867 protein-coding genes, 6 tRNA genes, 41 pseudogenes, 1 CRISPR repeat array and 2 riboswitches (2 of these 917 running past the window's edge) are annotated in these 922,746 nt (G+C 49.5%); of the genes and pseudogenes, 161 read left to right on the top strand and 753 right to left on the bottom strand.

Annotated elements, in window-relative coordinates; genetic code table 11:
* The 13 genes from tnpC (LA360_RS25990) to LA360_RS25935 form a co-directional block, all read right to left on the bottom strand.
* Positions 1–1,436, bottom strand: the 5' portion of a protein-coding gene (gene tnpC / locus LA360_RS25990) for an IS66 family transposase (RefSeq protein WP_112482348.1). 190 nt of this gene lie to the left of the window's left edge; 1,436 of the gene's 1,626 nt are visible here — the first part of the coding sequence; it begins with the start codon at positions 1,434–1,436; the stop codon falls past the left edge of the window.
* 173 nt (positions 1,437–1,609) lie between these two features.
* Positions 1,610–1,864: an IS66 family insertion sequence element accessory protein TnpB gene (gene tnpB / locus LA360_RS32030; protein ID WP_160116349.1), complete on the bottom strand. Its 255-nt coding sequence runs from the start codon at positions 1,862–1,864 to the stop codon at positions 1,610–1,612.
* An 8-nt stretch (positions 1,865–1,872) separates the two neighbouring features.
* The gene (locus LA360_RS25980; protein WP_112482344.1) at positions 1,873–2,076 is read right to left on the bottom strand and encodes a hypothetical protein; all 204 of its coding nucleotides are present in this window, start codon (positions 2,074–2,076) and stop codon (positions 1,873–1,875) included.
* Between the two features lie 29 nt (positions 2,077–2,105).
* Complete coding sequence (locus LA360_RS29845; protein WP_263870244.1) at positions 2,106–2,237, bottom strand: hypothetical protein; 132 nt, start codon at positions 2,235–2,237, stop codon at positions 2,106–2,108.
* A 259-nt stretch (positions 2,238–2,496) separates the two neighbouring features.
* Positions 2,497–3,402 carry a sugar phosphate nucleotidyltransferase gene (locus LA360_RS25975; protein WP_112482342.1) on the bottom strand — a complete coding sequence of 302 codons (906 nt, stop codon included), beginning with the start codon at positions 3,400–3,402 and terminating at the stop codon, positions 2,497–2,499.
* A gap of 8 nt (positions 3,403–3,410) precedes the next feature.
* Complete coding sequence (locus tag LA360_RS31640) at positions 3,411–3,545, bottom strand: 4Fe-4S binding protein (RefSeq protein ID WP_225537800.1); 135 nt, start codon at positions 3,543–3,545, stop codon at positions 3,411–3,413.
* A 59-nt stretch (positions 3,546–3,604) separates the two neighbouring features.
* Positions 3,605–4,108, bottom strand: a complete 504-nt coding sequence (locus tag LA360_RS25965) for a DUF4062 domain-containing protein (protein WP_174713926.1) — start codon at positions 4,106–4,108, stop codon at positions 3,605–3,607.
* Entirely contained in the window at positions 4,101–4,730 is a 630-nt protein-coding gene (locus LA360_RS25960) for an HIT family protein (RefSeq protein ID WP_225537707.1), read from the bottom strand. The genes LA360_RS25965 and LA360_RS25960 overlap by 8 nt, the downstream gene beginning before the upstream one ends.
* Before the next feature lie 220 nt (positions 4,731–4,950).
* A complete protein-coding gene (locus LA360_RS25955; protein WP_112482334.1) occupies positions 4,951–5,739 on the bottom strand; it encodes a hypothetical protein in 789 nt (262 codons plus the stop codon).
* Positions 5,740–5,743: 4 nt separating this feature from the next.
* Positions 5,744–7,549: a peptidase U32 family protein gene (locus LA360_RS25950; RefSeq protein WP_112482332.1), complete on the bottom strand. Its 1,806-nt coding sequence runs from the start codon at positions 7,547–7,549 to the stop codon at positions 5,744–5,746.
* Positions 7,518–10,136, bottom strand: a complete 2,619-nt coding sequence (locus LA360_RS25945) for a tetratricopeptide repeat protein (protein ID WP_112482330.1) — start codon at positions 10,134–10,136, stop codon at positions 7,518–7,520. The genes LA360_RS25950 and LA360_RS25945 overlap by 32 nt, the downstream gene beginning before the upstream one ends.
* Before the next feature lie 193 nt (positions 10,137–10,329).
* Complete coding sequence (locus tag LA360_RS25940) at positions 10,330–11,505, bottom strand: IS91 family transposase (protein ID WP_112482328.1); 1,176 nt, start codon at positions 11,503–11,505, stop codon at positions 10,330–10,332.
* Positions 11,502–12,074, bottom strand: a complete 573-nt coding sequence (locus tag LA360_RS25935) for a tyrosine-type recombinase/integrase (RefSeq protein ID WP_225537706.1) — start codon at positions 12,072–12,074, stop codon at positions 11,502–11,504. The genes LA360_RS25940 and LA360_RS25935 overlap by 4 nt, the downstream gene beginning before the upstream one ends.
* 186 nt (positions 12,075–12,260) lie before the next feature.
* Between LA360_RS25935 and tnpA (LA360_RS25930) the strand changes: the two genes are divergently transcribed.
* The 3 genes from tnpA (LA360_RS25930) to tnpC (LA360_RS25920) all read left to right on the top strand — a co-directional run bounded on the left by tnpA (LA360_RS25930) (position 12,261) and on the right by tnpC (LA360_RS25920) (position 14,624).
* Entirely contained in the window at positions 12,261–12,656 is a 396-nt protein-coding gene (gene tnpA / locus LA360_RS25930) for an IS66 family insertion sequence element accessory protein TnpA (RefSeq protein ID WP_057571583.1), read from the top strand.
* A gap of 14 nt (positions 12,657–12,670) precedes the next feature.
* Positions 12,671–13,024, top strand: coding sequence for an IS66 family insertion sequence element accessory protein TnpB (gene tnpB / locus LA360_RS25925; protein WP_166433513.1), 354 nt, complete (start codon positions 12,671–12,673; stop codon positions 13,022–13,024).
* Between the two features lie 64 nt (positions 13,025–13,088).
* On the top strand, positions 13,089–14,624 hold the full coding sequence (gene tnpC, locus LA360_RS25920) for an IS66 family transposase (protein ID WP_112482090.1): 1,536 nt from the start codon (positions 13,089–13,091) through the stop codon (positions 14,622–14,624).
* Positions 14,625–14,686: 62 nt separating this feature from the next.
* On the opposite strand, the gene LA360_RS25915 is transcribed toward tnpC (LA360_RS25920), so the two are convergent.
* The 6 genes from LA360_RS25915 to LA360_RS25890 all read right to left on the bottom strand — a co-directional run bounded on the left by LA360_RS25915 (position 14,687) and on the right by LA360_RS25890 (position 19,948).
* Positions 14,687–14,902: a phage integrase N-terminal SAM-like domain-containing protein gene (locus LA360_RS25915; protein WP_225537705.1), complete on the bottom strand. Its 216-nt coding sequence runs from the start codon at positions 14,900–14,902 to the stop codon at positions 14,687–14,689.
* A 315-nt stretch (positions 14,903–15,217) separates the two neighbouring features.
* Positions 15,218–15,361 (bottom strand): hypothetical protein, encoded by a 144-nt coding sequence (locus LA360_RS25910; protein WP_160116380.1) that lies wholly within the window; start codon positions 15,359–15,361, stop codon positions 15,218–15,220.
* 92 nt (positions 15,362–15,453) lie between these two features.
* The gene (locus tag LA360_RS25905) at positions 15,454–16,038 is read right to left on the bottom strand and encodes a hypothetical protein (protein ID WP_112483315.1); all 585 of its coding nucleotides are present in this window, start codon (positions 16,036–16,038) and stop codon (positions 15,454–15,456) included.
* A gap of 126 nt (positions 16,039–16,164) precedes the next feature.
* A complete protein-coding gene (locus LA360_RS25900) occupies positions 16,165–17,622 on the bottom strand; it encodes a flippase (protein WP_112483317.1) in 1,458 nt (485 codons plus the stop codon).
* Between the two features lie 23 nt (positions 17,623–17,645).
* A complete protein-coding gene (locus LA360_RS25895) occupies positions 17,646–18,665 on the bottom strand; it encodes an acyltransferase family protein (RefSeq protein WP_160116381.1) in 1,020 nt (339 codons plus the stop codon).
* A gap of 194 nt (positions 18,666–18,859) precedes the next feature.
* Positions 18,860–19,948, bottom strand: a complete 1,089-nt coding sequence (locus tag LA360_RS25890; RefSeq protein WP_112483321.1) for an O-antigen ligase family protein — start codon at positions 19,946–19,948, stop codon at positions 18,860–18,862.
* A gap of 167 nt (positions 19,949–20,115) precedes the next feature.
* Here LA360_RS25890 and LA360_RS25885 point away from each other — a divergent pair, with 167 nt between their 5' ends.
* Together LA360_RS25885 and LA360_RS25880 are read left to right on the top strand one after the other, a co-directional pair.
* Entirely contained in the window at positions 20,116–21,321 is a 1,206-nt protein-coding gene (locus LA360_RS25885) for an IS256 family transposase (protein WP_173876956.1), read from the top strand.
* Positions 21,322–21,366: 45 nt separating this feature from the next.
* Complete coding sequence (locus LA360_RS25880) at positions 21,367–21,579, top strand: hypothetical protein (protein WP_002583243.1); 213 nt, start codon at positions 21,367–21,369, stop codon at positions 21,577–21,579.
* Here the strand turns inward: LA360_RS25880 and LA360_RS25875 are convergent.
* From LA360_RS25875 to LA360_RS25840, 8 genes and pseudogenes are all read right to left on the bottom strand, one after another.
* The gene (locus LA360_RS25875) at positions 21,576–21,851 is read right to left on the bottom strand and encodes a hypothetical protein (protein WP_002583244.1); all 276 of its coding nucleotides are present in this window, start codon (positions 21,849–21,851) and stop codon (positions 21,576–21,578) included. The genes LA360_RS25880 and LA360_RS25875 overlap by 4 nt on opposite strands.
* 333 nt (positions 21,852–22,184) lie before the next feature.
* Positions 22,185–23,069 carry a glycosyltransferase family 2 protein gene (locus LA360_RS25870; protein ID WP_112483323.1) on the bottom strand — a complete coding sequence of 295 codons (885 nt, stop codon included), beginning with the start codon at positions 23,067–23,069 and terminating at the stop codon, positions 22,185–22,187.
* Positions 23,070–23,094: 25 nt separating this feature from the next.
* On the bottom strand, positions 23,095–23,988 hold the full coding sequence (locus LA360_RS25865; RefSeq protein WP_112483325.1) for an ATP-grasp fold amidoligase family protein: 894 nt from the start codon (positions 23,986–23,988) through the stop codon (positions 23,095–23,097).
* Positions 23,985–25,058 (bottom strand): glycosyltransferase, encoded by a 1,074-nt coding sequence (locus LA360_RS25860; protein ID WP_225537704.1) that lies wholly within the window; start codon positions 25,056–25,058, stop codon positions 23,985–23,987. Before LA360_RS25860 ends, LA360_RS25865 begins: the two co-directional genes overlap by 4 nt.
* Before the next feature lie 62 nt (positions 25,059–25,120).
* Entirely contained in the window at positions 25,121–25,993 is an 873-nt protein-coding gene (locus tag LA360_RS25855; RefSeq protein WP_112483329.1) for an ATP-grasp fold amidoligase family protein, read from the bottom strand.
* A 10-nt stretch (positions 25,994–26,003) separates the two neighbouring features.
* A complete protein-coding gene (locus tag LA360_RS25850) occupies positions 26,004–26,498 on the bottom strand; it encodes a glycosyltransferase (RefSeq protein ID WP_112483331.1) in 495 nt (164 codons plus the stop codon).
* Positions 26,498–26,962: a PssD/Cps14F family polysaccharide biosynthesis glycosyltransferase gene (gene pssD / locus LA360_RS25845; RefSeq protein ID WP_112483333.1), complete on the bottom strand. Its 465-nt coding sequence runs from the start codon at positions 26,960–26,962 to the stop codon at positions 26,498–26,500. Before pssD ends, LA360_RS25850 begins: the two co-directional genes overlap by 1 nt.
* Before the next feature lie 21 nt (positions 26,963–26,983).
* Positions 26,984–27,967, bottom strand: a pseudogene (locus tag LA360_RS25840) (nucleotide sugar dehydrogenase); the annotation flags it as partial.
* Between the two features lie 889 nt (positions 27,968–28,856).
* Between LA360_RS25840 and LA360_RS25835 the strand changes: the two are divergent.
* Positions 28,857–29,132: a hypothetical protein gene (locus LA360_RS25835; RefSeq protein WP_002583244.1), complete on the top strand. Its 276-nt coding sequence runs from the start codon at positions 28,857–28,859 to the stop codon at positions 29,130–29,132.
* Here LA360_RS25835 and LA360_RS25830 read toward each other — a convergent pair.
* The 40 genes and pseudogenes from LA360_RS25830 to LA360_RS25635 form a co-directional block, all read right to left on the bottom strand.
* Entirely contained in the window at positions 29,129–29,341 is a 213-nt protein-coding gene (locus LA360_RS25830) for a hypothetical protein (RefSeq protein ID WP_002583243.1), read from the bottom strand. The two genes, LA360_RS25835 and LA360_RS25830, sit on opposite strands and share 4 nt — an antisense overlap.
* Positions 29,342–29,386: 45 nt before the next feature.
* A complete protein-coding gene (locus LA360_RS25825; RefSeq protein WP_173876956.1) occupies positions 29,387–30,592 on the bottom strand; it encodes an IS256 family transposase in 1,206 nt (401 codons plus the stop codon).
* A gap of 454 nt (positions 30,593–31,046) precedes the next feature.
* Positions 31,047–32,327 carry a group II intron reverse transcriptase/maturase gene (ltrA, locus tag LA360_RS25820; protein ID WP_002578445.1) on the bottom strand — a complete coding sequence of 427 codons (1,281 nt, stop codon included), beginning with the start codon at positions 32,325–32,327 and terminating at the stop codon, positions 31,047–31,049.
* Between the two features lie 595 nt (positions 32,328–32,922).
* Positions 32,923–34,926: a hypothetical protein gene (locus LA360_RS25815; protein ID WP_112483335.1), complete on the bottom strand. Its 2,004-nt coding sequence runs from the start codon at positions 34,924–34,926 to the stop codon at positions 32,923–32,925.
* Positions 34,927–35,069: 143 nt separating this feature from the next.
* Entirely contained in the window at positions 35,070–36,038 is a 969-nt protein-coding gene (locus LA360_RS25810; RefSeq protein WP_112483337.1) for an Rpn family recombination-promoting nuclease/putative transposase, read from the bottom strand.
* 109 nt (positions 36,039–36,147) lie between these two features.
* Positions 36,148–36,537 (bottom strand): hypothetical protein, encoded by a 390-nt coding sequence (locus tag LA360_RS25805; protein ID WP_112483339.1) that lies wholly within the window; start codon positions 36,535–36,537, stop codon positions 36,148–36,150.
* 229 nt (positions 36,538–36,766) lie between these two features.
* Positions 36,767–39,067 (bottom strand): recombinase family protein, encoded by a 2,301-nt coding sequence (locus tag LA360_RS25800; RefSeq protein WP_112483341.1) that lies wholly within the window; start codon positions 39,065–39,067, stop codon positions 36,767–36,769.
* Between the two features lie 36 nt (positions 39,068–39,103).
* Entirely contained in the window at positions 39,104–41,116 is a 2,013-nt protein-coding gene (locus tag LA360_RS25795; protein ID WP_160116382.1) for a recombinase family protein, read from the bottom strand.
* Positions 41,117–41,633: 517 nt separating this feature from the next.
* Positions 41,634–43,097, bottom strand: a complete 1,464-nt coding sequence (locus LA360_RS25790) for a glucosaminidase domain-containing protein (RefSeq protein ID WP_112483345.1) — start codon at positions 43,095–43,097, stop codon at positions 41,634–41,636.
* Positions 43,098–43,167: 70 nt separating this feature from the next.
* A complete protein-coding gene (locus tag LA360_RS25785) occupies positions 43,168–43,866 on the bottom strand; it encodes a LysM peptidoglycan-binding domain-containing protein (protein WP_112483347.1) in 699 nt (232 codons plus the stop codon).
* 53 nt (positions 43,867–43,919) lie between these two features.
* Positions 43,920–44,333 (bottom strand): phage holin family protein, encoded by a 414-nt coding sequence (locus tag LA360_RS25780; RefSeq protein WP_112483349.1) that lies wholly within the window; start codon positions 44,331–44,333, stop codon positions 43,920–43,922.
* 129 nt (positions 44,334–44,462) lie between these two features.
* Positions 44,463–47,768 carry an SGNH/GDSL hydrolase family protein gene (locus LA360_RS25775; protein ID WP_112483352.1) on the bottom strand — a complete coding sequence of 1,102 codons (3,306 nt, stop codon included), beginning with the start codon at positions 47,766–47,768 and terminating at the stop codon, positions 44,463–44,465.
* A gap of 22 nt (positions 47,769–47,790) precedes the next feature.
* Positions 47,791–48,459 carry a hypothetical protein gene (locus tag LA360_RS25770; RefSeq protein WP_112483354.1) on the bottom strand — a complete coding sequence of 223 codons (669 nt, stop codon included), beginning with the start codon at positions 48,457–48,459 and terminating at the stop codon, positions 47,791–47,793.
* Positions 48,459–50,369, bottom strand: a complete 1,911-nt coding sequence (locus LA360_RS25765) for a phage tail spike protein (protein ID WP_146774993.1) — start codon at positions 50,367–50,369, stop codon at positions 48,459–48,461. Before LA360_RS25765 ends, LA360_RS25770 begins: the two co-directional genes overlap by 1 nt.
* A gap of 46 nt (positions 50,370–50,415) precedes the next feature.
* The gene (locus tag LA360_RS25760; RefSeq protein ID WP_112483358.1) at positions 50,416–51,192 is read right to left on the bottom strand and encodes a hypothetical protein; all 777 of its coding nucleotides are present in this window, start codon (positions 51,190–51,192) and stop codon (positions 50,416–50,418) included.
* A 14-nt stretch (positions 51,193–51,206) separates the two neighbouring features.
* Positions 51,207–57,116: a phage tail tape measure protein gene (locus LA360_RS29840; RefSeq protein ID WP_112483360.1), complete on the bottom strand. Its 5,910-nt coding sequence runs from the start codon at positions 57,114–57,116 to the stop codon at positions 51,207–51,209.
* 115 nt (positions 57,117–57,231) lie between these two features.
* Positions 57,232–58,629, bottom strand: coding sequence for an ATP-binding protein (locus LA360_RS25750; protein WP_112483362.1), 1,398 nt, complete (start codon positions 58,627–58,629; stop codon positions 57,232–57,234).
* Positions 58,630–58,737: 108 nt separating this feature from the next.
* Entirely contained in the window at positions 58,738–58,902 is a 165-nt protein-coding gene (locus LA360_RS25745; protein ID WP_166433727.1) for a hypothetical protein, read from the bottom strand.
* A complete protein-coding gene (locus LA360_RS25740; RefSeq protein WP_112483363.1) occupies positions 58,899–59,279 on the bottom strand; it encodes a hypothetical protein in 381 nt (126 codons plus the stop codon). The genes LA360_RS25745 and LA360_RS25740 overlap by 4 nt, the downstream gene beginning before the upstream one ends.
* A gap of 66 nt (positions 59,280–59,345) precedes the next feature.
* A complete protein-coding gene (locus tag LA360_RS25735; RefSeq protein WP_160116383.1) occupies positions 59,346–60,173 on the bottom strand; it encodes an SPFH domain-containing protein in 828 nt (275 codons plus the stop codon).
* 62 nt (positions 60,174–60,235) lie between these two features.
* Entirely contained in the window at positions 60,236–60,850 is a 615-nt protein-coding gene (locus LA360_RS25730; RefSeq protein WP_112483368.1) for a major tail protein, read from the bottom strand.
* Positions 60,851–60,884: 34 nt separating this feature from the next.
* Positions 60,885–61,202, bottom strand: a complete 318-nt coding sequence (locus tag LA360_RS25725) for a hypothetical protein (RefSeq protein WP_112483370.1) — start codon at positions 61,200–61,202, stop codon at positions 60,885–60,887.
* Between the two features lie 12 nt (positions 61,203–61,214).
* Positions 61,215–61,592: an HK97 gp10 family phage protein gene (locus tag LA360_RS25720; RefSeq protein WP_112483372.1), complete on the bottom strand. Its 378-nt coding sequence runs from the start codon at positions 61,590–61,592 to the stop codon at positions 61,215–61,217.
* Positions 61,567–61,923, bottom strand: coding sequence for a phage head closure protein (locus tag LA360_RS25715; protein ID WP_112483374.1), 357 nt, complete (start codon positions 61,921–61,923; stop codon positions 61,567–61,569). Before LA360_RS25715 ends, LA360_RS25720 begins: the two co-directional genes overlap by 26 nt.
* Entirely contained in the window at positions 61,923–62,261 is a 339-nt protein-coding gene (locus LA360_RS25710; RefSeq protein WP_107000219.1) for a head-tail connector protein, read from the bottom strand. Before LA360_RS25710 ends, LA360_RS25715 begins: the two co-directional genes overlap by 1 nt.
* Positions 62,262–62,286: 25 nt before the next feature.
* Positions 62,287–63,492 (bottom strand): phage major capsid protein, encoded by a 1,206-nt coding sequence (locus tag LA360_RS25705; RefSeq protein WP_112483376.1) that lies wholly within the window; start codon positions 63,490–63,492, stop codon positions 62,287–62,289.
* Between the two features lie 388 nt (positions 63,493–63,880).
* A pseudogene (locus LA360_RS25700) lies at positions 63,881–64,453 on the bottom strand (head maturation protease, ClpP-related); the annotation flags it as partial.
* Positions 64,450–65,856 (bottom strand): phage portal protein, encoded by a 1,407-nt coding sequence (locus LA360_RS25695; protein ID WP_112483380.1) that lies wholly within the window; start codon positions 65,854–65,856, stop codon positions 64,450–64,452. The pseudogene LA360_RS25700 and the gene LA360_RS25695, both read right to left, overlap by 4 nt.
* A complete protein-coding gene (locus LA360_RS25690; protein WP_112483550.1) occupies positions 65,856–66,059 on the bottom strand; it encodes a holin in 204 nt (67 codons plus the stop codon). The genes LA360_RS25695 and LA360_RS25690 overlap by 1 nt, the downstream gene beginning before the upstream one ends.
* A gap of 36 nt (positions 66,060–66,095) precedes the next feature.
* Positions 66,096–67,661 (bottom strand): terminase large subunit, encoded by a 1,566-nt coding sequence (locus tag LA360_RS25685; RefSeq protein WP_112483552.1) that lies wholly within the window; start codon positions 67,659–67,661, stop codon positions 66,096–66,098.
* Positions 67,662–67,723: 62 nt separating this feature from the next.
* Positions 67,724–68,173, bottom strand: a complete 450-nt coding sequence (locus LA360_RS25680; protein ID WP_207657900.1) for an AP2 domain-containing protein — start codon at positions 68,171–68,173, stop codon at positions 67,724–67,726.
* A gap of 114 nt (positions 68,174–68,287) precedes the next feature.
* Positions 68,288–68,710, bottom strand: a complete 423-nt coding sequence (gene tnpA, locus LA360_RS25675; RefSeq protein WP_112483384.1) for an IS200/IS605 family transposase — start codon at positions 68,708–68,710, stop codon at positions 68,288–68,290.
* Positions 68,711–68,934: 224 nt separating this feature from the next.
* Positions 68,935–69,411 carry a phage terminase small subunit P27 family gene (locus LA360_RS25670; protein ID WP_112483386.1) on the bottom strand — a complete coding sequence of 159 codons (477 nt, stop codon included), beginning with the start codon at positions 69,409–69,411 and terminating at the stop codon, positions 68,935–68,937.
* A 128-nt stretch (positions 69,412–69,539) separates the two neighbouring features.
* Complete coding sequence (locus tag LA360_RS25665; RefSeq protein ID WP_112483388.1) at positions 69,540–69,917, bottom strand: hypothetical protein; 378 nt, start codon at positions 69,915–69,917, stop codon at positions 69,540–69,542.
* 199 nt (positions 69,918–70,116) lie between these two features.
* Positions 70,117–70,401 (bottom strand): Nmad4 family putative nucleotide modification protein, encoded by a 285-nt coding sequence (locus LA360_RS25660; protein WP_112483390.1) that lies wholly within the window; start codon positions 70,399–70,401, stop codon positions 70,117–70,119.
* A 135-nt stretch (positions 70,402–70,536) separates the two neighbouring features.
* Positions 70,537–70,743 carry a hypothetical protein gene (locus LA360_RS25655; protein WP_112483392.1) on the bottom strand — a complete coding sequence of 69 codons (207 nt, stop codon included), beginning with the start codon at positions 70,741–70,743 and terminating at the stop codon, positions 70,537–70,539.
* Positions 70,744–70,871: 128 nt separating this feature from the next.
* Entirely contained in the window at positions 70,872–71,063 is a 192-nt protein-coding gene (locus LA360_RS25650; protein ID WP_112483394.1) for a DUF6900 domain-containing protein, read from the bottom strand.
* A gap of 171 nt (positions 71,064–71,234) precedes the next feature.
* Positions 71,235–71,696 (bottom strand): hypothetical protein, encoded by a 462-nt coding sequence (locus tag LA360_RS25645; RefSeq protein ID WP_112483396.1) that lies wholly within the window; start codon positions 71,694–71,696, stop codon positions 71,235–71,237.
* 202 nt (positions 71,697–71,898) lie between these two features.
* A complete protein-coding gene (locus tag LA360_RS25640) occupies positions 71,899–72,159 on the bottom strand; it encodes a hypothetical protein (protein WP_112483398.1) in 261 nt (86 codons plus the stop codon).
* A gap of 15 nt (positions 72,160–72,174) precedes the next feature.
* A complete protein-coding gene (locus LA360_RS25635) occupies positions 72,175–72,381 on the bottom strand; it encodes a hypothetical protein (protein WP_112483400.1) in 207 nt (68 codons plus the stop codon).
* Positions 72,382–72,589: 208 nt separating this feature from the next.
* Here LA360_RS25635 and LA360_RS25630 point away from each other — a divergent pair, with 208 nt between their 5' ends.
* Positions 72,590–72,841 (top strand): hypothetical protein, encoded by a 252-nt coding sequence (locus tag LA360_RS25630; protein ID WP_112483402.1) that lies wholly within the window; start codon positions 72,590–72,592, stop codon positions 72,839–72,841.
* 199 nt (positions 72,842–73,040) lie between these two features.
* Here the strand turns inward: LA360_RS25630 and LA360_RS25625 are convergent, their stop codons facing one another.
* The 36 genes from LA360_RS25625 to LA360_RS25455 all read right to left on the bottom strand — a co-directional run bounded on the left by LA360_RS25625 (position 73,041) and on the right by LA360_RS25455 (position 101,745).
* Entirely contained in the window at positions 73,041–73,232 is a 192-nt protein-coding gene (locus LA360_RS25625; protein ID WP_112483404.1) for a hypothetical protein, read from the bottom strand.
* A 72-nt stretch (positions 73,233–73,304) separates the two neighbouring features.
* Positions 73,305–73,679: a DUF3846 domain-containing protein gene (locus LA360_RS25620; protein WP_160116385.1), complete on the bottom strand. Its 375-nt coding sequence runs from the start codon at positions 73,677–73,679 to the stop codon at positions 73,305–73,307.
* Complete coding sequence (locus LA360_RS30120) at positions 73,676–74,143, bottom strand: DUF4314 domain-containing protein (RefSeq protein ID WP_112483408.1); 468 nt, start codon at positions 74,141–74,143, stop codon at positions 73,676–73,678. Before LA360_RS30120 ends, LA360_RS25620 begins: the two co-directional genes overlap by 4 nt.
* Positions 74,140–74,619, bottom strand: coding sequence for a gamma-glutamylcyclotransferase family protein (locus tag LA360_RS25610; protein ID WP_160116386.1), 480 nt, complete (start codon positions 74,617–74,619; stop codon positions 74,140–74,142). The genes LA360_RS30120 and LA360_RS25610 overlap by 4 nt, the downstream gene beginning before the upstream one ends.
* 130 nt (positions 74,620–74,749) lie before the next feature.
* Positions 74,750–75,280 (bottom strand): gamma-glutamylcyclotransferase family protein, encoded by a 531-nt coding sequence (locus tag LA360_RS25605; RefSeq protein WP_112483412.1) that lies wholly within the window; start codon positions 75,278–75,280, stop codon positions 74,750–74,752.
* The gene (locus tag LA360_RS25600; protein ID WP_112483414.1) at positions 75,273–75,512 is read right to left on the bottom strand and encodes a DpnD/PcfM family protein; all 240 of its coding nucleotides are present in this window, start codon (positions 75,510–75,512) and stop codon (positions 75,273–75,275) included. The genes LA360_RS25605 and LA360_RS25600 overlap by 8 nt, the downstream gene beginning before the upstream one ends.
* A gap of 67 nt (positions 75,513–75,579) precedes the next feature.
* The gene (locus LA360_RS25595) at positions 75,580–76,518 is read right to left on the bottom strand and encodes an amidoligase family protein (RefSeq protein ID WP_112483416.1); all 939 of its coding nucleotides are present in this window, start codon (positions 76,516–76,518) and stop codon (positions 75,580–75,582) included.
* A gap of 233 nt (positions 76,519–76,751) precedes the next feature.
* Entirely contained in the window at positions 76,752–77,927 is a 1,176-nt protein-coding gene (locus LA360_RS25590) for a hypothetical protein (protein WP_112483418.1), read from the bottom strand.
* Positions 77,928–78,285: 358 nt separating this feature from the next.
* Positions 78,286–80,640 (bottom strand): DNA cytosine methyltransferase, encoded by a 2,355-nt coding sequence (locus LA360_RS25585; RefSeq protein WP_112483420.1) that lies wholly within the window; start codon positions 80,638–80,640, stop codon positions 78,286–78,288.
* Positions 80,637–81,410 carry a DNA-methyltransferase gene (locus LA360_RS25580; RefSeq protein ID WP_112483422.1) on the bottom strand — a complete coding sequence of 258 codons (774 nt, stop codon included), beginning with the start codon at positions 81,408–81,410 and terminating at the stop codon, positions 80,637–80,639. The genes LA360_RS25585 and LA360_RS25580 overlap by 4 nt, the downstream gene beginning before the upstream one ends.
* Complete coding sequence (locus tag LA360_RS25575) at positions 81,403–82,017, bottom strand: HNH endonuclease (RefSeq protein WP_112483424.1); 615 nt, start codon at positions 82,015–82,017, stop codon at positions 81,403–81,405. Before LA360_RS25575 ends, LA360_RS25580 begins: the two co-directional genes overlap by 8 nt.
* Positions 82,010–83,290, bottom strand: coding sequence for a site-specific DNA-methyltransferase (locus tag LA360_RS25570; protein ID WP_174713936.1), 1,281 nt, complete (start codon positions 83,288–83,290; stop codon positions 82,010–82,012). Before LA360_RS25570 ends, LA360_RS25575 begins: the two co-directional genes overlap by 8 nt.
* Before the next feature lie 16 nt (positions 83,291–83,306).
* Positions 83,307–83,531, bottom strand: a complete 225-nt coding sequence (locus tag LA360_RS25565) for a hypothetical protein (RefSeq protein WP_112483426.1) — start codon at positions 83,529–83,531, stop codon at positions 83,307–83,309.
* Entirely contained in the window at positions 83,524–84,018 is a 495-nt protein-coding gene (locus LA360_RS25560; RefSeq protein WP_112483429.1) for a hypothetical protein, read from the bottom strand. Before LA360_RS25560 ends, LA360_RS25565 begins: the two co-directional genes overlap by 8 nt.
* The gene (locus LA360_RS25555) at positions 83,990–84,310 is read right to left on the bottom strand and encodes a DUF2256 domain-containing protein (RefSeq protein ID WP_112483431.1); all 321 of its coding nucleotides are present in this window, start codon (positions 84,308–84,310) and stop codon (positions 83,990–83,992) included. Before LA360_RS25555 ends, LA360_RS25560 begins: the two co-directional genes overlap by 29 nt.
* A gap of 400 nt (positions 84,311–84,710) precedes the next feature.
* Entirely contained in the window at positions 84,711–85,070 is a 360-nt protein-coding gene (locus LA360_RS25550) for an HNH endonuclease (protein ID WP_112483433.1), read from the bottom strand.
* 3 nt (positions 85,071–85,073) lie between these two features.
* Positions 85,074–86,159 (bottom strand): methionine adenosyltransferase, encoded by a 1,086-nt coding sequence (gene metK, locus LA360_RS25545; RefSeq protein ID WP_225537703.1) that lies wholly within the window; start codon positions 86,157–86,159, stop codon positions 85,074–85,076.
* Positions 86,134–86,574, bottom strand: a complete 441-nt coding sequence (locus tag LA360_RS25540; protein ID WP_112483437.1) for a hypothetical protein — start codon at positions 86,572–86,574, stop codon at positions 86,134–86,136. The genes metK and LA360_RS25540 overlap by 26 nt, the downstream gene beginning before the upstream one ends.
* A 1-nt stretch (position 86,575) precedes the next feature.
* Positions 86,576–87,040, bottom strand: a complete 465-nt coding sequence (locus LA360_RS25535; protein WP_225537702.1) for a type II toxin-antitoxin system PemK/MazF family toxin — start codon at positions 87,038–87,040, stop codon at positions 86,576–86,578.
* A gap of 249 nt (positions 87,041–87,289) precedes the next feature.
* Entirely contained in the window at positions 87,290–87,739 is a 450-nt protein-coding gene (locus tag LA360_RS25530) for a hypothetical protein (protein WP_112483439.1), read from the bottom strand.
* Positions 87,740–87,810: 71 nt separating this feature from the next.
* A complete protein-coding gene (locus LA360_RS25525) occupies positions 87,811–88,044 on the bottom strand; it encodes a hypothetical protein (protein WP_112483441.1) in 234 nt (77 codons plus the stop codon).
* Between the two features lie 4 nt (positions 88,045–88,048).
* On the bottom strand, positions 88,049–89,404 hold the full coding sequence (locus tag LA360_RS25520) for a DEAD/DEAH box helicase (RefSeq protein WP_112483558.1): 1,356 nt from the start codon (positions 89,402–89,404) through the stop codon (positions 88,049–88,051).
* Positions 89,405–89,415: 11 nt separating this feature from the next.
* Entirely contained in the window at positions 89,416–89,700 is a 285-nt protein-coding gene (locus tag LA360_RS25515; protein ID WP_112483443.1) for a VRR-NUC domain-containing protein, read from the bottom strand.
* Complete coding sequence (locus LA360_RS25510; protein WP_207657901.1) at positions 89,681–90,247, bottom strand: hypothetical protein; 567 nt, start codon at positions 90,245–90,247, stop codon at positions 89,681–89,683. Before LA360_RS25510 ends, LA360_RS25515 begins: the two co-directional genes overlap by 20 nt.
* Before the next feature lie 301 nt (positions 90,248–90,548).
* Positions 90,549–92,900: a virulence-associated E family protein gene (locus LA360_RS25505; protein WP_112483447.1), complete on the bottom strand. Its 2,352-nt coding sequence runs from the start codon at positions 92,898–92,900 to the stop codon at positions 90,549–90,551.
* Between the two features lie 30 nt (positions 92,901–92,930).
* The gene (locus LA360_RS25500; RefSeq protein ID WP_112483449.1) at positions 92,931–93,689 is read right to left on the bottom strand and encodes a phage antirepressor; all 759 of its coding nucleotides are present in this window, start codon (positions 93,687–93,689) and stop codon (positions 92,931–92,933) included.
* Between the two features lie 124 nt (positions 93,690–93,813).
* A complete protein-coding gene (locus LA360_RS25495; RefSeq protein WP_112483451.1) occupies positions 93,814–96,681 on the bottom strand; it encodes a DNA polymerase in 2,868 nt (955 codons plus the stop codon).
* Positions 96,682–96,691: 10 nt separating this feature from the next.
* Positions 96,692–96,814 (bottom strand): hypothetical protein, encoded by a 123-nt coding sequence (locus tag LA360_RS29835; RefSeq protein WP_263870242.1) that lies wholly within the window; start codon positions 96,812–96,814, stop codon positions 96,692–96,694.
* Positions 96,807–97,841: a DUF932 domain-containing protein gene (locus LA360_RS25490; RefSeq protein ID WP_112483453.1), complete on the bottom strand. Its 1,035-nt coding sequence runs from the start codon at positions 97,839–97,841 to the stop codon at positions 96,807–96,809. The genes LA360_RS29835 and LA360_RS25490 overlap by 8 nt, the downstream gene beginning before the upstream one ends.
* A gap of 1 nt (position 97,842) precedes the next feature.
* A complete protein-coding gene (locus LA360_RS25485; RefSeq protein ID WP_112483455.1) occupies positions 97,843–98,154 on the bottom strand; it encodes a hypothetical protein in 312 nt (103 codons plus the stop codon).
* Between the two features lie 90 nt (positions 98,155–98,244).
* Positions 98,245–98,811, bottom strand: coding sequence for a DUF2815 family protein (locus tag LA360_RS25480; protein ID WP_112483457.1), 567 nt, complete (start codon positions 98,809–98,811; stop codon positions 98,245–98,247).
* Between the two features lie 2 nt (positions 98,812–98,813).
* The gene (locus LA360_RS25475; protein WP_112483459.1) at positions 98,814–99,938 is read right to left on the bottom strand and encodes a DUF2800 domain-containing protein; all 1,125 of its coding nucleotides are present in this window, start codon (positions 99,936–99,938) and stop codon (positions 98,814–98,816) included.
* The gene (locus LA360_RS25470) at positions 99,935–100,276 is read right to left on the bottom strand and encodes a hypothetical protein (protein WP_146774995.1); all 342 of its coding nucleotides are present in this window, start codon (positions 100,274–100,276) and stop codon (positions 99,935–99,937) included. The genes LA360_RS25475 and LA360_RS25470 overlap by 4 nt, the downstream gene beginning before the upstream one ends.
* Positions 100,266–100,544 carry a hypothetical protein gene (locus tag LA360_RS25465; protein WP_112483464.1) on the bottom strand — a complete coding sequence of 93 codons (279 nt, stop codon included), beginning with the start codon at positions 100,542–100,544 and terminating at the stop codon, positions 100,266–100,268. The genes LA360_RS25470 and LA360_RS25465 overlap by 11 nt, the downstream gene beginning before the upstream one ends.
* Positions 100,545–100,630: 86 nt before the next feature.
* Positions 100,631–100,957, bottom strand: coding sequence for a DUF7768 domain-containing protein (locus LA360_RS25460; protein ID WP_112483466.1), 327 nt, complete (start codon positions 100,955–100,957; stop codon positions 100,631–100,633).
* Between the two features lie 62 nt (positions 100,958–101,019).
* Positions 101,020–101,745, bottom strand: coding sequence for a sigma-70 family RNA polymerase sigma factor (locus tag LA360_RS25455; protein WP_112483468.1), 726 nt, complete (start codon positions 101,743–101,745; stop codon positions 101,020–101,022).
* 627 nt (positions 101,746–102,372) lie between these two features.
* On the opposite strand from LA360_RS25455, the gene LA360_RS25450 reads away from it, so the two are divergent.
* The 6 genes from LA360_RS25450 (at position 102,373) to LA360_RS25425 (ending at position 107,554) form a co-directional block, all read left to right on the top strand.
* Positions 102,373–103,278 (top strand): hypothetical protein, encoded by a 906-nt coding sequence (locus tag LA360_RS25450; protein ID WP_112483470.1) that lies wholly within the window; start codon positions 102,373–102,375, stop codon positions 103,276–103,278.
* Positions 103,271–103,834 (top strand): hypothetical protein, encoded by a 564-nt coding sequence (locus LA360_RS25445; RefSeq protein WP_112483472.1) that lies wholly within the window; start codon positions 103,271–103,273, stop codon positions 103,832–103,834. The genes LA360_RS25450 and LA360_RS25445 overlap by 8 nt, the downstream gene beginning before the upstream one ends.
* A gap of 6 nt (positions 103,835–103,840) precedes the next feature.
* Positions 103,841–104,500 (top strand): hypothetical protein, encoded by a 660-nt coding sequence (locus LA360_RS25440; protein ID WP_112483474.1) that lies wholly within the window; start codon positions 103,841–103,843, stop codon positions 104,498–104,500.
* A gap of 10 nt (positions 104,501–104,510) precedes the next feature.
* Positions 104,511–104,696, top strand: coding sequence for a helix-turn-helix domain-containing protein (locus LA360_RS25435; protein ID WP_112483476.1), 186 nt, complete (start codon positions 104,511–104,513; stop codon positions 104,694–104,696).
* Between the two features lie 7 nt (positions 104,697–104,703).
* Positions 104,704–107,064: an AAA family ATPase gene (locus tag LA360_RS25430; protein ID WP_112483478.1), complete on the top strand. Its 2,361-nt coding sequence runs from the start codon at positions 104,704–104,706 to the stop codon at positions 107,062–107,064.
* 298 nt (positions 107,065–107,362) lie between these two features.
* The gene (locus LA360_RS25425) at positions 107,363–107,554 is read left to right on the top strand and encodes a DUF6219 family protein (RefSeq protein ID WP_112483482.1); all 192 of its coding nucleotides are present in this window, start codon (positions 107,363–107,365) and stop codon (positions 107,552–107,554) included.
* A gap of 66 nt (positions 107,555–107,620) precedes the next feature.
* Here the strand turns inward: LA360_RS25425 and LA360_RS25420 are convergent, their stop codons facing one another.
* The 15 genes from LA360_RS25420 to LA360_RS25350 all read right to left on the bottom strand — a co-directional run bounded on the left by LA360_RS25420 (position 107,621) and on the right by LA360_RS25350 (position 117,460).
* Positions 107,621–107,959: a hypothetical protein gene (locus LA360_RS25420; RefSeq protein ID WP_112483484.1), complete on the bottom strand. Its 339-nt coding sequence runs from the start codon at positions 107,957–107,959 to the stop codon at positions 107,621–107,623.
* Between the two features lie 96 nt (positions 107,960–108,055).
* Positions 108,056–108,829 carry a hypothetical protein gene (locus LA360_RS25415; RefSeq protein ID WP_225537701.1) on the bottom strand — a complete coding sequence of 258 codons (774 nt, stop codon included), beginning with the start codon at positions 108,827–108,829 and terminating at the stop codon, positions 108,056–108,058.
* 1 nt (position 108,830) lies between these two features.
* Complete coding sequence (gene gloA2, locus LA360_RS25410; protein ID WP_112483486.1) at positions 108,831–109,214, bottom strand: SMU1112c/YaeR family gloxylase I-like metalloprotein; 384 nt, start codon at positions 109,212–109,214, stop codon at positions 108,831–108,833.
* Positions 109,215–109,317: 103 nt separating this feature from the next.
* Positions 109,318–109,650, bottom strand: coding sequence for a hypothetical protein (locus LA360_RS25405; protein WP_112483488.1), 333 nt, complete (start codon positions 109,648–109,650; stop codon positions 109,318–109,320).
* Between the two features lie 64 nt (positions 109,651–109,714).
* Positions 109,715–110,038, bottom strand: coding sequence for a hypothetical protein (locus LA360_RS25400; protein WP_112483490.1), 324 nt, complete (start codon positions 110,036–110,038; stop codon positions 109,715–109,717).
* A gap of 146 nt (positions 110,039–110,184) precedes the next feature.
* The gene (locus tag LA360_RS25395) at positions 110,185–110,796 is read right to left on the bottom strand and encodes a VanZ family protein (RefSeq protein ID WP_112483492.1); all 612 of its coding nucleotides are present in this window, start codon (positions 110,794–110,796) and stop codon (positions 110,185–110,187) included.
* Positions 110,797–110,802: 6 nt separating this feature from the next.
* Positions 110,803–111,705 carry a sugar phosphate nucleotidyltransferase gene (locus LA360_RS25390; protein ID WP_112483562.1) on the bottom strand — a complete coding sequence of 301 codons (903 nt, stop codon included), beginning with the start codon at positions 111,703–111,705 and terminating at the stop codon, positions 110,803–110,805.
* A 38-nt stretch (positions 111,706–111,743) separates the two neighbouring features.
* Positions 111,744–112,082: a 4Fe-4S binding protein gene (locus LA360_RS25385; protein WP_112483493.1), complete on the bottom strand. Its 339-nt coding sequence runs from the start codon at positions 112,080–112,082 to the stop codon at positions 111,744–111,746.
* A 2-nt stretch (positions 112,083–112,084) separates the two neighbouring features.
* On the bottom strand, positions 112,085–113,053 hold the full coding sequence (locus tag LA360_RS25380) for a Coenzyme F420 hydrogenase/dehydrogenase, beta subunit C-terminal domain (RefSeq protein ID WP_112483495.1): 969 nt from the start codon (positions 113,051–113,053) through the stop codon (positions 112,085–112,087).
* A gap of 194 nt (positions 113,054–113,247) precedes the next feature.
* Positions 113,248–114,261 carry a Coenzyme F420 hydrogenase/dehydrogenase, beta subunit C-terminal domain gene (locus LA360_RS25375; RefSeq protein WP_160116387.1) on the bottom strand — a complete coding sequence of 338 codons (1,014 nt, stop codon included), beginning with the start codon at positions 114,259–114,261 and terminating at the stop codon, positions 113,248–113,250.
* Positions 114,248–115,423, bottom strand: coding sequence for an N-acylneuraminate cytidylyltransferase (locus LA360_RS25370; RefSeq protein WP_112483498.1), 1,176 nt, complete (start codon positions 115,421–115,423; stop codon positions 114,248–114,250). The genes LA360_RS25375 and LA360_RS25370 overlap by 14 nt, the downstream gene beginning before the upstream one ends.
* 12 nt (positions 115,424–115,435) lie before the next feature.
* Positions 115,436–115,633, bottom strand: coding sequence for a serine O-acetyltransferase (locus LA360_RS25365; protein WP_225537700.1), 198 nt, complete (start codon positions 115,631–115,633; stop codon positions 115,436–115,438).
* An 11-nt stretch (positions 115,634–115,644) separates the two neighbouring features.
* Positions 115,645–115,854, bottom strand: coding sequence for an LbetaH domain-containing protein (locus LA360_RS25360; protein ID WP_225537699.1), 210 nt, complete (start codon positions 115,852–115,854; stop codon positions 115,645–115,647).
* On the bottom strand, positions 115,854–116,606 hold the full coding sequence (locus LA360_RS25355; RefSeq protein WP_112483502.1) for a CBS domain-containing protein: 753 nt from the start codon (positions 116,604–116,606) through the stop codon (positions 115,854–115,856). The genes LA360_RS25360 and LA360_RS25355 overlap by 1 nt, the downstream gene beginning before the upstream one ends.
* Before the next feature lie 92 nt (positions 116,607–116,698).
* Complete coding sequence (locus tag LA360_RS25350; RefSeq protein ID WP_225537698.1) at positions 116,699–117,460, bottom strand: N-acetylneuraminate synthase family protein; 762 nt, start codon at positions 117,458–117,460, stop codon at positions 116,699–116,701.
* 99 nt (positions 117,461–117,559) lie between these two features.
* Here LA360_RS25350 and tnpA (LA360_RS25345) point away from each other — a divergent pair, with 99 nt between their 5' ends.
* Positions 117,560–118,030 (top strand): IS200/IS605 family transposase, encoded by a 471-nt coding sequence (gene tnpA / locus LA360_RS25345; protein ID WP_112481777.1) that lies wholly within the window; start codon positions 117,560–117,562, stop codon positions 118,028–118,030.
* On the opposite strand, the gene LA360_RS25340 is transcribed toward tnpA (LA360_RS25345), so the two are convergent.
* Positions 118,021–118,188 (bottom strand): hypothetical protein, encoded by a 168-nt coding sequence (locus LA360_RS25340; RefSeq protein WP_225537697.1) that lies wholly within the window; start codon positions 118,186–118,188, stop codon positions 118,021–118,023. The two genes, tnpA (LA360_RS25345) and LA360_RS25340, sit on opposite strands and share 10 nt — an antisense overlap.
* 110 nt (positions 118,189–118,298) lie before the next feature.
* A complete protein-coding gene (locus LA360_RS25335) occupies positions 118,299–119,726 on the bottom strand; it encodes a flippase (protein WP_112483506.1) in 1,428 nt (475 codons plus the stop codon).
* Between the two features lie 184 nt (positions 119,727–119,910).
* On the opposite strand from LA360_RS25335, the gene LA360_RS25330 reads away from it, so the two are divergent.
* The 6 genes from LA360_RS25330 to LA360_RS25305 are packed head-to-tail and all read left to right on the top strand — an operon-like array spanning position 119,911 to position 122,854.
* A complete protein-coding gene (locus tag LA360_RS25330) occupies positions 119,911–120,123 on the top strand; it encodes a DUF6431 domain-containing protein (RefSeq protein WP_139017793.1) in 213 nt (70 codons plus the stop codon).
* Positions 120,120–120,938, top strand: coding sequence for a hypothetical protein (locus tag LA360_RS25325; RefSeq protein WP_225537582.1), 819 nt, complete (start codon positions 120,120–120,122; stop codon positions 120,936–120,938). The genes LA360_RS25330 and LA360_RS25325 overlap by 4 nt, the downstream gene beginning before the upstream one ends.
* A 14-nt stretch (positions 120,939–120,952) precedes the next feature.
* A complete protein-coding gene (locus tag LA360_RS25320; protein ID WP_242997662.1) occupies positions 120,953–121,588 on the top strand; it encodes a DDE-type integrase/transposase/recombinase in 636 nt (211 codons plus the stop codon).
* A complete protein-coding gene (locus LA360_RS25315; RefSeq protein WP_170321110.1) occupies positions 121,585–121,758 on the top strand; it encodes a hypothetical protein in 174 nt (57 codons plus the stop codon). The genes LA360_RS25320 and LA360_RS25315 overlap by 4 nt, the downstream gene beginning before the upstream one ends.
* Positions 121,751–122,563: an ExeA family protein gene (locus LA360_RS25310; protein WP_112481890.1), complete on the top strand. Its 813-nt coding sequence runs from the start codon at positions 121,751–121,753 to the stop codon at positions 122,561–122,563. Before LA360_RS25315 ends, LA360_RS25310 begins: the two co-directional genes overlap by 8 nt.
* Before the next feature lie 45 nt (positions 122,564–122,608).
* Positions 122,609–122,854: a hypothetical protein gene (locus LA360_RS25305; RefSeq protein WP_089776393.1), complete on the top strand. Its 246-nt coding sequence runs from the start codon at positions 122,609–122,611 to the stop codon at positions 122,852–122,854.
* A 145-nt stretch (positions 122,855–122,999) separates the two neighbouring features.
* Here LA360_RS25305 and LA360_RS25300 read toward each other — a convergent pair whose 3' ends face one another.
* The 26 genes and pseudogenes from LA360_RS25300 to LA360_RS31635 form a co-directional block, all read right to left on the bottom strand.
* Positions 123,000–123,983, bottom strand: coding sequence for an O-antigen ligase family protein (locus LA360_RS25300; RefSeq protein WP_225537799.1), 984 nt, complete (start codon positions 123,981–123,983; stop codon positions 123,000–123,002).
* 206 nt (positions 123,984–124,189) lie between these two features.
* Positions 124,190–125,284, bottom strand: coding sequence for a glycosyltransferase (locus LA360_RS25295; protein WP_112483510.1), 1,095 nt, complete (start codon positions 125,282–125,284; stop codon positions 124,190–124,192).
* Entirely contained in the window at positions 125,281–126,153 is an 873-nt protein-coding gene (locus LA360_RS25290) for a 6-hydroxymethylpterin diphosphokinase MptE-like protein (protein WP_112483512.1), read from the bottom strand. The genes LA360_RS25295 and LA360_RS25290 overlap by 4 nt, the downstream gene beginning before the upstream one ends.
* 11 nt (positions 126,154–126,164) lie before the next feature.
* A complete protein-coding gene (locus tag LA360_RS25285) occupies positions 126,165–127,289 on the bottom strand; it encodes a polysaccharide pyruvyl transferase family protein (RefSeq protein WP_225537696.1) in 1,125 nt (374 codons plus the stop codon).
* Positions 127,286–127,690, bottom strand: a complete 405-nt coding sequence (locus LA360_RS32025) for a hypothetical protein (RefSeq protein ID WP_416824159.1) — start codon at positions 127,688–127,690, stop codon at positions 127,286–127,288. The genes LA360_RS25285 and LA360_RS32025 overlap by 4 nt, the downstream gene beginning before the upstream one ends.
* Positions 127,691–128,261: 571 nt before the next feature.
* The gene (locus LA360_RS32020; protein WP_112483519.1) at positions 128,262–128,501 is read right to left on the bottom strand and encodes an acyltransferase family protein; all 240 of its coding nucleotides are present in this window, start codon (positions 128,499–128,501) and stop codon (positions 128,262–128,264) included.
* 60 nt (positions 128,502–128,561) lie between these two features.
* Positions 128,562–129,782 carry a glycosyltransferase family 4 protein gene (locus LA360_RS25275; RefSeq protein WP_112483521.1) on the bottom strand — a complete coding sequence of 407 codons (1,221 nt, stop codon included), beginning with the start codon at positions 129,780–129,782 and terminating at the stop codon, positions 128,562–128,564.
* A gap of 17 nt (positions 129,783–129,799) precedes the next feature.
* The gene (locus tag LA360_RS25270) at positions 129,800–130,867 is read right to left on the bottom strand and encodes a glycosyltransferase (protein WP_112483523.1); all 1,068 of its coding nucleotides are present in this window, start codon (positions 130,865–130,867) and stop codon (positions 129,800–129,802) included.
* 2 nt (positions 130,868–130,869) lie between these two features.
* Positions 130,870–131,991: a UDP-galactopyranose mutase gene (glf, locus tag LA360_RS25265; protein WP_112483564.1), complete on the bottom strand. Its 1,122-nt coding sequence runs from the start codon at positions 131,989–131,991 to the stop codon at positions 130,870–130,872.
* Between the two features lie 764 nt (positions 131,992–132,755).
* A pseudogene (locus LA360_RS25260) lies at positions 132,756–133,058 on the bottom strand (3-hydroxyacyl-CoA dehydrogenase NAD-binding domain-containing protein); the annotation flags it as partial.
* A gap of 57 nt (positions 133,059–133,115) precedes the next feature.
* Positions 133,116–134,192, bottom strand: coding sequence for an NAD-dependent epimerase/dehydratase family protein (locus LA360_RS25255; RefSeq protein WP_022203174.1), 1,077 nt, complete (start codon positions 134,190–134,192; stop codon positions 133,116–133,118).
* A 645-nt stretch (positions 134,193–134,837) separates the two neighbouring features.
* Positions 134,838–136,268: a sugar transferase gene (locus tag LA360_RS25250; RefSeq protein WP_022203175.1), complete on the bottom strand. Its 1,431-nt coding sequence runs from the start codon at positions 136,266–136,268 to the stop codon at positions 134,838–134,840.
* Positions 136,269–136,365: 97 nt separating this feature from the next.
* Entirely contained in the window at positions 136,366–137,073 is a 708-nt protein-coding gene (locus tag LA360_RS25245; RefSeq protein WP_022203176.1) for a hypothetical protein, read from the bottom strand.
* Between the two features lie 120 nt (positions 137,074–137,193).
* A complete protein-coding gene (locus tag LA360_RS25240) occupies positions 137,194–138,246 on the bottom strand; it encodes an LCP family protein (protein WP_022203177.1) in 1,053 nt (350 codons plus the stop codon).
* Positions 138,243–138,974, bottom strand: coding sequence for a CpsD/CapB family tyrosine-protein kinase (locus LA360_RS25235; RefSeq protein ID WP_022203178.1), 732 nt, complete (start codon positions 138,972–138,974; stop codon positions 138,243–138,245). Before LA360_RS25235 ends, LA360_RS25240 begins: the two co-directional genes overlap by 4 nt.
* Positions 138,934–139,755, bottom strand: a complete 822-nt coding sequence (locus tag LA360_RS25230) for a YveK family protein (RefSeq protein WP_022203179.1) — start codon at positions 139,753–139,755, stop codon at positions 138,934–138,936. The genes LA360_RS25235 and LA360_RS25230 overlap by 41 nt, the downstream gene beginning before the upstream one ends.
* Entirely contained in the window at positions 139,739–140,500 is a 762-nt protein-coding gene (locus LA360_RS25225; RefSeq protein ID WP_022203180.1) for a CpsB/CapC family capsule biosynthesis tyrosine phosphatase, read from the bottom strand. The genes LA360_RS25230 and LA360_RS25225 overlap by 17 nt, the downstream gene beginning before the upstream one ends.
* On the bottom strand, positions 140,497–140,955 hold the full coding sequence (locus tag LA360_RS25220) for an AfsR/SARP family transcriptional regulator (RefSeq protein WP_022203181.1): 459 nt from the start codon (positions 140,953–140,955) through the stop codon (positions 140,497–140,499). Before LA360_RS25220 ends, LA360_RS25225 begins: the two co-directional genes overlap by 4 nt.
* 651 nt (positions 140,956–141,606) lie before the next feature.
* Entirely contained in the window at positions 141,607–142,062 is a 456-nt protein-coding gene (locus tag LA360_RS25215; protein ID WP_022203182.1) for a hypothetical protein, read from the bottom strand.
* A gap of 441 nt (positions 142,063–142,503) precedes the next feature.
* Positions 142,504–142,989 carry a xanthine dehydrogenase subunit XdhC gene (xdhC, locus tag LA360_RS25210; RefSeq protein WP_022203183.1) on the bottom strand — a complete coding sequence of 162 codons (486 nt, stop codon included), beginning with the start codon at positions 142,987–142,989 and terminating at the stop codon, positions 142,504–142,506.
* The gene (gene xdhB / locus LA360_RS25205) at positions 142,982–143,869 is read right to left on the bottom strand and encodes a xanthine dehydrogenase subunit XdhB (protein ID WP_022203184.1); all 888 of its coding nucleotides are present in this window, start codon (positions 143,867–143,869) and stop codon (positions 142,982–142,984) included. Before xdhB ends, xdhC begins: the two co-directional genes overlap by 8 nt.
* An 18-nt stretch (positions 143,870–143,887) precedes the next feature.
* Positions 143,888–146,176 carry a xanthine dehydrogenase subunit XdhA gene (xdhA, locus tag LA360_RS25200; protein WP_089775418.1) on the bottom strand — a complete coding sequence of 763 codons (2,289 nt, stop codon included), beginning with the start codon at positions 146,174–146,176 and terminating at the stop codon, positions 143,888–143,890.
* Positions 146,177–146,249: 73 nt separating this feature from the next.
* Positions 146,250–147,644, bottom strand: coding sequence for an NCS2 family permease (locus tag LA360_RS25195; RefSeq protein ID WP_022203186.1), 1,395 nt, complete (start codon positions 147,642–147,644; stop codon positions 146,250–146,252).
* Between the two features lie 99 nt (positions 147,645–147,743).
* Positions 147,744–149,015 (bottom strand): amidohydrolase family protein, encoded by a 1,272-nt coding sequence (locus LA360_RS25190; RefSeq protein ID WP_022203187.1) that lies wholly within the window; start codon positions 149,013–149,015, stop codon positions 147,744–147,746.
* Between the two features lie 155 nt (positions 149,016–149,170).
* A riboswitch (purine riboswitch) is annotated at positions 149,171–149,266 on the bottom strand.
* A gap of 210 nt (positions 149,267–149,476) precedes the next feature.
* Positions 149,477–150,151: a potassium channel family protein gene (locus LA360_RS25185; protein ID WP_022203188.1), complete on the bottom strand. Its 675-nt coding sequence runs from the start codon at positions 150,149–150,151 to the stop codon at positions 149,477–149,479.
* A 58-nt stretch (positions 150,152–150,209) separates the two neighbouring features.
* A pseudogene (locus LA360_RS31635) lies at positions 150,210–150,832 on the bottom strand (potassium transporter TrkG).
* A gap of 166 nt (positions 150,833–150,998) precedes the next feature.
* Here LA360_RS31635 and LA360_RS25175 point away from each other — a divergent pair.
* A complete protein-coding gene (locus tag LA360_RS25175) occupies positions 150,999–152,531 on the top strand; it encodes an ATP-binding protein (protein WP_022203191.1) in 1,533 nt (510 codons plus the stop codon).
* On the top strand, positions 152,524–153,222 hold the full coding sequence (locus LA360_RS25170; protein WP_022203192.1) for a response regulator: 699 nt from the start codon (positions 152,524–152,526) through the stop codon (positions 153,220–153,222). The genes LA360_RS25175 and LA360_RS25170 overlap by 8 nt, the downstream gene beginning before the upstream one ends.
* A 23-nt stretch (positions 153,223–153,245) precedes the next feature.
* On the opposite strand, the gene LA360_RS25165 is transcribed toward LA360_RS25170, so the two are convergent.
* The 10 genes from LA360_RS25165 to argC form a co-directional block, all read right to left on the bottom strand.
* Positions 153,246–154,346 (bottom strand): TolC family protein, encoded by a 1,101-nt coding sequence (locus tag LA360_RS25165; RefSeq protein ID WP_002595984.1) that lies wholly within the window; start codon positions 154,344–154,346, stop codon positions 153,246–153,248.
* A gap of 3 nt (positions 154,347–154,349) precedes the next feature.
* Positions 154,350–155,549, bottom strand: a complete 1,200-nt coding sequence (locus LA360_RS25160; protein ID WP_112483526.1) for a TolC family protein — start codon at positions 155,547–155,549, stop codon at positions 154,350–154,352.
* A 53-nt stretch (positions 155,550–155,602) separates the two neighbouring features.
* Positions 155,603–156,814, bottom strand: coding sequence for an ABC transporter permease (locus LA360_RS25155; RefSeq protein ID WP_112483528.1), 1,212 nt, complete (start codon positions 156,812–156,814; stop codon positions 155,603–155,605).
* Complete coding sequence (locus LA360_RS25150) at positions 156,804–157,595, bottom strand: ABC transporter ATP-binding protein (RefSeq protein ID WP_112483530.1); 792 nt, start codon at positions 157,593–157,595, stop codon at positions 156,804–156,806. Before LA360_RS25150 ends, LA360_RS25155 begins: the two co-directional genes overlap by 11 nt.
* A 13-nt stretch (positions 157,596–157,608) precedes the next feature.
* Positions 157,609–159,036 carry an efflux RND transporter periplasmic adaptor subunit gene (locus LA360_RS25145; protein ID WP_112483532.1) on the bottom strand — a complete coding sequence of 476 codons (1,428 nt, stop codon included), beginning with the start codon at positions 159,034–159,036 and terminating at the stop codon, positions 157,609–157,611.
* 322 nt (positions 159,037–159,358) lie between these two features.
* Positions 159,359–160,600: an aspartate aminotransferase family protein gene (locus LA360_RS25140; protein WP_089775426.1), complete on the bottom strand. Its 1,242-nt coding sequence runs from the start codon at positions 160,598–160,600 to the stop codon at positions 159,359–159,361.
* Positions 160,593–161,483 (bottom strand): acetylglutamate kinase, encoded by an 891-nt coding sequence (argB, locus tag LA360_RS25135; protein WP_002588321.1) that lies wholly within the window; start codon positions 161,481–161,483, stop codon positions 160,593–160,595. Before argB ends, LA360_RS25140 begins: the two co-directional genes overlap by 8 nt.
* A 38-nt stretch (positions 161,484–161,521) precedes the next feature.
* Positions 161,522–162,766: a bifunctional glutamate N-acetyltransferase/amino-acid acetyltransferase ArgJ gene (argJ, locus tag LA360_RS25130; RefSeq protein ID WP_022203198.1), complete on the bottom strand. Its 1,245-nt coding sequence runs from the start codon at positions 162,764–162,766 to the stop codon at positions 161,522–161,524.
* 84 nt (positions 162,767–162,850) lie between these two features.
* A complete protein-coding gene (locus LA360_RS25125; protein WP_022203199.1) occupies positions 162,851–163,315 on the bottom strand; it encodes a GNAT family N-acetyltransferase in 465 nt (154 codons plus the stop codon).
* Between the two features lie 71 nt (positions 163,316–163,386).
* Complete coding sequence (gene argC, locus LA360_RS25120) at positions 163,387–164,427, bottom strand: N-acetyl-gamma-glutamyl-phosphate reductase (protein ID WP_089775428.1); 1,041 nt, start codon at positions 164,425–164,427, stop codon at positions 163,387–163,389.
* 246 nt (positions 164,428–164,673) lie between these two features.
* Between argC and LA360_RS25115 the strand changes: the two genes are divergently transcribed.
* The gene (locus LA360_RS25115) at positions 164,674–165,906 is read left to right on the top strand and encodes an argininosuccinate synthase (protein ID WP_022203201.1); all 1,233 of its coding nucleotides are present in this window, start codon (positions 164,674–164,676) and stop codon (positions 165,904–165,906) included.
* A gap of 158 nt (positions 165,907–166,064) precedes the next feature.
* On the opposite strand, the gene LA360_RS25110 is transcribed toward LA360_RS25115, so the two are convergent.
* From LA360_RS25110 to tkt, 3 genes are all read right to left on the bottom strand, one after another.
* Positions 166,065–166,256 (bottom strand): hypothetical protein, encoded by a 192-nt coding sequence (locus tag LA360_RS25110; protein WP_225537695.1) that lies wholly within the window; start codon positions 166,254–166,256, stop codon positions 166,065–166,067.
* A gap of 8 nt (positions 166,257–166,264) precedes the next feature.
* Positions 166,265–166,663, bottom strand: coding sequence for a hypothetical protein (locus LA360_RS25105; protein ID WP_022203202.1), 399 nt, complete (start codon positions 166,661–166,663; stop codon positions 166,265–166,267).
* A gap of 71 nt (positions 166,664–166,734) precedes the next feature.
* Complete coding sequence (gene tkt / locus LA360_RS25100; RefSeq protein ID WP_089775430.1) at positions 166,735–168,717, bottom strand: transketolase; 1,983 nt, start codon at positions 168,715–168,717, stop codon at positions 166,735–166,737.
* Between the two features lie 271 nt (positions 168,718–168,988).
* Here tkt and LA360_RS25095 point away from each other — a divergent pair, with 271 nt between their 5' ends.
* The 4 genes from LA360_RS25095 to LA360_RS25080 all read left to right on the top strand — a co-directional run bounded on the left by LA360_RS25095 (position 168,989) and on the right by LA360_RS25080 (position 173,381).
* Positions 168,989–170,035, top strand: coding sequence for an ABC transporter ATP-binding protein (locus LA360_RS25095; protein ID WP_089775432.1), 1,047 nt, complete (start codon positions 168,989–168,991; stop codon positions 170,033–170,035).
* Positions 170,032–170,898 carry an ABC transporter permease gene (locus LA360_RS25090; protein WP_022203205.1) on the top strand — a complete coding sequence of 289 codons (867 nt, stop codon included), beginning with the start codon at positions 170,032–170,034 and terminating at the stop codon, positions 170,896–170,898. The genes LA360_RS25095 and LA360_RS25090 overlap by 4 nt, the downstream gene beginning before the upstream one ends.
* A 5-nt stretch (positions 170,899–170,903) precedes the next feature.
* A complete protein-coding gene (locus tag LA360_RS25085; protein WP_089775434.1) occupies positions 170,904–172,295 on the top strand; it encodes a GldG family protein in 1,392 nt (463 codons plus the stop codon).
* A 72-nt stretch (positions 172,296–172,367) separates the two neighbouring features.
* A complete protein-coding gene (locus tag LA360_RS25080) occupies positions 172,368–173,381 on the top strand; it encodes a DUF4340 domain-containing protein (RefSeq protein ID WP_089775436.1) in 1,014 nt (337 codons plus the stop codon).
* A 109-nt stretch (positions 173,382–173,490) separates the two neighbouring features.
* Here LA360_RS25080 and LA360_RS25075 read toward each other — a convergent pair whose 3' ends face one another.
* The 7 genes from LA360_RS25075 to LA360_RS25045 form a co-directional block, all read right to left on the bottom strand.
* Entirely contained in the window at positions 173,491–174,183 is a 693-nt protein-coding gene (locus LA360_RS25075; protein WP_089775438.1) for a Crp/Fnr family transcriptional regulator, read from the bottom strand.
* A 109-nt stretch (positions 174,184–174,292) separates the two neighbouring features.
* Entirely contained in the window at positions 174,293–175,684 is a 1,392-nt protein-coding gene (argH, locus tag LA360_RS25070) for an argininosuccinate lyase (RefSeq protein WP_112483534.1), read from the bottom strand.
* 13 nt (positions 175,685–175,697) lie between these two features.
* Positions 175,698–178,676 (bottom strand): YfhO family protein, encoded by a 2,979-nt coding sequence (locus tag LA360_RS25065; RefSeq protein WP_089775440.1) that lies wholly within the window; start codon positions 178,674–178,676, stop codon positions 175,698–175,700.
* Positions 178,677–178,691: 15 nt separating this feature from the next.
* Complete coding sequence (locus LA360_RS25060) at positions 178,692–179,120, bottom strand: GtrA family protein (protein ID WP_022203211.1); 429 nt, start codon at positions 179,118–179,120, stop codon at positions 178,692–178,694.
* Positions 179,121–179,220: 100 nt separating this feature from the next.
* Positions 179,221–180,183, bottom strand: coding sequence for an FAD:protein FMN transferase (locus LA360_RS25055; protein WP_089775442.1), 963 nt, complete (start codon positions 180,181–180,183; stop codon positions 179,221–179,223).
* A 94-nt stretch (positions 180,184–180,277) separates the two neighbouring features.
* Entirely contained in the window at positions 180,278–181,120 is an 843-nt protein-coding gene (locus LA360_RS25050; RefSeq protein ID WP_022203213.1) for an aminotransferase class IV, read from the bottom strand.
* Positions 181,121–181,164: 44 nt separating this feature from the next.
* The gene (locus LA360_RS25045) at positions 181,165–181,629 is read right to left on the bottom strand and encodes an Lrp/AsnC family transcriptional regulator (protein WP_022203214.1); all 465 of its coding nucleotides are present in this window, start codon (positions 181,627–181,629) and stop codon (positions 181,165–181,167) included.
* A 143-nt stretch (positions 181,630–181,772) separates the two neighbouring features.
* Here LA360_RS25045 and LA360_RS25040 point away from each other — a divergent pair, with 143 nt between their 5' ends.
* A complete protein-coding gene (locus LA360_RS25040; RefSeq protein ID WP_022203215.1) occupies positions 181,773–182,699 on the top strand; it encodes a LysR family transcriptional regulator in 927 nt (308 codons plus the stop codon).
* 162 nt (positions 182,700–182,861) lie between these two features.
* Here LA360_RS25040 and hflC read toward each other — a convergent pair whose 3' ends face one another.
* Complete coding sequence (gene hflC, locus LA360_RS25035; protein WP_002588303.1) at positions 182,862–183,743, bottom strand: protease modulator HflC; 882 nt, start codon at positions 183,741–183,743, stop codon at positions 182,862–182,864.
* A complete protein-coding gene (gene hflK, locus LA360_RS25030) occupies positions 183,743–184,885 on the bottom strand; it encodes an FtsH protease activity modulator HflK (protein ID WP_002588302.1) in 1,143 nt (380 codons plus the stop codon). Before hflK ends, hflC begins: the two co-directional genes overlap by 1 nt.
* 233 nt (positions 184,886–185,118) lie before the next feature.
* Here hflK and LA360_RS25025 point away from each other — a divergent pair, with 233 nt between their 5' ends.
* Positions 185,119–186,306 carry an iron-containing alcohol dehydrogenase gene (locus LA360_RS25025; protein ID WP_022203217.1) on the top strand — a complete coding sequence of 396 codons (1,188 nt, stop codon included), beginning with the start codon at positions 185,119–185,121 and terminating at the stop codon, positions 186,304–186,306.
* Positions 186,307–186,391: 85 nt separating this feature from the next.
* Here the strand turns inward: LA360_RS25025 and LA360_RS25020 are convergent, their stop codons facing one another.
* The 6 genes from LA360_RS25020 to aspS form a co-directional block, all read right to left on the bottom strand.
* Positions 186,392–186,964, bottom strand: a complete 573-nt coding sequence (locus LA360_RS25020; protein ID WP_022203218.1) for a hypothetical protein — start codon at positions 186,962–186,964, stop codon at positions 186,392–186,394.
* A 189-nt stretch (positions 186,965–187,153) separates the two neighbouring features.
* A complete protein-coding gene (locus LA360_RS25015) occupies positions 187,154–188,443 on the bottom strand; it encodes an aspartate aminotransferase type Ic (protein ID WP_022203219.1) in 1,290 nt (429 codons plus the stop codon).
* 187 nt (positions 188,444–188,630) lie between these two features.
* Positions 188,631–190,079 carry an Asp-tRNA(Asn)/Glu-tRNA(Gln) amidotransferase subunit GatB gene (gene gatB, locus LA360_RS25010; RefSeq protein WP_057571784.1) on the bottom strand — a complete coding sequence of 483 codons (1,449 nt, stop codon included), beginning with the start codon at positions 190,077–190,079 and terminating at the stop codon, positions 188,631–188,633.
* Entirely contained in the window at positions 190,072–191,595 is a 1,524-nt protein-coding gene (gene gatA, locus LA360_RS25005) for an Asp-tRNA(Asn)/Glu-tRNA(Gln) amidotransferase subunit GatA (protein ID WP_022203221.1), read from the bottom strand. Before gatA ends, gatB begins: the two co-directional genes overlap by 8 nt.
* Before the next feature lie 13 nt (positions 191,596–191,608).
* A complete protein-coding gene (gene gatC / locus LA360_RS25000; protein ID WP_002588296.1) occupies positions 191,609–191,902 on the bottom strand; it encodes an Asp-tRNA(Asn)/Glu-tRNA(Gln) amidotransferase subunit GatC in 294 nt (97 codons plus the stop codon).
* A 33-nt stretch (positions 191,903–191,935) separates the two neighbouring features.
* The gene (gene aspS / locus LA360_RS24995; protein ID WP_022203222.1) at positions 191,936–193,267 is read right to left on the bottom strand and encodes an aspartate--tRNA(Asn) ligase; all 1,332 of its coding nucleotides are present in this window, start codon (positions 193,265–193,267) and stop codon (positions 191,936–191,938) included.
* A 688-nt stretch (positions 193,268–193,955) separates the two neighbouring features.
* Here aspS and LA360_RS24990 point away from each other — a divergent pair.
* On the top strand, positions 193,956–194,471 hold the full coding sequence (locus LA360_RS24990) for a ferritin-like domain-containing protein (RefSeq protein WP_022203223.1): 516 nt from the start codon (positions 193,956–193,958) through the stop codon (positions 194,469–194,471).
* A 6-nt stretch (positions 194,472–194,477) separates the two neighbouring features.
* Here the strand turns inward: LA360_RS24990 and LA360_RS24985 are convergent, their stop codons facing one another.
* Positions 194,478–195,932, bottom strand: a complete 1,455-nt coding sequence (locus LA360_RS24985) for a glutamate synthase-related protein (protein ID WP_022203224.1) — start codon at positions 195,930–195,932, stop codon at positions 194,478–194,480.
* A 173-nt stretch (positions 195,933–196,105) separates the two neighbouring features.
* Here LA360_RS24985 and LA360_RS24980 point away from each other — a divergent pair, with 173 nt between their 5' ends.
* Positions 196,106–197,467, top strand: coding sequence for an MATE family efflux transporter (locus LA360_RS24980; RefSeq protein ID WP_022203225.1), 1,362 nt, complete (start codon positions 196,106–196,108; stop codon positions 197,465–197,467).
* A gap of 132 nt (positions 197,468–197,599) precedes the next feature.
* Here LA360_RS24980 and LA360_RS24975 read toward each other — a convergent pair whose 3' ends face one another.
* Both LA360_RS24975 and LA360_RS24970 read right to left on the bottom strand, forming a co-directional pair.
* Entirely contained in the window at positions 197,600–198,388 is a 789-nt protein-coding gene (locus tag LA360_RS24975; protein ID WP_022203226.1) for an SIMPL domain-containing protein, read from the bottom strand.
* A 155-nt stretch (positions 198,389–198,543) separates the two neighbouring features.
* Positions 198,544–199,134, bottom strand: coding sequence for a zinc-binding metallopeptidase family protein (locus LA360_RS24970; protein ID WP_225537694.1), 591 nt, complete (start codon positions 199,132–199,134; stop codon positions 198,544–198,546).
* A gap of 101 nt (positions 199,135–199,235) precedes the next feature.
* Between LA360_RS24970 and LA360_RS24965 the strand changes: the two genes are divergently transcribed.
* Positions 199,236–199,379, top strand: coding sequence for a hypothetical protein (locus LA360_RS24965; protein ID WP_330411469.1), 144 nt, complete (start codon positions 199,236–199,238; stop codon positions 199,377–199,379).
* A 47-nt stretch (positions 199,380–199,426) separates the two neighbouring features.
* On the opposite strand, the gene LA360_RS24960 is transcribed toward LA360_RS24965, so the two are convergent.
* From LA360_RS24960 to LA360_RS24770, 38 genes and pseudogenes are all read right to left on the bottom strand, one after another.
* Positions 199,427–200,743 carry a replication-associated recombination protein A gene (locus LA360_RS24960; protein ID WP_057571793.1) on the bottom strand — a complete coding sequence of 439 codons (1,317 nt, stop codon included), beginning with the start codon at positions 200,741–200,743 and terminating at the stop codon, positions 199,427–199,429.
* Positions 200,744–201,103: 360 nt separating this feature from the next.
* Positions 201,104–204,430: a CRISPR direct-repeat array (repeat unit 33 nt; unit sequence ATTTCAATCCACAAGGCCCTCGCGGGCCTCGAC).
* Positions 204,431–204,637: 207 nt separating this feature from the next.
* Positions 204,638–208,984 carry a DEAD/DEAH box helicase gene (locus LA360_RS24955; RefSeq protein ID WP_089775444.1) on the bottom strand — a complete coding sequence of 1,449 codons (4,347 nt, stop codon included), beginning with the start codon at positions 208,982–208,984 and terminating at the stop codon, positions 204,638–204,640.
* A gap of 326 nt (positions 208,985–209,310) precedes the next feature.
* Positions 209,311–210,015, bottom strand: a complete 705-nt coding sequence (locus LA360_RS24950) for a DUF5714 domain-containing protein (protein WP_002588287.1) — start codon at positions 210,013–210,015, stop codon at positions 209,311–209,313.
* A 315-nt stretch (positions 210,016–210,330) separates the two neighbouring features.
* Positions 210,331–211,971 (bottom strand): dihydroxy-acid dehydratase, encoded by a 1,641-nt coding sequence (ilvD, locus tag LA360_RS24945; RefSeq protein WP_089775446.1) that lies wholly within the window; start codon positions 211,969–211,971, stop codon positions 210,331–210,333.
* Positions 211,955–213,322 carry a PTS galactitol transporter subunit IIC gene (locus LA360_RS24940; protein ID WP_022203231.1) on the bottom strand — a complete coding sequence of 456 codons (1,368 nt, stop codon included), beginning with the start codon at positions 213,320–213,322 and terminating at the stop codon, positions 211,955–211,957. The genes ilvD (LA360_RS24945) and LA360_RS24940 overlap by 17 nt, the downstream gene beginning before the upstream one ends.
* A gap of 66 nt (positions 213,323–213,388) precedes the next feature.
* Positions 213,389–213,667, bottom strand: coding sequence for a PTS sugar transporter subunit IIB (locus LA360_RS24935; protein WP_002588284.1), 279 nt, complete (start codon positions 213,665–213,667; stop codon positions 213,389–213,391).
* Positions 213,668–213,697: 30 nt separating this feature from the next.
* Complete coding sequence (locus LA360_RS24930) at positions 213,698–214,171, bottom strand: PTS sugar transporter subunit IIA (protein WP_002588283.1); 474 nt, start codon at positions 214,169–214,171, stop codon at positions 213,698–213,700.
* The gene (locus tag LA360_RS24925) at positions 214,168–214,806 is read right to left on the bottom strand and encodes a bifunctional 4-hydroxy-2-oxoglutarate aldolase/2-dehydro-3-deoxy-phosphogluconate aldolase (protein WP_022203232.1); all 639 of its coding nucleotides are present in this window, start codon (positions 214,804–214,806) and stop codon (positions 214,168–214,170) included. The genes LA360_RS24930 and LA360_RS24925 overlap by 4 nt, the downstream gene beginning before the upstream one ends.
* A 46-nt stretch (positions 214,807–214,852) precedes the next feature.
* The gene (locus LA360_RS24920) at positions 214,853–217,813 is read right to left on the bottom strand and encodes a sigma 54-interacting transcriptional regulator (RefSeq protein ID WP_112483566.1); all 2,961 of its coding nucleotides are present in this window, start codon (positions 217,811–217,813) and stop codon (positions 214,853–214,855) included.
* Between the two features lie 47 nt (positions 217,814–217,860).
* The gene (locus LA360_RS24915) at positions 217,861–218,076 is read right to left on the bottom strand and encodes a hypothetical protein (protein WP_225537693.1); all 216 of its coding nucleotides are present in this window, start codon (positions 218,074–218,076) and stop codon (positions 217,861–217,863) included.
* A gap of 183 nt (positions 218,077–218,259) precedes the next feature.
* Complete coding sequence (locus LA360_RS24910) at positions 218,260–218,421, bottom strand: hypothetical protein (RefSeq protein ID WP_160116390.1); 162 nt, start codon at positions 218,419–218,421, stop codon at positions 218,260–218,262.
* Between the two features lie 349 nt (positions 218,422–218,770).
* Positions 218,771–219,688: a magnesium transporter CorA family protein gene (locus LA360_RS24905; RefSeq protein ID WP_022203235.1), complete on the bottom strand. Its 918-nt coding sequence runs from the start codon at positions 219,686–219,688 to the stop codon at positions 218,771–218,773.
* A 275-nt stretch (positions 219,689–219,963) separates the two neighbouring features.
* Positions 219,964–221,613, bottom strand: coding sequence for an IS66 family transposase (gene tnpC, locus LA360_RS24900; protein ID WP_112483537.1), 1,650 nt, complete (start codon positions 221,611–221,613; stop codon positions 219,964–219,966).
* Between the two features lie 147 nt (positions 221,614–221,760).
* Positions 221,761–222,114: an IS66 family insertion sequence element accessory protein TnpB gene (gene tnpB, locus LA360_RS24895; RefSeq protein WP_112483539.1), complete on the bottom strand. Its 354-nt coding sequence runs from the start codon at positions 222,112–222,114 to the stop codon at positions 221,761–221,763.
* Positions 222,107–222,478, bottom strand: coding sequence for an IS66 family insertion sequence element accessory protein TnpA (gene tnpA / locus LA360_RS24890; RefSeq protein ID WP_112483060.1), 372 nt, complete (start codon positions 222,476–222,478; stop codon positions 222,107–222,109). Before tnpA (LA360_RS24890) ends, tnpB (LA360_RS24895) begins: the two co-directional genes overlap by 8 nt.
* Before the next feature lie 407 nt (positions 222,479–222,885).
* Positions 222,886–223,074: a putative holin-like toxin gene (locus LA360_RS24885; RefSeq protein WP_225537692.1), complete on the bottom strand. Its 189-nt coding sequence runs from the start codon at positions 223,072–223,074 to the stop codon at positions 222,886–222,888.
* A gap of 180 nt (positions 223,075–223,254) precedes the next feature.
* A pseudogene (locus tag LA360_RS24880) lies at positions 223,255–223,521 on the bottom strand (transposase domain-containing protein); the annotation flags it as partial.
* A gap of 28 nt (positions 223,522–223,549) precedes the next feature.
* Positions 223,550–224,167: a transposase gene (locus LA360_RS24870; RefSeq protein ID WP_225537719.1), complete on the bottom strand. Its 618-nt coding sequence runs from the start codon at positions 224,165–224,167 to the stop codon at positions 223,550–223,552.
* A 137-nt stretch (positions 224,168–224,304) separates the two neighbouring features.
* Positions 224,305–224,799 (bottom strand): helix-turn-helix domain-containing protein, encoded by a 495-nt coding sequence (locus tag LA360_RS24865; protein WP_089776580.1) that lies wholly within the window; start codon positions 224,797–224,799, stop codon positions 224,305–224,307.
* Between the two features lie 93 nt (positions 224,800–224,892).
* A pseudogene (gene tnpC / locus LA360_RS24860) lies at positions 224,893–226,275 on the bottom strand (IS66 family transposase); the annotation flags it as partial.
* Positions 226,276–226,422: 147 nt separating this feature from the next.
* Positions 226,423–226,776 carry an IS66 family insertion sequence element accessory protein TnpB gene (tnpB, locus tag LA360_RS24855; RefSeq protein WP_089776306.1) on the bottom strand — a complete coding sequence of 118 codons (354 nt, stop codon included), beginning with the start codon at positions 226,774–226,776 and terminating at the stop codon, positions 226,423–226,425.
* Positions 226,769–227,140, bottom strand: a complete 372-nt coding sequence (tnpA, locus tag LA360_RS24850; RefSeq protein WP_112482449.1) for an IS66 family insertion sequence element accessory protein TnpA — start codon at positions 227,138–227,140, stop codon at positions 226,769–226,771. Before tnpA (LA360_RS24850) ends, tnpB (LA360_RS24855) begins: the two co-directional genes overlap by 8 nt.
* Positions 227,141–227,205: 65 nt before the next feature.
* On the bottom strand, positions 227,206–228,855 hold the full coding sequence (gene tnpC, locus LA360_RS24845) for an IS66 family transposase (RefSeq protein ID WP_112483541.1): 1,650 nt from the start codon (positions 228,853–228,855) through the stop codon (positions 227,206–227,208).
* A 147-nt stretch (positions 228,856–229,002) separates the two neighbouring features.
* Positions 229,003–229,356 (bottom strand): IS66 family insertion sequence element accessory protein TnpB, encoded by a 354-nt coding sequence (gene tnpB / locus LA360_RS24840; protein ID WP_089776306.1) that lies wholly within the window; start codon positions 229,354–229,356, stop codon positions 229,003–229,005.
* Positions 229,349–229,720 (bottom strand): IS66 family insertion sequence element accessory protein TnpA, encoded by a 372-nt coding sequence (gene tnpA / locus LA360_RS24835; RefSeq protein ID WP_112483543.1) that lies wholly within the window; start codon positions 229,718–229,720, stop codon positions 229,349–229,351. Before tnpA (LA360_RS24835) ends, tnpB (LA360_RS24840) begins: the two co-directional genes overlap by 8 nt.
* Positions 229,721–230,143: 423 nt before the next feature.
* Positions 230,144–231,013, bottom strand: coding sequence for a KilA-N domain-containing protein (locus tag LA360_RS24830; protein WP_089776492.1), 870 nt, complete (start codon positions 231,011–231,013; stop codon positions 230,144–230,146).
* A gap of 33 nt (positions 231,014–231,046) precedes the next feature.
* On the bottom strand, positions 231,047–231,862 hold the full coding sequence (locus LA360_RS24825) for a hypothetical protein (protein WP_089776493.1): 816 nt from the start codon (positions 231,860–231,862) through the stop codon (positions 231,047–231,049).
* Between the two features lie 62 nt (positions 231,863–231,924).
* Positions 231,925–232,395 (bottom strand): GNAT family N-acetyltransferase, encoded by a 471-nt coding sequence (locus tag LA360_RS24820; RefSeq protein WP_089776494.1) that lies wholly within the window; start codon positions 232,393–232,395, stop codon positions 231,925–231,927.
* 23 nt (positions 232,396–232,418) lie between these two features.
* Positions 232,419–233,006 (bottom strand): MBL fold metallo-hydrolase, encoded by a 588-nt coding sequence (locus LA360_RS24815; RefSeq protein ID WP_112483546.1) that lies wholly within the window; start codon positions 233,004–233,006, stop codon positions 232,419–232,421.
* A gap of 1 nt (position 233,007) precedes the next feature.
* On the bottom strand, positions 233,008–233,517 hold the full coding sequence (locus LA360_RS24810; protein WP_089776496.1) for a GNAT family N-acetyltransferase: 510 nt from the start codon (positions 233,515–233,517) through the stop codon (positions 233,008–233,010).
* A 26-nt stretch (positions 233,518–233,543) separates the two neighbouring features.
* Entirely contained in the window at positions 233,544–233,726 is a 183-nt protein-coding gene (locus LA360_RS24805; protein WP_225537689.1) for a hypothetical protein, read from the bottom strand.
* Positions 233,727–233,738: 12 nt separating this feature from the next.
* On the bottom strand, positions 233,739–234,008 hold the full coding sequence (locus LA360_RS24800) for a GNAT family N-acetyltransferase (protein WP_225537688.1): 270 nt from the start codon (positions 234,006–234,008) through the stop codon (positions 233,739–233,741).
* Positions 234,009–234,146: 138 nt separating this feature from the next.
* Positions 234,147–234,524: a TnpV protein gene (locus LA360_RS24795; protein ID WP_089776497.1), complete on the bottom strand. Its 378-nt coding sequence runs from the start codon at positions 234,522–234,524 to the stop codon at positions 234,147–234,149.
* Between the two features lie 11 nt (positions 234,525–234,535).
* Positions 234,536–235,690, bottom strand: a complete 1,155-nt coding sequence (locus tag LA360_RS24790) for a plasmid recombination protein (protein ID WP_112483548.1) — start codon at positions 235,688–235,690, stop codon at positions 234,536–234,538.
* A gap of 292 nt (positions 235,691–235,982) precedes the next feature.
* Positions 235,983–237,125 carry an AAA family ATPase gene (locus LA360_RS24785; RefSeq protein WP_089774957.1) on the bottom strand — a complete coding sequence of 381 codons (1,143 nt, stop codon included), beginning with the start codon at positions 237,123–237,125 and terminating at the stop codon, positions 235,983–235,985.
* Positions 237,115–237,450 (bottom strand): plasmid mobilization protein, encoded by a 336-nt coding sequence (locus tag LA360_RS24780; protein ID WP_089774959.1) that lies wholly within the window; start codon positions 237,448–237,450, stop codon positions 237,115–237,117. Before LA360_RS24780 ends, LA360_RS24785 begins: the two co-directional genes overlap by 11 nt.
* Positions 237,440–238,531 carry a site-specific integrase gene (locus LA360_RS24775; RefSeq protein WP_089774961.1) on the bottom strand — a complete coding sequence of 364 codons (1,092 nt, stop codon included), beginning with the start codon at positions 238,529–238,531 and terminating at the stop codon, positions 237,440–237,442. Before LA360_RS24775 ends, LA360_RS24780 begins: the two co-directional genes overlap by 11 nt.
* Positions 238,532–238,732: a LysR family transcriptional regulator gene (locus LA360_RS24770; RefSeq protein ID WP_089774963.1), complete on the bottom strand. Its 201-nt coding sequence runs from the start codon at positions 238,730–238,732 to the stop codon at positions 238,532–238,534.
* 339 nt (positions 238,733–239,071) lie between these two features.
* Here LA360_RS24770 and LA360_RS24765 point away from each other — a divergent pair, with 339 nt between their 5' ends.
* Positions 239,072–239,611, top strand: coding sequence for a helix-turn-helix domain-containing protein (locus LA360_RS24765; protein ID WP_089774964.1), 540 nt, complete (start codon positions 239,072–239,074; stop codon positions 239,609–239,611).
* 360 nt (positions 239,612–239,971) lie between these two features.
* Here the strand turns inward: LA360_RS24765 and LA360_RS24760 are convergent, their stop codons facing one another.
* The 4 genes and pseudogenes from LA360_RS24760 to LA360_RS24745 all read right to left on the bottom strand — a co-directional run bounded on the left by LA360_RS24760 (position 239,972) and on the right by LA360_RS24745 (position 241,925).
* On the bottom strand, positions 239,972–241,345 hold the full coding sequence (locus LA360_RS24760) for a hypothetical protein (protein WP_089774966.1): 1,374 nt from the start codon (positions 241,343–241,345) through the stop codon (positions 239,972–239,974).
* Between the two features lie 72 nt (positions 241,346–241,417).
* Positions 241,418–241,486, bottom strand: a pseudogene (locus LA360_RS30115) (DUF2992 family protein); the annotation flags it as partial.
* Positions 241,461–241,625: a hypothetical protein gene (locus LA360_RS24750; protein ID WP_160116391.1), complete on the bottom strand. Its 165-nt coding sequence runs from the start codon at positions 241,623–241,625 to the stop codon at positions 241,461–241,463. The pseudogene LA360_RS30115 and the gene LA360_RS24750, both read right to left, overlap by 26 nt.
* Positions 241,626–241,652: 27 nt before the next feature.
* Positions 241,653–241,925, bottom strand: a complete 273-nt coding sequence (locus LA360_RS24745) for a helix-turn-helix domain-containing protein (RefSeq protein ID WP_330657200.1) — start codon at positions 241,923–241,925, stop codon at positions 241,653–241,655.
* Between the two features lie 98 nt (positions 241,926–242,023).
* Between LA360_RS24745 and LA360_RS24740 the strand changes: the two genes are divergently transcribed.
* Positions 242,024–242,320, top strand: a complete 297-nt coding sequence (locus LA360_RS24740) for a DUF6809 family protein (RefSeq protein WP_089774970.1) — start codon at positions 242,024–242,026, stop codon at positions 242,318–242,320.
* A gap of 124 nt (positions 242,321–242,444) precedes the next feature.
* Here the strand turns inward: LA360_RS24740 and LA360_RS24735 are convergent, their stop codons facing one another.
* The 6 genes and pseudogenes from LA360_RS24735 to LA360_RS24710 form a co-directional block, all read right to left on the bottom strand.
* Positions 242,445–242,750, bottom strand: coding sequence for a hypothetical protein (locus LA360_RS24735; RefSeq protein ID WP_089774972.1), 306 nt, complete (start codon positions 242,748–242,750; stop codon positions 242,445–242,447).
* Positions 242,747–243,967 (bottom strand): plasmid recombination protein, encoded by a 1,221-nt coding sequence (locus LA360_RS24730; RefSeq protein WP_089774974.1) that lies wholly within the window; start codon positions 243,965–243,967, stop codon positions 242,747–242,749. The genes LA360_RS24735 and LA360_RS24730 overlap by 4 nt, the downstream gene beginning before the upstream one ends.
* A gap of 345 nt (positions 243,968–244,312) precedes the next feature.
* Positions 244,313–245,293 (bottom strand): AAA family ATPase, encoded by a 981-nt coding sequence (locus LA360_RS24725; protein ID WP_089774976.1) that lies wholly within the window; start codon positions 245,291–245,293, stop codon positions 244,313–244,315.
* Between the two features lie 100 nt (positions 245,294–245,393).
* Complete coding sequence (locus LA360_RS24720) at positions 245,394–245,783, bottom strand: plasmid mobilization protein (RefSeq protein ID WP_089774978.1); 390 nt, start codon at positions 245,781–245,783, stop codon at positions 245,394–245,396.
* A pseudogene (locus LA360_RS24715) lies at positions 245,780–246,844 on the bottom strand (site-specific integrase). Before LA360_RS24715 ends, LA360_RS24720 begins: the two are co-directional and overlap by 4 nt.
* 16 nt (positions 246,845–246,860) lie before the next feature.
* Entirely contained in the window at positions 246,861–247,055 is a 195-nt protein-coding gene (locus LA360_RS24710; protein ID WP_087225176.1) for an ICEBs1 excisionase, read from the bottom strand.
* A 177-nt stretch (positions 247,056–247,232) separates the two neighbouring features.
* On the opposite strand from LA360_RS24710, the gene LA360_RS24705 reads away from it, so the two are divergent.
* The gene (locus LA360_RS24705; protein WP_089774980.1) at positions 247,233–247,787 is read left to right on the top strand and encodes a helix-turn-helix domain-containing protein; all 555 of its coding nucleotides are present in this window, start codon (positions 247,233–247,235) and stop codon (positions 247,785–247,787) included.
* A gap of 130 nt (positions 247,788–247,917) precedes the next feature.
* Here the strand turns inward: LA360_RS24705 and guaA are convergent, their stop codons facing one another.
* The 9 genes from guaA to LA360_RS24660 all read right to left on the bottom strand — a co-directional run bounded on the left by guaA (position 247,918) and on the right by LA360_RS24660 (position 257,936).
* Positions 247,918–249,459 carry a glutamine-hydrolyzing GMP synthase gene (gene guaA / locus LA360_RS24700; RefSeq protein WP_089774982.1) on the bottom strand — a complete coding sequence of 514 codons (1,542 nt, stop codon included), beginning with the start codon at positions 249,457–249,459 and terminating at the stop codon, positions 247,918–247,920.
* A 331-nt stretch (positions 249,460–249,790) separates the two neighbouring features.
* Complete coding sequence (locus LA360_RS24695; RefSeq protein ID WP_160116324.1) at positions 249,791–249,937, bottom strand: hypothetical protein; 147 nt, start codon at positions 249,935–249,937, stop codon at positions 249,791–249,793.
* Between the two features lie 371 nt (positions 249,938–250,308).
* A complete protein-coding gene (locus LA360_RS24690; protein ID WP_057572402.1) occupies positions 250,309–251,400 on the bottom strand; it encodes a M42 family metallopeptidase in 1,092 nt (363 codons plus the stop codon).
* Between the two features lie 198 nt (positions 251,401–251,598).
* The gene (locus LA360_RS24685) at positions 251,599–252,360 is read right to left on the bottom strand and encodes a creatininase family protein (RefSeq protein WP_022203439.1); all 762 of its coding nucleotides are present in this window, start codon (positions 252,358–252,360) and stop codon (positions 251,599–251,601) included.
* Positions 252,361–252,384: 24 nt separating this feature from the next.
* The gene (locus tag LA360_RS24680) at positions 252,385–253,989 is read right to left on the bottom strand and encodes an ABC transporter substrate-binding protein (RefSeq protein ID WP_022203438.1); all 1,605 of its coding nucleotides are present in this window, start codon (positions 253,987–253,989) and stop codon (positions 252,385–252,387) included.
* Positions 253,990–254,078: 89 nt separating this feature from the next.
* Positions 254,079–255,053 (bottom strand): ABC transporter ATP-binding protein, encoded by a 975-nt coding sequence (locus tag LA360_RS24675; protein WP_057572396.1) that lies wholly within the window; start codon positions 255,051–255,053, stop codon positions 254,079–254,081.
* A 17-nt stretch (positions 255,054–255,070) separates the two neighbouring features.
* A complete protein-coding gene (locus tag LA360_RS24670; RefSeq protein ID WP_022203436.1) occupies positions 255,071–256,039 on the bottom strand; it encodes an ABC transporter ATP-binding protein in 969 nt (322 codons plus the stop codon).
* Positions 256,040–256,070: 31 nt separating this feature from the next.
* Positions 256,071–256,979 carry an ABC transporter permease gene (locus LA360_RS24665; protein ID WP_089775027.1) on the bottom strand — a complete coding sequence of 303 codons (909 nt, stop codon included), beginning with the start codon at positions 256,977–256,979 and terminating at the stop codon, positions 256,071–256,073.
* A 9-nt stretch (positions 256,980–256,988) separates the two neighbouring features.
* Positions 256,989–257,936, bottom strand: a complete 948-nt coding sequence (locus tag LA360_RS24660) for an ABC transporter permease (protein WP_022203435.1) — start codon at positions 257,934–257,936, stop codon at positions 256,989–256,991.
* A gap of 325 nt (positions 257,937–258,261) precedes the next feature.
* Between LA360_RS24660 and LA360_RS24655 the strand changes: the two genes are divergently transcribed.
* The gene (locus LA360_RS24655; RefSeq protein WP_112481834.1) at positions 258,262–259,335 is read left to right on the top strand and encodes an aspartate aminotransferase family protein; all 1,074 of its coding nucleotides are present in this window, start codon (positions 258,262–258,264) and stop codon (positions 259,333–259,335) included.
* Between the two features lie 129 nt (positions 259,336–259,464).
* On the opposite strand, the gene LA360_RS24650 is transcribed toward LA360_RS24655, so the two are convergent.
* The 9 genes from LA360_RS24650 to ftsH all read right to left on the bottom strand — a co-directional run bounded on the left by LA360_RS24650 (position 259,465) and on the right by ftsH (position 271,682).
* Positions 259,465–260,202, bottom strand: coding sequence for a GntR family transcriptional regulator (locus tag LA360_RS24650; protein ID WP_002585352.1), 738 nt, complete (start codon positions 260,200–260,202; stop codon positions 259,465–259,467).
* Positions 260,203–260,351: 149 nt separating this feature from the next.
* Positions 260,352–260,582 (bottom strand): nucleoside phosphorylase-I family protein, encoded by a 231-nt coding sequence (locus LA360_RS24645; protein ID WP_002588264.1) that lies wholly within the window; start codon positions 260,580–260,582, stop codon positions 260,352–260,354.
* 105 nt (positions 260,583–260,687) lie between these two features.
* Complete coding sequence (gene uvrA, locus LA360_RS24640; RefSeq protein ID WP_002596050.1) at positions 260,688–263,513, bottom strand: excinuclease ABC subunit UvrA; 2,826 nt, start codon at positions 263,511–263,513, stop codon at positions 260,688–260,690.
* A gap of 482 nt (positions 263,514–263,995) precedes the next feature.
* Positions 263,996–264,976 (bottom strand): ABC transporter permease, encoded by a 981-nt coding sequence (locus tag LA360_RS24635; RefSeq protein WP_002588262.1) that lies wholly within the window; start codon positions 264,974–264,976, stop codon positions 263,996–263,998.
* A 12-nt stretch (positions 264,977–264,988) separates the two neighbouring features.
* Positions 264,989–266,116: an ABC transporter permease gene (locus LA360_RS24630; protein ID WP_002588261.1), complete on the bottom strand. Its 1,128-nt coding sequence runs from the start codon at positions 266,114–266,116 to the stop codon at positions 264,989–264,991.
* The gene (locus tag LA360_RS24625; RefSeq protein ID WP_112481832.1) at positions 266,109–267,641 is read right to left on the bottom strand and encodes an ABC transporter ATP-binding protein; all 1,533 of its coding nucleotides are present in this window, start codon (positions 267,639–267,641) and stop codon (positions 266,109–266,111) included. The genes LA360_RS24630 and LA360_RS24625 overlap by 8 nt, the downstream gene beginning before the upstream one ends.
* Positions 267,642–267,771: 130 nt before the next feature.
* Entirely contained in the window at positions 267,772–269,055 is a 1,284-nt protein-coding gene (locus LA360_RS24620) for a BMP family ABC transporter substrate-binding protein (RefSeq protein ID WP_002588259.1), read from the bottom strand.
* A gap of 250 nt (positions 269,056–269,305) precedes the next feature.
* Positions 269,306–269,590 (bottom strand): DUF6809 family protein, encoded by a 285-nt coding sequence (locus LA360_RS24615; RefSeq protein WP_002588258.1) that lies wholly within the window; start codon positions 269,588–269,590, stop codon positions 269,306–269,308.
* Between the two features lie 214 nt (positions 269,591–269,804).
* Complete coding sequence (gene ftsH / locus LA360_RS24610) at positions 269,805–271,682, bottom strand: ATP-dependent zinc metalloprotease FtsH (protein WP_112481830.1); 1,878 nt, start codon at positions 271,680–271,682, stop codon at positions 269,805–269,807.
* Between the two features lie 215 nt (positions 271,683–271,897).
* Here ftsH and LA360_RS24605 point away from each other — a divergent pair, with 215 nt between their 5' ends.
* A complete protein-coding gene (locus tag LA360_RS24605) occupies positions 271,898–272,392 on the top strand; it encodes a MarR family winged helix-turn-helix transcriptional regulator (protein WP_112481828.1) in 495 nt (164 codons plus the stop codon).
* Between the two features lie 412 nt (positions 272,393–272,804).
* Here LA360_RS24605 and LA360_RS24600 read toward each other — a convergent pair whose 3' ends face one another.
* The 11 genes from LA360_RS24600 to LA360_RS24550 form a co-directional block, all read right to left on the bottom strand.
* Positions 272,805–273,563 carry an amino acid ABC transporter ATP-binding protein gene (locus LA360_RS24600; RefSeq protein WP_057572391.1) on the bottom strand — a complete coding sequence of 253 codons (759 nt, stop codon included), beginning with the start codon at positions 273,561–273,563 and terminating at the stop codon, positions 272,805–272,807.
* On the bottom strand, positions 273,553–274,245 hold the full coding sequence (locus LA360_RS24595) for an amino acid ABC transporter permease (protein WP_002588254.1): 693 nt from the start codon (positions 274,243–274,245) through the stop codon (positions 273,553–273,555). Before LA360_RS24595 ends, LA360_RS24600 begins: the two co-directional genes overlap by 11 nt.
* A 221-nt stretch (positions 274,246–274,466) precedes the next feature.
* Positions 274,467–275,339: a basic amino acid ABC transporter substrate-binding protein gene (locus LA360_RS24590; RefSeq protein ID WP_057572390.1), complete on the bottom strand. Its 873-nt coding sequence runs from the start codon at positions 275,337–275,339 to the stop codon at positions 274,467–274,469.
* Positions 275,340–275,465: 126 nt separating this feature from the next.
* On the bottom strand, positions 275,466–276,311 hold the full coding sequence (locus LA360_RS24585; protein WP_057572389.1) for a bifunctional 5,10-methylenetetrahydrofolate dehydrogenase/5,10-methenyltetrahydrofolate cyclohydrolase: 846 nt from the start codon (positions 276,309–276,311) through the stop codon (positions 275,466–275,468).
* Between the two features lie 221 nt (positions 276,312–276,532).
* The gene (locus LA360_RS24580; protein WP_225537687.1) at positions 276,533–276,709 is read right to left on the bottom strand and encodes a hypothetical protein; all 177 of its coding nucleotides are present in this window, start codon (positions 276,707–276,709) and stop codon (positions 276,533–276,535) included.
* The gene (locus tag LA360_RS24575; protein ID WP_022203421.1) at positions 276,706–277,014 is read right to left on the bottom strand and encodes a hypothetical protein; all 309 of its coding nucleotides are present in this window, start codon (positions 277,012–277,014) and stop codon (positions 276,706–276,708) included. Before LA360_RS24575 ends, LA360_RS24580 begins: the two co-directional genes overlap by 4 nt.
* Positions 277,015–277,049: 35 nt before the next feature.
* On the bottom strand, positions 277,050–278,018 hold the full coding sequence (locus LA360_RS24570) for an ABC transporter ATP-binding protein (protein WP_022203420.1): 969 nt from the start codon (positions 278,016–278,018) through the stop codon (positions 277,050–277,052).
* 1 nt (position 278,019) lies between these two features.
* Positions 278,020–279,057: an ABC transporter ATP-binding protein gene (locus LA360_RS24565; protein WP_022203419.1), complete on the bottom strand. Its 1,038-nt coding sequence runs from the start codon at positions 279,055–279,057 to the stop codon at positions 278,020–278,022.
* Positions 279,057–279,956 (bottom strand): ABC transporter permease, encoded by a 900-nt coding sequence (locus tag LA360_RS24560; protein ID WP_022203418.1) that lies wholly within the window; start codon positions 279,954–279,956, stop codon positions 279,057–279,059. The genes LA360_RS24565 and LA360_RS24560 overlap by 1 nt, the downstream gene beginning before the upstream one ends.
* Before the next feature lie 11 nt (positions 279,957–279,967).
* Entirely contained in the window at positions 279,968–280,918 is a 951-nt protein-coding gene (locus LA360_RS24555) for an ABC transporter permease (protein WP_022203417.1), read from the bottom strand.
* An 86-nt stretch (positions 280,919–281,004) separates the two neighbouring features.
* Complete coding sequence (locus LA360_RS24550; protein WP_002588246.1) at positions 281,005–282,621, bottom strand: ABC transporter substrate-binding protein; 1,617 nt, start codon at positions 282,619–282,621, stop codon at positions 281,005–281,007.
* Between the two features lie 465 nt (positions 282,622–283,086).
* Here LA360_RS24550 and LA360_RS24545 point away from each other — a divergent pair, with 465 nt between their 5' ends.
* The 3 genes from LA360_RS24545 to LA360_RS24535 all read left to right on the top strand — a co-directional run bounded on the left by LA360_RS24545 (position 283,087) and on the right by LA360_RS24535 (position 284,041).
* Positions 283,087–283,356, top strand: a complete 270-nt coding sequence (locus LA360_RS24545) for an ATP-binding cassette domain-containing protein (protein ID WP_002588245.1) — start codon at positions 283,087–283,089, stop codon at positions 283,354–283,356.
* Between the two features lie 64 nt (positions 283,357–283,420).
* The gene (locus tag LA360_RS24540) at positions 283,421–283,762 is read left to right on the top strand and encodes a hypothetical protein (protein WP_225537686.1); all 342 of its coding nucleotides are present in this window, start codon (positions 283,421–283,423) and stop codon (positions 283,760–283,762) included.
* Between the two features lie 51 nt (positions 283,763–283,813).
* The gene (locus LA360_RS24535; protein ID WP_225537797.1) at positions 283,814–284,041 is read left to right on the top strand and encodes an ABC-2 family transporter protein; all 228 of its coding nucleotides are present in this window, start codon (positions 283,814–283,816) and stop codon (positions 284,039–284,041) included.
* Positions 284,042–284,083: 42 nt separating this feature from the next.
* Here the strand turns inward: LA360_RS24535 and LA360_RS24530 are convergent, their stop codons facing one another.
* Genes LA360_RS24530 through LA360_RS24505 form a run of 6 tightly spaced genes read right to left on the bottom strand, consistent with a single transcriptional unit; the run spans position 284,084 to position 290,189 of the window.
* On the bottom strand, positions 284,084–284,710 hold the full coding sequence (locus tag LA360_RS24530) for a cyclodeaminase/cyclohydrolase family protein (protein WP_002588243.1): 627 nt from the start codon (positions 284,708–284,710) through the stop codon (positions 284,084–284,086).
* A gap of 48 nt (positions 284,711–284,758) precedes the next feature.
* Positions 284,759–285,361, bottom strand: a complete 603-nt coding sequence (locus LA360_RS24525) for a pentapeptide repeat-containing protein (protein WP_002588242.1) — start codon at positions 285,359–285,361, stop codon at positions 284,759–284,761.
* A gap of 18 nt (positions 285,362–285,379) precedes the next feature.
* Positions 285,380–285,634, bottom strand: coding sequence for a DUF3795 domain-containing protein (locus tag LA360_RS24520; protein ID WP_002588241.1), 255 nt, complete (start codon positions 285,632–285,634; stop codon positions 285,380–285,382).
* Between the two features lie 24 nt (positions 285,635–285,658).
* Entirely contained in the window at positions 285,659–286,123 is a 465-nt protein-coding gene (locus LA360_RS24515; RefSeq protein ID WP_002588240.1) for a pyridoxamine 5'-phosphate oxidase family protein, read from the bottom strand.
* A 47-nt stretch (positions 286,124–286,170) separates the two neighbouring features.
* Entirely contained in the window at positions 286,171–289,050 is a 2,880-nt protein-coding gene (locus LA360_RS24510) for an AAA family ATPase (RefSeq protein WP_112481826.1), read from the bottom strand.
* Positions 289,047–290,189 carry an exonuclease SbcCD subunit D gene (locus tag LA360_RS24505; protein ID WP_002588238.1) on the bottom strand — a complete coding sequence of 381 codons (1,143 nt, stop codon included), beginning with the start codon at positions 290,187–290,189 and terminating at the stop codon, positions 289,047–289,049. Before LA360_RS24505 ends, LA360_RS24510 begins: the two co-directional genes overlap by 4 nt.
* Positions 290,190–290,356: 167 nt before the next feature.
* On the opposite strand from LA360_RS24505, the gene LA360_RS24500 reads away from it, so the two are divergent.
* Positions 290,357–290,590: a hypothetical protein gene (locus tag LA360_RS24500; protein WP_002596043.1), complete on the top strand. Its 234-nt coding sequence runs from the start codon at positions 290,357–290,359 to the stop codon at positions 290,588–290,590.
* 188 nt (positions 290,591–290,778) lie between these two features.
* On the opposite strand, the gene LA360_RS32210 is transcribed toward LA360_RS24500, so the two are convergent.
* The 11 genes from LA360_RS32210 to LA360_RS24445 form a co-directional block, all read right to left on the bottom strand.
* On the bottom strand, positions 290,779–291,006 hold the full coding sequence (locus LA360_RS32210; RefSeq protein WP_225537685.1) for a hypothetical protein: 228 nt from the start codon (positions 291,004–291,006) through the stop codon (positions 290,779–290,781).
* Between the two features lie 278 nt (positions 291,007–291,284).
* Entirely contained in the window at positions 291,285–291,752 is a 468-nt protein-coding gene (locus LA360_RS24490; protein ID WP_022202410.1) for an HAD family hydrolase, read from the bottom strand.
* A gap of 32 nt (positions 291,753–291,784) precedes the next feature.
* A complete protein-coding gene (locus LA360_RS24485; protein WP_022202411.1) occupies positions 291,785–292,534 on the bottom strand; it encodes a phosphate ABC transporter ATP-binding protein in 750 nt (249 codons plus the stop codon).
* Complete coding sequence (gene pstA / locus LA360_RS24480) at positions 292,519–293,361, bottom strand: phosphate ABC transporter permease PstA (RefSeq protein ID WP_022202412.1); 843 nt, start codon at positions 293,359–293,361, stop codon at positions 292,519–292,521. Before pstA ends, LA360_RS24485 begins: the two co-directional genes overlap by 16 nt.
* A 42-nt stretch (positions 293,362–293,403) precedes the next feature.
* A complete protein-coding gene (gene pstC / locus LA360_RS24475; protein ID WP_057572385.1) occupies positions 293,404–294,270 on the bottom strand; it encodes a phosphate ABC transporter permease subunit PstC in 867 nt (288 codons plus the stop codon).
* Positions 294,271–294,335: 65 nt separating this feature from the next.
* Positions 294,336–295,355: a phosphate ABC transporter substrate-binding protein gene (locus LA360_RS24470; protein WP_022202413.1), complete on the bottom strand. Its 1,020-nt coding sequence runs from the start codon at positions 295,353–295,355 to the stop codon at positions 294,336–294,338.
* Between the two features lie 204 nt (positions 295,356–295,559).
* Entirely contained in the window at positions 295,560–296,270 is a 711-nt protein-coding gene (locus LA360_RS24465) for a PHP domain-containing protein (protein WP_089774994.1), read from the bottom strand.
* The gene (locus tag LA360_RS24460; protein WP_002588229.1) at positions 296,267–296,599 is read right to left on the bottom strand and encodes a hypothetical protein; all 333 of its coding nucleotides are present in this window, start codon (positions 296,597–296,599) and stop codon (positions 296,267–296,269) included. The genes LA360_RS24465 and LA360_RS24460 overlap by 4 nt, the downstream gene beginning before the upstream one ends.
* A 58-nt stretch (positions 296,600–296,657) precedes the next feature.
* Complete coding sequence (locus LA360_RS24455; RefSeq protein ID WP_057572129.1) at positions 296,658–298,052, bottom strand: [Fe-Fe] hydrogenase large subunit C-terminal domain-containing protein; 1,395 nt, start codon at positions 298,050–298,052, stop codon at positions 296,658–296,660.
* A gap of 30 nt (positions 298,053–298,082) precedes the next feature.
* Positions 298,083–298,505, bottom strand: a complete 423-nt coding sequence (locus tag LA360_RS24450; protein ID WP_022202416.1) for an ATP-binding protein — start codon at positions 298,503–298,505, stop codon at positions 298,083–298,085.
* Positions 298,506–298,601: 96 nt separating this feature from the next.
* Entirely contained in the window at positions 298,602–298,949 is a 348-nt protein-coding gene (locus tag LA360_RS24445) for a DRTGG domain-containing protein (protein WP_002568570.1), read from the bottom strand.
* A gap of 213 nt (positions 298,950–299,162) precedes the next feature.
* Here LA360_RS24445 and LA360_RS24440 point away from each other — a divergent pair, with 213 nt between their 5' ends.
* From LA360_RS24440 to LA360_RS24420, 5 genes are all read left to right on the top strand, one after another.
* On the top strand, positions 299,163–299,657 hold the full coding sequence (locus LA360_RS24440) for an NADH-quinone oxidoreductase subunit NuoE family protein (protein WP_002588227.1): 495 nt from the start codon (positions 299,163–299,165) through the stop codon (positions 299,655–299,657).
* Positions 299,658–299,661: 4 nt separating this feature from the next.
* Positions 299,662–300,219 carry a sensor histidine kinase gene (locus tag LA360_RS24435; protein ID WP_022202417.1) on the top strand — a complete coding sequence of 186 codons (558 nt, stop codon included), beginning with the start codon at positions 299,662–299,664 and terminating at the stop codon, positions 300,217–300,219.
* A 186-nt stretch (positions 300,220–300,405) separates the two neighbouring features.
* On the top strand, positions 300,406–300,783 hold the full coding sequence (locus LA360_RS24430) for a (2Fe-2S) ferredoxin domain-containing protein (RefSeq protein ID WP_022202418.1): 378 nt from the start codon (positions 300,406–300,408) through the stop codon (positions 300,781–300,783).
* 14 nt (positions 300,784–300,797) lie between these two features.
* Positions 300,798–302,588, top strand: coding sequence for an NADH-quinone oxidoreductase subunit NuoF (gene nuoF / locus LA360_RS24425; protein WP_022202419.1), 1,791 nt, complete (start codon positions 300,798–300,800; stop codon positions 302,586–302,588).
* A gap of 18 nt (positions 302,589–302,606) precedes the next feature.
* Positions 302,607–304,352: an NADH-dependent [FeFe] hydrogenase, group A6 gene (locus tag LA360_RS24420; RefSeq protein ID WP_022202420.1), complete on the top strand. Its 1,746-nt coding sequence runs from the start codon at positions 302,607–302,609 to the stop codon at positions 304,350–304,352.
* Between the two features lie 533 nt (positions 304,353–304,885).
* Here LA360_RS24420 and LA360_RS24415 read toward each other — a convergent pair.
* The 6 genes and pseudogenes from LA360_RS24415 to LA360_RS24390 form a co-directional block, all read right to left on the bottom strand.
* Positions 304,886–307,468, bottom strand: a complete 2,583-nt coding sequence (locus LA360_RS24415) for a sensor histidine kinase (RefSeq protein WP_057572127.1) — start codon at positions 307,466–307,468, stop codon at positions 304,886–304,888.
* Positions 307,440–308,150 (bottom strand): response regulator transcription factor, encoded by a 711-nt coding sequence (locus LA360_RS24410; RefSeq protein ID WP_002588219.1) that lies wholly within the window; start codon positions 308,148–308,150, stop codon positions 307,440–307,442. The genes LA360_RS24415 and LA360_RS24410 overlap by 29 nt, the downstream gene beginning before the upstream one ends.
* A gap of 127 nt (positions 308,151–308,277) precedes the next feature.
* A complete protein-coding gene (locus LA360_RS24405; protein WP_022202983.1) occupies positions 308,278–308,529 on the bottom strand; it encodes a hypothetical protein in 252 nt (83 codons plus the stop codon).
* Between the two features lie 106 nt (positions 308,530–308,635).
* Positions 308,636–308,806, bottom strand: a complete 171-nt coding sequence (locus LA360_RS24400; RefSeq protein WP_022202982.1) for a hypothetical protein — start codon at positions 308,804–308,806, stop codon at positions 308,636–308,638.
* A gap of 115 nt (positions 308,807–308,921) precedes the next feature.
* The gene (locus LA360_RS24395; protein WP_057572126.1) at positions 308,922–309,371 is read right to left on the bottom strand and encodes a hypothetical protein; all 450 of its coding nucleotides are present in this window, start codon (positions 309,369–309,371) and stop codon (positions 308,922–308,924) included.
* 102 nt (positions 309,372–309,473) lie between these two features.
* Positions 309,474–309,686, bottom strand: a pseudogene (locus tag LA360_RS24390) (ABC transporter ATP-binding protein); the annotation flags it as partial.
* Here LA360_RS24390 and LA360_RS24385 point away from each other — a divergent pair.
* Positions 309,684–310,285 (top strand): annotated as a pseudogene (locus LA360_RS24385) (substrate-binding domain-containing protein); the annotation flags it as partial. The pseudogenes LA360_RS24390 and LA360_RS24385 sit on opposite strands and share 3 nt — an antisense overlap.
* 11 nt (positions 310,286–310,296) lie before the next feature.
* Here the strand turns inward: LA360_RS24385 and LA360_RS24380 are convergent.
* From LA360_RS24380 to LA360_RS24360, 5 genes are read right to left on the bottom strand one after another with little or no spacing between them, the layout of a single operon-like run.
* Positions 310,297–311,031, bottom strand: a complete 735-nt coding sequence (locus tag LA360_RS24380) for a 2-phosphosulfolactate phosphatase (protein WP_022202979.1) — start codon at positions 311,029–311,031, stop codon at positions 310,297–310,299.
* Positions 311,032–311,073: 42 nt separating this feature from the next.
* A complete protein-coding gene (locus LA360_RS24375) occupies positions 311,074–311,901 on the bottom strand; it encodes a PDC sensor domain-containing protein (protein ID WP_225537683.1) in 828 nt (275 codons plus the stop codon).
* Entirely contained in the window at positions 311,837–312,070 is a 234-nt protein-coding gene (locus tag LA360_RS24370) for a hypothetical protein (RefSeq protein WP_146774929.1), read from the bottom strand. The genes LA360_RS24375 and LA360_RS24370 overlap by 65 nt, the downstream gene beginning before the upstream one ends.
* Positions 312,067–313,410 carry an ABC transporter substrate-binding protein gene (locus tag LA360_RS24365; protein ID WP_022202976.1) on the bottom strand — a complete coding sequence of 448 codons (1,344 nt, stop codon included), beginning with the start codon at positions 313,408–313,410 and terminating at the stop codon, positions 312,067–312,069. The genes LA360_RS24370 and LA360_RS24365 overlap by 4 nt, the downstream gene beginning before the upstream one ends.
* A gap of 23 nt (positions 313,411–313,433) precedes the next feature.
* The gene (locus LA360_RS24360; RefSeq protein WP_057572124.1) at positions 313,434–314,318 is read right to left on the bottom strand and encodes a LysR family transcriptional regulator; all 885 of its coding nucleotides are present in this window, start codon (positions 314,316–314,318) and stop codon (positions 313,434–313,436) included.
* Between the two features lie 199 nt (positions 314,319–314,517).
* On the opposite strand from LA360_RS24360, the gene sdaAB reads away from it, so the two are divergent.
* A complete protein-coding gene (gene sdaAB, locus LA360_RS24355; RefSeq protein WP_022202974.1) occupies positions 314,518–315,210 on the top strand; it encodes an L-serine ammonia-lyase, iron-sulfur-dependent subunit beta in 693 nt (230 codons plus the stop codon).
* Complete coding sequence (sdaAA, locus tag LA360_RS24350; protein WP_057572123.1) at positions 315,200–316,114, top strand: L-serine ammonia-lyase, iron-sulfur-dependent, subunit alpha; 915 nt, start codon at positions 315,200–315,202, stop codon at positions 316,112–316,114. The genes sdaAB and sdaAA overlap by 11 nt, the downstream gene beginning before the upstream one ends.
* A 193-nt stretch (positions 316,115–316,307) precedes the next feature.
* Here the strand turns inward: sdaAA and LA360_RS24345 are convergent, their stop codons facing one another.
* Positions 316,308–317,486 (bottom strand): aminotransferase-like domain-containing protein, encoded by a 1,179-nt coding sequence (locus LA360_RS24345; RefSeq protein WP_057572122.1) that lies wholly within the window; start codon positions 317,484–317,486, stop codon positions 316,308–316,310.
* Between the two features lie 140 nt (positions 317,487–317,626).
* Here LA360_RS24345 and LA360_RS24340 point away from each other — a divergent pair, with 140 nt between their 5' ends.
* A complete protein-coding gene (locus LA360_RS24340) occupies positions 317,627–319,015 on the top strand; it encodes an aminotransferase-like domain-containing protein (protein WP_022202715.1) in 1,389 nt (462 codons plus the stop codon).
* Here the strand turns inward: LA360_RS24340 and LA360_RS24335 are convergent.
* The 6 genes from LA360_RS24335 to LA360_RS31625 all read right to left on the bottom strand — a co-directional run bounded on the left by LA360_RS24335 (position 319,007) and on the right by LA360_RS31625 (position 325,789).
* Entirely contained in the window at positions 319,007–320,032 is a 1,026-nt protein-coding gene (locus LA360_RS24335; protein WP_022202714.1) for a BMP family protein, read from the bottom strand. The genes LA360_RS24340 and LA360_RS24335 overlap by 9 nt on opposite strands.
* Before the next feature lie 72 nt (positions 320,033–320,104).
* Complete coding sequence (gene hydA / locus LA360_RS24330) at positions 320,105–321,487, bottom strand: dihydropyrimidinase (protein WP_112481836.1); 1,383 nt, start codon at positions 321,485–321,487, stop codon at positions 320,105–320,107.
* Positions 321,441–322,958, bottom strand: coding sequence for an NCS1 family nucleobase:cation symporter-1 (locus LA360_RS24325; protein WP_022202712.1), 1,518 nt, complete (start codon positions 322,956–322,958; stop codon positions 321,441–321,443). Before LA360_RS24325 ends, hydA begins: the two co-directional genes overlap by 47 nt.
* A 125-nt stretch (positions 322,959–323,083) precedes the next feature.
* On the bottom strand, positions 323,084–323,809 hold the full coding sequence (locus LA360_RS24320; protein WP_057572121.1) for a response regulator transcription factor: 726 nt from the start codon (positions 323,807–323,809) through the stop codon (positions 323,084–323,086).
* Positions 323,787–325,439 (bottom strand): cache domain-containing sensor histidine kinase, encoded by a 1,653-nt coding sequence (locus LA360_RS24315; RefSeq protein ID WP_022202710.1) that lies wholly within the window; start codon positions 325,437–325,439, stop codon positions 323,787–323,789. The genes LA360_RS24320 and LA360_RS24315 overlap by 23 nt, the downstream gene beginning before the upstream one ends.
* A gap of 173 nt (positions 325,440–325,612) precedes the next feature.
* A complete protein-coding gene (locus LA360_RS31625; RefSeq protein WP_242997656.1) occupies positions 325,613–325,789 on the bottom strand; it encodes a LysR family transcriptional regulator substrate-binding protein in 177 nt (58 codons plus the stop codon).
* A 321-nt stretch (positions 325,790–326,110) separates the two neighbouring features.
* Here LA360_RS31625 and LA360_RS24305 point away from each other — a divergent pair, with 321 nt between their 5' ends.
* Positions 326,111–326,521, top strand: a complete 411-nt coding sequence (locus tag LA360_RS24305) for an ester cyclase (RefSeq protein WP_022202709.1) — start codon at positions 326,111–326,113, stop codon at positions 326,519–326,521.
* 463 nt (positions 326,522–326,984) lie between these two features.
* Here LA360_RS24305 and LA360_RS24300 read toward each other — a convergent pair whose 3' ends face one another.
* A complete protein-coding gene (locus tag LA360_RS24300; RefSeq protein WP_112481819.1) occupies positions 326,985–328,070 on the bottom strand; it encodes a HipA domain-containing protein in 1,086 nt (361 codons plus the stop codon).
* Between LA360_RS24300 and LA360_RS24295 the strand changes: the two genes are divergently transcribed.
* Positions 328,051–328,485, top strand: coding sequence for a hypothetical protein (locus LA360_RS24295; protein WP_112481817.1), 435 nt, complete (start codon positions 328,051–328,053; stop codon positions 328,483–328,485). The genes LA360_RS24300 and LA360_RS24295 overlap by 20 nt on opposite strands.
* Before the next feature lie 547 nt (positions 328,486–329,032).
* Here the strand turns inward: LA360_RS24295 and LA360_RS24290 are convergent.
* Genes LA360_RS24290 through LA360_RS24260 form a run of 7 tightly spaced genes read right to left on the bottom strand, consistent with a single transcriptional unit; the run spans position 329,033 to position 336,934 of the window.
* Positions 329,033–329,992, bottom strand: coding sequence for a calcium/sodium antiporter (locus tag LA360_RS24290; RefSeq protein WP_002596033.1), 960 nt, complete (start codon positions 329,990–329,992; stop codon positions 329,033–329,035).
* A 26-nt stretch (positions 329,993–330,018) separates the two neighbouring features.
* A complete protein-coding gene (locus LA360_RS24285) occupies positions 330,019–331,302 on the bottom strand; it encodes an SLC13 family permease (RefSeq protein ID WP_022202707.1) in 1,284 nt (427 codons plus the stop codon).
* Positions 331,303–331,340: 38 nt separating this feature from the next.
* Complete coding sequence (locus LA360_RS24280; RefSeq protein WP_002596031.1) at positions 331,341–332,501, bottom strand: sialidase family protein; 1,161 nt, start codon at positions 332,499–332,501, stop codon at positions 331,341–331,343.
* 28 nt (positions 332,502–332,529) lie between these two features.
* Entirely contained in the window at positions 332,530–333,573 is a 1,044-nt protein-coding gene (gene pdxA, locus LA360_RS24275) for a 4-hydroxythreonine-4-phosphate dehydrogenase PdxA (protein ID WP_022202705.1), read from the bottom strand.
* Between the two features lie 17 nt (positions 333,574–333,590).
* Positions 333,591–334,490, bottom strand: a complete 900-nt coding sequence (gene dapA / locus LA360_RS24270) for a 4-hydroxy-tetrahydrodipicolinate synthase (protein WP_081031199.1) — start codon at positions 334,488–334,490, stop codon at positions 333,591–333,593.
* Positions 334,491–334,493: 3 nt separating this feature from the next.
* Positions 334,494–335,654, bottom strand: coding sequence for an iron-containing alcohol dehydrogenase (locus LA360_RS24265; protein WP_022202703.1), 1,161 nt, complete (start codon positions 335,652–335,654; stop codon positions 334,494–334,496).
* Between the two features lie 17 nt (positions 335,655–335,671).
* On the bottom strand, positions 335,672–336,934 hold the full coding sequence (locus LA360_RS24260; protein ID WP_022202702.1) for a four-carbon acid sugar kinase family protein: 1,263 nt from the start codon (positions 336,932–336,934) through the stop codon (positions 335,672–335,674).
* Positions 336,935–337,151: 217 nt separating this feature from the next.
* Here LA360_RS24260 and LA360_RS24255 point away from each other — a divergent pair, with 217 nt between their 5' ends.
* A complete protein-coding gene (locus LA360_RS24255) occupies positions 337,152–338,927 on the top strand; it encodes a sigma-54-dependent transcriptional regulator (RefSeq protein WP_022202701.1) in 1,776 nt (591 codons plus the stop codon).
* On the opposite strand, the gene LA360_RS24250 is transcribed toward LA360_RS24255, so the two are convergent.
* The 13 genes from LA360_RS24250 to LA360_RS24190 form a co-directional block, all read right to left on the bottom strand.
* Positions 338,924–340,582 carry a CE1 family esterase gene (locus tag LA360_RS24250; RefSeq protein WP_057572117.1) on the bottom strand — a complete coding sequence of 553 codons (1,659 nt, stop codon included), beginning with the start codon at positions 340,580–340,582 and terminating at the stop codon, positions 338,924–338,926. The two genes, LA360_RS24255 and LA360_RS24250, sit on opposite strands and share 4 nt — an antisense overlap.
* Before the next feature lie 15 nt (positions 340,583–340,597).
* Positions 340,598–341,584, bottom strand: coding sequence for an alpha/beta hydrolase (locus tag LA360_RS24245; protein WP_112481816.1), 987 nt, complete (start codon positions 341,582–341,584; stop codon positions 340,598–340,600).
* 322 nt (positions 341,585–341,906) lie between these two features.
* Positions 341,907–343,895, bottom strand: coding sequence for a dihydrodipicolinate synthase family protein (locus LA360_RS24240; protein ID WP_057572115.1), 1,989 nt, complete (start codon positions 343,893–343,895; stop codon positions 341,907–341,909).
* A gap of 16 nt (positions 343,896–343,911) precedes the next feature.
* Positions 343,912–344,982: a TRAP transporter substrate-binding protein gene (locus tag LA360_RS24235; protein WP_057572114.1), complete on the bottom strand. Its 1,071-nt coding sequence runs from the start codon at positions 344,980–344,982 to the stop codon at positions 343,912–343,914.
* A 35-nt stretch (positions 344,983–345,017) separates the two neighbouring features.
* The gene (locus LA360_RS24230; protein WP_057572113.1) at positions 345,018–345,983 is read right to left on the bottom strand and encodes a sugar phosphate isomerase/epimerase family protein; all 966 of its coding nucleotides are present in this window, start codon (positions 345,981–345,983) and stop codon (positions 345,018–345,020) included.
* Between the two features lie 20 nt (positions 345,984–346,003).
* Complete coding sequence (locus LA360_RS24225; RefSeq protein ID WP_057572112.1) at positions 346,004–347,107, bottom strand: Gfo/Idh/MocA family protein; 1,104 nt, start codon at positions 347,105–347,107, stop codon at positions 346,004–346,006.
* 39 nt (positions 347,108–347,146) lie between these two features.
* Positions 347,147–348,091: an ROK family protein gene (locus LA360_RS24220; protein WP_057572111.1), complete on the bottom strand. Its 945-nt coding sequence runs from the start codon at positions 348,089–348,091 to the stop codon at positions 347,147–347,149.
* Between the two features lie 21 nt (positions 348,092–348,112).
* Positions 348,113–348,673, bottom strand: a complete 561-nt coding sequence (locus tag LA360_RS24215; RefSeq protein WP_057572110.1) for an SIS domain-containing protein — start codon at positions 348,671–348,673, stop codon at positions 348,113–348,115.
* Positions 348,674–348,696: 23 nt separating this feature from the next.
* Positions 348,697–349,134, bottom strand: coding sequence for a cupin domain-containing protein (locus LA360_RS24210; RefSeq protein WP_002566050.1), 438 nt, complete (start codon positions 349,132–349,134; stop codon positions 348,697–348,699).
* Between the two features lie 44 nt (positions 349,135–349,178).
* Positions 349,179–350,237, bottom strand: a complete 1,059-nt coding sequence (locus LA360_RS24205; RefSeq protein ID WP_225537682.1) for a zinc-dependent alcohol dehydrogenase — start codon at positions 350,235–350,237, stop codon at positions 349,179–349,181.
* A gap of 40 nt (positions 350,238–350,277) precedes the next feature.
* The gene (locus LA360_RS24200; protein WP_022201012.1) at positions 350,278–351,108 is read right to left on the bottom strand and encodes a sugar phosphate isomerase/epimerase family protein; all 831 of its coding nucleotides are present in this window, start codon (positions 351,106–351,108) and stop codon (positions 350,278–350,280) included.
* 35 nt (positions 351,109–351,143) lie between these two features.
* Positions 351,144–352,457: a TRAP transporter large permease gene (locus LA360_RS24195; RefSeq protein WP_057572109.1), complete on the bottom strand. Its 1,314-nt coding sequence runs from the start codon at positions 352,455–352,457 to the stop codon at positions 351,144–351,146.
* 12 nt (positions 352,458–352,469) lie between these two features.
* Positions 352,470–352,958 (bottom strand): TRAP transporter small permease, encoded by a 489-nt coding sequence (locus LA360_RS24190; protein ID WP_002588168.1) that lies wholly within the window; start codon positions 352,956–352,958, stop codon positions 352,470–352,472.
* A gap of 336 nt (positions 352,959–353,294) precedes the next feature.
* Between LA360_RS24190 and LA360_RS24185 the strand changes: the two genes are divergently transcribed.
* Complete coding sequence (locus tag LA360_RS24185; RefSeq protein WP_002588167.1) at positions 353,295–354,299, top strand: LacI family DNA-binding transcriptional regulator; 1,005 nt, start codon at positions 353,295–353,297, stop codon at positions 354,297–354,299.
* 385 nt (positions 354,300–354,684) lie between these two features.
* Here the strand turns inward: LA360_RS24185 and LA360_RS24180 are convergent, their stop codons facing one another.
* Complete coding sequence (locus LA360_RS24180; RefSeq protein WP_225537681.1) at positions 354,685–355,617, bottom strand: ATP-binding protein; 933 nt, start codon at positions 355,615–355,617, stop codon at positions 354,685–354,687.
* A gap of 23 nt (positions 355,618–355,640) precedes the next feature.
* Positions 355,641–356,144, bottom strand: a complete 504-nt coding sequence (locus tag LA360_RS24175; RefSeq protein WP_112482827.1) for an AlbA family DNA-binding domain-containing protein — start codon at positions 356,142–356,144, stop codon at positions 355,641–355,643.
* Positions 356,145–356,813: 669 nt separating this feature from the next.
* Between LA360_RS24175 and LA360_RS24165 the strand changes: the two genes are divergently transcribed.
* Positions 356,814–357,089 carry a hypothetical protein gene (locus LA360_RS24165; protein ID WP_002583244.1) on the top strand — a complete coding sequence of 92 codons (276 nt, stop codon included), beginning with the start codon at positions 356,814–356,816 and terminating at the stop codon, positions 357,087–357,089.
* On the opposite strand, the gene LA360_RS24160 is transcribed toward LA360_RS24165, so the two are convergent.
* From LA360_RS24160 to LA360_RS24120, 9 genes are all read right to left on the bottom strand, one after another.
* Positions 357,086–357,298 carry a hypothetical protein gene (locus LA360_RS24160; protein WP_002583243.1) on the bottom strand — a complete coding sequence of 71 codons (213 nt, stop codon included), beginning with the start codon at positions 357,296–357,298 and terminating at the stop codon, positions 357,086–357,088. The genes LA360_RS24165 and LA360_RS24160 overlap by 4 nt on opposite strands.
* 45 nt (positions 357,299–357,343) lie before the next feature.
* Positions 357,344–358,549: an IS256 family transposase gene (locus LA360_RS24155; RefSeq protein ID WP_173876956.1), complete on the bottom strand. Its 1,206-nt coding sequence runs from the start codon at positions 358,547–358,549 to the stop codon at positions 357,344–357,346.
* Between the two features lie 114 nt (positions 358,550–358,663).
* Positions 358,664–358,810 carry a DUF1016 N-terminal domain-containing protein gene (locus tag LA360_RS24150; protein ID WP_112482829.1) on the bottom strand — a complete coding sequence of 49 codons (147 nt, stop codon included), beginning with the start codon at positions 358,808–358,810 and terminating at the stop codon, positions 358,664–358,666.
* Between the two features lie 88 nt (positions 358,811–358,898).
* Positions 358,899–359,543 (bottom strand): CatA-like O-acetyltransferase, encoded by a 645-nt coding sequence (locus tag LA360_RS24145; protein WP_022202990.1) that lies wholly within the window; start codon positions 359,541–359,543, stop codon positions 358,899–358,901.
* A gap of 69 nt (positions 359,544–359,612) precedes the next feature.
* A complete protein-coding gene (locus tag LA360_RS30105) occupies positions 359,613–360,251 on the bottom strand; it encodes a type I restriction-modification system subunit M (RefSeq protein WP_225537795.1) in 639 nt (212 codons plus the stop codon).
* A 719-nt stretch (positions 360,252–360,970) separates the two neighbouring features.
* On the bottom strand, positions 360,971–362,422 hold the full coding sequence (locus LA360_RS24135) for a 4Fe-4S dicluster domain-containing protein (protein WP_038260200.1): 1,452 nt from the start codon (positions 362,420–362,422) through the stop codon (positions 360,971–360,973).
* Between the two features lie 185 nt (positions 362,423–362,607).
* Positions 362,608–363,786, bottom strand: coding sequence for a SpoIIE family protein phosphatase (locus tag LA360_RS24130; RefSeq protein ID WP_002588165.1), 1,179 nt, complete (start codon positions 363,784–363,786; stop codon positions 362,608–362,610).
* A complete protein-coding gene (locus LA360_RS24125) occupies positions 363,786–365,768 on the bottom strand; it encodes a [Fe-Fe] hydrogenase large subunit C-terminal domain-containing protein (RefSeq protein ID WP_057572267.1) in 1,983 nt (660 codons plus the stop codon). Before LA360_RS24125 ends, LA360_RS24130 begins: the two co-directional genes overlap by 1 nt.
* A 2-nt stretch (positions 365,769–365,770) precedes the next feature.
* Positions 365,771–366,010, bottom strand: coding sequence for a (2Fe-2S) ferredoxin domain-containing protein (locus LA360_RS24120; RefSeq protein WP_002568891.1), 240 nt, complete (start codon positions 366,008–366,010; stop codon positions 365,771–365,773).
* A gap of 165 nt (positions 366,011–366,175) precedes the next feature.
* Between LA360_RS24120 and LA360_RS24115 the strand changes: the two genes are divergently transcribed.
* The 3 genes from LA360_RS24115 to LA360_RS24105 are packed head-to-tail and all read left to right on the top strand — an operon-like array spanning position 366,176 to position 368,796.
* Positions 366,176–367,363 carry an ABC transporter substrate-binding protein gene (locus tag LA360_RS24115; RefSeq protein WP_022202993.1) on the top strand — a complete coding sequence of 396 codons (1,188 nt, stop codon included), beginning with the start codon at positions 366,176–366,178 and terminating at the stop codon, positions 367,361–367,363.
* A gap of 24 nt (positions 367,364–367,387) precedes the next feature.
* Complete coding sequence (locus LA360_RS24110) at positions 367,388–368,137, top strand: ABC transporter permease (protein WP_022202994.1); 750 nt, start codon at positions 367,388–367,390, stop codon at positions 368,135–368,137.
* Positions 368,138–368,151: 14 nt separating this feature from the next.
* Positions 368,152–368,796 carry an ABC transporter ATP-binding protein gene (locus LA360_RS24105; protein ID WP_057572268.1) on the top strand — a complete coding sequence of 215 codons (645 nt, stop codon included), beginning with the start codon at positions 368,152–368,154 and terminating at the stop codon, positions 368,794–368,796.
* A gap of 37 nt (positions 368,797–368,833) precedes the next feature.
* Here LA360_RS24105 and LA360_RS24100 read toward each other — a convergent pair whose 3' ends face one another.
* From LA360_RS24100 to LA360_RS24090, 3 genes are read right to left on the bottom strand one after another with little or no spacing between them, the layout of a single operon-like run.
* Positions 368,834–369,466: a manganese catalase family protein gene (locus tag LA360_RS24100; protein WP_057572269.1), complete on the bottom strand. Its 633-nt coding sequence runs from the start codon at positions 369,464–369,466 to the stop codon at positions 368,834–368,836.
* Entirely contained in the window at positions 369,466–369,750 is a 285-nt protein-coding gene (locus LA360_RS24095) for a spore coat protein CotJB (protein WP_022201704.1), read from the bottom strand. Before LA360_RS24095 ends, LA360_RS24100 begins: the two co-directional genes overlap by 1 nt.
* Entirely contained in the window at positions 369,747–370,118 is a 372-nt protein-coding gene (locus LA360_RS24090) for a spore coat associated protein CotJA (protein ID WP_002588158.1), read from the bottom strand. Before LA360_RS24090 ends, LA360_RS24095 begins: the two co-directional genes overlap by 4 nt.
* A gap of 179 nt (positions 370,119–370,297) precedes the next feature.
* On the opposite strand from LA360_RS24090, the gene LA360_RS24085 reads away from it, so the two are divergent.
* On the top strand, positions 370,298–370,753 hold the full coding sequence (locus tag LA360_RS24085) for a hypothetical protein (RefSeq protein WP_174713932.1): 456 nt from the start codon (positions 370,298–370,300) through the stop codon (positions 370,751–370,753).
* A 212-nt stretch (positions 370,754–370,965) separates the two neighbouring features.
* Positions 370,966–371,364 carry a PaaI family thioesterase gene (locus LA360_RS24080; protein ID WP_022202153.1) on the top strand — a complete coding sequence of 133 codons (399 nt, stop codon included), beginning with the start codon at positions 370,966–370,968 and terminating at the stop codon, positions 371,362–371,364.
* Between the two features lie 678 nt (positions 371,365–372,042).
* Here LA360_RS24080 and LA360_RS24075 read toward each other — a convergent pair.
* The 16 genes from LA360_RS24075 to LA360_RS24000 all read right to left on the bottom strand — a co-directional run bounded on the left by LA360_RS24075 (position 372,043) and on the right by LA360_RS24000 (position 389,198).
* Entirely contained in the window at positions 372,043–372,465 is a 423-nt protein-coding gene (locus LA360_RS24075) for a hypothetical protein (protein WP_002565474.1), read from the bottom strand.
* A gap of 19 nt (positions 372,466–372,484) precedes the next feature.
* Positions 372,485–373,783 (bottom strand): phenylacetate--CoA ligase family protein, encoded by a 1,299-nt coding sequence (locus tag LA360_RS24070; RefSeq protein WP_002588155.1) that lies wholly within the window; start codon positions 373,781–373,783, stop codon positions 372,485–372,487.
* 93 nt (positions 373,784–373,876) lie between these two features.
* Positions 373,877–374,452: an indolepyruvate oxidoreductase subunit beta gene (locus LA360_RS24065; protein WP_022202154.1), complete on the bottom strand. Its 576-nt coding sequence runs from the start codon at positions 374,450–374,452 to the stop codon at positions 373,877–373,879.
* Position 374,453: 1 nt separating this feature from the next.
* Entirely contained in the window at positions 374,454–376,202 is a 1,749-nt protein-coding gene (gene iorA, locus LA360_RS24060; RefSeq protein ID WP_022202155.1) for an indolepyruvate ferredoxin oxidoreductase subunit alpha, read from the bottom strand.
* Positions 376,203–376,268: 66 nt separating this feature from the next.
* Positions 376,269–377,576 (bottom strand): phenylacetate--CoA ligase family protein, encoded by a 1,308-nt coding sequence (locus LA360_RS24055; RefSeq protein ID WP_002588152.1) that lies wholly within the window; start codon positions 377,574–377,576, stop codon positions 376,269–376,271.
* Positions 377,577–377,889: 313 nt separating this feature from the next.
* Entirely contained in the window at positions 377,890–378,399 is a 510-nt protein-coding gene (locus LA360_RS24050; protein ID WP_022202156.1) for a CBS domain-containing protein, read from the bottom strand.
* 119 nt (positions 378,400–378,518) lie between these two features.
* A complete protein-coding gene (locus LA360_RS24045) occupies positions 378,519–379,556 on the bottom strand; it encodes a LacI family DNA-binding transcriptional regulator (RefSeq protein WP_002588150.1) in 1,038 nt (345 codons plus the stop codon).
* Positions 379,557–379,614: 58 nt separating this feature from the next.
* Entirely contained in the window at positions 379,615–380,790 is a 1,176-nt protein-coding gene (locus tag LA360_RS24040) for a M20 family metallopeptidase (RefSeq protein WP_022202157.1), read from the bottom strand.
* A gap of 75 nt (positions 380,791–380,865) precedes the next feature.
* Positions 380,866–381,609, bottom strand: coding sequence for a glutamine amidotransferase (locus LA360_RS24035; RefSeq protein WP_022202158.1), 744 nt, complete (start codon positions 381,607–381,609; stop codon positions 380,866–380,868).
* A 23-nt stretch (positions 381,610–381,632) separates the two neighbouring features.
* Complete coding sequence (locus tag LA360_RS24030; protein WP_022202159.1) at positions 381,633–382,913, bottom strand: M20 family metallopeptidase; 1,281 nt, start codon at positions 382,911–382,913, stop codon at positions 381,633–381,635.
* A 10-nt stretch (positions 382,914–382,923) separates the two neighbouring features.
* On the bottom strand, positions 382,924–383,859 hold the full coding sequence (locus LA360_RS24025) for a nucleoside hydrolase (protein WP_022202160.1): 936 nt from the start codon (positions 383,857–383,859) through the stop codon (positions 382,924–382,926).
* Between the two features lie 14 nt (positions 383,860–383,873).
* On the bottom strand, positions 383,874–384,809 hold the full coding sequence (locus LA360_RS24020; RefSeq protein WP_022202161.1) for an ABC transporter permease: 936 nt from the start codon (positions 384,807–384,809) through the stop codon (positions 383,874–383,876).
* A gap of 11 nt (positions 384,810–384,820) precedes the next feature.
* A complete protein-coding gene (locus LA360_RS24015) occupies positions 384,821–385,864 on the bottom strand; it encodes an ABC transporter permease (protein ID WP_057572272.1) in 1,044 nt (347 codons plus the stop codon).
* Positions 385,861–387,486 (bottom strand): ABC transporter ATP-binding protein, encoded by a 1,626-nt coding sequence (locus LA360_RS24010; protein ID WP_022202163.1) that lies wholly within the window; start codon positions 387,484–387,486, stop codon positions 385,861–385,863. The genes LA360_RS24015 and LA360_RS24010 overlap by 4 nt, the downstream gene beginning before the upstream one ends.
* Positions 387,487–387,526: 40 nt before the next feature.
* Positions 387,527–388,645, bottom strand: a complete 1,119-nt coding sequence (locus tag LA360_RS24005; RefSeq protein ID WP_003525905.1) for a BMP family lipoprotein — start codon at positions 388,643–388,645, stop codon at positions 387,527–387,529.
* 376 nt (positions 388,646–389,021) lie between these two features.
* Positions 389,022–389,198, bottom strand: a complete 177-nt coding sequence (locus LA360_RS24000) for a helix-turn-helix domain-containing protein (RefSeq protein ID WP_225537680.1) — start codon at positions 389,196–389,198, stop codon at positions 389,022–389,024.
* Between LA360_RS24000 and LA360_RS30830 the strand changes: the two genes are divergently transcribed.
* Entirely contained in the window at positions 389,176–389,490 is a 315-nt protein-coding gene (locus LA360_RS30830) for a serine dehydratase alpha family protein (protein WP_057572273.1), read from the top strand. The two genes, LA360_RS24000 and LA360_RS30830, sit on opposite strands and share 23 nt — an antisense overlap.
* Positions 389,491–389,496: 6 nt before the next feature.
* Here the strand turns inward: LA360_RS30830 and LA360_RS23990 are convergent, their stop codons facing one another.
* The 10 genes and pseudogenes from LA360_RS23990 to udp form a co-directional block, all read right to left on the bottom strand.
* Positions 389,497–391,020, bottom strand: a complete 1,524-nt coding sequence (locus tag LA360_RS23990; RefSeq protein WP_002588141.1) for a 4Fe-4S dicluster domain-containing protein — start codon at positions 391,018–391,020, stop codon at positions 389,497–389,499.
* 346 nt (positions 391,021–391,366) lie between these two features.
* Entirely contained in the window at positions 391,367–392,647 is a 1,281-nt protein-coding gene (gene ltrA / locus LA360_RS23985; RefSeq protein WP_002578445.1) for a group II intron reverse transcriptase/maturase, read from the bottom strand.
* 655 nt (positions 392,648–393,302) lie between these two features.
* The gene (locus LA360_RS23980; RefSeq protein WP_022200421.1) at positions 393,303–393,566 is read right to left on the bottom strand and encodes a CD3324 family protein; all 264 of its coding nucleotides are present in this window, start codon (positions 393,564–393,566) and stop codon (positions 393,303–393,305) included.
* 210 nt (positions 393,567–393,776) lie between these two features.
* On the bottom strand, positions 393,777–394,355 hold the full coding sequence (locus LA360_RS23975) for a L,D-transpeptidase family protein (protein WP_022200420.1): 579 nt from the start codon (positions 394,353–394,355) through the stop codon (positions 393,777–393,779).
* A gap of 97 nt (positions 394,356–394,452) precedes the next feature.
* Positions 394,453–395,205 carry a Sir2 family NAD-dependent protein deacetylase gene (locus tag LA360_RS23970; protein WP_022200419.1) on the bottom strand — a complete coding sequence of 251 codons (753 nt, stop codon included), beginning with the start codon at positions 395,203–395,205 and terminating at the stop codon, positions 394,453–394,455.
* A 128-nt stretch (positions 395,206–395,333) separates the two neighbouring features.
* Positions 395,334–395,863: pseudogene (locus LA360_RS31615) on the bottom strand (hypothetical protein).
* Positions 395,860–396,495, bottom strand: a complete 636-nt coding sequence (gene deoC, locus LA360_RS23960; protein WP_002593587.1) for a deoxyribose-phosphate aldolase — start codon at positions 396,493–396,495, stop codon at positions 395,860–395,862. The pseudogene LA360_RS31615 and the gene deoC overlap by 4 nt, the downstream one beginning before the upstream one ends.
* Positions 396,496–396,566: 71 nt before the next feature.
* Positions 396,567–397,754, bottom strand: coding sequence for a phosphopentomutase (locus LA360_RS23955; protein WP_022200417.1), 1,188 nt, complete (start codon positions 397,752–397,754; stop codon positions 396,567–396,569).
* A gap of 12 nt (positions 397,755–397,766) precedes the next feature.
* Positions 397,767–398,738: a nucleoside transporter C-terminal domain-containing protein gene (locus LA360_RS23950; RefSeq protein WP_225537794.1), complete on the bottom strand. Its 972-nt coding sequence runs from the start codon at positions 398,736–398,738 to the stop codon at positions 397,767–397,769.
* 8 nt (positions 398,739–398,746) lie between these two features.
* Positions 398,747–399,526 (bottom strand): uridine phosphorylase, encoded by a 780-nt coding sequence (gene udp, locus LA360_RS23945; RefSeq protein WP_002567762.1) that lies wholly within the window; start codon positions 399,524–399,526, stop codon positions 398,747–398,749.
* Positions 399,527–399,937: 411 nt separating this feature from the next.
* Here udp and LA360_RS23940 point away from each other — a divergent pair, with 411 nt between their 5' ends.
* On the top strand, positions 399,938–400,684 hold the full coding sequence (locus LA360_RS23940) for a GntR family transcriptional regulator (protein ID WP_057572730.1): 747 nt from the start codon (positions 399,938–399,940) through the stop codon (positions 400,682–400,684).
* A gap of 625 nt (positions 400,685–401,309) precedes the next feature.
* Here the strand turns inward: LA360_RS23940 and LA360_RS23935 are convergent.
* The 8 genes and pseudogenes from LA360_RS23935 to LA360_RS23900 all read right to left on the bottom strand — a co-directional run bounded on the left by LA360_RS23935 (position 401,310) and on the right by LA360_RS23900 (position 407,143).
* Positions 401,310–401,729 carry a hypothetical protein gene (locus LA360_RS23935; RefSeq protein ID WP_022201330.1) on the bottom strand — a complete coding sequence of 140 codons (420 nt, stop codon included), beginning with the start codon at positions 401,727–401,729 and terminating at the stop codon, positions 401,310–401,312.
* A gap of 18 nt (positions 401,730–401,747) precedes the next feature.
* Entirely contained in the window at positions 401,748–403,382 is a 1,635-nt protein-coding gene (locus tag LA360_RS23930) for an RHS repeat-associated core domain-containing protein (protein ID WP_225537679.1), read from the bottom strand.
* Positions 403,383–403,418: 36 nt separating this feature from the next.
* Entirely contained in the window at positions 403,419–404,789 is a 1,371-nt protein-coding gene (locus LA360_RS23925) for an RHS repeat domain-containing protein (protein ID WP_225537678.1), read from the bottom strand.
* A gap of 111 nt (positions 404,790–404,900) precedes the next feature.
* On the bottom strand, positions 404,901–405,080 hold the full coding sequence (locus tag LA360_RS23920) for a transposon-encoded TnpW family protein (protein WP_057572739.1): 180 nt from the start codon (positions 405,078–405,080) through the stop codon (positions 404,901–404,903).
* Positions 405,081–405,196: 116 nt separating this feature from the next.
* A complete protein-coding gene (locus tag LA360_RS23915; RefSeq protein WP_089776517.1) occupies positions 405,197–406,012 on the bottom strand; it encodes an ATP-binding protein in 816 nt (271 codons plus the stop codon).
* Positions 406,009–406,738: pseudogene (locus LA360_RS23910) on the bottom strand (phage replisome organizer N-terminal domain-containing protein). Before LA360_RS23910 ends, LA360_RS23915 begins: the two are co-directional and overlap by 4 nt.
* Positions 406,739–406,782: 44 nt before the next feature.
* Positions 406,783–407,004 (bottom strand): annotated as a pseudogene (locus LA360_RS23905) (cysteine-rich VLP domain-containing protein); the annotation flags it as partial.
* Positions 406,985–407,143 carry a hypothetical protein gene (locus LA360_RS23900; RefSeq protein WP_166433718.1) on the bottom strand — a complete coding sequence of 53 codons (159 nt, stop codon included), beginning with the start codon at positions 407,141–407,143 and terminating at the stop codon, positions 406,985–406,987. The gene LA360_RS23900 and the pseudogene LA360_RS23905, both read right to left, overlap by 20 nt.
* Before the next feature lie 104 nt (positions 407,144–407,247).
* On the opposite strand from LA360_RS23900, the gene LA360_RS23895 reads away from it, so the two are divergent.
* The gene (locus LA360_RS23895; RefSeq protein ID WP_057572732.1) at positions 407,248–407,523 is read left to right on the top strand and encodes a type II toxin-antitoxin system RelB/DinJ family antitoxin; all 276 of its coding nucleotides are present in this window, start codon (positions 407,248–407,250) and stop codon (positions 407,521–407,523) included.
* Positions 407,520–407,801 (top strand): type II toxin-antitoxin system YafQ family toxin, encoded by a 282-nt coding sequence (locus LA360_RS23890; RefSeq protein ID WP_057572733.1) that lies wholly within the window; start codon positions 407,520–407,522, stop codon positions 407,799–407,801. The genes LA360_RS23895 and LA360_RS23890 overlap by 4 nt, the downstream gene beginning before the upstream one ends.
* A 51-nt stretch (positions 407,802–407,852) precedes the next feature.
* On the opposite strand, the gene LA360_RS30100 is transcribed toward LA360_RS23890, so the two are convergent.
* From LA360_RS30100 to LA360_RS23865, 6 genes and pseudogenes are all read right to left on the bottom strand, one after another.
* A complete protein-coding gene (locus tag LA360_RS30100; protein ID WP_278335990.1) occupies positions 407,853–408,143 on the bottom strand; it encodes a hypothetical protein in 291 nt (96 codons plus the stop codon).
* A pseudogene (gene mobQ / locus LA360_RS23885) lies at positions 408,144–409,297 on the bottom strand (MobQ family relaxase).
* 188 nt (positions 409,298–409,485) lie between these two features.
* Entirely contained in the window at positions 409,486–409,773 is a 288-nt protein-coding gene (locus tag LA360_RS23880; RefSeq protein WP_057572734.1) for a DUF3847 domain-containing protein, read from the bottom strand.
* Between the two features lie 12 nt (positions 409,774–409,785).
* A complete protein-coding gene (locus tag LA360_RS23875) occupies positions 409,786–410,304 on the bottom strand; it encodes a DUF5720 family protein (protein WP_112482835.1) in 519 nt (172 codons plus the stop codon).
* On the bottom strand, positions 410,301–410,768 hold the full coding sequence (locus LA360_RS23870) for a sigma-70 family RNA polymerase sigma factor (RefSeq protein WP_112482837.1): 468 nt from the start codon (positions 410,766–410,768) through the stop codon (positions 410,301–410,303). Before LA360_RS23870 ends, LA360_RS23875 begins: the two co-directional genes overlap by 4 nt.
* 10 nt (positions 410,769–410,778) lie before the next feature.
* Positions 410,779–411,234 (bottom strand): sigma-70 RNA polymerase sigma factor region 4 domain-containing protein, encoded by a 456-nt coding sequence (locus tag LA360_RS23865; protein WP_057572737.1) that lies wholly within the window; start codon positions 411,232–411,234, stop codon positions 410,779–410,781.
* A gap of 99 nt (positions 411,235–411,333) precedes the next feature.
* Here LA360_RS23865 and LA360_RS23860 point away from each other — a divergent pair.
* A pseudogene (locus LA360_RS23860) lies at positions 411,334–412,464 on the top strand (IS1380 family transposase); the annotation flags it as partial.
* 200 nt (positions 412,465–412,664) lie between these two features.
* On the opposite strand, the gene LA360_RS23855 reads toward LA360_RS23860, so the two are convergent.
* The 5 genes and pseudogenes from LA360_RS23855 to tnpA (LA360_RS23835) all read right to left on the bottom strand — a co-directional run bounded on the left by LA360_RS23855 (position 412,665) and on the right by tnpA (LA360_RS23835) (position 417,142).
* Positions 412,665–413,063 (bottom strand): hypothetical protein, encoded by a 399-nt coding sequence (locus tag LA360_RS23855; RefSeq protein WP_225537677.1) that lies wholly within the window; start codon positions 413,061–413,063, stop codon positions 412,665–412,667.
* A 143-nt stretch (positions 413,064–413,206) separates the two neighbouring features.
* On the bottom strand, positions 413,207–413,800 hold the full coding sequence (locus tag LA360_RS23850) for a hypothetical protein (RefSeq protein ID WP_225537676.1): 594 nt from the start codon (positions 413,798–413,800) through the stop codon (positions 413,207–413,209).
* Positions 413,801–414,486: 686 nt separating this feature from the next.
* The gene (locus LA360_RS23845) at positions 414,487–415,410 is read right to left on the bottom strand and encodes a PHP domain-containing protein (RefSeq protein WP_022201016.1); all 924 of its coding nucleotides are present in this window, start codon (positions 415,408–415,410) and stop codon (positions 414,487–414,489) included.
* Complete coding sequence (locus tag LA360_RS23840) at positions 415,367–416,563, bottom strand: MFS transporter (RefSeq protein ID WP_022201015.1); 1,197 nt, start codon at positions 416,561–416,563, stop codon at positions 415,367–415,369. The genes LA360_RS23845 and LA360_RS23840 overlap by 44 nt, the downstream gene beginning before the upstream one ends.
* Positions 416,564–416,672: 109 nt before the next feature.
* Positions 416,673–417,142: pseudogene (gene tnpA, locus LA360_RS23835) on the bottom strand (IS200/IS605 family transposase).
* A gap of 198 nt (positions 417,143–417,340) precedes the next feature.
* On the opposite strand from tnpA (LA360_RS23835), the gene LA360_RS23830 reads away from it, so the two are divergent.
* Complete coding sequence (locus tag LA360_RS23830) at positions 417,341–418,297, top strand: AraC family transcriptional regulator (protein ID WP_022201014.1); 957 nt, start codon at positions 417,341–417,343, stop codon at positions 418,295–418,297.
* Positions 418,210–418,566 carry an IclR family transcriptional regulator domain-containing protein gene (locus tag LA360_RS31610; RefSeq protein WP_225537675.1) on the top strand — a complete coding sequence of 119 codons (357 nt, stop codon included), beginning with the start codon at positions 418,210–418,212 and terminating at the stop codon, positions 418,564–418,566. Before LA360_RS23830 ends, LA360_RS31610 begins: the two co-directional genes overlap by 88 nt.
* 48 nt (positions 418,567–418,614) lie before the next feature.
* Here the strand turns inward: LA360_RS31610 and LA360_RS23820 are convergent, their stop codons facing one another.
* Entirely contained in the window at positions 418,615–419,457 is an 843-nt protein-coding gene (locus tag LA360_RS23820) for a transposase (protein ID WP_225537674.1), read from the bottom strand.
* 259 nt (positions 419,458–419,716) lie between these two features.
* On the opposite strand from LA360_RS23820, the gene LA360_RS23815 reads away from it, so the two are divergent.
* From LA360_RS23815 to LA360_RS23795, 5 genes and pseudogenes are all read left to right on the top strand, one after another.
* Entirely contained in the window at positions 419,717–419,833 is a 117-nt protein-coding gene (locus tag LA360_RS23815; RefSeq protein WP_081031298.1) for a hypothetical protein, read from the top strand.
* Positions 419,782–420,183, top strand: a complete 402-nt coding sequence (locus LA360_RS23810; RefSeq protein ID WP_112482841.1) for a relaxase/mobilization nuclease domain-containing protein — start codon at positions 419,782–419,784, stop codon at positions 420,181–420,183. The genes LA360_RS23815 and LA360_RS23810 overlap by 52 nt, the downstream gene beginning before the upstream one ends.
* Before the next feature lie 164 nt (positions 420,184–420,347).
* Positions 420,348–420,842, top strand: a complete 495-nt coding sequence (locus tag LA360_RS23805) for a helix-turn-helix domain-containing protein (protein ID WP_112482843.1) — start codon at positions 420,348–420,350, stop codon at positions 420,840–420,842.
* Positions 420,843–420,859: 17 nt separating this feature from the next.
* Positions 420,860–421,597 carry a transposase gene (locus tag LA360_RS23800; RefSeq protein ID WP_112482845.1) on the top strand — a complete coding sequence of 246 codons (738 nt, stop codon included), beginning with the start codon at positions 420,860–420,862 and terminating at the stop codon, positions 421,595–421,597.
* 30 nt (positions 421,598–421,627) lie between these two features.
* Positions 421,628–423,057: pseudogene (locus LA360_RS23795) on the top strand (transposase).
* A gap of 279 nt (positions 423,058–423,336) precedes the next feature.
* Here LA360_RS23795 and LA360_RS23790 read toward each other — a convergent pair.
* The 6 genes and pseudogenes from LA360_RS23790 to LA360_RS23765 form a co-directional block, all read right to left on the bottom strand.
* Positions 423,337–424,344, bottom strand: coding sequence for a LacI family DNA-binding transcriptional regulator (locus LA360_RS23790; RefSeq protein WP_057571400.1), 1,008 nt, complete (start codon positions 424,342–424,344; stop codon positions 423,337–423,339).
* 171 nt (positions 424,345–424,515) lie between these two features.
* On the bottom strand, positions 424,516–426,726 hold the full coding sequence (locus tag LA360_RS23785; RefSeq protein WP_057571401.1) for an alpha-galactosidase: 2,211 nt from the start codon (positions 426,724–426,726) through the stop codon (positions 424,516–424,518).
* Between the two features lie 18 nt (positions 426,727–426,744).
* Positions 426,745–427,779, bottom strand: coding sequence for a PTS transporter subunit EIIC (locus LA360_RS23780; protein ID WP_330411375.1), 1,035 nt, complete (start codon positions 427,777–427,779; stop codon positions 426,745–426,747).
* A gap of 128 nt (positions 427,780–427,907) precedes the next feature.
* Complete coding sequence (locus LA360_RS23775; protein ID WP_089776310.1) at positions 427,908–428,297, bottom strand: glucose PTS transporter subunit EIIB; 390 nt, start codon at positions 428,295–428,297, stop codon at positions 427,908–427,910.
* A 365-nt stretch (positions 428,298–428,662) separates the two neighbouring features.
* A pseudogene (locus LA360_RS23770) lies at positions 428,663–429,551 on the bottom strand (transposase); the annotation flags it as partial.
* Between the two features lie 156 nt (positions 429,552–429,707).
* Positions 429,708–430,193 (bottom strand): DUF4143 domain-containing protein, encoded by a 486-nt coding sequence (locus LA360_RS23765; RefSeq protein ID WP_225537671.1) that lies wholly within the window; start codon positions 430,191–430,193, stop codon positions 429,708–429,710.
* Positions 430,194–430,308: 115 nt separating this feature from the next.
* On the opposite strand from LA360_RS23765, the gene LA360_RS23760 reads away from it, so the two are divergent.
* Positions 430,309–430,782 (top strand): helix-turn-helix domain-containing protein, encoded by a 474-nt coding sequence (locus LA360_RS23760; protein WP_225537670.1) that lies wholly within the window; start codon positions 430,309–430,311, stop codon positions 430,780–430,782.
* A 127-nt stretch (positions 430,783–430,909) separates the two neighbouring features.
* Here LA360_RS23760 and LA360_RS29815 read toward each other — a convergent pair whose 3' ends face one another.
* Together LA360_RS29815 and ltrA (LA360_RS23755) are read right to left on the bottom strand one after the other, a co-directional pair.
* Positions 430,910–431,032, bottom strand: coding sequence for a four-carbon acid sugar kinase family protein (locus LA360_RS29815; RefSeq protein WP_138262997.1), 123 nt, complete (start codon positions 431,030–431,032; stop codon positions 430,910–430,912).
* Between the two features lie 76 nt (positions 431,033–431,108).
* Entirely contained in the window at positions 431,109–432,524 is a 1,416-nt protein-coding gene (ltrA, locus tag LA360_RS23755) for a group II intron reverse transcriptase/maturase (protein WP_160116354.1), read from the bottom strand.
* Between the two features lie 221 nt (positions 432,525–432,745).
* Here ltrA (LA360_RS23755) and LA360_RS23750 point away from each other — a divergent pair, with 221 nt between their 5' ends.
* Entirely contained in the window at positions 432,746–432,931 is a 186-nt protein-coding gene (locus tag LA360_RS23750) for a hypothetical protein (RefSeq protein WP_146774919.1), read from the top strand.
* A gap of 50 nt (positions 432,932–432,981) precedes the next feature.
* On the opposite strand, the gene iolC is transcribed toward LA360_RS23750, so the two are convergent.
* The 6 genes from iolC to LA360_RS23720 all read right to left on the bottom strand — a co-directional run bounded on the left by iolC (position 432,982) and on the right by LA360_RS23720 (position 438,823).
* Entirely contained in the window at positions 432,982–433,962 is a 981-nt protein-coding gene (gene iolC, locus LA360_RS23745) for a 5-dehydro-2-deoxygluconokinase (protein WP_330657197.1), read from the bottom strand.
* Positions 433,963–433,981: 19 nt separating this feature from the next.
* Positions 433,982–434,794, bottom strand: a complete 813-nt coding sequence (locus LA360_RS23740) for a class I fructose-bisphosphate aldolase (RefSeq protein ID WP_057571404.1) — start codon at positions 434,792–434,794, stop codon at positions 433,982–433,984.
* A 48-nt stretch (positions 434,795–434,842) separates the two neighbouring features.
* Positions 434,843–436,159 carry a TRAP transporter large permease gene (locus LA360_RS23735; RefSeq protein ID WP_112482847.1) on the bottom strand — a complete coding sequence of 439 codons (1,317 nt, stop codon included), beginning with the start codon at positions 436,157–436,159 and terminating at the stop codon, positions 434,843–434,845.
* A 17-nt stretch (positions 436,160–436,176) separates the two neighbouring features.
* Entirely contained in the window at positions 436,177–436,734 is a 558-nt protein-coding gene (locus LA360_RS23730) for a TRAP transporter small permease (protein WP_057571406.1), read from the bottom strand.
* A 32-nt stretch (positions 436,735–436,766) separates the two neighbouring features.
* Entirely contained in the window at positions 436,767–437,825 is a 1,059-nt protein-coding gene (locus LA360_RS23725; protein WP_057571407.1) for a TRAP transporter substrate-binding protein, read from the bottom strand.
* A 230-nt stretch (positions 437,826–438,055) separates the two neighbouring features.
* A complete protein-coding gene (locus LA360_RS23720; RefSeq protein WP_057571408.1) occupies positions 438,056–438,823 on the bottom strand; it encodes a DeoR/GlpR family DNA-binding transcription regulator in 768 nt (255 codons plus the stop codon).
* Positions 438,824–438,966: 143 nt separating this feature from the next.
* On the opposite strand from LA360_RS23720, the pseudogene LA360_RS31605 reads away from it, so the two are divergent.
* A pseudogene (locus LA360_RS31605) lies at positions 438,967–439,296 on the top strand (CTP synthase); the annotation flags it as partial.
* Here LA360_RS31605 and LA360_RS23710 read toward each other — a convergent pair.
* The 5 genes from LA360_RS23710 to LA360_RS23690 all read right to left on the bottom strand — a co-directional run bounded on the left by LA360_RS23710 (position 439,231) and on the right by LA360_RS23690 (position 446,987).
* Positions 439,231–439,725 (bottom strand): hypothetical protein, encoded by a 495-nt coding sequence (locus LA360_RS23710; RefSeq protein WP_057571410.1) that lies wholly within the window; start codon positions 439,723–439,725, stop codon positions 439,231–439,233. The pseudogene LA360_RS31605 and the gene LA360_RS23710 overlap by 66 nt on opposite strands.
* Before the next feature lie 316 nt (positions 439,726–440,041).
* A complete protein-coding gene (ppdK, locus tag LA360_RS23705; protein WP_022200306.1) occupies positions 440,042–442,672 on the bottom strand; it encodes a pyruvate, phosphate dikinase in 2,631 nt (876 codons plus the stop codon).
* 510 nt (positions 442,673–443,182) lie between these two features.
* The gene (locus LA360_RS23700; protein ID WP_022200305.1) at positions 443,183–443,872 is read right to left on the bottom strand and encodes a response regulator transcription factor; all 690 of its coding nucleotides are present in this window, start codon (positions 443,870–443,872) and stop codon (positions 443,183–443,185) included.
* Complete coding sequence (locus tag LA360_RS23695; RefSeq protein WP_022200304.1) at positions 443,844–445,364, bottom strand: sensor histidine kinase; 1,521 nt, start codon at positions 445,362–445,364, stop codon at positions 443,844–443,846. The genes LA360_RS23700 and LA360_RS23695 overlap by 29 nt, the downstream gene beginning before the upstream one ends.
* A gap of 366 nt (positions 445,365–445,730) precedes the next feature.
* Positions 445,731–446,987, bottom strand: a complete 1,257-nt coding sequence (locus LA360_RS23690) for an IS110 family RNA-guided transposase (protein WP_057572861.1) — start codon at positions 446,985–446,987, stop codon at positions 445,731–445,733.
* A gap of 311 nt (positions 446,988–447,298) precedes the next feature.
* Between LA360_RS23690 and LA360_RS23685 the strand changes: the two genes are divergently transcribed.
* Together LA360_RS23685 and LA360_RS23680 are read left to right on the top strand one after the other, a co-directional pair.
* Entirely contained in the window at positions 447,299–447,913 is a 615-nt protein-coding gene (locus LA360_RS23685) for a CDP-alcohol phosphatidyltransferase family protein (protein ID WP_057571469.1), read from the top strand.
* A gap of 22 nt (positions 447,914–447,935) precedes the next feature.
* Entirely contained in the window at positions 447,936–448,826 is an 891-nt protein-coding gene (locus tag LA360_RS23680) for a phosphatidylserine decarboxylase (RefSeq protein ID WP_022200302.1), read from the top strand.
* Between the two features lie 122 nt (positions 448,827–448,948).
* Here the strand turns inward: LA360_RS23680 and LA360_RS23675 are convergent, their stop codons facing one another.
* The 14 genes from LA360_RS23675 to mtaB all read right to left on the bottom strand — a co-directional run bounded on the left by LA360_RS23675 (position 448,949) and on the right by mtaB (position 464,429).
* Positions 448,949–450,337: a glycine--tRNA ligase gene (locus LA360_RS23675; RefSeq protein WP_002586232.1), complete on the bottom strand. Its 1,389-nt coding sequence runs from the start codon at positions 450,335–450,337 to the stop codon at positions 448,949–448,951.
* A gap of 56 nt (positions 450,338–450,393) precedes the next feature.
* Positions 450,394–451,047, bottom strand: a complete 654-nt coding sequence (locus LA360_RS23670) for a hypothetical protein (protein WP_160116363.1) — start codon at positions 451,045–451,047, stop codon at positions 450,394–450,396.
* Between the two features lie 94 nt (positions 451,048–451,141).
* Positions 451,142–451,792 (bottom strand): DNA repair protein RecO, encoded by a 651-nt coding sequence (recO, locus tag LA360_RS23665; RefSeq protein WP_022200300.1) that lies wholly within the window; start codon positions 451,790–451,792, stop codon positions 451,142–451,144.
* A 118-nt stretch (positions 451,793–451,910) separates the two neighbouring features.
* Complete coding sequence (era, locus tag LA360_RS23660; protein ID WP_022200299.1) at positions 451,911–452,822, bottom strand: GTPase Era; 912 nt, start codon at positions 452,820–452,822, stop codon at positions 451,911–451,913.
* Between the two features lie 21 nt (positions 452,823–452,843).
* On the bottom strand, positions 452,844–455,813 hold the full coding sequence (locus tag LA360_RS23655; protein ID WP_022200298.1) for an insulinase family protein: 2,970 nt from the start codon (positions 455,811–455,813) through the stop codon (positions 452,844–452,846).
* An 89-nt stretch (positions 455,814–455,902) separates the two neighbouring features.
* Positions 455,903–456,730: a YdcF family protein gene (locus LA360_RS23650; RefSeq protein WP_002593285.1), complete on the bottom strand. Its 828-nt coding sequence runs from the start codon at positions 456,728–456,730 to the stop codon at positions 455,903–455,905.
* A 106-nt stretch (positions 456,731–456,836) separates the two neighbouring features.
* On the bottom strand, positions 456,837–458,072 hold the full coding sequence (locus LA360_RS23645) for a peptidase U32 family protein (RefSeq protein ID WP_022200297.1): 1,236 nt from the start codon (positions 458,070–458,072) through the stop codon (positions 456,837–456,839).
* Positions 458,069–458,728, bottom strand: coding sequence for an O-methyltransferase (locus tag LA360_RS23640; protein WP_022200296.1), 660 nt, complete (start codon positions 458,726–458,728; stop codon positions 458,069–458,071). Before LA360_RS23640 ends, LA360_RS23645 begins: the two co-directional genes overlap by 4 nt.
* A complete protein-coding gene (locus LA360_RS23635; RefSeq protein WP_022200295.1) occupies positions 458,725–459,435 on the bottom strand; it encodes an endolytic transglycosylase MltG in 711 nt (236 codons plus the stop codon). Before LA360_RS23635 ends, LA360_RS23640 begins: the two co-directional genes overlap by 4 nt.
* Positions 459,436–459,529: 94 nt before the next feature.
* On the bottom strand, positions 459,530–461,629 hold the full coding sequence (locus LA360_RS23630; RefSeq protein ID WP_022200294.1) for a ribonuclease J: 2,100 nt from the start codon (positions 461,627–461,629) through the stop codon (positions 459,530–459,532).
* Between the two features lie 27 nt (positions 461,630–461,656).
* Entirely contained in the window at positions 461,657–461,941 is a 285-nt protein-coding gene (locus LA360_RS23625; RefSeq protein ID WP_002586222.1) for a DUF1292 domain-containing protein, read from the bottom strand.
* Positions 461,942–462,011: 70 nt separating this feature from the next.
* A complete protein-coding gene (gene ruvX / locus LA360_RS23620) occupies positions 462,012–462,437 on the bottom strand; it encodes a Holliday junction resolvase RuvX (protein ID WP_002586221.1) in 426 nt (141 codons plus the stop codon).
* Positions 462,438–462,657: 220 nt separating this feature from the next.
* Positions 462,658–462,918: an IreB family regulatory phosphoprotein gene (locus tag LA360_RS23615; protein ID WP_002567796.1), complete on the bottom strand. Its 261-nt coding sequence runs from the start codon at positions 462,916–462,918 to the stop codon at positions 462,658–462,660.
* A gap of 149 nt (positions 462,919–463,067) precedes the next feature.
* Positions 463,068–464,429: a tRNA (N(6)-L-threonylcarbamoyladenosine(37)-C(2))-methylthiotransferase MtaB gene (gene mtaB, locus LA360_RS23610; protein ID WP_057571474.1), complete on the bottom strand. Its 1,362-nt coding sequence runs from the start codon at positions 464,427–464,429 to the stop codon at positions 463,068–463,070.
* 205 nt (positions 464,430–464,634) lie between these two features.
* Between mtaB and LA360_RS23605 the strand changes: the two genes are divergently transcribed.
* Entirely contained in the window at positions 464,635–464,868 is a 234-nt protein-coding gene (locus LA360_RS23605) for an HPr family phosphocarrier protein (RefSeq protein WP_022200292.1), read from the top strand.
* Between the two features lie 136 nt (positions 464,869–465,004).
* Here LA360_RS23605 and thiI read toward each other — a convergent pair whose 3' ends face one another.
* The 6 genes from thiI to LA360_RS23575 form a co-directional block, all read right to left on the bottom strand.
* A complete protein-coding gene (gene thiI, locus LA360_RS23600; RefSeq protein WP_022200291.1) occupies positions 465,005–466,189 on the bottom strand; it encodes a tRNA uracil 4-sulfurtransferase ThiI in 1,185 nt (394 codons plus the stop codon).
* 67 nt (positions 466,190–466,256) lie between these two features.
* Entirely contained in the window at positions 466,257–467,411 is a 1,155-nt protein-coding gene (locus LA360_RS23595; protein ID WP_112482851.1) for a cysteine desulfurase family protein, read from the bottom strand.
* Positions 467,412–467,424: 13 nt separating this feature from the next.
* Positions 467,425–468,174, bottom strand: coding sequence for a 16S rRNA (uracil(1498)-N(3))-methyltransferase (locus LA360_RS23590; RefSeq protein ID WP_022200289.1), 750 nt, complete (start codon positions 468,172–468,174; stop codon positions 467,425–467,427).
* 30 nt (positions 468,175–468,204) lie between these two features.
* A complete protein-coding gene (gene prmA, locus LA360_RS23585) occupies positions 468,205–469,161 on the bottom strand; it encodes a 50S ribosomal protein L11 methyltransferase (RefSeq protein WP_022200288.1) in 957 nt (318 codons plus the stop codon).
* Between the two features lie 18 nt (positions 469,162–469,179).
* Positions 469,180–469,935, bottom strand: coding sequence for a sulfite exporter TauE/SafE family protein (locus tag LA360_RS23580; RefSeq protein WP_022200287.1), 756 nt, complete (start codon positions 469,933–469,935; stop codon positions 469,180–469,182).
* A 439-nt stretch (positions 469,936–470,374) separates the two neighbouring features.
* Entirely contained in the window at positions 470,375–471,109 is a 735-nt protein-coding gene (locus tag LA360_RS23575) for a hypothetical protein (RefSeq protein WP_022200286.1), read from the bottom strand.
* 162 nt (positions 471,110–471,271) lie between these two features.
* Between LA360_RS23575 and LA360_RS23570 the strand changes: the two genes are divergently transcribed.
* Genes LA360_RS23570 through LA360_RS23560 form a run of 3 tightly spaced genes read left to right on the top strand, consistent with a single transcriptional unit; the run spans position 471,272 to position 475,365 of the window.
* The gene (locus LA360_RS23570) at positions 471,272–472,996 is read left to right on the top strand and encodes an ABC transporter ATP-binding protein (RefSeq protein WP_022200285.1); all 1,725 of its coding nucleotides are present in this window, start codon (positions 471,272–471,274) and stop codon (positions 472,994–472,996) included.
* On the top strand, positions 472,996–474,891 hold the full coding sequence (locus LA360_RS23565; protein WP_112482853.1) for an ABC transporter ATP-binding protein: 1,896 nt from the start codon (positions 472,996–472,998) through the stop codon (positions 474,889–474,891). The genes LA360_RS23570 and LA360_RS23565 overlap by 1 nt, the downstream gene beginning before the upstream one ends.
* A gap of 18 nt (positions 474,892–474,909) precedes the next feature.
* On the top strand, positions 474,910–475,365 hold the full coding sequence (locus tag LA360_RS23560; protein ID WP_022200283.1) for a MarR family winged helix-turn-helix transcriptional regulator: 456 nt from the start codon (positions 474,910–474,912) through the stop codon (positions 475,363–475,365).
* A gap of 8 nt (positions 475,366–475,373) precedes the next feature.
* Here the strand turns inward: LA360_RS23560 and LA360_RS23555 are convergent, their stop codons facing one another.
* From LA360_RS23555 to LA360_RS23515, 9 genes and pseudogenes are all read right to left on the bottom strand, one after another.
* Positions 475,374–476,270, bottom strand: a complete 897-nt coding sequence (locus tag LA360_RS23555; RefSeq protein WP_002586210.1) for a D-isomer specific 2-hydroxyacid dehydrogenase family protein — start codon at positions 476,268–476,270, stop codon at positions 475,374–475,376.
* A gap of 12 nt (positions 476,271–476,282) precedes the next feature.
* Positions 476,283–477,068 (bottom strand): aspartate dehydrogenase domain-containing protein, encoded by a 786-nt coding sequence (locus LA360_RS23550; RefSeq protein ID WP_057571477.1) that lies wholly within the window; start codon positions 477,066–477,068, stop codon positions 476,283–476,285.
* A 73-nt stretch (positions 477,069–477,141) separates the two neighbouring features.
* Positions 477,142–478,332, bottom strand: coding sequence for a coenzyme F420-0:L-glutamate ligase (locus LA360_RS23545; RefSeq protein WP_022200281.1), 1,191 nt, complete (start codon positions 478,330–478,332; stop codon positions 477,142–477,144).
* A 77-nt stretch (positions 478,333–478,409) separates the two neighbouring features.
* A pseudogene (locus LA360_RS23540) lies at positions 478,410–478,656 on the bottom strand (TfoX/Sxy family protein).
* Between the two features lie 28 nt (positions 478,657–478,684).
* Positions 478,685–479,394 (bottom strand): annotated as a pseudogene (locus tag LA360_RS23535) (helix-turn-helix transcriptional regulator).
* A 46-nt stretch (positions 479,395–479,440) separates the two neighbouring features.
* Positions 479,441–479,857, bottom strand: coding sequence for a YjdF family protein (locus LA360_RS23530; protein WP_057571478.1), 417 nt, complete (start codon positions 479,855–479,857; stop codon positions 479,441–479,443).
* Between the two features lie 213 nt (positions 479,858–480,070).
* Positions 480,071–480,934: a type II restriction endonuclease gene (locus LA360_RS23525; RefSeq protein WP_022200276.1), complete on the bottom strand. Its 864-nt coding sequence runs from the start codon at positions 480,932–480,934 to the stop codon at positions 480,071–480,073.
* The gene (locus LA360_RS23520; RefSeq protein ID WP_112482855.1) at positions 480,928–481,725 is read right to left on the bottom strand and encodes a DNA-methyltransferase; all 798 of its coding nucleotides are present in this window, start codon (positions 481,723–481,725) and stop codon (positions 480,928–480,930) included. The genes LA360_RS23525 and LA360_RS23520 overlap by 7 nt, the downstream gene beginning before the upstream one ends.
* A gap of 10 nt (positions 481,726–481,735) precedes the next feature.
* Positions 481,736–482,563, bottom strand: coding sequence for a DNA adenine methylase (locus tag LA360_RS23515; protein WP_022200274.1), 828 nt, complete (start codon positions 482,561–482,563; stop codon positions 481,736–481,738).
* 205 nt (positions 482,564–482,768) lie between these two features.
* Here LA360_RS23515 and LA360_RS23510 point away from each other — a divergent pair, with 205 nt between their 5' ends.
* Positions 482,769–483,590, top strand: coding sequence for a DUF305 domain-containing protein (locus LA360_RS23510; RefSeq protein ID WP_022200273.1), 822 nt, complete (start codon positions 482,769–482,771; stop codon positions 483,588–483,590).
* A 397-nt stretch (positions 483,591–483,987) separates the two neighbouring features.
* Here the strand turns inward: LA360_RS23510 and LA360_RS32015 are convergent, their stop codons facing one another.
* The 3 genes from LA360_RS32015 to recQ form a co-directional block, all read right to left on the bottom strand.
* Entirely contained in the window at positions 483,988–484,119 is a 132-nt protein-coding gene (locus LA360_RS32015) for a hypothetical protein (protein WP_330378348.1), read from the bottom strand.
* Between the two features lie 26 nt (positions 484,120–484,145).
* On the bottom strand, positions 484,146–485,141 hold the full coding sequence (locus tag LA360_RS23500) for an SPL family radical SAM protein (RefSeq protein WP_057571480.1): 996 nt from the start codon (positions 485,139–485,141) through the stop codon (positions 484,146–484,148).
* A 191-nt stretch (positions 485,142–485,332) separates the two neighbouring features.
* Complete coding sequence (gene recQ, locus LA360_RS23495) at positions 485,333–487,468, bottom strand: DNA helicase RecQ (protein WP_022201069.1); 2,136 nt, start codon at positions 487,466–487,468, stop codon at positions 485,333–485,335.
* Between the two features lie 406 nt (positions 487,469–487,874).
* On the opposite strand from recQ, the gene LA360_RS23490 reads away from it, so the two are divergent.
* Positions 487,875–488,711: a polysaccharide deacetylase family protein gene (locus LA360_RS23490; RefSeq protein ID WP_002586190.1), complete on the top strand. Its 837-nt coding sequence runs from the start codon at positions 487,875–487,877 to the stop codon at positions 488,709–488,711.
* 155 nt (positions 488,712–488,866) lie between these two features.
* On the opposite strand, the gene LA360_RS23485 is transcribed toward LA360_RS23490, so the two are convergent.
* Together LA360_RS23485 and LA360_RS23480 are read right to left on the bottom strand one after the other, a co-directional pair.
* Positions 488,867–489,223, bottom strand: coding sequence for an arsenate reductase family protein (locus LA360_RS23485; protein ID WP_057571481.1), 357 nt, complete (start codon positions 489,221–489,223; stop codon positions 488,867–488,869).
* A gap of 27 nt (positions 489,224–489,250) precedes the next feature.
* Positions 489,251–490,255: a hypothetical protein gene (locus tag LA360_RS23480; protein ID WP_112482857.1), complete on the bottom strand. Its 1,005-nt coding sequence runs from the start codon at positions 490,253–490,255 to the stop codon at positions 489,251–489,253.
* Positions 490,256–490,391: 136 nt separating this feature from the next.
* Here LA360_RS23480 and LA360_RS23475 point away from each other — a divergent pair, with 136 nt between their 5' ends.
* Entirely contained in the window at positions 490,392–491,027 is a 636-nt protein-coding gene (locus LA360_RS23475; protein ID WP_022201066.1) for an SGNH/GDSL hydrolase family protein, read from the top strand.
* Positions 491,028–491,119: 92 nt separating this feature from the next.
* Here the strand turns inward: LA360_RS23475 and ltrA (LA360_RS23470) are convergent, their stop codons facing one another.
* The 5 genes from ltrA (LA360_RS23470) to LA360_RS23450 form a co-directional block, all read right to left on the bottom strand.
* On the bottom strand, positions 491,120–492,400 hold the full coding sequence (gene ltrA / locus LA360_RS23470; protein WP_002578445.1) for a group II intron reverse transcriptase/maturase: 1,281 nt from the start codon (positions 492,398–492,400) through the stop codon (positions 491,120–491,122).
* Positions 492,401–493,008: 608 nt separating this feature from the next.
* Positions 493,009–493,548, bottom strand: coding sequence for a nitroreductase family protein (locus LA360_RS23465; protein WP_112482859.1), 540 nt, complete (start codon positions 493,546–493,548; stop codon positions 493,009–493,011).
* A 43-nt stretch (positions 493,549–493,591) separates the two neighbouring features.
* A complete protein-coding gene (locus LA360_RS23460; RefSeq protein WP_112482904.1) occupies positions 493,592–494,278 on the bottom strand; it encodes a YkgJ family cysteine cluster protein in 687 nt (228 codons plus the stop codon).
* Positions 494,279–494,723: 445 nt separating this feature from the next.
* Entirely contained in the window at positions 494,724–495,032 is a 309-nt protein-coding gene (locus LA360_RS23455) for a transcriptional repressor (protein ID WP_022201064.1), read from the bottom strand.
* A 243-nt stretch (positions 495,033–495,275) separates the two neighbouring features.
* Positions 495,276–497,486: a DNA topoisomerase III gene (locus tag LA360_RS23450; RefSeq protein ID WP_112482861.1), complete on the bottom strand. Its 2,211-nt coding sequence runs from the start codon at positions 497,484–497,486 to the stop codon at positions 495,276–495,278.
* 98 nt (positions 497,487–497,584) lie between these two features.
* Here LA360_RS23450 and LA360_RS32010 point away from each other — a divergent pair.
* Positions 497,585–497,689 (top strand): annotated as a pseudogene (locus LA360_RS32010) (hypothetical protein); the annotation flags it as partial.
* A gap of 47 nt (positions 497,690–497,736) precedes the next feature.
* Complete coding sequence (locus LA360_RS23440; protein ID WP_022201062.1) at positions 497,737–498,252, top strand: LysM peptidoglycan-binding domain-containing protein; 516 nt, start codon at positions 497,737–497,739, stop codon at positions 498,250–498,252.
* A gap of 26 nt (positions 498,253–498,278) precedes the next feature.
* On the opposite strand, the gene LA360_RS23435 is transcribed toward LA360_RS23440, so the two are convergent.
* The 3 genes from LA360_RS23435 to LA360_RS23425 all read right to left on the bottom strand — a co-directional run bounded on the left by LA360_RS23435 (position 498,279) and on the right by LA360_RS23425 (position 502,107).
* Positions 498,279–500,075, bottom strand: coding sequence for a cobaltochelatase CobT-related protein (locus LA360_RS23435; RefSeq protein WP_022201061.1), 1,797 nt, complete (start codon positions 500,073–500,075; stop codon positions 498,279–498,281).
* On the bottom strand, positions 500,065–500,985 hold the full coding sequence (locus tag LA360_RS23430; protein ID WP_057571484.1) for an AAA family ATPase: 921 nt from the start codon (positions 500,983–500,985) through the stop codon (positions 500,065–500,067). The genes LA360_RS23435 and LA360_RS23430 overlap by 11 nt, the downstream gene beginning before the upstream one ends.
* 723 nt (positions 500,986–501,708) lie before the next feature.
* Positions 501,709–502,107 (bottom strand): hypothetical protein, encoded by a 399-nt coding sequence (locus tag LA360_RS23425; protein WP_022201058.1) that lies wholly within the window; start codon positions 502,105–502,107, stop codon positions 501,709–501,711.
* A gap of 104 nt (positions 502,108–502,211) precedes the next feature.
* Between LA360_RS23425 and LA360_RS23420 the strand changes: the two genes are divergently transcribed.
* The 3 genes and pseudogenes from LA360_RS23420 to LA360_RS23410 all read left to right on the top strand — a co-directional run bounded on the left by LA360_RS23420 (position 502,212) and on the right by LA360_RS23410 (position 504,164).
* On the top strand, positions 502,212–502,433 hold the full coding sequence (locus LA360_RS23420) for a helix-turn-helix domain-containing protein (protein ID WP_002586179.1): 222 nt from the start codon (positions 502,212–502,214) through the stop codon (positions 502,431–502,433).
* 163 nt (positions 502,434–502,596) lie between these two features.
* Positions 502,597–503,290, top strand: a pseudogene (locus tag LA360_RS31595) (AraC family ligand binding domain-containing protein).
* A complete protein-coding gene (locus tag LA360_RS23410) occupies positions 503,280–504,164 on the top strand; it encodes a DMT family transporter (RefSeq protein WP_112482863.1) in 885 nt (294 codons plus the stop codon). The pseudogene LA360_RS31595 and the gene LA360_RS23410 overlap by 11 nt, the downstream one beginning before the upstream one ends.
* 44 nt (positions 504,165–504,208) lie before the next feature.
* Here LA360_RS23410 and LA360_RS23405 read toward each other — a convergent pair whose 3' ends face one another.
* From LA360_RS23405 to LA360_RS23390, 4 genes and pseudogenes are all read right to left on the bottom strand, one after another.
* Positions 504,209–505,030 (bottom strand): PRD domain-containing protein, encoded by an 822-nt coding sequence (locus LA360_RS23405; RefSeq protein WP_112482865.1) that lies wholly within the window; start codon positions 505,028–505,030, stop codon positions 504,209–504,211.
* A 150-nt stretch (positions 505,031–505,180) separates the two neighbouring features.
* Entirely contained in the window at positions 505,181–507,334 is a 2,154-nt protein-coding gene (locus LA360_RS23400) for a PTS sugar transporter subunit IIABC (protein WP_022201053.1), read from the bottom strand.
* A gap of 241 nt (positions 507,335–507,575) precedes the next feature.
* A pseudogene (locus LA360_RS31590) lies at positions 507,576–509,433 on the bottom strand (glycoside hydrolase family 3 protein).
* Positions 509,434–509,473: 40 nt separating this feature from the next.
* A pseudogene (locus LA360_RS23390) lies at positions 509,474–509,809 on the bottom strand (hypothetical protein); the annotation flags it as partial.
* 42 nt (positions 509,810–509,851) lie between these two features.
* Between LA360_RS23390 and LA360_RS31585 the strand changes: the two are divergent.
* Positions 509,852–510,783 (top strand): annotated as a pseudogene (locus LA360_RS31585) (helix-turn-helix domain-containing protein).
* A gap of 6 nt (positions 510,784–510,789) precedes the next feature.
* Here the strand turns inward: LA360_RS31585 and LA360_RS23375 are convergent.
* Positions 510,790–512,733 (bottom strand): endonuclease MutS2, encoded by a 1,944-nt coding sequence (locus tag LA360_RS23375; protein ID WP_022201047.1) that lies wholly within the window; start codon positions 512,731–512,733, stop codon positions 510,790–510,792.
* Positions 512,734–513,141: 408 nt separating this feature from the next.
* Here LA360_RS23375 and LA360_RS30090 point away from each other — a divergent pair, with 408 nt between their 5' ends.
* The 3 genes from LA360_RS30090 to LA360_RS23355 all read left to right on the top strand — a co-directional run bounded on the left by LA360_RS30090 (position 513,142) and on the right by LA360_RS23355 (position 515,342).
* Positions 513,142–514,497 (top strand): DNA-deoxyinosine glycosylase, encoded by a 1,356-nt coding sequence (locus LA360_RS30090; RefSeq protein WP_022201046.1) that lies wholly within the window; start codon positions 513,142–513,144, stop codon positions 514,495–514,497.
* 147 nt (positions 514,498–514,644) lie between these two features.
* Positions 514,645–515,157, top strand: coding sequence for a ferritin (locus LA360_RS23360; protein ID WP_022201045.1), 513 nt, complete (start codon positions 514,645–514,647; stop codon positions 515,155–515,157).
* Positions 515,157–515,342, top strand: coding sequence for a (2Fe-2S)-binding protein (locus tag LA360_RS23355; RefSeq protein WP_002586167.1), 186 nt, complete (start codon positions 515,157–515,159; stop codon positions 515,340–515,342). Before LA360_RS23360 ends, LA360_RS23355 begins: the two co-directional genes overlap by 1 nt.
* A 113-nt stretch (positions 515,343–515,455) precedes the next feature.
* Here the strand turns inward: LA360_RS23355 and LA360_RS23350 are convergent, their stop codons facing one another.
* The 21 genes and pseudogenes from LA360_RS23350 to LA360_RS23255 all read right to left on the bottom strand — a co-directional run bounded on the left by LA360_RS23350 (position 515,456) and on the right by LA360_RS23255 (position 537,013).
* Positions 515,456–516,121, bottom strand: a complete 666-nt coding sequence (locus LA360_RS23350; RefSeq protein WP_022201044.1) for a sugar O-acetyltransferase — start codon at positions 516,119–516,121, stop codon at positions 515,456–515,458.
* Between the two features lie 176 nt (positions 516,122–516,297).
* On the bottom strand, positions 516,298–516,489 hold the full coding sequence (locus LA360_RS32205; protein WP_225537668.1) for a hypothetical protein: 192 nt from the start codon (positions 516,487–516,489) through the stop codon (positions 516,298–516,300).
* Positions 516,483–516,740, bottom strand: a complete 258-nt coding sequence (locus LA360_RS32200; protein WP_225537667.1) for a polysaccharide biosynthesis C-terminal domain-containing protein — start codon at positions 516,738–516,740, stop codon at positions 516,483–516,485. The genes LA360_RS32205 and LA360_RS32200 overlap by 7 nt, the downstream gene beginning before the upstream one ends.
* Positions 516,741–516,880: 140 nt before the next feature.
* Positions 516,881–517,636 (bottom strand): peptidoglycan DD-metalloendopeptidase family protein, encoded by a 756-nt coding sequence (locus tag LA360_RS23335; protein ID WP_002567883.1) that lies wholly within the window; start codon positions 517,634–517,636, stop codon positions 516,881–516,883.
* Between the two features lie 40 nt (positions 517,637–517,676).
* Positions 517,677–518,630 (bottom strand): SpoIID/LytB domain-containing protein, encoded by a 954-nt coding sequence (locus LA360_RS23330; RefSeq protein WP_022201042.1) that lies wholly within the window; start codon positions 518,628–518,630, stop codon positions 517,677–517,679.
* Positions 518,631–518,794: 164 nt separating this feature from the next.
* Entirely contained in the window at positions 518,795–519,835 is a 1,041-nt protein-coding gene (locus LA360_RS23325; RefSeq protein ID WP_112482868.1) for a M42 family metallopeptidase, read from the bottom strand.
* 127 nt (positions 519,836–519,962) lie between these two features.
* The gene (locus tag LA360_RS23320; RefSeq protein ID WP_022201040.1) at positions 519,963–522,593 is read right to left on the bottom strand and encodes a KGGVGR-motif variant AAA ATPase; all 2,631 of its coding nucleotides are present in this window, start codon (positions 522,591–522,593) and stop codon (positions 519,963–519,965) included.
* Positions 522,590–523,027, bottom strand: coding sequence for a hypothetical protein (locus LA360_RS23315; RefSeq protein WP_002586161.1), 438 nt, complete (start codon positions 523,025–523,027; stop codon positions 522,590–522,592). The genes LA360_RS23320 and LA360_RS23315 overlap by 4 nt, the downstream gene beginning before the upstream one ends.
* Positions 523,028–523,191: 164 nt before the next feature.
* Complete coding sequence (locus LA360_RS23310; protein WP_022201039.1) at positions 523,192–524,685, bottom strand: carboxypeptidase M32; 1,494 nt, start codon at positions 524,683–524,685, stop codon at positions 523,192–523,194.
* 295 nt (positions 524,686–524,980) lie between these two features.
* Positions 524,981–525,889 (bottom strand): RraA family protein, encoded by a 909-nt coding sequence (locus tag LA360_RS23305; protein ID WP_022201038.1) that lies wholly within the window; start codon positions 525,887–525,889, stop codon positions 524,981–524,983.
* Between the two features lie 15 nt (positions 525,890–525,904).
* On the bottom strand, positions 525,905–527,275 hold the full coding sequence (locus tag LA360_RS23300; protein ID WP_022201037.1) for a mandelate racemase/muconate lactonizing enzyme family protein: 1,371 nt from the start codon (positions 527,273–527,275) through the stop codon (positions 525,905–525,907).
* A gap of 29 nt (positions 527,276–527,304) precedes the next feature.
* A complete protein-coding gene (locus tag LA360_RS23295; protein ID WP_022201036.1) occupies positions 527,305–528,144 on the bottom strand; it encodes a carbohydrate ABC transporter permease in 840 nt (279 codons plus the stop codon).
* A 17-nt stretch (positions 528,145–528,161) separates the two neighbouring features.
* Entirely contained in the window at positions 528,162–529,076 is a 915-nt protein-coding gene (locus LA360_RS23290; protein ID WP_022201035.1) for a carbohydrate ABC transporter permease, read from the bottom strand.
* Between the two features lie 169 nt (positions 529,077–529,245).
* Complete coding sequence (locus LA360_RS23285; protein WP_057572433.1) at positions 529,246–530,607, bottom strand: ABC transporter substrate-binding protein; 1,362 nt, start codon at positions 530,605–530,607, stop codon at positions 529,246–529,248.
* A complete protein-coding gene (locus LA360_RS23280) occupies positions 530,604–531,665 on the bottom strand; it encodes a LacI family DNA-binding transcriptional regulator (protein ID WP_022201033.1) in 1,062 nt (353 codons plus the stop codon). The genes LA360_RS23285 and LA360_RS23280 overlap by 4 nt, the downstream gene beginning before the upstream one ends.
* 504 nt (positions 531,666–532,169) lie before the next feature.
* The gene (locus LA360_RS23275; RefSeq protein ID WP_022201032.1) at positions 532,170–532,877 is read right to left on the bottom strand and encodes a CAP domain-containing protein; all 708 of its coding nucleotides are present in this window, start codon (positions 532,875–532,877) and stop codon (positions 532,170–532,172) included.
* A gap of 135 nt (positions 532,878–533,012) precedes the next feature.
* Positions 533,013–533,786 (bottom strand): annotated as a pseudogene (locus LA360_RS23270) (carbohydrate ABC transporter permease); the annotation flags it as partial.
* Positions 533,780–534,097 (bottom strand): annotated as a pseudogene (locus LA360_RS23265) (ABC transporter substrate-binding protein); the annotation flags it as partial. The pseudogenes LA360_RS23270 and LA360_RS23265, both read right to left, overlap by 7 nt.
* 17 nt (positions 534,098–534,114) lie before the next feature.
* A complete protein-coding gene (locus tag LA360_RS32000) occupies positions 534,115–534,369 on the bottom strand; it encodes a GH32 C-terminal domain-containing protein (protein WP_330411370.1) in 255 nt (84 codons plus the stop codon).
* 236 nt (positions 534,370–534,605) lie between these two features.
* Positions 534,606–535,807: pseudogene (locus LA360_RS23260) on the bottom strand (glycoside hydrolase family 32 protein); the annotation flags it as partial.
* A 231-nt stretch (positions 535,808–536,038) separates the two neighbouring features.
* Positions 536,039–537,013, bottom strand: coding sequence for a LacI family DNA-binding transcriptional regulator (locus LA360_RS23255; RefSeq protein WP_022201027.1), 975 nt, complete (start codon positions 537,011–537,013; stop codon positions 536,039–536,041).
* Between the two features lie 261 nt (positions 537,014–537,274).
* Here LA360_RS23255 and LA360_RS23250 point away from each other — a divergent pair, with 261 nt between their 5' ends.
* The gene (locus tag LA360_RS23250; protein WP_022201026.1) at positions 537,275–538,630 is read left to right on the top strand and encodes a uracil-xanthine permease family protein; all 1,356 of its coding nucleotides are present in this window, start codon (positions 537,275–537,277) and stop codon (positions 538,628–538,630) included.
* 75 nt (positions 538,631–538,705) lie between these two features.
* Here LA360_RS23250 and LA360_RS23245 read toward each other — a convergent pair whose 3' ends face one another.
* The 8 genes from LA360_RS23245 to LA360_RS23210 form a co-directional block, all read right to left on the bottom strand.
* A complete protein-coding gene (locus LA360_RS23245; protein ID WP_138262570.1) occupies positions 538,706–538,930 on the bottom strand; it encodes a hypothetical protein in 225 nt (74 codons plus the stop codon).
* A gap of 44 nt (positions 538,931–538,974) precedes the next feature.
* A complete protein-coding gene (locus LA360_RS23240) occupies positions 538,975–541,512 on the bottom strand; it encodes an FAD-dependent oxidoreductase (RefSeq protein ID WP_057572436.1) in 2,538 nt (845 codons plus the stop codon).
* Positions 541,513–541,844: 332 nt separating this feature from the next.
* On the bottom strand, positions 541,845–542,759 hold the full coding sequence (locus LA360_RS23235) for a sugar phosphate isomerase/epimerase family protein (RefSeq protein ID WP_057572437.1): 915 nt from the start codon (positions 542,757–542,759) through the stop codon (positions 541,845–541,847).
* A 10-nt stretch (positions 542,760–542,769) separates the two neighbouring features.
* Complete coding sequence (locus LA360_RS23230) at positions 542,770–543,804, bottom strand: Gfo/Idh/MocA family protein (RefSeq protein WP_057572438.1); 1,035 nt, start codon at positions 543,802–543,804, stop codon at positions 542,770–542,772.
* Positions 543,805–543,815: 11 nt separating this feature from the next.
* On the bottom strand, positions 543,816–544,778 hold the full coding sequence (locus LA360_RS23225; protein WP_002586143.1) for an ABC transporter permease: 963 nt from the start codon (positions 544,776–544,778) through the stop codon (positions 543,816–543,818).
* 7 nt (positions 544,779–544,785) lie between these two features.
* Entirely contained in the window at positions 544,786–546,267 is a 1,482-nt protein-coding gene (locus tag LA360_RS23220; protein ID WP_057572439.1) for a sugar ABC transporter ATP-binding protein, read from the bottom strand.
* 60 nt (positions 546,268–546,327) lie between these two features.
* Positions 546,328–547,434 (bottom strand): sugar ABC transporter substrate-binding protein, encoded by a 1,107-nt coding sequence (locus LA360_RS23215; protein ID WP_112482870.1) that lies wholly within the window; start codon positions 547,432–547,434, stop codon positions 546,328–546,330.
* A 45-nt stretch (positions 547,435–547,479) separates the two neighbouring features.
* Entirely contained in the window at positions 547,480–548,322 is an 843-nt protein-coding gene (locus tag LA360_RS23210) for a sugar phosphate isomerase/epimerase family protein (protein ID WP_057572440.1), read from the bottom strand.
* A 205-nt stretch (positions 548,323–548,527) separates the two neighbouring features.
* On the opposite strand from LA360_RS23210, the gene LA360_RS23205 reads away from it, so the two are divergent.
* From LA360_RS23205 to LA360_RS23190, 4 genes are all read left to right on the top strand, one after another.
* A complete protein-coding gene (locus LA360_RS23205; protein ID WP_057572441.1) occupies positions 548,528–549,544 on the top strand; it encodes a LacI family DNA-binding transcriptional regulator in 1,017 nt (338 codons plus the stop codon).
* A 184-nt stretch (positions 549,545–549,728) separates the two neighbouring features.
* Positions 549,729–550,223, top strand: a complete 495-nt coding sequence (locus LA360_RS23200) for a helix-turn-helix domain-containing protein (protein ID WP_112481404.1) — start codon at positions 549,729–549,731, stop codon at positions 550,221–550,223.
* Positions 550,193–550,978: a transposase gene (locus LA360_RS23195; protein ID WP_112481403.1), complete on the top strand. Its 786-nt coding sequence runs from the start codon at positions 550,193–550,195 to the stop codon at positions 550,976–550,978. The genes LA360_RS23200 and LA360_RS23195 overlap by 31 nt, the downstream gene beginning before the upstream one ends.
* A 215-nt stretch (positions 550,979–551,193) precedes the next feature.
* A complete protein-coding gene (locus LA360_RS23190) occupies positions 551,194–551,958 on the top strand; it encodes a MurR/RpiR family transcriptional regulator (RefSeq protein ID WP_065550324.1) in 765 nt (254 codons plus the stop codon).
* A gap of 134 nt (positions 551,959–552,092) precedes the next feature.
* Here LA360_RS23190 and LA360_RS23185 read toward each other — a convergent pair whose 3' ends face one another.
* From LA360_RS23185 to LA360_RS23175, 3 genes are all read right to left on the bottom strand, one after another.
* Positions 552,093–553,484, bottom strand: coding sequence for a M24 family metallopeptidase (locus tag LA360_RS23185; RefSeq protein ID WP_057571710.1), 1,392 nt, complete (start codon positions 553,482–553,484; stop codon positions 552,093–552,095).
* A gap of 41 nt (positions 553,485–553,525) precedes the next feature.
* A complete protein-coding gene (locus tag LA360_RS23180; RefSeq protein WP_022201524.1) occupies positions 553,526–554,791 on the bottom strand; it encodes a M20 family metallo-hydrolase in 1,266 nt (421 codons plus the stop codon).
* 126 nt (positions 554,792–554,917) lie between these two features.
* Positions 554,918–556,498: a PTS transporter subunit EIIC gene (locus LA360_RS23175; protein WP_057571709.1), complete on the bottom strand. Its 1,581-nt coding sequence runs from the start codon at positions 556,496–556,498 to the stop codon at positions 554,918–554,920.
* A 368-nt stretch (positions 556,499–556,866) separates the two neighbouring features.
* Between LA360_RS23175 and LA360_RS23170 the strand changes: the two genes are divergently transcribed.
* Entirely contained in the window at positions 556,867–557,142 is a 276-nt protein-coding gene (locus tag LA360_RS23170; protein ID WP_002583244.1) for a hypothetical protein, read from the top strand.
* On the opposite strand, the gene LA360_RS23165 is transcribed toward LA360_RS23170, so the two are convergent.
* The 11 genes from LA360_RS23165 to speB form a co-directional block, all read right to left on the bottom strand.
* Positions 557,139–557,351 (bottom strand): hypothetical protein, encoded by a 213-nt coding sequence (locus LA360_RS23165; protein ID WP_002583243.1) that lies wholly within the window; start codon positions 557,349–557,351, stop codon positions 557,139–557,141. The genes LA360_RS23170 and LA360_RS23165 overlap by 4 nt on opposite strands.
* Before the next feature lie 45 nt (positions 557,352–557,396).
* Positions 557,397–558,602, bottom strand: coding sequence for an IS256 family transposase (locus LA360_RS23160; RefSeq protein ID WP_173876956.1), 1,206 nt, complete (start codon positions 558,600–558,602; stop codon positions 557,397–557,399).
* Positions 558,603–558,892: 290 nt separating this feature from the next.
* A complete protein-coding gene (locus LA360_RS23155) occupies positions 558,893–559,108 on the bottom strand; it encodes a hypothetical protein (RefSeq protein ID WP_225537665.1) in 216 nt (71 codons plus the stop codon).
* Positions 559,109–559,147: 39 nt separating this feature from the next.
* The gene (locus LA360_RS23150) at positions 559,148–560,074 is read right to left on the bottom strand and encodes an AAA family ATPase (protein WP_225537664.1); all 927 of its coding nucleotides are present in this window, start codon (positions 560,072–560,074) and stop codon (positions 559,148–559,150) included.
* 607 nt (positions 560,075–560,681) lie between these two features.
* A complete protein-coding gene (locus tag LA360_RS23145) occupies positions 560,682–560,879 on the bottom strand; it encodes a hypothetical protein (RefSeq protein WP_089774910.1) in 198 nt (65 codons plus the stop codon).
* A 140-nt stretch (positions 560,880–561,019) separates the two neighbouring features.
* Positions 561,020–561,472 (bottom strand): NUDIX hydrolase, encoded by a 453-nt coding sequence (locus tag LA360_RS23140; protein WP_002567924.1) that lies wholly within the window; start codon positions 561,470–561,472, stop codon positions 561,020–561,022.
* A gap of 254 nt (positions 561,473–561,726) precedes the next feature.
* Complete coding sequence (locus LA360_RS23135; protein WP_065550322.1) at positions 561,727–564,093, bottom strand: xanthine dehydrogenase family protein molybdopterin-binding subunit; 2,367 nt, start codon at positions 564,091–564,093, stop codon at positions 561,727–561,729.
* A gap of 4 nt (positions 564,094–564,097) precedes the next feature.
* Positions 564,098–564,556 carry a (2Fe-2S)-binding protein gene (locus tag LA360_RS23130; protein ID WP_022202627.1) on the bottom strand — a complete coding sequence of 153 codons (459 nt, stop codon included), beginning with the start codon at positions 564,554–564,556 and terminating at the stop codon, positions 564,098–564,100.
* On the bottom strand, positions 564,553–565,347 hold the full coding sequence (locus LA360_RS23125; RefSeq protein ID WP_022202628.1) for an FAD binding domain-containing protein: 795 nt from the start codon (positions 565,345–565,347) through the stop codon (positions 564,553–564,555). The genes LA360_RS23130 and LA360_RS23125 overlap by 4 nt, the downstream gene beginning before the upstream one ends.
* A 106-nt stretch (positions 565,348–565,453) precedes the next feature.
* Positions 565,454–566,890, bottom strand: a complete 1,437-nt coding sequence (locus LA360_RS23120) for a YjiH family protein (protein ID WP_057571706.1) — start codon at positions 566,888–566,890, stop codon at positions 565,454–565,456.
* A gap of 25 nt (positions 566,891–566,915) precedes the next feature.
* Positions 566,916–567,857, bottom strand: a complete 942-nt coding sequence (speB, locus tag LA360_RS23115) for an agmatinase (RefSeq protein ID WP_112482872.1) — start codon at positions 567,855–567,857, stop codon at positions 566,916–566,918.
* On the opposite strand from speB, the pseudogene LA360_RS23110 reads away from it, so the two are divergent.
* Positions 567,856–568,353 (top strand): annotated as a pseudogene (locus LA360_RS23110) (LysR substrate-binding domain-containing protein); the annotation flags it as partial. The gene speB and the pseudogene LA360_RS23110 overlap by 2 nt on opposite strands.
* On the opposite strand, the gene LA360_RS23105 reads toward LA360_RS23110, so the two are convergent.
* The 6 genes from LA360_RS23105 to ruvA all read right to left on the bottom strand — a co-directional run bounded on the left by LA360_RS23105 (position 568,338) and on the right by ruvA (position 576,429).
* Positions 568,338–569,783, bottom strand: coding sequence for a peptidoglycan D,D-transpeptidase FtsI family protein (locus LA360_RS23105; RefSeq protein ID WP_022202632.1), 1,446 nt, complete (start codon positions 569,781–569,783; stop codon positions 568,338–568,340). The pseudogene LA360_RS23110 and the gene LA360_RS23105 overlap by 16 nt on opposite strands.
* Positions 569,780–571,135 (bottom strand): FtsW/RodA/SpoVE family cell cycle protein, encoded by a 1,356-nt coding sequence (locus LA360_RS23100; RefSeq protein WP_022202633.1) that lies wholly within the window; start codon positions 571,133–571,135, stop codon positions 569,780–569,782. Before LA360_RS23100 ends, LA360_RS23105 begins: the two co-directional genes overlap by 4 nt.
* Before the next feature lie 5 nt (positions 571,136–571,140).
* Positions 571,141–573,537 (bottom strand): U32 family peptidase, encoded by a 2,397-nt coding sequence (locus LA360_RS23095; protein WP_022202634.1) that lies wholly within the window; start codon positions 573,535–573,537, stop codon positions 571,141–571,143.
* Positions 573,538–573,619: 82 nt separating this feature from the next.
* Positions 573,620–574,486 (bottom strand): cell division protein ZapA, encoded by an 867-nt coding sequence (locus LA360_RS23090; protein ID WP_022202635.1) that lies wholly within the window; start codon positions 574,484–574,486, stop codon positions 573,620–573,622.
* A 279-nt stretch (positions 574,487–574,765) separates the two neighbouring features.
* On the bottom strand, positions 574,766–575,758 hold the full coding sequence (gene ruvB, locus LA360_RS23085; protein ID WP_022202636.1) for a Holliday junction branch migration DNA helicase RuvB: 993 nt from the start codon (positions 575,756–575,758) through the stop codon (positions 574,766–574,768).
* Between the two features lie 41 nt (positions 575,759–575,799).
* On the bottom strand, positions 575,800–576,429 hold the full coding sequence (gene ruvA, locus LA360_RS23080; RefSeq protein ID WP_022202637.1) for a Holliday junction branch migration protein RuvA: 630 nt from the start codon (positions 576,427–576,429) through the stop codon (positions 575,800–575,802).
* Positions 576,430–576,648: 219 nt separating this feature from the next.
* On the opposite strand from ruvA, the gene LA360_RS23075 reads away from it, so the two are divergent.
* Entirely contained in the window at positions 576,649–577,755 is a 1,107-nt protein-coding gene (locus LA360_RS23075) for a ribonuclease H-like domain-containing protein (protein WP_022202638.1), read from the top strand.
* Here the strand turns inward: LA360_RS23075 and LA360_RS23070 are convergent.
* The 11 genes from LA360_RS23070 to LA360_RS23020 form a co-directional block, all read right to left on the bottom strand.
* Positions 577,652–577,972, bottom strand: coding sequence for a BlaI/MecI/CopY family transcriptional regulator (locus tag LA360_RS23070; RefSeq protein ID WP_022202639.1), 321 nt, complete (start codon positions 577,970–577,972; stop codon positions 577,652–577,654). The two genes, LA360_RS23075 and LA360_RS23070, sit on opposite strands and share 104 nt — an antisense overlap.
* 126 nt (positions 577,973–578,098) lie before the next feature.
* Positions 578,099–578,983: a site-specific tyrosine recombinase gene (locus tag LA360_RS23065; protein WP_022202640.1), complete on the bottom strand. Its 885-nt coding sequence runs from the start codon at positions 578,981–578,983 to the stop codon at positions 578,099–578,101.
* A gap of 173 nt (positions 578,984–579,156) precedes the next feature.
* Complete coding sequence (locus LA360_RS23060; protein ID WP_207737759.1) at positions 579,157–579,402, bottom strand: lysozyme family protein; 246 nt, start codon at positions 579,400–579,402, stop codon at positions 579,157–579,159.
* Between the two features lie 16 nt (positions 579,403–579,418).
* Entirely contained in the window at positions 579,419–580,282 is an 864-nt protein-coding gene (locus LA360_RS23055) for an EamA family transporter (RefSeq protein WP_022202642.1), read from the bottom strand.
* A gap of 39 nt (positions 580,283–580,321) precedes the next feature.
* Complete coding sequence (locus LA360_RS23050) at positions 580,322–580,864, bottom strand: hypothetical protein (RefSeq protein ID WP_057571699.1); 543 nt, start codon at positions 580,862–580,864, stop codon at positions 580,322–580,324.
* Between the two features lie 92 nt (positions 580,865–580,956).
* Complete coding sequence (locus tag LA360_RS23045; protein WP_022202644.1) at positions 580,957–581,553, bottom strand: NUDIX hydrolase; 597 nt, start codon at positions 581,551–581,553, stop codon at positions 580,957–580,959.
* A 40-nt stretch (positions 581,554–581,593) separates the two neighbouring features.
* Complete coding sequence (gene proC, locus LA360_RS23040; protein WP_022202645.1) at positions 581,594–582,391, bottom strand: pyrroline-5-carboxylate reductase; 798 nt, start codon at positions 582,389–582,391, stop codon at positions 581,594–581,596.
* Between the two features lie 105 nt (positions 582,392–582,496).
* The gene (locus LA360_RS23035; RefSeq protein WP_002586114.1) at positions 582,497–583,765 is read right to left on the bottom strand and encodes a diaminopimelate decarboxylase; all 1,269 of its coding nucleotides are present in this window, start codon (positions 583,763–583,765) and stop codon (positions 582,497–582,499) included.
* A gap of 98 nt (positions 583,766–583,863) precedes the next feature.
* On the bottom strand, positions 583,864–585,300 hold the full coding sequence (gene pyk / locus LA360_RS23030) for a pyruvate kinase (RefSeq protein WP_002596110.1): 1,437 nt from the start codon (positions 585,298–585,300) through the stop codon (positions 583,864–583,866).
* 65 nt (positions 585,301–585,365) lie between these two features.
* Complete coding sequence (locus LA360_RS23025; protein WP_022202646.1) at positions 585,366–586,196, bottom strand: rhomboid family intramembrane serine protease; 831 nt, start codon at positions 586,194–586,196, stop codon at positions 585,366–585,368.
* 35 nt (positions 586,197–586,231) lie between these two features.
* Entirely contained in the window at positions 586,232–587,173 is a 942-nt protein-coding gene (locus tag LA360_RS23020) for a magnesium transporter CorA family protein (protein WP_002567947.1), read from the bottom strand.
* A gap of 423 nt (positions 587,174–587,596) precedes the next feature.
* On the opposite strand from LA360_RS23020, the gene LA360_RS23015 reads away from it, so the two are divergent.
* Both LA360_RS23015 and LA360_RS23010 read left to right on the top strand, forming a co-directional pair.
* Positions 587,597–591,928 (top strand): 2-hydroxyacyl-CoA dehydratase, encoded by a 4,332-nt coding sequence (locus LA360_RS23015; protein WP_022202647.1) that lies wholly within the window; start codon positions 587,597–587,599, stop codon positions 591,926–591,928.
* A gap of 265 nt (positions 591,929–592,193) precedes the next feature.
* Complete coding sequence (locus tag LA360_RS23010; RefSeq protein WP_022202648.1) at positions 592,194–593,504, top strand: glycoside hydrolase family 3 protein; 1,311 nt, start codon at positions 592,194–592,196, stop codon at positions 593,502–593,504.
* 67 nt (positions 593,505–593,571) lie between these two features.
* On the opposite strand, the gene LA360_RS23005 is transcribed toward LA360_RS23010, so the two are convergent.
* The 14 genes from LA360_RS23005 to LA360_RS22940 all read right to left on the bottom strand — a co-directional run bounded on the left by LA360_RS23005 (position 593,572) and on the right by LA360_RS22940 (position 609,180).
* Positions 593,572–594,213, bottom strand: coding sequence for an RpiB/LacA/LacB family sugar-phosphate isomerase (locus LA360_RS23005; protein WP_022202649.1), 642 nt, complete (start codon positions 594,211–594,213; stop codon positions 593,572–593,574).
* Between the two features lie 105 nt (positions 594,214–594,318).
* A complete protein-coding gene (locus tag LA360_RS23000) occupies positions 594,319–596,220 on the bottom strand; it encodes a sigma 54-interacting transcriptional regulator (protein WP_022202650.1) in 1,902 nt (633 codons plus the stop codon).
* A gap of 140 nt (positions 596,221–596,360) precedes the next feature.
* Complete coding sequence (locus LA360_RS22995) at positions 596,361–597,320, bottom strand: D-2-hydroxyacid dehydrogenase (protein WP_002586104.1); 960 nt, start codon at positions 597,318–597,320, stop codon at positions 596,361–596,363.
* A 94-nt stretch (positions 597,321–597,414) separates the two neighbouring features.
* Positions 597,415–598,317, bottom strand: a complete 903-nt coding sequence (locus tag LA360_RS22990; protein ID WP_112482874.1) for a sugar phosphate isomerase/epimerase family protein — start codon at positions 598,315–598,317, stop codon at positions 597,415–597,417.
* A gap of 107 nt (positions 598,318–598,424) precedes the next feature.
* Positions 598,425–599,336, bottom strand: a complete 912-nt coding sequence (locus LA360_RS22985; protein WP_022202653.1) for a sugar phosphate isomerase/epimerase family protein — start codon at positions 599,334–599,336, stop codon at positions 598,425–598,427.
* A gap of 31 nt (positions 599,337–599,367) precedes the next feature.
* Positions 599,368–600,303, bottom strand: coding sequence for a transketolase family protein (locus LA360_RS22980; RefSeq protein ID WP_112482876.1), 936 nt, complete (start codon positions 600,301–600,303; stop codon positions 599,368–599,370).
* Positions 600,303–601,130: a transketolase gene (locus LA360_RS22975; RefSeq protein WP_022202655.1), complete on the bottom strand. Its 828-nt coding sequence runs from the start codon at positions 601,128–601,130 to the stop codon at positions 600,303–600,305. The genes LA360_RS22980 and LA360_RS22975 overlap by 1 nt, the downstream gene beginning before the upstream one ends.
* 2 nt (positions 601,131–601,132) lie before the next feature.
* Positions 601,133–601,792 carry an aspartate/glutamate racemase family protein gene (locus tag LA360_RS22970; RefSeq protein ID WP_022202656.1) on the bottom strand — a complete coding sequence of 220 codons (660 nt, stop codon included), beginning with the start codon at positions 601,790–601,792 and terminating at the stop codon, positions 601,133–601,135.
* 48 nt (positions 601,793–601,840) lie between these two features.
* Positions 601,841–602,677, bottom strand: coding sequence for a sugar phosphate isomerase/epimerase family protein (locus LA360_RS22965; protein ID WP_003524336.1), 837 nt, complete (start codon positions 602,675–602,677; stop codon positions 601,841–601,843).
* A gap of 140 nt (positions 602,678–602,817) precedes the next feature.
* Positions 602,818–603,810 (bottom strand): Bug family tripartite tricarboxylate transporter substrate binding protein, encoded by a 993-nt coding sequence (locus LA360_RS22960; RefSeq protein WP_022202657.1) that lies wholly within the window; start codon positions 603,808–603,810, stop codon positions 602,818–602,820.
* A 66-nt stretch (positions 603,811–603,876) separates the two neighbouring features.
* Positions 603,877–605,379, bottom strand: coding sequence for a tripartite tricarboxylate transporter permease (locus tag LA360_RS22955; RefSeq protein WP_112482878.1), 1,503 nt, complete (start codon positions 605,377–605,379; stop codon positions 603,877–603,879).
* A gap of 15 nt (positions 605,380–605,394) precedes the next feature.
* A complete protein-coding gene (locus tag LA360_RS22950; RefSeq protein ID WP_022202659.1) occupies positions 605,395–605,844 on the bottom strand; it encodes a tripartite tricarboxylate transporter TctB family protein in 450 nt (149 codons plus the stop codon).
* An 18-nt stretch (positions 605,845–605,862) separates the two neighbouring features.
* Positions 605,863–606,867 carry a PdxA family dehydrogenase gene (locus LA360_RS22945; RefSeq protein ID WP_057571713.1) on the bottom strand — a complete coding sequence of 335 codons (1,005 nt, stop codon included), beginning with the start codon at positions 606,865–606,867 and terminating at the stop codon, positions 605,863–605,865.
* Positions 606,868–607,194: 327 nt separating this feature from the next.
* Positions 607,195–609,180: a sigma 54-interacting transcriptional regulator gene (locus LA360_RS22940; RefSeq protein ID WP_057571694.1), complete on the bottom strand. Its 1,986-nt coding sequence runs from the start codon at positions 609,178–609,180 to the stop codon at positions 607,195–607,197.
* Between the two features lie 326 nt (positions 609,181–609,506).
* On the opposite strand from LA360_RS22940, the gene LA360_RS22935 reads away from it, so the two are divergent.
* Complete coding sequence (locus tag LA360_RS22935) at positions 609,507–610,535, top strand: 2-keto-3-deoxygluconate permease (RefSeq protein WP_057571693.1); 1,029 nt, start codon at positions 609,507–609,509, stop codon at positions 610,533–610,535.
* Positions 610,536–610,584: 49 nt separating this feature from the next.
* Positions 610,585–611,760: an amidohydrolase family protein gene (locus tag LA360_RS22930; RefSeq protein ID WP_112482880.1), complete on the top strand. Its 1,176-nt coding sequence runs from the start codon at positions 610,585–610,587 to the stop codon at positions 611,758–611,760.
* Positions 611,761–611,899: 139 nt separating this feature from the next.
* Here the strand turns inward: LA360_RS22930 and LA360_RS22925 are convergent, their stop codons facing one another.
* From LA360_RS22925 to glyA, 4 genes are all read right to left on the bottom strand, one after another.
* The gene (locus tag LA360_RS22925) at positions 611,900–612,790 is read right to left on the bottom strand and encodes an Rpn family recombination-promoting nuclease/putative transposase (RefSeq protein WP_112482882.1); all 891 of its coding nucleotides are present in this window, start codon (positions 612,788–612,790) and stop codon (positions 611,900–611,902) included.
* Between the two features lie 342 nt (positions 612,791–613,132).
* Complete coding sequence (locus tag LA360_RS22920) at positions 613,133–614,278, bottom strand: glycerate kinase family protein (RefSeq protein WP_112482884.1); 1,146 nt, start codon at positions 614,276–614,278, stop codon at positions 613,133–613,135.
* A gap of 160 nt (positions 614,279–614,438) precedes the next feature.
* Positions 614,439–615,599 carry a CdaR family transcriptional regulator gene (locus LA360_RS22915; RefSeq protein WP_112482886.1) on the bottom strand — a complete coding sequence of 387 codons (1,161 nt, stop codon included), beginning with the start codon at positions 615,597–615,599 and terminating at the stop codon, positions 614,439–614,441.
* A 148-nt stretch (positions 615,600–615,747) separates the two neighbouring features.
* Positions 615,748–616,995 (bottom strand): serine hydroxymethyltransferase, encoded by a 1,248-nt coding sequence (gene glyA, locus LA360_RS22910; RefSeq protein WP_057571691.1) that lies wholly within the window; start codon positions 616,993–616,995, stop codon positions 615,748–615,750.
* A 269-nt stretch (positions 616,996–617,264) separates the two neighbouring features.
* Here glyA and LA360_RS22905 point away from each other — a divergent pair, with 269 nt between their 5' ends.
* A complete protein-coding gene (locus tag LA360_RS22905; protein ID WP_112482888.1) occupies positions 617,265–617,570 on the top strand; it encodes a hypothetical protein in 306 nt (101 codons plus the stop codon).
* Positions 617,571–617,654: 84 nt separating this feature from the next.
* On the opposite strand, the gene recJ is transcribed toward LA360_RS22905, so the two are convergent.
* Positions 617,655–619,385 (bottom strand): single-stranded-DNA-specific exonuclease RecJ, encoded by a 1,731-nt coding sequence (gene recJ, locus LA360_RS22900; protein ID WP_112482890.1) that lies wholly within the window; start codon positions 619,383–619,385, stop codon positions 617,655–617,657.
* A 19-nt stretch (positions 619,386–619,404) separates the two neighbouring features.
* Positions 619,405–620,763 carry a branched-chain amino acid transport system II carrier protein gene (gene brnQ, locus LA360_RS22895; protein ID WP_112482892.1) on the bottom strand — a complete coding sequence of 453 codons (1,359 nt, stop codon included), beginning with the start codon at positions 620,761–620,763 and terminating at the stop codon, positions 619,405–619,407.
* A gap of 237 nt (positions 620,764–621,000) precedes the next feature.
* Here brnQ and LA360_RS22890 point away from each other — a divergent pair.
* Positions 621,001–621,074 (top strand) — tRNA-Arg (locus LA360_RS22890).
* An 89-nt stretch (positions 621,075–621,163) separates the two neighbouring features.
* On the opposite strand, the gene LA360_RS22885 is transcribed toward LA360_RS22890, so the two are convergent.
* From LA360_RS22885 to LA360_RS22835, 11 genes are all read right to left on the bottom strand, one after another.
* Entirely contained in the window at positions 621,164–621,475 is a 312-nt protein-coding gene (locus tag LA360_RS22885; RefSeq protein ID WP_022202670.1) for a hypothetical protein, read from the bottom strand.
* 114 nt (positions 621,476–621,589) lie between these two features.
* Positions 621,590–622,870, bottom strand: a complete 1,281-nt coding sequence (locus tag LA360_RS22880) for a dicarboxylate/amino acid:cation symporter (RefSeq protein WP_170321142.1) — start codon at positions 622,868–622,870, stop codon at positions 621,590–621,592.
* Positions 622,860–623,753 carry a dTDP-4-dehydrorhamnose reductase gene (rfbD, locus tag LA360_RS22875; protein WP_022202672.1) on the bottom strand — a complete coding sequence of 298 codons (894 nt, stop codon included), beginning with the start codon at positions 623,751–623,753 and terminating at the stop codon, positions 622,860–622,862. The genes LA360_RS22880 and rfbD overlap by 11 nt, the downstream gene beginning before the upstream one ends.
* 286 nt (positions 623,754–624,039) lie before the next feature.
* Complete coding sequence (locus LA360_RS22870; RefSeq protein WP_022202673.1) at positions 624,040–624,783, bottom strand: gamma-glutamyl-gamma-aminobutyrate hydrolase family protein; 744 nt, start codon at positions 624,781–624,783, stop codon at positions 624,040–624,042.
* A gap of 13 nt (positions 624,784–624,796) precedes the next feature.
* Positions 624,797–625,885 (bottom strand): M42 family metallopeptidase, encoded by a 1,089-nt coding sequence (locus LA360_RS22865; RefSeq protein ID WP_022202674.1) that lies wholly within the window; start codon positions 625,883–625,885, stop codon positions 624,797–624,799.
* Positions 625,886–625,913: 28 nt separating this feature from the next.
* Complete coding sequence (locus LA360_RS22860) at positions 625,914–626,714, bottom strand: M55 family metallopeptidase (RefSeq protein WP_022202675.1); 801 nt, start codon at positions 626,712–626,714, stop codon at positions 625,914–625,916.
* Positions 626,711–627,703 carry an ABC transporter ATP-binding protein gene (locus tag LA360_RS22855; RefSeq protein WP_022202676.1) on the bottom strand — a complete coding sequence of 331 codons (993 nt, stop codon included), beginning with the start codon at positions 627,701–627,703 and terminating at the stop codon, positions 626,711–626,713. The genes LA360_RS22860 and LA360_RS22855 overlap by 4 nt, the downstream gene beginning before the upstream one ends.
* The gene (locus LA360_RS22850) at positions 627,703–628,698 is read right to left on the bottom strand and encodes an ABC transporter ATP-binding protein (protein ID WP_022202677.1); all 996 of its coding nucleotides are present in this window, start codon (positions 628,696–628,698) and stop codon (positions 627,703–627,705) included. The genes LA360_RS22855 and LA360_RS22850 overlap by 1 nt, the downstream gene beginning before the upstream one ends.
* A 10-nt stretch (positions 628,699–628,708) precedes the next feature.
* A complete protein-coding gene (locus LA360_RS22845; RefSeq protein ID WP_022202678.1) occupies positions 628,709–629,587 on the bottom strand; it encodes an ABC transporter permease subunit in 879 nt (292 codons plus the stop codon).
* Positions 629,588–629,603: 16 nt separating this feature from the next.
* Entirely contained in the window at positions 629,604–630,524 is a 921-nt protein-coding gene (locus LA360_RS22840) for an ABC transporter permease subunit (RefSeq protein WP_002586050.1), read from the bottom strand.
* A gap of 99 nt (positions 630,525–630,623) precedes the next feature.
* Positions 630,624–632,309, bottom strand: a complete 1,686-nt coding sequence (locus tag LA360_RS22835) for a glutathione ABC transporter substrate-binding protein (protein ID WP_112482894.1) — start codon at positions 632,307–632,309, stop codon at positions 630,624–630,626.
* A gap of 235 nt (positions 632,310–632,544) precedes the next feature.
* On the opposite strand from LA360_RS22835, the gene LA360_RS22830 reads away from it, so the two are divergent.
* Positions 632,545–634,656 carry a sigma 54-interacting transcriptional regulator gene (locus LA360_RS22830; protein WP_022202680.1) on the top strand — a complete coding sequence of 704 codons (2,112 nt, stop codon included), beginning with the start codon at positions 632,545–632,547 and terminating at the stop codon, positions 634,654–634,656.
* Here LA360_RS22830 and LA360_RS22825 read toward each other — a convergent pair.
* From LA360_RS22825 to LA360_RS22780, 10 genes are all read right to left on the bottom strand, one after another.
* Entirely contained in the window at positions 634,653–635,720 is a 1,068-nt protein-coding gene (locus LA360_RS22825) for a P1 family peptidase (RefSeq protein WP_022202681.1), read from the bottom strand. The genes LA360_RS22830 and LA360_RS22825 overlap by 4 nt on opposite strands.
* A 130-nt stretch (positions 635,721–635,850) precedes the next feature.
* Positions 635,851–635,922, bottom strand: a tRNA-Gln gene (locus LA360_RS22820).
* Between the two features lie 325 nt (positions 635,923–636,247).
* Positions 636,248–636,321: transfer RNA gene (locus LA360_RS22815), tRNA-His, on the bottom strand.
* 36 nt (positions 636,322–636,357) lie between these two features.
* Positions 636,358–636,431, bottom strand: a tRNA-Arg gene (locus LA360_RS22810).
* A gap of 213 nt (positions 636,432–636,644) precedes the next feature.
* Positions 636,645–637,580 carry a S66 peptidase family protein gene (locus tag LA360_RS22805; protein WP_022202682.1) on the bottom strand — a complete coding sequence of 312 codons (936 nt, stop codon included), beginning with the start codon at positions 637,578–637,580 and terminating at the stop codon, positions 636,645–636,647.
* Positions 637,581–637,731: 151 nt separating this feature from the next.
* Positions 637,732–639,414, bottom strand: a complete 1,683-nt coding sequence (locus tag LA360_RS22800) for a peptide ABC transporter substrate-binding protein (protein ID WP_022202683.1) — start codon at positions 639,412–639,414, stop codon at positions 637,732–637,734.
* Between the two features lie 155 nt (positions 639,415–639,569).
* Positions 639,570–640,556 carry an ABC transporter ATP-binding protein gene (locus tag LA360_RS22795; protein ID WP_057571688.1) on the bottom strand — a complete coding sequence of 329 codons (987 nt, stop codon included), beginning with the start codon at positions 640,554–640,556 and terminating at the stop codon, positions 639,570–639,572.
* On the bottom strand, positions 640,556–641,554 hold the full coding sequence (locus LA360_RS22790) for an ABC transporter ATP-binding protein (RefSeq protein WP_057571687.1): 999 nt from the start codon (positions 641,552–641,554) through the stop codon (positions 640,556–640,558). Before LA360_RS22790 ends, LA360_RS22795 begins: the two co-directional genes overlap by 1 nt.
* A gap of 10 nt (positions 641,555–641,564) precedes the next feature.
* Entirely contained in the window at positions 641,565–642,509 is a 945-nt protein-coding gene (locus LA360_RS22785) for an ABC transporter permease (RefSeq protein WP_057571686.1), read from the bottom strand.
* A 9-nt stretch (positions 642,510–642,518) separates the two neighbouring features.
* Positions 642,519–643,445 (bottom strand): ABC transporter permease, encoded by a 927-nt coding sequence (locus LA360_RS22780; RefSeq protein WP_022202686.1) that lies wholly within the window; start codon positions 643,443–643,445, stop codon positions 642,519–642,521.
* Between the two features lie 284 nt (positions 643,446–643,729).
* On the opposite strand from LA360_RS22780, the gene alr reads away from it, so the two are divergent.
* Genes alr through LA360_RS22765 form a run of 3 tightly spaced genes read left to right on the top strand, consistent with a single transcriptional unit; the run spans position 643,730 to position 646,916 of the window.
* Entirely contained in the window at positions 643,730–644,905 is a 1,176-nt protein-coding gene (gene alr, locus LA360_RS22775; protein ID WP_057571685.1) for an alanine racemase, read from the top strand.
* Positions 644,902–646,092, top strand: coding sequence for a M20 metallopeptidase family protein (locus tag LA360_RS22770; protein WP_112482896.1), 1,191 nt, complete (start codon positions 644,902–644,904; stop codon positions 646,090–646,092). Before alr ends, LA360_RS22770 begins: the two co-directional genes overlap by 4 nt.
* 29 nt (positions 646,093–646,121) lie before the next feature.
* Positions 646,122–646,916, top strand: a complete 795-nt coding sequence (locus LA360_RS22765) for a M55 family metallopeptidase (RefSeq protein ID WP_057571684.1) — start codon at positions 646,122–646,124, stop codon at positions 646,914–646,916.
* Between the two features lie 25 nt (positions 646,917–646,941).
* Here the strand turns inward: LA360_RS22765 and pdxA (LA360_RS22760) are convergent, their stop codons facing one another.
* The 5 genes from pdxA (LA360_RS22760) to LA360_RS22740 are packed head-to-tail and all read right to left on the bottom strand — an operon-like array spanning position 646,942 to position 652,590.
* Complete coding sequence (pdxA, locus tag LA360_RS22760; protein ID WP_022202690.1) at positions 646,942–647,946, bottom strand: 4-hydroxythreonine-4-phosphate dehydrogenase PdxA; 1,005 nt, start codon at positions 647,944–647,946, stop codon at positions 646,942–646,944.
* Between the two features lie 19 nt (positions 647,947–647,965).
* The gene (locus LA360_RS22755) at positions 647,966–648,919 is read right to left on the bottom strand and encodes a 2-keto-3-deoxygluconate permease (protein ID WP_002586036.1); all 954 of its coding nucleotides are present in this window, start codon (positions 648,917–648,919) and stop codon (positions 647,966–647,968) included.
* Between the two features lie 2 nt (positions 648,920–648,921).
* The gene (locus tag LA360_RS22750) at positions 648,922–650,064 is read right to left on the bottom strand and encodes a glycerate kinase family protein (RefSeq protein WP_022202691.1); all 1,143 of its coding nucleotides are present in this window, start codon (positions 650,062–650,064) and stop codon (positions 648,922–648,924) included.
* A gap of 15 nt (positions 650,065–650,079) precedes the next feature.
* The gene (gene larA, locus LA360_RS22745; RefSeq protein WP_022202692.1) at positions 650,080–651,357 is read right to left on the bottom strand and encodes a nickel-dependent lactate racemase; all 1,278 of its coding nucleotides are present in this window, start codon (positions 651,355–651,357) and stop codon (positions 650,080–650,082) included.
* 3 nt (positions 651,358–651,360) lie between these two features.
* Positions 651,361–652,590, bottom strand: coding sequence for a four-carbon acid sugar kinase family protein (locus LA360_RS22740; protein WP_022202693.1), 1,230 nt, complete (start codon positions 652,588–652,590; stop codon positions 651,361–651,363).
* Positions 652,591–652,753: 163 nt separating this feature from the next.
* On the opposite strand from LA360_RS22740, the gene LA360_RS22735 reads away from it, so the two are divergent.
* A complete protein-coding gene (locus tag LA360_RS22735; RefSeq protein ID WP_089775275.1) occupies positions 652,754–654,610 on the top strand; it encodes a sigma-54-dependent Fis family transcriptional regulator in 1,857 nt (618 codons plus the stop codon).
* A 276-nt stretch (positions 654,611–654,886) separates the two neighbouring features.
* Here the strand turns inward: LA360_RS22735 and LA360_RS22730 are convergent, their stop codons facing one another.
* From LA360_RS22730 to LA360_RS22655, 16 genes and pseudogenes are all read right to left on the bottom strand, one after another.
* Positions 654,887–656,107, bottom strand: coding sequence for a M24 family metallopeptidase (locus LA360_RS22730; RefSeq protein WP_022200890.1), 1,221 nt, complete (start codon positions 656,105–656,107; stop codon positions 654,887–654,889).
* 84 nt (positions 656,108–656,191) lie between these two features.
* A pseudogene (locus LA360_RS22725) lies at positions 656,192–656,521 on the bottom strand (PTS sugar transporter subunit IIB); the annotation flags it as partial.
* A gap of 38 nt (positions 656,522–656,559) precedes the next feature.
* Positions 656,560–656,964, bottom strand: coding sequence for a PTS sugar transporter subunit IIA (locus tag LA360_RS22720; protein ID WP_022200888.1), 405 nt, complete (start codon positions 656,962–656,964; stop codon positions 656,560–656,562).
* 1 nt (position 656,965) lies between these two features.
* Positions 656,966–658,855, bottom strand: coding sequence for a BglG family transcription antiterminator (locus LA360_RS22715; RefSeq protein WP_057571680.1), 1,890 nt, complete (start codon positions 658,853–658,855; stop codon positions 656,966–656,968).
* A 425-nt stretch (positions 658,856–659,280) separates the two neighbouring features.
* Positions 659,281–659,351: transfer RNA gene (locus LA360_RS22710), tRNA-Gly, on the bottom strand.
* Positions 659,352–659,377: 26 nt separating this feature from the next.
* Positions 659,378–659,452 (bottom strand) — tRNA-Pro (locus LA360_RS22705).
* Between the two features lie 89 nt (positions 659,453–659,541).
* On the bottom strand, positions 659,542–660,042 hold the full coding sequence (locus LA360_RS22700; protein WP_002586026.1) for a metallophosphoesterase family protein: 501 nt from the start codon (positions 660,040–660,042) through the stop codon (positions 659,542–659,544).
* Between the two features lie 19 nt (positions 660,043–660,061).
* Positions 660,062–660,661, bottom strand: a complete 600-nt coding sequence (gene rdgB, locus LA360_RS22695) for an RdgB/HAM1 family non-canonical purine NTP pyrophosphatase (RefSeq protein WP_022203000.1) — start codon at positions 660,659–660,661, stop codon at positions 660,062–660,064.
* Positions 660,662–660,702: 41 nt separating this feature from the next.
* Positions 660,703–662,268 (bottom strand): lectin like domain-containing protein, encoded by a 1,566-nt coding sequence (locus LA360_RS22690; protein WP_057571712.1) that lies wholly within the window; start codon positions 662,266–662,268, stop codon positions 660,703–660,705.
* A gap of 189 nt (positions 662,269–662,457) precedes the next feature.
* Positions 662,458–663,603, bottom strand: a complete 1,146-nt coding sequence (locus LA360_RS22685) for a THUMP domain-containing class I SAM-dependent RNA methyltransferase (protein ID WP_112482898.1) — start codon at positions 663,601–663,603, stop codon at positions 662,458–662,460.
* A 30-nt stretch (positions 663,604–663,633) separates the two neighbouring features.
* Positions 663,634–664,191, bottom strand: coding sequence for a phosphodiesterase (gene yfcE / locus LA360_RS22680; RefSeq protein WP_057571678.1), 558 nt, complete (start codon positions 664,189–664,191; stop codon positions 663,634–663,636).
* 35 nt (positions 664,192–664,226) lie between these two features.
* Positions 664,227–664,559: a rhodanese-like domain-containing protein gene (locus LA360_RS22675; protein WP_002577645.1), complete on the bottom strand. Its 333-nt coding sequence runs from the start codon at positions 664,557–664,559 to the stop codon at positions 664,227–664,229.
* Positions 664,560–664,740: 181 nt separating this feature from the next.
* Entirely contained in the window at positions 664,741–664,962 is a 222-nt protein-coding gene (locus tag LA360_RS22670) for a hypothetical protein (protein WP_112482900.1), read from the bottom strand.
* A 188-nt stretch (positions 664,963–665,150) separates the two neighbouring features.
* Positions 665,151–666,053: an alpha/beta hydrolase gene (locus LA360_RS22665; RefSeq protein ID WP_022200722.1), complete on the bottom strand. Its 903-nt coding sequence runs from the start codon at positions 666,051–666,053 to the stop codon at positions 665,151–665,153.
* 131 nt (positions 666,054–666,184) lie between these two features.
* Positions 666,185–666,658, bottom strand: coding sequence for a DUF3237 domain-containing protein (locus tag LA360_RS22660; protein WP_002586019.1), 474 nt, complete (start codon positions 666,656–666,658; stop codon positions 666,185–666,187).
* Positions 666,659–666,699: 41 nt separating this feature from the next.
* A complete protein-coding gene (locus LA360_RS22655; RefSeq protein WP_318653994.1) occupies positions 666,700–667,128 on the bottom strand; it encodes a tripartite tricarboxylate transporter permease in 429 nt (142 codons plus the stop codon).
* Here LA360_RS22655 and LA360_RS31575 point away from each other — a divergent pair.
* From LA360_RS31575 to LA360_RS22640, 3 genes are read left to right on the top strand one after another with little or no spacing between them, the layout of a single operon-like run.
* The gene (locus tag LA360_RS31575) at positions 667,024–667,419 is read left to right on the top strand and encodes a LysR family transcriptional regulator (protein WP_318653993.1); all 396 of its coding nucleotides are present in this window, start codon (positions 667,024–667,026) and stop codon (positions 667,417–667,419) included. The genes LA360_RS22655 and LA360_RS31575 overlap by 105 nt on opposite strands.
* Before the next feature lie 29 nt (positions 667,420–667,448).
* On the top strand, positions 667,449–668,198 hold the full coding sequence (locus LA360_RS22645; RefSeq protein WP_002586014.1) for a LysR family transcriptional regulator substrate-binding protein: 750 nt from the start codon (positions 667,449–667,451) through the stop codon (positions 668,196–668,198).
* The gene (locus LA360_RS22640) at positions 668,180–669,031 is read left to right on the top strand and encodes a LysR family transcriptional regulator (RefSeq protein WP_089774721.1); all 852 of its coding nucleotides are present in this window, start codon (positions 668,180–668,182) and stop codon (positions 669,029–669,031) included. The genes LA360_RS22645 and LA360_RS22640 overlap by 19 nt, the downstream gene beginning before the upstream one ends.
* A gap of 160 nt (positions 669,032–669,191) precedes the next feature.
* Here the strand turns inward: LA360_RS22640 and LA360_RS22630 are convergent, their stop codons facing one another.
* Positions 669,192–669,809: a YesL family protein gene (locus LA360_RS22630; protein WP_225537657.1), complete on the bottom strand. Its 618-nt coding sequence runs from the start codon at positions 669,807–669,809 to the stop codon at positions 669,192–669,194.
* A 365-nt stretch (positions 669,810–670,174) separates the two neighbouring features.
* On the opposite strand from LA360_RS22630, the gene LA360_RS22625 reads away from it, so the two are divergent.
* The 6 genes from LA360_RS22625 to LA360_RS22600 all read left to right on the top strand — a co-directional run bounded on the left by LA360_RS22625 (position 670,175) and on the right by LA360_RS22600 (position 676,968).
* Complete coding sequence (locus tag LA360_RS22625; protein ID WP_022200768.1) at positions 670,175–671,470, top strand: ABC transporter substrate-binding protein; 1,296 nt, start codon at positions 670,175–670,177, stop codon at positions 671,468–671,470.
* A gap of 70 nt (positions 671,471–671,540) precedes the next feature.
* Positions 671,541–672,440, top strand: a complete 900-nt coding sequence (locus LA360_RS22620) for a carbohydrate ABC transporter permease (protein ID WP_027640738.1) — start codon at positions 671,541–671,543, stop codon at positions 672,438–672,440.
* A gap of 10 nt (positions 672,441–672,450) precedes the next feature.
* Entirely contained in the window at positions 672,451–673,290 is an 840-nt protein-coding gene (locus LA360_RS22615; protein ID WP_065550147.1) for a carbohydrate ABC transporter permease, read from the top strand.
* A 65-nt stretch (positions 673,291–673,355) separates the two neighbouring features.
* On the top strand, positions 673,356–675,578 hold the full coding sequence (locus tag LA360_RS22610; protein ID WP_112481578.1) for an alpha-galactosidase: 2,223 nt from the start codon (positions 673,356–673,358) through the stop codon (positions 675,576–675,578).
* A 28-nt stretch (positions 675,579–675,606) separates the two neighbouring features.
* A complete protein-coding gene (locus tag LA360_RS22605; RefSeq protein ID WP_027640735.1) occupies positions 675,607–676,512 on the top strand; it encodes an AraC family transcriptional regulator in 906 nt (301 codons plus the stop codon).
* Positions 676,513–676,692: 180 nt separating this feature from the next.
* Positions 676,693–676,968 carry a hypothetical protein gene (locus tag LA360_RS22600; RefSeq protein WP_002583244.1) on the top strand — a complete coding sequence of 92 codons (276 nt, stop codon included), beginning with the start codon at positions 676,693–676,695 and terminating at the stop codon, positions 676,966–676,968.
* Here LA360_RS22600 and LA360_RS22595 read toward each other — a convergent pair.
* The 3 genes from LA360_RS22595 to LA360_RS22585 form a co-directional block, all read right to left on the bottom strand.
* The gene (locus LA360_RS22595; RefSeq protein ID WP_002583243.1) at positions 676,965–677,177 is read right to left on the bottom strand and encodes a hypothetical protein; all 213 of its coding nucleotides are present in this window, start codon (positions 677,175–677,177) and stop codon (positions 676,965–676,967) included. The two genes, LA360_RS22600 and LA360_RS22595, sit on opposite strands and share 4 nt — an antisense overlap.
* A 45-nt stretch (positions 677,178–677,222) precedes the next feature.
* Entirely contained in the window at positions 677,223–678,428 is a 1,206-nt protein-coding gene (locus LA360_RS22590; RefSeq protein ID WP_173876956.1) for an IS256 family transposase, read from the bottom strand.
* 540 nt (positions 678,429–678,968) lie between these two features.
* Positions 678,969–679,691, bottom strand: coding sequence for an NlpC/P60 family protein (locus tag LA360_RS22585; RefSeq protein ID WP_022200254.1), 723 nt, complete (start codon positions 679,689–679,691; stop codon positions 678,969–678,971).
* Positions 679,692–680,063: 372 nt separating this feature from the next.
* On the opposite strand from LA360_RS22585, the gene LA360_RS31565 reads away from it, so the two are divergent.
* Positions 680,064–681,167: an IS91 family transposase gene (locus tag LA360_RS31565; RefSeq protein WP_465245341.1), complete on the top strand. Its 1,104-nt coding sequence runs from the start codon at positions 680,064–680,066 to the stop codon at positions 681,165–681,167.
* Positions 681,168–681,222: 55 nt separating this feature from the next.
* Entirely contained in the window at positions 681,223–681,408 is a 186-nt protein-coding gene (locus LA360_RS22565; RefSeq protein WP_009295925.1) for a hypothetical protein, read from the top strand.
* A gap of 169 nt (positions 681,409–681,577) precedes the next feature.
* Here LA360_RS22565 and ltrA (LA360_RS22560) read toward each other — a convergent pair whose 3' ends face one another.
* The 7 genes and pseudogenes from ltrA (LA360_RS22560) to LA360_RS22535 form a co-directional block, all read right to left on the bottom strand.
* Positions 681,578–682,876, bottom strand: coding sequence for a group II intron reverse transcriptase/maturase (ltrA, locus tag LA360_RS22560; RefSeq protein ID WP_057572962.1), 1,299 nt, complete (start codon positions 682,874–682,876; stop codon positions 681,578–681,580).
* A 537-nt stretch (positions 682,877–683,413) separates the two neighbouring features.
* On the bottom strand, positions 683,414–684,154 hold the full coding sequence (locus LA360_RS22555; RefSeq protein ID WP_057573053.1) for a C40 family peptidase: 741 nt from the start codon (positions 684,152–684,154) through the stop codon (positions 683,414–683,416).
* 164 nt (positions 684,155–684,318) lie between these two features.
* Positions 684,319–684,822, bottom strand: a complete 504-nt coding sequence (locus LA360_RS22550) for an HAAS signaling domain-containing protein (RefSeq protein WP_027640733.1) — start codon at positions 684,820–684,822, stop codon at positions 684,319–684,321.
* Entirely contained in the window at positions 684,822–686,762 is a 1,941-nt protein-coding gene (locus LA360_RS22545) for a fructose-bisphosphatase class III (protein WP_022201965.1), read from the bottom strand. The genes LA360_RS22550 and LA360_RS22545 overlap by 1 nt, the downstream gene beginning before the upstream one ends.
* 245 nt (positions 686,763–687,007) lie before the next feature.
* Positions 687,008–687,130 (bottom strand): hypothetical protein, encoded by a 123-nt coding sequence (locus tag LA360_RS29810; RefSeq protein WP_263870237.1) that lies wholly within the window; start codon positions 687,128–687,130, stop codon positions 687,008–687,010.
* A 208-nt stretch (positions 687,131–687,338) separates the two neighbouring features.
* Complete coding sequence (locus LA360_RS22540) at positions 687,339–688,196, bottom strand: hypothetical protein (RefSeq protein WP_057573054.1); 858 nt, start codon at positions 688,194–688,196, stop codon at positions 687,339–687,341.
* Between the two features lie 167 nt (positions 688,197–688,363).
* Positions 688,364–690,007, bottom strand: a pseudogene (locus LA360_RS22535) (IS1634 family transposase); the annotation flags it as partial.
* A 559-nt stretch (positions 690,008–690,566) separates the two neighbouring features.
* Here LA360_RS22535 and LA360_RS22530 point away from each other — a divergent pair.
* Positions 690,567–691,376, top strand: coding sequence for an MBL fold metallo-hydrolase (locus LA360_RS22530; RefSeq protein ID WP_022200491.1), 810 nt, complete (start codon positions 690,567–690,569; stop codon positions 691,374–691,376).
* Positions 691,377–691,776: 400 nt separating this feature from the next.
* Here the strand turns inward: LA360_RS22530 and LA360_RS22525 are convergent, their stop codons facing one another.
* Positions 691,777–692,403, bottom strand: coding sequence for an ECF transporter S component (locus LA360_RS22525; RefSeq protein WP_022200489.1), 627 nt, complete (start codon positions 692,401–692,403; stop codon positions 691,777–691,779).
* A 119-nt stretch (positions 692,404–692,522) separates the two neighbouring features.
* Positions 692,523–693,938: a group II intron reverse transcriptase/maturase gene (ltrA, locus tag LA360_RS22520; RefSeq protein ID WP_112481449.1), complete on the bottom strand. Its 1,416-nt coding sequence runs from the start codon at positions 693,936–693,938 to the stop codon at positions 692,523–692,525.
* Positions 693,939–694,159: 221 nt separating this feature from the next.
* On the opposite strand from ltrA (LA360_RS22520), the gene LA360_RS22515 reads away from it, so the two are divergent.
* The gene (locus LA360_RS22515) at positions 694,160–694,384 is read left to right on the top strand and encodes a hypothetical protein (protein ID WP_146774920.1); all 225 of its coding nucleotides are present in this window, start codon (positions 694,160–694,162) and stop codon (positions 694,382–694,384) included.
* Positions 694,385–694,407: 23 nt separating this feature from the next.
* Here the strand turns inward: LA360_RS22515 and ltrA (LA360_RS22510) are convergent, their stop codons facing one another.
* Positions 694,408–695,823: a group II intron reverse transcriptase/maturase gene (gene ltrA / locus LA360_RS22510; protein ID WP_166433694.1), complete on the bottom strand. Its 1,416-nt coding sequence runs from the start codon at positions 695,821–695,823 to the stop codon at positions 694,408–694,410.
* Positions 695,824–696,044: 221 nt separating this feature from the next.
* Between ltrA (LA360_RS22510) and LA360_RS22505 the strand changes: the two genes are divergently transcribed.
* On the top strand, positions 696,045–696,269 hold the full coding sequence (locus tag LA360_RS22505; RefSeq protein ID WP_146774920.1) for a hypothetical protein: 225 nt from the start codon (positions 696,045–696,047) through the stop codon (positions 696,267–696,269).
* A gap of 23 nt (positions 696,270–696,292) precedes the next feature.
* On the opposite strand, the gene ltrA (LA360_RS22500) is transcribed toward LA360_RS22505, so the two are convergent.
* The 6 genes and pseudogenes from ltrA (LA360_RS22500) to LA360_RS22475 form a co-directional block, all read right to left on the bottom strand.
* Positions 696,293–697,708: a group II intron reverse transcriptase/maturase gene (gene ltrA / locus LA360_RS22500; protein ID WP_166433694.1), complete on the bottom strand. Its 1,416-nt coding sequence runs from the start codon at positions 697,706–697,708 to the stop codon at positions 696,293–696,295.
* Positions 697,709–698,166: 458 nt separating this feature from the next.
* Positions 698,167–698,285, bottom strand: a riboswitch (FMN riboswitch).
* A gap of 116 nt (positions 698,286–698,401) precedes the next feature.
* Positions 698,402–698,992, bottom strand: a complete 591-nt coding sequence (locus LA360_RS22495; protein WP_022202004.1) for a nitroreductase family protein — start codon at positions 698,990–698,992, stop codon at positions 698,402–698,404.
* A gap of 64 nt (positions 698,993–699,056) precedes the next feature.
* Positions 699,057–700,241 (bottom strand): iron-containing alcohol dehydrogenase, encoded by a 1,185-nt coding sequence (locus LA360_RS22490; protein ID WP_002585998.1) that lies wholly within the window; start codon positions 700,239–700,241, stop codon positions 699,057–699,059.
* 131 nt (positions 700,242–700,372) lie between these two features.
* Positions 700,373–700,576: pseudogene (locus LA360_RS31995) on the bottom strand (HAD family hydrolase); the annotation flags it as partial.
* Positions 700,489–701,577 (bottom strand): ABC transporter ATP-binding protein, encoded by a 1,089-nt coding sequence (locus LA360_RS22480; RefSeq protein WP_022202003.1) that lies wholly within the window; start codon positions 701,575–701,577, stop codon positions 700,489–700,491. The pseudogene LA360_RS31995 and the gene LA360_RS22480, both read right to left, overlap by 88 nt.
* Positions 701,578–701,595: 18 nt before the next feature.
* Positions 701,596–702,480 (bottom strand): LacI family DNA-binding transcriptional regulator, encoded by an 885-nt coding sequence (locus LA360_RS22475; RefSeq protein ID WP_081031141.1) that lies wholly within the window; start codon positions 702,478–702,480, stop codon positions 701,596–701,598.
* 204 nt (positions 702,481–702,684) lie between these two features.
* On the opposite strand from LA360_RS22475, the gene LA360_RS22470 reads away from it, so the two are divergent.
* A complete protein-coding gene (locus LA360_RS22470; protein ID WP_057571230.1) occupies positions 702,685–703,920 on the top strand; it encodes a M23 family metallopeptidase in 1,236 nt (411 codons plus the stop codon).
* 81 nt (positions 703,921–704,001) lie between these two features.
* On the opposite strand, the pseudogene LA360_RS22465 reads toward LA360_RS22470, so the two are convergent.
* The 4 genes and pseudogenes from LA360_RS22465 to LA360_RS22450 form a co-directional block, all read right to left on the bottom strand.
* Positions 704,002–704,994, bottom strand: a pseudogene (locus LA360_RS22465) (ABC transporter permease); the annotation flags it as partial.
* Positions 704,984–706,105: an ABC transporter ATP-binding protein gene (locus LA360_RS22460; RefSeq protein ID WP_022201999.1), complete on the bottom strand. Its 1,122-nt coding sequence runs from the start codon at positions 706,103–706,105 to the stop codon at positions 704,984–704,986. The gene LA360_RS22460 and the pseudogene LA360_RS22465, both read right to left, overlap by 11 nt.
* A 92-nt stretch (positions 706,106–706,197) precedes the next feature.
* Positions 706,198–707,316 carry an ABC transporter substrate-binding protein gene (locus LA360_RS22455; protein ID WP_112481575.1) on the bottom strand — a complete coding sequence of 373 codons (1,119 nt, stop codon included), beginning with the start codon at positions 707,314–707,316 and terminating at the stop codon, positions 706,198–706,200.
* Between the two features lie 25 nt (positions 707,317–707,341).
* Entirely contained in the window at positions 707,342–707,794 is a 453-nt protein-coding gene (locus LA360_RS22450) for a deoxyribose-phosphate aldolase (RefSeq protein ID WP_112481574.1), read from the bottom strand.
* A gap of 229 nt (positions 707,795–708,023) precedes the next feature.
* Between LA360_RS22450 and LA360_RS22445 the strand changes: the two genes are divergently transcribed.
* Positions 708,024–708,293, top strand: coding sequence for a hypothetical protein (locus LA360_RS22445; RefSeq protein WP_022201996.1), 270 nt, complete (start codon positions 708,024–708,026; stop codon positions 708,291–708,293).
* A 147-nt stretch (positions 708,294–708,440) separates the two neighbouring features.
* Here LA360_RS22445 and LA360_RS22440 read toward each other — a convergent pair whose 3' ends face one another.
* The 13 genes and pseudogenes from LA360_RS22440 to LA360_RS22380 form a co-directional block, all read right to left on the bottom strand.
* Positions 708,441–709,232, bottom strand: a complete 792-nt coding sequence (locus LA360_RS22440; protein WP_112481573.1) for a sugar phosphate isomerase/epimerase family protein — start codon at positions 709,230–709,232, stop codon at positions 708,441–708,443.
* Positions 709,201–710,379, bottom strand: coding sequence for an ABC transporter ATP-binding protein (locus LA360_RS22435; protein WP_022201994.1), 1,179 nt, complete (start codon positions 710,377–710,379; stop codon positions 709,201–709,203). The genes LA360_RS22440 and LA360_RS22435 overlap by 32 nt, the downstream gene beginning before the upstream one ends.
* A 48-nt stretch (positions 710,380–710,427) precedes the next feature.
* Positions 710,428–711,252 (bottom strand): carbohydrate ABC transporter permease, encoded by an 825-nt coding sequence (locus LA360_RS22430; protein WP_089774741.1) that lies wholly within the window; start codon positions 711,250–711,252, stop codon positions 710,428–710,430.
* The gene (locus LA360_RS22425) at positions 711,242–712,132 is read right to left on the bottom strand and encodes a carbohydrate ABC transporter permease (protein ID WP_022201992.1); all 891 of its coding nucleotides are present in this window, start codon (positions 712,130–712,132) and stop codon (positions 711,242–711,244) included. Before LA360_RS22425 ends, LA360_RS22430 begins: the two co-directional genes overlap by 11 nt.
* A gap of 85 nt (positions 712,133–712,217) precedes the next feature.
* Positions 712,218–713,654, bottom strand: coding sequence for an ABC transporter substrate-binding protein (locus LA360_RS22420; protein ID WP_022201991.1), 1,437 nt, complete (start codon positions 713,652–713,654; stop codon positions 712,218–712,220).
* Between the two features lie 158 nt (positions 713,655–713,812).
* Positions 713,813–714,490 (bottom strand): annotated as a pseudogene (locus LA360_RS22415) (altronate dehydratase); the annotation flags it as partial.
* A gap of 127 nt (positions 714,491–714,617) precedes the next feature.
* Positions 714,618–715,982, bottom strand: coding sequence for a tagaturonate reductase (locus LA360_RS22410; RefSeq protein WP_278336729.1), 1,365 nt, complete (start codon positions 715,980–715,982; stop codon positions 714,618–714,620).
* Complete coding sequence (locus tag LA360_RS22405) at positions 715,978–717,006, bottom strand: zinc-binding dehydrogenase (RefSeq protein WP_022201988.1); 1,029 nt, start codon at positions 717,004–717,006, stop codon at positions 715,978–715,980. Before LA360_RS22405 ends, LA360_RS22410 begins: the two co-directional genes overlap by 5 nt.
* A gap of 31 nt (positions 717,007–717,037) precedes the next feature.
* Entirely contained in the window at positions 717,038–717,946 is a 909-nt protein-coding gene (locus LA360_RS22400) for an amidohydrolase family protein (RefSeq protein ID WP_022201987.1), read from the bottom strand.
* A gap of 21 nt (positions 717,947–717,967) precedes the next feature.
* Positions 717,968–718,999 carry an ABC transporter permease gene (locus tag LA360_RS22395; RefSeq protein ID WP_022201986.1) on the bottom strand — a complete coding sequence of 344 codons (1,032 nt, stop codon included), beginning with the start codon at positions 718,997–718,999 and terminating at the stop codon, positions 717,968–717,970.
* The gene (locus LA360_RS22390; protein WP_002593168.1) at positions 718,996–720,519 is read right to left on the bottom strand and encodes a sugar ABC transporter ATP-binding protein; all 1,524 of its coding nucleotides are present in this window, start codon (positions 720,517–720,519) and stop codon (positions 718,996–718,998) included. Before LA360_RS22390 ends, LA360_RS22395 begins: the two co-directional genes overlap by 4 nt.
* Positions 720,516–721,517 carry an ABC transporter permease gene (locus LA360_RS22385; RefSeq protein ID WP_022201985.1) on the bottom strand — a complete coding sequence of 334 codons (1,002 nt, stop codon included), beginning with the start codon at positions 721,515–721,517 and terminating at the stop codon, positions 720,516–720,518. The genes LA360_RS22390 and LA360_RS22385 overlap by 4 nt, the downstream gene beginning before the upstream one ends.
* Positions 721,518–721,720: 203 nt before the next feature.
* On the bottom strand, positions 721,721–722,773 hold the full coding sequence (locus tag LA360_RS22380) for a sugar ABC transporter substrate-binding protein (protein ID WP_022201984.1): 1,053 nt from the start codon (positions 722,771–722,773) through the stop codon (positions 721,721–721,723).
* Positions 722,774–723,198: 425 nt separating this feature from the next.
* On the opposite strand from LA360_RS22380, the gene LA360_RS22375 reads away from it, so the two are divergent.
* The gene (locus tag LA360_RS22375; RefSeq protein WP_022201983.1) at positions 723,199–723,873 is read left to right on the top strand and encodes a GntR family transcriptional regulator; all 675 of its coding nucleotides are present in this window, start codon (positions 723,199–723,201) and stop codon (positions 723,871–723,873) included.
* 681 nt (positions 723,874–724,554) lie between these two features.
* Here the strand turns inward: LA360_RS22375 and LA360_RS22370 are convergent.
* The gene (locus tag LA360_RS22370; RefSeq protein ID WP_022201982.1) at positions 724,555–725,802 is read right to left on the bottom strand and encodes a DUF1015 domain-containing protein; all 1,248 of its coding nucleotides are present in this window, start codon (positions 725,800–725,802) and stop codon (positions 724,555–724,557) included.
* On the opposite strand from LA360_RS22370, the gene LA360_RS31560 reads away from it, so the two are divergent.
* Positions 725,784–726,008, top strand: a complete 225-nt coding sequence (locus tag LA360_RS31560; protein WP_349141107.1) for a DUF6783 domain-containing protein — start codon at positions 725,784–725,786, stop codon at positions 726,006–726,008. The two genes, LA360_RS22370 and LA360_RS31560, sit on opposite strands and share 19 nt — an antisense overlap.
* A 7-nt stretch (positions 726,009–726,015) precedes the next feature.
* On the opposite strand, the gene LA360_RS22365 is transcribed toward LA360_RS31560, so the two are convergent.
* From LA360_RS22365 to LA360_RS22315, 11 genes are all read right to left on the bottom strand, one after another.
* A complete protein-coding gene (locus tag LA360_RS22365) occupies positions 726,016–727,179 on the bottom strand; it encodes a phosphoglycerate dehydrogenase (RefSeq protein ID WP_022201981.1) in 1,164 nt (387 codons plus the stop codon).
* Between the two features lie 35 nt (positions 727,180–727,214).
* Positions 727,215–728,300, bottom strand: coding sequence for a 3-phosphoserine/phosphohydroxythreonine transaminase (gene serC / locus LA360_RS22360; RefSeq protein ID WP_022201980.1), 1,086 nt, complete (start codon positions 728,298–728,300; stop codon positions 727,215–727,217).
* Between the two features lie 414 nt (positions 728,301–728,714).
* Complete coding sequence (ilvB, locus tag LA360_RS22355; protein ID WP_002593165.1) at positions 728,715–730,397, bottom strand: biosynthetic-type acetolactate synthase large subunit; 1,683 nt, start codon at positions 730,395–730,397, stop codon at positions 728,715–728,717.
* A 90-nt stretch (positions 730,398–730,487) separates the two neighbouring features.
* Positions 730,488–732,152, bottom strand: a complete 1,665-nt coding sequence (ilvD, locus tag LA360_RS22350) for a dihydroxy-acid dehydratase (RefSeq protein WP_112481571.1) — start codon at positions 732,150–732,152, stop codon at positions 730,488–730,490.
* A 48-nt stretch (positions 732,153–732,200) separates the two neighbouring features.
* Entirely contained in the window at positions 732,201–733,286 is a 1,086-nt protein-coding gene (leuB, locus tag LA360_RS22345; RefSeq protein WP_022201979.1) for a 3-isopropylmalate dehydrogenase, read from the bottom strand.
* A 160-nt stretch (positions 733,287–733,446) separates the two neighbouring features.
* Entirely contained in the window at positions 733,447–734,079 is a 633-nt protein-coding gene (locus LA360_RS22340) for a GNAT family N-acetyltransferase (RefSeq protein ID WP_002585964.1), read from the bottom strand.
* A gap of 7 nt (positions 734,080–734,086) precedes the next feature.
* Positions 734,087–736,186: a M28 family peptidase gene (locus tag LA360_RS22335; RefSeq protein WP_112481570.1), complete on the bottom strand. Its 2,100-nt coding sequence runs from the start codon at positions 736,184–736,186 to the stop codon at positions 734,087–734,089.
* A gap of 77 nt (positions 736,187–736,263) precedes the next feature.
* Positions 736,264–737,235, bottom strand: a complete 972-nt coding sequence (locus LA360_RS22330) for an N-acetylmuramoyl-L-alanine amidase family protein (RefSeq protein WP_089775602.1) — start codon at positions 737,233–737,235, stop codon at positions 736,264–736,266.
* 406 nt (positions 737,236–737,641) lie between these two features.
* On the bottom strand, positions 737,642–737,881 hold the full coding sequence (locus tag LA360_RS22325; protein ID WP_022201976.1) for a hypothetical protein: 240 nt from the start codon (positions 737,879–737,881) through the stop codon (positions 737,642–737,644).
* Positions 737,882–737,990: 109 nt separating this feature from the next.
* Positions 737,991–738,797: a helix-turn-helix transcriptional regulator gene (locus LA360_RS22320; protein ID WP_022201975.1), complete on the bottom strand. Its 807-nt coding sequence runs from the start codon at positions 738,795–738,797 to the stop codon at positions 737,991–737,993.
* Positions 738,798–738,925: 128 nt separating this feature from the next.
* The gene (locus LA360_RS22315) at positions 738,926–739,828 is read right to left on the bottom strand and encodes a LysR family transcriptional regulator (RefSeq protein WP_022201974.1); all 903 of its coding nucleotides are present in this window, start codon (positions 739,826–739,828) and stop codon (positions 738,926–738,928) included.
* Positions 739,829–739,933: 105 nt separating this feature from the next.
* On the opposite strand from LA360_RS22315, the gene LA360_RS22310 reads away from it, so the two are divergent.
* Positions 739,934–741,268 (top strand): MATE family efflux transporter, encoded by a 1,335-nt coding sequence (locus tag LA360_RS22310; protein ID WP_112481569.1) that lies wholly within the window; start codon positions 739,934–739,936, stop codon positions 741,266–741,268.
* Here the strand turns inward: LA360_RS22310 and LA360_RS22305 are convergent.
* The 4 genes from LA360_RS22305 to LA360_RS22290 all read right to left on the bottom strand — a co-directional run bounded on the left by LA360_RS22305 (position 741,246) and on the right by LA360_RS22290 (position 743,903).
* Complete coding sequence (locus LA360_RS22305) at positions 741,246–741,947, bottom strand: hypothetical protein (RefSeq protein WP_022201972.1); 702 nt, start codon at positions 741,945–741,947, stop codon at positions 741,246–741,248. The two genes, LA360_RS22310 and LA360_RS22305, sit on opposite strands and share 23 nt — an antisense overlap.
* Before the next feature lie 249 nt (positions 741,948–742,196).
* Complete coding sequence (locus tag LA360_RS22300; protein WP_225537719.1) at positions 742,197–742,814, bottom strand: transposase; 618 nt, start codon at positions 742,812–742,814, stop codon at positions 742,197–742,199.
* A 137-nt stretch (positions 742,815–742,951) separates the two neighbouring features.
* Positions 742,952–743,446, bottom strand: coding sequence for a helix-turn-helix domain-containing protein (locus tag LA360_RS22295; RefSeq protein WP_089776580.1), 495 nt, complete (start codon positions 743,444–743,446; stop codon positions 742,952–742,954).
* A 73-nt stretch (positions 743,447–743,519) separates the two neighbouring features.
* Positions 743,520–743,903 (bottom strand): hypothetical protein, encoded by a 384-nt coding sequence (locus tag LA360_RS22290; protein ID WP_225537654.1) that lies wholly within the window; start codon positions 743,901–743,903, stop codon positions 743,520–743,522.
* 720 nt (positions 743,904–744,623) lie between these two features.
* Here LA360_RS22290 and LA360_RS22285 point away from each other — a divergent pair.
* Complete coding sequence (locus tag LA360_RS22285; protein ID WP_112481568.1) at positions 744,624–744,830, top strand: hypothetical protein; 207 nt, start codon at positions 744,624–744,626, stop codon at positions 744,828–744,830.
* 76 nt (positions 744,831–744,906) lie between these two features.
* Here the strand turns inward: LA360_RS22285 and rny are convergent, their stop codons facing one another.
* The 12 genes from rny to LA360_RS22225 all read right to left on the bottom strand — a co-directional run bounded on the left by rny (position 744,907) and on the right by LA360_RS22225 (position 758,346).
* Positions 744,907–746,457 (bottom strand): ribonuclease Y, encoded by a 1,551-nt coding sequence (rny, locus tag LA360_RS22280; RefSeq protein ID WP_022200931.1) that lies wholly within the window; start codon positions 746,455–746,457, stop codon positions 744,907–744,909.
* A 134-nt stretch (positions 746,458–746,591) separates the two neighbouring features.
* On the bottom strand, positions 746,592–747,209 hold the full coding sequence (locus LA360_RS22275) for a regulatory protein RecX (RefSeq protein ID WP_022200930.1): 618 nt from the start codon (positions 747,207–747,209) through the stop codon (positions 746,592–746,594).
* Positions 747,206–748,342, bottom strand: coding sequence for a recombinase RecA (gene recA, locus LA360_RS22270; RefSeq protein ID WP_022200929.1), 1,137 nt, complete (start codon positions 748,340–748,342; stop codon positions 747,206–747,208). The genes LA360_RS22275 and recA overlap by 4 nt, the downstream gene beginning before the upstream one ends.
* A 37-nt stretch (positions 748,343–748,379) precedes the next feature.
* Positions 748,380–748,529: a hypothetical protein gene (locus tag LA360_RS22265; RefSeq protein ID WP_225537653.1), complete on the bottom strand. Its 150-nt coding sequence runs from the start codon at positions 748,527–748,529 to the stop codon at positions 748,380–748,382.
* A 239-nt stretch (positions 748,530–748,768) separates the two neighbouring features.
* Positions 748,769–749,818 carry an acyltransferase family protein gene (locus tag LA360_RS22260; protein WP_057571269.1) on the bottom strand — a complete coding sequence of 350 codons (1,050 nt, stop codon included), beginning with the start codon at positions 749,816–749,818 and terminating at the stop codon, positions 748,769–748,771.
* 136 nt (positions 749,819–749,954) lie between these two features.
* Entirely contained in the window at positions 749,955–751,124 is a 1,170-nt protein-coding gene (locus LA360_RS22255; RefSeq protein ID WP_002585951.1) for a ribose-phosphate pyrophosphokinase, read from the bottom strand.
* Positions 751,125–751,244: 120 nt separating this feature from the next.
* Positions 751,245–752,225 carry an ATP-binding protein gene (locus LA360_RS22250; RefSeq protein ID WP_022200927.1) on the bottom strand — a complete coding sequence of 327 codons (981 nt, stop codon included), beginning with the start codon at positions 752,223–752,225 and terminating at the stop codon, positions 751,245–751,247.
* Between the two features lie 21 nt (positions 752,226–752,246).
* Positions 752,247–753,455, bottom strand: a complete 1,209-nt coding sequence (locus tag LA360_RS22245; RefSeq protein ID WP_022200926.1) for a DnaD domain protein — start codon at positions 753,453–753,455, stop codon at positions 752,247–752,249.
* A 264-nt stretch (positions 753,456–753,719) separates the two neighbouring features.
* Entirely contained in the window at positions 753,720–755,105 is a 1,386-nt protein-coding gene (gene murC / locus LA360_RS22240) for a UDP-N-acetylmuramate--L-alanine ligase (RefSeq protein WP_022200925.1), read from the bottom strand.
* Between the two features lie 178 nt (positions 755,106–755,283).
* Positions 755,284–756,564 (bottom strand): group II intron reverse transcriptase/maturase, encoded by a 1,281-nt coding sequence (gene ltrA, locus LA360_RS22235; RefSeq protein WP_002578445.1) that lies wholly within the window; start codon positions 756,562–756,564, stop codon positions 755,284–755,286.
* Positions 756,565–757,228: 664 nt separating this feature from the next.
* A complete protein-coding gene (locus tag LA360_RS22230; protein ID WP_022200924.1) occupies positions 757,229–757,726 on the bottom strand; it encodes a QueT transporter family protein in 498 nt (165 codons plus the stop codon).
* Between the two features lie 344 nt (positions 757,727–758,070).
* Positions 758,071–758,346: a hypothetical protein gene (locus LA360_RS22225; protein WP_002585946.1), complete on the bottom strand. Its 276-nt coding sequence runs from the start codon at positions 758,344–758,346 to the stop codon at positions 758,071–758,073.
* A 299-nt stretch (positions 758,347–758,645) separates the two neighbouring features.
* Here LA360_RS22225 and LA360_RS22220 point away from each other — a divergent pair, with 299 nt between their 5' ends.
* The gene (locus tag LA360_RS22220; protein WP_002585945.1) at positions 758,646–758,861 is read left to right on the top strand and encodes a hypothetical protein; all 216 of its coding nucleotides are present in this window, start codon (positions 758,646–758,648) and stop codon (positions 758,859–758,861) included.
* Positions 758,862–758,865: 4 nt separating this feature from the next.
* Positions 758,866–759,423, top strand: a complete 558-nt coding sequence (locus LA360_RS22215; RefSeq protein WP_022200923.1) for a Uma2 family endonuclease — start codon at positions 758,866–758,868, stop codon at positions 759,421–759,423.
* Positions 759,424–759,779: 356 nt separating this feature from the next.
* Here the strand turns inward: LA360_RS22215 and LA360_RS22210 are convergent, their stop codons facing one another.
* From LA360_RS22210 to LA360_RS22120, 19 genes are all read right to left on the bottom strand, one after another.
* A complete protein-coding gene (locus LA360_RS22210; RefSeq protein ID WP_057571218.1) occupies positions 759,780–760,541 on the bottom strand; it encodes an ABC transporter permease in 762 nt (253 codons plus the stop codon).
* Between the two features lie 25 nt (positions 760,542–760,566).
* Positions 760,567–761,775 carry an ABC transporter substrate-binding protein gene (locus LA360_RS22205; protein WP_112481567.1) on the bottom strand — a complete coding sequence of 403 codons (1,209 nt, stop codon included), beginning with the start codon at positions 761,773–761,775 and terminating at the stop codon, positions 760,567–760,569.
* Positions 761,776–761,848: 73 nt separating this feature from the next.
* On the bottom strand, positions 761,849–762,664 hold the full coding sequence (locus tag LA360_RS22200; RefSeq protein ID WP_002585941.1) for an ABC transporter ATP-binding protein: 816 nt from the start codon (positions 762,662–762,664) through the stop codon (positions 761,849–761,851).
* Complete coding sequence (locus LA360_RS22195) at positions 762,661–763,827, bottom strand: MalY/PatB family protein (RefSeq protein ID WP_022200920.1); 1,167 nt, start codon at positions 763,825–763,827, stop codon at positions 762,661–762,663. Before LA360_RS22195 ends, LA360_RS22200 begins: the two co-directional genes overlap by 4 nt.
* Positions 763,828–764,094: 267 nt before the next feature.
* The gene (locus LA360_RS22190) at positions 764,095–764,487 is read right to left on the bottom strand and encodes a NifB/NifX family molybdenum-iron cluster-binding protein (protein ID WP_022200918.1); all 393 of its coding nucleotides are present in this window, start codon (positions 764,485–764,487) and stop codon (positions 764,095–764,097) included.
* The gene (locus LA360_RS22185) at positions 764,465–764,860 is read right to left on the bottom strand and encodes a DUF134 domain-containing protein (RefSeq protein WP_002585937.1); all 396 of its coding nucleotides are present in this window, start codon (positions 764,858–764,860) and stop codon (positions 764,465–764,467) included. The genes LA360_RS22190 and LA360_RS22185 overlap by 23 nt, the downstream gene beginning before the upstream one ends.
* Positions 764,861–765,168: 308 nt before the next feature.
* Entirely contained in the window at positions 765,169–765,597 is a 429-nt protein-coding gene (locus tag LA360_RS22180; RefSeq protein ID WP_022200917.1) for a type II toxin-antitoxin system PemK/MazF family toxin, read from the bottom strand.
* 157 nt (positions 765,598–765,754) lie between these two features.
* Positions 765,755–767,713 carry a complex I subunit 5 family protein gene (locus LA360_RS22175; RefSeq protein WP_057571268.1) on the bottom strand — a complete coding sequence of 653 codons (1,959 nt, stop codon included), beginning with the start codon at positions 767,711–767,713 and terminating at the stop codon, positions 765,755–765,757.
* 23 nt (positions 767,714–767,736) lie between these two features.
* Positions 767,737–769,209, bottom strand: coding sequence for a complex I subunit 5 family protein (locus LA360_RS22170; protein ID WP_089775622.1), 1,473 nt, complete (start codon positions 769,207–769,209; stop codon positions 767,737–767,739).
* A 14-nt stretch (positions 769,210–769,223) separates the two neighbouring features.
* Positions 769,224–770,726 carry a complex I subunit 5 family protein gene (locus tag LA360_RS22165; RefSeq protein WP_112481566.1) on the bottom strand — a complete coding sequence of 501 codons (1,503 nt, stop codon included), beginning with the start codon at positions 770,724–770,726 and terminating at the stop codon, positions 769,224–769,226.
* 43 nt (positions 770,727–770,769) lie between these two features.
* Positions 770,770–772,302 carry a complex I subunit 5 family protein gene (locus tag LA360_RS22160; RefSeq protein WP_022200913.1) on the bottom strand — a complete coding sequence of 511 codons (1,533 nt, stop codon included), beginning with the start codon at positions 772,300–772,302 and terminating at the stop codon, positions 770,770–770,772.
* Positions 772,289–772,669 (bottom strand): sodium:proton antiporter, encoded by a 381-nt coding sequence (locus LA360_RS22155; protein WP_022200912.1) that lies wholly within the window; start codon positions 772,667–772,669, stop codon positions 772,289–772,291. Before LA360_RS22155 ends, LA360_RS22160 begins: the two co-directional genes overlap by 14 nt.
* A gap of 2 nt (positions 772,670–772,671) precedes the next feature.
* Entirely contained in the window at positions 772,672–773,625 is a 954-nt protein-coding gene (mbhE, locus tag LA360_RS22150) for a hydrogen gas-evolving membrane-bound hydrogenase subunit E (RefSeq protein ID WP_022200911.1), read from the bottom strand.
* Entirely contained in the window at positions 773,618–773,869 is a 252-nt protein-coding gene (locus LA360_RS22145) for a hydrogenase subunit MbhD domain-containing protein (RefSeq protein ID WP_002585929.1), read from the bottom strand. Before LA360_RS22145 ends, mbhE begins: the two co-directional genes overlap by 8 nt.
* Positions 773,856–774,176: a cation:proton antiporter gene (locus LA360_RS22140; protein ID WP_002585928.1), complete on the bottom strand. Its 321-nt coding sequence runs from the start codon at positions 774,174–774,176 to the stop codon at positions 773,856–773,858. Before LA360_RS22140 ends, LA360_RS22145 begins: the two co-directional genes overlap by 14 nt.
* Positions 774,176–774,538, bottom strand: a complete 363-nt coding sequence (locus LA360_RS22135) for an MrpF/PhaF family protein (protein WP_022200910.1) — start codon at positions 774,536–774,538, stop codon at positions 774,176–774,178. Before LA360_RS22135 ends, LA360_RS22140 begins: the two co-directional genes overlap by 1 nt.
* Before the next feature lie 13 nt (positions 774,539–774,551).
* Positions 774,552–775,082 (bottom strand): Na+/H+ antiporter subunit E, encoded by a 531-nt coding sequence (locus tag LA360_RS22130; RefSeq protein WP_002585926.1) that lies wholly within the window; start codon positions 775,080–775,082, stop codon positions 774,552–774,554.
* A gap of 22 nt (positions 775,083–775,104) precedes the next feature.
* Complete coding sequence (locus LA360_RS22125; protein WP_022200909.1) at positions 775,105–776,346, bottom strand: metal-dependent hydrolase family protein; 1,242 nt, start codon at positions 776,344–776,346, stop codon at positions 775,105–775,107.
* A gap of 50 nt (positions 776,347–776,396) precedes the next feature.
* A complete protein-coding gene (locus LA360_RS22120) occupies positions 776,397–777,845 on the bottom strand; it encodes an APC family permease (protein ID WP_057571266.1) in 1,449 nt (482 codons plus the stop codon).
* Between the two features lie 220 nt (positions 777,846–778,065).
* Here LA360_RS22120 and LA360_RS22115 point away from each other — a divergent pair, with 220 nt between their 5' ends.
* Both LA360_RS22115 and LA360_RS22110 read left to right on the top strand, forming a co-directional pair.
* Entirely contained in the window at positions 778,066–778,776 is a 711-nt protein-coding gene (locus tag LA360_RS22115) for a LytR/AlgR family response regulator transcription factor (RefSeq protein WP_002585923.1), read from the top strand.
* Positions 778,773–780,077: an ATP-binding protein gene (locus LA360_RS22110; RefSeq protein WP_022200907.1), complete on the top strand. Its 1,305-nt coding sequence runs from the start codon at positions 778,773–778,775 to the stop codon at positions 780,075–780,077. Before LA360_RS22115 ends, LA360_RS22110 begins: the two co-directional genes overlap by 4 nt.
* Positions 780,078–780,121: 44 nt before the next feature.
* On the opposite strand, the gene LA360_RS22105 is transcribed toward LA360_RS22110, so the two are convergent.
* Entirely contained in the window at positions 780,122–780,997 is an 876-nt protein-coding gene (locus LA360_RS22105; RefSeq protein ID WP_022200906.1) for a LysR family transcriptional regulator, read from the bottom strand.
* A 227-nt stretch (positions 780,998–781,224) separates the two neighbouring features.
* Between LA360_RS22105 and LA360_RS22100 the strand changes: the two genes are divergently transcribed.
* The gene (locus LA360_RS22100) at positions 781,225–782,265 is read left to right on the top strand and encodes a YeiH family protein (RefSeq protein ID WP_057571215.1); all 1,041 of its coding nucleotides are present in this window, start codon (positions 781,225–781,227) and stop codon (positions 782,263–782,265) included.
* A 6-nt stretch (positions 782,266–782,271) separates the two neighbouring features.
* Here the strand turns inward: LA360_RS22100 and LA360_RS22095 are convergent, their stop codons facing one another.
* The 16 genes and pseudogenes from LA360_RS22095 to LA360_RS22020 all read right to left on the bottom strand — a co-directional run bounded on the left by LA360_RS22095 (position 782,272) and on the right by LA360_RS22020 (position 795,156).
* The gene (locus tag LA360_RS22095) at positions 782,272–782,478 is read right to left on the bottom strand and encodes a hypothetical protein (RefSeq protein WP_225537650.1); all 207 of its coding nucleotides are present in this window, start codon (positions 782,476–782,478) and stop codon (positions 782,272–782,274) included.
* 20 nt (positions 782,479–782,498) lie between these two features.
* Positions 782,499–782,645, bottom strand: a pseudogene (locus LA360_RS31550) (citrate transporter); the annotation flags it as partial.
* A 229-nt stretch (positions 782,646–782,874) separates the two neighbouring features.
* A complete protein-coding gene (locus tag LA360_RS22085; protein WP_022200903.1) occupies positions 782,875–783,708 on the bottom strand; it encodes a MurR/RpiR family transcriptional regulator in 834 nt (277 codons plus the stop codon).
* 48 nt (positions 783,709–783,756) lie between these two features.
* Positions 783,757–784,653, bottom strand: coding sequence for an ROK family protein (locus LA360_RS22080; protein WP_022200902.1), 897 nt, complete (start codon positions 784,651–784,653; stop codon positions 783,757–783,759).
* Positions 784,654–784,822: 169 nt separating this feature from the next.
* Positions 784,823–785,278 carry a NanQ anomerase/TabA/YiaL family protein gene (locus LA360_RS22075; RefSeq protein ID WP_002585916.1) on the bottom strand — a complete coding sequence of 152 codons (456 nt, stop codon included), beginning with the start codon at positions 785,276–785,278 and terminating at the stop codon, positions 784,823–784,825.
* 23 nt (positions 785,279–785,301) lie between these two features.
* Complete coding sequence (locus LA360_RS22070; protein ID WP_022200901.1) at positions 785,302–786,804, bottom strand: sodium:solute symporter family protein; 1,503 nt, start codon at positions 786,802–786,804, stop codon at positions 785,302–785,304.
* A 142-nt stretch (positions 786,805–786,946) separates the two neighbouring features.
* Positions 786,947–787,864 (bottom strand): dihydrodipicolinate synthase family protein, encoded by a 918-nt coding sequence (locus LA360_RS22065; protein ID WP_022200900.1) that lies wholly within the window; start codon positions 787,862–787,864, stop codon positions 786,947–786,949.
* 66 nt (positions 787,865–787,930) lie between these two features.
* On the bottom strand, positions 787,931–788,617 hold the full coding sequence (locus LA360_RS22060; protein ID WP_002585913.1) for an N-acetylmannosamine-6-phosphate 2-epimerase: 687 nt from the start codon (positions 788,615–788,617) through the stop codon (positions 787,931–787,933).
* Between the two features lie 288 nt (positions 788,618–788,905).
* Entirely contained in the window at positions 788,906–789,406 is a 501-nt protein-coding gene (locus LA360_RS22055) for an RloB family protein (RefSeq protein WP_225537649.1), read from the bottom strand.
* Positions 789,351–789,842: a hypothetical protein gene (locus LA360_RS22050; protein ID WP_089775611.1), complete on the bottom strand. Its 492-nt coding sequence runs from the start codon at positions 789,840–789,842 to the stop codon at positions 789,351–789,353. Before LA360_RS22050 ends, LA360_RS22055 begins: the two co-directional genes overlap by 56 nt.
* Positions 789,843–790,058: 216 nt before the next feature.
* Positions 790,059–791,567, bottom strand: coding sequence for an AMP-dependent synthetase/ligase (locus LA360_RS22045; protein ID WP_022200897.1), 1,509 nt, complete (start codon positions 791,565–791,567; stop codon positions 790,059–790,061).
* Positions 791,568–791,589: 22 nt separating this feature from the next.
* Entirely contained in the window at positions 791,590–791,820 is a 231-nt protein-coding gene (locus LA360_RS22040; RefSeq protein WP_002585910.1) for an acyl carrier protein, read from the bottom strand.
* A 22-nt stretch (positions 791,821–791,842) separates the two neighbouring features.
* Complete coding sequence (locus tag LA360_RS22035) at positions 791,843–793,249, bottom strand: condensation domain-containing protein (protein WP_022200896.1); 1,407 nt, start codon at positions 793,247–793,249, stop codon at positions 791,843–791,845.
* Positions 793,246–794,205: an alpha/beta hydrolase gene (locus tag LA360_RS22030; RefSeq protein WP_022200895.1), complete on the bottom strand. Its 960-nt coding sequence runs from the start codon at positions 794,203–794,205 to the stop codon at positions 793,246–793,248. The genes LA360_RS22035 and LA360_RS22030 overlap by 4 nt, the downstream gene beginning before the upstream one ends.
* Positions 794,206–794,290: 85 nt before the next feature.
* Entirely contained in the window at positions 794,291–794,608 is a 318-nt protein-coding gene (locus LA360_RS22025; protein ID WP_022200894.1) for an SCP2 sterol-binding domain-containing protein, read from the bottom strand.
* Complete coding sequence (locus LA360_RS22020; protein ID WP_022200893.1) at positions 794,605–795,156, bottom strand: 4'-phosphopantetheinyl transferase family protein; 552 nt, start codon at positions 795,154–795,156, stop codon at positions 794,605–794,607. Before LA360_RS22020 ends, LA360_RS22025 begins: the two co-directional genes overlap by 4 nt.
* A gap of 159 nt (positions 795,157–795,315) precedes the next feature.
* Between LA360_RS22020 and LA360_RS22015 the strand changes: the two genes are divergently transcribed.
* The gene (locus LA360_RS22015; RefSeq protein WP_022200892.1) at positions 795,316–795,933 is read left to right on the top strand and encodes a TetR/AcrR family transcriptional regulator; all 618 of its coding nucleotides are present in this window, start codon (positions 795,316–795,318) and stop codon (positions 795,931–795,933) included.
* A gap of 70 nt (positions 795,934–796,003) precedes the next feature.
* Here LA360_RS22015 and ltrA (LA360_RS22010) read toward each other — a convergent pair whose 3' ends face one another.
* The 5 genes from ltrA (LA360_RS22010) to LA360_RS21990 form a co-directional block, all read right to left on the bottom strand.
* Positions 796,004–797,419: a group II intron reverse transcriptase/maturase gene (ltrA, locus tag LA360_RS22010; protein WP_166433694.1), complete on the bottom strand. Its 1,416-nt coding sequence runs from the start codon at positions 797,417–797,419 to the stop codon at positions 796,004–796,006.
* Positions 797,420–797,876: 457 nt separating this feature from the next.
* On the bottom strand, positions 797,877–799,055 hold the full coding sequence (locus LA360_RS22005; RefSeq protein ID WP_002585905.1) for a mandelate racemase/muconate lactonizing enzyme family protein: 1,179 nt from the start codon (positions 799,053–799,055) through the stop codon (positions 797,877–797,879).
* Positions 799,056–799,104: 49 nt separating this feature from the next.
* Entirely contained in the window at positions 799,105–800,322 is a 1,218-nt protein-coding gene (locus LA360_RS22000; protein WP_112481565.1) for a DUF401 family protein, read from the bottom strand.
* Positions 800,323–800,332: 10 nt separating this feature from the next.
* Positions 800,333–801,673 (bottom strand): APC family permease, encoded by a 1,341-nt coding sequence (locus tag LA360_RS21995; protein ID WP_022202474.1) that lies wholly within the window; start codon positions 801,671–801,673, stop codon positions 800,333–800,335.
* 104 nt (positions 801,674–801,777) lie between these two features.
* Complete coding sequence (locus tag LA360_RS21990) at positions 801,778–801,996, bottom strand: hypothetical protein (RefSeq protein WP_002585902.1); 219 nt, start codon at positions 801,994–801,996, stop codon at positions 801,778–801,780.
* Positions 801,997–802,150: 154 nt separating this feature from the next.
* On the opposite strand from LA360_RS21990, the gene LA360_RS21985 reads away from it, so the two are divergent.
* The 3 genes from LA360_RS21985 (at position 802,151) to LA360_RS21975 (ending at position 805,918) form a co-directional block, all read left to right on the top strand.
* On the top strand, positions 802,151–802,462 hold the full coding sequence (locus LA360_RS21985; RefSeq protein ID WP_022202475.1) for a helix-turn-helix domain-containing protein: 312 nt from the start codon (positions 802,151–802,153) through the stop codon (positions 802,460–802,462).
* Positions 802,463–802,764: 302 nt separating this feature from the next.
* Positions 802,765–805,584: a transglycosylase domain-containing protein gene (locus LA360_RS21980; protein WP_112481564.1), complete on the top strand. Its 2,820-nt coding sequence runs from the start codon at positions 802,765–802,767 to the stop codon at positions 805,582–805,584.
* Positions 805,574–805,918 (top strand): hypothetical protein, encoded by a 345-nt coding sequence (locus LA360_RS21975; protein WP_022202477.1) that lies wholly within the window; start codon positions 805,574–805,576, stop codon positions 805,916–805,918. The genes LA360_RS21980 and LA360_RS21975 overlap by 11 nt, the downstream gene beginning before the upstream one ends.
* 99 nt (positions 805,919–806,017) lie before the next feature.
* Here LA360_RS21975 and LA360_RS21970 read toward each other — a convergent pair whose 3' ends face one another.
* From LA360_RS21970 to ltrA (LA360_RS21955), 4 genes are all read right to left on the bottom strand, one after another.
* The gene (locus LA360_RS21970) at positions 806,018–806,662 is read right to left on the bottom strand and encodes a shikimate kinase (protein ID WP_022202478.1); all 645 of its coding nucleotides are present in this window, start codon (positions 806,660–806,662) and stop codon (positions 806,018–806,020) included.
* On the bottom strand, positions 806,659–807,270 hold the full coding sequence (locus tag LA360_RS21965) for a flavin reductase family protein (protein WP_022202479.1): 612 nt from the start codon (positions 807,268–807,270) through the stop codon (positions 806,659–806,661). Before LA360_RS21965 ends, LA360_RS21970 begins: the two co-directional genes overlap by 4 nt.
* Positions 807,271–807,304: 34 nt before the next feature.
* Positions 807,305–808,975 carry a putative manganese-dependent inorganic diphosphatase gene (locus LA360_RS21960; RefSeq protein WP_057571943.1) on the bottom strand — a complete coding sequence of 557 codons (1,671 nt, stop codon included), beginning with the start codon at positions 808,973–808,975 and terminating at the stop codon, positions 807,305–807,307.
* A gap of 371 nt (positions 808,976–809,346) precedes the next feature.
* The gene (gene ltrA / locus LA360_RS21955) at positions 809,347–810,762 is read right to left on the bottom strand and encodes a group II intron reverse transcriptase/maturase (RefSeq protein WP_166433694.1); all 1,416 of its coding nucleotides are present in this window, start codon (positions 810,760–810,762) and stop codon (positions 809,347–809,349) included.
* A gap of 221 nt (positions 810,763–810,983) precedes the next feature.
* Between ltrA (LA360_RS21955) and LA360_RS21950 the strand changes: the two genes are divergently transcribed.
* The gene (locus LA360_RS21950) at positions 810,984–811,169 is read left to right on the top strand and encodes a hypothetical protein (protein ID WP_146774919.1); all 186 of its coding nucleotides are present in this window, start codon (positions 810,984–810,986) and stop codon (positions 811,167–811,169) included.
* A 59-nt stretch (positions 811,170–811,228) separates the two neighbouring features.
* Here the strand turns inward: LA360_RS21950 and LA360_RS21945 are convergent, their stop codons facing one another.
* Both LA360_RS21945 and LA360_RS21940 read right to left on the bottom strand, forming a co-directional pair.
* Entirely contained in the window at positions 811,229–812,683 is a 1,455-nt protein-coding gene (locus LA360_RS21945; RefSeq protein ID WP_057571942.1) for an N-acetylmuramoyl-L-alanine amidase family protein, read from the bottom strand.
* Between the two features lie 121 nt (positions 812,684–812,804).
* Positions 812,805–813,434, bottom strand: a complete 630-nt coding sequence (locus LA360_RS21940) for a hypothetical protein (protein WP_057571941.1) — start codon at positions 813,432–813,434, stop codon at positions 812,805–812,807.
* Between the two features lie 138 nt (positions 813,435–813,572).
* Between LA360_RS21940 and LA360_RS21935 the strand changes: the two genes are divergently transcribed.
* Complete coding sequence (locus tag LA360_RS21935; RefSeq protein WP_022202484.1) at positions 813,573–814,121, top strand: GNAT family N-acetyltransferase; 549 nt, start codon at positions 813,573–813,575, stop codon at positions 814,119–814,121.
* A 28-nt stretch (positions 814,122–814,149) separates the two neighbouring features.
* Here LA360_RS21935 and malQ read toward each other — a convergent pair whose 3' ends face one another.
* Together malQ and LA360_RS21925 are read right to left on the bottom strand one after the other, a co-directional pair.
* Positions 814,150–815,649, bottom strand: a complete 1,500-nt coding sequence (gene malQ, locus LA360_RS21930) for a 4-alpha-glucanotransferase (RefSeq protein ID WP_112481563.1) — start codon at positions 815,647–815,649, stop codon at positions 814,150–814,152.
* A 141-nt stretch (positions 815,650–815,790) separates the two neighbouring features.
* A complete protein-coding gene (locus LA360_RS21925; protein ID WP_112481562.1) occupies positions 815,791–816,681 on the bottom strand; it encodes an AraC family transcriptional regulator in 891 nt (296 codons plus the stop codon).
* Between the two features lie 146 nt (positions 816,682–816,827).
* Here LA360_RS21925 and LA360_RS21920 point away from each other — a divergent pair, with 146 nt between their 5' ends.
* Both LA360_RS21920 and LA360_RS21915 read left to right on the top strand, forming a co-directional pair.
* A complete protein-coding gene (locus LA360_RS21920) occupies positions 816,828–819,116 on the top strand; it encodes a glycogen/starch/alpha-glucan phosphorylase (RefSeq protein ID WP_022202487.1) in 2,289 nt (762 codons plus the stop codon).
* Positions 819,117–819,223: 107 nt separating this feature from the next.
* The gene (locus LA360_RS21915) at positions 819,224–820,477 is read left to right on the top strand and encodes a S8 family peptidase (RefSeq protein WP_022202488.1); all 1,254 of its coding nucleotides are present in this window, start codon (positions 819,224–819,226) and stop codon (positions 820,475–820,477) included.
* A gap of 123 nt (positions 820,478–820,600) precedes the next feature.
* Here the strand turns inward: LA360_RS21915 and LA360_RS21910 are convergent, their stop codons facing one another.
* The 7 genes from LA360_RS21910 to LA360_RS21880 form a co-directional block, all read right to left on the bottom strand.
* Positions 820,601–822,013: an oxaloacetate decarboxylase subunit alpha gene (locus LA360_RS21910; RefSeq protein WP_022203019.1), complete on the bottom strand. Its 1,413-nt coding sequence runs from the start codon at positions 822,011–822,013 to the stop codon at positions 820,601–820,603.
* A gap of 130 nt (positions 822,014–822,143) precedes the next feature.
* Positions 822,144–823,289, bottom strand: coding sequence for a sodium ion-translocating decarboxylase subunit beta (locus LA360_RS21905; protein ID WP_112481561.1), 1,146 nt, complete (start codon positions 823,287–823,289; stop codon positions 822,144–822,146).
* 50 nt (positions 823,290–823,339) lie between these two features.
* The gene (locus LA360_RS21900) at positions 823,340–823,723 is read right to left on the bottom strand and encodes a biotin/lipoyl-containing protein (protein ID WP_002585886.1); all 384 of its coding nucleotides are present in this window, start codon (positions 823,721–823,723) and stop codon (positions 823,340–823,342) included.
* Positions 823,724–823,773: 50 nt separating this feature from the next.
* The gene (locus LA360_RS21895; RefSeq protein ID WP_057571938.1) at positions 823,774–824,583 is read right to left on the bottom strand and encodes an OadG family transporter subunit; all 810 of its coding nucleotides are present in this window, start codon (positions 824,581–824,583) and stop codon (positions 823,774–823,776) included.
* Between the two features lie 17 nt (positions 824,584–824,600).
* Positions 824,601–826,052, bottom strand: coding sequence for an acyl-CoA carboxylase subunit beta (locus tag LA360_RS21890; RefSeq protein WP_002585884.1), 1,452 nt, complete (start codon positions 826,050–826,052; stop codon positions 824,601–824,603).
* A 255-nt stretch (positions 826,053–826,307) separates the two neighbouring features.
* Positions 826,308–827,522, bottom strand: a complete 1,215-nt coding sequence (locus LA360_RS21885; RefSeq protein WP_022203016.1) for an aspartate kinase — start codon at positions 827,520–827,522, stop codon at positions 826,308–826,310.
* Positions 827,523–827,654: 132 nt separating this feature from the next.
* The gene (locus LA360_RS21880) at positions 827,655–829,373 is read right to left on the bottom strand and encodes a DUF5722 domain-containing protein (protein WP_112481560.1); all 1,719 of its coding nucleotides are present in this window, start codon (positions 829,371–829,373) and stop codon (positions 827,655–827,657) included.
* A 321-nt stretch (positions 829,374–829,694) separates the two neighbouring features.
* Between LA360_RS21880 and LA360_RS21875 the strand changes: the two genes are divergently transcribed.
* Together LA360_RS21875 and LA360_RS21870 are read left to right on the top strand one after the other, a co-directional pair.
* Entirely contained in the window at positions 829,695–830,279 is a 585-nt protein-coding gene (locus LA360_RS21875) for a hypothetical protein (protein ID WP_225537648.1), read from the top strand.
* A gap of 46 nt (positions 830,280–830,325) precedes the next feature.
* A complete protein-coding gene (locus LA360_RS21870; RefSeq protein WP_057571937.1) occupies positions 830,326–831,822 on the top strand; it encodes a sulfurtransferase in 1,497 nt (498 codons plus the stop codon).
* Between the two features lie 50 nt (positions 831,823–831,872).
* On the opposite strand, the gene LA360_RS21865 is transcribed toward LA360_RS21870, so the two are convergent.
* The 7 genes from LA360_RS21865 to LA360_RS21835 form a co-directional block, all read right to left on the bottom strand.
* Entirely contained in the window at positions 831,873–832,616 is a 744-nt protein-coding gene (locus tag LA360_RS21865) for an ATP-binding cassette domain-containing protein (RefSeq protein ID WP_002594557.1), read from the bottom strand.
* Between the two features lie 7 nt (positions 832,617–832,623).
* Entirely contained in the window at positions 832,624–832,872 is a 249-nt protein-coding gene (locus LA360_RS21860; protein WP_022203012.1) for a hypothetical protein, read from the bottom strand.
* An 80-nt stretch (positions 832,873–832,952) separates the two neighbouring features.
* The gene (locus tag LA360_RS21855; RefSeq protein ID WP_022203011.1) at positions 832,953–834,008 is read right to left on the bottom strand and encodes a hypothetical protein; all 1,056 of its coding nucleotides are present in this window, start codon (positions 834,006–834,008) and stop codon (positions 832,953–832,955) included.
* A 275-nt stretch (positions 834,009–834,283) separates the two neighbouring features.
* Positions 834,284–834,982, bottom strand: a complete 699-nt coding sequence (locus LA360_RS21850) for an MBL fold metallo-hydrolase (RefSeq protein WP_057571936.1) — start codon at positions 834,980–834,982, stop codon at positions 834,284–834,286.
* Positions 834,983–835,028: 46 nt separating this feature from the next.
* Entirely contained in the window at positions 835,029–835,844 is an 816-nt protein-coding gene (locus LA360_RS21845) for a carbohydrate ABC transporter permease (RefSeq protein ID WP_022203009.1), read from the bottom strand.
* A 14-nt stretch (positions 835,845–835,858) separates the two neighbouring features.
* Positions 835,859–836,806 (bottom strand): carbohydrate ABC transporter permease, encoded by a 948-nt coding sequence (locus LA360_RS21840; protein WP_081031186.1) that lies wholly within the window; start codon positions 836,804–836,806, stop codon positions 835,859–835,861.
* A gap of 127 nt (positions 836,807–836,933) precedes the next feature.
* Entirely contained in the window at positions 836,934–838,334 is a 1,401-nt protein-coding gene (locus LA360_RS21835; RefSeq protein ID WP_057571935.1) for an ABC transporter substrate-binding protein, read from the bottom strand.
* A gap of 318 nt (positions 838,335–838,652) precedes the next feature.
* On the opposite strand from LA360_RS21835, the gene LA360_RS21830 reads away from it, so the two are divergent.
* Entirely contained in the window at positions 838,653–840,911 is a 2,259-nt protein-coding gene (locus LA360_RS21830) for an extracellular solute-binding protein (protein ID WP_057571934.1), read from the top strand.
* 87 nt (positions 840,912–840,998) lie between these two features.
* Here LA360_RS21830 and LA360_RS21825 read toward each other — a convergent pair whose 3' ends face one another.
* Entirely contained in the window at positions 840,999–841,853 is an 855-nt protein-coding gene (locus LA360_RS21825) for a MurR/RpiR family transcriptional regulator (protein ID WP_057571933.1), read from the bottom strand.
* Positions 841,854–841,987: 134 nt separating this feature from the next.
* Between LA360_RS21825 and LA360_RS21820 the strand changes: the two genes are divergently transcribed.
* Entirely contained in the window at positions 841,988–842,536 is a 549-nt protein-coding gene (locus LA360_RS21820; RefSeq protein ID WP_002585865.1) for a CDP-alcohol phosphatidyltransferase family protein, read from the top strand.
* 66 nt (positions 842,537–842,602) lie between these two features.
* Here the strand turns inward: LA360_RS21820 and LA360_RS21815 are convergent, their stop codons facing one another.
* Both LA360_RS21815 and LA360_RS31545 read right to left on the bottom strand, forming a co-directional pair.
* Positions 842,603–843,484 (bottom strand): YitT family protein, encoded by an 882-nt coding sequence (locus LA360_RS21815; RefSeq protein WP_022203004.1) that lies wholly within the window; start codon positions 843,482–843,484, stop codon positions 842,603–842,605.
* A gap of 4 nt (positions 843,485–843,488) precedes the next feature.
* A complete protein-coding gene (locus LA360_RS31545; RefSeq protein WP_225537647.1) occupies positions 843,489–843,629 on the bottom strand; it encodes a hypothetical protein in 141 nt (46 codons plus the stop codon).
* A gap of 87 nt (positions 843,630–843,716) precedes the next feature.
* Between LA360_RS31545 and LA360_RS31540 the strand changes: the two are divergent.
* Together LA360_RS31540 and LA360_RS21800 are read left to right on the top strand one after the other, a co-directional pair.
* A pseudogene (locus LA360_RS31540) lies at positions 843,717–843,929 on the top strand (anaerobic carbon-monoxide dehydrogenase catalytic subunit); the annotation flags it as partial.
* Positions 843,930–843,969: 40 nt separating this feature from the next.
* Complete coding sequence (locus LA360_RS21800) at positions 843,970–844,287, top strand: hypothetical protein (RefSeq protein ID WP_225537646.1); 318 nt, start codon at positions 843,970–843,972, stop codon at positions 844,285–844,287.
* On the opposite strand, the gene tnpA (LA360_RS21795) is transcribed toward LA360_RS21800, so the two are convergent.
* The 10 genes from tnpA (LA360_RS21795) to LA360_RS21750 form a co-directional block, all read right to left on the bottom strand.
* Positions 844,278–844,748 (bottom strand): IS200/IS605 family transposase, encoded by a 471-nt coding sequence (gene tnpA, locus LA360_RS21795; protein WP_057571327.1) that lies wholly within the window; start codon positions 844,746–844,748, stop codon positions 844,278–844,280. The genes LA360_RS21800 and tnpA (LA360_RS21795) overlap by 10 nt on opposite strands.
* Before the next feature lie 349 nt (positions 844,749–845,097).
* The gene (gene tuf, locus LA360_RS21790; protein WP_002585860.1) at positions 845,098–846,291 is read right to left on the bottom strand and encodes an elongation factor Tu; all 1,194 of its coding nucleotides are present in this window, start codon (positions 846,289–846,291) and stop codon (positions 845,098–845,100) included.
* Between the two features lie 118 nt (positions 846,292–846,409).
* Complete coding sequence (gene fusA, locus LA360_RS21785) at positions 846,410–848,527, bottom strand: elongation factor G (RefSeq protein ID WP_022200624.1); 2,118 nt, start codon at positions 848,525–848,527, stop codon at positions 846,410–846,412.
* A gap of 48 nt (positions 848,528–848,575) precedes the next feature.
* A complete protein-coding gene (gene rpsG, locus LA360_RS21780) occupies positions 848,576–849,046 on the bottom strand; it encodes a 30S ribosomal protein S7 (RefSeq protein ID WP_112481559.1) in 471 nt (156 codons plus the stop codon).
* A gap of 306 nt (positions 849,047–849,352) precedes the next feature.
* The gene (rpsL, locus tag LA360_RS21775) at positions 849,353–849,772 is read right to left on the bottom strand and encodes a 30S ribosomal protein S12 (RefSeq protein ID WP_002568228.1); all 420 of its coding nucleotides are present in this window, start codon (positions 849,770–849,772) and stop codon (positions 849,353–849,355) included.
* Positions 849,773–849,930: 158 nt separating this feature from the next.
* Complete coding sequence (locus LA360_RS21770) at positions 849,931–851,139, bottom strand: DUF401 family protein (RefSeq protein WP_022200622.1); 1,209 nt, start codon at positions 851,137–851,139, stop codon at positions 849,931–849,933.
* A 73-nt stretch (positions 851,140–851,212) separates the two neighbouring features.
* Entirely contained in the window at positions 851,213–852,583 is a 1,371-nt protein-coding gene (locus LA360_RS21765; RefSeq protein ID WP_022200621.1) for an APC family permease, read from the bottom strand.
* Positions 852,584–852,607: 24 nt separating this feature from the next.
* A complete protein-coding gene (locus LA360_RS21760) occupies positions 852,608–853,177 on the bottom strand; it encodes a redoxin domain-containing protein (protein ID WP_022200620.1) in 570 nt (189 codons plus the stop codon).
* Positions 853,178–853,185: 8 nt separating this feature from the next.
* The gene (locus tag LA360_RS21755; protein ID WP_022200619.1) at positions 853,186–854,379 is read right to left on the bottom strand and encodes a MalY/PatB family protein; all 1,194 of its coding nucleotides are present in this window, start codon (positions 854,377–854,379) and stop codon (positions 853,186–853,188) included.
* Between the two features lie 76 nt (positions 854,380–854,455).
* Positions 854,456–854,704, bottom strand: a complete 249-nt coding sequence (locus LA360_RS21750; RefSeq protein WP_002594565.1) for a helix-turn-helix domain-containing protein — start codon at positions 854,702–854,704, stop codon at positions 854,456–854,458.
* A 131-nt stretch (positions 854,705–854,835) separates the two neighbouring features.
* On the opposite strand from LA360_RS21750, the gene LA360_RS21745 reads away from it, so the two are divergent.
* On the top strand, positions 854,836–855,165 hold the full coding sequence (locus tag LA360_RS21745; RefSeq protein ID WP_002585852.1) for a helix-turn-helix domain-containing protein: 330 nt from the start codon (positions 854,836–854,838) through the stop codon (positions 855,163–855,165).
* A gap of 63 nt (positions 855,166–855,228) precedes the next feature.
* Here the strand turns inward: LA360_RS21745 and LA360_RS31535 are convergent, their stop codons facing one another.
* The 7 genes from LA360_RS31535 to LA360_RS21710 all read right to left on the bottom strand — a co-directional run bounded on the left by LA360_RS31535 (position 855,229) and on the right by LA360_RS21710 (position 861,487).
* Complete coding sequence (locus tag LA360_RS31535) at positions 855,229–855,309, bottom strand: hypothetical protein (RefSeq protein ID WP_225537790.1); 81 nt, start codon at positions 855,307–855,309, stop codon at positions 855,229–855,231.
* Positions 855,310–855,314: 5 nt separating this feature from the next.
* Positions 855,315–856,253 carry a carbamate kinase gene (gene arcC, locus LA360_RS21735; RefSeq protein WP_022200618.1) on the bottom strand — a complete coding sequence of 313 codons (939 nt, stop codon included), beginning with the start codon at positions 856,251–856,253 and terminating at the stop codon, positions 855,315–855,317.
* Positions 856,254–856,301: 48 nt separating this feature from the next.
* A complete protein-coding gene (gene aguA / locus LA360_RS21730) occupies positions 856,302–857,393 on the bottom strand; it encodes an agmatine deiminase (RefSeq protein ID WP_089775061.1) in 1,092 nt (363 codons plus the stop codon).
* Positions 857,394–857,453: 60 nt separating this feature from the next.
* Positions 857,454–858,881 carry an APC family permease gene (locus LA360_RS21725; RefSeq protein WP_022200616.1) on the bottom strand — a complete coding sequence of 476 codons (1,428 nt, stop codon included), beginning with the start codon at positions 858,879–858,881 and terminating at the stop codon, positions 857,454–857,456.
* A 26-nt stretch (positions 858,882–858,907) separates the two neighbouring features.
* Complete coding sequence (gene ptcA, locus LA360_RS21720; protein WP_002594569.1) at positions 858,908–859,924, bottom strand: putrescine carbamoyltransferase; 1,017 nt, start codon at positions 859,922–859,924, stop codon at positions 858,908–858,910.
* 313 nt (positions 859,925–860,237) lie between these two features.
* Complete coding sequence (locus LA360_RS21715) at positions 860,238–860,855, bottom strand: transposase (RefSeq protein WP_225537719.1); 618 nt, start codon at positions 860,853–860,855, stop codon at positions 860,238–860,240.
* A 137-nt stretch (positions 860,856–860,992) separates the two neighbouring features.
* Entirely contained in the window at positions 860,993–861,487 is a 495-nt protein-coding gene (locus tag LA360_RS21710; RefSeq protein ID WP_089776580.1) for a helix-turn-helix domain-containing protein, read from the bottom strand.
* Between the two features lie 163 nt (positions 861,488–861,650).
* On the opposite strand from LA360_RS21710, the gene LA360_RS21705 reads away from it, so the two are divergent.
* On the top strand, positions 861,651–862,649 hold the full coding sequence (locus tag LA360_RS21705) for a LuxR family transcriptional regulator (RefSeq protein ID WP_022200615.1): 999 nt from the start codon (positions 861,651–861,653) through the stop codon (positions 862,647–862,649).
* Between the two features lie 111 nt (positions 862,650–862,760).
* Here the strand turns inward: LA360_RS21705 and rpoC are convergent, their stop codons facing one another.
* Positions 862,761–866,477, bottom strand: a complete 3,717-nt coding sequence (gene rpoC, locus LA360_RS21700) for a DNA-directed RNA polymerase subunit beta' (RefSeq protein ID WP_170321130.1) — start codon at positions 866,475–866,477, stop codon at positions 862,761–862,763.
* Positions 866,478–866,487: 10 nt separating this feature from the next.
* Entirely contained in the window at positions 866,488–870,372 is a 3,885-nt protein-coding gene (gene rpoB / locus LA360_RS21695; RefSeq protein ID WP_057571929.1) for a DNA-directed RNA polymerase subunit beta, read from the bottom strand.
* A gap of 325 nt (positions 870,373–870,697) precedes the next feature.
* Here rpoB and LA360_RS21690 point away from each other — a divergent pair, with 325 nt between their 5' ends.
* Entirely contained in the window at positions 870,698–871,159 is a 462-nt protein-coding gene (locus LA360_RS21690) for a hypothetical protein (protein WP_022201400.1), read from the top strand.
* Positions 871,160–871,236: 77 nt separating this feature from the next.
* Here the strand turns inward: LA360_RS21690 and LA360_RS21685 are convergent, their stop codons facing one another.
* Together LA360_RS21685 and LA360_RS21680 are read right to left on the bottom strand one after the other, a co-directional pair.
* Entirely contained in the window at positions 871,237–871,662 is a 426-nt protein-coding gene (locus tag LA360_RS21685) for a YwiB family protein (RefSeq protein WP_002585842.1), read from the bottom strand.
* A 17-nt stretch (positions 871,663–871,679) separates the two neighbouring features.
* Positions 871,680–872,741 carry a D-alanine--D-alanine ligase family protein gene (locus LA360_RS21680; protein ID WP_022201399.1) on the bottom strand — a complete coding sequence of 354 codons (1,062 nt, stop codon included), beginning with the start codon at positions 872,739–872,741 and terminating at the stop codon, positions 871,680–871,682.
* A 120-nt stretch (positions 872,742–872,861) separates the two neighbouring features.
* Between LA360_RS21680 and spoIIR the strand changes: the two genes are divergently transcribed.
* Complete coding sequence (gene spoIIR, locus LA360_RS21675) at positions 872,862–873,515, top strand: stage II sporulation protein R (protein WP_022201398.1); 654 nt, start codon at positions 872,862–872,864, stop codon at positions 873,513–873,515.
* A gap of 4 nt (positions 873,516–873,519) precedes the next feature.
* Here spoIIR and LA360_RS21670 read toward each other — a convergent pair whose 3' ends face one another.
* From LA360_RS21670 to LA360_RS21655, 4 genes are all read right to left on the bottom strand, one after another.
* A complete protein-coding gene (locus tag LA360_RS21670) occupies positions 873,520–873,723 on the bottom strand; it encodes a hypothetical protein (RefSeq protein ID WP_022201397.1) in 204 nt (67 codons plus the stop codon).
* The gene (locus tag LA360_RS21665) at positions 873,723–874,430 is read right to left on the bottom strand and encodes a GntR family transcriptional regulator (protein WP_002585838.1); all 708 of its coding nucleotides are present in this window, start codon (positions 874,428–874,430) and stop codon (positions 873,723–873,725) included. The genes LA360_RS21670 and LA360_RS21665 overlap by 1 nt, the downstream gene beginning before the upstream one ends.
* A 24-nt stretch (positions 874,431–874,454) precedes the next feature.
* The gene (ispE, locus tag LA360_RS21660; protein ID WP_022201396.1) at positions 874,455–875,363 is read right to left on the bottom strand and encodes a 4-(cytidine 5'-diphospho)-2-C-methyl-D-erythritol kinase; all 909 of its coding nucleotides are present in this window, start codon (positions 875,361–875,363) and stop codon (positions 874,455–874,457) included.
* Between the two features lie 158 nt (positions 875,364–875,521).
* The gene (locus LA360_RS21655; protein WP_022201395.1) at positions 875,522–876,253 is read right to left on the bottom strand and encodes a YesL family protein; all 732 of its coding nucleotides are present in this window, start codon (positions 876,251–876,253) and stop codon (positions 875,522–875,524) included.
* 184 nt (positions 876,254–876,437) lie between these two features.
* On the opposite strand from LA360_RS21655, the gene LA360_RS21650 reads away from it, so the two are divergent.
* A complete protein-coding gene (locus LA360_RS21650; RefSeq protein ID WP_022201394.1) occupies positions 876,438–877,109 on the top strand; it encodes a hypothetical protein in 672 nt (223 codons plus the stop codon).
* Here the strand turns inward: LA360_RS21650 and LA360_RS21645 are convergent.
* The 6 genes and pseudogenes from LA360_RS21645 to LA360_RS21625 form a co-directional block, all read right to left on the bottom strand.
* Positions 877,048–877,797, bottom strand: a complete 750-nt coding sequence (locus LA360_RS21645; RefSeq protein WP_022201393.1) for a GNAT family N-acetyltransferase — start codon at positions 877,795–877,797, stop codon at positions 877,048–877,050. The two genes, LA360_RS21650 and LA360_RS21645, sit on opposite strands and share 62 nt — an antisense overlap.
* A gap of 82 nt (positions 877,798–877,879) precedes the next feature.
* Positions 877,880–878,398: a peptidylprolyl isomerase gene (locus tag LA360_RS21640; protein WP_112481558.1), complete on the bottom strand. Its 519-nt coding sequence runs from the start codon at positions 878,396–878,398 to the stop codon at positions 877,880–877,882.
* 899 nt (positions 878,399–879,297) lie between these two features.
* Positions 879,298–880,614: pseudogene (locus LA360_RS21635) on the bottom strand (IS1380 family transposase); the annotation flags it as partial.
* A gap of 340 nt (positions 880,615–880,954) precedes the next feature.
* Positions 880,955–881,071: a putative holin-like toxin gene (locus LA360_RS31990; protein ID WP_368270457.1), complete on the bottom strand. Its 117-nt coding sequence runs from the start codon at positions 881,069–881,071 to the stop codon at positions 880,955–880,957.
* Positions 881,072–882,042: 971 nt separating this feature from the next.
* Positions 882,043–882,303: an SEC-C metal-binding domain-containing protein gene (locus LA360_RS21630; RefSeq protein WP_225537645.1), complete on the bottom strand. Its 261-nt coding sequence runs from the start codon at positions 882,301–882,303 to the stop codon at positions 882,043–882,045.
* Between the two features lie 4 nt (positions 882,304–882,307).
* Entirely contained in the window at positions 882,308–883,858 is a 1,551-nt protein-coding gene (locus tag LA360_RS21625; protein ID WP_112481557.1) for an IS1634 family transposase, read from the bottom strand.
* Between the two features lie 245 nt (positions 883,859–884,103).
* Between LA360_RS21625 and LA360_RS21620 the strand changes: the two are divergent.
* Positions 884,104–884,433 (top strand): annotated as a pseudogene (locus LA360_RS21620) (IS1380 family transposase); the annotation flags it as partial.
* A 241-nt stretch (positions 884,434–884,674) separates the two neighbouring features.
* Positions 884,675–884,902, top strand: a complete 228-nt coding sequence (locus tag LA360_RS21615) for a transcriptional regulator (RefSeq protein WP_057573204.1) — start codon at positions 884,675–884,677, stop codon at positions 884,900–884,902.
* 16 nt (positions 884,903–884,918) lie between these two features.
* Here LA360_RS21615 and LA360_RS21610 read toward each other — a convergent pair whose 3' ends face one another.
* From LA360_RS21610 to LA360_RS21555, 14 genes and pseudogenes are all read right to left on the bottom strand, one after another.
* A complete protein-coding gene (locus LA360_RS21610; RefSeq protein WP_057573205.1) occupies positions 884,919–885,131 on the bottom strand; it encodes a hypothetical protein in 213 nt (70 codons plus the stop codon).
* 14 nt (positions 885,132–885,145) lie between these two features.
* Complete coding sequence (locus LA360_RS21605; RefSeq protein ID WP_057573206.1) at positions 885,146–885,544, bottom strand: hypothetical protein; 399 nt, start codon at positions 885,542–885,544, stop codon at positions 885,146–885,148.
* A gap of 795 nt (positions 885,545–886,339) precedes the next feature.
* A complete protein-coding gene (locus LA360_RS31985) occupies positions 886,340–886,456 on the bottom strand; it encodes a putative holin-like toxin (protein WP_370804823.1) in 117 nt (38 codons plus the stop codon).
* Between the two features lie 128 nt (positions 886,457–886,584).
* Positions 886,585–888,204: a MobA/MobL family protein gene (locus LA360_RS21600; RefSeq protein WP_112481556.1), complete on the bottom strand. Its 1,620-nt coding sequence runs from the start codon at positions 888,202–888,204 to the stop codon at positions 886,585–886,587.
* A 20-nt stretch (positions 888,205–888,224) separates the two neighbouring features.
* Positions 888,225–888,488: a DUF3847 domain-containing protein gene (locus tag LA360_RS21595; protein WP_057573267.1), complete on the bottom strand. Its 264-nt coding sequence runs from the start codon at positions 888,486–888,488 to the stop codon at positions 888,225–888,227.
* A 4-nt stretch (positions 888,489–888,492) separates the two neighbouring features.
* Positions 888,493–888,882: a hypothetical protein gene (locus tag LA360_RS21590; protein WP_146774923.1), complete on the bottom strand. Its 390-nt coding sequence runs from the start codon at positions 888,880–888,882 to the stop codon at positions 888,493–888,495.
* A 149-nt stretch (positions 888,883–889,031) separates the two neighbouring features.
* Positions 889,032–889,595 carry an ArdC family protein gene (locus tag LA360_RS21585; RefSeq protein ID WP_112481554.1) on the bottom strand — a complete coding sequence of 188 codons (564 nt, stop codon included), beginning with the start codon at positions 889,593–889,595 and terminating at the stop codon, positions 889,032–889,034.
* Positions 889,567–889,746, bottom strand: coding sequence for a hypothetical protein (locus tag LA360_RS21580; RefSeq protein WP_057573255.1), 180 nt, complete (start codon positions 889,744–889,746; stop codon positions 889,567–889,569). Before LA360_RS21580 ends, LA360_RS21585 begins: the two co-directional genes overlap by 29 nt.
* Positions 889,715–889,921 (bottom strand): hypothetical protein, encoded by a 207-nt coding sequence (locus LA360_RS21575; protein WP_057573254.1) that lies wholly within the window; start codon positions 889,919–889,921, stop codon positions 889,715–889,717. Before LA360_RS21575 ends, LA360_RS21580 begins: the two co-directional genes overlap by 32 nt.
* A gap of 1,896 nt (positions 889,922–891,817) precedes the next feature.
* A pseudogene (locus tag LA360_RS31530) lies at positions 891,818–892,740 on the bottom strand (IS110 family RNA-guided transposase); the annotation flags it as partial.
* Between the two features lie 106 nt (positions 892,741–892,846).
* Positions 892,847–894,634 (bottom strand): reverse transcriptase/maturase family protein, encoded by a 1,788-nt coding sequence (locus LA360_RS21565; protein WP_112481553.1) that lies wholly within the window; start codon positions 894,632–894,634, stop codon positions 892,847–892,849.
* A 389-nt stretch (positions 894,635–895,023) separates the two neighbouring features.
* On the bottom strand, positions 895,024–895,146 hold the full coding sequence (locus tag LA360_RS29805; RefSeq protein ID WP_263870235.1) for a hypothetical protein: 123 nt from the start codon (positions 895,144–895,146) through the stop codon (positions 895,024–895,026).
* A gap of 11 nt (positions 895,147–895,157) precedes the next feature.
* A pseudogene (locus LA360_RS31525) lies at positions 895,158–895,409 on the bottom strand (IS110 family RNA-guided transposase); the annotation flags it as partial.
* An 84-nt stretch (positions 895,410–895,493) separates the two neighbouring features.
* The gene (locus LA360_RS21555) at positions 895,494–896,978 is read right to left on the bottom strand and encodes an alanine/glycine:cation symporter family protein (protein ID WP_022200845.1); all 1,485 of its coding nucleotides are present in this window, start codon (positions 896,976–896,978) and stop codon (positions 895,494–895,496) included.
* A 171-nt stretch (positions 896,979–897,149) separates the two neighbouring features.
* On the opposite strand from LA360_RS21555, the gene LA360_RS21550 reads away from it, so the two are divergent.
* Positions 897,150–898,133: a zinc dependent phospholipase C family protein gene (locus tag LA360_RS21550; RefSeq protein ID WP_002595939.1), complete on the top strand. Its 984-nt coding sequence runs from the start codon at positions 897,150–897,152 to the stop codon at positions 898,131–898,133.
* Positions 898,134–898,359: 226 nt separating this feature from the next.
* Here LA360_RS21550 and LA360_RS21545 read toward each other — a convergent pair whose 3' ends face one another.
* Complete coding sequence (locus tag LA360_RS21545; RefSeq protein ID WP_022200846.1) at positions 898,360–899,460, bottom strand: ComEC/Rec2 family competence protein; 1,101 nt, start codon at positions 899,458–899,460, stop codon at positions 898,360–898,362.
* Between the two features lie 24 nt (positions 899,461–899,484).
* Positions 899,485–900,033, bottom strand: a complete 549-nt coding sequence (locus LA360_RS21540) for a hypothetical protein (protein WP_022200847.1) — start codon at positions 900,031–900,033, stop codon at positions 899,485–899,487.
* A gap of 186 nt (positions 900,034–900,219) precedes the next feature.
* On the opposite strand from LA360_RS21540, the gene LA360_RS21535 reads away from it, so the two are divergent.
* Complete coding sequence (locus LA360_RS21535; protein WP_022200848.1) at positions 900,220–901,779, top strand: BCCT family transporter; 1,560 nt, start codon at positions 900,220–900,222, stop codon at positions 901,777–901,779.
* A 114-nt stretch (positions 901,780–901,893) separates the two neighbouring features.
* Here LA360_RS21535 and LA360_RS21530 read toward each other — a convergent pair whose 3' ends face one another.
* The 13 genes from LA360_RS21530 to rfbG all read right to left on the bottom strand — a co-directional run bounded on the left by LA360_RS21530 (position 901,894) and on the right by rfbG (position 915,842).
* Positions 901,894–902,148, bottom strand: a complete 255-nt coding sequence (locus LA360_RS21530; protein WP_022200849.1) for an HPr family phosphocarrier protein — start codon at positions 902,146–902,148, stop codon at positions 901,894–901,896.
* A 241-nt stretch (positions 902,149–902,389) separates the two neighbouring features.
* On the bottom strand, positions 902,390–903,589 hold the full coding sequence (locus LA360_RS21525; protein ID WP_112481552.1) for a TolC family protein: 1,200 nt from the start codon (positions 903,587–903,589) through the stop codon (positions 902,390–902,392).
* 32 nt (positions 903,590–903,621) lie between these two features.
* Positions 903,622–904,842 (bottom strand): TolC family protein, encoded by a 1,221-nt coding sequence (locus LA360_RS21520; RefSeq protein WP_022200851.1) that lies wholly within the window; start codon positions 904,840–904,842, stop codon positions 903,622–903,624.
* A gap of 35 nt (positions 904,843–904,877) precedes the next feature.
* Positions 904,878–905,510 carry a TetR/AcrR family transcriptional regulator gene (locus tag LA360_RS21515; protein ID WP_022200852.1) on the bottom strand — a complete coding sequence of 211 codons (633 nt, stop codon included), beginning with the start codon at positions 905,508–905,510 and terminating at the stop codon, positions 904,878–904,880.
* 273 nt (positions 905,511–905,783) lie between these two features.
* The gene (locus LA360_RS21510; RefSeq protein WP_057571531.1) at positions 905,784–906,911 is read right to left on the bottom strand and encodes a substrate-binding domain-containing protein; all 1,128 of its coding nucleotides are present in this window, start codon (positions 906,909–906,911) and stop codon (positions 905,784–905,786) included.
* An 18-nt stretch (positions 906,912–906,929) separates the two neighbouring features.
* Complete coding sequence (locus LA360_RS21505) at positions 906,930–907,952, bottom strand: ABC transporter permease (protein WP_022200854.1); 1,023 nt, start codon at positions 907,950–907,952, stop codon at positions 906,930–906,932.
* 2 nt (positions 907,953–907,954) lie between these two features.
* Positions 907,955–908,962 carry an ABC transporter permease gene (locus tag LA360_RS21500; RefSeq protein ID WP_022200855.1) on the bottom strand — a complete coding sequence of 336 codons (1,008 nt, stop codon included), beginning with the start codon at positions 908,960–908,962 and terminating at the stop codon, positions 907,955–907,957.
* Between the two features lie 5 nt (positions 908,963–908,967).
* Positions 908,968–910,482: a sugar ABC transporter ATP-binding protein gene (locus tag LA360_RS21495; RefSeq protein ID WP_022200856.1), complete on the bottom strand. Its 1,515-nt coding sequence runs from the start codon at positions 910,480–910,482 to the stop codon at positions 908,968–908,970.
* A gap of 293 nt (positions 910,483–910,775) precedes the next feature.
* Positions 910,776–911,777, bottom strand: coding sequence for a glycosyltransferase family 2 protein (locus LA360_RS21490; RefSeq protein ID WP_022200857.1), 1,002 nt, complete (start codon positions 911,775–911,777; stop codon positions 910,776–910,778).
* Positions 911,778–911,855: 78 nt separating this feature from the next.
* Complete coding sequence (gene tnpA, locus LA360_RS21485) at positions 911,856–912,326, bottom strand: IS200/IS605 family transposase (protein ID WP_057571327.1); 471 nt, start codon at positions 912,324–912,326, stop codon at positions 911,856–911,858.
* Positions 912,327–912,498: 172 nt separating this feature from the next.
* Positions 912,499–913,341: a LicD family protein gene (locus tag LA360_RS21480; RefSeq protein WP_022200741.1), complete on the bottom strand. Its 843-nt coding sequence runs from the start codon at positions 913,339–913,341 to the stop codon at positions 912,499–912,501.
* Between the two features lie 68 nt (positions 913,342–913,409).
* The gene (gene rfbH, locus LA360_RS21475) at positions 913,410–914,768 is read right to left on the bottom strand and encodes a lipopolysaccharide biosynthesis protein RfbH (protein WP_022200742.1); all 1,359 of its coding nucleotides are present in this window, start codon (positions 914,766–914,768) and stop codon (positions 913,410–913,412) included.
* Positions 914,769–914,783: 15 nt separating this feature from the next.
* Positions 914,784–915,842 carry a CDP-glucose 4,6-dehydratase gene (gene rfbG, locus LA360_RS21470; RefSeq protein WP_022200743.1) on the bottom strand — a complete coding sequence of 353 codons (1,059 nt, stop codon included), beginning with the start codon at positions 915,840–915,842 and terminating at the stop codon, positions 914,784–914,786.
* 311 nt (positions 915,843–916,153) lie between these two features.
* Here rfbG and LA360_RS21465 point away from each other — a divergent pair, with 311 nt between their 5' ends.
* Complete coding sequence (locus LA360_RS21465) at positions 916,154–917,410, top strand: IS110 family RNA-guided transposase (RefSeq protein WP_057572861.1); 1,257 nt, start codon at positions 916,154–916,156, stop codon at positions 917,408–917,410.
* A gap of 263 nt (positions 917,411–917,673) precedes the next feature.
* Here LA360_RS21465 and rfbF read toward each other — a convergent pair whose 3' ends face one another.
* The 4 genes in view from rfbF to LA360_RS21445 are tightly spaced (at most 50 nt apart) and all read right to left on the bottom strand, a layout consistent with a single transcriptional unit that may run on beyond the window.
* A complete protein-coding gene (gene rfbF / locus LA360_RS21460; protein WP_022201502.1) occupies positions 917,674–918,444 on the bottom strand; it encodes a glucose-1-phosphate cytidylyltransferase in 771 nt (256 codons plus the stop codon).
* Positions 918,441–919,892, bottom strand: a complete 1,452-nt coding sequence (locus LA360_RS21455; protein WP_022201501.1) for a hypothetical protein — start codon at positions 919,890–919,892, stop codon at positions 918,441–918,443. Before LA360_RS21455 ends, rfbF begins: the two co-directional genes overlap by 4 nt.
* 50 nt (positions 919,893–919,942) lie before the next feature.
* A complete protein-coding gene (locus LA360_RS21450) occupies positions 919,943–921,805 on the bottom strand; it encodes a hypothetical protein (RefSeq protein WP_022201500.1) in 1,863 nt (620 codons plus the stop codon).
* A 22-nt stretch (positions 921,806–921,827) separates the two neighbouring features.
* Positions 921,828–922,746: the 3' end of a hypothetical protein gene (locus LA360_RS21445; protein ID WP_022201499.1), read on the bottom strand. Its footprint extends 1,421 nt past the window's final position; 919 of the gene's 2,340 nt are visible here — the last part of the coding sequence; its start codon lies beyond the right edge, outside the window; the stop codon is at positions 921,828–921,830.

The raw sequence follows: 922,746 nt of genomic DNA, 5'->3' as shown, positions 1-922,746 counted from the left end.
TACAGAACTGCGTTTGTCATGGCACCTTTTGGAGTGTCTGCAAATAGCCATGCACGCCTTGCGGTAGCAAATGGCTTGATATTTGCCTCCACCAGATTATTGGAGATCGGGAGGCGCCCATCTTCCATAAAGGTCTCCAGATATTTTCTTTGGTTTGTGGCATACGTTAATGCCGATGTTAGTTTCTCATTTGTAGTATAAAGCACAGAAGTGTCTTTTACCCACGACCAAAAGGCATCAAGAACTGGTCTTGACGCTTCCCGACGTTTTTCTTTTCGTTCTTCATATGACAGGTCCCTGATCTCGGACTCGATCTTAAACAGCAGATCGATATACCCACGCCCTTCGGCACCTTTTGATCCCGGGATCTCCTTTACCCTGCTGTCAAGTGGGATGCTTTCTATAAAGTATCGGCGGCAGTGTGACCAGCACAATGCACGGCGGATACCTTCTGCCTTTTCATAACCGGCATAAGCATCGGTCACAAGATAGCCATCAAAACCCTTTAACAGCTCTCTTGCGATCGATCCGCTCCGGGTACTTGCATAATAAAAGAAGATCCCTTTCAGGCTTTCGGATGCGGCACTCTGCATGACCCACATAAAAGACTCACTGCTGGCTTTCTTGCCTGCCTCTTTATTGCATTGGATACGGGTCTCGTCCATGTGCAGGATCTCACATAACTTCAGCTTTTCATGGATCCTCCAATAAACTGGTTCGAACCATTCCCGGCTGCATCGGATACACCAATGGGCCATGTTGCTCCTTGGAAGTACCAGACCCAGGCGGTACCAGTCGGATTCCTGTCTGTTCAGTGGGATACCCATGCAGAACTTCTGGTACATGATCTGGGCAAGCAGGGATGGCGTTGAGATGGAATGTGGAAGCGGAGCAGCCGGAACCGCAGCTTTTTGAAAGTGGCTGCTCGGGTTAGAACCGGAAGGGGTCCCGCATACCGTGCATTTTGCAACCTGCCTGACGATATGCTTTACTTTCAGCTTCGCCGGTACATATTCCACCTCGGTCCGGACAAACTGTTTTCCGATCACGTTCAGTACGTTCCCGCAGATACTGCAGGTGTCTTCCGCAGGAATCTCATATTCCTCAATCTCCGTTGGAAGCCCTGCCAGCATCTCCGCACGGATCCCCGGCTGTCTGTTCTTACGTTCATATGGTCTTACCGTGACCTTTTTCTGCTCCACACCCAGTTCTTTTGCAATCCCCTGTGCGGTATCAAACAACGAGAGTTGTCCTTCTGTCTGTTTTCTCATCTCAGTGGACGGACCGAATAGCTTTTTACGGGCGTGAAGGAGCGCCTGGATCATATTTTCAATCTGGATATTCTGTTTTTGGATGAGCTGGTCTTTGGCTTCCAGTTCGGCTTTCTGCTTCTCCACCATTGCACACAGCATCAGGAGTTCTTCATGTTCGGTCATATGTTTTTCCTCGTATTTTTTACTGGGTTCATTTTACCACCGAAGGTTCGTTTTTTCTACCATTTTTTAAAAACAGGAATTCCTGTGATCGATCTTTACCTGATGATGTGCGTGTTTCTGCTCGATCTCAAGCCCCTGCAGCAGCCATTCTATCTGCTGAAAAGATATCTCTCTTACCTCAGCAGGAGTGCGGGGCCTTGGAATCTCATACCATCCAGAAGTTGTTTGGAGGCCAGGATAAAACCATTTTTATCATATCTGAGCACTTTGATGGTATCCCTTCTTTTATTACAAAAGATAAAAACATTCGTGCCCTGATATGGATCGAGTTGGAACTGCATACTGACCAGGGCAGTCAGACCCTGTATCTGTTTGCGGAAATCCGTAGCTCCACATGCAAGATAGATATGCTCGGCTTTTTCAGCCATATGCCTCATCATAACTGTTTCAGAATACTAAGGAACGTCCGCAGTGATTCTGGACGGATCCCCTCTGGAAAAAAGAATTTCATATCCTGGCAGACGACCATGACCTGACGGTCCTGGTTCTGGGATGGGGCCTGCCGGTACGGTTTTTTATTAAGGGATTGCGGCAGGACTTCCGCAAACTTGGTTACAGCTTCTTGATTCGTTTCACTCATGAAAACTACCTCCTTCACTATATCTGATTTTAATCAGTATAGCAGAAAGAACGTGTCATTTTCACTACGCCATCTTTTGAGGCACTTACGATCAGTTCCTGCATGAGAGATTCTGGATCATAGCACTTTTTAGGCGGACGGCCTATTTTATTGTTTTCCATGTCAATCTACTTCCTTTGTTTTTCAAACGGTTGTATTTCTGTTTTCCGCACTGTTATGCGTAGAATTTCCATGTTAATCTACTTTGTAGGGTATTGAAAAAGGCGAAACCTACTGTAAGTGCTTCAAAAGAAGTTGTAGTAAGTATAACAGAAAATATCTATTTTACACTACGCCTTCTTTTGAAGCACTTACAAACCTACTTTTCAATTTCGCCCGTTTTCGTTTGCTGCCAACTATATTTACGCCAGCAACTCTGCTTTACAGCAGATCCCCATACAGCTCTTTCTGATACACGCCCTTCTCCAGCATCTTCCCGAAACTGTCCTTTACGGCTGCGACATCTTCCTTATAGGTCATGCCGTACCAGGTGTCATTACTTCTAAGCACCTTCACAGACATCCTGCCCTGCTCCAGCAGCTCGCCGATGAAGATCGGAATCAGGTACTCTGCTTTTAGAGGATTGCCCGGAACTTCTTTCTCGAAGAACTCCTTAAACCCAATCTCCAGCACATCCAGAAACTCAGGAGTCAGACCCCACATATTCATAGAAACGAGAGAGTCTGTGTCAATGGCCACACCGTCCGCCTCAGCGCCGATTCCGCTTTTCACGATGTTCTTGGTTTCCACAACCTCAGTCAGGTTACTCTCCTCGTCCATCTTGCAGATGCCGCGGGTTACGCCGCCATTGTCGGACAATGTGTTCTTCAGCACAAAGCCAGCCATGCAGGACTTGCCGCCGTTCACCAGATACTCATGGATAGCCTTAAAGCCTTCTTTGCCATAGTAATCGTCCGCATTGATCACAATGAAGGGAGTAGTCAGCATATCCTTGTCTGCAAGCACCGCCTGACTGGTTCCCCACGGCTTCGTCCGGCCTTCCGGCAGGGCGCCGGGGATATCGTTGATATCCTGGAAAGCATAGTCCACAGTTACATTATGAGCCTTGCAGATATCAGCGTTCCGATCACCGATGACCTCTTTGAACTCATTCTCAATATCCTTACGGATAATAAACACTACATGGTTGAAGCCAGCCTCAAACGCATCATCGATTGAGTAGTCCATGATGATATGATTACTGCTATCAACGGGCTCCAACTGTTTAATTCCACCACCGAATCGGGAACCGATGCCGGCGGCCATGATAAGTAATGTTGTTTTCATATCTCTCCTTACTGTGCTCTTGCTGCTTTAATCGGGCATACCCTAACACATTGGTAACAGCGAACACACTTGCTTTCATCTATCTGCGGATACTCGAAGCCTTCTTCGTCCTCTACCATAGAAATGGCATCTTTCGGACAGATTATATGCGGAATACCCTAAAAAATCAAGAAAGAGCTCTGATTTTCTTTTTGAAGGATTTTTAAGCAAAAAAATAGCGTATTAATCCATCCTCGATCCGTGATTCCAATTCACGTTCATCTTTGACAATAGAGTAAATTCCTTTGTCACGATATTTCTTTTTGAAATTGGCAATTTTTTTATATTCTCTGCTGTTCATCATAGAAGGTGAAACCGGTTTGTCCAAAAAGTACAAAAACACCTGCTTTCCTTTTAATATCATAGTTTCAATTTCTTCCTCAGTGCCTGAAGCAAAGTGCGCTGTTGGCTCTCCAAATTTCGTCCAAAAAACCGCAATAGCCAGATCTGACGTTTCAACAATCTGTTGATTCAGAAGTTCCTGTGCTTTTCCACCAGATTGTGCAAAAGAATCATCCTTCCAATATTTCGTACGTAATATAATACCTCGATATTCTCCATGAGTGCTATTAAACCGATAAACACCACGCTTTATGCTATCAATATACTCTCCAACATCAGACGGGCAGGAAATCAAAACATCATACACGGTTATTCTTTTAGGCATTATCTTCACGCTCCTTCCTATATATCAACAAAGGTGCCGCCAATTCCATTGTTTCTCTAAACAATTCTTTCGAGTACTCTGATTTACAGGCAATCCTCCAATTATATTCTCCCGGATAATAATTAGAAATCAATAAACGGAAAAACTGAGTTGGCAGCCAGTCTGCATTACGTATCCAAATGTCGTTCTTACTATACCCATACGCTATGTATGACTTTCTTTCTTTCGCAAATCCATGCATAGTTTTATAGGTCATTTTTAATTTCGGCGTGTCTAAGAGCTTGTGTTTGTCTATATATGCATCTACATCAATAGATTTTTCTAAGGGAATTGCATGTAAATGTGCATGGTCAATACAACCTCCTGCTGTATGGCTTATCACCGCACCATGTTCAAAAAACAAAACCTGCTCCTGGCAGTAAACTTTTTCTACTAAAATTTCCATGGCCTTTTGCAGTGACAGAAACACTTCCCTACTGCCATTACCGAAACTATTTATATGTTCCTTGGAAACTATAAGGAAGTGCCCCTTTAAAACCGGTGAGATATCTGGGGTTATAAACACATTTTCGTCTTCATATACAGTCCAATTTGTTCCATTTAAGCCTATTTTTTTGTTCACAGAGAATCGTCCATCGCCACAAAAAAAGCAATTACAGCACATATTTCGCACCTCCTTTTCAAAACTCGTGGTCACGGGGCTCAAAGCCCCGAAACTACGGTATTTTTACATTGACTACATGTAGTCCATGTGAAAAATACCTACTTCGACTACTTAAACTACTATAGATTAAGACCACGAGTTATCTCCACAAAACTCATCTTAAATTATGTTCAGCTGTTTATTTTACAACAAACAGTTCAGCAATCGTACCTGCTCCACGGGAGATTCTATTTATAACTTTCATATCATTATCGCAGTCCCAATCGATGATTGTAAATTTTCTGTCATTTTCACACAAAAATTCAATACATAACGATGAACACCCACATTCATTTACAAATTTTCCAAAATCAATAATTCTTCTCTGATAAATGATCAACAAATCTAATAACATAACAACTGCTTCTTGAATCTCAGCTTTAGACTTGTCTGCTTGAATGACATCAACAATTCGAAAATTCTTTTCCCATCCATCAATCTCCACTGAAGCAAATGCACACTCCAAATTTGGATATTGCTCTATCAGTCGAGCTGAATTTCCCCATACAATTTCCATTTTTCGTTTCACTATTCTCGGAAATAATTCATCCAGAGAAAACAGCACTCTTCCAAATATTGTTTCTTTCAGCGTTATATTTTTACAATACCAGATTTCTATAAACTGCTCCTTTTTTACATCTTTCAGTTTATCTCTACATGTCAGAAGATCCTCTCGACTATGAATCAGGAAATTCGGAAGTTTATAAACAGAGTTTCTGTATACCAATTTAATAATATATACGAAGTTCCCACCAGAAGACCTCAGTTCTTCATCAATTTTTTGAAGACACTTCTCATATTCATTGATACTGTATCGATGTATCGTAGATTTTAAGTCATTCTCATCACGCAAATTCCAAATAGTGAGTATTTTATGTTTAATCCATTTCGGTGGGACAAAATTATCCATCTGGCTTAACGCGCTCATTTTATTATTCTCCTTTTAGAATTTCATTTGTGTATTCTCCGCCTGTATAAAAACAGCCACATTTGATATCGCCTATAATCGCATTCATCTCTGTAACTGATTCATTCAAAAAATCAACTCGCAAGGAATCTCCTATAACACGAGTTGTATCTGCAGAATAAGTTTTTTTACTGTATAGTACAGTTTCAGTTTGAAGTTTATCAAATTTCACAAGAAATTCAGCCTCTCCCTTTAATTCTATATTTCTATATTTCTTATCACTACATCGACCACAATTAATGCATTCATTACTATGAGAAAGCAGACAATACTTCATATGCATCAAATCTGGGTGTCCAAAGACAATCTGTTGCATGGGGAGGTTTGTATTCTCTTTCAAAGCAGCACAACCATTAAATGGCAACTCCAATGAATATGTACCTATACCGACACCCAACTCCATCAACCTATCTGCAGTAAAATGATTATAAATATGCAGGTGATTCCCGGATATATACTCTAAGTTCTTTTCCCCATATCTTTTTATCAGCATAAGATCGCTCACATTTGATAAAACAATGCCCTTTATGGCATAATCTTTCACAATGCAATCCACTCTAGCGTATACCATTTCACAGTTTCTTTCATAAATCATTGGTGGCATATAAATGCAGATACGATACCGTCCGCACAATTCATGAATCATATTTTTCAATTCATCTTGCAAAAAGCTTTCATATTTTATATATATCCAATCGATATCCTCCCGGAGCAGAGAATAGTCCTTACCAAATGTAATATCTCTCAGAAAAACAGCTGTTTTTTTATTTTGTGGTGTGCCAGAAACCTTTCTGCTGTCCATTTTTTTGCCTTTATCAATCAAAATATCAACACCAGCATCCATAATTAGATTTTTGTCAGATTCCGGCAATAAATTCCCTCCTGTCAAGCCTCTTGGACTGACGTCCCATAATCGCTTGTTATAAATTTTTTCCCTGTTTTCATTTTCACGGTTTTCAAAAACATCATCAATGGCGTGTCGATAAACGTTTACTATTTCACCGATATAATCGCTGTTTCGGAGTCTTCCTTGAATCTTAAGGCAGTCAATGCCACCTTCCATGAGATACTTTAGTCCATACAGCCCCTCCAAATCTCGTGGTCTTAGCAAACTTCCTCTTTCTAAGACTTTCTCACCCAATTTAAGTTCGTATCCTTTCCAACAGGTCATCAGACACTTGCCTCTGTTCGCAGATGAGCCAAAACAATAGGATGAGGAAAAGCACTGTCCGGAATAAGCAATGCAAAGTCCTCCGTGTATAAACGCTTCTATTTCCATCTGGTTCATATCATGACCGTCAAGACACACTTGCTTAATTGCAGTAATCTCCTTATAATTTAATTCACGAGCCAAGACTACCCTTCGAAATCCCATTTCATGTAATACTTGGACGCCATAATGGTTGGACACGGACATTTGCGTACTGGCATGCAAATTAGCATTGGAAATGTTTTTCTGAATCTCCGCAGCCAGTCCTATGTCCTGTACTAAAATCCCATCTATACGGTCTTTTACCGCCTGAATCGCCATCTGTAACGCCAGACGCATTTCATCTTCCCAAATCAATGTATTTAATGTAAGATATACTTTGACATTGTTTTTATGTGCATATTTAATATGCTCTCGAAGTTCCGATTCATTAAAATTTTTACCAAACATGCGGGCATTAAACTGTTGATACCCCATGTAAACGCTGTCAGTCCCATTTTCAATAACTGCCCGCAGGCACTCGCTATCCTTAACTGGTGCTAAAAGTTCCACTTTCTTCATTATCCTGATTCAACTCCCATCCAAGCAGCCAGTTTCTACCTTTTTTGATACTGTCTGCTAATTCGCTTTTAGTCATCTGATATGGGATCTTATCCATAAGTTTTTCACTGGATGCAATGGCTTCCTGCAGCTTAACCATTTCTCCTAGCTCAATATATCCGGTGCATATACGCGATAAAGTATCTCCCTGTCCCTGAATATAATGTGCACGTTCATAAAATCCCAGCGCTTCTTCATATTTTACTACAGCGCCATGAACATCTCCTGACCTCCACATAATAACGCCCTGTCTTTTCAAAGTATGGGCCATTCCCCGGTAATCCCCCAACTCTTTGTACAAGGAATAAGCTTCATCCAAACATCTATCAGCTTCATCACATTGGTTGTATTCTTCCGTTAATATAATCGCCTGATCCTTTTTCGCCTCAGCAATTCCTCGGCTATACGACACATCACGAGATAATTTTTCGGATTTTTTTAGCCAGTCTACAGCTGTTGACGCATCATGGAAACTCCAGAACATATTTTTTCCAATCACATTCATGACCTGTGCACGCCATACATCCTCTCCACTTTCCTCAAAACAAGCAAGCGCCTCTTGGTAATATCCATCCGCAATATCTGGCTCCTCTTTTCTACCTAGTCTGCAAATGTCTCCCTTACATTTAATTACCATTCCTTTTGTGACCAACGAAAATTTATCCAGAGGCAAGTTATCAAGAAATTCAAAAGCGCTATCTGACAGTGATTCATAATAATCCTGCATAGCATTGATACATTTCTCCGCAGCTTTAATCTGACCATCTTGGATAAGTAATTCTGTGATCATCATAAAGTTTCGCATACAATCAAGTACAATACCTCTGATGGAATTACTTAATTCGGGATCTTGCGTATGCTCGGATGTATCTGATTGCATTGCTACATGTTCGATTAGTCTTGCCCACAATGCAAAGCATTTCTTTTTTTCCTTTTTCCCGGCCAAATGTTCCCATTGGGCTTTCACAGGCATCAACATATGTAAACTTGATGCATTTTCAGAAAATTGGACAAGACTTCTGTTTGCAAGCGCACTTCGCGCGTTATCCCATGCAGTTTTCGAAAATATCTGCTTCAGAGCATCGATAAAATAAAATGGAAAATCCACACTCAATTCCGCAATCAACCCCCATAGAGTTACCGCACCTGGAGTCATTGAAACCGCATCATATGACATTTTTAATGCAACTTCCATTGATTGATGCCTTTTGGATTCTGATTGATCACACACCTCACTCCATTTATTCTTAATTCGTTCTATTGTATCATTTGGTTCTTCAATTAGAGAAGCTGTCAGCACCATTGTCAGTGGATGGTTTTCCATACACACCAGCAAAGTTTCAAACGCACCCCTTTCTCTCGCAGACATCTGATTTATGTACTTTCCTCTCCCTTTCAACAACTCTGTAAACAACTTTCTCCCATCATCTGGTTCCAAAACGTCCATTCTGATCTCACGCCATCCAGACGGTGTTTTTGCCTGGCTTGAAACCAAAACATTATATCCATTATATGCAAGTGTATTAACGAATTTATAAACACACTGAAATTCTTCACTGCCCAGAGTTTTGCACTGAAAATCCTCCCAGTTATCGAAAAAGAACGCATCGTAGTGCCTCTCCGCACTATGTATTTGCTCCAGGATATTATTTAGATTCATAAATGCCTCTTTGATTTGTAATGCCTCGCAGACAGAATGTATAAAATCAGCTTTTGACACGCAGTTTTCTAAATTTATAAAAGGCATCGAAAATTTATGATCGTCTACATTATGCAAGTGATAATAATAACTGCAAAACGCAGTCTTGCCAACACCGGCCACACCTTTTATAACAACTGGCTGCGCACATTCAGTAAAAAGCCTTTCAAGCTCTTGCATCTTAGCATCCCGCCCAATACACCCATATGGGAGAAAATACAAACCCTTCTGTGAAAACAGTGATTCATTATTCATAATATTTGACTGCGAAATGCTCTCTCGACTCCCATCAAATTTAGTAAAAAATCGCTGTAAATCAGTCAAAAATTCTTCTTCAAGTTCATGTTCATCCTTTACTCTTTTAGAAATCCCCCCTATTTCACGATATTGTTTCTGAAAATCTATTATTTTTTTTAAGTCTTCCGGATTATATTCTGACACAGATACTTCTTTATCAAGAAAATATGTAAATACCTGCTTGCTCGATTTTAATGCCAGCTTAACCACTTCGACGGTACTTAAATATGGCGCAATTGCCAAATAATCATAACATTTCCAAAAAACAGCTGTCACCATATCAAACTTCCCAGTAATCTGATTCCGAGCCAGAGTGTCAGGTTCCCCACCTGATTCAGCAAAGATTAGCTCATCAAGACTTTGTACTATTATTGTAATTCTTTTTTCTTTTCCAACACCCGTATTAAAACGTTCAATCGCATGCTTTATGTACTTAAAATATTTTGTTGTATCAGACGGACCTATAATCAACAAATCGTTAAGGAAAGAATCGAAGGTGGTGCAAACGAAAAAGCAGCTTTGATATTTCGATAACTGCCCTTTCGTTTGCATCAGTTTCGATTTTTCCTGGTTGAACAAAGGCGCGTCCGGGTAGCCGTTATATATGGACTTTCAATTTCCCCAGCCTTTTAGCGAAGTATACTGCATATGGATGCATGGCAGCCAGATTCGGCGTCCGGTGTCATGTTTATGGCATCAGAAATAAGCCTCCAAAGGAAGCTTAAAAAATATTCAGTTGCCTTTTTTAACATAGAAGATGCGGTTCTGGCATTGTACAAGGCTGCCCTGCCGGTAAAGGAATGATCCTTCCGCCGCAGGAAGAACACCTGCAGATATCCTTATTGTAAAGCAGCCGGATCATGGCAGGGGCATCCAGATCTTTCAGCCTTGCGATATACTTTCTACAGCCGAGGAGATTCCGGCACAAGGTGATCTTCTTATTCTTGTTCCGGGATGACAGCAGGCCATAGTGGCGTATCCGGACAAAACGCTTCGGCGGGACATGCATCAGAAATCTGCGGATAAACTCCTCACCGGAAACCGTAATCTCCTCCCACTGGCCCTGGTTTTTATAATCTTTTGCAGTAAATGTGACCATAGAATCCGTCATGCATTTGATACGATAATTGCTGATGGCAATCCGGTGTGTGTACCTTCCAAGGTACCTGATGACGGATTCCGCGCCATGGAACGGCTTCTTACAGTAGGGTATCCATTCTTTTTTGTAACAGGTATCCAATAATTCCTGTAAGGCATAATGGTTCCTGTAAGGCTCTGCCGTACCGTGGAATTCGAGTTTTCCATCTTTCCATAGCTGTTTCAGTTCAGCAAGATATTTTCCGCGGAACAGCCGGGAGACCACCCTGACCGGAAGGAAGAAGTCCTCCCCGCTGCCTTTCCAGTGATTTCCTGCATCCAGCCCGCCTCCCAGAACAATGGCATGGATATGGGGATGGAAGTTCATGGCGCTCCCCCAGGTATGCAGAATGCAGATATAGCCGATGTCAGCGCCAAGGTATTTCGGGTCAGCCGCAAGTTCACGCAGGGTATCGGACGCGGCATGGTAAAGCGCTGTATATAAAAGTTTCTGATTGCTGTAGATAACAGGGTTCAGATTTTCCGGCACAGTGAATACCATATGGAAGTATGGCGCGTCCAGCAGATCCTCCCTGCGCGCGTCAACCCATTTTTCTTTCGGGAATTCCTGACACATAGGGCAGCATCTGTCACGGCAGGAATTATAGTGGATGGAAATACAGCCGCAATCCTCACAGACGCTCACATTTACGCCAAAAGCACCGGTCTTGCAGTTCATGATGTGGTAAGCCGCCTTTCTCTTGGCAGGGGAAACATCATGGGAAGATGCATAGGAAGGATAAAAACGGTTAAAAACATCCTGGATTGTGCAGTCAGTGTTCATTCCTCACCGCCTTGCGGACCATCGAACGGGCTGCGGATGCCGAGGAGGGTCTTGTTGCTTACATGGAGGTAGACATCGGTAGAGCGGGGATCCACATGCCCGAGAAGGGACTGGATATATTTGATATCGGTCCCGCTTTCAAACAGGTGGCTGGCAAAACTGTGTCGGCACGCATGGGAAGAGACACGGCGGGTAATACCGGCAAGCCTGGCGCTTTTTTTAAAGAACTGGTTCACACTGGTTATATCCAGGTATCCACCAGTCCAGGAGCTTGGGAAAAGTATCCCCCTGGGCCGGCCGCATTTGTACCAATACTCGGTAAGAAGGTCAAGATTCTTCCGGGAGAGGATGGTATACCTGTCAATCCTGCCTTTGGTTTCACGGACATGGATGGTCATGTTGGTACGGGAAATGTCATCGTAATGGAGATGGACAGCCTCTGAGACGCGTAATCCGGAAGAGTACATCGTCGCAATGATAGCTTTATGCTTCAGGTTTTGGGTGGCCTCAATGATCGCGTTTATCTCATTACGGCTCAGGACGGCGGGAAGGTTCCGTTCCCTTTTCATGGCAGGAACTATGTCATCATCCCAAAGGATCCAGAGCACTTTTTTGTAGAAGAACTTAATTGCTGACCGATAGTAAGCGTCAAATAAGAACGTGTAGTGAAATATTTGGCGTTCTCTTGTAAACTTGGGGTTAGAGTTTTTAGAGTTCCCTCCCAAAACTCTAAATCCAGATAAAGGAGAATACCAATGGACATTTCCGCTTTAACTCCGGATAAACAGGTAAAACTTCAGTACTGGCTGGACGTGATCCGGCAATGCAGAGCCTCCGGTCTAACAAACCAGGCATGGTGCGAACAACATCATATCTCCCTAAAAAGCTATTACTACTGGATCGCAAAGATCCGGAAACTGGCGCTTGAAGAACTGCCCCGAAAGAGTCATGGATGCAGGCCGGTCATGGAGCAGACTGCGTTGATTCCGGATGCGGCTCCGGAATTTACGGAGGTATCCCTTCACGGCAGGCAGGATCCCTGTGCCGCTCCTGCAGCAGTACTCCGTGCCGGTACGGTGACTGTTGACCTCTTTGAAGATACGCCCCGCGAGTTGCTGGAGACCATTCTGAAAGCGGTGAGATCATGTTAGGTGACCTCTCCCGGGTGGAAAAGATCTATCTGCGCACCGGGTACACAGATATGAGAAAACAGCTGGACGGTCTGGTGGATATCATCCAGTACAGCTTTCAGCTTGACCCTTACAGCAATTCCCTGTTCCTTTTCTGCGGGAAACGGGCGGACCGGATCAAGGCAGTCCATTATGAAGGGGACGGCTTCTGCCTGTTCTATAAGCGCTACGAAAACGGCCGCCTCCAATGGCCGCGGACGGGCGAAGAAGCCAGACAGATCTCCCACCAGCAGCTCCGCTGGCTGCTGGAGGGCCTGAACCCGGAGCAGCCAAAAGCGGTCCGCAGCTGGGTTCCCCCGAAGCCTGAAAACCCCGGGAATTCCTTATAAATGCTGGAAAATCCTGCTGTTTTATGGTATAATGAATTTATCAGAACAGGAAGGTTTTCAGCCCATGCAGGATACAGCGCAGGAGTACCAAAAGCAGATCAAAGAACTGGAACAGCAGGTCCGGCTCCTTAGGGAGCAGGTTGATTTCCTTACCCGTAAACTTTATGGAACAAAATCAGAGAAGACGTCTGCCCTTGAAATAGAGGGACAGATGTCTCTTTTTAATGAAATGGAATCCTGTGCTGAGCCGGATGCCCATGAGCCGGATCTGGTGGAGGTCGAAAAATATCTGCGTAAAAGGAAATGTGCCGGCCAGCGGGAAAAACTGATAAAAGACATTCCCCGCAGCAAAGTGCTCCACACGATCGATGAAAGTGAACAGATCTGTGAGAGATGCGGAGGTACCATGGTTAAAGTTGGTGAGGAGTTTGTGCGTACCGAGGTACAGTTCATCCCTGCCAGCCTCAAAGTGGTTGACCATTACCGGGAAACCTATGAATGCAGGGCATGCCGCAAAAACGGGACGCCTTATATGGAGAAATCCCCGGTGCCCCATCCTCCGGTCATGCACTCCCTTGCATCTGCTTCCACGATCGCATGGCTTGTCCATCAGAAGTTTGAACTGGGCATCCCCTTATACCGTCAGGAAAAGGAATGGGAAGCCATGGGGCTGTCTTTAAGCAGGGCAACGATGTCAAACTGGCTCCTGGCCGTCTGCCGGGACTGGCTTTCCCATGTGGTCTCCCATCTCAGACGGGAACTTCTAAAGCAGGGATATCTGCATATCGACGAGACCCATGTGCAGGTGCTGAAGGAACCAGGGAGGAAGAACACTTCGGATTCCTATATGTGGGTGTACTGCAGCACCAGGGACAGCAAACGGCCGGTCCGGTATTTTGAGTACCAGCCGGGGAGGGGTGGGAAATATCCGGAAACATTTTTAAAAGGCTATACCGGATATATCCATACGGATGCTTATTCCGGGTATAATGGGGTGAAAGGGGTTACGAGATGTCTGTGTTACACACATCTGCGCCGCGCTTTTGTGGACGCGCTGCCAAAAGACATCCATGGCCCGGAAGCCTCAAAACCTGCGGAAGCAGTCATTCGTCTGAATAAACTGTTTGAGATAGAAAAGGAACTGGACGGCCTTCCCCCGGAACAAAAGAAAAAAGAACGACTTGACCGCGAGAAGCCGCTTCTCGAGGCTTTCTGGTCGTGGGCAGAGATAAGCTCTGCCGGGGAATTGCCAAAGTCGAAGCTCCATACCGCTTTCCAGTATGCCCTGAACAACCGGCAGGAGTTCTTCAACTATCTTGGGGATGGAAACTGCTCCATCAGCAATTCCCTTGCGGAGAACTGTATCCGCCCCTTTGTGATCGGCCGGAAGAACTGGCTGTTTGCCGGAAGTCCGAAGGGTGCTGCCGCAAGTGCGGGAATCTACACCCTGGTAGAAACAGCCAAAGCCAACGGCCTGGATGCAATGAAATACATCAAGTATATCCTGGCAGATATGCCGGGGAGTAGATTTCTCGAAAATCCGGAATATCTGGATGACTATCTGCCATGGGATCCCATGGTACAGGAACGTTGCCGATAACCACTGCCCTTTTAGTATAGAGGGTTAGTGGTTATTTTTCTATCCACCATCTTATTTGACGCTTACGACCGATAGTGGTTGTGAGTTTCGGGAGACCTGCCTTCCAAACGTTTGGCAGAGAGGAAACTTTCCGCATCGTCAAGTGTAAGCTCAGAGGCGGTTTTCCCAATACAGCGGAGAAAGTAATTGACATTGGCACAGTACAAGTTTATGGTACTTTCCCGCAGGTTCCGTTTTTCCGCTTCATAGCGGATAGATTCAAAAATATCATCGTACATAATAAAACCTCCTGAAATAAGCAGCGTTGATCGTGGCAGCTGCCTGTCAGGAGGGGCATTGGCATCATAATTCCGCTTGCGGAAGACACCAAAAAATGCTATTGTATTCATAGGCAGTGGAGGTTTCCGTATTTGGTTGTTTTGTGTGGTAACTTAACAATACCGTATTGCGGAAGATTTTTCCACTGCTTTTTATTTAGAGGAACGTAAAAACTGCGCCACAGCCTTGGCAGGCCATCGCGTAGCGATTTTGTTCAATCGTATGTTGTTGCATCTTGCGGCATAATTCTTCTCCATGTATTTCTTCATTGTTCGTTACCTGTTACTCACCGTGAGGGGATATGCAATGATTCGCACAATAGATATATTTAACTCCATGTAGATGCGCAGTATCCGTTGTTTCGCCAGCGACATGGTTTTATTGGCGCTGACAGTCTGCTCCTCATCTTCACAATCCATATGCACAAATTTCTCTTTCTCAAATAGTTCCCTTATCGGAATTTGCAATGCATTCATCCGGGTTGTACATTGTCATTGTTACCACCTTTTCCCTAAAAATACACCGTCTTAACTGCCCCAAACACAAGACCCCCCACAATCAGCAGCAAAACAATATTCGCCACAAGCAAATAATTAAAAAACGCATCCCGCCGTGGTTCCTCGTTATTCCCTTGCTTCACCATGCATCCTTCCTCAAAACGCCAGTAATCTTCCTCTCTCGGTGCAATCGCATATGTATCTACTCTAAAATGGTTTCCAAACTTATCACTCAGCTTTCTGTTGATATGTCTTTCCGCTATCTCTTTTATCAAGTGAACCGCATCATACAAGTCCTTCATGCCGCCCACCAACTCCAGAAAGCTAAGTATCACTGTGAAAATGATTTCTACGCTGCCTTCATATACAGACTGCGTCTGCACTTCTTGAATAGATAAATCTGTGTACTTCTGCAACTCTGGCTTGAGGTCATTATTTATAATCCGTTCCACTTCATTCGCAATATCATTATAGGAGACTCGCTGCTCATTTCCAAGATAAAAGACTTGTCCGGGACGAAGGGAACGGGAAGGTTCCTCATCTTGGCGGAAATCTATTCGTGTTCTAAATACTGCTTTGTATTGCTGTTTCTTTTTCATAGGCAGACTCCTATATTATCATGGAACGAGGTTTTAATTTCAGGAGCATTCGTCATAAGACACAATATCAAATCTCCATACAGTTCTTCCCTATACATGCCATCGCAAATCAGTTTCTTAAAACTCTCAAAATAATCTTTGTTTAAACATCTTTGTCCTTATCTGTTTTAATGAAGCTATAACCACTTCATTTTTTCTCATAATGAAATAAATCAAACACATCGTCAAATAGATAAATGCACCCACTACAATCTCAAAAATCAATGAGTAGAAATGAATTCCTGCTATATTTTCTATTAATTGAAGAAATCCATACATTACGATACCGGAAAATATAAAAAACACACAGTTTTTCACATAAGTAAAAATTGGTAAATCCTTTCTCAGCAATACCGCCTGAGTAATACAGACAATCCCTTCAGCACACACTGTACCAATCGCTGCACCACGTGCCTGCAAATTTGGAATCAAAATGGTATTTACGATAATATTTGTCACTGCTCCAATACAAACAGCCACAATATAAATGTTATCTTTCTTTTGAGGAATAATATATTGAGTCCTTAGTATATTTGCAAATGCCATAAAAATCGTGCACACACACAATATAAAAATCAAAACACCGCATTCTGTAAATTCACTCCCCCACATAATAACCGAAAAAGGACGAGCAACCGCTCCTAATCCCAGACTCATACCAATTGCCAAACACATAACCAACTCCATAGAGAGAAGCATATATCGGTTACCCGACTTCTGATCACCCTTTGCAAAAAGATTTGACATCTTAGGCATCATCACAGTGCCAAATGCAGATATAACACTTGTTGGAATATTAATTGCTTTTTCCGCATTCTCGTAAAACCCCACCTGTGCCTTTTCACACATTGCTCCAAGCATAATTTTATCCATATATTTATACAGGCTTACCGCAATTACAGGAATAAAAAGAACAACCATTGGCTTAAAATGTTTCCTCATCTCTGTAATAGAAGGTTTCACAAACCGAACGTAGTTCTTCAAAAAAAACCAAACAACCGATTGACTAACAAAATTGCCAAAAGCCATGATAAAAATATATTTCCAAAGATCCTCTTTGCTATGAACAAAAATGAAGATTGATGCAACCGTAATTAACTTAATAACCGTGTTTCGAGTAACAGTTAGTTTAAACTTTTCTATACCAAAAAAGAACCAATTTATATCAGATAGTGCACCAACTACCCAAAAAATCTGGATTAGTGCATATATTCTATTTTCTCTCACAAAAGCAAAGCAATATACTATATATGCAGCAATAGCAATAATTGAAAGCACTGCATGTAATGCAAAAATATTAGAGAATTCCTTATTTAAAGAATCCTGATTATCCCGAACAGTTGCAATTACACGATTGCCATAGTTTTTGATGCCTAACATTGCAATTAGCATAAAATAATATGCTACAGAATATGTATATGAGTATATACCTATTTTTTCTGCGCCTAATATCCTCGCAATATACGGTGATGTGAGCAAAGGCAAAATGATAATCAAAACTCCATAAATTGACTGATAGAAAAAATTTTTCTTTACACTGGACATAGCCGATTCCTCACATTTGTTAGTTAATGATTTCCCAGTAACAGCAATTTTGTGATTGGATTTTTTCTCACTATAAAACGATTTAGAATTAGCGGCACAACCGTACCAATTGTTCCAGATATTGAAACCACTAATACGCCATACAGATGCATTCTTCCCAAAATGAATGCTAACCCATTTACAATGAAAGGTTGATGCATCAAATATATGGGATAGGAATTGTTTCCCATGTATTTTAACACATTAGCTATTTTTTTCTTATTCTGAAGTATGCTGGCAAGTACCAGAAGAATATACGCGCCATATATCAAAGCGATTGGATATGTAATGCATTTATACCAAAGAAAAACACTATATCGAAAATAAGTGTTTATAATTACAGACATTACAAATCCAGCTAAAGCGACCAAAAACTTATTTGTCCTAATATTATTTAATATATCTTTATCTTGCCAATAAACCCCTATATAAAAAACCATAGCATATCGGATTGTTTTCCATACTATTTCTGGTGTATCTAAAAAACACATTAGTGAGTTTAGTACAAGCATAACAAAAATCATCAGTCTGCTATCCACATCAATTAGCAGCCTGGAAAGACAGCACACCAGAAACATTACATAAACAAACCACAAATGATCGTCAACAGGATTGATATATGTTATTACCGAAAAAATAAACTGGCTAATCGAATGTGTTGTATATCCTGTTTTTTCCGAAATGAAAGCCAGTGCTGGGACACTCTCTATAAAAGAAAATACCAAAAAAGAGAATAGTGAAAAAGTGCAGTACGGTATCAAATATGTAATCGACTTTTTCTTAATGTATGCGCTTACAGAATTTTCTTTATATCGTTTTTTATTATAGCCGAACAAAATACCGGCAACAGCAAAAAACGCTGGCATATGTATCCAATAGATGTTTGTTCTTATAACAGATACAACTATACTTTTCGAAGCCATATCCTTGCTTATCGCATGACCAAATACCACTAGTATAATGGCAATCCCTTTAGCTACATCCAAACAATCTACTCTTTTCAATTCTATCATCCCCTTGTTATTCCATGTTTTAAATAGTTTGCAATATGCTTCTGAGAATTTAGTGCACCAATACCTTGAGGTATGTCCTAATAAGTTTTTGGAAAAGGAGATGTAACCAATACGCTATCATAATCGTTCCTTCCAAAATAATACAGCTCCAAAGAAATTCATTCTCAATATAAAATATTCCCCTCTCAGCAGCATAATAAAAATTTACTTTGTTTTTTTAGGTATTCCTTTTGATTGACAATTAATGCTAACATTGCCCAATAATTTGTGTCCATCCAGAAAGATGAGGATAAAGCCAAACGTACAATACACAAAGATAGAAACAATACAATCAGTAATTTCCATTCACTATTATCCTTTGTTAAAACAGATTTAATGCAAAACCAAATTAAAGCCACAATAAGCAAACCACCTATTATACAACCAAAATCAATTAAAATTTCAAGAAAAAACTGATGACAATATATTCCAAACGTAGCTCTATCGGCAAAGATACCGCATCCCACAAATGGATGACTTTTTATCATTTCCAGGCAAGAGTTCCATATCGTAAAACGTCCCGTATCCAAAGTAACTTCTTGTTGAACCAATGTATTTAACATTCTTGATTGGAGGCCAAAACCAGCTAATACATCACTTACCATGCTCAAGAATGTCACATTTGTCACAAGGATTGACATTACAAATATTGCTATCAAAGTAATCACTTTTTTAGGATCGTGCCTTTTAGAAGTACAAAAAAGCATTCTCAAAACCCAAAATAAAACCCATGAAACCGCTGCCGTCCTAGAGCCATATATAAGCATACCTACAGCAGAGCCCGCAGCAAGAATTGCATACCATACCTTTTTAATCCCTGACCGCTTGAGAAATTCCAACCCAAAAACCAAGGAAACAAATAATAATCTATATCCAGTGGACATATCATAATTGTTTTGACTTAAGATACCATTTTGCATAACTCTCGAAAAACCACCGCTAGTAATTGAAGAGTTAATTCTAAATAACGCCCATATAAGAAGAATATATGCGCACGGTTTCAATGATTTCAGCAATTGCTCGTCATCGTCAAATGACCTAAAAAACAAGTACGCAAATATTCCACTTGAAAACGTGAACACAGAATCAATAGCATTCCAACTTTCTAGTTCAAGGATTGCTATCCTATAACTAGGATTTAAAATATATGAGAAAATAAACAGCATAGCAATTAATAAAAGCAGTATGATTGCATCAGCTTTGATTCTTTTCCTATTTCTTGAAACACAAATCAAGAAGCAGCCATATATAAGTAATAGGCAAAACACTTGACTTATCGAGAGTATGAAAGTTTTTCTGTAAATAGCTATTAAGCATTAGGTCTTCTATGATAAAATCTATTATCATAAGGAGGCCTATTATTATGGCAAGAAGAGAAAAACAGCCCGTACACAAAGTAGTCATGACGGAGGGGAAAAGGAACATCGTCCATCAGCTCCTGGAAGAGTATGACATCCAGACTGCGGAGGATATCCAGGAAGCCCTCAAAGACCTGCTGGGGAGCACCCTGAAGGAGATGATGGAAGCGGAGATGGATGAGCATCTCGGCTATGGGAGGTCAGAACGGTCGGATTCGGATGATTACCGCAATGGCTACAAGCCCAAGCGGATCAACAGCAGCTTCGGGAGCATGGACATCCAGGTGCCCCAGGACAGGAAGTCCACGTTTGAACCCCAGGTGGTAAGAAAGCGCCAGAAGGACATTTCCGGCATTGACCAGAAGATCATATCCATGTATGCAAAAGGCATGACAACCCGCCAAATCTCGGATACCTTGATGGACATTTATGGTTTTGAGGCTTCGGAAGGGTTCATCTCGGACGTGACGGACAAGATACTGCCGCAGATTGAAGACTGGCAGAACCGCCCGCTGGAGGAAGTCTATCCCGTGGTCTACATCGACGCAATCCATTATTCCGTGCGGGAGGACGGGGTAATCCGCAAGCTTGCCGCCTATGTCATCCTCGGCCTTACGCTGGAAGGTAAAAAGGAAGTCCTGAGCATACAGATCGGGGAGAATGAAAGCTCCAAGTACTGGCTCTGCGTTCTGAACGAGTTGAAGAACCGCGGTGTGAAGGATATCCTCATTCTCTGCTCGGACGGGCTCACGGGCATTAAGGAAGCCATAACGGCGGCATTCCCGAAGACGGAGCAGCAGCGCTGCATCGTACATATGGTACGGAACACGCTGAAATACGTCTCCGACAAGGACCGGAAAGCATTTGCCACGGACCTGAAAACCATCTACCATGCCGCAAACGAGGAAAAGGCGCTGGAGGCGCTGGAGAAGGTGACGGAAAAGTGGACGCCAAAGTACCCCAACTCAATGAAACGCTGGCATGACAACTGGGATGTGGTATCCCCCATCTTCAAGTTTTCCATGGAGGTCAGGAAGGTGATCTATACTACCAACGCGATCGAGAGCCTCAACTCTACCTACCGGAAGCTCAACCGCCAGCGGAGCGTGTTCCCGGGCAGCACGGCGCTCTTAAAGGCTCTGTACCTGGCCACGTTCGAGGCGACGAAGAAGTGGACCATGCCCATCCGCAACTGGGGGCAGGTCTATGGGGAACTGTCCATTATGTACGAAGGCAGACTGCCGGAATAAGAGCGCACAGGCATAGGTGTACACCTATCCGGAAAGGAGCTTTCCATGTATGGATTTTCAAAATACGATGCTCAGGACAGGTACGACAGCTATAATACTGTACAGGTGAAGTTAAAACTGAATATGAAGACAGATGCAGATATCCTGGCCTGGGTCAGACAGCACAAATATGGCAGGGACACTTCCGTCCAAGGGGCCATCAAGGCCCTGATACGGGAAGACATCGCCAGAGGCCAGGCCGATGGGACACAAGGTTAATCCCTCTGCATTTTACATTCGTTGGCTGTCTGCAGCTCTGACAGGGATTCCATGATAGACAGGTAATCGATCCCCTCCACAACAGTCCCTGTGCCAGGGTCAAACAGTTCATCGTCTGCGGTGGCTTTCGGGTCATAGGATTTCAGTTCACTGTCATACCAGCTATAGATATCACTGTATAAGTCGGCTGCATGATCCAGCAGGGACTGCAGTCCATTGATCTTTGCCCTGATATCTTCAGGTACAAAGGGATCGTCTGTTTTTAGCTTCATGGCACACCTCCTGATGTTTTCCTGTAAGAAGTGTACCATAATTTGATGGGATTTTCCAATACATCTTGACAGAATCCAAAAGCATCCGTATAGTAAAGGTAGGTGGTCACGACATCCACCTACCTTTCTCATTAACTTATCATAGAAGATCTCAATTTACAGACTTTTTTTCATACTCTCGACTTATCATTTCATTGTGTACAACTCTTTGAAAAACCAGATAAAAAAAATCTCTGCAATAGAAAAAAATCAATGTTAATGACAGATAATTATATCTGATAATCCCTATCGAATGTTTTGTTGTCTCATTCATTTAAAATCTCCTAATCATCCTTAAATACGCCGTCCTAATTTCATAAGAGCAACTCGAAAGATGGTTAAATAACCACATCGGGGTTCCCATTGGCTCATATATCGCTTCAGCTCCACAATAAACTTCACGGGATGCCCTTCTTTTAAATACCGTGATGTTGCCTGCATAGAATTACTGCATATGATTATTTTTTGTTCGTCTTCTTGGAATCTCCTGATTAACGGAAGCATTTTATTGATGTAGTGCGCCCTATGTTCCTTTAACTGTTCAATATTTTTCGCCTTATTCCTACCAATATCCGCATTGTAAATAAATCCGCATTCATTTAAACCTTTAATTTTGCATATTGCTGCAACCCGCGCCGTAAATTCAAAATCCTGATGTCTTTTGAATGACTCATCAAAACCATCAAGTGTTTCCCATATCTGTCTTCTAACCAAAAAAGAATTTGAGCCAATCACGACAGTATGCAGTAATAAGTCATATAATAGATCGCCACTTTTTTTCTGAATACAAGCGTTTTTATCACTACTACAATATACCATCCCCCAACTATCATCCATTTCAGAAAAGGCATTCACTTCCATCTGTATTTTTTCAGGCAAATACTCATCATCGTCATCTAATAATGCAATGTATTTCCCTTTTGAATTTCTAACCCCGGTGTTTCTAGCTGCTGACCCATTTTTGTTTACATTATGTACGACATAATGAATACGTTCATCCGTAAGAAACGGTTCAAGAACCTTTTGGGTCTTTATCTGCTCCTCAGAGCCCATTCCATTATCATCAACAACAATAATTTCTATATTACTGTAAGTTTGGTTCTGTACACTCTTTATAGCTCTTCCTACATAGCGATGTCCCTTATACGTAGGAATAATGATACTAACCAATTCTGACATCTTAATTTTCTCCCATCTCAGGATTTTATTGTATTTTAATCCAGCTTCCGAATGTATAATCCCACTCTTCAGGTTCAAACGGTTTCAATCCACTCCAATGAAAAAAGGTAATCTCACCAAAATAAATCCTGCCATTTATATTGTATAAGTCGATTCTCGCCTGAGGTATTCCCTTCCCAAGTTTTTCCGCTATTCGAATCATTTCATCATAATTATCCGGTTTCCTCATAATGTGATTGGCGTTTGGATGACCATTAGTAAATGGCAAATGATTAAACTCTCGATCAAAAAAATCAAAGCAAGTATCCGTAACAGCATTGCGATCTGTTGCTATAAACATTGCCTTCATCTCTCCGTCAAAAACAAAAAACTTGTAGTCTTTCAATTCATAGCCAGATTCATCAACCATGTATTCTTCTGCAATGATTCGCGGCTTTACATCTCTATATGGCCATTCCCTTGTATTCAAATAATATTTACGCTTAAGCGCATGATTTATTTTTTTTCTTGCTTCATCAATATCCAACTTTTTCTTATCTGTACATATAACAAGCCCACCAGAATCATGGGTGCACTTCAGTACAAACTGATCTGGAAGTTCATTAAAATCAATATCATCAAATCGATCCCAAACTCCAAGAGTAGGAATTATGTACTCCCACCCCACTCTTGCAGCTACTTTCTGCTTGACTGCTTCTTTATCAACAAGTGTTGTATATTCTGGATTTCGGTTATACAACTTCATCCACTGCAGTTTCTCATTATATGTAGTAGGATTTTTCAAATTCAGTTCCTTTCCCATGCGGTTGTGGAAAAGCATTTTCAAATAAAACGCATCTGCCGCAATGGTATCAGGAAGGATTTTTCCGAGTCCGATAATCCCATAATATATAGGATCTCTTAGCAATTTCTTTATCATTTCTTATCCCTCCCCCTGTAAACTTTCTGCAAGTAATTCTCCCATTCTCTGCACACTTTTTCTGCATCATAATCTGTGATAATCTGCCCTGCGTTCTTGCTGATTTTTGCTGCAAAGTCTTTCTCTGTAAGGCACCTTTTGAGTGCTGCCATTAGAGCCTTTTTGTCATTCATCGGAATCAGAATGCCATTCTCATTATTGTTAATGATAAATGCTGAGCCACCGATTGGGCAATCCGTTGCAATGCTAGGAATGCCAAGTGCCATAGCCTCCAGTAGTGCGTTGGGCATTCCTTCAGAATTAGAAGGAAGTACAAAGCACGCTGCATCCTTAATGAGATCCTGAACACGCTCCTTGCGACCCATAAGTTGGATTTTGCCCTGCATACTCAGTTCTTCAATATGCTGTGCAATCGTTTCTTTTAGGGGACCATCGCCGTAGAATTCCACCGTATAATCGGGGAAGTCCTGAGCAATCTCGGCAAAAGCTTCCACCAGCAGTCGCTGATTCTTTTCCTCAGACAGTCTTCCGACACATACAATTCGGTTTGTTCTTGTACCCCGGAACGGTTCTACCTTAAAATCTGGATTCAATGGATTCCGCAGAACAACACTGGGACATTTGATGATATTTTTATAATACGACTGAGCCTGCTCCGTCTGAAATACAGCGCCGTCAGCATGGCAACACAGAATGTTTCTGACTTTTCCAAGTACACCCTTTGTATGATAAGGATTAGCTCTTTCTGCAATCACAATTGGAGGTTTCCATCTGGATATTTTTTTTGCCAATAATGCAATGACATTCGTCTTTGTCATAAAAGACAGCACAATATCTGGCTTCCATGTGTCGATTTCCTTTTTACTGAACAGCACCGACTGAAGTAGGCTCTGGTTTCGGATGTTTCCAGCTACAACTTGTACTCTCTCCACTAGTTGATAATCCGACTGAGCCGTTTTCACAATAGCCAGACGAATCGTATGACTCTGCGACAGATTGTTACACAAAGTTGCCATCACACGCTCTGCTCCACCCGACTGCATTCCGGTAATAAGCATCAATATTTTCATTGTTTTCTCCGCTTAATTGATTATTTTATAACATTGCACCCATTGATAATCGGACTCAATTCTCAATTGCATCCCGAAAGATTCAGCCAATCACCAAACGTCCTATCCCACTTTGCAGGTTCAAAAGGCATAAACCCACTGAAATGGTAGAAAGTCAGCTCGCCAAAATAAAGGTGTCCGTCCACTTCGTAGAAATCCACCCGTACATGGGGAAAGCCCTCGGAAAGCATCTTCGAGAGTTCAATCATCTGATCAAAAGTCTTCGGCTTCCGAAGTGGAGTTTCCGCATGGGGATACTTCTGCTTGATGTCCAGATGCTGATAATCCAAATCAAAATAGTCAAACTTTACATGGTCGGATGCGCGGTCGGATGCTACAAACATCGCCTTGGGTTCTCCATCAAAACAGAAGAACTTATAATCCCTCAGTTCCCCATCCACATGGTCCTCCATATACTGTTCGGCAATGATTCTGGGGGGTACATCCCTATAAGGCCATTCCCGCCCGATATGGTAAAAGTTCTGCTTCAAGGCTGCTTCGATTTTCACCCTTGCAGCAACCTTGTCCAGCTTAGACTTTTCCCGAATGATTACAAGGCCTTCGGAGTCATGAGTGCACTTCAACACGAATTGCTCTGGCAGCATGTCAAAATCAATCTCATCAAAGGAGTCCCACACGCCCAGAGTCGGAATGATGTACTGCTCGCCAATGAGTTTCGCTACATATTCCTTAACTTCATACTTATCCACCAAAGTAGTGTACAGCGGATTGTGGTCATGCAGTTTCAGCCAGTTCAACTTCTCATTATAGGTTTTCGGATTCTTCAGATCACAGAACTTCTTAAAATGTGCGAAATAGTAAATCTGAATATATATCTTATCTGGAATAAAACGCATTGCATACTTTATCTTCTTAAATAATCTACTACTCGACATTCCTTTTTCCTCACCAATTCTCCTGTATAAATTTGTCAATCAGATTTACAATTGCCATTGGATCTTTATTTACCCACGAAACCAGTTCATCTGTACCATCATAAATTTTCTTAAAGCATTCTTCCAAATTAGTTAACTCTAAATCTGCCATCAACACATACCCGTTGCTGCTAAATGCTTCATTGTTCTGAATCTGGTGATCATTGATATGCTCACCATACTTTTCAAGCCTCGTTACCGTTATTACCTTTTTACCAGCATTTAGTGCTTTCATGATTGATCCAGATGCACCGTGTGACACAACAATATCAGCCTTACTTATATTCTCGTTGAACTCATCCGGCGAAATAAAATCTTTATATTCATAATTCTTTGGTTTATATGTAGATGTGCCAATCTGTGCAAACATCGGATCCGTTAACACACCCTTTTCATATAGCTCATCTAATTTTTTAAATAAACGGTCAAAAGGATAATTTCTCGACCCGACTGTCACAAATATCATTAGTACAGACATCCTCCATAAATTGCTTTTTTATAAAATTTCTTCTGTGTTTCCCACTGCACTATAAATAAATCTGTATGTTTCTCCATTTTCTTCCCTGCTACCGTGGGCATATTCGCTCTTCCAAAAGTTTCAATAAATATAAATTTCTTGTGGAAAAGAACTGCCATCAAATAAAATGGATATGCCACCATCGTTCCAGTTGTAATGATAAAATCCGGGCGTTCCTTAATCCAGATAAACACCGAATAAAGTCCATTCCACAACATTTTTAAAGGCATCAGTTTATCTTTCAAATCCGTTTGAATCATGAAATATTTCCCGAGCGTTTCATCAAACTGTGTTTTTTCTGTCACAAAAAAGCCTTCATATTTTTCAGCAAGCGGCTCCAGCTTTTGAAGCTGCTCCCAATGACCACCCGAAGATGATACAAAACACAGCCTTGGCCTCCTATCATGTTTCATCTTTTTCCTCCCCGTTTTTTCTTAGTCCCTCTGGAAAATATCCCTCGTATAGACCTTCGCCTTCACATCATCCAGACAGCTATCGTACCTATTAGCAATAATGGCCTGACTCATTTCCTTGAATTTCTCCAAATCGTTAATCACAACTGATCCGAAGAATTTCTCTCCATCTTTCAACGTTGGTTCATAGATAATAACCGTAGCGCCTTTCGCTTTAATGCGCTTCATGACGCCCTGGATGGAGCTCTGCCGGAAGTTGTCACTATTGATCTTCATCGTCAAGCGATATACGCCAACCACAACCTCTTTTTCCTTCTCGCTATTCCATTCCTCACTTGCCTCATAAGCACCAGCGATTTCCAGCACACGGTCAGCAATGAAGTCTTTGCGAGTTCTATTGCTTTCCACGATTGCTTCGATCAGGTTCTCTGGTACATCTGCATAATTCGCCAGCAACTGCTTCGTATCTTTCGGCAGACAGTATCCTCCATATCCAAAGGACGGATTATTGTAATGGGTGCCAATACGAGGGTCAAGGCAAACTCCGTCAATGATCTGCTGAGTGTTCAGTCCCTTCATTTCCGCATAAGTATCAAGCTCATTGAAATAACTTACTCTTAATGCCAGATATGTATTGGCGAACAGCTTAACAGCTTCTGCTTCAGTAAATCCCATGAACAGCGTGTCGATATTTTCTTTAATGGCACCTTCCTGGAGAAGTTCTGCAAAGGTATGCGCCGCTTTTACCAAACGAGCATTCTCTACATCCGTGCCGACGATTATCCGTGATGGCCACAAATTGTCGTACAATGCCTTCGATTCACGTAAAAATTCAGGACTGAAGATGATATTGTCACAGTGGAATTTCTCACGGACAGAAGAAGTATATCCAACCGGAATCGTGCTCTTGATAACCATGATGGCTTCTGGGTTGTACTCAATGGCCAGCTTAATCACAGCCTCAACCGCGCTTGTATCAAAGAAATTCTTCTTGCTGTCGTAATTTTTGGACTAAACGCTCATTGAAGCAGTTGGTTGAAAGCGACCTATAAAGCTCACTTATTGCGTTATGTCGCTACATATAGGCTATTTGGTACATAAAACAGGACTCCGAAATCCTTGCTTTTTCATGGACTTTTACGCCGCATTTTACCGCTTCTGGCGTAAAAAGCTCACTTATGCTCCATAAGTGATTAAGCTCACTTATTCTATTTTTTAACGGTATAAAGTGATTAAACTCACTTATTTTGACCACATGACAGGCTCATTCAAAAACGACAGATGGCGTAAAAAGTTCACTTTTTATAAGTGAACAAAATCACTTGCTGCTCGGATGCGCTTTTTCAGAAAAAAGTGAGCTTAATCACCTATTTTTCATAGCCGAACCGCCACTGTAATCCACATTTCTGCCGAAAATGTGCATGGATAAATGATGATTGTGGTGGTCGGACGTGTGGGATATGTTGAACAGACTTGCGTGATTATAATCACCGATGGGCTGAGAACTGGCATAAGTGAGCATAATCACTTATTTTTCTACATTTCACAGTAGATTTTCCTTGAAATAAGTGATTTTATTCAGCCATCCGGCTAGGCGGCTGTTTTGTTGAGTAGACTCGTTTTTGTGATTAAAATCACTTTTTTGTTGAGTAGACTTGTCAGTGATTAAAATCACTTTTGGGGCTGGATGCTGTTGAGTAGACTCCGGCGAACAGAGAGTATGAAAAAAAGTCTGTAAATTGAGATCTTCTATGATAAGTTAATGAGAAAGGTAGGTGGATGTCGTGACCACCTACCTTTACTATACGGATGCTTTTGGATTCTGTCAAGATGTATTGGAAAATCCCATCAAATTATGGTACACTTCTTACAGGAAAACATCAGGAGGTGTGCCATGAAGCTAAAAACAGACGATCCCTTTGTACCTGAAGATATCAGGGCAAAGATCAATGGACTGCAGTCCCTGCTGGATCATGCAGCCGACTTATACAGTGATATCTATAGCTGGTATGACAGTGAACTGAAATCCTATGACCCGAAAGCCACCGCAGACGATGAACTGTTTGACCCTGGCACAGGGACTGTTGTGGAGGGGATCGATTACCTGTCTATCATGGAATCCCTGTCAGAGCTGCAGACAGCCAACGAATGTAAAATGCAGAGGGATTAACCTTGTGTCCCATCGGCCTGGCCTCTGGCGATGTCTTCCCGTATCAGGGCCTTGATGGCCCCTTGGACGGAAGTGTCCCTGCCATATTTGTGCTGTCTGACCCAGGCCAGGATATCTGCATCTGTCTTCATATTCAGTTTTAACTTCACCTGTACAGTATTATAGCTGTCGTACCTGTCCTGAGCATCGTATTTTGAAAATCCATACATGGAAAGCTCCTTTCCGGATAGGTGTACACCTATGCCTGTGCGCTCTTATTCCGGCAGTCTGCCTTCGTACATAATGGACAGTTCCCCATAGACCTGCCCCCAGTTGCGGATGGGCATGGTCCACTTCTTCGTCGCCTCGAACGTGGCCAGGTACAGAGCCTTTAAGAGCGCCGTGCTGCCCGGGAACACGCTCCGCTGGCGGTTGAGCTTCCGGTAGGTAGAGTTGAGGCTCTCGATCGCGTTGGTAGTATAGATCACCTTCCTGACCTCCATGGAAAACTTGAAGATGGGGGATACCACATCCCAGTTGTCATGCCAGCGTTTCATTGAGTTGGGGTACTTTGGCGTCCACTTTTCCGTCACCTTCTCCAGCGCCTCCAGCGCCTTTTCCTCGTTTGCGGCATGGTAGATGGTTTTCAGGTCCGTGGCAAATGCTTTCCGGTCCTTGTCGGAGACGTATTTCAGCGTGTTCCGTACCATATGTACGATGCAGCGCTGCTGCTCCGTCTTCGGGAATGCCGCCGTTATGGCTTCCTTAATGCCCGTGAGCCCGTCCGAGCAGAGAATGAGGATATCCTTCACACCGCGGTTCTTCAACTCGTTCAGAACGCAGAGCCAGTACTTGGAGCTTTCATTCTCCCCGATCTGTATGCTCAGGACTTCCTTTTTACCTTCCAGCGTAAGGCCGAGGATGACATAGGCGGCAAGCTTGCGGATTACCCCGTCCTCCCGCACGGAATAATGGATTGCGTCGATGTAGACCACGGGATAGACTTCCTCCAGCGGGCGGTTCTGCCAGTCTTCAATCTGCGGCAGTATCTTGTCCGTCACGTCCGAGATGAACCCTTCCGAAGCCTCAAAACCATAAATGTCCATCAAGGTATCCGAGATTTGGCGGGTTGTCATGCCTTTTGCATACATGGATATGATCTTCTGGTCAATGCCGGAAATGTCCTTCTGGCGCTTTCTTACCACCTGGGGTTCAAACGTGGACTTCCTGTCCTGGGGCACCTGGATGTCCATGCTCCCGAAGCTGCTGTTGATCCGCTTGGGCTTGTAGCCATTGCGGTAATCATCCGAATCCGACCGTTCTGACCTCCCATAGCCGAGATGCTCATCCATCTCCGCTTCCATCATCTCCTTCAGGGTGCTCCCCAGCAGGTCTTTGAGGGCTTCCTGGATATCCTCCGCAGTCTGGATGTCATACTCTTCCAGGAGCTGATGGACGATGTTCCTTTTCCCCTCCGTCATGACTACTTTGTGTACGGGCTGTTTTTCTCTTCTTGCCATAATAATAGGCCTCCTTATGATAATAGATTTTATCATAGAAGACCTAATGCTTAATAGCTATTTACAGAAAAACTTTCATACTCTCGGCGAACATAAAAAGTAGCCCACCCGGTATCTTTCCCACAGGCTGATCATCAGCACCTTGGAAAGTAACCGAGTGGGCTACCACTCTACTTCAATCTTCAATTTTCTTCTGGCTCCCCCCACAGCTTCCCCTGTCTGCCCCACCGTCGCGTTTTACGATTCCCCTTGCGTTGTTTTCCGCTGCTGAAGGATAAACGCGACACAGGGGCTTTGTGGGGCGAACGTGGGGAAAGGGTCAGAAAGCAAATCGAGTAGGAGGAAGGCGATTATTTCGCCTTCCGACCTCTCACACCACCGTACGTACCGTTCGGTATACGGCGGTTCAATCAACTTAACATGTAACAGCCTTTTCGGCGTAGTAGTCTTCCATGGATACAAGACCAAACTTAGCTAGTCTCTCTTTACTGATACAAATGTGGAGATTCCAGCTTCTGCACACTCTGGCATATCCTTTGGCATATGAAATGCCATGTGCCGCATTTGGCGGCAGACCAAGTTTGATAAGATTCTTTTCCCTGTTCTTTGGCGTTTTCCAGTGTTTCCATATGCACATGCGCAGTCGATACCGAATCTGTCCGTCCATTTTTGCGCACAGCCTTTTCATGCTTCCGATTTTGAAATAATTTATCCACCCTCGGATAAGCCGGTTGAGTTTCCCAATTTTATAACCATTGCCCACTCCCCAGCTCCTGCTTGTATATTTCTTCATCTGCGCCTTGAACTTTGCTGCCGCTTTCGGGTGTGGTCTGGCTTTGTACCCTTTGGCAAATGAGTCATAGTAAAATCCAAACCCCAGATACTTAATGCCCTTTGGTTTATCAACCCTGCTCTTTTCCGCGTTCACTTTCAGTCCAAGCTTTTCCTCTATAAACCGAGCCACGCTCTTCATTACCCGCTCTGCCGCCTGTCTGCTCCCGACCATTATAATAAGGTCATCTGCATACCGGACGAAATCCAGCCTCCTTGCTTCCAGTTCTTTGTCCAGCTCATTTAACATGATATTTGCTAACAGCGGCGAGATATTTCCACCCTGCGGTGTGCCGACTACCGTATCTTCATACTCATCATCAATCATTACGCCGCTGACCAGAATCTTTCTTACCACCGATATGACATCTCCGTCCTTTATTGTCCGTCCGAAAATCGTCATCAGCTTGTCATGGTCTACTGTGTCAAAGAATTTCGCTAGGTCGATATCCACTATCCAGTTGTGTCCGTCATTCATCATTTCCAATGCTTTAAGGACTGCCTGCTGTGCACACCGCTTGGGTCTGAATCCATAGCTGTGGTCGTGAAACTGCTCCTCAAATATCGGGGTAAGCACCTGTGCCACCGCCTGCTGTACAAAGCGGTCTACTGCTGTTGGCACTCCAAGATTTCTTGTACCACCATCGGGTTTGGGTATCTCCACCCTGCGGACTGGCTTCGGCTTATACTTCCTCGTCCGCAACTGTTCCTTAATGTTTTCGCCGTTTTCCGAAAGATATGCGCCAAGTTCTTCAACGGTCATCCCGTCCACGCCTGCCGCTCCTTTATTCCTTACGACTTGCAGATACGCCGCATTTAGATTATCCCTGCTTAATATCTGCTCCATGAGACTGCTTGTGTCCATGCGTTGTTTCCTTTCTGCCCCTTTTGCCTTTGCCGCCTTTGAAGTCATCGACAGGCGTATGCTCCGGCTACGAAGTGGAACGTACTTCAACTGATTGATTGTTCAGCCCTTCGCTCCGTCCCCATTACAGGAACTTCCTCACTACTATGGCTTCTGCTGACTTCTCACAATTCGTTGTTACTACGGCTAATGAGACCGCCTGTGAGACCTCCCCAGTTAAGGTGCGTGTTCTTTTCCTCCATGTACCTGCCGCATTTACTCGTACTTCCGGCAACCTTTTGGACTTCAGTGCCTTTTGCCACCTTATCCGTATTTCCGAGCCTTATATGCGGTTCCTGTCCGTCAGGTCAGAGGTTTGCTTACAGCTTCTTTCAGATTCCGTCTCACGGCGGACACCCTTGCTGTTCGGCTATGTGCTTCGTTGTTGCCTACGCGCACTTGGGACTTTCACCCATTAGAAAACGCCCATGCTGGGCAAACAAAATCCCCGCACCCGGAAGTGCGAGGAAATGTACATATTATAATAAGGTAGGAACTCGTACAAAAGACAGCAAAAAACAGGGGCCGGCCAGCACAACGCCAGAGACCCCTGTTTTCATTTATCTGTGTTTTCTTCTTCAACGACCTGCTCCGCACACTTTGTTGCGCTGGCATACTTGAAGTACCGCACCTTGCGGCCATACTTCCGTGCAAGGTCGATGATGCCGTAATAAGACTTATGGCCGATACAGTTGGTCTGAATCCAAACCACATCTGCTCTCCGTATGATTTCCGGGCTGGAAATATCCTCGCCCATGAAGCGGACATCTGGCACTTTGAACTTGATCTCACGCAGCCACGAATCATGGCCGCCGAAAGCAACCAGCCTTCTCGTTGTGTGGTACGGGAATGTGGTCTTTGTTTCTTCTTTCTTATCTTCTACCACATTCTGCTGGTTAAACACAATCTCCCGGAGGTCGGCGAGTTCCTGTGTCATCTCCCCTGCTGCGGACTCTGCCTTTTCCAGCTTCTCTTTCAGCTCCCGGTTCTCCCGGCTCAGACTGTAGTTGGCTTTCTTGGCCTGTTCTTTCAGCTGGGCGAGTTCCTTTTTCAGCCGCTCATTTTCTTCTGCGATAGAGTTTTCTTCCGGCTCTTCTTCCTGAACAAAGTCATCCCAGTCAAAGTCTTCCTCAATATCAGGAACATACTGCCGTTGTCTGGATGCTTCGCCCAGCACATTCATAAGTGCGCATACCATATTGGCTTCAGAGGGTTTCATGCCTCTCTTCTTCAATGGCCGAAACGCATCATCGAAACGGTGCATATTCCGGGGAAGGATCGCACCTGTATGTTCATAGATGATCTGTGCAATGCTCACTTCGTGGGGATCATCCTCATCGTCCTCATATCTCCGGCCTGTGTACTTTGTCTCATACCATTCCGGATTCAGTGGCATAGACGGTATCCAATCTCCGTCATCGAACCAGAAGCCATCATTCTCCTCATCGTACCGCTCAAACCCCCACGGCAGCATCGTAGCTGCCCGGCAGATAACTCCGGTCATGAAGGAGTAGACCCATGCGTAATCATCATCCTGATCAAATAAGTAAAGGATCGCAAAGCACAGTTCGTATGGGTCTTCAATCGGAAAATTGCACATCGCCTCTGCAAAATCCGCACCCATAAACTGCTCCAGATGGTACTTTCTCATGCTGCCGGCCTGCAGGCTCGAAAAACGAAAGTCGCCGATCTTTTTGCTAATCTCGTTATGCTCGTCCTCCGCCTTATTGATCTGATTCAGCAGCATCTCTGCTTCCCTCTTGGTGCTGTTTACTGGCGGATTTCCAAGAAGCGGCAATGGAGTAGTCAACGGAAGTGTCGGTTTCTTCGATGCAACCTTTCCCTTAAATCCATCGATCTGCTTCGTCAGGCGGTCGAGAGCTTTATCCCGTTTGCGCATCTCATACATCAACGGATTCAGGGCTTTGAAGTAAAGGTCCGCCCATTCCCAGAACTTTGTCTTTAGCTGTGCGGCCGCCATCTCTTTTGCAATGTCCGGGACCAGGTCAAGGACCGCATGGAAAATGGAATCATCCTTTTTTGAGAATATGTCCGGTGGCACGACATGCCGGTTTGTTTCACCATACCGGTTCTGTATCACATACAGCATTCTTTCGATAAAATCATAGGAGAACCGTGTGTCGTAGATATCGGGCATTTCCACATAGTCACAGTCGGCCGGCAGCAGGTCACAGAGTTCCTGCATCTCATGTTCTTCCCATATCTGGTCGAGCATCCATATTGCCGCGCCAAGACATAAGTAGGATTCGGCATCGATAATATCATAGGTGAGGATCGGAAGCGATGCGATATCCGCAAACTCGTTCATGATGTCGATTTCCGGGTAGGTATCAGAATACCGCGCTTTCATCTCTGGCATCAGATGCGCTACGGCTTTGATCCGACGATTGCAGAACTTCTCTGTCAGGTCGAGCTTCGTGATGATGTCCGTCCTGGTCTTGCGCTGCACCTTATTCGCCAGCTGCAGGTTCTCGTGGAAGATGTCCCGGATCGCGCTCAGTGTCGGGTCTGTGTTGACACGTTTCTTTTTATTTCCCAATGGGTTTCACCTGCCTTTTTATTCCATTATACATGTGCGAGAGAGGCATCGCAAGATGATGCGGAAATAAGGCAAAAAAAGAAGCCCGCCTACGAACCATGTAAGATTTTACATAGTGCGTAAGCAGGCTGTTTAGTGTGTTTTTATACTGCCTCTGCCGGAATTTGGTTCATTTTTTCTGTGAACTCTTCCACAGTCATGTGCAAATCCTGAGCCGCTTCCTCAATGGAAATCTTGCCCTTCTTATAATACTTCACTGTCGCTCTAAGTTCACCAATGTCAATGCCCTTGTCCTCTGCTCCCTTAAGCAATTCTCGTTCTGCCTGGCACACATCAACCACCTCCGCTCCTTCTGGAATGTCAAATTTAGAATTTGTGCTTACCTTAATCACCTTTGCTGCGCTAACATCGAGATGCTTCAAACGCTCCTCAGATTGCAGGTATTCATCTAACTTTTCGCCATCCTTAGAGAATTTGATAAATCTGAAGACCTCTCTCAGCGTAGATTGGAACTTTCCCATCTCCTCTGGGGTCATTCGCGCTGGTTCAAGCAGGTTGATTTTATAATCTGGCACATAGGAAAGAATTTTCTCATCGGTTGTAGCCATCATCTCTCTTAAAGACATCGGCCCATCCCACTCGCTATCACCGAAATGAATTACCAACGTGATCACCGGTGTTAATCTGTCTTCTTTATATATACCAGATAAAAACTCCTCTTTTGATTGTTTTCCCGGATGCTCTTTTTTGTGTTTCCTTGCAAGATCCGTTACCTGCCTTCCGTACTGAAGTACATCATACACAATGTTCTTCACCGGCATCGCATAGTTGATATCGGTCTGGTTCTCTACACCCAAAATCATATATGTTGCTTTATCGTTATACATGACCGTTGTAGATTTTAGTGCATCCCTGTATTTCTGTGCTGATTCGGTCTGCATTCCCTTTTTCTCATCGAAATAGTACGGTACTGCAAGTTCCGTTGAATCCATCTCAACAAGACTTTCTGGGTCAATAATAGCTTCGCCACCATACAGGAAGTAGTTAAATGCATCTGCAAATACGGTATTATCTCGTATATAGTCCTTTGTAACGCCATCTATCAAGCCCATCGGTCTCACCGCCTTTCTCGTAGGAGCATACACTGCTCCTATTCTATTTTCATGTTACCATAAAGCCGCCCGTTTATCAAGCGTTCTTCTGTGATCTTTCCGGCAATTTTTACCGCCTTTTCAGACACAGGTACGCATCTTCGATAAAACTCATAAGCTCCACACTGGCAGTCTCGGCCATGTGTTTTCCGTCCACAGTTTTCAGTCCCTCTACAACTCTACCTGCTACATCATCCCCGCGCTCCCTCATCTCCTGCGCAGCAAACGTCACCGCCTCGTCGATGAAAGCCGCGTACTTTGCACCATCAATAATGCTTTGCACTGGCACAGCTTCGCCGCTGTCAAGCCGGATCACCTTCGGCTCGTACACAGCAGCCACCTTTCTCACTGCTTCTCTCGGTTCCATGTTCTGTAGGTACAGCTTCATAGCTCCTGCCACCACGATTTCCGCCGCTGTCGTTCCATATTCTTCTGCCTGCATCTCTGCTATATTTTTCATTCTCGGTTCTCCCTTGCTATGTTTTCTGTTATGTTTTTTCTTCTGCTATGTGTATTTCTCGCCACCCACAACATATAACAGAACTCTGCACATAGCAATCCCCACAGGTAAAAAAGACCAGACAGATAAAAAGACCAGACAAAAAACAATACTACCCCCACAAACAAAAAAAGCCCTGCCAGATGCAGTCACAAAAGCCACATCCGACAGGGTACTCTTTCCTATTACATCATACTGCTTCTTCTCTCTCACGCTTTGCTGCAGTCGTCAGATACCGCCTATACTGAACGCTGAATCCATACACTTTGTAAGGGGCGTCAATAAAAACCACATTGCCGTTCAGGTCGCTCCGCTTATAGCCCATAAAGCTGGTGAGCGTCCTGCGGTTGCCTTTTGAGGTCAGTGTCACACCGAAGTTCGTCTTGTAAGTTGCCACATCCCCCTGCAAAACTCCGCTCTCGATAAAGGCGCAGTAAATGCCCTTTTCAAAGTGGAGCATATCCGGTGCTTCTGCGATTCGCTCCGGCGTCACCTTGAGCTTTCCTCTGGTGATGGCGTACTTCCGCCCTTCGATGGTGTTGCCATCGGCATCTCGCATCAGGCTTCCCTGCACATCCAACCCATTAACTTTCAGCGGCATTCCGCTGGCATTGGCATCCGGCAGTTCTTTCAGGCAGGCGATGAAGTATTCAAAGTTCTTTTTCATAATGGCTAGAACGCCCTGCTCCTGCTCGATAGTCTGCTGTTCCTGCCGGAGTGTCTGCAAGTGTTCCTGCAGGTCATTCACAAGTTCTGTATAAATCTGTGCTTCCGAGCCTTCCTCCGTTTCTGTCCCATAGAAGCTCACTCCAATACTGCCCGGTGTCAGTCCGCTTCGGATGTCCAAATCGATATCATCAATGGTCACCTCGCCGTTGGAAAGAGCTTCATTCAGTTCCGCACTCTGTTCCAGCGCGGCTTCCCGAAGTGCCGCCACCTGATGGCTGATAGCATCCTGCAAGCGTTCTTCCATCTCTTTAATTTGATTCTCCACCGTTGCCATCCTCTGCACCGAGATGCTGCTGTTGTTTGCCAGCCGGACGGCCTGCTCATAGGCATTATCGAACATGGTCACGATCATGGAAGCGTCACCGTGCTGTTCGTAATCCCGCTTCATGCTGTAGAGCAGTTCCATAAAGCTCTGCTCCAATGCACACTCGTGATAAAGTTCTGATGGGCAACGCTTGTCCGCGGCTTCCTTTTCCTCATCCGACATACAGCCTTTCTTGCTTCGGCTGTACATTTTCTGATCGGGAGTGCCATTTTTCGGCGGCTCACCGTCCCGTTCTCCGACTTTCCGCTTGCACCGCCAGACTGGGTAGGAATAAGTATACTTTTCCAGATACTCTCCGGTATCATCCCCGGTTGCTTTAAGGCTCCGCTCATCGGTATAACCGTTTGCCACACCCGTGTAGGTCACTCGGAAGAATCCCTCACTGCAGGGCTTTCCTGCATCCGGTCCATTCTCCAGAATCGCACCGCAGCGCAGATTCCCAAAAGGAGAACCCTTGATCGTCTTTATTTTCTTCCTGCCTGGACCTTTGGTCATGTCCGTCCTAGGCTTCTCGAACAGCATCGTCTGTACCTTATCCCACGTCACGCGGTCAATGATACCGACATGATGGTTCTTTACATAGTAACGGGGTGCTTCACCCTTGTTGATACTGGAACGGTGGGTCAGGAAGTCTTTGGTGATGGTCTTCTGCATCTCAAGGTCGCCCACATATTTCTCATTCCGCAGTACAATCATAATCGTGCTTGCACTCCACTTCTTTCCATTGACCGTAAACTTCTCCATCTGATTCAGTTCCCGTGCGATTTTATTCGCCGTTTGCCCTTTCACAAAGCGGTCGAAAATGTACCGGACGATCTCTGCCTGCTCCGGCACAATAACCCACTGCTGGTTAGGTCCCAGTTCATACCCCAACATCCGTTTCAAATTGATATGCGGGATGCCTGCCTGGAAATTCTTCTGAATACTCCAACGGATGTTGTCCGAAATGGAACGGCTCTCATCCTGTGCCAGGGCAGAAAGAATTGTCAGGATAAGCTCACCTTTGGCATCCAGCGTGTCGATGTTCTCCTTCTCGAAATAGATACCCACAGGCGGCTTCAGCTGTCGAAGCTCACGGGTACAGGTCAGGGAATCAATGGTGTTTCGGGCGAATCGGGAAATGGACTTCGTAACAATGTAGTCCAGCTTGCCATCCATCGCATCCTTCATCATGCGGTTGAATTCCTCACGATGCTCTCGGTTGGTACCAGACTTTGCCTCATCCGCATAAATGCCTGCAAAAATCCAACCAGGCTTCCGAGTAATGAGGTCTTTATAAAATGCCTTCTGGGTCGTGTAAGAAGTCTGCTGGCTTTCATCTCCCGTGGAAACACGGCAGTAGGCCGCCACACGGATGTTGGTCTGGCTTTTCAACTGCCCACCGTTCTGCACCGACCGCACACTGGCCGGAATCACATCCACTTTTTGTCTTGTCATAATCTTACCCCTTTCTGCCAGTCTTATGACTGGCTCTTATTTTTTCACATACCGTTTCCGCTGGCTGCCATCTCGCATGGTATGACCGTCGTAGTAGCTGGCGGTATTGCGGTAATCTTCAATATTGGAATCCATCTGTACCTCGGTCTTGGTGTCGTCGAACCAGTGGACCGTAAACTTCAACGGCGAATGGATGGTGATAGAAAGGATGAACGCCTTGCAGTGTTCTTCGGTCACTTCATTTAAGAAATCCACCGTACCATCCCGACCCGCCGGGAGATTCTTCATCCACTCAATTGCTTTCTCCCTGCGTTCATAGTCACTCTCCAGTTCTTCCCAGTAGTTTTCCATGTAGTCGAGCTGTTCAGTTAGCTTCTGCTCCGTGTCCGTGTCTTTCTGAACATCCTGCTCCAGCTTCCCAATGAGCTTTTTCTTTTCCTCAATAGACGCGGGATCAATCATCTCATCTCCGAGAATTTCCAAACGGGTCTGCATCACATCCACCTGACTCTTCAGAAGCCGAATCTTTTTATTGGCACTTTCCATGCTGGCGTGGACAGCGGCAATCTGTTTCTTATAAAAAGCACGGTCACGTTCCATGAAGTCCAGCTTCTGGATGCTTTCCAATCTCGCAATCATCTGGCTCACAAAGGAATCCGCTTCCGGCGTGAAATTGTCATACTGCTCTTTGAAGCGGCCGCTCATGATATCTGCCACAGCCACATTGTCGTGGATGGGCTTTATGGTCAGCCGGAATCTCTCCAGAATCGCCTTGCGGAATGCGCGGACAACCTGTTCCTCGTACACTTTTTCCGCATGGCAGATGCACTTTCCTGTGGTCTGGCTGCTCGTAGGACATCTCCAAATCGGATTGTTGTTCGCATTCGTCACATGGAAGAACCGACCGCATTCCCCACAGATGAGCCTTTGGGAAAACGCTCTCGGCTTCTTGGGAAATCTTGTCCTGTTATACAGTTCGCTGTTTATCTTTACGACCTCCTGCGCTTTCTGAAACAATTCCTCATCAATGATTGCCGGATGATGGTTCCGGACAAAATACTGTGGGACTTCCCCTTTGTTATCCCGAACTTCATGGGTCAGGTAATCCGGAGTAAACTTCTTTTGGATGAGGACTGCTCCCATGTACCGCTCGGCACGGACGATTCTTGTAATATGCCCTCCCGTCCATCCATCCTGTAAGTCACTGTTGAGCTGTCCTTTCTTGGAATTGCGCTTTCTGGCCCTCACCGCATCTGTTTCCGGAGCAGGAATCTTATCCAGATTCAGTCCTCTTGCGATTTCCGTATAGGCTTTGCCTTCCACGACTTCATTGAAAATGCGCCGGACGACCTTAGCTTCTTCCTCCACAATCTCGATGTCCTTATATTCATATCCACTCTCGGAGGTGACCTTCTTCCCGTTGTAGCGGTATCCATACATGATCTTGTTTGGAACTTCCCCTTTCGGGAATCGCATCTTCTGACCCAGCCGGATATTACCGGAAATGCTGCGGCTTTCTTCCTGCGCAATAGCGGCCAGTGTCGTAAGAATGAAGTCGCTGGTCGGGTCTGCCGTATCCAGATTTTCTTTCTCAAACAGAATCGTCACTCCGCAGTCATGCAGGGTATCCAGTGCACTCATGAAGTCGGCCGTGTTTCGAGCAAATCGAGAAATGGACTTACAAACAATGCGGTCGATTTTCCCGTCTTTACAATGACGCATCAGTCTGCGGAATCCGGTTCTCTTTTCCTTGGAAGTACCAGAGATGCCATAATCGGAATACACACCAACCGCATTCCATTCTGGATTGCTTTCAATCAGCTGGTTAAAATATTTTTCCTGCGTTTCGTAGGAGTTTTCCTGATCACTCATGTCCGTAGAGACGCGGATGTAAGCCGCCACATTCAGGGTTCCCACTTTCTTTTTCGTAGCGCGGAATGCCGCCGTCGAAATAAATTTGTTCTCCTGTGGTTCTTCCGGTATGAAGAGTCTTGAAAACTCGCTCTCCCTGCTGGCCTGCAGTCGCTCTGCAATGTCTGGCTCTTCCATGACCTTTTTAGCATCCAGAGCTTTCTGGATAAGTGCTGTAATACCAGCATCCACGATGTCTTTTGATTTTGAGGTCGATTGTTTTTTATCTGATACGCTTTTCGGCTTTTGTTGAGTAGACTTGCCTTGATGCGTGTCAGTTGGTGGTAAAAAAGAAGCTGTGACGACATCCGCACTTTGACGAACATCTGCCACAGCTTCTGTAGGTTTCTTCTGCCTGAGAGCGGCTTCCAGTAAAGCCGATACATCCACAGCGGATGCATTCACTCTCTTTTGCTGTTTCTGCTGCACTGTATTCTTCACAGTCGCTTTCTGCAAATTTGCAAGGAAATCCGTACCAGCACTCATAGTTTTCGCTCCTTTCCTGCCCTTTTTCTTCTCTTTGGGCAGTCACATATTCCCTCTGTTTCGTGATATTATCAAGTAATTTCGGCGCAGAAAGACGGAGAATAATCTGGTGGATTATTGTCTTATCTGCACCATATGTACGCCCCGCCCAAGGAGGACGGGGACTGCTTTAGATACGGGTGCAATAATCAAGTGCGACCCAGCCTGCGCCGGATTTCAGCTTGCCCCAACCTTTCGTGGAACCAGCACCAGCGGATTCTGCCACGATGGTGAACACGCCCTTGCCGGTGTAATAACCGGTCTTCGCATAGTTCGTACCCGGACCTTTGCGGATATTAAGGTCGTTGATGGACACACGGACTGCATACGGCACAGAAGACTTCTGCTCCGGATAGACTGCCTTGCCATCAGGGTCGAACACAAAGTAGCCCGGATTCTGATCCGCACACTGCTTTGCATAGGCAAGGTCGCGGAATGCACCTTTCTGGGAAGCCGCACTCTGCCAGCTCTTACGCACACGGTACCAGCCGGAAATCGTAGTGCTGGAAGCGGCGGCATTGTACTGTGTCAGATTCCAACGCTCGATGATATTGCAGAGGTTCTGCACATAGGTGTGACTGGTCGCATACCCGCCATCCTTGATGATCTGAGCAGCCTTCTTGTAATCGGTGCAGCCAGCCAGACCTTCGTAGCGTTTCTTGTTGCCGTTCATCGCACCAAGCAGATACGCCGCATGGTCGGCAATGGAGTCCTCCACACAAGCGTACTTGCGGAAGTCAGCGGTAATCGTAACCATCGAGCCATCCGCATTCTGCTCCTGCGTTTTCTTGGTGTAGACGGACTTGCCGTCCCAACTGCTGCCGCTCCAGCTGTTCCCGGACAGCGAGGTCTTCATGCCAAAGCAGTTGTTGGCATTCTGCGCCAATTCGCTCTTACCGTATCCGGACTCCAGAATGAACTGCGCCATCGACACACAGGCAAGGATGCCACTGGTTTTCTGGTTCGCAGTAAACAGCGGACCAATCTTTGCAACTGCTTCTGCTTCGGTGAGATTCTTCAGCGAAGTCGCCTGCATACCGGATGAGGATGAACCGCCCAGTGCGGCAGTTACTTTTGCGGCCAGATCACCCAGACGGGCATACAGCCAGTCTCCTGGACACGACTTAACGGCAAACCAGCGGTGAACGGTCAGTACCATCTCATCCGCTGCCGGGGTGTAATTGAGCGTTTTGTTCTTATCCCCAAGCCAGAGGAGCTTCTTCTTACCATTACGCTGACAGATGTCGGTACAGAGTTTGATAAGCGAGTTATATACCGCACTGTTCATGGCATACGGCTCATTCATGTCGCTGGCACATTCGATGGTGACAGCCCTCTGGTCATTGGCATTGCTGGACGAACACCAGCTGCGGTTCTTTTCCTCGACACAAAGCGACACACGACCGTCCGTACCAATGCCGTAGTTGCAGCTTGCCTGACGGCTTGTGCTGGTGAAGCATCCGCAGATGCTCTCCGCAGAAAGCTGGCCGACCACACAATGCGGTGTGATACGGTCGATGCTGTGTGTCCTCTGCCCGGAATGGTTCGGGGAGAGCTTGGTGTAAACAACGAGTGGACTATTGGTATATCCCATAATGATTTCCTCCTTCTAAAAAAATCGAGACCCAGATCACTCTGAACCTCGTGCTGTGGTTATTCTGTTGTTACGGGATCAGCAGTTTCATGCCGACCCGGATGGCGTTGGAAGTCAGGCCATTCATCACACGGATATCTGCGCAGCGGCTGCCGCTCCCCAGTTCCTTATCCGCGATCTTCCAGAGATTATCACCGGGAACAACGGTATAGATCCTGCCTGCTGTGAACGCATAGGTGTCCGCACTGTTCAGGACATAAGCCACACCGGCCTCTGCTTCGGCACACTTGATCTTCAGCCAGCCATCACAGAACTGCACCACTTCCACAAGGGCGTTCTTCTTATAGACCGCTACGACCTCCGCCTCCAGACTCGGCTTCTTGCGGATGTTCATGAGGGTCTTGAGCTTGCCATAGGCAATGGTCGCCGGAAGCTCCTCCGCAGTCGGGAACTCGTTCTCATCCACTTCAGCTTCTTTCTCCGCCGGGGTATCTTCCACAGGGGCTGTGGTTTCCGGCTTTTCTTCCGGGATATCATCCACGACTGCTTTCTCTTCACTCTCATCTGCGCCAGTATCCGGTACAGCCTCTTCCGGATAGATCACGTTACCGTCATTGTCGAACACACGGCTGCCGGGGTTCTCATCACACTTGGCTTTTGCATTCGCAAGCAGACGGTATGCGCCAAACTGGGATGCCTCATCTTCCCAGACTTCTCGCACACGGTAATAACCGGTCGTCAGTTTTGCGGGATACTCTTTCTTACTCATGGTTCATTCCTCCTAAAATTTGAGGGAGAGGCTGTTACACCTCTCCCCATTGATCAATCGTCCTTATTCTCTTTTTCTGCCTTCAGCTGTGCCAGCATCTCCTTGAGCTTCTCCGGCACCGGAAGACTGATAACGGCTGCGTTTTCGAGGCAGCTCAGGCCTTCATTCGCCAAATAGAAAAACACCACCGCTGTACGGATGGCGGCTCCATTCTGGAGGATCTGTGTGTCAATGATGTTGGCGATCCCAACCAGCACAAAGATGCACACCTTCTTGGCGATGCCCTTAAAACCAACTTCAGAAGAAAGTTCATGCTTGATGGCTGCTGCCAGCACCCCGGTGAAGTAGTCACAGACCACGAACACCACCAGTGCATACAGGAAGCCGTCAAACCCGCCAAAGAACCAGCCCAGGAAACCACCCAGACCTGCGAACATCCATTCAATCTTGTCGATCACATTCTGCATAATCTTGTCCTTTCCTGCCCAATCCGGGCATAAAAATAGACGGTCGATGCCGCCTTGTGTATACTCCTTCTATAATGAACACCGTTTCACAGGCATTTGGGAGGTATGTCTGTCAGGGACGGTGGAAATTTATTTGCTGTCTTCCGTCAGCCACGCACGGATCTGGCAGTAATAGCCGTCTGCCCATGCCTGATAACCTCTTCCGGACGGATGGATGCTGTTGGTCAGCGTCCGGCTGGTTTCCGTGAACCGGTTCGTCACCGGCTTGTCCGAATACGGAAATGCCAGACGGCGGTCAGTGCGAAGTCCGTGGGCAAAACAGGTCACGTTCTTGTGGTACTTGCCAGCATCAAATGCCTTGATCAGTGCAAGATTCAGCGTGTTGATACTCATATGGAAGATACCCATGCTGGAACCGCACTGAAAAGAATAATCCGAGCCGGGACCACAAAGACCGATACCGATCTTGCAGTTCGGGAAGCCCGTCTCCTTATCCAACAGCGCATCAATGAACTGTTTTGCCTGATCCACGAACTTCTGCACCTCTGCTTCCGTGCGGTACAGAGTAGTGCCCTGCGACACATCATTGGTGCCAAGTGCGATCAGGAAGTAGTCGATACCCTCGTAGCCGTTGGTCTCGCAGTATTTCTGGAAATCCAGACGGCCTTTGATCTTGTCCCAGAACGCATTCGTTTTGCCGGCGTAATCCGTGTCTGCCAGATACCGGGCAAAGGTCCAGCTACCGCGTCCTTCGTGCTTGCCGCCAGATGGTCCTCTCGTTCCCAGCTGGTGGATCACGCAGTCATTATCCTCTGCCAGCAGACGATACACTTCCGTTGCCACAGAACCATTGTCCACGAGAGAGTCTCCACAGATGCAGATATTCTTCGTGAGCTTGTCCTTCAGCTTATGGTGGACCCTGACCTGGACAGGTTTGGACGATACCGTATGGCAGTCATCTTCATCCAGACGGCGGACGGTCAGTGCAAAATCCGTACTGTCCTTCGTCGGCGTGTAGTTCATGCAATACTCGTTCCGGGTCAGGCTCGGTGCATTCGTGCCTCTGGCGAGCACATACAGATTTTCCTTGCCATCGTGTCGGGAAAGACAGTCAAAGAAGATGGAAAGCTGGCGGCCCTCCATGCAGTCCCAGTGGGACGGGGTCACGATGTCATCCTCTACAGCCGGAGTAATGGCTTTCTGCACATAATCCGTGATACGCTTCGGGATGAAAGATGCCGCGTTATCTGCGAAGAGATCACCCGCTTTGTATTCCTTACCGCCCACAATGAACTTCACATCCGGGTGGATGTGCGGATTATACAGCTTGTTCAGATACCAGCTTGCAATATAGAACCCATCCGTGCCCAGCTTTCGGAACAGGCTGGTGTCGTACAGATTGATGGTTTTCGTACCAGAGTCATAAGCGAGAATGCGCATCGGCATGCCGAAAGACGGACTCGGCGTATTGAATGCCATCTCTACCGGATCGCCTGCAGTGATCCATTCAAAGTTGAACGTATCCGGAACACCCAGACACTTGGTACTGACCTGGATCGTACCAGCATCCTGGTCAATGGTAATACCGCCGCTTGCCAGATACATATGGCGGGAATCCTTACCGGCAAGATCCGTGCGGAGCTGCTGGAAGCGGCTCTCATACTTCTTCTCGATATAAGAATCACGCCGCTCTTCATCGAACAGCTCACCAGCCTTATAAGTCGTCCCATCCAGCACAATGCTGAAAGAGGAACCCATGTGCGGATACCAGAAATGGTTTTCATACCATGCGGCGATATAGTAGCCATTTACTCCCAATGCCCGGAACTGTGCAGTGTTGTAAAGATTGATCTGATCTATGGACGAGTCATAGGCAAGGATCAGCATGTGATGCTTTTCCGCTTCCGTACTATCCAACATCGGCACCGGCTCCTCGCTGACACTGATCCAGAGGTAAGCACCGTTATCAACCACCGCCAGGATACGCTTCGTGACCTGAATGGTGCGGTTGACCCTATCGATCGCAAACTGGCCTGTAGCAAGGAACATCTTTGCTGAACGGTACTTATGCCATGTCATCGCAGTATTCGCAATCTTGGCTGGATTGCCATAATCGATCCCATTGATGACTGTACCGCTGCTTGAAGGAGCTGCATACACCACATTCCAGTCAAAAAAGACCGCAAACACAAAGCGGCCCTTTGTGAATAGATCGCCCCAGCTATCGCCGCTTGTATTTTCCACCTTAATGACAGGGACTTCTGTCTTTTCTCCCGTCTCGTCTGCGGATGCCTCCGCGCCATCATAATAGATCGCCCACCATTTTCCCACCACTGCAAAGTCAGCCGAAATACTGTTTTCCGCCACCAGTTTCGTCTGCTCATACTGTGCACCGTTTGTACGGCGGCAGACATATACACTCTTTCCCGCCGGGAATGTGACCGTCACCTTGCTGCCCGTGAACCTGATATCCACGCTGCCGTTCATCCACTGCCAGCCTGTTGCGTAATTTGACAGCAATCTCAGCGGGAGCATGTTGTCATAAAGGTAAACAGAGAGCTTCGAGAACAGCTTTTCATTGGTGGTGACAGAGATAAATCGGGTATTCGGAAGCAATGTGATCACATAGTTGTCATAGACCTTGCCGCTCTCTGCCCGGAAACAGCCGCCGAGGAATTTGCGGTCCATGTCATAGCAGACCACGTTGCTGTAGTCATCCCGGCCGCTCATATAGCCGAACTGACCGTCCACCAGAATCGCATCACCGCTGACCGGGACCATGTGCGCCACGCGCCAGCTTTCCGAAGCTACAAGGTTGCCGTTCTGGTTTGCGTAACCATTTTTGATCACCCAGTTCTTCATGATATTCTGCATGGAACGCACCCTGCCGATGGCACGGATATTGTCACCGGCTGTGGGATAAGTCTTTCCCTCATCATCCACACGGGCATCTACCAGCTCCTGTGCATAGTTGGCATTTTTGTCTGTAGATGCCTTGACATTGGCATTGATCTGGGCTTTCAGCGTTTCTGCAGTCTTATCCATCTCGGACTTACTGGCCGCAACCGCACTGTTTGCGGCATCGACCTTCTGGGTGATATCCGCCACATCCTGCGCGGTCATCTTGCGCAGGGCTGCCACATCTGATGCAGTATCTGTACGAAGCTGCTCTACATCTGCCGCAGTATCCTTACGGAACTGCTCCACTTCTTCTGCCGTATTCTGACGGTACAGAGCCATCTGCTCAGAGAACCGGGAACACATCGCCCAGTATTCCTCCTGGGACAAAAGCGTTCCGGCCGGCACAGGTTTCCGGCTCATATAGCTGTCGCCTGTGGATTCCTCATACACAATCGTAAGAGGCTCGTACTCTTTTACTTTGTCCCAGACACCATCATGGCGAGGGACGATTCGGTTTCCGATATATTCCGACATAATTTCCCCTTTCCCGGCTGTATCAGCCGTTTGCAAATTCTACGATCAGCCGCCCGTCACCATCCATTGAAAAGATGAGCTTCAGACCGTCTTCGGTGGTGAAAGCAAGATAGCCGTCATCCGTAACCGTACAGTTCAAAAGATTCTCGATGAATTTCTGGATGGTGCTGGATTCCGACTTGTCACTAAATCCCAATCCATCCTCCGACACAACGGCAAAATAGCCATCGTCCGTGATATACACTTCCAGCAGTCCCTTGCGGATGGCTTCCACAACACCGGCGTAGGTATAAGTGGCGATCTTGCCGTTGTTGATGGCTGCCCGCTCCACCTTCAATGTGAGGGAAAACGAACCAAGGACATCCCCCGCTGTGCTGAGCATAACAACATCCAGCGGAAACCACCCGGCCTGTGCGGTCATGAAGGTCGTGATCGTAAAGACGACCGCCCCATTTTCAACAAACACAAGGTCGGACGCCGTCTCGCTGGTGTAATGAAAGATCGTGCCGTCCGGTCTGGTGCCGGAGCAGGCAACAATGCAGTCCTGCGGCACGGAATACTGCACCGAGTTGTTATACAAGACACATCTGACCTTCCGTGCCCTGTTGTCATACTGCTTGACCGGAACTGTCACTGGAATGAGATTTTCCGTCAGCGACAGTTCCACTTCCTGATAAATGCTTGTGATCATTACGCGCTCCCTCCTTCCGGATCGGTCTTCTTGTCATCTGTTTCTTCTTTGCCCCCATTATCTTTTTCTTCGGTGTCCGGGTTTTCCGGCTCTGTCGGCGTAGTCGGTTCCGTTGGCTGCTCCGGCTCATAGCCGATGGTTTGCCACTGTTCTCCATCCCAGAGCTTGAACCGCCGGTTTTTCTTATCGACCCAGAGCGTATCTGCTGCCGGGGTCTCCGGTGCGTTTTCCGATACCGGGATACTCGGCTGGTACTTTTTATCCAGTTCTTTTTCGACATCTTCCGACAGCTTCTTCGCCACGCTGTATCTCTCATCCAACTCCTTCTGCAGATCTTCTGGGATTTCCGTAAAGGTGCCATACCGCTTATCCAGTTCCTCATACAACTCTTTGGAAAGCTTTTTGGCAGTTTCGTACCGCTGGTCGAGTGTTTTCTGAAGTTCGGCAGAGATAGCAGCCGCTGTTTTGTACCTCTCATCCAGTTCTTTCAGCAACTCCTCGGAAAGCTCCGTGGCTTTCTTATAGCGGTCATCCAGTTCTTTGAGGGTCTGTTCCAGTAGGATCGCTGTCCTGACTGCGGTGTCATCCGCCTCCCAGCCATATCCCCACGTCTTACCGCCATCCGTGGATACAAACAACCCGGCAGCGCTGTTCTTCCATGCGACCGTTGACTGTTTCAAAGTCGCCGCATTGAATGCATACCGGGTCGTATTTCCCTTACTGTCAGTTTCATTTTTATAATGCAGTCCAAACAGCGCAGCAAAAAGCGCACCGTCATAAATAATGGATGCTGTAATCCCACCGACCTGCTCTCCCACTGCTGTCTCCGCACGGACTGCCGTATCATAGGCAATCGTTGCTGTATTCCGGATGCTATTGAGCGAACCGGTCAGAGAAGAATTCCGGCTGCTGACTGTGGAGTTCGACAGCGTAATGCTGTTATAGCGTTCCAGCAGCGCATCATACTCGGTTTCCGTGACTTTGGAACTGACTTCGATTCCCAGCTTTGAGATAAACACATGGACCGTATCGCAAAGGGAGACTCGCTCTGCTTCCACGATGTCTTCATATCCCGGCGTATTCCAAAGCTGCAAAAAGTCGATCTTGATGTCGATTTCCGGCTCCGTTAAGTCCGTGGTGTCGATATAGTTCTGTGCGTATTCCCGGAGTGCCGCTTCGCTCGGCTTTTCCTGAAAATTACTGGTACAGTCCAGCGCGGTAATCTTCTGGTAAGGAACTGACCGTTTGCTTTGCAACACCACCTTCTCCGGCAGTTCCATGACCGCCTGCGTTTCGTTGTCTACCCAGTACGGATGCACACCTGTGATCGTGTTCTCGATGGATTTTTCCATCTTGAAATCCGTCAGGTTCTTACCGTAGATGATGTGGACGTTATGGTCAGCACCTCTTGTCTTATAGAACTTGACCGTATACCGGTTCCACTCGAATTCACCGCCAAAAACGTCCAGAACTGACCCGGCCATACCTCCAAGGCAGTTTCGGAAGGAGGATGGAACTCCCAGCGTAAAGGTTGCACTGGATTCCACATCCGTCCAGACATCGAAAGGGCAGTCAGAAGCAGCGTGGCTTTTCAGCCCCTGCATTGCTCCCACACACCCAGTCACTGAGAACGGGGAAACTGTGATGAAGTTCAGCTGGTAGGAAATGTGCCGAGCCTGCACTTCCAGCTTTCCATCTATCGGGGTCGTGATCTTATAAATGCGGAATGGCTGGCTCTGCATCGTGTCCGATGGCTTGGCAAGGATGATGTTCCCCTCTTCCAGCATCTCTGCATGGATGCCATCTGCCGGGCAGATGAGTTTCAGTTCATAGCTTCCGTTTCTCTTTTCGGTCACCGTACAGGACTGTGCATCTGCCAGCTTTCCGATGCCGTTATGGCCGAATTTCATTTCTCTAGAATCATATAAACATGGGATCACTGGCTGCACCTCCCTCTTAAAGCGTCCACCAACGTGGAGTCACCTCCACCGCTGTGATACCGCCTGTCCAAGTGATCTGTGTCTTGCCCTCTGGCAGTTCCGGGAAATCATCCGAAAGAATGGTCTCATTGCAAAAACCAGAAGCGTTGTAAGCATTGTGCGTCTCACAATTGAGCAGCACATAGTCCTTGATGCTGTGGATGGTGATCTTCTCCTCACCCACATACAGCTCACCGCCAGAATCTCCGTAGACCTTGAAGATAGGCTGCGCCGGAAATGCAAATGGGTTCTTCAAAGTTGATCTGCTGTCCAGCCGAATCGCCCTCTGCCCGTCCACGCTCCACCGCTGGGGCTTACAGTTGAAGGTCAGCTCCATCTCAGCGGCTTTCTGGGCTGTCACATCGAATTCCAGGGCGTCCTTGCAGACTGCCATCCGGAAGAAATCCGGGTCGTAGGTGTCCTGCAATTTCTGATACCCGATCGGAGATAACAGCCATGCCTTGACCGCTGCTGTCTTGGCTGGCAGACCGTTGAAGAAAAATGCCTTATACTTGATATCCACGTTCTGATATCTGCGTCTTCCTGTCCTTGCATTCTCGGTGATGATGTCCCCGTTCCTGCCGGGTACGGAGGTACTCTCCACATCCGCAGCCGGGGAATCATACACACCGGGACCAGACAAATATAAAAGGAAATCTTTGCTGGACTTCCCTGCAAAGGACAGATACTGTCTGGCGTATCTGCCTTTTAACTGAAACTGTGATACTGTCTGCTTTGGGGTGTTGTAGCCCATACGCATCTCCTCCTTTACTTGAAGACTGAATCATCCTCGTGGATCATGCCGTTGATCTTATCGGCAACGGTCTGTGCGAGTTCATCGTCGTTCCGAGCGTTATAGCCATTGACCGTGATATACACACCGCCAAGGTTGGTCGTCCGGGTGGTACCGCCTCCGGCCAGAGCTGCCTGCGGGAAGTTCCAGCTAGAGCCATCGAAGTGCGGCAAGGTCAGTTCTGGCAGGATGAAGGAACTGATACCCTCCATACCCTGCTGCACCTTTGCTGCCATCGACCTGATCTGGCTGATCAGTCCACCCTCGCCTTTCTTGATGCCGCCGGAAAGCAGCTTCATGAAGTCGGGCATATAGGTGTCCGCATCTGCCAACGGCCCCTCATCCGGCACCGAGAAGTGCAGGAACGAACGGATACCACTTGCCACACTCTTGACCGCACTGCCGACCCAGCTCACACCCTTTTTGATGCCTCCTGCAATGCCGCCAACGATGTCCTTGCCCCAGCTGACTGCCGAGGAAGCCACGTTCTTGATACCGCCCCAGATGGACGATGCCACGTTGCCGATGGCAGAAGCCGCATTGGAAATACCATTCTTAATGGCGTTTACTCCATTCGAGAATACCGAAGTGACCTTGTTCCAGATATTCGTGACTCCTTCCCGGAATCCATCGCAGTTTTTCCAGAGAGCGGTCAGTCCAAGACCGATGCCGCCAACGGCTGCCACTGCGATACCTGCAGGACCCGCCAGGCCAGCAAGTGCTGTACCTGCGGATGCGAGGAAACCACCTGCGGAGCTTGCTACCCCTGCAAGGGCTGTACCTGCGCCAGCAGCCAGACCGGATACGGTCGTACCCACAGAACCGAGCAGACCGGAAAGCGTTGTGCCGACTGTCCCGGCAATACCGCCCAGCGAAGAACCAATAGACGATACGATGCCGGAAAGACTGCCGCCTAAGCCACCGATCTTCGACACTACACTGGAAAGCAGCCCGTCCAGATTCGACAGGATTCCCCCACCGCTGGAACCAAGGCTTCCCAGCTTCGAGATGATGCCGGAGATTCCCTCTCCCAGACCACCCATTTTGGAGGTCAGCCCGGAGATCAGGTTGCCAAAGTTCGACACAATCTGACCGCCATCTGCGCTGCCGATCTTCGACAGGAAACTGCCGAGGTTGGACAGCAGACCGCCTCCGTTTTCGGAGCCAAGAACATTGCCGAGGTTCTGCAACGTACTTCCGAGGTTTCCGATGGTATTCTTCATGGAGCCGAGCTTGTCCACAAGACCGGTGACCGTATTGACCGTGTCACCGACTTTACTGATGCCATTGCCCAGACTCTTTAGAAAATCCGAGTTGAAGGTATCGCCAAGGCTGCGGATCGCATTTCCAAGGGAACTGGTCTGAGAACTCAGTTCACCAATGGAATCCTTCATATCCGCAAAGCCCTGCTTCACCTCATCGCTCATGCCGCCGACTGCAGTTTTGGTGATGCCCTGCAGGTCTGTCCAGAGCTGCTGGAACTGTGTCTTCAGCCCGGAAAGTCCGGACATCAGCTGGGACTGGATACCGCTGCCCACATCCTTTGCAGCACTGCCGATACCGCTCTGGCTTCTCTTGATCGTGGTAGCAAAACTGCCGACCACGGAATCCATCCAGTCGCCCAGAGAATCTACCGGGGTCGTGAGGTTGCTGCTCATAGACCCGGCAAGTCCCTGCACGGCTTTCACCACTGACTTGACATTTTTCTTAATGCCGGTTGCCAGCAGCTTCATGAAGTCCGGCATATAGGTGTCTGCATCGGACAGAGGTCCTTCGTCCGGCACAGAGAAATGCAGCAGACTTCTGACCCTGCTTGCGACATTTTCTGCCGCTGCGATCACGGAACCGGCTGCTGCCCGGACACCTGCCGCCATCTGGGAACAGATATCTGCGCCCCAGCGGTATGCTGAAGAAGCAATCGAACCGAGCGAGTTAAAGCTGCTCCTGATACTTGCGACACCGGAAGAAACCGTGCTGCGCAGGCTGGACATTGCCGAAGACACCGTGGACTTGATGCTGTTGAAAGCAGAGGTCGTAGTGGATTTCAGTGTGTTCCAGCCGCTCGTGACCGTACTGCGAACTGCGGATACAGAGGAAGTTGTAAGACTCTTGATGCTGTTCCATGCAGTCGTGATGACTGTTTTGATACCATTCCAGCTGGTGCTTGTCAGAGTTTTCACTGCGTTCCATGCGCTGGTCATGGAAGATTTTACAGATGCGGTCGCCGAAGTGGTAAGGGACTTGATTCCGTTCCACGCTGTGGTAATGACCGTTTTAATTCCGTTCCAGCTGGTCGTTGTCAACGACTTCACCGCATTCCATGCACTGGTCATGGATGTTTTCACTGCTGCTGTCGCAGAGGTCACATTGGATTTCACCGCCGAGAAGCTGTTCTGGATGGTGGTCTTGATACTGTTCCATGTGCTTGTGGTACTGGTCGTAATGGAACTCCATGCGGATCTCATCGCGGCACTTACACCTACCGTTCCGGTTTTCACCGTCTGGCTGATGGCTGCCCAGCTCTTACTGTATGCCTGCTCTACTCCCCTCATGGAGTTGGTAATGGAGGTAGACAGCGTGGTGGACAGGTTCTCTGCCGCCGCAGTCACAAGACCGGTGTTGGTCGTGATGCCGTTTGCCAATCCCTGCATGAAGTCCGGCATCCAGCTTTCCATATCCGCCAACGGTCCTTCGTCCGGCACGGAGAAGTGCAGGAAGGAACGGATACGGTCCGCCACTCCCGATACGGCACTTGCCACATCCTGAATTCTCGACTGGATACCGGACACAATGTTGCCGATCATGTCAGAGCCCCACGAAAATGCCTGTCCAGCCAGCCCCTTGATAAAGGAGACTGCACTGTTAAAGCCGTTCGTGATGGTGTTTTTGATACCGGAAATCGTAGAGGAAATCCCAGATTTCATCGAGTTAAAAGCTGTCGTCGCCGCACTCTTGATGCTGTTACTGAGGGACGATACCGTGGATTTCATGGCATTCCAGCCGGAAGAAACCACCGATTTGATGCCATTTATCACACCGGATATCTTGCTGCCGATGGCGCTCCAGATGGAAGAAACCGTGGACTGGATCGCAGAAAGGACCGTCGAGATGACCGTCTTGACCGCATTCCATGCCATACTCATTCGGGTCTGGATGCCAGTCAGCAGCGGAGACAGGAAGGATACAATGGCATTCCACACCGTCGTCACTGCAGTCTGGATCGCAGTCAGTACAGTAGAGATAGCCGTCTTGATTGCCGACCAAACCGTAGAGAAAGTCGTCTGCAATCCAGTCAGGATCGGAGTCACAAATGCAACGATAGCGTTCCAGATGGAAGTGATCTTCGTCTGGATCGCGGTCAGTGCTGCGCCGATCAGGATCTGTATTGCCTGCCAGATGGTCTCAAACAGATATTTGAACGCATCCAGCAAAGGCTTGATGGTGTTGTAGATTCCGTTCCACACTGTAGTGATCGTGGTGCTGATGGTGTTCATGACCGTAGAGATTGCGGTCGAGATCGCCGTCCACACAGTTGTCACCGTGGTATGGATCGTATTCAGCACAGAAGAAACTGCTGTGGAAATGGCAGTCCAGATGGTGCTGAAGGTCGTCTGAATACTCGTAAGGACGGTAGTAAAAAATCCAGACACTGCTGTAAATACAGTCGTTGCCACACTCTGGATAGCAGAAACTGTATTTGAAAAGAAGCTGCTGATTCCACTCCACACGGTCTCGAAGAAGCTCTTGATACTGCCCCAGACCGTCTGCCAGTCCGTACCAAACAGACCAAGGAACATATCCAGTGCGCTCTTTAGTGCGGTAAGAGTCGTGGAGAATACGGACTTCACACCTTCCCAGATGCTGGAGAAGATGCCTTTCACTGCTTCCCATGCACCGCTCCAGTTGCCGGAGAACACATTGGAAAAGACGTCGAATAGACCGAGCAGTGTATCCAGAACGACACCTAGGATGGTGGCAATATTCTGGAATGCTCCCTCAAACAGCGGTGCAAGCACCTGACAGAAGCCATCCCAGACTGCTTTCAGTACCTCAGTGACATCCTTAAAGTCAAAGCCAAGCCCATTGATCCGCTGTGTCAGCTGGTCGCAGAATCCTTTCACCTTGGAAACAATGTCGTTCCAGATGCCGGTAATGGCAGTACGGAACTCTTCATTTGTGTTCCAAAGGTTCATGAATGCTGCCACCAGCGTGCCGATGACCGCCACTACTGCTACGACCGGTCCGGACAGGCCACCCAGAACCACACCCAGCTTGCTGAACACACCGCTGGCACTGCCCACATGGGTGATAAGAAGCCGGACACCCTTTGCAAGAGAACTGAACCCTCGCATCACTGTGCCGACAGTCGATATGGTCTTGCCAAGCACAATGAGCAGTGGACCGATGGATGCCGCTAGGAGCCCGATCTTGATGATCGTTTCCCTGGTGCTTTCATCCATGCTGTTGAGCTTGTCCACGAACTGTTGCACGGCAGATACGATCTTGCGGATGGTCGGCATCAGGATATCGCCAAAAGAAATAGCCAGCTCCTCCAGCTGAGATTTCAGTATGGTGAGCTGACCATTTAAATTGTCCTGCATGGTCTCTGCCATGCTCTCGGATGCGCCATCGCAGTTTTCAATGGCACTGCTTAATTTATCGATATCCGGCTGGCTGGAATTCATCAGGGCAAGGAAGCCGGACATCGCATTCTTGCCGACCAGTGCCTCCGCATTGGCTGCCTTCTCAGATTCCGACAGTCCGGAGAATGCCACACGGCAGTCCGCAAGGATATCGTTCAGGCTCCTCATACTGCCATCTGCGTTGCTGGTCGCAATCGTGACCTCACCGATGTTTTTACCAACAAAGGTCACTTCGCCGGAAAGGTTGTTCATGATGGTACGAAGGGAAGTACCAGCCTGCGAAGCCTTGATACCACTGTTTGCCATAAGTCCGATGGCTTCTGCGGTATCTTCTGCCGAAAACCCCAGCGCACCAGCAATAGGCGCACAGTACTTGAACGTCTCGCCCATCATGGAGACATTGGTGTTCGCATTGGAAGAAGCAGCTGCAAGGATATCTGCAAAATGCCCGGAATCCGCAGCAGATAAGCCGAAAGCTGTGAGGGCATCAGTGACAATATCCGAAGTCGTGGCGAGGTCTTCACCCGAAGCCGCCGCGAGGTTCATGATACCCTCGATGCCGTTCAGCATGTCGGAGGTCTTCCATCCAGCCATGGCCATGTATTCCATCGCCGAAGCTGCCTCAGATGCAGAGAACTTGGTCTTCGCACCCATCTCACGGGCTTTCGCACGGAGCTGGTCAAAGTCATCCCCGGTCGCACCGGAAATGGCAGAGACCTTGCTCATCTCGGAATCGAAATCTGCTGCCGTCTTCACTGCGGCAGTGCCAAGACCCGTTACGGCGGTAGTCACCGGCAGGAACTTCTTGCCGACATTTTCCACAGAAGATCCTATGTTCTGGAGCTTTTCTCCGGCTTCATCGATCTTGGCAAGCGTCGCATTCGTGGTCGCCGCTTGGTCCTGTAAGGATCGCAGATTCTGTTCGGTCTCCACGATCTCACGCTGAAGGGCATCGTACTGCTGCTGGGTGATTTCACCGTTGGCAAGCTGCTCATTGGCCTGCTGTGCGGCAGTTTTCAGAGTTGCCAGCTTTTCCTTGGTAGCTTCAATGGCATCCTTCAGCATCTTCTGCTTCTGGACGACCAGTTCTGTATTGGAAGGGTCCAGTTTCAGGAGTTTGTTGACATCCTTCAGTCCGGACTGCGTCCCCTTGATTGACTTGTTTACACTTTCCAGTGCTTTGGAGAGCTTTGTGGTATCGCCGCCGATCTCAACGGTGATGCCCTGGATTCTGGATGCCATTTGTGTAACCACCTCCTTGCCGGCATGAAAAAAGCCCATCTGCACGGAGCAGACAGGCTAAAAATGGGTATAAAAATACCCTGCCAGCTTTCACCAGCAGGGTTGATTAGAATTTTTACTTGTAAAGGTCTTCCAGCGTTATCAGCCGAACTTCACCTCGCTCTTGTGCCTGAAGAAGTCCATCTGTGAATCCGCCTTTCGAGAAGATATAGTAGTGATAGTTGTTGCCCTTTCCAAAAACTGAGGCATAATCCCGAATCAAATCGAGTTCATCCACACCGATTTTCTCATTCCGGTATTTGCATGAACCGATGATATAGTCTTTGCCCTCAACAGGAGTTCCGACGATATCAATCTGTATCTGCTTTTTCTTCTTCGGGTCTGTCCCCCACCACTGGCCGATTTCACTCAGCTCAATAGGAAGGCTATCCGAATAATAGAGCAGGTAATCCTGACACATCTTCTCATAAATTAGACCCATGTAATCAGGAAGATACTGCTTTACAGCGTGTGGATAGGTCTTTGCAATTCTGCCAGAGTCAATGGCACTCATATTGATTGGCACAAACCGATACCAGAAACGGAAGAAGTTATCAGCCAGCAGATAGATGGTTTTCTTACCCGGTTTTTCTGTAATCGGTGTTTCTTTCTTCGCAATGCCAAGGTCGATCAGCGTTTTCAGGTACTTCGATACGACCGAGTTTTCCTCGCCAACCTTCATCTTGATATCGTTCATTCGGGAAGCACCTTCTGCAATCGCTTTAATGATTGCATTATAAATGGCCGGCTCCCGGAGTTCCTGCTTCAGTAAGTTCCCCGGTTCCTCATACAGATAGCTGGAGCGGTCAAAGAAATTATCCAACAGAGCTTCATCCACACTATCTCGCACATCCAACTTATTGATATAGTGGGGAACTCCTCCCGTGATTCCATAAATCAGGGAATTGTCTTCTGCAGACAGATTTGGGTGGAACACAGCGGTTTCTTTATAGTCTAGCGGCTCAATCTTAAACTGGCCAGTACGTCTGCCATACAACGGACTTTCCTTTCCAAGCACCTGACTCTCCATGAAGCTCATAGAGGAGCCGCAAAGAATCAGGTACATCTTGGACTCTGTCCATTTGTGGTCGATGATGTGCTGCAGCATCGCTGAAATAGCTGGTTTTGCTTTTGCAAGATAAGGATACTCATCAATGACAAAGACAATCCTCTTTTCCTTTGAAAGTGCTGTCAGCTCATCCAAAGCTGCATCATAGGACCTGAACTCCGGTGCAGACTCCATATCCGGCCGCTCAAAACTCATAATCGACTTTGAGAGAGCTTCCAGATTTTCCTTTCCTGTCGTGTTCAATGCAGAAAAGAAAATGGTAGGCTTATCTTTGCAGAACTCGTTGATCAGTGCCGTTTTACCAACACGCCGTCTGCCGTAGATGACAATGCACTCAAACTTATCACCTGCATACCGTTTATTCAGTTTCCGCAGCTCATCCTCACGGCAATAGAATTGACTCATCTGCTCACCTCCAATAATTATACTCGTGAGTTAGTAACTCGTAAGTTACTTCTTTACGAGTATAATAAATCAGATAGTCTGCAAAGTCAAGTAAAATAAGTCGAACCTTTAGAATCGATCGAAGTCCGACTGACTTGCCAGCTCTTTGTACGAATAGTCGTCATTCTGCCGCTCCGTGAACATATCATTGACCAACCCGATGGTCAGCAGGTCGAGGTCGGCAATGCTGATACCGAGCTGTACACAGCGCAGCAGAAAGAGCGGGGTGGTCATTTCCCGCTCACTTTTTCGAGGTTTTTTCTGGATTCCACCTCCGTCTGCACATTCAGGCCCCACAGTTCGATCAGCTGGGGCAGGATCTGGTAGATGGAGAAGGTGTTGAACTGGTCCAGGAACTCCTCCGGGCTGTCTGGCACATTCGCAGGGTCAGCATGACGGGCCATCAACCATGCCAGGTCCTCGAACATCTCCAGACTGAAAAGGTCGAGGTTGGAATTGTCCTCATCGTTCTTCCCTACGCTCTTTTCCAGCTGGCGCAAGTCTTTGTAAATGTCACGGCCGAACTTGATGCGGTACAGGCGGGGTACAGCGGCACTTGCCTTAAAGGTGACTTCCTTGCCATCGATCTCGATTTTCTTTGTAACTGCCATAATCGTAATCCTCCAAAATTTCATGTAAAATTGGCAGAGCCGAAGCCCTGCCGTATATCGTGTTTCTTACTCTGCCGGGTCAATGCTGACCAGTGCATTACCGCCGCTCACAGTCGGCAGCTTTCCATCCCACTTCTGTATCTTCTGGTACTCGATCAGCGTATCGGACAGGCTTTCTGCCAGTTTGCGGTTTGCATCCGCCTGTGCGTCTGCAGCGATGGAAGTTTTCTGTGCTTCCGCCTCTGCATTGGTGATCGCCACCTGCTTATCCGCTTCTGCCTTGGCAATGGCCGCTTCATTCTCGATCTTCTGCTTATCTGCGTTCTGCTGTGCAATGGACTTCTGCTGGATGGCTTCGTTGTAGGCATCCTCGAAATTCATGTCGTTGACGACGACCTTGTTTACGAACACAACATCCTCACCATATTTCTGCACAAGGGACTCTGCCAGCTTCTGCTGTGCCAGAGGTTCGATCTTGGTGCGGTTGGTTACCTCTTTGGGACCAAGTTCAGCCATTGCAGACTTGATGGCAGATGCCACCAGCTCGTCACCGACCAGATTCTTGATGTCAGACACATTCGCATACAGCCATGCACTCTTCTCAGGAAGCACCTGATAGGTCACGATCACATCAGCGGCATACACAGGCGTCTTGTCGGAGGCTTCGCCCCAGACCTGTGCCTCGATATGCTTATCCTGCTGCTTGTTGTTGACCTTGTGGATGCTCTGCACAAAAGGAATGCAGAAATTGAGCTTGCCACTCTGGATGGTGGTCTCCTGGATCTGGCCAAAGCTGGTCTTCACGCCCGTGTATCCGGTGGGGATGATGTGGAACGAGCAGACAGACAGCACCAGAACGATGATCACTGCAAACACGGGAAAAATCCTCTTCATAATCATATACCTCTTTATAATAATGTAAGCAGAGCCGAAGCCCTGCAGTGTGTGTCGGTCACTTAGCCCTGCGGCTCCTCAGTTTGACTGGTGTCTTCGGTGTCCACAGCTTCCGCCTGCGGCTCATAGACCGCATCGTACCACTTGTTATAGACATCATCGGTGGTGTTGGTACCGGTCTTTGCCTTGACATAACCATTTGCCAGAGGGGTTGCCTGCAGGTTCAGGGTGTCCGTCTTGACTTCCTTGCTGTCCTCATTGGTCTCACCCTCGATGGACGGACGGCTTGCCACACAGTTGTACAGCACATGACGGATGTGGCGCTGGTCGCCATCGAACTCGAACAGGAAAGCAAAATGCTCCAATTCCACATTGGCGTTCTCAGCAAGCACGCCATTGCCATCCAGTTCCTCGTGCATGATGTCCGTGAGGAAACTCTCCGGGATCAGCGCAATCTCCAGATCACCCTCGTAGCCGGAGTTGTTATTCACGACATAGTAGGCGATATTGTCCGCATAGAACGGCTCGATCTCGCCATTGGCATCCATAGAAAGACTGACTGCACCGGGGATGCGGACCGGCTTCGCATAGGTGACACTGCCATCTTCGTCAAAGGTTGCCTTTGCATAGTGGCAGTTTTTCAGGCCAAATTTGACCTTATTGCTTTTCTTCGACATAGTGTTCCTCCCATAAAAATACCCTGCATGAGCATCACACGGTCAGCTCATACAGGACTTCATACATTTTTTCGGTTTCGATCCAGACCTCGCTTTTCTCATAGTAGAGTTCGTGTGCGGTCAGGACTTCTTCAATAGTTGCTTCCATATCCGGGTCTTTATAATCGGTGTACACCTCGATGTCCAGCCGGTTGAAATGGTGGTACACAAGGTTGTCCGCACCGAAGTTCTCAGCCTTGGGATACAGGAAGCAGATAAACGGTGGATCAGGGCTCTCCCCTTCTGCGAAATGGTCATACGCATAGGGAAGCCCCATCTCCTCCACCAGAGCTTTTACTTCTTCGTGGGTCATGGGGTTCTCCTCTTATTTCAATGCCTTTTCGATCAGGGATTGGAGCTGCTCGATACCAGCCTGCTCCGCCGGAGCAATATGCGGTCTTCCTGCCACCCGGCCACCGCCGCGCTTGGCGTGACCTTTTTCCAGCAGATGCGCCAGCTGGTAGCGGTTCTTGGAATGCACCACCATCTGAAGGCTCTGGCTGGACTCCGACTGTTTGGTAGCCACCCAGCTCCCTTTGTACGCACCTGTTCTGGACGGTGCATTAGCTGAAATCTGGTCTTTGACCGTTTTCGCAGATTTACGGACAGCTTTCTTGACCTCGGTGGAGGCAAGGGTCGCATACTCTTTCAAGCCCTCATTGATGACATCTGCCATCTCATCGATACTGACGGTTCTGCTCATCCGGCTGCCTCCTTTCCAAACGGCAATGAATCTTCAGCGTTTTCTTCTGGAAATTCATCGGGTCGATGCTCTCAATGTCGTAGAGCTGCTCCCGGAAACGAATGCGATAGCCCGTGGAAGTAAGGCCTCTCGTCTCACTGCACCAGCGCACCGTAAACACCACGCTCTTCTGTTCGGCTGTGATCTCACCCTCTTCTTCCTGCGCCTGATAGGTCGAAGCGTAGGCAAAGCAGGTGAAATATTCCTCACATGTGTTCCGATGGTTTCCGACCTTATCGGTCACGACCGTACTTTTCTCGATCGTGATCCGCTCATTCAGTTTCTCGATCATCAGAACACACCCTCCCTCACAGCAAACAAAATGGAACGAAGCGTCAACATCAGCTGGTGATGGTCAGCTTCGTCCCGGTGCTCATAGAGATATCCCAATGCATACAGAATCGCCACACGGCAGGTGCTGCGCAGGGCTTCCAGTTCCCTTGTGGGCTGTACTCCGTTCTCGGCATCCCGGTCAGCGGCATTGACTGCCTCCCACTGGTCTTCCGATAGACGGCCCACGTCCTTGCACATCTGCTCCGCAGAAGATAAAAGGATGCCGATCAGGGCATCCTCATCACTGCTGTCCACGCGGAGATAGGTCTTCGCTTCGTAAAGCGGGATCAGTGCCATAACCGGCTCCTCCTTTCCGGGCTTTTTAGCCCTGCGGTGCCATCTGCAGAAGCTGTACAGCTTCCGGCAGGATCAGCTTGCCATCCACACGCTGGGTGGTCAGGAAACCGACCTGATCAGTACGGGCATACAGCTCGTTCAGACGGCGGAAGGTGCGGTTCTGGCGGTCAGCCACCCAGTAGTAGCTGTAATCGCCAAAGGCCATGACCTTGCTGCCACCCTTGATCTCCGGCATGAAGGCGGAAGTCTTCAGCGGACGGTTCAGCAGGGTATCAGGCTTTCCGATCTCCAGACCCGGCTTCCAGATATAGTTGCCGTTGTTGTCCTTGATGGTCATCAGCTGCAGCACCAGGGCTTCGTTGCAGAGGAACTGTGCCTTCTTGCGGTACGGAGCCTTCAGTGCATAGTAGAGCTTGAAGATCTCATCAAAGGACACAGCATCCTTCTGGGCAGCGGTCACACCGACCTTGGCGCCGCCGGTCTCAGCCAGCAGACCCAGAGGCTTGCCCACACCGTCACCGGTGATAAAGGCGCGCTCCTCTGCGTTGCCCATACGCACACCGAAACGGCGGGCAATATAGGTGGCGAGGTCGAAAGCGGAATCGTTCAGAAGCTCATTGGAGATCTTGATCATAGTGCCCAGCTTGTACGCAGACAGCATGGTCTGGCCGAAGGTGGTATCGCTCTCCGGGATCTCCTCGCCCTCATCGTTCCAGCTGGCTTCACCGGTATCCTCTGCGATAGGGATCTTACGGGTGCCGGAGCTAGTGCGGATGACGGTCGCCATGCCACGGAAGATGTTGTTCTCCTCCAGTGCCTCCACCAGCTTCTTCTCGAACTCATCGGGAACGGTAAAGCCGCCCTCGGTGTCCTCGCCCACAGACAGGGCATTGCGAACCTCGCCGTAATGGCCACGGTTGCGGATCATGTTCCAGAAGTTCTCGGCATACTCGGCAGTGGCGGTCGGCTTGACATCCTTCTTGGCACCGTTCTTCGGGTCAGCGTGGACAGGGCTGGAAGTCGGTGCGGACAGCTGTGCCTCGATCTGTGCCTGCTGCTCCAGACGCTCGATCTCTGCACCCAGGTCCTTGACCTCCTGTGCCATCTTGTTGTACTGCTCCACGGCCTCAGCCTTTACCAGACCGTTCTCGCCGCGGTTCTTCTCCAGAAAGTCCTTGGTCTGCTCCCAGAGAGTGTTGCGCTTGGTGCGCAGTTCCAGAATCTTACTCATAGTGTTTTTCCTCCATAAATTTGTGATGGTTGATTGGATATAAAAACAGCCTGAATGCACATCACTTCATGCACTCAAGCTGTTTCATCAGGATATTGTAGGGGATGCTGCCATCCTCGGTCTTACCGTCCATGTCAAGGACAGGTCCCGGATTAGCGGACGGCTCTGCCGGAGGGGTAGGCTCTGCGGACGGTTTCGGGTCAGCAGGTGGCTCCTTCGGCTCAGTGTGTTTCTGGCCCACATCTTCCGGTTTCACACCCAGACGGTTCAGGACGATTAGATCCATCTGACGGCTGGAGAAAAGGTGCCCTGCCGTATCCTTCTGGAACGGCTTCTTTTCTCCGCCCTCGCCCGGTTCACTGTCGGGGTCTTCTTCCGGATCCTCCGGGTCTGCCGGGTCACTGTCCGGCTCGTCCTCTTTCTTTGCAAAGAGGATCTCGTCTGCAAAGCCCAGCTCCACCGCCTTCTTCGCATTCATCCATGTCTCATTGCTCATGAGGTTGGCAATACGGGCATGGCTGAGACCGCTCTTTGCAGCATAGGCATTGATGATGCTCTCCTTGACTTCGTTCAGCACCTCGATGGCTTTCTCCATATCCTTGGTGTTGCCCATCGCAACGGTGCTGGGGTCGTGGATCATCAGCATGGCAACAGGACTCATCTGGACGGTATCACCGGCCATTGCCACAACGGATGCCGCCGAAGCTGCAATCGCATCGATCTTGACCGTAATGCTACCTTTGTAGTCCTTAAGCATGGTATAGATCTCAGCAGCGGCGAACACATTGCCGCCCGGAGAGTTGATCCAGACGGTCACATCCCCCTCACCGGATTCCAGCTCATCCCGGAACATCTGCGGCGTAATTTCATCGCCCCAGAAAGATTCCTCGTCGATGGGCCCTTCCAGCCGGAGGATTCTGGTGTCATCACTGTTTTTGATCCAGTTCCAGAATTTCTTCATCGGGTTCTCCTTCCTGTTTTTCGTGGCTTACTCTCACTCAGCCGGTTATCGCTGTCAGGTTCTTCTTCCGGGTCTTCCTCCTCCGGCTGTGTCTGTTTGGGCTGATTCTGCTGGACTGCGGCCGCTTTGTTCTGCTGCGCCACACCTGCATCTCTCAGCTTCACATAGCCGCCGTTCAGATAGTAGTCGTCACCGCCCTCCTCTGCCGGGATCAGGTCCATGTTTTCGAGCCGATGCACATCATTCGGAGAGAGGAAGCCGTTGCTGATGCCGGTCGCATAACCGTTCATCCGGCTCTGGTAATCCCCTCGGAGCAGACCGTCCACATTGAATTTCGGGAAGTAGGTATCCTGCTCCTCCTCCAGCAGCAGGTCCTTGATGATGCCCTGCTCGATGCGGACAAGCCACGGGGTCAGGGAATGCATCACGAAGTTCAGCGACTGGTATTCGATGTTGGAAAAAGTAGCTCTCGACAGGTCAGCCACCAGATGCGGAGGCACACGGAAAATGCGGCAGATCTCCGTCACGGAAAACTGCTTCGTCTCCAAAAACTGGCTGTCCTCTGGCGGCAGAGAGATTGGTTTGTAGGACATCCCCTCTTCCAGAACTGCCACACGATGCGCATTGGAAGCACCGCCATAAGCCGCTTCCCAGCTATCCCGAATACGGTTCGGGTCTTTCACAACGCCGGGATGTTCCAGCACACCGCTGGGCTGTGCGCCGTTTTTGAAGAAGGACGAGCCGTACTTATCCACCGCAATGGAAGTACCGAGGCTGTTCTTCATCATGGCGATTGGCGAGAAGCCGATCAGACCATTAAAGCCCAGACCCGGTACATGGAAGATCTCATCCCGGCGAAAGTAGAGGTCTTTGTTCTGCTCACCCGGAACTTCATCTGTGTAAGCGTGATAGATATAGTAAAGTTCTCCGCTCTCGTCACGGTCCACTTCGACATTTTCCGGCATCAGCGGATACAGACCCAGCACCGTATTCTTGCCATCCCGGACGATCTGCGCATAAGCGTTTCCCCAGAGAAGCAGGTGGGTCATCATCGTTTCCCAGAAGACAAAGGATGTCATTTCCGGGTTGGGCTGCCGATACAAAATCTTGTACAGCGGATGATCTCGCGCCTTCTCCTTATTGCCGTTTTTGTCTGTCACCCGGTACAGATGCAGCGGAAGTGCCGCAATGGACTCTGCCAGCAGACGGACACAGGCGTACACGGTCGGAATTTGCATGGCGGCTTTTTCATCCACCTGCTCCCCGGCATTGGAACGGCCAAACACAAAGGTCTGCCCGGAATCGCGGACATTATCCGTGATCTGCGGCAGACCCTCTTTCGGCTGTTCTGTTTTGGGAGAATCTCTCGGATTCTCAAATCCCATCCATTCCCAGAATCCCATTAGGCATTATCCCCTTTCTCCAGCTCCGGCAGACCGGCAAGGCTGGTACCGAGCGAAGCAACGCCAGCCACGATAGCGGCACTGCCAACAGCGACCCAGTCCACACTGCCGCCGGGAAGTTGTGTCACGACCAGAGCCGCGCCGGTCTGACACATGGTCTTCACCGCACGGATGCCGGCTGCCTTCCACCATTCTGCACTCATCAGATACTTCATAGCTTTTTCCTCCAAATCTTCCTATCAAAAAACGATCATGTCACGCTCATCGTAGACGCTTCCCTGCTGCTGTCCTTCGTTTCGGATGCAGCGGTCCAGTGCCATGATCGCAGCGACGATACCGTCAATCTTCTCCGGCGACTTTGCCTTGGTCGGCTTGATGTTGCCTGCCGGGTCGGTGTCCACAACTACGTTGCCGGCCATCCATGCCATGACCGGGTTGCCGCCGTGGACGATGTTGCCCTCCATCAGGAGCTTGTAGAACTCCTTGGTGGGAGGGCTCATATCTTTGAAGCCCTGTCCGAAAGGTACGACCGTGAATCCCATCCCCTCAAGGTTCTGGGTCATCTGCACCGCTCCCCATCGGTCAAAGGCAATCTCCAGAATGTGATAGGTCTTGCCCAGCTCCTCGATGACCTTTTCGATAAATCCGTAGTGGATGACATTGCCTTCTGTCGCCATCAGGTAGCCCTGCTGGTACCAGACATCATACGGAACGGATGCCCTGCGCACACGCTGGGGGATCGTATCCTCCGGAATCCAGAAAAACGGGAGCATGATGTATTTCTCCTCCGAGGTTCTTGGAGGGAACATCAGCACAAAAGCCGTGATGTCTCCGGTGCTGGACAAGTCCAGTCCGCCATAGCAGTCACGGCCCTTGAGGGCTTCCAGGTCGATTGGCTGATTGCCGAGGTTGTAGATGTGTTCGGGAATGAACCGGGTCAGCGAGGACACCCACATGTTCAGACGGAGCTGCTTAAATACGTTCTCCTCTGCGGGGTTATCCAGTGCTTCCTGATACGCATCCCGGACACGCTGGATCTGAATGGTCTGCCCCAATGAGGGATTTGCCTTATACCAGTTGGCTTCATCGTGCCAGTCATCTTCATCTGTCAGACCATAGACCACGGGGTAAAAGGTGTGGTCGATCTTACGTCCGGCCAACAGGTCAAGTGCCTTCATGTGGAGCTCGTAACAGATGCTCTCCTTGTCCGTACCGGCCGTGGTGATCAGGAAGAACAACGGCTGTTCACGGGCATCACCGGAACCTTTGGTAAGGACATCATAGAGCTTTCGGTTGGGCTGGGCATGAACCTCATCCAGCACCAGACCCGACACGTTCAAACCGTGCTTCGTGCCGACTTCGGCCGACAGGACTTGATAGAATCCTGCATTGCCGTAATTCACGATACGCTTCGTTGCCGCCATGATCTTGCACCGTTTCAAAAGTGCCGGGGTCATCTGCACCATCTGGTGGGCTACATCAAAAACGATGGACGCCTGCTGGCGGTCAGCCGCAGCACCATAGACTTCGGCAGAGGGTTCGTTATCGGCAAAAAGCAGATACAGAGCCACCGCAGCGGCAAGTTCGGACTTGCCGTTCTTCTTACCGATTTCGACATAAGCCGTGCGAAACTGACGGTTGCCACGCTCATCCACAATGCCAAACACATCCCGGATGATCTGCTCCTGCCAAGGAAGCAGCCAGAACCGCTTGCCCGCCCACTTGCCTTTGGTATGACGCAGGTTTTCAATAAAGGTCACTGCCCGGTCTGCTTTTGCAGCATCATAGTGGCAGGTCGGAAGCATGAACCGACTAGGCCTGTAGTCTTTCAGTTTCGGATAGTTTTTGGGTCTTGTTTCTGCCACTGTTACACCGCCTCTCTTTCCAGATTGCATCCCTGTTCGTCTTTCTCAGGAAAATTTAGTGTTGCAAAATCACCGAAGAACTTTCTCGCTGCTTTGTCATAAGCCACCGCAGCTTCCTCAGCTGTGGCATACGCCCCAAGATAATGTCTTCTACCATGCTCACAGATGCGGGCATGATATTTTTCAGTGCGTTTATCCTTGTAAATCCCTTTGTAGCCAGTTGTGTTTCTGTCTGACAGCCTATAATTCCAGTGATTCTGCACATTGGTAGCCACTCGCAGATTACAACGGCGGTTGTCAAACGGATTGCCGTTGATATGATCCACTACAACTTCGTTTCCCACATTGAGCAGCAAATGAGATACCATATCTTTTTTTCTATTGGTAGTTACATATCCCCGCTCATCAACCGTGCAGATTTTATCTTGGAAGAACGTCAAAGTCAGTACCACCAGCTCTGCTGGTGGTTTGGGTTTGCCCTTCCAGGGCGCATTGCATTTCCGCCTGAAGGCGGTCTAACAAACCATTCCTTTAGTTACTGGTGGCCGCTTAAAAGCGGCTCTTTTTTACTTTTCTGAGTCCCCTTCTAAGCGATCTCTTTCGTATTGTTCTTGTATATATTGTTTTATTGTTTCTTCATTAACGTTACCTACCGTTTCGCAATAGTATCCTCTTGCCCAAAAGTGACGATTATTTCTATCTCTATATTCTGGATGTCTGTCGAATATCATTAATGCACTCTTTCCTTTGATTCGACCTATTGTTTTTGATACATTTAACTTAGGCGGAATTGATACATACATATGTACATGTTCTGGAAGGGTCGCTGCTTTTAATATTGTTACTCCTTCCATTTTACATACTTTTCCTAATATCTCTCCTACATCTTTTCGTAACTTTCCAAACATCACTTTCCTTCTATATTTTGGAATAAATACAATATGGTACGTGCAATTATATCTACTATGTGCTAAACTTTGATTATCCATGGATACCTCCGTTGTTTTTTATGTGGTTTGCTAGACCCACATTCATTGTACAACGGAGGTTTTTAATTTGATACTACATTTATCGCCCCTTGCGTCCACGAGTCTCCCCAGCTCTGCTGGGGGTTTGAGATTGTTTCAATCACATTTATCAAAGAGAAATTCCCGACCGTTTGCACATCGATATCTGCAGAAATGCTCACCCAACTCAATCCTGTTTGTCATCATCATTTACCACCTCCCAGCAGGTTCTCCATTTCATCGGCTGCATCCGCAGAGCCGCTGTCCGAAGCAATGATCCGGCTTCGAGAGGACGGGGTCAGACCGAACTGCTCTGCGAACTTGTTCATGATCTTTAGATAAGTCTGGGCGATGGACACCTGCGGAATTGTCTGCCAGTACCCGGACGGGGTCTTGACGATGGTGCCGTGCTGGGTGCTAAACTCCTCCGCCTCTTTCCATCGGGCATACGCCTGACAGTAACCGGCAAAGGCAGCCATATCCACTTCGGTCAGGATGCCGATGGCTTCCATCTGTTTGGCCAGTCTGCGCCACTCTTTCTTTGCTTCCGGCTCCAGCCACTTCGGACAGGCCGGCGCTTTCTTGTTGGGCTTCGGTTCGCTGGTGTTCAGCGGATGCTTGCCCGGATTGCCTTCCAGTTCCTTCATGGCGGTCGGCTTTGGTTTTCTGCCTCTGGTAGCCATTGGCATCTCCTCCTTTCTGCAAAAATGGGTAAAGAAAAAGGACCTCCGAAGAAGTCCTTGAAATCTATATAAAACACATCGGATACGAGGCACATCCCCTTTTCGGGGCGTGTACCTTTTGGGTGCTGTTATGCGTTGGGGTTGGCTTCCTTCCAAGCCTCGTATTCATCGACCAGCTCCGCTTCCTCGATGACCTGCCAGACGCTGCAGCAGCGGCTTCTTTGCTGCTCGATCTCCGCTGCTGTCCAGTCTTCCGGCTTGCGGCTCATGTCGTGGTAGGCATCCATCTCCGCTTTCGTCCGGAAGAAAAGGATCTGCTTCAGCTTCAGCGTTTCCTCGTTGTTCCGCAGGCTGTACCGCCTGTCCTCTGCCGCCCTGCAAAGGCTTCCGAGGTCGTTGCAGCTGAGGGTCATATCCTGCTTGAAGGCGATCTCGATGCCGATCAGCTTCTTCTCGGTGTCGGCTTCCTGAATGTTCTTAAGGTAGGTTTTTGCTTTGTTCGTCATGGTCTGTATCCTCCGTGTGTTTTGTTTTCCGTAGGGCTTTTCCCTTCGTTGTGACTGTATATTACCGTCACTGCCGGATACTATCAAGCGGCTATGCTGCACGATCATACACACCTCTTTTTGTCGGATTTATGTGTATTTCCACACTGGAAGAATCCGCCACTACGAGCAAAAGCCCCCGAAGGAGCTCTGCCCTTTTTCAATGTGCGTTCTTGATGCACCATTCAATTGCGTGTCCTGCATCGGTGTAGGTCTCATCGGAAATCTTCAGAAGCTCCAGTCGGCACTCAATCGGTGACCAGCCTTCCTCTGGGTCTTCCACAAAGCCGTATACCGCTCCCTCCAGCATACCGTTCCAGTTCATCTGGGCAACCAGAACCCTGTCACCGAACTGCATGATGCTGTCGTAGCAAGGTCTGAGCCTGTCGTAGAAGTTCTCGATGCTGATGTTGTTTTCCGGGAAGTCAATCAAATGCTTTTTCATGGTAAAATCCTCCGTGTTTTCGTTTTTCCCTTGGGGCTTTCCCCTTTCGGTATGTGCATATTACCGTCAGGTGCAAAGGATAGCAAGCGGCTAAAGTACACGATCTTCCGCCCGGAATACCAAGCAGAATGTACATCACTCTGCATCCTGTTCCATGCGTTCCACAATGGTATCGTAGAAGAACTGCGGGTCATATGCCAGCGGTTCCCGTCCGGCTTCCTTATCCATCCTGATCTGGTCTTCCACCATATCCTCGGCATCCTCCAGCGTGAAGGCATCCTTATCGCTGTCGTCCATGTGGTTGTAGATTTCCACGATGACATCCATCATCCGTTCTTCCATGTGCTTCTCCTTCCTGGCGCATCCACGCCGCCACATCTGCCCCTGTCTGGGGCGTTGTCGGTTCACTCGGATTGTTTTGCCACCCGTGGCACAAGCCCCTTCGTGGGGCTGTGTCGGGGGCTGCCGGTTTATCTGCTCATCCGTCCCAGCAGGTAGGCTTCTTCCATTGCTTTCTGGATGCCCCAGACCGGAACCTCGATGAAGTCCTCGCTGTCATTGTCGCGGGCTTCGAGGTCGCCCCGGCTGTCTACCGCTGCCATCAGGCGCTTGGCGATCTCCAGCAGGGCTTTTTCCTCTTCCTTGGTGATGTTCTTCTTCATGGTATTTTCCTCCGTTTTTCTTGGTTTTCCGTTTCGGTATGTGCATATTACCGTCACTTCCACACACTATCAAGCGGCTATACTACACAAAGATTGGAAATCAGAACTGTGAGTATTACGGTAGAAGAAAAGGGCTGCCGTTTTCCGGCAAGCCCCATGTGTTTCTCTGGCTTAGTAGTCTTCTTCCTCGTCATAGTCCTCTTCGTCGTAGTCCTCTTCGTCCCAGTCATCTTCTTCCTCATCCCAGTCATCATCCTGGTCTTCTTCCTCATCCTTGAAGTCCCACATGTCTTCGGTCGGCTGGTTTCTAAGGTCTGGGTTCTGCTCGACATAGTCGGCAACCGCTCCGCAAAGGATGTCCAGAACCTTTTCGTAGGCTTCCTCGCTGTAGACTGCCCAGGCATCTGCAGTCAGCTTTGCGATTTTGTCGTTGCCCTTGACTCCAAGGAACCGCCCTGCAGGGTTGCAGGTTTCCTTGCCGTAGCCGATGCCCAGCTGGTCGCCGTCGTTGTAAAAGCGGTATCCGATGCGGCTCATTGCCCTTACCAGCTCCCCTGCGAGGCTGTCTGCCTTGCCCGTCTCCGGTACCAGTTCCCTGAAAAGTTTATTGATGCGTTCTTCGTTCTTCGTCATTGTCGTATCCTCCATTTTTGTTGTTTTCCCCTTTCGGTGACTGTATATTACCGTCACCTCGGAGCACTATCAAGCGGCTAAACTACACGATCATCAAGCCCTGTAATTGTCATATTTATGTGCTTTTCATGCCGGCTTTCGGAAGACAGACACGAGCAAAAGGCTGGTCATTTCCAGCCCCTTGCGCCTGTCGGTCTTGCCTTTAGCGGATGATTTCGAGGTAGCTTACATTGCCCCAGCAGTCCGTTCCCTTGAAGCGGATTCGCTTGTCGGTCTCCCTGTCGAGGGTGAATTTCCGCAGGAGCTTCATCTTCTGGATGCGGTTCAGAAGGTCTTTGCCGTTCTTCGCATCCTCAACAGCATCCCTGATCTCGACCACCGCGCTGTCGCTTCCGTACCAGAGGTTACTGAGTGCCTCCGGAATTCCGTTTGCAAGGTAAAGGTTGATTTTTGTGTAGGTCATCGTATTTTCCTCCTCTCAGAATGTCATCGTTTCCAGAATCTCATCCATGCCTGTCTCCCAGTCATGGCGGCTAAGTTCAATTTTGCTGTACATCTCTGCGCTGTCCGGCTCATCGAAAAGCCGGAAGCATTCTCTTGCCAGCTCCTCGCTGGTGTGCTGCTGGATTTCATCCGGCTGTCCATCCAGCCGTGTAAAGGTGATCTCGTAAGTGTAGCGTTCCATGTTCTTTGCCCCTTTCGTTTTGGTAGCTGTATATTACCGTCACTGCCCTGTGATAGCAAGGCCATAAAACGTCATATTATCAACGATCTTCGCCCCTCATGTTTGGTACATATATGACCCCTGATTGACTTGCTATATATGTGTTTCTGCGGCATTATACACACAACGAAAGCAAAGAAAGCCAAACCAAAAACGGAGGACAAAAACCATGAAAAAGACCATTACAGAAGTTGAAACCGCAATCGAAAACCGCATCGCAGAGCTTGAAGAAGAATACGAGCTGGACATTTACGACCGCAACGACATCCGGGAAGAAGAATACCAGAAAGCCGGATGGCGGCACGACCCTTTCCCAGAGGAGCTTGAGGAAGAGGACGAAGAAGAGGAAGAGGATTGGCACTACCACAGCATGGAGGAACGACTGAACGAGGTCGGCATGAGCAGGAGGGATTTCTTCTAAGGAATCCCCCAGAGGCTCCCCAGCAGAGGCTGGGGCTCTGCCTCGTATCCCCTGTTTGGGTTTGGTATGATACACAAAACCGCTGCCAGATGTTTGTGTACATTATGGCGGCGGTTCTCCTTGCTATTGTTGCTTTCCAGAGCTAATATACAGTAAACTGGAAGGGGGTTCTCATTCTTTTGAGGCCCCCATTTTCCGTCTAATCGGCTTCGCCCTGTATTGTCAGATGCATCAACCTGCGGTTATGCGCTCTGGCTTTCTTTTTCAGGTCCCTTTTCCATCTGCGGATGGTCACCGCCCTGCAGTGGTTTCTTGACCATTCGTATTCATCCAGAATGTATCTGCCGCCGTGTTCCCTCTCGCCATAAGCAGGCATCTTTCTGTGTCCCATAGGCTCCTCCTGTTAAACCAAGCCCTCCCGGTCTTTTCTGGCCGAGAGGGTATTTTTTCTAATTGTGGTATCTTATTCCGGCTTCGTTCCGTCATCCATCTGGATAACTGCCATCTGCCCGAACATGCTGACGAATGCCTCCGGCACCCAGAAGCGTTCCCTGAATTTCCGGATCAGGTCTTGGGGCAGCTCTGCGAAATCTTCCTCGCCCAACCCGCAGATGAAGAAGTTCCCCTTGATGGGCTGCTCCAGCTCCGGAATGTACCGGCTGAACGGCTTCTCAGTGAACATCCCATTGTCGTCCGTTACCAGTGCCACGGCATCCGCTTCCCAAGGGTACGTGGCTGTGATGCAGTCGCAGTCGAGGATGCGGTAGAACTCTTTCAGGGAGTTTTCAATGTCCACCACCTGCGGATGCTCCATCGGCTTGATCAGAAGAACCTTCATTCGACCCAGCCCCCTTTCACGATTGCCCAGTCTGCAAGATGCATCTTCTGCTGTCTGCCCCATGCGATACTTTCCAACGCTTCCTCAGTTCCGCAGCGGTTGCAAATCTGGATGTCCGCCCTTCGGCTGAGTGCCTGTTGCTGATGGTCGTAGCAGTCAGGCTTTGCTCCGCACCTGGGGCAACGTGGGCCGGTCTGTCGCGTTTTACCAAGGCGGTCGAGCGACACCTTGACCTCGGCATCCGTTGCCACACGGTGGCAACTGTCCGCGCCGTAGGCAACGTTCAGATGGCTTCCGGTATCCCAGCTCACTAAGACGTTTCCAGCATCATCGACCCCGTTGCAGATTCCCTGTGTTCCGATGGGCGGTGCCTGCCTGTCATCCATCTCATCGAGGACGATCCTGCATCCAACCGGAAACTCTTTTCTCAGCTTCTCGACCGTTTTCTTATCTGCGAAATTCATGCCTGCACCTCCTCGATCATCCGCTGGGCGGCATCCTTATCCATGCATTCCTTCAGCGCACCTTCGAGGATGTGCATCGGGAAGTGGAATGCCTTGTAGCCGTCATGCAGAACTTTGTAGTAATACCGGCTCGGTGCGCGGTGTCCGAAGTCGTTCTCCATGATGTAGACCATTGCGGTCACCATCTCCGGCTCTGCCCCTTCCCGGAGCAGTTCAATGTTCAGGTCTTCCTTGCGGTAGTAGTTCGGGTAGCCCTCATAGAGGTCGAGGTTTCCTTCGTCCCTCTCGGAAATCTCCCACACCAGAACCGGTGTGTTCTTCTTCGGGTTCGGTGCGATGGTGGCGCAGCCGCGGAACAAAAGCTCCCAGCCGGCCAGCACCGCCTGCCCTGCAATTTTTGCATCCGGGCATCGGTCTGCCATCTGCTCCACCGACAGGTTGCTGCCGTAGGCGATGTAATATTTCTTGTTCTTCATTTGAATCTCTCCCTTCGGTTTTCTCCGCTCTTGTCTGGCGGTATGGTATATATCACTCTTTTGCCCTGATTTATCAAGGCCGATGAGCATCATATACTGCACAATGTTTTTTGCTTTTGACCGTGTACTTTTACACCATCCGCAGTTTCCTCAGATACCGGATTGCTTCCGTTCTTCCGATGCTGGCGGAAAGCCCTCGCTTCAGTGTGTCCAGCGGGAACTCCCAGTCGCTGTAGCCGCCACAAAGCAAATCGAAATACTCGATATCCGGGCAACCAAGCTGCCGCTCCTCGTGCATCACATAGGCCATGCAGGTCTTCGGCTTCTTCATGCGGTTGCCGCTCATGTTCCAGACTGGAAGCTGGAACTGCTTCTTGTAGTAGTACCGTGGGAAACCCTCATACCGATCCAGCAGAAGCTCATCGTATTCCGAGAGTTTCCAGACCACAGCCGGTACGCTTTCGTTGGCATCCTGCTCGATGGTAGCGTAGCTTCCGGTCTTGCTCTTTTTGAACAGGAGCCGGTAGCCGTAGATCTCAGTCACACCGACCGGTACTGCGTATGGGCATCTCCGTCCCATCCGTTCCATGTCGAGGTTGCTTCCGTAGGCAAGGTAGAACTTCGATGGTGTCCGACTGATGAGTTCAAACCGCTCATTCATCCGAAGCACCGTCCTCCCTGCCCATAAATTCCACACCCTGAAAATCTTCCTTTTCAAGTTCAATCTGGCTGTCCTGCCACCAGTCCTCCGCCATGCGCTCGGCTTCCTGGACGGTCGGCTCTTTCATTTCGGATTCATACACCGTGATGGTTCTCTGGTAGGTTTCGGTGATGGTCACCTTGAATGCCCTTCCCATCTGGGTGATTTCATTTTTTACCGTGCTTTTTTTCATAATCCTGCACCTCCTTCTACCACCTCAAGGGCGGTTGCCCGCCCAAAAGGTGCCCGTGCATTCCGGCTTATTTGTTCCGCCAGGATGCGTTGCCCTCCATGTTCCGCAGAAGGATTTCCCTTGCCGTTGCAAATTCCTCACCGATGAATCCCAGCCTCAGCATCCAGCACCGCATTGCGTATTTGTCGTTGTCGGTCTGCTGGGCTCTTGGGCTTGCCGTTCTGACCATCTTGGCAAGCTGGCTCATCGCAAGGCAAAGCTGGATGTAGGCTTTCATCTCACCGGCATGCAGTCCGTTGCGCTTGCCGTCCGCAGGGTCTGCGAATTGGAAAAGCCGGAATTCAATGGTCCCCTTTGTGAAGGTGGCATGCAGGTTCAGCATATGGTATCGGCTTGAATTGTAGTGGGCATTCCGGTTTTCCCAGCTGGAACCGTTGCCTTCGTACCAGATGTCTGCCAGCCGGTTCATGGTGGTCGGCTTCTCTCGGTTCAGCCGTTCAAGGAAGCGGTGGTTGACCACCTGACAATAGTGTCCGGTGCGTCCGGCATCGATGCGGATGGCTCTGCCAATCTGCCGCTCATGTGCCGCCATGATGTTGACCAGATTCCGCAGGGTCTTTGCGGTGTGGTCGCCCACACCTATGTGAATGTGAACACCGCAGCCGCGGCTCGGTCCGCTTTTCCCGCCTGCCTTGCGGAGCAGCCGGATGATGTCCTGCAGGGTTTCGATGTCTTCGTAGATAAGGATCGGAGTGACCAGTTCGCATTTCTCTGCATCCGGTCCGTAGATGCTCACATCCTTCTGGAATTTCCAAACTCTGCCCTGCGGGTCTTTACAAGCCCAGCTGGAATATCCGTATTCTCTGTCCGCGTACCATGCTCTGGTTCCGAAGTATTCGGCTACCTTCTTGGCAGCTTTTTCTCTGGTGATGTTGTTCATCTCGATCTCGACCCCGATGGTCTGCTTCTTCATGGCTTCAATCTGCTCTCTTGTCTTATCGTTCATGGTATGTTCTCCTTTGGCTTTTTCCTTGTTTTCCCTTTCGGTATGTGCATATTACCGTCAGGTGCGGATAATAGCAAGGATATAAAAGAACATATATTCGACAAATATGAGGTGGAATGATCGTGTACATTTCTGCAGTTTATCCGCTTGATAATGTACATTTTCAGAGTTAATATCGGTACAATGGAAGAGGGTGTCGCATATTTTCCGGCCCCCATTGGGGGCTTGGGAGCTTACGCTCCCGCCTCCAGCATCTGCGCCGTGTCTGCCCCACAGTCGGGCTGTGTCGGCTGGGCTGCATCCGGTGCGACCGTTTCCCCTGTGGCAGGATTGCCGTTCTGTGCGGCTTGTTTCGCGGCTTTCAGGGCATCCCGCTTTGCCTTTTCCCTTGCAAGGAACTTCTGTGCTTCCTCATCCGTGCGGAAAGCCGCATGGCCGGAAAGGTTCTCCATGAGGATCTTGCGTGTTTCCTTGAAATCCGGACCGTTCATGCCCAGCCGTAGGAGCCATGTGCGGAGTGCGTATTTCTCATTCTCATCGTTGACATCCTTTGCCTGGATGCGCTTCTGGCTGATAGCCTGCTGGTTCATCAGCACCGCCAGCTGTGCAAAAGCCGTCAGATGTTCGTGGTCCGGTGCAGTCGGGAAGCCGGTGAAGGTAACCTTCTCGGTGGTGATCTTCAAGCCTTCCAGTGCAGCACCATGTTCAGTCTCATAGTCGCTGACCGCGTTGATGAAGTTCATGATGGCAAAGGTGCAGCTATCGTCCTTCAGCTTCTCGACCAGCCCCTCTTCCACATGGAAGTGTCCGCCAGTCGCCTTGCCGATGAGCTTGCCGCGGCTGTAAAGAAGGTTGACCAGGTTGCGGAGAGTCACACCATTGTGCTGGCTGACCGGGAATGCAAGTTCCAAGTCCAGCGGCACTTCTCCCGGCTGGTCTTCTGCTTCTGATTGCTCCTCGCTTTCCGGCCCCTCTGCATCCGGCTCATCCTCTGCCGCATTATCCGGCTCCGATGCTTCCTCGGATTCGGCTTCCGCAAGCTCGTTTTCCTCTGCGGTATCTGCATCTTCGGATTCCTGCTCGTCCGGAGCTTCCGGCTCTGCTTCGGTATCCTCAGTCACAGGCTCCTCTTCCAAATGGTCGGTCGGCTCTGTGTCCTCCAACTGGTCATCCATGCTCTCAATGCTCTCGCCGCCGCGGATCAGTCCCTCATTCAGCAGGGTCGTCAACAGTTCGGCATCTGCATTCTCAGGCTCGACCAGAAGGTTGCCATTCCGGTCGATTGTGTAGCTCCCAATGTCGTAGGAGTACAGAGGTGCTTTGGTATAGTAAGGGTGAATGCCGGTCAGTTCCTCCATGCGTTTTGCGAGGGTCTTGCGCTCGGCTACGTTCAGTTTAAATTTCAACATGATTCATCGCTCCTTCTCGTTCATTTTTTGCGTCCCGATGTTCTTTTCGGTAGCACATATATCACTCTAAACCGGATGAATAGCAAGGCCATTTCCCGATATTCTTCATGTTCGACCATTTACACAAGGGACTGCGAAACCTGTTGTGTAAATAGGACCAATATGTAAGCCCACCATATCACCAGGTCGCTTTCTACCTAGTATAACTCGATTTTAATAAGTTTACATTATTATCCTGAAAACCAAGGGAAACGTGCGCCCAAAGCACGGACACGTAAGCCAAGAAATCAGATTACTACCAATGCTTAAATTGTAAGCTTATTTAAATCGAGTTATACTAGTAATATAGCGGGCCAGTTTATTCTTCCAGACCTGCGCACCATGCGATGCCGGCCAGAACAAAGAATGCGTTGGCTAAGCATATGCCATTACCCCAGATACGGTACTCTGCCGAATCCGTGTAAGGGTCAGCCAGCCATTTCCGGATCTGCTTCTCCGTTTTCGGCTTCTTGGCATGGGTCACGATCTTGCGGTGCGTTTCAAACACATCCGCCCAGAACGCCAGCTCTTCTTCGGTCGGGTTTTCCGTTCCAAGATCCCTGCACCACCAGTCCGGGAAGCCCTGCAGTCTGGCACACTCGGTCGGTGTCAGACGGCGGACGGTATAGGTCACAGGTGTCGGCTGTGCTTCCGGATTGTCGATGACCAGACGGTCATTGAAAGCATCCTGCCCGTTGAAGCCGCTGGGATGCGCCCCGGCTGCTACCGTTCCCATGACACCCTCGTTCAGATGCGGCACCGGTGCGATGGTGGTCGGGTCTTTGTAATCCCGTGCCATCAAGGTCGGTGCGACTTCTTTTGCCACCTGCATATAAGAGCCGGTGGTCATGGCATACACATCCTCCGGTGCGCAGACTGCATGGCGGTCAGTGGCATCCAGTGTAAAGCAGACATCCTCATTGACGCCATCCCCCTGCGGACCGTTCTCATCCTTGCGGCCGATCATGTTGCCCTGCAGAACGAAGGTCTGCATCTGATCACTCCGGGTCGCCATCAAAGCTCCGGACTTGCCATGCAGGTCGATCAGCTCATTGCGCTGGTTCACATGGAACGCAGTCACATCTTCCGGCTGTGCCACAAAGGTCTGCTGCTTCATCCCCGGCTCTGCTGCCAGTGCCGCTGACTTCTCTCCCAGATCCCGGACTTCATCCCTCTGGTTCTGGGTAAAGGCGACAGCTGGCGCACCGCCGTGTGTACACGACAGTGTCGGTGCCACCTGCTCGTCCACCGTACAGTTCGACTTACCGCCACCCTGATCCACACAAACTACAGGTTCGCAGATACACAGTCCTCCCTGATTGCAGGTCGGGTCACCACCGCTGCGGTCCAGTGTCCGGGAAGTTTCGGCCTCATAAAAACCGCTGTGCGGATTATCGGACATCATGGAGTGGCTGGCTTTGGAGCAGACACCATAGCATTTCGGAACGAACAGTGTCTGGTCGTTGTTGCAGCCGAGGGTGGCTGACTTTTCTTCCTGCCAGATGGCTCCCTTGCCGCCACCCTCGCAACCGGAGCGGATCTTCAGTGTGACTGCCGGGGAGTTTTCAACTTCTTTCACCGGACTTTCCACTGAATTTTCAACAGCGTCCATGACCATCGGGACATTACCGCCGCCCGTACCACACCGGCTTGTCAGTGTCTGCACCTTACCGTCCTCGGAAATCTTCACCCGGCTGTCAGCAGGATGATTTTCCAGTGCGATGGCGGCAGGCACAACACCAGCCCGGAGGGTCGGTGAGCGTTCCTCCTCGTATCCGATGCTTCTGGCATCTGCCGAATGCTCGGTACAGAAACCGGCAGCTTCCAGAACACACGGCTGATGCCCATGCTCCTCTGCCCGGAGGGTTCCGGTCACATCCTGGGAAACATCCATCTGCTTACCGCCCTGGTCGTTCAGACAGATCCGTCCTCCTGCTCCGCTGAAGCCTGCCTCTCCAGTGCCGCTTTCAGCACCGGCGGCAGCTCTTTGCCACGCACGGAAGCCCTCCGCAGAATACCGAGACACGCCTTCGGACTCAAATAGTACCTTTGGGGCACTCTGGTCTGCAAAATCTGCGACAAGGTAGATACGTTTTCTTCTTTGGGGAACGCCCCACCATTGTGCATCAAGAACTCGATACGCGACGCTCCATCCGTCTCCCACGTAGTAGTCAGCGTCGGGCCATCCTTTCTTCTCAGGCGCAGGCACCGAGGCGGCCGGTTCTTTAACACCGATGACAGCTTCGAGGACTGCTTTGAAGTCCTGTCCTTTGTTTGAGGAGAAGGCCCCTGGCACATTCTCCCAGACGATAAATCTTGGTTTTTCTCCATTGGTCTTACACCTCATTTCCTTCACGATTCGGATTGCTTCATAAAACAGGCTGGACCGTGAACCATCCAGACCATCTCTCTTACCGGCGATGGACATATCCTGACAGGGACTGCCAAAGGTGATGATGTCTACAGGAGGCAGGTCTGCACCGCTGATGGCGGATACATCTCCGTAATGCTTCACCTGCGGCAGACGCTTCGTCGTGACCCGGATGGCAAACGGCTCGATCTCGCTGCTCCACACCGGAGTGATCTGCCCGGTCAAAAGCCCACCCAATGGAAAACCCCCGGAGCCATCAAAGAGGCTGCCGAGGGTCAAGGTCTTATTCTGTTCTGTGCTCATGCGGAAGCCTCCTCTCCGAGCATCTGCTCATTTGCTTTCCGGTAAAAATCTCTGGATACTTCAAATCCGTAACTGTTGCGCCCAAGTTCTCTTGCTGCTCTCAGCGTGGAGCCGCTGCCGGCGCAGGGGTCAATGACCACATCGCCCTCATCTGTAAAGGTCTCGATCAGTCGTTTCAGCACAGAGATCGGTTTCTGGGAGGGATGGATCTTCGGATATTCCTTGCCATCCCGCTTCCAGCCAAACCAGTTGAAGATCATGTGGGGCTTTCCATCCTCACCGAGATTACGGAACTTCGGGAGCTTTCCCCGGTACAGTACCAGAGCGTACTCCGTTGCACCCACGATCTTCATGTTGGCTTTTAAGACCTGCGGACTGTAGTCCTTGCAGAACACCAGAGGGATATAATTCTTGAAGCCGTATTTCTCTGCTTCGGTGAGCACCTTCGGGATCTGCTGGAACGCACAGAACACGATCATGCACGGCGCATCCTTCTCGCCCGTGCCGGGTTCTTTCTTCAGCAGTCGGTTGCAGAAATGGAAATACTCTGCAATGTTGAAGGTGAAGTCGGTATTGAATGCCGCTTTCCTTGCCTTGCTGCTCTCCCCGTTTTTGTTGTCGCCATCCACATACCAGTCCGGCCGGCTGGCGTAGAAATCCGTACCGATGTTGTACGGAATGTCTGCGATTACCAGCTGCGCCTTGGGGATGTTGTAGGACTTGAAGTTCTGGAAGTTGTCGTGGATGAGGACGCATTTCACATTACTCATTGGCGACCTCCCCAGAAAAACAAAATGTGCCACAAACCGCAAAGTCTGCAAAGCGCATACATTTTTCCGTAACCTGTTTTCTTATCCACTCTGGAGCATCGGCCACATCGTTATACCGACCATAATCTCCAAACATACACCGCATACCAACATTTCGAGCTTGTACCGCTTCCTCAAAAGTCAGGTAATATCCAAGATGGATATCATGCTGACTTGCTTTGATTCTTGCACGGTATTTATTTCTTGGAGGATAAAAGCTCACGCCCGATACACCTGAAGTATTGTTTCTCTGCAAGGGCTGATTGCACTGGTTCTGCTGGTGAGTACATACACGAAGATTGCACTTCCGATTATCCAGCGTGTCCAGACTGATATGATCGACCTCGTAACCCGCAGGTACATTTGGAAAAATATACCGGTGCAGGTAGGTTCCGTTATGGGTAGTGATATAAAGTCGATGGCTATCATCTTCATTTAGATTACGATACCAGTTCGTGTCTCTAATTTTCTCGAAGTCTTCTGCATCAAACAGAAACCGAGTTCCATCATGAAGCCAGCCATATCCCGTTTTTCCATCATCGGAAAATGTGTATTTCACATTACTCATTGGCAACCTCACTTTCCGGCTCAAAGGTTGCCACCTCATCGAACTTCAACTTCTGACCATCTCGGATGACATACACATCATCGTAGTGACCTTCCTTAAATTGGACGTACCGCTTAACCGCCACATCTACAAACTTCGGTTCCAGCTCCACACCATAGCAGATTCGATCAATCTGTTCACAGGCAATCAGGGTAGATGCACTGCCGAGGAAGCCATCCAGCACAATGCCATTGGTCATGGTGGACTGCTTGATCAGATAGGCAATCAATGGAACCGGCTTACTAGAGGGATGACCGAAACCGTCCTCTTTTGAATTCTTGATGCCATCAAATTCAAACACATTGGTCTGCTTCTGGTCGCCGTACCAGCGGTGACGGCCATCCTTGCGCCATCCAAAGATGATCGGTTCGGAGTTGAACTTCCAGTCAGTACGCATCAGCGGCGCACGTGGCTTCTTCCAAATCAGTCCGGCTCCCACCTTGAAGCCCGCATCCTCGAAAGCATCGTAAAACACACGGGCTTTCATCGTGGCGTAGAATTCATAGATGGAAGCGTCCAGTGCCATCGCATTTTTGAAGTTGGCGTAGACCTTCATCAAAAACTCATAAGCGGACTTGTCATCCAGATCATCATTCTTGATACTGCCAGAAGCATTCTCCAACTTCACGAAGTAAGGTGCATCCGTACAAACCAGATTGACCTTGGTATCGCCCAGCAGATTCTTGTATGCTTCCGGGTCAGTGGAATCTCCGCAGATAACCGTGTGCTTACCAAGATGCCAGATATCCCCGGTCTTGGAAAAGCACGGCTGCTTCAGCTCGGATTCCACATCGAAGTCATCTTCCTTGACCTCTTTGCTGTGTACCTTGTTGAACAGCGTCTCGATCTCAGGCGGATCAAAACCTGTCTTGCCAAGGTCAAAGTTGGAATCTTCGATGTCTTTGAGCAGGTCAGCCAGCAGGGAATCATCCCACGCACCCGTGATCTTATTGAGCGCAATGTTCAGGGCTTTCTCCCTGGTCTTGTCGATGTCCACCACCGCGCAAGGCACTTCGGTGTAGCCCAGCTCCATCGCTACGGTCAATCTCTGGTGGCCGCCGATGATCGTCATGTCGGCATTGACTACCAAAGGATCTGCGAAACCGAACTCCGTAATGGAGTTCTTGATCTTCTCGTACTCTTTATCCCCCGGCTTCAGCTTCTTCCGGGGATTGTATGCGGCCGGCTTGAGTACGGACACCGGCAGCATCTTCAGTTTAGCAGTCGCTTTCATGTAGACTCCTCCTAATTCAGATTCCCATGCGTATGACCCCGGAGAATGGCACGAAAAAGGAGCCGAACAAAAAGCCCGACTCCATCTCATCTCCATCTTCCTGCGGCCGTTCAGCCATCTCACACCATTCCGGGTTTTCCCCGTTCACAGATGCCAGCACCTTTTCTTCCGCATCGTCAATCGCATGTACACAGATACCCCCGGTGTTGAACAACGGATACACACCGATAATCTTACTCATCCTGCTTCTCCCCTTTCATCCCATATCGATAATCCCAGTAACAATTCAGACTGCAAAACTTCCGCTGCCGTTTGCCTTCATCTACGGCACGGAACTCCCGCCCACAGTTTTTACAGACCTCTAACCGGAACGGCTTATGTTTCCTGTAAAATTCCTCCCGGCAATCCTGAGAACAGAACCGTCTCAAGCCGCTGTTTCCTCTCTGCACGAGAATCCGTCCACACACCGGGCATCGGCGTTCGCCTGAACCATCCGGCGGCTGCAGCTGGCAGCTTCCCGTTTCCGGCAGCCCCAGCTCCCGGCAGTAATCCGTGACCTGCTCCAAAGACAGCCCGGTGTTTTCTGTGATCTCTGAACACTCAAACCCGGCAAGCCGCTGGCTTCGGACTTCTTCTCTTTCCGGGCGATACTCATAGCCCTCAAATACACAGTCCAGCCGGACACCGTTCTTTACCACATCACGCTCTATGTTCAGCGGTCCTTCCATCTGTATCGCCCTCCTTCCAGCGTCCTTTGTTTGCACAGGCACGGCTGCAATATTTTCGTTCCAGACCATACTGGTGCCGGTAGGAAAACTCCCTGCCGCACACCGGACAGATCTTTGACCGCACGGTCTTCCAGTTCTCTGGTTTCGGGTGGGTGTTGTTCCACCGTGACCGGCATTCCGGTGAGCAGAACTTCCGTGGTCTGCCTTTATGGTTTGGTACGATTGCCGTACCGCACTGAGGGCAGAAGGAAAAAGCCATGTCCCTGATCATCTCAGCCGTGTAATCTTCCATCTGCCCTCACCTCACTCTCATTTTTCGCCGTTTCTTCGGCGGTTTCTTAGAAAAATCTCATAATTCATGCGAAAAGCGGCGAAGTGGAAATCGGCACTGCCCCGCCAAGTTGGATCGTTGTTGCGGCGGCCGATTCCCGCTCGCCCCTGCTCCTCCCGGAACAAGCTAAAATGTGCGAAAGCTCCCTGTTTACGAGAGGTTTCACACACTTTGGTTCATTTCGGGGAAAAAGAATAGCACCGGAACGAAAGCTTCGATGCCTGTACATTTTCCTGTTTCATTTTGCGCCGTTAATCCTCTGACCCCCGGCCTATCAATTTTGCGCTTTTTCACAGAAAAGGGGCCACCGGTCTCCGTGTGACTTCACCGTAGAGAAGTGACCCCGGCCCCGGTGGGGCTGTCAGTAGGTGTAGGTCGGGTTGATGTCTTCGGTCAGCGTCTTCTTATCGTGACAGCTCTTGCACAGCGACTGCCAGTTGTTCTGATCCCAGAAAAGTTTCTGGTCACCACGGTGCGGAACGATGTGATCCACCACCGTTGCCCGGACGTACTTGCCCTGCTTGGCACACTGCACACAGAGCGGATGCGCTTCCAGGTACGACTTTCTTGCTTTCTGCCACCGTCTGTTGTATCCACGCTTCGCTGCCGGGCGGGTGACTTCTGGATGGAGAGCCAGGTGCTTCTCACAGTAGAGCCGGCCGACTTCCACCAGCTCCGGGCAGCCGGGATGACGGCACGGTGTCTTTGGTCTGTACGGCATGGGTCAGTCCTCCCACGGAAGACCAGCCTTGCCGAAGTGACCGTAAGCACTGACCTTGTTGTAATCTACATCCAGCAGTCCCAGCCGCTTGATGATACCCTGCGGGGTCAGGTCATAGCTGTCATGGACGTAGGCTTCGATGAAGTCAAGGGACTGGTGCGCCGTACCGAAACACTCCACCGACACACCGACTGGCTGTACCACGCCGATGGCGTAAGCCAGCTGGACTTCGCACTTGTCTGCGTAGCCCGCCTGCACGATGTCTTTGGCGATCTTCCGAGCCATGTATGCTGCGGAGCGGTCCACCTTGGTAGGGTCTTTGCCACTCAATGCACCGCCACCCATTCGTCCAATGCCGCCGTAGGTATCACATGCCAGCTTGCGTCCGGTCACACCACAGTCAGCGTAACTGCCGCCCAGCACAAAACGGCCGGTAGGATTGACCAGCTTCGTAAAGTCACCGTCCAGACCGTACTCGCAGGCGGCCAGCACCATCATGGATTCGATGATGTGGCGGAAATCGCTGACCTCCACATCCAGGCTGTGCTGCACTGAACAGAGGAAGGTGGTGATACGACCAGTGTCGTAATCGTAGCTTACCTGCGCCTTGGCATCTGCACGGAACATCTTAGACGGATGTGCCTTGAGAAGCTGTAGGAACTTGGTAGCGACCATGTACGGGATCGGCATCTGCTCTGCCGTTTCGTTGGTGGCGTAGCCATACATGATTCCCTGGTCACCGGCACCGCCTTTGTCCACACCGAGCGCAATATCCGGGGACTGCTTGTCCACCAGAATGCCTATGCGGAGAAGCTCGGTCAGGTTCCACCCCAGCTTTTCGGTGCCGATGCGGTTGAACACATCGTGGACGATCTGATTGTAGTTTGGCCGGTAGTCGGTGGTGACCTCACCGGCAATAAAAAGCTGGCTCTTTTTCAGCAGACACTCGATTGCCACACGGGCGTTCTTGTCATGCTGAAGAATATCGGTCACGATGGCATCTGCGATCTGGTCACAGATTTTATCGGGATGGCCATTGCTGACCTGTTCACAGGTGATAATCTTACTCATGGGTTTCGTCCTCCTCACTTCCATCAGGATTCAGCTTGACCGTCCGGTCACAGCATTCACAGCGGTACTTTGCCTCAAAGCCTTCCTGACCAGGTTTGAGGAGGATCTTCATCTCCCTGCCGCATTTGCCGCACTTATGACGGTTCACCAGCTGGGCTTCGATTTTCAAATCGCCTTCCACAAGGTCGATCGGGTAACAGCCCACGCCATCCTTGAGTTTCACCACAGCCAGCCCAGTAGGCCAGTTCGTGTCGCGGCTGTCGCAGCAGACAGGCTCATCGTCTGCATTCACTTCCACCAGCATAACTGCCATGTTCTCCGGGATCGGCATCACCTGCTGGATCTCCGCACCCTCGAAGTGTTTCTCAACATTTTCAAAGAGGTCCTTGTCATTTGCTCGCTGTCCCAAATCGATTCTAAAATTGCTCATCATTTTAGATATCCTCCAATCCAAGCTGTACCTTTACAGCTCTTTCTATTTCATTTACCTGCACTTCATCCGTGCAGCTGCACAGTTTCCTGTGCAGTCTCCACTTCGGAATTGCTGTGATCTGTTCTGCCAGAACAACAGAATCCTCATCCAGCAGATCACGAATAATGCAGTGCGTCGGCAGTTCGATTCTCTTCATCTGACTGGTCAGCGGGATCACAGTGACCACATCGGAATTCTTATTTGCCATATCATTGCTGATGACCAGTACCGGACGACTGCCCTCCTGCACCGAAGTGCCTGTATTCTCCCTCAAATGTGCGTACCAGATATCCATCCGCTTTGGCGGCTGAATTCTGGTGACATCAGGAAGCGACTTCTTACGTATTTTTACAGGTCGGTTCTTTCTGCCCATCTTATCCTCCCCCTTCCGGGCATAAAAATAGCCCTGGGGGAATTGATCCTCCAAGGCTTCTGCTCTCCCGGATTTCCTCCGGGCCTATTTTCATGGTACTAGCATAGCACACTTTGTCCGCCATGTCGTCCACGATTTTACTCATTCGCTCCGGCCATTCTCGTCTGGCCTTTTTTCATGCTCCCATCATAACACACTCCTGCCATAAAGTCGTCCACGATTTTACTCATCTCCCAAATCCATAAAATACAAAAACAGAACCGCCAAACAAAAAAATCGAGGCTCCTTTCGGAGCCCCGTGAATCAATCCTTGCCATAGAGCCGTGTAACCAGCTTGTCCAGCGCACGGTTCTTTTTGTTATAAGCTGAGGAACGCTCAATACCAAAGTGGTCGCAGATCAGATTCACATCGCTACTTTCCGTCTGATAGAAACATTCCAGAACATACTTGTCATCTTCCGTCAGACCATCCCACGCTGGCTGGAACCAGTCCATGTACTCGACCGCCTGCCGATACCGTTCTTTCAGAATATCAATTTTCTCAATGCCATCCAGAATCCTCTCCTCTCCCGCCTGCGGATTGTGGGCGTGCGGCATACCATCCATGTTCGGACTTCCCACACCCACCATTCGGTCACTCTCAACCGTAATCTCATCTTTTGTATTACGGATAATGAACTGCATATTATCGTAATCACCGATAGCCTTAATTGCTGCCGCTCTCTTATCCAGATACTTCCACATAATGCTCATCTTGCATACCTCCGATTTTTTATTCCACTCGGATTGGCATGTTTTGTCTTTGTTTGTCATCGTTTCCCGTTTTATGCTGCTTCAACTTCTTTTCTGATACGGGCCATCAGATACTCACCGTCAACATCCGTCAACACCCCAAACCATGCTGACCGGAAAAAGCTCTCCAAACGGTCAACTGTGTGTTTTGTCTCTTGTCCGCCGGGATGCCGCATCTGTCTGCGGAGTGCGACCCGGTAGTCCTTCGCTGCCGAAATAATAATCGCATTGGCCAGATTCTCATATGATTCAAATTCACTTGCCATCTTCTTATCCTCCTAAATTTGCTTTTACTGCATCGATCAGCTCCTCCTGTGTCGCATCCTTACCTTTGAGCACTCGGAGAATCCTCTCATCTATAGTGCCAGATGTGATGATATGATTTATAACCACTGTCTGAGAATTTTGTCCCTGCCGCCATAATCTTCCGTTGGTCTGCTGGTAAAGTTCCAGCGACCATGTAATTCCAAACCAGATGATGCAGTTTCCGCCGCTCTGAAGATTCAGACCATGGCCGGCAGAAGCCGGGTGGATCAGACCAACGGGGAGCTGACCGGAGTTCCACCGTTTAATGCTCTCGCCGCTGTCTATCTTGTCATACTCGATCTTCTTCTCATCCAGTCTTTTCCTGATCCGTTCCAGATCATGCTGGTACCAGTACGCTACCAGAACCGGTTTTCCATTGGCTGCCTCGATCAGGTCTTCCAGTGCATCCAGCTTCTTCTCATGAAACTGCATCACCTTTTTGTCATCGGTATAGATTGCACCATTCGCCAGCTGGGAAAGTTTTCCGCAGAGAGCAGCTGCATTTGCTGCGGTGATCTCGTTTTCTTCCCCCATGTTCAGCACCAATTCTTTTCTCAGCTCATCATATTTTTTCTTTTCCTTTTCATCCATCGTGACCATGCACTCAGTCATGATCTTTTCCGGCATCAGTAAGTAATCCGTAGACTTCATGGAAATGGTCATGTCAGAAATCTTTTTATAGATTTCCTCCTCAGCAAACGGGAGTGGCTTGTAGGAATAGACCACTGCTCCGTTCATCTTGTCCGGCTTGAAGTAGTCGCTTCTATACCTCGTAATGAATCTTCCCAGCCGCTTTCCCTTATCCAGCAGCTTATACTCAGCAAAGAGATCCATTAAGCCGTTGGATGCAGGTGTGCCTGTCAGACCTACTGTTCTTTTTATCTTCGGTCTTAATTTCATCAACCCCTTAAACCTCTTACTGTCTGAATTCTTAAAAGAACTCAGCTCATCCACCACGAGCATGTCAAAATCCAGAACGGCTCCGCTTTTTTCTACCAGCCATGCCACATTCTCACGGTTTATCACATACACGTCCGCACTTCTCATAAGCGCGATCTTCCTCTCCTGCTCGGTCCCGACAACCACGCTTACCCTCAAATCCGACAAATGCTCCCACTTTCCGACCTCCGCGATCCACTGATCTCGCGCCACTCTAAGCGGTGCCACCACCAGCACCTTTCTCACCAGAAAGAAGTCATAGACCAAATCGAAAATCGCCGTCAGTGCAATTGCTGTTTTGCCAAGTCCCATATCCAACAATACAGCTGCCTCTTCGTGGGTCTCTATGAAATCCACACAGTACCTCTGGTACTCGTGCATATTCTCCCTCTTTAACTTTTCCAATCTTCTATCTCCCTCATCAATTCCTGAATTCCCTGTTCGCTGTCCACAACCCGGACACGGAACCCCAATTCCCTTATTTTCCGCATCTGTACCTCCTGCAGCTTCCTTGGCTTCTCGCCCTCTTTCTTCAGCTCCACGAAAATCACCAGACCACCAGGGAGTAAAAGGATGCGGTCTGGCACACCAGAAACAGATGACAAGAACTTAAAACACATTCCTCTTTGCTTTTCTGTTTCTTTTTTTAATTTCTGTTCAATCTCCCTTTCCCTCATTTGCTTTTTTCTCCTTTCTCGCCTTCTCAGCCAGAATGAATCCGGCATGATCTGCTGTGACTTCGTCCACTATCTTTTTTCCTTTGTATTCACTCATCTTCCTTCCACCACAGATTACGCAGCCATTATGGAAATAAACTTTTTTTCCTCCGCAACTTTTGTACTTCACTCCCCATTCATCCTGTCTCCACTCCCTCTTCAGAAAACTTCTCTTTCTTCCAGCACGGTTTCGCATCTCCCGATCACGCTCCACTGCTGCCGGAATATTACCCTCCATAATGCCGGCACAGATACAGCCGACATTCACTTCCTCAAAATAGTCCGGATTGCCCATGACGTGCAGGAATCGGACGCGCTCGCAGCCGCAAAGCTCGCAGGTTGCCAAACCAGCCCCATCATCCCAGTCATCCTCATCTCCCTTTACATCCACTACACTCTCACAGTACCAGCCTTCCAATGGAGCACCCCACTCTTTTAACTGCTTGGTACAACGATTCTGATAAGTGTCCTCCCGCATTTTTCTCGTTCCTTTCTCTATTTTTCGCATTTCTCGTACTTTCGTCATTTTTTATTTCATCTGGAACAGAAACACAACTACAACAACTTTTTCTATATACCCTATATGCGCTTATATGCGTATTACACAGGCTTCTATTTTCTCTTTTTACCAAAACACTCTATATAGAAAAAGTTGTTCCTGTTCCATATAGTTGATTACTTTTGACCTAAGCTACCGCCCTCCCACCCTCTGCTTTTCTTCCGTTTTTTCCTTAATTGCCCTGTTCCGTTGTTCCACTGTTTTTCTTTTCCTGTTTATCTGCCTTGTTCTATTGTTCCTATTTATTTTCTTATTTTTCCTGTTCCGTTGTTTTCTTGTAGATTCTCTGTTTGCCGTAAATGCCAAAGCGAATGCTCTCCTTTGTCCTCGTCCAGCCGTAAACCTGTGTCATAAGGGCAGCGATAGCATAGGAATCAGCAGGCTTCATATCAGACAGAGAACGGCCAAAGCATTCACACCAGATTTCGGCATTGCAGACCACACTCCGCATTCTCACACCTTTTTCTACCGTCGGGCTGTCTTTCTCGCTGATATAATTTCTTCTCTCATAGAGATCCATCATATCCCAGCGTTCCGGCAGCAGCATATTCAGATACTGTTCGACCATGCCCTGGCGCTCATCCATTTCCATTGCACTCTTCTGGGCCTCCTGTGCGCTCTCCAATAAATCACCTTCCAAGTACAGCTTCTCGCCGTCCTCGTAGTATTTCTTGGTTTCCGCCCAGATCTGGTCCTTTTCTTCTTTCGTAAAATGCCACTTACGCTTCTGCTCCGTCTGCTTCAGCTTAACAACCCAGAAGCGGCGGTTACCCGTAATATCGCGCAGGTATCCTCTCTCGCCGTTGACACTTGCAATCACCACACACTGCCGTGGGTGAGATTCGACAGTACGGCCATAAGAAGGGCGATACTTATCATCGGTGGTCGTAATGAATGCTTTCACCTTTTCAATGTCCGCTTTCTTCATGCCGGCCAGCTCCGGGATCTCCACGATCCAGAATCCCTGCAGTTTCTCCGCGGCAGCCTTATCGTTCATATCCGTCAGGCTCAGGTTGTCGGCGTAGTATTCCTCTCCGCACAGATCCTTCAAGAACGTACTTTTTCCAATTCCCTGCTCACCATCCAGTACCGGAACAGAGTCAAACTTCGTGCCGGGATGGTAGATACGGGTGACTGCTGCCACCAGCATCTTCCGGGTCACCGCACGGACGTATGGGGTATCGTCCGCATCAAAATAATCAATCAACAGGGTATCCACCCGTTCCTTACCGTCCCAAGACGGCAGGCCGTCCAAATAATCTCTAACCGGGTGAAAGCTGCGGTCGTCCGCCACCTTCAAAAAACTCACATCGTGATTACGGGTAGAGAATGAAGTATAGCGGGTATCAAGAATGGCTTTCAGCTGTGCGGTATCTGCATCGCGCCAGAACTTGTTATCGTCCGGGCGGTTCCACGGCACTTTTCCTGTGATCTGGATGCGGTTTGCCATCTCATTGAACGCAAAATTCTGGAAGTCCGGGTCATTATTAAGGATCAGCACCTCGTTAAAGACACTGTTCTCCAGCACCTTGCTTCTGGGCATATACCTTAACTTCTCTCTCCAGTCCTCACCGTCATCAAAGTCCATGTCGGCTTCCGCTTTCTTCTCCTCTGCCGCCAGCACCCTGACCTTATCCAGACTCATCGCAAAATCGCACATTGCCTGGAAGCTCTTTTTCTCATCTTCGTCCCCAAACTTGTGTACACGCACAAGGTCAAAGGAATTCAAGGAACGACCGCAGGCAGGGTCGGATGCATGGAAGGAATGTGCGAACTTCTCCTCAAAAATCTGCACACCGGCAGAGGAATCCGCCGGGATATAGGAATAGCGGCCGGGAATGTTGGCAGACGGCTCATAGACATTGGAAAGGAAGGTGTCGATGGCTTCACGAATCGGATAAGCACGGCAGAACAGTCCAACCACGCCGCCTTTCGCCTCCGGGTCTTCCATCTTCTTGCCGCTGCTTTCCTTTACCTCGCTCTCTCTACTGCTGGTCGGAAGTAAAGAACAGTCCTGCCAGTTAGGGTGAAAAGAGAGAAAAACATCCGGGTCAAGCCATTCGCCCTCCACCTTTTCGCAGATATACTCTCCATTCGATGGCGTAGTCGGCCAGTACATCAGCTGATGCGGACGGTACGAGCATTCATCAAACTGGTCGATGCCCCATTCGGCTGCGAAGTACCGGGCAATGGCCTGGTATTCATCCGGTGTCACATCACGGGTCAGCGGGATGATGATGCGGAAACGAGGTGCTTCCGGGGTGTGTCCGTGGGTGGTATAGAGGACAGAGGTATACGAGGCCAGCATCTCATAGCTTTCGATGAAGCCTTTTTCACCCTTATCCACATCCATCGTCAGCATAGAACGGCTGACCACGTTTTCTCTCTTTCTTCTGCCGCCCTTCAGCTGACCGCCGACAAAGCCGCCCTTATCCTTGGCAGCTTCACGCTCGGCGCGCTTCATCTTCTGGTATTCCTCGACTGTCTCCGTGGTTCTTATCGTATTTTCCAGCCGGCCGCACAGCTCCCCAAAGGTGATCGTCTTATTCGACCATTTCTTCGCCATGCAGCTGTTGCCGTAGGCAATATTCAAGTCTCTCATCGCTTTCCTCCTGCTTTTCTTTCCATTTCCTTACTCACGCTCCATAACCGGCAAAATCCCGTCTGCCTTCAGAAGTTCATAAATAAACAGCCGGCCTTTCTGCGTCCAGAGCGTATGCATGGCTGTATGGTTATCCTCGTCATAGAGGTAAGTCCTGCTCTGGGTGTAGCCCTGCTCGGCATACTTCTGATACAAAAACCATGTCCTGCCCTGCTTGAACTGGATCTTCTTTTCCTTCAAAATCTTATTGAGCTTTTTCGCTGACAACCCGAAATCCTTTGCGATCTGGGTAATGGTAACGAGATCCGGGCAGGCAAGGACGATATCGTAGTAAGAAACTTTCGGCTGCATCTCGGCGATCTGCTGTGCCTTGACTGCATTCTCCAGTTCCAGACGTTTTTTCTCCTCGCGCTCCTTCTTCAGCTCCATCAACGCGCTGATCAAAAGATCCGGGTTATTCAGCACTTCATCCACAGCATACAGACCATGCTTGCGGATGGACGGCAATACGTCATGCGTGACCCAACGCTTGAATTCCTTTGCCTGCGGTTTACGGCTCGTGAGGATCAGAGAATAAAGCCCGGCTTCATTCACCACTACCATCTGCTGATCTCCGCCAAGGGTCTTAATAGTAGTAAGACCCTTTTCGTCATCGTCCAGGCGTTCTACTGTTCTGGTGGGATTTCCGAGTTCCAGCACACGGCACACATCCGCTGCAACAAACCACACAGCTTCGTCCTTGTAATCCGTTCTGACCTGCTGACCCTGATAATCAAAAACTTCAAACATAATAAAATAACCTCCGAAAATCTATAGAGTAAGGGAGCGTTCCCCTCTACCACGCCAGATTTTCGGAGGTCTTTTATAACCTGTTTCTCTTAAATTTTTTTCTTGTTCCTTTTTCTCTCGTCCCTTAATCCTTCATATAAAAATCCGAGGTAAAGCCATCTGCTCGCAAAACCAGCCCCGGTGTCCAAGGCGGGGTTCGTCCCATCTGCTCACAAATTGCTTCCAGGCTGACCCGTGGGTCTGCTTCGATGATCAGCTCGTCATGCACATGCATCACAATGGAACAACAACGGAGTGTGCGCATGGCATAGCAGAGGATGTCCCGGCTGATTGCCTGGATCACGTTCTCGGTCAGCTTGCCGCCAAAGCTCTCCAGCCTCTCCCACTTCTTTGTACCGCCAACACCTTCATAGGTAATGGAAGTTCCGCCGAACTGGTTTTCTCCCAGTCTCGGTTTCACATATGCCAGCTTTCTGCCAGAGGGAAGATAAATAAAGAGAAAGCCAGACTGGTAAGTGAACCGCAGGCACTTCACCTGCTGTGGCTCTTTGGTCTTGATGACATGGATGGCCGCCCTCTCGATCTCACCCCAGAGTCGGACGATATTCGGATTTGCTGACCGCCAGGAATCCACCAGCGGTTTCAGTTCTTCCTCTTTCATGCCAAGCTCCAGCGCCCCCATCGCTTTCAATGCACCAACGGAGCCGCCATAGCCGCAGTTGTGGACGAGATGTCCCGATACGGTAAAACGGTGATGTCGTCCGGCATTTCGTATATCATAAAGTCGAGCCGTGCGCTTATAATTCGCCAGTTCTTCCTTTTCTCGAATACCGCAGTCTGTGCATCCTGAATGATTTCGTCCCGGTTCATCCCACTGCTCAGTTTCCGGACAACAACATTCTGGCAGTACGGCCAATACTTCTGCTCGAATCTGCCGAGTACCGTTGTCCTTCGATTTGCAGAATTCTCCTGTCTTGTTACCAGACGAATATTCCCAGGGGCATAGTTGCCGTTGTTGTCTATCCGGTCCAGTTCCATCTCCCGTTTTAGATGTCCGTACTGCCTGATCAGATAGAGTCCGGCTTCTATCACACTGGGAAACTCGAACTTTATCCCTCTCGCACCGTAATTGGCATACCCTGCATCGTTTGGATTCTCGCATCTCTGCTTGGCTGCTGCCAGTCTCTTTTCCAGCCAGCTCGGAATGGGACGTTTCTGAGTACAGTTCTGGCACCCTTTCGATTTTCCACTGGTCAGATTTGTCCTGAGCTGCCACTGTATCGCACCGCAACCCATGCACTGTGTCAGAACATAGCAGTGATTCTGCTTTTCGTTCCATCGCTTCTCCGGACTGATAATTTTTACCCAGCCGTAATGCTCTCCCACCATCTCCGGTTTGTACGAGATGCGCGCCGCAGGTGGCGGCGAATCCAAGCTGTACCGGCTCCGATTTCCCTTCAACCCAGACGAAATGGTCTGGAGTTGCTGTGAGTCCTTCGTAGGTGATGACTTCCCTTTCTCCTCTGTATATGACACCATCATGGGACACCCACTCCTCTCCGTCCCAGACTTTATCTTCCTGTTTTACTTTTTCTATAGGCACCAGACCTCTATCCGTCAGCACCAAACTGCCCTCTGCAATACAGCTTAACTCGGCCTGTTTTCCTTTTTGTCGCAGCTCACCATTCTCACCATGCTTTACGACCGGCACTCCGAACATACGGGAAGCCGTTGCACAGTAAATGTCGCCACCGGAAGCAAAGACCTCCATGCGCCATTCTTCCCCTGCGATCCAGGAAAGCACTCTGGCTTCGATGGCGGAAAAGTCTGCCACATAGAACCTCGCGCCCTCTCTGGGGATGAATGCGGTACGGATGAGCTGGGACAATGTGTCCGGCACATCCTCATACAGCATCTTTACTGCTTCCAGATTTCCCTGCCGTACCAGTGCCCTCGCCTCTGCCAGATCCGGCAGATGGTTCTGCGGAAGGTTTTGCATCTGAATGAGGCGGCCTGAAAACCTGCCGGTGCGGTTGGCTCCGTAAAACATGAACATCCCTCTTGCCCGGCCGTCCGAGCAGGCAGCATTCTTCATGGCCTGATACTTTTTCACACTGCTCTTTGCAAGCTGCTGACGCAGGCGCAACACTTCCCGAATCTCCTCCGGCACTTCTTCCATAAGAGCTTTGACCTGCTTCTTTCCAAGACTGTCCGTCTCCACCCCGTTATCAGCAAGCCACCCTGACAGCTGGGATACCGAGTTCGGATTTTCCAGTGCAGTCAGCTCCTGCATCTTTGTCTTCAGTTCTTCCTTGATCTCGGTGTCCATTGCAATGGCATTCTGTACCAGCACACCGTCAATCCTTACGCCCCGGTCGTTGATTTCCTGATCGATAGCGTATTCCTCCCATACGGAATCCGGCACAGGGAAACGCTCCAGCTTCTGCTGGATCTGCATCTCGACCTCAACATCCCGCACATTATACTTTTTGAAGACATCCCACTTATCCGGTGCATCGGACGGAAGATTTCTTGTCCGGCCGCCGTTGGTCTTGGTTGGCGCACAGGGTACGCAGAAATAACGGATCAGGTCTTTGCCTTCTCCCATCTTCTGCTTATCCAGCCCCAGCACAGCACCGACTCCGGCCAGTGACAACGGCAGACCCATATATGCCGACCAGACCATCGTACACTTCCATTCCTCTGGGTTCAGATATTCCCCGGTCGGATAGCCCAGATACCGGGACAGGCAGACACGCTCGAATGAGGCATTGTGTGCCAGCTTCGTTACGCTCTCATCCTCCAGCGCAGCCAGTATCTCCTTTGGCAGCTTCTCTCCGCAGGCCAGATCCACGACCCTGACCTCACCGCCGTCACAGGAATAGCCAAACAGCAGGATCTCAAAATCCGGGGATTCTGTGTATTTATAGACACCGCACTTTGCAAGGTCGGCAGAGGAATACGTTTCTATATCAATGTGTAATTCCTTCATGGCTACCTCCTTACCCAGTCCGTCTGTGCATCATCCTGCCGATGCTCTTTCGCTGGTCTGTATACTGTTTTTTGGGTGTCTGCTTGATCTGCTTCTTTTTCTTCTGTTCCTTCTCCTGCTTCTTTTTATACATACAGTTCTCTCCTTTGCATGATCTGCCAGCCAATTCCTTCCAACGCAGTCGCACGGTCATAGGACTCCACATCCTGAGAGGCACGGGTGACCGCATTGGTCAGTCCATAAAGGGAAAGGTCTCCGCCCTCCACCAGATACTTGAAGATACCGTTCTGCTCGTCCTGCGTGATACCAAACTCCCTGCCAGTCAGTTCCACGACTTCCTGCACATTGCCCTTGATTGGGATACCGGCCGCTTCCTTCAGCTTATCGACTACCTGTGCAAAACGACTCTCCTCGATGGCTGCCATTGTGGTGTCGCGTAATTTCAGCATAAAGGCCTTATCCTCTGCCTCCAAAGTTTCATCCGAGTACAGCGTGAAATCTTCTGCCATCTTTGCCTGCCGGCCGACATGGTTCCTGCGCTCCCCGAAATCGTTAATAATAAGGCCATTGGTACAAACCAAGCGATATACCAGTGGCTGTACGGACACTGCACCAAGGCCGACTTCGGAATTGGAGATTATGACTCCTGCCTGTACGATATCGCCTTTCCGGACTTCCATCTCCAGCCTCTTGTTCAAAATCTTCAGATACAGTCTGTTCTCTGTCACCTCACAGCTCTCCACGCTGTATCCGTCATTGCCTGCAAACAGCGGCAGCACCGCAGAGGCGATCTCCATGTTGTCGATCCTTCTGTATCTTTCCGAGAGAAGTGCTCTCGCTACAGGACCAGTGCCGTAATCCATCGACCGGATCATGTAATTGCTCTGTCTGGTATCCAGCCAGGCATTCGCATTCTCTGCCAGCAGTTCCGGCTTTTCTTTCTGCATCAGATCATAATACTTTGCCGGGATCGCCAGCGTGGATGCCAACTGACGATGGAACAATTCCGTTGTGGAGAATATTTTCTCCTGCCCCATCTGAAAAGTCCGTCCATCCTTTTCCAGCTTCATGCTCTGCGCCGGAGCGATATAGTCTTTCTTTGCCTGGTTCTGCCGCTGAAGTTCCATCAGCACTTCCTGCAAACTTCTTCCTGCCTTCATCTTATTTCTCCCTTCCGATCATCTTTACAATCAGGTTCAGTGTTTCCCGGATCGCTTTCCGGTCCATACGGGGCTTTTCCATCAGCCTGAGCACCTCCTCGGTCTCATCCCGGATGTTCAGGAGCACCTGCTTGTAGTGGTCGGTGATCTCATCATCCGTGATCTCCTCTGCATCGCTCTCCACACCTTCCAGATACTCCTCCAGATACTGCCGGATGTCGGTCCCCATATAATCCTCGACCGCATCCATCACATCAAACACATTAAATGGGGTGAGCAGCTCACCGCCCTTGATTTCCAATACATGTGGCATAATTTTCCCTCCAGAATTTATGTACTTCTGCCGTGTCCCGGCAGAAAAAGGTTAAAAGAAAAGAGGGGCAGCGGACCGCCCCTCCCATCATCAGCTGAGGAAATCGTCGTCCTCTTCCGTTGCAAAGTCATCCTCTGCACTTGCCTTGCCGCCCAGATGCTCACCATCGGCGATCTTCTGCAGGTTGTTCAGCGAACACGCGATGCCCTTGTTGCCAGAGCTGTTGAACGCATAGAACGAGATGGATGCACGGCCATACACACCGGAATACACCTCGGAACGCTGCAGGATCGGCTGGCGGTCGGCATCCACGATGCCCGGAGCAGTCGTGTTGTTGGCGTTCAGGAAGTAATGCCCTGCATAGGACTCATCATCCGGCTTCTCCACATCGCCATCACGCAGCGGCGTCTTCAGCGCAGCCAGCGGAGGTACACTCTTGCCATTGCCCTTCAGCTTTGCCTCGCCTTCCTTATAGGCGGCTTCGATTGCCTTCTTGATCTTCTCGACCGTCACCGTATCCTCTTTCGGGATCAGCAGGCACACGGAGTATTTCGCTGTGCCGCCGTTGATGCTCTTCGGCTCCCACACATTTGCGTAGCTCCAGCGGGTCTTCGGACCAGTGATCACCTTCATCGGATTTGTCATTTTGTTTGCCATGATTAATTTTCCTCCTTGAAATCATCGTTTATCGTATTCATCTCAGGACGCTTATCATCCCTTGACACTAAGACAGGTTTTCCCTGGGGTTTTATAACCATTGCCCCCAGAATTTCTTCAAATTTCTTTTTGCCCATCATCTTCTGCATCTCAGTCACGCCCAGCACCCGTTTCTCATACGGATCATACCCAGCGGCAACCGCTGCTTCTGCGACAGACTTCTCGCTGGTGTACTTGCGGATGGAGCGGCCTTCCACCAGCTTATAGCCGTCCCACTTCTTACCGGCGACTGCTTCCTGTAGGGCATACTCTTTCACATCGTTTGCCCAGCGCAGGAGACCGTCTACCTTTTCCAGGATTTCCACGATCTCCTCATCCGAAAGCAGAGGCGGTGCGGCAAACTCATAGGCAGCCAGCTCCAGATTCTTCTTTGCCCGTTCCCGGCAGATATGACGCGCCTTGCAGAAACGGCACCAGTGGCCGGCATGGAACTCTCCGTTGCCCTCGTCCGCTTCCAACGCAGCCGGCTTCAGCACATGCTCCGCCCAGTCATACAGGTCGTCACGGGAAATGGAATCCACAGAGATGTTTGCCTTCCGGGGCTGGTAGATAGTCATCTGCACCGTGTCGATGTCGTACAGCGGGTCGAAGATTTCCAATGCGCCCAATGCATAAATGCGCATCTGGGTATTCCCGATCGCAGAAACTTCCACTCCAAGCCCGTACTTAAAATCGACTACATTCAGGACACCATCTGCGATGATGATGCAATCTGCTGTGCCGAAGCCGCCTTTGACAAAGCGTTCGTACTGGATCTTCTGCTCCACCAGCACAACCACATCCTTTGTCCGCTGCCTTGCTTCCTCCACCAGTTCCATGACATAATCCCGGTAACCGTCTGCACACTCCTGCATTTCCGGATTATAATAAGTAAGGTTCTCGACCGGGCAGGCCATCTTCTGCCCCAGAGCCTTCTTCAGCTCATACTCGCATACCTCATGGGCATCGGTGCCCTCCTGTGCAAAGCTGGTCGATACATCCGGCATATCGGCACAGAGCTTTGCACTCGGTGTGCAGTTTATCCAGCGTTCCGAGCTGGATGGTCCTTTTTCAGAATGCGCACTCACAGATTCTCTGCCTCCTCCATCAACACGGCGTAGTCCTCCGGCTTGATCTCGGAAAGGCGGTTTGCTCCGTGCTTGACCAGAAGCTCACGCACCTCTGCGGTCTTGCCGCCGGAAGAAAGGCTGGAGAGCTTCTTGCGGACATCTGCCATCGTGTACTTCTTCTCCGGTTTCTTTTCCTGCTTCGGCGGCTTTTTCTTCTCCTCGACCTCGAAAGGCACATCCACCTTTTCTTCCTTCTCGCTCTCCGCCGGGGTTTCCTCACCCGCCAGCTTCTTTAGATCCTCCGCCAGAACGGAATAATCCTCAGCCAGCTTCAAAAGCAGTTCCTTACTCATCATCCTCATCCTCCTCTTCGTCATCTTCCAGCAGGTCAAAAGCAGTACGGATGACACGGTCCACCGTACACTTTGGAATGCCCGGTTCCTGTTCGCACACCGCATCGATCAGAATCTTCAGATCCTTCTCGCGCTCTGCTTCCTGGTCTTCGCAAAGGCCAAACGCCTCAGCAAACTTGTCGATTGCATCCATGGCACACACCACATCATTGACAGCTGCACTCATGAGCTCCATTGCCTGCATCTTCACTTCGTACTCGTTCTTACACATATTTTTTATCTCCTTTATTTGTTTTCCGGGGCTTTACCACCCCTTTCACATAGCCAGATTTTCAGGTGCTTTTATAACCATCGGCATCAGACTTTTTTCATCGTGACCGGGATGTTTTTCTTCCGGGCATATTCCAGCTCCTGCTTCATACCATCCGAAAGTTCCGTACCAATCACCCACATCTCATCTGCCTCGTCCAGCCACAGGCTGCCGTAAGCCATACCGAGAAAACGCTCGAACAGCTCGTCATCATTGAGCATCTGGGTAAAATAGAGGTGTGGTGCAAGCGGCAGATACCCGGCATCGATTGCAAGCCTGCAGGCTGTCTGTGCCTTTTCTACATTCCGCTTTCGCTCTGCCTCCGGGTTCTGTCCAGTCGGCCGATACGGTGAACAGATATATACTTTTTTCATCTGTGTAACTCCTTTCCGGGGGCTTGTTGCCCCCTTACACTTAGTCAGGTTTGAGGGTGAAATTATAACCCCATATCCTTACGAAGATTTTTGAGTGCCGCATCCAGATGCTTATGGATCATCGGCTGGGAACAGTTCATCTTCTTTGCCATCTCTGCCTGTGTCTGATCCGGATCTTCATAGAAAGCATGCTGGATCACTTCTCTCTGCTTATCTGTCAGCTTCTTTTTTGCTTCTTCCAGCTTTCTGCACAGCTCCTCTTCCCGTTCTTCTGCCTCCTGCACATCCGTGAAATCCGGTGTAATTGCTTTGTTTTCCCAGTCTGTACCATCGTTGCTCAGGCTGAAATCGCTGTGGCTCTGTTCGCGGCTGTCACTGTTGTGATCCAGCCGGTGTGTGCCAACAACATCCAGCGGCATTGCCCACGGGCCATTCATGTACTCCGTTTCCGGCACGATCACGATGAGGTGCTTCTGTCCGTCGCGGTCCGTCTTAACTCTGTGCTTGCATCCGGCCGTAACATTCAGACCGCCCTCATCGGCGTAAACACACGGGTATTCGATCTCCGTGCAGCGATCCACTGCATAAACCGTGGCATGTCCACTGCGGCTGTAGATAAACAGGCCGTTCTTATAAATAATGAAGTGTGCGCCGGCCACATCGCCATCGAACACGATCTCCTCATCGGAGTTACGCAACTCCTTGGCAGTCGGGAGCTTTGCCAGTTCCTTTGTGCTGCCGACCAGTTTCTTCAGTTCCTTAAAAGTTGTCTTATTATTGATTGTCATAACGGAATCTCCTTTTTCGCTGAAGCGCGGCGAAGGAGATTCCAAGAAAAAACGGACTAGGTAGAGACTTTACCCAATCCGTCCACGGAGCCTGTCTGATTGATGGCATGGCGAATTAAGGGTGGTCTCCACGGAGATGCTCGGATGGCTTGTCCATCTTTGCGTCTTCCGTATGAAAATCATCCTTCGCCATTTGCGCTTTAAATTTCAGGCTCAGTTTATTTTGTTTTTCATCCAGCTTTCTTTGGGATGACTGGCTTGCCACCCACGGGCTTTCGCTGACTGCCCTCTACTATGTACTTCTCCACTAAGGAGCTCTTGTTCTCTGCATCTGCTGCTCCTCCTTTCTAACCAGCCAGATTTTTGGGGTGGTTTTATAACCATCTGGGAAAAAAGTTTTTTATTTTCCATATCTCCAGTTCTCTATGGCTCTGGTTTTTTATGGTAGGATATGATATGATAATTTCAGAAGTGTTTATATTGGTTTGTATGTGTTACACACCAATTTGCTTAGTGCTTGGGATCACTTCTTTTCTCTTTACAAGAATAATCTTGGTGTTCCTCTTGCTACGCTGCAAGTGTTAGCAGAGTTAGCAGAGTTAGCCATTTTGAAAATTGAGGACAATCATGGAAAAACAATATTCACCTTATCTCTGCGGTGGTGTGTTTTTCTTATTGCTGACAGAGGCAAAAGAAAAACCCGCTTCTCGCAGACAACTGCAAAGCGGGTTAAAAGACCGTGTTTCAAATAAAAATATACTTGAAGCACTTATTCAACTTATCGTACCATCCTTCCATCAGCCTTCAGTCGGAAAGACTTTTGGTGGCGATACATCAGACTATCGTGCATGTAAGGTTTCACACGGATTAAATCTCCCTTTTGATGACACCACAGAAATTGATGGATTTGACAATCGGGTCAAATCACAATATCAAAGCGTGGTACACCAAATGGATACACTCGTTGACAATTTTCTGCATACTGAGTCCGATGAGAGAATGCGTTGGCTTATCCAGGCAATTCTCTCTCTGCTTTCGGAAGATCACTCTGTCACTGATGGCACTCTTTTTTATCTTTCTGAATCTCCGATTTCTAAGAAAGAGCTTCTGGCCCTCGACCAATACTGCCTTTCTTCGCTTCTTCTTGCTGTATGGCACTATATTGTTGTGAATCGTCCAGATAATGAAAAGGGACGTGCAACTTTTGAACAGTTTCACGAACGTGCAGATGAAGTAGGTGCCCGTTGGAAATTTATCAGTCCAATCGGAAAAACCTATCCGCGACAGATTACATTTGATCTGTTCTCTGTTAAATCAGAGGAAATGCATGAAGAAAACAGCGGCAATTCTGCGAAGCATACTGACTATAGCGAACCGACTGTTGAAGTCTATGAGGCTCCTGTTACAAATCCGCTGACTGGTGAGCGTATCCTTGCACAGTTCCATGTTGAAGCAAAAGACGGCGGTATTGCAGCTGGCATCGTGTACGGTGGCATCAATATTGGAGATCGGAGGAAGAAAAACGATGAGTGACAATGAAATTGCAAAGCAATCACATGGTTTGCCATCCATCAATGTTCATGCCGATCATGAAGGTGTTGCCATAGGATATACAGATTCTGTAAACACAACCTTAAATGTGGTGCTGGTCGATGGGAAAAAGAGCCCCCTCAGTAAAGACTACTATGCTTTATTGATGGGATATGACCCCTTTGAGAAAGACTATGTGCTGGTTTCAAAAGACCGCGCACTTACAGAATACATACAAAATGATGTCAAAACGAAGTTTAGTGATTTGACCCCAGAGACGATTGCCGCTATCAAGGAAATTCCAGCTGTCATAAGCTGTGAAGCGGATGGCACCGAATCGCAGCAGGCCGTGTTCGCATTCATTAAAGATATTCGGATTCAGGAAAACGGAATCAAAGTCTACTTTCAGAAGTATTTTCCGTTTCCTTATTCCGTTCTCCGCACTTACCAGCAGGAACTGGCACTCCATCTGTTTGAATACACACGTACACATTGGACCATTAAAAATGTTGATTTGATTGAGGTTCTACAAGATGCCGGAGCCTTTCCGGGGAGGTAGCGAAAGATGGCCGATAATTTAATTACTACCGATCACAACCTGCCAGTTCAGACATCTCAAATGACAGTAACTGCAAGCGGCAACGGTGTGGCCGCAGGCATTGTTCAGGGCGGCATCAATATACAGGAAGCGCATCTCGACCTTACAGCGCAACAAGCTCTAGCCCTGATTGCAAAAATGGCCGGGCCTAAAATGGAATCCCATGCAGCAGAATGGGCGTTGCTCAACACTGACATTTTTAATGTGTTTGTTATTGAAAATGAGCGATACGACTGTGGAGCTTTTTGCATTGACCGGAAAACTGCACTGCAAAAAAACACCAGTGCCCGATACCGTGACCATTTTAAGCCATTGACTCCTGCGCTTATTTCGGAGCTTCTATCCATGCCTTGCCTGTTTGCCAGCCGTAATCAGAACTTCAAGACAGCCTTGCCATACTACCCTGCTTTCGTAGGGAAACTGACAGAAATCGTCTGTCAAGGAAAAATGATCAAATTTAAATTTATTACATGCGGTCAATTTTACCAACAATTTATTAACGAAAACATCCATACATTTAGCCTTCTTTCTACCAGTGTCAGAAATCAGCTCGATGAAGAGCACTGGTGCATTCGACAGGGTAACCTGCTCCAGATTGCTGCAAATGTGGGAATCAAAATCAGATAAGGAGAATCCTATGGAAGAATTAAAAGATAAATGGTTTAACATTGAAGATATTGCCGAGTACCTGAGCATCACGCAGGATACAGCCCGGACATGGGTAAGAGATGGAAAGCTACCTGCTTATAAAGTGGGAAAGCGATATAAATTCAAGCTCAGCGAAGTGGATGAATGGGTACGAGAGGGAAAAATAAAGGAGTAGAACGGATATGAAAAAGGTACGAGTACACATCACAAAAACAACCGTCAATGCCCCGACCTACAGTAACGTGACCTTTGAACCGACATTGATCAATTTCTTTTATGGAAAAAACGGAACCGGAAAATCTACGCTTGCCCGTTCTTTCAAAGATGGGAACGCTGCACTGACATGGGATGGTCAGCCATTCCCGGAAGAACGTGTTCTTGTTTACAATGAGGATTTTATCCGCAAAAATGTTCAGAGTTATGGTAACATTCCAGGCGTCTTTACTATCTCAGAAGTCAATGCACAGAAGAAAAAAGAAGCTGACGAAAAGGCCATCGAGAAAAAGTCCGTAGATGACACTATTGTCGCAAGGGGAAAAGAGGCGGTAGCAAAGCAAGGTGAATTGGATAAACTGCATGGAGATTATGTCGAAGCCATTTGGGAAGCCACCAAGGAATTCCGGGATAAATTTCCTCTCGCATTAGCCTATCTGCGCGACAAAAAGAAATTTGCTGATAAGATTCAAAGCATGACTCCTAAAGCGGCTAAAACAGCTCCAGACATTCCATCTTTTGATGAAGAAGATATGAGCATGTCCGCAGGTGAAGATCATTCCGAAGCGGAGCCGATGATTGAAATTGCAGATATCGAGGCGCTTTATCAAACCATTCATAGTGAAAAGAAGCCAGACTATAGTGCCTATCATTTGCTGTCATCCACTTCTCTTCCTGCATCTGATCTTCTGTCCACACCGATTCTCAGCCGCAGCGATACGGAATTCGCACGATTCATACGTGCACTTGGCAACCTGGACTGGATTACTCAGGGACATACGAAGTATCACTCTTCTGAAGGGAAGTGTCCTTACTGTCAGCAAACTATTCCAGCCACTTTTGAGGATGACCTTGCTGCCTGCTATGATGCCGAATACAAAGCTGATCTGAAAAAACTGTCTTCGTTTGTTCAACAGTATAAAGACGCACTAAACAATGTATACAAAACAGCTCATGCAAACGAAGGGAACAATTTTCCTTCGCCATTGCAGGCTGATTACAAGGCTGCTTTCGAGCTGTTTATGGAGAAGGCACGTACCAATGTGACCCTGCTGGAGCAGAAATCAGACAGCCCGGCAGATGTGATAGTATTGGAAGATTTGTCTGACCTTCTTGTTGAGCTCGACCAAATTTCACGCAAGATCAACGAAGATATTAAAGCCAGAAATGCTGTTCTCGCTGATATTCCGACTCAAAAGAAAAAATGTACTGATATGGCATGGTCTGCAATCGTTCAGCGGACTCAGGTACTTACAAATACCTTCCGACGCAACACAGATTCTGTGATTGAAGCCATGAATTATATCAAGGCTGAAAGCAGCAAATTGAATGCAAAATCCCAGGCTCTTAGCAAAGAGATCGCAAAATTGAACAGTGAAACTGTCAACACCACTAAAACGATGCAAGATATTAACCGTGCCATCGCCAGTGCCGGTTTTAAAGGGTTTGAGCTTCAGGAAAAACCTGGTGCCAAATATGTCTATCAGCTTGTACGAAATCAGAACGGCAAAAAGGTCGTTGTTGATAAGGATCTTAGTGAAGGTGAACGGCATTTTATTGCTTTCCTGTACTTCTATCACATGGTAATGGGCAGTCAGTCCGATGCTGGAAAAGTCGAGGATAAGATTGTTGTAATCGATGATCCTGTTTCCTCTATGGACAGTGGTTCTCTATTTGTGGTTGCTTCCCTAACTCGTGAAATGATTGCTGTCTGCTATAATAATTATGCATTTCATGAAGAAGTTGTGGATGACCATATTCGACAGTTCTTCTGTATGACACACAACCCTTACTTCTTCCGGGAAATTTCTTATAACCGCTTGCCTGATTATGAATGTGTATCCTTCTTTGAGATAAAGAAAGACACAAAAAATCAGACCAGCATTATAGAATGCCAAGATGAAGACACCATAGCCGGCGGCGGTCTTATCAACCGTTCTCCAGTAAGAAATACTTACGATACCCTTTGGCATGAATACGCCACAACGAGTGACCCGGATACTCTCCTGATTGTCATCCGGCAGATTCTTGAATACTACTTCATCCAGATGGTTGGTTATCAAAATGGAAATCTGCGTTCAGACTTACTGGATAAAAATGAAAGGGAATTCGTAAGAATTTTAGATGATGGCAGCGAAGATCGATCTGACTATGTCGCTGCTGCCGCCATGATTGCCATGCTGAATGTTGGGGCTACTGGCTTTAATGATGGACTATACTATGACTCATCTGCCACCAGTGTTGAACAGTTGCGTTCTGTCTTTGAACGGATCTTTAAGGTCATGCATCAGGAACAGCACTTTAATATGATGACACGAAAAGCCCGATAAACAAGAAAACCGACCTAGTGGTCGGTTGCGAGGTAATTATATGCTGTTTCCAGTAGATTTTTTGAACAGAATGCAGTGGCTGGTGGATGAACTTTGAAATCTTGAAAGGAATTCACTGAATTGAACTACTACTTTTGCGATGCCTGCCGCTACTGCTTCTCTACTGAGGAACTACCTGATCGTTGTCCTGATTGCGGAGCACAAACCTATAAAGAGAAGTCAGCGGTACGCTTAGCGAGTAACAATGAAATAGCAGAATTGCTTAGAATACGGAAAGAAGATAAGGAGGACATACAAAATGAAAACACATAAGTATTGGTCACTCGGAGCACTTGCCTGTATGGCAGGATGCTTCTACACCGGCTGCAAGAAACTGATGAAGGCTCACAAGTATTTCGCTTGTGGCTCTCTGGTCTGCATGGGCATGGCAATCTACTCTGGTCATAAAATTGCACCGAAGAAGAAAAAAGCTGAAAAGCCTGAAAAATAAGAACACACGCCCTCGCCGCAACAAGCGAGGGCTTTTTTTGAACTCCAGGAGTTCACTTTATTTCCGTCACAAACTATATACTTCCATTATGAGCCGAATTCCGACTTTCAGGCCTTCCTCAAAAGCGGTCTTCTCCCATGCACAGCACACTGTTCCCTGCCGGTCCATGATCTTCTCCCAAAGTGGAATCTTATCGCCGATGTAGTCATCTACCAGCCTATCCATACCTTCCAAGCCACGCAGCCACTCTTCTAGTTCCTTTTCCTTGGCCTTTGCTGCTTTCCCGGCAACTGTGTTTTTCTCTACTGGGTTGTTCTCCGTGTAATGCTCGTAGATCAGATCCAGCAGATTCTCCACTGGCGGGTAATACTCCGGCTCTGTTTTCTTCAAATACTCCTCCAGCATTTCCTTCAATTTTTCTATAATGCTACCATCCTTCCCAACCGAGATTCACATCCTCAGTTACGGCACATATTACCGCACACTTCTGTACATAGCAACCTATTTTTTGCGGGTTTTCGGATGCCCCATCTTCTCCTTTACTTTGTCCGGCACATCGATCAGCCCGAACCGATAGAACATTCCGTAGATGTAAGTCACTCCCCGGATATCGCCCAGAGCTTTCGGGCGGTCTACCACTTCTCCTTTAATATTCTTCAGCGCCAGCAGCACTGAACTCCACGCTAGACTTTTACTCTTCTCCCGGCGGTCGATCCACAGCTCTTTTGTGTACTCACCGTTCCTGCCTTTTTTAATTTCGTAAGAGAATGGCAATCCAGAGTAGGTTTTAAATCCTACCCCGGCATAGGACACAACCATGCCCCAGAAGTTTTCTTCTGTCGGATCAACCCTCCACCGCTTCATTGCTCTGTATCTCCGCTGCCGCTCTGCTCCGACACTGATCTTCCCTTTTTCTGCTGTGCTTGGGAAGTACACACCTTTCCGATATGGCAGGTACGAGGTGACGGAGGCTTTGGAAAGTTTCAGAGTGTTTGCAGTTGAGAGTATGGAGGTTTTGTAGTCTTGTGTTTCACGGTATTCTTGAAAGGTAGCTTGCACCTTCTCCGCCACTTCAGATTCATACACATCGGCCGTGATGAGCAGCTTTCTTACTTTGATTGGATTTAATCCCAGTTCTTCGCCGATGGCCTGCAAGGACATCTCAGAATCATAAAGTGCCACAGCACTTTCCATCTGCTCTTTCAGATTCTTCCCGGCATCGTACTCCGGCTTCAGCTTCTTCCGACCACCGCCTGGTTTTCTTGTTTTCTTCATTTTACTCATGCAGCTCCAACGGCAGTCCGTCCGGGTCATGGAAGAATGTCATCTTCTTGCCGGTGTAATCATCCACACGAATTGGCTCACATTCAATTCCTACCTCTGTCAACTCATTCACTGTCTGCTCCACGCTCTCCACACAAAATGCAAGGTGACGCAGCCCACAGGCCTCCGGGCGGTTCACACGCTTCGGCGGGTTTTCTTCTGCAAAAATCTCCAGCTCTGTGTGTTCGTTAACACGCAGATCTAGCTTCCAATCTTTACGCTCTGGACGGTAGTTTTCTCTGATAACAAAGAAGCCCAGCTTGTTCACATAGAAATCCTTAGCTGCTTCATAGTCAGATACGATGATTGCAATATGATGTATTTTTGATAAATTCATTTTATGTCACACTCCATTTCTTTTATTTCCGTTATAAACTATATAACGACCTTCAAAAAAATCGTGTGAACTTCTGGGGTTCAGTTTGTCCACACGGCCGATCTCATTTCAGTTTTTCGAGGATTTCATCCGCACTCATGCCGCTGGCCAGCAGCTTCTTCAGCACAGCCTCTGCTTCGGTCTTCTTCGCTTCTTCAGCGGCCTTAGCATCTGCCTTTGCCTTCTTCGATTCCAGGGATGCCACTTCTTTTTCGGCCTTCTTCAGGGCAGTCTTCTTCTCTTTCAGGGTGTTCTTCTGCTCTTCAATCGCTTTCTGGATGGATGCGATCTCGGTATTCAGAGACGCAATAGTCTCCTGCTTCTCCGCAATCTGAGATGCGTAGTCGTTGGTGGTATTGATTTTGGGACGGTTTTTGCTGCCTTTCGTTCTGGGCATAGGTGATAACCTCTTTCCTTTTATAGTTGTTTAAGTATAGCACTGTGTTAGGGTGAGGGCAATATCACTTCTTGCTCTCTTTCAGCATCCGTAACTTCATACGCCCATCAAGTATTTCACCTAAAACCGCAGAATCATTCGTCGCTAGATAATCCTGAATTTTCAAGCCGAAATAGCTTTCCTTTAACTCTGGAAACTTCTCCAACAAAATTCTAAAGCCTCGGCACGTACTTTCTGGTGTATTCAATAAACTGTTCTCTCGAACTTCTTCATCCCAACAATCCAGAAATTCTTGAACACACTGTCGTGTGGTATCCGACACGTGAGGCTCTGGCACGCCCCATCTGAATCTTTCAAGATACCTATCAATCTCAAATTTTATTGGCATTCTTTTTTCCCTCATTGCGGCGTTTCTTTTCTCACATCTCAGCCGACCATAAGATCGTTGCCTGCTGCTCACCACAGAGAGGTGTGTGATTATTACGAGCAGCGTAGGGAGCTACCGCTCCCAGTATATCACAATTTCATCCAGTTTTACAGACACTTTCTTGCCTTCATGGTCCCACAGTACATCAATCCGCCTAGCATTCCACCGACTGTGTTATAGAAGATGTCCGATAGCTGGAACGTTCCTAGCCGCATCAATAACTGCAACATCTCTATGCTTATCGAAAAGATAAATGCTATCTTCCAGCTTTCCCACAGTATCTTCTTCCAGCCATTTCCTATCTTCTCTCCGAATGTCCACATCACTACCGAACTAAACGGCACCATCATGATTACGTTCTCGATGCACTCGGTGGTCAGCTTCTGTTCACCGTTCACTGTCTCCCAGATGCCCCAGCCACCCATGACATCGGATAAAGGATTCATCCACAGCTGACGGTTTAACAGGGTTCGGAACAGAATAAGTGAGGTCACAAAAGCTAAGAAAAACAACCTTTGGAAGAACACGCTCTCTTTGAACTTCTGATACCAGGTCACTATGGCATTCTTCCAGCCTTTGCCTGCATGTATTGGCTCATAAGCATAAAGATAGAAAAACATAGCTAGGAATGAAAGAAGAAGTGAGAATCCAAACGGCTCATAGAGAGCTGTCAGAACGTTTGTGAGAATCTTCCCGAGTAAATCAATCGTTTCTTTCATCGTCGTTTACAGATCACTAAACAGATTAGCCTTGTACACACCGTTCTCCAGCATCTTTTTAAAGCTATCCTTTACTGCTGCTACATCCTCGTGATAGGTCATGCCGTACCAGGTATCGTTTGTTTTCAATACTTTGACAGACATCATTCCCTGCTCTAGCAGTTCACCAATGAAGATAGGAATCAGATACTCTGCTTTCAGAGGATTGCTGGGTACTTCTTTCTCGAAGAACTCTTTGAAGCCTTCCTCCAGTACATCCAGAAAATCAGGCGTCAGTCCCCACATATTCATAGATACCAGAGAATTCACATCAACAGCCACACCGTCTGCCTCTGCTCCAGCTTCAGTCTTGACGATGTTCTTGGTTTCCACAACCTCGGTCAGGTTGTTCTGCTTATCCATCTTGCAGATACCACGAGTCACGCCACCGTTATCGGACAGAGTATTCTTCAGCACAAAGCCTGCCATGCAGGACTTGCCGCCGTTTACCAAATACTCATGAACAGCCTTGAAGCCTTCCTTGCCATAGTAATCGTCTGCATTGATGACGATGAACGGAGTATCAATCACATTTTTCGCTGCAAGCACAGCCTGACCGGTTCCCCACGGCTTTGTACGTCCTTCCGGCAGAGTTCCCGGGATATCATTGATATCTTGGAAAGCATAGTCAACAGTTACATTATGAGAAGAGCAAATGGAGGCAATGCGATCACCGATGACCTCTTTGAACTCTTTCTCGATATCCTTACGGATTATAAAGACCACATGATTGAAACCAGCCTCGATTGCATCGTGGATCGAGTAATCCATGATGATATGACCAGCATCATCGACCGGCTCCAACTGTTTTATTCCTGTTCCAAATCGGCTGCCGATTCCGGCCGCCATGATAAGTAATGTTGTATTCATTTTTTCTTCTCTCTCTTCTTTTCTTGCTACAAATATGATCAAAACAAGTCCTTATTTCTTTGGTCTTGCTTAAATGAACAAACGCTTTCACATTTGTGGCATTTAATACATTTTGAAGCGTCTACCACCGGATATAGAAAACCCTCTTCATCCGGTTCCATAAGTATAGCATCTTTAGGACAAATAGAAAAACATGCCGTGCATCCACAGCAATTTTCTCTTTTATCATATAATTCTGGCAAAGTTCCATTATCGCTCTTATCAACATTAATATAGCGTGTTGATTTATGAGGAGTATATTTCTTAATTTTGAAAAAACTCCAAGATGATTCTGGCAAATACGAACCATCTTTATATTGATATCGCATTTCTTCCATGATTATTTTCCTCTTAATCTTTTTTTCAAATCACCGGGAAGCAGCATTTTTATTCTCGCAAGAATCTCATTTGTAGTATACTTTTTTACAACAAAAGAAAAATCTCTTGAATAATAATCTGACCAAAACTTCGTTCTATTCTCCACGTCGTATGAATACGGTTTTACCAGTGCCCCTTGCAAACAATCTGCTTCATTAGCTGGAATATACTCAACTTCATTTTTGATTAAATTAAAAAGTTCTGCTCCTTTATTCGTGTTGACAAGTACTAAAGATATGCCCTTGTTATCTCCAAATTCTTTTCCTTTTTCCACTCTATCGAGTCCCCAAAAATCGCCAATCGTAAAATCTGACTGATGCGTTACAGTTTTATAAGGACATTGCGAACAGCATGGTCTTGAAATATAGCCAAGAGCATACAAATCACGATAATACTTATTATGGTATACTTTCTTCGTTGTCCATAATGATTCCGTATGATCAGCCCACCCAAATTTTTCTTTATTTCTAAAATCAACAGCAATAATCTTCGCATTCACTTTTTTCTCAAACCATGTAAGATAGTCATCCCACACTTTACCTGAAGGAATATTATGGCATAAGATATCAACCGTATACAAATTATTTTTCAAGTTCTGCGGAATTACGCCGAGGAGTCCCTGTACCTGACAAGAAGTCCCAGAAAACAATACTTTTTTTCCTTGCTTCAAATAGTTTTCAATATTGGCGAAACAATCATTCCATGCAAGATTACTTTCAATATATTTAGACCCTCTAAAAAGATTTCTACTCTCTTTTGTATTTGTGCAATCATGTACTGCAACTCGAACGCCTTCCATCTTGCACCCACATACTATTCCTCCCATGTCATCAAGTATATAATCAGTCAATGCTGTGAATATTCCACCGCTACGTGATTTACTTCTAATCTCTTCATTCTTGTGTTTTATAGCATATATCTCCATTGCCATTTATGCTCCTCATATCATCATACACATAGTAAAAGCCAAAAACGTCCAACTGATACGTTTTAGTTTGAAAATAATTATTCTCGTGTTCTTTCAAATACATAGTTTATTGAAAGATACTCCAGTTTTGTATTTTCATCCGTTGTTGGTTAATTAATGTGTATTTTGATATTCCTCACAAATGGCAAGGAAACAGCTTACATCTTATTTCGGAGAGTAAATTTTTTAATCAATAAATATATCTTTTTCGGTAACAAGTTATGAATTAAATAATCTTTCTTAACATTCTCTACGCTGAAAAGCGCAGCCGAAAAGCCTTTTAAATAATACTGATTCCAAAAATTATTTCTTTCCTTATTAGGGGCAAAAGGCACTCTCAACGCTGTTTGCATGCAGTTCTCAATACCAACTTCTTTCCAGATCAGATTGTCTTTAATCATTTCAAAAACACTCTTACCATTTTCAGAATTAATTAAGACTGCCGAAACACCCTTGTTGTCATTAAATAATCTTATTACCTTATTTACACCCCAAAAGTCTGCAAGCGAAATATCACTGATTCTTTGTGTGCTTTTATATGGACATTGATGACATGCTGGCCGTAAAGTAAAATGCCTATAAAACAAAGCTGTATATGAGCTAGTATTAATACATTTCCCGTTTTTCAGCCTAAAAGATTCTACATGATCTGCCCAACCAAAGTCCCTTTTATTCCTAAAGTCCGCATGTTCTACATTCGATTTATAGGTTTCTTCAATATAACGTATATATTCTTCCCATATACGTGGACTCGGAACTCCATGGCAAACAATATCCACTGTATATAGTTTAGACATATCACAGTTGACTTTGTGCAGAAAGGCTTTCAAACCTGCTATTTGGCAACTAGTTCCCGAAAATAAGACATATTTGTCATTTAGCAGGTCTGATTGAACCTCTCTGCAAACATCTCCTAAATCCGATTGAACATATTTGCTTCCAGAAAATCTGTGTACATTACTTTTTGAATCCACTCTAATATGTACGGCCCGAAAGTCAGAATCAGTCACACAACCATAAACGGCTCCATTTTTTGAAATTATCCAATTTGCAATTGCTGGAAATACTCCTCCAGAGCGGCTTTCTTTTCTTATAAATTCATCTCTATTTTTTATTGCATAAACCGCAAGAGGTGTACCCCCCCCCCCCCGATTCATATTAGTTGGTATCATTAATAATCGCCTCCACAATCTCTCTGATGACACCTTCGCCGCCTTTTGCCTTAGTAACATACCTAGCAGCATCTCTTACTTGAGGCATGGCGTCAGCTGGACAGCATCCATATCCCACCATTTTAATAACATCCAAATCATTAATGTCGTCACCGATATAAGCGACATTTTCCAAAGAAACATTATACTTTTCGCACAGAGTTTTTACTGCTGCTACTTTATCCTTACATCCTGCTTCTAACACATCAAGTTTTAACTTTTGAGCTCTTCTTCTATTCAAGTCCACATTTTCGCTGGTTACAATTCCAGTAACAATACCCTTATTGCGCAGTAAGGCAAATCCCATGCCATCTCTTGTATTAAATTTCTTCTGTTCATCTCCATGTTCAGAGTAATACATTCCTCCGTCTGTCAAACAGCCGTCACAATCGGTAAGAAACATTTTAATTTCCGGGATTTCCTTTGGAGCTGTAATGTCATTCTTTTTCATGAGTGCTTCAATGATAACCCAGTCACTCGGCTCATCAATTTCAAAGAATGTGTCCTCATTCATTTCGACAGCCTTGATATTTCCAGAGACGCGGTTCTTCGATTTCAAAAGATCTTCTTTAGAAGAAATATAAAATGCACCATTTTCCACCAAATAGCCATCAAATTCCTGTCTACGCGGTCTATGAAATACATCATAGTTTGTAGGATGCGCAAATCCGTTTTCATCATTTCCCCAATGGAATCGTTTTTGACGTACAACAGACAAGACGCTATCTACATTCTCTTCCCCAAAAGCTTCAAATCCTCTATCCAAATCTGAGCTTACAAGAAGAGGCGATGTAGCTTGAACCAGTACAATATTGTCAAATTCCATCTTATCTGCAAATTCCAACATTGCAAATTCGGTTGAAGCCGTATCAGATGCAGACTCCGCAGAACGACCAATTACCTCTGCTTTTTTGAAAAGCTCAGCTTCTGAACCTTCTTTAAAGCCTTCAACAGTTTCCTTAATCTTATCACTATCTGTTGCAACAAATACTTTATCAATATACTTGCATCCACAAGCGGCCTTAACTGTCCAATACACAAGAGGCCTGCCTGAAATAGGTTTAATGTTCTTAAGAGGAATTGATTTACTGCCACCTCTTACCGGGATAAATGCTACATTCATTTTAGTATCTCCTTATTTATATATAATCCTTGCTGGATTTCCAACAGCTGTACAACCATCAGGAACATCCTGCAGCACAACTGAACCAGCACCAATTTTGGAATTCTTACCAACTACAACGGGACCAAGTATTATAGCTCTTGCACCAATAAAAGCTCCCTCTTTAATAATAGGTGCCCGATGGGAATCATCTATCTCACCAATGAGCACACCGTTCTGTATTACCCCCCCCCCCCCATAATTCTTGCATTAGGATTAATTACAACACCAAATGCATCATGGCAGAAATAAACGGATTTATCAATATCCGTTTTGAACGGTATATCACAATGAAAAAACATGCGGCAAAAAAGACTATAAATTTTACTGCGGATTTTATGATTTTTTAGAAAATGTTCACGCCCTTTATGGAACACTTTTTCAAATTTCATCAGATCCTCCCGTATATATCTTCATATCTTATAATGTCGTCTTCGCCAAAATAATCTCCAATCTGAACCTCTGTAATGATAAGTGATTCCTTGTCATCTGTGTTGGTAAGCCTATGCTTACAGCCCTTAGGAATAAAAATAGAGCTACCACATGTCACATTCAAAATGGAGTTGTCAAGCTGAACCGTTCCATTTCCATGTGCAACAATCCAATGTTCTTCCCTATGATTATGAGATTGTAGACTCAGCTGTGATTTAGGGTTTACGCTGATCACTTTGGATTGGAAATAGTCATTCATAACCGTCGTCTTATAAAAACCCCAGGGGCGCTGATAAATCTCATAATCAACGATTCCTTCGTCTAAAGCCCCAAAATCGTATGTAAGATCGGCATGTAAATCCTGTAGCAGTACTACATGCATTTGGGTTTTTGTAATAATATTCACTAGACTGCCGTTTTCATCTACAATGGGAAGAAATTTAATTGCCACATTTTTAAACAGATCAATTGCTTTGGAAATTCCCTCATTGCTGTGCAATACCGTACAATTTTGTGCGTAAATCTCTGTAATACTGTCTTCTAATGCATGGCCTGCTATAAATGCACGTCTTATATCTCCGTCTGTAAGCGTTCCGACAACTCTGCCACTTGTTAACACAACCAAAAATCCTTTTTTGTTATCATCTATTTTTTTCAAAGCATGGATAACACTAGCAGTTGACTCAATTGTATATAAATCAATTCCACTCATATATTTTTCTCCATAAAAGACAAGTGCCGATGCCAGATTGACTTTAAATCCACCATCGGCACCACCTGCCCTATAAAATAATATTGCTTAAATTAGTGCTTGCGATACTTCAGTTTATCTCTCTGAACCTTCTCAATCGGAAGAATTTCTGCTTCCTTATAAGTAAGTGCTTCATGTACCGCGTTGAGGTTTCTTACCAGCTTACGGATTCCATCCGGCTCCAAAGATGCGGCATGATCCGTGCCTTTCCAAGTTCTATCAAGAGTATAATGACGCTCGATCACATCAGCCCCCAGCGTATATGCTGCAACATCAACAGCAATACCGAGATGATGGCCAGAAAAACCAATTGCCTTCACACGGTCTTCATAAGTTGCACGCATACGATTGATTTCAAGCAGGCACACATCCTTAAAAGGTACCGGATAGCCAGAAGTGCAGTTAAAGAGAACTAGATCCATTGCACGTCCATTTGCCTCAAACAGCTGTACAATCTTCTCTTCTTCTTCGTGAGTAGTCATACCAAAAGACAACTGAATTTCTCCCTTATAATTGTCACAGAGCCACTGCAGCATTTCATAATGGGTATTGCAGGCAGAAGGGATTTTGATAAAAACAGGGTTCAGAGAAGCGATTTCCTTCGCGCTAGTCATATCCCAAACAGATGTAGAATAAATAATACCTGCCTGCTCGCACCATTCCTTCAGTTGTGCGTGCTGATCTACTGTAAACTCCAGAAATTCACGATGCTCACCGTAGGTCTTACCATAGGAATTTTCCGGATGCGGATGCGGAGCATTGTACTGCTCCGGAGTCAAAAGCTCCTTCGGGCAACGCTTCTGAAATTTAATCAAAAAGAGGGTTTAATTCCCCGCAGCTTGCTGCGTAACAAACTTTTTCAAGACATGGAGGAAGTGATATACTAGAGGAAAAAGGAAAGGAGAAATTGTGTGATGAGTGAAACAATACGCAAGTCACACAATGTATCAGTACTCATGTATCATTTCGTATGTCCAACAAAATATAGAAGAGTAGTAATAGATGAAGATGTAGATAGGGTAATCAAAGAAACGTGTGAGGGAATTCAGGAAAGGTATGAAATAAGATTTTTGGAAGTAGGTACAGATAAAGACCATATACATTTTCTTATCCAGTCAGTGCCTACATATAGTCCAAAAAAAATCATCCAAATAGTGAAGAGCATCATAGCCCGGGAGGTGTTCGCGAAATGTCCACAAGTGAAGAAAAAATTGTGGGGAGGAGAATTCTGGACAGATGGCTATTACGTAGCAACGGTGAGTGAACATGGGAATGAGCAAATCATAAGTAGATATGTGAAAGAACAGGGACAGGAAAAAAATTATAAAACAATCTATAAAAACGTAGAGAAAACAAAGCAGTATAGCATATGGGATTATATGTAGAGGTTGCAACCTTCGATACCCCGCAGCTTGCTGCGGGGTAGTTCATTTGCATCAGCCTTGCAAAAATGGGCTGCGGTTTCAATGAGGTCTTTGGCAATTTCCATCTGCCCCATGTGGTTGCAACCAGCTTCAGCGATAACGAAAGGTTTCTTATACATAATAATTTCCTCCTTGGCTTATAGCCTTTAAAATATATTTCTGATATTTAATACAACTGAAAAGTAATTGAATTCTCATCACTTCCTCAGAAACATTTTACTCTGACACATCATTTACTCCTCTTAAAAACTGCATTCAACTGTTCTATAAGAAAGGCATCCTTTAGTGCCAAAAGTATCAACGCATAAATAACTGCTCCCATGATGCACGAAATCATAATACCAACTACTCCATTCGGTAATGCTGTCTGAACAAACCTAAGTATGACGAACATAGCGGAAGCAGATACAAGATATCGCCAAATTGGCGCAAACATCTTTTTTATCGAAAAATCTTTTCTAACAAAATACAACTGAATACCTGTGACAGTGCATTCGGAACACACCGTTGCTATAGAAACACCTATCGCCTGATACCTACCAATAAGTAACGCGTTTAAAACCAAATTAACTGCTGACCCGCAACATATGGAAATTGTGTATTCTTTTTGTTTCTTTGCCGGCACCAAATATTGTGTTCCTACAACATTACTCAATCCAATAATCATAATTATAGGCGAAATAATTGGAATCAAAATTTTAACCGCATCGTATCCAAAGCCATAAAACCACGGTACAAAGATGTTCACAATTGCAATCAACCCAAAAACAATGGGACTGGCTATAAAGTACACAAATCTCGCCGATTTATATATGCTATCTTCTATTGCCTTTTCATTTTTCTCAGCAAAAAGTCTCGAAACCCTAGGTAGCATAACAACTCCCATAGAGGTAACGATAGTCATTGCTACTTTGACTATTTTCTCAGACTGACTATAATAACCAACCTGCGTCGTGCTTGCGAAATAGCCCAACATTGTTTTATCAAGCACTGTATAAACCGATGCAGCAATTTGAGGAATAAATAGTGAAACCGTTCCCTTTACATGCTTTATAATATTGAGGGAAATTGCCCAGTGAAACGAAACATATTTTCTCTTATGGAACCACATAGTCGCATTGCCAACTAATAAAGTCAGGCTATGAGACAAGAAATAAATCCACAGATCATTTTTCGATTTAACACAGGTTAATATAACAATAACACCTAGAATTTTTACTGTTGCATTTCTTAGTACTGTTACTTTAAAATCTTCAAGTCCTTGATATAACCATGATATATCAATTAAAGAGGCCAACAGTGTAAACAACGAATAGTAATAATAAATTTTATACTGACTAAACTGCGCTGTAATGAGATACAGTGCTATAGCACACCCCATTGTAACTGCACGAATAATCAACAATTCAGAATATACTGTCGATCTCTTCTCATAATTATCTCCGCAATATGCTATCTCTCTCTGACCATACAAGTTAAGTCCTAAACATCCAAACAGAACAAAATACTGCCCAATAGAGTATATATATTCGTATATTCCAATATTATCTGCACCAAGAACTCTGGAAACATATGGTGTAGTAATTAGAGGAACTAATAATGCAAGCAGCTGATAGCCCGAATTATAAAAATAGTTTTTTATAACGCTCTTCTTCATAATTGCGACACCTCAGTTTCTGTACATTTTTTCACTGTTGTTGCTAAGCTGATTTGTCATCCATACTGCTCTGCTTGAATGTCAGGGACTTGCTCTGTATAATGTCAATGAACATTCTACAGAAAGAGAAAGTCCCAGAAGACCCTCCCGCTAAGTTGTGTCCTCTGAGACTCATGATAAAACCATGATTATTGTATCAGAGTACACGGAATCTGACAAGGGGGATGGCGTAATTACTATCCATTGTAACGAAAATTGTATATGCCCCATATGCCGGTCCCCTGTCAGCCACCGTGACTGGAAACCGCGAATCATGAAGCTGGATGGCGGACAGGTAGTGTGGCTGATGATTGAGCGGAGACGGTGTGACAATGAGGGCTGCCGGAGGATACCATGAACGAGGATTATCCTTGTGATGAAACCATACGGCGGCGGCACCACTGGCTTATGGCAAACTTTTCCCGGACAGAAGGTTACTGTCGGCAGGCTATGAGCCTCTTAAGGAATCCCGGACTGGCCGGCGCGGCCATTTTGGAAACAATTAGGAAATCCTGTGACAGGTGGCTTCCCGCTGTCCTGCGCATGGTCTATAACTCAGGCGGTTTCCTGGTATCCGTCCGAGGACATCTTATATGCACCCACTTTGTTTTGGCTGTCAGCGCTTTCTGCGGTATGCTGTCCAAAAAGGAGGTGCATACCATGCAGACAATCAAAAAAGATTTAAACTGGAGGGATAACGAGGCGCTCTCACGCTACACCTTGATCGCGCCACTGCTTGATGAGAGCCTGGATCCCGCCAAACGCAGCCAGCTGCGGGAAGAAGCAGCCTCAAAGTCAGGCTTATCCGAGCGTACCATCTTCCGGTACCTTGCCGCCTATGAAGAAAAAGGCTTCGAGGGTCTCAAACCCGTCGTGCCGGCTCAGGCGCTTGTCTCCGGGAGGCTGCCGGATAATTACCGGAAGATTGTGGAGCAGGCAATCCAACTGAGGAAGGAAGTACCCAGGCGGAGCGTGGAGCAGCTCATCTTCATCCTGGAGCAGGAGGGCTGGGCGGAGCCGGGCGTACTCAAGCGCCCTACCCTGCAGCGTCACCTTTATAAAGCCGGTTTCGGCACGAGACAGATGCAGACATACGCAAGCGCACGCGAAAGCTCGTCCAAACGTTTCTGCAAGCCCAACAGGATGTCAAGTATGGGTGTAAGCTCCCCATAGGGAAAAACGGGGCGATGGTGCAGACATATCTGTCCTCCGCCATCGATGACCACTCCAGATACCTGGTCCATTCCCGGTTTTATGACAACCAGGAGGAAAGCATCGTGGAGGATACCTTCCGGAACGTCCTCTTGAAGGCCGGGGCTTGTGATGCCGTATACTTTGACAACGGTTCGCAGTATGTGGCAAAACAGCTGAAATTCTCCCTTGCCAGACTTGGGATTACGGTTCGGCACGCAAAAGTCCGCAGCGGAAAATCAAAGGGGAAAATAGAAAAATTCCATCAGGTGGCCGATGCTTTTCTCAGGGAGGCCCGGATCCATAAGGTCAAAACACTGGAAGAGCTTAACCGCCACTGGAAAAACTACCTGGAGGAATACTGCCATAAGCAGCCGCACGAGGGCATCCGGGAGTATTATGAGAGCCTTGGCATGCCCGTCCCACCGGAAGGGATCACCCCTCTCCAGGAGTGGAACCGGGACTGCCGGCCTTTAAAGTTCCTGGATACATCCGTAGTGGCGGAAGCGTTCCTCCACCATGAAGAACGCCTTGTTGACAAGGGCGGCTGTATCAGCTTTCAGGGCCGCAAATATGAGACAAAACCGTCCCTTATCGGATTGAAGCGTTTACCGCAAAGCCGCTCGAAATGAGGCCGTTTTGTGATAAAAAAGACCCCCTGCCGATTTCCATGCAGGAAACGGAGCCGGATAATTCCCGTATGCTGGAGGCGCTGAAAAAGAAGAGCGCAGCATCCAAAAAGCACATGGCAGATGCCATCTCTTTCGGACAGTACAGGAAGGATGGTGGCAGCAATGTATAAAGCTTTTTACGAATTGCAGCGTCTCCCTTTCGTGCGCGATATCCCGTCGGGGATGCTGTATGAGTCACCGGCGATGGCGGACACCCTTGGGCGCCTGTCTTATGCGGCGGACCGCCAGCTGTTCGCCGTGGTGACGGCGGATGCCGGGTGCGGCAAGTCAACGCTGGTGCGCCGTTTTGTGGAGACGCTCCCCAAAGAGGAATATATCTTCCTCTACCTGTCGGACTCCAAACTGACCCCAAGATGGTTCTGCAAAGGCATGCTCGACCAGCTGGGCGTGGAATCAAAGTTCTACCGCGGCGATGCCAAGAGGCAGCTTCAGAAGGAGGTGGAGATCATCCGCGGCGTGCAGGGCAGGAAAGTCGTCTGCATCCTGGATGAAGCACACCTTCTGGAAAAAGAGACCATTGAGGAATTCCGCTTCCTGCTGAATTATAAATTCGATTCTATGAGCCCTATGGCACTCGCGCTCGTCGGGCAGACGGAGCTGTGGGATAAACTCCGGCTCCAGCGGTATGCGGCCGTCAGGCAGCGGATTGATTTAAGCTGCATCCTGCCCCATCTTGACCGTGCGCAGACGGAAAGATATATCCGTTCCCACCTTGCGTATGCCGGAGGCAGGCAGGATATCTTTACCGATAAGGCCATGGACGAGAGCTTCCGCGAGTCCACGGGGATCCTAAAGCGCATCAACCGGATCTGTGACGGCTGCCTGATGTACGCCAGCCAGCAGGGAAAGCGTCTTACGGACGAACATCAGGTAAGGTTTGTCCTCGAACATGAGATGCTGGGAGGTGAGGCCTGATGGTTCAGAAAAAAACATCGCCCGGCAGAGACCTTTGCTGACCGCATGCGCCAGTCCGGCGTATTGGATCTGCTGGAGGAATACATGGACATCCGGGACGAACTGGAGGTAGCCCTCAATTCCATAGAACTGCTCCATGGGGATATCAGGATCGCCATGGATGACATCAGCGGACAGCTTGAAGATCTTCAGGAGCATATGGATAACGTCAGCAGTAAACTGCGCAGGTTCAAATCGCCGCATGCAAAGCAGTATGAAGTTGTCAAAGATCGAGGGCGTGCTTCCATTTGACTGAAAAGCCTATGCAGGAGCACTCTCTATCAAAACGATGGTTTTAAGGGTGGAGAAATCCACCCAGAAGCCACCGCAATGACTGACATGAGTTAGAGCAGCCTGCTGAAAAATGAACAAATCTGGTCAGCGTCATATCAGGAGGTCAGTAACATTTCACTATATAACTAATCTGATATAGCATTGTCAAAAGCATAAAAAATGTTCTTTGATTAAAGTATGCTTCCGTCAAAAATAGAATACCGGTGAATACAAATATCGAAAATGTTAAAATCCTAGTCAGTGAATTATACTTGTAATGTTTTTCTGCTTTGCCACAAAAATAGAGAATCAAAATAAATATTATCAATGCAACAAATCCGCCACGATATGTTATATCCAAAAACATATTATGACAATGCGTTGCCGCTGTGTCATGCAACTTTGAAGTGATAACTTCATTCGTTTCATAGCCACTTCCGAAAATAGGTTTGACTCTTATCCAATACATAGCCCAGTCCCATGCACCTGTACGTCCCGTTAGAGTTAAACTTTTTCCAAGCAAATTTTCTATAATGAATGCAAAAAACTCTTGCAATCTGAAAATAACAATGAATAAGAATGTTCCTAAACTGGCAAGCATATATTGCGGAAAATGAATCCATTCCAACAACTTGTTTTTATACATTAATACCATATAAATAGCAAAAACAGAAAGACCAACAACACAGGTTCCTGAAAACGTAATGAGAATAGATAATGCCGATGCAATAAACATCCAAATTGATAATAGTGATACCTTATTAACTATATAGCAACGCATTACCGTAATACATAAAGCTGGCAAAATATAAACAATAAAATTATTTTCTGTACTAAAGAACCAATGTGTCAAATATTTCAGATTGCCTGTCAATGAAGCAGAATACCAAATTCCATCTGGATATTTAATAATCGTAATAAAGTTAATTGTGACATAGATCAACATTATCCAATAATACGCTTCAATAAAGCCTCGTGGGTTATGTCTACATACTAAATCCGTAAATACGCAAAAACCTACGACATATACTGTTGTTCGCTGTATGGTATAAAAATTTCCATGATTCAACGCAGTTGAAAACAAATACGACAAATGCAAAATCAGCACCAAATTAACAACAGGCGATGTCTTTATTTTTCCTTTTCCGGCCCCATAATAATATAAAAAAATCAGAAACGGAAAAAACATGTAGGATACATTACTTAGTATGCTATCCACTATTGGTAATTGGTTCGCATAATATTCGGGTCGTACTGCACATATTATTCCCAATATAATGAACCATTTTTTTTCACATAGTCTGCTTATGGAAATCATTTAGTGCCTCCATTTAGGGCCAATTCATAGTACCTTTCCTTAAATGCAGCACGCGAGAAATACTTCTCAAAGCACTCCTTATTTTTTCGTTTCAAATTTTCTATTCCAATAGAGTCAAGATTCTTTGCTGCGCTTTGATAGTCCGTGCAATTGCAAAAAACTATATTTTCATTCTTATTAAAGTCTAGGTTTCCTCCAATATCACTTAAAACAACCGCATTATTAGTATACATTGCCTCCAACGTCGACAAATCAAAAATTGAAATTCGATGAAGCATCAAATACACATCTGAAATCATTCCCACAGATAAAATATCTTTATGCTCTAATCTCGGAACATACACGTAAGAAAAATTATCATGCTTTTTCTTTAGTACTTCCAGTTCATTCAGCAAAGCATCTTTTAAGACCCCTTGTCCAATCAAAATATATCTAACTTTCCTGCTACTGTTTTCGCAGTATTTATCCAGAAAAATAACTGCTCTGTCCTGTCCCTTTGCCTCTGTAAGTGTTCCAACAGAATAGAATGTCGTGTAGCTATTGTCTCTTTCCAAACCATACGAGTCTATCGAGTCATTCAAGTCCGAATCAACATATATCGTATTGTACATTGGTTCTCCAATTCTAACTTGATTTTCATCTGCACTTCTGAATTCACTATTGAAATACATTTTCTTAGCACCATTGCTCGGAAAATGAACAGATTCTGCGCTCTTTAATGCCCTTCCCTCGTAAAAATTAGTTTTAATTTGCTTAGTTTTTCCGATTTTTACGCCTAAATTGATTCGTTCTTGAATCAAAGGTCCCTGCTGATGGTATATCAATATGTACTTTTTCCTGACCATAGACAGTAAAAAAGCACTTACAACATCATGGCAGATATACATATCTGGATTACAATCCATAAGGGTTCTGAAATATTGAGCTAGTGCTGTCTTGCCTTCATTCTCTTTAAAGATATATTGAAATTCAACATCCTCAAACTGCTTTCCAAGAGCATCTTGAAGCATGAAAAGCACTCCTCCAGCACCGCCTGTTGCACCTTTATTCATTCTGTATGCGCAAATTGCAACTTTTCTTTTAGCCATCATTTCACCTCTAAACAAACATCTTCCAAGCTCATTCTTTCAAAGGCCTTAAGTTCTCCGCCTCTCGTAGCGTTTATACATTTAACACCATGCGATTCTAAGAATCTTCTTGCACACCCGTATGCTTCTATCATTCCAACTACATTTCCCGCATTAGTTGTCGCGCTATCATAGTCCTTAGAAAAATACTGTTGCTTTTCACTCGTCTTTGAAATACTTCCATCAGAATTAATAACATTGGAATAATTACAATCGACCCCTAAAAAGACAATTCTTTCAAAACCCAAATAATAAGCCAATTGGATCGAAGGATATGTTGCTGTATACCCATCAACTAAATACTCCAATGGATCAGGTGAAAACTCATCAACACTTCTTATCACGTTATTTCTTTTCTTGTGAAAGCGAATAACATTATCCTTTTTCTTTAAATCTATAGGTAGATGATCAAACACATCTGGTGCAAAGAAATAATACTTGATATTCTCCTTGAATATCCTTTCAATCGTGTTTGTTTTATCGCCCACAATTGCACCATCGACTGCAACATAGAAATCAGGTCGCCAATCAGTCTGATCAAAAATCAAAAAAATTCTATTCGTGGCAAAACAATAACCACCACTTTTCTTTATCATTTCAAGATCAGATGCCTTTAGACTCGGACCATTGCCGATAATAAATGCCGTCTTGCCTTTATATCTGTTATGCATTTTTTCTAATGCTAAGTCTTTATCTGTCTTTGGCAAAACCTTTCTTGCAAATTTTCTTTCAGCAGTATATATTTTCAAATGAACTGGCCTAACCAATCCATATTTTGCAAAGCGTGCTATTCGATATGCACTCTTATTACTTTTAATCTTTTCTTTTAGCATGTTCCAATACCTCAATTATTTAAATCATTCACTACGCCATCGATATAGCTTAACGACTCTTTCCGAATCATATCTAGTTTTTTCTCAACAGCCGAATAATCGATTGTGCTGATTTTTTTTAGAACTTCTTCATTCATATCTGTGATAATCAGACTTTCAAGTCCTACCCTCTTTAGCAAATCATACTTTCTCTCTTCAAGCTGTATTTTCCCATCTATCATTTGAAATACGGGCGCAAATTTTTTCTTAAAGTTAATTGAAAAAGCAACTCCATGAAAAGAATTGGTTACGACATACTCTGCATTTTTTATTATGTTTAAGAATTCCAATGGCCCTTTATCATAGCAGTTCTTAAAACCAGCCATAAAAACTTTGGGGTGCTCCACCAGATTTATCACCGGCATATGAGTTAACTCCGAAAGCTTTTTTGCAATTTCCCAAGAATAGCGTCTACAGTTCACGGAATAATATAAAATGTATTTTCCTTTTATTGTCGCTGTATCTTTTATCAATTTTTCCCATTCTTCTTTTTTTAACAACAGTGTCGGATCTACCGTGTGTACTGCATTTATACCATTTGCCATCAAAAACTCTTGCCCGCTCTTCTCGCGAACAGAAATGCTTCTGAAGTCTGTCAATTGCTTAATAATATACTCTTTATGTTCCTTTGCAAAAGAAATATCTTCCCCAAACGATGCCGAATAAGCGTATTTTTTTCCTGAATAATTAAAATCCGCAAAAAAGACTTTACTTCTATCGTATATTCTTGGATCAAGATTCCAAATCTGATCACTTCCAAATATCAAAGCCTGATACGACTGCGTTGCATTTTCAATCGTATCTTCTTTAACTAAACATGTCTTATTTTCCGTCAATTTTTCGCTGACAAACTTTTCAAATTGTTTTTTTTTCTGTCCAATTTGTTTGCTATAAGGTATTTCATAGATACATCTTGCCAGTCTAGCACAGGAAAAAAAATTCTTCCAAAAATTGTCTCCATATGATTTTTCTTTTCTAAAATCAATTACTGACGTTTCCAAATCTTTAATGTTCAATACACACTTCAGTGCGTATGCCTGAAGTGAAGCTCCATAATTCAATCCAGAATGAAAAGTCAATATTCCTACTTTTTTCATGCTTTTTTCCTTAATATCCTTTTTGATTTATTGTAGCTCCAACATAATATATGCTCACCCACAAGACAGATTATAACGCTCGTTAGTGATATACAAACAGCTACCAAGGTCCCTTTTACATTATTAGTATCCGACAGTATTTTTCTTGTTAATGGAAAGACCTCAGAGAAAAACATCAGAACAAAACGGTGAAAAAGCATTATAAAGAAGCTATGTCTTCCTATGTATTCTAAACACTTATTTTGTTCAATTGCTACCGAAACACCTATCACTCCCACGCTCATCAATAATGCAATAAATATATAAAGCGGGAGCATTCCATAGGTATCTGTTCTTACACCTATTCCATCATTAAAGAAACTTAAGATACAGCCAATTAATATAGCTGCTACTCCTACAATTGCCTTCTTACTCCGCGAAACATACGGTACGCTCTGCCCCCCCCCCCCCCCCCCCCCCCCCCAATTGCTTTACTGCATAGATAACCGCACACCACAAAAAAGAGAAGGTTCATTGATGTTTCTAGCTGAAACGGCAAATATATATAACAAACATTAGAAATGACGTATCCTATTATTAGTAAAGCCACTGAAACCAGTAACAGTTTACAATCATTCCACTTCCGATTTCCCAGAAAATTTACTATTACATTAAATATGCACATAGTAGCAAAGAAGCACGGTACAAACCATAATGGAAGATTCCATTTCATATAGCCAAGTTTTGAGCTTCCATAAAACATACTTGCGATATTATTGACAAAGCTCATCTGGTTATGATCTGAAACACCTACATACTTACCAAGAACCAAATAGATAACTATGCTTAAAATTGATACTAGTATAACTCAATTTTAATAAGTTTACATTATTATCCTGAAAACCAAGGGAAACGTGCGCCCAAAGCATGGACACGTAAGCCAAGAAATCAGATTACTACCAATGCTTAAATTGTAAGCTTATTTAAATCGAGTTATACTAGATAATAAGGAACCATCAGCCTTTTAAATCTAGTTTTTATATAACCTCTACTATTCTTTGGTACAAAGGTTAATCCAGCCACAATAAAAAACAAAGGGACATGAAACGCAAACACCCATCTTCTCAATAGTGTGCCTTTAGTCAACGCATGACCTATAACGATGCAAATTATGCCCAGTCCTTTTGCAATATCGATATAATTTTTTCTTTTACTGATTTGCCTTTGCTCCATAATACTCACCCGTGTAACGATTGGCTATCAATCATTACACACCCCTTCATTAATTGCTTTTTAGTTTAGACACTTAACAAGATTATCTATATAAATATTTTTGTTGAATTTTTGCTCCACCAACTGGCGACCGCTGTAAGATTTATTCTGATAATACTGAGAATCTTCAAGTAACCTATTTACCTCTTTAACAACATTATTGACTAAGTTGTCATCTCGTTTATAGGCTGTTCCTTCTCCAATGTACTCTGGAATTCCACCAGCATTAGTCGTGATAATCGGAGTTCCACACGCCATTGCTTCAAGATTTGTTAGTCCAGCCGGTTCATCCCATATCGAAGGCAGTATTGCTATATCAGCTAGATTATACAGATAGGGTAAATCATCATGCTGAACGTACCCAGTAAAATTCACTCTCTTTCCAAGATCTTCAGCCATCTTATGTAACTTATTCTGATAATCGCTTTTTACCTCTGCATTGTAGTGAAAGCTGCCGACAATTAAGGCTTTCACATTGTTGGGAAGTTTTTTCATCGCTGTAAGAAGAACATCTGCACCCTTTTCTTCTGTCAAACGTCCAGTAAATATCAAAACCCTATCTTCTTCTTGAAGGCCGTACCTTGTTCTTAATTCTATAATTCTCTGATTATCTTTTTTTATAGGTCTAAACAAATCCGTGTCTATACAATTATAAAGTATTTCAACTTTATTACTCGGCACCTTTCCTATTGCGCTTTTTTCACTACATATCTCGTTTGCAACAAATTGACTCACGCACAGAAACTTTGTCGTCCTTTGCATCACGTCTCTGCTCTTAGCGTCTATTCTAGGCACATTATGTAAATGGTAGTACCACTGTCCCTTATACTTTGTGTTCTTAAAGCACAATGCCAAGGGTATATTGTTTTCTATTACTATTTTATCTGCATCTGTAAATTTAATTATTTTTCTAGAATTATGGATATAATACAGAAGTGAAAATGGTGTCTTGAAGGAAACCGCCTTTTCATCTTTCTTCATAATCCTAATAAAATTAAATGCCATTCGGTCCAACAGTGTTACGATTTTCGGAATTCTCACCCAAGTAAATCTAACATGAGGATACTGTTTTGACTTTTCATATGCCCTTTCCTCATAATAAGACACTACTTCTAACTTACACTGCTCTCTCTCATTATTTCCTTCAACCAAGTACTCAATTAGTGTCGCCACTGCACCACCTTTAGTTGCTGGTACAGGATAAGCACCATTTGAGTCTGCTGTTAATATCAGCACTTTCATTCTCTAAATCCTCTAATTTAACATTTTTTATAAAACTCAATATACTTCTTCTTCATGGTATCTGTGTTATAAATCTCAAGGACATCCTGATAGGCTCTTTCAGGAAGTTCTTTAGGAAATTTCTTCATGGCCGCCTTTATATGTTCAGCATACTCCTCTGCTTTATCACACACATAGCCATTAACGCCATTATTGATAACACTCTTATTTCCCATTGTATTGCTGACGAGAATCAACTTTTTAATGTACATATTCTCAATAAGGCTCATTGCAATTGCTTCGCCAAGACTACACAAAATAAAAGCGTCAGCACCTTTAGCCATTGCCAAAGCTTCCTTTCGAGGTTTCCATCCTGTAACTTCAATATTGGGGGCAGTCAACTCATTTTCAAGTTCACCATTGCCAATCCAAACAAATCTAGCATCTGGCACCAATTCAGCGATTCTGTTAAAAAGCTGTGGTTGTTTCTGGACGCAGGCTCGACCAAGTGTAAATACTGTAAACTTATCATTTTTTACTGGCTTTATACCGTCAAGGGATGCTGAAAGATCTGCAAGGTTCACACCAGTCTCAACATAAGCTGTTCTCTTAGAAAATTTCTTTGCCTCTTCGTCTTCACTTTCACAACAGGTAAGTGTAAGTGCTCGATTTCCAAGAACCTTTTCTGCAAACTTATAGACTTTGCTCTTCTTCCCCGGACCCATAAGAATATGTGCATATCCATGAGGTGTATACACAACAGTATTATTTTTTCCGTTATATGCAAGTCTACCTAAACCACCTGCAACCGAAGAATGCAGGTGAATCACATCTGGCTGAACATCTTTTTCAATTTGACGTAATTCCTTGATTGCCGCAACATCACTTTTTAAATTTGCCAATCCCTTTACGCCAACATTTTTCATTTCGATCAAATGCACTCTCTGATCCAGAAAGTCTTTATAATTCTTAGGGGTCTGCGGTCTGAGCGAATACGCAAGATAGACATCAAAATCATCCACCATATCGTTGCAGAGCTGAGATACGTAAGTGAATACGCCACCTCCAAAAGCTTCACATACCATCAAAATCTTTTTCTTTGCCATTTTTACTCTCCCAGTTCCTTCTCACATTTATCCAATACAGCTGCAATTACCTGATCCATATCATAGTACTTATACTCGCCAAGACGACCGCCGAAGATTACTTTTTCTTCTGCGTCTGCCAGCTTCTTATATTCAGAATAAAGCAAGCCATTCTTAGCATCATTAACCGGATAATACGGCTCATCTCCCGGTTTCCACTCGCTACTATACTCACGGCTGATGATTGTTTTTGGCAGATTGTTTCCATTTTCATCCTTGCCAAATTCAAACCATTTGTGTTCAATAATTCGAGTCCACGGAGTTTCGCGGTCGGTATAGTTCACTGCTGCGTTGCCCTGGAAATTAGGCTTGTCCAATGTTTCCGTTTCAAAGCGAACCGAACGATATTCCAACGTACCCAACTTATAATTAAAGTAAGCATCAATCGGTCCAGTGTACACAACCTTATCAGCCAATGCATCCAACTCGGCCTTGTTCTCCAGATAGTCTGTGTTCAAACGAACCTCAACACCATCCAGCAGATTTGCAACCATCTTGGTATAACCACCAACAGGAATACCCTGATAAAGTGCATTGAAATAGTTGTTATCAAATGTCAGCCGCACAGGCAGGCGCTTGATGATGAAGGCGGGCAGGTCCTTGCAGTCGCGTCCCCACTGCTTCTTGGTGTAGCCCTTGATAAGCTTCTCGTAGATGTCGCGCCCGACGAGGGAGATGGCCTGCTCTTCAAGATTCTGCGGCTCGCCAGTAATCTCCTTGCGCTGCTCCTCAATCTTGGCGGCAGCCTCTTCCGGTGTCACAACACCCCACATCTTGTTAAAGGTATACATGTTGAACGGTAACGAGTACAATTCGCCCTTGTAATTAGCCACGGGGCTGTTGGTAAAGCGGTTGAATTCTGCAAATTGTGTGATATAACTCCAAACCTTTTTATTGTTGGTATGGAAAATGTGAGCGCCGTACTTGTGAACGTTGATGCCCTCAACACTTTCTGTATAAATGTTACCCGCAATATTCGGACGCTTGTCCACTACCAAAACAGATTTTCCATGAGCCTTCGCCTCATGGGCAAAAATCGCCCCGTAAAGACCAGAACCCACTACTAAATAATCAAATTTTTCCATTATGTACTCCTCCACCCCTTCACGGGTTAACATCTCATTTCTTCATCTATGTACACATCTGCTCTTCACAGATAGTATTTCTCTCTAATTTCCGCTGTGTGATAACCACACTCGGCTAAGTGTTTTCTTATGCTGTCATATCCAATTACACCAGCAATCGTATTTCTCTTGTTTTCTACTCCATAAAACATCCGTTGAGTACACTCGTCTCTATTTCTCTATAACCGAAGTGCTGTTTTATACAGTCGAACCCCGTATACCCTGCAATGACGTTTTTTCTAAGTGTTGGATTGTTGAATCGAACCCTGTCGGCGCATGAGTTTTGTTAAAACTGTACATATCATTCAATCCACCTCTCACCATTCATTGTTCGTTATGAACAAATCATTCACTCTCACTGCACAAAACATGTATTTGTCATCACCATACATGCTCTACTCAACAGCTGTTTTATGAAGTAGAAATCATCTGTTTTTCCGTAATTTTCATGACTCAACAAACCGTAATGATGTAGGTGTCATTAGTGGGTCAGATAGTGTACTCAACAGCAGTTTCAGACGTTAATGATAAACTCATGGATTTTTGTTGTTTTCTCCTGTTTTCCGCCATTTCCTCATAACTTCTGAAAAAGATGTGCCAATTTTGTGCCGCACGGGCCAAAAGTTCAGCGTTTTGTATAAACATTCGGCGTTTTCAGTTCATGCAGCTGTGAAATATAACCAATTTCAGTGCCCCATATAGTGTGCAAAACAGGCTCTTTTCGACGATGCTACGTCAATACGGTTTGTTGAGTAGACATTTGTAGGCGCAGCTATTACCACGAAATCAGCATCACTATATGCCTCTTTCGCATCCAGCGTAGCGGTCAGATCAAGTTCCTTCTCAGCCAGATATTTTTCAATATACTCGTCCTGAATCGGGGACTTTTTATTATTAATTAACTCCACTTTTTCCGGGATGATATCAACGGCGGTAACTTTATGATGCTGTGCCAGAAGCGTAGCAATCGAAAGGCCAACGTATCCAGTACCAGCAACTGCAATCTTCAAATCCTTAAAATCTCTCATAATCTTTCTTCTCCTCTCCCACGCTGTGGGGTATCATTTTCCACATCACTGTGGGAATTATTTATTTTCATTCATATAAAACTCTTTGTACCACTCAGCGAATTTCCTCAGACCGTCTCTCAGGCTCGTACTCGGTTTAAATCCAAAATCTCGCTCCAAAGCACTTGTATCCGCATAAGTCACTGGCACATCTCCTGGCTGCATCGGCACAAGCTCCTTATGAGCTTCAAAGTCATAATCTTCCGACAGTACACCAGCCCGCACCAATTCTTCGCTCAAAATCTGCACGAAATCCAGCAGGTTCTCCGGATTGTTGTTGCCGATGTTATAAACCGCATATGGCGGTAACGGTAGACCATCTTCGCCATTTACCTTATCCGGCGCTTTTTGCATCACACGTACAACACCCTCGACAATGTCATCTATATATGTAAAATCACGCTTGCAGTTGCCATAATTGAAAATCTTGATCGTTTTGCCATTCACCAGCTTATTGGTGAAACCAAAGTACGCCATATCTGGACGACCAGCGGGACCATAAACTGTAAAGAACCGCAATCCCGTGGATGGAATGTTGTAGAGCTTGGAATAAGCGTGGGCTAAAAGCTCGTTGCTCTTCTTCGTTGCCGCATATAGGCTTACCGGATTATCTACCTTATCATCCGTGCTGTACGGAACCTTCTTATTAGAACCGTAGACCGAAGAGCTTGAAGCATATACCAAATGCTCCACACCTGTTGCTCCATCATCATAGGAATGACGGCAAGCCTCCAAGATGTTATAAAAGCCAATCAGGTTAGATTCGACATAGGCATCCGGGTTCGTGATGGAATACCGCACACCAGCCTGCGCAGCCAGATTCGCAACTATCTGCGGCTTGTATTTATCAAAAATTTCAATAATAGTTTCTTTATCAGCGATGCTGCCTTTCACAAAAACAAAAGAAGGATGAACAGACAGTTCTTTAAGTCGTGCCTCCTTCAGTCGGACATCATAATAGTCGTTCATATTATCGATGCCGATAACTGTCACATCCTCCACATCGCTGTACAGGCGCTTCACAAGATTACTACCAATAAAACCGGCAGCTCCTGTAACCAATATTGTTTTGCCTTTTAAATCCACACAACTCATAACTGTTACTCCAATCTTGTTAAACTATTTATAAACACTGCAACAAATCTCATTTATCCACAGTGGCGAACCAATCCTTTCGATGCTTTCAAGTACTTCAACAATACCTTTTCAGAGGAAATATTTTTTGCGCAGTCCTCGAAAACCCACATAAATCAAGGATTTTTACGTGTTGTCCCTATTATTTCACCAGCCCCAAGCATTGCTATTTTCAGTTTTTTATTGCCTGTATTATCCCTGCCCATAGCATCCTTTTTCTTCAGAGTTAATCCCTCAATATCTTTTCTTTCTTTATTTTCAACGCCGTGTGCATACCCCTCTTGATAACATCATCAACATAGGTCTACGCTAAATTTCATGTGAAACAACATCTGTCGCTTTCTCGTATACCCCATGAGGGCATGTGTTTTCAGTTCACTTATTCGCCATCTTTATGCCACTTAATCGTCCCTTTTATTAGCTGACTCAAAAAATTTTGATTTGAAAGCTTGATAAAACTGCGCCAAAATCGGGGGAAATCAAGGAATTTCTTGGTTTGTCCTTATCATATCTTCTCTCAAGTGAAATGTTGTTCATAATGCTATTAATATAGTTCTACATTCTCACCACAAAAGTGACCTATTACGTTTGTTTCCCTCACCATCCCTACATCGCCCCGTCTCTCCCCAACACAGCCTGCACTGTCTGAAGCAGAATCTTAATATCCAATCCCATCCTCCACTCAGTTATGTATTTTTTATCCAGTTTCACGACCTCTTCAAAATCCGTAATCTCACTTCTCCCGCTAACCTGCCACATACCTGTAATTCCTGGTTTTACGCTCAGCCTGACCCTATGGCGTAAATCATATTTCTCCCACTCATCCACAGTAGGCGGCCTGGTGCCCACCAGGCTCATATCTCCTTTAAGCACATTCCAGAACTGAGGGAACTCGTCAATGGAATAATTCCTGATGAAATTTCCAATTCCCTTTTTTCCGCCTATAATTCTGGGGTCATTCTCTATCTTAAACATCATCCCGTCTTTTACACGGTTCTGATTCATTAATTCCTTTTTACGTTCTTCCGCATCCATATACATACTGCGGAACTTATATAATTTAAATCTCTTGCCATTCTTTCCAATACGCACCTGCGAAAAGAAAATCGGTCCCGGTGACTGAATATAGATACAAGGTGCCACGAACAAGAACAATATTCCTGCCAATATACAACCTAACATCCCGCCTGCAATATCCATGGTCCTCTTAACAAATGCCTGTCTCCACGACGCCATATTAATGCAGCTGGTAAGAACCGTATAATTTCCCAAACGCTCCACATGCTGTATCTGTCCCTTTAACCTTCCCATCTCAATCAGCTTCAGATGTACGGTGACACCCATGTCAATGAAATCATCCATAAGCTCCTGGGGCAAAGGCATGTCCTTTGGCAGATTTATAAACACTTCATCCACCCATTCGTGGCACACATACTCTGCAATCCCATTTTTGTCTGTCACTATGGTTACTCCATTTATAGTTCTCCCAGCCCAATCCGCGTCCAACAAAGATACACCTATGATATGAAAACATTCATAATTTTTATTTAGAATATTCTGTACCACTTCTTCCACCATTCCCTTGGATGTAAGAATAAGTAAAGAACGCTTTCCTTTTCCTTCCAAACCTCTTGTTAATAAATACTTCTTCCAATAAATCCTGGCTATGTAACTAATAACAACATATAAAATACCTGTTGTTACTAAGGTTATTCTGGAATACTCTTCCCCCTTTTGAGTCGCAAACAGATAAAAAGCCGCAATCAGTATAACCAGGCATACGTGCTTCAATGTTTCCGTAAACTCTTTAAATTTTCCCCTCTTTAACACATTTTTAAAGCTCTCGCCAAAAAAAGTTACGAATACTTGTATGAACAGAAATACAAATGCCATATTTCGGTACAACCGGCTAGCATAAGGCCAACGGATCCCCTGGCGTATAAAATATGCAGCAATATATGCGACCTGAAGGCATACTGCATCTATTAAGGTAAAGTCACAATGCTTCAGCCAGCCTTTATCTGTTTTTCGATACATCTTTCTTCCACCACTCTTTTCTCCTAAGTACTTCTGTAAAACCGGGGGGCCCGGCATCAGCCATTTTCTGCCCCCCGGCCAGCATCTTCTCAATGCTCTAGTTCTTATACACTACGGATAATGTACCAGACCCAGGAACATTGACAGCTACTGTTTTTGTTACCGGATCCACCTTAACAGCCGGAATCAGCTGCCACTGGCCAGTAGCATTGTCATAGAACAATACCTGCACGTTGTTTACATTGGAAACCAGGTTAGGCACATACAGGGATACCTCTACTGCACCAGTCTTAACAGCGCCGGTAGCCGCATCCTTGGTAATGATTGCGTGTGTTCCTGTCAAAGCATTATAGCCTGTCAGATCAACACCCTGTACAACCTGGTTCAGTGGTCTTCCCGCATTGATATCGTTGATAGCTGATACCACATCAGAAGGAAGTCCTGCTGTTGCTGCTGCGCTGTCTGCAAATGAAACAGCGGTGTCGCCGATAACAGCCTCTCCCTTGGAATTGGTTGTTACCTGCTGTCCTGTAGTCGTTACTGTGTCTACTGCAACGCCAATCGTGCTGCCTGTTGGGCTTGAACTGGTTGTGGCGCCTGTAGTCTTGACACCAGTAGCTGATACAGATACTGTGGTGTTGGACTTAGAGCTTGTAGTGCCTTTATTGCTACTGCTGCTGGATGAGCTAATAGAACCGCTGCCATCACTGCCGCTGCTGGATGCACTGCCTGCTGCAAAAGCCCATGCAGGCTGTGATGCCAAAGCTGCTGCCAGCACTAAAGCTGCTATGCATTTCTTTTTCATATCCTTCACCTCTCCTTTCTCTCCTCAGAGTAGTTATATTCAATAAACAGCATGATACCATGCTGAATATTGCGGTATTTTACTGTCCCAGCCGGTATTGCGTTTCTCTGTACTGCCAGCCTATTCAATCTCCCGATAAAACAGCTCCAGCAGTATAGGCGTCAATGCTTCTTTGTCAGCATAAAATTCATCATATCTGGGGGTCACCACGCCTTCACCAGGCACTGTGTAAAAATCTTCATCACTCAGTTTTCCACTGCCCACCGCGTCCATGGCTACTTTAAGATATTGGTCCTTGGCCATATTAGTAACCATGTATTCCTGAACCCGGTCAAACAATCTGACCACAAGCCCGCTGTCTTTAACCGAATGCTTCTGGACTGCCTCAAAAAAACCTTTTATGTATTGCTGCTGCTGGTCCATCCGGTACAATGCCGAGTGATCAACACGAATATCACGGTATCGAACGAATATCTCCGCCTGTTTTCCTTGCAGAGTTACGGTTTCCCCTTTCACCAGCGCTGGGTCCCTGGATTCCATTCCTTCTGTTCCAATGGTTACGGTAACCCCGCCGACTTCATCATTCAACACAGGGATGGCATTTGTATCAGCTGCCATGTACCACTCTATTTTCAATCCTCCAAAAAGCTCAGATACTGCTTCCACCATATATTCACAGCTTCTCTCCCGTCCATCCCCATACGCATAAGCCAGGTTCAGATGCTGCATGTCTTTTCCCAACTCATTTCCGCTTAAATCAGTGAGCATGATGTCGGTCATGGTATCCCGGGGTATCATCAATATCTTTATGGTATTCCTTACTGTATCCTGGGCTATCAAAAATAAACCGTCCGCCTGTCCTCCGAAACCAGTGGTGGTCTTCTCCGTCATATTTCCCGACCGGTCTATCCCCATACACAAAATAGCCTTGACATAGCTGTTGCGTCTGTACTGTTTTCCCTTATATTCCACAACATCTCCGCTAAAACTGCACATACTGTCTTCCTGTACCTCATACTGTTTCCCGTGATTCCTGGCTGCAATCTCTGCCTCCAGGACCTTCCTGTCCCGATACAGTTTCACACCTGTCCATATAAAACAGGTAAGTGAAAGGGCCGCAGCACCCACAGCCAGCCGGCATACCAAATTCTTATGGTTTCGGAGCCAGCTCATGCCTCTGCCTTCCCGTATCTGTCATATTTTCCATAATGACCATATTTGGAATATTTCCCGTATTTTCCATAGTACTTACTGTAGTATCCATTTCTCTTCATATTCACCTTATTGAGGACAACCCCCAAAATGCGGCACCCACTTTTTTCCAGCTGTCCCTTAACCCGCTGTTCCAGCCGGTAGCTTATGGAGCCGCTTTCAATCACCATCACTGCTCCATCACATTGACGGGCCACAATCGCTCCGTCTATCAAATTGCCCATGGGAGGCGTATCGACAATGATATAATCATACTTTTCCTTCAATTTGGAAATCATGTCTCCAAACAGGCTCTCCTCCAAAAGATCTGCCGGATTCGGTGAATACGGGCCTGCAAATATAATGCTGAGATTTTCTATATTTGTATCATAGAGAACATTCTCCAGCGACCTTTGTCCGCTTAAATATTGTGACAATCCGGACACCTCCCGCTCCAGTTGGTAACGGGAAACCAGTACAGATTTACGGATATCAGCATCTATCATCACTACCTTTTTACCGATTTGGGCGAGGGACGATGCCATGGCAAATGTTATATCGCTTTTTCCCTCGTCAGGAAGGGAACTGGTCAGCATGATTGTCTTAATCCCGCTTCCACAGAATTGTATATTGGTTCTCAAAGTCTTGATAGCTTCGTTATAATGATAGTCATCCTTCATTATCCTGTTTAGTGTAACAAATTGACTCATGATCACGGCCTCCCCTTTTCTTCTTTCTGGATTTTCCTACCACTGGCTTGTTCCCTGATTTAGAGGAAATCATGGCCTCTTTATCTTCCGGCTTCTCTCCCTCACGTTCCGGCACGGATGCAAGTACGGATAATCCAAGATACTTTGTAACATCTTCCTCGGTACGTATTGTATCGTTCAGGATTACATGCACTGTAATAAAGCCGCATACCAGCACGGCCCCCAGAAAACCACCTATTAATGCATTCTTTGTATTGCTCGGACTAGATTTAAGGATTGGAACCTCACCCTCCTCAATTAATTTGGGCGGTACCATTTCCATGATGTCACCAATATAGTCTGAAGATGTGACTGCAATCTTGTCTGCAATCAATTTTGCCATGTTGGGATCCGGATCCTCCACAGAGATGGAGAGGATTCGTGTATCCTGGGGATTATCAATGGTAACCTTCTCCACTAACTCTTTGTATGTAAGATTTAGTTCCATATCTTCAATTACCTGATTGAGGACCCTTCTGCTTGTCACAATGATTTTATAGTCCTTAGTCAGCTGGCTTCCTATCTGCAAGTCGGCCAGTGATGTCAATGTCGTCTCCTTTGAAAGAATATAAACCATTGCAGTAGATTTATACTGGGGAGTGAGCACGAATGCACTGAATGCACCTGATACACCCCCAAACAATATAATGATTCCCAATATAATCCATATCTTACGTCGAAACTCCCCCAGCAGTTCCAAAAGATCGATTTCAATCTCGTCGTCATCATAAGTCTTTTCCATACGTCTTTGTATTCTCCTGTTTTTCTTTTTTGTATTGTCTTTTTTGTATTACCTTTTTCGCATTTCCCCGCAGCAGACCATGCAGTTTAAGTCCATCCAAGTGCTTAACTAACCATTGAAAACTCTCCTCAATATCCGGCTTTCTATAATCCATTCGATGCATGTCGGTTCCCAGGCAATAAACTCTGTCCTGCATAACCTGTTTCCGGCACCATCGGACCTCTTTATCCAATATGCTGTTTCTCTTCAGGCTGCTGAAGTTCATCTGCAGTCTGCAGTCACACTGGACTAACTCAGACATATTGCTATCCTCTCTCAGGCATGCATATCGTTCCACGTGCGCTATGATTGGAATATATCTGGCCATAGTCAGTTTTCTGACCGCCTGGTACATCTTCATGTAAGGCACCTGAGGTTCAAATTCCACCAGAACATATTGGCTTCCATCCAGCGTAAGTGCTCTCCCGTTCTTAAGATTCTCAATCAGTCCCTCGTGATAATAAGTTTCCTGTCCCAATCCAATCTGGAAATCAGGTGCGATCTTTCGTGCTTCCTCCTTCAGCTTTTCCGACAAATCATATATGTCAGAAGGCAGTCCTCGTCTTGAATAATGCGGTGTTGCTATAATATATCTGATTCCCTGCCGGTAGGACTCCTCCAGCAATCTCCTGCTCTCATCCCAATCCCTGGAACCGTCGTCAATTCCCGGAAGAATATGGGCATGAACATCAATAACTCCAGTCATATGAGTCCCCCATTATATTTCCGATATAAATTCCGAAGGTAAGGAAGCATGTCGTCTGCCCACGCGTATTCAGGCATATAACTTCCTGAAAAAAGAGTAATATAATCAGGATTTCCCTTGATGAATTCGTAAAAATCACAGATAAACTGCTCCGTGTCTACTGCATAACTCCCTCTCTTTTTAATCAGTATCCGTTCAATCCCATGTTCCATTAAATTCATACGGAGGCGATAGTATACAACCCTTAAATTATTTTTTGCTGTACGTTCTTCTATATTTTCATACAGTAGATACGTCATTTGGGATAGGGAGACACTGCTTCCGCGTTTTTCAACCATGATAGCGAGCATTTCCTTTGCCTTGCTGCTGGGAAAATACAACATTTTACCATTGACATAGACATCGAATCCATCGAATGTCTTTATAAATATATTTACATTTTCCGTATCTGCCATTAGCGTTATTTCTCCCGTTATTTCAGGCCGCATGCCACCGTTCTTTGTAAGGATATACCACTCAGTTGCTTTCAATATCGTTACAAAACCGTTTCAAATGGCATATAATAACAATTTTTGTAGTATTCTGGAAATATTTATTACTATTTGTTAATTCCAAATGGGTATAAACCGTAAAAGACAACCCACTGGGCACAAAACCAAAATTGTAGAAATAAACTTTTAGTAAGCGATGGGGCTTGCGTAAAAACAGCAATGATTCTATATCACTGTTTACCTGTCAATTGTTTTTCAATTTATGTATATAGGTTCTATTTTATTTTGTTTGGATTTATAGTTCATAGAAGATTAAAAATCACATGAAAATGCTTATGTAAATTATCCATAGACAAGTCATAATTTAGATATTATTTTATTGTGCTCTTTTCCATTTATTGTATCTTTCTTCTCCCTTTAATTTTCGCAGCCAGTCTTAACCATCTGCGTTGACCTATCATACCATTGTTCCTATCTCTTGCCAATCTGGGGGGTTGGGGAATCTTTTTAAAAAAAGGAACGCTCACATAAGAGCGCTCCACACGTTTAAAACTTACCTGTTAAAATCCGGCCATTCTGTTCTCTAAACTCCATTGCACCTGTACTATATGCTCCCTACGACTCCCCCTCATCAAAATAATCCCTTATCAAATTCGACAAAGTAACCTCCGCCCAGCTATACTCCGGCATATACTCCCCCACAAAAAAGTTAGAAGCCCCCTTGACCTGGCGGACCATATCGTAGCTGTCGCAGACAACCGCTTCTTTATTAATGGCATAGGTTCCCCTGCCTTTTATAACGATTTTCTCAATCCCATATTTCTTCAATGTCTGCTTCAGTCTGTGCCACGCTAAATGGACAGCCTGTTTGGCTGCGGTTTCGTCCCGTTCTCCTTCATTTAAAATTTCAGCCAGGTGAGATAATGTTACTTCCTTTCCGCTCCAGTCCACAAGTATTGCGAGAAGTTCTTTGGCTTTGCTGCTGGAAAAGTATATCAGCTCACCTTGATAATACAAGTCAAAACCACCAAATGTTTTTACATATACCTTATCTGATGTTATATCAAACATGATTCATGCTCACCTATCATCCCGTATTCAAAGAGAATCTGTTTCTCTTTGTGTCCTCCTCTTTGTGTCCTCCTCAACCATCAGGGCCTATTTATATGTTAACATAAATGTCATTGTAAGACCAGTTGTATATCCATTAAAATACATATAATCCCCCTCCATATTTTACATAAAATATGTATTTTTTCAACTGGTTTATTTTATTTGTAATTTTAATCTGCCTCCACAATGTTTGTAACCATCTGCGGTAAAAAACGAGTGAAAAAAAGAGTAAAAAAAGAGTAAAAAAGAGTGGTTAAAAAAAGAAAGGCGCCGCTTCCAATCCGCGGCGCCCTTCTTTTTCACTATGGTCCTTCGTTTCTTATCCTAAAATCCTGTATATCCAGGTGTCAGCCGCAGCTTCCTCAGGGCTGCCGCCTTCACCACACCTGCATACCTCTTCTATTTTCCCACCACCTTATACGTTTCCTCCACAATACGCTCCATGGCGTTAAGGATGTTTTCATACCCGGTGCACCTGCACAGGTGGCCGGATATCAGTTTGCGCAGCTCGTCGCGGTTATACCTCTTTCCCGTACCTACGATTTCCACCGCTGTCATAATCAGTCCCGGCGTACAGAAGCCGCACTGCACAGCCGCTTCCTCGATAAATGCCTTCTGAATGGGGCTCAGTTCGCCGTTTGGCCCCTTCAGTCCTTCCACTGTCATGATACTGCGGCCTTCTGCCCACATGGTCAGGTAAATGCAGCTGTCTATGGCCTCTCCATCCACCAGCACCGTGCAGGCGCCGCACTCCCCTACTTCACAGCCCTTTTTCACACTGGTCAGTCCCAGACGGTTCCGCAATGTCTCCAGAAGGGATTCTCTTGGGTCCACTGCCAACTCCACTTCTTTTCCATTAACAGTCATATGCACTATATTAAGCATCCCACTCACCTCCTGCATTGATTACGGCCTGCTTTACGGCACGCCTGCCCAGCTCCTCCACCAGCTGCAGCCTAAACTCCCTGGAAGCCCTCCAGCTGGAACGCGGATTTACTTCCTCCAGAGCGCCTTTTCCCACAGCCTGGGCCAGGGCCTCCCCTGTTTCCATTCCCTTTACAGCCTCTTCTGTCTTATGACAGCGAATAGGAGTAGGCGCAGCCACGCCGTATCCCAGACGAAGGTCCTGGATATGTCTCTTATCCTCTGTCAGCTTCACGCTCACAGCGCATCCCAGGGTGGCAATCTCCATGGCATTCCTCTTGCCATATTTGATATAATGACCGCCGTATCCCTGGTAATTCTCTTTCTTAATCCTGATAGCCGTCAGCACCTCATCGTGATTCCTCACAGTCCTTCCCGGCCCGGTGTACCACTGGCTGATGGGCACCTCCCTAACGCTGTCAGGCCCCTTAAGGACCAGGACCGCGTCCAGACAGCACAGGCTGCTGGCGCTGTCCGCGCTGGTCACGCCGTTGCACACATTGCCGCCTATGGTTCCGATGTTGCGCAGCTGGGGACCGCCCGCCATGTCCACCGCGTCCCCCAGCATGGGAATGTGCTTCTGAATCATGTCATTATTGGCAATATGGGAAAATGTGGTGGCCGGACCTATGACAATGGTCCCGTCCTCCTCCATTCCTATGCCCTCCAGTTCCTTAATCCCGTGAATGCTTACCAGGGAGCAGCCGGCCAGCTTTCCCTCCCTGATTTTAATCAGCACGTCGCTTCCTCCGGAAATGACTACTGCCTCAGGGTCTTTCACTAGGGCGCGCACCGCATCTTCCACATCTGCTGCCTGATAAAATTTCCCGATATCATACATGCTGTTTCACCGCCCTTTCTATATTAATCCTGCTTCCTTGAAATGCTTCACCATCTTCTGGGGATCCATGGGCAGACTGTCCACGGCAACACCTGTGGCGTTAAGCACCGCGTTGCGCACTGCCGGGGCAACCGGTATGGCCGGCGGCTCCCCAAGGGCCTTATTTCCAAAGGGGCCTGTGGGGTCATCCAACTCCACAAAAAGTGCGTTTAAGTCCGGGGTATCCATGGCTGTTGGAAGCTTGTAGTCCAGCAAATTATCGTTTAACGGTCTCCCCTTCGCGTCAAAGAGCAGCTCCTCGCTGAGGCCGTAGCCCAGTCCCATGCTCATGCCGCCGTGTACCTGGGCGGCGGCCAGCTTGGGGTTAATCAGTTTTCCGCTGTCATGTACATTGACGATATTAGTCACCTTCACCTTGCCCAAAGGCATATCCACCTCTACCTCCGCGAAGCAGACACCGGTGGCAAATGTATTGGTCTTGCAATGGCTGGTGGCCTCTGCCGTGATATGTACGGAGCGGTCCAGGCTGTAAAATGCCGTGGTAGCCAGATCCTCCATGGGAAGCAGCTGCTTTCCGGTCTCCTTATCCACGATGTGGTTATCCCTTACATCCAGGGTATCCTGTGGCTTCTCCAGCATATAAGCAGCATAATCCAGTATCTTTTCCTTAAATATAGCGCCGGTTTTCTTCACTGCCATTCCGCTGACATAGGTCTGTCTGGAAGCGTATGCACCTGTGTCAAAGGGACTTACGTCCGTGTCCTGGGTGGACAGCACATTTACCTTGTCTTCCGTGATTCCGGTCACCTCTGCCGCCATCTGGGTGAACACGGTGTCGGCGCCCTGGCCGATTTCCGTTGCCCCCATCTGAAGCTGCATGGAACCGTCCTGGTTAAGTATCATACGGCAGGACGCTGTTTCCAGGGATATGGGGTATACGCCTGTCTTATAACAGAAGATAGCCATTCCGATTCCCTTTCGCACGGGTCCTGTCTGGTTTTCATATTCCCTGCGTTTTTCGTCCCAGCGGATAAATTCACGGCCCTTTTCCATACATTCCGCCAGGCCGTATGTATTGCATTTTACATGGGTGTGGGGATCAACGTATCCCGGCCTCATGCAGTTCTTTTTCCTGAATTCCAATGGGTCCATGTGAAGGGCCAGGGCCAGGTCGTCTGCCATGCATTCCGCCGCAAACGCGGCCTGGGGAATCCCGTATCCCCTCATGGCTCCTCCTGTGGCCAGGTTGGTGTACACGGTCCAGGCATCTGACTCCAGCACTTTCTCATCCTTGTAAATCTGCTTGAACTCATTGGAGGAGTTGGCTACGATGGCATGGGCATGGGACGCATATCCGCCCTGGTTGGAATAGGCCTCCAACTTCCTGGCAACCAGAGTGCCGTCCTTCCTGGCGGCTGCCTTTACCTTAAACTCAATGGCGTGGCGCACCCTGGTACAGCCCAGAGTCTCTTCTCTGGATATCTCCATCCTCACGCCCCTTCCTCCCACCTGGGTGGTAAGGAAAGCATTTAAGGGCTCATAGAGCACATCCTGCTTGTTGCCGAAACCTCCGCCGATGTAAGGCTTGATGACGCGGATACGGCCCATGGGCAGTCCCAGCGCCTGGCTGATGACCCGGCGCACAATATGGGGTATCTGTGTGGATGTAGTGACGATGATTCTTCCCTTTTCCATATAGGCAAAGGAGATGGGCGTCTCTATGTGGCAGTGCTGCACGCTCTGGGTCCGGTAGTCCTTCTCTATCTCCACCAGTCCCTCCTCCTTCACTGCTTCCCCGTAAGTCCCTTCGCCCACCACAAAGGAGGAATGGGCGATGACATTTCCCGGTTTTTCATCGTGAAGCCGGGTGGCGCCCTCTGCCATGGCATCCTTCACGGTCAGGAGGGGAGCATACTCCTCATACTCCACCTTCACAAGTCTGGCTGCCCTGGCTGCCGCTATATCGTCCTCCGCTATAACGGCTGCAATATCGTCTCCATAGACCCGCACCCTGGTATTGAGAAGTTTCCTGTCCGCAATATCCTGATGGGCCGTTTCCACGGACCATGGATGGCCGGGGGTGGGGAACTGGATGTCCGGCACATCGAAGCACGTGACAATCTTCACTACCCCCGGCACCTTCAGTGCTTCTTCCAAATCAAAGCTTTTTACCACGCCGTTGGCGATGGTGCTGCGTATTACCTTTGCCGCCAGAAGTCCCTGGGGCTCTAAATCGGCTGTATACTTGGCACTGCCTGTGACTTTATCAAATGCGTCAACGCGGGTCATGTTATTGCCAATTCCCATGGTGTGCTCTACCTCCTTATCTTGAATGCGCAAACGCCTGTATTCCAGGCGTCTGCATTATATGCCGCATATTTTAAATTAATACATATTTAAGTACAAATAATACCGCCAATACATACATCAGAAGGCTGATTTTCTTACCCTTTGCATGGCCGGTTGCCACGTTGATAACCACGTAGGAGATAACGCCCATTGCAATACCTTCGGAAATGCTGTACATGAAAGGCATGGCGATGATGGCGATGTAGCTCGGGATTGCCTCTGTAAAGTCGTTGAAATCAATCTTTAAAACAGAGCTTATCATCAGGAAGCCTACGATAATCAGCGCCGGGGCCGTTGCAAAGGACGGGATGGCTAAGAAAACCGGTGACAGGAACAGGGACAGACCGAAGAAAATAGCTGCCACTACGGATGTGAGTCCGGTTCTTCCGCCTTCCGCAACACCGGAAGCGCTCTCAACGAATGTGGTTGTGGTGGAGGTACCGAATACAGCGCCCAGAGAGGTACCGATGGCATCAGACAGAAGGGCGCCTCTAATCTTTGGAAGCTTTCCGTCCTTATCCAGCATATCGGCCTTGGATGCCACGCCAATCAGTGTTCCCAGTGTATCGAACATATCCACAAACAGGAACGCAAACATAATGGTCACAAAGTTCAGGGACAGGATACCGCTGAAATCCATCTTAAAGAAGGTGGGAGCCATGCTCTGAATACCAAAGCCACCGGAGAAATCTGGCAGTACGCTGAACATTCCCAGCTCTGCATTTGGCTGGTACAGTCCGGTCACTTCACAGATAATACCTAAAATCCATGTGATGAGAATTCCCCAGAGAATATTTCCCTTTATGTTCTTAACAACCAGGATACCGGTGATAAGTACGCCCACGAGAGCCAGCAGTACGGTGATTCCAACGGAATTAAATGTTCCTGCCTCCAGAGATCCTTTGAATGAAAATACGGATACAAGTGTGGCGCTCTCCACCACGATTTTAGCATTCTGCAAACCAATGAAGGCGATAAAAAGTCCGATACCTGCGGATACTGCGTGTTTCAGATTCATGGGAATGGCATTGAAAATAGCTTCACGCACATTGGTAAGAGACAGTGCGATGAAGATAAGACCTTCCACGAATACGGCTGCCAGAGCCATCTGCCAGGTATAACCCATCTGGAGTACTACGGTATATGCAAAATAAGCATTCAGTCCCATGCCGGGCGCCAGCACAAAAGGATAATTGGCAAATGCAGCCATCAGCAGGGTGGCGACCAGGGATGCAAGGGCAGTGGCTGTAAAGACAGCGCCTCTGTCCATTCCCGCGACGCTCAGGATGTTCGGATTCACTGCAAGGATGTAGGCCATTGTCATGAACGTGGTGATGCCGGCAATTACCTCTGTCTTAACGTCTGTGTGGTTTTCCGATAGGTGAAATACCTTTTCCAGGAATCCCTGATTTGATTTGTTCTCCATACTTCATACCTCCTTGAATTCATGCCTATAGTTTTCCGCTGTTTCTATATAAAAGAACGATACCCCATTCCGTCCTTTTTATACCTATTCAGTTTTCAGCTAAAATATCTTGCTGCCCGCCACATACTTGGCGTCAATATGGCGCTCATCCGAAATGTAGATGAACCGCTCCAGCCGCTCCTTTAAGCTCAGAGGCTGAGGATGCTTAAGGCTCTCGTCGTTCAGCACCAGTGCGTCTAGCTCATAGCCTTCCTCAAAGCTACCGGCCTTTCCGAAGAACCCGCCGCCGCCCTTTGTTCCCAGGTAGAATGCCTCCTCCGCCGTAAGGGGCTTCAGTGTCTCATCCACCAGTCTCCAGCGCAGCTTTGACACCTGGATGGCGTCAGCCATGGCCCTGAATACGGACTCTCCCGCACCTCCGGCCACATCCGTGCCAAGTCCTGTGTGGATTCCCTGTTCCAGATATGTCCTTACGGGCGCAATGCCGGAGGACAGGTTGGTGTTGGACTGCGGACAATGGGCCACGTATACGCCGTTTTCCTTCATTCTCTGTATTTCCTTTTCCGGAGGCCACACACAGTGGGCCATGATGGTTTTTACGCCGTTGCCGAACATGCCGAAATGGTCATACGCATCTCCGTAAAACTCAGACCACGGGCACAGTTCCTTCACCCAGTCAATCTCTCCCTTGTTTTCCGACAAATGGGACTGGACCGGAAGTTCATACTCCATCTGAAGCTTCTTGAGCTCTTCCATCAGTGTGTCGGTGCAGGTGGGAATGAACCTTGGCGTGAGAATGGGAACCGTGTTCCTGTACCGTCCCTTTATGTCCGCCAGCCACTGTCTGGTTTCCCTCAGGGATTCCTCTGTCTCCTCCACCAGAATATCCGGACTGTTCCTGTCCATGTTGACCTTGCCTACCATGGTCTTAAGTCCGGTTTCCTCCATTAAATCCATGAGAAGCTCCGTGGCCTCCCTGTGCATGGTTGCAAATATACAAGCCCTTGTGGTTGCGCTGTGTTTCATGTTTTCCGCAAATATGGTATACGCCCTTTTGGCATACTCCATATCGCTGTACTTGGCTTCTTCAGGAAACGTCCGCGTGTTCAGCCATTCCAATAGTTCAAGGTCCATACCCAGACCTCTGAATGAATACTGCGGGGCATGGAGATGAAGGTCCGTAAGACCCGGCACAATCAGCCTGTCTCCATAATCCGTCAGAGGAAAGCCTGCATACATCTGCGGAAGTTCTTTGTACACGCCGGCTGATATGCCATCTGTACATACCAGATATCCCTGTTCCACACATATCAGTGCGCGGGAATCCTGGCTGTAGCAGATATTGCCCTTTAATACAAAATTCTCTGCCATATGCTCCTCCTTTTCCGTGATACGCCGTTGACCGGCGCACCCTTGTATTCACCCGTACAGCGGCGGGCCCGGGCGTCCATCTGCATTTTTTGCAAACAAAAAAACCACCGCTGTTCCTAAGGCTCCACATCAGCCTGTCTCCGGCGCCCCGGGCAGTACCTGATGTGAAAACTTATAGTCAACTATTACGGTAGTTGGTAGAAACGCTCAACCTATCTTGAGCATATATAAGTTTTGAATACTTATACTTCTATTCAATTGCGTCATCTTCTGACACCTTGAGTCTATCACAATAGACAACTCTGTGTCAATATATCTCGTATTTTTTGTGCATTTTCTACATTTTGTATAAAATAATTGGCAGATATATGAAATCCTTCCCTTTTCTTTGTGCGAAACCAATATTCTTTTAAAAATACAACGATGTGATTTGACGCAGAGCTCTCAACCGGAATTTCTCATCACCGCACCAAATCGTCCGCCAGACGCTTGATCTTCTCCCTCTCCCCAATCACAAGCACCGTATCCTCATCCTGAAACACATAATCCGGGCTGACATCTGTGGTCAGCCATCTGCCTCTGGTGATGGCGATTATGTTAATGCCGTACCGGTTCCTCAGCTGGGCGTCCCTGACAGACTGGCCTGTAAGCTTTCTGGTGGTTTTTATTTCAGATATATCCACGTTCTGGTCCGGCTCAAAGAGATTGAATATGCGCTTTGAGATAAGCCTTCTGGCCAGGCGGACTGCCATATCCCTCTCAGGATACACCACCTGGGCCCCGATTTTCTCCAGAATCTCGCCCTGTTCCGGACTGTTGGCCTTGGCCACCACCTGGGGCACGCCCAGATTGATTACATTGAGGGTGGTTAGAATGCTTACATCCACCTTGTCACCGATACAGACCACTACCACATCACAGTTTTGTATTCCCGTCTCCCGCAGCGTCTCCTTCTGCAAATCCTTTACCACATACGCATGTTCCGTATAGTTTCTGGCCTGCCTGATTTTTTCCTCACTTCTGTCCAACACCATAAGCTCTTTATCCGCCTCGGCCAGGGTTGCGGCCAGTGCGCTTCCAAACCTTCCCAGACCTATGATTCCATAAGACATTGCCTCTGTCTGTTTTCGTACCATATAAAAAACCTCCTCTATCCATTTAAAATGTGTTTACAGCCATATCAATACTCCTATCCTATCCGATGGAAATGCTTCCCTCCGCATAGGATACGGATTTAGTGGGTTTGAATACCCAAATCGTCACGATGGTCAACGGCCCCAGTCTGCCGATATACATTACCAGCACCTCCAGAAGCTTGCTGAGGGAGCTGAGCCCCGGCGTAATGCCGGTAGACAGACCCACGATTCCGAAAGCCGAAGTGATTTCAAACAAAATATCCTCAAAGGGAACAGCCGGCTCCAGGATACACATGAAAAATGTTCCCAGACACACCACCAGGGCCGACAGAGCCGTCACAATGGCTGCCTTGTAAAATGCCTCCTGGGGAATCCGGTAATGGAAGGCGTGGGGCTCCTCATTGCAGGCAGCTCCTTTGATGGTACACCCAGTCCGCCAATCTGAATCAGAAGGGCCACCACGGTCTGGCCCAGGGCCGTATAGGTATCGGCCGTGTCCACGGCAATGAGGCCGGTAACACACACAGCGCTGGTGGATGTAAACAGCGCGTCCACATAATGAAGCCTGACTCCCGGCTTCACACACACCGGCAGCATCAGCAAAGAAAAACCTGTAAGGATGACGGCCAGAAAACCAATGGCAATGATTCTGGCAGGAGACTGCCTTTCCAGATACTTCATATAATCACCTCCCAGTGCCTTCAAGCTTACCACTAAGGGCATAAAGCAGGTATAACGGAACCGTCTCCGGTATAAAGATTATGTAAATATTCTATAAAGATACAGTCATTTAACTCAAAGATATGATATACTGTCCAGGTAAACAATGAAGGAGGTTTTTCATTCCATGGCCCGTACCCGAATCCTTGACACCCTAAAGACCATGGCAGTTCTGGCCGCAGCCACTGCCGTTGGATTCCTGTTAGAAACCATTGGCCTGTCCCAGGCCAATATCATTACCGTATATATTCTGGGAGTCCTGGTGGTGGCGGCAGTCACGGCCAGCCGCTGGTACAGCATCAGCGCATCCCTGGCCAGCGTACTGCTGTTCAACTACATATTCACAGAGCCCATGTTCGTTCTGAAGGCAGAGGACGCAGGCACCCAGCTTACCCTTCTGATTACGTTCCTGGCAGCCGTATTCACCAGCTCCTACACCGTACAGATGAAAGAAAAGGCGCGGCTTTCCCAACAGGACGCCTACCGCTCCGGCGTCATCCTGGACACCAGCCAGATGCTCCAAAAGGCCGCTGCCCCGGCGGACATCCTTTCCTGTACCGCCAGACAGCTGAACAAGCTGCTCAAAAGGGACATTACCTGCTTTGAACAGGATGGTGCCGGCCTTAAGTCCCCTCTTTGTTTCCGTGAGTACTCGTCCCCCGCAACAGGGCGGGGCCCGTCCCCGGATACCCTGGAGGAACTGACTGCTGCCCGGAAATGCTTCCGGGAAGGAAAGGAAACAGGGGCTGCCACAGAAGTGTTTCCCGCGGCGGCTTACCATTTCCTGCCCCTTCAAAGCTCCGGTGCTGTCTATGGCGTCATGGGAATCCTTGTGGGCAATACACCTCCCGGCGACTTTGAAAACAGCCTTGCAGTAGCAATCATAGCCCAGTGTTCCATGGCGCTGGAAAAAGAATATATATCCAGAAAGCGGGAGGAGGAGGCTGCCATGGCCCGGGCTGAACAGCTCAGAAGCAATTTGCTGCGCTCCATCTCCCATGACCTGCGCACCCCTCTCACCAGCATATCCGGCAATGCAGGCGTCCTGATGAGCGATGGAGGGAGCCTGACAGCCGAACACAGGAACCGGATATACAGGGATATATACGATGATTCCATGTGGCTTATCAATCTGGTGGAAAACCTTCTGTCCATCACCCGTATGGAAGGGCAGGGCGTCCATCTGCACATGGAAACCGAACTGCTGGAGGAAGTCATAGATGAGGCCATGCGCCATATTAACCGGCGTCATGAACACCACACCATCAAAGTGAATCAGATAGGTGACTATATCCTGGCTGACATGGATGCCAGGCTGATCATGCAGGTCATAACCAACCTGGTGGACAATGCGGTGAAGTACACGCCGGAAGGCTCCACCATTATGGTAAACAGCCGCCAGGAGGGCTCCTCTGCTGTCATTGATGTCAGCGACAACGGACCCGGAATCCCCGATGAGTCCAAGGAAAAGATTTTTGAAATGTTCTATACCACCGGTCATAAATCCGCGGACGGAAAGCGGGGCATGGGACTGGGGCTGCCCCTTTGCAGGGCAATACTGAGCGCCCACAGGGGCACCATCGAAGTTTTGGACAACAAACCTGCCGGAAGTATTTTCCGGCTTACATTACCAGCCAAGGAGGTATCCTTACATGAATAAGCCATCCATCCTGATTATAGAGGATGACAAAGCAGTGAAAAATCTCATCGCCACTACCCTGGAGATGCACGATTACCATTATACATGGGCGGATAAGGGAGAACAGGGTATCCTGTCCGCTGCTTCCCAGCGGCCTGACATCATCTTGCTGGACCTGGGGCTTCCGGACATGGACGGAGTGGACGTGATTCTCAAAGTCCGTTCCTGGACCAATACCCCCATGATTGTCATCAGCGCCAGAAGCGAGGACAACGATAAGATAGCCGCCCTGGACGCCGGGGCGGACGACTATCTGACCAAGCCTTTTTCCGTGGATGAGCTTCTGGCCAGACTCCGCTCCACCCAGAGGCGGTTGCGCTATATGCAGTCCCTGGAGGAAGTCCAGTCCTCCCTGTTTACCAACGGCGGGCTCACCATTGACTATGCGGCGGGATGCGCCTGCCTGGACGGGGAAGAACTGCACCTGACCCCTTATGAATACAAGCTCCTCTGTCTCCTGGCCCACAACGTGGGAAAGGTCCTGACCCACTCCTATATAACCCGGGAGATATGGGGCGCTGCCTGGGAAGGAGACGTGGCCTCCCTCCGTGTCTTTATGGCCTCCCTGCGCAAAAAGATTGAAAAAAATCCCTCACAGCCCCAGTACATCCAGACCCACGTGGGAGTGGGGTACCGGATGATGAAGCGGTAAGGGATGAAACAAATAATGAATGATTATGTCATGAAACCTTTCAGAGCCCAGTCATATGTATCCATGGCCTGCTGGAAACCTGCGTCTGCCCTTTCTTTGGCAGCAGCGGCGTCCATGTAGGCCGCTTTTGCCTCCAGATATTCCTGGCGCGACAGCATTCCCAGGGCCAGCTTGTTGGACGCGGCCTGAAACGCGGCTTCCTGTGATTCCATGGACGTTAAGGCGCTGGTCCAGAGAGTCTGGCTGGCCAGGACATCCTGATACAGGGTATCCAGCTGACCGTACATTGCCTCCTCGCTCTGGCGGATATCACGCTGGCGGGCATGAAGTTCTTTATTGGAGCTGGCTCCCCCGCTCCTTTGTTCCCTCAGGGAATAATTGTTTCCCAGTGCCCGCCATTTGTCGACGCTGCCTCCCATCTCACGGACACGCTCCGGCCGGGGCGCGGGCATGGGACCGATTTCCGTCTGGGATCCTTCCGGATATCCGGTTAGAATGAGTAATTCCTTCTTCACCCGTTCCATCTCGTCCCGGGCAGCCTTTGCCCTGGCGGCAGCCCCATCGGCTTCCTTTCCCGCCTGGTCCGCCTGGGCGGCAGAAGCGCTTCCTGTCTGGACCTGGCGCAGCAGCTTCTCATACTGGCTCTGTTTCCACTCTGCCTGAGCCAGAGCAGCCTCCTGTTCCGCTTTAAGGGTATTATAGGTGCCCATGAGATTCTGGGCGGTCCAGAGCACGGTATCCTCCATCCTGCGAAGGGACATGGATGCCTGGCTGCCCTGGGCCGACCGTATCTGCTTATCCATATCCTTGGCCGCATCCTCCAGTGTCTTGGCCTGGGCCCGGTACTGGCTGGCACTGTCTTTGTCGCCGTCCTTCTCCAGATCCTCGGCCTCCTCCCTGAGAAGCCGTCTGGTTTCCATGATTTCCTCTCTGGCATTTTCATACCGTGCCAGGCGGCTGTCATACTGCGCCTGTTCCATCTGTATCTGGGGGCTGTAGGCTTTCACCAGAGTCTCCAGTTCCTCATAGCGAATGACGTCGGGCATTGCGTCTGCATGGACCTCCAGAGGATGCTGGCAGGCAAAGAGGATGCCGATGCAGAGCAGTAAACATTTTTTCACCATATCCTATGCCCCCTCTGTCTGTGCAAGGCCATTGACCGCCCATCTGTAATCCTCCAGGGCCTGCCTGTATTTCAGGCCCGCTGTGTCGCATGCGGACTGGCTGGAGACCATGGTTCCCTGCTGCTGTGTATATTCATTTTTGGAAATCATGCCCAGGCTGTATTTGCGCTCGGCTGTCTGAGCCCCGGTACGGGCCAGCTCAAACTCGCCCGCGGCCTGTTCATAATCAGCCCTAGCCTGCTCCAAAAGCTTATACTTGGCTTCCACATCCGCCGCAATCTGCCTGCGGCCTGTCTCCACCTTCTGATTCATCACATCCCACTGGGACCCGTTGCCTGTAAAGGTTAGACGGCGCTCATTGGCTGACTGGGTAAAGTTCTGCTCCAGGGCCCTTTCCTTATCCAGCTCCAGGTCAATCTGATCCATCTCCCCGGCGTCCGGCACCGGCACTTCCCTGATATCCGGCCGGGCATCGTGATCCCATCCGGTCATGACGCAGAGCTCTCTGCGAAGTCCGTCCCGTTCCCTGCCGTTGGTCTCCAGGGCTGCCTGGGCTGCCTCCATCTTTTCCCGGGCCCCAAGCAGCTCAGCCTGAGTGGCCATGCCCTGGCCGGCTTTCACTGCCATGGCTTCATACCTTGACCTGGCCTGGTTCACATCTTCTTCCAGGGCAGGACGCGCCTTGGCCTTCTGCCAGTAGGATATCATCTTTGTCTGGGCATCCTTTACAAGGACGGCCTCCTGTCTGTCGTACTCCAGTTTCTTTACCCGTCCGTCCTCATTCTGGGAATCAGCCAGCTCCTGGTTCTGTTCAGCCTGAAGACGGGCGCTTATGGCCCCCACCGCTGTCCCCGCGTATCCCGGCTGGTCCTCATTGACGGAATCCATCATCTTGTCGCTGGAATCGTAAAGCCTGTCAGCAATGTCCTGGTAGGCATTCTTCATTTCATCGTGGTCCTTGCCTCTGTATTCATCGTATTCCAGACGGTTATTGATGACCGTGGCATTGTATTCATGGATCAGGTCAGCCAGCTCCCCGTATTCCAGCACATCATCCCTCAACGCCGCCCATTTTTCCGCAGAATAGGCAAATTCCGGGCTGGCCCACGCAGTCACCGGCCGCAGCATACCCTGGGCCGGGACCAGCATCAGGGCCAATCCAATGGCTCCTGCTCTCTTCCATGTACCGTTCATCCGTCTCACTTGCCTTCCTCCTGTCCCGATTTATGATTTTCTCGTCGATGCTTCTTGACCGTCTATTCGTAACGCAGCGCGTCTATGGGGTCTGCCTGGGCTGCCTTGGAAGCCGGATACAGTCCAAAGAAGATACCCACCACTGCCGAGAATGACACCGCAACTATGATGACCCCCGGTTTTATGACCACCGCAAATCCCAGCAGGAATCCCCCCAGGGATACGGTTCCCACTCCCAGTATGACTCCGATAATGCCGCCGCAGGCTGACAATATGGCTGACTCCGTTAAAAACTGAATCAGCACATCTCTGGTCCTTGCGCCCAGGGCTTTCCTGATGCCGATTTCCCTGGTGCGCTCCGTCACGGACACCAGCATGATATTCATGATGCCGATGCCGCCTACCAGCAGTGAAATGGCCGCGATACCGCCCACTGCCATGGACAGGTTTCCCATCATGCTGTCCACCGAGGTCATTTCCTGCATGGCCGTGTACATGTACATATCCTCCGGCTGCCTGCCGTGCATCTTGGCAGCATATGCCTTGAACTGGCTGAAGAACTGGTCCAGGTTCACATCTTCCTTTGCGTACACATGGAGCTGGTAAAAATTATCATTGGGCCAGGTCAGCAGGGTGTAAGGCATGAATGCCGAACCCTTGTCATTGCTGCCGCCCATCATCAGGGCCTGGAGGGCGTTGGTCTCCTTGCGGTACACTCCCACCACCGTAAAGTCGTCGGTAGAGCCATATAAGGTGGTCCTGAAAGACCGTCCAACCGCATTCTCAGTGCCGAACAGCATCTGGGCGCTCTTGGTATCCATGACCACATTCTTCCTTCTTCCCAGGATGTCTCCCTCGTTGAGATAACGGCCGTACACCACATTCACCGGCTGGACGTCCTGGTAATTGTAATCAATTCCCTGATAACCAAATTTAATCTTAGTCCGCTTATACTCTGCATCACTGCTGGTAAAGGCGCTGCTGTCTATATAAGCCACCTGGTCCTTAAACGCCTCCCTGGCCCGCTCCATCTCGTCCAGGTTAAAGTAATCGCTCTGCCGCACATCATCCACCCAGTAACCAATGGAAACATATGCCTGGGTAATACCCACGTCCTTGTACAAATCCGAGAAAAGTCCCCGCATGGTATCTCCGATGGACACGATGGCTATGACGGAACCAATGCCGATTATGATTCCCAGCATGGTCAGGGCGGAGCGCATCTTATTGGACCGGATGGCTGAAAACGCCATCTTCATGTTTTCAATCAGCATCCTGCTCTCCTCCCTTTCCATTCCCTGAAACCACCCGGGCCACATTCAGCTTGTCACTCTGTATCTGTCCGTCGCTGAACCGAATAACGCGGTGGGCAAAGGCCGCTATATCCTCCTCATGGGTAACCAGCACCACGGTGGCCCCTTCCTGGTGAAGCTTTGTAAACAGCTCCATGATTTCCACTGAGGAGGCGGTATCCAGGTTTCCTGTGGGCTCGTCTGCCAGAATCAACGGCGGTTCATTGGCCAGGGCCCTGGCTATGGCAACCCTCTGCCTCTGGCCACCGGAGAGCTCATTGGGCATATGTTCCTTTCTGGCTCCCAGCCCTACCCGCTCCAAAAGCAGCCGGGCCCTGACCGCCCGTTTGGCCTTTGGCACCCTGGCATAGGTCATGGGCAGCTCCACATTCTTAAGGGCCGATGTCCTGGATATCAGGTTAAAGGACTGGAATACAAACCCGATTTTCCGGTTTCTGATATCGGAGAGCTGGTCCGGCGTCATGTCCGCCACGTCAATGCCGTCCAGGTAATAGTGGCCCAGGGTGGGCCGGTCCAGGCACCCAAGTATATTCATCAGGGTGGACTTTCCGGAACCGGAGTGTCCCATAATGGCCACAAACTCTCCTCTTTCGATGGTAAGGTTTATCTTTTTAAGTCCCAGTACCTTGATGGCTCCGGTATCATATATCTTGACCAGATTCTCCAGCTTAATCAGGGGGCCGTCATGGACATCTTCCTGCATTATGCTGTCCCTGTGCAAAAACTTCATCCACTTATTCATACAGCGCCTCCTGCTACTTGGTGATCAGCACGGCAGCACCGTCAGCCAGATGAGGGCCCGGATTGGTGATGACCTGCATTCCCTCCTCCAGCACAGTGCCGTCAGCGGGAATGACCTCCACCACCACGTCTCCGTCCACGCCCATGGTCACAGGTATGCGTTTCACCTTCATATCCTGCACAATGGCTATGTATGTCACTTCCCCGTCGTCAAAAAGCGCCGATGTGGGAACTACGAAAACATCCTTTGCCTCCCTGATTAACAGTTCTGCTTTTGCCGTGATTCCCGCAATAAGCTTCGAGCTCCCGCCGTCCACCCGTATGGTAGTGGGGATGACCCTCTCCGTGGAACCGCCGCCCTTTTCCTCGCCTGTGGGCGATATCTTTATGACTTCTCCTTCCGCGGTCTCACCGCCCAGGATATCCGCTGTGATGGTCGCCATCTGTCCTACCTTTACCTTGCCGATGGAAAACTCGCTCACCTTGATTTCCAGCTCCAGCTGCTCCAGGTTCTCAATGCTGAGAATGGGTTTATCATCCTCCACCTTATCCGCAAACTGACCCACCTTGGAATTGACACGGACCACGGTGCCGTCAATGGTGCTCCTTATCTGGGTATTATCCAGTTCTTCCCTTTTCTTCTCCAAATCAAAGGCCGCATTCTGTATCTGAATGCCGTAGGATGAATCCGCAACACCTCTTCCGTTCTCAACCGTGTAGCCTTCCATCTGCCTTCTGGCATCATTCAGGGCATTGGCGCTGGTTTCCAGTTCCATCTGGGAAATGTCGCCGGTGGCAAAGAGCTGGCTGTTCCTGCTGTGATCCAGGCTGGCCTTCTGGAAATCCTGGACTGCCTTTTCGTATCCAAGAGCTGCTTCCTTATCCTTTTCCTGCTTATTAGCCACCGCCAGGTCGTAGGCGTTCTGGGCAATCTGCACTTCCCGCTCCAGGTCCGTGCTGTCCACCACGGCCAGTACCTGTCCCTTTGTCACGGTATCGCCTTCCTTCACATTCATGGCGGTGATTTCCGCGTGAATATTGGACACCACGTCCACGCTGTCTGTTCCTGATACAGGACCGCTTACCGTGAGCTTTTCCTGAACGTCCTGTTTTGCCAGAGGCATCACGGCAACAGGGATTCCCATATCCTTTTTTCCTCCTGACATGCGGGAGAATCCAAACAAAACCACTGCCGCCAGTAGCAGGACCGTGATTATCTTACGTTTCCGGCTGAATCCCTTAAAGCGCCGGACAGGGTGGAATCCTCCCTCCGGCGTACGGTGTCCGGTGTCCGGTCTTATGCTTTTTTTCTTTTTCTTTCCGTTTCCATCCTCTTCCGGAGCCATCAGCTCCTCCACGCGGCGGTCAATCTCCTCTGACTCTGAAATGCCTTCCAAAACCTGGATTTCCTCTGAATCACCGGCTTTTTTCTCTGTTCCCATGACTCCCTCCTTAATACCAGCGGATAGTGTATTATTTATATTAATACAATTATATCACATATGGTATACTTATACAACAAAAATAAACACTCGCGCTATTGTTGTTCATTTAATAAGGCTATTATATAGGTTTGCCATAAATATTTCATCTAGTATTTTCATAACATTTCATAAATGAAAACGAAAGATTTGCTTAAGGAACCGGGCAAACCATATAAAAAGGCGGCAGGATCCTGTATCACAGGTATTTCCTGCCGCCTTTGGCGTGCCATCTTCCTTTGCCCTATGGCTTATTCTTACCTTAAACCTATTCCTTACGCTGTCAGAAAGCAATTTTCAGACACGTTCTAAGGCGTTTCATCATCTCATCCACATCCGCCTTTTCAATCACCAGAGGCGGAACAAAACGGATAATATTGGTCCCGGCGCTGATTAACACCAGCCTCTGTTCCAGCAGCGCCTTTGACACAATAGGTCCTGCCGGTACAGAGAACTCCAGCCCCTGAATCAATCCCATTCCACGGTGTCCCCTGACGCAGTCAAATTCCTTTGACAGCTCCTCCAGCTTCTCGTAGAGATAGGCGCCAATCTCCTTTACATGGTCCGTGATACGGCGTTTCTCAAAAATATCAAACACTGCGCTGGCTCCCGCCGTCACCAGTGGATTGCCGCCATAGGTGGTGCCGTGGTCGCCCGGAACCATGGCACCGGCCGCCTTGCCGCATGCCAGGAATGCACCTATGGGAAGCCCGTTTCCCAGCGCCTTGGCCACTGTCATCACGTCCGGCTTCACACCGTAATGCTGCCAGGCAAACATTTCCCCGGAACGGCCCATCCCGCACTGGATTTCATCCAGTATAAGGAGCAGGTCGTGCTCATCGCACAGGGCCCTGACTCCTTTTAAGAATTCCTCCGTGGCAGGATAGATACCTCCCTCTCCCTGGATGGTCTCCATGATTACCGCACATGTCCTGCTGTTAATCAGCTTCTTCACACTGTCCAGGTCGTTGAAATCAGCGAAGCGGATTCCCGGTACAAGGGGCTTAAAGGGCTCCTGGTAATGGGCATTGCCTGTGACGGACAGGGCGCCCAGGCTCCTTCCATGAAAGGAATGATTCATGGCAATGATTTCCCCGGTCATGTCCGGCTCCGTGTCCTCACAGCCGCAGCAGCCGTCTCCCATGGTCTCGTGAAGTTTATTATAGTGAAAGCGCTTTGCAATCTTAAGAGCGCCCTCAATGGCCTCGGTGCCGCTGTTGGTAAAGAACACCTTATCCATATGGGATGCCTTAAGCAGCTTCTCGCCCGCCTCAATGGAGGGCTGATTGTAGAACAGATTGGAGATATGGGTCAGCTTGTGAAGCTGGTCCTCCACGGCCTTTGTATACTCCTCATCCCCATAGCCCAGCGCCATGACCGCAATGCCCGCGCCAAAATCCAGATACTCATTTCCCTCTGTATCGTAGAGCTTCACTCCCTCCCCATGGTCAAATACCACAGGGAAACGGTTATACACCTTATAAAGGGCCTGTTCCGCCCGTTCCATCAACTGTTTCTCAGCCATGATAATACCTCTCGTCTTCTTCGGAATTATAGATAGCGGTTCCAATACCCTTGTCAGTAAAGATTTCCAGCAGCAGGCAATGCGGAATGCGTCCGTCCAGGATATGTACCCTGGATACGCCGTTCTTTATGGCGTTAATGCAGTTCTGAAGCTTGGGAAGCATGCCGCCTCCCAGCATTCCGCTGTCCACAAAGTTCTGGGCCTCCTCCACCGTCATCTCGGATATGAGGGAGGACTTATCCTCGTAGTCCTTATAAACGCCCTCCACATCCGTGAGGAAGGCCAGCTTTTCTGCCTCCACCGCCGTGGCAATGGCGCAGGCCGCGTCATCCGCATTGATGTTATAGCTCAGGAAGTCCTCGTCAAAACCAATGGGGCAGATGATGGGCAGAAAATCCTTTTCCAGCAAATCATATATGATTTTGGGATTCACCTCCTCCACATCTCCCACAAACCCGATGTCCTCGCCGCCGGCGTATTTCTTATGGCATTTAAGCATCATGCCGTCCTTGCCGCTGATTCCCACCGCATTGATGCCCAGCTCACTGACCAGCTGTACCAGGCTCTTATTCACTTTATTAAGGACCATCTCGGCAATCTCCATGGTGGGTTCATCCGTAACTCTGAGTCCGTTCTTAAACCGGGCCTCCATCCCCACCTTGCCAACCCAGCGGCTGATCTCCTTCCCGCCTCCGTGCACAATGATGGGCTTAAAGCCTACCAGCTTAAGGAGCACCACATCCTGAATGACCTTTTTCTTTAACTCCTCATCCACCATGGCGCTTCCGCCGTATTTCACCACCACGATTTTCCTGTTAAAACGCTGGATATAGGGCAGTGCCTCAATGAGCACGGCCGCCTTCTGCATCGGTTCCAAATTCATCCTCCCACTCCTCTCGTTATGAGCACTTAGCGCTCATATTATGAACGGTAATCCGCATTAATCTTTACATAGTCAAAGGTCAGGTCGCAGCCCCACGCAGTGGCCTTGGCATCCCCCATCTTGATGTCAGCCACAGCCGTCACCGCAGGCTCTGACAGAATCCGGGTGGCCTGTTCCTCGCTGTAGTCCACGGCCACGCCGTCCTTAATGATCTGCATCTTTCCTGCTGCGCTCTCAAAATACAGGTCCACCTTTTCCGGATCGAACTGCGCCCCGGAGTAACCCATGGCACAGAGTATCCTTCCCCAGTTGGCGTCGTGGCCGAAGATGGCTGCCTTGGTAAGGCTGGAACAGATGACCGACTTGGCCAGAACCCTGGCCTGTTCCTTTGTCTCTGCCCCCACTATCTTCACCTCAAACAGCGCGGTGCAGCCCTCGCCGTCGCCTGCCATTTTTTTTGCCAATGTTTCATTTACAATCTTTAAGGCCCGGCAAAAGGTATGGTAATCCTCACCCTTCTCTGTGATTTCCTGATTGCCGGCCAGGCCGTTTGCCAGAAGGAGGACTGTGTCATTGGTGGATGTGTCCCCATCCACTGAAATCATGTTGTATGTATCCCGGATATCCTGGCTGAGGGCTTCCTGGAGCAGCTCCTTGCTTATAGCCGCATCCGTGGTCACAAAGCTCAGCATGGTGCACATATTGGGATGAATCATGCCGGAACCCTTGCACATGCCGCCCATGGTCACAGTGTTTCCTCCCAGCTCAAATTGGACAGCCACCTCCTTGTTCTTTGTATCCGTGGTCATAATAGCCCTGGATGCGCCGGTGCCGCTCTCCAGGCTTTCGTCCAGCAGAGGAGCCATAGCCTTGACCCCTGCCGTAATCCTGTCCATGGGAAGCTGCATGCCGATGACGCCTGTGGATGCCACCAGAACGCTTTCAGCGGGAATTCCCAGTGCCTGGGCCGCTGCCCCCGCTGTCTGCCCGCAGTATCCCATGCCTTCCTCTCCGGTACAGGCATTGGCAATTCCCGCGTTTATAACCACCGCCCGGGCAGGCACTCCGTTTGTCACCTGGTTCTTATCCCATTTTACGGGGGCTGCCTTCACCACATTGGTGGTGAAGGTGCCGGCTGACCTGCAGGGCTCCTGGCTGTAAATCATGGCCATGTCTTGACGGTCCTTATACTTGATTCCGGCTGCCGTGGAAGCAGCCTTAAAGCCCTTGGCAGCCGTGACGCCGCCGGTTATGATTTTGATTCCCTTTCCTGACTCATCCATATCTCTCGTTCCTCCATTCATTTCCATACCTTTATGTCATATGGAGATGCACCGGCCTTTGCCACGGTGCACCAACCTTTCATTTTACCGTACAAACCGGGTGATGTTTTCCTCATTCAGTATGAATTCGTATGTATTCACATCCTCCCGCTCCCTCCATCCGATTCCCTGCCAGAACGCATTTCCCACCTCATTCTCCTTAAACGCAATCAGACTGATTTTGCTGACGCCTTCTTTCTGCAGGGCCTCCATGGCAAAGCGCACCATACGGTATCCGATGCCGTGTTTCCTGTATCCCGGCGCCACGCACACGTGATAAAAGCAACCGGTCCTGCCGTCATGGCCGCAGAGGATGTTTCCTATTATATGACCGTTCTGGACAGCCACCACGCTGGTAGTGGGATTCCTCCTGAGGAACCGCTCCACTCCCTCCCATGAATCGTCAATGCTTCTGATTCCAAAGCCTTTGATTTCTGTCCACAGGCCGTAAACCTGGTCGTAATCCGCTATTGTCATTTCGCGGATAAGGATATCCATCGTACCTGCCATGAGCTCATGTTTCCTTTCTTTTTCCCTCTTTTATCCTTTTGAGGGTATATCTGAACCAATACCCTGAACCATCAGGGGAAAATAGGAATCTGCTTCAGCCCCGTATTCTCCGGCAGTCCGAACATCAGGTTCATGTTCTGGATGGCCTGGCCTGCTGCTCCCTTGACCATGTTGTCAATGGCTCCCATCATCACCACCCGGTTGGTTCTGGTGTCTATCTTGAAATTCACATCTGCAAAATTGCTGCCCTCCACCCACCGGGTCTGGGGCACCACATCCTTTTCCAGGACGCGCACAAAATATTCGTCCCTATAATACTTGTCGTATACAGCCTTTACCTCCTCGTAGGACACTTTCTTTGTAAGGGATGCATAGGCCGTCACCAGGATTCCCCGGTTCATTGGCACCAGATGAGGGGTGAAGCTGATGGTTACCGGCTTTCCTGCCGCGCAGGACAGCTGCTCCTCTATCTCCGGCGTATGTCTGTGGGAGGCCACTCCGTAAGCCTTAATGTTCTCATTGACCTCACAGTACAGACTGTCCACCTTGCTTCCCCTGCCTGCGCCGGATGTGCCGGACTTGGCATCAATGATGATGGTATTAGGGTCAATGAGCCCTTCCTTTACCAGGGGATACGTGGACAGAAAGGAGCAGGTGGGGAAACATCCCGGATTGGCAATGAGCCTGGCCCTCTTCACCTTTTCCCGGTTGATTTCGGGCAGCCCGTACACGGCTTCACCGATGAACCGGGGGGATACATGGGGCAGCTTATACCATTTCTCATAAACAGACACATCCTTAATACGGAAATCAGCGCTTAAATCAATGACCTTTACCTTAGACAATACGTCCTCGTCCACCAGGGATGCGCACAGGCCCTGAGGGGTTGCGGTGAACACCACGTCCACCTGGTCTGCCAGCTCCTTCATATTATCATCCATACACGCGTCGTCCACGATTCGGAACATGTTGTGGTAGATAGATGCATATTTCTGGTCTATGTAGCTTCTGGAACCATACCATTTAATCTCTATGTCATCCCTCTGGAGCAGGAGCCTTGCCAGCTCTCCTCCCGCATATCCTGTGGAACCGATAATACCTGCCTTAATCATATCCGTATCTCCTTATATTTATAAATATTGGCTGCTGCCTTCATTATAGTCAGTTTTTCTTTAAATGAAAAGAAGCATTTCCACGGACCCTATTTCCTGGTCATCCTTCGGATTTCATAATTATACATTACAAATGCATAATATGCAACATATTTTAAAAATTATATTTAGCACTTGCATTTTATCACATAATGTTGTATATTTATGAAAGTTCAAACAGTACAGCAATCTCAGGAGGATATTAATATGAAAGAAAAAGTAGTTTTAGCTTATTCCGGCGGACTGGATACCACCGCAATCATTCCGTGGTTAAAGGAGCATTTTGGCTATGAAGTCATCTGCTGCTGCATCGACTGCGGCCAGGGCAGCGAATTAGACGGCCTGGACGAGAGAGCCAAATTATCCGGTGCTTCCAAATTATATATTGAAGATTTAGTGGATGATTTCTGCGACAATTACATCATGCCCTGTGTAAAGGCAAATGCAGTATATGAAAATAAATACCTCTTAGGCACCTCCATGGCCCGTCCTGCCATTGCCAAGAGACTGGTTGAGATTGCACGTAAAGAAGGCGCCTCAGCCATCTGCCACGGCGCTACCGGCAAGGGCAATGACCAGATTCGTTTTGAACTGGGCATCAAGGCCCTGGCCCCGGATATCAAAATCATCGCTCCCTGGCGTATGACCGATGTATGGACCATGCAGTCCCGCGAGGATGAGATTGAATACTGCAAGCAGCACGGCATTGACCTTCCCTTCTCCGCAGACAGCAGCTACAGCCGTGACAGGAACTTATGGCACATCAGCCACGAGGGACTGGAGTTAGAAGATCCGTCACAGGAGCCCAACTATGAGCACCTGCTTGTACTTGGCGTGACTCCTGAAAAGGCACCAGACGAGGGCGAGTATGTGACCATGACCTTTGAAAAAGGCGTTCCCACCAGCGTAAACGGACAGAAGATGAAGGTTTCCGATATTATCCGCAAGTTAAATGAGCTGGGCGGAAAACACGGCATCGGCATTGTGGACATCGTGGAAAACCGTGTGGTAGGCATGAAGTCACGCGGCGTGTATGAGACACCAGGCGGAACCATTCTCATGGAAGCCCATCAGCAGTTAGAGGAGCTGGTATTAGACCGCGCCACCATGGAGACCAAAAAGACCATGGCTGATAAGTTGGCCCAGATTGTATATGAGGGCAAGTGGTTTACCCCTCTGCGCGAGGCTGTCCAGGCATTTGTTGAGTCCACCCAGGAATATGTGACAGGCGAAGTGAAATTCAAACTGTACAAGGGCAATATCATCAAGGCCGGAACCACATCCCCATATTCCTTATACAGCGAGTCCCTGGCTTCCTTCACCACAGGCGACCTGTACGACCATCATGACGCAGACGGCTTCATCACCCTGTTCGGACTGCCCCTTAAGGTAAGGGCCATGAAGATGGCTGAGGTGGAATCTGCCAGGAAGGGACAGTAAAGAGGACGGGAACCAAGACGGTAAATAATGAGTAACATTATATAGCAAATGATAAATGATACATAAGCAGTGATGCATGAGTATAATACGCTTTTAAAAAATGCCCCGGAGATACGGATTTTCCATCTCCAGGGCATTTCTCTATGCCTTTGCCATATTTAGTTCATAGTCCGTGCCCTCACCGTATACCAGGCTTCAGGGTCCACCGGCTCTCCGTTTGGCAGACGAACGTCACTGATTTCCACCTTTCCTCCATATGCGTTTCCCTCCACCGGTTCATAGGTAATGGTACAGGTGAAACCGGAGGGAATCACCATGCCGCCGAACACACTGGACTGGTCTGCTCTCACCGCATCGGTCAGGTTATGTCCTGTTCCGCAATCAGATAAGCGTTAAGGGACAGCACAATATCCTTTTGGGCATCAGGGCGGATAAAATGCAGCTTCATGCTTCCGCTGGCACACTTCCCCTTCCGAATCCGGCTCTTAAGGTCCAGGACCGCCTGACGGTCGCTGCCGCTGATATATGTAAACAGATTAAGGGTCTCCCCCTGTTCCCTGTTCACATGGGCGCGTGAGAGAATCAGCCCTGAATCAGTGGTAATCATATAGGATGCATTGTCCCCGAAGGTGGTGGAATCATAGAGGGACCGGAAGGAATCCCGGCTGTAAATGCCAATCAGTATGACAGAGCCTGTACGGCAGGAAAATGCCGCCACATCCTTACCGGAAGCGCTGAACGGGTCTGAAAGCAGCACGGGTATCTCGTGCCGGCAGTGATCAAATTCTATGGGGCCGGTTTAAACTTCCAATGCACTTTGTATTATGTCTAAAGTGACTTCACGGCTGCCACAACGTTCTCAACCGTAAATCCGAATTTCTTAAAGAGCTGTCCTGCCGGCGCACTGGCGCCAAATCCCTTCATGGTGACGGTGGTTCCGTCAAGGCCCACATACCTGCCCCATCCGAAATCGCCCAGCGCCTCTACTGCCACTCTCTTACGCACTGCCTTTGGAAGGACCTTCTCCTTGTAATCCTCAGGCTGCTCCTCGAACACGTCCATGCTCGGCATGCTGACGACGCGCACATCCACACCCTCTTTTGCCAGTTCGGCCTTTGCACCTACTGCCAGCTCCACCTCGGAACCAGTGGCAATGATGATGGCATCCGGAACTTCCTTCGCGGAATCCTCCAGGATGTAGGCTCCCTTTAATGCCTCCTTGCTGGATCCGGCCAGCTGCGGCAGGTTCTGTCTTGTGAGTACCAGGGCCGTAGGAGTCTTTTTGGAAGATACGGCGCTGTACCATGCAGCAGCTGTCTCCGTGGCATCCGCCGGGCGGTATACATGGAAGTTAGGCATGGCGCGCAGCATGGCCAGCTGCTCGATGGGCTCATGGGTAGGTCCGTCCTCTCCCACGCCGATGCTGTCATGGGTAAATACATAGGTAAGGGGCACGCCCATAAGAGCGGACAGCCTTGCCATTGGCTTTGTATAATCGCTGAACACAAAGAAGGTGGACACGAATGCCCGCAGGCCGCCGTGAAGCATGAGACCATTTCCAATAGCGGACATGGCCAGCTCGCGGACACCGAAATGCAGGTTGCGTCCGGCATAGTTATCCTTGGAGAAATCGCCCATGTCAGCCATGTAGGTCTTGGTGGACGGAGCCAGGTCTGCCGCTCCTCCAATCAGGTTCGGCATCAGGTTCTTAAGCTTCTGAAGCTGCTTGCCGGACAGGCTCCTGGTAGCATCCGGCTTGTCCTCAAATGCCCAGTAGTCTTCACTGTCATAAACATCATTAGCCAGATTCGGATTATAGAATTTATCCCATAATTCCTTCATCTCCGGATATTTCCCGCAGTATTCCGCAAATAATGCGTTCCATTTTTCCTCTGTCTCAGCGCCTCTCTCAGCGTATGCCTTATAATTGGCATATACCTCATCCGGTACATAGAAAGGCTCCATGGACGGCCAGTTCAGGAATTCCTTCATGGCTTTTACATTGTCATCCCCCAGAGGCTCGCCGTGAGCGCTGGCCTTGCCCTGCTTTGCGGGGCAGCCGTAGCCAATCTGGGTCTTTACGGTGATGAAGGATGGACGTGTGGTATCTGCCTTTGCCTCCTCGATTGCCTTGCCGATGGCATCCAGATCATTTCCGTTCTCAACGGTAATCAGCTGGAATCCGAAGGCTTCCATGCGCTTCTGTACGTCCTCTGTAAATGCGATATCCGTGCTTCCCTCGATGGAAATACGGTTGGAATCATAAAATACAATAAGCTTGCCAAGTCCCAGGGTGCCTGCCAGTGAGAATGCCTCAGAGGAAATGCCCTCCATCATACAGCCGTCGCCGCCCAGCACGTAGGTAAAATGATCAACAACAGGATATCCGTCCTTGTTGAACACAGCAGCCAGATGGGACTCTGCCATGGCCATGCCAACTGCCATGCCCATGCCTGCGCCCAGCGGGCCTGTGGTGGCCTCAACGCCTACTGTATGGCCATACTCCGGATGTCCCGGTGTCAGGGAATCCATCTGACGGAAATTCATCATATCCTCTTTTGTAAGGCCGTAGCCGAAAAGATGAAGCAGGGAATACAGCAGTGTGGAGCCATGGCCTCCTGAAAGAATGAAACGATCCCTGTTCTCCCATCCTGGATTCTTAGGATTATGGTTCATATGTTTTGCCCACAGCTCAAAGGACATGGCTGCGGCTCCCAAAGGAAGTCCTGGGTGGCCTGATTTGGCTTTCTGTACAGCATCTGCTGCCAGAACGCGGATTGCATTGACTGACATGGTATCAATCTGATTCATAGTTCCCTCCATTCCGGTGCCCCCAAAGGGGCCCACGCATCATAGATGTTATTTTTTTACCAACTGCCCTTTATTATACCAATTCCATCCATACAGGGCAATACTTTTTCTCGCAAAAATCAGTGCAACATTTTGCGGTTCTATGCGTTATTATGCAAATTTAAAAACAATTGTTATAAAAAGATTATAATTTAAACACATTTTTATCACATTTTAATTTTAAAACTGTTTAGTGAGTATATTATAAAAAACTGACAGGAGGACACATTCAGTGATTGAAGTTAAAAATCTTGTGAAAGATTACGGCGGCCATCTGGCAGTGGACCATTTAAGTTTCCGGGTGGAAGACGGCCAGATATACGGTTTCCTGGGCCCTAACGGCGCCGGGAAGTCCACTACCATGAACATCATGACCGGTTATCTGGGCGCCACAGAGGGCCAGGTCATCATAGACGGCCACGACATACTGGAGGAGCCGGAAGCCGCAAAAAAACGCATCGGGTATCTGCCGGAGATTCCGCCTCTGTATATGGACATGACCGTGGACGAATACCTGGAGTTTGCGGCCTGTATTAAAAAACTGCCGAAACCAGGGCGTATGGACGCCATACAGGAGGTCATGGACCTGGTTAAAATCACGGATGTCAGGAAACGGCTGATCCGAAACCTGTCCAAGGGCTACCGGCAGCGGGTGGGCATGGCCCAGGCCGTTTTGGGAAAGCCCTCTGTCATCATCCTGGATGAGCCTACCGTTGGACTGGACCCCAAACAAATCATTGAGATACGGGATATGATAAGAGGTCTGGGCAAACAACACACCGTCATCCTGAGTTCCCACATCCTGTCCGAGGTAAGTGCTGTTTGCGACCATATCATGATCATTGCCCACGGAAAGCTGATTGCCAGCGATACTCCTGAAAACCTGGAACAGCGGTTAAAAGGCGCCGCAGGCCTGGAGCTGACGGTAAAAGGCAGTGCGGAGGCACTGAGGCCTGTGCTGGAGGAAATTCATGGACTGTCCATAGAGCGTATGGAGGCTGGCAGCGAGGATGGCACCTGTGTTGCGAATCTGCAGTTTGGCGGGGGCGGAGATACCATTGATTCAGACAGCGCCGAGTCTCCCGACCAGGAAACAGATATCCGCGAAACCATTTTTTACGCCTTAGCCAATCACCGCCTTCCCATCCTGTCCATGGCTCCCTCCAAGGCATCCCTTGAGGAAATATTTCTGGAGCTGACAGAGGACTCCCCAAAATCCCGGGAGGACAGCGGTGGCACAGACCCCACAGACCAATCAAAGGAGGAGGATTCCCAATGAGAGCTATCTATAAGCGGGAGCTGAAATCCTATTTCTGCTCCATGACAGGCTATGTTTTTATTGCTTTCATGACCATGTTCATGGGCATTTATTTCATGGTCTACAATATGATTAACGGTTACCCCTATTTTTCCTATACACTTAATTCCATCCTGATGATACTTATGATTGCGGTGCCGATTCTGACCATGCGGAGCATGTCGGACGAACACAGGGCACGGACCGACCAGCTGCTGCTGACCTCCCCCGTATCCGTATGGGGTATTGTCATGGGAAAATTTCTTTCCATGGTCACTGTTTTCGCCGTCCCCATGTCCATCGCCTGCCTTTGCCCCCTCATCATCCGAAGCGCCGGGACCGCCTATCTGACAGAGGACTATGCATCCATACTGGCCTTCTTCCTTTTGGGATGTGTCTACATTGCCATTGGGCTTTTCATCTCTTCCCTCACGGAAAGCCAGCTCATAGCCGCTGCAGGGACCTTCGGCATACTGCTGCTCAGCATCCTCTGGCCAGGGCTTTTAAACTTTATACCGGTTACCGCAGCAGGTTCGCTGGCCGGTTTTCTCATTCTGTGGACCCTTGTGTGTTTTATCATATACCGGCTGACCGGCCATATTCCCTTTTCCCTTGGACTGGAAGCAGCCGGGGCAGCAGTCCTTATAGGAATCTTTTTGGTGAAGCAGAGCATGTTTGAACGGGCCCTGACCGGACTTCTGGGAAAAATCGTCCTGACAGACGTATTTGACGGCATTGTCAGCAGCCATATGCTGGATGTCAACGGTCTTGTCTATTATCTGAGTGTGGCCGGTATATTGCTGTTCCTGACTGTTCAGTCAATCGAGAAAAGAAGATGGAGTTGAATCATATGACCAGAAAATTTAAAAAAGGCAGCTATATGGCACTGTTCACCCTTGTGGTCATTGCCGCTGTCATTGTACTCAACCTGATAGTGGGAAAGCTTCCTGCCAAATACCTGAAACACGACTTAAGTTCCAGCAAAATCCTTACCCTGGGTGATACAACCCGGGACATTCTCGCACAGCTGGACAGAGACGTTACCATACACATCGTAGCTGATCCCAACTCCGTGGATGAAAGGATACCATCCTTTGTAAATCTGTATAAAGACCTTTCTCCGCATATTTCGGTGGAAGCCAATGACCCAGTGCTTCACCCGGACGTACTTGCCTTACTGGACACAGAACCCGGCAACCTGATTGTATCCTGTGAGTCCACCGGAAAAAAGACTACCATTTCATTTGACGATATAATCCAGTTTGACCCCATGGTTTACTACCAGTACGGGCAAATCAAGGAAACAGCCTTTGACGGAGAAGGACAGATTACCAGCGCCATCCGCTATGTCACAAGCGATACGGCTGCTGCTGTATATACTCTGACCGGACACGGCGAGGCTGCCCTCGCATCAGCCGCAGCAGATGCCATGGATAAATCCGGCATGAATGTAACCGAACTGAATCTGCTCACCCAGGGAGCCATTCCCCAGGACTGCAGCCTTCTCATCATGAATGCCCCTGCCAGGGATATCTCCGCGGATGAAAAAGAAATGCTGACTGATTACCTGAAAAACGGCGGCCGCATGCTGCTCCTTGCAGGCTGTACCCAGGATACCCTGGCCAATCTGACCGATTTCATTTCCCAGTACGGAATGGACCTGAAAAATGGATTTGTGGCTGACCCGGCTCCCCAGCATTTCTACAACAATAATCCCTTTAATGTTATTCCGGATTACGACTTTGCCAGCAGCCTTCTCTCAGGAATCGACTCCTCCGCGGCAGCCCTTCTGGTCCAGCCCGCCGGAATGACCATACAGGAAAATCCATCGGAGCACATTACGATCCAGCCCTTCCTTACCACCTCTGATTCCGCGTTTCTGGCGGACCCTCTCACACAGGAGAAGACGCAGGGGGCCTATGTGCTGGGAGCTGTGGCCACGGAAACTGTAAACGAGGAAGAGGGCACATCCTCCATGCTTACCGTTATCACGGCGCCAAGCATGATTGATGATTCCATTCTGTCACGTTTCCCCAGCATCACCAACCTGACTTTGTTCATGAACGCCGCGACCAATGGACTGCCCGGAGTAACGCCCCTGTCCATCCCCGGCAAAAGCCTGGATATTACCTATAATATGGTAACATCCGCCGGACTGTGGAGCGCGCTGTTCATTATTGTGATTCCGGTCATTTTCCTGGCTGCAGGCTTTGTAATCTGGCTGAAGCGCCGGAAGCTTTAAAACATACTGGCATGTATCGCACGTAAGTGACCATAATACGGTCACTAAATGCTCATAACGAGGAGGTTTGACATGAAGAAACATATACGGCCAATGGTTCCCGCTCTGGGAGCCCTGGTCCTTCTCTGCGCTGCCTATGGAGCCATCACCTGGCAGCAGGGGAGGAATGCCAAAGCACAGGCTCTGTCTCCGGAAAACGACTCTGTATATATGACTGACCTTCCGGAGCTATCTTCCCTGTCCTGGACAAAGGATGACAAAAGTCTGTCTTTTACCCTGGAAGGCGGCACCTGGTACTATAAAGGGGATAAGGACTGCCCTATCCGTCAATATCCACTGACTACCCTGGCGGATACCCTGTCCCACTTAAAAGCAGAACGGAAGTTAAAAGGCGCGGATTCTCCGGAAGCATATGGCCTGGATAACCCTTCCGTGCGGTTTGATACCGTTTCCCCTGACGGTTCCTCCCATACCATACTGCTGGGAAGCCAGGTTCCCGGTACCGGGGGTGCGGGCTCGGACGGTTCCCAGCCCCCTGCCCAGTACTACGCAGCCATGGAAGGGGACAGCCAGATTTATACGATCGGCAGTTACCTGACCGAGACAGCTGCCAAGGGTCTTTACGATTTTGTCGAGACAGAATCCCTTCCCCATGTGGCGGGCGCCGACATCCGGGAAATCACTGTTTCCAGGAACGGGCAGACCAGCCAGTTCTGTAAAAAGGCCGTGGATGACGCGGGCAATATAGCCTGGTACAAGGATTCTGCGGCGGACGAGTCCAACCGCCTGGATGACAATGGCGCTCTTAATAATCTGGCGGATACCATAAGCGGTTTGTCATTCCAGTCCTGCGTATCATATAAAGCCAGCGATGAAGAATTAAGCAGCTATGGCCTGTCTGATCCAACTATGACTCTTTCCTGGACCTATGAAAGCGGAGATACGAATGGCGGCCTGACATTGTTGATTGGAAGTCTCACCGAGGATGGAACCGGCTACTATACCAGAAAGGATGATTCCAGAGCTGTAAACCTGATATCCAAAGAGGCGGCAGTGCGTTGCCTGAATGCTGCCTACCCAAAGTAATGTGAGTCATATATGAGGTTGTGTCAAATTATGAAAGGGAAACAACACTGCATGCCTGCCTGTTGTCTCCCTTTTTTAATAAATACCTGTTCTGATATATGGATTGCCCTTAAGCCCCTTCCCCGCGCTCCCCCGTATCTTTGTCATGAAGCACAAAGTGGTTCTTCTGAAAATCCAGTATCCCCTCAGCCCGCATCTTACTCAGCTCGCTGGACATGGCGCTCCGGTCCACACAGAGATACTCAGCCAGCTCCTGGCGGTTATGGGGTATGTCAAAATCTCTTCCCCCTTTTGCCATGGCCTGCTCTGACAGATAGGATAAAAGCTTTTCCCTGGTGGTCCTGCGGCACACATGCTCCAGCTTATTTTCCAGCTTCACATTATGCTCCGACACCAGACGCAGCATGTTGTGTATGAATCTGGTATGGAAATCACAGGCCAGGGGACAAAATGTAATCATACGCTGGTAATTGAGGAACAGGGCCTCGCATCCTCCCTCTGCCACCACGCTCACCGGCAGCACCGGGGTCCTGGCGCAGGAATAGGATTGGCCAAAGAGCTCCCCTTCCTTTATATGATATATGTGTTCCTGATGTCCCCAGAAATTCTCCTGGATGACACATGCCTTTCCCCTCAGCAGAACCAGCACCGTATTGACGGATTCTCCCATGCGGAAGATGTATTCCCCGTCCTCATAAAGCACCTGCTCCGAGGCACAGCATTTTAACAGAGTATAGAGCTCGTCATCATTAATGCCGTAAAATAGCGGAGATTTTTTCACAAGAGGCAGCCATTCCTCCATATTCGCCCTTCTTTCCGTTGTATTTACAACTCTTTTGCTGTAAATATTATATAATCAAGAGATTTTTCCGTCAAGAGGGATTTTATGTGAGATAAAATCTCATATCATATTACTGGGCATCATCCATTCCCAGCTGTTTTTTATATATCCCAATGACTTTTTTCATAGCCCCCTGTCCAGGAGCTCCTATGGTAAGGCGCTTCTCCACGCAGGTCTTCATGCTGATGGCCTCATATACGTCCTCCTCAAACACCGGACTGATGGCCTTGTACTCTTCCAGGCTGAGATCATCCAGGGCAATTCCCTTGCTGATGCACGCAAGTACCAGCTGTCCCACGATGCCGTGGGCATCCCTGAAAGGCACTCCCTTGTTCACCAGATAATCCGCCGCATCCGTGGCATTGGTAAAGCCGTTCTTTGCACTGGCCTCCATTACCTCCTTCCGAAAGCTCATAGAGGAAATCATGCCTGTGAACAGAGCCAGACATCCCTTTACCGTGTCAATGGCGTCAAAGGTAAGCTCCTTATCTTCCTGCATATCCTTGTTGTAAGCCAGAGGTATCCCCTTCATGGTGGTCAGCATGGACACCAGGGCGCCGTATACGCGCCCGCTTTTGCCGCGTATCAGCTCTGCGATGTCCGGGTTCTTTTTCTGAGGCATGATGGAACTTCCTGTGCTGTAGGAATCATCAATCTCCACAAAACGGTACTCGTTGGTATTCCATATTATGATTTCCTCGCAGAACCTGGACAGGTGCATGGAGATAGTGGACAGAGCGCTGAGAAGTTCAATCAGGTAATCCCTGTCAGCCACTGAATCCATGGAATTAAGGGTTGGTCCGTCAAATCCCAGAAGCTCTGCCGTGTATTCCCGGTCCAGAGGGTAAGTGGTGCCTGCCAGAGCCCCTGAGCCCAGGGGACAGTAATTCATGCGCCTGCGTATATCCTTAAGACGGGAGCGGTCCCTGGAGAACATCTCGAAGTAAGCCCCCATATGATGGGCCAGGGTAATTGGCTGGGCCTTCTGAAGATGGGTGAAGCCAGGCATGAAGGTGTCCGTATTCTTCTCCATAACTGCCAGCAGCTCTTCCAGCAGTTCCTTCACCAGCGCTTCGATGGCGTCAATCTCATCCCTGGTATAGAGCTTCATGTCCAGGGCTACCTGATCATTACGGCTGCGTCCTGTGTGAAGGCGTTTTCCCGCCTCTCCAATCCGCTCAGTCAAGGTTCCCTCCACAAAGGAATGGATATCCTCATATCCGGAATCGGATGATATAGTCAATTTGCCATTATCCAGATCTTCCAGAATGCTTTCCAATCCGCGGATAATATCATCTCTGTCCTGTTCTGTAAGGATTCCATGCTTTGCCAGCATCTTCACATGGGCAATGCTGCCCCTGATGTCCTGACGGTAGAATTTCTGGTCAAAGGAAAGGGATTCGTTAAAATTGTGTACCAGCTGATTGGTTTCTTTCGTAAAACGTCCACCCCATAATTTCATGGCTCTTATCTCCTTATTTCTCATTTTCTTTTGTCCTGTTTTCCTGTTTGCTGCCGCTCTCTTTTTTCTGACTCTTTTTGTTCTCTTTGTGGTTCTTTCTTATGCTGTATCCGCTTACCGCACGGTCCTTTTTCTTCCTCCGGCTGATTCCGGCCAGCACAGTGACTCCCAGGACAGCCGCGCTGACTCCGGTAATCCACGCCCCGGTCCCAAGTCCTTCCGGTTCATAGGAAAAACTGATTCGGTGGGTCCCTTCGCTGATATCCACTGCCAGAAACGTGTCAAACATCTTCCGCGGCGCCGCGGCCTTGCCGTCCACCAGGATAGTCCATCCCTTATCATAGGGAATGCTGGTATACATAACGCCTGCCGTATCCGCTGTAATGCTGCCTGACAGCTCCGTATCCGTCCACCTGGACAGCACCATGGGATTCCGGTTCATTTTCCCATAAACAGCCTCCAGGGCCTGAGGGTTAAAACGCCACACCTCTGCCTGCAGAGTCGGGCTGCCGTCATCCCCTGCCTCCAGGCGCACCTCCACATCCTTATTGATGCGGCCCAGCTCCATGAAGTAGCCCCGGTCCACATTATCAAAGCTCTCTGTCTGCTCTCCGATTACAGCCGTGACCTCCTTCACCTTCTTATTGGTCACATACACGTAGTAATCTCCGGTCTCTTCGGCTGTAAATGTAAGTTTCCTGCCCTCTGTAACGCTTTCGTTGGGCAGCAGCACATGCTCAGTATCCAGCACATCGCAGAGATCGTTTTGGACATGGGCCGGGTTCCCGGAATCCATTATCCAGTTACCCTCCACATCCGATGGCAGCAAGAATGCCACGGGCAGGGTAAATTTATTCTCGTACAGCCACATGCTCCCTTTTCTTGCGGACAAATCTCTGAGTCCATCGGCAGGCTGCTGGTCCCCATATATGCCGTACCGCACGGACAGCAGGCTGTCCACCAGAGGGGTGCTTCCTGCAATGCTGTAGGCATTGGTGGAGCTCTCACACCCCATTTTGCGGAAGAAATCCGACAGCGAGGCATTGGCTGTGGATGAAAACAGGGATACGGACGGGAAATTCATCCAGGCGCCGTCATTCTTTGTCTTTCTGTCTGTCTTTTCCACACGATAGAAGGTATCTGACTTAATATTCCACACCAACTCCTCCACATCCTGGTTATCTTTCACGTAGGCGGTCCTGCTGGTGGTAGGGATGCTGGTCACCGCAGTATTCACGGCAGCCTCAATGGCAATCACGGCCAAGGCAGTGAGAAGAATGGCATCCAGACTCCATTTTCCCTTGTGGTACAGGTAAATCAGACCTCCATATACGGCAATGAACAGGAGCGCCACATAGAACACGGAGAAATGGTATTGTTCCGGATTATTCACCAGCTTCTCTGCCAGCAGCACAAAGGAAACAGCTCCCCAAAACGCCAGACATACCGATTTCCAGGACGTATCCTCCAGATGAATGTAGGCATGGTAACACATGAACAGCATCAGCGCAATATAAATGAAGGACTGGCGGCATGGAAGACTGTTGGGATAGTGGAATCCATGCCAGATGAAATTCAGCACATTCACGGAAAAGCTGGCATAAAACAGAATCAGCATGGTGCAGTACACCGCCTTTTCCCTGAAGGTAATCTTCCTGCTTCCCAGATATAAAAGGAAGAACATGAGCACCGCCGCACCGCAGTATATATTCGGCCAGTGGTCCAGCCCTATCTCGGTTCCCACATTTCCTATATGACGGGCAATCATATCAAAGATGGAAAAATAGGAGGAAAATGTCTTAGGAAAATCAAAATCCCCTGACGCGGTTACCAGCAGCGCATAAATTTCCGGCAAAAGCACCACCGCGGCAAGACCGCCTGCCAGAAGGGAATAAAAGGCAAAGCGCAGCCCTGTTCCCATAAACGCTCCAAAGCTCTTTGGCGGATTGAGTATCATCTGGGCAATCACATAAATAACCATGAAAATGCAAATCATGATGGAAATATAGTAATTGGAAAGGATAGAGAGGCCCAGGGTGATACAGTAAAGCGTCCCCCTCTTCTCCTTCACCAGCTGCTCCAGTCCCAGAAGAATTATCGGAAACAGCATGATGCAGTCCAGCCACATGATGTTCCAGCTGTAGGCAGCCATATAACCGCTTAGGGCATAAAAAATACCGAAAAAACCCACGCCGAAATTATTAACTCCAAAATGTTTCTTCAGATACCACGAAAGGCTGAGACCGGACAGTCCTGTCTTGAGAACAATGAGGATGGTCATGAACTCAATGATGAACTTTTTCGGGCATAGTATCAGAAGCCAGTTCACCGGGCTGGCCAGATAATAGGCATAGAGCGCTGAAAAATTCACCCCCATGCCGATATCCCAGCTGTAGAGCAGGCTTCCCCCATGGGTCAGCTTATACTGGAACTCTGAAAAAAACGGGGCATACTGATGGTACATATCCGTCCTGAGAAAGCATTCTTCCCCAAATGGAAAGATACCTCTCTGGGCAAATATGATAATCATGGCCACCACGGGGACAAAAAATGCTGCCACCAGACCGTCCGAAGGCTTTAACAGCCGAAGGCCGCGCCTGTTTCCTGTCCGTAACATCCCTGTTTCTCTCTTATCGTACTGCTGCCTGTCCTGTCCGGCAGTCTCATTCTCTTCTTCCATTCCGTATTCGTCTTCCTCTGATGTATATTCGTCTGATGTGTACTTATCTAATGCATAACTGTCCGCTGCATAATTATCTGCTGCATATCCATCCGCCGCATAACCATCCGCTTCATAATTATCTGCTGCATAATTATCCGACGCATCCTCTTCCGGATCATATTCCTCTGATGTCATCTTCTCCCCGCCGGAAACCGGCTCCTTTGAAAGCGCTTCCTCCCGGGCTTTATCCTGTATGGTCGGTTCCGGCTGCACAAGCTTCAGGATTGCGTCAAGCTCCCGTTCAACCCGTTCTATCTCTTCACGTTCCATCACAGTCACCTTTCTCTATTCAGGCTTATTCTTGAATATCCAGAGTTTGCTGAAAATATAGTTCAGTACCATGTTGATTACAGAGGATGTGAATTTGCAGAACAGCTCATACAGCATTCCCCTGTCACCGCCTAATTTTACCATGACCACCATGAGCACCCAGGTAACGGCTCCTGAGAACGTCCGGGCCGCCACAAATGCTCCCACCTCCTTCACAAGATAGGAAGGCCTCAGATTATAATTGCGGAACACAATAAGCTTGTTCACCACATAGGCAAACAGCACAGCCGCCAGCCATGACATGGCCTGGGACAGGCCTACGCCTATCTCAATCTTCCTCAGCAGGGCGTATACCGCAAAATCGACTGCCGTGGTGAGAAACCCGCATATAATGTAGCTTATCGTCTCATAGTTAACACATTTTTCCCATATTTTACGTAACATCTTCTGCTCCTGCCCTGTTCCAGAGTGCGCGCGCACAAGCCCTGGAGCAATAATCCCTTCTATTATATGGTAGCATCATGGAATTGTAAAGAAAAAACCATTATCTGTACAGGAAATCCTCGGCCCCCCTGGTGTAATGGAGTTCCCCGTCTTCCGTAAGAAAAATGCCGTAGATTTGGTCCATTGACTCTATGAGCCTGGTCCCCTCTTCCAGTCCCAGGGCAAAGCAGGTGGTGCTCAGTCCATCCCCGTCCACTGACCTGGGTGAAATGATGGATACCTGGGTCAGCCCATTTTCATATGGATACCCGGTAGAAGGATCCAGTATATGATGATAGTTGACGCCGTCCTCCACAAAATGCCTCTCGTACACGCCGGAGGAAACCACGGACATGCCGTCAATTTTCAGTGCGGCCACAGTCTCTGTATGGGTGGCATACGGCCTCTGAAGCCCTATCTTAAAAGGAGTGCCGTCCGGCCGTTCTCCCACGCAGAGCACATTTCCGCCCAGGTTGATGACCGCGCTTTCCACTCCCTTATCTTCTAGGTATGCCTTCATCTGGTCCGCTATAAAGCCCTTGGCTATGGCTCCCAGGTCAATGGTTGTCTCGTCATTGAGGAAGGTGATCTGCCTGCCATCCAGGATTACATTTTCATATCCCACCTTTTTCAGATCCGCCTCAATCTCTTCCCTGGGCGGCACATGGGGCATCTTGCCCGTAAAATCCCACAGGGAGCTCAAAGGCTCTATGGTTATATCAAAGGCCCCCCGGGACATGCGGCAGTACTCCAGCCCCTCCGCCAGTACCTGGGCTGTTTTCTCCGATACGGTGACGGTCCTCTCACCCGGCCTGCGGTGGTTCAGTTTATAAATCTCGCTGCCCTCCAGGGTCTTGCTGAGCAGCTTCTCATAGTCGGAACACAATGTCATGCAGCCGTCCAGAATGGTCTGGTCCTCTGTATCATATAAGGTAACGGTGACAAATGTGTTCAACAAAAAAGACGACCTGGTGACAGGATCCGCAACTTTCTTGCTGCATCCTGCCAGCCAAGCCGTGCACATGATAATCAAACCTGCTGTTATTATTGTCTTTAATCCTATATTTTTCATGCCTTACATTCTAGCACCCGGCCCTGTAAAAGTCAAGGCAGCCGCATTAGGCTTTGGTCTCTTCCATGTACTCATCCATCACAGCGTCCAGAATGTTCTTAAGTGTCTCAGGCGCCCTGCCTCCCACCGGAGTGCCGTCAATCTCACTGGCAGCCACGCACAGTTTGGTGGAGGATGTCACCAGAACCTCGTCCGCATCCATCATCTCCTTCAGGGTATACGGAGTTTCGCTTACCGGAATTTCCAGTTTCTTACAAACGCGAATCAGATGGGCCCTTGCAATACCCGGAAGAATTAGGTTGTCGGCAGGAGCCGTGTAGAGAATTCCGTCCTTTAAGATATGGCAGTTGCTATGGGCACATTCCGTCACACGGCCGCCTCTGTGGAACACTGCTTCCTGGCATCCTGCTTCCTTTGCTTTCTGGGCAGCCATGACGCTGGGCAGCAGATTCAGGGTTTTGATGTTGCAGTGGAGGAAACGGGTGTCCTCCTGGGTGAGCAGACGAATCTTCTTATACAGGTCCGGTGTTCCCATGGGCTTTAACATAACCCAGAGATTTGCCGGTACATTCTCCGGAAATTCATGGGTCCTGACAGCGGTCCCCCTGGTTACCTGGAAGTAAATGAACAGATCTCCGGTGTCCATCTTATTTACCAGGTCCCGAAGCAGCGCCTTCAGCTCTGCCTTTGTGCATGGCACCTGAATCCTGATAAGGCCGGCGCTGTTGAAGAAGCGGTCAACATGCTCGTCAATTGCAAAAATCTTGTAATTGCGGCAGGGACCTGCGTCATATACGCCGTCTCCAAACCAACATACCCTGTCATTCATGGGAACGCTCATATTCTCCAGTTCGCCGTACTTTCCATTATAATAACCAAGCGTTTTCATATATGTAATCTCCTTTTTAATAAAGTTCTCATTGGAACATGCTGTTAAAACCGCCTCTTCTCTTCTTCCGGTATGGCGGAATACATGTTTTTGATTTCCTTCAGCACGAAATGGGTCCTGGTGGCAGATACACCGGGTATGCTCTTGATGGTGCGGTGGATGCGCTCCAGCTCATCAGAGGAGGCGCAGGATATCTTCAGCACAAAGTCATAATCTCCGGTCAGATAGTAGCAGTCCAGGATGTTAGGGTGGTCCATGATAACCTCCGTGAAGGAGTCATGGAATCTGGGATGCTCCAGGCTGATTTCCATCAAGGCTGTGACATCGTTCCCCAGAGCCTTGGCATCCACTCTTACCGTATAGCCCTTGATTATGCCGGACTCTTCCATCTTCTTGATGCGGTCCAGTACGGCTGATACAGACAAATGAATGGCTTTGCTGATGTCTGAGGCTGTTTCCCTTCCGTTCTCTTTTAGGATGTTCAGTATCTTATAGTCAAGTTTATCCATCTTGTCCCCCTGTTATTTTAGCTTTTCAAATGTGATTTCGTAGTATATACTGGTAGGTGGATAGAATGCATTTTCTGCACTGCCCTCTGTCCCGGTCACGGGCTTCGTGGACATTATAACACAAATCATCCAGGAGTTGTACTATGAATCTCTCTTATTTGAAATATGCGGTAGAAGTAGAAAAAACTGGGTCCATCACAAAGGCGGCTCAGAATTTTTATATGAATCAGCCCCATCTGAGCAAAATCATCCGTGAGCTGGAACGGGACCTGGGATGCGACATCTTCGACAGGACCAGCCGCGGGATGGTTCCCACCAAAAAGGGGGAGGAATTCCTGCGCTATGCAAAGGCAATCCTGGTGCAGGAGGAACAGATCGAGGCCCTGTGCGTAAAGAACAGCGAAAAAGCACTGGAGGTGAATCTGTGCGTTCCCAGAGCCACCTATATTTCCTATGCCTTCTCTGAATTTCTTAAAAATATGGACAGCTGTCCCTCTGTCAATGTTCATTACATGGAAACCAATTCCAGGGACATTATCCGCGGCGTGTCGGGCAAGACCTTCGACGTGGGCATCATACGCTGTCAGGCCCTTTATGAATCTTATTATATGAAGCTTCTCCAGGATGAGAACCTGGAGTGGAAGGAGCTGTGGCAATTTTCCTGCAATGTCCTTATGTCCTCCGGCCATCCCCTGGCCTCCGGGGACAATCTGACTTACCTGGATTTTACCGATTACATTGAAATCGTCCAGGGCGACATCCAGAACCCCTCCTTTACCTTTGAGGCCCAGGATGCCTCTGCCACCGGAGGCAACTCCAAGAAAACCGTTTCCATCTATGACAGGGGAAGCCAGTTTGAGCTGCTGCGCCAGCTGCCCGGTGCCTATATGTGGACTTCGCCTGTGCCCTACGGCTGTCTCACCTCCTCAGGCCTGATTCAAAAGACATGCAGTTATCCCGGAAACATCCACAAGGACCTGCTGATTTACAGAAGCGGCTACCGCTTTTCCAAGGAAGAGGAGGAATTTCTCCGGTGCCTCTCACGGATGGTAAGCCGTCTCTCTGATTGACCGGCCATATAAATTTCATAAGCCCGTCAGCCCCTCAATTACAGCGGCTGACGGGCTTATGCTTTGCGTTAAGATCCCGTTTGTACCTATTTACATAGTGTAGTATCTATGAAACAGCGTCTTTATATGGAACCGTATCTTTAGACAGGACAGTGTCCCATTCTACCATGATCCGGAGAGAATCCTCGCCAGCTCACTGTCCTCGTTCAGTATAACAGTCTTATTATCCCCTCTCATGGAAGCCTTCAGGGCATCCAGGGAGCGCACATAATTATAGAAGTCGGCCTTTGCCTCGTCATTGTAGGCGTCGCTTAATATCTGCATGTATCTGGCCTCGCCCTCCGCCTTGATTTTCTCTGCCTCCGCATTGGCCTTGGCTATGGTCTCCTTCACCGTCTTATCAGTCTCATTCTTAATCAGGGATGACTGGTAATCGCCGTCAGCCGTATACTGGGCGGCAATGTTGTTTCGCTCGGATATCATTCTCTGGTACACGGATTCCTTGTTGGAGTCGGGAAGGTCCAGCTTCTTTGTCTCCACCGCGTAGATGTGAATGCCGTAGGAATCCATGGCATCACCGATGTTCTCCGTGATGGTCTTAGCCAGGTTCCCGTCACGGCCTGATATGATATCCGCCTGGTTGGTGGAGGAAAGTACGTTTTTGATGGAGTTATATACCACGTTCCCCAGTCTGACCTCCGCCTTTTCCTTGCTGGCGTTCAGGGACGCCAGATATTTCACCGGATCGTTGATATCCCATATGACAAAGGAGTCAACAGTCATTACCTTTTTATCCTTTGTGGTGACATCGCTTGGGTACAGGTCGGAAATCATCTTATACTTAGGTATCTTCTGCACGGACTGCAGGAAGGGAACCCTGAGGGATGGACCCGCCGAATTCTCCACCCGGACCACCTTTCCGAACTGGATAATCAGGGAGTACTCATTGGATTTTGTGACCACCAGCGGATTAAAAATGGTGACAGCCAGGAGCACGATAACAAGTATTCCCATATTTCTCATAAATTTAGTCAATGTCTTCATTACTGTCCGCCTCCGTTCTGGTCATTGTCCCCATTCATTTCATCCACGTCATAGGCGCCGGACTGGCTGCTGTAGGAACCAGTCTGGGAACCGGTGCTGCTCTGGGTCCCGGTGACAAAGGAGTCCAGCGGAAGCATGGTCTGAGTCCCGTCTGAGCCGTTTATGATGACCTTGAGCTCCGGCAGAATGTCCTCCATGGTCTCGTAGAACATCCTCTTCTTTGTAATAAGAGGATACTTTGCATATTCCTGGTACATATCGTTGAACCTGGATACCTGCCCCTCCGCCTCGCTGATTCTCTGCTGGCGGTAGGCTTCCGCATTCCTGGCAGCCTTGTCGGCCTTTGCATTGGCTGCCGGAAGCTGCTCGGACTGGTACTTCCTGGCCTCGTTGATTTTGGTGTCCATACCCTGTTTTGCATCCTCCACTGCCTTGAACGCATTGTTCACTGCATCGGTAGGCGGCTGCGCGTCCTGGATGGTCACATTGTTAATGCCCAGGCCGATGTCCTCCTGCTCCAGGCGCTCAGACAGCAGTGCCTTCACCTTTGCCTGAATCTCGGATTTGCCGGTGGTGATAACCTCGTCCACGCTGTAGGATCCCACCGTATCCCTTATATAGGACTGGGCCAGGTTCTTTAAAATAGGAATGGCCGTGTCGCTGTGGATATACGCCTTAATGGGGTCCACAATCTGGTACTCGATGTAAAAATCCACATTCACAAAGTTAAAATCCTTGGTTATCATCTCTGACTCAGACGTAACCGTTATCGGATTGTTCTCGCTGTCAGCATGATTTTGTGCATTGTAATCCGGGTCATATCCAATGGGCATGCCCTTGATTTCCTTGGACATCTTATGTACCTTCTGTATGAAAGGCACCTTGAACTTGGGCCCTGAGGTAGTGACGCTGCTTGGACGGCCAAAGGTGGTCAGCACTGCCATCTCGTTCTCTGACAGGGTATAGAAAGAATCAAAGGCAGCAATGGCCAAAACAGCCACCACAATGGCTATCTTTATGGGACGGAGCATCCGCTTCATCCTCTTATTGCTTTCTTCCCCGTTGTCAAATACTACTTCCGGTCCCTGGTCTTTTTTACCGCCTCCAGGTCCCACGAACTTCTTACCCATGAAAAAATTCATCCGGTATACCCCTTTCTCAGTCATTTTAGAGAAGTATACCATAAGTTTCACATACCGGATAGCATTTCCCCCGAGTTTCCAATAATTTTATAATTCCTTCAGGGAGATGCCGGAAAAGGAATACCGGTATTCCTTTTTCATACCTACCCATTCCAGACCAATGGTGTTAAGATATAATCGTTAAAGAAATAACACACCAAAACGACATTTTACATATACTGGGAGGTATTATCATGAGATTTACACTGCCAAGAGATTTGTACCATGGAAAAGATGCACTGGAAGCCCTTAAGACCCTGAACGGCAAAAAAGCCATTGTTGTTGTGGGCGGCGGCTCCATGAAACGGTTTGGTTTTCTGGACAAGGTAGTTGATTACCTGAAGGAAGCCGGCATGGAAGTTAAATTATTTGAAGGCGTTGAGCCTGATCCATCTGTGGATACAGTTCTGAAAGGCGCTGCTGCCATGCAGGAATTTGAGCCTGACTGGATTGTGGCTGTGGGCGGCGGTTCTCCCATTGACGCGGCAAAGGCAATGTGGGCATTCTACGAATATCCCGACACATCCTTTGAGGACCTGATTACACCATTCAGCTTCCCCACCCTGCGTACCAAGGCTAAATTCTGTGCGATTTCCTCCACATCAGGAACAGCAACTGAGGTTACCGCATTTTCCGTTATTACTGATTATAAGAAAGGCATCAAATATCCCCTGGCCGACTTCAACATCACACCTGATGTGGCTATCGTGGACCCGGCCCTGGCTGAGACCATGCCAGGGAAGCTGACCGCGCACACAGGAATGGATGCCATGACCCATGCAATCGAGGCTTATGTCTCAACCCTTCACTGCGAGTATACGGACCCGTTAGCACTCCATGCCATCGAGATGATTAACGAGTATCTGATACCTTCTTATAACGGGGATATGGAAGCCCGTGATAAGATGCACGATGCACAGTGTCTGGCCGGAATGGCGTTCTCCAATGCTTTGCTTGGAATCGTACACTCCATGGCACATAAGACAGGTGCTGCATATTCCGGCGGTCACATTGTTCACGGTTGTGCTAATGCAATGTACCTTCCCAAGGTTATAAAATTCAACTCCAAAGAACCTGAGGCCGCCGCCAGATATGCAAAAATCGCTAAATTTATCAACCTTCCCGGCACAACAGAGGAGGAACTGACCGATGCCCTTATTGCCCGTCTCTTAGAGATGAACAAGGCACTGGACATCCCGGCCTGCATAAAGGATTATGAGGGCGGAATTATCGATGAGAAGGAATTTATGGATAAGCTTCCAAAGGTTGCCGAACTGGCCGTAGGCGATGCCTGCACCGGCTCCAACCCAAGGTCTATCACTCCAAAGGTCATGGAACAGCTGTTAAAATGCTGCTACTATGACGAGGAAGTGGATTTTTAATGCCCCTTTTGTGTTACACTCCATATAAACGGTTTGTTTTTACTGCCCGAAAAGGGTGGGAAAGAATTCATCTTTCCCACCCTTTTCACGTTGCCAGAAGCTGTTCCATATAGCGCAGATACCCGCACAGGCCTGTGATAATGAATATTTCCAGAAAACTGGTGATAAAGCCCGCTTCCAGGAGGAAGAGGACGGAGCAGGCTGCCATCATCCACAGGATACCCCATGCCCTGCGAAAACGCATCCGGTCGCGGGAGCTGAGAAAGCGGAGGAAACCAATGATGCTGAAAGCCAGCAGCACCGGCGAAAAAAATGCCAGCAGCACATGGATATCCGCCTTTAAGGGATATTCCTCCGGCATATAGGGAATCATAACTGCCATGAGGAGAAAGACTGCCGCTGTATACATGAGTGTCCTGCCTCCCGAATTTCTGTACCTTCCTATGTGAAAAAGATAACGCACATACACACAGTAATAGATGCCGGTGGCAAATCCCCACACCGCAAACAGCAGCTTGTTTCCGGTCCGGTTGCCCAGGACAGACAGGTTGGTGCCTGTCCAGCTGTCAAGGGATGCCAGGAATATGGTCGCGCCGGGAATCAGATAAATCGTGAAGAGGTCGTATTTTCCTTTAAACCGTACATTCCGGCCCTGCATGGTCCTGCCTCCTTTATCAGATGATCCCTGCTCTTAAATCTGTCCCGGGTCGCCTGTTGCCTGGATATCCGGGACAATGAGGAAGGGAGCTCGCACATCTGCTTTCGATGTGCCGCTCCCTATCATTATCTGATGAAGTGCCTGCTTTTACACTTGAATCATTTTCCTTGGAAGGCATCCGTCCTCCAATTATGCCATTGTTTTTAAGAGCTTTTCCACAGAGGAAAGCTTCACGCAGAGGGTAAACAGCTCGGCAGCCGTAATCAAATCCCCTAACGTGGGGTAAGTGGGCGCAATACGGATGTTGCTGTCATGGGGATCCTTTCCATATGGATAGGTGGCTCCCGCAGATGTCATAACCACCCCTGCCTTCTTACATCTGGCCACGATATCCTTTGCACAGCCATCCAGCGAATCAAAGGAGATAAAATATCCGCCCCTTGGCTTTGTCCACCGGCCGATTTCCAGTCCTTCCAGCTCCCGATCCAATATCTCCTCCACTGCCTCAAATTTAGGCCGGATGATATCCGCATGCTTTCTCATATGCTCTACCATGCCGTGGATATCCTTAAAGAAACGGGCATGGCGCAGCTGATTTACCTTGTCGTGGCCAATGGTCTGGTTCTTTAGCTGGGCCTTGATATCCTCCAGGTTATTGTGGGAGGTGGCAATGGCCGCAATACCGGAACCGGGGAAGCTGATTTTGGAGGTGGATGCGAACTTGTAAACCAGATCAGGATTTCCGGCCCTCTTGCACTCTGCCAGAATTTCAATCAGGTGATCCTGGTCATGGTCATACAGGTGATGTACGCCGTAGGCATTGTCCCAGAATATACGGAAGTCGGACGCAGCCGGCTTCAGCCTTGCAAAACGGCGGACCGTCTCGTCTGAATAGGAATAGCCCTGGGGATTGGAATACTTGGGCACGCACCAGATTCCCTTGATGGAATCATCAGAAGCCACCAGTTCCTCCACCATATCCATATCAGGTCCCTCCTCGGACATGGGGACATTAATCATCTCAATGCCGAAGTATTCTGTGATGGCAAAATGGCGGTCATATCCGGGAACCGGGCAGAGGAATTTCACCTTATCCAGCTTGCACCATGGCGTACATCCCATGATTCCGTGGGTCATGGCCCTGGATACGGTATCGTACATGACGTTCAGGCTGGAATTGCCGTAAATGATAATGGTGGAAGGATTCACCTCCATCATATCCGCCAGCAGTACCTTGGTCTCGTCAATTCCTGTAAGCACACCGTAATTGCGGCAGTCCGTACCGTCCTCACAGGTCAGGTCGCTGGTGCTGCTCAGTACGTCCATCATACCCATGGAAAGGTCCAGCTGCTCCACACACGGCTTTCCCCTGGACATATCCAGCTTCAGGTCCTTTGCCTGAAACTCACGGTACTGTGCTTTCAGGTCCTGACGCAGTGAAAGCAGTTCCTCTTTTGTCATCTCTGCATATGGCTTCATAATATCCTCCTGGCTCACTATATTTTCTATAAAATGTGTCCGTCAGGCATACATCTGTCAGCCACCGGTCAACATTTTCGTACATTGTACACAAGCATACACCAATTGAAGCATTCCGTCAATACAAAATTTTCTTATATTGTCAAAAGGTATACTTATGTCATTTTCCATCTGTCTCTATCACAGCTTATGCATCCCCGCCGTCAAGCAGCTCCCTTACAAGCTGGTTCACCATGGCCGGATCCGCCTTGCCCTTCATGGCCTTCATGGTCTGTCCCACCAGGAATCCCATGGCCTTTTCCTTGCCGCTCCTGTAATCCTCCACGGACTGCGGGTTGGCAGCCATGACCGCCTCAACGGTGCGGCGCAGGGCGCCTTCATCCCTTATCACCTTGAGGCCCTTTTCCTCCACATACGCCTCAGGATCCGCATCGTGCCTGAATATCTCTTCAAACACGGTTTTGGCCACCGTCCTGTTGATGGTGTTTTTTTCCACCATGCCGATAAGTGCAGCCAGATGGGAGGGGGACAACCTCATGTCCTCCGGCTCCATTTCCTGCTCCTTCATCAGGCGCATGGCCTCCACCATGAGCCAGTTGGAGGCCTCCTTGGGCCGTCCGCTCAAACGCGTGGTCTCCTCAAAGATATCCGCCATGTGCTTGGAACTGGTAAGAAGCCTGGCGTCATACTCAGGAAGACCGTATTCCTCCATGTATCTGGCGATTTTCTCCGTGCGCAGCTCCGGCTGGCGGGCCTTTACCCGGGCAATCCACTCATCGCTTATGACCACCGGCACCAGATCCGGATCAGGGAAATACCTGTAATCCTGGGCATCCTCCTTGGACCGCATGGCCTTGGAGCTCTCCTTGTTGTCGTCCCAGCGCCGTGTCTCCTGGATTACCTTCCTGCCGTCTTCCAACAGCTCAATCTGGCGCCTGCGCTCCCCTTCTATGGCCCTGGCAATGGCCTTAAAGGAGTTCAGGTTCTTCATCTCGGTCCTGGTGCCAAACTCAGCCGCCCCCGCCTCTCTCACGGACAGGTTCACGTCCGCTCTCATGGATCCCTCCTGAAGCTTGCAGTCAGAAGCGCCCAGGTACTGGATTATCAGCCTCAGCTTCTCCAGGTAGGCTATGACTTCCTCAGCACTGCGCATATCAGGCTCCGACACAATTTCAATCAGCGGGACTCCGCTGCGGTTATAATCCACCAGGGAACAGTCCTCCCACTCATCATGAATCAGCTTGCCCGCATCCTCCTCCATGTGGATTTCATGGATTCCCACGCGTTTCTTAAGGCCGGACTCAGTCTCTATGTCCACCCAGCCGTCGTGGCAGACAGGCAGGTACAGCTGGGATATCTGGTAGTTCTGCGGATTATCCGGATAAAAATAGTTCTTTCTGTCAAATTTACAGTACTGGTTAATCTGGCAGTTGGCAGCCAGTCCCACTGCCAGCGCATACTCCACCACCTGCTTATTTAACACGGGAAGGGAACCCGGCATACCGGTGCATACGGGGCAGGTATGGGTGTTTGGCGCTCCCCCGAACCGGGTGGAACAGCCGCAGAAAATCTTGGTTTTGGTGGCCAGCTCCACATGGACTTCCAGCCCGATGACGGTCTCATACTGTTTACTCATGGCTCATCCTCCTCTCTGCCTCCCCTGCAGTGACGCCGGACGGCTCCTCTGGCGTCCCGGCAGTCACAGGCGGCAGCTTCCACTCCCGCGCCTTCTCGTAAGCATAGGCGGCCCGTATGATGCTTTTTTCCTTAAAACAGTCCCCTATGAGCTGCAGTCCAATGGGAAGCCCCTTTGAATCCAGGCCGCAGGGAAGGCTGATTCCGGGAAGACCGGCCAGGTTCACGGAAATGGTATAGATATCTCCCAGATACATCTTAAGGGGATCACCAAGGGACTGGCCTAACCGCGGGGCTGTTGCCGGCGCTGCCGGAGCCAGTATGACATCATAGGACGCAAACGCACGGTCAAATTCCTTCTTAATCAGGGCCTTGGTGCGGAGGGCCTTCAGATAATATGCGTCGTAGTAGCCGGAGCTAAGCACAAAGGAGCCCAGCATAATGCGGCGCTTCACCTCCGGCCCGAATCCCTGGGAACGGCTCTTTTTGTACATGCTGTGAAGCCCCTCGTATTCCGGCGCCCGGTAGCCGTACTTTACACCGTCAAAGCGTGACAGGTTGGAACTGGCCTCAGCGGAAGCAATCACATAGTAGGCAGGTATGGCGTACTCCACCAGCTTAAGGTCAAAGGTTTCCACGATGGCCCCCTTTTCTCCCAGCACCCTGGCTGCTTCCAGCACAGCGTCCTTTACCTCCTGATCCAGCCCCTGTCCGAAGTAAGATTCCGGTATGCCAATGCGCATTCCTCTGACATCCTCTGACAGGGCTGCGGTGAAATCACAGTCACTCCGCTCCATGGATGTGCTGTCCTTGGGGTCATGGGAGGCCAGAACCTCCAGGACAGCCGCGCAGTCCGACACGTCCTTTGCCACAGGCCCTATCTGGTCCAGGGATGAGCCATAGGCAATGAGCCCATACCTGGACACGGTCCCGTAGGTAGGCTTGATGCCCGTGACGCCGCAGAAGGAGCTGGGCTGGCGTATGGATCCGCCCGTATCAGACCCCAGGGCATAAAAGCATTCCCCGGCAGCCACCGCCGCGCATGAACCGCCGGAGGAGCCCCCCGGCGCATGTTCCGGGTTCCATGGATTCCTGGTAACGCCAAAGGCGGATGTCTCCGTGGTGCTTCCCATGGCGAATTCATCCATGTTGGTCTTTCCCAGGATAACGGCTCCTGCCTGCTCCAGATTGGCAACTGCCTGGGCCGTGTAGGCGGGGATAAAATTTTCCAGTATTCTGGAACTGCAGGTGGTCCGCATTCCTTCCGTACACATGTTGTCCTTGACAGCCACAGGTACTCCGGCCAGAGGTCCGCTAAGCCTTCCCGCCTCAATTTCCGCCTGGACCTTCCCGGCCTGTTCCATGGTCTTTTCTTCATTCACTGTCACATAGGCATGGATGGATGGCTCCATGGCCTTTATGCGTGCCAGAGATGCCTCTGCGGCCTGGACCGCGGTGATATCCCCTGACTGAATCCTTCTTCCCAGCTCCAGGGCCGTCATATCTAATATGCTCATGTTCCCATTCCTCCTACTCTACAGTCTTAGGCACTTTGAATGCTCCGTCCTTTTGCCGGGGGGCGTTGGAGAGAATCCGGTCTCTCTGGTCCACGCCCGTGACCACATCCTCCCGGAACACGTTGTTCACCGGAAATACGTGGGACATGGGCTCAACGCCCTGTGTGTCCAGTTCATTTAACTTATCTATATAATCCAGCATCCTTCCCATATCCGTCTTTGCTTCCTCCTTTTCCTCCGGGGATAGTTCCAGCTTGGCCAGGATGCCTACATACTCGATTGTCTCGTCACTTATGATATTTGCCATAATTTCCTGCTCCTCTCAGTCATTTTCCTGTCCCTATGGCTCCAATCTGGTCACATCTCTTGGGAACAAGGATGCCTCCCTGACATTCTGTTCATCCAGGAGCCTCATGGTAAGGCGCTCCAGCCCAATGCCCAGGCCGCCGTGGGGCGGCATGCCGTATTTGAAAATCATAAGATAGGAAGCAATGTCCTCCGGATCCATGCCCCGCTTCTCCATCTTGTCTGTGATTTCCCTGTAGTCGTGAATCCTCTGCCCGCCGGTGGTCACCTCCAGTCCCCGAAACATTAGGTCAAAACTAAGCGTGAATTTGGGGTCTTCCGGGTCATCCATAGCATAGAAGGGCCGTTTTTTGGAAGGGTAATGTGTGACGAACACAAAATCGCTTCCATACTCTTCCTTGAAATACCGTCCTATGAGCAGCTCCTCCTCCGGCTCCAAATCATAGGGATTGCGTATCTTCCTGTCATATTTCCTTGAAACAAGCTCCTTTGCCTGGTCAAACCGGACCGCAGGAATCCGTCCCACCTCCGGCAGGGTCACTCCCAGCATATCCAGCTCCTTCTTATACTCCTGTTCCAGAAGTCTCATGACATACTGGAGCATTCCCGTCTCCATATCCATCACATCCCGGAAGCTGTCGATATACCCCATCTCGAAATCCAGGCTGGTGTATTCGTTGAGATGGCGGGTGGTATTATGCTTCTCTGCCCGGAACACAGGCGCCGCCTCAAACACCCTGTCATATACACCCACCATGGTCTGTTTGTAAAACTGCGGGCTCTGTCCCAGCTCTGCCTTCTTATTAAAATACTCCAGCTTAAATACGTTGGAGCCTCCCTCAGCTCCTCTCGCCACGATTTTTGGGGTGCGTATCTCCGTAAAGCCCTGGCTTAAAAGATAATCCCGAAATCCCCTTACAATGCCTTCCTGAATCTTGAATTTGGCCCGCTCCCTCACATTGCGCAGGGAGATGGGGCGCAGGGAAAGCTTTGTCTCCAGGGATGTGTTAAGCTTCCATTTGCTGACGGCAAGGGGCAGGGGCTCTGCTGGCTGGGACAGCACCCGGATTTCCTTCAGCCTTATCTCAAAGCCCTGGGGCGCCCGTTCCTCGGCCTTCACAACACCCATCACCTCCACGGCGCTCTCTTCCTTCAAATCCCTGATGTCAAAATCCGTACCCCCCGCCTCATATACACACTGCACCAGTCCCCGGGACTTGCGCAGGATGACAAAGGCTACCTCGCCCATATGGCGTATGGTATGAACAGCCCCGTTCATCCGTATTTCCTTCCCCTCGTATTCCCCTTCAAGCACTTCCCTGATATCCAGGACTCTCTTCTCCTTAACTCCGTTTACAAATTCCATGACTCTCTCTCCTCGCTATGAGCATTTGCTATGAGCACTTGACATCTGTACTTTTGATGTCCAGTTGGATTTCGGTTCCGGTTGTTTTTTTCATGGACATGAGCCGGCTGTCTGGTCCACAAATAAAAAACGCCCCGGAACACAGTAACTGCATTCCGGGACGGGATTAAATTCAGACATTTCCCGCGGTACCACCCGCATTGAGACCTGGTCCCGCAGCAAACTTCCCTGCTTTTCCAGCTCCCCTCTCTACGTACGTAACGTGTACAACGGATATACCTACTATCAGCCCTCTTCTGCCCGGCATCTTCCGGTTCAGGCCCTGACCGCTTCGATATACCAGCTCCAGAGTGTTCCCTTAGCCCAGTCCTGCCCGGCGGCGCTCTCAGTCGGTGACGCCCCCTTCCTGTCACATTTCTCAGGCCAGAGTCTCTTTCATTGCTGTTGATTATTTATTTACTAAAATAGTACATCACTGATTCAAAGTCAAGGACAAATGTTTATCCGGGATGAATTTTAGATAATTTGACTATAAATCATCCCATGTCTGAATATTTATTGTGATAATTGAAAGAGTCTGCCGCCATTCCATGAAACGGTTGGAAAGCAGGTCCCGGCATATCATATTTTTGCTCCGCCTGGCATAAACTGCAATATGGAAACTACTATACATATAAAGGAGCTCATGATGTTATCCATCCATGATTTTCAGTATTCCTCCGATGCACCCTATCCACCCGTCAGGGCAGAATCCGTGAATCCGGCCTACGCAAGGGTGATGTTGGACAACATAGGCGGAAACAATTCAGAGATGTCCGCCATATCCCTCTATGTCTTCAATCATCTGATTACCGGATACAATCCAGATGTCAGCGCCGTATTCCACAAGGTCAGCATCGTGGAAATGCATCATCTGGATATATTTGGAAAACTAGCCCTGCAGCTGGGGGAGGAACCGCGGCTGTGGACCCAGCACGGATGTAAAAAGATATACTGGTCCCCCAGCTGCAACCAGTATCCCGGAGAGCTGCGGACCCTGATGCGCAATGTCATCGACGGAGAAAAGGCAGCCATCAGCAAATACCAGCACCAGATTTCCTACATACGGGATGAAAATATCACTGAAAACTTAAGGCGTATTATTTTGGACGAACGGCTGCATGTGGAAATTTTTGAAAAGGTATACGGGGAATATTGTTCCTGACCGCCCTTAAGCATGGCGTATATTGGTAAATTCCGATATCTCCCTGCTGACTGTGCATAAATCGTCCACATCCATATCGTGAATGTTGTCATGCCCCGTAATCCTGGCAAATGTCTTTATCTCCTCCAGAGATACCCTGAGGAAATTAGCCACTCTCTGCGCGGCCGCATCCTCCTTAAAGCGGCTGCGCAGCCTCTCGTCCTGGGTCGCCACGCCCACGGGACACATTCCGGTGCCGCATATGCGGTACTGCTGGCAGGCGGCTGCCATCAACGCAGCGGAAGCAATGGCCACTGCGTCCGCGCCCATAGCCAGTGCCTTTGCAAAATCAGAAGATACTCGCAGACCGCCCGTTATCACCAGCTGGGCGCCGCAGCCTGTCTGGTCCAGGTATTTTCTGGCCCTGTAAAGGGCATAAATCGTGGGCACGCTGGTAGAATCCCTGATAATCTTAGGGCTGGCTCCGGTCGCCCCTCCCCTTCCGTCAATGGTAATAAAGTCCGGTCCGGCATAGACGCAGAATTCCAAATCCTTCTCAATCCTTCCCGCCGCAATCTTGATGCCGATGGGCCGTCCGCCGGATACCAGGCGCAGCCTGTCCACCAGGCCCTTCAAATCCTCTTTTGTGTCAATGCCCGGGAAACGCGACGGACTGATGATATCCTGCCCCAAAGGCTTATTCCTTATGGCCGCAATCTCCGGCGTCACCTTGCCTCCAGGCAGGTGGCCTCCCATGCCCGGCTTTGTGCCCTGCCCGATTTTTATTTCAATGGCGTCTGCTTCCCTCAGGTTCTCATCCGTCACACTGTACTGGTTGGGAACATATTCAAATATATACTTGTAGGCCGCCGCCTTCTCCTCCGGCAGAATGCCTCCCTCGCCGGAGCACATGGCTGTGCGTGCCATGGCGCTTCCCCTGGACAGCGCTGTCTTTGTCTCCCTGGAAAGGGCGCCAAAGGACATGTGTGAAATATAAACCGGATGGTCCAGCACCATGGGCTTCGCCGCATGTTTTCCTATAATGGTTTCTGTCTTTACCGGGGCGTGTTCGTCCAACGGCATGGGATTCAGCTGAGCCCCCAGAAACAGGATGTCGTCCCAGCCCGGCATGGGCATCTGGGTTCCCATGGCAGCAATGATGGACTGTCCCTTCACGGCCATCTCGTGAATCTCGTCCATATAGCGGGCGTCGGTCTGAGTCCTGGCATACTCAGGGTCATAGGACTCAGCTTCCCCTGTTCTGCCGCCGCAGTCTTTGCATGTTTCCCGTGTCTCCTGCTTTTTAACGGGCTCCTCCTTCTCCCTGTCCGGAGTCTTTCCTCCCCCCGTTCCATCCTCTGCCCTCACCAGCTTGTCGGCCGTGACCATGCACACGGGACAGACCTTTAAATCGGATATCGGTACCCCCTCCTTTTCCTCATCATAAATAGAACCACAGAATCTGCAACGGTATACTGCCATTATGTTTCCCCCTTCTCTTGTTCATCGTCAATAATAGTAATTATTACTATTTTAAATATAGCACAAACAAAGCTCAATGTCCAGCATTTTATACCCCCATATGTCATTGACTTACCGTTATAAGTAATGTTACAATATCTTTCATGCACAAATGAGAAAGGAAGTCGCACTACATGTCACAAGAAAACAAAATGGGCGTCATGCCCATTAATAAGCTGCTCATATCCATGTCCCTGCCCATGATTATCTCCATGCTGGTGCAGGCCCTGTACAACATCGTGGACAGCGTGTTTGTATCCATGATTAACCAGGCTGCCCTGACTGCGGTATCCATGGCATTTCCCATCCAGAACCTGCTGATTGCAGTATCTGCCGGAACCTGTGTGGGCGTCAACGCCCTGCTGTCCCGTTCCCTGGGGGAGAAAAATTCAAAGGCGGCCAATCTGGCTGCTGTCAACGGCCTGTTCCTGGCCTTCCTGAGTTTCCTGGCCTTCGCAGTCTTCGGCCTGTTCGGCTCCAGGCTGTTCTTTGAGAGCCAGACAAACAACCCGGTCATCATTGAATACGGCGTACAATATCTTCAGATTGTCTGCATCTTCAGCTTCGGGCTATTTGGTGAAATGATGTTCGAGCGTATTCTTCAGTCCACGGGCCAGACCTTTTACTGCATGATTACACAGGGCACCGGCGCCATTATCAATATTATACTGGACCCCATTCTTATCTTTGGCCTGTTTGGAGTGCCGAAAATGGGAATCCAGGGAGCTGCCGCCGCCACTGTATTCGGCCAGATTGTGGCCATGTTCCTGGCCCTCATCCTGAACCATGCCAAGAACAAGGAGGTACGGATTAATTTCAGATCGTTCACCCCTAACTGGAGAACTATTTCCATTATCTACCAGGTAGGCGTGCCCTCCATTATCATGCAGTCCATCAGCTCTGTCATGACCTTTGGAATGAATAAAATCCTGATTGGATTTTCCGAAACAGCCGTAGCCGTATTCGGAGTATATTTCAAGCTTCAAAGCTTTATCTTCATGCCCATATTCGGACTGAACAACGGCATGATACCTATTGTGGCCTACAACTACGGGGCCCGCAGCAAAAAACGCATCATGGAAACGGTCTGGCTGAGCATCGGCATCGCGATGGGCATCATGCTCATCGGACTGATGGTGTTCCACCTTATGACGCCCCAGCTGCTCACGCTCTTCCAGGCAGACGAGGAAATGCTGTCCATCGGCGTCCCCGCCCTGCGGATCATCAGCCTCAGCTTCCTGTTCGCAGGATACTGCATCATAGTGGGATCCGTGTTCCAGGCTCTGGGCAACGGCGTATACAGCCTGATTATATCCGCAGCCAGACAGCTTGTATGTATCCTTCCCCTGGCCTGGTTTTTTGCCCGGACCTTTGGGCTGCATGCAGTGTGGCTCTCCCTGCCTCTGGCTGAAATCACCTCCGTGGTGCTCAGCTCCGTCCTGTTCCGCAAGATTTATCTGGATAAGATAAAACCACTGGGACAGCCAGCCGCCTGATGAATGCCGGATAAGGTATATCAGATTATGAATGCCGGCTACTAATTTATGTCTGGATAAACAATACAAAACGGGCTGTTTGGGAACAGATTATATTCCCAAACAGCCCGTTTGCCGATCTGATTGCATTGGCTACTCCGCCGCGTAATTCAATCTCACCGTAATATTGGCAGTCTTATACCGGGAGCTGGTGTCCAGGTATCCGTCGTAGCTGTAGGATTCCGACCCGGAATTCTTTGCAGTAATCTGGAACACGCCCAGGGCCGCGCTTAACAGCTTGCCTGCCTTTGCTCCTGAACCGGCAGACATGATATCAATGCGCTCCTTTGCATTGGCAGTGGCTTTCTCAATCAGATCCAGCTTCACCTCATCCAGCTTGGTGTAATAATACTCCGGCAGCTCAGACTCGAACTCCACTCCTGATTCAATCAGCTTAGTGATATCCCTGGAAATATTTTCTACCTTGTCAATATCATAGGATGAAACCGTCAGACTCTGGGTCAGATCATATCCGTCCGGCTCATCTCCCAGGTATTTGCCCTCGTCATCGTATCTGGATGTATAGGTCTGGGAAATGTTGACGGAACTGAATATCATCTCATCCTCCGCCACCTGGTTCTCCTTCAGATACTGCCTTACCAGTTCCGCGTCCTTCTTGATGATGGCGTAGGCATCCCTGGGCGTATTCCCATGGACAGAAAAGCTGCCTCTCCACACAATCAAGTCCGACTCAAAATCACAGCTGGCAGAACCGGTGGCCGTGATTCCGCTTCCCCCGCCGTTCTTCTTATAATCCACCAGTCCGCCTGTAAAGATGCTGACGCAGATAATGGCGCTGAGCGCAGCGATGAGTGCGATAAGCACAGATCTGCCCTGGGCCATAAAGCCTGTCTTTTCCTTTTTCTCCCTGTTCTCTTCCAATCCCTCACAAACCTCCTTTTATATACATGTTCCTGCAAACCTGCGCGCCCGGCGCAGGTTGTGGTGGTTTTAGTATAGCACGTAAGAGCCGGGAGAGACCTGACGGCTTTCTTAATATTTACGGTCAAAATAAGGAGGAGAAAACAGGGGATGTGTTATCCCCCTATCAGAACATCCAGCCGTTTAAGGGCTTCTATGTATATCTCCATGGCATTGGTGAGATTTTCAATCTTCACGCATTCGTCCGGCTGGCCGCCGCCGTGGCCCGGAGGACAGGGCTTTTTCTGTCCCCGGATGCCCGGCCCAAAGGCGACCGCATTTGGCAGCTTCCTGGCGTAGGTGCCGCCGTCCATGGAGCAGGCTTCTGCCTCTGTCCCCAGCACCTGGCAGCACAGGGACGTAAGCTCCCTTACCACCGGGCTTTCCGGGTCAATGACACAGGGCGGGTTATCCCGGTTCCAGTCCAGAATCCACCCGTATGTTCCGGCTATCGCGCTCATCTGCCGCACCAGTGCTTCCGCGTCGGCCGTCACCGGATAACGGATATTAAAATTCTGTATGAACCGTCCCCTCTCTGTCCTGGCCATGCCTCCCGCCAGGGTAAGCCTGCCGGACAGTCCACCCTCAAAGCCGATGCCCATACCTTCCCCATAATAATCAGCAAATCCCTGGTCCGGGAACCGGAAGCAGGCTTTTTCCTTCTCTGTCAGGAAGGGGGCTCCGGCCAGCACACGGGCCAGCTTCACCGCCGCGCTGTCAGAACCCTCGGGAAAGGCGGCATGCGCTGTTTTCCCGGCAGCCTTTACAACGATATGGCCGTTGTCCTCAACCGAAAAATCCTAGGGGATTGCGAGGCTGTCCACATAATCCCGGACCGCCCGGCATTTACCTGCCGGGAAGGTCTGGCATACGCATAGAGGATTTAATCGTGATTACGGAAAAGGGCTGTGAATCCCTGAATACCATGACAAAGGAACTGATGATTGTTTAACTTATTGAACGGGATATGGGACGGTTGGAGGGAGCAGCCAGTGGGCTTTATTCCCCCCTCTTCCACTTTCTGATTTCCTCCAGCCTGCCTTTTACAGGTTCTTCCGCGCCCTGGTCCGTAGGACGGTAATATTTTCTTCCCTCCAGGGAGTCCGGCAGGCACTGCATCCGGGCTATCTTTTCCTTTGTATCATGGGCATACACATAGCCGTCGCCATAATGCAGGTCCTTCATGAGTCCGGTGGGAGCGTTGCGTATGGTAAGGGGCACCGGCTCCGCCAGCATGTTCTGGGCGTCTGCCTTGGCGGATTCATAGGACATATAGGCGGAGTTGGATTTAGGCGCCATGGACAGGTAAATTACGGCGTGGCTCAGATGTACATTACATTCGGGCATTCCCAGAAAATGACAGGCCTGGTAGGCAGACACTGCCAGCGTCAGTGCCTGACTGTCCGCCATCCCTATGTCCTCGCTGGCAAAACGGACCAGCCTGCGGGCCACATACAGAGGATCCTCCCCAGCTTCCAACATACGCGCCAGCCAGTATACGGCTGCGTCCGGGTCAGAATTGCGCATGGACTTGTGGAGCGCGGATATAAGGTTGTAGTGTTCTTCCCCTTTCTTATCGTACAAAAGACTCTTTTTTCCGATGCACTGCTTCAACACATCCTCTGTGACCGTGGTCTTATCCGGACTGATTACCCCGTTTGTCACTGCCATTTCCAGGGTGTTCAGAGCCGTCCTGGCATCCCCGTCTGCAAACCCGGCAATCATTTCGATCATATGGTTCGTGATTTCCACGTTCAAATAGCCCAGTCCTTTAGGACTTTTAAGCGCGTTCTTTATAAGGCGGGCCAGGTCATCCTCCGTCAATGCCTGGAGCACAAAGACCCTGCACCGTGACAGGAGAGCGCTGTTTATCTCAAAGGAAGGATTCTCCGTGGTGGCCCCAATCAGAATGATGCTTCCCTTTTCAACATAAGGGAGAAATGCATCCTGCTGAGCCTTATTAAAACGGTGTATCTCGTCCACAAATAAAAGAGTCTTAATTCCCATCCTCCGGCTGTTCTCAGCCTGGGCCATGACCTCCTTGATTTCCTTGATACCGCTGGTAACAGCGCTGAAATTAATGAACTGGGCATTGGTCCGCTTTGCAATGATTCCCGCCAGTGTGGTCTTACCCACGCCGGGAGGCCCCCAGAAAATCATGGATGGAATCTTATCCTGCTCTATGAGCTGGCGCAGCAGCTTCCCCTTTCCCAAAAGATGCTCCTGTCCCACAAATCCATCCAGGTCATCCGGACGCAGCCTGCTGGCCAGGGGATTGTATACTTCTCTGTCATCGAATAATGACATCTGTTTCATGGCTTTTCCCTCTCCTTTCATAAATGGTTCTGCATTAGGTAATTACGAAACTCTGAATTTTTATATTCACCTTGCACAAAATATCTTGCTTAATATATTCAATTTAGATTCATTCCTATACGATGTGCATAAATTCTGGTCAGTGAGTTTCGCAATTGCCTAATGGTTCTGCATGATTAAGAATTGGTGTTAGTATTGGGGTGGTATTGGGTGAGTGTTGGTATTGGGTTGATATTGATACTGTATAAAAAGCAGCCAAAAATGGTATTCTGGAAGCCTATCACGAAATCAGCCAGCTAAAATAAACCACATATCCAGCAGTGGTGGAAAGGAAAAGCATATGTATATAAAGCATGTTATATTTCAATCCACAAGGCCCTCGCGGGCCTCGACCAGGGCGGGGTTCAACTCCCCGGACAGACCATGGTGATTTCAATCCACAAGGCCCTCGCGGGCCTCGACGTGGTTTGACATGATATTGTCCGGTGAGAAAAGAATTTCAATCCACAAGGCCCTCGCGGGCCTCGACCTATAACGCCGTTCATTTTTTTACCTGCAGCAACAATTTCAATCCACAAGGCCCTCGCGGGCCTCGACGGTACTTACTCAATGAGTTGCTGTCCATCATCGAATTTCAATCCACAAGGCCCTCGCGGGCCTCGACTTCGTCCTCAAGCTCTTCCAGCCTATTTTTTGTGATTTCAATCCACAAGGCCCTCGCGGGCCTCGACGTTATGTGGCGATTATAGCCAGTATACACCTACTGATTTCAATCCACAAGGCCCTCGCGGGCCTCGACATACCATGGAGGAAATCTATTATGAGTATAAGAATTTCAATCCACAAGGCCCTCGCGGGCCTCGACATCATGGTCCGGTACTGGTCAACCGACATTCCCGCATTTCAATCCACAAGGCCCTCGCGGGCCTCGACGTGAAATACATCATGTAGACACAATTGGCATGGGATTTCAATCCACAAGGCCCTCGCGGGCCTCGACATTTATCTGATTTATGTGTAATAAGTTATCAATATTTCAATCCACAAGGCCCTCGCGGGCCTCGACCTTATACAATGACCGGCTGCACAGCTGGCATAGGATTTCAATCCACAAGGCCCTCGCGGGCCTCGACGACGCAAAAGCAGAAAACATAGTTACATCATATAATTTCAATCCACAAGGCCCTCGCGGGCCTCGACTGCTTGACCGGAAATCCTACTTGCTATCCAAGCAATTTCAATCCACAAGGCCCTCGCGGGCCTCGACCAGAAACAGGAAATTAGCATTTCCGGGAGAATTGGAATTTCAATCCACAAGGCCCTCGCGGGCCTCGACCCCCTGGAACCCTGCCTTCACGGCCTTTCCCAGTATTTCAATCCACAAGGCCCTCGCGGGCCTCGACCACTCACTGTCATTTTTTCCCTCTTTATCTAACTATTTCAATCCACAAGGCCCTCGCGGGCCTCGACTACTTAATGATAAATCTATCTAATATCTTCTGTATTTCAATCCACAAGGCCCTCGCGGGCCTCGACTGATATGCTGGATGTACGGACAATCACAGACGAGATTTCAATCCACAAGGCCCTCGCGGGCCTCGACAGGACCTGAGAAAACAATCCGTCCCCAATTTCCATATTTCAATCCACAAGGCCCTCGCGGGCCTCGACGCTCGAATATGTCAAGGTCGGTTGGAACAAATTTATTTCAATCCACAAGGCCCTCGCGGGCCTCGACATTACTCCAACAAATACCGCATCATCCCCCGAATATTTCAATCCACAAGGCCCTCGCGGGCCTCGACCACTCACGGATGCGGTTGATTATCTGCCGGTCGATTTCAATCCACAAGGCCCTCGCGGGCCTCGACATTTTCATAGCCGTGGTCTTTAATTGCTTCAATGATTTCAATCCACAAGGCCCTCGCGGGCCTCGACGAAAAGTCCTGCCGCCTTTTAATTGTATTATAAACATTTCAATCCACAAGGCCCTCGCGGGCCTCGACAGTATGAGGACAACCTATACCGGGTTCGTAGGGAATTTCAATCCACAAGGCCCTCGCGGGCCTCGACGAGCCACAGTTTCTGACTACCAATCCTGCAATCTGATTTCAATCCACAAGGCCCTCGCGGGCCTCGACCATAATCTGTCTGAGTGTCATGCGGTCCCAGATATTTCAATCCACAAGGCCCTCGCGGGCCTCGACCCAGTTCCAGGACAGGCTCCATCATCTGTTTAAAATTTCAATCCACAAGGCCCTCGCGGGCCTCGACGGGATTCACCCGGGCACTTGCAAACCTGTTTCCGATTTCAATCCACAAGGCCCTCGCGGGCCTCGACCGCGTTTTACCGCCTCCGCTGCCACGATGCCGGCATTTCAATCCACAAGGCCCTCGCGGGCCTCGACTGGTGCGAAAGGCCCAGGAGGCGGCGGACCAGCTATTTCAATCCACAAGGCCCTCGCGGGCCTCGACCAGGAAGCAGCCCGGCCGGAACCGTGCTGGCGGTAATTTCAATCCACAAGGCCCTCGCGGGCCTCGACCGTCCACTATCATCAGATACCCCCGGTTCACGTTATTTCAATCCACAAGGCCCTCGCGGGCCTCGACATCTTCCTGGCGTTCCTGGAGGTGCTGGGACAAGATTTCAATCCACAAGGCCCTCGCGGGCCTCGACGATGATACCTACGGCGTATACAACCCGATGTTCCAATTTCAATCCACAAGGCCCTCGCGGGCCTCGACATTCTTTTATGCCCTTGCCATAATGTAAGGGCAGATTTCAATCCACAAGGCCCTCGCGGGCCTCGACAAAATCCCCGGCCTACAATCCGGTTGTAGGTCAGGATTTCAATCCACAAGGCCCTCGCGGGCCTCGACCTGTTCACCAAATCCAAAAGCCTTGGCCATTGCGCCATTTCAATCCACAAGGCCCTCGCGGGCCTCGACCAAAGAGGTTGGAGGCAATTATTCCACAGTCAAGGATTTCAATCCACAAGGCCCTCGCGGGCCTCGACGATGCCTTGTGACCCTGATTGCTCAGTCGCAGAGATTTCAATCCACAAGGCCCTCGCGGGCCTCGACAGGGAGGATGGACGCACATCAATGAACGCGGAGGAATTTCAATCCACAAGGCCCTCGCGGGCCTCGACATTCTCTTGATTTCTACAGCAGGTGAGAAAACGGATTTCAATCCACAAGGCCCTCGCGGGCCTCGACGACTTGCCGAATAACTTGAGTTATAGGATTTGAATTTCAATCCACAAGGCCCTCGCGGGCCTCGACTGCATATTACAATTATAAATCGTCCAAAAGGACTTATTTCAATCCACAAGGCCCTCGCGGGCCTCGACTTCCCAGCAAAAGAAAATTCCTGTGATAGACACGATTTCAATCCACAAGGCCCTCGCGGGCCTCGACGTGGATTATACGGGCTGCATTTACCGTATACGCATTTCAATCCACAAGGCCCTCGCGGGCCTCGACGAGGGAAAAAATGACAGTGAGTGAGCATATACGGATTTCAATCCACAAGGCCCTCGCGGGCCTCGACATTTATATCACTCATGTACATTTACCTCCTAATTATTTCAATCCACAAGGCCCTCGCGGGCCTCGACTCGGATGCAGATATGGGTGTGGATGGGACATCTGATTTCAATCCACAAGGCCCTCGCGGGCCTCGACAGCAAAACTATCCAACAATCCCTCCACATCCCCCTAACTTTTTATGCATTATGTCCTCCCCTCCTTATTTCAACCTCCTCCATCCATTCACCCAGCCTATTTTCACGGCTTTTCCGCTGTTTTTCAGGTGCGAATCTCCCAGGCATTTCATGTTAGCTTGGCATTCGCACCTGGTTTGATGGGATTCCGCCTCACAGAAATCACACTCTACTTATACACTACATAATCCTTCATTTCACGCATATATCCCGCATGCTGCAGTGCCTCTGCCGCCTCCGCCGGATACTCTTTCAAAACAAGCCTCTTTTGTTCCGGATATATAGCTCCCTGCTTGAACGCACGGACAAATTCCGCCATCACTTCCTTCATATCATTGACATCGTAAATGCGCAGTACCCTGCCCTGGCGTTCCATTACAGCTGCCAGATTTCCCGCTTTCAGGGCCACCGCTGTTCCGGCCACTGCCAGAAATCCACATTTCTCCGGAAATTCCAGGACTTTTCCCCACACCAGGGCCGGGTCTGTTCCGTTTAACCACACCACATGGTCATCCGGCTCCCTCAGTGCACCGGTCACGGCATCGTAATCCTCGCTGCGGACAAATTGGGCGCCCGACATCCCCTCCACAAAATAGCCTCTGCGAATGCGGCCCGTATATTCCCAGACACGCAGAATTTCCAATGCCTGCGCCCAGCTCCAATCCCACTTCTTCCCATCTTCTCCGGTCAGGGCATAGGGAGAGTCTGACACAGCCTGTATGGACTTTTTAAAAGTCTCACGGCACAGAATCATATTTTCATCCAAAAACAGCTCCAGCCATTCCTCCGGCCCATACTTTTTTACTGGCCTTACTATGTCCCACCGCCCTGCCGACAGGGCCATGACCCTGGTATTCACGCGCTGTCTGACAGCAGCTTTCCTCACCTTGTCCTGGTTCTGCCATTGCCTTACAGGCACAAAACTGTCTGCACATACCAGACCCTTTTCAGCCAGACTTAACAGTACTTCCTGGGCGCTGCCTTCCTTCGGTATCTTTGTAAGGAATTTAAGGAAACTGGCTCCTCTGCGTTTTAACTCCCTGTACATGAGAAGCTCATCTCCTTTAAGCTCCCCCACCTTAGGTTCATCTTCCTTAAACGCATCTTCCTTAAACGCATTTTCCTTAAATACATCTCTCTTAATCACCTCTCCTTCAATCACATCTCCCTCAAATCCTGCTGCCTGCGCTCCGACGTCTGCCTCCCAGTCAATGTCCTCATAGCTGCAAAAGCAAAGGGTTCCTTCCGGCGACATTCTCCAGAAATAATCCCCCTGTGCCAGCAGCCGGTCCAGATAGCTGCCTCCATAGCGCTCCACCCGCCTGGCAAAGTACACATTTTCCCAAAAGCGTACAGGGCATGGTTTTCTGCATCCTCTTTCCATGGCCTCCCTTAACTGTTCTTCTGACGTGGAATGTACCACTGCCCTTGAGGCCATAAGCGCGGCATAATGGGAAGCCGGCTGTGTGACCGCGTGGCTTCGCAGGCTGCGTATATGGCCTTCCCTGGCTCTCTCATAGAGCTTTTCGTGATAATATACACCCTGGTCCTCCACTGCATGTTTGCAGCGGCACAGTTTATCCAAAAGCTCCTCTGTCATTTTCTCAGACAGAAAATACCGTTCCCTTACATCCCCCGCAGTCTGACCGCCCCGGTAGTAGAGCATCCGGCGGATAATATGCATTCCTGCCTCCTCATCCTGCTGCCGCAATGCCCTCATATATTCGTCCTCGTGTTCTGCCGCTATCCAGATTCCGGGCTCCACATAACAGGCCAGTCCCTGCCGAGCCAGGGTATCCAGCCATTCAGCCGGTATGTCCAGCTCCCCTGCCTCCAAATCCCCCTCCATCATGAGAAGGGAATGAAGCTCCTCCTCATTTTCCGGCATTTTTTTCCGTGTCCATCCCCTGGCCAGTTCCTCTGCTGTGGGCTTGAGCAGTGCCTTCTTCAAATCTTCCTGCACAGTCTGGCGGATTTTAGGTGTCACCGGTGAGTACTCATACATTTCTTCCGCCTCCGCCTGCCACTGGAAGGGCAGAGACATGGGAGAAGGGACATCCAGCCAGATTTCTCTGACTGTAATAAGGCCGGAACGGATCTTGGCCAGTATCTCCATCACTCCGCTGATATCCCACTGGTGTTCCAGACATTCCCGTTTCGTCTCACGAATCAGGGGATGATCCGGCTGGTCCATCAGGGAGCTTAACATTTCCGTGCTTTTAAGGCGCTGCATCCAAAGAGGCTGGCGCCCGCCCCGTTTCATGCCCATCATCAGGGCACGGGCAGCATTGTAGCGGAATGTCATGCCAAACAGAGGAGTATCAGGCAGGATTGCTTCCAGCACCGGCCGTACCTGGTCCGGGTTGATTTGGAACAAAAGCCCTTCCGGCAATTGCTCCCTGCCGTAAGGATACAGAAGAAATCCATCCTCCTCATCCACACTTCCCACATCCAATCCCATGGTGTTCCGTATCATATGACGCAGGACGAGGGACAGCGGGCCATTTACCCGTCTGCCAAACAAAGCATGGACCATGACCTGGTGGCTCCCTGTACTGTCTTTAAAATGCTCCACCACTATGGTCCTGTCATCAGGCAGTCCTTCTGTGGCCTGAATCTGACGTTGTATAAAGCCGGACGCATTGGACGACGCGGACTCGTCTAACCCCAGTTTTCCCAGGGCTTTTTCCAGCTCTCCGTCACGGCAGGCCTTCTCCAGCTCTCCGAATATACGGCCAAAGGCAAGACTGGTCCGAAGATCCCTTCCTTTTGTCTCCCCCTTCCAGAATGGAAGTCTGGCGCCTTCAGCCGGGGCCTGGGTCACGATAACAGAGTCCTTATCCTGACGGACCACACGCCAGCCAAATGACCCCAGCATGAAACGGTCCCCAATCCTGGATTCATAGACAAATTCTTCGTCCAGCTCTCCTAACTTCACCCCGTCCTCTGTTTTGGCTGCATACATCCCTTTATCGGGTATGGTCCCTCCTGCCGCCGTGGCCAGCATACGACTGTAAACATCCCCGGCCACCCGTCCGTGTATCCGGTCGTACAAAATCCTTGGACGAGCCGGTATTTCCCGGCTGTGCTCATAATCTCCTGCCAGCATGGCAAGGACATCCTCCACATCCTTCCTGGTCACCTGATAAAATGGGTAGGACCGCTCCAGGACTTCCATCACATCAGCTATGCTGTAGCTCTCTCCCGAAGCCATGGAAACCAAATGCTGGGCCAGCACATCCAGGCACATGCGCGGAGGATTGGCCCGTTCCACGCCTCCATGGCGGGCCACCTGTGCGGTCATGCCGCAATATACTGCCTCAGGCGCGGTCCTGGGATACATGTACATGACGCTGACCCGGCCCGGATTATGGCCGGCCCGGCCCAGCCGCTGCATGGTGCTGGAAATGGTACGGGGGCATCCGACCTGCAAAACCCGCTCCACGTCCCCCACGTCAATGCCCAATTCCATGGATGATGTGGCACATAACAGCCGCAGCCGTCCCTCTCTTAAATCCCGTTCCACTTCATCCCGCTGTTCCTTTGACAGACTTCCGTGGTGGACTCTGGCAAACCCGTCCCCGCCCAGAAGATTTACATAATATGCCAGTTTTTCCACATACCGTCTTCCCTCGGAAAATGCAATCACACTCTTACAGCTTAAGCACTGGCGGTACACTGCCATTCCCAGTTCTTCCCATACCGGGTCCTTCCGTCTTCCCACAGCAGGAGCCGTGCCAACGACCTGAATTTCCACCTGCTTATCCATGGATGGGGCACAGATGACGGCCGGTTCCGGGGACAGATAGGCGGCCGCAAGCTCCAACGGCTCAATGGTGGCGGACAGGCCAATTCTCTGAAGCCTGCGCCTGCAAAGTTTATCCAGTCTGGCCACTGACAGCATCAGATGCGCTCCCCTCTTGGTATCTATAAGGGCGTGAAGCTCGTCCAAAATGATCGCCCTTGCGGTCTTTAACACCTGGCGGCCGGATTTGGATGTAAGCATGAGATACAGGGATTCCGGCGTGATAATCAGTATATGAGGCGGATGCTTTACCATCCTCTGGCGCTCTTTCTGAGGCGTGTCCCCGGTACGGATGGCGGCCTGAATCTGCCCTATGGATTGTTTACCCGGTCCGCCTCCCGGCGTGCCCTCTCCAGGTTCTTCGGATTCCGGACGGAATCTGTTTTCCTCAAGAGCTTCCGCCTCAATCCCCTCCAAAGGTTTACGGAGATTTTCCCTGATATCCCCTGCCAGAGACTTAAGGGGAGACACATATATCACATACAGCTCATCCTTAAGCTCCCCTCTCCCTGCCAGTCCGCCCAACTGGTCTATGAACACCAGGAAGGCTGAAAGGGTCTTTCCTGTACCGGTTGGAGCGCTGACCAGCACATGCCTTCCGTCAGCAATGGCAGGCCAAGCTTCCTTCTGTATTTTGGTGGGTTCTCCGAATGTTTTCCTAAACCATCTTTCAGTGGCGGGCAGGAATTGTTTTAGGGTATCCTCTTGCATAAGCTCCTCCATGCGGACAGTTGTATGTCATTCCTGTTGTCTGGATTTTTTCCCGGAAATCTCCGGGTATTTATATTATTATATCATTGCACCGTTTTGGCTGTCTATGACTGACATGGCAGAACTGCTTTTTAAACCGTCTTTTCCGGTCTTTATTTGCGGCAGCCCAGACGGCGCAGGCACCCTTAACCCCAAACTTATTGTATACCATATTCATATCAATAGCTGGCAGAATCAGAGCTCGCCGGAATGATAATCTGATGACCCACCGGACGGACGGGCACGGGGATATCCTGTCCTTAGACCCGCCTCACTTGTTCAGCCATTTATCCCAACGGATTGTAAGGACATTTTTCCTTCAGGCACTGTTCGTTCCGGTCGTACAATCCGCATACTGTCTTTTTGGGCCGTTCCATCCATATCCCGAATTTCTCTCCCACAAAATCCACCGCCTGCAATATGGCTGTGTAGGAATCCCGTTTACAGCATCTGGGGCCCCCTGTTTTAGCAATAGCCCCAAGGCTTCTGGAAGTCATCTCATTGCAAAGCCCCCACTCTTTTCCGCTTAAAGGTGATGCCCCGGTAATCAGGCTGATAAAGATGCCCGTACTCACGGCCGCCCCGCAGGTTCCCCACAAACCGCAGATACCTCCCGGCACCTGCGTTCCTCTGTTTCTCATCTCCTCCAGGGCAGCGTCCAAATCCAGTTCTCCCCCGGCATTTTTATAGGCGGCCAGAAGCACGGATCCCACCAGCACATGGTGTTCCGGTCCATGCATATAGATATAGGGGGACAGGATGATTTTCTTCATGATTGCCACCGGGTCCCTGCTGTCTGTATGCCTGCATATATCTTCAATGACACGCAGGCCCATCTGCTCATGGCAGCTGTCACAGATAAAATGACCGTTCACACATCTGGCATTACTCATAAACTTTTTGTGACAGTAGGTACATTCCATTTCAATCTGACTCTGAAGATATTCCAGCGGCGCTCCGCACACCAGACATCCCGTTTTTTGTTCTTCCATTGTCGTATCCTCCCATTAACCATTTATTTCTTATTCTCAAGACAATCTCATTCCAGTATACCATAATCCCTATCCCGGTTAATACTTATTTTTTCCGTTTTTGCATCCGCGTTTTTGCATCCGCTTCCCGCTCTTTATCCACCCCGTCCCCCAAAAATCATCCGGCCGCCCGGACACACACATACATCCGGCCCTGCCGGTTTTCCCGCAAATTGAAAAAGAGCATAAACCGTCTGCTCCCGGAACCGGTTTACACTCTTTTTCCTCATCGTATCATATATTCTGTTATGGTTTCCCTTATCATTCCTCTGCTTTCTACTCCCTGTTCAGGGCAGCGCCTGACCTGGCTGTGTTCACCAGGCGGGCGTACCGGCCGAGAAGGCCCTTTTCCCTTGGACGTGTGACTGCCTTCCATTCTCTGCGTCTGGCTTCCAGCTCCTCGTCGCTGACCTCCAGATGCAGATAATCCTTATACAAATCCACGGTTATCCTGTCCCCATCCCTTACCAGGGCAATAGGACCTCCATCCGCTGCCTCAGGGCACAGATAGCCAATGCTTAAGCCTCCGCTGGCCCCTGAGAAACGGCCGTCGGTGATAACCGCTGTGTTGGGAATGCACTTGATGATTTCCGTAATCCGGTGCAGCTCCTTCATTCCCGGACCTCCCTTAGGTCCTTCATAGCGTACGATGACGGCGTCGCCTTCCTTTATCTCCTTTGCACGGAAAGCGGCATAACACTCATCCTCGCCCTCAAATACCCTGGCCGTGCCCTTAAAGCGGCGCACCTCCGTGGGAACTGCCGATGTCTTTACCAGGGCTCCCTGAGGCGCCAGATTGCCATAGAGCACCTGGATTCCGTCCGCCCTGGATACAGGCTCGTCCATAGACTTTATCACTTCCCTGTCTCCCTGAGGCGTACGCTCCAGAATCTGCCCCAGCGTTTCCCCTGTCACAGTCAGCACATCCTTGTTCATCACAGACTCCAGCTCTTTCATCACGGCCGGTATTCCGCCTGCGCAGTGCAGGTCTACCACGGTCCTGTTTCCGTTGGGTACAATGGAACACAGTACCGGCGTGGTGGTGGTAATCTTTGAAAAATCATCCCAGTCCAGGGAAATCCCCAGCTCTGCCGCCAGCGCCGGAAGATGAATCAGGGCATTCAGGGACCCTCCGATAGCGGAAAGAAGGGTGATGGTATTCTTAAGCGCCTCCCGCGTCATAATCTGGCTGGGACGAATCTGCATCTCCACCATCTTCATCACGGCCCGCCCTGATTCCCTTGCGTTGAAACGGCGCATGCTGGTGCTGGAAGGAATCAGGCTTCCTCCCGGCAGCATCATTCCCAGGGACTCACAGAGGGCGCCCATGGTATTGGCTGTCCCCAGGAAGGGGCAGATTCCGGGCCCTGTGTAATACTTAAGCGTCCCCTCAATCAGCTGACGCTCTGTTATCTCGCCCCGCAGGAACTGCTGGCGCAGCTCCTTTGACTCATTGGGCTTTATCTGGGCATAGCAGGGACCGGCTGTGACAATGACTGACGGCAGGTCAATCCGTGCCGCCGCGTTCAGCATTCCCGGCACAATTTTATCACAGGAGCCCATGTACACCACTCCGTCAAACACGCCCTCTCCCACCACCATGGCCTCGATGGAATCCGTGATAATTTCCCTGTGGGGCAGGCAGTAACGCATACCGGAATGCCCCTGGGCAATGCCGTCACACATGGCTACCGTGTTGAACTCAATGGGCTCGCCGCCGGCTTCCAGTATTCCCTTCTTTACCTCCTCAGCCAGCTGTTTTAAAGGCTCGTGCCCGGGACATATCTCATTCCAGCTGTTGGCAATGGCAATGAGAGGCTTGTGGTCCAGGGAGTCAATAGAAACACCTGCCGATGCCAGATGGGCCTTGGATATGGCTTTCTGGAACGGCTCCAATTTATCAATTGCCCGCAACATCGTTTCCTCCTGCTAAAACTGCTTTCTTCTTGTTATAACGATTCATGAACACCCATACGGCTGCCATAACAGCAATCAGCACCGGCACAAAGATGTACGGCCTCTTGATGAATGCCTCATACACCAGAAAGCTAACCGTAAGGCTGGTGGCCGCAAAGGATGTAATCATTCCCTCTCCCAGGTCCAGTCCCACGGAAGTGGCCAGCTGGGTCAGAACCGGCGCTGTGGCCGTACCTGCCAGCAGAATGGCTCCTGTGCATACCAGGCCCATGATGATGTTCTTAAACAGGTTTCCTCTGGTGATTGCAACCACCAGGGCCACACGGAAGGTCACAACTGCCAGATCCGCGAAGGGAAGCACGCGGTTTCCCGGAAGAACGGCAGCCATAAGGATAGTCAACGGAATGACTATCAGGGATGTGGTGATGACATCAGGATTTCCCACTACAACCGCCGCATCCAGACCAATGAGGAATTTCCTGCCCTTAAACTTCTCCTGGGTAAACTTTTTGGCAGCCTCTGAGATTGGCATGAGTCCTTCCATGAAAAGAGAGGTCATCTTGGGAATCAGTACCATGACAGCCGCCATGTTCACGCCCAGCGCCATGATATCAGCCACTGAATACTTGGCCAGAACACCTATAATGCAGCCAAGTACCAGACCCATGATGGTGGGTTCGCCAAAAAATCCCAGGTATTTCTTAGCATCCTTGATTTCAAAATCAATCTTGTTAATTCCGGGTATCTTATCCAGAAGCCAGTTAAGGGGCGCTGCGATAATGATGGAGGAAAGGGCCGACATGGTTGGAAGGGATACGCCGGGAATGCCGAAGTAATCCTCTACCAAAGGCGCGGTCCAGTCTGACAGCTTGAATGTGATGATGGCCATGATAACCGTTGCGCCGATACCCATTGCCACATTTTTAGTCACAAAATAAACCATGATTCCAACGATTGCCATGTGATGATAATTCCAGATATCCACATCCAGAGTATCAGTGGCTTTCAGTACCAGCATGACAATGTTAGTTGCCAGGATACAAAATATAAGGATGGCGATAATGGGCGATGACCATGTAACTGCCGCGATGGCACCCCAGCCCACATCCAGAATATCCAGCTTAATGCCGAAATTCTGCACCATGGCCTGGGCGGCAGGTCCCAGATTGCTCTTCATCATGTTGATGACCAGATTGATACCCGCAAAGCCAATGCCGATGGTAAGACCGCTTCTGAATGCCTTTGATAATTTCACGCGGAAAATAAGCCCTATGATGGTTATGATGATTGGAAGCATGACCACTGCGCCTGCGTCCAGAATCGTATTGAAAATATTATAAAGTATCTGCATATGATTAATCTCCCCTAAGATTTCATTTGTCTTTCATAGCCAATGGCTGTCTGCCTAAACCCCTTTTTACTTCAGATAGGACAGAAGCTCATTCAGCGTCGCGTCCTCGTTAATTCCTGTCAGCAGGGAAATGGCGCCTACCACCGGAATATTCACATTGCCGCCCGTGAACTTTCCCGTCGTAACCAGCAAATCAAAATCATCTGCCTTGGATTCCACCTCCAGAAGCTTGCACTGGGTTACTGATACCGGGATTCCATTGTCCTCACATTTCTCCCTGATCTTGGTTGCCACTACGGTTGATGTTGCGATTCCATTTCCACATGCCACTAATATACGCTTCATTTTTATATTCTCCTTTGGATAATCTTATTTTTAGTTCCCATCTTCCAGCAGGTACTGCTTGATGATTTTATGGATGATGTCAGGCTGTCCCGCCTCCACTATGTGTTTCACATCCTCCTGGTTCTGAATCAGCTTCACGATTCTCTGAAGCATTTCAATATGTCCGTGGGCCTCTGTGAGGGCCAGCATGATGACCAGGCTTACCGGTACGTCATTGTCAGGCTCATCCATAGCCCTGAATGGAGCCGGTGTCTTAAGCACGGCCACACAGATGGCCGCCTCATTGACATGGCAGATATCCGCATGGGGAATGGCCACATTGATTCCCCCTGTCTTAAGTCCTGTGGGGAAGGACTGCTCCCGCTCCAGGATGGCCTGCTTATATGTATCCTTTACAATGCCCTTTTCACAAAGATAATCTGTCATGGCGGACAAAACCTCCCGGTCCGTCATGGGTTTGTCAAATTTCAGAATCAATGATTCATTAAACGCAATGCCGCTCATGATTCTTTTTCCTCCATACTCTTCATTTTCTCTTCCATGGCTGCTATGGAACCGCGGATTCCCTCTTCATTCTCATTCAGTATATCCTCTTTCAGGAAAATACCCGAACCGATTCCCGCAAATGATGCCCCTGCCGCAAAGTACTCCTGCACATTTGAGGTGCCGATGCCCCCCACGACCATCAGAGGCATTTTCCCCAGAGGCGCCTGGATGTCTGACACATATCTGCTTCCCAGCCTGCCTGCCGGGAATATCTTCACGATATCCGCCCCGTCCAGGAAGCTCTGTCTGATTTCCGAAGGTGAAAAAGCACCCGGCACAGAAACCACGCCGCGCTCCCGGCACAGGTCCAATATACGCTTCTCAAATACCGTGGGAGACAACAAAAAGGCTGCACCTGCCTCAATGGCCTCCACGGCTTCTTCATAGGTAAGGACCGTGCCGGCTCCCACCATGATTTGTCCTCCAAATTCCTGGCTGATTTTCCGTATGGATTCCAGGGCTCCCGGAGTATTCATGGTAATTTCAACGGAGCCTAAGCAGGTCCCCACCAGGTTCCTGACAACCGTGCGGGTCTGTGAATAGGTATAGCCTCTTAAGATTACTGTCACTTTCGGAAATTTCTCTATATTCATCATTCTCGCTCCTTTCTGACAATATATAGAGCAAGAATGATGCCAACTAATTGACTAATTTTGTATTTTTACATAACAGATTCCATATTTCTTCTCGTGTCCGGCTGGCACGGATGGCAGAAACCATAGATTCATCAGAAATAATCTGATACAGCTGTTCAAAATATTTTCTGGAATCTTCCTGAATCCCCAGTATAAAAATAACATCCACAGTGTTGACCCCATCCCACAAAACAGGTTTGTCTAATTTTGTAACGGAAATGACTGGTTTTGTAACCAATCCGGGGTCGCCGTGGGGAATGGCAATACCCTGGCTGAGCCGGGTGGTCATCATTCCCTCCCGTTTATAGACGCTGAGAAGGAATTCCTGCCGGACCAATCCTTCCTCTTCCATATGTCCCACTGCCTCATCTATAATTTGGTCCTTGAACTCCGCCTCTGTCCTTATATAAATATGGTCCGGGGAGATAACCTCTGACAGCTGGTTTTCCTCGAACATGGCGCTCCGCTTTAATATGCCGCGAAGCTCCCCGATGCCCTCCGGGCTGTAGATCCGGCTTACAGATATAAACGGATAGGTGCCTGACTCCGGATTAATGGTGCCCACAATGGCCAGTATCTCATACTCCTTTTCCGTGTTGGCAATGATGCGTTCAATGCTGGAATCCTCAATATATCCCCTGGTCACTATAACCGTCCCGGACAGGTTGCTCTTCAGGCGCTCCGTCAGATGCTCCTTCAATTTCACGGCGGCCCCCTGGCCTGTGATGCACAGGCACAGAATCGCCTTTTTCCTGGCTTCCGCCTGTTCCCTGGTTCCGGTAAGCTTTATCTTGTCCAGCTCATCCGCAATCTCGTTCAGGGATTCGTCTGTCCACATGGTCTTGCGCACTGCTTCCACCACCATCATGGTGTCTGTGCGTGACAGCACGCGGACCCGCATACCTGTCTCCTCCCGAATCTTCTGGCCCACATTCAGGAGAGACCCCATGTCCGCCAGCACGATGCAGCCTTTTCCCTGGTTTACGCGCCTGGCCATATCCACTGTCTTTTCCGCCATCTGGGCCGGCGTATCCCACAGGTTCATATCCACACCAACGGCGTGTTCCGTTCCCATGATGGCATTGGCAACCTGGGCCATTGCGCTGGCCACCGGACCGTGGGATACCACCAGCACCGCAATCTTCCCCTCCTGGGCCATGTCCTTTTTTCTGAATTTCCTAAAGTACATGGCCAGGAATGCCTTTTCCTCCTCCGGCAGAGTGAGATAATACTTTTTTTGTATTTCATCCACGGCATAGCAGGCGGCCTCATAATCTTCGTAGGACTGCTGACGAATATTTTCCATGCCGGGGTAAACCATACGCCCATGGCTGCGCATCCTCTCCATGGCCATGTTCAGATGAATAGCCAGAGGAAACACCACCTGTTCCTCCAGCCCCGGAAGCCGTTTCCTGGCCAGTTCACAGATATCCCTTGTCATGCTCAGGATGTCGTCCCCCACGATGGAAGCAATCTCGTCCTCCCGGATGCCCGACTTCTGGAATTCATGGATATGGCGCTGGAATCTGGACTCTATCTCGTCGGTGAGCTGGACTTCGATGTCCCGTTCCCTCAGGCCGTCTCTCAGCAGCTGGTCATACTTTTCCTCCAGGGATTCATATATGTTAAAGCCCTCCAGAAAGGTTTCCGTTCCGGATTTCCCGGCATCCTCCCCGGAATCATCGGGAAATACATAACAGTCGTCCGGGCACAGCTCCTTTATCTCCTTGGTAATCCGGTCAGGTACATACCCCTTCCTCAGGTTCTCAGTCAGGCTCGGGAAAGACACGGTGATACGCCCGTCCTTTCTGGCCCGCCCTTCCAAAAACGCTTTGGCGCAGCACACCTGGATATCTGATTTAAGCTGTCCCACATTGCCGGGGCAGTCCCCGCCCAGCAGGCACCACAGCGCCTGCTGTCTTATTTTTATCTGTTTCCCCAGACGCCTGGATTCCCACTGAAAAAAACGCAGGATAAACTGCAGCTTCTCTCCCGCCGGCCGGTCCTTTAAGGAAGGAATTTCTATGACCATGGGAATTCTGCGCCTGAAGGTCAGAAGCAGGGAGCTCTGAGGATTTTCCGTGGTCGCGGCAATAACCATCACATGGCTCTCCCGCTGGGTATCCACTTCCCCCAGGCGTCTGAACCTTCCCTTATCCATCAGGTAGAAAAGGATCTCCTGGCCCTCCGGCGGAAGCCTGTGCACCTCGTCCAGAAACAGGATTCCCCCATTGCACAGCTCCACCACTCCCTTTTTATTGTCAGCGGCGCCGGTGAATGCCCCCCTGCTGTATCCGAAGAGCTGGGCCAGCAGAAGCTGGGGATTATCCGCATAATCCGCGCAGTTAAACTCAAAATAGGGAGCGTCCTTTCCAAAATTTTCCGAACCGCAGGCATACTCATGCATGAGCTCAGCCAGAAAGCTCTTTCCCACGCCCGAAGGTCCGTATATAAGGCAGTGCAGCCCCCTGGGAGGATACAATACGGCTGCCTGGGCACGGGTAATCTGAGTCTTCATGCTTCCGTCAAACCCCACAAAAGCGCTGAACACATTTGCCCTGTCATCCTCGGCCCCGGATTCTGTATGTTCCGCATATTCCGCATGTTTCGCATATTCCGGTGCCGGGCTGGCGTTTTCCTTCTCCCGGCAGACGCCGGAAGGAATCCATAACTCCAACAGTTCTTCCCGCAGCTTGCCCGCGGCATATTTTCCTATCCTGTAGCCGGCATCCTCCAACATCCTGGTAAGCCCTCTGTCAGACAAGCCCGGATTTTCTGTCAGAATCCTCTTCATGTCCTCAAATATGACCGGCTTCCTCCTCTTCCTGGAATCAGGTATATGGTGCTTCCGGCGCACCGTGGTCACATCCTCCCTGAACACCTGCAGGCGGGACGCTATCTCCTCGTCTGTCAGGGGATTCTTACTGTCCTCATCTTTTATGATTTGCAATATCTGTTCTTCCATGCGCGCACTCTCCCATACAATCATACGGCCTATGCCAATGTTTATTATCATACCATCTTTTCATATGATTTACCACATGGCAATCCAACCGGTACAACACCCATACATCCCCATCCGTTCCTGCAATACAGCGCCCTCAACTGGAAGCCGCTTACACAGTGCCGGGCCAGACATTCCTCCAAAAATTCCACACAGTACTGCTCCAGATGCACCAGCCCTTCCTTTTCTATGGGAAAATGGCCGGCTCCCTTTAACAGCTTCATATCCTTACTGCAATTCAGCCGGTCAAAAAACAGCCTGCTGAAACTGGCATCCGTCCATCTGTCATTTTCCGGTTGACAACCGTTCCATAGTACTCCGTCATCCCGTAGAGGGGAAGGTCCGGGCGTATTACCTCGTATCCCCGCTTCATGAGAGGCACTGCTATGAACGACAGAAGCCCTCCGTTACATCCCCTCCCCCATGCCGTGAAACAGTATGATTCGCGTCTTTGGTTCCTTTACCCTGTAGTGGTCTATATGTATGCCAACCCTGCCAATACCCACAAAATATTCATCCGGCAGACAGGACTCTGTCAGGCGGCTTTTCTCCGGCAGGTATTCCTGCACTTTCTTCCAAGATGAGGTATTGCTGCAACGCAAAAAGACATAGCCTGCAATCTTGTGTAAGATGCAGGTTATGCCCTAAATCTGCCGGTGCATAATCCTATTTTATTATGGTTGCAATCCTGGTTTCCGTCGCCGTCAGCGTCGTCCATCCTTATTCCAAGCTCCTTTTGCCAATCCTTGATACACTGTATTAAAACAGCCGTATTAAAAAATAGTCTGAATGCAGACACCTCTGCGTTATGCAGCATTATACGAAATGGGCAATGGATTGTCAATGTTATACACAGAATCTTAACAAAATTTTAATTCCATTTTTAATTCCCATTCTGATGTCCGCCATTTTCCAGGCCTAAAACCACTTTTTCCTCTTAAAGAACCATATTTCCAATGCCACAATCAGCAGGCATACAATGCAGACCACCGCGTAGCCATAGGGGAATTTAAGCTCCGGCATGCTGACAAAATTCATGCCGTACCAGCCCGCAATCAGGGAAAGAGGCATGAATACCGTTGTCACGATAGTCAGGAACTTCATGATTTCATTCTGGCGTATGTCCACCTGGGTCTGGTGCATTTCCCGCAACTGCATGGAATACTCCTTCATCATCTGCACCGTAGAATAGAGGCGTCCCGCCTTGTCGGAAAACAGGCCGAAAAGCAGGCTGTCCCTCTCATTCCCCCTCTCTGCCGCATCCTGCTGGAGTGTCTCCCCCATGTCGGAGAGCTGTTCGTAATAAGCACTCAATGCGGACAAATCCTTTCTGGCTGCCAGGATTCTCACGTCAAATTCTTCTGTCTCCCTCTTAAGCAGCCCTTCCTCCAGACGGGTCAGGCTGTCGTCATACTGCTGGAGAAAAATCACATCCTCCTTCAGCAGATATTCCATCACATCAAAGAGCTGCAGGGAAGGGGATGATACATCCGTCATCTGGTAATCCTGCATTTCGTCCAGAAGCCTTCTTACATAGCCGCTGTCATCCATAAAAATCAGCTGTTCCCTGGTAAGGCAGTAGCCAAAAACCTGCTTATCCCCGGAGGGGTCCTCCTTGGACGGAATGGCAAAGGTGCCTGCCACTGTTCCCCGCAGCACATCCGCCTTGCAGAACCGGATATGGTCCGGACCGCTGCCGGAAAATGTTCTCCTGTAAATATCCGGCCAGGACTTCCGGAATTCTTCCATGGAAAGGATTTCAACCGAATGGGACTGTCCGGCCCCTGCCCCGGCATCCCCATCCCCCTTCCTGTGTTCGCTCCAATGGTATTTCATATGGTATCTCCCATGCTTTTTTATGTCATTGTAACACGGAACAGCTAAGACGTCAAAAGGCCGGGCGCCTGCTTAAGGCTGCCCGGCCATCTGATTCAGAAAGGCAGGAAACAACTGGTTTCCCTACAGATAATGAGGCGTCTTTGGTGTCAGCACCTCACAGCCGTCCTCCGTTATCAGCACCATATCCTCAATATTAAATCGTAAGTAAGTAATAATCCGTATCTTGACAAAATAAGAAATCCCCCAGCACTTACCGGGGGAAGATCTGTTTTTTACTTTTTAAGTTTGCTGCGGCAATCATCAGGCAGATTGGAGGACCATGGGAGAAGCTCCAGCATTTCTTCCTTTGCCGGAAACGCACCGAGTTCTTTCATCTTTTCCATCACATATGTGAGATAGTTGTATGGCTTCAGTCCATTCAGAAGCGCAGTTTCTGTGATGCTGTACACAGTCGCACTGGCCTGTGCCCCGCGGATGCTTTTGGCAAACAGCCAGCTGCGTCTCCCTATGGCAAAATTTTTCAGTGCCCGCTCTGCAGCTAGATTGTCAATACTCAGATGGCCATCTTCCAGATACCTTTTCAGATAGGTTTCCTGGTTCAGCGTATACAGGACCGCCTCTCCGATCTTAGAAGATCTGTCCACAGCATCCTCCAGGGTATGAAGCCACTCGAAGAAAGCCTCTAAAAGCGGCTTTGCCTGCTTTTGACGCTCTTCATACCTTTCTTCCGGTGACTTGTCACGGATCATCTCCTCGATCTTATAGAACATCCCGATCCGTTCCATTGCCTGATATGCGGTTGTTTCCTTCAGCTGCTCTTTGGTAAAGTCCTTTTTCAAAACGGTCAGGGATTCATCAAATCTGCGCCTCGCATGGGCCATGCATCCTGTCACGGTGATCCTTTCCGGAAGGCTGTGATATGCCTGGTATCCATCGCAGGTGAAATATCCCTGGTACTGATCCCCAAGGAATTCCACCGGATGATATCCCGCCCGGGTTCTTTCGTATTGGAAGAGGACCATCCGGGGTGCGCCGCTGTATTCATCAGTGAGATAGACCCACATCCAGTTCTGGGTGGAACCTTTCTGTTCCGGCTCATCGATTACCTGTACACGGGTTTCATCCCCATGAGCGTACCGGCTCCGGAGGAATTCTTCCTTCATCAGTTCATAAAGCGGCTGCAGATACCGGTCCGCACACTGGATGATCCAATTCGCCATGGTCTTTGTGGAAAGGTTCAGGTCGTAACGGGCGAATTCCCGTTCCTGACGCGCAAGGGGCATGCCGCCCACATACTTTGCGTTCATGATGCCTGCCACCAGGGATGGTGTTGCCACACTGCCTTTGAGAAGGGAAGGCGCCTTTTCCGGACGTTTCATCGCCCCGCATTTCGGGCAGCTGTAAACATAGGTGACCTCCTCCACCACTTCAAACCGTGCAGGCACAAACTTCAGGCGCTTCACCGTCTCTTTTGTCACGACTTTATATTTGGTATTGCAGTCCGGACAGTTTCGGTCCGCGCCGGTCAGCTTATACTCAATTACTTCCGTTGTCTCAAAGGCGGAAAGATCTTCCTCCTTTTTGCCGGAACGTTTCTTTCTTTTATAGGAAGACGGATGGATCTCCTCCATTTCCGGCTCCGGCGCATCAGGCTCTGCTTCCTGCTCTGCCTCGTTAAAAAGGTTCAGCTGCGTATAGCCATCCGCATATTTTTCGCTGGATGGGCCAAACTGTTTCCGCTGCGCAAGAGTCAGACGGTCAGAAAGCATCGCGTTCAGGAATTCCAGTTCCTTTGTTTTTTCTTCGAGGATCTGGATCTTTGTTTCCTGTTTCTGATAATGCTCCCGCATGGTTTTCATCAGGGAGATGATATCCTCCCTGCTCATCTTGTTCAGTTGTTCCTCTGTAAAAAGCGGATCCATAACACAGCCTCAACTTTCTGAAATCTCTACCAGAAAGTATACCAGAAAAAGCATTCCGTTCCTATAGGAAACTGCATTCCGGGACGGAGGAAAATCCGCCTAAAACAAAGTGATTTTCGGCTTTTTGCGAATTGACAGGATCCGGGCTCATATGACGATCTTCGGGTGACGTTCTTCAAATGCGCCGCTGGGGTTCAGGGATAAACCATCGCACAGCCAATGGATCTCTTTCAGCGTAACTTTCTGCAGTTCATCCGGTGTGTCAGGCCAATGGAAGGAATCGCGGTCCAGCCGTTTCATCAGGATCCAAAACCCTGACCCGTCCCACTGAAGGATCTTGAGCAATGTGCGCCTGCGATTGCAGAACGCGAACATACAGCGGGAGTACGGATCGAGATGGAATTTCAGTTTGATGATGGCCGCTAAACCAGTGCAGCTCTTCCGGAGGTCCGTGCAGCTACATGCCAGATAGACTGTAGTACTTCCGTAAAAATCAAGCATAGTTCTTTAAGGCCTGAAGCAGGGCAGTCAACAGTCTGGCTGGACAGTCCGCAGCAACTTCAATCCGGATATTTTCCGGGAGACAGAGCATCACAGGAGGTTTTCCTGTACCTGCTGTACTGAAATGGAGTTCATGTTCCGAAGGGAGCTTTGCAAACACCGGATCAGAAGCACTTTCTGTCTCAGCGGCTTCTGACTGGAGCTTTCGGATCCAGTAACCCAGTGTAGACTGTGGGATTCCATTCTGCTGACACCATTCTTTGCGGGATAAACCGCTTTCCTGGAAAGCATGGAACCGGTCTGCCCAAAGGTCAGCCTTTGAGGCTGCATTGTCATTCGTATTTATTGGTATCACCTCCATCATTTGAACTTATCTTATCAAATGTGGATGGAAATTTGCAGATACTGATTATTACCTACTTACAAAGAAAGAAGTCAAGGGCTGCGCAGCAGTTCATGAACCCTTGAGTTCTTTCTTTCCCATCCGTAAAATACAGAAGCAATGGATGGATAAAAAAACCAGTAGAATAAAGGTAGGGAACCTGGTAAAATAGGGGAAGCAAATCGAAACCAATCACAAGGGTGATTTCTGACCTTTCGTTTCCGAAAGTAAATTGACGCTGCCCGAAATTTCTTTAATACTTGCAAAATCCAGGGGCATAGTATATAATGAACATAGAAAGAGCACCCACTCCAAAAGCGGATGCTCCCGAATAGGCTATTTACCTCTCTGTGAGAGGCGCCTCTCCTGTGGATCAGACAGGAGGGGCATTATTTTTTTCGCTTGTTATTCCTATCTCTGTCGAGAAAGGCAAGCAACGCAACAATCAAGCTGCCGAAAGACATCAGCAAAGCTAATATCCCAATGAAAATCGAAACGATCTCATAAGCCGTCATGAGCGCCACCTCCCTTCCTATGTATTCCGGCAAGCCGGTTTCATTGGCTCGGGAGGCTACCACCCTGTCATGGGTACTCTTCCATGAAGGCATTATGTAAGTAAGTAATAATCCGTATCTTGACAAAATAAGAAATCCCCCAGCACTTACCGGGGGAAGATCTGTCTTTTAGTAAGTAAGTAATAATCCGTATCTTGACAAAATAAGAAATCCCCCAGCACTTACCGGGGGAAGATCTGTCTTTTACTTTTTAAGTTTGCTGCGGCAATCATCAGGCAGATTGGAGGACCATGGGAGAAGCTCCAGCATTTCTTCCTTTGCCGGAAACGCACCGAGTTCTTTCATCTTTTCCATCACATATGTGAGATAGTTGTATGGCTTCAGTCCATTCAGAAGCGCAGTTTCTGTGATGCTGTACACAGTCGCACTGGCCTGTGCCCCGCGGATGCTTTTGGCAAACAGCCAGTTGCGTCTCCCTATGGCAAAATTTTTCAGTGCCCGCTCTGCAGCTAGTACAGCATTGCTTAAATATCAGTGATTAAATTACTAATGGTATCCCGGCATATGTCCACTTAAATGGGTGTGCTGTAAGATTGTATTGTTCAATAAAGCGCAGGATGCTTGCTTCCAGTTCTTCTATTGATAGGTAGCTTTTCCGCTTCAGCAGCTTCCGGTTAATGATGCCAAACCATATCTCAATCTGGTTCATCCAGGAACTGTGTTTCGGAGTATAGACAAAGCGGATCCGGTGGGAAGGGTCATGCAGGAAATCCGCTCGGCTTTCCATACTTTTAAGGATCCCTGTTTTCCCTTTTTTGCCCAGTTCCACGCCAAGGGCACAGGCTTCTGCCACAAAGCGGACAAGGGCTTCCGATTTATGGGTGTTTAGGCCATCGCATATAAATGTCCATGGGGCTTGCGGGTCTGTCCCTACCAATGCTTTCACGGCTTCCACAAAATCCTCTTCTGTGCGTGTGGAGTTTAAATACGGCATTTCCATACGGCCCGTTGCAACATCAAAGAACCCGATGAGGCTGGTCGTGCCATGGCGGATATACTCAAACTCCATTTTGGCGCACTGGCCGGGTAATGGGAGCTTGTCAGGATATTTATGTTCCAGCGCTTGTACCCCGGTCATTTCATCCGTGGAAACAATGTGTGCACCTTCCCGGCTTTGTTCCTGGGCACTCTGGTACAGGCCGCAGATTTCGTTTACTTTCCGCGCAAAAGATTCCGGGGCTTCCGTCTTTTCCGAAGAATGAAGCCAGTAACGGATTTTGTGGGGATGTAAATCTACCTCATTTTTAAAAAACGGCTGACAGATTTCTCAGAAATCTGTTCAGCGATCCCCTGCTTTTTAATTTCTGCCACTAACAGCGGGAGACTCCACTGGCTTACTTCGTACCCAAAATCATTTGGGCTGCTGCAGGCAAGGTCGATGATCCGCATGATCTGGTCCGGCGTAAAAACAGACGGGGCACCGGGGCGTTTTTTATCGGACAGGACTGCCCGTATCTCATCTTCAAGCTTTTTCGGGTCGTCCATTTCAATCCTCCGCAAGGCTGGGAGCGCCGCGAGGAACCGACTGCGCCAGGTGGCAACATTATTATAATGAAGCCCGACCTGTGGTGCAATATTCTGGTTGAGTTCCCCCTGTGACGCAAGCAGGACAATGCTGGCTCTTTTGACCAGTCCTGACGGAAGGGAGCGGCTTTTTGAAAAAGCAGATAATATGTTTTTCATGGCATCAGATAAAACCGGGATAGTATCAATTGTTTTCCTTCGCATAATAACCCATCCATTCTTTAGTGATAGAATTATTATGCACCGACTACAATAAAAAAGCAACGTCTATTCATTATTATTTTGGCAATGCTGTACTAGATTGTCAATACTCAGATGGCCATCTTCCAGATACCTTTTCAGATAGGTTTCCTGGTTCAGCGTATACAGGACCGCCTCTCCGATCTTAGAAGATCTGTCCACAGCATCCTCCAGGGTATGAAGCCACTCGAAAAAAGCCTCTAAAAGCGGCTTTGCCTGCTTTTGACGCTCTTCATACCTTTCTTCCGGTGACTTGTCACGGATCATCTCTTCGATCTTATAGAACATCCCGATCCGTGCCATTGCCTGATATGCGGTTGTTTCCTTCAGCTGCTCTTTGGTAAAGTCCTTTTTCAAAACGGTCAGGGATTCATCAAATCTGCGCCTCGCATGGGCCATGCATCCTGTCACGGTGATCCTTTCCGGAAGGCTGTGGTATGCCTGGTATCCATCGCAGGTGAAATATCCCTGGTACTGATCCCCAAGGAATTCCACCGGATGATATCCCGCCCGGGTTCTTTCGTATTGGAAGAGGACCATCCGGGGTGCGCCGCTGTATTCATCAGTGAGATAGACCCACATCCAGTTCTGGGTGGAACCTTTCTGTTCCGGCTCATCGATTACCTGAACACGGGTTTCATCCCCATGAGCGTACCGGCTCCGGAGGAATTCTTCCTTCATCAGTTCATAAAGCGGCTGCAGATACCGGTCCGCACACTGGATGATCCAATTCGCCATGGTCTTTGTGGAAAGGTTCAGGTCGTAACGGGCGAATTCCCGTTCCTGACGCGCAAGGGGCATGCCGCCCACATACTTTGCGTTCATGATGCCTGCCACCAGGGATGGTGTTGCCACACTGCCTTTGAGAAGGGAAGGCGCCTTTTCCGGACGTTTCATCGCCCCGCATTTCGGGCAGCTGTAAACATAGGTGACCTCCTCCACCACTTCAAACCGTGCAGGCACAAACTTCAGGCGCTTCACCGTCTCTTTTGTCACGACTTTATATTTGGTATTGCAGTCCGGACAGTTTCGGTCCGCGCCGGTCAGCTTATACTCAATTACTTCCGTTGTCTCAAAGGCGGAAAGATCTTCCTCCTTTTTGCCGGAACGTTTCTTTCTTTTATAGGAAGACGGATGGATCTCCTCCATTTCCGGCTCCGGCGCATCAGGCTCTGCTTCCTGCTCTGCCTCGTTAAAAAGGTTCAGCTGCGTATAGCCATCCGCATATTTTTCGCTGGATGGGCCAAACTGTTTCCGCTGCGCAAGAGTCAGACGGTCAGAAAGCATCGCGTTCAGGAATTCCAGTTCCTTTGTTTTTTCTTCGAGGATCTGGATCTTTGTTTCCTGTTTCTGATAATGCTCCCGCATGGTTTTCATCAGGGAGATGATATCCTCCCTGCTCATCTTGTTCAGTTGTTCCTCTGTAAAAAGCGGATCCATAACACAGCCTCAACTTTCTGAAATCTCTACCAGAAAGTATACCAGAAAAAGCATTCCGTTCCTATAGGAAACTGCATTCCGGGACGGAGGAAAATCCGCCCAAAACAAAGTGATTTTCGGCTTTTTGCGAATTGACAGGATCCGGGCTCATATGACGATCTTCGGGTGACGTTCTTCAAATGCGCCGCTGGGGTTCAGGGATAAACCATCGCACAGCCAATGGATCTCTTTCAGCGTAACTTTCTGCAGTTCATCCGGTGTGTCAGGCCAATGGAAGGAATCGCGGTCCAGCCGTTTCATCAGGATCCAAAACCCTGACCCGTCCCACTGAAGGATCTTGAGCAATGTGCGCCTGCGATTGCAGAACGCGAACATACAGCGGGAGTACGGATCGAGATGGAATTTCAGTTTGATGATGGCCGCTAAACCAGTGTAGCTCTTCCGGAGGTCCGTGCAGCCACATGCCAGATAGACTGTAGTACTTCCGTAAAAATCAAGCATAGTTCTTTAAGGCCTGAAGCAGGGCAGTCAACAGTCTGGCTGGACAGTCCGCAGCAACTTCAATCCGGATATTTTCCGGGAGACAGAGCATCACAGGAGGTTTTCCTGTATCTGCTGTACTGAAATGGAGTTCATGTTCCGAAGGGAGCTTTGCAAACACCGGATCAGAAGCACTTTCTGTCTCAGCTGCTTCTGACTGGAGCTTTCGGATCCAGTAACCCAGTGTAGACTGTGGGATTCCATTCTGCTGACACCATTCTTTGCGGGATAAACCGCTTTCCTGAAAAGCATGGAACCGGTCTGCCCAAAGGTCAGCCTTTGAGGTTACATTGTCATTCGTATTTATTGGTATCACCTCCATCATTTGAACTTATCTTATCAAATGTGGATGGAAATTTGCAGATACTGATTATTACCTACTTACGTCTTTTACTTTTTAAGTTTGCTGCGGCAATCATCAGGCAGATTGGAGGACCATGGGAGAAGCTCCAGCATTTCTTCCTTTGCCGGAAACGCACCGAGTTCTTTCATCTTTTCCATCACATATGTGAGATAGTTGTATGGCTTCAGTCCATTCAGAAGCGCAGTTTCTGTGATGCTGTACACAGTCGCACTGGCCTGTGCCCCGCGGATGCTTTTGGCAAACAGCCAGTTGCGTCTCCCTATGGCAAAATTTTTCAGTGCCCGCTCTGCAGCTAGATTGTCAATACTCAGATGGCCATCTTCCAGATACCTTTTCAGATAGGTTTCCTGGTTCAGCGTATACAGGACCGCCTCTCCGATCTTAGAAGATCTGTCCACAGCATCCTCCAGGGTATGAAGCCACTCAAAGAAAGCCTCTAAAAGCGGCTTTGCCTGCTTTTGACGCTCTTCATACCTTTCTTCCGGTGACTTGTCACGGATCATCTCCTCGATCTTATAGAACATCCCGATCCGTGCCATTGCCTGATATGCGGTTGTTTCCTTCAGCTGCTCTTTGGTAAAGTCCTTTTTCAAAACGGTCAGGGATTCATCAAATCTGCGCCTCGCATGGGCCATGCATCCTGTCACGGTGATCCTTTCCGGAAGGCTGTGGTATGCCTGGTATCCATCGCAGGTGAAATATCCCTGGTACTGATCCCCAAGGAATTCCACCGGATGATATCCCGCCCGGGTTCTTTCGTATTGGAAGAGGACCATCCGGGGTGCGCCGCTGTATTCATCAGTGAGATAGACCCACATCCAGTTCTGGGTGGAACCTTTCTGTTCCGGCTCATCGATTACCTGAACACGGGTTTCATCCCCATGAGCGTACCGGCTCCGGAGGAATTCTTCCTTCATCAGTTCATAAAGCGGCTGCAGATACCGGTCCGCACACTGGATGATCCAATTCGCCATGGTCTTTGTGGAAAGGTTCAGGTCGTAACGGGCGAATTCCCGTTCCTGACGCGCAAGGGGCATGCCGCCCACATACTTTGCGTTCATGATGCCTGCCGCCAGGGATGGTGTTGCCACACTGCCTTTGAGAAGGGAAGGCGCCTTTTCCGGACGTTTCATCGCCCCGCATTTCGGGCAGCTGTAAACATAGGTGACCTCCTCCACCACTTCAAACCGTGCAGGCACAAACTTCAGGCGCTTCACCGTCTCTTTTGTCACGACTTTATATTTGGTATTGCAGTCCGGACAGTTTCGGTCCGCGCCGGTCAGCTTATACTCAATTACTTCCGTTGTCTCAAAGGCGGAAAGATCTTCCTCCTTTTTGCCGGAACGTTTCTTTCTTTTATAGGAAGACGGATGGATCTCCTCCATTTCCGGCTCCGGCGCATCAGGCTCTGCTTCCTGCTCTGCCTCGTTAAAAAGGTTCAGCTGCGTATAGCCATCCGCATATTTTTCGCTGGATGGGCCAAACTGTTTCCGCTGCGCAAGAGTCAGACGGTCAGAAAGCATCGCGTTCAGGAATTCCAGTTCCTTTGTTTTTTCTTCGAGGATCTGGATCTTTGTTTCCTGTTTCTGATAATGCTCCCGCATGGTTTTCATCAGGGAGATGATATCCTCCCTGCTCATCTTGTTCAGTTGTTCCTCTGTAAAAAGCGGATCCATAACACAGCCTCAACTTTCTGAAATCTCTACCAGAAAGTATACCAGAAAAAGCATTCCGTTCCTATAGGAAACTGCATTCCGGGACGGAGGAAAATCCGCCCAAAACAAAGTGATTTTCGGCTTTTTGCGAATTGACAGGATCCGGGCTCATATGACGATCTTCGGGTGACGTTCTTCAAATGCGCCGCTGGGGTTCAGGGATAAACCATCGCACAGCCAATGGATCTCTTTCAGCGTAACTTTCTGCAGTTCATCCGGTGTGTCAGGCCAATGGAAGGAATCGCGGTCCAGCCGTTTCATCAGGATCCAAAACCCTGACCCGTCCCACTGAAGGATCTTGAGCAATGTGCGCCTGCGATTGCAGAACGCGAACATACAGCGGGAGTACGGATCGAGATGGAATTTCAGTTTGATGATGGCCGCTAAACCAGTGTAGCTCTTCCGGAGGTCCGTGCAGCCACATGCCAGATAGACTGTAGTACTTCCGTAAAAATCAAGCATAGTTCTTTAAGGCCTGAAGCAGGGCAGTCAACAGTCTGGCTGGACAGTCCGCAGCAACTTCAATCCGGATATTTTCCGGGAGACAGAGCATCACAGGAGGTTTTCCTGTATCTGCTGTACTGAAATGGAGTTCATGTTCCGAAGGGAGCTTTGCAAACACCGGATCAGAAGCACTTTCTGTCTCAGCTGCTTCTGACTGGAGCTTTCGGATCCAGTAACCCAGTGTAGACTGTGGGATTCCATTCTGCTGACACCATTCTTTGCGGGATAAACCGCTTTCCTGAAAAGCATGGAACCGGTCTGCCCAAAGGTCAGCCTTTGAGGCTGCATTGTCATTCGTATTTATTGGTATCACCTCCATCATTTGAACTTATCTTATCAAATGTGGATGGAAATTTGCAGATACTGATTATTACCTACTTACGGCATTATAACAGAGTTTTGCAGAATTGGCAACCAGGCTATCAAGCCCCCTGGCTCTATACTGGCTCTGAAAAATAATGTCATAATAATGTCACGGCGCAAAGAAAAAGCCCGGAAACCCGCATAAACACTGGCTTTCCGGACTTTAGAGCGTTACTCGAACCCGACAAGTACTAATCAATTTTGTTTAAGAATTATTCTCTGTCGAGTATGTAAATCTTTTGATTATTTGATATATCCATATTATCCTGCCTATACGGGCTAATGTTATCATTTTGTTATCGGCATTGATAACACCTGCTCGGCAACTGCGGATAATAGCTATATGTTTCGTGTTAGATTATAAGCGATTTTGCTTAGAAAATCAATTGTTTGTTCCCGTATCTTCAATAAGATTTTTCTTTAGTGCTTCAATCGTATCTTGGTTCTTTTTCAAAAGCTCTAACTGCCTGTAGGCTTTTTCCCTTAATATTTTTAGCCTTTCGATTTTAGGCACTTCCTGTCTTATCAAGTCAGCATTCGTATCTTCCAGATTGATAAGTACCACCAATTCTTCCGCTGAAGCAAAATCTCTGATATTTGGCGTTTTTCCGCTTATTCCTTTTTCACTTCTCCATTGCGCCGCTGTTTTTCCAAACAAAGCCATATTCAAAATATCCGCTTCTGAAGCATATGTATATGCCATCTCCTGCGGGGATAATGTAGGTGTTATCAGAAATTCCTTTACTGCGTCTGTATGGATACGATAATTTATTTTTGAAAGTTCCCTTTTTGCATCCCATCCAATCGCTAATCGATTTGCTTCATCTTTCTTTAATCGCTGATAGTCTTTGATAATATAAAGTTTAAATTCTGGCGAAATCCACGAAGCAAACTCAAAGGCAATATCTGTATGAGCATAAGTGCCACCATACCGTCCTGATTTTGATACGATACCGATTGCGTCCGTCGCTTTTATCCATTGCTGGGGCGTCAGCGTAAACGCATTATCCCCCGACTCTGCTTTAAACCTATCGAATTCGATAGGTTTAAAATTGGGATTATGGATTTGTTCCCACAAGCCCAAAAATGAAATCGTGGAATGGTTACGCATCCAATTTGCCACCACGATAAAAGCATTGTCAGGATTTTTATATTTGGCAATATCAGTCAGCGAAATATAAGCGTCCTCATTAACAACATCGCCCATTACTCTGATTTCTGTTCCGTTGGCATCTATTTTCATATTCTTCATATTTTTACTTGTCTCCTTTTATAACCCATTCTTCTAAAGTACCGATATTTCGTCATTCTTTTTTAACTCATGCCCATAAAAGAACACCATAGGTTTATCACTTTTCCATGTAATAACTCCATTATTATTTTTATAATTACAATAAGCTCGGCATTTGCATTTTGTCATCACATTTTTATCTGTAATAATCTCAAATTGGATTTCTATAGTTAGTCTATTATTTTCAGCCTTTATATCATTTTCAAACTTCTCTTGATTTCTTTTTGAAACAAGCAAGTTACAATTAAATGCAATGCCTGACTCTAGTATTGCTGCTCTTGTATAACCTTCTCGAACATTTTTTAACCACAATGCACTTTCTAATGTGTTTTTTTGATTATTGCCAACAAAAAGTGTACAATCCGATACATAAATCAACGAAGGCGTTGCCTGTATTGATTCTGATATTTTCTTAAGGTTTATTTCTACACCATATCCTGACGGATACACATCATTATTGTCAATTTCTTGCAAAATTTGTTCTGTATGCAACTCATAATTTACTGGGATAGAAGCCTTTGGTTTAATTTGTACTTCATCAATCAGAACCATACAGCTATTTGTGGCAATATAATTGTTATTCTCCATTTCTTTTAATTTTTCATTCTGCCAATATGCTACTAAACTTAATACAAAAGTACTTATTGACCCTGCCATTGCACCGACATAACTTAGCGCATCTCCAGCCGACCACTCTGCGCTAAAAATTCCCGCTGTCTTTATCTTAAACAACACATTAACTATAAATGCTATCGCTATTGCTCCGCAAATAGCGCAAAAACTTATTAAAAAATATTTATTATTTCTCATATTTCATTTTTCCCTATATCTCAGAATTTCATCTTGCACTATTAAACTTCTATACTTTCTATTTACAATCGACAAACCATTATGTATTCTTCTTCATTTTCTTTTACTACCTCAAAGCCTACTTTCCGATATATATTAACTGCATAATTCGCTTTCTGTACGGATAAAGATGTCTGCTTATATCCCTTGTTTTTCAGAAATTGTAGCATTTCTTTCATAAGTGCTGTACCTAACCCCAAATGCCTGTATTCCTCATACAGCGATATGGCAAGCGAGGGCGTTTCACCATCAATATGTCCGTAATCATTCATAATACGCACCCATACTGCACCAACAATCGTTTCTTTCACTTCCGCAACCAAGCACCAATCATCCGCTTTTCCAAAATCAGCAATATACACTTGAAGCTCTGGCTGTTCAATAATAGATTTTGGCGGCTTTTCCATTTGCTCTGGAATAAAAACCGCTTCATACAAAAAGTCAGACAATACTGGATATTCACTCTCTTTGATTTCTCGTATTTTATAGTCCATAATTATTCTCCACTCAATCACTATCACGCAAAATGTTTTTCATTTGCATGGGCGTAATATATGACTTTCGGATGGTAACTCGTTATAAGTTTCCAATCATTTTGCAAAACGATATTTTCCCCATAAACGTCAAGATATTCCATTGGCTCTAAATCGCCCACTACACATTCCCCACTATCCAGAATAACGGATATACTGTCCTCACTATGGCTTGCGGTTTGAATGATTTCTCCTGCAATCCCTAAATCAGCAAGAAACTCTCTGCTTTCATCACAACCAATTATCGTAGCATTTTTTTCGTCAATAGGTTCATATCGCAAGAGTTTTTCCCTCTTAAATATAGCATCAGCAAAATGCACATAGCCGCATTGAGTATCTATGAGCAACAATTTTATTCCCATTTTTTGCAGTTCACTAACAAGTCCGATATGGTCTGGATGATAGTGTGTCGCCAAAATATAAGTAATATCGGTTATTGATAAGCCGTTTTTCTTTAAGGCTTTATAAAAAAACTGCATAGTTCCGGCATAATCTGTATCAATCAGCAAGCCACCATTTACGCCATGCACGAAATAAGTACTTGTGTTTCCATACTTTAATTTAGTTATCATTTCATTCCTCTTTTAGCAAAGAGTACATTTTCATATCAAGCACCTTACCATTCTTCACAGCATTGCTTCTCAATGTACCCTCATATTGAAATCCTGCTTTTTCAAGCACCCTGCAAGACGCTATATTATAAGCAAACGGCTCTGCGTAGATACGGATAATGTCACTTTCACTAAAAACATACTCACATATTTGCCTGGCAGCTTCGGTCATAATGCCGTTGCCCCAATATTCCTCAGCAATATAATATCCTAACTCGGCGGTTTGTCTATGAATATTTTCTTGCCGAAAAATGCCGATACTGCCAATCACTGTATTATCTACGGTAATAGCAAAAGCAAAGGTTTCGTTTTCATCTGCGGAAAGCATAGCAGAAATAAAATCTTTTCCATCCTGTTCGGTGTAAGGGTAGGGCAAACCATCACGAAGATTATCTTGTACTTGTTTATTTGAAAGTGCAGTCGCCAAATCTTTTGCGTCTGATAGCTCCCATTTTCTTATTCTGCATTTCATTTTTCAATTCCTCTCAATCCACATTTTCAATTTTCTTTTAGCTTTTTCTCCATGATTTCATAAACCAGCTTTACGTCATTTTCCAATTCGTATCTCCCATGCCCCACCGTTTTATAGCCTCTATGCTCATATAAACACGCTGCCGAAAGCGAAGCATCCAAAATAACCGTATCATATGTTTTGAAAATTTCCTTTTCCAAACAATTCATAATATACGAGCCTCAGCCTTGGTTTTGATAAGCGGGCAGCACATATACTCCTGTAATATGATTGCCGTCAAAACAACCTGTTCCGACAATCACATCATTGTCCACCAACACTCCCATATTTCCCGATGCTATTCCGTTTAGAATATGTTCTTTATTATGATGTCTGCAAAAGAAATCCTCTACTTCCTTTGGATAATATTTCGGATATATGGTTTTAATAGCCATATGTAAAACATTTTGAACATCATTCGCCATATCAGAAGTTGCCCTTATATATTTCATATCGTTCCTCCGATAAATCATTTTTCACTTTGATTTTTCTCAATTATACACGAAAGCATAGGCTTTTTCAATTCCCCTAACTGCTTTTATTTAGGCTTATGCGGCACTCCCACACAACGCAGAAGTGCCGCCCACCACTTATGAATAGATTATCTCACGCTCTACAACTTCCCTTACGCACGCCCGAATATTATTCATTTTTCCAACCCATTCAAGCTGATTTTTCGCCTTTAACCGCTCTGTCACTCCCTGTCTGTCGGCATATTCCTTTACCAGCCGAGAAAACATATCCTCTGCCTGTTTATCTACGCTCGCAAGGTATTCGTTCAGCCTGCCGCTTGTCAGCAGATTGAGATAAACAATCCGCTTATGCTCTTTGAGATACTGCAAATGCCTCTGCCCCCAAATGCCAATCGGCTTTTCTTTTTCGGCGGGTAATGTGAGGTCAGGCAAGTAATAATCGCCGTGGAGTGTATAACTGATACCTGTTTTTTCGCCCGTGATGTGCTTTTTCATAAATTTGCACCTTACCTTTCATATTGATTTTTCCGAAAGCGTTCCCGCTTTTTGGACTGTTCTGTTTCCCGTGCCTGCTCTAAGAGATTGTCTATCTGCTTCCTGCCAAATACTTTGCGGAGCAGCTTATAATCCTTATTTTCTGCACGGAGCGTTTCGTTTTCATCTTTCAGTTTCTCATTTGCTCTTGTCAATCGCTCGTTGGTGCGATGGAGATTGCCATTCGTGATATTCAGTCTGTAATAATTGTCCATAGCGTCAAAGCACCTTGCCAGAGCCGATTTAACGAGAGACTTCAGCTTTTTTACCAATGGCTCTGCCACTTTTGTTTTATATGACCGTGCCGACATTAACCCCTGCGGCTCTGCAAGCTGATATTCTTCCGCAGTATCAAGCATGGTTTCCAACCGCTGCAAGTCTCTGATACCCTTATCAAAGCTGCCTATCCTGTTGGAAAGCACCTGATATTCCGTCTGCTTTTTCTCTATGGCGGCATCCAGTTTTTCAACCTCCTTGCTCCGTTCCTGCTTCTTGTAATCGAGGACAGACAAATGTTTTTCGTGTGTGCCTTTATGCTCCCATTCTATATCGTACCGCCCCATTACGGCGGCAAGCTGCTCTTTCTCGGACTTTACCCACTGATTCCATTCCGTTTCGCTGCGAGAACCACCCTGAAATCCTTGCGCTGCTAACGCCTGTTTCAGAGATACCCTCGTATCTAACCCACGCTTGCTGCCAGTAGTGAACGGAACAAAATCAATATGCAGATGCGGCGTTGCCTCGTCCATATGCAGATGTGCCGAGAACACATATAGGTTCGGATTTCTTGCTTGAAACTCCCGATAATATTCGTCTAAAATCCGCTTTGCGAGTTGTCCGTTTTCGCTCTCAGCGTTCATATTTCCCTTATCGCCAATCTGTAAAATCAATTCATGGAACGGTTTTTCCTGCTTTGAGTTCCGTATCTTCTCGTAATAATCATCAATGCGGCGGTCTGCCCTCGTTTGCTTTTCGTTATATCTCTGTAACGCTTCATCAAAGAGCTTATGATACACTTTCCTAACATTCTCGTTACAGTAGTCTACATTGAGGTGGGAGCGTTCAGCGTCCACATTCTCTGCTTTGAATTTGCGGCTGTTATGGTTGACCGAGCCTTTCCCCACCATTGCGCTAATCGTTCTCTGTATAAAATCACTTTCTTTCCTTTCGCCGCTTGCGGCGAGCCTTTGTTACTTTCTGCGAAAGTAAAAGTAACGCAAAAGCACTTTTGTCAGCTACGCCAACAAAAATGCAACCTGCAAGCAGGTTTTGCGCTCTCCGAGGGGTAAGGGCTGTCCTTTGAAAAGGACACCCTTACAACCCCGTCTAAACTTTAATCGGTGTCAATGTGTGACGATGATGACAATGTTTGAGATACCGCCTCCGCGCTCAAAACATTGACACCTTTGACACCGTTTGTCACGCCGCCCCATCGATTTCTTTCCAAAGGAGAACCTTCCTGCCATTGTGCGTCCTGCTGTTCTGATAGCGGATACCGTAATCCCGAAACAGCCTGCTTGCGTTGATACTAAGCCTAAGTGAAAGCACATTCGGCTTTATATCCACCGCAAGCAATTCACAAAACTCCGAAGCAGTACCCTCCCATCTGTTGCTATCCGAAAAAAGAGTATCCGAAATTTTTTCAAGCAGAGGTTCGGGCAGTTCTTTCCAAAGCTCCGTTTCCGATTTTTCAAAGTTCCACACTAACCGTTCCGCATCTCTCACAAGATGGATTTTCATATCCTGCTGGTCTCTGCCTGCCACATCAAGCGTGGCATTATTGGAAGTGCGTTTTTCCTTACTCAAAACAAATGCCCCGTCTGCCGCACCCATCAATCCATTTGTGCCTGAAATCATATCGAATATATCCTCTGCTTTCTGTTTCCGTGTATGGTGGACAATAAGCATTGTAACCTTATAGCTGTCCGCCAACGCTTTCAGCCTTGCCACAATGTCATAATCACTTGCGTAACTGTAATCTGCGCCACCTGCTTCACGCACACGCTTTAAAGTATCTATGATAATCAAGCCTGTATCGGGATGTTCCCCCATAAAACCTCTGATTTGTTCTTCCAGACCGCCGCCAACCGTCTTACACTCCGTAGCAAAATGGAGATCGCCCGTTTCTTCCGCACCAAACATCTGAAACAACCGTTTCTGCAAGCGTGGGTAATCATCTTCAAGAGCGAAATAAAGCACCGTTGCTTTACGCACTTTATATTCCCAAAGCGAAGTTCCCGTGCTGATATGGTAGGCAATCTGCGCCATCATAAAACTCTTTCCCACTTTGGGAGAGCCTACAAAAAGGTAGGTTCCCCTCTGGAGCAGACCGTCTATCAGCGGCGGCTGTACCTCGAATACCGTATCATACAGAGTTGTCATAGATACCGTTTTCAGATAGGATGGGTCTAATTGCCGCAGCAGTTCCCTCTGCATTTCCTCAAAACTCTTGATATTTTCGTCAGAGTCGGATATACTATGGTCAGTACATTTAGGGATTGTCTGCCTTTCATCTGCGCCAACAGATGAGCCAAAGGCAGGCATTTCTTTTTTATTTTCCATTCCCATCCTCTCCTTTCAGACCGCCGAGGATAATCGCAATCAGTTCGATTGTGTCAAGCAGTTCGTCACTCACACCGCCGCCCGCTTCAATCCTCTGCAATTCTGCAAGGACGGCGGCAAGCTCATTGCGGAGAGCCTTATATACCCTCGGATTACCCTGTACCACAACATCCTGACACAAGAGCCGCCTTGTAATATAATCCTGCTTGCTAAGCCCTGACAGGCGCACCGCTTTGTTAATCTGTTCGCTTTCTTCGGGAGACACCCGAAACCCTACCGTGACATTTCTCCAACGGTTTTTGTTATCCCTGTTCTTAGCCGACATTTTCAAAATCTCCTTTCCCCAAATCATCCAGTCTGTTCGCCATTTCCGTCTGCTTTGACGGAAACAGGTGTGCGTACTGATAAGTGATGTCAATGCTTTCATGCCCCACACGGTCAGCAATCGCCACCGCCGAAAATCCCATATCAATCAGCAAACTGATATGGCTATGCCTTAAATCGTGAATCCGTATGCGTTTCACTCCTGCGGCTTTCGCCCCTCTGTCCATCTCGTGATGAAGATAGCTTTTCGTTACCGTGAAAATACGGTCTTTCTTTTTCAGACCGTAGAGCATCCCGATATACTCCTGCATTTCCTCACAGAGAAAATGCGGCATTTTAATTGTGCGGTTGCTTTTCTTTGTTTTCGGCGTGGTAATCACATCTTCGCCATGCAACCGTTGATAGGATTTACTGATTTTTACCGTTTCCTTTTCAAAATCGAAATCGGCAGCGGTCAGGGCAAGCAGCTCGCCCTCTCGGATACCGCACCAGTAAAGCATTTCAAACGCATAAAAGGAAACAGGCTTATCCATCATTTCATCGGCAAATTTCTTATATTCCTCTCTCGTCCAAAACAGCATTTCCTTGTGTTCCTCACTCCCCATATTTCCCACCTTTGCCGCAGGATTGGAGCGCAAATCATAATAACGGACAGCGTGGTTAAAGATTGCCGATAACTGATTGTGCAGCGTTTTGAGGTAGGTCTGCGAATACGGCTTTTTCTTCTCGTCACGGTAGGCAAGCATTTCATTCTGCCATGTGATAACTTCTTTTGTGGTAATCTCGCTGATTTTCAGCTTGCCGAAATAAGGCAAAATTTTTGTGCGGATGATATGCTCTTTTGTCAGCCATGTGTTCTCTTTCAGGCGGTTTTTAATATCGTTCACATATCGCTCCGTAAAGGCTTCAAAGCTCATATCGAGGTCTGAAGAAGTCTGCAACAGGAACATCCGCTCCCATTCCTGCGCTTCTTTCTTTGTGGCAAACCCACGCTTGCACTTCTGTTTCCGCTCGCCTTTCCAGTTCACATACCGAGCCATCACATACCAAGTGCCGTTATCTTCGTTCTTAAATACCGGCATTTACTCCATCTCCTTTCCCTGTTCCTGCCCTGCTCCATAGAGCCTTTCATAAAAATACTGGCGGTTGACACGCCCTGCAATCGTAATAAACCCCTGCGCTTTTAATTCCTCATTTAACTGTCGGATGAGCTTATAGGCATAAGGTTTTGATACGCTTAATTCCCGTGCCACATCATCAGCACGGATAAATCTATTTTCCATAGCACCAATCCTTTCTTTTAAAATTTGTTTGCTGCCGTTCTATCCGAGTTAAATTTCCAGCAGGCATTCCCTTTTCGGCGCTGTACTGTCCTGACACACCGCAGTACATCAGGCGCTCGCTTGCGGTCAGGCAAGGTCATTGCGGTTTATACTTTTCGGACGGTCATTTAATTTTAATTAAGCATATCCGCTTAGTTGCTTTTTTATTATACTAAGCATATTTGCTATTGTCAAGTGGTTTTCAAGAAAATATTAAACTTTTTTGTTTCGTTTTCTCTTGACATCTCTTAAACATATCTGCTATACTGATTACACTACATACGCAAGGAGTGAAACACTATGGCGATTGGCGAAAGAATACACTTTTTCCGCATTATGCGGGGTATGACGCAGAAATATCTCGGTACGCTTGTGGGATTTCCCGACAAGAGTGCGGATGTGCGTCTGGCACAGTACGAAACAGGCTCACGCAAGCCGAAAGCAGACTTAACCGCCGCATTAGCGCAGGTACTCGATGTTTCTCCGCAGGCTCTCGATGTTCCTGACATTGACAGCTATATCGGACTTATGCACACCTTATTTACCCTTGAAGATATTTACGGTCTGACCGTCAGCGAAGCAGACGGAGAAGTCTGCCTAAAAGTCAACAAGGATAAAGGCAAAGAAGCCTACGAGCTGCTGAAAATGCTCTCTGCATGGAAAGAACAGGCGGACAAACTCTCTGCCGATGAAATCAGCAGGGAAGAATATGACCGTTGGCGTTATTACTATCCAAAGTTCGATACCACGCAAATCTGGGCGAAAGTTCCTTCGCAGGAATTAAGCGACGCAATGGTTGACGCTTTCAAAGACCATCTCCAATCTGACAAAAAAAGATAACGACAAAAAACGCCCTTAGCCATGAGTTCCTACCCACAGCTAAGGGCGTTATAATATGGATTTATTCCAGTCACAAAGCCACTTCTCAATCATTCTGTTACCCGTAAACCACTGGACAACAAGAATAATTGCACCTGCTATGACTGTTATCAATTTGTTATCAAAAGACCTCTTGAAGTACCGCAAACCCGCATAAATACTGGATTTCTTTGACCTTTCAAGTTATTCGAACTCCTCGGCGGATAGGTTGTACTGGCTGTTTTCGCCTATTTTTATTAAGTTTATTGTTCATATTCTTCAAAATTCGCTCTCATATTTGTGCCTGTCGAAATTTTTAGAGCCAAAATAGAGCCAAGCCATCTAACTCTCATGCTCCTCATCCATTGGTAATTCTTCAAACTCAAATACAAAGGAGCCGAAATCTTCCTGATGTTCTTTTACAAATAATGTATAATATTCAGATTCTCTAAAATTAATAAATATAGGCCAATCTCTTATTAAATCTGCGGTAAACGGCTCTGGATAGTTCTTACCAATTTCTTCATAGACTTCCTCATTTTTATCCTCCAAACAGAGCTTCGCTATTTTATAATCATCAGTAGCAATAGAGACATCTAAATCGTTCAGTTCTTTTTTTACAGCCTCTGTTTTTCCCTGTTGTTTAAGTGCATTTATATAATTAATGCGATACATTGCTTTATCTCTAAAACAAATTTGTTTACAACTACTAAGAATAAAATAAAGTTGCTCTGCGACATCATAATTTTTATTTTGCAGTAAATCAAATCCTATATTTCCCAAACTGATATGCCATTTTTCATATTTAGGATTATATGCTATTTGAACTTCATAAAACAAAGTACAAGCAACCTTATACAACATATTAATGGCATTACGCAAATATATTTCATCTGTAATCAATTTCTGATATGGTTTAATATTCTTTTTAAATTTGTCTTTTATATTTGATAAATAGATATTGTTTACTATACCATTGTTATGAATATATAAGTTTCTGCGATAATAGATTTCTTCAAATTCATCTAAAATATTTCTATACCGATTAATATTTATACTTTCTTTTTGTGAAATTAAATCTAATGTTTTTAGCGATTCAAACATATTAGATTCTACTTCTTTCTTCACACATTCAGCAACAATGTCCCTAACATTTTTATTAAAAATACTTGCTATTTCTATTTTTTGATTTTCAAAATACTTTTTGGGATTAACTAATATTAATGCCTCATAAACACTCGCCAAATACCTTTCAAATATTATAATCACATTAGACAATGTTGAACTAACAAGTATATTTTCGTACTGTTCTATTTTGTTATACTCTCTTCTTGCAATTTTAGGATCTACATATTGAGGATTAACTCCCATTTCCTGTTTTATGGAATATGAAATACTAGGAATTTCAGCTTCATTTTCTTTCTCACAGTTTATAGTAATATATTCTGAGACTTGAATTCCATCTGACAATTTCATTTCCGTCAATTCTTTAACTGCTTTTTCAATCGCATCAAAGTCTTTTAATGCAATAGCTTCTCCCAATTTATCATCTATCAAAAGTCCTATTTCGTATTTCTTTTCAGTATTAATTTTCATCTCTTGTACGTTTCTAATTGAATTTAAATAGTATTCTTCAAGAGATTCTATAGCAATTATTGTTTCTTGCAGTTCTTCCAACATAAGATTACTATTTACATTTTTTATCTCTGGTTTCATTTGCCACCTCTTGTTTATACTGCTGTTATCTATAAACGGTAACAGCTTCCTCTATAACAGTTTCTACAACCACAGCCGATAGTAATTTTTCAGAATAAAATCGTATATCTCATAATCATTCGGCTCCGCCCCAAACGTAACATTGTTCTGCTAAGTCTTTATCATTTGTTGCATATACAACTGATACACCACCTACTTTTTCACTCTCGGCAATTTGTATATTTCGTTTTAATGGTGCTTCTCCATTCAAACCTTGCATAATATAGTCCTCATATTCCATACTTCCACAAACATACCACAATCCCCTCTAATCATCTAGCAATTCCTGATAGCTCACTCCCAGAACTTCCGCAATAACCTTCAACTCAATATCCGTCACAAACCGTTTCCCGCTCTCTATCCTCTGCACAGCATTTTTATCAATGTCCAGTCCTGTTCTTTGAAGCATATCCGCTAACTTTCTTTGTGACGTTTTTTCTGGTAGCTTCTCTCTGATTTCTTTTATCCTCTGTCCACAGATATTGTTGCCGCCGTCCCCTGCTTTATTTTTATACATAAAGTTCTCTCCCATTTTTGACATTTACTAATTGTCATTTCTTTCATTATATGCTAAACTATGAAATAAGTTGACATTTAGTAGATGTCACTCAAATACTTTTAGCAAAGGAGACGCTATTTATGAAAAGCATATTACTAAGATTGTATGACGGCGAGATTTGTCCTGCCGAGCAATTCAATCTCAAAACAGAGGAATATCGTTCCATGCGTCAAGCACACTACCAACACTATGAAGATTTTATTGAACAGTTAAAATCTCTTGACCCACCGCTACACAAAAAATTTATTCATATCATGGACGAGCAGCTTGACGAAGTTCCTCTTGAACTTTCCGGGACATTCCTTGAAGGCTTCCGTCTGGGCGCACGGATAATGATTGAAGTTTATCAAGGTAATTACACAGACCATGAAGAATAATTTTCTTGTCCGTAAATCCTACATTTGACAGCCAATACATAGAGGGCGAAACAACCAATATTTCGTTGTCCGCCCTCTCTATCATGGCGCTAGCGCCATGTTTCTATATGTAATCAAGGAAAAATCAAATCTCACGCTCCAACTTCCACAGCTTATGCTTCACTTCCTGTTGGCTTTCATACAACTCGTCCCTCCTGCCACAAATTTCTTTCCCTCGCTCTAAGGCTTCTCTAATACTTTCCCTCCGCTCCGGCTCCCCCTTTTTATATTCCGCCATCAGAGAACGGATTTCATTGTTGTTCTGCTTCCGCTGATTGTCCAGTATAACCCAATTTACCAACCGCTCCGCTTCCCGGTCTGTCTCAAAATCTGCATATTGTATAACCTTTGCACACAGCCGGAGCATGACTTTTTTCTCCATGTCTGTCATAGCGATACCTCCGTTTTTTTGTATTGTTTAGGAACCGTCAAGCACCTTTCCGCCGCTTTTTGACCTTCAATGATAGCTTTTACCTCTTGTTCTCCAAGCCCGGCTTTCAGACACTCAAAATCTTTTAAATCAGTTGAGAGCGAAAGATTTTTTTCTTCTGCCTGCTTTACCCGTCCCTCCAAATAATTGATATTTCTTTGAAGCCGCTCCACCTGCTGTTTTAATTTATCAGCCGCTTCTATCAACTGGACATTCCGAACAAGTGCCGCCACCAGTGCTTCCTTGACTTTCTCTAACAAGGGCATTGCTTTCTTATCCCGATAAGTTTTTGCTGTTGTCAGTGCCGCCGGTTCCGGTAACTGCCACGCCGGATTTTCACGAATGACGTGAATATTCTTCTCTGTTGTTTTTTTATCAGATGACAGCTTTATAATTTCCTGCTGTATCTCCTGTTTCTTCCCTTGTAACCGTTTCAGATCTTTTGTTTCACTGGAAACAGTTTTCTGTATTTCTTGAATATTCCGGTTGATTTCTTCCTTTTGGGAGGTAAGTATCTGCACCTCCTTTTCCCGTTCCTGCTTTTCAAAGTCCAATACGCTCAAATGTTTTCTATGGGTTCCCTTTTGCTTCCAGATAACGCCGTGACGCTCCATAGCTTTTGCCAATTCCTGTTTTTCCGAAGCTATCCACTGGCTCCATTCTGTTTCCTGCTTTGTTCCGCCCTTAAAGCCCATAGAAGCAAGCGCCTGTTTCATGGAAACTCTTGTGTCCAGTCCCCTCTTACTTCCAGATACAAACGGGACAAAATCTATATGTAAGTGGGGCGTTTCTTCGTCCATATGGAGATGAGCGGAGAATACTTTAAGATTGGGATTTCTTTGCTGAAAATTTTTCATAAATTCGTCCAGAATTTTCTTTGACAATTCGCCGTTTACGCTTTGGGCGTTCATATCGTCTTTGTTGCCTATCTGAAAAATGACTTCATGAAATAATTTCTCCTGTTTCGATGTCCGTATCTTTTCATAGTAATAATTTATCTTCCTATCATTTCGTGTCTGCTTTTCATTGTAGCGTTCTAAGGCTTTATCAAATAATTCGTGATAAACAGACTTGATATTTTCGTTACAATATTCTATATTGTATTGAGTATAATCTTCCTTTACATTCTTTGCCTTGAACGCTCTGCTATTGTGAGTGAGGGAACCTTTTCCCACCATACCGCTGATTGTCCTCTCGATAGCCTTATCCTCCTTTCAGCAAATCAGGGGCGGCGTTTAAGCCGCCATAGCTTTGTTACTTTCGTCGAAAGTAACGCAAAAGCACTTTTGACAGGTTCCCTATCAAAAATGCAGACCTGCAAGCAGGTTTTGCGCCCTGCCGGGGGCGAGCTGTCCACAGGACAGCTTATCGTCCTGCGGACGGAAGCGGCTGTTTCCGCCGCTTTGCTTCCGCCATTTATCCGGCTTCATTCAACTCCGCAACAATACAAAATCTATATTCTTTGCAACCTTACAAGTCTAAAGTCCGCAAATTTCATATACTCTGCATTGTTGCGCTGTTCCCTACTCCGATCTGATTTTATCCAGTTCCCAATACCATGAATTATTTATCCGCTTCGCCCGGACACCTAACTCTTTCTTTGCATTTTCCAATGTCCGTTTCGATATACCCTGTTCGTCCGCCAGATTAACAATTTCGTTGCTTTGCATGGCGTTATTCGTTTCCGCCAGTTCCCGGAGTAAGCGTTTCGCCTGCTCCATCTTATTTGCTTTCGGAGCGATACCGCCCAAGACTTCATCAGCCGTAATTTCATAATCTCCAAGCCACTGAAAACCGTTCTCTGAAAGTTCAAAGGCTTTTGGGTGTCCGAACGCCGCCAGATTATTTTTTATCTGGACAACCGCCCTTATATTAGTTTCGCCCTCCACTCTGCCAACAAGGAGGACGCTCCTTGCGACTGCAAAGAAATCAATGGAACCCATACCGCGATACGCCGCCTTATTTCCTGCCGCTTTGTTCATATGACCGACAAGCACTATGGCGCATTGATATTTTTCTGCCAGAGCCGCCAGCTTCTTTGTCATATCCCTTGCTTCATTTGCCCGGTTCATATCCATACCACCGCCTAAATAGGCTTGTATCGGGTCTAAAATAAGCATTTTAGCCTTTGTCCTTATAATTGCTTCTTCTAATCGTTCATCTATCATAGAGAGTGATTTTATGCTTTCATCAATGACGGAAATATTCTCACAGTCCGCACCTGCCAATTCCAAACGGGGCTTTACGGTATCGGCAAGCCCGTCCTCCGCTGTCTGATAAATCACATTCAACGGTTCCGTCAGCTTCATTTCACTGTCTAAGCCTTCGCCCTTTGACAGCTTCGCCGCTATATTGAGTACAAGCGTTGTCTTTCCGTCACCCGGATCGCCCTGAACGATTGTCAGCTTCCCATATGGGATAAACGGAAACCACAGCCAAGATACCTCCTGCGACTGTATCTCCGACATTTTAATCATCTGCAATTCTGTTTTTGTTTCTTCCATAATGCCCTCCATTTCTGAAAAATCATTGTCACTGGAAAAAACCTCTGCTATACTTATATTGTGAAACACTGATAACAGAGGTTTTCCAGTTATCACAGCCCTAACAGTTGCCGCTGTTGGGGCTTTCTTCTGCTCCGGCGTCACTATCCTGCAACAAATATTTTGCTCCGTCTAATACCCACAGGATTGCTTTCAGCATATCGAGACAGTCATTCCGCATATCTTCCAACCCCTCCGGCGTTAATGCGATTTCTGTCTTTTCAAACTGCTCTGTCACTTCCCGGATATTGGTCTGCATTACCTTTAATTCCTCTACTAACTGATAAACCAGTTCTTTTTTACCGACCACGCACACCCGGTTATAAATGCAGGAACGGACAAAATAATCTTTCTTAGAAAGTCCGCTTGCTAAAATCTTTGCTTCAATTTCTTCCCTCTCTCTGGGGGAAATGCGAAAGCTGATTGTCGGGTATTTATGTACTCCGCTCATTCTTCTTCCTCCCTGTTGTTTTCAATCTCTAATTTATCCGCAAGTTCACCCTGCTTATTGGGATATAGATGTGAGTAAGTATTTAATGTCGTTTCGATTTTCTCATGCCCTAACCGTTCCGCAATCGCCAATGGCGTAAATCCCATTTCCACAAGCAGAGAGGCGTGAGAATGACGAATATCGTGCAAGCGTATTCTTTTTACCCCGGAAGCCTTGATACCTCTGATAATTTCATGTTCCATATAAGACTTTGTAAAACGGAACATTCTTTCGTCTGCCATAATTCCATATAAGTGTGAAATGTACTCTTTTAATTCTTCCGTCAGAAACGGCGGTATTGTTATGATACGTTTGCTCTTTGGCGTTTTAGGTGGTGTAATAATATCCCTGCCCTCTATCCGCTGATAGGACTTGTTTACAGAAATGGTACGCTTCTCTAAATCAATGTCATTGTAGGTAAGAGCGAGTAATTCTCCTATCCTCATGCCCGTCCAATAAAGAAGCAGAAACGCCATTTTTGTTTCCGGCTTGTTCTCCACAGTCACAAGAAATTGTTTAAATTCCTGCTTTGTCCAGAACTCCTTTTCCCCGGCGTGGCTCTTTCCAATGCTCCCGGCTTTCCGGCAAGGATTATCTTTCAAGTCATAATACTGAACTGCATAATTGAAGATTGCCGACAACTGATTATTGACTGTTTTCAGATACGTTTCCGAATATCCCTTTTTTATCAGCGCATTTTGCCATGCCCGAATATCAGAAGCCTTGATTTCGTTCATGCACTTTTTCTTAAAATAAGGAATGATTTTCAAGTCAATAATAAATTTCTTTGTCCGCATGGTATTCTCACGCAGACGGTGTTCCATATCCTCATAATAGATGTGGACAAAGTTTTCAAAATTGATGTCTAATTTTTTCTGCTGTTATTGCAGAAAATCACGCTCCCACTGTTCGGCTTCACTCTTCGTCTTGAACCCTCTTTTATTCTTCTTATGGCTAACCCCCTGCCAGTCCTTGTAATAGAATTGACAGCGCCACATCTTACCGTCTCTTGTTGCCGCCATAGTACACACCCCTTTCTCACATAGCTACGGTCAGACCGTAGAATTTTTCTTCAAAGTATTTTGTCGGAACCTTGCCGCAGATTGTCCGGTAGCCTTTTGCTTTCAATTCCTCATTCAGTCCCCGGATAATCTTATAAGCATAGCCCGTTGATACGCCAAGCATTACTGCCGCTTCCTCTGCCGTTACATACATCTTTTTTGATTTCTCCATTCATTGTCCTCCTATATTTTTATAGGGACTTTTGTCCCTTACTTGCATTTTCATTATACAGGCTCTTTTGTCCCTTGTCAACATATTATTCTTGAATTGTTTGATTATTTTCAACGGATATGATAGAATACAAATGTCCCTATTATTCATATTATCAAATACTAAAGGAGTAACTACATGACAGTAGGAGAGAAAATAAAGACATTCCGAACAATCCGGGGGATTTCACAGAATGTATTAGGGGAACTGTCGGGCATAGACGGAACCACCATTCGCAAATATGAATTAGGAAGCCGGAAGCCAAAGCCCGACCAACTTTTGAAGATTGCCAATGCTCTGGGCGTGAGTATCAACGTATTCACGGACTTTGACATAGAAACCGCTTCTGATGTTCTCACTCTGCTTTTCAAAATGGACGAGCAGATAGATATGGAAATCGACGGCGAAAAAGACAGTGAGGGAAATCTTATCCCAGACACGATATGTATTCGCTTTAAACACCCGGAAATAAACAGCCGACTTGCCAAATTTGCAAAGGCTAAGAAATTGCAGGAAAATTTGATTGCTTCCAAAGACGCATTTCCAAGTGAGGAAGCATTTAATAAAGAGTTGGAGCAGATGAACGAGACTTGCGAACAGATTAAGCAACATTTAGTTGATACAAATAGAGTTGTGAAAAAGGGAACAACGGAAATCTCTGTTAAGGTATATCCAGAAAATAAGCCCATATAGTAAAAGGCAGGTATCATGATACCCGCCCCAAATCCAGTATTCATCAAATAATTAGAGCCAAAGTAGAGCCAAACGGCATAAAACAACCCCGGAAATGCCCATTCTATCAGCATTTCCGGGGTTCTGCCCGTTACTCGAACTCAATCGTAGCCGGCGGCTTCCCCGTACAATCATACAACACCCGATTCACGCCCTTAACCTCATTCACAATCCTGCTGGTAACCTTCCCCAGCACTTCCCATGGAATCTGAGCGGACTCCGCGGTCATGAAATCAGATGTAAGCACGGCCCTCAGGGCAACGGCATAATCATAGGTTCTCTCATCGCCCATGCATCCAACAGACCGCATATTGGTCAGCGCCGCAAAATACTGGCCCAGATTCTTATCCACTCCGGCCTTTGCAATCTCTTCCCTGTAAATCGCGTCAGCGTCCTGTACAATGCGGACTTTATCAGCCGTCACCTCACCGATGATCCTGACGCCCAGACCAGGTCCCGGGAATGGCTGTCTGAATACCAGATACTCAGGTATCCCCAGCTCCAGTCCGGCCTTTCTCACCTCATCTTTAAAAAGCAGCCTTAAAGGCTCTACCAGTTCCTTAAAATCCACATGCTCCGGCAGTCCGCCCACATTGTGATGGGACTTGATGACAGCAGATTTGCCCAGGCCGGACTCAATCACATCCGGGTAAATTGTACCCTGTACCAGGTAATCCACGGCGCCAATCTTCTTTGCCACTTCCTCGAACACACGTATGAACTCCTCGCCGATAATCTTACGCTTTGCCTCAGGCTCCTCCACGCCCTTCAGCCTGGCGTAGAAACGTTCCTGAGCGTTGACACGGATAAAATTCAAGTCATAAGCGCCTTCCGGTCCAAATACGGCCTCAACCTCGTCCCCCTCATTTTTGCGCAGCAGACCGTGATCCACGAACACGCAGGTAAGCTGTTTGCCAATGGCTTTGGACAGCATAACGGCAGCCACAGAGGAATCCACGCCGCCTGACAGAGCACACAGCACCTTGCCGTTACCTATCTTCTCCCTCAAAGCCTTGATGGTGGTATCCACAAAGGAATCCATCTTCCAGTCGCCGGAGCATCCGCAGACATTATATACAAAATTGGAGAGCATCCTGGTGCCTTCCTTGGTGTGAACCACCTCAGGGTGGAACTGCACCGCATAAAAATTCTTCTCCTGACACTCCATGCCGGCTACTGGGCAGGAATCTGTATGCGCAGTGATACGGAAGCCCGCCGGAACCTCTGCAATGTACACACCGTGGCTCATCCAGCATACGGTCTTGGGAGAAACGCCCTCAAACAGCTTGGAGGAAGTATCCACATCCACTTCTGTGTGTCCGTATTCGCTGACCACAGCCTTCTTTACAACGCCGTCCAGCAGATAGCTCATAAGCTGGGCGCCGTAGCAGATTCCAAGGACTGGTATTCCCAGTTCAAATATCTCCTTTGAGCAGCGAGGTGCCCCGTCTTCAAACACAACGTCCGGTCCGCCTGTGAAAATGATTCCCTTTGGATTCATTTCCTTAATTTTCTCCAGGCTCATATCATAAGGATGCACTTCACAGTATACGCTGCATTCGCGGACACGGCGTGCAATCAGCTGGTTGTACTGGCCGCCAAAGTCCAGTACGATAATCATCTCTCTGTCCATGAGATTCGTTCCTCCATTATTTTACGGATTTTCCCACCAAAACAATTATAGTAAAACTGTATCCCAGAACGGGTTTGAAAATTCCCTGTATCCGACGTCCCGCAACAGCCTGTCTGCTGAAAGCTGTGCGTAACCCGCCTGCTTCCGCCGCTGCCAATGCCGAAGGCTTAACCAGATACAAACCATTTCCAAACCCGCCCTTATTATATACCTTGACCCAATTAACCGAAAAATATTTATTTCCCTATAAATTGAAAGAGATTGTACAGAATAGTACAATCTCTTTTTTATCTTTCGTATGTATACATTATAAAGCAGAGGACGACAAATATCAAGCTATTTCGACATTTTTTTTGACTTTTTTGACTTTTTTACTGTTTTTTTTTGCTGAACTTTTTTGCTGAACTTTTTTTACTGACTGAAGTGATAAGTCAACCTCAGGAGAATTTGACATGGAAACGGGAATTTCATCTTTCATACAAATTACTTGCTGATTTTACGTGCTGATTTTTCTGCTTTATTGAGTTGAATTTATTCTTAAACAGTTACCCGGAGTTATCTATATTTCGGAATCTCTTGCTCCGTATTTTTACCGACAGTCTCTTTACTGCATATATTTTCCCAACAAACCACTTTCATCCATTTAACCGGCATATTACTCAGCCGGTCTTTCGTCTCAGTCTTTCGTCCCAGCCTTTCATCTCAGCCCTTCGTCCCAGCCCTTCGTCCCAGCCCTCCATCCCAGCCTTTCATTTCAGCCCTTCATCCCAGCCTTTCCCGCCCGTCTTTCCTCCTTATATTCCCCTCTCGTCCTCAGCCCCATCTTCTACTCTGCCGCATATCGTTTAATCAAATTACATCCTTCCGCAGAATCCTTGCAATCCTTTCCTCATCCAGTCCCCGGATTACCTCCACGGCCATCCTGACAGTGGCGTCCACGTCTTCTTCTGCGCAGAAATTATAGTGGCTGTGTACATACCTGGACGGAATGCCTAACACCAGCACCGGCACTGCCTTTCCCGTGAGGCTGATTTTTCCGGCGTTTGTGCTGCCGCCCCGGCGCACCGCATCCTGGTACTTGATTCCCAGCTTATCTCCTGTCTCCTGGGCAAAACGTATGAATTCCACGTTGGAAATATAGCTGTTGTCCATGTGGCGAATCTGCACCCCGCTCCTTAAACAGCCCTGGGCAATACCGGCCCGGAAATAGAAATCATCCGCCGGTGATCCCTCAAACACAATGGCCAAATCAGGCCGAACCTGCTGGGCTGTCACTGTGGCTCCCCTGGTTCCCACTTCCTCCTGGGCCGCAAATGCGCCTACCACTTCAACCTCCAGCTGGTCCGCCTCATCCTTAAGTGCCTGCATGGTGTCGATAATGCTCACGCAGCCCAGGCGGTTGTCAAAAGCCTTGCCGTACAGGATTCTATTTTCCTCATGATACTCAAAGCTTACATCCGGCATGATGGGGTCGCCCGGGCGGATTCCATAGACCTCCATCACTTCCTCCCTGCTGCTGGCTCCCACATCCACCAGGATATCCTCGATTGCCAGGGAGTTGTCGTTTTTCTGGGCCGCTGTCAGAAAATGCATTGGTTTGGATGTGGTGATTCCCCTGTGCTTTTTCCCGTCCCTTGTCCTTACAATGACAGAGTGGGCAGGCAGGCTGGTGAGATGGAATCCTCCCAGCATCAGGATACTTAAAAGCCCGTTTTCTAGTATGGACTGTACCATGAATCCGCACTCATCCAGATGGGCATCCAGCATGAGCACGGGGCGCCCGGCCTTTTTCTTCTTCATGGTGGCGTAAACATTGTACATAGCATCGTTTACAACGTCCAACCCCCCGCACCAGTTCTTTACTTCCCGGATGACCTCGTCCTCAAATCCACTGGGACCAAAGGCATTGGTCAACGCTTCGATTTCTTTTATGTTTGCCATGATTTCCTCCAGGTATGAGACACAAAGTGCCGCATCACACGGTACCGCTCCTGCCATACCATGCCTGCGGCACTGCATCTGCTTTACTTAATTCTGCTTTACTTAATTCTGCTTCATTTGATTCTGCTTTACTTCATTCTGTTTGATTATTCTGTCTTACTTCATTCCTTAAACCTTAGTTCTCACTTCTCACAAGCCTTACAGTGAAACCTTCTTAAGCTCTTCGATCAAATCCAGGATATAGTTGGCTGTGGTCTGTACCATCTCCTGGCCCCACTCCACGGTAGCGGTGTTTGGATGATCTGGTCCAATCCATCCGTTGTCCGTTACCTTTGGTGTGTTCCTGAGAATTTCAATCTCAACACCCTTGAAGCGCACGGTACGGAAGCCGGTTGCCACCAGATTGTCTGTGAGATTGGTCATTTCCAGAGGAAGGTCAATCTGGCTCATGTCCACCAGTGAGGGGTCAACTGCCATGATGCCCGCTGTCTCCTCGCCGCCGCCGTGTCCTCCCTTCCACTCTGGCTTCATATCCCAGGCCATCAGCCACCAGTTCAGCATCACGACCATGGCGCCCTTCTTGTCAAATTCCAGGCCGATGCGCTCGATGGTCTTGATATTCCCTCCGTGTCCGTTGAGCACCAGAATTTTCCGCGCGCCGTGCTTGTACAGCCCGTCCACAATCTGGTATACGTACTGGTATAGTATGTCGGAATCAATGTCGATGGTTCCCGGATAATCAGCCAGTGACTGGCATGCTCCGTAGGGAATCATGGGCGCGATGAGGATGTTGTCATTCTTTTCCTCAATCAGATCCAGGATTTTGTCAGGTATCAGGGTGTCGGTTCCCAGCGGCATATGGCGTCCATGGCACTCCGTACTGCCGATTGGAAGAATGACCATGTCATTTTCCTTAAAATACCGTTCCGCTGTTGGCCATGTAATCTTTGATAATCTCATGATGCATCTCTCCTTTGACTTCTCTTATTTTGCAACCTTTACATGATCCAGCTTGTGGTAGCCGATTGGATCCATCACGAAACCTTCCACCTTGGCGCCTGCGCCTGCGGTGATGGTGCTGTAGTAAATAGGTGCGTTGTTGTTTACTTCTTTTAACTTCACAGCCAGGTCCTCATATGCCTTCAGTCTCACGGACTCGTCCGCGCTGGTTCTTCCTGTCTCAATGAGCTTGTCTACCTCAGGGTCTGCGATGAAGCTGCGGTTTCCGGCTGCTCCCTGCTGTGAGGAGTGTTCCAGTGAATAGTAGGTGTAGTCCGCGTCTGTGGTGGAGGTCACCCAGCCAAAGTACCCCATGTCATGCTCGCCTGCGGAAGTCCTGGAAATGAAGCTGCCGAATTCCATTACCTCGATGTTGCAGGTGATTCCCACATCCTGAAGCATGGCCTGTACAGCCTGACATACCTCTACACGTGTCTGGTTGTCATTTACCCAGATGCTGGTCTCGAATCCGTTTGGATATCCGGCCTCGGCCAGAAGGGATTTTGCCTTCTCAGGGTCATACTCATAAGCGCCCGGGCTGAAGTATCCGAATACAGCCGGTGCGATGATGGCGTCAGCCGGCTCTCCGGATCCGCTGGCAATGGTGTCGATAATCAGCTGGCGGTCAATGGCGTAGTTAACGGCATCCCTTACCTTCTGGTCATCATAGGGCGCTTTGTTCATGTTCATGGAAATGTAGTAGCAGGTCAGGGACGGAGCCTCGAACAGCTGAAGCTCGGAATTGCTCCTTACCTTCTCCAGGTCGTTGGGAAGCAGGTCGTAGGCCAAGTCCACTTCTCCGGTCTCCAGGGCGATGGTTCTCTGGGATGCCTCAGGAATCACCTTCATAACCAGCTTCTGTGTCTCTGCCGGTCCTGCATAGTAATCGTCAAAGCGCTCCAGTGTAACGGAATCCCCCTGCTTCCACTCTACGAACTTATATGGGCCTGTGCCGATTGGATGAAGCTTGAAGGCTTCCTCGTCCGCTTCCACCACTGCCTTTGGAACAATGGCTGCAAACGGTACGGAAAGATTTCTAAGAGCCGGTGCGTAAGGCGCCTTCAGCTCTACATTGACCGTATAATCATCTACCACGTCCACCCTGTCGATAAAGTCAACAATGTAGGAAACCGCAGCGGAATTAATGGCTCTGTCCAGGGAGAACTTTACGTCCTCTGCCTTCACCTCGGAACCGTCGTGGAATTTTACGCCCTGGCGGATGTGGAATGTATAGGATGTATCGGAATTCTGATCCCAGCTCTCCGCAATCAGGGGCTGCAGCTCTCCGGTAGCAGCGTCAACAACGGTCAGCGTGTCGAAAATCTGATCCGTTACCTCTACGGCCGGCGTCTCCTTGCCCTGATGCGGGTCTAAGGAAGTAACATCAGCCCCCTGTGCCCATACCACCGTGTCCTTGTACTCCCCGGAACCGCCGGTGCTTCCTCCTGCCTCTGTTTCCTTGGAACCTGCCTGTGTCTGAGCGCTGCCGCCTTCCGTGGAGGTCTGTCCGGACTTGGAACAACCGGCTGCACTTACTGCCATTGCTGCCATTAAGGATAATGCAATGACTTTCTTCCATGTTTTTCTCATACTAGCTCCTCTCTTTCTTACATTTCTCTCTGTCAATCTTGCTCTATAAACACCGGGTTTCAGGCGTCCGCCCTGGATTTTCCCGGAATTTATCCCTGCTCCTGGACCATACGGCAGCTCACAAAATGCCCTGGCTCCATTTCCTTTAAAGTCATTTCATTGTTGGTACAGCCTTCCGTCGCATAAGGACAGCGTTTTGCGAACCTGCATCCCGGCTCCGGATTGATAGGCGATGTGAGCTCGCCCTTTAGCGGAATGCGCTCCATCTTAAAATCCGGATCGGGAACCGGTATGGCTGACAGCAGCGCCTTTGTGTATGGATGCATGGGGTTCTTAAACAGTGCCTTGGCAGGCGCCGACTCCACCATCTGTCCCAGGTACATGACCACGATGTCATTGGAAAAATGCCTTACCACCGACAAATCGTGTGTAATAAACATATAGGTAAGGTTCAGCTCCTCCTGCAAATCCTGCATCAGGTTAAGAATCTGGGCCTGGATGGATACGTCCAGGGCCGACACAGGCTCGTCGCATACGATGAACTTCGGATTAACCGCCAATGCCCTGGCGATTCCGATTCTCTGGCGCCTGCCGCCGTCCAGCTCATGGGGATATGTATTTACCAGACGCTTGGCCAGCCCCACCAGGTTCATGATTTTTTCCACCCTCCGGGTGATGGCGGCCCTTTCACTGGCCTTGTAAATGCCCTGCACCAGCAGAGGCTCTATGATTGCCTCGCTGACCGTCATCCTGGGATTCAGGGAAGCAAAGGGATCCTGGAATATAATCTGCATATCCTTCCTCAAATCCTTTAGCTGCTTCTTGTTGCAGCTCAGGATATCCCTGCCCTCAAAATAAACCTTGCCGCTTGTGGGTTCGTGAAGCCTTAGGATAGCCCTTCCCATAGTGGATTTTCCGCATCCGGACTCCCCTACCACTCCCAGGGTCTCTCCGGTACGGATGGAAAAGTTAACATCATCCACCGCGTGGAGAGTGCCCTTTGGGGTCGTAAAATATTTTTTCAGATGTTCCACACGTAATATCTCTTTTTTCTGTTCCTGCATATGTCAATCTCCTTTTCTCAGCGGTAGCGGATGCAGCGGACCTGATGGGTTCCGTCTACAGTCACCATCCCCGGATGGTTCTTGGAACATTCAGGAACCGCATACTTGCATCTCTCGCAGAAAACGCAGCCCTTGGGCAGCTTGGTGGGGTCGGGCATCATGCCGTCAATGGCCCAAAGCCGCTTCACATCGCTTGTCAGGCTGGGAATGGAACCAAAGAGTCCTTCCGTGTACGGATGTCTCGTGTCCTTGTATATCTCCCGCAGGGTTCCGTATTCCACCACTTCCCCCGCATAGATGATTGCCACGTAATCACAGTTCTGGGCAACCACTCCCAGGTCATGGGTAATGAGAATCATGGATGTGTTATTTTCTGATTTAAGCTTGTATATCATCTCCAGCACCTGGGCCTGTATGGTAACGTCCAAGGCCGTGGTGGGCTCATCCGCAATGAGCAGCTTGGGGTTGCAGGCCAGGGCGATTGCAATGACCACCCTCTGCTTCATACCGCCTGAAAACTGGTGTGGATACTCTCCAAAGCGCTCCGCAGGAATTCCCACTCTCTCCAGCATGTTTTCAGCCCATTTTCTGGCTTCCTGCCTGGACAGGCTGGTGTTATGGTTCTCGATCACCTCCATAATCTGCTCGCCTACCGTGAGCACCGGGTTCAGGGAGGTCATAGGGTCCTGGAATATCATGGATATGTCCCTGCCGCGAATGGCCTCCATTCCATTGGTGGAAAGCTTTAACAGGTCCTGTCCCTCAAAAATCACCTCTCCGCCCAGAATCTTGCCCGGAGGATTGGGAATCAGCCTCATAATTCCTTTTGCCAGCGTAGTCTTTCCCGCACCTGTCTCTCCCACCAGTCCAAGGGTCTCTCCCACGCCGATATGTATATTGACGCCGTTTAGCGCCTTTACCACTCCGTCATCCGTTTCATAGTGGATGACCAGATCTTTTACTTCCAATAATGGTTTATCTGCCATGTCATACTCGTCCTTTCTTAGTGTTCATCCATCAGCTCTTCAAACGCGGGTCAAGGGCATCTCTCAGTCCGTCTCCCACCAGGTTAAGGGCCAGGATGGTAAGCATGATTCCCATGCCGGGGATGATGGTGACATGCCATGCGTCGCGGATATAGCTTCGGGCGTTGGACAGCATTGCTCCCCACTCAGGGGTGGGCGGCTGGATGCCAAGTCCCAGGAAGGAAAGTCCCGCGATGGAAAGGATGGCTCCCGCGATTCCCAGTGTCACCTGTACGATAATCGGCGCCATGGAATTGGGAATCACGTACTTGATGATGATGCGCCAGTCGCTGCAGCCAATAGAGCGGGCCGCTTCGATAAACTCCTGGTCCTTCACCGTGAGCACCGATGCCCGGACCGTCCTGGCAAAGGTAGGCACATAGGAGATGGCAATGGCAATCAGCACATTGGTGATGCTGGTTCCCAGAGCCGCCACGATGGCGATAGCCAGAAGCATGGATGGAATGGCCAAAAGAATATCCATAATTCTCATGATCACATTGTCAGCGGTCTTGCCGTAGTACCCGGCAAAAGCTCCCAGTAGCCCGCCGAAGATACATGAAATAATGATGGCCACGGTTCCCATGAACAGCGAGTACCGGACCGCCCACAGCATGCGCAGCAGCATATCCCTGCCGAACTCATCCAGCCCAAAGGGGTGTGCCGGGCTTGGTCCCTGAAGACGTCCTCTCAGGTCCTGCTTTACCACATAATTCAGGTAAACGGATTTGCCTGTGACCGCGTCAATAATAATGGTTGCTATTGCTATGATGACCAGTGCCAGGATAAAATACATGCCAATCATGGCCAGCCGGTTCTTTTTGAATCTGCGCCATGCCTCGCCCCACAGGGAGCGCTGGTCGCCTTCCGCTTCCGCGGCAATCAGATGTTTCTTTCCCATGAACTGCACCTACTTTCTCTTGTATTGTGATTTAATTCTCGGGTCCACAAAGGCGTATATGATGTCTACCGCCAGATTGACCACGGTAAACATGATTGCCAGAAAGATAACAGACCCCAATACCATGGGAATATCTTTTGACTTGATGGAATCCACCATGAGACGTCCCAGGCCCGGCCAGGAAAATACGGTCTCTGTCAGCATGGCGCCTCCCAAAAGAGTGCCAAACTGAAGTCCCACTGCCGTGATAATCGGAATCATGGCATTCTTAAGCATATGGCGTGTGGTGATTTTCTTATCGGAAACGCCCTTTGCCCTGGCAGTGTCTATGTAATCCTGCCGGATAACTTCCAGCATGGATGAACGTGTCATACGCGTAATCATGGCTGCAGCCCCCGTGCCCAGCGTCACCGCCGGAAGGACAAGGCTTTTGATGAGAGGTATGAATCCCTCCCCCATTCCCTGTGAAGGCAGCCAGCCCAGGGTCAATGCGAACATAATAACCATCAGCAGGCCGAACCAGAAGTTAGGCATGGCCACGCCAATCAGCGAGAGCAGCATGGCTGTATTATCCATCAGGGAGTACTGTTTCCTGGCGGAAATGATTCCCGTGGGAATTCCAATCAGAATGGCTACCAGGATACCTGCCACTGCCAGCACCGCTGTGTTGGGAAACCGCTCCATGACCTGTGACCATACGCTCAGGTTATTTTTATAGGATGTACCCAGGTCGCCGTGAAGCATGTTAATCATGTAATGTCCGTAACGGACCAGCAGAGGGTCGTCCAGTCCCAGCTCCTTCCTCTTCATGGCCAGTGCCTCGGCTGATGCCTGGTCACCCAGAATGATTGCCGCCGGGTCGCCCGGTGACAGGTTCAGAATGAAAAACACAATGAACGTCACGCCGATGATGACCGGAATCAGCATAAGCAGTCTTTTTAACACATACTTGTACATTTTTCTCTCTCCAATCCTCGTGTATTTGCTGCATTAACGCAGCGAAGCAAAATACATATTTCACGACCCCCCACAGGGGTTTTGAAACCAAAATAATAAAAAAGAAGCCTTAGGATTTGAAACTCCCTCGCTTCATACAAATTATAAAACAATATATCAATATTGTCAACAATCATTGTTTAAATTTTACACTTTAAATATTTTGTCAACATTTATATTGTGCTTATTTTCAAATCTATGCTATAATTGTCTTTATATTAAATCTAAGTGTCTCTCTGTGGCGCACACGCCATGGAGCCCGCACATGCTTGGGAGGTAAGAAAAATTGAAACAGATTGGCGGATTTTTTACATATGAACCACTGCCCGAAACTGAAAACCATTATCTGGAAAACCTATGCCCTCCAGGGGGAAGCCTGCGCTTTTTCATGTCCGGCAGATGTGCCAACTACTATGCGCTACAGGATATCTGCCTGACCGACACCAGAAAGGCGGCCTATGTGCCTGTCTACACCTGTGAGACAGTCCTTGCCCCTTTCCTGAAAGCCGGCTATGAACTTTTATTCTACGATGTATCTAAGGATTTGACACCCATCTTCGACGAAAGGGTCCTGGACCGCATCAGCGTCGTCAATCTCTGCGGCTATTACGGCTTTTGCAGCTACGACAGGGAATTTATACGGAAATGCTCTGAACGGGGCATCATTATTGTGGAGGATACGACCCACTCCCTCTTCTCATCTGACGGTGTTGACCCTCACTGTGATTACGTGGTGGGCAGTATGCGGAAATGGATTGGAGTACCGGCCGGCGGATTTGCCATTAAAAGGAAAGGTAGCTTTTCCCTTCCCGTCCTGCCCCCTGACGAGACTCATCTTTCCATGCGCAGTATTTCCATGAGAGGCAAACAGCAGCTTCTCCAATCAGGAACTCCCGACCCCCAGGCCATACAGAAGTTCAATGATACCTTCTGGGACGCCGAGATGATGCTGCGCCGCATCTTTGATTCCTATGGAAGCGACCGGGATTCAGAGTATATCATACGGCACTATGACTTTGAGCAGCTGAAACAGAGACGCCGCGCCAACTATCAGTATCTGCTGGATCATATGCCGGAACACCCCCAGCTTACCGTGATATTCCCGGTTCTAAAAAAAGGCACTGTTCCCAGCCACTTTACCGTGTATGCAGAGGACAGGGACATGGTTCAGTCCTATCTGGCGGGACGCGGCATCAAGACCACCACCTATTGGCCCCAGGGCCCCATGGTGGACACCGAAGGCCATGGCGACGCGGCCTACATATACAGCCATGTGCTGTCCTTTACCTGCGACCAGAGATACGAAACTGAGGATATGGAGTATATCTGCAGACAGATAGAGGACATGCCTGAAAAATAAGAACTGAAAAATAAGTCCCTAAAAATAATTTTAAAAAGCGGAAATACCGGAACGTGATATAATCGTATTCACGTCCTGCATTTCCGCTTTTCCATGTCCGCTCTAATTCTTTTATTCCTGCATCCCCAATTACACATGATAAAACAGTTCCTGGTTCTTCATCTTCATTCCAATCCGGTAAATTCTCTCACCGTTGGCTATGTAGTGGGAATTGATTGCGCTCCTGGACTGTTCAAGGTTCCCCCGCTGCAGGATTTCTAAAAGCCATTTATGCTCCAGATAGTTGTTTCCCCGCCGTCCTGCCTGGGCAGCAATATCTTCCTGGTCCAAATCCGCCTGCATTTCAGATACATACTCATTGATTTGTTTGATGGTGTAGAACATGGCTCCGTTTAAGGGGCTCAGTGTCTCCCACAGACTGGTCAGGCGCTCCATCTGGCCTGATAATAAAATCTGTTTATGGAATATCTCATCATACTTGATGATTTTCCCCATGTCGTCCTCTGCCACAGCCTCCTTCATGGCCAGCACCGCATCCTCCATGAGAAAAATACTGTCGCTCAGCAGACGTCCCCCGCACCGCTCCAGGGCCAGGTTCTCCAGGTTGCCGCGCAGAAAGAATATCTCATAGGCGTCCTTGGGCGAAAGCATGGAGACAGAATACCCTTTATTGGTCTCATAATCCAGAAATCCCTCGTACATCAGCTGCTTCAGCGCATCCCGCACCGGCCCCCGGCTCATTCCCAGCTTTACCGCTATATCATTTTCAACAAGCTTTTCTCTCTGGGCCAGCTTTCCCTGAAGAATCTGTTCCCTTACATAATCTGCTGCCACCTCTGAAAGACTTCGTTTTTTTTCCTTATCCATAACACTCCCCGCTCCTAGCACTGCTCTTTAACCTGTCCATTATAACGTAGGCCCTGCGCAAATGTCAAAGGATTTTCAATACCCATGATATTTTATGATGATATTCTATGCGTCGGTTCAGACGGTTCAACTTACCACAGCAGTTCCGATCACAATTCCTTTCCCAGTGCAACCGCCAAATCCAGTATCGTCTGCTTTACATCCCTCTGGCTCTCATTGGCCAGACTCCGCATCTCCCACACGTCATTATCCAGATTGTCCGCGCTGTAAAAAAACTGGCTGACAGACCGGTTCCTGAAACGGGCCAGGGCCGCCTGCCGTCCCATCCGGTTTTTGGACAATATCCACCGGGTTAAAGACCGCTTCCTTTGCTCTGTCAAATTCCTCCAGTTTCATAGAACATCTCCTTTCCCGCCCTCTTACCAAAAGGGCGGGGATTCACCTCATCCCCGCCGCGCTCCGGCCGCTCCCGGCCGTGACTGTTGTCAATTCAGATATTTCTTTACATACATTCCCGTATAGGACACCGGACACCGGGCCACTTCCTCCGGTGTTCCCTTGGCTATGACCGTTCCGCCCTTGTCCCCGCCCTCCGGACCAATGTCGATGATATAATCCGCTGTCTTGATTACATCCAGATTGTGCTCAATAACCACAACCGTATTGCCGCCCTCCGACAGCCTGTGAAGTATATCAATCAGCTTATGGACATCTGCGAAATGGAGTCCTGTGGTGGGCTCGTCCAGGATATAAATAGTCTTTCCCGTGCCTCTCTTGGACAGCTCCGTGGCCAGCTTGATTCTCTGGGCCTCGCCGCCGGACAGCTCCGTGGACGGCTGTCCCAGCCGGATGTACCCCAGTCCCACGTCATACAGGGTCTGTATCTTCCTGGTGACAGAGGGCACATTCTCAAAGAACTTAAGCGCTTCCTCCACGGTCATATTCAGCACATCGTAGATATTCTTTCCCTTGTACTTCACGTCCAGGGTCTCACGGTTATACCGTTTGCCGCCGCAGACCTCGCAGGGCACATATACATCCGGCAGGAAATGCATTTCAATCTTGATGATGCCGTCTCCGCCGCACGCTTCGCACCGTCCGCCCTTTACGTTGAAGCTGAACCTTCCCTTGCTATACCCCTTTGCCTTGGCGTCCGGGGTAGATGCGAACAAGTCCCTTATGAGGTCGAATACGCCTGTGTAGGTAGCCGGGTTGGACCTGGGAGTACGCCCGATGGGCGACTGGTCGATGTCGATAATCTTATCCAGCTGCTCCACGCCCTCGATGCACTTGTGCCTGCCCGGTATGGTTCTGGCTCTGTTTAACTTCCTTGCCAGGGATTTATAAACGATTTCGTTCACAAGGGAACTTTTTCCGGAACCAGATACACCGGTCACACACGTCATGATTCCCAGGGGAATGTCCACGTTGATGTTCTTTAAATTGTTCTCTGCAGCGCCCTTTACCGTAATCCAGCCCGTGGGCTTCCTTCTCTCGGCAGGCACCGGAATCTTCAGGCGCCCGCTTAAGTAAGCTCCGGTAATGGAATCCGGATTCTTCATGATTTCCTCGGCCGTTCCCATGGCAATGACCTTTCCGCCGTGCTCTCCCGCGCCGGGTCCGATGTCCACGATACAGTCCGCGGCCCGCATGGTGTCCTCGTCATGCTCCACCACCAATACGCTGTTGCCCAAATCCCGGAGATGGGTCAGCGTCTTAAGGAGCTTGTCATTATCCCGCTGATGGAGTCCGATGCTGGGCTCGTCCAGAATATAGGCCACGCCCACCAGGCCGGAGCCTATCTGGGTAGCCAGACGGATGCGCTGGGCCTCTCCGCCTGACAAGGTGCCCGTGGCACGCGACAGGGAAAGATAATCCAGTCCCACGTCAATGAGAAAGCATATCCTGGCTCTGATTTCCTTCAGAATAGAAGCGCCTATGGTCTCCTGCATGGGAGTCAGCTTCAGCCCGTCCATAAATTCCTTAAACCGTACAATGGACATGTTGGTAGCTTCATATATGTTCATTCCGCCCACCGTAACCGCAAGGGACTCCTTCTTAAGCCTCTGCCCCTTACAAACCGGGCAGGGGGTAATCCGCATATAGGTCTCATATTCCGCCTTGGACGTCTCGGAAAAAGTCTCCTTATACCGGCGGTTTACATTCTCAATCAGTCCCTCAAACGCCACGTCATAGACGCCTTCGCCTCTCTGGCTCTTGTAGCGGACCTTCACCTCCCGGCCTCCGGTTCCGTATAACAGCACGTCGTGGATTTCCTTGGGATAATCCTGGAAAGGCGTATCCAGCCTGAAATCATAGGCTTCAGACAGCGCCTCCAGGATTGCCCTTGTAAAGCTGCCCTTGTCCGCGCAGGACTGCCATCCCATAACCACGATTGCGCCCTGGTCTATGGACAGCGACTTATCGGGAATCATCAGGTCCTCATCAAATTCCATCTTATACCCCAGTCCAAAACACTCCGGACAGGCTCCGAAGGGATTGTTGAAGGAAAAGCTCCTGGGCTCCACCTCGTCAATGCTGACCGCGCAGTCAGGACAGGAAAAGCTCTGGCTGAAATTCACCGGCTCGCCGCCGCTCACATCCACCATCATCAGTCCGCCGCTCAGGGCCATGACCGTTTCTATGGAATCCGTAAGCCTTTTCTCAATGCCTTCCTTCACAATCAGACGGTCCACCACGATTTCAATGTTGTGCTTGATGTTCTTCTCCAGCCTGATTTCCTCTGAGAGCTCGTAGAGGCTGCCGTCAATGCGGACCCTCACATAGCCGCTTTTTCTGGCCTGGTCCAGCACCTTCACATGCTCGCCCTTGCGCCCTCTGACCACAGGGGCCAGCAGCTGGATTTTAGTCCGCTCAGGCATGGACATAATCTGGTCCACCATCTGGTCAATGGTCTGTTTGTGTATCTCCTTGCCGCATTTCGGACAGTGGGGTATACCGATTCTGGCATATAAAAGTCTCATGTAGTCGTAGATTTCCGTGACCGTTCCCACAGTGGAACGGGGATTCCGGTTGGTGGACTTCTGGTCAATGGAAATGGCCGGTGACAGCCCCTCTATGCTCTCCACATCCGGCTTCTCCATCTGTCCCAGGAACTGCCTGGCATAGGAAGACAGGGACTCCATATAACGCCTCTGCCCTTCTGCATAAATGGTGTCAAAAGCCAGGGATGATTTGCCTGAACCGGACAGTCCCGTAAGGACCACCAGCTCATTTCTTGGTATATCCACGGAAATATCCTTCAGATTATGCTCATTCGCCCCGCGGATTTTAATGTACTGCTTTGCCATGGAACATGCTCCTTGTCTTTTATCTTGATTGGTTTGAGTCCACGCCTGATATGATTGCGGAATGCAGCATGCGCAGTGCGCAGTAAACATGCGTGGTTTCTTTATACGATTCATCCCGCCGCCCTGGAAGGCCGTGAAATGTTTCTGGTAAAAGGTTCTTCCCGCATAGCGCTGATACACAGCGCTGACAGTTTCTAGTATAGCACATCACCTATGTATTTGCAAACATTTGTTCGATAAAATACTGGAAAATTACTGGAACCTCTTCCAGAAGACACCTGGCATGAACCCGCTCCGACATTTGGTGGGCATCCTTTCCAATGGATCCGAACAGGAGGGAGGGAACTTGCCCATGTAAAAAGGCCCTCCCGCGCCGGTTAGATATTCATATTCTATCCGGCCTGCGGGAGGGTCCTTTTTGTTTTTCACTTATCTGTTTGTTTACTCACACAATGTTTCTTTTGTATCTGCCTCTCAAATCCCTACCGTTCTTCCCTGAAATACGGAAGTCCCAGGCTCTGGGGCGGCTGGTATTCCCTCCTCTTTCTCAGGCTGGTTATAACCAGGACCACAATGGTGACCACATAGGGAAGGGCCTTGAATATCTCCTGAGCCCCCCTGTCCAGGCCCGGTATATACAGGTAAAGGATGTACAGGCCGCCAAACAGGATAGAACCCCAAATGGCATTGACCGGTTTCCACAGGGCGAAAATAACCAGGGCGATTGCCAGCCAGCCTCTGTCGCCAAATCCGTTGTTGGTCCAGGTACCGCCGGAGTATTCCATAACAAAGTATAACCCGCCCAGGCCGCTGATACCTCCGCCAAGGCAGGTGGCCAGGTACTTGTAAGCCGTTACATTGATGCCCGCGGCATCTGCTGTGGCCGGACTCTCGCCCACAGCCCTCAGGTTCAGTCCCCTCCTGGTTTTAGCCAGGAAAAACGCCAGAGCCAGAGCCAGGACAACTGCCAGATAGGTCAGAAATCCGTAGGAGAAGAAAATCTGTCCAATGACACCCAGTTTGGACAGTCCGGGAACGGGGGTCTTGTAGGCAGCGCCTGTCACTGCCACGGAAATCTGGCCCACGCCCCCTGCCAGCTTTGCCAGGGAACCGCCGAAAAAGTTGCCAAAGCCCACGCCAAAGGTGGTAAGGGCAAGGCCGGTCACGTTTTGATTGGCCCGCAGCGTAATGGTCAGCACACTATATACCAGTCCTCCCAGGGCAGCGCACACAAAGGCGCACACAAAGGAAATTAAGAGTCCCGCCAGACCGCTTGGATTTGCTGTCCCGTTCTCATACAGGAAGGCTCCGATCAGTCCGGCGATACCGCCCATATACATCATGCCGGGAATGCCCAGATTCAGGTTGCCGGATTTCTCCGTCATCATTTCTCCCAGGGCTCCGTAAAGGATGCCGATGCCCTGGCCGATAGCTTTCTGAATAAATATTACCAAAAAACCCATATTTTAGCCTCCTTATGACAATTTTGCCCCTGCTTCTTTCCGTTTGCTGCGGATTCCCACCTTGAAGTTGATGAAGAATTCACAGCCCAGGATGAAGAAGAGGATGATGCCTGTTATTACATCAGAGGCATTTTCATTCAGGTTAAACTGGGAGGCAATCTGCCCTGCTCCCTTCTGCATGAATACCAGGAAAAATGAGACCAGAACCATGGCAAACGCATTGAACTTGCTGAGCCATGATACGATGATGGCCGTAAATCCCCTGCCGCCAGCCGTGCTGGTGGAAATGGTATGGCTGGCGCCGCTGACAATGATGAAGCCCGCAATGCCGCAGATGGCGCCGGACAGGGCCATGGTGCGGATGATTACCTTCTTTACATTGATTCCCGCGTATCTGGCCGTGTTCTCGCTCTCTCCCACAACCGCGATCTCATATCCCTGCTTGCTGTACTTCAGATAAATAAAGATAGCCAGGGTCAGCGCCAGCACGATCACCAGATTCCAGCCGTATTCCAGACCGAAAAGTTTTGGAAGCCATCCTCCCTTTGTGGTGGAGTTGATAGTTCCCACGGAATTGGAACCCTTTGGATTCTCCCAGAAAATGATACAGTATGTGATGACCTGCATGGCCACATAGTTCATCATCAATGTAAACAGTGTCTCGTTGGTGTTCCAGTATGCCTTGAAAAATGCCGGGATAGCTGCCCACACCATGGCTGACAGGGCGCTTCCCAAAAGCATCAGGGGAAACAGCACCAGGGGAGGCAGCGAATTGCCAAGGTAAATCATCATGGCCGCGGATGTGACGCCGCCAATCAGTACCTGACCTTCTGCTCCGATGTTCCAGAACCGCATCTTGAATGCAGGCGTGATGCCGATTGCAATACAGAGCAGCACCAAAGTATCGCGAATGGTCATCCAGGTACGCCTTTTGGTACCCACTGCCCCATCAAAGATTCCTTTATAAACCTCCAGGGGATTAAGCCCTGTCAGGGCATAGATAACCCCTGCGCAGACCACCAGTGATAAGAGAACCGCTCCCAGCCGGACGGCCCAGGCCTTCCACATATCTATCTCATCCCTCTTGGATATATGCATCAGAGGTTCCTTGTTGGATACTGCCGTCGTCTCCTTACTCACTTAAGCCACCTCCTGTCCTGGTCATCATCAGCCCCACCTGTTCCTTGGTCGCTGTCCTTCCGTCCACAACACCGTTTACCTGTCCTGCGCACAGCACCAGAATACGGTCGCACAGCTCCAGGAGCACATCCAGATCCTCGCCTACGCAGATAACGGCCGCTCCCTGTTTCTTTTGCTCATTGAGAAGATGGTAGATGGTGTAGGATGAGTTGATATCCAGTCCGCGGACCGGATATGCCACCATAAGCACCTTGGGATTGGAAGAAATCTCCCTTCCCACCAGCACCTTCTGGACATTGCCCCCTGACAGCCTGCGCACCGGGGTGGTGACGCCGGGAGTCACGATTTCCAGTTCCTCTATGATCTGCTCCGCCAGGCTTTTTGGCGTCTTTCTGTCCGTAAAGACGGAACGTCCCCTGCGGTATCCCCTGAGCATCATATTGTCCGTCATGTCCATTGCGCCTACCAGCCCCATGCCCAGGCGGTCCTCCGGCACAAAGGAAAGCTTTACCCCCATCTTATTGATGGCTGAGGCGCTCATGCCGGACAGCTGCTTTTCGCCGCCCTCAGGCGGATAATAGGTGATGGTGCCGCCTGCCATTGGCTGGAGTCCCGCGATGGACTCCAAAAGCTCCCTCTGGCCGCTTCCCGCGATACCGGCAATCCCCAGTATCTCCCCACTGTAAGCAGTAAAAGAGGCGTGGTCCAGGGTCGTTACCCCCTCCTTGTCCACGCAGGTGACTCCTTCCACCATCAGGCGGCGCTCCTGATTCACGGGATCCGGGCGCTCGATGTTCAGGCTTACCTTCTTGCCCACCATCATCTCGGTCAGGGATTCCTCGGTGGCGTCCGCCGTGTATACCGTGCCGATATACTGGCCCTTGCGCAGTACAGACACCCGGTCCGACAGCGCCAGAACTTCGTGCAGCTTATGGGTGATAATGATAATGGAATGGCCTGCCTCACGCATGTTGCGCAGCACGGCAAACAGTTTGTCCGCTTCCTGGGGTGTCAGAACAGCCGTGGGCTCGTCCAGAATCAGGATATCCACTCCGCGGTACAGAAGCTTTACGATTTCCACGGTCTGCTTCTGGGATACGGACATGGTGTATATCTTCTGGTCCGGATCCAGCTCGAACCCGTATTTGGCTGTCAGCTCATTGATTTTGGCGGACACAGCCTTCATGTCCAGAATTTCCCTCCCGGACAGACCCAGGATAATATTCTCAGCCGCTGTCAGAACATCCACCAGCTTGAAATGCTGGTGAATCATGCCGATACCCAGAGCAAAGGAGTCCTTTGGCGAACGAATGGTAACCTCCTTTCCGTTTACGAATATCTGCCCCTCATCCGGGTAGTAGATACCGGAAATCATGTTCATCAGGGTGGTCTTTCCGCTTCCGTTTTCACCCAGGACGGACAGGATTTCCCCCCTTTTCACAGACAGGCATACCTTGTCGTTGGCAGTTACCTTGCCGAACCGTTTTGTGATGTTTTTCAGTTCAATTGCGTATTCTTCGCTCACCCGGCAAACCTCCGTTCTTTGTATTTGGTCGTATTGGCTCATTGCCCCGTGGAAAAAAGCGGAGCCAGATATGAATGGCTCCGCTTTTACAGCCTTTAATTTCCAGAGGGAAAGACACGCTCTGGCTATCTTAGTTGTCAATTGTGGTGATACCGTCAATCAGGATATCAAAGGAAGGTGCGGAACCGAACTCTGACTCATGGAAATATCCGTCGGAGATATACTCGATGTCGCTGCCGTCTTTCTTATATGTATCCAGTGTCTCGCCGCCAACGGTCCATGTGGAGGTATCAAATACATGAAGCTCGCCGGATGCCAGCTTGGCTTCCACCTCATCCACCTTCTCCTTTGTTCCTGGTGCCACGGCTGCCTCATTCAGCTCCGTAATCAGCACCGCGCCGTCAGAGAAGCCCCTGCACCAGTCAACCGGAATCTCGGTTCCGTCAATGACATGCTGTACAGCCTCAGTCACATATGCGCCCCAGTTATTGGAAGCAGATGTAAGAGCCTGGTTTGGTGCGGTTGCAATCATGGAAATGTTGTAGCCCACGCAGGGAACGCCTGCCGCTTCACATGCGGTAGGAGCACCGGTGGTATCTGCGTGCTGGCTGATCAGAACACATCCGTCGGAAATCAGGGCGTCTGCCGCTTCCTTCTCCAGGTCAAAGCTTGCCCAGCTGTTGGTGTACTTAACTTCCATGGCAGCGTCCGGGCAAACGGAACGCACACCTAAGAAAAAGGAGGTGTATCCGCTGATAACCTCAGCATATGGATAAGCTCCCACATATCCAATCTTGCAGGCATCCTGCTTCACGGTGCCATCCTCTATCATCTGGTTCAGTTTCAGTCCGGCCACAACACCGGATACGTAGCGTGCCTCGTAGATGGAAGTGAAATAGTTGTGCATGTTGCTCAGGCCGCTGGAAGCTGCCTGGAAGCCGGTTGCATGGCAGAACTGAACATCCGGATACTCCTTTGCCGCCTCAATCACATAGGACTCATGTCCAAAGCTGTTTGCAAATACAATCTGGCATCCCTGGTCCGCAAGGTCCATGGCCGCATCCTTTGCAGTCTCATCCTCAGGGATATTCCACTTAACGATAATCTGGTCATCGGACAGCCCCAGGGCTTCCTTCATCTCCATGGCGCCGTTGTAATGAGCGGCTGTATAACCCTCGTTCTCATCGCCTATGTAGACAAAACCGATCTTTAAATCTTCCTTGGCAATACCGCCTGTGGCCGGTGCTTCTGCGGTCTCTGTCTCCGCGCCTTCTGCTGCCGCAGTTGTCTCAGCCTCGGCTGCCGTGGTCGCGGCTGCCGCGGTGGTCTCTGCTGTGTTAGATCCGCCGCAGGCTGCCAGTGATACTGTCATCACACCTGCCATGGCTACGCTTGCTAACTTTTTTAATTTCATAATACTCTCCTCCATGAAGTGTAGTTTGCAGAACCCGATTAAAATACGTCAGGCACTGGCTGCTCCATTACACCTGACGTTCCACCGTTGTCCTACCCATTAAAAAGTAACACAAATACGAGTTAAGTATATCACTTTTTCTTCTATTGTCAATATTAACCAGGAATTTTGACCCATTTTTACACAATAAGACAGGATTGCTTTTATTTATCAGCAATCCCGCCTTTCATTCTTAAGCCATGCTTATAATTTAGCTGCCTTTCGCTGCATTTTCATAAAATACTTCACACATAACACCTGCGCCAATGCGGAACCCATCCGTAAAACACTGGGTTTTCTCAATAAAGGTAAGCTCCAGGTAATGTTCCATCAGAAGGTCAAATTCCTCCTTCATGTCCCGGTCCAGCTTGTCGGTAAACCGGTTGAAATCATCCATGGACTGCCTGGTCAGTGCATCGTATTCCGCATTGCCGCGTATGGTATTTTCCGCCGGGCATAAGTCTCCCCTGTACAACTGTTGCAAAATCTTTCCCATACCTTTTTCCTGCCTTTCTTCTGTCGTATTAGTTTCACAGAAAGGCGGGGGCCGTCACGCCGCATTCTCCATCCGCTCTCAACTCATTCTCTCATCAACCCATCATCTTCTCTCATCATCTATAAAGGATATACGCAGCGCGGGGCTATGGCTCCCCCACCTGTCTATATATCCAGAATAGCACAGCCCATGGTCAAATGCAACTAAACATATCCTATTCTCCCCGAACCTGCTCTTCTCCTGCGCGGTTAAAGATTTCCATGAATTCGTCTCCCGTGATGGTTTCCTTTTCCAGCAGATAGGCGGCTATCTCATGGAGCTTTCCTTCATTTTCCTTAAGGATGGAAAGCGCCTTTTGGTGCTGCTCCTTCACGATGGACACCACCTGTTCGTCTATGCGTTTTGCCGTGTCGGGAGCGCAAATCAGGGATGTGTCTCCTCCCAGATACTGGTTGTTCACGGTTTCCATGGCCACCATGTCAAACTCATCGGTCATGCCGAACCGGGTCACCATGGAACAGGCAATCTTGGTAGCCTGCTCAATGTCGTTGGACGCGCCTGTGGTAATGGAATGGAAAATCAGCTCCTCCGCCGCCCGGCCGCCCGTAAAGGTGGCAATCTTATCCAGCGCCTCCTCCCTGCTCATGAGGTAGCGCTCTCCCTGGTCCACCTGCATGGTATATCCCAATGCTCCCGATGTTCTGGGTATAATGGTAATCTTCTGAACCGGAGCGCTGTGGCTCTGGCAGGCAGCCACCAGCGCGTGGCCCACCTCGTGATACGCTACGATTCTGCGCTCCTTCTGTGAAATAACCGCATTTTTCTTCTGGTAGCCGGCAATGACCGTCTCCACGCTTTCCTCCAGATCGGCCTGTACCACGGCGCTGCGTCCCATGCGCACTGCCCTCAGGGCCGCCTCGTTTATGATATTGGCCAGCTCCGCGCCGCTGGCGCCTGCCGTGGCCCTGGCAATGGCATTGTAATCCACGTCATCCGACATCTTCACGCTTTTTCCATGAACCTTTAAGATAGCCTCGCGTCCCTTTAAGTCCGGCAGCTCCACCGGCACTCTGCGGTCAAACCGGCCGGGGCGCAGCAGGGCCTTGTCCAGGGACTCCGGACGGTTGGTGGCAGCCAGGATGACCACGCCCTTCTTACCGTCGAAACCATCCATCTCCGTCAGCAGCTGGTTCAGGGTCTGCTCACGCTCATCGTTTCCACTCATGCCTCCGCCGTCGCGCTTCTTACCGATGGTGTCAATCTCATCAATAAATACGATACACGGCGCTTTATCAGTGGCCTGCTTAAACAGATCCCTGACCTTGGCAGCGCCCATACCCACAAACATCTCCACGAATTCAGAACCGGATATGGAGAAGAAGGGGACATGGGCTTCTCCCGCCACAGCCCTTGCAAGGAGCGTCTTGCCGGTTCCGGGAGGACCCACCAGCAGTGCTCCCTTTGGAAGATTTGCTCCTATATCCGCATACTTCTGCGGATTGTGAAGGAAGTCCACGATTTCCTTTAAGGCATCCTTGGCCTCCTCTTCCCCCGCCACATCGGCAAAGGTGATTCCCGTCTCATTCTCTGCGTATATCTTTGCATTGGACTTTCCGAAGGTCATGGCATTGCTGCCGCCCATGCGCTTGGAAAGCATGCGCCCCATGATATTTCCAATGACCACAAACATAAGAATCGGCGCAACCCAGGACATCAGGAAGCTTAAGAGCGGGGAAGCCTTTGTCTGGATTTCTCCTGTAAAATTCTCCACATCCGCGTTTTGCAGCCGCTTAACCAGGTCATCCCCCGGAATCGGCCCTGTCTTATAACTGAGGTTCCACTGCTTCTGGTCCTTTTTCGTAAACTGAATCTGTGATTCCCCATTGCTGACATACACATCCTTCACATTTCCGGCATCCAGTTCCTTCAGGAACTCGCTGTACGGCACTTCCACGGAATGCTCCATCATGGGAAATACCAGGGCATTCAACACCATCACCACCAATATGACCAGGAAATAATAGTAAATGAACGGCTTTTTAGGCGTGCCGCTTTTTAAGCTTCTCTTTCCACTGTCTTCATTCACACCCATACCAGGTCTCCTTTTCTTAATCCATACTCATATGCGGGGATATGCGCAGCCTGATTGCATCTGCACTTGTTTCCCGCTGTTCACTATGTAAGATAATACCATCTGCAACTTTTGTCAATGGTTAATTATAAGTTTTTATTTACTTTTAATATTTATTGACTTTTTTCCTCAGGTATGATAAAACGGTTACAGAATATAGCGAGGAGGTAATCGGCATGAACCGTGAGCCAGCAGACAGCAGACATGTGGGGGAACATTTCATGGAATTTGCCATCGAATTCTTTAACCTGGCAAAGAACAGCTACCACCAGCAGAACCAGATACGGGCCAATTCCGCCGCTTTCCAGGTCCTGATGCAGTTAAACCAGCCGGGCAGGCAGGCGCCCACCATGTCGGAGATGGCCCTGCAGCTGGGCATTACCAAACAGCAGCTGACCAAGCTTATCAATGATCTGGAAGAAAAAAACCTGGTCCGCAGACAGCACGGCTCCATGAACCGGCGCCATGTATACCTGATGATTACGCCGGAAGGCTCATCCATCATGAAGCAGCTGAGGAAGGCCATGCTGGATTGCACCGTGTCCCGCCTTTCCTCGTACAATCAGGAGGAACTGGCGGAGCTGGACGACTGTCTGATGCGTTTAAACACCCTGTTGGAGAAATTCGCTGCCGCGGAGGATACATCCTGCGGGGATTTTCCTGAGTTGTAAAGAAATGAAAGCGGCTGGCGCTGGTACGCGGACGCATGTGGAAATCCGCGTCCGTGAGAGGCGGGAACGCAGGGCGGGCGGTAACCGTTTCCGCAGCGAAAAAACACAACATCCCCGCCAATGATATTGGGCAATTGGTGGGCTTTCGCCCGCTTAGATTATATCCTTTATAATTAATCCTAAACCAAAAGGCCGCATATCAAGATAATACCAAGATAATGCGGCCCTCTATGATAAATGGTATGCCATCAACCCCGGCATGCCATTTTTCTTCTGATTTGGATATAGACGATGCAGGCGCAATGATACGCAGCGGGTGAGTGAATTAGGACAGGGTTGTACCGCCCCAGCCCCATTCCACTCACGGACGGATACACCTCCGCGCCATGCATCCTTTACATCCCATCCCTCTTTACAACACCTTACTTAAGAAGGACTTCAAACGCTCATTTTTGGGGTTGGAAAAGAATTCCTCCGGCGCGGCTTCCTCCATGAAGTGTCCCTCGTCCATGAACATGACCCTGGTGGCCACCTCCCTGGCAAAGCCCATCTCGTGTGTCACCACCACCATGGTCATCTTTTCCCTGGCCAGGTCGCGCATTACGCTCAGTACCTCTCCTACCATCTCCGGGTCCAGGGCCGAGGTGGGCTCGTCAAACAGCATTACATCCGGCTTCATGCACAGAGCCCGGACAATGGCAATACGCTGTTTCTGGCCGCCCGAAAGCTGGCTGGGATAGGCGTGGGCCCTGTCTGCCAGTCCCACACGTTCCAGAAGCCCCATGGCCTCCTCCTCGGCTTCCTTTTGTCCCTTTCCCTGAAGCTTCATGGGAGCAATGGTCAGATTCTTCATGATATCCATGTGGGGAAAAAGATTAAACTGCTGGAATACCATCCCCATTTTCTGGCGGTGCTTGTCAATATCCGTCCTGGAGTCCGTAATATCGGTGCCCTCAAAGAAAATATGCCCGCTTGTGGGCTCCTCCAGCAGGTTCAGACATCTGAGGAAGGTGCTTTTGCCGGAACCGGAAGGCCCTACCACAAAGACCACATCTCCCTTGTGGATATCCACCGTGATTCCCTTTAAGACATCAATGGAGCCAAAGCTCTTTCCCAGTTCCTGCACCCGGATTAAGGGCTGTCCGTTAAACAATCCTGTATTACCGCTCATTCTGTCTCAGCCTCCTTTCCAGTATCTGTATCAGCTTTGTAAATATCATTACAATAATAAGATAAATAATGGCCACCGCAATCAGGGGCATAAAAGCACTGTACGTCCTGCTTCGGATGATGTCCCCTCCCTTGGTCAGATCCTGGATGGCAATGTAGCCGGATACCGAGGTTTCCTTTAACAGGGAGATAAACTCATTGCACAGGGTGGGAAGCACTGTCTTGAATGCCTGGGGCATGATGATGTACCACATGGTCTGGGCATAGTTGAAGCCCAGGCTGCGGCCTGCCTCCATCTGTCCCGGATCAATGGACATGATGCCGCTCCTGAATATCTCCGCCACATAGGCTCCTGAGTTGACTCCAAAGGCCAGAATAGCCACTATGACCTTGTCTACCCTGACGCTTCCGAATACCACGAAGTAGATGATTAACAGCTGCACCACCACAGGCGTGCCGCGGATTACGGTCAGGTACACTTTACAGATTGCATTGAGCACCTTAAGCTTATGGGTCTTCTCATAGGTGGAACGTATCATTCCCACCAGAAATCCCAGTACAATGCCCATAAGGCAGGCAAAAAAGGTAATAATCAACGTTGTCTTGAGGCCCTCGGTCAGATATTTCCACCGGTTGTCCGCCACAAAGTTCAGGTAAAACGCATCTGTAAATGTCTTCCACATGCTCATCATCCTCTGCTCTTTCTTTATGATTCACAGGGCAGGGCAGACGCCCTGTTTCCCTTTGTCATACAGTCAAAAACTGCCGCCCTGCAGGAACGGGGATGCGCTGCGGCATTGCACCTCCCTTTCTGCAGCCTGCGGCAGTTTTATACCGGCTGTCTTCCTGTATACGCCGGTACCATCTTGTCTGTCTTAAGTCGGCTATTCCATACCCTGTACGATTACTCAGCCTTGATATACTTAGCTACGATTTCGTCCAGTGTCCCGTTGTCCTTCAGTGTCTTAAGGGCGCCGTTGATTTTCTCCAGCAGTTCTGTGTTGCCCTTCTTTACAGCAATGGCATACTCTTCATCGGTAAAGGACTCATCCAGAATCTTCAGTCCTTGTGTCTCAGCAACAAAGGTCTTGGCGGGCTCTCCGTCGATTACAACCGCGTCAATCTTGCCCTGGCTCAGTGCCTGAACAGCCTCGAAGCCCTTATTGTAACGCTCTACCGTGGTTCCGTCAGCTTCTAAGTCAGATACATAGATATCGCCTGTGGTTCCCAGCTGTACGCCTACGATTACACCCTTTAAGTCATCAGGAGAGGCAATCTCGCTGTCCTCTGTAACGATGATTTTCTGGGATGCCTTGGCATAGGTATTGGAAAAATCCACGGACTGCATACGGTCCTCCGTAACAGTCATGCCGGCCAAACCCATATCAGCCTTACCGGATACAATCTCAGGAATTATAGAATCAAAAGCAATGTCCTCAATCTCCAGCTCCATGCCCAGCTCATCGGCAATGGCCTTTGCGATTTCCGCATCAATACCTACGACGGCATCTCCGTCATGATACTCGTAAGGAGGGAACTCTGCGTTGGTCGCCATGATAAGCCTGCCGCCTGCCGCATCCTTAGCAGCCCCAGTCTCAGCTGCCTCTGCGCTGGTCTCATCCTTACTCTCGGCTGCCGTGGTATCCTCTGCCTTCTCCTCTGCTGTTGCGGCTGCTGCTGTATCGGCTGCCGTTGTCTCTTTTGCACTGCCTCCGCAGGCAGTCAGGGAAGCCGCCATCAGTGCTGCCATGGTGATCGCTAAAACCTTCTTCTTCATAATAATATTCTCCTCTTTTCTTTTATGCATCAAATTGCATAACTATAAATATATTCAACATTTTATATTATAATGCATTTTTCTGGTTTAGCAAGAGGAAAATACGGGAATCAGCAAAGATTCCATCTAATTCCTTCTCTGTCTTTGGCCTGCAAGCACCAGATGCTTGGCCAGCACGGCCGTGGTCACTGCCCCAACGCCTCCCGGCACAGGCGTTGCCATGGATGCCATGGACTCTATGGACTGGAAATCCACATCTCCGCATAATTTTCCATTTTCATCCACATTAATACCCACATCAATGACAATGGCATCCTGCCCTACGTGGCGGCCATCCAGCATTTTGGCCTTTCCTGCTGCGGCCACCAGAATTTCAGCCCTCCGGCACTCTGCCTCCAGGTCCATGGTCCTGGTGTGGCAGATGGTAACCGTGGCATTTTCCTTCAGCATCAGCATGGACAGCGGACGTCCCACCACCATGCTGCGGCCCACTATGGTCACGTTCTTTCCCGTCATATCTATCTCATTGGCCTTCAATACCTCTATGACCGCCTCGGCGGTACAGGGCGCAAAACCGGTTTTGTCCCCCGCAAATACCTTGGCAATATTGGCCGGCGAAATCCCGTCCAGGTCCTTTTCCGGGTCAATCATCTTCTCTATGTCCGTCTCCGCAATCTGCTTTGGCAGAGGACGGAGCAGGAGGATCCCCGACACATCCGGGTCACGGTTAATTGCACTGAATTCAGCCTTGAAATCGCTGTCGCTTATCTGTTCCGGGAACACATAAGTCCGGACCCGCAGGCCGAAGTTCTCCATCTTCTTCACGGCCCCCCGTTCATAGGACATATCGTCCGGTTTTTCTCCCACCCGCACAATGGCCAGCTTCGGAGCCGGGCCTTCCAGGCCTTCCATCATCTGCGTTACCTGTTCCTTGATTTTTGCCGAAACCTCGGCGCCTTTTAATGTTTTCATTTTCAATCTTCTTCTCCTTCCCTGAGAATGCTTTGGCTCACCCACGTCCACTCCATACCCCTGCCAAAACCAATCCTCCGCAGCTGCCTGCCCATGGCATACGGCGCTTTGCAGTGGTCTGATTATATCATGTACGTTCTCCGGCTGCAAGGGCTGCTGTCATCGGTGATGTTACCTGATTCCCATCCGATTACCGCGTCCCCTGACAGAGGACCGGATTATTAATTGTTTCTGGCTTCCTCCATGGCTTTCTCACCGTTTGCCTGGGGTTTTTCTGCCAGCACAGCTGCAAATACAGGGTCCTGCCGGGCTGATTTGCGTACAGGTATGTAGCCTGTCTGGGCCGCAAAATAAGCTGTATTCTCTGTGTTACTGTCATATGGGGATACCTCCATCATAACCCCTGCTCCCGGCTCTCCGGCCCCATATACGCCTTCATCTGGGTAAGAACAGGACTCAGTATTTTCCTGCAATGCTCCCTGAAAAACGGATTGTCAAACTGTTCCCTTGTATGGCCCCACCGTTTTGGACCATACAGGGTAAATTCCGGACAGGGCAGCTGAACCAGTTGGATTCCCTGTTCAACTGCCTTCATCACAAACTCCTGTCCGGATTTCTCCTCCTGTTTCCCGGATTCCCCGTACCGGGCCACCTTGGCGGCTGTATTTAAAATACAATAACTGACAAACAATATCTTCTGCATATTATATATCCGTACCCTTTCTATTTACCCATGTCTTAACCTACCCTATGGCAGGCCACCCTGTGCCCCGGACGGATTTCCGTCAGTTCAGGAGCCGACTCACGGCATTTGTCACTGGCATAAGGGCAGCGGGTATGGAACACACATCCCTTAAACTCATCGGTGTGCATTGGCAGTTCCCCCTGAAGAGATACGCTTCTGCCCCTCTTGTTAAAATCCGGGATGGAAGCAAACAGGGCCTGGGTATACGGATGAAGAGTATGTGCAAAAAGCTGGTCAGTGCCGGCCTCCTCCACCAATGTACCAAGATACATGACACCAATGCGGCTGGAGATATAACGCACTACGCCAATGTCATGGGATATGAACAGCATTCCCAGATTCATCTTCCTTTGCAGCGAGGTCAGCATATTCAGAATCTGAGACTGAATGGATACGTCCAGCGCCGAAACCGGCTCATCGCAGATAATCAGTTTTGGCTCAATAATCAGCGCCCTCGCAATGCCCAGGCGCTGTACCTGGCCCCCCGACAGTTCATGGGGATAGCGGAAGTAGTAATCCTCCGATAATCCGACCATTTCCAATGTCTCCAGCACCTTTTGGCGCCGTCCCTTTGTGTCCCCCATCCCCTGGACTATCAACGGCTCCTCCAACAAAGCCCCGATTCGGGAACGCGGATTGAGGGAGGATAAGGTATCCTGAAAGACCATCTGCAAATCCCGGCGCAGAGGGCGGAATTCACCATCGCTCAGCCGGGTCAAATCGCGGCCTCTATACAGAATCTCACCCCTGTCAGGTTTTACCAGTCCCAGTATGGAGCGTCCGGTAGTGCTTTTTCCGCAGCCGGACTCTCCAACCAAACCATAGGTCTCGCCTTCATAGAGATCAAGAGACATATTGGACACCGCCCTCATGTATGTTTTGGGAGGAAACAGCTTGCCCAGAGGGCCGTAAACCGGGTAGCTCTTCTGAAGGTTCCTCATCTCTAAAAGTGGTGTTTTCATTCTATTCCGCCTCCTGTTCCGGAGTGTATTTCCAGCATTTTGCCTTATGTTCCGGGAACACCTCCACCGATGGAGGATTCTGCGACATGCAGCGCTGGTCGGCGTATGGACAGCGGGTGCAGAAACGGCAGCCGTCAGGCACATTGGACAGGGGCGGCACCACGCCAGAAATCACGTGCAGCTGCTGGCTGCGGTCTGAATCCAGACGGGGGATGCAGTCCAGCAGGCCCTGGGTATATGGGTGCATGGGCCGGGCGAATAATTCTTCTGTCCGGGCTTCTTCCACAAGATTCCCCAGATACATGACGCGGACGCTGTGGCAGAGCTGGGCCATGGCCCCCAAGTCATGGGTAATAAACAGGACCGACATCCCCATCCGTTCGTTCAGTTCCGCGATCAGGTTCAAAATCTGCTCCTGAATGGTTACATCCAACGCCGTGGTCGGTTCATCGGCAATCAGCAGTTTCGGCTCACAGGAAAGGGCCATGGCAATCATCACGCGCTGCTGCATACCGCCGGACAACTCGTAAGGATACTTTCTCATACAATCTTCCGGATTTGGTATGCCTGTCAGACGCAGCAGCTCCCTGCACCGTTCCTTTGCCCTCTGTTTCGTCATCTTCTTATGCAGAACCAGCACCTCTGACAGCTGTCTGCCCACGGTGTGCACCGGGCTTAATGAGGTCATGGGGTCCTGAAAAATGACCGCAATCCGGTTGCCCCGTATCCCACGCATTTCAGCCTGGGATGCCTTTAAAAGGTCCTGACCCTCAAACAGGACCTGGCCCTCATATCTCACATCAGAATCATATTCCCGCAGACGCAGGATTGACTGGGACATGACGCTTTTACCGGAACCGGATTCTCCTACAACGCCAACGATTTCGCCCGGCCTGATGCTCATACTCACTCCGTCCACCGCGGTCAGGACTTTTTTTCGGGCCGTAAACCTCACCTTCAGATTACGGATTTCCAGCAGTGTCCCCGCTTCATTTGTCATTTCACTTTGCATTCTATTTTGTGTTTCATCTGGTTTCATTATCGTTTCTTCCTCCCTGCCGTACGCGGGTCAAGGTAATCCCGCAGTCCATCCCCCAAAAGATTCAGGCTGAGCACGCAAAGCACCACTGCCAGCCCCGGAAATATGACGGTCCACGGCGCTTTCTGGAGTACCTGCTTGCTTCCCTGCAATATGTTGCCCCAGCTTGCGGCCGGAGCAGGGATACCGGCTCCCAGGAAGCTCAAAGACGCCTCGGAAATGATTGCCTGCGCAAAAATGAATGACGCCTGAACCGTCAGGGGAGAAATTACGCCCGGCAGAATCAGTTTCCGGAGAATGCGCCCGCTGCCCGCCCCCTGAACCTTGGCTGCCTCCACATAGGGCTGTTCCCTGGTGACCAGGGCGCTGCTGCGCACAATCCGCGCAACGCTGGGGGTGTACACGATGGTCAGAGCTATAATCACGTTCAGATTGCCTGCTCCCAGCGCGGCCATAAGTGCAATCGCCAGCAGCACACCGGGTATGGCTATCAGACCCTCGCAGATACGCATCAGGATGTGATCCAGGATTTTGAAGTAACTTGCGTAAATACCGATGACCGTGCCCAGGGCACAGGACAGCAGAGCCACGGTGCCGCCTACCAAAAGAGAAACTCTTGCCCCGTAGAGAACGCGGATCATCAAATCACGGCCAAATTCATCGGTGCCAAAGGGATGTTTGAGACTTGGCCCCTTGAGACGGTCTGCAATGGCCATTGCATTGGGATCCACGTTGGCAACCGCGGGAATGATTATGGCGGCCATCACAATGAGAATGAAAACAGTAAGCCCCATAATCAGCCCCGGACTGGAAAAAAAGCGCTCACGCCGAATCTGGCGCTGTTCGCGGAGGATGTCCAGGCTTGTCTGATAATCTGTTGTGGTATTTGGTATTTTCATGATTTTCCTCCCTACTTGTTTCCCAGCTGGATACGCGGATCCACAAATCCGTACAGAATGTCCACCGCAAGGTTTACCAGCACATAAATCAGAGTTACAAACAGAACCACACCCTGAATGACAAAAACATCACGGCGCGTAATAGAAGTCATGGTAAGCATGCCCAGTCCCGGTATGTTGAACAGGGTTTCGGTCACGATGGTTCCTGTTACAAGGCTGCCAAAGGACTGGCCTGCAACGGTCAGTATGGTGGGACCCGCGTTTTTCAGGCCGTAAACCAGGACCACGGCAGATTCCCTCAGCCCCTTTGCCCGGGCTGTGCGTATGTAATTCATATAGAGAACATCCAGCATAGCGGATCGGGACATGCGGGTAATATAAGCAGCCTGGACAACCCCCAGCGACAAGGCAGGCAGAAGCAGATACCGGAGATGTTCCAACAGTCCCCGGCTCAGCTGTACATAACCTGCCACAGGAAGCCATTTCAGGTGAACACCAAAAAACAGCATCAGAAACATACTGAGCAGGAAACCGGGTATGGCGATTCCCAGCAGGGAAATTGATACTGTAATGATGTCCACAGAGGTTCCCCGCTTGTAGGCAGCCAGAATTCCCATTGGGACAGCGATTACCAGAGATATGAGCTGTGCAAAAACCGCCAGGCTGAACGTCGGAACAAAGTATTCTCCAATGGCATCCAGTACGGTTGTCTGAAGGAAATAGGACTGTCCCCAGTCACCATGGAGCATATTCATGAACCAGTCTGCGTACTGCACAAAAAAGGGGCGGTCAAACCCCAGCTGTGCATTTAAATCCGCAATGGCTTCCGGGGTGGCTTCCATGCCTAAAAGCGCTGTGGCCGGACCTCCGGGAATCATGTAAACCACCAGAAAAACCACTACAGACACTACAAACAGAGTCGGAATCAGCGAGAGAATCCGCTTTATGATATAAGATAGCATTATTATTTCCTTCCCATTCAATCATACATATTGATATATCAAAAGGCAGGTGGGGGAGAACCCGCCACCTGCCAGTAAACCATAAGTTATGCAGGAACCTTCACATTCCAGTAAAGTGGAAAATCGAAGAAATTAAAGCCTTCAACACCGGCCCCTGTGGCCATCAGGCCGCTGTAGTGGCCCAGTACGCTTGCCGCACCGTACTCATACAGGAACTCCTGCAAATCATCCCATTTTGCAGATGACTCTTCAGGGGAAGATGCCATACGGATTGCAGCAATCCCCTCATCTACCTCAGGGCGGTCCAGCCCGGCCCAATCCTTGGTCAGAACAGACAGCTGAACCGGATTCAGGTTATAGCGGTTGCTTGTAATATACAGCGAAAACTGATCCGGATTGGCCCTGTGCTCCATAAAGGTTGCGAAGTCATAACTCTCAACCACCGCATTAATGCCCGCACTCTGTAATTCAGCCTGTACAACCAGGGTTGCATTGTACATCTCGCCATAATCAGGTGTCGTCACCAGAACAATCTCTTCATTGTTATAACCGGCCTCTGTCAACAATTCCTTTGCTTTCCCGATGTTATTCTGATTGTAATATTCAGAGCCTGCATCACTGCCCCACATCGCATCATCCGGGTTACACCACCCTGGATTGAGCACATACAGGTTTGGGTCTCCGTAGCTTGCCAGCATAATATCATCGCAATTCAGGCAGGCCATAATAGCCTGACGCATCTGCGGGCTGGCCATGATCCCTTTTGTGGTGTTGAAGAACAGGTTGATGGTACCTGCGGTCTTTACATAAAACTTGAGACTGCTGTCACCGGAAAGTTCCTGATACCTCTCCTGGGGCATTTCTTCCGCAATGTCGTACTGGCCGGTCTGGACACCTGCAACCCGGGTGGAATCATCTGTCACCACGCGGAAGTAAATATCCGGAGTAGCTGCCAGTTTTTCACCTGTGAAACCGGAAGACTCTCCGGCCGGCTGCGCATAGTCCTCATACCGGACCAAATGAATGTACTGGTCCTGCTTCCACTCGTCCAGCTTATAGGGACCTGTGCCAATGTATTCCGTAATGCCCTCTGTTCCTGCAGAATCAATAACGGACTTCGGATAAATCGCAGGGAACTGAATGGACGCTGCGACTACGGTCAGGGCATCGGCATATGCCTCCGGCAATGTCATGGTAATAGTATAATCATCTGCTTTTTCAAATACGGTTCCTGCCAGAAGGGCTTTTGCCTTGCCCGATAATTCCAGCCACCGGGACATGGAGGCAACCACATCGTCAGCCGTCATTTCCTGTCCATTGTGGAACTTGACGCCCTGGCGCAGTTTGATTGTATAGACCTTGCCATCCTCGCTTATGGTGTAGGAATCAGCCAGGACACCGGCCGGCTCATAGTTTGCATCCATAGCAAACAGCGGCTCGTAGATATGGGTACCGATTCCGCCCACAATGTTGGAATTGACACCGTGAACATCCAGACTCGGCGGATTTGCTGTTATGGCGACGTTCAGCTCTGTTTTATAACTTATTTCCCCTGTTGGCTTTGTGGTTTCTGTCCCCTCAGCCGCCCCTCCGGCAACCGCGGTGGCGGGCTCCTCCTTCGCCCCGCCGGACTGGCCGCATGCGGTCAGCATCACGGCGCTGAGAGCCAGGGCCAGCAGTCGGGACCATTTCCTGTGTTTCATAATAGTAAAACCTTCCTTTCCGACAGATACAGGAATCCGTAAAGCCAGTCACCAGCCCTGTATCTGGAGTATTGAATGATGTAAAAATGACGGCCTCATTATAGCATCGGTATATTTTTTTGTCTACTTCTACCAATTGCAACTTTAATTCAATTATTTTTCCATAATTCCCATTACATTTTTTCGATTTCAGTTCTTTTATTCCAATTCAACAAATCACATATATAACTCCAGTAATTAAGAAGAGTATTTTCCAGATTTCTCAAGGTCTCACTGAATTCGGCTGCATTTCGGATAGAAATGTTGTATAAATATGCTTTTTGTACATAGAAAAAAACTATAGGATTCAACGGCACTTTTGCAGGAGGTTTTTTATTTTAATGCTATTGACAATCCCTTATCCAGACTATAAAATAGAAATTTAATGCTAAAATGCCGTACAGGCTTTCTGGGGAGGATAAAAACATGATTACGGTGGAACATATCTGCAAGACATACCGGGTGGCCCGAAGGAATTCCGGTCTGTGGACCGCCTTTTCTTCCCTGTTCCACAGGGAATATGAAACCATCCATGCGCTGGAGGATATCTCCTTTCATATCCGTGAGGGTGAAATCGTGGGCTATATAGGTCCCAACGGCGCCGGAAAAAGCAGTACCATTAAAATCATGTCCGGCAGCTTTCGCTGGGACAACGGATGCGGTCTCAAAAATTGCTGTCCGCAATATTATCCGTGAAATCAACAGGGACCATGGCACCACCATCATCCTGACCACCCATGATACCCAGGATATAGAGGCATTGACAAACAGGATTCTTCTCATAGGAAAAGGCCGCCTTCTATTGGACGGCGACCTTCAGATGCTGAAAAAACATTATTCCTCTGCCAAACATATTTCCATTGATTATACACCGTTCCCCCGGGGTGGCAGTGTCTCTGATTTAACGAATATACAGGAAAGCGGTATATCCGTTGTCAAGGATATTCCCGGCCGGCTGGAGGTCCTGGCAGACACGTCCTCCATCAGCGTGTCCCATGTTATCTCCATCCTCAATTCCCGGCTGGAAATCAACGACCTGTCAATCACAGGCACCACCATGGATGAAATGGTGGTTTCCCTTTATCAGGAGTTTTCAATATGAAAAAATACGTTTCCTTTTTCAAAATCCGTTTCATCCAGGGAACAGGTCCTCCTGTGTTTTTCCGTTGTCCTGTCCGCCTTTTCCATAGCAGAATTATTTGCCGCTGGCTTTAAGGGATTCAGCCATGTGGTTTCAAACGGTGAATTTGACCGGATCATGCTCCGCCCTGCCGGAACCCTGTTCCAGACCTTTGCCTCCAGGATTGAATTCTCCAGCGTAGGGCGCCTCCTACAGGCAGCCATCATCCTGCTGCCTGTTCTGGAGGGTTGGGGTGAATAAATATACGTCGGCAGGTTCATAAAAGCCGGCGATTTCCGGCTTCTATCTCAGCTGCCCAAGCACCTTCTGATATATGCGGTCCGCTGCCTCTGTCCCCTCCCTAATGAGGCGTTCCGCCTTTTCATTCATTTCTTCCGCCTTCTCCCTGTTCTTCATGGACTTGGTATTGATGTACACATTCATCACGGCTCCCAGCAATGCGGTCCGGATGAACTGAACTCCCACGCCCACGTCGCTGACAGCCATCCTGCTTCCCTTATCAGCAAGGATATCCATGATTTCCAGCATTTCCGCCGCCTTTTCCATGATTTCCATTGGCACGAGACTGGCATCTAGCAAGCGTGCTTCCATGACCTCTGCCTTGTATGCCTTTTCTTCCTCCGTACCTGAGGGAAGGCTGTAGCACTTGGCCAGAGGCGCAAACACCTTCGCATCCTGGTCAGCCAGCTGGGTAAACTGTCCCTGGATTCCCTTCATCCGCTCTGCCAGCTCCTTAATCTCATCCTCCACCAGCGCGTACTTCTTCTTGCCTATGGTCAGATTGGACACCATCTGTCCCAGGGCATTGCCCAGGGCGCCGGCCAGGGCCGAGGCTCCTCCTCCGCCCGGTACCGGCTCCTTTGAAGATAATACATCCAGAAACTCCTGAATCGTCATGCTCTCTATCATTGTAACATCCTCCTGTTTTCTATATATAGTTTATATTATATAACCTTCTTACACAATTTTAACGCCCATCAGTCTGGCCAGCTCAGCCGCCTGCAGCAGGCTGACCTTTACCCCTGACAGCTCCGTAAACTGATCTGAGACCATAATGCCGTCAATGGCGCACTCCGATAAATCCATTCCCTTTAACGGCGTGCGGAAAAAATCCGTCCCGGTCAGGTCCGTGGAGGAAAAGACCGTCTTTTTAAACTTCACCTCAGACATAAAGGACTCCCGGAAATTACAGCCTCTTATTTCACCGAACTCCCAGAAGACAGTGGAGAAATTCCCATAGTGAAACTGACTGTCGAGAAGCTTTACCCACTTAAACGTGGAATTGCAGAACTGGCTTCCATCCCCCTTTGAGTCTGATATATTCACATTCTTCCAATAGGTATCCCGGAAGGAACAGTTAGAAAAATCACACTTGTCAAATATCACATTGCAGAAGGATGCGCCGCTAAAATCACATTCCTCCATCCTGCACCTGACGAATTTCACCGAGTCAAACTCCACTCTTTTCCCTGACACCCTGATGACCATCTGATCTTCATAAATCTTATCCAAAATCGGATACTCCCTCTCGGCTGCTTCCGCCATATCCTCTGACAGCATATATCCTCCATGATGATATTATTTTGCCCATTCCCTGCACTGTTTTAGCCTTGGCTCTGCGTCAAAGCCCATGTCCGTTCCCATGGATGCCTCCATCTCACAGGGAAAATCCGGACATTCTCCGCAGTGGTTCAGTCCTTTTGCCTCGCAGCAGGATTTAACCCCGCACTCGCCGCCCCAGAAGGGCTTTTCCATGGTTACACATCCCGTACAGCGGACCGCTTCCTTTCTTTCACATTGATTGCAGCGGACACCGCATCTTGACTCAAACATATTCTTCCTCCTTTGTTACAGCCCTTAAAGCTGCTCTTTCCCTGACATCTGTTCCACATCCAGGCGCAGTACAGCGGTTCTCTTAAGCATAGCCTCCGGGTAAGCCCAGCCGTCCTTTCCTGACATGTGGCCCATGATGCAGTTCAGGCCCTTTTTCTTCTCCTCCACCTCTTCCACTACCCGGATGGGTCCTTCCCCCACCACGCTTCTGTACCGGAAGGAATATCCGCAGGCCTGGTCCGCCTCCTTCAGACCATGGGCAGTATCCATCTCAAACCCGGCATATCCAATCTGCCTGACCAGGTCCATCTTCTTCCCTTCCGCCGCCCCGTGGAAATAGAACGCATTTTCCTCCTCATTGTATCCGAAGCTGAGAGGAACGATGTAGGCGCTCTTTCCATGGGGAAAAGCCAGCCTGCAGCAGTCACACTCCCGTATAATTTCCCTTATTCCATATATATCCTTAACTTCCCTGTCCTTTCTTCTCACCTTATTCTCCTTATCTGCGATCCAACTTCATTCCCATTCTGCTTCCGTCACGTTTCAATATATGCCCTGCTTCCGCCTGTCTTGTCCTTAACCACAACAATCTGGCGCTCGATTCGTTCCTTCAGCTCCCCCACATGGGAGATGATGCCCACCAGACGCCTTCCTTCTGCCAGGTCTCCCAGGGACTTCATGGCCAGGTTCAGGGTATCCTCATCCAGGGACCCAAATCCCTCATCCACAAAGAGGGTGTCCAGACGGATTCCGCCTGCGGCTGACTGTATCTCATCCGACAAGCCCAGAGCCAGGGAAAGGGACGCCTGGAAGGATTCCCCGCCGGACAATGTCTTTACGCTTCGCTCTGTGCCATTGTAGTGGTCGATGACATTCAGTCCCAGTCCGTTCTTTCCCCTGTTATCCTCCTCCGTACACCGTTTCAGCTCATACTGGCCTCCGCTCATGACCATGAACCTGGTATTTGCCCTGGCAATGATGCGCTCGAAATACGCCATCTGCGCATATGTTTCCAAGGTAATTTTTTCCTTTCCCCCCACTTCTCCTGCCGCTGTATCGGAAAGGGCCTTGACCCACGTCCATTCCTTTTGTATCTCTTCCATGGACGCCTTTTGCTGCGTAATGCGTTCCCTTGCCATGCGGTTGGTTTCCAGCCTGTGGTGAAGCCTGCTTTTCCCCTGCTCCAGACCGGTCAGCCTCTCCCTTGCCTCAGACTGGCGCTGCCGGTTCTCCTGCATCCGCTCCTCCAGACAATCCATGGACAGCCTCTCCTTCCCCGCCATCTGACCTCCCAGCGCCTCCAGCCGGGCCTGTGCGTCCGACACCCGGCGGCTTACCCGGTTATAGGATTCCTCCGCATCCTTAAACGCCTTTTCCAGTCCGGCAAGAAATGCCTTCTTCTCTGCCAGCTCAGCCTGAGCGGCCGTTCTGTTTTCATAGGGCAGGGAGGACTCCATCTCCTTAAGGCGGCTTTCCAGCTCCCTTTCCTTTGCCTGGCTCTCTGCCAGCAGCCTCTGGGCCTGCTGTTTCAGCTCCGAGGCTGCTTCCAGGGATTGACGCCCCAAGGCCCTTCTGCCTTCAATGGCTTCCTTATATTCTTTTCTCTTCTTCTTTTCCTGAATCTTCTCCTTCTGGACGGCAGCCTGGCGCTCCAGCTGGCCTTTCAGCTGCCCCATCATCTGTTCCCACTGTTCAAGGAAATACCTGCGTCCCTGCCGCTCATCCCCTGTCTCCGAAGCCAATACCCCGGCGGCGGCTTCCGCCTGGTGAATCCGCTGCTGCCAGTCCTCCTTCCAGGAAGCCACCTCGGCATCAATCTGCTGCTTCATCCTTTCATAACGGGTATCCAGACTGCCTGCCAGCCTTCCTGCTTCCAGGCTGAGCCTGGCAGCCTCCCTGTCCTTTTCCCCTGCGACAGCCTTAAGCCGGTCTACCTTGTCCTTGGCTGCCTCCTTTCCCTCCTCCATATACCGTGCTGGCGCCGGATGGGTGACGGAGCCGCATACAGGACAGGGCTGGCCTTCTGTGAGCCGCGAGGCCAGAATTCCAGCCTGGTTGTCCAGGAATCTCTGATACATCTCCCGGTAGGCATCGTCTGCCCTCCGGCGCTCCCCGTCGGCTGCCCTGTAACGCTCTCTGGCTGCCTCAAGCTTACTCCTCTCCTGCCCGTACCGCGCCAGCTCCTCTGCCAGAAGCCCGATACGCGCACTGTATTCACGCAGCCGCTCCCCTGCCGTCAGGGCCGCCTGATACTCTTCTCCTGCCTGGCGAAGGGTTTCCAGGGTCTTCTCATCGCTGTCATTTCGTTCCTTCCACTGCTTTTCCTCCAGGGCCGCCCGCTCCAGCCTGTCTCCAAGGCTCTCTGTCTCTTTCCTGCATGCCTTCAGATTCTCCTGAAGCGCGTAAAAACGGTCATAGGTTTTCAGGTTTTCTTCCATCCTGGTAACATCGCCAATCAAGCCGTCTCTGTCAGCCTGGCGTTCCTTCTCCCTCTCATACCTGGCCCTTGCCTGCTCCAGAACCGGCGTATTCTCCCTGAGCACATCCGCGGCAGCGGCCATATCCCGGCAGACCGCGGCATCCCCCTGCATTTTCCCCAGCTCCATCCCAAGGGCAGCTATCTCATCCCTGACCAGGGCCATGGCCTTGTCTTTCTCCTGCTGCTGCGCCTCATCTGCCGTAATCAGCTGGTCCAGCACCTCCAAAAGAGCTTCCAGGCTTCCCTGGGGCACCTCCTTCCAGCGAAGCTTCAGTTCCTCACTATGGCCCTCTGTGATAACACCTCCTGCATACTGTTCCATACTCTTCCTGCTGTCCGCGTAACGGCCATACAGGCCCTTGGTCCGGTCCTTCAGCTTTTCCTGAAACAGCTGATAGGGCTTTGTCTTGAATATTTCCCGGAAAATGATGCCCCGATCCTCGGTTCTGCCTGACAGGAGCCTGGAAAAACTGCCCTGGGCCAGCATGGCAATCTGGGAGAACTGCTCCCTGTTAAGGCCCAGAAGCCCTTCCACCTCCACAGTTACCGCCTTATCTCCTGTAACAAGCCTGCCGTCCGGCAGATGAAGCTCTGCGTCCGGTTTCTCCCTTGTCTCCCCTTCGCCTCTTTGTTTTGCCCTCATATACTCAGGATTGCGCCGCACCCTGTATTCCTTTCCATTATAGGAAAATCCCATCTCCACATAGGTCCTGGCATCCGGCCTGGCGTATTTACTCCTCAGCATTCTGGGTTTGCGGCTGTCCCCGCTGGCATTGCCGTAAAGGGCAAATGCAATGGCGTCAAACAGAGTGGTCTTCCCCGCGCCGGTGTCACCCGTAATAAGATAAAGCCCCCGGTCTCCCAGAGAGGCCATATCCAGGGTAACCTCACCTGCATATGGTCCAAATGCGGATATTATCAGTTCTGTCGGCCTCATCTGCTTCCCTCCCATATTTCTTCCATCAGTTTTCCCGCAAAGTCAGCCTGCTGCCCTGTCATGGGCTGGTTGTTCTGAAGCCGGTACAGTTCCTCCAACAGCACAATGGGCGGCTTGTCCGCCTTGGCGGCGGCTTCCACCACATTCCCTTCCCTGGTGCGCTTGTTATCATAATCCAGCTTCATTACATTGGGATAAATGGAGCGCAGCTTGCCTATTGCGTCCAGTATATCCTCCTCATCCGTAAGGGTGATGTGAAGGTAATCATCCACAGCCGTACCCTGGTAAAAATCGCGGCTGGTCAGCTCCTCATAGCTTCCTTTCAGCTCCCGCATATCATGGAGGGGTTTGAGGGGACGGGTGTTCACGGTCACATTTCCCTTTTCCAGCAGCTCCACCACGGTCACTGACTTTCTGTGGTTCACCTCTGAGAATGAATATTTAAGGGGGGTCCCGCTATAGCGCAGGGTATCTCTTCCCACCTTCTGGGGTCCATGGATATGTCCCATGGCCACATAATCAAAGTAATCGAACAGATCAGCGCTCACCTGGTCCAGGCCGCCGATGGACAGCTCCTCCGAGTCACAGCAGGACGCACCGGTGACAAACTGGTGGGCAATCAGAATATTGCGGTCATCTGTCCCTTTCTTATGTCCGGTCATATGCCCCAGCGCACAGCGGACCGCATCATCAAAGGTTTCAATGCCCTCCTCCGGCCAGCATCTCCTCACAACAGCAGGCTTTATAAAGGGCAGCATATAGACCCACAGGCTTCCGTACCTGTCCTCCATATGAATCGGCTCCACATGACCGTCATACACAGGCGCCATATAAACGCTCCTGTCCTTCATAAGCTGCCCTCCAAAAGCCAGCCGCTCCGGACTGTCATGGTTCCCGCTGATGACAAACACGGGCAGATTCCGGTCCGCCAGCCCGGTCAGGAAAGCGTCAAAGACCTGCACTGCCTCGGCAGGCGGCACAGGTTTATCATATACATCCCCGGCTATGAGGACGCCGTCAGGCATTTCCTCCTCCGCAATCATGAGTATCTGGTCTAATATATATTTCTGATCCTCCAGCACGGAAAAACCATTGACCCGTTTTCCGATATGAAGGTCTGATAAATGAATGAATTTCATATTTCTTCCTTTCATGTGCATCTTTAACCATAATACCACGAGCCGGGCACCATTTACAAGACCATACGTCCCGTCCTTTTCCACGAGGACCGCCCTGTGGAAAAATAGGACTGGACCGCTGCCTTTAAAATATGGTAAACTAAAGCGTGTTTGGAGGTGAGCATGTTATGAATCCAATGAATCTTCTTCAATTAAAACCGGCCTGGAACCAGTTCAAGGCCAACCATCCCAAGATGCTGTCATTTGTCAAAGCCGCATCCAGAGACGGGGTCATGGACGAGGGAACACTGATTGAAATTACCGTCACATCCAGCACCGGGCAGACCATAGCATCCAACATCCGGGTCAAACAATCCGACCTGGAATTCCTGGGAGCACTTAAGGACGCGCTGGAAGATTAGGTGCAAAGGGCGCCCGCCCTGCCTTACGGCAGGAGGACGCCCTGTTGATCCACCGGATGTTTTTCTGCTTCGTTGAATTTTCAGACACGCTCTAGTACTACAGCGAACTTTTTAAAAGCTTGTTTTTTCGGTGTGATAGATATGCATTATGGTTCCCGCGTATATGGTAACTTACTATTTTTTTCATATCAGTTACTGTATATACAATTATCCCATGCATCAGTTTGATTACCATCGGCATCGTCAATGGGATTGCTTTTGCATTCCTCAAAGCATTGTTCAATCGGCCGCCTTAACGTTGCTGCTCTGTCCGGTTCTCCTGCCGGGAGGTCTGCCGGGGCGTTACTGACGAAATATATTATTTCATCATCTGCGTATTTCCTCAGATAAAGCCATATTTCCTCCCCTGGCTTCACATAATTTTGGCTCCCGTCCGCACGGCCAGAAAAACAACGCAGGAATTTCCGCTCTGCAAGGATCGGGCCCTTTGCCCCTTCTGCCAGCACTATCCCTGCTCTTTTGCATTTGCTGCGGCAAAATACCATACACCTTCCGGCCGCTCCTGATTACCTGGTTGAGCATGCGCTGGGCTATCTGCTTTTCAGTACCATTTACTTTATGTAAAGCCGCATTTCCAGAGTCCGGCATGGCCATTTTTGTCAAGGCAGTCTTTACCACGCAACTTTTTTAGACATCAGCTTCTCAGCGTCGCCCGCAGCCGGTCCGGCTTCAGAAGCAGGTCCAGCCCGTCCTCAATGGAGCGAACCACCACAGTTGCATGGCCTAACAGGGCAGCGCACATGCCTTCCCGCTCCAGTACCGCTATGGACAGCCGGGCCGCGTCAAACATCTGTATATCATTAAAGCCATTGCCAAGACAGGCCACGCCGCCCTCAAGCCCCCTTACGATTTCCTCCTTGCAGCCGGCAGCACCCTCCCGCGGAAAGGTCCTTACCTCCACGCCCAGAGGTTCACACTGGCGGGTCACCGTGCCGTAGGTATCGGCAGTGAGCACATGCACCTTTACATGCTCCCTGAGCCGGGAAATCCGTTCCCCGGCTCCCTTTAACAGCAGTCCGTCCACAGCCACTGTACCGTTGTAATCCAAGACCACATGGTCAATCCTGAGGGGCTCCCGCCCGGGTATCTCTATTATAATCACAGTATGTCTCCTCCCTTATATCTCATATCCGTCTATCCGTAGATTCCTGCCAGAAACGCCCTTGTCTCCTCTTCCACCGGACACCCGAACAATTGCTCCGATTCCCCCCACTCCACCAGACGTCCTCCGAAAAGGAATGCCGCATAATCTGATATCCTGCGGGCCTGGGCTATGTTATGGGTGACAATGACAATGGTGTACTGCTTCTTAAGCTCTGTCAGCATTTCCTCAATCACGGCAGATGATTTCACATCCAGGGCAGAGCAGGGTTCATCCAGCAAAAGCACCTCCGGGTCCACGGTCAGGGCGCGGGCGATACAGAGCCTCTGCTGCTGCCCTCCTGAGAGCTTAAGCGCGTTCCTGCCCAAATCCTCCCTGACCTCGTCGTACAGTCCGGCCATCCGGAGCTTCTCCTTCACCAGTGCCTCCAGGGCCGCCTTATCCCGGACCCCGTAATATCTGGGCGCATATGTCATATTTTTATAGATGGAAAACGGAAAGGGAGCCGGTGTCTGGAACACCAGGCCCACTCGGCGGCGCAGCACGTCCTTCTGCATGGACTTTATCTCCTGCCCGTCCAACAAAATTTTTCCCGATACAAACGCGCCCCTTTCCTCTGTCAGCAATCCATTCATACACCGCAGCAGCGTGGTTTTTCCGCACCCCGACGGACCGATAACAGCCGTAATCCGGTGGGCCGGTATGTCTAAGGACAAGTCAGACAGCACCTCCCTGCCGTCGTAGGATGCGCTGACATTGCGAAGCGTCATGATATGTTCCATTTTTTCTGGCTCCTCCTTGCGTAAATTGTTGCCAACAGGTTGCTGATTAAAATCAGCGCCATCATGACAAATGCGGTCCCGTAAGCCGCGTCCATGGAAGTGGCTCCCTGAGCCACCAGCAGGTAGAGATGCATGGGCAGGGCCATGGCCGGTGCGGTTAGTCTGGCCGGCAGGCTGGAATAAGCCACTGCCCCCGTGAAAATGAGAGGCGCCGTTGCTCCCATGGCATAGCAGCCTCCCAGTATCACGCCCGACACAATCTCCCCCTTACAGGCCGGCAGCACAATCTTCCAAATGGTATAGAACCTGGAACAGCCCAGGGCATAGGAGGACTGGACCAGCTGTTTTGGAAGCTCTCTGAAGGTCTTTTCCGCCCTGACCTCTATAAAGGGAAGAATCATCACGGCCAGAGCCACGCCCGATGACAGGATACAGCGCCCCCAGGCCAGGTCCCGCACCAGAAAGCTGTAAGCAAACAGCCCCAGGACAATGGAAGGGATCCCCGAGATACACTGGATTACCATGCGGATTAATCCCTCTGTCCTGCGCCTTTTGCAGTAAAATACCATGAAGAGAGCTGTGGCAACAGCCGGTATTCCCCCCAGGACAATGGCTGTTGCCGTAAAACACAGGCTCCCCACAATGGCGGGCCAGATACCCCCCTCTTCACCCAGGACAGCTCCCCTGGGTGACTGGGACAGAAATTCCCAGCTGATGGTGCCTGCCCCCCGGTAAAAAACATATCCGAACAGAAACAATATGATGCCTGTCACCAATATCATGCTGGAATACGCCCAAAATTTTGTAAGTGATGCGCGCAAATGCATGTCTTTCCCTCCTTTATGCATATTCCGTCTTCTTGTTCCGGCCTATTGCTCCAGCCTGCCGCGCAGCAGGGTGATGACGGAATTGATAAGGAACAACAGGAGCATCAGTACCAGTCCCGCCGCGTACAGGGCGTGGTAGTGAGTGCTTCCCACCACCGCTGTTCCCATCTCCAGCGCAATCACTGAGGCAATGCTCTCACTCTTTCCAAGCAGGGAGGGGAACAGGTTCGCATTTCCAATGACCATCATCACTGCCATGGTTTCCCCCATGGCCCGTCCGATGGCCAAAATCATGGACAGCAGTATGTTCTTCCACGACCCCGGAAGGACAATGGTTGCCACCATATGCCACTTGGAGATACCCAGGACGTCCGCGGCGGGCTGATACCGTTTCCTTACCTTCAGCATGGTCTCGCTGCAGGAGGATATCAGAAAAGGAAGCAGCATAACGGCCAGCAGGATTCCGGCCGCAAGGACGCAGGACCCGGTGTGGACTCCGGCCCTGATGAAAAGCTTGACCATAAGGGTCAGGCCCATGAAGCCATATATCACGGATGGAATACCGGCCAAAAGGTCCACAAAGGGATAGAGGATTCCCCGCATCCGTTCCGTGGCAACGCAGGAAAGATAAATGGCGGCTCCCAGCCCCACTGTCACAGCCAGGACCATTGCCACCAGGGATACATAGAGCGTAGCCGCTATAAAATTGAAAATGCCAAAGGACGGCTCCCCTGTGTAGGCAATGGGCATCCATCTCTGGCCCAACAGGAAATCAGGCACTGCCACTTCGTCGAACGTGGGCAGTGCCTCCTTGACAATAAAGTATATGACAAAGGCCAGGACCATCACGGTCAGGGCGGTCAGGGCCCTTATCAGAACTGAGAATAATGCATTCAGCTGTTTATTCATTGGTTTGACTCCATTTCAAGGGAATATTTCCCTGACGGTTTTCCCGGCGTTTTCCCTGACGTCAATCAAGCTTCAGGTGTAAATGCAGGTATGTATCCGTTGGCTTCCACCACGTCATATCCTGTCTGTGAGAAGATGTAGTCGATAAATGCCTGCTCAGACGGGGTAATCTCTGCGCCGGTAACAAACATAACCGGTCTCTGGATGGTATACGCGCCGCTTATAATGTTTTCAGCCGTGGCCTCCACTCCGTCCACCTTCATGGCAGTCAATACCTGTCCGTCCGCATTGGCCTTATTGTAAGCGCCGAATCCCGCATAGCCGATTCCCCATTTGTCTCCGGCAATGTTGGTGGCCAGCTCTGTCATGGACGCGGACTGGGTTGCGGACGCAGTCACCTCGCTGTCACCCATGACACTCTTCTGGAACACCTCATAAGCGCCGCCGGATAAATCGCGGATATAGACATTGATGGTCTCAGCGGGCAGAGTGGAATCCACCTGGTCCCAGGTAGCAATCTCACCTGCAAAAATCTGGCGGATGGTCTCAGCCGGCATGTCGTCCATGATGCCGCAGATTGGATTCTCAGCATTGACCGACACAGTAAGGGCGTCCTTTGCCACCACAAACTCCTGGTAATGCTCTCCCAGGGCTTCAATCTCAGAGTCCTTGATATCTCTGGCCAGCATACCGAAATCAGCCGTGCCGTCAATGGCAGCGCTCACTCCCACGCCGGAGCCGCCCGGAGCCACGTAAACAGAGATATTGGAGTCCGGGAAGGACGAATCCACCGCATCCCAGGTCACATACTTCTCAGTAAAGGAAGATGCCAGGGATGACAGGATTGGGTACAGGGATGTGGAACCGCAGAACAGTATGGATGACTGGAACTGCGTGGAATCTGCCCCGGCTGTTTCCGCCGCGGACTCTGACTCCTCCGCCTCTTTTCCGGCAGTCTCCTTCTCAGACGCCGCTTCACTGGCGGCAGCTGTTGTTGTTTCAGTTGATGCCGCGTTAGAGCCGCAGGCAGTCAGAAGGCTGAGTGCCATGGCCATGGATGTAACTACTGCTAAAAATTTTTTCATTTTTTCCTCCCATTGTCATTTATTCCAAAATTGGACTTTTTTTGCAAGTCAAGAATAGCACATATGACCAAGGGGCTCAAATTTAATTTTTCTATGAATTTACAATCTGTTATTGCTATTTTCTATGGGCATGACGCCGCCATGGGACGGGCTCCGAAAAGCTCAGCCATTTCGCAAAATACCTGCCGCAAAAAGCTGCCATCCCTACAGCAGAGCCCTCACCACCGCCTCAGCAGACCGCTCCTCCACCTGTATGGTAAGGTTGGGTTCATTGATATGCTCCAGATAATGGGCATCCGAATTGCTGATAATCCTGCACTGCTCCAGATACGGATTGTCCCGCTTCAGCTGATGCAGTTTCTTCAGATCCCTGACCTCCGCTGTCTTAAAACAGCTGTCCGGAGGTATGAAGCCCAGATTTGCAATCAGGCTGTTGGCCGTCTTATCCACATGGGCCGGGAACATGACGCCGTCATAGGATCGGACCAGGTTCCAAAGACTGTCAAAGGATATTTCCGTTGCGTTAATCAGCAGGTTGGGCTCTGAGGCGCACACCTGGTCCCGGGCATCGTAAATCTGCTGTTTTCCGAATATCTCTTCCTTATTAGGAAATTTAATCAGTCTGTCATAAACATAGGTATCAAAATCAAGTGCCTTCTCCAATGTGGGGAAAAGGCACACTGCATGGACTTCCTCAGACGTATTGATTTCCATGCCGGGCACTGCCAGTAAACCGTACTCTGCGGCAGCCGCCATAAAAGCCGGACAGTTGCGGCATGTATTGTGGTCTGTAAGGGCAACTATGTCCAATCCTTTTAAAGCCGCCATGCCCGCAATGTTGGCAGGCGTCATATCACCATCCCCGCAGGGCGACAGGCAGGAATGGATATGCAGGTCATAAGCCAGATTCATCATGACATCATACCGTGTATCTTAAGGGCCGCCTCAAAGACAGGCATATCCGTTGACAGCACCGTTATCTCCTGGTCAAGGGCTTTCTTCCTGGCAGCATCATCCAGAACCGCGCCTTCCGCCAGAATAACACAGGCCGTATCTGTCAGGGCCGCCACTGCCAGGGTATTCATGTTGGCCATCACGGTCACCCACGCGCAGCCTGCCGGGGCGCGTCCCATGGCAATGCTCAGCAGGTCACAGCAAAACGGAACCGTAATCTGCCGGTCCGGGCTGTCACCCAGGTTCACTACGCCGAATATCTGTTTGTCAATCAATTCCTGAACTGTCATAAAATCCTCCTCTGCTCACAAAGCGGCGTCATTTCCGGAACTCCGGCCTGCGGCGCTTTCAATCTTCATCCTCATCCTTCTTGTCAAGCACGGACATCTCGTCCGAGATTCTCTGTATATATTCCTTCAGGATACGCAGTGTCTCCTGTCCCCCTCTGTCTCCGTTATGCAGGTCGTCTGCCAGCACAGCTACTTCCTCCGACAGCTTGTGCAGGTTTTCCCGCAGATAGTAAACACAGTCCGTCTCATTGGCATCCCCCCTGACAATATCCTCTGCCAGGGCCTTACAGGTAGGGGCGCCGCAGGAACCGCAGTCCAGACCCGGAAACTTCTTCATAAGGCGCTCCACCTGGTTCAGTCTGGAAAAGCTCTCCATCATGTTGTTTCCCAGGCGGAAAACGGGTTCATACTGGACGTCGGTGGTCCATTTGATTACGTTCTCCTCGCTCTCGTGCATGTGGCTCCTGGCCACAGGCATGTATTTGCGGAGACGTTTCAGTTTGACCTCCGCCACATATGGATTCTCCACAGTCAGGACGCCGCCCACGCATCCGCCGTTGCAGGCGTTCAGCTCCACAAACCGCAGATTGGTGAACTTCTGGTCCTCCATGTCCTCCAGCACGCGAATCACGTTCTCAATGCCGTCCGCCGCCAGGTAATTTTCCGTAAAAAGGCCGCTGGCCTCTCCTCCGCTGTGTCCCCAGCTGATTCCGATTTTTCCCGATGTGCCGATAACAGGATAGTCCTCTCCCACTACAGTCTTCATGCAGGCCAGCAGCTTGGGATACACGTCCTTGATGGCCAGCACCTGGTCAATCTCGCTCTTCTCCGTTCCCAGAGGCGACTTTACATAGGTCACCTTGGAGGGACAGGGTGAAATGAACATAATGCCAATCTCTTCCCTCGGCAGTCCCGTGTCCTCCATGGCCTTTCTGACGGCCAGAACAGCCGCCACCTCCACCGGCGGATTGATGGGAAGAAGATGGGGAATCAGGTTGGGAAAACGGACCCGAATCAGACGCACCACAGACGGACAGGCCGTGCTGATTAGAGGCAGCTGTTCCTCATGCTCCGATATGTACTGCCTGGTAGCCTCGCTGACCAGCTCAGCAGCGGCGCTGACCTCAAACACATCGTCAAAGCCCATAAGCAGCAGCGCGTTAAGCACAATGTTCACATCGTCCAGGTTGTTGAACTGGCTGTACAGGGATGGGGCCGGAAGGGCCACCGTGTATCTATACTTCTTCATCACATCCAGCTTATCATAGGTCGCAAGCTTTGCATGGTGGGGACAAACCCGGATGCACTCACCGCAGTCAATGCAGAATTTATTATTGATACTGGCCTTGCCGCCCCGCACCCGGATGGCCTCCGTAGGACACCGCTTGATACAGTTGATGCAGCCCTTGCACAGGGATTCATCCAGCCTTACGGAATGATAAAATTTATCCATCTTACCACCTCATTCTTTCATTCTCGCATTCTACAGATTCACCACCATGGTGATGGTGGTCCCCTCACCGATTCTGGTGTCAATATCCATGGAATCCGAGTACTTCTTCATATTTGGCAGTCCCATGCCTGCCCCAAAGCCCAGGGAACGGATTTCATCCGGCGCGGTGGAATAACCTGCCTGCATGGCAAGCTTCACATCCGGTATACCCGGACCCACGTCGGCCAGTATCATTTTAATTTTCTCCGTCGTAATCTCCACGGTAATGACGCCCCCCTTGGCGTGGATTACCATGTTGATTTCCCCTTCGTACATAGCTATGGCCACCTTTCGGATGGCATCAGGGCTCACGCCCATCTGTTTCAGTTTTCGTTTCACATCGCTGCTGGCTTCACCTGCCCTTGTGAAGTCATCTGCTGATATGTCATATGTTAATACAATTACTTCCTCCATAATTGGTTCCCTTCATTATTATATATATTTTCTCCCGGTATCAGCCGGAACAACCTAAGCCATTCCGGGACACACTAAAGTCAGACGCCGGGAGCATCAGATAGCCCCGCCGTGCAGCCCGGCCTGGTACAGCATACCGCAGGCAGAGAACATGCGGTGGCCCGTTTCCATGACTACAAGGCCCCGGTCCCTGGCCATCTCCAACATGGATTCATCCGGTTTCTTCCCCCTAACAAAAATGATACAGACAATATCTAACATCTCCGCTGTCCGGATAACCTGCGGATTGCACAGACCTGTCAGAAGTACGGAGTGGTCTTTGGAAAATGCCAGTACATCGCTCATCATATCCGAACCGCAGGCCGACTTTACCTCCCGATCCAGGAACTCTTCTCCTGCCAGTACCCTGGCCCCTAATACATCTCTTACATCCTTAACCGTCATACCCTTGTCTCTCCTCACTATCATTACTTGTCAATTGTACACATTTCCGTACATTATAGCATACCATCCATTTTGTGTGTTTTCAATATAATTCCGTTTTTTTACATGTTTTTTATCGTTAGAAATTTCACACTAATGGTAGATTTTTTTTTCTATACGTGATAAAATATTGATACATTGCACAATGTACAACTAGTGAGGAGGTAATAAAAGATGGCTTGCAAAAAACAAACTGTTCCCTTTATGGGGACGCCTGAGCAGGAAGCAGCGCTGAAATCAGCGATTGCCGAGCTGGGTGACCAGCCGGGCGCGCTGATGCCGGTTATGCAGAAGGCCCAGGAAATTTATGGTTATCTTCCTATCGAAGTGCAGACCATGATATCTGATGAAATGGGTATTCCGCTGGAAAAAATCTACGGAGTATCCACATTTTATGCCCAGTTCGCGTTACAGCCAAAGGGTAAGTACAAGATATCTGTCTGTCTCGGTACCGCATGTTACGTAAAAGGTTCCGGTGAAATCTTCAGGAAACTGGAAGAATTGCTGGGCATCACCAATGGTGAGTGCACAGCAGATGGCAAATTCTCCCTGGACTCCTGCCGATGCGTTGGCGCCTGCGGACTTGCGCCCGTCATGATGATTAACGGCGAGGTATACGGAAGGCTTACTGTCGATGACATACCAGGCATTTTAGCCAAGTACAACTAAGCCTATGATGACAGAGATTTCCCTGAATGTATTGGATGTATCGGAGAATTCCACCCGGGCAGGCGCCTCGCTTGTGACCATCCTGGTGACCGCTGATACAAGCGCTGACAAGCTGACCATTGTCATAGCCGACAACGGATGCGGGATGACGCCTGAACAGACAGCCCATGTAACGGACCCTTTCTTTACCACCAGGACCACCAGGAAGGTAGGGCTTGGGATTCCATTTTTCAAATATGCCGCGGAAAGCACCGGCGGCAGCTTCCATATTGAGTCGGAACCAGGTAAGGGAACCACCGTAACAGCAGTCTTTGGACTGTCCCATATCGACAGGATGCCTTTGGGCGACATGAACGCCACCATACACAACTTGATTGTGTACCATCCAGATACGGATTTTCTTTATACCTATACATACAACGATGCATCATTCACCCTGGATACCAGGGAAATGAGGGAGATTCTGGGAGGAATCCCGCTCAACACCCCCGAAGTGTCCGCTTACATAATGGAATATCTGAAAGAGAATCAACAGGAAACTGACGGAGGTGCCCTGATTTAATGGGGTATCGTCAAACCAAACATGACATGTATCGCACGTAAGCGGCCAAAAGACGGCCGCCAAGTGCTCATAACGAGCCACTCCGCTAGGTTCGTGAAACACCTCACCAAGCGGAGATGACATGTATCGCACGTAAGCGGCCAAAAGACGGCCGCCAAGTGCTCATAACGAGGAGGTTAATCGCACATGAAAACTCTTGCTGAATTACAGGCAATCAGAGAAAAGATGCAGAGCCAGGTCAATATGCGTGCCGAAGACCACGATCATATCCGTGTGGTTGTAGGTATGGCTACCTGCGGTATCGCTGCCGGCGCCAGGCCGGTTCTGAATACACTTGCTGACGAAGTCCAGAAAAGAGGACTTACCAATAAAATTTCCGTTACCCAGACAGGCTGTATCGGCTTATGCCAGTATGAACCCATTGTGGAAGTCATGGAGCCTGGCAAGGATAAGATTACTTATGTGAAAATGAACGCCGACAAAGCCCTGGAAGTGGTTGAGCGCCACCTGGTTGGCGGCCATCCCGTGGAGAAATACACCATGGGCGCTGAAGGTCTCAAATAAAGGAGGAAAGTACGATGTATCGTTCACACGTATTAGTCTGCGGTGGTACCGGATGTACTTCTTCCGGCAGCCCGAAGATTATGGAAGCTTTAAAATATGAAATCAAACGTCAGGGACTGGAAGAGGAAGTGGCTGTTGTAGAGACAGGATGCCACGGACTCTGCGCCTTAGGTCCTATCATGATTGTATATCCCGATGCCACCTTCTACTCCATGGTGCAGGTAAACGACATTTCCGAGATTGTTTCCGAGCACCTGTTAAAGGGCCGTGTGGTGACACGTCTTCTGTATCAGGAGACCGTAAGCCCAACCGGCGGCATCAAGGCGCTGATTGACACTGACTTTTATAAGAAACAGCACCGTATCGCCCTGCGCAACTGCGGTGTCATCAATCCCGAAAACATCGAGGAATACATAGGTACAGGCGGATACCAGGCTCTGGGCAAGGTGCTCACGGAGATGACTCCGGACGATGTAATCCAGACTCTGCTGGATGCCGGACTGAGAGGCCGCGGCGGCGCCGGTTTCCCAACCGGTCTTAAGTGGAAGCTCTGTAAGCAGAACGACGCTGACCAGAAATATGTATGCTGCAACGCCGACGAGGGTGACCCCGGCGCATTCATGGACCGTTCCGTGCTGGAAGGCGACCCCCATGCCATTCTGGAGGCAATGGCTATTGCCGGTTACGCAATCGGATCCAATCAGGGCTATATTTACGTCCGTGCCGAGTATCCCATCGCTGTGGAACGTCTGAAAATAGCCATTGAGCAGGCCCGTGAGATGGAACTCTTAGGCAAGAACATCTTCGGAACCGGATTTGATTTTGACATCGATCTGCGTCTGGGCGCCGGAGCATTTGTCTGCGGCGAGGAAACCGCCCTTATGACCTCCATTGAGGGCAAGCGCGGCGAGCCGAGGCCAAGGCCTCCATTCCCCGCACAGAAGGGTCTGTTCGGAAAGCCAAGTATCTTAAACAACGTAGAGACCTATGCAAATATACCTCAGATTATCCTGAACGGTCCTGAGTGGTTTGCTTCCATGGGTACTGAGAAGTCCAAAGGAACCAAGGTATTCGCACTGGGCGGCAAGATTAACAACACCGGTCTGGTGGAGGTTCCCATGGGTACCACCCTGCGCACCGTCATCGAAGAAATCGGCGGCGGCATTCCAAACGGAAAAAAATTCAAGGCAGCTCAGACCGGCGGACCTTCCGGCGGATGTATCCCTGCCAAGCATTTTGATATTCCCATTGATTACGATAACCTGATTTCCATTGGTTCCATGATGGGTTCCGGCGGTCTGATTGTCATGGACGAAGATGACTGTATGGTGGATATCGCCAAATTCTTCCTGGAATTCACCGTGGAGGAGTCCTGCGGCAAATGTACCGCATGCCGTATCGGCACCAAGCGTATGGTGGAAATCCTGACCAAGATTACAAAGGGCCAGGCCGTAATGGAAGACCTGGATAAGTTAGAGGAGCTCTGTCACTATGTAAAGGCCAACTCACTGTGCGGCCTGGGCCAGACAGCTCCCAACCCTGTACTCTCCACCCTTCATTTCTTCCGCGATGAGTACGAGGCACACATCAAGGAAAAACGCTGTCCGGCTGGTGTATGTAAGGCGCTTCTCTCCTTCAACATCGACCGTGACAAATGCCGCGGATGTACGCTGTGTGCCCGCAACTGTCCTGCCGGAGCAATCGTGGGCTCTGTCAAGAATCCACATGTCATTGACCAGAACAAGTGTATCAAATGCGGCGCTTGTATGGAAAAATGTAAATTCGGCGCTATCTACAAGAAATAATGAGGGAGGGAATATACGATGGAGACAATTAATCTTAAAATCAACGGCATTGCAGTCACCGCTCCCAAGGGTTCCACAATCCTGGAGGCAGCAAGACTGGCACATATCGAGATTCCTACTCTGTGTTTCTTAAAGGAAATCAATGAGATCGGTGCCTGCCGTATCTGTATAGTAGAATTAAAAAATGGAAAACTGGTAACTTCCTGTGTCTATCCCGCCGAGGAGGGCATGGAGGTATATACCAATACACCTAAGGTACTGGATTCCAGGAAGAAGACATTACAGCTCCTGTTATCCAACCACAACCGTTCCTGTCTGTCCTGTGTCCGCAGCGGACACTGCGAGCTTCAGGAGCTGGCCCACGAGCTGGGCGTGGACGACGAAGGATATTACGACGGCGAGATTACCCCGTCCGAGATTGATACCTCTGCCGCCCACATGATCCGTGACAACAGCAAATGTATCCTCTGCCGCCGCTGTGTGGCAGTCTGTGAAAATGTACAGGGCATCGGCGTCATCGGAGCCAACAACCGTGGTTTCTCTACCTCCATTGGCTCTGCCTTTGAGATGGGTCTGGGAGAAACCTCCTGTGTATCCTGCGGACAATGTATCGCGGTATGTCCAACCGGAGCATTGACCGAGAAGGATTATACAGCAGACGTATTCGCTGCCATTGCGGACCCGAAGAAGCATGTAATCGTTCAGACAGCTCCCGCTGTACGCGCGGGACTGGGCGAGGAATTCGGTCTGCCTATCGGCACAGATGTGGAAGGCAAGATGGCCGCAGCTCTGCGCCGTCTGGGCTTTGACAAGGTATTTGATACCAATTTCTCCGCAGACCTCACCATCATGGAGGAAGCGCACGAATTCATTGACCGGGTACAGAACGGAGGCGTACTGCCTCTCATCACCTCCTGCTCACCCGGCTGGGTTAAATACTGCGAGCACTATTTCCCGGACATGACAGAGAACCTGTCGTCCTGTAAATCTCCTCAGCAGATGTTTGGCGCTATCGCCAAGTCCTACTATGCCGAGAAGGCAGGCATTGATCCAAAAGACATCGTAAGTGTCAGTGTAATGCCGTGTACCGCCAAAAAGTTTGAGATTGGCCGTGAGGACGAGGATGCAAATGGAATGCCGGATGTGGACATCTCCATCACCACCAGAGAGCTGGCCCGCATGATCAAGAAGGCAGGCATCCGGTTCTTAGACCTGCCGGACGAAGAGTTTGACGCGCCTCTGGGCCTTGGAACCGGCGCAGCCGTTATCTTCGGCGCTACAGGCGGCGTAATGGAAGCAGCCCTGAGAACTGCCGTGGAAACCCTGACCGGCGAAGAGCTGCCTAAGCCGGACTTCACAGAAGTCCGCGGCACAAAGGGAATCAAGGAAGCCACCTACAATGTGGCAGGCATGGAGGTAAAGATTGCGGTGGCCTCCGGCCTGGGCAATGCCAGGGAGCTGTTAAATAAGGTGAAATCCGGAGAAGCCAACTATCACTTCATCGAAATCATGGGATGCCCCGGCGGCTGCGTAAACGGCGGCGGTCAGCCCCAGCAGCCCGGATACGTACGCAACACCACGGATATCCGCGGCCTGCGCGCAAAGGTGCTCTACGATATAGATACAGCCAACCCAATCCGTAAGTCCCATGAGAATCCTGCTATCAAGGAGCTCTACGCTACTTACCTGGGAGAGCCCGGAAGCGAAAAAGCCCACCACCTGCTCCACACCACCTATGTAAAGAGGAGCATTAACCAGCACTAATCGCTACACCATAATCAATGTGTATTCCGTAAAAACAGATATTCAACGGTTTTTGCAAGCAATGTACATATATGCAAAACAGCGGACCGCAGGCTTGCCCCTGCATCCGCTGTTTTGCTGCATTTCAGGAGGATACCATAACCGCACGTCAAAAACGGATTTGGGATTTGCTGGTAGAACACGATTGCCTGACATCCCAACAGATTGCCACTCTTCTTCACATCAGCGGCAGGGTAGAACAAAAATCAGAGGCAACTGCTTCAAAAAAGGCCAGGGCTACTTTTTGGATGCCGGACGGCGCGAAAAAAACGCCCGTATATCCGGAACCGAACGCCCGGAGGACGACATGGAATGGGTTGTATATGCTCTGTAGGCGCCACTTTGTCCATCTCTCCCCCAACACCCCCATAGAGCAGCAACTCTTTTCCGAAAAACTGTGCAGCAGTCTTCAAAAAACACCTCATAGGCCAGCCCGTGATATTAGTAAAAGGGATTCCCATGAGGTGTTTTTTATTCATTCTTTTCTATCTTTTTTATTCTTCTCTATCCGTCTTACTGTCCTTCTTACTCTCCTCCGCCTCCTCAGCGCCCCACACAACTCCTTCCATGTCAAATGCGGCTGTGGATATGTCAATGTCGCCGTCTGTTTCCGATTCCCGGCCATGTGTCTCTCCTGCATTCTCTTTCTCCGTATCCATGGCTGTCTTTCCCGGCGCGCCTTCCGCTACCGGCGTTTCCGGCATCCCCGGCACTCCCGGTTCTTCCGAGACTCCCCGCGCTTCCCTCCCGGGCTCCTGCCCGGCTCCGCCCGGTTCTTCCGTCTTCCAGCGGATGGATACGCGGAACAAATCATCCTCCACTTCCAGCTTCATGGTACCGCCCTGAACCTCCACAAAGCTTCCGGCAATGGCAAGCCCCAGTCCTGATCCCTCTGTATTGCGGGATGTATCCCCACGGACAAACCGTTCTGTCAGCTCCTCCGGAGATACCTCCAGTTCTCTGGCTGATATGTTGCGCATGGTTATCAGTACATGGCCGTCATCTTCCCTGACCACCTGTATATAGGCCCGTGTGCCCGGCATTCCGTACTTTGTTATATTCACCAGCAGGTTTTCAAATACCCGGTAGGTCTTCTGGCTGTCCAGATGAAGAAGGATTCTCTCCTCTGGCAGATTGTAACGGAACTCAATCCCGCTGGCGTCAATCTTATCCGCCAGCTCAAACCTCACCTGCTTTAAGAGGCTCACAATATCCACGTTCTCCAGGTGAAGGCTGACCGTACCGCTGCTGGCCTTGCTGACCTCGAACAGGTCCTCTATGAGCACCTTCAGCCGCATGGACTTCTGGTCCAGTACCCGTATATAGGACTTTCTCTCCTCCTCTGTCACGTTCTCCTGTTTTAACAGGTTTACATAAGTGATAATCGCCGTAAGAGGGGTCTTTAAGTCATGGGATACATTGGTAATCAATTCTGACTTGGTCCTCTCGCTTTTCACCTCCTGGGCCACTGCTTTCCTAAAGCCCTCCTGAATCCGGCTCAGCTGTTCCTTAAACGGGTTAAAGACTCCCAGCTCCTCCTGAATCTCCACATCCAGGTTTCCCTCTGCTATCTCATTGATACCCTTCAGAAGCGTATTATATTTTTGCTGCATCTGCCCCCAATATTTCTGCAACAGGAAAAACAGAACCAGGGAGTAAATCACCAGGGCTCCGATTCCCCAGAACCAGAGACAGGAGATAATGGTCAGTATGACAAAGTTCGCAATAATGGCTTTGCCTATAATCCTGGTGGAACGGCGCTCCCAGTCAGTCTCATTAAAAACATTGAAGGCATTAAACGCCCAACGCTTAATGAACCGCAGGAAACGTCCCAGCCATGTGCGCTCTTTGAAATAGCGCCAGGGCCCCAGGGAAAAGATAGCCCTGTAACAGGTAATTCCCCAGTAAAACATTCCGTAGCTGACCATCCAGAATGCCAGATTAATGACCACTGCCATCACATCCGCGGACCAGGGAAGAAAATCCGCTCTCAAAAGTTCGCTCTTCAAGCTGCCGTCCATGGTAGAGGCAATCAGAGCCATGGGTATGGTTCCGTCGCCCATAACGCCCATCCAGGCCACTCCGATACAGCTCAATGGCTCAAATGACAGCCTGCACAGGCCGCTCTTTCCAATTTCAAACCGTTTCACAGCCGGCAGAGCCAGGGCCAGCACTGCCAGCAATCCCAGCACAGATGCGCCTATGGCAAAATAGCCGTTGCTGAAACGGTAATCCCGGAGGGTAAGCTGCTGAACTCCGCTGTCAAACCTGGCATCCGTATAGCCGAACATTTGGGAAGGACTGCACCGGAACTCTACTGTCATGTCCCTGGGTCCCTGGAATTCCACGCCGCTGTAACGGTAGCCCTTGGCCAGTCTTACCTCCAGGGGATCGTAGAATTCAAACCTGGTCAATGACTCCTTGAGGCGCATGATATCCTCATCCCGTTTTCCCTTTATATCCTGGACCTTCAGTATGCCGCTGGAATTAAAGCTTATAGTAAACTGAATCTCGTCATCCTTCAGGGGTTCCCGGAAAAACGCCTTTGGCTCCGTCACATTGCTGCGTCCGTAGGTCCCATCCTGCTCACGGACCCCATAGGACAGGCTGGAATAATACTGCCTGTAGAGGCTTTCCCATTCGCTTCCCGCTCTGTCAATGGTCTGCTGCATGGACTGGTAATAGTATACGTCATAGGGATTCTCACTGTCGTAGACTGTGACTTGCCCCCCATCTTCCCCATCCCCCAGCTGCACCGCTGCTTCGTCTTTCGGTTCCTGCCGGCGGATTTTTTCCTCCAGCCCCGGCAGGAATGTCTGGGCATAAGTCAGGCGCCGCCCTGTATCCTCCTGCATTTTCAGATGCCAGATTTCATAACTGAAATTCATAACCTGGGTTGCCAGGTTTCCAAAATTACTGCTCTCCTCGAACTGGCGGACGGAACTCCTGTTGTGGTAGCTCTCCGCCTTTGTCTTCATATAGGGGTATAACCCTATGGTACTGGCTGATGCCAAAAGCAATGCCAGCATGATAATCAATATGCCCAGCCTATGGCTGCTTTTCAATTTTGTATCCAACTCCCCACACCACCTTTACATATTTGGGCTCCCTGGGATTCACCTCAATCTTTTCCCTCAGGTTACGTATGTGTACCATGACCGTATCCGTATTCACTGCCCTTTCGTTCCACACCCGTTCGTAAATTTCCTCCGCGGGAAATACACGCCCCGGGTTCTGTATCAGCAAAAGAAGGATTTTGAACTCAATAGGGGTTACCTTGACCGTTTTGTCATCCACGGCCACCTCTACCGTCTCCTCGTTGACCTCCAATCCTCCCAGTCTGTGGACCTTTGGATTCTCAGCCTGTTTAGAGTTCAGACGGTCCAGAAACCGGTGGTAACGCCGCAGCTGTGAATTGACCCTGGCCATAAGCTCCATTGGGGTAAAGGGCTTTGTGATGTAATCGTCCGCCCCCATGTTTAGGCCCAGTATCTTATCCACTTCCTCTGACTTGGCTGACAGGAAAATAACAGGAAAGTCATATTTTTCACGGAGTTTTGCCGTCATGGTAATACCGTCCATACGCGGCATCATCACATCCACAATGGCCAGATCAATCTCTCTTTCCTCCAGCACCTTAAGGCCTTCCACTCCGTCTGCTGCCTGGAATACTTCATATCCCTGGCTCTTTAAAAATATTTCCACGCCCTCCCTTATCTCTTTGTCATCCTCTACCAGTAAAATCCGGTCCCCACTCATGTCTATTTCCTCCTTACGCTATTTATCCTAACAACTAAAACAAAATTTAACCTTCACAAAAAACAAAAGAATATCTAAAGTCTTATTGTAACATTCCTAAACACATTGTTCAACGGGTGACTGCCGCCTAATCCGGCTGGCACTGCCTCAGCTGTTCCTGGGCCTCCCCCAAAATGGTGTTCAATACGGTACTGGTAAAGGCTTCGCTCAGCATGGACAGGAAAATCCCCTTCAGCCGGCCCGTAACTTCAATCGGAATACCTGCCTGCAATTCCTCCGGCGTCAGCGGCTCCATCCGATATTCCGGAAGCTGGTCAATGAGATCATCCAGACAAAGGGAAGTGCTGCGGACCATGTCATCACACCCCCCATAACACATCCCCAACTCCCCCACGCCCTCGGATGCCTATGCCAAGGCATAGTACAGGCTCACCGGGAAAAAATTCATATTTTCCCGGCTGTCCCGCAGCAGCGGCAGGAACACCCTATAAGCAAACCGGGATATCCCATCTGTAAAGTCCGGATTCACACCGATATCCTTCTCCCGATACACCGTTAAAGGGCACGGCAAAGGCCGCAGGACTTCCTGCGGCCAGGACGGACACGGCCGTGGTCAGGACGCCTGCGGCGGCAATGGATATTATATTTCGCTTCATGATTCATTCCCCCTGTAATGACTGAAAAACTAAAACCATTTGCTTATGATTTAATTTTACCAGAATATCATCAGGAAGATGTTTCTGTTTTCTTACTTTATATGGTTGTTATCTGTTACCGCAGAGAGAATTCCTTCTCTCCCACCACAGGGTCCGCGGTTCCCTTCTTCTTATCTATCTCATATGTATTGATTCTGTGGAACACATCCGGCTTTTCCTCATATCCAACTGAAACCTGAATCATTTTACTGTTCTCATAATCCACCTTAAACTGCAAAGGTTCTTCTTCGTCCTGGTACATTTCCATCTCCACCAGCTTATTCTCCAGAAGACGGCAGGCTGCCTCCGCTGTCATGGACGGCTTCTCAATCCATACGCCTGTCTCTGTATCCAGACAATACCAGGTTCCGTTAATCCGGTTCCAGCCTTTTAAGGGTTCCTCATTTTCTTCGTATACCCACTGCCCATTCTCCTCCTCTATCCACTCCCCTGCCCAAGCAGGAAATGTCAGGCCCAGTATGGATGCCATGGCTGTAATGGCAGCCAATCTGTATCTCATTTTCATATGATTCCGCCTCCTGTCCCAGAGCAAGTCTTAAAAATATCTTTAACCGGATATCAGTATACCACATGATTATTAACTTTACATAAACTGGTCCTGGATTCCTTAACCCGCTTCCTCGAAATTCCCCGTATACAGCTGATAGTATTTTCCCTTTCTGCCAATCAGCTCCTCATGGGATCCCCGTTCGATGATTCTGCCCTGTTCCATGACCATGATACAGTCTGAATTGCGGATGGTGGACAGTCTGTGGGCAATGACAAAGGTAGTTCTCCCGTTCATCAGGGCGTCCATGCCGGCCTGCACCAGGGAAACCGTCTGGGCATGGGAGGCAGTGACTTTCTGTTCCTGACCGTGGGGTGCCACAACCAGTCAGAGCTGGATCTTCTTCCCCCCGTCATACACAGACTGGCAGGCCGTTTTCCCGCCCTTCACCCTTCTGTGAAACTGATTCCGTTTAAGTCCATGGCCAATCTTCTGGAGGAGGAGCGCATACACGTCATGTTCGGCTTCCAGCAGGATGACCAGAAAAAGCCCATCGGCATATTCCACGAGCTGGCCCGGACACCGCTGGTCTGCGTGTGCAGTACCGGACATCCCTATGCCGGGCGCACCTGCCTGAATGTGGATGAGCTAAAGGGCCCCATGGTACTGGGCGAGCCCCACAGGCTGCCTCCCTCTGTGCTCCAGTCCCAAATCCGCGTCTCCTCCTCCTGCCATCCTTCGGAGCTTTTCTTCGTGGATACCTATGAAAGCATATTGGCCCTGGTAAGGGCAGGCCTTGGATACAGCCTTCTTCCCTTCTACCGCCTCTTGCATTCGGCCTGTACCACAAAGGGGTAAAGGGAAATACCATGCTAAAAGAATTCATCCGGCTATTGGATGAGGAGATAGCTGCCGGTGAATTCCGGACATGATATCACAGCTGTTAAACATGAACACCTTGCCAAATCCTCAAATGTACAAAATTCCTCCCCATGCCAGGCAATGCCTGACGCCCTCCATTTTCCCGTTTCTCCACCCGAAGGACAAAGGGGAAGATATCCCGCCTGGTACAGAGCCTGAAATCCTCCTGGGGAAAAATTTCCTGGGTTTGGGGACGGAAGAAATGCTCCCCGCCGTCCGTCCTGAGGGAGCGGATTTCCTCGTCAATAAGACAGGTCCTGCCCTCAAGAAGACATTTGATATACCGTGCGCAGATTACATCCTCCCTTGCAGTCCTTTCTCCTCCGTTTCCCATGGCTACCAATGATACTGTCTCAGGCTGCCTTCCGCTGATATAATCGGCAACTGCCCTGGCATTCACCAGGCTTCCGGTCAGTATCTCCTCTGCGTGCACGGCATTTACGATTCCCTGTGTTCCCGCGCTTGTGGTATGTACGATTTTTTTCCCTGATAAATCCACATCCCGGGTCTGGGACGGGGAATTACCATAGTCAAATCCCTCACACCTGCGTCCTCCTCTCTCTCCTATAAGAAGATATTCCGGATGGGCCTGCTTCAGACGCCTGGCCTCCTCCACGCTCCCGGCCGGGAATACGGCGGACGCTCCCCGCGCGTACAGATAGCACTCCAGTGAAAAAGCCCGAAATACATCAATGATAACAGTTAACCCCTCTGCCTTCTTTGCGCCTTCAATCAATTCCAATATCCTGATTTCCATGCTGTCTCCTCCTGGCTGCTGGTGATGCCCTATTTTTTTCCATTATACAGCATCCTTGTACAAATGCAAAGAAATATAGTTATGGCAATACAGACATAAAAGCGCCAGAAATACCGCTCCTAAGAATACGGCTGTATACCGGATAGTACTCCCCATATTCAAAACCTGGTCCTGTGGGACCTTGGCGGCCACGGTCCAGCCATACGGTTCCAGACGTTCATACACCACATAGTTTCCGTCCTTAAGCAGGCTGCCCGTCCCCTGGTTCATGGAAGGGATGAGGGACGCCATGCTGTCCGCTGCTTTCCCGGTCCCGGCTGAATCCACGCTGTAAATGCATGCCCCGTTATCGTCCATGATATAAAAGGAGCCGCTTAATCCCATATCTAAATCAGAAAACGCAGACGACAGCCTGCCTATATCTATATCCACATAAAAGAAGCCCAGACAATCTTCTATGGTCATAAAGGACGTAATATCCTGATAACTGCGCCGGAAGGTAATGACCTGATTACCGGAATCCTGAAAATAGTCATCCAAATGGGGGGACAGGACCGAAAAATTCCCTTCCTCATCCTCTTTGCCGGTCCGATACCGGAACGTGTCCTCATCCAATATCTTCTGTGCGTTCCTGGTGGCGTAATAAATCCGCCCTTTCTGGTCCATAAAGCAGACGGTGCGCAGCCGGCTGTCCCAGTCCAGCATATCGCTCAGAAGAAGTGTAATTTCCATCTTTCTTTCCTCCTGGCTAAGGCCGGGGGATTTTAAAATCTGGTACAGGAACATCCCGTCATCCGTGGAAACGTCATAGATATATTTTGTCAGGCCGCTGTATTCCTCCGCTGTATTCCTCCGCCATCTCTTCTGCATGTTTGCCCCCATAGCTCACCATGCGCCCCATGTCGTCCAGCACAACCCGTTCCATATTGTCCTTTAAATGGCCCAACAGCGCTGTGCCGGCAGCCGCAAGAGGCACAACGCCCAGCAGCACAAAGGATATGGTCATCCGGATTAATAAACTCTTTCTTCTCTCCATCATGGCTCCTCCCATTGTTCCAACATTTCTTCTGCAAGGGATGATATTGATTTTCCGCCCCACAACGTCTCAACCAGCATCTGGTCATAAAAGGCAATAAAACCGTCAGTAGGCTGGGCTTCCTTAAGCAGAAGCTCTGTATGCACAGGTTTTCCCTCATAAGCGGCCTCCATGATTCTCCGGTCCGGCGTGTCCGTCATGTTCACCCGGCGGACTGTCACAGAGTTCCCGTTCATGATTTCCAAGATATTCTCATACACGCCTTCGGAATAGTAAAACTGAAGGAAACGGACAGACGCATCCATCTTTTTTTCATTTCCGGCAGTCACCGACGAGATACCCCATTCCACACTTCTGTCGTCCATTGCATAGACAGTTCCGTCCCTTCCGGGAAGAAAGAAGAAGCCCAGGCGAATCTGGGGATTCAGGTTCTCTATCTGCGGCAGCATCCACGGTCCCGCATACACCATGACCGCCTTCCTGGCAGATATGGCCCGGACTGTCTCACGGTCCGACACTGCCCTGTACCGGGAATTGATATACCCCCGGCTGGACAAGCCACGGAAATCTCCCAGCATCTCCACCGCCTTTTCTTTGGTCCAGGAAACCTGTCCGTCACCTGTCACAATGTAGTTGCAGAACAAATAATTCCCCCAGAATTTCATATGCAGGTTACCTGCGGCTCCCAGGGCAATGGCATCATATCCTGATGCCTTAAGGGTGGCGCATACCCGAAGAAATTCCTCATATGTATGAGGTACGGAAAGTCCCAGCCTTTCAAATATGTCCGCATTATAAATCATCCCCAGGGTGGTGCTGTACCCGGGAACTCCATAACATATGCCGCCGCAGGTACCGGGGTTTTCCACCAGCGAATACACCTTTTCCGGCATGGGTGCCAGAAGCCCCGCCCGTACAAGGGCATCTGTCTCCCTCAGCTCCACAATATCGTTAAACTCTCCCTGGGCAGCCAGCACCTTCAGGCGCTCCTCATACGTCTGGTTTTCTGCCTCCGGCATGAAATACAGCTCCACCTTGATGCCGTTATTGGATTCCATGAAAGCCTCTGCCATGGTCTCCATACCGTTCTTCCATTTAACGTCCCCTCCTGAACAAACCACCCGGATTTTCACATCCGCCTCCTGAGGGCTGCCGGGCGCAGGGGATGCCGCAGCTTTGCAGCCCGTCACCATAAACAGCAAAACAGCCGAAAGAAGGATGCTGGCTGACATCCTCCTTCCGGCTGGTCTGCTGTAGGTTTTCCCTGTTCCAAAGCTTTCTTCCCGCCACTTTTTATGTTTTCTATCCCTGGCTCTCCGGCCGTTATTTTCTTCTGTACTCATTTGAACCCTTTCCATAGTTCCCCTTACAAATTAACCTGGGCTGTGATACGGATAAACGCATCCATCTCTTTTGTCATCCACTTGCTCTTGTGATAAATGACCTGCTGATACATGGTCAACCTGAAATCAGCCACATCAAGGATGGTCAGCTCCCCGTTTTCCGCATATTCCCGGACCGCAAACAGGGGAAGATATGAGATGCCCCGGTTCTTCCTTATCATCCTGATGATGAATTCCGTATTGCTGATTTCCAAAAAGGGAGTCAGCGCCCTGCCCTGGGTTTCCAGAAAACAATCCAGCTCCCGTCTGTAATTTTCATTCTTTTCCGTCAGGAAGAACGGCTCGTCCATGATTTCCTCCAAACCGATTGCCCGGTCCCCGCCAAGGCCGCAGGAGGGAGATGCCACGAACACAATAGGCTCCCGGACTTCCATCACTTTATTCCAATTATCATTATACCTTGGCCTGTCCAGAATGTATATCAAATCCAGCTGGTTCCTCTCCATCATATCAATCAGCTGGTTGGGCGTGGAGGCAGTAATCTTGACCGGAACCCTGGGATGGCGGCTACGAAAGGAATTCAGTATCCGGGGAAGCTTTGAAAAACACAGGGATTCCAGGGTTCCCACATGAATGGGACCGCACAGTTCCTCCTCGCTTTTGGCAAATTCCCTGGCACGGTTAATATCCCGGATGATTTGGGTTGCATGGTCCAGAAACTGTCTGCCGGCCGCTGTCAGGTAAACCTTTTTTCCCATGCGGTCAAAGAGCTTTACCCCCAGCTCATTTTCCAGAAGGCGTATCTGAACGGTCAGGGCTGACTGAGTATAGCCTAAAATCTCCGCTGCCCTGGAAAAGCTTTCGGTCTGGGTGATGGTCACAAAAGTCTGCAGCTGTCTTAATTCCATTTAGCCACCTTCCTATTTTCTATGAATTAAATTTATTATATCTATAAAATTCATGAATTTGATTTATTTATTCTTTATGATACAATGCCCTTACGCAGATGTCAATTCCCCGGATTCAAACACGGGAATGCGGACATGGATTGCAGACATGGACAGCCTCTGCACTATCAGCTGTAAAAAAGAAAAGGATGGAATACATATGGCATTTATCAGTATATTTGATGTATTAGGCCCCGAAATGATAGGGCCCTCCAGCTCCCATACGGCCGGCGCATGCTCCATTGCCCTGCTGGCCGGAAAAATGGCGGACAGCCCCATTACGCATGTGGAATTTACCCTCTATCAGTCCTTTGCAAAAACCCGCAAGGGCCATGGAACGGACCTGGCGCTTCTGGGAGGAATCATGGGCTTTTCCACTGACGACAAAAGAATTCCCCTTGCGTTTTCCATAGCGGAAGAACGTGGGCTTTCCTACCGTTTTATAACCGATGAAACAGATACGGACACCCACCCCAACACAGTGGATATCCGTATGACCTGTTTAAACGGACGCACCTTCTCGGTACGGGGAGAATCCCTGGGAGGCGGGAAGGTGCGGATCAGCCGCATTGACCATATAGATGTGGATTTTTCCGGTGAGTACAGCACACTCATCATCATCCACCACGACCGCCTGGGCGTCCTGGCCCATATCACCCGCTGCCTCAGCGAAGGGTATGTAAACATTGCCTTCATGAAGCTGTTCCGGGAAACAAAGGGAGACACGGCGTACAGCATCATTGAATTTGACGGGTGCCTGCCGGACCATATGATTACGCGTATTTACGAAAATCCGGATGTACAGGATGTGATGTTCATACCAGTGAAGGGAGGAAATGAAAATGGACTTTAAAAATGCAGAAGAGCTTCTGGAGCTCTGCCAAAAGCTAAATTGTCCTATCTCAGATGTCATGAAACAGAGGGAATGCACGTTGGCTGAGACCAGCCGGGAAGAATTATATGCAAAGATGGGCCATGCCCTTGCCATTATGCGCGAGTCAGCCACCACCCCCATCCGCGAGCCGAAAAGCTCCATAGGCGGGCTCATTGGTGGTGAGGCCAGGCTGGCAGACCGGCACCGGGCCAGCGGAGCATCCATCTGCGGCAGTGTGCTCTCCAGAGCAATCTCCTATTCCATGGCGGTCCTGGAGACGAATACGTCCATGGGCCTCATTGTGGCCGCCCCCACAGCCGGCTCCTCCGGCATTGTTCCGGGTCTTCTTCTGGCCCTTCAGGAAGAATACGCGATTTCCGATGCCCGTGTGATTGACGCCCTCTTCAACTCCAGCGCCATCGGTTACCTGGCCATGAGAAACGCCACCGTGGCAGGCGCGGTGGGCGGATGCCAGGCAGAGGCGGGGGTTGCCTCGGCCATGGCTGCCTCTGCTGCAGTGGAGCTCATGGGCGGAACTGCGGACCAGTGTCTCAATGCCGCCTCATCGGTTCTCATGAACCTGCTGGGCCTGGTGTGCGATCCAATCGGAGGTCTGGTGGAATGCCCGTGTCAGGGCCGGAATGCCGCAGGCGCCGCAGTTGCTCTGACCGCCGCAGAGCTGGCCCTGAGCGGGGTACGCCAGCTGATTCCCTTTGATGAAATGCTTATGGCCATGTACCGTGTGGGAAGGCAGCTGCCCCCTGACCTACGTGAAACAGCGCTGGGCGGATGCGCCGCCACACCCTCCGGAAAGGCACTGGGCTGCGGGGCCTGTCCCTGTCACTCCTCTCCCGGCCGCAGACTTGGAAATAACCGGCCATAAGGATGGATATTCCGGCAAATACCGTGCCCGCGCAGTAAAGCCTGAGTGCCCCCGCTCCCACCCCGGCGTCGTTTTCCTGTTTCCCTTCGCCCCAGTAGGTGCTCGCCGTGGGCTGCATGGCACTGGCTGTGCCCTCATAAAGATAGAGAATCAGATTTCAGCTATATGATAATGCTGTTTTTACTGTATCCTATTATATTTCCCTCAACAACTCCCCCAACCTGCGTATTCCCTCGTCAATCATCCTGCAGTCCGCGTTCGTGTAGTTCAGACGCATGGTATTGGTATTGGCCATATTGATGTAAAACGGGTCACCGGGAACAAATGCAACCTTTTTCTCCAGGGCTTTTGGAAACAGCGATAACGCGCTGACGCCTTCCGGCAGTGTCACCCATAGAAACATGCCGCCGCGGGGCCGGGTATACTTGACTGTCTTCGGAAAATACCGGTCCATTGCCTCTGTCATGGCCTGCGCCTGCTCTTTATACAGCCGCCTGATTTGGGCGATATGGGCATCATAGTCATTGTGCATCAGATAGTCCCATATCAGATACTGGGAGAAAATATTTGTATGTAAATCGCTGGCTTCTTTTGCCACTGAAATATGTTTCAGCAGTTCTGTATCGGCGCAAATCATGAAACCGGTGCGCATGCCCGGAGTCACAGTCTTTGAAAATGTCCCCAGCAGAATACTGCCCGGCAGCCGGCCTGCCCCGATATAAGGAATACGTCCGCCCTCGTCGAAACGCAGTTCCCCATAAGGGTCGTCCTCCACTAAAACGATTTCACGCCCCGTCAGGACTTTCCGGATACACTCCCTGTTTTCAGCTGAGTAGCTGAGTCCTGTGGGATTCTGGAAATCCGGTATGGCGTATATGAATTTGACGTCATGATCCAGCGCATCCTTTAACCGGCCAATATCCATCCCTTCCTCTGTCAGCTCAACCGGATAAAAAACCGGCTGATATTGGGAAAATGCCTGTATGGCCCCAAGATAGCTGGGCTTCTCCACAATCACGCCGTCCCCTGTATTTAACAGAACCTTCGATATAAGGTCCAGGGCCTGCTGGGACCCTGTGGTAATCAGGATATTCTCAATGCCAAGGGCAAGGCCGAATTTGCGGTTGTAGCGGTCCGCTATATACTGACGGAGCTCCGGGAGCCCGGCCGTGATGGAATATTGAAACAGACTGCTCCCGTAATCCCTTACGATGCGCTCCATGGATACCAGAAGCTCCTCCTGGGGAAACGATATCGGGTTTGGCAGTCCTCCTGCAAACGAGATGATTTCCGGGTCAGCCGCGGTCTTTAAAATACTTCTGATAAATGACGGTGGTGTGGATTTAATCCGCTCAGATAATAAATGTTCCATACTGCTACTCCTTTGTCAAGCTTATAATGGTATCATTATAAACTTGCAAAATGACACGAACAACAGTAGAATTGTATGCAAGACAATTTTACAAATACTCATACAAACAAACCACAAAAAACATGCAGAGGAAACAGATTATGTCCATCAATTCATTTGACAATTATCCCATGAGCTGGAAACCGGATTTAAGCAGAGCATCAGGCCCCAAATATCTGGCGCTGGTAAGCCTGATGGAAGATGATATTAAGAACGGTACACTGAAAGCAGGAACAAAGCTGCCGCCCCAGCGGGAATTGGCGGATTACCTGAATGTAAACCTGAGCACCATATCCAGGGCCTTCAAATTGTGCAGCCAGAAGGGCCTTCTGTCTGCCTCCGTGGGAAACGGAACCTATGTCTGTGCGGATGTCACCGCGGAAACCGTCCTGCTGTGCGGACGCGAAAATCCGCGGATGATTGAAATGGGCGCATTGGTTCCCCAGGTGTCCGGGAACCGGCTGGCGAAATCATATACGGAGCGGCTTCTGAAACGGCCTGACGCGCTGAACCTCTTTTCCTACGATGACCCGGAGGGAACAGGACTCCAGCGTGAAGCCGGCGTGGCCTGGTTTCAAAAATCAGGCTTCCATACAGACAAGGAGCATGTCCTGCTGGCGGCAGGCGGCCAGAATGCCCTGACGGCGTCACTGGGCGCATTGCTGGAACGTGGAAATAAGCTGGGAACAGACCCTCTGACTTATCCGGGAGTAAAAAACGCGGCCAAGCTGCTGGGAATTCATCTGATACCCATTCAGAATAACGGCTATGAAATGACAGAGGAAGGAATCCGATATGCCATACAGAATGAGAGGATAAAAGGAATCTATGTAATACCGGATTACCACAATCCCACCTCACATATCATGCCGTTAGAAACCAGGAAAATGATCGCAGGACTGGCCAGAGAAAAAAATATCCTTGTGATTGAGGATGGAATCAACAACCTGCTGGCGGAGAATCCCCTTCCTCCCATTGCTTCCTTTGCCCCGGAACAGGTCATTTACCTGTCAAGCCTGTCCAAAACCATTGCCGCGGGTCTCAGAACCGCCTATGTCCATGTGCCGGACCAGTATCACCGCGGCCTGGCCACTGCCCTTTATTCCATGAATATTTCCATCTCCCCGCTGCTTGCAGCCGTATCCGCAGGACTGATTACAGATGGAATTGCCGATGAAATCATATGGGGACGAAAGGAGGAACTGCGCAGGCGGAATCATGTAATCAGCCAGTCCTTAAAGGGCTTTGTACTGGACTGTCCGCCCACCAGCCCCATGAGATACCTGCGCCTGCCGGATTATTTCACCGGCAAAAGCTTTGAAATCTGCGCAAGGCAGGCAGGCGTGCAGGTCTATGGGGCGGAACGTTTTTCAGTGGGCAACAAACCGGCAGAAAAGGCTGTCCGCATTTCCGTCATAACCCCGCCGTCTATGAAGGATTTGGAGGAGGGACTCAGACGGTTGGGGGGGATACTGCAATATTCAATCTGAAAACCATTGGGTCAAATCCACCTTGCCCTTAAGGAAATCTGAGGTTCCCTGGTCTACCGCATCCCTCAGACCTTCCGGAGTTCCCTCCGGAAACACCGGAACAAAAATCCCTTCACGGATGCCTATTTCATGTACCTTGTTGCCCTGCATTTTCCCGTCCATATACTGCTCCACGGTCCATCTGTAAAGCGTACCGAAGTCAAAGTAGACAGAGGCTGCCACGGTCCCTGGCTCCAGGTCGTTCTGGTTATCAGAAAATCCGATAACCCTGACCTGCCTTTCCTTGGCAGCCTGAATGCATCCAAGCCCCACTTCATTGGCATAGATAAACAAGGTATCCGCCCCGCTGTCAATCATCTGCTCCACTATCTTCTTCCCCAGGTCCACATTTGACCAGCTGTTGGCATAACTCCTTAATGTCTGGGGATTTTCAATTCCCCTCTGTGAAATAATATCCATTGCATTTTTCTCATACACATCCAGAAGATGCTCCATGGGGGCATTGGGATAACCCGCTATAATGCCGAGTATCCCGCTTCGGGTTATGTTGCCCGCAATGATGGAGGCCAGATAACTGGCCTCATATTCCTTCGGAAAGATGGGCGCCACATTTCTTCCCTGGCAAAAGGAACCGTTGACCACGCAAAAGGTAGTATCGGGAAACCTGGGCGCCACCACAGAGACCGCGTCGTCAAACTGAGAGCCGGCCGCCATCACCAGACCGTATCCCTGGCTGCCATACTCTGTCAGGACTGCCTCAAAATCGCTTTCCGTCACATTCTGGACAAATTCCAAATCAACTCCCAGGGTCTCCCGGCATTTCAGAATGCCTTCATAGTTTATCTTATTCCAGCTCTGATCCTCAATCATTCCCGGAAGGATTGCAACCATTTTCTCTGTTCTGTGTTCGGCGGCAGGCGAATCAGCAACCGCCTGACGGCATCCGCCGGCTGTCAGTATTGACGCGCCTGCCAGTGCCAGAAGAAAGCGCGAAATCTTTATTTCTGAAATTTTCATTGTGCACCGCCCTCGTTTTCAAATTCCGTTTCCCGATGTCAGATGCCTGTGTAAATTTATGTAAAAGACAGTTTACGCATTATCATGTGGCCGTCTGTGAATAAACCGTCCTGCGCCTCTTTTTCCCTTAAATACATTTCCTTCCGCCACAACGCTGCCTCTCTGCATCACAAGCTCTATCTGTCCCTTTAGCTTCATACCCTCGTATGCGGTATAATCCACCGCGCTGTGCATACGGTCATGGGTGAGCACATACTCCTTCTTGGGGTCAATGATTACCAAATCTCCGTCTGATCCTGGCTGCAAAATTCCTTTCTCCGGATAAAACCCATATATCCTGGCAGGATTTGTACACAGAGCCTCAACGTAACGGTTTAAGCTGATTCGTTTTTTCATCACGCCTTCTGAGAAGATGACAGACATCCTCTCCTCCACACCGGGCGCCCCGTTGGGACACTTGGTGAAGTCATCCCTGCCCAGCTGTTTCTCTATGCCGTAATTAAATGGACAGTGGTCTGTTGCCACTACCTGTATATCACCAGCCGCCAGCCCTTCCCAAAGCCGTTCACAGTCTTCCCTGGTGCGCAGGGGCGGAGACATGACATATTTCAAGCCGTCCTTATCCATATACCGTTCTTCTGTCAGTGTCAGGTACTGTGTACAGGTCTCCACAAATATATTCTTCTGCCCCTTCTTCCTGGCATCCAGTACCGCCTCCAGGCTTTCCTCGCAGGACAGATGTACGATATAAACAGGTGCATCGCCTGCCAGACGCGCCAGACTGAGAATCCTGGCCACAGCCTCCGCCTCCGCCAGATTGGGACGGCTCTTGGCATGATAGTACGGACTGGTGCAGCCCTGTTCCCTGTACATGTTCCGATAGTATTCCACCACCTCATGGTTCTCGCAGTGAAATGCAGTCACACCTCCCAGTTTCTTCATGCGTTTCAGGACCTGAAGGGCCTCCCCGTCATTCAGGCGCCTGTCATAGGTCAGGTATACCTTCACGCTGGACACTCCATCTTCCATCATTCCCTCCAGCTCGTCCAGAATATCCTGGTTCACATGCTGGGCAGTCCCGTGAAATCCATAGTCAATCACAGCCTTACCGTCAGCCAGATGATGGTATTCATTCAGCTGGTAATGAAGATTGCAGCCATCCGGTCCAAATCCCATGTGGTCCACAATGGCAGTGGTACCTCCGCAGGCCGCCGCCACCGTACCGTCATAAAAGTCATCTACTGCCCGTGAATTGCCTGCCAAAAGGTCCATATGGGTATGTACATCCACACCTCCCGGAATCACGTATTTTCCCCTGGCCTCAATGACCTTTGCTCCTTCTGATTCCAGATTCCTGCCTATACATGCAATCTTTTCTCCGTCAATCAGTATATCCGCCTCATAAATTTCACTCGGTGACACAATCGTGCCTTGTCTGATGATTGTCTTCATAATTTTCATTCACTCCATTTCTCTTATTTTGAATTTTAAGATAGATATAATATAACAGCCCTGCTCCCACGCTGCCTATGGCATATGCATTGTCAAACAGAAAATTCAATGGAGTGATGTATTTTCCAGCGATGATAACGGCCGTGGCAGCCAGGAAAATGGCAATGATTGCCGTATTCCATCCCCCCTTATAATAATACCTTCCCCCATCTTCGCGGTACAGGTCCACCATATCCACGTGGGTTTTGTGCTCAAACAGATAGGAAACCAGATAAAGCCCCGAAATAGGTCCCAGCAGTGCTCCCAAAAGGCCGCATACATTATAAATCAGGTCATAGGCGCTGGCCAGAGCGTTCCATGGCTGGGCAAACAGTGCCAGCACAGCCGCAATAAGAGCTGCCTTTTTATAGCTTATTTTCTTTGCAAACAGGGTTGCCAAAACGTTGGTGGGCGGAACCAGATTTGCAGCCACATTGGTGGTCAGCACGGCCATGATGATGAACAGAGAAAAGATAATAACAATAGCCGGGTTATCAAATTTGCTCACAAGGACCGCCGGTTCCCATATGGCCTCTTGAAAGGCCAGAGACGCGCCCGCTGTGCCGCAAATACCTACAAATGCGATGAATGCCGTCATGACAGGCGCTCCTGCCAGCTGGCCCACCATCTGCGCCTTCTGTGTCTTGCAGTTTCTTGTAAAATCCGCCATGGATAATGCGATACCGCCGTCAAAGGCAATCATGGATGAAAGGGCAGGAAAAAACAATTTCCAGAAATCAGCATCGGGATTTCCCTGGATGGACGGTTCTGAGAGCAGTCCTGAGATGCTCCAGTCTGCCGTGTACATCCCCCATATGATTACAATAAAGCTGAGTAAAATCAACACAGGCGCGGCAAACTTCTCAAGCTTCTGCACGGCGCCTGATCCGGAGCCCGCAATATACACATTCATCAGCCAGAAAATCAGGAAAGAAATAAACAATCCCTTAAATCCCAGTCCATTCCAGAAGGGAAGGAACACTGCCAGAATGGCGTTCACTGCCTGACCGCCAATCCATGCCTGTACGCCAAACCAGAAGCAGCCCAGGATTCCCCTGACCAGAGAGGGCACCACTGTGCCCTTGGAACCAAACACCAACTTGCAAAGCATGGGATAAGTCAAACCGTATTTCGTACCGAAATGTCCCAGAACCACCGCAAATACCATCACCAGGAAATGTCCCAGCACAATCGTAAACAGCGCCTCCCCCCAGGACATGCCGGATACAATCAGGCCGCTGGCCACCTGGTAAACCGCGATAGAGACCAGCATGCCAATCCAAAGGTTTCCCATATCCCAGGCAGACCATCCGCGCTCATCCATAGCCAGCGGTCTGGTGGAGTCCGCATAGTTATTCTTATGGCTTCTGACTGCCTCCAAACCGGCAGCAGTAAGCTCAACAATATCCCCGTTCTGTCTTTGAAACCCGCTCATACATATATCCTCCGTTTTCCATTTAAACCAGGTCTTCGGCCGAAATACCTTTGTTCTTATTGATTCTCTTTTATTTTAGTGGAAAACATCGAATTTTCAATGCATCAAATCTACTGTTTTGTCAATTATTTTACGCTCCTGTTGCGGTACTCATTGGGAGTCATGCCATATTGACGTTTAAACATGCTGCTGAAATACCTTGGGTCGCCAAAACCCACTAAATCCGACACATCCGCAATCTTATATTCAGGCTGCTGCAGATAACGCCTGGCCTTGTCCAGGCGAAACTGCGTAATGTATTCTGAAATATTCTTATCTGTATGGCGTTTAAACAATTCGGACAGGTAATTAGGAGAAAGATAGAGCTCTTCCGCAATATTTTTCAAGCTGATTTTCTCTGAATAGTTAAGGGCAATGTAATCCATGGCCTTTTGCACCATCAGGTTTGAAACTTCTTTTTTTTCCTCACCACCCTTTTGTTTCTCTGACAACTTTCCCTCGATTTCCTCCAGAACCCCCAGCAGTTCCCGCCTCTTGGTGGGCTTTGTCAGATACCGGGTAACCCCCAGTTCAATGGCTCTCTGGGCAAAGCCGAAATCACTGTAGCCGCTGAGTATGATGATATACGCCTCCTGGTCCGTTTCCCTCATGCGGTCAATCATGTCCAGGCCGTTGATTTCCGGCATCTTGATATCTGTGATAATTACGTCCGGGCTGCAAAAGGCCATGTTTTTGAGTGCATCCATGGCATCGGCATATGTGCCGGTCACATGCCAGTTTCCTCTGCCGTCCAGCAGTTTACTCAATCCGTTCCTGATTTTTGGTTCGTCATCCACAATCACTATGTCCATCTGTCCCCTGCTCCTGTTCTGCTGACAATCTTGTTCCGGGCATCCGCAAAGTCACAATGGTTCCTTCCTGATGCCTGCTCTCAATGGCCAGTCCGTATTCTTCCCCAAAATGCAGACGCAGCCTTCGGTGCACATTGCGCATGCCTATGCTGTCCGTGGCCCCGGACTCGCTGTAAACAGCCGCGCGGCACTGTTCCAGTTCCTCCGGGGCCATACCCGGTCCATTATCCTCTATGGTAATCAGCAAATTCTGCTGTTCCAGTCCGGCAGTAATCCTGACCCGTCCCCCATCCTTCATAGGCTCTATTCCATGGAGAATGGCATTCTCCACCATTGGCTGGAGAATCAGCTTCGGCACCATACAAGCTCTCGCCTCCTTCTGTATCTCCATTGAAGTGCAAAGGCGGTCTTCCAGCCTGTTTTTCTGTATACACAAATAACTTTCAATGTATTGTACTTCCTCATTAAGGGGAACCAGCACATCCTTGCCGTGAATGGAGTACTTAAGAATATCCCCCAGGGAGACAACTACATCGCTGATGTCATCTGCGCCAATATCCATGAGCATCCAGTTTATGGAATCCAGCGTATTGTAAAGGAAATGAGGATTGATTTGGGCCTGAAGCGCTTCCAGCTCCGCATTTTTCTGAGCAATCTTTTCCTGATAAACCTCTTTTACCAGGTGGTCAATCTTGCTGACCATGAAATTAAAAGACTCCGTAAGACGCCCAATCTCATCACGGCTTTTATTGACAACCTGAATTTTAAAATCTCCCTTTTCTATCTCCTTCATGGCAGTCATCAGCTTTCCGATAGGCCGTGTAAAGGTATAGGAAATCAGCAAAATGACAACCGCCGCCAGCAGCACAGCCACCGCAACCATGGTAAAGACCGCTCTCTGTAATTCACTGGCCTGTGGAAAGAAATCATTCAATGATACAATGGAAAATGTCTTCCAGCCGGTCACGCCATTGTACTGGCCGCATACATAGTAATCCTTTCCCTCCCAGCGCAGCTCGAATTTCCTGATTCCCTGTCCAAACCTGTCTTCTATCTCATCCAGCCAGGTATGCCCTACTTTCTTATTGGTAGATATGATATCCCCGTTACGGTCAACGATCAGGGTATACTGATTGGGGAACATGCTGTGGTTATTAAGAAGAAGGCCGCTGAAAATATCGGGATTCAATTCAATCACCAGAATGCCCTCCGCACCCCCGGTACTCCCTTCCCCCTGTGCATTCACCGCCCGCACCATGGTGACCACATCTTCTCCTGCTTCCCGGCAGAGAGGCCGTCCAATGCCCAGCCATGTCTCCCTGTCCGGCCGGTCCGCTGCTTCCTGTGTGCAGGCTTTGAGCCTTTCTTTATCTACATATCCCTCATAAGGAACATAGCTGTATCGAATCTGTCCGTCCCTATCAATCATATGAATATCGGATACAGCCACAAACACCTGGGCAAAATTGTCGAACCATTCATCTATGTAATTTCTCTGCTGTTTTGTAATCATTTTATTTTCCAGCAATTCCATCACAGCCTGGTTCTCGCTGGTATTCTCAGCCAGCCGGACAACCTGGAGCACCCATGTGTTGATGTCGATGTCGATACGGTTGATGGTATCCGCCATCTCACTTTTTTTATTGGCATATACAATTGCCTTTGCGTCCTGATAAGAAAAATAACCAATCCAGGAGCCTAATATGATAATCAGTATCGTAAATGCCAGAATCAGTTTTTTTCTCAGTGTGATGTAGACCGCCTCCTTACCCGGATATTCCTGCTGTTAGAATCCTCCAATTATTATAGCTTACCCCTTGGTATATTTCTACCGGTATGTAAGGGAAAACAAAAAAAACAGCAGTCCACGGACATCTCGTTCAGCCATCGTGTCATCTCGCGGTTTCCGCCCTCCTTAATGTCAATCCTGACATTGGGATACAACTGCCGGAACCGCTTCAGTATGGGCGGCAGCCACATGGCCGAAACACTGTAATAGCTCCCAATGGTCAGAGCGCCGCTTAAAATTCCGCGGATATCAGCCCCTATCTCCAGAGCATGGTTATGGGCGCGGCTTTTTTCGTCCTTATAAAAAGCGGGAACCCCACTTCCTCCTCCAGGGCATTAATCATCCGGGTGATTCCTGACTAAGTATAACCCAGGAAAACACCGGCTGCGGTCAGACTTCCATGGTCAATTGCAGTGAGAAAAGCCTCACAATTCGTAACCTCCATATCCTTTTCCATCCATAATAATTTGTCATAGTTAATATGATAAATTTAGAAGTTGTGGAGGTTTCGCATGAAAAATAAGGATATTGTAAAATATTTCTATGAAGTTATTATTTCGGATAATTTACTTGATGAAATCTCTAAATATATATCAGAGGACTGTGTTCAAAGAATTGGAGAAAAAGAAACGTTCATAGGAATAGACGGAATGAAAGAACACCTATTAGCATTGAAAAAAACTTATCCTGATTACATTATGAAAATTATCCGTCAATATGAAGTAGATGATTATGTTATTTCAGAATTTATTATGAGAGGCACTCATAAGGGAGAATTTCTCGGAATAACACCTACAAATAAGGTTTTGGATATTACAGGGGTGGATATTGATAAAGTTATAGATGGAAAAATTGTAGAACATGGTGGTGCTACAAATACTTTTGAAACTTTTTTTGAACACCATTTAATTCAATCTGTATAAGCCCCAGTTTGTCGGGGAGGTAACAAAGCCAGTCGAGCCAGTCAACGGTCAAGATGAACGGCGCATTTCATGCGCCGCCGTTGACAGTCCCACCTGTCTTTGCTGATGGGCAATCAAGGCGGAAAAGCCCTAAGATGGCGGCTTCCCGCCCATTTTAATTTTGAGAAAAGGAAACGCCCCAAAATCAGAAAGAGGGTGGCCCGCTGTCCTGCTACTTTTCCGGGAGTGTGGCCACACTTCGGGACACTTTGTCCACAAGTCGGGGCGTGGGACGAGGGACAGGGGACGGGGCTTTCATATACGCCCTGTCTGCTGATGAAACCAGTCCTGCGCTTGCGGCTTCACGCCACGCAATCACAGCCCTGTTTTCCTGCCGCTTCAAATGCCCTTGCCCTCACCGGCGGCAACAGCATTTTTACGGCAACGCTGACAGAGCGTATAACACACTATCAATCACGTCCTGTTATTCCATCCCCACCCTCTGATGCAGTTCCCCGCATCGCTGCAGTACTGCATTCCACTGCGCATCATCTAAATCTTCCGGCTTTTCCATGCCCAGAACATTGTCAAATGATACCTCCGCATGGTTAATCGCCTCATACGCTACCTGCTGTAATGTCTCATCCTGTTCTGAAGACTGGGACGGAATATCCTCATCTTCTGAAAAAGCATGGTCATGGTCCATGAGCGGATATAAGCCCAGAAGCTTTCCGCTCCTGTTATCCATGTAAAATCCAAAATTCGCTCCATGGCGGTCTTCATTTCCAAGCACATAATCTGCTATCTGCATTTTATAATAATTCGCAGCATCCATCTTCTTTACCATATCATATTCATTTTTATCGTGGTAACTGCAATATACCTGAAAGTCTTCCCATGGTACAAGTGCGGTCTCTTCGGAAGATATAATACGGCATTTTACTATTTTTTCCCCACTTTTATATATTTTATCTGTATGATTCCGGTCTGCTATCTTCTCCAGTCCGCTGTTTTCGGCCTCCATATAGCCTACATGGGGTATAGTAAGCGCATCCAGTATCCTGCTGGCCGGCAATTCCTTTTTTCCGACTTTATACAGATAAAGTCCCTCCGCTTCCCTTATCCAGGCTTTGGCCGCCATCCCCTGAGCAGTGAACTCCGGCGTATGGATTCTTTGTTCAAGTGTGTGGAATGTCCGGTTGGTACCCAGAAGGGCCGTTGATGTTACTGCCTTCTCCAATGGATTTTCAAACAGGCTTACCTGTTCCCATGTAAATGCCTCTTCCGCGTCTTTCATCCAGTAACAGTCGGAAAGGGAAGCAAAATGAAATAACCTGGCTACCATATACGGATTACTTTGGCTGAGACGAAAACCAGCCAACAGTTTTTTAGCGTTGGTCCTGCCTATGTTCATGGTACGGTTCTCAGTCCAGCCGTGCATGACGTCATCATAGTTTACATCCGGATAACGCAGCGATATGGGAAGCAGCTCATAATTCAGTATTTTACATCTGTAATTTTCTATCTCTAATACAGGAATATCTTTTAGCATGATATATGTTTTATTCATTATCGCTCACCTCTCTTCTCTTGAATACGGAATAATCAATATATGGATTTTATTATATCATTATTTTTATGCATTATCTATTTCTTTATTGGGACAAAATGCTTATTCTTATCGACATTATTTCCAGCAATACATTATCTTTTTGACATTGCGTCATTCGGAATACTTGCAGACTGTCAAGCTGCCGCCATTGCGTGGGGTTGTCAGTTTCTACATCCGTAAAAAAGAACAGGTCTCTTTGTCCTGCTTCATATTTCTCACCCTATTACATTTTGCCGTTCATCTTTTCCACTTAGATATGATTCCATATTATACTGCTATGGCTGCTTTAATCTTTCCCGGTATTATTACCATGGACGCTACAAGACCAGATATAGGGATTGTTGGAGGTATAATTGCTGGAATATTAGCATGATTAAAGTGTCCTGTTTTTGTATGTGTCGTGGCAGCAATTCTAGCAGATATGCTTTTATATTTTAAGTTTTGAGAATAAAGTAATGTTTAAGAAACTAAGAGCGGCACTGTAAATAGTCTAAAAACCGCTTTACCGCAAGTGTGACGGCTATTGATGATAAATTTCTTATCCTATTTCCATTTCTTACAATTACTGTGTGCCGGAAGGCATAGACCATGTCCATACTCATTTACAGATTTAAATAAGTCTTGCCTGACGAAGAATTTCATCAAACACAGCGGCACTTCTCCTCCTACATTCCCATAAAAACTGTGCTTGAACTGGCGATCTGTACGCTCCCACTCCATCTTGTTACCGCAGAATCACTGCTTCCCATCGTTCATCCGCAAAGAAAAGCTGCCACATCACATGGCAGCAATCCTTTAAAAATCTCCGTATACATCATATGTCATGAATCATGCAAGTTTCAATCCTCCGCTTCTGCGCCTTATTGAATTTCATGATATTGTCGATATGGTCAAGAATCCTTGTGTTGCCGCCTCTTTCATTACAGCGTGAACTGGATTCCACAGAAAGCGAAATACAGAACCGGCAGCAGAATGCCCTGGACTCTGGATAGCCTGCCTCTGACCAGAGCCGGCACCGTCAGCAGCAGCATAGCTGCCAGCATGACCGGAATGTCTAATACCAGGGAAGCATTCTGCCCAAGGAGGACAGAGCTTTGCGGAACGCTGAAGGGCGCCAGTGAGACGGAAACGCCGCTGACCAGAACCAGGTTGAACAGGTTGGCGCCGATTACATTGCCCAGCGATAGGGCTCCGTGTCCTTTGACCAGGGACGTGATTGCCGTCACCAGCTCAGGCAGGGAGGTCCCCAGGGCCACAAAGGTCAGCGCGATGACGGACTCCGGCACGCCCAGGGCCTCGGCGATCAGGGTTCCGTTGGTCACCAGCAAGTTGGCGCCCACGGCGATGAGCGCAGCACCGATCACCAGCAGTACCAGATTGATTCCCAGGGATTTCCCCTCTTCCTCCCCGCCGGTCTCGGCCGGCGGACTGTTTTTCATCTGCGAAACCGTTGTTACCATGTACACTACAAAGATCCCCAACAGTACAAAACCGATGGTTCTGCTGAAGTAGCCCAGGAAATAGGCTACTCCAGTGTAGATGACCGCGGCGATGAAGAAAAACAGGACCGGAGTGCGCAGTGTTTTCCGGTTAATTTCCCCCGGCTTGATAGCCACTGTGATGGCCGCAATCAACGCAGTGTTACAGATGACGGAGCCGATGGCATTTCCGTAGGCGATCTCGCTGTGGCCTGTCAGTGCGGATGTGGTGGAAACCATAACCTCCGGCAGCGTTGTACCGATCGAAACTACGGTGGCGCCGATCAGCAGCTCCGGCAGGTGAAATTTACGGGCAACCCCCGTAGCTCCGTCCACAAACCAGTCCCCGCCCTTAATCAGGCAGATCAGACCGACGATGAACAGTGATACACACATTAACATTTTCATTTCTCCTTTGTCTCAAACAGTTACATAGGGAAGATAACAGCAGCCGCCACACTCAGCGCGATAATCCGGATCAGATACATCGGCACTGTGAACTTCCAGAATTCCGGCAGCTTGTATTTTCCCATCCCCATAATCATGGCAGGCATACCGTCGATAGGCATATATCCGCCCTGCCATCCGGACACCACCACTGCTGCCGCTGCTGCAGTTGGATTCAGCTCCAGGCTCATGCAGGCCGCGATGGCGATGGGGGCAAAGATGTATACAGAGCCCATGTTGGAACCGGTAAAGGTTGCGCAGGTACTGGTCAGCAGTGCGAACAGGATGACTACCAGGAGTGGCGCCACATTGATGCCCAGAGCCGTGGCGATCACCTCTCCGATCATTGCGGTGAAGCCGGAGTTTGCCAGGGCATCCGCTACGCCGATGACGCCTGCCATCATGAGGATAACCGGGGCGAACATATTTTCGCGGAACTCTTTGAAATCAACTACTTTCATGAACAGCAGAGCCATAGCCGCCAAGCCGGGCACCACGTAGGCCACATTGCCCAGGGTGTTGATCAGCATCATACCTACTACGCTGACGACGAAGGCAATCACGGTCACTTTTTCCTTCCAGGGCTCCATGGGAACCGCTTTGGTCTTTTCAATCTTTGCCTGGGCATCCTCCTCGGCCGCTGCGATGGGGTGGTCGGGAAGCAGTTTGTAGGAAACAAGGGACCAGACTAGGAAGGCCACGGCCATGACGAAGTTTACAACTGAGAACTTGATCATGGACATCGGCTCCATAAAGCCGGCCGTCTCCAGCACAGAGCTCGCCACGCCATAGTACAGCGCCACGTTGATGGGAATCAGCGGATGGTTGGTGGCGAATCCCAGAGGCATCATCAGCTTGGAGGTGGGCATTTTTTTTGTGTAAGGGATGGTCGAAATCAGGGACAGAATCAGCACGTAGTAGCCGGTGTTGCCGCCGCCCACCAGGCTGGCGCCGACCATTACCACAATAACCAGGAGCGCGTAGCTCTTGTAGCCACCCCTGTTCACCAGGGAAATCAGGGCGTCTTTCACTTTGTCCATAGCTCTGGTCTTCTGAACGCCCGCCAGAACCACCATAAAACTGGCGATCATGATGACGCTGGAGTTGGCGAAACCCGCGAAGGCCTCGGATACGGTGGACAGGCCGGTGGCCACCAGCAGCATGCACGCCAGAAGGGGCGGCGCGCCGAAGGGAAGTACGTCAAACATGATCAGCGTAATCATAACAATCAGGATTGCAAGAGCAAGAATCATTTGGGTTGTCATTTTATTTTTCTCCTTCTCCTATGTTTTTGGCCGGCTTCTTACCGGACCTTTGCCGAGGTAGGGTTGTAGAGGCCCACTGTCTCGCGCTTTTTGCCCATAACATCTTCCTCCGTGAAGCTCATGTACTTCACGCTGAGACGGTCCTTGTAGGCAAATGCCAGGTGAAGCCTGCCGTCCGCGCCCTGCATGATGTAGGGGTATTCATACTGTCTGTTATTCGTCTTGTTCTCAGCACCCATGTACCCCTCGCCCCGTTCCATATAGCGGATCATGGGGAAGGTAAGGCCGCCGTCCTCGGACAGCGCAACGGCTACCGGGCAGCGCAGACCCGGCCAGGAAGCCACGCCGGGTGTCGGGCAGGGTGTGCAGGTAGGGTTGTAGGCAACGGCGATTCTGCCGCTCTTCAGCTTGACCGCACTGATGCTGGAATTGTTGTTGGGCAGAACGGTGGGCACCGGTGCAGTCCAGGTATCTCCGTTGTCCATGGATTCGCTTCGGTAGATATGGTCGGCCGCGCGGCTTCTCATGAACGCAGCCAGATGTCCCGGCTCCAGCTCCACCACATTGGCGTGAACCGCGCCGTTGCTCTCCGGCATATCCACGGTTTTCCAGGTCTTTCCCTGGTCATCGGAAATGCGGAATGCGGTGGGATCACCAGTCAGGCCCAGCTCGGAGTCGGTACAGATCCAGTTACCGAAAATCCAGCGTCCACTCTCCAGCACCTGGATGGGTTGTCTGCAGAAGCTGCCCTCCTCCGGAAATACGGTCTCGTAGTCGCTCCAGGTCTCTCCCCCATCCGCGCTCTTCTGACAGCGGATCACAGAGGTAAACTGCATGTTGTCCTTGCCTTCCACCCGGGACAGCTGGGAAGTGTACATAGCCCACACTTTCCCGTCGGGGCCGGCAAACAGGGACGGATTCTGCTCGCTTCTGTCCGGATCGTGGGAGACTAAAACCGGCTCCTCCCACCGGCTTGAGCCCTTTTTGAGCCTCGCACAGATGACGTTTACATCTGCATTTCCCTCAAAGGAGCCCGCAAACCAGACGCACAGCAGATCCCCGTTCTCCAGCTCCAAAAGCCCCGGGCCGTGGGCGGTCTTGTAACCTCCCGGAGGAAGCACCGCCTCCATAGTCCCCATCTCCTCATTCCAATACATCGTTCCGTCCGGTGTTAATCCCGGCAATTTTGCGTATTCCATTGTTCTTCCCCTTCCTTTTGTGCTGTATCTATTCCATTTCCTCTGTTTCAGCCATGCGGATTGCGTAATCCATGGCATTGGTCAGGCTGAGCTCGCTGGCAAGGCCTGTGCCAGCCTGGTCAAAGGCGGTTCCGTGATCCACGGAAGCGCGGATGATGGGCAGACCAAGTGTAATGTTCACTCCGGCCACTGCATCCCATTTCTGTTCCTCCTGGTTGTAGACAAAGCCCACCACCTTTAAGGGGATATGCCCCTGGTCATGGTACATGGCCACAACGATGTCATACCAACCGCCCCTTGCCTTGGAGAATACGGTGTCCGGCGGAACCGGTCCGTCTGCCTGGATACCCTCGTCTCTCGCCGCCTGAATTGCCGGCGTAATCTCCTCAATCTCTTCCCTTCCGAACATGCCGTTCTCCCCGCTGTGAGGATTTAAGCCGGCCACGCCGATCTTCGGCTGGGAAATACCCAGCCGGCGGCAGGCCTGGTGGGCGATGCGGATCACCTCCAGGATACGGTCCTTTTTCACGCGGTCGCAAGCCTCTCTCAGGGAAACATGGGTGGACACGTGGACCACTCTCAGATTCTCGTGGGCCAACATCATAGTGTACTTCCTGGTTCCTGTGTAATCGGCGTAGATTTCGGTATGGCCGGAGTAATGATGGCCGGCCAGATTCATGGCTTCCTTGTTCAGCGCATTGGTCACCGTAGCGTCAATCTTGTGATCCATGGCCAGCCCGATGACTTTTTTCACGTACTGGAAGGCCGCATTTCCGGCCATCGCGGAGACCTTCCCCCGCTGGAGCTTGTCCATATCAACCATACCCATGTGGTAGACGTCGATGGTACCGTACTCAAACAGCGCCTCACTCACATCCCCGATGGTATGTATTTTGAGCTTGCCGGAGAGGCCGGTTATCTTCAGCGCCTCCTCCATCACCGGGACATCGCCCACAACCAGCGGTTTGCAGCGCTCATAGACCGACGGATCCGATAATGCCTTTGCAGTAATCTCCGGGCCGATGCTGGCCGGATCTCCCATGGTAATTCCGATTATTTTCATAGATGCCATTCCCCTTTCCTGCACGGTTATTTGTTTTTATACTCCCCATAGTAGTTGTCAATAGTTTCCCTAATCGCCTCCACCGCATCCTGGGGCAGGATGCCGAAGGGCTTGCGGCACGGTCCCACCGGCTGGCCGATCAGATTGGTCGCACACTTGACAACGGAGTTGGGATTGCCGTATTTGAAGCACTCACGGATCCTGGAAATGGCGTTCTGCGCTTCCCTGGCCTTCTCCATATCGCCTTTTAAATAGTTCTGGTAGATGTCCACCATGACGGTGGGAAGGATGTTGGCGATGGCTGTAATGCCGCCCTTGCCGCCTGCTAAAAGAGTCCACAGGATCAGAGCGTCGTTGCCGGAGAGAACCGAAAAGTCCATGCCCTCCGTTTCCTGGATATACTGCAGTATATTGTTAAAATTGCCGCTGGAATCCTTCACTCCGGCAATGTTGGCGAACTCACCCGCCAGGCGCTTTACAGTGGCCGGTGCCAGGGAGGCGCCTGTTCTCGCCGGAATGTTGTACATCACCACCGGAATGTCCACCGAACTTGCCACCTGGGCGTAGTGCTGATACAGCTCCTCCTGGCTGATCGCCGCGAAGTAGGGCGTGATTACCGAGAGTACATCCACGCCGATTTCCCGGGCCTTTCTGGACAAAGCCACCGTCTCCTCCGTGCCGATACAGCCGGTGCCGGCGTACACCGGAACGCGGCCCTTTACCTCGTCCACAAAAATCTCCATCACACGGATCTTCTCCTCCATGGACATGATGTAAAACTCGCCGTTGGTCCCCAGACAGAACACTGCGTCCACGCCTGCGGCGATCTGCCGGTTGATCTGTCTGCGCTGCTCCGCCTCATTGATACTGCCGTCCTCATGCATGGCGGTCTGCATTGCCGCGATAATTCCCTTGATCTCAGTCACTTTCTACTCCTCCTTCAACACTTTTAAATAAATGGTGCGAATGTCCTCCAGACTCAGCTTCTTCCTGTTGTTCACCAGCAGTCTCTGCTGTTTACTGCCTGCATCCACCAGGAAATCCAGGTCCTCCATTTTCACACCAAAAGCATTTAAATGGATGGGAATCTCCGTGTTCTCAACGATTGCGGCGATCCGCCCGATCATGTAATCCGCCTTCTCCTCTGTTCCAAGAGCCGCGCGCTCCGGATATACCGCGTCGCAGAGTACCCCCAGCCGGCCGGCGCAGGCGTCCTTATTGAACGCCATCACATGGGCGAACAGGATTGCGTTGGACACGCCGTGGGGGATATGGTATTTTCCGCCCAGGGGATAGCTTAAGGCGTGGACCGCGGTTGTGCCGCTGCCGGTAATGGCCACTCCGCCGTAAAAGGCGCCCAGCATCATGTTGCTTCTGGCCTCCATGTCACCGGGATTTTTGTACGCCTCCTCAATATTCCTGAAGATCAGCTTTGCGCCTGCCGCCGCGTACGTGTCGCTTAAGGGAGTCGCTTTCTTTGAGGTGAAGCACTCCACCACATGGGCCAGGGCATCCACGCCTGTAGCTGCCACGATGGAGGCCGGAAGGCCCGCGATCATCTGTGCGTCCAGGATTACGTAATCCGGTATCATCTCCGCATTCACAATGCCCTTTTTGGACTGTTCCTCCGGGATCGCTACGATGGCATTACAGGTTGCCTCGGAGCCGGTCCCGCAGGTGGTAGGGATCATGATGGTTTTCATCTGCTTTGACGCCAACAGCGGATCCGTCAGAAGGTCCGTCACAGTGCAGGAGGAGCCTTTTAACAGGGAGCAGAGCTTGGCCGCGTCCATGACGCTGCCGCCGCCGATAGCGATAATGATGTCTCCATCTTCCCGGTTCATCTGCTCCACAACCTTCTCCACATCGGTGTAAGCGGGTTCCGGATTCAGCCCGTCGAACACCTTGTATTCCACGCCTGTACGCTCCAGCACGGCCGTCAGCTTATCCAAAAGCCCGGCTCCGGCCACTCCCTTATCAGTAAATACCAGAGCCTTCTTTGACGACTCCTGCTTTAAAATCGTCCCAATTTCCTCGATACTTCCCACACCCGCATACACGCAGGATGGAATTTTAATCTGATATCCCATTTTCTTCGCCTTTCACTCTATTTTCCTTTTAATTCTTCCGTTAACTCCGACAGCAGGTTCTCTTCCCCGAAACCGCCGGATTTGGTGATGATGTGATGTTCCCGGCCGCAGTAGTACAGCTTTGTCAGCACGCAGCCCGGCCGGATCTGCCGGATCGGCTGCAGCTCCCACTGCCGGATCTCCTTCATAAATCCCAGAAGCGTATCTCCCCCTGTCATCAGTATAACGGCATGGAGCCCGCAATCCAGCATATTCTTCAAAATAATGCCCAACGTTTCCGGGATTCTGCTGCGCACCTGCCCGGTGTCCATGCCCAATTCCCTGGCGTACTCCAGAGTGTTCCGCTCGCCCTCACGGTCGTTGGTGTCCAGAATCACGCAGTCATTTTCACTGCTCTCCTGTGTCAGCCGGCGCGTCAGGCCGGCTCCCTGCTCCGACTTCCAGAACTCCGGATTCAGCTTTTCCTCAGCCGCCATGTAGATTCGCGGATACCCCACCCTCTCTCCCCAGTCAAGCTGCCTCCTGGTAATCGGATTCACGCTGCCGCAGATCACAAACAATCTGCGCTCCAGCGCCGCCGTCTCCGGCTCCTGGCGCTTCAGGCCCAGAAGATCAGGCAGAATCGCCGCAAACCCCGCACATCCCGCCATCAGGCGGTTCTGCCCTGTTACGGTTAAATCCGCTCCAATTCTCCTGATATCCGCCTCGGTTGTTGCGTCGTACACCACGATTCCCGCTTGCCCCGGGCCCGGCTGCGCCTCGCCGTGAGTCTCAATGACAGGAATTTCGCTTTGCAGGCGGATAATATCCTTCACCAAATCCTTGGTGACCGGCTCAAAGGGATCCCGGCCGAACACGCTCTTGCTGACCGGCACTCCGTCGATATACTGCCTGCCGCCTCTGGTAATCCGATTCATCTGCGGCAAGGCGGGGACAAAACTTAGGAATGGTTCACCGGCCGCGCGGTAGGCGGCCTCCAGCTCACTGCCAATGTTTCCCCGAAGCGCTGAATCCGTTTTCTTGTAAATATAGGGAATTCCCGCCTCCCTGGCGTCCTTTGCAATTGCGAACACCTTGCGGTACGCCTGGTCCGGGGACACATGTCTGGTCTCTGCGTCAATGACCAGCACCGTGGTCTCCCCGGACCTGATCCCTTCCTCCCAGCTTCTGTCATGGTCCAGGCTGACAATCACTCTGGTTCCGATCCCTCTCTCCGCGAAATGAACCCCCGCGTCCAGAGCGCCTGTGAAATCATCCGCGATGATCATCAATTCAGTCACTGTTTCACCTCCTGCTGTCTTTTATGTTTCAATTTGGAACATTTTATTTGATCGCTTTCTGTAGTTATAGGATATCGCTTTTCGCAAAAGGTTTCAAATAAAAACAGTTTGTTTTTTGTTCTTTTTTGAAACATTATTGTATATATTTTCTCTTTATGGTACTATATTTTCATAATGAAACAGTTTAAACCGTCATTTGGGAAAGGGGAACATGTTTATGGAAAGAAAATATCGGATACTGGGAATTGCGCCCTATGAGAATTTAAAAAACGCCATGGTCACAGAGGCGGCAAAATACGAAGATATAGAAATGGTTGTCTACACGGGAAACCTGGAGGACGGGGCCCAGCTGGCCCTGCAGCATATGAACGAGGGCTTTGATATCCTGATCTCCCGGGGCGGGACCGCCGAGCTGATCCGGAAAATCGCTTCCATACCCGTCATTGAGATCACTCTGTCCATCAATGACATCCTGCGCGCGATCCTGCTGGTGGGAAACCTGACGGAGGCATACGCCGTGGTGGGTTACCCCACTGTCACTCAGCCGGCCCATGTGCTCTGCGAGATGATGAATTATCGCATGAACATCATTACCATCCACAGCCCGGACGAACTGGACCCTGTCTTAAAAGAGCTCAAGGCCGGAGGCTGCAATTTTATCCTGTGCGATGTGATCACCGAGATGATGGCACGGGAAGCGGGGGTGGAGCCCATCCTGATCCTGTCCGGGCCGGAAAGCATCGATATCGCCATCGATTATTCCATCAATATGTGCCGGGTGTTGGCAGAGACAAAAGCCCGCAGCCGCCTGTTCACCAGGGCCCTGGATATGCAGGGCATGAAAACAGTCATCATGAAACAGGACGGCTCTATCCTGTTTTCCACCTACAATGAGAAAAACATCTCGTCCGTCACCGGATATTTAAAAAAGCTGGCTGAGTCCCCTCACTCCATGTCGGCCAAAGCCTTTCACATGATTGAAAATAGGCTCTATTCCATCTCGGCAGAGGAAACCACGTTCCTGGAGGAACCCTGCTATATCTTCTGCCTGGAGCAGAATCCGTTTCCGGTGGGCGGAAGCAAGCACGGTATCCGCTTTTCCACCTGTACAGAAGTCTCCGTCATGTATTCCAGCAGCTTTTATTCCCTGACCTCCAGCGCAAGGCTGATGGAAGAGAAAATCCGTATGATCAACCAGACCACGCTTCCGGTGATGATTCTGGGTGAGCGTGGCTCCGGAAAAAACCAGCTGGCCGCCAAACTCTATCTGGAGAGCTCCATGCAGAGATATCCTTATATCACCATCGACTGCCAGGTGCTTAACGAGCGGACGTGGAACTATATCATCAGCAATTACAATTCGCCCCTCAACGACAAGAACAACACCATTTTTATCAGCAACCTCCAGGCACTGTCCAGACATCAGCAGGAGCAGCTACTGTCCTTTCTGGTGGACACAAATGCCCACAAGCGGAATAGAATTATTCTCTCCTGCTCCCAAACACTGGATCGGGACCTGCCGGATCCGTCCAGAAACTTTATCGACTATCTGCCCTGCACCACCGTCTACATGCCGCCGCTTCGGGAACTGACCGACGATATTCAGGGTTCCTCCAACCTGTATCTGAACGCCATGAATGTGGAGATGTCCAAACAGATCGTAGGGTTTACCCCCGAGGCTCTGGCCCTGCTCATGAGCTACCAGTGGCCGGACAATTTCATGCAGTTAAAGCGGGTATTGGCGGAGCTGGTCATGCTCACTTCCACCGCTTACATTCAGCGTGACACGGTGTTTGAGGTCATCGAGAAGGAGAAGCGGCAGTATGTGCCCACCACCGCCGACCTGTTTGACTACAACCGGCCTCTTGGCGAAATGACCCGGGAAATTGTAAAGGTTGTCCTCTCCCAATGCGGCGGCAACCAGACACTGGCTGCCAAAAGACTTGGCATTGGACGGACAACCCTGTGGAGATATTTAAATGAAACCGATTAATCCGGCAGATATTCAATTTGCCTGCTGCCTGCAGGCCGGCGAAAATGCCGCAGAAACTCCCAGGTGGCCCGGCTCTGCTCGCAGATCGCCCCGTGGGGCATATTCTTCATCACGGTGTATCCCACCCGCGGCAGCCCGTCCCGTCCACAGTAGACCAGAGTTCTGAACCGCTCCCCCTGGGCATATCCGCGGGCGGAGGTGTAATAGTTCTCACCGGTGCGGATTTCATCGGGCGCAAAGCGGGTGGTAAAACCGGCGCCGGCCCGTGCCTGGCAGCCATTGACCGCCAGCATGACCTCCAGCTGTTCGTCCACATCCGTGCCCGCTGCGGGGTCATTGTCCCCCACGCACACCCAGTAGGGCAGCTCATACCCGGAGCGAAGCAGTCCCGGCGAGACAGGGCTGTCCGCCGCCAGTCCTGGCGCGTCGACAGGGGCGTTGCTGGGGGCAATGGCTGCAAACAGTTCGGGAAAAGCGGTCCCCACCTCCCTTGTGATGGCGCCACCGTTGGAGAATCCGGTCAGATATACCCTGGTACGGTCCAGGCCGTAATCCGCGCAAAGCCGGTCAATCATGGCCCCAAAGACCTGTCCGTCCCGCTCCAGCTGCCAGATGTTTCCCGGGGAGTCCGGGCACACCAGGACAAAGGCCCGAGTCTCGTCCGCCAGCACGTCCCATCCGTTCTTTTCAGCGAAGAGCCATACCGGCTCCCCTCTGCCATGTACACTGAACAGAATCGGCAGCCCTTTCACCCTGTCCGCCGGACAGCCGTCAGGGAAATGGAGGGAACAGGCATATTCCAGACAGCCCACTGTGACCGAATGGTGGACAAACCGTGGGGTCTGGTAAAATCCGCTGCGCCCCAGATGCAAGCCCAAAGTCCCGTCCGGCCCGTCCTTCCATCGGATGGTGTGCTCAAAATATTCCTCGAGAATGGTGTGGGCCAGGGATAGGCCGGTGATCCCGGTCTCCTTTGACAGCAGCAGACGCTGAGCCGGGTTGGCCTCATTCTCATAGCAGCTGGCCTTCAGCGCTCCCATGGATACCTGTCCGGGCAGCCGGCCAAGGCCGCCCGATCTTCCGAAATATTCCAGAGCCTGCCGGACAGCCGTCTCGGGTGCGCCGATCAGCCAGAGGCTGCTGGGAATCTGATCGTTGCGTTTCGCGTAGTCACTGCTCACATGGCGCACCAGCCAATGGCTGGAGGGAAACGCCCCTGCCGAATAGTCATCCGGTGCTCCCCCGATCAGAGCAGCCGCGGCAAAGCGGTTCGGTTCCGCCACCGCACAATTTCCGGCAAATACCGCCCCGTCCTCATACCCAACCAGGTAGAGCATGGTCTCCCAGCACCAGAGCTTTCCTTCCCGGCCAAACAGACTCTTGCCGTTGCGGCTCCCCACCTGGCCGCAAACCCGGTCATAAATTAAGCCCGGCAGGGAATGGGACTGTGCGTTCCATCCCTCCGGAGCCAGAGGGAGAATCAGCACCGCCCCATCGTATTCGGACAACGCCTGCCAGCCTGACTGCCGGGCAAACTGCTCCGCCAGGGACAAGTCCGCCGCCATCTCCCCGGGTGCGAAGACGAAAATTGTTTTGGCCGGGTCATAGCAGGCCCTGGTGGACACATACATGTAAAATCCGTTGGCCTCTTTCATGGTTTCCCCCTCCTGTCACAGCCTTTTTTTCAGAAAATTGTAGGCAAACTGGTCGATCTCCTCCCCCAGGGAGGGACCGTGCCCGCCGCCGGAGCAGGCCACAAAGGTGGCGTCCGCTCCCGCCTTCACCAAGGCGTGGTACAGAATCTCGCTCTGATCCGGGTCCACAATGGTATCGCGGCCGCCCTGGAAGATCGCCACCGGCGGACAGTCCGCGCCGGCGTAGGTAACCGGGCTGCACTTCCTAGTCAGCTCGATAAAATGCCAGTCCGGGTCCCCGGGATCATTGCGCTCCAGAACCTGGTTTAAGGTAAAAAGGCTCCGCCCCGGGCCGGTGTAGCCCACGATCAGAGCCGGGATGATGCCGGCGTTGTCGTTGCCCACGTTCTCGATCTCCGTCCCGATCAGATCTTTTGGAGGGCCGGACAGGGCGGCTGCGCTGGTGCGGATACTCTGACACAGATCCGCGGGCGCATAGAAGATGGCCGCAGCCTTGATGGAGCTGTCGTACTCCAGGTTGCCGCCCACCTCCCCCTCCAGCTCCCTGCAGTTTGCGCTGAGGGCCAGCATGGAAGCCAGGCAGCCCCCGGCGGAATTGCCCAGGGCGCCGATGCGGTTTGGATCGATGTTGTACTTCTCCCCGTTGGCCTTCAGAAAGCGGACCACGCCCTTGACATCATGAATGCAGGCAGGAAAAATGGACTGGCTCACCAGCCTATAGTCTGGGCAGACCACCGTGTAGCCCTCCTTTGTCAAGCGCACCAGATCCCGGCAATAGACAGCCTTCTGGGTAACCTGTTTGTACTCACCCCATAGAAAACCGCCGCCGAAAATATAGATGATGCAGGGCCCGGGGGTGTTCTGTTCAGGTGACTGATAAATATCCAGTTTGAGGGTATAAGCCTGCCCGTTATCCAGCGTAACCCTGGCGTATGGCACATCTTCAAAGCGCGGCCGCTCCTCAGGCGGACACAGGGGTTTTACTTTTGGCGGAACATACATATTAAGACCTCCCATTTAAAATATCTACTATTTTATAGAGAATGGGCGTCAAAGACAACTGAGTCTTATCCATATTTCGTTCCAAAACAGAACGTTTTTCACCAATGATTCAGTTTTTATGCTTATACCCGCATGTTTGTTTTTAAACGAAACAATCCATAGCGATATGACGCAGCATCCTGCACGCATAATTCATCCGCATACTGGTGTACAGGCGCATGGGGTGGTCTGTATGTGTCTCTGAAACAGGCTGCACAGATATATATCCTTAACCCCTACCGCGCTGGCCACCCGGTGGACCGTTATCTTTCTTTTGCGCTGTTTATGCTTTTCCCGTCATATGAAGGTAACGGATTGCATTCTGGTGGGTTGGCTCCAGTCCGATTGCATTAACAAAGGCCTTTGCAGCAGCATCCATGTTCCCCAGCCCAAGATTGGCAAGCCCTATCAGGTAATAACAGTGCGTCTGATTCCGTTTATTCAGGTCATCATCAAAAATCAGGAAGTCCGGAAGCGATACCGCAAAATAACTTACCCGCATTACATCAAAGATATGCTGCTCTCCATAGTCCAGAAGCTTGTTAAACCTTGCCTTTGCCTCTACCGGCCGGTTCAGTTTTTCCTTGGCCAGTCCCTGATAGTAGATCATATCAGCCGGCTGGTCATTGTAATACATCATTCCAGCCGGTTCATCCGTACCGACGCTGGCTTTTTCAAAATACGCTTCTGCCGCTGTCTGATCGCCCCGGCGTTCTTTTATGACACCCAGATAATAGTTTACATGATTATCCTTACATCCTTCCAGCTTGCCTTCCCCAAGGTTCTCCGGATAGTACAAAGCCTTCTTCAGAAATTCTTCCGCCTCATCAAGGTCACCTCGTTCCATGGCTGACCGCGCCAGTTCTACCAGCGACACGGTATACTGGGTTGTTACCTTTCCTTCTCCTCCCTCCCATGGATGGAAACGGTTAGCCATAATAAACTCATAGGCATCCCCATAACGTTCTGAAAGATTCAGGAGGGTGGCATACTCAATCATCAGGTCATCCCGCTGCATGAACACATCCCTGGCCATATCATAGTGTTTCAGCCGCTCTGCCACCGGCATCCCCAGCTTCTTATACAGCTGGTCCAGTTCCAGGAAAATCCGCGCATCGCCGGGATTCAGCTCATATGCCCGCTCCATGGCCTGCTTTGCCTGATCCGGGTCATGTCTCTTGTTATAGTACGCCAGGGACAGATTCCTCCAGGTAATTGCAAAGTCCGGGTTTAACTCAGCAGAACGCTCCCAATACCCTATGGCTGTGTCGTACTGCATTTTATCGTAGTACAGGTTGCCCAGATAGTAATATGCATTGGCATCCTCACATTTTTCCCTGACCACGTATTCCAGGACCAGAATATCCTCCAGCTTATTGGGGAAACAGTAATCCGTGCTGCACTGTGAAGCCTGTAACAAAGTATAGGATGTATCTTTTCCCATCTTCCCCAGATAGTATGCCTTGTAGTAAAACAGCATGGGCCATGCCTCGTCGCATTGGGACAGAACCGCAACAGCCTCCTCATAAGCTCCGAACTCTGCATAATCGCGGGCCGTCATCAGATAGTTTTCATGGAAATTCCTGGCCAGGGTGTTGAACTCCTTAAGAAGCCTTTCATGAAAAATGCTCCCTGGCCCGGTTACCGTTCCTACGCCCCCTGTCATCAGGCACTGCAAAAACAAGCTGTCACAGCCAATTAAAAGCTCTGGCTTTTTTCCATCTGTTTCAAGATAATCTTCTACCCGCATAAGGTCCGGGCTGCTGTATTTGATTCCCACGATATTAGGAAACTCCTCCATCAACTTTTGCAGCAATCCAGGCTTTACATCATTAGTCGTGCAACCGGGAATATTATATATATACACTGGAAAATTCTCCGGAAGGCCTTTTATAACGTCACGGTAATACTGGAAAAGCGCTTCTTCATCCATTTGGAAAAATGCAGGACTCATAATGCCAACCCCATCTGCCCCAATATCAACCGCATGTGCTGCGTGGGATGCGGTTTCTCCTGTTGTCATACTGCCACACTGGATAAACAACGGAAGGCGGTGAGCGTTCACGTTCGCCATAACCTCTGCCACATGGTCCCTTTCCTCCTTTGTTAGGAGCAGGCTCTCGCCATTTGTCCCGTTGGGATACAGGGCATTTACACCTGCTTCTAACAGATACCGTGTGAAATCCGCAATCGACGCGTCATCAATAGATCCATCCTCATTCATCGGTGTAATGGTGGGAATAACAACCCCACACAGCCTTTTCTCATACATAACGTATTTCCTCCCACTAATAGTTTTCCCGTGTCTTTGTCAGCAAATCATACAGCGCCTTCTGATCCTCGCTGGCATCCGCCAGAAATTTATCAACAACCGGTTTTACAGCCTCTTCAAATAGCGCTTTATCAACCTCCACAATTTCAACGCCCTGTTCCTTCATTGCCTTCATACCATCCTCGGTTGCCTCTGGCCAGATCTCATTATTCCATACATCAGAGAACTTCTTGCCGGCTTCCAGAACAGCTTCCTGATTTTCAGCAGACAAGCCGTCAAACCATACCTTACTTACGAATACCGGGTCCGGGATAGTGAAATGCTCCGTCAGGGAGAAATGCTTGGCCAGTTCCTGCCATCCATTGGCAACCACTACAGAGGGGGTATGGTCAAGGCCGTCAATGGTCCCCTGCTGCAGACCGGTATAAATCTCGCTTGCACCCAGAGGCGTGGCGATTGCGCCCATGGCATTGGTTGAATCCGCCAGAATCGGTTCCTGCATGCAGCGAATCTTAAGTCCGGTAAGGTCTGCCGGGGTATTGACCGTTTGCTTCTGGTTCATTATGCTGCGGCTTCCAATGTCAGTCCACGCAATGATGATAAATCCATTGGCCTGCGCGTCCGCTTCCAGCATCTCGCGGACCGCCGGGTCCATTACAGTTGCACAGGCCTGCTGTCCGTTTTCCCACAGATACGGCAGGGAGAATACAGACCACATGTCATTAAACGCAGAAAGATCCGTGGCAGCGCACTCCGTCATCTCAATGGTTCCGTTTCCCAGGCCCTCAAAGGTTGCGGTCTTATCCCCCAGCTGGGAGGACGGATAGAATTCCATCTTCATACGCCCATCTGAGCACTCTTCAATCAGCTCTCCTAATTTCAGCGCCCCCTCTGCCTGCGTACCGGTGGAGGGATACGTTACCGAATACTTAACAACCACTTGTGAAGCATTGACGGATGCCGCGGTGTCTTTCGGGGCAGATGTGCCGCTGCTGCCTGCAGAAGCAGGGGCCTTAGAGCCGCCGCAGGCGGCGAGGCTGATTGCTGTGGCTGTTATAAGTAACATGGATATAAGATTCTTTTTCATATGGTTAATCTCCTTTATCATTCTTTATTAGTTAATTACGCCCACCACATCTCTGTTTTGTCTTCCATTATCAAAGATTCTTTGACAATCCTGACCGCTTTTTCCAGGCCTTCGAACCGGTTGATCAGGCTATCCTCATGTTCAATACTGACCGCCCCATCGTATCCAATGATACGCAGTGTGGAAAAAATATTTTTCCAGTAAGCCGTATCATTGCCATAACCAATGGTCCTGAATATCCAGGAGCGATTAATTTCATTGCTGTAATGTTTGGTATCCAGGACTCCGTTGACCGCGGTGTTGATTAAGTCCACCTTAACATCCTTGGCATGTACATGATAGATTGCGTCTTTAAGCTCACGGATCACCGAAACAGGGTCCATTCCCTGCCAAAGAAGATGGCTTGGGTCAAAATTCACCCCAATCTCCCTTCCAACCTCCCCCCGGAGCCGTTTTAAGGTTTCAGAATTATAAACCATAAATCCCGGATGCAGCTCTAATGCAATCTTCGTCACGCCATTCTCTTTTGCAAAAGCAGCAAACTCCCTCCAGTATGGAATCAATACCTCATTCCACTGGTAATCCAAAATCTTAAGATAATCATCCGGCCAGGGACAGGTCACCCAATTGGGGAATTTTGAATCCGGACAGTCTCCGGCGCATCCGGAAAAACAGGTAATTGTGTCCAGTCCCAGTTCTTTACAAAGGCGTACCGTGTCCCGCATATCCCCGTCATGGGCGGCTGCAATTCCCTGATCCGGGTGAATGGGATTACCATGGCAGGAAAGGGCGCTGATGGTCAAACCCGAATCCGCTATTATCCTCTTAAATTCATCTATCTTTTCTTTGTCACCAAGCAAAACAGTGGGATTAACATGGGACTTGCCTGCGTATCCGCCGCATCCCGGCTCTATTGTCTGGATTCCCATTTTTCGAAAATAATCCAGGGCCTCTGCCAGCGTTTTGTCCTGCATAATATTCGCTACAATGCCAACCTTCATTCTGATTGTTTCCTCCCGTTTTAATTAACACTGATCCAACGGCCCGTTTTCGCGCTTTCAAATATTTTATCCAGAACCTGCATCTGATGCAGCCCATCCTCAAAGTCTGCGTATGGATTAGTGGGCTTCGTTCCACGGATTGCTCCATAGACAGCTATAAAATTCTGTTTAAAAGCATCCGGAAATCCCTCCGTGTGACCGCCCGGATAGGTAATGATCGGCGCGGTATCCGGATGAGCCAGCCCACGGTCTTTTGTCAGCAGGCGGTTGGGTTCATTCCTGTACCCAAGCTTCAAATCACCAATGGCTTCGCTGTCCCATTCAGCAGAAATTTCCGAACCCGATACCCGAATCGTAGTCTGGTTTTTCCTGCCCTGATACACCTGGGAAAATACAGCGCTGCCAACGGCTCCATTCTCAAAGCGGATCATAACGTAAGAAGTATCCTCTGTATCCACCTCCATATCCTTTAACTCTCCTGCCACACTCATCTTTCTCACCGGCAGATTGGTCTGGAACTCCGCAAATACCTCTTTTACTTTACTTCCAATTACATACTCCGCCAGGTCAATCCAATGGGAACCAATATCCGATGTGACACGGGTACTTCCGCCTTTCGAGGACAACATACGCCAGTTAAAATCCGATTCCTGTGAAAAGCAATCCTGTAAATATCCTCCATGAACGCCATATATTTTGCCCAGAGCCCCATCCAGAATCATATTGCGCAGCTGATGGTTGGCGGGATAGAACCGGTTATGTAAATTAATCCCGTGGATAAGATTACATTTCCTTGCCGCTTCCAGCATTTCCTTTGCTTCCCCGGCATTCCTTGCCATTGGTTTCTCACAGATTACATGAATCCCGTGTTCGAATGCGTAGAGGGCAATTTCCTTATGCGTATGATTTGGTGTGCAAATGTGGATACAGTCCGGCTTTACCGCTTCAATCATCTCCCGGTAGTCTGAAAATCCATTTGGAACATCCAGTTCCTCAGCCTTTTGCGCCGGATCCACAATATCTACCAAGGCCACAACATCCACACCAGGCACCCGCTTTAGCGCCTCCACATGCGCCGCTCCGATAAACCCAGAACCGATTACCGCTGCTTTTAATCGTTTCATGTCCGTTCTCTCCTCCTGTCTTATATTACTTTTATGCCCTTACTGCTCCAGAACCAGGGCCGCCGCGCCGAGAAGGGCCGCTTCATAACCCAGGGGAGTCTTTACAATATCAATATCCTGCATCTGCTTAAAAGCATTTTGCTGTACGGAAACGCGGATGGATGGAAGCAGAAGATCAAGGGACGAGGCAACACCGCCCCCAATCACAACTGCCTGGGTATTTAAAATGTTAATGCAATAGGAAATACCGCGTCCTAGATATGTACCAATCTGATTCATAATATCCATGGCATCTGTGTTTCCTGCCCTGGCAAGGGCCGCGCATCCGGCCCCATCCGGCTTTAACCCCATCTCATCCAGCGCGTTTGCAAATGCAGGCGATGTAAGCCTGCGCTTCCTTGTTTCCCGTATCAGCGCCGTCCCGGAACCGTGTGCTTCCAGACAGCCATACTGACCGCAGGGACAATGAGCCGGCGACTTATATTCAACTTTTAAGTGTCCCAGCTCACCGGCAAAACCAAGGCCTCCCCGCACCAGCTTTGAACCTTCCACCACGGCGCCGCCCACGCCTGTACTCACTGTCATCCATATGAAATCCGTATAGTTATTTCCCAGTCCAAACCGCTTTTCGCCAATGGCGCAGGCGTTGACATCATTCTCGCACCGCACCCTTGAAATCCCAAGGTTTTTACTCAAATAGCCCGCGACTTCCACATTTTCCCAGTTTGCATAAGGTGCGTAAAGCAGAATTCCCTTTTCGTTGTCCACAATTCCCGGAAGCGACACCCCCAGTCCGGTAAAGTCCTCTGCCTGTAACTCAGTCCGATGCATCAGACGTTTCATTGCCTGTACGCACAATTCCAGATGCGTCTCATATCTTGCGACAATGGACGGAAAACTTTCCTGTATCAAAATTCCGCCATTCTCATCCAGTATAGCAACAATGGTTTTTGTTCCGCCAATGTCTAGTGCCGCAATATACATATCTTCATCCTCCAATATGCCTTACGCCCCCACATTGTCTGCATAAATCTGCTGTGAGATTGCATGTCCCAGAATTACATGAATATCCTCAACAATACCATAATTCTCAGATGGGATAATCATTGCAAAATCGGACATGCCGATTATCTTACCACCTTTATCCGCAACAACACAGGCTGTTTTTGCACCAATCTCTTTTGCGTACCTATGAGCTTCCACAAGATTTGATGAGCTTCCTGAAACAGAAAAGGTTAATACCAGGTCGCCCGGCTCCAGAAAATTCTTCATCTGCTCAACAAACGTTGTCTCATATCCACAGTCATTACCAAGAGCGCTGAAAATTGCTCCGTTATCTGCCGGTGAAAAAATTTTCAGGCGTTTGGAATCTCCTCTGTTAATTCCTTTGCCAAAATCACATACCCAATGGGATGCGGCGGCCGCGCTTCCACCATTGCCAAGCACAAAGAGATGTTTTCCGTTATTCCTAGTCTCCTCAATCAAATCAAACAGTTTCTGTATATCCTCTCTCTTAAGGCCATCAATCGTATCATTTAACATTTCACTATATGTATCAAAGAACATTTTTCTTTCCTCCAATTTCCTCTTTATACTTCTTCCACATATTCTCCGGAGTTATCCTCCAGTATGTCATAGCCTGCGCGCAGGTAAAGGTCAAGCTGGGGCGGTGTCGCGATACCAAGCGTTACAAAGTCCTCTGTATTTTCCGCTGGATTGCGGGTGCCGTGCAGGACGCCGGGAGGCGCAAACACAATATCTCCTGTCTCAACCGGAATCCACTTGTCATAAAGGTAACACTCACCCTTACCGCTGTGGATGATGAGGATTTCCTCAGAAATGGGATGCTTATGGGGCGCAAATTCCTTACCTGGCTTATGAAATCCAACCGCGATATTTGCTCCGCGGCATCCCATCTTTGGATTTAAAGCGAAATGAACATCGTGTCCATTTGGCATTGTCCACACTTCACCGCCGCTGATACTAAACTTTCCTCCATATTTCAATACATGCTCTTTGTTTGTCATTACAAAATCTCCTTTTCCTGAAATTATTCTATCATTCAATTTTTTTATGATCGAAACCGGATAACTGGCTTGATTGCAAAACCAGACATCATGTCATCAAACGCCTTAAGGGCATCCTTATAATCATAAACCGTAATCAGCTTCTTTAAGTCATCCTGAAGCCTCACCAGAATATCAACTGCCGCGCTGGTACCATCTGTCTTTAAATGTGGATACGGGCCCTTGGAGCCCAGAATGGTCAGCTCTTTGCGCATAATGGGCAAAAGCTCTACCTGGTCTGCAAAGCCGCTGTAAACACTGCCCACCACGATGCGCCCTCCCGGCCGGACCACCTGGAACGCGCTCTGAAGGACCGGGAGCGCTCCTGTAAGCTCAATAATCACATCCACACCCTTTGAACCGCACATTTCAAATATCTGGTCCTGCCAATTCCCGTCATTGCTGTCAATCACATCAATAAATCCAAGACTCTGCACTTTTTCCAGACGCGCCTTACTATTATCCACTCCCACAACCACATCTACGCCCATGCTCTTTATAATGCGGGCCGCAATCAGCCCCATGGGTCCCATGCCAAAGACAACCGCCGTATCCCCATGCTTCACATCAGCCCGACGCGCCACGTGGTAAGCACAGTTGGTTGGTTCCAGCAGAGTTGCGGTAATATCATCAATGGTATCCGGAACAGGGCTGATAAAACTGTATTCCGGCGTATTTAACACCAGGGTTTCCTCTGTAAATCCTCCGGGCAGAAGGGCATCATTCATGCTCCTGCAATAATTGGGAAGCCCGTTGCGGCAATTCCAGCAGTGTCCGCAGGCCCTGGAAAGCTCACTTGCCACGCGCATACCCTTCTTAATACCATTTGCGCCATCGCCAGGATCTGCTACCACGCCGGAAAACTCGTGCCCGAAATATCTTTCATTCTCAAGGGAACGTTTTCCACGGTAAAGCGCGATATCGCTTCCGCAGATACTGCAGGCCGTTACATCAATCTTAACTGTTCCCGGCTCAAGGGCCTTAATGTCCCCGCAGTTATCCTGTAATACTAATTTCCCATAATCAACCAATGCCACTCTTCTCATAATATCTATCCTTTCCATACCTCCGGACGTATGTCCCGGTATCTGACTACAGCATAATTCATCCAAAAATAGAACGGGCGTATTTAATACCGTTGCCCATATGTTCAACCGACTCTTCAAAGGTGTCATACCAGAGTTTCCACGGATAAAGCCCAAATACCTCAAAGGAACAATACCTCTTAAAATCCACTTCCCGAAGCGCCTCCGCCACAGACGCAAAGTCAAAGTGTCCATCTCCCGGCGCCTGGCGGTTTGAGTCCGCAAGATGCAGGTTTGCCAGGGTATGTCCATATTTGCGGATGGTTTCAGCCGGATTTACTTCTTCTATATTCAGGTGATAGGTATCCGCCATGGTACGCACATTTGGAAGGTTCACCATATTCACAAAATTTACCGCTTCTTCCAATGTGTTCAAGAAGTTGGTTTCATACCGGTTAATTGCCTCCACCGCCAGGGTAACCCCTTTTTCCTGGGCATACAGACCAACCCGGCGTATTACCTCAGCCATACATTTCACTCCTGCCTCCCTGTCCCAGTCAGGCTCAAAGCTTCTGGTCTTTCCGCCGCTTCCCACTATAACGGTAGGGCATTCCATATCATATGCAACATCCACTACCTGTTTCAAATAGGCGGCAGACTGATTCATCATCTCCGAATCCGTGCTCAAAAGCCGAATGGTTCCGTCGAAAATATAGTGAAGGGCGCTGCAAACAATTCCTGCATCATGAATCCAGCCTAAAACCTCTTTTCGGCGCTCCGGGGTGGATTCCACCGGCAGGTGAAGGGCCGCGGTAAGCTCCACGGCATCATATCCCAGCTTTGCCGAAGTATCAATAATTTTTTTCAGATCCGCCATGCCAAAGGCCGCGGTACAGGCACTAAACTTCATATATATCTCCTCCTACAATTAATTTCCTTATACGGTTATACCACACTGTATCCCAGCATCACCGGAACATAGGTGACCAGCGACGGGATATAGGTAATCAGCAGCAATGCGGCAATCTCTGCAATTAGATATGGAATAATGCCCTTGATGCCTTCCTCCACCGTAATATCTCCAATTCTGCTTCCTATAAATAAGCAGTATCCCAGCGGAGGCGTAATGTTACCAATGGTAAGGTTAAGCGCCATGATAACACCAAAATGAATTGTACTGATACCAAGAGCAGCCGCAACTGGAGCCAGAATCGGAGCAAGGATAATAACAGACGCTCCTCCATCCATGAACATTCCCATAATAAGAAGCAGGATATTCACAAGCATCAGAAATACATATTTGTTACTTGTTAAGGAAAGAATCAGGTCATTCACAATAACCGGCATCTGGAGCGCTGTCAGACCGTAACTGAATATCCGGGCACAGGCAATAATCAGCAGCAATGGTGCCGCACTGTTAACCGTTGCAAGCAGCAGAGACCAGATATCCCGAAGCCTTAAGGTGCGGCTGACAAAAAGACTGACCAGCAGACTGTAAACAACCGCAATGGCGCCCGCTTCTGTAGGAGTACATACACCTCCCATGATACCTCCCACAATGATAACCGGCATGCCCAATGGGATGATACCATCAAGAGCAACCTTCACAACTTCGTTGCGGCTCAGCCGTTCATCGTGCTTCGGAAAATGATACATGTGATTACGGACCAGCAATACAATCATCAGTATCAAGCCTACCAGAATCCCCGGTATCAGGCCTCCCATAAACATTGCTCCAACCGAACACCCAACCGCGGTGGCAAATACAACCATGATGATACTCGGCGGGATAATTGGCCCGCAGGTAGAAGCCGCAGCAATAATTCCAACCGCCTCTTTTGTGGGGTATCCCTCCTCTTTCATGGCGGGAATCAGGATACCGCCCATGCAGGAGGTACTTGCCTGTGCGGAACCAGTAATGCCGCCAAAGAACATACTCGCCACAATACTGGAAAGCCCAAGACTGGCGGGCAGGCGTCCAATCAGCAGCATTGCAAACCGAATCAGCTTCTCCGTAATCTTTCCCCGGTTCATAATCTCACCTGCAAGCATGAAAAACGGTATAGCCAAAAGGGGCAGGCTTCCTATGCCGTTAAAAATAGACTGTGGAATAACCAGTGTGGCAAGAGGAGTTGCTGTGGATGATGCCAGTGCCACAAGGCTGAGCAAACCGGTAAACATCAGGCTGATGTAAATCGGGATACCTGCAATGATAAAAACAAAGGTCAAAATGACCAGGAGCGCAATTACTTCTCCCATCTATGTTTCCTCCTATTCATTCTCGGACGCTGCGTCCGTTAATATCTTTGTCTTGACCACCTTCAGATACTCATAAATGCAAAGCCCGAATCCCATGGGAATTGACATGTAAAAATACATTCTCGGAATACGAAGTACCGTACTCTTCATGGTTCCGCCTAAGGTAAACTGCATTGAAATCACGAACATGAACACCAGCAACACAATCGTAAGTATATTGATTGCAGCCCGCATTGCAATTCGCGCCGTTCTTGATTTCCGGTTGTTAATAAAAGAGGTGAATTCCGCATGACCATTGGAACGCACTGCTCTTGCACTCCCAAACATGCCCATGGCGACAAGCAGCATCTGGTTCACTTCGTCCGCCCATAGAAAACCTGTATGTAAAACATAACGCCCAAATACACTTCCCGCTGCGATCACCACAATCCCTGCCAGGCAGAACGCAGAAACAATGTCCTCAATCCACGCAACCACAGAATCAAACCTTTTAAAAGTCATCTTGCCCTCCTTATCGAATTATACTGTAATCGATTACAATTTATGTCTATAGCTTAATGGATATTTATATTGTTGTCAATTGTTATTTTTGCTGATATTATTTTGTATTTATTGTTACTTTTTACTATATTTAGCTTTGTTAATATCTGTTCGGATTTTTTTAAATTGTAATCGATTACAGTCATGTCAAATAGCAATTTAAATTATTTTGCATGTTTTTCTTGCAATGCCAACTTTAATGTTATAAAATGTAATCGATTACAGTATTTATCATTAAAAAATAGTTCTGCTCCATATAAATGCGTTTTTCAATTTTTGTTTCTTGGGAGGATAAATATGAATGCACCAACCATAAAAGATGTAGCGAATGCCGCAGGAGTTTCCGTTGCAACCATATCCAGAGTGCTCAGTAACCCCGATCTTGTCAAACCGGCAACAAAGGAACATGTACTTCAGATAATCAAAGAAATGAATTACCAGCCAAACGTTCTTGCACGTCAGCTTCGGACTCAGACAACAAGAGCTGTCATTGTTATTGTTCCTAATATAGAAAACTCCTTTTTTCATGGAATATTATCAGGTATCGGTACGGAAGCTGAACGGCAAGGATATCAAATGCTGATTGCTGATTTAAAGAGCCAGCCGTCCTTGGAAAAGCATTACATTGAGGCAATTAAGCAGCGGCAGGTGGACGGAATCATTTCCCTATCCGCTAATATGACACAAAAGCTAGAAACACTGATTACGGAAAGATACCCTTTAGTTATGGTAGTGCAATGCGTACCCAATTACAAAATACCAAGCGTTTCCATTGATAATATGGCTGCTTCAAAAGCGCTTATGACTCATCTTATCCGGCTTGGACACCGCGAGATTGCACACCTCACTGTATCACCTTTACAGATGCCTTATCAGGATCGTCTCAACGGTTATATTTCTGCTCTTGAAGAACACAAAATTCCTGTTGATAATGAACTGATCAGTTACGGAGAACCCGCCATCAAGGGCGGCTATGATCAGATGTGGACATTACTGGCAAAACAAAAAAAATTCACCGCTGTATTTGCCGCAGGTGATACAATGGCAATTGGTGCTATGAAAGCATTAAAAGATCAGGGACTGCGTGTTCCTGAAGACTGTGCTGTTGTCGGCTTTGATGATATTGATCTTTCTTCTGTATGGGAACCAGCGATTACCACAATACGTCAGCCCAAGGAGATGATGGGAAGGATTGCATTCCAGAAACTGCTGGCCCTCATGCAGAATGAACCTATTGCAGTCAGTCAAGAATATCTACCATACGAACTGGTAATACGGGAAAGTTGCGGCTATTTTCTATGACTAACAGTGCCTGATATTTTCTCAGGTTATTACACAAATAAAAACTTATCACTTTACAGCATATTCAAAAATATTGTACATAGTGCTTTATCGTAGAATGCGTTTGCGACAAACATATCAAAGGAAAGTAATCTTTACAAGCCAAAAACCCTGGAAGACTCATCTCCCAGGGCCAAGGCATCTATTTCTCACGCCCTGAAAAACACCCATTTCCAGGACGCAAATTCACTTAATTTTTCCTCAAAAACCACCATATCTTGTAGTTTTATCCACCATTTCTCTCCAAAAACCACAAGCGGCATCTAAACTATCGCAGCTTAATGTGGTGCTGCGGTGGAATAGATGCCTGCATTTACATTATTTTATTGATACATTGGAATACTATCTATCCCTTAACTATCCACTCACCTGAACGGTTATTTCCCCTTCTGACAATATATCCCTTATCCTGCAATTCTGCAATCATCCTTTTTACAGTGCGCAATGAAACTCCTAACTCCTTTTGTAATTCCTTTTGTGTGACTCTTGCATTCTGCTTCATAATGGTCAACACTCTTTCTTCAGGAGACGTTACCTTAATTCCAATAATGGTGCCAATGGTGTCAGAATTAGTGCCAATGGTGTCAGAATTGGTGCCAGAATTAGTGCCAATGATGCCAGCTTGGATTAATGACGGCTGCCTGTACATATTTATACGGAAATCCCCGTCAAAATCGATCAGCTCTGGTTCTGGAATACCATATTCCTGGCATTCACGTATTATTCGAGGAATACCGCTGCCCCATTTTTCAATGATTTTCATATAAGAGAATGCGTTGGCTATTGCACGATTCCTGATTTTAGAGTATCCTTCCTTCATTTTTTCAATCGTCACACCATTCATTAGCATACCCGGAGAAGTAATCTCCAATCGGTTATCATAAAGCGCTACCTGGATATTGCCTGGGTCCAAATAACTGCGATGAGCTACAGCATTGGCAATCAACTCACGGATGCTGTCTATCGGAAGCTCATAAACATCCTGCCTGTAAATACCATCTATCTTCATTCCCCGGTTAATTTTCTCCAGCACATATTGGTATGCGGCCTCCATCTGTTCCTGAATTGGACCGTTAAATTCCCGCCTGTCTACAAAGTACGCACGGTCATTACCTTTAAAAATAGCGCACTGGATGTTTTGCTGCATGGTATTCTTCCCTGTCAGCAAAGCATATGCATTCGTCGGAACAATTTCTCCATCTTTTTCCCATAAAATCCCCCAGGATAACAGTACATTCTCTGTTACATCTTTAATCTCAGCTTTGGCTGCATCGGTCAATGCATGTTCGAGGGCGACTTTTTTTAAATCGTGACAAGTTTTTTAATGTCGTCTTTTGTAACTGTCAAGCCATCACACGGCTCACTGTCATAATAGCGGTTCTGTCCTTCCAGTATCAATTCCTTTAACATAAAATCAGGTGCAAGACGGGTCGTTCCTGCAACCCGGATAAATGTTCCGTCTACTATTCCCTTTGATTTTAAGTAATACGGGCGCATTTTACCAGAACTGATTTCTACAACAATAACGGTCTTATCTCCAACTGTCTGTAACGTCACGTCCGGGATAATCCTCGGCTCACAACTATCTGATATAGCATTGGTGATAGAGTCTATAGTCTGGAAAATTGTATCCGGATTCATGCCTGTTACATCTAATGTTGAATCATCAATACCAAATACAATCCTTCCACCACGTCCATTGGCAAAGGCAACTACCGTTTTCATATACTTTTCACTTTTTCCCGGTACATCTACTTTATATTCGATGCTCTTTGATTCACCTGAAAACAGTTTGTCTATTGCCATATTCTCCCCTCCTCAAGCTCTCTTTTATATAATAGCACATTTCTTTATGAATATTATTACCCTTAAATCTTTACTATATTATATAAAGGAAATATTGTAATTGCAATAGACGCAGAAGATTTGTCCTTGATATATAAACAGTAACCATTAAATCTACGAAACCAAAAAATTCATACATGGCACATTGAAAGCTTAATTATAATATACTGTTGTTGATTTCAGCGAACACCAAATTTTTGTCAGCGATTTTTGAGCTACAAGAGTTACTATTGGGGTGAGAAGTATGTCGGTTAGTTATAATAAGCTTTGGAAGCTATTAATTGATAGAAATATGAAGAAGAAAGACCTGTGTGCTGTATAGGTATTAGTCATGCTTTAGTGGGTTATAGATGGCTGTTGTCTATTATGGTGGAGCTTGAAGAGCGTACAGGTTCCTCCGAATTGAGAAGAAATAAACCTGTTCCCGTATGCCGTATTTTCATTCAGGTCGAGAGTATGAAAAAAAGTCTGTAAATTGAGATCTTCTATGATAAGTTAATGAGAAAGGTAGGTGGATGTCGTGACCACCTACCTTTACTATACGGATGCTTTTGGATTCTGTCAAGATGTATTGGAAAATCCCATCAAATTATGGTACACTTCTTACAGGAAAACATCAGGAGGTGTGCCATGAAGCTAAAAACAGACGATCCCTTTGTACCTGAAGATATCAGGGCAAAGATCAATGGACTGCAGTCCCTGCTGGATCATGCAGCCGACTTATACAGTGATATCTATAGCTGGTATGACAGTGAACTGAAATCCTATGACCCGAAAGCCACCGCAGACGATGAACTGTTTGACCCTGGCACAGGGACTGTTGTGGAGGGGATCGATTACCTGTCTATCATGGAATCCCTGTCAGAGCTGCAGACAGCCAACGAATGTAAAATGCAGAGGGATTAACCTTGTGTCCCATCGGCCTGGCCTCTGGCGATGTCTTCCCGTATCAGGGCCTTGATGGCCCCTTGGACGGAAGTGTCCCTGCCATATTTGTGCTGTCTGACCCAGGCCAGGATATCTGCATCTGTCTTCATATTCAGTTTTAACTTCACCTGTACAGTATTATAGCTGTCGTACCTGTCCTGAGCATCGTATTTTGAAAATCCATACATGGAAAGCTCCTTTCCGGATAGGTGTACACCTATGCCTGTGCGCTCTTATTCCGGCAGTCTGCCTTCGTACATAATGGACAGTTCCCCATAGACCTGCCCCCAGTTGCGGATGGGCATGGTCCACTTCTTCGTCGCCTCGAACGTGGCCAGGTACAGAGCCTTTAAGAGCGCCGTGCTGCCCGGGAACACGCTCCGCTGGCGGTTGAGCTTCCGGTAGGTAGAGTTGAGGCTCTCGATCGCGTTGGTAGTATAGATCACCTTCCTGACCTCCATGGAAAACTTGAAGATGGGGGATACCACATCCCAGTTGTCATGCCAGCGTTTCATTGAGTTGGGGTACTTTGGCGTCCACTTTTCCGTCACCTTCTCCAGCGCCTCCAGCGCCTTTTCCTCGTTTGCGGCATGGTAGATGGTTTTCAGGTCCGTGGCAAATGCTTTCCGGTCCTTGTCGGAGACGTATTTCAGCGTGTTCCGTACCATATGTACGATGCAGCGCTGCTGCTCCGTCTTCGGGAATGCCGCCGTTATGGCTTCCTTAATGCCCGTGAGCCCGTCCGAGCAGAGAATGAGGATATCCTTCACACCGCGGTTCTTCAACTCGTTCAGAACGCAGAGCCAGTACTTGGAGCTTTCATTCTCCCCGATCTGTATGCTCAGGACTTCCTTTTTACCTTCCAGCGTAAGGCCGAGGATGACATAGGCGGCAAGCTTGCGGATTACCCCGTCCTCCCGCACGGAATAATGGATTGCGTCGATGTAGACCACGGGATAGACTTCCTCCAGCGGGCGGTTCTGCCAGTCTTCAATCTGCGGCAGTATCTTGTCCGTCACGTCCGAGATGAACCCTTCCGAAGCCTCAAAACCATAAATGTCCATCAAGGTATCCGAGATTTGGCGGGTTGTCATGCCTTTTGCATACATGGATATGATCTTCTGGTCAATGCCGGAAATGTCCTTCTGGCGCTTTCTTACCACCTGGGGTTCAAACGTGGACTTCCTGTCCTGGGGCACCTGGATGTCCATGCTCCCGAAGCTGCTGTTGATCCGCTTGGGCTTGTAGCCATTGCGGTAATCATCCGAATCCGACCGTTCTGACCTCCCATAGCCGAGATGCTCATCCATCTCCGCTTCCATCATCTCCTTCAGGGTGCTCCCCAGCAGGTCTTTGAGGGCTTCCTGGATATCCTCCGCAGTCTGGATGTCATACTCTTCCAGGAGCTGATGGACGATGTTCCTTTTCCCCTCCGTCATGACTACTTTGTGTACGGGCTGTTTTTCTCTTCTTGCCATAATAATAGGCCTCCTTATGATAATAGATTTTATCATAGAAGACCTAATGCTTAATAGCTATTTACAGAAAAACTTTCATACTCTCTTCAGGTCATTCCCGATATCCCAGTACAGTCTGATCAGTTGCTCATTTACATTCAGCAACGCTCTGTACTGTGCAGCTTTAATTTTATCCTTGATATCCGATATGAGCTGAATCTGCTTGCTTTCCTGTATTTCCATTACGCCCTCCAATTCTGCAGACGCCGTCTGCAAAATTCATTTGTCTTTATGATTTTTTTAACCGTGCAAGCCCGCTTTCACAATCATCCTACATATTGTTCCGATTTTGCTCATCAAAATAATTCTGTAACGCGTCAACAAACTGCCCGATATGAATCCCGTCAACAAAAGAATGATGTGCTTGAATTGAAACGGGGATTATTGTACGTCCATCTTTCTCGTAGTACTTTCCCCAATCGAACAGCGGTGTGGCATTATCCTTCTTCCCTGAATTTGTATGGGAAATATGCGTATAAGTCACCCACGGCATGGGCGAACACTGGAATACATCATTTCCCAGAGGACCGGTAAAGTATTCTTTCTGCTCATCTGCTGTTTTCGAAGCCAGTTCAACATACTCTGTCAGGTCATCCACGAAAGGTACATTCACTACTTTGAACAATCCGGTTTCCTTGTTGAGATATGTAAAGGCTGTATCAATTTTATCATACAGAACAACTTTCCCATCTAAAAATCTGTACCTTAGTGCCTCTACTTCATTTGCGCATTTGCAGACAGCATACACCATCGCCAGAGTGAACGAGATGCCTTCTGCCTTTACTTTTTTCTTGAAGTTCGTGATATCCGCTTCAAAAGTCACGCAGAAAGACGGCTCTATGCTGTTTCTGAAAACCATGCAGTGCACGGCACGCTCCCACGTTGATTCATCAATTGTTTTATACGAATTTGCCATGTGTTTATCTCTCCTTCTATCGATTTATCAATCTGCACCCCCTAAAATGGATTTGCACCCCCTCGGATTTTAGGCGACAAGGCTATCGCTGAATTGTATCATTGTCTGCACTTTGCTTTCATAAATCGTTTTTGCCACATTATTGCCGGAGAGGACATCGTTATTATCGTAGAACAAAATGTTGACCATAAGTTCGATCACTTCACGAGGAGTATAATGCTGCCCAGAATCTTCGTTATGCGCCTCAGAAAACCGGCGGATGATTTCTTCAAAAATATATCCCATCTCCAGATTGGAGATTACGCTTGGATGGAGATTTGCCTTGGACGATGTAAATTCCTTAATCACAATATAGAGAATGCCCTTATTTGCCATCGTGGTGATATGGCCGTCAAATTTGAACTTCTCAATAATATCCTGTATATTTTCAGAAAAACCGTTCAGGTAATCACGAAAATTAGCTTCGATATTATCGGGATCATCTAATAACTTATCAAAATCATATTTGCTTGTATTATAAAAATCGTGTCCGGAAGCTTTGCGCAATAATACATCACGCATAGGAAGAGATTTTACACTTTCATATTTTTCAAGTACCGCGGCCTTTGTATCAGCAATGATGCAGTCAAAACGGCGTATTACTGTCATTGGCAAGATGACTTCTCCATATTCGTGCGGTTTATATACACCAGTCAATTTATCTGCAATCGCCCATATAAGGGCAGCTTTCTCATAATACTAAATTACATATTTCTTCCCAGATACCTGAAAACTCCAAAGCATTCTTAATTTATTAACCACTTCTCTAATTAAAGAACAAGCCATAAACTACTACCTTTTAATTTCCACGTATCTGAGAGGATTAGAATTCTTAAATTTAAGCATTTCTGGCATTACTAATATACCATAATAAGTACTCATTTCCAACGATTTTATCTTTTAACCAAAATAAATAATAGTATATGCAACGAAATCTGCCACCAGGTGTAATCTAATGATGTCGAACTTTATTGTCACATTCTCCGCCACTCGTCCGCATCATTTTTCAAATGCCCAGAAAAAGCATTTAGCTGTTGACTGTATTACTCTAACATTATGGAAATCAATATTTACGCATGAATAAATGTAAGCATTTCTTCTCTGCCTTTATGATAAAGTTTCAGTGTTTATTATTATCTTAATCCAGCTTACCAAAAAACATACCTGTAAAGCATTCACCCTCATATATTAATTACTATATCTGCAAATACCAAAAAGCCCCAGGAAAGTCATCTCCCAGGGCCAAGGCATCTATTTCTCACGCCCTGAAAAACACCCATTTCCAGGCCGCAAATCCACTCATTTTTCCCTCAAAAACCACTACATCTTGTGGTTTTATCCACCATTCTTCTTCAAAAACCACAAGTTGGCATCTAAACTACCGCAGCTTAATGCCTATGCATCGAAAACTCATCCATTGGATACTTCTTCAAATTCTCCAGCACATGCCTCTCCTCAGCAGCTCCAATCAGCTGGTCCCTGGCCTTCTTGGCCTCTGTCTCCGTTTTATGACGGCTGGGACCGCCCACACAGCCGCCCACACAGGCCATGCCTTCCACGAAATCTTCCGGAAGCTTTCCTACCTTCATGAGCAGCAGTGCCTTCTTGCACTCTGCGGCGCCGTTGCAGCGGGCCACTTTGATATCCGTGTTTTCGTCCATCTCCTTCAGACATTCCAGCACAGCCGCCGTCACTCCGCCGCCGTTGCCAAATCGCTTTCCAAACACAGAGCTTTCCTGATAATCGTTCTCGGCCGGCTGAAGCTCCACACCCTTGGCGCGCATCATGGCTCTTATCTCACCGAAGGTCATTGCATAGTCTGCATTGCCCTTTACATTCAAGTCCAGGCTCTCACTCTTTTTGGCTATGCAGGGGCCGATGAATACTGTGACTGTATCCGGAGCCTGGCTCTTTATCATTCTGGAGACAGCACACATAGGTGACACTGTGGTGGACATATTCTCCAGCAGCATTGGAAAATGCTGCTTAATCATGTTCACAAACGCGGGACAGCAGGAGGTAGTCATCTTCTTTCCCTCCTTATTTGCCTGGGCCCATTCCTCTGCCTCGTAGGCTGCTGTCATGTCTCCGCCCAATCCCACTTCTATCATATCCGCAAATCCCAGCTGCTTTAATGCAATCTTCCAGCTGGCCATGGTAATGTCAGGACCAAACTGTCCCTCCGTAGCAGGTGCCACCATGGCAACCACCCTTTTTCCTGCTTTAATCAGGCGGATCACATCTACCATAAAGGTCTTGGATCCTATGGCCCCGAACGGGCAGCTATGGATACAGGCTCCGCACTGGATACACTTCTTCTCATCAATCACGCAGATACCGTACTCATCATAAGTAATGGCATCTACCGGACAAATTTTCTTACAAGGACGCTCCAGATGAGCAATGGCGTTATAGGGACAGGCCTGTGAGCATTTGCCGCATTCCTTACATTTGCCGGGCTCGATATAGGCCCTTTCACGCCCCATGCTGATGGCTCCGAAATTACAGGAGTTCTGGCAGGCCTTGCCCATACATTTACGGCAGTTATCTGTCACTATGTAGGATGCAATGGGACACTCCTCGCAGGCCGCGTTGATGACCTGGACCACATTGGATGTGTCCTTCCCGGTGGGACATTTTCCTTCTGCCAGGCGGACCCTCTGCCGAATGATTTCCCTTTCCTTATAGATACAGCAGCGGTAAGTCGCCTGAGGTCCCGGTATCATGGAATATGGAATCTGCTCCCGCTTCTCGTCCAGATTTCCCTCCCACGCAGCCTTAGCCACCTCGTAAAGTACATCGTGTTTCAAACGCAGGATCGTAGCATCATTGGTTACCATCTTTTTCTCCTCCTCGTTACGGGCACTTGGAGACCGTCCTATGGTCTCCTGCGCGCAATACATATCATTGGCATATGCCATATATGTCTGCTTCTATATCACAATTCGAGTTTGTTAAAATTATATCAACACTAGAAATCTACTATATTTACTGTGAAAATGCAAGTATTAAATGGCGTACAACATTAGTAATATGTAACCACCACTGTTTTTCCCATCTCCTCAATCACATGCCTCAGCTGTTCCACCAGATTCTGGCGGATACCCAGGTCAAAGGGAAGTCCCGGATTCTGGTACGCGCTGTTGATTGCCTTTCCCACATACAGGTGAACCTCCGTGCAGTCTTCTATGAGCACCTTGGCCACCATGGAACCTCCGTTGGGCTTATCCAGCTCCTGGAAAAATTCTTCGGATACAGTCTCATTCTTCACATATCTGCGCAGCAGCTGGAGAACCCGGTTAAGGGTAAGGACTCCCTCCGTAACCAAATCCACGCCATCCATGTATGCGATGGGGGGTATCTCCGGATCCACATAATCCAGGGATACATCCAGCTTCTTTCCCAGCACTCTGGACACGATAGTGGCGCTGGTTCCTCCGCAGACAATGGTCTTGGCATTGGCATCATCCATAAAATCCTGGACCATGCGGACGTCGTCTTCCGGATTCCTGGCAGGACCAGTCATGAGATGAACCGGCTTGCTGTCAATAATACGCATACACGCCACCGTGGTATCATCTCCGGGCCGGAACTGATACAGCTCATCACAGGCCCTGCTGATGCTGGCAGCCAGACGCATGGCCGATACCGTCAGGGGATACTGTCTCACCGCGTAGTCCGCAATGTCCTGCCACAGCCATCCGAAATTCAGCAGCTCACCCACTCCCGCATGAATGGTGCCGTCACTCATGAGAATCAGGGCATCGCCTTTTTTGACCTTGAATCTGTACTCGTTGATTTCCTTGCCCTGCATGACCCGTACATTTTTCGGTATCTCCATAAGCTTTCCGTCCCGGATGAATATGCATCCGGGATTATCATATTCCACCAGATACGCATCACCATTATGGTATACCTGCAGTATGCTGAAGGTGGAATAGGCTACCTGCCTGACCTGGCAGATGGGAAGGGTCTCACTGATGGTATCCACACATTCCTCCAGGGTAGCCCCATTGAGGAACATGGTTCCCAGTATCTTAGAGGTCAGCGTGGACAGGATATTGGCCTTAACCCCGCTTCCCATGCCATCTGCCAGAATCATGATGTTGGAATCCTCGGTCTGCAAAAGCTCCACCTTGTCCCCGCACAGGATTTCGGTGTATTTGTTCAGGCTTTTATATGCAACATCCACTGTAATTCCCATTATTTACCTCCGTTGCCGCCTGGTTTCTTTAAATCCACATTGCTCAGATGAACATACCCGGATTTTCCGCCGCGCGGATTGGCGCTGCCGATATGGACATAGCCCGTAGGCTTTTTCTGTTCCCCGGCTCCCGGTATCTGCCCGGCTCCCGCTCCGCCGGGCGCCCCGGCTGTCATAACACCCTTTAAGGGCACGGCTCCGCTTCCCAGCTGTACGCCCGGAATCTCCCGCTCCAGTTCTCCCCCCGCATACCCGGCGTCACTGCCGTCCTCTAACAGGGAGTGGCACAGCTTGGTCAGAGTAGTTTTTGTCTCAGCTGTTGTCTCTCCCAGGAGACCTGCTATTTCCTGAGCCACCATCATCTGCTTGTGGATGACCTTCTGGGCCAGATCTATGGTCTCCAGCTTTCTCTCATACTCTTCCTTGGCCAGCTCCTCCTCACGGGTTATGTCTATGAAGGTGGCCAGGACAGCATTTTCCTTTTCTATGTACACAATATTCTGCAGCGTGGAAAGATTATATTCCGGATAATTGACCCGCTTGCCATGGATATTCTGATGTGTATCAAATACCCATTGGAAGTTCACTGGGTCGATAAGTTCATACAGATACATCTGCAATGCCTGGGAACGAGTCCTGCCGAAATATTTCTCGCCCACATCCGAGTACTCCATGATGCGCATGTCATCGCCCACAATCAGTACAATGTTCGGGGAAGTCTCCATCACCAGATTGGCCATGGACTCCGCCTTTTCATGCATAAAGGGGATGCACATACTCACCTCCGCCTTGTGCTGGAATACGGCAATGGCCTTTTCCCGGCAGGTGGGATAACCGCAGGCGCCGCAGTTCAGCTCGTCCTCCGGCTTCAGCTTGTTGGTCATGCGCAGTATTTCCCGTATCTGTTCCTCCGTAGGCTGGGGGTCCCTGGGTGAGTGGTCCTCGAACCGCTTTCTGAAGTTTACATTTTCCCATACCGGCTCCATCTGCTTTTCCTCAGCCGGCTCCCTGCAGATGCTCTCCTCCATGTCCAGCTTTACCTTGAATCTGGATATGAACTCCTCATCCACCGTGGGGCCCTTGATGCAGCCGCCGGAACACATATTCATCTCGATAAAACAGCCTTTGATTTCACCGCGGGACATACTCTTACACAGATCAATACAATTGTCCTCCCCATGGACATAGAACTTCCTGTATCCGTCCCCCTTCTCCTCGGTGGCCAGCACGGAGTTCACCACGCCGTTGGTCACGGGATACAGCCGGTTCACCTTGGGGTCAAATGCGGTAAATGGCCGGTCTTCACAGTCCTCAATTACGATGTCCTTTTCCTCCAGCCATTTGTTTATGTCATTGAAATTTAATACAGCGTCAATATATCCCTCATGCCTCAGGTCCAGGGCTTCTTTTTTCTTTGCAATACACGGTCCAAGGAACACGACCTTCACATCCCGTCCCAGTTCTTCCTTCAGAAGCTTTCCGTGGGCAATCATGGGGGACACCACCGGCGCCAGGTAAGGTATGAGCTGCGGATAGTAGATTTCCACCAGGTCATTGGCGCTTGGACAGCATGTGGTTATGATGTTCTCCATCTTGTGCTCTGCCAGGAGCTTCGCATACTCGGCCGTCACAAAAGCGGCTCCCTCGGAAGTCTCCCTCACATCCTCAAACCCCAGGCGCAGCAGAGCCCCCCGCACCTGACCAATTGTCTTGTATTTCAATAACCCCATATAGGACGGTGCAATGGACACCACCACACGCATGCCTTCGCGCAAAAATCCGCGGACCATGTTCAGGTCGCTCTTAAGGGTTTTTGCTGACTGGGGGCAGATTTTCAGACAGTGGCCGCACAGGATGCACTTGTCCGGCATGATGACCGCCCGCTCATCCTTGACCTGGATGGCCTTTACCCCGCAGTAACGGACGCATTTATAGCAGTGTTTGCACTTTGTGGCTTTGAAATCTATGATTTCCATGCCCATAATCAAAGTCTCCCCTTAATCTCATTTTCAAAAAATTCTTCTGTATCTTCCGGCTTCAGGGAGTACAGCTCGCCCTCCACCGTCACGCACACTCCATGGTCACAATTACCGGAACAGAACGCACCGTTTAAGTCCACCTTATCAGACAGCCCGTTCTCATCTACCAGCTTCTGGAGCTTACTGATAATCTCCCTGGATCCCTTTAAATGACAGGCGCTTCCAATACATATCGTTACTTTCATCCCTTATTCCTCCACTATCTGCGTGTATTATGGGCTCACCCCAAACCATGGTTTCATTATCTCACATTGTGATATCTATATCAATAATATTTCTCAAATATTTTATAGAAAAGACAGGCCTGTTGTGCTATAGTTAATGATATTTACGAGAGGAGTTGAAGTATTATGAAAAAACATGTTTCCTTACTTTTAATGGCATTGATGAGCGTCTCCCTGGTGCTGGGCGGATGCGGCAAAAGCGGCTCCGGCACACCTGGCACAGAGTCCCAGGCCAAAATACAGACCGAGGGACAGACGGAAGCGGAGACCGGGGATCAGACCATAGCCCAGTCAGGAGACAAAACCGCCCCGGACCAAGCTTCAGAAAGCCCTTCCGGCGAATCATCCTCCCCGGACCCTGAATCCGGTGCCGGCGGTGAACTGAACACGGGTTCCGATGAAAACAAGCTGACCTGCCAGGCCGCCATCCGCGTAGGCTCCCTGAAAGGCCCCACCTCCATGGGACTTGTATCCCTGATGGACAAGGCTTCCAAGGGCGAGACGTCCAATGTCTATGAATTCACCATGGCCGGCAAGGCTGATGAACTGGTGGGCAAGATAGCAAACGGCGACCTGGATATCGCCCTGGTGCCTGCCAATGTTGCCAGCGTGCTCTACGCCAAGACCCAGGGAAATATCACAGTCCTGGATATCAATACCCTGGGCGTCCTCTATGTGGTGGCCTCAGATGATTCCATTACCTCCATGGCCGGCTTAAAGGGACGCACCATTTACATGACAGGAAAGGGGACCACCCCCGAATACGTCATGAATTACCTTTTAAAGGAAAACGGTCTTTCCGCATCTGATGTGGACCTGCAGTTCAAGTCCGAGGCCACTGAAGTGGCATCCCTGTTAAAGCAGGATTCCAGTGCCATCGGCGTTCTGCCGCAGCCCTTTGCCACTGCCGCCTGCATCCAGAATCCCGACTTAAAAACAGTGCTGGATTTAACGGAACAGTGGAATATTTTAAACAAGGACTCCGGAAGCATGCTGGTGACAGGCGTTACCCTGGTGCGCGGCGATTTTCTCAGGGAGAACCGTTCCCCTGTTGCGGACTTTATAAAGGACCATGAGGCCTCCACCCTATTTGCCACGGAACATACAGAGGACGCCGCCCAGCTGATTGCCAAACAGGGTATTGTGGAGAAGGCTCCCATTGCCCAGAAAGCTCTACCCTACTGCAACATCGTGTGTCTGACCGGACAGGAGATGAAGAATGCCTTAAGCGGTTACCTCTCCACCTTAAATGAGCAGGATCCCAAATCCATCGGCGGACAGATGCCCGGAGATGATTTTTACTACATGCCTTAACCCCTGATTGCGGAGATATCCCTCATGAATCAACCCACAAATCACAACACACGAATAAGAAAATATCTGATTTGGCTGTTCTGGATTGCAGTATGGCAGGCAGCCAATCTCCTGATACACAACAATATCATATTCGTAGGCCCTCTGGACATGATAAAGGCCCTGGCACAACAGGCAGCGGCCCCTTCCTTCTGGGCCACCATCCTGAATTCCTTTGCCAGAATAAGCCTTGGTTTCCTGGGAGCCTTTTTCTTAAGCATCCTCCTGGGAAGCCTGGCCTATCTCTTTCCTCTGGTAAAGGAACTGCTGGATCCGGTCATGCTGCTGATTAAGTCCGTACCCGTTGCCTCCTTCGTCATCCTGGCGCTGATATGGATTGGTTCCCGCAACCTGGCAGTGTTCACCTCCTTTCTGGTGGTGGTGCCCATGGTCTATGTGAGCACCCTGTCCGGGCTGGAACATACGGATAAGAAACTGCTGGAAATGGCCCGGGTTTTCCGCATGCCCATGTGGAAACGCATTCACTATATCTATGTACCGGCCCTCCTTCCATACATTGTAAACGGGTGCCGGACTGCCCTTGGAATGAGCTGGAAATCCGGCGTGGCCGCGGAAGTTATCGGCATACCGGAAGGTTCCATAGGAGAACAGCTGTACTACTCCAAGCTGTATCTTGACACGGCCGGTCTCTTTGCCTGGACCTTTGTCATCATAGTAATCAACGCACTGTTTGAACGTTTCTTTCTTTATCTGTTGAGGAAAATAAAACATTGAGGAGCGTATATGGAATGACCCTGGAATTACAAAATATATCTAAATCATTTGACGGGCTGCCCGTATTAAGGAACCTGAACCTGTCCTTTCATCAGGGACAATGCTATTGTCTGATGAGTCCCTCCGGTTCAGGCAAAACCACTCTGCTGCGAATTCTCATGGGGCTGGAACAGGCGGACCATGGCCTGATACTCGCAGACGGAAAACCCCAGGACATGAATTCCCTGACTGTTTCCGCTGTTTTTCAGGAGGACAGGCTCTGTGAGTCCTTTTCTCCCATTGAAAATGTATCCATGTGTGCCGGCCGTTCAGTCAAAGGGTCCCGCATCAGATGGGAACTGGCCCGCCTGCTTCCGGAGGAATGCCTGAACCGCCCTGTGTCCACCTTAAGCGGCGGCATGAAGCGCCGGGTAGCCGTCATGCGGGCCCTCCTCACCCCTTCCCGTATCCTTCTTATGGACGAACCCTTTACCGGTATGGACGACGAATTAAAACGCAATGTCATTTCATATATCAGGGAAAAGCAGGACGGGCGGCTCTTAATCCTCTCAACCCACCAGGATGAGGATGTGGAACTCATTGGCGGAGAGCTGGTGAAATTGGAAAGCTGTATGTACGATTCAAAAGAAGGCGCTGCGGCCTCTGGTTTTGCCAGATAGACCGCGGCGCCTTTCACATATAACTTTGAATATGACCTTACATCTGTCTCATCTGATCCTGGCAGGATGGTGCAGGCACATCGAAGGCAGGATTGAACGCATAGAAATTCCTGCTGTCCAGCTTCTCCTGGGTGATGCGCAGCAATTCGCCAAATCTCTGATAATGAACGACTTCCCTTTCCCTCAGGAATTTAATGGGTTCACAAACGTCATAATCCTTGACAACACGCAGGATATTGTCATAAGTGCTCCTGGCTTTCTGTTCTGCGGCCATATCCTCATGAAGGTCCGTAATCACGTCTCCCTTGGACTGGAACTCACATGCGTTAAAAGGTATCCCTCCTGCCGCCTGGGGCCAGATACCGGTGGTATGGTCGATATAGTAAGGTCCGAAGCCCTGCTCTACCAGCTGGTCTGCAGTCAGTCCCTTAGTCAGCTGATGGATGATGGCAGCCACGATTTCCAGGTGGGCAAGCTCCTCTGTGCCTATATCTGTCAGGGTTCCCTTGCACTCCTTATATGGCATGGCGTAGCGCTGGGAAAGATAACGCATGGAAGCGCCCATTTCGCCGTCCGGCCCACCATATTGGCTCATTATAAACTGAGCCATCTGAGCATTGGGCTCTTTGATATTAACCGGAAATTCCAATCTCTTCTCATAAATCCACATTAATAGCACCCTCCTTCCCATGGCCAAGGATCGTTAATCCAGGACCAGTATGCAGCATCTCTATTGGCGGAAGCCGTCAAAGGGCCGAACTGGGCCTCAAAGGCTGCTGCTGCATTTCTGTACGCGTCTGCCATCTGATTATAGTAATCAATAGCAGCTGCGTCACAAGGATGGGTGTCAAGGTAGAGGTTTGCGTCAACCACCGCGAAGCCAGCCTGGTCTACCTCACGGAGCATAGCCTCACGGGAAGCATTAAGGTCGGGATTCATCATCTGATTCATCATCTTCCGCACCTCCCGTAATTAAATTGTAAATCCAGATCAGGGAAAATAGTTCCTTGGACAAGGCCCCTCTCAGGGGCATAGGTGGTCTGCCACTGCTGCCACGGCACATAAGCCATGGCTACCGGAAACTGCTGCTCCAGCACGCCTCCTTCAGTAGAGGGACATGACATATTGGCTGGCTGAGTGGCCGGGGCTGCAGGGGTAGGATAGGAAAGCTCAGGATAGCTTCCCCATGAGTCCCATGGAAATGCGTTCATATCCGGATAATCCGGACTTGTATAAGAACCGCATCCATTTCCAAACGATGTACCGCATGACATACGCCCGCGGCCGCAGCACTGGGTGCTTACATCTGTATAAGAATCCATAGGTTGGATACTCCTTCCATTTATCTTTTTCTACTATAGTTTATGAGGAGAAAAACAACGGGTGACAATAAAATACATTGAGACAATCACTCACACTTTGTCTGAGCGTCCCATATGATATAGTACAAACCAACAAAAAAGGAGAGTACAATATATGTGTTGCTTTAGAATTTGTAGATGTGGATGGAATCGTTGTAATTGTGGATGTGGCTGTGGCTGTGGCAACAACAGTGGATGCGGATGCGGCAATAACAGTGGATGCGGCTGTGGATGTGGCTGCAGCGGCGGCAACAGCGGTTGCGGCTGCGGATGCGGCGGCAACAGCGGCTGCGGATGCGGCTGCGGATGCGGCGGCAACAGCGGTTGCGGCTGCGGCTGCGGATGCGGCGGCAACAGCGGTTGCGGCTGTGATTGCGGATGCAGCGGCGGCAACAGCGGCGGCGGACATGATATCTGTACGGGCGCCAGGCGCCAGGCATATAGGGAAGGCTTCCGCAATGGCTATTGGGAAGGCTTCAACGACGCAACCTGGGGCAATCCAGGATGCGGCGGCCGCCCTACCCCCCGTACAGCCGGAGGACCCGGACCAGCTATCGCCGAAAGCGGCTGCGGCGGCAACAGCTAATATAAATTGATAAACAGCAGTCATGCAGAACAGGGCCTCCCCACGAGGCCCTGTTTTATGCACCTGCTCTCCTTTCAACCTCTTTTCAATATCATTTGACATCTTTTCTCCTCACATTCCCGCCTGCATAACAGACAACCATTGACAATCTTCCTTTTTCTGGTATATAGTTGGCATATATTTATTATCAATTCATACATATAACCACAGGAGGTCCCCCATATGGATGAGCAGAAACTGGAACAAATACAAAAGATCTTTTCCAACGATCGTTTTGCCACGGATAACGGTGCGGTCATTGAGCAGGTGGAAGAGGGATATGCAAAATGTTGGTTGGAAATACAACCGCACCATCTCAACGCAGCGGGCACGGTCATGGGAGGCGCCATCTTTACTCTGGCTGATTTTGCCTTTGCAGTTGCTTCCAACTGGAACAAACCCCTACACGTCTCAACCACATCCCAAATCACCTACCTGGGTGTTGCCAGAGGCACACGCCTCATAGCTGAAGCCAGAAAAGTAAAGGAAGGACGGAGCACCTGCTACTATCTGGTGGAGGTGAAGGATGACCTGGGCAATGAGGTGGCCCATGTGACAGCCAGCGGTTTCTCCAAAGGATAGTCATGACACCGGGAGGCAACTTATGGTCAAAAAAGACATACCCACTACTGGAAGGCGGTTGACCGCCATGAACGACATTTAAATCCGGCTATGGGAAGAAACGCGCTTAAACAACGGCTTTTGGGAGCATTATTGATTATTTTTATGTTTACTCTTCAGTATATCTTTATGGTCTTACACTTGTTTAAGCATTTAGAATCCATCTGGAAACCGGCCCTGCTTTACTTAATCATTCTGACGGTGTGGGGTGTTATTCGTATGGGGAACTATTATCTATGAGGATGAAAAGGACTGTAAAGCGGCAGATTTTATACCAGAATCGTCACCTGCATCGGACATACTGAAATCAATACCCGGTGCAACACCTCCTACTCCCTGAATATTCTGGGAGGAGGGAGAAATACTGGAGAAGGTGAAGGCTACCGCTGCTGTCTTAAAGGCAGTGAAGCACCAGGACAGACTCTTGTCCGTCACCCATGACCCGAAGGAATTACGCCCGCACATGCTGGTCCCTCTCTCCAAACCTGCCAGGTCCTCTTTCCGGGGTATCTGACAGCCATAACGCAAAGGTGCCGCTCAATCATCATCTCAGATGATTCCGCGGCACCTTTATCTTACCTTTCACTCACTGTTTCTTATAGCCCTGTCATGCCAAACTACCGGCACACTACCGGCAAATTACCAGCACATTTCCTCATTGCTGTACAGCACCAATCCGCCGTCTGTCACTGCCCTGGCAGCTGTCTCTCCGTCAGACGCCTTCACAATCATTGCCCTGCGGTTAGCGGAAGCCAATGCGTACATGTACTCGATATTCAGCCCCTGGCTGCAGAGGATGTGGGTCATCTTGTGGAGTTCGCCCACCTGATCCTCCAGTTTTACTGCCAGCACATCGGTCAGCATGGCTGAAAATCCTTTTTCCCTCAGCGCCGCCTTTGCCTTATCCGGATCAGACACAATCATTCTCAGCATACCGTACTCCGTGGTATCTGCCATGCTGAGGGACAGTATATTGATATCCTGCTCCTTCAGTACTTCTGTAACCTGTTCCAGTCTGCCTTCACGGTTTTCTATGAATACAGATAATTGTTTTACAAACATTTTTATACCCCGCCCTTTCTTAATTCAGATTTCTCTTGTCAATCACATGCTTCGTCTTACCCATGCTCCGCTCAATGCTCTTTGGCTCCACCAGCTTTACCTTTACCGCCAGACCTATGGCCTGCTGAATCATATAGGCGATCTTTCCTGTCAGATTCTCCAGCTCCCGGATTTCATCTGAGAAGAACCGCTCCTCCACTTCCACCTGCACCTCTAAGGTGTCCAGATTGTTCACACGGTCCACAATCAACAGATAATGAGGCGTGGTGCCGCCCATTTCCAGCAGTGCAGACTCTATCTGGGACGGGAATACGTTGACGCCCCGGATAATCAGCATGTCATCTGTCCTTCCTGTGAATCTGGCAATCCTGGCTGTGGTCCTTCCACACTGGCAGGTACTGTGGTCAAGGCTGGTCAAATCCTTTGTGCGGTAACGTATTAAAGGCAGTCCCTCCTTAGTCAGGGTGGAAATAACCAGTTCACCGGTCATGCCGTCCCTCAATGGCTTCAATGTATTCTGATCCACGATCTCCGGCAGGAAATGGTCCTCATGAATATGGAGCCCCTCATGGAACTGGCAGTCCGTGGCAACGCCCGGTCCCATGATCTCGCTGAGGCCGTAGATATCGTGAGCGTGGATTCCCAGCTGACGCTCTATCTGGGTTCTCATTTTCTCAGTCCACGGCTCTGCTCCGTTGATGGATGCCTTCAGCTTAATCTTGTCCTTGACCCCCATCTCCTCAATGGTTTCCGCAATATGAAGAAGGTAGGAGGGCGTACACATGATTCCTGTCACCCCGAAATCCACCATCATGGTGATCAGCTTCTTGGTGTTGCCTGTGGACATGGGGACCACGGTGGCTCCCATCTCCTCTGCACCGTAATGGGCTCCCAGGCCTCCGGTAAACAGACCGTACCCGTAAGCCACCTGGATGATGTCATTGCTTCCCAGTCCGGCCATGGTAATGCACCGGGCCACGCACTCGCTCCACACGTCGATGTCCTTGCGTGTATATCCCACCACCGTGGCCTTTCCGGTGGTGCCGCTGGACGCGTGGATGCGGGTAATCTGGGAATTGGGCACCGCAAACATGCCGAAGGGGTATGTGTCTCTCAAATCGTCCTTTGTGGTAAATGGAAGCTTTTCCAGATCCTCGATTCCCCGGATATCTCCCGGCTCCAATCCCACTGCCTGCATTTTCTTGCGGTAATACTCCACACTGTGGTACACTCTGTCAACTAATTTTCTCAGCCTTGCGCTCTGCAGATTGGTCATCTCATCCCTGCTCATGCACTCCTTAGTCTCATTCCATATCATTTGCCTGTAACCCCTCCAACTCTCACATGATATAATTTACATCCTTTATCTGCTTACAGTCCATTTTCCGTTTTACCGCCGGCTTTTGTCCGTCTAGACAGAAAGCGCGTAACCGGTCTCAAATGCCTTTTTATTAATTTCCACCGTCTTAGGCGGAACCGTTGTCTCAATCACCTTCAGCCAGTCTTCCTTTTCAAATCCCATATGCTTTGCAGCAGCTCCCAGGACAATGACGTTAAATGCCTTGGGCGCGCCCATCTTTTTCGCTTCCTCCGTGGCCTCCACCACAATGGTCCTGCGCGCTTCCTTTAACCGGTCAATGATTCCTTCCGGATATTCAGCCATCCCCGTCACCACTGTGATGGGGTCAATGCGCCAGTCATTGACAATGATCACGCCGTCCTTTTTGAGGAAATGCAGATACCGCAGCGCCTCCAGACGCTCAAAGGCAATCAGCACGTCTGCCTGGCCTTCCTCCACAATGGGTTCCGCCACCTTTTCTCCATATCTCACAAAGGTTACCACACTGCCGCCGCGCTGGGCCATGCCGTGCACCTCGGACAGCTTCACGTCATAGCCCGCGCCGATTGCAAGCTTTCCAAGTATGCGGCTGGTAAGAAGGGTTCCCTGGCCGCCTACGCCTACTATCATAATATTCTTTGATGTCATTTTATTCACCCGCCTTTACCAGATTGATCGCGTCAAATTTACAAAGCTGTTTACACAATCCGCAGCCATTGCACATGGTCTCGTCAATGGATATGGTGCCGTCCTCATTCTTTGTAAGGGCAGGACAGCCCGGCCTTAAGCACGCTCCGCATTTCTTACATTTTTCCGGCAGCGGCCTGCACTTGTTGGGGAATTTGATTCCCTTAAGCAGGGCGCAGGGCGCCTTGGTGATGATGACGGATACAGCATCCCTTGCCACTTCCTCTTTGATTACCCGCTCCAGCTCCGCCTGGTCAAAGGCGTCCACCTCACAGACATGCTCAATGCCCAGCGATTTGCACAGACCGTAAATATTGATGGCAGGAACCACCTGCCCCTTAAGGGTCTTGCCGGTAGCGGCATGGTCCTGATGTCCCGTCATTCCCGTGGTGGAATTATCCAGGATGACCACTGTTCCGGCGGCCTGGTTATAGACCATGTTCATGAGAGAATTGATGCCTGTGTGCATGAAGGTGGAATCACCGATTACAGCCACCCAGTTCTTAATATACTCTCTTCCCTTTGCCTTCTCCATGCCGTGGAGAGTGCTGATACTGGCTCCCATGCAGATCGTGGTGTCGATAACGCTTAAGGGCGCCACTGCTCCCAGCGTATAGCAGCCGATATCTCCGGCAGCATGTATCTTCAGCTTGTTAAGCACAGCGTATACGCTTCTGTGCGGACATCCCGGACACAGTATGGGAGGTCTTGCGGGAACCTGGGCCGCCTTATCCACCTGTGACGCCTGACCCAGCACGCGCTCCCTAATCAGATTTGCGCTGTATTCTCCCTGGACCGTGAATATTTCCTTGCCCACTGCCTTCTTAATGCCCCAGGACTTAACCTGTTCCTCCACTACGGGCTCCAGCTCCTCAAATATGTAAAGCTTATCCACCTTAGACGCAAATTCCTCTATAAGCTTCCTTGGAAGGGGATTGAGAAGCCCCAGCTTTAGGACGGATGCCTGGGGCATGGCTTCCTTCACATACTGGTACGCAATGCCGTTGGTAATAAAGCCCACGGACAAATCATTGTATTCCACCCGGTTGACGGGAAAGCTGTTGGCATCCTCAGCCATCTGTTTCATGCGCGCTTCCACCACCACATGGCGTTTGATGGCATTGCCGGGCATCATGACATATTTGGCCATATCCCTCTCATAGGGGATGTCAAAGGGCTCGGCCCTCTCCTCCAGTTCCACCAGCCCCTGGGAATGGGACAGACGGGTGGTACTGCGCAGGATAACAGGGGTATCGTATTTCTCACTGAGGTCATAGGCATATTTCATAAATTCCTTGGCCTCGGCACTGTCGGACGGTTCCACAATGGGGACCATAGCAGCCCTGGCCACCATACGGCTGTCCTGCTCGTTCTGGGAACTGTACATGCCCGGATCATCAGCCACCACCAGCACCAGTCCTCCCCGGACGCCGGTGTATGCCGCCGTATAAAGCGGATCCGCAGCCACATTTATACCCACATGCTTCATGACGCACATGGAACGCACGCCTGCTATGGATGCACCGATAGCCACCTCTGTGGCCACCTTCTCATTGGGAGCCCACTCCGCGTAAATCTCATCGTACTGGACCAGTGACTCGCTGACCTCCGTACTGGGGGTGCCCGGGTAGGCGGCGGATACCTTTACTCCTGCCTCATAGGCACCTCTTGCTATGGCTTCATTGCCAAGTAATATTCTTTTCTCTGACACGTTTCTTCCTTCCTTTCAGTATGTATTAACCGTACCGGACTCCATAAAGACTGTCCCGGTGCCTCATCAGGCTTCCTTTCGCAGGTCCGTGACCCTCTTTGCCTTTCCCTCAAACCGCTGAAGGGTATTGGGGGAAACCAGTTGGATCTTGGCATCCAGACCAAGCATCAGGCGCATCTTATCCTTCAATGTGTTTTCCAGCCGCTCCAATGCAGCATAGGAGTCCATCATGCTCTCAGCTTCCACCTCAACCTTGATAATCAGTATGTCGGAATGGTTCTTCCTGTCCACCACGATTTCATAGTTAGGTCCGATTCCCTCTGTATTAATCAGCACTTCCTCAATCTGGCTGGGGAATACGTTGACGCCGCGAATCTTTAACATATCATCCGTACGTCCTGACAGGTTCTCCATCCTGGCCGTGGTGCGGCCGCAGGGACACGGCTCATACATAAGCCTGGTAATATCCCTGGTACGGTAGCGGATGAGAGGCAGCGCCTCCTTGGAAATGCAGGTGATAACCAGCTCTCCCTTTTCTCCGGGAGGAAGCACTTCCCCTGTAGCGGAATCTATTATCTCCGCAATAAAATGGTCCTCATTGATATGCATTCCGTTAAGCTTAAGGCATTCTCCCGACACGCCGGGCCCCATCAGCTCGCTCATGCCGTAATTCTGGGTCAGGTTTACATCCTCTCCCCATACCTTGTAGAGCTCGTTTCTCATGGCCTCTGTCATCAGCTCGCTGCCCAGTACAAGCGTCTTTACCTTCAAATCCTTTCTGGGATTGATTCCCATTTCCAGGGCCACCTCCGCAATGCGCATGGCATAGGAGGGGGTGGCCACCAGCAGGGTGGTCTCAAAATCCTTCATGTACATCAGCTGCTTCTGGGTATTGCCGGTAGAGGACGGAACCACCGCGGCGCCTACCTTCTCCAATCCATTGTGAAGTCCCAAGGCGCCTGTGAACATGCCGTACCCAAAGCAAATCTGGGCCACATCCTCGTCCGAGGCGCCTCCTGCCACGGCCAGGCGGGCCACACATTCCTTCCACACCTCCAGGTCATTCTCCGTATATCCCACCACAGTGGGCTTTCCCGTCGTGCCGCTGGACGCATGGATTCTGCGCAGTTCCTTCCTTGGAACCGCAAACAGGCCATAGGGGTAATTATCCCTCATATCCTGTTTCGTCACAAAAGGAAGCTTCTGCAAATCCTTCAGTGTCTGTATATGCTCCGGCCTTACACCTGCCTCCTCCATCTTGGCGCGGTATGCCGGTACCTTCCCGTAAACCCGGTTCACCGTGTCTTTCAGGCGGCTCAGCTGTACCGCTTCAATCTCCGCCCTGGACATTGTCTCCTCTTTTGCCCAAATCATGTTGTCTGACCTCCCTTTCCCTGCACCCGTATATCCTGTCTGGTTTTCCGCACTAACTCGCTTTGACGTGACAACGCATTGGCGCATTATATTGTCTGGCGACATTATACCATCTTTTCCCGGGTTTGTCTGCTGTTTTCGTGCATATTTAACCTGAGTTTTCAGTTTGCGGCTTTTACACCGGAAGCATCTGCACAAAACAAAAGAGGGCCCATATCTGTATATTAACAGGGAACCATGCATCCCGCCGTATGGCGTTTTCCATGGTTCCCTGTAACCGCGCAGCCCTCACTGTGCCGGACGGCCTATCCCGCTACACCAGGACTCCCTCCTGGCTGCGCAGCTTTACCACTGCGGACAGGTCCGTCTTTTTATGTTCCTTTCCGCCCTGTTCCCGACACTTCTTGGAACGTTCCCCGGCGTTTTCGCACTTCTGGTAGAAATACTTGATGATGTCCTTTCTGGTAATGATGCCAATGAAACTCTTCTGATCATCCAGTACCGGAACAAAATTCTGGTTCAATGCCTTCCCGATCAGATCCTCCATATCTGCGTCTGCCTTAACCGGACGGTTGTCACACCGGCGGCGTATGGCTGTGACAGGTATCTTCTCAGCCCCTTTCAGATCCAGGTTGAACTGGTTCTTGATTCCCCATAACAGATCACCTTCCGTCAGCGTCCCCACATAGCGCCCTGTCCTGCTGACAATCGGTACCGCGGAATACTTGTGGTGCTCCATTTTCTCCAAAGCCTGCCTTAACGTATCATCCTCGCTTATATACGCCACGTCACTTTTAGGAGTCAGGAAAAACAGTATGTTCATTTTTTCACTCCTTTTTCCCTTATTCTTTATTAAGTATAATGCCTGCCTCTGAACCGAATGTGAACAAATTATTATAAAAATCTGAAATTTCTTAAGAGGCAGGAAATATATAGATATATTTATTTGTGCATTACACCTGCGGGAGCCGCCGTACTCTGTCTTACCACCAAATACGGCTGAAACATAATATTTTTCTTTGTGTCCTGTTTCTGTTTCTGGCGGATAATCCGAATCATCTGCTGGACCGCCTCTGTTCCCATCTCCTCCACCGGCTGATGAATTGATGTGAGAGGCACACTCAATATCTCTGAAAAAAAGATATCGTCATATCCAATCAGCGATATATCCTCCGGAACAGAGATTCCCTGCTGCTTTAAATAGTGAAACACTCCATACGCCGACATGTCATTATAGGCAAAAATTGCTGTAACATCTTTTTTGAGCAGATATTCTGCCCCCCGCACACCGCTGCTCAGGTCATAATCCCCATAAAATATGAGGGACGGGTCAAATTCCACTCCTTTTTCCATCAGCGCCCGTATATAGCCCTGGGTCCTCCGGTTGGAATCAGCCAGGTCCTTTGGGCCGCCCACGCATCCAATCCTGGTATGGCCCAATTCCAGCAGATGCCTGGCAGCAAGATATCCTCCCTCATCATGGTCCACAATCACGGAACAGCCTTTGACTTCAGGGTAAAAGCGGTCCACAAGGACAAAGGGTATGTTGAGTGAATCCATCAGCGCCACCATCTCCTCCACTTTCTCACTGTCATTCTCCCTTGCCATGCAGATCAATACCCCGTCCACACCTTTGTCAGCCAGCATCTGCAGATATTTCATCTCACGCTCATGGAGGTCATTGGTATTGCACAGTATGAGATTCCAGCCGTTTCTGCGGCATTCATCTTCAATGGACTTAGCCATATTGGCAAAAAAGCTGTTCCGGATGTCAGATAAAATCAGTCCCAGGGTCTTTGTCTGCTTCTTTACCAGCCCCACGGCTAATTGATTTGGCCGGTAATTGAGCTCCTTCGCAGCCTGGAGAATCGCCTCCTCTGTTGCCTTTGGAATCTTATGCGCCTTTCCATTCAGCACCAATGATATGGTGGTAATAGAAAAACCTGTGTACTTCGCTATATCCTTAATTGTTGTTCGCAAATTCTGCCCCCTGTTAAAACATGCTCAAAATCTTACATTTCATTATATCATAAGTTTATTATTTAGCAATGTACCAGCAAAATTTTTCCATGACCCGAATTGCCTCCAAATACTTGGATATCTCCACATATTCATTGGGCTTATGACACATCTGAGGCTCTCCCGGACCAAAGAGAAGCGCCGGACTGTCCGGCCAGGCTGTGAGGAGAATGGAGGCGTCTGTAAAATAGTTGATACCGGTCTCCCCTGCATCATCGCCTATGAATCCTTTCAGCCTGTGAAGCCACTGGTTTTCCGGGCCTGTCTCTGCCGGCATCCTGTAATTTGTTATCTCAGGCACAAAGGCCAGGCCCCCGTTATAAACTTCACACCGCTTTTGCATAAGGCATTCCAACCGGTTCAGAACCTCCTTTTCATTCAAGGGCGGTACAATCCGGATATCAGCCAGGAATTTGGCCCTGTCCGGCGTCATATTGGGGGCAATTCCTCCCTCCGCCATGGTAATCTGGAGCGTACTGCGTCCCAGCACAGGATGCTCCTCCCTCTTAAGCTCCTCTCTCAAATCCGCAAGCAGGCCGAAGCCCTGCTCCAGGGCATTGATTCCCTGCCAGGGTTCTGCTCCATGGCTTGTCTTGCCTGAAACAGACAGCTTTAACCAGATACATCCTTTCTGAGCCACACCAGCCTGACATGAAGTAGGCTCTCCAATCAGGAGCAGCTCTGGAAATAAATCCGGGTATTCCTTTATGATTTCCTTTGCGCCCAAACCGCCGCGTTCCTCATCGCAGGTTCCCGCAAAAACAATCGTCTTCTGCGGGACGCATCCGCTCTCAGCCAGCTCTCCCAGAACAAAAGCCATGACTGCCAATCCGCTTTTCATATCACTGGCTCCTCTTGCATAAAGGCGCCCGTCCTGTTCTGTACACACAGCCGGATTGGTATTCCATTCGTTTATATCCCCATATGGAACCGTATCCAGATGTCCGTTAAAAAGTATGGTCTCCTCTGTTTTTCCTTTGAGCACGCCAATCACGTTTCCGTGATGCTCATCTATCAGCTGAACCCTTGTTTCCATACCCTTTCTTTTTAAATATTCTGCCAGATAAACAGCTGTCTCCTGTTCCCTGTCCTTTCCGTTGACACTGGGTATATCCAGTATGTGCTTCAACAACGCCAGAGCCTCCGCTCTCCTCTGTTCCTCTGTCCTTTTCTCTGTTCTTTTCTCTGTTCCCATCTGCAATCCTCCTGCAAAAAGAGGACTGCCGCCCATGGAATCCTTGATTTCAGGCAGCAGTCCCCATTCTTATTCTTACTTTGTCAGCCAGTCCATGATTCCCTGCCACATCCTGTTATAATATTCCCACTCACAGAATTCCGGCGGTGCCCAATGGGGGGCGCAGTCCGTGGTTACTACAGCGCTCTTTCCCTTTCCATATTCTCCAAAGGCAATAAACGGGTCATCATCTACCACAGCGGCCACGACCGCTTCCGGCTTTGCAATGGTCTTATTATATCCCAGTACCTGCGGGAATTCCCTGGGAATTCCGTTCAGGGCTTCATGCTCAGCAACCGTCACAGGCGTAGTTCCCTCGCAGTGCTCCATACGGTCGTCCACGGTAAGAACCTCTACCGGAAGAACCTCCTGCACCGCAGTATCATGCCATTTTCCTTTTGCATCCACGCCTGAAAAGGTAAGGTAGCCTCCCACCATCATAAGGGCCCCCCCATCCAGCACGTAATCGCGAATCAGATTGCATCTGTTTGGTTTCTTCTCGCTTCTCATAAATGTGGCTGACGGAAGAAGAAGCGTATTTGCTCCAATGTCAGAAAGAATCACCGCATCGTATTTCTTTAATTCTTCCATTGTAAATGGAAATTCCTCTCCTGCCAGATGGTTGGGCATAAAGGTAACCTCATAGCCGCCCTCTTCCAGGGCTGCTTTCAGCCACTTTTCTCCTGTCTCATATACAGAGGTATAAAAACTGTCAAATCCTTTCACATGTGTGGTGTAGCTCATCCAGGATTCTCCTGCCAACAATACTTTCTTACTCATCTCTCTTCTCCTTATTTTTCATTCTATTTGTTTGCCTTACACCATTCCAGTATAAGCTGGGCATAAACAAGAATGGCTTCCAGATATGATTCCGCCTCCACATATTCGTTGACAGCATGGCACTCTTCCAACCGTCCGGGGCCAAACTGCATGGTGGGGCAGCCAGCGATGTTCTTCCATAATCTTGAGTCACAGCCTGCCGGAGAACCGACCAGGCGCACCTGCCTCCCAAGGGCTTTTTCGTATCCATTCATAAAGCAGGACACAAAGCTGTCGTCGGATTCCTGTTCAAAGGCCCCGCCGGCCTGATACATGGTTATCACCGGCCTGTGCTGGCGCAGCCATAAGTCACTGTCCGCCACCCGGTTCACCGCATCTGTAAACTCCTCTACAATTTGGTCATAGCTCATCTGTCTGGGCAGATAATGGATGCATGTCTCAAAATAACAATGTCCCGGCACGGTGGACCCGGCGCTGCCGCCGTGAATCGTACCTATATTCAGATTGGGAGCAGGAAGCAGGGGATGTTTATAGGTCAGGAGCCATTTGTGTTCCAGCTCCTCCAGTTCCCGGATAACCTTAAGGGCCTTATCAATTGCGCTGACTCCCTTCCACTTTGCACCTGAATGATTGGCTTTTCCCTCAAACTCCACTTTAAAAAATACAAATCCCATATGAGCCAGTATCAATTCATCGGAAGAAGGCTCGCAGACAACCACACCATCGGCTTTTTCTCCCGACATGATGGCCGCCATAGAACCATTGCCTCCGCCTTCCTCGTCGCAGACGGAAGTGATATGTACATCTCCCGGCAGCTTTACCCCGGCATCCTTAAGCAGTTGTACTGCCATAACAGATGCCATAAGACCGCCTTTCATATCAGCCGCGCCCAGGCCGTAAAGCCTGCCGTCCTTCATGGTTGGCGTGTGCGGCGGCGTATTCCACTCATTTTCATTTCCCGCAGGCATGGTATCTATATGGCCGTTAAACATCAAACTCCTGCCGTCCTTGTCTCCTTTAAAAACAGCATACACATTATAGCGGTCATCGTAATTATGTCCAATGTTCCCTTCCTGATATTTGGCCAGGCATTGTTCAATGGCTTCCTCCGTCATGGGATCCCGGCGGATGATATCCGCTCCCATATCCCCGAACAATTTCACCATATACTCCTGCCCCTGCTTTTCCAGCCCCCCTGCTATCCCATGGCCCAAATCATGGGTATCAATAGCAATAAGGTCCATCAAACGCTGTATATATGACTGTTTATTTTCTTCCAAAACTTCTTTCAGCGGCCTCATCATTTCAACTCCTTTAACCGTAATTGCGGATTCCCTGTTCAATGATATCCCAGAACTTTTCCACATCCACTTCCACTGCCACATTGCTGTTGGGCTCCCTCTTGAAATATCCGAAGAAGTCACAATTCGTACGGCCATAACTTTGAACGCTGCGGATGTCTATTTCCGTAAACATTGCTTTCGTAGTAAGGACGGCCGGGTCTATCAGGTATGCTATGGTCAGAGGGTCGTGGAGAGGCCCTCCCTCCCATCCGAATACAGCTTTTTGGCTCTTGCCGAAAAACAGCATCAAATCCACAAACAGCATTGCCGGCGGCGTGCCGATTTTTTCCATTCGTTCAATCACGGACGGATAACACAGTACCTTTCTGGTCACATCCAGTCCCACCATGGTTATGGGCCTATTGCATGTGAACACCACATGGGCCGCATCTGCGTCCGCCAGAATATTAAACTCTGCCGCAGGCGTCACATTTCCCAACTGATAGCAGCCTCCCATAAGCACAATCTCACGAATCTTGGGAAGAATTCTCGGTTCCAGGCGGATTGCCATGGCAATATTGGTCAGAGGGCCTGTGGGTACAAGTGTAATATCGCCGTCCGATGCCATCAGCGTATCTATTATATACAGCACCGCGTGTTTATCTTCCGCTTTTTTCCGGAGAGGTGCAAATACCGGTCCGTCAAGTCCTGTCTCTCCATGTATGTCATCCGCAATAACCTGCTTATCCCGTATCATGGGCTGTCCGCATCCTGCGTACACCGGAATATCCAGCCCCAGATATTGGCATACATTCAGCGCATTGGCAGTTGTTTTCTCCAATGTCTGGTTTCCGGCAACCACCGTGATGCCCAATAAATCAATTTGCGGGCTCTTAGCTGCCAGCATTATGGCAACCGCGTCGTCATGGCCCGGATCACAGTCTAAAATAATCTTGCGCTTATCCATATCTTGACCTCCTGCTATTCAATCGTAACCAGCGAACTCTTTTTCTTCTCCTGGGCTTTTTTCTTAGATATCATGGAAACTGCCAGCACAGCAATGGTCACCACGTAGGGCATCAGCAATACAAACTGGGATGGAACACCATACGCCTGTATACGGGCTCCCAATGAATCCGTAAATCCGAATATCAGACAGCCGACCGCTGTAAGTGCAGGATGGGCTCCTCCAAAATACATGGCAGCCACACCCATAAATCCTCTGGAATTCGTCATGCCCTCTGTAAAAAGCCTGCTGTATCCAAGGGACAGATGAGCTCCTGCCAGCCCTCCAATCAGACCGGATATGGCTATTGCCTGGTATTTCATGGCATTTACATTAATTCCCGCTGTCTCTGCAGCCATGGGAAACTGTCCCACTGCCCTCAGCCGCAGTCCCCATACTGTCTTATAAAAAAGAAACATCATAAGAAATACCAGCACGATAACAAACCATTCCGTAACACTCCAGTTGTTAAACAGGCTGTCCAGAACAGGCACGCCGTCTAAAAACGGTATATGTACCTTAGGTATTCCTTTAATCTGCGGGCTGGTAAAGGAGCCGCTTACTCCAAGCATGCTATTGAGCATGAATTTGGTAAAGGCAATGGCAAACAGATTAATACCCATACCAATGGCACAAATCTCTGCCTTGTACTTAATGTGCCCCACAGCCATAATCATGGCAATGAGAAGGCCTGCAACCATTGAAATAAGGATTCCCAGAACCCAGCTTCCAGTCAGATAACTAACAGTTACAGCCGTAAACGCGCCTGTAAGCATGATACCCTCAGTACCAATATTAAGAATATCCGCCTGCTGGGTAATGGCTGCACAAAGAGCTGCATATATGATGGGCGTAGCTGAACGGAACGTCGCATATATTAATGAAATATCAAAAATCTTATCAAATTGCATATGTCCTCCTCCTACTGCGCATCTGCTTTTGCCTTGCGTTTTTTGTTAAACTGGAACAACAATTCCATGGTAGCCACGATAATAAAGATAGCGGTAATGGTATCTACAATGGATTTTGGAACACCGGTATTCTGCTGCATACCCAAAGCTCCGGAGCGCAGCACTGCCAGGAAAAACGCGATGAACGGGGTGGTAACCACATTGTTCTTTACAATCAGGGAAGCCAGCATACCGTTTGTTCCCAGGTTCGCGGCAAAGTTATTCAGGAAGTATCCGTATGTACCCAGCACCTCGATACAGCCTGCCAGGCCGCCAATGGCGCCGCTGAGCATCATGGTACGGATAAACACCTTCTTCGGATTGATTCCAACATACTCAGCATTGGCCGGATTGGTTCCCACGGTTCTTATTTTATAGCCCAGCGTTGTTTTGTTCAGCATCCAGATGACAGCAATTACCGTTATAATAGCTATAAACAGCCCCGCGTTGGCATTACTTGGTTTCAAAAGTTTGGGAAGCGTCACATTCACCGGTATGGACTGGGGATTGGCAACGCCTGCACTGATTGGTCCGCTTACTAAATAGGAAGTGATATACAGTGCCACACTGTTCATCAGAATGGTAGTACACACCTCACTGACGCCGTAATACGCCTTTAAAAATCCCGGAATCCATGCCCATGCAGCACCTGCTGCAACGGCAGCCCCAAAACATGCCGCCAGCAGCAAAGGCTTTGGAAGCCATGTGCAGTAGATTCCCACATAGGCAGCTGCCATACCGCCTAAGAACACCTCGCCCTCAACGCCTACATTGAAGGCTCCTGCCTTAGCCGCCACCGCAAATGCAATGGACGTCAAAAGCAGCGGGGTAAAGTTGGCCAGGGTTGTACCAATCTTCAGCTTCCCCACAAAAGCTCCCTTAAACAAAGCCGCATATGCTTCCAGTGGATTTTCATGAATCAGCAGTATAAAAACAGCTCCTATGCCCAGCGCCAGAAGAGCCAGCAGTAAAATCCTCCTCAGGCTTTTCATCACTGATTCTACTCTTGGATTCATTGTCTGCCTCCTTCCTGCTCCTGGATACCGCAGCCTTCCATATCATGGCCGCCCATCATCAGAAGCCCCAGCTTTTCTTCATCTGCTTCCTCCGCCATCATGCGCCCTGTAATCCTGCCCTCATACATAACCACAATACGGTCAGACAAAGACATGATTTCCTCCAGGTCCGCAGATACCAGAAGCACTCCCAGGCCCTTTTTCTTGACATCCTGCAAAATAGTGCGGATTGATTCAATAGCGCCTATATCAACACCTCTTGTAGGCTGGGATGCCACCAGAAGTTTTCCGCCTATGGAAACCTCTCTCGCCACCACTACCTTCTGGGCATTTCCTCCCGAAAGTGAGGATGCGGGAATCTCAGTATCCCTGGGACGTATATCGAATTTTTCGGCCATCTCTTTCGCAAATGGGTAGGAGGCAGAATCATTTACCATGATTCCCCTGGCAAAGGGCGCTTTGTCCTCCTGAACCGCCACCAGGTTCTCCCGTATTGTCATGGTACGGTTTAAACCTCTGGTATTTCGGTCTTCAGGAATATGGGCAAGTCCGGCTTCCCTGGATTTCCTTGGAGAAAAATTAGTGATTTCCGTTCCTCCCAGAATAACACATCCCTTCTCCACCTTTCTCAATCCGGTTATAGCCTCTATAAACTCACTCTGTCCATTCCCATCAATACCGGCAATTCCCACGATTTCTCCTGCCCTGACTTCCATGGAGACACCGCGTATCTTGGATATCTCTTTTTCCCCCGATGTCCACAAATCTCTGACCTCCAGGACCACATCACCGATATCAGCCTTCTCCTTTTTTATGTCCAGGAAAACTTCCCTTCCTATCATCATCCTGGCCAAATCCGAAGGGGACGTATCCTGTTTATCTACGGTACCGATAAAACATCCCTGCCTCATTACCGTAATACGGTCCGATATCTCCATTACCTCATTGAGTTTATGTGAAATGAAAACAATGGACTTGCCGTCCTTCCTCAAATTCTCCAGAATCTCAAAAAGCCTGCGGGTTTCCTGAGGCGTCAGCACCGCTGTCGGTTCATCCAGTATGATTATATCTGCTCCTCTGGTCAATATTTTAATAATCTCCACTCTCTGGGCTTCTCCCACGGAAATCTGATTTATTTTCTTACTCATTTGTATATCCATGCCGTACTGGTCTATATAGTGCTGCACTGTATTTTTTGCTTTTTCAAAATCTATGGTGCATCCCTTCCTGGGCTCAAATCCCAGAATAATATTCTCCAGTACCGTAAGCTCGTTGACCAGCATGAATTCCTGGTGCACCATGCCTATTCCTTTTTCTATGGCAATCTTGGGGGTGATGTGGCTTATATTCTCACCTTTGATTTTTATATCTCCCCCGTCAAAATCATATAGTCCGTACAGCAGTTTCATCATGGTGGATTTTCCTGTTCCATTTTCACCAATCAGGGAGTGTATTTCACCCTTCTTCAAGTTGAACTGCCCATCTTTTACCGCCTGTACGGAGCCAAATGATTTCCTGATACTATTCATTTCCACTACATATCCGTTCATTCCGGTCACCCTTTTCCCTGAATCTTTGCCTCTAAAGATTTCATAAAACCCAGGGCAGGAAGACATATTCATGCCCTGCCGCCCCTGAAGTATTTCCGCGCTTTATACAGCCTTACTGAGCGTCCTTGCCGAATCCCTCGTAGTTATTTACCACAATCTCGCCAGAGATGATTTTGTCTTTAAGTTCCTGCACCTTGTCCTGGATATCTGCAGGGAACTTATCGCCTAAATGCTCTTTAATGACTGCGAAATCAGTTAAGTCCACACCATCGTTGGAAATTTCCAGATAGCTGGTGGTGTCTCCTTTGAAGTTACCCTCCACTACAGACTCAATCACGCTGTAGCAGGCTGTGTCAACTCGTTTAACCATAGATGTCACTACATGTCCCGGCTGGTCGTTATCCTGATTCAAATCAACGCCAATGGCATATTTTCCAGCTTCCTTGGCTGCCTCCAGAATACCTGTACCTGTACCGGAAGCCACATTCATGACAATGTCAGCGCCCTGTTCATACTGAGCCAATGTCAGTTCCTTACCCTTAAGTGGATCAATCCATGTTCCTGCATAAGACTGAAGAATGGTGATGTCGGGATTTATATATTTTGCTCCCTGCTCAAATCCAACATAGAAATCGTGAAGCACCGGAATATCCTGGCCTCCGACCCAGCCTATAATGGCATCGTCATTTACACCTTCAATCTCGGAGTGGGTTGTGAACATAGCTGCCACTGCGCCGGCTAAAAAGGAACCCTGATTCTGGGCAAAGCTGATGGAAACCACGTTTGGCCCTTTTACAGTTGTATCGATGATAGCAAATTTAACGTCCGGATAGCTGTCTTTATATTTCTCAAGATATTCCTGGAAATTAGAGTTAGAGCAGATGACCAAATCATATCCGCCCTCGCAGCATGCCAGAAGGTTGGCCTCCCACTCGTCTGCGGTGGTGCCTTCCAGATTCTTTACCTCCACCCCGAAATCCTTGGCTGCCTGCTGTGCGCCGGCATTACAGGAATCATTGTAGGATTTGTCACCCAGATTACCAGAGTAAACAACCGCTACCTTTATCGGACTTTTGCCCTCAGAATCTGCCGCCTCGCCGGAGCCTTCCGCCGCAGTCTGACTGCTGCCTCCATTGCTCTCTGCCTTAGCTCCTGTGCCGCTGGAGCCACACCCAACCAGACTTAATCCTAACACTGCCGCCATTGTCATTGCCAAAAAACGTTTCTTCATAAAACTACTCCTTCCTTCACCTGAAATGTAATTGTTTCCTTTTACCAGGAAAAAGCTTTTAGTAAAGCGTTTTTCCAAATTTATTTCGTGATTTAATCTTATTACTATTTTTTAAATTTGTCAATAGATAAATGTTGCACTATATTTTATTTCATTATTTATGCATCTTTTACAATTTTTTCACGCATCCAGCCCTTCTATGTTAATCAAAAAATTTATTACCAGTAAAAGGCTTTATCTCACTCAATACACTGAATTTGCGGCAAATACCAAAGTTTTTTGCATCTGCCACAGAGGGTCCGTTCCGGCCGCCAAATAAAAAAATGGCAGGAGATGCGGCGTTTCTCACACCGTCATATCTCCTGCCATACCTGATCTATATTTTCTTCCCATCACCATACAAATACCTGTACTGTCCCGGCGTCATATTCTCTGAGCTCTTGAACCTCCTTGTAAAGTTGGACAGATTGGCATATCCTGCCTCCTGGACAATCTGGGCCATCTGCTTATCTGTATGAATCAGACAATCCTTGGCCAGCACAATACGAAACACCCACGCCAATATTGTCCGCACAGCCCGGACAGTAAACGGAGTTCTCACGCCTATCTTTCAGAAGGAATACTCCCTTACCGGCAGGACAGCCCTGCATGAAAAGCTGGCCACGGCCGGCGGGGCAGTTCTTATGAGCGCCTGCCTGGCCGTAGACGGAACCGTACTGGATCCAAAGGACGGCATATGCCACGCCACACCCGAGGGCGCTATCCGCAATATGGGACGAATCAGCAATCCCGGCATGGCGCAGACAGACCGCACCATTTTGGAAATCATGACGGAGAAAGATTAACACGCTCTAATCCACCAGCTTATCCAGTTCCTTCACATGCTCTGTCTCATTGGAGGTCTTATGCTTTGCCTTGGATGCGTACAGGTTCACGGAGGCCTGGGACTTCTTAATAGGCTGCATGGTGCCTGCTCCGGCCACGCATCCGCCCGGACACGCCATTCCCTCCAAAAGGTAGCCATTGTATTTCCCGGCCTTTGCCATGGTCAGCAGTTTTCTGCATTCCTTAAGGCCCTCTGCATTGGCTACCTTAATCTCCTTATCCGGATAACGCTGGTGAATCACATCCACCACGGACTTGGCCACCCCGCCTGCCACCGCAAAGTTACGGCCGTCCGTGGAAGCGTCATTGACGCCTTCCGGATCTTCTTCTATCTTCTCCACATCCACATGACGGGCATCAAAGATGCCGTCCATTTCCTCAAAAGTAAGAACGAAATCCACATCACTTCGTATGTCTGTACGCATAGCCTCCAGCTTCTTGGCTGCACAGGGACCGATAAATACAACCTTTGCATTGGAATGGTGCCGCTTAATCAGCCTTGCCGTCAGGGTCATGGGGGTCAATGCCATGGAAATACAGTCCGCATGCTCCGGAAACAGCTTCTTAGCCATCATGGACCAGGCCGGGCAGCAGGATGTGGCCATAAAAGGAAGCTTTTCCGGCACTTCCCGGATGAAGTCAATCGCCTCCTGGGTAGCGCACAGGTCAGCTCCCACCGCTACCTCAAATACATCCGCAAACCCCAGCGCCTTCATGGCTGCACGCAGCTTGCCGGGTGTAACCTTGGGACCGAACTGTCCCACAAAAGCCGGGGCAACCGCCGCATAAACTCTTTCCCCTGACTGGATGGCGCGTATGACCTGGAATATCTGCGACTTATCCGCTATGGCTCCAAAAGGACAATTCACCAGGCACATTCCGCAGGACACGCACTTGTCGTAATCAATATCCGCCTTTCCATTCTCATCCGTGGAAATAGCGTCCATACCGCAGGCGGCGGCGCATGGTCTTTCCTGAATAATGATGGCCTTATAAGAACAAACATCCGCGCATCTTCCGCATTTGATGCATTTATCGTCATTGATATGGGAGCGTCCATTGGTCCTGTCCAGCTTGATGGCATCCTTAGGACACACCTCCTCACATGGATGGGCCAGGCAGCCCTGACAGCCGTCTGTCACAAATACCCTCTTTTCATGACAGGCATTACAGGCAAATTTAATCACATTAATCAGAGGAGGCGTGTAATAGGTCTCCGGTCTGTCCGCCGCTTCTATGTTATCCGAAACCGGCGCATGTTCCGCCGCGCTGCGGTACGGAAGCCCCATGGCCAATCTGAGCCGTTCCCCGACAATAGCCCTCTCCAAAAAAACGTCATTGCGGAAATTACCCACTTCTCCCGGTATAATTTTATACGGAAGCTCTTCAATACGTTTATCCACCGGCCATTCCGTATGATAGGCCATCCTTGCCACTTCCCTGAATATCCTGTGTCTGATTTCCTGTATACGCGTCTCCACTCCTCGCATATTCCTGCCTCCTTGTTATGAGCACTTAGAGACCGTCTTTTGGTCTCTTACGTGCGATACATGCCGCTGGCACTTGGCGGGCGTCCTTTGACCGCTTAGTGCAGCGGCTCGTTATGAGCACTTAGAGACTGTCCTTTAGTCTCTTACGTGCGATACATGCCGCTTTTAACAGTACCGATTATATACCAGCCCATGAAAAATGCAAATGCCTAAATGCGTTTTTCCCCCTTTGTTCTTAAAATAAAGCACAGATTGCAAATAATCGAGTAGGAGGAAGGCGATTATTTCGCCTTCCGACCTCTCACACCACCGTACGTACCGTTCGGTATACGGCGGTTCAATCAACTTAACATGTAACAGCCTTTTCGGCGTAGTAGTCTTCCATGGATACAAGACCAAACTTAGCTAGTCTCTCTTTACTGATACAAATGTGGAGATTCCAGCTTCTGCACACTCTGGCATATCCTTTGGCATATGAAATGCCATGTGCCGCATTTGGCGGCAGACCAAGTTTGATAAGATTCTTTTCCCTGTTCTTTGGCGTTTTCCAGTGTTTCCATATGCACATGCGCAGTCGATACCGAATCTGTCCGTCCATTTTTGCGCACAGCCTTTTCATGCTTCCGATTTTGAAATAATTTATCCACCCTCGGATAAGCCGGTTGAGTTTCCCAATTTTATAACCATTGCCCACTCCCCAGCTCCTGCTTGTATATTTCTTCATCTGCGCCTTGAACTTTGCTGCCGCTTTCGGGTGTGGTCTGGCTTTGTACCCTTTGGCAAATGAGTCATAGTAAAATCCAAACCCCAGATACTTAATGCCCTTTGGTTTATCAACCCTGCTCTTTTCCGCGTTCACTTTCAGTCCAAGCTTTTCCTCTATAAACCGAGCCACGCTCTTCATTACCCGCTCTGCCGCCTGTCTGCTCCCGACCATTATAATAAGGTCATCTGCATACCGGACGAAATCCAGCCTCCTTGCTTCCAGTTCTTTGTCCAGCTCATTTAACATGATATTTGCTAACAGCGGCGAGATATTTCCACCCTGCGGTGTGCCGACTACCGTATCTTCATACTCATCATCAATCATTACGCCGCTGACCAGAATCTTTCTTACCACCGATATGACATCTCCGTCCTTTATTGTCCGTCCGAAAATCGTCATCAGCTTGTCATGGTCTACTGTGTCAAAGAATTTCGCTAGGTCGATATCCACTATCCAGTTGTGTCCGTCATTCATCATTTCCAATGCTTTAAGGACTGCCTGCTGTGCACACCGCTTGGGTCTGAATCCATAGCTGTGGTCGTGAAACTGCTCCTCAAATATCGGGGTAAGCACCTGTGCCACCGCCTGCTGTACAAAGCGGTCTACTGCTGTTGGCACTCCAAGATTTCTTGTACCACCATCGGGTTTGGGTATCTCCACCCTGCGGACTGGCTTCGGCTTATACTTCCTCGTCCGCAACTGTTCCTTAATGTTTTCGCCGTTTTCCGAAAGATATGCGCCAAGTTCTTCAACGGTCATCCCGTCCACGCCTGCCGCTCCTTTATTCCTTACGACTTGCAGATACGCCGCATTTAGATTATCCCTGCTTAATATCTGCTCCATGAGACTGCTTGTGTCCATGCGTTGTTTCCTTTCTGCCCCTTTTGCCTTTGCCGCCTTTGAAGTCATCGACAGGCGTATGCTCCGGCTACGAAGTGGAACGTACTTCAACTGATTGATTGTTCAGCCCTTCGCTCCGTCCCCATTACAGGAACTTCCTCACTACTATGGCTTCTGCTGACTTCTCACAATTCGTTGTTACTACTATAACTCGATTTTAATAAGTTTACATTATTATCCTGAAAACCAAGGGAAACGTGCGCCCAAAGCACGGACACGTAAGCCAAGAAATCAGATTACTACCAATGCTTAAATTGTAAGCTTATTTAAATCGAGTTATACTACGGCTAATGAGACCGCCTGTGAGACCTCCCCAGTTAAGGTGCGTGTTCTTTTCCTCCATGTACCTGCCGCATTTACTCGTACTTCCGGCAACCTTTTGGACTTCAGTGCCTTTTGCCACCTTATCCGTATTTCCGAGCCTTATATGCGGTTCCTGTCCGTCAGGTCAGAGGTTTGCTTACAGCTTCTTTCAGATTCCGTCTCACGGCGGACACCCTTGCTGTTCGGCTATGTGCTTCGTTGTTGCCTACGCGCACTTGGGACTTTCACCCATTAGAAAACGCCCATGCTGGGCAAACAAAACAGGGAGCCGCGCGCTGCGGCTCCCTGTCGTTTACTTCTGATATATAATTTTCCGTATGGCATGGACAGATAGGCAGTACTTATCCCCCAGCTCCTCCAGGGATACCCCCTGCCGGTAAGCATCCACGATTCCGGCGTTCCGCTCTGCCAGTTCCCTGCGGCAGCCGCTTTGCTCGCCCCAGGCCTTGTGCTGGTTTTCCCTGGACGGGATATAGATATATCCGGCCTGTACATATTCCTGCAGCTCCTCCACCAGGCCATGGGGGAGGACTGCCTTTGCGTTGACATATTTCATGTTGGCTCACTCCTTATTTTCATCACTCTTAAGGAAGCAAAGCCAGCATTTATCTCAGCGGCGCATATTACTCCATGCAGGCGCCGCTGAGCTTACCGGCTTTGCATGGAGCCAGACATTGTTGTTTTTCTTTTTATTCCTGCACATGATTTTCTCCTTCCAAACCGTCCTTATCTCTCAATTAAACCAGATTACGGCATTTCTAAATAACTACGGCCCAACGGTTACAGGAACTCCCAGAGGACAGTATTCCCACAGAATATCCATCACATCGTTTGTAACCGCGATGCAGCCGGAGGTTCCTCCGCCCTGGTCCCCGTGTATCTCAATTGCCCCGCCTAAAGGAGTATTCCAGGGCGGCTGTACGCCTGCCTTATTTGCCTCCAGGATGGCATGATACTGTTCCTCATTAATCAGGCCGTCTCTCAGGCCCCGCTCTGCGTCCTCGGCATTGGGATAGGAAAGTCCCAGAGCCAGATAGCATATGCTCTGGTCATTTCTCGTGCACACATAGAACGATCCGGAGGGTGTGATTTCATCTCCCTCCTGCACCTTGTCCCCTGTCTCAGACCGCCGTCCCAGCTTTACAGGCCAGGTTCCTATGGTCTGGGCATATTGTTTCAGCGTCAGCGTATTCCCCATCTTGCTGACATAGATGTTCACCCCATTGACAGAAGGCTGGTAAGCTGCCCCCGGTCCCGCGCTCTGCCCGGCCAGGGCGCTCAGAGGACCGGCTGCCGCCAGGCACAGTGCCATCGCTCCGGCTGCAGCACATTTTCTGAATTTCATCCTGTTCCATCTCCTTACGCTTATTTTATATTTTATTTAGTATACCATATAATCCCAGGTTCTAAACCAATGTAAGAAAATTGAAAGGAAAATATATCTATTCTTCTGTTTTCTCTTCCCCATACCCCAGCTGCGGCAGCACATTCATGGGATGGTCCAATATCACCAGATCTGCGTCCTTATCCAGATAGTGCTCCTGCTTATGTATGATTACCATGTTCCGCCCGGCAAAATACTGTATGTACTGGCAGAACACCTCGGAAGCCAGGGTGGTCCCCAACAATAACAGGGTATCCGCCTTTGTTATCTCCTCTGTGGTCCTGGTCATGTTCTGACTGTCCACCATCTCCCCAATCAGGGAAATCATGGGCCGTATGGGAACATTGCAGTCCCTGCAGATTGGAATCCGCTTTGCACCCGCAATATATCCAATGGGATACTTTTTCTTACATCTGGGGCACTGGTTCTGGTAAATACTTCCGTGAAGATTTATAACATAACGGCAGCCGCCCCTGCGGGCCTTGTCATAGATGTTGCTGTCTATGACGCATTGAAGCTTTCCGGCCCTCTCCATGGCTGCCAGGGCCGGGCCGGAAGCAGTGTCCCTTGGCGCGTTGTGAAGCATCTCCTTTTTATAGAACTCGAAAAATCGCTCCGGCCGGGTATTGTAAAATGCACTGGTATACATTTCCTCAACGCCGTAGCCATACCGGTTCTCGATGTCATATGCCTTATCCTGTTTCTTAATACCGATGAACCCGCCTTCTTCCATCATACCGGAACCGCAGAGAGCCACAGTATAGGTACTATCATCCAGAATCTTTCTCAACTGAGCTATTTTTTCATTCATAGTGATACCCCCTTCCAGTCCAACCCAGCAAATTCCCCCTGGGAGGCTGCATCTGTTTCTTATTATCACTATTATATAATTTTTTCCAGATAATTTCCACCCGTTTTGTCAATTTTATCTTACTATTTTCATTTTAAAATATCATTTTCTCTCTTTTCTGTCTGGAAATAAAGGAGAACGCCCCCGATTGTCACCACGCTCCCCGCTATCTGCGGGGGCACTTCCCCGAACAGGAAAAGCGCAAAAACAGCAGCAGCCACAGGCCCGCACAGCTTGGAAGCAGATACAAAGGAGAGCGAAAAGAATTTCAGGCACCAGCTGAAAAGACCGTGTCCCAAAAGGATGGGGCACACACCGAAAAGGAGGCCCACAACCACGAGCGCGCTCCGTATCCCGTAAAGGCAAGTCCGCTAAATGCAGTTGCCAGTCCCACGGCCAGGAACACTCCGCTGGCCCCGCACAGCAGGACCGTCTTTCTGTCCATGTCCATCAGCTCCCGCCTGCAGTCCTTCCGTCCCAAAACCACTGGCGTCATCAGTGCCACGGTCCACATTATGCGGTAAAGGGCTGCTACCACAGCAGGGGCCTGGGAATATTTAACAAAAATAGCCGATAGTGAAATACCGGCTATAATGCTTGGTTGAGATTCTCTGCCTATGGGATCAGCCTGCTGGTTCCCAGGCGGTCTGCGCCCAGCTCTATGAAACGCTCTGCGTCTTCAATAGAGGCGATTCCGCCGGCTGCCTTAACCTTCACCTCAGGACCTGAGTACTTCCTCATAAGGGCCACATCCTCCGGTGTTGCGCCGGCCGCGGAAAACCCGGTGGAGGTCTTGATAAAATCCGCCCCTGACTCCGTGACCACACGGCACATTTCCTTTTTCTCCTCCTCTGTCAAAAGACAGGTCTCGATAATGACCTTCAGGCATCTGCCGCCGCAGGCAGCCTTAATCTGTCTGATTTCATCCAGGACCTGGTCATAATGCCCTGCCTTTACCAGGCCGATGTTGATGACCATATCAATTTCGTCCGCGCCGTTCTTCACCGCGTCCTCTGTCTCGAACACCTTCACCGCGGTGGTCATGTTGCCGTTGGGGAATCCGATAACTGTACAGATTGCCAGCTTATCCCCCACAAAATCCTTTGCCTGCTTCACATAACAGGGAGGAATGCACACAGAGGCGGTGCCGTATTCCATGCCTTCCCTGCACAGCTTCTCAATCTGCTCCCAGGTGGCTGTCTGCTTTAACAGTGTGTGATCTACCCTGCTTAAAATATCCTTCTTATCCATTATTTTCCATCCTTTCCATCCGTCCGTCAGCCGCCCCGAAGAACAAACCGTCCAAGGGGCATTCTTCCTGATTACAATTCGTCCAGAACCGAAGTTCCTATAGTGCCTTCCGGCATCTTCACCCCAAAGTTATCAGCCACCGTGGCTCCAATGACCGCAAATGTATCTGCCCCGCCCAGGTCCTTTCCGCCCTCCATGGACGGGGAATAGGCGATGAACGGCACCTGCTCCCTGGTGTGGTCCGTGCCTGTGTAGGTAGGGTCGTTGCCATGGTCCGCGGTGAGAATCAGAAGATCGTCCTCACCCAGAAGGGGGAGCAGCTCACCCAGCTTCTCATCAAAGCGCTCCAGCTCCCTGCCGTACCCTTCCGGATTGCGGCGGTGTCCCCACAGAGCGTCAAAATCCACCAGATTCACAAAACAAAGTCCGTTGAAATCCGTTTTTGCATACTGGATGGTCTGCTCCATACCGTGGACAGATGAGTTGGAATGGTTGGACTGTGTCAGTCCCTCGCCGTCAAAGATATCGTATATCTTACCAATGGACACCACATCATATCCCGCGTCCTTAAGGGCGTTGAGGGCAGTCCTTCCATATGGCTTCAGCGCGTAATCATGGCGGTTGGAGGTGCGCTTGAATTCGCCCTTCTTCATGCCGGTATAGGGCCTGGCAATGACCCGTCCCACTTTCCACTCATCCCGCAGCGTCAGTTCCCTGGCAATCTCACAGTAGTGATACAGGCTGTCAAGTCCCATGGTCTCCTCGTTGCCGCATATCTGAAGCACGGAATCCGCGGAAGTATACACAATCAGATGGCCTTCCCGAATCTCTTCCTCTGCCAGTTCATCCAGTATTTCCGTTCCGCTGGCGCTCTTGTTGCCGATGATTTTCCGTCCGGTCCTTTTCTCCAGCTCGTCTATCAGCTCCTTAGGAAAGCCGTGGCTGGTAAATGTCTGGAAGGGCGTGGTGACAAGAAGCCCCATCATCTCCCAGTGTCCCGTCATGGTATCCTTGCCCCGGCTTCTCTCCTTCAGGCGCATGTAACGCCCCAAGGGGTGTTCTGCCGGCTCCATCCCTTCCAATGGATGCAGGTTGACCATGCCCAGTTTTTTCAGATTCGGAATCTTAAGCCCCTGAACCTTCTGGGCAATATGCCCCAGGGTGTCCACCCCCACATCTCCATATTCCGGTGAATCCTCCACTGCCCCGATTCCAAGTGAATCCAGGACCACTACAAAGATACGTTTATATTTTCCCATCTTACGACCTCCTTAAAATAATGTGACCAGGCCTACTACCATGGCGCCGATCAGGCTTACCGCCACACCGCCTAACATGGCCTTAAACACCAGGCGGGCAAGGGTGCTTTTCTTTTCAGGGCACAGGACCGCGATACCTGAAACGCAGATTCCCAGACTGGAGAAATTGGCAAAACCGCACAGGGAAATGGCGCATATCATCCCTGTCCTGTAATCCATGGAAGATATCATGCCGCCCAGCTGCTGGAACGCCACGAATTCATTGAGGACCAGCTTGCTTCCCAGGAGATTTCCTTCCAGCAGGATTTCCGACGGATCCAGGCCCAGGAAAAAGCCAAAGGGAGCAAATACATAGGAAAATACCTGCTGAAGGCTGATACCGCAGACACCCAACAGTTTATTCACCGCTGCCACCAGAGCCACCATGGCCACCATGATGCTGCCCACCGGCACCAGTGTGCTGGCAATCAGAAGATACTCCATGGGAATGCCCAGGGCCGTATAACCGCCCAATATGGACACGGACATACTGCCCATGCCGGAAACCAGGACCACCATAACCTCGCTGTCCGTCATTTGGCCCAGGTACTTGCTCACCAGTATCGGGCTGTCGGTCTGTCTCAGAAACATGTTGGCAACCGCCACAAAGCTTTCCACCTCTGAGGTGCCCATAAGCTTACCCACTGCTTTACCAATCCATTTTACCACAAATCCCAAAATTCCGATATAGTAAAGAAAACTTACCAGGGCAGACAGGAATACAATGTTGCCCAGGACCTGTATGGCAAATACAGATCCGGCGGCAGCGGTGCTGTCTGCCAGAGAACCGAACACAAAGCTTAAACCGTCCTGTCCGCAGTTGATGACGCTGGTCACTGCATCCGATACCTTAGACACCACGTAACGGCCGGCCGGAACCTTTACCAGAATCACCGCAATCAGGAACTGGGCAATCACTGCCTTAATCAACATTTTGACGGATATCTTTCTCCTTAAGCCTGCTTATCTGCCTGAATCAGTCTGCGGACGGCTTCCACCGCCACCTTGATAGCTGCCTCGGTATCGTGGACAATGGGGTTATCCAGTCCTGCCTCCTGGCGCTCCTGGTTTCCCACCACCAGGAAATCAGAGCCGCAGCGCACCCTCAAGTGGCTGGCCGCAATAAACAGGGCAGCGGATTCCATCTCAGACGCCTTGCAGCCCATGCGCTTCCATGCCTCCCACTTATTCAGCAGCTCATAGCTCACCGGCATACGTTTGGGTTCATGCTGCCCGTAAAACGCATCCTTGCACTGCACCACTCCCGCGTGGTACGTGTATCCCAGCGCCTTTGCCGAGGAAACCAGGGCATTGGTCACATCCAGGTCAGCCACGGCCGGGAACTCGATGGGGGCGTATTCCCTGCTGGTTCCCTCCATGCGGATGGCGCCTGTGGCCACCACGATATCCCCGCCCTTCACGTCCATGTCCATTCCTCCGCAGGTTCCCACACGGATAAATGTATCAGCCCCGCACAGCACCAATTCCTCCATGGCAATGGATGCAGACGGGCCGCCGATGCCCGTGGAGGTCACGCTTACCTTTTCCCCGTCCAGATAACCGGTGTATGTAACATACTCCCTGCTGTCCGCCACCAGCACCGCATTGTCAAAATGTTTCGCAATCTTTTCGCAGCGTTTCGGGTCCCCCGGCATGATGACATACCGTCCCACGTCCCCCTTCCTGATCTGTAAATGGTACTGTAATCCTTCTTCTCCTGAATAGTTCTGCATGATAATTACCCTCTCTCAATTGATTTTTTTGCCTGCGCTTTTGCCTGCATCTTTGCTTGTATTTTTGCCTGCGCTTTGCCTGAACCTCAGCTTGCGCTTTTACTTGCATTTGCTTACATTTTACCGGCACTTACACTCTTGTTTTTGTTTGTTTATTTGTCTGTTTGTCGTGCATTTGTATAATATCATTTATCTTGTATAATTTCTAGATGGAATATTTTACAATTATTACAGCATACTTTTATGTATATTGACAATATAACTGTGCTTTTTTTATAGTTTTTTACCGATTCAATCGTGTTATACAACTAGACATGTCTATTTTATTGACAAAACAGCTTCCGGGAATTATGATGTTTAATAGGGACTTGTATATTTTTTGTGATACAGCCAGACAGAAAGGATAGACCTATGGAAGTAGATGTATTATCTGAGAAAGCAAAGAAATTAAAACATGTGAAAGTATATAACCGCCTGTATTCCATGATACAAGACGGCGTGTATCCTCCAGGCGGCCAGCTTCCCTCCGAACCGGAGCTGGCACTGCAGATGGACGTAAGCCGCATGACCCTGCGCAGGGCTCTGGCGCTGCTGCAGGAGGATAATCTGGTAATCAACATACGCGGAAAAGGAAATTTCATCAGCGAACATAATCCCGACGCAGAGCTGCCGGGCCTGGAGGTCACACAGCACCCGGTCCGCTGTACGCTGTCCGGATCCATTGAGGAGACAGAGATGGAATTCCGCATAGAACCGCCCACGGAATCCATCAATCAGAACCTGAAACGGAAAACCGCCGTTGTGGTAATCGCAGACCGCTGGTATAAACGCGCCGGGAAGGCGTGTGCCTACAGCCTCAGTTTCATTCCCATTGAGGTTATTTCCGAAAAACAGATAGATTTAAGGGAGAAAGAAGATTTATTCCAATACCTGGAGCATGGCGTATATAAGGATGCCGGCAGCAGCACCTGCCAGCTCTCCTATACCACCACAGGCAATTTCACAGCCGTCAAGTACATGCTCTCCCAGCATGCATCCTTCATCCTGATCCAGGAGACACTATACGGCGAAAATCACCGGGTATTGGTATCCAGCAAGCACTATATACCTGTGGAATCCTTCAAAACTCAGGTCAACGCTGTGGCCGGGCACGTCTGAAGGCCCATTTTCATTAATCCAAATAATGCTTCGCCGCAAATAAGCCAGCTGGGTCCGGCAGAAAGAAAACACACCGGCCATATCCATCATGGAGCGGCCAGTGTGTTTGTCTTCCTACAATTGCTTTCAGCGTGCCCCCCCCCCCCCCCTAACCCCCCGGGGGTGCGTCATTTTACCATGGAAGTATTCCGACAGTCAATTTCGTTTTCCTTGCGTTTTTCTTACCGGTTCCTTACTGGCGGCACTTGTCTCAAGGGTCGAAGAATAAACTGCTGGGTGGCTTGGCGGCACCCAGCTTTTCTCATTTCCGGAATCTTGCCACCCAAAGTGCTTGATTTTCCCATATAAAAGGCTTATTCCGGGTGGCAGAGCCGTAGAATTGTTTTACCGGGCAATCTGCGTTTTTTTGAATCTCTGTCTGCCGGTTTTCTATAATCGTGTTTCTATCGGGCCGCCCGCATCGTCCTCTTGCCCTTGTAACGCTCCGTGACCGCCCGTGTTAACGTTTTCCGGCAGGACTCGGAAAGATGTACCATGAGCAGGTATATCGGCTCGTTGGCCTGATGTGAAACAACCACCATTTTCCGAAAATCAAGAAAAATCGCAGGGTCGAAAAGTGCGCTGGTTAAATACCATTATGTAAAACCCTCTTCCCCTCATTTATCGCTTTTTCACAGATATAAATACAGGAATTTAAATTTTTTATTATCTCCCCTTTTTTTACCAGTATATTTTCATATCGTTCCTCATCTAGCAGGAATTCTCCAGTCAAATAAAACTCATCTGGCGATAGACGAAATAGTTCTACCCATTGTTTGAGGATGTTCTTTAACTTTGTTATCTCACCATCTTCAATAAATGAAAATCCATAGTATGAAATACCATTTTGAAGTCTTTTGCCGTTCCAAGTTGTACTGATCCATTTCAAGCTATCTCCAATATATTGAATTATCATATCCGAAATGGAAACTGAATCCATATCTGAAGAAACCATACTCACATCACTATCTTTTGGAATAATTGCAAACTGATGTACTAATCCCACCTATAATCACCTCCGAACCTATTGCTTCCCAAATGATACAATAGAACCATCTGGCGCAATATCAATATATTTTCCATTCTTTTTGTATCGAATTGTACCTTCAACAGCTCCATCAACTCGGCTCTTTGTAGAACCTTTTTTAGCTGTTTTAGCAAATTCTTCTGCCTTTCTTAAATATTGGTCGCGGCTTGTAGCACCAACTTCATCACCATGCCTGCCATAATGGTAGTCCAAAGAATCTTCTGGAGAATCAAAGCTTCCTTTATTCCAGTTTCCAGTCTCAGAATCCCCCTTATCATCTTTATTATTCTTTCCACCCCCAAACATCACAATACCAGTGTTTTCTATTGCGATAGCATCGCCATCCATTACCATTGTGTTACCATATTCATCAGCTACAACCATTACCGTCTGTGGCCCAGTTCCATTCATGGAATGCATCACTATCACAAATAAGGTACCTGCATTTTTACAGTTGGCAAGTATTTTTCCTATCTGTTCTCCTGCATCATACCAATCCCAATAGATTACATCTCCGGTTTCCTCAAGGTATGTGTTACCCTCTGCTTTCATCCCCAGAAGGCTATCCATCGCTTCATCTCCTAATTTTACCGTAACTGTGATTCCCGTTATAAAATCATCACACCGTTTCAAATAGGGGGATGCCTTTTCTACCGCTGCATCCATGGCCTTTTTTATCTCACTGGTTTTCTTCCCAACATTCTCGTTTATGTCTTCCGCAACCTTACCCGGATATGACCATAAACCATTCCAAAAGTCGGACAACATCTTTCCGGAAAAATAGTCATAAAGGTCACCAACATACGGGATGTTACTCTTACCGCTTGGGTCAATATAATTCAGCGGGCTGCTCTTCACATAATTATACCGGTTCAGTGTCAGCGGATCTGTGATATCCCCAAAGGCATTATACCGGTACGACTGCCAGATATATCCATCAATTCCTGTCACACCGGTCACGCTGCCTCTTGGGTCATAGGTATAGTAGCCGGTCCAGCCGGTAAAGCGCTCATTGTTCAGGCGTTCATTCCCGTAGCTGTATGCCGTATCCATTATACCATTGATATTCAGCTCCATCAACACTTCCACATGGTCGCGGTTCACGTCATTGACATATTCCACCAGCTCATAATTCTTCTGCTTCCCGGTGGTCTTAATCATGTCAATCAGTTCCTGCTCCAGCTCGGATACCTCGCCCGCCACCGGGAACAGGATGCCGCTCTGGTTCTGGCTCCCGCCTGTATTATTGGTGTTTCCGCCGGCATTTCCGTTATTGTCATTGGTTCCTCCGGTGCTGCTGTTGCCGTTTCCGTTTCCGTTTCCATTGTTTCCGTTCCCCCAACCATAATGGTTCCCATTGCCGCCGTTCCCGTTATTGCCGTTATCATTCTTTCCGGCATAGCTGGCTGCCGCATTGCCTGGGCTTACGGCACCCGGGGCTGCATTGCCTGGGCTTACGGCACCCGGCGCTGCATTGCCTGGTGTCGCAGTCATGGTTTGCCCAGAGTCAGCGTTGGCCGTATCACTGCTGTCTGTTCCTGTCTCCTCCTGGGCTGTTACAGTCTCCTCTGGGATTCCTAAACCTTCCGCCAGGCCTCCAAGGATTTCTTCACTGAAGAGACGCTCAGCCAATGCCTGGCTTACGCCGGCACCGAGTTTCCCCGCTTCCTATTCTTCACCGGTAAAGAAATCTGCGATGGCTGCCGCGGCGCTCTTCTTATTGCCGTTTCCATTGCCGGTGTTGCCGCTTCCGGTGTTGTCCTTGTTGTTTCCGTTCCCATTTCCGGAATTCCCCTTCCAGTCATCATCGGTATGCAGGTTGTAGTTCAGCTGGAATATGCGGTTCCCGTCGCCGTCATAGGCCATGGCCACCAGCAGGTCGTGGGCATCACGCACTGCCTTGAGACGGTTCTCCACGCTGTACTCATAGATCTTCTCCACCTTGCGGTTCCCATCCGGCTTGACCTCCTCTTCCAGGATCCGGTTTCCATCGGCATCATACTTGAACACATAGTCATACCGGCCCTGGCGGTCCTCATTCTCGGCTGCGGTTAGGAGCCTGCCGTCATCATCGTATGTGAAGGCTCGTTTCGTTTCTATGATCTGGAAGTTATAGATACCGTCCTTGTCATGCTTGTTGATATGCTTGTTGCCGTGCGGGAACAGGTCATCGTGCCAGCTCTCATGCTTCCCGTCATGCTTGTCATCCCAGGCATACGCATAGAGGCTTTCGGCTGCGTCCTCCGCCACGATGAACCCGCGGTCATCATAGGTGTAATCATACCGGCTGACTATCCATTCACACTCATCGCACCGGTTGACCATGGATACAATCTGGTCCCTGGCATTGTAGGTGTTGTAGGTATTCACCCCGTTGGGGCGGTGGATTTCCGTCACACGGTTGATGGCATCATATACATAGGTGGTGGCCTCACCGGAGCCGGCGGTCACCTTGGTAATCCGTCCAAGCCCGTCATATTCATAACTGCTGTCACCGCTTCGGTCCATCATGGAGACACGCCGGCCCAGGACATCATAACCGTACACCACGCCTTCGTTTACGGCGTTGCCCTCCCCGTCCTCATAGGCTTTTTCCACCAGGCTGTTGAGGACATCGTAATCATAGGATACCTTGTTCCCGCCATTGCTTATGCAGGAGGTCAGGCGCCCCCCGATGTCATATCCCATCCTCTCAGTCCGCCCGGACGGGTCATGGATGCTGGTCATGTTGCCTTCCAGGTCGTAGGTGTAGGCAGTGGTGCGCTTCATGGTATCCGTCATGGAGGTCACATTCCCCATCACATCATAGGTGTAGGAAGTGGTCAGCTCACTCGGCATGGTCACACGCACCAGGTTATCCAGGATATCATAGCTGAACCGGGTCACCAGGCCATTGGCGGCCTTCACACTCAGGGTATTCCCATGCGGATCGTAGGTGTATGCTTCTGTAAGCCCCATGCGGTCCGTCACACTGGTGACACGGCTTCCCGGGTCATAGGCGGCCATGATTGTCTCCTCCAGCGGGTTCTTAAATCCCACCTGACGGTTGTCCTTGTCATACGTGTATTCATAGACGTATCCCTTTCGTTCCGTTTGTCAAGGACATAGTGCGGATTTTTTCAAAAAAGATTTTACGGGGGTATGAGCGCGTTATGCGCCCATATCCCGTTTAATCAGCCGTTTAATCTTGTCGCTCATGTTTTCGGTACTGGTGGTGCTGAAATGGAATGACACTCTATAGGCCGTTCTCCCGATCTTCTTCACAAGCGCCGGTCTGTCCTCCGGCGCGGGCGCTGCTGTGGTGTTCTGGGTCATTTTCTCATTGCTCATAAGGTCATATACTCCTTTCCCGGACAGCCCGCCGGTGGCGGCGGGGTAATTGTCCAAACAATCAGGTTTTCGGTTCAATTTTGGGTTACAATCCCCTTTGCCGCCGCTTTCGTGGCTTACTCCTGTTCCTCCCGGAAATTCCTGCCGGAAAAGAGGACGGGCGCACACCATTCCAGTATGCGGTCATAGATTCTGGCGTGGGCCAGATCGGGCGGGTTCTTGATTTCTTCCAGCTTCAGGTTGGTTGTGATAATCATGGGCTTGCGGCTGCGGTAGCGGCCATCAATGACCGTAAACATCTGCTCCATCGCGTACTCGGTGTTACGCTCCACGCCCAGATCGTCGATAACCAGCAGGTCATACATTCCCAGACTGGCGATAAAATCCACCCTGTCCTCGGAGAATATACCTGTCAGCCGGTCCAGGATAGTGGGGAAGTTCGTCATAAGCACCGGAATATCCCGGTCAAGCAGCGCATTGGCGATACAACCGGCGAAAAAGGATTTCCCGGTTCCCACATCCCCAAACAGTAGCAGGCCGGTGTTGTCCCGGTAGGCTTCATCCCAATGCTCCACATAGGCGCGGGCTTTCTTCATCAGCGGATTTTTCCCGTTGTCGTTGGCAAAGGTGTAATCGTACAGATAGCGGTCTTGAAGTCCCTGCGCCCTCCGGCGCTTGATACTCTCCATGCGGTTCCGCTGTTCCTCCGCCTCCTTGCGCTGGCGTTCTGCTTCGGCCTGACAGGGGCAGATACAGCGGGGCATGAAATAGCCGGATTTCCCAAAACAGGGAAAAGCGGTCTGCCGGTTGCCGCCGCATTTCTTACAGTGGATAAGCCCGTCAGCCGGGTCTATGTATTCATCCCCGGCAAGGGTCGGATCGGCGGCAGCTTTGTCAATGATGGCGCGGATTTCTGTGGTAATCTCAATCATACGGTTTCGTCCTCCTTTACGCTGTAATCCCGGTTCCGGGTGGGCGGCGCTGCTTTCTTTCTGTCCTCGGCAGCCCAGCGCCGAATGGTGGCGGCATGGTTCTGATACTGCTTGCCGGTAGATGCCATATACTCGGATAGCCGGTCAATATAGGTCTGCCACAAGTCCGGGAGTTCCTCTTGCAGTTCCGACAGGTCTTTGTCAGACAAAATCACATTTTGGTAACGTCCATAGGAGCGGGCGGTCTGTCCCTTTTCTAACTCTCTCTATCTCTAACTCTATCTCTTTCTCTATCTCTGGTGGATGAATGTCGGACAAATGTCCGCCCATTTGTCCACCACGTTTTTTCTGCGCCTGCAACGCCATTCTCGCCTGCTTTTTTCGTTCTCCCTCGGTAGAGGACTGTCCGCTCAGGAGTTCTATATTGCTCATATAATAGGCTCCATTCGCCATAACCTCCACAAGCCCCAACTGCAAATAGATTTTCAGGGCGCGCTCTACGGTTCCCACCTGTTGCCGGGTGAGGGTGGCAATCATCTGGGGCGTGTACGGGATGTTCTCGTCAAGCTGGAGCTTGCCGCCATGTTTCAGCGATTTCAGATACAGCTTGAGCAGGATATACGAATACAGAATCCCGTCCTGCATACTTTCCAGCAGGACAATGGAATCATCATCAAAATAGTTTTCTTTCAGTTTCAGGTAATAATATTTTCGATTGTCTGACATAGGTTTGCTCCTTTGGGTCTGTAATGGGGGCCTGTCCGCATTTTAAGGGCCGTTTTCAGTTCCTTATCCAGCGGCAGCACCGCCGCCCGGAACCACCGGCACAGCAGGGAGTAGGAAATGCTCTGGACACAGACACATTCCTCCCCATCGTCCAGCGCAAGGCAGTTGCCGCAATCGTAATTACAGCACTCATGCACCAGTCGCCGCGCCCTGCGGTACTGCCGGTAGTCCATGACGGGGATTTTGTCACGCTGCCCGGTTGCCATAGCGCACATGGCAGCGGCACACGGGCGGCTGCTCTTTTGCAAAAACCGGCTCCGGTTGCTCTGCGCCTGCTGGCGCGGGCGGCATAGGCGGCACCGGGATTTGAATGGTTATCGTAATCATCAAAATTTCTTTCTGCATTGAGTCCTCCTTAAAAATTTGTAAATTTCATGGCTGTTGAGTTGATTTTGCATTGCAATTCGCATATAATATAAGTGCAATGAAATGCGAAAGGGGTTGATACTATGGCAAGCACGACAAATTTCAGCGTCCGCATGGACAGCGACATCAAAAAACAGTGCGAAACGCTTTATGGCGAGTTAGGCATGAACCTGACAACCGCAATCAATGTGTTCCTGCGTCAGTCTTTACGTGTCGGCGGTTTTCCCTTTGAAGTCCGGCTGGAACAGCCTAACAAGGAAACCATTGCCGCCATGCTGGAAGCAGAACGTATCGCGCGTGATCCCAGCGTGAAGCACTACTCCGATGTAGAAGAAGCACTCCGGGAGCTGAAACGATGAACCGTGATATTGTTTGGACGACACAGTTCAAAAAAGACTACAAGCTGGCATTGAAGCGGCACCTCAATATTGATTTACTGGATGATATTATCCGGGCATTATCGAGGGGCGAAACATTGCCAGAGAAAAACAAAGACCATGCGCTGTCCGGCGATTGGATAGGACACCGGGAATGTCACATTCAGCCGGACTGGCTGCTGGTTTACCGCATTGAGGACGATGTGCTGGTACTGACACTGGCCCGCACCGGAACACACAGCGATTTGTTCGGAAAATGAAAGCACAGGCCGCCGTATGGAGAATTTTTCTGTACGGCGGTTTTGCTATGCTCATAGCTCGTGATCCTCCTTTTTCCTGCTCTGGTCGGGCTGCTCCTTTTCCAGCTTCTCGGCGACTTTCCGCAAGCTCTCCACGGCCTTGATTTCCTCCCGCATGGCTTTCATCTGCTGGTACTGCAAATCTTTCTGCGCCGACAGCTTATCCATTTCGGCCTGCCATTTCTTCGGGGTGATCGGCTCGCCGGCAGCTTTCAGATTTTCCAGATACCGGGCGGCGGCTTCATACAAAGCAAGCTCCGCGCTGTGACGCTGCTCAAATAGTTCCCGCTTGCTGGGTTTCACTTAGTCAAGCTGGCGGCGGGTTCCCTTGTGCTTCTCATACTGCGCCCACATTTTCAGGTGTTCGTCCAGCTTTTTTCTCCGGCGCTCCCCGCTGACGAGCTGGCCGCGCAAATCATAATAAGCGCCATTCATGGCGGAGATTTTTTCATGTAGCTGCTGCATGGAAGTAATCCCGTTGCTGTGCAAGAAATTGAACAGGGCGGCGCTCTGTTTTAATGCCTTGGCCTTGCCATAGTTGGAATGGGCCGCGCTACGGTTCATTTCATGCTGCGCCTGCCATAGCTGCGTCATAATGCTGTCTTTGCCCTGCGGTCTGGCGGCTTCTTCCTTAGACCAGTTATAAAGCCGGGTAATGCGGGCCTTGATCTCTTTCAGCAGCTTATTGTCGGCGGCAATCTGCCGGTTGACATTCCCTTTCTCGGTCTGGATGCCGCGCTTCTCCATCTGGAAAGCGGCAACGCCCAGATGGATGGAAGGAATCTTATCAATCCCCTGACGCTTATAGCTGCGGTGGTCTATCCGGTCTGACAGGCCGATAGCCGCCTGCGCCCGGTTCACATATTCCGCCCACGCTTTGCGCCACAATTCCACATTCCCTTTGTCGTTCCAGTCCGTGGTATCTTCCCTGTGATTTTTCCAGCCGCCTTTCCCGTCCGGGATGCGGTTGCCCTGTGCGTCCAGCTCATATACCTTGCGGCACTTCGCAGCCCACTCGCCATTTTCTTTCAGGGGGCGGACGGTCAGCAGGACATGGAAGTGGGGGTTGCCGTTCCCTTTGTCGTGGATGGCAAAATCGGCGCACATCCCCTTGTCCACAAAGTTGTCTTTCAGAAAAGAGCGGACAAGGGCAAGCTGCTGTTCTCTGGATAGTTCGCGTGGCAGGGATGCTTCAATATCACGGGCAAGCTGGCTGTCCTTTGCTTTCTCGATCTGCTCCACGCTGTTCCAGAGGGAGCGCGGTCAGAAAATTCCGGCGGGGCATTGGGCGGCAGCATGATCTCGGTGTGAATGACGCCGCGCTTTCGGGTATAGTCATGGGTCTGCCCGTCCCATTCGTTTGTCAGCTTCGTCCTGCTCCGGTAAGCGGCAGCTTCTACGGCAGACCGGCCCTCGCTGCGCTTGACGATCTTAACGGGAAAATGGCAGAAATCCATTGGTACAGCCTCCTTTCGGGTGGGGATATATAGGTTCCGTGGAGCATGACAGACGCAGGGCGGGTGTCATGCTGCGCGGGGCGCACAAGGGGTTTGGGGAGTGTAGCTCCCCATCGCGCTCGGAGAGCGCAATAGCCCCCGGCAGGCGCACGACACCGGCAACGGTGTATAAGTGCGCCGTTAGTTTTTCAAAGTACCTCTGTTTCCGGGCTTTCGGGCCTGCTTTCCGGCAGCTTCGGCACTCCCGGCAGGCGGAAGAGTGACAGCAAAAACGACTTGACTTCCTCGCCGGGCAGACCGGCAAGAGAGGGAAAGACGCTTTCCAGAATTGCGCCATGCTCGATCAGGCGGCGCGTCCTCGCCCTGCGCTCGGCATCGGTTTGTTTGTTCAACAGGATTTTCTGCCGGTTCTCCAACTGCCGGATTTCCCGCTGTACCTTTTCCTGCTCCGTCTGTAATTTTTTCAGTTCTTTCATAGGCAGCGCCTTTCATCGTTCCGGGCGGGTCAGCTTTTTGTCGTGATAAAACCGCCACGCACCAACGGTGGCATGGCTGATAATCTTGATTTCTCCCCGCTCGGCGCTGGCTCTGGCATTTTTATAGCCCTCGGCAGAGAGGAAAAAGCGGTAACGCCCGCCGGGTGTTCCCACAGGGCTGTTGGAGTTTAAGATGTCCAGTACAACCATGTGCCGTGTGCTTGGCAGGCTGCGCTCCATCCCGAACAGGTCATGCCCCAACAGTGGCGGCTCTTGTATTCCGGCTTCGGTCAGCCGGTCAGGGCTGGGCTGGCCGTTTTCTCCCTTAAAGCAGGCTTTTACACCTGCAATAAAATGACTGAATTCCGGTTCCGGCACCTCCAGCAGCTTGTCAATGGTGTTCTCCACAATCGCTTTTGTCAGCGGTTCTTTTGCCGCCCGCCGGACAGCCCGCAATTCCGTCAGGATCGCGTCCTTATCCGGCATGGCGTATTGATAGATCAGTTCCAATTCGCTTTGTATAAATTTCATTCTTCAAATTCCCTCCATTTCTTTTTGTCAAAGTAAGTACGCAGCTTCTTCAATCCGCTGCGGATGGATTCGGAAACAACGCTGACGCTCACGCCCTCGCTGGCGACAATCTCCTGTATTGCCATGCCGGACAGATACCGGGCGCGGATGCGGCGGGCCTGCGTGGGCGTTAAACAGGACAGAGCTTCTTCTAATCGTTCCAGCGTCAGCAGGAAAAACCGTTCTTCCTCCTGCTCCATGAGAATTTCCTCCGGGGATTTTTCAAATCCGCACAGCGCGTCATTCTCAATCCCGTCCTCCCGGTCAAGGGAGAAATATGCCTTGTGGTAATACATCTTTCGGATGCGGTTGTTTTCCTCCCTGTGCATGAGTAAAAGGGCCTCGGCCACTTCATCGGAAACCTCAACAAATGTGTCTTTGGTAAACAGCGGGTAATAGTATTTTTTCAGGTTGACGGTCTGCATAGGCCGCACCTCATTCCACCCGGTTCCGGCGGCTGTAATACTCTTGCAGGCGCTTCAAACCGGCGTGGACGGAGCGGCAGACCACATCCTTGTTGATGCCCTCCTCCTGTGCGATTCCGGGAAAATTTAAGCCACGCAGATAGTAGCTGCGGACGCGGCGGGCCTGCACCGGCGTGATCTGGGAGAGGGCTTCATCCAGCATGGACAGCAGCCGGTCACGGGCGGCCTGTTCCTCCTGAAGCACAAGCACTTCCTCCGGGGACGGACTGTGTTCCAGCGCATAGTTCTCCGTCCAGTCATAGGCGTCCAGCGAGTAGTACGCCTTGTGGCGGCAAGTCCGGCGGTAATAGTTCTCCATCTCCCGGACAGACAGCAGCATGGCCTCCGCCACCTCATCGCTGACCTCCACAAACACATCCTCAGTGTAGTAGGGGTAGTAATACTTTCTCAGATTGCTTGTTTTCATGGGCTAACCTCCTAAAAATGGAGAGAGGACAGGCAGCTTCAAAACTGCTTGTCCTCTCTGATGATGTGAGGGAAAAAGTTCCTCTCACTGGTTGGCACTATGGAGGCAGTCATCATGAAAAAGATAAAAATTGAGTTTACCAATGAGCGGCTCATCCCAGCCAGCGGCCTTGCAGTTGTCGGTGCCATTCTCGGCAAAAGCGACTTCGTAAAGCGGTGCAACCGTATGGATGTCACCCCAAACCGTTCACAGCACCAGATCAAGAACGGGGATGTCCTGCTCACTTATATCGGACTTCTCACCATGGGGAAACCTGCTTATGAGTCCGTCCATGAGTTTGATGACGACCCGGATTTTTACAAATACGCACTTGGCATTGTCAGAAGCATCCCTTCTGAGGAGACGCTGCGCCAGCGGATGGATGACATTGGCTCATCCATGCGTTCTTATATCCTTGCGGAAAACATCAAGATGCTCAGGGATAATGGCATTGTACCGGGAAAACTCCCGAACGGTTATGTGCCTGTGGATATTGATGTCACGCCCTTTGATAATTCCAAGACCAAAAAGCAGGGTGTCTCCAGAACTTATAAGGGATGTGACGGCTATGCGCCGATAATGGCATATATTGGAACGGAGGGCTATCTGGTCAACTGTGAACTCCGGGAAGGAAAACAGCATTGCCAGAAGCATACCCCTGAGTTTTTACGGGAAACCATCCGTATGTGCAGGGAGATTACGGATGAACCGCTCCTGATCCGCCTTGATTCAGGAAACGATGCCGCAGAGAATATCGGTATCCTGGTGGAAGCGGGCTGTTATTTCGTCATAAAACGCAACCTCCGCAGGGAAAGCAAAGAGGACTGGCTGCAGATGGCACAGGAATACAGCCAAGATATCGAAACTCCCCGTGAAGGGAAAACCGTCTATATCGGCAGCGACTGGAAACCGGTTTCCTATAAAACAGCGGATGATACGGAAAAAACCATCACCGTCCGTGCCGGGTACGAGATCATAAACCGTACCATTGATAAATATGGCCAGTTCCTTCTGGAAGGCGACATTGAAGTCAATACCTGGTGGACAAACCTTGGAATGACGGACCGCGAAGTCATAGGACTCTACCATGCCCACGGCGAATGTGAGCAGTTCCATAGCGAGATCAAGACCGATATGGATATGGAGCGGCTGCCATCCGGCAAATTTGAGACCAATGAGCTGGTTGCGGATTTCCGGTCATAAATGTCATCCTGCCAGGTAGCCTTTGAGAAACCAAGGGGAAAGCATGCCCTTTTGAAAGGATTTCTAGTGTTACTAACCGTCATTTGAAACCAAAATCAATCCAGATACATTAAAATACTGTCTTTGAAGAACTATTTATCAAGAATAAGCCAATCCGATTTGGGATTAGCATCATAAAACAACCAGTTTCACGGATTCAGGTTAAATTTAAGGCTTCCGGATTTAAGCTTATAAGAGAAGTTATTCCTATCCTGCTTCTCCAGCAGGATGATATCCTCCTTCACAGTACCATTCAAGATTGTATACTGGACATCCACGTTCTCATACACATCACTATAGCGGATTGCATTATCCCCCACACGGCTTAGGGTATAATCTCCGCCCTCCGGTACGATTTCCAGGGAATCACCGCCTTTTGTGATGGTATACCCGCGCCCGCCGCTCATCTTTTCCGGTAAGAGCACGGTCATCGGTCCATTCTCGTTCCGGTAGGTAGTCCCGGTTGATACCATGCTTCTCATCCTTCTGGCATTGGAACCCGTGGCCACGGATATTTCCTCATCCTCCACACCTGCCTCGGTCAGCATGTTGTTGGCTTCAAGGACCTCGCCGCTTGTATCCTGATAAAGCCCGGAATACCCGCCAACAACGGTTATGTATTCCCCGTCACCGGTTTGGTAGGTACGGTATCGGTCATTAAACTGGACTAGCTCTCCTTCCGGTTCTTCAATCAGGTCATCATAAAAGTCCTCCGGTTCTCTGGCCTCCTTTTCATCCTCTGGCTTCGAAAGAACCTCGGCAGGTAAGGTTTCCAGCTCTGCTTATGTACTTTCTGGCGCATCAGGTCCGGCAGGTCGATTACCGCCTGCTCCGCCGCTATGGCTGCCGTTCTCATCCGCTTCTTTGGCTTCTTCGGATTCTTCGGTTTCTTCTGTAGATTCCTTGGTTTCGTACTTACTTTCATCTGTATTGCTTCCAGTCTCTTTATCTGCACCACCGGACTCCTCTTCTTTTCCGGTTTCGGAATCACCGCCGGACTCCGAACCATCGCCGGTTTCGGAACCTCCGCCGGACTCGGAGCCATTGCCGGTTTCGGAACCATCACCAGACTCCGAACCATCGCCGGTTTCGGAACCTCCGCCGGACTCCGAACCGCCCCCTGACTCGGAGCCTCCGCCGGATTCAGAACCTCCTCCTGACTCGGAGCCATCACTGCCAGAACCGTTGCTATCAGAATTAGAGCTACTGCTACCTGAATCATTGCTGGTATCGGAGCCGCTGTCATTGCCAGCCCCATCACCACTCCCGGAATTTCCCAGGTCACTAATACCTACTTCGTTAGTAAGAGCCGTCGGCCTGGCAAAAGACACATAACGTGGCCTGTTATGAATGGCCTCCGCCCCTTAGGCTATCAGCGGCACCATATTGGGCGCCATCAAAGTAGTTACCAATAAAAGACTGGCAGCCCTTCCTGCTAATTGTCTGCATCTTTTCCGTTTTCTCACAAAACATCCCCTCTTCTTTTGTTTTTTGTGCATAGACACTTATTTAAACTGGATTTTACACCAGTTTTTATATATTTCCAACAGTTTCCGCACGAAATGCGGCTTTTTATGCACGAAATATTTCCACCCCATTAAAAAGGGGCTGCTGCACTAAATAGGGTGCTTCAGCCCCTTCTTTGTTCCCTTATAGGAAACTTCGCAAATCGGCCAAAATGGTGTATAATAGACTAGTATAACTCGATTTAAATAAGCTTACAATTTAAGCATTGGTAGTAATCTGATTTCTTGGCTTACGTGTCCGTGCTTTTGGCGCACGTTTCCCTTGGTTTTCAGGATAATAATGTAAACTTATTAAAATCGAGTTATACTAGAAATAAACAATGGCAAGCTATCCGCATCTGGTTTTAGAAATTTATTACAAAAAAACTGCACTATTTGAGTGAAAGGTCACGGAATCCCCATCATAGGCATCAATACCGGAAGTGGCAATGGCGGGGTACACTCCCTACACTGAAAATTTTTTACCATTCTCCCCAAGAATACGCCCCAGCTGCCGGACCATTTCCTCATATGGGACCGTACATCCATGGCCGCCTATGGAGATAGACGGCTTTGTCTTTCCGTGATAATCGCTTCCGCAGGTAATCATCCTGAATCTGCCGCACGCAGCCTTATGATAAAACGCGGCCTGTTCCTCCGAGTGGTAGCTGCTGAATGCCTCTATTCCATCCACTCCTGCCTCCAGTATGGGATCCAGCAATTCCGCACGGTCTTTTAAGTTAACCCCCGGATGCGCCAGCACCGCATATCCCCCGTTTCTGTGTATGGTATCAACCACCTCCTCCAGTTGGGGGTATTCCATTTTAACATAACAGCATTTTCCCTGAGAATAAAAATCCCAGTAAAAATTCACATAAGGGTTATCGCCTCTTGCTCCGCCTACCCTGTAGGGAAGAAGCAGGGGATGGTCCTTGTATTCCTCCCTGCCCAGGAGCACCTCTGCGAACATTTCCCCGGTCCACCGGTCCTTCCAGTAATGCTCTCCGGCCAGCTCCGCCATATCCTCCGCTGTCACATCAAACCCCATTTCCCTGGTTGCACAGAGCATCTGGCTGGATGCCGCCGCTGCCTGACTGCTTATATTATCTTCAATACAGGCAAAATCATGGCTTGTATCGTCAATTCCATACCCCAACACATGAAGATTCACCCCCCTGAACGTACAGTCAATCTCTATGCCGGAAACATACGTAATCCCGGCCCTCAGGGCTGCCTGTCTTCCCGCCTCGTTTGCCCGCACACTGTTGTGGTCCGCAATGGACATGATACGGATGCCGTTCATGCCACACTGTCTCACCAGCTCCCCGGGACTGAATTCGCCGTCATCACTGTAATAGCTGTGCATGTGTAAGTCCATTAACTTTTCCATCCTGAACCCTCCCCATCCTCTCTGTCATCCCAATCATCAATACCACAAATACCACCAGACACACGGGATACAGCGTCACGCTGATGCGCTCTGCCACAACCCCAAACAGCGGCGGCATGAAAGTGGAGCCCACATAAGCGCAGGCCATCTGCATACCCATCATGGACTGGGAATACTGCACCCCAAAGTTATCAGGCGTTTCATGAAGCAGACTGGGATAGATAGGAGCACAGCCCAGTCCCACCATGATAAGTCCTGCCAGTACCGCCCCGTCACCGGCCGGAAGAAACAGCAGCACAGTTCCGGCAAAGGCGGTCAGCTGACCGCAGCGCACCATGTTCCTGTCCCCCGCCCGGTCCGTGACAAAACCGCTGGCCAGCCTGCCCAGGGTAATACCCAGGTAAAAAAACGAAGCCCATTTTGCCGCTGTCTGGGGGGCAATTCCCTTATGCAGCACCATATAACTGCTGGCCCACAGACCGGCTGTGGCCTCAAGAGCACAGTAGCAGAAAAATGCAGTAAGCACCGCCTTTGCCCCCGGAAGCCGCAGCCCCTCTCTCATGGTAATCTGCTTGTGGGTGTCATCCTGTCCGCTGCTTCCCTCCGTCCTCACCTTCCACAGAGGAAGCGACAGCACAAGGCAGGCCACCAGTGCAATCTGAATCACCCCCACCACCATATAACCGGAATTCCACTTAAAACCTCGTGTCAGACATAGGCCCATGATATAGGGTCCGGCCGTTGCGCCGATACCCCAGAAGCAGTGCAGCCAGCTCATGTGGCGGGATTTATAGTGGAGAGCCACAAAGTTATTCAGTCCGGCATCCACGCTTCCCGCTCCCAGGCCATAGGGGATGGCCCAAAGGCACAATTGTATAAAGGAATGGGAAGAAGAAAAACCAAACAGGGCTGCTGCTGTCATTGCAACGCTTATGACAGTAACCTTTCCGGTCCCAAAGGCCCTGATAAGCCTGTCACTGAAAAGGCTGGAAATTATGGTACCCCCGGCAATAATCATGCTGATAATGCCTGCATAGGACACCGAAGCCCCCAGCTCACGGTACATGGACGGCCATGCTGAACCCAGAAGTGCGTCCGGAAGCCCCAAACTGATAAACGCCAGATAAATAATCACAAGTAATAGCTGAAACATCTCATCCTCCTGTTTCTAAGCACCCAAAAGACCCGCTGAAGCCTCCCGCGCGCAGAACATATAATGAACTACCCCGCAGCAAGCTGCGGGGTATCGAAGGTTGCAACCTCTACATATAATCCCATATGCTATACTGCTTTGTTTTCTCTACGTTTTTATAGATTGTTTTATAATTTTTTCCTGTCCCTGTTCTTTCACATATCTACTTATGATTTGCTCATTCCCATGTTCACTCACCGTTGCTACGTAATAGCCATCTGTCCAGAATTCTCCTCCCCACAATTTTTTCTTCACTTGTGGACATTTCGCGAACACCTCCCGGGCTATGATGCTCTTCACTATTTGGATGATTTTTTTTGGACTATATGCAGGCACTGACTGGATAAGAAAATGTACATGGTCTTTATCTGTACCTACTTCCAAAAATCTTATTTCATACCTTTCCTGAATTCCCTCACACGTTTCTTTGATTACCCTATCTACATCTTCATCTATTACTACTCTTCTATATTTTGCTGGACATACGAAATGATACATGAGTACTGATACATTGTGTGACTTGCGTATTGTTTCACTCATCGCACAATTTCTCCTTTCCTTTTTCCTCTAGTATATCTCTTCCTCCATGTCTTGAAAAAGTTTGTTACGCAGCAAGCTGCGGGGAATTAAACCCTCTTTTTGATTAAATACACACCAAAAGAATATCGTCTTTTCCTTCTTGATTCAACCCAAATCTCGACTTATAATATAAGAAAAACGACCAATCGGAGGATTGACATGGCATTACAGGATTGTGCCCTGAATTTAAACCGCGCAGGGAGGGAACTGCAGCCCCACGGGATGCCGGACTTCCCCTGCGCAGGATATTCTTCTGTATATACAGACAGTGCCGGGGATGTGGTTCCCTGGCACTGGCATGAGGATTTGGAAGTTATTTACGTTGAGTCCGGACATCTGAGACTGCAGGTTCCGGGTAAGACCTTTCATCTAAAACATGGAGAAGGCGCTGTGGTCAATTCCAATATACTGCATTTTGCCGCCGCAGAGCCCCTTTGCGAACTCCATTCCCTGGTATTTCACCCTCTTTTGGTAACCGGCGGGCAAGATTCCGTATTTTTCAAGAGGTATGTGGCGCCGCTTCTTCAGTGCAGGATTTTTGACTGCTGTCCGCTTGACCCGCTTGCCGAAGACTCCGGAGAGGGAAATCCCGCTGCCGTCTTCACCTCTGCCTTTGATGCATTTTCCGGCGAACCATTGGGATACGAGTTCGTGGTCCGCGAAAAACTGTCCCGTATCTGCTGTTCCCTTTACATGTACTATGCCCATGCAATGGATTCCAGGGAACCAGTTCCGAATACGGATAATATGCGTATCCAAAAAATGATAAGCTTTATCCATGAACATTTCCACGAAAATCTGGACCTGGCCCGGATTGCCAGGGCTGCGGATATCGGAGAGCGTGAGTGCCTGCGGTGTTTCAAACGCGCCATCCAGACCTCTCCCATTCAGTACCTTCTGAAATACAGAATAACCCAGGGGGCTTCCATGCTTCTTCGCAGCCCTCACAGCAGCATTTCCTCCATAGCAGGCATGTGCGGGTTTAACAGTCCCAGTAATTTTTCGCAGATGTTTGTGCGCTTTTTTAAGTGTACGCCCAGGGAATACAGGAAAACCAACTGCCCGCCTTCTATTTGCTTTGGATTTCCTTCCTCCGAAGCCAGGACTATGCGGTAGACGATGAAGAGATAGCTTTAGGCGTCAGATGTATCGCAGCCCCTATTTATGATTACCGTGGCGTAGTAAATTACAGTCTGTGTATCTCAGGAACGACCAACAATATAAAACCATTTTCCATGGACCGTTATCTCTCAGCGCTGCTGTCTGCCAGCAGTCAAATCAGTTCTGCGCTGGGTTATAAACACAGCAGACAGAGCCCGGAAGTTCAACCACCCGGTCCGCATGGAGATAACGGCCGGAAAAGGGGCTGTGAAAAAATAGAGTAGACGGACTCTATTTCCCACAGCCCCCTCACTTTTTGATCCGGAAGTCTGTTACTTCCCTAAAAAAGCATATACCTCCCCCTTACTCCGTATAAACGTAGCATCATGGTCCGCTTTGGAATAGCTGTTGCGTTCCGGGCCGCAGATCCGGATCTTTTTCACATATTCTTTCAGCTTTTGTGTGTATTCTTTCAGCTTCTCGTAATATCTCTGCTCCCTGCTCTTGCGATGGCCTCTGCCGTGGACGAACGCCTCCTCGTCGATCCGGCACTGAAAAGCGTATCGTCCAAGAATCATCTCCAGACCCTGCGGAGTATATTCTGTGTTCGTCTCAACCTTCAGTCCGGTATAGGCCAGGTCCTCATTGATCTGATCCAGCAGCTGTGTGATTTTCGCAAACAGCCGGTATCTGGATTTCTCCGTTGCTTTTTTCCATACCCAGCTGTATTTGTTCGCATTTGCCTCAAATTTTGAGCCGTCTATATAAAGATGTTCCAGATCCACGGCGTCTTTTTTTCGGATATACTCCATAACGGCACGGAAAATATCTTCGGCCTTTCCGTCGATTTCATTATTAATAAAGTATCCGAAGGAGCGGTAACCGGGTGTTTCGTAATCCATCAGGTACATATAACGGATATTGGTTCTGCACCGGTCCTCCAATTCCCTTAAACTTGCGTATCCTGTGTCCATAAAGCCGAATAAGATTGTTTTAAGCATATTGACCCGATTATATCCCGGCCTGCCATAGCGGTATAATGGTTCAGGCCTGAGATACTGTTCTATTCCGATCTCCTCCATGATCTGGTCAAATACCCATACCGGATCGCAGATATCCAGACTATCTGCAAGAAATACTGGAAATCTTCCCTGCTTTGGACTATAATAAGACATGGTATTATTTTTCATGACAGATAAATTATACCAGCAAAAAAAGAACGTTTCCAGGGTAAAACCTGAAAATGTTCTTTTTTCACAGCCCCTTTCGCTTTTGTATATCTGTGAATACTTGATTTCCTTTTGCCTATCCACATAATATCTCAAAGCATTGATAATTACATGAATCATTTTATACTGGGTAAGCGGTCGCTTACTTATTGTTTAATGCCGCCTGCGCCGCATCGGAACAAACCTCAATCAGATTGCCAAGCGGATGAACGCAACCGGAAATGTCTATGATGCCGATGTAAAACAAATAAAGGATCTGATGGAAGAAGTATGGCGTACACAAAAATCCATGCTATCGAAACAACCCTGCCTAAAGCAGTAAAATATATTTTGAACCCTGCCAAGACAGACGGGCAGATACTTGTTTCCACCTTTGGATGCGGTGTAGAAACTATTCCTTATGACTTTGCCTGCGCCCTTTTCAAGACAAGGCAGTCTGATGAAAACAAAGCCTTTCATCTGATACAGTCTTTTGCTCCTGGCGAGATCTCTTATGAGAAAGCCCATAAGGTAGGTCAGGAGCTTGCGGACAGATTAATGGAAGGGAAATATTCCTATGTAATTGCCACCCACACAGACAAAGGGCATATTCACAACCACATCATTTGTGCGCCCATACTGGGGCGAAGTGAATCCGCAATAACAAGCGGTCAGCGTGTAGTTTCATGCTGATGGTCAATGACTTACCAAGCGGAGAAATCCTAATGGGAACAAAGCACGTCATTAAAACCGTAAGTTGGCTAGTACAGCATTGCCAAAATAATAATGAATAGACGTTGCTTTTTTATTGTAGTCGGTGCATAATAATTCTATCACTAAAGAATGGATGGGTTATTATGCGAAGGAAAACAATTGATACTATCCCGGTTTTATCTGATGCCATGAAAAACATATTATCTGCTTTTTCAAAAAGCCGCTCCCTTCCGTCAGGACTGGTCAAAAGAGCCAGCATTGTCCTGCTTGCGTCACAGGGGGAACTCAACCAGAATATTGCACCACAGGTCGGGCTTCATTATAATAATGCTGCCACCTGGCGCAGTCGGTTCCTCGCGGCGCTCCCAGCCTTGCGGAGGATTGAAATGGACGACCCGGAAAAGCTTGAAGATGAGATACGGGCAGTCCTCTCCGATAAAAAACGCCCCGGTGCCCCGTCTGTTTTTACGCCGGACCAGATCAGGCGGATCATCGGCCTTGCCTGCAGCAGCCCAAATGATTTTGGGTACGAAGTAAGCCAGTGGAGCCTCCCGCTGTTAGTGGCAGAAATTAAAAAGCAGGGGATCGCTGAACAGATTTCTGAGAAATCTGTCAGCCGTTTTTTTAAAATGAGGTAGATTTACATCCCCACAGAATCCGTTACTGGCTTCATTCTTCGGAAAAGACGGAAGCCCCGGAATCTTTTGCGCGGAAAGTAAACGAAATCTGCGGCCTGTACCAGAGCGCCCAGGAACAAAGCCGGGAAGGTGCACACATTGTTTCCACGGATGAAATGACCGGGGTACAGGCGCTGGAACATAAATATCCTGACAAGCTCCCATTACCCGGCCAGTGCGCCAAAATGGAGTTTGAGTATATCCGCCATGGCACGGCCAGCCTCATCGGGTTCTTTGATGTTGCAACGGGCCGTATGGAAATGCCGTATTTAAACTCCACACGCACAGAAGAGGATTTTGTGGAAGCCGTGAAAGCATTGGCAGGGACAGACCCGCAAGCCCCATGGACATTTATATGCGATGGCCTAAACACCCATAAGTCGGAAACCCTTGTCCGCTTTGTGGCAGAGGCCTGTGCCCTTGGCGTGGAACTGGGCAAAAAAGGGAAAACAGGGATCCTTAAAAGTATGGAAAGCCGGGCGGATTTCCTGCATGACCCTTCCCACCGGATCCGCTTTGTCTATACTCCGAAACACAGTTCCTGGATGAACCAGATTGAGATATGGTTTGGCATCATTAACCGGAAGCTGCTGAAGCGGAAAAGCTGCCTGTCAATAGAAGAACTGGAAGCAAGCATCCTGCGCTTTATTGAACAATACAATCTTACAGCACACCCATTTAAGTGGACATATGCCGGGATACCATTAGTAATTTAATCACTGATATTTAAGCAATGCTGTAAATTTATGGCTGCTAAATATCGTCAGATTTCTTTAAATGATACTTTTTCAGACTGTCAGGATATGTTTATGGAAGATACACCTTCCTTCTTCCAGCTTCTGGATGAACATTTCGATATAAACGATTTCATCCCCTCTGTCTTTACCAATGCTTTTTATCAGCACCTTGGCCGTAACAGGGTTTATCCCTTAACCGGCTTCCTTTCCTCTCTCATCCTCCAGAAGATTTTTTCTATCCCTACTGATTCTCTGCTCATCCTTTTTCTTTCCATCTGTAAGGAACTTCGTGATTTTTGTGGTTTTTCCAAAGTCCCCGATGCTCCTCTGTTCACCAGATTCCGCCAGAACTTTGAACCCTATATTGAACTCATGTTCCGCCAGATGGTCGATTATACAGAACCCATCTGCCAGATGATTGATTCTTCTCTTGCCCGGATCCTTACCTTCGACACCTCTGGTATTGAACTGTTTGTGAATGAAAATAATCCCAAAACTCTCAATGCTCTTATCAAACGCTTAAAGTCTTTTTATAAGACAAGCCGGATGTGGATCCCTACAAGATGGCCTACGGGCTTATGCCTTCGCAGGCTGCTTCCTCTCCCGATGCCAAACAGATGTATATCAATGGGCATTTTTGCTATGCCGATAAATTCGGCATCCTCACGAATGGTCTTGGTATTGTCAGGGACATCGTATTTTTTGATGATGATTTTAAGGCTGCGCATCCGGAACTTCCGGTTGAGAAAAAGTCGGATTCCTCTGATGAAGATAAGACCATCAGCGATTCCGCTGCTTTAAAGCCGGTTCTCTCTGACTTTTTCTCTGCACATCCGGATTTCCACCCGAATACTTTTTTAGGAGATGCCGCCTTTGATTCTGCTGACATTTACGGCTTCCTGAAAAACGAGTTTGGATATCAGAAAGTCCTGCTCCCATACAACCCACGTAACGAAAGTTCCCTTAAAAAAGTAGGCTACAATGAATACGGATATCCTACCTGCCCCAATGATCCTCTGCTGGCCATGAAGTATTGTGGCGTTACAAAGGAAGAAGGACGTTCTGACCGTATCAAATGGCGCTGCCCCAAAGTTCATATGAAAAACGGGCATTGGATTTGTGAATGCGAACATCCTTGCAGCACAGCCAAAAAAGGCCGAACCACTTACACCTATGAAAACATGGATTTTCGCATGTTTCCGGGAATCCAGCGTAATACCCCTGAATGGGATGCCCTCTATAAAATAAGAACTTCCATAGAAAGAGCCATCAATCACTTCAAAATAAATATGTGCATAGCTGGCAAACATACCAGAAATCATGCAACCACGAAAGCAGATGTTTTTCTTGCCGGAATCGCCAGCCAGCTTACAGTGATTGTTGCCTTTCGTATGAACTGTCCGGAATATATACGGAGTTTAAAACCGCTGGTTGCCTGAAAAAGTATTCAATTATCATGGTTCGTAAATCTATGGGCTATAAGTGCGCCCAAAAATCTGACATTTATGTCATTCCAGAGTTTTTCTGGATACTGACCTTTTTTCTCCTTACCTATGGGCGCTTTTTTTCGTCCAACTAATGGTAAGAAATCATTTAACAATTACCTATTTTCTCACGAAATAAAAATATCCCTGAACCAAGATGACTGTAGTCATTCCGAATTCAGGGATGTCTTATTCCGATATCTTATATTTATAAACCTGATACCGTGACAAGTTTCACGATTGCTGTACATTCCAGCTCACTGTTGATTCTCTTATTACCACACGAGATTCCATCTCATACATCTGGGGCTGAGTATGGTAATTTATCTGATCAAGAAGTACTTCCACAGCTTTTTTTCCAATCATCTCCAAAGGCTGTGCCAGCGAAGTCAGTTTAGGATTCATTTCCCTTGCGAGCAGAGAATTGTCAAACCCCGCAACCGCTATATCATGCGGCACGGATATGCCCTGCATCTGCAATGCTGATATGGCTTCACAGGCAGAAATATCATCGTTGGCAAGCAATACTTCACTTTGAATCCCTCTGACCAAAATATAATTTTTGACATTTTCTGATACCCCGGTAGCATTCATATTCGCCGGCGGATCACATTCGATTACGTCTGTAAGTTCTATTCCGTTCGCCAAAAGATAATCCCGTAATCCTTGGAATTTTATAGCCGATGTAGATTTCTTGACAGGTCCGATATAGCCTATTTTCCGAAACCCGACACTGAGAAAATGTTTTGCCATCAGTTCCCCACCCCTATAATGGGATATATAAATCGAATGGAAACCTTCCACCTTTTTTGTAATCATCGTAACTGGAATATTCAATTTTCTATATGAATTCAGACTGAATTCGGTTGAGACAGGGACCGCTATAATCCCGTCCACTTTTCTTTTATTTAATCCTGTTAATATATTTTTTTCTTTTTCCAAACTCCGGTTTGTATTACATATAATAACACTGTAGCCTTCATAGAATGCTTGACTTTCAATTGCCTCAATAATCTCACTGAAAAACGGATAGGCGATTTCCGGCACTATAACGCCGATAATATTTGTGCTATTTCCCGCTAAACTCTGAGCAATCAGATTCGGTTCATATCCCAACTCTTTAACCCAATGGAGTACTTTTTTCCGTGTTGCAGCCTTAACTGACGGATGATCAGAGAGAACTCTGGAAACTGTCGCCCTAGAAACACCTGCCTTATCAGCAATATCTTGCATATTTGACATATCTCTATTTCCTCCTCCCACGATACAGCAATATCCTATATTGTCATAATTACATGAAAGTATCGCATTTAAACCCAATAATTTTATTTTAGAAGATTTGCTATAAATAGTCAATCTTTCACGGAAGAAACAAAATGTCATAAGTTCGGCACAGTCTGTCTACTTTAAATTTTATATTTGTCCCTTATCTTTTTCTGAAACTTTCTCTAAAAGCCACTGCTGTGAATCTCCGTCCCTACTAATCTTTCCGATTTCCAGCCCAATTTCGGACAGCTCGCTTCCATGAAAACGTCTACCAGATAAAGTGTCTTTGTACAAAGCTTGTTTTTCTACATGCGTCAATCTTAAACGTTTTGACACTGTATTGGGACGAGACATAATCTGTACATAAGTAATCAATATTTTTTCTCCATCGTCACTGATATACATCCACGCATATTCGTTCCCAATTTCCAGTCCCTTTAAACGATACAGGTCTCCGAACTGAATTATATATCTTACCTTTTTATAAAAACCAATATATTTTTTTATTTGAATTTTTTCTGCACTATCAATCTTGTTAAAATTCAATTCAAGTCCCAGATTCCCCCACATTGCAACGGCCGCCCTAGTTTCAAGGCTGACTCTTCTCCCTGTTTGATGATTCGGAACATCCGAAATGTGACAACCCATTCCAATCGACGGATATACGAGTGATGTCCCATATTGAATCGGCAATCTCTCCAGAGCGTCCGTATCATCGCTGACCCATATCTGAGGCATATAATAAAGCATTCCAGGATCGCACCTTCCACCTCCTCCTGCACAACCCTCAAAAAGTACATCCGGAAATTCTTTCGTTAAGGTTTCCATAATATGGTAAAGTCCAAGCATATAGCGATGTGGCAACTCCTTCTGCTGTTCCGGGGACAGGTAGAGAGACCCTGTATTTGTAAAGTTCCGATTCATATCCCATTTCACATAAGAGATTGAGTTTTCACTCAAAATCTTCCCTACACTCCGGATAATATATTCACATACAGCAGGATTTGCAAGATCCAGAACATATTCATCTCTAGATTTTTCTATTCTCCGCCCTTTTACCTGTATGACCCACTCCGGGTGCTGTTTGTACAATTCGCTGTCCGGGGATACCATTTCGGGTTCAAACCACAACCCAAATGCAATTTTCCGCTTACGGATATCACTGATTAAACTCTCCAGATTCCCTCCTAGCTTCTTCTCGTAAGGTATCCAGTCTCCTATTGATGTTGTTGTATCATCCCGCCGACCAAACCACCCGTCATCTAATACAAATAATTCTGCCCCCGCCTCTGCTGCCTGTGCTGCCAGCGAGACAAGACTGTCTCTCGTAAAATCAAAATAGTTCGCCTCCCAACTATTGAGCAGAACTGGTCTCTCCTGATTTCTAAACCTTGTTGGCATCAGACACTCACGATACAATTTGTGAAACGTTCGGGACATCTGTCCCAGTCCATTCCCTGAATAGACCAGAACCACTTCCGGCGTCTGGAACTCATATCCCGGATTTAGCTTCCATTCAAATTCAAATGGATGGATTCCAATCTGGAAACGACTATTCTCATGCATATCCACCTCTACCTCAGCAAGGAAATTTCCGCTATATACAAAATTCATTGCATAGACTTCTCCTTGATCTTCCGAAGTATCCGGCGATACAAGTGCAGCAAACGGATTCTGTCCATGTCCGCCTGCCCCCCGTGTACTGCCTACTGCCTGTATTCCCTGTTCCAGATGCCTTCTCTTAATATTACATTCTCTTCCCCATGCACCCGACAGATGGATCAAATCCAAGTCACTGAATAACAAATCCATATTTGCAGAACAAATTTTTTCAATATAGAACGCTTCTTCACCTTTATTTTTTACCAGTACAGACTGGGTAATCGCATTGTATTTTTCAAAAACTCCGAATACCAACGTCACCTCAGTCTGCTTTAATGTATCACAAAGTACGATTTCAAGAACCTCGCTATCTTCATCTGAAAGCACTGCTGGAAGTCTCTCAGGTTTTCTTTTCCCTCTATATGTACTGTAAGAACGGTAACGAAGGTCTGTAATCCTGGATCCGTCTTTCCACCTAAAAGAAAATGCCGGCTCCCGCAAATCTGTATACCCGTATGAAGGGTAAATCTGAGGCATCTGTTCTAATTTAAAATTCTTTTTTCCATCCGCATCAGGCAGGTAACTTGCCCTAGAAATTTCTTCAATTATATATCCGATATCAGTCGGCTCTATTTTTCCTCCCCAGTGCGGTATAAATACGTGTCTGCTTTCCGGAACAAAAAGAACCAGAGAAGTATCGGAAGTATTTAGGAAAAACAATTGCTGATTTTTCTCATTTTTCAATATTTGAATCACTGTTTTGCCCTCTTTTTATCACTCTTCCATAACTTCCTTTGGAACGACAAATATCCACGCCAAAACAAAAGCTGAAATAAACGTTACCGCCGCCAAAATAATGTACATAATCAACTGGTGTGGTGAATAAATATACAATAAAATTCCCGGAATTGTCGTAATTCCATTTCCTGTTCCCTGAAGACCGATAATCATCGCAATCATTCCAGCCACTCCGTTTACACAGCAGCTTAAAATAAATGGTTTAATATTGTATCTCAGAAGCACACCAAATAGGGCCGGTTCCCCAATTCCTAGCAAAGCAGATGCAGTGGCGCTGGGACCAATTACACGAACTTCTTTCTTTTTTGCCTTTAAAGCAATAGCAAGGCAGACACCAGATGAAGAAAACCCACACATACAAAGAATTGCATTCATCGGATTAAATCCTGTATTTGCCAGAAGGCTAATCTCAAGCATGTTTGAAATATGATGTACTCCAGTTAGCGTTATGATTGACCAGAAGAATCCTATTATCAGACCTCCAATACCGAAAGGCAAATGTAGTGCCACCTCCATAGCTGACAGAAGATTATTTTCTACTCCATGCAAGATTGGTCCAATAACAACAAGTGAAAGAAGAAGCATAATGAGAAGAACCAAGAAAGGAGTAACCATAAAATCAAAGGTTGTTGGAACCGTCTTTCTCAATTTTTTTTCTAATTTACTTCCAAGCCAGCCCGCCACAAAAGCAGGAAGGATACTGCCCTGGTATCCTACAATAGGTATAAACCCGAACAGATAAATTGGAACAACTCCGCTTGACGGATCGGCCACAGAATAAGCGTTTGGAAGTGCGCCGTTGACTAGCATGAGACCAAGAATCAATCCCAGCACCGGGGAACCACCGAACACCCTGAAAGTGGACCAGCAAACAATCGCCGGAAGAAATGCAAATGTTGTCCCCGACAATACATCCACTAAGACAGAAAATGTCTGAGGTACTTCTGCAGTTGTCATTCCGAAGATTGAAAGAAAATTATCGTTGAGAAGTGCCCCCTTAAGTCCTAGTATAACTCGATTTAAATAAGCTTACAATTTAAGCATTGGTAGTAATCTGATTTATTGGCTTACGTGTCCGTGCTTTGGGCGCACGTTTCCCTTGGTTTTCAGGATAATAATGTAAACTTATTAAAATCGAGTTATACTAGGAATAAACCCGTAGCAACTAGAGCCGGGATAACCGGAACAAATACATCCCCAAAAGTTCGAATTGCCTTTTGCAACCGATTCTTTCCATCCATTTTCGCCTCTTTTGCTTCACTCTCCGTTGTTTCATTGATGCCCAGCTTGGTCACTTCTTCATAGACTCGGTTGACATGTCCTGTACCAAAAATAATCTGGAACTGTCCTGCTGTAAAAAATGTACCTTTTACTCCCTCAATATCCCCCATTCCTTTTTCATCTATTTTCTCTTTATCCACAACAATCAGACGAAGTCTGGTAGCACAATGCTGCACGGATTTAATATTTTTCTGACCACCAATACATTTAACAACCGACTCGGCAATCTGTTTATAATTGTATCCCATGATATCCTCCTTATTCCTTGTAACATTTTTATTCATTATGTACTCGCGTTCATTTGTTTATATTATAAATAATGCAATAACAACTGTCAACAAAATAATACATCAAATTTAATCAAAATCCCCGAACAATGTTCTTTCGCCAGTTCTGACATAAAAGGGCTTCTGAGGAATTATTCAGGATAATATTTATTCATCTGTTTTGAAACAGCATACAAAAGATTTAGATTAATACTTATATCCGGAATCCGCTGTCACACTTGGATAACGGAATCCCAGCTTTTCCTCCATTGTCTTTAAAAATGCTACCAGCGTCCAGACATCATTCCTGTCTTGAAATATATCTACCCCAATGATATATTCACTATCTACTCCGATTTGGACGTTATAGCCCGGTTTGATCTGTGCATTCCGCATATGGTCATCCTTCATGTGCATAAATGTAGCATCCGGATCTGTTTTGCAGTAGTTATTCCTTCCCTGGAAGCTGGCTGTATGCCAGTCATAAACCGTCTGCCGCTCTAAAAATCGGTGGAACAGCTCCAAATATCGCTGGTTCCGGCTCTTCCGTTTCCCTCTTCCATGTACAAACACCGTTTGTTGTTCCCTGCAAACCTGTTCCAGGAAACGACAGATGTTCTGAAGATCCTCTGTCCGAGTGGCTTCTTTGACGCAGAATGACTGGATATACTCCTGATTGATCCGTATAACCGCATCCTGTATCTTCCAGAACATTTTTTCTTCCCATTTTCCAACCGATTTTTTCCAGACAAAGGTGTATTTATTGGCGCAGGCCTCCAGCTTTGTTCCATCAATAAACACGGTTTCCTTTGACAGTTCACCGGAGTTTTCCAGCCTTCTGACCATCTGGTAAAAGAGATTTTCACAGGCATCCGCCAAAAAGCCTGTGCGGAACCGTGCGATGGTACTGTATTCCAGTGCCTTTTGCCCGGCCAGCAGCCACATGAAGTTGATGTCGCGTTTGGAGGCAGTTTCAATTTTACGGGAAAAATAAATATTTTGGGAATACGCATAGGTCAGGATCTTGAACATGGTCTTTGGGTCCACTGCCGGATTTCTGCCTTTGGCAGAGTAAGCCTGATACAGCAAGCTGTAATCTAAATCCTCCAATTCGTGGCTCAGCAGTCGGACAGAATCATCGTTGGGAACCAAACCTTTCAAACTTAATGGCAAAACCAGTTGATAAGCTGCGCCGAGTTCTAGTAAATTTTTATGGTATTTTATTTTACTCGGCATAATTTATTATGCCATGGATTGCGGACTCTTCGGAGTCCGTTTTCTGTTTTTAAGCAAAAAGAAAGAGCCATTGCTCCATAGATTACTCATCTATTTTGCAACGGCTTCTTCATTTGTAAAATAATTTAATTGATGTGTTAATATACCCCGTTACAGTTAAAAATGAAATCGTTCCAGTGCATAGATTGGCCGGGTAATTGTTTTACCCTCAACACCGCCATGGGTATTACCTTTCAGGTAAAGAAGATAATCTGCTTTACCGTCATAAAGCGCCTTTTTGGCTGTATTTCCAGACTGCTTACCAGACTTTACCTCAACAGCATACCGTGTCCGCTCTTTCAGACTCTGTACGTAAAAGTCGATTTCTCTATTCTTATATGTGGCAAAAGCCGGTGTCTCAAATGCAATCTGCTGTGGAAAATCCAGCCTTTTCACCAGGTTTATATATACATAATTTTCATTAAGCGTCCCATTTATGGAAGCCTTATCAAGACCAGCTTGTGTCATGTAGAAATTCGCAATTCCTAAATCCATAAAATAACAACGTCTTCCCGGTTTAAAATCAAGAATGTCAAGCTCTACAATCTTTCCACAGAAGCCAATAATGCCAAAATGATACAACCAGTTGATGGCACGAACCACCGTTGCCTTGGATAAATTGCTAGTACAGCATTGCCAAAATAATAATGAATAGACGTTGCTTTTTTATTGTAGTCGGTGCATAATAATTCTATCACTAAAGAATGGATGGGTTATTATGCGAAGGAAAACAATTGATACTATCCCGGTTTTATCTGATGCCATGAAAAACATATTATCTGCTTTTTCAAAAAGCCGCTCCCTTCCGTCAGGACTGGTCAAAAGAGCCAGCATTGTCCTGCCTGCGTCACAGGGGGAATTCAACCAGAATATTGCGCCACAGGCCGGGCTTCATTATAATAATGCTGCCGCCTGGCGCAGTCGGTTCCTCGCGGCGCTCCCAGCCTTGCGGAGGATTGAAATGGACGCCCCGGAAAAGCTTGAAGATGAGATACGGGCAGTCCTCTCCGATAAAAAACGCCCCGGTGCCCCGTCTGTTTTTACGCCGGACCAGATCATGCCGATCATCGTCCTTGCCTGCAGCAGCCCAAATGATTTTGGGTACGAAGTAAGCCAGTGGAGCCTTGATGATACGAGCCGTTTCCCATCCTCTTTTGTGATCGCATCAAAAACAATGACCCTGTTATCCTGACCAACAGCCCTGGCAACTCTTTGTACCAATTTCATCTGCGTACCCTTTACTATATCAATACATTCTATCCGGTATTGAACCCCCTTTTTTAAGATATCAGGAATAAACATATATTGTGTTCTGATGACTAAGTGATTTTATCCGGATTCAATTCCGTATAATTAGTCAGTTCAATCCCCCTGTTTGTAAAATAGCTGCCCGAATCTGCTGCCCCTGTCAAATCATCCGTAATTGAGAATAATCGTTTCATGCCTTCCCTTATCGGATAGGGGAGATTTTAACCTCCCCTTCCACACCACGTAGCGTACCGTTCGGTACTACGCGGTTCAATAGTTTACTCGGACTTTCAGATAGTGGGCAGTCATATCGGGATAACCAAGTCTGTCCACTATGATTCTTTTGGTGAGTGCCGAGTTGAGCATTCCCGCCGCTCTCCACACTCCCTTTCGGCAGTTCGCCATCTCATGCACCTTCCACTCTGGTAAATGTAACGCCCGCAACATTTTATATCTTGTGCGTACCTTCTTCCATTGTTTCCAGTACACCGCTCGGATTCTGTGGCGCAGCCACTCATCCGTCTGTTCCATCAGGCTTTTCATGTCTGCATATCGATAATAGTTAATCCATCCCCTTGCATAGCTTCGGAGTTTTTCTTCCCTCTCCTGATTGCTCCATTTGTTCCCTCTGGTTGTCAGCTCCCGTATCCGGTTCTTCATTTTTGCCACCGACTTCGGGTGTATCCTCATGCGGCATTTCCCTTTATGCCGGTAAAAGCCGTAGCCCAGGTATTTTATCTTGCTGACGTGGCTCACTGTCGTTTTCTGAAGATTGACTTTCAGAAACAGTTTTCCTGTGATGAATGGCACAATGTTTTCCATTGTCCTCTCTGCGCTTTTCCTGCTTTTGCACAGAATCAGGCAGTCATCCGCATACCTCACATACTTGTGTCCCCTGCGCTCCAGTTCCTTGTCCAACTCATTCAGCATGACATTTCCACATAAGGGACTTAGCGGGCCTCCCTGCGGCACGCCCTCGGTCGTTGCGTGAAATCCTCCGTCCTCCATTACTCCGGCTTTCAGGTACTTGTGTATCAGCGAGATTACCCTCCCGTCCTTCACCGTCCTCGACAGCACCTCTATCAGCTTGCTGTGGTTCACCGTGTCAAAGTAGGATTGTAAATCCATGCTGACCACGTAGACATATCCTTCGTTGATATATTTCCTACATCTTTCCAGTGCGTCATGCGCCCCTCTGCCGGGACGGAATCCGATGCTGTTGTCAGAGAACTGTTCTTCATATAAGGGCGTCAGTTCCTGTGCGATTGCCTGTTGGATTACCCTGTCTACCACTGTGGGTATCCCCAGTTTCCTTGTTTTTCCTTTCTCCTCTTTGGGTATTTCTACCCTTCGGACTGGGTTTGGCTTGTATTTGCCTTCCCTCACCTGCTCGACCAATTCGGACTGGTGTTCTCTCAGGTAGGGTAGAAGTTCATCCACCTGCATTCCGTCAATCCCACCAACGCCTTTGTTCGTTTTGACCTTCTTATAGGCGGCATTTAGATTGTCGCTTCTAAGAATCGTATCTAGCAGGTTGTCCGTCCGAAAGTCCGTGTTGGTGTCGGGGTTCCCGGTAATCCTTTCATGGGCGTACTCTCCTGTTTCCCTTCCCTGTTCCGCAGGTATCTCTCGCAGGTAGTCCTCAATATGAAGTTGTCTGTACTTAATTCCATGTCCGGTTTCCATTTGGTAACGACACCTCCTACTGTTCAGTCCTTCCCGGTGCGTTTGCGACCGCCCGGTACTATGACCTCTGCTGACTTCTCACGGCAAGCTTTACTCCGTGACAGCGAATGTTTTATCGCCACTTTCACGTCCGTGAGACCTCCCCGGGTACTCACACGTTCTTTCCCACTTATACCTGCCCCGTTTACTGCTGGCGTTCCGTGCAGTTATTGGACTTTAGTTTGTTAGGCAACCTCATCCACGCTTCACAGCCTATCCGGACAACTTTTACAGGCCAGTGGTTTGCCTCCGGCTTCCTTCAGACCCCACCTCACGATGACGCCCTTGCCATTGGCTGCACCCTTCCCACTGCCGGGCGGGTCAGGGACTTTCACCCGTTAGAACGTGCGCCCGCCGGGCGCACCTAAAAAAGGAACTGCCGGTTCTGCCTTAACGGCCCAACCGACAGTTCCTTTTTTTATCCGCATATATAGTCATTCTCTGTAATAAATCTATCTATCTGTTCCAGTGTAGGAGTTGAATCAGAACAGCTGTGTCCTGATATCGTAATGGAGGCAGCCGCAGCCGCATACATCAAACACTTTTCCATAGTAAATCCACTGATTATCCCATAATTAAATGCACCAGAGTAAGCATCTCCTGCACCGAATGTTTTGACCGCTTTTACAGGATATACTCCGCCATGATAGATATCCTCTTTGGTATATATACAGGAACCTTCCTTTCCCCTTTTTATAGACACATATTCCGCCCCACGCTCAAGGAAATATTCTGCTGATTTCTTATCATCCCTGTTCCCAGGAAGAAACATCCGCTCCATAACATCGAATTCTTCTCGTGTACCGATCACCATATCTGATTGAAGCGCTGCCATATGGTAATATACAGATGCTTCCTCCTCCGTATCCCACGTATCGGTCCTGTAGTCTAAATCCAGTATGATCCTGGTGTTGTTTTTCCTGGCATAGGACATGGCAAGAAAAACGCTTTCTCTGGCAGGGCTATGTGTAAGTGATGTGCCGGATATCAGAAGCATTTTCGCATCGGCAATATATTTTTCATCGATCTCTGTACACTGTATATTCAAATCCGCGCAATCCTGCCGGTACATAAAATAACTGCACTTCCCATCTTCTCTGATCTCTCCCATGGTCAATCCTGATCTTCTTCCCGTGTCATCAGTACGTATATGGGAAACATCCACACCTTTTCCATTCAAATAGGAACATATAAATCTTCCGAAGGCATCATCCGACACTTTTCCAATATATCCCACCTTCAGTCCAAGGTTAGCCATGGCAACAGCGGTATTTGCCGGAGACCCTCCCACGTATTTGGAAAATGTCTTTGCATCTTCCATAGGCCCTGTCTCATTTGCGTACAGGTCTACCGTTGCCCTTCCCATTGCTATTACATCTATTTTTCTAAATCTGTCCAATTGCATTATGTCATCTCCATCACTCATGTTCCAGCTCTTCCAATAGTTCCATTGCTTCTTTCACTGAATATCCGCCATGTATGATCGACTTTACCGCTTTGACAATCGGAGTGATTTTGGGATACTGTATGATAAACCTGCCATAGGTAACTCCCGCTGCACCGGAGTCCAGTACGTCCTTCGTCATTTTAAACAATTCCTGGGGAGTTCGACAGTTATCGCCTCCAGCAATGGCAACCATACTGGGGGTTCCTTCCACTACCCTTGCAAAACTTTCCGGATCTCCCGTATAATTGGTCTTGATCAGATCAACTCCCAACTCTGCCGCAGCTCTTGTTGCATACAGTATATTTTTCCAATCATATCTGGCTTCATCTTTTAAGCAGTTTCCTCTTGGATATATGTGGGATATGACAGGCATTCCCAGCTCTTTTGCTTTCTTACAGTAATCAGCCAGTGTAGATAACTGCTGCGGCTGTTTGTCTCCACATACAATACACCCTATGGACACTGCGTCCGCTCCCAGTCTTACCCCTTCCTCTACCGTGGCCACCGGTGTGTCAAAATCCGGCTGGTAGGGAGAAAAAGTAGTGCATTTCAATACCAAGGGTGTAATACCTGCATGTTGGCCAAAGCACCGTTCTGCCAATCCTTTATGCATGGTTATTGCATCCGGTCCTCCTGCACACATATCATCTATGGTCTTCTGGAATGTATCAAGTCCTCTCATAACCCCCCTGGCCATACTGTGGTCCACAGTCAATCCGAAATATCTGCCGTCCTTTTCAGGCATTAACCGGCGCATTCTTGCACTATATCCCATAAATTCCATCAAACATCACCTTTACCTTTCTTAAATTATAACCCGGGTATATTTTATTTACGTAAACAGATTAACAAAAAACATTAAATATCCAGAGCAAAGAGTTGTGACTAAAATCGCCGCCAGACCAACTATGATAAAGGGGACTGCTTCCTTTACTGTGTCTGTAAATGTAGCTCCTGCGATTTTTTGTCCCACAAATATCCCCACTGCAAAAGGCGGTGTCAAAAAACCCACGCACATATTCACAAGCATGATCGCGCCAAAATGGAGCGCTGTAATACCATAAGCGTTCATTGCAACCGGAAGAAGAAGCGGCGTCATGATCAGGATAGTGGCATTAATATCCATAAATGTTCCCATAAACAAAAATAGGATATTAATCATTAAAAGGAAACCGCCTTTGGTTGAAATGGACTGTGTAATGAGGTTTGAGAGGAAACCAGAGACTCCCGTGAGTGTTATCACTTTTCCTGCAATAACCGAAAAAGCATTTAACAATCCGATCACAGCTGTTGATGCACCGCTGATCGCTGCTATGGTAAGGAAATCGATCTTGATCGCTTTCTTATTTACAAACCACAAAATCAGATAATAAAAAATGCCATATACCGCACTTAACGCACCGGCTTCTGTAGGCGTACAGATGCCTCCATATATACATCCGTATATAATAACAGGCATGAGTAATGCTGGAATTGCACGAAATGTGTTTTTTCCAAACTCTTCCAGACGTTCAGTTCCACTTATGGAAACTGCCTCCGGCTTTGGAAGATGACGCCCAATCCTGCAATAATTAACAGTGATATATCCAACCATAAAAATAAGCGTCGGTCCAATAGTGACCATCCAGACATCCGATATTTTAATTCCTGCCGACAGCGCGTACATGATCCCCGGTACGGACGGAGGAATAAGGATCCCCAAAAAGCATGTAGCTGCCAGCAATGCCGCCACATAGCCTCTGGGATATTTCTCTTTTTCCATTTGCGGCTGAACAATTTTTCCAATGGCAGATATTGTTGCCATAGCAGAACCGGTAAGTACGCCAAAGGCCATGGATGCAAGAATGGTTATGATTCCCAGACTTCCTCTTACCCTGCCTATAATACCTCCGATCCAGTTTATCAGCATTTTGGAAATGCCGCTGTATTCCATCAATGTACCGGCATATATGTAAAACGGTATTGCCAGGAAGGAAAAGCTGTCCAGGGAGGACCATGCATACTGTGCAACCGTCACCACATCATGGCCCCCAGCCATAAACACAACCATAGAGGCAATTCCCAATGCGTAGCTAACAGGAATCACAAAAACGATTGCCACAAATAAAAACGTACCTATAAAAACCAATAATGCTGTTAATGGTGTCATATTTTATCCCCCTCCCCTCAATCTACATTAACAGATACCGGCCAAATATTGCACAATATCCTGTATACTCCATGCCACACCGTAATAAGGGATCCAATAAGTACGGGGAAATATACAATCCACATAGGGATATGCATTGTCTGGGATGTCTGGCTTCCTCCAGCTATGAACATAATATAATTCCCAAATACCCAGCAAAATCCAAGGAGAAACACTACTGTTATCACCAGACCTACTGTTTTTAACAGCAGAATGATCCTGTCTTTTGTTGCAGTGCTTATCCCTTTCAATGATTTGATAATGGTAGGCGCTATATCAATCTCTATCTGTCCCCCAGTATGGAGCGCATATCCCCCTCCCAGATAAGCCATCCACACAAACAGATACCGTGCCAATTCTTCTGCCCACGGGGTAGAGATCAGTAATATGTAACGGCAGACAACCTGAATAAAAATAGCTATAACAAGAACAATGGTGCAGAACGTAAGCACAATCTTTTCAAAATAAAGAAAGCAGTGATTTATTTTTTCAAATACATTCATATAATGCGATCTTGCTGATATACTTTCTCCCATATACATTCCCTCTTTCACACAGCTTTAAAACCTTATTTTTTATAATCTCCGCTGATGATCATATCCATAATATCCGCTGGATATTTGCCTTTTGATTCTTCCCATATTTCTTCATAAATCTTTTGCAGCCCAGCCTTCATGTCCTCTGACGGCTGTGATACCACCCACTGTCCGCTGTCAACACCACTATTTACCAGTTCATCTGTTGTATTCCTAAAATATTCCGTAAACTCTGCTGATGCTTTCCTCGCACACTCCGTAAACATGTCCTTATCATCATCGCTTAGAGTGTTCCAGAATTTAGGGCTTGATACAAAACAGCCGCCGGAATAGCAGTAATTCAGTTCAGTAATATACTTTATAACATCTGTTAACCCCTGATTTACATAGTTGAATACCGCATTATCAAGCCCGTCTACCGTCCCTGTCTGGATAGCTGACAATACCTCAGACCCTGGAATTGAAACAGGAAGGGCACCGCATTTCTCATAGAAGGATTCTACAGAAGCTACAGAGGGGATTCTGATTTTTAGTCCTTTCAGATCAGACATGTCAGTTATCTCACGCTTCATATTCCCCACCTGCCTAAAACCATTACAAAAAGAACTGATTCTGATTATGTTGTTCTCTTCCATGATCTTTGCAGCCTGGTCTGCAATCCACCCCTCATTATAATATTGATCTGCCTCATCATAGTCTGATACGAGACCAGGAAGCCATGCAAATCCCAGTTTTCCATCAAGAATACCATCAATTGACATATCATCGTTCAGATTGAAATCCAATGTACCCATTTGTATCATCTGGGCTGTATCCGCAGCAGAGCCCAATGAACTGGCCGCAAGAACCTCACCCACATACTTCCCCTCTGAAGCCATGGCAACGTAATCCACGAATAACTGGCAGTATTCTGCCCGTTTAGGTGAATCTGATGTGATTGTAAATTTAATAGTTTCCCCGCTCCGTTCAACTGCCTCCACATTCTGACCTCCACCTGAAGTTGTTGGTACAGCGGCCTCTTTTCCTCCGCATCCGTACAGTATTGTGCTGGCAATTGAGATTGCGGCAATGAGTGTCATAATTTTTTTCATTTGAAAGTTCCCCCTTCTTTGTAAAAATCATTGGATAATGCTACAATAATCATCTGTGGTTTCGTCATTATAGTATCACTTAATGGTTATCTTGTCAATATATTTTGGTAGTATTTTGGTATAATTTGATTATTTTGTGGTTGTATTATAGTTATTTTATGATAATATAAAAAATCCATGGGCTGGGAAATTCCACCAGTCCATGGATTTTTTGAATCTTATTAATTTCACTAAACAATAATAATTTCACAGCCGCATTGCCGGATACTCTCTATCATCTCATCAGACGGAGGCTGGTTTGTAATAATGGTGTCAATCTGTTCCAGGGATCCATAAGATTTTATGGTCACCTTTCCAAATTTAGTATGATCAACCAGCAAATATACCTCCTGGGCACGATTAACTGCAGTTACCTTTAATTCATTATCAGAAAGAAGGGAATTCATAACACCATACTGTACAGTTACGCCGGTTGCTGCCATGAATGCCTTGGTAAAATTATAGCTTGAAAGTATTTCCGCGCTCCTCTCATCAATACTTGTAAAGGAGTAGTAATCCCTGTTCAGGATACCTGAAAATGTGATGATCTGAATATTAGGATATTGCAGGGCTCTTATAATAAAATCCAGATTATTTGTCAGCACTGTGACTTTGAGATTCTTTATGTAATCCACCAGATTACAAACCGTAGAACCGGAATCCACAAAAATATAATCTCCGTCATTTATAAATTCTGCTGCTCTTTCTGCAATTCTTTTCTTTTCCTCCAGCATCAGGTGTCCCCGCGTATTAAACGGAAGCATTCCAACATCATAGTTCTGGATCGTACTGGAAACACCCCCGTAATTCTTTACAATGCTCCCCTTCTTCTCTAACTCTATCAGATCCCTGCGTATTGTATTTTTAGACACTCCAAATTTTTCACACAACTCTTCAATCGTAACATTCTGTGCTTTCTGGATATATGCTTCCTCTTGTTCAATCCTTATAATCTTCATACTGCTCCTCATTTAAATCATATTAACTTCACCATAATATTACCAACATTTATCCAACCTGTCAATGAACCGCTAAAATATAATGATTTTTTGTCAGTTGTACATAAATTCATGAGGCGTACACGGTGTGTACGTTGAATAAATTGATCCACGTAACCCTTAGCCCCTACCTAAAAGCTTCCGGCGAACTCAAGACAAAACCCACCCAGGCCAGCGTCAAAGACCTTCAGGGAATGGGAATCCAGCCTGACATCCTTGTCTGCCGTTCTGAGCGGCCCCTGGACGAAGGCAACAAAAACAAAATTGCCCTTTTCTGTAATGTTCCCCCTCACCACGTACTCCAGAAACTGGATGTGGACGTGCTTTATGAAGTACCCCTTGTCATGGAGCAGGAGCACCTGGCCCAGTCAGCCTGCGAATGCCTGAATCTTCCCTGTCTCGAACCTGACCTGACGGACTGGCAGAATATGATCGGTCTCATCATATGCATTTTCCATGCATGGGATTGCAAGCAATATCTTTGCCTTTTCCAGCACCACACTGGCCATGGTGGGAATGTTTTCAGCAATCACATCCATTCCATCGTTGTGCACAATGCTGGCGCCTTCCTGCTTGCCAAGGCCCACTGTCATCATTTTGCATGGCCCGCTCTCATAAGCTCCGCTAAACGCATTATAAGCTCCGCTAAACGCATTGTGGGGCTTAAGCCTGCAGGATATGATAATGCCGTCCGCTTCATATGCATTCCTGTCAATAAGCACCCGTCTGCCTCTCTCAGAAACCCCAAGCTCCACCACCTCCATGGAGGAGCGGATCGGGCATCCCATGGTTTCCGGGGTAATATCATAGCTTGCCAGCACCTCCAGCTGTCCCTCTGCCGCAGCGCCCCCATGGCTTCCCATGGCCGACACGCAGGTGAACTTTATCTATGCATTTATCCCCACCATCCCCTGCCGGTTCTGGCCATCAACACCATACATGCCCTGAGCTGCGGCCTGCTGTTTGCCGGGATCATCTCCGCTACCATGTCCAGTTCCGCCTCCGACCTCCTGGGCGCTGGCTCTATATTTGCCAATGACATCAAAAGAAAACCCCAGCGTAGCTGCTCTGGGGTTTTCGTTTTGTGCCCACATGGACATCTGATTTCTTTTGCCTGATTTTATTATATCAAACACTTCTTAATAATCAAGTATACTTTTCAACCGAACAAACGGCCGCTTACTTATTGTTTAATGCCGCCTGTGCAGCTGCCAGACGTGCAATCGGAACGCGGAATGGAGAACAGGATACATAGTTCAGTCCAATCTTGTGGCAGAACTCTACAGATGAAGGATCTCCGCCGTGCTCGCCGCAGATACCGCACTTCAGGTCTGCCTTTGTGGAACGTCCCTTCTCAACAGCCATCTTAACCAGCTGTCCAACACCTTCCTGATCCAGTCTTGCAAATGGGTCAGACTCGTAAATCTTAGCCTTGTAGTAGGAATCCAGGAACTTGCCGGCATCGTCACGTGAGAAGCCGAAGGTCATCTGTGTAAGGTCATTGGTTCCGAATGAGAAGAAGTCCGCTTCTTCTGCAACCTTGTCAGCAGTCAGGGCTGCTCTCGGAATCTCAATCATGGTACCAATGTGGTATTGGATATCGGAGTTCATCTCCTTCTTAACCAGTTCAGCAGTCTCAACCACTACGTCCTTGACGTACTTAAGCTCTTTCTTCTCGCCAACTAATGGAATCATAATCTCAGGAACAATGTCATATCCGCACTCTTCCTTAACCTCGATTGCAGCTTCCATGACAGCCCTTGTCTGCATCTTAGCGATTTCCGGATAAGTAACAGCCAGACGGCATCCACGGTGACCCATCATTGGGTTGAACTCATGGAGTTCAGCACACTTGGCGTTAACAGCCTCAACTGTCATTCCCATATCATCAGCCAGAGCCTTGATGTCCTCCGGATCGGTGGGAACAAACTCATGCAGAGGCGGATCCAGGTAACGAATGGTCATAGGTCTTCCCTCCAGAGCCTTGTACATGGCCTTGAAGTCGCCCTTCTGGAATGGAATCAGCTCGTTTAATGCTTCTTCTCTCTGCTCAACTGTCTCGGACAGAATCATCTTACGAATCTTCGGAATTCTCTCTGCTTCAAAGAACATATGCTCTGTACGGCAGAGACCGATACCCTCGGCGCCCAGCTTAACCGCGTTCAGGGTATCTGCAGGGGTATCTGCGTTGGTGCGTACACGCAGGGTTCTGAACTGGTCAGCCCACTTCATGATGCGCTCAAAGTTACCGCTTACAGTAGCTTCCTGTGTAGCGATGTCGCCCTTGTAGATCTTTCCTGTAGAACCATCCAGGGAAATGTAATCCCCCTCATGGAATGTATGTCCGCCAAGTTCAAATACCTTAGCCTCTTCGTCAATCTTAATCTCGCCGCAGCCGGATACACAGCAGGTTCCCATGCCACGTGCAACAACTGCTGCATGGCTGGTCATACCGCCGCGGACAGTCAGGATACCCTGTGCTGCGTGCATGCCCTCAATATCCTCTGGGGATGTCTCCAGACGAACCAGGATAACTCTCTCGCCTCTGCCGCCCTTGCCGGCATCCTTAGCCTCGTCAGCTGTAAAGTACACCTTGCCGGCTGCAGCGCCAGGAGATGCAGGAAGCGCGCTTCCGATTACTTCGCCGGCCTTCAGTGCTTCCGGAACAAAGGTGGGATGCAGCAGCTGGTCTAAGGACTTAGCCTCGATTCTGCATACAGCCTCTTCCGGGGTAATCATGCCTTCATCTACTAAATCGCAGGCAATCTGGATGGCTGCCGGAGCAGTCCTCTTGCCGTTACGTGTCTGTAAGAAGTACAGCTTGCCTTCCTCAATGGTAAACTCCATATCCTGCATATCGCGGAAATGGTTCTCCAGCTTTATAGCCAGATCCATAAATTCCTTATAGCACTCCGGAAGGTCCTCTGCCAGTTTGGAGATTGGCTGTGGTGTACGGACACCTGCAACCACGTCCTCGCCCTGTGCGTTAATCAGGTACTCGCCGTAGATTCCCTTTGCACCGGTGGATGGGTTACGTGTAAACGCAACACCTGTACCGGAGGTCTCGCCCTTATTTCCGAATACCATGGTCTGAACGTTAACAGCAGTACCCCAGTCGCCAGGGATATCGTTCATACGGCGGTATACGATGGCACGTGGGTTGTCCCAGGAACGGAACACAGCCTTAACAGCGCCCATCAGCTGTTCGGTAGGATTCTGCGGGAATTCCTCGCCATTCATGGCATCCTTGTAAACAGCCTTGAATTTTGCTGCCAGCTCTTTTAAATCATCAGCAGTCAGATCTGTATCAAAATGTACGCCCTTTGCTTCTTTCATCTCATCGATGATTTTCTCGAAATAGGACTTTGGAACTTCCATAACAACGTCAGAATACATCTGGATGAATCTGCGGTAGGAATCGTAAGCAAATCTTGGGTTGCCGGTCTTCTTTGCAAATCCCTCGACTGCAACATCGTTTAATCCCAGGTTCAGGATTGTATCCATCATACCAGGCATGGATGCACGTGCGCCGGAACGTACGGAAACCAGTAACGGATCCTCTGTATCACCAAACTTCTTGCCATTGATACCTTCCAGCCAGGTAATGGCCTCAAAAATCTGGTCCTGAATTTCCTGTGAAATCTGCTTGCCACAGTTATAATATTCGGTACAAGCCTCTGTTGTAACAGTAAATCCCTGTGGAATGGGCATTCCCAGGTTTGTCATCTCTGCTAAGTTGCAGCCCTTGCCGCCAAGAAGGTTTCTCATTGCCGCACTGCCTTCGTGGAACTTATAAACCCATTTTGCCATAAGTTAATTCCTCCTCATGTTCTTGTAGACTGGCATTCTACGCTCTGTTTTATGCCTCTCATTCTGAACGGAACAAATATACATGTCTTGTCCGTCCACCTCGTTCATTATATCACAAAGTTTTCGCGAGTAAAGAGTTTTTCCGTGAAAATTTGTTAAATTTTAAGGTAAAATCGCTGTAAGTACTTTCATTTTCTGTCATTTTCACATATCCGTTGCTTAATCGTATATGCGAACCAGCAGTGTTGTATGTACATAACTTTTCGGATAGCCCTGCATCGTGCAAAAAGCCGAACCGGATTGGCTTCCGTTTCACTCATGTAAGCTCTTACAGGTTTTTAGGACACGGGCCTGTTTCATGAGACCTTAAAACAGCCGGACTGAAATCATAAATACAGCCCAAAAAGAAATCCCGTGTACTGGCATACACGGGATTTCGCTTTGTGTCCAAATGGACATACTTAACTTCCTGCTAAAATATTCTACACCAAATCAAGCTTAACGTCAATATCACACCTTAAACCGGTACCCAACCCCCCATATCGTTTCGATATACTGCGGTTTGGCCGTGTTAAACTCTATCTTCTCGCGGATCTTCTTAATATGCACCGTTACAGTGGCAATGTCCCCAATGGACTCCATATCCCATATCCTGCTGAACAGCTCCTCTTTGGTAAACACATGGTTAGGGTTCTGGGCCAGGAAGGTCAGAAGGTCAAATTCCTTTGTGGTAAAGGTTTTCTCCTCCCCGTTGACCCACACGCGCCGGGCCGTCTTGTCAATCTTCAGACCGCGGATTTCAATCAGCTCATTGGCCGGCTGTCCGCTGCCAATGAGGCGCTCATACCTGGCCATGTGCGCCTTCACCCTGGCCACCATCTCGCTTGGGCTGAATGGCTTGGTGATATAATCATCTGCCCCCAGACCCAGACCGCGGATTTTGTCAATGTCCTCTTTTTTGGCTGAAACCATAATGATGGGCGTGTTCTTTACTTCCCGCACTCTTTTACATATCTCAAATCCATCCGTACCGGGCAGCATCAGATCCAGAATCAAAAGATCATAGTCTTCCGTCAGCGCCTTATCCAGGCCGGAGCTTCCGTCATTTTCAATCTCTACCTCAAAGCCGGACAGCTCCAGATAATCCTTCTCCAACTCCGCTATGCTCTCCTCATCTTCCACGATTAGAATCTTGCTCATCCTGTAAAACCTCCTGATATTTTCTTAGAACAAAATGAATCTCCGTTCCGATTCCTTCCTTGCTGGTGGCCCATATACGTCCCCCGTGGTCCTCCACAATCTTGCGCACGATGGATAAACCTATACCGCTTCCTCCCTGAGCTGAATTGCGGGAGGAGTCCGTACGGTAGAACCGGTCAAAAATATTGGGCAGGTCCTTTGCCGCTATGCCTTTGCCATTATCCTCTATTTCAACCTGGATAAAATCTCCTACGTCCTTTATCCTAATATTGATAATACCCTTTTTCTTATCCAGATATTTCACGGAATTACTGATAATATTATTCATAACGCGCTTCATCTGCTCCGCATCGGCAATGATGACCACGTCTTCATCCACATAATTGAAATATCCCAGCTCAATCCCTCTGGCTTCCATATCCAGGCCAACCTCCTCCACACAGTCCCGGAAATACTGGGCCACGTTGATCTTGCTGAAGGTATAGGGAATCTTATTAGTATCGATTTTGGAATAAAAGGTCAGCTCGTCAATCAGCCTGTCCATATCATTAGACTTATTGTATATGGTACGGATGTATTTGTCCAGCTTTTCCGGCGAAGACGCCACACCGTCCAGTATGCCTTCCACATATCCCTTGATAGCCGTAATCGGTGTTTTCAAATCGTGGGAAATATTGCTAATCAGTTCCTTATTATCCTTGTCATACTGTATCTTGTCTTCCGCGTTCTCCTTCAGCCGGATACGCATCTCCTCAAAATCCTGGCACAGCTGGCCTATCTCATCATCCGCGTCCACATCCAGTGTGAAATCCAGGTTTCCGTCACGAATCTTCTTCGTAGCCTCCTGAAGCTTGTTCAGCGGACTGAGAATGGACCGGTATACCCAGAATGTCAGCACAATGCCCGCAAACACCAGAATGGTGATTCCCAGTATAAGCATTTCCCTTATCATGGATTTTACTTCCGGTATCAGGTCATCCACATTGGAAATAATGAAAGCGCTTCCCTCCTGGCCGTCCGGAAAGGTGAAATCCATCTGCTTAATCAGGTGCTGGCTCTCGCCGTCCAGATAGATGCCGCCCTGTAAATCGCCCTTCATCATATCAAACCGGGGCAGCTGGGCGCATATGGCTTCCCCCGCGTCTTTATTGCTGTCACCGCAGTATAGGATAGTATCGCCCTTTCGCACGATCAGATATGCATAATGGCTTTTCAGTTCAGCGTTGACCTTATCCAGATATGATAAATCATTGTAGCGCCCCGGATCATTGTCCAGTATATTCCTGATGTCCTCCTGGGAGCGCTTGGTAATACGGTTAAATATCTGCATGGAATTGCCTGAGAACAGGTCCACCTGCTCCGTAAGTCCGTATTCCTTGGTGAAAGACCTGGTCTGATAATTGCTGAGTGCAAGGACCAGCAGATAAAACAGCAGCATGGGAACGATGGTTATGGTTAAAAACGCCACCGCAAGACGGGTCCTCAGTTTCATAAGCCCCATCCTCCTTTGTTATGATACGGTCTGACATTATGAGTACTGCATCGTATAAGCTTCATATACAATGCAGTACTCGCTTCCGTCCGGAAACAAAGACAGTCTGTCATCCGTTATTGCTAGTATATCACAATAACTAATATTCGTTTATAAAAGGTTTCTAAATTTTATGAACAAAAGTCCTGTTTTTCCTTGTTTCCTCCTGGATTTCTGATATAATAATAATATTGTCCTTATAAAGCAAGGACCAAAAGGACGAATGATTGGGGTTATATAGGTTGAAAGAAAAAATCAAAAAAAATCGTAACTTAACAAGAGCACCAGTAAACTGCCGCCCCAAAGGATCCTATGGAATAAAGGGTATCAGGCCATAGCAGGAGGAGTAATCATATAGCCTCGTTTCTCTAAACGTTTGATGGCATTTCTGTCATACTGTTCCTGAAATTTCCGGTACATTTCTTCAGGAATAGCGGAATAATCCGTATCGGCAGGATTAAATACCTCCTGCTTTTGGAACATGTGGTAAATGCAAGTCAACACCATGCGTGCAATGGCAATGATTGCCCGTTTATGACCACGACGTTTTTTTATACGGTCATATTTGTATCTGAAGTAAGGGTTTTTACTCTTGATGGCAGCATTTGCACACTGAACCAGCAGAGGCTTTAAGTACACCCCGGCTCTTGAAACATGGACGCTCTTCTTTTTACCGGCACTTTCGTTATTTTCAGGAGCCAGCCCAGCCCAGGAGCACAAACGTTTTGAGGATTTGAATACCGCCATATCCACCCCGATTTCAGCAATGATAAAGGTGGCAGACTGCTCTGTAATTCCAGGAATTGTAGTAGCCAATTCGATAAATTTATGGTAAGGTTTAGCCAGGTCGGAAATCGTTTCTTCGAGAGTGGAGACGCACTCATTGATTTCATCGAAATGCTTTCTGCAGACCTTAATCTTAACGGATTGGTCACGGCGCAGTTCATAACCGATTATGGAGGTTACAACATCATCTGCCTTGTCCTTTGCTTTTTTAAGAAGCAGGGATTTACAGTATTCGGGGTCAAATACCTCACAGGTCAGGATATAGTCAACGATGGCGGTCGCTGATTTTCCAAAGGTATCTGAGAGGACGGATGCAAGGGCAATGTTGGAAACCGTAAGAGCATTCTGTAACCGGTTTTTCTCACTGCTGCGGTGGCCAATCAGTTTCTGCCGGTATCGGAACAATTCCCGAAGCATGCGAATTTCCTTACAGGGGATATAACTGGAAGGAACAATATCAAATTTAAACAGATCCGCAATCCAGGCGGAGTCTTTGTCATCGGTTTTCTGTCCTTTGATAGCCCTGACATACTTGGGGTTAGCAACGACAACGTGACAGGAATCCTCCAGGATATTAAAAATTGGAATCCAGTATTTACCAGTGGATTCGAGGCAGATCTCAGTGCAATTGAAAGAAAGAAGCCATTTTTTCAAAGAATTAAGATCGGAATTGAAGGTGGCGAACCGCTTTTTAACATAAGAAGTAACGCCCCTGTAGTCTGTCAGAGCAATGGTAGCGACAACAAATTTCTTGTGAACGTCCATGCCACAGCAGACAAAGTGTTTGATAGATAACATAAAACAGCCCTCCTAAGTAAAATAGACAGACATTGACTGGCTGTCCAGCAAAGAAAGACCTAAGGAATTGCTTTGACAATGATTAGGTTACGAGCTCAAGGCGTCACTGGTTTGTGCTTGAGAAGACAGCCGACACATGTTTTTATGCGGACTTGATCCCAAATGGAGGAACCGATTCTACTTCCTCCTCCGTGCTCTGTAGTGTATCTGTCTGAGGAGAGTTTAACATCAAAAATAAAATAGTGGAAGCACAAACTTGCTATTTCATAACTGTTTTGTGCCTAAGCGAAGCGAAAGGAATGAGAGTTTTTATGATAGGATTTTACAGCTACACGGTTGTATTGACATATTTGGGACTGGCTTCCTCGGCCATAGGCATGATTCTCACCTTCCAGGGATTTGCAAAATACGCTTTGTTCTGTCTGGCGTTCTCCGGTCTGTGCGACATGTTCGACGGCAAGGTGGCCCGTATGAAAAAGGACCGCACTGAAGATGAAAAACGCTTCGGAATCCAGATTGATTCTCTCTGTGATGTGGTCTGTTTTGGGGCTTTTCCCATGATACTGTGCTATTCCATCGGCATGCGGGGACCGGCAGGCATCTCCATCCTGGTATTCTATCTGATTGCAGGTGTCATCCGTCTGGCATTTTTTAATGTCATGGAGGAAAAGCGGCAGGAAGAGACTGATGAAGCGCGCAAGTACTATCAGGGACTTCCCATCACCTCCATAGCCATTATTCTGCCCCTGTTCTGCACCCTGCGCCCCCTGCTGGGCCACAGGTTCCTGTCAGAGCTTCACATCTGCATCCTCACAGTGGGACTGCTGTTCATCATTAATTTCCCGCTGCGCAAACCCGGATGGAAAATGCTGACCCTTCTGGTCGCCATTGTATCCTGCGCACTGATTAAGATATATTTCTTCTGATAATAAAGAAAGGTGTGATTCCATGCAATATGCAGACAGAACCGGCCGTTCCCTGGGCGGCAGCACCCTCCAGGACCGCTTCCTGGAGGATTTATACGCCAGTTTTCTGGGACGAATGCTCATAAAACCGCTGGTCCATCCGGCTGTTTCCAAAATCTGCGGCGCTTTTCTGGACTCTCCATTGTCAGCGCCCTTCATTCCCGGCTTCATGAAGTCTGCGGGTATCTCCACAGAGGGCTGCGAAACACCTGCAGGCGGAAGATACCGCTCCTTTAACGCCTTCTTTACCCGCAGGATGCTGCCGCAAGCAAGACCCTTTGACGCCAGGGACCATATATTGTGCAGCCCCTGCGACGGATTTGCAAGCGTCTATCCCATCCATAAGAACATGCGCATCACTATCAAACACACTGAATATACGCTGGACCAGCTTTTAAGAGACTCAGGCCTGGCTGTCCGCTACACCGGCGGCACTGCCCTTCTCTTAAGGCTCACTGTATCAGATTACCACCGCTATGCCTATGTGGACCGCGGACGGCGCTCCTCTTACCGCCGTATTCCCGGTGTGCTCCACACAGTCAATCCGGCGGCAGCCTGCCGCCGTCCCGTCTATAAGGAAAACTCAAGAGAGTATTCCCTGCTGCGCTCCGGTTCCTTCGGCACAGTGCTGATGATGGAGATTGGAGCTCTTATGGTGGGGAAAATTGTAAACCATCACAAGGCTTATACCAGCATTGATGTGTTCCGCGGTCAGGAAAAAGGCTACTTTGCCTTTGGCGGTTCCTCCATCCTGCTGCTCTTCCAGCCTCATACCGTTACCATTGACAGGAATATCATGCGCAACACGGCCCTGGATGTGGAAACCAGGGTACGGATGGGCGAAGCCATCGGCCAGGTAATGAAGTCAAATTAATGGAGTCAAATTATATGGAATCAAATCAGATTAAACGAATTCAATTACAAAACCCCCGCAGTTCCTTACCGGAACCGCGGAGGTTTTTTCTTCTGCATTTCAATGCAGCTTCCATTTATCTTTTAAAACATAAACTTCTCAGCAAAGTAATCCTTTAACTCAGCAATCGGAACCCTTACCTGCTCCATGGTATCCCTGTCACGGACCGTTACGGCATGGTCTTCTTCTGAGTCGAAGTCATAGGTAATACAGAATGGAGTACCGATTTCATCCTGTCTCCTATATCTCTTACCAATGTTACCCCTGTCGTCAAACTCACAGTTGAAATACTTGGAAAGCTCGGTGTAAATCTTCTCAGCGCCTTCATTCAGTTTCTTGGACAGAGGAAGCACGCCTACCTTTACAGGGGCAATGGCCGGATGGAAATGAAGGACAGTTCTTACATCGCCTTCCCCGATTTCCTCCTCGTCATAAGCCGCGCACAGGAATGCCAGCGTCACGCGGTCAGCTCCCAGTGAAGGTTCGATAACATAAGGAATGTATCTCTCCTTTGTCTCATCGTCAAAGTAGGACATATCCTGTCCGGACACCTTCTGGTGCTGGCTCAAGTCATAATCAGTCCTGTCGGCAATGCCCCAAAGCTCGCCCCAGCCAAAGGGGAACAGGTACTCCAGGTCCGTGGTTGCCTTGCTGTAGAAGCTCAGCTCCTCAGGAGAGTGATCCCTGGCCCTCAGCTCATCATCCTTGATGCCTAATGACCTTAACCAGTTAATGCAGAATTCCTTCCAGTAAGCAAACCACTCCAGGTCTGTGTCAGGCTTGCAGAAGAACTCCAGCTCCATCTGCTCAAACTCCCTGGTACGGAATGTAAAGTTGCCGGGCGTAATCTCGTTGCGGAAGGACTTGCCGATCTGTCCGATACCGAAGGGCACTTTCTTTCTGGAAGTTCTCTGGACGTTCTTAAAGTTTACGAAAATACCCTGGGCAGTCTCGGGACGCAGATAAACCGTGCTCTTGGCATCCTCTGTTACACCCTGGAATGTCTTGAACATCAGGTTAAACTGACGGATATCCGTAAAGTCATGGGCGCCGCAGCTTGGACAGCAGATGTTGTTGTCATCAATGTACTGTTTCATCTGTTCCTGTGACCAGCCGTCAACAGAGCCTTCCATCTGGATTCCATGGGCATCGTTGTAGTCCTCAATCAGTTTGTCCGCGCGGAATCTTTCCTTACACTGCTTACAGTCCATCAGTGGGTCAGAGAATCCGCCCAGATGTCCGCTGGCAACCCATGTCTGGGAATTCATCAGAATAGCACAGTCAACGCCTACGTTGTAGGGGCTCTCCATGATGAACTTCTGCCACCAGGCTCTCTTTACATTATTTTTCAGTTCCACACCCAGGTTGCCGTAATCCCAGGTATTGGCCAGGCCGCCGTAAATCTCAGAACCTGGATACACAAAGCCCCTGTTCTTGGCCAATGCCACGATTTTCTCCATTGTCTTTTCCATATCTGCATCCTCTCTTCTTAATAATTATAGATTTAATATAAATTAAATTATAAGAATTACTTTAATATGATGTAACTGGTTCCCTCGCCGGACGTCTGCACCCGGTTGGAATCCTTCAGGACACAGCCATCGCTTACATACTGGATTTTTTTCTCCGTCACGATGACGCCCTGCCCTGTGGCCTTGACTACCAGGTTCTGTCCTTCCTTAAGGGCTGTCTCCTGGTCCACTGCCTTCCCCTTCTCATCCTTAAAGGACGCATCCTTAAGTTCACCGGACATAGCAGCCACCCTGCCTGTGTCCAGCTGGGTAAATGACACATTATAATCCCCAATCTCCTGAGCAAATTCAATGAGGCGGCCCGGAGTGTCATATTCCGTAACCAATATGGCTGTTCCGTTTCCAATCCTGGCTGAAACCATGGCCACCGGAAGTTTCCCGGAGCCTTCCGAGTTCTCATAGGAAGCAGCCTTTCCCAGCCCGCTGTTAAAATCACTGATTTTCTGTCCGGCCCGTGTCTTCAGCTCATCCTCCGTATAGTCGCCCTGCTGGTAAGTCTCCACCGAAGCCCACCTGACGCTGCCGTCGTCCGCCACATAGACGCTGTTCTCAGTAGGTTCTGCATCTCCCCCCATACCTATCCTGGAGCATCCCGTAACCATGGCAGCCGCCGCTGCCAGCAGCAGAATCCCCTTCACAATCTTCTTCATAACTGTTCCTTCCTCATACTTCTTTGCCGCCGTACCGGGCATATGGACATATTATATCCTCTGAATACCATAATTTCAAGCCTTATGACGGATTTTATGCTGTCAGGGTTTCCAAAATTTCCAAAGAACGGAACTCATGGCGCACAAAATACCGTCTGCTTTTTTCCACAACAGACTCGAATTCCTTCAGCACCTCTTCCTTCAGGCAAAACTTATAAAGGGATTCGGACGGTGAGCAGATGACATACTCCCAGGCATAATGACAGGAATCCGAGACAGGAACCGGAGGGTCCTGGGTGTATTCCCCGTTGATTACCATGCTCTTTAGCTCGAAAATCCTGCGCACCAGCCGGTTGGGTAGGGCAGGACGCAAAAGAGCCCTGAGGGACTGGTACAGGAGCTTTAACAGCTCTGTGCCGTCCAGATTTTCCTGAGCAAAATAAGCCGCGGTCTCCAGAAAATAGGAACCGTAGCAGGCTGCCTCCATGTCTGTGGACAGCCCGTCAAAGTAATTGGTAATCTGGGCTGACTGGAGATTGTAGGCATTCCTGCCCTCATAAAGGCTGAAGTTTCCAAAGCAAAAAGGCCTGCTGGCCGCCATCAGAGGATTGCCCTGCTTCCTGGCGCCATGGGAGAATGCCGTAATCTTTCCCCTCTCCCTTGTAAGCAGCACCAGACGCCTGTCATAATCCCCGGAGGGAGCCGAAAGGAGAACCATACCAGTCAGTGTTACTGTCTCTCTCATTTCCAGTTTTCCCCTCCTCTCAGCATTTCCATCCGACCTTCTGCCAAATCCCTGTGGTTTTTCCACCGTCAGCGTTGTAAAGCCAACAGTTATCTGCACTTATGAATGAGATTTTTTCTCATACTTCTTTTTGATTATAGCCGTAATTCTTCAGATACAGCTCGTTGTCCCGCCATTCCTTTCTTACCTTGACCCACAGCTGCAGGTTTACCTGCGTGTCCATCATGCTTTCAATCTCTTTCCTGGCCTCTATGCCGATACGCTTCAGCATACTGCCGCCCTTGCCAATAATGATGCCCTTGTGAGATTCTCTCTCACATACAATGCTGGCCTCAATGTCAATCAGGCCGCCCCTGCGCTCCTTCATCTTCTCAATGGTCACTGCGATGCCATGGGGAATCTCATCATCCAAAAGGCGCAGCGCCTTCTCGCGAATGAGTTCAGAGGCAATCTGCCGCATGGGCTGATCCGTCACCGTGTCCTCATCATAGAACTGCGGGCCGTACGGCAGGTATTTAAAGATCAGCTCTGTCAGCAGATCCGTATTCTTGTCCTTCAGTGCAGAAAGAGGCACGATTTCCGCAAAATCGCAGACATCTTTGTAGGCCGCGATAAAGGTGAGAATTTCATCCTGGTTCTTTACCGTATCAATCTTGTTGATTACCAGAATGACCGGGGTCTTTACATTCTTGAGCTGCTCCGCTATATGACGCTCGCCTGCGCCGATGAAGGTGGCAGGCTCCACCAGCCAGAGTATCACGTCCACTTCCTTCAGAGTGTGCTCAGCCACATTCACCATATATTCGCCCAGCTTATTCTTGGCCTTATGAATGCCGGGTGTGTCTAAAAAGATAATCTGTCCCCTGTCATCTGTGTACACGGTCTGTACCCTGTTCCTGGTCGTCTGGGGCTTATCAGAGGTGATTGCAATTTTCTGTCCAATTAAGTGGTTCATCAGAGTGGACTTTCCCACATTGGGACGTCCAATCAGCGTGACAAAGCCCGATTTCTTCTGTATATTCTCTTCCATTTAACTCTCTCTTCCTTAAAATTAGTGGTAAAGGTTCTTCACCTCACCGAACATGCCCTTCTGGACACGAATCTGCTCGTCATTGCCAATCACGCACAGCGCTTTGGTGTCCAGCACAGCCTGCACAATGTCAGCCAGCGCCTTTATATCCTCCTGGGTCACATCCAGAATCTGCTCCCGTTCCTTCTGCACCATCTCGTCCGTCACGCAGGAAAGATAGGCCGACAAATTCCTGGAACCCTTCAGGGAAGGCGTAAGAGGCGCATCCACATCGCTCATGGTGCCGATAACATACTTTGTCATGTCCCTCTCGTCAATGGAGAAATTCCTCAGATAATCCGGAATTCCTTCATACACCTGGTTGGTTGCCTCCAGGTTGGGATCCCTGTAAGATACCAGGCATCCGTCGCCGGTGCGGCTGAAGCTGCTCATGCAGCCGTAAGCCCCGCCCTTTACACGCAGGTTCATCCACAGATATTCATAGTTCATGATAACCTTTAAGACTCTCAGCGCCCCTGTGTATTCCAGTTTTCTTCCTCCGGCTTCCTTTCCCGCAAAGCTGCCGCATCTGGCCACATAATTTACCTGGGACGCTGTCTTAAAGCCCTCACCCCGGTTATCCGGACTGAACTCAAATTCATAGGTTTTTCCGTCTCCCTGTCCCAGCACTGACCGGAAGATCTTAAGCTCCGCGGGCAGCCGGCTGTAGCCTTCTGCGTCGGCCGTATATGCCACCAGCAGGTTATCCGACGTGAACAGGCGGGAGCACACATCCTTAAGCCTGGCAATCAATTGCCCTCTGTAGGAGACATCCTCCGCGAACCTGCGGCTGACATCCTCCAGAAATTGATAATATCCGATTCCGCCTGTGATATCATTAAAGGCAGCTGACGCGGAGAAATAGGACGAAGCCCTGCCAACCGCCGCACCGTGGAAAGCATCCTCCATCTTCATCCTGGCCCTTGACCTGGTTTCGTCCAGAATCTCTCCCAGGCGCTTTTCATCATCCAGCTTGGATCGGGTAAGAATCTCCGACAGAATGGAGAAAGCAAAGTCCAGTTTATGGTACAGCACCTTTGCGCTGGCAACAAACGCTCCCGTAAATTGTCCGGGATGCGCCGTATCCGGATAAGATGACACCGCAAAGCTCACGCCTCCGCTGTTGAGATAAATCTCACTGGTCAGATCCCCATAGCTGTAATGCTCCGTATCCACATATCCCAGCACTGCCTTCAGAAGTCCCACATAAGGCAGATCCTCCGCCGGCACCCGGCTGGTGTCAAACAGCACCTTCAGATATCCGATTCCGGAGGTAAACAGGTTGCTGTGGATGACTGTCGCTCCGTCCTCCGCCTTGATCTCATAGGAAAAGCGTCCGCCTTCCCGTTCAATATCCTCCCTTTGCAGCATAGGAATTTTTTCCAGGTCCTCCTGCCGTGACGGTTCCTCCTGATACTCCTTTAACTGTCTGGTCCGGGCAGCCAGGGTCTCCAGCTCCTCCCTGCCAAGGGACTCCTTATATGCCTTCAGCTTTTCAGCCAGATTGCGGTCCTCCTCAGCTGTCTGGTTCACCCTGGGGCGCACTGTGATGACCGCCTCATGGGGATTATCCAGAAGGTACCGGTGTATCAGCTGTTCAAAATACCCTTCCTCCACTGCCTTTTTCAGATAGTCAAAGGTTTTCTGGTATTCCAGATGGAGGGTGGGCTTTCCGCCGTACAGCCAGCTGTCCAGGGACCACAGACCGTACATAAGGCCCTTGGGAGCAGAGCCGTAGTCCGCCTCGCGGTAACGGAACTCATAGAGATTCAGTCCGGCCAGCAGACTCTTCCTGTCAATCCCCTGGTCGGCCAGCCTTCGCAGGGTCCCCTTTACAACCGCAAGGAATTCTCCCTTCTGCTCCGGGTTGGCATTCTTTGCAATAATGGAAAAATACGGCTGCAGAATCCCGCAGTCATAGCCTCCCAGGATATCCTGCCCGATGCCCGCATCAATCAATGCCTGCTTTAAGGTTGCGCCCGGCGCGTTAATCAGCGTATATTCCAAAATCTGAAAGGCCACATAAAGTACCGGTTCCAAATCCGTCCCCACCACAGTGCTGATGGAAAGATAGGTCCTGTCCTTTGTCCCTTCCTCCTCCGTGACAGAGTAGGTGATTTCTCTCTGGACCGGCTGTTCAAAGGGCTGCTGCATGGCTATGGCGGAGTCCGCGTGGCAGTCCTTTCTGTCATAATGTCCCAGATATTCCTGGTCCAGCCATGTAAGCTTCTGTGCCATATCCATGTCTCCGTAGAGATAGATATAGCTGTTGGCCGGATGGTAGTAATTCCTGTGGAAGGCAATGAACTTTTCATAAGTGAGTTGCGGAATCACAGCAGGGTCTCCCCCCGATTCATTGGAGTAGGTGGTATCCGGAAAAAGCACATTTCTGGTAAAACGGTCCAGAACGCTTTCCGGTGACGAAAAAGCGCCCTTCATCTCATTATAGACAACACCGTTGATGGTCAGCTCATCCTCCGGTGACTCCAGTTCATAATGCCATCCCTCCTGAAGGAATATCTTTGGCTCCCTGTAAATAGCCGGGTGGAGAACGCCGTCCAGATACACGTCCATCAGATTCTGAAAATCCTTGTCATTGCAGCTGGCAACAGGGTAGACGGTTTTATCCGGATAAGTCATGGCATTCAGGAACGTGTTCAGCGAACCTTTTACCAGCTCCACAAAGGGATCCTTAACCGGAAACTTATCCGACCCTTCCAGCACACTGTGTTCCAGTATATGGGGAAGTCCCGTACTGTCATCGGGCGGTGTACGGAAACCGATATAGAACACCTTGTTCTCATCCTCATTGGACATCAGGAATATCCTGGCGCCGCTTTTTATGTGTTCCAGCACCATGGCCCTGGAGTCCATTTCCTCCACGTACATCTCCTCTGACACGCGGTAAGCGGCCAGCTCTTTTACCTTTTCCAGATTCCTTCCATCTGCCATAGCTTTAATCTCTCCATTCTATCGTTCATTCAGTCATATCATACTAACTACTATTCTGCCATTTTTCCCACTGCCCATACACAGCGCCCTCACATATTCCCCATGAGCCTGTCCTTCACAATGGAAGCACACTCTCTCACGCACAGATGGATAAACAGAACCGGATCAGAATCCGCAGATATGCCGTATACGTTGTCAAATCCCCATTTTTCCGCTGTGAGCCTGGCACGGTAAATATGAAAATTACTGGTGAGGACCCCTATCTCCAGCGGCTTATCCGGCGCAATGGCATAGGGAACCGAGCCTGCCTTTCCAGGCATGGGGACGATTTCCTTCTTGTCCTTCAACCGGTCCTGCTCTATGACAATCTTGCTGTAAGCAATGTTTTCAACCGTGCTGGTGGAATAGGACTCCATCAGCAGCTGCCTGGGACTTACACCGTTGTATACCAGATAATCATACATGACCTGGGCCTCGCTGTCTGTTTCCCCCGGTCCCTTGCCGCCGGAGAGCACCAGGATGGTGTACGGATTTTCCTCCGCATAGACAATGGCCCTGTCCAGACGCTTTTTCAGGGAATTGCTGACCGTGTGTTCTTTGACCCTGGCCCCCAGCACAATCACATAATCCAGGTTGGCCTTACCCGGCGTGGCTGCCCCCAGAAACACCAGAACACAGAGGATTCCCAGCACAGCCACCCCTGCAATACAGGTGGTAACCACCGACACCGGCACCCAGCGGGGAATCCGTTCCATGTTCCTGGCATAATACCACCTTCCATATACCAGAAATACAAGCAGGGCCGCGAAAAACAGCCATATGAAGGCAAATGAGGTGCTTATGCCCGCATACACAACTATGATTATGAAATAAACGACACAAAGCACTGCCAGCCCAATGAGTACTCCATCTAACATACCAAGGCACCTCCTGTCTGCCAGAGCCTGCACGGCTCAGGCGCAGCTTCTTCCTCCCGAATTCCGGACGGTCCAATCCTCAGTTTCCTCTAATCCCCGGATTTATCTAATCCTCTGTCTCTTCTTTTCTGCGCAGGATATCATAAGCAGACACATCTGACGACAGCTTTACCCACAGAGTCTGCTTTGGATGGGGAGCGCTCTCCTGCGCATTGCCCTCTTCGTCTGTCATAGACTCCACTGTCACTGTAAGGTTCTGTCCGTCGGGCTTCATGACCTCGATGGTCTCCCCAACCGAAAATTTATTTTTCTGTTGGGTCCTGCACCGGCCCAGGCTGTCCGTCTCTTCCACGGTTCCCAGGTAAGTGTAGCTCTTCACATAAGTGCTGCTGTCATATATGTGGTCATCCGCAGTGGGCTTTCCGAAGTAAAAGCCGGTGGTGAACCTGCGGTTGGTGCATTTTCCTATCTCTTCCCTGTACCACTCCAGATTCTCCCTGTACACGGCCGGATCCTTTAAATAGTCGTCAATGGCCCTGCGGTAGGCTCTGGTGACAGTGGCCACGTAGAGGGCTGTCTTCATCCTTCCCTCTATCTTGAAACTGTCGATTCCGGCATCCATCATCTCCGGTATATACTCCACCATGCACAGGTCCTTGGAGTTAAAGATGTAGGTGCCCCGCTCATTTTCATATACAGGCATGTACTCTCCCGGCCTGGTCTCCTCCACAAGGGAATATTTCCAGCGGCAGGGATGGGTGCAGGCACCCTGGTTGGCATCCCTTCCCACGAAATAATTGCTCAGAAGGCATCTGCCGGAATAGGAAATGCACATGGCGCCGTGGATAAAGCTCTCTATCTGCATATCCTGGGGAATGCGGTCCCGGATTTCCCGGATTTCCGCCAGAGACAACTCCCTTGCGGACACCACCCGCCTTGCCCCCAGTCCATGCCAGAACAGATAGGTCCCGTAATTGGTGTTGTTGGCCTGGGTGCTTATATGGATCTCCATGTGGGGAAGAACTCTTCTGGCAATGGCGAACACACCCGGATCGGATATGATGAGCGCATCCGGCGCCACATCCCTCATCTCTTCAAAATAAGCCTCCACCCCCGGCAGGTCTCCGTTATGAGCCAATATATTGGCCGTCACATAGACTTTGACCCCGCGCGCATGGGCAAAGGCAATTCCTTGTTTCATCTCTTCATTGGAAAAATTATGGGCCTTGGCCCGCAGGCCAAAGGCCTCTCCTCCGATATATACGGCGTCTGCCCCGTAAACAACGGCTGTTTTCAGCACGTCCAGGCTTCCAGCCGGTATCAGCAATTCTGTCTTCCTCATTCCACTCTCTCCGTATATTTGGTGCTGACAGCAACTCCGTCCCCTATGGGGATGATGGCTGTCTCCAGCCCCTTCCTGTGCTTCAGCTCATACAGATACCGCCGCATCCTGCTGTGGATGGTCCTGTTCCTGCGCTCCACTGCAAATCTGGATTCCACGATATCCCCGTCCTGGAGAACATTGTCTGATATGAGGACTCCCCCGTCAGGCATCAGCTCCAGAATCATGGGCAGCCAGTGCAGATACTGGCCTTTGGCGGCATCCATAAACACCAGGTCAAAGATCTGGCCCTTAAGTCCGGCCAGCAGATCATCTGCATCCCCTGCCAGAAGGGTAATTCGCCCTTCCTCGCCGGCTTTTTCAAAATGTTCCAGGGCCTCGGGGATCCGCTTTTCATACTTCTCAATGGTGGTGATGCGGCAATCTTCCGGCATCACACGGCACATGAGAAGGGACGAGTATCCCACGGCCGTTCCTATCTCCAGTATACGCGACGGCCTGAGGGCCGCCACCAGGGTTCGCAGAAGGGCTGCTGTTTCCCTGCGTATGATGGGTACCCGGTCCCTTAAGGCTTCCTGTTCTATGGAATCCAGCAGGCTGCCCTGGCTGGATTCCAGGGAATGTATATAATCCGTAATCCTGTCATTTACAATCATTGGGTTCCATCCTCTGCCGCGTCCTCAATCCATCCGCCTTCCATCTCCTGGTCCTCGCCTTCATAGGTCTGCTCATTGGCCTGGACCTCCTGGGCGTCAATGGCGTCAGTCCCTGCCTGAGACCCGGGCGCCGCGTCAGCCGGTACACCCGCATCCGTCTCAGCAGCCGCGGCTGCACCGTCTTCGGATGCAGCTGCGGTCTCCGGGGATGTCTCCTGGCCGGAAGCGGCGCTGTCCCCATTTTCCCCCTCAGATGTCCTGCCCTGGGCAGTCTTGGCCTCGGCTGCTTTGGCACCTCCGGACTGGGCCGGTTTCGCGCTGTCTTCGGTTTCCGGCTTCTCATTGAGCAGCTGGAGAATTTCCTTGGACGTCATGGATGTATTAAGGGTATAGGTGCCCGGATAGATTGTCTCATAGTCATAGAACCTGCTCTGGAAAATAAAGGCAAACTCGCTTTTAATAAGCCCCTTATGCGCAAGAAGCTGCGCTGCGTCAGACACGGATTCCTTTGAATCAATCCGGACTACCATATCCTGTCCGGGGGCCTCATCCACTGCCTCGGCAAAGAATATCTCATGGCCAAAGGCATAGCCCCTGGCAACCGCCTCATACAGCAGCAGGATAATCAGGGCATATACCATGAGCTTCACGGATATGCTGATTATGGTGGTTGTGATTTTGTTGATTTCCCTTGTCCTATTGCTCATAATCCATTCCTCTTATCCTGCCCGGCGTCTTCATGACCGCGGTATCCCGGACCGGATCCGCTGCCTGCGCGGCAGCACGCCGGTCCGGTATCTGTTATACCTCCATGATAATCGGCAGAATCATGGGATTGCGCTTCATGCGCTTCCACAAAAAGTCACTTAAACTGTCTTTAATGATATTCTTTATCTTACCCCAGTCGCTGACATGGCGGTCCAGGCAGTCCTGCACCGCGTCATACACAATGGTGTGGGCTTCCTCCAGCAAATCCTCGGATTCCCGCACATACACAAAGCCTCTGGACACGATATCCGGACCCGCAAGCAGCTGGTTGCTGTGCTTCTCTAAGGTCAATACTACTACAATAATACCATTTTGTGCAAGGTTTTGTCTATCCCGTAATACAATATTGCCCACATCGCCCACGCCAAGGCCGTCCACGAAGATGCCTCCGCAGGCAACATGGTCTATCACCTCGCAGCTGTCCCCGTCCAGGGCGACCACGTCGCCGGAGTTAACCATGACAGCATTTTCCTTCTGTACGCCCATGAACTGGGCCAGCTCCCTCTGGGCCATACGGTGGCGGTACTCGCCATGGATAGGGATGGAGAACTTGGGATGCACCAGAGAATAAATCAGCTTCAGGTCCTCCTGGCAGGCATGTCCTGAAACGTGGGTATCCTGGCAGATTACCTCGGCGCCCTTCATGGACAGCTCGTTCACCACATTGGCCACTGCCTTTTCATTGCCGGGAATAGGTGTGGAGCTCAGCACCACCACGTCTCCCGGCACAATGGATACCTTCTTGTGAATGCTGGCGGCCATCCTGGAAAGGGCGGCCATGGACTCGCCCTGGCTTCCCGTGGTAATAAGCACCGTTGACTCCGGCGGGTAGTTTTTCAGATGTTCAATGTCGATGAGGGTTCCCTCCGGCACGTTGATATATCCCAGCTTGCTGGCAATATCCATGATCGTCACCATGCTGCGGCCTTCCACCACAACCTTGCGGCCGTATTTATACGCAGTGTTCACCACCTGCTGAACCCTGTCCACATTGGAGGCAAAGGTGGCAACGATGATGCGCCTGTTCTGGTGCTCCGCGAATATGGCGTCAAATGTCTTTCCCACGGTACGCTCGGACATGGTGAATCCGGGACGGATGGCATTGGTGCTGTCTGCCATCAGGGCCAGCACGCCCTTCTTGCCCAGCTCCGCAAAGCGCTGCAGGTCAATGGGATCCCCAAACACCGGCGTATAGTCAATCTTAAAGTCTCCTGTGTGCAGCACGGTTCCCACCGGCGTAAATATGGCCAGGGCGGATGCGTCCTGGATGCTGTGGTTTGTCTTCACGAATTCCACTCTGAAACATCCCAGGTTCACGGACTGTCCGTGCTTCATCACCTTGCGTTTGGTGTTCTTTAAGAGGCGGTGCTCCTCCAGCTTATGCTCAATCAGGGCAATGGTCAGCTTTGTGCCGTATACAGGCACATTGACCTGCTGCAGGATATAAGGCAGGGCGCCGATATGGTCCTCATGGCCATGGGTAATGACGAAGCCCTTCACCTTGTCAATGTTCTGCTTTAAGTAGGTCACATCCGGTATTACCAGGTCAATGCCCAGCATGTCGTCCCCCGGGAAGGCCAGTCCGCAGTCCACCACAATGATGCTGTCCTCATACTCAAAGGCAGTGATGTTCATTCCAATCTGCTCAAGACCGCCTAACGGAATGATTTTCAGCTTGCCCCTTCCATCCTTTCTTCCGTCCCGTCCCTTCTGCCTGGCCGGCGCGGGAAGCGCCTTTGATTCGCCGGAATTTCTGGCCGCCTTGGACTCCCCTGAATTTCTGGATGCCTTTGGGCTGCCGGTTCCCTTGGAGGTCCTTGCGCCGGTGCTGTCCTTGGACTTACTGGCAGCGGTTCCGGTCTGGGCCTCTCCCTTTTGTCCGGTCCTGCTCTTTGCCTGTCCCTGTCTGGAGCCCGGATTTTTCTGGGCTTCCCCATTTCCTCCCTGTTCCTTGGAAGCGGTCTTTTTCCGGGCCGGTCTCCTGTTCTGGGGCTTTTTGGCAGGCTGCTCCTGTGGGGCCGCTGTTCCTGCCGTCTCCCGGACGCCGGCCTCCTGGACATTGTTTTCCTGTACGGCCTGAATCGTTACCTGTGCAGCTGCCTCTGCCGTATTCTCTTTTTCTTCTAAATTCAAATTGATTCCTCCAATCTTTCTTTCTATCTATTTCTCAAGGTCCACATCTGCATCGCTTAACAGTTCTTCAAACACTTTCATCAGTGCGTCCAGTTCGCTGTCGTCTTCCACAAACTCATACACGGCCTCAGCGTCCTGCTGTCCTGACATATCCTTAAGGATATAGCACTCTCCGTCCTCACCTTCCGGTGCGTCTGTCACAAGCAGATAACTCCTTGCATTTATCCTTGTTTCTTCCAGCACATAAAAATCCACGGATTCCCCTGAATCCGTCACCATGGTAATCATATTTTCTCTCGTCTTTTCTTCCATTTCTTCTCTCCCGGCGCCTGTCTGTCCCGCCTGAGGGGACCGGCTGTTTTCTCCATGTCCCAATTACATCCTAAATATGCTGCAGGCTGTCCAGATATCCCTGCAGAATCATGGCTGCCGCAATCTGGTCCACGCTTTTCTTTCTGTTTTCCCTGCGCACTCCGCTTTCAATCAGAACCCGCTCTGCCGCCACTGTGGTGAGACGCTCGTCCCAGAGAATGACCTCAAGACCGGTACGCCGTTCCAGGGCCGCTTTAAACTCCCGGGTCTTCTCCCCGCGCTCGCCCACTGTATTGTTCATATTCTTAGGATAACCAAGAACAATGCATTCAATCTCGAATTCACCAATTAATTGCTCAATCCGCGCAAGGGTCTGACGCATCTTATTCTCGCTGGCCCTGGTGATTGTTTCCACTGTCTGGGCAGTGATACCTAAAGGATCGCAGACTGCCACCCCAACTGTTTTCGAGCCAAAATCCAGACCCATTATCCTCATATTCAATTCCTCCGGTAAACGCAAAAAATCGGAATGCACCATAAAAGCAGCTGGCCTATGGCCAACTGAATGCATCCCACTCATATCCATCCGTACATTACTGTGAAGGCCCTTTCCCGGGCCTTCTGTTATTCACGCCGCATATCCTGCCTGCCCGTGGCGGGCCGGATGCCCCTGGAGCGCCCCTGCAGATTGCCCCGGAACCAGTCTGAAACAGTTCTTATTTCAGACGGGCATCAATATACACAGCCATCAGTTCCTCCAGAATCTCATCCCGTTCAACCTTCATGATAAGACTTCTGGCGCCTTTATGGCTGGTAATATAAGTCGGGTCCCCAGACATGATATAACCCACGATCTGGTTCACGGGATTATACCCCTTTTCAGTCAAGGCAATATATACCTGCTCCAGTACGTCGCTTACTTCTATCTTTTTGTCCTGAACAGCTTGAAAATATTGAGTATCTTTTATATTGCCCATGTCATCACGTCCTTTAAGTATTCTTCTCTATTCTACATTATATTTTGCTATTCGGCAATAGATTATTTTCTTAATTTTTTCTAATTATTGTCATGTTTCTGTAAAATGTCGCACAATCTTTCCGTCTTTTCGGAAATATGTTCCTTTTTTTAAGAAAATTCTACCTTTAAAATCTCATCATTCAAAAGGCCGGAAGCAGAAAGCTCCATGATGCCCCCGGCCAGCTGCTCCCTGTCCATTCCATCCTCCAGCGGCAGGGCTGCCCTGACATACTGAGGGGTGCGGCCTATCATATACCATTTTCCCCCAATCTCAGTCTCTTCCTCAAACAGGACCGATATCCGGCTCCCCACAAAACGCTCCCTGTACTCACGGGACATGGTTCTTTCCAGTTCCAGCAGCACGTCACTGCGCCGCGCCTTTACCTGCTCCGAAACCTGGTCCTTCATGACAGCCGCCTTGGTACCCTGGCGTTTGGAGTATTTAAAAACATGCATCTCATAAAAGCGCACGGTCTCCAGAAACCTTCTGGTGCTCTCAAACTCCTCCTCTGTCTCTCCCGGAAAACCGGCAATCACATCCGTGGTAATGGCCGGATGGTCAAAGGTCTCCCTGAGTATGCCGCAGCGTCTGAGATAATCCTCCGTGGTATAATGGCGGTTCATCCGTTTTAACGTGGCGTCGCAGCCGCTTTGGAGGGAGAGGTGGAAATGAGGACAGAATTCCGGCAGGCCGGCCAGCTTCCCGGCAAATTCCTCGGTGATGATTCTGGGTTCCAGGGAGCCCAGACGGATGCGCTTTAATCCCTCCACCCGGTGAATCCGCTCTATCAAATCCCAAAGCGGGCCGCTGTCCCAGTCGCCGCCCTTTACCGGGCTTCCTTCCATATGCTCCGTTCCGTAGGAGCTTAAATGAATGCCTGTCAGCACCACTTCCCTGTATCCCCGGGCCACCAGTCCTTCCACCTCAGCCACCACGTCCTCCGGCTTCCGGCTTCTGACCCTGCCTCTGGCATATGGGATGATGCAGTAGCTGCAGAATTGATTACAGCCGTCCTGGACCTTGATAAAGGCCCTGGTGTGTTCTCCCAGGCGGCTTACATGAAGCTCCTCATACTCCTGATCCCGGGCAATATCCAGCACATAGCCTTCCTCATTTCCCTGCCTGTCCCTCATATATTCTTCCAGTATATCCGCCAGACGCGCCTTATTGTTATTGCCGATAATGATATCCACGCTGCTGTCTTCCTTCAGGGCATCGGACGCCACCTGGACATAACAGCCCGCCGCCACCACCACAGCCTCCGGATTCAGCTTCTTTGCACGGTGGAGCATCTGGCGGGATTTGCGGTCCGCGATATTGGTCACGGAGCATGTATTGATAATATAGACGTCAGCCTTCTGGTCAAAGGGCACGATTTCATAACCGCGCTCCGCCAGCTGCTGTTTCATGGCCTCCGTCTCATAAGCGTTTACTTTGCATCCCAGGTTATGCAGGGCTGCTTTTGGCATTGTAAAACCTCCTGTTCACGGTCTGTCACGACCCTTTATGCGGGGCATCCGCCCTATGGATCTCTAACCAAATTACCATATTGTTTCTGCGTTTTTCATGCAATCTCACTATTGACTTTTAGTCCCCCTGTCTGTAGTATTAAAGCAAAGCAGGATTCACTGCAAACATAATCCATACACATATACCACAAGGAGGGTTTTTCTCATGAAAACAGTTCGTATTTCGTTAAATTCCATTGACAAGGTTAAGTCATTTGTAAATGATTTATCTAAGTTTGATGTTGATTTTGATTTGGTTTCCGGCAGATATGTGATTGATGCCAAGTCTATTATGGGTATCTTCAGCCTGGATTTATCCAAGCCAATCGACCTGAACATTCATGCCGAGAGCGGCGTTGATGACATTCTGGCTGTCTTAGCACCATACATCATCGCGTAATCTGCTGATTCATCTTTCGCTGCCCGGGCAGCGGGACAAAGCACATAGACCATCAGAAACCATCAGAGTCTGCCGAGGCAGACTCTTTTTTGTGTTTGTTTCCAGGTTGTACCTGCATATTTTACGTTTTTTGCATTTACCCCTGACAGAGAATCTGTTCCGTGGTCTCAAGGGCAGTCTCCACCAGCTGGTCGATTTTTTCCTCCAGGCGGCGCTCCGAGCTGTGAATCACATTAATGTTGGGCTTTGTCACCGGATGCTTGGCCACGAAAATGGTGCAGCAGTCCTCGTAGGGCTGGATGGATGTCTCGTAGGTGCCGATTTTCTCAGACACATCCACAATTTCCTGCTTGTCAAAACCAATGACCGGCCGGAACACCGGCATGGTGCACACCTCATTGGTTGCTGCAAGGGACTGTAATGTCTGGGAGGCCACCTGCCCGATGCTCTCGCCTGTAATCAGGCCGATGGAGCCGGTGCGTTCCGCTATGGTCTGGGCAATCCGCATCATATAGCGGCGCATGATGATGGTCAGTTCCTCGTGGGGGCACTTATCGTAAATGTAGAGCTGGATATCCGTGAAATTCACCACATGGAGATTGATGGGGCCCGCGTATCTGGCCACCAGGTTTGCCAGGTCCGCCACCTTCTGCTTTGCTCTCTCGCTGGTATAGGGCGGGGCATGGAAATACACCGCGTCTATCTTCACGCCTCTCTTGGCAATCATGTAGCCTGCCACCGGGCTGTCGATGCCGCCGGACAGCAGCAGCATGGCTCTGCCGTTGGTTCCCACAGGCATGCCTCCTGGTCCGGGAATCATCAGGGAAAACAGGTTGACTCTCTGGCGCACCTCCACATGAAGAATCACATCCGGGTGATGGACGTCCACGCGCATCTGGGGAAACGCTTCCAAAATCACCTCTCCCATGTCGCGGTTAATCTGCTCCGAGGTCACGGGATACTGCTTATCCCCCCTGCGGGCATTTACCTTGAAGGTGATGTTCTTATCCGGATAAACCTGGTCCATGTACTCCACCACATGTTTTTTCAGGTTCTCGTAATCCTTATCCTCAATCTGCACCATGGGGCAGATATCCGCAATGCCGAATACCCGCCTAAGGGCCTCCACCGCATCGTCGTAATCATAGTCCGTCTCTGCCTTCACGTAGATGCGCCCTGATTCCTTGGTGACGTCAAACTGTCCCTCCACGCTCTTTAGCGCATAGCGGATCTGCTTTATGAGGGCGTCCTCAAACATATACCGGTTTTTGCCCTTGGTGCCAATCTCTGCGTATTTAATTAAAAATGACTGGTACTGCATCTTTTACCTCTTTCTATCGCTTAATCGTCCGCCTGGTTATCCTGCGTGGACGTTTCATTTACATGTATCAGCCTCTGTGGTACTTTCTCAGTACCGGCAGAAGCTCTTCCAGGACTTCCATACAGTAATCTATCTCTTCCTTTGTGTTGAACACGCCAAAACTGAACCTCAGCGTAGAATCCAACAGTTCCTGCCTGACTCCAATGGCCTTTAAGGTTCCGCTGATTGCCGGATGGTTGGAAGAACAGGCGGATCCGGAAGAAACATAGATTCCCTTGTCCTCCAGGGCATGAAGAAGGACCTCGCTTCTCACCCCTTGAAAGCTTGCGCTGACAATCTGGGGCGCGCTCTCCATTCCCTTGCGGCTGTTGACGGTGACACCCGGCAGCGACGCCATGCGGTCTGTCATGTAATCCTTCAGGCCGGTGATGTACTCCACCTTCTGCTGATGGTCCGTGTAAATTTCCCTGGCCGCCTGGCCCATGCCCGCAATGCCCGGAACATTTTCCGTGCCTGAACGCATATCCTTCTGCTGGCCGCCTCCGTAGAGAAGGGGACGAATCTTCACCCTCTCGTCGATGTAGAGAAACCCCACTCCCTTGGGGCCGTGAATCTTATGGGCGCTGACAGACAACAGGTCGATTCCCTGCTTCTTCGGACGTATGGCAAGCTTGCCGTATGCCTGTATGGCGTCCACATGGAAAAGGATGGAAGGATTCTTCCCGTGGACAAGGGATGCAATCTGTTCCACCGGCTCAATGGCGCCCACCTCGTTGTTTACATACATGATGGATACCAGTATGGTGTCCTGACGGATGGCGGATTCCAGCTCCTCCAGTGATATATGGCCCTGGCTGTCCACAGACAGATATGTGACCTCAAACCCCTGCTGCTCCAGATACTCCAGGGGTTTGTAAACCGAGGCGTGTTCGATTCTGGTACTGATGATATGCTTTCCGGCTCTCTGGTTTGCCATGGCAGTGCCGATAAGAGCCATATTGTTGGATTCCGTGCCGCCGGAGGTGAACAGGATTTCCTTATCCCTGACCTTTAATGTCCTGGCAATGTCCGCAGCTGCCTGACGCACATACCGCTCCGCCTCCATTCCCTTTCTGTGCTTGGCGGACGGATTGCCGTAATCCTCCGTCATGGTTTTCACCACAATATCCTTTACGCTGTCAAATACACGCGTGGTGGCTGAATTGTCAAAATATGCTTCCATTATACAAACTCCTTTACAGCGCCCCTTCCAGCCGCATCATAAGTACCGACAGCACGGCCAGGCCCGCTGTCTCCGTCCTCAGTATCCTGCGCCCCAGGCTGATGGGCCGCACCCCCTTTGAAAGGGCCAGATCTATCTCACGTTCATCAAATCCGCCCTCCGGACCAATGAACACAGCAATGTCCTGCCCCGGCCCAAGGGTGTCTAATTCCGCCTTTGTGCCGGCCATCCCCTCCTCATGTTCATAGGGAATGAGACGCATGGAAAAGCCCCGGCTCTCCACATAGTCAAAGGCTTCCTTCAGCGTCATGACGCCGCATACCTGCGGAACCAGACTGCGCTTGGACTGCTTGGCAGCGCTCTCTGCGATGGCCTGCCACCGCTTGCGCTTGGCCTCTTCCTTTTTCGGCTCCAGCTTGACCACCGTGTTTCTGGTGGACACCGGCACAATGCCGGCCGCCCCCAGCTCCACTGCCTTCTGGATGATGAATTCCATCTTATCAGATTTGGGCAGTCCCTGGAAGAGCCAGATTCTGGAAGGAAGCTCCCTCCCCTCCTCCTTTGTCTCAAGAATCCGCACCGCGACCTCCTGTCCGGCGATTTCTTCTGCCTGGCACAGGTAATCCCTGCCGGTGCCGTCGCTGACCAGCATTTTCTCCCCCTGCCTTACGCGCAGAACATTCTTTATGTGGTTCACGTCAGGGCCGGTTATCCGTATCAGGCCGTCCTCCACCTGTTCAGGGTTCACAAAAAAATGATGCATGGCTTTCCCTCAGGTCCTTCCTCATTCATCCTATTTCCTTCTGGCGGTCACGCTCACCCATTCTCCCTGGTATGTGATTTCCACCATTTCCAGCTCCCGGCAGCGTGCAAACGCCTCCTTCACCGCTTCCTCCTTCATATCAATAATGCCGGAGGTGATGAAAATACCGCCCTTTTTCAGGTGGGCAGGTATCTCGTCCACCAGCAGAATGATGACATCTGCCAGTATGTTGGCCACCGCCACATCGTACTTGCCGTATCCTGCCCATTCCTTTACGGAAAGCTGATCTATGATATTCCCTTGGAGTACATGAAACCTGTCCTCAGGAATGCTGTTGGCTTCCAGGTTCTCTCTTACGGCGTTAATGGCATTTTCATCCAGATCCGTGCCCCACACCTCTTTAGCCCCCAGTTTCAGGGCCGTGATTCCCAGAATGCCGCTGCCTGTTCCCACATCCAGCACAAGGGTGTCCCGGTTCACATACTTCTTAAGCTGGCGGATGCACAGCTGGGTGGTCTCATGCATACCGGTTCCAAAGGCAGTACCCGGATCAATCTGCACCAGAAGCTTGTCCTTGTGCTCCTCCGGTATGGTTTCCCAGGTAGGCTTAATCAGAATATCGTCCACTGTAAAGGGCTTAAAGTACTGTTTCCAGTTGTTAATCCAGTCCTTGTCCTCTGTCTCCGACGCGGTGATAGTTCTGGCGCCCAGCTCCGCAAATGGCGACAGCTCGTCCAGGCCCTCTTCCACCCGTTTGAGATAATCCGCCACATCCGCGTCATCATCCAGGTAAAAGCTTATCCTGGCAACCCCTTCGTCCGGAGGAAGCTCAGGAAGGATGTCAATGAACATTCCCTTTGTCTCCTTCTCCGTCAGGGGCACATTATCCTCGATTTCGATTCCTTCTATACCAATGTCGTCAAACATGCTGCTAATCAGGTCTACCGCCTCAGTGGTGGTTGTTAATGTAAATTTCTTCCATTTCATATAATTCACTCCTATTTCCTATGCGCCGCTTACTATTTTAATAAACAATACCCCAAGCACCATCAGGACCACGGGACGGACCACCTTCTGTCCGTCGTGGGCCACCATGCCTGCCCCGATATAGTGTCCCGCGATGGAACAGACGCCTGCCGTAAGCCCCAGCGGGTAGCAGACATTTCCAGTGGCAATAAAGGTCACAAGGGCCGCAATATTGGAGGAAAGGTTGATTACCTTTGTCTGGGCGGAAGCGCTGCGGGCGTCCAGCCCGGCAGCCCCTGTGAGAATAAGAATCAGGAAGGTTCCTGTTCCGGGTCCGTAAAAGCCGTCATATCCCCCCACAAAAAAGGCTGCCGCCATGCAGACGGCAAACACCTTGTTTCTGGAAATATCATCCGTCCTGTCCCTCGCTCCCATATCCTTGTTCCTGAGCACGTAAAACGCTGCAACGGGCAGCACCACAATCATCATGTGCTTAATGACGGATTCCGGCACCATGAGGGCCAGATGGGCTCCCAGGGCCGAGCCTGTCAGGGCTGCCGCCGAGGAACAGACCGCCATGAACACCTTTCCCTTCAGAAAACCGTGCTTTGCCAGGCGGGCCGTGGAAACAGTGGTGCCCAGGGCTGAGCTGAGCTTATTGGTACCCAGTGCCACATGGGCGGGCACCCCTGCAATAAGATATGCAGGCAAGGCAATAAGCCCGCCTCCTCCTGCAATGGAATCCACCAGTCCGGCCAGGAATACCAACGGGCACACAATGAGATATTGTAACATGATTGTATCCTCTTTTCTGTAAAACAACCTTTATATTATCACATAATATGTACACTGGCAATAAGCGGCAATTTTTTTTTTGCAATAAAAAATCCCCGCCCCGCATTAACATTATGAACGGATGAAAGAAAGATGCCGGGGCAGGAGCGGGCAGCCGCTAAAGCCCCAGGGGACAGGGATTCCGGAACATACAATCATAAACCAAAAGGGCGGCAAAGAGCCGCGCGAAATTCCAACATTGCATTACACTCCATCACACACATACCGGATGGAACGGCTCCCAGGCATTGAACCAAGATACAAAAGAGAGGGATTACCATACAGTTACCATATAAATAAGGATACGAAAGAAAAAATTGCTTCTGGTCTTAAATTTACCATACGACAAAAATCAGGAAACCCCGGCTCCTGCTTGCCACAGGCGCCGGGGTTTTCTCCGCTACTGAATCAAAACCCCGTCCGCTCCCACCACATAGCCGTCCGGGGTTGTGGTGTTTACAAGCAGGCGTCCCATGGTCCCGTCTGACTGGGTATTGAAATAATAAAGCTTTCCGTCTATCATCTGCCAGCCTGTGCGCATCATCCCCAGGGTACCGTCATCCAGGGGATTCAGATAATAGCGGTTATTGTCGCTGTCCGTAAACCACCCGGTCAGCATATATCCATTTTGGTCAAAGCGGTACCATCTGTTATGTATGAGCTGCCACCCCCCTGACAGCCAGCTGCCGCCATAGAGCTGGAACCACCAGCCTCCGGGACTGTATCTCCAGCCCTGGCCGTACTGTACTCCGGGGCCTCCGTTGTAATACCACCAGTCATCCTCGTCGTCCCATTCATCCCAGTCGTCCCAATAATCGTCATTGGGATCCCACCAGTATCCGGGGGCAAACTGGGCAGTGGACGTGTCCGGCACATTAGAGTTAAAGCCGGGATAAGCCCTGACCGTATTATCCGCGGTGACCTGGGCATTGCCCTGAGGCGCCGAAGGGCCGCCGTAATCGTAGGTTCCTGACGGCGCCGTCCCGTAATCATACTCCACTCCGGGACCGCCTCTGCGGTAATAGCCATAATACCAACTGTCTCCCGGCCCATAGGCCAGACAGTCCTGAACCGGCAGGACAGACAGCGCCGTCAGGGCCGCCAGCAAAAACGGCACGCAAATTATCCTTCTCATATTGTTCTCCTCTTTTGACTTAGAGCGTTTCTGTTTTCATTCCCATGCATATCTAAGAGTATATCACAACACGATTGACATTTTCAATACATGAGCATACAATAGTTGTATGTGCAACTATTGTGATTGCAAATGAAACAATCAATGAAGGAGGATTCCGGAATGAAGGAATTTTTATCTTATCTGAAGCCCTACAAAAGGGATGCCGTCATGGCCGTCTTCTGTATTGAAGCCGAAACCGTGTTTGAGCTCATCATCCCCCTGGTCATGGCTTCCATTGTGGATGTGGGCGTGGTCAATGGAGACAGGCGCTATATCCTGATGAAAGGGCTGCAGATGGTTCTCTTTGCCCTTATCTCCCTTGTGCTGGGCCAGGGCTCCGCCATGTTCTCGGCCCGGTGCGGCCAGGGACTGGGAGCCGAAATCCGCAAGGCGGAGTTTGCAAAGCTGCAGCAGTTTTCCTTTGCCAACACAGACCATTTCAGCAGCTCCTCCCTGGTGACCCGTCTTACCAGCGACGTAACCACCATACAGAACTCCGTGGCCGCAGGCATGCGGCCCGCTTTCCGATCCCCGGTCATGATGCTCACCGCCATGGCTGCCTCCTTTTACATCAATCCGCAGCTGGCCATGGTATTTCTGGTGGCTGCCCCTGTGCTGGGAGCTCTGCTGTTTTTCATTATCAGCCGTGTGCGCCCCCTGTACAGCGTGATGCAGGGCGCCATCGACATGGTCAACCGCATCATTCAGGAAAACCTGACCGCCATCCGTGTGGTGAAATCCTATGTCAGAGGCGACCATGAAATCCGGAAATTCGAGGAGGTCAATTACAATCTGCGGTTCACGGCGGAAAAAGCCTTCCGTCTGGCAGTCTTAAACATGCCTGCCATGCAGTTAGTCATGTACTCCACCATCCTGTGCATCCTGTGGTTCGGCGGCAGGCTGGTCACCATAGGCGGCGTGAAGGTGGGTGAGCTCACCGGTTTCCTGAGCTATGTCCTGCAGGTTTTAAATTCACTGATGATGTTCTCCAATGTGTTCCTCATGACCACCAGAGCCCTGGCTTCCTGGAAACGTATCTCGGAAGTCATGGATGAGGAAATCGACATCAAGGAGGACGGATCCAGTCCCCTGGAAGTGGAGCATGGCGATATCCGGTTTGAGCATGTGTACTTTAAATACAACCAGGATGCTGCCGAATATGTGCTCTCCGACATTTCCTTTCATATAAAGGCGGGACAGACCGTGGGCATCATCGGCCAGACAGGCGCTGCCAAGAGCACGCTGGTGCAGCTGATTCCCAGACTCTATGATGTCACGAATGGCACGGTATATATAGATGGCCGCCCGGTCCGGGAATACCCCCTTAAGAGACTGAGGGATTCCATCGCCATGGTGCTCCAGAAAAATACCCTGTTTTCCGGTACGGTAAAGGATAACCTGCGCTGGGGCAGGGAAACGGCCACGGACCAGGAAATCGAGGAGGCCTGCCGCATTGCCTGCGTGGATGAATTCATCGACCGCCTGGAACGCGGATATGAAACAGAGCTGGGCCAGGGAGGCATCAATGTGTCAGGCGGGCAGAAGCAGAGACTCTGCATTGCCAGGGCTATCCTCAAGTCTCCCAAGGTGCTGATTCTGGATGATTCCACCAGCGCGGTGGATACTGCCACAGAGGCCAAAATCCGGGACGGACTGGCAAAGAGCATGCCGGATACAACCAAAATCATCATTGCCCAGCGCATATCCTCAGTGGCCCACGCAGACCAAATCATTATACTGGAGGACGGACGGGTGAACGCGGTAGGCAGCCACGAAACCCTGCTGGCTTCCAACCAGATTTATCAGGACATCTATCATTCTCAACAGGAAGGGGCGAATCTGTAATGGCAAGAATAGCAAATTATAACCGTCCCAAGGATACCAGACGCACCTTAAAGCAGATGCTCAGCTATCTGGGGCGGCACAAGTGGTATATGCTGGTTATCGCCCTCCTGGTGACAATCAGCGCCCTGGCCAGCATATTGGGAACATACATGTTAAAACCGGTCATCAACCGTTTCATTCTCCCGGGAGACATACCGGGGCTTGTGAAAATACTTCTGGTCATGGGAGCGCTGTACCTGTGCGGCGCGCTCTCCTGTTATGCCTACAATCAGATGATGGTCCACATTTCCCAGAAGGTGGTGAACGAAATCCGGTCCGATTTGTTCCGGCACACCCAGCGCCTTCCCCTTACCTACTTTGACGCCCATACCCACGGGGAGCTGATGAGCCGTTTCACCAACGATGTGGACACCATCAGCGAAGCCCTTAACAACAGCTTTGCCATGATGATACAGAGCTTCATAACCATAACAGGAACCATTACCATGCTGCTGGTGCTGGACTGGCGTCTTTCCCTTATTGTCATGGCATTTCTGATTCTCATGGTTCTGTTTATCCGCTATAATGGAAAAAGGAGCAGGAAGTATTTTACCCAGCAGCAGAAATACCTGGGCAGCATCAACGGCTTTGTGGAGGAGATGGTGGCTGGCCAGAAGGTGGAAAAAGTATTCAATCACGAGGCACAGGACTACGAGGAATTCTGCCGCCGCAACGAGGCATTCCGAACAGCGGCCACCAAAGCCCTGACCTATTCCGGCATGACGGTTCCCACCATAGTGGCCCTGTCCTATGTAAACTATGCCCTGTCAGCCTGTGTGGGCGGCCTGTTTGCCCTGTCAGGCCTTACGGATTTGGGGACACTGGCATCCTATCTGGTGTATGTGCGCCAGAGTGCCATGCCCATGAACCAGTTTACCCAGCAGATAAACTTTCTTTTGGCCGCCCTGTCGGGAGCCGAGCGCATTTTTGATATGATGAACGAGACCCAGGAACTGGATGAAGGCACAGTGACACTGTGTAATGTGCGAAAGAATGACAATGGCGGCTGGGAAGAATGCAGGGAATTTACCCACTGTTTCGCCTGGAAGGTGCCGGATGAGGATTCGGTTGATACGGCGCAGACTCATACCGGCTCCCAATCCGGCTTCCGTCTCATTCCCCTTGAGGGGGATGTGCGTTTCAACCAGGTTGTGTTCGGATTCACGCCGGAGAAAACCATCCTGAACGGCATCAGCCTTTATGCCAAGCCCGGACAGAAAATCGCGTTTGTAGGTTCCACCGGCGCAGGAAAAACCACCATCATCAATCTGGTGAACCGTTTCTATGAAATACAGCAGGGAAGCATAACCTATGACGGCATTGACATAAGAACCATAAAAAAGGACGATTTGCGCCGTTCCCTTTCCATGGTCATCCAGGATACCCACCTGTTCACAGGAACCATAGCGGACAACATACGTTACGGACGGCTGGACGCCACGGACGAGGACGTGGTAAATGCAGCCAGGGTAGCCAATGCGCACTCCTTCATCCGCCGTCTGCCCCAGGGTTATGATACGCCCCTTCACAGCGACGGCGCCAACCTGTCCCAGGGGCAGCGCCAGCTTCTGGCTATTGCGCGGGCAGCCATCTCCCGCCCTCCTGTGCTGATTCTGGATGAGGCCACCAGCTCCATTGACACCCGGACGGAAAAACTCATTGAAAAGGGAATGGACGCGCTGATGGAAGGGCGCACCGTCTTTGTAATCGCTCACAGACTGTCCACGGTCCGCAACTCCAAGGCCATTATGGTACTGGAAAAGGGCGAAATCATAGAACGCGGAAGCCACGATGAACTCATTGACCAGAGAGGGCGTTATTATAAACTGTACACAGGCCAGTTTGAACTGGAATAAAGAAAGGAAGCAAGAACCATGATGAAACAAGAACAAGTACGCCGCCTCCTGGTGAGAGCGGAAAGGGCAAGAAAACATCTGATGCAGCCCCATTTCACCCGGATTGGCCTAACCTTCGGCCAGGGCCACGCCCGCATCCTGGATGTGCTGCTGGCCCGGGACCATATAACACAGAAAGAATTGTCAGATTTCTGCCATATGGATGTGACCACCATGTCCCGTTCCCTGGACCGTCTGGAGGAATCCGGCTACCTGGTAAGAGAAAAAGATCCTGGATGCCGCAGGTCCTATCTGATTTGCCTCACCGGTGAAGGGGTGGCAGAGGCCCATAAGGTACGCAGGGTACTGGAAATGGTGGATGATGTTATATGGAAAGGATTGGGGCAGGATGAAATGGAAGCATTCTGCGGCACCATGGAAAAGATATGTGAAAATCTGGAACAGTGTGATTTCAAATGGGATGACGAAACATAAAGCAATAACTACTGCTCCAGGTATGCGCGAATATTGTCCAGCACCTTTTTGCTGAGCAAATCAAAGGCCTGTTTTGTCCTGCCTGCTGAGATGCGTGCACAGAATACGCCCGGATGACCAAGCAGTTCTCCGGTGCTGTCTCCCAGGGCTCCCTCTGTATCGCAGATGAAGTAATTATTTCCCTGATCCAGCCATGTTTTCAGGGCAGGAAGGTCGAATGCCGGTCCAATGGAGGTATTGAACAGGAGCTTTCCCTGCCCCAGCTGCCTGAATTCCTTCTCATGAAGCAGAATCACATTTTTATTCAGGCAGGCAAAGACCACCTCGCTGCGGTCCAGCAGTTCCTTTAAGGGCCTGTAAGTCATCCCCTGGTCTTCTCTGTCCTGCTTCCTGGAACGGCTGTAATAGGACACATCCGCCCCCATGAACTTCAGGGCATCGGCTATCATTCCTCCTGATACGCCCATTCCGATGATACCCACCTTTAAATCCGTGATTTCAACGGGCATATCACGAAACATGGGACGGTCAAAGCCGTGAAGGAAACGCACCAGCTCACTGAGCACGTATTCCACCACCCCCCTGTCGCCGTAATCCCTGATTCCAAGCACTGTGATGCCCCGTTCCCTGGCACAGGCAATGTCTACATTGGCGCTTTCCTCAGAATAGAGGCTGCAGCACATGCCAATGTACCGGATGGATGGGCAGCTCTCGATCACATGACGGCTGATTCTGGATGTGTAGCTTACCAGCACCGCGTCCGCGTCACCGATACGCCGGATGATTTCCCCATCGCCGGACGGCACATCCTCATGCAATGTTATCTCTCCCGCATACCGGTGCAGTTCCTCCTCTGCGCTGGGTATCAGGCTCACCGGCTCAATAGCCACTAATTTCTTAAACATGTCCATTTCCTCCTAAAATACGATTGGTGATACAATATTCTGTAAAACCGCCACCACGCTCCAGCCGGCAATGGCGCTGGTGCTGGAATAAATATCCACAACAGCCTTCACTCCTTCTATCTCGGATGTGATCTTATGGTCATCCCCAACCATGCCTGGAACGCTGTATATATCCACACGGGTATCCTCCGGCCCCGCGGTCACAAGGGATGAGGCCACAGCCACATTTACCTTGGTAGGCAGGAGGGAAATGGCTTCCTTTGCGCTGCCGTGAAATACATGGCTCTCCGGTCCGTCCTCCATCAGGCGCTCTACAAAAAGCGGGGTTCCCTTTAAGGACGCCGGTCCTTTCCTTGTCCTGATGCCTGCCTCTGCCTGCCCCATAAGGGATATGGTCCGCAGCACATCAAATCCTCCCACCGCACCGGACGCAATGTACACCCTGGTTTTGTGGCCGGCAGCCGCGGCCTTTACCTGTCCAAAAAATTCATGATCCGCAAATGCTCCGATGGACAGCACAATCATGCCGGCCCCGGATTCCAGAATCTTCACTCCGCAGTCCTTTACAGACTGGACCGAGGCTGCCTCCGCAACATAGTCAGGGGACAGCGCCAGAAGCTCGTCTATGGTGCCGCATGCCTGACACCCGCCTTTTTTTGCCAGAAGCTCTGTCTTTTCCCTGGTCCTGCCCAAAACTCCCACCAGCTCATATTCATCCAGCATTCCTTTCAGACCGGCTTCCACAATAATATCGGCCAGATAGCCGTTGCCCAGAATACCCAGTTTTAATTTTCCCATCATAACCTCCTAAAACAAGGGCTGAACGCTCCCTAAAAGCCTTCAGCCCTCCATGCCTTATCATCATTATGGCTTAGTTTGTATAGTTATCAAAATATCCCTGAACCAAAATGACCGGTGTACCCTTATCGCCGGAACCACTGGTAAGGTCACAAAGTGATCCTATCAGATCGGTGAGTCTTCTCGGCGTGGTTCCCTGGGATGCCATGTCGCCCACCAGATCGGATTTCTTCTCCTTGATTCTCTGGGAAACGGCATTCTTTAAGGCTTCTCCGGACAAATCCTTAAAATCATTGTCAGCCAGATACTTTAATTTCACTTCGTTTGGCGTGCCTTCCAGTCCTTCTGTATTGGCAACAGATACCACCGGGTCGGCCAGTTCCCAAATTTTTCCTACCGGATCCTTGAACGCGCCGTCGCCGTATACCATGACTTCCACATGCTTTCCTGTGCGGTCCAGGACTTTGTTCCGAATATCGTTTACCAAATCCATACAATCCCGCGGGAACAGCTTAATGGTGTCCTCGGTTGACTTGTTGGAGCCCAAAAGGCCGTATTTTTCATTGCAGCCGCTTCCGTCCACCGGGGCATTCAGGATGTCATCCATGCCGCATACCACCTCTGCGCCTGCCTCCTTTAAGATGCGCTTGGTGCGCATACGCGAATGGATGTCACAGGTCAGCACCCGCTTGGTATAATTTAAGATTTCCCTTGGATTATTTGCGAATACCACCTGGGCCTTCGCGCCCTGTTCTTCAATCAGCTGGCAGTAATAGGCCACATAGTCCACACCGGTAAACGGGTGCTTGTTCTCCCCAAACAGTTCCCTGTAGCGCTTCAAATCCAGCACATCGCTGTAAGGATTAATACCGGCCTCGTCTACCTGATCCAAGGATACCAGGGAGTTTCCCACCTCGTCGCTGGGATAGCTGAGCATCAGCACAACCTTCTTTGCGCCTTTGGCAATTCCCTTCAGACAGATGGAAAAACGGTTTCTGGACAGAATCGGGAAAATGACGCCGATGGTCTCCCCGCCAAGTTTTGCCTTCACGTCCCCCGCAATGGCATCAATGGAAGCGTAATTGCCCTGAGCCCTGGCAACCACGGACTCTGTCACGGAAATGACATCCCTGTCCCTGATTTCAAAGCCTTCGCTTTCCGCTGCATCCAAAACACTGTCTACCACGATTTCAGCAAGATTGTCTCCTTCACGGATAATCGGGCAGCGGATTCCTCTCGAAATTGTTCCTACTTTTCTTTCCATATGTATCTTCTCCTAATATATTATAATTTTCGTCATGCTATCTTATTATAATATAAAATACGGGATTGGGAAAGTAGTTATTTTCGTTTTGGCAGGGATGGGTCCGGTAGCTGACTGCAGGTATCCAGGACCAGGGCAGTCAGAAACTCTCTGTCATCCAGCTCCTCCACCAGATACTACATAAAACTGGTTATTCTCTACTGTTCCAAAGAACTTTCCCCCGCACCACAGGCCATACTCGCCAAATAATTTTTTATAGGAAATAACGCCCGCGCCGCTTAACTGCGCCGTTACATACTGAACATATTCCAGGCTGGAAGCCATATTGAGTCCTCCTTTTATTAGTCCATATCTATCTGTAAATATCATAAATACGGCGTCCCAGCTCTGCAAGCTCCGCCCGGAATTCACCGGGTTCCAAAAGCTCAATCTGGTCTCCCAGGCTCAGAATCCAGCAAAACAGGTTTTCTTTGTCCGAGTATCCGGCTGTAAACATAAAATTACCATCCGGCAGTTCCTCCAGAGTCTCAGGACCAAATTCATCTACAATCCTCCATTTAATGGACGGTTTGCACCGTGCCTTTACCAGAAAACGGATAGGGAAGGGACGGTCCGCCTCATTTTCATAAGGCGGCAGGTCTCTATGGCCTCCTGAATCAGATGGATTTTAGGCGCAAGGGACTGCCGGTACCAGGACGACAGATTGATGAGGATACTGCCGCTGCTGCTTATCATATCCTGCTTTCCGGGGGCCAGCTTGTCCATCAGCAGGCGGTACCTGGCGGAACCCGATACGCTGTCAAGACTTCTGAGCCCTGCCAGGATTGCCTCCATTTCCCCGGATGTAATCAGGGTGCGGTCCATGCGGTATCCCTCCATAATGGAAATTCCGCCTCCGGGTCCCCTGCTGGTGACAAGAGGAATTCCGGCCTTGCAGATATCCTCTATATCCCGGTTGATGGTCCTGCGGGATACCTCAAACTTTTCCGCCAGATAGGGGGCGGTTACCTTTTCCCGCTGGAGAAGGATGGACAGGATTCCGATGAGACGGTCTATTTTCATGGATGGCGGCCCTCACTTTCATGTTTTCAAAAACACAGAGGCAGCGTTACCTGCCCCTGTGCTTTTCTTTCCTTTTTTGCTGCTTCAGTTCAAACTGGCGTATGGCTTTTGCTTCCTTATTCTCTTTGCTTACCGCCTTCCTGCCAGTCTTTATCTGCTCCTGCTGCAATTTCAGGGCCTGCTGGGATTTCGTTCCCATGCCTGACTCCCGAAGTTCCTTCCTGACCTGGCGTCTCACACGCTTGGGGTTTTTACGGTTCTCCTTTACAGCAGCTGCCACAGCCGGACTAAACCGCAGACCGTAGTATTCCTTTGCCAGGAATCCGTGTACCTCGTAATCCTTCGGCTCCGGGCCAAAGGTAATCTTGCACACGGTCATCCTCCCGCCTTCCACCCGTTCCAGTACTCCAATCCAGAATGGGTCCTCAAAAAACACTCTCAGTACCACCGATACTTTGTCCATGACAATTCCTCCTTTGAAATGTGATGAACAAAGAACGGACGACCCAAGGAGGGAGGGTTACTTACATTCCTGTTACCCCGCCGTTTCAGGCAGGACTATGGGAATGCGGCCGGACTACCTACCGGCTCTGCAGGCTTTGATCCCGCGTTGTGTTTTTATCTCTGCTTTTTAATTTTATCATATTTCTGCACACTTTTCTATCCTTTATTGGCATCACACCAGAAGCTCAGTCATAACCGAATGCTCCATATCGTCAATATTGTAAACATGCTCCATTGCTTCAAAGGTTTCCCGCAGATTCCCTTTCGCGCTTTTCCAGCCAATACCATCCGTAAACCACACAAAAGAAAATCCTTCGATTGTGTCTGCCTCCTGGGAAAGCATCTTATAGCTTCTGGCCGTTTCATTCAGCTTCGAGCCGCCGCCGCTGTAAAAATTCGTTTCAACCGCATAAATCATGGACTCTGTTTTTACCACGAAGTCAAACCGCTTTGCCGCCTTGCCTTCGTTGGACAGGGCGGATAAATCAATATCCCATTTATCCTCAATATCCTTAAGGTACATCTCTTTAAAGTAGCTCTCATCCTTAGTAAATCCCGCGGCAATGATATATTTCTCCACCAGCTCTTCCATCTGGTGCCCGCCGCGGTTCTTGCGGCCATTGGAATCAAGTCCTGTCTCAATCCCCAGCGCATAATCAACCAGATTATTTACCAGATGCTTCTGCAATAAGTCAAACAATCCTGTTTTTCTCATAAATATCTTATATTGATCCATATCATAATTCATTGTTTTAAAATGATACTCAAATGCGCCGTCCTCATCCTGGGCATATATTTCATTGCTCCGCACTGCCAGAAGCAGGGGAATGCAGGACAGGGTTTCCGGATATTTTGTTATTATTTTTTCAAAATCATCTTCTATATTCACAGAACCTATCAGTGAATTTAGTATGTTTAACTCGATTTTTATATCCTCCACATTGCGGACTACCTTTTCAAAATCTATGTAATACCGGTACCCTGAAATGCTTGCCCGGAATTTACTAAGCCATGCGTCAAAATCTCTTTTTACCACTCCAATGCCTCCTGTATATGATCCAAACGTTTCTTCGCTATATCCAGATATTCTTCGTTATTGTCAATTCCGATAAACTGCCTTCCGTACTTTCCGGACACCACCCCGGTTGTCCCGGAACCGCAAAACGGATCCAATACCACGTCGCCCTTTTCCGTGGACGCCAAAATGATTCGTTCCAGTAAATACTCCGGTTTTTGTGTGGGATGCCTGCCGGCCCACTTTTCGGACGGCCTGGTGAGGCTTCCCTCCCACACATCCTTCATCTGTTTCCCGCCGTTCATTTTCTTCATCTGCTCATAGTTAAATAGATGTCTGGCTTTCTTTTCATCCTTCCTGGCCCACAGAATCGTCTCTGTGGAATGGGTGAAGCATCGGCAGGCCAGATTTGGCGGCGGGTTTGTTTTCTTCCAGGTAATATTATTGATTAGCTTATACCGCTCCTGCTGAAGCGCCATTCCTATTGAATATATATTATGCAGTGTACCGGATATCCATATGGTTCCGTTGGGCCTAAGCACCCTTCTGCACATGCGGATCCACCTGCGGTTAAAAGCATGGTTTTCCTTAAAATCCCCGCCTTCATCCCAGGATGCCTTATTGACTGATACCATTCTTCCCCCTTTGCAGGTTATGCCGTTATTGCTCAGAAAATAGGGCGGATCCGCGAATATCATATCAACGCTTTCCGGCTTTATTTTCCGCATCAGCTCAAGACAGTCACCCAGATAAAGCCTTTTTGTATCAGTTCCATAATATGCCTGGATTTTTCCCCGCATCAGTTCTTCCATAGATATACCTCTAATAATTCGTAATGATGATCTCCTGACCCACGCGGTTCTTTCCGTCAGAATTTATCATGCGCTTTACATCCACTACCACTTTGTTGAAATCTGCATATAACTGATTGATAAAATCTGTATTGTGATTTGTCAGCATACAGTAACATCCCCGTTCTGTAAGTTCTCTGAACACGGCAGCCAGACGTCTGTGGCTCTCGATATCAAATCCCTCCTTTGTGTAAGACTCAAAGGATGTTGGATTCAAAGGAGCGTAGGGACTGTCTATAAAAACAAAATCATCCTTCTTAGCCAAATCACAGGCACTCTGAAAATCGCCTTTCATAATATTCACCTTCTGAAGGCTCCGCGATACAGCCAAAATGCTTTCTTTACTGCACGATTCTCTCACACTGTTATTATACGGTACATTAAACAGACCTCTTGCGTTTACTCTGTAAAGACCGTTAAAGCAGTGCTTGTTGAGGAACACGAACAGAACAGCTAATTCCATATCGTATTCCGCCCGCATCATTTTATCATTATAGAATTCCCGGACTTTATAATAATACTCTTTTCCGCCATCCGCGATTCGTTTATCATACTCTGAAATGGCATCGGCAAATTCTTCTGGTGAAATTTTTATCTGCAGGTAAGCATTAATCAATGATTCGTTTATATCATTAATAATGGATTTTTCCGGCTGTAAATCAAAATATACTGCACCGCCGCCCACAAACGGCTCCATATATCCATTAAAATGTTTTGGCAGGCTCGCTTTTATCTGTCCAAGTAATTGTCTTTTGCCGCCCGCCCATTTCACAAATGGCTGTGCACTGATTTCCGTCATCGTGTTTCCTTTCACCAATAAAATCATAACATTTATGATTCATTATAAGTGAAAGTCAAATAAAACACAACCTGCAACTGCCTTCTTTCGGAAAACAAAAATGCGCCGGCAGGCATGCACCGGAGAATATTTTCCTGAATTTAGCAAATACTAATTTATGTCAGATTAAATCCACCCGATTTAAGGATAAAAGGAGAAAGAGATTATAAACAAAAATATGCGCACATGGGTCATCGGCATCTGCGTGGCCCTGGTCATTATCGTGGCCGTGGCAGCCGCCTTTGCCAACAACCGCAGCGGCACTGATAACGGACAGGCCTCTGAAAGCCAGACAGAAAGCACCGCCGGGTCCGCGGCGCCACAGGCGGACACAGAAACGGGCTCCCGGGAACAGGCATCCTCAGATTCCGGCAATGCCGCCGGCCACAGCGGACATAACGGGCATATGAATACATCCGGAGACGACCTGAGCCGTTACCTGACCGAACAGGATTCCATCATGATGAATATGATGGAGGATATGGTCATCCGGGAGAAATCAGGAAATGCCTCCCTGGACTTTCTGCGGGGCATGATTCCCCACCACGAGGCAGCCATCAAGATGTCTGAGAGCTATCTGAGCTACCAGGGGAAAAGCGATGAACTGAAAACCATTGCCCAGGATATCATAACCGCCCAGAAGGACGAACTCAAACAGATGAACGAGCTGGTTAAATCGTATGAAAAGGACGGAAAAAAGGACCAGACAAAGGAGGACGCTTATCTGGAGCAGTACAGCAAAATGTTTGCCGATGACTCCATGTCCCGCCACATGGATGCCTCCGGAGCGGACAGCCTGGACCAGGCCTTTGCCGAGGGTATGATCATGCATCATCAGATGGCTGTGGATATGGCCAGGGATATTCTGGAATATACAGACTATGAAGAGATACGCACCATGGCCCAGAATATTATTGATGTGCAGGAGAAGGAAATTGCCCGGATGGAAAAGATTGTGAAGGGACAGCAGGAATCCCAGCCGGAATAAATTATCGGAAATCATCGGAAATAATATTCTGCAATTGGCACCCATCCTCCCCCATGCTATAATCTCCCCATACAAATTCCAACCCATCCGCAGTCCGGACACAGGCTGGTTCTTTGCCGTCGGGTAAAAATACCAGCGTCAGGCTTTCTATCGTCAGGCCCAGGAGCAATACGAACGGGGAATTCCGTTCCTCATTCGCTCCAGAAGATAGAAGGTACTGGCGTTTTTTTGTGTTCCGCAAGATGTCAGAAGGCGTCGGAGCATTCCAGGAGGTCACCATGCAGAACACCTTATCACGGAAGTATCCTACGGCATTGCCCAGGGAATCCAGCCGTTAATCAGCAGCGCTTACGGCTGCGGTGATTCCGGCAGAATAAGGGGAATGCTGCGGTATGGACTAAGGCTGTATTTTACCGGAATACCGGCCGCGGGTCAATATCATCCTGTCCATCCTTTTTACCTCCACGGAACAGGCTGTCCCGGCCCACATCATTTCCCTGTTAAGGGGCCTGGTACTCATCATTCCCATAGCGTTCTTCCTGGCCGGCCTTCATGTCAGCTTATATAGAGTATGGAGACATCTCCCAGTACACGCTGTATCTCCGCCCGCAGATAGATTTCTGCCTCTGCCCTGGGTTCGGCCCGGTAGCAGTACCGTCCCCGTCCCCTGCCCGTCATCTGCTCCTTATCATACAGGTCCGGGGCATTTGGAAATGCTTCGCTGTTAATGGCCCGGTGAACATAGGAGTAGGTCATCAAAATAATCTCCAGAAACATCTGGCTTTTCATTTTATTTGACAGTCCGTCCCTCAGTTCTTCCAGAAGGCCGGTATACATTTCCCTCCAGCCCTCCATTAATATGACGGGCGCTATCAGGAGTCCGCAGGGATATCCTGCCTCACACATATGATTTACAGCTTCAATTCTCTGTTTTAAGCCGGATGTGCCCAGCTCTATCTTTTGGATAATAGGCTGAGGGTTGACGCTCATGCGGAAAATCACCTTGCCTCTGTGATCCAGGTCCAACAGGGGTTCCACCATATGAAACTTGGTTGGAAATGTAAGTTTCCCCTCCCCCTCCTCCGCAAAACGCGGAATTGTATACAGAAGGTTTCCCGTAATGGTGTTCTCCAGCACCAGGTCACTGTTGCTTCCAATCTCAAAGGTAAGCGGCTTCCCGCTGTTTTTACCCTTTTTGATCATTCGGTCCAGCATCTGCTCCCGGTTCACAAACAGTCTGAGATAGGCGCATTTATTATAATTGCACACCAAATAGCAGTACAGGCACATGGCCGTACAGCCGGATGAGGTATATGGGACCAGATAGTCGGAAACCTTGTGGTTTTCCACGTATTTGTGTGTCTTTCGTATGCCCGCAATCAGATTGCGTTTCATGTGTCCGAACTGGTCATTGGGCTTTTCCTGCATTTCCCGGATGGAATTATGGCTCTCAATGGGAATCCACGGCAGGTCCCTGTATTCCTCCCTGAGCTGCCGACCCAGAGGGTAGTCAAAGATAGCCGGTTCAAAGTAAACTGCGTCAAATTTCATGGATGCGCCTTCCTCCTGATGAATTCATGGTCAATATGGGAATTGGTTTCAACGTCTTATTTTTACTATTTAACATTCCCCAAATCCATGAAGTTATCAATGGCAAAGCCGGTGTTTTCCGCTCCTTTTCCAAAGATGTTCTCTTTGGTAAACATAGTTTAATCTGAACGTTTCAATGTATCCATCTCCTTTTATTGTTCAGACTGGTCTGTTCTGAGTATCGGATCCGGGCGGCCAGCTCCCCGGCTCTCATTTTCCTGGCTCCCGCATTCCCAGGCGGTCAGAGCTGTCTCCAGCGACCAGTCGTCGAACTCATCACTATCGCTGGTAAAATACAAATCATCCCCCTCAAAAAACATCTCGTCTTCTATATGGCTCTTTTTTTCATGATTTGCATAATTGCCTTTTACGGAGTGATTATCTCTTGCGGCATAATTGTCCTTTATGGCATGCCTGCTGTTCATTTCCGCCTGCACACAAGCCAAAAAACGCTCCCCGTACTTCTCATACTTAAACTCTCCCACGCCTGAAACATCCAGCATCTCCGCTTTGGTAGCCGGCTTCACGATACACATATGGGTCAACGTCTTATCCGAAAATACAATATAAGGCGGCACCTTTTCTTCCTTTGCAATCTCTGTCCTGACAGCGCGCAGCTTCTCAAACAGCGTTTCGTCTGCTTCCGTAAACTCTGCGCCTCCCGCTGCGGCCAGCCCCTTCCTGCCTTTTCTTCCCTTTCCGGCACTCGCACCGGCCACTTTGGCGGGATGCTCCGCTTCCCTGGCCATCTTCATGGCCACCTGCTCTCCTTCTTCCAGGATCCCCTTTGACTTTCCTGTCAATTTCACAATCGCATACTCATCGTTTGTCACTGCCAGATATCCGTTCAGCATCAGATGGTTCATAACCTGGCGCAGCTTGTAGGCCGGTACCTTTGCCAGCTCCCCATAATGCGGGTTCTCATCCATCCTGTAATTGCGTATCTTGGCTGTGTTGGCCCCGCGGACCGTATCAATAATCACATTGGTTCCGTACCTCTGCCGGCAGCTCTCCACACATCCAATGAGTATCCGGGAAATATCCGTCACATCCACTGTCTCAAACTGGCTCAGACAGTTTGAGCAATTGCCGCAGTAATTGCTTCCATACTCCCCAAAATATCTCAGTATGTAATCTCTCAGGCATTCATTGGTAAAGCAGTAAAAGGTCATCTTCCGCAGGCGTTCCCTGTCCCGCTCCATGACAATCTCCCGGGTTACGGGGTCCAATGCCTCGTTGTCCTGGTTATGGTCAATAAAGAACTGATTGGTTACCACATCCTGGCCGCCGTACAGAAGGATGCACTCTGAGGGCTCACCATCCCTTCCTGCCCTGCCGGCCTCCTGGTAATACGATTCCATGTTCTTCGGCATGTTATAATGCACCACAAACCTGACATTCGACTTGTCAATCCCCATGCCAAAGGCATTGGTGGCAACCATAATCTGTGCCCGGTCATATATAAAATCCTCCTGGTTATGCCTGCGCTCACTGTCGCTTAAGCCCGCATGATACCGGGTAACGGAAAATCCTTCCCGAATCAGCTGGCTGCAAACCTCCTCCACCACTTTCCTGGTCAGGCAATAGATAATACCGCTTTCCCCCTTATGGCGTTCCAGGTAATTTACCATGGTGGCATATTTATCCTTGGGGGACTGTACGCCGAAGTAGAGATTAGGCCGGTTAAAGCCCGTGGTCATAACCTGGGGATTTCTGAGCATGAGTATATCGATGATGTCGTCCCGCACCTGGGCTGTGGCGGTGGCTGTAAATGCGCTTACAACGGGCCGGACCGGAAGCTGGTTTATGAAATCCACTATTTTCAGATAACTGGGCCTGAAATCCTGACCCCACTGTGATACGCAATGGGCCTCGTCCACAGCTACCATGGATATCTTCACCTGGCCGCTCAGTGCAAACCGCAGGAAATCCTCAGACATCAGGCGCTCCGGAGCCACATAGATAATCGGATATCTGCCGGCCCTGGCCAGGTCTAGTACCTTATAATACTGCGCCGCAGTCAGCGAACTGTTAATGTAAGCAGCCAGGATTCCCACCTGGTTTAAGTTGCTTACCTGGTCCTTCATCAGGGAAATAAGCGGGGAAATGACCAGCGTGATTCCATCCATCATAAGGGCAGGTATTTGATAACAAAGGGATTTTCCGGCCCCAGTGGGCATGACTCCCAGCACGTCCCTTCCTTCCAGAATGTTCTGGATCAGCACATCCTGCCCATCCCTGAATGTGTCATAACCAAAATAATGTTTTAATATCTCATATTGTGTCATAATCAAACTCCTCTGTATTGCTCCGGCATAAAAGAACCCGGTAGTCCCTGTTCCCGGCTTTAGCACCGGACTTATCTTAAGCTGTGCTTCAGAACCATGGAAAAATGGCGAATATGCCCCGCAGCGGACCTGCTGTCTAAAGCAGATTAAACCGATTAAACATTATAGATGTAATTCATTATAACAAATCCGAAATAATAAAACAATGGTGATTTATATGCCGGATTATGGTACCTGATTATCCGTGGATCGTCCCCGTTTTTATCAACCCCCGGAATCCGCCGCAGTCTCCGGCAATACCTCCCCCACGGTAAGCAAAACCCCTTCTTTTGCGGGTTCCGGGAATAATACGGCCTCTGTTTCTATATATTTAAAGTAATTACTTCTGAAACAGGACCTATCCTTTATGAAAAACAGACTCAGAAGACTTCCCATGAAGAAGCTGTTACAGACCACCCTTCTGTTCGCCCTGGCCTTTTGTGCCGGACGGCTGGCCGCCCAGGTAGTAGAATACAACCGTCCTCCCGAAGCAGTGACCACCTCAGCCGACGGCAACTGGGGACTTAGTTTCCCGGGCGAGGGCCAGATGCCCGTTGGAAATGCCACTGCGGACTATCTGAAACAGTTCAATGCCTACTATGCCCAGAATACCCAGGATAAGGTCATCTACCTGACCTTTGACGCCGGTTATGAAAACGGAAACACAGCCGCCATCCTGGACGCCCTGAAAAAGCACAATGTACACGCCACTTTTTTCCTGGTTGGAAATTATTTACAGACCAGTCCGGACCTGGTAAAACGAATGGTTGCCGAGGGCCACAATGTGGGAAACCATACCTTCCACCATCCGGATATGTCAAAAATCTCCACGAAGGAGGCCTTTGAAAAGGAACTGAATGACCTGGAAACCCTGTACCAGCAGACCACGGGACAGCCAATGAAAAAATATTACCGTCCCCCCCAGGGCAAATACAGTGAAAGCAACCTGAAAATGGCCAATGACATGGGCTATAAGACCTTTTTCTGGAGCCTGGCCTATGTGGACTGGTACGAAGATAAGCAGCCCACCAAAGATGAGGCCTTCAAAAAGCTACTGACCCGCATTCATCCCGGCGCCATTGTCCTGCTTCACAGCACATCCAAAACAAACGGGCAGATTCTGGATGAACTCCTGACCAAGTGGGAGGAAATGGGGTATCATTTTGGAACCCTGGATGATTTGGCGGCGGCAGACCAGGCATAAAATGGCTGTTGCTTACTGCGTGTTCCTTACATATCATGGAAAGATAAATATCACGGAACTATAAATATCATGAAAAAATGCCGAAAGAACGCACTTTTAGTAAGGTGCGTCTTCCGGCATTTCATGTTTGGTTGATTATGTGACTGCGTTAAAATCTACAGCAGCTTTTCCTTCCACTCCGCCTCCTTAAATCCGGTGAGCACAAAGCCGTCCCCCACCACCAGCGGTCTTTTCACCAGCATCCCGTCCGTGGCCAGAAGCGCCAGCTGCTCGTCCTCACTCATGGACGGCAGTTTATCCTTCAGAGACATTTCCTTGTAGATATTTCCGCTGGTATTAAAGAAACGCTTCAGAGAAAGCCCGCTGTTCCCATACCATTCCCTTAATTCCTCCAGGGTGGGATTCTCCTCCCTGATGGGTCTCTCCACATAGGAAATCCCATTGGCATCCAGCCACTTTAAAGCCTTCTGGCAGGTAGAGCATTTTTTGTAGCATAATACGGTAAGACTCATCTTCATTCCTCCATCTGTTCTATTTTCTTATTTGGCGGCAAACCGGATCGTTTTGGCTGAACCGTCAAAACAGAATGTATCTTCATTATAAGTAACCATATCCTCTGACGAATATGTAAGAAGAGAAGAATACGCGCCTTCCATCCATCCCCCGATTTCTTCCTCATGGCCTGCCGCGTTTTCCAACCGGGCAGCGTCAAGCTCCACGATTCGGACATTGCCAGGCCCTGCCGCCGCTTTTTCATCCACCTTTATGGATGGCTTCATCTCCCCGCTGCCGCCTGCCAGTACCGCCGCGCCGCTGCCCTCTGCTGTTATCTCTCCCTCTGATTCTTCCACTCTGAGCCTGCATGAATAAAGTCCGATTCCGGATTGGCCTGAGGCCAAAACCACACCGGTTCCTCCGGCAATATCCACCTCCGGACATGATATTCCCGCATACGTTCCCTTTATATCCAGCTGTCCGCCCTCCAGGCGCAGGGCAGCCTGACTGTTTCCCGTTCTATTCCCCAAGATGCCTGCTGTCCCGGCTTCAATGTCCAGGCTTCCCTTTCCCCGGATGACCAGGGTGCCTGAATGTATGCGTATGCCTGCGCCTTCCGACCGGATCCAGCTGCCGCTGCCTTCATTTAACTCAATGGTTAAGTCCCCTGATATATCAATCCCGGGCCGGGAGGACTCCGTATTTTCCATGACTGTGTTTTCTTCAGATGTATCTTTTTCAACTGCGTTTTTTTCAGCTGCGTTTTCTATAACCGCACTATCCAATGTCAGCGTATAGCTGTCCCTGGAATTTCTCAGTCTCCATCCGTTTCCCTCCACCATTTTTCCACGTCCCGGAAGCTCCACTTTCCCTTCATTTCCCAGGTAAAGAGCTGTCAGCGGCACCTGCTCCCTGGACTGGGTCAGCCCAAATCTGGATGCCAGATATATGCCTGCGCTGGATATGGCAGTGCAGAATACAATGATAAGAATAATGAACACAACAGCCCGTACCGTCCTGCCCACAAATCCCCTGGAAATCTTATCCATATATATATTTCCTCCTGTTACAGTTTCGTTTATTTTATCATAAAGTAATCCATTTTTCCATTACTTGTGATATCATAGGAGAAAAGTGTGGTTACTGATTGGAACAGTTCAACCATGCAATAAGGAGGTTCTGTCTATGATAAATATACTCTGCTTCGGTGACTCCAACACATTCGGGACCAATCCCAAAGGAGGACGCCATTCCTGGAATACCCGCTGGCCCGGACGTCTTCAGGTTCTTCTGGGACCTGAATATTATGTGATCGAGGAAGGTATGGGCGGACGCACCACGGTCTGGGATGACCCGCTGGAGCCTGGCCGGTGCGGCATCCAGGCACTTCCCATGGCGCTCCAGAGCCATAAACCGCTGGACCTGGTCATTCTGTTTCTGGGCACAAATGACTGCAAGGCCCATTTTCATGCCTCGCCCAGGGTTATAACAAAGGGAATGGAAAATTTGTGCCACACGGTACAGGGATTTGATTACGGGGAAGGCTATAAGAAGCCAAAGATTCTGGTGATATCCCCTATCCATATAGGAAACGACATGGAGCACTGTCCATATGTCAGTTTTGACGAAACCGCTCCCGGCAAGTCAATGGCCCTTGCGCCACTCTATCAGGAACTGGCAAAGACTGAGGGATGTCTTTTCCTGGATGCCGCATCCCTGGCAGGCCCCAGCGGCCTGGACCAGCTTCATATGGACGCAAAGAACCATGGGGCATTGGCTGAGGGAATCGCTGAGGTGGTGAAGGGGTATTTTGAACCGTAGGAGTGAAATCGAGTAGGAGGAAGGCGATTATTTCGCCTTCCGACCTCTCACACCACCGTACGTACCGTTCGGTATACGGCGGTTCAATCAACTTAACATGTAACAGCCTTTTCGGCGTAGTAGTCTTCCATGGATACAAGACCAAACTTAGCTAGTCTCTCTTTACTGATACAAATGTGGAGATTCCAGCTTCTGCACACTCTGGCATATCCTTTGGCATATGAAATGCCATGTGCCGCATTTGGCGGCAGACCAAGTTTGATAAGATTCTTTTCCCTGTTCTTTGGCGTTTTCCAGTGTTTCCATATGCACATGCGCAGTCGATACCGAATCTGTCCGTCCATTTTTGCGCACAGCCTTTTCATGCTTCCGATTTTGAAATAATTTATCCACCCTCGGATAAGCCGGTTGAGTTTCCCAATTTTATAACCATTGCCCACTCCCCAGCTCCTGCTTGTATATTTCTTCATCTGCGCCTTGAACTTTGCTGCCGCTTTCGGGTGTGGTCTGGCTTTGTACCCTTTGGCAAATGAGTCATAGTAAAATCCAAACCCCAGATACTTAATGCCCTTTGGTTTATCAACCCTGCTCTTTTCCGCGTTCACTTTCAGTCCAAGCTTTTCCTCTATAAACCGAGCCACGCTCTTCATTACCCGCTCTGCCGCCTGTCTGCTCCCGACCATTATAATAAGGTCATCTGCATACCGGACGAAATCCAGCCTCCTTGCTTCCAGTTCTTTGTCCAGCTCATTTAACATGATATTTGCTAACAGCGGCGAGATATTTCCACCCTGCGGTGTGCCGACTACCGTATCTTCATACTCATCATCAATCATTACGCCGCTGACCAGAATCTTTCTTACCACCGATATGACATCTCCGTCCTTTATTGTCCGTCCGAAAATCGTCATCAGCTTGTCATGGTCTACTGTGTCAAAGAATTTCGCTAGGTCGATATCCACTATCCAGTTGTGTCCGTCATTCATCATTTCCAATGCTTTAAGGACTGCCTGCTGTGCACACCGCTTGGGTCTGAATCCATAGCTGTGGTCGTGAAACTGCTCCTCAAATATCGGGGTAAGCACCTGTGCCACCGCCTGCTGTACAAAGCGGTCTACTGCTGTTGGCACTCCAAGATTTCTTGTACCACCATCGGGTTTGGGTATCTCCACCCTGCGGACTGGCTTCGGCTTATACTTCCTCGTCCGCAACTGTTCCTTAATGTTTTCGCCGTTTTCCGAAAGATATGCGCCAAGTTCTTCAACGGTCATCCCGTCCACGCCTGCCGCTCCTTTATTCCTTACGACTTGCAGATACGCCGCATTTAGATTATCCCTGCTTAATATCTGCTCCATGAGACTGCTTGTGTCCATGCGTTGTTTCCTTTCTGCCCCTTTTGCCTTTGCCGCCTTTGAAGTCATCGACAGGCGTATGCTCCGGCTACGAAGTGGAACGTACTTCAACTGATTGATTGTTCAGCCCTTCGCTCCGTCCCCATTACAGGAACTTCCTCACTACTATGGCTTCTGCTGACTTCTCACAATTCGTTGTTACTACGGCTAATGAGACCGCCTGTGAGACCTCCCCAGTTAAGGTGCGTGTTCTTTTCCTCCATGTACCTGCCGCATTTACTCGTACTTCCGGCAACCTTTTGGACTTCAGTGCCTTTTGCCACCTTATCCGTATTTCCGAGCCTTATATGCGGTTCCTGTCCGTCAGGTCAGAGGTTTGCTTACAGCTTCTTTCAGATTCCGTCTCACGGCGGACACCCTTGCTGTTCGGCTATGTGCTTCGTTGTTGCCTACGCGCACTTGGGACTTTCACCCATTAGAAAACGCCCATGCTGGGCAAACAAAAGGCCGGAAAACGAATCTCGCTTTCCGGCTTTGTTGTCTCCCTGAACACATCTCCTCTGATGAATCAGCGCAAATCACAATCTGTATACTCTCCTAATCCTGTCCAGGCCTTACCTCCGCACTGATTAATAGAACCTGGCTATCTCCTGAACGGTGCTGCGCTTTGGCATCTGAGGGTCAGCCGCTCCGTATCCCAGGGCAATGACCGCCGCCACATCCTGGTCCTCCCCGATGGAGAGCAGTTCCCTCAGCTTGCCGGCATCCCTTATTCCCATTACCAGGGTGTCCAGACCCAAATCCTTTGCCTTCAGCAGCAGGTTCTGGTTATGCATCCCCAAATCGTAGCAGCCCCAGCCGTTTCCCAACTCATTGGAAGGGGTTCCGTCATTGTCATATCCTGAGCGGTTCTTAACAAAGGTGGCCACAATCAACACAGGCGCATCCTTACAGTTTGTCTGGTTAAAGGAGGGAAGGCAGGTTTCCTTTACATCTTTCAGCATATCGTCTGACATAACCACATAGTATCTGGCTGTCTGCGAATTCTTCCAGGACGGCGCAAGAGTGGCCGCCTTAAGGATCTCCTCCACCTGTTCACGGCTCACCTTCCTGTCCGGCTGGTACTTTCTCATGCTCCTTCTTTCTCTCAATACCGCATCTAATTCCATATAATGTTCCTCCTGTTCATTTTTTAATATCCGGAAACCGCTTTTAAAAGGTGGTTTTGATTCCAAAACGTCCCGCAAACGCAGATGCCTCTGTCATCCGCCTGTAAAACTGAGGATAGAACCCTTCCCCGCTGTTATAAGGAGTTATATAAAACTGATTCAGCACATACATATCCACCGTTTTTCTGATATCCGGGTTTCCATTTTTCTCCAGGCCCGTACCCAGGTCCTTGAGAAAATAATGCCAGTCATTTACAAACTTCTCATATTCCTTCACATCCGGGGTGTCAATCCACCTGCGGACCTTCACCTTGCTTCTGTTCTCCCTGGGACACTCATGAACCTGCAGGAAATAGCGGAAGGACCTGTTCTCATACAGTCTTCCCAGTGGAAAGAGGCGGCAGAAACCGGGCCTGTAGGGATGGATACCGCACCTGCCCTCACTGTTCAGGAAGGAACATGCCTCATCCCGGCCCGTCATCCGGATGTTGGGCAGGATAATGCCATCCACCACATTTAACTCCAGAGGACCTGCCAGAAGCTGCTCCTGCGTCATCCCCAGATTTACCGTAAGGCGGAACATATCAAGCGGATCCAGTATGATGGATGACCCCATACCGCGGCAGCAGGCAAAGCAGCCTTCACAGCCGCCGCTGTCAGCCCTCACCATATCATTGGTACCATATAACTTTCCGTCGGATATCTCCTCCAGGCTGACCTCTCGTTCCATATCCCCCAGTACTCCTTTTCCAGCAGTTTCCATAAATATTTCTAACAAACAGTATACCACCCTTTCCCGGTTTCACGCAACCATGCTTTTATGGGCAGGGCCAACCTTATTCACCCTATTCTCTGTTTTTGAGCACAATGGCGGCTATGGCCAGACCCGCTATCACATCCATCCTCCTATGGCCCATGGAGGCAGCTGTATGCCCGGCGCCTTATTTAAGGGAATAAGTACCAGAGAGGTGAGGCCAATCTGGTTCAGGAAACAGACTCTTTCATACAGCTTCCCCCTGTCCCTCTCCTTACAGGCTTATTGCAGGGGTTAAATAAGGCTGAATATAAAAAGGACAGAGGAACCATGCGCCCGACCGCGCGTGTCTCCTCTGCCATATGTATTCCTGATACCTTCTATTTCATCCGCTTCTTCATATGCTGCCTATGTTCCGTATCTAATCCGGCCAATCCCTTGCCCGGTCCTCCAGGCAGGGACGGTCCGGCAGACTGTACCGGTAGCATCTGCTGAATACGCCAATCTCTTCCAGGGTAGATACAATGCGGTACACAGTTGCCATACCGATAGCCGCATCACGTTTTGCCGCCTCGTAGTATATTTCTTTGCAGCAGTTCCACTTTCCGCTCAGTATGACATCCAGAAGGACCATACGCTGTTTGGTCATGCGTTTCCCCTGGCTCCTCAGTTCCTGGATAACCCGCTCCTTCTGCCATGTGCGGGACTCCTCACTTTGTTTCCATGGCATATCACTTCAGCTCCTTTATTAACCAATATGATGGGTTCCTGTCATTGTCGAAGGTATTTTATCCCCTCCATCAAGTAAGTCAAAGCTAACTCAGCTGTCTAAAATATGCAGTCAGATACTCCTATTCCCTGTTGCCCACAGAAAGCAGAACATTCTGACTGCATATATAGATTAGCATTAGCTAACTTTCTTGTCAAGAATTTTTTTATATGGTTTTACTATCATTTTTCCGGCATTTTTCCATCAGCCCTTATCCTTCAGATTGATCCCCGCCAGCGCCTTGGCAAATGCATTGTTAACCGGCTCCCCGGCTTCCTTTTTCTGCTGGTTCAGATACCGGGCCACATCCTTTTTTGACACACCGGCGCCTTCCTTTTTCCTGCGCTCCTGAAAGGCCTTCAGCTTCTCCTTATGACCGCACCTGCATACAAATATCTGGGCGTCCCCCTTGCCCTTAAGCTCCATCTTCTTATGGCAGACAGGGCATCTGGCATTGGAGGTGCGTGAAATGACCTCCCGGTGGCCGCACTCCCGGTCCTGGCACACCAGCATCTCCGTGTTCTTTCCCTTTACGGCCAGCATCCGTTTTCCGCACACAGGGCACTTTGTGTTGGTCAGGTTGTCGTGGCGGAAAGAACCTTCTCCTGTCTTAATCTGGCGGATCAGTTCCTGGGAATATCCCCTGATGTCCTTCATAAACGCGCCCCTTTTCAGGCTTCCCTTTGCAATGCCCGACAGCTTCATCTCCCAGTCCGCTGTCAGCTCCGACTTTTTCAGGTCCTCAGGCACCAGCTCCAGAAGCTGCCTGGCCTTGGATGTGAGATAGATATCCTTGCCCCGCTTTTCAAGAAGAAAGCCGGAAAACAGTTTTTCTATTATATCTGCCCTGGTGGCAACGGTTCCCAGACCGCCTGTCTCTCCCAGAGTCTTTGCCATGGCCTTATCCTTTGTCTCCATGTACGCCACGGGATTTTCCATGGCGGAGAGCAGAGTTGCCTCATTAAACGGGGCAGGCGGTTTTGTCTTGTCCTCTGTCATCTTAATGGACAGGCCTTTTAACACATCCCCCTTCTTAAGGTCCGGCAGCTGCTGGTCCTTTACCTCCGGCTCGTCCCCTTCTTCCCCTTCTTCCCCGTCATCCACATCCGTGTCGTAAGCAGCCTTCCAGCCCTGGCTCTTTACAATCCTTCCTTTAGCACTAAAGCGCTGTCCCCCGATATCCGCTTCCAGGCTGGTCTCGTCATATTCAAAAGGCGGATACAGCACAGCCAGGAATCTGCGCACCACCAAATCATAAATCCTGCGTTCATCAATGGTCATATGGTCCATCTGTACAAACTGTTCCGTCGGTATGATGGCATGATGGTCTGATACCTTGCTGTTATCCACAAAAAACGGTTTTGACGGCAGGGGCTGGTTCACCAGACGGCCGGCCAGCGTCTTATAGGGACCGATGGAGCACGCCTTCAGGCGCTCCTTAAGGGTCGGGACAATATCTGCGCTCAGATATCTGGAATCGGTTCTGGGATAAGTCAGGACTTTATGATTCTCATAGAGGCGCTGCATAATGTTCAGCGTGTCCTTGGCTGAGTAGTTAAACCGCCTGTTGGCATCCCTCTGCAGCTCCGTCAGGTCATAGAGAAGAGGAGGCAGCGTCTTTTTAGGCGTCCGCTTTACCTCAGCCACAACGGCCGGTTCCCCCTTAAGGTCCTTGGCCAGTTCCTCCATCCGGCCGCGTTCAAAGGAACGGCGGCTGCCTGTCCCGGCATCCTGCCAGGTAAGGACCAGTCCGTCCTTTCTGGCCTGGAGCCCAAAATACGGCTGGGGCACAAATGCGCGTATCTGCGCCTCCCGCTTTGCTATCATGGCAAGGGTCGGGGTCTGAACACGGCCGCAGGAGAGCTGGGCATTGTATTTGCAGGTCAGGGCCCTGGTGGCATTGATGCCCACCAGCCAGTCCGCCTCTGCCCTGCACATGGCTGCGTCGTACAGGTTATTGTATTCCCTTCCGTCCTTCAGGTTTGCAAATCCCTCCCTGATAGCCTTATCAGTCACGGATGATATCCACAGACGCCGGATGGGTTTATTGCACCCTGTCTTTTTCAGAATCAGCCGGGCCACCAGCTCTCCTTCCCTTCCGGCATCCGTGGCAATGATAATATCCCCCACATCCCCGCGGTAAATCTGGTTCTTTACAGCCTGGTACTGTTTTGAGGTCTGCTTGATAACCTCAAGCTTAAATACCTCAGGCATCATGGGAAGGTCCTCCATCTTCCACTCTTTATACTTTTTGTCGTAATCCTCCGGGTCTGCCAGGGTCACCAGATGGCCCAGCCCCCAGGTAACCACGTAACGTTCCCCCTCAATGGCGCCGTTTATATTTTTCCCACATTTAAGAACCCGGGCAATATCCCGGGCAACGGAAGGCTTTTCTGCTATTACAAGTGATTTCATTGAATCTTCCTTTCTACGTACCGCTGCTTTTATTCTAGCACATTCCCCCCGGCCTGTCACCGCTGTTTTCATTTCTTCATATCTTTGCCGTGTGCTTCATGTGCTCTCCCGCATTTGCGGCTTCCCGCCTGTACCAGGGCATGGACGTCAGCAGCTGGCAGGGCGATATTGATTACCAGGCAGTCCGGGCCGCCGGCATCCAGGTGGTCTATATACGGACCGGTGTGGGATTGGAATACGTGGATCGGCCATGGACTTTGAATCAATCCCAGGTCGGATCACCCAGGAAATCAACGCCATTGGCCTGGCCTTCATGGAAACCCCGGGCAGCCGTTTGGGATACGGTCCTGCCTTATATACGGACTCCTATAACGCCGCATACCTGTGGAACAGCGGCTTTTCCTCCTGCCCCCTGTGGGCGGCAGACTACGATGTAAACCAGCCGGAAAGCACAGGCCCATGGGATTCCCGGGACGATTTCCAGTACTCGGACAGGGGACGGGCAGCGGGAGTAAACGGCGATGTGGACATGGACTTCTTCAAGGACTCCATGTTCATTCACTCCCAGACACCTCGGCCCGAACCATCTCCCGGCGGCATAGGAGCCCTTCTCACCTGCAGGGTTCAGGGCGGCGACACCCTCTGGGGTATCTCCAGAAGATTCGGTACCACGGTAGGCCGGCTGGCTGCGCTGAACCATATCTCCAATCCAAATGTAATCTACAAAGGGCAGATACTGGAGATTCCGGATATCCTGAAAGCCTGACCGGCTCCGGGATATCCCCGCCTTTCTTAAATCTTCTGCTGTCGGCCGGAACGCAGCTGGCTGGTCAGCAGATTACCAACCGTATCCGCAAGCTGACCCATCTCCCTGATTCTGACAAAGCTGCTTCCGTATATCTTCCGGGCGCCTTCCAGGTCGCTGTCCAGACCGTAAAATACAGCCATCACCTTGATACCCTGCTTTTTAAGCTGCCGCACCTCCATGGCCGTATCCTCAATGCCTGCATCCCCCGAATATTCCTTTCCCCGCACCGCCCCGGAAACAGGCGCCATCCGCTGTTCGTCATTGGGGCTGGCGTCTGTCAGCACAATGAGCAGGCGTTTCTCACAGGGGGATTGTCCCGCCAGATGGCCCGCTGCCCTGAGGGCCAGGCCATCCCGGTTCCATCCGGCTGCCACATAGTCAAGAATTCCTTTGTTCTTCTCCTTTTCCTCATAACCGCGGAATATACGAAACACTGTGTAGTTCTGGATGGCGGAAAAGGAATACACCTGGACCGGTATCCCGCAGCGGGTCAGGCTCTCGGCAATGACATATCCCTGTGCTGCTATAACGGCTTCATGTCCCATACGCGACGCGGACGCGTCCAGCATCAAATCCACGGAAACATTCTGCCGTTCTTCCTCTGAAACCTTCAGAAACACACGGTCATCCTCCAGATACACTGCCCGCCAGACCGATTCCCCCATCAATTTTCCCTGCCGGCTTTTCTCCGGCACAGGCTGCAAATCTACCAGAAGGGTATTGCGAATCTGTTCCATCAGGCGCCGTATGCTGTTCTCATATTCTGACCTGTTCTTTTCAAACTGTTCCCTGTTCTTTTTTCTCTGCTGCGCCGCCTCCCACAGCTGTCTGGCCGATTCCCCGCGGTCCGGGTCCTGCCGGAATTTTTCTCCTCTGGTAAAATGGAGTCCGCACGTACTGTGGCATCCCGTGCATAGCATATGACGGATAGCCTGATTTTGCCGCTCTCCGTACATGGAAACACCATAGCAGGCGTCAATATAGGAACGGACCGCCTCCTCACGCCGTTTCGAGGATGCCTCCGGCCAGAAGCAAAAGCCTTTGGCGGCATCAGAAAGCTTTTTATGGGCCTTTCCGGATGTTTCACTTTGGTCATCACCGGATTCAGGAGACTCCTGACCATGCTCATTCAGTGTATTCCTGACAATGACGCTGCGGGCAGGCCGTACAAAGCGGAAGGGCTTAATCATCCCTTTTATCCGTTTTCTGTTTTCTTTTCTCTTTTGTTCTGAACGGCAGTCAAACCGGAAATATTCCCACAATATACCGGAAACACGTTCCATGATTTCATCGGTGTCAGCAGCTCCGTCAAAGGACAGGCCGGACAAAATTCCCCGCTCCCACGGCGTCACTCCGGGCTTCTCTCCCAGCACCAGCCTGCCCCAGCCCGTCTGAAGGGACTGGACCAGCTTTTCCTGAGCTGACCATTTGGATTCCTCCAATACCTGGGCCCAGTATTCCCCGCGCAGCTCCTCCAGGGCAGGACGGCCTTCCCGTTCCTTCTCATAAGCGCCGCATTCCAGGCCGAGCCAGAATATGGTATCATAGATATCCTGAAGCGCCGTGCCCTGAAAAGCCCCGAACATCTCTGACAATTTCCCGCCGTCATACCATCTGTGGACATAACCGATTATACTGTTGAGATAAAGGTCTGCCTTTCCGTACCGGTCAAAGGCCATGAATTCCGGGTGGAAGGAATGGTCCTCTGCCGCAGTCCATATCATGTTGAGGGCCCGGCGCTCCTCTCCGTCATATTCCCGCATCTCCATATCAGTCTGCAAACAGCTTCTCCCTTTCCAGTTTTTTAGGAATCCTTGCCCTGATTAAATCCCGCACCAGGGTCTGTTCATATGGGTCAAAGGATTTGTTGGTAAGTCCCATATCCAGGGCAGCTCCTGCATCCAGCCCTTTCTCCATAAGCCGGACAGCATCCAGCAGTCCCCTAAGGTCCAGGGGGCGGGTGGAAAGCTGGGCGCTTTGGCATTTTCTATCTATATCCAGAAACAGCTGGACAAACTGCCTGGCATAAGTTCTCTTAAGACCAGGATACTCCCGGCTCATAAGCTTTTCCAGATTTTCCCCGGATATGGCCGGCATCTGCAGGCAGGCAAATCTGGAAGTCAGGGCCTCGTTCAGCTCTCTGGTGCCCGCATACCCATAGTTCATGGTGGCAATGAACCGGGTCCCCCCATCCATATGCACCACATCGTAGCCCGGCACATCTATGGTCCGCCTGAAATCCAAAATTCCATGGAGCACGGCCAGGGCCTCGTTTCTGGCCATGTTGATTTCATCCAGGACCCCAAAGCCCCCGCTGATTCCGCAGCGGTACACCGGCCCCGGCCGGAACACAACGGCTCCGTTTTGAAATGTATCTGTTCCTATCAGGCCGGACGCATCCATGTTGACGTGAAGGGAGATGTCCCAAACCGGCCTTCCAAAAGCTGCCGCCAAATTCTGGGCCAGTATGTTCTTTCCCGTTGCCTTTGGTCCTGCGAGAAGCAGGTTCTGACCGCACAAAAGGGCTGCAATGGCCTGCTCCCATACCTCCCTTCCATAATACAGGTACCGGGGCACAGGTATCCTGCCCCGTTCCTCCTCCCTGACCGGGCGGGAAGCTCTGAAATCCACGATTCCCTGGATTAAGCTGCTGTTTATCTTTTCCTCTTTTAAGAATTCAATCACCGTCATGCCCTCTTCCTCTTTTTTACAGTCTGATTGTAGCACAGAATTCTTTAATGGTGCGGGTTTTTTGTGGTTTTGAGAAAATAATTTTAAAAGGTTTTGTGAACATGTTTTAGGGGTGCGTCTCCCAGTCCCAGATGCTATATTAGAAATACCAGACAATAGCAGACTCGTCAACCAGGCAGCATCACACGTTACCCCCTGACCCACAAATACAGGATACCCCCAAGCACAGGATACCCCCAAGCAGCTGGAGGATAAAGTCCTGAAGACAGCTGCCACATTTTTAGGGCAGGACCCTCTTCCATACCTGGGTGTCAAGGGACGGATTACCGGCATCAATGTATATCGAGGTAATCCGTATCAAGGACCGGAACGCGGATAAAATTTTCATGAAAGAGGAAAGGTAGCTGTATCAAAGGAAGATCTGCGCCGCATGGAAGCCATGCTTTATGCCCTGGCCACCAAATTTCTCGACAAAACAGAATTAAGGAAGGTAACGGAGAAGATTAATATGGCCCTGCTCGGACAGCTGCTTATAGAGGATGGAATTGGAAAGGGAGAAATGATCAAGCTCATATCTCTGGTCATGAAGAAAATGAAAAAAGGACTTTTCCCGGAAGAGACAGCAGAGCTGCCGGAAAAAGCCCGGATTGCGTCAGCCGGATTTATGCCGCAGTGCAGGCCAATCCCGGGCTTTTTATTTCACTTTTTATTTCACCTTTTATTTCATTTCACCGTCATCACAAACCGTTCCCGGTCATCCTTCACATTATACCGGTACCGGTCCTTTTCCGGCTGAGCATACCGCACCTCACAGCACCTGATTCCCAACCGCCTGGCCGTCTCATTGGTATATATGTCCATGGTTATTTCCGCCGGATATCCCATGTCATAGCTGAACCGCACATCACGGAATTCATTGTTGATACATGCTTCAATCATTTTCCTGGCAAATGCCTCCTTATCCCCAATGTACAGCTTATTCGCTACAATAGTCATGTATTCTGTCCTCTTTCCATCCCAGGAGGAAGATATGGTATTCCTCACCGACACGCCCCTTCCCCACTGCAGATATATGCAAAGGGCCATCAGAACCAGCGATGCCCGCATCAGTCTTTTTCTCATTTTTAGCATACCCCTCACCTGTATTATAATACACATTGTACTCTAATACAGCTTATATTTCAATACATCCAGGAATATACTTATATGGAAAGGCGGGGGATGGCATGCATATTGAGATTGATTTGGAGCGTCTGCTGAAGGAAAAAGAGAAAAGTAAAAACTTTGTCTGTGAAAAATGCGGTTTGCAGCGGACTCAGTTCAATAATTACTGCAAGAACAAGGTATCCCGCGTTGACCTTACCATTCTTGCCAAGATATGCGATTGTCTGGACTGTACGCCCAATGATATATTGAAAATAGTAAAAGAGACGGCAAAAGATGAATAGAACGCATGACGCCATGTGAAGCTATTCATCTTTTTTTGCGCCTGTATTCCCGATAAACAAAATTAAGCGGTAAAATTCAATCCGTTCTGGTGTAATATCTTGCAAGATTTTCCCTTCCCATTGTGTTAAAATAGCAGAAAAGCAGTTTAAAAGGAGCATCAAAATGATACAGGAGCAGGAACAGCGCCGGGCCTATTATGATAAGGACCTTAAGATAGAAGCCTACAATCTGAGCGGGGTCGTGCAGAAATTCCCCAATCATTTCCACGAATATTACGTCATAGGCTTTGTGGAGGGCGGCAAAAGGCACCTCTGGTGCCGGAACAAAGAGTATGATGTCAGCGCCGGGGATTTGATTCTCTTCAATCCCAGAGACAACCATTACTGCGCCCCCATAGACGTGGAGCCGCTGGACTACCGTGCCGTCAACATCGAGCCCTCTGTCATGGAACAGGCGGTAAGAGAAATCACCGGCCGGGGAAGAGGATATATCCAAGCCCGATGACCGTATCCAAAACCTGTGCACCTATATGGAGGAGCATTTTTCAGAAAATATAAGCCTGGATGAACTGCTGTCCATGACCACCTTTGGAAAATCCTATCTGCTGCGCTCGTTTACAAAGCAGGTGGGTGTTTCCCCTTACCGCTACCTCCAGACCATCCGCCTGGACAAGGCCAAAAAATTCCTTGAACAGGGCATACCGCCTGTGGAAGCAACGGCCATGGCCGGATTTTCAGACCAGAGCCATTTCACCAACTTTTTTAAGGAGTTTATCGGGCTCACCCCCAGACAGTATCAGAAAATATTCTTATCAGAACCTGATAAGGAACAAAAGGAGCGACATCATGAAGCTTAACCGTACCGCCGCAGGCCATTTGGCCGCATTTGTAACCATCCTTATATGGGGAACCACCTTCATATCCACCAAAGTGCTGCTTCGGACATTCAGTCCTGTGGAAATCCTGTTTATCCGGTTTGTCATGGGATATCTGGCGCTGTGGCTGGTCTGCCCCCGCTCCCTGCGCCTTTCCTCCGCCCGGCAGGAAGCACTCTACGCGGCGGCGGGTTTCTGCGGCGTTGCCATGTACTATCTCCTGGAAAATATCGCTCTCACTTATACCCTGGCATCCAACGTGGGAGTTATCATCTCCATTGCGCCTTTCTTTACCGCTATCCTGGGTTGGATGTTCCTGGGAGGAGAGAGGCCGCGTTTCAGGTTCTTTGCCGGATTTCTGCTTGCCATGGCAGGCATCAGCCTGATTAGCTTCGGCAATGAGGCCGCCTTATCCCTTAACCCCACAGGAGATTTACTGGCCGTGGCTGCCGCAGTCATATGGGCCGTGTATTCCACCCTCACCAAAAAAATCAGCGCATTGGGCCACGGCACTTTCCAGAGCACCAGAAGGACCTTTTTCTACGGGCTCCTATTTATGGTACCGGCTCTGACCTTCATGGATTTTCACGTGACGCCGGTTCAGTTTACTGATATGAAAAATATCCTGAATCTTTTATTCCTTGGGCTGGGCGCATCCGCACTGTGTTTCGTAACCTGGAATACAGGCGTAAAGATACTGGGCGCCGTTAAAACCAGCGTATACATCTACGTGGTGCCGGTCATCACCACCCTGACCTCGTCCCTTATATTAAAAGAACCGGTAACTGTACCGGCTGCATTGGGAATCATCATGACACTGGCCGGATTGTTTTTATCCGTAAAAGCCGGTAAATAAACTGACCGGGAACCTGCCTCTTCTGAGGTAGGCCCCGGTCTTTCCTATTCTCCCTGGATAACCCTCTGGATATGGATGGCGAGAAAGCCTGCCTCCTGAGAGGCCACAGACATCCCCAGCCGCTTTTCCATATCCCCGCACACATCCACTGCCGCCTGGTAAGGCCCCGGAAAGGCATCCCTTGCATATGCCTCCATGTCCAGACTCACCGGCTCTCCCTTTCGGATGCGGGCAATCATATACCGCAGATGGCTCACCAGACGGTTATACCCCAGAGAGTCCGCTGCCAGCTTAATGCCCATCTTCTCTTCTATGCTGCGGATACTGTCCTGTACCAGCCTGGCCATATCCATGGAATGGGCCACATTCTCCTCGGATGACCCGGCGTGGATGTGAAGGGTAATGTATCCCACCTCATCTTCGGATATGACAATGCCTGTCATTTCACGAATGATTTCCCTGCCTTCCATGGCAGCCTGGTATTCCCGGTCAAACAGAGCCTTTATATCCTGGTTAAAAGGATTTGGAAGCTCCCTCCCTTCCCTGGCCCTGCCTGCGGCCAGGGCAATATGGTCCGCCATGGGTATCAGTATGTCTGAACTGATATCCCCCAGCGTTTTCCTGGCCGACTCGATTATATTTCCCGCCGCCTCGATAAAGACCGGGTCTATGCTGTTCACCTGCTGCAGCGCCGTGGATTTTCCGGTCACAAACTCATACCGCTTTGCCTCTTTCACCTGCTCCAACCGCTCCCCGGTCCGGCGACCGAAGCCTATTCCGTTTCCCAGCAGAATCAGTTCCCTGCCGGTATCTCCATCCAAAACCAGTATTCCATTGTTGTTTAATACTTTGATGATGCGGTACATAAACCCCTCCCCGTCCACAGCGCTGCCGGACTCTGCCGCGCGCCGCGCCGCTGCCCTTTCCTATACGGTCATTATACCTAATATCCCAAAAAACATCTACATTTGAATGAGATTTTTCCGCCCCGGCATACCATTTCTATATTCACCCCTTTAGTACCATCCGATTTCATCCAGCGCCCGTACCTCTCCGGTCTTAACCATGTGAATCTCACGGCCTTCCGTGAGACCGGTAAATACAGCCATACAAGCCTCGGACGCGGCGTTGGCCCTGATATATTCCAGGTCGAATTCCATCAGTTTCTGGCCTTTCTTTACCTTCTGCCCATCCTTCACAAAGGTCTCAAACCCCTTTCCGTCCAGCTTCACCGTATCCACACCGATATGCAGCAAATACTCCATACCGTCCCCTGTTTTCAGGCCAATGGCATGCTTAGAAGGAAACACAAACAGCACCTCTCCATCCTCCGGCGCCAGCACCTGCCCGTCTGCCGGTATGACCATGTAGCCGTCGCCCATGGCCTTGCTGGAAAATGCCTCGTCCGGCGCCTCCGTGATGGAGGCCGCTTTGCCGTTAAAGGGCGAGCAGATGATGTGCTTTTCCTGGCAGGATTCAGCATCTTCCTCCAAAGCCTCATCCGGTGCCTGCGCAAGATACTGCTCCAGATTTGACTTTATCACAGTTACGTTAGGTCCATAAATTACCTGAATTCCCTGTCCCTTTTTAATGACGCCCACTGCTCCGGTGGCCTTTAACAGCCTCTCATCCACCAAAGCCGGGCTATCCACGGAACATCTGAGACGTGTGGCGCAGCAGTCCACGGAGGTAATGTTTCTCTTTCCTCCCAGTCCCCTGGCAATATCCATGCTGAGGGCGTCTTTATCCCCGTTTCCTCCATTTTCCCCGCCTGCCGGACCTGCCGCGCCTGCCGGACCTGCCACTCCTGCCGCGCCTGCCGATTTCCTGGCGTTCACATCCGCCTTTGTGTAAAGCTTTGTCTCCTCGTCCTCATCCTCCCTGCCCGGAGTCTTTAAGTCAAACCTCTTAATCAGGAAGCTGAAAATAAAGTAGTACAGCAGGAAATATATGATTCCTACCGGAATAATTCTCATCCAGCTGGTTTTTTCATTTCCCTGAAGGATGCCAAATATAAGCAAATCCAGGAAGCCGCCTGAGAAGGTAAGTCCCACCGCGATATTCAGTATATGGGCAATCATGTAGGCGCTGCCTGCCAGAATCACCTGTACGGCAAAGAGCATAGGCGCCACAAACAGGAAAGAAAACTCAATGGGCTCTGTAATACCGGTCAGCATACTGGCCAGAGCTGCCGACAGTAGAAGTCCTCCCGCGGCCTTTCTCTTTTCCGGTTTTGCCGAGCGGTACATGGCCAGGGCAGCGCCTGGAAGGCCGAATATCATGAAGATAAACTCACCGGAGAAATACCTGGTGGCATCCGCGCTGAAATGGATCACATCCGGCGAAGCCAGCTGTGCGAAGAAAATGTTCTGGCCGCCCTGAATCAGATTTCCGTCCACCATCATGGTGCCGCCCACAGCGGTCTGCCAGAATGGCATGTAGAATACGTGGTGAAGTCCAAAGGGAATCAACGCCCTCTTTATAATACCGAAAATCAATGTGCCTGCATATCCTGTCCCCGTCACCAGGCCGCCCAGGGCAAATATGGCGTTCTGTACAACCGGCCATATGAAGTACATCACCATACCCACCCCTACATAGGCCACCGTGGATATGATGGGCACAAAACGGGAACCGCCGAAAAATGAGATGGCATTGGGCAGCGCAATCTTGTGGTAACGGTTGTGGAGCGCCGCCACTCCCAGGCCCACGATGATGCCCCCGAACACGCCCATCTGCAAGGTCTGGATGCCGCACACAGAAGCAATGGTGCCGTCCAGGACGCCAGGGGCAACGGTGCCGTCCGGAAGAATCTTTCCCGTGATGGTCAGCACCGCGTTGATGGATACATGCATGACAAAAAACGCAATCATGGCTGAAAGGGCCGCCACCTCTTTCTCAGCCTTGGCCATGCCAATGGCAACTCCCACAGCAAATATAATGGGGAGATTGTCAAATACGACATTTCCCGCCTTGGCCATGATGACCAACAGGGCGTTTAACATGGTTTTGTCGCCCAGAATCCGTTCCAGACCGTACGTCTGAATGGTGGTGGCATTGGTAAAGGAACTGCCGATACCTAACAGCAGTCCCGCCACCGGCAGCACTGCAATGGGAAGCATGAAGCTGCGTCCCACTCTCTGAAGAACACCAAATATCCTGTCTTTCATTTTCCTTCTCTCCTGTCTTTTTCTTCCAACCGCGCACCCTGGCTGTACGGACACAAAAAAGACATTAACCGTTAAGAACACTGTCTCCAATGTCCTCTTTCAGTTAATGCCTGCATCACCAGTAACACGCTCTTTATTCTGTTGCGCATTAAGTATAAACAAAAGACAGGATTTATGTCAATCCGAATTGTGCACTAATTTTCTTTTGTCTTTTTGTGCAAATTTGACAAACTCTCGTTTTCTATTCCAACGTCAGCCCAAAGTCCAGCTCATAGTAATTCCCCTCGCTGTCCACATCCCGCACCTGTTTGTTCTCACAGATATCAAGCTCCAAATATCCCTTAGTGGAATGGAAGTATTCGCCTGAGCTTGGCCGGATGAACAGAATGGCGAAATCCGCTTCCCTGTAATCTTCTGTCAGCTCCGCCTGAAACCTTTCCGCAAAGGACCTTTTGACTGCCTCCGTCTCCTTGGCGGCAACCTCTGCTTCACAGCCAAAGCATTCCACATACACCTTCCTGCCTGCCGTCTTTTCCGCATCCAGGGGAATCAGGCCCTCTCTGTTCTTTAAGAGCACCACGGACTGCTGATGCACCCGGTAAGCGTCCTCCCAGTGCTTCTTTGTGGCCACCACCTGTTCCGCTTCCTCAGGGTCGCGGTATGGGTTGTCGAACATACCCAGTTCAAACTTTTCCTTTAAGGTCCTTGTCACCGCCCTTGTAAGCGCCTCATCGGTCAGCACCAGATCACTGGCCCGGTACCCCCGGGGCACCGGATGGCCCTGGGTCGTGTAATATCCATTCCTTCCGCGCTCATATGCCTCCCTGGCGGAAAACACATCCAACGACCCGCTGATGATATCCACTCCGGTATTGACAGCCAGCGCGATTCTGGAAGGCACATCCAGCTCCTCCACGCCCCAGGCCATCTTATTGGAGATGCCGGAGTCGCTGTTCACATATCCCTCAAATCCCATCTTCTCCCGCAGAAGCCCCTGTATGAAGACCCTGTTAAACGCAAAGCCTACCGGCTCCATCTCCATGGCATCTCCGTCCGGCCCATACTGGGACTTGCTCTTGGCAGCCGATGGTTTGGCATAATACGGCATGATGGAGGATGCCTTTTTGTCTATGGCTGTCCGGAAGGCAGGCAGGTGGTATGTGCGCAGGCTGTCCTCTGTCTGGTACACATTCCACTGTCCCTGGACATAGTGGGGGTCGAATCCGTTTTCCCTGGCTCTGCCTCCCGGGAAATGCTTGATGGCGACGGCCACCCCCCCCCCCCTTTTTTTTTGTGACTCCCTGGCTGCTTCCCTGTATGCCGGGAATCAGACGCTCCATGATGGCGCACACAAGCTCCGGATCCTCGCCAAAGATTCCATAGGACCGCTGCCACCTGGGATCTGTCATGACATCGGCCATGTACATATATCCCTTTTTCATCCCCACTGCATCCCATTCCATCCGGATACACCGGGCAAAGCTGTCTATGAGTTCCGGTCCGTTTCCCCGGACAGCCGCCGCGATTCCCATGGTCCCGGGCCAGGTGGCAAACACGCCTGCCTCATCGTTCATGCCGAATACAATCTCCCCGTGCTCATTCCTGGAATTGGAAAGGACCATCACAGGCAGGGCATGGCCGGTTCCCTCCGCCACCATATTAAGCTGGTTAATCCAGTCCGCCAGTTCGCCCGGCCTGGGGTTCTGACGCAGGATGAAATGGCGTATGCCCATTTCCTTTACCGTGCAGGTGGTTCCATACGTATTTTCCACATTGAAGATGGACTCGTCCTGCTCCACAATCTCCTCGTTGAGAAGGCCGCTTTCATCCACCTTTGTCCTGTCCTCCTGGTAAATTCCCATCTTCCAGGAGTTGACGAACAGCATGCCGATTTTCTCGTCAGCATACAATTCCGCCGCCAGGGAAGCCGCCCTTTTGGCGGGAGTGTTGCGCCAATCCTTATAGGGAGCCAGCCTTCCATCCCCTGTCAGGTCCCTGAAATACAGCCCGTCCTTTTCGATCACCGGCTTTACGGTAACTCTGATGACAGGACCGTTTTCATTTTTATAAAAATGAATGTTAGTTGATGCCTTATTCATATCGTTTCAATCCCTTCTGCGTTTACGCTCTGTTTTCATTCTATACCGCTTCTCCGGCAGCGGCTTTTGTAGCTCCGTTCAGATGCGGTCCCTTTCCGGTCCGTACTTCCTTCCTGTTTTCCAGCTCTTCCTGGACAGCCGGCACATTCGGGTCAGGTCCAACCACAAACATTATGGCCATCATAGTCATGGATCCCCATGTTCCCAGGAGGAAGGTACTCTTAAGCCCGAACCTTCTGGACACAAACACGCCGCCGATGGAAATGGCTACTAACGGTGCGATGAGGATACTTGAAAATACGCCCTGAAGCCTGGAATTCAGCAGCATGTTGGCAAACAGGTATGTCATGGTGCCGCTCATGAGCAGCTGTCCCAGGAACAGGAAAAAGCGCTCATATCCAAACAGTTCATAGAAGTCATGCTGAAAGTCCCCGTCATCCTGTGCCCCGCGCGGATGGAAGCCATAGAAACCGGTATCAAAGAATATTTTCCGGATTTCATCAGGAACGGCTTTCCCTTTTTCATTACCCGTTCCATGGTGGAATCCTTACAGCCTGGGACCCTGTATCACATAACAGATTTTATAAACCTTCACAATAATCTGTTCCTGTATGACGGTAAAAATCAGGTTCTCATCGCCGGCCCCTATCTCGCCCATCCGGCAGACACTGCCTTTTGCGAGCAGAGCCTTCAGGATAACGGAAAAAATCTGTCCCTGCTGGTCCCCTTCAGCCAGTTCTGCCTCACCCTTCCCGTAGTAGGCAATTCTCACAGGAGAGCCCGGCCATAGTCCGTACCGAGGATCCGCTCCGTACGGCAAAAAACCTGGGGGTTTCCCTCAATACCATGCTCCGCAAAAGCGCTGAAACCGCCGGCATTCATCCTGTGTATCTGGACATCATCTCCTCCAACTTCGCAATGCTCATTGAAAATGCCAACACCATGAGGGAAGCGCAGGAATGCAAATCCCAGATGATAAGCGCATACTGCCGCTTTGTCCGGAAGAACCGCCTGGACCAGTATTCTCCCCTGGTCCGCAAGGCCATCACCTACATCCGCATCTATCTGGCTGACCAGCTCACCCTTGCGGGGATTGCAAAGGGTATCCGTGTCAGCCCCTCCTATCTCTCCCGCCTGTTTAACAGGGAGACAGGAGACTCCATCTCCAACTATATCACAAAGGCCAGGGTTGAAAAGGCAGCCGGACTTCTCTCATTTTCCGGTATGTCCATACAGAACATCGCGTTTTATGTGGGGTTTGGGGATTTGAATTACTTCAGCAGATGCTTTAAAAAATATAAAAGGATGACGCCCACCGAGTACAGGGCGTCATCCTCCATTGGGGTGTAGGGCGGGCTATTCTTCCACCCGCGCCTCCATGTTTCCCACATATTTCCTTTCCATCTGATGTCTGGCTTTACGGTTTTCCACGCTGTCAAACACAATGGAAAAATCGTAATCCTCAGGGTACAGCTCTTTGGCCCTTACCTTTAATTTCAAGCGTTTCTGGTTTATCAGGCGTTTTTCACGCTTTACCTGGACAAGCACATTTCCCGTCTGGTCCGCCGGCCTCACAACAATGCCGATCTCCCCCTTTGGCAGAACCTCCACGCTGTCGCCTCTCGTAAACCCTTTTTCCGGGCTTGCAGCAGCCGGCTTTCGCTTTATGGGCACAATGCCGGGAACCGGAATCCGCTCCAGCCCTCCCGGCCATTGTCTACCCGGTGGCTTTTCCTGAGACTTCTCCCGGGATTGGTACAGATCCGCCCCTTCTCCGTAAGCCTCTGAGGCCGCTGTTTGAATCATGTCCTCCGGCATACCCAGCCGCTTTGCGATATAGAGGGCGCAGCTGTCCCCGGTCTTTCCCATCTCCAGTCTGTAAAGGGGACGCAGGTTTTCCCGGTCAAAGGCCATTCTGGCGCTGATGAGTTCCTCATGGCGGCCCGCATAGGTCTTAACCTCCGGGTAATGGGTTGTAACCAGGTAAAGACATCCCCGCAGCCGCAGCTGCTCCAGTATGGCAATGGCAATGCCCATTCCCTCGGCCGGATCCGTACCTGAGCCCAGTTCATCCAGTATCACCAGGCTCTCCCCGGTAGCCCGCTTTAATATCTCCAGCACATTGGTGATATGGGCTGAAAAGGTAGACAGGTTATCCAGAATATCCTGCCCATCCCCAATATCGCATAATACAAGGTTGCGCATGGCTATGTCCGCCTCCCGGCAGGGCAGATGCAGGCCGGAGCAGGCCATGAGCACGAACAGTCCCACGGTCTTGATGGCAACAGTCTTTCCCCCTGTATTAGGCCCTGTTATTACCATTCCCCGTTTCTCTCCGCCCAGCTCAAAATCCAGCGGAACATTGGCATCCCCCGGCAGAAGGGGATGCCTGGCTCCCTTCAGGCGTATGATACCCTGGGTATTGATGGCCGGCTCCCCGGCCTCCATCTGTGCGCTGAGCTTTCCTTTGGCAAACACAAAATCCAGTTTTGCCAGCAGCGCCAGATTCTCCTTAAACCCGTCCTCCTCCATGGCAATCTTATCCATAAGCGTATACAGGATACGCCTCTCCTCGCAGTCCTCCTCAATCCTGAGTCCCTCTATCTCGTCCTGCAGCCTGGCAATGGTTTCCGGCTCTATAAATACCGTAGAACCGCTGGCGGATCGGTCTATGACGCTGCCCGGTATTTTGGACTTATACTCCTTCTTAACCGGCAGGCACAGCCGTCCGTTCCTGGTTACCAGGAAGGATTCCGCCATAAACTTTTTCTGCGATTTTAAAAGCGCTTCCGCCTTATCCTTGATTTTTTCTTCCAGAAGCAGCAGGTCCCGGCGAATATCCCGCAGCGCGTTGGACGCGCGGTCGTCCACCCTTCCGTGACGGATGGCTCCCTCTATCTCCTCTTTTAGTTCCGGCATCAGCCTGAGATTTTCCCCATAGAAGGACAGCGGAATTCCATAGGATACTCCCTTGTCCAGATACGACCTGACCCGTCTCACCGCGGCCAGGAACATACCGATTTCCTCCATTTCCTCCGGCGTAAGCAGCTCGCCCCGGACAGAACGGGCTACAAACTCAGCCGTATGTTCCATGGCCGGCATGGGAGGCATGCCCGCCAGCTCAAGCATCTGCCTGGCCTGGGTGGTGTCCCTCATGCTTCTTCGCAGCTCTCCCTCTTCCATGCAGGGCACAAGCCCTCTGGCCATCTCCCTGGCCTCTGCTGAATTGGCAAGATCCGCCAGCTGTTCTCTTATGATATCAAATGCAACTGTCTTATATGCTTCAAATGTTCCGTTCATTGTTCTGTCTGTTTCCTCTCTGTTTCCTTGTTCATCTCTGTTCCCTGCTGGGGATATATGATAATGTTGAATCGGTTACGAACATGAAAATGGAAGACAAAAAAACCTACGGACATCCACTACAGGCAATGTCGCATAGGTTTCAAAAGATACCATATGATTCATCTGTCATGGATTCCGGAGTACACAAAAACAAGGCCCGCCAAACGGACAATCATTTCATGTACGCAATCGGTTTATTTATCTTCCACAAACAGATACAATTAACAAAAAGACACCTCTCTTTAACTATTACTGCATTTGATAATAGCAGATTTAAAAGCTCCAGTCAACATTTTTATTTCAAATTGTGCTATACTAAATTATGCCATACGAAAAGGACAATGAAAATTCGGAGGAATGACTGACATGCCTTTTGTTTCACTTATCATACCTGTCTACAATGCGGAAAAATACCTGCGGCGCTGTCTGAACAGCGCTATGGAGCAGACCTTCCAGGACATGGAAATAATCGTAGTAAACGACGGAAGCCAGGATACAAGCCTTAAAATCTGCCGGGAATATGAAAAAATGGACTGCCGATTCCGTGTTATCAACAAGGAAAATACCGGGGTTTCCGACAGCCGTAACCAGGCCATTGAGACTGCCAGGGGCGAATACCTGCAGTTCATGGACAGCGATGACTGGCTGACCCCTGACGCCACGGAAAGCTTTGTTCATGCCGCCAGAAAATTCGACTGCGATCTGGTCGTCTCAGACTTTTACCGGGTGGACGGGGCTGTGTTCACGGAAAAGCAGCACATACGGGAACGGGGGCTTCTGACCAGGGCCCAGTACGCGGAATATATGATGCGGGAGCCTGCTGACTTTTATTACGGCGTACTGTGGAATAAGCTGTACCGCCGCAGCATTGTCCGGGAGCATCAGCTTAAGATGGACGAGGATCTGCGCTGGTGCGAGGACTTTTTATTTAACCTGAACTTCATCCGGTACGCGAAGCGGTTCACGGCCATCCAGACTCCGGTTTACTACTATATGAAACGCAAGGGCAGCCTGGTGAGCACGGACTGGAAAAAGGCCAATGCCGTGAAGCTAAAGCTCCGTCTCCTTAAGGATTACAAAGAATTGTACCAGAGCATGGATCTGTATGAAGAAAACAAGCTGAAAATCAACGCCTTTGCCGTGTCCATCGCAAAGGACGGCGGAATCGGAGCCCCCATGAGCCGGCTCAGGAAAAAGCTGAGCGAGGAGGATTACATTGAGGATGAACTTCCAGCAGGCTACACCCGTGTATGCCACACACTGGGTCCCATATACGATGAGACATCCCGCATACTGATACTCGGAAGCTTTCCCTCGGTAAAATCCAGGGAGCAAAACTTTTACTACGGCCATCCCCAGAACCGCTTCTGGAAATTGATGGCCCGCCTGTTTGAAGAACCCGTGCCTGAAACCACAGAGGATAAGAAACGTCTGCTGACGCGCCATCATATCGCGCTCTGGGACGTGGTGGCTGCCTGTGACATTAAGGGCTCCAGCGACCGGAGCATCCGCAATGTGATACCCACGGACTTAAACCGGATTCTCCGCACGGCCGGCATCGAAACAATCATTGCCAACGGCGACACGGCCTTTCAGCTGTACCGCAAATACTGTCAGGAAAAAACAGGAAGGGAAGCCGTCAAATGTCCATCCACCAGCCCTGCCAATGCATTTTTCACGCTGGACCGTCTGGCCGAGGCATGGAGCCGGGAGCTCTTCTGACAAATCGGAAGCAGGTCCCGGATCCAAATTCCTCCAAACGCTCCAAATCCCCAGATTTTTCTTGCCAAAGGCATATAAAACAGGTATGATGGAGATACACCTGAACATAATTATTAAATTATAATTATATATTTAAGGAGGCTGTACATGTTAGATAAAAAGGTAGCAGAACTTATTAACACACAGGTAAACAAAGAATTTTACTCCGCTTATCTGTATCTGGATTTTGCCAACTACTACAAGGACGCGGAGCTGAGCGGCTTTTCCAACTGGTACCAGGTCCAGGCCCAGGAGGAACGCGACCATGCCATGCTGTTCATCCAGTATCTGCAGAACAACGGAGAGAAAATAACGCTGGAGGCCATCGCCAAGCCGGACAGGGTATTTGAGGACTTCAGGGGACCTCTCACTGCCGGGCTGGAGCACGAAAACTATGTGACCGGGCTTATCCATGATATTTATGACGCCGCGTATTCCGTTAAGGATTTCCGTACCATGCAGTTTTTGGACTGGTTCGTAAAGGAGCAGGGCGAAGAGGAGAAGAACGCCAGTGAACTGGTAAAGCGTTTCGACCTGTTCGGCCATGATCCCAAGGGACTCTACATGCTGGATTCCGAACTGGCGGCAAGGGTCTACACCGCGCCCTCACTGGTGCTGTGATGGGGAAGGATAAGTACATATGTCCCTGCTTTAAGGTGACAAAGGACGATATTAAAAAGGCAATTGAAGAAGGCGCTGATTCCTTTAAGAAAGTCAAAAAAGCCACGCACCTGGCCGCGGGATGCGGCCACTGTAAATGCAAGGCTAAAAAGTATACGAAAAAGCGGCTGGGTAAGGTTAAATAAAAGTCATTTTAAAAGCGTGTCTGCACACACTGGTATGGTATATGTGCGGACACGCTTTTTTGTGATTCCTGCCCTCTTGCCATGTACAAAAAGCACTCAGACACGGACCGAAATCACATATCAATCTTCCGGTCCTTATAATAATACATTCTGTCCCGTTCCCCTATCTCCCTGAGGATACGGCACGGGTTTCCCACTGCCACCACATTGGCGGGAATATCCCTGGTAACCACGCTTCCCGCGCCAATCACAGAATTATCCCCAATGGTAACCCCCGGCACTACCACGGCTCCCGCCCCTATCCACACATTCTCACCAATACGCACCGGCATGTTGAACTGGATTCCTTTCCTGCGAAGCTCCGGTTCCACCGGATGTCCTGCAGTGGCAATGGTCACATTGGGCCCAATCATGCAATGGGAGCCAATATAAATCTCCCCGTCATCCACCAGTGTCAGGTTAAAGTTGGCATAGACAAAGTCCCCCATATACACGTGTCTGCCTCCCCAGTTGCTGTGAAGAGGCGGTTCAATATAGCAGTCCCGTCCAATGGAGCCGAACATCTGCTCCAGCAGACCGGCACGCCTGGCGCTTTCCTTTGGCCTGGTTGCATTGTAATCATAGAGCAGTTCCATACAGGCCATCTGCCCCTTCAGAATATCCTCGTCTCCCGGAAAATACAGGCGTCCATCCTCCATGCGTTTTGCCGCACTGTCCTGGTCTCTCATTCCCTCTATCCTACCGTTCTGGTTCCTGTGTTCATTTCTTTGCGTCTCCATCCAAACATTCCTCCCTTTCCAAATGCTTCTGTGCTGTTGGAATAATTGTACTATATTACCCTGGCAATGAAAAGCCAAAGAAATCCGCGCCCACCGGAGCGGCACAGCCTGCTGCCCGAATTGTTTTAAGCAGATTTTCCGTAAGGCTCTGACCGCTGCCCGGCGGGAAAGAATATCTATGGGCTGATGCGCCCGTATGTGGACAACGCCACTTCCCCATCCTCCAGGCGTTTTAATTTTCTGAATACCATTGCCATGAACAGCACTGCCGCCCCAGAGGAGACTATATCCGCCACAGGGCCGGAGTACAGGGCCCCTGTCACCCCAAAGAATCCCGGCAGCATCAGGGCCAAAGGCACGCTTAACACGAAGTCCCTGAGAAGGGACAGCAGCCTGGAAAAGCCAGGACAAGCTTCAGTATCTCTGCGTCCGGCTTAAAGCTTACAGGCTTCAGGCAGAAGGATTTGGGCTTAAACAGATAATAAACCGTCAAAAGGGCGGATACAATCTGGCCGGTGATGGCAGCCAGGGCAGCTCCTTTCATTCCCCATCCCATCACAAAGATAGCCACAGGATCCAGAACGACGTTGAGCGCACAGCCTATGAGGGTGGAAAACATGGCAAATTTTTGGGAACACTGTAATGCATTCGCTTTCTATATTTCACGTACAAAAAGGAAGAGCAGAAAACATCTCTATGCTTTCTGCTCTTCCCGAATTACTTTACACTATTTACGTTTTACCGATAATTTTCAAGACCCTATTCCATATAATCTAACGGGTCCACCGTCTTATCCTGATGTTTCAGTTCAAAGAATACATTGACGCCTTCCACGGAATAATACTTGGTTGGCTCTGACACGTAGCCCAGGGTCTGTCCCTTTTTCAAGTACTCGCCCTCTGCCGCGCAGACCTCCTTTAACTGGCCGCAGGTAGCTGTGTACTCATTGCCCAGGTCCATGACAACGTAATTTCCGATTTCCTCATTGGAGCCCACTTCCAGTATCCTGGCATTGGCCGGGGCGCCCACCGGAGTGCTCACATCAGACTGTATCACCAGTCCGGGATTGCATTTGTACTGGTCCAGGGTGGGGAAATAAATGGTCTGGTCCATGCTGTAGTCCAAAAGCACATTTCCCTTTACGGGCCACTCCATCTTGCTGGTATCTGTAAAATTCAGCACCAGCGCATCGGCCGCATCTTTTCCCGCTCCAGCTTCCGCCGCCAGGTCATTTCCCTGGTTGGCGTTCTGGGCCACGGCCGCCTTGGTAGGAGCCGGCTCGCTCTTTTGTGTCTCTTTTGCCGCATCAGAGGCACCTGCCACCTGCGGCATTTCCGGTGCGGTCTCCTGGGCAATCATTTCGGGCTGGGGCACTTCAAGGTATGGATTGGTCTCATTACCTTTTCCTCTTTGTACGGTAATCACTCCTGCTGCGGCTACTATAGTCAGCAGGCCTAACACTAGCATGACAAGAAACAGCTTATCCTTGAACATCTGGTTTACTTTCTCTTTCACGTTTATCACCTCGGTACTATTCTTACCAAACCAAGGCTACTTATTCAGAAATGAAAGCAATATTTTTATAAAAATATCCAAGGATATCTTCGGCCTTCCATCCCTCCTTTGCTTTCTCATTGGCAGTGGCCTGGCTCAGCCCGTAGCCGTGCCCAATTCCCTTCACCACCGCCCTGATTCCGTCCTCATAGGGCTCCAGCACAAAGCAGGAGGAAGCCAGGCCCAGGGCATACTGCACCTCCTCTCCTGTGTAGCCGGCACTGCCAATCTGTACGGTATCCACATACCCGGCATCGTCCCTGGACACAATCTGTATGGTGTCCGGCACCTGAGATGCCTCAACGGTCCTGGGGCCGGATTCCCCGGCTGGAATGCCGTTGATATCCGACACAAACGATTCCCTGGAAAAGGAAAGCATCTGCATGTATCCCTCTGCCTCCACATCCCCGGGACAGTCCACGGTCTGAAGATAGGGATGGGTAAAATCCCCCTGTCTCGTCATGCCGGCCGTGGCCCTGCAATACATGGGATCAATACATTTTCCCTCGTAGGTCATGACAATACCGGAGGTGGCCTTTACCGCGTCCTCCAGTTTTTTGTAATATTCCGGGAACTGGCTGGAACCCCACAGCTTTTTTAACTGGTCCGCCTCCAGATAATCCATATCCAGGGCGGATTCCGCTATCTCTTCCTCATCCCCGGCGCCCTCCATCTGCCTGCATATGTATGTCCTGGCAATGATGGCCTGGGCTTTCAGTGCTTCCGGCTCGTACTCCACCGGCGCCTGCCTGGCAATGACTCCGGGCAGGTATTCCTCCATATCCATATAGTAGGAGCCGCCGGTCCGGTCCAAAAGAATCCGCCGCCTGCCGGATACCTCCTTCTGCTGCTCATAGCGCAGTTCCTCTCCCCGGATCGTGCCTGTCCATGCAAGGGTTCCTACATAAGGCACCATGAGCCCGGTGAGGGCCGCCCATATGACGCGTTTATTCACAAAATCCAATCCCCTCCTTCCTGTATCAGGGTACTCCCCTATCATTAATATATGAATATTAGGACATACCTATGTGCCATGCCTTTTACAGCACAAAAAATATCGCCGCACCGTTCTCATGCCGGCAGGCGATATTTAGGTTATTATATAATATTTTCCCAGACTTACCCGATATATGCCTGAATCAGCCTGAACGTATTCTCTGCGCCATCCCTATGGCTTCTCTCATATCCATGGGATGCGTAGACGCCCGGCCCAATCAGGGCATGGCGCACGTCATGGCCTGCTTTCAGGGTAGTCTCAACATCAGAACCGTAATGCGGATACACATCCACGACATAGCCGATTCCATGCTCCTTTGCCAGCTCTACCAGACGGCACACGATATCGCAGTTATAGGGGCCGCCGCTGTCCTTTGCACAGATGGATACCTCACGCTCCGTACACTGAAGGCCCTCTCCCACACAGCCCATGTCCACGGACCAGGCTTCGGTCACGCCCTCCGGAACAGAAGCAGCGCCGCCGTGTCCCACTTCCTCATAGATAGTAAAATGGGCATATACCCGGCGCTCAGGGTTCACGGACTCATCCTTAATATATTTGGCATATCCCATCAAAATGGCTGCGGACAGCTTATCATCCAGAAAACGGCTCTTGATATAACCGGATGAGGTAATCCTTGTCCTGGGTTCAAAGCACACATAATCGCCAGGCATAATGCCAAGTTTCACCGCGTCTTCCCTGCACTTAACATCCTCGTCCACCAGCACCTCCACCGTATCCCATGTGCGCTCGGTCTTCTCATAGCTGCCGTTTACATGTACGGAAGCATCCACCAGCTGGCAGGTTCCCTCATAGATTCCGTCCGCCTTGGTGATAATCCGAACATTCTCAGCCTCGGCATTAGCCGGCTTCATGCCTCCTATATTGGTCAGCTTCAGCCTGCCGTTTTCCTTAATCTGGGCAACCATGCCGCCCAGGGTATCACAGTGGGCCTCCAGCAGGATTCCGTCTTCCTTATTCCTGCCTCCGAAATCGGCGATGACTCCTCCCTTTACCGTGCGCCTGGCCGGCATCCCCAATGCTTCCAATTCCTTTAACAGGTACTCCGTGACTTCCCTGCCATAACCGGAAGGACTGTCAATGGCCAGCAGATTCTTGGCCTGCTCCATTATATAATCCACATACTTCCTACAGTCAGACATATCCGTTCTCCTTTGTTGTTGGTATTTCTTACTCAGAGTCATTCTACCAGAAAAAAGGCGGTATTACAAGCGGGGTGTTTAGACCACTATGGTAACCACTATTATGACAAATATATCACCGGATATTCTATTTACTTAATAACAGCGATAATACTTTAGGCCTCGCTCCCCTTTCATATTTAAACTTTAATGCATGTCTAATTATCTCTGGAAGGTAATATTTATCATTATCAATTTTCAAATATCCCTCCTGTTTCATTAGCTTTTCATCCGTTGCTGTTAATTCAAAAGTATCACTATGAAATGGAAGTATTCTTTTTTCTTCCGGAAGACTTTCCAATTTAGTGAAAATTGGTTTAAGAGCAGCGATTTCCTGTATAACCTCATTTAATTTTTTATTAGAGCAATTTGGGACTGCCTTTTTTATTTCTGCTGGCATAATATAGCGATCCTCATATATTGGCCGTCCTGCATCTTCGGTCGCATATTGTAAAAACCTAATGATATCACGAGCCTGTAATTGTCCATTAAAATCTGATAATGCTGCCAAAATCCATCTTGATGAATATGCTTCATTTGATGTTATTTTCCCCAGCTTCACTCCCCATAGCTTAGTAAGATTCCTTTCAATCAATTCTTGAGACGCTACCTCAACAGCAACCTCTTCTTGGTAAAATCCCGGGACCGCTTGATTTACAAGCCAGACTACCAATCTCAATGCTTCCGTCCTGGACCATCTTAGTTCTACTGAATTATAAAGCGTATTAAATTGTTCAAAATTAACCTCTATTGAATCTCTAGCCAAATCTTTTCTCAAAAATATTATTGCACCAATATTTTTATATTTCACTTTCCATTCATTTAACATATCCTGGCAGAGACCTAAAATAGCGTTTTTTTCTGTCTTGGATGATAATGTTTGAATAAAAATTTCCTCTAAACCATCAAATAAAAAAACCACCCTTTGAGCACATTCTCCTAAAACGTTTTCTAATGATTCTAAAGAATCAAATCCCCCTCCCAATGTCTCTAGCATTATTTGTTTCCAAAAATCTAACCACTCTAAAGAATCATGCTCATTTCTATTAAAAGTTTTAATTTTATTGCTATTATCCAGCCAAACAGAGTTACTGATATTTCCGTTAGCTCCACATGCATTATACTTTTTAATAGCTGCTTGTAGTATATCCTTAAAACCACTGGCATTAGAAGATGCTAAGACAGGAACGAAAAATGTCCTTGGTTCTTTTATCTCTTTGTTGTTTTCCATTTTCACTATAAAAGTTTCCCAATATTTATTTCTCAACATTTCTCTATATAAAAATGTCTTACCTGATCCTTTGGCTCCCATAATAATTGTATGAGGAATATTTATCCTAAATTTTTTTATTAAATTATTAATAGGAGCTGTCATTAGTATGTTAAATTCAACATTCCCTTCTGCATTTATTTGAGTATCTGCTAATCGATTAATCTTTCTTATTACTTCATCTCTTCTATTAACCGATGTTGATATTTTCTTTTCTTTCTGGACAACATAATTATCCTTGACTAGCGAATAAATATTTTTATAAAATGCACATCCATCTAAATTTTTGATGATCTGTCTTAAGGAACCTAGATGCAACAACTCACTAGCAAATGGAAGTTCAGTTACAAGATTATCAATTAGGGATTCTTCCTTCTCGTCGACCTCGTCATATAAGGAGACCAATCCACTAACAATATCCAAAGTTTGTAATCCATCTGGAATCATTGTCATAAAAATCTCAGGAATTAGTGTACTCTCCTTTATAGGCAGACCTTTATTTAACTCTTGTATCAATAATTCTGTTCCCTTAACCGACTGATACGATGTAGATGTTACCAAATATTTTTTCACCCTGGGATCGAATAATAGCGGAGCTGAAAATTCGCTTACGCCAGCTCTTAAATCAACCAGTACAGCTGATACATTCAACCTTTTTCCTAACATTGACAAAATCTCTGCCAAAATAAACTTCTTATTATAACTGTTAACTATACTCTCCGGACTGGCATACATATCCAATAACTGTTCGATATATCGATAAGTAGGTAAAACAAAATGTTCAACAACTTTAACATCTGTCTCAACCTGAAAAGTCATCTCGCTTACTTTATCTGCCACTAATCCAACTATCTCTTCGATGCTATCCATTCCCTGTGTTATTTCCAATAAATCCAAATAGCTAAAAGAACACTGCCCATCCTTGGCCGTAAGCCAAGTAATTCCCGGGGCTTCTATATCTGAATCCACAATTAAAAGTCTGCTGGCCTCTTTAACATCTGAAAGTGCTGACCATGCTTTTACAAAAGCAAGAAGTGATAAAGTCCTACCTACTCCTCCTTTATATGAATGAAATGCTATAACTGGACACCCCGGAAGACTTTCTTGAATCATATCCTCATAATAGGCAGATTTCTTATATAATACATTTCTAAATAATGGCACTATCTGCTTGTCATGTTCTGTTTCTTCCCCAATCTCATATGTTACTGTTAAATATGCTTCTTTTCCCAATTCAAGATAAAGTTTCTGATCTTTATGAATATATTTATACTCAAAAATATCTGCCAGATTTTCTCCAACTCTATTTATATTATCTAAAGATTTTACATAAATATAAATATCAGAAGAATAAATTTCTGCATCCAAAATATCTTTATCCCATCTATCCCGGTTTAAAAACAAATGTCGCTCTACATCTTTCCATGTATAGAATAACACTCTTCTCACATCCCTTCCTCAATCCAGTCTGCAATTTTTTTTAGCTCAATTTCATATTTATCTTCTTTTACTCTATCCTTATCCTTTACTCTTATGCAATATCTACATAATTGATGGTAATTTTCGGATGTTATACTATCTTGATGTGCTGTAATCAATTGAGGAAATTTGAAGGTCCCTAATTGTCCTAACTCTTTTAATATCTTTTCCAGATTATGACTTTTCAAAACATCTCTTCTCTTGTCTTTTTCATTTCCTATTATCTTTTCTGGATTTTCCTCATGCCATTTATCTAACAGCAAATATTTCAATCCACACTCAACGCAATAAGAGAGTAGTAATCGTTTACTGTTTATGCTTGCATTTGTTTCCATGAGTTTATAGTAGGCCGAGTAATGTTTCTTATATCCTTGCCTGTAATCTCTTTTATCTGCCAGTATCACTTACTCTCCTCCTCCAGATAATTCTTAACATTGTCTTAAGTATACAATAAATGGTTTAAAAATGAAAGGCAAAATCTCTAATGATAACAAAGAGACGTGTTATTGCATAACTAAAACATAAAGTTATACAATAACACGTCTTTACACTTCTGGCAGTCCACCTGCTACAGTCCGTACACAGCGGAGTATTTCTCCTTCAGATACCTGACATAATATTCCGGATTAAAGTCCTCCCCGGTCACATCCTTCAGTATCTGACGGCTGTCTTTTAACTTTCCATACCGGTGAATGTGTTCCCTGAGATAATCCCGTATCACATCCACCTTGCCTTCCCTAAGCAGGCCGTCAAAATCCATAATTTCCTTCATATGATAATATAACTGGGCTCCAAAGGCGCTGCCCAGGGCATAGGACGGAAAATATCCAAAGGATCCCTGGGACCAGTGGATATCCTGGAGCACTCCTTCCGCCGGATTCTCCGGGCGCACTCCCAGATACTCCTCATATTTGTCAGCCCAGAGCTGCGGCAGCTTCTCCACGTCCAAATCTTCCTCTATCAGCATCTTCTCAATCTCATAGCGGATCAGCACATGGAGACTGTAGCTCAGTTCATCGGCCTCGGTGCGGATTAATCCCGGGGTAACTTTGTTGACCGCCTCCACGAAATGGTCCAGGTCCACCTTGCCCAACTGTTCCGGGAACATCTCCTGTATCCTGGCATATATGGGAACCCAGAAGGAACGGCTGCGGCCAATGATGTTCTCAAAAAACCGTGACTGGGATTCATGCATACCCATGCTGGCCCCCTGGCCCACAGGCGTCAGAGTTAGGTCATCCCCTATGCCCAGTTCATAGATAGCATGTCCGGCCTCATGGATGACAGAAAACAGAGAACTGTCAACGCAGTCCGTGTAATGGGTGGTAATGCGCACATCCTTGTTGTGAAGGTTTGTGGTAAAAGGATGGGCGCTGACCGCCATAACGCCCCGGTCAAAGTCAAATCCCACATATTCCGCCAGGAACCGCCCCAGCTCCTCCTGCTTTTTCTCCGGGTAATCGCCCTTTAAGAAGGAGTCCTCAACCTTCTTTCCCTCTTCCATCACCTTCTTGAGAAACGGTACCAGTTCCTTTTTCAGCACGCCGAAGAACCGGTCCAGGTTCTCCATGGAAAAGCCCTTCTCATAGTCATCTAACATCACATCGTACAGCTTCTTTCCATCCTTTGCCCTGTATCCCGCAAACTTTTTCTGGAATCCGATGACTCTCTCAAGGGTTGGGGCAAACGCCTCAAAATCCCGGTCCTTTTTAGCCCTGGCCCAAACGCCGGTAGCCCCGGCTGTGAGACGGGCGAATTCCTGATATTCATTCCGGGGAATAGGGCAAATCTGCTCCCTCTCTTCCAGCAGCTCCCTTACATTGGCGGCCTCTGCCGTGGTCAGGCTTTTGTCATCCCGGCATTTCTCCAGCAGTTTCTTCATCTCTTCGCAGGTCACTGCCTGGAAATACTCCCCTGACAGGACCCCGATTACCTTGGAGGTAAGCTCTCCCGCTTCCCTGGGGGCCAGTGTCTCGTTGTCCCACTCAAACAGCGCCATGGCTGTCTTGATGGCCATGGCCTTATCCATGTATGTCCTTAACTCATCGTACGCTTTGCTCATTGTTTCGCTCCTCTCACATTTTATGTTCTCCGGATGATTCATCTGATTCATTCGCCCGATACAGGTGTAAAACACTCTAAACAAGTTTCTCCTGTATTTTTATTATTACTCATGGAAGAGGAAAATTACCTCGGAAGCAGCCATCGCAGCCATGAACCACATGTTTGAGAAAAAAGGGGATGACGCGGTGGAGACGCTGGTTCAGGATTCCTGCGCAAGATAAATAATTTTTTGGCATCCGGTATCAATGAATAACACCGGAATGCCTTTCCATTCACGCCATATCAGATATCCATTATACAAGATACCCCTTCATCAATTCATCCACCGCTTCCTGGTTTCCTCCGGCAGCATCTATTTCCAAGGACCAGTCCAGTCCCCTGTACTTCTCGCAGGACGAATCATGTTCAATAAAATTTATCATTTTGTCTACCATTTCCTCAGGCCAGACCGTGCTGTCTATTTCAGCCGCAGTATATATTCCCTGTTCCAGCATGGCAAAACCAAATATGTCCTTGGCATGTGATTTTTCAGCGCTGTTGACCAGCTCCTCCACAAGATAGGCCGGGATGAACAGGATACCGCTGGTGGTGCCCATGACAATATCGCCGGGCATGCAGACTGCCTTTCCAATCTTTGCAGGTCCGTTATAAGATGTCATCAGGCATTCCCTGATGGGGGTGGGGTCTGTTCCCCTGTAATAAACCTGGGTGTCAATCTTTTGCATCTGTTCAATATCGCGCACGCCTCCCCATATAACAGCGCCCCCTGTCTTGGTCCTGACATTGATGGCTGTGGTCAGATTCCCGCCTACAAATGTGCCGTTCCAAACCTTGTCAAACATATCGGCAACCACAACATCACCCTCCTGCAGATGGTCTACCACCCATTGGTTACAAGTACCCTTATATCCTCTGGCATCCCCTTCCATCCTGACAGCTTCCATCAAATCAGGCCTTGTAGGCATAAAAACCGCCGTTACAGCCCTCCCTGCCAGTTTCAGTTCATCGTGCAGCTTCTTCATTTCCCCCTCAAACTGGAACTTGTAATCCTTAAGAAATAAAGGCAGCCATATCTCCTCAATTGTCATGGTCCGCAATTTTTCCAGAAGATAGTCAGGTACACGGGGCCTTCCGTCTTCAAAACGCTCTCCCTTCCAGCGGCTGGTCAATTCTATAATCTGATCCCTTGTATAATAAATCATATTTTCCCTCTCCCATTACGACCAGGTGCGGTCATGTGAATAATCATTGTCCCAATCTGCTGTATCTGCCCACATATCCGTATAGTCGGGATGAAGATGTTCACGCATCACATCATCCTCCAGGTTTTCAATCCCAAGACCTGGCGCATCAGGCACTGTTATATATCCATTGTCTACGATTGGTTTTGGCAATCCGGTTACCAGGTCAGACCACCATGGAACATCCACCGAATGGAACTCCAAAGCCAGGAAGTTCTCAGTGGCCGCGATACTGTGGACCGCCGCCATGCAGGCGATAGGGCTTTCCGCCATATGTACTGCCATGGCGACTCCGTATTCCTGTGCCATGTCTCCGATTTTCTTGTTCTCCAGTATTCCTCCGCTGGTCAGTATATCCGGATGGATGACTGATACGCCTCCCCGTTCCAGAAGCGGACGGAAATTCTCCTTCAGGTATATGTCTTCACCTGTACAAATCGGCACTGTGGTGGAATTCTTAAGTCTCACATACTGGTCTGTTAACTGCCAGGGTATCAGGTCCTCCATCCATGCGATATTGTACTTCTCAATCCTTCTGGCCAGCCTGATACAGGATTCTACTCCTATATGCCCGAAGTGGTCAATGGCCAGAGGGATTTCATACCCAATCACACTTCTTACATCCTTTACATACTGCTCCAGAATATCATAACCATATTCCGTTACCTGGACCCCCGTAAACGGATGGGGAATATTCTGCATGTCATACATCCGGTTCCTTAAGCTTCTCTTTTTTGGTGTCAGATTGCGGCTGATAGCCTCATATGTCCTGGACGACTGGTTTAAATCCCCTATCATCCCCAATGGCGCGCACAAAGCGCCCGGAATATCGTACAGAAGATCGATTCCCAAATCCATTTTCAGGAAGGTAAATCCCTTATCCATTCTCTTCTTAAGGGCTTCTCCCATTTCCTTGCCGGTATGCTTTCCCTCAATATCCGTGTCACAGTACATTCTGATACGGTCTCTGAACTTACCTCCCAGCATTTGATATACCGGTACTCCATATGCTTTTCCTGCCAGGTCCCAGAGGGCAAGCTCTATGCCGCATACGCCTCCGCCCTGTCTGGCAGGGCCTCCGAACTGTTTAATCCTGCGGAATAGTTTATCAATATTGCAGGGATTCTCGCCTATGAGACGGCTTTTAAGAGCCAGTACATAATTTCTGGAACCGCCGTCCCTGACTTCTCCATAGCCCACCAGCCCCTGGTTTGTATAAACCTTTACCAGAATACAATGCATGGGAGCCCCTACGATATCAGTTACCCTTATGTCTGTAATCTTTAAGTCACTTGGTCTGGAATTGGTATTCACATGATTCATAAGCATATCGTCTCTATCTTCCATTCCTGTTTCCTCTCTTTTATTCTCACGTTTTACTTAACACTTCCTTCATATTTGCCCGATATGAGCATACTCTGCGCAGCGATATAGAGTAACGTTACCGGCAGTGAACAGACCACCGAAGCGCTCATGATTCTTCCCCATATAGCGGAATCAGCATACTTGAAGCCTGATATGGCTACCGTGGCCGTTTTCTGCACATTGCTGGTTGTCATAATCATGGCGTACAAATATTCATTCCACGCCATGGTAAATGCAAAGGTGGCCACCACCGCAATTCCGGGAAGGGCAATTGGCATAATGATATACCACAGCGTCTGCAGACGATTGCAGCCGTCTATAAGCGCCGCCTCCTCCAGCGCGTACGGAATCGCCTTAAAATAACTTATAAGCATATAACAGCAATAGGGTACTACAAATGTAGGATATATGATTAAAAGCGCATATTTGTTATCGTAAAACCCCAGGCTGCTTACAAACACATACATTGGTACGAACAGCACTGCCGTAGGCATAAGGTATGAAATAATAATACTGTTCCTGAAAAATGATCTTCCCGGATACTTAAGCCGTGTCATTGCATACGAGCCGAGTATACCGATTGCCAGGCATATGATTGCAGTAATGGCTGCTATCACAAAGCTGTTCCATACATTGTGCATAAAAGAGGTGTTATAAATCAAATCAATATAATGATCAAAGGTTATTACATTGGAAAATAACGGCGGTCTTGCCACATACATTTCCTCGTTTAGAGTAAGGGATGATTTTATCATCCAGTAAATGGGAAAGATTGTCCATAAAAGTGCAATGATTAAAATCCCATACGTGGCTGTGGTCCGCATGACCCGGCTGCGTTTCTTCATTACCATCCGGTCCATCTCCTTCCCTATTCAATTCCGTCCCCACTAATCACCTTCTGGGATACCAGAATCAGTATGACCATAAGCGGTATCACCGACACTGCCACCGAGAGAGCCCTGCCAAAGGAATTCTGTATAAATGCCAGGTCATAAGTGTAAGTGGAGATTACACTGGAGGAGTAAATCGGTCCACCTCCAGTGATTAAAAATACATTCTCAAAATCATTAAAGGTCCATATGGTGGACAAAAGTGTGGAAATGCCCAAAACGCTTGAGATTCCCGGAAGCGTTATATACCAGAAACGCTTAAACATACCTGCTCCGTCTACATAGGCGGCTTCAAAAATCTGTCCGTCCAGAGTCTGCAGCGCTCCCAGGAGACTGAACATGAAGAATGGGACGCCTCTCCACACATTCACAATCATGGTGCTTAACAGCGTGATATCAGGGTCACTCAGCCACGGGATCGGAAGGCTTATAAGCCCGGCTTTCAGCAGCAGGCTGTTGATAATGCCATAAGTGCTGTCATACATCCATCTCCAGGTAGTGGCGGCCACCATTCCGGGCAATGCCCAGGGAATGAGAAGCGCAGTCCTGAAAAATGCCTTTCCCCTGAACTTCTGGTTCAGGATAACTGCCAGCAGAAGTCCCAGCGCCAGTTTCGCCGTAATACATCCCACTGTATAGATAATCGTATTGTAAAGGGACTTCCAGTAAATCTTATCCCCAAAAAGAGCCAGGTAGTTATCAAACCCAATAAACCGTTCCGGTACCCCTACCACTTTGTTTGTAAAGCTTAAGTACAATGCCCTTATAAACGGGATTCCGGTAATGCCAAATATCACGGCAGCAATTGGCACCATCAACAGAAGCCCGAGACGCTTATCTAGCAGCTGCCGGGAATGCGAATACTTCCTTTTTTCTGATTTTTTTCCTGCCATCTTATCCCCCTGTCATGCCAATTTCATTACTAGTATAACTCGATTTAAATAAGCTTACAATTTAAGCATTGGTAGTAATCTGATTTCTTGGCTTACGTGTCCGTGCTTTGGGCGCACGTTTCCCTTGGTTTTCAGGATAATAATGTAAACTTATTAAAATTGAGTTATACTAGTTATAAATCTTATTGAATTCTGCCTCCAGATGGTCCAGCGCCTCCTGCGGATCAGCCCTGTTAACAACTATTTCCTGTACGGCCTTAACGCAAAGCTGGTTTGTAAAGGATACCGTAGCCCTTTCATCTGACGGTGCCGGATAATAGGTCTTATATGTATTCTTAGAGTTGGCAAGCCATCCTGCATTGACCGGGTCCTTCCAGAAATCTGTGTCATCCACTCCGTTCACCACCGGCTGCCACATAGCTCCCATAGCCTCAATCATGGCATTATAATTATCCAGGTCCTCAAAATAGTATTTAACAAAATCTTTTGCGACATCTGTATTTTTACCTGTCTCAAATATTCCGAATACATTGGCTCCGCCCAGGGTGAACGCCTCCCCTGCAGGCCCTGCGGGATATGCAATGATCTGTGTGTTGGCGAGAAGCTCCGGCTTCTCCTCTTTCATGCTGGATACCACGGAACCTGAATTTGTGATGACACCCACAGTACCGGCCAGGTAAGCGTTGTTGTTCCAGCTGTCGTCGCCCGTAATCGCATCAGGAGGAATCAGGCCCTCTTCATATAAGCTTGCAATAAATTTAAGTGCCTCCAGTGTTTCAGGAGAATTGACCGTGACCTTTCCGTTTTCGTCTACCGGGATTCCTCCCCAGTCCAGTATAATGGTCCTGCAAAATCCCTCGGCGTCTCCTCCGCCGGACGCACCCATGGCAAATCCGAGGCCATAGAAGCCGTTAGCCGGATCATTCATCAGTTTGGCGCCTTCCTTCAGTTCTTCCCAGGTTGTGGGAATATCCATCCCTGTCTTCTCCCACTGGTCCATCCTTAAGTACATGCCGGGCGCTGTAAATGCCAGAGGCACAAGATAAGGCTTACCGTTGAACGTTCCCAGTATTTTTGAATTCTCCGTAAAATCCACGGCCTCAAATATATCTGAGCACTCCGCTATCTGCTGCATGGAAACAAACTGCCCAACCAGCGTATCATCGCCCACAATCAGATCAGGGGCATTGCCTGCCTCAATGGCAGCCATCAGCTTTTGCTTCATATCAGCAGCCGGTATGACCACATAATCCACATCCACATGATTCCCGCTGGCAAATTCATCTGCCTTGGCCTTCATCATGGTGTTATAGCCCTCAACATACTCTGACTTATCCCAGAACACCATCTTCTTCTGTTCCACGGCGCTGTCTCCTGATTCGGCTGATGCGGATGTCTCAGCCTCAGCAGTGGTGGGCGCTGCTGTTGTAACCACATTTTCTGATGATTTCACAGAACATCCCGTAACCATGGATGCTGCTAATCCAAATCCAAGTACAAGAGATACTATTTTTGTATATCTTTTCTTCATAACTTCCTGCCTCCTTGTTTTTTAGGCTTTGAAGTTGAGTTTTTCACACACACCTTCAAACCAACCAGTTCCGACTCAAAAGGCTTTCCGCTGTCAATCAGCTTTACAAGCTTCCTCATGGCGATTCTCGTCACCTTCTCAGCCTTGGATTCCACACAGGTAAAATCCTGATACTCGTCATCTACATTGGAATTCTTATAATACTCAAGAATCATTACAGACAGGTCTTCCGGTATCCTGATTCCATATCCCTTTACCACATCCATGAATTGGCTCATAAAACAGCTGGTGATTCCCACTGCCGTTGGACGGTTTGCAGGATTGAGCAGTTCATTGAACAGCAGTTTGATATCGGATGATGATTCATTCTGATTGATTCTGATATAAGAATAGTCCAATCTCTCGTCTTTCATTTCGGACATAAATTCATTAAAAGCCATACTTCTCACAGTCTGTACCACGCTGTTGGATTTTCCCTCCGTGATAATGGCCACTTTTTTGTGCTCCAGGTTATAAAAATACTCCAGGGCATCCTTCATCGCTTTGCCATGGTCAGACGCCACATAATTGTAATTCTCAACGCTGCGTATCTTACCCACACAGACATACGGGATGCCTGCCCTCTCAAACTCCCTGAAGGCCAGACTGTCTTCTTCCAGGTCATACAGCAGTATGCCGTCTACCAGAGACGACGACAGGCTCTTTAAATACTCTGTGTCTTTATTGATATCATCTGAATCCATGGAATAAATCAGAGTATTATAATCAAATTTCTTTGCTTCTTCGCCAAGAGCCGAGAATATGACCGGGTAATACATGGTATCATTTAAACGTGAAATGTTTCTGGGAATGGCTAAACAAACTGTCTTGCTGTGGTTTTTAGACGACAGCCTGCGGGCGCTCAAGCTTGGTGTATACCCCAATTCATCAATTGCATTTTTTATCTTCTTTTTTGTCTCGTCAGACATTCTCTCGAAATTTCCATTCAGATAATTTGAAACAGTGGACTTGGAAACCCCGGAAAGCTTTGCTACATCAGATATTGTTGCGTTCTTCATACCCTCACCTCATGAATTATGATATTAAACCAATATTACCACACTTCCTGCTCAAAAAACATGGTCTTTTCGCAAAACGCGCGTAGGTGGAACGGTTTAGTAGAACGGTTTATCAAATGTTTAAAAAAATAAAAATTGCTTAAGTGGAGCGGTTTATCTCTTCCCTTGTTAAATAATATAGCATTGAACATTGTGCCTGTCAATCCATTATTTATTTTTATTTTTTTATGCATAATTTGCATTATATTGTGCATTTTAATTTATTCAATTAATTTATGCATATATTTTAATATATTTTATTTCTTTTTTTATATTTATTGACAATTCCATGACGGGGCCTTTAAGAAAATATGCAGCCAGGATGATCCGCGTGAGAAATCACCCTGAGAGATATTGGGAACGCACGGCGCTGTTCCATAGGGTCTGTATGGCGTTATTCCACGCCCTATAAAAAACACCAGCCGGCCGGATCACCTCCGGCCTGGCTGGCTATCTTCTTCTATCTTACTTTATAAACAGCTGTGTCCAATAATCGGTTCCGCTGGCATCCTTATAATGTCCTACCCCAATGGAAGTAAAATCACGGTTCAGAATATTTGCCCTGTGGCCTGAGCTGTTCATCCAGCTCTGCATCACGGCCTCAGGCGAGCTCTGTCCATAGGCAATGTTCTCCCCAACACTTCTGTAGCTGATTCCGGCCTGTGTCAGGACTGTACTGAAGCTGCTGCCGTCAGGTCTGGTATGTGAAAATGTATTCTTGATTTCATGCGCTCTTGTATTGGCTGCCTCTGCCACGCCTTCGTGGACAGACAGTGGACTAAGACCTGCCTTTGCCCTCTCCGCATTTACCAGTTCAACCACTGCATCCGCATATGCGTCCTGGCTGCCGCCGTTATCCGGTTCACCGGGAAACGTATCCTCCGGAGCTTCGGGAGCCGTGCCCGGGTTATCCGGCAGCACCGGGCCTGCGCCCCACCCGTTATTCTGGTTCCCGTTATTATTCTGGCCCCAGCCGCCGTTCTGGCCCCAATTCCCATTCTGGCCTATATTACCGGGAAAGCAGTTCTGTCCTCCCACTCCAATCACATATGCGCTTCCATTGGCAAAAGGAATATGATATGTAGATACGGCTGCCAGTGATGTCACCGGTATTGCTGTGGAAACAAGCATGGCTGCGGCTGCGGACAATGTGTACATGGATATCTTTCTCATGGTTACCTCCTTATGTGTTACATAATTATTACATTTCTGTTACAAAACTATAATAACACATAATATTTGGAAAGCCATTAGGGAAAGATTGGAAAAAATGTATGAAGCAGGCTCCTCTCCAATGCCAGCTCTTTTCTATCCCTTTATGCCAGTGGATGCAATACCTTCCACGTAATATTTCTGAAGAAATACGAACATCAGCAGCATGGGGATTGCCGATATGGTCAGGGACGCCATAATTGCTCCATAGTGTATTGGCTTTGAGCCAAAGAACGTCTGGATGGCCAGCTGGATTGTCCTCATGTCCTCCCCTGTGACCACCAGCATGGGCCACATGAAATCATTCCAGTGGGCCACGAAGTCCAGAATGAATATGGTGGCGTACACCGTGCCTGAGATAGGCATTACAATGATAAAAAATGTTTTGATTGGGCCGCAGCCGTCTATGGCCGCCGCTTCCAGCAGGTCATCGGGAATGTCTAAGAAGAACTGACGGAACATGTAGATAGAGAAGCATTTCCCCACAAAGGGAACAATCAGTCCGGCCCAGGTATTCACCCAGCCAAGGCTGGCAACCTCCTTGTAAAGGGGCAGCATGATAGCCTCCATGGGAAGCACCATAAGGCTGATGACCACTGTCAGCAGCAGCTCCTTTCCGGGGAAATCGAATTTTGCCAGGGCATACCCGCAGACAGAATTGACCGCCAGGTCCAGGATAACAATGACAAACACATAGAACAAGCTGTTGAGGATGAATTTCATCATATTCACCCTGGTAAACACCTCAACATAATTCCCAAGGGTAGCCGCTGTGGGCCAGAACGTCCTGATGGTGCTCATGTCGGAGAATATCTGAGCCTCCGGTTTCAGGGACGCGGCAATCATCCACAGGAGCGGCGATACAAAAACAGAATGTCAGGCAGGTCGTTGCTTGTCACGGCCGCGTTGATTTTATCCTCGTAGGCATAGGAATCCGCCCTCACGATGGCCTCCCTCTTAAGCTCGATTTCTCCCTTGTGTTCTTCATTAAACGCATTGATTTTTTCAACCCACCATGCTTCAATGGCCGGTTCATCCGTGGGACTCCAGATGGTCACCATCTTAGCCCCGTCGCTGTTGGTCCTGCCTCCCCCTGATTTGGAACTGCCGCCGCAGCCGCTCAGTGCGGATGCCGCCAAAACCACTGCCAGTGTCATACATGCCAATTTCTTATTCTTCATAACCAATCTCCCTCTCTTCATGATTTATGGCTCCAGATGGACTCCATGGTCCATACCTCCAAACGATTCAGACTTCCGGCCGAAAAATCCGCCTCCAGATGCCCCTCTGTGCTGTCCTGGTAAAACAGCTTGGTGCCCGCGGCCTCGCCGTGGTTTAAGTAAACCTCCGCCACCCTCCGGTCCATAAAAATCTCCACATAGCGGACTCCGCCGACATCAGACGGAAAGCAAATCTCTTTCACTTCCTTCCTGGTGGATACCAGGCTTGTCACTCCTTTTTCCGCTCCAGATACAGGGCGTCATTTCCCTCCCTTGCAAGGGTCACAAGGAAATCCTGGTCATCGCCAAGTTTGATTTTTACAAAAAACGAGTTGCCCGGAACATGCACAGGCGGGATATGCTCTCCTTGAATCTCCGGGGCTGCCGCCTGATTATCCGCCCGATTTCCAGGCGAATTTCCTGTTGAATTTCCGGTCAAATTCCCTTCCTGCCCGCAGCCATCATTTTCACTCTGTCCTGACACCGCGAATATACGGTCCTTCAGCAGTCCGTAACATTCCTTTACCGGTTCCGTGAACAGCCTGCCATGCTCCATGTGCAGTTCCCTTGGAAGGGAAAAACTGCCGCAGGCTCCTCCCGGCTTAACGCGGTGTTCACCGTAAAAATCAGAAATCCACCCTATGGCAATCCTTCTGCCACTGTGTTCAAAGCTCTGCACAGCATAGAAGTTGCTCCCAAAATCATACCACTGCTGGTATTCTGTCTTAAACCTGCCCCCGTCAAAGGTGCCGGTATAGCATCGCGTCATCTGATACCGGCCGGCCTCATCGCGGTGGCACATCCATGCGCCTGCGGCCACATATTTCCCATCCAATTCAAAAAAGTCCGGACACTCAAAGGTCCTGATTCCCGGCTCGTGCTCCTGTAAGAGAGGACCTTTAAAGAGCCACTTTCCGCCCGTTGTACCTTGGGGTCCCTGAAATCAAAGGATGCTCCTTCCGGTCTTTCAGTGATGCATGGGCGCTCCTTTTCCACATGGATGCCGTCCCTGCACACGGCCTCTGTCTGCCATTCCCTGGTTTCCTCACCGTCCTCCTGCGGACCGTGGTGCCGGGTCAGATACAGATGCATCTGTTCCCCTTCCACCTGGGCGCTTCCCGAAAAATCCCCTCCCTTGTGTTCCTTATCCCTCCACGGGCCGGGCTGAGGTTCCAGGACATAGGGCATATGTGTCCAATGCAGCAAATCCCGGCTCACCGCATGGCCCCAGTACATGTCATTCCATTCCTGCCCAAAGGGATTGGACTGGTAGAACAGATGATAATATCCCTTGAACCAGCAGAGCCCATTGGGATCATTTACCCAGTTCATAAAAGGATTAAAATGATACTGCTCCCTTACAGGAGTATCATACCATTTTCCCAGTTCCATTTCATCACCGCTGTCCGGGTCCAGGAACCTTATCCCCCGCTCCATCAAATCCGGTCCTCCGCTCAGATACATCTGGATGAGACCAACCCCTTTATGCCTGATGCGGTATGTACCGTTCTGGGGAAGGGCCAGCTGTACCAGGCGGTACCAGTCGTCATTCATGTGAACCTGCTGTTCCTTTCCTCCGGGTCCTTCCAGGCAGATCCAGCCATCCCTGTCATCTGATTTTTCAGCAAATATGCAGATGGATTCGTATTCCCCGCTGTCAAATTCCAACATCCACATCACCTCCCCTTATCCTGTCTGTGTCTATTTTTCCTATATGGAACCCGTTCCACGTTCACACTATAGTACTATTAGATTAGTATGTCAATATCTTTTTGTAAAAACGCGCAAAAATAGTGCACAATACACAGTTTTTTGCTCTATATATTGTGCACTATTTTTATTCTTTTTCCAATTACTGTATTTGTCGTTCTCAGGCATCCTCTGTGTTCTTTATGGAACGTTTTATACCGTTCCACCTTTTTGTATGGAAACAGGCAGAATTTGTTCCATCTCTACTTTTTTACCATCCAACAGATCCATCATGGTATCCACACAGGCCGCTGCCAGTCCCGGTATATCCTGCGCTATGCTGGTAAGCTTGGGGGTAAACAGCCGGGTCATGTCAACTGCGTCATAACCAACGATATGGAGTTTCTCCGGAACCTTCACGCCTCTCTGGTTTGCTATGTTAAGGCAGTAGAGGGCTCCTATATCCGTAGTGAACACCCCGTCAATATCCCGGTAAATATCCATGTACTGTTCCATGATACGGCAATAGTAATCATATTCCATCATATTCCAGGCCATCTCAATGGTTTTCACAGATGCCCCATTTTCCTCCATGACCTGCTTAAATTCCTGATGCCTGTCATTGGAAGGCGTATGAACGCGGAAGGAACCGCCAAAGTTCAGCACGTTCCTGCAGCCCGCATCCAAAAGAAGCCGGGCCGCCATCCTGCCTCCCGCCTTGTGGTCCGAGTGTATCATGGGAATACCCGGTCCCAGATTCCGGTCCATGGCAACCACCGGCTTGTTCAGGTTCAAGTACGCGTAATCCTGGAGGGAATGGGCGCCGGTGATGATTCCGTCCATTACATTCTGGCGCAGCATGTCAATAAAGTCCTGCTCACGGTTGCTTATCTCAATGGTATTGCAGATCATGGCCTTATACCCGTTCTTATAGAGCTGGATTTCCATGTGTTTCAGCAGCTTGCTGAAAAATGGATTTTCCATATCAGGGACCACGATTCCAATGATTCCCGTCCTGTTCCGGAACAGGTTCCTGGCCAGCTCATTTGGCTGATAGTCCAGTTTCTCAGCGATTGCAAGGATTTTTGCCCTGGTATCCTCCGCAACATAGCCTGTCCCGTTAAGGGCCCGGGAAACAGTCCCCACCCCTACACCCGCTTTTTTTGCCACATCCCTGATACTTGCCATATGCCCAGACGACCTCCATCGCATAAAACTTCATTACGTAGTACTAATATCTTAGCAGGAGGAAGGTAAAAACGCAAGCGGGACCCGATAAGGATTTGGCAGAAAACCATGTGGAGACTTATTTTACATGCTGCTTTTTCCGGGTATCCATTTTAATTTTCCGTCAATATTCACAATTTTCCCTGGCAACCTTTCACAAAGTGTTGAAGCTTTCATGAAAGCGTTTTTAAATATCAAAGAAAATCAGGAGGGAAAACAACAATGTCACAAAAGAACACATCAACCAGCACTTCAAAATTCCAGCTTGACGGCAGGCCCGGTATGAAGGAGGCAGTGCCTTTAGGCCTGCAGCATGTACTGGCCATGTTTGTAGGGAACATCGTTCCTATGATTTTAGTAGCGTCCGCAGCCAGCCTGTCTGTTCAGGACGCCAACATGCTGCTCCAGTGCTGCATGCTGGGAGCTGGCATCTCAACCGCAATCCAGCTCTATCCCATACGAATCGGCAGCATACAGATTGGCTCCGGCCTTCCCTGCATGATGGGACTTACATATGTATTCCTGCCGGCCTGTCTTTCCATTGCCGGCAGCAAAGGAATTCCCTATATCTTCGGCGCCCAGATTGCGGCGGGCGTCATTGCGGTCAGCTACGGAACACTCCTTAAAAAAATGTCATCCTTCTTCCCTCCTGTGGTGACGGGAACCATTGTCATGACCGTAGGTGTTTCCATCTTTAATCTTGCCATCGGCAATATTGCGGGCGGTACATCATCGCCGGATTTCGGAGCCCCCATCAACTGGGCCGTCGGCGTTTTCGTGGTGCTGGTCGTACTGGGATTCAATGTGTTGGGCAAGGGCCTTCCCAAGGTTGCGGCTATTCTTATCGGTATGACGGCAGGCTACATTTTATCTGTCATTCTGGGACTGGTAAGTTTCTCAGGCATCGGAGAAGCGGCCTGGTTTGCCGTTCCAAAGCCATTTGCGTTTGGCGTAAAATTTGATTTGGGATATACCCTGATGTTTGTTCTGCTTTATTTCATCGTTGCCGTACAGATGATAGGAGATTTCAACGTATCCTGCATGGGCGGACTGGACCGTGAACCCACCCCGGATGAAATCGGAGGCGGAGCCACTGCAAACGTAATCACCTCCATTATTTCAGCTGTGCTTAACAGCTTCCCCACAGCCACTTACAGCCAGAACTCCGGCATCGTGGCATTGACAAAAGTGTGCTCCCGTTTTGTAATTCTGGTTGGCTGCGGAATCCTGTTCCTGGCCGGTCTCTGTCCCAAGGTAGGCGCTGTGCTGTCCACCATTCCCAACTGCGTGATTGGCGGCGGTACCGTGGTTGTATTTGCAATGATTGCCACCTCCGGCATGAAGCTCCTTGCCAAGGCCGGCTACTCCAACCGGAACTGCCTGATTATCGGCGTATCCCTGGCGTTTGGCCTGGGCACCCAGTTCTGCAAAGGCGCCAGCGCCCAGTTCCCCGCGGGAATCGCCGCAATGCTGGAGGAGAACAGCGTTATACTGACATCCCTGCTCGCAATCATCCTTAATCAGGTGTTTCCAAAGGATCCGGTTCAGGCGGAAGATCCGGCGGGTAAGGCACAATAAGTGATTTACATAGAAAATAGCACTGGAACTAATATGATACCTCTTAAGCAGACAAGGCAAATAACCAAAATCTGCTTATAGAGGTATTTTTATAGTCAATTTCCCTGCTGCGGCACAATTTAGTGCAATGGCTTCCCAAGCGTATCCTGCCGGATTTGTCTCATTGCGGATTGAACCATTAATTTCCCATAAACCGCCAAAATATCCTATAGCTGAAAATAAATGAATTAAGGTACAAAGTAACAAGGTCTGCAATAAAACAGGAGCATCACCCCCGGCACAAAATCCAAATAATTTCATGCCATTGTGTGACACTCCCTTTCGCTGCCTATTTCGATACCTCCCTAATTCTCCATCACATCCTGATAAGCAGCATGGTTCTCCAGCGCTTCCGTCATGACCGCCATCCGGGACAAATCACCTAACAGAATTACACCGCTCATCCGGTTATTCAGGAAATAGTATTTCCGGTACTGTTCCTTACCCATATCCCTGAATTCCACTGTTTTATAATAGAGATTCGGATTTCTTCCGTTGTCGCCCGCGGCAAACAGGGCGGTGTTCATACCGTGGAAGGTCAGGGCCGCAGGTACCGGAGTGTATTCCAGACTGTCACCGGCCGCGTTGGCGCCGGCAGTCTTGCCCTGCTCCACAGCCTCCGGCCAGATGCCGTAATTCGTGTCATGGTACTGTGCACAGTCACCACAGGCATAGATGCCGGAAACGGAGGTCTCCATCAGCTCATTGACAACTACCCCCTTCTTCGTCTCCAATCCCATCTTCTTCGCCAGCTCTATGTTGGCGCGGATGCCTGCGGACACAATCACCATCCCGGCTTCCACCACTTCCCCGGTTTTCAGGCGGACACCGCTCACATGGCCGTCCCCCTCGATGGCTTCCACATTGACACCGGTGCGGATAACCACACCGGCTTTGGATGCAATTATCTTCAACTGCTCCCCGGAACTCTCATCCAGCTGACGTCCCATCAGGGATGGCGCCATTTCAAGCACTGTCACCTCAAGGCCGGCCTTCTTAAGCTCCCACGCTGCTTCCAGTCCCAAAACGCCGCCTCCGATAACCACGGCCTTCCCCGTGCTCATCATCAGAGTCTCCACCTTTCTGACATCAGAAAGCCGTCTGATTGCCGCCACCTCCGGTAACTTGCTTCCTTCCATAGGCGGAATAAAGCATTCACTTCCCAGGGCGTAAATCAGCTTCGTGAAATGCAGCTTCGTTCCGTCGTCAAGAAGCGCCTCTCTGGCATCCATATCCACGCTCTCCACCCGTTTTCCAAGCATCTGGCGCACCTGATTTTCCTCATACCATGCAGCATCCACCATAGCTATCTGCTCCGGCTCCAGACCTGCGACCAGGGATTTGGTCAGCATGGGACGGTTGTAGGACGGATAGGGCTCCTCGGATACCATAATAATCCGCCCTGTGGCATCCCTCTCCCGGATGGCTTTTGCGGCATTAAATCCGGCCGCGCCGTTACCGAGAATCAGATAGTCGCTGGCCGTGTTGTTGGTGAAATCATTTACCACATCGTCCACCGGCACAAAGTTCTCCCGGCCCACGCCGCAGACAGGACAAATCTCGATGGAGGAATCAAAAATCTCCCCGCAAACCAGACATTTAACCAGTTTCCTGCTGCCCTTTGCCGCCGCTGCCCCCGGCTTCTTGGACTGCACCAGACATCCGAACTGGTATCCGAACTCATAGGCACTCACCAAATCCGCCTCCGACGGTTTGAACCGCACCTTGAATCCGTTTACCACCTTCATTTTCAACTGTTTCAAGCGCTCGGTGATATGGGGTACTCCCTCGCCGCTCCAGCCGTAGCTGCCGAACGCTCCCGCATATTTTCCGCCGTGGGTCACACTGAACATGCCCAGCGTCAAATCCCAGATAGGACGCAGCGCCTCGGCAATAATGGTGGGCGTACCAAACAGAATTCCGTCTGCAAACTGTAACTCCTCCTGCACCTTCGCCGTGTCGGCCGTCACCATATCGTAGCTGCGCACGTCGATATCGCCGCTGTCGGCAATTCCCTCCGCAATCTTCTCCGCCAGCAGTCCCGTATATCCGTAGGCGCTGACGTAAGGGATGATAACGGTTTTCTTCCCGTTTGGATTTACCACCGTGGACCATTCCCGGTAAAGGGCCATCACCTGCTTAATTCTGTCACCCACCAGCACCGGACCGTGACCCGTGCACACCATGCTGATATCCAGGGATTTCACCCGGTCCAGGGCCTTCAGCATAAACGGTTTATATGGACCGATAATACAGTCAAAATAGTAGCGCAGCGCCTTTATGTAATCGTCCTCATTCTGAATCTTATCCGACACCACCTCTTCCAGGCAGTAGTGGGAGCCGAAGGAATCGCAGGTCACCAGAATCTGCTCCTCCTCGATAAATGTGTACATGGTATCCGGCCAGTGCAGGTTTGGAACCAGCATGAAATGCAGTGTCCGCTGGCCAATGGTCATCCGCTGGCCGTCCTTCACCGCAATGCTGACAAAGTCCCGGTTCACGATTTCTTTTAAGAAACTAATGGCACAGGGAGTCGCCAGTATCTTCATCTGGGGACTGTAATCCAGCAGCCGCTCCACACTCCCCGCATGGTCCGGCTCCGTGTGGCTGGTCACCAGATAGTCAATCTTCGTGACGTCAATCACCTCTTTCAATTTTTCCAGATAGTCGTCAAAAAACCTGGCCTTTGCCGTCTCAAATAACACCACCTTATTCCCGGTCTTCATCACATAGGAATTGTAGGTTGTGCCAAACTCCGTATACATCACAATATCAAACACCCGCAGCTTGTCGTCAATAATACCCGTCCAGTAAAACCCGTCTCTCAATTTAATCGCTTCCATAGTCAGCACCTCTCCTTTACACACATGAATTACAGATAATAAGTTATTCTATGATTCCACTTTAACGCAAATCCCGCCCTGTGTCTATTGCATTTGCCACATATTGGCAAACTGTTATCAATCTTAGCCCTATTTGTGCAATTTTGACTAACCGCAATAAGGGACTGCCAAAAAGAGCGATACGAAAAACATGTGGAATATCATGTGAAAAGGAAACCTCCGGAAAAACCATAAACATGATTTTTCCGGAGGCCGGTTTTCAGAGAGAAAAAACAGGGAATCGCTGAGAAAAGGGGAGTAATTATGAGATATTAGATTATACCGGCTTTTTATTATATTACAAACTGCTCTATGTAACGTTTTGAAAGCTTTAAGCTGTCCAGAATCCTTTCACGGTCCGCCTCAAACGCCCGGTCCTCAACTTCCACGCATGTAAACCCATCATAACCAATATCAGTCAGCGCAGACACATAACGTCCCCAGTCCACATCTCCCAGTCCCGGAAGCTTGGGTTCCATATATTCCAGCGGATATGCCATGATTCCCACATCCTTAAGCTTCTGGGGATAAACCTTGATGTCCTTATAGTGTACATGGAATATCCTCTCTCTGAATTCATAAATAGGCTGGATATAATCCATCATCTGCCACACAAAATGGCTGGGATCGTAATTGATGCCAAAGTTTTTGCTGGGTATCATATCAAACATTTTTCGCCAAAGAGCGGGTGACGTAAACAGGTTATTCCCCCCTGGCCACTGTTCTCTTCCAAACAGCATCGGACAGTTTTCAATTGCGATTCTGACACCGTGCTCCTCAGCATATTGGATAATAGGAGGCCATATCCGGCCAAATGCCTCAAGATTTTCTTCCACGCTCTTAGTCTGATCCCTGCCCACAAAGGTGGTGACCATTCCAACGCCCAGCTTTTCTGAAAATGCAATTACCTTTTTAAGGTGCCGTATGGCAGCCTCCCGTTTCTGAAAATCACCGTCCATGGTATTGGGATAATATGCCAGGGCGCTGATCTCAACTCCTGTCTTTTTACATGTCTCATGAATATGGTTCACGTACTCACGGCTGTCATTATCCACGTCAATATGGCTGACACCCGCATAGCGGCGTTCCGCTTTCCCCTGGGGCCAGCAAGCGGCTTCCACGCACTCATACCCCAGTCCGGCGGCCGTATCCATCATTTCCTCAAAAGTCCATCCATCCAGGATGGCACTTACAAACCCTAACTTCATCTCATTCTCCTTAGCCTATTTTAATTGTTTTTCCTGTTTTGGCAGATTCTATACTTGCAAAAACTGCTTCCATGGCGCTGAGTACGCTTTTTCCACTGAGCTGTGCTTCCTTTCCGTGAACAATACAGTCCATAAAGGCGTCTATTACGCCTGATTTTGTCTGCTTGTCATTGGTCTGAATCTGATCTACATTGTACAGTATGACCTCATTGTCCGGCTTTATAATCTTGATGCAGTATTCCGGGTCCTCATAGATACGCATAATTCCCTTGGACCCGTACAATATGGTGGAGTTGTCTTCCTGACCATAGTAGGTCCAGCTGGCTGTCATAGTTCCCACTGCGCCTGATTCCATCTTATAGATACAGATGGCATTGTCGTCCACCCCGATCAGGTTTCCGCTCCCATCTTTTTTATCCAGGGTGGTAATCACAGCTGTAGTCTCTGCCACATGTTCTCCCATCAGGTACTGGATCAGATCTGTCTTATGGATTCCCAGATCCGCCATAGCTCCCATGGCAGCCTTTTTTTTGTCAAAAAACCAGGTATTGCTGCCGGGATCAATGCTCCAGGTTTCCGGGCCTCCATGTCCAAAGGTAGTCTTAAAGGTTATAACCTTTCCAATATCCCCGCGCTCAATCAGCTTCCTGGCAAGCGCATGGCCTTTGGCTAGTCTCTGATTCTGCCCAATCATAAGGCATTTCCCTGTTTCCTCAGCAGCTTCTGCCATCTGGCGGCACTCCTCAAGGGTTACTGCCATTGGTTTTTCGCAAAGTACATCCTTGCCCGCCTTCAGTGCGGCAATGGATATCTTTGCGTGAAACTCATTGGGAACACATATGGAGACAGCGTCGATTTTTTCATCCTCCAGCAGTTCTTCATATGTCTCATAAACGCGGCCTCCGTATGTACCGGCGAGCTCTCTGGCCCTCTCCGGGTTCAGGTCATAAAACGCATAAAGCCTTGCGTCCCGGTGGTCTGCGTATTCCGGAATATGCCTTACCTGGGCAATCCTTCCGCATCCAATGATTCCTATACTTTTCATCATGAACCTCCCTAATTCTTTGTGAGCATATGGACCCTGATGGCGCTGATTCCCAGAGATATGATAATCAGGGCGCCGGAAGCAATCTCCTGAAGATAAGAGTTGACTCCCAGTATATTCAGCACGTTGGAGATAAGTCCCATAAGCAGTACGCCGAAAAATGTTCCTACAATATTTCCCTTTCCACCGTTAATAGGCGCTCCGCCAATTACCACCGCGCCCATGGCCTGAAGCTCATATCCCGCTCCTGTGGAGGGCAGGGCCGAGCCCACCCTGGACAGCAGGAGGACAGCAGCCAGGCCTACAAAAAAGCCATTCATGGCAAAGAATATAAGCTTATTCCTGGTCACCTTGATACCTGACAGGAATGCCGCTTTCTCATTAGAACCAATGGCAAAGATACGCCGTCCTATCTGCGTATACCGCAGTATAATGCCAACCACCACGCACCCCATCAGGCTGATAATAAAAATCAGAGGAACTGCCCCAAACAGGCGGAACCGGTTCATTGTATCAAATTTTCCGTACACGGTCTGAATGACTCCTTTTGTCAGATAGAGGGCCGCTCCTGTATATACGCTGGTGGTTGCCAGCGAAATTATAAAGGAAGGCGCCTTAAAAAGAATCGCAAGTACCCCGTTAAAAAACGTACAGAACATGGCTGTGAGGATGCCTGCGGCTGCGGCTGCGGGAATGGGGATCCCCGCGTTCATCATCATTGCCATGAGACAGGAGCTCAGTCCAATGACCGCCCCAACCGATATGTCAAAATTCCCTGATATAATCAGGATAGTAGCGCCCGCAGCCACCAGGCCCAGAACTGCAATCTGCTCAAAAATATTCATCACATTGTTAAGCATAAGAAACCTGGGATTCTTCAGCGCCGTAAGCACGGATATCAGTAAAATAATCAACAGAAGTATGAGCCACTGCTGACTTAAAATTTTGTATTTCAGATTATTTCTGTCCTTCATCTGTCCTTCACTCCTTCACTCCAATATACTCTTTTATCAGCCCATCTTCTGTGACATCTGCCGAATCCAGGATACGCACCAGCCGCCCTTCCCTCATGACCCCAATCCGGTCACTCATGGAAATAAGCTCGGGCATGTTGGAGGATACCATAATTACAATCTTCTGTTCCTTTGCCAGTTTTTCAATCAGCTTATAGATTTCCTCTCTGGCCCCCACATCCACGCCCTTGGTGGGCTCGTCAAAAATATATACATCTCCGTCCTCCAGAAGCCAGCGGGAAATAACCACCTTCTGCTGGTTGCCGCCGCTCAGGTTTCCTACCTCCTGCTCCTGGCTGAATACCTTTATCTTAAGCTGCTGTATGCTTTTATCCACAATTCCTTTTTCCTTTCTCAGATTCAGAAAAAAGGAATTGTCGTTTTTTGATATAGTAAGATTTTCCCTGGCCGAACGTATCAGAAAAAGACCTTCGCCCTTTCTGTCCTCCGAGACAAGGAATACCCCTCTTTTTACAGCGGATTTGGGATTTGTGGGAGTGATATCCTTTCCATCCAGGGACAGGGTTCCTGAATCCTTTTTATCGGCCCCGTATATCATACGAACCAGCTCCGTCCTTCCCGCGCCCACCAGACCGCCCAGGCCAAACACCTCCCCCCTGGACACTGAAAAGCTCACATCCCGGACAATACGGTTGCCGGAATAATGCTCTGCCACAAGAGCCCTGTCACCGGATGAAAAGCTGCCTTTCTGATAGAAGTTGGATGCATCCCTTCCCACCATGGCCTTAATCAGCTCATCCTGATTTGTCTCTTTCAGCATAAGCTTTTTCACCATTGCACCATCCTTCAGGACATAGGCCATATCTCCCAGACGGAACATCTCCTCTAAATAATGGGAGATATAGATGATGCCCAGTCCCTTTTTCCTCAACTGTTCCACCAGGTTCATAAGAGATGCGGTCTCCTCCTCTCCCAGAGAAGCCGTTGGCTCATCCATAATCAGAATCCGCGCTTCCTGATGCAGGGCTTTTGCAATCTGAAGATTCTGTTTCTGACCCGGTGAAAGCTCCTCCACCAGCATGGAGGGCTTCATATCCATACTGAGGCTCTGAAGCAGCCGCCTTGTCCTCTCCTCCTGCTCCCTGCTGTTCACAAAGGCTCTGCCCCTCAGCCTTTCATTTCCCAAAAATATGTTGTCGGATACCGTAAGGGAGCTCACAAGGTCGGCATCCTGGTAAATGGTGGCGATTCCCAGATGCATAGCCTGACCGGGAGTCATCCGTTCATATGTGGTTCCGAATATAGTGATTTTTCCTTTGTCCGGTTTTTCCGCGCCGGAAAGTATCTTGATCAAAGTGGATTTGCCGGCCCCGTTTTCCCCTGCCAGGCAAATAATCTGCCCCGCCTCCAGCTCCAGGCTCACATCCTTCAGTACCTGTATGCCGGAAAAGGATTTGCAGATTCCGTCTATGGATAAAATATTTCCCAATTCCTTTCCCTCCCTTTATCTATAAATGGGGATTCATATGAACCCCCACTGAAATGTTTCCTATTGCATTAATTCCGGAAAATACTCTTTTGTCAAATCCCAGTAACACTCATCCACTTCCCATGGCACTACCTTGGTCTTGTCATCAATATTACTCTGGTCCACAGGCATAATAGGAAGTTCAACCTGCTGCTGAACTGCTGTGCTGGCTCCGGTTGCGTACTGATTCAATACCTGATAGGAAACAAGTCCCTCCCAGCCAGGAGATGATGAGATGGTATAATCCAGATTGCCGTTCTTAATAAGGGGAAGGCCCGCGGGAGAACCGTTCTGTGAAACCACCTTATACCGGTCTGCCACTCCCTGAGAATCCAGCATCTGGATAATACCGGCTGCCATGTCCTCATTCATAACAAAGATAACTGAAAAGTCTTTGCCGGAAGCAATCGCATCCTGTGCCACCGTAATAGCTTTGCTGGGATTATATTCCCCTTCCTGAATATCGATTATCTTATTTTTGCCCAGTTCATCCACCTTTGCCTGCATAGCTTCATTTATCCTCTGGCAGGGCACTGACTCAAAGTTGCCTGTGATCACAAAGATATTTTCACCCGGACAGTTATCCGCAAACCACTGTCCGTAATTGTTGCCCATCTCTGTCCAGTCAAAGTCAATAGCTGCAACAATGTCGTTCCCATTGTTATCCAGAGCTGTTCCCACACTGTCCGTTGACACCAGCGGTATACCTGCCTTTGCGCATTTTTCTGCTGCTATTTTAGCTCCGCTTTCATTGAAGGAAAAGATACACAGCCCGTCAACGCCCTGGTTAATCATGGAATCAATATTGGAGACTTCTTTGCTGACATCGTAGTCTGAATTTAAAATAACTACCTTGTTGCCATCCTTCTCCGCTCCCATCTGAAATCCTTCCACATTGCGCTGATACCATGTATCCGGCCCCGGCGTAATATAACCGTAAACCTTTCCCCCCGCACTTTCCGCTTTGGACTCCTCTGCTTCTTTGGACCCGGCCTGCTCTGTCTGAGATGTTTCTTCCTTTGCCGCGGTCTGTGCTGCGGTTGTTGTCTCTGTCTGGGATGAACCAGAACAAGCAGTCATCAGAGTCATTCCCGAAACCACCATTAATGCTAACAGTCCTTTTTTCATTTGACACCCTCCTTAGTTAAATGTTTTTGATTTATAAATGTCTATTTATAAATTCTCCTTCAGAAACTTCAGCCCCTCTAAGGCCAGCGCATCCTGGCTGGCGGCCAGGGGTCTCCACAGAGAAACCGCTTTTGCTATCTCTGTTATGTCTGTGGTAAAAGATTCAATCACCACCGCGCCGTCATAACCAATATCCCTCAGCGCCTTGCTGATTTCATCCCAGTCAAGATGGTCCTGTCCCGGAGTTCCCCGGTCATTGGAACATGCATGAAAGTCAAACAGCCTGCTGCCCGCTCTGCGGATCGCCTGCCCCAGACTCTTCTCCTCAATGTTCATATGAAATGTGTCCAGCAAAAAACCTACATTATCACATCCAATCTCATCCAGAAGTTCCACCCCCTGGTCAACTGTGTTCAAAAAATCCGTCTCAAAACGGTTCAGGGGTTCAAGGGCCAGCCTGATTCCTTTTGTGGCGGCATAGCCCGCAAGATCCCTGAGATTATCCACCGCATAGGCTCTCTGCCGCGTCCGTTCTTCCTCTGAAGCCATCCTTGCCTTACCGGTTGCCGCATACATAGGTCCCGCCACATAGGGGGAGCCAAAAACCGATGCCATATCAATCAGCGTCCTGATATACTCCATCCCCTTGTCCCTGTAACGGGAAGCGTCTGAGCTGATATCCCGCTCCGGGCCAAAGGCTCCGCATATGTTAACCTGTATACCTGCCTTATCAGCTTCATGCTTCACATAGGCAGGGTCAAATGACGAGGGATCTTCCACGCCTATCTCATAGATGTCAAATCCCAGCTCCTTGGCATGCTTTAATTGTTCTATGGTATGATTTGAAAACGGGGATACCCAGACATAGGAACTTACACCAAACTTCATTTTTCCTCCTTTTTATGTGTTTTACATTTTTATGTAAAATACTTTCATTTTCTTCCGTTTTTTATGTCATTTTCATTTATTACTATATCTTTTTTTCATTTTATTGTCAATACTTTGTAAAAATTTACATTTTTTACATTTTCTCTGTACATTTCTTCTATTTTGGTGTATTCTAAATATATCATTAGATTGTGAGGTATCAGCCATGTCAACAAAACCAACCATTTCCCAGATAGCAGATATGTCCGGTGTCTCTATAGCCACCGTATCACGCTTTATCAACAATACAGCCGCAGTCAAGGGCAGCACCGCAAAAAAGATCATGGAAGCCATCCATTCTCTGGATTATCCACTGCCTGAAAGCTTTATTGCCACCAACACGAAAAAGGACGGCAAGGTCATTCTGATCAATATACCGTCCGTCTCCAATCCATTTTACAATGATGTAATCAAGGGAGCACAGGATGCGGCCCTGCGCCATGATTACTACACCCTGGTAAATGTCCAGCATCTTAATTCATCTACTGAATCAACCTTTTTTAATCTGCTAAATAACATTAACCTCTGCGGCGCCATTATATTAAACGCCATGGATCAAGGATATTTTAACAGCCTTTATCATACCATTCCCTTTGTACAGTGCTGTGAGTATACGGAAAACCAGAACCTGGTCTCCTATACCAGCATTGATGACGTGGCAGCCGCCAAGACAATGATGGAGTACATCCTGTCCACAGGGCACACAAAGATTGCTTTTCTGTGTGGACCGGACCGGTATAAATACGCACGCCAAAGGAAGGCCGGATATATACAGACGCTGGAAGCCGCCCATATTCCCCTGAACAAGGACTGGATCATCCAGCTGCCTGAGCTGGACTTTGACATGGCCCTCTCATCCACACACCAGCTTATGTCTCAGAAGGAGCATCCCACAGCTGTCTTTGCCGTCTCCGATGTGCTTGCCGCAGCTGCCATACGCGGATGCCGCCTGGCCGGGCTTTCCGTACCAGCGGACATTATCGTTACGGGATTTGATAATGTGAACATATCCCAGGCCACATCCCCTCCCATCACAACCATCAACCAGCCAAAATATCAGATGGGCTACATGGCATGTGAGCTTCTGATTGAAAAGCTAAATACTCCCGGAGCAAAACCGCGGCAGGTACTGCTGAACACAGAGCTCATCATACGGGAATCCACACAGAGACAGCGTACCTAGCACCAGAACATCACGGACCGGGAAGCATACTTTGGAGTCAAATGAGAGTCAAAAGGGCGCTATGCCGATGCAGCATTGGTGTCAAATTCTAGTACAGCATTGCCAAAATAATAATGAATAGACGTTGCTTTTTTATTGTAGTCGGTGCATAATAATTCTATCACTAAAGAATGGATGTGTTATTATGCGAAGGAAAACAATTGATACTATCCCGGTTTTATCTGATGCCATGAAAAACATATTATCTGCTTTTTCAAAAAGCCGCTCCCTTCCGTCAGGACTGGTCAAAAGAGCCAGCATTGTCCTGCTTGCGTCACAGGGGGAACTCAACCAGAATATTGCACCACAGGTCGGGCTTCATTATAATAATGTTGCCACCTGGCGCAGTCGGTTCCTCGCGGCGCTCCCAGCCTTGCGGAGGATTGAAATGGACGACCCGAAAAAGCTTGAAGATGAGATACGGGCAGTCCTGTCCGATAAAAAACGCCCCGGTGCCCCGTCTGTTTTTACGCCGGACCAGATCATGCGGATCATCGACCTTGCCTGCAGCAACCCAAATGATTTTGGGTACGAAGTAAGCCAGTGGAGTCTCCCGCTGTTAGTGGCAGAAATTAAAAAGCAGGGGATCGCTGAACAGATTTCTGAGAAATCTGTCAGCCGTTTTTTAAAAATGAGGTAGATTTACATCCCCACAAAATCCGTTACTGGCTTCATTCTTCGGAAAAGACGGAAGCCCCGGAATCTTTTGCGCGGAAAGTAAACGAAATCTGCGGCCTGTACCAGAGTGCCCAGGAACAAAGCCGGGAAGGTGCACACATTGTTTCCACGGATGAAATGACCGGGGTACAAGCGCTGGAACATAAATATCCTGACAAGCTCCCATTACCCGGCCAGTGCGCCAAAATGGAGTTTGAGTATATCCGCCATGGCACGACCAGCCTCATCGGGTTCTTTGATGTTGCAACGGGCCGTATGGAAATGCCGTATTTAAACTCCACACGCACAGAAGAGGATTTTGTGGAAGCCGTGAAAGCATTGGTAGGGACAGACCCGCAAGCCCCATGGACATTTATATGCGATGGCCTAAACACCCATAAATCGGAAGCCCTTGTCCGCTTTGTGGCAGAAGCCTGTGCCCTTGGCGTGGAACTGGGCAAAAAAGGGAAAACAGGGATCCTTAAAAGTATGGAAAGCCGAGCGGATTTCCTGCATGACCCTTCCCACCGGATCCGCTTTGTCTATACTCCGAAACACAGTTCCTGGATGAACCAGATTGAGATATGGTTTGGCATCATTAACCGGAAGCTGCTGAAGCGGAAAAGCTACCTATCAATAGAAGAACTGGAAGCAAGCATCCTGCGCTTTATTGAACAATACAATCTTACAGCACACCCATTTAAGTGGACATATGCCGGGATACCATTAGTAATTTAATCACTGATATTTAAGCAATGCTGTACTAGTTCATTTGTTCTGTTGTAAATTCAGCTATAAATTTTTCTATTTTTCACCGGCGGCGGACGGCTGTGATGCTGCCGGATCCCCCTAACAGGCAGGAATCACATATAGTTCTACAAAATCGGGCAAATCCCTTGGAATTTACAAACTTTTATGCGATAATAAAACTACAAGCAGACAAGGAGGCCGATATGGGATTTAAACTGGATTTGATTATTAACGAAAACTATTCAAAACTGAACGACATCGACCTGCATATTCTCCATTTTGTGCAGACCAATCTGAAGCTGTGCACAACAATCAGTATCGCTGACCTGGCCAGAAAATGCAATGTTTCGACAGCCACCGTCCTGCGTACCACCCAGAAGCTGGACTTCAGCGGTTACAGTGAATTCAAATTTTTCCTGAAAAACGATACGGAGAAGGTTAATGTCTCCACGCTGGATATGATCGAGATTATCAGCCAGGACATCTCGCAGACCATCAAGCTCTTCAAGCAGAATAAGGAAATCAATGAGATCTGCCGGATCATCGACAAATCTGACAACATCTACGCTTACGGCACCGGACACGGACAGCGGCTGATGCTGCAGGAATTTGCTCGCTGTTTCCTGAATGTCAACAAGAATATCATCCTGATCCCGTCTCTGACTGAGTTAAAGATTATCAAGAAATTTATGAAAAAAACAGATTTGCTGTTCATCGCCTCCTGGTCAGGCAATATTGACAAGTACCGGGACATCCTGATCAACCTGGAAGTGCTGGGCATTCCGATGATTTCCATTACCTGCTTAAACAACAACGATTTATCTGCCATGTCCAAGTACAACCTCTATTTCCAGAGCAGCACCATGGACAAGGATATGAATATCAACCGTTCCTCCTACCTCACGCTGCATCTGATTCTGCATCTGCTCTATGATGGTTATATCGACTACGCGACCTGCAAAATTTAGAACGGCGCTGATATTGATAAGAATTACACGAAACCTGTTTTTTACAATACAACAACACTGCCGCCTTAACGGTCATTCCCCGTTAAAGCGGCAGCCTTTTTCATTGCTTATTCAAACCTTCAGGCACAGCAGTGTTATTTTGCAGACATTGCCCACGCCTTATTGAGCAGCAGCGGACGAAGATATGCAACCGTGGAGCACATCGGCAAAATATCCGGATTCAGACGGATATTCAGCTCATTTTCCAGGTAGCTTCTTCTTTGCATCATACGCTTCCACAGCTCCGGCGCATGCTTCTGAATTTCCTGTCTCAGCGCCTCGTCCGCCAGCGCCACCGTGCTCTCCGCACTGGTTCCGGCATATCCTTTCACCGACGGAATAATGTCGATCTGGAACAACATTCCGCTTTCCAGCACTTCTTCACTTCCCGCATACACCGGTGAAGACATCCACTCCTCGTCAGCCGTCAAATGTCCCGGACATAAAGACCAGTGATACTCTGCTTTCGGAAGCACCTCGTCGATGCGCTGATACAGCTCGCCGCCGGTCATCCCGCAGTGTACCTGCTCCAGCCATTCCACCACAGCACCGTAATACGGCTTCACCACAGCATCCACATAATCCCGTGCACCTTCCGGCAGCTGGGATGCATCCTGCACCGCATAACCGGCACGAGAAGACAGACCGCCCTTGTAGCCGATTGTCAGGCTGATGGTATCTCCTGTTTTTACTTTATTTTCTGTCGGATAGATATTGGCCTTCACAAAACGCTTACCGGCAGCCGCAATCGTAACCACGCTGTTTTTCTGACCCAACGCGTTCAGCGACTCGCCCAGCGCCGTCTCGCATACGCCCTCATCCAACAGATTCATGGTACGCAGCATACAGTCTGAAGCAAGCGACGCGCCGAATTCATAATGCTCGATCTCATTGACGTTGTTGGTACAGCGGACGCCCTTATTTCCGATAAACAGATACGTCGCATTCACCACGTCCCCGGTCTCCCCTGCAATTTCCCGGATCGCGTCCACAACATAAGACGGCGCGTCAAACAGCTTTGCATTATCTTCCAGACTGCTGGTAAAATACTTCCAGCCGACAAGCCCGATTCTCTTTCCCGGTGCGATACCGGCCTGCTTCAGCAGTTCTGTCAGGCTTTCGCTGTTTCCCATCGGCTGATTCGGCAGGGAGAAATACGGCGCATGAATGGCCTCCGCCTGAATTCTGGCCGACGGAACCTTATTCAGATTCTCATTTCCCATCATCATGTAATGGGTTCCGCCCTGATTGAGCACCAGAAGTGCCTCCTCAAAACGCGGCAGGAAACCGGTCAGGTACTCAAAGTTGTTGCCGTGTTCCAGATCTGCATACACCACCAGGGTGTCAAAGTGATCTTCTTTCATACGACGCAGCACGCTGTCGTACCGTTCCTGCATGGTTTCGTCTGTCAGCATCACTGGTACACCGGTACAGTCCGATACCGGTTCCCTGACTTCTTTGTAGACAATGTTTGTATATTTTTCCATGAAATCCCCTCTTACTGTTGTTTGACTGTAACGGTCCAATCTCATTTATTTTTGCTGAGATCCATTACCAGATGAAGCAGAACATCTGCGCCTTTCTTGATGCTCGCATATTCCGTCCACTCCTCCGGGCAGTGAGATACGCCGCCGCGGTTACTCGGCACATAAATCATGTTGGTGTCGCAGAAATCCGTCATAATCATGGAATCATGGCCGGTACCGTTATTGATGATCACGTGGCTGTATCCCAGTTCTTCACAGATTGCTTCCATCCTGGCCACATTTTCCGCACACATAACGCTCGGTCCGGTCGGGTTCGGATAATTGATTCTCGTAATTTCCTCCAGCTCCGTGCGGATGCCATATTCTGCGCTGACTGCATTCAGAATTGCGGTGATCAGCTCCTTAAAATTCGTTTTCTCGATACATTCCCTGCTGAATGTACGGATCTCGATCTTGCCCTCTACATACTCCGGCACGAACTGGTTGGAGTTCGGAGTTACATCCAGCTTGCCGACCATACCGGTAACATCCGGTCCCAGCGCCTTGATCTGTCTGTCAAACTCTGTGATAAAGCTGGCTGCCGCTACCAGCGCGTCTTTCCGGCTGTCCATCGGTACAGTGGAATCTGCGGTTGCACCGTGGAAACGGATTGTGTATCGTCCGATTCCGGCCAGGTACCTGATCAGGCCAATCTCGATATTTTCACGCTCCAGCACCGGCCCCTGCTCGATGTGCAGCTCCAGGAAGTTCTTAATGGAGCCCGGTTTGCGGATGGCTGCTTTCAGATCCGGCTTCAGGCCGTATTCTGCCATCGCCTCCAGCTTAGTCTGACCGAAACGGTTTTTCACTGTCTCCAGCTCACGCTGAGTCATGGTTCCGAGCATTGCTCTGGAGTTGGATACGCCGGTACTCGGTCCGAACGTAGCACCCTCCTCGGCATTCATCAGAATCAGCTCCAGCGGATAATCGTTGACAAATCCTTCTTCTGTAAGTACACGCATAACTTCCAGCGCGGAAACAGAACCGGCAACGCCGTCAAATGCTCCGCCGTTGACTACGGAATCGTAATGAGAGCCCAGCATAACAACCGGCGCATCTTTCATGGTTCCCTCGCGGCGTCCGAACAGGGTTCCGAATCCGTCCTCATAGATCTCAAGGCCAATTTTCTTCATCTCCCCAGTCAGATAATCTTTGGCCATGGTATCTTCCTTAGAATAGGAAGAACGGGTCACTCCCTTTCCCGGAGTGGACGTAAACTGAGCTAATGTTTCGATATCTTTCTGTATTCTTTCTGTTCTGGTCTGCATAATACCGCCCCTTCTCTTACCATCACATCTGTATTCTGTTTGAAGATCTTATGGAATATCGCTTTCCCTGTGATTCAAGATAATGAAAAAGCCCACGGCGGACTTTTCCATTATCTGTTTACGAAATTATTTGCTATTCTTTACTGCACGTTTTAACTCTGCCGCAGCTTTCTCAACCTTAGTACCGTAAACTACCTGGATATTATTCTCATTAATTTTAATAATACCAAGAGAACCGGTTTTTTTCAATAATGCATCATTTACAATAGAAGTATCTTTTAAAACAAGTCTCAGTCTGGAGATGCAGTTGTCGATCTCAAGGATGTTCTCTTTTCCGCCCAGAGCATCCATGATGCCGTTTCCAAGCTCGGTCACTTCATCGGTATCGACTACTTCGTCCGTCTCGTCCTCGCGACCCGGAGTCTTGATGTTGAATTTCACAATCGCCCACTTAAATACAAAGAAGTAAATCACTGCATAGATCAGGCCGATTACGACGTTCAGGAGCCATTTGGTCTGCGGCCCGCGCAGTACACCGAACAGCATCAGGTCAATCAGACCGCCGCCGGCATTACCGATACATACGCCCAGTAAGGAGTTGATCAGGAAAGACATACCAGCCATGAAAGCGTGGAACAGCCATAACAGCGGAGAGATGAAGAAGAATGAAAACTCGATCGGCTCCGTGATTCCTGTAAAAAGGCTTGTTAAACCTGCTGCCAGTAAGATACCTTTTACCTTCTGTTTATTCTTCGGCAGTGCGGTTTTGTACATTGCATAGCATGCTGCCGGAAGACCGAATACCATGAACGGGTGAGTACCCTGTGTCAGGAAACGGGTAGCCTGGCGCATAACGTCCATATCCGGCTCTGCCTGCATCAGTAACGTATTGAAAATGTTCAGCGCGCCGGAAACCTGCTGTCCGTCGATCATTGCCGAGCCACCGATTGGGGTGAAACGGATCAGCTGATTGAGGATATGATGCAGTCCGGTCGGAATCAGGAGTCTCTCCAGGAATCCGTAAATGAATGTGCCGAATGCACCCGCAGAAGCCAGCAGTGCGCCGAATCCATTGATTACCATGTTAAATAACGGCCATACGAAGAACATTACAATGGCTAAGAACGGAATCGTTACAACCATCATAATCGGAACAAATCTCTTGCCGCTGAAGAAGCTGAATGCGGTCGGCAGCTGTGTCTCGTGGAAACGGTTGTGAATCATAGCAGTCCACAGACCAACGATAATACCGCCGAAGATGCTCATACGATAGGTGAAAATACCCATTACTGTATCATAAGCTGCGTTTTTCTGGGTTGCTTCCAGCGCGCTCATGCCCTGTCCCATCAGGTACTCAATGCTGGTCGTCTCAGCGTTCACACCCTTTAAGCCCAGGAAGAAACGAATTGTCGTGTGGAATAAAATAAAACCGATAATAGAAGCAAAGGTTGCCACTTCTTTATCTTCTCTGGACATCCCCTGTGCCACAGACATACAGAACAGAATCGGCAATAAGCCGAACAGTCCGCCTGCCAGAGCATTAATCAGACTTACAAAATCGTTTACAAACCCCACATTCGCCAATGCATTCCCAAACACATTCGGGTTCAGTAATGTTGATGCCAAACCTAACAACAAACCTGCTGCCACGATGATGGACAATGGTCCCATCAAGGACTTACCAAGTTTTTGTATAAATGTTTTCATACCTTTCTTCCTCCTGTTGTTTAAGTTAAGATGTGCGCACCGTGACTTTATTCACACTGCCATTATAACATCTGAGGTTTTGAAGTAAATAGTTGCGGAGGATTATGAAATGGGTCTTCATTTTATAAAAATTTTACGTTTTGTGTAATTTTTGACAAAATGAGCGGATGATAACATTCATTTCCTCAGAGAGTATGAAAAAAAGTCTGTAAATTGAGATCTTCTATGATAAGTTAATGAGAAAGGTAGGTGGATGTCGTGACCACCTACCTTTACTATACGGATGCTTTTGGATTCTGTCAAGATGTATTGGAAAATCCCATCAAATTATGGTACACTTCTTACAGGAAAACATCAGGAGGTGTGCCATGAAGCTAAAAACAGACGATCCCTTTGTACCTGAAGATATCAGGGCAAAGATCAATGGACTGCAGTCCCTGCTGGATCATGCAGCCGACTTATACAGTGATATCTATAGCTGGTATGACAGTGAACTGAAATCCTATGACCCGAAAGCCACCGCAGACGATGAACTGTTTGACCCTGGCACAGGGACTGTTGTGGAGGGGATCGATTACCTGTCTATCATGGAATCCCTGTCAGAGCTGCAGACAGCCAACGAATGTAAAATGCAGAGGGATTAACCTTGTGTCCCATCGGCCTGGCCTCTGGCGATGTCTTCCCGTATCAGGGCCTTGATGGCCCCTTGGACGGAAGTGTCCCTGCCATATTTGTGCTGTCTGACCCAGGCCAGGATATCTGCATCTGTCTTCATATTCAGTTTTAACTTCACCTGTACAGTATTATAGCTGTCGTACCTGTCCTGAGCATCGTATTTTGAAAATCCATACATGGAAAGCTCCTTTCCGGATAGGTGTACACCTATGCCTGTGCGCTCTTATTCCGGCAGTCTGCCTTCGTACATAATGGACAGTTCCCCATAGACCTGCCCCCAGTTGCGGATGGGCATGGTCCACTTCTTCGTCGCCTCGAACGTGGCCAGGTACAGAGCCTTTAAGAGCGCCGTGCTGCCCGGGAACACGCTCCGCTGGCGGTTGAGCTTCCGGTAGGTAGAGTTGAGGCTCTCGATCGCGTTGGTAGTATAGATCACCTTCCTGACCTCCATGGAAAACTTGAAGATGGGGGATACCACATCCCAGTTGTCATGCCAGCGTTTCATTGAGTTGGGGTACTTTGGCGTCCACTTTTCCGTCACCTTCTCCAGCGCCTCCAGCGCCTTTTCCTCGTTTGCGGCATGGTAGATGGTTTTCAGGTCCGTGGCAAATGCTTTCCGGTCCTTGTCGGAGACGTATTTCAGCGTGTTCCGTACCATATGTACGATGCAGCGCTGCTGCTCCGTCTTCGGGAATGCCGCCGTTATGGCTTCCTTAATGCCCGTGAGCCCGTCCGAGCAGAGAATGAGGATATCCTTCACACCGCGGTTCTTCAACTCGTTCAGAACGCAGAGCCAGTACTTGGAGCTTTCATTCTCCCCGATCTGTATGCTCAGGACTTCCTTTTTACCTTCCAGCGTAAGGCCGAGGATGACATAGGCGGCAAGCTTGCGGATTACCCCGTCCTCCCGCACGGAATAATGGATTGCGTCGATGTAGACCACGGGATAGACTTCCTCCAGCGGGCGGTTCTGCCAGTCTTCAATCTGCGGCAGTATCTTGTCCGTCACGTCCGAGATGAACCCTTCCGAAGCCTCAAAACCATAAATGTCCATCAAGGTATCCGAGATTTGGCGGGTTGTCATGCCTTTTGCATACATGGATATGATCTTCTGGTCAATGCCGGAAATGTCCTTCTGGCGCTTTCTTACCACCTGGGGTTCAAACGTGGACTTCCTGTCCTGGGGCACCTGGATGTCCATGCTCCCGAAGCTGCTGTTGATCCGCTTGGGCTTGTAGCCATTGCGGTAATCATCCGAATCCGACCGTTCTGACCTCCCATAGCCGAGATGCTCATCCATCTCCGCTTCCATCATCTCCTTCAGGGTGCTCCCCAGCAGGTCTTTGAGGGCTTCCTGGATATCCTCCGCAGTCTGGATGTCATACTCTTCCAGGAGCTGATGGACGATGTTCCTTTTCCCCTCCGTCATGACTACTTTGTGTACGGGCTGTTTTTCTCTTCTTGCCATAATAATAGGCCTCCTTATGATAATAGATTTTATCATAGAAGACCTAATGCTTAATAGCTATTTACAGAAAAACTTTCATACTCTCTTTCCTCAAAAATCAGAAAACTCTTATCCAAACATTCTGATTAAAATAGCTATCTATCCAGGCTGGCTACATACCCGGTAGTCATGAAAACAACAGCAAATCATAAAATAAAGGTGCCAGATAGTCATCTAAAAACGATGATTTCATGGCACCCTCTCCTGGAGTATCATTTATCAATCTTCAACTCTGGATTAATGCGCCGAAGATATTCATCAAATAATGGTACTGTAAAATCTATTTCCGCATGTCCTGTGGAATGAATGATTCCTTTGCTGATTAGCTGTGCACGAAGAGGCGAAATCGTACTGACCTTTTTACGTAAAATCTTTGCAACATTAGAAATAGCACAGGGCAACTCACCACACTTCACCATTGCAAACAAAAAATCATGTTCTGTCTTGGTACAACGTTCGTACCGAACTTAAAAAAAGCTTTCATCCAATTGTGATAAAAAGGTTGCTACAACCCTCTCCACATCGCTTAACTGTATGATTTCTGTCTCCGAGTACTCCCAAACCGTACTGCATAACTCCTGTATAAAATATGGATACCCTTTAGTAAGTTGAATAATCTTATAAATTGCCGCACTATCATAAACAACATTAAATTCTTTTGCGGGGTTAATAATAGCAGCTTCCGCATCATCAGCGGATAGACGGTCTATCTGGTAATACTTAAACAGCCGCTCTGAATAGGACTTTACCTCCCCCATTATTTTTAATATTTTAGGAAGTCCCGCTCCAAACATCATAATTGGCAGACGTAATTGGTTTACACGATGCAGCGCATTTATCAGCGCCTCCATCTCTGATTCTTTCATATATTGAATCTCATCAATAAAGAAACATAAGGCCATACCTGCTTTTGAGGCTGTTCGGCCCATGGAAACAAACATTTCAGTCAAATCATCTGTAAGGACACCAGTGCTGATATATGGGGATGGTTCACTTAGTCCAGCACTAAATGTATTATCCTCTGGATTCCAACTCACATTAAAAGCTTTTAAAATTCCTAATGCCTTTTTTGCTACTTCCTTCGCCGATTCCGTAATACTCATATGGTGTATCATCTTTTTCGATGAGTTAGATATCTGACGTACAAAGCTTCCCTTTTCAGCTATTTCAATATGTTCATATAGTATACCAAATTCCTCGGCTGACTCCTCAATCTTATTCAGTAGTACCGTTTTCCCAACACCGCGCAAACCATAATAAATAACTGACTGCTGAGGATATCCTTTATTCAAAGCTATTAACGACTTTGATGCATTATTTATAATATCATCACGCCCAGCTAGGTACGCCGGCATGGCACCTGCTCCTGGTGTATATGGATTGGCATATTGCATAAATCTCTACCTCCCTCTTATTATCTCCACTAATTATACTATTATCTATTATAACGGATTAATACGTACCGTACAATCATTTACCCAAAATAAACTCTTACTAACGAAATAAACCCGTATGCATATCACAAAACGCATACAGGTTTATCTTCTGTCGTTAATTCACTCAAGCCTCAAACACAAGTAAACAGCATTATATATCATCACAGACTGCCTTGGCATATGTGCTGGCTTCTCCTTTCCAACTTTTGATTACCTCTGATTACTTTTTAACCATTCTGCAAAATTGTACTAATTTGCTATGGGCACTTTTTTGTTCACACTCTCTACAATCCTCACCTTTTCATCTAATCCGCCGGTGTCAAATGTATAATATTGGTTATTTACATCCGCCGAATGCCCTAACAGTGCCGCAGCAACCGTGGCCGAGACTCCTTAGCATCTCATCTTAGAATTCACAGTCCTGCGATATGCATGAATACCTTTATCGCTGAACGAAATGACCGGAGCATGAATTCTGCCATTTTTATCAGCAAATAAAACCATACTGCAGCTGAACCTTTTTTATACGTTCCAATATTTCCATGACATATGTTGACAAACGGTATTATGCACTGTCCAATAAAAAAGTTTTTCCTGATCCGGTTGGAGAAGATATAAAAACTGCCGGAATATTATCCATGAACCATCCTGTAAATTCTCCTTTCAATGCCTCGGAAACATATTGATTAGAATACTGATTAATCCTAATTTCCCTGATATCCCGCCAATCCGGAACACTAAACCCCGCTATGCCATTACCCATTTTGAAATTGCCCCCAAATTTTTTGCCGCATTTTTTTCTATATATTTTATTATAGCATGCCCGTCCCCCTGCTTACACCCAATTGGTGTCAAAAGGCGCCCCAGCCAAGCCGGAGCGCCCTTAAATACGTTACTATCTACCTAAAAATACTTCTTGCTTCCCCAAAGATTACTCTTCTTCAAATCCAGATACTCATTATAAGCCTTTTCCAGTATCTGCTTCTCATTGGAAAACTTCAGCAGATGGTATGCCTCGTAGAACTTATAATACCCGGAATCCAGAAAGTACTCTTCCCGCTGTGGTTTGCTGTAATAGCTGTCGGCCATCATCAGATACCAGTGTACGTCCTTTTCCACCACATCCTGGGGAGTGTTAAAGGAGTATTGGCTCTTGCCGATATACTTGATAATGGATGCACTGACACCGGTCTCCTCCTTCACTTCACGGAGGGCCGTCTCTTTATACTCTTCGCCAGCTTCTACTGTTCCCTTAGGCAAAACCCATCCCTCATACTTGTTCTTATAATTCTTATAAAGGACGAGGATTTTACCACGAAATATAACCACACCGCCGCAGCTCGTTGCTTCAATCATTGCAATTCCTCCTGGTGTTGGTGTGAACCTGATCTGCGTCTGTACCGGACGGATCCCTGACAGTCCCAGCGTGCGTCCCGCATGTATGCGGCACAGCATCTATTGGCCCGGTTACGCAATCATAACTGGTCTTAGTATACAACTTTTGGAAGGGATATGCAAGGCTTATCTGCTATTTCAGGGCTGGCAGGTATTGGGAAGCGGGATTGGATAAACGCCGGACAGCCATGCTGATACCGGTATCCTGCCAGACTTTAATCCAGCCCGTTCATCCCCTTAAATACTTTCTCCGCGGTTATGGGAAGTTCCCGTATTCTCACTCCTACCGCATTGTAAACCGCATTGGCAATGGCCGGGGACGGCGTGTTGATGACCACTTCACCGATGGATTTAGCGCCGAATGGGCCGGTGGGCTCGAAGCTGCTCTCAAACTCCACCTGTACTCTGCCCACATCCAGACGGCTGGGCACCTTATACTGCATAAAGGAGTTCTCATGGACCTTTCCGTCCTTTGAATAGCTTACGTCCTCATACAGGGCCATGCCAATTCCCTGGACCAGTCCGCCCTCAGTCTGGACCCTTGCCAGATTTTCATTGAGAGGCGTTCCGCAGTCCACCGCGGCAGCGAATTTGATTAACTCCACCTGTCCCGTCTCCAGATCCACCTCCACCTCGGCGGCTCCTGCCATAAAAGGCGGCGGAGATATGGGCGAGGAATGGGACTGTGTCACCTGAAGGGCGTCCTCATTGGCACACTGCACCCTGTTTGCCAGGTCCTTTATGGAGATTTCCTTTTTGGTACCGTCCTCCCCGCAGGCCGGCTTATATACCCGCTTTCCGTCAAACTCCAGCTCCTCCACTCCTGTTTCCAGGTATTTGGCTGCCTTGTGGAGAATTTTTTCCTTCAGGGCTTCACATGTCTTTACCACGGCTGTTCCGGTCAGATAGGCAGTGCTGGAAGCATAGGAACCGGAGTCATAGGGGGATATATCCGTATCAGCCCCAAATACCACGATATCATCCAGCTCGCAGCCCAGACATTCGGCAGCCACCTGGGCCAGCGTGGTGTCGCAGCCCGTTCCCATGTCGGCCGCACCGATAATCAGGTTGTAAAAACCGTCGTCGTTTATCTTAATAGTAGCGCCTGCCACATCCACCCCGGATATGGAGGAGCCCTGCATGGCCATGGCCAGTCCCACGCCGCGCACCTTTGAGCCGCTTACCTGGCGTCTGGGGTATTTCCCGTCCCATCCTATCATGTCTTTGACCCTGGCCACACAGCGGTCCAGAGCGCAGCTGTCCGCAGTCTCACCGTAATAGGCCGGCATGACGTCTCCTTCTTTGACCATGTTAAGTTCCCTGAATTTCACCGGGTCCATGCCCAGCTCTGCCGCCAGCTCGCTTACCGCTGATTCCACGGCAAAGATTCCCTGGGTTGCCCCGTATCCGCGGTATGCCCCGGCCGACATCCGGTTGGTGTAGACCACGTCATAGCTGAACCGGAATGCCTCAGGCGTGTGGTACAGCGGAATGGACTTATGGCCGGACAGGCCCACAGTGGTGGGTCCATGTTCCCCATAGGCCCCTGTATTTGACAATGTATATACATCCATGGCTTTCAGGATACCGCTGTCATCGCACCCCAGCTTCACCCGTACCTCCATCTCGTGGCGGGGTGAGGACGCAATCTGGGACTCATAACGGCTGTAAATGATTTTGGCGGGTTTACCTGTCTTCCAGGTCACGATGGCAGGGTATACCTCCGCCACAACCGTCTGCTTTGCCCCGAAACCGCCTCCGATTCTGGGCTTGATGACGCGAATCCTGGATTTAGGTATATCCAGGGCATGGGCCAGGATTCTTCTGGTATGGAATGGAATCTGGGTGGAGGCCACCACATTCAGCCTTCCGTACACATCCATATGGGTGAAGGCCCGGAATGTCTCCATCATGGCCTGCTGGTTGGCCTTGGTGTGGTACACCCGCTCTATCACATGAGTGCAGCCCGCAAATGCCTGCTCCAGGTCCCCATGGCCCTCAATGCCAGAGGCGCAGAGATTGCGTCTGTTGTCAGCGCCCACATCGCAGAGACTCTTCCAGTCCTCCTCCGGATGCACCAGAACATTGCCGTCCTTGGCATCGTGCATGTCCAGCACCGGCTCCAGCACTTCATATTTTACACGTATGAGGCGCATGGCATGGTCCACCGTTGCCTCGTCCTTTCCTGCCACGATTGCCACCGCGTCTCCCGCGAAACGCAGCCTGCGGTCCAGTATGAGCCGGTCATAGGGGCTGGGCTCCGGATAGGTCTGCCCCGCCATGGTGAAACGGCTCTGCGGCACGTCCTTCCATGTGAGGATGCACTCAATCCCCGGTATCTTGGCTGCAACGCCGCAGTCTATCTCCCGGACCATGGCATGGGCGTAAGGGCTTCTGAGCACCTTTACCACCAGGCAGTCCTTTAAAGCCAGATCGTCCGTGAACACCGGCTTGCCTGTCACCAGGGCCCTGGCATCCTTCTTGATAAAGGGGGCGCCTACCACCCGGAAATTCCGTCCGGCATGTGTGCTGTCACTACCGCCCCTTATACCCTCAGATGTCTTATCGTCTGTATATCCCATCTGCTCACACCTCCTGTTTCGATTCCAGATATTTCTTAACCGCCCGCAGCTGGGACATATATCCGCTGCAGCGGCACAGATTGCCGGCCAGATATTCCTTGATGGTCTCCTCATCCGGATTTTTAAGCTCCCGCTCCATGGCCAGCACATTCATGATGAAGCCGGGGCTGCAGAATCCGCACTGCTCTCCGCCCTCCGCTGCCAGAAACATGCCGAATTCCTCTGCTTCCTTCTGAAGTCCTTCCAGAGTAGTGACATGGCGGCCGTTTGCCCTCACAGCCAGGGTGGAGCATGACAGCACAGGCTTTCCGTCCAGCCATACGGTGCACAGGCCGCAGTTAGCTGTCTCACAGCCGCGTTTCACGCTGCAGCATCCCAGACTTCTCACCAAATCCAGGAGAAGGTCATCCGGCTCCGCCTCTGCCTGCACATTTTTTCCATTTAACCGAAACTCTATATTCATCCTTTGCTTACGCTCCTTCCTGTAAGTCTCTCCATAAGGCGCCTTGTATACACAGCAGCCAGCTGGCGGCGGTACTGTCCGCTTGCCCTCGTATTGCTGCCATAGGTAAAGGAATCAGCTGCCTCCCCGGCAAGCTGTGCAAGGCTGTCGTATCCGTCGTCCCTGATTTTCACGACCTGCGCCCTCCCCGGCCTGGCTCCCACCGCCACATACCAGTCATTGCCCCATCGGGATACACAGCAGGCTATGACCGGAAAATCCGTTTCCGAATTTCTCTGGGTGGTGTAGGCTGCCTTTCTTCCGTCTTTTTTTATGATAATGCGCACCAAAATATCCCTGTCATCCCGGCGCACAGGCCGTTTGGCAAATTCTTCCAGAGGAACCATTCCTCCGTGATAAAGCTCCACATATGTATCCAGGGCCATCAGGCAGGTCAGGATGTCGGAAAAACCAAAGCGGCTGTAAATGCTGCCTCCCACCGTAGCCAGGTTGCGCATCTGAACACCCACGATATGGCGTGTGCATTCCTTAAAAATGCCTCCGAAATACTGGTTAAGCCCCTGGTCTGTCTCCAACTGGCGCAGGGTGCACATGGCGCCAATCCTGAATTCTTCCTTGGTTTCCTCGATTTTATCAAGTCCCAGGCCGGACAGGTCCACGATGGTACGTTTGGTCACACTGGTCATCTTAAGCCACACCATGCCTCCCACAACCAGGCTGCTGCGCTTCTGGCATAGTTCATACGCCTCGGACAGACTGTCCACTTTTACATAATCCTCTGCTCGGAACACGTAGATTCTCCTCTCTTCTCAAATGCGTGAATACACGCCCTAAAATAAAGCAAACAGGGAGATTATAACATGAAATCTCCCTGTTTTCTACATATACCGTTATTCTTTAAAATAATAGATGCATGAACAATGCGCTGATTGGTATGGCCACAATGGTCCGTTCAAAGAAGCAGATAATCAGTTCCTTCAAGGATACGGGTATCTTAGTTGACATCATGACCACGATGGTTTCAGAAAAGAAGATAATCTGCACCATGGATACGGTGACCACCATGTACCTGGCCCCCACGGCCAGGGTGCCGACCTTATCGGCAATCATCAGCACGGGCAGGAACATCTCCGCGATTCCAACCGGAAGGGCCGGCGCAATCTCAGCCGCGTTGGGAACCTGCAGCAGAACAAGCAGGGGGGCAAATAATTTGCCAATCCAGTTAAATACCGGGGTATAAGCGGCGATGAGCATTGCTATGATTCCCACGGCCGTCAGAAGTGATATCACCTTTGGCAGCACATAACAGCTGTCCAGAATACTGGACCGGATTTCCTTAAAAAGGCCGGGCGCAGTGGCCGCTTTCTTGACTGCCCTGGACGCGCCTGTCTTAAGCACTGCCCTGGCAGGTACACGTTCCGCCTGAATCTCCTCCTTTGTCTGCTGCCGTCCGTCTGCAAACACAGACGCCTTGCGGGACAAAGGCGGAATCCTGGCCATAAAGAAGCTGACAATGAGCGTCACCAGCAGCGCGATAAAATAAATGGGCAGGAAATATTCCGAAAGGTCGGCTGTCTCTATCACCTTATAGGCAAATCCCACGCTGACCGCGCTGAATCCCGTGGCGATGAGGGCTGCTTCCTTTTTCGTGTAAATCCCACGCTGGTACAGCTTGCTGGTAATCAGCACCCCCACCGAGGCAGAGCTGACAAAGGACGCAATGGCGTTGACAGCACTCCTGCCGGGAATCTTAAACACAGGCCGCATCAGCGGCTCCATCAGGCTTCCGATAAAATCCACGATTCCGTAATTCAGCAGAAACGGCATGAAGACCGCACTGACCGGAATAATCCAGGCTACGTCCATGGCAATGGAGTATACGGTTTCTCCTATGCCGGGACTGACGATGGCCGCCGGCCCTTCAAAGGCGGGAAAGGTGTAGTGCAGTACCAGAATCAGGGCAAATATACTGCCCATCAGGTAAAACAGCGGATGCAGCACCGAATCCTCCTGATAGTACCTGTAAACAGCTGAATCCCTGTTTTTACAAAAGTATTTTCCGTATACGCTGGCCAGGCCGTTTCCCATGATGATAAGTCCGCCCATCCAGAGTCCCGCAAGTCCCAGGCCAGCTTTAATATTTTTATATATGATGCCGAAGGTGACATCCGTGCTTCCCCTTACCGTGACCGGGACAAAAAAGATGATGACTGCAATCAAGGTGAAGATGACTGCCTTTACTATCCCGCCTTTCCACTGATTTCCGGTAAGCACCAGGGCGTCTAATACCGAGTTGTCATTCAGGTTCCCGTTCACATTATTGTCATTTTCCATGCCTTATCCTCCATTGCAGCTGCCGCTATTTTGCTTTTTTCTTCACTGCCAGGATGGACAGGTATTCAAATACAATGTTGGCTGCCAGATAAGCGGTTATTTCACCGTGGTCATATGCCGGAAGTACCTCCACAAGGTCAAATCCCACAAAGTTCAAATCCTTGATATTCCGTACCAGCTCCAGAGCTTCCAGGGAAGTAAAGCCTCCCACCTCAGGAGTGCCTGTTCCGGGAGCATATGCAGGGTCTACAAAGTCAATGTCAAAGGTCAGGAAGCATGGCTTATCACCTACCCGTTCCAGAATCGTCTTAACCAGTGTCTCCAGCCCCATTTCTCTTACCTTGTGGGCCGGAATCAGCTTCATTCCCAGCTCTGCCGCCATCTTATGCTCATCCGGGTCATACAGGGATCCGCGCATCCCCACCTGGATGGAATGGGACGCATCGATAAGGTTTTCCTCCAACGCCCTGCGGAATGGCGTGCCATGGTTATATTTCTGGCCAAATACCTCATCGCATAAATCGGAGTGGGAGTCAAAGTGTACCAGGGCAACGGGGCCGTACTTTTTGGCAGCCGCGCGAAGCTCCGCCAGCGTGATGGAATGGTCGCCTCCCAGTACGATGGGACATGCGTTTTCCTTCAGGATGCCGGCAACCCCTTCTTCAATTGCCTGGTAGGTTGGGCGTATGTAACCCGGAGTCACATTAAAATCACCTATATCCCCGCCCTTTAACCCGTCCATGATGTTTACCTGCATGATTACATTGTTGGGCTTCATCATGGCTGAGATATTCCTGATTGCGTTGGGACCAAAGCGTGAGCCGGACCGGAAGGAACTGGCTGTGTCAAATGGAGCCCCTGCGATGGCGAAATCCAGCCCCTCTGCTGAGTCCACTTTCTGCATTCTCATGAATGTTCCCATATTACAAAATCTTGGTGAAGATAAGGCACTTGCCGGTTGTTTAATGTCCCTGTTTTACTGCTTTGATACGGTCAGCGACACCTATTATGCTCTTGCGAAAAAGCATAATCTGAAGCTGATTCCCATTGCCCGCAACCGCCCCCTGATCCTTCTGGCATCAAAAAAGAACCCCCTTTCACGTAAGAAGGAGATTCCTTTTGACAGCATAACCGATTATAAGTTCATCATGTACGAAAATTTTAAGTTTGATGAATGGCTGAAAATTCTGAATTTTAAAAATGACAATAATATATTATATGTGTTCGACCGTGGCGGCCTCATCGACGCCATCCGCCAGAGCCGGTATGTCACCGTGATGATGAAACGCTTTACCGATACATACAGCGAAGACTGCGTGGAGATTTCCATTGTGGATTCTCCCTTTGGAATGGACGCCTACTGCCTGCATCACGCCTCCTACACCATGAATTCCCGTGAAAAGCAGTTCATCCGGGAATTAAAAGAGCTGTTTGCCGAAAATCCGGCTCAACGGCCCATATAGATATCAAAAAGCTGTCTGGCTATGGGGGCCGCCGCCTTTCCTCCGCTGCCGCCTTCCTCCACCAGAACCGTCACCACCAGCCGCGGTGACTCAGCCGGCGCAAATCCGGTGAACCAGGCATGGGTTTCCTTTCCTGTCTCAAACTCGGCAGACCCTGTCTTTGCCGCCACCGTATAAGCATCTGTGCGCACAGCCGAACCCGTTCCCTCTGTGACAACCGCTCTCATAAGCTCCGTAAGTCCCGCTGCCTCCTCCGCGCTCATAAGGCTTCCGTAGGCGGCGGGCATGAACTTTTTGATGGTTTCATCTCCCGCGCTGACAACAGAGTCCAGAAAATAGGGTTTCATCAGGGTGCCTCCGTTGGCTATGGCAGCCGTAATCATGGCATTGTGAAGGGGCGTAATCTGGGTTGTTCCCTGTCCGATGGAGGTCTGCAGAATTTCCCAGGTTCCGGCTCCGGGTTTCATGTTGTAGGCGCTCTGCTTATAGGGAATTCCGCTCAGCGGGAGAGGTCCGTTAAAGAGGAGCTCTCCCGCGGTGCTGTTCCATTTTCCCAGGTCCATCTCAAGACCCAGGCTGGCAAACGCGCCGTTGCAGGAATTGGCAAAAGCCAGGGTGAAATCCTGATGGCCATGGGCCGTACCGTGATAGCACTTAATCCGGTATTCTCCGTTCTCATACACACCGTCACAGTCAAACTGGTAATTCTTATAATCCGCAGGATGTTCCCGCATATATTCCAGCGCAGTCACTATTTTAAAGGTGGAACCAGGGGGATAAAGTCCCTGAGTGGCCCTGTTTAAAAGCTGTCCCTCTTTATTTTCCTGGGCGGTCAGGGCTTCCCAGTCCCCCAGCAGGCTGTTGGGATCGTAGCCGGGCTTTGATACAATGGCGAGTATCTTGCCGGTATCCGGCTCCATGGCAATGACCACTCCCTTTCTGGCTCCCAGCGCGGCGTAGGCAGCCTGCTGAAGCTCTGTATCCAGGGTGGTGTATACATCGTCTCCCGGATTCTTATTGCCGGTCAGTTCATTTCCCACCTGCTCCATCAGGTTCACATGGGAAGTCAGCAGATAGAAATTGGCAAGGGCCTCGATTCCCGTCTTGCCTTTGGTGGAATAGCCCACCGCATGGTCAAAGATATCTCCGAAGGGATACACCCTTGTCTCATTTCCCTCGCCGTCCATCTGAGTCTGGGCCAGCACCGTACCGTCTGATGCCAGAATCCTGCCCCTCACGATACGGTCCGAAAAGCTGTCCAGCCTTGCGTTATAGGAGTTGTTTATTACATCCTCGCTTTTCACCTGAAGAAAATACCCCAGATAGGCTGCCAGTCCCAGGAACAGGGCCGCCACCACATAGGTGATGCCCAGAATGCTGCGGTTGGATGTTTGATTGGACTTTGAGCCGGTATCTGCCTTCTTACTCATGGCATCACCTCCTCTCCGGTTTCTTCCTCATCGTTGCGTTTCAGGATATAAAGACCCTGGATAATGCCAAACAGCAGGAATGTTCCCAGGATGGAGCTTCCTCCGTAGCTGACAAAGGGCAGCGTCACTCCTGTGGACGGTATGAATTTGGTCACACCGCCAACAGTCAGAAATACCTGCACGATATACTCCACTCCCAGACCAAATGCTATCAGCTTGTAGAACACGGCCTGCATTCTGGCTGCAATCATCATGAACTGAATGAAACAGCCCAGGCAGATAAGAAGTACGCAGATGGCAAAAATGGCCCCCATCTCCTCCGACACCGCCGAAAATATAAAATCCTTCTCCACCACCGGTATCTTTCCCGGCATTCCCTGGCAGAGTCCCATACCAAACCATCCCCCTGTGCCAATGGCAAAAAGGGACTGGGTAATCTGGTATCCTTTGTTTTCTATATCGGCCCACGGGTTGCTCCAGGCCGACACCCTGCGGCGCACATGGTCGAACAGCTGATAGGCTGCCAGGGCGGCTCCCGTTCCCAGAGCGCTTCCCGTTATCAGATACAGCCAGCTTCCCGTGGCCACAAAGAGCATCAGCAGGTAAGTGACAAAGAAAATCAGAGCGCTTCCCAAATCCTTGGAAAGCACCAGCACCAGAACATGAGCACCGGCCACAGCCGTTGTCAGGAAAATGGTCTTAAAATCCGTGGACTGATAGAACATGGACGCTGCGAAGAATACAAAGGTCAGCTTCACAAATTCCGACGGCTGGATGGACACACCTGCTATGGTAAGGGACAATTGGGCCCCGAAGCTTTCATTGCCGGCAGCCCATACCACCAGAAGAATGAGGAGCCCTGCCCCCGCATACACCCACTGAAGCTTGTAAAGCTGCCATACCCGCTCCATAATATAGGGCACCAGCCAGGCCAGGGCCGCGGATATGACCACGATGGCAAACTGGCGCAGGGCCTTGTCCAGGCCCTTTGCCATGGACAGCCGGGTAAGCATGATAAAGCCCACGCATAACAGCATGCAGGCGTTGTTAACCAGCAGTCTGGACACATTCCGGTACAGCAGGCGGTACAGATAAATATAGCACAGGAAAAAGACCACCTGGGCCCCGTAAAACGCCAGAAGCATGGCCTGCATCCCCTCGTCCTCTGTCTTCAGAAACATAACCAGGTACGCCAGAAAATGAATGGCGAACATGGCCCGGTTCTGCCTGGCACATACCTTGCGCTTGCGCTCCATATCCGGGAAGGAAAAAAAGCGGAAATTCGCATAGGTGTAGACCGCCATCAGCAGTATCATCAGATATTTGGATATTTCTACAATCAGATTGGTCATAAGCCTCACTCCACTCCGCGCTTAAAATGTCCCCTGGTAAAGTCTCTGAAGGGGACATCCACATCCCTGTTATATACAAAGGAACCGATGAATGCGTCGAGTACCTTTTCTGTCTGCTCTGTTCCCTCCACCGTAAACTGAAGGCGCAGGCGCTCCGCCATGAGACGGCGCACCAGCTTTTCGCTGCCCAGCAGGGACAGGGGCGCGGGATTGTAAATGGTATTGTAGCAGAAGGAACAATGGTTCTTTACAGGAAGTACGGCGCCTGTCCTGTCCTTCATCATAAGTGTCCCCCGTTTATGGGTACACCCCTTCACCGTATTGGTGATGCACTGGGCAGATACCATCATAGGCGCGTTTCCATAGATAATGAGCTCGCTGGTCAGCCCCAGGCCGCGGCATGACTCAAGAACAGGCTCCAGCTCACGGCTGTTCAGCTCCCAGGACATGGTGAGCATGGAGGCGCCCACAGATGCCAGCACTCTGGCGGACCGGCTGTTCCAGCCATATACCGAAGCGTCCATGCCAAAGGGCAGGGGGAGCCCGGGCATTTCCTGTTCCATAAGGTCTTTCAGCCATACGGTCTCCTCCAGTGCCCTGATTAACACGCCGTCAAAGCCGGCCTGACACAGCAGATGACGGCTGTCCCCCAGGTATCTCTGCGCATGGGACCGGAATATCTGCGGAAGGGCCAGCCAGCACTGTTTTCCCCTGTCGTGGCAGCGGTCAGCGATATCCCTCCACTGGTCCGGGCCGAAACCGTCCGCGTCCAGATAAACCACCGATATCTCACCGCGGGCCAGGACAGGAGAAAGCTGGGCTGTTTCTTCCAGGAAGGCCGTGAGGACGGGCTGAGACTGGGGGGCTGCGGTTTGGGTAAGAACGGGCCGGGACTGCGAAGCTATGTTTTGGATAAGAACGGGCCGGGATGTCGGGTCCGCAGAAGAATGTCCAATGGCCAATGCGGCGCCGGTAAGCTTTTTCTCCAGCTCTTCAAAGCCGGCGCGGCGCAGCTCATTGAGCGCCTGAACCGGAAGGAATAAATCTCCTTCGATTTGGGCTGTGAGTGTTTGGAAACAAAAGGGGCTCCCTCCCGTCTTATTCAGCTGTTTTAATACCTTCTCCCGGGTCATGGGCTGTTTTTCGGCTGCCTGGGGCGCCTGGCCCAGAACCTGGACCTTTTCTTTGCGGCACTCCAGGGTCAGGCGGCTGGGCTCTCCCTCTGCCAGCTCCACATGCCCCCGTACATTCTCCTTCAGTTCGGCCTCCACATAGGTCTTATCCAGATATTCAAAAAGTTTCTGGTTTCCCTCCCTGAACTCCGGCTTTTCCCTCAGCGCTACCATGCCGCGGCCATTGTGCCGGGCGTAGTAGCCGTCTGTGAACCCGCCTCTGTCAAAAAGGTCCAGGAGCATCTTCCTGTCCTCCGGCTCCACACGGTAACCGTCCCGTCCCTGCTTCAGATACCGGTCCACGTATTTGCGGTAAATGCTCACCACGCCCGCCGTATATCTGGGGCTCTTCATTCTTCCCTCTATCTTCAGGGAGTACACGCCTGCCTCTATGATATCGGGCAGGATGTCAAGGGTGCACAAATCTTTCAGGCTCAGCACGTATCTCTCGCTGCTTTTATTGAGAGGGGATGGATCCGGCCGGCCGGAGGCGCCCGGCTTTTTGCCCTGGTTCCTTTTTCCGGTCTGTTCACTGATTCGGGACCTGGCTCCAGCCTGGCCGGCCTGTTCAGGCACGGAATGTTTTCCATTCATCCGGCTTATATCCTCCGGCTCATATACCGAGTAGGGAAGACGGCAGGGCTGGGCGCAGCGTCCCCTGTTTCCGCTTCTGCCGCCAATAAGGCTGCTCATAAGACATTGTCCTGAATAGCAGTAACAGAGGGCTCCGTGTACAAAGCTCTCTATCTCTATGTCTACCTCATCATGGATTCGCCGTATTTCCTCCAGTGACATTTCCCTGGCAGTAACTACCCGGCTGCATCCCAGTTCCTTCATCATCCTGGCCCCGTATACGCTGGTCACCGTCATCTGGGTGCTGGAATGAAGCTCCAGCCCCGGAAAATGCCGGCGCATGAAAGCCAGCGCTCCCAAATCCTGGACTATGACACCGTCCAATCCCCTCTCGCAGTAGGGGCGCATGTAGTTTTCCAGGTCGTTCAGCTCATCTTCCTTGAACAGGGTATTGACTGTCATGTACAAACGCCGTCCGTGCAGATGAACATAGCCCATGGCCTCCAAAAGCCCCTTTTCATCCGGGTTATCCGCATAGGCTCTGGCTCCGAACCGGCTGCCCCCCATATAGACTGCGTCAGCTCCCGCTGCCACTGCTGCCTTCATACTTTCAAATGACCCTGCCGGTGCCAGTACCTCTACCTGTCTCTTCTCCATTTTGTCCAACCTTTCCTGAACTGTTACCCTGAAATAAAAGATGCCTCACGTATCCCCATGAGACATCCCCCTCGTAATCCTCTTATCTTCTTCCACCTTTGTGGGAACCGGCCTTTCTGGCTGCCTGCAGCGCCTTTCTGGCAAGCTCCTCATCCGTCATCCCCCCTGTGAGAGGGGCCGTAACAGGCGCTGCGGACGGTGCTGCGGTTGCCGCTGCCTGAGTGGAAGCTGCTGCCATTCCCCTGCCTGCTTCTGACGCGGGGTTTAACACCCGCAGAGACGGTGCCGGCCGCTTCTCATCAGACTGGTCTGCCGATGCAGCGGGCTGCTGCGCAGATGCGTCCGCATCCGGTGTCTGTGAAGCGGTCTCAGGCTGAGAAGCTTCCCTGACAGCGGAACCGGAAACAGGTTCCGGACGGGAGGCACTCCGTGTAATGCCGGCCTCAATTTCCACGGTTTCCTCTATCTCCTCCACTGCCTCTGCCTGCACTCTGGCTTTACTTTCGGTCTCAGCGGATGAGTTAGTTCTGAGATTCTGAAGGTTTTCTCTGGCTTCCTTTAATTCGCCTTCCAGCTGGGCAATGCGGCGGTTCAGGCGATCCAGCTCCCTCTGGCGCTCCTCCAAATCCTTAAGCACCGCCTCCAGCTTCATCTGTGTACTGACCAGCTCGTGCTTTAAGCTGTAGGTCTCCTTCTCCATATCGTTCTTCTGACGCTCCATTCCCTCGCCCCATTCCATGGCTTTGAAATAATCGTCTGCTATATTTAACTCCGTCATGACCATCTGGTAATCCGCACTCTGTTTGGTGAATCCCGGTACCTTCCTCATGGCGCTGTTTTTCTCGTTTACGTAGCTGGCAGCTTTCTGGAGATAGCTCTCATCCTCGCTGCCGCCCAGTGTGTATACTTTTCCGTCTATTAAAACTTGGGTGTAATTTTTTGTATCCATATCTAATCCCCTGCTTTCTGCTTTGCTGGTTTGCGTCCTGATGATTTGTGTGGCGGTTTCGGGTGCGCGCGGCCGATTATACTGCGCGCGCCTGTTCCGCGGTGCGCGTTCGATTCCGCTGCGCTCCATCTCACTCACGGGCTTCACCCTATGAAAAAAGACATGGGCAGATTTCCTTATGTGCCAGCACAACGGCAATCTGCCCATGCCTTTTTTCGCACTGCTCATTGCCTACGTGGACATTATACCACACCCCCAGCCTTCTTAACAAGGCGGTTTCTACATTTCTAAGCCCAGGTGGCGATAGGCTGTTTCGGTAGCCATGCGGCCCCTTGGGGTGCGGTTTATCAGACCGTTCATAAGGAGGTATGGTTCGTATACCTCCTCCAGGGTTCCTGAATCTTCTCCCAGAGCCGCTGCCAGGGTGTCTAATCCCACGGGACCGCCGGAAAATTTTTCTATAATCATCAGCAGGATATTCCTGTCGTTCTGGTCCAGTCCCAGTTTGTCCACATCCATGATGTCCAGGGCAAAATCCGTTACCTCCCGGGTAATAACGCCGTCATATTTGACCTGGGCAAAATCTCTGACCCTCTTTAACAGACGGTTGGCCAGCCTTGGGGTTCCCCTGGAACGTCTGGCCAGCTCCATGGCTCCCCCCGCTTCGATTTCCACGCCCAGGACCCTGGCAGAGTGGAGGATAATGATTTTCAGCTCCTCCGGCGTATAGAATTCCAGCCTCTGAATCACTCCGAACCGGTCCCTTAATGGCGCGGTGAGAAGTCCTGCCCTGGTGGTGGCTCCCACCAGGGTAAAATGGGGCAGGTCCAGACGTATGGACCTGGCGGTGGAATCCTTTCCCAGCATGATGTCGATGGCAAAATCCTCCATGGCCGGGTACAGCACCTCCTCAACCTGACGGTTCAGACGGTGTATCTCGTCCACGAAAAGCACATCTCCTTCCTGGAGATTGTTCAGTATGGCCGCCATCTCTCCCGGCTTTTCAATGGCCGGGCCGCTGGTCACCTTCATATTGGTTCCCATCTCATTGGCAATGATACCTGCCAGCGTAGTCTTGCCCAGTCCCGGCGGGCCGTAAAACAGCACATGGTCCAGAGGCTCCCCTCTGGTCTTGGCTGCTTCTATATAGATGTTAAGGGTGGACTTAATCTTCTCCTGCCCTACATAATCCCTGAGACATTGGGGTCGGAGCGTGGTCTCTATGCGCTCGTCCTCCGCCGTTACTTCCGTTGTTATAATCCTGCGTTCCATTTACACCTCTGCATATCCCAATTTCACCTTTGCCAGAATCCTTACAGGAAGGACAGATGCTTTAAGGACGCCTTTAACACATCCTCCGAAGTCATCCCGTCCGTGACCTCCACCTGCTTCACTGCCCTGGATGCCTCCGTGCTGGTGTAGCCAAGGGCTACCAGCGCCTGGACCGCCTCCTCGGCCGCTTCCACCAGCCCGGCTACGGATGCGCCTGTATCCACATCATCCATGCCGGCCCCGCCAGCCATGTTCCCCAGCACGTCGTCCATGGATATCCTGTCCTTCAAATCCAAAATCAGGCGCTGGGCCGTCTTATTGCCAATGCCCGGCGCTTTGGCCAGGGCCTTCACATCCTCGCTGACAATGGCCAGGCGCAGATCGTCCGGTCGGAGCACGGAGAGAATTCCCAATGCGCCCTTTGGTCCGATGCCGTTCACCCCCAGCAGCTGCCTGAACATGTCCCTGTCCTGGCTGTGAAGGAAGCCATAGAGGGTCATGGCATCCTCCCTTACCTGAAAATATGTATAAACCGTCACCTCTTTCCCCATTCCCGGAAGCTCCGGAAGCAGGGAGACAGGTACATGGATGGCCAGGCCCACATGACCTGCCTCCACCACGATAACGTCTTCCTCAATGGCCACGAGAGGCCCTTTTACGTAAGAAATCATATATCCTTCCTGTTCTTTCTCTCTCTAATGTCCTGCCCTTCATCATATCATACCCATGAATCCAATGCAAGTCTGCCGAACAAATATTCTGTTTCGGACCAGACTCCGGCCATCAGACACTTGCGTTTCCGGATTTTTTAGTATACACTAACCCATAGGGAATATCCGCAATTTACCGCAGCTCATATCCGGTTCCCGCTAAAAAAGGAGTGATTACACATGATAACCATTAAACATCCCGTTGATTTACCTGATACATATCCTCTGGACCGCATCGGACCCCTTAAGGACCTGCTGTTTTTCGATATAGAAACCACTGGTTTTTCCGGCGACACATCCCAGCTGTACCTGATCGGCTGCACATACCACGACGGCTTTGGCTGGAGGCTCATACAGTGGTTTGCTGACTCGCGCGAATCCGAGAGGGAGCTTCTGACAGCCTTCTTCACCTTCATGGAGCGCTTTAAGATACTGGTACATTTTAACGGAGACGGCTTTGATATCCCCTATCTGTTAAAATGCTGCCGCCGTCTGGACCTGCCCTATGATTTTGACCGCATAAAAAGCGTGGATATCTACAAAAAAATAAAGCCCTACCGCAAGCTGCTGGGCCTCGAGAACATGAAACAGAAATCCATAGAACAGTTCCTGGGCGTAGCCCGGGATGACAAATACAACGGAGGGCAGCTTATAGAGGTCTACCGTGAATACCTGATGACCCATGAATCCTTCCTGTACGACCTGCTGATTCTCCACAATGAGGACGACTTAAAGGGCATGCCCTCCATCCTGCCCATCCTGAGCTATGCGGATATGATGGAAGCCCCGTTTTCACTGGAATCCCAGCAGCTTTTCACCTATGATGACATGGCCGGAAACGCCTGCCCCTTCCTCAGCCTGACCTTAAAAAGCCCCTGCGCCATCCCGGTGCCCCTGGAATACGACAGCGCGCCGGTAAGCCTGGAGCTGAGCCGGGACACTCTTGCGTGCAATATTGCCCTCTTCCAGGGCGAGCTCAAGTACTTTTATTCCAACTATAAAGACTATTATTACCTGCCCGTGGAAGACACGGCCATCCATAAAAGCGTAGGCGAATATGTGGACAGGGATGCGCGCGCAAAGGCCACTGCCAGAACCTGCTACACCAAAAAGCAGGGCCTCTTTCTTCCACAGTTCGGCTGCCTATGGTCCCCTGTCCTCATGCGGGAATATAAGGCATCTCTCACCTATGCGGAATATGAACCGGAAATGTTGTCCCCGGACGGCATGGCTGACGCTTATGCAAAGCAGATTCTCTCTTATGTGAGCCAGGCAAAGGAGCTTTAATCTCCTGCCTGGTCACGGCTGCCCTGCACAGAAGGTTGGGCTCCAGACGGATCACAGCTCCCTTTTCAATACATTTCTTGATGACCGTGTAGGCCGTATTGCGGTTCCAGCCAATCTCGTCCTTTAACAGCTTAGCCATCTGACCGGCCGTGCAGTCACCATGCTTCCACAGTGTTTTCATGATTTTAAGTTCAGAGTCAAATAGTTCCGGTTTCATATAAACTCCCTTCAATGACTATTTTAATAGTCGTCTCAAACCTGCTGCCCTGGGCCATAACAAAAAAGCCCTGCCAAAAAGACAGGACTCATTAGGACTCATTAAAACATGATTACCGCATCCACCCTACTTCCTGGGCAAAGCCGCCCGGTAGGTTTCTCCCACCGTATTGCCGGAATAAGCAGCGTACATATGGGTGGTGGTGGAATCTGAATGGCCCAGCATGGCCTGGACCGCATGGATGTCGGCGCCGCCCCGAATCAGATGGGCAGCAAAGGAATGACGCAGGGTATGAGGGGTTATATCTGCCTGGATACCGGCCTTTTCCCCATAATACTTGATAATCTTCCAGAAGCCCTGGCGGCTCATGGCCTTGCCGCTGCAATTAGTGAACAGCCACTGGGATTCCTTACCCTTAAGCAGCTCGTGACGCCCCTTTTCCAGATACACGCTCAAAGCCTGCTTGGCCGGTTTTCCAAAAGGAACCATGCGCTCCTTCTGTCCATCCCTGCAAGTGATGTAGCCAACCTGCATATTAAGATCCGAAAGCTCCAGCCCGATTAGCTCTGACACCCGTATGCCCGTGGCGTACAAAAGCTCCAGCATGGCCTTGTCCCGTATCTCCTTGGATGTTGTCATGCCGGGTTGGCCCAGCAGAGCGTTGACCTCATTGACACTCAGTATGACAGGGGCCTTTTTCTCAATTTTGGGCGCTTTCAGGAGTTCCGCCGGGTCCTTGCGGATTCGTCCTTCTTTGAACATGAAATTGAAAAAAGCCTTCATGGATGCCAGTTCCCTGGATATGGTGGTCGTGGCCTTCCCCTCTTTTTCCAAAAAAAGGATATATGAATTCAGACTGGTCTTAGTCACCTTTTCAACTTCTGTTATTCCTTTATCCTCCAGAAAAGACGCCAGCTGCATCAAATCTCTCTGGTAGGAAATTTCCGTGTTCCTGGAGGTCTTTTTCACATCCCTCAGGTAGCTCACAAAGCTTTTTATATCGGACGTCATATCGCTATTTTCCCCTAACCCGTTTCTCACAAAAAGTGGCCCAAAATCGTATGCTGACTATCATTATATCTGCATTTTTCTATAAAATCAAACACATTTTTCCCACTTTGGACCCCATTTTCAGGTGATTAACATAAAACATACAACATGTTGGAAGGGGGTATTTTTGTATGTCAATATGTTGTTAAGCAATGGTAAAAATTTTTTCTCACATAACTCAAAAAAACATAAGATTCCCTGTAATCCTCACGCGTTAAATCAATCATATCACCGTGGGATATCCCCCTGTGCTTACGGTTGGAAAGGGTTCCTTTAAATTCGCCCCACATGGCGGACTCCGGTGTCACCAGCCCGTCGTTTTTACCATCCATGGCCCGGATGATAAGGCAGGGAACTGTTTTTCTCTTCTTCACGTACATCTCTCCTTTTGGAACCCTAGAATAACAGCAGAAGCGTTCCTGCGGTCAGAAGAACCAGACCTGCAAAAGATTTGCGGTCCAGCTTTTCCCCCAGGAATATTCTGGAAAACAGTATGGTCACCAGAATACTGAGCTTATCAATGGGAACCACGATACTGGCAGGCCCGTCCTGCAGGGCCCTGTAATAACACAGCCAGGAAGCTCCTGTTGCAAACCCCGAAATAATGAGGAAAAACCAGCTCTTTGGCGCAATTCTCCCCAGATGCTTCTGCTTTCCCTGAAGGAACACCAGGAGCCAGGCCATTGCCAGCACCACGCAGGTGCGGATGGCTGTTCCCAGGTTGGATTCCACTCCCTGTATTCCAATTTTTCCCAGAATGGCGGTCAAGCTGGCAAATACAGCCGATAAAAGGGCAGCCGCAAGCCATCCGCTGTTCCCCGGCTGCTCCGCCCTTCCCTCCCGCTTTTGAATCATCAGCAGGGTGCCTGTCCCAATCAGGACCATGCACAGAATTTTCATTCCCCCAAGACCCTCTCCCAAAATCAGGGCAGCCAGAAACATGGTCAGGATAGTGCTGGATTTATCAATGGGAGCCACCTTGTTCACATCCCCCAGCTGAAGAGCCCTGAAATAGAACAGCCAGGAAGCCCCTGTGGCCACACCGGACAGTACCAGAAACAGACAGGTTCCGCCGCTTATGGTTCCTATGGAACCGGCCATTCCGGTAAGGAACACCATAATCCACGAAAACACAAGAACCACTGCGGTACGGACCGCAGTAGCCAAATCCGAGTCCGTATCCCTGACGCCGATTTTCGATAGGACGGCAGTCAGGCCGGCGAACACGGCTGAACCGAAAGCAAACAACAGCCAATCCATATTCACTTCCCCCACTTATCCTTTGTGTCCTGTGCTCCGTTATCCAAAAATCCCCCACAGGAAGGGAGAAACGAAAACCTCCAGAAACGCCCCGGCGCCGGTGATGATTAACAGCAGAAGTCCCGGCAGGATATGGAGCTTCTTCTGCATCTGTCCGGACCAGCCTGACAGCACGTACCACACCAGGAGATAGACCAGACCATGGGGCAGGACCGTACATAAAAATGCGGCGATTCCCAAAAGTCCCTTGCGGATGGTCAGCACGGACAGCACCACTGCCAGACTCATCCCCGCATAAAAGGTCAGGAACCCAAACAGCATCTGGCTGCACACCGTGATTCCGACCAGCCAGCCGCCGCAGGTTTCCAACGCTCTCTGCCTGAATACGGTCATAAATTCCCTCACTCCCCTGTTTCCGCCTCCGAAGGAGCCCGCTGCCCCCAGGATACACCCCTGCACCGTAGGACCGCCAAATACCAGCGCGGCTGCCGTACCGCAAAAAATCCCTGACACAAAGCAGAACAACAGCCAGTCCTCATAGGTGAGCGTTCCCAGACGCAGCCTAAACCACCTCATTCCCATGCATCATCCTCCTGTCCCAGTTTACAGGTAAGAAACATATCCGCTGCAGCTTCTCCCCCACTACTGTATGACAGAAATTCATGGTTTATGACTTAGCCCCGCACCATACTGTCCTTCTTATCCTCAGAACGGTATTTTCTGGCATAGGCCATAATGGCGGCAATGGTCTTGCCGTCCGTAATCTTTCCTGTGTATACCATGTCCTCCAGTTCCTCCAGGCTGCATGGAACCACATTGATCACCTCATCCTCGTCCAGATGCTGATGGGATGGTATCAGGTTGTGGGCCACGAATATGTCAATGGCCTCATCGCAGAACGCAACAGTCGTGGTAAGGCTCATAAGATACTCCAGGTTCTCCGGTGACTCCACTCTGTATCCGGTCTCCTCCTCCAGCTCCCGGAACGCGCACTCCACCTTTGGCTCTCCCGGCTCATCCAGCTTGCCTGCCGGAATCTCCAGGGTATAACGGTCCAGAGCATTGCGGTACTGGCGCACCATAAGGATTTTTCCATCGTCAGCAACGGGCAGGACAGCCGCGGCGCCGTCGTGATGGATGAAATCCCACCTTGCCTCATGGCCGTTTGCCAGGACCTTGTCCTCATATATTTTAAGAATGTTTCCCTCATATTTAAGCTGGCGGTCCAGCCGTATAACCGGTATCTGCGTATTCTTTTCTTTATCTTCCATGTCTGTACCTTCCTCTCTGTTATGATTTGATATCATTATCCTATTTCATGCGCCGGGTCTTCTCATAGCAGGCGTCCGCCGCCTTGATGACCGCATTTCTCAGGCCATGCTCCTCCAGAGCAGATACACCTGCGATGGTGGTGCCGCCGGGGGAACACACCTCATCCTTCAACTGCCCCGGATGCTTACCTGTCTCCAGAATCATTTTCGCGCTTCCAAGCACAGTTTGGGCCGCCATGGCATAGGCTGTCTTTCTGGGAAGGCCGTATTTGACCCCGCTGTCAGCCAGCGCCTCAATGAACATGTACACAAAAGCCGGTGAACTGCCGCTGACGCAGCCAACTGCATCCATAAGCCGTTCTTCCACCAGTTCCACCCTTCCGCAGGAGGAAAAGATGTCCCGGATGGTCTCCTTTTCCTCCTCTGTATAGGATGCTTCCCCATAGGACACGCCGGTCATGCCTTCTCCCAGCATGGCAGGTGTGTTGGGCATGGCTCTTACCACCCGCACATTTCCTCCCAGGCGTTCCGTGATATTGGAAATGGAGATGCCGGGCGCCAGGGATACCACCACCTGCTCCGGTGTTACCACATCCCTTATCTCCGAAAACACCGCGTCAAAATACTGGGGCTTTACTGCCAGTATCAGATACTTTACCGCTTCTGCACACTCCCTGTTGGAACAGGCATGGGGCACCTTTGTCCTGACTGTCACTGCCTCCATTTTATCCTGGCGGGCCGCTGAAAATATCATCTCCTCCGGTCCATGTGTCTTGAGAAGCCCGTTTAAAATGGCGTTTCCCATATTGCCCATTCCTATAAAACCAATCTTTACCATCCTCATACCTCCTTGTCATGGACATTCAAACCGCAGCAAAGCCCCGGCAGACTGCCTTCTGCAGTGCGCCGGGGCTCCCGGGCATACCTGATGCATCTTCATTCATCATTCAATATCCCTCAGTATATCACAAAAATCAAAGGTAGCAAAGTAATCCTCAGGAGTTTCTGCCCTGCGGATCATCTCCACCGTGCCGTCCTCCTTTAACAGAAGCTCTGCTGATTTCAGCTTGCCATTATAATTATATCCCATGGCAAATCCGTGGGCGCCCGCATCGTGGATAAACAGAAGGTCTCCCTTTCTGATTTCCGGAAGCATACGGTCAATGGCAAACTTATCATTGTTCTCGCACAGGGAACCTACCACATCATACATGCGGGTGCAGGGCTCATCCTCCCGTCCCATAACAGTGATGTGATGATAAGCGCCGTACATGGCCGGCCGCATCAGATTCACGGCGCAGGCATCCACGCCCACATACTCCTTATAAGTGTGTTTCTCATGGATGGCCTTTGTGACCAGAGCGCCGTAGGGCCCCATCATGAAACGCCCCAGCTCTGTGCACAGAGCCACATCCTCCATGCCGGCCGGAACCAGAATCTCCTCATAGACTCTCCTTACGCCGTCACCGATTGTCAGGATATCATTGGGTTCCTGGTCCGGACGGTAGGGTATCCCGATGCCGCCGGACAGATTGATGAATGCGATATGGACGCCTGTCTCCTCCTTCAGTTTAACAGCCAGCTCAAACAGAATCTTTGCCAGCATGGGGTAATATTCATTGGTCACCGTATTGCTGGCCAGGAACGCATGTATGCCGAAATGCTTTGCGCCCTTTTCCTTCAGAATCTTAAATGCCTGTCCAATCTGCTCTGTGGTCATTCCGTATTTGGAATCTCCGGGATTGTCCATGATGTCATTGCTGATTTTAAACAGGCCGCCCGGATTAAAACGGCAGCTGATGGTCTCCGGAATATGTCCCAAAGTCTCCTCCAGGCACTGTATATGGGTGATGTCGTCCAGGTTGATGATGGCTCCCAGCTTTTTTGCATAAGCAAATTCCTCAGGCGGCGTATCGTTGGAGGAAAACATGATGTCGGGGCCGGAAAAGCCGCATGCCCTGGACATCATAAGCTCTGTCATGGATGAACAGTCCGTGCCGCATCCCATGTCCTTCAGTATATTTAACAGGAATGGATTGGGCGTGGCCTTGACTGCAAAATATTCCTTATATCCCTTGTTCCAGGAAAACGCCTGCTTAAGCCTGGCGGCATTCTCCCTGATTCCCCTCTCATCGTAAATATAAAAGGGCGTGGGGTATGTCTTCTCAATCTCCCTTAATTGTTCCAGTGTTACGAATGGCTTCTTATCCATTATGTATGTGTCTCCTTTCCCTTTTTTGCGCAAAAAGCCTGTCAGGAAGTACAATATGTTCAATTGTACTCCCGGACAGACTTCCTTGTCCAGTGTTTTTATTCGATATTAATGACTCTCATGATATTGGTCTGGGTGGCTGCCTCGTGACGTCTTGCATAGGTTACGACTCCGGCTGTGATGACAGCCAGTTCGCCCTCCTCCACAAGTCCTCTGTCCTTAAGCTCTTCCACAGAATTCTCGATCAGTTCGTCCGTGGATTCTGCCCTGCGTGACCAAACCGGTACCACGCCCCACTGAAGCTGCATCTGGCGGACGGTGGCCATGCTGGGGGACATGCCGATGATTCTGGCACCCGGTCTCCACTTGGAGAGCATCTGGGTGGTAAAGCCTGTGATGCTGGGAGCAATAATCACATCCGCATCCAGGTCATGGGCGGTTGACACAGAGGCAAAGCACACTGCGTTTGAAACATTCTTCATGTTCTGCTCTGTCACCTTCCTCTGGCGGTATCCCGCATAGTCCAGATGCATCTCTGTCTCCAGGGCAATGGACACCATCATTTTAAGTGCGTCCACCGGATACTTGCCCATGGCTGTCTCGCCTGAAAGCATCACTGCGTCCGTGCCGTCATACACCGCGTTGGCAACGTCCGTCACCTCAGCTCTGGTAGGTCTGGGATTGCGGATCATGGAATCCAGCATCTGGGTGGCTGTGATAACGATTTTACATGCCTCGTTGCACTTGCGTATAATCTTCTTCTGGATATGGGGAACCTTCTCAGCCGGTATCTCCACGCCCATGTCGCCTCTGGCCACCATGATGCCGTCCGCTGCCTCGATGATGGCGTCCAGGTTCTCGATGCCCTCCGCGTTCTCAATCTTTGCAATGACCTTCATGCCGGAACCCTGCTCATCCAGCATGGCCTTGATTTCCTTTATGCAGTCAGCCGTACGCACGAAGGATGCCGCGATAAAGTCAAAGCCCTGCCTGATTCCAAAACGGATATCCTCTTTATCCTTATCCGTCAGGGCCGGAAGCTTAATCTTTACATTGGGAACATTGACCCCCTTCTTCTCTCCCAGCTCTCCTCCATTGATGACCTCACAGACAATATCCGTATCCTTCACCTCGCGCACTTCCAGCTCGATCAGTCCATCGTCAATGAGAATCCGGTTGCCAGCAGCCACATCCTCATTCAGTCCGCTGTAATTGATATAGCCGACGGTATCGTCCCCTACCAGCTCCCTGGTGGTCAGCGTATAGGTCTGGCCTTCCTTCAAAGTCACCTTTTTGCCGTCCTTCAGCTGTCCGGTACGAATCTCCGGTCCCTTGGTATCGAGGAGCGCTGCAACCGGAATGTCTAACTCCTTGCGCACTTCCTTTAACAGCTCCAGGCGTCCCTGATGCTCGTTGTAGTCACCGTGTGAAAAGTTAAAACGGGCCACATCCATACCATTCCTGGCAAGCTCCATCATAACATTCTTGTCACTGGTATTGGGGCCCATGGTGCAGATAATCTTGGTCTTTTTCATGATTCTTCCTCCATAAAATTGTGAGAGTTTATAGTGTAACGACAGATTCAGACGTGAAATGCGGATCATGATTTGGGGGAATCCGATTTTTTCACATGCTGATGTGTATATAAATGATCCATGCAGTACTCATAGCTGCCTTCACATTTTGAACAATAGCGGAACTCCATGCCGGGACTTTCCTCGTCCGTCCTGCCGCAGACCGCACACTTGTGATGGGTGCGGTTCACGGGCCGCATGGTCTTTACCTTGAAATCCTGCCTGCGCTTCACTTCCCTGGGGCTGTACTTCTTAAAATCCTTTGTCATCAGGAAGAAAATGATGAAGTTGGCAAGGGACAGGAAAATGGCGATTCGCTGTGGGAAACTGCCGTATACGAACCCGAACACCAGAAAAAAGGCGTCAAACAGCGCCAGCCATTTCGCCTTGATGGCCAGTATAAAGTAAATATAAAAGTACTCCTCCGGGAAAATCACCGCATAGGCCAGGAATATGGACATACTCAGGTATGAGGTGTTAAGGTGCATATCCCAGCCCCAGATAAAGTATACAATAAACTCGGCAAGTATGATGCCGATGGCTCCCATAAAAAAGAACACATTAAAACGGAACGCCCCCCACACCGTCTCCAGGGAACGGCCCAGTGAATAGTACATGAGCGCCGCAAATATAATCCAGAAGGGGCTCAGTGTGGGCGGGTACAGCAGAAATGTCACCAGCCTCCAGACCTGTCCGTGAAGAATGGCCTCCGCGTCCAGGCTCAGGTACCGGGTAAAGAACATGGGGTCCATGTACATCATGACAAAACCCATGATATACATAATGATGATGTAATACATCAGGTTGTGGATGGCATATTTGCCAAACCTGCGCTCAAGCTTATTAAAAAATCTCATCCTATCATCCTTTTCATTTGCCTGTATGTTTTAAATCAAAACAGGTCTTTCTTATTAAATATATACGCAACAAACAGTGACAGCAGCAGGGTCAGGCCCAGAACAATGGCAAATCCATAGGGACTGTCCGCGAAAGGCATGCCATGTGAGTTTACGTTCATGCCGTAGAAGCTGGCTATCATGGTTGGTATGGACAGCACGATGGTAACGGTAGCCAGAAACTTCATGACAATATTCAGGTTGTTGGAGATGACGGAAGCAAATGCATCCATGGTGCCGCTCAGGATTCCACTGTATATGTTCGCCATCTCAATGGCCTGCTTGTTTTCCACGATTACATCCTCCAGCAGGTCCGTGTCCTCCGGGTACTTCTTTATCTTTTCAATGCGCAGCAGCTTCTCCAGCACCACCTCGTTGGAACGAAGGGACGTGGTAAAGTAAACCAGGGACTTCTCCAGCTCCAAAAGCTCAATCAGTTCCTCGTTCTTCTGGGACTGGTGGAGCTTGCGCTCAATGACTTCGCTCTTCTTATCAATGATTCGGAGGTATTGCAGGAACTGGGTGGCATTTTTATAGAGAATCTGCAGGATGAACCTGGTCTTCATGAAGGTGTGGAAATCCCTCACTCTTCCGTCCATAAAGGAAGTGAGCACAGGCGTCTCCTCCAGGCAGACCGTAATCAGCACATCCTTGGTGGTGATGATAGCCAGAGGGATGGTGACAAACCAGTCCTTGCCGTTGCGCTCCTCTATGGAAGGAATGTCCACCAGAATCAGGGTGTATTCATCCTCCACCTCTATACGGGACCGCTCCTCCTCATCCAGAGGCGCCCGCAAATGGTCCGGGTCAATCTGATAGGTATCTGCGATGTCAATGATTTCTGAGGCTGTAGGGTTTGTTAACGCAATCCAGCAGCCAGGCTGCATCTCTTCCTTTTCGTGCATAGCACCGTCTTCGGTCTTAAAAATCCGTATCATGCGAACTCTCCCCCATTTTGAAATTATACGTTCTCATTATAGTGACTGCCCCCGCTTTTGTCAAATGAAATAGCCTTCCATTTTATATTATACCGAATATTTTTCAGGGAGAATACATAAATTTTACCTGAACAGTATAATGGGACCCGCAGAAACATGCACAATTTTCGCCATTTCTTCACGATTTTTTAACGCCTGTCCCCAATTGTATTTATACTTATTTTGTGTTAAACTCTACTATGAATATCCAGCATCCCAATGCCGGAATTTGTTGCATAAGTCACAGTATTCTCCATGAAACTGTATTATGATACATGTAAAACAGCTTTTCGGTCCCCCAGTACTGCCGGACATGGTTTTTCTCCATGACATGGCAGAACAGCCGTCAAGTTACAAAGGAGGTCAGGGTAAAACCCCGCATATATGAAATTACATACAAATACCCTTACGCTGGGAATCGATATCGGTTCCACAACCGTCAAAGTAGCACTGTTAAATCAGGCTTCCCATATAGTATTCTCCGATTATGAACGCCATTATGCCAATATACAGGAAACTCTGGCGGGACTTTTAAAAAAAGCCCGTGAGATAACCGGCCCCATTCAGGTAATCCCTGTCATAACCGGTTCCGGAGGACTCACGCTCTCCTCCCGTCTGGAGGTTCCCTTTGTCCAGGAGGTGGTGGCCGTTGCCTCCGCGCTTTTGGACTTCGCTCCGCAGACCGATGTCGCCATCGAGCTGGGGGGCGAGGACGCAAAAATCATTTATTTCACCGGAGGCATCGACCAGAGAATGAACGGAATCTGTGCGGGAGGCACCGGTTCTTTTATTGACCAGATGGCTGCCCTGCTGCAGACAGACGCCCCCGGCCTTAACGATTATGCGGAACATTATAAAGCCATCTACCCCATTGCGGCCCGCTGCGGTGTGTTTGCGAAATCCGATATACAGCCCCTTATCAATGAGGGTGCCACCAGGGAGGACCTGGCCGCCTCCATTTTCCAGGCCGTGGTCAATCAGACCATCAGCGGTCTGGCCTGCGGCAAGCCTATTCGGGGAAATGTGGCATTTTTAGGCGGTCCCCTCCACTTCCTTCCTCAGCTTCGGGAAAGCTTCATCCGTACGCTCCGCCTGACGCCGGAGCAGGTTATTGCACCGGACCACTCCCACCTCTTCGCGGCCGTGGGAGCAGCCATGAATCCCCTGGATAACCAGGCGGCCGTACCCCTGGAGACTCTGATTCAGAAACTGTCCTCAGGCATTAAGATGGATTTTGAGGTCAAGCGCATGGATCCCCTCTTTAAGGACCGGGCAGACTATGACCGGTTCTGCGCCCGTCATGCCAGCAACCATGTTAAAAGCGGCGACCTGGCCTCCTATGAGGGATGCTGCTACCTGGGCATTGACGCCGGCTCCACCACCACCAAGGCCGCCCTGGTAGGCGAGGACGGCACACTGCTGTACCGTTTCTATGACAATAACAACGGAAGTCCCCTGGCCACCGCCATCCGGGCTATACGTGAGATAAAGGAACAGCTGCCTGAAACCGCCCGCATCGCGTACTCCTGTTCCACCGGTTACGGCGAAGCCCTGTTAAAGGCAGCGCTGATGCTGGATGAGGGCGAGGTGGAGACCATATCCCACTACTATGCGGCCGCCTTCTTTGAGCCGGATGTTGACTGTATCCTGGACATCGGCGGCCAGGACATGAAATGCATCAAGATTAAGGACGGCACGGTGGACAGCGTACAGCTCAACGAGGCATGCTCCTCCGGCTGCGGTTCCTTTATCGAGACATTTGCCAGGAGCCTGAACTACAGTGTGGAAGATTTTGCCAGGGAGGCCCTGTTTGCGGAAAATCCCACTGACCTGGGCACCCGCTGCACGGTATTCATGAATTCCAATGTAAAACAGGCCCAGAAGGAAGGAGCCACCGTGGCCGACATTTCCGCGGGTCTGGCTTATTCCGTCATCAAAAACGCATTATTTAAGGTAATTAAGATTACAAATGCTTCCGACCTTGGAGACCACGTGGTGGTCCAGGGAGGCACCTTCTACAACGATGCCGTGCTCAGAAGCTTTGAAAAAATATCGGGATGCCAGGCCGTGCGCCCGGACATCGCAGGCATCATGGGCGCCTTTGGCGCTGCCCTCATTGCCAGGGAGCGCTATCACATGGCTGATGAACCGGAGACCTCCATGCTCTCCCTTGAGAAAATCATCGGCCTTAAGTACAGCACCTCCATGACACGCTGCAAGGGCTGCAACAACCACTGTGTGCTGACCATCAACCAGTTTGGAAGCGGACGCCGCTTTATCTCAGGCAACCGCTGTGAGAGGGGACTTGGCCTTGAAAAAGCCAAGAAGGAGATTCCCAACCTGTTTGATTACAAGTATCACCGGATGTTTGACTACGAATCCCTGCCCCTGGACCAGGCGGACCGCGGTACGGTGGGCATTCCAAGGGTGCTCAACATGTATGAGAACTTCCCCTTCTGGGCTGTGTTCTTTAGGAAGCTGCGCTACCATGTGGTGCTGTCTCCCCAGTCCACCAGGCAGCTCTATGAGCTGGGAATCGAATCCATCCCCAGCGAATCCGAATGCTATCCGGCCAAGCTGGTGCACGGACATGTGACCTGGCTCATCAAACAGGGCGTAAAGTTCATCTTCTACCCCTGCATCCCTTATGAGCGCAATGAGAGCCCGGACGCAGGCAACCACTACAACTGTCCCATGGTCACCTCCTACGCGGAAAATATTAAAAATAACGTGGAGGCGCTGGCCGAGGAAAACGTGCGTTTCATGAATCCCTTTATGGCCTTTACCAATGAGGAGATACTCACCGATGCACTTGTAAAGGAATTTTCCAGAACATTCCAGATTCCGGCTGCCGAAGTCAGGATGGCCTCCCATGCCGCCTGGCAGGAACTGGCTGCCTCCCGCGATGATTTGAAGAAAAAGGGCGAGGAGACTCTGGCCTGGCTGAAGGAACACGGAAAGAGAGGCATTGTCCTGGCCGGAAGGCCCTACCATGTGGACCCTGAGATTCACCACGGCATACCGGAGCTGATTACCTCTTACGGATTTGCCGTCCTCACCGAGGACTCCGTATCCCATCTGGGCAGGGTGGAACGGCCTCTGGTAGTGACGGATCAGTGGATGTACCACTCCCGTCTTTACGCGGCTGCCAGCTTTGTAAAGACCCAGGATAATCTGGATCTGATTCAGCTCAACTCCTTTGGATGCGGGCTGGATGCAGTGACCACGGACCAGGTGGCTGATATCCTGACCCGTTCCGGCAAGATTTATACGGTATTAAAGATTGACGAGGTCAATAACCTGGGATCTGCCAGAATACGAATCCGCTCCCTCATTGCAGCCATAAAGGTAAGGGACCAGAGACATTTTGAGCGCAGGGTGGTGTCCAGCGCCTATCACCGCGTAATGTTCACCAAGGAGATGAAAAAGGATTACACCCTTCTCTGTCCGCAGATGTCTCCCATTCATTTTGACCTGCTGGAGCCGGCTATCCGCTCCTTTGGATATAAGATTGAAGTATTGCAGAACCACAACCGCAACGCCGTGGACGTGGGACTCCAATATGTAAATAACGACGCCTGCTACCCGTCCCTCATTGTCATCGGACAAATCATGGACGCCCTGCTGTCAGGTAAATATGACCTGGACCACACGGCTGTCCTCATGAGCCAGACCGGCGGCGGCTGCCGCGCATCCAACTACATCGGCTTCATCCGCAGGGCCCTGGAAAAGGCGGGAATGCCCCAGATACCGGTTATCTCTGTCAATGCCAACGGCATGGAGACCAATCCCGGCTTTACCTTCACCGTGCCGCTGCTGACAAAGGCCATGCAGGCCATTGTTTACGGCGATATCTTCATGCGGGTGCTCTATGCCACCCGGCCCTATGAGGCGGAGCCGGGAAGTGCCGATGCCCTGCATGAGAAATGGAAGGCCCGCTGCATTGCCTCCCTGTCCAAGAAAAACGCGGCCATGATAGAATTCGGACGCAATATAAAGGGAATCATCCGGGATTTTGACGCTCTCCCAAGGCTGGATGTAAAGAAGCCAAAGGTGGGCATTGTAGGGGAAATCCTGGTGAAATTCTCACCTTTGGCCAACAACCACATTGTGGAGCTGCTGGAATCCGAGGGCGCCGAGGCAGTGATGCCGGATTTGATGGATTTCCTGCTGTATTCCTTCTACAACAGCAACTTTAAGGCCGATCACCTGGGCTCCAGGAAATCCACTGCCAGACTGTGCAACGCGGCAATTGCCCTGTTGGAGTATTTCCGCAGGACAGCCAGGAAGGAACTGACGGCCAGTATGCATTTCACGCCTCCGTCAGCCATCAACGAACTGGCCCAGATGGCAAAGGGCTTTGTATCCCTGGGCAACCAGACCGGCGAGGGATGGTTCCTGACCGGCGAAATGCTGGAGCTGATTCACAGCGGTGTGAACAACATCATCTGTACCCAGCCCTTTGGATGCCTGCCCAACCACATCGTGGGAAAGGGCGTCATCAAGGAGCTGCGCCGGAATTACCCCCAGTCCAATATCATTGCCGTTGACTATGATCCTGGCGCCAGCGAGGTAAACCAGCTGAACAGAATCAAGCTGATGCTGGCCACGGCCCAGAAAAACCTGAAAGCAGAGAGTTCCAGGGAGGACCGCGGAAACGGAAGGCGTCCTGTGACTGCCTACAGCCCCTGTCTGGGAACCATGTCCCATACATAAGATGGTGTATGATAAGATGGTGCATGGAAACCATAATATGCATCAGATAATGTACTGAATCAGAGCATGACAAAACCCCGCCGACCAATAAAGGTATCCATTGATTGATACTTTATTGGCGGCGGGGTTCGTTTATTGCTTTTTACATAATTCCGCGAACAGCGGCACTATCCGTTTTGCAGTCACCTGCACCAGGCCCAGGGCTATGTTCTCATTGCCCTCATAGCGGTGATGGTATGAATCAAGTTCAAAAAGGAGGACAAACTTGACAACCAGAAAACATTCCCGAAAGAAAAGAAACCAAAAAGGCATCAAGTGGTTTTATATCACGGCGGCAGGGCTGGTGTCTGCTGTAATTCTCGCCGCCATCCTATTTAAAATCCGGGCTGACAGCGCTGATTCCCAGCGTCCGGCCGGGACAAGTGTCTCACAGAAAATTGCCGGCAGCGGAGACAGGGCAGGAGATTCCCCAAATGAAGAGAACCGGCCGGATAAGGGAAATCAATGGAATAAGACCAATACGGATAACACAAACATCCGGACCATAATCAGCCAAATGTCTCTGGAACAGAAGGCGGCCCAGCTCTTCATCATCACCCCGGAAGCCCTCACCGGCTTTCAGACCGTGACCCAGGCAGGGGACGCCACATACAAGGCATTGCAGGAATACCCGGTGGCCGGGCTTATCTATTTTCCCCAAAACCTGCAAAACCCCAAACAGCTTAAAACCATGACAGCCAGGACCCAGGAATTGGCTGCCGGGCTTACCCAGCTCCCTCTGTTCCTCTCCATTGACGAGGAAGGCGGTAAGGTGGCCCGCATCGCAAACCACGAAGGCTTTGATCTGCCCAAGGTGGATACCATGGCCGAAATAGGAAAGAGCAGGGATATCTCCAGGGCATACGAGGCAGGTTCTGTCATCGGAGAGTATCTGGAAGAACTTGGAATCAATTTGGACTTTGCACCGGATGCGGATGTCTTGACCAATCCGGACAATACCGTTGTGCTGGACCGTTCCTTTGGTTCGGATCCGGTTCTGGTAACACAGATGACGAAAGCCTACATGAAGGGTCTGGAAGAACATCACGTCTATGGGACCCCCAAACACTTTCCGGGCCACGGGGCCACGCAAGGGGACAGCCATAAGGGTTTTGCCTATACCTATAAGACATGGGATGAACTGGAACAGGCGGAGCTGGTTCCCTTTGCCGGCCTGATTCAGGACAACACGCCCTTCATCATGGCGGGCCATATCTCGCTGCCCCGGATTACAGGAGACGACACACCGTCCTCCCTGTCCCCTCAGGTGCTCACAGGATACCTGCGGGAGACAATGGGCTATAAAGGAATCATCATAACCGATGCCCTTAACATGGGGGCCGTCCAGGACAATTATCCACCGGACCAGGCCGCTGTCATGGCCCTGCAGGCAGGCGCTGACCTGCTCCTCATGCCCGCTGACTTTAGGGAAGCTTACGGCGGAGTGCTGGATGCGGTAAAAACAGGAGAATTGACAGAGGAACGCATCGACCAGTCCCTGACGCGTATTCTGAGCGTAAAGCTGACGCTCCCCTGAAATACACAACGGAACAAGCCGCCCTGCGTTCGCAAAGCGGCTTGTCCCATCTTCTTCCATATAGTTTTTATCCAATCAGTTCCCTGATATAAGCAGCCAGCCTCTCATCTTTGCATTTCCCGAAGAACAGTTCCCCGAACTTCTCTCCCGCAAACGCGCCTCTGACCAGTTCCTGGTCCAGTCCTTTAAAGATTTCCACCAGGTCCTCCCTGAAAGCTGCCTTTCTCACATCATCCAGGATCCGCTTGTTTCTCTGCTCCGGAACAGCCCTTTCTCTGGGATATCCCTGGCCGGAAGGCTCGCAGAACAGCTTCTCAAATATATATTCCAGGTTCAGATCTCCGCCCCAGCCAAATCCCTTGGCAAAAGGAATGGCAATGGCGTTCCCATCGTTAATCTGGGCAAATGTATAGGCGTCCAGCGCATCCTCCACATGGCCGCAAATCACGCCCGGGAACGAATTGCAGGCCAGCATGGCTCCTTCGCCCGTGCCGCAGCCCGTAATCACATAATCCGCTGCCTTTCCGTTCAGTATGGCTGCTGCCAGAATACCTGCCTGTACATAGGTGAGCTGTGCCTCATCCTCCGCGGTGTACATGCCGTAGTTGTCCACCTCAAAGCCGTACTGGTCGGCCACTTTCTTTAAGGAATTGTAAATCATGCCATTCTTGGCTCCCTGGCTGTTCTCATTAATCAGTGCTATCCTCATGTCTCCACCTCTCAACTTTATTCTTTTGGTTTTTCCTGATATTGTAAGCATATCTCCCAAAGGAATTTCTGTCAATAGACATCATAAACAGACATCACTCAGACATCACTGTTTCTTCTGTTCCCGCGCCATCTTCTCCATACGCCACAAGGTCGTCCTGCTGACCCCCAGCTCCTTTGCTATATCCTGCTTTTTCTTTCTGGGCTTTAAATTGGCATACACAATCCCGGTTTCCGGCAGGACCTGTTCCTTTGCAGGCGTCTCTGCGCCTGGCAGAGGGCCTTCTTTTTTCCGGAATATCTTTAGCATCTGTATTTCCCTGAGTCCGATTTCCGTAGTATCGCTGAGCACAATCAGACGCTCGCAGATGTTGCGCAGCTCCCGCACATTGCCGGGCCAGCCGTAATGGGTCATCAAATCCACTGCCTCCCTTGACAGTCTGGGGATGGGCTTTCCCATCTCACAGGCAAAACGGGTCAGATAGAAATCCACCATTTCCCGGATATCGTCTCCCCGTTCCCTGAGCGGCGGGATGGTAATGTCCAACAGGTTAAGGCGGTAATACAGGTCGGCGCGGAACTGTCCTTCCCGGATTTTTTCCTCAATATTTATATTGGTAGCGGAAATAACACGCACATCCACCGGCTGTACCCGGTTGCTGCCGATACGGCGGATTTCCCTTTCCTGAAGCACTCTCAAAAGCTTTGCCTGGAGCGATATGGGGATCTCCCCGATTTCATCCAGAAAAATGGTTCCCTTATGGGCCAGTTCAAAAAGGCCCGTCTTACCATTTTTAGACGCCCCGGAAAAGGCTCCGGGTTCATATCCAAAGAGCTCGCTCTCCAGCAGGTTTTCAGGCAGGGCCGCACAGTTCAGCGCCACAAATGGTTCCGCGCTGCGCCTGCTCTCCCGGTGGATGCTGTGAGCGAAAAGTTCTTTGCCGGTTCCTGTCTCACCCACAATCAGCACATTGGAATCCACCCGGCTGTAACGCTTTGCCATAAGGATATTCTCCCGTATGGCAGGGCTGCTTCCAATGATATCGTCAAAGGAATACTTGGCCGTAAGTCCCTGTTTCGCAAGGCTCTGCCGGATTTTAGTTTCTGCCTCAATAATCTGCTCGGTGTAGCGGGCAACAATGATGGCGCCCTTTCCCATCTTGTCCACCAGTACGGGCCTGTATTCCGTGTACAGTTTCCTGTCCTTCCACTGGATAACCTCCTCCCGTTCCCGTCCGGTCTCCACCACATGCTTCCACTTAAGGGCAGGGCAGACCTCCTCCACGGGACGGCCTGTGTAGTCAGCCTGGGAGGAAAGCCCAAAGGTGCGGTACGCCTGGTTGTTCAATGCCTGAATCAGCCCGCTGCCGTTTACAGCAATCAAGGCATCGGCGCTGGTGTTGAGGATGGTGCTGGTCATTTTGGACCTGGCCCGCTCCATATTGATGGTCCTGGCCGCATCCATGGCCTGCTTTAGGGCCTGCTCTATGGCTATATCCTTTGTGTGGATATGAACCCGGTTCAATGATTCCTTATCACACAGTCCGCACATGGTTCCGGCACCCACGAACACGTCGGCTCCGCCTGCCCTGGCCCTGTGGATGGCCTCCAGAGTGGATGCCTCGTCATGGACCGTATAATACGCAATCTCCGCCTGGCACAATTTCTCCAGCTCGGACACAGCGCTATCATCCATATACCGCACACAGAGGGCTATCTTTTTAGGATGGAACTCCTGTCTGGCGCAAATCAGGGCTTTCAGTATATCAAAACTGGAGAGCTGTATCTCCACCACATGCTTCTCCGGAAACAGATACCTGAGACGGTCATAGGTCATGCCTCTGGCCACTAAAATGTCGGCGTCCCCGTACCGCGACAGGGATTCCGGGGTGCCGAATACATGAAGAAGCTCCACCTTGACATCATCCTGAGGCTCCAGACGGCTCACTGCCGCCTCGAACCTGCTCTTCATATTCATATATGGAATAAACATCCGCACTGTTACCATTTCATGCCCTCTTTCCCTCTGTATCTGCTCCGTATCCGCCAATACGGAAATACGCCGGGAGGAATCAAAGCAATCTCATGCCCGTTTCTGCCGCCCGGCGTCTGTCATGGGCCCACGCTGCAGGCTGTCTGACTTTCCTACTATTTATTTACCACGTTCTGTGGTGCTCCGTCTACAAAATGTTTCAGATTATCCACTGCAATGTCCATAAGTCTCTGTCTGGATTCCTTGGGAGCCCAGGCAATATGCGGGGTAATAATCATATTCCTGGCGCCCAGAAGAGGATTGTCCTCGCGGATAGGCTCTGTGGATACCACGTCCACGGCTGCGCCGCTGACTTTTCCACTGTCCAGCGCTTCTCTTAAGTCTTTTTCCACAATCAGAGGACCTCTGGAGGTATTGATGATTTTTACTCCATCCTTCATCTTTGCAATGGAATCCTTATTGATGATTCCCTCTGTAGACGGGAACAGCGGGCAGTGAAGGCTGATGACATCGGCCTGTGCCAGAAGCTCATCCAGGGAAGCATATCTGCAGTTGTCTGTTTCCAGCGCCTTGTTGGGATACTCGTCATACGCCAGCACCTTCATGCCCAGTGCCTCCGCGATTTTGGCTGTACCCTGTCCAATCCTTCCAAAGCCGATGACGCCAAATGTCTTTCCGGCCAGCTCCACCAGTGGATGCTTCCAAAAGCACCAGTCGGCATTGTGGGTCCACTCCCCTGCCTTTACGCAGTCAGAATGCTCCCCGATGTGATGGCACAGCTCCAGCAAAAGGGCAATGGCATACTGTGCCACTGCATCCGTACCATAGGTTGGAATGTTGGACACGATCACGCCTGCCGCCTTGGCTGCCGCTGTATCAATCACATTGTAGCCCGTAGCCAGCACTCCGATGAACTTTAAATTTGGGCACTGTTTGATGAGCTGTGCGCTGATTGGGGTCTTATTGGTATAAACCGCCTCGGCATCCCCAATCCGCTCTGCAATCTTGTCAGCAGGAGTCCTGTCATATACGGTCAGATCCCCTAACCTCTCAAGTCCCTCCCAGCTTAAATCACCTGGATTCTCTGTATACCCGTCTAAAACTACGATTTTCATGGTTTATTCCTCCGTTTTCTGATTGTTCTATTCTATTCGCTCTTACAGGCCTCTGTCCGGCCCGCTCTTGGCACAAGGATTTCACAGACGCGCTTTAATCCTCTACCAGCGCCCAGGCCCTGTTGATGACTCTCTTGGTGTTGGCCAGTATGATATCTCCGTCCTCATCCGCCCACGGCTTTACCTCCAGAGACAATACATAAGGATTATCTTTATTAAAGAAGCCTTCTTCCTTCAGCACGGTGAAGAAGTCCACAAGCTGCTCCGTGTCGTTGGCACTGTCAGGGAACCCGAACCTTGGGTGCTGGTCGCCGTATGCCTCAAAGCCTTCCTTCACCACCGCATTACCGATGTGCAGGTGGGTGATATAGGGACGCAGTGTCTGAATCACGAACCTGGAAGTCTCATAGGTGGTGGGGAAATGGGAAAGGTCTACCAGCAGGCCGAAATTGTTGTGGGTGGTGCGCATATCCGCAGCAAACCTGGCCGCATAGGGAGCCGGTCCGATGAGGGCAGCCTTATCCATGTCAAAGTCAAAGACTTCCAGCTCCACCATCATTCCCTTGGATGCGGCATAGCCGCACACAGCCCTGGTGGTCTTAAGCAGCTGGGCATATGCCTGGTCCCTTGTCTCCGGTTCCCATTTTCCTGCCAGGAATGCAATTCCCTTTGCACCCATGTACCGGGCCTCATCAACGGAATCAATCAGGACAGCCTCCGCCTTCTTCCTGCCTTCCTCGTCCAGGTCATTGGGGTTAAGCTTGGGTCCCAGCAGACGGGGCTGGGCACCGTAGCACACCTTCATATGGGCCTGGGCCAGCATATCCCTTACCTTGTCCTTTGTCTCCTGATCCTCGATGTGGGTTATCTCAAGGGCACTGAAGTATTCGTCACAGCAGATGGTCTTAACGGAATCCAGTATGGGATAATTCACCGGAGGATGGGTCATCCACTGTATGGTTCCAACCTGAAAATATTTCTGAATTGGGTCTTTCATTATTATATACCTCCTTATTTCTGTTTGCAAATCTTGTTTGATTCAATTCCATTTACTTCCAAATATATATCTATATCAAATGCAGGTCCTGTATCATCTGGTCCTTGTCACACCAGCTCCCAGGCCAGGTTCAGGGTACGTTTTGCATTTGCTATAACCACTTCGGGAGGTTCGTCCTTCCAGGGCTTCACCTCAAAGCTTACAACAGGCCGGTCCTTCTCACCCAGAAATCCGATTTCCTTAAGGGTCCTCAGATAATGAGCCAGCTCCTCCACATCATTTTCACTGTTTGGGAATCCAAATCTGGGATGATTATCCCCGTAAGCCTCGCAGTCCGGGCTCTTGATTACCGTGTTCCCCATATGGGCGTGGATGATGTAATCCCTCACCGGAAGAATGCTTTCCTCAATGGTCTCATGAATCATGGGAATATGGCTCAAATCCACCAGCAGGCCGAAATTCCCATGCTCCTTCCGGATTTCCCCCGCATAGCGGGCAGCCAGAACAGCCGGGCCAATGAGGGCCTTCTTGTCAATGTCGTAGTCAAACACCTCGCAGCAGACGGGCATTTGCCCCTTCTTTTCCGCATGCCTGCACAGCTCCCTGGTGGATTTTAACAGCTGTTCAAATGCCTGCTCCTTCCGTTCCTCTTCATACCGGCCGGACAGGAAGGAAAAGCCTGCGCAGCCCATCTCATAGGCCTCGTCGATACCTTCCTTCAGGGTGTCCACGGCCATGGCCCTTCTGGTCTCATCCAGATCATTGATGTTCAGTCCCGCCGACAATGTCCTGGACTGGCCGCCGTAAGCAGACACCATATGGGCCATGCGGATCATTTCCGCTGCCTGCTTGCGGACCTGCGGGTCCTTCATCCTGGCCACCTCCACGGCTTCAAAATAATCGTCCCCGCAAATCCGCTCCAGACATTCCAGGATGGGCCCATCGCCTCCTCCCAGCTGCGGGTAGGATACGTGGAGAATGATTCCCACCTTCATAAACCTTCTCATGGATTGTTCCATAGGCGCGCCTTCCCTCCTGACTTTTCTGTGTCTACTTGCGCTTTATCACTTCCGCACACCTTTCCGCAATGGATTCCGGGCCATAGCCGTATTTCACCAAAAGCTGCTCGTAATCCCCGGATTCCGCAAAGTCAGTGGCCCCGATACGGGTCATGGGTACAGGCATATGCTCTGCCAGGACTTCCGCCACAGCGCTTCCCAGTCCGCCGCAGACAGAGTGTTCCTCCACTGTCACGATGGCGCCCGTCTCTCTGGCGCATTCTATAATCAGTTCCTCGTCAATGGGTTTGATGGTATGCATATCCACCACTCTTGCCCGGATTCCCTTTGCCTCCATAAGCTCTGCCGCTGCCAGAGCCTTGTGAAGCACGCTTCCCGTGGTGATAATGGTCACATCCCTGCCGTCCCTGACCGTTATGCCCTTGCCAATCTCAAATTTCATGTCCTCAGAATAATACACGGGAGCTGCCGCGCGGCTGAGCCTTAAATATACAGGGCCCTGATGGTCTGCAATGGCAAATACCGCCTTTTTGGTCTCCACCGCGTCCGCCACTGTAATCACCGTCATATTAGGGATGGCTCTCACAAACGCCAGGTCGGTAATGGCCTGGTGGCTGGCCCCGTCATAGGAGTCGGAAAGCCCGCAGTAGGTGCCGCAGAGCTTCACGTTCAGCTTGTCGTAGGCAATCAGGCTCTGTATGGGGTCTGCCCCTCTGGTGGTCAGGAACACCGCGAATGTATTTACATAAGGAATCAGTCCCTCCCTGGCAAACCCGGCTGACATGGACACCATATCCAGCTCGCTGATTCCCACATTAAAATATCGTTCCGGAAATGCCATTCCAAAAATACCGCTCTTTGTGGAGGAAGCCACATCCGCCTCCAGGCCCACGATTTTCTTATTCTGTTCTCCCAGCTCCTTAAGCGCTGCGCCGTAAGCGTCACGGATTGCTATGTTTTCTCCCATTATCTGGCACCTCCTAATTCTGCTTTCGCTTGTGCGTATTCATTGTCATTGATGGCCTTGCCGTGCCAGGTGTTCTTTCCTTCCATGAAGGAAACGCCCTTGCCCTTCACGGTATTTGCAAGAATCAGGGAAGGCTGGCCTTTGGTCCTCTTAGCCTGTTCCACCGCCCGGCAGAAATCCTCCACATCATGGCCGTCACATGTTACCACGTTCCATCCAAAGGCCCTCCATTTTGCCCCGATGTCTCCCATGGGCATGATTTCCTCCAGGGTGCCGTCCAGCTGTACTCCGTTGTTGTCCAGAATGCCAATCAGATGGTCTGCCCCGAATTTAGATGCGGACATGGCAGCTTCCCAGATACAGCCTTCCTCAATCTCTCCGTCGCCCATGACCACATAGGTATAGGAATCCAGTCCCTTAATCCTGTCTGCCATGGCCATACCCAGACCGGCGGAAAGTCCCAGCCCCAGAGGACCAGTGGACAACTCCACGCCCGGAGTCTTATGTACACACGGATGGCCCTGAAGCATGCTGTCTATCTGGCGCAGGGTCTTTAACTCTTCTTTGGGGAAAAAGCCTTTCTCCGCCAGCACCAGATACAGCATGGGCGCCGCGTGGCCCTTGGACAGAATCAGGTGATCCCTTCCCTCCATCTCAGGATTCTCGGGATTCACATGCATGATTTCAAAATAAAGGGACGTCAGTATCTCCGTACATGACAGGGAACCGCCGGGGTGGCCTGTCTGGATGCTGTGAAGCAGGTCAATCAGGTCGTTCCGGAATTTGCTGCATTGTCTCTGTAACTCCTCTTTTCTCTCATTCGTCATCTCTATATCTCCTCCAATTTATTCTTGATTTCTTCCATGCACAGCCTGGGGCTGGTAAGGACAGGGCAGCCTGTGATGGAAGCTGTCTCGTCCTCCAGATGGGCCATGGACGCCTGGGCAAGTACGATACAGTCATAGCCCTTCAGTTCCCTGGCCTTTTCCCTGAGAATCATATCGTGCTTCTTCATGTCCATGGCCTTCATGGCATGGAATGCGTCCATGCACACGCAGGTGGATATGTCCGCTTCCCTTCCCGTCTTATCCGCCTCAGCCTTAATCTTTGAGACAGTGGGTCCTACGGTGCTCTCCGCTGTGGCCATAACCATAATGCGCTTTCCGTAGAGGACGCTCCTTCTGGCCATGGCATCGTCAATGGCAATGACGGGAACCCGTATAAATGGCCGGATCAGCTCCACCGCCGGGGTCAGCGTGGAGCAGGTAGTGACAATGATATCCGCTCCTGTCAGCTCCTGGGCCTTCATATCGCAGAGCAGGCGGTTGCGGTTCTGTATGGTGAACTCCCCAACTTCGTTGGGGTTATTTGCCAGAAAATCGTCCCACAGGTTATGTATCTTCACTTCATATCCCAGATAATTTCTCAGACTGTCGTCAAAGCCTGCTGCCACGCTCTTTACTGTATGGATCAACGCAATGCTTTTCATTGTTCCCTCCCGTGTTCTTCCATGTGTGTTCTTCCAATGTTTCCCGCATCAGACCTTCCGTCCGTAAACCCGGTCCGCAATGGGCCTTAAATGCCGGATAGCGCCCGCTGCGGCCTCCTCCATGGAAGGAATCTGGAAGATTTCCGTACAGAAATTGCCGTCATATCCGCATTCCTTAAAGGTGGTAAGAATCTTCTCAAAATCCAGTCCGCAGTGGCCCGGATACCGTCTGTTGTTGTCTGCCAGGTGTACATGGATATTGTAGGGGCTGTACCTGCGGATGGCCTCATAGATGTCCTTCTCCTCCAGATTCAGATGGAAAATATCCATCATCAGCCGGAAATTGGGGCGGTCCACACGGTCCACCATGGCAGCCCCCTCTGCCAGAGTATTGATAAAATTCGTCTGCATAATGGTCACTGTCTCCAGGGCAATTTTCACGTTCTTCGGCGCCCCGTAGTCGGCCAGCTCCCTGAATGCCTCCACTGCCAGATTTTCGGTCTCTTCTCTGGAAAGTTCGCTGCAGTACTGGCCTCTCACACGTCCAATATTGATATTGGCTCCCAGAAATCCTGCAAAATCAATGATTTCCCTGCTCCTGCGGATGGCCTCCCTGCGAATCTCCTCCCTGGGGTTTGTGTAGCTTAACCCCAGCTGCCCGAAGATTTCCCCTGTACATACCAGCACAACAGACAACCCGTTCTTTTCAGCTGTTTCCTTTACTTCATTCCAGTCCAGCTCCCCCGGATTCAGGGTCATCAGTTCCACCCCGTCATATCCCAGCCTTCCCAGGTCCCCGAAGCTCTTCTCCAGGCTTCCCTGGTATGCTGTCACTGAATCAGCAATTGCCACATCCGGTGTTGCTACCTGATAACATAGTTTCATATCCAAACCTCCTTCAGTGCTTTGTCTTATTAACAAGCAAAAACCGTGCCAAGGGTACGGATCCGATTCCCATATGTCCCGTTCCGGTCCTCTCCCGCATTTACTGGTTTTCTAATGCATCAGCCGTGTTTGAGCCGCATTTACTGGATTCCGTTGGCAGTCATGTAGTCCTTTTCATAGGTTGTCACGTATTCCGTTGCGGCGGCAGTATCCATATAGTTGCCAATCAGTTTGTTCTTTTCCAGATAATCATTCTTCCATGTATCGGTCTCAGCCACCTTGCCCAGCTGACCGCTCCAGTAAGCGGCCGCGGCATCGCTCATGGCCGCAGGGGCTGCCACGCCGCGCCATACAGGGACTTCCACATTTTCATAGTCTCCGATTTCGCTCAGCGTAGGGGCGTCTGCCAGATTACCGGTGTACCGCTCCGTGGACAGTGCCAGCACAGGAATGAGAGAACCGGCCGTCACGTACTCAGAAGCAGCCGCGGGCTTGGAGATAACAAATTCCACATGGCCGCCCAGGGCTGCCGTGATGGCGTCGCCGGTGGAATCATAGGTGATATAGGACATCACGTCCTTGCTGATTCCAATTTCCTCCAGCATGGCATCATAGGTAGCGATATCATCTCCCTTGGACCCGCCGATGACGATCTTTGTACCATTCTTGGCAGCCTCGATTGCCTCCTTGAAATCAGCATACTTTGTCTGCTCTCCCTTGAAAATAAGCTGCTTGTCAACAGCCATAATAGCCAGGATACGGAAATTGGAAGAACGGTTTTTTGTATTCTGGACCATGGGCATTAAATCGCCGCTGTTAAATGTGAGTAGGGTATAGTCAGCCTTGCTTCCCTTGGTGGCAGCCACTTCGTTTCTGCCGATTTCACCGCTTCCGTCCGTTTTATTGGTGACAATGATGGGCTGTCCATTGACAAGGTTTTCCTTTGTCATGATATCGGATATCATTCGTGTATAGATATCGCTGCCGCCGCCCGGACTGGACGTAACGGTCCAGTTAATGGTTTCCTTTGGTGTAAATGTGCTGTCGCTGCTGACTGCCTTGCCCGCACACCCGGTTACTGCTGATACTGCCATAAGAGCTGCCATTGCCATTACAATACTTCTTTTCTTCATTATTAAATACCTCCTCAATCCATGTTCATAAATGTATGAACAAATCTGCATGTTACCTTTATTATTTTATTTTTCCTTTGCCTTTCTAAGGATGGCCTTTATTACAGGCGTGCAGATAAACGCCAGGAAAATCAGCATCAGCACACATGTAATGGGTCTTGTGAAGAAAATGCTCAGGCTTCCCCCCGATATGATAAATGCCTTTCGCATATTGGACTCCAGCAGCTTTGCAAGCACAAAGGATAAAAGCATGGGAGCCGTGGGATAATCATTCTTCACCAGCAGATATCCCAGTATGCCTGACAAAAACATAATCAGCACGCCATACATGGAATAGCTGGAGCTGTAGGACCCTACCACACACACAATGGTGATAATAGGAATCATGTACTTTACAGGCACGGACAATATCTGAATCAGGAACGGAATAACGCCGATTGCCACTACCAGTGCAAATATATTGGAGAGGAACAGGGATGCAATGAGGCCCCACGTGAATTCCGGTTCATTGGTAAACAGGAGAGGTCCCGGATTGAGTCCCCACATCATCAGACCGCCTAAAAGCACTGCGCCTGTGCCGCTTCCCGGTATGCCCAGGGCCAAAAGCGGAGCAAATGCGCCTGCAGCGGCCGCATTATTTGCGGCCTCGCTGGCCGCAATGCCTTCTATGGCTCCGGTTCCCAGCTCTTCCTCGTTCTTGAACTTCTTCTGGGCCGCATAACCCATAAAAGCGCCGGTGGTTGCCCCTGCTCCCGGAAGCACGCCCACAAAGGTTCCCATGACGCCGGATCGCAGGGCAGGCGGCAGCAGACGTTTGAAATCATGCTTTGTCAGAAGGCTTCCGCGAATGGTGAGCTTCATGTGAGGCTCTGATTTTACCTCATTGCCGCGCTCCATGACCAGTTTAATGACCTGTGAAAAGCCCACTGTACCGATAATGAACGGCGTAAAGGGAATGCCTCCCAGCAGATACATGCTGCCAAAATCATATCTGGGCGAACCCGACAGGGTGTCCATGCCAATGCTTGCCAGCAGGATACCCAGCATGGTAATCACCACGCCTTTGATGGGATTCTCCCCCACCAGCCAGCTGATGGATGTCATGGCGATAAGAAGAAGGGCTGTCATCTCAGAGGGGCCGAACTTAAGGCCGATATCCGCCAGTGCAGGACCTGTAAAGGTCAGGATGATGATACCGATGGTTCCCCCGATAAAGGAGGCCATATTAGCCGTAAACAGCGCCTGCCCGGGACGCTTCTTTTTGGAGGCCATTGGGTAGCCGTCCATAGCCGTGCAGATGGCCGGTGAATCTCCCGGAATATTTAACAGGATCGCGCTGAACGCACCGCCATACATATTGGAGTAATATAGGGCTCCCAGCATGATGATGGCAGTGGTCGGGTTAAACTTGTAAGTCAGCGGGAGCAGCAGGGCCACACCGGCCAGACTTCCGATACCGGGCATCGCCCCCACTACAAGGCCCAGAACCGCTCCCAAAAGGGCGGCTCCCACATTGCTGAAGGTAAACAGCGTGGAGAAGCCATGCATTAACAGTTGAATATTTTCCATTTTGTTTACCCCCTTCTACAAGAATGCTTCAAAAAGCCCCATCGGAAAATGGACTCCCAGCCACAGCCGGAACACGCCGATGGAAATGGCCATACAGACAGCAAGGACAATGAGGGTCTCCTTCCATCCGGTTTTCTCAAACACCTTCAGCCACAGTATCACGAACAAGTAGCAGCTGGGCAGCAAACCTATAATAAAGGAACCTGCTATGATTCCCGCTCCCCCTGCTATCACCGTCATCTCATCCCGCTCATACTTGGCGGCCTTCTCTTCCTTCAGGGACCGGAAGAAGGAAGCCATGCTGGCCAGGAACATGACAATCGCCATGATGGCCGGGAAGAAACCGGGCTGAGGCCCGTCCACATCCTTCCAGAACCCCAGCTGTGTAAAACCAACCACGGCAAATACCACAGCAAATGCCGCCAACACCAAGGGTACAATCTGCTTTGTACCTATTTTTTTCATGTAAACCCCTCCCTTTTATCAGCAGCCTTTCAGATGGGCAGCCATCTTGGCAGCCATCTTGACCGCATTCTCAAATGCCGAAGTCTTGACAACTCCCTTTCCGGCAATATCATAGGCCGTACCATGGGCGCATGTGACGATTGGCGCCGGAAGACCTCCAGCAATGGTGATTCCCTGGTCAAATCCCTTCAGCTTAAGCGCAATCTGGCCCTGGTCGTGATACATGGTCACCACTCCGTCAAATTCCCCGTTAAATGCCTTGATGAACAGAATATCGGACGGGAACGGTCCGTCAGCGTCAATTCCCATTTCCCTGGCCTTTTCAATGGCAGGCGCAATCACATCAATTTCCTCCCTGCCGCATTTTCCGCCCTCGCCGCAGTGGGGATTCAGGGCAGCCAGGGCAAGCCTCGGCTTCTCAATGCCGGAATTCTTAAGAGATACGTTTGCCAGTCTTATGGCTCTCATGATGGTATCCACTGTCAGGCTCTCGCTGACCTTGCTGATCGGAATATGGCTGGTTGTCCTGGTGGTCCACAGATCTCCCAATACATTGATTTCCCCAAATGGATCCGTGTGACCAAAGAGGTGGGCCATATAATGGTGCTCACTCTCAAAAGGACACCCGGCCTGAATCATCGCCTGCTTATTTAACGGAGCAAAGCAGAACCCGTCAATCCTGCCGGCCTGGTAAAGCTCAATGGCTGTTTTCAACATATTCAGGCAGGCGCGCCCGCTTTCTATGCTGATGTTTGCAAACGGAACCTGCTCAGGGTCCACGTCCCTTTGGTCCAGGACAGGCATACCCTTGGTCCAGTCCGCTTCCTCCACCTTATTTACGACCTGCACCGGGATTTCCAGACCGCATATCCTGGCGCCTCTCTCAAATACCCTGACATCTCCTATTACCACCGGACGGCAGTACTCATCGTAAAACCTGGAAGCTGCCAGCTTGACAATAATTTCCGGCCCTACGCCGGCCGCATCTCCTAATAAGATTCCTAAAATTGGTTTACCGCTCATAAAAAAAATCATCCTTCCTTCTATTTTTGGTTTTTATTTCTGCTCTTGACTTATGCCTGTATTAAAAGCAAAAAGCGTGCCAAACTTTTCAGGAAGAAGGTTTTTTATATTTTACTTCCGGGAATCCTTTATTTACGTTATGCATTTTGCATATACCACTATCATTTATCCCCGTATGTATCCGTACTTTTCACGGCATAAATGTTTCATTATCTCTAACACGTTTTATTTTTGTTTCATAATGTATTTTTGTTTCATAATGTTTCTCTGTTCCAAATCATACCTTGTCCCTTGCATTCCTTGTACCTGGCGTTCCTTGTCATCCGCCTACCCCTCAATACCATATTTTTTCATTTTCCTCCACAGAGTACTCTTATCAATTCCCAGATACGCGGCCGTCCTGCCCCTGTGATAACCGCACAGCTCAAGGGCATCCTCCACCGCCTGCCTCTGCGCATCCTCCAGGCGGGGGGCGCGGCAGCCCGCGGCCGATGCCGTCACATGATTTCCGGACGCCTGAAAACATGTGCTGCCAAAACCGCCGTCTGCATGCCGGCTGTCTGCCGTTTCCCCATGCTCCCACTCTCCCGGAAGGGCCTGGAGTACGTCCTCGGCCCCTGCCCTTGTTTTCTCGCAGAGAATGCAGATACGCTCACAGAAATTGCGCATTTCCCTCACATTACCCGGCCAGCCATAGCGCATCAGAAGTTCCCTGCCCTCCTGTGATATTGCTTCCAGTCTGCTTCCTGTGCGCTCGTGTTCAAAACGCACCATCCGGTCCGCCAGATACAGGATGTCCTGTTTCCGTTTTCTGAGGGGCGGAAGATTAAGTTCAAGCACATCCAGACGATACAGCAAATCCTCCCTGAAGCTCCCCCGGGCCACTTCCTTCTTCAAATTCCTGTTGGTAGCGCAGATAACGCGCACATCAATGGGAATCACCGTATCATTGCCCAGCCGGATGATTTCCCTTTCCTGTATGACCCTCAGGAGGCGGCTCTGCAGCTTTGGTGAAATGTCGCCTATCTCATCCAGAAAAATAGTCCCCTTGTGGGCAATCTCGAAAAATCCCATTTTCCCGCCCTTGGACGCTCCGGTAAAGGCCCCTTCCACATAGCCAAAAAGCTCGCTCTCCAACAGGTTCTCCGGCAAGGCCGCGCAGTTAATCGCCACAAAAGGCCCCTTTCTTCTGCGGCTGGAGTTATGAATGCTCTGGGCAAACAATTCCTTTCCCGTCCCTGTCTCCCCATATATCAGTATGTTGGAATCCGAATAGCTGAATTTCACAGCCTGGCTGATAACCGCCTCCATGCAGCTGTCCCTGTAAAGTATGTGGGAAAAATCGTACTTGGCCGTAAAGCCGTCCGAATGCATCCGCTTGCGCAGTTTCCCCTCCTCCGCCTGTATCTGTTCCGTTCCCTGGAAGGTGAGCACGCAGCCGAACTCCTCCGAGTCACCGGCCACCGGCACACAATTGACCAGCACCTGTTTTCCTCCGAACCTGCACACCTCTGACAGGATTTTCTGTTTGTCCCTGATAACACTGTCAAAATCAATATCCGGAAAAAAGTCCTTTATATGCTCTCCTGCCAGCGAAGTCTTCCTGTCCTTCATATATGTATAGCAGCATGTATTGGCAAGGGTTATGATTCCCTTCCTGTTGACGGAAATGATCCCCTGGAAGGAATAGTTCATGATATTTGCTATCTCATCCCTTTTCTGTCTCTCATACCGGGTGAGATGGGCCACTGCTATAGCCTCTGAAATGGCATGGTTTACCGCCTCGATTCCTGAATGGATCATGGCGGCCGGCACCCCCAGGCGCTCTGCAATCTGAACCGTGGAATATCCCCCCACAATGGCCTGGTTTCCGTCCTTCAGGGCCTGGTGCACCGCCATCTCCAGCTTGGTTTCATCGTCCTCCGCATAGCAGCCCAGCCCCAGATTCGGATACAGGTGGCACATCTGCTCCGCCCCATACACCATATTGAAAGCGCCCACCACGGCAATCCTCTCAATATTCCCCTTCTGCATACATTGATTGACCGCCTTCATTACGTCGTATCCCGTGGATTTAAGCTCCGCGCATGGAATGTTCCTGCGCTTCAGGGTATGGGCCGTAAATCCCCTGGCTATGACCACGTCCGCCTCCACCTGTTCCAGTGTGTTATTGTAATAATCCTGAATTACCTCATACCGGATGGCTTCCGACTCAGGCCGTTCCCGGAACACCTGCTCAATGACAGGCAGAATGTCCGGATATGGTGCAAAAAATACAATTTTAATCACACTCACCCACCTCCCATTGTCCATATTATCCCACATATTGTATTTTCGCAATCATTAAATTGCATTTAATTGCTAAATCGCAATTTATGTGCAATTTTATATATTCCAATTTTTTATCTGTTACTCCTCTTTTTATTGTGCAAATAGTACACATTCTCCCATGCGTTTTTAGTCGTTTTAAATAAAATTTTATTCTGTTTTCCCCGCAAATACTTTTTTGGCACAACAATTGCTTTTTTAATCAGTCAACACCATTGCAATGGTATGTAAAAACAACCAGAGGCTGACGCAGCTCATATGGCCAGTGAGCATGGCAGCCCACGTAAAGAATAAGAAAGGATAAGAGATTTATGAGGATATTAGCGACAATGAAGCGTTTTCCGGCAGGAGTGATGGTGATTCCCCTGCTCCTTGGATGTGCAATGAATACCTTTTTCCCCAACGCCCTCACCATCGGCGGTTTTACGTCAGGCCTGTTTAAGAACGGGGTCCCCACCCTGATTGGCCTGTTTCTGTTCTGCAGCGGCGCCACCATTGATGTAAAAATGGCCGGCAGCACTGTGTGGAAAGGCGTTGTCCTCACCGCCCTTAAGTTCTTTATCGGTTTTGGTCTGGGACTTCTGCTCAATGCACTGTTTGGCGAAGCAGGATTCCTGGGTCTGGCGCCTCTGGCTGTCATCGGAGCCGTAACCAATTCCAACGGCGTCATCTATGCCACCCTGGCAGGCGAATTTGGCGATGAGACAGACGTGGGAGCCACCTCCATTCTCGCCCTCAACGACGGTCCCTTTTTTACCATGATTGCATTGGGCGCCTCCGGCATGGGCAACTTCCCAATTACGGATATCATTGCCAGCATCATCCCCATGGTTATCGGGTTCATTATCGGCAATCTGGACCACGAGTGGAGAAAAATTCTGGCCACGGGCATGATTCTTCTTCCCCCCTTTAACGGCTTTGCCCTGGGTGCGGGTATGAACTTCAACAATATTCTCAGAGCGGGTGTTTCCGGAATTCTGCTGGGCCTCCTTACCGTGCTGTCCACCGGCCTTCTCACCTTCTTCCTCTACAGCGCTCTCCGCAAAAAGGCGGATCCCATGGGCGCTGCCATCGGCACCACGGCCGGAGTGGCCACCACCACGCCCACAGCCGTAGCCATGGCCGATCCATCCTTCCAGCCACAGGTGGAAACCGCCACTGCCCAGACTGCTGCCGCCGTGGTAATCACGGCCGTGCTTTGCCCGCTGCTGGTATCCTGGCTGGCCAAGGTATCCCGTAAGTGGAATGAGGCCCACGGCATAGTCACAGACATACCCGCTCCTGAGCAGGAGAGCTGCGAAACCCAGCCAGCGGCAACTGCTGATTTAGACTCGCTCTAATGTAGGTAATAAAACAGATGATATTGACAGACGGAGGAAACAGAAAGACATGAACCGAACCATATTAAATGCAGGAATGATTTTATGCGGGGAACAGCTTACTCCCATGGAGAACGGATCCCTTATCATTGAGGACGGAATCATCCGGGAAATCCTGCCCCGGGAGGCCAGGGATGCATTATCCATAGAAGACGCAGAAGAAATCAGCCTTCCCCATATGACTCTGATGCCGGGCATGATAGAGTGCCACAACCACCTGTGCATTGATGCCACCCTTCCGGAACACCTGGAGCTGCTGGCCTGGAGCAACGAATGCCAGCTGACCCTGCTGGCATTAAAGGGACTTAAGGAAGACCTGATGAGCGGTGTAACCACAGCCCGGTGCATGGGGGATAAGTACTACATAGACGTGACCCTGAAGAAGCTGATTGAGGACGGAAAGGCTGAAGGCCCCCGTCTCCTGGCAGCGGGCATCGGCATAAAGGGAAGCCACGGAGCGGGCCACATCGGAATGCCCCACTGCGGAACCGAAGAAATCCGCCGCACCTGCCGCGAGAACTTGAAAAAAGGCGCGGACCTGCTGAAGCTTTTCATAACCCCCGGTGTTCCGGATCCCTTCAGCACCTTTGTGCCGAGCTTTCTCAGCCTGGAGGAAATCTCCGTTGCAATCAGTGAAGGCGCGCGCCTGGGCATCCCCACTGCCGCCCACTGTATCGGCGGCCAGGGCCTGAAAGACTGCATTGACGGCGGAGTGGATGTGATTGAGCACATGTACATGGCTACGGAACAGGATGTGGATCGTCTGGCTTCATCACGCTGTGTGGTGGACCTGACCTCCGGTATTTTCTTAGACCCCAGCCGGGAGGAATTTCTCTCACCCGCCAATGCCCTGAAGGTAAGGCAGAACCGCAGCCGGGTCCGCGAAAATGTGGCCCGCATCATCAAGGCCCGCCTCCCCTTTGTCCTGGGAACAGACGCTTATCACGGCCTTCTGTACCGGGAGGTAGGATATGCAGTGGAACTGGGAGCCGCCCCTGTAACCGCCATCCAGGGCGTCACCTCCCACGCGGCCAAAGTCTGCCGCCTGGAAGACAGAATCGGAAAGCTGGAAAACGGCCTGGAAGCAGATATCATTGCCGTAAAGGGGAATCCCCTGGAGGATGTATCCCGCCTTTCACAGGTAGGACTGGTGATGAAAGGCGGCGTGATTTACAGGCAGCCTTAGGAGCGCCCGGATATGCAGAAAGTATAGTTTCAAAAGCGCAGTTTCAAGTGACATTGACTGTCACCAAAACTGCGCTTTCTTTCATAACACACTTCATTGCAAGACAGGATACAAAAGGGCCGCCGTCCGGATATACGGCTCAGGCAGTCCCCTTATAGCGCTTCAGATACTCCCCGGCCGTGTCCCGGCTCAAAGAGAACATCCGCACCAGTTTATCCAATATCTGCCCTTCTGTTTTCCCTTCCTCCAGATTATCCAGGACAAAGGCCCTTATACCTTCCTCAAGTCCGGCTTCCCTTCCCTCTTCCCTTCCTTCTGCCTTAGCATCCTGAAGCTGATACATCCGTTCTTCCCATTCCTGCATATATCTCACTCCAATCTCTTCACTGACTTTGACCCGGCTGACCCGCCTGTGCAGTTCCTTAATCCGCAGACTGCTGCTTTTGGCCGCCTCTGTTTCAGAGGTCCGCTCTATGTAATGAAGCAGCTCTATCAGCTCTCCGCTTATTCCCTCCGGCACAGTTCCATGGGTATTGAGAAATATCCTGACCGCCCCGTCTTCCAGAAAAAGGCCGCTTTCCTCCTGACACTCCATCCGAAATGTGTATCTGTACCTTCCATATCCCCACAAGTCAAAGGGCATGATGGTAATGAGGCAGGAGGGCTGCATGCGGTTAAAATCAATTTCACCGGGCGCCAGCAGTGAACTGTCAATCAACGCCTGATAAAACCGGCTTCTCTTAATCAGGTTCCCGGTATTCTTTTTCTGTACTTCCGCATTGTAAACACGGCTTTCCTCGCCCACGGAATACACGTCCAGCCGGATAGAACGCAGCCAGGGCACTGTCCGCATTTCCCTCTCTGCCTGAGGCTGCTCCGCCAGATGAATCTCCTCACCAAGTATGGTGGAAAGGACCAGCTCCATGGTCCCGCGATCCTCCATAACACATGCAAATAAAAAACGGTCCAGCAGGGTCAGCTCTGCCAGCGGTTTCATGACAGGCCTGCCGGGGTCATTCATTTTCTTCATCTTATTCTCCTTTTATTATACAAAAGCTTTGCCTCCGTTGCAAGAATATACACGAATCACAATCCTGAATCACATATCCACAGAACCACCGCCTGACATTTTAAAATTATTCAGCCATACAACACAGGGATACAGGAGAAAAACTCCCTTAAGATTATCTCGGACAGAACATCCTTAAGATTTATATATGTAAAATAGCACTTACCGTCAGTCAAGTCAATAGCATGAGCACAAATAACATGAACTCAATAAAAAACAGTAATAAAAAACGCTGCCTGAAAATGAATCCATATGATAATGAATCCATCTCAGGCAGCAGCCTTAAGCCACACCTGCCTCAGCCTATTTCCGCCCCAGGCTCATTCCGGCCTTCAGCATCCTGAATGTACGGTCCGCGGCACTGATGTACAGCTCTTCCGCCCGCTCCAGGGCCTCCTCGATATCCATGGAGCCGTTTATCGTGGTCATAATACTGTCAATGCCGTAATCAAAAATCGTCTCAGCCTTGTCGCCCATACCTCCCACGATGGCTGCCACCGGTATGCCTCTCTCCCTGCAGCGCTTTCCGATTCCGCTTGGCACCTTTCCAAAGGCAGACTGCCAGTCCATTCTACCCTCTCCGGTAATCACCAGGTCCACCCCCTCTAAGAGGCTGTCAAAATGAACCAAATCCAGTACCGTGTCAATACCGGACTTGAGATTGGCCTTCAGGAACACGCAGAATGCCGCCCCTAATCCACCGGCAGCGCCCGCTCCGGGAATCTTATCCACATCCACGCCCAGCTTTTCCTTCAGCAGAGCCGCATACCGAACCATTCCGCCCTCTAACACGTCCAGGATTTCCGGTGTACCGCCCTTCTGCTTTCCAAATGTATAGGTGGCTCCGTCCGGTCCCGTAAGAGGATTGGTCACATCGCACATCACGGTGAATCCGGCCTGGGCCACCGCCGGGTGCATCCGGCTCGCATCAATATCAGCCACTCTTGTCAAATCCCGGCCTCTGCCCTCCAGCTCATTTCCCTGATCATCCAGGAACCTTACTCCCAGAGCACGCATGGCCCCCATACCGCCGTCATTGGTTGCGCTGCCTCCAATGGCAATGGAAATCTTCCGGTATCCCCGATCCAGAGCATCTCTAATCAATTCCCCTGTGCCGTAGGTGGTGGTGTTCAGGGGATTGCGCCTGTCCGCCGGCACCATGGGAAGCCCGGAAGCAGCTGCCATCTCGATGATAGCGGAGTCCCCTTCAAATTCCCCGTAAAAGGACTGCGCCTCCTCCATCAAAGGGCCATGGACCGTCAGTCTGCGGTATGTACCGTTCAGCGCTGAAATCACCGCGTCAATGGTTCCCTCCCCGCCGTCAGCCACAGGCACGCCAGCTGTCTCACAGCCCGGAAATGTCCGCCCTGCCGCTGCCTCCAAAAGCTGTGTAATGCGCTCTGACGACAAGGTCCCCTTAAACGAATCTGATGCAAATAAAAACTTCATGGTTCCGCCTCCCAATTGTGATTGATTTTCTTACGTCTATTGTACTGTTTCCAGGCTGCCGCGTCAATGTTCCAAAAAACATATATTCTGTATATTATTTATTCTTAAGCACAACAAACCTTCTGGCAGGCCATACCCCATTCTGTTTCCCGTCCCGCCGCTAATCCTGCATCATTTCCTTCACATCCCTGAAAAATACCATCGCCATGTAAAACACCGCTGACTGGCTCAGTACGCGCACGTCATATCCCGTCAGTTCCTCCAGCTTCCTGAGCTTATAGGTCAATGTATTCTTATGGATGTGCATGGCATCCGACGCAGCCTTTAAGGAACCCTCGGCTCCGAAATAAGCCTCCAGAAGCCCCATCCACTGACACAGCTCCTCATAACCGCAGTTCTTAAATACCTTGCGAAGGTACTCTGCCTTCACACTATCAGCCACATCCTCCGTAAACAGCTCCAGGGTAACGCTGTCATATGTCATGACGTCCCGTTTGGACATATCGGCTGAGCGCCATGCCTTGTTGGCCTGGCCATATGCCACATGGATGTCCCTGGCCCTGCCGTCGATCCCCATAACCAGACCTATGCCGAATTTCTTCTGCACACAGGAGCGTATGCGCCCGGCCAGCTGGGTCATATGACGGTCGGAAGCACCCTGAACCAGGAAAATCTGCCGGCCGGCATTGCGGAACACCAGACATCCCGCCCCTGCCAGGGAAACAGCTTCCCCCTCTGCCTGCTCCAGCAGCTTCTGGCCCGACGCGGTGGATGCGTATTCCTGGAAGTTTTTGACGCCTGCCACCATGACCCTTCTGGGAACAGAAATGTCGATTCCCAGCGCAAAGCCTCTCTCCTCCAGTACCCTGGGCTGAAGGAGTCCGCTTCCAAGGACCCAGTCCTCCAGAAAACGGTTCAGCACCCGCTGCCCCATACGGCGTTCATCCTGCCAAACATTTTCCCGAATCAGGATTTCCACCATCTTCTTCACAATCTGGCCATAGCCGGCCACTTCCTCATACCGGCCCGTGATGCCGATAACGCCGGCAATGCTTCCGGCCTGGTACACAGGCAGGTTCAGCCCCGGACGGGAGGTGAACGTGGCCTCCTCGTTCCTCACATACAGCTCATCCAGATGCTCCCTGATGATTTTCCTGGCCCCCTCATGAAGCGTGCCGATTCGCTCCGGATCCGTACTGGCTATGACATAACCTTCCGGGTCCATCATATTAATATTCTGGCCCACAATGGCCCCCACTTCCTCCACAATGGCCTGGGCTCCCTGCCGTGAAAGCCTCAGCGCCTTCCCTGTCTGTTCCATCCATTCCACCTGCCTTTATACCATCCTGCCTGTTTTGCGGCCGTCTGCATGCCAAAAGGGGGCTGTGGCGCCCGGGACACCCCCATGGCCGCAGCTCCCCATATTCATTCCTGTTCCCTCATGTTTCTTTTATCACTTTTCCCCGGTTCTACTGATAAATGGGGTATTTGTCACAGAGCTTTGTCACTTCTCTCCTGATATAATCCGCTTTATTCTCAAAATCCGTGGCAGCCAGCCAAATGCACTCGGCAATCTTCGGCATGTCCTCTTCCTTAAGGCCCCTGGTGGTAATGGCCGGTGTACCGATGCGCACGCCTGAAGTGACAAATGGGCTTCTGGGGTCATTGGGAACCGTATTCTTGTTCAGGGTGATGTACACCTCATCGCAGCGATTCTGCAGCTCCTTGCCCGACACTTCCATGCCGCGCAGATCAACCAGCATCAGGTGGTTGTCCGTGCCGTCCGTAAGGAGCTTGAATCCCTGTTTTTTAAGAGCCTGGGCAAGAGCCTTTGCATTGGCTGTCACCTGGCGCTGGTATGACTTGAATTCAGGCTTTAATGCCTCTCCAAAGCACACTGCTTTTCCCGCTATCACATGCTCCAGCGGGCCGCCTTGGGTTCCCGGGAAAATGGCCTTGTTGAAATTAAATTTCTCAGCCGCCTCCTTGTTTGCCAGAATCATGCCGCCCCTTGGCCCCCTCAATGTCTTGTGGGTGGTGGTGGTCACCACATCCGCATAAGGAATGGGGCTGGGATGTTCGCCCGCAGCCACCAGACCCGCGATATGGGCCATATCAACCATGAGATAAGCGCCAACTTCGTCAGCGATTTCACGAAACCGCTTGAAATCAATGGTCCTGGCATAGGCGCTGGCGCCTGCTATGATAAGCTTTGGCCTGGCTTCCTTTGCAATCCGCTCCAGCTCATCGTAGTCGATGAACCCCTGGTCATTGACTCCATAAGGTACGATATGAAAGTAAAGGCCGGAAAAATTCACAGGACTTCCGTGGGTGAGATGACCGCCGTGGTCCAGGTTCATGCCCATGACCGTGTCCCCTGCTTTCAGCATGGCAATGAACACCGCCATATTGGCCTGAGCGCCTGAATGTGGCTGTACGTTGGCGTAATCACATCCGAACAGCTTCTTAGCACGCTCAATGGCAAGGGTTTCCACCACGTCCACGCACTGGCATCCGCCGTAATAACGTTTTCCCGAATATCCTTCCGCATACTTATTGGTGAGAACCGTCCCCATAGCCATCATGACAGGCTCTGACACGATATTCTCTGATGCGATGAGTTCCAGGTTGCGTCTCTGGCGCGCGCATTCAGCCTGAATGGCCTCGCCCACTTCCTTGTCATATCCGGTAATAAAATCCATTACTTCATTAACCATTATCTTACCTCTTCCTTTCGCAATGACAGCCTTTTTCTGCTGATTATAACCTATGTAACAGCAAATTGCAAGACATATGGCAGAGCCCCTTTCTCTTTATCTGTTAATTTTTTATCGCTGTTTTTCTTAATAATTTCATAATAATTATAGCACTTTCTTTAAACTTTAGACACAATTCGGACACAATTATAGGCTATTATCAAACTCGTTCCATAAAAATTTGTGTTTAGAAAGTCTCACCGGGAGGCTTTCAGAGGAGGAAAACTATTATGAAGAAGACAATCGCAAAATCCATGACCGCTATTATGGCGGCAGCTATGATCGCAGGAAGCCTGACCGCTTGCGGCGGCAGCGACAACAAGGCTGAGACCACTGCTGCTGTAGAGACCACAGTAGAGACTACTGAGGCTGTTGAGGAGACCACTGCTGAGGCTGCTGACGCTGAGGAGTCTACCGAGGCTGCTGACGCTGAAGAGTCCAGCGAGGCTGATGCGACTGAGGCTTCCAAGGAAGAGGCTGCCGGCGAGGCTAATGCTGAGGCTGCAGAGGAAACAACTGAGGCTGCTCAGAACTAATCTTCTTTCACGCCAAAAAGGGTGCTGTCCGCTGCGGCAGCATCCCTTTTTTATTTCTGATGTATGAAACTTCCTAAAAACTTCCTAATGGAACTTCCAATTCTTCACTACAATCTGCAGATTCCTGTTTCCGTTATACTCATTTACTCCCGGATAGTAGATAATATCCATGACACGGCGGTCACCCATTTCCTCCATGAACAAATCTCCCTCCGTAAAAATCACGCCGTCCATGGCTGTTCCCCGCTCATTTACTAGGCTTACCCGCACCACATTCCTGTTACGCCCCATGACCCTGGCACTGCGTATAAACAGTCCCTTCTGGGCAAACTGGGGTTTCTCATTTCCCTGTCCATACGGTTCCAGCAGCTCCAATTCCTCTATGAACGGTTCAGTTATGTATTCAAAAGGCATAGCCACATCAATCCACACCTTGGGTATGAAATCCTCTTCCGTCAGCCGCTCCCGCGCGTTTTCGTTGAGACGGCGCCGGAATTCGTCCACATCCTTATCCTCCAGTGAAAACCCGGCCGCCATGGGATGACCCCCGAACTTAAGCAGCAGGTCCTGTACCTCCACCAGGGACTGGAACATATGATATGCCTCTATGGAACGTCCCGACCCCTTGACGCAGCCCTCGGCCCGCGTAAGCACATAGGAGGGCTTGTTGTACCGTTCCCTGAGACGCCCTGCCACAATGCCGGCCAGTGATTCGTGGCAGTCCGGCAGGAATACCACCAGCACCTTATCCTCCCGGTACAGCTCATCCACCATGGCTGCCGCCTGTTCAATCCCCTCCTGGGTCATGTCCTTGCGCTGGTCGTTGAGGGCCTTTAATTCCTCTGCCATCCGGTCCGCCGCCGGCTCATCCTCACACAGAAGGAGCCCAAGGGCTATCTTGGCCGTCTGAAGCCGTCCGCTGGCATTCAGGCACGGTCCGATGACAAAGCCGATGTGATAGGCCGTGATGTTCCCTGCCTGGAGATTATTTTTCTCAATCAGTTTCCGAAGTCCCAGATTGGACGTATGTTCCAGCCTGGAGAGCCCCTCCTTTACAATGATGCGGTTCTCTCCCTGAAGCTTCATCACATCCCCCACCGTTGCAATGGCCGCGATTTCCAGCAGACCGAGCCATTCCTCACCGGGTATTTTATGGACCTCATAAAGCACCTGCACCAGCTTATAGGCTACCATGCCGCCGCATATATCGGGAAAGGGATAAAGGCTGTCCCTGCGCTTGGGATTGACCACGGCATCCGCGGGCGGCAGCATCTCCCTGCCCTCCGGCGTCTCACTGTCCTCAGTCAGTATATCGTGATGATCCGTCACGATCACGGTCATCCCCAGCTCCTTGGCCCTGGCTATCTGGCTGATGGCGGCAATACCGTTATCACAGGTAAGGATGGTGTCGATTCCGTCCTCTGCCGCTGCTTCTATAATCAATTCATTGATGCCGTATCCGTCCTTAATGCGGTCCGGAATCTCATAATCCACCTCAGCCCCAATCCGCTTTAATGCGCGGTAGAGAAGGTATGTGGAGCATACACCGTCTATATCGTAGTCTCCCACAATCCGTATACGCCTGCCTTCAGCCGCCTTCTGTCCAAGTATCTCCACTGCCCGGTCCATGTCCGGCAGCAGGTGCGGATCGTGAAGCTGCTCCACGGAGCCGTGAAGATACCGTCCTATATCTTCCACATCCTCCAGACCGCGGTTGCGTATGATTCTGGCCGTTACCGGGCTGATATGGTATTTTTCTGCAATTTTATTAAAGTCTGCCTTCTTGGCATACAGCATCCATCTTGCTTCTGTCATTGTCTCGTCCTGTCCTTGTCTATTCTTCCTGGTCCCCCATGACCGAGGAGTAAATGATACCGGCCGCCATTCCCGCAAATGCCGGCACAATCCACCCCAATCCAGCCCCGTATCCGGGCAGGAACGTAGTTGCCTGGGTGAGGAATGGAATCACGAATTTGCTCTGTTCCAGGGCATATACCACGCTGACTGCGCCTGTAAACAGAATGGCCGCCGAATACATGGCCGGCCACCTTCTTGTAAGCGGCCCTAAAAATGCCAGCACAATCAGCACAATGGCGATTGGGTAAATGGCGTTCAGAACCGGCACTGACACGGCCAGTATCTTATTAAGGCCCGCACTGGATATAATCAGGCTAATCAGGGCAAATAAAAACACCCATACTCTGTAGCCGATTACAGGTATGATAGAATTAAAATACTGGCTGCAGCAGCTGAGAAGCCCCACGCATGTATTAAAACAGGCAATGAGGAAAATAAGCCCCAGTATCATCATACCTGCATTTCCAAAGAGGTTTCCCGCAACGAAAGTAAGTATCCTTGCCCCATTATCCATGCTGCCGGCCGCGGCTCCCGCCGGTGCACCGATGTGGGCCAGGGCCGCATAAATAAGGGCCAGCAGAATACCTGCTATGATTCCCGCCCTAATGGTTTCCCTGACAATCGCACCCTCCTGATCCACCCCCTTGGCCTGTATATTGATGGCAATAATAATTCCAAAATTCAGGGCCGCAATGGTATCCATGGTCTGGTATCCCTCCAGGAAACCAGTCACAGCGGGGCCAGACTTATAGACAGCTCCGGGAGCGCCGTAATGACCCATGGGCCACACCAGGCATCCTATAAAAATAACGCTGATAAGCACCAGCAATGTGGGACACAATATTTTCCCCAGCCTGTCCGTCAGCTTATCCGGCCTGAATGCCACTGCCATGGCAGCCGCAAAGAACACCACGGAATATCCGAACTGTGCCATGGTCTGGACCGTAAAGCCGGTCCCGCTTACCGTACTGTTCAGAGAAACGCCCATCTGCTCAAGAACCGGGAACACCGTCATCTCGAAGGAAGTACTGGAGGTCCTGGGTATGGCCAGGCACGGTCCTATGGAGAGATAGATAAGAAGGGTAAACAGGAATGCAAAGCCGGGGTGCACCCTGCCCGCCAGCTTGCCAATGCCGCCCGAAAGGGCAACCGCAGCCACTCCCAGGACAGGAAGTCCCACCGCGCTGAGCAGAAAACCCGACATGGCCTTCCAGGTCAGCACCCCTGCCCGGGCGCCAAGAAAAGGCGGGAAAATCAAATTCCCCGCACCAAAAAACATAGAAAATAATGTAAAACCCACAAGCAGAAGATTCTGCTTCGACAATTTCTGCCTCATATTTTTATCCCCGCTTAATCAAAATAAGAGATAAGAATCAAACTTCCCCGCTCTTTCTTACCTCTGCTCGTAACATAATACCACAAAATGCGGCATCTTTCAAGAAGGTTGCATATTTGTGGCAGTTGGCAGTGATGTTAGCGTTTTAAAATATTTTCAAAAAACCCATTGACATTTCTCCCCAGACAGGCTATAATAGCTCTTGCGCTGTTAGAGATAGAAATCAAACAGCAGCATGCGTCAGTAGCTCAGCTGGATAGAGCATACGGCTACGGACCGTAGTGTCGGGAGTTCGAATCTTCTCTGGCGCATGAAGAAAACCTCGCAGGCGTAAGCCTTGCGGGGTTTTTTGTTTTGAGTGAACGTGCGCCCGCCGGGCGCACCCAAAGGAGGACAACCATTACTGGTTGTCCTCCATCACCTCTCTCACCTTCTCCAGCATCACCGGCGTCAGCTTAAGAATCCGCTGTTTTTTAGACACCTTCCCCACGGCTTCCTCAAAGCTCATACCATTACCAGCCGTCATGGCATCCTTCACCAGAATATAGTAAAGCATAACTGCCTTTTTATCTTCCTTGGGAAGCTTTTCCCTAAGCTGCTGCTCCACAGCCGCCTTCTGGGCCGTGCCTCCCGGAAAAATGCGGTGCAGATATTCCCTCTCCTCCTGCTCCCGCTCCTCCTTGCTCTTAATCTCAAATCCGAATATATTCATATTCCCCTCCTGCGCACTCGCACCAATCACTAAATATAGTACAAGTATAAAATCCATAGGGAAGTACGTCAAGAAGTTTCTCAGTGTTACCCGCTGCTTGTTACCCGCCGCTTGTTATCCATCCCGTCCCGCTTCCATATTTTCAAATACGGCCCGGTCCACGCCGCCGTCCTGGAATGCCACCACAGTGGTACACACTGCATCCCCGGTAATGTTGACAGCCGTCCTGCTCATATCCAATATGCGGTCAATTCCCATAATCAGGGCTATGGCCTCCACTGGCAGGCCCACTGATGCAAATACCATGGATAGGGTAATCAGTCCCACCCCCGGCACACCGGCCGTTCCCACGGAAGCCAGGGTGGCCGTCAGTATCACGGTCAGATAATCCGCCACGGACAGGTGGATTCCAAATGCCTGGGATGCGAACACCACAGCCACCCCCTGCATGATAGCTGTGCCGTCCATGTTGATCGTGGCCCCCAGGGGTATGGTAAAGGAAGAAATACGCCGCGGCACCCCCATCTTCCTGTGCAGGGTATCGATGGACATGGGAATGGTTGCATTGGAAGTCGCGGTGGAAAACGCAAAGCCCATTACAGGCAGGAATTTCTTGAGGAATTTGACAGGACTCAGCCCTGTAAACCCCTTAAGGATCGCCATGTAGACCACCAGCCCCTGTATGGCCAGTGCAATCATAACCCCTGCCATATACTTAAACAGGGGCAGAAACGCGTCAAAACCAATGCCGGAAAACGTTCTGGCAGTCAGACAGAACACGCCGTAGGGAGCCAGCTTCATGACCATGACTGTCATCTGCATCATCACATCATTAAACTGGCTGAATAAATTCCCCACCGTCTGAACCGCTTCCCCCAGACCGGCCAGAATCATTCCCACAATCAGCGCAAAGAGGATGATGGACAGCATATCCCCGTCTGCCAGCGCCCTCACCGGATTGACCGGAATGATAGCCAAAAGCGTGTCCGCCAGCCCTTCCTTCTCCCCGATAGTGACCTGGGCTGTTTCCAGGGCAGAAAGATCTAACCCGGCTCCCGGGTTAATCATTTGGGCAGTCAATATGGCCGCGGTGATGGCCAGAGCAGTGGTTGCCAGATAAAATCCCAGTGTCTTTACTCCTATTTTTCCCAGTTTCTTCGTATCCCCCATGGACATGCTGCCGCACACCAGGGAGCAGAATACCAATGGCACCACCAGCATCTGCATCAGACGCAGGAATCCATTTCCTATCAGATAGAATATTCCGTCTATGAGCAGTACGTCCCGGACCTTCCCCTCCGGAACAGCGTAATGAAGAAGGATGCCCGCAGCCGCCCCCAGCGCAAGTCCAATGAAGATAGCGGTGGTAAGTCCCGGACTTTTCCTATTTTCCATAGCCGATACCATCCTTTCCCTCAGCCCGTCTCCGGCTTCCGGTTCGCCAGTCCTTCATATACGCCTCCAGCATCTCCTTCCAATGGGGCAGGAGACGCATGTCGGATATGCGCAGCATCATATTGTCCAGCACGCTGTAGGAAGGCCTCATGGAGCTTAAGGTGTCCTCAGAGGCATACACAGGTTCCACCGGGACCTGATAACCCGCCAGCCGGACAGCCTCCTTTGCCAGCTCATACCGGCTGCAGCAGCCCTGGCCCGTCACATGGTACAATCCGTCCTCGCCGTTCTCCATCAGCTCTATGACCTTGGCGGCCAGTCCGTCAGCCCCTGTGGGTGATGCCATCTGGTCCGAGGCAGCCCTGATGGTCTTACCCTGGCCGGCCATCTCCAGAATACGCCCCAGGTATGGGCTTCCATCCCCGAATATCCAGGAACTCCGCACAATGATATGGCGGTTGCAGAACTCCCTAACAAAATTTTCCCCTGCCATCTTGGACTTGCCGTACACGGTCCGAGGTGAGACCGGGTCAAATTCCGTATAAGGCGTCTGGCTTTCCCCGTCAAACACATCGTCTGTGGACATCTGGACCAGCCTGGACTTCCCCATTCTGGCGGCAACACTCAGATTCCTGGCCCCCAGAGCATTTACCCGGTACGCTTCCTCCGGCCGGACCTCACAGGCAGCCACATCGGTCAGGCCGGCGCAGTTCACAATATAATGTGGCCTGTTGATATGGGCGTATTCCATCACAGCCTCTGAATCCGTGATATCCACCGAATCCACATCCGTCAAAAGCAGCTCCACCGGCCTGGACGCCAGAATATCTGTCATTTTTCTTCCAACCCGTCCCCCGGCCCCGCATATCCATATTTTCAGCATCCTGCTCCATCCTTCCATATATAACTGAATTGCTATACTTTTTCCATAAATACATCAGGTAGTATCTGCAATTGCACGTTCTTCATACACCCGACGGAGCAGAAGGCAGGAATTCAGCGCTGCAAAAAGGCCCGGGCGGAAAACGCCCGGACCTCTTGGCAGCTCAAATCAAAGACCGATATTAAAGGCCGGTATGTTCTCAGGCAGGCTGCCGAAACGGGCAGCTTCCATTTCTATCCAGCATACAGATAAATTGTGAGCATTCTGTGATGGTTTTCTATAGAAATTATAAACTCCCTGCTTTTCGCTCCATGGCCCTGCCGCACAGATCAGAGAACAGATGATTCATGGCGGGGGCTGACTCAAGAAGGCTTTCGGGATGCCACTGTACGCCTACCATCAGACCATCCTGGTCCTCGATGGCCTCAATAACCCCGTCATTTGCATATGCCGAGGCCCTGAGCCCCTTCCCCAGCTCCTTCACCGACTGATGGTGCATGGAATTGGTCATGCAGACGCCGCTGCCCAGAAGTCTTGACAGCCTGGTCCCCTCTTCCACCCGTATCTGGTGGGTAAGGTAATCCCGCCTGCCCAGCTGCAGATGCCTGATGCAGTCAGGCCCCTTAAGGGAAAGGTCCTGATACAGGGAACCTCCCATGAGTACGTTAAGCAGTTGGCTTCCCTTACAGATGCCCAGCATGGGCTTTCCATGCTCCAGGGCATAACGGCCCGCCCTCATCAGGGCTTCGTCAATATCCGGCTTAAATACCTGGATGGCCGGATGAGGGTCCTCCCCATAGTAGGAAGGCGTCATGTCCTCCCCTCCCGGGAACAGGATTCCGTCACAGATACCCATAATTTCCTCTGTCCGCTCCATAACGGCAGACGCCGGTAAAATCACAGGGATTCCCCCGTTCTTCATGACCGCATCCACATAGCAGCTGTTCTGATAAGCCCTTTCCATGCTGTCAAACAAACCTGGCTGGGTCATGTATGTATTTCCCATGATACCGATAATCGGACGCTCCATCTTCTCCGCCTCCCTACAGTATATCCTGGCGCAGGATGTGGCGGATGCGTTCCGGGTCCAGCCCCCTGATGACCTGGGCCGCCAGCTCCGTAGCCGCCTCCAGGTCATCCTTTGCGCAGAAATTATAATGGGAATGTACATATCTGGAAGGTACGCCCAGCACAAGGACAGGAACCGCCTTTCCTATGAGGCTGATTCTGCCCGCATTGGTGCTGCCTCCCCGCCTTACGGCCTCCTGGTACCGGATACCGAATTTGCCGGCCAGCTCCATGGCATATTCCATGAACACCGGATTGGATATATAGCTCTTGTCCATGCGGCGGATCTGAACGCCGTTTTTCATCCTTCCCTGGGCCTGGGCAGCGGAAAAAAAGAAGTCATCCGACGGGGAACCCTCGAACAGGATGGCCAGGTCCGGCTTCACCACCTGGGTGGTGACGGTGGCGCCTCTCATGCCCACTTCCTCCTGGGCCGCAAACGCGCCCACCACATCCACTGCCAGCTCATTCCTGCCGTCATATATCTTATTCATGGTATCCACGATGCAGGCGCAGCCGGCCCTGTTGTCAAATGCCTTGCCGAAGCAGATCCCATGTTCCTCATCATAGGAAAAGGACACCTCCGGGACCATGGGATCTCCGATGGATACGCCAAAGTCGTCCTCCACCTCCCTGCGGCTTGTGGCGCCGATGTCCACATACAGGTTTTCAATGCACAGTTCCAGGGAAGCCCTCTCCTTATCGTTCATGAAATGCACGGGCTTTGACATAATGATACCCCTTATTTTCCTGCCGGCCCTTGTCTTTATGATGACCGTGTGGGCCGGAAGGCTGGTCAGGTGAAAGCCTCCCAGCATGAGGATTCCCAGGCAGCCGTTATCATGGATGCACTGCACCATAAAACCGCACTCGTCCAGGTGGGCGTCCAGCTGCACCACCGGTTTATCCCCGGCGACGCCCGGCATGCGCACATACAGGTTGTTCATGGCGTCATTTTCCACCTGGTACTTACCGCAGTAACCCGCCACGGTGCGCACCACCTCTTCCTCAAACCCACTGGGGCCAAATGCATCTGATATCTTTCCAAACATATCTATATCCATTGCTGTTTTCTCCTTATTCAAACGCGCTTTAATACACCACAAAGCAATGGGCCGTCACCACATCCATCCATCTGGATGTCTCCAGCCTGTTGGTAAATGTGTCCACTGCCCTCATTCCCGGGTAAAAGGACATCTGGTATGCCTTCTTCCAGTCTTTATAGGTCACTTCATATGTAAATGTCTCCGGAAGCGCTGCCCTGCACCGGGAAAGATTCCCGGCCAGCGCCTTCTTCACTCCCTGGCGGATGGATTCCTCCACCTGCCCCGGCGCCTTACAGTAAGTGGATGCACCCAGACCGGTCTTTGTCACGGCCGTGGTGATAGCCGGCACCATTTCCCTGGCCATGTCGCAGATGGTCCTGTCCCCGGACAGAAACAGCACCGGAACCCCGTGGGAAGCTGCGGTGTAGCTGTTCAGCATGAACTCGCTCATGCAGCTGCCGTTTAAGCGGATGTACAGGCTGTTTCCCGTGGAAGTGTGGCTGATGGCAAAGCCCGGATTTCCTGCCGGGGCATGGTATCCTATGTACATGACCCCGTCAAAGGAATCGTCCAGGCCGGACATCATGTTATAGGGGTGACCGCTCTTGCCCCGAATCAGGGTCACGTAATCCGGCATGCAGAGAGGATCAATGTTAGCCGCATCCCCGTGGCCGTCCTTTACCACTATCTCGTCAGCTCCCGCTTCATGGGCAGCCTCACAGGCAGCCACCACTTCCCTGGTCATCTGCCCCGCAAATTCCCTGTACGCTGCTTCATTCTTATGGGTCTCATATGCCAGGGCCACTCCCGCGCACCCTTCTATATCCGCACTGATAAAAAGTTTCATCCCTTGTTCTCCTTGATTTTGTCATCATAGAGATGGCAGTATACATAATGGTCGTCCGATACCTGGTAGCGCTCCGGCGCCTTTTCCTTACAGATGTCCATACACTTGGGACACCTGGTGTGGAACTTGCAGCCGCTTGGCGGATTTAAGGCCGACGGGATGCTTCCTTCCAGGATGATGCGCTCCTTCTTTGCCGTTGGGTCCGGGACCGGTACGGCTGACAGCAGGGCCTGGGTGTAAGGATGAAGCGGATTGCTGTACAGCTTGCGCTTGTCCCCCACCTCCACAAAATTCCCCAGATACATGACGCCCACCCGGTCGCTGATGTGCTCCACCACGCTCAGGTCATGGGCCACGAATATATAGGTCAGGTTAAGCTCCTTCTGGAGCCGGTGCAGCAGGTTTAACACCTGGGCCTGGATGGACACGTCCAGGGCCGATACAGGCTCGTCCGCTATAATCAGCTCCGGCTCAACTGCCAGAGCCCTGGCGATTCCGATACGCTGGCGCTGGCCGCCTGAAAATTCATGGGGATACCGGTTGGCGTGGTAATCATCCAGTCCAACCTTTCTCAGAAGCCCCATTACACGGTCTTCCATTTCCTTCTTGCTCTTTGTCAGACTGTGTATGATTAACGGCTCAGCGATGATGTCAAATACAGACATCCTGGGATTCAGGGACGCGTACGGGTCCTGGAATACCATCTGAACCTTTTTGCGCACAGAGCGCATCTGCTTTCTGCCATAGGAGGAGATATCCTCACCGGACAGGACGATTTTACCTGCCGTGGGGGTCTCCAGCTTGCAGATTCCCCTTCCCAATGTGGATTTGCCGCAGCCCGACTCACCTACGATGCCGAACACCTCGCCCCTTCGCACCTCGAAGGAAACGCCGTCCACTGCCTTGACGAATTCACGCCCGCTGCGAAAATCCCCCTTCACAGGATAATACACTTTCATACCTTCAACATTCAGCAGGATATCTGCCATCACGCGTCACCGCCTTTCTTTTCACAGAGCCAGCAGCGGCTCATATGGCCTCCTCCCACATCGTAGAAGCCGGGTTCTTCCTCCCTGCACTTATCAAAGGCGCAGGAGCATCTGGGAGCGAATTTACATCCCTGAGGCATGTATTTTGGATTCGGGACATTGCCCGGTATGGATTCCAGTTCCTCCGCATACTCTCCCAGCTTGGGAATGGATGCCAGAAGGCCCCTGGTATACGGATGGGACGGATTGGCGAAAATGGACCTCACATCCCCCTTCTCCACCACCCGGCCGCTGTACATGACCACCACGTCGTCGCAAACCTCCGCCACCACACCAAGGTCATGGGTGATGAACAGGATGGAGGTTCCTGTTTTCTGCTTCAGGTTCTCCATCAGATCCAGAATCTGGGCCTGGATGGTAACGTCCAGTGCCGTGGTAGGCTCGTCCGCTATGAGGATCTTCGGTTTGCACACCAGGGCCATGGCTATCATGACTCTCTGGCGCTGTCCTCCGGAAAGCTGGAAGGGATATTCCTTCATCATGCGCTCCACCCTGGGAACGCCCGTCAGCTTCAGCATCTCCACAGCCTTGTCCCAGGCCTCCTGCCTGCTTATGTTGTTGTGCATCAGGATACATTCCGTAATCTGGTCCCCAATCTTCATAACAGGGTTCAGGCTGGTCATAGGCTCCTGGAAAATCATGGAAATCTTTTCCCCGCGCATCTTCCTGCGCTCCTCGTCGTCCAGCTTTGTCAAATCGCGGCCCTCAAACAGAATCTCCCCTTCGGCCACCTTTCCCGTGGTTCCCATCAGAAGTCCCATGACGGACAGGGCGGTCACGCTCTTGCCGCTGCCTGACTCTCCCACGATTCCAAGGGTGCTTCCCTCTCTCAGTTCAATATCCACGCCATCCACTGATTTAATCACACCGCTGTCCGTGTAGAAGTAGGTGTGCAGATTCTTAATCTCTAAAATATTATTATTCGTATTCTCCATAAGTCCACTCCTAATCAGTCAGTTTTGGATCCAGCGCGTCTCTCAGGCCGTCGCCCAGCAGGTTGAAGCAGAGCACGGTGAAGAAGATTGCAAGACCCGGAAACAGGGTGATATGCCAGCTTGTCAGCATGTAGTTACGTCCGTTGCTCAGAAGCAGTCCCCACTCAGGCGTGGGAGGCTGGGCGCCCATGCCCAGGAAACTGAGGCTGGAAGCAGTGATAATGGAGGTTCCGATGGACATGGTGTACTGTACGATGATATTGGGAATGGCGCTGGGCAGGATATGTTTGAACAGGATGCGCATGTCGCCTGCTCCGATGTTGCGGGCAGCCTGGACAAACACGCTGTTCTTTGTCTCCAGTGTATTGCCCCTCACCAGACGGGCAAACTTGGGGATGTTGAACACCGCAACCGCGATTACCACATTATAAAGTCCGCTTCCCAGGATGGCCACAATGGCAATTGCCAGGATAAGGCCCGGGAAGGCCAGCAGCACATCGCAGATGCGCATGATGATGGAATCAATGATGCCGCCGTAATATCCGGCCAGAAGTCCCATAATGGTTCCCGCAATCATTCCCACGGTCACGGCAAACAGTCCCACGCTGAGGGATATCCTGGTTCCGCAGATTACCCTGGAAAACAAATCCCTGCCGAATTCATCGGTGCCAAAGAGATGGGCGGCCGTAGGCGGCTGCATAATGGCAGAGTAATCATATTCATTGATTCCATAAGGGGCAATCTTATAGCTGATAAACGCCAGCACTACAAGGAATATCAGAAATACCATGGCAGCCATGGCTGTCTTCTGTTTTTTGAACTTTCTTACAAACTCTGAAAACGGGGTATTGATGTCCGTCCTTTCAGTTAACACTTTATTCTTAGCCATCTTTTGTCGCCCCCTTCTAGCTCAATTGAATTTCAGGATTCAGCACTGCGTACAGTACATCCACCACCAGGTTAATCAGTACGAAATGCAGGGAAAATATAAGAATCAGCGACTGGATTGCAGGATAATCCCTGTAGTTCACGGATTCAATCAAAAGGGAACCAAGTCCCGGAAACGCGAACACAGTTTCCGTCACAACGGAACCGCCCAGAAGAAAACCGAACTGAAGTCCCACAACCGTCACAACGGATATCATACAGTTACGGAACACATGTTTCCAGATAACAGTCTTTTCCCGCAGGCCCTTGGCCCTGGCCGTACGCACGTAATCCTCCTTCATTACCTCGATGACCGAGGAACGGGTAAAGCGGGCGATAATAGCCGCAATGCTGACCCCCAGCGTGATAGACGGCAGAATCAGATTCTTAAAGGAGCCGGCCCCCGTGGTGGGCAGCAGCCTGTACTTGACCGCGAAGACCATGATAAGCATGAACCCAATCCAGAAGGAGGGCATGGATATACCTGAGACAGCCACCGTCATTCCTGTGTAGTCCTGCCACTTGCTCCTGTTTCTTCCTGACCAGACGCCGATAAGAACCCCTGCAATCACGCTCCAGGTCAGACTTAAAAGGGTAAGCTGCACCGTATTCATGTACCGCCCCTGAACCTCAGTCAGCACCGGGCGCTTGGTTCTCAGCGATGTGCCCAAATCCCCCCTCACAAGTCCTGTCACGTAGCTGACATACTGCTGGGGAAGAGGCTTGTTAAGGCCAAGCTGTTCCCTTACCAGTTCCACATCCTCTTTGGTTGCCTGCGGCCCTGCCACCTGCCTGGCCGGATCTCCGGGAATCAGGCGCACAAAGAAGAATACAAACGTAACTACGATAATCAGGGTTGGTATAACTCCAACAACTCTTTTACATATGTATCTCAGCATATAGACTCTCACCTCTCAAATCATTATTGGGTATACACCCTGTATTTTATCTTAAAAAGGTCTGGCAGAGAATCCCCCTCCGCCAGACCCTTAAGCCTTTTATTTCGTCATCTTACCATTTCTGATATTAAGGCAGTTATCTGGGAACATCTTTACATTTACCATCTTATTGGAAGTTGCCCAGGAGTTGAAGTCAGTTGCCAGACATACCAGGGGACTTTCTTCCCAAATCAGGTCCTGAGCCTTGGCATATGCTTCTGCTCTCTTATCACGGTCAGCCGTGTTCAGGCCGTCCTTCAGATATCCGTCTAATTCATCGTTCTCGAAATAGCAGATATTGTAGCTCATAGGAGGCTCAGACTCTTTTGCCAGCAGTGGACGGATACCCCAGTCCGCGTCGCCGGTAGAGGATGACCAGCCGATGATATACATATCAACTTCTGCCTCTGCGCCGGGAGCGTCCGTATCCTGGATCTTCTCGTTCACGATTGCGCTCTCCAGGCTGATAAGCTCAACATCGATACCCACCTCGGCAAGCTGCTGCTTTAAGAACTCGCCCTGCTTCATGTTTGCGGAAGTGTTGGCAAATATCAGGGTTGTCTTAAAGCCATCCGGATAACCCGCCTCTGCAAGCAGTGATTTTGCCTTCTCGATGTCGTATGGATAAGGATCATTTCCCTTGTAGTACTGAAGCTTGGGAGCAATGACAGAGGTTCCGGGCTGGGAGTTGCCATTCTTTACAACCGCCACATAGGCGTCCTTATTGATGGCATAGTTGATGGCCTGACGGACTTTCTTGTCATTGAACGGTTTCTTCTGGTTGTTCATCATCAGGTAACGGACTACCAGGCCCTGGTCCTGTCCCACGATTACGTTAGGATCAGATTTAAGTCCTGCCAGGTTTTCATCCGGTACCGGCCAGATAAGCTGGGCATCGCCGGACTGAATCATGGCAACCCTGGTGGCGGACTCAGGTACAGGCTTTAAGGTGATGCTCTTGAAGCCGGCGTCCTTGTCAGCCAGAGGCGTGCCGCCGCAGATATCCGCGTCATAGCCCCACCAGTCCTTGTTCAGTTCAACCGTAAGGTGGTCGCCCTGAATCCACTCTTTAAATGTATACTGTCCCGTACCGATGGGGGCCTCTGCGCACGCCTGTGATCCCTGCTCGATTACCTTGGGGCTCATGACCACGCAGGCCGGATGGGCCAGTGTCTCGATGAACGCGCCAAAGGGGGAGGACAGCTTTACTACGATGGTATAGTCATCCTGAACCGTAGTGGTATCCAGTATATTGCATAACAATGTGGTTCTCTTAAGTCCCAGGGACTTATCTGCCCAACGGTCAAAGTTGGCCCTGGCAGCCTCTGCGTTCCATGGGGTTCCGTCAGAGAACGTGATGCCCTCTCTCAGCTTGATGGTGAACTCCGTGGCGCTGTCATTGGCCGTATACTCAGTTGCCAGCATGGGAATGATTTTCATTTCGTCGTCAAACCCAAACAATCCGTCCATGATAAGACGCTGAACGCCTCCTGAGAGGGTGTCGCTGGTATCCAGGGGGTCCAGTGTGGTGAAGTCCACATTGACTGCTCCTATAATATCCGTGTCCTGGGAAACAGACTCTCCCTCCGCAACAGCTGCCGCTGCTGTCGTTTCTTCCGCAGCTGCCGCCCCGCCTGCAGCTACCGTGGTCGTATCTTTGGTGCCTGATGGTGAACCACATGCCGTCAATCCCAGCATGGCAGCAGACAGTGCCAGGGCGCACAGCTTCTTTCCGCTTTTCTTCATAGAATATCCTCCTTTTTGTGATGATACAAAAAAAGCCCGGAAACCTACAGCTCTCACGCTCATTTTGTAAGCATCCTTGCTTACAATAATTTTACACGTTTCTGTGCTGCCTTGTCAAATAAATCATTCTTTTTTCCGTAAAGCATTCGTTACAATTTAAAATTTAAAGCCATTAGGTTGTTATATCCTAATATTTTTGATATAATCAACCTAATATTACTCAGGAGGACGGCCCATGGACAGAAGCCAGCCAAAATACCATGTGCTCATTGTCAGCATCAATTCCAGCATACGCCTTGAATTCCAGAGTTATCTCCACAAGATATTGGGAGCCTATATTGCCTTTGATACAATTGGTCTGGAGCAGGTTCAGCGCCCGGATCAAATCAAGGGCTACCAGTGCATCCTTTTTTCCAGCCCCCTGGTCCAGTCTGAATTTCCTATCCCCATCCCAAAGGAGATCATGGAGATTATCTGTACCAGGACCTTCAACCATGCCTGTCTGGACCAAATCATCCGCATACCGCCCGGCGAGCGTGTCTACATCGTTAATGACACCTATGACTCCATTGTCACCATCATGGAACAGCTGAAGGAGGCAGGAGTGGTGCAGTACCGGTTTGAGCCCTTTTATCCGGGATGCATCCAGGCTGACGAGTCCATCCACTATGCCATCACCGTAGGAGAGCCCCAGCTGGTTCCCAGCCATATCACCAATGTCATTGATATTGGCAACCGCATCATCGACATCTCCACGGTCAATGAGCTTTGCGAGTATTTCCATCTTCCCGCCAGCCTGTCCAACCAGATTACCAAGGCCTATGTGAACAGCATCATGCAGATTGCCAAGCTGACCAGCGCCTATTACCAGGATTACATCTATTCCCGCCAGCTTCTCCAGACCGTTATCAGCAATCTTCCCATAGGTCTGTGCCTTCTGTCTGTCCGCGGGGAAATCAACATGGTCAACCGCAGATTCTCCATGGACCTGGAGCTGCCGGAGACAGGCACCACGGGCCGGAATCTGTCACGGTTCCTGCCCCATCCCTGTAAGGATATGGATTTCTGTCACAGCGCGGATTACAAGGTAATGAACCGCAGCGGAAAGCCTCTCCTGCTCAGCTCCCTTGAACTGCTGCTGCCCAACCACGAGCCCCTGTACCTGCTCACCAGCGCGCCGTGTCCTGTGCTGGCTGACGGGACCGGGGATTATCCTGCCATCCCGGATCCCGTATTCTCTGATTCCAGATATGCGGACAGCATGTTCACAAACTTTACCACTGCCTCGGAGTCTATGAAGAACATCCTGGAATATGCCAGAAGGCTCTCCCTCTATGACTTCCCCGTGCTGATTCAGGGCGAGAGCGGAACCCAGAAAAAACTCCTGGCCAGGGCCATACACAAGACCTCCTCCAGGAGGCAGCATCCCTTTGTCTGCCTGAATATGCCCATGGGGCTTAATGTGGCCGCAGGGATAAACGGGACTTCCGGACCGGGCGGTGGTTCCGGACCAAACAGAGCTTCCGGACCAGACGTTTTATCAGATCCGGGCGGTACCTCCGGTCTGTCAGGAGCAGCCCTGATTGTCTCTGATCCGCTCTCCCAGATGCTGGAACTGTTTAAAGAAGCCAACCACGGAACCCTGCTCATTAACAGCGCCGAATACCTGTCTCCCGAGATTCAGGGGCTCCTGATTCACATTCTTCAGGACAACCGGACCGGAAATGTCTTCGGAACCCGCTTCTCCCCCTTTGATGTACGCATCATCGCCACAGCCGGACAGGACCTGTACGAGCTGGTACAGCAGGGCACGTTCCGCGAAGAACTGTTCTTCCTGCTGAATGCGGCTTCCATCGACACCCTGCCGCTCAGGAAACGCAGGGAGGACATCCCTCTGCTTATGGACCAGTTCTTCCGCGAGCTGTTCCACAACAAAAGCCTGATGGCCAGGGACATCCTGTCCTCCAGTCTCTTTGACTTCCTGATAGACTACGATTATCCGGGCAATGTCCAGGAGCTTTATAACCTGACCCGTTATTTCTTCTCCCACTATGCTGCCCATCCCCTGATACTGGCACAGCTTCCCTCCTATATCAGGAACCAGATGCGAAAATCCGGCCAGGACCACAGCCCGGTCCGCCTCAGGGTGCTGGCTGCCATAGCCGCCTCCCCCCGCATCGGCCGTGGAGCCATAAAAAATACCCTGGCAGAGGCCGGCGTGGAAGTAAGCGACGGCCGCCTGCGGGGGCTGCTGAAAGAATTATCAGAAGAAGGGCTTATCCGCATCAACCGCACCAGGGGAGGCTGCGAGATAACAGAGCTGGGACTTATGTCCCTTCGTCATTAATGTTTAAGAATCTGCGGAAGGAACTCCGACAGGCTGTAATACACCTCCCCTGCCAGTCCCCCGGTGCGTCCGGCTGCTGTCATGGAATTCAGGATGGCTTCATGAACAGCTTCCGCGGCTGCCTTGAAGGCCACGTTAATCAGGTCCTCCCTGATACATGTGCTTGTCATGATTTCCGGACTATCCTTTCCCTGCAGACGGCCCGCGGTGGTGAATCCAATCATCACTTCGCCGCTGCCGTGGCCGGTGTAGGCGCCTGTCCTGGCAATGCCCACACCCGCCCTGCGGATGATGCGCTTTAACTGACGGTCGCTGACAGGCAGGTCCGTGGCGACGATGGTCATAATGGACCCCTGGTCCTGTTCCGCGGCGGCCATCTTCCTGCGCCTTTCCTTTTCCTCCAGAATCCGCTCACCGGCCCGTATGCCGTTTATGACCAGATCCTCTGTTGCCCCGAAATTGGACTGCACCAGAACCCCCAGCGTGAATTTTTTACCGCCGATTCTCATGATTCTGGAGGCGGATCCGATCCCTCCCTTCAGGCCATAACACACGGTTCCCGTGCCTGCGCCCACATCACCCTCCTCAAAATCCTCATCTGCCCGTGAAAATGCTTCCATCACATCCTCCATGGACACAGCCCTGTGCTGAATCCGGTTAATCTTACAGTCATTGCACTCACCCACCACCGGGCTTACGGACGTGACCTCCACCTGCTCCTTTGCGCACTGCCTGATAGTATACTCCACCAGGGCGTCGGCTGCCAGACCTACGTTCAGGGTATTGGTCAGGGCAATGGGAGTCTCCAGGGTTCCCAGCTCCTCCACCTGGACCAGGCCGCAGGTCTTGCCGAATCCATTGTGCACGTATCCCGCAGCTACGAACTTGCGGTCAAATACATTTCCCGGTCCCGGTACAATCACCGTTACGCCGGTCCTGCTGTCTCCACTTCTCACTGTCTTATGGCCTACCAGCACGCCCGGCACGTCTGTAATCTTATTTTTAGGCCCGGTTTTCATAACGCCCGGCACAATACCAAAATCCCTGATTCTCTTTCTCTCCATCTTCTTTCCTCCTCCCACAGCCTCCGGCCTCCATGTGGATTATATTATCATGTACAGCAACATTATTATAGAAGAAAAGCCCGCAGAAACGCCTTTAAACTGGCGTCCCTGCGGACTTTCCCCCATCGTACTGGGCCGGCGGGATTCGAACCCTCGAGTGCAGGAGTCAAAGTCCTGTGCCTTACCGCTTGGCGACGGCCCAACAAGCCGTATAGTGATCCGGCATGCCAAATTATAATACCATAGAATTTACCGGTTTGCAAGTTTTTGAAACCCACTTTTGCAGAATTCCTGATTTGGCTGATTGGGGATTCCTATTTTCCTGATTTACATCTGCCTGCGGATATGCTTCCACCACACCCACGCCGGCATTGCCGCCATTGCCTCCGAAATTGGAAAGGGCCGCCACAGGGCGTCCAGCCCAAACAGCGCTGTTCGTATCAAAGCATGCATTAGCTATACGGTATTATATACCGGTATCTAAAACAAGAAAAAAATCCCCTTTCCACACTTGGAAAGGGGAAAAGGGTGAGTAGAGGGATTCGAACCCTCGGCCTCCAGAGCCACAATCTGGCGCGATAACCAACTTCGCCACACCCACCATAATAAGTTATGAAACATCAGAGCTTACGCTCAATGAGCCTGAAGGGATTCGAACCCCCGACCCACGGCTTAGAAGGCCGTTGCTCTATCCAACTGAGCTACAGACTCACAACTTCTGACAGCCTTGATGTGACTCTGCACTTTCATGCCGACTGCTGTCAACGAGCTATAGTTTATCATATGTCTGTGGAGATTGCAAGCACTTTTTTAAATTTTTGTCCTTTTTTGCAGTACTTTTTGCAGTCTTTTCCGCAGCCTTTTCCAAATACCGGTTTCCGGCGCTGAAAAAGGCTGCGTCAAAGCCATATTTTGCCGCAAAATCTACCGTGGCTTCCGGTAAAATTGAATCCGTTTATAATCCCCGTCCATGCGGCATATGGTGCCAAAGGGCAGGGTTCCCATGGGCTTATCGTGGCCTGACCTGATATGATACATCACAGGCAAGTCAAAGGTTCCAAAGCGGTCATGAAGGAATTCTTCTATCTGATAGGTGCCGTCATACCGGTCATGGGTACAGTCCGTAAAATCTCCCAGGAGAATTCCCGCCGCGTGTTCAAACATCCCCGCGTATTCCATTTGTGTGATATACATGTCAAGAGAGGCGATGCCTTCCTCCACATCCTCCAGAAACAGAATCTTATCCCTGGTGTCCAGCTGATAGAAGGTGCCGCAGGCCCTGGCCAGCACGGATATATTTCCGCCTGCCAGAATGCCGGCCGCCGTCCCTCCCCGGATGGTCTTAAAGCCTTCCTCCCCGGGCGGGTTCCGAAACTCCAGCTCCTCCTCCATATTGAGGGCTGCAAACAGGCCGGACCTGGTGTAGTCGTCAAAATCCTTCAGCATATTGGAGCACACCATGGGGCCGTGGAAGGTGACCAGATTCCCAAACATCTGGAATACTGAGTGCAGGTTTGTTATGTCGCTGTATCCAACGAAAATCTTGGGATTTTCCTTCACCAGGTCAAAATCCAGGTATTTCATGATTTGGGAACTGCCATAGCCTCCCCGCACGCAGAAAACCGCCTTCACCTGTGAATCCGCAAACATGCGGTTTATGTCCTCTGCCCGGACACAGGCATCCCCCGCCAGATAATTATGAAAATTATACATATTCTCAAGACATGTGCCCAGTTTTACCCGGTACCCCATGCCCTCCAGCAGCTTTACGCAGCCATCCCTCTCCTCTTCCTTTACGGGAAACGCAGGGGCCGCCAGCCCCACCGTGTCCCCTTCCCTCAACCTCTCCGGAAATACCATCTGTCTCAATCCGTCCTTTCATCCTTAATCCACAGAGTGTCAGAAAGCAATTATCCGGCACTCTCCAGCCAAAAAGCCGCCCACGCTCTGATTTCCGGGCGTGGGCAATCCTGCTTCGCTTAATGACTATGGCCTGGCTCTCTCACCGTGCCTACTGCTTATCAGCATATTTAAATATCGTATGTCCAATATAGGTCTTGATAACGCCCTCGCATCCCGGCTTTACCAGAAGCTGTGCATTGCGGTAATACAGAGGCAGTATGGGCATCTCCTCCATCAGAAGCTTCTCGCCTGTCTCAAACAGCTCCATGCGCTTCTTGTTGTCTGTAAGGCTCCTGGCCTCTTTCATCATGCTGTCGTATTCCTTGGCCTCATCGTTCAGCCAGCGGCACTGGGTTTCATTTCTCTGGAGAAGGAAGCAGTCCAGATTAGTGCTGGGGTCAGGATAATCGCCGGTCCAGCCGTCATAGCAGATATCGAAACTGCCGGCCGTCTGCTCATCCCAGTATACCTTTGGCTCAAAGGTAACAATCTCCACATTCACGCCCAGATTTTCCTTCCACATAGCCTGCATTGCCTGGGCCACGTCCTTTTTCTCCTGGTCGTTCTGGGTAATCAGAGTCAGTGTGGGGTATCCCTCTCCGCCCGGATATCCTGCTTCTTCCATAAGCGCCTTTGCAGCTTCCACATCCTCTGTGAACAGGCTGCCCACCGTGGTGCGGTAATCTTCGCCGGAGCCCTCATAGGGAATGCCGTGAGGCACAAAAGCATAGGATGATTCCGGCCTGGAGGCAACGATGGACTGGTTGATGACATCCCTGTTAAGAGACATTGCCAGCGCCTTCCTCACCCGCGCGTCCGACAGGTAGTCTTTCTCGCAGTTAAAGTCATAATAGCAGGTTCCTATGAGATCATAGGACTTAAGCTCGTCGCTTCCCCCGTACTGTGACTGTGCCTGGGTCTGGATGATGGTATTGTCCACCACGTCCACCTCTCCTGCATTGTAAGCGGACAGCGCTGCCTCTGCGGACTCGATAAACACAATATTCACGCCGGCCAGCTTCACTGTATCTGCGTCAATGTATTCCGGATTCTTCTCCAGCACATAGCTGGCCTGGGGATTGATTTCCTTCAGCCGGAACGCTCCGTTGCTTACATAGGTGTCCGCCGACTTGGTCCAGGCCTCCTGCCCTTCCACCGCATCCTTCTTCACCGGAAAATAAGCGGTGACAGCTGTAAGGTCGATGAAATAAGCGGTGGGGTTCTCCAGGGTGACCTTCAGCGTCTTGTCGTCCTCGGCCTTGACGCCCACATCCCCGGCAGATGCCTTTCCCTCATTATATGCTTCGCCGTTCTTCAGATAGAACAGATACCATGCGCCGGGAGATGCCGTATCCCGCGCCAGGGTGCGCTTCCAGGCATACTCAAAGTCGCCGGCCGTCAGAGGGGAACCGTCTGACCATTTCAGGCCGTCCCTCAGTGTAAAGGTGTATTCCAGTCCGTCCTCACTCATCTCGTACTTCTCAGCACATCCATTGATAAGGCCGCCGTCCGGGCCAATCTGCATCAGGCCGGTAAACAGATTCTGAAGAACAATGGATGATGTGGCATAGTTGTTCATGGTAGGGTCCAGTGTCTCAGGCTCCTTCTGCATGGCGTAGGTCATAACCTTTCCGCCCTCGCTGCCGGTGCCGTCTTCCTTCCCTCCCGAAGCCTGAGCGGTCCGCTCCGCAGCCCCGCTCTCAGCCGGTTTTTCAGATTTCTGTCCGCCGCACCCTGCCAGCATGGAAGCAGCCATCACAAGACTCAGTAATACTTTTAAATTCTTTCTCATTCCACTCCTCCTTCTTATGGGCACCCAGCGGGCGTTCTCCGGCCGCTAAGCGCGATATATGCCACCGGCGCCCAGTCAAATGAATTCCTGACCGCCGGAACCGTCACATGCTTCTGGCCCCATGCTTCTGCTCATGTTAATCTGGCCCCATTCGCCTAATCAAAAAGATGACAGGCCACCTTATGTTTGTCATTGACCGCTTTCAACTCCGGCTTTGCCTGGGAGCAGATATCCTTTGCGTAACGGCACCTGCTTCTGAAGGGACAGCCGGGAGCCGGATTAATGGGCGAGGGCACATCCCCTTCCAGAATGATTCTTTTGTTCTCCTTAGCCAGCTTTGGGTCCGCCACAGGCACTGCGGAAATCAGGGACTGGGTGTAGGGATGGAGCATATTGTCATACAGCTCATCCACCCGGGCGTACTCAATCAGGCTGCCCAGGTACATGACGCCTACCTCCGACGAGATATGGCGCACCATGGACAGGTCATGGGAAATGAACAGATACGTGAAATGAAATTTATCCTGCAGTTCCTCCAGAATATTGATGACCTGGGCCTGTATGGATACATCCAGAGCTGATATGGGCTCATCGCACACAATGAACTCCGGCTCCGCGGCCAATGCCCTGGCTATGCCGATTCTCTGTCTCTGTCCGCCTGAAAACTCATGAGGATACCGGTTAATATGATCCGGTTTCAGGCCGACCATCTCGATTAACTCCCTGACGCGGTCATTCTTATCCTTCCCCGTGTGCAGCTTCATGGCCCATATGGGCTCGGCTATAATGTCGCCTATGTTCTTCCTTGGGTCCAGGGAGGTGTAAGGGTCCTGGAATATCATCTGCATCTTCTTCCTGTAGGGAACCATCTGGCTGTCGCTCAGTCCGGTGATGTCCGTTCCCTGATAGAGAATCTGACCCGCGGTTGCCTGGTACAGCTTAAGGATGGTGCGGCCCACCGTGGTTTTTCCGCAGCCAGATTCCCCCACCAATCCCATGGTACGGCCCTTCTCAATGGAAAAAGAGACTCCGTCCACTGCCTTTAGCACCTTTGGCTTGGAAAAAAGACCGCTTTTCAGCATAAAATGCATCTTTAAATCATTTACTTCGATACAGCTATTGGTATCAGTACATTGAGCCATCACAGCTTCACCTCCCCCATCCGGGCTTTCACCGATTCATTGTGAAGCCAGCAGGCGCTGATATGTCCGTTACCCAGGTCGCAAAAGGGCGGCTGGCGGACCGCGCAAAGCTTCATGGCGCGGGAGCACCGGGCCGCAAAGGGACATCCCTTTGGCGGGTTCAAAAGGTCAGGCGGCGTGCCGAAGATTGGCACCAGCTTCTCCTTTGTCCTCTTTGGTATGGAGGCCAGAAGTCCTGCCGTGTAGGGATGGCCGGTCCGGTAGAAAATATCCTCGATATTCCCTTCTTCCATGATTAATCCCCCATACATGACAATAACCCTGGTACACAGGCTGGATATAACGCCCAGGTCATGTGTAATCAGTATGACGGAGGTATTAAACTCATTCTTCATATGGGCCATCAGTTCCAGAATCTGGGCCTGTATGGTCACATCCAATGCCGTGGTAGGCTCGTCTGCTATGAGAAGCTCCGGCTTACAGCACATGGCTATGGCTATCATCACCCTTTGGCGCATACCGCCTGAGAGCTCATGGGGATACTGCTTCAGCCTGCGCTCCGGGCTGGGAAGCCCTACTGCTTCCAGCATGGCCAGGGCCTTTGCCTCGGCTTCCTTTCTGGAAAGCTTCTGATGGCGCATCAGAGGCCCCCGAATCTGCTCCCCTACAGTGAACAGGGGATTCAGACTGGTCATGGGGTCCTGAAATATCATGCCAATCCTGTTTCCCTGAATCTTCCTCATTTCCTTCGGAGACTTCTTAAGCAGATCCTCACCGCCAAAGAGCAGTGCATCCGCCTGCCGGGAGGCGTTGTCCTCCAGCAGTCCCATGATTGACAGCATGGTCACACTTTTTCCGCAGCCGGATTCCCCCACGATTCCCAGGCTCTCTCCCTTCCCCACACGGAAAGTGATGCCCCTTACGGACTGCACGCTGCCTGCGTCTGTGGTAAAACTGGTACGCAGGTTCTCTACCTCTAATATTGTATCTTCCATCATGTTCATCCACCTATTTCTTAAGTCTTGGGTCCAGAGCATCCCGCAGCCCGTCACCGATGAAGTTCAGGGCAAATATGGTGATGCTGATTGCCAGCGCCGGAAACAGCATCTGATACGGATATGAAAACAGATATTCTATGGCGTCATTGGCCAGGGTTCCCCAGCTGGCCTTCGGCACCTGGATGCCGATGCCCAGAAAGCTTAAAAATGCCTCCTGGAATATGGCTGACGGAATCAGGAACGTGACCGTCACGATGATGGAACCCATGCTGTTGGGTATCAGATGATGAATCAGTATCTGCCATTTGCTCAGTCCGCTGACCTTGGCTGCCAGGGCAAAGTCCTGCTCTCTCAGGGTCAGTATCTGGGCCCGGACCATCCTGGCCGTGGTAATCCAGTAGGTAAGGCACATGGCAATCAGGATGCTCTGTATGGTGTTTCCCAGAAACATCATAATTAAAATCATATAAATCAGGCTGGGAATGCCGGTCAGGATATCCACCACACGCATCATGATAATATCCGCAGTTCCTCCCACATAGCCTGATATGCCGCCGTAGAGCACGCCTATAACCATGTTGATGGCCGCTGCCGCAAATCCGATGGACAGGCTGATACGGGCCCCGTACATGGTCCTGACGAAAATATCACGTCCCATTTTGTCTGTTCCGAACAAGTGGGCGCTGTTAGGCCACTGGAGGGCATTTCCAAAATCCGTCTGGTCATATGTATAAGGAGAAAACATGGGTACATATATAGCCGCCAATGTCATAATGACCACAATGGCAATACCCAGCATGGCCAGCTTATCCTTCTTAAGCCGTATCCAGCAGTTCCTCCAGTAGGAGATGCTGGGGCGGTTAATGGATTCCATCTCCCGCTCTGTGTCGGAAAGTCCCGCCAGAAGTTCCTCCGGAATCACATCCGACATGGTAAATTCAACTCTCTCTTCCATCCTCTTCACCTACTCCGTTATCTTTACTCTTGGGTCAATCACAGCGTACATGATGTCAACAATCAGATTGCAACCAATAATCATCACGCCTAAGAACACGGTAAGTCCCAGTGTAACAGAATAATCCCTGTCCGTGATGGCGGATATGAAATAGCGGCCCAGTCCCGGGATGCTGAACAGCTTCTCAATGATGAACGTACCGGTGAGCAGCGCGGCCACCAGCGGACCCACATAGGTCACCACCGGAAGAACAGAGTTTTTAAGGGCATACTTGCCTATGACCTCCCATTCCGGCACTCCCTTGGAGCGCTCTGTCCGTATGTAATCCTGGCGCATGGTCTCCAGCATGCTGGATCGCATGAGACGGGTGATATAGGCCACCTGGGAGAATGCCATGCAGAACACCGGCAGCACATAATGCTTCCACGAAGTCAGTCCATAGGAGGGGAATATCTTCCACTTTTCGCAGAATACATACATCATCAGCACGCAGAACACAAAGCTGGGCACCGACACGCCGATGGTTGCCAGCACCATGGAAGCGCCGTCCGCCAGCTTTCCCCGCTTCACAGCGGCCACGATTCCCAGCGGAATTCCCGCCGCAAGGGCCACCGCGATTCCCAGCGCCCCCACCTTTGCCGATACCGGAAAGCCGTTGGCTATAAGCTCATTGACCGTGGTGTCCTGTTTTTTAAAGGAAGTCCCCATGTCCCCGTGAAGAAGGTTGCCAAGATACCTGACATACTGGGCCGGAAGCGGGTCGTTGAGACCATATTTTTCGGAAATCTGCTCCAGGATTTTTTCCGGCACATTCCTTTGCTCAGACGGACTGAAAGGACCTCCCGGAATGACATGCATCAGAAAGAATGTAATGGTAATAAGAATAAATAGAGATAACATGCCTGCTACCAATCGCTTGATTATGTATTTTGCCATTGCCATACCACCTTTATCTTAGATAAGCTGAAATCGGGCTGAACCGCCCTGTGTATAAAAAAAAGGCGACTTAAAGAACAGTAAGTTCACTGCGCCTTCGCCCGACGTACTTAATTAAAAATTATACCTACTGACAGGTTAAAAGTCAATAAAAAGGGCTCAGTTTCACATTGCATTTTCTGGCAGAAATACCTATAATTAAATTTGCGGCTGCCGGATTACCGGACCGGATGAGATTTTTACCCCTGTTTTTAGCCGCGAGATGGAAAGAAGGTATGAATCACATGGAAATCCCTGTTCTGAATGAGATAATGAGAGATACGGTGGTGGAGGTGGATCTGGACCGCATCGCCTTCAATGTGAGGCAGATTAAGGCCATGGCCGGCCCCGGCACCCAGGTTGCGGCAGTGGTGAAGGCGGACGGCTACGGCCACGGCGCCCTGGGTATTGCGCCTGCCATCATGGAAAACGGAGCCAGCCTGCTGGCAGTGGCTACCCTCTCCGAGGCTGTGGAGCTAAAGCAGGCCTATCCCCGCTACCCCGTGTTAATTATGGGGCTGACACCGGACCGGCTGCTGCCCTATGTGCTGGAATACGGCATCATCCAGACCATTGACACCCTGGCCCAGGCAAGGCTCCTTAACCGCCTGGCCTCAGAAAAAAGGCAGCAGGCTGTCATACATATCAAATACGACACCGGCTTTCACCGCATCGGATTCCCTGACTGCCCGGAAAGCCTGGACGAAATCCGCCAAATCTGCACCATGCCCTGGCTGAAACCGGAGGGCATTTACTCCCATCTGGCCCTGAAGGACGACGAGTCCAACCAAGTCCAGTTCCGGTGTTTCATGGATGCTGTCACTGAACTGGAGCGCGAGGGCTGCCATTTCCCATATAAACACATTGCCGACAGCATTGCCGCCGTTGATTTTCCTGAATACAGGCTGGACATGATACGGGCCGGAGCCATTGTATACGGGTTAAAGGGCTTCCACAAGGGACAGCTTGACATTCGTCAGGCCCTGACCTTTAAGACCCGCATCAGCCACATCACCCCGGTTTTTAAAGGCCAGGGGGTAAGCTACGATTACCTGTGGACCGCGCCGCGGGACACCAGGGTGGCTGCCCTGCCCTTTGGCTACGCGGACGGCTATCCCCGGAACCTGCGCGGCAAAGCCATGGTAACCCTCAGGGGAAAACAGGTCCCGGTGATCGGAATCATATGCATGGACCAGTGCATGATAGACCTGACCGATGTGCCTGATGCACAGATAGGGGACCAGGTTATCATATACGGCGACGGAACAGGAAACACGCTGGACATAGACGCGGTCAGCCGTCTGGCAGGCACCAATAAAAACGAAATCGTGTCACGGCTTACCAGACGGCCTCCAAGGGTCTATGTGGGCGGAGAAAATGTAAGGACAGCAGACTATTTTCCGGAAAGGATGACACCATGAATATAAAACAACGGACAGAAGAATTATACCCGCAGCTGGTACAGATTCGCAGGGATCTGCACCGGCATCCCGAACCGGGTTTTAAGGAGCACTGGACCAGCGCCCATATCCGCGGCCTTCTGGATGAATGGGGCATTTCCTACCAATTCCCTGTGGCCGGTACGGGAATCGTGGCCATGATCCAGGGCGGGAAGCCCGGCTCCGGCAATACGGTGGCACTCCGCGCCGACATGGATGCCCTGCCTCTGACAGAGGACTCCTCCCGCCCCTGCTGTTCCTTAAATCCCGGCCATATGCACGCCTGCGGCCATGACGCCCATGTGGCCATTGCCCTGGGTACGGCCCGCATATTGATGGAAACCCGGAGCGAATGGTCCGGGTGTGTAAAGTTCTTCTTCCAGCCCGCGGAGGAGACCACGGGGGGAGCCCTTCCCATGGTGGAAGCGGGCTGTATGGAACATCCCCACGTGGACTACGTCACCGGACTCCATGTGATGCCCACCCACGAGACAGGAGAAATTGAAATCCGCTACGGCGATTTAAATGCCTCCTCAGATGAGATTCACATAAAGGTCCATGGAAAGAGCTGCCACGGCGCCTATCCTGATACGGGAGTGGATGCCATTGTCATGGCTGCCGCTGTCATAAACAGCCTGCAGACCCTGGTAAGCCGCTGCATTTCTCCCCTGGACAACGCCGTCCTCACGCTGGGGACCATACACGGCGGGACCGCCGGCAACATTGTGGCAGGCGAAGCAGAGATGACCGGCACCCTGCGCACCACGGACCCTGACATGAGACGGAAAATCATTGACGCCATGACACGGCAGGTAAGCTGTACCTGCCAGGCCATGGGAGGAAGCGGGGAGGTTGTCATTGTCCCGGGATATGCCGCCCTCATAAACTCAGACGAAATCGTGGATGTGCTGGTGGAGGCAGCCACAGATGTCCTTGGCAGCGAACACATACATCCAAAAAAATTCCCAAGCCTGGGAGTGGAGGACTTTTCATTTTTCCTTGAAAAGGCAAAGGGAGTATTCTATCATCTGGGATGCGCCAACAAAGAAAAAGGCATTACATCCCCCCTTCACAGCCAGGACTTCGATATCGACGAAGCCTGTCTTAAGCTGGGGGTGGAGCTGCAGGCGGAACTGGCTTTAAGGCTGTTAAAGCGGAATCTTACTTAGAATAACCAGAATACAGGAGGAATGACATTATGAAGGTTTATATCAGTGTGGACTTTGAGGGGGTGGCCGGCTCCACTTCCTGGAGTTCAACCAACTTAGGTGATTTGGAACACGGGCCCATGGCCAGGGAGATGACCCTGGAGGCAGCCGCGGCATGCAGGGGAGCCCTGGCAGCCGGTGCAACAGAAATTTACATAAAGGATGCCCATGAATCCGGCAGGAACATGGATATCTCCCTTCTGCCCAGGGAGGCAAAAATCATACTGGGCTGGAAGTACTCCCCGGATTCCATGGTCTGCGGTCTGGACGGGAGCTTTGACGCCCTTATGTTCGTGGGATACCACTCTCCTGCCGGTACCAACGGCAGCCCCCTGGCCCACACCATGAACCGCAAGACCAATTACATTAAATTCAACGGCAGGCTGGCTTCGGAATTTCTCATGCACGCCTATGTGGGCGCATCCCTGGGCGTACCATCTGTATTCATCAGCGGCGACAAAAATCTTTGCAGCCATGTTCATGAGTACGATCCCCGCATCACTGCAGTGGCAGTGAAGGAGGGCATGGGCGCGGCCACCGTCAACCTGGTGCCGGAGATGGCCCAGGAGCTCATCGAGGAAGGCGCAAAGAATGCCCTTCTCGCAAAGGATACCTGCCATCTGGAGGTACCTGAAACCATTGTCATGGAAATCAACTTCAAAGACCATTTCCGGGCGCTGAGGGCTTCCTATTATCCCGGAATGGTGATGACAGATGATTTTACGGTCTCCTATACCGCCCGCTCCATCAATGAATTGATGACAGCCCGGATGTTTGTGCTGTAATCGGGGGATTCGTGCATACACTATACTACTTCCGGTTCCTGGCAAACATGACTGCGTACTCAAGAGAATTCTTCAGACTCAGCTCGCTGGCTGTTCCTGTTCCCGCCTGGTCAAAGGCCGTTCCATGGTCCACGGATACACGGATGACGGGAAGTCCCAGGGTGATGTTTACGCCGGCCACCGCGTCCCAGGCCTGCCTCTCCTGGTTATATACAAATCCCGCCACCTTAAGGGGGATATGTCCCTGGTCATGATACATGGCCACCACGATGTCATACCAGCCGCCTCTGGCCTTGGAGAACACGGTATCCGGGGGCACAGGGCCCTCGGCCTGGATTCCCTCTGCTCTGGCAGCCTCAATGGCAGGAATGATCTCCTGGATTTCCTCCTGCCCGAACAGGCCGTGCTCCCCGCTGTGAGGATTCAGCCCGGCAACTGCAATCCTGGGGTTCTCAATCCCCATCTCCCTGCATGCCCTGTCCCCAATCCGGATCACATCCAGCACGCGCTGCTTCTTAACCCGGTCGCAGGCCTCCCGCAGGGACACATGGGTGGACACATGGACCACCCGCACGTTCTCATGGGCCAGCATCATGGTATAGTTTTTGGTTCCGGTCAAATCAGCATAAATCTCCGTGTGGCCGGAATAGTGGTGTCCTGCCAGATTCACAGCCTCCTTATTGAAGGCATTGGTGACAGTGGCATCCACCTGTCCGTCCATGGCAAGTTCAATTACCCTCTTCACATAATGGAACGCGGCGTCCCCGCACATGGCGGACACCTGCCCCCGCACCAGTTCATCCATGGAAACCAGACCCATGTCCAGTACGTCTATGGTACCGTGGGTAAAAACAGCATCCCTCACATCCTTTACTGCCCGGACAGTCATTTCCTCATGTCCCACGATTTTCAGCGCGGCTTCCAGGACACAGGCATCTCCCACAACAATGGGCCTGCATGCTTCGTATATGGACTGGTCGGCCAGGGCCTTCACGGTAATCTCGGGGCCTATGCTGGCCGGGTCACCCATGGTAATACCTATTATTTTTCTATCTTCCACGCTTACGCACCTCTATTTTATGCAGATAAGAAACTAATACGGGACAAAGGATAGCTGTCACAATGATAGCAGCGGTAATCTGTGCAGTGGCGGCCTCCGCCACCGCCAGAAGTGTGGCGTCCACAGCTGCTACCGACGCCGGCGTGGCAGCCGCGTTGCCGGCTGTGGTTCCAATGGCTCCGCCCACTTCCGGGTGGTCCATGCGCAGCAGCTTATAAACCAGATAGCCCGCCAGACCGGTAATCAGGGTACAGGCAACGCCCAGAAGGATTCCGGGGCCTCCTGCCTTTAACAGGTTCATGATGTTCAGTCCCGCCCCCAGAGGAAATGCGAAGAAGGGAATCAGCATGGTGGCGCCCGGTTCACAGAACTTGCGGATATCTTCGTCCAGGTTGCCCAGTATGCATCCCACGATGACAGGGACAATACAGCCTATCAGGATAGACATGGGTATCTTGGCAACACCGGCGGCTCCCAGGGCAACCATGGTAAAGAAGGGGCCGTCATTGATGGAAAGAATGGAAACGGCGCCTACGTCGGTCGCATCTCCGTACTCTCCGGCCAGGGCCGCGTACAGTCCGCCGTTGGAGTTAGCCAGAGCGCCTACAATAGCCAGGGTGGAAAGACCCAGGAAACCCTTCTCTCCAAAAAGAGTACCGCAGATCAGTCCGATGATAATACCCACTCCAACTTTTACTGCCGTGATAAGCATGCCTTTATATACCGTAACGCCGGCCTTTTTAAAATTAATGGTAGTGGCGTTACAGAAAATAAAAACAGCCAGAATGGGCATGGCTCCTGATTTCCACAGATATGTAGTGAATGTACCGTCAAAGGCGCTCCACAAAACATTTCCGAAAAAGGTGTTGACAATTGCTCCCAGAAGCAGCGGTACTACCATCAATCCTCCCGGAATCTTCTTAACTGCCTGTAAAATCTTCATACTTAATGTTCCCCCTGTCCGGCTTTTATAAGCCTGATAATATTATCTACCGTATAAGCCAGGTTCTCCTGGCTGCGGTGCCTGCTGACGGAAAAATCCTGAGGAAGCCTGTTAATGGGGAACACCGCTGTCACGCCCATATCGTAGGCCTTTCCTATCTCGTCGTCATCTGCCCCGCCTACCACCGCAATCACGGCTTTGGCCTGCTTATTAGCCCTCTTTGCAATTCCAATCACTACCTTGCCCCGAAGGCTCTGGGAATCCAGCTTTCCTTCGCCTGTAAGGATATAGTCCGCGTCGCCTATGATTTCATCAAACTTCACCGTATCCAGCACGGTCTGAATCCCCATCTGAAGCCTGGAACCAAAGAATGCAATCATACCTGCTCCCATGGCTCCGGCTGCCCCGGTTCCCGGCACCTGGCTTATATCGGTGCCCGTTGCCTGGGCAATGGCCCTGCTCAAATTCCTGATTCCCTCGTCCAGCTGAAGGACCATGGCCTCATCCGCTCCCTTTTGGGGGCCGAAGATAAAGGAGGCTCCCGCAGGTCCGTACATGGGATTATCAATATCGCACATGGTAACGATTTCCACCTGTTCCAGGAGACTGTCCCTTCCTGACAGGTCGATTCTGTCGATATCGGCAGTGGTTCCGCCGGTGGGAATGAATTCCCTGCCGCCCCTGTCATAAAACCTGATACCCGCCGCGGCCGCGGCGCCGCAGCCGCCGTCATTGGTGGAGGAGCCCCCCAGGCCCACAATGATTTTCTTTACCCCCTTACCGGCCGCCGCAAGAATCAGCTGCCCCACCCCATAGGTGGTGGTAAGCCTTGGATCCTTCCTGTCCTCCACCAGGGGAAGCCCTGCGCAGGACGCCATCTCGATGACAGCTGTCTGCCCTCCGTCTATCAGCCCGAAATAGGACTCCATGTCCTCAAAATAGGGATTCTTAACCGTGACATATTCCTTAACGCCGCCCACTGCCGTGATAAAGGCATCCACGGAGCCCTCTCCCCCGTCTGCAACAGGTATGGAGACGGTCCGGCTGTCGGGAAAATGCTTTTTTATCTTCTCATCCATCACTGCGCAAATCTGGCTGGAACTCAACGTCCCCTTAAATGAATCAGGTATTAATATAAACTTCAAATCCGTATCCCCCTCTTATCCTCTTACGATGACAGACACGCCGTCCGGAATCACTGTTACCTTATAATCTTCCTTATCAACCATTGCCTTTGCCTTTTCCAGGGCCTCCTCCATGGTGTGGGCCGGAATCATGTGAAGCTCCTCCACCAGTTTATCGTCGCAGGAGGACACAAACACAATCCTGGCCTTTAACATGACCCTGGCAAAAATCTGTGACTGCCATTGGTCTATGATGGTTTCCTCCGGTTTTCTGTCCATAAAGGTCTTCATCATGCGGTTTAAGTCCTTTTCGTCCCGGAAGGTCTCATGGAAATACTTGCCGCCGTGGCCGTCCGCTGCCTTGGAGAGCATGATGATGACTCCCCCCTCCTTCACCGTCACCTCTGCTGCCGTCATGCCCTTTACGGACTGGTAAATATTCTGGTCCAGAGGATAGCCTCCGTTTGTGGATATTACGATATCCGCTGGTACGGCATCCACCTGGCACTTGGAAGCCAGGAATTCCCTGCCCACACGGTGGGCCAGGTCGCAGTCCCCCGCCACTGCAAAAATGGGGTCATGGGCGGAGTCAATCACCACATTGACGATAAAGTCCAGTCCCGCCACCCTGGCGGCGTACAGCATGTCATTGTGAATGGGGTTGCCCTCAATGATGCCGGTCCTGGAGTGGGGATCGCCGATAAAGGCCGAGTTATGGTTGTACATAACCGTCTCACGGCTGGCCACGCCCGGAAGCACGCTTTTTCTACCGCCTGAAAATCCGGCAAAGAAATGGGGCTCAATAAATCCTTCCGCAACCAGCAGGTCTGCTTCCACTGCCAGTTTGTTGATATACAGGTTTCCGCCTGAAGGCAGCTTGCCCAGATAGACCATATTATCCGTATCATCACAGTCATGGACTATGATGGTCTCATTTTCCGTAATCTCAGGGCCAAACTTTGACTCCAGCTCCTCCCTTGTGGTCTCCCTGTGAAGTCCCGTGGATATAAGAATGGTAATCTCAGCATCCGGATTCCCTCTGCGGATTTCCTTCAGGATAAGAGGCATGATAATGTGGCTGGGCACAGGCCTTGTGTGGTCGGAAGAAATGACCACAACCTTCTTCTTGTCAATGGCCATGTCGCATAGCCTGGGAGTCCCGATGGGATGCTCCAGTGCCTCCTGCACCAGCCGGCTTCCCTCCATGGGGGCCTTGTAATCATGAAGTTCTGATACAAGCACACCAGCCAGATGCTCCTCCTCAATTTCCGCTTTCAGTGTTTCCTTTCCATAAGGCAGTAAAAATTCTCTCATGGGTTATATTCCTCCTCTTTCTTTTATTTTTCTCATGGCAAAGGCCGCCGCATCCTCTGTGCCGAAAGCCCCTGCCTTTGTTACCAGTTTAAGTCCCTCATAGGCTCCGCCCTTAACCCTCACCAGCGGAACGCCAACCAGGATTTCAGCCAGTATCTCCGAACCGTCGGCCCCGATGTTCATGAGCATTCCCAGGGCCGTATCACCTCCGGTAAGATATACTCCCGACACCGCTGCCGAGTCCAGCACCTCTTTTGCCATCCTGCCTATGAGTGAGCGGACATAGTCTCCCACCTCGGTCAGGTCCATCCCGCTTTTCTCTCCCACCTCCTGGGACAGCTCAATCAATTCCCTGTCATAAGCCGTATCCGTAAGAAGGATGGTATCCCTTCCGCTCTTTAGATATTCCACAGCCATATCGCGGTAATCCTCAGGCCGGGCTGTTCCCGTCATAATCCGGGCTACAGGCACCTTGACCATTGCGTATCCGGCCCTTTCGCAGTAACGCATCTGTTCATTGGCCACCGAACTGATGCTGGCCACCACGCCAAAGGACGGAAGGGTGGGCTTCTCCAGTTCCATCAGATTGTCGGCCATTCCCGCAGTTCCCACATAAAGGGTCCGCCGCCCGTCCTGTCTGGCCGCGGCAATGATCCGTTTCAAGTCGTCATCCGACTCGGCGTCACAGACAAAGATCCTGCCCCTGTCAAAGGAAAAGGACTGGCTTCTTACGTCCGGCAGGTATTTTAACTGTACCGGTTCCTCATAAACCTGCTCCAGCAGCTTTACCAGATTATCCTCCATCACCGGGTTCTTGGGGTCCTTGGATAATTCTGTTTTACAGATTTCCACGCCGTTCAGACACTGCACTCCGTCCATGGTGGTCCTTCCCAGCGCGGGAAGAGCCGGGGCAAACACCACCAGATCCGGGCGGAAGGCGTCATCCACTGCCTTTATTTCCTGGGAAATGTTTCCTCTCATGGTGGAGTCCACTTTCTTTATTATGTAGCAAAACTGTCCGAAATCTACCTGTTCCAATGAATGACGCACGATTTCATAGGCGTGGCCTGGCAAAGCGTTCCTGCTCTCCGTATCAATCACAATAGACTTTTGTGAATCCACCGGTTTTCCGGCAAACAGGACCTCCGTCGGATATCCTCTCCTCTTTAGCTGCACTCCCGTATCATTTGCCCCTGTAAAATCATCCGCGATAATCAGATATCTATCTTCCATTGGTTCCCAACTTCCTTTATCGTTCATTTTTGAAACATATCAGTTTCTTTCACCAGCTCCATAATTTATTGTAATATAGGAAGCCTTTTCAATTCAAGGAAAATGCTGTATAATATGTTTAAAATTGCAACATTCGGAAGATACGTATTCCAGAGGAGGCAGAATGGGCGAAAAAGTCAGGATACTTGGAATTGCTCCCTATAAGGGATTGGTAACATTAATGAAACGATACGGAAGCCAGAGGGATGATATCCAGCTGACAGCCATGCTTGGCAATGTGGAGACAGGACTTTCCCTAGCAAAGGAACATTACAGAAACTATGACATCATCATCTCAAGGGCCAACACAGCCAGCCGCATTGCAAAGGGTGTACCCATTCCTGTAATTGATATTGGAATTGATTATTATGACGTGCTCCTCTGCCTGAAAACAGCAGAGAATACAAAGACCAAATTCGCGGTCCTGGGATTCCGTTCCCTGACCACCATCGCCAAAAGCATATGCAATGTACTTAAGATGCCCACGGATATATTTTCCATCAACACCACGTCCGAGGCCAGCTCCCTGCTGGACAAATTAAAGGAGCAGGGCTACAAGACCGTCATATGTGATACGGTGCCCTACAACTATGCAAAGCTGATTGGCATAACCCCTATTCTTCTCACCTCCAGCATGGAAAGCCTGAAAGCCGCCGTTGACCAGGCAGTCTATACGTGGCAGACCCACAGGGATTTATACCACTCCCTGTCCCTTATGCACCAGCTTTTGGACAGCAGCGCCAACCGCTTCCTTGTGCTGTCCCGGACAGGCGAGTGCCTCTACACCACACTGGAGGACGAAATAGCCGTCCCTATACAGGCAAAGCTTCAGAATGAACTGGAGCAGTGCTGCGCCGGCCGGAAGCGCGCCTTCTTTATAACAGTAAACAACCAGATGTACTCCATCACCTCCCATCTGGTGGATGAGACCCTGAGTCCCTACATCATATTCCACATCATGCGCTCAGAAATCCCCCTGGCCTACTCAAAATACGGGGTGACCATCATGGACAAACAGTCGGCGGAGGACAGCTTTATGGACAGCTTTTACAGCAATACGGAGCTGGCGCGGGAAATTCTCACCAACACCGAGGAGGCTGCCCCTTCCCCCTTAAGTCTTATGATAACCGGGGAAATCGGCACGGGAAAGGACCGGGTGGCCCATATCTATTACGCCAAAAGTCCTCTGTGTGACAATCCCCTCTACGTCATCAACTGCTCCCTTATCAGTGATAAAAGCTGGGACTTCATCACAAAGCATTACAACTCACCCTTTACGGACAATGGAAATACCATCTATATTTCCAATCTGGACGCGCTGCAAAAAACAAAGCAGAAACAGCTGCTCTCCATCATACTGGACACAAACATGCATGTCCGCAATCATTTGATATTCTCCTGCACCCAGCCCGCGGGAAGCGCCACTCCCCATGTGGTGTTTGAATACACCAATGCCCTGGGATGCATCCTGGTTCCCATCAAGCCGCTGCGGGAACAAAAGGAGGACATCATCTCATCCGCCGGTCTCTATATCAATACCCTGAACCAGGAGCTGGGCCGGCAGGTTGTGGGGGTTGACGACGAGGCCGCTGCGCTTTTAGAGCAATACGACTATCCCTACAACAGAACCCAGTTCAAGCGGATTCTGAAAGAAGCCGTCATACGGACAGAAGGGCCCTATATCTGCGCTCAGACCATACAGGAGGTAATCCGGAGGGAAGATGTCCTGTTTTCCGGATTCCCCCTTCCGGCACGTACACCCCTGGGTGGCTCCGGCAAAGACACGGCTGCTGATACGCAGAGCAATACGCCGCCGGATCCTTATCCGGTTTCATTCCATCTGGATACCAGCCAGTCCCTGGACGGGATGAACCGGGATATTGTGCGCTATGTGCTGAAAACCTGCGGCGGCAACCAGACATCCGCGGCTAAGAAGCTGGGAATCAGCCGGACTACACTGTGGCGGTATCTGAACCGGTAGACAGCCGCAAAAGGCGGTGCAAAAGCGATGCAAGGCCGGTCTGCCGTACGCCGTATATTCCTTGAACCAGGGCAAGACAAAGGGAGCCGTCAGGCGGCTCCCCTCAAACTGTAGACAAACGCAACTTTGTGCATCAGGTGCTCGAGGGCAGAGCCCCCGAATTGGAATCACGCAGGCGGAATTCACTTCCGCCGTAGTGTAGAAATGCCGATTTCCAGGGGCTAAAAGCCCTTGTGCGAGGAAATCGGCATTTCATCCTTACAGGATTGAATTTATCTACTTGTCAGCTCCCACTTCAATCACAGGCTCTCCCGGACCGGTTATCCATTCCGCGCCGTTTTCTGTCACCAGCACCTCGTCCTCCATCCGAAAGGACAGATAGATGGATTCCACTCCCTTTTCCAGGTCATATGGATAGACCCCGTTTTCCACAGCAAACACCATGCCCGGTTTCAGCTTTTCACCGGCTTCATCATGTATGGTGGGATACTCCACCACGTTGAGACCGATGCAGTGTCCGCTGGAGTGAAGCAGAAATTTCCCGAATCTGGAATCCCGGATGTACCCCTCGCAGATACGGTTGATATCGGCTATGGAAACTCCCGGCTTCATGGCCTCCTTGGCAGCCGCCACGCAGCCGCTGGCTGTTTCAGCCATTTCACGCTCCTCCCGCGGCACGGTTCCCAGATAGAACACCCTGGTAAGGTCGGACGCATACCCGTCAATGTGGCCGCTGATATCCACCAGGACATACTCTCCCTTCTGAACCACACGGTCTGTGGCATATGTATTAAATGTGCAGTACTTGTCAATACCGCTGGTAACGGTCAGATATGATATCTTATCCACTCCGCCCTGTGCCATCCTCATTGCAATGCCCTTAGATATATCCTTCTCCGTTGTCTCTCCGGCCACAATGGTCTTTCCCGTATCCAATATGGCTTTTTCCGTTATCCGGCACACATGCCGGATTCGTTCAATCTCCCATGGTGTCTTTACCATTCTGGCTCTCTGTATTGCCAGGGAACCATCTGTGAAACAGATGCCCGGCTGGGAATCAATGATTTTCTTTAACAGCTCCATGGACCAGAAGTACTGCATGCCGTCTCCTGCCTCCAGGCCAATGGTCCTTGTATCCGGCTGGATTTCCTTTATGATTCTGTCAATGATGCTGACCGGTTCCCCGCCCTCCAGGGGCCCCAGGTTTCTGCTGGCTGTTCCCCAGCAGTAGATACGGCTGGTCCAGCTCGTATACTGCACCGTGGTCTTTTCCAGTATTCTCAGGATAATAGCCGGGTCACCCTCTCTGGGTACCAGCACATATACCGGCCTGAAAAGGCTGGAGGTGTACCAGGAACGGTAACCGGTGGAATAATAGATATTTTCAGGAGTGGAGAGCAGCAGCATGTCTATATCCTGCTTTTCCATCTCAGCCTGAAGCTTTTCATTGTGGAGCCGGAATTCTTCCGGCGAAAAAGATTTGTATTCCTGTGTCATATTTCCTCCTAACTATTATGCAAAGATTCCCAGGAGTCCGCCTGCCAGGCCGACTGCCGCAACCAGGATGATGATATTGACAGACGCCCCCATACCGCCCAGAATCACCTTCTCTATTTCAATCCCCTCTTTGAGAAGAGACTCTATGATTTCCGGAACCTTTACAAGAACCAGAAAATTCTCCCCCCTTACCGGCTCCTCCTTCAGGAATTCCCGGGCTTCGGAAACCGACTGTATCAGCACCTCCACCCCCATGGGAGCCGCGGCCTTGTAGATGCGCTCCATCAGCCGGTTCTGGGAGAGCTCGTCATCAATAATCAGTATCTTATTGATTGGATACTGTTTAATCCAGGCAGTCACCACCTGTCCGTGAATCAGCCTGTCGTCAATCCTGGTCAAAACAATGTTTTTCATATGCTTTTGCTCCTTTCCTATATGGCAGCCCGCGGGTATCAGCTCATCTGCAGCAGAACATGGCTGTCTACAATCCCTTCCCTGGCAATGTCCGCCAGTCCTCCGAAACTTCCTCTGCTTCCATCCATCAGACGGCGGTTGATGGCTTCTATCAGCAGAGGGAGGTTGGTACCCGTGATATGAGTAAAGGAACATTCCTCCTCCAGCTGAATCATGGTGTTAAACGGCGTTCCGTACATCAGGTCTGTAAGCACCAGGACTTCCTGGCCCGAATCATTGGAGCGCCGGATGGATTGCTCCACTCCGTTTTTCATCTCCTCCAGATTGCATCCCGGCTCCACACAGTAGGTCTCTATATCAGGCTGGCTGCCCAGGATGAGCCGCGATGTCCTTACCAGGCTTTCGGCCAGTGAACCGTGTGTGAAAACAATGATTTTATACATATTATCTCCCCTCCGTAATGATATTCTGTATGAATTCCGTCATGGCCCAATCCGGACAATTATCCATGAGATAGACCATTTTCGACGCAAAAAGCATAAAATCCCAATTGGACATATCCATAATCACCTTATCCAGCTTCTTCCTGCATAAATCCGTCACAAACTCACACCGGTTAATGCCCGCCTCATTATGGATATAGACAAACTCCACCTCCTTTAACGCAGTGACCTTTAACAGCCCTGTTACCGGAATCTCCGTTGGCTTCCGGTTCCTCACCTCTATGGTGCATCCGATATCGTACAGGTCATTCCTGGTTCTGATCAGCTCCCGCAAATACAAATCCTCCCTGTGACGGCATGACTTCAGCAGATTGTTGACAACCGTGCAGTCCTTCTCATCCAGCAGCGGCGAAACCAGCGCATAAGGTATCACATGTTCCCCGCTCCCCAGGGGCACCGTGGACAAAATCAAATCATACTGTTTCTGGGACATGTTAAGAAACCGGTTGTAATCACAGCTCAGCACAGACCACTGCGGATAATTCTGGGACAGCTTATGCTTCAGTATATTGGTTATGCTGTTGGACATGTTGGAAACCAGAATCACATTCATTTTCTCCTCGTCGGCCAGCAGCTCGCCCTGTATGTACAGCATCAGATAACAAATCTCATCAAAGCTTATCTCCGGCAGCCTGAACTTTTCCGTCAGTATCCTGCATATAATCTGGCATACATTGATGGTACCCTTATAATTATCCAGCAGTATATCTATGATAGGATTCCTGGCCGGGGTACTGGACGCTGCCCGGTTCAGCATCAGCGTGATATGGGATACCACATTCACATAAAATGTTGATTTTGTTCTGAGATTGATTCCTGTAATCACGGAAAATGCGTCGATAAAATCTTCACCAAAGGCCACGGCCGTTTTCCTGGACTCTTCCTCCGGCAGCTCCTTCTGGAGCAGGAAATTTCCCAAATGGGTGGCGGCCAGAATATTATAGATATGTGAGGTCTCAGACACCGACAGCGTATACCGGTAAGAGCCGCTCAGGCGGGAGGCCAGTTCAAACGCCATGGCGTTCAGGGGATCTCCGTCCTGTTTCCGGTAATTGCTTTTTAAGATCGGCTCCATGAAAAATCCATTTCTCACCCTGTAAATCATCACCAGCAAATTCACGGAAAATTCCATGTACTCCAGCTCATCAAACCTGTATCCGGCGGACGTCTCAATGTGTTTTATGAGTCCTTCCACGAAATTCAGGTCTTCCTCCGTAAAGATGTCCAGAATCGTCATCAGCGTATCCGACTCAAACATACCTGCCGCGGCCGGACCTCCGCCGGCATTGACATTTATATTATTGTCCAGGATGTACAGCAGCAGTTCCGCCAGGGCCTTCCGAAGACAGCTCTCTGTTCCCTCCACCGATGTTCCCCCATGTCCCTGGGCGATTCTCAATTCATGCTTTCCGGCAAAAGGCACCAGGGCTTTCAAGTCCCCGGCTATGCTGCTCTTGCTCACATAATATTTGTAGGCAAGTCCTGACAGCGAGGTGGTCTCATCCGAATAGAGCAGAAGGTTCAGGGCGATATCCATTCTTCTGGACAATTGATTCCAGGACCCGGATAATGCGCCGGAATCCATAAGCTCCATCATAAAGGCTGAATTCATCAGCCTTCCCCTCTCCTCCTCATTGACTTCAAGCTTGATTCCGGTTCCGGGCCGGCTCTCGACGGCTCCGTTATAGGACATCAGAATCTCATTGACTCCGGGAATCATTCTGCGCAGCGTCTTGTCCGATACATCCATTTTCCCCGCGTAGAAGCTCACGGGCAGATACTCTTCGTGTTCCAGTAAAAGTCTCAAGAATGCAATCTGTCTTGAATTCACGTCTTATCCTCTCCATACCTCCCAGGTGCCTTCTGATAACTTGATTATAACAAGAGCTCCTGAGGATTGTTAGCTTTGCGGTTTCCTTAATTTGACCGGAACCATGTGGACAAAACTGTACGCGCATCTGTACATAAAGCTGCATCTGTACGTCCTGGCCCGGTGAATATCTGTCTATTGTACCATGACAGCCTTTGTAATATAAGGTGGGGGAATAAGCCTTGAACCTGGGCGGGATGGGGGGCGGGATGGGGGGGGATGGGCGGACGGGATGGGCGGACGGCCGGAAACGGCATCAGAATAGGGTATAAATGGAATCTTGCAAAATGGAAAGCGTGAAAAGGGAAACACAAAAAGGATATCCCAAAAAGGAAAGCGCAAAAAAGGAAGCCCCAATGCAAAAGGCTTCCCTGACAAAAAAAGAGAGCAGGTGATGGGAATCGAACCCACGTATCTAGCTTGGAAGGCTAGTGTTCTACCATTGAACTACACCTGCATATGACTTAATCTATTTAATTATAATCGGGGTGACAGGATTTGAACCTGCGACCTCCTGGTCCCAAACCAGGCGCTCTAGCCAAGCTGAGCCACACCCCGGCGCTGGCATAATATAACCTGTCATCCAATCCCGTCTCTCGACGCAAGGATTATTATATACTATGCCTTCACAAATGTCAACAAAAATCCTACAGAAAATTCAGCGAAAAATGAGCCTCTCCCTCTTTGTCAATCTCCATGAGCATGAAAGAGGGCTTATGTCCGTCCTGGCGGGGATAGGACAGGCTTCCCGGATTCAGCACAATCAAATCCTTATCTCCTTCCTTTTTCTCCATCTCGTAGAAGGGCCTGTGGGTATGCCCGAACATGACAATGTCAAAGCCTCTGGCTCTGGCCTCCTGTTTCAGATACTCAGCCCCCACAGAGACATTATAGTAGTGTCCGTGGGTCAGAAGGGTCTTATACCTTCCAATCATCAGTTCCTTCTCTTTATCCAGACATGAAAAAAAGTCATTGTTTCCCAAAATAATCTCTAAATCGCAGTCTTCATTGACCCAGGTGGCAATGGCATGTTCACTCCCCTCTGCGTCTCCCAAATGAATCAGCATATCCAGCGGTCCGGTGCGCCGGATCACCTCTTTTAGATTCTCATCCCTTCTATGGGTGTCACTGACAATTAATATCCTCATCCTTCGTCCTCTCCATCTCTTACTTAAGCACACCTTCCAGGGCCTCCTTCATAGCCCTTAACGCCTTCCCCCTGTGGCTGATTTCATTCTTCTGCTCCATGGTAATTTCAGCGGATGTCTTGCCGAACTGAGGCAGATAGAGAATGGGATCATACCCAAAACCGCCATTTCCGGCCGGTTCCACGGCGATAAGCCCCTCCATCACAGCCTCTGTGTGGAGTACCCGGCCGTCCGGCAGCATGGCTGCGATGCTGCACACAAACCTGGCGCCGCGCTCCTGTCCCCTGGCCTCCTTAAGACGCTCTATGATACTCCGGTTCTTAACCTCATAGGGCGTATCCTCGCCCAAGTACCGGGCAGAGTAGATACCCGGCTCCCCGCCAATATAATCCACCTCCAGGCCGGAGTCATCCGCCAGTACAATATCCCCTGTCAGATTCCACACAGCCCTTGCCTTAATCTCGGCATTCTCCCCAAAGGTGGTGCCGTCCTCCACGATTTCCGGTTCAGCGCCCGCTTCCTTCATGGAAAGTATGGGCAGCCCCAAATCAGCCAGTATAAGGCGTATCTCCCGCATCTTTCCCTCATTGCCCGTTGCAAATATGATTCTGTGTCCCATATCCAAAGCCCTCTGCCTTCTGTTCCTTTTATAATTCTCTGTTATTTCTTTGTATATGCCTTCAGGCACAGGTTGCAGGACTGTGTTTCCTCCACATGTTCCCACACCTTTCCGTCATGACTCAGATACCCTTCGCCGTCTGTTAAGTCCACCTGGGCAATACCGTCCCCTGCGTTGTATTCAATGGCCACCGGATGTACGGTACCGGGCGTTATTATTTTAATTATTATAGCAAATTTTTCGTTGTCCTCCAAGGGGATTTTTTTATCCAGCACAATTGTGTAATAACCGGCATTGTCCAGTCTGCCCTTTGCCAGCAAAATCCTCTTATCCAGGGCGCGGTCCATTTCCCCGGCTCCCGCGTCCGGCAGGTTCCGGGCCGCATACAACTCGTACTCTGTATTCTTGTCCGTTGCATAGAAACCTGCGGCAGCCAGATTCTCTCCCTTACCGGCCCTGTAGGCATTGGCAAACCAAGCCTCGTCCTGCCCGTAGCCAATCTGTCCCACCCATCCGCACAGATCGCTCTGGTGGATGTAGTCGTAATTGTCCACCGGCTCCACACCTGTGTATACAATATTATGGACACCGATATTGCTGTCAAAATAGGATACATAAAAATATCCCTGGTCCCCAAAATCCTCTCCCCAGCTGTTGGTACAGATAAACGCGCCGTCCCCTGCCAGGTCCAGGTTGAAATTCTCCCTGGAATAATTATCATCCCATCCAACGATAACAGAATCATGATTAGGCTTTTCGTTTCCGATGTAACAATAGGAGTTGGTCTCCCTGTTATAGTAAACGGACTGGCTCCGATAATCCCTCATGGATGTATACAGGGAGCTCTGTACGCCCCCCCTCAGGTACACGGCCCGTTTAATGGCCTCGTAATCCTTGGAGGGAAGAACCTGGATCTCCTGTACATGCACGCTGGGCGTAAGGCCGTCCGGCGAAACTCCGTCTCCGTATGGGTCCTGGGATTCCGGCACCGGTCCCTGCCAGGCCAGCAGATAGGCCATGGACATGGTATATTCTCCGCCCTCGTCCTGTCCCAGGAGAAAACTGTTGTGCATGGACATATGGTCCACCGCAAAGGTCATGGGCTTTCCCGGAAGCAGGGAGGACTCCAGGGCAGTCAGAGACGCAAAGGCCCAGCAGGTTCCCAGGGATCCCTGGTTTCCAATCTGGGGCGCCCTGCCCGTCTTTCGGTAGTCATAGGCAGAAGGAAGCTTTACATTGGCCATGTCCCGCCTGTTCCACTGGTACACGCTGTCTGCGCCGGATGTTTCAGAGACAGACGGATTTCTATTTCCGCCGGTATCGCCCATGCGGTTTTCTGCGGCATCCTCTCCGTTCCCCGGCGTACCCGCGCCGCCTGCTGCCGCAGGACTTTCTTCCCCGCCAGGATTCCGGGTTCCGTCAGGGTTCCGGCTGCTGTCAGGGTCCTGAATGCCGTTTGTATTCTGTGCCCCGCCTGGGTTTTGTGTCTCAGCAGGATTCCGCGTCGGGGCGCATCCGGCCGTACCCAAAGACAATGTAACCGCCAGAAACAGGACCGCTGCTTTTTTCCTTATTCCATTTTTTATTATATCTGATACAACAACCATGGCCGTCCTCTCAATTTCAACCGTTCTCCCGGAGCTCCATCCACTCAGAAACTGTACTGCCAGCGCTGAATATTTTGTCATTCTGCAAGGCGGGGGAAGGAAGCGGAGTGGGCCTCCGCTGACTGACGACAACGCGGCAGATGGCAAAATAGGCAGTGCTGGAAGTGCTGTTTCCGGCTGGATGGAGCACTAGCTGTGCCTGGGCGGTCTTGGCCCCATGAACTGATAGAAATAGGTTTTCAGCATACCGTTGTATATCTTCCTGTTTTTGTCTGCCTTCCGTCCAATGTACTTCTGCGCATCTTCATAGGAAGTAATGAGGTACATGGACCAGGAATCCAGAGCCGCAAAGCGCTCCCCTATCTCCCGGTATAACGCGGGAAGGTTTTCCTTTTCCTCAATTCTCTCACCGTAAGGGGGATTAGATATGATGAAGCCGTATTTCTTGGGATGGCTCATCGCGCTGACCGGGCGCCGCTGAAAGTGAATCATATGGTCCACTCCGGCTGACTGGGCATTGGACCTGGCTGCTTTCACAATATCACCGTCCACGTCGTATCCCTGGATATCCACCTGAACATCCTCTTCCACCAGGTCACCCGCCTCATCCATGGCTTCATACCAGCATTTGCGCTTGATCACGTTCCTCCACTCCTCTGCCAGGAAGGAACGGTTCATACCCGGCGCCATCTTGGCTGCCATCATGGCTGCCTCAATGGGAAATGTACCGCTTCCGCAGAAGGGGTCCACCAGAATTCTGTCCCGGTTCCAGGGCGTCAAAAGAATCAGGGCAGCCGCAAGAGTCTCTGTGATGGGCGCTTTGCTGGCCAGTGTCCTGTACCCGCGTTTATGCAGGGACTCCCCGCTGGTGTCAATTCCCACCGTCACCATATCTTTATAGAGGAACACCCTCAGCGGATAGCTGGCCCCATTTTCAGGGAACCAGGTGACTCCATAACGGTTTTTCAGCCGCTCCACCATGGCTTTCTTCATTATAGACTGGATATCCGACGGGCTGAACAGCTTGCTCTTGATGGAAGAAGCCTTTGTCACCCAAAACTTCCCGTCTTCCGGTATAAAATCCTCCCAGGGTATATTTCTGGTGCCCTGAAACAACTCCTCAAAGGTCTTCGCTTTAAAGCTTCCCGCCTTGAGAAGCACTCTCTCTGCTGTGCGCAGAAACACATTGGCGCGGCAAATGGCCTCGTCATCTCCTATAAACGTGACGCGGCCGTCCTCCACCAGGGATATCTCATATCCCAGGTCCAAAATTTCTTTTTTAAGTACTGCCTCCAGCCCAAAATGGCAGGGGGCAATTAATTCAAATGTTTTCAATCAATTTTCCTCTCAATCAGCCTCTCTTTGTTACAGCTTCAGTTCCTTGACCACTTCACCCTCCAGGGTCCGTATGGAGAACACCCCATCCTCCAGCATGGCATAGGTATTGGGATTGCCTCCCTTTGGGATGGACACAGAACCTGGGTTTAACACGGTAATGTGCCTGCCCCCTTCCGCCTCAATGGTCTCGGCCTTCAGTATATGGGTATGACCGTGGACCAGGATGTCTCCGTCCTGCAGTGGCGGAAGGTGGTCCTGGTTGTATACATGCCCGTGAGTGGCATAAAAAGCCTTCTCCTCCAATACCAACAGACTATAGTCAGCCAGTATGGGAAACTCCAGGACCATCTGGTCCACTTCGGTGTCGCAGTTTCCCCTGATTGCATATATCTGGTTCTTAAGGGGATTCAGCATGGCAATCACTTCCTTGGGGGCATATTCCCTTGGAAGGTCATTGCGGGGACCGTGATACAGGATGTCTCCCAGAATCACAAGCCGTCCGGCTCCCGATTCACTGTATATATCCAGCATCCTCCTGCAATAATATGCAGAACCGTGTATATCAGATGCAAACATTATCTTCATGGGTCTGTCTCCTCTAAAATAGAATAATCACGTTTCTATTCTAAAGCCGAAAGCGGCCTCCTGTCAATGTATTTCCCCCTGTAATTCAACATTCCGCCCGCCAGGTCCACGGCATGATACCCCATCCTCCACAAGTCCCGGCAGACCACCATGCTTTTGGCCCCTCTGTCACAGTAAAATACAATGGTCCCGTCCTTGCGGATTTCCCCCATCAGGTCCTCAAGCTCATCATAGGGAATGTTCACGCTCCCCCATATCCTGTCCTGTTCAAACATCCAGGGTTCCCTCAGGTCCACCAGCTGCGCAATCTTTCCCTGTTCCATCCATTGGTCAAACTGTCTGTATGATATCATTGGAAATGTCGTCATTTCCCACTCACCTTCCCTTTCTGTCACGTTCTGTCCTGGCCAAAGCCTGTCATATGTGTCCTACTACCAATATATGCAGGCATTTCAACAGGGTGAGGACAAGAAAAAGCCCACTCCGCGTCATGCGAAGCAGGCTCCTTCCATCAACTGTACTCAGTGCGCTGCAGCCTTTTCGATAATATTAGAAGTTGTTGTTCTGGCTGCTGTTGCGGCTGCTGTTCTGAGAGCTGTTCTGAGAACTGTTTCTGGAGCTGTTCTGAGAGCTGTTCTGAGAATTGTTCTGAGAATTGTTCTGAGAACTGTTCCTGGAGCTGTTCTGAGAGCTGTTCTGGCTGTTATTCTGCTGGCTGTAGTTTCTTGAGCTGTTTTCCATGTCGTTGTTGAAGTTATTCCTATTAGACATCTTCAATACCTCCTAAAAACATTCTTATTTAGTTACAGCCTTAGTATGGCAGAATTGCACCACTTTTATACGATAAAATAAAAAAGGTTTCTTTTTTCCATAAAATCCCGTTTTCCGCAAAATGATGATAAAAGCCCCATAGTACCAGTGTTTATGCTGGGTTCAGGGCTTGCTCTTATTTGCCTTCTTTAATTCAGCCTTGCCTGCTGAATCATCGAAATCACCAATTCCTGGCCCGCCTCCCACTCTTCCGTGCAGTGTATGATAAAACCGTGATTGGATTGGGTGAAGCATTTAAGTGTTACTTTATTTCCCATGGCCGCCACGCGCACTGCATAATCAAAATCCTCAAAGCGGAAATTATCATAACCCGCCGCCACCACTAAAGTCTCCGGGAGGCCTTTCAGCATCTCATCATCCGCCAGGAGGGGACTGCAGTACGGATTCTTCGCTTTCTCAAGCTCCCCATCGGTGTATGCCTCGGTGAACATTCGTCCGCGCTCCACCGGGATCATGTTCGTTTTCGCTTCCTTTTTGTCTGCGGGATCCGTAGCCATATCAAAAGCGCCGTAATCCAGTACCTGCAGGCACAGAGCGAAATCCCCAGTCTGCTTTGCTTTCAGAACCGCTGCCGCAGTCAGGTTCGCGCCCGCGCTGTGTCCTCCCATGGAAACCCGTTTTTCATCCGCATCCCATTCGCCCAGCTTGGAAAATGTCCAGCGGCATACCTCATACGTCTCGTCAAAAGCCGTGGGAAACGGATATTCCGGTGCAAGTTTGTAATCCACATCCACCACAATCCCCCGGATCGCGTCCGCCACCTTGGCAGAATATATCTCATCACGCTCCACATGGGGACGGACGAAGCCCCCGCCATGGACATTGATATGTACCGGGCAGTTGGCCGTCCGGTTCTTCGCCGTAAAAATATAGCAGGTGACCTCATCATTTTCCCCCACCGGAATTACCACAGTCTCTTTGTCCGCTAGTTCCAGATTCTTTCGGTACTCCGGGGTAATATTTTCCTTTGCAACGCTGGTTCCTCGCAAATGCTCTGCCAGCTGCTCTTTTCTTTCTTTACTTAATGCCATTCGCTTCTCCTCCTTCGCCTGCCTGCTTTTGCAAACCGGTTGTCCACTTTCTCTTGTTCCTAATGAACTGTCCATCAATTACTTGTGCATTTCGCGTAAGATTCTGTTGGCAAGCACCTAATCCAGGCAAATCACAGCATTCGGTAAATGACGATATCCACGCCGCCAACTCCATCCTTCACGCTCCCGGACAGAGCGCCCACGTACGCACCGTAATTCAGCCACTCATACCTGCCCGCCGGGGCAAAAAACCTGGGCGTTGTTACAATATAAGGCTGCCCGCCCCGTTTATCACGCTTCCCGGAATTCTGTATCTCGATAAACACACCATCATCTGTCTGGAGCAGATACCTCGCGTAAACCTCCACGCTGGTAAAATGCTCTGGGGCATCACCGCCGAATCCCGTATTCCAGTCTGCTCCGCCCATAGGAAATACTGTCCCGTTAATGCGTGCGCCGTGGAACTCGCCACCGGTAATATAGATTGCCCGCAGAAGGCCGAAATCATTTTTCCCCACCGGAATCCTCATATCGTCCGGACAATTTGCGCGGATGGTCATCACCTTCTCCGCTTTCAGCTCGGTCAATTCCATTTTTTCTTCCATACCGAAAAATCCTCCCTTCCCTTATCCTGTATATACAGAGCTTATGCTGTTCTCTTTTTCTGCAGCAGCGGCTTTATGTACGGGCTGACCACGCAGAACACGGCCACCAGCAAAAAGAGCAGGGATACCGGACGGGTGATAAAGCTGCTGTAATCACCCTTGGAATAGCTGACTCCCTTGCGGAAATATTCCTCCAGCTTGCCGCCCAGAATAAAGGACAGAATCAGCGGGCTGGCAGGAATCTTGAACACATCCAGCATCACCCCCAGAGCCGCAAAGGCCAGCACACAGAGCACGTTAAAGGTAGTATTGGTGCTGGTAAACGCGCCGATAAAGCACATCACCAGAATCACGCCATAAAGATAATGATACGGAAGCTTCAGCAGCATGGGGAACCACCTCATGCCGAAAAACTGCTCCACCAAAACAAAAACCGCAGACACCATAACAGCCGCAAAAATCAGATACACGATCTGCGGATTGGAAGAAATCAGCAGAGGGCCAGGCTGCAGGCCATGAATCATTACAAACTTATGATGGGGTGTGTGATGAATACAAAAGCCTGCGAATACATTGTGGCGATTGCAGAAAAAAAGAACCTGTCTGCGGCAGCGGCCAGCCTAGGGATCTCCCAGCCCACATTATCTTCCTTTTTAAGCAATACGGAACGGAATTTAAAACAGACACTTTTCACCCGGCAAAAAAAGAATTTGTCCCGACCCCGGCTGGACAGATCTATCTGGAAGCCTGTCGGGAAATAATCCAGGTAAAGAACCGGACCTATCAGTCCATGCTTTCTTTAAGCAGCCAGTACACAGACCGTTTTACGGTCGGCGTTACCCCGCACCGGGGGAGCACTGTATTCAGCAAGGCCTTCGCCCAATTCTATCGCCGCTATCCGAATATTTATATTGATATAAAAGAAGGCTACCTGGTTTCTCTTCTGCAGGCCCTGGACAACCACGAGACAGACCTTGTACTAGGATCCGTCACGAAAGAGGATATGATTACTTACAATGTCATGCAGAACAGCATTGACGAGCTTTATCTCTGTGTCCCCGATTTCCACCCTCTGGCTTCCTTAGCAAGCCCGCCCACGGCACCCAAGGCCCAGATCAATGTGGAACGTTTTCAGGATACGCCTTTTGTCATGTGGGGGCCGGACACCACTAACCGGAAGGTTGTCCTGGGCCGACTGTCGGAAGTCGGCATGAAACCTACCATTGTATACGAAAGCAATAACGTTCTTCTGATCGACCAGATGATCCAGGGCGGAGTAGGGGTGGGGTTTTTGCCGGATGCTTACTGCAGGCCGAACCAGCACCGCGTGTATTTTTCATTAAATCCGCCCCTGACCTGCGCCATCGGAACGATTTACCGAAAAAATGAGCGGCTCACCCGGCCCCAGCGCTATTTCGCTTACCTGATCGCAAAAGCGCAGATGTTTTCCGTCAACCCATGGGGAGTGGACTTTAATGAGCTTACTATGGAGCTGGTAAAAGAATTCGAAGAGGAAGATGGATGGACACCAGACAATTAGAATACATACTTACCATTGCAGAAGAAAAAAACTTATCCCGGGCGGCGGACCGACTGTTCCTCACCCAGTCCGCCCTCAGTCAGCAGCTCTCCAAGCTGGAGGCCGAGGGACTGCCGCCGCTCTTTACCCGGCACAAGGGAGAAATGCAGCTCACTGATGCCGGGAAAATCTATATCAACGGAGCCCGCTCCATTTTGAAAATCAAGGGGGATGCGCAAGAAGCCTTAAAGGATCTGAGCCAAGCAAAAATCCACCACATCCACATCGGTGTCTGCAGGCTGTTTCAGCCTTTATACTATGAGCGGATCCTGCCTTGGCTGAAACGTTCTTACCCGGATGTGGAAGTCACCGCAGTCACCCCGAAGCTAGGGCAAGTCCGCAGCCTGCTGGAAAACAACGAAATCGACTTGGCCCTGTTCGCCTCCCGGCAACGAAACAAATTTTTAAAATACATCCCCTTGCAGGAGGATGAGCTGGTCACTGCCTTCCTCCCCGCCCTGGAAGGCGCTCCCCTCCCTCTGGCTCTCCCGGCACCGGACACCCATCTGCGTCAGCTGGCCGACGAAGCCTGCGGGAACGCCCAGCAGCTGATGCCCATCTACGCCGAACCGGAGGACCTGCGTTCCGCCATCGCTTTAGCCAAAATGGGGGAATGCGCCGCCCTGATCCCAAAAAGCCTGGTGCGCGGAACAGGCCTGGCCTGCTCCAGCTTAAATCCGCCCTTCCATTACCAGAATACTATTGTGATCCGGCGGGGAACTCCTCTGCCCATTATCCGGGATATCTGTGATTGGATCCAGCGTTATGGGTTCCGGGATGGATGCCAGGCGTGAGGGGACAGCCTTCATATGGCGGGCATTGACCACCATAGCATTCAGGTCTGAGGATTCAAGGATGTTATACAGAGGCTTCCAATAAGAAAGGGGCGGCTTTCTGTATAATGTCGTTTAGTTAGACAATCCCGCCCAAGCTTTGCAAGGCTGCGCTACTCTTTTACAAGTAAGGCCTGAACATTCTGTAAAACAAAAGGGAATTGATGTAGGCGGTTAAACCAAATCCAAAAAAGAACCAGCAATAGGCATAAAGCGGCAAAAGTTTTAAGTCTAAATAAGTCATAATCATAGGGAGCGTTGAAATTGTCACAATCGCTAAAGTAGATGGAATGTGCATAAAGGCGAAAGCAAACGCATTTTTGACAAGCTGTCTGGTAGTGTTAGAAAATACTGCAATCACTGGGAATATGTAAAGCGCCAGAATGAGCAGTAGTACAGCCACTCCAAATGATGCGCAGAGTAGGAGTTGTCCTGTGATGGATGGGGAGGACCACAAAAATCCAATGTTCGTGATTAAGATAAAGGCTGCGGCAATCATGCTAAGCCAGACAATCAATGACTGCACAAAGTTTTCCTTCAAGGCGTGGAAGAAGGTGCGGATTGTTCCATAGTCATTTCCCTTGATTGAACGGAGCATACAATGATACAGTGCAGTAAGGGAGGGACCGATAGTAATGATGGGAATACAGCACAGAAGGAAGATCAGATTCGCAATTACAATATCGCCGATTTTATTTAAAAAGATATGGACTACGTTGTTTTCATTCAATAGATTCATATAGGTTTCCTCGACTTTCTCGTTTTTATGAGCATCAATTCTATTAGGTATTCTAACATCGATTTGTACAGATTGCAAAAGGTTTTGTTCTGAACGAAGAAAAGCAAAAGAAATATAGAAAAATGTTGGGGTGATTTTGAAAAATTATCTTGTAATTCAAAAAAAAGGGTATTGTAATTGGTAAAATGCTGAAAAATTAAAAAGAATGTTATGGAAACAAGAAAAAATACATAAAAATAACATTTTTCCATATAATGCAGACAAATCTCCATTTAACATTATTCCATGTGAAATTATAATAAAAAACAACATATGAAACAGATGCTAAATCAAGTAATCTGACAAAAAAATAAGGGAGGAAAAATATGAAATTTAAGAAGGCGTTGGCTATGGTGTTGGCAGGGGCTATGGCACTTTCACTGGCAGCATGCGGAGGAAACCGAAACAGTGAAAGTACAGATGACAACAAGGAAAAATCAGACAGCGGAGAACTCTCTGTTTCTATCTGGGATTCTTATCAGGAGCCTGGAATCAAAGAGATTCTCGCAGATTTCACAGAAGAGACAGGAATTAAAACAAAGCTTACTGTGGTAAAATGGGACGAGTATTGGACCATGCTGGAAGCAGGTGCACAGGGCGGCTCTCTTCCAGATGTATTTTGGATGCACTCGAACGAAAGTGAAAGATACATGTCTAACGGTATGCTTCTAGACTTAACAGATAAAATTGCGGAAAGTGATACCATTGATCCTGAAAATTATCCAGAGGATATTTGGGGATTGTACACATATAAAGATAAATATTACGCAGTGCCAAAGGACGTGGATACAATCGCTCTGTGGTACAATAAGACGATGTTTGATGAAGCAGGGCTTGCATATCCTACTGCAGACTGGACATGGGACGATGTGACAGAAGCGGCAAAGAAGCTGACAAAAGAAGATGGAAGTCAGTATGGGCTTGCAATGAGAAATGACACCAATCAGGCTGGTTATTACAATATGGTTTTCGATAACGGCGGGTATATCATTAATGATGACAGGACAAAATCAGGCTGGGATGATCCGAAGACAATTGAAGCAATGGAAACATTAGAAGGTTGGATTCAGGATGGTGTGATGCCTTCTCTGGAGACGATGTCTGAAAACAGTGAGGATGTTTTGTTCCAGTCGGGTAAAGTTGCGATGGTATGCCAAGGTTCCTGGATGCTTCCAGCCTATAAGTCTAATGAGTACACGGCTGAGAACTGTGATGTTGTAGAACTTCCGAAAAATGCAACAACAGGAAGAAGAGCTTCCGTATACAATGGGCTTGGATGGGCTGCATCAGCCAACGGCAAAAATACGGAAAATGCATGGAAGTTAATTGAATATTTGGGTTCCAAAGAGGCACAGGAAAAACAGGCAGAACTTGGTGTTACGATGTCCGCATACAAGGGAACATCTGACGCATGGAAAAATTCAGCAGACTTCAATTTACAGGCTTATTTGAACATGATGGATGATATGGAAATCAGGCCATATTCAAGATCTACCGTAACTTGGGAGAATGAGGACAGTGAGTTGTTAAAGAGTGTTTACACAGGCCAAAAGAGTATGGCAGATGTGTGCAAAGAGATGGCAGATCAGATGAACAATAAGCTAGAGGAAGAAGCACAATAAAATTAAAACGTTTCAATTTGTCAGGCAGATTCTTTTGAATCTGCCTGTATTAAAGGAAGTAGTGGTTTGCATGGATAAAAAGAGAAAACTTATGGGAACAAGCAGAGAGCGCAGTGAATTTCTATGGGGCTGGCTGTTTATTTTGCCAACGATGGTAGGGTTGATTATTTTGAATCTCATTCCTATTTTTCAGACAATTTACCAAAGTTTCTTCAAAACAGGGGACTTTGGAAGAGGAAATATTTTTGTTGGATTGGATAATTATGTGAAGGTATTCGGAGATAAAGAAGTATGGCAGGCTCTGATTAATACATTAAAATATGCGATTGTGGAAGTTCCGTTTTCCATTGCTATCGCACTGGTTCTGGCAGTTCTTCTGAACAGAAAGATGAGAGGACGTTCTGTATATAGAACCATCATATTCCTTCCGATGGTTGCGGCTCCGGCAGCAGTGGCTATGGTATGGCGATGGTTATTCAACTCAGATTTTGGATTGATTAATAATCTGTTCCATATTCATGTAAAATGGATTTCTGATCCGAGGATCGCGGTATTTTCGATTGCAGTGATTGGTGTCTGGTCAATACTTGGATACAACATGGTACTATTTCTTTCCGGGCTGCAGGAGATTCCCCATGATTATTATGAGGCGGCAGAAATTGACGGGGCAACAGGAGTGAAAAGCTTTTTTTACATCACAATTCCTTTATTGTCCCCGACAATTTTCTTTGTGCTGGTAACCCGCGTAATTAGTTCCCTTCAGGTATTCGACTTGATTTACATGGTAATAGATAAGACGAATCCGGCACTTGAAAAGACACAGTCACTGGTATATTTATTCTATAAATACGCATTCATTAATAAGAATATGGGATATGGCGCAACGATTGTTGTTCTCCTTCTTGTTCTTACGATGATTCTTACCGTATTCCAGATGATTGGACAGAAAAAATGGGTATTCTATAATTAGGGGGGGCAGAATGGCTAGTATGGAAACAAAAAGAAAAATATCTACAATTGTAATACACATTGTATTGGTTCTTATATCGATTACGATGATGGTCCCCTTTTTATGGATGATACTGACATCTTTTAAATCGGTCACAGAAGCCACCGCAATTAATCCTTTTGTAATTTTTCCAAAGTTATGGAGAACAGAGGCGTTCGCAGCAGTTTTGAATAATATGAACTTCCTGATGCTGTATAAAAACACATTTCTGTTAATCCTCTTCCGTGTTTTATGTGCGGTTTTGACGGCAACGATGGCAGGGTATGCATTTGCAAGGCTTCACTTTAAAGGAAGGAACTTTTGTTTCTCATTGGTATTGTTTCAGATGATGGTTCCAGTGCAAATTTTCATTATTCCGCAGTATCTGATGATTAGTAAAATGGGGATGCTGAATACCATTTTTGCATTGGTATTCCCAGGTATGGTAACAGCATTTGGAACGTTCCTTTTGCGTCAGGGATATATGGGGTTGCCAAATGATCTGGAAGAAGCGGCTAGACTGGATGGATGTAACATCGGTCAAACCTTTCTTTATATCATGGCACCGCTGACGAGATCTGGCATGGTGGCACTTGGAATTTTTACAGCAGTTTTTGCATTCAAAGACCTGATGTGGCCGATGATTGTTAATACAGACAAAGACATGTTAGTTCTTTCCTCTGCACTGGCAAAGATGCAGGGACAGTATGTAGCGAAGTTCCCGGAACTGATGGCAGCGTCTTTGATTGCATGTGTACCGATGATTATCATTTATGTGATTTTCCAGAAACAATTTATTGAAGGAATTGCTACCAGCGGTGGTAAATTATAACCGTAGACATTTTTGGCTGGCGTAACAGTGATTACGTCAGCCTTTTTTTAAACAAGGAGAGAATTATGGCGATAAAGTATCATGAAAAAACAAAAACATTTCACATTTTCAACAAAGAAGTGAGTTATATTATCCATATTATGGAGAATGGTCAACTGGAGAACCTGTACTATGGAAAGGCGGTTCGGGATAAAGAAGATTTTACTTATCTTCACGAAGAATGTATACGTTCGCATATGTCGATTTGCATACCGGAACCGGGAACGCTGTCTATGCATTACACAAAGCAGGAATATCCGGTATATGGGACAGGGGATTACAGAAGTCCCGCATTGTCGGTAAGACAAGAAAATGGAAGCAGAATTGTAAATTTCACCTATCGGTCACATGAAATCTATGGTGGCAAAAAAAACCTTACACCGTTACCGGCTGTTTATACTGAAAACGACGAGGAGGCACAGACATTAGAGATTCTGCTTCATGATTCTCTTATGGATACCGATCTGGTGCTTTCTTATACAGTATTTGCAGAGATGCCCGTTCTTACAAGAAATAGCAGGATTGTTCAGAAAGGAAATCAGAAAATCGTACTGGAACGTGCGATGAGTGCAAGTGTAGAATTTCCGGATATGGACTATGAAATGGTGCATCTTTCCGGCGCTTGGGCCAGAGAGCGTTATGTGAAAAACAGGAAGTTGGAAATGGGAATTCAGGCGGTACAGAGTCTGACCGGGACATGTAGTAGTGCAGAGCACAATCCGTTCCTTGCGCTGAAGCGGCCTCACACAACAGAAGAGCAGGGAGATGTATATGGGTTCAGTCTTGTTTACAGTGGAAATTTTCTGGCGCAAACAGAGGTTTCAACTTTTGATATAACCAGAGTTATGATGGGAATTCATCCAGAAGGATTCCACTGGGAATTGAGCGCAGGGGAAGAGTTTCAGACACCGGAAGTTGTTATGGTCTACAGCAGTCAGGGATTAAACAAGATGAGCCAGACGTATCACAAATTGTACCGGAAACGGTTGATGCGAGGGATGTGGAGAGATCAGGCGCGACCGATTCTTCTAAATAACTGGGAAGCTACCTATTTTGATTTCAATGAAGAGAAAATACTAAATATTGCGGCAAAGGCAAAAGAAGCAGGGGTAGAGCTTTTTGTTTTGGATGATGGATGGTTTGGTACCCGAAATGATGATTACAGAGGGTTAGGTGACTGGTATGTGAATCTGGAAAAACTGCCGGATGGTATCTCAGGACTCTCTCACAAAGTGGAAGAAATGGGGTTAAAATTTGGTCTTTGGGTAGAGCTTGAGATGGTAAATAAAGACAGTGACTTGTATCGGGCACATCCTGATTGGATCATAGGGGTTCCGGAGCGGTTTGAATCGCATTCCAGACATCAGCATGTATTAGATTTCTCCAGAAAGGAGGTAGTGGATTACATTTACGCGATGGTTTCCAAAATCATCCGGGAGTCTTCAATCTCTTACATCAAATGGGATATGAATCGGTATATGACAGAACCGTATAGCAGAGGATTGGATGCTTCTTCGCAAGGGGAAGTCATGCATAAATATATCCTTGGAGTGTATGATTTATATACAAGGCTTACAACAGAATTTCCGGAAATTCTCTTTGAATCCTGCGCAAGTGGAGGTGCAAGATTTGACCCGGCGATGTTGTACTTTGCTCCACAGACATGGACAAGTGATGACACAGATGGCAATGAAAGAACAAAAATTCAGTATGGAACTTCCTATGTATATCCAATTGTAAGTATGGGGACCCATGTATCCGCAGTGCCGAATCATCAGCTTTACAGAGTTACTCCGCTTTCAACAAGAGCAAATGTTGCATATTTTGGCACATTCGGGTATGAATTGGATCTCAATTTGTTAAGTGATAGAGAGATGGAGATGGTCAAAGAACAGATTGAATTCATGAAGGAGAACAGAGAATTGATTCAAATGGATGGCGATTTCTACAGATTACGCAGCCCGTTTGAGGGAAATGATACAGCATGGATGGTAGTTTCACAGGACAAAAAACAAGCGATTGCCGGATTTTATCAAAAGTTGAATAAAGTAAATGCGTCTTGGCTGCGTTTAAAGCTTCAAGGGTTGGACAAAGAAAGACTCTATGATGTACAATGTGAAGAAACCATATATCAGGCGTATGGTGATGAACTCATGTATGTCGGAATACCTTTGGACAGAGAGCGTTTAAATAAAAAAGGAGGAGATTTCGCGTCGTTGATTTATGTACTCAAGGAGGCTGAAAAATAACTTCTGTTTGTGTAAAGGAGAAGATGCATTGAATCATACAATAGAATTTACGAATTCAGCAACATATAAATGTCTCGGGGATATGCAGGAAGGTTCACTTGAACTGTGCCTGACGTACTGCGGGTGGGAATCTTGTAACCCAGCCCACAGGTTCGGTCCGAATCAAAGAGCGTCCAGTGTATTGCACGTGATTCAGAAGGGAAAGGGTACCCTGGAAATCAATAAAAAGGTATACCAATTGAAAGCTGGCGATGCATTCTTCTTGCCTCCCGGAGTGGAAGCGTGGTATGAAGCGGATTGGGAAGAACCATGGTGTTATATGTGGGTCGGATTTATCGGAATTAATGCGGAGGAATATGTCAGTAGTGCAGGTTTTAGCCTGAAAAATCCGGTTCGTAAGATTAACTGTGTAGAGAAGGTGTGGACGTACATCAGTCAGATGCTGGAAGCCCACCAATTGACCTATGCCAATGAATTAAGGCGAAATGCTTTCCTTCGACTTGTTCTCGCAGAATTGATCGGTGATTATCAGCAAACGGCAAGGGGAGCCAATACGGTTCATCATTATTCTGGTGCGCTGTATGCACAACATGCGATGGAGTATATCACCTATCACTATAATGAACGCCTAAAAATCAATGAACTGGCAGATTATATTGGTGTAAACAGAAGTTACCTTGCAAGTAGCTTCAAGAAGACGTTTGGATGTTCCCCACAGGAATTCCTGGTGAATCTGCGAATGGAAAAAGCAAAGGTGCTTTTAAAAAAACAAGATATATCCATCAGCGCAGTAGCAAATGCGGTAGGCTATACGGATCAGCTTGCGTTTTCCAAAGTATTCAAGCAGCATTTTGGAATGAGTCCGAGCACGTACAAGGATGAAAAAAACTGTTTGGTAGTTAAAACAAAAAAAGAGGAGCACAAGAATTTTTAGGAGAGTATGAAAAAAAGTCTGTAAATTGAGATCTTCTATGATAAGTTAATGAGAAAGGTAGGTGGATGTCGTGACCACCTACCTTTACTATACGGATGCTTTTGGATTCTGTCAAGATGTATTGGAAAATCCCATCAAATTATGGTACACTTCTTACAGGAAAACATCAGGAGGTGTGCCATGAAGCTAAAAACAGACGATCCCTTTGTACCTGAAGATATCAGGGCAAAGATCAATGGACTGCAGTCCCTGCTGGATCATGCAGCCGACTTATACAGTGATATCTATAGCTGGTATGACAGTGAACTGAAATCCTATGACCCGAAAGCCACCGCAGACGATGAACTGTTTGACCCTGGCACAGGGACTGTTGTGGAGGGGATCGATTACCTGTCTATCATGGAATCCCTGTCAGAGCTGCAGACAGCCAACGAATGTAAAATGCAGAGGGATTAACCTTGTGTCCCATCGGCCTGGCCTCTGGCGATGTCTTCCCGTATCAGGGCCTTGATGGCCCCTTGGACGGAAGTGTCCCTGCCATATTTGTGCTGTCTGACCCAGGCCAGGATATCTGCATCTGTCTTCATATTCAGTTTTAACTTCACCTGTACAGTATTATAGCTGTCGTACCTGTCCTGAGCATCGTATTTTGAAAATCCATACATGGAAAGCTCCTTTCCGGATAGGTGTACACCTATGCCTGTGCGCTCTTATTCCGGCAGTCTGCCTTCGTACATAATGGACAGTTCCCCATAGACCTGCCCCCAGTTGCGGATGGGCATGGTCCACTTCTTCGTCGCCTCGAACGTGGCCAGGTACAGAGCCTTTAAGAGCGCCGTGCTGCCCGGGAACACGCTCCGCTGGCGGTTGAGCTTCCGGTAGGTAGAGTTGAGGCTCTCGATCGCGTTGGTAGTATAGATCACCTTCCTGACCTCCATGGAAAACTTGAAGATGGGGGATACCACATCCCAGTTGTCATGCCAGCGTTTCATTGAGTTGGGGTACTTTGGCGTCCACTTTTCCGTCACCTTCTCCAGCGCCTCCAGCGCCTTTTCCTCGTTTGCGGCATGGTAGATGGTTTTCAGGTCCGTGGCAAATGCTTTCCGGTCCTTGTCGGAGACGTATTTCAGCGTGTTCCGTACCATATGTACGATGCAGCGCTGCTGCTCCGTCTTCGGGAATGCCGCCGTTATGGCTTCCTTAATGCCCGTGAGCCCGTCCGAGCAGAGAATGAGGATATCCTTCACACCGCGGTTCTTCAACTCGTTCAGAACGCAGAGCCAGTACTTGGAGCTTTCATTCTCCCCGATCTGTATGCTCAGGACTTCCTTTTTACCTTCCAGCGTAAGGCCGAGGATGACATAGGCGGCAAGCTTGCGGATTACCCCGTCCTCCCGCACGGAATAATGGATTGCGTCGATGTAGACCACGGGATAGACTTCCTCCAGCGGGCGGTTCTGCCAGTCTTCAATCTGCGGCAGTATCTTGTCCGTCACGTCCGAGATGAACCCTTCCGAAGCCTCAAAACCATAAATGTCCATCAAGGTATCCGAGATTTGGCGGGTTGTCATGCCTTTTGCATACATGGATATGATCTTCTGGTCAATGCCGGAAATGTCCTTCTGGCGCTTTCTTACCACCTGGGGTTCAAACGTGGACTTCCTGTCCTGGGGCACCTGGATGTCCATGCTCCCGAAGCTGCTGTTGATCCGCTTGGGCTTGTAGCCATTGCGGTAATCATCCGAATCCGACCGTTCTGACCTCCCATAGCCGAGATGCTCATCCATCTCCGCTTCCATCATCTCCTTCAGGGTGCTCCCCAGCAGGTCTTTGAGGGCTTCCTGGATATCCTCCGCAGTCTGGATGTCATACTCTTCCAGGAGCTGATGGACGATGTTCCTTTTCCCCTCCGTCATGACTACTTTGTGTACGGGCTGTTTTTCTCTTCTTGCCATAATAATAGGCCTCCTTATGATAATAGATTTTATCATAGAAGACCTAATGCTTAATAGCTATTTACAGAAAAACTTTCATACTCTCAGCGGTATGTTAGTGGATACAACTCTGTGCAGTCTGATACCGAGATTTTATGAAGTTTCTGCAGGGGCGGTCTGTCTGGATGGAGTGGACATTCGTCATATCAAATTAATTTACCGTTGCTGATGAAAAAGGTTGCTTTTTTCCATAAAATATATTATAAATAATATGAGGTAAAATGGTTTCCCTTAAACCATGACCTCATCCTTATTAATTATTTATACTCCCCTTGAGAAGTCCCCGGATAGCTCCCCTATCCGGAGACTTCTCTTTGCTGTTACTTCCTTTTAATTCTCCTTGACTTCAGCCGCAAAACGCGGGTAAACGTTCCTTTTTATGTCCTTTAATCCAGGCCCGCCGGACAGCACAAGGGCCCGCCGGATTACTCCGGCAGGCCCTGCTTATTTATATTGAAAATCCTATCCTAGCACATTCACTATCTTCACCGGATTCCTGTAATCCCAGTTGGACACTGTAATGCCTGTCCTCTCTGTTGAAGCATGAACAATCTGTCCGTTGCCAATATACATGGCTACGTGGTTGATACTTCTTCCGCTTCCGTAAAAAATCAAATCTCCGGGCCGCATCTGGTCAGCGCTGATGGCAATTCCCTGCTGGGCTTGTCCGCCGGAAGAGCGGTTCATGGATATGCCTGCTGAATTCTGCAGCACGTATCTGGTAAATCCGGAACAGTCCGTCCCTGTACGCGGGTCGCTGCCGCCGTACTTGTATCTTCCGCCTACAAACTGCATGGCGTAATTCACCACCTGCTGGCGCTTATATGTATCTGAAGACTCAACGGCATCCTGCTGTACCTCTGCCATCTCATTTTCTCCTACCTGCTCCACGGTAGCATTACCGGATACAGGCAAAAATCCTTCGGAGTCATTGACCCGAACCTTCATCCATCCGTTTCCCATATCCTCCAGAACTTCATATACATTCCCTGTCTTGGCTGTCATCAGTACTTCTTCACTGTCCTGGCTTTTGTTAATGTTGACGCTCTCCGCTGTAATAGTGGCAACGTATGTACCTGCTGTGAATCCAGGACCGATTGCAGCCAGGGAAGTAAATGGATTCATGACCATCAGCATCCCGCATACAGCTCCTGCCTTTAAAAGGCTGCCTAACATTTTTCTCATTGAAGAAACTCTCCCATCATGGTTTTATACTGAATGTAGCCGGAGATTTATTTATTACATAATTGTTACATTCATTACGAATGTATTATATCACAATTTTGTGCTACGTCAACAATTTTAGACATATTTAATACTTCCTTCATTATTTTTAACATTTTATGTAGTAATTTTGAATTAAAATGAAATCCTGCCCTTAAATGACTCCCCTGCCGGCCCGGACAGCAAGAAAGTGCCTTCGGCACCTCAACTCCCCTAGCCCCTCATTCATGAGGGGAATTAGGGCTTGTTTTTTGCGTCATTTTATTCCATAATAATCTCATGAATGTGATTCAGAAGATGCTCAGAGACTATTACGAAATCATTGAATACGATATAAAACCCAGACCTGTCGTCATGGAAAACATTGATAAGGTCATTAACTGCGGGGATCCTTCTTATGGTGGCGCCATGTATGGCTGTCCCCATTGCGGTAACCTCAAGTTCGTTCCTTTCCGCTGCCACTCCAAGTTTTGCCCCTCCTGCGGCGCTAAGTATTCCAATGACAGGTCTGCCGCTATGTCTTTTAAATTAATACAGTGTACCCATCGCCATCTCGTCTTCACCATTGACGAATCCCTCCGCCGCTTTTTCCTCGAAGACCGCACTCTGCTTAACTGCCTTTTCGAGGCTGTTTCTGATGTCATCAAAGAATATTTTTTCTCCCTGAACAAATCCAAAAACTTTGTCCCTGGGTTTATCTGTGTCCTTCATACCTTCGGTCGCCCTCTCGGTTGGAATCCACACATCCACTGTCTCCTTACCGAAGGCGGGTTTTCTGATGATGGTGTCTGGCGCAAGGTCACATATTTCAATTATTCCTACCTCCGTAAATCCTTTCAGACTGTTTTGTTAAATAAACTGGAAAAACGCATCGGTCCCTCTTTTAAAAAGATGAAAGCCGCCGTTTACCATAGGGACAGAAATGGATTCTACGTTTATGCCAAGCCCAATCTTTGCGACCCAAAATCCATTATTAAATATGTCAGCCGTTATCTTGGCCGCCCTGTCATTGCTCTTTCCAGGATTGATTCCTACGATGGGGAGATGGTGACTTTCCATTACAATAAGCATGAAGACAACTCTTTTGTAAAAAAGACTCTTCCCGCCATTGATTTCATTAAGCTGCTCATTCTGCATATACCTGAAAAAAACTTCAAGATGACCCGGTACTATGGGCTTTATGCCAGACACCGGGAGATTGACAATCAGCTCCATAAAGCAGTCCCAAAATCCAAACACAGGATTCTCCTCGATTTCAACACCTGGCGTAAGCTTTTCCTTCTTACCATGGGGTACGACCCCCTGCAATGCCCAAACTGCAGACATGAAATGGTCTTTCTAGAGCTGTACCATAAACATGAACGGGTTCCTCTGGATGAATTATACAAAAGGACAAGGATAAGGCATGGCCTTTATCCCCGGTCCCGCTCTGCTTGACTTTCTCTCCCATCTGCTTCATACTACATTTATTACAGATGGGAGGCAGTTGCAAATGAATCAAAGATATGTGGATGAACTCAGACAAAAATACATCAAAAATCCTCCAGAAGGAATGACACCCAAACTGGTCAGAAATATGACCGATTCTGATTTATTGGATATGCATTACTTTTTAACTGAAGATGACGACCTCGACGATGATGGATGGGAAGAAGGGTTCTATATCGACCTGTTCTAAATCACCGTCTGTTTTCTATACCCTCCTTTGGCAGAATCATTAGTTTACATAACTTTATTTCAGCAAGGACTTTGGTAAGTAGGTAAGCCCCTTACAGGGCTTACCCCTCTCAGAACCGGACATGCAGCTTTCCCGCATCCGGCTCCCTGCAAAGCTAATACATCTACAGTTATCCGTATATACTGACATAAATACGTGGCCGCACAAGCGGGAACTGTCTCATTAGTTCCTTATATCCTTCCTTCGTATAGCTCCTTCTCTGACTTCTTCTGTTCAGCCAGTAGAATAACCTAAACCATACCACATTATTGAATGAGTTCAGGCTTCTTGAATTGTCAGTAATTCCGTAATAATGATAATAACCAGTCAGTACTTCATTTAGTTTCTTTACTATCCTGTTTATCTCCAGAAACCTCATGTCTCTTATCATGGCGTTTATTTCCCTGCTTTTCTTTGCAAGCTTTTTCTTACTGGTTTTCCTCTTTACTCTGAACTTTCCCGTCCTGCCATGCGAACAGTAATGCGTGAATCCCAGGAATGTGAACGTCTCCGGCCTCCCTTTTCCCCGGTCTTTCCGGTTACTTTCTGCGAATCGGCCAAATTCAATCAACCTTGTCTTGCTTTCCTCCAATTCTAGTCCAAAGTACTTCATTCTGCGCTTTAAGTGTTCATAAAATATTTCTGCATCTGATTTATATTGGAAGCATCCCACAAAATCATCCGCATAGACTACCAGCCCCGCATATCCTCTCATCACTGGCTGTACTTTCTCCCTGAACCACCATATCAGCACATAGTGCATATATATATTGGCTATGACCGGGGAGCAGTCCGAGCCTTGGCCTGCCCCTTCTTCTGTCTCCTCATATCTGAAATCTCTCATGATTCCCGCTTTCAGCATCCGTCTTACCAGTCTGATAATGGTCGGGTCTTTTATCCGCGATTCTATGAACTTTACTATCCATTCATGGTCTAAATGGTCGAAAAACCCTTTAATGTCTGCGTCCAGCACCCAATTCGTCTTTTCCCTTTCCAGCATCCCATTCAGTCTCCTTAATGCCATGTGGCAGTTCCTTCCTGGGCGGAATCCCATCATTTCTTCGTAGAAATGGGGCTCGAACACTGCTTCCAGTATTCGCCTTAGCGCTTCCTGTACTAACTTATCCTCATAGCAGGATATACTGAGCGGGCGGGTCTTTCCATTTTCTTTTGGTATTTCCACCCGTTTTGCCGGTTTGGGCTTGTATGCCTTCTTCTTCATTTTCCTGATTAATTCATCTAAGTTTTCTTCCAAATTTACTTCGTAGTCCTCTTTGGTAATTCCATCAATTCCTACCGCTTTCTTTCCATCCATCTCCTTGTGGCATTCTTTCAGTAACTCTTTATTAATCAGATGCCCTATGGACGTAAATACCATTTCCGGATGTTCGCTTGACAACTGTGATATTCTCGCCAATTTCGTTTCCATAATTTCTCCTGTCTCTGCGTACAGATTATGTTTCCTCTTTGATATGACTTTGCATGGCTGACCTGCGAGGACAGGTCTCTCTCGACTTCCACCGCTTTTTTTTGCTGTGTACTATTCGGCCATCCGACTTCTGCCGGCCATTTACGGTTCTCCTTTCTACCGTTGTTCCGTATACCGGGCTTACGCAACCTGCCCGGAGCCTGGCAGACCTCCCCAGTTGACTTAAAATCCTTGATTACATGACCAGCCTTAAAACCCCGGGGAAGCAGCTGCATTCTCGCTCTTAACGACTACAGCTGTGTTGCTTTCAGTGTATAGGAGCACTTCTGCCTTCCCAATTTCATTTTAATATCGAAGCTATATACGGCTATGCCCTGCAATCCCGCTGTCTACGCTTAGCAGGCAACATCGCTGCTGTCCACCCAAGACTCGCTTGATGCGGTATAGCTTGTACCTTACACCGTGGGACTCTCACCCACTAAATTTCAAGCCCTTAGCTGGGCGCACCCTATAATACAAGAAAAAAAGCCCGCTGTCTCAGGACAGCAGGCTTACAATCTTAACTGGCTTTCTGTAATCATATGGGGAGGTCTTGATTCCTGTCTTTTCTGTGGATGCATGCACCACTTCCCCATCGCCTATGTACAGGGCCACATGATTGATGCCCCCGCCCCCGGCGTAAAACAGCAGATCTCCCGGCTGCATCTGGTCCTCTGTTACGACCTTGCCGTATGAGGACTGTCCGGTGGATGAATGGGGGAGATTTATGGAAGCTGCCTTGCCCAGCACATATCTGGTAAAGCCGGAGCAGTCCACACCCTTATTGGGGTCCACACCGCCGTACTGGTAACGGCCACCCACAAACTGAAGGGCATATTCCACTACCTGACGGCGCATCTTGGCATCCTCATCCACGGTTTCATGGGCTTTTTCCACCACTGTGGCATTGCCGGAGGTCTTTATGTATCCTTCCCTTCCGCCGGTTCGGATCCTGACCCAGCCCTGTTGCGTTCTTCCCAGCACTTCATAGGTCTGGCCCCTCATGACCTGGCCCTGTCTGGCCGAATCTTGGCTGGCACTTCTGTGTACGTCCACGGAGGGCGCCTCTATCTTCACCACATAGGAGGACCGGGTCCGAATCTCTGCCTTCTTTACGGCTGCCTGGCTGTCCATGGGGCTCATCACCCACAGCCCTGCACACAGGCACATAAGCCCTGATATCTTTATGATTCCTTTCCCTAATCCCCTTATGTTCACGCTGATTCTCCTAACTTCCATCTATTTTCCTGAAAATGTAAATATTACACAAATATTACGTTTATTGAAATCAGTATATTATTTATTCACATTTTTGTCAAGAAAAAGGAGCTGTTTTTTAACAGCTCCTGCCATATGCACCCTGCCATATGCTTCTGCCATATCAGCGTAATGTCAGCTCCTGATTATCTTCTGGGTCCCCTGAACATCCACACGGCCAGCATAACCAGCAGCACCGGCCATATATAGGACAGAATCCAGCCAGCTAGTCCCATGATGCCAAAGAACACGGTCATCACCAGGAATATGACCAGGAATACTACCAGCCCGGCAATGAGTCTGACATACCACTTGCTGAAGTCCACATAATGGACCTCCGGTTTTCTTCCCCTGAACGGTTCCCGTTCTTCCTGGCTGCTTCCTGCTGCCCCTGTCCGGTAGGCGGACTCTGATTCAAAGGAATCAAACCCATCCGGCCTGTCCTCGGTGTCAAGGGCAGCATCCACTATGGTCCTGGCAATGATTCTTGGGCCGCCCAGACTCTCTATGACCTCATCCTCTGTCTGGCCCTTGGCAGCCTCCTCCATAATATAGGAGTCATAATACCGCAAATTCTCCTGTATGACGGAATAAGGTACCCGTCCTTCCAGCTCACTTTTTAGTCCCTGCAAAAATTCTGTCCTGCTCATTACTCAACCCTTTCCTTAATCGTTCCCTCTCTGTAAGCAGCTACCAGCTCCTTCAAATCGGCTATCTGTCCTTTTAATTCTTTTCCTTTATCCGTATCAGCCACCATCACCCTGCTCTTTACCTTTTCCACCACGGATACCCTGGGCGTACTCTCTTTCTTTGGGTCAAAGGGCCTGTGCTCCGCCAGGGCCAGGTGATGTGAATTATAAATCAGGGTATACCCCGCAATGCCCGTGGTGCTCTGGTATGCCTTGGACAGACCGCCGTCAATGATGAACAGCTTGCCGCCCGCCTTCATGGGCTTCTCGCCATCCTTAAGCTTAACAGGCACATGGCCGTTGATGATGTGGGATCCCTCCACGGGAAGCCTGAATTCCTCCAGCAGACGGTTGCAGAATTCTTCCTTCAGGCTCAACTGGTAGTAGGGGTTCATCACTTCCTTATGGGTGGATTTGTCCTCCACAAAGTAATGTTCAAAGGTAGTCATCTTATCCTTGCCGAACACAGGGGATTTTGCCCCGCACCACAGATACCACATCATATCCATGGCCTGCTCCTTTCCGGGCGTCCCCTCGGGCATGAAATAGGCATTCTGAACCTGCTGGTTAAAGAAGTCCATCAGCTCCTTCCCGCCATAGGATACCCCGTTCATGGTGATGGTATCAAAAGAACCGTCCTTTTTCATGGGAATACAGCCATGGTAAAGGAGGTTGGAATTATAACATTTATAAATTGCCCCATGAGAGTACAGGAACCTTATATGCTTGTGCAGCAGTTCCCCATGTTTAAAGGACGCCTGCAGGGTGCGCAGAAGCTCCTTCTCCCCGCGGCTGAGCTCCAGGGGATTCTTTGGGTCCACGGTGGGGAAATTCATGTCCAGCATGGGAAATGTCTTACCGTCAATGACCACGGTCCCCTTCTCAAAGTCAACGTTGGACAGCAGGACCCTGTTATCCATCTCATACTCCGGATGGCGCTTAATCATGGCGCCCTCCACCTTAAACTGAATCACGGCAATGGCCTTGTGCATCTTGGCCGCCAGGCCAGGGTCCACCGCATCGTAAATGTTCTCGTCCAGAATCTTGGGCATGAACCGCGCGCAGGGGTCTTCCTGGTATACCTTGGCCGCAAACATGGAGAGCGGCCTCAGATTGATGCCGTAACCGTCCTCCAGCACATCGAAGCTGTTGTAGCTGATGGCAATGCGCAGCACATTGCAGATACAGGCCAGATTCCCTGTGGCCGCTCCCATCCACGAGATGTCATGATTCCCCCACTGTATGTCCACATCGTGGAAGCACATGAGCTCATTCATGATAATGTCCGCCCTGGGGCCCCTGTCATAGATGTCTCCTATGATGTGCAGGTTGTCAATGGTCAGGTTCTGAATCAGATGGCACAGGGCAATGATGAACTTGTCCGCCGTGTCATTTTCAATGATGGAGTGTATGATTTCATTATAGTACAGTTTCTTGTTATCGTCGTTGTAGTCCACATGAAGCAGTTCGTCAATGATGTAGGCAAATTCCTTGGGCATCTTCTTGCGCACCTTGGAACGGGTGTACTTGGAGGACACCTCCTTGCAGCTCTGTACCAGGCGGTAGATGGTGATTTTCTGCCAGTCCTCGGTGTAGTGCCCCTGCTTCATCATACGGGCCAGACTCCGCTCCGGATAATAAATCAGGTTGGCCAGCTGTACCTGCTCCTCCTCCGGAATCAGGTGGCCGAAGGTCTCCCTGATTTTCTCCCTGGTGATACCGGATGAAGACCGCAGCAGGTGTATGAATGCCTCATATTCCCCGTGCAAATCGCTGAAAAAATATTCTGTTCCCTTCGGAAGGCTGCAAATTGCTGTCAGATTGACAATTTCGCTGGTAGCTTCCTTAACTGTGGGGTATTCTTTTGCCAGGAGCTTAAGATATGCCAAATCCCTCATCATCATATTCCCCCAATCCCAATTGCATTTTATTTAAAGTTATAGTAACATAAATTTTTCCAATTTACAAACAATTTAAGAAAGCCGTAAGCCTTATAAATTCAATATTTAGTACCTTGTGAGAATATGCAAGAATCGCTCAATTAGTAACAAATTAGTAACAAAAATTATATCCCGTTTGAGGCCGATTGACAATGACTAATATATCAGATAAGGGAGCGCCCATTTTAGGCACTCCCCAGCATTTTTTACAAAGGTATTCCTTTTAATCCGATTATTAAATAGTAGACCCGCTCTATAACCGCATCGCTGTCCATCCACTCAATAATCTGAGCCTTCATCTGTTCTTTGCTTAATACTTTACATGCCATAACATATCAAACCTCCTTGAAATCGGGTGGCCTACGTGATATATTAAGCTTGTGATATCACTATGAGTCACCGTTTATGAGTGTGGAGCAGCCATCGCCGACCAAAGTTCTGGCTGCTCTATTTTCGTGCCCTGATGTCTTCCGGATTTCATCTGTCTGTAGTATAGCATAACCCCCAAATCTAATCAAACCCCTGGAAATTACCTTCTTAATATTTAAAATAGCAATTTTCCCAATAGTTATGTTCTGGCAGATAAAATTTCTGTATATCACTGTAATTGATCTGTGCTTCAAAATGATCGCTTCCTGTTGCATGTATCGAAGGCATACTTAGCACAATGCCATCGGGTTTTAAAAAACATATTACATTGCCTGGTATGGTAAACGGATCTACCGTTTGATATTCAGGACTCTGTAATTGTAACATATTATGAAATAGTTCTTTATCATAAGAAGTTATCGGATTTTCTGGGAAGAATGCCTTTTCAAAAAAAACTTTCTTAAAATCTTCATTTGTAGTATACAAATCGTTTAAAGTTAATTCCTTCATTGACTGTAAATCTACATTGATAGAAGTTAAATTGGTTGTTTTATCCGGGCTGTTGTCAACAGACGATTCCCCCCAGAAAATGATACTTACAATTTTACTGTTTTTTAGAGTAACAGCCGATTTGTACTCTGCTGTTAGTGCAGCATCAGGCGAAAACAGGGCAGTATCAATCTGTCCAACTTCCTGCACTTTTCTATGTATAATTGAATTTAGTTCTTCTGCCTTAGAATCAAGAAATACCGGATATGTAATGCTTACAGAACTGCTAGCGCTGTGCGCTTGTGCATAAACCAGCATAAAATTATCGAGAATCCCTACCGATTCACTGGCTGTAGGTTCTGTATCGTTCTCATCCTCATTTGTTTCTTGACTTTGCTGCATAGGGGCAGTTTGTGAAATTTCTTGTGTTGTTCTCTCTCCTGAACTATACGCTTGGGTGGAATCTGAGCATCCGGTTACTCCCAACACACATAATGCAGAAAAGGTCATGATATTTTTAAAAAGTTTCTTCTTCAAAGTGATGTTTACCTCCAAGTTTTTTTATATTATAGAACAACAAATACTTTTATACCAGTGACAAAACTATACTCCTGTCTTTGACAGTTATACGAAGAAAAAATTGCTGTATCCATTGTATTTACTGGGCTACAGCGATTTCTTTCGTTGTCACGAAGTATAGTAATTTATTCTTTCCCTTTACTTTTTTTCTGAATGGTCCTCATTTTACTTTTGGTTATGAATTGATAATCCGTTCGGAAGCCACAGACCTCATGAAGATCATCCGTGATCGCTTCCCGTTTATACAGTGGGATAAATCCCTGCTCCTGTATCTCCACAAAATTCATTGCTTTTAGAGTGTCGAGCAGTTCTTCGCAGGTATATTTTGAACCCAGTTTTTTCTCAAGAAAACGGTAGAGGACCAACGCAAGAAAGCAGATCAGCAAATGCGCCTTGATCCGGTTTTCTTCCTGTAAATATACAGGTCTGGCAGAAAAATCTGTTTTCATGATACGGAAACATTCTTCAATCTGCCATCTGCCTTCGCTTACTTTTAAGATATCACCGACCTCATCATCCAAAAGATCTGTGCATACTGCATAGAATCCGTCATACTGCGCCTCCTCAGAGATCTTATCCTCATCCAGATACTGTCTGATATCCGCAGCTTCCCCTTCTTTTGTAACTGCCATTTTTCCGATGAAGCGGGCCGGGTCATTGGGGTTCCTGCGGTTCTTTTTGGCTTTCCCTGAATCTAGCATTTTCTGTACCCGTTCTACCTGCTTGTCACGGATAGACTTCTGATAAAGCGCATATTTTGGGGAATAGGTGATGAGCAGACGCTGATGCAGTCTTTTTGTGGTATACGGCTCATCCTTGTAGTAAAGTCCTTTGTCATCTTCCGGCAGTTTTGTGATGTCGACGGGAGTGTCATCTGCTACCCGTTTAAACCCGTGGGGATTTAGCGCCCATCCCTTTTCTTCCTTCTTCAGCTTCTTGATAGACTGGGTGACGATATAAGCCCGTTCTCCCATATGGTTGTACTCCCGGATGGATTCGGAACCCAGGCCGGCATCACTGCAGTAAATGAATTTCTGGCATCCAAAATCTCCAAGGACTTTCTTTTCCAGTGGTTTCAGTGATGTCTGCTCATTCGCGTTTCCCGGAAAGAGCGAGAAAGCAAGGGGGATCCCATCCCCGTCCATGAACAGTCCCATTTGAATGATGGGGTTTGGTCTGTGTTCTTTACTTTTTCCATATTTTTTACAGCCATCTTCCTGCTCGATCTCGAAGTAATAATTCGAGCAGTCATAATAAAGGATCTTATCATTTCTCTGACCAAGGAAATGGCTGTTTTTATAGACTTCCGCCTGAATAAGATCACATTCCGCGCCGAGAACATCCAATGCTCGGTACACATCATGGAGCTTGTAGGAAGGTTTCTCTAAAAATTCCGATGAAGCTTTATAGGAAGAATGCTTACTGCAGGGTTCCAGGATCCTTGTGTAGATCAGGTCGGAAAGGATCGCGTTGATATCATATTTGAATTTATATTTTTGTTTTAATTTCCGACAGACTTTATTCATCTGCAGCTGATAATAAACAGATTGAAGGAAAAGATAACCGCCACGGTAAAAGCTCTGTTTATCATGATCTAACTGCCTGTCCGCATGGAAAGGGATCAATACTGTTTTTGTCTCTTTTTCTTTTTTGTATTTTTCGGTTTCTATTTTCACTTCGTTTTTTGCCCATGCGATCACGTCATCTCTTGTCGGTCCGTGTTCGACCAGAAGATGCTCCAATGTTCCTAACTTGCGAACAATAGTTGAAGAAGTACTACCGTCTATCAAACTCCCGAGCTGAAAAATGCAATGGCTAAAATATCATGAGCATCTTGACATTTCTCTTAAAATGGCATAAGATAAAGATAACCAAAAAAGCGATGATTGTCCACTGGACAAAGCGAAAGCCCCGGAGGTGCTGGCTCCGAGGCTTTCTTTCTAGGCTGTGCTGTCTATTTATTTCTGTCCAGCCATTTGCATATGTAGTAACCAGCTACAGATGCCGCAACAGAAATTAAAAAAGCGATGATTATATCCACTGAATCACCTCCCTTCTGCTGGAAGGCTTCGACAGCTATTTCATGATAACACACTTTTCAAGTTTCTTCTACACGATACTGAAATCCACGGACTAAAATTTCATAACTTTTTATTCAATATAATACTGAATTAGTAACAAATTAGTAACAAGAAATACCTGCAAATATTGTAAAATCAAATACTTGCAGGTATTATAAAGTTATAGTAACATATTCTTAATGAAATGAAAAGTTTTTCCAACTGAACAAAGGTTTAAGATTATCTAAATTTTTTCTAAGGAGAAGAGATGCCAATGGAGGAATTATACGTATTTGGAACAGGAAACGCCCAGGCCACCCGCTGTTATAACACCTGTTTTGCCATAAAGGACGGAGATGAATATTTCATGGTGGATGCAGGAGGCGGAAACGGCATCCTGCGCATCCTGGAGGATATGGATGTGGACCTGTGCCATATCCACAGCATATTCGTCACCCATGAGCACACAGATCACATCCTGGGCATTGTGTGGATGGCGCGCATGGTGGCTGCCGCCATGAAAAAGGGAAAATATAAAGGTGAGCTGCAGATTTACTGCCACCAGGGGCTGGTGGATACCATCTCCACCATCTGCCGCCTGACCATTCAGGGCAAGTTCTATAAGATGATTGGAAGCCGCATTTTCCTGGTGCCGGTGGAGGACGGCGAAACAGTCCATATCCTGGACCATGATGTCACCTTCTTTGACATCCTGTCCACCAAGGCCAGGCAGTTCGGATTTACCACCATCCTGAAAAACGGACGCCGGTTCACCTGCGCTGGCGACGAGCCGTACAATGCAGAGTGCCGCCCTTATGTGGAAGGCAGTGACTGGCTGCTCCACGAGGCCTTCTGCCTGTACCGCGACCGCGAGATTTTCGAGCCCTACGAAAAACACCACAGCACGGTAAAAGAGGCCTGTGAGCTGGCGGAGGACCTCTCCATCCCCAATCTTGTACTGTGGCATACGGAGGACAAACACCTGGCGGAGCGCAAAGCCCTTTATACAGCCGAGGGCAGGGAATACTACCGCGGCAACCTGCTGGTGCCGGATGACGGGGAAATCATCCCGCTGTAAAGGAGCTGCATACGCGGGATTACAGAGTCATGTCATGAGAAGCGAAAACACCACGTTTTTATTTTTCCGTGGTGTTTTTTTGCTTAATATCCGCAAGAATAGTCGAGAATTCCTTTTTCCAATTCTGTATAATCATAAATACCGGAGGTGACGCAGATGAAAGAACAGATAGAAGCAGTCCAGAGTATGCAGAATTATATAGAGAGCCGCTGGCAGGAGTCCATTACTCTGGCCGTTTTATCGGAGGTCTCCCATTTTTCTCCCTGGTATTCTACCAGGCCATACAGATGGTTCAGACAGCCATGGACCGTTACGACCTGTCGGTAATCGGTCCGGCCCCTGACCCTGAAAATCCCAGGATTCAGCCGGAACCCACCCATCCTGCGCCGGCTGCCAATCCTTAAGAAGTTTTAACGGCCCGCCTTTCTGAATCCGAATGGATAATAACGCTGACCCTCTTATAGACCAGGGCGGTGAGCAGGCTTACAATGACGCCCTTCAATATGTTGAAGGGGCCTACGGCCAGGATTACAAAAGTCCACACATTGCTGATGGCCGGGTTAATGGCCGCGCCTGCCGCAATGATGGTGTCCAGAGGCATGAAATGGGAATAGAACGGAAGCATAACAACCGCATTGAGTATCACAGCCACGATTGTCATGATCACGGTTCCTGCCGCCATTCCTATGACAGCTCCCTTTTTTGTTTTGTTAAGCCTGTATATAAAGCCTGCGGGCAGCACCAGGGAACATCCAACGCAGAAATTGGCAAACTCTCCCACAAATCCCGTGCTGGTAGGCTTCAGTATCAGCTTCACCAGGATTTTCACCAGCTCCATGACAACGCCTGCCACAGGCCCCAGGGCAAAGGTACCCACAAGTACCGGAACCTCGCTGATATCCATGCCGTAAAATGACGGCGCGATAAAGGGAAGGGGCACCTCAAAAATCATGAGCACTGCCGCCAGGGCGCCAAACATGGCCATGACGGTTACATTCCTAACACTGAGTAAATGATTCTGTTTCATTTTCCTGTCCTCCTCGTTATGAGTACTTATTATGTGTCCTTCGGAATGCGCACATCGGATAGGGGAGATTTTAACCTCCCCTTCCACACCACGTAGCGTACCGTTCGGTACTACGCGGTTCAATAGTTTACTCGGACTTTCAGATAGTGGGCAGTCATATCGGGATAACCAAGTCTGTCCACTATGATTCTTTTGGTGAGTGCCGAGTTGAGCATTCCCGCCGCTCTCCACACTCCCTTTCGGCAGTTCGCCATCTCATGCACCTTCCACTCTGGTAAATGTAACGCCCGCAACATTTTATATCTTGTGCGTACCTTCTTCCATTGTTTCCAGTACACCGCTCGGATTCTGTGGCGCAGCCACTCATCCGTCTGTTCCATCAGGCTTTTCATGTCTGCATATCGATAATAGTTAATCCATCCCCTTGCATAGCTTCGGCGTTTTTCTTCCCTCTCCTGATTGCTCCATTTGTTCCCTCTGGTTGTCAGCTCCCGTATCCGGTTCTTCATTTTTGCCACCGACTTCGGGTGTATCCTCATGCGGCATTTCCCTTTATGCCGGTAAAAGCCGTAGCCCAGGTATTTTATCTTGCTGACGTGGCTCACTGTCGTTTTCTGAAGATTGACTTTCAGAAACACTTTTCCTGTGATGAATGGCACAATGTTTTCCATCGTCCTCTCTGCGCTTTTCCTGCTTTTGCACAGAATCAGGCAGTCATCCGCATACCTCACATACTTGTGTCCCCTGCGCTCCAGTTCCTTGTCCAACTCATTCAGCATGACATTTCCACATAAGGGACTTAGCGGGCCTCCCTGCGGCACGCCCTCGGTCGTTGCGTGAAATCCTCCGTCCTCCATTACTCCGGCTTTCAGGTACTTGTGTATCAGCGAGATTACCCTCCCGTCCTTCACCGTCCTCGACAGCACCTCTATCAGCTTGCTGTGGTTCACCGTGTCAAAGTAGGATTGTAAATCCATGCTGACCACGTAGACATATCCTTCGTTGATATATTTCCTACATCTTTCCAGTGCGTCATGCGCCCCTCTGCCGGGACGGAATCCGATGCTGTTGTCAGAGAACTGTTCTTCATATAAGGGCGTCAGTTCCTGTGCGATAGCCTGTTGGATTACCCTGTCTACCACTGTGGGTATCCCCAGTTTCCTTGTTTTTCCTTTCTCCTCTTTGGGTATTTCTACCCTTCGGACTGGGTTTGGCTTGTATTTGCCTTCCCTCACCTGCTCGACCAATTCGGACTGGTGTTCTCTCAGGCAGGGTAGAAGTTCATCCACCTGCATTCCGTCAATCCCACCAACGCCTTTGTTCGTTTTGACCTTCTTATAGGCGGCATTTAGATTGTCGCTTCTAAGAATCGTATCTAGCAGGTTGTCCGTCCGAAAGTCCGTGTTGGTGTCGGGGTTCCCGGTAATCCTTTCATGGGCGTACTCTCCTGTTTCCCTTCCCTGTTCCGCAGGTATCTCTCGCAGGTAGTCCTCAATATGAAGTTGTCTGTACTTAATTCCATGTCCGGTTTCCATTTGGTAACGACACCTCCTACTGTTCAGTCCTTCCCGGTGCGTTTGCGACCGCCCGGTACTATGACCTCTGCTGACTTCTCACGGCAAGCTTTACTCCGTGACAGCGAATGTTTTATCGCCACTTTCACGTCCGTGAGACCTCCCCGGGTACTCACACGTTCTTTCCCACTTATACCTGCCCCGTTTACTGCTGGCGTTCCGTGCAGTTATTGGACTTTAGTTTGTTAGGCAACCTCATCCACGCTTCACAGCCTATCCGGACAACTTTTACAGGCCAGTGGTTTGCCTCCGGCTTCCTTCAGACCCCACCTCACGATGACGCCCTTGCCATTGGCTGCACCCTTCCCACTGCCGGGCGGGTCAGGGACTTTCACCCGTTAGAACGTGCGCCCGCCGGGCGCACATCGGATAGGGGAGATTTTAACCTCCCCTTCCACACCACGTAGCGTACCGTTCGGTACTACGCGGTTCAATAGTTTACTCGGACTTTCAGATAGTGGGCAGTCATATCGGGATAACCAAGTCTGTCCACTATGATTCTTTTGGTGAGTGCCGAGTTGAGCATTCCCGCCGCTCTCCACACTCCCTTTCGGCAGTTCGCCATCTCATGCACCTTCCACTCTGGTAAATGTAACGCCCGCAACATTTTATATCTTGTGCGTACCTTCTTCCATTGTTTCCAGTACACCGCTCGGATTCTGTGGCGCAGCCACTCATCCGTCTGTTCCATCAGGCTTTTCATGTCTGCATATCGATAATAGTTAATCCATCCCCTTGCATAGCTTCGGCGTTTTTCTTCCCTCTCCTGATTGCTCCATTTGTTCCCTCTGGTTGTCAGCTCCCGTATCCGGTTCTTCATTTTTGCCACCGACTTCGGGTGTATCCTCATGCGGCATTTCCCTTTATGCCGGTAAAAGCCGTAGCCCAGGTATTTTATCTTGCTGACGTGGCTCACTGTCGTTTTCTGAAGATTGACTTTCAGAAACACTTTTCCTGTGATGAATGGCACAATGTTTTCCATTGTCCTCTCTGCGCTTTTCCTGCTTTTGCACAGAATCAGGCAGTCATCCGCATACCTCACATACTTGTGTCCCCTGCGCTCCAGTTCCTTGTCCAACTCATTCAGCATGACATTTCCACATAAGGGACTTAGCGGGCCTCCCTGCGGCACGCCCTCGGTCGTTGCGTGAAATCCTCCGTCCTCCATTACTCCGGCTTTCAGGTACTTGTGTATCAGCGAGATTACCCTCCCGTCCTTCACCGTCCTCGACAGCACCTCTATCAGCTTGCTGTGGTTCACCGTGTCAAAGTAGGATTGTAAATCCATGCTGACCACGTAGACATATCCTTCGTTGATATATTTCCTACATCTTTCCAGTGCGTCATGCGCCCCTCTGCCGGGACGGAATCCGATGCTGTTGTCAGAGAACTGTTCTTCATATAAGGGCGTCAGTTCCTGTGCGATTGCCTGTTGGATTACCCTGTCTACCACTGTGGGTATCCCCAGTTTCCTTGTTTTTCCTTTCTCCTCTTTGGGTATTTCTACCCTTCGGACTGGGTTTGGCTTGTATTTGCCTTCCCTCACCTGCTCGACCAATTCGGACTGGTGTTCTCTCAGGTAGGGTAGAAGTTCATCCACCTGCATTCCGTCAATCCCACCAACGCCTTTGTTCGTTTTGACCTTCTTATAGGCGGCATTTAGATTGTCGCTTCTAAGAATCGTATCTAGCAGGTTGTCCGTCCGAAAGTCCGTGTTGGTGTCGGGGTTCCCGGTAATCCTTTCATGGGCGTACTCTCCTGTTTCCCTTCCCTGTTCCGCAGGTATCTCTCGCAGGTAGTCCTCAATATGAAGTTGTCTGTACTTAATTCCATGTCCGGTTTCCATTTGGTAACGACACCTCCTACTGTTCAGTCCTTCCCGGTGCGTTTGCGACCGCCCGGTACTATGACCTCTGCTGACTTCTCACGGCAAGCTTTACTCCGTGACAGCGAATGTTTTATCGCCACTTTCACGTCCGTGAGACCTCCCCGGGTACTCACACGTTCTTTCCCACTTATACCTGCCCCGTTTACTGCTGGCGTTCCGTGCAGTTATTGGACTTTAGTTTGTTAGGCAACCTCATCCACGCTTCACAGCCTATCCGGACAACTTTTACAGGCCAGTGGTTTGCCTCCGGCTTCCTTCAGACCCCACCTCACGATGACGCCCTTGCCATTGGCTGCACCCTTCCCACTGCCGGGCGGGTCAGGGACTTTCACCCGTTAGAACGTGCGCCCGCCGGGCGCACATCGGATAGGGGAGATTTTAACCTCCCCTTCCACACCACGTAGCGTACCGTTCGGTACTACGCGGTTCAATAGTTTACTCGGACTTTCAGATAGTGGGCAGTCATATCGGGATAACCAAGTCTGTCCACTATGATTCTTTTGGTGAGTGCCGAGTTGAGCATTCCCGCCGCTCTCCACACTCCCTTTCGGCAGTTCGCCATCTCATGCACCTTCCACTCTGGTAAATGTAACGCCCGCAACATTTTATATCTTGTGCGTACCTTCTTCCATTGTTTCCAGTACACCGCTCGGATTCTGTGGCGCAGCCACTCATCCGTCTGTTCCATCAGGCTTTTCATGTCTGCATATCGATAATAGTTAATCCATCCCCTTGCATAGCTTCGGCGTTTTTCTTCCCTCTCCTGATTGCTCCATTTGTTCCCTCTGGTTGTCAGCTCCCGTATCCGGTTCTTCATTTTTGCCACCGACTTCGGGTGTATCCTCATGCGGCATTTCCCTTTATGCCGGTAAAAGCCGTAGCCCAGGTATTTTATCTTGCTGACGTGGCTCACTGTCGTTTTCTGAAGATTGACTTTCAGAAACACTTTTCCTGTGATGAATGGCACAATGTTTTCCATTGTCCTCTCTGCGCTTTTCCTGCTTTTGCACAGAATCAGGCAGTCATCCGCATACCTCACATACTTGTGTCCCCTGCGCTCCAGTTCCTTGTCCAACTCATTCAGCATGACATTTCCACATAAGGGACTTAGCGGGCCTCCCTGCGGCACGCCCTCGGTCGTTGCGTGAAATCCTCCGTCCTCCATTACTCCGGCTTTCAGGTACTTGTGTATCAGCGAGATTACCCTCCCGTCCTTCACCGTCCTCGACAGCACCTCTATCAGCTTGCTGTGGTTCACCGTGTCAAAGTAGGATTGTAAATCCATGCTGACCACGTAGACATATCCTTCGTTGATATATTTCCTACATCTTTCCAGTGCGTCATGCGCCCCTCTGCCGGGACGGAATCCGATGCTGTTGTCAGAGAACTGTTCTTCATATAAGGGCGTCAGTTCCTGTGCGATTGCCTGTTGGATTACCCTGTCTACCACTGTGGGTATCCCCAGTTTCCTTGTTTTTCCTTTCTCCTCTTTGGGTATTTCTACCCTTCGGACTGGGTTTGGCTTGTATTTGCCTTCCCTCACCTGCTCGACCAATTCGGACTGGTGTTCTCTCAGGTAGGGTAGAAGTTCATCCACCTGCATTCCGTCAATCCCACCAACGCCTTTGTTCGTTTTGACCTTCTTATAGGCGGCATTTAGATTGTCGCTTCTAAGAATCGTATCTAGCAGGTTGTCCGTCCGAAAGTCCGTGTTGGTGTCGGGGTTCCCGGTAATCCTTTCATGGGCGTACTCTCCTGTTTCCCTTCCCTGTTCCGCAGGTATCTCTCGCAGGTAGTCCTCAATATGAAGTTGTCTGTACTTAATTCCATGTCCGGTTTCCATTTGGTAACGACACCTCCTACTGTTCAGTCCTTCCCGGTGCGTTTGCGACCGCCCGGTACTATGACCTCTGCTGACTTCTCACGGCAAGCTTTACTCCGTGACAGCGAATGTTTTATCGCCACTTTCACGTCCGTGAGACCTCCCCGGGTACTCACACGTTCTTTCCCACTTATACCTGCCCCGTTTACTGCTGGCGTTCCGTGCAGTTATTGGACTTTAGTTTGTTAGGCAACCTCATCCACGCTTCACAGCCTATCCGGACAACTTTTACAGGCCAGTGGTTTGCCTCCGGCTTCCTTCAGACCCCACCTCACGATGACGCCCTTGCCATTGGCTGCACCCTTCCCACTGCCGGGCGGGTCAGGGACTTTCACCCGTTAGAACGTGCGCCCGCCGGGCGCACCTATAAAAGCCCCGGATACGCAAATAATCCGGGGCCTGTTCATCTACCACTTACACACCTTCTTCTCTCATCCAGACTATACTGTCGGTTCTGGAATCACACCAGATCAGCCGCCGTAGCGGGTCGCGGACTATTACCGCCGGTAGGGAATCACACCCTGCCCCGAAGAACTTTATTTAATTATAGCTGAATCATAGCACATATGAGGACGGTTGGCAATAGTCTGCATATATTTTCTGCACTTCAGTCCCGGCGTCTCAGTCCCGGTATTCTGGCTCCATCCTTTCGTCTCATCGTCTCCAGACCACCACGTCCTCAAACCCTTTTCGGGGCCTGGGTGACGGCGACTCCTCCGGATAGCCGAAGGCCACGGCTGCCACCAGCTCACCCCCGCAGTCCATCCATCCGCACAGCTCCTCATAGGCAAAGAATATATCGCAGATCCACAGACTTCCGATTCCCAAATCCGTTGCTTCCAAAAGCATATTCTCAATTGCCGCGCTGACAGACTGGATATTACAGAGCTCATAAATCCTGTCCTCGTCATTCAGGGGAGCAAACAGCCCTTTTCCCAGGGGATTCAGGACAAATATGACCACCGGCGCCTGTTCCATGATTTGGACCGTGTACTCCGCGCCTCTCAGGTGCCTGCTGCTTTCCGGCAGCATGGCTCTGCCTGACTTTTCCCTCTGGATGCCGGCCCGAAACGCCCTCAACATTTCTTCCTTTGCCTGTCCCTGGATGACCATAAATTTCCACGGCTGTCTGTTCTTGGACGAGGGAGCCTTTATCCCGCTTTCTATAATTTTACAGATAATATCATGCGGTATTTCCCTGTCTGAGAACCTGCGTATACTCCTGCGGCTGTTAATTGCGTCCATTTTCTGTCTCCTTCTTGTTGACCGGGCAGGCCAAACTCCCATGGCCGTTATTCTGCCATCCCGGTTATTCTCCCATAGCCATCCTGTAAATTTCCATCATTTCTTCCTTGCCCAGTTCCCGGATGCCCGGCAGGGTGCGCTTGCCCATGTTGGTGCACTTCTCGGCCATCTCTTCCAGGCGTTCTTCCTCCACACCAAGTTCTTTTAAGGAGGACGGCATACCCAGGCTCTTATAGAAATCCTCCGTGGCCCGGATTCCTGCCAGAGCCGTGTTCATAGGGCAGTCAAAATCCATGTCTATGTTCCACACCCGGACCGCATACCGGGCAAAGCGGTTCACATCGCCGGGGCACACAAACCTGGCCCAGGACGGCCACAGGGCTGCCAGACCTGCTCCGTGGGCAATGGACGGGTACATGCCGGAAAGCTCGTGCTCCAGCTGGTGCACCTGCATAAAGAAATCCCTCCCCGCTCCTGTCAGTCCGTTATGGGAAAGGCTGCCTCCCCACATAAGAGCGGCCCTGGCTTCATAGTTATCCGGCTCTTTATCGGCAATCCTGCCCGCCTCCACCGTGGACTTTAACAATGCCTCGGCTATGCGGTCCGTCAGTTCCGTGTCCCTGGTCCTGCTGAAATACCGCTCCAGGGTGTGCATCATGATATCCACCGTACCGCAGGCTGTCTGGTATTTGCTTACCGTACAGGTCAGCTCCGGGTTGCAGATGGAAAACAGGGGGCGGTGGGTCACGCTGTTAAAGCCACGCTTAAATCCATTTTCCTCATTTGTGATGACACAGGATGCGCTCATCTCGCTGCCGGAGGCAGAAAGCGTCAGAATGACGCCCACCGGCAATGCCCTGGCCGGCACAGCCTCCTGGCGGAAATAGGTCCACACGTCCGCATCCGGGTTTCCCGCGCCGTCCGCTATGCACTTGGCTGAGTCAATCACGCTGCCTCCTCCAACAGCAAGCACCAGGTCCACGCCCTCCCTAAGACACAGTTCTATTCCCTCTTTTGCCTTTGCCAGAGTGGGATTAGCCTGTACGCCTCCCAGCGTCACATACTGTATTCCCTCTGCCTCAAGGGCTCCTGTAACCGCGTCCAGAAGTCCGGACTTCCTTGCGCTGGCCCCTCCGAAATGCACCAGCACCTTCTTAAATCCGTATTCCTTTACAATCTTTCCTACCTGCTGATGGGTATTCTTACCAAATATCATCCTGGTTGGTGTGAAAAACTCAAAATTCTCCATTATGCAATCCTCCTCTATGCCGCTTTTATCACTGCTTTCATTATACATAAATCAGAGGGCTTTTTCCACTTAAATCTGCTGCCTGTATTTTCCTGCGCCAGCTTTCCCATTTTTCTCCGGATAAAGTAAAAAAGGGCCCCGCGGAACGTTTTCACCATCTGTTCCTGCCAGGCCCCTCCGTAGGTTCCCCGTACCAGTCTTTCCAGTGCTTCGCCCGGGAACCGGCGCCACGACATCTCCTCATGCTTTACCAGGATAGGATAATAGTATACCCCGTTGTCCGCCGCGGCCTCACAGTCTCCCGGCGCATCCCCCACCATGAGCACATGGTCCGGTACAGGATGCGCTCCCCGCCCACTTCCAGGTAAATGGTTGTCTCTGAGCCGGCGGGCATCACGGAGTATACTTCCGCTTCTATGCTGCCCTCTGCCGGTCCGTCCAGTATCTCCGCCAGCTCCGGTCTCACCCCGACCACCGCCTCAAAGCTGCCGTCGCCGGGAGCTTCCCCGGTAAAGGACTTCTTATCAAAGGTCACGGTTCCCAATACGGATTCCACGGTCATGGCATCTCCCGACACCCTGGCCTTTCCCGGAAGGAAATTCACCTTTGGATTGCCGATAAAATCAGCCACCCGCAGGGAGGCGGGGTTTTGGTACAGCTCCATGGGAGGCGCCACCTGCTCCAGTACGCCCTCAAAGAAAATGGCTACCTTGGTAGACATGGTCAGGGCCTCTGTCTGGTCATGGGTCACATAGATAATGGTGGTGCCTAACTCCTGATGGAGCCGTTTGATTTCACTTCTCATCTCAATTCTCAGCTTGGCGTCCAGGTTGGACAGCGGCTCATCTAAAAGCAGCACCTCCGGCTCCGACACAATGGCCCTGGCTATGGCCACGCGCTGCTGCTGTCCGCCGGACAGTTCCGATGGGTACCGGTCAATGAACGCCTCAATCCTCATGCGCTTTAAGGCGTTTTCCACCTTCTTTCGTATCTCCTCCTTGGGCACCTTTGCCACCTTAAGGCCAAAGGCCGCATTGTCAAATACCGTCATGTGGGGCCAAAGGGCATAGGACTGGAACACCAGGTTAAGATGGCGTTTTCCCGGTTCCTCATAAAACTTTTCAGGCGCGTTGACAATCTCCCTGTCCCCCATGTACATATACCCTTTCTGGGGTTTCTCCAGGCCGGCCGCCACGCGCAGGGTGGTGGTCTTGCCGCAGCCTGACGGTCCTAACAGGGTCATAAACTCCCCGTCCTCAATCACCAGGCTGATGTCCTTTAACACATGGTTCTTGCCATAATATTTATTGATTCCTCTTAATTCAATTCTGCTCATCTTTCATATCCTCCCGCATTAAAAGCCCTTGGTGATGTCCGCGTCCGTAAAGGTATTTGCAAACCAGTAGACGAAGAATACCAGCACAAACATAACGATGGTCACTGCACTGGACAGCTGAATCAGATTTTCCGCCGAATAGGCGTACGCCATATAGGGCAGCGTCTGCTGGCTGGGCGTCATGAGTATGACTATCAGGTCCAGTTCCTTCATGATGCTGATGAATACCAGCATGAATCCGCTTATCATGCCGCCCTTTGACAGGGGGAACACAATCTTAAAGAACCTGCGCGGGAACCCCGCGTTTTCCACCTGGGCGGCTTCCTCCAGCTCCGTGCTGATCTGGAGCATATTGGACGTTCCTGCCCTGGAGGCAAAGGGCATGTTTTTCACCACCGCGATACTGCCGGCCTGCTCCTCGTCGGCGCAGACATAGGGAATCCCGCACTGGCCCGTAAGCTCATTGAGGGCCACCATGGGCACGTTGTGAATGAACTCACTCATGCTCTCCGTGCTCCTTGGACCAATGGGAAATATCAGGATTCCCTCCACCTGGTGTTCTGCCAGAAGCTTCAGATAATCCCTCTCTGCCCTCAGTTCCCGGAAGCTGTTGCACAGCAGCACCTGATACCCCCTCTTGTGAGCTGCGTCCGACGCCTTCACCATGAGTTCGGAGTAAAAAGGACTCATGATATCCGGCATGATGATGCCTATGGTCTGGGTCCTGCGCTTTACAAGACTCCTGGCCAATCCGTTGGGGGTGTAGGAGAGCCGTTCACATACCCGCAATATCCGGCTGCGTTTTTTCTCGCTGATGCCGTCCATCCCGTTTAACGCCCTGGATACAGAGGCGATGAATACCCCTGCCTCTCTTGCAATATCTTTGATTATTACTTGTTTCATATTAGGCCTTCTCCCCATTTCTCCGTTTTAAAGAATGGTTTTCGTAAAATTTACGGCCGTATACGTTTACGGCCAATAGAAGATAATTTTTCTTTTGTACAAATTGCCCCCTCTCCCCTCATTCATGCATAAAGCACCTTGGGCAGACATAAGATTACTCCAGGACCCATATTTCCCGAAAGGGTGTCAGGAGGCGGTTATATTATGAGATTCTTCCGAATGCTCCGGGAGCATTTACATATCAGTGCAAAGACAGTGATTTACGGGGAAATGCTGGTGCTAAGCCTGCTGTGTCTCAGCATATTCCTTTTTAAAACAGATCCGGGCCAGGCAGTCATAAGCCAGGCATCCAGGCTGGCCGGATACATGAATCCCCTGGAAAACACGGACAGCGCGGACCCGGACAATACAGAGACAGATAAGAAAGCGGATAAAAATAAGGATTATATCAAATGGGTGGACTTTGGTGTCACCTCAGAGGCAATGAACCAGGCATTCCGCCTTGACGTGGACACATGCCGATCTGACATCCATCTGAACTGGGTGGATTTACTGGCCTATCTGGGTACCCGTTACGGCGGAGACTTTTCCAAATATAAGCCGGAACACATGACCGCGGTGGCTGAAAAGCTGAAAAACGGCGAAACCACCATGGAAGAATTGACAAAAGACATGAAGTATTACTCGTATTACCGCCAGGCTTACGGGGCTGTATTAGACGGCATGGTAGGCCAGTTTGAGGCAGAGATACCGGCAAGCGAGGCCCCTGCCGCTTATCTTCCCTCAGGCGTGGCAGGGGGAGCCCCCGGAGATCCCGCCACGGTCTGGGTGACAAAATACGGACTCAAGGCATTTTCCCCCATCGCCAAAGGATTTCCCTACAGTGATTTTGACGACTTCGGCGTGGCCCGCAGCTATGGCTTCAAGCGCCAGCACCTGGGCCACGACATGATGGGCCAGGTGGGGACTCCGGTGGTTGCCGTGGAATCCGGCTATGTGGAAGCCCTGGGCTGGAACCAGTATGGCGGATGGAGGCTGGGAATACGCAGCTTTGACCACAAACGCTACTACTATTACGCCCATCTGCGCAAGAATTACCCCTACCAGTCCGGCCTGGAGGTGGGCAGCGTGGTGCAGGCCGGGGATGTCATAGGCTATCTGGGGCGCACCGGTTACAGCCGCACGGAGAACACCAACAACATCGACGACCCCCATCTCCACTTTGGCCTGGAACTTATATTCGATGAATCCCAAAAGGACAGCAACAATGAAATCTGGGTCAGCTGTTATGAACTGGTAAAATTCCTGAATCTGAACCGCTGCGAGACGGTGAAGGTGGAGGGCACTAAGGAATGGAAGCGAGTGTACGGCATCAAGGACCCGTCGGTACCGGCTCAGCCGGCTACGCCGTCCCAGCCCACAGAGCCGCCCCAATCATAAACATTCTGCGATACCCCCATATGGTTCGGACTCGTCCTCAACCACCTCGGCAGCAACAATCAGGTCATTCACCGGGGACATATCCACAAACACCTGCATCTTGGCAGCACGGAAGGAGGTGTACACAACCATGCACTGGGGTATGATGGAGGTGGCTGCCAGCAGATAGATAAACAGGTGGATGAAAAAGCCTTTGATTCCATAGGCCTCCTTGGGCTGTATCGGCCTCATGGAGCTCATGGTAAAGGACTTGGTATTCACATACCATTTCTGAAGCAGGAACACGGTGGCGGTGACTACCACCATGATAGTCGCCATACATGCCGCAAAGTTGGCGGAGCCGCCTGTCTCTCCCACGAACTCGGAGTATACCAGGGTAGGCATAACGCGGTATCCCTCGCCAATCAGGGCAGGCGTACCAAAGTCCGCCATACAGTTCATAAACACCAGCAGTGCTGCCGCTATGAGGGTAGGGGTTACAAGGGGCATGATTACGGTAAGGACCTTTTTCAGTCCCCCGCATCCCAGGCTTTCCGCCGCCTCTGACAGGGCCACGTCTATCTTTTTGAGGGCTCCCGACACATACATATAGATAAAGGGATACAGCTTAAGTGCAAATACCAACAGCATTCCTCCAAAGCCGTAAATGGACGGCATATGGATTCCCAGGCCCTTTAAAAGCTGAGTCACGGTGCCGCTTCTTCCCAGAAGCAGGATCCAGGAGTAGGCGCCGATAAAGTTGGGGCTCATCATGGAGATGATGAACAGGATTTCCAGCGCTCCTTTTCCTTTTATCTTATAGAACGACATGAAATAGGCCAGAGGCACGCCCAGTATAATGGCCGCCACTGTCACGCTGAAGGTCAGCTTAAACGAGTTGAGCAGTGCGCTCTTATAATACTTCTTTGAAAAGAACCTGGCATAGTTGTCAATGGTCCAGACCCCTGTCTCCGTGTCCTTGAAGCCGCTTAAGAAAAGACTGATGAGCGGATAGAGAAGGAACAGGGCAAACAGGGCAATGATGACCACTGTCACAAAAGTCCAGAAGTCCCACCTGATTTTCTTATTCGTCATATCTCTTCACATCCTTTATCAGACTCTGTTCCATGTCCTGGGTGAACACGTTGATTTTATTGGGGTTCGGTCTAAGGCGTATCTTTTCTCCCACCGCGAATATACGGTCCACATGGCCCAAATCCTGAGAGTACTCGATGCTTGGCTGGTCCTCCAGCACCATACCCTCTCCGAAGCGCAGAAAGTAGTTGGTATATTTGCCCAGGAAGGTCCTGCTGATGATTTCGCAATCCATGCCTTCCCGATTCAGCGAGAATTCCTCAGGGCGGACAGATACCACTACCCTTTGGCCCTCCGTCACCGTATCCACAAGATTTGGCATCTCCACATGGTATCCGCCCTCAAACACAACGGAGGGCACACCCCCTTGCTTTCTTATGGTTCCGAAAAAGAGATTGGAATGGCCGATGAAGGTGGATACAAATGCATTGCAGGGCCTTGCATAGATGTCCTGGGGACTTCCAATCTGCTGAATCACCCCCAGCTTCATGACCGCAACCCTGTCTGAAATGGCAAGGGCTTCCTCCTGGTCGTGGGTCACGTAAACAGTGGTAATGCCCACCTGCTTCTGCACATCCCGAATGGCGCTTCGCATCTCGATACGCAGCTTGGCATCCAGATTGGACAGCGGCTCATCCATGAGAAGCACCTGGGGATGGATGACAATGGCCCTGGCCAGGGCCACTCTCTGCTGCTGGCCGCCGGACAGGCGCTCCGGCAGACGGTCCTGATATTCGTCGATTTTTACCGCCTTCAGGATTTCATCCACACGCTCCTTCATGTGCTCCTTTGGCACCTTGCGGATTTTCAGGCCATATTCCACGTTCTGGCGGACCGTCAGATGGGGGAAGATGGCATAGCTCTGGAACACCATGCCGATGTTCCTTTTCTGGGCCGGAATATCGTTGATGACCTTGCCGTCAAATTTGATGCTCCCCCCTTCGATACTGTTAAACCCGGCAATCATGCGCAGCAGAGTGGTCTTGCCGCATCCGGATGGCCCCAGGAGGGTGAAGAATTCCCCATTTTTTATAAAAGCGGACAAGTCCGGTATGATAGTCATGTCCCCATATTTTTTCGCCACATTGTCGATTCCAATTGAAACACTCATACGTTTCCCCTCAATTCCTCTAAAATGAAGGGGGCTGACATATTAAGCCACGCCCCCGATATATGTACCGTTCACCTGATCTATGGATTGGTTTACTCTGTAAACAGCTCCTTGAACTCATCCAGCCATTCAGACTTGTGTGCCGCCGTGTCTGTCTCGTCATCCTGGATTACCTTAATCTGATCCATGGGAGCCATGGCGTCTCCTGCCTCCACATCCTTGCGGATGGTTCTTCTGTACTGGGTATTGTTCATGAATTCCTGTACATCCTTGCTTGTGAGCCAGTCCACGAACTTCTGGGCATTTGATTCATTGGGGCAGCCCTTGATGATGTATACGCCGTCGCCTCGGAAGATAACACCTTCACTCATATAGACTGTCTTAACAGGCGCGCCTGCGCCCACATACTGCGCGGAACCCTGCTCGAAGGTAAGTCCCACGGTGTACTCTCCGTCCGCAACGCCCTTATAAACCGCGGAGGAACCGCCTAAGAGCTTTCCGTCCAACTGTGCACAGAACTGTTTTACATAGTCCCATCCATTGTCAGGATTGCCGCCGCCCATTGCATAGAGCATGTTTACCAGATGCTCGAAGGAGGAAGAAGACGCGGCCGGGTCCGCAAAGGCAATTCTGCCCTTTAATTCAGGATTCAGCAGGTCCTCATATCCTTCCATCCTGATATCGCCAATCAGGTCCGTGTTCACCATGATAACCGATGGAATGGTATCAAAGCGTGTCAGATTGCCCTCTGTATTCTTGTATTCATCATAGAACGCGTCCTCGTTGGATGTTGTGTAATCCGCAAAATACTCGCTCTTGTTCTTTACGGTTCCGATGGTTCCTGACCAGAGGATATCCGCCTGGGGATTGTCTGCTTCTGTCTGGATTCTCTTTAACGCGTCGCCGGTACCCATGGCCAGGCACTCAGCGTCAATACCGGTGTCCTCCTCAAACATGGCCAGCATGGAATCAATCATGGACTCTGTAAGGGGGCTGTAAATTATGAGCTTCTCATCCTTGGAAGCAGCTCCTCCCTCTTCCTTCTTCGCTCCGCTGTCCTCATCCTTTCCTTTCTCTGCACCGGCCTCAGCCTTGGTCGCCTGGGTATCCGCGCCTTTATCTGTGGCGGAACCTGAACCGCCTGAACAGCCAGCCAGGCTGACAGCCACTGCCGCCGCGCATAAAACCGGGATTAATCTTCTTTTTTTCATTACCTTTATCCTCCTTTAAACTTGGTTAATATGGTTTGAATACCGAATCAATGGGTTCCTGCCTCCCGGCTGCCGTTTTAACTGCCTCGATTTCACGGGTGATCCTGGAGAACTCACCTTTTTTCACATCGCCTAAGATTACCACCATATCCACTTCCCCGGCTCCGTCCGCCAGGACCCTCCGGGTTCCGTAAACCTTTGTTTCCGTGATATTATATCCCAGCGGAAAACCAATGACCGTGCACACATTCGGCTTGTCCCCATAAGCATTTGATACCCGCTTAACATAGCCGGGAGGGATACAGACCGAAGCCGTGCGGTTTTCAATGGCTTCCTCACAGAGTGTCTGTATCTCATCCCGGGTTGAGACTGCCTTTAACAGCGTATGGCCCGCATGGACCAAAATCTCTTCCTTTGTCATCCCCCTGTCCTTTTTGTCTGCAATTTCATTATATCTTCTCATTGTCGCCTGAACCATCCGAAATCCTGGCAAATTATCCAATATTCTGAACCCATTTTATATTTTTCTGTATATTGTAGATAATTTACACGTTAAACGGTCCATTGAATTTTTCTGATGGAATTTACTCTGAAATGTGATAGGATATATACAGAACCTGATTTTATTGCAGTCAGGCAGCAGCTGACAAATCCAGGCAGTTCACAGGCCCGGACAGCAACTCCCACTGGCAGAAATGGAGGCATCTATGTTCGGAATAAAGAAAAAGACAGAAGTGTTCATGACCAACGACCTGGAATTATACACCACCGTACATCAGGCCCTGAAGGCCGCACAGATTCCCTGCGAAGTAAAGATTGTCAATACCGGTACCCAGAACAGGCGGACCGGCACACTTATGGGCAGGGTGGGCGAACGGCCTGAGCTGGAAATCCAGTACTATATCTATACGCCCCGGGAATATGCGGAGAGGGCGAAGTATGTGATTGATGAATATAGGAAGAGTTTGTCCCGGTAAGGATGTCTGAATATTCATCTCTTTCGAAGCATAATCCATCATTAAATACAATCGTTTCACGGAAAAGCTCAGTTACTGCTACATAAAAAAAGCGCGGACAAATATTCAATCTGCGCTTTTAACTATTGGACTTTATTTTCCAAATTATTACAAACTATTTTCAAAGGCCAGCAGCCGTTCCACATCCTCCACAATCCCCTGGCAGTCATCCGCTGTCTCCATGCCGTACTCCACTACCAGGTCAGCCTGAGGGGTATATTCCCTGGCCCATGTCATAAAGATTTCAAAATCCAGGGTTCCGTCTCCAATCCGCCTGTGGCTGTCGTGAACTCCGTCATTATTGTGAAGATGGTATGCCAGAATCTGCCCCTTGAGGCGCTCCATAACGCCGCGCAGGTCCCAGCCATTGGCATGGGCATGGCCGATGTCGATGAGCACCGGGTACTTTTCTGTCCCGCACAGGGAGACAAACTCATTCTCATCTAACAGCATATTGTTCCGGTCCATGACCCCTGCATTCTCCACTGCCACCGGTATTCCCAAGGGACGAAACAGTTCCTCCACTCTGCGGTAATTCACGCAGGAATCCCTGAGCATCCTCTCCTTATCCCTGACTACACAGTTGTTGTGATGAAAAACCATATAGCGGCTGTTGAGTTTCTCTGAATAATGAAGGGTCTGCTCCACCAGCTCCATGGTATACTCATACTCCGGGGTTCCCTGGGGCGCCGAGTGCTCCGCCTTGTAATAGGGGCCGTGAAAGCTGATGGGAACACGGCTTAAAATGTCCGTGCTCTCCTCAAGAAGAGGGGCAAATATCTGCTGGTGGAACATGGGAAATACTTCCACCCCCACCTGTCCCCTCCATTTTTCCACATAGGGCAGAACTCTCTTAAACTCCTCCGCCTTATACATATTGGTACTGATGAGCAAAGCCATTGTCGTTCTCTCCCTTCTTTTTGGAGACCTTTGGGAGTATATGCGGCTCCTTGGCGGCCCTCAGCTGTTCAGGATAGCCCAGGGATACCTGGGTGGTCCTGTCAAAGAGATGGATTCTGTCAAAATCCGGCTGGATGTATACGTTCTCTCCCGGAGCAGGGATATCGCCCTCGCTCACAGCGATAAACTCCATATTGTCCACCTGCACGTATACGCCGTACCGGTTGCCGTAATCCTCCACGTACTTGACGGTTCCTTCCAGGGTATTGTCCTGGTGCCTGCGTAATAAAACCATGTGCTCCGGACGGATTCCCAGGAACAGGCGGCCGGACTCGTTGCGTGAGGCCAATCCGGACCACATGTCCGGCAGCCAGATCACCTGTCTTCCAATCACCAGCGTTCCCTTGGTGTAGGATGCCTCCACAATATTCATGGAGGGGGAGCCGATGAATTTTGCGGTAAATACATTGGCCGGACGGTTGTATACATTGGAAGGGGTGTCAAGCATCTGCATTTTCCCCTCGTGCATCAGTGCTATGCGCTGTCCCACGGTCATTGCCTCAATTTGGTCATGGGTTACATAAATAAGGGTCTGGTGGTACATCTCATGGATTTTCACCAGCTCCTTCCTGGCCCGCAGCCTCAGCTGGGCGTCCAGGTTGGAAAGGGGTTCGTCCAAAAGAAAATAATCCGAGCGCTTCACCACTGCCCTGGCCAGCGCGACCCTCTGGCGCTGGCCGCCGGAGAGGTCCTTAGGCCTGCGATCCTCCAGTCCCTTCAGGTCCAGCATATCCAGGACCTCCGAAAGTCTGGTCTTTATCTCCGCCGGATCCATCTTGTGGGCCTTTAAGCCGTAAATGATATTATTTTGCACCGTCATATGAGGAAACAGGGCATAGTTCTGAAATACCATGGACACATTCCTCTCCCCGCAGGGAACATCGTTTACCAGACGGCCGTCCATATAGAGATTTCCCCCGCTGAGCTTCTCCAGGCCCGCAATCATCCGCAGGGTGGTGGATTTGCCGCAGCCGGAAGGTCCCAACAGAATCAGGCGCTCTCCTTCCCTGATTTCCATATTCAAATCCTTTACGATTACATTTTTGTCATAAGCCTTTACTACATGGTCAAATACTATGTTTTTCATTTATTTCTCCTTATTTGATTCCTTCGACCGTGAATTTTCAGACACGCTCTAACCCTTGATGCCCGACATGGCAAAGGTGTTTATGATGTAGCGCTGGAACAGGATATACAATGCCAGCGGAATCATCATGGTCATGACGGAAACAGCCATTGCTATGGTAAATTCCGTCCCTCCCTCCGCGCTTATGTACATCTGCAGGGCCAGGGACAGGGTGTAATTCTCCTTGCTTTTCAGTATAAGAACCGGCCACACGTACTCGTTCCAGGAATTGATGAAAAAGATAATTCCCGTGGAAATGATGGAGGGCCGAACTAGCGGGATGATGATATCCCTCATAATTTTCAGATTCTTCACATTCTCCATCCTGGCAGCCTCGATAAGAGCTCTGGGGATTCCCCGCATGGACTGGCGCAGCAGAAAGATTCCCAGCACATCGGCCAGCTGGGGCAGGGCCACGCCCCATATCTTGTCGCTGAGTCCGATTTTGGAAATCATCAGATAGTTGGGAATCATGGTAACGGTAAATGGTATGAACATAGTGGCCAGCATGATAAAATACAGGATTCCCTTGCCCCCGAAATCAAAATATACAAAGGAATATGCCGCAAACAGGCTGGTAACGGTCTTAAAAATGGTTACAGTGGCAGCAATCAAAAAGGTATTCATGGTAATCCTTAAAAAGGGCAGCTTGCTGAATACATGGATGTAATTCTGCACCGTGGGTCTTGCCGGGATAATCTGAAACACCGTATTGAAGGCATCCTGCATGGTCTTAAAGGAATTGGACACAGCAAAAACAATGGGCATCAGGAGAAGGAACACGGCGCACAGAAGAAGCAGGTGCCATCCCGGCTGCATTTCTTTAATTTTCATAATATACCCCCTTTTCCACAAACCGGAATTCCATCAGCAGCAGTACAATGAACAGCACCATGGTAATCACTGACACGGCTGACGAGGTGCCGGTGCGGTACAGGGTAAATGCCTCGTGATAGGACATGTATATCAGGTTGGAGCTGGCATAGTTTGGACCGCCCTGGGTCACCACCTTGATGGGTGTAAACACATACTGAAGTCCCTGTACAATGGTGGTGATAAACACGTAGATTCCGGTAGCCGAGCTCATGGGGACCACCATGTCGCGGAATATTTTCCACAGTGGAATGTTATCCAGCCTGGCCGCCTCAATGACCTCTGTGGATACCCCGGACACACCTGCCAGTATGATGATAAAATTATAGCCGAACACCTTCCAGGAGGTGATTACGCTCAGCACCGCAATGACCCAGCCCTCTGTCTTGGACCAGAAGGGAAGGGCCAGGCCAAAGTACTTTAACACAAGGGCCACCGGGCCGGAAATGGGATTCAGAATCCAGATGTACAGGATGGAACCCACCACCAGAGAGATGACGCTGGGAAGGAAAAATACAGCTTTATAAAATCCCTGTCCCCTCTTAATCACCGCTGACAGGATGAAGGAAAGGATGTAGGGCAGAACAAAATTCAGTACCAGCAGCACAAGGATATACACCACTGTATTGCCTGCAATCTTCCAGGAATTCGGATCCTTAAAAATGGCCGCATAGTTAGCCAGCCCCACAAACTTTTTCACCGGTTTCACCATATTCCACTCAAAAAAACTGAGATATACCGTATAAAACAAAGGATAAAACATGAATACCGCAAACACTGCCAGGGATGGCACAAGAAACAAATATCCCAGCAATGTCTGCCTTTTTTCTTCCTGATTCAATCTGATTTTACCTCCATAAAGGGGCAGGTACCCCCATATACTCCGGGGATACCCGCTCCAATTTATTGTAAGTGCCTCCAACCGGTTACTGTACTGCCAACAGCTGGTTGATGGCATCCTGTGTTGCCTTCATGCCCTGCTCTGCCGTCACCTGTCCGCCCAGAATCTGGTCCCTCATATCCAGGAGCATCTGCTCTGCCTGAAGACCCGCGTCTCCCGGGAACGCTGTCCACGGAACCACTCCGTCCATCTGCTCGATGGCCGCGTTCATCATCTTGTTCTCAGCCAGGAATGTCTTAAGTCCGTTCTCAGCCCCGGCCACATCCTTTCTGGGAGGCACATAACCGGTGCCCTCTGTCCAGGCTGCCATGGACTCCACGCTGTAGAGGAACTTCTCAAATTCCCATGCCGCCTTCACCTGGTCGTCGCCCTGGGCCGTAATGGCCAGGAAGCATCCGCCTGCCGGAACCATGCGCTCCTTGTCATTCCACAGAGGGGATTTTACGGTTGCAGCGTCAAACTGCGCTCCCTTCTGTACGGAAGCCCTTCTGGCAATGGTGGTGTAAAGCATGGCGCAGTTGCCGTCGATAAAGCTCTGGCAGCCTTCCTCCCAGGAGATATGTAAAGCGGTCTGGTCCTTCACCATATCAGCCATCAGCTGCATGGCTTCAATTCCATCCTCCGTAGCAAAGGCGGCCTCTTTTTTGCCTTCTGCGTTGGTGGTCAGCATCTTAGCCCCGCTGCTTTCAATCAGTCCCTGCTGAGCCCAGAAATCTGCGGGCTCCTGCATATAAAATCCGTACTTTCCGGTCTTTTCCTTAACGGTCTTTGCAAACTCGCTGACCTCCTGCCAGGTAGTTGGGCCGTCTTCCGGAAGTCCTGCCTCTCTTAAGATATCCTTGTTGATGTAGAGAACCGGATTACTCAAAGAATACGGGATGCCCACCTGTGAACCCTCGCTGTTTACAGCCAGCTCAAGGACATTGGGCAGGAATTTGTCCTGAAGGAAACCGGCTTCCTCCTTGTCAAACTTGTCAATGGCTTCCTGAGGAGACACATAGGAAAAGTTATTGGAGAAATAGTCTAAGAACGCCCAGCCAATCTGCACCAGAGCCGGAGAATTGCCGGCTGCCGCTTCTGCCTGAAGGTTCTGCATCAGCCCCTTATACATGTCCGGATTGTACTTTGCCACTACCTGGATATGATCGTTGCTTTCGTTAAACTGCTTAACCAGCTCGTCTACCACCAATCCTCCCTGTGTTTCCGCGTTGCAGTGCCAGTATTCGATTACTGTTTTTCCTCCGGAGGAGCTGTTTCCTTCCGCCTTTGTTTCTGTATTGGTTTCTGTGTTGGCCTTTGCCCCGCTTCCTGTCTGGTTTACCGCCGCCACGCTGGTCTGGGCATTGGATGCGCCCGTATTATCCTGGACTCCGCTTCCCGCCGCAGCCGCACCGCAGCCGGATAGTACAGCCATTGAAGCTGCCATGGCCAATGCCATCAAAGATTTTACACTTCTTCTCATTACTCCATTTCCTCCTAATCATTCCGTGGTATGTTCTTATCTTAAAGATTGAATGTAAATTCCGGAAGATGAAATCTGTAAAATCTTTGCAAGAAATTGGGAAAAAAAATAAAGCACGGACCCAATCCTTTGTCCGTGCTTTAATCCGCTCCATCCTTCTACAGTGTGACTCCCTGCTTAAAGATAGCCAAATCATGAAAGCCAGCTTCCTCTGACTTTACCTTTTTCCCTGAAGCCACCCTGAGAACATATTGGAACAATTCCATGGCCACCTGGTCCTTTGTCTTTGTCTCCACCATTTCGCCGGCGTTAAAGTCAATCCAGCCGGCCTTGTATCCGGCCAGCTTTGAATTGGAGGAAATCTTCATGGCGGGGACCAGGGTAGCGAAGGGTGTTCCCCTGCCTGTGGTAAACAGGACAATCTGGGCGCCGGACACCGCCAGGGCCGTGGCAGCTACCAGGTCATTGCCCGGAGCGGACAGCAGGTTAAGCCCCTTCTCCCTGACACGCTCACCGTATTCCAGCACACCGCACACAGGCGAGGAGCCGGACTTCTGGGTGCAGCCAAGAAACTTGTCCTCCAGGGTGGAGATGCCTCCCTTTATATTGCCCGGGGAGGGATTTTCGTAGATAGTCTGGTTGTGGCTGGTGAAATATTCCTTGAAACCATTGATTAACTTCACGGTCCTGCGAAATGTCTCCTCATCCCGGCACCGGTTCATCAGAATGGTTTCAGCGCCAAACATCTCCGGCACCTCGGTCAGAATCGTGGTCCCTCCTTTGGATATGAGTATATCGGAAAACGCTCCCACCGCCGGCGTTGGGATGATGGATGAATCCCTGTTGATTTTTATAAACTCCTGCATATGACTCTTCCTCCGGGTCTGCACATTGTGGTACTGCGCATATTATTATACCCCTTCATATCATCGGATTCCGCACATCATTTATCCCTGGCCGCATTTACTCCGTTTCACTCAGAACCGCGTCATATGCCTTGGACATGCCCGCTGTCTCAATCAATTCATACCACTTCTTCACATCCCCGAGAAGGGGGCTTAAATCCTGTCCCCAATAATCTTCCCTCTTTAAAATATCTTCCACCGGGGCTGTCTTCATGAAATCCATGATTTCCTGGCTGTCATTGGCATCATCGGTGCGGTAAAACGCTATGAGGGCTGCCAGCGAAAAGGTAAGTCCCTGTGGGCAGGAACCAAACATATCCCTGTACTCCAGTATGGTGGGCAGCACCCTTGCGCGGAATTTGGACACGGAGTTAAGCGCAATGGAGAGGAGCATATGCTTAATAAAGGGATTGGAGAACCGCTCCAGCACTGCCTCTCCGAATTTCCGGTTATCTTCCGTATCGCCAATGGCCGGTATGATTTCCCCGAATATACACTTGCGTAAAAGGGCGGACACCTTTTCATCCTTCAGGCACTCTCCCACTGTCTTAAGACCATATAAATGGGCTCCCAGCACCATGGAAGTATGGGCTCCGTTCAGGATGCGCACCTTCCTCTTTTTATACGGATCCACATTGTCGGTCCAGACCACATGAAAGCCGGCCTTTTGCAGCGGAAGCTCATCCTCATGGCTTCCCTGGATGACCCACAGGTGGAATATCTCAGCCGTATCCATCATATCGTCCTGTTCACCAATCCTCCGGCAAAGCTCCTCATGTTCATCCCTGGGAAATCCGGTGACAATACGGTCCACCAGTGTGGAGCAAAAATCATTTTCCTGTACAAGCCATGTCTTGAATTCCTCTCCCAGCCCCCACAGATCCGCGTAACGCAGACAGCATATTTCCAGCTCCTCCCCGTTGTGGTCAATCAGCTCACAGGAAAGAATAATGAATCCCTTGAGCCCCAGACGGAACCGCTTATATAAAAGCTGGGTCAGTTTGCCCGGGAAGGACCTGGCCGGCGCATCCGTAAATTGGTTGGAATCCACGTACTCGATTCCCGCTTCCGTGGTATTTGACACAATAAAGCGGAAATCGGGATTCTCCGCCAGCTTCATATAGGACTCAAAATTCTCATAGGGATTCACGCACCTGGATATGATGTCAATATGAGTATGCTCATCCACCACCTGTCCATTATCAATACCTCTGAGGAACAGGTTGTACTCACATCCCTGCTGCTCCAGCACACTGCACATTCCTTTTTCAATGGGCTGGACTATGACCACAGAGCCGTCAAACAGCCCTTTGTCCTGCAGCTTTTGGAAAAAATAATCCGCGAAGCCTCTGAGGAATCCGCCTTCGCCAAATTGGATTACTGTTTCTTTTCTCATTTTATTTTCCTCTTTTCTCCACTCAATTTTCAGTAAAATCTATAACCACCTTTAACATATCTCCAGGATTATGTGCAAAATCATAGAATGCTTTAGCCCCGTCTTCAAACTTATATACGTTTGTAATGATATTCTCAATGGGCGTCTCTCCGCTTTTAACCAAGTCAATTAATTCTACGAAATCCTTTTTTAAAGCATTCCTTGAACCAAATACATTAAGTTCCTTTTTCTGTAGTAATGTAAAATTAAAATCCAGATTCTTCTTTCCCACACCAATGACAACTACCTTGCCGCCAAAGCACGCTGCATCTATACAATTCTGGAAGGTAGAGGGAAGTCCCACTGCCTCAATCGCTGTATCAAACCCATTTCCTCCTGTGATGTCATTTACTGCTTTTTCAAAATTCTCCGGAGAGTCGTTCAGAATTGTACCATCCACGCCAAATGCTTTGGCCATCTCTAACTTTCCCTCAGAAACATCCGATATATAAACAAGCGCGCCTTTTGCTTTCGCAGCAACAGCAGCAAGCACCCCAATGGTTCCTGCTCCAATTACAAGCACTTTTTCTCCGGTTCCCACCTCTGCCCGGCTGACGCCATGATAACTGATACAAAACGGTTCAATCACGGCGAGGAGCATAGGGTCTATCCCTTTTCCATCATATACCCGCTCCGAGGGCATTGTTATATATTCCTGAAATGCACCATCGCGCTGGCATCCCATGGTCTGGTTATCCATGCAGGCATTTACAATTCCATTTTTACAGGAATAACAGTGTCCGCAATTGAAGTAAGGATTACATGTTACAATCATTCCCGGACGCAGACCCTGTTCGTTATCCTCATCTGCCTCAACGATTTCCGCGGAAAATTCATGGCCGGGAATCCTTGGATAATCGAAGTACGCAAAAGTCCCCTTGTATGAACCCAGGTCACTTCCGCAAATACCCCCGTATAGCAGTTTTAATAATACCTCGCCCTTCTTTCTCACAGGTTTTTCTACATCTATAAATTCTACCTGTCCAGGCTCTTTTATATACATCGCCTTCATATTTCCCTCCATGCTGGATTGATATTTGTAATTAAAGCGGGTAAACATCTTTTGCATTTTTGTACAATACCTGTTCTAGTTCCAAATCTGAAAAGATGTTTCCCTCATATAAGTAGCGCCATAAATTCTCATAGTTTTCCCTGGTCAGAGGACTGGGGACATCCGTTCCCCATACAAGTTTCTCAGCCCCCACAGTCTGCCTGGCAAGTTTTACAAATCCCTGTCCTGTAGGGTACGGATATGTCTCAGGCGCCACATTCCACGGCACTGCAGCCAGATCAAACCAGACATTGTGCAGAGCTAAAATGCGCAGTCCTTCTTCAAGGATTTTATAATCACCCAAAACAGGTGCCAGAAGATGGCAGACCAATATCTTCATTTTAGGATGTCTTTGCGCTATCTCTGCCACTGCCTCCGGCTGAAAACTGGGCATTCCAGGGCTTCCTATATCGAGAACCAATGTTGCCCCGGCCTCGGCAATCATTGCGAAAACTTCACGAAATACATCTCCGTCAATTCTGAAATCGCCATGATAGCCCATGAGTCCGCCTCCGGATGAAGTCTCAAATTTGACAATCCTAAATCCCATTTCATGGATAAACCGGTGCAGAAGATATTTGGCCTCTTTGCAAAATGGATCACATGTAGCTGCCGGTACGAACAGTTCCGGATAACGTCTGGCTGATTCAAGGACATATTCATTTTGAAATCCGTAAAAGCTTCCCTGCAATAACACCGCACGCTCAACATGATTCTCCCTCAATAATGCGGCTAATGTATCCGCTGTAAAAGACCGTTCCCCCAACCCCGGCGGAATCATCTCTATCTCGTCACCATTCGCCCATCGCGCCCTTCCGCCTCCAATGGGGCGTAATTCACCGCGGGGACCAAATCCGCAAAGTTGCTCAAACACATGTGTATGCGCATCAATTAGCTTCATTGCCATAAACCCACCTTTCTGTTATATCGGCTTAACCGACCCCTCCTTGCGGTTAAAGATTCTGGCCAATATACCCGAGCGTTTCAAACCGCTATTCTTATACCGCCCATAAGCATCTGCCGCAACAGCTACAATAATTACAATCCCTTTAACAACACTGTGATACGTTGATGGTACCCCTAACAGACGTAAACCATTGTTAATCATTCCAACCAAAAGAGCTCCAAACATAGCTCCCTGCAGTGACCCTTCACCTCCCATAAGGCTGGTGCCGCCTACTACAATAGCAGTAAGTACATCATTCTCGTATCCCTGCGCCGCCTTTGCAATTGCCTGCTGATTCATACTGGCCAGCACTATACCTGCTAAAGCCGCAGTAAAACCTGAAATAGCATATGATACAGTGGTTATCCGTTTAGAAGATACACCAGAAAGATTGCTGGCCTCCTTATTTCCGCCAACCGCATAAACCTGGCGTCCAAAGGTAGTCCGGTTAAGCAGCCAAAAGCTGATTAACGCCACAATCACCAATATACAAACCGAAAAAGGAATACCAAACAGTCTTCCTCCGCCAAGAAGTGTAAATGCAGCCGGTTCCAGACAGCTGATAACCTGATTTCCGGTCAGAAGCTGTGCAATTCCATAAATAATATTTTGGCTGGCAAGAGTAATCAGGAAAGGCGGAACATTAAAATTTGAGACAATCGCGCCATGAGCAATACCTGCCATCACACCGGCAGCAAGTCCAAATAAAATACCTAATATAACTCCTGTAAAACTATAGTCCATCTTGACAATAGTCAATACAACACATGCCCCGCTCATTGCTGCGGTTGCTCCAACTGCAAGGTCAATGCCCCCCAGCAGAATGGGGTAAATTGTACCGCATACCATCACACCATATATGGAAATTGCAAGCAGAATACTTTTAAAATTTCCCAGTGTCAAAAAAATACCCGGATTCATTAACGTGAGCACAAACATGACCACAAGAAGAATCAACGGTTTCTGAAAGCGACTGGTCAGAGCTTTATAGTTCTTATGACTGCTCATGTGTTCTTTTCCTCCTTTTTTGCAGTATCAATGCCGGACGCAGCCATTAATATATCCTCCTGCGTAATGACACCACTATCAAACTCTTTCTGGATATGACCCTTGCGAAATACCAGAATACGATGGGATACCCGCAGCAATTCCTGCAAATCCGAAGAAACCAAGAGAATGGATACTCCCTGTTCAGCAAGATTATCAAGAATCTTGTATATTTCATCCTTTGCTCCAATATCAATACCTGCTGTAGGTTCGTCAATCAAAAGGACCCGCAGATCGCGTGCCAGCCACTTTCCAATAACTACCTTCTGCTGGTTTCCTCCTGAAAGGTTGCCCACAGGAAGCTGCGAATCAGCCGGCCTGATATCCAGTTTTCCTACAGCATCTATACCGATCTTTTTTTCCTCTGCCCTATTCACATTTGATGCTTTACTCAAGAAGTCATAGTTTGGTACGGCAATATTGCGTTCAATTGATAAAAGTGGTATAAATCCCTGATTACGCCTATCTTCCGGAACCAACCCGAAACCTTTTGCAATTGTCTCAGAAACATGGCATGGCAGCTTCTTTCCCTGGAAAAGGATCTCCCCCCCATCATAGGAGTCTGCACCAAATATGCAGCGCAGAACCTCGGTCCTGCCTGCACCGACCAAGCCTCCAATACCCAGAATCTCTCCTCTGTGAAGTGTAAAACTAATATCGGAAAATGTACCTTTTCGGCTAAGTGACCGTACTTCAAGTACCGATTCCATTTCGCTGCGGTGCAGACATCGGGAAGCAGTTGCCTCACTGAGCTCCTTTCCAATCATCATTTTGATAACATCTGGAGGATTAATCTGCTCTTTTTCAAGAACAGCAACTTTTCTGCCATCACGCAATACGGTTAAGCGGTCAGCTAAACGGAATACCTCCTCCAACCGATGTGAAATATAAAGAATGGATACCCCTTTTTCTCTCAGTTGATTGATAATTCCAAATAAAGCCTCTGATTCTTTACTTGAAAGTGAGGCCGTGGGTTCGTCCATAATAATCAGTGATGAATCCTCAGACAGGGCCTTCAAAATCTCCACTGTCTGCCGTTGTGCAATGGAAAGTGTCTCCACAATTGCATCTGGCTGAAGATTAAAATCATAATACTCGATTAAATCACTTACTTTTTTCTTCATTTCGCGTATTTTGAGGAATCCGCAACCGCTTTTTTCCTTGCCAAGCATTACATTCTGCATAACACTCAATGTAGGAATCAGGCTCAGTTCCTGATAGATTACACCAATCCCCAGCTTCTGTGCGTCACTCCGGGAATTAATCTCACAAGCTTTGCCCGAGAACGTAATGGAGCCCCCATCCTTTGGATAAACCCCTGTCAAAATCTTAATCAACGTGGATTTTCCTGCACCATTTTCACCCATCAAAGCATGCACTTCTCCGCAGGCGACTTCCATATCAACTTTCTTCAGTACCTGAACATCTCCAAACCTTTTTTCTATCGCATTCATAGAAAGCAGGATCTTTCTCTCACTCATACAGCAGCCTTCCTTTCCTCCTCCAGGGCTTTGCGACGGACCAGTTTCTCCTCCATATATTTGTTATAAACCGAGTCAAACATAATCATAGCCACAATAACCGCACCCTTGATTATCAACTGGACCGCTGTGGGAAGATTATATTTATAGATACCATTGGTTAACACCATCATAAACAAAGTTCCAATCACGGTACCAAAGACATCACCCCGGCCTCCACTAAAGGCACATCCACCTACTACCACCGCTGCAATAACATCAAATTCAAGACCAATGCCTGTCTCAGGGGTCGCGGAACGAATCTTACCCATTAAAAATATTGCTGAAATGCTGCAACACAAACCGGTCAAAGTGAATACAGTCCGTTTAATCCTTCCAAAGTTAATTCCAGACAATTCTGCTGATTTGCAGTTAGCGCCTACTGCATAGGTATAGACACCCAGCTTAGTCCGTTTAAGTATGAGCTGCCCCGCTATTGCAATAACAAAGAAGGCAATCGTAACAAGATATACTCCGTTAATGCTTCCACCCAGAAGAAGAAACGTCCGATTATCAATTACTTTATTTGAAATCATACCTGTGGCAGTACGAATAGCAAAAATCAAGGCCAGACCTCTGAACAGGAATTGTGTGGAAAGAGTCGCTATAAAATCGGGTATGCGAAGCACCGTTACCAGCACCCCATTTAAGTAACCTCCCAGAGCCCCAACTACAAGAGCAATCAGAATAATGACACCAGACGGAAGATTGGTATAATAAAGCAGATTGGCGCAGAGCATTGCCACGAAACCTACCAGAGCACCTGTTGATAAGTCTATGCCTGCAGTTATGATTACCATGGATACACCGACTGCAATGATTCCTATAGTGGAACACTCACGTAATAAGGTAAAGATATTGTTAGTGGTAAAAAAGTATTCGCTGGTGAGACCAAAAATTAAAATCAATACAGAAAGCAAGCCGACAGATATAAGCCGGCGAATTGACTCTTGTCGCATAGTAGTTCCTCCTTTTATCATAACCGGAATCTGCCTGAAATCCATCGCCTCTCCAAATATGACATAAACCGTTTTTTATCTGAGAGGCTTGCCAGGAAGAAGGGGCTGTCGGGAAATAGGTAGTCCTAAACAGGGGGCTGTGGGAAATAGAGTCCGTCTACTCTATTTTTTCACAGCCCCTTCCTTGGAAAGATTCCTCTGGATTACCAGCGGATATCAGAACCGATTGAGCCTACTGTATCGGAGGTTACTACAACCGGAGCCATCTTAACGATGGGTGTTTTTGTAAAAGAGGATGTATCGGCTTCAGAACCAATAAAGTACATTGCAAGCCTTGCTGCTGTTGCACCCTGATCATAACAGTTTGTATAAATGGTACCGGCCATTTTTCCTTTTTCAATATATTCCAGGGCTTTAGACTCACCGTCTGCTCCCCAAATCACCATTTCTCCCAGACGGCCTGCTGCTTCCGCAGCCTGGGAAGCTCCTTCTGCCATTGCATCATTGTGGCAGAACACAGCATCAATTTTGTCATATTTAGTTAAAAAGTCATTCATAACTACATTCGCTTTCTCGGTAAGCCATTCTCCGGTCTGTGCATCTATAATTTCCACATCCGGATGCTTAGCCATCTCATCCCTAAAACCGGCTTCAAGAATTTCCCCACGGCTTGCTCCGGGTGTAGCCTGAATAATCACAACTTTTCCTGTCTCTCCAATAGAAGCAGCAATATTCTTAGCTACCAATGCCCCGGCTTCATAATCAACCATGGCAACTAACGCCGCATGCGGAGTGGAAGCATCCATGTTTAATGTTATGACAGGAATACCTGCCGCCTCCGCCTGTTCTACCGAAGCAGCAAGAGCTGCCGCATCTGTTGCCTGTAATATGATTGCATCGTAATGCTGGTTGACCAAATCCGACAATATCTGAACCTGTGTTTCAGCAGAAGCCTTACCATCAAAGCGTTGGAATGTAACGTTTTCAAAAATGGATAATTCTTTTTCCATACCGTCTCCCCAAGCGGCAGCTACTGAATCTCCAATTACGTTAGGTACAAAGGCAATTTTAACATCATCTGCATACGGTTCTTTGACATTCGACTTAACTGCAGCCACCTGAGTTCCTTCTGAACTAGATGTGTTTGATGTTGTATTCTTTGAATCCGCACCATCAATTTGTACATTGCCACACCCCGACAAAGCCAATCCAGTTACCATCAGCGCCGCTAAAAAACCCGCATAAATCTTTCTCATTCTAATAACTCCTCCTGTTTTTAGTTTTTGCGTCTTCATACAATTGCAGCAGATTCTATAGGATAAGTGAGTCCAGTGCATTTGTCATGAAGCATACATTAATGTATACATCAATTGATACAACAAGTATAATAGGCATTATACATAATTGTCAATGGTTTTTTTTGCCTTTTCTTTAATATATTGTATTTTTATATATATTTCATATTGTTTCATATTATTTTTGTACTAAATGTACATTTTCAAAATTTTGCATTATTTATATTCTTTCTTATATAATTTTATGGTATAATCAATCATGTTTTAATGTATACATCAATCAATACGTTAGGATTTGTCAATATTCACATCAATGCAATTGATGCATTATACAAACTATGATAAAATATTCTAATACATATCAAACGAGGGGGGACAAAGACGCCATGGCTAAAACCAATCTGAAGACCCTGGCCTACAAAACCATAAAACAAAAAATCGTCACATGCGAATATGCTCCTGGAATGTACCTGAATGAGGAGATATTGACTGAAGAACTTAAGATAAGCCGGACCCCCATACGTGATGCCCTAAGCAGGCTGGAGCAGGAAGGCCTTATAGAAATCAAATCCAAAAAAGGTATTACTGTTACAAGTCTCTCCATAAAAGATGTTAATATGATTTTCGAGATTCGTAAGCTGTATGAGCCTTACATTTTAAAAAATTACGGTTCCTTTCTTTCCGAAGACAAACTCCATGAATTTTATTATATCTTTTCCCACAAAGATGCCAGCAGCGAATGCTTTCAGAACAATAATTATTTTTATGATCTGGATTCTTCCTTCCACCAGATGATCGTTGATACATGTTCCAATATATATCTGCGTCAGAACTATGCCCTAATTCAAACTCAGAGCGAGCGTTTCCGCTTCATGACCGGAAACATCTCCAATAACCGTCTGGAGGACACCTTCAAAGAGCATATCTCCATTATCATCCCCTGCCTTGAAAAAGACTGGGATACTGCCTCAGAGAAACTGCTGTATCATCTGGATGAATCGAAAAAGTCAACCTTTCGGTTGGTGTTTGATAGTATTGATAGTAATAATATTGGGTTCTGATTGGTTTTGGATGTAAATGAGGCGGAGGGGTTAGGGTCATCCGTCCGTGAGTGGGATGGGGGCGGGGGAGACGGATGCTGGCTGCGGAGCGGGAATCACTAAGGCCGCATTATCTCGATTTCATCTTGATATGCGGCCCTCTGGCTGAGTATTATCTGCGTAAGTGTTAATCTAAGTAGCTTTTGTTCTAAGTAATTATTATTCTAAGCAATCTTTATTCTAAGCATTTTTTATTTTAGTCGGAATATAGCTAAGTGGAAAAATCCAAGAGAACTAACCCAAGCGGAATACCCCAGGCAGGCAACCACTTTCCTATTCTCCAGTATTATCAGCCAGAGATACCTTTTCTATCCTATGCGGTGAAGAGACAGCGGACGCTCTGGAAATGTAGTGGGTGAGAGCCGGGAACGCAGGGCGGGAGGTGGCTTTGGAGCAGTTCGGAGAGACTTAGGCGCAAGGGGCGGGAAAAGCCGGGGTTGCGCAGGGCGCTCCACGCCCGGAGCAAAGCAAACATGGAGCCGAACTCATCAGGAGTTCGGCGTAATTTTTGCGGTCCCCGGGTTTTCCTGACCCTTGGGTCTTAGTCTCTCCCACTGCGGAAACGGTCACCTCCCGGACTGCGTTCCCGGCTCTCACGGACGCGGCTCCCCACGCGCGTCCGCGTACCCCCTTCCCCTCATCCTACCCCAGCCTATGTATAAACAGCCCACTCCGAAGCTTCGGCTCAAACCAGGTAGACTTAGGCGGCATGAGAAGCCCCGCGTCCGCCACAGACAACAACTCCTCTATGGATGTGGGGAACATGGAAAATGCCACCTCCATATCCTCACCAACCCGGCGCTCCAGTTCCTTAAGACCCCGTATCCCGCCGATAAAGTCAACGCGCTTATCAACCCTGGGGTCGCCGATTCCAAGCACCGGTCCCAGAAGCTGGTCCTGAAGGATAGACACGTCCAGCCCCTTCACCGGGTCACTGCTCACAAACTCCGGCTTCACCTTAAGACTGTACCATCTGTCCTTTAAGAACATGCCGAATGTGCCCTTCTCCTCAGGCCCAAAGGCCCCGGTTCCTGCCCCGCCACGTTCCTGCACCTCAAAGCGCTCCGAAACAGCAGCCAGAAACTCTTCCTGTCCCAGTCCGTTTAAATCCTTCACTACCCGGTTGTAGGGCAGTATCTTAAGTTCCTCGTCCGGGAACAGTACGGACAGGAAATAGTTGAAAGGTTCCTTCCCCGTATAATCCGGGTTCTCTTCCCTTCTCTTAAGCCCCACCTTCACAGCGGAGGCAGCCCTGTGATGTCCGTCCGCAATATAGGTGGCCGGTATGGCCGCAAATGCATCCTCCACGGCCCGCACCATATTTCTGGCGCCAATCATCCACACCCTGTGGCGGATTGCGTCCTCTGACACGAAATCATACAGAGGCACCTCCTCCTTCACCTGGGCCACCAAAGCCTTAAGCTCCTGATTCTGCCTGTAGGCCAGGAAAATAGGGCCTGTGTGGGCGTTGGTGGTATCCACGTGGCGGATGCGGTCCAGTTCCTTATCCTCCCTGGTATTCTCATGTTTCTTCACCACGCCGTCCACATAGTCGTCAATGGAACAGCAGGCTACGATACCAGTCTGGCTCCTGCCATCCATGGTGAGTTCATAGAGATAGTAATTTTCCTCAGGGTCCGTCACATAGACCCCCTCCTCAATCTGACAATCAAGCAGCTCCCTGGCCTTGTCATAGACACGGCTGTCATAGGTGTCCACGTCATCCCCAAACTGAGTCTCAGCCCTGTCAATGTTCAGGAAGGAAAGGTGATTCCCCTTAACGGCCTCACAGGCTTCCTTCCTGTTATACACATCATAGGGCAGGGCCGCTACCCGGGCCGCCTTGTCCGCCGCGGGCCTGATACACATAAATGGTTTTACTACTGCCATCGTTTCTCTCCTGTTTATCCAGAGTGTGTTTGAAAATTCATTCCCGCCATCTGTACGCCTCACTTCGCGGCATATTTGGCCCCAATTCAGTCAGCGTAGCCCACTACGCCTCCTTCATCGGGACCAAATCTCCCACAAAGTGTGACGCACAGCTGGCAGAAAGCAATTTTCAAACACACTCTAAGGTTATAATCCGTCCATGGTAGAGCGCGGTTACTTAACCACCCGCACCCTCAGCACGCCTTTAATGGCCCTGAGCTTCCGGATGGTGGAATCCTCTGCCTTGTGCTCCAAATCCAGCAGCGTATAGGCATACTTATCCCTGCTCTTATTGGTCATGTCGGAAATATTCATGCCCTGTTCAGCCAATATAGCCGTAATCTGTCCAATCATGTTGGGAATGTTCATATGAAGCACGGCCACGCGGCTCTCTGTCTGGCATATGCCCATGTCGCAGGACGGAAAATTGACGGAGTTCTTGATATTGCCATTCTCCAGGTAATCTGTCAGCTCCTTCACCGCCATCACCGCGCAGTTGTCCTCGGACTCCTTTGTGGAAGCGCCCAGATGGGGAAGCAGGATAACCCTCTCCATGTTTGCAACCTTTGGATTGGGAAAATCGCTGACATAGTAGCGCACCTTTCCGGCATCCAGAGCTGCCGCCATATCATCGTCATTGACCAGGGTATCCCTGGAGAAGTTGAGGATTACCACCCCGTCCTTCATGATAGCCAGTTTTTCCTTGTTAATCATTCCTCTGGTGGAATCCATAAGCGGCACATGGATGGTGATATAATCACATTTCTGGAAAATGATGTCCGCGTTGGTGATATGCTTTACGTTCCTGGACAGTCTCCAGGCCGCATTAATGGAAATATATGGGTCATACCCGTATACCTCCATTCCCAGATGGGTGGCTGCGTTGGCAACCTCAGCGCCGATGGCTCCCAGGCCGATAACACCCAGCTTCTTGCCCTTAATCTCGCAGCCTGCAAATGCCTTCTTGCTCTTCTCTGTGTCCTTGGTGATGTTGTCGTCCTCCGCATTGGCCTTGCACCACTCAATACCGCCCACGATATCCCGGGAAGCCATGAGCATACCCGCAATCACCAGCTCCTTTACGCCGTTGGCATTGGCTCCCGGCGTATTGAATACAACGATGCCCTTCTGCGCGCAGGAATCCAGCGGAATGTTATTGACACCGGCTCCCGCCCGGCCCACAGCCAGCAGGTTTTCCGGAAGTTCCATATCGTGCATGGAAGCGCTTCGCACCAGGACGGCGTCAGCGTCCGCCACGTTGTCTGTCATCTCATATCCGGCCGGAAACAGCTCCGTGCCGCACTTCGCAATGGGGTTCAAGCAATGAATTTTTTTCATAATAATCCAACTCTCCTCTATATGTCCAAAGACTTTTATTTCCTGTGCTTCTTCTCGAAGTCAGCCATGAATTCCACCAGTTTCTCAACACCCTCCGCAGGCATTGCATTGTAAATGCTGGCACGCATGCCGCCCACGGTTCTGTGTCCCTTCAGATTCTCAAAGCCCGCTGCCTTTGACTCCTTCACAAACAGGGCGTCCAGTTCCTCATCACCTGTCACGAACGGCACGTTCATCAGTGAGCGGTCCTTCTTAACCACAGTACCCTTAAATAACTGGCTTGCATCCAGGAAATCATAGAGGATCTCAGCCTTCTTTTCATTGTATTCCTTCATGGCTGCCAATCCGCCTCTGGCCTTCAGCCACTTAAACACCTTTCCGCACATGTATATACCGTATGTAGGCGGGGTATTGTACAGTGACTCTGCGTCCGCATGGGTCTTATAGCGGAGCATGGTAGGTGTCCCGGGCAGCACATCCTCTGTCACCAGGTCCTCCCTCACAATGACAATGACGGTTCCGGCCGGTCCCACGTTCTTCTGGGCGCCTGCAAAAATCAGGCCGTACTTTGTCACATCCACGGGCTCGGACAGAAAGCATGAGGACTGGTCAGCTACCAGAAGCTTTCCCTTTGTGTCGGGAAGGGTCCAGTACTTGGTGCCGTAAATGGTGTTGTTCTCACAGATGTACACATAGTCCGCGTCCTCGGATACAGGCAGGTCGGAGCAGTCCGGAATATAGCTGAAGGTCTTGTCAGCGCTGGATGCAATGGCATTGGCCTTTCCATAAATGGAGCCTTCCTGAAAGGCCTTCTTAGCCCACTGTCCGGTAAGGATGTAATCCGCCACCTTGTTCTTCATCAGGTTCATGGGCACCATGGCAAACTGCTGGGACGCGCCCCCCTGAAGGAACAGCACCTTATAGTTATCCGGAATATGTAAAAGATCCCGCAGGTCTGATTCAGCTTCCTTGATGATGGTGTCATAAGCCTTAGATCGATGACTCATCTCCATCACTGACATTCCTGTTCCCCTGTAATCCAGCATCTCTGCTGCGGCTTCCTTCAGGACGTCCTCCGGCAAAACGGCCGGTCCGGCTGAAAAATTGTAAACTCTGCTCATCTTGTTCTCCTCCTTTAAATGGTTGTACTTGCTGCACATATCCTCTTTAATATATATATACAGAGGACTCCTCCATATGCGGAACCCGGCACAATACAATGCCATACCGCATACAGAGAAGTCGCCTGACTGTATACTCCATCGTATATCTGTCCCACCTGGCCCAGAGCGTGTCTGAAAATTGCTTTCTGATACGCTCTAGTATAACTCGATTTAAATAAGCTTACAATTTAAGCATTGGTAGTAATCTGATTTCTTGGCTTACGTGTCCGTGCTTTGGGCGCACGTTTCCCTTGGTTTTCAGGATAATAATGTAAACTTATTAAAATCGAGTTATACTAGCATGCATTCTGTTGCTTTATCGTGCTAATCCGATAACGCAGCCAAGATATTAAAGACTACTATACACTGTTTTTAATTAATTTTCAAGTCCGTATCGTCAAAAGCATCCGCAATGGGCGCTCCCGGCGATACCATGGGGAATACCTTATCATCGCAGCTGATCTGACAGTCAATGACCACAGGAATGTTTAAGGAGATGGCTTCGCGGAGCACCGGCTCCAGCTCCTCCTTCTGCGTCACACGGTAAGCCTTGGCTCCCATGGCCTCTGCTATCTTCACAAAATCCACCGAATCATTCAGTATGGTCTGGGAATAACGCTTGCCGTAGAACAGGGTCTGCCACTGGCGTACCATGCCCAGCACATGATTGTTTACAATGACCTCCACCACAGGGATATTATACCGGGTGGCCGTGGCGATCTCGTTCATGTTCATGCGGAAGCAGCCGTCGCCTGCAATGTTGATAACCGTCTTATCCCTGCATCCCATCTTCGCGCCGATGGCAGCGCCCAGGCCGTATCCCATGGTTCCCAGTCCTCCCGAAGTAAGAAGGGTGCGGGGCTGGCGGTACTGGTAGTACTGAGCCGCCCACATCTGGTGCTGCCCCACCTCAGTGACAATGACAGCGTCCCCGCCCGTCACCTCGTTGATGGTCTGTACGATAAATGGACCTGTGAGCACGTTCTTATCATAGCGCAGCGGGTACATATCCTTCATACGCTCAATATGGGCAATCCACTCGTCGTGATTCACCGGGTCCAGCCTGGCATTGAGCTTGCGAAGGATGACCTTCACGTCGCCGATGATGCTGGCGTCCACCTTGATATTCTTGTTAATCTCCGCCGGATCAATATCCAGCTGGAGAATCTTTGCGTTCTTTGCAAATTTAGACGCGTTGCCGGTCACACGGTCGCTGAACCTGGCCCCCACCACAATCAGCAGGTCGGCCTCGGTTATGCCGAAGTTGGAGGTCTTGGTACCGTGCATGCCCACCATGCCTGTGTACAGCTCGTCAGCCCCGTCAAAAGCGCCCTTTCCCATCAGGCTGTCCGCCACCGGCGCCTGAATCTTATGGGCAAATGCCCTCAGCTCGTCGGACGCGTTGGACAGCACAGCGCCGCCGCCCACAAAGATAAACGGTTTTGCCGCCTTGCGGATCATCTCCACGGCCCGGTCCATATCCTGCTCTGTAATGGTATCGCTCTGGCGCACGACTTCCTCCGGAACCTGCTTCTCATATTCACAGAGCGCGGCCGTCACATCCTTGGTGATATCCACCAGCACAGGGCCGGGACGTCCTGTCTGCGCTATGGTAAACGCCCTGCGGATGACCGTTGCCAGACGGCTTACATCCTTTACAATGAAATTATACTTTGTAATGGGCATGGTCACGCCCGTAATGTCGATTTCCTGGAAACTGTCCTTGCCCAGCAGGCTGTTGGTCACGTTGCAGGTGATGGCCACCACCGGCACGGAATCCATATAAGCGGTAGCGATGCCTGTCACCAGATTGGTAGCACCCGGGCCGGATGTGGCCAGACACACGCCCACCTTGCCGGTGGCCCTTGCGTAGCCGTCGGCTGCATGGGAAGCCCCCTGCTCGTGAGATGTCAGGATATGGGTGATTTCATCCCGGTGCTGGTACAATGCATCATATATATTCAGGATAGCGCCGCCCGGATAACCAAATACGGTGTCCACACCCTGTTCCTTCAAACACGCAACTACAATCTCTGCCCCCGTCAATTTGCTCATATCTGCACTCCTTTTCTCCATGTTATTTCATGATGCGCGGCCCTTACCGCTGCCGCCAGACGGCCCGGCAATGCCCGCAGGCCCCGGAACCTACTTTACCTGCAGCACAGCTCCCCTCTCGGCGGAGGTAACCAGGGACGCGTATCTGGCCAGATAACCCGTGGTGACCTGCGGTGTACGCGGCTGCCACCTGGCCTTCCTGGCCGCCATCTCCTCGTCAGATACCAGCACGTTCAGCTTATGGTTGTCAATATCAATGGAGATAATATCCCCTTCCTCCACCAGGGCAATGGGGCCGCCCACTGCTGCCTCCGGTGAGGCATGGCCGATGGAAGCGCCTCTGGAAGCGCCGGAGAAACGTCCGTCTGTAATCAGGGCCACCGTGGACCCCAGTCCCATACCGGCAATGGCAGAAGTAGGATTGAGCATCTCTCTCATGCCCGGGCCTCCCTTAGGTCCTTCGTAACGGATGACCACCACATCTCCGGCCACAATCCTGCCGCCCTTGATGGCATCAATGGCATCCTCCTCGCAGTCAAATACCCTGGCCGGTCCCTCATGCTTTAACATTTCAGGCGCAACAGCGGAGCGTTTCACCACTGCGGAGTCGGGGGCCAGATTGCCCTTTAATATGGCAATGCCGCCGGTCTGGCTGTATGGGTTCTCCACCGGACGGATAACCTCCGGGTTCTTGTTGACACAATCCTTTATGTTTTCCCCCACGGTCCTGCCCGTGACAGTCATGCAGTTCAGATTCAAAAGTCCCTTCTTGCTGATTTCCTTCATTACCGCATAGATTCCCCCGGCCTCGTTCAAATCCTCTATGTAGGTGGGACCTGCCGGCGCCAGATGGCACAGGTTGGGAGTCCTTGCGCTGATTTCGTTGGCAATATCCACGTTCAGCTCCACGCCCGCCTCATGGGCAATGGCAGGAAGGTGAAGCATGCTGTTGGTGGAGCATCCCAGCGCCATATCCATAGTCAGGGCGTTCATGAATGCCTCTTTTGTCATGATATCCCTTGGGCGTATGTTCTTCTCGTACATCTCCATCACCTTCATGCCGGCATGTTTGGCCAGCTTGATGCGCTCGGAGTAAACAGCCGGGATCGTGCCGTTTCCCCTGAGTCCCATGCCCAGGACCTCGGTCAGGCAGTTCATGCTGTTAGCCGTATACATACCGGAACAGGAACCGCAGGTAGGACACGCCTTATTTTCAAACTCCTTCACATCCTCCTCGGACATATTGCCTGCCGCGTAAGCGCCCACTGCCTCAAACATACTGGAAAGGCTGGTTTTATGCCCCTTCACATGACCGGCCAGCATGGGGCCGCCGCTGACAAACACCGTGGGCACATTAATCCTGGCCGCCGCCATCAGAAGTCCGGGAACATTCTTATCACAGTTGGGAACCATTACCAGCGCGTCGAACTGATGGGCCAGCGCCATACACTCCGTGGAATCCGCAATCAAATCCCTGGTCACCAGGGAATACTTCATGCCGATATGTCCCATGGCAATACCGTCGCAGACAGCAATGGCCGGGAACACCACCGGGGTGCCGCCGGCCATGGCAACGCCCAGCTTCACGGCATCCACAATCTTATCCAGGTTCATATGGCCCGGAACTATCTCATTATAGGAACTAACAATACCCACCAGAGGCTTTCTCATCTCTTCCTCTGTCATACCAAGAGCATTAAACAGGGACCTGTGGGGCGCCTGCTGCATACCTGTCTTAACTGCATCACTTTTCATGTCGTATCCCCTTTCATCTAATCCGGACAGGAATCCGTCCGGTCTTCATCATCCAATCCGTTGCGCAATCAAATCACCCATTTTACAGGTGCCTACCCTGACGCATCCCTCCGACATAATGTCCCCGGTGCGGTATCCTTCGGTCAGAACAGCCTGTACAGCATTCTCGATGGCGTCCGCCTCCCGGTCCAAATCAAAGGAATAGCGCAGCAGCATGGCTGCTGAGAGAATGGTGGCAATGGGATTGGCCATATCCTTTCCCGCTATATCGGGAGCAGAGCCGTGGCTGGGCTCATAGAGGCCGAATTTGCTCTCATTCATGCTGGCCGAGGACAGCATTCCGATAGAGCCGGTAATCATGCTGGCTTCATCCGAAAGGATGTCCCCAAACATATTCTCCGTGAGAATCACGTCAAACTGACCGGGATTCATGACCAGCTGCATGGCACAATTGTCCACCAGCATGTGGGACAGCTCCACTTCCGGGTAATCCCCGGCAACTTCCTCCACCACCTTCCTCCACAGTCTGGAGGAATCAAGGACATTGGCCTTATCCACGCTGGTTACTTTCTTCCTGCGCTTCATGGCAATGTCAAAGGCCTTAACGGCAATCCTTCTGATTTCCTTTTCATTATATGCAAGTGTGTCCACGGCTGTCATGACGCCGTCCACTTCCCTTGTATACCTGTCCCCAAAATAAAGACCGCCGGTAAGCTCCCTCATAATCACCATATCAAAGCCGTCCCCGATGATCTCCTTTTTCAGAGGGCATGCCTCAGCCAATTCCTTATAAAGATAAGCCGGCCTGATGTTAGCAAAGAGCCCCAGTCCCTTGCGGATAGCCAAAAGTCCCGCTTCCGGCCTGAGATTGGGAGCCACATCATACCACCGTGAGTTTCCCACATCTCCGCCCACGGCCCCCAGAAGCACCGCATCGCTCTTTCCGGCTGTCTCCAGGGCTTCCTCTGTAAGCGGAACCCCATAGGCGTCAATGGAGCATCCCCCCATCAGAATCTCGGTATAATCAAACGAATGGCCGTACACCCTTCCCACCTGGTCCAGCACCTTCCTGGCCTCTCTCACAATCTCCGGTCCAATCCCATCACCTGGAATCACAGTCACATTATAATCCATAATGCATATCTCCCCTATCTTCTATTCTTTATAGTTATATCTATCCACAATAATACGATTTCTTTCAATCATATATCATTTGAAAAGGTATTTCAACCTTTCCGGCAGAATTTCGCCATAGTGAAATATACAAGTTTGGAATTATTATCATGACTGAAAGTTATGCCTCTCTTACCAGACAATACTGTCTCAACGCAAAATGCTTTTCCATCACGCCAAAAACCTTAAATCCAAAATGCTCATACAGGGGCACATTATCCGGATTATGGGTTTCCAGCGATATCATGAGCTTGTGCTGGTCAGCATAACGGATGACCTCTCCCAACAGCAGGGCCGCCAGGCCGTGGTGCTGCATCTCCGGCCGGACAGCCAGGTAGATAATGTGTATCCGTTCTGTCTGGTGAAGCTGGGCCGTCCATCTGGAGTTGAGGTAATCCTTGCCCAGCATGAACTTCCACAGGGTCTTAAGACTGGGATCCTCCTTAATCAGGAACTCATCGGTCCTGAGAGAAGCCCATGCCTCTGCCAGATAATAGGTCAGCGGGTTATATGGCTCGGTTTCGTCGGAAACAACCAGCAGGGAATTCATCTCCGGGCTGTCTGAGTATATCTCGCAGGTCTCATAGAATTCTGTCAGGTCACAGGCAAACAGCTCCGGCAAGAGCCTTTTCCTTATCTCCTCATCCGGGATCAGTTTGCAGTATAATGGGTCGTGTTCAAAACACCCGGTCAGCAGTTTCTCCAATCTGGGCAGGTCCTCCTCCTTGACCCGGTATAATTGTCGGCTTTCCATCTCTCATTTATTCCTCCTGTATCTTACTCTCATCTGTATCTAAATCCTTTTTTATGTTAAAAGCCCATTGCCCGGCCTGACGGATTGCCTCCAGAAGTTTGCCGGCGGATGCCATCATGTACCGGATATCATCCTCATAGCAGCAAAGCTGGTTTTCCCTCGCCCTGACAAGGACCTCATATTCTTCCTGGGTATCCGGGTTTTCTTCTCCCGCCTTGGCTTTCAGCCTCTCAACCAGTCCAAACAGGTTCTGGTGATGGACAATCCTTCCAGCCCCCCATTTAAGCCGGTCGGCAGGCTGGTTCAGGACGTATTCCGTAAAATAGGTATAGACCTCCTCCTCAAACAAAAACGCGTAGCGGTTGTTGTCTATGGTATAGACCGCCTCCAGAGCCCCGGTCAGGTCATGATTTTCAAGACAGGCAATGGCCCTGTCCATGGCCCTTACATTTTCCTGGACCGCCTGCTGGGGAAAGAGCACATCGTCGTGCCAGCTCAGCCTGACAAAATAATCCTGTTCCTTTTTAAAGATTCGCAGAAGTTCCCGGTTAAACGGCCGGCACCCCGCTGCCAGTTTAACGGCTTTCTCTTCCTCGCCGCGGTCCAGAAACCGTCCGTATATCCTGTTTATCTCCCTTATTTTTCCATAAAGGGCTTCTCCTGCTTCGATTCCCTTGTCCAGAACCACACGCAGCCCCGGCAGGTCGGCTCCTGCCCCGCGGCAGGCGCTGCTGTCAATACTGGCCTCTGCTCCCTCAAACAGTCTTGCAAAATTCATGGGCACTGCGGCTGTCCTGTCAAAAGCCAGGACAAGGCCGGCGTACATCTCATGGTGGAAGCGGTACACCGGTTCCTGGTAAAAGTTTTCATTGTCATACTGGGAATGGTAATGGGTCTCCATGAATTCGCCTGCGCTGAAATCATTGACCATGGACGGAATCCCTCCGATGGCCATGGAAAAATCATCCGACCAAGTCTGTATGGGGCTCAGCACTTCCACTCCCTCCGGATATGGCTGGCAGGTAAAAAAACCGGCTGGCAAACCGGTTATAAATTCCCCCAGGAAATCCGCGTACTCATACACGCACCGCACAGCATCCTTCCTGCCATGGGCATGGGCAGGCAGTTCAAAGTTCAGGTCCGCAATCACCTTTCCCGCCCAGTCAGGCCTGGCCGTAAACACCTGCTCATATGCGCCGGCGGACCAGTCGTATTTGGAATTCACCACGCCCCACTCCTCCGCAGCCATGGCGCAGAACACAAGTGTCTTTCTGGGCTTATATCCTGACCGAAGCACGGCTCTGGCTATGCCCAGCATCATGGCCACCGCGGCATTGTCGTCCTGGAATCCGCTGAAATAGGAGTCGTAATGGGCCGACAGCAGAATCATTCCTTCTTCTGTCCCCGGTATGGTTCCTATGATATTATACGTCTCCTGATCCTTAAGCACCGTGGATGAGGCGTCCAGACGCACCCGCACCTGATTTTCCTCCCCCATGGCCGCCTTCAGCACACCAGCGTCCGCCCGGGACATGGAAAAGGCTGGGGCGTCAGCGGGCCCTGCTATGTCCTGGGCGTTAAGGGCCGTGTCGCTTATCTCCCCATACCCCTGCTCCTGGACAGCAATCAGGGCAGCCGCCCCTTTGAGCCGGGCCTGGTATACGGGAAAATTGATCCACCACTCATCTCTCTGGTTGATATCAATGAGAACCAGCTTTCCGGCCACATCCGCCTGGCTGTAATCTGCCGCCGTCCCCTTTCCCAGGTATACCAGGCTGAATTCCCGGAATCCGCCGGTATGAAAGTCGGTCTGGTAAGCGCCCAATTGAAACTCGTGCTCCCTGCCCCGGCTGTCCGTAAAAAGCATGACCGCCTTCTCAAACTCCCAGCTGTCCACGGATATTCTGTCCTTATGTACGTCCGCAAGCCCCAGGGACTCCATTTCCCGGACCAGCATCCCGCCTGTCTCAAGCTCCGCCCTTGACCCGGCAGTTCTGTATCCCAGCACAGGATTGGTACGGTACTGTTCCATCCGTTTGGCCAAGTCATAGGAATATCCTGTGTCTGTTTCCCCGCAGATTTTCTTTCTCCACTCTTCCTCATTCATGACACATCACCTCAAAAATAGCTGTAGGAGTACATTCCTATACTCCTACAGCAGACTATCTTCCATGTTCAGTTGTGTTACTGGTTTATCTTTGCACCGTCTTCCCCTACCCAGAAGGAATCCGGCGTCAGACAGTTGGTCAGCATCTCGCCGTTGTCGGAGCAGTAGTATTCTTTACCGTCCCACTGTACCCATCCGGTCACCATATATCCCTGTGCGTCAAAGAAATACCACTTACCGCCTATCTGCTGCCAGCTGTTGGCCGGATAGCTGCCGTCCGCATTGCGGTACCACCATCTGCCGTTCTCCGGGGTCTGTGCCCATTCTCCGTTTCCTCCCGTGGGGTTCTCCCTGAACCGGGCCGCCTTTTCCTCCGGTATGTAGGTGCTGGGAGATTCCGCCCAGTCTCCTTTTTCCTTGGCGTCGAATTTGCTTACGGGCCTCACTCTGACCGTGTAGGCCGTATCGCCCTTCTGCAGGCGCTCGCGGCAGTTGCATGTATTGGTACCCACTGTCATGACAGCGCCCACTGCCTTGTCGTCCCTGTACACACGCACCTCATAGCTGCCCGCTGCCGGTATGGCGTCCCAGGCGGCTATGCCGTCTTCTGTGAGAACCACATTGTTCAAAGCATGAAGGGAGGTATTCAGGGCCTGGAGCTCCACTTCCATCAGCAGGGTGGTGCTGGAATCCTCCCGCTTGGAATTCTTGAACTCTGCTCCGCCTTTTATGGTCACCTTATCCTTTGGAAGGGACTGGAAATAATAATCATCGTTGGCTGTGAGGGTAATCTGGATTCTGGGTATGGTGTCCTCCCTCCATTCCACATCGTCATTCAGGATTTCATAGCCGTCCACAGAGTACTTGTTGCTGCTGGTCTCAATCTCTATGAGCTCGTCTCCGAAATCCGTATCCGGCTTTATCTCTGCTTTTATGGTCAGGTTTATGGACTTAATGGGTTTGCGGCTGGCGCCGTATGCAGGAAACACCATCAGAGCAGCCAGTACTCCTGCCGCAGCCATCATTAATCTCCGCTTCATGTGCAGCATATTATGATTCCTCCTTTTCCGTTCCTGGTATAACCCTACTTTATCCAGTTTTGCCTGCTGTGTCAATATACATTTCCTTAAGATTCTCTGGCTTAAGATTCTCTGGCTGAAAATTCTCCTTCGGCATCCGGAACACCAGATAGGAGACCCAGGCACCATGTCCAATCAGCCTTGGGTCAAGGGTCCGATGGCCGTTGGCTATCCTCCTGATGAAAAAACAGGCCGTTTAATTCCCAGTTTCCTTGCGTATCAATGGTGACGCCCAGGATACCGGCTGCCTCCTTTCTTGTATACACCGCCTGGCCCCAGCGAAAAACTCCAATGCCTTCGACTGGCTAAAGCCAGAACAAAAACCAGCCTGTTCCGGCTGGTTTCATACCAATTTTTCTAACCCAGGCTCAGCGCCTTAAATCTCGCTGATATAATAATACACAATGCATATATAATCCTCGGGCTTCTGGAAATCCAGCTTCAGGGCCAGGCTTGCGTGGTTCTCCCTGAATTGGTCCCATAACACCTTCTGGGCGGCGTATGACTTATTGAGATCTCGCCACTTTCCGTCTGGAAAAATGGCATTGACCGCACCGACGCACCGGTTTACAATCTGCAGAAATCCATTCATATCCAATATATTAAGTTTTATCACAATCCAACACCTCCCGGAATATGCAGCCCCTTTCATGACCGTGGGAAAAAGGCGCTATCCCTTATTCCTACTATCATTATAGTGTATCATATTCCCTGAAGATATCGAATTACTGCCATCTTGTGTCACTATTCTGCCACTTCAGCCGATACTCTTTAGGGCTGCATCCCATGCAGCTTCGGAACACCTTGCCAAAGTAGCTGCTGCTTCCCAGGCCGCACGTCTGGCATATGCTGGTAATGGGTTCGTTTCCCTCAGACAGCATCCAGCACGCCCGCTGTAAACGGCAGCTGGTCACATACTCTACCGGAGTCATGTTCAGACAGTCCCGAAACGCCCGGAAGCACTCCCGCTCACTGATGAATGCGGATGCTGCAATCTCCTTCACCGACAGCTTATCCCCGCAGTGCTTGTGGATGAAGGCCAGCATTATTTTTATTTTCTGACTTGACCGGCTGTTGTATTTGGAGCCTTTCTCCATGGTCTCCGCCATGGCAAGAAGGCTGCACCATATCTCAGACAGAGCCGCCCGCAAACGTATTTCATAGCCATAGCCGCCCTCTGATATCCGAAAAGACTGCCGAAGGGCTTCCAAAACAGGTACGTGGGACGGCTGATCCGGATATAGCCCGATTATCTCCACATGGGAAGCGGTCATAAGGGGCGAGACGTATTTCCGGTCAATGATGCTGCCGCTCTGTCCGCTGATCAGCAGCGGGTTAAAAATATGAAGGAGGGAGGCAACTGCCCCGTCCCCGTCCTTTGCCCTGGACATATGAAGTACATTTGAATTCACAAAGCCCCCTGAGCCAGCCGTAAAAGCAGTCTTTCCCTGAGGCGTTTCATATTCCAGGCCGCCCTGCTCCAAGTAAAACAGCTCCGCTTGTTTAAGCTCTACCTTACGGATTATCTTCATATCAGCCTCCTGTTCCAGGACCTCATTTATGGGTGTCTATGCTCTCCAGGAATATCCGGACCTCCCGATATTCCCGTCCCATCAGTTCCTTCGCATTGCAGTTATTTACCAAACCTATACTCCACGGATTAATCAGGCGCTCCTGACAGATAGGAGGTCACCTGTGGTATTGTCTCCAGCTTTTTATGAAGGAGCTTTAAAAAAAGGGAGACGGTCTCCGTCTGCTTGCACGTTTTTTTCAGATAATATATAATCCGGTCCGGCGGCGGCGAGGACAGGTAGTGAATCGAGACATGGCTGCCAACGATTTTATCCGCCACGGACGCAGGGACAATAGCCCAGGTATCTTTCCAGAGCAGGGCATGTTCCAGCAAATCCATCTGATCCAGCGATACTTCGAATTCCGGCCTGGAGCGGAACCAGTAATCATGCCATGCATCGTACTCAGGGTTCCACGGAAGCAGGATTTCCTGACTGGGTTTCAGCATAGCAGGAGAAACCGAGTCAGGATAATTGCAACTGTTGTTTGCAACGAAGACCATTGGCTCAAAAAAGGCGGGAATCGTCTCCACATTCTTATAATACATATGGTCCGAAATAAAAGCGATGTCAATCAGCCCACTGTCTATATACTGATAGGCTTCATAGGAATGGTAGTTGTGAAAGCAGATGCTCACTTGAGGATACTGCTGTGAGAATTGTTCAAAAACATCCGGCAGAATATAACTGCTCACGCTTCCCACAGAGGACAGATTTAGGATTCTGGGGCTGTTAAGCCGTTTGATTTCCTGGGCTTCCTGCCATACGCCAAGCCATTTGTGGGCGACAGCAATGAATGCTTCTCCCTGCTTTGTCAGGACAATATTCCGCTTTCCCCTGTTTCGTTCAAATAACGGATATCCCAGTTCTGCTTCTAAGACTTTGATTCTCCGGCTGAGTGCCGGCTGGGTCACATACAAATTCTGCGCGGCACAGGATATGGAGCCGGCCTTCAGTATCTCAAAAAATGCTTCAATTTCCAGATGAGTCATGGTTCTTTCCCTCATATTATAAAGTTTGATTTATATATTATCGCAAAATATGGCATTTTACAACTATTTTTCTTTGCGGTAAACTGTTATGCGGAGGTAACAACGATGAATCTGACTGATGACTTAACAAACGGCATTATCTGGAAACAGTTGACTGCCCTGGCCCTGCCTTTGATATGGGGAAATATCCTGCAGCAGATGTATAACACCATTGATTCCTTTGTAGTGGGGCATTATATCGGAGAAACCGCCTTTGCAGCCGCGGGCGTTGCAGGCAGTGTCATGAACTTGTCTCTTTTTGTCATAAGCGGGTGCTGTAACGGGATTGCGATTATCATAGCGGAATTGTATGGACAAAAGAACTGGGATTTATTAAGGAAAGAAAGCTTTCTATCGCTTGCATTCGGGGGCGGCTTTACGATCATGCTGAGTATGTGCGGGATGCTGGCCTTGCAGCCTTTACTCAGAGGCATACAGACACCGGCAGAGGTTGCGGGGTTTGTACAGGAGTATCTGAGGATTATCTATTTGGGGCTGCCTGCGGTATTTCTTTATAACTGGTGTGCGGCCGTACTGCGCGGGGCAGGCGATACGGGAGCATCCCTTTGGATTCTCTTGCTTGCTATGGGGTTAAACACCATTCTTGACTTCCTCTTTGTCCTTTCCTTTGGCTTGGGGATGGCCGGCACTGCGTATGCTACCGTGGTTTCGCAGTTGTTCGCTGCTTTTATATGCCTGGGATATATGAAAAAACAGACTCCGAAACTGCTGTTTCATGCGAGAGATGTCTCTTTCCATTTTCCATTGTTTATGAGAACAATCATGTTGGGAACGATCTCTGCGCTCCATCAGTCAAGCCTCTATATCGGGAAACTGCTGGTACAGGGAGCCGTAAATACCGGCGGAACCGGAATGATATCCGCCTACACCGCCACGGCGCGGATCGAAGGGTTTGCCAATTCCTTCGGAGACAGCGGCTGTACGGCAATTTCAATCTTCACGGCACAAAACCGCGGAGCCCACAAAAGAGTGAGGATAAGGCAGGGATTTTTGTGTGGATTACGGATGATGGCGGGCCTGGGGCTGGTATTGTCCATAACTATGTTTTTGACATCAGGACCTGCTGTGATCTTGTTGATGGGGGCGGCATCTGGTCCGGTTTTAAACCATGCCAGGTCTTATATGAACGTGATATCCGTCTTTTATGTCCTCTGCTTCCTTGGCAATTCCTTTGTGGGCTTTTATCGCGGGCTTGGCATGGTACAGATTCCGGTCTTTGGTACCATCCTGCATATTTCGATCCGCGTAATTCTGTCCTATGTGTTGATCAGGCATTGGGGGCTGGCGGCGGTTGCTTTTGCTACCGGAGCCGGATGGGCAGCGGTGGTGCTGTTCCAGTGGATACTGTACCGGAGAGTTACCACCGAGCCGGAAGCTTGACAATTCGCTGCACCGTATTCGCTTCATCCAGCCAGACTAGCAGCTTGTTAGATTCTGAGATGATGCGGAAAGAGGAGAGTTCATTCATACCGTAGGATATGACGGGACAGTCTTTGGGAACCTGGTAAACGGTACCTGATGAAGAGACCAGGCACCAGCTTTCATCTTCCTGCCGCTCAAAGGCATCTGTGAGGATATAATCCGGGGCGCTGACACCTTCTGGCATTTGGCTGATGATAATCTCGGCCGTGGTCTGGGGAGGCAGGCTTTCGGCCACCGTAGTCCGGATATCGGCATAAATCACATCCCCGGCCTTGATATCAGACAGCTCTGCCCGAAAGCCGCTCTCCCCGTTTACGAAACGGGTGTCATAGACGGAAGTGTGTAAAAGAATCTCTCCGCAATAAGTTTCCTCAGACTGGCTTTCTACCAGGATTTTCTCATCTTCTACTTCTTTTACGATTGCCCGGATGCGCATGGTTTCCGTCTGCTCCGCTTCTATGCCGGGACCGTATGCTTCTTCAGCGCGGGTTTCGGAAACCAGAAGAACCGAAGACTGTGCCATGGCAATCCCCGAGTTTAAGATGGACATAATCCCTGTGCAGCAGAAAATAAAACCCAACTTTCTCTTAAACGTGTTTCCTGGCGGGAACCAATCAATACTTCGTTTATTCTTCATGACAGTCTCCTTTGTGAGTGATTTCTTTTTCCTGAACAGTTTCAATAAGGCAAATCTCTGCACCCATGAAAAACCGGGGCGCGGTAGCTATCTGGTAGCTGACGCATCCCGGCTCTTCATAAAGAAACCCTAACATCCACTTGACTTAATTATCTTTCGAACTTCACGAATTCTTCGAATAACAGCAGTTTCACTTTGTTCATAATGTCTTTGAAGTGTACTAGTACAGCATTGCTTAAATATCAGTGATTAAATTACTAATGGTATCCCGGCATATGTCCACTTAAATGGGTGTGCTGTAAGATTGTATTGTTCAATAAAGCGCAGGATGCTTGCTTCCAGTTCTTCTATTGATAGGTAGCTTTTCCGCTTCAGCAGCTTCCGGTTAATGATGCCAAACCATATCTCAATCTGGTTCATCCAGGAACTGTGTTTCGGAGTATAGACAAAGCGGATCCGGTGGGAAGGGTCATGCAGGAAATCCGCTCGGCTTTCCATACTTTTAAGGATCCCTGTTTTCCCTTTTTTGCCCAGTTCCACGCCAAGGGCACAGGCTTCTGCCACAAAGCGGACAAGGGCTTCCGATTTATGGGTGTTTAGGCCATCGCATATAAATGTCCATGGGGCTTGCGGGTCTGTCCCTACCAATGCTTTCACGGCTTCCACAAAATCCTCTTCTGTGCGTGTGGAGTTTAAATACGGCATTTCCATACGGCCCGTTGCAACATCAAAGAACCCGATGAGGCTGGTCGTGCCATGGCGGATATACTCAAACTCCATTTTGGCGCACTGGCCGGGTAATGGGAGCTTGTCAGGATATTTATGTTCCAGCGCTTGTACCCCGGTCATTTCATCCGTGGAAACAATGTGTGCACCTTCCCGGCTTTGTTCCTGGGCACTCTGGTACAGGCCGCAGATTTCGTTTACTTTCCGCGCAAAAGATTCCGGGGCTTCCGTCTTTTCCGAAGAATGAAGCCAGTAACGGATTTTGTGGGGATGTAAATCTACCTCATTTTTAAAAAACGGCTGACAGATTTCTCAGAAATCTGTTCAGCGATCCCCTGCTTTTTAATTTCTGCCACTAACAGCGGGAGACTCCACTGGCTTACTTCGTACCCAAAATCATTTGGGCTGCTGCAGGCAAGGTCGATGATCCGCATGATCTGGTCCGGCGTAAAAACAGACGGGGCACCGGGGCGTTTTTTATCGGACAGGACTGCCCGTATCTCATCTTCAAGCTTTTTCGGGTCGTCCATTTCAATCCTCCGCAAGGCTGGGAGCGCCGCGAGGAACCGACTGCGCCAGGTGGCAACATTATTATAATGAAGCCCGACCTGTGGTGCAATATTCTGGTTGAGTTCCCCCTGTGACGCAAGCAGGACAATGCTGGCTCTTTTGACCAGTCCTGACGGAAGGGAGCGGCTTTTTGAAAAAGCAGATAATATGTTTTTCATGGCATCAGATAAAACCGGGATAGTATCAATTGTTTTCCTTCGCATAATAACCCATCCATTCTTTAGTGATAGAATTATTATGCACCGACTACAATAAAAAAGCAACGTCTATTCATTATTATTTTGGCAATGCTGTACTAGTTCTTTGCTCTTCGTGACTGTTGGTTTTTCCTTTCTTTTTTCTAAAAAAACACTCATCCACTTTGTTGCCATACCCAACATCAAATATATAATGAATAATCTCATGAATATACGCAAATTTATGTTTTTTTAGTTCTTTTCTCAGTCTAATTAGACCATAATAATTGCTGTCATCAATTGGAATGAGTTCTGCCTCGTTATCATCAGCCATATTTGTAACATATTCAACTTTTAGCCCTAATTTCTCGGACAAATCCTCATCATCAGCACTTAATTTTAACAAATATAACTTACTATTTCTTAGAGTATTTTCCATCTCTTCCATTTCTGCAACAGTAAAGTCTTTTTTTCTCCAAAGCATAACTTCACCCCTATTCAATATGCTTAGACTAGCCATGGGCTAATCAAAACCGCCCTTTTTACTCGATTATATATTTCAAAAGTCAAAAAAGACCACAAACAAACAGTAAAATAGGGGCAACATAAGGAAGTATCGTATTATTATTTCCAACGCTGAGGGTTGCAAAAAAAATTGCAAGGAAATCAAATATCAGTCGAATAACAAGCTTTGCATTTTGGGGAGAGTGTCCATTATATCTTCCATATGTATCATACGCACCAGCCAACGAAATAGATATAAACGGAAATGTATAACTCCAAAACGTATAACCATCTGTAAATAGTACAAAAAAACTGAAACAGCAGGAATAATTACCAAAGCAACAAAGCCCGCTAATGCATCTCTATAGTTTCTAAATATATTTGTTTCTTCTGCTAACCAATAGTTTCTAATTACCCGTTTCAGCATCTTCACCATCGCACAACCTTTAGTATAACTTTATTTTTATCTTTTATCCTTGAAACTACATCCCACATTGCATTTTACATATAAAAATAAACCTGCACCAAATACGCAGGTACCTTTCTACTTCAACAGGATTTACTTGTATGCCTATTATCTTCCGCACCCATATTATTATATTAACATTATATCATGTACTCTGCAGTCTGTCAAACCTTTGGATACGAACGGGTAGCGTCAATTTACTTTCGGGTTACAGTTCACAGGACATGTATTCTGTTGGAAAACAGGGCGCCGCGGGCGGAGCGTCAGCGCGATGCTGCGCTGGATAAAGCAACGGAACAACGCCATCATCTATACGAAGCTGAAACGGAACTCGAAGAAGAAAAAGGAAAGAATCTGCGGTTAATGACCCAGTTCTGTAAGGATTCCGAAAATTCTTCCCTGCCGTTGGAAATTATAAAAGCCTATAAGAAGTTACAATAAGTAAAAAAATGCCCCAAACCCGCATGAATACTGGATTCTTACGGTTTTTAGGGCATTTATCTTTCACTCCGAACAATTACTTCGCGTAATCTGTAACTCTTGATTCACGAATCACATTTACCTTGATCTGTCCCGGATATTCCAGCTCGTCCTCAATCCGTTTGGAAACATCTCTTGCCAGCAATATCATATCGTCATCGCTGATCTGTTCCGGAACTACCATGATACGAACCTCTCGGCCTGCCTGAATGGCAAAAGACTTGTCCACTCCCTTAAAGGAATTGGTTATATCTTCTAATTGTTTCAATCTGTTTGTATATGTCTCCAGAGTCTCACGCCTTGCACCGGGTCTTGCAGCAGATATGGTATCAGCTGCCTGCACAATGCAGGAAATGAGGCTGGTAGGTTCAACGTCGCCATGATGGGATTCCACCGCATTCAGCACTGTAGCAGATTCCTTATATTTCTTACACAGGTCTGCACCTAGCTGAACATGGGTGCCTTCCATGTCATGGTCAACGGATTTACCAATGTCATGTAATAAACCGGCACGTTTGGCTAAACGTACATCCACTCCAAGTTCTGACGCCAAAAGTCCTGACAGCTGGGACACCTCAATAGAATGCTTTAATGCATTCTGGCCATAGCTGGTCCTGAACTTCATCTTACCAAGTAACTTAACTAATTCCGGATGAATTCCGTGGATGCCAACTTCAAGACAGGCTGCCTCGCCCTCTTCCCTCATGTTGTTCTCCACTTCTTTCTGTGCCTTCTCTACCATCTCCTCGATTCTGGCCGGATGAATACGTCCGTCCACAATCAAACGCTCCAACGCAATTCTAGCAACTTCTCTACGTATTGGATCAAATCCGGACAATACTACTGCTTCCGGGGTATCGTCGATAATCAGTTCCACACCGGTAAGGGTCTCAAGGGTACGAATGTTGCGGCCCTCTCGTCCGATGATGCGGCCTTTCATCTCGTCGTTAGGAAGCTGTACAACAGAAACCGTTGTCTCAGCCACATGGTCTGCGGCGCACCGCTGAATGGCAGTCACCACTAAATCCCTGGCCTTCTTGTCAGCTTCTTCCTTTGCCTTGTTTTCAAGTTCCTTAATTAATTTAGCTGTGTCATGTTTTACATCTTCTTCAACAGATTTTAAAAGATATTCTTTTGCCTGTTCGGAGGTTAGACCGGATATCCGTTCCAGTTCCTGTATCCCCTGCTCATACTGGGCTTCCACCTCTGCAGTACGCTTACTGAGAATGTTTTCCCTCCTGACCAGATCCGCCTCCTTCTTTTCCAGGGCATCTGCCTTTTTTTCAACGTTTTCTTCCTTGCTTAATACACGTTTTTCATAACGTTGAAGTTCCGCTCTTCTTTCCTTGGTTTCCTTCTCTAACTCATTTTTCGTCTTTAAAGATTCTTCCTTGGCTTCCAGGAGAGCTTCTCGCTTCTTTGTCTCTGCGGTTTTTAATGCTTCATCTATTATTTCCCTTGATTTTTCTTCTGCACTTCCTACCTTGCTGTCATACTGCTTCCTCTCGTAATTGCGTGCAGCAAACCAAGTAATAATAGCCACAACTATCATAACGATAATCATCATAGGGACCATTATCTGTGACACAGGAGCACCTCCTTATTTAATTTTCATTGTACGAACTACAACATATTAATTTTATACTTTTTTCAGAATTATGTCAAGTATCTTCCCCTTATTTTCCCGCAGAGACAGACAATATAGACAAATTACAACAGGGCCTAATCCTGGTTTTCAGCGGTTTTAATCTCTCTCAATACCCTGTTTATCACTTCGAAGGAGTATCCCTTCCTCCCTAAAAAGGCCGCCAGACGGCCTTTTTCCTGGTAGGATGCCTCCTGTTTTCCCCTGAGCCGCCTGGCCAGAGCCTGCCTGGCCGATTCCTCCTCGTCCACAGGCGACTGGTCCAGCGCCTCCTCTATGAAAGACGAATCCACGCCCTTTTGCTGCATCTCATATGCCATCTGGCGGCGGCTCTTTTTCCCTGCATAGGAGCGCACATAACTCTGGGCATAGGCATTGTCGTCCAGGAAATGGTATTCCTTCAGAAAATTTACAGCATATTCCACTGCCTCTTTGGGGTATCCTGCCTTCCCAAGTTTTTCCTTCATCCACTTCTCTGTTTTTCCTGAGTCCTTTAATAAATGAAGGGCATACTCCTTTGACCTTGGCCGCAGTATATCTCTGAGGATTTCCTCATATACCCCTTCTTCCAGCTCCCTGCCGTCCTCTATCCTGTACCGTTCCACCTCACCCCTGTATAAAACAAAGGCAAAGCCTTCCTCCAGGAAGACTTTGCTCTTTCTCTTATCTACAGGGATGACGGCTGTGACCATCATACCAGTTCAGGGGCATCCGCAGCAGGTTCCCCTGTTTCAGTTTCCGCCTGTTCGGCTGCTGTCTTGAAGGCTTCGGCTGCCTCCATGGCTTCCTCTGCCCCGGGCAGTTCATACTTTGCCCTTACCTTGGCCTCCACCTCGGCGCAGATGGCCGGGTTATCAGACAGGTACTGCTTGGAATTCTCACGTCCCTGGCCAATCTTGGCGCCGTTATAAGCGAACCATGCGCCGCTCTTCTCAATGATGTTCTCCTTAACAGCCAGGTCCAGGATATCGCCTTCCTTGGAAATGCCCTTGCCAAACATGATATCAAACTCAGCTTCCTTAAAAGGAGGCGCAATCTTGTTCTTCACCACCTTTACCCTGACACGGTTTCCCGTGACCTCTCCGCCCTGCTTTAAGGTCTCTATCCTGCGGACATCAAGCCGCACGGATGCGTAGAACTTCAGAGCACGTCCGCCGGTGGTGGTCTCCGGGTTGCCAAACATGACACCAACCTTCTCACGCAGCTGGTTGATGAAGATGACAATACAGTTGGACTTGCTGATGACAGCGGTCAGCTTTCTCAGAGCCTGTGACATAAGCCTGGCCTGAAGGCCCACATGGGAATCTCCCATCTCGCCGTCAATCTCAGCCTTGGGAACCAGGGCTGCCACGGAGTCCACAATCACGATATCCACAGCGCCGGATCGCACCATGGTCTCGGTAATCTCCAGGGCCTGCTCGCCGTTATCCGGCTGGGAGATGTACAGATTATCTATATCCACTCCTATGTTCCTGGCATATACAGGATCCAGGGCATGCTCCGCATCAATGAAGCCTGCAATGCCTCCACGCTTCTGTACCTCTGCTACCATGTGCAGGGCGACCGTGGTCTTGCCGGAAGACTCGGGTCCATATACCTCTACGATCCTGCCCTTGGGAACTCCGCCCAATCCCAGTGCAATGTCCAGGCTGATGGAACCGGTGGGGACTGTCTCAATATTCATGTTGGCCCTGGAATCCCCCAGCTTCATGACGGATCCTTTTCCGTATGCCTTCTCAATCTGGGTCAGGGCAGCGTCTAACGCCTTCAACTTCTCGTCTTTATTCATATCGCGGTTAATTACATTACTCTTCTCTTCTCTGGCCATAGTATCCTCCAATGACTTCCATGCGAACAAATGTTCTCTAATAGTTACAATAATAGTATAGTTCCCCAAAAATGTCAACCTCTATTTTCCCGCCACGCCCCTTTTTCACGCCGTTTTCATATGACCGCCATGGTGCTCTCTTATGCCACGGACGGATGGCTCCATAGTACTTCCATACTGCTTTCATACCGCTGCCATATTACACCCAAAACGTTTTCCCGTCTGTCATACAATGTGAATTCCGGGCGAACCGCCCCCTTACAGGTGCCTGTGCACGCACCCCTAACGCCTGCGCACAAAACGCAGTGCCAAAGCCATCACGGCAAGAAATGCCGTGGAAGTAGTATCAGAATATCATAGAATTACGCTGATTGCAAGGATTTCCGCCGGGACTTCCCGGGCGCGAAGTGCCTGCCGGACGCCGGCTTACCGCCCTCCTGACAGCATATAATAAACATTGGGTACGAACCGTCTCATGATTCCGCCAATCATGGCGCTGACAGCCGTCATGAGGACGGGCATCAGGATGAATACAGCCAGGGCAATGACCGCGCTCCCTTGGAAGGCAGCCGCGGCTGCCTTGTTGATAAGCCTTACCCAGGCAAAATGAATGGCATACAGGAAAAAGTTATGCTTCATCCACTCCCTGGCAGCCGGAAGGTCCGCTGCCTTCACAGCCAGGACAGCACCGCAGACTCCCCACAGCCTCCAGCAGACGATGCAAAGCGGGCGCTCCCACAGCAGGCCTCCGATGCGGCCCAGGTACAAAAGAAGGCCCATGGCCAGCAAAAGAATGGCGCCTGCCGCCATATTCTTCCCGGCACCGGATCTTTCCTCTATTCCCCTTCCCCAGGTATCCCTGTGAAGGCTCACCCAGGCAGCGGCACAGAAATAAAACAGAGCGTCCAGATTAAGAAGAGGCATGGCCCAGTTCTTCCAAAGCCCAAAAGCCATGATTCCCAGGGCAGCGGCGCCTGTGACATTTCCCCGCATCACCGTGTAAACCAGGGGCGCCAGGGCCACCAGTATAATCAGCTGGAACAGATACCAGAACACCGGATTATAGGAATAGAACACAAGTGCGTCAAAGAGCCGGGGCCCGTTAAAGGGTATGGGCGTCTTTCCCACCACCCCGGACAGGCCGGGCAGGCGTGTGGCCGCCACATACCCCATATAGTAAAGGAAATTCCACAAAAGATAGGGAAGAACCAGGCTTCTTAACCTGGAACGCCACTTTGGAATAAGCTTCTCCCAGCAAAAACCGCGAAAAAACAGATAGGAGGACACCATGAAAAATCCCGGCACCGCTATCTGCCCCAGTCTGTCCCCCAGTATACGCTCTATCCCTGCCACCTTAAAGGCTGCCTCCGGGGTCCCCATAAACAGTTCCCCATTAAAGGAGTGCACCCACACCACCAGCAGGCTGAACAGGAATGTAAGCCAATAAACCTTGTCGCGGAACTGCTTTTCTTCCATATAATATTCCCCCCTGTCCCATAACAAATGCCAGATATCCAAAAAGGCCGCCTCCATGACCTGCCTCAAGCGCCGCAGCATACCCCGGCAGGCAGATATAGGAAAACGGCCTTCTGTCCTTTACATTGCGTTCCTGTTAACTGCGGTACTGAGCCAGCAGCCGGTTGATCCGCTTAGTAGGCGTCAGCAAATCGCTCAGGGATGCGTCATGATTAAGGTTGTCGATAATGAGGGCGATATACTTGCTCATATCCACATTAATGTAGTAGGGTCTCTCAAGAAGATCCGGAGTCTGATATACCAGGTTCGTGGTCAGTATCCGGTCAATGATTCCCTTATCATAATACTCGTCAAACTTTGTAAGTCCCCCTGTAAACAGACCAAAGGTAGCGCACACAAAAACCTTCCTGGCCTTCCTGCGCTTCAGCTCCTTGGCCACATCCATGACACTCTCACCAGAGGAAATCATGTCGTCGATGATGAGCACGTCCTTACCCTCCACGCTGGCTCCCAGGAACTCATGGGCCACGATGGGATTGCGGCCGCCCACGATTTTCGTGTAATCGCGGCGTTTATAGAACATACCCATGTCCAGCCCCAGCATATTGGCAAAATACACGGCTCTTCCCGTGCCGCCCTCATCCGGGCTGATGACCATCATATGGCTGCTGTCAATCTGCAGGTCTGTCTCATTCTTTAAAAGATATTTTAAGAACTGGTAGATGGGCTGAACTGTCTCAAATCCCCGTAAGGGAATGGCATTCTGAACCCTGGGATCGTGGGCATCAAAGGTAATGATATTCTCCACTCCCATGTTCACCAGTTCCTTGAGCGCCAGGGCGCAGTCCAGGGATTCTCTCCCGGAACGCCTGTGCTGGCGGCTCTCATATAAGAAAGGCATGATTACATTAATCCTGTGGGCCTTGCCTGCCGCTGCCGCAATCACACGCTTCAAATCCTGGAAATGGTCGTCCGGTGACATATGATTAGTCATACCGAATAGGGAATAGGTCAGGCTGTAATTGCATACATCTACCATGATATACAAGTCGTCGCCCCTTATTGACTCTGTCACAAGTCCCTTGCCCTCTCCCGTGCCAAACCTGGGTGTTACGGCATTGATGATATAGGAATCCCTCTGATATCCGGAAAATGCTATGGTAGACTTGTGTTCACTTTCCCTCTCCCGTCTCCAGTCCACCAGATAGGCATCCACCTTATTGCCCAGTTCCGTACAGCTCTTTAACGGAATCAGTCCCAACGGACCCACGGGAATAGTTTCAATGATTTTCTCCTCATATAACATGGTTAACATCCTCCTGTTTTTTGCCGGAGGCCTCTCTGCCCGGACCGGCATATACTTTTATACCATCATTCTCCATGATTCGTCAAGGCCCTTGTGCCCCGGAAATGCCTTAATTATACGTTACTTTTTTAACAGTCTGATATCTCCTCCATATAATGGGATAATCCTGTATCCGCTCATGATCCTGGAGGTAACACGGTCCGTATAGGAATCCCTGAGCCGGGCCAGAGTCAGGTTCGTGGATATGATGGTGGAACGGCTCATGTTCATCCGCTCATTGATACAGTAGAACAGCCGGGAGGAAGTAAAGCTGTTGTTTAACTCCGTTCCCAGGTCATCAATGATGAGAAGGTCACAGTCCAGAATGAACCGGTACATGTCCTTCATGTCCTCCGCATTATCATAATCAAACTTATTCCTGGAAAATACATCAAAGAGATCGCTGGCTGTCAGATAAATGACTGAATGGAAATCATCCATCAGTTCCCTGGCAATACAGTTGGTGAGGAACGTCTTTCCAACGCCCGTGCTTCCTGTAAACAGGAGGTTATCGTGTTTCTTATCAAAAACCCGGACAAACTCCTTACACCCCGCCACTACCCGGCGCATGTAGGCCGCATTGGTAATACCCAGTTGGGGAAGTATCTCCGTATCATCGTAGTACTCATAACTCAGAGCCTTAAAATTCTCCCGTTCCAGCACATCCTCCAGATTGGACTGGGCATGAAGCAGCTTCATCTGGGCCTGAAGAAAACAATGGCACTTACGGCCGTCTACAAGCCCCGTATCCCTGCAGTCCGGACAGCGGTAATGTAGCTCCAGGTAATCGTCAGGATAGCCTGCCGCCCTGATGATAAGGGCCTTCTGCTCCCGCAGATCCCTGAGGTCCTCCTTCAGCCTGTCCAGGACACCTTTATCCCCTTCCAGCAGCTTTTTGGCGCACGCCACGGAACGCTCTGCGATTTCCGCTTCCAACTGTTTTACCACCGGCAGCCTGGCATAAATCTCTTTACGCCTTTCCTCCAGTTTGTGGTGGTTCTCGATCTGCTGCCTTCCATACTCCCTCATGATTGCGTCGTACTGGGAATTGCTCAGTGCCATGGTTCACTCTCCTTATGTGTATTAGGGCTGCTGCCCCACCCACTCCTTTACCTGCTTTAAAACCAGTGCATCATAATCCGTATCCCTCTGTTTAAAATTATGGAACTGATTGGATGAATTCTTTCTGGTCCCTGATCCCTGCCTGGCGGATGAGACGCCGGAGTCATACTTCTGCAGCCTCTTCTCCCTGGCTTCACCGCTCTCCTCCCTGGCAGCCGTGCGCTTTGCGTCCAGGTCCTTTATATCAGTCAGGCCCCGGATGCCGGCTTTCTGCCAGTCTGACAAAATCTTGTCCGCATACTGGAAGCTGGGGTTATGGATGGCCGTAATGGTCCTGTTACACGCTTCCAATACCACTTCCCTGGAAAATCCATAGTCCCTGAACCACTTGTCCATCAGCTTCTGCTCCGGTGCGGCCGGTTTCCTGCTGTTGATGCCAAATGCCTTCATAACCGCAAAGGAATCACGGCTGTAGGAAGCGCTGTAATCCTTGGCCTCCAGCGCTGTCCTGATTCCCTTCTCATGCCAGCTCATGGCCACGGTCTCCATGTAACGCACCGATATGTGGCCGTTCTGCACGCAGTATTCCACCAGATACTCTAAAAGCTCACTGCTCATGGATAATCCCTCATACAGATAGGCAAATACCTGGCAGTCCCTGGGGGTAAATACCTTGTTCATGTACTTCTGGGCAATATAGAGAAGCTGGGAAAACTCCTCGTCCTGAGCCAGACGGTTTACCTGCTCCGTGGAATACACCGGAATACAGCCGTCCTCCTGACCCGCGGTTTCCGTGCGCTCCCGGACTCCTGCCTGCTCCCGGATGCCTGTCAGCCCGCGGACATCTGCCCGCCCGGCTGTCCCGTTTTTCCTCTGAAACGCATCAACCTCCAAATCTGGGACCGCTGCCTGTTCCCTGTCCTGCTCACGCGTAAAGGTACGGCCCCCGGACTCCGGACGGACCGGTTCACCCTGAACCCGCTGTTCCTGTTCAGAGTCAGCCAGCACACCCGCCTTCTTCCAATAGGAGAGGGCTCTGCGCACATCTGATTCCGTATGGTTTAGGGCATCCGCAATCAACTCTATGGTGATATCCTCCCCCTGATGGCGGAGCACATAGAGGTACACCTTCACATATTCACCGTTGGCAGCAGCCATATATGTATCAATGAATTCATTGGCCACAGCCGTGACCGGAACACTCCATCTATCCTTCATATTTCCACCCATCCCTACACCACTCCTTGCTTCATTCTATCATAACATATCCACTACCAAAAGAAAATAGGCGCGGTTTTGCACACTCTTTGTTGTGGATAATGTGGATAATGTGGAAAAATGGTGGACATAACTGTCCCTGTTCTTCATAAAACTCCATTTTTACCGTATAAATCCAAGATTTTTTAAATCGTGCGACATTTTTTTATGTTAATCAAAAAATCCACATAGTTTCTTTACATAAAATGTTGAAAACTATGTGGATAATGTGGATAACTATTGTCCTAACAGCTTTTCCCCTACTTTTACAATGTCTCCGGCCCCCATAGTTATCAACAAATCGCCGTTCATACAATTTTCCAAAATAAATGTCTCAATCTCATCAAAGGACGGAATATAGTGGGCCTTCGTGCCCAGCTTCTCAATCCGGTCCGCCACGTCCCGGGAACTGACCCCCAGGGTATCTGTCTCCCGGGCTGCATAGATATCAGCCAGAATCACTTCATCCGCGGCGGACAGAGCCTCCGCAAACTGGTCCAGGAATGCCCTGGTCCTGGTATAAGTATGGGGCTGGAACACGCACCACAGCTTCCTGTGAGGATAATTCCGGGCCGCCGCCAGGGTTGCCTTTATCTCCTGTGGGTGATGGGCATAGTCGTCAATAACCGTAACACCTGCCACCTCTCCCTTTTTCTCAAACCGTCTGTCCGTGCCAGTGAATTTTCCCAGCCCCGACATAATGGCGTCAAATCCCACTCCCAGCTCCAGTGCGATGGCAATGGCTGCCAGAGAATTATATACATTGTGCTCTCCTGTGACGCCCAGAGTGATGCGGCTCACTGCCTCTCCCTGGATTACCAGGTCATAGGAGGGCCTGGCAAACCCGTCATATGCTATGTTCCGGGCCGTGTAGGTGCTGGAAAGGTCCTTTCCGAAGGTAACCACTCTGCAATTGAGGCCCTTGGTGATTTCCTCCACCTTCTCAATTCCGCTGTTTACCACCAGAAGTCCTTTGGCGGGAAGCTTGTCGGCAAACAGACGGAAGGAATGGCGTATGTCCTCAATATCCTTAAAGAAGTCCAGATGGTCCTCCTCAACATTCAGTATAACCTCCATGGTGGGATAAAAGGACAGGAAACTGTTGGTATATTCACATGCCTCTGTCACAAACAAATCAGGACCGCCCACACGGATGTTGCCTCCTATGTCCTTTAGAATACCTCCCACAGAGATAGTGGGATCCAAGTCCCCTGCCAGGAGGATATCCGTGAGCATGGATGTGGTGGTAGTCTTACCATGGGTTCCTGAAATGGCTATGGCTTCTTTGTAATTGCGCATCAGCTCCCCCAAAAGCTCTGCCCTGGAAAGCATGGGCAGCCCCTGATCCCTGGCTGCCCTGAACTCCGGATTATCTTCATGGATAGCTGCCGTATACACCACCACGCTGATTCCCGGCTCCCTCTCAATATTGGCCGCCCTCTGCCCGTAATATACCCGTGCTCCCTTCTTCTCAAGATGCTCCGTCAGGGCCGTCTCATGGGAATCGGAGCCGGATATGGAAAATCCCTCATCCAAAAGGATTTCTGCCAGGCCGCTCATGCTGATGCCTCCGATTCCGATAAAGTGTACATGTTCTGGTTTATTAAAATCTATCTGATACATAATCAATAATCCTTCCCTGTGCCTGTCATACATTTTCCTGCACAAAAATATCTCTTCCTTATTATATCAAAAAAAAATCGAAAAGCTATATAAATCGAGTAGGAGGAAGGCGATTATTTCGCCTTCCGACCTCTCACACCACCGTACGTACCGTTCGGTATACGGCGGTTCAATCAACTTAACATGTAACAGCCTTTTCGGCGTAGTAGTCTTCCATGGATACAAGACCAAACTTAGCTAGTCTCTCTTTACTGATACAAATGTGGAGATTCCAGCTTCTGCACACTCTGGCATATCCTTTGGCATATGAAATGCCATGTGCCGCATTTGGCGGCAGACCAAGTTTGATAAGATTCTTTTCCCTGTTCTTTGGCGTTTTCCAGTGTTTCCATATGCACATGCGCAGTCGATACCGAATCTGTCCGTCCATTTTTGCGCACAGCCTTTTCATGCTTCCGATTTTGAAATAATTTATCCACCCTCGGATAAGCCGGTTGAGTTTCCCAATTTTATAACCATTGCCCACTCCCCAGCTCCTGCTTGTATATTTCTTCATCTGCGCCTTGAACTTTGCTGCCGCTTTCGGGTGTGGTCTGGCTTTGTACCCTTTGGCAAATGAGTCATAGTAAAATCCAAACCCCAGATACTTAATGCCCTTTGGTTTATCAACCCTGCTCTTTTCCGCGTTCACTTTCAGTCCAAGCTTTTCCTCTATAAACCGAGCCACGCTCTTCATTACCCGCTCTGCCGCCTGTCTGCTCCCGACCATTATAATAAGGTCATCTGCATACCGGACGAAATCCAGCCTCCTTGCTTCCAGTTCTTTGTCCAGCTCATTTAACATGATATTTGCTAACAGCGGCGAGATATTTCCACCCTGCGGTGTGCCGACTACCGTATCTTCATACTCATCATCAATCATTACGCCGCTGACCAGAATCTTTCTTACCACCGATATGACATCTCCGTCCTTTATTGTCCGTCCGAAAATCGTCATCAGCTTGTCATGGTCTACTGTGTCAAAGAATTTCGCTAGGTCGATATCCACTATCCAGTTGTGTCCGTCATTCATCATTTCCAATGCTTTAAGGACTGCCTGCTGTGCACACCGCTTGGGTCTGAATCCATAGCTGTGGTCGTGAAACTGCTCCTCAAATATCGGGGTAAGCACCTGTGCCACCGCCTGCTGTACAAAGCGGTCTACTGCTGTTGGCACTCCAAGATTTCTTGTACCACCATCGGGTTTGGGTATCTCCACCCTGCGGACTGGCTTCGGCTTATACTTCCTCGTCCGCAACTGTTCCTTAATGTTTTCGCCGTTTTCCGAAAGATATGCGCCAAGTTCTTCAACGGTCATCCCGTCCACGCCTGCCGCTCCTTTATTCCTTACGACTTGCAGATACGCCGCATTTAGATTATCCCTGCTTAATATCTGCTCCATGAGACTGCTTGTGTCCATGCGTTGTTTCCTTTCTGCCCCTTTTGCCTTTGCCGCCTTTGAAGTCATCGACAGGCGTATGCTCCGGCTACGAAGTGGAACGTACTTCAACTGATTGATTGTTCAGCCCTTCGCTCCGTCCCCATTACAGGAACTTCCTCACTACTATGGCTTCTGCTGACTTCTCACAATTCGTTGTTACTACGGCTAATGAGACCGCCTGTGAGACCTCCCCAGTTAAGGTGCGTGTTCTTTTCCTCCATGTACCTGCCGCATTTACTCGTACTTCCGGCAACCTTTTGGACTTCAGTGCCTTTTGCCACCTTATCCGTATTTCCGAGCCTTATATGCGGTTCCTGTCCGTCAGGTCAGAGGTTTGCTTACAGCTTCTTTCAGATTCCGTCTCACGGCGGACACCCTTGCTGTTCGGCTATGTGCTTCGTTGTTGCCTACGCGCACTTGGGACTTTCACCCATTAGAAAACGCCCATGCTGGGCAAACAAAATGGAGAAATACCGGATCTCCGGCATTCCTCCTTAACAGACCTGATATAGGATATGTGCTTTGGCCGCGGCTTGAGCCTGCTCACCCGCTTTCCAAAACGTTTTTGCGTATTAAATTAAGGAGAGGCGCCGAATCCCGGTCCTCTCCCAATTGTTTCATATTTCTTGTCTCCTGACAGCGACTATGCCGCCTGCTGCCTGAAAACCAGGTTTTTATACCGCTCAAGTGTAATCAGCAGCGTATTGCCCAGCACGCCGATTGCGAGAATCTCTCCGATTCCAACTGTCACCATGGCCATAAGAATCATATCCTCAGAACCATAGGCATATCGTAACACCCATGGAATGATAATGGTGTTGGCCATAATTGGAGGAATGCACACGCACCACTTGTGCTTTCTCAGATACCATGAACCGGCTGCGCCAATAAGCGTGGCCAGGCTTCCGAATACCACGTCCAGGGGCATGGCCCCGCAGAGCAGGTTGGAAAGCAGGCAGCCCACAAATAGTCCGGGCACGGCTGCCGGCGTAAAGAACGGCAGTATGCAAAGCGCCTCCGCGATTCTGAACTGGACCGGGCCGAAGCTGATGGGCGCGAATACCATGGTAAGCGCCACATAGATGGCTGCAATCATGGCCCCCTGGGCCAGTCCGTACAGTTTCCTGTTGTTTTGTCTCATATTCTGTTGTCTCCTTTAGTTTTGTTTTAGGTGTGGAAGGTCTCGAACACACCAGTCGTTTGTTGCAGATTGTCCCGGAAATGCTGATAATGACAGGGAATCTGCGGCCTTATTGCAGGGGATAGTGTAGCATATTTTGGGCGGGAATGCAAGCCGTACCCACAATTTACCCACAATCAAATATCCGCATCAAAAAAAGGCCAGTTCCCCGGCCCTTAAAACGCTTTTGCTATCGGCTCCATTTAATCATAATCTCCTTTCCTGGTATGTGGCCCCGGCAGAGGCTCTATGTAATTGCCGTTACTCCCCTCTGCCGGATACTTTGTTTTCTCAGCCCTATACGCTTACTTCACTGTGAATCTCATGGTCTGGGACTGGCCCATGTATTTCTGGTAGAGTTTCGGATGGTCGGCGGCAAATGCCCTTGCATTAAACTTATTGCTGATAACAGCCTTGAATCTAACCATCCAGTCACCCACCTCTGTTTCCTCCTGTCCCCTGGCCTGCAACTCCTTCTTGATGTCCTCCTGCAGGAGTTCCATCTGCTTTTCAATGGCTTTCTTTTGGGCCTCCAGGACCTTAAGGTCATTGACCTTCTTAAGTAATGTTCTCTCTGACATAGTGTGCTCTCCTTTACAGCCCCTACCAGTCTTGCGTGTCTATTGCTTGTGGCTCACAGGTACGACTGGTAAGTTTGTGGGGGATTGTCTGCCCCGGCTGCTTTTGTTTTCTGTTCCTTGCTATGTATATAGTATATATCTATTAGCACAAATAGCTTATTGGCATGTTTTATATATTTGCGCAAATATATTTGTGAAATTTATATATTTACGCAAGTAGATAACAATGATACAATATGGATATAATGAAATAAGTGTCTTTGTCTTTTGTCGCCCACTGGAAGGAGGAATATAAACACATGGCAGAGGAAAGCAAAATAAGCAAAGCCCAACAAAAAGCAGTAAATAAATATATAAGTAACAATTATGATAGAATTAACCTCACTGTACCAAAAGGGAAAAAAACTGACATATCAAAACACGCTGAAATACATGGCGAAAGCTTAAATGGTTTTATTAATAGAGCCATTACACAAACTATCGAATCTGACAATACCTCACAGGAAGGAGCGTAACCCTATGCCATTACCAAAAGAAAGAGTCTATACCATTGACGATATTTACAACTTGCCGAATGGAGAACGGGCAGAACTGATTGACGGTCAGATTTATTACATGGCACCACCGAACACTACCCACCAAAGAATATCTACCTTTCTACACGGAACCATTTTCAATTATATCAACAGTAAAAACGGCCCCTGTGAAGTATTCCATGCACCATTTGCCGTGTTCCTTCAGGCAGAGGATGAAAAGAATAATGCAAACTACCTGGAGCCGGATATATCCGTAATTTGCGACAAAGACAAATTGGATAATAAAGGCTGCCACGGTGCACCGGATTGGACGATTGAGATTGTTTCCTCTTCCAGCCGACAAATGGACTATTACAAAAAGCTGGCTCTTTATCAAGGGGCGGGGGTACGGGAATATTGGATTATAGACCCAGCCAGGGAGGTTGTTATGGTGTATGACTTGGCTAACGAAACACCACCCACCATTTACCGATTTACCGATTCTGTTAAAGTCAACATATATGAGGACTTTTCCATTGACTTTAGCCAATTTAGACTTTGATACCATCCACATTGCAGCAGAGCCGCCCTCGCCCTGCTGCTTTTTATCCCTCTGCCTTTCTGTTGACCCAATAAACCTCTGTCTCATGCTGTCGTGTTTCACGTCACCCTTAAGGGTGTTCCCTGTTTTGGGGTATACTGTGCTATCCATGCCGCACCGGGCAAAAGCAGCATTATCTTAGAGCCCCAGTGCGTCCCGTCCCCCATTCTATGGGATCCGGACAGTACAAAGCTGTTCAAGGGCCGCTAAAGGCCCTGTCCAGGCCCGCATGAACACTGCTTTATATACCGTGTTCATGCGGGCCTGATTTTTTCTAATCTTCTGCCTAACTACCGCTGATCTTCTGCCGAATTCCTCTACTCTATCGTCCACTTCAGCAAATGCTTTTTCAGCAGCTCAAATATCTGCATTACGATTACCAGTACGATTACCATAAAAACAAAACCAACCCACGTATTGGCGAAAATGCCTAACTCCGCATACTTCTTCACGAAATATCCCATGCCCTGACCTGCCCCGTACATCTCAGCAAAAACCAGCATAACAAAGGAACTGCGCAGGGAATTGACAAATCCCGCCAGAATGGATGGGCTTGCCGCCGGAAGGATGACCTTTATCAGTCTCTTAAACCCCCGTAATTCCAGGGTGGCGGCCTTGTCCAGATATCGTTTGTCGATTGTCATGATACCTGTAATGGTGGCAAAAAGGGTTGCCCACATAATGTTATAGACAATCAGAAAAACGGACGCAGAAAACAGGCTTGGAGCCATGAGAAGTACAAAGGGGGACAAGAGAATAGATGGTATTACGCTAAAAGCGTAAATGACCGGATACAGGACTTCCCTTACCCTTGTATTCATCCCCATGATTGTTCCGAGGAACAGGGCAATAAGCAGCGAAATTGTCACTGACGGTATCAGCAGCTTAAAGGATGCCAGCATATTGCCTGCCATCATGCCGCGGCTTGAGATAAATGCCTGTTTAATCGCGTCTGCTGATGGAAACAGATATGGATTCACCAGTTTATTTTCCGTCACATAAACATACAGCAGCACCAGCCCTGAGAATATGCAGAATGTAATCCAATATTTTTTAATAAATGCCCCTGCCTTATTCATGTCCCTGTCTCCTTAACCGCTCCTCTTATTTGTCGTTCTCTTCAAAGAAGGTTTTCATATTCTGGTAGAACTCAGGCGCTTCCCCGCCGTATGCCTCTGCCGCTTCTCCAAGGGCTTCCTCATATAACTTCGTATTGATATGGTCATCAATATTGATCTCTTTTGCCTTTTCATCTAAGAATCCTGTTTTGTCAAGTATATCCCACGCCCGCTTTACAAAATTTTTAAGGGGGTCAACACTTACAAAATAGTGCTCGTCATCCAACATATAAGCAGCCACATATTCTTCCGTGGCCTTGATTTTTGCGGCATGTAATTTTACGGCCTCCTCTTTATTGCTCTCATAATAAGACTGTGCCCGTAACAATGCGCGGATAACGGCTTTTACTGTATTGGGATTATCATTTACCCATTGGGTCTGGCCTTCCATCCTGCAGCAGGAATAATTCTCCATGATTTCACTCTGATAGCTTACGATGTCGATTTCCCCATTTTTCACCATCTCCTGAACGGCCAGGTTCTGTCCTGTACCCATAAGCGCATATTCTACATCCCCGCGGATTACGGCTGCCAGGGCGTCATTGTAATCGGAATAAATTTCCCAGTCCACGGCCTCAAGGGGATTATCATAGCCAAGGTCCATCACTGCGCCCGTAAACGCAAAGTAGCTTGGATTCACCGCCACCTTTTTGCCGATAAAGGATTCGATTCCGTTCCACTCAGCACCGGCTTTCGCCACAACCGGCATACAGCCTTCTACCATGTGGCCTCCAAAGATTGTCAGGTCCACTCCGGACGCAATCTGCTGCAGAGGGTTGCTTGTTCCTGCATTCGATACAACATCCACCTTGCCCGTAGCCAGCAGCGTCATTGCGTCGGCATTGGCATTGGCCTCAACGTACTCAATTGTGATTCCCTCGTCTTTCAGATATCCCTTTTCCTCTGCAATTGTCAGAAGCACATTACCGCTTGTTCCGCAGTTCCATTTTACCACGCTCTGCTCCGGCGCGTTTCCACCGGAAGCCTTTTCATCCGATGCTGCCTGTTCCTGTGTATTCTCCCCAGGTGTTTCTTTTGATGCGGCCTCACTTTCCGCGGTCTCCTTTGACACGCTTTGGCCTGCTGATGTCTCCTCTGTTTTTTTGCCGGCATTGTTCTCTGCCGTGCCGGCGCAGGCCGCCAGACTGACTGTCATAGCCGCTGCCAGAAGCACTGTAAAAATTCTCTTTTTCATGACTTTTTCCCTTTCTGTTACCGTATATTTATGGTTATAGGACCTGACAGCAGATCAGCTCCCTATCCATCTTCTATTCAATGTGGTCTGCCACATCCCTGTTAATCTGGCAAATCAATTTGGTGCGCATCCTGAGCATTTCCATGTTCTCAAACTGTGTCTCCCTGGTGGGGCGTCCGTCTTCCGGAATCGCGCACTCGTATATAATGCTGCTTGGCGATTGTCCCAGCACGATAATGCGGTTGGCAAGGAGCATTGCCTCATCTACATCATGGGTCACAAAAAACACGGTTTTCTTTGGGTTGTCCTGTGCCCACAGCTTGAGCACCAGGTCCTGAAGTCTGGCCCGGGTCACCGCGTCCAGCGCTCCAAACGGCTCGTCCATCAGCAGGATGGGCGGGTCCATGCTGAATGCCTGGGCAATGGCACACCTCTGCTTCATGCCGCCGGACAATTCCTTTGGCAGCATCTTATAGACGGATTCCTCCAGCCCCACTTCCAGCAGCATGTTTATGGCAGTCTGCTTTAGCTCCTGCTTTGTCCTTCCTGGAAAACGCTGTTTTAATGCAAGCAGGATATTTTCACCCGCTGTCATCCACGGGAACAAACCGTAATCCTGGAATACAACGCCGCGCTCCAGACTGGCTCCTTCCACCTTTTTACCTCCGATTAACAATTCTCCGGACGTGGGTTTTAAAAGGCCGGCCAGCAGGCGCAAAAGTGTGCTTTTTCCGCACCCGGATTGTCCCAGAATACAGACAAATTCTCCCGCCTGCACCTCTATATTTATATCCTTTAAAATTAATTTCCCGTTGTCTTCATACGAAAAAGACAATTGATTTATTTTAATATTTTCCATATCCGCAAGTGTCACTCTATCCTTTATCAAACGTGTTTCAGGGCCCTGATTATATTTTGCGCCGCCAGTTCAATATTTTCCTTGCTGGTTGCAAGATTGACGCGGATAAATCCGTCATATCCGCCTTCACCAAACCAGCTTCCATAATCCACTGCCAAACCGCATTTGTCCTGGATAACGTGTTTCATGTCCTCCGGCTTTATGTATCTGCCCAAATCAATCCACATCAGATACGTTCCTTCCAGCTCGGAAATCCACACATCCGCAAGCGCCTCCAAAAGCGCGTTTCTCATATAGCGGTAATTGGCCTCTATGATATCCAGTACCTGCTCAAGCCAGTCCCTTCCCTTTTCATAGGCGCTTTGTACCGCAATATAACCAAATGCATTCCCGCCATTAATCCGCAGCCGTTTTAAATACTGGTCATACCTGTCCCGCAGTCCCTGATCCGGAATGACCAGGATGGAATTCTGGCAGGCTGCCAGGTTAAATGTCTTGGTCCCTGCCGTAAGTGTGACCAGCATATCATCGTATGTCCCTGTGGTGGCAGCTACAACATGCTCATGGCCTTTCATGATGATATCCTGATGAATTTCATCGGAGATAACATAGACATGATGCTTCTTACATATATCCAGCGCCCTTTGTATCTCCCCGGACCTCCATACCCTTCCCACAGGATTATGAGGGGAGCACAGTATAAACAGCTTTACGTCATGTTCCATGATTTTCTCTTCAAAATCCTTATAGTCCATCACATACCCATTTTCCGTACGTACAAGGGGACTTTCCACAGGCTGTCTGTTATTATTAAGGATTGCGTCGCGGAATGGATAATACACAGGAGGCATAATAATAACTCCCTCCTGTTCCCTGGTCAGTATATGCATCAGCCAGTTGACGGCAGGAACAACTCCGGGAGCAAAACGCATCCACTCTCTTTTCACCTGATAATTGTGATATGTTTCCTCCCACCGGATAAATGCATCTGCGTATGCATGAGGCGTATTATAATATCCGAACACGCCGAAATCAGCGTATTCCTTTATAGCGTCCTTCACACATTCCGGAACCTCAAAATCCATATCAGCCACCCACAAAGGCAGCAGATTCTCATTGCCGAATTTCTCCCCGCAGTTATCCCACTTCATGGAGTTTGTATTCTTTCTTTCCTTATAAATTATCTGATTCATTCTGATCCTCTTTTGCATTATCGAATTATTGTTTGCGATATGCATTCAATTTAGTTTACTAATAAAAAAATTGTTTGTCCAATTGGATTTTTCTATGTAACGGTTCTTACCTGTAATGTCATTTAGCCCCGGTATATCCGGCGTATTCTCATGTATCTTCCTGCTGTAATCCGGCTTGATGTAAAAAAAGGACATGAAAAATGCCGGTACGTGAATCCATATCCACATACCGGCATCTCTTTGCTTTATTCGCTTTTTTTCTTTTTGTTAATTATGTTCTCCGCAGCTGTGTCCGTGTCCATGGCAGTTATGCTCCCCGCCCTCATGGTGATGGCTGCACACGGTATTTGGATCATAAACCAGGCTGCCGCTTAACAGCGCCTCCACTGCCTGGTCTGCATCCCCGGATGCGCCTGGATACAGTTCAATTCCGGCCTGGTCCAGCGCTGTCCTGGCGCCGCCTCCGATTCCTCCGCAAATCAGCACCTCTACTCCCAGGTTTTTCAAAAACACAGCCAGGGCCTCATGGCCGCTTCCGCCGGTTCCCACTACCTGAGAGGACAGGATTTTCTTATCCTCTGTGTCATATACCTTGAACTCCTCTGTATGGCCAAAATGCTGGAATACCTGTCCGTTTTCATATGTTACAGCAATCTTCATTACAATCTCCTCCTGGTTTGTTATTACAGCGGCGTCTGCGGCATCCGAGTTTCCCGCAGTTCTTCCCGCAGCAGTTTCCTCCGTCCGGGCACAGCTGGTAGTTGCCTCCCCGGATTTCCAGCCTTTTCCCATTGACCAGACAGTCCGCCAGCTTTTTCCTGGCTGAATTATACACCGCCTGGACCGTGGTTCTGGCCACCCCCATCTGGTCCGCGCACTCTTCCTGGGTGCAGTCCAGCCAGTCAATGAGCCGTATGGTCTCATATTCCTCCAGCGTGAGCTCCACCGCGCTGTCCATCTCCTGGTTCAAAGGACCAAAGGTGTCTATGGTGGGCACGGAGCAGATTCTTCTGGCCTTGTACGGTCGCGCCATATGCCTTCTCCTTATCCGCTGTCTTACTTTGTTTTTGACTTATGTCAATAATTATAAGGCTGTTTATGACATATGTCAATATCCATTTTGCCTCCCGTCCTCATTTTACAGTCTCAATTTTGCAGTCCCGCTTCCCGGTCTCAACTGACCGTCCCAATATAACAGGGCCGTCCCCTGCCTCATACAATGTTTTGTGCATGCTGAAAGCCCTTGTGCGAGGAAATCGGCATTTCATCCTTACGGAATTGAAAATCATGGCACCGCCATGATTTTCACAGAGTGGCGACTTGGTCGGCACTCTGGCCGTCTTATGAATAAGACGGAAAAAAGACCTGTCCCATATTACCCGTCAGATGCCCCAGTCCCAGGCTGGTAACCATGGCCTGTTCGATTCCCGCCATCTGTCCGGAATCCAGATGTCCTATGTATTCCTTTAAACGGTTCCGGTCTATGGTGCGAATCTGCTCTGCCAGTACGGTGGAATCCTGCTTTAATCCGCTGCGCATCCTGCGGATACACACATGGGTGGGGATGGCTGCCTTGGTGGATCGGCTGGTGATGGCCGCTACGATTACGGTTGGGCTGTATTTGTTCCCTACATCATTCTGGATGACCAGAACCGGCCGGACTCCTCCCTGCTCAGACCCCACTACCGGCGACAGATCCGCATAATATAAATCCCCTCTCAAAATGGTCTGGTGTGCGTCCTGGTTCATATTCTTGTTCTCTCTATACATATCATTACCTCGCTGATTCATAAATGGTGTTTTCTAATGGAGAGTATCACCATCCCTGAGGTAATTAATCATATAAGGGACAACCTTTTTTATTATCCTGCAGAACGTATTTTTACACATGCCTGACAGCTCACGTTTTCTCCACCCACAAGGCTTCTCATAAAAACAGCACATATGCTGTCATCAGTATGAGCCCTGCTCCCAGCATCATAAATCCATATCCCATGCTGGAATAAATCATGTGCAGAAGCCTTACATCCTGGGCCTGCCTGAAAAACCTGCTGGATTCCCCCGGTACCACCACCTGATTTTTTTCCGGTTTTTTCATGAACAGGGATAGAGGGACTTCGCATACCCCATTGACACATCTGGCCAGCATGGCTCCCAAAAAGGGCAGCACGGTAAGAACCAGAGGGCGGTACACCCGGTCCTCCAGGTTCAGCCATGCCGGCCATCTGTCCACATAGATCCTGGTCCCGTCCTCCCCTGTCTCCATAAGGTATCTGCGGATAAGCAGCACATACACCAGGATTCCCATGGAAATGCTGATACAGGCCCCTCTGAGATTGGCCTCTGAAAAATACTCCACCTGATGCAGGACATGCGCCCCCCTTAAAAACGGACGGCTGATATCTGCCATCCAGTCCATAATCCGGTGGGGAGCCATCCCCATAAGCGGAAGGAAAAGAGCGGAACCGCCCAGGGCAAAACAGGCAGCCGTGCCCGCGTACTTCTTTCCCCTGTCATCCCCGTCCCGTCCCAGGGGAGCCTTTTCCAGAAAAATGGCCGCAAACAGCTTTATCATGTAGGCGGCCGTAAGACCGCCCGCCATAAGGAAGGCCCACTCCAGTACCTGAAAGGGCAGGACATTGGCACCCTGTCTGCCCAGCATTTCCATATACTCCACAATACTCTCATGGAGCAGCGTCTTACTCACATACCCGTTCCAAAGCGGAATGCCGCATATGCCATATGCCCCCATGGCAAAGATTAGCATCAGGAAAGGCTTGTTCCTTCCATATCCCCGAATCTCATTCAGATCCAGCTTGTGCAGGTTCATATAAATACATCCCGCCGCCATGAACAGCACCAGCTTAATCATGGAATGATTCACCATATGCAGCACCGTTCCGCTCACAGCCAGTCCGTTTTCCTCACCCAGCAGACACTGCATGGAACACCCCGTAAGAATGAAGCCAATCTGGGACATGGAGGAGCATGCCAGGGTACGTTTTAAATCAATGGAAAAAACGGCCAGTATTGCTCCCAGCACCATGGTCACGGCTCCCGGCGCCAAAAGCACCATTCCCCAGACCCTGTCATGCCGGAACATGGTCACGGTAACCATCAGGATGCCGAACACCCCTGTCTTGGTCAGGATGCCTGACAGAAGCGCGCTGGCAGGCGCCGGCGCCACAGGATGGGCATTGGGAAGCCATACATGCAGCGGATACATTCCCGCCTTTGCCCCGAATCCGGCAAGCAGCAGCGCTCCTGCCAGATACAGGGGCCATGTTCCCCCCGTGGCCTTCCTGAACTGTTCCAGACTATCCATGGAAAGATTTCCTGTTCCTGCCGCAATCATGAATATGCCAAACAGCGCGCACAGTCCCCCTATGACCGCAATGGCCAGATATGTCCTGGCAGCCCTTCCCGCTGCCGCTGTCTCCTCCTGTATGACCATCACAAAGGAGGTAAGACCCATTATCTCAAAAAACAGGAACAGGGTAAACAGGCTGTCGGACAGAAATACGCCCATTGTTGCCCCGCAGGTTAAAAGGGAAAAGAAACAGTATCTCCCGCTATTGCCGTGGCAGGCAAAATATTCCATGGAAAACAGAGTGGTCATCATCCACATGAAGGCTGCGATGGTACTGTACAGCCACCTGAATCCGTCCGCCTTCAGCCATATGCCCATCTCGCAAAATCCGGCCCACGAAAAGGCCGCCAAACCGCTTCCGGGATAAAGGCAGAGCATGCCCGTAGCTTCCATAACCATGGCGGCCGACGCAAAAATATCCCGGTTCCTCTCTCCCTTTTTTTCCGCAAAAAGGCTGATAAAGGCCGCCAGAAAAGGCCAGGCCACAGCCCACAACAGCCATACATTTCCTTCCATTCCCGCTACCTCCTTCATTCTTCCTACAGGCCTCCTGCCGCAATCCGGTTAAACACCTGAATCAGAGGACCTGACCACAGGCCCAGAACCATGCTCATGGCAGTAATGGCAATCAGAGGAAGCTTCATATTCCAGTTGGGGTCACATTGCGTATTCCAATGGGGATCTTCCCGCCCCTCTGCCGGGAACCAGGCGGCCCCTATAATAAGCACCATATAAAACAAGGTAAAAAAGGCGGATATAATCAGGGATACCACTCCCAGCATTCCCAGACCCCCTGCCTCTGCGGCAGCTGACCCCAGCATGAATTTGCTCACAAAACCCGCAAAGAGCGGAACCCCCACCAGCCCCAGTCCGGCCAGGGTAAAACAAGTCATGGTGACCGGCATGGCCCTTCCGACGCCGCGAAGCTCATACACATACTCCCGTCCCCCCTTGTACAGGATAGCTCCCGCGCAGAAGAACAGGGTAATCTTCATCAGGGCGTGACATACCATGTGGGTCAGACCTGCGGCCAGACCCGCGGGAGTCATAAGCATGACCCCCATGAGGATATAAGACAGCTGGCTTACGGTGGAGTAGGCCAGTCTGCGTTTCAGATGCTGGGTGCAAAGGGCCCTGAGGGATCCATAGAGGATGGCAGCGCAGCAGACGCACAGGACCGCCGCCTGTACCTTTGTCCCTATAAGAAATTCTGCCCCAAAGCACCAGTACACCACCCGCATCAGGGCAAACACGCCTCCCTTCACCACCGCCACCGCGTGCAGAAGGGCAGATACCGGAGTGGGGGCTACCGATGCGGCGGGAAGCCAGCTGTGAAACGGAACCACTGCCGCCTTTACCCCAAAACCAAAGAAGGCCAGAATGAATGCGCCGTACAGATGACGCCGTTCCTCGTGGGACAGCCCCTGGGCAGTCACGCCGCCCCAGGTAAAATCCAGGGTGGTTCCATATTCATGAAGGCTGATGATGCTGACAAACACCATGGCAGCCCCTGCCATGGAGAGAAGCAGGTATTTCTTGCCCGCATATATGGCCCTGGTATCCATGGCATGCATGACCAGAGGCAGGGTAGCCAGGGTCATGAGTTCATAGAAGAAGTACAGGGTAATCAGGCTGTGTGACAGTGCCACTCCCGCCACCACGCCATATGTAATGGAAAAATATCCGAAAAACTTATTTTCCTTTCCCTCGTGCTTCATATACTCAAAGGAATACAGTGTGGTCAGGGGCCAAAGGACTGCAATGAGACAGGCAAATACCCCGGACAGGCCGTCCAGTCCCAGTGATATGTTCATCTTGCCGCCAAAGCGGTACAGCACCAGCGGCTGTTTGGGGCCGTTCACCACCAGGGCCCCAATCACAGCCGAGGCAGCCAGAATTCCCCCCATTACCAGTATCTCCCTTTTCCTGCGCTCCTTTGGACGCAGTCCAAGCACAGCCGCACCAGTCATCACGGGAAGAAGCACAGGCGCCAGCAGATAATATGGATTCACAATCATCCCCCCTTTCACACCATAGCAGAGGCAATGCCCCTCAGTAATTCAAATACAGGATTTCCCAGAGCGCCCAGCACCAGCAGGGAGATACCCAGCACTGCCAGGGGCACCTTTATAAACACAGATACAGCCGAGGCGCCCGCACAGGACCTGCCGGCCTCTGATTTTTCCGTTTTCTTCCAGTCCTTTCCCGGAAAAAATCCCTCCACAATAACAGGAAACAGATACCCAGCCGTCAGCAGGGCGCTGACAATAAGAACCACAGGCCCCAGCCATGTAAAAAGGCCTGCCTCTGTCCTCATGGCGCCCACGGCTAGATGCCATTTTGCCAGAAAACCGCCTGCCGGCGGAATTCCCACCAGTGACAGGGATGCCAGGGCAAAGCATATCATCACAGCCGGCATCCGCCTTCCCATCCCTTTCATCTCCTTTATCCTGACGCATCCCGTCTTACAAATCACGGCCCCCGCGCAGAGGAACAGGGCGTTCTTTGCCAGGGCATGGAACACCATTTGGAGCAGGGAGCCGTAAAGCCCTTCCATGGACAGCAGGAATATGCCGAACAGCACATAGGACACCTGGCTGAAGGAGGAGCAGGCCAGACGGCTCTTCAGTTTCTTTTCCTTATAAGCCAGCATGGAACCGGTAAATATGGTCAGCACGGCCATGGACAAAAGGGCATGCTGCACCCACGTTCCGCGCAGGAATGTGGGACCGGCCATACCGTACACCACCCGGATGACCGCCACCACTCCCGCCTTTGTAATCAGGCCCGATAACACAGCGCTGGCAGGCGCAGGCGCAACCGGATGCGCGATGGGCAGCCACGGATGAAGGGGCATAAGACCTGCCTTGCAGGAAAATCCGGCTGCCATACAGAAAACAGACAGCAGAAGAATCTGAGGCCTGTCCTGCGCCGTTCCCACAGCCTCCACCAAAACCCCGCCCGCCTTAAAATCCGTTCCACAGGCATACAGGCGGAAGAAAAAGTAGCCTCCCAGGGCAATGGATGCGCCCAGCATGGAATAGGCCAGATATACCATTCCGGCGCGGAGCGCTTCCCTCTTCCCGGAATGAAACACCAGAGGAACGCTGAAAAATGTCATCATCTCAAAAAACAGGTACAGGGTAACAAAATTTCCTGCATAGGCAACTCCTGTCAGGGCTCCCAGGGACATAATAAGGCATCCGAAAAAGCGCGCTTCTTCCCTCTCATGTTCCATATATTCAAAGGCGAAGAAAACCACCAGCACCCATATAAGGGATGCCAGACCGGAAAACAGGGCCCCGATTCCGTCCAGCCGAAGGCACAGCTCCATGCCCGGACCGATGTTCCACAGGAGCAGCCGCATCCCCAGGCAGTTCAGGATGACGAGCCATGAACAGATTGCCTCTGACAGAGACAGGACCGCAGCGGCTGTCCGCATTTTATTTTGGTCCGGATTCCATATCCACAGGGCCGCACCGGAAATCACGGGAAACAGCACCGGCGCCAGCATCCACATTTCTCTCATGTCCTATGTTCTCTCCTTTTCATATATTCCCCTGCTGCCAGGGTCACCCAAAATTGGCAAGCCCTGTCTCTATCATCCTGACCACAGGGCCGTAGTAGGTCCCAATCAGCACATTTCCGGCCATAAAGCAGGCCATGGCTGCCGTAAAATGAAAGTCCCTTACAGGCTCTCCCGCCTCAGGCACAACAGCGTTCTCCAGTCCTGCCGCCTCATAGTCCGCTTTCTCCGGCCCGCTCTCTGAAAACACAATGATGATGAGAGGTATGTAATACATGGCATTGAGGACTGTACTCACGGCCAGGGCCCCCAGCACCAGAACAGCCCGGTTCAAGTCATGGAACGAGGCCATTGCAAAGGAAATCTTAGAAATGAAACCCGAAAAAAAGGGAATCCCTATCATGGCCATGCTCCCTACCACCAGCCCTGCTCCGGCTGCCGGATTCCGCCTTGCGCTTCCCCTCAGGGCCGCTATCTCCTTCTGGTGGCCGCAGCAGTCCATGAGGCCGCCAGCAGCTGTAAACAGCATGGGTTTTGTCACGGCGTGGACAATCATGTGCAGCACTGCGGCCGCCAGCCCTGCCCTGGTTCCCATGCCGATTCCCATGAAGATATATCCAATCTGGGCAATGGATGAATAGGCAATGACCCGCTTGACCATATGCTGCTGCAGTGCCCTGGCCGAACCAATGACCATGGCCAGGATTCCGAACACAAAAAGCAGATCATTTATTCGCAGCCGGATAATCAAATCCATTCCCAAAATCCGCATATAGACCTTGAGAAGCAGGATAATATATCCCTTCAGAACCAGCCCCGACAAAACAGAGCTGGATGCGGCTGTGGCATTGGCATGGGCTCCCGGCAGCCAGGAGCTGAAGGGATACAGGGCGCTTTTTACCGCCAGCCCGGAGGTCATCATCACCAGAGCCATCTTAAGGGGAAATAAATCCTTTCCGGAAGACGCCAAATCCCTGACCTTCCCTGCCATGGGTTCCATAAGCAGATGGCCTGTCTGGCAGTATAAAAGGGCAATGGAGATAAGGATAAGGCCGCTTCCCACCAGGCTCATGATAAGATAGCGTATGGCCGCCGCCACAGTCTCGCCGCTTTCCTTTGCGCACACAATGGCGCAGGCTGAAATGGTATTGATTTCTATGAACACATAAGCGGTAAAAAGGTCATTGGTGTAGACAAGGGCCAGAAGGGAACTGAACAGAAGGTTCATCATAACATAATACAGACCGGCCCGCTCCGAAGGTATGTCGTGTTCCAGAGACCGTTTATTGGCAGCCACCGTAAGGAACATTACAAGGGAAAAGACCAGGCTCATGAGGGCCTCCAGAGCGCCGGCCCTGACCTCATTGCCCCAGGGCGCCGGAAAATGGCCCATCATGAAGCAAAAACAGGTACCGTCCGACGTATATCCCAGAAGCAGGCCGGACATCACTGCCACGGCTCCCACCAAAACCATGTGGAGAACCCTGGCCCGGTTCCCGCCCCCCAGAAGGGGCGTCACGATTCCCCCTGCCATCATGATGAATATACTGAAAAATGGAATGTTCTCAACCAGCCTCACCGTCTGTCTCCTCCTGTCCTTCATACAGCATGCCGTCCAAATCCAGGGTCTTGTAATAGTGGTGGAATCTCTGTATCAGTGAAAAGAGAAAGGCTGACACACTGACAGACACCACGATACCCGTCAGCACCAGACCGCCGGGAAGGGGATTGATGAATCCTTCCACGGCTGTCCTTCCATCTACAATCGGCGCCCTTCCACCGGCTATGTACCCCTTGGCCGCCAAGAACAGGTACACGGACATATCCATGAGGTTCAGCCCGATGGCCTTTTTAATCAGATTTTTCTGGAGCAGCAGCATGGTAAACCCAATGGAAAACAGAATCATGGCCGCTGTCTCGTAGTAATTGGTCACAAGGGCCTGCATCATCACACCTCCCCTTCCCGGAACAGGGAATAAAAGCAATACATGGTCCCTGCCACCACCAGCCCCACACAGATATTCAGAGGCAGTATCAGCCCCGCGCTCAAGATGTTCCCCGGCTTCCCCAAAGGTATGCCCGACTCCAGGTGGTTGGCTCCCATAAAAAAGGAATAGCCTTTTGAGAGGGCGTATACCATCAGCGCGCTGCTGCTCACCACGGTAAAGGTTTTAAAGCTGAAAAAACGATGAATCCGCCGGTACCCAAATGCATTGGCATATAGAATCAGACCTGCCCCCATAACCGTCCCTCCTGAGAACCCGCCTCCGGGGGACAGATGACCGTTGAGCACCACATACAAGCCAAACATGAGAATAAAGGGGACCAGCAGCCTGGCCACCTGTTCCAGTATGATATCCCTTTCCTCATCCCTTTCGCATTCCCTTCCCCCTCCCTGGTCTGCCCTCCCGCCGGACCCGCTCCCGGATTTACGGCGCATGAGGGCTATGACGCTGACGGCTGACAGGAATAAGACCACAGACTCGCCAAAGGTATCAAAGGCCCGGTAATCCAATATGATGCCTGCAACCGTATTCACAGCCCCTGTCTCGGAAAGCCCGTCTTCCAGATAACGTCCCGCCACCTCATTGTTGGCGGGATTGTCCGCGGACCCAAAGGCCGGCAGATGGGATACCATCATGAGAAGAACCGCCATGCCCGCCAGACAGACTACCTGTGCAACAGCCCGGTAGATACTGCCGAATACACGCAGGGCATGCTCCTGCGTGTATTCCGTAAACCGCCGGCCCATATTCCGTTTAACACTTTCCTTTTTGGCCTGCCCCGCAGCACGGGCACCTTCCGCCGCTCCATGGGCACCTTCCTCATCATCCCAGTCCTGTCCGTTCTCCACCCAGTCCACAAATACGCGCAGACCGCGCTTACCTATGTCCTCACTCACTGTCTTCCCCCCTTAACCCGTTGACCTTATACAGTGTAATGAAAAGAAGAATTCCCGTAACCCCTGCGCCCACGGCCGCCTCTGTGACAGCCAGGTCCGGGGACTGCAGAATCACCCATATGATGCTCATGATAAGGCTGTTGGCCATAAACAGAATGGCCGCCACCAGCAGGTTTCTGCAAAGGAATACGCTTAAGGAGCAGGCCATCAGAAACAGCAGCAGGATGATCTCAACCACCTTCATATTCAGACACCCCGCATTCCTTGCCAAGGTCCGGATTGCTCCCGGCCTCCGCCCTGGCCACCATATGCGAGGCAGCCGGGTTGCCAATCCAGATAAACAGAAGAATCAATCCGATTTTCGCCGATTCCATATTCCACCCGTTGGAGATCATAAGGCCCGCCAGTATGAGCATGCTTCCCAGGGTGTCACATTTGGCAGCCACATGAATCCGATTCAGCGCATATTCAAACCGGAATATGCCAAAGGTTGCCACGCAGAGTACAAACACTCCCAGTATGATAAAAATTCCTCCTATCACCAGACCCATCACAGCAACGCCTCCTTTTCCTCATTTTCCTTTTCTGCCGTACCGCTCCCTCCCATTCCCTTTTCACGGCTCATCCGCAGGCCCAGAAGCTTTGTCAGCACCACAAAGGACAGGAAACTGATAAGGGCATATATAAGGCAGATATCCACCAGATAGTCCTCATGGAATACTTTTATAAGCAGGGCAATCATGAGCACGGTCTTGGTCCCTATCATGTTGATGGCAATGAGCCTGTCGGAGAAGCGCGGTCCCAGCACGGCCCGCAGAAGGCAGAATACCATATTGATGCTGAGTATGACGACTGACAGAATCAGGACACCTGTAAACATCCCTTCCGCCGCTGCCCCCATCTTTGCCCCCATAGCCCTTCCTCCTTTACGTTATCTCCTCTATCCGCGCCAGCTGTCTTGCCACATGCCAGTCCTTGAGCCCTTCCGCCATCTCAGCGGTCAGTGCGTGGACCCACAACACATCATCCTTCACATCCACCGTGATGGTGCCCGGTGTCAGGGTGATGGCATTAGCCAGGGCCGCCCTGGCTCCGGCGCTCTTTAAGTCCGTCTTAACAGGCACCAGACAGGGCGTGATCTCCATGTGAGGAGACAGCACAATGCGGATGATGGCCACATTTGCCTTCACCACCTCCCATACCACCATGGCCAGGAATACCAGGACATGCCCCAGCCGTTTCAGCAGAAGCAGGTCTTTGGACAGCCGGCAGTCCAGGGCCAGATACCCGAATCCGTATACCAGACCTGCCGCCGGGACTCCCAATGTCAGAATCTCAGCCGTGACTCTGCCGTTTAAAAGAATCCACAGAAGATACAGCAATACATACATTTTCTTTTCATCCCCCTTGGCTTCCCAAACCGCAAAGGACTGCCGCCTGTTATAGCAGCAGCCCATTCCTCTCATCCGGGAGTACCGGTCAGCGTTTTACAAAATATCCCTCTTTCATGATTACGTCCATGTTCTCAACAGCGATTGCACGGATATTCTCTAACGGGTTGCCGTTAATGACTAACAGGTCAGCACTCTTGCCCTCTGTCAGGGAGCCGGTCACATTATCAACCTTCAGCATCTCGGCGCCTGTCTTGGTAGCTGCCACAATGGTATCCATCTCGCTGATGCCTGCCTTTTCCACAAAGGAATACATTTCTCCGATGGCTGTTGTTCCGTATGGCGTAAGACTGGAGCAGAAGGAGTCGGAACCAATGGTAAGACCGATGCCTTTTGCCTTTGCCTTCCTTAAATTAGCGTATACGCGGTTCAGCTCTTTCTCCGCTACGGTATTGCCAGGATACTGGTCATGTACCTCCGGGATGTATGGCGGAGCATAAGTCTTAAACCACTCATTTAAGAACTGGATGGTAGGACAGAAATAGATACCCTTCTCCGCCATGATGTCCAGGCACTCGTCATTTAAGGTCTGGCCGTGGATAATGAGATGCACCCCTGCCCTGGCGGAATCCAGGGCGCCGCCGTAGCCCTCTGCATGGGACCAAACCGGGATTCCTACCATGCTGCACTCATCCACCACTGCCTGAATCTCTTCCAGTGTGTAATGCTGGTCTAGCTTCTGATCCCAGCGCCATATGCCGCCGCCTGTGGACCAGATTTTGATTGCATCGGGATTCTGGCGGAGTCTTCTTCTCACTGCCTTGCGCAGATCCCATGGTCCGTCCACACGCTCAGCCCATGGATGGGATTCGTCATTGTAGTAGCTGGGAAGCTTGTGGGAATCGCCGTGTCCGCAGGTACGGCAGAAGCCAAGTCCGGTTGCCACTACCCTGGGGCCCTTCATGACACCGGCCTCCACCATATTGCGGATTTGGATACCGGAACGGGAAATCTCTCCAACCGTTGTCAGGCCGTTCTCCAGACACTCGTGGGCCTGCTGTACCGCCACCACTGTCTTCTGAACCACATCCTCCAGCACCCAGTCGCTGTCATCGTCTGTCAGGTTTCCTGAAAAATGCAGATGGGAGTCAATAAGCCCCGGCATAATGGTCTTTCCTGCAATATCCACAACCTCGTAGTCAGGTCCGATTTCCCTGTCCGCACCGGCATATGTAATCTTGTCATCCTCTGTCAGAACCAGGCTGTTCGCCACTGGCTCCGCGCCGGTTCCGTCAATCAGTAAACCGCTTTTAAAAGCTACCTTCTTCATTGAAAAATCCTCCTTTATTTGATATATGTTGATGTATGATTTTATAACCGTTATTTTGCAGCGGCCGCCGCCTTATTATTTCCCTTTGCCCTGGTGACAGCGCTAAGGCCCAGTCCGATGACCAGCCAGGCAACCACGATGGCCCACTCTACCGGCTTAAGGGCTGCGGGGCTGAAAGGAACCACCATAAGCCCGATGATGATGGTACCTGCCAGACACGCCATGCAGATGCCTGCTTTTCCGCCGGGAACCTTGTATGGCCTTGGAAGGCCAGGCTCCGTATAGCGCATCTTAAGGCAGGCAAAGCTTACCATGGTGCAGGAGAAGATGAATGCCAGCGCAGACACATTGGTCAGGGATACCAGCATGTTCTTTCCCAGGAAAGGTCCCATAATGGTCAGGACTGCCAGTACCGTGTTGGCCATCTTGGGAGCCCCGCTTTTTTCATCCAGAACCGCGAAGCTGTCCGGAAGCTGTCCTTTACGTCCCATGGCCAGCATAATGCGGCTGGTAGCTCCGTAGAAGGAGTTCATGGGGCCCATAGGGCCTAATGTGGCGATTACCAGCATTGCCACATACAGAAACATGCTGATGCTCTTAAGGCAGGCCAGGGCCGGAACCGTGCTTTTTATAAAATCAGTCCACGGTATAATGGTGCCGAAGGAATAGATACAAATCATGTAGAAACCGCCTGCCGCCAGGAGTGCCATACTGATGACCTTGCCGAACCTATTCCAGTCCAGGCCCTCCGCCGCTTCCTCGGCCTGCTGCGGTATGGTATCAAACCCCGCGTAGAAGAACGGCGTCATTACCAGCACCGAGATAATGCCTGCAAACATGTTGTTCGCACTGGTCACCGTGGACGGTCCTTCCACCTGTGTAAAGGAGGGAAGGATGTTGGATGGTCCGCCTTTTACGAAGGAAATTGCCATTGCCAGAAGCATGCCCGCCAACAGAGCCTTTGTCAGGAATGCCTGCAGCTTTGCGGCCGCGCTGGCTCCCCGGAAGTTAAGGAGAACCACATAGACCGCGAATCCCAGCGCTATGACGGTGGGGAACAGGTACACGTCCGCCCCCATGATGGTATAGAGCTTGACCGCCCTGAGAATCGGGAACAGTCCCCCGAACATATCGGATACTAATGTGGAGATGGCGATTGCCTCCCAGGGACAGAGGATACCGTTTCCCAGAGCCAGGAACCATCCCGTTATGTATGAGACATTCCGCCCGTAGGTCCTGTCCACATATTCAATAATTCCTCCGGAGATAGGGATGGCCGCTGTCAGCTCCCCGAACACGGCTCCAATGGGGAGCAGGAACACGGCTCCAATGGCAAATGCTATCATGGCCGCTATGGGTCCGCCTCCAATCACCATCCAGTCACCTACCAGAAGCACCCAGCCAGTACCGATGATGGCCCCGAATCCAATGGTGAAGAAATTCCATATGGACAGGGTCTTTTTCATTCCGCCTGCATCATTTCCACTTGGTCCAGACATAAGATCTGTTTCCCCCTTTTTCTTGTTTTTCATATTGTTTCTCAACTCATATCCTCATTTTACACAAGGAAAAAAATAACGCAATACTTTGTGCACAATCGATAATTCCAGTGTAATAATTGGTCAAAAATGTATTTTTCGTCCAAAAATCCTATTTACAATACCGCTGAAAGAATTGTATAATCGTTATGCATTTAACTAATTTCAGGGGAGAATGGTCATGTTCAGAATTGTACTTTGCGATGACAGTCCCGCGGACCTGATGGTGCTGCGCGGACATCTGGAACAATTAAAAGAAAAACGGCCTGTGGATATCATATCCTATACAGACGGCCTGGACCTGCTTAAGGATTATAAACAAAAAGGGTTCTGCGACATCCTGGTGCTTGACATGCGCATGAAAACCATGGGCGGCATCGAGGTGGCAAAGCATATCCGCCGGCTGGACGACGAGGTTCCCATCCTCATTGTGACAGCCACCGTGGATTACGCGGTGGAGGGCTACAAGGTGGGCGCCTTCCGCTATATCGTAAAGCCGGTGGAGGGCAGTGACTTTCTGTCTGCCGTGGAGGAGCTGTTGGACAGGCAGCAGAAGAAACAGGCATCCATCTTCTCCTTCCCCAGCATGAGCGGCACCACCAAGCTTATGACCGACCATATCTATTATCTGGAATCGGATTTAAGGACCATCCGTGTGGTTGCAAAGGAAGGCACATTTACCTTTACAGGCACCATCAGTTCCCTGGAGGAACAGCTCCGTACGGACGGCTTCATCCGTATTCACAAAAGCTTTCTTGTCAACGTAAGCCATATTTATAATATTTTCAAGGATTCCGTAACCATGGACAACAAGGAAGTGCTTCCCATGAGCAAGCACAAGCGCAAGGAAGTGAACCAGGAATTCTTAAGCTATATGGAGGCAAACCTATGATGAGCGTCATTCAGCATGCCTGGGTCAGCTTTGTGCTGTCCGTGGCCGAGACCCTGATTCTTTATTGGCTGTGCAGCAACTTCCTTCACCGGAACCCGCGCCCCGTATCCCAATACACGGTGGGCATCCTGATCTATTTTATATTCCAGTGGGTAACCTACTGGTTCAATGCGCCTCTGTTCAGCATGTGCGTCTTTTACTGTGCCTTCACAATGCTGGTAAGCTGCATTTTCTTCACGGATTCCCTCAGGACCAAGGTACTGGTTGCTTATCTGTTCGTTGTTCTCAACTATGCCTGCAAGCTGCTGTCCGCAGTGCTGGTGCGTTTTCTGCACAACGAGCCCCTTCCCTCCGAACCCAACTTCCTGATTCAGAGCCCTTTGGCCCAGATGACGGCCTGCGTCCTTTTTTTCTTCTTTACCCTGCTATTCATCCTGTGCAGAAACATGAGGAAGAGCAACAAAGACAACCTTTACAATGCCATTTCCTTCCTGGTGCCCTCCGTGATTCTGTTCATCACCATCCAGATTTTCCACATGAGGAACAGCGTATCCCACTTTTACCTGGAGATATCGGGAATCCTTTTCTGCTCCTCCATGTTCCTGTTTTATCTGGTGGACGACTACGCCATCATCAACGAGGAGAGCCAGAAAAATATGATTGCGGACAAGCTCCTGACCATGCAGTCCTCCTACTATCAGAAGGTGGAGGACTCCCAGAGGGAAATCACCTCCCTGCGCCACGATTTAAAAAAACACCTCCATTCCCTGGTGGTGTTTTTAAAAGCAGGCCAGTATGTGGAGGCCCTTACATATATTGAACAAATCTATGAATCCGCCAACGGCATGAAGGTGCCTCTCACCGGCGGAAACAGCATGGTAAACATCCTGGTAAACAATGCGCAGCAGCAGGCCGCTGCCTGCAGCGTTCCCCTGACAGCCAATATCATGGTGCCTCCCGAACTTCCGGTTGATAACGTGGACCTGTGCATCATCCTGGGCAATCTTCTGGACAATGCCCTGGAGGCATGCTGCCGTATGGTCAAGGGTGCAGACCGGTTTATCCACACGGAAATCCGCTGCCAAAAGGCATTCCTCATCATCAGCATCTCCAATTCATACAACGGCCAGCTGCGCATGGAAGGCAACCGGTACGAAAGCATAAAGATTGGGGAACAGTACTGCGGCATAGGGCTCTCCAATGTTTCCACGGTCATCCATAAATATAACGGCGACATGAAAATCAGCCACAACAACGATGTATTCACGGTATCCGTCATGCTGCCGCTGGTGCGCAGGTGAGAACAGACACAGGGACGCGCCTTTCTTTGGGCCGGCTCATTCCTTCACTGCAGTTCCCTGCAAATCATCCTGTACGTATCCGCGTATATACTTCCCTTATTCCATATAAAGGCAAAGTCATGCTCCATCTGGAAGTCTCTCAGTTCCAGTTCCCTGAATACCCCTTCCTTGATCCCCTCCTCCACCGCAGTCCGGTACAGGAAGGTAATTCCCGCATCCTTTTCCAGCAGCTGGAGAATGACATGCATGCTGCCGATTTCCGTAATGTGGGCAAAATCAGACAGACGGATATTCTTGATATCCAGATTCTTCTCCAGGATATCCCTGGTTCCCGACCCAGGCTCCCGTATGAGCAGATGTTCCTCCAAAAGATCCCTTAGCCAGACCGGCTTCCTGGCAAAGACATGGCCGGCGGCACATACAGGGATGAAGGGCTCTGTTCTGAAAACCATGGAATCAAAATCCACATCATCATAATATCCCTCAACCAGGGCAAACTGAATCTCCCCGGAAACCAGCTTGTGCAGAAGCTCGTCCGTGTTATTGATGACAACGCTGATACGGTCCTCCGGATGGCTGTGGATGTAGCGGGCCAGGGGTGCGGATATCACTGACTCTCCGATGGTCCTGGTGGTCCCGAACCGCAGGCTCAGTCCCCTTCCTCCCCCCTCTAACATCTGTTTTCGCAGAAATACCTCGTCATTCTTAAGGGTGATGGCTGCGTGGAGCAGCCGTTCTCCTGCCGGGGACAGGTGTATCCTCTTTCCCTCTGCCAGGAACAGTTTGACCTGATACATGTTCTCCAGATACCGTATATGCTGCGACACAGCGGGCTGCGTGATGTGCAGCGCCTCCGCGGCCCTTGTATAATTCATGTACTCACAGACAGCAAGAAATGTGTAAACCCTGAAATCCAGCACCTGATTTCCTCCTTTAATTCCGTCATTTATTTTGTTTCTGATTCTGCCACTGGTTCCGCTTTTTGTTCTGCCTTTGTTTTCTTTATCATAACACATTATTATTAAAATATAAATATATATAATTTTACTTTATGCTTTCCATAAGTTACCATATAAACCGTGTGCTGCGTTTTACACCCGGCACTCTGTCTAATATCAAGCTACGGGAATATGAGGAGGAAAAAGAAATGGCATCATTACAAAAGAAATGGAAAGGATTGGCATTCTGCCTGCTGCTGGCCGTCCCTTCCCGGTTCCTGGGGAAAATGTTCCCCATCATAGGCGGCGCAGTCATCGCCATCATTGCCGGCATGGTCATCGCCGTATTCATGAAAAATAAAGACGGCCTGGAGGACGGCATCAAGTTTACCTCAAAAAAAGTACTTCAGTGGGCGGTCATTCTTCTGGGCTTCGGGATGAACTTAAATGTGGTACTGGAGACGGGAAAGCAGTCTCTGCCCATTATTGTATGCACCATCACCACCTCTCTGGTGATTGCCTTTGCGCTCCATAAGCTTATGCATATCCCATCCAACATCTCCACCCTGGTGGGAGTGGGCTCCTCCATCTGCGGCGGTTCCGCCATCGCAGCCACGGCGCCTGTAATCAACGCGGATGACGATGAGGTTGCCCAGGCCATATCCGTGATTTTCTTCTTTAACGTACTGGCAGCCATCCTGTTCCCCACCTTCGGCAAGGTTCTGGGATTTGACACTGCATCCGGCAATGCCTTTGGCGTCTTTGCCGGAACAGCCATCAACGACACATCATCCGTCACCGCAGCCGCAGCCACCTGGGACAGCATGTGGAACCTGGGGGCGGCCACACTGGACAAAGCAGTCACGGTAAAGCTGACCAGGACCCTGGCCATTATTCCCATCACTCTGTGTCTGGCCTTCATCCGGACCAGGAAGGAGGAAAAGGAAGATCAGGCCAGCGGACAGTCCGTAAGCTTTAAGGATATCTTTCCGTTTTTCATTCTCTACTTCATCGGGGCCTCGGTCATCACCACCATTGCCATGGGAGCAGGGATTCCTGCCTCAGTCTTTGCGCCCATTAAGGAGTTGAGCAAGTTCTTCATCATCCTGGCCATGGCAGCTATCGGACTGAACACGGACCTGGTCAAGCTCATCCGCACCGGCGGCAAGCCCATGCTCATGGGCGCCTGCTGCTGGGTGGGAATCACCGCAGTGAGCCTGGGACTCCAGAGCGCGCTGGGAATCTGGTAATACATATCAATCTGAAGGGGCTTCCCTGCCTATGCCCTGGTCCGCCATGGCCAGCAGGCGAATCCGCATGTAATGGCATGAATTGGCAGAGATGATATTGTTGCAGTACCCCTTGTTGACCCCCACATAAAATATGGATTGAAAGTACATATCCTCCGCCGTGGTGCCGCAATAGTCAGCCAGGACCTTCATGGCCTTTCTGGCGGATTCCACGTTGCCGTAGGAGAAATGTTCATGGACATAAAGATAATGGCCGTGACGATACACAAAAGCGCCATGGTGATTCTGGGCTTATCGCCGCCCAGCTCAACCACCTTACGAATCAGGGTGGCTGCTATACCGGTGTCCGCCAGCACCTGGATGAAGGTTTTGCCTTCCATGGCCGATGTGGACGAAAATGCGTTTCCCACCACTGCCAGGGCAGCGGGAATGAAGGGAATGAATCCTCGAACGCGTTCCGGTTACATACGCACCTTGAATTCATTTTACCCCTTGTTGCTGATACTGATATATTAGTACTGATATATTAGTTTGCTCAAAAAAAGATACTGTGACATCACTGAATTCCGTGATATCACAGTACCTTTACCATATATTCATTCTTATATATTACAGCACATTATTCTCCCTGCGCCCCTTTTCCAGGGCCCTCAATGTACTGTCATGGAGCACTTCCTTCTTATACTGGTCCTGGGACAGATAGTAGGAATAGAGGATGTCCGTCAGGAGGAGAATGGGGAACTGAGGTGAAATCACATTTCCATGGTTCAAATGGAGCAGCGAGGGAAGAAGCACCACCTCATCGCAGAAGGCATCAAAGTCAGGCCTGTTCCTGGCTGTGAGCATCACGGTCCTGGCCCCCCGCTTGTGGGCTTCCTCCAGAAGGTATAACACCTCCTCCTTTTCACCGCTGATACTGACGCCAAAGACAAGGCAGTTCTCGTCCTGGAACACGCCGCGCATACGCATCATGTCGCTGTGCTCCATGGATGTGATGTCCAGGCCGATCCGCATAAAGCGCAGCTCCATCTCCCTGGCAGCCAGGCCTGAGCTTCCTGTTCCGCAGACAAACACGCGGCCCGCCTTGGCCATATACCGGCACACCCGCTCAACCTGCTTTTCATTTACCAGGTTATACGTCTTATTCAGAAGTTCCTGGTAGGCATTGAGCACTGTTCTGGTGTTGCCTGTCATGGAATCCTGCTTAACCACAAAATTTTCCTCATACTGGTAAATAAATTCCCTGTATCCCCTGAATCCGCATTTCTTTGCAAACCGCGACAGGGATGCCTCCGACACAAACAGCCTTCCGGCCACTGACTTGGCTGAGAAATCCATCTGTTCCCTGTTATAGATAAAAAAATCCGCAATACTGCGCTCCACCGTTGTAAAATTCACATAATTGGATTCTATGACGGGTATCACTGATTTCAGATATTCCATAATACCTCCTCCCGGTTAAGACCACGGGCCGCTTTAAACAAATGCCGGTCAGCTTTGGGCCTTTCCCTGTCTCTCCAGAAAATGATAGTAGGCCCCCCGCATCCCCGCGTCATTCTGGTGCTTCGCAAAGGCCAGCTCTGTCTTTTCATATATGCTGGATACCAGATACCGTGCAAGAGCCTTTTCCAGTCTGGGCCGCAGGTACTCCTCCTGAGCCATGATTCCTCCTCCCAGCACCACTATCTGGGGATTCAGCACATAGCATATATTGGAAATGCCTTTGCCCAGACAATCGCACATCTGGTCAATGGCTTCCCTGCATATGGGATCCCCTTCCCCGGCCAGCTGGAAGATGCGGTAGCCATTCCACTCATCCTCAGGCTCCCCCTTTGCAGCCGCCACCCGTTTTACCAGTATGCTGGCAGCCCCCAGGGTCTGGAAATCGCTTCCGTCCATATGCATGTATCCCACCTCACAGGCGCTTCCACTCCATCCGTGGTACACCCTGCCGCCGATGATGATACAGCCGCCGATACCGGTTCCAACCGTAAGGCACAGGGCTGACTGAGCGCCTGCCGCTGCCCCGGACACAGCCTCCGCCAGGCCGGCGCAGTTCACATCATTTTCCACCTCGCAGGGAAGTCCGAATTCCTCCTCCATGCCGGCCTTGATTTTTGTTCCCGCATACTCCGGAATCAGAGGGGCGGAATAGAATATCTCCCCCTTCTCCACATCCACCATGCCGGCAGTGGATACACAGATACCCTCCGCCTTCCAATACTTCAGATAATCCGCCGCAATCCCCAGGACCTTTTTAAGCAGGGCGGGACCGCCCTTAAAGGCCTCGGTGGGCACCTTATCCTTTGCAAGAAATTTCCCATTTTCATCCAGCACTCCGTGCTTGATTTCCGTTCCTCCGATATCAATGCAAATATACTGTTTCATCGTGACACCGCTCCTTTAAACCTTCTTTTCATCCTGTCCTGCCTCTTGTTCTGACATTTTCCTTCCGCTGACCTGCCGCAAAAGGCAAACCTGCCCGGGGCGCAAAACGGATGCTCCGTCCCGCGCTCCAGGGTCTTTGGTTTGCCTCTGTCTCCGGGTTTATATGCTTTTAATGGTCAATCCGCACCTTAAATATGGCCTTCTTGATTTTCTCAGATTCGTCAACGGCCACGGCTGTGCGGTGCCCGTCCTCCGGGTAGCAAATCAGGAAATCGCCTGCCCGGAGTACTACATGGCTGTTGGACCCGCCGTCCATGGGAAGGAAGTCGTCCTTCTCCACAAATTCCTTCTGCTCCATATTCTCAATAAAGTTTAAATCAATCTGCTCCTGGCCGTCAAGCATTAAATGCACATCCAGGTAATTCCTGTGGGCTTCCCAGAAACGGTTCTCCGGCCGGGTAGTCTCATACTCCACCACATTGACAAACAGTCTCTCGCCGTCAATGGGATGGCTGCCCTTTTCATAGGATACCAAATCGTGTTCCTTTGCATAGGCAAAGCATTCCTTTAAATCCTCAGGAAGAAAGGCATATGTCTTTTCCTGTGTGATGTTTCCAAATATCATGATTACCTCCTGTCAGCGAATCATTAATTGTGGTAAATCGTAGCGTCCTTTACCGGCTTGGATGTATCCCCATCCAGCTTTCTTGTAATCATGCTCACCGGAATTCCCACTACCAGGGAAATGGCGATGGAGATGATGGAATAGGACCAGATGGATACAGAGCCCGCGGGAGTCATGTACTTGATGCAGACCATGGTAACGGCTGCCACAAAGAATGCCACGTAAGCGCCCTTTGCATTTGCCACCTTTGTGAATGTACCCAGGGCAAATGTGCCGCCCAACACGCCTAACACCAGTCCCATGAAACCGTTGAACCACTCATATGCTGACTTGATTTCGCCGTTTGCCAGTACCATGGACACCAGGATGGCCACAACACCCACTCCCAGGGATACGTACTGCGCGATTCTTGTCTGAAGGGCAAAGCTCATCTTCTTTCTGGAGAGACGCTCCTGGATATCCAGGGTCCAGCTGGTTGCTACTGAGTTAAGGCCGGTGGACAGAGTGGACTGGGATGCCGCATAGATGGCTGCCAGAAGCAGTCCTGTGATACCTACCGGAAGCTGATAAGCAATATAGGAGGCGAAAATCTGGTCCTGCTGTGCTGCCGGCGGAAGTGCATTCTGGCTGTAAAATACATACAGGCCTGTACCGATGAGGTAAAATACGGTTGCGATGAAGATGGACAGCGCGCCGTTGGTCAGCATCATCTTGTTCAGTTTCTTCATGTCTGTGGTGGTGGTGAAACGCTGCACAATATCCTGGCTGGATACATAGGAGGAACAGGTGTTAAGACCGGCTCCCACAATCAGCAGGAATACGCTGTCCTTCAGTATATTGGGATTGAAAATCGGCTGATCAGATGCCAGGAACTTACCTCCGGCCATGGACTGGAAGATGGCTCCGAATCCGCCGTTGATACCGCCTGCCAGATAAAACAGGGCAAAGGTAACGCCTACCAGAAGAACGCTGCCCTGGATGAAGTCTGTCCAGAGAACGGATTTCAGTCCGCCTGTATAGGAATAAATGATGGCAATTACGCCCATGGCAATAATCAGTATGTTTACATTGATGCCCGTCAGGCTGGCCAGAACCATGGACGGAAGATACATGATGATGGACATGCGGCCCACCTGGTATATGATGAACATGACAGCGCCCAGGACACGCAGGCCTTTGCTTCCGAAACGGATTTCAAGATAGTGGTAGGCTGTGTCGATGTCCAGCTTGCTGTAGATTGGCAGGAAGAACTTAATGGTAATGGGGATGGCCACAATCATTCCTAACTGTGCGAACCACATAATCCATGTCCCTGCATAGGAATTTCCTGCCAGTGACAGGAAGGAAATAGGACTTAATAATGTTGCGAATATGGAAACGGAAGTAACCCACCACGGAATGGTGCCGTCTCCCTTAAAGAACTCTTTTCCCTTCATCTCCTTTTTGGAGAAGTAGAGTCCGGCAAATAATACAGCCGCAAGATAAACAACCAGGATAATCAAATCAATTGTAGTAAAACCCTGCATAAATCAATCTCCCTTCTTTGCTATACGGAAAACCCGGGAAACATCCTCCCTTTCCCAAACGCCCTCCGGTCCCGCGCCGGCCCTTTCTCCCTCCAGAAAGGACCGGGGACCATTCACTTTTACCTCCGGTACCGCACACTGCTTAGCAGTATGCCGCAACCGCTTCCTTCACCATGCGGGCCGCTTCCTGTGCAATGGCAAGGTCGGATTCAATCAGCTGCGGCAGCGGCTCCCTGACTCCGCCCAGGTCCAGAGACTCATTGATGCGCAGCATCTCTTTAATCATACCGTACATGTTGCCGTGTCCGGAACACATCTTGTAGATAATGTCGTTGGCAGCGTACTGTACCCTCATGGCTTCTTCCATCTTTCCTGCCTTCACCAGTTCATCCATCTTGAGGAACAGTTCGGGCATCACGCCGTAGGTTCCGCCGATACCGGCCTCAGCGCCGATGACGCGGCCGCTGATAAACTGCTCGTCCGGACCATTGAAGATGATGTAGTCATCCCCGCCTGCCAGCTTGAACATCTGGATGTCCTGTACAGGCATGGAGGAATTCTTCACGCCGATGACCCTTGGATTCTTCCTCATCTCGGCAAACAGGCTCTGTGTCAGGGCCACGCCTGCCAGCTGCGGAATGTTATAGATAATAAAATCCGTGTTGGGAGCTGCCTGGCTCATGGCGTTCCAGTAAGCGGCAATTGCATACTCAGGCAGATGGAAGTAGATGGGCGGAATGGATGCGATGGCGTCAACGCCAAGGCTCTCCGCATGTTTAGCCAGCTCTACGCTGTCCTTGGTATTATTGCAGCCCACATGTGCGATAACCGTCAGCCTGCCCTTGGCAGCCGCCATTACATTCTCCAGTGTAATCTTGCGGTCTTCCAGGCTCTGGTAGATGCACTCTCCTGAAGATCCGTTCACATAAACGCCCTTAACGCCTTTTCTGATGTGGTACTCAGTCAGAGCCCTTACCCTCTCCGGGCTCACATTTCCCTCCGCGTCGTAGCATGCGTAAAATGCAGGAATAACACCTTTGTACTTTTCTAAGTTTGCCATAATCTTACTTCTCCTTTCAATGACCTGTTCGGTCCCCTTTATTATGAAATGGTTAACATGTTTGTACTAATCCAGCGCCTGTGCAAAGGACTTTGTAATCAGCTGGGGCCTGGTGATAATGGAACCAACCACCACGCTGAAAGCCCCCAGTTCAATGACCCTCTTTGCCTTTTCCGGCGTGTTGATGTTCCCTTCGGCAATGACGCGGTGTTTCACCGTTGCCACAATCCGGCGGATAATTTCAAAATCATTGGATTCAATTTTAAGGTTTCTGCTCTGATCCGTATATCCTACCAGCGTGGTTCCGATAAAGTCAAACCCAAGCTGGTCTGCGTGAAGGGCTTCCTCCACAGTAGAACAGTCTGCCATCAGCAGCTGTCCCGGATAGCTTTTCCGGATTTCCCTGTAAAATTCATCCAGGGTCCTGCCGCCCGGCCTCAGGTCGCCGGTGGCGTCCAGGGCAATGATCTCCGGTTTAACCTCCATCAGCTCGTTGATTTCCTTCATGGTAGGCGTGATGTATACCTTGCTGTCCTCATAGTCACGTTTCACGATGCCGATGACAGGCAGGTCAACCTGGGTCTGGATTTCAGCGATATCCTCCTTGGTATTGGCGCGGATGCCATATGCTCCGCCCTCCTTGGCAGCCAATGCCATCCGGCCCATGATAAAGGCCGAATGAAGCGGCTCATGGGGCAGGGCCTGGCAGGATACAATCAGCTTACCCTTCAGGCTCTCTATCTTTTCGTTCATATGAGTTCCTCCTTGTTATGAGTACTTAGCAGCCTTGTTCCGGCCGCTCATCTCTTGTAGCTAAAGTATAGCAGGTTTGATTTTAATTTCAATAGGGTTTTGTAGTTCAGAAAGTTCTTTCATCTTTTTTAAATCAGGCCGCCATAATACACAAGTTTTTGGCAGGTGATTTGTGTATTATGTACAATAAAACGTTCCTTGTTTCTTTAACATTTCCTGATTATCTGCAAAAAAAGACACCAATCATTGGCAACCACCGGATTGGCGTCTAACTTTACCTTTTTTCTTTTACAGGTTTTCCAAAAACTCAATTGCTTCCTGGACTGTTGTGAATGTTTTTCCGCACTGATAAAGCCACTGGCTGCGTACATCATTATCCTCCAGCGTTGGAATACCATCCACAGTCCGCAAAATCCATGCTCCATTCTGAACCGCTGTGTCCATGTGCCCTGCAATCTCCGCTGTCGCGGCAGAATCCCCCTTTACATATGCCGGACAATGTTTCCGCAGTCTTTGCAAGGTTTGCATAATGTTCTGATTCGTCTTCCAGCTTCCCGCCTGGTCGTGGTCCACATCAAAGAAAAACCAGATTTCATCTGTTACCTCTATTTTATTCCGGTACCTGGCTTCCTTTTTAAATTTTCTTTCTGCTTCGGAAAATAATCCCTTTACCGGCTTCATTATAACCGCCACATCTGAAAACCTTTCTTTCAGACACTTTCCATATTCAATCTCACTCTCTCCCTCGCAAAAAATGTAAATCAGTGGTTTGATTTTTTTCCCCATCATTCCACCTCCACGGTATCCACCTCCGGCACGGCCCCGAAAAAATATCCATCCGCCCATCTTTTTTGATGCCTCTGTGCAGAGACGATGTTTTTAATTCCCCCACCCTCAGATTCATTTCCGCTGTGTCAGAGGAATCTTTCAGGGCAGCAGCAAATTCCTTTAATGCCCTTAGAATTCCCTCAGGAATATTTTCAAAAAGCAGCTCTGACTGCGACAGTTCCTCATTGCTCACTTCAAAAGTCATATCCTCTATTCCCACATCTGCCTGCTTTGCATAGGAAACAATTGCCTGCAGCATATTGGAATCCTCTGCATACTCCAAAATCTGCTTTGGTATATCCCCATAATCCTTTGAAAAAGAAACAGATTCCCGAAACCACTTCATGGCTGATATACAGGGCTGATAATTCATCACACAGGCAATGGCAAAGAACAATTGGTTTTTTGACTGATTTCTGCCCGGATTTCCCTTCCCGCTGCCGGACAGGGCAGGAAATGGTTTTTAGAATGGACATCTTTGACTTTTTATAGTAATCTTTTTACCTTTCCAGGCTTCAAAAAAAGCGGTTAGGGGAAAGCAGAATCTATCTCTGATTTCCTCTAATCCGCTTATAGCGCACGGTACAATGTTTATTTACATAGAATACACATTCTAAAATCTTTTAATTTTCTTTGACGGCGTCTTCTCAAACTCCGTCTCCCTGACAATCAGGCTGTAGATTCGCTTATAGACCGGCATATCCTTATTAAACCCGTCAATCAATTCCTGAAGCGTCCCCCGGATATCCTTAATATGCTTTTTCTTTGCGTACTCGTAATCCGGGAAAACTTCCGCCTCTATTATTTTATCTTTTTCCCGCACCAGTATTTCCTTCACCAGTTCCGAGCGGCTCAGCTCGTTCTCCAGCTCCTCCGGAGACACATTCTCGCCGTTGGCCAGGATAATCAGGTTCTTGCGGCGGCCTGTGATATAGACAAATTTGTCCTCATCCACATACCCTAAGTCTCCGGTCTTAAGCCATCCGTCCTCCAGGGTCTCGGCCGTCCGCTCAGGCATCTTGTAATAACCCTGCATGACGCTGGATCCCCTTACCCAGATTTCCTCATCCACCACCTTGGCCTCACAGTTGGGAAGAAGTTTTCCAACGGAACCCTTCTTATTCTCCCATTCTAGGTTGGTGCTGATAACCGGCGAGCACTCCGTCATACCGTAGCCCTGAAGGATGGTGATGCCGTATTCTTTGAAACGGTCTACGTAGTCCGGATCCAGGTAGGCTCCGCCGCTGCATATGATTCGCAGGTTGCCCCCAAAAGCGGCCTTTGCCACCATTTTCTTGGGTATCAGGCTTCCGGCATCCTTTAACTTTCCGTATATGGACTCAATGACAAGGGGCACCAGCAGCACGATCTCCGGCTTGAACAGCTTCATATTGCGCTGTACATGCATAATGGAATCATTGATGCAGATAATCATTCCTATATAAAGTCCCTTTATAATGTCCATGGTCAGGCAGTAAACATGGTTGATGGGAAGCAGGGTCATGGACACGGTTCCCGCAGGTATCTTCATGTCCAGACAGACCGCATTGTCCGTCAGGTTCCTGTGGCTCAGCATGACTCCCTTGCTCTTTCCGGTGGTGCCTGAGGTAAAGAGTATGGTGCAGAGCTGGCTGCCGGATAGCTCTGTCTCATATGTACCGGTATTTTCAGCTATCAGACGGGACAATGAGAGCACATCCCCTGCTGTCTCCTGCGCCTGCATGGATACCACATGCCTGATGCCAGGGCATTTCTCACGGACAGCGCCTGCCACGTCAGAGCGCAGTTCATCGTATACCAGCATTTCCACATCCGCCCTGTTTAAGAGTTCACAGATGGCTTCTGCAGGAAGCTGTGCGTCGATAGGTACTGCCACGCTGCCGCTGTTCACGATTCCAAAATAGGCGGTAATCCACTGGTAGCTGGTGGTGCCTATGACCGCGATATGCTTCCCCTTCATTCCAAGGGCCTCCACGGCACGGCTTACGGCCATGGAATCCAGGTTCACCTCATTGTATGATTTATCAATGATTTCCTTCTTTACCTTGTACCGGAATGCTGTCTGTTCTCCATAAGCCTCTGCGCCGTGCCGTATTACATCCCTTAATGTCTCTGCTGCCATATCTTCCTCCTGCCTTTTCGGCCTACTCTGCCTGCAGGGACTGAATATAATCCACTGCATCCTTCACGGTCTTTACATTGACCACCTCCCGTTCCTCTACCTCCACGTCGAATTTCTCCTCAATCTCCCCTACCATGCTCATGAAGTCATAGGAATTGAAGCCCAGGTCCTCAATAAACCTGGAATTCTCCTTAATGGTCTCCGGCGCCACATCCACATACTCACAGATGATTTCCTTTAATTCCTCAAACATATCCTTGTAATCCTCCTCTTTTTTACACCATCTCTATGATTTCCCCTACCGTGCGCTCCGGGTCTTCCACGCCCCGGAATATGATTCTGCACAGGTAGTAATAAATATACTCCAGCCTCTCCGGCGTCACCACGCCGGTCTGATACTCAAAACCAAAATCCAGGCCATTGTCCTCTGCCCTGTGGCTCACGGTCAGGTACAAGGTGTGAGCAGCCACGCCGTTGGAATAGCGGGCAGTCTTATACTTGATGTCACCCAGTTTGTCCAGACCAGGGCCGTCGTACTTCATGGCCAAGGGCTGATAGGTAAGGCTTAAGGGCTCATAGGTCTGGCCGTCCTTCAGCTTATAGTAATCATGCCTGTAGTTGAAATACTCCGTCGGGCTGTAATCCGCATGGCGGAAATACTGGTTCTGGGCATCCCTTATCTTGAGAAGGCCCTCCATGAAGGTGTCCTCCCTGGGCACAATGGTCCTGAACGGGAAACAATGAATCCTGCTTCCGCCGCAGCGCTTCTCCGACAGGGTGGCCCGCCTGGAAATGGTAGTGGTAATGGAAACGTCGTCCTGGTCATTTTCCTTCTGCAGATAGGTCCGAAGGCCCATTAAGAGAAGGCAGGTCATGGAAATACCGTATTTCTCACAAAAATCCAGCAGGCGGCCGGAAGAATCCCCTTCCAGATGGAAGTTGGTGATATTGGCCTCCACATTATCGGATGTGTTGGTGGCTGCCCTCAGCTTCGGGTTGCGGGTGGCCTTTCTCTCATCTGACAGCTTCTTTGGACCGTAGATGTCCGTGAAGATGGGTTCGGAGGAAGCAATCAGTTCCTGAAAAAACTGCCTGTCTTTTTCACAGGCCCTGCTTCCGGCCTCGTAGGCCAGGTCCTTTTCCAACTGCTTGATATAGGAAGACATTTCCTTTGGATGGTCCACCTCGTCATAAAGTTTGCTGGCGTACAGTTCAATCACATCCCGGAAAAACAGAATCAGGGACTGAGCATCCATGGTCATATGGTCCACACAGATATAAAGACCCTGGTACCCATCCGGCATCTTGATCATTACAATGTGGTGCATGGGGGAATCATACCGCTCAAAGGGAACCTCTGTCCACTCCCGAAGCTTCCCCTCCGCGTCCTCCTCCTTCCAGCCGGTGAAGTCAAAGTGTTCAATTTCCTTTGTCTCCTCCTTCACCACATACTGATAGACGTTGCCCTCCTTGTCATGGGTAAAGCGCAGGCGCATGGTATCACAGCGGGCAATGGCCTCCCGGATGCAGTCTTTAAGCACGTCCCAGTCCAGGTCCACCTGAATGGTCAGGCTGGAACCGATGTTCAGCACCTGCTTCTTAGGGCAGTATTTCAGGCAGTAAAAGTGAAGCTTCTGCGCTGATGTCAGCGGGTATACCTTGTAGCCTTTCCTTGTCTTCATACTTTGTTCTCCTCTTTTCCAAAAAACCGGGCAATCAGTTCCTCAATCGCATGTTCATAACGGTCCGTCTCCTTATAGTACGCCTCTGCATGGCTGGCTCCCGGTATGACTAACAGCTCCTTAGGCGACGCGCAGGCCTCGTACAGCTCATACACCATGGAACAGGGCACAAAGGTGTCCCTGTCCCCATGGATAAACAGGATGGGAATACGGGCCTTCTTTACCTCTTCCCTGGCATTGCATTCATCCAGGCCGTATCCAGCCTCACTCCTGGCCATACGGTCCGCAATCTGCATCACGGGAAAAGCCGGCATATGGTACATACTCCTGAGCACATGGCTGAACACTTCCCAGGCAGAGGTAAAGGCACAGTCTGACACGGCAGCTCTGACCTGCTTTGGAAGATTCAGGCCCGTGGACATCAGCACGGTGGCCGCTCCCATGGAAATGCCGTGGAGCATCAGCTCGCAGTCCTCTCCCAGACGCTCCACCATATACTCCATCCACTGCCTGGCGTCATTGCGGTCCAGACAGCCAAAGCCGATATAGGTGCCCTCGCTTTTGCCGTGGGCCCTCTCATCCACCGCCATCAGGCTGAAGCCCTGACTCAGATAAAATTTAGCAATGGATGTGTAATCGTTGAGTCCTTCGCTGGTATAGCCGTGGAAGCACACCACCGCCTTCCCGGAACCTTCACAGCAAAAAAACGTGCCGTGGAGCCTGAGCCCGTCCCGGGATGTTATGTACACCTCTTCCTGAGGCTGTCCTGCCAGCCATTCCCTGCTGGCGCGGATACCCGGAATATAAGCGTCCCAGTCCGTGCCTGCCATCTTCCGGGTCCTGTCGCGCTTTGCATTTCCCCGGACCACGGTCCGGTGAAAGAAATACCGCGCTATACCGTATTCTCCCGCTGCTCCCGCTGCCGCCAATCCCAGTATCCATCCCTTGATTCCCATATACTTCACTCCTTTGCCATGGGCTGCCCGGTTTCCCGGCGCCGCACATGCGCCTGCCTGAACAAAACTTCTGCCTACATTCTGCCTACACAAACTTCTGCAACATCAGAGCCTTTTCCAGACTTCCCTCAACCTTCAGTTTTCCCGTGGTAAATGCAAAGACCGGGTCCAGCTTTCCCGATGCCAGCTTCATCAGAGTATCGGCGGAGCAGATAAACATTGCATCCCTGTCATAATACTCATACGGCTCCACCCTCAGGCTGCCGTCCCTGACCTCCGCATAGAACGCGCCCTCGCCCTCACCCGTAATATTGAACTGAAAGGCCAGATGCTCCTCTACCTTGCTCACATCGGCCTTCATGAAAATTTCCTTTACCTTTTCAAATACTTCTTCGTAACTCATACTGCCTCTCCTTTTTCATCCGCCGCGCAGACGGATATAATATATGATTGGTAAACCCTGGACTGGTAAAACCGCCAGCCCGGAATACTCCCTTTTACAGCGCCCTCCTCCAGGGAAAATGTAATGTCCCCCAGCGGAAAGGCCAGCCCCCTGCCAATGGCCTTGACAAAGCTCTCCTTAAGCGTCCACAGCCGGAAAAACCGTTCCTGCCGCGCTGCCTCAGACCTTCCTTCCAGCACAAAGCCGCGCTCTGATTCGGAACACACGCGCCTCATCAGGCCCTCCTTAAACGGGCGAATACGCTCCGTATCCACGCCCAGCGCACGGTCCGCCACAGCGCAGACCACCAGACCCCTTGTATGGCTGATATTAAATTCCACGTCCTCTGCACCCTTAAGACATGGTTTTGAGCCGGTCTCCTGCTCCACCTCCCAGGTCCGTCCATACTCCTTCATCAGACCGAAGTTCAGCAGGCTCCTGCCCAGTATATGTTCCCGCTCCCGGTTATAAAGACTGCCGCCGGGTTCATATGTAGCCAGATAAATCATGACGTTTCCTCCCGGACTCTATTCTCCCGCTTTTCGACCAGTGGTCGAATCAGAATCAAACTAAACATAACACGTTTTCGACCGCCAGTCAAGTCTGGCGTTTTCATTTATATTCTGCTATACTTGGATGTATTCTAAAGAAAAAACCGAGGATTTTTTATGCAAAGCCATAATAAAAAGGAGATGATACTGGATGCCATGCAGGAACTTATGGGTTCAGCCAATGTCCAGGCTATTTCCGTCAGTGATATTGCCCAAAAAGCCGGTATCGGGAAAGGAAGTATCTATTACTATTTTTCTTCCAAGAACGATATCATAGACGCAGTGATTGAGAGAAACTACTCCCGTGTCCTGGACGAAGGCAGGGAGCTGGCCGCCTCCTCCCACCTGGATGCCTTTCAGAAACTGGAAATCATATACCACGCCTGCCTGGACTCCTCCATGGAACTGAGACGCCGGGAAGAGATGCGCACCTTCAACGAACAGCGGGAAAGCGCCTTCATACACCAGAAATTCTCCCGCATCATCATCACCAAGCTGAACCCCATCCTGGCTGACATCATCCGTCAGGGAGTGCGGGAAGGCAGCATCCAGTGCAGCTTCCCGGAAGAGACAGCTCAAATCGTGCTGACTGTTCTTACCATCACCCTGGATAACCACCTGATTCCTTCTGACGACGTACAAATCGGCCGGATTCTGTCTGCCTTTACCGAGATGCAGGAAAAAGGCATGGGAATCCCCTCCCACACCCTCCAGTTCCTGATGCGTAAAACCTGACGCAATCGGATAGGGGAGATTTTAACCTCCCCTTCCACACCACGTAGCGTACCGTTCGGTACTACGCGGTTCAATAGTTTACTCGGACTTTCAGATAGTGGGCAGTCATATCGGGATAACCAAGTCTGTCCACTATGATTCTTTTGGTGAGTGCCGAGTTGAGCATTCCCGCCGCTCTCCACACTCCCTTTCGGCAGTTCGCCATCTCATGCACCTTCCACTCTGGTAAATGTAACGCCCGCAACATTTTATATCTTGTGCGTACCTTCTTCCATTGTTTCCAGTACACCGCTCGGATTCTGTGGCGCAGCCACTCATCCGTCTGTTCCATCAGGCTTTTCATGTCTGCATATCGATAATAGTTAATCCATCCCCTTGCATAGCTTCGGCGTTTTTCTTCCCTCTCCTGATTGCTCCATTTGTTCCCTCTGGTTGTCAGCTCCCGTATCCGGTTCTTCATTTTTGCCACCGACTTCGGGTGTATCCTCATGCGGCATTTCCCTTTATGCCGGTAAAAGCCGTAGCCCAGGTATTTTATCTTGCTGACGTGGCTCACTGTCGTTTTCTGAAGATTGACTTTCAGAAACACTTTTCCTGTGATGAATGGCACAATGTTTTCCATTGTCCTCTCTGCGCTTTTCCTGCTTTTGCACAGAATCAGGCAGTCATCCGCATACCTCACATACTTGTGTCCCCTGCGCTCCAGTTCCTTGTCCAACTCATTCAGCATGACATTTCCACATAAGGGACTTAGCGGGCCTCCCTGCGGCACGCCCTCGGTCGTTGCGTGAAATCCTCCGTCCTCCATTACTCCGGCTTTCAGGTACTTGTGTATCAGCGAGATTACCCTCCCGTCCTTCACCGTCCTCGACAGCACCTCTATCAGCTTGCTGTGGTTCACCGTGTCAAAGTAGGATTGTAAATCCATGCTGACCACGTAGACATATCCTTCGTTGATATATTTCCTACATCTTTCCAGTGCGTCATGCGCCCCTCTGCCGGGACGGAATCCGATGCTGTTGTCAGAGAACTGTTCTTCATATAAGGGCGTCAGTTCCTGTGCGATTGCCTGTTGGATTACCCTGTCTACCACTGTGGGTATCCCCAGTTTCCTTGTTTTTCCTTTCTCCTCTTTGGGTATTTCTACCCTTCGGACTGGGTTTGGCTTGTATTTGCCTTCCCTCACCTGCTCGACCAATTCGGACTGGTGTTCTCTCAGGTAGGGTAGAAGTTCATCCACCTGCATTCCGTCAATCCCACCAACGCCTTTGTTCGTTTTGACCTTCTTATAGGCGGCATTTAGATTGTCGCTTCTAAGAATCGTATCTAGCAGGTTGTCCGTCCGAAAGTCCGTGTTGGTGTCGGGGTTCCCGGTAATCCTTTCATGGGCGTACTCTCCTGTTTCCCTTCCCTGTTCCGCAGGTATCTCTCGCAGGTAGTCCTCAATATGAAGTTGTCTGTACTTAATTCCATGTCCGGTTTCCATTTGGTAACGACACCTCCTACTGTTCAGTCCTTCCCGGTGCGTTTGCGACCGCCCGGTACTATGACCTCTGCTGACTTCTCACGGCAAGCTTTACTCCGTGACAGCGAATGTTTTATCGCCACTTTCACGTCCGTGAGACCTCCCCGGGTACTCACACGTTCTTTCCCACTTATACCTGCCCCGTTTACTGCTGGCGTTCCGTGCAGTTATTGGACTTTAGTTTGTTAGGCAACCTCATCCACGCTTCACAGCCTATCCGGACAACTTTTACAGGCCAGTGGTTTGCCTCCGGCTTCCTTCAGACCCCACCTCACGATGACGCCCTTGCCATTGGCTGCACCCTTCCCACTGCCGGGCGGGTCAGGGACTTTCACCCGTTAGAACGTGCGCCCGCCGGGCGCACCCAACAAGGGACGCCGTACCCGTTTTATCTGGTACAGCGTCCCTTTCCTTCTTTTTATTCAACAGTAATCTTATCGCAGCAGGTCAGCGCTTTCTCTGAAAATTCATTTCCCAGTCCAGGCAGTTCCGGAACCTTATATGTTCCATTTACAGGCTGGTAATCATAGATGCACAGCTCCCTGTTATGGGGAAGCAGGGCGTTTCTGTGGTGTTCATGGATAATGAAGTTGGGTATCACACACTCCAGCTGCAGGGCGGCGGCTGTGGAAAGTGGGCCCGCACATACATGAGCCTGTACGGATATGTCATATACATGAGCCATATCACAGATTTTCTTTCCCTCAGTGATACCGCCGCAGTTACCCAGATCTGGCTGTATAACCTGCACGGACATGTTCTCAAAATACTGCGCGTACTGCCATCTGGAGTATACCCTCTCTCCATGGGATATGGGGATATTGATGTGGTCCGCGATGAATTTTGCGGTTTTGGGACTTGGTGTGTTAGGCTCCTCGAAATAGAATATATTATACTTCTCCACTGCCCTTGCCAGCTGAACCGCCCCGTTGGCATCGGGAACGGAATGGTTCTCCATGATGATGTCCACATCCGGTCCCACCGCTTCACGCACAGCCGCCACACGTTCTTCTACCAGGCCTACATAATACTGCTTTAAGATACCCGTGGTCTCCGTAATCTTATCAAACCTCCTGCCATCCTTCCTGTCAAAGGTAAAAAAGTCAATCTTAATGGCGTCGTATCCTTCCTCCACTGCTTTCCTGGCATTTGCCGCATATTCCTCCGTATCCTTTGCTTCCTCCCAGTGGTCGCTCCAGCCGAACTGGAGCTGGCTTGCGTAGCAGCGCAGGTTGTCCTGCTTCTTGCCGCCTAACAGCTTGTATACCGGCACGTTGAAAAACTTGCCCCGTATATCCCAGAGCGCAAAGTCAATGGCACTGATTCCGGCAAACACCACAGGACCGCCGTTCTGTCCCCAGAAGGTGTTTTTGTAGAGAGTATCCCAGACAACCTCATTGTCCAGAGGGTCCATGCCGATGATAAGTGCCGCCAGGTCACGTATCATGCCAAAGGCAGCCGGAGCAGCTATGCCGTAGGCCAGCGCGGCCTCGCCGTCTCCGTAGATTCCCTCGTCCGTATAAACACGGCACAGAATCGGTCTCCATGAAGGATTAGGTGTCTTTACCTGCATGACGTCTACTTTTGTAATTTTCATTTCGTACCTCCTTAAATTCATTATATTTTCACATTAACAGGTTCCTTTTTTACAGGCCGAACACATGGCTCAGCAAGACGTAGTAGCCTATGAGCAGCACCGCGAACACAAAGATGACCGGCAGGGTTTTCCGAATCAGCGCTCCCATACCCACCCCAAAATATTCGGACACAATTGCAAGGCATACATGGGTTGGGGATATCTGCATGGCCGCATAAGTCATTCCCATCAGCAGCAGGAACAGGGCCAGACCGGCTTGGGGCTCCGCCGCAAAGGCCAGAGGCATGCACAGTACAATAATGGCCTGGGAGCCGCTAATAATGGTCCCGAAAAAGAAAATCATGGCAAATACCAGGAAACCCGGCACAGGCAGTCTCTCAAACGCCCCCGGAAGGGATTCAATGACGCCTGTGAACGCCATGATGTCCTTAAATATCATGATACAGATCGTGCTTGTAACTATCTTTGACTCCACTGCCGACAAAAACATTGGCTTTAATTCGCTAAAGGTAAATTTATTTATGAACACAGATAGGACAATGGAACAGGCAACCGCCGCATACACAGGCATACCTGCCCCGATAATAAGGCCGATTGCCAAAGCAATGCTCCACAGGCTCCTGCAAAGACTGCGGATATCCCCTCTCTTATCCATACTGGGCGGCATCCCCGTATCCTTTGGTATTTTTCTCAGGCAGAACAGGTATCCCAGATAAGCCAGAAGAAACACCAGCGGCAGCATTCCGACCAGAAAGGATGACACGCTCACCCTGCCCCCGGTCAGGCTTATGGCAATGATAATGGAAGTATATGTAGGCAGAAAGCTCTCCGGAATATGCCGGAAATAGGATGTAACAAATGTCTTTTCCTCCGGAGACAGGTACGGCCCCACGCTATTTTCCACAATATCCCCGCAGATGATCACGGCTCCGGCTGACGGAAGAAGGCCGATAAAAACCGGCGCCAGGGAAGCATTTATCCTCCGGTTGTTGAATATCCCGTTAAGCGATGCCTGAGCCAAATTGAGAAAATCCCGTTTTTCCAGCATTCTCTGTAAAAAAGTAATGAGATAAAATACCAGCAGGACAGACAGGGTTCCCCGGCCCGTCACGGATAACAGGGCTGTATTAAAGGCTTCGGCGGGCGCTATTCCAAAAAGAATACAGACAGCTGCCGCCGCCCCCAGTATGCCCTGATACAGAGGACGTTTCAGACACAGCATGACCACCAGCACACCAAATACTATCATCAGCTTTAGAATATCCATCAGGCTCCCTCTAATCTTCCCAGATTGTGGTACTCACCGTGACTTCCGGGCTTCTGGCGCGCAGCAGGCCCAGGACGCAGCATACAGCAATGGCAGCAATGCTCACAATGGCTATGATCGGGGTCAGGGCAAAAGCGGAGTTTACCAGTATGGCGCACTGGCCTACCAGCCCCACGGCGCATACCAGATAATATACGCGGTCCGCCACATGCCACCTGGACCGCTTCCAGGCGTCCGGATACTTTTTCGGCATCTGAAAATATGCGTAATAACACATGAGATACATACATGAATTAAGGAGCATGATATTGTTGGTAATGGTCTTCACATTGAACCCCAGCAACAGGGGAACCAGCCCCAGCAGATAGTTCAGCGTCATGATTTTCCAGGCCACACCCCTTTTATTTTCTTTCCCAAAGGATTTGGGAAGCCACCCGTCCTTACAGGACACCATGATGGGAAGACAGTTTGCCGGCATGGTGGAATTCATCGTTGTCAGCAGCGCCATGATGGGACCGCCGATTATAAACGCGATGAACAGGACCTTTGGAAGCGCCACACGGGCCACCAGGGTCAGCGGCTGGTCCATGACCTCTTCCATGGGAAGGACGCAGCTTCCCGCCGCCGCCACGCCACAGTACAAAATCACCAGAGTGGGAACGGACAGAATCAGGGCCCATGGAATATCCCGCTGGGGATTCCTGGCCACGGAACCGTAGTTCATAGTCATGGAATAACCTGTGGTTGAATATACAAAAAGAAAACTGGCCGTCCACAAACCGGCAATGCCGTTTGTAAGGAAATTCTGATGGGTGATATCAAACACCGGGTGGTTATAATACATCAGGCCAAAGACAATGAACATGAGCAAGGCCGCAATCAATACCCATGTCATGTATTTCTGTATTTTAGCCATCATATCAATTCCGCACAGATTCACCACATAGAAAAACGTCAGGAACGCCACCCCGCAGACCGTGGTGTTGACCTGCGGAAACAAAGACTGGACATACACCCCCAGGCTCACCGCAAACAATGAGATGCTCAAAAGTTTTGTAAGCTGCGCAAATGCGTACATTCCCGCTAACGTCTTGTTGGTCAGCGCTCCAATGAGGGAGTAATAGCCGCCTCCCAGCCGAAGTGTGCCGCAGATAAAAACAAGCGGGAATACGGTAAAAAATCCCAGAACAATGGCCAGCAGATACGCCAGCCATGCAGAATACCCGGTTGCAGTAATGGCCGGCCCCACCAGCGTAATAACACCGGCCCCAATTACCTGACCAATAGACAGACAATACAGTTCAACCAGTCCAAGCGTGCCTTTTGGAATCTCTTTTTTCTCTCCGTTCATACGCTCCTCCATTACAATATGCTGTTGTTTCGTGGCAGCATCTCCAACAGGCTCAAGAAGTCCCCTTTCTCCCCATTGCCATATGGAGACTGACGGACGGCAGTTCAGGCAGAACGGTTTTCCAGGATAGTCTCCGCAAACAGGAAGTCCGCATTATACTCCGGCAGAAGCAGGTCACAAGTCCTCCTGAACTCCCAGTATGTAAAGTCCTTGCCGCCCTCCAGTTTATCCTGTACAGCCGCCTCACTTATGCCCAGAAAGTCCGCGTATTCCCTTAGAGAAATACACCTTCTGTCCAGGGCTTTCCTAAGATTTATAAACATCCTGCCGCCTCCTCTTACCCCTAAGGGTAATTCATAAATCAAATATATACCCTTAGTCGTAATTTGTCAAGCTATTTTTACGTTCAAGGGTAACCTTTTTCTTGTCTAACCAACCTTTACATGTTAAAATATTCCAGGAATGGAGGTGATACATTTGGGTTTTCTGGAAAAACTAAACTATCTTATGGAACAGAACCATTTAAATAAAAGTACGCTGTCCAAAGCCTGCGATATCCCCTATACCACCATTGACGGATGGTACAAAAAGGGATACGAGGGGCTTAAGCTGACAACGCTGCGCAAGCTATCCGCTTATTTTGGTGTTCCTCTGGACTTCTGGGCCAATGACCACACCCCGGCCTGCACAAGGTCTGCCATAAAACAGAGCATAATTGTGCGGCTGGACAAAATGAGTGACGAACAGGCCAAAGCCGTCCTGGCATTCATAAAATATATGGAGGAATAATCAGCCTCCAATAGATAATTTTATTATATGGGCGTTTCGCCAATATATCAAGGGTTTTTTATGAACATATGCCGTTTCGCCAATATTCTGTTTTAAATTTCCGGGAAAGTCTGTTTAATTTCATACTTTCCCTATTCTTTTTTTTCATTTCGGCTTATAATATCAATGTTTACCGGACTGGCAAAACTTACCAACCCATGGATGTCACGCCTTTTCCAGGGCAGGCATATGTACATCTCACGATATGCTTTGGCCTGCGCAGATTTTAGGTACAAAGAGGACAAGAGAGGATAGAGAGGACTATGAAAGATACACTGAAACAGGCCGTACGGAAAATCCTGCTGGTGATCCGCGACATAGGAGTCAGCCTTCTGGGCATCACCGGCTGGCTGTTCCACGCCCTTCTGGCCGTAATGACAACCGGATTCATAGTGGGAGCCATCCTGTGCCTGCTGATTTACGCCAAGGTCAAGCCGGACCTGGATGAGTGCCGTGAACTGGCCTATGACAAGCTGGCGCAGATGGAACGCACGGATTTTTCCAAGCTGTCCGACACCGCGATTTACGACAGGGACGGCCGCCAGATAGGACTTATCAATGCCGGACACTACCAGTATGTGGGCATTACCGGCATCAGCATGAACATTCAGAACGCATATATTGCTCAGGAGGACAGGCGCTTTAAGAGCCATACGGGCGTTGACTGGATTGCCACTTTCCGCGCCGGACTGGCTCTTGTGAAGCACAGGGGACAGGTCACCCAGGGAGGGAGCACCATCACCCAGCAGGTCATTAAGAATACATACCTGACCCAGGAACAGACCTTCACCCGTAAGATTGTGGAAATCCTGCTGGCCCCTGAGATTGAAAAAAAGTACTCCAAAGCGGACATTATGGAGTTTTACTGCAATACCAATTTTTATGGCCACCAGTGCTACGGCGTGGAGGCTGCCAGCCGCTACTATTTCGGCAAGCATGCAGCTGACCTTACCGTGGAGGAAGCGGCTGTCCTGGTAGGCATCAGCAACAGTCCTTCGGCTTACGATCCGGTAGCCCATCCAAAAGCATCCCTTGAAAAACGCAACGACGTATTAAAGAGCATGAATGAAATAGGCGAACTGTCCGATGAGGATTACGAGAAGGCACTGTCAAAACCCCTTACCGTGGTCAAACAGGAATCCGAGGGCTCGGACGAGAACTATCAGAGCAGCTACGCCATCCACTGCGCGGCCCTGGAGCTTTTAAAGAAAGACGGCTTCCAGTTCCGCTACACCTTTGAGGACAAGGATGACTACAATTCCTATATGGAACGCTATACAGCGGCCTACACGGAAAAATCCGACTTAATCCGCGCCGGCGGCTTCAAGATATACACCTCCCTGGACAGCCGTCTCCAGGACATGCTTCAGGCTGACATAGACCAGGGGCTGTCCTCCTACACTGAGTTACAGGACAATGGAAAGTACGCCCTCCAGGGCGCAGGTGTTATTGTGGACAACCAGTCTAACTACGTGGTGGCCATTGTGGGAGGCAGGGGAAGCGTGGATCAGTTCAACCGGGCCTATTTAAGCGCCAGGCAGCCGGGCAGTACCATCAAGCCCCTCATTGACTACGGTCCTGCCTTTGACACCGGAGAGTATTCGCCCACGCGCATGGTGGACGACCACAAATGGGAGGACGGGCCTTCCAATAGCGGCGGCAATTACCACGGCAGCGTAACGGTCCGGGAAGCCTTAAACCGCAGCCTGAACACGGTGGCTTGGCAGATTCTGGAGGACATCGGCGTGAACTACGGGCTCAGCTATCTGGGTGAAATGGAGTTCCAGAAACTTACATACGTGGACAACGGCGTGCCCTCCCTGAGCATCGGAGGCTTTACCAACGGCGTCCGTGTGGTGGACATGGCTAAGGGCTACAGCACCCTGGCCAATTACGGTGTTTACAATGACCGCACCTGTATCACCCAAATCATCCATGAACACGACGGCGACCTGACCAAGGATCTGCCGCCTGCAGCCAAACAGGTCTACCGTGACGATTCCGCCTTTATGCTCACCGATATCCTGAAAGGCACCATGACCTCCCCCTACGGGACGGGACGCGGGCTGGCGCTGGATAACGGCATGCCCGCGGCGGGCAAGACAGGAACCACCAACAGCAGCAAGGACACCTGGTTCTGCGGCTACACCCGCTACTATACCACGGCTGTATGGGTGGGATACGATATCCCCCGCAAAATGCCCGGCATATACGGGAGCACATATGCAGGGAAAATATGGAAAAATATCATGAACCAGATACACGAGGGTCTGGAGCCCTGGGACTGGGAGCAGCCGGAGAGCGTGGAATTAAGGACGGACCCCAGGACGGGAACCGAGGATTACTTCAGCACCACCGCTGAACTGCGCGCGCAGCAGAGCCTGCACGACAAGGAGCAGGCAAAGCTGACCACACAGCTGGAACAGGATATCCGTGAATTCACCACAAGGGAAATCAGTTCCGTGGAGGATACCTACGCGGTCAGGAGCCAATACCAGGATATCACCTCCCGCCTGCCGCTTCTGGACGACGGGGAGCTGAGGGCCAGCATGCTGGAACAGGTGGAAAACCGGTACGATTACTTTACGGGAATCATCAGCCAGATGGGCGATACCATTGCCCTTTATGAAAAGCAGAAGGCCATCGACGATGCCAGGGCCAGGGAAGCAGCCCAAAAGCAGGCTGAGGAGAACCGGAAACAGGCTGAGAAGGATGCCAAAAAGAACGAATTCCTGCAGGCCCTGGAGGCTGTGGAGGAACTGGAATACCAGCAGAAAAACGCTCAGGAGCTGGTGCAGGATGCCATCAGCAGGCTTTCCCTGGTGGCAGGCAACCCGGATCAGCAGGCTCTGTCCGACCGGCTTCAGGCAGCCATCACGCGGATTTCCGGCCTGCCCACAGAGGACCAGTGGAACGCGTCCCAGGCCGAGAGCAGGGCGGCCGAGGAAGCTGCCATGAAGCAGGCCGAGCAGCAGGTACAGGTGCAGCAGAACCAGCTCCGTTCCTCCCTAAACAGCGAGAAATTAAAGTGGAACAACATGGAATATTACGGACCAGGAGGCAGACCGGATAATGAAAACTGATTTACATAAAAAAACAGGACATACAGGCGCCCCGCGTCTGAAGCTGGGCAAAAATGTCCGCGGGGAATCCGGGAAGGATAATGCCAATCCCTACTGTATGCCTCCCAGGCGCTGGTTCCTCACATTCATGTGCATGAACATCCCCATCGCGGGATGGGTTTACCTGCTCTGTCTGGCCTTTGGAAAAAAGGAGAACCAGCTGCGGGACTTTGCCAAGGCTTATCTGATTTATAAGCTGGTATTCCTGGCAGCGGCTTTGATCATCCTGGGAGTTCTGGTATACATCGGACTGGACCTTGCAGACAAGCTGCTGGCATATATGGAAATGCTGTAGGTTTACCTGTCTGATAAAGGAAAAACAAAAAGGTTCTTTCTGAATCTTTGGATAACCCAAAGAGCAGAAAGAACCTTTTTTCAATACAGCTGCCAGCCGCTATACGGTTTCAGCCATCCTGAGAAGCGCAAGCTCCTCCTTAAGGGCTGCAATCTCAGCTTCGTAAGCTTCTATCTTGCGGTCCTTTTCCTCCAGAATCTTCTTCTGTTCCTCCACTATGCGCTCAATCATATTGCGGTCCATCATTCCCTCAATGATGTCCCTCAGCGCATCCACCGTGTCTCCCGGAGTCTTTCCCTCCTCATCAATGGTGATGTCCGCGTATTTCTCATAATAAGGCACACGCTCATTGTAAAGGTCCCGAAGGGTAAATCCCGGTTTTAGGGCCACGCCCCTGTCCACCACATTGCCAATGCGCTTTTCCATCTCTTCATAGCTCATCTTCAGATAGACCACTTCGCTGATTTCCTTCAGGTGCTCCATGGCCTTCTCACCATATATGACGCTTCCGCCGGGAGCAATGACAGAAAGAGCCACATCCAGTTCGGCATTGATTCTCTCCTCCACTTTAAGGAATCCGTCCATGCCCTCCTGTGCAATAATTTCCTTTAGAAGCCTGCCCTCCTTTTCCTGTATCACGATATCCACGTCCACAAAGGAAAATCCCAGCCTCTTGGCCAGCAGTACCCCAATGGTGCTCTTGCCCGACGACGGCATGCCTATCATGGTAATGTTCGGTTTCACGCTTTTTTCCTCCTTGAAGTCCTGTTCTTATCATTCTGCCTTTTAACCGGTTTCTTCACCGAATACCCAAAGCTTCCCAGCTTCTTTCCCAGCTCAAAATACTCTCCGTGGGAATAGCTCACAAGTCCGGACATATTGAGGTTAAACTTTCCCCTGCCGTCCATATACCGGTTGTCAATGGTCACTCCCATCACCTTGGCAATGAACATATCATGGCTTCCCAGCTCCTTCACTTCCACCACCTTGCACTCAATGTTCACCGGGCTTTCCTCAACCCCCGGCGCCTTCACATACCTGGATGCCTGCGGGGTCAGCCTTGTCTCCTTAAACTTATCCACGTCCCTGCCGGATTTGACGCCGCAGTAATCCGTGGCCCGGACCAGCCGCTTATTCACCAGATTAATGACAAATTCTCCTGTGTCCCTGATGATGCTGTGGGAGAAACGCTCCTTGCGCACGGATATGGACACCATGGCGGGATCCGAGCAAATGGTGCCTGCCCAGGCCACTGTAATGATGTCGGGTGTCTCTCCCTCCCTGCCGCAGCTGACCATAACAGCCGGCACCGGATAGAGCATGTTGCCTGGTTTCCAGTATTCCTTTGACATATCTTAATCCTCCTGCCCATACCGGGCCTCTGTTCTAATCCTGCTCCGCCAGCATCAGCTCCGGAATCAGCTGTTTTTTACGGGATACCACTCCCGGCAGGCTCAGCACCGGTTCCGGCTTTTCCGCGGCTTCCTCCATATCCAGGTGAAACGCCTTGGCTGCCAGCTGCACCGCGCCCTGTCCATAACAAATCAGGTCCGTGGATTCCTTCAGTATGTTGGTCAGCATGAAAAATACCATATCCAGGCTGTTGCTCTCCTTGGCCTTTTCCATATATCCCAGCATCTTCTCCTTCAGGGTATCCAGCTCTATATCATTTAACGACGTAATCTGTCCCACGCCAATCAGCGCCTTGCCTACAGAAAACTTCTTAAAATCCTGGTAGAAAATCTCCTCGTCGGACTTATCCTTTAAATTACTTCCCGCCCCGAACATTTCCATGGCGTACTTCTCTATATCCAGGCCGGCTATGGCTGCCAGGGACCTGGCAGCCATCTCATCCACCGGTGTGCAGGTGGGGGACCGGAACAACAGGGTATCCGACACAATGGCGCTGCACAGCAGCCCGGCAATCTTCGGCTCAATCTCCACCTTATTTTCCAGGTACATCTGGTAAATAATGGTGGCCGTACAGCCCAGGGGCTGGTTGCGGAAGAACACAGGAGCCATGGTCTGGACCGTTCCCAACCTGTGATGGTCGATGATTTCCATGATTTCAGCGCTCTCGATACCTGCCACGGCCTGGCTCTTCTCGTTGTGGTCCACCAGAATTACCTGCTTGCCCCTGGCGCCCAACAGATTCCGGCGTGAAATCATTCCCAGATACCTTCCCTCCTTGTCCAGTATAGGGAAATCCCGGTGCCTCTTGCTGGCCATGACCTCCCGGATTTCATCCGTATAATCATCGCTGTTAAAGGTAATCAGATGCTCCCTGGTCATGAAATAGCTGATGGGCATGCTCTGGTTAATGAGACGGGCCGCCGTATATGTGTCGTAGGTGGTGGCAATGACCGTGCATCCCCTGTCCTGGGCAATCTTCTTGATGGTCATGGACACGCCTGCGCCCTCACACACAATGATGCAGTCAGCTCCCATCTCAATGGCACAGAGCTGGGACTCATAACGGTTGCCCAGTATGACCAGGTCGTGGGGTTCAATGTAAAATTCCATCAGGTCCGGATTGGCGGCTGCAATCAGCACCTTTCCCTTGTCAAAATAGGCGTCCGCATTTCCCACCACAATATCGGCTTCCAGTGTTTCAATGATATTGGAATACTGGGTATGGGCCTTGGACAGAATGCTGCTGTCATAAATATTCATATAGGTCTTTGTAATATCGCCCACCGTGATAAGCCCTTCCAGGGTACCGTCGGGCCTGACGGAAGGAATGGTCACCACATTGTTTTCCTGCATGATGTTCCATGCCCTTTTTAAGGAAATGTTATCCGCAACTCCCCTGGTCTTGCGGATTTCAATGTCCTTTACCTGGGTCCTCACATCCTCCACCAGCTTAGGCTCCTCCATGCCGAAGTAGTCCAGGACAAACCTGGTCTCCCCATTCACATGGCCTGCCCTGGCCGGAATATACGCATCCCCTGTAATGGCCCGTTTTAGGTTGGCATAACAGATAGCCGAACAGATGGAATCCGTATCAGGATTCCTGTGGCCGATGACCGTTGTCTTTCTTTTTAATTCCTGCTCCATTTTCTCTCCTTCGATTCTGCATCTATGGTAATATATAATGTTTCATAATCTGTTTACAACAAATTCACACTTCGTTCACATTTATTTTTTATACTATTTTCATAAGAACAAATTGCTTACACAAATGATAAATAGTAAAATTGCACATAGATTTTTCATAATTACCCCGGTTGTTATACAATCGGGGTCTCCTCATTTTATAAGGCTTTTTCGGGTTTAAAACTCCGGCTCTATCTTTATACTGTATACAAGATACGTCCCGCCATTTCAGTATATCAGACCGTATTTCTTTTTTCAACAACAACATCGGATAGGGGAGATTTTAACCTCCCCTTCCACACCACGTAGCGTACCGTTCGGTACTACGCGGTTCAATAGTTTACTCGGACTTTCAGATAGTGGGCAGTCATATCGGGATAACCAAGTCTGTCCACTATGATTCTTTTGGTGAGTGCCGAGTTGAGCATTCCCGCCGCTCTCCACACTCCCTTTCGGCAGTTCGCCATCTCATGCACCTTCCACTCTGGTAAATGTAACGCCCGCAACATTTTATATCTTGTGCGTACCTTCTTCCATTGTTTCCAGTACACCGCTCGGATTCTGTGGCGCAGCCACTCATCCGTCTGTTCCATCAGGCTTTTCATGTCTGCATATCGATAATAGTTAATCCATCCCCTTGCATAGCTTCGGCGTTTTTCTTCCCTCTCCTGATTGCTCCATTTGTTCCCTCTGGTTGTCAGCTCCCGTATCCGGTTCTTCATTTTTGCCACCGACTTCGGGTGTATCCTCATGCGGCATTTCCCTTTATGCCGGTAAAAGCCGTAGCCCAGGTATTTTATCTTGCTGACGTGGCTCACTGTCGTTTTCTGAAGATTGACTTTCAGAAACACTTTTCCTGTGATGAATGGCACAATGTTTTCCATTGTCCTCTCTGCGCTTTTCCTGCTTTTGCACAGAATCAGGCAGTCATCCGCATACCTCACATACTTGTGTCCCCTGCGCTCCAGTTCCTTGTCCAACTCATTCAGCATGACATTTCCACATAAGGGACTTAGCGGGCCTCCCTGCGGCACGCCCTCGGTCGTTGCGTGAAATCCTCCGTCCTCCATTACTCCGGCTTTCAGGTACTTGTGTATCAGCGAGATTACCCTCCCGTCCTTCACCGTCCTCGACAGCACCTCTATCAGCTTGCTGTGGTTCACCGTGTCAAAGTAGGATTGTAAATCCATGCTGACCACGTAGACATATCCTTCGTTGATATATTTCCTACATCTTTCCAGTGCGTCATGCGCCCCTCTGCCGGGACGGAATCCGATGCTGTTGTCAGAGAACTGTTCTTCATATAAGGGCGTCAGTTCCTGTGCGATTGCCTGTTGGATTACCCTGTCTACCACTGTGGGTATCCCCAGTTTCCTTGTTTTTCCTTTCTCCTCTTTGGGTATTTCTACCCTTCGGACTGGGTTTGGCTTGTATTTGCCTTCCCTCACCTGCTCGACCAATTCGGACTGGTGTTCTCTCAGGTAGGGTAGAAGTTCATCCACCTGCATTCCGTCAATCCCACCAACGCCTTTGTTCGTTTTGACCTTCTTATAGGCGGCATTTAGATTGTCGCTTCTAAGAATCGTATCTAGCAGGTTGTCCGTCCGAAAGTCCGTGTTGGTGTCGGGGTTCCCGGTAATCCTTTCATGGGCGTACTCTCCTGTTTCCCTTCCCTGTTCCGCAGGTATCTCTCGCAGGTAGTCCTCAATATGAAGTTGTCTGTACTTAATTCCATGTCCGGTTTCCATTTGGTAACGACACCTCCTACTGTTCAGTCCTTCCCGGTGCGTTTGCGACCGCCCGGTACTATGACCTCTGCTGACTTCTCACGGCAAGCTTTACTCCGTGACAGCGAATGTTTTATCGCCACTTTCACGTCCGTGAGACCTCCCCGGGTACTCACACGTTCTTTCCCACTTATACCTGCCCCGTTTACTGCTGGCGTTCCGTGCAGTTATTGGACTTTAGTTTGTTAGGCAACCTCATCCACGCTTCACAGCCTATCCGGACAACTTTTACAGGCCAGTGGTTTGCCTCCGGCTTCCTTCAGACCCCACCTCACGATGACGCCCTTGCCATTGGCTGCACCCTTCCCACTGCCGGGCGGGTCAGGGACTTTCACCCGTTAGAACGTGCGCCCGCCGGGCGCACCTAAAAGGGACGGCCCTTCCGCCAGCATGGCGGGAGCTGTCCCTTTTAAAAGCTTATGCAGCATCAAAGCTCATATACCTGATCACATGTAAAATCCGGAAGCGTGGCGCCGCTGTCTGCCTTCTTCGTCTTCTTCCCACTGTCATCCGTATAGTAAACTTCCCTGTCCTCAACCAAATAGACATAATCCCCATCGCTCTTATAGGCCTTCTCATTGGTCTGTACCTTACCTGATCCGTTGACCAGATAATATTTGCCATCCACCTTATAGACCTCGTACCGGGAGTCCCCGTCCGCTGTCACCAGCAGCCCGTTGTAGTACAGGAATCCATCCTTTTCTCCGCTGAAGCCAGCTCCCTTGTTAGAGCCGGAAGTGTTGAAATAGAAGGTGCAGCGCTTGCCGTCGTCGTCAACAATGCCTGTATTCCTGCCGGTGAGCATCCTGCCGTCAGACCCCTTCTCTCCGAAATACCCCACCATCACACGTCCGCCGGATACAATCTTAACCAGACCGTTCTTTCTGCATCCATACTGGTTCACAAAATAATTCTCGCCGTCCACCCGGACCGTGGCTGCATTCATGGTGGAGATGCCTGTCTTAAGGTATGCGGGAGTGCCGTTGTTCTCAAAGTAATACCACTCCTTATCCCCTTCCTTTGGAAGCTCCTCGTCCCCCTTCTTGGAGATGGCTGCCCCGTCGTCGGAATCACCAGGATGTTCAGAGAGCTGCTTCCACTGTCCCTTTGCAATGGCTCCGTCGTCCTTACCGCCCAAATACACGAAACGGCTGATGCCTGTGGCATCGTCGCTGTCCACTTTCTCCTTCACCGCATGCCAGCCCGTCAGCATGGCTCCGTTCTGGTCAAAATAATATTTTTCTCCGTGAATGGTCTCCTGGTCATAATTACCGGATAGAGAGCGCTTGGCCTTGCCGTTATTCTGGAAGAAAAACCACCGGGAATTCTCATCTGCCTTCTTATATTCCCTGGAGATGTCCCCAATCTCAGGAAGATTATCCTCGTCAAATTCCAGGCATACCCAGCCCCGTTTCATGGCCCCGTCGTCCTTGCCGCCCAGGTAGTAGATATTATCGCCCTCGTAGAACCAGCCTGTGCGCATCTTACCGTCGCTGTCAAAGTTGTATCGGCCGTCTCCTACATTTTTCCAGCCTTCCTCTGTCTTGCCGTTCTTGCCCAGGAAATACCAGCCTTCTTCCTTCAGGCCGTCCTTGCCGTCTGTGTGGACCCAGGAATTCTTCACCATGACTCCCTTGTCATCCACATAGTATGTATTCTCTATCCAGGTGCTCTTCTCAATCTCCCCGTCGCTGCCCAGGAAGTATGATTTTCCGTCCCGTATCCTCCATTCATTGGTCACATAGTTTCCCTTGCTGTCCACGAACTTAAGGACTCCGTCTTCTGTCTTCCATCCGGACTCCGCACCAAAAGCAGTGCCGGCAGTCATCACCCCCATCAGCAGTCCTATGGCCCATCCTGTCAATATCCTTTGTCTGGTCATATCCTCCACCTCCTTATAGTATCATTTTATCAGAAAATGAAAGGAAATAACAGGATGAGAAAGGGGAAAAATTGTGTAAGAATTACTTAATTTTATCTATCCAGGCAAATAATCTCACAGTTTACAGCTCATACTCGTAATTGCATGAAAAGCTTGGAAGGGTCTCTCCGCTGACCTTCGTGGTGGCGGCGCTCATGCTGGAAGCCGGTGTCTTAAGATAGGCCGGTGTGCCGTCACTCTCAAAATAATACCAATAGCTCTCACCTTCCTGAGGGGCGTCGTCTGAATCAGACCCGGTTATCTCATCCTTGTCATCACTGTCCCCTGGATGCTCTGACAGCTGCATCCACTGGCTTTTAGCCATGAACCCCTCGTCGTCCACGGTCATGGTTGCATAATCACCGTCGCCGGCCTTCTTAGCCTTTCCATTGGTCTGGAAATAAAACCATTTCACATCTTCCCCTGCTGAAGAATAGGCCGGAGATATATCCCCCTCCTCCGGCACCTCGTCCTCGTCAAAGGCCAGGCACCGCCAGCCCGTCTTCATGGCCCCGTCGTCCTCGTCTCCCAGATAATATGATTCCTCCTTGGAAGTTTTCCACTCATTTGCAGCATAACTGCCGTTGGAATTCACATATTTCCATGTTCCGAACTCACTTGTCCACCCTGCGGCCAGGGCTGTCCCTGCCGCGGCAGCGTTTAACAGCAGGCAAAGTCCCCATCCTGTCAGCATTTTCTCCGGTTTCTTCATATCCTACCTCCTTTTGCTGCCATTTTACCAGAAGGACGGTGAAAATTTCATGAACAGCCGGTGGAAAAAATGTGAAATCAGTGCTAAAATGTATGTTGCGAATACTCTGAAATATCCGTTTAGAAAGGAGTCACCGATATGTCAGAAACAGCCATCACAATCCGTATGGCGGAGGAAGCAGACGCCGAAGCCCTTCTGGCCATATACGCACCCTATGTGGAAAAAACAGCCATCACCTTTGAATATAAGGTGCCCACTGTCCGGGAATTTAAAAACCGCATCGCCTCCACCCTGAAACGGTACCCTTATCTGGCTGCCGACCGGGACGGACGCATCCTGGGATATGCCTATGCATCTGAATTTAAGGAACGGGCTGCCTATGACTGGGCTGTGGAGACCTCCGTCTATGTGTCCGAAGACGCGCGGCGCACCGGCGCGGGCTCCATTCTCTATGAGGCATTGGAAAACTATCTGAAACGGCAGAATGTTATCAACGTCAATGCCTGCATTGCCTACCCCAATCCGGGCAGCATTGCCTTCCACGAAAAACACGGCTACCGCATCGTGGGCCATTTCACCAAATGCGGCTATAAACTGGGCCAGTGGTGGGATATGGTGTGGATGGAAAAAATGCTGGGGCCTCACCCGCAACAGCCGGAACCTTTTATACCGGCAGGCAGACTCTAGAGCCTGGCTTGAAAATTCCGGTCCTTCGCTACGCCCTCAGCCGCCCATATATCCCGGCCAGCCGCCTGCACCGTTTCACGGTTTCCTCATTCAAATCTTCCCCGCTCATCCTCCACCGCCAGTTCTTCCCCAGGGTAGACGGCTCGTTGATTCTGGCAGACGTGCCTAATCCCAGATAATCCTGTACCGGTATCACCGCCAGGTCAGCCACGCTTCCCAGCGCTGCCCGGACTAAATCCCAGTGGAGCTCTCCCTCCGGTGTGTACCCGGCTCCTATGTACTCCCTGACAAACTTCCTGCCATGTTCATCCAGTGACGCGTACCAGCCCTCCGCGGTATCATTGTCATGAGTGCCTGTGTACACCACGCAGTTGGTCCCGTATTTGTGGGGCAGATAGTCACTGTCCTCACCGGCGTCAAAGGCAAACTCCAGCACCTTCATTCCGGGAAATCCCGTATCCTTCAAAAGCTGTCTCACAGTAGGCGTAAGGAACCCCAAATCCTCTGCAATGATAGGCAGCCTGTCCCCGCCGAAATATGCCTGCATCTGCCGGAAAATTTCGATTCCCGGCCCCCTTTCCCAATGGCCGAACTCAGCCGTGGGGTCGCCGTAGGGTATGGCGTAATACTCATCAAATCCCCGGAAGTGGTCCACCCGCACCAAATCATACATGCAAAAACAGTACTCCATTCTCCGCATCCACCAGGCAAATCCTGTTTTCCTGTGGTATTCCCAGTTATACAGAGGGTTTCCCCACAGCTGGCCTGTGGCTGAAAATCCGTCAGGCGGACAGCCAGCCACGGCCCCCGGCATATTATTCTCATCAAACTGGAACAATTCAGGCCGAGACCAGCTGTCGGCGCTGTCAAATGCCACATAAATGGGAATATCCCCTATAATCCGGATACCCTGCTCATGGGCATACCCCTTAAGGGCCTTCCACTGTTCCTCAAATTTAATCTGCTGGAATTCATAAAACCCAATCTCATCCGTCAGCATGGCCCTGTATGCCTCCAGCGCCTCCGGTTTTCTCAGACGGATTCCTTCATCCCACAGATTCCAGCTGCATGAATCAAAATGGCTCTTTACCGCCATATAGAAACAATACTCCCTGGTCTCATCCCCCAGTTTCCGGCCTGCCAGTTCATGGACCAGCTCCGGGGTCCGGCCCTCCTTCCAGCGCTCATAGGCCTTCCTCAAAAGCGGAAATCTGCCGTCGTATATTTTCTTATAATCAATATCCCTCTCATCACTTCCAAAATCCGTGTCCAGACACTCCTCCCTTGTGAGAAGTCCCTCCTCTGTCAGCTTTTCCAGGTCAATAAAATAAGGGTTTCCCGCAAAAGCCGAAAAAGACTGGTATGGCGAATCTCCAAACCCGGTGGGACCCAAAGGCAGAATCTGCCAGCAGCTCTGGCCCGCTGCCTTTAGTGTATCAATAAAATCATATGCTTCCTTAGAAAATGCCCCGATGCCATACCGCGAAGGCAGGCTGGCAACCGGAAGCAGCATACCGCATTCCCGCATAGTGATAATCTCCTTTTTGTCCGGTTCACCCAATCATTTCACTGCCGCACGCTCATGCTGCCGCGCAATAACACTGCCGCAATTCCGCAATCTGACAGGCCCCGGAAAATACCGATTCATTTTATCACACTTTCACAGCCCCTACAAGTAATTCCCCCCATTCTTGCGGTATTCCCCCGGCGTCTTCCCGTACTTTCTCCGGAACAGCCGGTTAAAATAGGATATATTATCAAACCCGCATCTCTGGGCCACCGCCGTCACCGGATCCGGGGTGGTGAGCAGCATTCCCGCTGCCTTTTCCAGGCGGAATTCATTGAGATACTGTATGAACGGCACACCCATATACTGTTTAAAATACTTCATGAAATGGGAATTACTGTAAAAGCACAGTTCCGCCCCGTCCTCCACGGTTATCTTCTCACCGTAGTGTTCCTCCATATACTCCAGCAGCCGTTTCATCCTCTCCCTGGACTTTCGCGGCTGTCCGGCAGCCTCCGGTCCCCAAATCCCCGCAATCAGGCCCAGAAACCAAAACAGGGTTCCCTTTACCCCCATCTGGTAGGCATAACCCTTTTTTCCGCACAGCTGGTCCATTTTCCTGATACATTCCATAAAAGCCCCGTAATCCGGCAGACCTTCCGTAATATGAAGAGGCTTACCTATGCCGCCCTCTGTCATGGGCCGTAAAAAATTATAGGTGCAGAGATCGGATTCATCCGTCATGAGCATGGAAGGAAGGAAAATGATATTTTCATACTCCATTGCCTCAAAACCGCACTGGCTGATGCCATGAAGCTGTCCCGGAAACACCACCACGGCCTCCCCCGCCCCGGCTTCATAGGGCTCCATATCCACCGTCACCATACCCCGCCCCTTTTTCACAGCGATGATCTCCATATCCTCATGCCAGTGAACCGGAACCTGGCTGAAATCAGCAGGAATGGAGCAGGGGTAAATGTTAAAGGGGAAATCCTTGCCCGCATGCTCTTTCATCTCATGGTATCCATATTTATCACGCATGCCGTCCCGCATCTACAGACCACCTTTTATCATATTTTTGATAGTATTGTACTATATCATCACATAATTATGCAAGATTTTCTTTTTGCATGCCATTATAATACAGACAAACGTACAATCATGCCGTTACCGGCACACCTTACGGAGGAATGTAAATCATGAATCAAAACCAATTGGAACAAATGCTGACAGATGCCTGCAAAAAAGATATTTCAAGCTGCACTGACAAAGAACTGTACACGGGCCTTCTCTGCCTGGTAAATAAACTGTCCAAAGGCCGGGAATCCGCCCAGGGCAAAAAGAAATTGTACTATATTTCCGCCGAATTCCTTATAGGAAAGCTGCTATCCAATAATATGATAAACCTTGGAATCTGCAGCCAGGTGAAATCCATTCTGGCAAGCCACGGCAAAGACCTCTGTGTCCTGGAGGAGCTGGAGCCTGAGCCTTCCCTGGGCAACGGCGGACTGGGCAGGCTGGCGGCCTGTTTCCTGGATTCCATAGCCACCCTGGGGCTGAACGGGGACGGAATCGGGCTGAACTACCATTTTGGCCTGTTCAAGCAGTTATTTAAAGATAATCTCCAGAATGAGGAGCCCAACCCATGGATGGAAAACACCTCCTGGCTGAACAGAACCAATGTCACCTACCAGATTCCATACCGGAACTTTACACTCACCTCACGGATGTATGACATCAAAGTCACAGGCTATGGCAACCGCACCAACAAACTGCATCTCTTTGATGTGGAGACCGTGGATGAATCCCTTGTGGAGGATGGAATATCCTTTGACAAGACGGATATCAGCAAGAATCTTACCCTGTTCCTCTATCCGGATGACAGCGACAGGGCAGGCCAGATACTGCGCATTTACCAGCAGTATTTCATGGTCAGCAACGCTGCCCGTCTCATACTGTCCGAGGCAGCGGCAAAAGGTTCCACCCTTTACGACCTGCCAGACTATGCGGTCATCCAAATCAACGACACCCATCCCACCATGGTCATTCCCGAGCTGATTCGTCTTCTCACCACAGAGCACGGCATGGAAATGGATGACGCCATCCAGGTGGTTACGCGGACCTGCGCTTATACCAACCACACTATCCTGGCGGAAGCCCTGGAGACCTGGCCCATGGACTACTTCAAGGAGGCGGTTCCCCAGCTGATTCCCATTATGGAGGTGCTGGACGACAAGGTCAGGAGGAAATTTGACGATCCGTCCGTATATATCATTGACAAGGGCGACCGGGTGCACATGGCCCATATTGACATCCACTATGGCTTCAGTGTCAACGGCGTGGCTGCCCTTCATACAGACATACTGAAGAAGAATGAGCTGAACAACTTTTACAGGCTTTATCCGGAGAAATTCAACAATAAGACAAACGGCATCACCTTCCGCCGGTGGCTGCTTCACTGCAATCCCCAGCTGGCTGATTATATATCAGCACTCATAGGCGATGGCTTCAAGAAGGATGCATTTGAACTTAAGAAGCTGGATGACAGTACATTCACAGCCAACATGAAGATCCTGCACCGCCTCTTAGCCATCAAGGACAGTAAGAAGCAGGAGCTGGCAGACTACCTTAAGGAAACCCAGGACATTGACATTGACCCCAAATCCATTTTTGACATACAGGTAAAACGTCTTCACGAATATAAGCGCCAGCAGATGAACGCCCTGTACCTGATACACAAATACCTGGAAATCAAACGGGGCAGCAGGCCGACCACTCCCATCACCGCCATCTTCGGAGCCAAGGCAGCGCCTGCATATACTATTGCAAAGGACATCATCCATATGATACTGTGCCTCCGTCAGGTTATTGACAGCGACCCGGATGTAAGGCCCTGGCTGAATGTGGTCATGGTAAATAATTACAATGTGAGCCTGGCTGAAAAGCTGATTCCTGCCTGTGATATCTCAGAACAGATATCCCTGGCCTCCAAGGAAGCCAGCGGCACCAGCAACATGAAATTCATGCTGAACGGAGCCGTGACCCTGGGTACGGACGACGGAGCCAATGTGGAAATCCACGAGCTGGCAGGCGACGACAACATCTATATCTTTGGTGAATCCAGCGAAACCGTCATCCGGCGGTACGCAGAAGGCAGCTACTGCTCCCGCTCCTACTATGAGGCGGACCCTGACCTTAAGGAAGCCGTTGATTTCATCATCAGTCCCGCCATGGCGGCCGCTGGTTCCAGAGAACACCTGGAGCGCCTGTACAACGAGCTTCTGAACAAGGACTGGTTCATGACCTTCCCCGACTTTAAGGATTACTGCCGGACCAGAGAACAGGCTCTTAGCGACTACGAAAACCGCACGGCCTGGGCCAGGAAAATGTTAATCAACATCAGCAAGGCCGGTTACTTCTCCTCTGACCGTACCATTGAGGAGTACAACCGGGATATATGGAAGTTAGATACGGGTCTGGCACCATAATTTGTAATAAAATCGGAAGGATTTTCATAAAATTTTCAAAGTCTTATGCTATCTTATGTGTTATACTATTACAATGGTATAATGAAACATCAAAAAGGAGCATAGTCATGAAAAAACTGATTACGGCCACGGCGCTTTTCCTGGCACTTGCCACAGCGTCCGGGGCCGTCCCCTATAATGCGGCGGATAACGCGTTCTCTGCCTATGCGGTAGGCCCTGGCCTCAACAACCTGTCTGTCAAGGACGGCAAGGCCTCGTACCAGTGGGCCCTTAAAAATGACGGCCAGGCGCAAAAAATAGTCCAGGAACTGAATATCGATTCCCTGGACCCTGCCTATGTGCACAGGAACAAAAGAGGAAAGGTAGACGCCATAGTTCTTCCCCCGTTGGAGCCAGCCAATATCCTGACCAGCACCATTGATGCCGTTCCCGGAATCGACATCAATATCCAGCCGGCATGGCAGGCCTATTCCCAGATAGGGCCAAAGCGCCCTCTGACCGTGGCGGTCATAGACACGGGCGTGGACATCTCCCATCCGGATTTACAGGGCTCCATATGGGTCAATGAGGACGAGATTCCCGGAGACGGCATTGACAATGACGGCAACGGATTCGTGGACGATGTAAACGGCTGGAACTTTTACAGCAATACCAACCAGATATACGAAGGCCCGGAGGACGTCCACGGCACCCATGCGGCAGGCACCATTGCGGCCTCCAAGGATAACGGCGGTATCGTGGGAATAGCAGACAACAATTATGTAAAAATCATGCCTGTAAAAGCCCTGGGAGGAGAGGACGGGAAGGGTTCCCCGGAAAATGTAATTGCCGCCATTAAATATGCGGAGGCCAACGGCGCCCAGATATGTAATTTAAGCTTTGGATCCCGGAACTGTACAGAAGAATTCAAGGCAGCGATCCGCGACTCCGGGATGCTCTTTATTGTAGCCGCGGGCAACGGGGATGACAACGCAATCGGCTACAACATAGACGCCTCCCCCATTTACCCTGCCTCCCTTCCCTTTGACAACGTGATAACCGTAGCCAACCTGATGTTTGACGGCACGCTGGACGCGAGCTCCAATTACGGTGCCGCCAGTGTGGATATCGCTGCTCCCGGCACCTTCATCCTGGGCATCACTCCTGACAATGGCTATGCCTTCATGAGCGGCACCTCCATGGCCGCCCCCATGGTCACCGGTGTGGCAGCCATGCTCTATACCTCCAGGCCGGAATTAAGCCTGCCGGATATCAAAAACGTAATCCTGGCCTCGGCCCGCAAGACGGACAGTCTGAACGGCAAGGTATTATGCGGCGGAATGGTGGATGCCAACGGGGCTATGCATTGGGGCCGGCAATAATCAAGAGCAAGGCGGACAGAACCCAAAAAGGCAGCCTCCACATCTGCAACTGATGCGGAGACTGCCTTCTTCTGTTTCATTTATAACTTCTTCTTACATCCCAACCGCGGTTATTCCACGCAATTAAACAGGATAAGCCTTGCTGTCCTTGTCGGCCGCGCTGCTGTCAACCTTAGTCTGCTGGGCAGCCCTGTACTCGAAGAAATCCTTGGCCACTGCCGGGAACAGCGCATAGCTGAGAACATCCTCATCCTGCTGCTTCCACTGTGCGCATTCCTTCTCAAACTGAGGAAGCTGCGGAGCAATCAGGTCGGCGGGACGGCAGGTAATCGGTGTCTCGTCGCCGATAATCTTTTTCTGCACTTCCGGATTAAAGGGCTTAACTGTCTGGCCGAATTCGCCAAGCATGATTTTCTTGGATTCCTTTGGAACCATCTTATAGCGCTCGCCCATAATAACGTTCATAACAGCCTGTGTACCCACAATCTGGGATGACGGGGTAACTAACGGAGGCTCACCGAAGTCCTTGCGCACTCTCGGAATCTCCTCCAGAACTTCGCGGTACTTGTCTTCCTGTCCGGCCTCTTTTAACTGGCTTACCAGGTTGGAAAGCATGCCGCCCGGCACCTGATACTGAAGGGTCTTGATATTAACGCCCAGAACCTTCGGGTTCAGAAGGCCGCTCTTAAGGGCCTGCTCACGTATGGGCTGGAAATGGTCTGCAATCTCAGCCAGCAGTGACTGGTCATAGCCAGTGTCATAGGGGGTGCCGCGGAAGGTCTCCACCATAACCTCAGTGGCCGGCTGGCTGGTTCCCAGAGCCAGAGGTGACATGGCGCAGTCGATGATTTCGCATCCTGCCTCTACTGCCTTTAAGTAGGTCATGGAAGCAACACCTGATGTGTAGTGGGTATGCAGGTCGATAGGAAGGCTTGTTCCTTCCTTCAGCGCCTGTACCAGCTCTGATGCCGCATATGGAGTCAGCAGGCCTGCCATATCCTTGATACACAGGGAGTCAGCGCCCATGTCCTCAATTCTCCTGGCAATATCCTTCCAGTAATCCAGTGTATAGGCATCGCCCAAAGTATAGCACAGCGCAATCTGAGCATGTCCTTTTTCTTTGTTGGTAGCCTTCACAGCTGTCTCCAGGTTGCGGATATCATTCAGACAGTCAAAGATACGGATGATATCAATACCGTTGGAAATGGACTTCTGTACAAAATACTCCACTACATCGTCTGCATAGTGGTTATATCCCAGGATGTTCTGTCCGCGGAACAGCATCTGCAGCTTGGTATTCTTAAATCCGTCTCTCAGTTTCCTCAGTCTCTCCCATGGATCTTCCTTCAGGAAACGGAGACAGGAATCAAAGGTAGCTCCGCCCCAGCACTCAACCGCATGGTAGCCTACCTTGTCCATCTTATCGATAATGGGCAGCATCTGCTCTGTGGACATTCTGGTTGCGAGCAAAGACTGGTGGGCGTCACGAAGGACGGTTTCCACAATCTTCACTGGCCTCTTTTCTATCTCTGCCATAGTTATAATCCTCCTCGTTATGAGCATTTGGCGCCGTCTTTAAGGCGCTTGTGCGATACATGCCGCCCGCGCCCGGCAGGTGCTTTCACAGGCCGGGCGAAACGGCTGTCATTGTCAATATATTATGCCATTATACCCCAAATATTGCCATGAAGGTACCGGCCGCAACAGCGGTGCCGATAACGCCTGCAACGTTTGGTCCCATTGCGTGCATCAGCAGGAAGTTGGTCGGGTCTGCTTCTGCTCCCACCTTCTGGGACACACGGGCCGCCATAGGAACTGCGGACACGCCGGCAGAACCGATAAGCGGATTGATCTTTCCTCCTGTAATATTGCAGAGGAGCTTGCCTAAAAGCACACCGCCGACGGTGCCGAAGATAAATGCGGTCAGGCCCAGGGCAACAATCTTGATGGTAGTTACATTTAAGAATGCCTCCGCGCTGGTGGTGGCGCCTACGGAAGTACCCAGCAGGATAACCACAATGTACATCAGGGCATTGCTTGCCGTGTCAGCCAGCTGCTTCACAACGCCGCTCTCACGGAACAGGTTGCCTAACATCAGCATTCCCACAAGAGGTGCCGTGGACGGCAGGATAAGGCATACCACGATGGTTACGATGATGGGGAACAGAATCTTCTCCAGCTTGGATACAGGACGAAGCTGTTCCATCTTAATCTTACGCTCCTTCTCAGTTGTCAGAAGCTTCATAAATGGCGGCTGGATGATTGGAACCAGTGCCATGTAGGAGTAAGCCGCAACCGCGATAGGTCCCATGATCTGGGTCTGTCCCAGCTTACTGCACAGGAACAGGGATGTAGGGCCGTCCGCACCGCCGATAATGGAGATGGCCGCAGACTCCTTGCCTGAGAATCCTAACAGGATGGCGAAGAAATAAGCAGAGTAGATACCCAGCTGCGCGGCCGCGCCCATAAGGAAGCTGATTGGGTTTGCGATAAGGGGGCCAAAGTCCGTCATGGCTCCAACGCCCAGGAAGATAAGGGAGGGCAAAATGCTCCACTCATCCAGCTGGAAGAAGTACCACAGAAGCCCGCCTGTTCCGTTGGACGTCTGTTCCGGAGAATACATGATATCCGGATAAATATTGACCAGCAGCATACCGAATGCAATCGGAATCAGCAGCAGGGGTTCAAATCCCTTTTTGATAGCAAGGTATAAGAACACCAGGGCCACTACGATCATTACATAGTTGCCTGCTTCCAGATGGAAAAAGGCCATCTGGTCCAGCAGGTTGTTAATTATATTGCCAAAATCCATAATGTTCCCTCCATAATGAATCCCACATTGCTATGGGCTCATCTCTTTAATTAGTTCAGAGTAGCTAATACCGTGCCGGATTCAACGGAATCGCCGGTGGACGCATTAATGCTGGCAATGGTTCCGTCCTGAGGAGCCACGATGTCATTTTCCATCTTCATAGCCTCCAGAACCAGGATTACGTCGCCCTTCTTCACAGCCTGTCCTGCCGCCGCCTTAACAGCTACTACCTTGCCAGGCATGGGTGCGGATACGCTGACAGAACCTGCTGCGCCTGCCGGTGCTGCGGCCGGAGCCGGTGCTGCCGCGGGGGCCGCGGGGGCTGCCGGAGCTGCAACTGGGGCTGCCGGGGCTGCCGCAATGCCGGATACAGCGCCTTCTTCTACGGTTACTGCATATGCTTTACCATTAACTGTGATTGTATAATTCTTCATGATTTCAATTCCTCCTGAATGAAAATAGTTATGGAACGTTTCCCGTCCTCTTATCTGCCTTTCGACCTCTGTACACGGCGGATGGAACGAACCACCAGTCCGTTAGAAGAAGTTCCCTCATATGCTGCGATGGCTGCCGAAATCACTGCCACCAGCTCGGCGTCGCCCATCAGGTCTTCGCCTGCCGCGGGCGCTGGGGCTGCCGCCTTAACAGGCGTGGGTGCTGCCGGTGCCGGCTCTGCCTTTGCTTTCTGTCCTGTCTCCCACTTGTGGATGAACTTAAAGCAGGCAATGAGCAGGCTGATGAATATAAGGACCGCGAACACGGTGCCGATACCGATTACTGCATATACGGTTGCCGTTTCCAACAGTTGCCCAACGGTCTTGTTCTCTTCTTCATTTGAAGCAAGTTCAGTAAATTCCGCATCTACAATCTGCTGGGAAATCATATTCAGATTCATGACATACTGCATGGAACCCTCGGTGAATGTAACAGGCAGTATAACGGTATAGGTACCATCCGCCATCTGTACCACGCTTGCCTTGTCAATGTCGATGCTTCTGACATCTCCCAGTTCCTTCCTTACATTAATCTGCTCTTCACAGATGGCTGCCATAACCGCGTTGCCCTGGGCTTCCGACATGACCTTCTGCGCAATCAGCCCTTCCGTGCTGACGCCCAGCGACTGGACTGCCGTCAGCTTGGCATACTCTGCCATCATATCATCAACAGGAGTTCCGTCCGTGGCAATCCGGGAAGATGTCACAGCTTCATCCTGTTTTGCTGAGCAGGCCGACAGGCTCAACAGGCAGGCGGCCATCAGAACTGCTGCTGCCACTCGTTTCATTAATCGTCTCATATACCTGTCACCTCTCTTTAAACCGTGCCATGCTTCTTAGACGGACGGTCCTCTCTCTTTGTGAACAGCATTTCAAAGGCCGCGATTACCCTCTGACGGGTCTCCCCTGCCTTTATTATGTCATCTACATATCCTCTCTTCGCTGCTGCCACAGCGCTGGACTGAAGTGCAGTGTACTCTGCTGTCTTTTCATTGATGAGTGCGGCGGCATCACCGGATGCGGCGATTTCCTTTGCATACATAATCTTAACTGCCTCGGATGGATTCATCATACCAATGACAGCGTCAGGCCATGCATATACCACATCAGCGCCAATAGACTTGCTGCCCATGGTCAGGTATGCGCTTCCGAATGCTTCCTTAACAATTACAGTTACCTTGGGAACGCTGGCATTGGCATAGGCATAGGTAAGACGCGCCGCAGCCTTTGCAATCCTTCTCTCGCTGCACATCTTGGCCTTGTAGCCCTTTACATTCACCAGTGTAAGTACAGGAATATTGAATGCGTCGCAGAAATTGATAAAATCAGCTGCCTTGTCACAGCCTTTGCCGGACAGGGCAGGCTCAAATGTTTCCTTCTTCTCCCCGTTCTCATAGATTTCCGTACGGTTAGCCACACATCCGATGGTTGTCCCGTTCAGGCGGATGAAACCGGTCACCATGGAAGGCTCATAATCCTTCTTAACCTCCATGAAGAAGCTGTTATCGGATATCAGTGTCAGAGCCAGAGCCGTGTCACCGGTGCATCCCTCGATATTATCGCAGATACGGTTTAAGTCATCCTGACACTCTTCGTATGACATATCGTCCTCATTGTTGGCTGGAAGGATGGAAACCAGGGCGCGAATCTGGGCGATAATGGAATCCTCGTCTCCTGTGAAATCAACCAGACCGGATTCCCTGCTCTGGAAATCTGCACTGGAGGTATCACACTTCTCTTTATAATTGCCGTCAATGGCGTTAGGTGAATTAACAAACAGTTTGCCGGACTTTTCTTCCATGAAGGTGAAATCTGTGATGCCGGCAGATACTGCCATGCCGCCGCCGCAGGTTCCAAAGATTGCTGTTATCTGAGGAATCACGCCGGAAGCCATGGTCTGGCTTAAGTACAGCTTGCCGAAGCCGTCCAGGGCATCGGTCGCCTCCTGAAGACGCAGACCTGCACAGTCTACCAAACCGATTACAGGTGCTCCCATCTTCATTGCCATGGAATAGATGTTGCAGATTTTCTTTGCATGCATTTCGCCCATGGAGCCGCCTAATACAGACGCATCCTGGCTGTATACATACACCAGGCATCCGCCGATGGTACCGTAGCCGGTAACCACACCGTCAGCGGGGGTCTCCTGCTCAGTCATGTTAAAGTCAGTGCTTCTGGCCGTTATATAGGCTCCGACTTCAACAAAACTGTTCTCATCAAGCAGGGCTGCTATGCGGCTGCTTGCTGAAGTTTGTGCTGAATTACTCATTTTCCAGTCCTCCATCATTCATAAGTTTAACAATATCTAAGCAACGGAAATCCCCTTCTCAGGCCCGTCGCAAAAAAAAGCAGAAATATTGCCACATACAATTATAATAATAAATTTGTCAAATAGCAAGCTCTTTTCCTCGAAAAGGGTGAAAATATTAACGAATTTTAAGATTCGTAAATACGAAAAGAGCTGTGGCTTTCACAAAATATGTGAACAGCCCCAACTCTTTTTTGTTACAAACCTATTATTCATTTAACCCATGGAAAAAAATTTGTCATGAATGACCTGTACGGCCTTCTCCGCATCCTTTTCGTCCACCAGTACGGATATCTTAATCTCGCTGGTGGATATCATGTTGATATTGATGTTGGCATCATAGAGGGCCTCAAACAGGGTTGCCGCCACGCCGGGATGGTTCATCATGCCGGCTCCCACCACGGAAACCTTGGCAATATGGCTGTTGGTCTCCAGACGGCCAAAGCCAATGGACTCCTGATGCTCCCTTAACAGCACGGAAGCCGCCTCCAGATCGGACTGGGCAACGGTAAAGCAGATGTCCTTGCCCTCCTCGTGGCCGATTCCCTGTAATATGATGTCCACGTTAATATGATTCTGGGCCAGCAGGGAGAACACCTTAAAGGACGTGCCAATCTCATTGGGCACCCCAATCAGGGCAATCCTAGCGATATTTACATTCTTAGCCACACTGCTGATATATGATTTCTCCATGCGTTTTGCAACCTCCTTCACCTTTGTACCTGGATGCCCTGTAAAGCTTGAGAGCACCTCCAGCTTTACATTATATTTCTTTGCCATCTCCACGGAACGGTTGTGGAGCACCTGCGCCCCCAGGGTAGCCAGCTCCAGCATCTCATTGTAAGTGACCTCATCCAGCTTCCTTGCGTCCTTCACGATTCTGGGGTCAGCCGTGTACACCCCGTCCACATCCGTGTATATCTGGCACAGATCCGCCCGAAGGGAGGCAGCCAGCGCAACTGCGGACGTATCGGATCCGCCTCTGCCAAGGGTGGTGATGTCGTCATAGCGGTTGATTCCCTGGAATCCCGTGACAATCACGATTTTCTTCTGATTCAGCTCTGTCTCGATCCGCTCCGTATCCACCTTCTTGATTCTGGCATTCCTGGACACGGTATTGGTAACCATTCCCGCCTGCCATCCCGTCAGGGAAATAACCGGGTATCCCAGCGCCTCGATTGCCATGGCGCAGAGGGCCACAGACATCTGCTCTCCGGTGGACAGCAGCATATCCATCTCCCGGTTGGAAGCAAGGGGATTGATCTCATTTGCCTTCTCAATCAGCTCGTCGGTGGTATCCCCCTGGGCAGACAGCACCGCCACTACCTGGTTTCCGGCCTTATATGTATCCGTGATGATTTCAGCCACATGGCGCAGCCGGGCGGCGTCAGCCACAGAGGTTCCTCCGAATTTCTGTACAATTAAGCCCATATGTCATTCCTTTCGTCCATACATTGTATCCCGCCAAAAAGCGGCGGCCCCAGAGGCCGCCGCCAGCAAGCGCTTATATTTAATTATTTTACACGCTGGATTTTGTTTGTCAACCGAATCCGGCCTTAACTGTTATTTCTCCAGATTCTTCCACTTAAAGTTGGGAACCACATCCGACCACTTGCTGATGCCGATGATTGGCTTTGCAAATTCAGTGGCCTCCAGGGTGGCGTTCTTCTTGTCAATATCCCGGAATACCTGCCATATCTTCTTGCGCTTGGTAGCCACAATCAGGTTGGGCTGGTTCATGTCGCACTCCCACAGGCCGAACTTCAGTCCGTCCTTTGCCTCGGACGGCGCGTCTACCTGACGGCTGACCGTGTAGGCATCAATGTACGGATTGCTGTCCACCAGGTAATAGGAGTAGGCGTAGGCTGCCGCCTGAATCTCCGGAATATTGCCTCTGGTAGGACTGTAGGACGTGAAGCCCTGCTCCGTAAGGATGATGTGTCGCACATTGCCCGCAGGCGCCCTCAGGGTATCCTGCACAAAGTAATCCGTCAGCACGTTCAGGTTGGCAAAATTGATGACCGGTGAATTAAAATCATTTGTGAACAGCCCTGTGGACTGCGGGTCATCCCAGAATTCCGGCTCTGTCATAGGGCATGGATATGGATGATAGGCCAGGCCCCAGTCCATCTGTCCCTGGGTGTTGGCTATGGAGTTAAAGCTGTCCACAATCTCCTTGCCTCCATACTTAAGCTTGCCGTCAATCTCGTTCATCCAGTTATAATCCAGTGAAAAATATACCCGGTCATTGGCATTGGTGCTCTTGATGGCTGTGTAAATGACACGGAATGCCTTCTGATATGCCTTCACATAATTAGTCAGGTCCATGGCCCCCATGTAATTCCACTGCTGATTGTTAATCTCGTTGCCGATGATCCAGTTTGACACCTTGCCGTAATTAGGATTGTCGCCGCTGTAATGCTGGGCCAGGAAGGACGCGATTGCCTTGGTTTGGTCAAATCCGGCTTCGGTTTCCGCATTAAACATGTAGTAAAACGCATTGGAATTCTTCTGTGTGCCCGGATACACCAAATCCGGCGTATTGGGATTCCAGTCATTGAGCAGGATAACCGTAACCGTCATTCCCTTGTTAGACAGCGCGCTGATGGTCTTGTCATAAGCGTCCACCACGCCTTTATTAAAATGGTACGTCTTTCCGTCATACTGGTAATCAATTCCGGTTCCCATAATCTGGGAAAATGCGATGTTGGTGGTCACGTGCTTCACGCCCAGGTCAAAGGCGTCGTTGAGCATGTCAATCTCAATCACAAGCCCCTTCTTAGTCAGCGGGTCATTAAAAGGCGTCTGGTTTTTGGCAATCAGCTCCGGATTGGTTATGTAGTGGGGCTGGCTGACCTTAATGAACTTGGTTCCGTCAAATACAGCCAGGACAAACCGGCTGTAAAGCTTATCCTGAGGTGTGCCCAGGTTCAGGGGCACGCTTACCGAGGCAGCGCTTAAGGCAGGCGAGGAAGCAATGAAATTGCTGCGGCTTCCCAACTCTTCCTCGTAGGGCTGCATTTCAAAGACATAGATGTTGCCGTCCGTTCCCGTCACATCCCCGGTGCTGGAAAATCCAATTTCAACGTTTTGTTTATCTCCTGAAATCTTACAGGAAGTAATCTGGCCCGCCACTCCCGGCGTGAATGCCTGGGCTTCTGCCTGGGTCTCCGCCTTAGCCGTGGTCCCAAATGCCATTAAACTACCCAGAAATGCAGCAGTGCACAGCAGGGCCGCCGTCAGGGTCAGGGCCTTACCTCCTTTAACGAATGGTTTCTTCATTTATGAATTCCTCCCAACTTTCTCCAAAATAGGATACATGATACATCATACATAAATAAGTTTACTTTTTCAATGAACTTTTTATTACATGTCTCTTAAATTATACGAACAGGAGTCACATCTTCCCGTTGTGTTCCGGAGCATCTGCCGCTTTACCGTATCAAGGACGGAGATATATTCTATGCTATTAATAAACTTTTTCTATTGATATCTTGTTATCGATAAAATCTATATTATTGATAAGGCAATACACTTGAAAATACTTTCTTCATATGATAAGTTGTCTACGTTAATAATAATTGAGGAATAGAGAACAAAACTATGATTAAGAAACAAGTCACTTTAGTTAGTGTTTCATTTGTCACTGCCGCCGCAATCAGCGTGGGAACCGCATATCTGCCAGTATATTTCGCAGTACCGAGGATTTTATATGCAAATATAATACCAACCGCTTTGGCCGCAGTTGTCTGCGGTCCTTTATATGGCGCGTCATATGCACTTATCAACAGTTTTATTTTAAACAGCATCGGTATGGGAAGCGGCGTGATTGTAAACGTACTGTTATACCAGATGCTGGAGGCTGCCCTGATTGGTTTGTTTTTTCACACCAAACACGCAAAAAAGACATATGCGGCTATAATTGTTTATATTCTATTGTTTTCCGCTTTTGACGCAACACTTCTGAAAGCCTTTTCTTACATTTTATATTATACGTTCCACGTAAACATGACAGCCGGCAAAAGCCTGATGGATTATCTGGCATACAATTATAGCTTTTATCTGAAATCCGGAATTGCATCTAATTTTATCGTTGTTCTCTTTTCATTAACTGCAGCTGTAATGGCGGGACGTTTTATTTTTTGGTTATGCATGGAAAAAGGCGGATGTCGTGAGACCAAACTATAGTTTGACCTCAATAACATAATAAATTACACGAAGGAGAAGCAGCAGAATGAAACACATCAAACCACTATTGCTGGCAGGAGTAGTTTCGTTTGCGGTAATGGGCTGTGGGAAATCACCGGCTCCGCAGGAAGAAACATCTGTCAAGGAAACAATTGCCGCCACGGAAAAGGAATCCGTGGCCGCGAAGGATGAAGCCCAAACAGTTAAGCTTTTGAAGGCGGACGCGCTGACGGATGATATGCAGCTGGTAGACGTCCGTGAAGAAGAACAGTATATTGGCTGGAATACCGGGAATAAACCGGGGGGACATATTGCAGGCGCCGTGGATTTTCCGGCAAGCTGGCTCAGTCAGAGCCCGGATACCTATGCAATCAGAACGACAATGGAAAACGAATTAAAGCGCCGCGGCATTGATTCCGAAAAACCCCTTGTCCTTTACGGAGATGATACTGTACCGGAGGAAACAGCTTCCATGTATGCGGAACTGGGATTTAAGGACATCTCTGTTCTGGAAGGAGGCTTCTCATCCTATTTGGAAACAGGCGGGGAAGCGGCAATGCTGCCGGGGTTCAGCCTCTATGTATATCCCGACTGGGTACAGGCACTGATAGACGGAAAAAAGCCGGATACGTACGAGGGTTCCGATTATAAAATTATTGAAGTCTCTTTAAGCAGTGAAGAGGGAGAATACGAAAGCGGCCACATCCAAGGCGCAATCAATATAAAAGACACTTTCAACCATGTTCCGGGGCTTCGTGTACTTTCTGAATATGAGAACATACCGATGGAGGAACAACTGAAATTCTGGAATCGTCCGGAAGATTCCGTGATTCAGGAAAATCTGGAAAAGGCCGGAATCACGCAGAATACCACCGTGATTTTATATGCCACAACACCGGCCACTACCGCCGCGCACCGTGCAGGGGTCTTAATGAAATACGCGGGTGTTAAGGATATTCGTTTCTTAAACGGCGGAAAAACACTTTGGAAACTTCAAAACAGGCCTCTGGAGACAGAATCCAATATACCGGAAAATGTTTCCTTTGGAACGAAGGTTCCGTCTAATCCTGACCTTATTTATGACTATGATGAGGAACTGGGATGTGTAAACGACAATCAGGCGGTCATTGCATCCATCCGAAGCTGGAAAGAATATATCGGAAATGTCAGTGGTTATACATACATTGGCGAGGCCGGGGATATTGCCAAAGCGCGTTTTGGTTATGCCGGCTCAGACCCTTACAGCATGGAAGATTTCCGAAATATTGACAATACTATGTTTAACTACGAAATGATTAAGGACAGATGGGTAAAATGGGGGATTGTTCCAGATAAACGTATTTCTTTCCACTGTGGTACCGGGTGGAGAGCAAGCGAAACATATTGGTATTCTCTGGCATTGGGATATCCTGACATTCATGTGTATGACGGAGGCTGGTATGAATGGTCCAAAATGCCAGACAGCCCGAAGAAAGAACCAGGAGTGCCCGCAGACGCACCTGAACAGGAGCCGGCAGAATACTTTATACCAAAGGAAAAGTAAGACAAGAAACTGAAAAAAGTTCTGAAAACAGGGAAGGTTTCCTGCATACACTATCTGCAGGAAACCTTCCCTTCCGCTAATTCATAGAGCCTGTCGCACACAGACGCCAGCTCCCTTTCATTGGGGGAACAGTATACAACACCGATTCCCCTGCTCTTTGCAAATTCCAGAAATTCCCTCACTGAATTCCGCATCAATATGTCCGTGCCCGAAAACAGATTATCTATGACAATCAGCCTTGCCTTGGCTATAATCCACTTATACAGGGCAACATTCAGCTGGCACCGATGGCTCAGTGTCTCAATTGGCCGTTTTAGATCCTCCTCCCGGATATCCAGCAGCGTCAGATAATCACAGGCAACCGCCTGTTCCAGCTTCTCCCGCACCCCCACTCCGGGAGCAAAATATTCCAGACCGGCAATGGTCAGGTTCTCGGCCACATCCAGCTTAGGAAAAAGGCTCTTTTTGTAATCCTCAATATATCCAAAACCGCGTCTGACCATGTTCTTTCTCCCCCCTGCCAGCTCCACCTGACGTCCAGCCAGCCAGGCGCTTCCCGATTCCACCTTAAGCTCTCCGCTGAGAAGGCGTACGATTTCCCGGCAGTATGTGTCCTCCGGATGGATGAAACCCACCACCTCCCCGGGACACACATGAAAGCTCACGTCCCGCAGTTCCCTGGCCCGCACCTCCCGCACGGACAGAAGCACCGCCCGCCCCCCAGGCTCTGCCTGGGACCGGGTGATTTCCCTCCCCGCCTTCCGGTTCTCACCGATTATAATGCGGTCGATCATCTGCCGTTCAAATTCCTCCCGGTACAATACGGCTGCCAGACGCCCTTTTCACAGGAATCAGTCCCACCTTCAGCGTCCTGTCCTTGATGGAGCGCGGCTGGACAGCATACTCCCCGTTTTCCGGCTCAGCTTCCTGACTCTCTGTCTCCTTGGCTCCCTCTGCCTTCTCAGTCTGCTCTGTCTCAGCTTTGGCCTCCTGTGTCTGGGCTGCAGTAGTTGTCTCTGCCGGCTTCTGGTTGGAAGTGGCACACCCCATCAGAGAGATTGTTGTTGCCGCTGCAAGTAGTAATGCTAATCTTCAGATGTTTGGACCATACGAAGATACCTCGCCAATTTTTACCATGAATCACTGTCCGACTCGTCTGTGCTGTCGGCTTCCTCTTCCCCACCGGCCGGATTCATATTGAACATATAACTGAAATCCCCGGCACCGTCAAGCACCAATCTGCCTCTGTAACGTTTATAATCAAAATATGAATCAAATTCACTTCCAGGGCTTCTGACTTCAAATACCATCGGAATTCTTTCCTCTTCCATAGTCCTTCGTATACTTCCCACATGGCCGCCCGCGGTATTCCCGGAACACACAAGATATGTATATGTTTTTTGGAAGATTTCTTCTGTCATTCCCGGTATGCCCCTGACCGCAGATTCCAGGTCCTTTACCATAACCCCACGGTTGGAGACATAGGATAAAAGCTCTGCCGGAGCCATCCTTGGCATCAGTCCCCAGCTGTTCTTGGCTCTTGAGTCTGCAATATTAACCTTACTGTCAGACAGATACAAATCAGCCAGATGAGAAACTGCGCATAGGATGTAATTGTATATCTCCTTATCACGTTCATTCGCCGTACCTTCAGAAGGAACATATGAGGTGTCATATGTCCACCACAGCTCCATTCCATACTCTTCAAAGAGGGCCCGTACCTCATCAAATCCCATGCCGAAAGATATCTGGTTATTTCCCATAACATCCTTGACTATAAAAGCGTTACATAAAAGTTTTACTTTAAATTCTTTTAAATCAGCATTATCCTCCAAATCTGTATACGCCGAAAACGCTTCATTTACCTGTGTTTTAGTGACCATGCCCGGTACAGCCCCCTGCTCGGCGGAATACCGTTCCAGAAAGTCCTCCAAAAATGCCATGATTCTGAGATTCTGATTCCGCTCTTTTTCCTGGCCTATTTTAAGAGGCTCTGTAACAATCTCAATGGTCCTGGTCTCCCTTCCCATGTCGGAAAACAAACGTATTACCGTATCACCTCCATGGGTCACCTCCAAAAAAGTCATGCTGTCAGGTAATCTGTTCAGGGCAAAACGCACTTTATAAGGCAGTTCGCATTCCATGCCAAAGGTCCAGTCTTTATGACTGCTGTATTTCTCACTCATTACTTCTTTCTCCTTATATTTTATTGAGAAAAGCTTTTCTGAACCTAGTATAAGTATATTTCGTCACAGACGGACATGGACAGCATGGTTTGTACATTTCCTGTCATCCATGGTTCACGAAATGCCGTATCGCGGCCCGGGAATTTTTACGCAAAAATCCCCGGCAAAGGAATCATCCATCCTCCGCCGGGGCATTCTCGCACTCAGCAACATCTCATTTATTCAAAATCAATCATACATCAGCCGGCTAACTCTATGCCGCCAGCCCTATCCCGTCAACCAACCTCTGCCACCCGGAATCCTTTGGACTCCAGCATATCCCTGCACTCCCCGTCCAGGTGCATACAGTATACTTTATGCCTCAGCTCCTCCGGAACCGTCTCCTCCAGGACTCCCACATAGCAGTGGCTGGGGATTGGCGGATTGTGGAGGGACGTGTCGTGGTAAACGGCGTCCAGATCCCCTTCCTTAAGCATGCCGGCGATCCGCTCCGGCATTCGCGCGGAATCACCGCTGTAATAAATCCTCATTTTCTCTGTCTCCAGAATGTACCCGAAGCAGTCCATATTGTCCGCATGCTCCACCGGCACCGGTTCAGCCCGAAGACAGTCCACTTCCTCAGGAAGTCCTTTGTAATAATTGTAAAATTCATCCTTAATGCCCATAAGCCGCAGAAGCTCCACCACGGTTGCCCTGGGGTGAATGACGCTGATTTTTCTTCCCAAAATACAATAATTGTAAGAAATCAGAGACCCAAGGCTTCCCACATGGTCAGCGTGAAGATGGGTCAACAGTACATATATCTGCCTGTATTCCCTGAGGCTGCTGCGCTTCATCAAAAGCTCGTAAACCGTCTCGCCGCAGTCCACCAGGAACAGGCATCCGTCCGCCTCAAACCAGGCAGATGTATTTCCCATGGCAGGATTAAAGGCGCTACCGCATCCAAAAAAATGCAGGTCTAAATATTGTTCCATAACGCTCCTCCTCTCATGCTCTCTCATGCCCTCCTTTATTCCTTCATCACTCTTTGATTCCAGCGCTGACAAAGCTGTTCATAAACTGCTTTTGCAGGAAGAAGAACGCTATGAGCAGCGGCAGGATAATGATAAAGGTAGCCGCGCAGACATTGGCCCACTGCATGTTGGCCTCCTTGGACTTGGCGAAGATGGCAAGTCCCACTGTCAGTGTGCGGTTGGAGGGTGAATTGGTCACAATCAGAGGCCACAGGTAGTTATTCCAGTGGTAGCTGACGGAAATAACCGCAAAGGACATATAGGCAGGCTTTGCACAGGGCATGTACACCCTCCAGATGGTCTGCCACGTGTTGGCGCCGTCAATTCTGGCCGCCTCAGCCAGAGCCTTTGGTATGGATTTAAAATGCTGCCTCAGCAGGAAAATGGCCAGGGCGCTTCCAAAGAACGGCAGCATGATACCCACCTTAGTATCGGTAAGTCCCATGTCAGCCAGGGTCATGAAGTTAGGTGTGATGAGCACATCATTGGGAATGATAATCTGCATAAAAATGACTGCAAACACCAGGGTCCGTCCCTTAAAATCCATGACAGCCAGCGCATAGGCAGCCAGAGTGGATGTGACAAACTGTACGCAGAAGGTCACCACCACCAGTATCAGCGTATTCAGATAATACCGGGCAAAGGGAATGGCATTCCATACATAGGACAAATTCCCAAAGGTAAAACGGCTGTTGGGAAAAAAGGTCATATGGAAGGTAGGCTCACTGAAGGCAGTCCCCACCAGCCATACCAGGGGAGCCAGCCACATAAACGCCAGGGCCAGGGCAAAAACAGATATTGCAGTACTTTTAACTTGTTTCATACCGGCTCCCTCCTTTAATTGTAATGTATCTTCTTATCCTGGCTGATGAACCTTGGCAGGGACACCACAAGCAGAAGTCCCAGCATGATTACGGTCAGAGCCGATGATACGCCGTAGTTGAAGTTTGTGAAGCCCTGCTGGTAAATATAGTACAGAAGCAGGGTGCTTGCATTGTTGGGCGCTCCCTCTGTCATGATGACCACATGGTCCACCAGCTTAAAACAGTTGGTGAACGCAATGGTGGACACAAACAGGAAGGTGGGCGCCAGCAGGGGAATGGTGATGCGCCTGAACACGGTCCAGTTGCCTGCCCCGTCAATCCTGGCAGCCTCCATCACCTCGTCGGATATGCTCTGGATACCGGACAGGAAGAACACCATCAGGTATCCGGCCTCCTTCCAGACATACATCACCGCCATGGCCGGGAGCACCGTATTCTTGCTGGACAGCACATTCATGGGTTTTAACCCCATGGCTATCAGCAGCTGGTCAAAGAGTCCGTTCTTTGCCATATAAATAAACATCCACACGCTGGCAATGGCAATCATGGGCATGACCACCGGATAGAAATAAGCCGTGCGGATAAATCCCACCCGTTTGCCCTTGCGGTTTACCAGAACCGCCAGGCCAAGGCCCACCGCCATACTGGGAATCACCGTCATAAGGGCGAATACGATGGTATTTTTCATCACCTTCCAGAACAGCTTGGAACCGGCCAGCTTCACATAATTCTCAAGGCCGATGAACTCGGCGCTGTCCATACCAAGCTTGTACTTGGAAAGGCTTAGATACAGGCTCCTGAATATGGGGAACACTGTAAATGCCAGCATAAATATAAGCGCCGGGGCCATCAGGGCCCAGGCCGTCGCATTATTCCTGTTTTCACGCTGCTTCTTTGTCTTGGTTTTCATCCTCTCACCAGCCTTTTCATATTCCGCCTGCCGGGCCGGGTTTTGTGACATGTCCCGGTCTCTTAAGGCGCTGTGTATGCCCGGTCATGGGGCAAAAGCCTTGCCTTTGCCCCACATGGCACCGGGCCACAGCGCCTTACTTGTTCCTAACAGGCATTACATTCATGCTTCACAGATTTTACTGATACTCTGACAGGACTTCCTCTGCCTGTTCCTGGGCCGCATCCAGGGCCTCCCGGGCAGACATATCGCCGACCACGGCTGCCTGGATGTTATCATTTAACACCCTCCAGATTTCAGCTGCATTGTATGTAGTAAGCTCAGGCTTTGCATAGGGAAGCTGCTCATAAGCAACGGACGCCTGGGGAACCTCTGCATAATAATCCTTAATCAGGTCCGTGTCAAAGCAGGACTGTCTTGTGGCCACATAACCAGTATCCAGGCTCCACTGCGCCGCCCTGTCCGTAGAGGTCGCGAACTTGATGAACTTCCAGGCAGCCTGCACCCTGTCCTCGGAAATGCCGCTGGAGATATAGAAGTTGCCGCCGCCTGTAGGCGCTCCCACTCTCTTGTGAGCCGGAAGGAAGGCTGTCCCAAAATCAAAGTCCGCATTGTCATGGATATTAGCCATATTGCCTGTGGTGTGGTAAATCATGGCCACCTCTCCTGCAAGGAACTGGGTGGGCAGGTCGGTCCACTGTACAATACCCTCCGCCATACATTTGTACTCATTCTGAAGGTCCAGCCAGAACTGAAGCGCCTCCACGTTCTCAGGCGTGTTGAAATACACGCTCTTTCCATCCTCGCTCATCAGGTTCTGTCCGTCGGTGCTGTTCTGCAGGCAGAAGCCTGTAAACGCCCACTGTGCGGAACCGGAGTTCAGAGCGATTCCAACGCCGTAGCGTCCGTCGTCCGTCAGCTTCTGGCCGTACTCAGCCAGTTCTTCCCAGGTAGCGGGAGGCGTTTCCGGGTCCAGGCCCGCTTCCTTAAACGCGTCCTTATTGTAATACAGAACCATGGTGCTTCTCTGGAACGGTATGGAGTATATCTTTCCGTCCACATAGGAATCTTCCATGAAGCCCGGAAGGAAATCATCGATGTAAGCCTTTCCCTCTTCTCCGTCAGCCTCAATCAGTTCGTCAAGAGGCATGGCCATGCCGGTGGAAGCCATGGTAAAACGCTGGGTAGCGAGGCTTACAAACACATCCGGAGGCGTGCCGCCCTGCATGGCTGTCTGAATCTTTGTCACTGTATCGTCATAATTGCCCGTATAAACAGGCTCCACGAAAATATCCGGGTTCTCTGCATTAAAATCCGCACAGATTTTCTCAATCAGCTGTGCCGCGGAACCGCCTACATTGACCGGGTAATAAAAGGTAAGGTGCAGCGCGCCGTCGTCAGCCTTGGCTGCATCATCCTTGGAGCTATTCGTGCCCCCTCCCCCGGTTTCCTTAGACTGCTCTGCCGGCGCCCCGTCTGTCCCGTTACTTCCTCCCCTTCCGGAACATCCTGTGACGGCAAGACCTGCTGCCATGGTCATGGCCAGGACCGCTGCTGCAATCTTCTTTGTTTTTTTCACAATACATACCTCCTTTTATACTATTGGAAATTTGTCATCTGTTCTGTAATTTCATCATAGCATTGTATTTGAAACGTGTCAATATTATTTTAAGGCATTTTGCACATTTTTCTTATACTTTAATCAGATTTTACATGAATTTTTTCTACTTTTTGCATATTTTTTACATTTTAACGTGTTTTTATTTGGCTGTCCCCTCTGTAGATTGCGTATTTTATTGAATCGTAGTTGCAATAGTTTTACAAATCACCCGCCATATGGTAAAATTGAATCAAATATATCTTTATAAAGTGCATCATTTGAAAGGAGAGCCGGCAGATGACTACCATCAAAGACATTGCGAGAGCGGCCGGAGTGGCCCAGGGCACCGTATCCAACGTTCTCAACGGGAAGGGAAATGTGAGCAGCGAGAAAATACGGCAGGTCATGGACGCTGCCGCTGCCCTTGGCTACGTGCCCAATGAGCGGGCCAAGCTGTTGAGGAAGGGCAGGTCCAATACCCTTGCGGTCATTCTCCCCAACATCCGTTCCAAACAATATATAGACTTCTATCTTAGTTTTAAGGCATATGCGGAAAATCACGGCTACAGCGTGTCCCAGTACCTGACCAGCGACGACAACCGGGAAGCGGAATACGCAGCCATACAGGAAGTCCGCTCCTCCATGGCCCAGGGCATGGCAACGGTCTCCTGCTGTTCCTTCGCCGGCGCCAACCCCTACCTGGACGAGCAGGGCATGCTGGCGGACCATGTGGTATTTGCGGAACGCCGTCCTCCCTTCTCTGCCCCCTATGTCGGCTTCGATTACCACAGGGCGGGAAGCGAGCTGGCCTTAAGGGCGCTGGAGCGCGGCTTCTCCAACCTGTGCCTTCTCACCGGAAGTCTCCAGCTGCCCAATGAATCCGACTTCTATAACGGGTTCATGGGCGTCATGGGTTCATCCGGCTGCCGGGTAAACCACATCCAGACAGACCCCTACCGCAAGCTGCAGAATATCATGCAGATGTTCGGAAACGCCGCTCCCCAGGCCATCTTCATCTCCAACTACGGCTTCGCGGAGAGCGTCAAGGATATATGGAACACCTTCTATTCCGGGGACAGTCCGGAAATTTACACGGTATCCCCCATGTTCACCATGCCGGAAAATGACTTCCAGAAATATGAGCTGAACTACCGGCAGTTGGGAAAGATTGCGGCGGAATGCCTGATCAGGGACATATCAGAAGAAAAGGCGAAAAAGAGTGGTTCGGAAGAAATAGGCGAACCGCAACAGCGGACCGGACAGGCCAGCGGACATCCCTGCCTGCTGCTGGAGAATTCCGGCTTCAGAGACTGGTTTGCGGGCATCCTCATCCCATCCTCCAAAGAGCCCTTAAATGTGCTGACACTGGACAGCCCCAGCGCCTACACCATGCGCAACCTGTCCCGTATCTACACCAAGAAAACCGGGATCCCTGTGAACATCACCATCTATTCCTATGAGGAGATATACGAGGCCTTCAACCATATGCGCCATGATTCCGTCTTTGATGTACTGCGTCTGGACGTGACGTGGCTGTCCTGGTTCGCGGACAAAATTCTGCAGCCCCTGGACCAGATTGACCCTGATATCTCCAGCTGCCTGGACACCTTCTTAGACGGAACCATCAACCAGTATTCCATAGTGAGGGGCAGGGTATACGCCCTGCCGTCCACTCCCAGCGTACAGCTGCTGTACTACCGGAAGGATCTGTTTGAAAGTCCTATCTACCGCAGGATGTATCACGAGACATACCGCCAGGAGCTTAGGCCGCCTCAGGATTTTAGGGAGTTCAACCAGATTGCCGGATTCTTCACCAAGGCACGCACCCCATCCTCTCCTGTGGAATACGGGGCCACCATGACGCTTGGCTCCACCGGGGTGGCCGGCTCCGAATACCTGGCCCGCCTGTTCAGCCACCAGGAGAATCTTTATAACGAGGACTGCCGGGTCACCCTGAATTCCCCCGCGGCCATTGGTTCCCTTAAGGAGCTCATCGCCCTGAAGGAATACTCCGACCCCAAGTACTGTTCCTGGTGGACCAACACAGCCACCACCTTCGCGGGAGGCAATGTGGCCATGGCCATCCTCTACAGCAACTATGCCTCGGATCTTCTGAGCCACTCCTCCCGGGTAGCGGGAAATATCGGATACGCCATGACGCCTGGCAGCAATCCTGTCATCGGAGGCGGTTCCCTGGGCGTGGCCAAATATACCAAACGACCTGAGGACGCTCTATCCTTCATCAAATGGATGTGCAGCGAACCCGTGGCCTCCGCGGCCACGCTGCTGGGCAGCGTATCCCCCTGCCGCAAGTCCTATGACAATTACGAGATACTCAACACCTTCCCCTGGCTGAACCTGGCCAAGGACGGATTCGGACTGGCCCACGGCCGCCGTACCCCTGAGTTCTCCACACAGCCCTTTGATGAGCGCAGCTTCCTCAGCATCATAGGCATGGCAGTGAAAAATGCCTACAGCCAGGTCATGACGCCGGAGGACGCCCTGAATTACGCACAAAAGCTCTATGACGAACAGTTTAGCCGCACCAATATATAAACGCGCCTTAAAACACAAGTTCCAGGCAGGACATCCCTTTGAGGGTTCCGGCCTGGAAGCTTATTTTAAGACGCGCTTTTCTTTGTCTCAGCACAGCTTTTCCATGACAGATGCCGAGGTCTTTTCATTATTCACGCTGCACCTGTCATAGTATGTCCTGTAATATTCCGTGTACAGCATATCTATCAGGAAGAGCTGGCTGATTTCCGCCGAGGAAGAGCCTGCCTGCAACGGACTTTCATTGGCCCCGCACAGGAGCGTCAGGTCCGCATAGGCCGTAAGAGGCGATTTGATGAACCGGGTCACACAGACAATGGCCGCTCCTGCCTGCCTGGCCAGCTGAGCCACGTGGATGGTGTCCTTGGTAGCCCCGGAATAGGAAAAGATGACAGCAACCTCTCCACTGGACATGGTGGAGGCCATCATGGCCTGCATGTGGGAATCAGAGGCACAATAGACCTTCGGCTCAATCTTCAGAAACTTATCAGCCGCCTTCATGGCTGTCGTCATGCTGGTACCCACACCGTAAAAACAGATGCGTCCGGCCTTGTGGAAGCACTCAATGACCCGCCGGAGCACATCCTCCTTTAACAGGGAGTGGGTTTCCTTAAGAGCCTTTATATTGGAACTCAGCACCTTCTCCGCCACCTGGGAAAATGAGTCCTCCAGGCTTATGTCGCTCTCCATCTGTCCGAATCCCTGTTTTCCCTCGTGAAGGCTCAGGGACAGAAGCATCTTAAATTCCTGGTATCCTTTGCAGTTCATGGTCTTACAGAAGCGGAACACGCTGGTATCCCCCACTCCGCAGGCTTCGGCCAGTTCAGTGATGGACATAAACAGAACCTTCTTGGGGCTGCTCAGGATATAATCAGCCACCTTTTTCTCCGCCTTCGTAAACTGGTTATACCCGCCTCTTATTTTCAACAAAAAATCCTCTGCCATTTTCCTTCCTCCTTATGCGGCCCGCCCTGTGAAAAATAAATTTACTCCTATTATAAAAAAAAATATTTCTTTTAGCAAGAAATGTAGTAAAATTAAATTAAATAATTGCCATTTTCAAAGAGGGGGGCTGTATTATGAGGCATATTCCAAAAAAAGAGCTTTTGTCCATCCCCAACCTGATGGGGTATTTCCGTTTAATCATGATTCCTGTATTCGTGTGGCTGTACCTGAGGGCTTCCACGGACGCAGATTATTACAGGGCTGCCATCGTCATGGGCATATCCTCCATCACTGACATGTTCGACGGAATGATCGCCAGAAAATTCAATATGATTACAGAGTTCGGTAAACTCCTGGACCCCCTTGCTGATAAGCTGACCCACGGGGCCATCCTGCTCTGTCTGTGGAGCCGTTATCCCCTGATTCTGCTTCTTCTGGTCCTGTTTGTGCTGAAGGAAGGCTTCATGCTGGTCATGGGCGCCGTTAAACTCAGGGAAGGCAAAAAGTTAAACGGCGCCAAGTGGTTTGGCAAATGCTGTACCGCCCTGCTGTTCGTGGTGCTTTTTCTCCTGCTGCTCTTCCCCCACATGTCCCTGGTTACGGTCAATCTACTGATTTTGTTGTGCGCGGCCGCCATGCTCATCACCCTGCTTCTCTACATACCGGTATTTCGCAGTATGTGACCAATTCAGTGTGCGGCAGAAACAGTATGCGGTAAGGGCAGCATTGCGGCCGGAGCAGTATGCCCTTTACTGCCGCGCTTCCTTATACACTCTCTTAAGGGTGAAGCCCCTGCCTCTCACCTCATTAATCTGGTTGATAATCATGAATGCCTCCGGGTCTTCATCCATGACCAGGCTGTTCAGCCTGGGTAAATCCCGCCGGGAGATTACCGCCAGAATCATTTCCTGTTCCCTGTGGAGATAACCGGTCTCCATATGCAGCAGGGAGGTTCCGCAGTCAATGCGCTCCGCTATGAGGCGGTTGATTTCCTCATGCTTTCTGCTGACAATCTTAACCTGTATTCTGGCATTTCCCGACATAAGGACCTGGTTCAGCACCATGGTGTATACAATAATCAGTATGATACCATAGAGAACGGCATGGGAATCAGCCGCAATCAGCTGAAGGCCCAGAACCACACAGTCCACGAGGTACAGGGTCATGGACACATTTACATCCAGCTTTTTCTTAAGCACCAGGGCAGGTATATCCATCCCCCCAGTGGAGGCGCCGGCCCGCATCACTATGCCGATTCCACCGCCTATGAGCAGTCCCGCATAGAGCACCGCCACCAGCTTCTCCTCCAGCACAAAGCCCCCGAATCCGCTTCCCTCCAGCACCCCCAGTATGACCGGGTAGATAATGGTGCTGAGCACGGTTGTCAGGGCGAACTGTTTTCCCAGCACCCATGCCCCCAGCAAGAACATGAGCACGTTAAACACGCTGACAAAAAGGCTGATGGGGATGCCAATGCTATGGTTCACAAAGAGGGCCAGGCCCGTGGTCCCTCCGGTAATGAGTCCGTTTGGCACAATGAACAGCACCACTGCCGCCGCGTACATTATATTTCCCAACACAATCTCACCCAGGCTCAATACAATTTCAGCCGTCGTCTTTTTCTTTTCCATGATTTTAGTCCTTTCTCACTGCACCGGAATGAATTCCTAAATTAAAAGACGGCAGTTCTCTCTGCCGTCCTGACGTCTCAAACCTTCTATAATACAGGCTCCCGGTTCCGCCGGGGCCTTCCCTGTACGCTTTCAGTACCATCATGTTCTGTCCGTTCTCTGTTTCGTATAATGAATCCTGCGTTTTATGGTAGCATGTTTCCCCAAACCTGTCAAGAGCCCCTTCCATCCGGGCGTATACGGGCTGATGCTGACCAACCTGCTTAACGACGTCATGCTGGGCGAACCCGAAATCATCCCTGCCCCGGTTGGCCTCGGGGTGATTGACCCGGACTTCATCAACATCATGATTACAGGACACCAGCACTCCATCTTCGTCCATCTCCAGGAACAGCTTAGGAAACCCCAGGTCCAGGAGCTGGCAAAGGCAGCGGGAGCCAGGGGCCGGGGATGTATGCGGCCTGTCCGGCATCTGGCCCAACGCCATGAAGCAGGGCGTCATCGCTGCCAAAAACATGTACGGCATCCCCACCCCCTATGAGGACACATACGCCCTGAAGAACACCATGAACTTCTTCGGCCTGCCGGCACTTTGCATTGGGGATATCAACTGTCTTGACAGCCGCACTCTGGTCATAACAGAGGAGGACAGCAAGAACTACAAAAAGGCCCTGGTGGAGGACGGCGTATTAAAAAGCATACTGATGGCGGGAAATATCTCAGGCAGCGGCATTTACCAGTATCTGAATGAACTACCCCGCAGCAAGCTGCGGGGTATCGAAGGTTGCAACCTCTACATATAATCCCATATGCTATACTGCTTTGTTTTCTCTACGTTTTTATAGATTGTTTTATAATTTTTTTCCTGTCCCTGTTCTTTCACATATCTACTTATGATTTGCTCATTCCCATGTTCACTCACCGTTGCTACGTAATAGCCATCTGTCCAGAATTCTCCTCCCCACAATTTTTTCTTCACTTGTGGACATTTCGCGAACACCTCTCGGGCTATGATGCTCTTCACTATTTGGATGATTTTTTTTGGACTATATGCAGGCACTGACTGGATAAGAAAATGTATATGGTCTTTATCTGTACCTACTTCCAAAAATCTTATTTCATACCTTTCCTGAATTCCCTCACACGTTTCTTTGATTACCCTATCTACATCTTCATCTATTACTACTCTTCTATATTTTGCTGGACATACGAAATGATACATGAGTACTGATACATTGTGTGACTTGCGTATTGTTTCACTCATCACACAATTTCTCCTTTCCTTTTTCCTCTAGTATATCACTTCCTCCATGTCTTGAAAAAGTTTGTTACGCAGCAAGCTGCGGGGAATTAAACCCTCTTTTTGATTAAAAACCAGATAAAACTTCCCTCTGCCGGCCGGAGTATTTTCAGGCTGTCATTTGCTGATTTCTATGGCTTTGACACGTCAAAAGGAGCCTATACGTGGGACACGGACCTGCGCCGCGGATAATTTTCACTCCAGATATCACAAAAACCCCCGAAAGATAATCTTCCGGGGGTTTTTACTGTTTGGGGCACAATATCAATTCAGATATATTAATTTATGATTTAAGCGTATAAGCTTGCCGAAATTATTCGATGATGCTTACAACTCTACCAGAACCAACGGTTCTTCCGCCTTCACGGATAGCGAAACGAAGACCCTGCTCCATAGCTACCGGATGAATCAGCTCTACGGTCATCTCTACGTTATCGCCAGGCATACACATCTCAACACCCTCTGGCAGATCGCAAACGCCAGTAACGTCAGTTGTTCTGAAGTAGAACTGCGGACGATAGTTGTTGAAGAAAGGAGTATGACGGCCGCCCTCGTCCTTTGTCAGAACGTAAACCTGAGCGGTAAACTTGTTGTGGCACTTAACGGAACCTGGCTTGCACAGACACTGTCCTCTTTCGATTTCAGTTCTCTGAACGCCACGCAGCAGAGCGCCGATGTTGTCGCCAGCCTGAGCCTCGTCAAGCAGCTTACGGAACATCTCGATACCAGTAACAACGGTCTTGCGGACATCCTCATGGATACCAATGATTTCAACTTCGTCATTCAGGTGCAGAGTACCGCGCTCTACTCTACCGGTAGCAACAGTACCACGGCCGGTAATGGTAAATACGTCCTCTACAGGCATCAGGAATGGCTTGTCTGTCTCACGAACTGGGTCTGGTACCCAAGAGTCAACAGCGTCCATAAGCTCAAGGATCTTGTCGCCCCACTCGCCGGAAGGATCTTCCAGAGCCTTCAGAGCAGAACCCTGAACTACAGGAGTATCATCGCCTGGGAACTCATATTCATTCAGCAGGTCTCTGATTTCCATCTCTACTAATTCAAGCAGCTCTGGGTCATCAACCATGTCGCACTTATTCATAAATACAACGATATAAGGAACGCCTACCTGACGGGACAGCAGGATGTGCTCTCTTGTCTGGGCCATAACACCATCGGTAGCAGCTACAACCAGGATAGCGCCGTCCATCTGAGCAGCACCAGTGATCATGTTCTTAACGTAGTCAGCATGTCCTGGGCAGTCAACGTGTGCATAGTGACGATTCTTGGTCTCATACTCAACGTGTGCAGTAGAGATAGTGATTCCACGCTCTCTCTCCTCCGGAGCCTTATCGATATTCTCGAAAGCAACAGCCTCGCCGGTACCTAATCTCTCATGAAGAGTCTTTGTGATTGCTGCGGTTAAAGTTGTTTTACCATGGTCAACGTGTCCGATGGTACCAATGTTACAATGAGGTTTGTTTCTTTCAAACTTAGCTTTAGCCATTTTATAACGTCCTCCTTAATTTGCGCCCTTTATAGTGGGCTATTATAGTTAATGTCAGGCTATCAACCATTATATTCTATTTTCCTTTAGTTTACAAGCCTTTTATCAAGAATCTATCTTATTTCTTATGGTCGGAAAGTACTTTTTCCTGTACATTCTTCGGAACCGGCTCATACTTTTCAAAGAACATGGAGTAGTTACCACGTCCCTGTGTTCTGGAACGGAGATCCGTAGAATAACCGAACATTTCTGACAGCGGTACATATGCTTTTACCATCTTGCCGCCGCCGATGTCTTCCATACCCTCGATGCGTCCACGGCGAGAGTTGATATCACCGATAACATCTCCCATGTACTCTTCCGGCATGGTTACTTCAACCTTCATGATAGGCTCAAGCAGGATTGGGTTGCCCTTTTGCATAGCTTCCTTGAATGCCATGGAACCGGCAATGTGGAATGCCATCTCAGAGGAGTCAACCTCATGGTAAGAACCGTCGTATACATCGGCATGAACGCCCAGCACTGGGAATCCGCCGAGGATACCGGTCTTGCATGCTTCCTCGATACCTTCTCCGACAGCAGGGATGTATTCCTTCGGAATGGCACCGCCCACAACGGAGGAAGTGAACTTGAAGGTTTCTTCCGCGTTTGCTTCCATTGGCGTGAAGTGAACCTTACAGTGACCGTACTGTCCACGTCCGCCGGACTGCTTCGCATACTTGCTGTCAACGTCAACAGCCTTTGTAAATGTCTCCTTGTAAGCAACCTGAGGCGCGCCTACGTTTGCCTCAACGTTGAACTCACGCAGCAGACGGTCAACAATAATGTCCAGGTGAAGCTCGCCCATGCCGGAGATAATGGTCTGGCCAGTCTCCTCATCTGTACGTACGCGGAAGGTTGGGTCCTCCTCAGCCAGCTTAACCAGCGCGTCGCCCATCTTATCCTGGCTTGCCTTGGTCTTAGGCTCGATAGCAATATCGATAACCGGCTCCGGGAATTCCATGGACTCCAGGATAACCGGATTCTTTTCATCACAGATGGTATCGCCGGTGGAAGTCACCTTAAATCCAACTGCTGCCGCGATGTCACCGGAGTAAACCTTATCCAGCTCGTTTCTCTTGTTGGCATGCATCTGAAGAATACGTCCTACACGCTCCTTCTTGCCCTTGGTTGCGTTCAGTACGTAGGAACCGGAGTTCAGGCTTCCTGAATACACGCGGAAGAATGCAAGCTTACCAACAAATGGGTCGGTCATGATTTTGAATGCAAGAGCTGCAAAGGGCTCATCATCAGAGGAATGACGCTCAACCTCGTTGCCGTCCAGGTCAGTACCCTTAATAGAAGGGATATCTAACGGTGAAGGCATAAATTCAATAACTGCATCCAGCAACTTCTGAATGCCCTTATTTCTGTAAGCAGTACCGCAGCATACCGGAATAGCGGCACACTCGCAGGTAGCTTTCCTTAAGGCTTTCTTAAGGTCATCATTGCTGGGCTCCTCGCCCTCCAGATATGCCATCATTAAATCGTCATCCAGCTCGCAGATTTTCTCTACTAACTCGGAACGGTATAACTCGGCATCATCCTTCATATCCTCAGGGATATCAATGATGGATATATCGTCGCCCTTATCATCATTATAGATGTAGGCTTTCATTTCAAACAGGTCAACGATTCCTTTGAAATCATCTTCCTTACCGACTGGCAGCTGAATGCAGATTGCATTCTTGCCAAGTCTGGTCTTAATCTGGTCTACTGCGCCGTAGAAATTCGCTCCCAGAATGTCCATCTTGTTAATGAAGGCCATACGAGGTACGTTGTAGGTGTCTGCCTGACGCCATACGTTCTCAGACTGCGGCTCTACACCGCCCTTTGCACAGAACACGCCCACAGCGCCGTCCAGTACACGCAGGGAACGCTCAACCTCAACAGTGAAGTCAACGTGTCCTGGAGTATCAATGATGTTGATACGATGCTCTAATGCACCTGGCTTCGGCTTGCAGTTTTCCTGTAGGGTCCAGTGACAAGTGGTTGCAGCGGAAGTAATGGTGATACCTCTCTCCTGCTCCTGAGCCATCCAGTCCATGGTAGCAGTACCTTCATGGGTATCGCCAATTTTATAGTTTACACCAGTGTAATACAGAATACGCTCAGTCGTTGTGGTCTTACCAGCATCGATATGGGCCATGATTCCGATATTCCTGGTTCGCTCCAATGGATATTCTCTTCCAGCCAAGGGATTTTCCTCCTTAAATAATCAAACAGGTTAAACACATTCCAAAGATTAGAAACGGAAATGTGAAAATGCCTTGTTTGCCTCTGCCATCTTGTGCATGTCTTCTTTCTTCTTTACAGATGCACCTGTGTTGTTGGCAGCATCCATGATTTCATTTGCCAGTCTGTCCTTCTGGGTCTTCTCGCCTCTCTTACGGGAGTAGAGGGTAATCCAGCGAAGAGCCAGTGTCTGTCTCCTCTCGGGCCTAACCCCGATAGGTACCTGGTAGGTAGCTCCACCGATACGTTTTGCCTTAACTTCCAGAACAGGCATGATGTTGTTCATTGCTTCTTCAAAAACTTCCATAGCGTCCTTGCCGGTTGTCTCCGCAACACGGTCAAAAGCGCCGTATACAATTTTCTGCGCAACACCCTTCTTACCATCTAACATAATGTTGTTAATCAGCTTGGTAACAACCTTGTTATTGTAGATTGGGTCTGCCAGAACGTCTCTTTTCTGAGTATGTCCTTTACGTGGCACGTTACTTCCCTCCTTAATAGAACTGTAAAGACCTGCGCTGCAGATCCCTTACAGCGTTTCATTAGATCATAGGTACTCGTGCTTTGAGTGCTTAGCGAGGTCTCTCACGAGCTTAGCAATCAAGCACACCTGCGAAGCGAGCGCGTCTTTCAGCGCGACACTGAGCATGGTGCCTCCTGCTGCTGTTTTTCCTCTGCACCTTCCACACGTTCATGCACGGTACTACAATATATAATCCTGCAACCTACAGGTCAATATCATCATTCCGGCATAATTCCTACAAATCAAATTTGCGGTCTAACTAAGTTATTTCTTCTCTTTTGGCCTCTTAGCGCCGTATTTGGAACGGGCCTGCCTTCTGTTCGCAACACCTGCTGTATCCAGTGTACCTCTTACGATATGATATCTGGTACCCGGAAGATCCTTTACTCTTCCTCCACGGATCAGTACAACACTATGCTCCTGAAGGTTGTGGCCTTCTCCTGGAATGTAGCTTGTAACTTCGATGCCATTGGAAAGACGAACTCTGGCAATCTTTCTGAGTGCTGAGTTAGGCTTCTTAGGGGTAGCTGTCTTAACAGCTGTACACACACCACGCTTCTGTGGAGCAGAAACCTCTGTAGCCTTCTTCTGTAAGGAGTTGTAACCCCTCTGCAGAGCAGGTGCAGTAGACTTCTTAACGCTGGTCTGTCTTCCCTTTCTCACTAACTGGTTAAATGTTGGCATTCTTTTCACCTCCTGTGATATTGTCTGCGGTTGCTGTATATCAGCTTTTTGCGCACGAAAACATTACGTGTTTCAGCACGCCATATCATTATATACATGCAAAAAAATTCTGTCAAGGAATTTCTTTATTTTTTTCGCAATTTCCGGCACCAACGGCCCTAAAACCCGCCCAAAAGAGCTGTATATGCCAGCGTGACTGCGAAAAACACCAGAATCATGGGGATGTTTCTCCTTACCAGGGCGCCGATATCCACCTTAAAGCACTCCGCGGCAATGAACAGGCACACATGGGTAGGGGATACCTGCATGGCCGCATAGGCAGAACCCATAAGCAGCACCAGCAGGGGAACACCCGCCTCGGGCATGGCCGCCATGGCCATGGGCATACACAGAGGTATGATGGCATTGGAACCGCTGATGATGGTGCCGAAGAAAAATATAAGGGCAAACACCATGGGAAGCGGAATGGACAGGCCTCCGAAAAATACCGGCAGTTCGTGGATAACCCCCGTGTAGGTAATAATGTCCTTAAACATCATGATTAATATGGTATTAAAGATAATGACCGGCTCAAAAGCCGTCCTGAACATGGGCATTATCTCCCGCGGCTTCAGATGGTCCACAAAGATATTGAGAATGGCTGCCATCGGTGTGGCCACATAGACCGGTATGTCAAAGGCTATGATCAGCATCACAATCAACAGGATGGACCACAGACTCTTAAACAGCATGGCTGCCGCCTTTTTCCTGCCTCCCTCCGGCTTCTGCCCCGTGGACCTGGGCACCTTCCTGAGATAAAAGATGTGACCGATAAAAAACAGGGCCGCCACCAGGGGCAGCATGGCAGGAACGAATTCCCCCGCTCCCACGCCGGACACAGCCAGCGCTATCAATATGGAGGAGTAGGTGGGCAGAAAGCTCTCCGGTATATGGCGGTAAAAACTGGTGACACAGGTCATGTCCTCATTGCTCAGGTAATCCTGACATGAGGATCTGACAATCTCCGCACAGATTGTCATGGCCCCTGCAGAGGGAAGCAGGCCGATGACCGCAGGTGCCGCGGACGCATTTACCCGGCGGTTGTTAAACAGCCAGTTTAAGGACTGTTCTGCCTGCTTTAGGCGGTTCCTGCGTTCCAGCATGCGCTGCTGAAAGGTGATAAAGTAAAAGCTTAAGACCACCGTAACCGTGTCCCTGCTGACCAGGGATCTTCCCATGATGGAAAGGGCGTCGGATACATGGACTCCGTACAGAATGAGGGCAGCGGCCAGGCCGCCTGAGATAGCCCAGAACAAAGGCCGCTTCATCCAGAGGATGGCAATAATTACAGCAAACACCAGACAGAGCTTCATTATTAATATATTCATTTCTTATTCTCCCATACACATTATTACAGCTGCCATGATATAATCCTACCATGGCAGCTGCCTTGACTGCTGCTTATTTTTCAGGTTCTTTTTTCTTCTGATCTCCCCCTATGTAGTCCACATCCAAATCCTGGGGAATCTCTTTCTTTTTCAGGCCGGCGCAGGCATAAACCCATGACACGGCCAGCAGGCCCAGCAGCAAAGCGACAGACTGTTTCGGCATGGACGCCAGCAGGGATGATGCCAGCACCACTGCGGTGACTGCTCCGAATACAGACCAGGGCTTGTACAGTGATACCGGAATCTTAAGCTTTGTCCTGCCCGCACACTGGGGGTACTTTGAGGCCAGGAACCACAGGGATGCCAGCACCAGTACCTTTTGCAGCAGGGATACCGAGGTGCTCAGCTTGGAGATAAAACCCAGGTCAAAGCCGGTCAGTATGGGCCCCATGCCCAGCACATAAAAAACCGTCAATATCTTCCACGCCACGCCGCGCTCCGTGACAGTTGCCAGAGATTGGGGCAGAAGTCCGTCCTCGCAGGCCACAATCAGTGGCTTTGTCACCCAGGAGAGCTGGGCATTCAGCGTAGACGACGTTGCTCCCAGCGCTGCCCCAATCACAAACACGTAATACACCGGCCTTGGAAGCACCTCAAAGGCCACGATGGTCAGGTTCTGGTCCGCTACCTTATCAATAGGAAATACTCCTACCGCCACCAGGGCCACCAGAACATACATAATGCCCACCAGAACTGTGGATATAATCATGACAAGCGGGATATCCCTGCCCGGATTCTCGGCCTCTCCGCCCAGCTGGCAGATAACGGAAGCACCGCCTGTGGCAAAGCTTAAAAGTGCCAGGGCTGCCATGAAATTTGGAATCCCCTTATAAAACAGATGTCCAGTCTGGAATATATATGGAAAGTCCGCCTTAGGCAGCCCAAAGGCCGCAAAAGCCAGGATTGCGCCTGTCATAACAGCACATATAATGGTATTCACCACCGCGGCCTGCTTTGTTCCGATGATATTGACCACAAACAGCACGGTCAGTATAACAGCCGCTATGAAAATCTGGCTCATCCCGGTAAACAGGCTTACAAAATAAGAAGCAAAGGACAGCGCGTACAGTGACAACGTACTGCTGGATATAATAAATAATACAATATACAAAAATCCGAACCGCTTGTCCAGAAGTCTGGACACATACTTATAAGGACCGCCCACCGCAGGCGCGCAACTGCTCAGTATCCCCTGCGGAAAGTCGGTTATCAGCGTCAGCACCGGCGATATCATAAAGGCCAGAGCTACTCCCGTACCCGTCATGCCGATTGCGGTTCCGGTCATGGTCATGATACCCGCTCCTATAATCTGCCCGATTGCCACTCCCATCAGGTTCCAAAAGGTCAAATTCCGTTTCAGTCTGCTCTCTTGTCTCTCAGCCATAGTTCCCTCCCAAATACATTTTCCCTATCTCGTCTCCCTTTCCGCTCTCATCTCCAGAAGTTCCTTTAACTCCTCCGGCCCCGGAACGTCCCCGGCGTTTACCCCATATCTCACGTATGTCAGACGTAATTCCCGGTCCACCACAAACACGGCGGGCATCTGAAGCTCCTCCCCCTCGTACTCCTTATGAGTAAACCATTTTCTGGCCTCTGCCGCCTTTGCCTGGGTGTCCCCGCCCATAAGCTGGCTGCTGTCCGCGGCAGGCCGGATCTCCAGAGCCTCATACAGTCTGCGCTCCGGGTCGCAAATCACGGTATATGGCAGCACATTTTCTCCCAGCTCTCTCCGTACCGTCTCCGGACTCGATTGGAGCACCACGCAGAAACTGCCGCCTCCGGCCGTGATCTCACTGTACTTTTCCGTATACCGGTGCATGTCGTACTGGCACAAAGTACATCCATAGTAGCGCAGGAAAATGAAAGCAAACCTGTTGTATGCGCCGTCCTCCATCAGTCCTCTGACAGAGTCCTCCCCTGCATATGGCGCACAAAATTTAAAATCCGGCATCCTGTTCCCTTGCTGTAAACGCGCCATAATCCCTCCTAAAGCTTCATGTGCTTTTTATAAGCTGCCGCCATGCGCTTTAAGGCATCCGTCAGTACCTCTGTAGGGCAGGCAATGTTGATACGCTCAAATCCTTCACCTTCTGGGCCGAATATGTAACCCTCGTCCGTGAAGAAATAAGCCTCCTCCACGTTAATCCGCTCCAGTTCCTTATAATCAATTCCCAGCTGCCGGCAGTCCAGCCACATGAGATAGGTTCCCTCTAAAGGTGTTACCTTAACCCACGGAAGTTCCTTATCTATAAAATCCTCCACAGCCTTCCTGTTGCGGACAAGAAGCTGGATACATTCCTCAAGCCACCCGTCGCATCTGGTGTAGGCCAGTTCGGTACTCTTATAGCCCAGCACGTTCAGACGGTTGCTCTGTGCCGTGTACAGCAGCTGCGTCATATAAATGCCGCGTTTTTCCTCGTCCGGTATGAATATACAGCTGGACTGCATGCCCGCCAGGTTGAAGGTCTTACTGGGTGCAATACATGTCATGGTATGGGCCTCCAGTTCGCTGGAAATATTCGCCATAACCGTGTGCTCATATCCCGGCATGATTAAGTCGCAATGAATCTCATCGCTGACAATAAACACATGGTTGTCGATACAGATGCGTCCCACCCTTTCAAGCTCGTCCCTGGTCCACACCCGGCCCACCGGATTGTGAGGGCTGCAGAATATAATCAGCTTATTTTCAGGCTTTCCTGCCATTTCTTCCAGAAGTTCATAATCAATCTCATATCTGCCGTTGATATTAACCAGAGGGCATCTCACTTCCTTCCGATCATTTCTCCGGACCGCAAAGGAAAATGGGTAATAAACAGGTGTCAGCAAAATAACACCGTCACCTGGCTCCGTATAGGCCAGCACGGCCTGATGAAAGGCATTTACGATTCCCGGCGTGGTAATCAGCCATTCCCGCTTTGTCTCCCATCCATAGCGCCTCCTTGTCCAGGATTCAACAGCCTCATAAAAACTGTCCGTACCACACGGATACCCCAATACCGCCTGGTCCAGATACTCCTTAAGGCCCTCCATTATTTCCGGCGGATTCTTAAGTTCCATGTCCGCTACCGACAGGGGCACCACACTCTCCGGCACATTGGGGTTCAGCCCTTTCATCCCCTCCCACTTGGACGAACCGCTGTTCCTCCGATTGGGCGCTGTAATAAAATCGTACTTCATGCTTGCTACTCCTCCTTTAGGTAGATTTATAGGTTCAGCTATGTAACGCTGTTAAACCGCATCAGGGCCTCCCGTATTACCCCCTCATGATGCTGTCCATTCCCTCACCCGGCGAATAGGCCCGTGTCACCACACGATGTCCCACCAGATAGTCCAGGGAACAGCCGAACAAATCAGCCAGCTGTTCAATTTCATAAAGGGAAAATTCTGTTTCTCCATACAGTTTAAAAATCACATCATTCAGAGGAAGCCCCAGGACAGCTGCCAGCTGCTGGCCCTTCAGGCCATGGCGTCTCATTTCATAGTGGATGTTTAGATATATCATTTTCTGATTCCTCCTCTTTTCAGCTAACTATTGTGAGTTATTTATTCTTATTATACTCTCTTTAGTTAGTTTGTCAATAAAAGATTGACGCTTTCACTCACAAATGTTAATATCTTTCTGGAGGTATGAACATGGGATTCAACGAGAATTTAAAGCTGTTACTATTAGAAAAAAGTATGAAGCAGGCAGATTTATGCCGCATGACAGGCATACAGACCTCTCTCATGTCCGAATATATAAACGGCAGGAAAAGTCCTACCATCGGCAATGCCATCCTGATTGCCGATGCCCTTAACATTTCCCTGGATGACCTGGTAGGCAGAAAGTGGAATACCTGCCGCGATCAAAAGAAGCCTGGTGAATATACTGATGAATTAAGCGAGACATTGAATAAATTGACAGAAAAGGAATGTATCTTTGTCATGGATGTTATAAAGGCGCTGAAGCAGCATCTGCAATAAGAAAAAGGCCGGGCGCGAAGCCCTGGCCTTATCAATATACATCTATATCATCTTTCTGCAGTATCACTCTTCTATGATTTCATATCTGAACCAGTCAAAATCAGTATGGTTATGTGATGTCTCATGTCCGGCAGAGGCATACATCCCCATCACAGGGCAATCCTAGTCCCGCTTTCCCCAATCATGGCTAAGGGAGCCTTTTCAAGGGATGAAATCACCGCATTCCTGCCCTTTTTGCTACGTGCAAATTCCATGGCTGCCTCTACTTTGGGAAGCATGCTTCCCGGTGCGAAGTGACCTTCGCGGCACAGGTTTTCCGCTTCCTCCACTGTGATTTCCTTCAATTCCCGCTGCTCCGGTTTTCCGTAATTTACCGCCACCCGATCCACAGCTGTCAGGATAAACAGGTAATCAGCGTCCACCAGCTCTGCCAGCTTGGCAGATGCAAAGTCCTTGTCTATGACAGCCGGTATACTTTCATAGTCACCATTCTCATCCAATATCACAGGTATCCCCCCGCCTCCGCAGGCAATGACAATGAATTCATGGTCCAGAAGGTTTAAGATGGAATCCCGTTCCGCAATATCCACTGGTTTGGGCGAAGCCACCATCTGACGGTAGCCTCTTCCCGCATCCTCCTTCATGTGCAGCTTTGGATTTTCCCTCATCATCTTCAGGGCCTCTTCCGCTGTATAAAAACTGCCAATGGGCTTCGTGGGATTCAGAAACGCCGGGTCATCCTTATCCACTACAATCTGTGTTACCACGGTTGCCACATGCCACGGCATTCCTTCCCTGCGCAGTTCCTTCTTGATTCCCTTCTGCAGATGGAACCCGATATAACCCTGGCTCATGGCCGTACACTCAGGTAATTCAAAGACAGGTACTTTTTCGTTGGCGGCACTGGCCGTATCAAATGCCTGGCGTATCATCCCTACCTGGGGTCCATTTCCATGACTGATGATAATCTCATGCCCCTGTTTAATCAGCCCGGTGAGAGCGGGTGCCGCATTGTCGATGCGCTCCTGCTGTTCCTTAGGCGTATTTCCCAGTGCATTTCCCCCAAGGGCGATTACAATTCTTGACATACTCCTATCTTCCTTTCTGTCATCTATTTTATTTCCGCTCCGGAATCCTCATGCCTTTGGCTGCTGCTGGGTAATGCAGTGGATGTTGCCGCCGCCCAAAAGGATTTCCCTGGCATAGATGCCCACCACCTCGCGGCCCGGGAAGCATTCCTCCAGTGTCCTTCTGGCCTTCTCATCATTCTCGTCATGGAACATGGGGAATACAACACCTCCATTGGCAATATAAAAGTTGGCATAGGATGCTGCCAGTCTGTCACCTTCCATGCGGGGAAGCGTGCCGTCCACAGCGTCGACGCCCTCGCTCTCTCCTCTGGTAATAAGGATGTTCTTAGGCAGCGTCAGCTTATGGATATTCAGCTTACGGCCCTTTGCATCTGTCTCCGCGCTCAACACCTCATATGCTTTCTGGCATATATCATACTGCGGGTCGTCCTTATCATCCGTCCATGCCAGGATTACCTGACCCGGGGCAATATAATGGATGATATTATCCACATGGCCGTTCGTCTCATCATTATAAATGCCATACGGAATCCAGATAATTTTCTCCAGGTTCAGATACTCCTTCAGCACATCCTCAATTTCCTTTTTTGTGAGATGGGAGTTCCTGCCCCCGCTTAACAGGCATTCTTCAGTCACAATCAGGGTGCCCTCGCCGTCCACATGGATAGAACCGCCTTCTAATATGAAATCATCCAGACGGTACCTGCCCTTGCGCTCAATGTCGCACACCTTTCTTGCCACATGGTCATCCTTATCCCATGGGAAATACAGACCGTCAACCAGTCCGCCCCAAGCGTTAAAGGACCAGTCAACACCCCTGACCTCGGTTCCATTGGTCACAAATGTGGGGCCACAGTCGCGAATCCAGGAATCATCCGTGGACATTTCCACAACACGTACATCTTCCGGAAGCTGGTATCTGGCATTGTCATACTGTGCATTGCTTACGCATACGGTTACCGGTTCAAAGCGGCTGATGGCCTTTGCCACCTCCACGAAGACCTTCTGTGCCGGTTTTGCTCCCAGTCTCCAGTTATCCGGTCTCTCAGGCCAGATAATCCAGCAGCCCTCATGTGGTTCAAATTCTCCCGGCATCCTAAAGCCATCCTGTTTTGGGGTCGTTGTATATGTTTTCATGTAAAATACCTTCCTCTCATTCTTTTTTCTATGGGCCCTGCCCGCTCACCAGGTCCGCTTCTACTCCGTTTCTGCCGCCTTCTTCATCCCGGCCGCAGTTCCGGCCTTTGTCACTTTACGTTTTCCGGCTGCCAGCATTTCTCCTATGCCAACGAACACAACGGAACCAATGGTAATAGGCAGTACTTCATTTAATGTCTGGGCATCAAAGCTCATGGGCACTGCTATAAAAATCAATGATATGACTATCATAATCATGGGAAGTGCTGCCAGCAACCTGAGGAATGTCTTGCTTCCGCCTACTTTAAATGGTCTCTCCGTCTCCGGGTCAATGGAACGCAGTCTCAGAAATGCCGGGAATACGGGCAGGTATGCTAGCAGGAACATCACCAAGTTCAGTGCAAAGAAGCTCCAGAACAAATCCTGGTTGGGCAGAATAGGCGCAAGGATGACAACCACGCTGGCCACAATACCATTCATCATTGCAGCGCCCACCGGCATGCTGTTTTTGACGCTCTTTTTAGCAAATACCTCCGGCATATCCCTCTGCTCAGCAGCATAGCTGGCCACATTGTTGACTCCCAGGGACCAGGAAATCATATTTCCAAACAGCGTCAGTACAAACATAACAGCCATGACGGAGATGAACAGACTGCCAGTCTTTCCGGTCAGAAGCTGAAGGCTGTCAATCAGCCCGCTGCTGGTGCTGACCTCGGCAGTGGGAATGGCCACGCCGATTCCGAAGGCTGAGAATATGTATATGGCCGCAATCACAAGACCGCCTGAAACAATAGCCTGCGGAATCTGTTTTTTCGGGTTCTCCATATTGTCCGCAAAGGTGCACACTACCTCAAATCCTAAAAAATTAAATAGAATCACGGAAATGAAGGACAGACTCTTTGCGTCAAAGGACGGCATCAGAGAAGCCGCCGTATACTGGTTGGCCACGCCATGGGTCACTGCCCCGTATATGCCCAGTCCCCCTACTATCACTGCCAACAGCACCTTAATCAGGGCTGCGCCGTTGAGAATCCACACGCTGTCACACACAGGGAAGAAGCTGATAGCTACAATCACCCAGATAAACGCCAGCTCTATAATTAGCGAAGGAATCACGCCAATGGGATGTCCTATGACGATACTGAACATATTCGGGCACATGACAGCCAGGGATGCCATCCACAGCGGAAAGTTAATCCAGTAATACCAGGAGACCCTGGTACCCCATTTGGCTCCGAACGCTTTCCTCACCCAGTCATACAATCCGCCTTCCCCGTCATAGGTGGTTCCCAGTTCCGAGGCAATAAGCCCGTAGGGCAGCAGGAAGGTGAGCATGAGGAAAATCCACCAGAAATACTGGGAGTTTCCGATTGCAGCCACAGGCGCCGCTGCTTCTGCCACGAATACAACACAGATAACGGACAGTATCGCATCCGTTAATTTAAATTTTTTCTTTCCTTGTGTTTCCGGCCTTGTGTTTTCAGCCATGTGTTTTGCCCCCTTTACTTGCTAAATTACAGCGCTTTCTTTAAGAATACTTCCAAATCCGCTTTTGCCTTTGCTTTTTCCTCTTCATCTGCTTTCTTCTCAGCCTGATTCAGGAAATATACCAGAAGTCCCCTCATAGCGGTCAGGCGATTCTCAGCCTCGTCAAATACAACGGAATATCCGGCATCAATCACTTCATTCACAACCTCTTCTCCTCTGGAGGCAGGCAGACAGTGCATGAATTTCACATGGGGAGCAGCCTTGGCCATCATGGCCGGAGTTACCTGGTATTTAGGATAGAAGATAGCCATCCGCTCCTCCTCGGACAGCTCTGCGTCGTACAGGCCGTACCATACATCGGTATATACAAAGTCAGCGTCCTTAAGCGCTTCATCTTCATTATCAGTAACCAGGAAGGTTCCGCCGCTTACCTTGCAGTTTGTCTCTGCGATTGCCCTGTGGTTTTCATTTAACTGGTAACCCTCCGGTCCGAAGTGCACGAAGTTCATTCCCATCTTGGTGGTGATGAACATTAAGGAAGCGCATACCTGGGTTGCGTCGCCTACGAATACCACCTTGCAGTCCTCTAATTTCTTACCCGCCGGCAAATGCTCAATCATGGTACATAAATCACCCATTTCCTGGGTCGGATGGTTATAATCGGACATTCCATTGATGACCGGGATTGAAGCGTTCTTAGCCAGATCTACCACGCTCTTGTGACGGTCCACACGTGCCATGAGGATATCTACCAGGCGGGAAAGCACTGCGCTTGTATCTTCGATTGTCTCATGTCCGCCCAGCTGAATCTGTCCGGGTGCCAGGTACTGTGCATGTCCGCCTAACTGCTGCATGGCTGTCTCAAAAGATACCCTTGTCCTGGTGGATGACTGCTGGAATATCATTCCCAGGGATTTGTTCCTTAATAATTGAGGATAGCAGCCCGCCTTGATGCATCTTTTAATCTTTAATGAAAGATTGATGATGTCCATTAGTTCCTCCTTGGTGAATTCGTTTGTGTCGATGAAATCTTTTACTGACATGTTGTTTCCTCCTGTATTATATTGTTTTTGCTCTGCCGGATGCTTCAGGGCTGTCCGGCGCCTTGTGACGTCATCATAGCCCCACGGGACCGAGTTTAAAATCATCCCCGGGATGGATTCAGAGATTGAGAAAATGACCAATTCTCAGCGGTCGAAAGTTTGATTTTACTCAGTCTTTTATAACAAATTATCTAAACTCCCCTAAACCTTTTATGAAATATGCACAATTTTTTCAATATTTTTCCAAATAAAACGTTTGATATATTTTAGATTTTTGGTATACTCTAGTACAGCATTGCTTAAATATCAGTGATTAAATTACTAATGGTATCCCGGCATATGTCCACTTAAATGGGTGTGCTGTAAGATTGTATTGTTCAATAAAGCGCAGGATGCTTGCTTCCAGTTCTTCTATTGATAGGTAGCTTTTCCGCTTCAGCAGCTTCCGGTTAATGATGCCAAACCATATCTCAATCTGGTTCATCCAGGAACTGTGTTTCGGAGTATAGACAAAGCGGATCCGGTGGGAAGGGTCATGCAGGAAATCCGCTCGGCTTTCCATACTTTTAAGGATCCCTGTTTTCCCTTTTTTGCCCAGTTCCACGCCAAGGGCACAGGCTTCTGCCACAAAGCGGACAAGGGCTTCCGATTTATGGGTGTTTAGGCCATCGCATATAAATGTCCATGGGGCTTGCGGGTCTGTCCCTACCAATGCTTTCACGGCTTCCACAAAATCCTCTTCTGTGCGTGTGGAGTTTAAATACGGCATTTCCATACGGCCCGTTGCAACATCAAAGAACCCGATGAGGCTGGTCGTGCCATGGCGGATATACTCAAACTCCATTTTGGCGCACTGGCCGGGTAATGGGAGCTTGTCAGGATATTTATGTTCCAGCGCTTGTACCCCGGTCATTTCATCCGTGGAAACAATGTGTGCACCTTCCCGGCTTTGTTCCTGGGCACTCTGGTACAGGCCGCAGATTTCGTTTACTTTCCGCGCAAAAGATTCCGGGGCTTCCGTCTTTTCCGAAGAATGAAGCCAGTAACGGATTTTGTGGGGATGTAAATCTACCTCATTTTTAAAAAACGGCTGACAGATTTCTCAGAAATCTGTTCAGCGATCCCCTGCTTTTTAATTTCTGCCACTAACAGCGGGAGACTCCACTGGCTTACTTCGTACCCAAAATCATTTGGGCTGCTGCAGGCAAGGTCGATGATCCGCATGATCTGGTCCGGCGTAAAAACAGACGGGGCACCGGGGCGTTTTTTATCGGACAGGACTGCCCGTATCTCATCTTCAAGCTTTTTCGGGTCGTCCATTTCAATCCTCCGCAAGGCTGGGAGCGCCGCGAGGAACCGACTGCGCCAGGTGGCAACATTATTATAATGAAGCCCGACCTGTGGTGCAATATTCTGGTTGAGTTCCCCCTGTGACGCAAGCAGGACAATGCTGGCTCTTTTGACCAGTCCTGACGGAAGGGAGCGGCTTTTTGAAAAAGCAGATAATATGTTTTTCATGGCATCAGATAAAACCGGGATAGTATCAATTGTTTTCCTTCGCATAATAACCCATCCATTCTTTAGTGATAGAATTATTATGCACCGACTACAATAAAAAAGCAACGTCTATTCATTATTATTTTGGCAATGCTGTACTAGTGTGTCACAGCATAAATGACAGCACATCAGCCACTGTCAAAAATGGTATACCAGCAGGAGGTAATCTATGGATATACTGATTTTCATCTATAATATTTTTCTGATTGTCCTTTACACAGTCGTTGTCACATCTTCCATCTTAAATTACAGCCACAAAAAAAGACCGCTGTTCGCAGTGACAGCCGCCCTATTTCTCTCTTACATATTTGATAATGTGATTATCTATATGACTGAATTCCTGGAGGATTTCTCCACCCTTTACGATCTTCAGTTCATGACCGTACCCGCCTTTAAAACATTGATTTATCTCGTATCCAACTACTGTCTGGTTACCATACAGAGACTGGTCCTTCCCGGTAGGCAGACTGTCCGGGACAGCGCTGCCCTGATTCTCCTGGGCCTGGCCCTGCTGTTCGCTCCCATGGCAGGAGGCGGAGCACTGAAGGTCTGGCTTTACTATCTTCCTGCCCAGATTTTTACATTTTACCTTGGGACCTCAGGGCTTTTATATCTGAGCCAATACCCGGAGAGCCTTGACAGGGAAATGGTCTCCTATAAAACCCTGCTGGGAGTAACCGTGATATTTTCCGTGCTGATTCTCATCGAAGACACCATAGTAATCTTTTCCTTTGATGTTTACTCCAATCCCATGGTCAAAATCAACAACCGCAGTTTATCCGAGGATATCATGAGTATCATATACTCCATATACGCCATCAAATACCTGACAAGGCAGCTTAGGCTTCCGCGTCTGGATGTAGGGGATGCCGGAACCATTTTCCAGGAAACGCCGCCTCCTTCTGTCCAGATTCCTCCGGACCAGGAAGATGCCGACACGGCCTTCCTCCACTTTGCCAATCACTATCAGCTGACCTCCCGGGAACAGGACATCTTGAAGATTCTTCTCACGGATAAGAATAACCAGGAAATCAGCGACGCGCTGTACATCTCCATCGGCACGGTAAAGACCCATATACATAACATTTTCCAAAAGGTAAATGTCACCAAGAGGAGCCAGCTTCTGCGAATCTACTATGAGTACAAAAGGAAAATGCCGTGGAAATAATTCTATGCTTCCATTTCTTCTAAATCCCGCTCTTTATCCCCCACTAAAAAATGCTCTGGAAAGAAACATATTTCGTTTCTTCCCAGAGCATTTTTGGTATAAGACTTCTATCTATTCTTCTTCCTCTATGGCATCGTCTTCCTCATCCACATCCGCCATATCGTCCATTCCCAGAACTTCCTCGGCAACATTGTCCTCTGTGAGTCCGCTGCCGCTCTCATCCTCGGAAGAGACTACCAGTTCATCGTCATCAGACAGCATGATCTCATCTGAAATCAAATCGTCTGTGTCCAGCTTCACCTTGCGGTAACGCTTCATGCCGGTACCTGCCGGAATCGGCTTACCGATGATTACGTTCTCCTTCAGGCCAATCAGGTGGTCAACCTTGCCGTTGATGGCTGCCTCGGTCAGAACCTTGGTGGTCTCCTGGAAGGATGCTGCTGACAAGAAGGAATCCGTTGCCAGGGATGCCTTGGTGATACCCAGCATGACCTGTCTGCCTTCTGCCGGCTTCTTGCCGTCGGCAATCAGGGCCTCGTTCATCTCGTTGTAATCCAGAACATCCATGGATACGCCCGGCAGCACATCGCTGTCGCCGCTCTCCTCAATCTTGATTTTCTTAAGCATCTGGTGAACAATCATCTCAATATGCTTATCGTTGATTTCCACGCCCTGGAGACGGTATACACGCTGTACTTCCTGGAGCATGTAATCCTGCACCGCACGGACACCCTTGATTTTCAGGATATCATGGGGGTTAATGCTGCCTTCTGTCAGCTCGTCGCCGGCTTCCAGCACCTGGCCGTCCATTACCTTGATTCTGGATCCGTAAGGAATCAGATAGGTCTTGGCGTTGCCGGTCTCATTGTCGGTTACCGTAATCTCGCGTTTTTTCTTTGTATCCTTAATCTGCACCACGCCGCCGAACTCGGTAATGATGGCAAGACCCTTTGGCTTACGGGCCTCGAAAAGCTCCTCCACACGGGGAAGACCCTGTGTGATATCGCCGCCGGCCACGCCGCCCGTATGGAACGTACGCATGGTAAGCTGTGTACCAGGTTCACCGATGGACTGTGCCGCGATGATGCCGACAGCCTCGCCCACCTGTACAGGCTGGCCCGTTGCCATGTTGGCGCCGTAACACTTGGCGCACACACCGATATGGGACTTACAGCTGAGGACGGTACGAATCTTTACAGACCCCCGTCCTGTCTTATTCAGCACCTTCATGACAGCAGCGGCGCGCTTCGGTGTACACATATGGTTAGCCTTGACCACAACCTCTCCCGTATCCGGGTCAGTGATGGTCTCAGCGATATAGCGCCCTGTGATTCTCTCTTCCAGGTCCTCGATTACTTCATTTCCATCCATGAAAGCCTTGATTTCCATGTATGGGATATCCCTGCCCTCGCAGCAGTCCACTTCACGGATAATCAAATCCTGTGATACGTCTACCAGACGTCTGGTCAGGTAACCTGAGTCAGCCGTACGCAGAGCCGTATCGGACAGACCTTTACGGGCTCCATGAGCCGAGATAAAGTACTCCAATACGTCCAGTCCCTCACGGAAATTGGACTTGATAGGAAGCTCGATGGTATGACCGGTGGTATCTGCCATCAGTCCCCGCATACCTGCCAGCTGCTTAATCTGCTTATCAGAACCACGGGCTCCGGAGTCAGCCATCATGTAGATATTGTTGTACTTATCCAGGCCGGTCAGCAGGTCGTGCGTCAGCTGGTCATCGGTGGTCTTCCATGTCTCGATAACCTCTTTGTAGCGCTCTTCCTCGGTGATGAGTCCGCGGCGGTAGTTTTTCGCAATGCGGTCCACTGTTGCCTGAGCTTCCTCAATCAGCTTTGGTTTGCTCTCAGGCACGGTCATATCGGAAATAGAAACGGTCATGGCCGCCCTGGTGGAATATTTATATCCAATGGCCTTGATGTCATCCAGGGTAACGGCTGTCTGGGTTGCGCCGTGTACGTTGATGACCTTCTCAAGAATCTGCTTTAACTGCTTTTTGGCTACGTGGAAATCCACTTCCAGCTTCAGCTCGTTCTCCGGGATGCTTCTGTCCACAAATCCCAGATCCTGAGGAATGATTTCATTGAAAATGAAACGTCCGATGGTGGAGTCAATGGTCCCCGTCTTCACAGTGCCGTCCGGCATGGTCTTGCTGACCCTCACCTTAACGCGTGAATGAAGGGTTGCCTCCTGGTTCTCATATGCCAGAATCGCCTCGTTGACGCTCTTAAATACCATGCCCTCGCCCTTTGCTCCCGGACGTTCCTGGGTCAGGTAATAGATACCAAGAACCATATCCTGGGAAGGAACAGCCACAGGACCGCCGTCTGAAGGCTTTAACAGGTTGTTAGGGCTTAAGAGCAGGAAACGGCACTCTGCCTGGGCCTCTACGGAAAGCGGCAGATGGACAGCCATCTGGTCGCCGTCGAAGTCAGCGTTGAAGGCCGTACACACCAGAGGATGAAGCTTGATGGCCTTACCCTCTACCAGGATGGGCTCAAACGCCTGGATCCCCAGTCTGTGCAGGGTAGGGGCACGGTTCAGCATGACGGGGTGCTCTTTGATAACATCCTCAAGCACATCCCACACCTCAGGCTGCAGTCTCTCTACCATCTTCTTGGCATTCTTTATATTGTGGGCGGTTCCGTTGGAAACCAGCTCCTTCATAACAAAAGGCTTAAACAGCTCAATGGCCATTTCCTTTGGAAGACCGCACTGGTATATCTTAAGCTCAGGTCCAACCACGATAACGGAACGTCCGGAATAGTCCACACGCTTGCCTAACAGGTTCTGACGGAAACGTCCCTGCTTACCCTTTAACATATCGGAAAGGGACTTAAGGGCTCTGTTGCCGGGGCCGGTCACAGGCCTGCCGCGGCGTCCGTTGTCAATCAGGGCATCCACTGCCTCCTGGAGCATACGCTTCTCGTTGCGTACAATGATATCAGGAGCGCCTAACTCCAGCAGTCTTGCCAAACGGTTGTTCCTGTTTATGATTCTTCTGTATAAGTCATTCAAATCAGAGGTGGCGAAACGTCCGCCGTCCAGCTGTACCATGGGACGGATATCCGGAGGGATGACAGGAATCACATCCATAATCATCCACTCAGGACGGTTGCCTGAGGTAAGGAATGCCTCCACTACCTCCAGCCTCTTGATGATTCTCGCGCGCTTCTGTCCGGTGGAATCCGCCAGCGCCCTTCTGAGTTCTGTGGAATCCTTTTCCAGATTAATGGCCCTCAGCAGTTCCTGGATGGCCTCGGCGCCCATTCCCACACGGAAGCCGCCGGTGCCGCCGTACTTCTCCACTTCCTCCCTGTACTCCTTCTCGGACAGGACCTGCTTATACTGCAGGCTGGTGGAGCCTGGGTCCAGAACGATATAGGACGCAAAGTACAGCACCTTCTCCAGCGTTCTGGGGGAGATGTCCAGAATCAGACCCATACGGCTGGGAATTCCCTTGAAATACCATATATGGGATACGGGAGCAGCCAGCTTAATGTGGCCCATACGCTCTCTACGGACACTTGCCTTTGTCACTTCTACGCCGCAGCGGTCGCAGATAACACCTTTATAACGAATCTTTTTATATTTACCGCAATGACACTCCCAGTCCTTACTAGGCCCGAAGATTCTCTCACAGAACAGACCGTCCTTCTCGGGCTTAAGTGTCCTGTAGTTGATGGTCTCCGGCTTCTTCACCTCGCCATGGGACCACTCCAGAATCTTATCAGGGGAGGCCAGACCAATCTTAATGGCATCAAATGTCATTGGATGATAAGTTTCATTAGTTTCTGGCATGAGCATTTACTCCCTTCTATTCTTCGTCTTCACCGTCAGCAGCTTCATCCAGGAATAAATCATCCTCGTCATCGGCCTCTTCGGTGTAATCATCGGCGCTTACATCTTCTTCCTCTTCCACAGCTACCAGCTCGCTATCCTTGAATTCCTGCTCCTGATAGCCAAACTGCGCATAGGATTCCTTCTCCTCGAAGCGGCGCTCCCCCTCTAACATGGCGCGCAGCTCTGTATCACCGTAATCGATATTCTCATTCATCTCGACCTCGGTGCCGTCATCCCTCAGTACCTGTACATCCAGGCCAAGGGACTGCATCTCCTTAAGGAGCACCTTAAAGGACTCCGGTACGCCCGGCTCAGGGATATTCTCTCCCTTGATGATGGCTTCGTAGGTCTTTACACGGCCCACAACGTCGTCGGACTTAACGGTCATGATTTCCTGCAGAGTATAGGAAGCGCCATATGCCTCCAGTGCCCAAACCTCCATCTCTCCGAAACGCTGTCCGCCGAACTGGGCCTTACCGCCCAGAGGCTGCTGTGTAACCAGAGAGTAAGGGCCGGTTGAACGCGCATGGATCTTATCGTCAACCAGATGGTGCAGCTTCAGGTAGTGCATGTGTCCGATGGTAACAGCGCCGTCGAAATATTCGCCGGTACGTCCGTCTCTCAGGCGGACCTTGCCGTCACGGCTGATGGGCACACCCTTCCAAAGCTCCCTGTGCTCTAAGTGAGCGCCCAGGTAGTCGATGACAGAAGGCTTCAGCAGGTCTTCATATTTAGCTTTAAATTCATCCCAGGACGTGTTCACATAATCGTTGGCCACTTCCAGGGTATCCATGATGTCGTTCTCGTTTGCGCCGTCGAAAATCGGGGTGGATACGTTGAAGCCCAGGGCCTTGGCCGCAAGGCTTAAGTGAATCTCCAACACCTGTCCGATGTTCATACGGGAAGGCACGCCCAGAGGGTTAAGCACGATGTCAAGAGGACGTCCGTTTGGCAGGAAAGGCATATCTTCAACAGGAAGCACGCGGGAAACAACACCCTTGTTGCCGTGACGTCCTGCCATCTTATCGCCCACTGAAATCTTACGCTTCTGGGCAATGTAGATGCGGACTGTCTGGTTCACGCCCGGCGACAGCTCGTCTCCGTTCTCCCTGGTAAATACCTTGGCATCCACGATGATGCCGTATGCGCCGTGAGGCACTTTAAGGGAGGTGTCGCGGACTTCCCTGGCCTTCTCGCCGAAGATGGCGCGCAGCAGACGCTCCTCCGCGGTCAGCTCGGTCTCGCCCTTAGGCGTAACCTTGCCCACCAGAATATCTCCCGCGCGGACCTCCGCGCCGATACGGATAATACCGCGCTCATCCAGGTCTTTCAGGGCATCCTCGCCCACGCCCGGCACATCGCGGGTAATCTCTTCCGGTCCCAGCTTGGTATCGCGGGCTTCCGCCTCATACTCCTCAATGTGGACGGAGGTATAGACATCTTCCTGAACCAGGCGCTCGGATAACAGGACCGCATCCTCGTAGTTGTAGCCCTCCCATGTCATGAATCCGATAAGCGGGTTCTTTCCAAGGGCAATCTCACCGTTGGAGGTGGACGGGCCGTCCGCAATTACCTCGCCGGCTTCCACATGGTCATTCTTATATACGATTGGCTTCTGGTTGTAACAGTTGCTCTGGTTGCTTCTCTTAAATTTGGTCAGGTGGTACACATCGCGGTTGCCGTCACTGTCCCTGCGGATGATGATTTCATTAGAAGCAGAGCGCTCTACCACACCTGCGTTCTTAGCTACCACACACACGCCAGAGTCAACAGCCGCCTTTGCCTCGATACCCGTACCCACGGCAGGGGCTTCTGTGGTCAGAAGGGGCACTGCCTGACGCTGCATGTTGGAACCCATCAGGGCGCGGTTGGCATCGTCGTTCTCCAGGAAAGGAATCATGGCCGTAGCAACGGAGAATACCATCTTAGGGGATACGTCCATCAGGTCAATGGTCTTTTTCTGGAACTCGGATGTCTCTGTACGGAAACGTCCGGATACGTTGTTGTGTATGAAATGGCCTTCCTCATCCAGGGCCTCGTTTGCCTGTGCCACAACGAAGTTATCTTCCTCGTCAGCGGTCAGGTACACCACTTCATCCGTTACCCTTGGGTTCGCCGGGTCCGTGGTCTTATCCACCACGCGGTAGGGAGCCTCGATAAAACCATACTGGTTTACCCTCGCATAGGTTGCCAGGGAGTTGATCAGACCGATGTTAGGACCTTCAGGCGTCTCGATGGGGCACATACGTCCGTAATGGGTGTAGTGTACATCCCGCACCTCGAATCCGGCACGGTCCCTGGACAGACCGCCAGGGCCCAGGGCGGAGAGACGGCGCTTATGGGTCAGCTCTGCCAGCGGGTTATTCTGGTCCATGAACTGGGACAGCTGGGAGCTTCCGAAGAACTCCTTCACAGCCGCAGTCACGGGCTTGATGTTGATTAAGGACTGGGGCGTAATGCCATCCATATCCTGGGTGGTCATACGCTCCCTTACCACACGCTCCATACGTGACAGACCGATGCGGTACTGGTTCTGAAGAAGTTCGCCTACGGCGCGGATACGGCGGTTGCCCAGATGATCGATGTCATCTGCGTTGCCCACCTGCTCCTCCAGATGCATATTATAGTTAATGGAAGCAAGGATATCTTCCTTTGTAATGTGCTTTGGAATCAGGTCGTGGATGTTCCTGCGGACAGCCTCCTTAAGAGCCTCCCCGTCGGTGCCAGCTTCTTCCAGAATAGAAGCCAGGGCCGGGTAATATACTAACTCCGTAACGCCCACTTCCTCCGGGGCAAAGGGCACATGGGCTGAAAGCTCCACCATCATGTTGGAGAGAACCTTCTGCTTCCTGTCGGGACCGTCCACCCATACAAAGGGAACAGCCGCGTTCTGAATCTTCATGGCAGATTCCTTGTCAAGCTTGGTGCCTGCCTCTGCCAGAATCTCGCCTGTGGCGGTGTCCACCACGTCCTCTGCCAGTACCTGTCCGTTAAGACGGTACTTAAAGGACAGTTTCTTATTAAATTTATATCTGCCGACTTTTGCAAGGTCATATCTTCTGGGGTCAAAGAACATGCTGTTAAGGAGACTTTCTGCACTGTCAACAGATAACGGCTCGCCGGGACGAATCTTCTTATATAATTCCAGAAGGCCATCCTGATAATTATCGGAGGTGTCCTTTCCGAAGCTGGCCAAGAGCTTTGGCTCCTCGCCGAAGAGTTCCAGGATTTCCGCATTGGTTCCGAATCCCAGGGCGCGAATCAATACAGTTACAGGTACCTTACGGGTCCTGTCTACACGTACATAGAATACGTCATTGGAGTCTGTCTCGTACTCCAGCCATGCGCCACGGTTGGGGATGACAGTACAGGTATACAGTTCCTTACCCACTTTATCATGGCCAATACCGTAGTAGATACCAGGGGAACGTACCAGCTGGCTGACAATAACACGCTCAGCACCGTTAATCACAAAGGAACCGGTATCTGTCATCAGGGGCAGGTCGCCCATGAAAATCTCGTGTTCATTCATTTCATCTTTATCTTTATTGTACAGTCTTACCTTTACCTTAAGTGGTGCAGCGTAAGTTGCGTCCCGTTCTTTACACTCTTCGATGGTATACTTTATATCATCCTTACACAATGTAAAGTCAACGAATTCCAGACTCAAATGGCCTGCAAAGTCCGCTATGGGAGAGATATCATCAAATGCCTCCTTCAGTCCTTCTTTTAAGAACCACTGGTAGGAGTCTTTTTGAATCTCAATCAAGTTAGGCATTTCAAGAACTTCTTTCTGTCTTGAATAGCTCATTCTTACGCTTTTCCCGGCCGGTACCGGACGTATTCTGCTTTTCTCCATTGACGTTTCACCCCTGTTTTCTAATTTGGTTCGCAATATTTCCATCTCAATCTGACGCCGAACCGGACGCCAGATGCAGCAAAATATCACTGTCGTTCTCTGTAATTGGGCGCCATACCACGTAAAACCGTACATGAGGGCGCAAAAAGCCCACGTCGCCACAATAGTGCACACTCCATAATAACACAGACCTGTCAAGGTGTCAAGGATTTTTACTTGCAATTTACCGCCTGAAATGATATACTATTATAGAATGTCCCCTGGGGTTGTAGATTGTTTAACGGGGGGAATGGTACTATAATTACATAGGTTGGAGGTAAACCCCATGGCTCAGACTATTTTAAATGTACTGATTGTCATTCTGGTCATTGCTCTTGTTGCCCTGGTTGTTCTCTACTTTCTGGGAAATAAGCTCCAGAAGCGCCAGGTGGAACAGCAGCAGTTGTTAGATGCAGCCGCCCAGACCGCATCCATCCTTGTCATTGACAAGAAAAAGATGAAGATTACCCAGGCCGGGCTTCCCAAAGCAGTGACTGACCAGACGCCCAAATATATGCGCTGGGCAAAGGTCCCTGTGGTCAAAGCCAAGATTGGCCCCAAGGTCATGACCCTCATTGCAGACGGACGCGTATTTGACTCCCTTCCGGTGAAAACCGAGGCCAAGGTTGTCATCAGCGGTATCTACATAACTGAGATCAAAAGCGTGAGAGGCGGCGCGATTCCGACTCCGCCAAAGAAGAAGGGATTCTTCGCAAGATTTAAAAAGGATAAGAAAGATAAGAAATAAAAAGAAGCGGCAGTCACGCCGCTTCTTTTTTATACTCTTTTACAATATCCTTCTACAGTTTCTTTTACTGCTCTCTGTCACTGCGGACAGGACTGGACATCCAGGCGGATGCTGCAATCAGACAGATGTTCATAATTGATATCCAGGGAATAATCCACATTCACCAAAAGACTGTCCGGTTCTTCATTTATTTTAATCCGGCTGGCCTGTATGCCTACCACCATATCGCCCAGGGGAGTGGTGTAGCATGAAAGATTCTTCTTGTTCTTCTCAAACTGCATGTGGGTGTTGGCGATTCCCTTTTTAATTATGTCCATTCCGGAAGGGGATATTTTGATTACGTTCTTGACTTTACCTGTAAAGCCTTCCATCATCTCTTCGTAGAGGATGTAATGCTTTCCATTCTTCTGATAATAATCTCCCCTTACTATCATCTCCACATCGGAGTCCTCTTCGTCTATCATCTGGATGCCACTGATTGTAATCAGCACGTCTTTTGTCATATTCCTTCCTCTTTCCCTTATGTGTATCGTTCCATCCCATGGGTCATCAGCATATCCACCAGCTGGTCCTTTGTAATCCCTCTGGCTTCCCACAGCATGGGGTACATACTGATGGCGGTAAAACCGGGCATGGTATTAATCTCATTAAATACCACTTCTCCGTCATCCTTTACAAAGAAATCCACTCTGGCCAGTCCATAGCCGTCCACTGCACGGAATATGTCCACAGCGGACTGGCGCACCCTCTCTGCCGCTCCTGCCGGCAGTTCCGGATCCGTCACTGTCCTGGATTCTTCGTTGTAATACTTGGCCTCAAAGTCGTAGAACTCTGCGGCGGCCAGTATCTCTCCTACGCCGGATGCTACTACCTCCTTAAGTCCGCCTCCGAATACGGCGCACTCAATCTCTCTGCCCGTGATGGTTTCCTCTACCAATATCTTACGGTCATGCCGGGCCGCCTCTAAAAGTCCTGCTTCCAGGGCCTGGCGGTCATCCGCCTTTGTCACGCCCCTGGAGGAGCCTGCATTGGACGGTTTAATAAATACGGGATAGGAAAAATGCTTCTCCACCCGTTCCACCACCGATTCCATATGCGCAAGCTGTTCCCTGTACACTGCCTCGTATGCTGCCTGGCGCACTCCCAGGTCATCCACGATAATCTTGGTGTACAGTTTATCCATAGACACCGCGGAGGAAAGGACCCCGCAGCCCACATAAGGTATCTTAGCCAGTTCCAAAAGCCCTTGGATGGTACCGTCCTCCCCGTAGAGCCCGTGAAGGACCGGGAACACCACATCCACCCTGACCTCGCGGACCGAATTTCCGTCCATGAGGAGGATGCACTTCTTCGTCGCGTCCGGCAGCAGGAGGGCTGATACAGTTCCGTCCCTCCAGGTACCGTTTTTTACATCTTCCGGCGAATTTGCCTTAATCCAGTGTCCGTCTTCTGTAATTCCTACAAGTAATACATCGTATCGCGTCCTGTCTATATGCTCAATGACATTGACAGCCGACATACAGGACACAATATGTTCTGATGACTGGCCGCCAAATATGACTGCAGCCTGAAGTTTACCCATGCTAGTCTCCTTAAACTCACTTATTTTAGTGATTGTTCTACGTTTATAGTATAACATATGTGGCAATAATTACAAACAGAAATTAAAACTGCATTAACGGCCAAGGAGGTCTTAAATCATATGAAATACAAAATAAGCCTGTGCATATCCGCACTTTGTTTTTTTACTGCATTTCTCATTCTTATGGCATCCCGCACCACCGGCGAGGAGGCCCTGGCATCCCGCATTGCCCCTGAAATCCTCCGTTTTCACGTCCTGGCGGAAAGCGACAGCGCCAGAGACCAGAATCTGAAGCTGGGTGTAAAGGGACTGGTCCTGGACTACATCCGTAGCCAGGTACCCGAGGACACGGACAAAGAACAGCTTGAACAGTGGATAGAGGGCAACAAAACCAGCATCGAGGCCATGGCCCAGGACTGGCTGGCAGACCAGGGGGCGTCCTATCCCGTAAAACTGGAATTAACAAGGGATTACTTTCCCACCAAGTCTTACGGGGACATGGTATTTCCCTGCGGAACCTATGACGCGGTCCGCATCACCATCGGAAGCGGAAAAGGCCGCAACTGGTGGTGCGTGCTCTATCCCTCCCTCTGCTACACCGATGCCATCCACGCAGTGGTGCCGGATTCCTCCAGAAAAACCCTGTCATCTCTTTTGGCGGAAGATGACTATGACGCTCTGTTATCCCCCCTGGGCAGGACAAAACAGCCGCAGCAAAAGCCGGAGGTTCACGTACGGTTCCGGCTCATGGATTTATTTCAAAAAAAGGGCTGAGCTTCTATTTCTTCCGGCTGTCCAGCATGTCCTGAAGCGCCTCGTCGCTCACGTCAATCCATACATCCTCTTCCTCCGCATTCAGTCCCAGATACCGGGCCAGAGTGCGGGGATCGTCGCTGTTATTCCAGCGGCTTACATACCGGTCGATCTCCTCAAAGGGAATCTCCCCTGACAGATACCGTTCCTTAAAGGTTCCTTCCCCCATTATTTCCTCCCCCGCACCGGTGCGGCCGGCTCCTGTTCCTGCTCCTTTATGTTGCGTGAAACCGTAATCTCCTGGTTGTCTATATGTTCCCTGGCCGCCTTTTTTGCCTCGGCTATGTTGCGGTTCTTAAGGGCGTTCAGAATGTGCTCGTGCTCCACCAGAAGCACCTGCCTTTTGTCCTCGTCCTTTATATATTCCAGGCGGTAGCGGTACATCTGCTCACGCAGGTTGCCTAACATCTGCACCAGCTTATCGTTGCGTGTCCCCTGGTAGATGACGTCATGATACTGCTCATCCGACTGGGCAATGCTCATGGCCTCTCCCCGGTCAATGGCATTTTTAAAGTTGCCCTGCACCCGTTCCAGTTCAGCCATGTCGTCCTCCGACATCCGCTGGCAGGCCAGCTCAATGGCCAGTTCTTCCAGGGATCGGCGCACCTCCAGAACATCCCGCAGGCTCTTCTCAGATATCTTGGCCACCTCAGCGCCCTTTCTGGGAATCATAAGCACCAGGCCCTCCAGCTCCAGCTTGCGGATAGCTTCCCTGATCGGGGTTCTGCTGACGCCTAATTTTTCTGCCAGCTGAATTTCCATCAGCCTTTCCCCCGGAGCCAGCTCTCCCTTCAGTATGGCCTGACGCAGGGTGTTGAACACCACATCCCGGAGCGGAAGATACTCGTTCATATTAACCTTAAAATTATTTTCCATTTTAAAATGCCCCCTTTTCCTGCATTATACTCTGTCCTGCCCATTTCTTTTCACATTAAAGAAATTGGTCAGATACACCTGTTTTGCCAGCTCCGACGCCTTGCCGAAACGCAGGTCCTCGTAGGCTGCCTGCGCCGCCCTCGGATTGGCAAAAAGCCCGAATACCGTGGGACCGCTTCCGCTCATCATTGCCCCCAGAGCCCCATAGTCACGCATGACCTGTTCAATCCTTGAAATGGCCGGATATTTCTCTCCGGTCACCAGCTCCAATACATTCCCGAACCGGCCTGCCACCTCCCGCAGATTCTGGCTGCGGATGGCGTCTATCATACCGTCTATGTCGGGATGGTCCGAAGGCATAAGCTTCATAGCGTCCAGACTCTCGTACACCACCTTGGTGGACACGCTGATACCCGGCTTGGCTATGAGCACCTGGCACTGGGGCATGGGAGGCAGGGGCGACAGCTTCTCGCCAATTCCCTCAGACAGGGCGGTTCCCCGCATAAGGCAGTAGGGGATGTCCGCTCCCAGGGTCACGCCTCGCTCCATCAGCTCCCCGGTGGACAGGCCCAGGCCGAACATTTTATTGACTCCAAAGAGAACGGAGGCAGCGTCCGTACTTCCTCCCGCCATGCCTGCTGACACGGGGATGAACTTGCGCAGATGGATGGACAGGCCCTGGCGTATGCCGAACTCCTCCATCAGCAGCCCGGCCGCTTTATGGGCAAGGTTCTGCTCATTATCCGGCAGATAAAACAGGTTGGTCTCTATCCTGATGCCCGGCTCCTGGGTGGCGTACAGGTCAATCCGGTCGTGAAGCCCCACGGTCTGCATGATCATCCGCACCTCATGATAGCCGTCCTCCCTCCGGCCCAGCACATCCAGAGCCAGGTTAATCTTTCCATATGCTTTTAAGCGTAAGTGTTTTATCATACGCGGACTCCCCTCTATGTACATTGTTCATATTTCTGTTTTTATAATACATTATATTGTATACAATACTTTCACTTTATTTGCAAGTGGAAATTGCAGAAAAATACAGAAAACCGGCAGAAATTTTCCGGCCGGTTTTACTAATAGTAATAATCAGATTATTTCCCCTTCAGATTCCGAATTGCTTCCTTCATCTCCTCATCCTCTTCACCCAGCAGAGGGGTGGCATCCGTGTGATTCTGTTCTTCTTCTTTGGGCATATATTTTCCGAAAATAGCAGTAAAGAAATATGAGTTCACAAAGGCAATGAGAGGCATCCCAAACAGGAATAAAAGCATGGCAAACTGCGGGAAATAAAACAATCCAAAGTATGCGGCTGCCACGATTCCCAAATCAGTGGCCAGTATCCCGATTGTCTGGAACAAATGGCGCACGGACATAAAAAATGCATTGAACAGGGTCCGCTTAACCGGATTATAAAACCTGGCCTGAAGCGGGAACACATACGTAATAATAAACAGGTAAATCAGAAGCAATCCGCCGGAGACCGCGGTCATGGCTGTCTTAGCCGCGCCGTTTAAAGGCATCTGTCCCGACACAAAGAACCAGAAATCAAAGCCCAGCACGATTCCCGCCGCCAGCAGGATAAGCCAGATGGCTGTTGCCTGTTTGAAGTTGCTCTTAAAAGACCGGAAAAAGGACCGTATGGTGGAATCATCCTCATCCCGCACCAGCTTTAAGGTCACATAGTAGACGGCAGTGGCGGAGGCGCCGGCTGTAAACACAGGGATGGAACAGACAATCCACAAAATGTTCAGTATGATTAAGTCTCCCAGCTTTCCTATGAACCGCCACACCGGATTATCGTAATTAAATATACCTTGCAACATAAGTATTCCTCTTCTCTCTGTAAATACACCTGGTGATATTCTATCATATTAAACGGAAAATGCAAAGGGCTGCTCTGATTTCATGAAATTTTTATATTCTCCTCAGGGCCGGATGTGGTATACTTACATGAAACGGCCTGTCCGTGCAAATACAGCAGAGAGAAACGGAAGGAATGCATAAGCTATGTCCATCAGAGAAGAAGCAGAAAACGAACGGCAGAAACTGAAAAACATGACCTGGAGGGACCGGACCTGGTATGTGTGGGAATATTATAAGTTCCACCTCCTGGGCGTAATTCTGGCCATCGGGGTCCTAAGCACCATAGGCACCATGATATACCGCCAGACCTTTACCACCCGCCTGTCCGTGGCCATTATCAACGATCGCTCCGGAGGCGCCGGCTCCAGCGCTCAGCTGGAATCAGATCTGCGGAAATACCTGGGATGCGGCAAAAAGGACCTGATTGAAATAAACGAGGGCCTGATGGTGGATTTTAATGAGGAATCCACCTCCCAGTACGGATATGCCACCCTGGCCAAAATATCCGCCCTGGCAGCCAGCGAAAGCCTGGATGTGGTCATCGGGGACCAGTCCGCCATAGACCACTACGAGACCATATCCGCATATCAGAACCTGGAGGAATTGCTTTCTCCTGAGCTCTATGCGCGGGTGAAGGACCATATCTACCAGGCAAAGGACGGGGAGGGAAACCCTACTCCTGTTGCCCTGTCCCTGGAGGACACTGCCTTCGGAGAAAAGACGGGCATCGTCATGGATCCCCCTTACCTGGCCATCATACAGGGCTCTCCCCATAAAGAAGCTGCCCTTCAAATGATTGAATATCTGTTTCCATAAGACACGTCATTCCCAGGCCTTCCGCCACCCTGCGGGAGGCCTGGTTTTCTCTGCGGATCAGGGCGCAGAGCCGCACCTGAAGCACCTCATGGCTGTAACCGGCAATGGCCGACACAGCTTCCGCGCAGTATCCCATCTGCCGGTAAGGCAGGAAAATATGGTACCCCAATTCCAGCCAGGGAACGGACTGTCCCAGGGAGTCCAGACAATCCTCCATCTCCCCTGCGAGTCTGGGATTGGACACTCCCGCCAGCCCCACCAGAACCTGGTCTTTCCTGCGTACCAGGGCCCATGTGCCATACTCATAAAAGCCGTACTGGTACCTGCGATACAGTTCCAGCGTCTCCCTTGAACGGAATATGGCCTCCTGGGGCCCGTACTCCTCCTCCGGAATATAACCGGCGTCATCCGCGGTCAGTTCCCGTATGAGAAGCCTGGACGTCCTGCATATATTCCACGGAAGCCCCAGATGGCGGCGTATTACCAGCTCCAGCAGCTCGTCCGTGGCATCCTTAATGTCCGGAATCACATAGGGAATCCCCTTTATGTCCCAGATATCCGCCCCCTCACGTTCAACGCCGACAACGGCCCTCCCGGCAGCCTTCGCCGCCAAAAGGGCCTCGGGTTCGTCTGATATGACTGCTGTGCAGGTTTTTCCATCTAAACTGATACTGCGCTCTGCTACCATATTACCGCCTCATTGTCATATTGCTGTCCCATCGACGTATGGCCTCCGCTTTGCTGAAGGATGCCGTGAATGACAATTCCTATCAGCACTTCTCCGGTTCCGGATAGTCCACCCCAAAGGTATCCACTGTCATGGACTTAATCTTCTGCTCCTGGAGGGGACGGTCACTGTAATCAGTCCGTACACCCGCGATTTTATTCACCACGTCCATGCCTTCCGTCACTTTTCCATAGGCTGCATATGAGCCGTCCAGGTGCGGTGATGCTTTGTGCATGATAAAGAACTGGGAGCCGCCTGAATTGGGGTGCATGGCTCTTGCCATGGAAAGTACGCCCTCTGTGTGTACCAGATCGTTCTTGACGCCGTTCTGTGCGAATTCTCCCTTGATAGAGTAGCCCGGGCCGCCCATACCCGTGCCGTCCGGGCAGCCGCCCTGAATCATGAAGCCGTTTATGACCCTGTGGAAAATCAGTCCGTCATAATATCCTTTTTTTACAAGGCTGATGAAATTGTTCACTGTATTAGGAGCTATATCCGGGTATAACTCTGCTTTCATTACATCTCCATTTTCCATGGTTATGGTAACTATAGGATTTGCCATTTTGTCTTTCTCCTTTTTCAATTAGAATCTTTATCCACTATAGCAAATTCCGCCGGCTTTGTCCAGCACGGCTTATCTTTAAACCGCCTCTGTTATTCTTCCCCTGTTTTCCGGTATACTATGACGGAGGGCCTGCGTTCCTCTGTCCGTATCATCCCCTGGTCCTGGTCTCAGTCTTTGCCCTTTCCATCTGGAATGAAGCCAAGCTTCAAACCGATTTCGGACGGCTCTACCCAGGAATACTTAACAGATGTAACCTCCCAGCTATCCCGTGATATCCGGGATTCCATTAATAATAAGATAACCCATTACAGACATACAGCAAATGCAGAGAGATATGGCCGAATGCCAGATACAGGGAGCTTTTAAAGGACATGGAGCCCTGCACCTATTCCATTGTGCTGCTGAATGTCCGGGGATTTAAGATAGTCAACGAGCAGTTCGGCATCCGGAGCGGCAATCATACTCTCTCCTAAAAGGACACTCTGGCTCTGAATCTCTATCTTCTGGACTTGACTAAGACTGAAGTGGCCTCTTCCTATTACGATATTTACCTTGGACATTATAAAACCAGTGAAGGAAATGTGTTTTGGATTCCTATGGCTGGTACGGTAGAGGGTATTGTTGCCAATAAAGGGGAATGGGAATTGAAAGCTTGGCTTCTGTGGACGGGAGCGTCTGGAAAAAGATTATGAAAGCGGAAAGCCACATCAGCTGGCCCCCAAGATATGGCTTCCTGCCTTTACCCTGAATCCGTGAAACTGGTTGTTTTATGATGCTAATCCCAAATCGGATTGGCTTATTCTTGATAAATAGTTCTTCAAAGACAGTATTTTAATGTATCTGGATTGATTTTGGTTCCAAATGACGGTTAGTAACACTAGAAATCCTTTCAAAAGGGCATGCTCTGTAACGTGACTTGCCATCATGATCATATTACCAATCACCGTGCGCAGCCTTCTGCGCCTGACTTTATGTTTTGTCTTTGTGCCCTTCCTGCCGATGCTTTCCTGTCCGATCATCCGCAGAATGTTATAGGCCAGGATTGCCAGTTCCAGTACCAGCTCATTGGTCTCAAATTTGCCGGATGGCAGCCGCTCCATATCCATATCGGTCTTGATCTCGCTATGGAACTGCTCACATTCGCCGTGGGCATGGTAGAGTCCTATGACTTCGCGGTCCGTCATTCCAAGGTTTGTCCACCAGGTATTGACTTCAATGTCGCCTTCCAGAAGGAACTGGCCATATTTATCAATGGTACGGTTTATGATCTCGTACCCGGCACGGACGGTGATGGTTTTTTCCGTATCATCCGCTGTTTTATAGGAAACCGGTTTCCAGTCGCTGCCGATATAGACGGTTTTCCCTTCACGGGGAGTTTCGATATCTTGGCTGTATTCCTGTGCCATCTGCAGCCAGTCCTCTTTGCTTTCCCTGCGGAGGTTGCGTTTTATGACGAAATAACAGCCCGCTTCCACCAGGATACCGATATTCTCTGCGGCATCGTTTCCTGAATCAAGGCGGATCAGGAGCGGTTCATCCGTAATCTCCCTGCACATACGGATGGTTTCCCGTAAAAACTCAGGGGTATGCTTCTGGCAATGCTGTTTTCCTTCCCGGAGTTCACAGTTGACCAGATAGCCCTCCGTTCCAATATATGCCATTATCGGCGCATAGCCGTCACATCCCTTATAAGTTCTGGAGACACCCTGATTTTTGGTCTTGGAATTATCAAAGGGCGTGACATCAATATCCACAGGCACATAACCGTTCGGGAGTTTTCCCGGTACAATGCCATTATCCCTGAGCATCTTGATGTTTTCCGCAAGGATATAAGAACGCATGGATGAGCCAATGTCATCCATCCGCTGGCGCAGCGTCTCCTCAGAAGGGATGCTTCTGACAATGCCAAGTGCGTATTTGTAAAAATCCGGGTCGTCATCAAACTCATGGACGGACTCATAAGCAGGTTTCCCCATGGTGAGAAGTCCGATATAAGTGAGCAGGACATCCCCGTTCTTGATCTGGTGCTGTGAACGGTTTGGGGTGACATCCATACGGTTGCACCGCTTTACGAAGTCGCTTTTGCCGAGAATGGCACCGACAACTGCAAGGCCGCTGGCTGGGATGAGCCGCTCATTGGTAAACTCAATTTTTATCTTTTTCATGATGACTGCCTCCATAGTTTTCTTATGGAATATTGTATCAGAAAACATCACCAAATGGGTGATATTGTTAATATTTTTAAAAGTATCGACAGACCGCATAAACAAAGTGATTGCAGCATGAAATAATAATTAAACTCCACGGATTAAGGTCATTTCTTAATTTTTAAATTTCGTCACTTTGACGATATTGATTTAGGGCACCTGTGAACTGTAACCCGGCGTGAGGATTTGGACGGAAATTTCTAAGAATCACTTGAATTTAGGAACTTGATTGATTATAATAGAAGTGTAAAAGAAAGCACCCACTCCAAAAGTGGATGCTCCCAGTAGATTACTTAAATGTCCTTATGGACACCGCCTACCCTGTGGATCAGACAGGGTGGGCATTTTATTTACGCTTATTTCTCTTATCGAGAAAGGCGATAATCGCTACAATCAAGCTGCCAAAGGATATGAGTAGAGCTAGTATCCCTATGAAGATTGAAATAATCTCGTATGCTGTCATGGGCGCTACCTCCTTTCCTATGTATTCCGGCGAACCGTTTTTACTAAGTCTGGGAGGTTCCACTCCTGTCGTGAGTGCTTTCCTAATGTTTATTTTAACATGGGAACATACGTTTTGCAAAGATTATATTTTCTTTTTGTTTCTACTTAGCTGAATCAAAAACCGCATAAAACCGCCTGTCAGATAATCTAAAAAATCTATCTCCTGTTCATCGGCTGTATTGTTATGTTTAGCTTCATTATTATTGTATGTTGTATAGTAAGTAAACAGTGTAGTATACATGTTGGAACTGTGAGTGAAAAACCAGAAAAAAAGCAGAAGTACTCGGATTGTTAAGTCCTGATACTTCTGCTTTGATTTTACTTTGTTCTATTTTCGACTGAACAATGAGTGGGAAGTCGGTGGGAAGGAGACAACTTCCTGTCAAGGTGCGAGTGAAACCCGCCCTTTTGTCCCACTGAAAACAGCCTTTTCCTTTTTCGCTCTTTTCTTCCTTTTTATATTTTCAGACATGCTTTTTTCTGCCTTGTTCTCTGCTCTTTTTCCGGCTTTGGTGCAGCCACACTATTTGAGACTGTCACAGCCAAAGGACAAGAACAAAGACAGTTTACCGTTTGTTTGTATTGGTCTTTAGGTTGAATTTTCCTTGTAAATACGTTGTTTCCGGGTGTTTTCCTTTTCAGCTTTTCTTTCCAATTTGCTCTTTCTTCTTTTGAAAACAGAGAGAAAACTAAGGGCAAACGGCAGATGGGACCGGGAGTGAAAAACCGGAAAACAAAAAGCAGAAGTACCCGGATTGTTAAGTCCTGATACTTCTGCTTATGTTTACTTTGTTCTATTTTCGGCTGGACAGTGAGTGTGAAGCCGGTGGGAAGATAACAAAGTAATCAGGATTAATTCAATCGCTGATTACAGTATAACAGATTGGAAAAATGGCGTATAGCCGGGAATCTGCACAAAGTTTATGGTTTTTATCCTGCACTATTACGTCCACAACATTTTTTGAATTTCTTACCACTTCCACATGGACATGGGTCATTCGGATATATTTTTCTACCGTCTTCATGGCAATGTGGAACTTCCTTGCGTTTTGGGTCCGGCTCTCCATAATAGACTGTCCCATCATATCTATTCTCAATTCTTAAAATATCAGAAAATGGTATAATCTGTTCAGAAATATACCAGCTTGATACTTTTTGATTACGACCTAAAATCCCGTCCAAATTATACACATATTTAGGGGGTCAACCCATATAGCTCATAAATGTCTTTTTGAAATGGGGTAAGCTCAGTGGTGTATTTTTTTCGTGTTCCATTTATACTAACACTGCGGACAGTTTTCATTTCGCTTATTACTTTTTGAAGGTCATGATTTTTAAACCATCCAGCCGCATTCATCACCTGCTTTAACCGGGTTGTGATCAGGAGTGCTATAAACTGTATGAAAATCCTGCCTTCCATGGCTGCCGCCGAATGGATACGTAAACGCTTCATGTCAAGATCATTTTTGAGGTCATCGAAACATTTTTCAACAGCATCCTTGTCGCGATACACCTCAAGAGCTTTCGTCTTATCCTTGATGTGATTGCTTACAAGCACGAACCAGCCGATATGGTTCCTTTTATGCCTGCTGATGGCTTCCTCGTTGTAATCCACCCTGATGCCCCTTACAGGTGTTTTGTGAACCTGAAAAAACTTATTGTAATACGAGGCATGCTCCTTTACGTGTCTGCCAGCCATAAGTTCTTCATAACAGCAGTGCAGGATATGGTCAAAATTCCGTTCGTCTGTCGCCGCCTTGAAACTATCATGGTAGACGTGGATATAGAATCGATGCCCTTTCCACGTGGAAGATTCCGTGACCGCGTACAGTTCGTCCCCAAAGACTGCACAGTAATTGTGATGTGAACGGATGCTATCCCTGTAGCGTTCTACTGCCTTGCAAGCGAAACCGACCGTAAAAGGCACTCCGACCAGGAACTTCTTATGACTGGCATACATTGCGTCAAGGTTCGGTTCACTATAAAAGCCTTTATCCATGACAAAATGACAGGTCGGACTGTCCAAAACGGATATATTCGCTATGCTGTCCTCCAGGGTGTTCACATCCTTTATGCTGCCGGGAATAATCCTGTAATACAGCGGCATATGGGAAGTGACGCCGGTGAGCATAAGGAGGTTGATCTGGGGCAGTTTTTCCCCATCACGGTTGTATCCCCAACGGACAAAGTCAATCAATTCGCTGTAGGAGGATACACTGGTGATGTCCATTGCATAGACATCTTTCTGGCGGTTTACATCAATCCACCTGCTGAAAAAGTTCTGCTGCAGCGCAGGCGTGAGCCTTACAAGGAGTTCACTCACCCGCCGGCTTGCAAGCAGAGAACGGCATGGTGGCGGATACATCCGCTGCCACTGTTCAATATGACATAATGCCCCGCCTTCGCTGACAAGGTAATACGCGCACGTCAATATGCGTTTCCAGTCGTCTGGAAAAACTGCGGTGAGCGGTACTGTCAGTCCTATGTCTGAAACAGCTTTATCCAAAAGGGACTGTATGCCGGTGTTTTCAACAACACAGCGGCCAGCAGGTTCTTTCGTTTCAGCCTTTTTGCGGGCAATATCGCCTTTCCTGCGGTTGGGAACCACTTCGCCTGTTGCTGGATCCAGATGCCCGATGCTCTTGCGAATATGTTTGACCTTTTTGGTTTCCTTATCATAAACAGAAACGTTGCTATATACATAGATTTTACCATTTGGATTTTTGACATAAACCAATGACGACATGGCGCGGCTCCTTCAAATATGTGTATAATATTTCTTCTTATATTATATAATTTATACACATATTTGTAAAGAGAGAATGCTTAAAAACCTAGTATTTTCAATGGATTCACAACATCAGGGAGCTGGTTGTGTATAATTTTTTCGGGAGATTAGGTTCAATATGTCCCGCCTTTTTTAGGGAATTTCCCTTGCTCTTTTCAGGGAATTCTGACGCTTTTTTTCGGTCATACTAGTGTATCATAAACAAGCAGTTCCATAGCGAGATCAAGACCGATATGGATATGGAGCGGCTGCCATCCGGCAAATTTGAGACCAATGAGCTGGTACTGGAACTGGCAATCCTGGCCTATAACATTCTGCGGATGATCGGACAGGAAAGCATCGGCAGGAAGGGCACAAAGACAAAACATAAAGTCAGGCGCAGAAGGCTGCGCACGGTGATTGGTAATATGATCATGATGGCAAGTCACGTTACAGAGCATGCCCGGCAGTTGTTGTTAGGCCTTGGCCGAAGTAATACATGGCGGTATGCTTTTGCACAGGTGTATACAGCATTTGCGGATTTCCGGTCATAAATGTCATCCTGCCAGGTAGCCTTTGAGAAACCAAGGGGAAAGCATGCCCTTTTGAAAGGATTTCTAGTGTTCCTAACCGTCATTTGGAACCAAAATCAATCCAGATACATTAAAATACTGTCTTTGAAGAACTATTTATCAAGAATAAGCCAATCCGATTTGGGATTAGCATCATAAAACAACCAGTTTCACGGATTCAGGTAATATATCATTGAGTTACAAAAATCAAGGAGTTTAGCTCATGGACGAGATTAAAATACGTTCTGATAATCATATCAGCGTAGGTGCAAATATCAAACGGATCAGAGAAAGCAAGGGTGTCCGAGCCTTCGACCTGATCCGTGAATTACAGTTGCAAGGTTTAAATATTAATAAGCAGCGATACTACAAACTGGAACATGACCTCGCAAATGTTTTTGCGTCTGAACTGGTTGCCATGGCAAAAATCCTTGATGTAGATATTTCTTAATTTTTCAAGTAGGAAGTTACTCTGTGACCTCCTGCTTTTCTTTTACTTCTAATTTCTCTGCCAGTTCCTTCTTGTCTTTGTAAAGCATTAAGTTTTCCATGTTCAAATCGTTGTTAATTTCCTCCGCAATCACCACTTTGTAGAACAAAAACAGTGTTGATGTCAGCAAGACCGCTAACAGATTCAACAGAATAGAGATTATCAGATTGCGGTTGTCTTTCATATCCATATACCTGACCTCCTCTAAGATTCTTTCAAATCATAAGTCAAAACAAGTACAGGATCACCGTTCTCAACATCAACAGAGAGGTGAACGGTCGACATTATTGCCATATACAGGCAGCGGCTATCACTTGATATGTCTAACCCACAAGCATTACGGAGGGTGGCTTGTATGAGCATTTCTCTATCCCGTTCAATATCAAGAATAGAGGAAGTCTGCTCTGCATATTCTTTTAAAACCGGGAGGATAGCGGTGTCAAACCATTCCATATGTTTTGTGGTGGCCTCTATTTCCGTGTCTTGTCTGATTCTTTGAATTGCTTCATGTAATGCAATCATTTCCTTGTTTGTCAATCTGTCCAGTTCTTCAGGAACATTCCTAGCCAGATCAACATTGGCTGTGTAATCGTATCTTTCCATAGGCAATTCTCCTTTTGAGTATATTAGCGCCACTCTAATTTTACTATCGTAGTGAGACCAGGAACAGCCGAGAGAACTGCTGAAATTATCGCCCAGGGTCAGTGCATTTTTATGGTAGGCCGTTGCTTTTGTCTAATGTTTATGGGCGGTAAACTGATTAGAACCATGAATTTTGCTGTGTTTTGATGGCCCAGCGGTGACCCACTGGTTGAATAGCCGGACAACTTATGAAAGAGCTAGACTTTTTATTTCGGATAAGCCCGGGTAAAAAACGCATTGACTTTTTGTGGGCCTGTGCAACCTATGCAAAGACGGAAAATCGGATTTATTTTACTTACTGGAATGCCTTATGAACAAAGGAGTTTCTTCTATATATAAAGTAATGCCCATATAGAGCCGTTGATTTTGACGAATAGATTTTTTGTATTTTGAATACAAGGAGCAAAAGTCTGTGAGCATTTACCAGAATCAGACACATTTTAGAAAAGCGTTTACTATCTGATTCTATGATGTTTTATGTTGAATCGGCTGATAATTCATTCGAGGGCTGCTTCATGGGCGGCGGCTGGAAAATAGAGCGGTTTTGATGGATATGAGGTGCAAAATAGGTGAATTGCTCTCGCCGGCGTGTGAATTTAGACGAAAATTTCAAAGAATCACTTGAATTTAGGGAACGGATTGATTATAATAAAAGTGTAAAAGAAAGCACCCACTCCAAAAGTGGATGCTCCCAAAAGGTTTAGTTAATGTCCGTTAGGACAACGCTCACCCTGTGGACCAGACAGGGTGGGCATTTTATTTACGCTTATTTCTCTTATCGAGAAAGGCGATAATCGCAACAATCAAGCTACCAAAGGACATCAGCAAAGCCAATATCCCTATAAAGATTGAAATAATCTCGTATGCTGTCATGGGCGCTACCTCCTTTCCTATGTATTCCGGTGAACCGGTTTTACAGGTTTGGGAGGTTGCCACTCCTGTCGTGAGTGCTTTCCTAATATCCATTTTAGCACAAGAACATACGTTTTGCAATTTTATTTTTATCTCCTATGAGATTTGTTATTCCTGATTCCAGTTCCCTCCACCTCTGAAATATCTGGTGCCTGTGCTTTGGCTTTCTCCCATGTTGATTGATTAAAATTCTTTTGATAATGCTCCTTTAACTTACCTTTGGTGAAATTCTCCCATTGATTCCGGTTTACGTAGCGTAAATTACGCAACTCCTTTAACCGCTCCTTGTTATCCTCCACCAACTGCCAAAACTCTGTATTGATTTTAGATTGCTCGCTTCTAAGGAAAGCTATCCTGTGTTTCTTCGTTTCTATAAATTCCGGAAAAATTGGGTCGGAAGGATCTGCTTTATATGCCTTGAAAATTTTCTCCCTGCGGTCATATAGAGATTGTATTTCTATCTCTGTCCTAGCTATTTCTTCAATTAATTCCTTTCGTTTCTTGACCTGTAATGGGCTGCATAACTCCAATTCCTGCTTTTTTAAGTCAAGGGATTTCAGGAAATTTTCAAGGGCCACCGTAACCTGTTCCATGGATTCTGCATAGGTTTTGGCTATTACTGCTTCGTTACTTTTTTGATTCTCAGTGGTGGAAACGGCGGCAGAGAGCGTCAACCGCTCATAGGCATAGGCGATATACTTTGAGCGTAAGCCCTCCAGTTTGGCGTTGATTTGGTTCAAATGCTCTGTTTCCATTTCTTCCATGCGTTTGATTCGTTCCTCAATTTCACTTAAAAACTGGTTGTCCTCTGTAATTTCGCGGTTGAGATTTCCTAAGTCTGTGTGTTCACCTCGCTTCTCCATCTGATAAGCGGAGGAACCGAGGTGGACAGACGCAACCTTGTTAATACTCTGTTCCTCATACGAACGGTGATCTATCTGCTGATTAATGTTGTTATCTCTTAAAGCCTGGTTGCACATACTGGCCCATGATTCACGCCAACGGAAAAAACTGTCTTTTGAGTTCCATTCTGCCATAGCAGAGTTTTGAACACATTCTGATTTCGGATTTTTGTTGATTCGTTTTAAATCTTTCTTAGTAGCGGATTCCTCTGTTAGCCATATTTTCTTTTTACCAACTTTATATTGATATTGTTTACACCAGCCTTCCAGTTCAGCCTGTTTCATTTCTGGTGCAGGAATAGACTTTTCTTGATTTCCATTGCGACAAATATAATTCTTTTGGGATTTTGGCTGCCACTGTCCCTGTTTATCAAGAGAACGCATAGTAAGCATGATGTGAGCGTGTGGATTGCGGAATATCATTTTATCCGGGTCGTTCGAGGGATTTCCCTCGCTGTCAATGGGTCTGTGCTTTGAATCTGTGACAGGCGGATTATGGATTGCAAAGTCAGCACACATTCCCACTGCGACAAAGGTTTGTTGTATGTAAACCCTTGTCAGGGCGATTTGTTGTTCAAGTGTCAGTTCCTTTGGCAGAGCGATTTCAATCTCTCTGGCGAGTTGGGCGTTACCGGATTTCTCTGCAAGTTCAACGCCGTTCCAAAGTACAGAACGGTCTTTGAATGTATCTGGTGCGTTAGGTGGAAGCTTGTGCCTTATGGCACTGTGGGTCTTTGGCCTAGTTGTATTGGGATTGTATGAGAGAGGGAACAACTTGAATGATGGAAAGCGCCGCAGGCCGCACATACCGCCCGAAGGGTGGTATATCAGTGCGCTCTTCCTTTTAAAAAAAAGAGATACATCTCTGCTATGTAATTCACTGTTGAGGGTGACAGGATTGCGTAATACACAATCTTCTGAATATCATCATTCGTAAATCTATCGGCAGGACAGATTTCATTGATTGCTGATTCTAAAATTGCTCCACGTTCAATTAGTCTGTGAGCACGCTGTTTTCTCTCCTTTAACCTTGCCCGTTTCTGGGTGCATTCTTCCCTGTGTTTTTGTTGTAGCTGTTCCAGTTCTGTCATGCGTTTACCTCCTGTGATGGTGAGTATCACCTATACTTGATATTTTCATTGGTTCGTCTGCAACAGTCAGAGAAATATCAAGATTGTTGGTATTTTTTAAGATTGTACTGTCAAGCTGTTCAATCACATCATGGGCTGTTTTTTGGATTGTCTGTAAAGAAGATTTCAGCTCCGGCAGTTCTTTATCACTGCTCCAACTAGCAAGGTAACCAAAGCTGTAGTCCGATGTATCTAACCCTAAGTATTGGCATACCACGAAAGCGACACTTTCAGCCTCCACTTCCATTGTCTTTGAATCCTTTGTATGGGTTTTGTCCTTATGTAAAATACTGTGAGCAGTTTCGTGGATTGCTGTTTTAACAGTTTGCAATTCTGACATACCTGATTTAATCACAATCTCCTGAGTCACTAGTATAACTCGATTTTAATAAGTTTACATTATTATCCTGAAAACCAAGGGAAACGTGCGCCCAAAGCACGGACACGTAAGCCAATAAATCAGATTACTACCAATGCTTAAATTGTAAGCTTATTTAAATCGAGTTATACTAGATCGTAGTAGCCTTTCTTTGTTACGTTCCATGTGTCAAACCGGATAGGGACTGGAGCTACGTCACGTATTGAATCCATGAGTACCTTATAATTTGATATTTCTCCTTGTAATTCCTTTGCAAGTTCTGGGAGAGGTTCGCCCTCGGTTTGGTAAATGTCAAAAATTGAAATTGCTTTGAAACTGGCACGGGAGATTTCTTTACGCTCTTTCATCACTTTTCCCTGTTCGTCCCGTTTGACCTGGCCTGTGTTAGGATCTAAGACATCAACATAGTTTACGGACTTGTACGGGCAGGGAGCCAGGATTGTAATTCCCTTTTCTCCCTTTTTGACATGGCGGCCCAACGTTTCCCATGTCTTAAATCCCGCTACATAAGATGCCTCCGGTTTTTGCATGAGAATTAGCATAGAATTGTTATAGCTGTAACTGTGAAATTTATGCACGGCGGAAAGATACTCACGGTAATGGCCAGAAGCAAACACCTCTTTAATGCCTGCTTCCAGTCTGTCTGTGAGTTCCTTAACTCTATCGGTTTGTCCTTTCTTTTCTGCCATAATCCACCTCTGACTTTGGAACAATCTTCACTGGCCCGTTTTTAATTTTAGGACTGGGAACGACTGTGTACTCAATACCCTTCTCTGAATGATGGGTTTTCAAAAAGTTTCTGTATATCTCAATAAAATCTAATTTTTTCTGTAAGTCCATTTTTATTACCTCCTGTGATGTCTAAACACTGACAGGCTTCATAACTTACCACCATATTATCTGATTCCAAAATCCTTGCGTACTCTCTGGCTTCCCGGCTGTGGACGCATACCAGCTTTTGATTCTTCTCACTGCGGAAACTGATATCCCTGCATTTCTTTCCAACCTTATCCATTTGCTTCACTCCTTTACAAAAATTCAAATTAATAGCGATTGAATTGAATTAATCCTAATTTTTGTAGGTAAACATGAAACCGATACCCTTAATTATATCATGAATTCCCAGGCTTTATGGGGATGTTTTGAGACGGTAAAAGGACTTCGGATTGCAGAACTTTCAAGGCCCCAGGATTCGCAGATTGTTTCAGTGATCCGTTATACATGGAATGGACGTGAGAAGATATTAGATGTGCAATAATAAAGAATGTGCAAATTACTTTAAAAGTCAGCGGGCATATCACAGATGCTTTGAAGAATTTAGAAAAAAATGGAAATCTTACGGAAAAGCTGCGGGAAGAATTACGCTTAAACAGACTTCGGAGGAAGAGCGACGGGCAGTGGGCGGCATAATCGGTGTTTTTGTAGTTTTTCAACTTCCCAGTAACAAAAACTCTAATTAATTCAAATTCAGCCTCGAATTATTCCGAGTTTTTGTCATGAATTAATCCGAGAATTTGTATTTAATCCGAGTTTTTGTAGTTTTTGACCTCTCACAGCAACAAAAACTCCGATTAATTCAAATTAATTGGAATTACTTTGTCAAGGTGCGAGTGAAACCCGCCCTTTTGTCCCACTGAAAACAGCCTTTTCCTTTTTCGCTCTTTTCTTCCTTTTTAGATTTTCAGACATGCTTTTTTCTGCCTTGTTCTCTGCTCTTTTTCCGGCTTTGGTGCAGCCACACTGTTTGAGACTGTCACAGCCAAAGGACAAGAACAAAGACAGTTTACCGTTTGTTTGTATTGGTCTTTAGGTTGAATTTTCCTTGTAAATACGTTGTTTCCGGGTGTTTTCCTTTTCAGCTTTTCTTTCTTATTTACTCTTTCTTCTTTTGAAAACAGAGAGAAAACAAAGGGCAAACGGCAGATAGGACCGGGAGTGAAAAACCGGAAAATAAAAAGCAGAAGTACCCGGATTGTTTAGTCCTGATACTTCTGCTTATGTTTACTTTGTTCTATTTTCGACCGGACAGTGAGTGTGAAGCCGGTAGGAAGATAACACTTCCCCTTTGCCCATTCACACTTCGTTCATATTTCATTCAAAAACCTTTTACACAAACAACATTATTTCTTCATGTTTACGCTATATACTTTAACCATAGCAAACAACAAGAGTTGCTGCCCCAAAAACGCTTACAAGATTTTTTTCATAATACTCGAGCTGATAAGAATTTATCAGCTCTCCTCCCTTTTTTAATACTTTTTTCCAGAAGGCGCATCATCCACGGGATGGTGTGTTTTTTCGTTTATCCTGGCTCAGGGGCATAGTCAAATCCGCCCCTGTTTCCCTTCTTTGATTTGGTACATGAACTATCCTCTTACTCCCTTCCTATTTAGTCAAGTCTTTTTTCCTTATTTTTCAAGGATTTTTTAGTATCATATCTCAGATGAATGAGCCGGAGGAATGGAGATTTCTCTGTATCTGGTACGAAAGTAGAGGGGGTTGGGTACACGAAGTAAAACGTCGTTGTCTTTCGTTCTACATGGCCTTTTGTATACCCATCCTTCTACGGCAGCGAACCTCCCGTGTCTGCCAGGAGCTCCAGCATTTCTGCCGGGTCCTAACTTCCTTCGTCCCGCCTGTCCATAACCAGGGTGTCTGCTTAGCTCCTTTGCAGGGTCATGCCCTATGGAAAATATTCCTGCCGACTACTGGCTCATTCTTTGTATTAAGTCTTACTGACCTGTCATGCATGATTCCCGGTCGGCGCCTTGCGGCGGACGTTTTCCCGACTCGTTCTTCCTGCCTTTCAGCCTTCCTGTCACGGCTGAATTCAGCCCTTAACTCCATTCGCCAAAAGCTCAATTCAACCGGGACAGGGCATTGCCTGTTTGGTTACCATTTCCTCTACTGCTTATGCCGCCTGCATCTGCGGCCTCTTGATGTCTCCCATCAGTTTCAACGGGTCATAGTCCACACCTTTTGTCAGTATCGTGTAGAATACCCTTAGAATCTAACAGGCCGCTGCCACAACAGACCGCATCTTCTTTAAGGGATTTTCCCTGCGTGTCCGGTAGTATTCATGGATTGCCCGGAACTCGGTATTCTTCCCAACCAGCGATATCGCCGCTTCATACAGCACGTATCTCAGGCGTTTCCTGCCCCTGTAACTGATACGGCTTTCTCCGCTGTGCTTTCCTGAATCATTTGCCACGATCGCATATCCTGCCAGCTTCTGCAGCTGCTTCGGGTTGTCAAAACGTCCAATGTCCCCCACCTCTGCAATAAATCCGCTGACGCTCACCAGCCCGATCTCCTTGATTTCCATCAGTTTATCCACGTATGGAATTTCTCCCGGCTTCTCCTCTATGTTTCGGAGCAGTTCGTCCATCCTTGCTTCTTCATTCCAGCGCCTCTCAGCTTTGCGTTCCTCCATATTTTGTTTACACCTTCTGCACCAAGTTTCCGGATGTCCTCCGGCAAAGGCGCTTCCTTCAGCACCATTCTCCCACTGACCGCCTTTAAATCCCCATAAACGTCTTTATATTCAGGGAAGCAGATGGCGAACCATCTGGCAGTCCGGTTCTTGATCCTTGTAAGCTCCTCCTGTGTCTGAAAACGCAGGTTTGACAAACTCCTGATCTCCGCATAGATGCCGGTTGGTATATAAGGGTAAGAGAAGCGCCCTTCATTTACCAGTGCGGCAATGGTCTTTGGATCCTTGCGGTCATTCTTGTTGGGGTTGTTGTCGTTCAGCTCTTTTGACTTCTTGACATGGTGGGGATTTACGTGTACCGGCTTCATTCCGTTGTCCTGCAGGAATTTCCCCAGTGCAAACCGTAGGCTAAGCACACAACGCCTTGCCCAAAGGCAGGTTTTTGCGTGCTTGCCCCCGAACCGTACGTGCACCTTTCAATGCATACGGCTCTCCATTTGTGTTGACTTAAAATCCACTTACTATTTTGCTATAACAAGTTTCGCATACAACCAGGGTTTTCCGGTTCATTTCAAGCATTTTTCGTTCCCAGTCGGTGACTCCGGATAGTTCTGACAGCTTTCTTACATGGTGGACTATTGTTCCAGGTTTTGTTTCACCGCAAAGTTCACAACAGTCTTTTGAAAAGCGTGTGAGCAACTCCTTGGATTGTTTTTTACTAGCATGGTTTGTGATGATGGGTTGTTTTTTGAAACCATAGTCATATAAGTATACTGTTTTGAAGCCATTATGGGTTTGGTAACGTGTCTGCATGCGTCCTTCCCTGAAATATTTCCTCATTATTTTGTGCACTGAACTTTTGTGTTTTCCTGCGAGTGTTTTAGCAAGGCTGTATTTCATGATGTAATAATAATCATTGAGCACCGATGCATTGTCCGCAAACCTGTAGTATTGGTATAAACCGACGATTTCCCAGTTGTATATACGGAAGCTTTCATGGTCGGGGAGATAGAGCAGGTTATTTCTTGTTTTCGGTTTCCAGATTTCCTTTCCATCAGCGTTGTGTTCGATTTTTATTGCCTCAGACTGTATTAATTTCTTTAACCACGCTTGCTTGGGGAGGTAAAGCCTGACTCTTCCATGGTGACGGTCTGACAGTTTTCCCAGCTTATCCCTGGACGGGACGCCTTTTCGGCCAATGGTTATTTCGTAACCGAGGAATTGTGCTTTTTCATATCCATGGGTAACCAGTGTTTTTTCTTCGGACAGCTCCAGATGTAATTCCTTAAGCAGGAATGACTGGATTACCTGTTTGGTTGCTATAGCGTCCTGTTTGCTGCCGATTATTCCGATAAGGAAGTCGTCCGCGTACCTTTGGTAGAAAATCCTTCTGAATGAAGAATCCATTGGCTGGGAGCAGGACATAGATACCCGTTGGTTGCGCAACGCTTTGAGTTCTTTTAGTTTTTGGGTTCTCTCTCTGGAATTCCCAGCAAGCCCGGAGATGGACTTCCTCAACCGTTGTTCTTTATTTTGGACAGAAATGTATTCTTTGGACAGCTGTCGTTTTGTCCCCTTATCAAAGGAGGTTTTGTATGTCGCCATAAAACAGTCAAGTTCGTTCAGGTAAATATTGGCAAGGATAGGACTGATAATTGAACCCTGGTGCAGTCCTCTGTCCGGTCTGTGTAATTGTCCGTTTTCCAGGTGCCCGGCTCTTAGAAATTTCCAGATTAGGCTGATAAAGGCTTCGTCCTTTATCCTTCTGCGGAGAATGCTTATCAACACGTGATGGTCTACCATATCAAAGTAGGAATGGATATCACCTTCGATAAACCATCTGACCCCGGTGAAGTTGATTTTAATCTGGCTAAGGGCTGAATGACAGCTTCGGTTTGGACGAAAGCCGTGGGAGGTATCAGTGAATGTATCTTCGTAGATATTCTCCAACATCATTTTCATAACCTGCTGTACCAGTTTATCATCGCTGGACTGAATACCGAGCGGACGGAGTTTCCCATTCTTTTTTGGGATATAGGTACGGCGGGCAGGTTTTGGGCAATAAGAGTGGTCTTTCATGCTGGTGATGATTTTATTGACTCTGGCTAGGTTCATGCCGTCAAATGTCTTTCCATCAACACCAGGGCTCATGTTGCCTGGTTTTGAATACGTCTGCTGGTATGCCAGCAGATAGAACGCCGGATTGTATAGGTTACGGTATAGCCGTTCATACCGGTATCCGGGTGAAACAGAGTGGGATTTTAAGCTTTTCAATACAGCTTCGGGACTTCTCATGATGTCTCGCACATCCTTCCTTTAGGTATTGAAATCACAAACTGTCCCCCTTCGCCATGTACAGCGCTTTCCGCTGCCCGGACTACTATGGGGACTCCGTTGCCATGGCGGTATAACCGCTTTAGGCAATCCACATTTCATGCGCATAACATAGCGTGTACCGTTTCAGACAGGATTTTCGCCCGTTTCCGCTTACTGCGGATGGCTGGCAGTGGGTATATATACCGGAACAATACTGGGATTCCGTTATCACTGCCACCCAGCGTTACAATTGCCATTCGCTGGTGACCCGGCTAAGACTCCTTGGGCTATCCTTCAGGCAGTGTAGCTTTTGTCTTTGTCGATACGTTCATCTTGCCGTTCAGCCGCAACTTGGCAATTTCTTTGGCTTACGGCGTTGCCGGCATGCGTTTGTCCCTGTTGTGGTTTCCCTTGCAGGTCAGCCGGTTGATGGCGGCATTTTTATACCAATGCCTTCCTCCTGCTTTCGGAGGATTTGTTATGTGCACCATATGTGCGCGCAGTAATACCCGGCGGGCTCCATTCCGGGGATTACAGCGGTTTTTCCTTGCTGTTGCGCTATGTCCTCCATCCATGCCTTGAATGTCAGAAACCCCGCTTCTGTATTACTGAATTCCAGTGGTTTCTTCGTGTACTCATAATTTCTCCAGTCAAATGCCCTGGCGTAATGGGTCTCACTGCCGACATCAATTCCAACAATCAAAGTTTTTTCCGTTATGGATGTAATTTTTGCGTTTTGTGTGTTACAATTCATTTTAGATACCTCACTGTTTTAATAAGATTTTTTACTAGCCGTTCCAGTCAGTAATCTTATTTTACTCTGAGGTATTTCTTTTTCTCACCCCTCTTTCTTGGAACTCCCTATACTTGAATTATACAGGAAGCTCCTTCTTAAAAAACCCTCCGGCAGAGTCACCTCCCTGGATAAAAACAACAGGGCTGTCAGGTTGGGAAAGGCCATGAGCCCATTCCATATATCCGACAACAGCCAGACCAGGCCCAGCCTGGCCTCGCTTCCTAAAAATACGGCTGCGATAAACAAAAGAGGATATACCTTGGCCGCAAGCATGCGCTGCGCATTTTCTCCGAACCCGCATCCTCCGATAAAATAGGCAGCGGCCTGCCTCCCCAGATAAAACCAGGCCATGATAGTGGCAAAGGCAAATACCACCATGGATCCGCTGACAAGATATTCCCCTACAATCCCCAGTCGTCTGCTGAAACACCAGGCCGCAAGAGCTGCCCCCTCATAAGGTATTGTCTCCGGGCTGGAACCGGTCATGCACAGGATTACCAGGGCCGTAAGGGTGCAAAGGACCACGGTGTCAAAAAACACCTCAAACATGGCCCACATCCCCTGCTCATGAGGCGTTGTGCCCTCTGTAGGTCCGTGCAGTACGGCCAGCGTACCCAGTCCGGCCTCGTTGGAGAATACTCCCCGTGAGATGCCGTAACGCACGCTGCGGCTGATTACATATCCAGCGGTCCCTCCTGCCGCCGCCTCAGGCCGGAAGGCGGAGGACACCATGGATACCAGGGCTCCCGGTATCTGTTCCAGACAGGACAGTATCACAATCATGGAAAAGGCGATATAGATTCCGGATGCCGCAGGCACCAGTTTTTCAGCCACATTTCCGATTCTGCGGATTCCTCCCCAGGTGACCAGCGCCAGAAGGCCGGTAAATATCAGTCCGCCAGCCAGGGCCGGCACATGCCAGGTGTATTCCATGGTGCTGATTGCCGAGTTGGCCTGGACCATGCTTCCCATTCCAAGGGAGCTCATCAGACACAGGAAGCTGTACAGCACCCCCATTCCCCTGAGCCCCAGTCCCCTTTCCATGTATATAAACGGACCGCATATGTAATGTCCGTCCTTATCCCTGTACCGGTACCTGATTCCCAGCATGGTTTCCGCGTAAGCGGTTATCATGCCGATCAGGGCTGATACCCACATCCAGAACAGAGCGCCTGGTCCTCCAGCCGTGAGCGCGGTTGCCACCCCCGCTATGTTGCCTGTGCCGACGGTTGCCGCCAGTGCGGTGCAGACCGACTGGAACTGACTGATTCCCTTTCCTTTTACGGTCCCGTCCGCTCTCCCGTTTCCGTCCGCTCTCCCGTTTCCGTCTTCTCTCCCGTTCCTATCCTCCTTTCCGAACGCTTCTCCTGATATGAGCCGTCCTGCGGTCCGGCTCCACCAGAATAAAAATCCCCTAATTTGGAAAAAATGACATTTCAGGGTAAAGAATATACCCACCCCAAGGAATATGACAAGGGTCCACGGTCCCCACACCATCTGGTGGACCTGCTCTAATACATTCATCATCCGAGCCCAACCTGCCCTGCTTGCTTCTTATAAATGTCTTATTCCAAAGTTCCCCTGACTATGACCACTGGAAGGAATTTTCTTTTGTTTCCGGCTCGCATTTCATAGTTGTTTATGATAGAATATGAAGCAGGAACAACTGCAAGAATCCAATAGAAAAGAGGTATGCCGATGCCAGGTTTTACAACACACTATGTCTTGGGTATGAAAGCATACAATGATATGCCTCAGAACAATCTGAAGTTTATCATTGCCAAGTATCGGTGGCTCTATCAGCTGGGTCTCCAGGGGCCGGACATGTTTTTTTATAACCTGCCCATCCTGCGCCATCGAGACCACCGCAATGTAGGTTCCTATATGCATGAACACCATGTCAATTACTTTTTCCGTTGCTGTTTCATGCAGCTTTCCCGAATCGGCTCCAGGCAGCAGCGTGAAGAAGGCCTGGCCTACATGTGCGGTTTTATCTGCCATTATATCGGTGACTCCATATGCCACCCCTATGTATACGGACGCATTGAATACGATGTCAATCACCCGGGCTCCTATTACCATGGACTCCACGCCAAGCTGGAGAATGACATCGACGCCCTTCTCCTCCAGAAGTACAAGAGGAAGAAGCCATCCCAGTTCAACCAGGCAGCAACCATTTGTCTTAATGGAATGGAAACCCAATTTATTTCCCAGTTCCTGTCAGACTGCATCAACGAGGCGTTCTATCCGTTGAGCTATAAAAACAGGTATCAGGTCACGGCTCCCATGATACACCGTTCCATCTTGGCTCTCCGTTTTGGATGCAGGACGCTGTCTGACCCTAACAGCAGGAAAAAGGACAGGATTGCGTTTTTTGAATCCCTGTTCCTCAAGAACCCGGTGGCTTCCAGCAAGCTGGTTACGGATACAGTGGAGAACCCGGCCTGGAGCCTGAACCTGCACCATGAGACATGGTGCAATCCGTGGGATAAGAGCATTGCCTCCAAGTCCTCCTTCCCCGACTTATTCAGACAGTCCCTGGGGAAGCTGAGCACTATCTTCTACATGATTAACTCCATGCTGGAGACAGGGCAGCCCTTAAAGCTGAACACCCTTGAGAACCTGCTGTCCGAGCTGGGAAATTATTCCTACCACAGCGGACTTCCCTGTGCTGATGACTGAATGTATGAAAAACAGCTGCCAGGGAAAGTGAGTAAATAGACAAAACAGACAAGCAGATAAAAAAGATAATTGCGAAGCAAAATGCCGCGGTCCCTCTTCCTAAATCCTCAGGAAAAGGGGCCGCGGCGTTTGCTGTCGGTGGTTTTGCCATTTTATAATTTCTGCCATTTTACAATTTCTGTTATTTTACGATTTCTGTTATTTTGCGGCTGATTCATTTCACGCTTTATTCGATCACCTGGTCGCCGTCCTTGATGCAGTAATTTGCATTCACCCCAAGGCGCACCATCCAGTTCTTTGTCTCCTGCGTAAGCCAGATACCGCTACCGGAGCCGCCGCCGTTGTCATTATCCCACAGCCACTGGGGGGTGGGCCACAGGGCAACGCTTGGCCTTAACGCCTTGTAGACCTCATAGCCCACGCCGTTCTGTCCGTGGTGGGCCACCTGGACGATATCGCACTTAAGGGCGCTCAGATCATGGTCAGCCATCAGCTGCTCGCCGCCTGACTTGGCCAAATCTCCCAGAAACACGGTGTTTGTCCCGTTTAAGGATACCATATAGGCCACACTGCTGTTATTGATAAAGTCATTGTTCATCTTATATGCCTGATTCAATACCTGAATCTTGGCAGGACCTGCCTGGATGACCTGTCCTGATACAATATCCCCGTGAAGTATGTTCTGAGGCACCAGACCAAAAGCTCCCTTGATATAGGCCACCATCTTGGCAACCTCAGGGTCCTTCTCAGCATACCAGCTGTCCTCTGCAAAGGAGTAATAGATACCGTCAATGGTAATCTCTCCGTTATGCTTGTACAAAATGTCTGCCAATGCTCCCACATGGTCCGAATCAGGGTGGGTCAGCAGCCATGCCTGGACGTGACCGCCCTTCTGCTTAATCTGGTTCAGAAGATAATCCGCGTTATTGGTCCAGCCTCCGTCCACTACGATGAGACCGCCCTCTCCCGTCTCGATGATGACCGACAGAAGCTGGGCCGCCGTGTCATGATTGGCCAGCATGGTGAGACGGCCGGCCCCAAACAGTGAGGTGGTATCTGTCTTTGGAGTGGTAACCTCCCCAAACGCGGCAATCTGAGCCTTGGTCTGAATCACCGGCTGGCTGGCAGCGGCTGCCTGGGATGACTGGGCATTATCCCCTTCATCCCTGATGATAATTTTGTCCGGTGAGGACAGCATCTGTCCCTGGGCCTTTAACGGCTGGGAGTTGGTCATGGCCAGGCTGTCCAGATTCCCTCCGGTCATTGTCAGTGTCATGATGGCCAGCAGCCCGGCGGCGGCCTGTTTCCAGTATCTGTCAATCCTCATCCCAATATCTCCTTAATCATTTCTTTACTGAATCTGAGCTGTCAGCTCTCTCTGTTCCCCTGCCTTCATAACATCATTCACAAGGTATGCGCTTTCATCCCCTTCTTTGTCATAAGGGAACACCTGCACAAGCACGTCGTGCTCGTCAAAGTAACTGCCATAGTAGGTGCTGTCCGTATCCTCCGAGTCAGTAGCTTCATAATAGAAGTTCTGCTCCGCAACATAGGTACCCACTGCCTTCAGCACTTCCTGACCATAAATCACAGCAATGTCGCCTGTGGTCTTATGTGTCACGGGAAGCAGGACAACCAACCTGCTGCTGCCGGCGTCATACTTGGCATCCAGATCCAACACGTAATCAGCGAACTCGCCGTAAGGATCCAGGAACTGGTCCCTGAGATCTTCCCTTACCTCCTGCCAGTCAATGTTAATATTTTTATCAACCTCCAGGTCAGGCTGTCCGTCCCCCTGAACCACACCGTTACTGGGAGAAACAATGTTGCTCTGGGTACAACCGCAAAGCAGGGCCGCTGAAGCTAATAATATCAATGATAACTTCTTTAATTTTCTCATGATATGGTAATCCTCCTTTTGTCAACGTTATTATTATAGCTAAGATTACAATAATTTAACAGTCCTTTTTTCTTACAAAATTATTGATGTTTTTACAAGTTCCTCTTGATTTTTCCAGTAACTGATGATAATATGTTCAATATAATTAATTTTAACTATTTTTTGAACATTCAGGAGGATACAGCCATGAAGCAAGATAAAAACAGCAGTATAGATACCCCATTAAAGAATCGGCTGGACCGGGTCACAACCATCATTCCCTTTGTGACCATACTGGCCCTCTGCTCCCTGTTTATGATATTCCCGGACGCCTCCTCTCAGGTTCTTGGGTCTGTGCGCTTTTTCCTGGGCGACCAGTTTGGAAGCTATTATCTGATTCTTGGACTGGGCGCCTTAATCTGCTCCCTGTACATGGCATTTTCCCGCTACGGCAAGATAACGCTGGGAAATCTCGAAAAGCCGCAGTACTCCGCCTTCCAGTGGGGTTCCATGATGTTTACGGCGGGATTGGCTGCCGACATACTTTTCTACTCCCTGTGCGAGTGGATGCTCTACGCAGGCGAGCCCCATATAACGGACATGGGGGCCATGCAGGACTGGGCATCCACCTATCCCCTGTTCCACTGGGGTCCCATTCCCTGGAGCTTTTACATCATTTTGGCTGTATCCTTTGGCTTCATGCTCCATGTGCGCAAGCGGAACAAACAAAAGTATTCCGAGGCATGCAGGCCGCTTCTTGGCGGACGGGTGGACGGCCTCTGGGGCAAGCTCATCGACCTGACAGCGGTATTTGCCCTTCTGGCCGGTACTGCCACCACGTTTTCCCTGGCAACGCCTCTCCTCTCCATGGCCTTAAGCCGCGTGTTGGGCATACCTGAGAACAATTTCCTGACCATCGGCATCCTGGTTATCATCTGCGTGGTGTATACCATGGCCGTGTACTTCGGCATGCAGGGCATTGCCAAACTGGCGGCCTCCTGCGTGTACCTGTTCTTCGGACTGCTGGCCTATTTCCTTCTGTGCGGCGGCGAGACACGCTATATCATCGAGACAGGTATCACCGCGGTGGGTAACATGGTACAGAACTTCGTGGGCATGGCCACCTGGACCGACGCCACGCGCACCTCCTCCTTCCCCCAGAACTGGACCATCTTCTACTGGGCTTACTGGATGGTATGGTGTGTTGCCACCCCATTCTTCATCGGCACCATCAGCAAGGGCAGGACCATCCGCCAGACTGTGCTGGGAGGCTATTTCTTCGGTCTGTCAGGCACCTTTACATCCTTCATCATCCTGGGCAATTACGGGCTGGGACTGCAGATGCACGGAAAGCTGGACCTGATGGGTGTCTACGCCGGAACCGATGACCTGTACCAGGCCATCATCTCCATATTTGAGACAATGCCCCTGGCAAAGGCCGGGCTGGTTCTTCTGGCCATTACCATGATTGCCTTTTATGCCACATCCTTTGACGCACTGACCATGGTAGCCAGCTCATACTCCTATAAGTCCCTGGGCGCTGAGGAGGAACCCCACAAGCAGGTAAAGCTGTTCTGGTCCATACTGCTGATGCTGCTGCCCATAGCCCTGATTTTTGCAGAGAACTCCATGGCTAATTTACAGACCGTATCCATCATAGCGGCCTTTCCCATTGGTTTCATCATTGTAATGATTGTATGGAGCTTTTTCAAAGACGCCAGGCACTACCTGGACAAAGAGAATTCTGAAACGCAAAACATTGAATAACGTGGTCAGAAAACGCAATTGAATGGTATAATTGAATCACAGCAATAATAAATAAACGAGGACCGGTCTCCCTGTCCTCGTTTAATTTTGTACACACATAATTATGTACTCTCCTTATCCTTCATTATCCTCCCACAGAATCTTCTGAATCCTGTCCTCGGCCTCTGTCTCGTCACTTCCCTTAAAGTAAAAAGTCAGAAAACCTGTCATTCTAAGATTCTTTACTTCGTCATATTGCTTGACATTCGCTGTATGCTTATCGCTGGTGACAAAAATATCGCAGTCAAATTGATTTGCTGTCTGAATCAAATAAGAAATGGGAATTGGCCTAAAGACCCGTTCCCTGCTGTCAACTTGTTTCGTTAACATAGAATCACCTCAATTCAAAACAAAACCGGCTACTGGTTACCACCCTCCCCTGAATAATTATACATGCCCCTATGTATTTAGAATAACATTTTTTTCCTCTAAATACAAGAGATTAACGTATTAATTTTATATTGTTTTTGTAAATTTCAAACTAAAAGTCAGAGAAAATCCCTATTTTCGCCGTTATTTTATTGCAACTGCAACAAAACTGGTAAAAATAGGGTTTTCCTGTAATTTACATTTAACCGGCGCTTACGCTGACGCCTTTTACAGCCCACTGATAATTTCGCAGTGCCTGCTGGAGATTCAGGTCTGCACACTTAAACCCGGACTGTGCCTGGAGATACGCCAGCTCCTGCTGCATGAACTGAATCTGACTCAGCGTGCCGTTCTGCCTCTGAATCTGCGCTGCATTCCATGTGAGCTGGGCGCTCTGGTAAGCAGTGGAAGCTGAATCATAGGCCGCATTTTTCTCCAGTATGGTGTCGTACAGTGTCTGCATATCAGAACGGAGCTGATCCTCTGAATAGTCCACGGTACGCATCTTGTTTGCCTTCTGTGTCATTCCTTTGGTGGTGCGGACCTGGAAATCGCTCATTCCCGCCCCTGAGCCGCTCCGCATGCTGATCAGGCTGTAATTATTGTTCACCGCGGTTTCCTTGTCAGATGCCAGATCCAGGGTTCCGATAACCGACGGGTCGGCTGCCGGAACCGGGCCAATGACAGTATCCGCGCCTTTGTCCCATCCGGTATAGTAGCAAAGCGTCTTATATATCTGGTCAATTCCCGCGTCTATACTCTCCAGCTGGGATTTTGCCGAGGACAGCTGGGCTGCCGCCGAAAGCACATCTGCATCCACCGCAAGCCCCTGGGCCTGCATGGTCTGCTGTATGGCCTGGGCTGTCCGGGCTATCTCCAATGCCTTGGCTACCACGGTTCTCTGAGCCAGATAATACTCATACTGGTTCATCAGGGTTTCCGCGCCGGACACAATCATGTTCACCTGGCGGTCCACACTCCTGCTGGACTTGCTGCGCTCAATGGCGCGATCCATGGAGCCTGCGCTGGAACGCAGCATCCTGGCTCCCCCCACCACCTGCATGACAGCGGGATTTCCGCTGCCCAACACATCTGCCAGCTGGTCTGCCTGGGACATATAATCATCAGCCACCACGCGCATGGCCGTTGCAATGCTTCCCTGGTCCTCCTCCATGGTATCAATCATGGAATATGCGCTTTTTATGGGGGCATAGTAATTCTTTATAAGTTCTGTCAATTCATCGTACTCCATGTGGCTGTCCTGGAGACGGGCCATGGCTTCTGTGTACGCCTCACCCGGCACCACCCCCGGCTCATCGGCCAGTGCCACGGCTGTGCTGCCCGCCGTCATCACGGCTGCCAGTGACAAAGCCATGAGACCTTTTCGTCTGTTCATGTTCATCTGTTCAACCTCCTTACCTTTCTTCAACCGGCCTAATTGGAGGTTGTGAGACCTTTTACATTCCAATCATAGGCTTCCATGGCCAGCAGAAGCTGAAGCTTATCTGTCTCCACACTGTTCTTGGCGGACACATAGCTGTTAAGCGCGCTCTGGTATTCCAGCTCTGTAATCTCGCCTACCGCCCTCTTGGCCGTGGCCGTGTTCAGGTTAACGAAGGCAACATCCAGGGCCATCACGGCCGCGTTCAGGGAATCCCGGTTGGTAAGCACTGTATTGTACTGGTTTCTAAGAGATTTGGCCGCTTTGTCTCTTGCATCCTGAAGCTGTGCCTGATTGGACTCAATCAGATACTGGCTGGTCAGGTTGCCGGCCTTCTTCTCATAATATTTCACATCGTAATTGTTTGAGATGGCAGTCTCCATATCAGCTTCCGGATTCATGGAAGCAATCCGGTTCAAATCCGGCTCCGGCACATCCCTAATCTCAGGCTGTCCGTCCACCGCCCATCCCAGCATCAGGCAAAGGCTTCTGTGGACATTGTCAGCAGACTTCTGCGCAGACAAAATGGCCGTATCCTGGTCCTGTACGCTCTTTAACGCGCTCAGCACATCTGCCTGGGTTGCCATGCCGGCGGCCTGACGGGCCACGGTTGCCTCGTACTGGGCCTTAAGCAGATTTCTGGCGCTTTGAAGATTTTCCATATTATACCGTGACTGCTCATAAGTCACCATGAGCTGCTGGGCCTGATACACAAGTCCTGCCTCTGTCTGGTCATACTGAATCTTTTCCATGTCGGCATCCTGATAGTTATTGTCGGCCTGCTGCTGGAGCACGCCAACCTGGAACCTGGCAGTGGCCCATGCCACGTCGTCGTCGCTGTCTGCATTATTCCAGATGGCATCAATGTCATCCATATAATCATCATAGGCCGCATTCAGGTCCTTGCCCTTCTGATCCTTATAGGTAGACCGGTTGCTGCGGACCGTTGGGTTGTACTCGTGCACTAAATCCTTTAACTCCCCGAATTCGAGCACATTATCCCTGAGGGATGCCCATTTATCCTCACTGTATGCGAATTCAGGGCTTAAATCCTTGTTAATATCCGGTGCAGGCGGCTCTGCGATAACATGGGCATCATCCGGCTTGCTTGCATTCCTTGCAAATGATGTTATGGGCATTGCTCCGGCCATGGTGATGGCTGACAGAACAGCTGCCGCCCTGTACCCATATTTCCTGTTCTTTAAATTTTTCATATCTTCTCTCCTCTTTTCTGTGTTTCCCTTTCACATCAGCTTCCGATGTTCCGGCATACACCGTATTCCAATATGAGCATTTCCTTCTTTGACACTTCCAGAAGTTTTTCCCGGTCCACCACATTCTTATAATACAGCGTTACGGCTCTGATGATAATAATCATGGCCATATCCACCAGATATGCCAGGTTCTCTTCATCAATGGGATAACGTTCCCTGTCAATTCCTTCATAAAGCTTCTGGACGAACTCACGATAGGACTCATCCTGAAGCAAAAAACCCTTGATTCCAAATAAATGGTTCTGGTCCACCACGCTTAAATCCGACAGCATGTTCCTGTACATCTTGTAGCCCAAACCGCCATGGTCCTCATCCACCACTGCCTCCAGCAGCTTAAGGGCGGTTCCAAAGGGATTCCCCTCCTGCTCCTTCAGGGTTCTGAAGATTCTCTCCTGGCAGTTATCCCTGAAGCCTCTGAGCATATACCGCATCAGGTCGTCCTTATCTTCAAAATATGTATAAAAGCTTCCCCTGGATATGTCTGCCTCCTTGATAATCTGGTTAATGGATGCAGATGAATAAGGAACCCTTGAGAATTCGTGGACCGCTGCCTCCAGTATTGCCTGCTTCTTCTCTTCCTTTAGTTTCAAAAATCGTTGTGTAGGCATGAATCCAGCCTCCTAGCCCTCTTTTGTATGGTACAATCATATTCCTTTTGGTGACATAATATCATTTGTGACAATATGTCACGAACCCAATTATAAACACATATGCCATGGATTGTCAAGAAAGGAAGAATTAAATTTCCATAAACAGAAAGTGCTGGAATTCCCCCCGCCATATATCTCCATATATAGCAGCTCCGAAAACCAGACAGCGTAAAAAAGAGACCACTCGTTTCCACGGGCAGCCTCCTCTCTGATACAAAAATGGGGTTCCTGTTAAAATTTATCCTTCCACTGGGCAATGTTATCCTTGTCAAACCGCAGCGGCTCTCCTAAAAGTACCTGAGTTCCTCCGTCATAGTACTCTTCGATAGTGAATTTTCCCAAGTCGCCGGCATCCACAATGTCCCCAACCCTGCCGGTTGCAGCTCCTGTTACCAGCGCATGGGCAGAGTATGCTCCTAACGCTCCCTGGTCCAGAGGATTCCACAGATAGGCATCGTAGCAGATTCCATTTTCAATATACGGCGCCATCTCAGAAGGCAGGCCGACACCTGTTACCTTGCAGTCAGAACCCTGGTCCTGAATCACCTTGGCCGCTGCCAGTATGCCTACCGTCGTGGGGGAGATGATTGCCTTAAGGTCCGGATTGTTCTGAAGCATGGCCTGGGCTTCGCTTGTGGATTTATCCGGAAGGTCATCGCCATAGGCGATATCCAGCACTTCGATGTTCTTATAGTCCTCAGGATGTTCCTCAACCTCCAAAAGCATTGCCTTGCACCAGTCGGCATGAAGCTGGGATTCAGGGTTTGCTGAGAGTATGCCAATCTTTCCTGAGCTTCCCGGTCCTTTGCAGATTGCCAGGGCGGACTGCATCTGGGCCCTTCCCACCTCGTCAATGCTGCACTGCTCCACATGTACCTGACGGCTTTCAGGGTTCACTGCGGTGTCCACGGAATTCACCGCAATTCCCTGAGACATTGCCTGTTTAAGAATAGGCTGCAGTGCATTAAAGTCAGCGCCAATCACTGTAATGGCATCTACGTTCTGAGCGATAAGCTGGGTAATGATTTCAATTTCCTTTTCCGCTGTCGGCTGATCAGCCCCACGGTATACAGCTTCTACTCCAAGCTTGTCACAGGCTGCCTTGTATCCGTCAAACATCAGAAGGAATATGGGGTCCGCTGCTGTCTTGGATACAAATGCATATACCTTTTTCTCCCCATCTTCTGCCTGTGTCCCAGCTTCCTGTGCCGCTGCAGCGGCCGCATCTTCTCCAGCCTTGGCTGCCTCCGTAACAGCCGCTGTTTCTTTGCTCTCTTCCTTCTGCCCGGTGCCGCATCCGGTCAGGCTCCCCAGTACCATAGCTGCCGCGAGCATAAGTGATAATGTACGTTTCTTCATAATCTTTTTCCTCCTTCATTATTTTTGTTTGTTATGTATGACACGTAGTCTAATCCACCCGCCTGAGGCAGATTCAGAAATCACTTCCTTCAAATTTGGAATCGCCACCGCCACTACCAGCAGCGCTCCAATAATAATCATGAGAATCTGCGATGAAACATTTACAATTCCAAGGCCATAGCGCAGGAATCCGATTGAAAACACCCCCAGAACAGCGCCCAGAACCTTGCCCTTTCCTCCCGCGGTACTGACCCCGCCCAGAATTGCCATTGCTATAACTTCCATCTCGTATCCCTTTGCGATGCTGGCTCTTGCACTTCCCAGCTTGGAGATAAGGAAAAGCCCCGCAAAACCCGCGCACAATCCGCTGAGTGTAAACACCAGTACCTTAATCCGATTGGTCTTGATACCAGAAAACCTGCTGGCCTTGGCATTGCTTCCAATGGCATACAGAGAGCGTCCAAATTTTGTCCTGTGAATTACAAATGCAAATACCAATGTTTGAACCAGAAATACAATCAGAATCAACGGAATCCCCGCCACCTTGCTCCATGCCAGGAACGACATCTTGGAAGAAATGGATGTAATGGGTTTATCCTCCAGTATCATATAGGCAATTCCCCGAAACAGGATTTGATTGCCCAGCGTAACAATGGTGGAATTCAAATCAGGAAACGCCACCAGCAAAATCCCGTTAAAGAAGCCGCAGGCAGCCCCCACCAGCAGTCCCGCCATCATAGCCGGAACAATAGGCAGCCCCGCCTCGAACGCAACGCCTGTGCAGCATCCTGAAAGACACATGATGGACGCTATGGAGATATCTATCTCTCCCAAGAGAAGTACCATCATGGTGGTAAATACCATAAGGGCCTTATCCATGAACACCACCATATTGTTCATCATATTGTTAAAGTTCAGATAATTACTGGACAGGTTGATGTTGATTATATTTATGATAATGAATATTACAAATATCATTGTTTCCCATTGGAATAAAACGGATTTTAAGGAATGGGATTTTATCTTTGCTGTTCCTTCCATAATTAATCCCTCCCCTGCAATGCCTTCTTGTCCATATGCTGCTGCGTAATAGAGTTGATTACAACAGATGCAATGATGACAAAACCTTTGATACCCATCTGCCAAAATGAAGAAACCTGTATCAATGGCAGAATATTATTCAGTGTTCCAAAAAGCAGCACTCCCAATACCACGCCGCCCACTTTTCCGGAACCTCCGGTGATAAACACTCCTCCCAATACCACGGATGCAATTACGTTTAATTCATAGCCGCTGCACGACTCGCCCTGCGCGTTGCCGAACTTACATATCCACAGCATTCCTGCCAGGCCCGCTATCATACCATTAATCACATAAGCCAGAAATTTAGTCTTTACCGGATTAATACCGCTTATCTTGGCAGAAAGCGCATCGTTTCCAACTGCATACATATATCTTCCGTTTCTGAAATACTGCAGGAATATGTACCCCATAATTGTTATGATGATTGCTATGAATACCAGATTGTTGATTCCTAAAACCTTGCCCGTGGATATACTCATGAATTCCTGGGTCATATCTCCCTGGCCTACCCATGCACCCTTACTGAACACATACACCAGGCCTCTCAGCATGTCACATACCCCCAGAGTACCTATCAGTGGAAAGATTCTCAGTTTAGCCACAATAAAACCATTCAGCAGCCCCGCCAAAAGGCCAATTCCCAATGCTATCAGCACGATTACTATAATAGGTGTCTCCCTGTGGTCCCTTAAGGTCAGGGCACATATCATCCCTGCCAAACCCATGGTGGAACCCAGAGACAAATCAATGCATCCTGTCAGTATGACCATCATCATACCAACAGATACCATCATAAGGATGGCAGTCTCCCGCAGCAGGTCATTTAAGTTGGAGCCGGACAAAAAACGTCCCCCTGTCCTTACCTGTACCAGGATTGAAATGACAATAAGGATTGCGAAAAGCGTAAGTTCCCTTATATTGTGAGACACAAAGCGTTTTAAATCAAAGTCTTTTGAAATGCTTTTCATCCATCTCACGCTCCCTCTTTCAAATCTTCATCTTTGGCGGTCATGGCTGCCGCCAGTATCTCCTCCTGAGTCACATGAGAGGCATCAAAAATTGCCGCCAGATGCCCTTCATGCATGACACCAATCCTATCTGCCATAGACATGACCTCAGGCATCTCGGAAGAGACCAAAATAATGGCATATCCCTGGGCGGCCAGGTCGGACATAATTGAGTATATCTGGGCCTTTGCGCCTACATCCACACCCTTTGTGGGCTCATCCAGCAACAGGATGTTCACATCTGAGTTCAGAAGCTTTGCAAATACCACTTTCTGCTGATTGCCTCCTGACAGTGAATCCGCTCTGGAAAATATACTCTTGGCTTTAATCTGAAGCTTCTCACAAAGCTCCTTTCCCGTCTGCCGCTCCCTTCCCGTATCAATACCAATCAAACGATTATATTTATCCAGTGTAGAGAGAGTCATATTCCTGTACAGCTCCCACGAGAGAATCAGCCCCTGCTGCTGCCTGTCCTCCGGCAGATAGCCCACCCCCTTCTTTAATGCCTGGGACGGATGAGTAAAGATGCATTCCTCCCCTCCTACGTATAATTTTCCTGAATCCGGCTTTAAAAGACCGCATATCCCCTGACATACCTCGGAACGTCCCGCCCCCACCAGACCTGTAAGTCCGAATATCTCCCCTTTCTTCACATCAAAGCTGATGTCCTTAAAATATCCTTTCTTTGTAAGTCCTTTTACTTCAAGGGCCGTCCCGCCGATCGGAACCGCCTGTTTCGGATACAGCTGCGTAACCTCACGTCCAACCATGGCTGATATCAGCTCATCCTTGGAAATCCTATCCACATCCCATGTACCTATATATCTGGCATCCCTAAATACAGTGACCCGGTCCGCCAGTCTGTACATATCCTCCATTCTGTGAGAAATAAATATGATGGAAGTTCCCTCGGCCTTTAGCTTTTCCGTAATGCGGTACAGTTCCTCACATTCCCGCTTGGACAGGGCAGCAGTTGGCTCATCCATGATGACAATCCTGGCTTTGGAGGAAACTGCTTTTGAAATCTCTACAATCTGCTGCTCCGCCACACTTAGATTCACCATTCTTGTCCTGGGATTGATGCCGCATCCCAGACTGAGCAGAAGCTCCTTTGCCCTGGCATGCATCTCATTCCATTTAATAGACCCTGCCTTTGTCAGTGACTCATGACCGATAAATATATTTTCTGTTACACTCAGATACGGATAGACCGTGCTGTGCTGATAAATGGCCGCGATACTGTTGGCTGCCGAATCATTGGTATTTTTAAATACCGCCTTCCTGCCATTAATCAGGATGTCTCCCTCTTCCGGCTCATGTACTCCGGTAATAACCTTAATCAGTGTGGATTTTCCTGCGCCATTTTCACCCATTAATGCATGTATTTCACCCTGCTTCAGCTGGAACTGAACGCCATTTAAAGCAACTACGCCTGGAAAACGCTTCGTGATATTCCTGAGTTCCAATATATACTCATCCACCGAATCCCACCTCCCAATCCAGAATAAAAAAGCAATATATCAAATCTGGCAAGGAGGTTATTCTTCTTTGCGATCACACTAAATTCCAGGCCAGCGCTTTCATTAATATCAGCCAGCTGGACTGTATCAATCGAATTATCGTGGGCAGAGAACTGGATGTGGAATATGTGGATCGGCTTGAAAGTTTGGGGATTGAAGTGGAGTTAGTATAGCGACGCAATTAAAAGACCGCAGCGGCAAGTGCCTGATGATGCACACAGCCGCAACGGTCCTATTAATATTATAACTTTTTTCTAATGAGCATTCTTTGTCTGGTTTCTATTTTCTGTCCGGTCTGTGATACTGGCGGTCTGGTCCACATTTTCTCCCTGGTCCATATTCTCCATCCGATCCACAATATAAATAGGCCTGTCCTTCAGCTCCGTAAACAGAATCGCAATATACTCACCGATAATGCCGATAATCACAAACATCATGGCAAACATAAAGCAAATCAATACCACAATGGTGGCATAGCCACTGGGAGCCCCTTTTCTGGTACAAAGAGTGTATATCATGACGGCGAAGCCCAGCAGGGCCGAGAATATGCCCGCGTAAATTCCAAGCTTCAGGGGCATGTTGGAAAAGCACAGGATTGTATTGATGGAGAACACGAACAGCTTCTTGATACTGTATTTGCTCTCCCCTGCCACCCGGGCCCTTGCTTCATACTCAACGGCGGTTTTCTTAAAGCCCACGTTCTGCACATAGCCTCTGAGGAAACGCACCTTTTCCCTGTAGCTGTCCTTCAGCACCTGGGCCACATGGCGGGAGACCGCAAAAAAGTCAGAGGCATTTGCCTCAAAGTGTACATCTGAGATCCGGTTGATAAGCCAGTAAAAGCCGGAGGATGTGATATTCTTCACCAGTCCTGCTGTTCTGTTTCTGGTGCGGACCATGTTGATGACCTGATATCCTTCCTCAAACTTAGCCAGGATATCCGGTATACACTCCGGGGGATGCTGCAGGTCCGCGTCCATACAGATAATGCCGTCTCCCCTGCTGTAGTCCAGTCCCGCTATCATGGCCGCCTCATGTCCAAAGTTCCTGGAAAAGCTTATCACCCTGACCCTTGAATCGGACGCGGCCAGCCGGTCCAGTATATCCTGGCTTCCATCCCTGCTGCCGTCATTGACAAAAAGCAGCTCATAGCCCCAGCTGATTTGCCTCAACACCTTTGTGGTTTCCCTGTAAAATTCTTCCAATGCCTTTTCTTCGTTGTAGACCGATACCACAACTGATAACAACCTGTCCATCTCTTTTGTCTGTAATCCTTTCCTGGGGCATAATGAACTACCCCGCAGCAAGCTGCGGGGTATCGAAGGTTGCAACCTCTACATATAATCCCATATGCTATACTGCTTTGTTTTCTCTACGTTTTTATAGATTGTTTTATAATTTTTTTCCTGTCCCTGTTCTTTCACATATCTACTTATGATTTGCTCATTCCCATGTTCACTCACCGTTGCTACGTAATAGCCATCTGTCCAGAATTCTCCTCCCCACAATTTTTTCTTCACTTGTGGACATTTCGCGAACACCTCCCGGGCTATGATGCTCTTCACTATTTGGATGATTTTTTTTGGACTATATGCAGGCACTGACTGGATAAGAAAATGTATATGGTCTTTATCTGTACCTACTTCCAAAAATCTTATTTCATACCTTTCCTGAATTCCCTCACACGTTTCTTTGATTACCCTATCTACATCTTCATCTATTACTACTCTTCTATATTTTGCTGGACATACGAAATGATACATGAGTACTGATACATTGTGTGACTTGCGTATTGTTTCACTCATCACACAATTTCTCCTTTCCTTTTTCCTCTAGTATATCACTTCCTCCATGTCTTGAAAAAGTTTGTTACGCAGCAAGCTGCGGGGAATTAAACCCTCTTTTTGATTAAAATATGCTGTCAATCTCTCTGCCGTCATCCCCCCAGTGCGTGTCTGCCCCCTGTTCCGGCACATTCTAATCAAAAATACGGATTTGCTGGCTGGAGTGGGTGGGCACCCGTTTGTCCTCCGGCGGCATTTCCATGTAATTTCCATACACCTCTGTCAGTATCTGGTGCCATCCCTTCGGAATCATCAGACGGGTATCCTCAAAATCCGCATCCTCCACCTGGTCGCAGCAGGACTTATCCACAGTCACATACAGATAATCCGGCTGATAGTTGCTGTAATAGCGCAGGCTCCCCTTGCTGCGCCTGTCCTTCAGGGCAGCGGCCTTCTGCATGGCAAAGATAAGCTTCATGGGTACCAGACGGCCCACGGCTGCCAGCCCTCCCACGAATATCTTGTGAATCATGCTGTATTTACCAAAATCCAGCTTATACCTGTGCCCCATGGCCATGCCATACACCGCCTTGTGCAGGAAGCGGGTAAATTCCGCCCCCGCCCTGGAGGCAGGAAGCTTGTCCAGAATGAACAAATCCACCCATATATGGTTCAGCTTTCCCTCATAGTACTGCATCTCCAAGCTGTCCTCATGGCATTTGCTTTTCTTGTAAATGATTCTGGGTGTGAAATCATAAAATGCCTTTCCGCCCCTGTAACTGTCCGGCTCCAAAAGCTCCATGGTATCCGGCAGCTCCCTTGGAGCCACCTTCATGAACGCTTCATACTGGTTTCTGGTAAACGCCACATCCGCGTCATCATCCCAGGGAATGAATCCCTTATGGCGTACGGCACCTATGAGGGTGCCTGCGTCCAGCATGTAGCGGATATTATACTTACGGCAAATCCGGTCTATCTCTTTTAATATAGTCAAGTTAGCCTCATGGACCCGGCTCATATCATAGGTTTCCATCATAATCAGTGCTCCTGCCCTTTATTCCTGCCGTGTTTTTGGCACGGCGCCCAAACTGTGCCGCAGAGTCCCTATGCGCACTCCACTGCTTCCTTAATCGTCCTGGCCATATAGTCGATCATACCGTCTGTCATTCCCGGATACACACCCACCCAGAATGTGTCGGACATTATGCGGTCCGTGTTGTCCAGGCTTCCCACAATGCGGTATCCCTGGCCCGCTGCCCGCATTTCATCAAAACATGGATGCTTTGTCAGATTGCCCGCAAACAGCATTCTGGTCTGCACACCCTTTTTCTCCACATACCGGACAATCTTATTCCGATCCACGCCTTCCCTGCATGTAATCAGAAAACCGAACCAGCTTGGCCTGGAATGCGGGCAGGCTTCCGGGAGAATCAGCTGATTCTCTGTTCCTTCAAGCCCTGCCTTCAGTCGGTCAAAATTATGGCGCCGCCGCTCCACAAAGGAGGGAAATTTATCCAGCTGGGCGCAGCCAATGGCGGCCTGCATGTCCGTTGCCTTCAGGTTATACCCGAGATGGGAATACACGTATTTGTGATCATACCCCAGAGGAAGCTCCCCGAACTGCCGGTCAAACCGGTGTCCGCACATGTTGTCACGGCCTGAGGGGCATACGCAGTCGCGGCCCCAGTCGCGGAAGGACCGGATAATTTTATTGAGAAGGGGATTGTCCGTATACACGGCGCCTCCCTCGCCCATCGTCATGTGATGGGGAGGATAGAAGCTGGATGTGCCGATGTCACCGATGGTGCCCGTAAAACGGGTTACTTCCTTTCCATCCTCTTCCATGGTATACTGGGTACCCAGAGCGTCGCAGTTGTCCTCCACCAGCCACAGATTATGTTTCTCACAAAATGCCTTCACTGTCCTTAAATCGAAGGGATTTCCAAGGGTGTGGGCAATCATCACCGCCTTTGTCTTTTCGGACAGGGCCTCTTCCAGCTTTGTTGCATCGATGTTATACTGAGGGATGGTCACATCCACGAACACCGGCACCGCGCCGTACTGGATAGCAGGAGCCACTGTGGTTGGAAACCCGCAGGCAACCGTGATGATTTCATCCCCCCTCTTTACCCTGCGCTCACCCAGCAAAGGGGAGGTCAGCGTCATAAAGGCCGCCAGATTGGCGGAGGAACCGGAGTTCACCAGGGAGCAGAAACGCACTCCCAGATAGCCTGCCAGCTTCTTCTCAAATTCATCGGTGTACCTGCCGGAGGTAAGCCAGAACTCCAGCGAACTGTCCACCAGGTTTACCATCTCCTTATGGTCATAAACCCTGGAAGCATAGGGGATGCGGTCTCCCTCCTGAAAGGACCCCTTTTTGTTGTGGTAGGTGTCGCAGTATTCGGCTACCATGTCCAGAATCTGCTGCCTTGCCTCTGTCTCTGTCTTATGTTCAAATGCCATGTTCATTTCTCCTCTTTACGAAAAAAATTCTGTTATCTGCCGGTCCATAACCTCCAGCATATCCTCGCCGTCCAGATAAGCCCTGGACCACTCTACCGTCTTTTGGACGGCTTCCTCCACCCCATATCTGGGGCGCCAGCCAAATACTGACTTTATTCTGGAACAATCCAGCTTCAGGAAATTGGCCTCATGAGGGCCTCCGTCATACTGATTCACCCACTTCACATCCCCGCCCCAGGCCCGGCAGAACATATCCACCAGGAGTCCTGTGGTCACGCAGTCCTTATCGTCCGGTCCCACGTTATAATATCCCTGGTGCCGTCCATCCTCATACTGCCTCATGGCAATGGTAAGATACACGGCAAGGGGCTCCAGCACCAGCTGATAGGGCCTGGTGGAATGGGGATTCCTTACAATGATATCTTTCCCTGTTGCAGCCGCCCTGATACAGTCAGGTATAATCCTGTCATTGGCAAAATCGCCACCTCCAATGACATTTCCGGCCCTGGAGGTAGAAACAGCACACCGCCCGTCACTGAAAAATGATTTCTGATAGCTGTGAGTTACCAGCTCGGAGCAGGACTTACTGTTGGAATAGGGATCGTATCCATCCAGAGGATCGCATTCCCTGTATCCATACTCCCATTCCCGGTTCTCGTACACCTTGTCCGTGGTCACATTGAGGAAAGAGCGGACACTGTCCGTCAATCTGACGCACTCCATCACATTCACTGTTCCCATGACATTTGTCTCATAGGTATACACCGGATCCTTATAAGAATCCCGGACAATGGGCTGGGCCGCCAGATGAAACACAACCTCCGGCCTCACCCGTTCAAACACGTCCCTAAGCCCCTTAAGGTTACGGATATCGCCGATCACACTGTCCATCCTGTCCTCCAGCCCGGCAATCTCAAACAAGCTGGGATCCGTAGGAGGTTCAAGGGAATACCCCGTCACCCGGGCCCCGGCAAGTGCCAGTATCCTGCAAAGCCAGGCCCCCTTAAACCCGGTATGCCCCGTCACAAGCACCCTTTTATCTCTATAAAAATCCGTCAATTCCTTCATCTTCATAAAAACTCTCATTCCTTTCGCTTCGCTTAGGCACAAAACAGTTATGAAATAGCAAGTTTGTGCTTCCACTATTTTATTTTTGATGTTAAACTCTCCTCAGACAGATACACTACAGAGCACGGAGGAGGAAGTAGAATCGGTTCCTCCATTTGGGATCAAGTCCGCATAAAAACATGTGTCGGCTGTCTTCTCAAGCACAAACCAGTGACGCCTTGAGCTCGTAACCTAATCATTGTCAAAGCAATTCCTTAGGTCTTTCTTTGCTGGACAGCCAGTCAATGTCTGTCTATTTTACTTAGGAGGGCTGTTTTATGTTATCTATCAAACACTTTGTCTGCTGTGGCATGGACGTTCACAAGAAATTTGTTGTCGCTACCATTGCTCTGACAGACTACAGGGGCGTTACTTCTTATGTTAAAAAGCGGTTCGCCACCTTCAATTCCGATCTTAATTCTTTGAAAAAATGGCTTCTTTCTTTCAATTGCACTGAGATCTGCCTCGAATCCACTGGTAAATACTGGATTCCAATTTTTAATATCCTGGAGGATTCCTGTCACGTTGTCGTTGCTAACCCCAAGTATGTCAGGGCTATCAAAGGACAGAAAACCGATGACAAAGACTCCGCCTGGATTGCGGATCTGTTTAAATTTGATATTGTTCCTTCCAGTTATATCCCCTGTAAGGAAATTCGCATGCTTCGGGAATTGTTCCGATACCGGCAGAAACTGATTGGCCACCGCAGCAGTGAGAAAAACCGGTTACAGAATGCTCTTACGGTTTCCAACATTGCCCTTGCATCCGTCCTCTCAGATACCTTTGGAAAATCAGCGACCGCCATCGTTGACTATATCCTGACCTGTGAGGTATTTGACCCCGAATACTGTAAATCCCTGCTTCTTAAAAAAGCAAAGGACAAGGCAGATGATGTTGTAACCTCCATAATCGGTTATGAACTGCGCCGTGACCAATCCGTTAAGATTAAGGTCTGCAGAAAGCATTTCGATGAAATCAATGAGTGCGTCTCCACTCTCGAAGAAACGATTTCCGACCTGGCTAAACCTTACCATAAATTTATCGAATTGGCTACTACAATTCCTGGAATTACAGAGCAGTCTGCCACCTTTATCATTGCTGAAATCGGGGTGGATATGGCGGTATTCAAATCCTCAAAACGTTTGTGCTCCTGGGCTGGGCTGGCTCCTGAAAATAACGAAAGTGCCGGTAAAAAGAAGAGCGTCCATGTTTCAAGAGCCGGGGTGTACTTAAAGCCTCTGCTGGTTCAGTGTGCAAATGCTGCCATCAAGAGTAAAAACCCTTACTTCAGATACAAATATGACCGTATAAAAAAACGTCGTGGTCATAAACGGGCAATCATTGCCATTGCACGCATGGTGTTGACTTGCATTTACCACATGTTCCAAAAGCAGGAGGTATTTAATCCTGCCGATACGGATTATTCCGCTATTCCTGAAGAAATGTACCGGAAATTTCAGGAACAGTATGACAGAAATGCCATCAAACGTTTAGAGAAACGAGGCTATATGATTACTCCTCCTGCTATGGCCTGATACCCTTTATTCCATAGGATCCTTTGGGGCGGCAGTTTACTGGTGCTCTTGTTAAGTTACGATTTTTTTGATTTTTTCTTTCAACCTAATATCCTCTCATCCAATTCCAGTCATCCTCATAAACCCATCCGCATACCCTAGCCACTTCCATCCCCTCCGCACAGCGCCCCTTTCCTCCGGCATTCGAGGAAGCCCAGCATGATTCCAGGCGTGTTTCATCAGGAAGCACGCCTGGAACCATGCGGACCCCCGCGACTCCCCCTCTACCAAATCTTCCAGGGCGCCTTACCTGACTGCCATAATCCCTCCAGCTTATTCATCTCGCGCTGGGTATCCATGCACTGCCAGAATCCGCCGTGATAGAAGGACTTAAGCTGTCCCTCTGCCGCCAGCTTCTGCATGGGGCCCTGCTCGAATACGGTGGAATCCCCTTCCAGATAATTAAATATCTCAGGGTTCATCACCATGAACCCGCCGTTAATCAGGGCACCGTCATTGTCCTCCTTTTCCCGGAAAGAAAGGACCGTATCATTTTCATCGATATCCAGGACGCCCTTCATCTGGCCAATGTTGACCGTTGTGATGGTAGCTGTCCTGCCATGGGATTTATGGAAATGCACCAGTTCATTCAAATCCACTGTTGACACGCCGTCTCCATAGGTCAGCATAAAGGGTTCATTCCCCACAAAAGGCTGGATGCGCTTTACACGCCCCCCTGTCATGGTGTTGAGTCCGGTATCCACCAATGTCACCTTCCAGGGCTCGGAATAGTTATTGTGGACTTCCATCTTATTATTGGCCAGATCAAATGTCACATCCGAGGTGTGAAGGAAATAATCTGCGAAAAACTCCTTCACCACATACTGCTTATAGCCCAGACAGATAATGAATTCATGGAATCCGAATTCCGAATAATACTTCATGATATGCCACAATATGGGTTTTCCGCCAATTTCTATCATCGGCTTTGGCTTCAGATGGCTCTCCTCACTGATTCTGGTACCAAGTCCTCCTGCTAAAATTACAACCTTCATCTCTGTCCTCCATTGTATTCCCGAAACACATTCAGCTTGTTCTCTTCCAATATCCGGAATGCGCTCTGTATCTTATCCAGTCCTTTGCGGTATTCAAACTCTGTCTCCAGTTCTTCTCCCCTGTCCCGCAGTTCTTCCCGGCTCATTCCGGGAACCTCCAGGGCCAGCCGGGCCTTCCTCTCAAAGCTTTCCTCCCTGCTGGGCGCTTTCCGGATCTCACGATAAGTAGTATAACCATTTCCCATAAGGATTGCAAGGCAGAATAGAGCCATGAGCCATCGGTATCCCCTGTTTGTCCCCTCCCTCAGCTGCCACACCAGGGCAAAGGTAAGTATAATTCCCAATATTCCCACCTGGAACTGGAGGGCATAGCGGGAACTCAGCGCATAGTTTTCCTTCTCAAATATATACCTGGAAATAAAGATGATTACATGGTTCATCCCGCCTCCTGCCAGGAGCATAAGAGGCATAATGGTCCTCTCATACAGGCGGAACCGGAAATTAAGCCATAAGGCCATAAGATAGCCGCAGACCACAAACAGGCCCAGGGCGTAGCACATCCGGTTGCTGAGAAGGCCCTTTTCCATAAAACGCTCAAGTTCCTCCCCTCCCACCAGGACTCCCGAAAAGGACTTTAACAGAAAACGGACCGGAAATGTGGGATTTTCAGCCAGTATGGTGCCAAGGGAACGTCCCGTGGCTCCCGCGTGTTCCTCCACCGCCATGGAATTGCTCAGCATATACAGCAGAAGCGGAATCAGGGCGCAGGCCATATAGGCCAGATACCGCGTATCCCAGGAACCCTGTCCCCTTCTGCCCGGACAGCCCCTGCTCTTTCTCCGGTCCATCACCATGCAGAATCCATAGGAAAGCAGCAGCGTGGCGGCGTACACCGCACAATATGGGCCGGCAGTACCCAGTATAATAAGCCACGGCAGTACCAGCAGCTTTAACCGGTCGCGCTTTTTCTCCTCCCCCGCCCACACCCGGTCCAGAACCAGCTCATGGTAGTAGAAGCAGGCAAAGGCAAAAAAATGGGACCACCCGCTTCCATTGGTAAGCATTTCCCATTTATTCAGACTGAACATCACCGCCATCAGCAGCGCAAACCAGAGACATCCGATTTTCCTGCTCCTGCCATAGGCGGCAAATACCCAGCCGGCCAGTCCCAGGCTCACCACCCCCAGAACACGTTCCAGGGTAATGGTAAAGCCGAAGAACTCCACATTGACAATTCGGCAGAGATAATTGATTGGGATGCGTGTCAGAACATCCGGCACAAGAAATTTATCCGGATTCCACACATCCGGCAGGTAGCTGTTCACCAGCCGGATATAGTCTGAGTACACCACGTCGCAGGTGGCGCTCCTCACGTACCAAAGACAGAATAGGATGCCTGCAAGCGGAAGAAGCCAATATATGATTTTCCTGTTTCGTTCTGCGTCCATGGTTATCCTGCTCCTTTCTCATTTCCTATGTCTTTCCCGGAAACCGGTTTTTACCTGACCGTCAGATGCACAATCGCTGCCAGCCGGTCCTCCCCCCTCTGTTCCTGGGCATTCTGCATATAGAAATTATACTCAAAGGTCAGGTGTACCATCTGCCATGGCTCGGCCTGGATTGTTGTATTTACAACATTAGACCGTACCGGAAGATAACGGGGCTCATCCTTATCCTTTGTAATCCTCACAGCCTCCCCGCCGCTCATGATTCCCGGATATACCACCTCCAGGTCAATCACGCCTGTCTCACCGGCCATGACCGTCAGGCTGGCGTCTTCATCCATCCAGCCGTCGCTGTAGTAGCCATAATCCACCTGAAGCTTCATTTCCCTTACAATCTCCGTAATATCCTGAAACCCTTCATGGTCCGGGTCCTCCCGCAGAACCAGCATCCGGTCATCCACCAGACCGATATCCCGGATATTCTCTATGAACTCCACCCTGGTGCCTTCTGCTGTCCGGTCCCTGTCAAATACCTTAAAGAAGGTTCTGGCCGTGAAATCGCTCATCTCATAGCTGTTGCCTATGATGTAAATGGTCTTGCCGAATATTCTGTCACCATATCTTCCGTAGGTCTCCTCAGCCAGGGAATTGTACCGCAGCTGATTGGGCCAGAGATACAGCTTGGGATAATCCGCCCGGTAAAACAGCTCCACGGGAAGCATGAATACCACATAGCAGGCAAAGGCGGCTCCCCAGGGCCAAAGCCGTTTCAGATACAGCTCCGGCTTCACCCCCTCTGTCAGTTCTCCATACATATAAGCCAGAAATAAAAGGGCGGATACCAGGGACACATACACCCAGCGCATCTCCACCCGTATGGTAACGCTGGAGGACGCGATACAGAGTCCGGTAAACAGAATGAACAGGGTGCTGTTCTTCAGCATCTGAATACGGTAATCCTTCCGCTTCTCCCTTGCCATCTTCACCACGAACGCCAGGACAATGACCGCAATGGCAGCATCTGCCAGGAGCACCAGCACCTTTATCACCAGAGGACTCTGCCCCCATGGGCATCCATTGAGATGTTCCGGCCCTGCGTTGATGCCGAACACATAGGCGATCTGGCTCAGCGCGTACCAAAAGGTATCCCCCAGGCTGAAGGTATCTGCCACCTGGGTTCCCCCTGTGCCTGCCGGCAGAATACTTCCTATGGTAAAAGCGCGTATGACCTGGACCAGAAGAAAGGACAGCAGGCCGGCTCCCCATTCCAACAGCTTCCTGCTCTTCTTAAACAGAAGGACCAGCAGAAGCAGCGGAAACAGGGCCATGTAGCGTTCATGTACAAAGCATACCCCAAAGTAGAGCACACAGGAAAGGCAGAAGTATATCTGGCTGTCCTTCTCATTGAGATACCGGAACAAATACCAGAGTATCATAACAGCCATCCACAGAGCCATGGTCTCCATAAGCCCCAGCACCTGTCCAATCTGGTAATAAGCCATGCGGCTGATTAAGAACATTAAGCCGCAGAGAAAACCGATTCCCTTTGCCCTGGACAGCCTGCGGCCAACGAAATATATGCTCCAGGACACGGCGGCGTTCAGCAGAATGTTAAAGGGCACAAACCATCCCACATGGTTCTTTACCACCGCCATCTCCAGCCAGGCGGCCAGATAATACAGAAAGCGGAACCGGGTGCTGCCCACCGGAAACACATACTGAAGGAAGCTCTGCTCCCCGTAACAGGACCAGAAGTACAGGTCGTCCATGTATAAGCCCTTTATTTCTATTCCTCTGTTGACCCACACTGCCATGGCAAGCAGAATGCCCATAAATATTACATGGTCTTTCCACTCATATTTCTTTTCCATCCTGGAGAACCCAATCCTGGTTCTCGTGCTCTCTTTTGCCTCCAATGTAAGCGCCTCCTTCTGGCTGTCAATTAAGCTTAGTCATGCTGTAATTCTCCCTGAACTCCTCCAGGGCCTGCCCGGGATCGTCCGGCGGTCCGCCGTCAAGAGTAACCCTGGCCGTCATATTGCCCCATTCATAGTGAATATCAGAAAGGCTTCCCTCCGCAATCATATCCTCGATTATCTGCAGCGCCCTGTCCTGTCCCGCCAGGTATCCGGCTTCCACGAAAAAATACTCCGTTCCGGCATATCTGAGAAACTCCTCAAAGTATGCCAGCCGTTTTACCAGATACACATTTCCGCCGCTTCCGGTCACGTCATAGTAACTCTGAACACTGCAGGGCAAATCCAGGACCTCGGGATGCCTTCCAAATGCCAGGACACGGCTCCTGGGCGTGAACATGCAGGAAAGGGCAAGGCTGCCCTCCTGTGCCCTTCTGTCAAGCATTTCCCTGCGGTGGTCGTAATAGCCCATGTGACGCAGGCTCACAGGCGTAAAGCCCGGAACTCCGGCCCAGCCCGTGGCACAGGTCACCGCTGTATTCACAGCAAAAAACAAAACCAGCACCAGGGATACGGACCGTCTGACCGCGGGCCCCCAGTCCTGCCTGCATCCCATTCTCAGCGCGCTGATAACCAGAACGGAATAGAACAGAATGAAATAATTCCCGTCCACCTGATACAGGGTGTAAATACTCGCCAGGGAACCAAGAGCCAGAACCGGAATCAGAATACGGTCAAAGAGGTTCAGGAAATGTTGGGGGCCGCGTCTGGCCGCCTTCCATGAAACGGCAAGCCAGATAATAAGAAAAACCGTGACGATTCCGGTTCCCCATGCAATGATTACATGGGCCATGTCCTCTGACACAGGGGCAAGCAGGATTCCCTGCACCCGTGACCACAGCCGCGAACATTTTTCTCCCGCAGTCAGGGCGGACGGATCT

The sequence above is a fragment of the Enterocloster clostridioformis genome, assembly GCF_020297485.1.
Classification (GTDB): domain Bacteria; phylum Bacillota; class Clostridia; order Lachnospirales; family Lachnospiraceae; genus Enterocloster; species Enterocloster clostridioformis.
Note: the sequence above shows the minus strand (reverse complement) of the source record. Positions and strands in the feature narration are given on the sequence as shown.

Excerpts from the sequence above, each read along its gene's own strand:
- tnpB (WP_160116349.1), bottom strand. The coding sequence starts at position 1,864 with ATGGCTGAAAAAGCCGAGCATATCTATCTTGCATGTGGAGCTACGGAT.
- LA360_RS25980 (WP_112482344.1), bottom strand. The coding sequence starts at position 2,076 with ATGAGTGAAACGAATCAAGAAGCTGTAACCAAGTTTGCGGAAGTCCTG.
- LA360_RS29845 (WP_263870244.1), bottom strand. The coding sequence starts at position 2,237 with ATGGAAAACAATAAAATAGGCCGTCCGCCTAAAAAGTGCTATGATCCA.
- LA360_RS25975 (WP_112482342.1), bottom strand. The coding sequence starts at position 3,402 with ATGAAAACAACATTACTTATCATGGCCGCCGGCATCGGTTCCCGATTC.
- LA360_RS25965 (WP_174713926.1), bottom strand. The coding sequence starts at position 4,108 with ATGCCTAAAAGAATAACCGTGTATGATGTTTTGATTTCCTGCCCGTCT.
- LA360_RS25955 (WP_112482334.1), bottom strand. The coding sequence starts at position 5,739 with ATGAGCGCGTTAAGCCAGATGGATAATTTTGTCCCACCGAAATGGATT.
- LA360_RS25950 (WP_112482332.1), bottom strand. The coding sequence starts at position 7,549 with ATGAAGAAAGTGGAACTTTTAGCACCAGTTAAGGATAGCGAGTGCCTG.
- LA360_RS25945 (WP_112482330.1), bottom strand. The coding sequence starts at position 10,136 with ATGCAAACGAAAGGGCAGTTATCGAAATATCAAAGCTGCTTTTTCGTT.
- LA360_RS25940 (WP_112482328.1), bottom strand. The coding sequence starts at position 11,505 with ATGAACACTGACTGCACAATCCAGGATGTTTTTAACCGTTTTTATCCT.
- LA360_RS25935 (WP_225537706.1), bottom strand. The coding sequence starts at position 12,074 with ATGAAAAGGGAACGGAACCTTCCCGCCGTCCTGAGCCGTAATGAGATA.
- tnpA (WP_057571583.1), top strand. The coding sequence starts at position 12,261 with ATGGACATTTCCGCTTTAACTCCGGATAAACAGGTAAAACTTCAGTAC.
- tnpC (WP_112482090.1), top strand. The coding sequence starts at position 13,089 with ATGCAGGATACAGCGCAGGAGTACCAAAAGCAGATCAAAGAACTGGAA.
- LA360_RS25915 (WP_225537705.1), bottom strand. The coding sequence starts at position 14,902 with ATGTACGATGATATTTTTGAATCTATCCGCTATGAAGCGGAAAAACGG.
- LA360_RS25910 (WP_160116380.1), bottom strand. The coding sequence starts at position 15,361 with ATGGATTGTGAAGATGAGGAGCAGACTGTCAGCGCCAATAAAACCATG.
- LA360_RS25905 (WP_112483315.1), bottom strand. The coding sequence starts at position 16,038 with ATGAAAAAGAAACAGCAATACAAAGCAGTATTTAGAACACGAATAGAT.
- LA360_RS25900 (WP_112483317.1), bottom strand. The coding sequence starts at position 17,622 with ATGTCCAGTGTAAAGAAAAATTTTTTCTATCAGTCAATTTATGGAGTT.
- LA360_RS25885 (WP_173876956.1), top strand. The coding sequence starts at position 20,116 with ATGACGGAGGGGAAAAGGAACATCGTCCATCAGCTCCTGGAAGAGTAT.
- LA360_RS25880 (WP_002583243.1), top strand. The coding sequence starts at position 21,367 with ATGTATGGATTTTCAAAATACGATGCTCAGGACAGGTACGACAGCTAT.
- LA360_RS25875 (WP_002583244.1), bottom strand. The coding sequence starts at position 21,851 with ATGAAGCTAAAAACAGACGATCCCTTTGTACCTGAAGATATCAGGGCA.
- LA360_RS25870 (WP_112483323.1), bottom strand. The coding sequence starts at position 23,069 with ATGTCAGAATTGGTTAGTATCATTATTCCTACGTATAAGGGACATCGC.
- LA360_RS25865 (WP_112483325.1), bottom strand. The coding sequence starts at position 23,988 with ATGATAAAGAAATTGCTAAGAGATCCTATATATTATGGGATTATCGGA.
- LA360_RS25860 (WP_225537704.1), bottom strand. The coding sequence starts at position 25,058 with ATGAAAATATTGATGCTTATTACCGGAATGCAGTCGGGTGGAGCAGAG.
- LA360_RS25855 (WP_112483329.1), bottom strand. The coding sequence starts at position 25,993 with ATGTCGAGTAGTAGATTATTTAAGAAGATAAAGTATGCAATGCGTTTT.
- LA360_RS25850 (WP_112483331.1), bottom strand. The coding sequence starts at position 26,498 with ATGATATTTGTGACAGTCGGGTCGAGAAATTATCCTTTTGACCGTTTA.
- pssD (WP_112483333.1), bottom strand. The coding sequence starts at position 26,962 with ATGAAACATGATAGGAGGCCAAGGCTGTGTTTTGTATCATCTTCGGGT.
- LA360_RS25835 (WP_002583244.1), top strand. The coding sequence starts at position 28,857 with ATGAAGCTAAAAACAGACGATCCCTTTGTACCTGAAGATATCAGGGCA.
- LA360_RS25830 (WP_002583243.1), bottom strand. The coding sequence starts at position 29,341 with ATGTATGGATTTTCAAAATACGATGCTCAGGACAGGTACGACAGCTAT.
- LA360_RS25825 (WP_173876956.1), bottom strand. The coding sequence starts at position 30,592 with ATGACGGAGGGGAAAAGGAACATCGTCCATCAGCTCCTGGAAGAGTAT.
- ltrA (WP_002578445.1), bottom strand. The coding sequence starts at position 32,327 with ATGGACACAAGCAGTCTCATGGAGCAGATATTAAGCAGGGATAATCTA.
- LA360_RS25810 (WP_112483337.1), bottom strand. The coding sequence starts at position 36,038 with ATGGGCTTGATAGATGGCGTTACAAAGGACTATATACGAGATAATACC.
- LA360_RS25805 (WP_112483339.1), bottom strand. The coding sequence starts at position 36,537 with ATGAAAAATATAGCAGAGATGCAGGCAGAAGAATATGGAACGACAGCG.
- LA360_RS25800 (WP_112483341.1), bottom strand. The coding sequence starts at position 39,067 with ATGACAAGACAAAAAGTGGATGTGATTCCGGCCAGTGTGCGGTCGGTG.
- LA360_RS25795 (WP_160116382.1), bottom strand. The coding sequence starts at position 41,116 with ATGGAAGAGCCAGACATTGCAGAGCGACTGCAGGCCAGCAGGGAGAGC.
- LA360_RS25790 (WP_112483345.1), bottom strand. The coding sequence starts at position 43,097 with ATGGGATATACCAATAGTCCACTCGTTGTTTACACCAAGCTCTCCCCG.
- LA360_RS25785 (WP_112483347.1), bottom strand. The coding sequence starts at position 43,866 with ATGAGTAAGAAAGAGTATCCCGCAAAACTGACGACCGGTTATTACCGT.
- LA360_RS25780 (WP_112483349.1), bottom strand. The coding sequence starts at position 44,333 with ATGCAGAATGTGATCGACAAGATTGAATGGATGTTCGCAGGTCTGGGT.
- LA360_RS25775 (WP_112483352.1), bottom strand. The coding sequence starts at position 47,768 with ATGTCGGAATATATCGGAAACCGAATCGTCCCTCGCCATGATGGTGTC.
- LA360_RS25770 (WP_112483354.1), bottom strand. The coding sequence starts at position 48,459 with ATGATCACAAGCATTTATCAGGAAGTGGAACTGTCGCTGACGGAAAAT.
- LA360_RS25765 (WP_146774993.1), bottom strand. The coding sequence starts at position 50,369 with ATGAAATTCGGCCATAACGGCATCGGAAAGCTGGCAGATGCACAGTCC.
- LA360_RS25760 (WP_112483358.1), bottom strand. The coding sequence starts at position 51,192 with ATGGGCTACAACACCCCAAAGCAGACAGTATCACAGTTTCAGTTAAAA.
- LA360_RS29840 (WP_112483360.1), bottom strand. The coding sequence starts at position 57,116 with ATGGCATCCAGAATCCAGGGCATCACCGTTGAGATCGGCGGCGATACC.
- LA360_RS25750 (WP_112483362.1), bottom strand. The coding sequence starts at position 58,629 with ATGAGTCAATTCTATTGCCGTGAGGATGAGCTGCGGAAACTGAATAAA.
- LA360_RS25745 (WP_166433727.1), bottom strand. The coding sequence starts at position 58,902 with ATGACCACCCCGCTCTTTCTGCTGCGCTGTGTACAGCTCGGTATCAGC.
- LA360_RS25740 (WP_112483363.1), bottom strand. The coding sequence starts at position 59,279 with ATGGCAGTTACAAAGAAAATCGAGATCGATGGCAAGGAAGTCACCTTT.
- LA360_RS25735 (WP_160116383.1), bottom strand. The coding sequence starts at position 60,173 with ATGAAGAGGATTTTTCCCGTGTTTGCAGTGATCATCGTTCTGGTGCTG.
- LA360_RS25730 (WP_112483368.1), bottom strand. The coding sequence starts at position 60,850 with ATGTCGAAGAAAAGCAATAAGGTCAAATTTGGCCTGAAAAACTGCCAC.
- LA360_RS25725 (WP_112483370.1), bottom strand. The coding sequence starts at position 61,202 with ATGACCCACGAAGAAGTAAAAGCTCTGGTGGAGGAGATGGGGCTTCCC.
- LA360_RS25720 (WP_112483372.1), bottom strand. The coding sequence starts at position 61,592 with ATGAGCAGAACCGTCAGTATCGATGAGATGGCAGATGTCATCAATGAG.
- LA360_RS25715 (WP_112483374.1), bottom strand. The coding sequence starts at position 61,923 with ATGATCGAGAAACTGAATGAGCGGATCACGATCGAGAAAAGTACGGTC.
- LA360_RS25710 (WP_107000219.1), bottom strand. The coding sequence starts at position 62,261 with ATGGCACTGATCCCGCTTTACGAAGCGAAGACCTATCTCCGCGTGGAC.
- LA360_RS25705 (WP_112483376.1), bottom strand. The coding sequence starts at position 63,492 with ATGAGTAAGATTCTGGAACTGCGCACCAAGCGCAACACTCTCTGGGAG.
- LA360_RS25695 (WP_112483380.1), bottom strand. The coding sequence starts at position 65,856 with ATGGGATTCTGGGAATGGATGGGATTTGAGAATCCGAGAGATTCTCCC.
- LA360_RS25690 (WP_112483550.1), bottom strand. The coding sequence starts at position 66,059 with ATGAGTGCAGAATGGTGGAAGGCAGCCGGCATCCGTGCGGTGAAGACC.
- LA360_RS25685 (WP_112483552.1), bottom strand. The coding sequence starts at position 67,661 with ATGCTTCCGACCTGCCACTATGATGCTGCAAAAGCAGACCGGGCAGTG.
- tnpA (WP_112483384.1), bottom strand. The coding sequence starts at position 68,710 with ATGGATAATCAAAGTTTAGCACATAGTAGATATAATTGCACGTACCAT.
- LA360_RS25670 (WP_112483386.1), bottom strand. The coding sequence starts at position 69,411 with ATGGCTACCAGAGGCAGAAAACCAAAGCCGACCGCCATGAAGGAACTG.
- LA360_RS25665 (WP_112483388.1), bottom strand. The coding sequence starts at position 69,917 with ATGACGAACAAAGCAAAAACCTACCTTAAGAACATTCAGGAAGCCGAC.
- LA360_RS25660 (WP_112483390.1), bottom strand. The coding sequence starts at position 70,401 with ATGAAAAAGCATTTGATTGACTTCCCGGAAAACAACATCAGCATCGAG.
- LA360_RS25655 (WP_112483392.1), bottom strand. The coding sequence starts at position 70,743 with ATGGAAGAACGGATGATGGATGTCATCGTGGAAATCTACAACCACATG.
- LA360_RS25650 (WP_112483394.1), bottom strand. The coding sequence starts at position 71,063 with ATGAAGAAGAACATCACCAAGGAAGAGGAAAAAGCCCTGCTGGAGATC.
- LA360_RS25645 (WP_112483396.1), bottom strand. The coding sequence starts at position 71,696 with ATGACGAAGAACGAAGAACGCATCAATAAACTTTTCAGGGAACTGGTA.
- LA360_RS25640 (WP_112483398.1), bottom strand. The coding sequence starts at position 72,159 with ATGACCTACACAAAAATCAACCTTTACCTTGCAAACGGAATTCCGGAG.
- LA360_RS25635 (WP_112483400.1), bottom strand. The coding sequence starts at position 72,381 with ATGGAACGCTACACTTACGAGATCACCTTTACACGGCTGGATGGACAG.
- LA360_RS25630 (WP_112483402.1), top strand. The coding sequence starts at position 72,590 with ATGAAAAAGACCATTACAGAAGTTGAAACCGCAATCGAAAACCGCATC.
- LA360_RS25625 (WP_112483404.1), bottom strand. The coding sequence starts at position 73,232 with ATGGGACACAGAAAGATGCCTGCTTATGGCGAGAGGGAACACGGCGGC.
- LA360_RS25620 (WP_160116385.1), bottom strand. The coding sequence starts at position 73,679 with ATGAAGGTTCTTCTGATCAAGCCGATGGAGCATCCGCAGGTGGTGGAC.
- LA360_RS30120 (WP_112483408.1), bottom strand. The coding sequence starts at position 74,143 with ATGAATTTCGCAGATAAGAAAACGGTCGAGAAGCTGAGAAAAGAGTTT.
- LA360_RS25610 (WP_160116386.1), bottom strand. The coding sequence starts at position 74,619 with ATGAAGAACAAGAAATATTACATCGCCTACGGCAGCAACCTGTCGGTG.
- LA360_RS25605 (WP_112483412.1), bottom strand. The coding sequence starts at position 75,280 with ATGAATGAGCGGTTTGAACTCATCAGTCGGACACCATCGAAGTTCTAC.
- LA360_RS25600 (WP_112483414.1), bottom strand. The coding sequence starts at position 75,512 with ATGAAAAAAAGCACGGTAAAAAATGAAATCACCCAGATGGGAAGGGCA.
- LA360_RS25595 (WP_112483416.1), bottom strand. The coding sequence starts at position 76,518 with ATGAACGATAAGACAAGAGAGCAGATTGAAGCCATGAAGAAGCAGACC.
- LA360_RS25590 (WP_112483418.1), bottom strand. The coding sequence starts at position 77,927 with ATGTTGAAATTTAAACTGAACGTAGCCGAGCGCAAGACCCTCGCAAAA.
- LA360_RS25585 (WP_112483420.1), bottom strand. The coding sequence starts at position 80,640 with ATGAGCACAGAACAGAATAAGACCTTGACCCTCGGCAGCCTCTTTGAT.
- LA360_RS25580 (WP_112483422.1), bottom strand. The coding sequence starts at position 81,410 with ATGAGTAATGTGAAATGCGTCCTCATCCACGACAACTTCCAGAACTTC.
- LA360_RS25575 (WP_112483424.1), bottom strand. The coding sequence starts at position 82,017 with ATGAGTAATGTGAAATACACATTTTCCGATGATGGAAAAACGGGATAT.
- LA360_RS25570 (WP_174713936.1), bottom strand. The coding sequence starts at position 83,290 with ATGAAAGCGACTGCTAAACTGAAGATGCTGCCGGTGTCCGTACTCAAG.
- LA360_RS25565 (WP_112483426.1), bottom strand. The coding sequence starts at position 83,531 with ATGAGTAAGATTATCGGTGTGTATCCGTTGTTCAACACCGGGGGTATC.
- LA360_RS25560 (WP_112483429.1), bottom strand. The coding sequence starts at position 84,018 with ATGGAAGGACCGCTGAACATAGAGCGTGATGTGGTAAAGAACGGTGTC.
- LA360_RS25555 (WP_112483431.1), bottom strand. The coding sequence starts at position 84,310 with ATGGAAGATTACACGGCTGAGATGATCAGGGACATGGCTTTTTCCTTC.
- LA360_RS25550 (WP_112483433.1), bottom strand. The coding sequence starts at position 85,070 with ATGCCGTACAGACCAAAGACACCGTGCCGTCATCCCGGCTGCCCGGAG.
- LA360_RS25540 (WP_112483437.1), bottom strand. The coding sequence starts at position 86,574 with ATGATGAGCAATTTTAGAATCGATTTGGGACAGCGAGCAAATGACAAG.
- LA360_RS25530 (WP_112483439.1), bottom strand. The coding sequence starts at position 87,739 with ATGAGCATTATGTGGAAGTATCTGGATAAGAGAGCGGCAGCAATTAAG.
- LA360_RS25525 (WP_112483441.1), bottom strand. The coding sequence starts at position 88,044 with ATGGCAAGTGAATTTGAATCATATGAGAATCTGGCCAATGCGATTATT.
- LA360_RS25520 (WP_112483558.1), bottom strand. The coding sequence starts at position 89,404 with ATGCACGAGTACCAGAGGTACTGTGTGGATTTCATAGAGACCCACGAA.
- LA360_RS25515 (WP_112483443.1), bottom strand. The coding sequence starts at position 89,700 with ATGAGGGAAAGGGAGATTGAACAGAAATTAAAAAAAGAAACAGAAAAG.
- LA360_RS25510 (WP_207657901.1), bottom strand. The coding sequence starts at position 90,247 with ATGCGAAAAATAGAGAAAGGAACGAGAAAAATGCGGGAGGACACTTAT.
- LA360_RS25505 (WP_112483447.1), bottom strand. The coding sequence starts at position 92,900 with ATGAGAGACTTGAATATTGCCTACGGCAACAGCTGCATGGCGAAGAAA.
- LA360_RS25500 (WP_112483449.1), bottom strand. The coding sequence starts at position 93,689 with ATGTTTGAAGTTTTTGATTATCAGGGTCAGCAGGTCAGAACGGATTAC.
- LA360_RS25495 (WP_112483451.1), bottom strand. The coding sequence starts at position 96,681 with ATGAAGGAATTACACATTGATATAGAAACGTATTCCTCTGCCGACCTT.
- LA360_RS29835 (WP_263870242.1), bottom strand. The coding sequence starts at position 96,814 with ATGTATAAAAAGAAGCAGGAGAAGGAACAGAAGAAAAAGAAGCAGATC.
- LA360_RS25490 (WP_112483453.1), bottom strand. The coding sequence starts at position 97,841 with ATGAAGGCAGGAAGAAGTTTGCAGGAAGTGCTGATGGAACTTCAGCGG.
- LA360_RS25485 (WP_112483455.1), bottom strand. The coding sequence starts at position 98,154 with ATGCCACATGTATTGGAAATCAAGGGCGGTGAGCTGCTCACCCCATTT.
- LA360_RS25480 (WP_112483457.1), bottom strand. The coding sequence starts at position 98,811 with ATGGCAAACAAAATGACAAATCCGATGAAGGTGATCACTGGTCCGAAG.
- LA360_RS25470 (WP_146774995.1), bottom strand. The coding sequence starts at position 100,276 with ATGATGAGTAAGGAACTGCTTTTGAAGCTGGCTGAGGATTATTCCGTT.
- LA360_RS25465 (WP_112483464.1), bottom strand. The coding sequence starts at position 100,544 with ATGTGTAAGAACGAGTACGAAGTGAAGATGCAGGCAATGGAGCTCATG.
- LA360_RS25460 (WP_112483466.1), bottom strand. The coding sequence starts at position 100,957 with ATGAAAAAAGTATATATCTGTTCACCGTATCGGCCGACTGGACAGAAC.
- LA360_RS25455 (WP_112483468.1), bottom strand. The coding sequence starts at position 101,745 with ATGACAATCAATAATAAGACAACTTTTAAGGAACTGAAGAAACTGGTC.
- LA360_RS25450 (WP_112483470.1), top strand. The coding sequence starts at position 102,373 with ATGGAAAAACAATATTCACCTTATCTCTGCGGTGGTGTGTTTTTCTTA.
- LA360_RS25445 (WP_112483472.1), top strand. The coding sequence starts at position 103,271 with ATGAGTGACAATGAAATTGCAAAGCAATCACATGGTTTGCCATCCATC.
- LA360_RS25440 (WP_112483474.1), top strand. The coding sequence starts at position 103,841 with ATGGCCGATAATTTAATTACTACCGATCACAACCTGCCAGTTCAGACA.
- LA360_RS25435 (WP_112483476.1), top strand. The coding sequence starts at position 104,511 with ATGGAAGAATTAAAAGATAAATGGTTTAACATTGAAGATATTGCCGAG.
- LA360_RS25430 (WP_112483478.1), top strand. The coding sequence starts at position 104,704 with ATGAAAAAGGTACGAGTACACATCACAAAAACAACCGTCAATGCCCCG.
- LA360_RS25425 (WP_112483482.1), top strand. The coding sequence starts at position 107,363 with ATGAAAACACATAAGTATTGGTCACTCGGAGCACTTGCCTGTATGGCA.
- LA360_RS25420 (WP_112483484.1), bottom strand. The coding sequence starts at position 107,959 with ATGCTGGAGGAGTATTTGAAGAAAACAGAGCCGGAGTATTACCCGCCA.
- LA360_RS25415 (WP_225537701.1), bottom strand. The coding sequence starts at position 108,829 with ATGAAGAAAACAAGAAAACCAGGCGGTGGTCGGAAGAAGCTGAAGCCG.
- gloA2 (WP_112483486.1), bottom strand. The coding sequence starts at position 109,214 with ATGAATTTATCAAAAATACATCATATTGCAATCATCGTATCTGACTAT.
- LA360_RS25405 (WP_112483488.1), bottom strand. The coding sequence starts at position 109,650 with ATGCCCAGAACGAAAGGCAGCAAAAACCGTCCCAAAATCAATACCACC.
- LA360_RS25400 (WP_112483490.1), bottom strand. The coding sequence starts at position 110,038 with ATGCCAATAAAATTTGAGATTGATAGGTATCTTGAAAGATTCAGATGG.
- LA360_RS25395 (WP_112483492.1), bottom strand. The coding sequence starts at position 110,796 with ATGAAAGAAACGATTGATTTACTCGGGAAGATTCTCACAAACGTTCTG.
- LA360_RS25390 (WP_112483562.1), bottom strand. The coding sequence starts at position 111,705 with ATGAATACAACATTACTTATCATGGCGGCCGGAATCGGCAGCCGATTT.
- LA360_RS25385 (WP_112483493.1), bottom strand. The coding sequence starts at position 112,082 with ATGGAAGAAATGCGATATCAATATAAAGATGGTTCGTATTTGCCAGAA.
- LA360_RS25380 (WP_112483495.1), bottom strand. The coding sequence starts at position 113,053 with ATGGCAATGGAGATATATGCTATAAAACACAAGAATGAAGAGATTAGA.
- LA360_RS25375 (WP_160116387.1), bottom strand. The coding sequence starts at position 114,261 with ATGATACCAACTAATATGAATCGGGGGGGGGGGGGTACACCTCTTGCG.
- LA360_RS25370 (WP_112483498.1), bottom strand. The coding sequence starts at position 115,423 with ATGAATGTAGCATTTATCCCGGTAAGAGGTGGCAGTAAATCAATTCCT.
- LA360_RS25360 (WP_225537699.1), bottom strand. The coding sequence starts at position 115,854 with ATGAAATTTGAAAAAGTGTTCCATAAAGGGCGTGAACATTTTCTAAAA.
- LA360_RS25355 (WP_112483502.1), bottom strand. The coding sequence starts at position 116,606 with ATGAGTGGAATTGATTTATATACAATTGAGTCAACTGCTAGTGTTATC.
- tnpA (WP_112481777.1), top strand. The coding sequence starts at position 117,560 with ATGAGTGAAACAATACGCAAGTCACACAATGTATCAGTACTCATGTAT.
- LA360_RS25340 (WP_225537697.1), bottom strand. The coding sequence starts at position 118,188 with ATGTATAAGAAACCTTTCGTTATCGCTGAAGCTGGTTGCAACCACATG.
- LA360_RS25335 (WP_112483506.1), bottom strand. The coding sequence starts at position 119,726 with ATGAAGAAGAGCGTTATAAAAAACTATTTTTATAATTCGGGCTATCAG.
- LA360_RS25330 (WP_139017793.1), top strand. The coding sequence starts at position 119,911 with ATGATTATTGTATCAGAGTACACGGAATCTGACAAGGGGGATGGCGTA.
- LA360_RS25325 (WP_225537582.1), top strand. The coding sequence starts at position 120,120 with ATGAACGAGGATTATCCTTGTGATGAAACCATACGGCGGCGGCACCAC.
- LA360_RS25320 (WP_242997662.1), top strand. The coding sequence starts at position 120,953 with ATGGTGCAGACATATCTGTCCTCCGCCATCGATGACCACTCCAGATAC.
- LA360_RS25315 (WP_170321110.1), top strand. The coding sequence starts at position 121,585 with ATGAGGCCGTTTTGTGATAAAAAAGACCCCCTGCCGATTTCCATGCAG.
- LA360_RS25310 (WP_112481890.1), top strand. The coding sequence starts at position 121,751 with ATGTATAAAGCTTTTTACGAATTGCAGCGTCTCCCTTTCGTGCGCGAT.
- LA360_RS25305 (WP_089776393.1), top strand. The coding sequence starts at position 122,609 with ATGCGCCAGTCCGGCGTATTGGATCTGCTGGAGGAATACATGGACATC.
- LA360_RS25295 (WP_112483510.1), bottom strand. The coding sequence starts at position 125,284 with ATGATGGCTAAAAGAAAAGTTGCAATTTGCGCATACAGAATGAATAAA.
- LA360_RS25290 (WP_112483512.1), bottom strand. The coding sequence starts at position 126,153 with ATGCTAAAAGAAAAGATTAAAAGTAATAAGAGTGCATATCGAATAGCA.
- LA360_RS25285 (WP_225537696.1), bottom strand. The coding sequence starts at position 127,289 with ATGAAAAAAGTAGGAATATTGACTTTTCATTCTGGATTGAATTATGGA.
- LA360_RS32020 (WP_112483519.1), bottom strand. The coding sequence starts at position 128,501 with ATGGAGCAAAGGCAAATCAGTAAAAGAAAAAATTATATCGATATTGCA.
- LA360_RS25275 (WP_112483521.1), bottom strand. The coding sequence starts at position 129,782 with ATGAAAGTGCTGATATTAACAGCAGACTCAAATGGTGCTTATCCTGTA.
- LA360_RS25270 (WP_112483523.1), bottom strand. The coding sequence starts at position 130,867 with ATGGCAAAGAAAAAGATTTTGATGGTATGTGAAGCTTTTGGAGGTGGC.
- glf (WP_112483564.1), bottom strand. The coding sequence starts at position 131,991 with ATGGAAAAATTTGATTATTTAGTAGTGGGTTCTGGTCTTTACGGGGCG.
- LA360_RS25255 (WP_022203174.1), bottom strand. The coding sequence starts at position 134,192 with ATGAGTTGTGTGGATTTAAAAGGCAAAACAATATTGGTTACAGGAGCT.
- LA360_RS25250 (WP_022203175.1), bottom strand. The coding sequence starts at position 136,268 with ATGTATCGAAAAACAGATAAAGGCTGGCTGAAGCATTGTGACTTTACC.
- LA360_RS25245 (WP_022203176.1), bottom strand. The coding sequence starts at position 137,073 with ATGAAAAAGAAATGCATAGCAGCTTTAGTGCTGGCAGCAGCTTTGGCA.
- LA360_RS25240 (WP_022203177.1), bottom strand. The coding sequence starts at position 138,246 with ATGAGCTGGCTCCGAAACCATAAGAATTTGGTATGCCGGCTGGCTGTG.
- LA360_RS25235 (WP_022203178.1), bottom strand. The coding sequence starts at position 138,974 with ATGAGTCAATTTGTTACACTAAACAGGATAATGAAGGATGACTATCAT.
- LA360_RS25230 (WP_022203179.1), bottom strand. The coding sequence starts at position 139,755 with ATGGAAAAGACTTATGATGACGACGAGATTGAAATCGATCTTTTGGAA.
- LA360_RS25225 (WP_022203180.1), bottom strand. The coding sequence starts at position 140,500 with ATGACTGGAGTTATTGATGTTCATGCCCATATTCTTCCGGGAATTGAC.
- LA360_RS25220 (WP_022203181.1), bottom strand. The coding sequence starts at position 140,955 with ATGGCAGATACGGAAAATGTAAATATATTTATAAAGACATTCGATGGA.
- LA360_RS25215 (WP_022203182.1), bottom strand. The coding sequence starts at position 142,062 with ATGTTTGATATAACATCAGATAAGGTATATGTAAAAACATTTGGTGGT.
- xdhC (WP_022203183.1), bottom strand. The coding sequence starts at position 142,989 with ATGCTTAATATAGTGCATATGACTGTTAATGGAAAAGAAGTGGAGTTG.
- xdhB (WP_022203184.1), bottom strand. The coding sequence starts at position 143,869 with ATGTATGATATCGGGAAATTTTATCAGGCAGCAGATGTGGAAGATGCG.
- xdhA (WP_089775418.1), bottom strand. The coding sequence starts at position 146,176 with ATGGGAATTGGCAATAACATGACCCGCGTTGACGCATTTGATAAAGTC.
- LA360_RS25195 (WP_022203186.1), bottom strand. The coding sequence starts at position 147,644 with ATGGAGAACAAATCAAATCAGGGATTCCTGGAAAAGGTATTTCACCTA.
- LA360_RS25190 (WP_022203187.1), bottom strand. The coding sequence starts at position 149,015 with ATGGCAGAGAATTTTGTATTAAAGGGCAATATCTGCTACAGCCAGGAT.
- LA360_RS25185 (WP_022203188.1), bottom strand. The coding sequence starts at position 150,151 with ATGGTACGAAAACAGACAGAGGCAATGTCTTATGGAATCATAGGTCTG.
- LA360_RS25175 (WP_022203191.1), top strand. The coding sequence starts at position 150,999 with ATGGCCCGTACCCGAATCCTTGACACCCTAAAGACCATGGCAGTTCTG.
- LA360_RS25170 (WP_022203192.1), top strand. The coding sequence starts at position 152,524 with ATGAATAAGCCATCCATCCTGATTATAGAGGATGACAAAGCAGTGAAA.
- LA360_RS25165 (WP_002595984.1), bottom strand. The coding sequence starts at position 154,346 with ATGGTGAAAAAATGTTTACTGCTCTGCATCGGCATCCTCTTTGCCTGC.
- LA360_RS25155 (WP_112483528.1), bottom strand. The coding sequence starts at position 156,814 with ATGCTGATTGAAAACATGAAGATGGCGTTTTCAGCCATCCGGTCCAAT.
- LA360_RS25150 (WP_112483530.1), bottom strand. The coding sequence starts at position 157,595 with ATGAATAAGTGGATGAAGTTTTTGCACAGGGACAGCATAATGCAGGAA.
- LA360_RS25145 (WP_112483532.1), bottom strand. The coding sequence starts at position 159,036 with ATGGGAACAGAGAAAAAAGCCGGTGATTCAGAGGAAATCCAGGTTTTG.
- LA360_RS25140 (WP_089775426.1), bottom strand. The coding sequence starts at position 160,600 with ATGGCTGAGAAACAGTTGATGGAACGGGCGGAACAGGCCCTTTATAAG.
- argB (WP_002588321.1), bottom strand. The coding sequence starts at position 161,483 with ATGAATTTGGAACCGATGCAGAAGGCGGCCGTGCTCATTGAGGCACTG.
- argJ (WP_022203198.1), bottom strand. The coding sequence starts at position 162,766 with ATGGATGAGTCAGGAAAGGGAATCAAAATCATAACCGGCGGCGTCACG.
- LA360_RS25125 (WP_022203199.1), bottom strand. The coding sequence starts at position 163,315 with ATGGCAGGTACGATGGATATCCTTATCCGCGAAATGACAATAGCGGAT.
- argC (WP_089775428.1), bottom strand. The coding sequence starts at position 164,427 with ATGATTAAGGCAGGTATTATCGGTTCCACAGGATATGCGGGAGGAGAG.
- LA360_RS25115 (WP_022203201.1), top strand. The coding sequence starts at position 164,674 with ATGAAAGAAAAAGTAGTTTTAGCTTATTCCGGCGGACTGGATACCACC.
- tkt (WP_089775430.1), bottom strand. The coding sequence starts at position 168,717 with ATGAATCAGATTGATACCATGTCAGTCAATGCAATCCGCGTTCTGGCA.
- LA360_RS25090 (WP_022203205.1), top strand. The coding sequence starts at position 170,032 with ATGAGAGCTATCTATAAGCGGGAGCTGAAATCCTATTTCTGCTCCATG.
- LA360_RS25085 (WP_089775434.1), top strand. The coding sequence starts at position 170,904 with ATGACCAGAAAATTTAAAAAAGGCAGCTATATGGCACTGTTCACCCTT.
- LA360_RS25080 (WP_089775436.1), top strand. The coding sequence starts at position 172,368 with ATGAAGAAACATATACGGCCAATGGTTCCCGCTCTGGGAGCCCTGGTC.
- LA360_RS25075 (WP_089775438.1), bottom strand. The coding sequence starts at position 174,183 with ATGGAGGAATGGCTGCCTCTTGTGAAAAAATCTCCGCTATTTTACGGC.
- argH (WP_112483534.1), bottom strand. The coding sequence starts at position 175,684 with ATGAAATTATGGGGTGGACGTTTTACGAAAGAAACCAATCAGCTGGTA.
- LA360_RS25065 (WP_089775440.1), bottom strand. The coding sequence starts at position 178,676 with ATGGAACGTGAAGAGATAGAACGGGTTGAACGGGAGCTTGACGCAATC.
- LA360_RS25060 (WP_022203211.1), bottom strand. The coding sequence starts at position 179,120 with ATGTTACGTAAAATATGGGAAAAATGTGTTAACTATGAGACGATAAGC.
- LA360_RS25055 (WP_089775442.1), bottom strand. The coding sequence starts at position 180,183 with ATGTGCACGGCTTGGCTGGCAGGATGCAGCAAGAAAGTTGCGGATCCT.
- LA360_RS25050 (WP_022203213.1), bottom strand. The coding sequence starts at position 181,120 with ATGAAAACGCTTGGTTATTATAATGGAAAGTACGGCGAACTGGAGAAT.
- LA360_RS25045 (WP_022203214.1), bottom strand. The coding sequence starts at position 181,629 with ATGGATAAACTTGACTATAAGATACTGAACATCCTAAAAGAGAACGGA.
- LA360_RS25040 (WP_022203215.1), top strand. The coding sequence starts at position 181,773 with ATGAATCTCTCTTATTTGAAATATGCGGTAGAAGTAGAAAAAACTGGG.
- hflC (WP_002588303.1), bottom strand. The coding sequence starts at position 183,743 with ATGAAGACATTGACTAAATTTATGAGAAATATGGGAATACTTGTTATC.
- hflK (WP_002588302.1), bottom strand. The coding sequence starts at position 184,885 with ATGAATTTTTTCATGGGTAAGAAGTTCGTGGGACCTGGAGGCGGTAAA.
- LA360_RS25025 (WP_022203217.1), top strand. The coding sequence starts at position 185,119 with ATGAGATTTACACTGCCAAGAGATTTGTACCATGGAAAAGATGCACTG.
- LA360_RS25020 (WP_022203218.1), bottom strand. The coding sequence starts at position 186,964 with ATGCAGGGCCGGAATGTACGGTTTAAAGGAAAATACGACCTCTTCACG.
- LA360_RS25015 (WP_022203219.1), bottom strand. The coding sequence starts at position 188,443 with ATGAAGCCATATGCAGAGATGACAAAAGAGGAACTGCTTTCACTGCGT.
- gatB (WP_057571784.1), bottom strand. The coding sequence starts at position 190,079 with ATGAGTAAACAGTATGAGACCGTCATCGGGCTGGAAGTCCATGTGGAG.
- gatA (WP_022203221.1), bottom strand. The coding sequence starts at position 191,595 with ATGAGCATATTAGATATGACGGCCCTGGAGCTGGGAAGAAGGATTCAG.
- gatC (WP_002588296.1), bottom strand. The coding sequence starts at position 191,902 with ATGGCAAATATCATAAGTGACGAGACAATCGAGTATGTAGGCATCCTG.
- aspS (WP_022203222.1), bottom strand. The coding sequence starts at position 193,267 with ATGGAATTTGTAAACGGAGTTAAGGAGAAGAGAGTCCTGGATATCAGG.
- LA360_RS24990 (WP_022203223.1), top strand. The coding sequence starts at position 193,956 with ATGTTATCCATCCATGATTTTCAGTATTCCTCCGATGCACCCTATCCA.
- LA360_RS24985 (WP_022203224.1), bottom strand. The coding sequence starts at position 195,932 with ATGGCAGTATACCGTTGCAGATTCTGTGGTTCTATTTATGATGAGGAA.
- LA360_RS24980 (WP_022203225.1), top strand. The coding sequence starts at position 196,106 with ATGTCACAAGAAAACAAAATGGGCGTCATGCCCATTAATAAGCTGCTC.
- LA360_RS24960 (WP_057571793.1), bottom strand. The coding sequence starts at position 200,743 with ATGAAACAGATGTCATTATTCGATGACAGAGAAGTATACAATCCCCTG.
- LA360_RS24955 (WP_089775444.1), bottom strand. The coding sequence starts at position 208,984 with ATGCAAGAGGATACCCTAAAACAATTCCTGCCCGCCACTGAAAGATGG.
- LA360_RS24950 (WP_002588287.1), bottom strand. The coding sequence starts at position 210,015 with ATGGAAGAACAAAAAACGGGATGTCTGGTGTGCGGAGCGCCGCTGGAA.
- ilvD (WP_089775446.1), bottom strand. The coding sequence starts at position 211,971 with ATGTTGCGGGCAATTGATAAATTGGAGCCGTTCCAGAAAGCCATATCC.
- LA360_RS24940 (WP_022203231.1), bottom strand. The coding sequence starts at position 213,322 with ATGCAGATACTTTATAATATTTTCAATACGATTCTGGACGCAGGCGCA.
- LA360_RS24935 (WP_002588284.1), bottom strand. The coding sequence starts at position 213,667 with ATGAAGCGTATATTAGTGGCATGTGGAAATGGAATCGCAACATCAACC.
- LA360_RS24930 (WP_002588283.1), bottom strand. The coding sequence starts at position 214,171 with ATGAGCGGCATTGCGTTTAATGAATCATTGATTCTGAAATTTGACAAA.
- LA360_RS24925 (WP_022203232.1), bottom strand. The coding sequence starts at position 214,806 with ATGAATATAGAGAAATTTCCGAAAGTGACAGTAATCTTAAGAGGCTAT.
- LA360_RS24920 (WP_112483566.1), bottom strand. The coding sequence starts at position 217,813 with ATGGAAGAACAGATATTGCAAATCATAAAAGATGAGGACAGTAAGAAT.
- LA360_RS24915 (WP_225537693.1), bottom strand. The coding sequence starts at position 218,076 with ATGAAGCTGTTAAAGGGAGCCGGCCATTTTCCCATAGAAAAGGAAGGG.
- LA360_RS24905 (WP_022203235.1), bottom strand. The coding sequence starts at position 219,688 with ATGAAATACCATTGGAGCGAACACAGGAAGGGGGATGGGGATGCCGGG.
- tnpC (WP_112483537.1), bottom strand. The coding sequence starts at position 221,613 with ATGGATCCGCTTTTTACAGAGGAACAACTGAACAAGATGAGCAGGGAG.
- tnpB (WP_112483539.1), bottom strand. The coding sequence starts at position 222,114 with ATGCTTGATTTTTACGGAAGTACTACAGTCTATCTGGCATGTAGCTGC.
- tnpA (WP_112483060.1), bottom strand. The coding sequence starts at position 222,478 with ATGATGGAGGTGATACCAATAAATACGAATGACAATGCAGCCTCAAAG.
- LA360_RS24865 (WP_089776580.1), bottom strand. The coding sequence starts at position 224,799 with ATGCGAAGGAAAACAATTGATACTATCCCGGTTTTATCTGATGCCATG.
- tnpB (WP_089776306.1), bottom strand. The coding sequence starts at position 226,776 with ATGCTTGATTTTTACGGAAGTACTACAGTCTATCTGGCATGTGGCTGC.
- tnpA (WP_112482449.1), bottom strand. The coding sequence starts at position 227,140 with ATGATGGAGGTGATACCAATAAATACGAATGACAATGTAACCTCAAAG.
- tnpC (WP_112483541.1), bottom strand. The coding sequence starts at position 228,855 with ATGGATCCGCTTTTTACAGAGGAACAACTGAACAAGATGAGCAGGGAG.
- tnpB (WP_089776306.1), bottom strand. The coding sequence starts at position 229,356 with ATGCTTGATTTTTACGGAAGTACTACAGTCTATCTGGCATGTGGCTGC.
- tnpA (WP_112483543.1), bottom strand. The coding sequence starts at position 229,720 with ATGATGGAGGTGATACCAATAAATACGAATGACAATGCAGCCTCAAAG.
- LA360_RS24830 (WP_089776492.1), bottom strand. The coding sequence starts at position 231,013 with ATGAAGAATATGAAAATAGATGCCAACGGAACAGAAATCAGAGTAATG.
- LA360_RS24825 (WP_089776493.1), bottom strand. The coding sequence starts at position 231,862 with ATGAGAAATAATAAATATTTTTTAATAAGTTTTTGCGCTATTTGCGGA.
- LA360_RS24820 (WP_089776494.1), bottom strand. The coding sequence starts at position 232,395 with ATGGACTATAAAATACGAGAAATCAAAGAGAGTGAATATCCAGTATTG.
- LA360_RS24815 (WP_112483546.1), bottom strand. The coding sequence starts at position 233,006 with ATGATAACTAAATTAAAGTATGGAAACACAAGTACTTATTTCGTGCAT.
- LA360_RS24810 (WP_089776496.1), bottom strand. The coding sequence starts at position 233,517 with ATGAAATGCAGAATAAGAAAATGGGAGCTATCAGACGCAAAAGATTTG.
- LA360_RS24805 (WP_225537689.1), bottom strand. The coding sequence starts at position 233,726 with ATGAATTGTTTGGAAAAGGAAATTTTCAAAACATATGATACGGTTATT.
- LA360_RS24800 (WP_225537688.1), bottom strand. The coding sequence starts at position 234,008 with ATGAAATATATAAGGGCAACTTCTGATATGGCGAATGATGTTCAAAAT.
- LA360_RS24795 (WP_089776497.1), bottom strand. The coding sequence starts at position 234,524 with ATGAAAAAGCACATCACGGGCGAAAAAACAGGTATCAGTTATACACTC.
- LA360_RS24790 (WP_112483548.1), bottom strand. The coding sequence starts at position 235,690 with ATGGTGGGGAAAGGCTCGGTCAACCATAACAGCCGCAAATTCAAAGCA.
- LA360_RS24785 (WP_089774957.1), bottom strand. The coding sequence starts at position 237,125 with ATGGAAAATAAAAAAGAAATGCCTGCCTTTGGCTCATCTGTTGGCGCA.
- LA360_RS24780 (WP_089774959.1), bottom strand. The coding sequence starts at position 237,450 with ATGTCGGCTAAGAACAGGGATAACAAAAACCGTTGGAGAAATGTCACG.
- LA360_RS24775 (WP_089774961.1), bottom strand. The coding sequence starts at position 238,531 with ATGCCGGTATTTAAGAACGAAGATAACGGCACTTGGTATGTGATGGCT.
- LA360_RS24770 (WP_089774963.1), bottom strand. The coding sequence starts at position 238,732 with ATGGAAAATAGATTTATCCGTGCTGATGATGTGGCACGGGAATTAAGC.
- LA360_RS24765 (WP_089774964.1), top strand. The coding sequence starts at position 239,072 with ATGGCGATTGGCGAAAGAATACACTTTTTCCGCATTATGCGGGGTATG.
- LA360_RS24760 (WP_089774966.1), bottom strand. The coding sequence starts at position 241,345 with ATGAAACCAGAGATAAAAAATGTAAATAGTAATCTTATGTTGGAAGAA.
- LA360_RS24750 (WP_160116391.1), bottom strand. The coding sequence starts at position 241,625 with ATGGAATATGAGGACTATATTATGCAAGGTTTGAATGGAGAAGCACCA.
- LA360_RS24745 (WP_330657200.1), bottom strand. The coding sequence starts at position 241,925 with ATGTCAAAAATGGGAGAGAACTTTATGTATAAAAATAAAGCAGGGGAC.
- LA360_RS24740 (WP_089774970.1), top strand. The coding sequence starts at position 242,024 with ATGAAAAGCATATTACTAAGATTGTATGACGGCGAGATTTGTCCTGCC.
- LA360_RS24735 (WP_089774972.1), bottom strand. The coding sequence starts at position 242,750 with ATGACAGACATGGAGAAAAAAGTCATGCTCCGGCTGTGTGCAAAGGTT.
- LA360_RS24730 (WP_089774974.1), bottom strand. The coding sequence starts at position 243,967 with ATGGTGGGAAAAGGTTCCCTCACTCACAATAGCAGAGCGTTCAAGGCA.
- LA360_RS24725 (WP_089774976.1), bottom strand. The coding sequence starts at position 245,293 with ATGGAAGAAACAAAAACAGAATTGCAGATGATTAAAATGTCGGAGATA.
- LA360_RS24720 (WP_089774978.1), bottom strand. The coding sequence starts at position 245,783 with ATGAGCGGAGTACATAAATACCCGACAATCAGCTTTCGCATTTCCCCC.
- LA360_RS24710 (WP_087225176.1), bottom strand. The coding sequence starts at position 247,055 with ATGGAGAAATCAAAAAAGATGTATGTAACGGCAGAGGAAGCGGCAGTA.
- LA360_RS24705 (WP_089774980.1), top strand. The coding sequence starts at position 247,233 with ATGACAGTAGGAGAGAAAATAAAGACATTCCGAACAATCCGGGGGATT.
- guaA (WP_089774982.1), bottom strand. The coding sequence starts at position 249,459 with ATGGACAGAGAGATGATTATCGTACTGGACTTTGGCGGCCAGTACAAC.
- LA360_RS24695 (WP_160116324.1), bottom strand. The coding sequence starts at position 249,937 with ATGAAAGATGAAATTCCCGTTTCCATGTCAAATTCTCCTGAGGTTGAC.
- LA360_RS24690 (WP_057572402.1), bottom strand. The coding sequence starts at position 251,400 with ATGGCAAACATAAAAGAAATCGAAGCGTTGACCAATGCCTTTGGTCCC.
- LA360_RS24685 (WP_022203439.1), bottom strand. The coding sequence starts at position 252,360 with ATGAGATTATCAAAGATTACATGGCCAACAGCGGAACGGTATTTTAAG.
- LA360_RS24680 (WP_022203438.1), bottom strand. The coding sequence starts at position 253,989 with ATGAGAAAAACATGGAAGAAAGTCATTGCATTATCCTTAATGGCAGCA.
- LA360_RS24675 (WP_057572396.1), bottom strand. The coding sequence starts at position 255,053 with ATGCAGGAACAGAAAAAAGAGATATTACGTGTGGAACATCTGAAAAAA.
- LA360_RS24670 (WP_022203436.1), bottom strand. The coding sequence starts at position 256,039 with ATGGCAGATAAACCATTATTGGAAGTAAAAGATCTGGTCATCCACTAT.
- LA360_RS24665 (WP_089775027.1), bottom strand. The coding sequence starts at position 256,979 with ATGGGAAAGAAACATCTGATTGCCGCGGAAGCGGAAGGCGACCAGCGC.
- LA360_RS24660 (WP_022203435.1), bottom strand. The coding sequence starts at position 257,936 with ATGTACAAGTATGTGTTAAAAAGACTGCTTATGCTGATTCCGGTCATC.
- LA360_RS24650 (WP_002585352.1), bottom strand. The coding sequence starts at position 260,202 with ATGGATAAGGAAAAAAAACGAAGTCTTTCAGAGGTGGCAGCAGATTAT.
- uvrA (WP_002596050.1), bottom strand. The coding sequence starts at position 263,513 with ATGGCAAAGCAGTACATTAAAATCCGCGGGGCGAATGAGCATAATCTG.
- LA360_RS24635 (WP_002588262.1), bottom strand. The coding sequence starts at position 264,976 with ATGGGTTTTTTGGTAATATTTATTCAGAAAGCTATCGGCCAGGGCATC.
- LA360_RS24620 (WP_002588259.1), bottom strand. The coding sequence starts at position 269,055 with ATGAAATTAAAAAAGTTAGCAAGCGTAGCCATGGCAGGTGTGATGACA.
- LA360_RS24615 (WP_002588258.1), bottom strand. The coding sequence starts at position 269,590 with ATGGGAAAGATTTTGCAACAGTTGTACAGGGGAGACTTATGCCCGGCG.
- ftsH (WP_112481830.1), bottom strand. The coding sequence starts at position 271,682 with ATGGGTGTGAATGAAGACAGTGGAAAGAGAAGCTTAAAAAGCGGCACG.
- LA360_RS24605 (WP_112481828.1), top strand. The coding sequence starts at position 271,898 with ATGAACCGTGAGCCAGCAGACAGCAGACATGTGGGGGAACATTTCATG.
- LA360_RS24600 (WP_057572391.1), bottom strand. The coding sequence starts at position 273,563 with ATGAGCGGTAATACAGGATTGTTTAACGGACAGCCCTTAATCCGGGTG.
- LA360_RS24595 (WP_002588254.1), bottom strand. The coding sequence starts at position 274,245 with ATGTGGAAGACATTTACAGATGCGTTTTACCTGAACTTTGTGGCGGAC.
- LA360_RS24590 (WP_057572390.1), bottom strand. The coding sequence starts at position 275,339 with ATGAAGAAGAAGGTTTTAGCGATCACCATGGCAGCACTGATGGCGGCT.
- LA360_RS24585 (WP_057572389.1), bottom strand. The coding sequence starts at position 276,311 with ATGAAAACATTAAAAGGCGCCGAGGTTTCGGCAAAAATCAAGGAACAG.
- LA360_RS24580 (WP_225537687.1), bottom strand. The coding sequence starts at position 276,709 with ATGATGGAGGTATCCCCATATGACAGTAACACAGAGAATACAGCTTAT.
- LA360_RS24575 (WP_022203421.1), bottom strand. The coding sequence starts at position 277,014 with ATGCAGAAGATATTGTTTGTCAGTTATTGTATTTTAAATACAGCCGCC.
- LA360_RS24570 (WP_022203420.1), bottom strand. The coding sequence starts at position 278,018 with ATGAAAACACCACTTTTAGAGATGAGGAACCTTCAGAAGAGCTACCCG.
- LA360_RS24565 (WP_022203419.1), bottom strand. The coding sequence starts at position 279,057 with ATGAAACCAGATGAAACACAAAATAGAATGCAAAGTGAAATGACAAAT.
- LA360_RS24560 (WP_022203418.1), bottom strand. The coding sequence starts at position 279,956 with ATGAAAATACCAAATACCACAACAGATTATCAGACAAGCCTGGACATC.
- LA360_RS24555 (WP_022203417.1), bottom strand. The coding sequence starts at position 280,918 with ATGCTATCTTATATCATAAAGCGGATTCTCTCGCTGATTCCGACTCTG.
- LA360_RS24550 (WP_002588246.1), bottom strand. The coding sequence starts at position 282,621 with ATGAAACACAGGAAATGGTCCCGACTGCTGGCCCTGGCTCTCAGCGCC.
- LA360_RS24545 (WP_002588245.1), top strand. The coding sequence starts at position 283,087 with ATGATTACGGTGGAACATATCTGCAAGACATACCGGGTGGCCCGAAGG.
- LA360_RS24530 (WP_002588243.1), bottom strand. The coding sequence starts at position 284,710 with ATGATAGAGAGCATGACGATTCAGGAGTTTCTGGATGTATTATCTTCA.
- LA360_RS24525 (WP_002588242.1), bottom strand. The coding sequence starts at position 285,361 with ATGCTGTCAGAGGATATGGCGGAAGCAGCCGAGAGGGAGTATCCGATT.
- LA360_RS24520 (WP_002588241.1), bottom strand. The coding sequence starts at position 285,634 with ATGTTTGAGTCAAGATGCGGTGTCCGCTGCAATCAATGTGAAAGAAAG.
- LA360_RS24510 (WP_112481826.1), bottom strand. The coding sequence starts at position 289,050 with ATGAGGCCGACAGAACTGATAATATCCGCATTTGGACCATATGCAGGT.
- LA360_RS24505 (WP_002588238.1), bottom strand. The coding sequence starts at position 290,189 with ATGAAATTCATTCATTTATCAGACCTTCATATCGGAAAACGGGTCAAT.
- LA360_RS24500 (WP_002596043.1), top strand. The coding sequence starts at position 290,357 with ATGAATCCAATGAATCTTCTTCAATTAAAACCGGCCTGGAACCAGTTC.
- LA360_RS24485 (WP_022202411.1), bottom strand. The coding sequence starts at position 292,534 with ATGGAACATATCATGACGCTTCGCAATGTCAGCGCATCCTACGACGGC.
- pstA (WP_022202412.1), bottom strand. The coding sequence starts at position 293,361 with ATGCATTTGCGCGCATCACTTACAAAATTTTGGGCGTATTCCAGCATG.
- pstC (WP_057572385.1), bottom strand. The coding sequence starts at position 294,270 with ATGAATAAACAGCTGAATGCATTATTCTCAGTTCTGATAAGGGCCCTG.
- LA360_RS24470 (WP_022202413.1), bottom strand. The coding sequence starts at position 295,355 with ATGAAAAAATTTTTAGCAGTAGTTACATCCATGGCCATGGCACTCAGC.
- LA360_RS24465 (WP_089774994.1), bottom strand. The coding sequence starts at position 296,270 with ATGATGAATCTGGCTTATGACCTGCATATCCATTCCTGCCTGTCGCCC.
- LA360_RS24460 (WP_002588229.1), bottom strand. The coding sequence starts at position 296,599 with ATGACAGTTCAGGAATTGATTGACAAACAGATATTCGGCGTAGTGAAC.
- LA360_RS24455 (WP_057572129.1), bottom strand. The coding sequence starts at position 298,052 with ATGGATAAATTTTATCATTCCGTAAGGCTGGATGAATCCCTGTGCAAG.
- LA360_RS24450 (WP_022202416.1), bottom strand. The coding sequence starts at position 298,505 with ATGGAGGAAGTAATTGTATTAACATATGACATATCAGCAGATGACTTC.
- LA360_RS24445 (WP_002568570.1), bottom strand. The coding sequence starts at position 298,949 with ATGACGGTTAAGGATGTAAGAGATGTATTAGGGGCCAGGGTACTGGCA.
- LA360_RS24440 (WP_002588227.1), top strand. The coding sequence starts at position 299,163 with ATGGCTTGCAAAAAACAAACTGTTCCCTTTATGGGGACGCCTGAGCAG.
- LA360_RS24435 (WP_022202417.1), top strand. The coding sequence starts at position 299,662 with ATGATGACAGAGATTTCCCTGAATGTATTGGATGTATCGGAGAATTCC.
- LA360_RS24430 (WP_022202418.1), top strand. The coding sequence starts at position 300,406 with ATGAAAACTCTTGCTGAATTACAGGCAATCAGAGAAAAGATGCAGAGC.
- nuoF (WP_022202419.1), top strand. The coding sequence starts at position 300,798 with ATGTATCGTTCACACGTATTAGTCTGCGGTGGTACCGGATGTACTTCT.
- LA360_RS24420 (WP_022202420.1), top strand. The coding sequence starts at position 302,607 with ATGGAGACAATTAATCTTAAAATCAACGGCATTGCAGTCACCGCTCCC.
- LA360_RS24410 (WP_002588219.1), bottom strand. The coding sequence starts at position 308,150 with ATGAGTGGGGACCGGATTTTACTGGTAGAGGATGACAAAGAGATAAGG.
- LA360_RS24405 (WP_022202983.1), bottom strand. The coding sequence starts at position 308,529 with ATGTGTTATGGGGGGTGTGATGACATGGTCCGCAGCACTTCCCTTTGT.
- LA360_RS24400 (WP_022202982.1), bottom strand. The coding sequence starts at position 308,806 with ATGAAGCGAAATATAATATCCATTGCCGCCGCAGGCGTCCTGACCACG.
- LA360_RS24395 (WP_057572126.1), bottom strand. The coding sequence starts at position 309,371 with ATGAAAATGAGATACAGATTGGCTGCCATTACAGCCATGGCATCCATA.
- LA360_RS24380 (WP_022202979.1), bottom strand. The coding sequence starts at position 311,031 with ATGGAAATCAGGATATTGGAATTGATTGAAGGCGCAAAGAAGGCAGAG.
- LA360_RS24375 (WP_225537683.1), bottom strand. The coding sequence starts at position 311,901 with ATGCAGAAGAGATGGCGGAGGAATACAGCGGAGGAATACAGCGGCCTG.
- LA360_RS24370 (WP_146774929.1), bottom strand. The coding sequence starts at position 312,070 with ATGATGGAGAGAAGAAAGAGTTTATTAATCCGGATGACCATATCCTTT.
- LA360_RS24365 (WP_022202976.1), bottom strand. The coding sequence starts at position 313,410 with ATGAGTACAGAAGAAAATAACGGCCGGAGAGCCAGGGATAGAAAACAT.
- LA360_RS24360 (WP_057572124.1), bottom strand. The coding sequence starts at position 314,318 with ATGGAATTAAGACAGCTGCAGACTTTTGTGACCATCACCCAGACCGAA.
- sdaAB (WP_022202974.1), top strand. The coding sequence starts at position 314,518 with ATGGCATTTATCAGTATATTTGATGTATTAGGCCCCGAAATGATAGGG.
- sdaAA (WP_057572123.1), top strand. The coding sequence starts at position 315,200 with ATGGACTTTAAAAATGCAGAAGAGCTTCTGGAGCTCTGCCAAAAGCTA.
- LA360_RS24345 (WP_057572122.1), bottom strand. The coding sequence starts at position 317,486 with ATGGAACATTTATTATCTGAGCGGATTAAATCCACACCACCGTCATTT.
- LA360_RS24340 (WP_022202715.1), top strand. The coding sequence starts at position 317,627 with ATGTCCATCAATTCATTTGACAATTATCCCATGAGCTGGAAACCGGAT.
- LA360_RS24335 (WP_022202714.1), bottom strand. The coding sequence starts at position 320,032 with ATGAAAATTTCAGAAATAAAGATTTCGCGCTTTCTTCTGGCACTGGCA.
- LA360_RS24325 (WP_022202712.1), bottom strand. The coding sequence starts at position 322,958 with ATGAGCGGGTTTCAAAGACAGAACGGGGATATTGTTGAGCTTACTGCT.
- LA360_RS24320 (WP_057572121.1), bottom strand. The coding sequence starts at position 323,809 with ATGGACATAGTGATTGTGGATGACGAACCAAAAATCAGGAACGGATTG.
- LA360_RS24315 (WP_022202710.1), bottom strand. The coding sequence starts at position 325,439 with ATGGCGGATACCATCAACCGTATCGACATCGACATCAACACATGGGTG.
- LA360_RS31625 (WP_242997656.1), bottom strand. The coding sequence starts at position 325,789 with ATGTGGCTGCCGCCCATACTGAAGCGGTTCCGGCAGTTGTATCCCAAT.
- LA360_RS24305 (WP_022202709.1), top strand. The coding sequence starts at position 326,111 with ATGAAAAATAAGGATATTGTAAAATATTTCTATGAAGTTATTATTTCG.
- LA360_RS24295 (WP_112481817.1), top strand. The coding sequence starts at position 328,051 with ATGATATATGTTTTATTCATTATCGCTCACCTCTCTTCTCTTGAATAC.
- LA360_RS24300 (WP_112481819.1), bottom strand. The coding sequence starts at position 328,070 with ATGAATAAAACATATATCATGCTAAAAGATATTCCTGTATTAGAGATA.
- LA360_RS24290 (WP_002596033.1), bottom strand. The coding sequence starts at position 329,992 with ATGTTAATGTGTGTATCACTGTTCATCGTCGGTCTGATCTGCCTGATT.
- LA360_RS24285 (WP_022202707.1), bottom strand. The coding sequence starts at position 331,302 with ATGACAACCCAAATGATTCTTGCTCTTGCAATCCTGATTGTTATGATT.
- LA360_RS24280 (WP_002596031.1), bottom strand. The coding sequence starts at position 332,501 with ATGGAATACGCAAAATTGCCGGGATTAACACCGGACGGAACGATGTAT.
- pdxA (WP_022202705.1), bottom strand. The coding sequence starts at position 333,573 with ATGGCATCTATGAAAATAATCGGAATTACCATGGGAGATCCGGCCAGC.
- LA360_RS24265 (WP_022202703.1), bottom strand. The coding sequence starts at position 335,654 with ATGGGATATCAGATTAAAATTCCATCCTGCGTGTATGCGGGTGTGGGA.
- LA360_RS24255 (WP_022202701.1), top strand. The coding sequence starts at position 337,152 with ATGGAAAGAAAATATCGGATACTGGGAATTGCGCCCTATGAGAATTTA.
- LA360_RS24250 (WP_057572117.1), bottom strand. The coding sequence starts at position 340,582 with ATGAAAGAGGCCAACGGATTTTACATGTATGTGTCCACCAGGGCCTGC.
- LA360_RS24245 (WP_112481816.1), bottom strand. The coding sequence starts at position 341,584 with ATGTATGTTCCGCCAAAAGTAAAACCCCTGTGTCCGCCTGAGGAGCGG.
- LA360_RS24240 (WP_057572115.1), bottom strand. The coding sequence starts at position 343,895 with ATGTATGAGAAAAGGCTGTGTGGGGTTGTTATTCCCACCATTACACCG.
- LA360_RS24235 (WP_057572114.1), bottom strand. The coding sequence starts at position 344,982 with ATGAAAAAGAATCTTATATCCATGTTACTTATAACAGCCACAGCAATC.
- LA360_RS24230 (WP_057572113.1), bottom strand. The coding sequence starts at position 345,983 with ATGAAGGTTGGCATTGTAGCGAATATTATGCAGGACAAAACGCTGGCA.
- LA360_RS24225 (WP_057572112.1), bottom strand. The coding sequence starts at position 347,107 with ATGAAACGATTAAAAGCAGCGGTAATCGGTTCTGGGTTTATCGGAGCG.
- LA360_RS24220 (WP_057572111.1), bottom strand. The coding sequence starts at position 348,091 with ATGTATATTGCGGCACTAGACATTGGCGGAACAAAAACCATTGTTGCT.
- LA360_RS24215 (WP_057572110.1), bottom strand. The coding sequence starts at position 348,673 with ATGTTCTTTGATACATATAGTGAAATGTTAAATGATACGATTGATGGC.
- LA360_RS24210 (WP_002566050.1), bottom strand. The coding sequence starts at position 349,134 with ATGACAAACAAAGAGCATGTATTGAAATATGGAGGAAAGTTTAGTATC.
- LA360_RS24205 (WP_225537682.1), bottom strand. The coding sequence starts at position 350,237 with ATGGAAAGGATAGATATTATGAGAAGAGTGGCATTGGTTGATTATGGG.
- LA360_RS24200 (WP_022201012.1), bottom strand. The coding sequence starts at position 351,108 with ATGAAGTTTAGTGCCTGTACCGCGGCCTTTGGCATGGCGGATCTGAAA.
- LA360_RS24195 (WP_057572109.1), bottom strand. The coding sequence starts at position 352,457 with ATGGGAGAAGTAATTGCGCTCCTGGTCATTTTGACCTTTGTTTTTATC.
- LA360_RS24190 (WP_002588168.1), bottom strand. The coding sequence starts at position 352,958 with ATGACTTTTAAAAGGTTTGATTCTGTGGTTGCGTGGATTGAGGACATT.
- LA360_RS24185 (WP_002588167.1), top strand. The coding sequence starts at position 353,295 with ATGAATGCACCAACCATAAAAGATGTAGCGAATGCCGCAGGAGTTTCC.
- LA360_RS24175 (WP_112482827.1), bottom strand. The coding sequence starts at position 356,144 with ATGGCAATAGACAAACTGTTTTCAGGTGAATCAAAGAGCATCGAATAT.
- LA360_RS24165 (WP_002583244.1), top strand. The coding sequence starts at position 356,814 with ATGAAGCTAAAAACAGACGATCCCTTTGTACCTGAAGATATCAGGGCA.
- LA360_RS24160 (WP_002583243.1), bottom strand. The coding sequence starts at position 357,298 with ATGTATGGATTTTCAAAATACGATGCTCAGGACAGGTACGACAGCTAT.
- LA360_RS24155 (WP_173876956.1), bottom strand. The coding sequence starts at position 358,549 with ATGACGGAGGGGAAAAGGAACATCGTCCATCAGCTCCTGGAAGAGTAT.
- LA360_RS24150 (WP_112482829.1), bottom strand. The coding sequence starts at position 358,810 with ATGGAAATACAGGAAAGCAAGCAGATTCAGCTCATATCGGATATCAAG.
- LA360_RS24145 (WP_022202990.1), bottom strand. The coding sequence starts at position 359,543 with ATGGCAAATTCGTATAAAACAATTGATGAATCAACGTGGGAGCGTGCC.
- LA360_RS24135 (WP_038260200.1), bottom strand. The coding sequence starts at position 362,422 with ATGGTAACCAATGATGCTACGATCCTGCGTTTGAAACACGATGTACTT.
- LA360_RS24130 (WP_002588165.1), bottom strand. The coding sequence starts at position 363,786 with ATGGGAATTACAGTGGATGTTGCATATAAAAGCCTGAACAAATACACC.
- LA360_RS24125 (WP_057572267.1), bottom strand. The coding sequence starts at position 365,768 with ATGGGCATGGAAATCATAGATTTCAAAGCCACAAAGTGCAAACACTGC.
- LA360_RS24120 (WP_002568891.1), bottom strand. The coding sequence starts at position 366,010 with ATGAAAGTAACGATATGTATTGGAAGCGCCTGTCATTTAAAGGGATCC.
- LA360_RS24115 (WP_022202993.1), top strand. The coding sequence starts at position 366,176 with ATGAAAAAACATGTTTCCTTACTTTTAATGGCATTGATGAGCGTCTCC.
- LA360_RS24110 (WP_022202994.1), top strand. The coding sequence starts at position 367,388 with ATGAATCAACCCACAAATCACAACACACGAATAAGAAAATATCTGATT.
- LA360_RS24105 (WP_057572268.1), top strand. The coding sequence starts at position 368,152 with ATGACCCTGGAATTACAAAATATATCTAAATCATTTGACGGGCTGCCC.
- LA360_RS24100 (WP_057572269.1), bottom strand. The coding sequence starts at position 369,466 with ATGTGGATTTATGAGAAGAGATTGGAATTTCCGGTTAATATCAAAGAG.
- LA360_RS24095 (WP_022201704.1), bottom strand. The coding sequence starts at position 369,750 with ATGATGAATCAGATGATGAATCCCGACCTTAATGCTTCCCGTGAGGCT.
- LA360_RS24090 (WP_002588158.1), bottom strand. The coding sequence starts at position 370,118 with ATGGATTCTTATACAGATGTAAGCACCCAGTGCTGCGGCCGCGGGCGT.
- LA360_RS24080 (WP_022202153.1), top strand. The coding sequence starts at position 370,966 with ATGGATGAGCAGAAACTGGAACAAATACAAAAGATCTTTTCCAACGAT.
- LA360_RS24075 (WP_002565474.1), bottom strand. The coding sequence starts at position 372,465 with ATGTTTGTAAAACAATTATCTGTATTCATAGAAAACCGTGAAGGCAGA.
- LA360_RS24070 (WP_002588155.1), bottom strand. The coding sequence starts at position 373,783 with ATGATATGGAATGAGACTAAGGAGTGCATGAGCAGGGATGAGATGACC.
- LA360_RS24065 (WP_022202154.1), bottom strand. The coding sequence starts at position 374,452 with ATGACATCAAAGAATATTATGATAGTAGGCGTAGGCGGCCAGGGAACC.
- LA360_RS24055 (WP_002588152.1), bottom strand. The coding sequence starts at position 377,576 with ATGATTTGGGCAAAAGAGGAGACAATGTCCAGGGCGGAGATTGAAGCG.
- LA360_RS24050 (WP_022202156.1), bottom strand. The coding sequence starts at position 378,399 with ATGAACATACTGTTTTTCCTGACTCCTAAAAGTGACGTGGCGTATATA.
- LA360_RS24040 (WP_022202157.1), bottom strand. The coding sequence starts at position 380,790 with ATGGGAACAGAGAAAAGAACAGAGAAAAGGACAGAGGAACAGAGGAGA.
- LA360_RS24035 (WP_022202158.1), bottom strand. The coding sequence starts at position 381,609 with ATGAGTAAGAAAGTATTGTTGGCAGGAGAATCCTGGATGAGCTACACC.
- LA360_RS24030 (WP_022202159.1), bottom strand. The coding sequence starts at position 382,913 with ATGATGAGGCCGCTGAAAGAAGTTTTGGAAGAAAATAAACAGTCATAT.
- LA360_RS24025 (WP_022202160.1), bottom strand. The coding sequence starts at position 383,859 with ATGGATAAGCGCAAGATTATTTTAGACTGTGATCCGGGCCATGACGAC.
- LA360_RS24020 (WP_022202161.1), bottom strand. The coding sequence starts at position 384,809 with ATGCAATTTGATAAGATTTTTGATATTTCATTAATATATGCGACGTTC.
- LA360_RS24015 (WP_057572272.1), bottom strand. The coding sequence starts at position 385,864 with ATGAATCCAAGAGTAGAATCAGTGATGAAAAGCCTGAGGAGGATTTTA.
- LA360_RS24010 (WP_022202163.1), bottom strand. The coding sequence starts at position 387,486 with ATGAATATGTCTTCCTGCCCTGGGTTTTATGAAATCTTTAGAGGCAAA.
- LA360_RS24005 (WP_003525905.1), bottom strand. The coding sequence starts at position 388,645 with ATGAAGAAACGTTTTTTGGCAATGACAATGGCGGCAGTGTTAGGATTA.
- LA360_RS23990 (WP_002588141.1), bottom strand. The coding sequence starts at position 391,020 with ATGCGAGGAGTGGAGACGCGTATACAGGAAATCAGACACAGGATATTC.
- ltrA (WP_002578445.1), bottom strand. The coding sequence starts at position 392,647 with ATGGACACAAGCAGTCTCATGGAGCAGATATTAAGCAGGGATAATCTA.
- LA360_RS23980 (WP_022200421.1), bottom strand. The coding sequence starts at position 393,566 with ATGAAATATGTCAACGCAAAGGCAGTCCTCCCCCATGGCCTGGTGGAG.
- LA360_RS23975 (WP_022200420.1), bottom strand. The coding sequence starts at position 394,355 with ATGAAATTCAGAAAATGTGCTGCAGCCGGAGCGATGGCACTGTGCCTG.
- LA360_RS23970 (WP_022200419.1), bottom strand. The coding sequence starts at position 395,205 with ATGAATGAAAAAATAGCTCAGTTGAGAAAGATTCTGGATGATAGTACC.
- deoC (WP_002593587.1), bottom strand. The coding sequence starts at position 396,495 with ATGGATAAGAAGGATATTTTAAGCAGGGTAGATCACACACTGTTAAAG.
- LA360_RS23955 (WP_022200417.1), bottom strand. The coding sequence starts at position 397,754 with ATGGGAAAATATAAACGTATCTTTGTAGTGGTCCTGGATTCACTTGGA.
- udp (WP_002567762.1), bottom strand. The coding sequence starts at position 399,526 with ATGCAGAACTATTCAGGAGAAGAAGGATTACAGTACCATTTACAGATC.
- LA360_RS23940 (WP_057572730.1), top strand. The coding sequence starts at position 399,938 with ATGGAAGTAGATGTATTATCTGAGAAAGCAAAGAAATTAAAACATGTG.
- LA360_RS23920 (WP_057572739.1), bottom strand. The coding sequence starts at position 405,080 with ATGAGCAATGAGAAAATGACCCAGAACACCACAGCAGCGCCCGCGCCG.
- LA360_RS23915 (WP_089776517.1), bottom strand. The coding sequence starts at position 406,012 with ATGATTGAGATTACCACAGAAATCCGCGCCATCATTGACAAAGCTGCC.
- LA360_RS23900 (WP_166433718.1), bottom strand. The coding sequence starts at position 407,143 with ATGCAGAAAGAAATTTTGATGATTACGATAACCATTCAAATCCCGGTG.
- LA360_RS23895 (WP_057572732.1), top strand. The coding sequence starts at position 407,248 with ATGGCAAGCACGACAAATTTCAGCGTCCGCATGGACAGCGACATCAAA.
- LA360_RS23890 (WP_057572733.1), top strand. The coding sequence starts at position 407,520 with ATGAACCGTGATATTGTTTGGACGACACAGTTCAAAAAAGACTACAAG.
- LA360_RS23880 (WP_057572734.1), bottom strand. The coding sequence starts at position 409,773 with ATGAAAGAACTGAAAAAATTACAGACGGAGCAGGAAAAGGTACAGCGG.
- LA360_RS23875 (WP_112482835.1), bottom strand. The coding sequence starts at position 410,304 with ATGAAATTTATACAAAGCGAATTGGAACTGATCTATCAATACGCCATG.
- LA360_RS23870 (WP_112482837.1), bottom strand. The coding sequence starts at position 410,768 with ATGCAGACCGTCAACCTGAAAAAATACTATTACCCGCTGTTTACCAAA.
- LA360_RS23865 (WP_057572737.1), bottom strand. The coding sequence starts at position 411,234 with ATGAAAACAAGCAATCTGAGAAAGTATTACTACCCCTACTACACTGAG.
- LA360_RS23855 (WP_225537677.1), bottom strand. The coding sequence starts at position 413,063 with ATGCTGACCGAGGCAGGTGTGGAGGATGAGGAAATATCCGTGGCCACG.
- LA360_RS23845 (WP_022201016.1), bottom strand. The coding sequence starts at position 415,410 with ATGGAAAAGTTAATGGACTTACACATGCACAGCTATTACAGTGATGAC.
- LA360_RS23840 (WP_022201015.1), bottom strand. The coding sequence starts at position 416,563 with ATGTTTCAGCTATTACTTGTGATTATTTATCTGGCGTTTATCAGTTTG.
- LA360_RS23830 (WP_022201014.1), top strand. The coding sequence starts at position 417,341 with ATGGCATTACAGGATTGTGCCCTGAATTTAAACCGCGCAGGGAGGGAA.
- LA360_RS23820 (WP_225537674.1), bottom strand. The coding sequence starts at position 419,457 with ATGTCTTATTATAGTCCAAAGCAGGGAAGATTTCCAGTATTTCTTGCA.
- LA360_RS23815 (WP_081031298.1), top strand. The coding sequence starts at position 419,717 with ATGAACGCAACCGGAAATGTCTATGATGCCGATGTAAAACAAATAAAG.
- LA360_RS23810 (WP_112482841.1), top strand. The coding sequence starts at position 419,782 with ATGGCGTACACAAAAATCCATGCTATCGAAACAACCCTGCCTAAAGCA.
- LA360_RS23805 (WP_112482843.1), top strand. The coding sequence starts at position 420,348 with ATGCGAAGGAAAACAATTGATACTATCCCGGTTTTATCTGATGCCATG.
- LA360_RS23790 (WP_057571400.1), bottom strand. The coding sequence starts at position 424,344 with ATGTCAAATATGCAAGATATTGCTGATAAGGCAGGTGTTTCTAGGGCG.
- LA360_RS23775 (WP_089776310.1), bottom strand. The coding sequence starts at position 428,297 with ATGGGATACAATTATAAACAGATTGCCGAGTCGGTTGTTAAATGTATT.
- LA360_RS23760 (WP_225537670.1), top strand. The coding sequence starts at position 430,309 with ATGCGAAGGAAAACAATTGATACTATCCCGGTTTTATCTGATGCCATG.
- LA360_RS29815 (WP_138262997.1), bottom strand. The coding sequence starts at position 431,032 with ATGAAACGATTATTCTCAATTACGGATGATTTGACAGGGGCAGCAGAT.
- ltrA (WP_160116354.1), bottom strand. The coding sequence starts at position 432,524 with ATGGAAACCGGACATGGAATTAAGTACAGACAACTTCATATTGAGGAC.
- LA360_RS23740 (WP_057571404.1), bottom strand. The coding sequence starts at position 434,794 with ATGGAATTTATGGGATATAGTGCAAGAATGCGCCGGTTAATGCCTGAA.
- LA360_RS23735 (WP_112482847.1), bottom strand. The coding sequence starts at position 436,159 with ATGACACCATTAACAGCATTATTGGTTTTTATAGGTACGTTTTTATTT.
- LA360_RS23730 (WP_057571406.1), bottom strand. The coding sequence starts at position 436,734 with ATGGGAGAAAGTATATCAGCAAGATCGCATTATATGAATGTATTTGAA.
- LA360_RS23725 (WP_057571407.1), bottom strand. The coding sequence starts at position 437,825 with ATGAAAAAAATTATGACACTCATTGCCGCAATCTCAATTGCCAGCACA.
- LA360_RS23720 (WP_057571408.1), bottom strand. The coding sequence starts at position 438,823 with ATGAAGATTATAAGGATTGAACAAGAGGAAGCATATATCCAGAAAGCA.
- LA360_RS23710 (WP_057571410.1), bottom strand. The coding sequence starts at position 439,725 with ATGGGAAGCCATGGGGGCGCTGCGGCAGAGGGACAGCTGGAGGTGCTG.
- ppdK (WP_022200306.1), bottom strand. The coding sequence starts at position 442,672 with ATGGCAAAATGGGTTTATAAGTTCCACGAAGGCAGTGCGGCAATGAGA.
- LA360_RS23700 (WP_022200305.1), bottom strand. The coding sequence starts at position 443,872 with ATGAGCAAGATTCTAATCGTGGAAGATGAGGAGAGCATAGCGGAGTTG.
- LA360_RS23695 (WP_022200304.1), bottom strand. The coding sequence starts at position 445,364 with ATGAAACTGAGGACCCGTCTTGCGGTGGCGTTTTTAACCATAACCATC.
- LA360_RS23690 (WP_057572861.1), bottom strand. The coding sequence starts at position 446,987 with ATGTTATCTATCAAACACTTTGTCTGCTGTGGCATGGACGTTCACAAG.
- LA360_RS23685 (WP_057571469.1), top strand. The coding sequence starts at position 447,299 with ATGATAGGATTTTACAGCTACACGGTTGTATTGACATATTTGGGACTG.
- LA360_RS23680 (WP_022200302.1), top strand. The coding sequence starts at position 447,936 with ATGCAATATGCAGACAGAACCGGCCGTTCCCTGGGCGGCAGCACCCTC.
- LA360_RS23675 (WP_002586232.1), bottom strand. The coding sequence starts at position 450,337 with ATGGAAAAGACAATGGAGAAAATCGTGGCATTGGCCAAGAACAGGGGC.
- LA360_RS23670 (WP_160116363.1), bottom strand. The coding sequence starts at position 451,047 with ATGAAGAAGATTGTGAAGGGGATTCTGCTGCTGGCAGCGGCGGCTGCC.
- recO (WP_022200300.1), bottom strand. The coding sequence starts at position 451,792 with ATGAGAGAGACAGTAACACTGACTGGTATGGTTCTCCTTTCGGCTCCC.
- era (WP_022200299.1), bottom strand. The coding sequence starts at position 452,822 with ATGGAAGAGAATATACAGAAGAAATCGGGCTTTGTCACGCTGATTGGA.
- LA360_RS23655 (WP_022200298.1), bottom strand. The coding sequence starts at position 455,813 with ATGGCAGATGGAAGGAATCTGGAAAAGGTAAAAGAGCTGGCCGCTTAC.
- LA360_RS23650 (WP_002593285.1), bottom strand. The coding sequence starts at position 456,730 with ATGTTAGATGGAGTACTCATTGGGCTGGCAGTGCTTTGTGTCGTTTAT.
- LA360_RS23645 (WP_022200297.1), bottom strand. The coding sequence starts at position 458,072 with ATGAGGAAGACAGAATTGCTGATACCGGCTGGAAGCCTGGACGTGCTG.
- LA360_RS23640 (WP_022200296.1), bottom strand. The coding sequence starts at position 458,728 with ATGATTGTAAATGACAGGATTACGGATTATATACATTCCCTGGAATCC.
- LA360_RS23635 (WP_022200295.1), bottom strand. The coding sequence starts at position 459,435 with ATGAGCAATAGGACAAGGGAAATCAACAAAATCACAACCACCATAATC.
- LA360_RS23625 (WP_002586222.1), bottom strand. The coding sequence starts at position 461,941 with ATGGAAGAAAAGACGAGAGAAAATATGATTACCATGGTGACGGATTCA.
- ruvX (WP_002586221.1), bottom strand. The coding sequence starts at position 462,437 with ATGAGGATAATGGGTCTGGATTTTGGCTCGAAAACAGTTGGGGTGGCA.
- LA360_RS23615 (WP_002567796.1), bottom strand. The coding sequence starts at position 462,918 with ATGGGCAATATAAAAGATACTCAATATTTTCAAGCTGTTCAGGACAAA.
- mtaB (WP_057571474.1), bottom strand. The coding sequence starts at position 464,429 with ATGCCAAAAGCAGCCCTGCATAACCTGGGATGCAAAGTAAACGCTTAT.
- LA360_RS23605 (WP_022200292.1), top strand. The coding sequence starts at position 464,635 with ATGAAAACAGTTCGTATTTCGTTAAATTCCATTGACAAGGTTAAGTCA.
- thiI (WP_022200291.1), bottom strand. The coding sequence starts at position 466,189 with ATGCAGTACCAGTCATTTTTAATTAAATACGCAGAGATTGGCACCAAG.
- LA360_RS23595 (WP_112482851.1), bottom strand. The coding sequence starts at position 467,411 with ATGGAAGCATATTTTGACAATTCAGCCACCACGCGTGTATTTGACAGC.
- LA360_RS23590 (WP_022200289.1), bottom strand. The coding sequence starts at position 468,174 with ATGCATCATTTTTTTGTGAACCCTGAACAGGTGGAGGACGGCCTGATA.
- prmA (WP_022200288.1), bottom strand. The coding sequence starts at position 469,161 with ATGAAATGGAAGAAATTTACATTAACAACCACCACTGAGGCGGTAGAC.
- LA360_RS23580 (WP_022200287.1), bottom strand. The coding sequence starts at position 469,935 with ATGTTACAATATCTCATTGTGTGCCCGTTGGTATTCCTGGCCGGACTG.
- LA360_RS23575 (WP_022200286.1), bottom strand. The coding sequence starts at position 471,109 with ATGAGAAGGATAATTTGCGTGCCGTTTTTGCTGGCGGCCCTGACGGCG.
- LA360_RS23570 (WP_022200285.1), top strand. The coding sequence starts at position 471,272 with ATGAAGGAATTTTTATCTTATCTGAAGCCCTACAAAAGGGATGCCGTC.
- LA360_RS23565 (WP_112482853.1), top strand. The coding sequence starts at position 472,996 with ATGGCAAGAATAGCAAATTATAACCGTCCCAAGGATACCAGACGCACC.
- LA360_RS23560 (WP_022200283.1), top strand. The coding sequence starts at position 474,910 with ATGATGAAACAAGAACAAGTACGCCGCCTCCTGGTGAGAGCGGAAAGG.
- LA360_RS23555 (WP_002586210.1), bottom strand. The coding sequence starts at position 476,270 with ATGTTTAAGAAATTAGTGGCTATTGAGCCGGTGAGCCTGATACCCAGC.
- LA360_RS23550 (WP_057571477.1), bottom strand. The coding sequence starts at position 477,068 with ATGGGAAAATTAAAACTGGGTATTCTGGGCAACGGCTATCTGGCCGAT.
- LA360_RS23545 (WP_022200281.1), bottom strand. The coding sequence starts at position 478,332 with ATGGAAAGAAAAGTAGGAACAATTTCGAGAGGAATCCGCTGCCCGATT.
- LA360_RS23530 (WP_057571478.1), bottom strand. The coding sequence starts at position 479,857 with ATGGACAAAGTATCGGTGGTACTGAGAGTGTTTTTTGAGGACCCATTC.
- LA360_RS23520 (WP_112482855.1), bottom strand. The coding sequence starts at position 481,725 with ATGGAAGAACTGATGCGGGGAAAAATCCAGGCATATTATGGAACTGAT.
- LA360_RS23515 (WP_022200274.1), bottom strand. The coding sequence starts at position 482,563 with ATGACGGAAATCAGTGCACAGCCATTTGTGAAATGGGCGGGCGGCAAA.
- LA360_RS32015 (WP_330378348.1), bottom strand. The coding sequence starts at position 484,119 with ATGGGAATGATGAGTACCAGGCCCCTTAACAGGGAAATGATGTGGGCC.
- LA360_RS23500 (WP_057571480.1), bottom strand. The coding sequence starts at position 485,141 with ATGAAATTTGACGCAGTTTACTTTGAACCGGCTATCTTTGACTACCCT.
- recQ (WP_022201069.1), bottom strand. The coding sequence starts at position 487,468 with ATGACACAATATGAGATATTAAAACATTATTTTGGTTATGACACATTC.
- LA360_RS23490 (WP_002586190.1), top strand. The coding sequence starts at position 487,875 with ATGAAAAACAGACTCAGAAGACTTCCCATGAAGAAGCTGTTACAGACC.
- LA360_RS23485 (WP_057571481.1), bottom strand. The coding sequence starts at position 489,223 with ATGAGTCTTACCGTATTATGCTACAAAAAATGCTCTACCTGCCAGAAG.
- LA360_RS23480 (WP_112482857.1), bottom strand. The coding sequence starts at position 490,255 with ATGGATAAGATTTCCAGGGGATTTGTGGGCAGGACGGTACGGGCTGTT.
- LA360_RS23475 (WP_022201066.1), top strand. The coding sequence starts at position 490,392 with ATGATAAATATACTCTGCTTCGGTGACTCCAACACATTCGGGACCAAT.
- ltrA (WP_002578445.1), bottom strand. The coding sequence starts at position 492,400 with ATGGACACAAGCAGTCTCATGGAGCAGATATTAAGCAGGGATAATCTA.
- LA360_RS23465 (WP_112482859.1), bottom strand. The coding sequence starts at position 493,548 with ATGGAATTAGATGCGGTATTGAGAGAAAGAAGGAGCATGAGAAAGTAC.
- LA360_RS23460 (WP_112482904.1), bottom strand. The coding sequence starts at position 494,278 with ATGGAACGAGAGGTCAGCCTGGAGGAGATATCCGACGGAAAGTTATAT.
- LA360_RS23455 (WP_022201064.1), bottom strand. The coding sequence starts at position 495,032 with ATGCCATGGAAACAAAGTGAGGAGTCCCGCACATGGCAGAAGGAGCGG.
- LA360_RS23450 (WP_112482861.1), bottom strand. The coding sequence starts at position 497,486 with ATGAAATCACTTGTAATAGCAGAAAAGCCTTCCGTTGCCCGGGATATT.
- LA360_RS23440 (WP_022201062.1), top strand. The coding sequence starts at position 497,737 with ATGGACTTTGAATCAATCCCAGGTCGGATCACCCAGGAAATCAACGCC.
- LA360_RS23430 (WP_057571484.1), bottom strand. The coding sequence starts at position 500,985 with ATGACGGTGATTGAATTCTTAAAAGAGGAAAAGATAAACAGCAGCTTA.
- LA360_RS23425 (WP_022201058.1), bottom strand. The coding sequence starts at position 502,107 with ATGAGAAAAAGACTGATGCGGGCATCGCTGGTTCTGATGGCCCTTTGC.
- LA360_RS23420 (WP_002586179.1), top strand. The coding sequence starts at position 502,212 with ATGCATATTGAGATTGATTTGGAGCGTCTGCTGAAGGAAAAAGAGAAA.
- LA360_RS23410 (WP_112482863.1), top strand. The coding sequence starts at position 503,280 with ATGAAGCTTAACCGTACCGCCGCAGGCCATTTGGCCGCATTTGTAACC.
- LA360_RS23405 (WP_112482865.1), bottom strand. The coding sequence starts at position 505,030 with ATGTACCGCATCATCAAAGTATTAAACAACAATGGAATACTGGTTTTG.
- LA360_RS23400 (WP_022201053.1), bottom strand. The coding sequence starts at position 507,334 with ATGAAAGACAGGATATTTGGTGTTCTTCAGAGAGTGGGACGCAGCTTC.
- LA360_RS23375 (WP_022201047.1), bottom strand. The coding sequence starts at position 512,733 with ATGAACGGAACATTTGAAGCATATAAGACAGTTGCATTTGATATCATA.
- LA360_RS30090 (WP_022201046.1), top strand. The coding sequence starts at position 513,142 with ATGCCTTTTGTTTCACTTATCATACCTGTCTACAATGCGGAAAAATAC.
- LA360_RS23360 (WP_022201045.1), top strand. The coding sequence starts at position 514,645 with ATGTTAGATAAAAAGGTAGCAGAACTTATTAACACACAGGTAAACAAA.
- LA360_RS23355 (WP_002586167.1), top strand. The coding sequence starts at position 515,157 with ATGGGGAAGGATAAGTACATATGTCCCTGCTTTAAGGTGACAAAGGAC.
- LA360_RS23350 (WP_022201044.1), bottom strand. The coding sequence starts at position 516,121 with ATGGAGACGCAAAGAAATGAACACAGGAACCAGAACGGTAGGATAGAG.
- LA360_RS32200 (WP_225537667.1), bottom strand. The coding sequence starts at position 516,740 with ATGTTTTCCACCCTCATAGGCTGTGCGCTCAACGTCGTTCTGGATCCT.
- LA360_RS23325 (WP_112482868.1), bottom strand. The coding sequence starts at position 519,835 with ATGTCTGACTGTAGGAAGTATGTGGATTATATAATGGAGCAGGCCAAG.
- LA360_RS23310 (WP_022201039.1), bottom strand. The coding sequence starts at position 524,685 with ATGAGCAAAGCGTACGATGAGTTAAGGACATACATGGATAAGGCCATG.
- LA360_RS23305 (WP_022201038.1), bottom strand. The coding sequence starts at position 525,889 with ATGATTTATTATACAAGGGATCAGATTATAGAATTGACCAGCCGCTGG.
- LA360_RS23300 (WP_022201037.1), bottom strand. The coding sequence starts at position 527,275 with ATGGAAGATAGAGACGATATGCTTATGAATCATGTGAATACCAATTCC.
- LA360_RS23295 (WP_022201036.1), bottom strand. The coding sequence starts at position 528,144 with ATGGTAATGAAGAAACGCAGCCGGGTCATGCGGACCACAGCCACGTAT.
- LA360_RS23290 (WP_022201035.1), bottom strand. The coding sequence starts at position 529,076 with ATGGCAGGAAAAAAATCAGAAAAAAGGAAGTATTCGCATTCCCGGCAG.
- LA360_RS23285 (WP_057572433.1), bottom strand. The coding sequence starts at position 530,607 with ATGAAGAAAAGATATACAAAAATAGTATCTCTTGTACTTGGATTTGGA.
- LA360_RS23280 (WP_022201033.1), bottom strand. The coding sequence starts at position 531,665 with ATGAAGAACGCAACAATATCTGATGTAGCAAAGCTTTCCGGGGTTTCC.
- LA360_RS23275 (WP_022201032.1), bottom strand. The coding sequence starts at position 532,877 with ATGAGAAAGATATCCATGTACACATTGTCCGCAGCCGCAGCCATGCTT.
- LA360_RS23255 (WP_022201027.1), bottom strand. The coding sequence starts at position 537,013 with ATGGCAAGTATCAGGGATGTGGCAAAAAAAGCGGGTGTAGGGGTGGGG.
- LA360_RS23250 (WP_022201026.1), top strand. The coding sequence starts at position 537,275 with ATGTCACAAAAGAACACATCAACCAGCACTTCAAAATTCCAGCTTGAC.
- LA360_RS23245 (WP_138262570.1), bottom strand. The coding sequence starts at position 538,930 with ATGAAATTATTTGGATTTTGTGCCGGGGGTGATGCTCCTGTTTTATTG.
- LA360_RS23240 (WP_057572436.1), bottom strand. The coding sequence starts at position 541,512 with ATGGAAGCGATTAAATTGAGAGACGGGTTTTACTGGACGGGTATTATT.
- LA360_RS23235 (WP_057572437.1), bottom strand. The coding sequence starts at position 542,759 with ATGAAGTTAGGGTTTGTAAGTGCCATCCTGGATGGATGGACTTTTGAG.
- LA360_RS23230 (WP_057572438.1), bottom strand. The coding sequence starts at position 543,804 with ATGAAAAGTATAGGAATCATTGGATGCGGAAGGATTGCCCAGGTAAGG.
- LA360_RS23225 (WP_002586143.1), bottom strand. The coding sequence starts at position 544,778 with ATGAAGGACAGAAATAATCTGAAATACAAAATTTTAAGTCAGCAGTGG.
- LA360_RS23215 (WP_112482870.1), bottom strand. The coding sequence starts at position 547,434 with ATGAAAAAAGGACTGTTAGCATTAATGGTGGTTTCGGGAATGACTCTG.
- LA360_RS23210 (WP_057572440.1), bottom strand. The coding sequence starts at position 548,322 with ATGAAGTTTGGTGTAAGTTCCTATGTCTGGGTATCCCCGTTTTCAAAT.
- LA360_RS23205 (WP_057572441.1), top strand. The coding sequence starts at position 548,528 with ATGTCAACAAAACCAACCATTTCCCAGATAGCAGATATGTCCGGTGTC.
- LA360_RS23200 (WP_112481404.1), top strand. The coding sequence starts at position 549,729 with ATGCGAAGGAAAACAATTGATACTATCCCGGTTTTATCTGATGCCATG.
- LA360_RS23190 (WP_065550324.1), top strand. The coding sequence starts at position 551,194 with ATGGGATTTAAACTGGATTTGATTATTAACGAAAACTATTCAAAACTG.
- LA360_RS23185 (WP_057571710.1), bottom strand. The coding sequence starts at position 553,484 with ATGGAAAAATATACAAACATTGTCTACAAAGAAGTCAGGGAACCGGTA.
- LA360_RS23180 (WP_022201524.1), bottom strand. The coding sequence starts at position 554,791 with ATGCAGACCAGAACAGAAAGAATACAGAAAGATATCGAAACATTAGCT.
- LA360_RS23175 (WP_057571709.1), bottom strand. The coding sequence starts at position 556,498 with ATGAAAACATTTATACAAAAACTTGGTAAGTCCTTGATGGGACCATTG.
- LA360_RS23170 (WP_002583244.1), top strand. The coding sequence starts at position 556,867 with ATGAAGCTAAAAACAGACGATCCCTTTGTACCTGAAGATATCAGGGCA.
- LA360_RS23165 (WP_002583243.1), bottom strand. The coding sequence starts at position 557,351 with ATGTATGGATTTTCAAAATACGATGCTCAGGACAGGTACGACAGCTAT.
- LA360_RS23160 (WP_173876956.1), bottom strand. The coding sequence starts at position 558,602 with ATGACGGAGGGGAAAAGGAACATCGTCCATCAGCTCCTGGAAGAGTAT.
- LA360_RS23150 (WP_225537664.1), bottom strand. The coding sequence starts at position 560,074 with ATGCAATATGCCAATCCATATACACCAGGAGCAGGTGCCATGCCGGCG.
- LA360_RS23145 (WP_089774910.1), bottom strand. The coding sequence starts at position 560,879 with ATGGGTAATGGCATAGCGGGGTTTAGTGTTCCGGATTGGCGGGATATC.
- LA360_RS23140 (WP_002567924.1), bottom strand. The coding sequence starts at position 561,472 with ATGATTGAAGCAACGAGCTGCGGCGGTGTGGTTATATTTCGTGGTAAA.
- LA360_RS23135 (WP_065550322.1), bottom strand. The coding sequence starts at position 564,093 with ATGGGATATACAGACGATAAGACATCTGAGGGTATAAGGGGCGGTAGT.
- LA360_RS23130 (WP_022202627.1), bottom strand. The coding sequence starts at position 564,556 with ATGAATATAGAGTTTCGGTTAAATGGAAAAAATGTGCAGGCAGAGGCG.
- LA360_RS23120 (WP_057571706.1), bottom strand. The coding sequence starts at position 566,890 with ATGGAAAATGACAATAATGTGAACGGGAACCTGAATGACAACTCGGTA.
- LA360_RS23105 (WP_022202632.1), bottom strand. The coding sequence starts at position 569,783 with ATGAGTAAGAAGGCAGATACCGGCTCAAAGTCCAATCAAACATCCAAC.
- LA360_RS23100 (WP_022202633.1), bottom strand. The coding sequence starts at position 571,135 with ATGACCAATCTGATTGTAGAAATATCCAAATATCTGATGATACTGCTG.
- LA360_RS23095 (WP_022202634.1), bottom strand. The coding sequence starts at position 573,537 with ATGGAGAAGAGACAGGTAGAGGTACTGGCACCGGCAGGGTCATTTGAA.
- LA360_RS23090 (WP_022202635.1), bottom strand. The coding sequence starts at position 574,486 with ATGGATACAAAAAATTACACCCAAGTTTTAATAGACGGAAAAGTATAC.
- ruvB (WP_022202636.1), bottom strand. The coding sequence starts at position 575,758 with ATGGAACGCAGGATTATAACAACGGAAGTAACGGCGGAGGACGAGCGC.
- ruvA (WP_022202637.1), bottom strand. The coding sequence starts at position 576,429 with ATGATTTCTTACGTAAAAGGGCCTCTCGTGGCCATTGAGGAAGACGTT.
- LA360_RS23075 (WP_022202638.1), top strand. The coding sequence starts at position 576,649 with ATGATAACCATTAAACATCCCGTTGATTTACCTGATACATATCCTCTG.
- LA360_RS23070 (WP_022202639.1), bottom strand. The coding sequence starts at position 577,972 with ATGAAACCGGAACTATTTGACTCTGAACTTAAAATCATGAAAACACTG.
- LA360_RS23065 (WP_022202640.1), bottom strand. The coding sequence starts at position 578,983 with ATGACGTCCGATATAAAAAGCTTTGTGAGCTACCTGAGGGATGTGAAA.
- LA360_RS23060 (WP_207737759.1), bottom strand. The coding sequence starts at position 579,402 with ATGTACGTGAAGAAGAGAAAAACAGTTCCCTGCCTTATCATCCGGGCC.
- LA360_RS23055 (WP_022202642.1), bottom strand. The coding sequence starts at position 580,282 with ATGGATTGGCTGTTGTTTGCTTTCGGTTCAGCCGTGTTCGCCGGCCTG.
- LA360_RS23050 (WP_057571699.1), bottom strand. The coding sequence starts at position 580,864 with ATGGGAATGAGGTGGTTTAGGCTGCGTCTGGGAACGCTCACCTATGAG.
- LA360_RS23045 (WP_022202644.1), bottom strand. The coding sequence starts at position 581,553 with ATGGAAGATAAAGAAAAGAATACGCAGATACCGGTTATACGGCTGGAC.
- proC (WP_022202645.1), bottom strand. The coding sequence starts at position 582,391 with ATGGTAAAGATTGGTTTTATAGGAATGGGCAATATGGGAAACGCCATT.
- LA360_RS23035 (WP_002586114.1), bottom strand. The coding sequence starts at position 583,765 with ATGGATAAGAAGCCATTCGTAACACTGGAACAATTAAGGGAGATTGAG.
- pyk (WP_002596110.1), bottom strand. The coding sequence starts at position 585,300 with ATGAAAAAGACCAAGATTATCTGCACCATGGGCCCCAATACCAGTGAC.
- LA360_RS23025 (WP_022202646.1), bottom strand. The coding sequence starts at position 586,196 with ATGAGATTTTTTAATAAGCTTGAGCGCAGGTTTGGCAAATATGCCATC.
- LA360_RS23020 (WP_002567947.1), bottom strand. The coding sequence starts at position 587,173 with ATGATACGGATTTTTAAGACCGAAGACGGTGCTATGCACGAAAAGGAA.
- LA360_RS23015 (WP_022202647.1), top strand. The coding sequence starts at position 587,597 with ATGAAATTACATACAAATACCCTTACGCTGGGAATCGATATCGGTTCC.
- LA360_RS23005 (WP_022202649.1), bottom strand. The coding sequence starts at position 594,213 with ATGAGGATAGCACTGATTAATGAGAACAGCCAGGGAGCCAAGAATGGC.
- LA360_RS23000 (WP_022202650.1), bottom strand. The coding sequence starts at position 596,220 with ATGGTAACAGTGCGGATGTTTATTCCATATATGAATATGAAGAGCAGG.
- LA360_RS22995 (WP_002586104.1), bottom strand. The coding sequence starts at position 597,320 with ATGAAAATCGTAGTTTTAGACGGGTATACAGAGAATCCAGGTGATTTA.
- LA360_RS22990 (WP_112482874.1), bottom strand. The coding sequence starts at position 598,317 with ATGAAAGACCCAATTCAGAAATATTTTCAGGTTGGAACCATACAGTGG.
- LA360_RS22985 (WP_022202653.1), bottom strand. The coding sequence starts at position 599,336 with ATGGAACAATCCATGAGAAGGTTTATGAAGGTGGGAATCATTCTCCAC.
- LA360_RS22980 (WP_112482876.1), bottom strand. The coding sequence starts at position 600,303 with ATGGGAGAAAACATAGCAATCCGTGACGCTTACGGCGCAGCGCTTAAG.
- LA360_RS22975 (WP_022202655.1), bottom strand. The coding sequence starts at position 601,130 with ATGACGAATGAGAGAAAAGAGGAGTTACAGAGACAATGCAGCAAATTC.
- LA360_RS22970 (WP_022202656.1), bottom strand. The coding sequence starts at position 601,792 with ATGAAAAGCATTGCGTTGATCCATACAGTAAAGAGCGTGGCAGCAGGC.
- LA360_RS22965 (WP_003524336.1), bottom strand. The coding sequence starts at position 602,677 with ATGAAACTATGTTATCAGGTAGCAACACCGGATGTGGCAATTGCTGAT.
- LA360_RS22960 (WP_022202657.1), bottom strand. The coding sequence starts at position 603,810 with ATGAAGAAAAGAAGTATTGTAATGGCAATGGCAGCTCTTATGGCAGTA.
- LA360_RS22955 (WP_112482878.1), bottom strand. The coding sequence starts at position 605,379 with ATGGAAAATATTCAACTGTTAATGCATGGCTTCTCCACGCTGTTTACC.
- LA360_RS22950 (WP_022202659.1), bottom strand. The coding sequence starts at position 605,844 with ATGAAAAAAATAGGTACAAAGCAGATTGTACCCTTGGTGTTGGCGGCA.
- LA360_RS22945 (WP_057571713.1), bottom strand. The coding sequence starts at position 606,867 with ATGAGCGGTAAACCAATTTTAGGAATCTTATTAGGAGATGCGGCCGGC.
- LA360_RS22940 (WP_057571694.1), bottom strand. The coding sequence starts at position 609,180 with ATGGACAATGGGAGGTGGGTGAGTGTGATTAAAATTGTATTTTTTGCA.
- LA360_RS22935 (WP_057571693.1), top strand. The coding sequence starts at position 609,507 with ATGAGGATATTAGCGACAATGAAGCGTTTTCCGGCAGGAGTGATGGTG.
- LA360_RS22930 (WP_112482880.1), top strand. The coding sequence starts at position 610,585 with ATGAACCGAACCATATTAAATGCAGGAATGATTTTATGCGGGGAACAG.
- LA360_RS22925 (WP_112482882.1), bottom strand. The coding sequence starts at position 612,790 with ATGAAGAAAATGAATGACCCCGGCAGGCCTGTCATGAAACCGCTGGCA.
- LA360_RS22920 (WP_112482884.1), bottom strand. The coding sequence starts at position 614,278 with ATGAAGTTTTTATTTGCATCAGATTCGTTTAAGGGGACCTTGTCGTCA.
- LA360_RS22915 (WP_112482886.1), bottom strand. The coding sequence starts at position 615,599 with ATGGAACAGACAGGGAAGGCGCTGAGGCTTTCACGGCAGGGAGCCCAG.
- glyA (WP_057571691.1), bottom strand. The coding sequence starts at position 616,995 with ATGGTTAATGAAGTAATGGATTTTATTACCGGATATGACAAGGAAGTG.
- LA360_RS22905 (WP_112482888.1), top strand. The coding sequence starts at position 617,265 with ATGAAGAAGACAATCGCAAAATCCATGACCGCTATTATGGCGGCAGCT.
- recJ (WP_112482890.1), bottom strand. The coding sequence starts at position 619,385 with ATGACAGAAGCAAGATGGATGCTGTATGCCAAGAAGGCAGACTTTAAT.
- brnQ (WP_112482892.1), bottom strand. The coding sequence starts at position 620,763 with ATGAGGCAGAAATTGTCGAAGCAGAATCTTCTGCTTGTGGGTTTTACA.
- LA360_RS22885 (WP_022202670.1), bottom strand. The coding sequence starts at position 621,475 with ATGAATATATTCGGATTTGAGATTAAGAGCAAGGAGGAGCGGGAGCAG.
- LA360_RS22880 (WP_170321142.1), bottom strand. The coding sequence starts at position 622,870 with ATGGAAAATAGGAAAAGTCCGGGACTTACCACCGCTATCTTCATTGGA.
- rfbD (WP_022202672.1), bottom strand. The coding sequence starts at position 623,753 with ATGCTGAAAATATGGATATGCGGGGCCGGGGGACGGGTTGGAAGAAAA.
- LA360_RS22870 (WP_022202673.1), bottom strand. The coding sequence starts at position 624,783 with ATGGAGCGTCCGATTATCGGTATCATGGGAAATACATACATGACCCAG.
- LA360_RS22865 (WP_022202674.1), bottom strand. The coding sequence starts at position 625,885 with ATGGATATAGATATGTTTGGAAAGATATCAGATGCATTTGGCCCCAGT.
- LA360_RS22860 (WP_022202675.1), bottom strand. The coding sequence starts at position 626,714 with ATGAAACTTTTTATCAGTGCGGATATAGAAGGGTGCGCGGGAGTGGCC.
- LA360_RS22855 (WP_022202676.1), bottom strand. The coding sequence starts at position 627,703 with ATGGCAGATATCCTGCTGAATGTTGAAGGTATGAAAGTGTATTATCCT.
- LA360_RS22850 (WP_022202677.1), bottom strand. The coding sequence starts at position 628,698 with ATGGAGAATACGAATAATAATATTTTAGAGATTAAGAATCTGCACACC.
- LA360_RS22845 (WP_022202678.1), bottom strand. The coding sequence starts at position 629,587 with ATGGCTAAGAATAAAGTGTTAACTGAAAGGACGGACATCAATACCCCG.
- LA360_RS22840 (WP_002586050.1), bottom strand. The coding sequence starts at position 630,524 with ATGCTGAGATACATATGTAAAAGAGTTGTTGGAGTTATACCAACCCTG.
- LA360_RS22835 (WP_112482894.1), bottom strand. The coding sequence starts at position 632,309 with ATGAAGAAAAGCGGAAAGAAGCTGTGCGCCCTGGCACTGTCTGCTGCC.
- LA360_RS22830 (WP_022202680.1), top strand. The coding sequence starts at position 632,545 with ATGGACAGAAGCCAGCCAAAATACCATGTGCTCATTGTCAGCATCAAT.
- LA360_RS22825 (WP_022202681.1), bottom strand. The coding sequence starts at position 635,720 with ATGGAGAGAAAGAGAATCAGGGATTTTGGTATTGTGCCGGGCGTTATG.
- LA360_RS22805 (WP_022202682.1), bottom strand. The coding sequence starts at position 637,580 with ATGGTATTTCCGGAGAGGTTGAGGGAAGGGGACACGGTGGGGCTGGCG.
- LA360_RS22800 (WP_022202683.1), bottom strand. The coding sequence starts at position 639,414 with ATGAGAAAGAATTTAAAAGTATTACTGAGTCTTGTGATGGCTGCTTCC.
- LA360_RS22795 (WP_057571688.1), bottom strand. The coding sequence starts at position 640,556 with ATGGCTCAATGTACTGATACCAATAGCTGTATCGAAGTAAATGATTTA.
- LA360_RS22790 (WP_057571687.1), bottom strand. The coding sequence starts at position 641,554 with ATGATGGAAGATACAATATTAGAGGTAGAGAACCTGCGTACCAGTTTT.
- LA360_RS22785 (WP_057571686.1), bottom strand. The coding sequence starts at position 642,509 with ATGGAAGAGAGAGTTGAATTTACCATGTCGGATGTGATTCCGGAGGAA.
- LA360_RS22780 (WP_022202686.1), bottom strand. The coding sequence starts at position 643,445 with ATGGCAAAATACATAATCAAGCGATTGGTAGCAGGCATGTTATCTCTA.
- alr (WP_057571685.1), top strand. The coding sequence starts at position 643,730 with ATGGAAATCCCTGTTCTGAATGAGATAATGAGAGATACGGTGGTGGAG.
- LA360_RS22770 (WP_112482896.1), top strand. The coding sequence starts at position 644,902 with ATGAATATAAAACAACGGACAGAAGAATTATACCCGCAGCTGGTACAG.
- LA360_RS22765 (WP_057571684.1), top strand. The coding sequence starts at position 646,122 with ATGAAGGTTTATATCAGTGTGGACTTTGAGGGGGTGGCCGGCTCCACT.
- pdxA (WP_022202690.1), bottom strand. The coding sequence starts at position 647,946 with ATGGGTGACCCGGCCAGCATAGGCCCCGAGATTACCGTGAAGGCCCTG.
- LA360_RS22755 (WP_002586036.1), bottom strand. The coding sequence starts at position 648,919 with ATGAAGATTTTACAGGCAGTTAAGAAGATTCCGGGAGGATTGATGGTA.
- larA (WP_022202692.1), bottom strand. The coding sequence starts at position 651,357 with ATGAGAGAATTTTTACTGCCTTATGGAAAGGAAACACTGAAAGCGGAA.
- LA360_RS22740 (WP_022202693.1), bottom strand. The coding sequence starts at position 652,590 with ATGGAAGATAGATATCTGATTATCGCGGATGATTTTACAGGGGCAAAT.
- LA360_RS22735 (WP_089775275.1), top strand. The coding sequence starts at position 652,754 with ATGGGCGAAAAAGTCAGGATACTTGGAATTGCTCCCTATAAGGGATTG.
- LA360_RS22730 (WP_022200890.1), bottom strand. The coding sequence starts at position 656,107 with ATGACACAGGAATACAAATCTTTTTCGCCGGAAGAATTCCGGCTCCAC.
- LA360_RS22720 (WP_022200888.1), bottom strand. The coding sequence starts at position 656,964 with ATGTATAAAATCATTGTTTTCACACACGGTTCACTGGCCGAAAGCCTG.
- LA360_RS22700 (WP_002586026.1), bottom strand. The coding sequence starts at position 660,042 with ATGAGGATATTAATTGTCAGTGACACCCATAGAAGGGATGAGAATCTA.
- rdgB (WP_022203000.1), bottom strand. The coding sequence starts at position 660,661 with ATGGGACACAGAATCATATTTGCAACGGGCAATGAGGGAAAGATGCGG.
- LA360_RS22690 (WP_057571712.1), bottom strand. The coding sequence starts at position 662,268 with ATGGTTGTTGTATCAGATATAATAAAAAATGGAATAAGGAAAAAAGCA.
- yfcE (WP_057571678.1), bottom strand. The coding sequence starts at position 664,191 with ATGAAGATAATGTTTGCATCTGATATACACGGTTCTGCATATTATTGC.
- LA360_RS22675 (WP_002577645.1), bottom strand. The coding sequence starts at position 664,559 with ATGACGACATTTCCAATGATATCATACAGACAGTTTGACCAATGGATG.
- LA360_RS22670 (WP_112482900.1), bottom strand. The coding sequence starts at position 664,962 with ATGTCTAATAGGAATAACTTCAACAACGACATGGAAAACAGCTCAAGA.
- LA360_RS22665 (WP_022200722.1), bottom strand. The coding sequence starts at position 666,053 with ATGGCATTAAGTAAAGAAAGAAAAGAGCAGCTGGCAGAGCATTTGCGA.
- LA360_RS22660 (WP_002586019.1), bottom strand. The coding sequence starts at position 666,658 with ATGGAAGAAAAAATGGAATTGACCGAGCTGAAAGCGGAGAAGGTGATG.
- LA360_RS31575 (WP_318653993.1), top strand. The coding sequence starts at position 667,024 with ATGATACGGAAGCTTCAGCAGCATGGGGAACCACCTCATGCCGAAAAA.
- LA360_RS22645 (WP_002586014.1), top strand. The coding sequence starts at position 667,449 with ATGCTTTCTTTAAGCAGCCAGTACACAGACCGTTTTACGGTCGGCGTT.
- LA360_RS22640 (WP_089774721.1), top strand. The coding sequence starts at position 668,180 with ATGGACACCAGACAATTAGAATACATACTTACCATTGCAGAAGAAAAA.
- LA360_RS22630 (WP_225537657.1), bottom strand. The coding sequence starts at position 669,809 with ATGAATCTATTGAATGAAAACAACGTAGTCCATATCTTTTTAAATAAA.
- LA360_RS22625 (WP_022200768.1), top strand. The coding sequence starts at position 670,175 with ATGAAATTTAAGAAGGCGTTGGCTATGGTGTTGGCAGGGGCTATGGCA.
- LA360_RS22620 (WP_027640738.1), top strand. The coding sequence starts at position 671,541 with ATGGATAAAAAGAGAAAACTTATGGGAACAAGCAGAGAGCGCAGTGAA.
- LA360_RS22615 (WP_065550147.1), top strand. The coding sequence starts at position 672,451 with ATGGCTAGTATGGAAACAAAAAGAAAAATATCTACAATTGTAATACAC.
- LA360_RS22610 (WP_112481578.1), top strand. The coding sequence starts at position 673,356 with ATGGCGATAAAGTATCATGAAAAAACAAAAACATTTCACATTTTCAAC.
- LA360_RS22600 (WP_002583244.1), top strand. The coding sequence starts at position 676,693 with ATGAAGCTAAAAACAGACGATCCCTTTGTACCTGAAGATATCAGGGCA.
- LA360_RS22595 (WP_002583243.1), bottom strand. The coding sequence starts at position 677,177 with ATGTATGGATTTTCAAAATACGATGCTCAGGACAGGTACGACAGCTAT.
- LA360_RS22590 (WP_173876956.1), bottom strand. The coding sequence starts at position 678,428 with ATGACGGAGGGGAAAAGGAACATCGTCCATCAGCTCCTGGAAGAGTAT.
- LA360_RS22585 (WP_022200254.1), bottom strand. The coding sequence starts at position 679,691 with ATGAGAAAAATGTTAGGCAGCCTTTTAAAGGCAGGAGCTGTATGCGGG.
- LA360_RS22565 (WP_009295925.1), top strand. The coding sequence starts at position 681,223 with ATGAATCAAAGATATGTGGATGAACTCAGACAAAAATACATCAAAAAT.
- ltrA (WP_057572962.1), bottom strand. The coding sequence starts at position 682,876 with ATGGAAACGAAATTGGCGAGAATATCACAGTTGTCAAGCGAACATCCG.
- LA360_RS22555 (WP_057573053.1), bottom strand. The coding sequence starts at position 684,154 with ATGGAAGTTAGGAGAATCAGCGTGAACATAAGGGGATTAGGGAAAGGA.
- LA360_RS22550 (WP_027640733.1), bottom strand. The coding sequence starts at position 684,822 with ATGAGCAGGACAGAATTTTTGCAGGGACTAAAAAGTGAGCTGGAAGGA.
- LA360_RS22545 (WP_022201965.1), bottom strand. The coding sequence starts at position 686,762 with ATGATGAGGGATTTGGCATATCTTAAGCTCCTGGCAAAAGAATACCCC.
- LA360_RS29810 (WP_263870237.1), bottom strand. The coding sequence starts at position 687,130 with ATGGCATGTAAAGTATTAAGCAAAGAACAGATGAAGGCTCAGATTATT.
- LA360_RS22530 (WP_022200491.1), top strand. The coding sequence starts at position 690,567 with ATGCCAATGGAGGAATTATACGTATTTGGAACAGGAAACGCCCAGGCC.
- LA360_RS22525 (WP_022200489.1), bottom strand. The coding sequence starts at position 692,403 with ATGAAACAGAATCATTTACTCAGTGTTAGGAATGTAACCGTCATGGCC.
- ltrA (WP_112481449.1), bottom strand. The coding sequence starts at position 693,938 with ATGGAAACCGGACATGGAATTAAGTACAGACAACTTCATATTGAGGAC.
- ltrA (WP_166433694.1), bottom strand. The coding sequence starts at position 695,823 with ATGGAAACCGGACATGGAATTAAGTACAGACAACTTCATATTGAGGAC.
- ltrA (WP_166433694.1), bottom strand. The coding sequence starts at position 697,708 with ATGGAAACCGGACATGGAATTAAGTACAGACAACTTCATATTGAGGAC.
- LA360_RS22495 (WP_022202004.1), bottom strand. The coding sequence starts at position 698,992 with ATGGACGCAATTAACAGCCGCAGGAGTATACGCAGGTTCTCAGACAGG.
- LA360_RS22490 (WP_002585998.1), bottom strand. The coding sequence starts at position 700,241 with ATGGAGAATTTTGAGTTTTTCACACCAACCAGGATGATATTTGGTAAG.
- LA360_RS22480 (WP_022202003.1), bottom strand. The coding sequence starts at position 701,577 with ATGAGCAGAATTGAATTAAGAGGAATCAATAAATATTATGGCAAGAAC.
- LA360_RS22475 (WP_081031141.1), bottom strand. The coding sequence starts at position 702,480 with ATGAAACAAGTAATAATCAAAGATATTGCAAGAGAGGCAGGGGTATTC.
- LA360_RS22470 (WP_057571230.1), top strand. The coding sequence starts at position 702,685 with ATGAGATTCTTCCGAATGCTCCGGGAGCATTTACATATCAGTGCAAAG.
- LA360_RS22460 (WP_022201999.1), bottom strand. The coding sequence starts at position 706,105 with ATGAGTGTTTCAATTGGAATCGACAATGTGGCGAAAAAATATGGGGAC.
- LA360_RS22455 (WP_112481575.1), bottom strand. The coding sequence starts at position 707,316 with ATGAAAAAAAGAAGATTAATCCCGGTTTTATGCGCGGCGGCAGTGGCT.
- LA360_RS22450 (WP_112481574.1), bottom strand. The coding sequence starts at position 707,794 with ATGGTTCAGGCGACAATGAGAAGATATAATGAAATTGCAGACAAAAAG.
- LA360_RS22445 (WP_022201996.1), top strand. The coding sequence starts at position 708,024 with ATGTTCGGAATAAAGAAAAAGACAGAAGTGTTCATGACCAACGACCTG.
- LA360_RS22440 (WP_112481573.1), bottom strand. The coding sequence starts at position 709,232 with ATGGCTTTGCTCATCAGTACCAATATGTATAAGGCGGAGGAGTTTAAG.
- LA360_RS22435 (WP_022201994.1), bottom strand. The coding sequence starts at position 710,379 with ATGAAAAACATAGTATTTGACCATGTAGTAAAGGCTTATGACAAAAAT.
- LA360_RS22430 (WP_089774741.1), bottom strand. The coding sequence starts at position 711,252 with ATGAAAATTAAAGAAATGCAGCCGGGATGGCACCTGCTTCTTCTGTGC.
- LA360_RS22420 (WP_022201991.1), bottom strand. The coding sequence starts at position 713,654 with ATGAGAAGAAGTGTAAAATCTTTGATGGCATTGGCCATGGCAGCTTCA.
- LA360_RS22405 (WP_022201988.1), bottom strand. The coding sequence starts at position 717,006 with ATGAAGGCGATGTATATAAAAGAGCCTGGACAGGTAGAATTTATAGAT.
- LA360_RS22400 (WP_022201987.1), bottom strand. The coding sequence starts at position 717,946 with ATGAAGCTAATTGATGCGCATACACATGTGTTTGAGCAACTTTGCGGA.
- LA360_RS22395 (WP_022201986.1), bottom strand. The coding sequence starts at position 718,999 with ATGAGCAGTCATAAGAACTATAAAGCTCTGACCAGTCGCTTTCAGAAA.
- LA360_RS22390 (WP_002593168.1), bottom strand. The coding sequence starts at position 720,519 with ATGAGTGAGAGAAAGATCCTGCTTTCTATGAATGCGATAGAAAAAAGG.
- LA360_RS22385 (WP_022201985.1), bottom strand. The coding sequence starts at position 721,517 with ATGCGACAAGAGTCAATTCGCCGGCTTATATCTGTCGGCTTGCTTTCT.
- LA360_RS22380 (WP_022201984.1), bottom strand. The coding sequence starts at position 722,773 with ATGAGAAAGATTTATGCGGGTTTTTTAGCGGCGCTGATGGTAACTGGA.
- LA360_RS22375 (WP_022201983.1), top strand. The coding sequence starts at position 723,199 with ATGGCTAAAACCAATCTGAAGACCCTGGCCTACAAAACCATAAAACAA.
- LA360_RS31560 (WP_349141107.1), top strand. The coding sequence starts at position 725,784 with ATGGTTTTACTACTGCCATCGTTTCTCTCCTGTTTATCCAGAGTGTGT.
- LA360_RS22370 (WP_022201982.1), bottom strand. The coding sequence starts at position 725,802 with ATGGCAGTAGTAAAACCATTTATGTGTATCAGGCCCGCGGCGGACAAG.
- LA360_RS22365 (WP_022201981.1), bottom strand. The coding sequence starts at position 727,179 with ATGAAAAAAATTCATTGCTTGAACCCCATTGCGAAGTGCGGCACGGAG.
- serC (WP_022201980.1), bottom strand. The coding sequence starts at position 728,300 with ATGAGCAGAGTTTACAATTTTTCAGCCGGACCGGCCGTTTTGCCGGAG.
- ilvB (WP_002593165.1), bottom strand. The coding sequence starts at position 730,397 with ATGAGCAAATTGACGGGGGCAGAGATTGTAGTTGCGTGTTTGAAGGAA.
- ilvD (WP_112481571.1), bottom strand. The coding sequence starts at position 732,152 with ATGAAAAGTGATGCAGTTAAGACAGGTATGCAGCAGGCGCCCCACAGG.
- leuB (WP_022201979.1), bottom strand. The coding sequence starts at position 733,286 with ATGGATTATAATGTGACTGTGATTCCAGGTGATGGGATTGGACCGGAG.
- LA360_RS22340 (WP_002585964.1), bottom strand. The coding sequence starts at position 734,079 with ATGGAAAGCCGACAATTATACCGGGTCAAGGAGGAGGACCTGCCCAGA.
- LA360_RS22335 (WP_112481570.1), bottom strand. The coding sequence starts at position 736,186 with ATGAATGAGGAAGAGTGGAGAAAGAAAATCTGCGGGGAAACAGACACA.
- LA360_RS22330 (WP_089775602.1), bottom strand. The coding sequence starts at position 737,235 with ATGCTGCACATGAAGCGGAGATTAATGATGGCTGCGGCAGGAGTACTG.
- LA360_RS22320 (WP_022201975.1), bottom strand. The coding sequence starts at position 738,797 with ATGAAGATAATCCGTAAGGTAGAGCTTAAACAAGCGGAGCTGTTTTAC.
- LA360_RS22315 (WP_022201974.1), bottom strand. The coding sequence starts at position 739,828 with ATGACTCATCTGGAAATTGAAGCATTTTTTGAGATACTGAAGGCCGGC.
- LA360_RS22310 (WP_112481569.1), top strand. The coding sequence starts at position 739,934 with ATGAATCTGACTGATGACTTAACAAACGGCATTATCTGGAAACAGTTG.
- LA360_RS22305 (WP_022201972.1), bottom strand. The coding sequence starts at position 741,947 with ATGAAGAATAAACGAAGTATTGATTGGTTCCCGCCAGGAAACACGTTT.
- LA360_RS22295 (WP_089776580.1), bottom strand. The coding sequence starts at position 743,446 with ATGCGAAGGAAAACAATTGATACTATCCCGGTTTTATCTGATGCCATG.
- LA360_RS22290 (WP_225537654.1), bottom strand. The coding sequence starts at position 743,903 with ATGCTTTGGAGAAAAAAAGACTTTACTGTTGCAGAAATGGAAGAGATG.
- LA360_RS22275 (WP_022200930.1), bottom strand. The coding sequence starts at position 747,209 with ATGATGGTCACAGCCGTCATCCCTGTAGATAAGAGAAAGAGCAAAGTC.
- recA (WP_022200929.1), bottom strand. The coding sequence starts at position 748,342 with ATGGCCAGAGAAGAGAAGAGTAATGTAATTAACCGCGATATGAATAAA.
- LA360_RS22265 (WP_225537653.1), bottom strand. The coding sequence starts at position 748,529 with ATGAAAGCAGTATGGAAGTACTATGGAGCCATCCGTCCGTGGCATAAG.
- LA360_RS22260 (WP_057571269.1), bottom strand. The coding sequence starts at position 749,818 with ATGGAAGAAAAGCAGTTCCGCGACAAGGTTTATTGGCTTACATTCCTG.
- LA360_RS22255 (WP_002585951.1), bottom strand. The coding sequence starts at position 751,124 with ATGTTATATGAGGAGAAAATCATTGAAACTATTCCCGTGGGTCCGTTG.
- LA360_RS22250 (WP_022200927.1), bottom strand. The coding sequence starts at position 752,225 with ATGGCACTGAGCAATTCCCAGTACGACGCAATCATGAGGGAGTATGGA.
- LA360_RS22245 (WP_022200926.1), bottom strand. The coding sequence starts at position 753,455 with ATGGGTGGAAATATGAAGGATAGATGGAGTGTTCCGGTCACGGCTGTG.
- murC (WP_022200925.1), bottom strand. The coding sequence starts at position 755,105 with ATGTATCAGATAGATTTTAATAAACCAGAACATGTACACTTTATCGGA.
- ltrA (WP_002578445.1), bottom strand. The coding sequence starts at position 756,564 with ATGGACACAAGCAGTCTCATGGAGCAGATATTAAGCAGGGATAATCTA.
- LA360_RS22230 (WP_022200924.1), bottom strand. The coding sequence starts at position 757,726 with ATGAGACAAAACAACAGGAAACTGTACGGACTGGCCCAGGGGGCCATG.
- LA360_RS22225 (WP_002585946.1), bottom strand. The coding sequence starts at position 758,346 with ATGTCAGAGAGAACATTACTTAAGAAGGTCAATGACCTTAAGGTCCTG.
- LA360_RS22220 (WP_002585945.1), top strand. The coding sequence starts at position 758,646 with ATGGCAGAGGAAAGCAAAATAAGCAAAGCCCAACAAAAAGCAGTAAAT.
- LA360_RS22215 (WP_022200923.1), top strand. The coding sequence starts at position 758,866 with ATGCCATTACCAAAAGAAAGAGTCTATACCATTGACGATATTTACAAC.
- LA360_RS22210 (WP_057571218.1), bottom strand. The coding sequence starts at position 760,541 with ATGAATAAGGCAGGGGCATTTATTAAAAAATATTGGATTACATTCTGC.
- LA360_RS22205 (WP_112481567.1), bottom strand. The coding sequence starts at position 761,775 with ATGAAAAAGAGAATTTTTACAGTGCTTCTGGCAGCGGCTATGACAGTC.
- LA360_RS22195 (WP_022200920.1), bottom strand. The coding sequence starts at position 763,827 with ATGAATCAGATAATTTATAAGGAAAGAAAGAATACAAACTCCATGAAG.
- LA360_RS22190 (WP_022200918.1), bottom strand. The coding sequence starts at position 764,487 with ATGAAGATTGCTGTAACATATGAAAACGGACAGGTATTCCAGCATTTT.
- LA360_RS22185 (WP_002585937.1), bottom strand. The coding sequence starts at position 764,860 with ATGGCGCGACCGTACAAGGCCAGAAGAATCTGCTCCGTGCCCACCATA.
- LA360_RS22180 (WP_022200917.1), bottom strand. The coding sequence starts at position 765,597 with ATGTATAGAGAGAACAAGAATATGAACCAGGACGCACACCAGACCATT.
- LA360_RS22175 (WP_057571268.1), bottom strand. The coding sequence starts at position 767,713 with ATGGAAGGAAATGTATGGCTGTTGTGGGCTGTGGCCTGGCCTTTTCTG.
- LA360_RS22165 (WP_112481566.1), bottom strand. The coding sequence starts at position 770,726 with ATGAGAGAAATGTGGATGCTGGCGCCGGTGCTGTTTCCCGTGATTTCC.
- LA360_RS22155 (WP_022200912.1), bottom strand. The coding sequence starts at position 772,669 with ATGCAGGCCCTTGTGACCAATTACTACGAGACAGCGGCCATGATTCTG.
- LA360_RS22145 (WP_002585929.1), bottom strand. The coding sequence starts at position 773,869 with ATGAAGGTGGTTGAGATCATCCTGCTGCTGTTTCTGATGGCCTGCTCC.
- LA360_RS22140 (WP_002585928.1), bottom strand. The coding sequence starts at position 774,176 with ATGGGTCTGGTGATAGGAGGAATTTTTATCATACTGGGAGTGTTTGTA.
- LA360_RS22135 (WP_022200910.1), bottom strand. The coding sequence starts at position 774,538 with ATGGGGGCAAAGATGGGGGCAGCGGCGGAAGGGATGTTTACAGGTGTC.
- LA360_RS22130 (WP_002585926.1), bottom strand. The coding sequence starts at position 775,082 with ATGGGCTGCTGCTATAACAGGCGGCAGTCCTTTGCGGTTTGGGAAGCC.
- LA360_RS22125 (WP_022200909.1), bottom strand. The coding sequence starts at position 776,346 with ATGAAGAAGGTAGCTTTTAAAAGCGGTTTACTGATTGACGGAACCGGC.
- LA360_RS22120 (WP_057571266.1), bottom strand. The coding sequence starts at position 777,845 with ATGTCTGGACCAAGTGGAAATGATGCAGGCGGAATGAAAAAGACCCTG.
- LA360_RS22115 (WP_002585923.1), top strand. The coding sequence starts at position 778,066 with ATGTTCAGAATTGTACTTTGCGATGACAGTCCCGCGGACCTGATGGTG.
- LA360_RS22110 (WP_022200907.1), top strand. The coding sequence starts at position 778,773 with ATGATGAGCGTCATTCAGCATGCCTGGGTCAGCTTTGTGCTGTCCGTG.
- LA360_RS22100 (WP_057571215.1), top strand. The coding sequence starts at position 781,225 with ATGGCATCATTACAAAAGAAATGGAAAGGATTGGCATTCTGCCTGCTG.
- LA360_RS22085 (WP_022200903.1), bottom strand. The coding sequence starts at position 783,708 with ATGGAATATCTGAAATCAGTGATACCCGTCATAGAATCCAATTATGTG.
- LA360_RS22080 (WP_022200902.1), bottom strand. The coding sequence starts at position 784,653 with ATGAAACAGTATATTTGCATTGATATCGGAGGAACGGAAATCAAGCAC.
- LA360_RS22075 (WP_002585916.1), bottom strand. The coding sequence starts at position 785,278 with ATGATATTTGGAAACATCACACAGGAAAAGACATATGCCTTTCTTCCT.
- LA360_RS22070 (WP_022200901.1), bottom strand. The coding sequence starts at position 786,804 with ATGCAGGGTTTTACTACAATTGATTTGATTATCCTGGTTGTTTATCTT.
- LA360_RS22065 (WP_022200900.1), bottom strand. The coding sequence starts at position 787,864 with ATGGCAAACTTAGAAAAGTACAAAGGTGTTATTCCTGCATTTTACGCA.
- LA360_RS22060 (WP_002585913.1), bottom strand. The coding sequence starts at position 788,617 with ATGAACGAAAAGATAGAGAGCCTGAAGGGTAAGCTGATTGTATCCTGC.
- LA360_RS22055 (WP_225537649.1), bottom strand. The coding sequence starts at position 789,406 with ATGATGGGGAAAAAAATCAAACCACTGATTTACATTTTTTGCGAGGGA.
- LA360_RS22045 (WP_022200897.1), bottom strand. The coding sequence starts at position 791,567 with ATGGCAGCAGAGACATTAAGGGATGTAATACGGCACGGCGCAGAGGCT.
- LA360_RS22040 (WP_002585910.1), bottom strand. The coding sequence starts at position 791,820 with ATGTTTGAGGAATTAAAGGAAATCATCTGTGAGTATGTGGATGTGGCG.
- LA360_RS22035 (WP_022200896.1), bottom strand. The coding sequence starts at position 793,249 with ATGAAGACAAGGAAAGGCTACAAGGTATACCCGCTGACATCAGCGCAG.
- LA360_RS22030 (WP_022200895.1), bottom strand. The coding sequence starts at position 794,205 with ATGGGAATCAAGGGATGGATACTGGGATTGGCGGCAGCGGGAGCAGCG.
- LA360_RS22025 (WP_022200894.1), bottom strand. The coding sequence starts at position 794,608 with ATGAGTTACGAAGAAGTATTTGAAAAGGTAAAGGAAATTTTCATGAAG.
- LA360_RS22020 (WP_022200893.1), bottom strand. The coding sequence starts at position 795,156 with ATGATTTATCTGGCTACATATGAACCCGGCGGCAGTCTTTATAACCGG.
- LA360_RS22015 (WP_022200892.1), top strand. The coding sequence starts at position 795,316 with ATGCAAAGCCATAATAAAAAGGAGATGATACTGGATGCCATGCAGGAA.
- ltrA (WP_166433694.1), bottom strand. The coding sequence starts at position 797,419 with ATGGAAACCGGACATGGAATTAAGTACAGACAACTTCATATTGAGGAC.
- LA360_RS22005 (WP_002585905.1), bottom strand. The coding sequence starts at position 799,055 with ATGAAAATTACAAAAGTAGACGTCATGCAGGTAAAGACACCTAATCCT.
- LA360_RS22000 (WP_112481565.1), bottom strand. The coding sequence starts at position 800,322 with ATGGATATTCTAAAGCTGATGATAGTATTTGGTGTGCTGGTGGTCATG.
- LA360_RS21995 (WP_022202474.1), bottom strand. The coding sequence starts at position 801,673 with ATGAACGGAGAGAAAAAAGAGATTCCAAAAGGCACGCTTGGACTGGTT.
- LA360_RS21990 (WP_002585902.1), bottom strand. The coding sequence starts at position 801,996 with ATGTTTATAAATCTTAGGAAAGCCCTGGACAGAAGGTGTATTTCTCTA.
- LA360_RS21980 (WP_112481564.1), top strand. The coding sequence starts at position 802,765 with ATGAAAGATACACTGAAACAGGCCGTACGGAAAATCCTGCTGGTGATC.
- LA360_RS21975 (WP_022202477.1), top strand. The coding sequence starts at position 805,574 with ATGAAAACTGATTTACATAAAAAAACAGGACATACAGGCGCCCCGCGT.
- LA360_RS21965 (WP_022202479.1), bottom strand. The coding sequence starts at position 807,270 with ATGTCAAAGGAATACTGGAAACCAGGCAACATGCTCTATCCGGTGCCG.
- LA360_RS21960 (WP_057571943.1), bottom strand. The coding sequence starts at position 808,975 with ATGGAGCAGGAATTAAAAAGAAAGACAACGGTCATCGGCCACAGGAAT.
- ltrA (WP_166433694.1), bottom strand. The coding sequence starts at position 810,762 with ATGGAAACCGGACATGGAATTAAGTACAGACAACTTCATATTGAGGAC.
- LA360_RS21945 (WP_057571942.1), bottom strand. The coding sequence starts at position 812,683 with ATGACCAGACAAAGGATATTGACAGGATGGGCCATAGGACTGCTGATG.
- LA360_RS21940 (WP_057571941.1), bottom strand. The coding sequence starts at position 813,434 with ATGAAGAAACCGGAGAAAATGCTGACAGGATGGGGACTTTGCCTGCTG.
- LA360_RS21935 (WP_022202484.1), top strand. The coding sequence starts at position 813,573 with ATGTCAGAAACAGCCATCACAATCCGTATGGCGGAGGAAGCAGACGCC.
- malQ (WP_112481563.1), bottom strand. The coding sequence starts at position 815,649 with ATGCGGGAATGCGGTATGCTGCTTCCGGTTGCCAGCCTGCCTTCGCGG.
- LA360_RS21925 (WP_112481562.1), bottom strand. The coding sequence starts at position 816,681 with ATGCGGGACGGCATGCGTGATAAATATGGATACCATGAGATGAAAGAG.
- LA360_RS21920 (WP_022202487.1), top strand. The coding sequence starts at position 816,828 with ATGAATCAAAACCAATTGGAACAAATGCTGACAGATGCCTGCAAAAAA.
- LA360_RS21915 (WP_022202488.1), top strand. The coding sequence starts at position 819,224 with ATGAAAAAACTGATTACGGCCACGGCGCTTTTCCTGGCACTTGCCACA.
- LA360_RS21910 (WP_022203019.1), bottom strand. The coding sequence starts at position 822,013 with ATGGCAGAGATAGAAAAGAGGCCAGTGAAGATTGTGGAAACCGTCCTT.
- LA360_RS21905 (WP_112481561.1), bottom strand. The coding sequence starts at position 823,289 with ATGGATTTTGGCAATATAATTAACAACCTGCTGGACCAGATGGCCTTT.
- LA360_RS21900 (WP_002585886.1), bottom strand. The coding sequence starts at position 823,723 with ATGAAGAATTATACAATCACAGTTAATGGTAAAGCATATGCAGTAACC.
- LA360_RS21895 (WP_057571938.1), bottom strand. The coding sequence starts at position 824,583 with ATGAGACGATTAATGAAACGAGTGGCAGCAGCAGTTCTGATGGCCGCC.
- LA360_RS21890 (WP_002585884.1), bottom strand. The coding sequence starts at position 826,052 with ATGAGTAATTCAGCACAAACTTCAGCAAGCAGCCGCATAGCAGCCCTG.
- LA360_RS21885 (WP_022203016.1), bottom strand. The coding sequence starts at position 827,522 with ATGGGCTTAATTGTACAGAAATTCGGAGGAACCTCTGTGGCTGACGCC.
- LA360_RS21880 (WP_112481560.1), bottom strand. The coding sequence starts at position 829,373 with ATGAAGAAACCATTCGTTAAAGGAGGTAAGGCCCTGACCCTGACGGCG.
- LA360_RS21875 (WP_225537648.1), top strand. The coding sequence starts at position 829,695 with ATGATTAAGAAACAAGTCACTTTAGTTAGTGTTTCATTTGTCACTGCC.
- LA360_RS21870 (WP_057571937.1), top strand. The coding sequence starts at position 830,326 with ATGAAACACATCAAACCACTATTGCTGGCAGGAGTAGTTTCGTTTGCG.
- LA360_RS21865 (WP_002594557.1), bottom strand. The coding sequence starts at position 832,616 with ATGATCGACCGCATTATAATCGGTGAGAACCGGAAGGCGGGGAGGGAA.
- LA360_RS21860 (WP_022203012.1), bottom strand. The coding sequence starts at position 832,872 with ATGGGGTGTGCCACTTCCAACCAGAAGCCGGCAGAGACAACTACTGCA.
- LA360_RS21855 (WP_022203011.1), bottom strand. The coding sequence starts at position 834,008 with ATGAGTGAGAAATACAGCAGTCATAAAGACTGGACCTTTGGCATGGAA.
- LA360_RS21850 (WP_057571936.1), bottom strand. The coding sequence starts at position 834,982 with ATGGAACAATATTTAGACCTGCATTTTTTTGGATGCGGTAGCGCCTTT.
- LA360_RS21845 (WP_022203009.1), bottom strand. The coding sequence starts at position 835,844 with ATGAAACAAGTTAAAAGTACTGCAATATCTGTTTTTGCCCTGGCCCTG.
- LA360_RS21840 (WP_081031186.1), bottom strand. The coding sequence starts at position 836,806 with ATGTCACAAAACCCGGCCCGGCAGGCGGAATATGAAAAGGCTGGTGAG.
- LA360_RS21830 (WP_057571934.1), top strand. The coding sequence starts at position 838,653 with ATGACTACCATCAAAGACATTGCGAGAGCGGCCGGAGTGGCCCAGGGC.
- LA360_RS21825 (WP_057571933.1), bottom strand. The coding sequence starts at position 841,853 with ATGGCAGAGGATTTTTTGTTGAAAATAAGAGGCGGGTATAACCAGTTT.
- LA360_RS21820 (WP_002585865.1), top strand. The coding sequence starts at position 841,988 with ATGAGGCATATTCCAAAAAAAGAGCTTTTGTCCATCCCCAACCTGATG.
- LA360_RS21815 (WP_022203004.1), bottom strand. The coding sequence starts at position 843,484 with ATGGAAAAGAAAAAGACGACGGCTGAAATTGTATTGAGCCTGGGTGAG.
- LA360_RS31545 (WP_225537647.1), bottom strand. The coding sequence starts at position 843,629 with ATGATGGTACTGAAAGCGTACAGGGAAGGCCCCGGCGGAACCGGGAGC.
- LA360_RS21800 (WP_225537646.1), top strand. The coding sequence starts at position 843,970 with ATGAAGCAGGGCGTCATCGCTGCCAAAAACATGTACGGCATCCCCACC.
- tnpA (WP_057571327.1), bottom strand. The coding sequence starts at position 844,748 with ATGAGTGAAACAATACGCAAGTCACACAATGTATCAGTACTCATGTAT.
- tuf (WP_002585860.1), bottom strand. The coding sequence starts at position 846,291 with ATGGCTAAAGCTAAGTTTGAAAGAAACAAACCTCATTGTAACATTGGT.
- rpsL (WP_002568228.1), bottom strand. The coding sequence starts at position 849,772 with ATGCCAACATTTAACCAGTTAGTGAGAAAGGGAAGACAGACCAGCGTT.
- LA360_RS21770 (WP_022200622.1), bottom strand. The coding sequence starts at position 851,139 with ATGAATATATTAATAATGAAGCTCTGTCTGGTGTTTGCTGTAATTATT.
- LA360_RS21765 (WP_022200621.1), bottom strand. The coding sequence starts at position 852,583 with ATGGCTGAGAGACAAGAGAGCAGACTGAAACGGAATTTGACCTTTTGG.
- LA360_RS21760 (WP_022200620.1), bottom strand. The coding sequence starts at position 853,177 with ATGGCGCGTTTACAGCAAGGGAACAGGATGCCGGATTTTAAATTTTGT.
- LA360_RS21755 (WP_022200619.1), bottom strand. The coding sequence starts at position 854,379 with ATGAAGTACGATTTTATTACAGCGCCCAATCGGAGGAACAGCGGTTCG.
- LA360_RS21750 (WP_002594565.1), bottom strand. The coding sequence starts at position 854,704 with ATGATATATCTAAACATCCACTATGAAATGAGACGCCATGGCCTGAAG.
- LA360_RS21745 (WP_002585852.1), top strand. The coding sequence starts at position 854,836 with ATGGGATTCAACGAGAATTTAAAGCTGTTACTATTAGAAAAAAGTATG.
- LA360_RS31535 (WP_225537790.1), bottom strand. The coding sequence starts at position 855,309 with ATGTATGCCTCTGCCGGACATGAGACATCACATAACCATACTGATTTT.
- arcC (WP_022200618.1), bottom strand. The coding sequence starts at position 856,253 with ATGTCAAGAATTGTAATCGCCCTTGGGGGAAATGCACTGGGAAATACG.
- aguA (WP_089775061.1), bottom strand. The coding sequence starts at position 857,393 with ATGAAAACATATACAACGACCCCAAAACAGGATGGCTTTAGGATGCCG.
- LA360_RS21725 (WP_022200616.1), bottom strand. The coding sequence starts at position 858,881 with ATGGCTGAAAACACAAGGCCGGAAACACAAGGAAAGAAAAAATTTAAA.
- ptcA (WP_002594569.1), bottom strand. The coding sequence starts at position 859,924 with ATGTCAGTAAAAGATTTCATCGACACAAACGAATTCACCAAGGAGGAA.
- LA360_RS21710 (WP_089776580.1), bottom strand. The coding sequence starts at position 861,487 with ATGCGAAGGAAAACAATTGATACTATCCCGGTTTTATCTGATGCCATG.
- LA360_RS21705 (WP_022200615.1), top strand. The coding sequence starts at position 861,651 with ATGGATATACTGATTTTCATCTATAATATTTTTCTGATTGTCCTTTAC.
- rpoC (WP_170321130.1), bottom strand. The coding sequence starts at position 866,477 with ATGCTCATGCCAGAAACTAATGAAACTTATCATCCAATGACATTTGAT.
- rpoB (WP_057571929.1), bottom strand. The coding sequence starts at position 870,372 with ATGGAGAAAAGCAGAATACGTCCGGTACCGGCCGGGAAAAGCGTAAGA.
- LA360_RS21690 (WP_022201400.1), top strand. The coding sequence starts at position 870,698 with ATGGCTCAGACTATTTTAAATGTACTGATTGTCATTCTGGTCATTGCT.
- LA360_RS21685 (WP_002585842.1), bottom strand. The coding sequence starts at position 871,662 with ATGACAAAAGACGTGCTGATTACAATCAGTGGCATCCAGATGATAGAC.
- LA360_RS21680 (WP_022201399.1), bottom strand. The coding sequence starts at position 872,741 with ATGGGTAAACTTCAGGCTGCAGTCATATTTGGCGGCCAGTCATCAGAA.
- spoIIR (WP_022201398.1), top strand. The coding sequence starts at position 872,862 with ATGAAATACAAAATAAGCCTGTGCATATCCGCACTTTGTTTTTTTACT.
- LA360_RS21670 (WP_022201397.1), bottom strand. The coding sequence starts at position 873,723 with ATGGGGGAAGGAACCTTTAAGGAACGGTATCTGTCAGGGGAGATTCCC.
- LA360_RS21665 (WP_002585838.1), bottom strand. The coding sequence starts at position 874,430 with ATGGAAAATAATTTTAAGGTTAATATGAACGAGTATCTTCCGCTCCGG.
- ispE (WP_022201396.1), bottom strand. The coding sequence starts at position 875,363 with ATGATAAAACACTTACGCTTAAAAGCATATGGAAAGATTAACCTGGCT.
- LA360_RS21655 (WP_022201395.1), bottom strand. The coding sequence starts at position 876,253 with ATGTTGCAAGGTATATTTAATTACGATAATCCGGTGTGGCGGTTCATA.
- LA360_RS21650 (WP_022201394.1), top strand. The coding sequence starts at position 876,438 with ATGTCCATCAGAGAAGAAGCAGAAAACGAACGGCAGAAACTGAAAAAC.
- LA360_RS21645 (WP_022201393.1), bottom strand. The coding sequence starts at position 877,797 with ATGGTAGCAGAGCGCAGTATCAGTTTAGATGGAAAAACCTGCACAGCA.
- LA360_RS21640 (WP_112481558.1), bottom strand. The coding sequence starts at position 878,398 with ATGGCAAATCCTATAGTTACCATAACCATGGAAAATGGAGATGTAATG.
- LA360_RS31990 (WP_368270457.1), bottom strand. The coding sequence starts at position 881,071 with ATGACAGCATACGAGATTATTTCAATCTTCATAGGGATACTAGCTCTA.
- LA360_RS21625 (WP_112481557.1), bottom strand. The coding sequence starts at position 883,858 with ATGTCGTCATTGGTTTATGTCAAAAATCCAAATGGTAAAATCTATGTA.
- LA360_RS21615 (WP_057573204.1), top strand. The coding sequence starts at position 884,675 with ATGGACGAGATTAAAATACGTTCTGATAATCATATCAGCGTAGGTGCA.
- LA360_RS21610 (WP_057573205.1), bottom strand. The coding sequence starts at position 885,131 with ATGGATATGAAAGACAACCGCAATCTGATAATCTCTATTCTGTTGAAT.
- LA360_RS21605 (WP_057573206.1), bottom strand. The coding sequence starts at position 885,544 with ATGGAAAGATACGATTACACAGCCAATGTTGATCTGGCTAGGAATGTT.
- LA360_RS31985 (WP_370804823.1), bottom strand. The coding sequence starts at position 886,456 with ATGACAGCATACGAGATTATTTCAATCTTTATAGGGATATTGGCTTTG.
- LA360_RS21600 (WP_112481556.1), bottom strand. The coding sequence starts at position 888,204 with ATGTGCGGCCTGCGGCGCTTTCCATCATTCAAGTTGTTCCCTCTCTCA.
- LA360_RS21595 (WP_057573267.1), bottom strand. The coding sequence starts at position 888,488 with ATGACAGAACTGGAACAGCTACAACAAAAACACAGGGAAGAATGCACC.
- LA360_RS21585 (WP_112481554.1), bottom strand. The coding sequence starts at position 889,595 with ATGGCAGAAAAGAAAGGACAAACCGATAGAGTTAAGGAACTCACAGAC.
- LA360_RS21580 (WP_057573255.1), bottom strand. The coding sequence starts at position 889,746 with ATGGACTTACAGAAAAAATTAGATTTTATTGAGATATACAGAAACTTT.
- LA360_RS21575 (WP_057573254.1), bottom strand. The coding sequence starts at position 889,921 with ATGGATAAGGTTGGAAAGAAATGCAGGGATATCAGTTTCCGCAGTGAG.
- LA360_RS21565 (WP_112481553.1), bottom strand. The coding sequence starts at position 894,634 with ATGAGAAGTCCCGAAGCTGTATTGAAAAGCTTAAAATCCCACTCTGTT.
- LA360_RS29805 (WP_263870235.1), bottom strand. The coding sequence starts at position 895,146 with ATGGTGCACATAACAAATCCTCCGAAAGCAGGAGGAAGGCATTGGTAT.
- LA360_RS21555 (WP_022200845.1), bottom strand. The coding sequence starts at position 896,978 with ATGATGAATGTATTAGAGCAGGTCCACCAGATGGTGTGGGGACCGTGG.
- LA360_RS21550 (WP_002595939.1), top strand. The coding sequence starts at position 897,150 with ATGCCAGGTTTTACAACACACTATGTCTTGGGTATGAAAGCATACAAT.
- LA360_RS21545 (WP_022200846.1), bottom strand. The coding sequence starts at position 899,460 with ATGAGGATTGACAGATACTGGAAACAGGCCGCCGCCGGGCTGCTGGCC.
- LA360_RS21540 (WP_022200847.1), bottom strand. The coding sequence starts at position 900,033 with ATGAGAAAATTAAAGAAGTTATCATTGATATTATTAGCTTCAGCGGCC.
- LA360_RS21535 (WP_022200848.1), top strand. The coding sequence starts at position 900,220 with ATGAAGCAAGATAAAAACAGCAGTATAGATACCCCATTAAAGAATCGG.
- LA360_RS21530 (WP_022200849.1), bottom strand. The coding sequence starts at position 902,148 with ATGTTAACGAAACAAGTTGACAGCAGGGAACGGGTCTTTAGGCCAATT.
- LA360_RS21525 (WP_112481552.1), bottom strand. The coding sequence starts at position 903,589 with ATGAACATGAACAGACGAAAAGGTCTCATGGCTTTGTCACTGGCAGCC.
- LA360_RS21520 (WP_022200851.1), bottom strand. The coding sequence starts at position 904,842 with ATGAAAAATTTAAAGAACAGGAAATATGGGTACAGGGCGGCAGCTGTT.
- LA360_RS21515 (WP_022200852.1), bottom strand. The coding sequence starts at position 905,510 with ATGCCTACACAACGATTTTTGAAACTAAAGGAAGAGAAGAAGCAGGCA.
- LA360_RS21510 (WP_057571531.1), bottom strand. The coding sequence starts at position 906,911 with ATGAAGAAACGTACATTATCACTTATGCTCGCGGCAGCTATGGTACTG.
- LA360_RS21505 (WP_022200854.1), bottom strand. The coding sequence starts at position 907,952 with ATGGAAGGAACAGCAAAGATAAAATCCCATTCCTTAAAATCCGTTTTA.
- LA360_RS21500 (WP_022200855.1), bottom strand. The coding sequence starts at position 908,962 with ATGAAAAGCATTTCAAAAGACTTTGATTTAAAACGCTTTGTGTCTCAC.
- LA360_RS21490 (WP_022200857.1), bottom strand. The coding sequence starts at position 911,777 with ATGGACAGGTTGTTATCAGTTGTGGTATCGGTCTACAACGAAGAAAAG.
- tnpA (WP_057571327.1), bottom strand. The coding sequence starts at position 912,326 with ATGAGTGAAACAATACGCAAGTCACACAATGTATCAGTACTCATGTAT.
- LA360_RS21480 (WP_022200741.1), bottom strand. The coding sequence starts at position 913,341 with ATGATGGAAACCTATGATATGAGCCGGGTCCATGAGGCTAACTTGACT.
- rfbH (WP_022200742.1), bottom strand. The coding sequence starts at position 914,768 with ATGGCATTTGAACATAAGACAGAGACAGAGGCAAGGCAGCAGATTCTG.
- rfbG (WP_022200743.1), bottom strand. The coding sequence starts at position 915,842 with ATGAAGATGAAGGAATTGACGGATTTTTATAGAGATAAAAGGGTGCTT.
- LA360_RS21465 (WP_057572861.1), top strand. The coding sequence starts at position 916,154 with ATGTTATCTATCAAACACTTTGTCTGCTGTGGCATGGACGTTCACAAG.
- rfbF (WP_022201502.1), bottom strand. The coding sequence starts at position 918,444 with ATGAAGGTTGTAATTTTAGCAGGAGGACTTGGTACCAGAATCAGTGAG.
- LA360_RS21455 (WP_022201501.1), bottom strand. The coding sequence starts at position 919,892 with ATGGACGCAGAACGAAACAGGAAAATCATATATTGGCTTCTTCCGCTT.